Raw genomic sequence first — 922746 nt, forward strand, 5'->3', positions numbered from 1 at the left:
ATCCGCCGCCCGTCGCTGCTGCTGCTGGACGAGCCGCTGAGCGCCCTGGATTTAAACTACCAATACCATGTGATGGACGTTATCGGCCGGGAGACCCGGCGGCGTAATATCGTTACGCTGGTCGTGGTGCATGATATCAATATTGCCCTGCGTCACGGCGAGCATGCGCTGATGCTGCAAAACGGCCGGCTGGTTGCCGACGGCGAGCGGGAGCGGGTGATAACCGCCGGCAGCCTGGCCGAAGTGTACGGCGTGCGCGGGCGTATCGAGCGTTGCTCCCTGGGTTTGCCGCAGGTATTGATCGACGGCCTGGTCGCCCGGCCGCACACTATATAATGCTGGCTTGCCCGCTACGCGGTCTTGATTCTCAGCGTGCGGACTATCGCCGTGGCATGGTCCATTGCTTCATGACAGGTCTGGCCGTGGGCCAGCACGTGGCCGATGATGCTGCCGAAATTACGTCTGGCGCCGGGCGCGAGATTTGGCTGGGAAGTCACCTTGCCGGCAATAAAAAAGGGTCCGTTCTGGTTGAGGTTCATGGCGGTGGGCGGGGCGCCGTCCCCTGAAAAAATAAAGGCATCGGCGACAAAGGGATAGCGGGCGGCTGGCGCAAAGTTCAGCGGGCGTTCAATACCGCAGGCGAAATCGACCAGGTGCTCCATCATATTGATGCCGGTGGTCAGCGCCACCTGCTGCGCTACCCGTGCGCCCGAAACGCGCAGGTTGATTTCCACCAATACCGGCCCGTCCGCCGCGTAAATAAATTCCACGTTTAGCGCGCCTCCCTGCAACCCCAGCGCCTCGGCCCAACGCACTACCTGCCCGGCGGCCAGCGCCCGGCACTCCGGGCTAAGATCGGACGGCTGGCCGATTCCGGTGATGCAAGGGCTGTCGCCGGCGGAGACAAACAGGCGATTAATGGCGATGACCTGCCAGCGGCCGGCGTTATATAGCAATTCAGCGCCATAAAACGGGCCCTCGATAAATTGCTCCATTAAAAAATGCCGATGCTCGCTGCCAAGCATGGAGAGCGTGTCCCTTGATCGTATTTTCGCCACCGCGGCGCGGTATTGTTCCCCGGTACGGCATAAAAAAACGCTGAAGGAGCCGGCGTCGCGGGTGGGTTTAATCACCAGGGGATAAGGAATGGCCGGCAGTATCGGAATGCCGTCCACTGAAAAAAACCGGTACAAGGGCTGGGGATACCCGCGGGCGTTGAGCTCCATGCGCACCCGCTCTTTATTGAACGCATTGTTTAATCCGTCCAGGGACGGGTGGGGCAGTTGCAACGCGTCGGCAATCTCGGCGGCCGGGATCATGACTTCATCATAACTGCCCAGCACCGCCGCGACCGGCATGGCGTTATGCCTGATACAATCGAGCATGGCGTTGCTGTCGAAGGTGTCGACATAATAAACCTTGTCGAAGCGTTGCAAATCGATACCGTGATAAAAATGGCCTTCGTTAAGATACCTTGAGGTGAAAAGTATCGGCGACAAGCCCCGCTGCCTGATATCGTCTAGCGCGGAAAATTCGACTTCCCTGGCTTCAATAAAAAGAAAAACGTTCATAAAGCTTTCTCCCTAATATGACATTTATTGCCTGCATTCCCTGGATAAAGTTTTTCTATCTAATGATTTTATACGGCTTTTTTATGATAGCCGTTTTAATGCCGCATTGTTACAACCAAGTCTAAACCAAGCAAAAATTAAAACATCAATAACGGTAATCGTTAATAAGCCAATGATTTATTTTATTGTTTATATAATTGGATTATGAGAAATAGAAGCGTTATTTTTTAAAAAATATTGACAATATGCTGCGATTGATTCCATTTTATTGAAGGGTGATTATTTTTATTGTCATAAAATAATTTACTCTTCTGTAATAGGTTGTAAGGAAAACAATTTAATATTTATTATATCAGGAGCCTTTTATGTCAAATAATGCCACTCCCGTCATCAGGAAGACCGTTTTTAGTCCTTCGTTATGGGAAGGGAAAATGGGTTATTCCAGGGGCAAGCGCGTGGGCGATCATATTTATATTGCCGGGTGCGTGGCCTGCGATGGCCGGGGCAATATCATGGGAACGGATGCTTATCAGCAGACAATATTTATTATCGAAAAAATCGAGAAATATTTACAAGAGCTTGACGCCGGGCTTGCCGACGTGGTCAGTACCGTCACCCATCTGCGTGATTTTGTCTTTTTCGATGATTACTGCCGCGCCTTTAAAGAGAAATTCGGCGATATCGGGCCGGTAAATACCACCATTGCGGTCGACTCCATGGTCAAGCCGGAACACTTGGTGGAAATTACCGCCATTGCCATCGACAGCCGGTAACCGCGCGGCGCTTGCCTCCGATTTTACCTTGCCGCCCGCGACCATGCCCACGCGCAAGCCAATGCGCCGGATGACATGCCGGGCGGCGGTATGCCGGCTTCCCCATATGCATAACCTCTATTTCATATGTATAAATAGTCCTTAATCAAACCATGATTATTGAATAAGATAGGCGCTCAATCCTCTTCAAGTCCGGGCAATGGCAACGCCACCTTGCCCCGGTGACGGTTCCCATAAAGGTCAAGGCATGTCATACGCTATCCGAGTACAGGTATCCCCCGATAATTATTTTTCTTTTCCCGGCGCCATCGAGCAATTGACGACGTTTTATCCCGCCGACGTGCTGGAAAAGGCGGTTTGGATCTATGGGCGGCGCGCGCTGGCCGCGGCGCAGGCCTATCTGCCGGAGGCATTTAACGCCGCGGGCGGAGTGCGGGTGGAGTTTGGCGGCCACTGTAGCGAAACGGATGTGGCCGAACTGGTGCGCCGGGCGGGGGACGATCGCCGGGTGGTCATCGGTATCGGCGGCGGGGCGGTGCTGGACACCGCCAAAGTAGTGGCGCGCCGTCTGGGCGCGCCGCTGGTGGCCATTCCCACTATTGCCGCCACCTGCGCCGCCTGGACCCCGCTGTCGGTCTGGTATAACGACGCCGGCCAGGCGCTGCGGTTTGAGATTTTCGCCGACGCCAACCATCTGGTGCTGGTGGAACCGCGCATTATCCTGGCGGCGCCAAAGGAATATTTGCTGGCGGGCATCGGCGATACCCTGGCGAAATGGTATGAGGCGGTGGTGCTTAGCCCGCAGCCGGAAAAACTGGCGCTCACGGTGCGCCTGGGCATCCAGACGGCGCTGGCGGTGCGCGATGTGCTGTTAAACCAAAGCCCGGCCGCGTTAGCGGCGATTGATACGGGTGATTTGACCCAGGATTTCCTGGATGTGGTGGACGCCATAATAGCCGGCGGCGGCATGGTGGGAGGCCTGGGCGAGCGCTATACCCGCGTGGCGGCGGCCCATGCGGTGCATAACGGCTTGACCGTCCTGCCCGCCACCGCGCCCTTTTTGCACGGCACCAAAGTGGCTTATGGCATTCTGGTGCAGTGCGCCCTGCTGGGCCAGCGCGAGTGGCTGCAAAACCTCAGCGCGTCCTGGGATCGCCTGGGGCTGCCCACTTCGCTGGCGGCGATGAATGTGGATATCAACGATGGGCAGGCCATGGCGCAGCTGATTGCCCGCACTCTGCAACCGGGAGAATCCATCCATCTGATCCCGCTGCCGTTAAACGACGCCATCCTGCTGGCGGCGCTGCGCGAGGTGGAGCAGGCCGCCGGCCGGGGTTAAGCGCGGCTCAGGCATTTAAATAGCCGGCGTGAAAGCGCAGGTGATCTTCGATAAAGCTGGCGATAAAGAAATAGCTGTGGTCATAACCCGGCTGGATGCGCAGGGTCAGCGGCCAGCTTTTCTGGCGCGCCAGCTCGGCGAGCTTGGCCGGCTGCAATTGCAGCGCCAGGAATTGATCGGCATCGCCCTGATCGATCAGGATCGGCAGCGGCCGGGCGTCATCGCCGCCCAGCAGATGGCAGCTGTCGTAGGCGAGCCATGCCTGTTCGTCGTTCCCCAGGTACCGGCCGAAGGCTTTTTGCCCCCAGGGCACCGAAGCCGGATTGACGATGGGGGCAAACGCCGACGCGGAGCGAAAGCGTCCGGGATGGCGCAGCGCCAGCATCAGCGCGCCGTGCCCGCCCATGGAATGGCCCATAATCGCCTGCCGGCCGCTGAGGGCGACCTGGCGCGCTATCAGCGCCGGCAGCTCGGTCGCCACATAATCGAACATGCGATAGCTTCCCGCCCAGGGCTGCTCGGTGGCATTGACATAAAACCCGGCGCCCTGGCCGAGGTCGTAGGCGTCGTCATCGGGCACTCCATCGCCGCGCGGGCTGGTATCCGGCATCACCAGCAGCAGGTTCAGCTCGGCGGCGATGCGCTGCGCGCCGGCCTTGAGGGTGAAATTCTCGTCATCGCAGGTCAGCCCGGACAGCCAGTAGACCGCATGGGGCGGCGCGCCGTGCCGATCCGCAGGGGGCACGTACAGGCTATAGGTCATTACTCCGCCGGTACTGGCGGAATGATGGCGAAACCGGCACTGCCGGCCGCCAAACAGCCGGTGTTCATCGATACATTCTGGCATGTCCGTGTTATCCATTATCTCGTCTCCTGGTTATCATCATTATTCTTTTCAGCGCCGCCCGCCCGCTACATGCGGCGATTTCATCGATCATGAAACAGTATCACTGGATAATCCGGGCGCGGTCAACTAGAGTGGGGGCGCATCTTGACGACGTGAGATCAAGAGCGGATCGACCTGCCGGAGAAAATACATGGTATCGCTGAGTACTGAAGCCGCATTGGTGCATGAAGCCTTATTGGCCCGCGGCCTCGAAACGCCGCTGCGCGGCGAAATGCTGGACGGGGAAACCCGCAAACGCCGCATCGCCGAGCACATGACCGAAATCATGAATTTGCTCAATCTCGATCTGAGCGACGATAGCCTGGCGGAAACGCCGCATCGCATCGCCAAAATGTACGTCGAGGAAATTTTTGCCGGCCTGGATTACAATAATTTTCCAAAAATTACCGTCATCCAAAATAAGATGAAGGTGGATGAAATGGTCACGGTGCGGGACATCACCCTGACCAGCACCTGCGAACACCATTTCGTGATCATCGACGGCAAGGCCACCGTGGCCTATATTCCCAAAGATAAAGTGATCGGCTTGTCCAAAATCAATCGCATCGTGCAGTTTTTTGCCCAGCGTCCGCAGGTGCAGGAGCGTTTGACCCAGCAAATCCTGGTGGCGCTGCAAACCCTGCTTGGCACCCTTAACGTGGCGGTATGTATCGACGCGGTGCATTACTGCGTGAAAGCGCGCGGCATCCGTGACGCCACCAGCGCCACCACCACGACCTCCCTGGGCGGCTTGTTCAAGTCCAGCCAAAACACCCGCCAGGAATTTTTGCGCGCCGTACGCCACCACAACGGCTGATCCGGCGATATTCAACAGCGTATGCGGCGCGATCGCGCCGCCTGACTAAAAGAGGCTGCCCATGCGCGAGCGCATCGCCATGCTGGACTGCGCACGGGGGATGGCGATTCTCGGCATCCTGCTGATGAACATTACCTCATTCGGATTGCCGAAAGCGGCCTACCTGAACCCGGCATTCATGGGGGCGCCGTCCCTGGCCGACGCCTGGACCTGGGCGCTGATGGATATGCTGGCGCAGGTAAAATTCCTCACGCTGTTCGCCCTGCTGTTCGGCGCCGGGCTGCAAATGCTGATCCCCCGCGGCGACCGCTGGATACGCTCGCGCCTGCTGTGGCTGATGATCTTCGGACTGATTCACGGCATCTTTTTCTGGGACGGGGATATTTTATTCGATTACGCGCTGGTGGGGCTGATCTGCCTGGGCGCCATTCGCCGCACGGACAGCGTACGCGGGTTGATGATCGGCGGTATTGCCCTGTATATCGTGGGACTGTGCATTCTGCTATTGATGCAATGGCTGCTGGCCGGCGCTCCCCCGGGACGGTTCTGGACTCCCGGCGTGGCCGATCGGATCTATGAATATTACTGGCAAACCACCGGCGGCCCCGAAGCCTGGCGGGTACGCCTTGATCTGCTGCAGGCCAGCTTTATGTCGCTGGCGGCGCAATACGGCTGGCTGCTGGCCGGCGCCATGCTTATCGGCGCCGCGCTGATGCGCACCGGCTGGCTGGCCGGCGCCATGCCGCTGGCGCACTACCGTAAAATGGCGGCCCTGCTGATCCCCCTGGGCCTGGCGATTAACCTGCCGAGCGTAGCGGCGCAATGGCAATCCGGCTGGGACTACCGCTGGTGCGCTTTCCTGCTGCAAATCCCCCGTGAACTCGGCGCCCCGTTCCAGGCCCTGGGCTACGCCGCCCTGTGGTATGGTTTCTGGCCCACCCTCAGCGGCCTGCGCATCACCCGTTATATCGGCAACGTCGGACGCATGGCGCTGACCAATTACCTGCTGCAAACCCTGCTGTGCACCTTGGCGTTTAACCAACTGGGCCTGTTTATGGCCTACGGCCGCGCCGAACTGCTGCTGTTCGTACCGCCAATTTGGCTGGCGAACATGCTATTTTCCACCCTATGGCTGCGATTCTTCTCCCAGGGGCCCATGGAATGGCTATGGCGCCGCCTCACCCGCCTCACCGGCGGCCCAAGCCCCTCCCCGGCGCGCTAAAACGCCGCCCCCTGGACCGGCTTCCTCTCCCTCCATCAGCTTAAGGTTCGGTTAATACAATTCTGTTTAAATGACGCAATTGATTTTACGAGTTAATGCAGAATGTCTTTAAACCCGCTGAAGAACCTCCCACGCCCGACCATTAGCCCGTGGTTTTTTAACATTGTCGTTGCGCTGACGATCACCTTTTTCCAAAATGTGGTCTTTTTCCACAAAACGCTGCAATTGATTGACGTCTCCGGCAACCATAATCTGCTGTTCTTCCTCAGCATGCCCGTGACCCTGCTCATGGGCCTCAATATCCTGTTCAGCCTCATTCTGCTGCCCTACATCCGTAAACCCATCGCCATCGTATTATTCATCGTCGATGCCCTGGCGCAATATTTCATGCAATCCTACGGGGTCATCATCGATCGTGGCATGATCCAAAATGCGCTGGACACCACGCCGGCGGAAAGCCTGGCGCTGCTCACGCCCCAGCTAGGCCTATACCTTTTGGTCATCGGCATCCTGCCGTCGATACTGATAATCTGGATTAAAGTCAGGCCGGTAACCTTTTCCTGGCTGAATGCCGGCTTTTATGCCCTAAACCTCCTGTTTTCAATTTGCATCATCGCCCTGGTGGCCACCTTCTTTTATAAAGACTACGCATCATTAATGCGCAATAACCAGCAACTGATAAAAAACCTGACCCCCAGCGATATGATGATCGGCAGCTACTCCTATTACAAACATGACTATATAAAACTGCAGCCCTTCGTGAATATCGGCCTCGACGCGAAAAAAATCCCCGTAACCCGTGATAACGGCAAAAAAAACCTGATTATCCTGGTGGTGGGCGAGACCTCCCGGGCGCAAAATTTCTCCCTCGGCGGCTATGGCAAACCCACCAACCCACGCCTGGCGGCGGATAACGTCACCTATTTCCCCAATACCTCATCCTGCGGCACCGCCACGGCGGTATCGGTTCCCTGCATGTTTTCCGGCATGCCGCGCCGCCAATATGACGGCGATAAAGCCGCCAATCAGGATAACGTATTGGATATACTCAAACGGGCCGGCATCGACATCCTGTGGCGGGAAAATGACGGCGGATGCAAGGATGTATGCCTGCGGGTGCCCACCGATGATCTCAGCCGCTGGCATATGCCGGAGTTATGCTCGGCAGGTGTTTGCCTCGACGAAGCCTTGCTGCGCGATCTGGATAAATATATTGATGAACGCACCGGCGACACGCTGATTGTATTACACACCATCGGCAGCCACGGGCCGACCTATTATCAGCGCTATCCCAAGAACATTCAGGCGTTTACGCCGACCTGCGAAACCAATGAAATTCAAACCTGCTCGACTCAGGCGTTGGTCAACACCTACGACAATACTATTGTCTATATAGACTACATGCTTGATAAGACCATAAAAATGCTGCAAGCTCACAGCGATAAATTCAATACCGCCCTGGTCTATCTTTCCGACCACGGTGAATCCCTGGGGGAAAACGGCCTCTATTTGCACGGCATGCCTTATGCGGTCGCGCCGGTACAACAAACCCATATTCCCATGCTGATGTGGCTCTCCCCGGATTATATCCAGGCCCATGGCGTGGGAGAGCGTTGCCTGAAAGACCGGGCGCAGCGGCAGCAGTTCTCCCAGGATAATCTCTTCTCAACGTTGCTTGGGCTGCTTAATGTACGAACGCAGCTCTATCAGCCGGATCTTGATGTTTTTCAACCTTGCCGGAACCCGCAGCAATGAAAATATTAATCACCGAAGATGATAAATTATTGCAAGAAGGCCTGCAGATTGCGTTGCAGCAGGAAGGCTATGCCAGCGACTGCGCGGCTAATCTGCACCAGGCGGAAAATTTAATCGCCAGCACCGCCTACAGCCTGGTGATCCTCGACCTGGGCTTGCCGGATGGCGACGGCATGTCATTACTCGGCAAATGGCGTAAAAGCGGCAACGGCGTGCCGGTATTAATCCTGACCGCGCGCGACGGCATCGAAGAGCGGGTGCGCGGGCTGAATATCGGCGCGGACGATTATCTAATCAAGCCTTTTGCGCTCACTGAATTACTCGCCCGGGTGCGGGCCATTATCCGTCGCCACCAGGGCGCCAGCAATAACCTGCTGTGGGTGGATAATATTTCGCTGGATCTCAATAGCCATGAAGTGACGGTGGATGGCAAAATCATTGAACTGACGCCAAAAGAGTTCGCCATTCTCTCTCGTCTGATGCTGCGGGCGGGGCATCGTATCCACCGCGAAATATTGCATCAGGATCTGTACAACTGGGATGACGACCCCTCGTCCAACTCGCTGGAAGTCCATGTCCATAACCTCCGGCAAAAGATTGGCAAGGATCGTATCCGCACGCTGCGCGGCTTCGGCTATTTACTGACTAAAGAAAGTATCGGGTGACGATGAAAACACCTCTGGCGGGACCGCTGACCAGCATGCGCTGGCGTCTTATCATGGTGCTGGGCATTATTCTGCTGTGCTGCCAGCTAATCACCGTCATCTGGCTGTGGCATGAAAGTAAAGAACAGATCGACCTGCTGGTTAACCGCACGCTGGCGGAAAACGTGCGCAACGATCATGTCAACCAGGAAATCAGGGAAGCTATCGCGGCGCTCAGCGTGCCGGCGTTAATGATGATTATCGTGACGCTGTTTTTCTGTTTCCAGGCGGTGAACTGGATAACCCTGCCGCTGTCGCGCCTGCAAGATGCTCTGCACGCCCGCGGCGCGGAAAATTTCGAGCCGCTGCCCGAAATCGGCAATATCCAGGAAGTCATCGCCGTCACCCGCAGCCTCAACCAGCTCTTGAGCCGCTTGAATAACACCCTGCAGCAAGACCGGCAATTTACCTCGGACGTGGCCCATGAGCTGCGTACCCCGCTGTCCGGCATCCGCCTGCATCTGGAAGTGCAGGAGAAGCAGCACGGCATCAATAACCAACCGCTCATCGAACGGGTGGATAATATGTCTTATACGGTAGAACAACTCCTGATGCTGGCGCGCATCCGCCACGATTTTTCGTCCGGCCATTACCAGGCGGTGCGGTTAAATCAGGACGTGGTGCTGGCCCAGGCCGGCGAATTGGAGGAAATGGCCCAGCAGCGCGGGCAAACGCTGCGCTGGCAGCTCCCGCCGGCGGAAATCCTCATCCGCGGCAATGCCATACTCATGCGTTTATTGCTGCGCAATCTGGTGGAAAATGCCCATCGCTACAGCCCGGCCGGCAGCACCATCGATGTGCAGCTATTCCAGGACGAACAGCAGCGCATTCTCCTGCAAGTGCTCGACGAGGGGCCGGGAATCGACCCGGATAAGGCGGTGGACTTGACCAAAGAATTCGTACGCATGGACCAGCGCTATAACGGTATTGGCCTGGGATTAAGCATTGTCACCCGTATTGCCCAATTACATAACGGGCAATTTGAATTGCTCAATCGCACCGAACGGTCCGGCACCATCGCCCGCCTGGTGTTGACCGATGTGGCCTAAAGAGGAATTTATGTCATCCCAAAGCGCGGCGGTATGGATCTGGCATGTGCTGATCGCAGCGGTCATCATCAGCGGTTATCTGCACCTGGCCTGGCGAAAACAGCGGTTCTACATTGCCCTTAGCTTGCTGGGATCATTAACCGTCTTCGCCGTGGTGTTATATCGCGTGGGTTATCACGGTATTATCCAGGCCGTAGAAATTTTCATATTGATCAACGCGTCATTTGTTTTAGTCTCGGTGACGAGCGCGTGGGCGCTGGCATTTCATCACCGTCGCCACAACGACCGGCATCCCTGACGGCAAAAATCTGGTAGGATAAAACGGCGTAATAAAAAAACGCCTGCTTTTAGTTACAACATACTAATAATTTCCCCTCGCTTTCCCTGCGTCCGCATATAGCCAGTTGTTGCAGCAAAAATCTTTTTAATGCATGTAACCGCTTTCGGTCCTGTGACCTGATTCACGCTGCGTCGACGCTAAACCGGTTACGATAGCGTGGTATGTTTCAAAAGTGTTATGACATTGGCTGCGTCGGGGGGCAAATGCGCGCCCTGCGGCCGGGTCAAGGACATGACTGGGGGCAAAGCAGCATGAACAGGGGACGAGATGATCACTATTCGTGATGTTGCGCGGTTGGCCGGAGTCTCGGTGGCAACCGTGTCACGGGTATTAAACGACAGCGCCATTGCCAGCAAGGAGGCCCGCGATCGGGTCAATAAAGCGGTCAAGGAACTGGGCTATAGGCCCAACGCCAATGCCCAGGCGCTGGCCACGCAAATTAGCGACACTATCGGCGTGGTGGTAATGGATGTGTCCGATCCTTTTTTCGGCGCGCTGGTCAAAGCGGTGGATACCGTCGCGCAGCGCCACAAAAAAAATGTGTTGATCAACAATAGCTACCACCAGGCCGACAAAGAGCGGCACGCGATTGAAGTGCTGATTCGCCAGCGCTGCAGCGCGCTGGTGGTGCATGCCAAAATCCTGTCCGATGAAGAGATGGTGCCCTTTATGGAACGGGAACCGGGCATGGTGCTGATCAATCGCATACTGCCGGGATATGAACACCGCTGCGTGGGGCTCGACAACGTCAGCGGAGCGGTAATGGCCACCCGTACCCTGCTCAAACAGGGCCACCGGCAGATTGGGTATATCGGTTCCAATCATCCCATCGACGATGAGCGGCAGCGGCGGGCAGGTTACCTGCAGGCCATGGCGGAGGAGGGCATAGTGCCGTTGCAAAGCTGGCAGGCTTTCAGCTCCCCGGACTTAAGCGGCGGCGAGGAAGCCATGGTTGAATTACTTGGTCGTAATCAACAACTTACCGCGGTTTTTGTGTACAACGACGGCATGGCGGTAGGCGCGCTGGCCACCCTGAAGGAAAACGGTATCGCGGTGCCGACGCAATTTTCGGTGGTGGGTTTTGACGATATTCCCATATCCCGTTACACCAGCCCTAATTTGACCACCGTGCGTTATCCTATTTTCGCCATGGCGGTCGCGGCCACCGAACTGGCGCTGCTGGGCACCGCGGGGCAGCTGGACGAACGGCAAACGCATTTATTTATGCCTACGTTGGTACGCCGCCATTCGGTGGCGCCTTTGAAAAGTGTGGCGGCGATCGCTTCCTCTTCCGAAGATGGGATGTAACCGCTTCCAAACTGTGAGAATATTCACAGATTCTTAACATTAATCCCTTTATGCTAAAGTTGTTTTCCCGCCGGTTCTTTTCACTATCCGGCCCACGGTAAAAATTTGCGCATCCCAAGCAATATTTTTGGTTTTAGGTCGGCTTTGCAGGTGTCATCCGTAAAGGGAAGTACGTACCACCAGGGAAGGGAATTGTCCGCCTTTGAGTAACCCTACATAATTCCGGAGAAACTAATGAATAAAAAGTCATTTACCCTCACCGCTCTGGCAGCCGGTTTGCTGTTTTCCATTGCCGCGCAGGCTGCCGACACCCGTATCGGGGTGACCATTTATAAATACGACGATAACTTTATGTCGGTGGTGCGCAAAGCAATTGAAAAAGATGCCAAAGAAAGTAAAGGCGTACAATTGCTGATGAATGATTCGCAAAATGACCAATCAAAACAAAACGATCAGGTTGACGTGCTAATAGCCAAAGGCGTAAAAGCCCTGGCGATTAACTTGGTCGACCCCGCCGCTGCGCCGGTAATAATTGACAAAGCCCGCGGTAATAACATCCCGGTGGTTTTTTATAATAAAGAACCCAGCCGTAAAGATTTAGACAGTTATGATAAAGCCTATTATGTGGGTACCGATTCCAAGGAATCCGGCATTATCCAGGGCGAGCTGATTGCCAAACATTGGAAGGCTCATCCGGAATGGGATCTTAATAAAGACGGCATCATCCAATATGTATTGCTCAAAGGCGAGCCGGGGCATCCTGATGCCGAAGCCCGTACCAGCTATGTAATCAAAACCCTGGAAGGCCAGGAAAAACTGAAAGTCCAGCAGCTGCAGCTGGATACCGCCATGTGGGATACCGCCCAGGCCAAGGATAAAACCGATGCCTGGCTGTCCGGCCCGAACGCCAATAAAATCGAAGTGGTTATCGCCAACAACGATGCCATGGCCATGGGCGCGGTGGAAGCGCTGAAAGCGCATAATAAGCAGGCGATCCCGGTGTTCGGCGTGGATGCCCTGCCAGAAGCGCTGGCATTGGTTAAATCCGGCGCCATGGCCGGTACGGTATTGAACGATGCCGATAACCAGGCCAAGGCGACCTTCGATCTGGCGAAAAACCTGGCGGCGGGCAAACCGGCGGCGGAAGGAACCAATTGGAAGCTGGAAAATAAAGTCGTGCGCATCCCCTACGTTGGCGTCGATAAAGATAACTTAGCGCAATTTACCAAGAAATAATCCCTACTCCCCCTGTCGGCTATCCTGCGCAGGGGGATTTTATCTGTCTTATCCTAGCCGGGTATAACTATGGCCGATATTACGACCGAACAGCCGCGCGAGTGGCTGCTGGAAATGAAAAACATCAGTAAATCATTTCCTGGCGTCAAAGCCCTGGATAATGTGAACCTGAATGTTCACCCCCATTCCGTCCACGCCTTGATGGGTGAAAATGGCGCGGGAAAATCCACGTTGCTCAAGTGCCTGTTTGGTATTTATAAAAAAGATTCCGGTAGTATTTTTTTTCAGGGAAAAGAAGTCGACTTCAAAAGCTCGAAGGAAGCATTGGAGCAAGGCGTTTCCATGGTGCACCAGGAACTGAACCTGGTATTGCAACGCACCGTGATGGATAATATGTGGCTGGGGCGTTATCCCCGCAAAGGATTATTTGTCGATCATAAAAAAATGTATGCCGACACCAAGGCGATCTTTGACGAGTTGGACATTAATATCGATCCCTACGATAAAGTGGCCACGTTGTCCGTATCGCAGATGCAGATGATCGAGATTGCCAAGGCGTTTTCTTATAACGCCAAGATTGTCATTATGGATGAGCCCACGTCGTCGTTAACCGAACGGGAAGTGAATCATCTGTTCAGCATTATCCGCAAACTCAAGGCCAGGGGCTGCGGCATAGTCTATATCTCCCATAAACTGGAAGAAATTTTCCAATTGTGCGACGAAATTACCATTCTGCGCGACGGGCAATGGATTTCCACCCAGCCGGTGGAAGGCCTGACCATGGATCAGATTATTTCGATGATGGTAGGCCGTTCCCTCAGCCAGCGTTTCCCCGACCGCGAGGGCGAACCGGGCGAGGTGATCCTTGAGGTCAAGAACCTGACCTCGCTGCGCCAGCCGTCCATCCGGAATATCTCCTTCGATCTGCGCAAAGGGGAAATTCTCGGCATCGCCGGCCTGGTTGGCGCCAGGCGCACCGATATCGTCGAAACCCTGTTCGGCATTCGCGAAAAGGTTACCGGCACCATTATTCTGCACGGTAAAACCATTAAAAACAGCAATGCCAATGAAGCGATTAACAACGGCTTTGCACTGGTGACCGAAGAGCGGCGCGCCACCGGTATTTATGCCTATCTGGACGTGGGATTTAATTCCCTGATTTCCAATATCCGCAACTATAAAAATAAAATCGGGTTGCTGGATAACAAGCGCATGAAAAGCGATATCCAATGGGTTATTGATTCCATGCGGGTAAAAACCCCTGGACATCAGACCAGTATCGGTTCGTTGTCCGGCGGCAATCAGCAGAAGGTCATTATCGGCCGCTGGTTATTGACCCAGCCGGAAATTCTGCTGCTGGACGAACCGACGCGTGGTATTGATGTCGGCGCCAAATTTGAAATTTATCAATTAATTACCGAGCTGGCGAAACGCGGTAAGGGCATTATTATTATTTCGTCGGAGATGCCGGAATTACTGGGGATTACCGACCGGATACTGGTTATGAGTAACGGTCTGATGGCGGGGATTGTGGAAACTAAACACACTTCGCAAAATGAAATTTTACGTCTTGCCTCCGTGCATCTTTAATTTTTAGGGGTTCTTATTATGAATGCATTAAATAAGAAAAGCATGCTCACTTATTTAAAAGAGGGCGGCATTTATGTGGTGCTGTTTGTATTGCTGGCCATTATTATTTTCCAGGATACGACCTTTTTAAGCCTGATCAACTTAAGTAACATTCTCACCCAATCTTCGGTGCGTATCATTATCGCACTGGGCGTGGCGGGATTGATTGTCACCCAGGGCACCGACCTGTCGGCGGGGCGGCAGGTGGGCCTGGCGGCGGTGGTTTCCGCAACGCTGCTGCAATCGATGGAAAACGTCAATAAAGTCTTCCCGGATATGCAAACGATGCCGATCCCGGTGGTTATACTGATCGTCTGCGCGATTGGCGCGGTTATCGGCCTGATTAACGGCATAGTGATTGCTTATCTGAACGTGACGCCGTTTATTACCACCTTGGGCACCATGATTATTGTCTACGGCGTCAACTCGCTGTATTACGATATCGTCGGCGCGTCGCCCATCGCCGGTTTTGATTCCCATTTCTCCACCTTTACGCAAGGATTCTTGCGCTTCGGTGATTTTAAACTTTCCTACATTACTTTTTACGCGCTAATTGCGATTGTGTTTGTCTGGGTGATCTGGACTAAAACCCGCTTCGGCAAAAATATCTTCGCTATCGGCGGCAACCCGGAAGCGGCCAAGGTATCCGGCGTCAACGTTCCGTTGAACCTGATAATGATTTATGCCCTGTCAGGGGTGTTTTATGCCTTTGGGGGGATGCTGGAAGCCGGACGTATCGGCAGCGCCACCAATAACCTGGGCTTTATGTACGAACTGGACGCCATCGCGGCCTGCGTGGTGGGCGGGGTATCCTTCGCCGGCGGGGTCGGCACGGTGGCGGGGGTGGTGACCGGGGTCATCATCTTTACCGTTATCAACTACGGCCTGACGTATATCGGGGTTAACCCTTACTGGCAGTACATTATCAAAGGGGCGATTATTATCTTCGCCGTAGCGCTCGATTCGCTGAAATACGCCAAAAAGAAATAACCATTGCCAGGGCAAGCGGCGGCGCGGGCCGTCGCCGCTTGCCCTGTAGTCCGGGCGCGGCAATCCTTATAAGTACGCCTGGCAAGTACAGTGCTCTGGCAATATTAAACCCTCGCTTTATCCAACTTATACTTGTGCAATGGCTACCAGCCGTTCCCCGCGCCGATAGCTATTTTCCTTTTAGATATGCAATATAATATATTTTTATAATAAATATATTTATAACAACGCTTGTTTTGTTTATTTCAGCGGCATACCTCCTAATGCGGCAAGAAATTAACGGGAATCAAAAAAACGACCCCCTTGCGGGGGACTCAGCCATTATGACGACGGGGCAGGACATTGTTATCTCGCGCTGGGCGAACCCGTTTAACTGGCAATGGGATGCGATTCCTGTTTGCAGAATCCCCGTAGACATCCATTAGCCTGATGGTAGGGCATGGCTACCGTTAATTCAACTTAACGTTAAAGCGTATTCAAGGGGTTATGTTAATTATTGCTTGGTTAATTATATATTTCATTTAGAAACTGATATTTTACCTTCTTCATTTTATTGATGCTAGCCATAATTTAATCCGACTATTACCGCATATCCTGCAACAGCTCCACTTTATCCCCGTCCAGCTTCTGCTGGATTTCCAATAGCTGTTCCGGCGACACCGCCGGATAGCCCTGGGTGCCCTGGGGGATTTCATGGCGGGCGGGGATGGGAATTTGCGGCCCCAGGAAGCGCGGTTCGCGCTTCATCAAATAAAGATCCGACAGCGCGCCCAGGCGCGCGCCGATTTCCCGCACCCGCACCGAAAACATATTCTTGGGGGACGGCACCGCAAAGCATTGCGCCTGAATGCCCATGCGCATGGCGATAAACAACGCCCGTTCGCAATGAAAACGCTGGGTAATGATGGTGAAATCATTGGTATCGAATACTTTGCGGGTGCGGATTATCGAATCCAGGGTGCGAAAACCGGCATAATCCAGCACGATATCCCCGGCGGGCATGCCGTGGGCGATCAGATCGCGCCGCATGGTGACCGGTTCGTTATAGCTTTGCAGCGCATTGTCGCCGCTTAACAGCAGATAATTGATCTTGCCGCTGTTGTAGGCGTTCAGCGCCCCCTGTATGCGGTAGAGGTAATATTCGTTAATCACCCCGGTACGGTAGTATTTGGCGGTGCCTAATACTACGCCCACCTGCCGGTGGGGCAACAGCTGCAAATCCTCGTAGATGTAGGGCGCTGTTTTCCAACTGATCCAGCGATCCAGGCCGATCGCCGAACATAACAAAACGCCCGCGATAATAATCAGGGAATATATCAGGCGCTTCCACATGCCGTAAGCCTTACCGTGTCCTGCTGCAATGTCATAAGCCCAAGGCTACTTTACCTCCGGGGCACAAGCAAGGAGCGCAACAGCTTCAATGGCTTCAATGCGGTATTTTTCGGCGGACCGGGACCCCCGGGCCGCCAAAATGACTTAGAACGGCGTGCGGCGGTAGCTGCGGTAGCCGGGATGCCAGAAGTTATGTTCAATGGCGACGGACAGCACATCCTCCGGCGTAACGATGGCCACGCCGGCAATCTGCGCCGCTTTGCCGACTTCCATGGCGATGACCTTGGAGACGCCCTGAATATCGTTGATATCCGGCAACAGCGCCCCGTCCGCGCCGTTAACCAGCGGCGAGCACTCGGCCAGCGCGCGGCTGGCGGCGATCAGCATGGACTCGGTGACCCGCTTGGCGCCGCTGGCCAGCACCCCCAGGCCGATGCCCGGGAAAATATAGGCGTTATTGCACTGGGCGATGGGGTAAACCTTGTCTTTATGCTGCACCGGGGCAAACGGACTGCCGGTGGCCACCAGGGCCGCGCCGTCGGTCCAGCGGATCACATCTTCCGGCGTGGCTTCCACCCGGGAAGTGGGATTGGACAGCGGCATCACGATCGGGCGCGGGCAATGACTATGCATCTCGCGAATAATCTCTTCGCTAAACAGTCCGGGCTGGCCGGATACCCCAACCAGCACCGTCGGTTTGGCGTTGCGCACCACGTCCAGTAGGGAAATGGAGTCGCTGGAGAGCTGCCAGTGGGCAATCTGGTCGCTGTGCTGCACCAGCGGCGCCTGGAAATCGAGCAAGTTGGCCAGCTTATCGGTCAGCAGGCCGAAACGGTCGACCATCAGCACCCTGGAACGCGCTTCGTCTTCGCTCAGCCCTTCCGTGCGCATCTCGGCGACGATTTGCTCGGCGATGCCGCAGCCGGCGGAACCGGCCCCCAAAAACACCACCGTCTGATCGCGCAGACGGCTGCCGGCGGCATGGCTGGCGGCCAGCAGGCAGCCGAGGGTGACGGCGGCGGTGCCCTGGATATCATCATTAAAACAGCACAGCTCGTCGCGATACCGGTTCAACAGCGGCGTGGCGTTCTTCTGGGCAAAATCTTCGAACTGCAATAACACCTCCGGCCAGCGGCGTTTTACCGCCTGGATAAACATCTCCACAAACTCCTGGTACTCTTCGCCGGTGATGCGCGGATGGCGCCATCCCATATAAAGCGGGTCGTTCAGCCGCTGCGGATTATTGGTGCCGGCGTCCAGCACCACCGGCAGGGTATAGGCCGGGCTGATGCCGCCGCAGGCGGTATACAGCGATAGTTTGCCGATGGGAATGCCCATGCCGCCGATGCCCTGATCCCCAAGCCCCAGGATACGCTCGCCGTCGGTGACCACGATCACCTTGACGTTCTGCTTGGTGGCGTTTTGCAGCATGTCGTCAATCTTGTCCCGGTTGCCATAGGAAATAAACAGGCCGCGGGCGCGGCGATAGATATCGGAAAAGTGTTCGCAGGCTTCGCCCACCGTCGGGGTATAGATTATCGGCAGCATCTCGCTGAGATGGCTATCGAGTAAACAGTAGAACAGGGTCTCGTTGGTATCTTGAATATTGCGCAGGTAAATATGCTTATCGATATCGCCGGTAAAATCCTGATACTGGCGCCAGGCGCGCTCGGCCTGCTCCTCGATGGTTTCCACCGCTTCCGGCAACAGTCCGTGCAAATTGAAGTTATCGCGTTCTTCTATGGTAAACGCGCTGCCTTTATTGAGTAGCGGAAATTCCAATAGTACTGGGCCAGCATGCGGGATATAGAGGGGACGCTTACTTTCGTGTTCCAATTCCATGACTTTTACCCATTTTTTTTACCGTATGTTTCCTAAAGGATAAAAGATTGCGGTAAAGGTTGCATGTGTTCATTGGTAATTTGTTATTTTATTAAGTTTATTAATTGCATTGCGGCGATAACCCCCCAGGCTAGCAAAGGGCAGGGCGGCAAAGCACGCCCTGCGGGTACTCAGGCCGTCAACAATTGCCGATGCACTTCGCCGCAGCCCAGGGCGTTCAGCGTGGCCAGGGTGGCGTCCCATTGCGAAAACGGCGCGCTTTCCTGCTCCACCAGAATGGCCCGCTGGATCTGGCGGTAATCCGCGCCTGACATATTGAGCAGGATCAGCGCCGATTGCAGCGGCGGTAGGCTGGGATTAAACGCGGCGTTTTCCGCATAGCGGCCGGCGAAAATCCGCCCGTCCGCGGTTTGCAGCGCCACCGCGCTATGTGCCTGGCTATAAGGCGCATGGCTCTGGTTAGCCGCCAGCACCGCCTGCTGCACCAGCGCGTCATCCGGGGCCGGCATTTTCGCCTGCTCCGGCATGGAGGCGGCAATCGCTTTTTGCATGTGCGGGGCGCCGCCGGTGGCCGCCGTCAGCGAGAATTGATGATCGACCGCGTCCATCAGCAGCGTGTGGATGGCTAAATCCCGCGGGCCAAAAGAGTCGGGCAGGTAGCGGCTCAGCGCCGATGGCGAACGTTCGGGCAGGAAAATCATCAGATCGGCGCCGCTATTGAGTTCATTCATAAACTGGCGGCAGTGGCCGCAGGGCGTGTAGTTGACCGTAATACCGCGCAGGCGTTTTTCGCCGCGCAGCCAGGCATGGTTGATGGCGCTTTGTTCCGCGTGCACCGTCTGCTGCAGGGGAGCGCCGATAAATTCCATATTAGCGCCAAAATAAAAATTGCCGCCGATGCCCCGCGCCACGGCGCCGACGTTAAAATGGGAAACCGGCGTCAGGGCATAGGCGGCGGCAAACGGCAATAAGGCGAAGCACAGGGCGTCTTCATCCAGACCGCTGGCCTGCATCAGCGCGTCGGCCTGGGCGGCGCTCAGCATACCGTTAAAATCCGCCCGGCCCAGCTCGCGGGTCAACGCCGCCTGCAGATCCGGCGCCAGGGCCGCCAGCGAGGGTTCAAATCGTGGGTGCATAATGATTCCCTGAACAATGAATTGGGAATCATTTTAGTCGTTAAGCGTGAAGATAAATATGATCAATATCTTATCGCGCGGTGCGATCAGCCAAACACCTGCAGCAATACCGGAAACAGGAACGGCGCCAGCAGCGACGTGATAATGCCGCACAGCACTAAAGCCAGGGAACTGAACGCGCCTTCCTGGAAGTCCAGCTCGGCGCAGCGGGCGGTGCCCAGGGCATGGGCCGCGGTGCCCATGGCCAGGCCGCGCGAAGCTTTGGTGGTGATGCGCAGCAGATTAAACAGCGTGTGGCCCAATACCGCGCCCAGGATACCGACAAAAATAACGCACACGGCGCTGATGGCCGGGATGCCGTTAATCGACTGGGCCACCGCCATGGCGATGGGCGTCGTCACCGACTTGGGCAGCACCGAGGCGGCAATTTCCGGCGTGGCGCCCATCCACAGCGCAATGGCGGTGCCGCTTATCATGGCGGTCAGGCTGCCGACAAAACAGATGCTGATAATGGATTTCCAGCGCGCGCGGATCTGATGCAACTGCTCGTAGAGCGGAAATGCCAGCGCCACCACCGCCGGTTGCAGCAGGTCGTTAAGGATTTTGCTGCCGGCAAAATAGCGCGAATAAGGAATGCCGGTAAGCAGCAGCAGCGGAATAATCACCACCATGGAAATCAGCAGCGGATTAAGCAGCGGCATGCGGAATTTTGCCGCCAGCCGCCTGGCGCCAAAAAATACCACCAAGGTCAGCGGCAGCGACCACCAGAAATTCGCCAGCATTTATTTATCCTCGTCCGGGCGCGGATGGCCGGCCACGGGGCGTTCGCGGTGGATATAGTGCGAGCTGTAGCCCACCACCAGCATGACCATCAGCGTGCTGACCATGCACGAGACGACGATGGGGCCGAACTGGGAGGAAAGTTGCTGCCAATAATTCATCACGCCGACGCCGATGGGCACGAACAGCAAGGCCATATAGCGAATCAACAGATGGCAGCCCGGCTTAAGCCACAGGGGCGGCAGCAATTGGAAAGAGAGTAAAACAAACAGGATTAACATGCCCAGGATACTGCCTGGAATGACAATCGGTAACAGCGCCGATAGGAAATTGCCGATAAACAGGCACAGGTAAATCAAGGCGAAGGCGCGGATAAAGGCCCAGCCATTCATTATGATATTACGCATTATCTCAACCTTATGATGAATCGCATTTATCATACAATCAAAACCGACACTGTGCTACCGCGCACGTTCTTTAACAGGCAATTGCGTATCAGAAATTCGCCCACGGGCCGTACGGGGGCCGGTAGTCAAAATTATGATCCACTGCACACAAAACCACGGGCCAATCTGATAACAGATAGTATTCATTAGTTGGCGAACGAAACGCGTCAGCAAAAATTCCCGTTGCCAGGAGAGTCCTTAATTATGTCCAATCCACGCTTTTATGGCGTTATCCCACCGGTTCCCACGCTATTTACCGCCGATGAACAGCTTGACGAAGCCAGCATGGCCAAACTGCTTGATAGCCTGATCGCCTCTGACGTCAACGGGCTGTTTTTTCTCGGCAGCGCCGGCGAGTTTGCCCATATGTCGGAAGCCCTGCGCCTGCAGACGGCGGAATTTTGCGTTAAGTATGTGAATAAACGTAAACCGGTATTGATCGGCATCGCCCACTCCGGCACCGGGGAGGCGATACGTTTTGGCATGCATGCCCAAAAAATTGGCGCGGATGGGGTCGTGGCGGTCAACCCTTATTATAACCCGCTCAGCGAAGAAAACCTGTACCTGCATTATAAGCACCTGGCCGACGCGCTGGAGTTGCCCATCCTGATTTACAACTTCCCCGGCCTGACCGGCCAGTCCATTCCGGTGTCGGTGATTAAGCGCCTGGCGCAGGACTGCCCGACGATTGTCGGCCTGAAAGATACGGTGGATACCCTGAACCATATCCGTGAAACCCTGCATGCGGTAAAACCGGTGCGCCCGGATTTCGCGGTATTCTCCGGTTATGACGAGTATTTGTTCGGCACGCTGATCCTGGGCGGCGACGGCTGCATTCCCGCCAGCGCCAATTTTGCGCCCGAACTGACCTGCGGCATCTACCGGGCCTGGCTGCGGGAGGATTATGCCGAGGCGGTGAAGTTACAGCAGCGCCTGTCGTATATCCCGGAGCTGTATAACTACGATCTGCCTTTTTATAATGTGGTGAAGTACGCCATTAAGCTGACGGGCGTGGATATTTCGGTGAATGCGCTGCGGCCGGCGTCGCCCCTGACCGAGGAGCTCAAAGCGCGGATCAAGGCCGCGCTGGAAAGAAGCGGGGTGATTGAGTGAAAAGTAAATGGCAGACAACCGGCGTGTAAACGCCGGAGTTTTTCGTGTCCAGGCGACTGGGAGTATCGACTCGCTAAACAGGGATGAGTGTTTGCTGCTTACTGGTTGAGGATATGGTTAGAGGAATTATGCTAATCTACCAACCCCCGCAGGCAAGGAGTTGAAGGCAGATGATAACCCGATTAAAACTAGATAATTTCAAAGCGTGGCGCGCCTCGGGTGATATATCCTTGAAGCCGGTAACCTTGCTATTGGGTGAAAACTCAACCGGTAAGTCCAGTGTGTTGCAAAGCCTGTTACTGATGAAACAAACGGCAGCTTCGCCCGATAGAACGGTGCAACTCAATCTGGGCGGGGATGAAGTAAATGATTTTGTCGATATGGGTTCATTTGAGGATTTAATGACTCAAAACCCTAAAAAAAGGAAAGTGGGTATTGAGCTAGACACTGTCCATGATGAGAACTATTGTTATTTTGCCGTGGAATATGGCCAGGATTCCAAAAAAAGCCCGGTTGTGGAAGAAATGAAGTTGAGCGCCAATGCTGAAAGCTGGTTTCGTCTGGCCAGAACCGAGCGGAGCGCGTTTAGCTTATATCTTCCCGGAGAAATACGTACTAGCCTCAAAAGCCGGTCCTTTGCGCCGGAACGAGGGATCGCATTTTCGGCAGAAGCCATCGCCGCCCTGGGAGAAAGCGGGCAACAGGTACAAGACCTCAGCTTGCAACTGCGGCGAGAGCTTGATGCTATATCTTACCTGGGTCCACTGAGAAATAAACCCAGACGCACCTATCCTTGGAACCGAACACGTCCGGGTATCATCGGTGAAGATGGCAGCAATGCTATTTATGCATTGCTGGCGAGTGCGCAAGCGAAAAAGAATGAAGATAGCAATGATATTGTCACTAACGTTTCCCGTTGGCTAAAAAAGATGAAAATCGCCGACCGCTTGGAGGTAAAACAGCTTGGCGCCGGCAATTACAGTGTGATGATCCACCGGGATGGCGTAGTGGCTAATTTGAGGGACGTCGGCATCGGAATTTCCCAGGTATTGCCGGTTTTAGTGCTAGCCTATTTTGCACCAGCTTACTCGACCGTGATTCTTGAGGAGCCGGAGATTCATTTACACCCCCAGGCCCAATCCTTTTTGGCCGAATTATTCCTTGAAGTGAGCAAAACGCGGCACGTTCAGTTTATTGTGGAAACCCATTCAGAACATCTGTTTCGCCGCATGCAAACACTCGTTGCAAAAAGAAAAGCCATGCCAAACCAATGTGCGCTGTATTTCGTGGCGCGCAATAAGTCCGATGCGGTGCTTAAAACATTAGAAATGGATAGTTTGGGCCGGCTGTCCAATTGGCCAAATAATTTTTTCGGTGATGTGACCGGAGAGGTTCGTGAGCAAGCCAAGCTGGCCATGCAAAGAATGATGAAGGAGCGTAAATCTTTATGACTCGGCACGTTATTGATACAAATGTTTTAATTGTAGCAAGCGGTGAGCATCCCGAATCCCCATTTTCTTCGCAAAACCATCCGGTTAATGATCCGATGGAGTCAGGCAAGGTGCTTAAATGGCTAATCGATTTTGAAAAAGGGAACCGGCGGATGGTGGTGGATGTTGACTGGGCAATCCTTAATGAATATCAAAATAAATTGACCGACCAGGATTATGGTGCCAGAGTTGTTTTTGAGAAGATGGTAAGGGGACAAATAGATTATATGGAAATTGAATGGGTAGATAATCCTGCTCATCCCGATAAAGTAGCTGTTTTGAATAAACCACTGGATACCGTTATTCATGATCTTGCTGATACAAAAATCGTTTCTACCTGTTTAAAAGCCATTGATCAGGTTAATGGTCCCGGTTGCAATATTGTTAATGCATGCGATACCGACTGGTATGATTGGCAAGAGGCGCTGGGCGTTGCTGGAGTTTATGTTGAACAACTGATAGAAGAGTGGTCGCGAAATAAGTGGAAGGAACACCATGACCGCTGATTTTTTTCGTTTTCCACATACTCCGCACATCAAATGGCTCGGTAGTGGCGAACCACGCGGGGACAAAATACTTTCAGAGCTTGACGTCAAGAAGTTTCTTACCCAAAAACTGACGGTAGAAGAAAAAATAGATGGTGCCAATGTCGGTTTTTCAGTAGCGGCGAACGGACAAATTCAAGTTCAAAATCGCGGGACGTTGATTCAACGGGATGCAGGCGGCCAGTTTAAACATTTTTGGCGGTGGGTAAACCGTCATGAACAAGACATGATTGGCTTGCTGGGTGACAACCTTATCCTCTTTGGTGAGTGGTGTTATGCTGTTCATTCTCTGAAATATAATTCACTACCAGACTGGTTTATTGGTTTTGACATTTATGATCGTAAAGTATGCCGTTTTTATTCAATGCCTAGACGTAACGAAATTTTTTCTTTACTGGAAATAACACCCGTTCATACAATTGGTATTGGTCATTTCTCTATGAATGAATTAATACAGTGTTTAAATCTTCCTTCACATTATGGCGCTAAACAAATAGAAGGTATTTACCTCCGTCAAGATGAACAAGGCTGGTTAACACGCAGAGCTAAGTTGGTGAGACGTGACTTTATCCAAACAATTGAACAGCATTGGTCAAAAAAAAGCATAATACCCAATTCCATTTCTAAATAACGTATCGCTTAAAGCCAACACAATTGATAATTTAGCCTTCTTTCCTGTATCTCGCCTCTGCCACCCCCGTTTATTGCTAGGCGGCCGATTCTGCGCCCCCGCCGTAAACTATCTTGGTTCCCCGGCGGGCGCGGTCGCCGGGGAATTTTGCCGGAAACCCGCATGGAATAACCACAGGCTGGCCAGCGTGGCCGCCATCAGCACATAAAACAGCGTTACCGCCGGGGTATAGGCGAGGATCATACCGGTGAGTACCGGATTGGCGGCGCCGCCCAAGGTGCTGAGGTTTTGCATGCCGTAATAGCTGCCTTTAAGATGCGCCGGGGCGATAAAATCGATAAACAGGTATTCCACCGGCGTAATGATAATCTCCCCAAGGGAAAATAACGCCACCGCGATCATCCAGGCCGGTACGGAACTGCCCGCCAGCACAAACCCCGTCAATCCAATCAGGAAAAACAGGCTGCCGGCGATGAGCCACGGCATCAGCGTTTCGCGGCGGATATTGCGGCTGACCGCATATTGCAGCGTAATCACGATAGCGGCGTTGACCGGCAGGATAATCCCCACCACCCGGTAGGCGAACTGCGCATCAAACGCCACCATCAGATACTGCGAGATGCAGCTGGCGAACTGGCCTTCCACCAGGCAGCCCAGGGCGCCGCCCAAGGTAAAATAGATCAGCCGCTTGTCGCGCCGCAAAACCCGCAATGTCTGGCGAAAGTTGATTTTTTCCGCGACCGCCGGATTAATCCGCGGGTCATCCAGCGGCGGACGGCCGCAGCGCGGCAGCAGCCATGCCAGCACCAGCGTGGCGGCGGCGGCCAGCAGGCCGGACAAATAAAACGGCAATACGGAACTGGTTCTGGCCAGCACCACGCTCAGGGGCGGGCCGACGGCCCAGCCGACATTCACCAGGGTGTAATTCAGCGAAAACGCCTTGATGCGCCGCTCCACCGGCAGCCATTCGGCAATACTGGCTTTGAGGGTAATGGAGAACAGGGCATAGGCGGAGTTAATCATGGCCATAATCACAATCATGGACATGACGCCGGCGCTCAGGGGCAGCAGGAAAAACGCCAGGGCGAATACCGTCATCGACAAGACGATCAGTCCGTTTTTATTGAACCGATCCACCAGATAACCGCCATAGAGGCTAAACACAATCCCCAGGGTCAGGCTGGCGCCCAGCACCATGCCGATGCGATCCGGCGCCAGATGGCGATGCTGGGCCAGATAGATGGCGAAGAAGGGCAGGGTCAGGCCCCGCCCGATGGTCAATACCAGCGAGGTGGTTAATAACGCCCTGATAACCGCTGGGAATTCTTTTAGCAACTGCAAAAAATACGGTTCCTATTATTTTACCGCGATTATTTTACCGCCATCCCCGGCAATGCGCCGGCGTCCGGGCTCAGCAGGAAGATATCGCTGCCGCCGGGACCCGCGGCCATCACCATGCCCTGGGACACGCCAAAACGCATTTTACGCGGCGCCAGATTGGCCACCATCACCGTCAGGCGGCCTTCCAGCTCCTGCGGATCGGGATAGGCCGCGCGAATGCCCGAGAATACCTGCCGGGTTTCACCGCCGATATCCAGGGTAAGCTTCAGCAGCTTATCCGACCCGTCCACCAGTTCGGCTTGTTTGATCAGGGCGATGCGCATATCGACTTTGGCAAAATCGTCAAAGCTGATGGTATCGAGCAGCGGCTCATCCGCCAGGGCGCCGCTGGCCGGCTTCGCCGCGGCGACGGCCTCGTCCTTCGATTCGTTGACCATATTTTCCACATGGACCGGATCGATACGGTTAAACAGCGCCTTGAAGGTGCTGACCTTGTGGCCCAGGAGCGGAGATGCGATGCCGTCCCAGTCCAGCGCCACGTTAAGGAAGGCCTCGGCGCGGCCGGCCAGGGCGGGCAGTACCGGTTTCAGATAGGTCATCAATACCCGGAACAAATTAATGCCCATGGAGCAGATGGCCTGCAGGTCCCGTTCGCGTCCTTCCTGCTTGGCCACCACCCAGGGCGCCTGCTCGTCCACGTAGCGGTTGGCCAGGTCGGCCAGCGCCATAATCTCGCGAATCGCTTTGCCGGATTCCCGGGCGCTAAAGGCATCGGAGATGCCGGCGGCGGCATCGGTAAAGGTTTTATACAGCACCGGGTCGGCCAGGGTATCGGCCAGCTGGCCGTCAAAGCGCTTGGCGATAAAACCGGCGTTGCGCGAAGCCAGGTTAACCACTTTATTGACGATATCCGTATTGACCCGCTGGATAAAATCTTCCAGATTCAGGTCGATATCGTCAATATGCGACGACAGCTTGGCGGCGTAGTAATAACGCAGGCAATCCGCATCCAGATGCTTGAGGTAAGTACTGGCCTTGATAAAGGTGCCGCGGGATTTGGACATCTTGGCGCCGTTGACCGTGACGTAGCCGTGCACGAATAAATTGGTCGGTTTGCGGAAGTTGCTGCCTTCCAGCATGGCCGGCCAGAACAGGCTATGGAAATAAACGATATCCTTGCCGATAAAATGATACAGGTCGGTATCGGAACCGACGCGCCAATAATCATCGAAATTAATATCGCCGCGCTTGTCGCACAGATTTTTAAACGAACCCATATAGCCGATGGGCGCATCCAGCCACACGTAGAAATATTTGCCCGGCGCGTCCGGCACTTCAAAACCGAAATAGGGCGCGTCGCGGGAAATATCCCACTGCTGCAGGCCGGACTCAAACCACTCCTGCATTTTATTGGCCACTTGCTCTTGCAGGGCGCCGGAACGGGTCCAGGCTTTCAGCATATCGCTAAAGGCCGGCAGGTCGAAGAAGAAGTGCTCGGAATCCTTCATTACCGGCGTGGCGCCGGATACCGCCGATTTGGGATCGATCAAATCGGTGGGGCTGTAGGTGGCGCCGCACACTTCGCAGTTATCGCCGTACTGATCCGGGGATTTGCATTTCGGGCAGGTGCCTTTGACAAACCGGTCCGGTAAAAACATCTTTTTTTCCGGGTCGAACAGCTGGGAAATGGTGCGGGTTTTAATATAGCCGTGCTCTTTCAACCGATGGTAAATCAGCGTCGACAGCTCGCGGTTCTCCTCGCTATGGGTCGAGTGATAGTTGTCATAGCTGACGCCGAAACCGGCAAAATCCTGCTGATGCTCACGATTCATTTCATCGATCATGATTTCCGGCGCTACGCCGAGCTGCTGGGCTTTGAGCATGATCGGGGTGCCGTGCGCGTCATCGGCGCAGATGAAATAAACCTGGTTGCCGCGCATTCGCTGAAAACGGACCCAAATATCTGCCTGGATATGCTCCAGCATATGGCCGAGATGGATTGAACCGTTAGCGTATGGTAACGCACAGGTTACCAATATTTTTTTCGCGACTTGAGTCATGTTGGGAATGTGCTTTTTATCAGATGAAATAAAGGTTTTTGATGGTAACCGATAGCGATACCCCGCGTAAACAAGCTCGGACAGTTCTGTTATGCTATGTGCATCGGTTACCACCCCTATAAAGAGAAAATAAGGAGCCGGGATGAATCCTCCATCACCCGAACAGTCTACCCCCGATGTGCTGCGCGCCCAGGTATCGCAGGTGCTGGCGCTGTTTAAACATACTACGCTAAAACGCAATTTGAACGAGCTCAAGGCGCTGACCCACTGCGCGCTGCTCGACGGCGCGCTGCATATCGAACTGACCATGCCGTTTGCCTGGCATAGCGCGTTTGATGAATTAAAAGACGCCGCCAGCGCGGATCTGCTGCGGGTCACCGGCGCGCGGGCCATCGACTGGCGCTTAAGCCATAACATCGCCACCCTGCGCCGGGTCAAAGATCTGCCCGGCGTCAAAAGCGTGCGCAACCTGATTGCGGTCACCTCCGGCAAAGGGGGCGTGGGCAAATCCAGCACCGCGGTTAACCTGGCGCTGGCGCTGGCGGCGGAAGGGGCGCGCGTCGGCCTGCTGGATGCGGACATTTACGGCCCGTCGATTCCCGCCATGCTCGGCACCACCGAGGAGCGCCCGACGTCGCCGGACGGCCAGCATATGGCCCCCATCATGGCCCACGGCCTGGCCACCAATTCCATCGGTTATATGGTGACGGAAGATAACGCCATGGTCTGGCGCGGTCCGATGGCCAGCAAGGCGCTGCTGCAATTGCTTAACGACACCCTGTGGCCGGAGCTGGATTATCTGGTGCTGGATATGCCCCCGGGCACCGGCGATATCCAGCTGACGCTGGCGCAAAACATCCCGGTTACCGGCGCGCTGGTGGTCACCACGCCGCAGGATATCGCCCTGACCGATGCGCGCAAAGGTATCGTGATGTTTGAAAAAGTGGGGGTGCCGGTATTAGGCATCGTGGAAAACATGAGCGTGCATATCTGTAGCCATTGCGGCCATCTGGAAGCGATTTTTGGCACCGGCGGGGCGGAAAAACTGGCCGAGCAGTACCACTGCGCCCTGCTGGGCCAACTGCCGCTGCATATCAGCCTGCGCGAGGACCTCGACCGCGGCCAGCCCACGGTGGTCAGCCGCCCGGACAGCGAATTCACCGAGCTATATCGCCAACTGGCCGGCCAGGTCGCCGCACAGCTGTATTGGCAGGGCGAGGTGATACCCACGGAGATCGCGTTTAAAGCGGTATAAAAACGCCAACGCATAAGCCACGCCCGGCACGGCGTCAGCAGAAAAGGCGCGCTGCCGGGTTAGCGCCGCATAATGTCCCGCCCTCATCGGGATGTTCACTGTAAAATGTCAAATCATCTGCCGTTGCGTCACTGGTTTAATCATACGGTTATGCATAGTTTTTTTGATAGGATACTGGCTATTGATACCTCCGTGGCGCTCTGCTGCGCAAAAATGCATGTCCCAGATGCTAAATCTATGGCTGGCTTCTTGATTGCCGCAACGGCTGTTACTCATAATCTTACCCTGGTGACCAGAAATACAAAGACTTCCACTTGACCGGCGCTGTACTGTTAAACCCGTGGATGTGAATAATCTAAAGACGCAATCATTTCCCCGCGGCCAAAGGCCGCCGGAAATGACACGCTCCGATCGGCTCGCCCGTAATGCAAACCGCATCGGAGAATAGGGTCGCGGGGGAATCGCGGAAAATGACGCCCGTTGACCTTACCGCTGCGCCAGCGCCTGCGGGTTCACGCAGTTGTTTTTCACTTCGCCCGCCAGCGCCGCGATGAGATTGTCCACCGCGCAGGCCACCATGGCATGGCGGGTTTCCACGGTGGCGGAGCCGATATGCGGCAGCGCCACGACATTGGGCAGGCCGAGCAGCGGCGAGGTGGCCGGCAGCGGTTCGCGCTCGAATACGTCCAGGCCGGCGCCGCGAATCACTCCATCCTGCAAGGCGGTAATCAATTCCGGTTCATTAACGATCTTGCCCCGGGAGCCGTTGATTAAAATGGCGCCGGGCTTCATTTTACGCAACTGCGCCAAACCAATCAGCTTTTCGGTTGCCGGCAATAGCGGCAGCACCACGCAGACAAAATCCGCCTGCGCCAGCACGTCGTCCAGGGAAAGCCGGCGCGCATGCAGCTGGGTTTCGGCCTGTTCGTTGGCCACATCGTTGTAATAAATCACCGGCATGCCAAACCCCAAATGGGCGCGTTTGGCCACGGCATAGCCGATCCGCCCCATGCCCAGGATGCCGATGGTCTTGCCGTTGACATCGGTACCATAATATTCCTCGCCGATGCTGCGCACCCAGCGGCCCTGCTTGACCATCTCCGCCAATTCGATGGCGCGCCGGGCGCTGGTCAGGATCAGGGTGAAAATCGTATCGGCGGTGGTTTCGGTCAATACGCCGGGGGTATGCATCAGGGTAATGCCGCGGCGGGTCAGATCCGGCACGCTAAACTGATCGTAGCCCACCGAGATGGTGGAAATGGCGCGCAGCTTCGGCGCGGCGTCCAGCAAATCGCCGCCGATGGGATGGCTGGCGCCGATCAGGCCGTCCGCCTGGCCAAGGGCGTCGATTACGTCCTGGCGGTTAGCGTCGGTGATGCTGTCGAACTGCGCCAGGTTAAAAGCACCTTGCAGCCTCGCCAATTGATCGGCGGGAATTTTTTTATATAAAACGACATTGGGTTTCATGGGTATGCCTCTGGATTTATCGGTGACGCCTCAAGCAATAAGCGGGGCGGTGGTTGAAGCATCGGCGGCCATGGCCGCGGCCAGGCGCTGGCGATCGGGCAACCCTTCGCTGTCGCCGATAACCTGGATGGCCAGCGCGCCGATATGGTTGCCGCGTTTAATGGCCTCCGGCAGCGGCAGGCCTTCGAGCAAGGCGCTCACCACCCCCACGGCAAAGCCGTCGCCCGCGCCCACCGTATCCACCACGTTTTTCACCAGCACCGCCGGAATCACGCCCCGTTCTCCCCGGGCGGTCTTGAAAAAGGCCCCGTCGGCGCCGGTTTTAATAATCACCGCCTGCACTCCGCCGGCCAGATAGAAATCGGCAATGGCGTCCGGCTGCTGGCGGCCGGTGAGGATCGCCCCTTCTTTAATCCCCGGCAGCACCCAATCCGCGCTAAAGGCCAGCTTATTGAGCTGCGCCACCATTTCCTGCTGCGAGCGCCACAGCACCGGCCGCAGATTGGGATCAAAAGAAACGGTCTTGCCCCGCTGTTTCATCCAGCGCGCCGCGTGGGCCGCCAGCGCATAAGAGTCGTCGGACAGCGCCGCCGCCACGCCGCTCAGGTGCAAATGGCGGGCCCGGCCAAAATACCCCTCGTCAAAATCAGCCGGCGACAATCGGCTGGCCGCCGAGCCCTTACGGAAATACTCCACGATGGGATCGGTTCCATCATCGGCTTTGGATTTAAGCTGGAAGCCGGTGGGGAAGGCGGGGTCCTGGGTTACGGCGCGGCAATCCACCCCTTCGGCGGCCAGGGTCGCCAGAATAAAGCGGCCAAAGGAGTCATTACCCAGCCGGCTGACCCAGCCCGATCGTAATCCCAGACGCGCCAGTCCGATGGCGACATTCAATTCGGCGCCCGCCGCCCGGCGCACATACCGATCCACCTCGGCCAGATCGCCGCGCTCGGTGGCCACGAACATCGCCATGGCTTCGCCAAACGTCACCACATCCAACGGCGGGAGATTGGCGGCGGGAGAATGAGTTGCAGACATAGGATACTCCTCAAGACAGTAGAATGGAGCGGCGCCTGGCGTACCGGCGCCGCAAAACTATAGTAAGAGTATGGAACCGGTTCCATCCACAATCCATCCTTCTAGGATAAAATTTTGAACTGGATCACGATCTATTGCGGCATCAGATGCGTAACGCTGGCGGCTGGCAGTCTTTGACCATGCAAATCCGCCCGGGTGTAGACCCGGCCCGTGGGGGCGATGGTCAGGGCGATTTGTTCCAGCAGGCCCTGGGTGGGCGCTTTTTTACCCTGGACCACCAGCAGCAGCGGCAACAGCAGCACCATGGTGATTTGGCCGTAAGATAGGGGGTGGATATGAGTATGCCGCGAATATTGCAGCAGTAAAAACGACGTGCTCATGGTAAAGCCCAGCGTCAGCCCGGCAATCACTTCCGAGGTTGAGTGTACATGAATAATGACCCGGGAAACGCCGATAGTCAGCGCCAGGATATAACCGCAGGCCACCGCGAACTGCCTCAGCCCCTTGGGTGCGCGGCTGGTCAGTATCCAGAGCATCACCGGCCAGATACTGGCTGATAAAGCGGAATGGCCGCTGAAACCGGTGAAATCATACATCCGGCTGCCGATGCCCCAGCCCATAAACGCCAGTTTGGATACCACGACAATCGCCCCGGCGGCGCCGAACAGCAGCAACCATTGCAGGCAGGCGCGCCGGGTATCGGCTTTCCACAATAATAAAATGACAATGAGTACCGCGCAGGGCAGCAAAAGCATGCTGTCGCCAAAAAACGTAAGCCAATGCCAATTCATCAAATACCGCTCATCAGGGGAAAGTTAAAGGATGCCACCCATATACCTTACGCAATGTTCCCGCGTCTCTCCAGTCTGAATTATCTTAAAACCGTGACATGGATCGCTGCAAAGGCGAGAATTAATCGCCAGGCGAAGCATCGGCGAGTCGCTATCGCTGGCGTCGGTTTCCCCGGCACTCTATAATTGCCGCGTCAAATGCGCCACGTCGGCGCAATACTTTTTTATACCAGGCCATTTATTGTATGACTGACAAGCCTCACCAGTGCGTCATTATCGGCATAGCCGGCGCATCCGCATCCGGCAAAAGCCTGATCGCCAGCACGCTATACCAAGAGTTGCGCGAGCAGGTCGGCGATGAACATATCGGCATAATCCCTGAAGACAGCTATTATGAAGATCAAAATCACCTGACCATGAGCGAGCGGATTAAAACCAACTACGATCATCCCAGCTCCATGGATCACAATCTGCTCTACCAGCATTTGCTGATGCTCAAGGCGGGCCAGGCCATCGAAATGCCGGTATACAGCTATGTCGAGCATACCCGCCGGCCGGAAACCATCCATTTGGCGCCCAAAAAGGTGATTATCCTGGAAGGGATACTGCTGCTCACCGACCTGCGGCTGCGCGGCGAAATGAATTTCTCCATTTTCGTCGATACCCCGCTGGATATTTGCCTGCTCCGGCGCATGAAGCGCGATGTGAACGAGCGCGGACGCGCCATGGATTCCGTGATGGAGCAATACCAAAAAACCGTGCGTCCCATGTTCCTGCAATTTATCGAGCCATCCAAACAATACGCCGATATCATTGTGCCGCGCGGGGGCAAAAATCGCATTGCGATCGACATACTTAAGGCGAAAATCAGCCAATTTTTTGAATAATGATAACCGCCAGGCGGTCACGAGCGGCGCGAACGCATAGCCTGCTATCTGCGCGACCCAGGGTGGCGGCGCATCCCCAAGAACATCTTATGGAGTAATAACGATGAGACTGTGCGACAGTGATATCGAAGCCTGGCTGGACGACGGCAGGCTGAATATCGACCCGCGTCCACCGGTGGAAAGGATCAACGGCGCCACGGTTGATGTCCGGTTGGGCAATCAATTCCGGGTGTTCCAGGGCCATACCGCGGCGTTTATCGACCTCAGCGGCCCGAAAGATGACGTCACGGCGGCCTTGGATCGCGTGATGAGCGATGAAATCGTCCTGCCGGAAGGCGGCGCGTTCTTTTTACACCCCGCCGAACTGGCGCTGGCGGTAACCCTGGAATCGGTCACGCTGCCCGATAATCTGGTGGGCTGGCTTGACGGCCGTTCGTCCCTGGCCCGCCTCGGCCTGATGGTGCACGTCACCGCGCACCGCATCGACCCCGGCTGGCAGGGTAGGATCGTCCTGGAGTTCTATAATTCAGGTAAGCTGCCGCTGGCGCTGCGGCCGGGCATGTTGATCGGGGCATTGAGTTTCGAGCCCTTGAGCGGACATGCCGCCCGTCCTTACAATAGCCGCCAGGACGCGAAATACCGTAATCAACAGGGAGCCGTTGCCAGCCGGATTGATAAGGATTAACTCCGTCAGACGCGTTGGGTGCTGCAAATACCACACATGAGGACCGCATGAGAAGATTTCTGACGACGCTGGTCATTTTGCTGGCAGTATTGGTAGCCGGCATCACGGCGCTGGTAGTACTGATCAATCCGAATGATTTTCGCAACTATATGATTGCCAAGGTCGAACAGCGCAGCGGCTATAAGCTGCGCCTCGACGGCGATCTGCGCTGGCACGCCTGGCCGCAGCTAAGCATCCTGGCCGGACGCATGACCCTGACCGCACCCGGGGCCGGCGTCGCGCTGGTCAGCGCGGAAAATATGCGCCTGGACGTGCATCTGTGGCCATTGCTTTCCCATCAACTGTCGGTGAAGCAGGTATTGCTTAAAGGCGCGGTGATCACCATCACGCCCGACAGCGCCGCCCGCCGCCCGGAAAATGCGCCCATCGCCCCCGCCGGCACGCCGGCACCCGTAGACCGCAGCGCCTGGTCATACGACATCGCCAGCCTGAAAGTCACCGACAGCCTGCTGATTTGGCAGCGCCAGCCCAACGAGCAGATCAACCTGCGCGATTTCAATCTCGATATGGAACAAAACGCCGTGCGCCAGGCGAATATCACCTTTTCCAGCCGGATTAACCGCGACCAGCGGGATCTGGCGGTGTCGCTGAGCGGCAAAGCGGATTTAAGCCATTATCCGCGCCAACTCACCGCCAGCCTGGACGGTTTTCAGTATGAACTGCACGGCTCGGGCCTGCCGGCCGAAGGCATCAAAGGCGAAGGCAAACTCAGCGCGGATTACTCCCGCACCAACGACACGCTGGAAATCAGCAACCTGTCGTTTAGCGCCAATGACAGCCAACTCGCCGGCCAGGCCAGCGCCAAAATGGGCGACATCCCGATTTATCAATTGGATCTGAACGCCCAGCTCCTGAACCTGGATACGCTGATGGGCTTTACCACTACTGGCGGCAGCGGCAGCGGCGGCAGCGGACATCGGCAGCATAGCGCCAACGGCAAACCGGTTATCGCCGCCGCCAGCGGCGAAAAGCCGTCGTCGGTGCTTAATGGTTTTAACGGCCAGCTTAACCTGACGGCGGATCGGGTGATTTATCACGGCCTGAACATCACCGGCTTCAAAACCCAGGCGGATAACCGCCGCGGCCATCTGGCGCTTAATACCCTGGCCGGCAAGCTGGGCGACGGCGAGTTCAACCTGCCGGGCACGGTGGATACCACCGGCCGGCAGCCGAGCTTCGAGCTCAGGCCGTCCCTCAAACAGGTGGCGCTGGGGCCGCTATTGCAGGCCTTCTCGCTGCCGCAGACCCTGACCGGTCTGCTATCGGTGGACGGCCAACTGAGCGGCCAATCCTTTACCGGCGCCGACTTCGCGCAAAACTGGCGCGGCGCCGGCAAGATGCAGCTGGACAACGCCAGGCTGGAAGGCCTGAATATCCAGCAGTTGATCCAGCGCGCCGTGGAACGCAGCAATAATAATGTCAGTGCGGATCAGGTAACCGAGACATACTCGGCGGTGAAGCAGCTCACCGCCCAGGCCACCCTGGATCGGGGGCACCTGAAACTCGACGATCTGGCGGGCGACTCGGAGGCGATGGCGCTGGCCGGCAACGGCGACCTGGACCTGCCGGGCAGGCAGTGCGACGTCAACCTGACTATTCGCGTCCTCAAGGGCTGGAAAGGGGAACCGCAGCTGACCCAGGCGCTCACCGCCACGGCTATCCCCCTGCGGGTCTATGGTCCCTGGGATAACCTGAGCTATCAGCTCCATGTGGATCAGTTGCTGCGCAGCCGGCTGGAAGATGAAGTGAAAAAGCGCCTGGACGCCTGGGCGCAGAAAAACCAGGATCGCCCGCAGAATAAAAACGTGCAAAAGCTGCTGGATAAACTGTAAGGCCGGGCGCAGCCGGAATCAGACCTCGTATTCCGGCTGCGCGACCGGGGTAATGCGCACTTTCAGGATGCGGTGGCTTTCCACTTCCAGGATTTCAAACAGATAGTTGCCGATACCCAGGGTATCCCCCTCTTTAGGGATGGCCTGGGTATGCTCCATCAGCAAACCCGCCAGGGTGTGATATTCGCGCCGGTCTTCCAGGGCGATATCGATATAACCCACCAAATCTTCCAGCGGCAGATACCCATTCACAATCAAGGTGCCGTCGTCATGCTGCACGATATCGTGGCGCGGGTCGGTCTCTTCGTTTTCCAGCGGCAGGTTGCCGGCAATGGTTTCCATCACGTCGCTGAGGGTGATAATCCCCTCCACCGACCCGAACTCATCGACGATAAACGCAAAATGGGTATGGGCTTCGCGAAACTGCTCCAGCGCCAGCAGCAAAGACAGCTGCTCGGGAAACACCAACGGCTGGCGAATCAGCGAACGGAGGTCCAGCGGCTCTTTACGCAACTGCTGGGTCAGCAGGTCAATGACATGCACCACCCCCAATGGCTCGTTGGACGCGCTATCCTCGGTGATCACCAGACGGGTATGCTGGTTATTTTCCAGCAGGGGAATAATGACTTCCGGCGGATCGCGCAAATCGATATGTTCAATATCGTGACGGGAAGTCATCACGCTGCTCACGGTGCGCTGGGCCATCCCCAGCACCCGTTCGATCATGCGCCGTTCCTGCTCGTTAAACACTTCCTGGCCGCCGCCGTCGCCATCGGCAATAAGCGCCGAGGTCTGCGCATCCAGCTGCGCCTCTTCATGCCGGCCGCTCAGCATGCGCAGCACCGCTTCGGCGGTACGCTGGCGCAGCGGCAGGGATGAAGACAAGAACCGGCGCCGATTAAACTGCGCCAGCTGGTTCAGCGACTCGATGGCCACCGAGAAACCGATGGCTGCATAAAGATATCCTTTGGGAATGTGGTAACCAAAGCCGTCGGCCACCAGGCTAAAGCCAATCATCAGCAGGAAACTTAAACACAAAATCACAATCGTGGGATGGGCATTAATAAACCGGGTCAAGGATTTGCTGGCCGCCATCATCACGCCGATGGCCACAATCACCGCCGCCATCATTACCGCCAGATGATCCACCATGCCCACGGCGGTAATCACCGAGTCCAGCGAGAACACCGCATCCAAAATAACGATTTGCGCCACTACCGGCCAGAAGCGCGCGCCCTTGCGCTGCGCCTGCACCTCTTCATCCTTGCCTTCCAGGCGCTCGTTAAGCTCCATGGTGGCTTTAAATATCAGAAATATACCACCTACCAGCATAATCAGGTCGCGGGCGCTGAAGGGGTGCCCTGCGGCGAAAAACAGCGGATCGGTCAACGACACCAGCCATGACATGGACGCCAGCAACAGCAAACGCATAATCAACGCCAGCGCCAGACCCACTATCCGGGCCTTATCCCGCAGCGCGGGCGGCAACTTCTCCGCCAAAATGGCGATAAACACCAAATTATCGATACCTAACACCAGCTCCAGCACAATCAATGTTGCCAGACCTGCCCAAATCGTTGGATCGGCGATCCATTCCATAATCAATGTTTAACCTGTTTTAGTCACGAGCTCGTGAAGAATGATGGGAGTTAACGCGGCAAAACTCAAGAGAGGATAACGCAGGGAGCACGTGGGCGGTTTGGAAGACGAACGCCGTCACCAGCCAATTTCCTGAGGAAATCATTAATATGCGTAATAAATCTGTAACATCAATCAACTATTTGTATCTGAAAACGGGCCATTATAGGCATTATGCATTTGCTTTGTTTATGTTATCAGCCTGCTACAAGCCAGCTAAACCGCCGCGACGACAGCGATACGGGTAGTCTTATTCCTAAAACGCAGGGCATGGGAGATCGAAACCTTGTAAAGAGGTAATTAATAATTAGTATAACAACGATGAGGCATTTGTTGTGCCAATTATACAATTTTTGGCCAAAAGATAGGCTGGCAAGTGTAGTTTTGTGACTGAGCTATCACTAGTAAGAATAGTTTGCGTCGCATCAAGCCAGAACCAGAGTACAGATTTCAAACAAATGCTCGACAGCTCATTGGTTGCTACAAGCCAAGGGCGGTAGCGTGGTGTGAGCATAATCAACTCATAGCTGGTTCCTGGTCGTGTTTAAACCAGTACATGTATCAGTAATCCTGCCTTTTATTAAAAGAAGGCAATGGAATAAGTTTTTTGTTTAAATGTCGTGTATCGATAGTCTTATCCTATTAAGTCCAGTGGGTTGTCACTCTCATATTTGGCTAATAAATAATCAGATTTTATGAAATTTCCACTAGCGATAACACTATCGGTCATGCGCGCAAAAGCTTTAGGTAAAAGAAGATTTTTTGATGAGAAAAAATCAATGCCTGTAATGACGAGATTTTCCAGCATGGCCGCAAAAACACGTCTATTCTCTATGCACAACAATTTAGCCGTTGCTGCAAGGGCCGATCGCTCAATTTCAGAACAAATAATGTCATAATCATAAGATTTATAGTTGTATTTTTATGTCATTTTTGGTCAATTAGATGAATCTTAACATTTGTGATGTGGGCATGAGAGTTTTGGATATGGCACCAGAAGATGAAAGCAGGCATGTACCACAATGAACAGCGCTAAGTTTTGGGGCTTTTTTGGCATTAACACACTTGCGTAAGGCGCTACCACACATGGATACGCTTTTTACCCGAGCAACAGCGATAGTGATGATAACTCAATGATGAAAACCAAACTTAAGTTGATGCCGCTTTTGGTGTCGGTGGCCTTGATTAGTGGTTGTACCGTCTTCCCTGGTTCTAGTCTCTCGACCAGCGGTAAAAATGTTATAAAACAAGATGATGCAAATTATGATATTAGCAAGTTCGTCAATGTTTATCCATTGACACCGAGACTAATTGAGGAATTACGCTCAAAGCCAGTGGTGGCTCAAAACAATGTTCCACTTGAGCAAGAACTAAAAAATTACGAATATAGAGTAGGGGTCGGTGATGTTTTGAACATCACCGTCTGGGAACACCCCGAACTAACCACTCCGGCTGGTCAGTATCGTAGCGCAAGTGATACTGGCAATTGGGTACAATCAGATGGAACTATTTTTTATCCTTATATTGGCAAGGTCAGCGTTGAAGGCCGTACTGTTACTCAAATAAGAAATGAAATTTCCAATCGTTTAGCACAATACATTGAAAGTCCTCAAGTGGATGTCAATATAGCTTCTTTCCGCTCGCAGAAAGTGTACGTGACAGGCGAAGTGAATAAATCTGGTCAGCAGGCTATCAGTAATGTGCCATTGACGATACTAGATGCAATAAACTCCGCCGGTGGGCTTACTGCTGATGCAGATTGGCGAAATGTAATACTCACACATAATGGCAAAGATCAGCAAATTTCGCTGCAGGCGCTTATGCAGAATGGTGATCTTCAACAAAATAGATTGCTCTATCCTGGTGATATCCTTTTTATACCCCGCAACGATGATTTGAAAATTTTTGTTATGGGTGAGGTGACAAAACAATCTACCCTGAAAATGGATCGAAGCGGAATGACATTAACCGAAGCTCTGGGGAATGCACAAGGCATTGACCAAGTTTCAGCAAATACGACAGGTATATTTGTTATAAGACCCCTTAAAGGTTCTCACGGAAGCCAAATAGCAGACCTCTATCAGCTAGATGTTTCTGATGCAACATCATTGGTTATGGGTACTGAGTTTCAGCTTAAACCATATGACATTGTTTATGTGACTACAGCACCTATTACACGTTGGAATAGGCTTGTAAATCAACTAATTCCAACTATTGCAGGTGTTCATGATATGACGGAAACAACACGATATATTAAAAACTGGGATTAATCATGTTTGATACTGTATTGGTGGTTTGCGTCGGTAATATCTGCCGTTCTCCTACGGGAGAACGATTATTACAAAAGTATTTGCCAGGGAAAAATATTATATCTGCCGGGTTAAGCCCGCTATTAAATAAACCGGCTGATGAGTTAGCTTGCCATGTAGCAAATGACAACAAACTTTCGCTTGCTGATCACCATGCAAAAAAAGTCACAGCGGACCTGTGTCATGAATATGATCTAATTTTGGTCATGGAGAGAAAACATATCGATCGGCTATGCAAAATTGCACCCGAAGCGAGAGGTAAAATTATGTTATTTGGTCATTGGTTACAGCAAACAGAAATTCCTGATCCCTATAAACAAAGTAGAAAAACATTTGAATATGTTTATCATTTATTAGATGAGTCTGCACAACAATGGGCGAAAGCCTTAAACCGATAGTTAGGATGAATAATGTCTGAAAGAAATAAAACTTATAAATCGGTTGAAGATAACTCAAGTGAAATTGATTTAATGCGAGTTATTGCCCAACTAATCGAGTCACGCTGGCTCATAGTAAGTATCACCAGCATATGCATGATTATAGCTGTATTATATATATTGCTGACTACTCCCATATATAGGAGTGACGCTCTTGTACAAGTTGAACAAAGCATAGGCAGTTCATTATTAAATAACATTTCTGAAATGCTACCATCCGGAAGTTCTCAGCCACAGTCGGCTGCTGAAATAGAACTAATAAAGTCGCGAATGGTTTTAGGTAAAACAATATCTGATTTACAACTTGATACTGTTATTGAGCAAAAATATTTCCCTTTCTTTGGGAAGGGATGGGCTAGGCTTATTAATGATAAACCTGCGCAAATTGCAGTATCAAAGTTTATGCCCTCAGAAAATATTGATAGCGATTATCTTATTTTAGAGGTTTTAAACAATAAAGAATACCTCCTTAAAGATGATGGCGACATTATAATTAAAGGAAATATTGGGAAGTTTGAAAGCAATAAAGGTACAACAATATTAGTTAGCGATATCAAAGCTAAAGATGGAACAGAGTTCTATATTCAGAAAAAAAAGACATTGCAAACGTATAATGATTTGCTAAATAGCATTGATGTCGCTGATAAGGGTAAAGATACAGGAGTTTTAGGCCTTAATATACTTGGGGATGATCCTGAGCAGATTAAAAAAATACTAAATAGCATAATCAATAATTATTTGCAACAAGATATTGAACGAAAATCCGAGGAAGCTGAAAAAAGTCTTAAATTCGTAGAGGAACAAATTCCAGGCGTGAGGGAAGCCTTAGATGTTGCAGAAAATAAATTAAACCTATATCGTAGACAAAACGATTCAGTTGATCTGTCTTTAGAAGCGAAATCTGCCCTAGATTCAACCGTATCTATCGAAACGCAGTTGAATGAATCTATTTTCAAAGAAGCTGAAATTTCAAAACTCTTCACAAAAGAGCATCCAGCATATAGGGCTTTATTAGAAAAAAGGAAGACCTTAGAAGGCGAGAAAGCAAAATTAGATAAACGTATTAATGGCATGCCTGTTACTCAGCAAGAAATACTGCGATTAACGCGAGATGTAAACGTTAATCAACAAGTCTATATGCAATTGTTAAATAGACAACAAGAGCTTTCTATAAGCAAAGCGAGTACGGTAGGTAATGTTAGAATTATCGACACAGCTGAAACACAAGTTAGGCCTGTTGCTCCGCGCAAGGCAATGATATTGATACTTGCCTTTATTCTAGGCGGAATGCTATCTGTTGGTATTGTTTTAGTTAAATCTATCTTCCGGAAAGGAATTGAGAGTCCAGAACAATTGGAACAATTAGGTATCAATGTTTATGCAACGATACCACTATCGGAATGGCAAGTTAAAAAGGATCGTGAAAATGCGCTTAAGAAAGGAAGCCAAAAATCCGATAATTCAATTATGGCGCTGGGAAATCCCGCCGACTTGGCAATGGAGTCTATACGAAGCTTGAGAACTAGTCTGCATTTTGCAATGATGGATGCGCCAAATAATATTTTAATGATATCCGGCGCAAGCCCATCAATTGGGAAAACGTTTGTAAGTGTTAACCTAGCCTCAGTGTTAGCTCAAGCAGGTAATAAAGTACTGCTAGTTGATTGTGATTTGCGTAAAGGATATATGCATAACATAATGGGCGCTAGCAATTCTTCTGGTTTAGCAGAGATTCTTTCCGAGCAAAAAGTAACTAACGATGTTTTAGTTAAAACAAAAATTACTAATCTTGACTTTATTTCCCGCGGCAAGGCTCCACCAAATCCATCTGAACTATTAATGCACGAAAATTTTGCTAAAGTGCTATTATGGGCTTCTGAAAATTACGATTATGTAATGGTGGATACTCCTCCTATATTAGCAGTAACTGATGCAGCCATAATTGGTCGGCATTCTGGTACAAATATGATGGTTACTCGATTTGAGAAAGATACCGTAAAAGAGGTTGAATATAGTATAAAGAGATTTGAGCAGAATGGGGTACATATCAAAGGAGTAATACTTAATGCAATTGTTAAGAGAAATAATGCTTATTCTGGGTATGATTATTATCAGTATGAATATAAAACTACAAAAGAATAGTTAATATTTAAAGTAAATAAGTAAGTGCTTCTAAAAATCATGAAATCTCACTGTTACTCATAAATCCACGAGTAGCAGTGGCATCCTGTTTGAAGTGTATTAGATTGTAGAGTCGATAGGTTGCGATATGAATGCTTTGGAAAATATAAAAGTGAAAATCGTCATACCTACATTTAATGGAGGTGAACTATGGCGAATGGTTGCAAAACGTGTAGTGGAGATAACAAAAAATGAAAAATACATCAATGGTGTTTTAATTATTGATTCTGGCAGTAGTGATTCAACTACTCAAATATCTAAGCAAAGCGGGTTTGATGTCCATTCCATAAGCTCAGAAGAATTTAATCATGGTGGCACAAGGAATCTTGGAGTAACATTAAGTGGTAGTGATATAGTTATATTTTTAACACAAGATGCTTTACCTACAAAAAACAGTTTTGCAAATATAATTATGCCATTTAAGGACCTAACTGTTGCTGCAGCTTACGGACGGCAGACGCCACATGATAATGCTACACCGATTGCCATTCATGCACGGCAATTTAATTACAAAGAAGAAAGTTATATTTCGGAAATTAATGCAAAAAAAACTTTAGGCATTAAAACAGTATTCTTGTCAAATTCATTTTCAGCATATAGAACATCTATTTTCAATGATCTTGGCGGTTTTCCAAATAATACCATCCTCGGCGAAGATATGTTTTTCGCGGCGAAGGCTATTCTTTCAGGATACAAAATCGCTTATGCAGCCGATGCAATCGTTCAACATTCACATAATTACACTCTGGTAGCTGAGTTTAAACGGTATTTTGATATTGGCGTCTTTCATAATGATGAAAAGTGGATAAGAGAAAATTTTGGAGGTGCAGGTGGTGAAGGCAAACGATTTATTATTTCTGAATTCAAACACCTATTAAGAAACAAGCCACTGTTAGTACCATTAGCTTGCGCCAATAATTTTGCCAAAATTGTTGGCTATAAACTTGGACAAAATTATCAGAAGTTACCGAAATATTTTATTAAAAAATTAAGTATGCATAAAAGGTATTGGTGATAGTAATAACAGTATAAAAGCAGAGGTTATGTTTAATACACTGCTCACCTTTTTCTTTAAATATTATAATGATAATATAAAGTTATATTATTGGTAAGGAAAAATAGTATTTAGTGACAATGTTTACAAGATTAATAACTAAAGCTTAGTTAGTAGTCATAATTAGAGTAAACAACTAAAATAAATGCATTGTAGTATCATATAATGAAATATGTTTTTTTTCATTATATTGTTATTATCATATATATTGTATGGTTAATTGAAATGTAAAAATGATTTCAATAAATATGGCCTAATTACCGAATCTATTGATTCAAAATTATTAAGAGTATTAATTAGAAAATTTAACCATAAGAATATACAAATGAAGCTAACAATTATTATCCCATGTTATAATGCACAAAATTCAATTGGTAAATTATTATCATCGCTGGCAAAACAACAAGTTATCGGTGTTGAAATAATAATCGTTAATGATGGTTCGACAGATAATACAGAAAATATTGTTAATGCTTTTTTAACATGTAATGTACAAATGCCAATATGTATATATAATACGAAAAATTCAGGAGCAGCAGCCGCAAGAGAATATGGCTTAATAAAAGCTAAAGGCGAATATATCTCCTATTGTGATAGTGATGACGATGTAGCATCTAATTTTATTAATGCAATTCTTGTATCATCCGAAATAAAACCCGATATGATTTATTATTCTTCAAACATTGTTAAAGAAATTGAACTTAATAAAAAAACTCATATTAAAAAGGTTTTTTTTGAAAAAGATTTCATTTACAAAAATGGAGAGGAACTTTTAAATTATTTACTCACAAATGGTTATTATACTGCGGCTGTATGGTCTTACGTATTTAGGCGCGAGTTAGCTATAAGTAGTGGAGCTAAATTTACGGCAAGGCCAGTTCATGAAGATCATATGTTCACAATTAAATTACTATTAAATTCAACTTTAATTGTCACTCTGAAGGAAGTATTATATCTGCAAAATCTTAGAGCAGGGTCGCTTACAAATTCCACTAAAAGCCCGCACTATATATCAGAGCGATATAATGCGTATTTGGAAGTTAAAAATATTTTAAAAAATAGGTTGAAAAAAAAGTGCATTTATCTTTATTCAAAATGGTCAGTACATGGTTTTTTAAAATTATGTAAAAGTAGCCCAAAGTCCTTTATCATTGCTTTAATTAAACAAAAACTCTTTGTGTATTTTTGGCAAGATCGTGCATTTCTGTTACCCTTTATTTTTTTCGCAATCTTTAAAAAATAAATATGTCAAAATAGTTCCTTGTATTTTTTAATATTAATAATTACGGTGTTTATAATATGCTTTTTAAAAAAATATACTTTAGAGCTTTAAACATATTAAAAGGCAATATTAATAAAATCTTGTCCTTATATTTATATTGTAAATTTTTCATAATAAATGAATTTTCTAAAAAGAAAGTAAGCCAAAGCGCTAGTATTATAATATCTTTGACCACATATCATAAAAGAATAAAAAATGTCTTTTTAACTTTAGAAACACTAATGCAGCAAAATTACGATGGAAAATATGAAATACGATTGTATTTAAGCAAGGACGATGTAATTAAAAATGGTGGAGTGCCTGAAAGATTAAAAAAATTGCAGACTAGAGGGTTGATGATTTTTATTCTAAATGAAAATATAAAGTCATATAAAAAACTTTATTATTCTTCTATATATAATAATGAAAAAATTATTATTACGGCTGATGACGATGTTTTTTATCCCAAGTGGTGGCTTAGTCAGTTGCTAGAAGTGAGTGTGAGGAACCCTAGCTGTATTATTGCTTATCGAGGGCATCAAATTCTTTTCGACAAAAATGGTAATCTTTTGGATTACCATGATTTTATGATTAATAGCCTAAAACAGGATGCAACACACGAGCCATCATTTGGTTTTTTACCCACAGGTGTTAGCGGTATTTTGTATCCTGTTAAAAGTATTTATAACTTAAATCTTGATAAGGAATTATTTCTTAATCTATGTCCGCTTGCTGATGATGTATGGTTCAAAATCCGCACTATTCTGAATGGCTTTAAATCATTGCGAGCATCCGATCGAAACCAGGATTTTATATTATTGCCCGCTTCTCAGCGTGAATCTCTTACCTTAAAAAATGTAGGTAATAATGAGAATGATATTCAGCTTAAAAAAGTATTAGAAACATATCCCAATATCAAAGAGTTATTATTAGGAGAATTAAATAATAATAAATAATCTGCTGGACAAATTTAACTCAAAATATTAAGCAAGGGAGACAAATGGATAAGGTAAGTATTTACATATCAACTTTTAATCGATTAGAACGATTAAAAAGAGCGGTGGCTTCGGTTTTGGCTCAGGATTATCCGGAGATAGAAATACTAATTTGTGATGATGCTTCGACAGATGGAACTAAAGAGTTTGTAGAGCTGCTTTCTAAAACAGAACCCAAAATAAAGTATATACGAAATTTGAAAAATAAAGGAGCTTGCGTAACTCGTAATTTAGGAATATATTCTGCAACAGGAAAATTTATAACTGGCCTAGATGATGACGACGAATTCACGAAAGACAGAATTTCAAATTTTGTCCAAAATTGGGATAATGATTTTTCTTTTCTCTGCTGTAATTTCACCAATGTGTACAGTAATAACAAAAAAGAAATTAATTATAAACAAGAAGCATGGATAAATACATTTACATACAAAGATCTTTTATATGAAAATAAAGCATCGAACCAAATTTTTACGCTAACAGAACGATTAAAAAATATCGGTGGTTTTGATGCACAAGTTAAAAGACTACAAGATTGGGATACTTGGCTTCGGCTTTCTTATAAATATGGTGATTTTAAAAGATTAAACATTCCTACATATATGATGCATCATAATCATAGCATCGAAGAAATGAGGGTGTCTACCTCATATTCATATGCAGATGCACTAGAAGATTTTATAAATCGCAATAACCACATTTATGGACAAACAGACGGCTTTTGTATGAAAAATACCGTTGCGTATCACAAAAGACAACTTTCCATAGGGAAAGCTATCAAGTGGATGTTTTTAACAAAAAATCCTAAAAATTTAGCAAGATATTTTTATCAGTTTTTTGACAAGAAAAATGTTTAAAGATAACTTTTAACAAAACATGAGTATTCTTATGAAAAAAATAGATGTTCTTTTAGCTACTTATAATGGGGCTTCTTATATAAAAGATCAAATTAATTCATTGCTTATAAACTTTGAGTATCTACAAAATTATACTTGCAGGATATTGATCTCTGATGATGGTTCTACTGATAATACGATAGAATTAATAAATGATTTACTGATTTCTAATAAAGTGATTTTGCTTGATTACAAAAGAAAAAATGGAGTGAGAAACAATTTCACATTCCTTTTGAAACAAACAGAGGCAGATTATGTCTTTTTTTGCGATCAGGATGATTTGTGGCTACCAAAGAAAATGAAAATATTTATGGATCATTTTACTTCAAACGAAATGCAAAATAAGCCGCTTCTAATTCATTCAGATTTATGTGTTAGCAACAAAGAATTATCACCAATCCATACATCCATGTTCGAATATCAAAAGTTAAATAATAACCCGTCATTTGGCCATCTACTCGTAAGTAATTCTATTACGGGCTGTGTTTGTGCCATTAATAATCCTCTTTTAATTTTATTGAAAAAGAGTTCTATTTCTGAGTCTATAATGCATGATTGGTATGCTGCTTTAGTGGCCTCGGCATTTGGCCAGATTATTTATATTCCTAAATCTCTAATTCTTTATCGACAACATGATAAGAATCAGGTGGGTGCTAAAAAATTGACATTCGGCACAACATTTTTTAGCAAGCAGTTGTATTCTAAATATCAATCATCTTTACAATCAGTTGAAAAAACGAGGGTACAGGCAGAATTATTTTTATCGGATTATGGATCGTATATTGATAGTGTTTATTTAACACAGGCTAGTGACTATATTAATTCGTTCAAATCAAATATATTTGTGCGGCTGTACTTGTTTCTTTTCAAAGATATAAATAAGACAGGAATGTCACGAATTATTGGTTTTTTTATTGTGTATGTTATTCTTGGCAACAGGTTGAAGGAGTTAGCAAAGTAGTATTTTAAAATTATTGATTACAGCTTATTTTTTATATTAAAACCATTTTCGTTCGTATTGTTTCAGTTAATTAATATTGACTTTTAATGTTTTCCAAATTGTAGTTTTGGATATTTAAGCTGGCTAACCACATCATCGAGTCCTGAATGAAATCATTTTATTTAAATCCACTATATATGTTCGCAACAGCTTTTATTATTGCGATACTATTATATCATTTACAGCTTTCCGGTCTTTATAGAAACGGGGTATTATCTATAACAGAAGTCACTGTGATTACATTGACTGGCATTAGTTTCATGATAGGATATTTTTATAACTTCACGCTTAAAAGATATATCAAAAATAGTCAACCTAAAAATTCATCAGGAAGAAATATTTTTTATGTGTGCTCATTTATTATCTTTGGAATAATATTAGAGGTCTATGTCTCTGGAGTTTTACCAATACTAAGCATCATAACTGGTGCATCATATTATTATAGAAATTTTGGTGTTGCTACTTTCCATGTCTTCTTTTTAAGTTATGTTTCAGCTTGTGCGATAATTGGTTATGAAAGATATGTTATATTTGGCGGAAAAAAGAATTTATTCCCAACCTTCTTGGGCTTCCTATTCTCGATTATCATCGTGAATAGAGCATCTATGCTGATGATTATGTTACCTTGTTTTTTTATTTATTTAGCTCATAATTCTAAAGTTAAGTCTAAAGTTTTAATATTAGTCCTTTTCTTATCCCTTATCACAATTTTCGGTTATATTGGGGATAAAAGGATGAAATCCTCTGGTTATACAGATGATAAACCAATTTTTAGAATAGCACAGATTGATAATCCAATTTTAAAGAATACGCTACCTAGCGGCTTTACCTGGTTCTATGTATATGTCTCCTCTCCTTATGCCACTCTCGTTAGTCAAGAGAGTAAGGGGCGATATGATAAAGGATTCATCTCTGATTTTATAAATGCAGCAATTTTACCTGATTTTATATCCAAAAGAACAGATGATAATATCAAAAATAAATTTCATTTAAACCTTATTACGCCAGAACTTACGGTAACAACTGGATTTGGTTATGCTCTCACAACATTTGGTTTTGCAGGAATTGTTTTAACCTATATTTATATGATTTTTCTTATTTTTTTATTCACATACGTAAACAAAAATGGGTATATGCGCTCGATAGCTGCAATATTATCGACTACGGCTGCGCTTATGATTTTTGATAATATGCTCGTTTTTGCAGCGTGTGTTATGCAACTAGTTATTATAAGCATTTTTTCTAAATTTAGAGTATCAAAATATGGATTGCTATAATGAATAAATTATATTGCTTAGTAATAGTAATTATCTCTTTTTCATCCTTTGCTGACGAAAATTATAGTCAAAATAAGCCAAAATTAAATGATTCGAATATTGAAATGCGAAAAACATATGGAAACTTTAATTCGGCTGCTGGGCAAGCATTATTAGTGAATGATTCATCAGCAAAAGCTGAAATATCAGGATTTAGAAATGATTCGGCTATGTCAGCGTATACGAATAAAGATCATGTGGGATACTATATTTCAATGCATGGCCCAACTGATCAACTTAAGACGCAAGCAATAAATACGAAATACACTTCGGATGGTCTCTACTCTCCCAATATAAAACCAAATGCCAATATTGCTGTAGGTATGTTTATTACAACCGCACATTCTCCTCCTTTCTCGGCAAGAATAACTTCTCTTGACTTTCAAAAAAAATATATTGGAGTCAGCGGTTGGTACCAAGTAGGTAATGAAAAGAAGGGTCAGGTTCCAGAAAATGGATATTCTGCTATAATTAATGCGGCTGATAAAATCTGGGGGCAAAATACAAATATTTATATTGATAAAACTAGTTCTGCAAAAACTGCGACAGGTTATGAATTAGGCATTCTTGCTGATGGTTCGCAAGCAAAACCAGTTTGGGGCTTTCATGCTGTAAATCTAAGAAGCGCAAATCGACCTTTTGACCAAGCTTTTAGAGCAACTGGAGCTTGGGTTAATGGTTATTTCGCTTCAAATCAAATAACTAACTCTTTTATTGCAGATGAGCCACGTAACTCAGCTCTTTTAGTTAAAAATACCAGAGATGCAAAGTGGAATGGCACAGTGGTAACTCTGGATAGCAATAATGATAATTCCAATTCTTTTTTGCTTAAAAGCAACATCGGTAATAAAAATATATTTTATATTAAATCAAATGGAACGAGAAGTAGTCAGCGTGAGGAAGTGTTAAATATAACTGAAAGTACTACGCTTGATATTAATGGACCCTCTGTGATTATTTGCAATAACGTTACACCAATAAAAATTACTTTGCCAGATATTAGCAAGCATGATGGTATCATATATGAAATAAAATCGGCAGAAGAAAATAATATTTCTGTAAATGGCCAAGGTACAACCTATAGCTTAGATGTAAAAAAAGGAACTTACATAAAATTAATTTCTAGTAAAGGGAAATGGATAAAACTTTTCCAATCGAATTAATTTGTATTGATTTTATCTGACTTTTTTTTGCAATTTATAAAAAGTTTTTTTTATTGTTTTCTTTTTTAAATGTTAAATCCTGGAGAGTTTTCAATTGAAATTATATTATTACAAGTCGGCTTTAGGGAATTTTGGTGATGATATTAATGCATGGTTATGGAATGACTTACTGCCCGGTTATTTTGATCAAAATGATGATGTACGCTTTTCAGGTATAGGAACCATAATTAACACGGCAATGCCAGTTGCAAAAAAATGGATAGTTTTTAGTAGTGGTGTGGGGTATGGATACCCTCCAAAGGATTTTGGTGGGATAGGATGGGATACTATATGTGTACGGGGACCTCTAAGTGCACAAATATTAGGGCTACCTCAAGACAAATATATTACAGATGGTGCTGCATTATTAAATACTCTCAGCGAATTTAAACCACTATCTTCAGATGAGCGTTCAGGCACGATTTTTATTCCACATCACAATGCCCTAGAAACAGGACAATGGGAAAAAGCTTGCAAAAGAGCGCATATCACTTTCGTAAACCCACAAGGTGACGCGAAAGAAATCATCCAAAAAATTCGACATTCGAAATTAGTGTTAGCTGACGCAATGCATGCAGCTATTATCGCTGACGCAATGCGTGTGCCATGGGTACCATTAGTTTCATCGAGTCAAATTAATACTTTTAAATGGCTAGATTGGACTCAAACGATCTCCTTACCATATATGCCTATAGTATTAGGGAGTAGCTCTTTACGTGAATCTCTCCGTAATAAATGTTTACATCTATATGGTGAGCGGTATTTTCTACCTGGTGCAGATGTGGCAGCATCGATAACTCAATTTAAAAGACAGCGAGAAATAAAAAGTTCTTATTGGTGGCCGCGTTACATGAACACCACAAAGCTTTTGACATACCGAATACCTAATAAAGTGATTAAAGTCCTTGAAAATAAATTGGATAAGACGTGGGATGAAAATTCTATAGATAAAGCTGCAATTTGCTTAGATGCTGCTGCTAAAATGGATGGTTTTCTTAGTGACGACACAATATTTCATCAAAATATTGAAAGACTTCAATCCGGACTCAAAATAATTGAAGAGAGATATCGATATTCCCTTTAAAATTTTCATTGTTATTTATATAAGGTAACGTTAGTGTCTAAAATAAATAAGCAGCCTGTCATTAGACAAACCATTGTGTCAGGAGCAATATGGTCTATATTGGATAATGCTGCTGCCCAAGCTATCACTTTTGTCATTTTTATAATACTTGCACGATTATTATCGCCTAGTATATATGGCATGCTCAGTATTTCATTACTTGTTTCACAATTTTTTCGGTCGGTTATATTTGATAGCATTGCAACATCCATTGTTCGTATTGAAAAGCCTACTAATCAAGATTATAATTCAGCGTTGCTTCTTTGCTTTCTTTTTTCTTTGCCAGCATTTTTGATCGTTTTTTTCTCGGCCCCAATAATTGAAAAAATTATGGGGATTGATCAACTTGCTAATGTTATCCGTGGTACTAGTATAATCATTTTGGTTAGCGGGCTAAGTCGGATACATGAGGCGTGGCTAAGTCATAATATGCTATTCAGGCCATTAGCTATACGATCAATTATTTCCATTTCTTTAGGTGGTGTAACTGGGATTTTTTTAGCCTATAAGGGATTTGCAGTAACGAGCCTTGTTATGCAGCAAGTTGTTACCTCCCTTGTCTCTTCAATTACCCTTTGGATTGTTACTCCATGGAAACCTGGATTTAGTTTTTCCCGTAACTCAATTAAAAGTTCCCTGAATTTCTCAAAGCATGTAGCTTTAAGCGGTATTACAAATTTTGCAAACCAAAATAGTGATATTTTCTTCATAACTTATTTTTTGGGTGCGGCTCCTGCAGGTATATATTCTGCTGGAAAAAGAATTGTAAATACATTAAATATCGTTTTAGCTTCCGCACTAATGCGTGTTTCTTTGCCCGCGTTTTCTAGACTAAAAAACAATCTTCCCGAGTTTCGTAAGCACTATCTGAATGCGACCTATTTCACAATTTTAATAACAGCACCAGCCTTTCTAGGATTGGCATATTTATCGCACGATGTTACATTACTTTTGTTAGGCACTAAATGGATAGATTCTGTTCCCATTATGCAGATCGTGAGCGCTATTGGATTTGTTATTTCAATCGGTTATTATAATCATTCTGTGATGTTTGCAAGAGATAAGCCGGAGTGGCAGGCTAGGTTGACTTTATTATATGCAATAACAAATGTAATAGTTTTTTATATTTTTGTACGATTTGGTATAATTGTAACAGCTTTAGCTTTCTCATTAAGGACTTTAATTCTGTATCCTGTTTCTGCTTGGTGTGCGTTAACCCTCTTGGAAATAAAATGGATGGAATATATATTACAATTAGTTGCACCTACTTTTTCTGCATTTGCTATGTGTATATCTTTGTGGGGGGTCGATCATTTTATTGCAATGAATACTGGCTGGATCAAGGTGATATTTGATATCATTGTTGGGATTGTTTTATATAGCGCATTCATTTTTTCCTCTTCTAAAAAAATTAGGAAAGTTATAATGGAAAAAATTTCCTAATTCCTTTTTTTTTTAGGATATATATTTTAGTTTTGTCTTATCCATAGGAATAATTTTTAAAATTGAAGTATTAATGATTTAATTATGTAGTGGGCTATAACATAGTCTATACTATTAGATAAAAATATATTTTGATTTTTTTCGATATTGTCAGTGCAATTGCTATACGAAAATCAATCTTCTATCACAAAAAATTCTCCATACGGCATTAATATTTTTTGAATAGAGTAATCTAAATGCTATATTGTTACTGTATTCAACATGTCGTGTCTGTTTCAACTTATGGGTATTGATTGAATGAAAATTTTAAAAGCCGTAATCCCTGTCGCCGGTCTGGGCATGCATCTACTCCCGGCAACCAAAGCCATCCCAAAAGAGATGCTGCCTATCGTGGACAAACCGATGATCCAGTATCTGGTCGAGGAGTGCGCTGCCGCAGGCATCAAAGAAATTGTATTGGTCACCCATGCATCAAAAAATGCCATTGAAAACCACTTTGATACCTCCTATGAACTCGAAGCATTGTTGGAAGCACGTGTAAAAAATACCTTGCTAGCTGAAGTACAGGCGATCTGTCCCAAAGGCCTAACCATCATGAATGTCCGTCAGGGTGAGCCATTAGGGTTAGGGCATGCAATCCTGTCTGCAAAACCGATGCTTGGTGACTCACCGTTTGTAGTTGTGTTACCTGATATTCTGCTAGATGATTCAACATACAATAATCGTACTGAAAACTTGGCATCCATGGTTAAGCGTTACCATGAAAACGGCCACAGCCAGGTGCTGGTGCAATCCATGCCGCGTGAACATTTACCTGAATATTCTGTCATCAGCTGTAATGAAGACGTCTCAGAACCAGGCGATCATGCTTTGATTCAGTCATTTATCGAAAAGCCCCAAGATCTAAGTTCTATTGATTCGGATTTAGCGGCGGTAGGGCGCTATGTGCTGTCAGCGGATATCTGGCCATTATTGGAAAAAACAGAGCCAGGCGCATGGGGCCGTATCCAGTTGACCGACGCCATTGCTTCTCTGGTTAATCATCAGCCCGTAGATGCGCTTTACCTGACAGGCAAAAGTTTTAACTGCGGCCGCAAGCTCGGTTATATGCAGGCATTTGTTACTTATGGCCTGCGTAATGAGAAATGGGGCAAGGATTTTCGCGAGAAAATCAAAAGCCTGCTGTAGGTGGGAGACTAGTGAACATCATATGATGGTGAAAATCTTACCCAAGGAGTTTTTATGGCGATTCTAGTCACCGGAGGGGCCGGTTATATCGGCTCCCACACGGTGTTATCGTTGCTGGAGCGGGATGATGAAGTCGTGGTATTGGATAATTTATCCAATGCCTCGGAGATCTCGCTAGATCGTGTTTCGGAGCTGGCGGATAAAGACATCGTTTTTTACCAGGGCGATGTACGCGATCCAGACTGCCTGCAGCGTATTTTTGACGACCACGACATCACGGCGGTTATCCATTTCGCCGGGCTTAAGGCAGTAGGGGAGTCGTCCCGTATGCCGCTGGAATATTATCAAAATAACGTATCCGGTACTCTAGTCCTATTGGAAGAAATGCGCCGTGCAGGCGTGCATCACTTTATTTTCAGTTCGTCCGCTACTGTTTACGGTGAGAATGCGCCGGTGCCTTATGTGGAAACTACTCCTATTGGCGGCACTACCAGCCCTTATGGTACGTCAAAAGTAATGGTGGAGCAGGTGCTGTGTGATTTTGCCAAGGCTGAACCACAGTTTTCTATTATCGCTTTGCGTTACTTCAATCCGGTGGGTGCGCATGAATCAGGGCGTATCGGTGAAGATCCCAACGGCATTCCCAATAATCTGTTGCCATTTATCGCTCAGGTAGCGGTTGGTCGCCAAGAAAAGTTGAAGATCTTTGGCAATGACTATCCCACTGATGATGGTACCTGCGTACGTGACTATATACATGTAATGGATTTGGCCGACGGACATCTAAAAGCATTGGACCATCTGTCGGTTCTTAAGGGCTACAAAGCCTACAACCTGGGTGGTGGCGTTGGGTCATCAGTGTTACAAATGGTACATGCCTTTGAGAAAGCCTCTGGTAAGACCATCCCCTTTGATATTGTCCCACGCCGCGATGGCGATCTGGCGGCATTCTGGGCTGATGCTTCCTTGGCAAAAAAAGAGCTGGGCTGGTCGGTATCACGCGATCTTGATTGTATGATGCGGGATACTTGGCACTGGCAAGAAAAAAATCCTAACGGTTATAAAACTTGATTTATAAGCTTGGCTTGGTGAACAATCAGGCCTAGCTTATGTTCAAAATAAAAATACAGTAATTTCAGATGGTTATGAATAAAATCTAATATAGGTTTATTCTCATATCGGACACGTTTTTTTACCCGATACTTAAGATATCATTTTTTCTATTGATATTCTTCCCCCTAAAGTGGCATTAATAATTTAAATAAGACGATGCAGTCCACTTATATTAGGTGTTTTTTGTGGTGCTAACATCAATTGCTAAAAAAGAGCTTATATGAAAAAATATAGTTCCTCATTTCAAAGTTTTATGGCCAAAGTTGCATTGGCTTTTTCAGACCTGCTTTTTTTTAACCTGTCTCTGATTGCTGCATTTGTCGTCATAGATATGATGTCTGAAAATTTATATGCTTTTATTCCAAAAAGTGAAATTCATGCTAGATATTATTCGCATGTAATTTTATCAATCGTGTGTGTTACATGGTTTTGGACAAGATTGCGGCATTATACATATCGCAAACCATTTTGGTTCGAGTTGAAAGAAGTATTACGGACCTTGCTTATTTTTTCAGTAATTGATCTGGCTATTGTTGCATTCTCTAAATGGGAGCTATCACGTTATGTGTGGTTCTTTACTTGGGTATTTGCTTGCATAAGTATACCGCTGGCGCGCGCAGCAGTTAAGCGCATATTAAATTACTTCGGTATGTGGAAAAAACAAACTATTATTATTGGATCTAATAAAAATGCCAGTGATGCTTATTATGCTTTGCAGAGCGAAGAGATACTAGGATTTGATGTTATTGCGTTTTATGCCGTTGGCTCTGATGAAATTACCACCTTGCTTGATAAACCTGTGTTACACGCAGAATCGGAGCTATGGTCTTTAGTCGATGTCAATAATACGCAATTTATCGTGGCGGTGGAATTTGAACAGCACGCTGACCGCGACTATTGGTTAAAAAATTTGGCTAAGCACGACTGTCGTTCAGTATCGGTTATTCCTACTTTACGGGGAGTGCCACTATACGGCACGGACATGTCTTTCATTTTCAGTCACGAAGTCATGATTCTTCGGGTGAGCAATAATCTGGCAAAGCGCTCTTCACGAATTTTAAAGCGTGGTTTTGATATAGTGGGTTCAGCAATAATTATGCTTTTCCTCGCTCCGGTAATTCTTTTTATACTTTACCAAGTTTCGCGTGATGGCGGAAAACCTATATATGGCCATGAGCGGGTAGGTTTGAACGGCAAGAAATTCAGCTGTCTTAAATTCAGATCGATGGTCCTGAACTCACAAGAAGTATTAACGGAATTGCTGGAAAACAGCCCTGAAGCCAGGGCCGAATGGGATAAAGACTTCAAACTTAAAAACGATCCCAGAATTACGAAAGTCGGTCAGTTTATCCGTAAAACCAGCCTTGATGAATTGCCGCAGCTTTGGAATGTCTTCCGAGGCGAGATGAGCTTAGTCGGGCCTAGGCCGGTCATTGAGAAAGAGCTTGAACGTTATGCCGGTGATGCTGATTATTATTTGATGGCCAAGCCTGGAATGACCGGTTTGTGGCAAGTCAGCGGAAGAAATGATGTAGATTACGATGTTCGGGTTTACTTTGATGCATGGTACGTTAAAAACTGGTCTCTGTGGAATGATATAGCAATCCTGTTTAAAACCATCAATGTTGTTTTGAAACGGGATGGTGCATATTAAGTGTTAATGTCCGTCATGGTTTGTTGTAATTATTTGGTGAAAAATATAGTGTCATGTAGTTTTACCAGTGTCACTTTTAGAGTGTTAAAGGTTTCATGTTGCGCTTAAATTTACTTCTTCTTAACTTAGTATTTGTGTATTGTCATTGTGTATTGTCATAATGAATGAGTTTTGGCGTAATTTGTCAGCAATAAGAATTAATTAAGGGATGCATTCCATATGAAAATTTTAGTTACAGGTGGCGCCGGCTTTATTGGTTCAGCCGTTGTTCGGCATATTATCGAGAATACACAGGATCAGGCTTTAGTCGTCGACAGCCTGACTTATGCCGGCAATCTCGAATCACTGGCCGATGTGAGCAACAATGACCGCTATAGCTTCGAGCGAGTCAATATTTGCGATCGCGCAGAATTGGATCGGGTGTTTAAACAGCATCAGCCCGATGCGGTAATGCATCTGGCGGCAGAAAGTCATGTGGATCGCTCCATCGACGGGCCGTCGGCTTTTATGGAAACCAATATCATTGGGACGTATACCTTGCTGGAGGCTGCCCGTCAATACTGGCTGGCCCTTGATGACAAGCGCAAATCTGCCTTTCGATTTCATCATATTTCTACCGATGAAGTTTACGGCGATCTGCATGGCACCGATGACCTCTTCACTGAAACCACTCCGTATGCCCCTAGCAGTCCCTATTCGGCTTCAAAAGCATCCAGCGACCATTTGGTCAGGGCGTGGCACCGTACCTATGGCTTGCCAACTTTAGTCACCAACTGCTCCAATAATTATGGCCCCTATCATTTCCCTGAAAAGCTGATCCCCCTGACGATCTTGAACGCTATCGCAGGCAAGCCATTGCCGGTATACGGTAACGGCGCGCAAATCCGCGATTGGTTATATGTGGAAGATCACGCACGTGCCTTATATAAGGTAGTGACCACTGGTGTTTTAGGTGAAACGTATAATATCGGCGGCCACAACGAACGTAAAAATATTGAGGTAGTCAAGACTATCTGTGCTTTGTTGGATGAATTGGTTCCTAACAAGCCGTCGGGAGTTAGCCGTTATGAAGATTTAATTACCTATGTTACCGATCGGCCCGGTCACGATCTGCGTTACGCCATCGATGGTGCCAAGATTAAACGGGAACTGGGCTGGCAGCCATTGGAAACATTCGAAAGCGGAATACGTAAAACGGTGGAATGGTACTTGAACAACCGGACCTGGTGGCAGCGTGTTCAGGACGGATCTTATTCAGGCGAACGCCTTGGTTTACAATAATACATCAGGAATCGGTGAATCTTATGAAAGGTATTGTACTGGCTGGCGGAACGGGGACTCGTCTTTATCCAATTACCCGCGGGGTATCTAAACAGTTGCTCCCCCTGTACGACAAACCCATGATTTATTATCCAATCTCGGTGTTAATGCTTTCCGGCATACGAGATATCCTGATTATCTCTACGCCGGAGGATATGCCGGCATTTCAGCGTTTGCTGGGTGACGGCAGTCGTTTTGGCGTTAATTTTACTTATGCCATCCAGCCAAGTCCTGATGGCCTGGCGCAAGCATTCTTGATTGGTGAAAAATTTATCAATGGCGATCGCTGCGCTTTAGTTTTGGGCGATAACGTCTATTTCGGCCAGAGCTTTGGTGCCAAACTGGAAAATGTGGCTGCCCGAACCTCTGGCGCAACGGTATTTGGCTATCATGTGGTCGATCCTCAACGTTTTGGCGTGGTGGAGTTTGACGACCAATTCCGGGTATTGTCACTGGAAGAAAAACCGGTTAAACCCAAATCCGAATGGGCGGTTACAGGTTTGTACTTCTATGACGAGCAGGTAGTAGAACTGGCTAAGCAGGTCAAACCTTCTGCTCGCGGCGAGTTAGAAATTACTACCCTTAATGAGTTGTACTTGAGGCAGAATCAGTTAAACGTAGAGTTATTGGGTCGCGGTTTTGCCTGGCTGGACACCGGTACCCACGAAAGCCTGATTGAAGCGTCTGTGTTTATCCATACTATTGAAAAACGGCAGGGCTTTAAAGTTGCCTGTCTGGAAGAAATAGCCTTCAACAAAGGCTGGTTAAGCAAGGCGCAGGTATTGGTAGAAGCACAGCTAATGAGCAAAACCGAGTATGGACAATATTTGATCCAAGTTGCCGGGGAAACATTTCAATGAAAGTGCATAAGACCAAAATTGATGGCGTAAAAATCATCGAGCCTAAAGTGTTCGGTGATGCTCGAGGTTTTTTCTTGGAGACGTTTGAAAAACAGCGTTATCAGTCATTGTTAGAAATAGACTTGGATTTTGTTCAGGATAACCATTCCCGGTCTTCTAAAAATGTATTGCGCGGGCTACATTTTCAGAAAACAAATCCCCAAGGCAAACTGGTTAGGGTGGTACGGGGAGAAGTGTTTGATGTGGCGGTTGATATCCGTCGAAATTCGCCAACCTATGGTCAGTGGGAGGGGGTTTTATTATCCGAAGAGAACAAGACACAATTTTGGATTCCGCCCGGATTAGCTCATGGCTTTGTAGTGCTGACAGATGTGGCCGATTTTGAATATAAATGCACCGATTATTATAATCCAAAGCATGAAGAATGCCTGCTGTGGAACGATCCGGCGGTGGGGATTGATTGGCCTGTAACACAGCCCCTCTTATCTGAAAAAGATAAACTGGGCAAGCTATTAAAGGATCTGTGAATATGAAAGTATTACTTACCGGGGCCAACGGTCAGCTTGGTCGCTGCTTCCAGGATCGTGTTCCCGCTGATTGGCAGATCATGGCCACTGATAGCGATTCACTGGATATCACGCATGCCCATCAGGTCGACCAAGTGGTAAACCAGTTTCAACCTGACTTGATTGTTAACTCGGCAGCTTATACGGCGGTAGATAAAGCGGAATCTGAATCCGAACTTGCTCGACGTATCAATGCGCAAGGGCCGGAAAACTTGGCCAAAGCAGCCAAAAATATTAACGCTGGTTTTGTGCATGTTTCCACTGACTATGTCTTTGACGGTACGTCGATGGTACCTTATAAAGAATCCGATGCAACCAATCCGTTGAGCGTATATGGCGTGACCAAGCTTGAGGGTGAAAAGGCTGTGTTGCAAATTTATCCGCAGTCTATCATTATCCGCACGGCTTGGGTATTCAGCGAGTATGGCAATAATTTTGTTAAAACGATGCTGCGGCTTGCTCGTGAACGAGATAGCCTGAGTATTGTTGATGACCAGCGCGGATGTCCAACCTATGCCGGTGATATTGCTCAAGCAATAATTAAAATTGCCCAACAAAAGAATGCCGGCGGGATTTATCATTTCTGCGGTGACCGGGAAGTCTCATGGAAAGAGTTCACGGATGACATTGTCGCCACTGCAAACTCGCTGACGCTAATCAGCCATAGCCCGCTGATTAAAGGGATAAGTACCGCTGAATATCCTACAGCTGCTCATCGCCCTGCATATTCAACGTTATCCTGTGAAAAGATCGCGGCTTATGGTATCCGTCCGTCAGATTGGATTGCAGCGTTAAATTATTGCATGGGGAAAATAGCATAATTGATAGAGCCGGTCTGTCATTGGCAGGGCGGCAATTTTATTAATATTCTGTCTTCTTTAGAAGTGGAACGATCAACAAAGACCTTTTGTGAAACAAGGACTATCGACACGGCAAATATGTGATAAAGGCGCTGGCATGTTAAGATATTTACAGGAAGTGCGAGCCAGTGGCCAGTAAAAATGTTATATCCACCAATAAAAAACGATGCGCACGGTTCTCTATTCTTTAGATATGAAAAAACCGACACCTGGTCGGTTTTTCATCCTCTGCCGCCAGTGAGATATCGTTGCGTACAGGGCTGATCGTAGTTTTAAATTACTCATTGTTGATGGTACAGTCAATGATCCCCTCAAAAATAAAGTCACTTTGCTAACTTTTTTATATTTTTCCTTGAACGACAATTTATTTTGGACGATCAAGTAAAACTTTCCCCCCAACAAACACGCCATCAGGCAGTCTTGAAATACCGGTGCTTCTAATATTAAGATCGCCTCCAACATACATTTCATCAGGTAAATGCCGGATCGGCGTATTTTCTAAATCCAATGTGCCTCCCACGCTAAATCCCCTAGGCAGTTCTTGCAGGCAACTGTTGGCCGCGAAAAGCGACCCCCCAACCTGCAGGTCGTTTGGCAGCATTTTGATCAGTGTATCCCGCAGGTCCAGTGAACCATGGACTTTCATGCCACAAGGTAGTTCGCTGATATCACATCCTTGCAATACCAATGTCCCATAAATGATCAGCTTTTCAGGCAGTCTGGTAACACTACTGCCGCACAGGTCGATAATGCACTCATCATAGCCGGTATTGCCTATATAACCTGCAAGTACGTATCCGCCCGGAGATTTGATAAAGGTGATGTTTTTTTCTACTAAAATCTGATAAAAATTAGCCATGGCTCACCTTCCGCAATGCTACGAGAATCTGCCCTGACAGCATCGGGTTGAGGTGCGAAATCATAGTCAAAAAGTAATTTGGCATCTTCTCCCCCGGCTGTGAATAGGGAGCATGGCATTTATAAGCTCTGGTTTTAAGATAAAAACAATGCTGAAATTCAGGGCGAGTTTGGGTACACTTCGGCATGGCCATAGCGCGAGCTCCTTCAATGTGAGTTATTAATCGCCTACCCTGTAAAAATATCATTTAGGGTAATGCCTTTATATTTTGTTTGTCGTTAAAATATAGGCTGCAATTGTTTTCAACCTAATTATATTAATGTAACTTCCATGCTCAATAAAACGATTAAAACCGATCAATACCAATTGCGACTTGCGCATGAACTGCGCGCGCAACTTGAGGAGCAGGCGCGTAATGACGGCGATACGTCCCTTGCTGCCTGGATTAAACGCATGTTGCGAAAAGAGTTGCAAGCACGCGGTATTCAACCAAAAGGTTGATAATAATATAATTGAATGCTTTTGAGCATCTTTTTGTTATTGAATGCTTAGATATGATTACAAGCTGGGTGCACTTTACTGTTTTGTAATTACACTGTCAATTGGAAAGTAGGGTGGCAGGGAATAAATTACTAATGTGTTTTAATGAAATTATATGGATGGAATTAATAATGCTTGTTATATCATTTTCGTTAAATGCAGCTTTTTATCTGGAGTGAACGCGTAATAATGCTAAACTGAAAGCAGTATAATTTCGGCACTCACTCCTAGTGGTTGATTATTATGAGAGAGTATATTAAGCAGCAGCGCTTAATTCATCAATACACTCTTGTACTTTACTTTTAATGCTACTTGTAACAGTTATACCGGTAAACTCATTAACTGTGCCATAAAAGCAGCCGGCAGAGATTTTGATTTCATCCTGTAGCCTCACCGCAAATACGGTCAGGTGGGATAAAAGTTCATCGCCATTCGGTTCGCAATTGATAAAATCCACCAGATTAAACGGCACGCTGCTCTTGTTTTTCATCTCATCGGCGATAGTGGCCAAATCGACCTGGCGGAACGCCAGGTTTGTGGTGATGTTCGCCGCATCCAGCAGCAACTGGCCGCCGACAAACAAATCGTCGGGGAGGGCGGTGATGGCGGTGCCTTTGATGTTCAGATCGCCACCCACATAAAGTCGCTCGGGTAACTGGCGGATAGGGGTATTTTGCAGATCCAATTCATTGCCGACATAAAAAGCAGCAGGCAATTCAGTCAGGCCGCTATTGCCTAATAATAGCGAGCCCCCCACTTCCAAATCCTTCGGCAATACTTTTATGGCGGTATCACGCAGATCCAGCGAGTCGTAAATCATTAACTCATGTGGTAGTTCACTAATATTACATCCTTGCAATTGCAGCGAACCATAAATAATCAGCATGCCGGGTATAGTGGTGATATCACAACCGCGCAGATCGACTGTAAAATCTTTATAACCGATCCGGCTAATGTGGCCTAAAAGGGTGTACGCACCCGTTTTTTTAATAAAGCTAATATTTTTATCAACCATGCATTCATACAAATTGGACATGACAATTCTCCATCAAACAAAAGAGCGCGCTAAAGCGCGTTTAACGTCGTTTGTTTTCAGGTTGTCACACCCGGCTACAGGTTTTACCCGTAGCATTAATACAGTAAACAAGATTGAATTCCCGATCAAGATTAATTTTGATTTGGCGATATATCATGAGGGAAAATAGAACGAAAAATAATATTTAACCCGGTTGTTACTATAATCAATATATAAGTAAATTAGCAATTACTTTTACTAAATATTACCATCAAAATGATGGTGGTTATGCATTTATCTGTGGACTTTATTATGCAATTTTACACAACTACGTGCTACCCACGTTTGTATTGAATCGCTGCATCCCTAATTATCTTTAAACGTAAGATCAAGTTCAGCCATCAGCGTTTCAAGCCGGCTCACGCTGCCCGCGGTTTGCTGCGCCAGGGCGCCGATGAGTATCCCATAGCCGGTGGCGGCGCTGGTGACATGCACGACATACTTTTTAGTATGATCGTCTCGGCTGGTGGCGATGCCCGTCCAGTTCGGCAGATTGCCGGTACGGCCAAAAAAGCCCTGATTCACAAATCGCAAAGTGGCATCACTTGTCTTCAAATGATTAACCAGGTCAGTCAGTGTCTGATTACTCGCCCGGACGATGCTGAGGTTTACCACGATGTCATCGGTGATAAATGAACTGGCGGCTACATCTTTATCTTTGGATAGCTGTTTGACTATCCAGCCTTGTCCAAGCACTGTCTGCTTTAAGGTTATGGGATTTTGCCACTGATATTCCATTTCCTCCGCGCCAGGGCCAGCGGGAAGGGGATTTGATGCCGTTGCTCCCAGCCCGCTGACTATTTGCCAGGGATTAGTGGGCCAAAGCGCGCATAGGGAAGAAAACGGAAGGGTTGGCTGATAGTAGCAGTATGCGGCACCCGCGATTAGCGCGGCTACCGTTACCCGCTTTTTTAACGTATTGCCGGCCCCATGCCGTAATCCTTTCATAATGCGATTCCTCCGATTGCCAATCGCTTATTTTATCACCTACGATTGCGGCGCGAATAATTAATGTTGGTTAAAAGATGCCTCTTTAAGCAATAGTTCACTTTTCAGATTATCTGCATGCCTTACGGAAGGCTAGTTTACCCCCCTGATTTGCCGCAATGACTCTCCCAACGAGGTTCTCTATGATAATATTGCGGGTTTTAGCGGCGATTGTTGGCGAAAAAAATGGAGTGGGCGCAGGTAATGCCGATACTACCCATCGGCAGGGCCAGGGATCTCGCAATCTTTAAGCCTGGCGCAAGGATTGGAATCAAGGCATGGCGCATTATCTTGAAGAAAAGCACTTACAGTGATGGTAGCATGAGACGCCAAATTTTGTTGCCGGCGGAGGGGACCCAGGCTTGATAAGCGCTCAGGTTTCCCCGCAACGGTAATACAATCGGCCAAGCGGCGATAAGTGCCGGAATCGGTGGTTTATGCCTCGGTTTCACGAGGTCAGTGAATTGGTAGCTGCGAGCCAAGGGCGGTAGCGTGCCAATTTTTTATTTCGTTGATGCATCTAGCGCATAACCCTTTGTTTTATAATAGTGCGCATAACTAGACAGATGTGATTTAAGGAACAGGAATGTTACTTCCAGTTATCATGGCAGGCGGCACGGGCAGCAGGTTGTGGCCTATGTCCAGGGAGCTTTACCCGAAACAATTTTTGCGCTTGCACGGTGTGAACTCGATGCTACAGGAAACCCTGTTGCGTCTCAAAGGTATCGAGGTGCGCGAGCCTGTCGTGATTTGCAACAAAGAACACCGGTTTATGGTGGCGGAACAGCTGCGTGAAATTGATAAGCTGTCCAATAATATTATCCTTGAGCCTATCGGCCGCAACACCGCGCCCGCGATAGCGCTTGCCGCGCTGAATGCGAGCGCCAACGGCGACGATCCGTTACTGCTGGTCCTGGCCGCCGATCATGTGATTAACGATATCCCGGCGTTTCACCGGGCGATCGAGGCGGCCATTCCGTTTGCCAGCAAAGATAGCCTGGTCACCTTCGGCATTGTCCCCACCGGTCCCGAGACCGGTTATGGCTACATTCAGCGCGGTGAACCCACCGGTGATGGCACTACCGGTTACCGGGTTAAATGTTTTGTCGAAAAACCCAGCCAGGTGGTGGCGGAAAAATATATTGAGAGCGGCGAGTATTACTGGAACAGCGGGATGTTTATGTTCCGCGCCAAACGCTACCTGGAAGAGTTGGCGCAATTCCGCCCGGATATTCTTGATGCCTGCCGCAAGGCCCTGGATCATAATGTGGGCGGCAGCGATTTTATTACCGTGGATCAGGAGCGTTTTACCGCCTGTCCGGACGAATCCATTGATTATGCCGTAATGGAACAAACCCGGCATGGCGTCGTGGTGCCCCTGGATGCGGGCTGGAGCGATGTGGGTTCGTGGTCCGCTTTGTGGGAAGTTAACGAAAAAGAGCAAGACGGCAACGCGTTGACCGGGGATATTTTCCTGCATGATACGCACGGCTGCTATATTAATACCGACGAAAAGCTGGTGGCGGCGATTGGCGTGGAAAATCTGGTTATCGTCAATACCAAGGACGCGGTACTGGTGGTGGATAAATCCCAGGTGCAGGACGTCAAGCGCGTGGTGGAATATCTTAAGGCCAACCAGCGCAGCGAATATCGCCGGCATCGCGAAGTGTATCGTCCCTGGGGGCGGTGCGATCTGGTGGTCGCGGAAAACCGCTTTAACGTCAATCGCATTACGGTTAAACCGGGTGCGAGTTTTTCTGTGCAGATGCATCATCACCGCGCGGAGCACTGGATTATCCTGGCCGGTACGGCCAAGGTGACCATTGCCGACAAGACCTTCCTGCTAACGGAAAACCAATCCACCTTTATTCCGATCGGCGCAGTCCATACGCTGGAAAATCCGGGCAAAATCACGCTTGAATTGCTTGAGGTGCGTTCGGGTTCCTATCTCGGCGATGATGACGTTATTCGTATCAAAGACCACTATGGCCGCAATTAGCCAGACGCCGGATTGCGCAACCTATCTGTTCTAAGCCGATGGCCGCCAAGGTTAACGGGGTGAAAATCTGTCCCCGGGCTTGCCGGCCATAATTTAAGGAATCCAATTATGCTCATGCAGGAAATAACCGCTGAGATGCTGAAGCTTCTGGGTGGTAAATAACACATGTTACATGCCTTGCTTAGTGGTATCAGTCGTTATCGTGGTTTTATCATCGACAGTATCAAACGGGACTTCCAGTCGCGTTATCAAAGCAGCTTTTTAGGCGCTATCTGGCTGGTGCTGCAGCCCATTGCCATGATCGCCGTGTATACGCTGGTGTTCTCGGAATTGATGCGGGCGCGCCTGCCGGATATGAATACGCCTTTTGCGTATAGCATCTACCTGTGCTCGGGGGTGCTGACCTGGGGATTATTCGCCGAAACGCTCAATGGCCTGGTTAACGTGTTTCTCACCAATGCCAATATTCTTAAAAAATTAAGCTTCCCCCGTATTTGCTTGCCGATAATCGTAGCCTGCTCATCGTTTATTAATTTTTTGATTATATTCTCGCTGTTCATGGTGTTTCTCATCGTTACCGGTAATTTCCCCGGCTGGGTGTTTTTTACGATTATTCCGGTATTGTTTATTCAGATGCTATTTACCGTTGGCCTGGGCGTGGTGCTTGGGGTGATGAACGTCTTTGTCCGCGATGTTGGCCAATTCGTCGGCATTTTGCTGCAATTCTGGTTCTGGTTTACGCCGATAGTCTATGTCAGCAAGACATTGCCTGACTGGGCGAGCGATGCGTTAAAATATAACCCGATGGCAACCATTGTCGCCAGTTATCAGAATATATTGCTCTATCACCGGAGCCCTGATTTTAACTCTCTCCTGCCGGTTACCATCGCCGCCATTATTTTATTTGGCGTGGGTTGGAGGATGTTCAAGAAGCATTCGGCTGATATTGTGGACGAATTATAATGATAAGTGTTTCAGTAAGTAATGTCGGCAAAGCCTATAAATACTATTCTTCCAAATGGCAACGAATAGCGGAAAAACTGATGCCTGGCAATCAGGAGCGGCATTCGAAAAAATGGGTGCTGAGAAATATCTCCTTTGAAATAAAAGCCGGGGAGTCGGTCGGTATCGTGGGGGTAAACGGCGCGGGCAAAAGCACGCTGCTAAAATTACTCACCGGCACCACTCAGCCGACCGAAGGCACCATCCAGACCCAGGGCCGCGTTGCCGCGTTGCTGGAATTGGGCATGGGTTTTCACCCTGATTTCACGGGCCGGCAAAATGTGTATATGTCGGGCCTGATGATGGGGTACAGCCGGGAAGAAATCACCCGGTTAATGCCGGATATCGAACGTTTCGCCGATATCGGCGATTATATCGATCAACAGGTGCGTATTTATTCCAGCGGCATGCAAATGCGTTTGGCGTTCGCCGTGGCGACATCCTCGCGCCCCGATATTTTGATTGTCGACGAAGCCCTGTCGGTGGGTGACTCGCGATTCCAGGCGAAATGCTACGCGCGTATTGCTGAATTCAAGCAGCAAGGCACCACATTATTGCTGGTATCGCACAGCGCAGGCGATATTGTCAAACACTGCGACCGCGCCATCTTTTTGAAAAATGGCGCCATTGGCATGGATGGCACCTCCAGGGACGTGACTAACCGTTACCTGGATGAACTGTTCGGCAAGTCTGACGAAAGCGTGCGGTCAGCAACGGAACGCGCTACATTGGCCGGCACCGCGGTCTCACTTGAAAATCACGATGATATTTTTCATACCCGCCCGGGATACCGCCAGGAAGAATATCGCTGGGGGCAAGGCGGCGCCAAAATTATTGACTATGATATCCAGGTTGGCGGGAAAAGCTTTCCGTCCAGTATTGAAAGTAATAGCATTACGGATTTTTATTATAAGGTTGTATTCGAAGCCGATTATGACAATGTGGTGCCGGGAATTTTAATTAAAACCTTAGACGGCCTTTTCCTCTATGGCACCAATTCATTCTTAACGTCCAGAGGCCAGGAACATGTCTCAGCCCGGCGTGGCGACGTGAAAGTTTTTAAATTCAGCTTCCCTGTCAATTTAAATCAAGGGGATTATTTGTTGTCATTTGGTATTTCCGCCGGCGCCCCGCCAGCGGAAATGACCCCCCTCGACCGCCGTTATGATTCCATTATCCTCCACGTGAGCAAGGCGATGGAATTTTGGGGCGTTATCGATTTAAAATCGACATTTGAAAGCTATAATTAATTCAATTAAAGGTAAGTAGAAGACATGAGTATAAACTTACAAGATCTAGTGTCAGCACTGCCTGAAGTTTATCAAACTATTTATGGTCATCCGGAATGGGATGGCGATGTTTCTCGTGATTGCAATGAACGGTTAGACGTCATCAGCCAAGTTTACGATACCCTCTCCCGTGAACTGGGCCGTCCGTTACGCGTACTGGATTTGGGTTGCGCGCAAGGATTTTTCAGCCTGAGCCTGGCCAGCAAAGGCGCCTCGGTGCAAGGTATCGATTTTTTACAGGAAAATATCGATGTCTGTAATGCGTTGGCGCACGAACATCCGGATTTATCCATCAGCTTTTCCATCGGCCGGATTGAAGAAGTTATAGAACAGCTTGAAGCCGGGCAATATGATTTGGCGATTGGCCTTAGCGTATTTCACCACATTGTTCATCAGCATGGCCTCGCCCAGGTGAAAACGTGGATACAACATCTGGCCGATTCGGTCCATGGGCTGATTGTGGAGCTGGCGCTGAAAGAAGAGCCGCTTTATTGGGGGCCTTCGCAGCCTGGCGATCCCCGTGAATTGATCGAACAATGCAGCTTTTATCATCAGTTGGCCACGTTTGATACCCATCTGTCCGCTATCGCCCGACCGATGTATTTGATCAGCAACGATCATCTTATTTTCGGCGAGTATTGCCAGCCGTTTACCCGGTGGAGCGTGCATCCGTATGCGGAAGCGGGCCTGGCCCATAAAGGCAGCCGCCGGTACTATTTCAGTCAGGAAACGATTTGCAAGCTGTACTATTTTTCAACCTCTACGGGTAACCTACTGCCCCGCGAAAGCGCGCGCAATCGCACTGAGCTGGAAAATGAAATTGCATTCCTGAGCGATCCTGCGGCGGGTTTCCCCGCACCGCGGCTTATTTCCTCCGGCCTCAATGAGGTGGATGGATGGTTGGTCATGCAGCGCTTTCCCGGCAAGCTGCTGATGGATAAAATCAAGCTTGCCGAACCTATCGATGCCGACGCGCTGCTAGGCCAGGTACTGGAGCAATTAGTCATTCTGGAACAAAATGGCCAGTATCATGACGATCTCAGAACCTGGAATATCATGGTTGACGATCGGCAGCAGGCGCGCATCATTGACTACGGTTCAATCACCCCATTAAAACAAGACTGCGTCTGGCCTGAAGATCTATTCCAATCATTTGCCATTCTGGTCAATGAAATCGTGATTCCGGAATCGGTTAGCGGCGGTTTTTTGCGCCCGGCGGCCCTGAGCCCCTTTAACCTCCCGGCCCCATACGCCAACTGGCTTTACGCCTTTTGGCAGCAGCCCACGGCGGACTGGAGTTTTGCGTTACTGCAGGCGCTATTCCTGAAAAAAAGCACGTTGCCCGGTATGGCAAACGCGCTGAGCGCCATCGAGCTGTGGATTGGCGCGCAGGAAAAAGTCATGATGCACAACCAGACCCATATCCATCTGGTCGATGCCTTGGTGAGCGACTGTCATACTCGCGTTAATAACTGTCTGGGCCGCGTGGTTGAACTGGAACAGCATCTTGACCAGCAGCGGGTGGATCAGCGAGTGACGTCGCTGGAACAGGCGCTTTTGGAGCTACAGCAGCGTATCCCGCCGCTTCCACCTGCCGGCGGAAACAACGCCGCCGCCTTTGACCCGCGACAACATGACGTTCTGACCCGCCGCCTTGAAGATGCGGAGGGCCATATTGCCCAGTCGGCGAATGAAAATGGCCTATTGGCGGGTGAGCTTGCCCAATCGGCCACCGAAAATGGCTTGCTGGCCGAGGAACTCGCCAAATCCGCAACGGAAAACGGTCGCCTGGCGGATGCGCTGTCCCAGTCAACAATCGAAAATGGCCAACTGGCGGGTGAGCTTGCCCGCTGGGCGGCGGAAAGCACCCGGTTGGCGGGTGAACTTGCCCATTATGCCGGCGAAAACAGCCGTTTGGCCGGCGAACTTGCCAGGATGGCGGCTGAAAATGACCGGTTGCACCGGCATATCCAGGCTATGTTACACAGCCGTTCATGGAAGATGACGGCCTGGTGGCGCAAGGTGGGGCAACCAATCAAAACCACCGTCAACCAGCCGATCGGCAAAAAAGCGATTAGGTATATTTTGACCAGGCTTAGCGGCTTTATCCGTCGCCGGCCGTCGCTCAAACGCGCGGTGTTACGTACGCTGCGTGTGACGGGTCTTTATAATCTCAGCCTTAAATTTTACCAGCGTTGTTTTCCTGTAACCCGACACGAACCTGAAGTCGTAAACTCGTCCCATGACGAAGTTTTGATTTCTTATAATGATGACAGCCAACGGCCGCCTTCGGTGGAAGATATTTACTTGAAAATAAAAAAGTAAAATTTCTATGGAATGCTAAGTAAGGGGAAGAAGTTGCACATTTTGTTAGATATGCAAAGCTGCCAGTCAGAAAGCAGACTGCGCGGAATTGGTCGTTATACATTATCTCTGGCAAAAGCTATAATCAGAAACCCGGCAGGCCACAAAGTCAGCTTGTTATTGAACGGCTTGTATCCGAATAATATCACCAATGCGGTAAAACAAGAGTTTAACGGGCTGATCCCACCGGAGCAGATTTTTGTTTTTTCCGCACACGGGCCGATCGCTTATTATGATCTTGCTAATCGCGCCAGAAATCAGGCGGCAAAAATATGCCGGGATTTGGCCATTGCCAATATTAATCCCGATATTATCTGTAACATGAGTTTCAGTGAAGGTTATGTTGACGATTTTGTTGTCTCTATATTAAAGCAGGCAAACGGGGCGCGCAATTTCTCGATTGTTTATGATTTAATTCCTTTGCTAAATAAAGATGTTTATCTTTGCGATCTCGAATATCGGAAGTTTTATCTGAATAAATTGCGTGAGCTTGAGATGGCGGATGGTATCCTCGCTATTTCCGCTTCTGCTGCAAATGAAGTGCAAGTACATACGGATATCGCGCATAAAAGAGTGATCAATATCTCTTCGGCTACGGACGACCATTTTAAGATTGTCAGTATTGATGAGATAGAAAAGAAACGCCTGCTGAAAACGTATGGCATCACCGGCGAATTCGTTATGACCATCGGCGTGCTGGAGCAGCGGAAAAATATTGAAGCCTTGATCCATGCTTATGGGCTACTGTCTCCTGAAGTTAGGTCAGCACATACCTTGGTGCTGGCGTGCCAAATCAAACCTCATGATAAAGCCCGGTTGAAAAGCCTCGCCTTAAAACATGGGCTGCAGGAATCCGAGATCGCTTTTACCGGTTTTATTCCGGATGAGGATCTGGTCGCGCTGTATAATATTTGCAAGCTTTTTGTTTTTCCGTCCATTCATGAAGGCTTTGGTCTGCCGCCGTTAGAGGCTATGTGCTGCGGCGCGGCCACCATTGCGTCCAATACCACCAGCCTGCCGGAAGTGATGGGCTGGGATGGCGCCATGTTTGATCCGCACAATGTGACGGATATGGCCCGAATGATGGAAAAAGCCTTGACCGATGAAATCTTTCGCCAGGAGCTGCTTGATAATGCCAAGCATCAGGCCAGCTTATTTTCATGGGATAAATGCGCCCAGACGGCGGTGGATGCGTTTGAACGCAGCCTGAAGCGCGATTCCGTACCGACGCTGTTACCGGAAACCGCACTAGGACTGGCGGTGAAAAAGATCAGAAATATCGCGCAACCGGATTTATCCGATCTGGATAAGCTCGGCGCGGCCTGGTCGTTGGCCAAAAATAGCTATCGCACCCATCAAAAACAGCTGCTGGTGGATATTTCGGTGCTGGTGCAACACGATGCCCGTACCGGCATCCAGCGGGTGGTGCGCAGCGTATTGGCCTGTATGTTGGAACAAGGTTATGAAGGGTATTCGGTCAGGGCGGTTTATTGCCAAATGGGGCAGTTATTCCATTATGCCAATCGCTATGTAGCAGACAACTATGGGGCGGATTACGGTGATGACGAGCCCGTACTGTTTGCCAAAGGCGACATTCTGCTTGGATTGGATCTGACGGCCCATCTGTTCCCCTATTTGAATACCCAACTGGATCACATCCGGAAAACCGGGGCGCAGGTTTATTATATTGTTTATGACCTCATTCCTTTGCTTCATCCCGAATGGACGGATACCAACGTACGAGCCGCATTCCCGCTGTGGATCAAATCGCTGGCCGAGCATACCGATGGCCTGGTGTGTATTTCTAATAGCGTGGCGCAAGAATTAGAACAATGGCTCCAGGACAATGCCGGCCAGATCCATACCAATCCTTACCTTAAGATCGGCCACTTCCATTTGGGGGCTGACATTGATGCCAGCGCGCCGTCTGCCGGCCGGCCCGATAATGCGGATTATATCCTGCATAAAATGAGCGGCAGCCCGGTTTTCCTTATGGTGAGCACCGTCGAACCGCGCAAAGGCCATGCCCAGGTTCTGGCGGCCTTTGACAAATTATGGCTGCAGGGCGTTGACTGCACTTTGGTCATCGTAGGTAAAAAAGGATGGGGTGTTGACGAGTTAGCGGCTAAAATAGAAGGGCATAGCGCCCTTAATAAAAAATTATTCTGGCTTAGCGGTATCGGTGATGATTTTTTGAGCGAAATATATTCTCGCGCCCAGGTGTTGATTGTCGCCTCCCTGGCGGAAGGGTTTGGCCTGCCGATCATCGAGGCGGCGCAGCAGGGGCTGCCGATAATCGCGCGCGATATCCCGGTGCTGCGTGAAGTCGCCGGCGAGCATGCCTTTTACTTCCAGGGCGAAACGCCGGAAAGCGTGGAGAAAGCGGTGCTGGACTGGCTCGAACTAAACGCCGGCGGCAGGGTGCCGGACTCGAAAAATATACCTTGGTTAACCTGGCAAGAAAGTACGCAACAGTTATTAGCGCAACTACCTTTGAGTAAGTTGCAATAAATAATGATGATAGTCATTGATAGGAATAGTTATGAAAACTGCAGTAATTACCGGTATTACCGGACAAGACGGCGCTTACTTGACGGCGTTATTATTAGAAAAGGGCTACGCCGTGTATGGCACTTACCGCCGTACCAGCTCGGTTAACTTTTGGCGCCTTAAGGAACTTGGCGTCGACCAGAATCCGAATCTGCATCTGGTTGAATATGATTTGACCGATTTGTCCAATAGCATCCGTTTACTCCAGCAATCGGGCGCCACCGAGGTATACAACCTGGCGGCCCAGAGCTTTGTCGGCGTTTCGTTTGAACAGCCTATCACCACCGCGGCGATTACCGGCATCGGTCCCGTGAACCTGCTTGAAGCCATCCGTATCGTTAACCCTAAAATCCGGTTCTACCAGGCGTCGACTTCCGAGATGTTCGGTAAAGTCCAGGCTATCCCGCAGATGGAAGATACGCCGTTTTATCCGCGCAGCCCTTACGGGGTGGCCAAGCTTTATGCCCATTGGATGACCATCAACTATCGCGAAAGCTACGGTATTTTCGGCTGCAGCGGCATTTTGTTCAACCACGAATCCCCGCTGCGCGGACTTGAATTCGTCACCCGCAAAATTACCGATTCCGTCGCTAAAATCAAGCTGGGCAAGCTGGATGTGCTGGAACTGGGTAATATGGATGCCAAGCGCGACTGGGGTTTTGCCAAGGAATATGTCGAAGGCATGTGGCGCATGATGCAGGCAGACGAGCCGGATACTTTTGTACTGGCCACCAACCGTACCGAAACCGTGCGCGATTTTGTCGCCATGGCGTTTAAAGCCGCGGGATTCAACCTGCGTTTTGATGGGCATAACGAGCAGGAAGTGGGGATTGATACCGATACCGGCAAGACCCTGGTGCGGGTTAATCCAAAATTCTTCCGTCCGTCCGAGGTGGAGTTGCTGATTGGTAATGCGCAAAAGGCCAAGGACGTGTTGGGCTGGGAGCCTAAGACGTCGCTGGAAGACCTGTGCAAAATGATGGTCGAGGCCGATATGCGCCGCAATGAGCAAGGTTTCTCATTCTGATGGCCGACCATGGCAAAAGAGCCCTGATTACCGGAATCAACGGGTTCACCGGCCATTATATGGCAGCGGAGTTATCCGCTGCCGGATACCGGGTATTTGGTTTGGGTTCAATCGCGTCGGATGAGCAGAATTACTTCCAGGTCGATCTGGCCGATTTGCCGGCCCTGTCCGCCGTGGTCGCGCAGGTTCAGCCGCACGTGGTGATCCATTTGGCCGCCATTGCGTTTGTCGGCCACGGCGACGCCAACGCCTTTTATGACGTTAACCTGGTGGGCACCCGCAACTTGCTGGAAGCGATCGGCCGATCGGGCATGGCGCCCGATGCGGTGCTGCTGGCCAGCAGCGCGAATGTCTATGGCAACAGCCGCGAAGGCCGGCTTGATGAATCGACCCCGCTTAATCCCGCCAACGATTACGCCGTCAGCAAAGTGGCGATGGAATACATGGCGCGGTTATGGCTGGATAAGCTGCCGGTAATCCTGGTGCGGCCGTTTAATTATACCGGGGTCGGCCAGGCGGAAAACTTTCTGTTGCCGAAAATCGTCAAACATTTTAAAGAAAAAGCGCCGGTGCTTGAATTGGGCAACCTGGACGTATGGCGTGATTTTACCGACGTGCGCGCCCTGGCCAAAGCCTACCTGGGGCTGATTCAATCAGGCGCGGCGGGGGAGACGGTCAATGTCTGTTCCGGGCAAACGTACTCGCTGCGCGAAGCGGTGGCGATGTGTGCGGCGATTACCGGCCATCAGTTGCAAATCACCGTTAATCCGGCCTTTGTCCGGGCCAATGAGGTAAAAACCCTGTGTGGCGATGCGGGCAAGCTGCGTTCCATTATTGGGGAATGGAGTTCGCCTCCGCTGCAGGATACCCTGCGCTGGATGCTGGAAAGCTGACCCTATGAAAGTTATTCTCGGCACCGACCCGATCAAGTATCCATTAACGGGCATCGGCCGTTATACCTATGAACTGGCCAAGGCGCTGCAGTCATATGAAAGCTCAGAATTGTCTGAGCTTTTATTTCTTCAGGGACGGCATATCAGCCGGGATATCCCCGCGGCTAGCGAAACCGCCCCCCGAAATACCGGCCTCAAACGCATGGTCCAGCGCAGCAGGCTGGCCTCCGAGTTGTATCGGCTAACCGCGCCCTGGCTGAAAACCCGGGCGTTAAAGCCTTATCCGCAGCATATTTACCATGGTCCCAACTTTTACCTGCCGCCGGGGGTGGATAATTGCGTGGCCACTTTTCACGATCTTTCCGTGTTCAGCTTTCCGGAATGCCACCCGGCGGAGCGGGTGCGTTTTATGCATAAAGAGTTGTCCCTGACGCTGCGCCGGGCCAAAGTATTAATTACGGATTCAGAGTTTACCCGGCGAGAATTAGCCCAATATTTTAATTATCCGCTGGCCAAAATCGTCACCGCCAGGCTGGCCAGCAGCGGCGAATTTTACCCCCGCGACGGGCAGCAGATTAATCAGGCGCTGTTACCCTTTGGTTTGTCCGCCGGGCAATATTCGCTATTTACCGGCTCCATTGAACCGCGCAAAAATCTTAAAACGCTCTTGGATGCTTATCAGCAATTGCCGGTGTCCCTGCGCCAGCGTTATCCGCTGGTGATTTGCGGTTTTAAAGGCTGGGGCAGCGAGTCTTTGCATGCGCGCTTCGAACAGGCCGAAAAGGAAGGGTGGCTGCGTTATCTCGGTTTTGCCCGGGCGGATGATTTACCCTGGCTATTTGCCGGCGCGCGGGCCTTTATTTTCCCATCGCTTTATGAAGGGTTCGGCTTGCCGGTGCTGGAAGCCATGTCGTCGGGGGTTCCCGTGGTGTGTTCCAACAGTTCATCATTACCCGAAGTCGTCGGCGACTGTGCGTTAATGCACGATCCTTTGGATGCCGACGGATTTACGACATCAATACGGCAGAGCCTAGAAGATGCCCTCTGGCGTGAGGCTGCTATCTCCGCGGGGTTGGAACGGGCAAAACTTTTTTCTTGGCGGCGTTGCGCGCAAGAAACGATCAATGCATATAATCAGGTTTAATATTTTACATGCTGAAAGTTCTTCATTTCTATAAAACATATTATCCCGATTCCTTTGGCGGTATTGAGCAAGTCATTTTCCAATTATCCGAGGGCGGCGTTAAACATGGGATTCATTGCGACGTGCTTTCCCTCAGCCCGCGCGGGCATATCGCGAATCGGCCGCTCGGCTCGCATATGACCCACTGCGAGCCGATAACGTTTGAATTAGGTTCCACCCCTTTTTCATTTGCCGCTATTAAACGTTTTAAAGTATTGGCTGAGCAGGCGGATATCATTCATTACCACTTCCCATTTCCCTTTATGGATATGGTGCATTTTCTCAGTGGTACCCGCAAACCGACCGTGGTCAGTTATCACTCCGATATTGTTAAGCAAAAAACATTGCTGAAGTTATATACACCATTGATGGAATATTTCCTGGGCAAGGTGGATCATATTATCGCCGCGTCGCCGAATTATGTGTCCACCAGTCCGACGCTGCAGAAGTTTATCGATAAAGTCAGCGTGATCCCTTATGGGCTGGATAAAAAATCGTATCCTGCGGTTTCCGAGGAAAGCATGGCGGCGTGGAAAGCCAAAATCGGCGGTCCCTTTTTCCTGTTTATCGGCGCATTTCGCTATTATAAGGGATTGCATATCCTGATAGAGGCGGCGATGGGCGCGCCTTATCCCATTGTGATTGTGGGCGCCGGGCCGATTGAAGATGAGCTTAAACAGCAGGCGAAAAAGCTGGGATTAACCAATATCCATTTTCTGGGGGCGCTGCCGGATACCGATAAGGTCGTATTGCTGGAACTTTGCTATGGCATTGTTTTCCCTTCCCATTTGCGTTCGGAAGCGTTCGGCATTTCGCTGCTGGAAGGCGCGATGTCGCAAAAGCCGCTGATTTCCAGCGAGATTGGCACCGGCACGACTTTTATCAACATTCATAATGAAACCGGCCTGGTGGTTCCTCCTTCCGATGCGTCGGCGCTGCGTGCGGCGATGGATAAATTATGGCGTGAACCGGAACTGGCCAAACAATTCGGCATCAACGCCAGCGCGCGTTTTGATTCGATGTTTACGTCAGAGCAAATGGTTGAAAAATACAGCAAGATTTATAAAAAACTGCTTTCCGGGGCATAGTCCCGGGTAGAGTTCCGGGTATCGTCCCGCTATTTAGACCCGTTAACCATCATAGCTACGGCTATCAAGGAATAACATGTTGCTTCCTATCATTATGGCCGGCGGCATCGGCAGCCGGTTATGGCCAATGTCGCGCGAGCTTTATCCCAAGCAATTTCTGGTATTGCACGGCAAGCAGTCGATGCTGCAAGAAACCCTGACCCGCCTTGAGGGCCTGGATACCCGCGCGCCGCTGGTGATTTGTAATGAAGAGCACCGTTTCCTGGTGGCTGAGCAATTGCGGCAAATTCATCAACTGGCCGGTAATATCATCCTGGAACCGGTAGGGCGCAATACCGCGCCGGCCATTGCGCTGGCCGCGCTGAGCGCGGTGGCCGCGGGCGACGATCCCGTCTTGCTGGTGCTGGCGGCGGATCATGTTTTCGACGATCCTAGCGCTTTCCACCAGGCGGTCAACCGCGCGCTGCCTTATGCGGAGCTTGGCAAGCTGGTGACGTTTGGTATCGTTCCCGCCGGCCCGGAAACCGGCTATGGTTATATCCAGCGCGGCGATCAGGTCGCGGATGCGGATGGCGAGATTTTCGCCGTGCACCGTTTTGTGGAAAAACCGGATCTTGCGACCGCCGAGGGGTACATCGCCAGCGGGGAGTATTATTGGAATAGCGGGATGTTTATGTTTCGCGCCAAGCAGTATCTGGCCGAACTGGCTAAATTCCGTCCTGATATCCTGGCGGCCTGCGAGCAAGCCATGCATGCCCACCAGCCCGATGCCGGGCAGGATTTTATCCGGGTGGAAAAAGAAGCCTTTTTCGCCTGCCCCGACGAGTCGGTTGATTACGCGGTGATGGAAAAAACCGCCGAGGCCATCGTGGTTCCTTTGGATGCAGGCTGGAGCGATGTGGGTTCCTGGTCCGCGTTATGGGACGTCAGCGAGAAAGACAGCCGCCATAATGCGCTGACCGGCGATATCTTTTTACACGACACGTCGAATTGCTATATCAATACCGATGAAAAACTGGTGGCCGCGGTGGGCGTTGATAATCTGGTGATTGTCAACACCAAGGACGCCGTGCTGATCGTCAATAAATCCCAGGTCCAGGACGTTAAAAAGGTGGTCGAATACCTTAAGCTGCATGAGCGCAGGGAGTACCGCCGCCACCGCGAGTCTTATCGTCCCTGGGGCCGCAGCGATGTGGTGGTGAATGAAACCCGTTATAACGTTAACCGTATTACGGTAAAACCGGGCGGCATGTTTTCTTTGCAGATGCATCATCACCGCACCGAGCATTGGGTGATCCTCTCCGGTACCGCCAAGGTGACCGTGGAAGATAAATGTTTTTTAATCACCGAGAATCAATCCACCTTTATTCCGGTGGGATCGGTGCATATGCTGGAAAATCCGGGCAAGATTACGTTGGAGCTGCTGGAAATCCAGTCCGGGTCGTATCTGGGCGAGGATGATATCGTGCGCATCAAGGATCATTACGGACGGGTATAATATAAAACTGCGCCGCCAAGTGAAAAACGCAGATTTGCGTGAGTCATTTAGCGGCGCAAGTCGATTAAGCCTGGTTAACTGCCATAGCGGCGAAGCTTACTCCAGCCATTCGGTATGGAATACGCCTTCCTTGTCGGTGCGTTTATAGGTATGCGCCCCGAAATAGTCGCGCTGCGCCTGGATCAGGTTGGCCGGCAGCACCGCTGAACGATAGCTGTCGTAGTAGTTGATCGCGGCGGAGAACGTCGGCGTAGGAATACCGCTTTGCACCGCATAAGACACCACATCACGTAACGCCTGCTGGTATTTATCGGCGATATCCTTGAAATAAGGCGCCAAAAGCAGGTTGGCAATGCCGGCATTCTCAGCATAGGCATCAGTGATTTTCTGCAGGAACTGGGCGCGGATGATGCAACCGGCGCGGAAAATCTTCGCGATATCGCCGTAGTGCAGATCCCAATTATTTTCATCCGAGGCCGCCTTTAACTGGGAAAAGCCTTGGGCATAAGAAACGATCTTGCCGAGGTACAGGGCACGGCGCACCTTTTCGATAAATTCCGCTTTGTCGCCGCTGAAGGCCTTATCGGCAGGACCGGTCAATACCTTGGACGCCGCGACGCGCTGATCTTTCAGCGAGGAAATATAGCGGGCGAAGACGGATTCGGTGATAAGCGTCAGCGGTTCACCGAGATCCAGCGAGCTTTGGCTCGTCCATTTACCGGTACCCTTGTTTGCCGCCTCATCTAAAATCACATCAACCAGATAGTTGCCTTCAGGATCTTTTTTGGTAAAAATATCCTTGGTGATATCAATCAAGTAGCTGTTCAGCTCGCCTTTATTCCACTCACTAAATGTTTTAGCCAGTTCTTCGTTATTTAAATGCAGCGCATTCTTCAGCAGCGAATAGGCTTCGGCGATTAATTGCATGTCGCCGTATTCAATGCCGTTATGGACCATTTTAACATAGTGGCCGGCGCCGTCGGCGCCAATATAGGTCACGCAGGCTTCGCCATCGGCCTTCGCCGCGATTTGCTCAAGGATCGGGGCGACCAGTTCGTAGGCTTCCCGCTGGCCGCCAGGCATGATGGAGGGGCCTTTCAGCGCGCCTTCTTCGCCGCCGGATACGCCGGTGCCGATAAAGTTAAAACCTTGATCCGACAGCTCGCGGTTACGGCGGATGGTGTCTTTGTAGTAGGTATTGCCGCCATCAATCAGGATATCCCCTTTGTCGAGGTGCGGCGTCAGGGATTCAATGGTTTTATCCGTAGCCGTGCCGGCTTTGACCATCAGCAGGATTCGGCGCGGTTTTTCCAGCGAATCCACGAACTCTTCGATGGTGTGGTAGGGGACCAGCTTTTTACCCGGATTTTCAGCAATGACTTCATCGGTTTTGTCGCCGGAGCGGTTGAAAATGGAAACGGTGTAGCCGCGACTCTCAATGTTAAGCGCCAAATTACGGCCCATGACCGCCATACCGACCACGCCGATCTGTTGTTTGGACATTACTAACTCCTGTCTGAGTGTGGACTCCCGCCGCCTGATGATCAGGCAGCAGGTTTTTTTAATGTGACGTACATGTTAACTCAGGATCACTATAGGGGTGAAGTGATTGGAATAATAGGTTGTTAACAGTACCTGATTATTTTCTGAGCTTATACACAAGGCAGCGGACAGCGCGCGATGGTTCGCCGCGCTTTGGTACCACTTATGCTAGCATCACCGGGGCCGGTTTTCTCGCAGAATATGGGTTGATAAGTGCTAAGTATCCACCGCCCCGTTTGATAGGGGAGAGCCGCCGGCCAGCGGCGGCTCGATATGGCGCGCAGGGGATGGTTTATGATTGCTGCAGCATCGCCATTATTTCATCGGTCTTGGCTTGCATCAGGGCAATATCGCCCCTGGATTCAACATTTAGGCGAACCACGGGTTCCGTATTCGAGGAACGCAGATTAAAACGCCACTGGCCGAATTCCATACTGATGCCGTCGGTATGGTCGACGCTTTTCGCCTGGGCGAGATAATGATCCGTTACTTTACCGATAGTGACCGCCGGTTGTTCCAGCTTGATATTTATCTCGCCGGATGAAGGGTAGGCGGCAATACGCTCTTTGACCAGTTGGCCGAGGGACTGGCCCTTGATGCTAATCAATTGCGCCACCAGCAGCCATGGGATCATGCCGCTGTCGCAATAGGCAAAATCACGGAAATAGTGATGGGCGCTCATTTCGCCGCCATAAATTGCATCTTCGGCCCGCATACGCTCTTTGATAAAGGCATGGCCTGTTTTTGACATAATAGGCGTGCCGCCCGCCTTGCTAACCAAATCAATCGTATTCCAGCTTAAACGCGGGTCATGAATAATCTTGGCCCCGGGCTGTAGTTGCAGGAAGGCCTCGGCCAGCAGGCCGACGATATAATAACCTTCTATGAACCGGCCGTTTTCATCAAACAGGAAGCACCGGTCGAAATCACCGTCAAAAGCAATCCCCATATCGGCGCCATGCTCGCGGACGGCATTGGCGGTATCGGCCCTGCATTCCGGTAATAACGGGTTAGGGATGCCATTGGGAAAATTGCCGTCCGGCTGGTGATGGACCTTGATAAACTCAATCGGCACACCCTGTTTCACCATGATGTCTTCAATGGCGTCGATGACGTGCCCGGCAGCGCCATTGCCGGAGTTGACCACCAATTTCAGCGGGGCGATGCGGGTCATATCAATATAGGTCAGGATATGCTTTACGTAATCATCCAATACGCTTTTGCGGGTATAGGTACCGCGCTGCGATACTGGCGCCGCAAAGGCGTTATTTTCTGCCAGGCGCTGAATTTCATGCAATCCGGTGTCGCCGCTGATGGGGCGGGAACCTTCGCGTACCAATTTCATCCCATTATAATTGATAGGATTATGGCTGGCGGTAACTTCAATGCCCCCATCGGTTTGCAGAAAAGAGGTGGCGAAATAAATTTCTTCGGTACCCGTCATGCCCAGATCGATGATATCGGTGCCGGCATCCTGCAAGCCCTTCGCCAAGGCCAATTTCAGGGCTTCGCTGGTAAGGCGTACATCGCTGCCCAGCGTAAGCGTCTTGGGCTTAAGGTATTCGCCATAAGCGCGACCGATTCGATACGCAATATCCTCGTTTAATTCTTCACCCAATTTGCCGCGGATATCATATGCTTTAAAACAGGTTAACTTTGTCATCTCAAGTTCCATCACTCTTATTGTTACCTTGCAATAATCTGCTTTTTTTCATCCCAAAAATATCAATCATCGGCAGACGCTTTATACGAGTACAGTGCGTATGAGCGGATGCTCACGCCTGCCTGTTTCCTTCGCCAAAAGAGCACTTTTCATTAACGTATTCCATACAGAACATCAACCAGCCAGATCTGCAATTACACTGCCATTATTTCCGTTTTTTGCGGCATCAATCGCTTCGCGACGACTTTATCGGGGCGAGGCGGCACGGAGATAATTAACATAACGCCATGATGTAATGCTAACACCGCGGGTAAAAATTTTCTTCCGGAAAATGCGCCAAAGCCTCAAGTAAATGCGCCCGTTTACCGCAGTAAAAGCCTAGCGGCGAAAGGAACGGAGTAATGTACTTGTAGAGCGCTTGCATGCCGTTTTTCCGCCCAACGGAATCAAGATCTTATTAGCCAATAATATCCATCTGATGGTTTGAGATAGGAATGGCATATGCGTAAACTGGAACCGCTAACTCACGAAGCCATTAGCGGTAGAGCAAGGAGCAAGGAATGCCGAATATGCGTTTAAACTGTTTGTATGCCGAACACGATAATATTAAGTTTGAAAAATTCACGAACCCTTATGAGCGATTATCGCCTGCGCTGACATTAGCAAAAGATATTTCAAGTGTGGCCAACAGTGCCGAATCGTTGCCGGAAGCCGACGCAACGGTATGCTGCGGCATATATGCATTTAAAGGATTGTTCTATCGTTCCTCGGCCCGGGCCGAGATCCCGCAGGCTTGCGGTAAGGCGAATTTGACCGGAAATGACAAGCCGCAGCGGCTTCCCCCGTTGCAGGATAAAACGGCGCAAGAAGAGACAGGATCGACTAAATGTATGCCGAACCTAATGCTAGAGGCTAAAATATCGCTGGAAGGCTTGAAAACGGTTCCCTATGCGCAACAGCAAAGCATTGCGGCGGAAATTAAAACCAACGTTGACAGTTTTCCAATTAATGAAAAATATAATTTTTTCCTTTATATGGCGGATCATATTGAATTCGGAAACTATTCGTGTCCGATTATTCACGACTTAATTGGCATCATCGAGCGGTTGATTGAGGATTTTGATCGGGATATTCAACTGCAAGCCAGGCAGTTGATGCGCTCGGTAATGAACGGTTTAGGATTTGAGCATATTATCGTGTAACAATGACTGGGTTTTATCCGCATTTTTCGTTCATTCTTGAAAACCATGGAGGACCTGATGCTGCGTTTTTTATGCTGCTATCCTGCCGATTTAGCTCTGCGACCCGATATGCCCATGCTGTCGCTGACCGCTCGTGACACGGAGGATGGGGGCGCTAAAGTGAATGCCGTGTCGAATACTCCTCTCTTGCCGGTAAACCTACCCGATAAAAGGATATCCCCACCCAGCAATCCCCAACCCTGCAATAGGGCGCCGCACGCTAAAAAAGCGATTTTTGACCTGCCGGTGCGGCCGCCATCCCCGCGGTTGCATAAGCCGCAGATCAATCGCAGCAACAGTTTCAACGCGCCGCTTCCGCCGCCGCGCGCCGGGGTGCAACGGCGCGTGAGCATGCCCCCCAAGGCACGTGCGGAGGCGGCTACGGCCGGCGCCGGGCAGGCTGCGCCGGGCAGGGGGTATCTAAGTTTTGCGTTGCTGGTCCATAACCTGGGGCGCGACTGCTCGGTAACCCGGATCTTGTCGTTATTAGGCAGTACGGAGCATCCCGGGGACATCGTGCGCTATGAGCCGCTTGAGCAATTGCTTATCCTGAAAAAAATCATGAAAAAGCCGCGCTGGGTCGAGCGGGAAGCCATACCTTATATCTACCATCGCTGCAAAAACATTATCCAGCAATGGCCCGACGCGCCGGTGGCGCTGCCGGTGAACCGTTCGGGCCAGGTGCCGGCGCATTTGCAGGAACTGGCGCCGGAGATTCCAGGAAGTAAAGTCCCCGGCGGGACCATGCAGTTAAAAGGACAGGGCTGGCTGTTGCTTAGCCAGAGAATACTACTTGAAATGCCCGCGGAGCGGATTTATTTGGTGTATAAAGATTTACTCACCAACAGCGTTTCATTGTGGCCGCACTATCAATGGGGTATTTGCCACGCCATGCTACAGCGTTTCAATCGCATCGCTGATGCCCGCAAGGCGCAAGTTTATGATTTATTGCTGCAACGTATCCGTGGTTTTAGTGTTTATCAACAATTTGCTTTGCTGGCGGCGCTGGCGGAAAATATTGTCCATTTGGCTGCCACCAGCCAAGCGATACATAAACGGGCGATCGCTCTGATAATGGAGGAACCGTTTTTTTCAGAGAGTGAAAAAAAATGTATCAATGATATTCTAGCCGGTATCGCGCTCGTTTAACTTAGATTGATTACTCATAGTTGCCATATACGTACCTATTTCACTATTATTACTTTCTGTGCTTAATATGTATTAATGACATTATTATTTATTTTAAACTTTTATAAAACGCTCGCGTGGGCTTGACGGGCGAGCATGTGTTCGGCATAATTTTTTTAATTAATGGAACCGCTAAGAGTATATGATTTCCAAGAAATAATATACGTTGTTCATTAATGGAATATTTTTATTTTGTAATAAGGAGTTTAAAATGTTCAATGGAATTAATAAGTCGATTGCCCCTGTCCCATCCGCAGCCATGCGCGGGGATTCCGATGCCAACCGTACATCGCTGGAGGTCATAAAAACGTCGCTGAAAACGGTATGCTCCCATGATAAGCCCTTACCCGCGTCGCTGCTCGACAATATCGACCGCCATCAGGGGGATGTCGCCCAAAGCTACCATTCCATCAAAGATTATTTGACCGATGTTAATAACGGCCGGGCCGTAGAACTCGATCATCCCGGACAAGGCCCAGGGGCGATCCAGGCATTCGCCAGCAGCGTCAAAGCCCGCTGCGAGCAAATCCATATCAATAGCCAGGGGGCTTCTCGGCACGCGCCAGGGCAGGACATGCAGCCCGAAGCCGTTGTCCCGCCGGCCGCCGGCCAAGGGTCGGATGCGGCGGCCGAACCTGCGGGCGACACGCCGCAGGCCGCGCCTGGCGTTGGGGCGGACGGTGCGGTGCCGGAGCACGAAAGACGTGCCGTTGATGAGTGTTTGGACCAGGCGATTATACAGCTGAACGCGCAAAACGACGAGCTGCTGTCTGAGTTCGAACTGGAGCTTAATCGCGTGATGGATCAGATAATTAATGATTTGGCCCAGGCCCGGTCGGAGGCCGCTTCGGAGCAGGATGTCGGCGAACTTCAAGAGCAGAGCGGTGTTCAGCCGGACGCCGTCAAGATACACTTGAAACAGCTTCAGGATAAAGGTGGCCATGAGTTGCAAAGAGTGCGTTCGCAGTTCGAGGACGAGCTGAAGCGCCTGAAGGACCGGACCGGCATTGACAGCCACTCAGTTGAGCGTGAATCCAAGCGCATTGTGGAGCAGGCCAGCGGTGCGTTGAAAACCGTATATTCTCAAAGCGAAACGGAGTTCAAACGTGCCCGCGATCTCTGTCAGTCAAAGATTTCCGATCTCAAAGACAAGATCACAAAAGACAAACTGAACCGGGAAGCCAAACGCATAGAAGAACAGGCCAAGCGGGAAGCCAAACGCCTGGAAGAACAGGTGAAGTCGCTAGGAAAGAAAGTTAAACATAAATTCAGGTTTTAACGATTACAACTGGGCCGCGAATCCGGCGGGCCGGAAGCGATAAACGTTAGCCATTTTTGCAGCACGAGCAATCCGGCACGCCAATTTAGCGGGCCAGGTGCAATAATCGGTAGCCCTTCTGGTACAAGCAACCTGGTCCGCCAATCCAGCGGGCCAGGCGCGGTAGAGTAACTACCGCTTACGGCGCTACTGATGGCGCTCGCGCAGCCGGCCGATCACCTTGCCCAGATCCAAATCCTGATCCTGCAGCAGCACCAGCAGATGATAAACCAAATCCGCCGCTTCGTTGGTGAGCTCCTCCCGGTCGTGCACCGTGGCCGCCAGGGCGGTCTCCACGCCTTCTTCCCCCACTTTTTGGGCGATGCGCTTGGTGCCGCTGGCATAGAGGCGCGCGGTATAGGAGCTTTCAGGATCGGCGGTTTTGCGTTCCGCCAGCAGGGTCTCCAGATTATGCAGGAACCCCCAGTCGGTGGCGGCCGGATAAAAACAGCTGCTGGTGCCGGTATGGCAAGTCGGTCCGTCGGGATTGGCCAGGATCAATAGCGTATCGTTATCGCAATCGGGGTGAATGCTCACCACGCGCAGGAAATTGCCTGAGCTTTCGCCTTTGGTCCACAGTCGCTGTTTGGTGCGTGAAAAAAAGGTGACGTTGCCGGTCTCTTCGGTAACCTGCAGGGACTGGCGGTTCATATAGCCCATCATCAGCACTTCGCCGGAGACGGCATGCTGGATAATGGCGGGCAGCATGTCCTGGGTTTTAGTCCAATCCAGCTGGCTGCGCTGTTGTTCGGTCAACATAATCTTATTTCCACTCCCTGTTGTGCGAGAAAGTTTTTTAGCTCGCCAATATTAATAATCTGTTTGTGAAACACCGAGGCCGCCAATGCGCCGTCCACGTCGGCATCGCGAAACGCCTCCAGAAAATGCTCCGGCGTGCCGGCGCCGCCGGAGGCGATCAGCGGCACATGGCAGAGGTCGCGTATTAGCTTGAGCTGGCGGAGATCGTAGCCGTTGCGCACGCCATCCTGGTTCATCATATTCAGTACAATTTCCCCCGCGCCGCGTTTTTGCGCCTCCGCTACCCAGTCGGGGGTTTCCCATTGGGTTACGCGGGTACGCGTTTCGTCGCCGGTATATTGATTAACCTGATACTTGCCGCTGTCGGCGTCGTACCAGGTGTCAACGCCCACCACGATGCACTGTACGCCAAAACGATCCGCCAGGCGGCTAATCAGCGTCGGGTCCGCCAGCGCCGGCGAGTTGATGGAAATCTTGTCCGCGCCGAACGACAATATCTTGGCGGCCTGCTCCAGGGTTTTGATACCGCCCGCCACGCAAAAAGGGATATCGATCGCTTCGGCGACGCGCTCAACCCAGCTCCGATCCACCACCCGGCCGTCCGAAGAGGCGGTGATATCGTAAAACACCAGTTCGTCCGCGCCTTCCTCGGCGTAGCGCCGCGCCAGCGGCACGATATCGCCGATAATTTCATGGTTGCGGAACTGCACCCCTTTCACCACCTGTCCGTCCCGGACATCCAGGCAGGGAATTATACGTTTTGCCAGCATGCGATAGCCTCCTCGACGGTGAATTTTTCTTCCAGCAGGGCGCGGCCGACGATCACGCCCTGTACGCCGCTGGTGCGCAATTGCGCGATATCGTCAAGATTGCCGATGCCGCCGGAAGCCTGGAAGGCGATCGCCGGAAAGGCGCCGCAGATATCCCGGTATAACGCCACGTTAGCGCCTTTGAGCGTGCCGTCGCGGGAAATGTCGGTACATAACACATGCCTGAGACCGAAGGGCTGGTATTGGCCGATAACCTGTTCCAGGGTAATGCCGGAGTTTTCCTGCCAGCCGCTGACCGCCACTTCACGTTGTCCCCGATCGCCGATGCGCACATCCAGCGCCAGCACCAGGGCGTCGGGACCGAAACGTTCGAACCAGCGCTGAACTTCCTGCGGTTGCCTGACGGCGGTGGAGCCCACCACCACGCGGGTGGCGCCCGCCTCCAGCAGCGCCGCCACATCCTGGGCGTCGCGAATGCCGCCGCCAATCTGCACCGGCGCCGGGGACACGCCCGCGAGCAGTTTTTTCAGCAAGGGTATCTGGCGCGCCGCCGGGTCCTTCGCCCCGGTCAGATCCACCAGATGCAATAACTGGGCGCCCTGACGTACATACTCTTGCAACCGGGGCAGGGGATCGCTGCCGTACTGGCGGCTCTGGTCGTAATCACCTTGATGCAGGCGCACCACCACCCCATCGATTAAATCCAAAGCGGGAATGATCACCGGTTACATCTCCAGAAAGTTTTTCAGCAGTTGGGCGCCAGCGGCGCCGGAGCGTTCAGGATGAAACTGTACGCCGAAAAAATTATCTTGTTCCACCGCCGCGGTGAAGGGCTCGCCATAATGGGTTTGCGCAATGGTGGCGGCGCACAGTGGCATGGCATAGCCGTGGACGAAATAGAAATAGCTGCCGTCGGCGATGCCGCGAAACAACCGGTTGTTATTATGCGGATGCACTTGGTTCCAGCCCATATGGGGCAGCGGCAAACCAAAATCGGTCATCTTGGTTACCGGCGTATCGATGATACCCAGCGTAGCGGTGCCGCCGTTTTCGTCGCTGCCGCTGCCCAGCAGCTGCATGCCCAGGCAGATACCCAATACCGGCTGGGTGCAGGCTTTGACCAGGTCGATCAGATCCCGCTCGCGCAATTGATCCATGGCCGCCCGCGCGGTGCCGACGCCCGGCAGGAACAGTTTATCCGCGTGCAGCACGATATCGGTTTCGCGGCTCACCACCGGCTGGTAGCCGAGACGGCGCACCGCGGCGGTGACGGAGAACAGGTTGGCACAGCCGGTATCCAGGATCACGACCTTCATTACAGCACTCCTTTCGAACTGGGCAGGGTATTGCCTTCCACGCGAATGGCCTGGCGCAGGGTGCGTCCGAATACCTTGAACAGGCTTTCGACCCGGTGATGGTCGTTTTTGCCCTTGGTTTTCAGGTGCAGGGTGCAGGCCATGGCATACGAGAGGGAGCGGAAAAAATGCTCGACCATTTCGGTGCTCAAATCGCCCACGCGCTGGTAATTATAATCCGCTTTGTATTCCAGGTGCGGCCGGCCGGAAATATCCAGCGCGCAGCGCGCCAGGCATTCGTCCATCGGCAGCATATAGCCGAAACGGCCGATGCCGCGTTTATCCCCCAAGGCCTGGTTAATCGCCTCGCCCAGCGCCAGGGCGGTGTCTTCCACCGTATGGTGATCGTCGATATACAGATCGCCCTTGACCTCGATATTCATGCGAAAACCGCCGTGGGTGGCGATCTGATCGAGCATATGGTCAAAAAAGCCGACGCCGGTATTAATCTTGCTGCCCCCTTCGCGATCGAGCCAGACGTCGACGTCGATGGCGGTTTCGCGGGTGACGCGGTTAACGTGGGCATGGCGATCGCGGCGGGTCAGCAGGTCGGAAATCGCCTGCCAATTCAGGGTCTCGGCCTGGTAGCGCAGTCCGTTGATACCCATATTATGCGCCAATTGGATATCGGTCTCCCGATCGCCGATAACATAGCTATTGGCGGCATCCATCAGACCGCCGTCCAGATAGCGTTGCACCAGGCCGAGCGCGGGCTTGCGGCAGTCGCAACCCGCGGCGGGCAGGTGGGGGCAGATCAGCACCTGCTCGAAGACGATGCCCTGCGAGCTGAAAATTTGCATCATCAGATTATGGGGCGCGTCGAAATCCGCCTGCGGAAAACTGTCGGTGCCCAAGCCGTCCTGGTTGGTGATCATAATCAGGGTAAAACCGGCCTTTTGCAGCGCCAGCAGCGCGGGGATAACGTTTGGCTCCAACGCCAGCTTGTCCAGCCGGTCCACCTGGAAATCGTCCGGCGGTTCGCTGATTAGCGTACCGTCGCGATCGATAAATAGCAGTTTCTGGTTCACATGGCCTCCTTGCGGGTGGAATCAGCGGCGACAGGGAGCGCGCGCAGGGCGGATACGACCCGTTCGCACTCTGTACGGGTACCGATGGTGATGCGCAGGCAATCGGCCAGGCCCGGCTGGGCGCTTTGATTGCGCAGGATAATACCCTGGTCCCACAATGCCTTGAACGCCTGGCTGTCCGGATCGAAACGCGCCAGCAGATAATTACTTTCGCTGGGGTAGACTTCCAGCACGCAGGGGCATTCCCGCAGCGCCTGCGCCAGCCAGCGGCGGGTGGCGGTAATGCCGGCCACCCGTTCGCGCATCGCCGCCACGCCGTCGGCGCCGAGCGCCTGTCCGGCGATATCCGCCACCGGCTGCGACAGGGGATAGGGCGCAATGACCTTTAATAACAGCTGTATCACCTCGGCGTTCGCCAGGGTGAACCCGCAACGCAGTCCCGCCAGGGCGAAGGCTTTGGACAGGGTGCGCAGGATAACCAGGTGCGGATAGTCGGCCAGCCAGCCGGCCAGGGTCGCCTGGGGGCAGAACTCGATATAAGCCTCGTCGGCCACCACCAGGGCGCGGCCCTGGGTCAGGTCGAGCAGGCGTTTGAGATCGTCGGGACGGATAATATTACCGGTGGGGTTGTTGGGGCTGCAAACATAAACCAGCTTGACCCCCGCCAACTGCCCCTCGATGGCCGCTAAATCCAGCTGCCAGTCGGGCAGCGCCGGCACCATGCGCCTGGCCACGCCGAAGGTTTCGGCGCTGACGCTGTACATGCCGTAGGTCGGCGGGCAAAACAGGATGGCATCGCGCCCGGGCTCGCAAAATGCGCGGATCAGCAGTTCGATGGCTTCATCGGCGCCGCGGCATACCAGCACCTGATCCGCCGGCAGGCCGGCATACGCGGCATAATTATTGATGACTTCCTCCGGCTGGCAGGAGGGGTAGCGATTGAGATTGGCGGGGCGCAGCCGGTAGGCGGTGGGCAGCGGATATTCATTGGCGTTAAGCCAGACATCCCCGTTGCCGCCGAGACGGCGTGCCGATTGGTAAGGTTCCAGCGCCAGCACATTGGCGCGCGCCAGTTGGCTAATGGTCATTGTTGCTCCCTCCGGGCGGTAACCGGCGCATTAGCCGATGAGCGATCGGTTGCGCCGGCGGACAAGGCGGCCACGCGCAGCGTCACGGCGTTTTTGTGGGCGGTAAGCTGTTCCGCCCGGGCCAGGATTTCAATGGTGGGCGCCAGGTCCAGCAGCCCCTGCGGCGTCAGGTGCTGTACCGTCATCCGTTTTTGAAAATCCGCCAGCCCCAGGCTGGAATAGGTGTTGGTATAACCATAGGTGGGCAGGACATGGTTGGTGCCGGAGGCGTAATCGCCCGCCGATTCCGGCGACCAGTCCCCGAGAAATACCGAACCGGCATTGGTAATGGCCGCCACCAGGCTTTCGGCGTCCCGGGTCTGGATAATCAGATGTTCCGGGCCGTAGCGGTTGCTGATGGTGATGCACTGCGCCAGATCGCGGGTAATAATCAACCGGCTGCCGGCCAGGGCCTGGCGGGCGATATCCGCCCGGGACAGCATTGCGAGCTGGGCTTCGGTTTCCCGCGCCACCGCGTCGGCAATGGCCGCGTCGGGGGTCAGCAGGATCACCTGCGAGTCCGGACCGTGCTCCGCCTGGGATAACAGGTCGGCGGCGATAAACGCCGGGGTGGCGTCGCTATCGGCAATCACCAGCACTTCAGAGGGCCCGGCGGGCATATCGATGGCGGCGCCGCCCGCCCGCTGGCTGATCTGGCGTTTGGCTTCGGTGACCCAGGCATTGCCGGGTCCGAAGATTTTATCCACCTTGGTTATGGACTCCGTGCCGAATCCCATGGCGGCAATGGCCTGCGCGCCGCCGACCTGATAGATATCCTTGACGCCGCACAGGGTGGCGGCATACAAAATTTCGTCGGCGATGGGCGGCGGCGAGCAGAGGATGACCCGCCGGCAGCCGGCGATGCGGGCCGGCGTGGCCAGCATCAGCACCGTTGAGGGCAATGGGGCCGAACCGCCGGGAATATACAGGCCCACGGAGGCCACCGGACGGGTTAACTGGCGGCAGCGGACGCCGGGCTGGGTTTCCACGTCCACCGCCGGCAATTGCTGGGCGCGGTGAAAGCAGTCGATATTCGCCACCGCTACCGCCATGGCGCGCTTCACGTCCGGCGCCAGGCGGTCTGCCGCCTGCCGGATCGCCTGCTCGCTCACCCGGAGCTGGTCGGTGGCCGTCCGGTCGAATTGCAGATTAAATTCTTTGACGGCCCGATCGCCGCCCCGCAAGACGCTGTCGAGAATACCGCTTACCGTACTGCTAATCCGGTCCGAGGCGGCTACCGCCGGCCGGGCCAGCAGTTCGGCCTGTTGCGCCGGGGAGCAATCGTCCCAGCGCACGGGGGTCGAAAAAGGGGAGGAGGTCATCGCCGCTTACTCCATCATTTTTTCAATCGGCAGCACCAGTATCGAGCTGGCGCCGAGGGCTTTGAGATTTTCCATGGTTTCCCAGAACAGGGTCTCGCTGCTCACCATATGCATGGCGACGCGATGTTTGTCGCCGGCCAGGGGTAAGATAGTCGGACGCTCGGCTCCCGGCAGCAGGGCGATAATCTCGTCCAGGCGCTCGGCGGGCGCATGCAGCATGATATATTTTGATTCGCGCGCCTGGATTACGCCCTGGATGCGCAACATCAGTTTATCCACCAGCGCCTGTTTGGCCGGCGGCAACTCCACATTGCTTTGAATCAGGCAGGCTTTGGAGCGATAGATAACCTCAACTTCACGCAGCCCGTTGGCTTCAAGCGTCGCGCCGGTGGAGACCAAATCGCAAATGGCATCCGCCAGCCCGGCGCGGGGTGCGACTTCAACTGATCCATTGAGCAGACAGGATTTAAAATTAACGCCGAGTTTGTCGAGGTATTGCTTAAGCAAATGCGGATAGGACGTGGCGATACGCTTACCGTGCAGGCATTGCGGGCCGGTGAAAGGTTCGTCCAGCGGCAGCGCCAGCGACAGGCGGCAACCGCCAAAATCCAGGCGGCGCAAAATAGAGTAGTGAGGGTCTTCGCCTTGGGCGCGGCGGTTAAGCAGTTCCTCTTCCAGCACGTTTTCGCCGATGATGCCCAGATCGACCACGCCGTCCATCACCAGGCCCGGTATATCGTCGTCGCGCACGCGCATGATATCGATGGGCATATTTTCCGCAAAGGCCAGCAGGCGCTGCTGCTGCAAGTTGATTTTGATGCCGCAGTGCTCAAGCAATTGTTGGGATTCCTTGCTCAGCCTGCCTGATTTTTGCATCGCTATCCGTAACCGTGATTTGTCCAACATAATGTCCTCTGCCCTAAAAAATGTGATTTATTTTGCCCATAAAAAAACCCTCGGAAGTTATCTTCCGAGGGCTCTCTCTTACATTCTGCGCCACTGGAAGATATTATGTCTTCCAGCACCAATCGCCTGAAAGACTAGTCAGGATGATGGTGATGATGGTGGTTAAACAGAACGTTATTCATTATGGTTTCCGTAGCGCCGCATAGTTATGGTAGCCATGCCGTGCAAATAGTATTGATACGATAAGTCATCTGCGTATTTAAGCTAACGATCTTTAGTCGGAAGTGCAAGTAAGAAGTGCGAAACAAGTGCAACTTTTTTTGCCGGCATACCGGTTTTTGCCGTCACGAACATTTATTTTGGGTGAATCGAGCATTTGTGGGCGCCAAAGCGTAAATTAGCATGGGTAATCGGCATCGCCGTATGAGCGTCAGTGCCTGAAGCGTCAGTATCTAGAGAGTGGGGAAAAATGAAAAAAATTGCCATCGTCGGTTTAGGCTGGCTGGGAATGCCGCTGGCGCTCTCGCTGCTTGCCCGGGGTTACCGGGTCACCGGCACCAAGACCACCCCCGACGGCGTGGAAGCGGCCCGCATGTGCGGCGTGGAATGCTATCCGCTATTGCTGACGCCGGAAATCAACGCCGAACAGGACGATCTGGCGGCGCTGTTCCAGGTTGACGCGCTGGTGGTTACCCTGCCGGCCGGGCGCACCACGGAACGCGCCGATCAATACTGCCTGGCGGTGCAGCAGGTGGTGGACAGCGCCCTGGCCTTTGGCGTGCCGCGTATTATCTTCACCAGCTCCACCTCGGTCTACGGCGAGGCGCGGGGCACCCTGCGCGAAGATAGCCCGCTGGCGCCGGTGACGCCGTCGGCGATTTCCCTGGTGGAGCTGGAGCGCTGGTTGCACCGGTTGCCCAATACGTCGGTGGATATCCTGCGGCTGGCCGGGCTGGTGGGACCAAGCCGCCATCCCGGGCGGTTTCTGGCCGGTAAAACCGGGCTGGCGGGAGGTTCCCACGGCGTGAACCTGGTGCATCAATCTGATGTAATTGCGGCCATCGAGCAATTGCTTAAGCTGCCCAAGGGCGGGCATATTTATAATATATGCGCGCCGCGCCATCCGGCAAAACGCGACTATTACCCGGATCGGGCGCGTGAACTGGATCTGGCGCCGCCGGAGTATTTGGCCGCCGATGAGCGCGACACCGGCAAGATTATCGACGGCAGCCGGATTTGCCGTGAATTGGGGTTTGAATATTTATATCCCGATCCGGCGCTAATGCCGATGAGGTTGTCGTAGTAAATTTGCCAAGGAACGGGGTAACCGCTATGTTTTTAAAGCAGGCGTAATTTCGCGCAGGCCGGTTTGCTGTCCGCCAATGTATGAAGACAGGATGCTTGAGCGGGTAATCTATGCAAAATCTCGTAGCAGTCGACACATTCTCGGCGCCGGACGCGACTGCGCCGCTGCGCCAGGGCAGGCCGGTAAGTGAGCATCGAACCAGCGCGTTCCAGCGTGAGATAGCTTCTTACCTGGAACGCCACCCCCAGACCCAGTACGTCGATATTCTCCTCACCGATCTTAACGGTTGTTTTCGCGGTAAACGCATCCCCATTGCCGGCCTGTTTACTCTTGAAGCCGGATGTTATTTCCCCGCTTCGATATTTGCCATCAACCTCTACGGCCACACCGTGGAAGCGGCCGGCCTCGGCCAGGAAAAAGGCGAGCCGGATCTGATGTGCGTGCCGGTGACCGGTAGCCTTATCCCGTCCGCCGCCGATCCTGACACGACCGCCCAGTTATTGCTGACCATGCGTGATGAAGACGGCGCCGCTTTTGACGTGGAGCCGCGCAATGTGCTGGACCGGGTGTTGCAGGCCGTGCGCCGGCGCGGCATTTCGCCGGTGGCGGCGGTAGAACTGGAATTTTACCTGGTGGATAAACGACGCGGCGCGGGCGGTTTATTGCAGCCGCCGTGTGCGCCGCATACCGGCGAGCGCCATACGCGCTGCCAGGTGTATTCCCTGGATAATCTGGATATTTTCGCCGATGTGCTCAAGGAAATCGACCGGCTGGCCCAGCTGCAAAAACTGGCCGCCACCGGCGCGGTGGCGGAGTCGGCGCCGGGCCAGTTCGAGATCAATCTGAACCATTGCGACGATCCGCTGAAAGCCTGCGATCGCGCCTTGCAATTGAAACGGCTGGTACGGCTGGCGGCGGAAAAAAGCGGCATGGATGCCACGTTTATGGCCAAACCGTATGCGGCTTTTGCGGGCAGCGGCATGCATATTCATCTTAGCCTGCTTGACCGCCTGGGCAATAATGCCTTGTCAAACCAGGACGGCGGCAATTCCGATCTGATGCGCCGCGTGCTGGCCGGAATGCTGGATTTAATGCCGGCGTCCATGGCGCTGCTGGCCCCCAATGTCAACGCCTTCCGGCGTTTCCAGCCGGGTATGTATGTGCCCACCCAGGCCACCTGGGGGATAAATAACCGCACGGCGGCGCTGCGCATTCCCTGTAGCGACCGGCAAAATCATCGGGTGGAATACCGGGTGGCGGGTGCGGACGCCAATCCGTATTTGGCGTTGGCCGCGGCGCTGGCCGGCGTGGTACACGGGCTTGATAACCCGCTGCCGCTGCCGGCGCAGGTCACCGGCAGCGGCGGGATCGGTAAAGGTAAACCGTTGCCGCTGCGTCAAAGCGAAGCGCTGCGAATTTTTCGGGACAACCCGGTCTTACCGTCACTGCTGGGGGAGCGCTTCTGCCAGGTATTCCATACCTGCAAGCAGGCGGAACTGAGCTATTTCGAGCGTTTGGTGACGGAAACCGAAATCGACTGGATGTTGAAAAACGCCTAATTGATACGGTGAGCAGATGTTCCGACACTATGCCGGCAATAGAAAAGGCCCTGTGGGCCTTTATCTGTCACTCAAAACGGTACTCTATCTTTTTGAAAGAGAGTCCCAATCTCCTGCCATCTATGCTGGCGCCCATTTCCTTCGGACTCTTCAGCGCGTCGAATGCAAAGCCGAGGGTGATCTTTCCCTTGCCGTGCCCGGCGTTATGTATGATGAAATCAATATTATGCTCGCCTGCGGGTAAATCCAGATCCTGGATCTTGTCACCGTTGTAATAAATAGCGCCTTTAATCGGCTGATAACTCGACGCCGCTATTAAAAACCTACCCTGGCTCCACGGGGACGCCTGATGCACTTTTATTTCCGTCGACAGGCCTTCTGTCCATCTAAATCCCGCCTCCGGTTCGCTCCATCCTTTCCAGAAATAATTCTCAGCGCTTTGCCCGAATAAAATTTCCCCGGCAGGAGAAAGCTCCGGTACGGAATAAGCTACGATCGGTCTGTTGTAAACATAAAATAGCATACCGTTAAAGCTAAGTTTTTCATCGGGTTCGCCAAACTGTTTACTTACGCCATTGAGACAAAGCGTGAGGTCTGCGCACTCTTCGCCATCGCTGAGAATGGCGATAAATTGCCTCTTTGCATCGCTATTGGTTTCAGGCGTGTACCAGTAATCAAACGTCTGCGATCGCCCCCCTAATTGCATGTAACCGGTCTTTTTGTCGAAAGCGACCGGGCGTATCAGGGTATTCCATTGCGTGTTCCAGGCCATGGCGAGAGTTTGGCTGCCCCAATAAGGGCCAAAACCATCATGAAGATTATTTTTCTCCAGGAACGTGCGCAATTCAACCAGTGGACGATCCGAATCACGTGGCGGGACATTCCAATGGGAATAGAGGCCGGACAAAAACAATATTGCTAAATACAGCATTATCGATTCCCGTTTGCTTTGCAGGGCGCTGGCAAACAGGGCGATAATGGCAAGATACACAATATTGACAAAAAAACGGGCGCTATAGGCCGCACCTGGCGTGCTACTTAAAATAAACGCGGATGTGATGCCGGCTAGCGAAAAGAAAATAATAAAATCTACGTCATCCCGTTTATTGAGTTTTGCCATAGAAAACAGGTAAAGCACAATCACGATAACAGATGAAGCGATATTTACGCTGTTGTTTTGCACAAAAAATAAATTGAGATTTCCGCCAAGGCCAACCAAAAACCAGTAGCCATTAGCGAGCATTTGCTGCGGCGAACCCAAGGAAAAATGCGCAACCGGCAGGTGCAAAACCCGTTCGATAAGGTGGGTGAAGAGAATAATCCCGGTTATAAACAATGGCAAAAGAGCTTTTTTAGACTGCGTTTTGGCCACTAATGTTTTATAGAGGCTAACCAGCAGTAATGGTAGATAATATGCCGCCTGGAACCAGGGATCGGAAACGGATGCGACAAGGATAAGCGCGCAAATTCCTATCTCATAAAAAAAGTTAGCGTTTTTCGGTTTGACCATATAAAGATAAATACACAATAATCCGTAGACATTGGTCAGGTTATGGGAAAACGGATGAGAGATGTAGCCGACGGTATAAGCAAACTGGGACAAGCCGCAGAAAAATGGGATCAACAAAAAAGAATATTGACTGCGGGTTTTTCTAAAACAAATCATGGCGGCGATAAGCGCGCCTAAAAATACTTGTGCAATCTCGATAAACTGGATGACCCGTGGGGAAGACGAGCCCGTCAGTTTAAACAGTAGAAAGTGAATCGGATAAGTGGAAAAGTACCAATTATCAGGCGTAGGCCGCCACTGGGACAATACCGATAAGCCATGTTTCTGGACTTCGTGCCACACAATGGCCGAATTTGCCACATCATTGTCGGCGCTAAAATTGAAAGTAACAAAATAATAACTTAATATAATACCAAGTACTATAGATATACCTAAAATTATATTTTGTCGTGCCATATCTTTTCCATGATATTCAGTAAGTTGCATTTTTTTCTCTATTACCAGTAATTAATTTTTAACATGCTGCTTGAGCGATGCTTTGTCTCAAGAGATCTCACCAATGTACGTCCAAACTCTCAGCGCTGACCATTATACTACTTATTCCCTGAGGGAAAATCACCCCAGGTAAAACCATTAGAATCGTCATAATATAATGATCTCATGGTTTTATAGTTGTTGTAGGTAATCAAACAGGTGCTTAAGCAATCGGATTTTAGGTTCATCTTCCGCATGCTCAATATAAAGTCGCTCCAGGTTCGCCACATAGGTTTCCAGCGTCTCGGCGCTAAAGCGGGTCTTACGGTACTCCAGCCAGCGGCGTTGCTCGCCGTCGTCCAGGGTCTGCGGGAAGTTACGCGCCCGGTAGCGAAACAGCAGCTCTTCGAGGCGCGGGTCGACAAAACTGATATCCAGCGCCGGCAGGTTGATCGGGTCGGTTTCCAGGATAATTCCCATCGCCGTGCGGTCGGCATCGCTGAAAAAACCGTCATAGAGTTTGGCGTCCACATTATCCGATCCGGCGAAAGGTTCTGCTTCGGCAAACAGCGCCACCAGTTTTTCACGCACTTCGGGATGCCGGCGCAGCAACTGCAGGTTTTGCAGGCAGCGTTGGCGATCGATGCCCAGCCGCTCCGCGTCTTCCGGCCGCAGCGTATTGGCGGGGGCCAGCACCGGGCACTTATTGATATGCACCAGTTTAATCGGCACCGCCGACGCTTCGCCCAGGCGATCCCGGCGCGTATATAAGCGCGTGCGCAACGCGTCCGCATCCAGATCCAGCAATACGTCCATATCGCCGGCCAAATCGCAGACGATCAGCGCGTTCTGGTTTTCCGGATGCCAGGCCAGCGGCGCAATCCAGCTGGTATTGCCGCGCCTTGCGCCGAACATGCCCGACACGTGGACCAGCGGTTTCATGGCGGCCACATCCACCAGGGTTTTCAGCTTCTGCTTGCCGCGGTGCTGATACAGATAGTCAAACAGCTTTGGCTGCGCCTGCCGGGCCAGCTTGGCCATGGCAAGCGTGGCATCGACATCGGCCATCGCATCATGGGCGTGGGTATGCTCCACGCCGTTGGCCCGGGTCAGGTGTTCCAGGCGAAAACTGGGCAGCCCGTCATCGTTAAGCGGCCAATTGATGCCTTCGGGACGAAGCGCATAGCAGGCGCGCATCACATCCAGCAGATCCCAGCGTGAATTGCCCTGTTGCCAGCTATAAGCGTAGGGATCGTAAAAATTGCGGTAAAAAATGGCGCGGGTCACTTCATCATCAAAGCGGATATTGTTATAACCCAGGATGCACGTATCGGGTACGCTGAACATGGCATGGATACGCCGGGCAAACTCCGCCTCGCTCACCCCTTCACGGGCGGCCTGCTGCGGGGTGATGCCGGTAATCAGCACCGCTTCCGGGTCCGGCAGATAGTCATCCGCCGGTTTGCAGAAAAACACCTGCGGCTCATCCAGCGGCTCAAAGTCCAAATCGGCGCGCACCCCCGCGAACTGCGCCGGCCGGTCCAGGGCCGGATGCTTGCCGAAGGTTTCGTAGTCATGCACCAGAAATGTGGATTGTTTGCTATGGTTATTCACTGTTGGCTTATTTCCAATTTTTTAACAATACCCGTTATTTTACAAATAATTAATTTTACATTTTTTAGCTATAACCTGCTACTGGCAGGATCTGCTTCTTTACCGTTGCGCCAGGAAAATGCAGGCTAGGTACAGAGTGCTATAAAATTCACCGAGCAGTGTAGTGTAATAAAGAATATCATTATGGTCCTAAGCGACTAGCCTAAGCGACGCTAGACTGCGTTCCATACATGGTAAACCATATTTGAATTTTGAATAGCCCAGAAGCAGCAGATCTATGTGGAGGCGGGGTAAAGGTATCTTCTCATTCAAGCAACACTCCGTTGGGATGTCTGGCGCCTGCCATGTTCTAAATGATGAGTTCCTCTGTCTAAGCTGCAAAATGTTGGCATACGATTTACATTATGAGTGAACAAGTTTAATAAAGAGGCAGTGTAGTGAATCGTGACAGGCAAGCAGCTATCTTGATTTTCTGTCACGTGATGTTATGTGCTGGTGTTCATGGGAAGCCGCTGGGCCAAACCCCCGTTTTAAATGCATTCGTTAATGTTGCAATATCAGCCAATCTCGACATCCTCTGGAATATTGCAGTCAATTATTTATTTAAAATGCCTACCCATTTGTATCGTGTATTTTTCAATGGTTGCGTGCATGAGAAATGCAATAAGTAAAACGACAACAAAAGTGAAAGTAAATGCGTATATAAAATTAATTCCCTTATCGACTAAAATCCGGAGCATTGAATAACCAACTATCGAGTGCAAGACATAAAAAGGATAGCTTATACCTGATAAGAAGGCTAAAATTTTTACTTTTTTTACTTTATCTCTAAGTAAAAACACCATAAAAAAAACAGTTAATCCATATGAATAATTTAATGTTAGACCGCTAAAAGAGGCTGCGTCCATTTTTATTTTACACATAAGGAGTATTATTGAAATAATGCCTACACCTGAGACGACCATTGTGTTGGTGGATATTTTCTGCATATGGTTAAAGTGAAAGAGAATACCAATGCTCATAAAACACATGTAAATCAATTCATCTTTTATTGCTGAAAACGAGATGCTAAATTGGCCTATATTACATATGGGTGCTTGAGAATTTGTCGTGTATATTAAAATTAAAGAAAATAAGCCTAATAAAAATATTGGGAAAATTTTTGCGTTATTAATTGCACTATAAAATAGCACGCAAAAAAAGTAAAATTTTAGCTCTATTGATAGTGTCCAATTTACCATATCAATAGACTGTGCATTAAAAATAGATTGAGTTAATGTCAGGTTTTTTAAAATTGTGTAAAAATCAAAATATTTAGCTGTGCCCCAATAATATTTCGATGTAAGATATAGAGTTAGGAGCATTATCAGAGAGGAAATAATGTACACCGGGTATATTCTTAATGCTCTGGCGATCAAAAAACCGCTGCGGGTTTTTTTTGATAAGGAGAATGGTATGACAAAACCGCTTATTAAAAAAAACAGCGACACGCCGAATGGACCATAATTGAAATTTGTTAAGGGTGGTAATAATTGATAGTATATATTTGATGATATCTCTTCTATTTCGGGTGCATTTAGTGCATCAGAAATTACTTTAGGTTGTGCCCAAAAAACACCAAACCAATGTACCACGACGACAGAAAGGAAAGCTAAAGACCTTAACTGGTCCGCAAAAAGCACTTTATTATTCATTATCTGTAATGTAAGGATAGGGAAAGGAAGGCAGGGATAATAGGACTAATCTGAAAAAAATTCAAACGATTTATCCGTATCAATCACATAAAAAATGAGGCAATATACACTGCGTTTAAATTTCACTTAACCTGGTTAATAAAATGTTACGAGGTGCTTTAAAAAATTTCCTTGGATGAGAGTAACTATCAAAATTACTATTTTTATAAATTATAAGATCACAAATTCTCGACTTGAATCGCTTTTTTATTTTTATGTAAACCCAAACGTTTTAGTCACACTGTGATATATACTTACGGATAGTATCTCACCAGAGCTGCCCTTACCTTACGGTTAATCGCTGTGAGAGTTCACTTATCACCCTTGGGTCAGCTGTGATAATTGAACTCTCTCCTGTGGGGAACATGGGGCAATGAGATTAAATGGACTCTCCCTCAGGTAATTTTTGTGATAAATTTAATTTTCCGAGCATTGCTGATAATAGCGTATGAAGTTAAAAATAAAAACAGTGCATAGAAAATATTGATAAAAGGGTAATGCAAATCCTCAAGAATATTCAGAGATGATAATAATTTGATGACATAAATATGGATTACCATATGAAAAAGATAGATCCCGAACGTACAATCTGAAATAGAGGCGATAACCTTTTTTTGTTTTGATGTGAAAGTGAAATTTAGATTGATGAAAATATAAAATAATGACGCGGACATAATAACAACAGGCGGGTAAGTATAAGTATAAAATAATTCAGATGCGACATTAAGCGCCTTGTCAGTTATCGCTGTCGACACAAAAATAAAGATTGCTGATGCTATAAAAAATAATATCGCCGCACGCATGCGTTGTTTTGTATAAGCCGTATTTTTCAGGATTATAGCTAGGAAAGGATAGATTAAAAGCGCACTGAAATTATTAAGGGTAGTGATTGCAATAAAGTTAGTATTAACACCATAAAGAATATTTATAAATGGTAATAAGCATGCAAAGACAAATATTGAAACGGTATAAATAACGAAGAGTGACAATTTACCGTTAAAATATATAATAGAAATGAGAGGTATAAGAAAATATATACCAATCAAGGCATAAACAAACCATAGATGAAAATAAGCTGGATTTTCAATGAAGTGGTTGATAATCCAGCTGTATGAAAAGATATTTTCATCGGTTATCAAACCAAAAATAATCGACCAAAAAATTAATGGGGGTAAGATTCTTAAAAGCCTTTTTTTATAAAAAATAACAAAATCCATCTTGTCTTTTATTAATAAAAAACCTGAGATCATAATAAAGATAGGAACACAAAATTTGGTTAGAGAATAAGCAAGATTAGATATGTTCCAGGCAACCGAGCCGATTGGAGTACGATAAAATGTCTCCATCGAAGCATGAATAACGATAACGGCAAAAATAGAAATTGCGCGCAGAAGGTCAATATTAATGTTTTTGTTCATTAAGGTGATTATAACGCCATGTGATTTTTTTTAAGATTATACCGATTTCAATAGGAAAAAATAGTAATTATAAAAATAAATCCATAATAAATTGCATGTTTTTTTTAAGAAATAAAAATAAATGGCAAATGTTACATTTAAGTTATTTTTATTACAGGATATTATCTGAAAAATTTTGGTTACGAAGATTAAATCGGCTAAATTTAAATTAATAATTATGTAAAACAATGGTTTATAAAATTAAAAAAAATGTACCGTTTTATTTAACATTTATAGCTCTTAGCGCTGAACCACACTGTGCCAAATGAGAATAATTAGTGTTTATTGCAATATGGTACCGTTCTGACCGAATCGGCAGTGTAAGTTCAGGGTGACCGCTTTTTTGAGCTGAGAGGCATACTGGCACGGAGCCGACGTTTATGTAGGACAGACGGCGGTTTTTGGACTCAAGCCTTGCCTACCGTGGCTTGGGTGGGCTGTCATAATCGGCCAAGTTAGTGGCGGGCTGTGGCTACCGGTTGCCGTAAGGGTAAAAACGCGGTTAACTTAGTGCTCATCGGCAACAGGGCCATGGCTGCTACTGGCCAGATGGTAGAACTAGAGGCCAGGCATGGCTTTGAGGGCGTTTATACGGACGACGAATACCAGCAATATATTGGTATTCTTAACCGATTTTATGGGCTGAACAGAGGATCGAGATGCATACCATCATAATGGTTACCGCAGGTATTGTGCTGTTCGGCGTGTTTATGGTCATAGCGCGGTCGGTGGACCGGTTGTCGGGCGCAACGGCGCTCAAGGCGTTTTTACTGGTCTGGCTGGTCATCTCCCTGGCCAATTTGAGCATGGGGGTGTTTCGTGCGGGTTATACCGTGCTGGAGGAGCTGCCTATACTGTTAGTGGTTTTTGGTATTCCGGCCGCGGTCGCGCTTATTATCCATAAATCTGTACGGATTAAAAAAACCGTTAAATAACCGCCATACCCCTTAACGCCCGCTGCGAGCGAGTATTATTACCAGGTAAGCATGAACTGTACCATACTAGTTCCATGCTGCGCGAATATGTCCGCCTGCGATTTATCTTATTTCCCGTATCATAATAATCTCAAAACTTAAGCCTGGCCGACTTAATTTTCAGTCGGGCCCGATCGCTTGCGCCACGCCGTTTGGCCAATCCTGCAGCGCGGATAATTATAACCCATGTCTGATTTTTGGTAAGGGAAAGTTAAAGCTTTCATGGCCGATCACAAATATGCATATTGCAACTATCAAACTTGTTTAAGCAATGTTATGAGAAACGGGAATACAACAGTTTACATATCACCACCACACATCAATTTATTTAGATAGCTAATAAATCATCAAGGAGCGGGTGTATGCGAAACATTGCTTCCCATTTGGTTTGGGTCTTGGTTGCTGTTGCCGGTGCCTTTGGGCTGGGCGTTATCGCCTTGCATAACGGTGAAAAAATCAACGCGCTGTGGATACTGGTGGTCGCGGTATCGGTGTACCTGATCGCCTATCGTTTTTACAGCCGGTTTATTGCCCGCCGGGTGCTGCGCCTGGATGCGACGCGCATGACGCCGGCCTGGCGGCACAATGACGGCCTGGATTATGTTCCCACCAATAAATATGTGCTGTTTGGCCATCACTTTGCCGCTATCGCAGGGGCGGGGCCGCTGGTAGGGCCGGTGCTGGCGGCGCAGATGGGCTATCTGCCCGGGATGATCTGGATTTTGGCCGGGGTGGTGCTGGCGGGCGCGGTGCAGGACTTCATGGTACTGTTTGTGTCGACGCGGCGGGATGGACGCTCCCTTGGCGATCTGATCAAACAGGAATTGGGCGCGGTGCCCGGCGTTATTGCCCTGTTCGGCACCTTTATGATTATGATTATCATCCTGGCGGTGCTGGCGCTGATCGTGGTGAAGGCCTTGACCAATAGTCCCTGGGGCGCTTTTACCGTGGGGTGCACTATCCCGCTGGCGATATTTATGGGTATCTATCTGCGCTTTATCCGGCCGGGTAAAATCGGCGAGATCTCGGTTATCGGTTTTATTATCTTGATGGCCGCCATTATTTATGGCGGGGATATCGCCCGCAGCCCGACCTTGGCGCCTTACTTCACCCTGGATGGCAAGCAGCTGACCTGGATGCTGGTGATTTATGGCGGCATAGCGTCCATCCTGCCGGTATGGCTGCTGTTGGCGCCGCGTGATTATTTATCCACCTTTCTGAAAATCGGCACCATTGTCGGACTGGCAATCGGTATCGTATTTATCGCGCCGACGTTGGAAATGCCGTCCATGACCCGTTTTATCGATGGGACCGGGCCGGTCTGGTCGGGATCGCTATTTCCTTTCTTGTTTATTACCATCGCCTGCGGCGCGGTGTCCGGTTTCCATGCGCTGATCGCTTCCGGCACCACGCCCAAAATGCTGGAAAACGAAAACCAGGCGGCCTTTATCGGTTATGGCGGCATGTTGATGGAATCCTTTGTCGCCATTATGGCGCTGATTGCGGCGTCGGTTATCGACCCGGGCATTTACTTCGCCATGAATAGCCCGGCGGCGGCCCTGGGGGGAACCACGGTGGAGGCGGCGGCGGCGGCGGTCAGCGGCTGGGGGTTTGAAATCACGCCGCAAATGCTGACGGACTATGCCCAGTCCGTGGGTGAAAACACCATCGTTTCACGGGCCGGCGGGGCGCCCACGCTGGCGGTCGGCATGGCGCATATCTTAAGCCAGGCCGTCAGCAGCATCAGCATGGCGTTCTGGTATCACTTCGCTATTTTGTTCGAAGCGCTGTTTATCCTGACGGCGGTGGATGCGGGCACCCGCGCCGGCCGTTTTATGCTGCAGGACCTGCTGGGCGTGGCGGTACCGTCGCTGCGGCGTACCGACTCGCTGGTGGCCAATATCATCGCCACCGCGCTGTGCGTGGCGGCCTGGGGCTATTTCCTTTACCAGGGCGTGGTGGACCCGCTGGGCGGCATCAATACTCTCTGGCCGCTGTTCGGCATCGCCAACCAGATGCTGGCTACCATGGCGCTGACGCTCTGTTTTGTGGTGCTGTTCAAAATGAAACGGCAGGCATACGCCTGGGTGGCCGGCGTGCCGATGGTATTCTTGCTGGTCTGCACCACCACCGCCGGGCTGATGAAAATCATGTCCGGCGACCCCCGGGTGGGCTTTCTGGCGCTGGCGCGTAAATACCAGGGCGGTATCGATCAAAATCAGATCATCGGCCCGGCCAAAACCATGGAGGAGATGGGCCGGCTGGTATTCAACAACCAGCTCAATGCCGGGCTGACCGCGCTGTTTATCTTTGTCATGATCAGCATCTTGTTGTTTGGCATCCGCGCGGCTTACCAAGCCTATCGCCTTGATAAGCGCAGCGATCGCGAAGTGCCATACGAGGCGCTGCCAGCGTTGAAATAGGGCCGTTTGACATTAACCGCGCCGATTCCCGGCGCGGTTTAAAGCCAGGTAATGAGCCCGATGACGCCTAACCAGAAGAATGAACTTATTATAAAAACCAGTCGCCAGGCTAAAGATGAAGAAATATTTATCATATATTCGGCATGAAAATTGATTGTGTACAAATAATAGAATAAAAAATTACTCTGCGATGAAAATAGGAGTAATCGGCGGCGTTGTTATTAAGCCATCATCATAACGAGAATATAACCAACGGGCTAGCATGAAAATGTAAAGTTAGATATAGTGGCGCCAACTTACTAAATGATAAGGGTTTAAATTGAAACATCTCTATGCTGATATTTGATTTAATTCAAATTAATATATGAAGCAACTACAATGAAATGGTATAAAATACTTATTTATTGACAATATAAACATCATAACTAAGTGCAAGTGCATTTAAGTGCAAGGTGTATTTTTGACGTATATATTTAACCACCAAGACATTACCAACCCTAATTAAATTTATCAAAGAAAAGGGGAGAGCCAAGCTCTCCCCTTGATAACCAGTAAGGTCAACCGAGTCCCCTGGCGCGGTAAACCCGCCACCCGCCGGCACGAAAACCGGCCAGACGCCACGCCTGCTGCAACGGAACCCATGCCGATTGGCGGGGAAGCGTGCCGTGGGGGTCGAAGCGGCCATGGTTTTCCTGGCCGCCGGAGGCCCCCTGGCGCGGTAACCCCGCCACTCACCGGCACGAAAACCGGCCAGACGCCATACTTACTGCAACGGAACCCATGCCGATTGGCGGGGAAGCGTGCCTCGGGGGGCGAAGCGGCCATGGTTTTCCTGGCCGCCGGAGGCCCCCTGGCGCGGTAAACCCGCCACCCGCCGGCGCGAAAACCGGCCAGACGCCGCACCCACTGCAACGGAACCCATGCCGATTGGCGGGGAAGCCCCGCTTCCGCGCCCAGCCCCCTACGGTTGCAGCGATTTGCGCATCTTCTTCACCTGCGCCGCGTCGACCGGTTCCGCGGCATTGCCCCAGCTATTGCGAATATACGTCAGCACGCTGGCCACCTCGTCATCATCAAGATTCCAGGCGAAACTCGGCATCGCCGGCGCCGTAGGGCGACTGACGGTGGCGCCGGCGCGGCTGCCGGCCAGCACCACATTAATCAATGACGCGGGATTGGCGGCCCGGATCAGCGGATTATCGGCTAAACGCGGGAACATATTCGCCTCGCCGGTACCGGCCGAATTATGGCAGGCGGAACAGCGGTCGAAGTAAATCGCCTTACCGGCCGCCATCCGGCTATCATCCGCCTTAAGCGCCGCGGGGGCCTTGGCGGCGGACTTATCGCCATCCTTCAAATAGACCGCCACCGCTTTCAGATCCGCCTCATGCCAATGCTGGGAGGAATGCTCCACTTCTTCCGCCATCGGACCGGAAGCGATATCGAAGCGATTCGCGCCGGTACGCAAATAGGCGATAAGATCGTCCTCGCTCCAGGAACCGATGCCGGAATGATCGTTATTGGTGATATCCGGCGCCCACCAGGCGCCCAAATTATTCCCTTGCAGGAAACTACCGTTTTTATCGCCGCCCAGCAGGTTCTTGGGCGTATGGCAGGTGCCGCAGTGCCCGGGGCCTTCCACCAGGTAGGCTCCGCGATTCCATTCGGCGGATTTTTGCGGATTGGGCGCAAACTCGCCTTTATCGAAATTCAGCCAGTTCCAGACGATCAAACTGGTTCGGATATTAAACGGAAACGGCAACTGATTGGTTTCGACATGATTGGCGATCGGTTGCAACGTCTGCAAATAGGCCCACAGCGCCTGATTATCTTCACGGCTCATTTTGGTATAGGCGGTAAACGGCATGGCGCCATAAAGACGCTTGCCGCCGTGGCCTATGCCTTCCGACATGGCCCGCTGGAAATCATCAAAATTCCAGCGGCCGATGCCGGTGAGCACATCCGGCGTGATATTGGCGCCCAAGACGGCGCCAAACGGCGTATCAATGCGAAATCCGCCGGCAAAAGGCTTGGCGGGATCGACGGTATGGCAGGCGGTACAGTCGCCCACCACCGCCAAATAGCGGCCTTTCGCCACCTGATCGAATTCCGGCTGGGCGACGGCATGCCCTATCCCGGCCACCAGCGCCAGCGCACCGACATACAGCGAAGTCAGTTTTTTCATGCGGTGATCATCTCCCCGGGACGTTGCAGATAATAATGCCGAATGGCGTAAGCGGCTTTAAACGCCAGCGCGCCCACGGTACCCGTCGGGTTGTAGCCGGGATTTTGCGGAAAGGCGGAGGCGCCCACCACAAACAGATTCGGCACATCCCAAACCTGCAAATGCTTATTCACCGAGCTATTGGCCGGATCTGCTCCCATCACGAACCCGCCGACAATATGCGACGACTGATAGGGCGCTGAATTCCAATGCCCCTTCATGGGCCGCATATAATATTCGCGCGGGTTCATGGCCTTGGCGATTTCGCCCACCTTGCCGGTGCAGTACTCGGCCATCTTGAGATCGTTTTGCGAGAAATCGAAGGTGACCCTTAATAACGGGCGGCCGAGGGGATCTTTATAGTTGGGGTCCAGGGAAAGATAATTAGTGCGCGTGCTATAGCTGCTGGCTTCGCAGCCAATGCTCATACTGCTCAGATAATTATTTTTGACCTGCCGCTTAAATTCGCTGCCCCAGGTGGGGGCGCTCGGCGGGGTGGGGTGGTAGGAGATGGGCGCCGCGCCTATGGGCGTTACGCGAATACTGCCGCCGCCAAAAAAGCCCAGGCCGGAATGGTCGAAGTTATCGTTATTGAAATCATCGATGCCCATGCCTACCGCGCCGGCGCCGATAAACGGATTGAAATTTTTATTATCAAAAAAAAGCTGCACCGAGTTGGCGGTCTGGTAGGCATAATTGCGGCCGGTGGTGCCGGTATTGGTGACCGGATCGTAAGGCTTGCCGACGCCGGACAGCAGCATGAGACGTACGTTTTCGAAGGTAAATGCGGTGACGATCACCAGGTCGGCCGGCTGTTCCCACTCGTCGCCGGAAGAGTCGATATATACCACGCCGGTGGCGCGTTTGCCGGTGGAATCCAGGGTGACCCTCATCACTTCGCTATTGGTCAGGGCGGAAAAATTATCTTTGCGCACCAGTACCGGCAAGACGGTGGTAATCGCGCTGGCCTTGGAGTAGTTGGCGCAGCCGTAATTGGTACAAAAACCGCAGTAGGTGCAGGGGCCCATGCTCACCCCCAGCGGATTGGTATAGGCTTGCGATACCAGGGAAGAGGGCACTGGAAAGGCCTGGTAGCCCATACTTCTGGCGGCTTCGGCGAATAACGTCGGGCCATAGGGCTGTTTCATCGGCGGCGTGGGGTAATCGCCGGAACGCATGCCCTCGTAGGGATTGCCGCCGTCGCGTTTTACGCCGTTAAGATTGGACGCATATCCCGAGGTGCCCGCCAGGCGCTCGAACTGCATATAAAAGGGTTCCATTTCTTCCCAATCGGTACCCCAATCCTGCAGCGTCAGCTCTTCGGGCATCGCGTCGGCGCCATAACGTTCAAGCAGATGGCTTTTTAAGCGGAACTCATCGGGCTGAAAGCGAAAGGTAATGCCGGCCCAATGATTCCCCGCGCCGCCGGTGCCGTTGCCGGGGTGAAACGACCCCCAGCTGCGCATCGGCAGTGCGGTTTGCGATGGGTTGTTACGCACGGTTATGGTGTTTTGTTTAGTGCGGAGCATTAATTCCTGGCTGCGGTTGTAGCGTAATTCATCCGTTACCGAGGCGACGTTGAAATCGCGCGCGGTATCGCGCCACGGACCTCGTTCGATAGCGATGACTTCCAGGCCGGCGTCGGTCAGTTCGTTGGCGATAATGGCCCCCGCCCAGCCCAGGCCGATGACCACTACATCGGTTTTAGGGAGTTTCTTTGCCATGTCGGTTTATCCCTTGATTTTCCATTGCTCACTGCCGCCAATGCTTACCGGCGTTAAATGAAGATCTTGATTATGTTGTTCTATAAGATCGCGGTAATCGTAGCGGGCGCCGGGAAAACCTATCATTTTCCATGACACCATATCGCGGTTGCCGCCATACATCGGATCGGCGAAGAACCCTTCCATGGTGTTATCCAGCACCTGCTTGAAAAAAAACTTGCCGTCGATATTGGCCAGCTTGACGTCGCCTTTCTCCAGTCCGGTCAAAAGGCGATCGCGCTGCTCGGGCGGCAGTTGATGAAAGGCTTTCTGGAAGGTTTTTTGGCAATAGTCTTCCAAGTCGGCCAGGCCGATGCGATAGCGCTGCTGGGGCACCAGCGGAGACTGATCGCCCTGCTCGGGGGTGCCTTCCCGAAAGGGGCCTTCCCGGTAAAGACGCGAGAATGTGCCGTAAAAACTTTTCATCTGCCGGTCGATAAATACCACGCAGCCGGCGTCTTTACCGCTTACGCTGAGTTCGTCGGCGGGTATCAGCCGTTCGACAATCGCCTCCAGGGTGGCGACTTCTTTATCCGTGAAGAATTGCCAGCCCGCTTCATCCACGCTATCCACCGGATTATGGGCGAAGGGTTGCCAGACGGGAGTGCCGGTTAGCGTCGCCGCCTTGGCGCTGACGCCGGCGCCGATGGCGAGCGTGGCGGCGGAATAGGAAAGAAGCTGCCTGCGGGTTACCCCCGGCAGCGTGGTTTTTCTTTTGCGCATATGTGCTTCCCGTATCTTATTGTGTCGATGCGCTTAAAGCATCGCTCTGTTCTGTATGCCTGGGCGCCCATGCGGGATGCCCAAGGCAGGTCGTACGACGACATGACTCACCATGTTTGAACATGTTTACTATAAATGATTCTGAAATGTTGCAATGTATGAATATGTTGCTAACAATTACGTAACTTTGCAATGGCGCCGCCGGGCATGGCCTTGCTAACTATAGGTGAATAGGCGCCGATGGCGGCCCAAACTGCATGTGATGCCGGATATCGCGCACGTTAGCCGCACTTTTGGTCATCGTTAACCATGGCGCGAAGTTGTAAGAAAATTAAACCGGGCGGCGGTCATGGGCGGATAACCGCCGGCTGCCTCCATTGCGGCATGTCATCGCGGCGCTCTGCCAGGTCAGGACGGCCGGCGGGAATGCCGTGATGTTAAGTGGAGTTATTTCAGTTAAAATCATAGCCGGTGATTACCCCATGGGCGGAAAAGAGTTTTTGCACGGGCAAAATTTACACCTTGAAATATGTAGGGCTAATTAATGATGTGAAAAACAATGAAATTCTTTAGACTAGCTATCCCGCTAGTCATTTCAGGTCGATTTCCCGTGCGTTTGGATAGAAAAATTTCCTCCCTCGAACATACCATTTACCAACACTATCGGATTGCCCATGGCCTGCGCATCGGCCTGGCTTTTGTCCTGACCTTTATGATCATACGGCTGCTGGATATTCCCGAAGGCACCTGGCCGCTGATTACGCTGGTGGTGGTCATGGGGCCGATTTCGTTTTGGGGCAATGTGCTGCAACGGGCGGTGCAGCGCATTATCGGCACGGTTTTCGGCGCCGCGTCCGGGCTCATCGGCCTGCGGCTGGAGCTCTACTCCCTGCCGTTGATGCTGGCGTGGTGCGGCATCGTGATGTTTATCTGCGGCTATCTCACGCTGGGCAAGCGGCCGTATATGGCATTATTGATCGGCATTACGCTGGCGGTAGTCTGCGGCGCCGGCGCGGGGGATATGCAGACCGCGCTGTGGCGCAGCGGCGATGTGATTATCGGTTCGCTGCTGGCGCTGCTGTTTACCAGCATCTATCCGCAGCGGGCGTTTATTCATTGGCGGATGCAAATGAGTTTTAGCCTGACGGGGCTCAGTAAAATTTACGCCGCTTATGTTTCGCCAAACATCATTGAACGGCCGCGCCTGGACGGCCGGCTGAAAAAATTGCTGGGGGACGTGGTCAAGATGGGCGCCCTGGTGGCCCCGGCCAGTAAGGAAACCGCGATTCGCAAAGAGGTGTTTGACGCGATACAAAATTTGAACCGTAATATTGTGTGCGTACTGGAATTGCAAATCGATGCGTGGTGGGCGTCGCGGGAAAGCCATTTTATCCTGCTGAACGCCACTACGCTGCGCAGCACGCAAATGGTTACCTTGCGCACATTGATTACCCTGGCCGACGCGCTGCGCCAGGGCAATCCGGCGCCCATCGTCGCCAACAGCGGCGAATTGGCGGTGATTGCCGCTGAGCTAAAGTTGCTGATGGAGCAGGCCAGCCAGCGTAACGAGGTGGAAGCGCCGATATTCGGTTATGTGTGGCTGAGCCTGAAACTGACCCAGCAATTGGAGCAAATGGCGCGGTTACTTTGCCAGGCGCTGCGTAAGCCTTTGCCGTTACAGGAAGATTGAAGTGTGGCGGCCACACCAAAAGCGGGTAAAATAGGCCAATACCATTGCACCGTATAGCTGCTACTCTGTAAGGTAGCGACTATCAATGCGTCACTGCAACCCATTTAACCTATGACTTAAGCAAGGAAATTGAAATGGAACACACCAAGCCTTCTTTCCAGGATGTTCTGGAGTTTGTGCGTATGTTTCGCCGCAAAAATAAGTTGCAGCGTGAAATCGCCGATAACGAGAAAAAAATCCGTGATAACCAAAAACGCGTGCTGTTGCTCGATAACTTGAGCGACTATATCAAGCCGGGCATGTCCATCGAGGAAGTCCAGGCCATCATTGCCAGCATGCGTACCGACTATGAAGATCGCGTTGATGACTACATCATCAAAAACGCCGAACTGTCGAAAGAACGCCGCGAGCTGTCAAAAAAATTAAAAGCCATCGGCGAAGTCAAGGCGATGGTTGCCGCCAGTTTGCCGGAAACGGACAAGTCCGTCTGAATATGGGCCATCAGCCCCCGCCTGACCGGCCCGGCCAATGCCGTGCCGACGTACGGCCGTTGGCGGGCCGGCCGCAAATATCCTTTTAGCTGGACCAGGGTTAGATATTGTCTAACCCTTTTTTATTTCCGCTCAATAATATTGAGATCTATTATTTGAATAAATTAATTCATTTAATAACAAATAATAATCTATCAGTAATAAATAAAACACCATGCAATATGAAAAAGAATGATAGCATACACTCAGCTTTATGATTATGGCGCCGACTCATGACCGTATCTCCATTGCATGCTTACGTTTGCCATAATAATATTATAGATTGTTCTTGTGATTGAATGTTCGAAAAAAATCATGTTTTACAATTATTTATATAATAAGTAGTTTTATCCATTTTATTAAAATAATAATTTCATAGCGAGTTATCTATTTACCGGCAGAGGAAGACAGAAACTTCTCCCGCTTTCAGACGGGTTATCTGACCGTAAGGGAGCCGACAACGGCATAAGTAAATCGCAGGTAAGTTATTTCATGACCAACAGAAAACATCAGATCGGTATTATACTGCGCCCGATTTTATTATTGTTTACGTTAATGATATTACTTCAAGCAATGGAGAATGCCAGAGTCTCGGCGCCATTGCTCCAACCCGCGCTGCCCGTGCAATATCACGGGATGTTGTCGCCCGCCGTCCAGCCGGCCAACCCCTTTTGTCCGGTCAGAACCTGCCATCAGGGACTGACGTCGGCGCAGTGTCCTTGCAGTCTGCGGCATACCTGCTTTATTGCCGGCAATAGCCATTTGATGAATATGGACATCCTTTGCCAGGGGCAGCCGGAGGGCAATCAAAGCATTTACCGGTTTATTAAAACCGAGACATGGAAAAAAAGATTAAAGCGGGCGGTGCGCAGGCTGCTGCGGCTTAAACCCTGTCCGGGATAAACGGCCGGGAAGCCAGCGCGCCGGTGACGTTGCGCGGCGCCGCGTGATAACCACCGCGCCGCGGGACGCGGAACAGCCGGACCTAATGATGCAGCACCGCCAATCGCTGGATATTGTACTTAATGGCGGCGGCGGAGTTGGCGAATTGCCGTTGCTCTTGTTCGTTGAAATCCAGCTCGATAATTTGTTCAATGCCGCGCTGCGATAATACCGCCGGCACGCCGATGGCTAATCCCTGCTGGCCGTATTCCCCATCAAGCACGCATGATACGGTAAGGGCGCGGTGGCTGCTGGTAAATAAGTTGCGGCAGATTTCCGTGATGGTACCGGCGACCCCGTATTCGGTGCAGCCTTTTTGGGAATAAATCTCGAAGCCGAGCTGGCGGGTGCGGTCGCCCAGCGCGGCGAAGTCCAGATCGCGGCCGGTTTTCAGCCGGCTATATTCATTAAGCGTCATACCGTACACCGACGAGTGCGACCAGACGGGAAACTGGCTGTCGCCGTGCTCGCCGAGGATAAAGGCGTCGACGCTTTGCGCGGCGATATCCAATTGTTCGGCCAGAATACGCCGTAAGCGGGTGGTATCGAGCCATACGCCGGTGCCCAGCACCTGCTGACGGGGCAGGCCCGAGAGCTTCCAGACCTGATAGGTAATGATGTCGCAGGGATTGGTGGCAATCAGGAATATGCCCTGGAAGCCGTTTTGCATCATTTCGGGCACGATATGGCCGACGATGCGGGCGGTGCCGTCCAGCTCGTCCACCCGGGTCTGTCCCGGTTTCAACGCGCCGCCGGAGACGGTGATCACGGCTATATCGACGTCGGCGCAATCGCCGGACGGCCGGGTGCTAATCGTAATGCGCCCTGGCATATAAGCCGCCGCATCCGCCAGATCCTGGCGGTGTCCTTCCACCAGCTGTCCGTTGAGATCCACCAGGATTATCTCTTCGCAAATCTGCTGGTTCAGCAGCGCATAGGCGGCGGACGAGCCGACATTGCCTGCGCCAATGATCATCACTTTGCGTGGTTTCATGCATGTTACCTCTATAAAGGGCGATGGACGCAAAATCCGGACCGCAGGGAAATAAATCGCGTTGGTTATGATAGTCTAAATGAATTATTGCCTAATTAACAAAATGCTATGCTTATCGCTGCGTTTTTTTGACGGCCGCCGCCGCAGGGGAGGGTAAATGGAAATATTGGAACACCGCGCTATTTTTGCATACGGTACGACGGAGCTGGACTGGCTGGCCAAAAAAGATAAGCGCATGGCCGAGGCCATCGAGCGTATCGGCTTGATTACCCGTCCGCTGATGCCGGACCTGTTTGCCGCTTTAATCAGGAATATCATCGATCAGCAAATCTCCACCAAGGCCGGTATTACCGTTAATGGCCGTCTGTCGGCGCTGGCCGGCGCCATTACTCCCGCCAGTATCGAACGGCTGACCGCGGAGCAAATCCAGTCCTGCGGCATGTCCATGCGCAAGGCGCTGTATATCAAAGGCGCGGCTACGGCCGCCATGAGCGGCGAATTGGATTTGGCGGCCATTCATGATTATACGGACCAGCAGGTTATCGACGCGCTGTCGCGGCTGCCGGGCATCGGGATCTGGACGGCGGAGATGCTGATGATTTTCTCCCTCGGCCGGCCCGATATCCTGAGCTGGGGCGATTTGGCCATACGGCGCGGCATGATGAATCTTTATCGCCATAAGACGCTGCCGCGCGAGCGTTTTGAGCGCTATCGCCGGCGCTATTCGCCGTATGGGTCCACCGCGTCGTTATATTTATGGGCTTATTCCACCGCCGAATTCAGCGCCCGGCCGGCGGCCAAAATAGTCGCCGGGACGATAGGCGGCGCGGCTGAATAACCGCTCCCGGCCGTTCGTCGGCAATGCGCCCGGCGATAAAAAACACCCCGCCGGCGCGATGCGGGCGGGGTGTCGGGTCTCTGCCGCCGGACGGGCATTTGGCATCGTCCGGAGGGGGTCAGGCGCTCAGCCAGCCCAATTTTATCACAAACAAAATCGATAAAATGATCAGGGCCGCATTCAGGTCGCGAGTCCGTCCGCTCAGCAGCTTGACCACCGTCCAGGTGATAAAACCGAATGCGATGCCGTTGGCGATGGAGTAGGTCAGCGGCATGGTCAGGGCGGTAACCGTAACCGGCGCGGCGACGGTGATATCCTTCCAATCAATTTCCGCCAGGCCCGACGTCATCAAGACCGCGATAAACAGTAACGCCGGCGCGGTGGCGAATGCCGGTACGCTGGAGGCCAGCGGCGCGAAAAACAGGCTGGCCAGGAATAGGATGCCGACCACAATCGCCGTCAAACCGGTGCGGCCGCCGGCGCTGACGCCCGCGGCGGATTCGATATAACTGGTGGTGGTGGACGTGCCGAGCAACGACCCGAACAGCGCCGCGGCGCTATCGGCGATCAGCGCTTTGCCCATGCGCGGGATATTGCCGGCATCATCGGTCAACCCGGCGCGTTTGGTGACGCCTATCAGGGTGCCGGAGTTATCGAACACATCCACGAACAGAAACGCGAACACGACGCTGACCAGGGAAATATCCAGCGCGCCGCGGATATCCAACTGGAGGAAGGTGGGCGCAATGGACGGCGGCATGGACACCACGCCGATGAACTGGCTGTAGCCCAGGGCGATGGACAGGAACGTCACCGCCAGAATGCCGATCAGCACCGCGCCGGGCACCCGGCGGGCTTCCAGCACCACGATGATGATAAAACCCAGCATGGCGAACAGCGGGCCGGATTTGCCCAGATCGCCCAAGCCTACCAGGGTCGCCGGATTAGCCACGACGATACCGGCGCCTTCCAGGGCGATAATCGCCAGGAATAGGCCGATGCCCGCCGCAATGCCGGATCGCAGCGGCAGCGGAATGCTGGTGATAATCCATTCGCGAATTTTGAAAATCGACAGCGCAAAGAAGATCAACGCCGATAAAAATACCGCGCCCAGCGCAATTTGCCAGGTGTAGCCCATATGCAACACCACGGTATAGGTGAAAAACGCATTCAGGCCCATGCCGGGGGCCAGGGCGATGGGGTAGTTGGCGATAAAGCCCATCAGCGCCGAACCGATAGCGGCGGCCAGGCAGGTCGCGACAAACACCGAACCTTTATCCATGCCGGTGGCGCTCAGGATCGAAGGGTTTACAAACAGAATATATGCCATTGCCAAAAATGTGGTCAGCCCTGCCAAAATCTCAGTTCGTACGTTGGTACGATGAGCTTTTAAATGAAATATTTTTTCTAACATGGAGGTTATCTCTTTGAAGTTGTCTGCACAGCCAAAGCAATAGCTATGCCACTATTCCGTCGGTGATGCGACAGACGCAAACGATGGCGCGGGCGCATTATATAGGTAAAGTTAGGTAAAGTGCATCGTAACGCGGGAATAAATCGGCGGCGGGCAAAAACGGCTGCACTGATTTGGTGCTGCGATATAACCCTTTTGGTGCATATCTATCCATTATGGGGCAACGCCCCGTCATACGCGTTTTTACCCGCAAAAGGTCAATCGCCGGTCACTTTGCGCAATCTCACACTTCGCCTCCGCTTTTTGACGCCTCTCACGCTTTTGATAACGCAAGTAAAGCATATGTTGATCATTGTTTTTACATTATCTATACATACTCATGTAATTTATTTCATAAGTAAGAAATAAATTACATGACTCCCGGGCTCGCGGTTCCGTAGCAGTGTCGCCATCGCGGCTGAGCCAGGTCAACCTACTGTTATCCGGGGAAATATAATGAAAAAACACCTGATCGCCCTGACTTGCCTGATCCCGGCGCTGGCATTTGGCTCCGTGGTCCGCGCTGAGGATAAAACGCCGCAATTCCGCTGTAAGCCCGGTGAAACCTACTATATGAATGTGATGGTCACCGGGGTGGAATATTGGTTCCCGGTCTACGAAATGTTTAAACAGGCGGCGCAGCAACTGGGCTGTAAAACCGTATACGGCGGTACGCCGGCTTATGACGTTAACCAGCAACTCGCCAGCTTCGAACAGGTGCTGGCGCAAAAACCGGCCGGGATCTTTTTGCATCCCATGAACCCGGACCCGTTTATCGAACCCATCAACCGGGCGGCCGAAGCCGGTATTCCGGTGGTGACCTTTGCCGCCGATTCGCCCAACAGCAAGCGCGTAGCCTATATTACCTCGGATAATTTCCGTGAAGGCCGTGCCGCGGCGGATTTGATGGGTAAGGTCACCCAGGGCAAGGGGGAGTACGCGGTGCTGGAAAATCCCGGCCAGGATAATCACGACCGGCGGGTCAGCTCCTTTATCGATGAAATGAAAACCCAATATCCGGATATCAAGCTGGTGGCGCGGGCGGCAACCAACCAGGACCCCTCCAAGGCGTATAACGCCGTGCTGTCGATTTTGCAGGCGCATCCCAACCTGACGGTGCTGTTTATGCCGGAAGCCAGCTCCGCCATCGGCGCGGCCCAGGCGGTGGTGGAAAACGGCGGCAAGGTGAAAGTGATTACGGTGGATGTAAATGCCAAGGTGCTGGATATGATCAAGGCCGGGCAAGTCTATGCCGCCATTAACCCCAACCAGGGCATACAGGGTTATATGGGGTTTATGACCTTGTTCCTGGCGGCCCATCCCGAACTCATCGATCCGATGAACGATGCCAAACGCACCGGGGCCAATCCTTTTTCCTTCCCGTTGCTGGATAACGGGTTTGCCATCGTCACCAAGGATAATGCCGATGATTTCCGCTGGGATGGCTATTTGAAACGCCGGGGCACCAAAGGCATCAATGAATAAGGAATCCGCCATGACTTCAACACCTGCGCTGCGGCTCAGCGGGATCTGTAAATCCTTCGGCCCCGTCCGGGCATTGCAAAACGTCGGCTTTGAGCTGGCCGCCGGCGAGATTCATGCGCTGGCCGGCGAAAACGGCGCCGGCAAGTCCACGCTGATGAATGTCATCGACGGTATTATCCGGCCCGATGCGGGCGGTATCTGGGTGGACGGCCGGGCGGTGGAGATCCGCCGGCCGGCGGACGCCCAGCGGTTGGGCATCGCCTTGGTGCATCAAGAGATTGCGTTATGCCCGGATATTTCCATTTATGAAAATATCTATATGGCCCATACCAACAGCGCCGGGCGGCTGTGGGTCAATCACGACCAACTGCGGCGCAAGGCCCAGGCGGTAATGGATCGCCTGGCGCCGATTCCGGTAACCACCAGGGTGGGCGATTTATCCATCTCCCAGCAACAGCTGGTGGAAATCGCCAAAGCGCTGACGCTGGATTGCCGCATTTTGATCCTCGATGAGCCTACCGCGGCGCTGACCGAACCCGAAGCGCAGCGGCTGTTCGGCATAATCCGGCAGCTGCAGGCCGAGAATATGTCGGTTATCTATATCAGCCACCGCATGGCGGAGATTTTCGCTTTGTGCCAGCGGGTGACCATTATGCGCGACGGCTGCACGGTGGGTTGCGAAACCCTTTCCTCGCTAACGCCGGATCGCTTGATTACGCGCCTGGTCGGACGGGAATTAACCCGCCTGTTTCCCCCGAAACGCGCCAGCTGCCAGCATCGAGACCCGGTGCTGCGCGTCGACGGCCTATCGGACGACCGGCGGTTTTTCGATATCTCGTTTGAACTGCGCCCGGGCGAGATCCTGGGATTTGGCGGATTAATGGGCGCGGGGCGCACCGAGATTGCCCAGGCGGTGTGCGCTATCGATGCTTGTCGCCGGGGCGCGGTCGCCCTTAACGGCCATCCGGTGCGGCTGCGCCACTACGGCGATTGCATCCGCCACGGCATGGCGTACCTGTCGGAGGACCGCAAGGCGGCGGGATTGTTTTTGGATATGCCCATCGACTGGAATATGTCGGCGCTGGATATCCCCGCGGTCTGCGCGGGTTACGGACTGCTGAGCCAGGAAGCCGAACGCCGGCAGGCGGAGCGCCTGGGCCGGGAAGTGCAATTGAAAAAAGGCAAATTCAGCGACCCGGTGTCGTCGCTATCGGGGGGCAACCAGCAAAAAGTGGCGTTGGCCAAAGTGCTGTCCATCAAGCCAGCCATCCTGTTTCTTGATGAGCCCACCCGGGGCGTCGATATCAGCGCCAAAGCGGAAATCTACCAGATTTTGCACGTGTTGGCGGAAAGCGGGGTGGCGCTGGTGGTGATCTCCTCCGAACTGCCCGAACTGATTGGCCTGTGCGATCGGGTCATGGTGATCCATGAAGGGCGCATTGGCGGCGAAGTGCGCGGCGATGCGCTTACCGAAGAAAATATCATGCGTCTCGCCGCCGGCGCGGCGGCGTAACCCAATGAGGTAACAGCATGACTATCAATACCCTGTTTCTAATGTCAAAAGGACGCCATTCCCCGCTGCGCTGGTTCGGCGTGCTGTTCAGGCAGCGCGAAGTGGGCCTGACGGTGATTATCCTGCTGATCTTTACCATCATGAGCTTTACCTCGCCCTATTTCCTCACCTGGGCCAATATGAAAGCCATGCTGTTGTCGTTTTCCATTGAAGGCATCGTGGTGGTCGGCATGACGATTTTACTGATTGTCGGCGGCATCGATTTATCGGTGGGATCGGTGGTGTGTTTATCGATGGTGGTGGGGGGACAACTGTTCCTGGCCGGCGTCGACCCCTGGCTCGCCAGCCTGGCGGGTATCGGCGCGGCGGCCCTGGTCGGCCTGCTGATGGGACTGACCGTCACGGGTATCGGACTGAGCCATTTTATCGCATCCCTGGCGGCCATGGTGATCGTGCGCGGCCTGTGCATGATTATTACCCAGGGCACGCCGCTGTCGCTGTTTACCCTGCCGGCCAGTTTTAAGTTTATCGGGCAGGGGTCGCTGTACGGCATCCCGTTCGTGATTATCCTATTCTTTATTCTGGTGGCGGCATTTGATTTCCTGCTGCGCAAGGCGGCGGCGTTTCGCAAAGTGTTTTATACCGGCAGCAATGAGCGGGCCGCGGCCTATTCCGGTATCAGGGTGAATAAGATCAAGCTGATGGTGACCATCCTGACCTCCACGCTGGCGGGACTGGCCGGCATTATTTATATGGCCCGACTCGGGTCCGCCACGCCGACCTTCGGCGTCGGCATGGAGCTCAATGTGATTGCGGCGGCGGTGATCGGCGGCGCCAGCCTCAAAGGGGGCACCGGCTCGATCCTGGGCGCGGTGCTGGGGGTGGCGCTGTTGTCCATCGTTACCAGTTCGTTGATTTTGATTAATGTTTCGGTCTATTGGCAGGATTTGATCAAGGGCCTGATCCTGCTGGCGGCGGTATCAATGGACCACCTGATGAACAAATATCGTTCCGCCTGATGTTCCATAACCTTCGTGTTCGCGGGAGCTAATGTACATGGATAATGATATCGAGTTACCGCCGTTTACCCTGACGCGCCAAATCTACCGGGTGTTGGTGATGTATTACCAGGACGGGAAAAAACAGTCGGAAATCGCCGAGGCCACCCATTTATCGGTGGCCACCGTCAACCGCATGATCCGCCAGGGCAGGGATTCCGGCATGGTGGAAATCACCATCAAATCGCCGTTTCTGTCCGCGCACCAACTGGAGCTCGACTTAGCGGCCATCGGCGCCCTGCAAGAGGTGGTGGTGGCGCCGAATATCACCGGCGGCGAAGAGGGGGATTTACAAGTGGTGGGTGCGGCGGCGGCGGAGTTTTTGCTGGGCCGGGTCAAGGACGGCGACGTTATTACCCTCACCGGCGGCAAAGGCGTCAGCGCCATGGTCGATGCCTTGTCGACCGCGCGCAAATACCGGGTGGAAGTGGTGCCGGCCCTGGGGTGCGTACAGGGCAAGCATTATACCGATGTCAATCACGTGGCGTCCGAGCTGGCGGCCAAACTCGGCGGCCGGGCGTATCAGATTCATGCGCCCCTGTTCGCCGATAACGAGGAGCAGCGCCGGATGCTGATGGAGATCAGCCAGGTGCACCAGGTGTTGCAGCAGGCGCGCGAAGCCGATATCGCCATTGTGGGTTTGGGGTCCATTCACGCGTCCAGTTCCAGCTATTACGATCTTAACCCGTCGGCGCGCCACGCTTCGGACAGCGTGGAGTCCAGCGGGGCGTGCAGCGAACTGCTGGCGCATCTGCTGGACGCTCGGGGCCAGCCGGCCAGTTTTACCGATAACCAGCGGCTGGTCAGCTTGACCCTGGACGAACTGCGCCGCATTCCCTTTTCCTTTGCGGTGGCCGCGGGCAGCAATAAGGTGGAACCCGCCAGCAGCGTATTACGCGGCCGCTACCTCAAAGGCATGGTTACCGACGAGGCCACCGCCGCGGGGATTATCGAATTATCCCAGCCATTGAGCCGCACGTTTAGCCGCACCGGGGAGAATCCGTCATGATCAACCGCGTTATATCCGGCCGCAGCCGCGCCGACCGCCTGGCCGAGCTGCGGCGCCGTACCGCTACGCCGGTGCTGATTGTCGGCGGCGGCATTAACGGCATCAGCACTTTTCGCGAGCTGGCGCTGCAGGGCATCCCGGCCATCCTGGTGGAGCAGGAGGATTGGTGCCAGGCGGCCAGCGGGGCGCTGTCGCGCATGATCCACGGCGGATTGCGCTATCTGGAAACCGGTGAATTCGCCCTGGTGAAAGAGTCGGTGAACGAGCGCGATCGTTTGCTGAAAAACGCGCCGCATTATGTGCAGCCCCTGCGCACCACGGTGCCCATCGACTCGTATTGTTCCGGCCTGGTCAACGCCGGCAAACGTTTTTTCCGCCTGAGCGAACGGCCTTCGCGGCGCGGGGCGATGGTCATCAAGGCCGGCCTGACCCTCTACGATCTTTATACCCGGGAAAACGGCTCCATGCCGCGCCACCATCTGGCGGGCGGCGGCGAGACCCGCCGCCTGTGGCCGGATTTCAACGACTGGGTCAAATGCAGCGCCACCTATTATGACGCCTGGATTAATTATCCTGAACGGCTGGGGTACGAACTGATCGAAGACAGCGAACGCGCGAATCCGCAGGCGCTGGCGATTAATTATCTGGGCGTGGTGGGCGCGGCGGGCGGGCGGGTCACGCTGCGCGATATGTCCGGCGGCGAAACGTTTACCCTGGCGCCCCATGTGGTGGTCAACGCCACCGGCGCCTGGGTGGACCAGCTTAACGGCGTGCTCGCTCCCGGGCCGGGAAGCGCCAGGCTTATCGGCGGCACCAAAGGCTCCCATTTGATTATCCGCAGCCCCAAACTGTTGGCGGCATTGCAAGGCGGCATGGTGTATTACGAAAACCAGGAAGGACGGGTGTGTATTTTGTTTCCTTATTTCGGCAATGTGCTGGTGGGGTCGACGGATATCCGCACCGACGACCCCCTGGATACGATCTGCGCCGCCGATGAGCAACGCTATATTCTCGATTCCCTGCGTTTTGTGTTTCCCCATATCGCCATCGCCGACGAGGATATTCTCTATACCTTTTGCGGCATCCGGCCGCTGCCGCTCAGCGATACGGCGGTTAATGGCCGGATTTCCCGCAACCATTCGTTAAGGGTAATCGCCCCCGCGGCGGGCCGCGATTTCACTACCCTGTGCCTGATCGGCGGCAAATGGACCACGTTTCGCGCCTTTGGCGAACAGGCGGCGGATCGCGTATTGCAGCTGCTCGGCGAAAAACGCCGGGTTAGCACCACCGATCTGGCCATCGGCGGGGGACGGGATTTCCCGGCGGTCGGTGAACGCAAAGCCTGGGTCGCCCGGCTGGCGGCGCAATATCATCTGGAGGCCGCGCAGGCGGCGCGCTGGGCCGAGCGCTACGGCAGCCGGGTGGCCGCGCTGCTGGAATTCGCCGGCCAGTCCCCCGACCGGCCGTTGGATCACCATGCCGGTTATACCGTCAATGAGCTGCGCTGGCTGATCGCTAACGAACAGGTGGAGATGCCGGCGGATTTGCTGGTACGCCGCACCGCCATGGCGATTTCCGGCCGGCTGACCCCGGCGCTGGCGGCGGAAGTCACCGCGCTGCTCGCCGCCGAGCGCGGCTGGAGCGAGACCCTGGCGCGGGAAAACCTGCGTTTGACCATTGAACAATTGGCGCAGCGGCACGGTCTGGCCAAGCTTGCCGCATCAGTCGCCGAGGGAGAAACCTATGACCACCCGTAAAGTCAGAATGAATCGCCTGTTCCGCCAGGGCAAGTGTTTGGATGTGGCCATCGATCACGGTATCGCCAATGAGCCGGATTTTTTGGTCGGCCTGGAAGATATGGGCGCGGTGATGACGCAGCTTATCGCCGCCGGGCCGGATGCCATCCAGGTGAATTTCGGCCAGGCGGATCTTTTGCAATACGCCGCGGCGCCGGATAAGCCGGCGCTGGTGATGCGCGCCGACGTGGGCAACGCCTATAACACCGCTCGGCACCGGGAAATGTGGGCGGTGCTGCATAATCCGGAGGAGCCGATCCTGGCCGCCTTGCAGATGGACGCCGTCGCGGTGGTGGTCAATCTGTATATGATCCCCGACGAGCCGGGAATTTTCCGCCAATGCGTGGAAAATATCGGCCGCCTGCGCCATGCCTGCGATAAATACGCCATGCCCCTGATGATAGAACCGCTGGTGATGGCGCCTCCCGGCAAGGGCAATGCCTATGTTTCCCTGGGGGATGTGGAAAAAATGGTGCCGCTGGTGCGCCTGGCGCGGGAATTGGGCGCGGATATCGTCAAGGCCGATCCGACGGAGCGGGTAGAGGATTTCCACCGGGTGGTGGAAGCGGCCCGCTGCCCGACCCTGGTGCGGGGCGGGGGCAAAGACGCGCTGGAAAGCGTGCTGAATAAAAGCGCTGCGCTGATGAGCCAGGGGGCCGCGGGCATGGTTTATGGCCGTAATGTGTATCAGCACAGTAATCCGTCGCGGGTGGTCAAGGCCCTGATGGCGATTATCCACCAGGGCGCCGACGGGCCGCGGGCGCTGGAAATCTACCGCCGGCCCTGAGCCTGGCCCGGCGCTTAAGTGGTGCGCCGATCGTTGCATCCTCTATTGGGAGAAGAGATATGGTCGACTGTCTGCTGGGTATCGATGCCGGTAATACGATGATAAAAGCGGTCCTGTTCGATCTGCACGGGCGGGTATTGGGCGTGGGGGAATGCGGCGGCACCACCCGCCAGCCCAGCCCCGGTTATGCCGAGCGTTCTCTGGACGAAATTTATCGCGGGGCCAGCCAGGCCATCCGCGACAGCCTGGCGCGGGCCGGGGTACGACCCGGGCAGGTGCTCGCCGTCGGCGCGGCCGGGCATGGCAACGGGCTATACGCCGTGGACCGGCGCGGCCAGCCGCTGATTGGTATTCAGTCCATCGATGGCCGCGCGTTTGCCCGGGTGAGGGAACTGGAGCAGCAGGGTTTAGGCGAGGCCATTTACCGGCGTTCGCTGCAAAAGCCCTGGGCGGCGGCGACCCCGGTGCTGCTCAGCTGGCTCAAACGCCATCACGCCGATCTGTTTGGCCGCATCGGTACGGTGCTGTTCGCCAAAGACGCGATCAGCCATTTTTTAACCGGCGTGGCCTCAAGCGATGTTTCGGATGCGGCCGGCTCCGGTTTAATCAACTATGCCATGCGCGGTTACGATCCCGAGCTGATGGCGCTCTACGATTTGGCCGACGCCATGCCGCTGTTGCCCCGGCTGCGGGAATCCTGCGATATTATGGGTTATGTGACCCCGGACGCCGCCCGGCTCACCGGCCTGCCAGCCGGCATCCCGGTGGTGGCGGGCATCTTTGACGTAGTGGCCAGCGCCGTGGGGTCGGGGGTGGTGCATACCGGCGACGCGTCCATTGTCGCCGGCACCTGGAGCATTAACCAGGTGGTGGTTGACGCCCCGGACTACCGGCGCCCGGTATTTATGAATTCCATTATCGAACGCGACCGGTATATGGCCATCGAAGCCAGCGCCACGTCCGCCGCCAATCTGGACTGGTTTGTGCGCGAGCTGCAGGACGGGCAGGACGGCGGCGGCGCCGAACGGTGCAGCAGCGCGGTGGCCGGGGTTAAACCCGGCCCGCATTTGCCGCTGTATCATCCTTATCTTTATTCCGGACGCAAAGAGGGGCCGGCGAAAGCCGGTTTCTACGGGCTGAATGGCTGGCATACCCGCGCCGATATGCTCTATGCGCTATTTGAAGGGGTGACATTTGCCCACCGCGCCCATATCGATCGCCTGCGCGCCGCCGGTATCCCTTTTACCCAGGCGACCCTGTCGGGGGGCGGGGCGCGCAGTTGCGTCTGGCCGCAAATGTTCGCCAACGCCCTGGGCATCCCTATCCGGGTATCGGAGTGTACCGAAACCGGCGCGCTGGGAGCGGCGATTTGCGCCGGGGTCGGGGTCGGGGTATGGCGCGATATGTCGGCGGGGGCCGCGCAGGCGGTGCAGCTTAATCCGGGGCTGTTTGTCCCCGACGAGGAATTGCATGCTTTCCATAGCGCCCGCTACCGGTTATTTAAACAACTGGAACTGGCGATGAGCGCCCTGTGGCTGGCCCAGGCCGACGCCCCGCCAGCCGCCGCCGATTCCCTGCCTTGATGGTTATGGCCTGGCCTGGGAAAGGGGCGGCGGGCGCGGAAAGTTCTGCTACCCTTCAAGGAAAGATCAACTCGGGACCCGCTTGCCATGTTTAACAATCTCGCAGTCTGCCAGGCAGTATTAAACGCATTGCCTGACGCCACTTTTTTAAAGGATCGCCAGTACCGGCTGGTGTTTTTAAATCGCAAAGCGTGCGAATTGTTTGGTAAAAGCGCGGCTGAAATGATCGGCCAGACCGCCCTGGACGATCTTGATGCCCGGTTGGTGGCCCATATTTTGGATCGGGATCGTTTTGTGATGGAAACCGGCGAACCGGTGGCGTTCGAAGAGCAATTGGTTACCCCGACCAATGAAACCCTGTCGTTTATCGTCCGCAGCTCGCGGATTTTCCTGCAGTCGGAACCCTATTTGCTGGTGACGCTCAATGATATTTCCGAATTGCGCGCCTCGGAGGCCCAAACGCGCTATTTGGCCTATCACGATATTCTCACCGGCTTGCACAACCGCACCGCGCTGTACGAGCAGCTCAATCAGGTGGTGGTGCCCGCCGCCGCACAGGACGGCGCGGCCGGCGGGATGCTGTTGCTGATGGATCTGGATGGTTTTAAAAATATCAACGACACCTACGGGCATCCGGCCGGGGATTTTGTGTTGAGCGAGTTCGCCCGCCGCTTACAGGGGGTGGCGCCGCAGGAAAGCCTGGTGGCCAGGATGGGCGGCGATGAATTCTCCCTGCTGATCCGGGCGGCTTTATCCCGGCAGGCGGCCGATACCCTGTGCGAGAGCATCGTCAAACTGACCCAGTCCCCCTTCACCCTGATCGGCGCGTCGCCCTTTGTCACGGTGTCCGTGGGCGCGACTTTTATCGGCCCGTCCGCCATTACCGCCGGCGAGCTGCTGCGCAAGGCCGACGCCGCGCTGTATGAGGCAAAACGGCTGGGCAAAAACGTGCACTGTTTTTACTCCGAGTCCCTTGATGCCAGCCTGACCAGCAAACGGCGCATGGAAAAAGCGCTGGCGCTGGCGCTCTCCTCCGGGCGGGATATTTCGTGCGCCTATCAGCCCCTGATCCGCTCGGCGGATAATCAAATCATCGGCGTGGAAGCGCTGGCGCGCTGGGAGGATAAGGAGCTGGGCGAAATTTCTCCGGTACAGTTTGTGGCCCTGGCGGAGGAAACGGGGCTGATCATTCCGCTGGGGAAATTTATATTGCGCCAGGCCTGCCGCGAAATGCTGCGCTGGACCGATTTATCGGTCTCGGTGAACGTCTCGCCCATTCAACTGCGGGACCGCGGTTTTGCGCGCATGGTGCTCGATCTGCTGGCCGAGGAGCGGTTCGCGCCGGAGCGCCTTGAGCTGGAACTGACCGAAACGGCGATCATGAATTCCGATGCCAATAGCAAAGCGCAATTGGTGATATTGCGCCAGGCGGGGGTGCGGATTTCCCTGGATGATTTCGGCACCGGCTATTCCAGCCTGAGCCTGTTGAAAGATATCGTGGTGGACAGCGTTAAAATCGATCGTTCATTTGTGCAGTTCGTTACCCAGTTGAAAGACACCGCGGCCATCGTTACGGCGGTATCCAACCTGGGGGTAAAACTCAATTTGCAGGTGATTGCCGAAGGCGTGGAAACGGCGGAGCAAAAGCAGTTTCTGGTGGATGCCGGCTGCACGCAAATGCAGGGCTTTTTATTTTCCAAACCCCTGGCGCAGGAAAAACTGGCCGCCTTGTTCGAGGATATTGCCCGCAACCCCGGGCCGGACGCCAACCCAACCGCCTAACGCAATGCCATTTGAACTCATTGCCATGGCCATACGTGCATGTCTACTCATTGTAGATACTAATCATACCCGCGGGAGAAAACCATGCACGCCCGGGCTGTGTTGCAAAAATGGGGCAACAGCATTGCGCTGCGCCTGTCAGGCAATCTTAAAACAATACCGCATTTCGAGGCGGGAGACACGGTGGATATTGAGATCGGCGAGCAAGGGCTGACGATCCGCAAGGCGGTCAAACCCCGGTTTACCGAAGCGGATTTGCTGCTGGGTCTCACCCCCCACGCGGCTCACGCCGATGAGCATATTACCCCCGCCGGCAGGGAACTGGACTTTTGACATTTATCCCTAAACGCGGCGATATTTGCTGGCGAGGTAATCGAAGGGGCGCCGGCCGGAACCGGAGCATGCTGCCGGCGGTTAACGCCGGCAGCATGTAAAACCTATCAGGCCAGTTCGCGTACGTCGAAGCTGACTTCGGGGTCGACATCGGCCTCGTAGTCCACCCCGGCTAAACCGAAGCCGAACAAACGCAGGAACTCGTTTTTATAACCCTGATAATCCGTTAACTGATAAATATTATCATTGTTAATCTGGCTCCACAGCCGGCGGCAGGCGTCCTGCACGTCGTCGCGCAGTTCCCAGTCGTCCAGGCGCAGGCGGTGCTGGTCATCGGTGGCGGGCTGCCGGTCGCCGAACAGGCGGGTGGCGAACAGGCGCTGGATCTGCTCGATACAGCCTTCATGGATGCCCAGATCCTTCATGATCTTAAAGGCCATGGAGATATACAGCGGCATCACCGGAATAGCGGCCGACGCCTGGGTGACCACCGATTTGAGTACGGCGACGTACGCGGCGCCGCCCTGTTGCTTCAGTTTGGCGTCGATGGCGTGGGCCGCGCGGTCCAGATCTTCCTTGGCCTTGCCCAGGGTGCCGTGCCAGTAGATGGGCCAGGTCAGATCGGTGCCGATATACGAGTAGGCCACCGCTTTGGCCCCCGGTGCCAGCACGCCGGCGTCTTCCAGCGCGCCCATCCACAGCTCCCAATCCTGCCCGCCCATGACCTTGACGGTGTCGGCGATTTCCTGCTCGTTGGCGGGGTCGACCACCACGTCGATCAACACGTCTTTATTGGTATCCAGCGCGGTGGATTTATAGGGTTCGCCGATGGGTTTCAGGGCGGACCGCACCACTTCACCGGTATCGGGCAGCTTACGCACCGGCGAGGCCAGGGAGTAAACCACCAGATCGATCTGGCCCAGGTCTTGTTTAATCAGGTCGATGACCGCGTCGCGGCAGGCGTTGGAAAAGGCGTCGCCGTTGATGCTTTTGGCATACAGCCCCTGTTCCTTGGCGGCTTTATCGAAAGCGGCGGCGTTATACCAGCCGGCCGAGCCGGTTTTTTTGTCGCTGGCCGGCTTTTCGAAAAACACCCCGATGGTGGCGGCGTCGCTGCCGAAGGCGGCATTGATGCGCGAGGCCAGGCCGTAACCGGTGGATGCGCCGATGACCAGCACTTTTTTAGGACCGTTTTGCAGTTTGCCTGTGGATTTAACATAGGCAATTTGCTCGCGCACGTTGGCTTCGCAGCCGACGGGATGAGTGGTGGTGCAGATGAAACCACGAATTTTAGGTTTGATGATCATAAGATGTTTATCACGCTCGTTCGAAAACAGTGGCTAACATACCTTTTTTTTGTCCGTTTGAGGACTGATGTGTTACCCCGGCGGCGAAAAAAAGCGGAAAAAACACATTTTTTCTGACTTTGGTCGCAAATTATCGCGGTCGAGCTGTAAATGCAAATACGGCCCCCGATTGGGAGCCGTATTAGATGAGGCGGTATAAGAAGGAGGATAACGTCCGCCCCTGCATCAAGGCATCATTATCAGAACTGATACACCAGGCCCAGGGCGACTACGTCGCCGCTGTTGATGCCAAGGCGGTTGTCATCATCAATGCGGTTGATGATGTAGTCGACATAGGTGGACATATTTTTGTTGAAGTAGTAGGTGGCGCCGACTTCATAGTATTTAATCAGGTCGACATCGCCCACGCCTTCAACATCCTTGGCTTTGGTTTGGGTATAACCGATGGACGGGCGCAGGCCGAAATCGAACTGATACTGGGCCACCAGCAGGAAGTCCTGGGTCTTGTTGGCAAAACCAGCCGCCGTGACACCGCTTGGCAGCGTACCGTCAAAATAGGTGGAGTTGCGGGTTTCGCCATACGTCGCGGCCAGATAAATATTATTGGCGTCGTATTTCAGAGAGGTTGCCCATTGTTCGGCGCGGTCACCGTTGCCGTAGATGGTTTCGCTATTCTGCCGGTCGGTACGATCGCCAGAAGCATACGCGCCGACGATGGCGACCCCGATGGGCGAAGTATAGGTGATTGAACCGCCATAACCATCGCCATTCGCCCGCTGGATATCGGTACGATCGTTTTTACCCTGGTATTGCAGGGCAAAGTCCAGGCCGTCCACCAAACCGAAGAAACTGGTGTTGCGGTACGTAGCCACGCCGGTAGTACGGCCGACCATGAAGTTATCTGTGTAAGCGGTTTCACCGCCGAACTCCGGCAGCATATCCGTCCAGCCCAGCGCATCGTAAACCACGCCGTAATTGCGGCCATAGTCAAACGAACCGTAATCGGCGAATTTCAAACCGGCAAAACCCAAACGGGTCTTAGTGCCATCGTTGGAATCGCTGCCTTCGGTTTTGTTGGTCTGGACGTTATATTCCCACTGGCCATAACCGGTCAGTTGGTCATTAATTTGCGTTTCGCCTTTAAAACCGAAACGGATATAAGACTGGTCGCCATCGGAGGCATAACCGTCATCGTCGGCAAAATAATGCAAGCCGTCCACTTTGCCATACAAATCCAGTTTATTGCCGTCTTTATTGTATACCTCGGCCGCGCCTGCGATTCCGGACGCCATCAATGCCGGGATCATCACTGCAAGAATGCTATATTTCATCGAAAAGATACCTTATAAAGTATTTTTATTAAAACGAGCAGTTGCCCGCGCCACTGCCTGAACTTTTATACAAGGTTTGCAAGGCCAATACTGATGTATCCGTCCCTTGCATGCGTCATTTTTGCCTGCTTTTTATGCGAAACATCCCCTCCTGTAACACACATAAATAGTATGAATCACCGGGGTAGGGACCGGTTTGTAAATAGTTATTGCTTTTATGCTATTGGCATATTCCCGATCGATGTTGGTATAAGTTGCCTTGGCCTTTTTCATCCCGGGGCCAAGGCGGAAGCGCATCGAGTAGACACAGGAAGCACCAATGGGAGACAGAATAGTAACTCTCTTTAATTAAAAAACGAAACGCTGATAATGAAAATTTGTGATCAACTTAAAATATTTGTAATTAACCTACGGAACTAAAATGAAATATATAAATAACCTATGGCATTTTTGGCAACAAATAACACTCTTTGCACAAAAAGACATTTATTATCAAAGATGATTTTCACTGAAAATATAAAAACATAGCGTGATAGTCACGCCATAATAAGGCATTAATGGCTAAAAAAAGCATTTTTGGTTAATTTGCACTTATTTACCCGTATAGTACCCAAGGATTTTGAAATATCACGAAATGATAAAAACAGCACCAATGGTCAATGACGAAACGAAACGGCAGGTTATTTTATTGCGGTGTATTACCTGCATTTCGGTTCCATTAATATTTAGAAATATAAAAGGATTTTTTGTGAAGGTCTATGCCGCTACGTCGCATAATAGCGGCATAGAACGGTATAATGCGCATTATTGGTCGCCAAAGAAGGAGAGTGAGCCGCGGGTAAAGCGAAAGGGAAGACTATTTTCCTTTTCCCTACAGAGAGAGTTTCCAAGGGGTAATACCGTAATTATGAATAAATCTGGAACGATTTGCGATCTATTGAACTGGCTTGAGGAAAATCTGGATCGGCCGCTCTCCCTCGATGAAGTGGCCGCCAGGGTGGGGTATTCCAAATGGCATTTGCAACGCAAGTTCAAAGAGACGACCGGCCAGGTACTGGGCGCTTATATCCGCGCCCGTCGACTTTCCAATGCCGCCATGGCGCTGCGCCTGACCAGCAAGCCCCTGTCCGCTATCGCGCTTCAGTATCATTTTGAATCCCAGCAGTCCTTTAATCGCGCGTTTAAAAAGCAGTTCCTGCAGACGCCCGCCCTGTACCGGCGGTCGATGAAATGGGATTTTTACGGCCTCGAACCGCCGCTGCGCGGCAGGACGGGCGCGGTGCCGCAAAGCGACATTATCACCCTGCCGGAACTCCAGCTGGAAGGCATCACCCAAAGTTACACCTGTACCCTGGAACAGTTGAGCCTTTGCCGCACGCAACTGCGCCAGCGCTTCTGGGGGCAGTTTCTCGATGAGGCGCAAAGCGATGCGCCGGTACTTTACGGCCTCAGTTATTCGCGCCCGGCGAGCGTGAAAAACGGTGAAAACGAGGTGTGGTATACCACCGCCGCCGAGCCGCAATATCTGCCGGTAAAACTGGAGAACATGGAGATGTTCAAGCTTAACGCGGGCGATTACGCGCAGTTTACCTATGCCGGCCCCACCGAGGGGCTGCAGCGCTTTATCATGGATCTCTACGGCATTTGCCTGCCGCTGCTCCAGGTCGTGCGGCGCGAAGGCTACGATATCGAGCGTTTCCAGCGCCTGCCGCCGCCGGACGCGGACGCCGGCCAGGAGACCGATGCCGATATCGTCCATTGCGATTACCTGATTCCCATTATGCGTTGACCAGCCGGGCGCCGCGGCGGCGCAATACTACGCCAGCGCCCGCGCCAGCAGGGTTATGGGATGCTCGCAGCTTTTGCTGGTGGACATTTCTATTTGCCATTTACAGGTTTCGCAGTCGGTCACCACCAGGTCCACGCCGCTTTGCTCGATTTGGCGAAACAGCGAGTTGCCGATGGCCTGGGACGTGGCGTAGTTTTCGGATTTAAAACCATAGGTGCCGGCGATGCCGCAGCATTGGGAGTCCAGCACCACCAGTTCGAGGCCCGGGATTTGGCGCAGCAGCTCCAGGGTATAGGCGGTCCAGCCCATTTTTTCCATATGGCACGGCGTATGGTAAGCCACCCGCAGCGGCATGGGTTTGAGCGGCAGCGCTTTGCCGGCATCCAGCAGGCGGTAAAGATAGCGCGTGGCCAGCTCGACCCGATCGCGCACCGCGGAGGTGTCCACCCCCAGCAGGTGGGGGTATTCCTCGCGCAGGGCGTGGATACAGCTCGATGAGGTGCCCACCACCGTGATGTCCCGCTCCAGCACCGCGTCGCGCAGCGAGGCGGTATTTCCCTGGGCCTGTTTTTTCGCCCGTTCGATAAAACCATTGGCAATCAGCGGTACGCCGCAGCATTTTTCATGCTTGAGCAACTGCACGCCGATATCCATGGCGTTGAACACCCGGATGAGGTCCTTGCCCAGCTGCGGGTGGTTATAATTGACAAAGCAGCCGTGGAAAAAAGCCACCTGCTGCGTATATTTCCGCTGGCCGGCGGCCTGACCGCGATACCAGCGGCGAAAGGTGCCGAAAGAGTATTTGGGCAGTTCCCGGCGGTGGTCGATATGCAGCGTTTTATCCAGCAGTTGGCGCACCGGTTTAAGCCCGGTGCCCAGATTGACGATGGGCGCCAGGGGCGTCGATAGCGATCCCATCAGATCCGTATGGCTCAGGATGGCATCGCGCAGGGTCGGCCGGTGCTCGCTGTAGCGGGCTTTGGCCCGCTGGATCAGGTCGCTGATGCGTACTTCCGAAGGACAGGCCACCTCGCAGCGTTTACAGTTGGTGCAGTATTTTAACGCCTCGTCATACAGCGACGGGTCCTTGAGCCTGAGCCGCTCCCCGTCCGGCCCGGCCTGTTTCGGCCCCGGAAACAGCGGATTCACCTTGGACACCGGGCAGTAGGTCGTGCAGACGGTGCATTTCAGGCAGCTATCAAAACTCTGGTCGTTCGACAGGTTCATCATTGGTTCTCCTGTGCCAGGATAATGCGCCGGGCGGCATGGAGCGCGCTGGTAAGCGAGACCCCGGCGCCGCAGCCTTGCCGCAGGGGATCGTAGCCGCCCAATACCGCGCCGATGGCGTAGAGATTTTCCAGCGGCCGGCCCGCGCGCAGCGCCCGCTGTCCGGCATCGGTTTTAACGCCGAATTGCAGGTAGGGCTGGGGCGCGAAAAAGTCGGCCCGGCTCCATGCGCCGCGATCGGCGTTGTCCCAGACATCAAGGCCAAATACCGGTTCCACGATTTGTTCGCGGGTCGCCACCAGCCCGTTGCTGAAAAAGCTGCCGCTGGCCAAGACCACCTGCCGCGCGCGCAGCGGGATATCGCTATGATTACGGGTATAAACCCCGAGGATGCGCTGTCCGTCGAACTGCGCTTTCAGGACTTTATCGCCGGGCATAAATATCCCTCCCAGCTGGTTGAAGCGCCTCAGCATGCCCTGATGCATACGGATGCCCAGCAGGGACGGGGGCAAGGTGGGCAGCAGATATACCGGCCGGTCGATGGCGGCCCGCAGGGCATCCAGCGCCCGGCGGTCGTCCAGGCCGATGCAGGCCGGCAGGATCAGGCATTCGGCATCTCCCGCCAGGCGGGCCAGCTCATCGGCCAGGGCGGCGCCGTTTTCCGCCAAATCCAGCACCCGGGCGATATTTACCGCGCGGAATTCGCTGGGGTTATTGCGCAATAAATCCAGCGCCGGCAAATGTAAATAGGCCGCTTCGGCCGCGATGCCTTGTTCCGCCGCCAGCGAATCGGCCACCATCTGCGGCTGAAAATCCAGGAACCCTTCAATGCCGATTACCGCCACCTTCCGCCAGGGCAAGACGCCGTCCAGCGGGGTGACCGGGATATCCGCCGGGCTGAGCCAGGTGGCCTTGCGGGTGCCCAAGGGGGTAATGCGCTGGTGGTTATGGGCCGGATCGCCGGACAGGGCGATATTGCAGCGTCCCAGCAGCGCCTGCGCTTCGCGCGCCAGGGGGATGATGCGGTCGGCGCCGATGACGCTATAAGGGTGCCGCGGGGCCTGCGCGGCCAGCGCGGCCAAACAGGCCGGGGGCGATGCCACGGGGGTGCCGTCCGGCAGCCGGCACAGCAGATCCAGGGAACCGGAAGAGAAATACAGCGCGCTTTGTCCGGCGCTGACCACCGCGCAATGTTTACCCTGTTCGGCCAGGCGGATGGCGCAGCTTAATCCCGCCAGGCCGCCGCCAATCACTACGGTATCAAATTCCATCGTCCGCCTCCCGTTTACCGGCATTGTCGCCGTCCAGGCCGCATAATCCCTGGTAAACCCAACTGGTAAATTCGCTTTCCCGCAGCGCGTCCCCCCAGGCAATCGGCCTGACGCCTTTCCAGCGTTCGTTCAGGAACCTGGACAACTGGACGATGGACTGCGCCGGCGTGGCGACATTAAACCGCGCCAGCAGGCCGGCGGCGCGGCAGGCGCACAGTTCGCCCTGGCAGGTGCCCATGCCCACGCGCGTACGGCGGCGCAAATCGGTCAGGTTATTCACGGTCAGGGACTCCGCCGCATAACGCACTTCGCCGGCGGTAACCGCCTCGCATTCGCATACCAGGCTGTTATCGAGCCGGCTGCCGCCGAGCGCCCGGCTGGCCCGATCGCCGTGACGATAAACCGCCGACCCGGCGATGCTCACGGGTAGCCGGCTGACGGTGCGTTTAGTTTCCTCGGGCGATAGCCGGGAGCCGGGCAGGGGATTTTCGGCGGTGGTGCAGGGCGCGCTAACGCCCAGTTTCTCGCAGACTTTATCGGTCGCCCATTGCGCCATCAGGCGATAGGTCATCAGCTTGCCGCCGGTAATGGTGATAAATCCCGCCATGCCGTCCCGGGCGGCATGATCCAGCAGCACGATGCCGCGGCTGACGCTGCGGCCCGTGGGGTCGTCGTCGCTGGCCACCAGGGGGCGCACGCCGGCATAGGCGCGCAGCAGGCGCGTGTGCGCCAGCATCGGCGCCAGCAGCGCGCCTTCGCGGATTAATAAATCCACCTCCTGCGGGGTCACCGCGAGACGATCGATCTCGTCATACCCGATGCGGGTGGAGGTGGTGCCAATCAGCGAAATGGTGTCTCCCGGCACCAGAATGTCGCCATCGGCGGGGGTGCGGCAGCGATTGATCACCAGGTTATTAATACGATGGCCCAGGATCAGCAACGCCCCTTTGGCCGGGAACATCCGGATCTTCAGGTCGGCATATTCGGCGATATGCTGCCCCCAAATGCCCGCGGCATTCACGACCATCGCCCCGTGGATCTCATGGTGCTGCCCGGATTTGTGATTGTAGACGCGCACCCCGGTGACCCGATCGTTATGGCGCAGCAGGCCGGTGACTTCGTGATAGGTCAAAAAACGCGCGCCGTGTTCCCGGGCGTCGAGCATATTGGCCGTGCTCAGGCGAAACGGATCGATGGTGCCGTCCGGCACCCTCACCGCGCCGACCAGGGCGGGATTCACCGCCGGTTCCAGGCGCCGGGCCAATTGGGGATCGATGGCCTGCGCATCGATGCCCGCGTCGGCGCAGGCGCTGATAAATTGCCGCTGATAGTCCAGCGAATCCTGCGGCAGGGTGATAAATAATCCGTCGGTGGGTTCAATACAATGGTGGGCAATGCGCTTGAGGATGCGATTTTCTTCAATACATTCGCGGGCGGATTCGGCGTCATTTACCGCATAGCGGGCGCCGCTGTGCAGCAGGCCGTGGTTATGGCCGGTGGCGCCGCTGGCGATATCATAGCGCTCCAGCAGCAGGCAATCCAGGCCGCGGCAGGCGCAGTCGCGGGCGATACCCGCGCCGGTCGCCCCGCCGCCGATAATGATGACATCCGTATCAGCATAAGGCTCCCGGCTGGTTGCGCCGTCATTCATACGGTTACTCATGAAACCTCCTATGGCGCGCCCCGTGGCGGCGGCGGTTTATAGCAGTATTAACCCACGAAATCCGCAAAAAATGTGTGATAAGGAACAATATCGAATCATAAACGAAAGTTATACGCGCGTTAAAAACCCTTTAGTTGATAAATGTCATAAATTAATTATGTGTGAATATGCCAAAGTATGACTAATGGTTAATTTTTGGTATTAAATTCATAAAAATGTAATAAATGTTACACAAATCACAACCCCCGGCGGCGCCCCTCCCTAGGATAAGATTCGTTATCGAACACATTATTCGTATGTAATCAATTCAACCTCGCATTGCCGTGATTCATTATGCGCGAATCATCACTAACAGAGCCATTGGAGGCGCCCATGTTGAGCATTTTCAAACCAGCGGCACATCAGCCCCGCGTCCCTATCGATCAGACCGACCCGGTGTATCGCCGGCTGCGCTGGCAAATCTTTATGGGGATATTCTTCGGTTATGCGGCGTTTTACCTGGTGCGGAAAAATTTTACCCTGGCCATGCCATATCTGATTGAACAGGGCTTTAGCCGCGGGGATCTGGGCTTTGCGTTATCGGGTATTTCCGTCGCCTACGGTTTTTCCAAATTTATCATGGGCTCGGTTTCCGACCGTTCCAATCCGCGCGTCTTTTTGCCCGCGGGGTTGATCCTGTCGGCGGCGGTAATGTTATTTATGGGGTTTGTGCCCTGGGCCACCTCAAGTATCGCGGTCATGTTTGTCCTGCTGTTCCTGTGCGGCTGGTTCCAGGGCATGGGATGGCCGCCGTGCGGACGGACCATGGTGCATTGGTGGTCGCAAAAAGAACGCGGCGGCATCGTTTCTATCTGGAACTGCGCCCATAACGTCGGCGGCGGCTTGCCGCCCCTGCTGTTCCTGCTGGGCATGGCCTGGTTTAACGACTGGCACGCCGCGCTGTATATGCCGGCGTTCGCCGCTATTCTGGTGGCCTTTATCGCCTTCGGATTGATGCGCGATACCCCGCAGTCCTGCGGCCTGCCGCCCATTGAGGAGTATAAAAACGACTATCCGGTGGATTACAGCGACAAGGCCGAAGTCGAACTGACCGCCAAGCAGATTTTTATGCAATATATTTTGCCGAACAAGCTACTGTGGTATATCGCCGTGGCCAACGTGTTTGTCTACCTGCTGCGCTACGGCATTCTCGACTGGTCGCCGACCTATCTCAAGGAAGTGAAACACTTTACGCTGGATAAATCCTCCTGGACCTACTTCCTGTACGAGTACGCGGGGATTCCCGGGACGCTGCTGTGCGGCTGGATGTCGGATAAGGTATTCAAAGGCAATCGCGGCGCCACCGGGGTGTTTTTTATGGTGCTGGTGACCATCGTTACTATTATTTATTGGCTAAACCCGGTAGGTAATCCCGGTATCGATATGGCTTGCATGATCACCATCGGTTTCCTGATTTATGGTCCGGTGATGCTGATCGGCCTGCACGCCCTGGAACTGGCGCCGAAAAAAGCCGCCGGCACCGCAGCCGGCTTTACCGGCCTGTTCGGTTATCTCGGCGGGTCCGTCGCCGCCAGCGCCATTGTGGGTTATACGGTGGATTTCTTTGGCTGGGACGCCGGGTTTATGGTGATGATCGGCGGCAGCATCCTGGCGGTGCTGCTGCTGGTCATCACCATGATCAGCGAAAAGAAACATATGGCGAAACTGGCGGCGGAAAAGGGGGACTGACCGCCGGGTAAACCGCTTGCCGGCGGGGTTAACCCGCGGCAAGCGGCACGATCGCTGCGCGCCGGTAAACGGCGCGCTATCCAGAAAACGCGTCAATTCGAAAAACCCCCGATCGCCGCGCACTCTTTCACTGATATCGCCGCTGTTTGCCCGTCCGGTATTGCACCAAAATATGGCGTCCCGCTAGCGCAGCGGGTGCATTGTGCCGGTGCATCCCTCCGCATCTATTTTATAACTTGCTGATAAAATAGTGATTATTCCCTTGGCATAGCTCTTGCATACCAGCTTATATATAAGATGGTATACAAGTTTAATCGATCTTCGCATTCCTCCGTTGGCGGGGCGGGAAAGTTTAAAAGGGCGTTTATTAATCACACAGCTATGAGGTCGGGTTGAAGACATGATGAAAAAAAATGCAAGCGGCCAGGGGATCTCCCGCCGGGGCCTGTTAAAAGGCATGGGTATCGCCACGCTGGCCGGCGCCGCGGGCCTGTCGATGGCTCCCGCCTTTGCCAAAGAGCGCAGCGTGCGCATATCCAACTTCGGCGGATTTTTTGAAAAGGCCTTTAAGGAACATGTTTATCCGGCCTTTACCCAGGCTACCGGCATCAAGATTGTGTCGTCGCCGCAATCCGCCAGCGAGCAATTCCTGATGCAACTGAGCCAGTCCAACAAGGCCGGGTCGGTGCCGATGGATATTTGCTGCGTTCAGCAAAGCGACCTGCTGCGCGGGCGCAGCCAGGGGCTATGGAAAACCGTTGCCGCCGGTAAAGTGCCGAATCTGGGCAACCTGATGCCGGCCTATCGCCAGGACGCGGGCGCGGATGTGGATAATGTCGCGGCCATGGGCTGGTACCTGACGTTCGTGACCAACACGGAAGAGGTGACGACCGCCCCCACCAGCTGGCGGACGCTGTGGGAGAAAAATCCCCAGGCCTGGGGATTACAGGGCGGGGCTTCGACGGTGTTGCTGGAAATCACCGCCGCCACCTTCTTTGAAGGCAGCAAAACGCTGCAAACCAAAGAGGGCATCGATCGGGTGATCGCCAAAATCGCCGAGTTGAAACCCAATGCCAAAATCTGGTGGACCGATGAAGGCACCATGCAAACCGCCTTGCAAAATGACGAAGTGAAGGGCGGGCTGTATTACCACGATGTGTCAATGATCATGAAAGGCGAGGGCACGCCGGTACTGTCCACGTTCCCGCAGGAAGGGGCGGTGCAGGGGTATAACTCCTGGTGTTTGCCCAAGGCCGGCCAATCCGCCGACGAAGCGCAGGAGTTCCTTAACTGGAGCTGCACTCCGGAATGCCATCAGCTGATTGCCCGTGGCGTCGGGGCCGCGCCGCTGCTCCCGCGCGCCAAACTCAACCTGACGGACGCCGAATTCGCCGCCGTGTCGTCGGAATCCACGCCCATTTTGGTCGACGCCGCCGTCAAGGTGAAGTATGCCGATTATCTGGCGCAGCAGTTCCTGAAAATGCTTACCGTCTGAGGAGCTTACGATGAACGGGTTAGCGGTGGTGGAGATCACCAAGATGTACGGTGCGCAGCCGGCGGTGGACCATATTTCCCTACATGTGCCCCGGGGTGAACTGGTGTGTTTCCTCGGGCCGTCGGGATGCGGCAAAACCACGCTGATGCGCATCATTGCCGGGCTGGAGCAGCCCGATTCGGGCAGCATCGTGCTGGAAGGGCAGGATATCACCCACCGGCCGGTGCATGAACGCAATTTCGGCATGGTATTCCAGGCGCTGGCGCTGTTCCCCCATCTTAGCGTGGCGGAAAATATCGGCTATAGCCTGAAAATCAAGGGCATCGTGGCCAGCGAACGCCAGGCGCGGGTGGCCGAATTATTATCCTTGATCGATCTGGCCGGGGTCGGCCAGCGGCGTATCGATCAATTGTCCGGCGGCCAGCGGCAGCGGGTGGCCATCGCCCGCGCCCTGGCGCAGCAGCCGGCGGTGTTTTTAATGGATGAACCGCTGTCGGCCCTGGATGCCCGGCTGCGCGACCATATGCAGCTGGAAATCCGCCGGTTGCAGCAGAAGCTGAAAATCACCACTATTTTTGTCACCCATGACCAGCGCGAAGCCATGACCATCGCCGATCGCATCGTGGTGATGGCCAATGGCCGGGTGCAGCAAATCGGCACCCCCGGCGAAATATACCACCAGCCGGCCAACCGGTTCGTCGCTAATTTTATCGGCCAGAGCAACCTGATCGAGGTGGAAGCCCTGGGCGGCGGCGCAGTGCGCCTGGGCGACGCCACCCTGGCGGTGGCGCGCATGCCGGCGGACGTGGCGGTGGGCGCCACCGCCACCTTATGTATCCGTCCGGAGGATGTGCTGCTCGGCGCGCCGGGCACCGGCCTGTTGCAGGGAGACATTGTGCAGGTGCGCGATCTGGGCAGCAGCATCGATATCCGGCTGCGCTGCCAGCACACGGATATTTTGGCCAGCACCACCGCCGCCCAATGGCGCCCGCTGGCGGCGCACACCCGTATCGGCGTCAGTTTCCCCGCCGACGCCGCGCAATTGCTGTCCCATTAGCCGAAGGTAACTTATGTCGACCGTGACTCACTCCCGCGCCCCGGCGCCGCCCGCGGCGCGCCGCCACCGCCCCGGCTGGGGCCTGCTGTGGCCGCTGGCGATGATACTGGTATTTATCGCCATACCGTTTGTGCTACTGCTGCGCGCCAGCGTTTCCCAACTGGACCCCAACGCCATCGAGGGCAGCGGTTTTACCTTGCATGCCTATGGACAGTTGCTGCAGCCGGTGGTGGTGGACGCCATCGGGTTTTCGGTCATGCTGGCTTTTATCGTGGCCAGCATCAGTTTGCTGGTGGCGTTGCCCACCGCCTGGTCGATTGCGGGTATGTCGCGGCGCGGCCAGGTAATCTGGCTGATCGCCTTGCTGACCACTTTCGCCCTGTCGGAGGTGCTGATCACGTTCGCCTGGCAAATCCTGCTGTCGAAAAAGGCCGGCATCTCCAATCTGGCGGTGCTGGCGGGGCTGCTGGATAAGCCCGTTTCGCTGCTGCCCAGCTTCGGCGGCATGGTGGCCTGCATTACCTATATGGTGATCCCGTTTAATATTTTGACGCTCTATCCCGCCATGTCCCGCTTCGATCACAGCTATCTGGAGGCGGCCCGTACCCTGGGCGCCCGGCCGCTGCGCGCGTTTTGCAGCGTGCTGCTGCCGCTGATCGGCAAGCCGCTCGGGGCGGCTTATATCATGAGCCTGGTATTTACCCTGGGGTCGTACGTCGCCCCGCTGGTATTGGGCGGCCCCGGCAACTGGACCATCGGCGTGGTCATCAGTGAAACCGCCATGAGCGGCCATAATATGCCGATGGCGGCGGCGATCTCGGTGCTGCTGCTGGCGGTAACGCTGCTGCTGATCGGCGGCGTGGTGAAGTTCAGCGCGAAAGGGGAAGCGGTATGAATCGTCTATTGGCCGTTATGTCCCAGCGCCTGCTGCTGTCGCTGCTGGCCCTGTTTATCGCCATGCCGCTGTGCGTGGTGGTGGCCATCAGTTTTAATTCCACGTCCAGGATGGTGTTTCCGCCGGACGCCTGGAGCCTGCGCTGGTACCAGGACTTTTTTACCGATCCCGGCTGGGTGGCGGCCTTTGAGCGTTCGCTGGCCATCGCCGCCCTGGCCTCGATCCTGGCCACCAGCATCGCGTTGCCGCTGGCGTTTATCGCCTGGCAGCGGCGTTCGCGCCTGGCGCGGTTATTAAGCGGCGCCGGCACCATGCCTTTTATGCTGCCGCCGGTGATTATCGCCATTCTGTTTATGCTGCTGTGGGGGTTCCTGCGCCATGTGGGGCAGATTGAAAACACCATTATCAGCCACGGCATGACCTTTCTGGCCCTGCCGCTGGTGCTGCTCAGCCTGGGGTTTAAGCAAATCGATCCCAGCCTGGTGGAAGCCGCCAGAACCCTGGGGGCGCGCCAGCGCCATATCGTCAGCGGCATCGTGTTGCCGCTGATTACGCCGTATATCGCATCCAGCCTGATTTTCGTCGCCATCCTGAGCATGAATGAATACCTGATTGCCTATATGGTGGCCGGATTTACGGTTGAAACCTTGCCGGTCAAGGTGTTTTCCAGCCTGCGGACCGGTTTTACCCCCACCATGTGCGTCGGGGCGGTGCTGTTTATGCTGGTCGGGCTGATGGGGTTTATCGCCATCGCCTGGCTGGACAATTTGCCCAGGCTGCTGGGCGGCAAACATTAACTTTAAAGGGAATACCATGACGGCAAAACGTAAAAATAACCCGATTATCGTCGGCCAGCCCGTGTTGATTGTGGTCGATATACAAAAAGGCGGCATGAGCGAAGACGATACCTGCGGCATCGACTCCATGCCGGGCATGATCCCCAACATGCTGCGCTCGCGCGGCGTGATTGACGCGGCGCGCGCCAATGGGGTGCCGATTATTTTTTTACAGGAAGTCCATCGTCCTTCCGGCGTGGATTTCGGCCGCGAGCTGGACGGGGATGAGGACGAGCATTTGGTGGACGGCTGGGAAAGCACCGAAATCGCCGCCGACGTGGTGGGGCTGCGCCCCGACGATTACGTGATCCAAAAGCGTCGTTACTCCGGGTTTATCGGTACCGATTTGCCGATATTGCTGCGCGGATTAAAGGCGGAAACCCTGATCCTGGTGGGCGGGCTGACCAATGTGTGTATTCATTACACCTTCGCCGACGGCCACCAGAGCGATTACCACTGCCGGGTGGTGGAAGACTGCGTCGGCGGGTCGGACCTGGCGGCCCACCAGGCCGCGCTGACCGCGATGGAATATTTGCAGCACGGCGCCCGGCGCAGCGCCGCCGAGATGATTGCCGCCTTCGGCGAGTACGGCCGCGGCGCGTTGCCGCTACAGGCGTCGGCGTAAGCCGGCCGGCGGGCTAAAGAGGAGGGTTAACGTGCAGATATCCCTGGTCCGCGACGCCTGGCAGGCGGTGCGTGAGGAAATTGAGCACCATTACGGATTGCTCTGGCGTTCGCCCGAGCTGCCGTGCATGGAGTACGGCGCGGCGGCGGCGCTGTGCGCGTGGCTGGAGCATCGCGGATTTAGCGTGGAGCGCGGGGTTAACGGCATTCCCACCGCCTTTATCGCCCGCAAATACCTGGGGCCGGGGCCGTGCATCGGCATCCTGGCGGAGTACGACGCCCTGCCGGGACTGGCCAACGCCTCGCGTGCGCAGCGTGCGCCGCTGCCCCAGGAGGCGGGCCATGCCTGCGGGCATAACCAGATCGGCCCCACCAATACCGGCGCGGCCATCGCCGCCGCCGATGCGGCGCAGCGGGCGGGGCTGGGCGGGGAGATCCGGGTGATCGGCTGCCCGGCGGAAGAGATTCTCTGGGGCAAGGTAGCGCTGTTTAGCACCGGTGCGTTTGCCGGCTGCGACGCGCTGCTCACTTCCCACGGGGATTACCAGAACGGCGCTATGTCCCGGCCGTGCCAGTCCGCCGCCACCGGGGAATTTGTTTTCCTCGGCGAGAGCAGCCACGGCGGATTCAACGGTAAAATCAATGCGCTGGAAGGCGCGGAAGATGCCATTATCGCCCTGCGCGAACTGGGCCGGCGTTACCCCGATACCCCGCTCAAGCATGTCATACGCGGCAATATGCATATGGCCGGCGTGGTGCCGGACGACGTCAGGCTCTATTTTACCCTGCGCCATGCGGATGTGGCGCGGGCGCAAGAAGTGTACGATGCGGTTATCGACCTGTGCCGCTCGGTGGCGGGTCGCGCCGGCCTGGCCTGGCGCCATCTGCCCATCGCCAGTTGCCGGGGCTACCTGCCCAACGCGGCGCTGGGCCAGGTGCTGCTCGACGGCCTGCGCACGGTAGGGCCGCCGCGGTGGGACGACGGGGATCTGGCCTGGATGGAGAGCCTGTCGGCGGCCTGCGCGCCGGGACAGCCGATGCAGCTGGACCGCGGCCTGGCCCTGTATGACCAGGGACAGGATTACTTCTGCCAGGACGACGGCGAAGTCAGCTGGCGCATCCCCCTGGGCCGGGTGAACTGGGCGTTTCCACAGCAGGTACCGATCCATCATTGGGGCTGGACCGCCCTGGCCGGGCACCGGGCGGGGCGGGCCGGGGCGCTAATGGCCTCGGAGGCGCTGGCTATCGCCTGCTGCCGACTGCTGGCGCAACCGGCGCTGGTCGCCCAGGCCAAAGATGAATTAATCCGGCGCGCGGGCAGCGGGGATTTAAGCCCGCCGCGCCTGGGCGCCTGGCGCACCCTGACCGGCGACCCGCGCAGTTTCTGGAACGCCACCTGGACCGAGGGCGAAAGCTCAACTGATGGCGGCGCGGCCGGGGCGATTATCAATAGGGCGACTATCAGTGGAACGGCTATCAATAAATAACGGTGGATTTCCCGAGGAAGGCTATGCAACTGACATCTGATCCACAAGACCGGCCGATCAAGGACCGTCCCGAAGGCATCGCCGAACGCATTTATGCGCAGCTGCGCGATGATATCTTCGAATTGCGCCTGATGCCCGGCGATCGTTTCAGCGAAGGGGATATCGCCCGGCGCATGGAAGTCAGCCGGACGCCGGTGCGCCAGGCGCTGTTTCGCCTGGAGCGCGAAGGCTATCTTGAAGTGTATTTCCGCAGCGGCTGGCAGGTGCGGCCGTTTGATTTTCGCCATTTTGAGGAGCTGTACGATATCCGTATCGTACTGGAACTGGCGGCGGTGCAACGCCTGTGCGAACGGGCGCAGGCCGACGCCTATCCGGCGCAGCTGGACGAACTGCGCGCCGCCTGGATGGTCCCCCCGGAGCGGCAGCTTACCGCCTGCGCCGACGCGTCCGCGCTGGATGAGCGCTTTCATAATGCGCTGGTGGAAACCACCGGCAATCGGCAACTGACCACCATGCATTGGGAAGTGACCGAAAAAATCCGCATTATCCGGCGGCTGGATTTTACCCAGCCGGTGCGCATCGCCGCCACTTACCAGGAGCATAACGCCATTTTGCAGGCGATCCTGGCGCGGCAGCTGCCGCAGGCGCAGCGGCTGCTGACGGAGCATATTCTGGCCAGTAAACTGGTGGTGCGCAATATCACCATGCACATGCTGAGCATGGCGCGCACGCCGCTGTGATGACCCATTAACCAACGGGGTAGTTTAACGATGCCGACTTCGCTCGCCGCCACCATGAAAATTTGCCGTCCCTGGCCGGGCATTATCGCGTTTTATGACGGCCGCATCGCGGGCAAGCGGCTGTATTCCGAGCGGGATAACTGGCTGGATAACGGCGCCTACTCCCTGGGAACCGCCAGCTATGCCATCGTGGACGGGGCCGAGGCCGTGGTCTACGACACCCATATGACGCTGGATCACGCGCGGGTGATTCGCCGCACGCTGGAAGACGCGGGGGTTACCTCGATCCGCGTGGTGCTCAGCCATTGGCACACCGATCACGTGGCGGGCAACGAGGTTTTCGCCGACTGCGAAATCATCGCCTGCGAACTGACCCGGCAATTGCTGATTGAACACCGGGAACAGTTGGAACACGGCGCGCCGCCCATCCGGCCGCTGGTTTTACCCACCACCACGTTCGAGGGGCGGCTGGCGCTGCGGGTGGGCAATCTTGAGCTGGAGCTGCGCCAGCTGGATATTCACAGCCGCGACGGCGTGCTGGCGGCGCTCCCCGCGCTACGGCTGGTGCTGGCCGGCGATACCCTGGAAGATACCCTGACCTACGTGGCCGAGCCCGCCAGGCTTGACGATCATTTACGCGGCCTGGCGCAGTTTATGGCCTGGGAATTCGACTGGATTTTGCCCAACCACGGCCGTTATGACACAATCGCGGCGGGGGGATACGGACGTAATCTGATTACCGCCACGCAGCGTTATACCGAACGCCTGCTGGAGCTGGTCGAGCGGCCGGAATTAGCCGCGCTGCCGTTAACGGAGTTCGCCGCCGGGGCTTTCGCCACCGGGGCGATAGCCTATTTCGCGCCGTATGAACCGGTGCACCGCAATAATATCCGCCAGATGCTGGCGCTGGCCGCGGCCAAGGCCGCCGGCGGATAACTCCCCGGCAGGCCGGCGAAGGCGTGAGTTTATTGACAAAGCGTCCGGTCGGGACAAGCTGCCGGATCGCAAACACGCAAAATTACATCCCTGCAAGCTCGATCCGCGCCGTCCGTGGCGCGGACGGTTTACTCTTCCAGCAGCCTGTCCCGCCTTTTGGCTCCGAGCTTTGGCTGCGAGTAGGTTTGCCAGAAATCTGGCGCCTTTGCCGGCCTTTTCGACCGGCAAAGGCGTGGTTATTCCCGGCTGGCCAGATAGGCCTTCCAACCGCCGAACTCGGTAATATCCCTGGCGCCTTTTAGCCCCAGCGGTTCGCAAATAAACCCTTTAACGCTGCGCCCGTCCGCTAATGTCAGGGTGCCGATGCCCAGCGGCGCCGGGATTTCGGCCACAAACTCGCCGAAGCGCGCCAACGGTATATCCCACAGTTCCACCGCGATACTGGCCCCGGATTCCGCCTTGACCAGGCCCGGCTTGGGCGGGCGGCTGTCCGCCAGGGCATAGAGGCGGTAGTGGGGAGCGGTGGCGGCCCGTTCCACCAGCACTCCCTGGCGCCCGGTCAACTGGAAATTAAGCGGCATGCCGGTCAGATGGGCGCCCACTACCGCCACCCGCACCTGGCCGGCCGGGGCGGGCGGCGTATCCGGCCCGGCGGACGGCGCCGGCAGCGGCAGGCCGGTGGCGCCCAGCGGCAGTTTCAGAGTCTGTTGCCAGCGCTGGCCAAAGCTTGCCAGCGCGTCGTCGTGCCAGGCCGGGGCCACCAGCGTAATGCCGGCGGGCAGCCCGTCGGCGCGCATACCCGCGGGCAGCGCCAGCGCGCATAAATCCGCCAGATTGGTAAAATTGGTATAAAAACCGAACTGCGAATTGTAGCGCACCGGTTCGCGTTTCATTTCCTCCAGGGTGCGGATGGTGGGGGAGGTGGGCACCACCAGTGCGTCGTAGCCCGCCAGGGCCCGGTTGATGGTCCGCGCCAGCTCCGCGCGCAGATACTCGGCCCGCCAGGCGTCGGCGGCGCTGAAGCGATTGCCGTTGCCCACGATTTCGCGCACCACCGGGTCCATCGCGTCGGCGCTTTGTTCCAGCATAGCGCCCACCGCCACGGTGCGCTCCGCCACCCAGGCGCTGGCGTAAAGCTGCTCGGCCAGTTGGCTGAACGGGGTGAAATCGATGGTTTCCAGTACGGCGCCGCAGGCGGTCAAGTCCGCCACCGCCTGCGCAAACGCCCGCTCGCTGTCCCGGTCGCCAAAAAATTCCAGGCGGTCCGGCAGCGCGAAACGCGGAGCGGCGGGCAGCGCCGCCGGCGCGGTATGGGGATTATGCCGGGAGTAGGCGTCCCCGGCATCGTACCCGCCGGTTATGGCCGCCACTTCCCGCGCATCCGCGACGGTCAGCGCTAAAATCGAGACGCAGTCATTCAGCCGGCAGGCGGGCACCACGCCGCGATTGGACAACCATCCTTTGGTGGGCTTGAGCCCGACGATATTATTAAATCCGGCCGGCACGCGCCCGGAGCCGGCGGTATCCGTGCCCAGGGCGAAAGGCACCAGGCCGCGGGCCACCACCGAGGCGGAGCCGGAGCTGGACCCGCCGCTGACATAGGCCGGATTAAAACTGTTCGGCACCGCGCCGTAAGGCGATCGCGTGCCCACCAGACCGGTGGCGAACTGATCGAGATTGGTTTTGCCGACCACGATGGCCCCCGCGGCCCGCAGCCGGGCCACCACATGGGCGTCCCGTTCGGCCTGGTAAATAAATCCCGGACAGGCCGCGCTGGTGGGCCAGCCGGCCACATCGATATTATCTTTGACGGCAAAAGGAATGCCGTACAGCGGCAGGGATGACGGGTCGCCGTCCAGGGCGGCCAGACGCCGGTCCAGGTCATCGAATTGCTCGGCGAGCCGATCCGCCGCGGGCAGATAAAGCCAGGCGGTATCCCGCGCGTCAAACCGCGCGACCAGCGCGCTCAGCGTTTCCCTGACCAGCCGCGGCGCGGCGCGCTCGCCATAAAAATCCCGCCATGCCTGTAGGGTACCGGTGGTAATAGTTTGCATAAATCGCATCCATAAAGGGCGGCTTCACCGGGGCAAAGCCGCGCATTGATTATTGAGCAGGCCTGGAACCCCGCGCTACGCCGGGTGCTCCTCAATGACCAGCAGCAGCTGGCCCGCCTGTACCTGATGTCCCGCCTGGCGGGACAGGCTGCGGATAGAGCCGGCCACCGGGGCGGATATCGGGATCTCCATTTTCATGGATTCCAGAATGCCCAGGGTTTGCCCCGCGCTGACCCGGTCTCCCGGTTGCACCAGCCATTGCCAGACATTGCCGGCCACCTGGCTGTCCACCCCGACGCAGCCCGCCGGCAGCAGCTCGGTCGCCGGCAGCGGCTCGTCCGGCAGCGCGCTGTCGAAGGTAAATTGTCCGTCGGCGCGCCAGCGGGCCAGTTCGGCGTCGAAGGCCCGCTGGCGCCGCCGCTGGAACCCGGCGATCTCCGCCTGCTTATCCAGCAGTAATTGCTGATAGTCCGCCAGCCGGAAGCTGCCCTCCTCGATGCGCAGCGGGCTCTGGCCGTAGGGAAAACGCTGGCGCAAATCCTGCAGCTCCGGCGCGCTCACCGGATAAAAGCGGATCTGATCGAAAAAGCGCAGCAGCCAGGGCCGGGTGAAATCCGCGGTCCGGCGATCGCGGTTCCACATTTGCACCGTGCGCCCGACAAACTGGTAGCCCCCCGGACCTTCCATGCCATACACGCACAAATAAGCGCCGCCGATGCCTACCGAGTTCTCCGCGGTCCAGGTGCGGGCCGGGTTGTATTTGGTGGTCACCAGGCGATGGCGCGGGTCCAGCGGCGTGGCCACCGGGGCGCCGAGATAGACATCCCCCAGCCCCATTACCAGATAGCGGGCGCTGAAGACGATATCCTTGACCTGCTCCACCGAATCCAGCCCATTGATACGGCGGATAAATTCGATATTGCTCGGGCACCAGGGCGCGCCGGGACGAACCGACTGGGTATATTTTTCGATGGCCAGGCGGCAGGCGTCGTCGTCCCAGCTCAGGGGCAGCCAGACGGTACGCGACGGCACCACCACGTGGCGTAAATCCCCGAGCTCCCGTTCGCCCTGCTGTAAGTGCGCGATCAGGTCATTGCGCGGGCAGGCCAGGCTATCGAAGTGAATTTGCAGCGAGCGGATACCCGGCGTCAGCTCTTGCACCCCGGGCAGGGCGTGCTGCTCCAGCCACTGCATCAGCGCGTGGGCGCGAAACCGCAGCGTAATATCCAGTACCTGCTCGCCGTATTCCACCAGAATAAAACGGTCCCCGGCGGCGCGGTAGGCGACCGGCGGCAGCTCATCGCGCGCCGCGCGTTGCCAGAGGATCGGCGCGTCGGGTTCGCCGGCGGCCGCGGTATTCACCCCGGGCGCGAGCGCATCGGCCGCGCCGGCGGCCGTATGCGCGGGCGATGGCGATGCGGCCTCCCCCGTGCCCAGGCCGGCCGGCCAAGGCGCCGGCGGCGTTTTTAATGCCTGAGCCTGGGGCGTCCATGGGTGGTCTGCGCCGGCTTCGGCTTCGGCCTCCCGGGCCAGGCGGTCGGCCTGGTCCAGCGACACCGGCACGAAACGCACCCGGTCGCCGGACTTCAACTGGCCCAGCCGCCATAGATCGGCATGGATAACGGTGGCCGGGCAGACAAAACCGCCCAGGGAGGGGCCGTCCGGGCCGAGGATCACCGGCATATCGCCGGTAAAATCCACCGTGCCGAACGCATAGGCGTTATCGTGGATATTGGATGGATGCATCCCCGCTTCGCCGCCGTCGCTGCGCGCCCACTGGGGTTTGGGACCGATCAGCCGGATACCGGTGCGGCTGGAGTTATAGTGCACCCGCCAGGTGGCGGCAAAAAAACGCTCGATATCCGCTCCGGTGAAAAATTCCGGCGCCCCGTGGGGGCCGTAAATCACCCGGAGCTGGCGCACGCCGTCCAGATCGGGGCGCAGATGCGCGGGCAGGACATTGCCGGTTGCCGCCGCCCGTCCCGCGCCGGGCGCCGCCAGATGCAGCACATCGCCGCTGCGCAGCGCCCGGCCCGCGTGTCCGCCGAAACGGCCCAGGGTAAAGGTGCTGCGGCTGCCGAGATACCCGGGGCAGCGCAGGCCCCCGGCCAGCAGCAAATAGCTGCGGCAGCCGTCGCCGCCGATAGCCCCCAGCGCCAGCACCTGCCCGCCGCGCGCCCGGATCGCCTGCCACATGGGCAGCGGCCGGCCGTCCAGCGTCGCATCGATGGGGGCGCCGGTAATCGCCAGCGCGCAGTCATGGTTTAGGCGCAGCGTCGGCCCGCGCAGGGTGATTTCCAGCCCGGCGGCGCGCTCGTCGTTGCCCAGCAGGCGGTTGCCCAGGCGGAACGAACGGCTGTCGAACGGGCCGGACGGCGGCACCCCCACGTGCCAGTAGCCGGCGCGGCCGGGAAAGTCCTGAATGCTGGTCAGGGTGCCGGGGGCGATAACATCCAGGGTGGCGGGCCGGTAGCGCACCGCGCCCAGGGTGGACGTCAGCACTTCGCCCCGGCGCAGCGCGGGCAATTCCAGCAGATGGCGCAAATAACCGAGATTGGTTTCGATGCCGTACAGCGTCGTGCCGGCCAGGACGGCGGCCAGCGCCCGCAGGGCCGCGGCGCGATCCGCGCCCCGCACTATTACTTTAGCCAGCATGGGGTCGTAATGGGGCGAAACGTCGCTGCCGCTCTCCACCCAGCGGTCGATGCGCAGTTCGGCGCCGTCCGCCGCGGCGGGAAAATCGACCTGGCTCAGCAGTCCGGCGCAGGGGCGGAATTCCTTGGCCGGGTCTTCGGCATACAGCCTGACCTGAATGGCGTGGCCGTTGGGCGCGCCCACCGCCAGGGAGGCCAGCGGCGGCAGGCTGTTAGCCCCCAGCTCCACCATCCAGCGCACCAGATCCACGCCGTAGACCATTTCGGTGACGCCGTGCTCCACCTGCAGGCGGGTATTCATCTCCAGGAAATAAAAGGCTTCGCTGTCCACATCGTAGACATATTCCACGGTGCCGGCGCTGCGGTAATCGGCCGCCTGGCCCAGGCGTATGGCGGTGGCGCGCAGCGCCCGGCGCACCCGTTCCGGCAAATGGGGCGCCGGGGTTTCCTCCAGCACCTTTTGGTTGCGGCGCTGCGCCGAACAGTCCCGTTCGCCCAGGGCAATCACGTTCCCCGCGCCGTCGCCAAAAATCTGCACCTCGATATGGCGCGCCGCCGCCACGAATTTTTCCAGAAATACCCCGTCGTCGGCGAAATTATTGCCCGCCAGCCGCCGGACCCGCTCAAAGGCGTCGCGCAGGGCGGCGGCATCGTCGCAGCGCTGCATGCCGATACCGCCGCCGCCGGCGGTGCTTTTAAGCATGACCGGGTAGCCGATGCGCTGCGCGGCGCCCAGGGCCTGGGGCAGATCCGCTAATAATCCGCTGCCCGGCAATAACGGAATCTCCTGCCGTTCGGCCAGTTCCCTGGCCCGGTGCTTCAGGCCGAAAATCCGCATTTGCTCCGCGGTGGGGCCGAGGAAAACCCGGTTTTGCTGGCCGCAGCGGGTAACGAATTCCGCGTTTTCGCTGAGAAAACCATAACCGGGATGCACCGCCTGCGCCCCGCAGCGCGCGGCAATCGCCAGCAGTTTATCCTGGCAGAGATATGTCTCGCGCACGCTGCCGTCGCCCAGGCTATGGGCCTCGTCCGCCAGCCGCACGTGCAGCGAATGCCGGTCCGCTTCGGCATATACCGCCACCGCCCGGATACCCATGGCGCGCAGCGTGCGGATAATGCGCACCGCAATGGCGCCGCGATTGGCAATCAGGATGCAATCGAACATGCTTAACTCTCTTTTAATGTCCGGCAGGTCGTCCTGCGATTATCCATGGCGCGGTTGCCGGCGGGACGTCCCGCGGCGCGCCTTGATCGGGTGCCGGACCCGCCTACCACAGGCTCACCTCGATGGGGGTGGGGTTATAGCCGTTGCACGGGTTGTTGAGCTGCGGGCAATTGGAGATTAGCACCAGCACGTTCATCAGCGCCTCCAGCTCCACGTATTTACCCGGCGCCGAAATGCCGTCGGCAAACGTCAGTCCGCCGTCGGCGGTCACCGGCACATTCATGAAAAAATTAATATTGTGGGTAATGTCGCGCTTGGTCAGGCCGTATTCGGGATGTTCGGCCACCGCCAGCATCCAGCTGTCGCGGCAGGCATGCATATGGCGCTTTTCCAGCGAATAGCGCACGGTGTTGCTTTCGGTGGCGCATGCGCCGCCCAGGGTATCGTGGCGTCCGCAGGTATCGGCCACGATGGCCAGCATCGGCCGGTCCTCGTTGGATCGCAGCACGCTGCCGGTGCTCAGGAACAGATTATGCTGGCCGCGCACCGTATCCATCATGCTGTAGCGTTCGGCGGTATCGTCGGCGTTAAAAAACAGGGTATCCGCCGCCTGATTGCCTTCGCAATCGGTAATGCGCAGCGTCCGGCCCGCCTCCAGGCGATACAGCCAATAATCGCCGGCATTGATCCGCTGCCGGTAGGTCGCGTCCTGTTGACGCAGGGAACTGGTGACGATCATGATGGGACTCCTGTACGAACGGGTGCGCCGAAATAATAGAGGGCATTATTGGCCATGCCGCGCTGGTTCTCCTCGCGCGCCAGACAGGCGGGGGGCAGCGGCGCGCTGCCGGCCGGCAGGGCGATCTCCACCGGGGCGCGGGGATAATCCCGCGCCGCGCCGAGCGGGTGGGGGCAGGTATGCAGGATCACCAGCGTATCCATGGCAAAACGCAGCGTTACCGCCGCGCCGGGTATTGACGCCGGCGCCAGCCGCAGGTTGCCGTCGTCGTCGGCGCCGACCCGGGAAAACAGATTCAGGCAGGCGGCCATATCCCGCTTGCCCAGCCCATACTTGGCCAGCTCCACCAGGAAACTGTCATAGCCGTTTTGGTGACGCTCATTGCGCGCCTGCTGGTAATCCGCCGCGCCAAAACGCGCCAGGGTGGATGCGGCGTTCATGGCGCCGCATACCGTGTCGTGCCAGCCGAAATCATCCCGTTCGATACCGCAGAAAATGCGGCCCATATCCGAATACAGGCAGTGGCCGGCGGTCAGGCGGAACGTATGCTGGCATTTAAGGGTATCGGGCGCGTTATAGCGCTCCAGCAGGTTTTCCGGGTTATAAAACAGCATACCCACGTTGGCGCCCCCCTGCAGATCCGTCAGGCGCAGGGCTGCTCCGCGGCGCACGCGCAGCGACCAGTGCGCGCCGGCCGGTAAAACCGTGCGGTATTCGGTGATGATATTCTCTGTCATGATGTCTCCTTTATCGCTAAAGCCGGTTCAGGCCACGTGCCGCGGCGGATAAACGCTGGCGCCGACCTGCTGTTCCAGTCCGGCCGGCGCGCGGTCCAGCCGGATGTCGTAGGTGATGCTGGCGCCCCAGGCGTCCGGCGCCTGGGCGTCGTGGCGTACTTTGTCGAACACCCACAGCCGGGAGCCGAGGGAAAATCCCTCGCGCAAATCGTGGGTAATCATAAAAATCGTCAGCCGGTGCCGTTGCCACAGATCGGTAATCAATTGGTGCATTTCGCGGCGGATGCCGGGGTCCAGCGCGCCGAACGGCTCGTCGAGCAGCAGGATGCGCGGTTTTTTGGTCAGCGCCTGCGCCAAGGCCAGGCGCTGCTGCATGCCGCCGGAAAGCTGGTGCGGGTATTTATCGGCGGCATGTTCCAGCCCCACCTGTTGCAACATGGCCCGCGCCTCGACGGCAATGGCGCGGCGCCGGGCGCCCCAGGTCCGCCCCAGCCAGCGGGCCTGGCTGAACTCGCCGCCGAGCATGACGTTTTCCAGCGCGCTCAGATGGGGGAACACGGAGTAACGCTGAAACACCACCCCGCGATCTTCCCCCGGCTCCTGCGGGATGGGGCGGCCATCGAGCAACAGCTCGCCGCGGCTGGGCGGTTCGATACCCAGCATCATATTCAGGAAGGTGGTTTTGCCGCAGCCGGAAGCGCCGACGATGGAGATAAATTCCCCTTCCTCCACTTCGGCGTTCATCCGCTCCAGCACGACCTGCCGGCCGTAATGTTTTTCCAGCCGGCGCAGGCTTAACAGGCTCATGGGCAGCTCCTTATTTAACGTGATACCAGGGCCAGCAGCGCCGGCTGACGATACGCAGCACGGCGTCCAGGGCGAAGGCCAGCAGCGTGATCCAGGCCACGTAGGGTAAAATGACGTCCATGGCCAGATACCGGCGCATCAGGAAAATGCGGTAGCCCAGCCCCTCGGTGGAGGCGATCGCTTCGGCGGCGATCAGGAACAGCCAGGCGGAGCCCAGCGATAAGCGCACCGCCTCCAGCAGCCTGGGCAATAACTGCGGCAGGATCACCCGCCAGAGGATCTGCGCGCTGTGGGCGCTCAGCGTCTGCGCCTTGATCAGCTGTTCGGGCGGAATGCTTGCCACCCGCTGCTGTAAATCCCGGGCGATAAACGGCGTGACGCCGATAACGATCAGCATGACTTTGGATAACTCCCCCAGGCCGAAGCAGATAAACAGGATCGGCAGGATCGCCAGCGGGGGAATCAGCGCCGCCAGCATCACCAGCGGCGACAGCACCGCCCTGACCAGCGGCAGGGCGCCGCAGAACAATCCGAACACCAGGCCCGCCAGCGCGCTGATGGCCATGCCCGACAGCAGGCGGGTCAGACTGGCCAGGGTATCGGACCACAGCAGATATTCGCCGGTGCGCGGGTCGGGTTGCAGCGCCATGCGATAGAGCGCATCGCCCATGCTGTTAAAGCCCGGCAGCAGTTTATCGACGGCATTGGCCGTCAGGCGGGCATCCGACGCGATCAGGTAGACCAGCAGCAGTAGCAGCAGCGGCAGAACCCCCAACAGGCCCCGGGAGAGCCGCTGTGGTTGATAGTTGATCAGCTTGCGCATCGGAAGGCTCCTGTTTATAGCTGGCCGGCGGCGGCCAGCTTCACGAACGTATCGGTGAAGCGCAGCTTGGTATTGGCGGCGTTGCCCCATACTCCGGCCGGCGCGCTGATGCCGACCACGTCGGCGCCCGGCGCCCCGTTGCCCAGCAGGCCGTGCTTAAATGAGAACTCCGCCACCGATTGCATGGTGGCGAGCAGGTTTTTGCCCTGGACGAATTCCAGCGCCTGCTGCGGGTCCTTAAACAAAAAGGTGGCCGCCAACTGCTGGTCGAAGCCCGCCAGATCCGTGCCCGACGCCTGGCCCATCATGGTCCTGGCCGCGATGGCGGCGGCGCCGTCGCCGCTGATGGCGCCCAGGGTTTCATACCAGGCGCCGGTCAGGGCTTTGCCCAGTTCCGGATGCGCCTTGAGCTGGTCGCTGTTCACCACCAGCAGGTCGAGGATTTCGCCGGGGATTTGGGCGGAAGAGAAGATTTCATGGCTGTCGGGCTGTTGTTTGGCCGCCGCCAGCAGCGGGTTCCAGGTGACGATGGCTTTGACTTCGGGGGTGCTGAAGGCCGCCACCAGATCGGCGTCGGCGGTGTTGACCACTTTGATATCTTTTTCGCTCATGCCGTTTTTCGCCAGCGCCCGGGCCAGCAGGTAATGGGACACGGACAGTTCCACCAGGTTGACCGGCTGGCCTTGCAGCGAGCGGATATTCCCCTGGCCCTTGAGCAGGATGCCGTCATTGCCGTTGGAGTAATCCCCGACGATAAGCGCGGTGCTATCGACGCCGCCGGCGGCGGGAATGGTCAGCGCATCCATATTGGTCATGGTGCAGCCGGCGAAGCCCCCGGCGGTATATTGGTTAACGGATTCAATGTAATCGTTGACCTGGACGAACTGGATATCGATACCGTATTTATCCGCCCATTTTTTTACGATGCCGGTTTGCTGGGCGTAGTCCCAGGGCATCCAACCGGCGTAAATGGACCAGCAGATCTTAAAGGAGGGTTTGTCGGCGGCCGATACGGCCTGGCTGAACAGCATGGCGAGGCACAAAGCCCCGGCGAGCAGCGGTTTGAATACGGTCATCATTTCTACCTCTGGCGTTGACTACGGCGAATGGGCACAGGAGGTCAGCGGCAAGAATGGCTTCTCGCTTTGGCCTCCCGGGCTTTTATCCCGCCGTGTAACCGCCAGAGGGTGTTAACCGTCAGTGGTGGTCGGTCACTCTCGGACCAGCCATTCGCCAAGCGAACCGGAACCCTAGTGACCTGTTATAAATTGTATGGCGACACCGGTTTTCCGCTATCGCTCCTGCACTTGTATACAAGCAAAATGCCTGCCAGGTTATGCCCTTTCGATGCATTGCGGGCTGCATTCGAAAAAAAACCTTTTAAATTAATTGCTTATAATGCCGCAAAAATGCATCTCCCGCTCCTGGACCGCCGCTGAGTCCCCACGGCCGGATAACCAAACCGGCCGCCATGATGCACCGCCGTGGGGACCTGCACCGGGATAAGGCAAGCCGGCGCCGCTTTGACGCCCCGGCAACCGGCTTCCATACTCAATGGATAACCACATGAGCGGCGCTTATGTATCCATGGCGGCCGTCTCCCAAACCACAGGATAAATATTATGCCAAACCAACGGGAAAGCGTGGCCGGCGCCACCATTGTGATCACCGGCGCGTCCAGCGGCATGGGCCGGGGGGCCGCCCTTAAGCTGGCCGGGCAGGGCGCCAACGTGGTGCTGGCGGCGCGGCGCGGGGAGGAGCTGGATAGATTGGCGGCTGAAATCCTGGCCGCCGGCGGCAGCGCCCTGGCGGTGGCGGCGAATGTCAGCAACGCCGCCGATGTGGCGCGCCTGGCGGACCGCGCCGTGGAACGCTTCGGGCGCATCGATATCTGGATCAATGGCGTCGGGGTCGGCGCGCTCGGTTTTTTCTGGACCATTCCCATTGAGGATCATGCGCGGGTGATCGACGTCAACCTCAAGGGCCTGATTTTCGGCGCCCACGAGGCGCTGCGCCGCTTTACCGCCCAAGGGGCCGGCACGCTGGTGAATATCGGGTCCATCGACAGCGAGGTGCCCCTGGCCTACCAGTCTTCCTACGCGGCGTCCAAGGCCGCCGTGCTCAGCCTGGGCCGCACGCTGAACGAGGAGCTGCGCCTGGCGGGCCATCATAAGGATATCAAGGTGGCCACGATTATGCCGTGGGCGGTGGATACGCCCTGGTGGACCCATGCGGCGAACTATACCGGCCATGCGCCGCGCATGGCGCAAATGGACGATCCCGCGCTGGTGGTGGAGGCGATCGTTAACGCCTGCCTGGACCCCGCTGAAGAAATGCCGGTGGGGTGGAAAGCCCATGCTTCGAACATTTCCCACCATCTTTTCCCGGACCTGACCGAGCGCCTGTCGGCGGATATCGCCGAGCGCGAGGTTAACAAAGCCGGGCCGCTGGCCCCCACCGCCGGGGCGATTTACCAGCCGATGGCGCAGACCGCGACCATCGGCGGCGGCATCCGGGAGCGCATGGCCCGTGAAGATGCCGCCAGACGCGGTAAATAGGACCTTAACCCTCAGCGAAATCAAGGATAAAAATGACCAAGTTAACCAGCGATTTTTTTGTTGAACGCCTGCAGGCGTGGGGCGTGACCCGGATTTACGGCTATCCCGGCGACGGTATCAACGGCGTGCTCGGCGCGCTGCAGCGGGCGGAAAAACAGGGTAACGGCATCGAATTTATCCAGGTACGCCATGAAGAAATGGCCGCGTTCATGGCCTGCGCCCACGCCAAATTCACCGGCGAGCTCGGGGTTTGCCTGTCTACCGGCGGACCGGGCGCCACCCACCTGCTGACCGGTTTATATGATGCCAAAATGGATCATGCGCCGGTGCTGGCGATCGCCGGCCAGGCCGAGGTCACCGCGCGGGGCAGCAACTATCAGCAGGAACTGAATCTCGATCGCATTTTTGCCGATGTCAGCGATTTTGTGCAGGAAGCGGCCTCGCCGGCCCAGTTGCGTCATCTCGTCGACCGCGGGTTGCGCATCGCCCAGGCGCAACGCGGCGTTACGGTGCTGATTCTGCCCAAGGACGTGCAGGACGAACCCTGGCAGGAACCGCAGCAGGCGCACGGTTTTACCCGCTCCGGCCCGGGCTACCAGCGTCCCCGCGTCGTGCCTTATCCGGCGGATTTGCAGCGGGCGGCGGACGTGCTGAACGCCGGTAAAAAAGTCGCCATCCTGATAGGCGCCGGCGCGCGCGGCGCCGCCGTCGAAGTCGTGCAGGCCGCCAACCTGCTGGGGGCGGGGGTGGCCAAGGCGCTGCTCGGCAAGGATGTGCTGCCGGACGACGCGCCGTTCGTCACCGGCGCGATCGGGCTGCTCGGCACCAAGCCGTCATCGGATATGATGCGGCAGTGCGATACGCTGCTGATGATCGGCACCGGTTTCCCCTGGGCGGAATTCCTGCCCGAAGACGGCCAGGCGCGGGCGGTGCAGATCGATCTGGACGCGTCGATGCTGGGGCTGCGTTATCCGGCGGAGGTGAACCTGCACGGCGACGCGGCCGAAACGCTGCGCGCGTTGCTGCCGCTGCTGGCCCATAAAGAGGATCGCGCCTGGCAGGAAGAGATAGCGCTGGGCGTCAAGGGGTGGTGGCAAACCCTGGAAGAGCGGGCCATGGCCGCGGCCAACCCCGTCAACCCGCAGCGCGTGGTCTGGGAGATGTCGCCGCTGTTGCCCGAAAATGCCATCGTCACGTCCGATTCCGGTTCCTGCGCCAACTGGTTTGCCCGGGATTATCGGGTCAAACAGGGGCAGCGGGCCTCGTTGTCCGGCGGGCTGGCCTGCATGGGCGCGGCGGTGCCCTACGCCATCGCGGCGAAATTCGCCAGGCCGGATAGTCCGGTGGTGGCGCTGGTGGGGGACGGGGCGATGCAAATGAACAATATGGCCGAGCTTATCACCATCCAGAAATATTGGCGGCAGTGGGCCGATCCCCGCCTGGTGATCTGCGTATTCAACAATGAGGATTTAAACCAGGTCACCTGGGAGCAGCGGGTCATGGAGGGCAACCCCCGCTATCCGGCCACGCAGTCGGTGCCCAATGTCGGGTACGCGCAGTTTGCGCAATCCCTGGGCCTCGCCGGCATTTATGTGGACGACCCGGCGGCGCTGCGCGGGGCCTGGGTGGATGCGCTGGCCGCCGACCGGCCGGTGGTGCTGGAAGTGAAAACCGACCCCGAGGTGGCGCCGCTGCCGCCGCATATTACCTGGCAGCAGGCCAAGGCGTTTATGTCGTCGATGGCCAAAGGCGATCGCGGCGCCGGGCAGGTGATAGCCGATACGGCGCATCAACTGCTCAATATCCTGCCCGGTAAAAAATCCTGACCCGCGGGGCGCCGGCGTTATGTCCGGCGCCCGCAAGCCGTTAGGGCACACCCCCGGCGCTAAAACAACGCTTCGCCGCACAGCGCGGAATAAATGGATTTTTATATTATTTTTATATCGCGCCCCGCTAATTTTACACTTACTTTTCAACCATAAATTTACACTCATGCTCACTTGATTCCCCAATGGAGGTGCCCCGTGAGCATGGCTATTATTTCCGGCATCGTGCTGGTGTTTTTACTGCTGGGCTATTTGATTTACGCCCTGATAAGGGCGGAGGAATTCTGATGGCTTCCAGCGCATTTTTATTAATCGCCGGTTATATGGCGGTGTTGTTGCTGCTTGCCCGGCCCCTGGGCCGCGGTCTGGCCGGATTAATCAATGACCGCCCGGCCCCCGGGTTCGCCGGGATGGAGCGCGTCCTGTGGCGTATTTGCGGCGTCAAAAAAGCGGGCATGAACTGGCAAAATTATTTGCTGGCCATTTTGTTATTCAATGGGCTCGGTCTTATCGTGCTGTTAGCGATGTTATTGTTTCAGGACCGCTTGCCGTTAAATCCGCAACATCTGCCCGGCCTGTCCTGGCATTTGGCGCTCAATACCGCCATTAGCTTCGTATCCAATACCAACTGGCAGTCTTACGCCGGCGAAAGCACCATAAGTTATTTTAACCAGATGGCGGGACTCGCCGTGCAAAACTTCCTGTCCGCCGCCACCGGTATCGCCGTGGCTTTCGCCTTGATCCGCGGCTTCGCCAATCGGTCGGTGGCCACGCTGGGCAATGCGTGGCGGGATATGACGCGCATTACGCTGTATGTGCTGTTGCCGCTTGCGCTGATTATCGCGCTGATAAGCATCAGCCAGGGGACGTTGCAGAATTTCAGCGACTATCTCTCGCTCAGCACCCTGGAAGGGGCCAGGCAGACGCTGCCCATGGGGCCGGTCGCCTCGCAGGAAGCCATCAAAATGCTGGGCACCAACGGCGGCGGATTCTTTAACGCCAACTCCGCCCACCCGTTCGAAAACCCCAACGCCATTACCAACTTTATCCAGATGATCGCCATTTTCCTGATCCCGGCCGCGCTGTGCTTCGCGTTTGGCGATGTCAACCGCGACCGCCGCCAGGGGCATGCGCTGCTGTGGGCCATGTCGGCGATGTTTATCGCGGCGGCGGCGGTGGTGATGTGGGCCGAGCTGAACGGCAATCCGCATTTCCTGAGCCTCGGGGCCGACAGCGCCATCAACATGGAAGGCAAGGAGACCCGTTTCGGCATCCTGAACTCCAGTTTGTACGCGGTCATTACCACGGCGGCGTCCTGCGGTGCGGTGAATGCCATGCACGACTCCTTCACCGCCCTGGGCGGCATGATCCCGATGTGGCTGATGCAACTGGGGGAAGTGGTGTTCGGCGGGGTCGGGTCGGGCCTGTACGGCATGCTGCTGTTTGTACTGTTGGCGGTGTTTATCGCCGGCTTGATGATTGGCCGCACGCCGGAATACCTGGGTAAAAAAATCGATGTCTGGGAAATGAAAATGACCGCGTTGGCCATTTTAATCACCCCGTCCCTGGTGCTGCTCGGCACCGCGCTGGCGATGATGACCGACGCGGGCCGAGCCGGCATGGCCAATCCCGGCACCCACGGCTTTAGCGAAGTGCTGTATGCCGTCTCTTCCGCCGCCAATAACAACGGCAGCGCGTTCGCCGGGCTGAGCGCCAATACGCCGTTCTGGAACCTGCTGCTGGGGGCCGCCATGCTGCTGGGCCGTTTTGCGGTGATCGTGCCGGTATTGGCCATCGCCGGTTCCCTGGCGGTGAAAAAGGTTCAGCCGGTGGGCAACGGCACGCTGCCTACCCACGGCGTGCTGTTTATTTCACTGTTGATCGGCACCGTGATGCTGGTCGGCGCATTAACCTTTATCCCCGCCCTGGCACTTGGCCCGATCGCGGAACATCTGCAACTGCTTGGTCAGTAATCGCCGGAGAATGAAGTCATGAGTCGTAATCAAAAGGTGCTGTTCGACGCGGCAATGATGCGCGTCGCTCTCGCCGATGCCTTTAAGAAGTTGGACCCCCGGGTGCAGTTTCGCAATCCGGTCATGTTTGTGGTGTATATCGGCAGCATGGTCACCACCTTGCTGTCAATGGCCATGGCCGCGCGCCTGACCGCCGGCGACGCCGGTTTCTCGGCGGCCATTTCCCTGTGGCTGTGGTTTACCGTCTTGTTCGCCAATTTTGCCGAAGCGCTGGCGGAAGGGCGCAGCAAGGCCCAGGCGGAAAGCCTCAAAGGGGTGCGAAAAAGCAGCTGGGCGAAAAAGCTCGCCGAACCGCGCCATGATGCCCCCCAGCAAAAAGTGGCCGCGGATTCCCTGCGCAAAGGCGACGTGGTCCTGGCGCAGGCGGGGGATATTATCCCCTGCGACGGCGAAGTGCTGGCCGGGGGCGCATCGGTGGATGAAAGCGCCATCACCGGCGAATCCGCCCCGGTGATCCGCGAAGCGGGGGGGGACTTCGCTTCCGTGACCGGCGGGACACGCATTTTGTCGGACTGGCTGGTGATCCAGTGCAGCGTCAACCCGGGCGAAACCTTTCTCGATCGCATGATTGCCATGGTGGAAGGCGCCAAACGGCGTAAAACCCCCAACGAAATCGCCCTGACCATTTTACTGGTGGCGCTGTCGATTGTGCTGCTGCTGGCCACCGCCACCCTGTGGCCGTTTTCCGCCTGGGGCGGCGAACCGGTGAGCATTACGGTGCTGGTGGCGCTGGTGGTCTGCCTGATCCCCACCACGATCGGCGGCCTGCTGTCGGCCATCGGCATGGCGGGCATGAGCCGCATGCTGGGGGCCAATGTCATTGCCACCAGCGGACGCGCCGTCGAAGCCGCCGGCGATATCGACGTGCTGTTGCTGGATAAAACCGGCACCATTACGCTGGGCAATCGCCAGGCCACGCGGTTTATGCCGGCCCGGGGCGTGAGCGAGGAACAGCTGGCGGGGGCCGCCCAGTTGGCTTCGCTGGCGGATGAAACCCCCGAAGGCCGCAGCATCGTGGTGCTGGCCAAGCAAAAATTCAATTTGCGCGAGCGCGATCTGCAAAGCCTCGATGCGACCTTTATTCCGTTCTCGGCGCAAACCCGCATGAGCGGCGTGAACGTCGGCGAGCGCTTGATCCGCAAAGGGGCGGTCGATTCCATACGCCGCCATATCGAATCCAACGGCGGCAGCTTCCCGCCGGAGGTGAACAGCCTGGTGGAAGACGTGGCGCGCGCCGGCGGCACGCCGCTGGTGGTGGCGGAAGACGCGCGGGTCATGGGCGTCGTGGCGCTCAAGGATATCGTCAAGGGCGGGATTAAAGAGCGCTTTGCCGAACTGCGCCGGATGGGCATCAAAACGGTAATGATTACCGGGGATAACCCGCTGACCGCCGCGGCCATCGCCGCCGAGGCCGGGGTGGATGACTTTCTGTCCGAAGCCACGCCGGAAGCCAAGCTGGCGCTGATACGGCAGTACCAGGCCGAAGGACGCCTGGTGGCGATGACCGGCGACGGCACCAACGATGCCCCGGCCCTGGCGCAGGCGGACGTGGCGGTGGCCATGAACTCGGGCACCCAGGCGGCGAAAGAAGCCGGCAATATGGTGGATTTGGATTCCAACCCCACTAAATTGCTGGAAGTGGTGCATATCGGCAAACAGATGCTGATGACCCGCGGTTCGCTGACCACCTTCAGTATCGCCAACGACGTGGCCAAATACTTTGCGATTATTCCCGCGGCGTTTGCCGTGACCTACCCGCAGCTGAACCGGCTTAACGTCATGCATTTGCACTCGCCGAATTCGGCGATTTTGTCCGCGGTCATCTTTAATGCCCTGGTCATCGTCTGCCTGATCCCGCTGGCGCTTAAAGGCGTGAGCTATCGGCCGATGAGCGCCGCCGCGCTGCTGCGCCGCAACTTATGGATATACGGCGCGGGGGGATTATTGGTCCCGTTCGCCGGTATCAAATTGATTGATATGCTATTGACCGTCGCGGGTCTGGCCTAAGAGGGGTTGTCATGAGTCAATTACGTCCTGCCGTGTTCTTGCTGATTTTGCTGACCTTGCTTACCGGCGTGGTTTATCCTTTATTAACCACCCAGCTCGCCCGCTGGTGGTTCCCCGCCCAGGCGGAAGGGTCGCTGCTTTATATCGGCGGCGAACCCCGGGGGTCGGCGCTGGTTGGCCAGGCTTTTACCCGGGCGGACTATTTCCAGGGCCGCCCGTCGGCCACCGGCGATAGTCCCTATAACGCCCTGGCGTCATCGGGCAGCAACCTGGCGGCCAGCAACCCGGCCCTGGATCAGGCGGTAAAACAGCGGGTCGCCGCGCTCAAAGCCGCCAATCCCCAGGCCATCGGGCCGGTGCCGGTGGATTTGGCCACCGCCTCCGCCAGCGGGCTGGACCCGGATATTTCCCCCGCCGCCGCCCGCTGGCAGGAGCCGCGCATCTCGGCGGCCCGTCATCTGCCCCCCGAACTGGTACGTCGCCTGATCGCGGAAAATACGGCCCGGCCGCGGCTGGCTATCCTCGGCGAACCGACGGTGAATGTCCTGAAGCTGAACGCGGCGCTGGATAATATCCAGCAACCTTAAGGAGCCGGCATGAACGAAGAGCAGCATCGCCCCGATCCCGATGCGTTGTTAATCCGGGCCGGTAATGCCGCCCGCGGTAAGCTGAAGATTTATTTCGGCGCCTGCGCCGGGGTGGGCAAGACCTGGGCGATGTTGCAGGAAGCCCGCCGGCTGCGCGCCCAGGGCCTGGATGTGCTGGTGGGCGTGGTGGAGACCCACGGCCGGGCCGAGACCGCGGCGCAATTGGAGGGGCTGGCGCTGCTGCCGCGCCGCCCCACCGGCCGGCATAAGCACCAGGAGTTTGATTTGGACGCCGCCCTGGCCCGCCGGCCGGCGGTGATCCTGATGGATGAACTGGCGCACACCAATGCGCGCGGCTCCCGCCATCCCAAACGCTGGCAGGATGTGGAAGAGTTGCTTAACAGCGGCATCGATGTCATTACCACGATTAATGTTCAGCATCTGGAGAGCCTCAATGACGTGGTGAGCGGCGTAACCGGGATCAGGGTGCGGGAAACCGTGCCCGATCCGTTTTTTGATTCCGCCGACGAAGTGGTGCTGGTGGACCTGCCCCCCGACGATTTACGCCAGCGGCTCAAAGAGGGCAAAGTGTATATCGGCGATCGCGCCGAGCGGGCGATCGAAAATTTCTTCCGCAAGGGCAATTTATATGCCCTGCGCGAGCTGGCGCTGCGGCGCACCGCCGATCGGGTGGACGACCAGATGCGCGCCTGGCGCGACGTGCAGGGGCGGGAAAAAGTCTGGCACACCCGCGACGCCATCTTGCTGTGCATCGGCAATAATACCGGCAGCGAAAAGCTGGTGCGTACCGCCGCCCGGCTGGCCGCCAAGCTTGGCAGCGTCTGGCACGCGGTTTACGTGGAAACCCCGGCCCTGCACCGCCTGGCGGAAAACCGCCGCCGCACTATCCTGCGCACCCTGCGCCTGGCGCAGGATTTGGGCGCGCAAACCGCCACCTTGTCCGATCCCAGTGAAGTGGACGCGGTATTGCGCTATGCGCGCGAGCATAATCTGGGCAAAATCGTCATCGGCCGGCGGCCGGCGCGCCTGTGGCGGCGCGACGGCTTTGCCGAGCGGCTGGGACGCCGCGGGCTGGATCTGGATTTGATTATCGTGGCCCTCGACGACCGCGTGGATGCCGCCCCCGGCCCGCTGCCGGATCATCGCCCGGCCAGCGATAAATGGCGCGTGCAGCTGCGCGGCTGCGCGGCGGCAATCATATTGTGCGGGCTGATCACCCTGGGCGGCAAATGGTTGCTGCCGGGGGTGGATGCCGTCAATCTGGTGATGATCTATTTGCTGGGCGTGGCCATGGTGGCCCTGAAATATGGGCGCTGGCCGTCGGTGCTGGCGACGTTGCTCAATGTCGCCGTGTTCGATATGGTTTTTATTTCCCCCACCGGCACCATGGCGGTATCGGACGTACAGTACCTGCTCACCTTCGGCGTGATGCTGGCGGTGGGGGTGATTATCGGTAACCTGACCGCGGGGGTGCGTTATCAGGCGCGGGTGGCGCGCTATCGGGAGCAGCGGGCCAGGCATTTGTACGAAATGTCGCGGGCGCTCAGCAGCGCGCGGGGCATGGATGACATCGCCGAAACCTGCCAGCGGATTATCGATGTGACCCTGCAGGCGCGCAGCGAACTGCTGTTGCCGCAGCCGGACGGCGAACTGGCGGCGGCGGGTGGGCCGCACCTGACCTCCGCTCCCGATCGCGCCATCGCCCGCTGGAGCTTTGATCGCGGGCTGCCGGCGGGGGCCGGCACCGATACGCTGCCGGGGGTGCCCTGGCAGATCCTGCCGCTGAAAACCTCCGGCGGCACCCTGGGGCTGCTGGTCATCGAGCCGGCCAATCTGCGCCAGTTGATGATCCCCGAACAGCAGCGCATGGTGGAGACGTTTACGGTGCTGCTGGCCAGCGCCCTGGAGCGCATGGAACTGACCCGGCGCGAAGAGCGGGCCAGGCTGTCCGCCGAGCGCGAAGAGCTGCGTAATTCGCTGCTGGCGGCCCTGTCCCACGATTTGCGTACGCCGCTGACGGTATTATTCGGCCTGGCGGAAATCTTGACGCTGGATCTGGCGGCGGAAGGATCGAAATATGCCCCGCAGGCCAGCCGGATACGCCAGCAAACCCTCAGCACCATCCGCCTGGTAAATAATATGCTGGATATGGCCCGCATCCAGTCGGGCGGTTTTAACCTGCGCGCGGAGTGGATCACGCTGGAAGAGGCGATCGGCAGCGCGATAAAACTGATGGCGCCGCTGCTCGACGGCCGCCAGGTGCGGCTTGAACTGGCCGAACCCCTGCGGTTAATCAAGGCTGACGGCCCGCTGCTGGAGCGCGTGTTCACCAATTTGCTGGAAAACGCCCTGAAGTATGCCGGCGAACACGCCCAACTGGGCATCCGGGCCGCGCCGCGCCAGGACCGGCTGGAGATCGAGGTCTGGGACAACGGCCCCGGCATTCCCCCCGGGCAGGAACAGGGCATTTTTGAAAAATTCACCCGCGGCTCCAAGGAATCCGCGGTACCGGGCGTGGGGCTGGGGCTGGCAATCTGCAAAGCCATTATCGAAATGCACCAGGGGCGTATTCGCGCGGCGAACCGCCCGCAGGGGGGCGCCTGCTTTTACATCACGCTGCCGCTGGCGCCCCCGCCGGCGTTGCCCGACTTTCAGGGCGAGGAACAATAAAGGCGCCGCCCGGACAAGGGCTTACATGCGGCAGGCCGGCCGGATATGCGGCATTTTTTCCGCCAGTTCATCAACGCGCAGGGGGTATGAATAATACCATCCTTGCCCGATGGCGTCCGGGCAGTGGGCGGCGACGTACTCCGCCTGACCGGCGGTCTCAATGCCTTCTACGATAATGGCGAGCTGCAGGAATTGGATTAAATCAAACAGCAAATCCACCATTTTGGCATTTATCGAGTCCGTACCAATGGCATTGGTGAATATTTTATCAATTTTAATGGCGTCGACGGTGAGACTGGAAAGATAATCCAGATTGGAATAGCCGGTGCCAAAGTCATCAAGGGCGATTTTGAATCCTTTGTTCCGCAGCGTGCCGATCGCTTTGGCCAACCCGCCGTGCTCGCTGGTGGATCGTTCGGTTATTTCCAGCATCACCTGTCGCGGGTCCAGGTTTAATTTTCGTATTTCGTTATCGAGAAAGTCATGATAAGCCGCGGACAGCAAATCCGATACCGAGACATTGATGCTGACATAAAACTCGCTGTCCGCCTGCATAAAACAATACATATCCCGTAATGCCTGGCGGGTAATCTGCCGGGTAATCAGGCCGATAATTCCCATATCTTCGGCCATCTTGATGAAGATTTCCGGAGAGACATATTCGCCCCGATGGTTTTTCCAGCGCGCCAGGGCTTCCACGGCGGTGAATTTGCCGCGCCGCAGGCACATCAACGGCTGGTAACGCACCTCGATTTGCTTTCTTTTGACCGCTTTGAACAGCTGGCGGTTCAGGCTGCGGTATTTTTCGATGGCCAGCAATAGCGCCGCGCAGGCGGACCCGCCGATCGCCATACTGATAAAGAGCAGGCCGGCCAGAATAGCCGGTGGGGCCTGAAAAATACTAGGCACTTGTAATTGTGAATAGGCGCAGATATCGGACCGGTCATCGCATTCGTATTCAAAATGCGCCGTAGCCCACCAGGGATGCTCCCGCCGACCGGGGTTCGCGCGAATAACGTCGCTATAACCGAAGGATTGGTAAATGGATTGCAAATTGCGCGCGGCCAGCAGGCCGCTGTATCCCTGGGACGACTTGTAAAAATAGCTGAAGGCCAGGGGATCGGTCACCACCAGCGTTTGCCCCTGCATGATGCGATTGGCGGTAATCCGCGTATCGGGCGGGGGTAATCGGCTGGAAACATCGATGGCGCCCCGCGCCGCGGAACATATGGATTTACCGTTCAGGACCCGGCCGATATCGGCGATATACGCCGCCCTGACCAGCAAGAAGCGCAACTGGTTAAGATCCGCATCGGAACAAAGCGGCGTGCCGGGGGACCGTACCGCCTCCAGAATATAACGCTGTTCTTCGGCCACCGCCATGCCCCGGACCAGAAGGGCATGGGTATAATGGCGCAATTGTTGCCGGCCCGTTTTGGCGATATACAGCTGGCCGAGCAACAGGCCGATCAGCATGCCGGCACAGCAGGCCAACAGCACGACGCCGCTGAAAAAGCGCAACCTTTTACCCATGGTATGCCGGCCTCTTTGCAAAAATTATCTGGGGTTGACGCCAACCAGCGCCGAGGCCAAAAACGGAGGCCGGACCCGACGTTTCCTAAGGGTTAATATACGTTAACCGCCGGGACTTTGGCGAAAAGAATTTGCAAAAACCGCTGAAATATCAGCATATCAGCCAATTATTATTAATGCCGGCCGCCGTTTTACCCGGGCCAAGTGATATCAGTAAGAGATAAACACCGGGAGACTGATGCATATACATTTCGCTACCGTGGGGCCAATCGCCTTGCCCCCGACGTGCGCCGCTGCGCGGCGGGCATCTGCACTCCGCTGGCCGAGGCGGAAAGCCTGGCGCATGGCACCGCGGCCTCCGCGTCGGTGGGGTAGGATGTTTCCACGGCGCCGGCGGCGATTAAAATTTATAAAAAATCACCGCCGCGTATTCCGCGCGCTGGTCGCCTGGCGTAAGCGGCTACAGCTGACGGCGATGGCCACTATCGTGGCGGCCGTCGCCGCCCAAAGACTTAATCGAACGGCCTGCGCCTCCTGCGCCGCGCTCTTCAGGGGGTCGCCGTCGGACAACCCATAGGCCGACAGGATGGCCCCGACCAACGCCGCGCCCAGGCACTGGCCGAAAGTGCGCATTATCGCCAGCACGCCCGACGCGTAGCCGCTGTTCTCTCGTGAAGCATTGGACAATATTTCGCGATTATTGGGGCTCTGGAAACAACCAAACCCGATGCCGCACAATAAACCGCGCACGCCGATATCCCACTCCTGCGCGCGAGGGGGCAGTTGCGCCAGCAGCGCGAGCCCGACCGCGAACAGGCATAACCCGACGGTGGAAATTATCGCCGGCGAATAGCGGTCGGCGAGCCGTCCGGCGCGGGGGGCGGCCAGGACAATGCCTATCGGCCAGGGCGTAAAAAGCAGCGCCGACATAAACGCGCTGTAACCATAAACGCTCTGGAACAGGAACGGCAATGCGACGAAAGTAATACCCTGGCTGACAAAAGACGCCAAAGAGGTTAACGCGGCAAGTGAAAACCGCGCGCAAGCGAACATGCCGAGCGGAAGAAGCGGCTTCGGCGCGCGCCGCTGCCGCCGGATGAACGCCAGGCCCGCGATGACGGCGGTCAGCCCGTAAGCCACGGCCGTAGCCAGCATAGCCGGTGACAGTTTCCCCGCGCCGGGCCGGGAAAAGGTGTCCGCCGCCATAATAAGCGCTCCCAGCATGGCGGCGGACAAAATGGCTCCCGCGAAATCGAACGGTTCGCGCGCCGCCGCCCGTTGACCGGAAATGACACGCAGGGTAAGCATCACCGCGATGATGCCCAACGGAATATTGATGGCAAATAGCCAGCGCCAGCTCATGGCCGACAACAGCGTACCGCCAAAAATGGGGGCAATGGCGGTGCATGCGGCAATCAGCAAGGCATTCAGCCCCAGTATCCGCCCCAGCAAGCGGTTGGGGAAAACCGATCGGAGAATGGCCGGGGCAATGCTCAGGGTCGCCGCGCCGCCAATGCCCTGTAGTAGGCGCATGACAATCAGCATCCCGAGCGACGTTGACAACGCGCAGCCCAGCGACGCCAGAACGAACACGGCGAGGCCGAGGGTAAATAGCGCCCGAAACCCGATCCGGGCGGCGAGCGCCGCAAATATCGCCAGCGTCATGGCTGCCGACAAAAGATAGCCGTTGGCAACCCAGACGGCGGCGCCTGCGGAAACGTCCAGCGCCCGCGCTATCTGCGGCAAAGCGATATTTACCATGGAACCGTCGAATACGGCCATCGTCGTGGTGGTCATCACGGCGGTCATGGCTAAACGGCGTGCACGGCCGGGCAGTCCCTCGTCGCCCGGCTGGTCGGAGAATAATGCCATACCGTGGTTCACCACGGGACGACTCGGCGTGGAAGGCGTGTGCATTAATCATTTCCTCTGAGTTTGAACTGCCGGAAGAAGATGTCGTCCGGATCGATGCCGTCTCGGGCGGTTATTGCCGGCACTGTAATGCCGGAACTATAGCCATGGGGGACATAAGGCGGAAGACGCAGCATTTGCACTTATAACCTGCACCTAACGCCTTCCCACCTTTTCCAGGCCGGGATACAATGGGATATGACTGAACCAGACCTCAATTTACTGATCGCGCTCGATGTGCTGCTTACCGAGGAAAGCGTGGCCGGCGCCGCGCGCCGCCTTGGATTAAGCGCCTCGGCGATGAGCCGAACGCTCGGCCGCCTGCGCGCGGCCACCGGCGACCCTCTGCTGGTCAGGGCAGGGCGCCATATGGTGTTGACGCCTCATGCCCAAGCGATCCGCGAACGCGCGCAAAATGCGGTATTCGAGGCTCGCGCCGTACTTACCCCTTCTTCGGCGGTACTGGATTTATCAACGCTTGAGCGCACCTTTACCATTCGCGCCAACGATGGTTTTGTGGAGGCGTTCGGCGCTGCGCTGATCGCGGCGGCGGCGGCGGCGGCGCCTTTAGTCCGCCTGCGGTTTGCGCCAAAGCCGGAGAAGAACTCGAAACCCTTGCGCGAAGGCATGGCGGATCTGGAGATCGGCGTCTTGGGGGATATGGGGCCGGAAATACGGTTACAGACGCTGTTCCGGGACCGGTTCGTCGGTATAGTCAGAAAGGACCATCCGCTTGCGCTGGAACCTGAAATTACCGCCAGGCTATATGCCTCCTGCGGGCATGTGATCGCGTCCCGCCGCGGACGGCTAAGCGGGCCGGTAGACGACGCGTTGGCTGAATTAGGCTTGGAACGGAAGATCGCCGCCGTGGTGCCGAGCTTTCCCGCCGCGCTGGCCGTGGCGCAGGCGTCGGATCTCGTGGCGCTGGTGCCCCGCTCTTTCCTGGTCAATCAGCCGGTGGCTAATGGCAATGGGGCCATTGGCGCTTTTTATGTTTTTGCACTGCCGGTAACCACCCAAGGCATTACCGTATCGCAGATGTGGCATCCGCGTTCAGAGGTCGATCCGGCCCATCGCTGGCTTCGGCAATTAATGCTCGGCGTCTGCCGTCAACGGCTGCCGGAAATAAACGGCGGCTGCCCGCTCCCGTGACGCCGTTAAACCGCAACCATGAGCGAATTATGCGGGCCGATTAAAATGTCAGCGGGCGCGGATTGCGGATGTGACGTCATGCCGGCTATGGCGATATTAAGATTAATGCCATATGTTCTTTTAAATATTCTGTGTTAGCTTGGCTACAGGCGTTTTTTCATTGGAAAACTCATGAAAAACTTAGTCATAGAACTTCTGTTAAAACTTGCCAAAGTTGATGCCAAAACAAAAGAACTCGTCGCCCAGGTCGATGCGCAAGCGCTGATGCTAGCCGCCATGGTATTAACGCTGGATAATCGGGGCGACGCCTATTTGTCCAGTAATATCCAAAAAGCGATTTGTTCCGCGGCCGCGGCATCGGCCGAGATATTCCAATCCGATGCGGACCTATTATTAAGGCACTTTCTGCGATTAATGACCATAGCGCAGTTTGTCGAGGTCAACGATCCGACCCAAACCGATATAGCCGGTTAAATTAAAGTGCAATCGCCATATAGCCGGTCCGGTGTAATAAGAGCGTAATATAGGCGTAATAAATAGCACAGTGCGAACGGCCATAAATTACCAGGTTATGGCCGGTGGTCATCTAACCCTATTTTCCCCCGCATTTCCTTTCCCTGCGAAATTTCGGTTATAACCCGCCTGGGGCGGGGTTGAACTGCCCTGATTTAAGGCGATCCCCGCGCGGCGTTGCACCATCGCGTCTGCCGGCGTTCTCCTGGCCGCGCGTTTTTCAGGGTGAAACAGACAGCGATCTTGGCATGGATCTGGCATGGTCTCTTCATGGATATTTCCCCTTTTGATCGGAGCAAGGATACTGATAATGAATAACGATGTTTTATCCGCCACCGGCGGGGCCAGCGATATCTCGGCCCTGCGCATCAACGGCGAGCGTCTCTGGCAATCCCTGATGGATCTGGCGCAGATTGGCGCTACCCCCAAGGGCGGCGTTTGCCGCCTGACCTTGACCGATCTGGATCGCCAGGGACGCGATCGGGTTGTGGGTTGGGGCAAAGACGCCGGCCTGCAGGTCGCGGTGGATAAAATCGGCAATGTCTTTATGCGCCGCGCCGGGCGCAATAATGCCCTGGCGCCGATTGTCGCCGGCAGCCATATCGACACCCAGCCCACCGGCGGCAAATTTGACGGCAATTTCGGCGTGCTGGCGGCGCTGGAAGTCATCAGGACGCTTAACGACCACCGGATCGAAACCGCAGCGCCGGTGGAAATGGTGTTCTGGACCAACGAAGAGGGATCGCGTTTTGTGCCGGTGATGATGGGGTCCGGCGTGTTCGCCGGCATTTTTCCCCTCGATTTCGCGTATGCCGCGCTGGATGTAGCGGGAAAAAACGTTAAAGACGAACTGGAAAACATCGGCTACGCCGGCCCGCAGCAGCCCGGCGATCATCCCATCGGGGCCTATTTCGAAGCGCATATCGAGCAGGGGCCGGTATTGGAAGATGAAAATATCACCATCGGCGTGGTGCGGGCGGCGCTGGGCATTCGCTGGTATGACTGCGTGGTCACCGGTATGGAATCCCATGCCGGCCCGACGCCCATGGCGCTGCGCAAAGATGCTTTGCAAGTGGCGACCCATATCATGCAGCAGGTGACGACCATCGCCGAGCGTTTCGCCCCCGATGGACGCGGTACCGTCGGCATGGTGCAGGTGCATCCCAATAGCCGTAACGTGGTGCCGGGCAGCGTTAAGTTTTCCATTGATTTTCGCAATATCACCGATGACTTGCTCGACGGGATGGATAGCGCGCTGAAAAGTTTTATCCAGCGGTTGATGGATGAAAGCGGCCTGACCATCGATCTTACCCAGGTGTCCCACTATCCGGCGGCGCCGTTCCATCCCGCCTGTATCGACGCGGTGCGCCGCGCCGCCCGGGCGCTGGGCTATTCACAGCGCGATATCGTCTCGGGCGCCGGCCATGACGCGGTGTATATGGCCGGGCTGGTCCCCACCGGCATGATTTTTATTCCCTGCAAAGACGGCATCAGCCATAACGAAATCGAGTATGCGTCGCCGGAACACGTGGCGGCCGGGGCCAATGTGCTGCTTCACGCGGTGCTGGAGCAAGCCGCCGCCGTCGGCCGGGGCGAATAACCGGCTATTGCGCGCGCCGGCGATTGCATGGCCGGCGCGCGGGGGGAGGTGGCGTCACACGGAGATCTGGGGGATATAAAAGGGTTTCGGCTCAATTTGATTGGCGGTGGTTTGCCGGAATACTTTCGGCGACAGGCCATAGCTTTTTTTAAATGAGCGGGCGAAATAGGGACTATCGCAAAAACCGACATTCCTGGCGATTTTTTCTATGCTCCATTCCGTTCTTTCGAGCAAATAACGTGCTTCTTCCATTCTTTTATTATTTAAATAAGAATTGAATCCTACGCCAAGCAAACGTTTGAATAAGCGCGAAAAATAAAATTGACTCAAATTAGCCATCGTGGCCATTTGCTCAAGACTAAGATTGTCGGAAAAATTCTTATTAATATAGTTGACTATTTTTTCTATTTTAGCGCGATGAATATCCGGCGTACCTACATAAATTTCGCTGTCGTCATCCGTTTCTTTGCTTTTTATTATGCGCACATCGTATTGCTTGCAAAGATAATTCTCGACAATAACATTCAATAACTGCGCGGCGGCCTGCACTTTCATCAGATTCATGACGGGAACTTCATGATAAAGATCGGCCAGCCGTGACTTTTTCCGCACGTCGTTATTTTCCCTGAGAATGTTGGGAACCGGGGAATCATCCGCCACGCGGGCCTGACCGCAGGCCAAAAAACCCACCATGCTGTCATTGATGACGATAGGTATGGAAAAATCCACCAATCCGGCATGGCAGCGGTAGCAGTTGACTTGCTTTATCTTGGAGCTCTCCAGACCGCCGTTGCGATCGCATTGCTGGCAGTAGGGATAAAACTCGGCGGTTTTTCTGACGTGCTGGCAGAAAGGCGTAAAGTTATACCAGGGCGAGATCTCCTTGCCGTTAATATCAACCACAACAGAACCCAACCCGGTGGCGTAGGCAAAATCATACGAGATCTTATCAATAATGTCTTTGGATGGTCGCATATTTTAACCTCTGTTGCTCAGGTTATTCATTAACATATCTTACGAATTATCCAATTTATGCCAATCCGGAAGATAGCCCTTGTTCATTATTTAATAGCAAGAGTCACTCCATTAACATTATACTATCCAATATAATTTCGGTAATAGGATAAAAATCACACTTTGCCGCGGAATTTCCGATTGACAAGGCGTTTATAACATAAAAGGCGGCGGCCATTGAGAACGCCCCAGATAAAATTGATGTATAATAATTATTCCTTTAGTTAATCTGATCTTCATTCGCGTAAAATTGATCCACAATAATAAATTGCGGCCATAATCTTGGTGAAATAAACTGACGCTTACCAATATCCACATTTAGCCATGTGTGTTAAAAAGCTGTTATTCATACATTTAGCCTGCCGGCGCGGCCATTTTTTCCGTTATACCTGGCTTATTAGCCGCTCATTGGAATACATCGGCGCTGCGCTATATGATTGAGCAAATGATCCCTTTTATCTCCGCGTCCCCGGCCGGCAGCGGATTGCTTGCCAATGTCGCGTCGCGCAGCGCCGCCGCCGCCATGGCCTCCGTCACCGACAAAATCCGGTCGCGGTCAATATTCAGGGCGGTTAATGTGCCGGCCATGTTCAACTGCTGCATTAAATTACTTAAATGATTAATCAGCTTCGCCACGCAATATTCATCCATCGACTGAAAGTTGGCCAGGCCGCAGAGTTTGCTTAACCGCGCATATTTGGCGCGGGCGATTTTATCCCGGCTGTTATAGCGGATCACATGGCAAAGCAGCAGGGCGTTGGCCAAACCGTGCGGAATATGCAATTGCCCGCCCAACTGGTGGGCGATGGCATGGTTCAAGCCCAATCCCGCCTGGCTGAATGCCATTCCCGCCAGCGTGGAGGCGTTATGCATTTTTTCCCGCGCTTCGGACTGCCGGCCGTCCCGGTACGCCTGCGGCAAAAAACGCAATACCAGCCGCACCGCCTTCTCGGCCAAGGCATCGGTAAAATCGGTGGCGCCGGTGGCGACATAGGCTTCCAGCGCGTGGGTCAGCACGTCCAGGCCGGTATTGGCCGTTACCGCCGGCGGTACGCTCATGACCAATCTGGGCTCAAGCAGGGCAATATCCGGATAGAGGCTGTCATCAAATAACGGATATTTCACATGGGTCGATGGATCGCCGATCACGCAGGCGCTGGTCACCTCGGACCCCGTACCGCTGGTGGTGGGAATGGCGATAAAGGTTTCAATCGTCATTCCCTGCTTGCGGCCAAAGAAAATAATCGCTTTGGCGGAATCCAGCGCCGAGCCCCCGCCAAATCCGATCACCACCTGCGGCTGAATCTTTTCCATGGCGGTGATACCGGCGATCACCGTGGCGATGGGCGGGTCGGGGATAATATCGGTAAATAGCGCCGTGGTATTATCCGGGGCGATTTCACCCATGATCATCTTCAGGTTTTCGCTGCCGGCCAGAAAGCCGTCGCATACAATCCAGATACGCTTGCCATGGAGCGTCCGTAACCAGGACAAACTGTCGGCGCCGCTGTGTATACGGGTTTTTACCGTAAATATTGCCATACTTTGCCTCTTTTTCCCCTAGCGAATGGAAAACCCGTTGGTCAGTACGCACCGGCGGCTACGGGCGAAGGTATGCGCGGCAGTGGTGCCCTCGCCGGTGGGCGTGGCAATGGTAAACGTGGTGAAGCCTTCGGCGTCGATGCCCAATCCGGCGTATGAAGGGCCGTTTTTGACAAAAATCGAGGTTTGCATCAATTTGGCCGCGCGGTTTAACCGGCTGACGTTTTGTGAATGCATGATAGCGGTGTGGTGCAGATTATTTTCCACCAGCAGCGCCAGCGCCAGGCCGGTTTCAAAATCCTTGACCCGCACGATGGGCAATAGGGGCATGAGCTGTTCCACCAATACCAGCGGATCGTCCTCGCCCACCTCCACGATAATCAGTCGCGGCGTCGCCGGCGCGCTCAGACCCGCCGCCTGTAAAATCACCGCCGGGCTTTTGCCGACCAATTTTTTATTGGCCTCGCCTTTATCGGTGATCGCCGCCTGCCGCAATTTGGCCACATCGGCGGGGGAAGAGATCAGCAGCGCGCCATTTTTTTGCATATTTTCAATGAGCCGGTCGGCGATGCTATCGACCACGATAACGCTTTTTTCCGCGATACACAGAACGTTGTGGTCAAAGGACGCGCCGTCGACGATATCCTTGGCCGCTTTGATCGGGCAGGCGGTTTCGTCGACCAGCACCGGCGGATTGCCCGGGCCGGCCCCGATGACTTTTTTGCCGGTTGTCATCGCCATGCCCACAATGGCCGGGCCGCCGGTCACCGCCAGCAGCGCAATGCGCGGATGGGCCATCATTTCGCGCGTGGCATCGAACGTGGGCTCGGCCACCGTGACCACCAGGTTGTGAATGCCGCTGGCGCGATAAACGATCCCCTCGATTTTTTCGATTAGCCAGAGCGATACGCGCTTGGCGCCGGGATGCGGGCTGAAATAGACGGCATTGCCGGCCGCCAGCATGCTGATGGTGTTATTGATAATGGTTTCGGTGGGGTTGGTGCTGGGGGCGATGGCGCCGATCACGCCAAACGGCGACAGCTCGAACAAGACCATGCCGCCGTCGCCGGTCAGGGCGCTGGTGGTTAAGTCTTCTATGCCCGGGGTATTATCCAGCGCCGCCCGGTTCTTATTGATTTTATCCGGCGCATTGCCCATGCCGGTTTCTTCGGCGGCGCGTTCGGACATCTCGCCGATTAGCGGGGAGAGTTCTTCCCGCAGGGCCGCGATGATTTTAGCGCGCAGTTTCAGCGTCTCGGCGGCGTAGCGCGTATAGGCGCCCTGGGCCGCCAGGATCGCATCGCCAACCTGGCCGAAGATGGCGTTCTGCGGTTCTTGGGCGTCGCTCTTGCTATGCAGACTATCGGCAAGAATAGTGCGGATCATGTTTTCCAACTCAGTGCTGTTCATTGTTAACCTCTGATTCAGACCTGTTAATAGCCCGTGGTGTATTGGTATTGTCGTCGTCAACGGCGCTGCCGCCGCCGGCCGATGCCCGATATTGGGCGATTGCCTCGCTGACGGCATAGTCAAGTAATACGCGATGTTCTTGGATTAAAGCCGCAATATCATGGTCCGGCATGTTGTTTCTCCCTGCGGGGGTGGCCGCGGTCAAAAGCGATCGATAGTGTCGATGATGCCGACTATCGCCAGATCGATGGCCTGGTTCGGCTCGGGAAACATCTTTCTGGCCGCCGAACCGCGTGCTACCAGCACCAATTCACCGACGCCCGCGCCTACCGAATCCACGGCGATCTCCGCCGGCGTTTCGCGTAGCGCGGGTCCGCTGCCATCGGTATTGACCCAGGCGATGACCATGAGCTTCTTGCCGAGCAGGGATGCGGATTTTTGCGTCGACACCACCGAACCGATCACTTTTGCCACTTGCATCGTTTTATTCCCGCCATATAAGTTTGATATTCCGTTGTCCCAGAACATCCCGCGCCAGAGGGGTGATAAATGTCCCTCTTTCAATTAATAGCCAGCAGTCGTGTAATAAAATGACGTTGGCGTAGCTGATACTTCCCCGTGCCGCTATATTTACCGGCGTCTCCCATTGATCGACGATCGATACCGGTAAGCGGAATAATTCGCGTAACGGCAGGGCGGCCAATAACTGGCGGTGGATCATCAGACGTAAACGCACGCCGAATGCCCAAGCTTCCAAAATGGTCGCCACGGCCGGATTACGGGCGTCATAAGCCACCAGGCTATGGACAAAACCCAAATCGGGTAATTGCAAATATAACTGTGCGTGGTGCAAATAAACGGTCTTGGATAAACCGGCGGCCAATTCGGTCATATTGACCAGCCGGGTGTTCTTTTCCCGCTGTTGCAGTATGGCGATCACCCTGGCCACGATGGAGTCGAGCATCGGTTCACCTCGGTTACGGCTGCGCGAGGATAAGTCGTGCCGTGGATTTACCCTCGCCGATATCCGCCGCGTTGGCTTCGTCGGTATCGATATGCATTTCCAGGCGCATACCGTCGGCCACGCGGATGGCAACGTCATCGAAGATCAGCTTTCTGCCGGTGCCGCTAATTTCGACTTTGACGTTCTCGCCCTGGCTTACGCCGAATATCGCGGCATCCAGCGGCGACATATGGATATGCCGCCGGGCGATAATGACCCCCGTATCCAGGGTGATTTCGCCGCTATCGCCGATTAGGGTTATGCCGGCGGTGCCCTGCAAGTTTCCCGATAACCGCAGCGGCGCCGTGATGCCAAGCAGCCGGGCATCGGTGCGGGAGATCTCGATTTGCGATTGTTCGCGCAACGGCCCCAATATCCGCACCCCGGTTAGCCGGCCCTTGGGTCCTTTTAGCGTGAGGGTCTGTTCGGCGGCAAACTGGCCCGGTTGCAGCAGGTTTTTTTTAACCGCAAGCGGTTGCTGCGCAAACAGGCGTTGATAATCCCGCGCAGATAAATGCACGTGCCGATTGGATATTCCCACGGGAATAAACCGCTGCCGCATTTGTGCTATAACGCGGCCGGCCAGCAACGTAATCTGATCGTTATCCATTCGTTTTACCTCAATAACTCTTTTTGGTGATGAATACATCGGTTGCGGGGTTCACCCTTGCTTCTGGCACATGAAGGATCGCCGCAGAGATTGCACGTCGGTTTGGCCGCCGCGGGCCGGTCCGCTACCGCGACAGCGGGTTCGGCGGCTACTGTCCCCAGCGTCCGCGCCGTACCGGCCAGGGGTAATGTGTCTTCAGCCATCGTGGTTTCCACGCCGGCAAAAGGCGATTCGGCCGCCTGTTGGAATATGGCCGGCAGCGATGACGCCGGTTCGGCGGCCCGCGGCGAAGTCGCCGGCGGGGGTGCGGCCGGCCCGGCGAATTCCCTGCCTGCCTCCGGCCGGGAGACCACCGGTTCGGCTATCTCCGGGGATATCGCCGGCACAGGCGCCACCGGTTCGGCTATCTCCGGGGATATCGCCGGCACAGGCGCCGCCGGTTCGGCTATCTCCGGGGTTGCGGCCGGCGGCCGTACCGCCGCGGCGCGCCGGCGATACGCCATGGCCAGCGCCCGGGTCCCGTCGGCGGGGCGCGCGATGATGGTGCTGGCAATAAACCCCCGGCTACGCCGGGCGGTTTCCTCGCCGGCCGCCAGCGCCGCGCCTACCGCGGCGACATCGCCGTTGATTTTTACCAGCAACCAGCCGAGTCCTTCGGTCCGCTCCACCCCCACCAACCCGATCGATGCGGCTTTCGCCATCACGTCGGCGACGGTGATGGCCAGCGCCAGCCCCGACACTTCGATTAAGCCCAGAGAATGTTGCATTTGGTTCGCCCTCATCCTGGATAACATGGCTTACTCAGCGGCGATCGGCGCCGATAACGCGGGTAGCAGCACTTCCACGTCCATATGCGGGCGCGGAATAACATGCGTGGATTTTACTTCGCCGACATTGGCCGCCGCCGCCGCGCCGGCTTCCACCGCGGCCTTAACCGCCCCGACGTCGCCGCGCACCATTACCGTAACCAGGCCGGAACCGATTTTTTCGTAACCCGCCAATTGAACGTTCGCCGATTTCACCATGGCATCCGCGCCGACAATCGCGCCGATCAGTCCGTGGGTTTCAACCATGCCAAGTGCATTGTTCATTTATTTACTTCTCCTGAATTCACTGCGTTAGGTTAACTCCCGGTACGGTTCCCTTGGCGGGCTAAACGTTCTGGCGCCGGGGCAAGGAATCGCTATGTTCATCCCGCGCTTTGCCGGGCCGCAGTTTGCCGATCAGGCCGCGGTAAAGCGCCGCGCCGATGCAGGCGCCGACAATCGGGGCGATAATGGGGATAATGAAATAGGGTATGTCGCGTCCCCCGGTGAGCGAGACGTCGCCCCAGCCAGCCAGGAAACTAAATAGCCGGGGGCCGAAATCACGCGCCGGATTGAGCGCGAAGCCGGTCAATGCGCCGATGGCTACGCCTATAATGGCGACCGACACGCCGATAAGTAACGGCGCCAGGGGGCCACGCGGCACGCCGTTGCCGTCGTCGGTCAGCGCCATGATCAGGCACATCAGCGTCAGCGTACCGATCGTTTCGCTGGCAAACGCCTGCACCAGATTGATGGAGGCATGGGGATACGTACTGAATATGCCGGCCTGCGCCAGACTTTCCATACTGCCGCGCTGAATGTGATGGGCCAATTCGAAATCGATAAACAAATTATAATAAAGCAGGTAGGCCACCATCGCGCCGCCAAAGGCGCCCAGCGTCTGGGCAACGATATAGGGCAGAACTTTTTTACGGTCAAAATTGCCGAATAGCCACAAAGCGATGCTGACCGCCGGATTAAGATGGCCGCCGGAAATTCCCGCGGTCAGGTAAACCCCGAGCGAAACGCTTAACCCCCAGACAATGCAAATTTCCCACAGGCCGAAACTGGCCCCGGCCAGCCGGCTTGCCGCCAGGCAACTGATACCGAGAAATAAAAATAATCCGGTACCGAGAAATTCAGCAAAACACTGACATTTTAATGAAGGCGAGAATATGCTCATAATTGAGTCCTGAATAAGATGTTTAACATAATGACTACGTTTTGATCGCTATCCGCCGACAACACATTCTATTCCCAAGGATTCAACCACGCCCTTTAGCCGCAGGAGTTGGTTATCGTCAGGCGCTTTAATATCGATCATGTCGTATTTTCGGCCTAATAACGTATATTTATTCTGACCATAACTGTGATAGGGCAATAAATGTAATCGCGAGACATTTTTTAGATAAGTCACAAAAGTCGCAATGGCCCGGATACTCTGCTCGTCGTCATTAAAATGTGGAATCACCGGCACCCGAATCGCTATATTCTTCGCTAAACCAGAAATAACCAATGCATTGCGTAAAATCACTTCGTTGGGATGGCCGGTAAATTCCTCATGCCGGGCGCTATAAAATGATTTTATATCGAGCAGCAGCAAATCCACCAAGGGTATGACCCGCTCCAGCACCGCTAACGGCGCGATGCCCGTGGATTCCATCGCGGTATGCCAGCCCCGGGCTTGGCAGGCGGCGAGCAGTTCGGCGGTAAACTCCGGCTGCGCCAGCGCCTCGCCGCCGGAAAGCGTGATGCCGCCGCCCGAACGCCGGTAGTGGATTTCATCTTTGCGCAGTTCATCAATAACGGCCGCCACCGTCATTTTTTTGCCTGACAGCACCATCGCCGCCGCCGGACAAACGCTGGCGCAGGCGCCGCAATCCGTGCATATAGTGCGGTCGATAAGGCCGGGGCGGTGCGGATCGATGGCATGGACGGGGCACGCGGCTACGCAGCTTGCGCAATGAATACAGTTTTTCTCATAATAGAAGACCTCCGGCTCAGGCCTTTGGGATTCTGGATTACTGCACCATTTACATGCCAGATAACATCCTTTTAAAAATACAATGGTTCGAATTCCCGGGCCGTCATGTAAGGAGAATTTTTGAATATTAAATACGGTGCCCGTTTTTTCATAATCAATCGCCGCCATGTAATCACCTTTAGAAAAATATTACGTCATGCAACTGGTGTCGCTATTTCAGCGGTCGTTGGGGATTTGACCGCGACAGCAATCCCCGCCGATATCGAACTATCGGTGTTGTTTGCCGTCGCGGAAAAATACCCTTCTGCCGGCCTTAATATTTAAAAGACATGTTCGGTACGCATGATAATGTCATCCTGGACGCCTTTATCCAGTGAAACAAACTGGGCGCTATAACCCGCAACCCGCACCACTAAATCGCGGTATTTTTCCGGTTCCTTCTGGGCGGCCAGTAACGTGGCCCGGTCAACGACGTTGAACTGGACATGCATGCCTTTTTGATCGAAATAGCCGCGTAATAGCGCCGCCAGGTGATGTAAGCCCTCATCGCCCTTCAGCGCCGCCGGATGGAATTTCTGGTTAAACAACGTGCCGTTGGAGGCCAGGAAATGGTCCAGTTTGGCCACCGAATTGGCCGCGGCGGTGGGGCCCGCGGTGTCCATGCCGCGGCTGGGCGAAACGCCGTCGGGCAAAGGTTGTCCCGCCAGGCGGCCGTCCGCCGTCGCGCCGACATTTTCACCGAGCGCCACATTGGCCGAAACCGGGTACAGCCCCGCATGGAAGATCCCCCCGCGCGGGTTAGTGTATTTTTCCACTTCGCGGCAATAAATTTCGGCCCCGACGCGCGCCAGCATATCCACTTCATCGATGTCGTTGCCGAATTTCGGCGCGCCGTTGATCAGCATTTGTCGCAGCGCGGCCATACCGCCGTCAGCGGGTTTGGCCGCGCGGGGCGCATCGGCGCCGAGCGCGGACAGCGCCTGCACGCCGCTCTCGCCGAGCACCTTCTTCACCGCCTCCAGCACCAGATTATAGGCGGCGTCTTTTTCCAGGCCGCTGCCGGCAGGCGCCGGCGCGGTCTCGGCCGCGCCGACGGGAATGCCGAAGTTGGCGTCAAGCGCCGCTTTCAGATGAGCGAGTGACAGTTTGCCTTCGTCAAATACCAGGCGCTTTATCGCCATCAGCGAGTCGCCGACGTTGGCGACGCCCACACCCTGCGGTCCGGTGAAATTATAGTGCGCGCCGCCTTCCTGCACGGTCTTGCCGCGGCCGATACAGTCGTCGACCATGCTGGAGAGGAATGGCAGGGGCGCGCGTTCCGCATGCGCCAGGTCCACGCTGTTGTCGGCTACCGCCAGATGGTAGACAAAATACTCATTTTGTTTGCGATAGGCGTCGATAATGTCATCGATGCTATGAAAGGATGTCAGCTCGCCCGTTTGCGGTCCCAGCTGTTTGTTGCCGCTGCGGCCGTTGTTTAGCGCAATTTCCAGCACCTTGCTCATATTATAAAATGCGGCGTCGTGCCAGCCTTCGGTTTTACCCGGTTTTTGCGGCTCAACGCAGCCGATAATGCCGTAGTCGCGCGCATCCTCCAGCGTCAGGCCGCGGTTGACCAGCGCCGGGATAACCACTTCATCGTTATAATAAGCCGGGATGCCCATGCCCATCCGGCTGATTTCGCAGGCCTTGAGCAATAAATCATCCGGTGATTTCGACCACATGCGCACCGATAGCGAAGGCTCGTGCAGCCGTACATGGGCAGTGGCGGCCATCGCCATAAACGACAACCGGTTGGTGGCGTCCTGGCCGCCGCGGGTCTGGCCGCCGACAATCAGATTCTGGAACATGGGATAACCGCCGAAACCCTTGGTGGAACCCTCGTCGCGTACCTTGTTGATGTCGTTGAATTTCACCCACAGGCAATCCAGCAACTCCTGGGCCTGTTCGTCGCCCAGTGATTTGTCCTGTTCAAGGAACGGGAACATATACTGATCGAAGCGGGCCGGGGAGATGGAGTGGCCGTTGGATTCCAGCTGAATGATGGCATGGGCGAACCAGAACGACTGGCAGGCTTCATGGAAGTTCCCGGCGCCGTTTTCCGGCACCCGTTCGCAAATCTGGGCAATATCAAGCAATTCTTTTTGCCGTTCGGGACCGGCGCCCTGGGCGCTGGCGCGGGCTTTGGCCGCATAACGGTGGGCGAAATGAATCGCGGCGTTACAGGCGATAATGACCGCTTTATAAAACGACTCTTGTTTAATGTAGGCCGGATCGGTTTTATCCGCGGCCGACATCGCCGCGATGGTTTCCTGGATGATGCCTTTATAGCCTTTGTTCAATACCTTGGCATAATCCACGGCGACATGGCCTACGCCGTTAAAATAGTAATTTCCCACCGTGAAGATATTTTCCGCCATGCATTCCCGCGTCTGCGCGAGCATATAGGACGTGGCCAGTTCATTGGTGGTTTTGCCCTGCCAATAAGGGAATAGGGCGGTTAATTCCTGTTTTGCCTGTTCAGAAATAGTGAATCGGTCGCCCTTGCGTAAATTCAGGCGTTCGAATTCATCTTTAATCCAGATATTGGAATACTCGGGATAGATTTGCGCCGAATGCGGCGCGACGGTCAGGCTGCCGACGATTAATTCGCCGTCCCGGATGGTCACCGGCAGTTCCGCCAGGATTTTTTCCAGCGCTTTTGCCCGGCGAATCACCATCGGCAGCGCTTCCGTTTCCCGATAGGACTCAGTAATCAGCCGGGCGCGGTCGGTTTCAATGCAGGGGGTGGTGTCGAGGATCTGTTCGCGCAGCGCCGCTACCCGCCGGGTCGGTTCGCCAAAACCCTGTGATATAAGACTCATTTTATGTTCTCCGCATCAAAGCAACACTGGTTAAATGTAAGGTGTCGTGGCCGAAGGCGCTTCGCCGCCCATGGTTTCCAATAACACCAGGCCGATTTCACGCGCCGAGCGGACCGCCTGGCGAACCGCGCCGGAGTCGCCGGAAACGATCAGAATCACCTCATTGGTGAAACTGGTGCCCTTGGCCGGGGAGCTATAGGCCACGACGTCCACATTTGCCGCTTTAATGGCGGTATCAGCCATCAGCACCCCGATGGCGGCGGGCGCGCCGACAATCACGCCGCAGGCCCTGCCCAACGGCGCGCCAAACGCTTTTTCCAGCGCATAGCTGGCGCGCGCGGTGTATTGCAGTTCTACATGGCCGGCGTCATTGCTGTAGATATCGCCGAAAGTGCGATCCAATTCGTTAAGCGCCACTTCAACCGCCCGCTTTACGTCGGAGACATCCTGGCCGCCGAACAACACCAAAGAACCGTGGCCGGCGCCGCCTTTGGTGTCGCGCGCCAGTTCAATCGCCACGACTTCGGTATTGGTGGCCTTGACGGCTTCGTCCGCCGCCATGATTTGCGGGCCGGCGCCGGTGCGGGCGCCCAGAATGCCGATGGAACGGTATTTTTTTTCCAGATGCATGGCTTCCAGCAGCGCGCTGTCGACGTTGGCGATGACCAGGCCGATAGAGTCGCCGACGGCGGTGCCGACAAATTCGGTTAACGAGCACATTTTCTCTGACATAATGGAGTCCGCCTGGGATCTGTTGTGTTGAGGCGTCGCGGTCGGGGCCTTTTGTTCGCCCACTTTCCCGAGCACCTCGGCGATAATAGTGTCGACAAGGTTATCGGTACTCATTCTCTAAGCCCCTTTGGCAGCAAATTCTCAACGTCGGAGTGAGGACGGGGGATGACGTGCGTGGCGATCACATCGCCGATCTGGCGGGCTGAGGCGCAGCCGGCGTCGGTGGCGGCTTTTACCGCACCAACATCGCCGCGCACGAATACCGTCACCAAGCCCGAGCCTATTTTTTCGTAGCCAATCAGTACGACGTTGGCCGATTTGACCATTGCATCCGCCGCTTCTATCGCCGCGGTTAATCCTTTGGTCTCTACCATACCTAACGCTTCTTGTTGCATGTTATTCTCCTGGGCGCAAATCGTGGGGAGGGGATAAAATTCACGCAAGTAGGGTAAGGGAGAAAAAAATAAAATAATTGCCCTGTTAAAATTTTTGGGAAAACAGCGGTGGTTATTAGTGGTTTTTTTTTGCGGTGATTATTTTTATATTTCTGAATTTATTGTGATATTTATGCGGCATTATGAGAGGAAATTGCTACGGGCGAGTTTGTTTTTACAATATGATAGTTGTTTTTTTATTCAAATAATGATATCGGCCAGCCTCGCCGACGCTTTCGCCGGCGGAGTAAACCCTGCGGATCGAGCCTGACGGCCTCCAATCAATCTTGTTTGCCAACGTGAATTAATAGGTCGGCAGCCGTTTGCCTTCGACCACCTCTTTTTGCACCGTTCGCACCTGGGCCATATTAATTTCGTCCAGCACCGCGCGCGTCGCCGTATTGTCTTTATTCAGCACCAGGGCCGCGGAAAACATCTCGTTGGTCAATAACGCCATCGCCGACGGGGAAAGCGGCCAGGTCACCAGTTCCTGATGATTGAGGGAAAGGCCGAACGCCGAATGATGCCAAACGGCGACATCGCACGCGCCGCCGATCAGGGCCGCGGGAATATGGGCGTAAGAGACGTCCACGTAATTATTATCGGGGAATTCCAGTTGCGTCAGCATGGCGTGATCGATGGACAGGCGATCGATGCCGATGCGCAGATTCTTGGGGAGCCGCTCGCGCGGCGCGCGGGCCACGACGATCACCGAGTCGGCGGCGTAATAGCTGCCGGCGTCATAGGTGGTATGAATAAACAACTCGGGTTTGGCGGCAATCACCTTTTTGGCCGCGTGGGTCGACATCACGGCCACATGGGATAATGAGTCGCTCAGGGCCTTGGAACGCTGGGTGGAACCGTGGCCGAAAATAAAGGAAGAGGGCACGTTGTACTGGTCCAGGGCCGCGCGCAATCCCGTGGCCAGGCCCTGGAATTCCCAGCTCAGCGGCAGCGGCATAATCACCGACAGCGGATGGAAGCCCGCCATGGACCATAAGCCGCCCAGGTTTTTCTCAACGATAAAAGTGCCTTGCCGCTGTTTGGAGGTCAGGACCACCAGATTGTCGTTTTGCAGCTCCTGCAGCGCTTTTTGGATGGTGCCGGCCCCTACGCCGATGGAAACCCTGAATTCCGCGACGTTGGGCAGGCGTTCGCCGATTTTCCTTTCCAGAATGGTCCGGGCGACCATCTCGGTCGCCCGTTGCTGCGGGGATTCGACATCGCCTTTAAGACGGGCCGATACCAGAGGTTCAGCTTTTGGATTCATGTTTTTTTAGGTATACCTCTATTTTCCGTTCGCGACCGAAGAACGATACCAGAATACAGCCCAACAGGCAGATCCCGGCCGCGGTAAAGAACACCAGCGACCAATTCCCCGTGCGATCGATGATTTCACCCGCGACTACCGGTGAAATAATTCCCGACAGGTTGGCGATGGCATGGACAAACCCCATCACGCCGCCCAGGCGCCGGCTGGGAACAATATCGCCAATGATAGCAAAATATTGCGCCCCGGTAATGTAAAGGGAAAATACCACCCCCGACATTAACAATACCGCGCCCAGGGTGGAGCCGACAAAGGTAATAAACGCGAACTGGATGGCGGTGGCCACCAGGCCGATCACGATTATAGTGGCGCGCGCCGCGATGGGATTGCCGGTAAAGCGCGCGATCGCGTCCGCGATAAACCCGCCGCTGGCGAAACCGATGACGCCAAATACCCAGGGCAGCGATCCGGCGAACGCCAGGCCTTTAAGATCGACGCCGCGCACTTCGGACAAATAGATCGGGAACCAGGTTAAAAATGTAAACAGCACCCAGCCATAACCGAAAAACGCGACGGCGGTGGCAAGCAGCACCGGCATTTTGCAGTAAAAGCCGAGGGACGGTTCTCCCTGTTCATCCGGCGAGGTGATCGGCTGGGTCAGCTTTTCCCGCTGGATCTCGATATCGCGCTGCGTGGCCCAGGGGTGCAGGTCGGGACGATCGCGCACCACGACGAACCAGGCGATAGCGATAAAGATACCCAGCAGCCCCAGGATAATAAACGCCCAGCGCCAGTCGGCGATATTGATCAACGCCACCACCAGCGGCGTGCCGATGGCGCCTCCGAGCGGCGTCGCCCCCTGGGCCAGGCCCATGGCGGTGGACATTTGCCGCTGGGGGAACCAGTTATGCATGGTTTTGGTGGAAACCGACCCCTGCGGCCCTTCGCCGAAACCAAACAGAAAACGGACGATAAACATGGTGATAAAGGTGCTGCCCAGGGCGGTCAGTCCGGTGAACAGCGACCACCAGGCCACGGCGATGCCCATGACATTGCGCGGACCGTATTTATCCGATAGCCAGCCGCCGACAAACGAGAACGGGGAATAGCTGAAAAAGAAGGCGCTGGCGATTAAGCCGAACTGCGTACCGCTAAGACCGAGCTCTTTGATGATGTGGGGACCGGCGACGCCGATAGCGGCGCGGTCGGCATAGTTGAGCACTAAAACCAGCGCGGTCATGCCTAATATGACCCAGCGCAGCGTAGCTTTGTTTTGCGATGGCGGCTTTACTTTATTATCTGCGGTCTCGATTGACATAGCGTGGTCACCTTGGTTGATTTCACGTTTGACGGAGTGATATAAACAATATACAGTAATATGTAAATACAAAACCTGTTATGTCGTTCCTTATGTCAATACTTTGAACCCACCCACAAATTAAGGATTGTTATGAACAGTCGACACCCCGGCAGTAGCGATACGGAATCCATCATTAAACAGCTTAAGCAACTGGTGCCTGAATGCGTAATCGACGACGATATCGAGACGCGCAGGGCCAGGGCGTTCGACCGCTGGCCGATCGCGGCGAAATGGTCGCAGGAGGAACTGAATACCCACACCCCGCTGGCGGTGGTGCGGGTCAGTTCCGCCCATGATGTTTCCCAGCTATTGAAATTCGCCGGTACGCATCGGATTCCGGTCGTGCCGTTTGGCGCCGGTTCAGGGGTCGTGGGCGGCGTGGTGAACCGGCGCGGTTATCTGTGCATTGATCTTTCCGGCCTGAACGGCAAGCCCGTGCTGGACGCCGAAAACGGCGAAGCGACGGTGCCCGCGGGGGTGCTGGGCGGCGACCTGGAACAGATTCTGAACGCCGCCGGCCGGCGTTTGCCCCACTATCCGCAGTCGCTGGCGCTGGCAAGCATCGGCGGTTTGGTGGCCACCCGTTCCTCTGGCACCTTTAGCAGCAAATACGGCAATATCGAAAACTTCGTCACCTCGCTGGAAGTGGTGCTGCCCGACGGCAGCATCATTCATACCCCGGCTTCGCCGCGGTCTTCCACCGGCCCCTCCGTCGCCCAGATGTTTGTCGGCAGCGAGGGTACGCTGGGCATCATCACTTCCGTTACCCTGCGCACATTGCCGCTGGCCCAGTCCCTGTTGCTGAGGGGCGTGGCCTTCAAGGGAGTGGCCCATGGCCTGAAGGCGGTGCGCCAATTGCTGGATGCCGGAATTACGCCGGCGGTGATCCGGCTGTATGACGAGAAAGAAGCGGTGCACATTTTTGAAAAAAGCGGTCTGGAAGCGGCCAACCGGGTGTTGCTGGTGCTGGCTTTTGACGGCAATCCGGCGGTGGCCGCCGCGGAACAGGCCGAGTCGCTGCGCATCACCGCCGCCCAGGGCGGCGAGGATCTGGGCGTGGCGCCCGGCGAAATATGGGAAAAAACCCGCTATGACGCCGGTTGGCTGGATCGCGGCAATGCCGGGGACTTCGATTTTGCCGACGCCATCGAAATCGCCGCCGGCTGGCACGCGCTGGAAACGCTGCACGGCAAAGTGCTGGGGGCCATCGCGCCTTACGCCGACAATGCCTATGCACATTTTTCTCATTTTTACAGCAACGGCGGCGCCATCTATTTTATCTTTTTCATTACCGGCAAAGATAAAGACGACGCGGTGAGCCGTTTTCGCAAAGTGTGGGATATCACCATGCGCACGGTGCTGGAATACGGCGGTTCCATTAGCCACCACCACGGGGTGGGCGAAGCGCGCAAACAGTGGATGGCCCGTGAACACGGCGGCAGCCTGGCGGTGCTGGCGAAGCTGAAACAGGCGCTGGACCCGCAAGGGGTGCTCTCTCCAGGGAAAATGGGCTTTGATAAACCATAAGGGGTCGAAATATGCATACGATTAAACCCATTGCCATCACCGTCGGCGATCCGGCGGGCACCGGCCCTGAATTAAGCCTTAAAGTGGCCTCGACGGAGGCGTTGATGCCGCAGACGCCGGTGGTGCTGATCGGCTCCGCCGGACTGCTGCGCCGGGTGGCCGATCATATCGGGCTGGCGGTGGAGATTCGCGCCATCGCCAGCCCCCAGGAAGCGCAGCGCCTGCCCGGCGTCGTCTGGGTGCTGGATATTCCCCTGGATTATCAGCAGGTGGTTCCGTGCCGCATCAGCAAAATATGCGGCCAGGCGTCGGTGGATGCCATTACGCTTAGCACCCGGCTGGCGCTGGCGGGGGAGGTGAGCGCTATCTGTTCCGCGCCGGCCAACAAAGAGGCCTTTCATCTGGCGGGGCACAAATTTGAAGGACAAACCGAAATCTTCGCCCACCTGACCGGGACCACCGCGTTTCATACCATTATGGTCGGGGGTCCGCTGCGGGTCAGCCTGGTCAGCGCCCATTGTTCGTTGCTCGAAGCGGTGGCGCGGGTCAAACAGCCGCGCATAGAACGCATTATGGGCGAGTTGCATACCTCGTTGCGCGAAGAGTTCGGTTTTGCCAATCCGCGCATCGGCGTGGCCGGCCTCAATCCCCATGCCGGTGAAAACGGCGTGCTGGGCATGGAGGAAATCGAACATATCAGGCCCGCCCTGGAGAGCTGCCGCCGCAAAGGCATGAACGTCAGCGATCCGCTGGCCGCCGACAGCCTGTTTTATGCCGCGGAGCAAGGGGCGTACGACGCCATCCTGGCCATGTATCACGACCAGGGCACCATTCCGCTCAAACGGTTCGGCTATGTGACCTATGCCGTCGGTCTGCCTATTATCCGCACCACCGCCGGTCACGGGACGGCGTTCGATATCGCCTGGCAGGGCATCGCCAAACCCGAGCTGCTTTCCCGCGCGGTGAAGCAGGCCGAAGAACTGGCCCTGACCAAAGCCCGGCACCGGCGCGGATGACCCGGTAACGCAGCCAGAAACGGCGCCACAGAGGGAGACAATATGTCGGGATCTTGTATTGGTATCGTCGCCGACGATCTGACGGGCGGGGCCGCCATCGCCGGCGAAATCGTCCGTCCCGGCAAACCGGTTCCCGTCTTGCGTTTGCAACCGGACGGCCGCGTCGAACGGCATACGCTGATCGTGGAAACCGGCAGCCGCTACATGCCGGTGGCCCAAGCGGAGCAGCGGGTGATGCTGGCGGTCCGGCAATTGCGGCAAGCCGGATTCAGCCTGCTGATGAAGAAAATCGACAGCACCCTGAAAGGCAATGTCGCGGCCGAATTGGCGGCCTTTGCCCGCGCTATCGGTGAACGGCTGGTCATCGTACCGGCTTGCCCGGCGATGAAAATTGAGGTTCGGGCGGGCTGTCAATGGCAGTCCGGCCGCCGGGGGGTGGATGTCATCGCGCTGGTGGCGCAGGCGTTGGGCCGGCCGCCTTTATCGCTGCCGCTGGCTGCGGTGCGCGCCGGCGAAGACGCCGTCCGCGCCTGGCTAGGCGCCAATCGCGGCCAGGTAATTGTCGCCGATGCGCAAACGCAGCGGGACATTCAGCAGATTGTCAACGGCGCCAGAGCCGCCGGCATCAATGCCTTTGCCGGCGTCTATGGCCTGGGCAGCGCGCTGGCCGGCTTGCCGGGCGGGCCGGATATGCGCCCGCCGGCCCGGGCTTCGCGGCTGCTGGTGCTGGTGGGGTCCACGTCCAGCGCCACGGTGGCGCAGGTGGATTACCTGATCGGGCACGGCGCGGCCAATATTGCGCTGCGGGTCGGCTCCCTGTTCAATACCGACGGCGAACCGGAGCTAAGCCGTATCCGCCAGGAGATCGCCCGCGCCACCGCGCCGGTGCTGCTGGTGCATACCGACGCCAAAAACACCGCCGACGAGGTGGGCCGGTTCTGCCGGGCCCGGGGCTGGAGCGACCGGGATTTGGCGCAGGCCCTGGCGACGCCCTTTGCCGCCGCGGTGCGCCAATTACCCGACGCCGGGATTTTTGTCGTCGGCGGCGAGACCACCGGCGCGTTATTCGATCTGCAGGGCTGGCGCGGCATGCGGGTCACCGGCGAATTTTCCGCGACCGTGCCCATCGCCACGCTGCCGGGCACCGGCCATCCGTTTATTTTAACCAAACCCGGCGCGTTCGGGGCCGTTTCGGTGTTGCAGGACGCGGCGGTAACCATGCTTAGGAGGATAGATGCGGTATTTCCCGGGGTTTCGTCTTGATAACAAAATCGCCGTGGTGACCGGCGCCAGCAAAGGCCTGGGCGAAACCATCGCCCATGCGCTGGCGGAGTCCGGCGCGACGGTGGCCATTGTCGCCCGCGACAAGGCGTTGCTGGAGCAGGTCGCCCGTACCGCCAAAGAAGAATACGGCGGCAATATGTTCCCATTCCAGGCCGATCTGATCGATATTCACGGTTTTAATCGGCTGGTTACCCAAATTGAAACCGAGGTCGGTCCCATCGATATCCTGGTGAATAACGCCGGCACCAATATTCAGCAATCGGCCGTCGATGTCGATGAGGACACATGGGACTACCTGCTCGCGCTGAATTTAAAATCGGTGTTTTTTTTAAGCCAGGAAGTGGGCCGGCGGATGTTGGACGCTAAACGTCCCGGCCGGATTATCAATATGGCCTCGCAAATCGGCGAAGTGGGCTTTTACAAGCGCTCCGCCTATGCCGCCAGCAAAGGCGGTCTGGTGCATATGTCCAAAGTTATGGCCATCGAGTGGGCGGAGCAGGGAATCAGGGTCAATTGCGTCGGCCCGACCTTCGTTGATACGCCCTTATTGAAGATCGCGTTCCAGGACCGGGAAATCGCCGACGAAGTCATGCGGCGCATCCCGATCAAGCGCCTGGGCCGGGCATCGGAAGTCGCCGCGGCGGTGGTGTATCTGGCTTCGGAGGGCGCCGACTTGGTTACCGGCCACCATTTATTGGTGGACGGCGGCTGGACGGCGCAATAACCCCTACTACGGAGAACAAAACGATGAATATCGGCATGATTGGTTTAGGGCAAATGGGCTGGAATATGGCGAAAAATTTGTCCGCCGCCGGCTACTCCGTGCTGGGTTTCGATCCACGGCCCGACAGCCGGGAACGCATGGCGCAGATCGAGGTCAAGGCGGCGGCATCCCCGGCGGAGCTGGCCGCCGCCGCCGACGCCGCGGTGCTGATGGTATTGAATACCGACCAGGCCGAAACGGCGGTCTGGGGCGAGAACGGTTTTGCCGCCGGCGCGGACAAAAATACCACTCTTATTATTATGAGCAGCCTTTCGCCGGTATATGTCAGGGAACTGGCCGCGCGGGCCGCGGGCAAATTCCAGGTGCTGGACGCGCCGGTCAGCGGCGGGGTGGAGGGGGCGCGCGCCGCGTCGCTGACCATCATGGCATCCGGTCCGCTGGCGTTACAGCAAACCCTGCTGCCGGTGTTGCAGGCGATGGGCAAAAATGTGATCAACGTCGGCCCGGACGTGGGATTGGGGGCGACGATGAAGACCATCAATCAGGCGATGCTGTTCGCCGCCCTGGCTTCGGCCTCGGAAATGGTGGTGGCCGGCGTCAAGGCGGGGCTGGACCCGGACACGATTATCAAGGTGATCGGCATCAGCAGCGGCAGCAGCTGGGCGCTGGTGCACCGGGTGCCGCTGGCGTGGCAAACCGATTATGCCAGCGGGGCCACCCTGGCCATCGCGGCAAAAGATATGCGTTCGGCAATGGCGCTGGCCAACGATCTGGGCACGTCGGCCACGATCGCCGGCGAAGTGCTGAGATTGGTGGACATCGGCATGGCCCGGCACCAAGGGCAAGGGGACGATCCGCTGATGGTTGAAATCATCGAACAGTTAAGCCATTTTTACATTAAGGCGCATAGGGAGCAAACCCGCTCCTGAGATGGGCCTCCAGCCGGCCCGCGATCCGTGCAGTGGGATCGGGCCGGCTGGACGGGTAAATATTTTTCCGCCGCATTATATTGCGCCCGCTGATTATCCTCGCCGTTTAATAACCTGTTTTAGAGAACACCCACCGTTATCACGTTATTTGACTTTAGTTATCATAAAGCGTGGGGACGGGCCGGCATCGTCGCGCCGGATGAAACCACCTACGCGTATTTGCAGGGCCGGCCGTTTGCGCCCGCCGGCGAAGACCGGCGGCATTATCGCGGCCGATCGCAATTTCGGCTGTGGTTCATCGCGCGAGACGGCGGTCTATGCGCTGGCGGAATTCGGCGTTCGGGCGGTGATCGCCCCAAGTTTTGGCGATATCTTTTTTAATAATTGCTACAAAAACCGCCTGCTGCCGGTGATTCTGCCCAACGAAACCTGCGTTGCCCTGCGCAACCAATTGCGCGGCGACACCGGGGCGCGCATCCGCATCGATCTGGAACACCAGCAGGTGTGGGATTTGCATAACCAGGCCTACGCGTTCGACATCCATCCGCTGCGTAAAAAAAGCCTGATTGAAGGCATCGACGATATCGCCCTGACCCAAGGGTATCTCGATACCATCCTGACGTTCGAACGGCGGTACCGCACCGCTTTTCCCTGGGTCAAATAAGCCCTGGCGCCGGCCGCTGCCGGCGCGCAGTGGCGATAAAATGCGCAAAGCGGCTTCCGTTTTATGTTGGGACTCTGTTAAATTAAGCCAAACCCCGCAGGCAGGAGCACGGCTTATGGCGCGTCTTACGGCAAAAGACTTTCCCCAGGAATTGCTTGAGTTGTACGATTATTATGCCCATGGCAAAATCACCAAACGGGAGTTCCTCGATCTGGCCGCCAAATTCACCCTCGGCACTCTGACGGCGGCGAGCATCCTGTCCCTGATGAGCCCCAATTATGCCCTGGCCCAGCAGGTGGAATTTACCGATCCCGCCATTAATGCGCAATATATCACCTATCCGTCGCCGCGCGGCCACGGCGACGTGCGCGGCTATTATGTCCGTCCCACCGGCGCCGGCCCGGTGGCCGCGGTGGTGGTGGCGCATGAAAACCGGGGGCTTAATCCCTATATAGAAGACGTGGCGCGCCGCCTCGCCAAGGCGGGATTTATCGCTCTCGCGCCCGATGGCCTGAGCTCGGTGGGGGGGTATCCCGGCAATGACGATAAAGGGCGGGAGCTGCAACAGCAGGTGGACCCGACAAAATTGATGAATGATTTCTTCGCCGCCGTTGAATTTCTGTCGCGCCATGAACACACCAACGGCAAAGTGGGCATTACGGGGTTCTGTTATGGCGGCGGCGTCGTCAATGCGGCCGCCGTCGCTTATCCCGAACTCGGCGCCGCCGTGCCGTTCTACGGCCGGCAGCCGCGGGCGGAAGACGTGCCCCGCATCAAGGCGCCTTTGCTGCTGCATTACGCCGGCTTGGATCAGGGCATCAATGAAGGCTGGCCGGCCTATGAAACAGCGCTCAAGGCGGCGGGCAAAACCTACGAAGCCTATATCTACCCCGGTGTAAACCACGGCTTCCACAATGATTCCACGCCCCGTTATGATAAGGCGGCGGCGGATCTCGCCTGGGAACGCACCCTGGTCTGGTTCAGGCGCTACCTGGCGTAAGCGCTAATCGGGGATTTGCCGGTTCCGTCCCGCCAGCATTCCCAGCCACGCCATCACCAGGCACAATGCGGCGCACATCAGCAGCGCGCTTTCCCAGTTGCCGGCGGCGTCGCGCAGGGCGCCAATCAGGATCGGTCCCGTCGCCGCCAGAAGATATCCGACGCATTGCGCCATGCCCGACAGGGCCGCCGCCTGATGGGAGGTATGGACCCGCAGGCTGACAAACATCAGCCCGAGGATAATCGCCGCTCCCGAGCCGAAACCAAATAGCGCGGTCCATAATACCGCCAATGCGGGATACAGCGCCAACCCCGCCAGGGCGAGCAGGCAAAGCAGGGATACGCCCAGGGCAATGACCCGCTGATCCCGCATGCGCCCCGCGACGGGTCCCACCAGCAGCCCCGCCAGCGCCGAGGTCAACTGCATCAGCCCGTGGAGCGAGCCGGCCTGCGCAGGCGAATAGCCCGCGGCGATCAGAATGGCCGGCAGCCAGCTCACAATCACGTAGTAGATAAATGAGTTGAACCCCAGAAACAAGGTGACCAGCCAGGCCAGCCGCGACGACCAGATCCGCCCGGCCGCGGGCCGCCGCGCCGCGCCGTCCCCCACGGCGCCGGCTTTAACGGACCGGGACGGCGCCATTTGCACCAGTTCGCGCCGCGGCGACCTCAACTGCGGCAACCACCCTATGGCCGCCAGCAGCGGCAGGATAATCAACAGGCCCAGCGCCAGGGGCCAGCTCAATCCCGCCCCGTTGACCAGCGGGATCATCACCGCCGAGCCCAGCGCCGCCGCCGTCCCCATCGTCAGGGCGTAGGCCGAGGTCAGCAGGGCGATTTTATCCGGATAATCCCGTTTCAACAGGCCTGGCAAGAGCACATTGCCGATGGCGATACCGCCGCCCAGCACGGCGGTGCCGAGATACAGGCACGCGACGGCATTAAACGAACGCAGCGCAATGCCGCCCATGATCAGCAGCAACGCGCCGAACAGGGCGCGCTCAAAACCAAATGCGCGCGCCAGCCGCGCGCCGAACGGCGAGACGGCCGCGAAGGCGAGCAGCGGCAGCGTGGTCAGCATGCCGGCCTGGGTGGTACCGAGGCCGAAACTTTCCCGGATCGGGTTCAGCAGCGGCGCGGCGCTGGTAAAAGGCGCGCGCAGGCAGGCGGCGATCAGCACAATACCGGTTACCAGCAACAGCGGACGGCCCCGCGCTGCGGCGTTCAAATCAAGGGGGGTAGGACGGGACATAAAACACCTGTGTTAGCAATCGTGCTGCGATCTTACCCGTTTATCGGCCGTTAGAATTAAGCTACTATGACAAATAAACGCTAAATTAAGACATTTAATCCATGTTTACCCAATCCCTGCTGTCGGATTTCGATCCCGATAGCAATCACTGCCCGGCCGTGGCGCTGGGGGTACAGGTGACCGATAATCTGCGCGAAATCCCCGTGCACCGCCATCGCAAAGGGCAGTTGATCCTGACGCTGCGCGGCAGCGTGACCTGCTCGGTGCCGGATGCGTTATGGATGGTGCCGCCGCAGCGGGCGGTGTGGATTCCGGGCGGGTTATCCCACAGCAATCGCGTTACGGCCAATACCGTAGTGTGCTTTTTATTCGTCGAACCCGGCGCGGCGCTATTGCCGGATCGCTGCTGCACGCTGTCCATGTCGCCGCTGCTGCGCGAGCTGATCCTGCGCCTGTCCCGGTTGCCGCCGGTTTACCAGGCGGGCAGTTTTACCGGCCGGCTGGTGACGCTGCTGCTCGAAGAACTGGTGCAAATGCCCCATGAACATCTTAACCTGCCGATCCCGCGCCATCCCACGCTGCGCCGCATGGCCGATATTCTGCTGGCCGATCCCGCCAACCGCGGCACTTTGGCCCAGTGGGCGCAGCAGTCGGCCATGAGCGAACGCTCGCTGGCGCGCCTTATCGTCAGGGAGACGGGGCTGACCTTTGGCCGCTGGCGGCAGCAGTTGCACCTGATTATCGCGCTGGGACATCTTTCCGATCGTATGCCGGTGCAGCAGGTGGCGGAAAAACTGGGGTATGATTCGGTGACCGCTTTTATCACCATGTTTAAAAAGTCCCTCGGCACGTCGCCGGGACATTACTTCAGCGGGGAACAGCGGGGTTGACCGGGGGCTTTACTCGGCCTGCGCCAGAATCGCTTCCAGCAGTCCCGGAAACCGGCCGTGCATTTCCGCGCGGCGCAGCGTGTTGATATGGGCGGTGCCGGCATTTTGGGTATGCACCAGGCCCGAATCGCGCAGCACGCGGAAATGATGGGATACGCTGGATTTAGGCCGCCCGCCGTCCAGTTCGCCGCAGCTGGCGGTGCCGAGCAGGGCCAGGCGCCGTACGATTTCCAGGCGGATCGGGTCGCTCAAGGCGTACAGGACGCGTTCAAGGACAAATTCATTGGCGGCGGGGTGTTTAAAAGGTCGCATGCATCAATGATAACCGAAGGGTTGTTATAAATCCATTATTCGAATAATATCGAACTATGGAATCATAACCGATCGCAATAGGAACCTTCATGTCAGCGTTATTCCAACCCTTTAAACTTAAAGATATCACCCTCAGAAACCGCATCGCCGTCCCGCCGATGTGCATGTATTCCGCCGATGACGGCCTGATCAACGACTGGCATCAGGTGCATCTGGCTTCGCTGGCGCGGGGCGGCGCGGGGCTGGTCATCGTCGAAGCCACCGCCGTGGCCCCCGAAGGCCGCATCACCCCCGGATGCGCCGGTATCTGGAACGACGACCTGGCGCAGGCGTTCGTGCCGGTGGTCAAGGCCATCAAGGCGGCGGGCGCGGTGCCCGGCATCCAGATCGGCCATGCCGGACGCAAGGCGAGCGCCAATCGCCCCTGGGAAGGGGACGATCATATCGCCGAAGATGACTCGCGCGGCTGGCAGACCATCGCCCCGTCGGCGCTGGCGTTTGGCGCCAACCTGCCCAAGGTCCCGCGGGCCATGACCCGTGACGATATCGCGCGGGTGCGCCATGATTTCGCGGCGGCGGCCCGCCGCGCCCGGGAAGCCGGATTCGAGTGGCTGGAGCTGCATTTTGCCCACGGCTATCTGGGACAGAGCTTTTTTTCATCTCATTCCAATCAGCGCGATGACGAATACGGCGGCAGCTTCGATAACCGCAGCCGTTTCCTGCTGGAAACCCTGGCGGCGGTGCGCGCCGAGTGGCCCGAACATTTGCCGTTGACCGCCCGTTTCGGCGTGCTGGAATTCGACGGCCGCGATGAACAAACCCTGGGCGAATCCATTGAACTGACCCGCCGTTTCAGGCAGGGCGGGCTGGATATGCTCAGCGTCAGCATCGGTTTCTCCACGCCCGACGCCAATATTCCCTGGGCGCCGGCCTTTATGGGGCCGATCGCCAAACGGGTGCGCGAAGAAGCGGATATCCCGGTGGCTTCCGCCTGGGGCTTCGGCACGCCGGCCCTCGCCGAGCAGGCCGTCAGCGACGGGCAATTGGATCTGGTGATGGTGGGCAAGGCGCATTTGGCCGACCCGCACTGGAGCTATTACGCCGCCCGCGAGCTGGGCATCGAGCGCCCCTCCTGGACGCTGCCCGCGCCTTATGCCCACTGGCTGGAAAGATATTAATTTTTCGCTGCCGTAAAAACCCCGCCCCGCCCGCATACCCCGGGCGGGGCGGGCGTCGCCCGCAATTATCCCCTTAGTCGAAATCATCGGGCGCCTGGCCGGCCGAGGCCTGGGCAATCAGCGCGGCCAAATGCTCCACCTGCGCGAACCGGTCCGGCAATCGGCTGCTGGCAATACGTAAATGATGCTCGGCCGGCGCGGAGAAATAACACCGGCTGCCGGCGCCCGCGATGATACCGTGAGTCGCCAGGCTGAGCAGGGCCTGGTTTTCATCCTTGACGGGCACCCACAAAATCAATCCTTCGCCCGCGCCGTTAACGGCAATTCCCCGCCGCAGCAAGGCCTGCGACAAGGCCGCCCTGCGCCGCGCATACAGCGTTTTGGCCCGCGCGACCAGCGCCTGGGTATCGCGACTGGTTATCAGGTGGGCGAGGGCGCCTTGCAAAATGCGGCTTTGGTTGGCCAGGCCCAGCGGTTGGCTTTCACGAATTTTGTTGATCATATCTTTATCTCCGCCGATCGCGCAGATGCGCAGATCCAGGCCATAGGTGCGGCAATATGATCGCAGCAGCAGCGTGCGCAGCGGGAAAATCGTCCCGAGGCTTTGGGCGGGTACGGCGGACAGCGGCCCGAACGCATCGTCTTCAATTATCATCAGTCCCGGCGCGCGGCGGATGATGTGCGCCAGCTCGCCCAGCCGTTCCCGTGAAAGGGCATGGCCCAAGGGCAGATGGCCACGCGGCTGGTAAATCAAGGCGCAGGGCTTACGCGCCATGGCTATTTCCAGGACATCCGGCAAGGGTCCCTCCCGGTCGCATGGGATGGCGATGACCTCATGGCCCAGCCGCGTTACCAGGTCGATCAGCGCCGGATTCGTCGGCTGTTCGATAGCCACCGTTGCGCCGGCGGGAATCACCCCCTGGAGCGCCAGCAGCAACGCCTGCGAGTGGCTACTGGCAATGGCCCAGGCGCCCGCGGCGAACGGCCATTGGGCGGCTACGGCCTGGCGCAGTGGCTCGATGATATATTCGCGCGCCGAACTGTGCAGATTGCGCACTTTGGTACCGGCCATCAGCGCGCTTTCAATCGGCGGCAGAAGTTCGGGATCGGCGGAATTATAAGCCAGGTCGCTCGGCAGCCAGGCTTCATCATGCTGCGCGTGATAAAACCCCGTGGCCAGTTGCTGCACAAAACTCCCGCCCCGGCGGCGGGTATCGATAATCCCATCGTCCCGCAGTATGGCCCAGGCCGAGGCGACGGTACCCGCGCTGATCGCCAGATTTGACGCCATGGTGCGGATAGTCGGTAAACGGGCGCCCGCCCGCAATTTTTTTTCGCGCACCAGCGCGGCGATACTGGCGGCGATATCATCCGGCGTGGTGCCATTACAATGGGCTGACAGCCATTCGGCGGTAGCCTGGTCGCTAACCGGCTGCGGATCGACGTGGTATAAATATTTTCTAGCGATCAATGATCACTCCCAAAATACCCTTGAACATATTTTATAATTAACATTGCCGATTACTATTATCAAGGGCGGTATAAAGTACATATAGTGATTATATAAGGACAAAAAACGCAATGGCCCCTTCGGGCCAGGCAACAGGCCGTTATCCTGGCGCAATAATATGTTCAAAAACTCTCATAGAACAAAACATATAAAGAATATGTTCAAATAACATTTTGATTCGTTAACCGGATGCCATAAGTTAACTGCTAGCCGCGCAAGCTAATACTCGCCCGGTCAATCATCTTATTTACTGTTATCGGTAATTCTTTCCATGAATTAACCCTGGCCCATGGTTTGATTGATTGCCATAAACCGCGGAATTGCCCAGGCCAAAAATAGCGGCTTTGTTTATAAAATAAAATTGGAGATTGTTATGACCCGAGTTATTGCCCAAGTAAATTATAATTTCGATTTTTCCCAGGAAAAACCCCGCGAAGAACAATTAGCCATTGCGGAAAAACGCGCCGATATTCCGGGATTTATTTGGAAAGTCTGGCTGCGCGATCGGAAAACCGGGCGCGGCGGCGGGTTATTTTTATTCGAGGATCGCCCATCCGCCGATGCCTGGCTGGCGGGCAGGGCAAACCGCGTATTTTCCCCGGCATCCGACAATATAACGGTGGAATTGTTCGATGTGGATGAGGAGCTCAGCCAACTCTCCCGCGCGCCATTATTCGCGGCTTTAGCGGGGAACCAGCCAGATGGGAATTGAGATTTTCGGCCATCTGACCCACCGCAATGAGTCGGAGGCCCACCAGGGCGGCCAGGCAAGCCTGGATTGCGACTATATCAAACGCCAAGCGCGGGAACACGAATACGCCGGTTTTGACGGTGTGCTGGTCGGCGGCGGGGGCGACGGCCCCGACAGCCTGCAAATCGCCGCGCTCGGCGTTGCGCAAACGGAAAAATTGAATTTCCTGATTGCCAATCGCCCGGGGCTGGTCAGCCCGACCATGGTGGCGCGCAGCTACGCGACATTAGACCAAATCAGCCAGGGGCGCATCCGGTTCCATGTGATCTCCGGACGCGATCTGGACGGCCAGATGCGTTATGGCGATCCGCTGAAAAAAGAGTCGCGTTATCAGCGTACCCGCGAATTTATGCAGGTGGTGAAGCAATCCTGGACGTCATCATCCGGGTTCGATTATCACGGCGAATATTATCAGATCGAAAATTTCGCCGCCACCATCCTGCCGTATCGCCAGCCGCGCATCCCGCTCTATTTCGCCGGTAATTCCGATGAGGCCTATCCGGTGGGCGGCGCGGAAGCGGACGGCTATGCCCTGTATGCGCAACCGCTGGATCGCTTGCGCCAGGATATCGGCCGCATCCGGGCCGAAGCGGTGGCCGCGGGGCGCGAACGGGGGCCGGCCATCATCGTATTTGTTCGCCTTATCCTCGGTGCGACGGACGAGCTTGCCTGGCTGCGGGCGGAGGAGTTGCGGGCCCTGGTCCGGCGGCAGGCCGACGGCGCCGGATCGTCGCTGGCCCGCTGGACGCCCGCCAGCGACGGCCGTGCCGCCAGCGTCGGCGATCAAAAACAAGTCGACGCCAATAAACGGGGCGAACGCCACGATCGCGCCCTCTGGACCGGCCTGTCGGAAATCACCCGGCGCGGCAAGTCATCCGCGCTGGTGGGGTCGCCGGAAACCGTGGTGGCCGCCTTGCTCGACTATGTGGATGCCGGCGTTTCCATCTTTATCCTCGATGGCTTCGACCGATTAAACGATGTCCATGACTATGGGCGCTATATCATACCCGCGCTGAAACAAGCCGCCGCCGGCCGCGGCCAGCCGACCAACCCGCCGGCAAATCAACAAGAGGATGCATGATGTTCCATAGGTACCAAATAGGCGGCGTCGCGCGACGCTACGTTTACCTGGCGCTGGCCTTGGCCGGTCTCGTGATGGAACCGGGCAAACCGATGGCCGCGCAAGCGAACCCGGGGGCGCTGCCGGTGTTTCACATTGCCGCCATCGCCAATCCCGATCAATCGCGCTGGGCGGTGGAGCTGATCAAAGAACAACGGCTCGATCGCAAGTACGGCTTTACCCTGGATTTTACCCTTAAGCCTGTCTCGGTGGCCTACACCGATTTCGTCAACGGGTCCGACCCGGTCTGTATGTGCCTGACCATCGCCACCGGCGCCCGGTTCCTGCTGCAGGGCGTGGATGTCGCGCTGGTTTGGACTTATAACGCATATAAGCATGCTTACCTGGTTACCGAGCAGCCGGATATCCAGCGGCCCCAAGATGTGGTCGGCCACTCCCTGGCCGGTTCCACCGGTTCGGGATCGTGGATTTTTCAGCAATATTTTCTGCAACGCCAGCAGCACGTTGATTTGTCCAAAGTCGACATTCCCTCCATTGTCGCATCCGCGCAGTCCACTTATCTGTTGGCCAAGCGCGTGGATGCCATTACCGTTTTTGATCCGACCCGCATCCAGCTGGAACAACTGGCCCCCGGCAGGTTCCGCTATATTCCTATTTTCGATACCAAACAATGGCAAGCCGAGACGGGGATCGATTATCTGCCGATGTTTTTACTCGGCTTGCGCCGTTCCTGGTATCAACAGCCCGGCAATCAGGAATTACTGAAAAAATTCCATGCGGCCTATCGAGAAGCCATCGACTTTATGGTTAAAAACCCGGAAGAAACCGCGAAGCTGCTGGGCGAAGACCGCTTGCAGGCGTCCCCCGACTTCGCGATTAGCTATTTGAAAAATTATCCGGAGACCGCGGATATGACATATGTCCGCGATTATCGGCAGGCGGTTAAACAGCTGACGCAGGAATTGCTGCCTCCCAGCGGCTTGATCGACCGGCCGCTGACCGATAAGGAAGTGGACCAACTTATTCTCGACTTCCGGCCATGACGTTTAAAACGTGCCACAGGAAACCGAACATGCCAAAAGTTGCTTTATTGGCGCCAGCGCGGCGGGCCTTCTCCTATGCGGTGCTGGGCCGGCGATTAAATATCGAAGGTCTTGCGACGATGGTCATTGCATTGATTGCCTGGCAAATCGCTTCCGCTTATTTTCCGCCGTTCCTGTTCCCCCCGCTACAGGATATTATCGCCACCTTTACTAAATTATTACTGAACGGAACGCTGCTGGGTACGGCGGGACTAACCTATTTACGGGTGATCGCCGCGCTGTCGTTCTCATTTATCATTGCTACAGCCCTGGGATTTTGCGGCGGCCTGCATCGCACCGTTGATCGCATCGTGCTGCCGTTTATCCAGTTTAAGCAGGGCGTGCCCAGCGTATGCTGGATCATTTTCTCGGTATTGTGTTTTAAAAATACCGAGGTGCGGATCGCTTTTATTATTATCGTCAGTACGGTGCCCAGCTTGTACTATTTGACCCGCGATGGAGTGAAGGCTATTCCAACCGATCTCTGGGATATGGTACGCGCCTGGCGGCCGACCCGGATACAAATTGCCCGGAAAATTATTATTCCGGCGGTATTGCCGGCTATGGTCACGGGGCTGCGCATCAATATCGGCACCGCGGCCCGGGTGGGTATTTTCGCCGAAGTTTTTGGCGGCATCAGCGGCGTGGGCTACCATCTGCGCGTGGCGGAAGAACAGTTTCGCATGGATGCCGTGATGGCCTGGACCATTATTCTGGTAGTGCTGATCCTGGCCTCGGACAAACTGATGTCGGTAATCGAAAATCGATTGCTTAAATCCCGCGGCCTTTTGGAACAACAATCATGACGGCGGCCATTTCATTCCAGCAAGTACACAAGCGTTTCACCCGGCGGGGACAAACCATCACCGCCATCGACAATATCTCATTTACCGTGCGGACAGGGGAGTATGTCACGGTTTTGGGCCGCTCCGGCTGCGGCAAGTCGACGCTGATTAATCTTCTGCTGGGGCTGAACGGCACGGACGGTGGCCAGATTCGGGTGATGGGCATCGATCCCTACGCCGATTTCGATCGGCTGAGAAACCGCATCGGCTGCGTTTTCCAAACGGATCGGCTGTTGCCCTGGCGACATGCCATCGACAATGCCTTATTGCCGTTGGAAATACTGAATATCCGCGAACCCGAAGCGTGGCAAAGCGCGGCGCGCTGGTTCGAGCGTTTTGGCCTCAAGGGATTCGAGAAGTCTTTTCCCAGCGAGTTATCCGGGGGCATGCGCCAGCGCGTGGCGCTGGTGCGCGCCTTGGTGAGCGACCCTGATATTTTGCTGGCCGACGAGGCGTTTGGCCATTTGGATGTGGCCACCGGCGAATCCCTGCGGCGGGATTTCAAGCGGGTGGCCGTTGAAAAGGGGAAAACCGTACTGCATGTGACCCATTCCATCGATGAAGCGCTGGAGCTAAGCGATAAAATTATCGTACTGGGCAAGCCGGGCACGGTCCTGGCCGCGTATGAAAACGTCAATGCCGGCCCGCGTCCGGAGTTGGAGGCCATTCGCCAGGATATCCTGACCCATCTCTATCGCGGGGGCTGGGCGGAAGACGAAAGCCGGGAAGATCTGAGCGGCCGGTAGGGCCAGCGATACAGCGGGGGGCGGCGGCATGGTTCGCCCGCTATTTGCGGATAAGAATTAAATTTGCTTAATAAGCATATTTATCGAACTTATTTTATTTCCATAAAAAAATAAATTAATCGTTCTGTTTTTTTCATATGTTGAATTTTACCGGTAATTTAATGTTTGCTGATTTTTAACTAATGGCAATTTATCAATGCGTTGGCTATATATGTCTTTTAAAGCTTAATTTAGCAATATATTTTATTTATTAAATCGCTCAGGTATGAATATATTGCTCGAATTATTCACTGATTCGAGTAGGAAAATACCCCATGGCGATTATTGGTCAACAGTGGGAATCACTGGTAAGTAATTGCGATCGGGGACCTGCGGCATTGGCGGCCATCGGCCTGCTGGTTTTGGACAGCGATATCGTCATAGAACATGAAATACGCCGTTTTTTACCCGGTGAAGGGGTCGGCCTGTACGTAAACCGCCTTCCCATGGCCGCCAAGATGACGCCGGATTCATTAGCGGACCTGGCCGGGTATTTACCCACGGGGATCGGCAATCTGGTGCCTAATGACCGGCTTGATGTGATTGCCTTTGGCTGCACGTCGGGGACGATGGCCATCGGCGCGCAGCGCGTGGGCGAGATTATTCGCGGCGCCAGGCCGTCGGTCAAAACCACCGACCCCATCAGTGCCGCGCTTAAAGCCCTAAAGCAGCTTAATAGCCGGAAAATCGCGCTGCTCACCCCCTATGACGCCGATGTTAACCAACTGCTCGATAGCTATTTAGCCGGCTTGGATGCTCCGCAAATAATTCGCCGTGGCTGTTTTAACAAGAATAGCGATCCGACGATAAGCCGCATATCGCCGGAGGATATTTTTAATGCCGGCTTATATTTGGCTAGCGATGCGGCGGTGGATGCATTGTTTATTTCGTGCACCGCCTTGCGCTGCCATAGCGTGATTTCCCGTCTGGAACAGCGGCTGGGTAAACCGGTAATTACCAGTAACCAGGCCTTGGCCTGGGATGCGCTGCGTTTAGCCGGTAATAACCAGCCGATGGCGGGTAATGGCGTATTGTTTTTAAATTGATCCAACCGTTATTTTAACTCTTACTACTATAAGGAATACCTTGGTGAAAACATTTTTTTATTCATTGGTTTTATTGATCGGTGCATTGAGTTTTAATGCGGTGGCTCAAACTTCGCCGCCGTTAAAAATCGGCGCCAATACTTTTGTCGGTTACGGCCTGCTTTATCTGGCGCAAGAAAAGGGCTTCTTTAAGCAGCAAGGCGTCGACGTGCAAATCGTCAATACCGAGGATAAGCCTTCCACCGCGGCCGCGTTAGCCAGCGGCCGCCTTGATGGCTGGGTGACCACCGTCGATACCTTTATTTTTTATGACGCCAAAAAGCTGGGCATTAAACAGGTCTTGGCCATCAGCCTGTCGGCCGGGGCGGAAGGCATTCTGGCAACCGGCGATATCACCAGCGTCGCGCAGCTTAAAGGCAAGAGAATTGCCGTGGAAGAAGGTTCTCCGGCCTATTTCTTCCTATTGAACGTGCTGGCGGATAATCATCTCACCCAGGATGACGTTAAGATCGTGAATATGAAGGGTTCCGATGCCGGGGCCGCGTTTGTGGCGGGTAAAATCGATGTCGCCGGCACCTGGGACCCTTGGCTGGGGCAGGCGGGTAAACGCAACGGTGGCCATATCCTGATCGATACCCGCCAAAAGCCGGGGCTGATTGCCGATACCCTGGCGTTGCGCAATGAAGTGATAACCAACCGGCCCCAGGATATCGAAGGACTGATCAAAGCGTATTTCGCGTCTTATGACTACTGGTATGCGCATCAGGATGAAGCCAACCAGATCATTGCCAAAGCCAGCGGTATCCCGTTAAAGGATGTGCAGGAAGGGCTTAAGTCGGTGAAATTTGGTTCCAAACAGGAAAATATCGATTATCTGCTTAAAGCGGACGGCATTACGCGCGTCATTGAACATGGCGTGGCGGTCTATGGCGCGGCAGGCCTGTTAAAACAACAACCCAAGGCAGAGGATATTGTCGATCTTTCATTGCTGCAAAGCGTCGTTAAACCCTAAAACCGCGGCTCCCGGCGGCGCGGCCGGGAGCCGCGGTTATCGGCAGGATAGAATAATTTGATTATCCGACAGGCAATTTCTCCCGGTTTAAAGATCCTCCTGGCATTCGCTTCGCTGTTGGCTTTCCTGGCATTTTGGCAACTGCTGGTGGGTATGCGCTGGGTTGCGCCGCTGTTTTTACCCACGCCGCTGGAAGTACTGTACGCGGCGCGACGGCTTTATGGACACGAGAATTTCCTGTCTGATCTGGCCATAAGCATATTCCGGGTCGGGATCGGCTTTTTATCGGCCGCGGCCATCGGCATTCCTTTGGGCGTGTTGATGGGCAGTTGGGCGGCGGTGCGCGGCTTTTTTGAACCGGGACTGGCGTTTGTCCGCTATATGCCCGCGACGGCATTCGTTCCTTTGCTGGTGCTGTGGCTGGGTATCGACGAACAGCAAAAATTCGCCGTGGTCTTTATCGGCGCTTTTTTTCACTTAACCTTGATGGTCATGCATAGCGTGCAAAATGTGCCCATGGCGTTTATTGAATCCGCTCGGTTATTGGGCGCGGGCCGCTATAAGACGCTGATCCGCGTGATCTGGCCGGCCGCCCGGCCCGCGATTTGGGATAACCTGCGCATTGTATTGGGCTGGGCCTGGACGTATATCATCGTGGCCGAATTGGTGGCCGCCAACAGCGGTATCGGTTTTATTATCCTGCGGGCATCGCGTTATATGGATGTCGCTACCATATTTGTCGGCATTATTTCCATCGGGATGGTAGGCGTGCTTAGCGATTTGCTGTTCTCCACCCTCTCGCGGCTGCTTTTTCCCTATCATAACAACCAGCGGAAATAACGCTAAGGACAATCAATGGATAACGCGGTCATTATCTCGGCGCTGGATAAATCATTTAACACCCAAAAACAAACGACCCGGGTACTCAATAATATTTCCCTGACCGTAGCACCAGGGGAGATCGTGGCGCTGCTGGGGCCATCGGGGTGCGGTAAATCGACATTACTGCGAATTATGGCCGGCCTGGAGCAGCCGGACCGCGGTAGCGTACAACTCCATGATGCCCGCGGCAGCCGCCAAAAGGTCGGCATGGTGTTTCAGTCCTATACGTCGTTTCCGTGGCTGACCGTCGAGGATAATGTGGCCTTCGGCCTGCGCCTGTGCGGGCTATCGCGGGAGCAGGGCCGCACCCGGGCCCGCGCCTGGCTGGATAAAGTGGGTTTGGCCCATAAAGCGCGGGCCTGGCCCGGCGACTTATCCGGCGGGATGCAGCAGCGGGTCGCCATCGCCAGGGCGCTGGCCGTGGAACCGGCTATTTTGCTGATGGATGAGCCTTTCGGCGCCCTGGATGCTTTTACGCGCTACGAGATGCAAATGTTACTGCTGAATTTGTGGCGGGAAACCCATAAGACCATTATTTTTGTCACCCATGATATCGACGAGGCGCTGCTCCTGGCCGATCGCGTCGTGCTGTTTTCGCCCCATCCCGGCGAGATTGACCGGGTGGTCGCCGTGACTTTGCCCCGGCCGAGAAACGATCTGATTCATCCGGCTGACCTGACGCGTTACGGCTCGCTGCGCGCCGGGCTGCGGGAGCGGTTTTTCTCCATGAAAGCCGCGGCGCAATAAAACTTCGCGTCCGGCATGCCGGTTCATACCCTCCGCGCCGTTAGATAAAAACAGACATTGCTTACCCGGAAAAGTTGGTTGGTTAAAGACTGTGCCAACCTTATGCTTAAAATGAATTATGAATTCAATTTTACATTTTGATACATTTATCCAAAGGGGCAATATCATGTTTAAACGGCCATTACTGGGAATGATCATCGCCGGCAGTCTGCTTGGCGCCATGGACGCCTCTGCGACGGCGCTGCCGCTGACCGCGCCGCTGCCGACGGCCGTACCCGCAGGGACGCAGCTTAACGTGGCCGATCAGGATGAAGTGCTGCAGACCCTGTTTAAATCCTCCCACCAGTTGGAAGGTTTGCAAAGCAAAGTGCATTTCGGCAATTTCAGCGATGGCCCCGAAATATTGGAAGCATTTCGCGCCGGGGCCGTCGATGTCGCGGTGGTGGGAGATGCCCCGCCGATCCAGGCCCAGGCCAATGATAACGCGGTACTGATCGTAGGGGTGCAGCAAAATAGCGATAAAGAATATCAGCTGGCCATTGCGCCTAATGCCCATATCGCCAGCCTGGGCGATTTGAAAGGCAAACGCATCGCCAATGCGCCTGGCACCGGCCGGGAAGCCTATACGCTGCGGGTGCTGGATAAGGCGGGTCTGGCGTTGACCGACGTGAAGCTTATCAATCTCCAGACCGGCAATTTCACCGATGCCGTCCGCTCCGATCAAGTGGATGCCGCCGCCCTGAAAGAGCCCAATCTCACTCAGTATGTCAACGCATATAAAGCCAAAGGCGGAACCGTGCTTTCTTCCGAGGCCACCGCCGGCGGCTCAACGGGCTTACGCTATCTGTACGCCCGGCGCAGCGCCGTGGAAGATCCCGCCAAAGCCGCCGCGCTGCGGGAGTTCGTGGCGCATTGGGTCAAAGGCTGGCAGTGGGCCAACGCGCATAGCGAACAATGGGTGGAGAGTTATTACGTGAAAAACCAGGGGCTGAAACCGGCGGAAGGGCGGCTCATCAACCAAATCGCCGGTCCGACCCATTTTCCCCGTATTGATGACCAACTGATAACCACGCAGCAGCATACCGCCGATTTATTGTTTACCGCGGGCAGCATCGCGAAAAAAGTGGACGCCAGGCAGGAGTTTGATGTGCGTTTCGATGGGGTTATCCAGCAGGCGGCGGCCGGCGGTGAGTAGTCTGTTCCCATTCCCCGCCTCTCGCCGTAAGAAAACGCGCCTGGTTCCGGCCAGGCCGCGGTCTTATTACCGCCTCCTTGGCCCGCTGCTGATCCTGGCCGTCTGGCAACTGACCACCACGCTTGGGTGGGTGGATGCCATGACGTTGCCCGCGCCGGAGCGGATTTTCGCGACCTTCCGGCGGTTATTGGAGGACGGCAGGTTAATCCCCAGCCTGGAGGTTTCCGCCTGGCGTTCGGCCATCGCGCTGCTGAGCGGCAGCGTACTGGGCGTTATCCTGGCATTGTGCGCCGGTTTGAGCCGGATGGGCGAGGCGCTGATCGACGGGCCGATGCAAATAAAACGCGCCATTCCTACGCTGGCTATGATCCCGCTATTTATTATTTGGCTGGGGATTGGCGAGGCCACCAAAATCACCATTATCATGTTCAGCGTGCTGATACCGGTCTATATCAATACCCATGCCGGCCTGCGCGGGGTTGATGAACGTTATATAGAACTGGCTGAAACCCTCAAGCTAAGCCGGTGGCTGTTTATCCGCAAGGTGGCGCTGCCCGGCGCCATGCCGGGGTTTTTTACCGGTTTGCGGCTGGCGGTGGCCCATTCCTGGACGTCCCTGGTGGTGGTGGAGCAGATTAACGCCACCAGCGGGATCGGTTATCTCATGACGCGCGCCAGAGCCTATGGCCAAACCGATATCATCATGGTCGGCCTGGTGATTTATGCGCTGTTCGGCCTGGTATCCGATAGCCTGGTAAGGGAAATAGAACGGAGGGTCTTGTCATGGAGAAGAGCGTTGGGCAACTAAGCATCGCCGCCCATGAAGATCGGATCGGGCCGTCGCAGCCCCCGGTGGTGGTGGTCCGGCATCTGGTGCGCAATTTCGGGCCCCGGCGGGTATTAAACGATTTGCAGCTGAGCCTGCGGGCGGGCGAATTCGTCGCGCTGCTGGGCAGGAGCGGATCGGGTAAAAGCACCTTGCTCAAGGCGCTGGCCAACTTGGATAATGATGTCGGCGGAAGCGGCGAATTAACCGTGCCGGCAAATTATTCCGTGGCTTTCCAGGATTCCCGGCTGCTGCCCTGGCTGCGATTGCTGGATAATGTCATTCTGGGTCTGGATGAACCGGATGCGCCGGGCAAGGGCAGGCGGGCCCTGGCCGAAGTGGGGCTGGCCGGCCGCGAGCGCGCCTGGCCAAACGCGCTGTCCGGGGGCGAGCAACAGCGCGCCGCCCTGGCCCGTAGCCTGGCGCGCAAGCCGGAGTTATTATTGGCGGACGAGCCTTTCGGCGCGCTGGACGCGCTGACGCGGATAAATATGCAGGCGTTGCTGCGCCGGCTGTGCGAGGAGCATCGGCCGGCGGTGCTGTTTGTCACTCACGACGTGGAGGAAGCCATCGGCCTGGCCGATCGGGTGATCGTCCTGCAAGACGGCGTTATACATCTGGAACTGCCCATCATCCAAGGCATTACGCTGGCCCGCCACGAAGCGCAATTCAGCGCTTATCGCAAGACATTGCTGGATGCGCTTGGCGTAACGCGCTGAATCATCGGCGCGCCGCTAAACCTTAACCCTATTGATTACTGGTCGGACACTTACCATGAACCATGTTGTTATCCAGCCCGGATCGCTACAGGCCCGCATCAGCCTGCATTATGAAGTCGCCGCGTTAATCCGCGACATGATTTTACGGCATGAACTCAATCCCGGCGATAAAATCGTCGAGCAGGCGCTATGCGATCGTTTTGGCGTGTCGCGCACGCCGGTTCGCGAAGCGATCAAAGTATTGTCCCACGAAGGCATTATCGAATTATTGGCCAACCGTGGCGCGCGGGTGGCCAAAATTACCCCTGACGAGATCGCGGAGCTGTTCCCCATTATCGGCGCGCTAGAGGCGCTGGCGGGGGAGATGGCCTGCCGGCGGCTGAACGACGGCGACCTGGCGCGCATCAGGGCATTACACGACGAGATGGTGGGTTACCACCGGCAAAATAATCATGCGGATTACGCGCGCATAAACCGCGCGATTCACCATAGCTTATTTGAAATAGCCGGCAATCCGGAGCTGCTGGCCATCTACCAGCGGCTCAATATCCGCATCCACGGCGCGCGTTATATCGCACGCAAAAGTCCGGCGCGCTGGCGGCAGGCCATTGAAGAACATGAGCTAATGATCCAGGCGCTGGAGGCCCGCGACGGCGAGCGCTTGGCCGGGATCTTGCGCACCCATTTGCGCCATAAGGCCGAGATGGTGAACGAATCCCTGGCCGGGTTATAAAGCGTTGCCCTGTGCGCGCTCACTGGCCGTCCGCGGGCGGGATGCGCCCCGCCTGCGCCAGCACGGCGTTTAGCAGCACGTCGGCGCCCGCGCTGGCCCACTCCGGCCGGATATCCTCGGCTTCGTTATGGCTGATGCCATCGACGCAGGGAATAAAAATCATGGCGGTGGGGGCGACCCGATTAAGATAACAGGCGTCATGGCCGGCCCCCGACACCATATCCCGGTGGGAATACCCCAATGCCGCCACCGCCTGCCTGACCGAGGCGATACAATCCGCGGCGAACCGCACCGGCGGATAATCGAAAATCCGTTCCACGGCGGTTTGCAGCCCGCCGGCCCCCACCTGCGCTATCGTGGCATGCAGTTCCCGCTCCATCTGTTCCAGCACCTCCTCCCGGGGATGGCGGAATTCCACGCTGAACGTCACTTTGCCCGGCACGACGTTGGGGGAGTTGGGCGCAACGGCGGCCCGGCCCACGGTGGCCCGCGCGTCGGGGCCATGGCGCAGGCCGATGGCGTTGACCGCCTGCACCAGTTGCGCAAAACCCAGCAGCGCGTCGCGGCGGCGATCCATCGGCGTGGTGCCGGCGTGGGCGCTGAAACCCGTCACCTGCGCGGTAAACCAGCGCTGCCCCTGGGCGCCGGTGACAATGCCGATGCTTTTGTGTTCGGCTTCGAGGATCGGGCCTTGCTCGATATGCAATTCAAACGCGGCGTGGATCGGGAAACCCCCCACCGGGTGCGGGCCCGCATAGCCGATGGCCCGCAGGGCGTCCGACAGGGTCACGCCGTCCGGGTCCTGGCGGCCGTGGGCGAACGCCAGATCGAATACCCCGGCGAACACACCCGACGCAAGCATGGCGGGGGCGAAACGCGCGCCTTCCTCGTTGGTCCAGTTGACGACTTCAATGGCGCGCTCGGTCTGGATGCCCGCATCGTTAAGGGTGCGCAGGATTTCAAGCCCGGCCAGCACGCCGTAAATCCCGTCGAAGCGGCCGCCGGTGGGTTGCGAATCCACATGGGAGCCGGTGACCACCGGGGGCAGGTCGGGCCGCGTTCCTTCACGGCGCAGGAACATATTGCCCATGCCATCGACCCGGACCGCGCAGCCCGCCGCCAGCGCCCACGCCTGCAAACGGTCGCGTGCCCGGCGGTCTTCGTCGCTGAGCGCCAGGCGGCATACGCCTCCCTCGGCAATCGCGCCGAACCGGGCCATCTCCGCCAGCGATTGCCATAAGCGCGCGCCGTTGACGGTTAACGGCGCGCTCATGGTTTTTTATCCTCGGCGGGATGATCTGTGACAGCGTAACGAAAATCGCAGCACGGCGCGCCGGACATAATGGTTTGCGTCCGGGTCAGCGCCACCTCCGGCGCGTAGCCCACGATAAATTTGCTGTCCCGCGCGCAGGAGAGCAGGTGGCCGATTTCGCCCAGCCCCATGGCATGATACATCTCGGCATAGCGGCAACGGTGCACATCATAGTCGAAGCGCCGATCGGTGCTGGCGATGACCTTGACCTCCAGCGCGTCGTCTTTTTCCCATAAATACTGCAAGGCGGCGAAGCTCTGGATATCCGCTCCGTTGCGCTCCCGGCGGGCGAATTCCTTGCCCGCTTCAATGGCGGCGTTTTCAATCGCCTCGCCGATCGCGGCCTGGGCGCGGGCCTTGCCGATATCGCGCACCAGGATGTCGTAGATCGGCTTGATGATTTCGGCTTCGATACGCCGGCGGGCCAGGATGCCCAGGTCGTTATTATCTTTGCAGGTCATCGCCTTACTCCTTCTTACACATAATTACTCGGCCGCCGGCGCCGGCTGGCTATTGGCGGCCCCGCCTAAAATAGTCTGCGGCCGCCATTGGCCATTCACGACTTTATATACGGTAAACGAGGGGTTGAGCAGGTTGCCCTGGCCGTCGAAGGCAATCGTGCCGGTGACGCCCTGGTGCTTAATGCCGCGCAGTTTCGGCAGATATTTTTCCGGGTCGATGGAATTCGCCTGCTCGATGGCGTCGATTAATACGCTGGCGGCATCGTAGGCGAACGGCGCATGGAGTTCGATATGGGTGTGATAGCGATCGCGGTAGGCCTGCTCAAAGGCTTTGCCGCCCGGCATGCTGTCCACCGGCAGACCCGGTTCCAGCGCCACCACGCCTTCGCCCTCTTTTTGCGCCAGCGTGAGGAACGTCTGGCTGACAAAGCCCCCCGCGCCCATAAGCGTGGCGGGCATGCCCAGCTGCTTGATGCGGCGCGCCAGGGGCGCGGCCTGGGAATCGACGCCGCCAAAGAAGATCAGATCGGCGTTTTTGCTGCGGATGCTGGTGAGCACGGCGCTGAAATCGACGGTTTTCTCATCGACATATTCGCGATCGACAATCTCCACGCCCTGGCTTTTCAGGGAGTGAATAAACTGATCCGCCAGGCCCTGGCCGAAAGCGGTGCGGTCATCGATAACGGCGATACGCTTGGCCTGCAGGATTTTCACCGCATAGTTGCCCGCATAATTGCCGCCGTCGTCATCATGGCCCATCACGCGGAAACTGGTGTCAAAACCCTGCTGGGTATAGGCATGGCCGGTGGCGACCGGGGCCACCTGCGCAATGCCCGCATCGTGATAAATCCGCGCGGCGGGAATGCTGGTGCCGGTGTTCCAGTGACCGACCACCCCGGCCACGCCGGCGTCCACCAGCCGCTGGGCCACGGCTACCGCGGTGCGCGGGTCGGATTGGTCGTCTTCGGACACCAGCTTGAAAGTGACCGCTTTGCCGTCGATGGTCGGTTTTTTATTATTGGCGTCGGTAATGGCCAGCTGCGCGCCGTTTTCCAAATCCTTGCCGATACGGGCGGAAGGACCGGTAAGCGGGCCGGCCAGGCCAATCAAGACGGTTTCGGCGTCGGCGGCCATTGCGCTAAAGGAGGCCAGAATCAGCGTGGCCAATGTCAGTTGCTTAAATGCCTGGGTCATATCGTTATTCCTTATGGTTTATATCGTTATCTGTGGTTTGCATGGTGCCGTCGCGGTGAGTTCGCCACTCCCGCGGGGTGGCCGGCTACTCACCCAAATAGGCCCGCCGGATTTTTTCATCGTCCAGCAGGGCGGCGGATGCGCCGCCCTGGCTGATGGTTCCGCTGTCCAGCACATAGGCGCGCCGGGTGCTCATTAGCGCCAGGCGGGCGTTTTGCTCCACCAGCAGCAGCGTGACGCCGCGCCGGGCGAGGGTATTAATCACCGCGAAAATCGCCTCCACCATAATCGGGGCCAGCCCCATGGACGGTTCGTCCATGATCAGCAGGCGCGGTTTGCCGAGCAGGGCGCGGCCCATGGCCAGCATTTGCTGTTCGCCGCCGGAAAGCAGCCCGGCCTGCTGGTCCAGCCGCTCGCGCAGGCGTGGGAACACCTCGAACAATTCATCCATTTCCTGCCTGACCGCTCCGGCGTCGCGCCGCAGGTAGGCGCCGATTTGCAGGTTTTCCAACACGGTCATGCGGGCGAAAATGCCGCGCCCCTCCGGCACCATCACCAGCCCCCGCCGCAACAGCCGGTATGCCGGCACGCCGCGGATGGACCGGCCGGCAAACAGGATCTCGCCGGTAAAGGATTGCAGGCCGGTAATGGCGCGCAGGGTCGAAGTCTTGCCCGCGCCGTTGGCGCCGATAAGCGTCACCTGCTCCCCTTCGGCCACCGCGAAGTCGATGCCTTTCACCGCCTGGATGCCGCCGTAGGACACCGTAAGCCGTTTAACGGCCAGCAGGGCGTCATTCATGGGCGTCCCCTCCCAGATACGCGTGGATTACCGCCGGTTCCCGGCGCACGGTTTTAGGCGTCCCTTCGGCTATCACTTTGCCGTAATTGAGCACGGTCAGGCGATCGCACAGGCCCATGACCAATTTGACGTCGTGCTCGATGAGCAGCAGGGTTTTGCCGTCGTCGCGGATGCGCAACAGCAACTGGCGCAGTTCGACTTTTTCCGCCGCATTCATCCCGGCGGCGGGTTCGTCCAGGGCCAGCAGCTTGGGTTCGGTGGCCAGCGCCCGGGCAATTTCCAGCCGGCGCTGATGGCCATAGGAGAGATCGCCGGCCCGGTAGCGGGCGAAGCGCTCAATGCCCACATATTCCAGCAGCCGGTAGGCCCGTTCGTGGGTGTCCGCTTCTTCTTGCCGCGCCCGTTTATGCCGGCTGATGGCCGCCCATAAGCCGTTGCGGGTACGCACATGCCGGCCGACCATGACGTTTTCATGCACGCTCATGTCATTGAATAAGCGCAGGTTCTGAAAGGTGCGGGCGATGCCCGCCTCGGTCACCTTTTCAATGGCGTGCGGCTGGTAGGGCTTATCCGCCAGCGTGAATTCCCCGCCGTCGGCCCGGTACAGGCCGGTAATCAAGTTAAAGCAGGTGGTTTTGCCCGCGCCGTTGGGGCCAATCAGGCCATAGATCTCCCCCGGCTGGATGGACAGGTCGATGCCGTCGACGGCGGCCAGCCCGCCGAAGCGTTTACTGACGTTGCGCAGGGTAAGCAGCGCTTTCATGGTTGATTTTCCCGGTGATGGCGCGCCGGCCACAGGCCGGACGGGCGATAGAGCATGACCAGGATCAGCGCCAGGCCGTAAAACAGCTGGCGGATAATTTCGGGGTCGATAATGACCTGGCCAAAGAGCGCCTGTTGCAGCGGGCCGGTGCTGGAGCGCAAAAATTCGGGCAGCGCGCTAAGCAGCAGCGCGCCGAGGATCACCCCCGGAATGTGGCCCATACCGCCGAGCACCACCATGGCCAGCACCGCGATCGACTCCTGCAGCGAGAAGGATTCCGGCGAAACGAACCCCTGGAACGCCGCAAACAGCGCCCCGGCGACGCCGCCGAAAACAGCGCCCATGGCAAAGGCCAGTAGCTTGAAATTGCGGGTATTGATGCCCATCGCCCGGGCGGCATCCTCATCTTCGCGGATGGCGGTCCAGGCGCGCCCGACCCGGGATTGCTGCAACCGGATGCAGACAAACACAATCAGCACGATCAGCGCGGCAAACAGATAGTAATAGAGATATAACGATGAAAAGCGCAGGCCGAGCCAGTGATGCATGCCGGAAAATTTCAGGCCGAACAGCGAGACGGGATCGATACCCGAAATGCCCTTGGGGCCGTTGGTAATATTCACCGGCCGATCGAGATTGCGCATCAGGATGCGGATAATTTCGCCAAAGCCCAGCGTCACAATCGCCAGATAATCCCCCCGCAGACGCAGGGTCGGCGCGCCGAGCAAAATGCCGCACACCGCCGCCAGCAGCGCGGCCAGGGGGATAATAAGCAACACCGGCAGGTGCAAACCCTGGGGAAACCACGCCAATAGCAGCGGAAATTGCGTGACCAAATGCGGCGAGGAGAGCAGGGCGGCAAGATAGGCGCCGACGGCGTAAAAGGCGATAAAGCCCATATCCAGCAGCCCGGTGAAACCCACCACGATATTCAGGCCCAGCGCCAGCATGATATACAGCAGGGCGAAATCCGCCACCCGCACCCAGTAATTGCCGCCGGCCGAGCCGATCAGCCACGGCGCCAGCAGCAGGCCGATGGCGAATAGCCACATGCCCAGATGCGCGCGCCGGCTGGCGGTCGGCAGAAAGGAAGTCATTAAGCTCATAGCCGTTTCCTGTTTACCACGCGTTACTACGCGCGATTGGCGACCCGTTCGCCCAATAAGCCGGACGGCCGGAAGACCAGTACGGCAATCAGCACCAGGAAGGCGAAGATATCCTGATAATTGCTGCCGAAATTGCCCCCGGTCAGCGCGCCCAGATAACCGGCCCCCAGGGATTCAATCAAGCCCAGCAGCATGCCGCCGAGCATGGCGCCGCGAATATTGCCGATACCGCCCAGCACCGCCGCGGTAAAGGCTTTGATGCCCGGCAGGAAACCCATCGAAAAATTGGCGTTGCCATAATTACTGGCCATCATCACCCCGGCCAGGGCGGCGAACATGCCGCCGATGGCGAAGGTCAGGGTAATAATGCGATTGGGATTGATGCCCATCAGGCTTGCGACCTGCGGGTTTTCGGCGGTGGCGCGCATGGCGCGGCCAAAACGGGTATATTCGATCAATAGCAGTAGACCGGCCATCACCACCAGCGCGGCCGCCACGGTAGCGATGCCGGTGCCGGTAATGACCGCCGGCGCATGGCCGGCGTCACCCCGGGTCAGCTTAATCGGGTCCATGGGCAGCAGTTGCGGAAACATCAGCGGGTTACGCGACCAGACCATCATCGCCACGGTTTGCAACAGCAGCGATACGCCGATGCCGCTAATCAGCGGCGCCAGGCGCGGCGCGTGGCGCAACCGGCGATAGGCCAGGCGCTCGATGGCCATTGCCGCGACGGCGCATACCGCCATCGACAGCAGCAGCGCCGGCACCAGCACGCCGTACACCGACAGGCCGGGAAAATGCCGCTGCAAAAACACCATGGTCGACAACGCGCTGAGCGCGCCCACCATTAATAAATCGCCGTGGGCGAAATTAATGATGCGCAGGATGCCGTAAACCATGGTGTAGCCGAGCGCCACCAGCGCGTAGATGCTGCCCAGCATCAATCCATTAATCACTTGCTGAATAAATGTATCCATAAAGCGGCCGTTCCAAAATAACCCGATGCAGCAGCACATACTAATCATTTAGTTTAATTTGTGAAATACGGATAAATCATTGCTTATACTCAAAACGTTTGTTTCTAATTACATGTTTTTACTATAAATTAAAAATATGACTATTACGGTTATCAAATAAATTAATCAATATATGAATAAAACAGAACAATATCAGGATGCAGGGCCCGCCAGCGGACCGCTGGCGTTATTACCCAACGATCCCCCGCTGCGGGCGGTGCGGGCTTTTGAAGCCATCGCCCGCCTGGGCAGCGTGACGGCGGCGGCCAAAGAACTGGCGATTTCCCCCTCGGCGGTCAGCCACCAGCTCCGGCTGCTGGAACTGTTTTTGCAAACACCGCTTACCGAACGGCAGGGGCGCAATTTAGCGTTGCGGACCGAAGGCCGGGAATATTACCGGTCGATCCGCTCCGCGTTTTCGGTGCTGCGCCAGGCTACGGAGCATGTGCGCGAGCAGTCGGCCGGCCGCCAGGTGACCATCAGCCTGATTCCGCTGTTCGGCATGGGGTGGTTTATCCCGCGCCTGCGCGGTTTTTTACGGGAACATGCGGATATCGATATTAATGTGCTCTACGCCAATCACCGCAACTATCCGAGCGATGCGGCGGATATTTCCATCCGTTTCGGCGTCGGGCAATGGGCGGGATACCGCAGCGAGAAGTTAATGTCCGGGCGCATGATCCCGGTATGCAGCCGGGATTTCATGCGGCTGCACGGGGTGATTGATACGCCGGAGCAATTGATGGCCCTGCCCCTGCTGCACGATGAAGAACGCAGCACCTGGCCGCAGTGGTTCCAGGCGGCCGGGGTGAAACGACCGGTGCGCGGTACCGGGCCGATGTTCGAGGACGGCCTGCTGACGCTGGCGGGCGTGCAGGCGGGGCTGGGGTGCGCCCTGATGCGCGAACCCTTGATCGCCGCCTATTTGCGCAGCGGTGAATTAGTAAAGCTCTTTGATCGGCCCATTGATGACGGCCGGGATTATTATCTGTGCGTGCGGCAAGACACCGAGCTGTCGGCGGAAGGGGCCAGCTTGCAGCGTTGGCTGCAAAATGAAGCCGGGGAAAGCGTATGAACCGGGCCGCCGCCGGCGCCGAAAACGGCGGGTTTTCCGGCGCCGGACGCGATAACGCCGCGGTCAGTTGCTCGGTATGGTCGCCCGCTGCGACGTTTCGGCGGCGTTAAACTGCGCCTGCCGTTCCAGCGCGCGGGCAAACGTGCCCAAGGATTCCGTCAGCCGGGTCTCCAGGATGGGCGATAATAGCGGATCGCGATCGTAGTGGGTTATCTGGCTGTCCTCGGCGAAAATGCCGTGCAGGATTTCCTGGGCTTTCAAGGCATTAAGCACCGGCTTGAGCGCATAATCCAGCGCCAGCATATGGCCGATGGTGCCGCCGGTCGCCACCGGCAGCACGACTTTATGTTCAAACGCGCGCTCCGGCAGCAGATCGAGCAGGGTTTTCAAGGCGCCGGCAAAGGACGCCTTATAAACCGGGGTGCTGATAATAATGCCGTCGGCCTCGGCCAACTGCTCGTTGAATACTTTCAGCGCGGGGCTGTCAAAGCGGGCGTAAAGCAGATCTTCCGGACTGAAATTAAATAAATTCCAGGGTATGACGTTAATGCCTTGTCGCTCCAGCCAACGCTGCGCGAGGGTAAGCAGCGCCGTCGATCTTGAAGGAAAACGCGGGCTGCCGGCCAAGGTGATAACATTCATTACGGCTCCTAGGGAATTAACGCTGTTTTAATCCAGTACTGTATTAAACATTCATACTGATAACGGATGTAATAGGGATCGATTAAGCAAACCGCCTCATTTACCTGCAAAAGTATGTTATGGCCTAAATCCAGCGTTGAAAAATATCAATTATTGCTTTCTATAGCTGAAAAGCACCGGTAGCGGGCAAATCCGGCGCCCCATCCTCCGGCGCCCGGGCGCTGGGCCGCGGCTGGTAACGCAGATCCAGCACCTCGTCCCGGGATAACCGCCGGGGCGTGGAGCCGATGCGGTATTGCAGGTCGAGCGCCCGCTCCAGGCCGGGGATATCGATTTGTCCGTCGAAATGAAAATAGGGCCATTCATGCTTGATGGAGTTGCGGGCGATTTCCTCGTCGACGTTATGCAATTTGCGGTAAAAAGCGATCCATTCATCCGGATTTCGCCACACGTAATGCGCGGTTTGCCGGATGATTTCGAGCACATCGCGCAGCAGGTCCGGCTCGCGCTCGATAAAATCCTGGCCGGCGATCTGTATGCTCCACTGGATGGACGGAACATCGGCAAGCTTTTGCGGGGCGCCCCAGGAGCGGGCTACGCCGCTGCGTTCGCCCAGGGAAAGATAGGGTTCGCCCGACAGCAGCCCCGCGATCTCCCCGGCAGCCAGCAGTTCCAGCTGTTTATCGATATCCCCGCCGAGATGCCGGAACGTCACGTCCCGATCCGGATCGACCCCGTTTTGCGCCAAAATATCGCGCAGGTACCAATAACCGCAGCTGCCGCGGGATAACGCCGCGACGGTTTTACCCTTGAAATCGCGCCAGTGGCGGATATCGGCGCGCGTGAGCAGAAAAAAAGCCAGTCCGCGATCCAGGGAGCTGCCGACGATGCGAATCCGTTTGCCTTCGCCGATGGCCGTCAGTCCCGGCGGCGTACCGACTTCGCCGATATGCACCGCGCCGCTTTCGACGGCGGCGGCCATTTCGGGGCCGCCGAAGACGTTTTGCACCGTTAAATCAATGCCTTCGCGGGCGAAGAAACCGGCCTGGGCGCCGAAGCGGCTCAAAACGGCGGCATGCTTGGTGACCGCGCCATAGATAAGAGAACGTGACATGCTGGATACCTCGTTATGAAAAAAAAATCATGCCATGCCGCCGGCTAAGGGGGCCGGCGGTTTCAGGCCGGCGAGCCGCCGCGGTTGACGATGGCGGCCACGTCTCCCGGCAAATTGCCGTTGAGATAAAAGTCGCCCACATAAAATTGCCGCCAGCGTACGGGATCATGCAGCGAATGCGTGCGCACGTTGCGCCACAGGCGGTCAAGCCCGCGGTGTTCATCGTTCACCGACGATACGCGGAAATGCGCGATTTCATTGGCGATGGCCGGCGACAGTTCGTAGGACAGGCTTTTGGCCTCATCGGTGGCGATAAAGGCTTTGGCGGCCGCCGCCGCCGCGGGCACGGCGGCGGACAGCACCGCATCCACCTGCCGCGCCGCGCGAATCACCAGACTCCTGGCGGCGCGCACCCGCGCGGCAAACTCCCCGAGCCGGGCCAGATCGCTGTCGGTTAATACGCCGTGCTCCCCCAAAATGCGCGCCGCGGCCCGCAGGGCGCCTTCGGCGGCGCCGGTTTCGATGGCGGCGTGAATCAGCTGATTGCCGGCGAACTGCGCGACCAGTATGGCGGGATCGCCGCGGCCGCGGTCCACCACCTGGGCGGCGGGCACCCATACATCGTTTATCAGGGTGGTTCCGCTAAAAGTGCCGCGCTGGCCGAAGGCATCCCAATCGGCCAGGATATCCAGCCCCGGGTGGTCGCGCTCGATGTAGGCGGTCAGTATCCGTCCGTCGGCGGCCTTGCCGAACACCGGCACCCACTGCGCGGTAAGCGCGCCGGTGGAAAAAAATTTCCGGCCGTTGAGGCGAAAACCATCCCCTTCGGCCAGGATGGTGGTGGCGATATCCCGCCGCGACGGCCTGCCAGGTTCCGCCAGCGCATTGCCAAAGCGCGCGCCGCCCAGCACCTGGGCATAAAAATAAGCGCGGGTGGCGGGCTCGGCCACCAGCAGCGTATCGACAAAATCGAAATGGTTTTGCGGTATCTGGGTCAGGGACGTATCGACGGCGGCCAGGATCAGAATCACTTCGATCAGCGTCTCGGTCGGCACGCCCGCGCCGCCAAACTCCCGCGGCACCGTGATGGCCAGCAGCCCGGAACGCGCCAGCGCCTTAAGTTCGTCCACGGGAATACGGCGCTGCGCATCGATTTGCGCCGCGCTGCGCGCCCAAATCAACGCCAGTTCCCCGGCCGCCGCGATGGCTTCCTCCGGCGAGGCGATAACCCGCACCGGCGCGGTCATAGGGCCACCTCCCAGAGTCCGTTATTGCCCTCGTCGGGCCGGGCGGGCAGGGATTCGCCGGCGAATGCGCTTGGCGGCCGGGGCAGGGCGTAATGCTCGCGCAGCGTGCTGCCGCTATACTCGCGCCTGAACAGGCCGCGCTGTTGCAGTTCGGGCACCACCAGATCGACAAAGGACTCCAGGCCGGACGGAAAGACATCGCACATGATATTAAAGCCGTCGGCCGCCCCTTCGTTCACCCAATGCTCCATGGTATCGGCGATTTGCCGCGGGCTGCCGACCACCAGCCGATGCGCGCCGCCGCCGCGGGCGATGATATCGCGCACCGTCAGCGCCTGATTGCGGGCCAGCGACAGCGTCGCTTCGACAAAGCCCCGCGTGCCCATGTAATTCTCCACCTGTGCGAGCAATTTTTCGGGAAAGGGCCGGTCGAGATCGAGTTCGGCGGCGTCCAGCCCCAGTTGCCCGGCGAAACGCGCCAACAGGCTGTCTTCGCCCGCCAATTCATCCAGCGCCTTGCGCCTTTGCCGGGCTTCGGCTTCGGTGGCCGCCACGATCACAAACAGCCCCGGCAGGATGCTGATGGCCGCCGGATCGCGGCCATATGCCGCCGCCCGGCGTTTGACATCGGCGTAATAGGCTTTAGCCTCGTCCAGGTCCTGCTGCACGCTGAATACCGCTTCGGCATAGCGCGCCGCCAAATCCCTTCCCTGTTCCGAACTGCCGGCCTGCACCAGTACCGGCCTGCCTTGCGGCGAGCGGGGGATTTGCAGCGGGCCGGTCACGGAAAAATGGGCCCGGTTGTGGTTGATGGCGTGGATTTTGGCGGGATCGGCGAACTGTCCCGCCGCGCGATCGAGCACCAGCGCGTCGTCTTCCCAGCTGTCCCACAGCGCTTGCACCACATCCACAAACTCCGCGGCGCGGGCGTAGCGGTCCGCATGCTTGGGCAGATTACGCGCGCCAAAATTGCCGGCGGCGCGTTCGTCATAGGTGGTGACGACATTCCAGCCGACGCGGCCATGGGAGACGTGATCGAGGGAGGAGAAGGTGCGCGCAATATTATAAGGGTGCGAAAAGGTGGTCGACGCGGTGGCGATAAAACCGATGCGCCGCGTCGCCGCCGCCATGCCGGCGACAATCACCGCCGGGTCGAGCGCCCAGCTGGGGTTGGTCTTGGGATCGAAGGCGATGGCCAGCGCATCGGCCAGGAATACGGCATCCAGTTTGCCCCGTTCGGCGATTTGGGCAATCCGCTGATAGTGTTCGATCTGGATATAGCCCAGCGGGTTGCCCAGCGGCGAGCGCCAGCTGGCGCCGTGGGAACCGGAGCTGAGGATATTGACGTTGATATGCATCTGTTTGTTACTCATAGTATTTCTCCCGTTGGAGATTAACCACCAGATCGCGACCGATAACTTCCGCGGGCCAGTAAGGGGGGTGGGTTACCCCATGGGCGGTAAAATCGCGCCAGAACACATCAAAGCCATAGTGCTGGCTGGTGGCGCCGGCGCCGAGCAGCTCCAGCGTACCGTTGATAATCGCCCGTCCCGCCAGGGCGGCGAAAGTGCGCGCGGCCGCCACCGCGTCCCTGGCCTGGCGGCGATGCGCGGCGTCGTCCGCTGAACCGGCGGCGGCGGCGACCGCGCCGCGGGCCTGCGCCAGCAATTCTTCCAGGGCGTGCCGGGTGGCGACATATTCGCCATAGCGCCGGACCAGGTGGGGATCGCTGGTGGCCTTGTCCAGCGCCTGCCCTTGCCAGGGCCGGGTGCGGGTAGTCAGATGCACATGCGCCGCCGAGGAGAATTCGTGCAAAATGCCGTAATCCAGCGCGGCATGCAGCAGTTCCTCCACCAATACGGCGCGGTCCAGGGCGGATTGCCAGCGATGGGCGTCCACTTTCTCAAACGCGGTAAACGGCTGCGGTTGCGTAATGGCTATTTCGGCGATCCGAAAGCCGTCGCGGCCGAAAATCGGCTCGCCATGACGGATGGCGGCGGCATTCAGCGCGACGATATATCCCCCGTTGGCGGCCTCTTTATCCCGCACCAGGGCGATGGCTCCGCCGTCGGCGTGCGGGCCGGCGCGAAACCGCTGCCAGCCGTGGATCTCCAGCCGTTCCCCGCTCGCCGCGGCGGCCAATGCGCCGTCGGGTAAACGGGTATCCCCCGGCGGGGCCGGCCATGACCATCCGGCAATCTGCCGGTCATCGGGCAATTGCAGGCCCAGCACCCGGCGCGCAATGATGTCATTGATTTGGCGCACGGCGGCGGCCGGATCGGCCGCGGCGGTTAGCGCCACCTCCTGGCAAGCCTCATGGATATCGAGCGCGGCCGCGGAGGCGGGGCGAAAAAAATGCGCAGGGCGCCCCACGGGCAAGTCCGGTCTTTCGGTCATAATGGGGTCCTCGCGGCCCTGCCGGGGATGGAGGCCAGCAGCAGCCGCGTGTATTCGTGGCGTGGGTGGGTGAAAATATCGTCAACGGGGCCGGACTCGACGATGCGGCCTGCTTTCATGACGACGACGCGGTCGGCCATTTGCCTGACCACGGCCAGATCGTGGGTAATAAACAGGTAACTCAGGCCGTGGGAGGCCTGCAGGCTGGCCAGCAAATCCAGGATTTGCGCCTGGATCGACACATCCAGCGCTGAAACCGGTTCATCGCAGATCAATAGGGCGGGTTCCGGGGCCAGCGCCCGGGCGATGGCCACCCGCTGCAACTGGCCGCCGGACAGCTCCGCCGGATAACGGCCGAGCAGCGGCTGCGGCAGGCCGACTTGCTCCATCAGCTCCCGGATGCGCCGGCGCCGGCGGGTTTTATCGCCCAATCCGAAGCCGATCAGCGGCTCGCCGATCAGATCGGCTACCGTAAACCGCGGATCGAACGACGCCACGGGGTTTTGGTAGATAGGCTGCACCAGGCGGCGCATTCGCCTGATGCCGGCCCGGTCCAGGCGGCGGATGTCGACGCCTTCAAACCAGACGCTGCCGCTATCGGGCGCCGTCAGGCCCAGGGCGATGCGCGCGCTGGTGGATTTTCCCGAACCGGATTCGCCCACTACCGCCAGCGTCTTGCCCTGGGGCACATCCAGGCTGACGTCGTCCACCGCCTGCACCCGATGCTCGCCCCTGGCGCCGCGATCTGAAACAAAAGCATGGGATACGCCCCGCAGCGCCAGCAGCGGTGCGCCGGCGGGCGCAGGCGCTTGCTGCGCCGGCTGTGGCGCGGGACGGCGGCGCGCCGACAGGCCGGGAGCGTTGGCGAGCAGTTGCCGGGTATAGTCGTGCCGCGGCCGCGTCATGATTTGCAGCGCGCCGCCTTGTTCGACAATCTTGCCTTCCTTTAACACAATAATGCGATCCGCCCTGTCGGCCGCCACGCCAAGATCGTGGGTAATAAGCAGCATCGCCATGCCGGTGTCGGCCACCAGGGCGTCGATATCGTCCAGGATGGCCTTTTGCACCGTGACATCCAGCGCCGTGGTCGGCTCGTCGGCCACGATCAGTTTTGGCCCCGGACCGATGGCCGCGGCGATCAGGACGCGTTGGCGCATGCCGCCGGACAGCTCGTGGGGAAATTGCCGCGCCCGGACCGCCGGGTCCGGGATATGAACCCGCGCGAGCAGCGCGACCACCTTGTCGTCGATTTCGCCGCGATCCAGCAGGCGATGGATGACCAACGGTTCCGCCACCTGCCTGCCGATGCGGTGCAGCGGGTTCAATGCCGTCATCGGGTCCTGGGGTATCCACCCGGCGTCCCGGCCGCGAATGCCATTGGCCGCCCGTTCGTCAAGTCCCTTCGATCCGTGTCCGGCCAATGCGTGTCCGGCTAACGTAATAGAACCGCGGCTAATCCGCGCCGTATCGGGCAACATCCCCAGGGCGGACAGCGCCAGCGTGCTTTTACCCGACCCGGATTCCCCCACCAGCGCGACGACTTCCCCCGGCGCCACATCGAAGGACACGCCGCGGATGGCCGGGAATACCTGGCCGCGCGCCGCATAGTCGATATGCAGATCCTGGATGCGCAGGACGGCGTCCGGCGATAGCGTCGCAGCGGTCTGGTCCGCGCGGATATCGGATGATTGCTGCGTCATAAATTAATTACCCTGCGTCCCGCCAAGGCTTGGGCGACGCGGTTGGCGGCCAATACGGTCAGTAAAATCACCAGTCCGGGCAGGGCGGTCAGCCACCAGGCCGTGGTCATATAATCGCGGCCGCCGGCCACTAGCTGCCCCCATTCAGGGGTGGGCGGCGGCGGGCCGAATCCCAGGAAACTCAATGCGGAAACGCTCAGGATGGCCCAGCCCAGTTCAAGCGTGGCCAGTACGATCACCGGGCCCAGCGCGTTGGGGATAATATGTTTAACCAGCACCCGGCCCTGGCTGATACCGGCGAATAATGCGGCTTCCACATAGGCGGTGGAGCGGATGCCGAGCACCTGGGAGCGGGTGACGCGGGCGAACCCGGCGATGCTGCCGATGCCCACCGCGATGGCGATATTGACCATGCCGAACCCCAGGGCGTTGATGATGGCCAGCGAAATCAAAATCATGGGCACCGAGAGCAGGACGTCCATCAGCCGCATGAGAACATCGTCCACCCAGCGGCCCACGTATCCGGCGAACAGGCCGATGGCGCAGCCCGCGGCCATGCCGACGCCGACGGCCAGCACGACGGCCTGCAGGGATTGCCGCGTGCCGTAAACCACCCGCGCATACAGATCGCGGCCCATATGGTCGGTGCCGAAAAAATGCTCCAGGCTGGGGGGCTTGAGCCGGGCGCCTCCCTGGCCGCGGATCGGGTTGTAGGCCGTCAGGACGTCGGGAAACAGGGCCGCGAAAAAGACGGCCAGCAGCACCAGGATCGCCACGCACAGTCCAGGCTGGGCAACGATGGCGCGGGCCAAGGCCGAACCCGGACGGCGGTAAGCGCCGCCGTATGCCGCGGCGGCCGGGGGCGCATCGGACGGGCTGCGCCCGGCGGTATCCGACAAAGAAAGATTGCTCATAGGGTAGGGCCCATTATTTTCGGCCGGCGCACGCCGATTTCAATGCGCGGGTCGATAAACGGATAAAGAATGTCCACCAGGAGGTTGGCGATGACAAACACCGTCGCGGCGAACAATACCGCCACCAGCACGATGGGCGTATCCTGGAACAGCACGGCCTTGACCGTCAGCAGGCCGATGCCGGAACGGGAAAACACCGTCTCGACCACCACCGAACCGGCGATCAGATTGCCGGTGGTCATGCCCAGCGCCGTCACCACCGGGATAACGGCATTGCGCAGCGCGTGGCTTAGCAGGCGGCGCAGCCGGCTGGCGCCGTGCCCTTTCGCCGTGATGATGTAGGCGGACGGCAAAATAGCGTTCAGGCTGCGCGACAGGATTTGCGCAATAAGCGCGGCGGTGGGGATGGCCAGTACGGTTGCCGGTAGCACCAGGCTGGCCAGCCCGTCATTGCCCATGCCCGGCAGCCATTTGAACTCAAACGAGAATATTTGCAGGAAAATCAGCCCAATCCAGAACGAGGGTATCGATACGCCCACCACGGGCAGCCATGATACGACGGCGCGCACCGCGGACGAACGCGTATAGGCCCCCAGCAATGCGATGCCGCTACCCAGCGCCAGGCCCAGCAACAGCGCCAGCGCGGCCAGTTTGAGCGTCTCGGGGATGCCCGTGGCGAACATCCGCAGCGCGTCCTGTCCGGTTTGGACCGATACGCCGAAGTCGCCGTGCAGCGCATGCCATAATGCCCGGATATACTGCTGCCAGGCCGGGCGGTCCAGGCCCATATCGGCACGCATTTTGGCCAGCGCCTCCACTGAGAAACCGCTGCCGCCGGCGCCGAGGTTCATTTTGCTCAGCGCGGCATCTCCCGGCAGGATATACAACAGCAGGAAAGCGGCGGTAAAGGTCGCCCAGAGTACGCCGACGGCGTGCGCCACCCGTTTCAAGATAAAAGGCGTCATCATATTCACTTATGCTACTTCGCGGCCGGCGCCAGGGTCACATCATAAAGAATCTGGCTGGTGGAGCCGGCGCCCGGTCCGCCCCATTCCAGATTGCGTACGGTGCCGTCGTTCGACCACAGCTCCTGGGTGAAAAACACCGGCACCGCGTAAGCCCGTTGCAGGATGATTTTCTGCACCTCATCCGTCAGCTTTTTGCGCTCGGCCGGGTCGGTGGTGGCGCGCTGGGCGTCCAGCGGGCCGTCCAATTGATTGGGCGTCGATAATCTGAACCGATTGAGCGCCTTGGTGGAATAGAGCTGGCGCAAAACGTCGGGGTCGCCCAATGACCACTCCCAGCGATGCAGATCGTAGTCGCCCGCCAGCAGCGCCTCGTCATACGCGCCGCCGGTCAGGGGCCGCAGCCGGAGATCGAACCCCGCATCGCGCACCTGTTGCTGGACCACTTCAAGGAACGCCTGGTTAACCGGAGCGGCATAGAAGGACACGGTGATCCGCAACGGCTTGCCGTCCTTGACGCGGACCCCGTCGGCGCTTTTTTTCCAGCCCGCCTGGTCGAGCAAGGCGTTCGCGCCGTTGAGATCGAAGGCCAGCAGGGCGCTCTGATCGAGATAACCCGGGGTCTTACGCGTGAGCACGCCGGTGGCCGGGATTTTGTAACCGGAGAACGCCAGATCGACCACTTCTTGCCGGTTAATGGCTTTACTGAACGCCTGGCGCACCCGCTCATCGGCCAGGATGCCGCGCGAGGTATTAATCAGCAGATTTACGGCGGTGCCCAGGGATTCGATCTTCTCCAGCGGAAACCCTTCCTTGGCGAGCGGTTCGGCATCGTCATAGCCGGTGGCCTGGATAATATTGACCTGGTGGCTTCTGAGCGCCCCGGTCCGTACCGTTGATTCCGGGATAATGCGGTAAATGACGCGATCGAGATAAGCGTCCCCGGTATGCTTGCGCTGGAATGAAGGCCAGGCGTAGCCCCGGCGCTTGACCAGTTCGGTTTTCTCATTGAGCTTGACGCCGTCAAGCACGAAGGGGCCGGACCCTATGACGCCCACATGGCAGCGTTCTTCGGGGGATTTGGCCAGGGTTGCCGCCGCGACGATGCCCAGCTCGCCGGTGGACGTGGCGGCCAGGAACGGCACGTTCGGCTGCTCGAATTCAATCTCCAGGGTATAGTCGTCAAGGGCCTTGATGGATTTGACGCCTTTAAAATAGGACGCGCCCGCGGCGCCGGGTATGTTGGTAATGGCATCGAAATTGGCCTTGATTATCGGCGCATTCAGCTTGCTGCCGTCGCTGAAAGTCACATCTTTGCGGATATGAAAGGTGTAGCGGGTGGCGTCGGCGTTGATTTGCCAGGATTGCGCCAGCCACGGGGAAATCTTCGCCGGGTCTTCATAACTCTGGTCGGTCAGGGAATCCACCAGGCCCCGTCCTTCTATGGCCGCATAGCCATAATTATCTTGCTGCGGATCGATACATTGCGATTGCTCGGCCAGCCCGATGGTTAATACCTTGGCTTCGCCGGCGGCATCGGCGCGTTGCGCCAGCGCCAGACTGCCGGAAATAACCAGTAACGGCAAGCATGCCGCCAAAGCCCGGCTTAAAGGAGTCCTGCGGTTTTTTGTTTTCAATGACATCGATTAACCATCCCCAGCAATATAAATAGAACTCCAATAATGGAATTACACAATGACGGAATAAAATTGAGAGCCGAATTTAGCATCAATTAAAATCGTAGTGTTATATTTATTTATGCAATAGTTTTCTTAAAAGTTAATATAAAAGGTTAAATGTTAACAAATCGCCCCGGCAGACCCGTTACGCGCCAGGTGCGCTAAGCGCAAGCCCGGTAGCACCGTTGAATTAAGGATAATGAATACGGCAAATACATATTTATGCTATTCAATGCCGAATAATAACTATGCTTGCCATAAGATATTGGCAATAGGGAAGGTTACTAACTACTATGAAAAAACGCATAATAACGTCCTCGGAGAATTATATTTCCGCAGAACTTATCCTTAAATAAAATAAGTGATTAATCCCATCCCCGATAACGCTTCAACGGCCGCGGCCGCCAGGGGAGAGTTGCCGGCAATGGCGCCCAAAAAGCGGCGTCCGGCTATGATGGCGACCCGGTGCCGGCCCGCCAAACGCTATATTAGGCATAATAAATGCGCGGAATGGATTAGGACGGATAAGTGAAGGGCGTCACGCCCCGGCCGTGGGTCGGATGCGGGTGGAATTGCGCCAGTGGATGCAGGCATGCAATAACATGACCTGCGACGATTTCGCCGTATTGCCCAGGCGCTCCACCAGGCGGGTAACGATATGATCGGTCAGTTCGCCGATATTCACTTCGGCCGTGGTTAACGACGGCAGCCATCCTTCGGCGTCGCTGAGCCCGTCAAAGCCGGTTACCGCGATATCCTGGCCCGGTTTTTTGCCCAGATACTGGATGGCGTTCATCGCCCCGAAGGCCACCACGTCCTGATAGCAAACCAGCGCGCTCAGATCGGCATCCGTGGTTAATAACCCCAAGGCCGCGGCCGAACCCGCGCTCATGCTGGAGGCGCAGTCGATAATCCGCCCGTCCAGGTACGCCAGCCCGGCATCCTCGTGGGCATCCTTCCAGCCCTGGATTCGCTGGCGGCGCAGCCGCGATCGCAGATTACCGCCGATAAAAGCCAGATGCCGGTGACCGTCGGCGATAAGTTTACTGGTGATATCATAGGCGGCCTGGTAATTATCGATGCCGATAAAATCAACGTCCATCGAGGCCACCGGGCGCAAAAAGGTAATGGTGGGGCTCATGGCGTTCCAGGCCTCGATATGCTCGGCCGTGGTATCCCAGGTGGGGCAAAGGAGGATCGCCAGGACATTATGGCGCTGCATTAATTGCAAATAACTTTGCTGGCTTTCCAGGTTTTCATTGGAGCAGGCCAAAATGGTGGCGTAGCCATGTTCGGCCAGCCGGCGGTTGATTTTAGCAATCAGCTCGGTGTAGTAGGGATTATTAAGGTCATGGATCACCAGGCCGATAATATTGGAACGATTACTGCGTAAGGTCGCAGCGGTTTCGTTGTAGGTGTAATTAAGGGTTTTAATGGCTGCCAGCACGCGTTGACGGGTTTTCGCCGAGACCTTGCCCGGCCGGTTCCCCAGCACATTGGAGACGGTCGCCGAAGAGACCTGGGCCAGAGCGGCAACATCAGACACAGTCGCGCGTTTTATCATTATGGTATTGCTCCCTTAAAAAATGCCGATGAACGCACCGATCCCCGATATCAACAACGTCACTATCATAGTCTTAACCACCGATAACTTAAATCGCGTTAACAATATCCAGACGCCCAGTACGGCGAGCAGCGGCAGTAAATTGGGGAAAATGCCGTCCAGAATCTTTTGCGCGTCGATCTTCACCCCGCCGGAGGAGAAGGTTAAGGGGGTGGACAGGTTAATATAGGTTGAGGCGATGCCGCCGATCACCGTCACGCCGATAATCGACATGCATTCCCGCAGCTTATTGGCATTTTCGCTGACAAAATAATCTACCGCCCTGACCCCCAGCTTATAGCCGGAATGGAATACGCGATAACTCAGCGAAATAATCAGTATATTAAATACCAAAATATAAAAAATCGGCCCCAGCACCGAGCCGCCCTGGGATAACGAAATGGCGATACTTAACAAAATCGGGATCAGGGTGCCCTGGATAGATGAATCGCCAATGCCGGCAATCGGCCCCATCAGGGAATTTTTAATGGTCTGGATGGAGTTTGAATCGATGGGCTCGCCGTTGGCCCGCTGTTCTTCCATGCCGATGACGATGCCGGTAACGATAGCCCCAAGCTGGGGTTCGGTATTAAAATAAGCGGTATGGGGCTGTAGCACCGCCATTTGCGCGCCGATCTCGCCGGGATAAAACCGTTCGATGGCCGGCATCAGCGCTTTGACGAAGCCATGGCCTTCCATACGGTCATAAGAGGCGACGGTAATATTATGCATCGCCCAATTAAGCCAGCATTTATTCAGGGTCGCTTTATCCAGTTTGACCGGCAGGGCGGCGGAATTCTGCCGGTAATCCGCCGGCGTGGAATAATTATCGCTACTCATTAGAATTCATCCTCCTGATTATTATCGTTACGCGCCGCGGCGGCAGGCTTATATTTATAGTGAATCAGCGCCAGCAATAGACTGATTATCACCAGGGCAATCATATTGACCTTGAGAAAAACCACGCAGACAAAACCAAATAAAAAATAAATCAACATCGAACGTTCAATAATGGCCTGGCGCATCAGCATGGCGATCCCCACGGCGGGCAGTACGCCGCCGAATACCGTTACCACGTGCATCAGGGTGGCGGGCATGATATTCACCAGGGCTTCGATATATTTCGGCCCATACAGGCAGGCAAAAAATACCGGCACGAAACGAACGATAAAATTGCTGATTTGCGGGAACCATACGGCATTACGCTGCCAGGCCCGTTTATTTCCCTCGGCCAGGGCCTGATCGGCGCGGGTATTCCACAGTACGTTGGATAACATGGTGAAATTAAAAATAATGGTGCCCGCCACGCCGATCGTCGCCGCGAGGGTCACCGCCACTTTGGCATCCTGGCCCGAGAGTATCGCCAGCGGCAGGGCCAGCCAGGATACAAAATTAAGATCCTGCGGCATGGCGTTGCCGGGTGAAACGAAGGCGATATACACGGTCTGGACCGCTACGCCGATAATAATCGCGCGTTCCACGTCGCCGACGATAAGTCCGGTGATAAACGCGGCCACCAGCGGGCGGGACAGGGTATACCAGCCGCCGGTCAATCCCAGCAGCCAGGGGGTGGTGAGCGCGCCCAGATAACAAAACACGCCGATCAGGGCCGCCTGGAAAATATTGATTTCGATCATGCCGTTACCTCGCCAGCTTTGCCGCGACACTGTCCCAGCTCACCGCCGGTGTGTCCGGCAGCAAACGGAACTCGATGGTGAACCCCAGGGCGTTGAGCCGTTCAAAGGCGGGAATCTCTTCCGGTATAATGCCCTGGCCTTTATTGATGGCGATGGCATCCTGGCGTTTTGACAGCGGGCCGACATTAATGCGGGGGTGGATTTTTACCAGTTGATCATTGCGCGCGGTCAGGTTGACCAGCGCCGATGCGCTGCGCACGATAAGATAGTATTTCTTTAATGATGCCATGATTTTGGGCAGTTTTTCCGCGGCTTCATCAATACTGAATACCCAGGTTTTAACCGACGGCAAAATGGAAAGTAATACTCTTTTTTGAACTTCATTATTGGCGGCGTCGTCATCCACCACCACGAGGCCGTCACAAGGGCTTGAACCGATCCAGCTGGCCGCCATTTGGCCATGGATAAGCCGATCGTCGATACGCAAAAACGAAATAGCCATGATTAAAAATCCTCCTGGGGGAACTCTATGTCCACGAAACGATGAATGGACTCCCGGCCGGTCGCCATGACCAATGCGGTTAATTCGGCCAGGGGCAGCTCATTTTGGTCCAAGGCGGTTAATACCATGGGGAAGTTGGTGCCGGATAACACATCCATATTTTCATGGGCCAGGGCCAATTCGACGCCGACGTTATAAGGCGTGCCCGCCGGCATATCGGTTAAAATCAATATCCCATCGTTTGCGCCCTGGCGCAGCGTTGCCACCAGCGACGTTAACTGCCGGCGAAAATGCGCTATGCCTCCATCGTGGGTCAATGCCAGCGTATGCAAGCGCTGGCTCGCGCCCAGCACCATCGCGACGCTGTCCGCCATGGCCGGCGCCGACTGGCCGTGGGCGGCAAAAATAACCTCTATCATAATGCTTCTCCGAGTTTGGCGAGCAGCGCGTCATCGGCAATCGCCGCCAGCGCCTGTTGGCGCGCCGCGGCCGGATCGACCTGCTGATTGGCCCAGCCGGCGATCAGGGCGTTGAGAAAGGGCAGGGCGTTATCGATATTTTCCCCGCGCCTCATCAGTTCAACCAGTGGGTAAATAAACCGCTCCCCTACCGTCATTTTGCGTAGAAAATCGCGGGCCACGGTAGCGAGCGGGCGTTGAATGGCGGGGTTGCCCAGCCGGGCGCGGTGGCGTTGCGCCACGGCGTCGAGATGGCCGGCATCAAAATCATAAACCACCCGCAGAAAATATTTAGTCACCTGCATATAACCGGCGATGAGGCCGTTGATCTCCGGGTTTTCCGCGGCCTGGTACAGGTAAGCCAACCCCCGCGCCTGCCCGAGGAAAGCGACGCCGTCGGCATAGGTATTGACCAAAATCCGTTTTTCCTGAAAACGGGCCGCAATGTCGCGGGTGGTTTCGAAGGTAGGCGGAATGGCGGCGCCCGGCAGATCGTCAACCACCACCGACCCGTACGACTCGGTTTCAATGGTCAGGGATGCGGGCCATTGCGCGGAACAGATGCGATCCACCATGCAATCCGGCAGCAGCCAGCCCTGGGGGTCAACGCCCGCGCGGCTGAGCAACGAGGCAAAAAAAGCGCCGCTTTGTTCGATGTTTTCACAGCAGATCACCGTCTTTGGCCTGACGTGTTTCAGCGCCGCGGCCACATGATGCAGGTTTTCTTTACGTACCGAGGTGGTGATCAGCTCCGCCTGGGCCAGCCGGTCCGCCAGCGCGCCATCTTCGGGGTGCAGCGCGTCGGCCAGGGGGATATGCCGGGTTTCGTGGCGATCGGCGATCGCCAGGCCATACCCCGCGCGCGCCTTGAGCAAGGAGATCAGTTGGCGATCCGCATCTACCGCAATCACGTCATAACCGCCGTCCAGCAGATATGGGATGGCCAGACCCCGCCCCAGCGCTCCCGCGCCAAAATGTACCGCTGTTTTTTTCATTCGTCTCCGTGCCGCCTCTCCGTTTCGATCGCGTAAATAAAGGTTATTCGATTTACCCATATTTGGTCAGTTATTTCGCATGAAAATATGACTGTAATCACAAATTAACGATTAAATTCGTCGTTCATATTATTATATTTAAGTAAATTCAAGTAGTTAATTAAACTGGCTAGAAATCCATACTTGAAACTAGCCAAGGTAGGTAATAGTCTTTATGGTGAATTTTTAGTTAATCGTTTAACCTACGGGGGAATTCATGCCTTACCTCACTCATGAAGCGAATTATGAGAAAGATCCATCGATCGAGGTGGCGAGCCATGCGGGCAAAGTCTATTCAGGCTGGCGCGAGATCTGCGGGGCGCTGGCCGCGGCGGCGGCCGGCGGAGCGGGTATCACCCTCGCCCTGGATTGTTATCCCGGCGTGGATCTCGCCGGGCTAAAACGGCAATTGGCCGAAGAACATGAGTTATTGCGGGCGGCCCAGTGGCTATCTATGGACGAATGCTATCAGCGTGACGACGCGCTGGAAAACCGGCTGGCGGATACGCTTACCGCCGATCGGGTGTTTGGCGTAATGAGCTGCCAGACCCTGGATGATTACCTGCTGCCCGATGCCGTGGAGCGGCTGCGGCGACAACAGCGCGGATATGACGGTTTAACCTGCATTATCGGCACCGGAGCGGCGCTGGCGGGGCGGGCCGATATTTTGGTCTATATCGATTATCCCCGCTGGCAGCGGCAGCTGGATTGGCGGGCGGGGGGCAGCAATTGGCTGGTCCATAATCCGCAGGAAGATTTTCTTAAAAAATATAAACGCGGGTTTTTCTGGGAATGGCGGGTGGCCGACCGGCATAAGCGCACGCTGTTCGCACAGTTCGATTTTTATCTCGATTCATTGGCGCAACCGGCGGTGATGATCGATCAAGCGGCTTTCCAGGCCGGACTGGACGCCTGCCTGGCCAGGCCGTTCAGGCTAAAACCCTTTTTCGACCCGGGGGTATGGGGCGGCAAGTGGATGGAGGAGGTCTGCGCGCTGCCGCCGACGGAAAAAAATTATGCCTGGTGTTTTGACGGCGTGCCCGAAGAGAACAGCCTGACCCTCAGCTATAACGGCGCCCGCATCACCCTGCCGGCCATCAACCTGGTGCTGGCCAGGCCGGTTGAATTGCTGGGGGAGCATAACTACGCCCGTTTCGGCGCCGAGTTTCCTATCCGTTTTGACTTTCTCGACACCATGGAGGGGGGCAATCTCAGTTTGCAGGTGCATCCGTTAACCGATTATATCCAGCAGCATTTCGGGATGCATTATACCCAGGATGAGAGCTACTACCTGCTGGATGCCGGCGCCGATGCCAGCGTATATCTTGGCCTGAAAACCGGCGTGCGGGCGGCGGAGATGGTGGCGGCCATCGAGCAGGCGCAGCGGACCGGGCAGTTGGATGCGCTGCAATACGTCAACAATTTCCCGGTAAAAAAACACGATCATATTTTGATCCCCGCCGGCACCATTCACTGTTCGGGCAGCAATGCCATGATCCTGGAAATTTCCGCCACCCCGTATATTTTCACCTTCAAATTATGGGACTGGGGGCGCCTGGGGCTGGATAACCAGCCGCGTCCCGTGCATTTGGCCCATGGCCGGCAGGTGATTCAAGCCGATCGCGACACTCAATGGTGCCGGGAACAGCTGATCAACCGGATAGACGTCAAGGAAGATAACGCGGATTTCACCTGCGAACGCACCGGGCTGCATGAACTGGAGTTTATCGATACCCACCGTTACTGGATCAAAACCGCCGTTACGTTGGAAACGCGCGGGGAGTTCCAGATGCTCAATCTGATTGAAGGCCAGGAGGCTATCGTCGACTGCCCGGACAATTGCTTTGCCCCTTATACCCTGCATTACGCCGAGACGCTGATTATCCCCGGGTCGGTGCGGCGCTATCGCGTGTCCGGGATAGCGGGCCAAGGCGCGACGGGCATTATCGTGGCCAATGTCCGGCAACAGGAGGCTACGCGATGATGGCCGGAGCGCGGCGTTTCAGCCGGTGGATGCGCCGCGACGCGCTGCCGGTTTTTTTACGCGCGGGCATCTATGACCAGCCCCCTTACCCGCGCGCGTTTAGGGAGGAAATCCCTGCCGTCGCGGCGCTGATGCGCAGCCGGGTGCAACTGCGGCAACTATATGTGTTCGCCCATGCGACCGCCGCCGGCTGGATTGACGCCGGCGAACAGGTGCTGGCCTGCGAGCGCACCGCGTTGCCGGCATTCCGGCTGGCCGACGGCCCGTTTTTATTTGCCCTGGGCGACGCCGGCGCGGCCCGGGAAATCAATACCTACGAGCAGGCTTTCGCCTTGCTGGCTTATAGCGCCCTTTACCAGATGTCCGGCGACGCGGCGTTTCGACTCAAAGCGCAGCGGCTCCATGACTGGATGAAACGTCATCTGGCCCTGGCTGAGGGGGGATACGCCCTCAATACCCAACGTCCGCCGCTGCTCAGCCAAAATCCCAATATGCATTTGTTCGAAGCGTGCCTTAATTGGTGGCGCGCCACCGGCGACAGCCGGTGGGAACAGGAATCCCATCATCTTTATCAGCTGTTTATGCGCCGCTTTTTCAATCATCGCCGCCAGTGCCTGGTGGAGTTTTTCGCCGCCGGCTGGCAACCCGCGCTGGAGGTGTCGCCGCAGGTTGACCCGGGGCACCATCACGAATGGACCTGGTTGCTGTATGAATACCAGCGGCAATCCGGTATCGATACGGCGGAAGTCCGGGCGGCGCTGCAACGTTTTGCCCGGTCCCATGGCGAAAATCCGGCGAGCGGCGCCGTGATGAATGAGCTGCGATGGGACGGCGCGCCCTTGCGGGCCGCGAGCCGGCTTTGGTGCCAGACTGAACGTATCAAGGCGGATGTGGTGAATTGCCGCGACGGCGCGACGCCGGGGCCGGACCGGGATATCGATACCCACGTCGAGGCCATGTTCGCCGCATTTATCCATGGCGAACCCCGCGGCTTGTACTGCGATGAAATTACCTCAGCCGGGGAACGGATATCGCGGCCCACGCCGTCGTCGACGCTTTATCATTTGTATGTCGCCTGCTGCGAATTGGACCGGCTGGCCGCCGAGCAACCGGGCGTGGCGCCGGATCTGGGCAGGGTTGCCAGCGGGCAATCCGGCCCGCCCTAATCAATTGAGGAACGGGTGATGACGCAACCCCTGAACAATCTGCGCTGGACTTTTTACGGCCGGGGCATCGACTCTTTCGGCCGGCACGACCAGCCCACCGCGCAGAAGCTGCCCGATCCGGGCCCCCGTGAAGTGCTGGCGCGAGTGGACGCCTTCTCGATTTGCGCCTCCGACGTCAAGATGATCGCGCTGGGCAATGATTATCCGCTGTTCAAGGATCGTGATTTCAGCCGGGACCCGGTGGTGCTCGGCCATGAACTTGCGCTGACGGTGGTGCGGCCCGGGCGGGACATGGCCCGGCAATGGCCCGCGGGGACCCGTTTCGGCGTACAGCCGGATGTCTATTTGCACGGCGAACGTTTTTGTATCGGCGTTAACGTGCCCGGCGGCATGGCGCAATATATCCTGCTCGGGGCGGAGGTGTTTACCTCGGATCACGGCAGTTGCGCCTTCCCGGTGGGGGACGACCTGAGTTACGCCGCGGTGGCGCAAACCGAGCCTTTGGCCTGCGTGGAAGCCGCGTTTGTGCAGCATTCCCGGCAGGCCATGCTGCCGGACGGACGGCTGCTTATCTATATCGATCCGGGCATCACCGCATCTTTTAGCCTGGATGCGCCTCTGGTCGCCCGCGATATTACCGCGGTGGATGCCGGTAAATTACTCCATACCCTGCGCTTGCCCGCCGGGACGGCGATTGCCCGCACCTGCGCCGAATTACCGCCCGATGGTTACGATGATATTATCATTATCGGCAACCCGGACGGCGCTACGGTAACGGCGCTGACGGAACGCCTGGCCGTGCGCGGGCTGCTTTGCTGGTTGCAGGAGCACCCGCGGCGCGACCGCGTGCGGGCCGATATCGCTAAAATTCATTATAACAAGGTCAATATCACCGGCTCCTGCGACCATTCCCTATCGCGCGCATTAAGGCCCGATAAATACCGTTATGATTATAAACCGGACGGTACGCTCCTGATTTCCGGCGGCGGCGGTACCATGGGCCGGATTCATCTGCTGCGGGCGTTAAAACATCGCCGCGGTCCCCGGCGCATAATCGTTACCAATAATTCACGCGCCCGGCTGGATATTATGCAAGCCGACTTCCGGGCAATGGCGCAGGCCGCCGGCCGGGAAATTATTTATATTTCATTAAACGAAACCCCCGATTATAAATCCCGGCTTTATTCCCTGCTCGGCCCTGACGGCGCCTCGGATATGATTATTTGCGCGCCCGGCGTCGGGCCGTTAAACGCGGTGGTGGAATTTCTGGCCGATGACGGCATGCTGGTGCTGTTTTCCGGCACCGCTTACGGCCAGTTCGGCGATCTGCCCCTGGGCCAGGTGGCCTGCGGCCAGGTATCCATTACCGCCAGCAGCGGCTCCTCGGTTGAGGATCAATTGCGGGTATTGCGCAATATCGAACGCGGGGAGCTGGCGCCCGACTTCAATGTGGCGGCGATTGCCGGACTGCTGGCCGTCAAACAGGGCATTATCCGGGTGAAAGAAGGCAAGGTCGCCGGCAAGGTGGTGGTGTATCCCCAGTTGATCGAGCTGCCGTTTATTCCCCTGGCCGAACTGGCGGACTGGGACCCCATCCTGGCGAAATATGTTAATGAACAAGGCTGGTCGCGCCAGAGTGAAATGCTGTTGGAGCAGCGTTATTACGCAAAAATAACAAAATAAATAGCCGGCCTGATAAATAACCGTCAGCCATATACCCTACACCAAATATGAGGGCGTAAATCATGGATATTACAGAACTCCTGGCACCCGAAAATATTATACTTGACGAGACGCCTGCGGATAAACCGGCCTTATTCAAGACGCTGGCCGCCAGGATGAAAATAAATAATTATATCCTGGCGCAAGATGAAGCCGCGTTTATTGACGCGCTTAATGCCCGGGAGGCGTTATCCACCACCGGTATCGGCGACGGTATCGCCATTCCCCATGCCAAAAGCCCTTTAGTGAAGTCGCCGACGCTGCTGTTTCTCAACTCGGCGCGGCCGGTGGCGTATGATGCCATGGACGACCAGCCGGTCCATTTGATTTTTATGATTGCGGTGCCGGAAACCGCGTCCGATGAACATCTCGATATCCTGACCCAGCTTTGCCGCTGGCTGATGGATGATGATTTCAGGGACCGGTTATCCCGGGCCGCCGACGGTCGCCAGGTGATAGCGTTAATGCGGGCCAAGCAACAGGAAAGCCAACGGGGCGAGGGGGATAAAACGGCGCCCGCCGCGTCCCCCGAGCGGCGGGAGTTCATCGTCGCGGTGACCGCGTGCCCCACCGGCATCGCCCATACCTATATGGCGGCGGAGAACCTGGAAAAGACCGGCAAAGCCCTCGGTTATGACATCAAAGTGGAAACCAACGGTTCGGTGGGCGTGGAGAATGCGTTAACCCCGGCGGATATCGCCCGGGCGGCCGCGGTGGTGATCGCGGCCGACACCAAGGTGGCCATGGACCGGTTCGCCGGCAAGCGGCTGTTTTACACCAGCGTATCCAAAGGCATCAAGGAGCCGGCACTGCTGATTCAAACCGCGCTCGCCTCCCCGCGCTATCAACCGGCGGAATACGCCGCCGCCGAGCCGGCAGGGGCTGCTGCCGGCGCCGCCCATAAAGGACCGGGTATTTATGCATGTTTGATGAACGGCGTGTCCAATATGCTGCCTTTTGTGGTCTCGGGGGGGATTTTAATCGCCATCTCGTTTTTCTGGGGCATTAATTCCGCCAATGCGCAGGACCCCACTTTTAACCAGATCGCGCATATGTTTAAACAAATCGGCGATGCCGCCTTTATGCTGTTTATCCCGGTTCTGGCCGGCTATATCGCCTATGCCATCAGCGATCGGCCGGGACTGGCGCCGGGCATGGTGGGGGGATTATTGGCCAATACCGGCGGCAGCGGCTTTCTGGGCGCCATCCTGGCGGGATTTATTGCCGGCTATACCATCAAATTATTGCGCAGCGCCACCAAACCCTTGCCCAAATCCCTGGACGGGATTAAACCGGTGCTGTTATTTCCCCTGGTCAGCGTGCTGGTGGTGGGGTTTATTACCGTCGCCCTGGTTAATCCGGTAATGGGCGAAATCAATATCTGGATTACCGGTTTCCTTAATGGCATCGGCTCGGTGAATAAAGTTTTCCTGGGATTTATTATTGGCGCCATGCTGGCCGCCGATCTGGGCGGGCCGATAAATAAAGCCGCTTATCTGTTCAGCGTCGGCGTGCTCGCCGGCGGCAATTACTATGTGATGGCCGCGGCGGTGGCCAGCGGCATGGTTCCGTCCCTGGCCGTCGCCGTCGCCGCCAGCCTGTCGAAAAAGAAATTCACCCAAAGCCAGCAGGAAGCGGCCAAAGCCAATTATATCCTGGGCCTGTCGTTTATCGCCGAAGGGGCTATCCCGTTCGCCGCCAGCAATCCGCTGGTGATTTTGCCTTCCTTGATGATTGGCTCCGGCGTGGCGGGCGCCCTGGCCATGATTTTCAGCGTAACGTTTCCGGCCCCCCACGGCGGGATCTTCGTGTTGCCGGTGGTCGGCCATCCGGTGCTGTTTATTCTGTCGACCTTGATCGGCGTGGCTATTTCCGCCGCCTTGATTTTGCTGTTCAAGAAAAATCTGTCGGCGGCGGAACTGGCTAAATAACGCGATGCCGGCCGTTGCACCTACAGGGTTCCTTACCGGAATCCCGGCGAGTGGAGCGGCTTTGGCTTAAGCCGGCCCCTCCGCCCAGCGCTTCACCGCCGCCGTGTCCCGTACCGGCGGCAGGCCGAACATGCGGCCATACTCCCGGGTGAACTGCGACACGCTCTCGTAGCCCACCGTAAACGCCGCGCTGCTCGCCGTCACGCCCTGCGACATCATCAGCCGGCGCGCCTCGATCAACCGTAATTGCTTTTGAAATTGCAGCGGCGTAAGCGACGTTACGGCGCGAAAGTGGTGGTGGAATGACGACGGGCTCATATCGGCGATGGCCGCCAGGCGCTCCACCGGCAGCGGGCGCATAAACTCGGCCCGCAGCACCGCCACGGCGCGCGCCACCCGCCGCGCATGACCCTGGGGCCAGCCGAGCCGGCGAATCGCCGCCCCGTGCCGGCCGGCCAGCAGCCAGTAATGCAGCTCGCGCACCAGTTGCCCATGCAGCACCGGCACCGATGCCGGGCGTTCCAGCAGGCGCATCAGCCGCAGCGCCGCGTCGGCGACCTCGGCATCGGTCGGCTCGGCCCGTACCGGCGGGCCATCGGCCGCCGGCAGCGCCTTCATCTGCATCGACAGATCCACGATTACCGCCGGGTCCAGTTCCAGCACCAGCGAGAGATAAGGCGCGTCGATGCTGGCGCACGTAATCTGGCTCACGGTCGGTACGTCGGCGGCGATCAGCAGCGAATCGCCGGCGTTGAAGATGAAGGTCTCGGCCCCCATCGCCACCCGCTTGCTGCCCTGTAGCACCAGGCAGACGAGCGGCTTGGCGATCGCGTGGACCAGGCCGCTGGGCGCGGTCGACCGGATAGTGGTCAGGCCGGGTATGGGCGTTTGGGCGAGGCCGGCCGGGTCGGCATACGCCTGCACATAGCGGCGGACCGCGTTAAGCAAGGTATCAGTCATGCCTGGATATTAACCCATTCCGGGACGACGCGCCTAGGCAAGCTGGAGGAATAGGCAAACAACGTCAAGGTTCCGGCAATCGCCATCGGCGCTCCGGCCGCTATGATGACGCTCCACGCCAAGCAACAGCCACAGGAGCTATCCCATGACCAAAATCGCCATCGTTACCGGCGCCAGCCGCGGACTCGGCCGCAACACCGCCCTTAGCCTCGCCCGCCGCGGCAGCGACGTTATCATCACTTACCAAAGCCGCCGCGCGCAGGCCCTGGCCGCCGTCGCCGAGATCGAATCCCTGGGCCGCAGGGCGGTCGCTATCGAGCTCGACGCCGGTAATATCGCCGGCTTCGCGCCGTTCGCCGAACTGCTGCGGGATACGCTGCGTGAAACCTGGCGGCGCGATACCTTCGATCATCTGGTGAATAATGCCGGCCACGGCGACTATGCCCTTATCGAACAGACCACCGAAGCGCAGTTCGACGGGCTGGTCAATGTGCACTTCAAGGGGGTGTTTTTTCTCACCCAGGCGCTGTTGCCGCTGATCGCGCACGGGGGCCGCATCGTTAATCTGTCCTCCGGCCTGACCCGGGTGTCCTATCCGGGCTATGGGGCTTATGCGGCGGTGAAGGCGGCGGTGGAAGTGCTCTCGGTGTATATGGCCAAGGAGCTGGGCAGCCGCGGCATCACGGTTAATACGGTGGCGCCGGGGGCCATCGAGACCGATTTCGGCGGCGGCGCCGTGCGCGACAACCCCGAGATCAACCAGATGTTCGCCGCAATGACCGCCCTCGGCCGCGCCGGCCTGCCGGACGACATCGGGCCGATGATCGCCAGCCTGCTGTCCGAGGATAATCGCTGGGTCAACGCCCAGCGCATCGAGGTCTCCGGCGGCCAGGGGATCTGAGGCACGGGTTTTCGCCGGATAAAACCGCCCGGCAAGTCCCCTTGGCGGGCGGCGGTGCGGCATCGTCGGTCCCCGCCGCGCCGGCGAAAAGGGTTGGTTTGCCCGGCAGCGCTGGATTATGCTGGGGTTTTAGCGCGCCGAGGAGAGAACATGACCACCAGCCTGATGATCGCCAACCGGCAAACCTGGTTCGGCAGCGGCAGCATCAATCAACTGATCCCTTTGCTGCAAGCCGACCCGCAACCGACGCTGCTGTTCAGCTGCCGCTCGTTCCTGGTGGGACCCGTATATGCGGGGCTGGCGCCAACGCTGGCGGGGCTGCTGGCCGGCACCGAAATCGTCAGCCATGAGGCGTCGCCGCAGGAAATCGACCGGTGGGTGGCCCGCTGGCGCGGCAAAGCGCGGCGCGTGGTGGCCATCGGCGGCGGCAGCGTGCTGGATGCCGCCAAGGCATTCGCCGCCCTGGCGGAGCACCCGCTGCCGACGCTGCGTTATATGGAAAAGGTGGGGGACAGCAAGGTCAGCGGCGCCACGCTGCCGGTAATCGCCATTCCCACCACCGCCGGGACCGGCAGCGAAGTGACGCAGAACGCGGTGATCACCGATACCCAGGTTAACCAGGTCAAGGCCTCGCTGCGCCATAATAATTTTGTGCCGCAGGTGGCCATCCTCGACCCGCAGCTGCTGGCGGGCGCGCCGGATACCGTGCTGGCCTATTGCGCCATCGATGCTTTCACCCATCTGTTCGAGTCCTATTTGTCGAACACCGCCAGCAGCCTGTCCCGCGAGATGTCGCTCACCGGCATCCGCCACTTTCTTGCCGCCTGGCCGGCACTAAACCGCAGCGGCGAGGCCCGCGAATCCATTATGCAGGCGTCCTATCTGGGCGGCCTGACGCTGAGCATGGCGGGGCTGGGGGTGATTCACGGCATCGCGGGGGAAGTGGGCGCCTTGCGTAATTACCACCATGGCCAGGTGTGCGGCCGGCTGCTGCTGCCATTCCTGGAACAATTGGCCTTAAGCGCGCAGCCGCAGCAACGGGCGCTGATGGCTGAGCTGGCCGTTCGCCTGCCCCCCGGCGGGCAGACCCACCCGGAACGCTATCTGGCCGACTTTATCACCCGCCATGCCATTGCTCCGTTCTGGCGGGACAATCTAGCGCTCAACCGGCGGGAACTGGCGGTTGTCCTGGAAAAATCCAATAGCAAGAATTCCTGGCTGGAGTACTCGCCGGCCCAGCGCCAGACGATGATCGAAGGGGCATTTCGCCTCGAATAAGCCGCGCGGACTGGATTCAAGGCGGTGCTGCGGCAAAATCCGCCGCATACCCACCCAACGCGGGCGGGGGAGCCGTCACACGATATACGTCGCCCAAATATAGGAGAACGGCATGACGAGCAATAGCCCGGGCAGCATATTGGCCACCGGGAACATTTTAATGCCGCAAATCCGCAGGCCCGTAGCGAACATGATCAGGCCTCCCGCCGCCGAGAAGTCCAGCATCATTTCCGGGGTGGTCATCGGCAGGATAAAAATGGCCAGCATGGCTAAACCGAGCTGGATGATTAACTGGGGCACGGCGATGACGACCACCGCGTAACCCAGGATGGTCGCGAAGATGGCCGCGGTGAACAGATCCAGAATGGCTTTGATATATAAGATTGACGGATCGCCGGTCATGCCTTCATGCATGGAACCGAAAATGCCGGTGCCGCTGGCGCAAAACAACACTAGAATCGCCACGAATTTATCCATGAATTCCTGGTGGGTCAGCCCCTGCGCCGGCGGCAGGATTTTGTCCACCAGCCCCCGGGTATAACCCGCCGCTTTCCCGATGCCTTTTTCCACATAGATAAGCTCGCCCAGCATGGCGCCCAAGATTATGGCCAGCACCACCGCCGGCATATACTTGACCTTGACGATCAGCATGATCCCCAAGCCCATGGAACACAGGCCGAACGTCATCGGCAGGGCGGTGCGGATGCGTTCGGGTAAGCGGGTGCTAAGCACGGCACCCGCCAGGCCGCCGATAACCACGGCGGCCCCATTAACATAAGGTCCAATTAACATGTAACATCCTTTGAGTTAACCCCTGCCGGTTTACCCGGCGGCGGTTTTGTTATGGGTGTCGTCGCCCCAGCGCGGCAGGTTTTTGACCTCGACCCCCAATAGGTCCAGGGCGCGTCCTACGCTATGGGTGATAATATCGTCCGGGGTTTGCGGCCGGTGATAAAGCGCCGGCACGGGCGGGAAAATAATGCCGCCCATTTCCGTCACCTGCTGCATATTGCGCAAATGGCCGAGATTAAGCGGCGTTTCCCGCGCCATCAATACCAGCCGGCGCCGTTCTTTTAGCACGACATCGGCCGCGCGGGTAAGAAGATTATCCGTCAGGCAATGGGCAACGGCGGCCAACGTGCGCATGGAGCAGGGCGCCACCAGCATGCCGAGCGTTAAAAAAGAGCCGCTGGCGATGGCGGCGCCGAGATTATTAATGGCATGCACTTTATCCGCCAGCGCCACGACGTCGGCTAAACGATAATCGGTTTCCAGTTCCCTGGTTTTCTCCGCGCCCGCCGAGATCACCAGATGCACTTCCAAATCCAGCTCGCTCAGGAGTTCCAGGGCTTTAACCCCATACTGAAAACCCGAGGCCCCGCTGATGCCGACAATGATGCGTCTGGTGGTCATGCCGGCCCCTTATTCAAAATCCGGCAGGAACCGTTTGATATCCACGTCCTTAAAGCGTGAACGTTCAAATTGCGCCTTAAGGCTGAAGGGAACCGTGCAATCGAAAATGGTCTTGCAGGACATGCCTTCTTGCAAAATGCTGGGGCTGTAGGCCGGCACCTGCGACGGGTCGAGGGGATGGCAGCGCACGCCGGGGATGAATACCGTATCCACATCGCCCTGGTAGCGGGTTTGCATGGCCCACAGCACATCGTCGCTATCGAAAATATCCACATCTTCATCCACCAGGATCACATGTTTCAATTCCGGGAAGGCGGCAAAAGCCAGCAGGCCGGCCTGGCGCTGCCGTCCTTCATCCACCGCGGCCGCTTTTTTAAACTGCATTACCGCCAGAAGCTTGCCGCCGCCCGCGGAGTGCGCAAAGACGTTGAGCAGCTTGCCCGGCATGGCCCGGTTGACCATATCCAGGATACTGGCTTCAGTGGGAATACCCGCCATATTGACATGTTCTTCCCCCGGGCCGATGGTGGTGCGCCAGATGGGCGAACGCCGGTGGGTCACCGCCGTGACTTTGATGACGGGCAGGGCCGCCTTCGCGCCGCCGGTATAACCGGGGAATTCGGGCATCGCTTTGCCGGTATTGGTGTTTTGATCTTCCCGTACCCGCACATCCGGCAATAATTGGCCTTCGATGACGATTTCCGCATGGGCGATGGCGCGTTCATTGATGGTTTGGCATGGTACCAACTCCACCGCGCGGCCGCGCAGCGAACCGGCGATGCTCAGTTCGTTAAAACCCAGCGGCGTGGTCGGCGGTTCGAAGCAGGCGGCGATTTCAATGGCCGGGTCCACGCCGATACTGATGGAGATCGGCAGGGGTTTGCCGGCGGCTTCGGCCTTTTGGCGGAAGGCATCGATATGGCGGCCGGGGGTCAGCCACATGGACAATTCGTCACGGCTTTGCACGCACAGGCGGTGGATGGTGATATCCGATTCGCCGGTGTCCGGGTCGGACGCGTAGCATAGGCCCATGGTCACGTAGGGGCCGGCATCTTCCGGCGTATTGGTGGGCGCCGGCAGCAGCGTGCGCAAGTCGAAACCGGCGTCGGTGGCTAGATGCACCACTTCCTGGCACAACGCGCCCCGGGCGTCGACCACGATGGGGTCAATGGGGGTATGCACCGACTCCTTTAATAAATGGCCGAGTTTTTCAGGGGCGCAGCCTAACAAATGCCCGACGCGTTTGCGCGATCCCACCAGGCCGATGGCGACGCTGATATCGTCAAAGCCTTTGATGTGATTAAACACCATGGCCGGTCCGTTCTTACGGGTAGGGCGCATGCAGGTGCCGCCGGCGCCGACATAGCGGTAGATGCCGGACAATTCGGCGTTGGGATCGACCGGCACATCGGTGGCGACCAGCTCATTGGGCAAGGTTTTCAGCAGTTCGAGGGCCGAACGCAAATCGTGGACCGGGTGGCCATTTTCATGACTATTTGGCTTGGCGTCGGACGGGCTTTGGCTGAGGTTATTAGCAGACATATTTTTTCCCTATAGGGCAATTATATTGTAATTTGATAAGGAAAATACGCCTATTTTAAAATGCCGGCGAATACCATTTTGGTAATATCTCTCATACCAAAACGGTTTTTTTCTTTGCTTTAGGATTGATGTGCGTCACTATCTGCGCATCGGGCAGGTATTAATCTATTCAGGGAGGTAATTATGGATCTCAAAAGGTTAAAATATTTCTGCGTTATCTTTGAACAAGGCACGATCAGCCAGGCCGCCCGTATATTGAATATGGCGCAACCGCCGCTGAGCAAACGTATACAGGAATTGGAAGAAGAACTCAACGTTGCGTTATTCCTGCGTCATGGCCGAAGACTGGAACCCACCGAGTCGGGTTATCATTTATATAAAAATGCCTGCGCCATTTTACGCGATGTGGAAGAGACCAAACGGGAAATCATCCTGATTGCAAATAGGGAAAGCCGCCTGTTACGCATTGGGCTCACCCATTTATTCCAGTCCTATTTCAAACCGTTGATCCTGAGATTGCACCAGCATAACCCGCATGTGGAAATCAGCGTTTCCGTTTCTGATTCCAGTAATCTTGAATCCCTGCTGCAAAATGGCCTGATTGATATCGCCCTGATCCAAAAACCCGCTCATAAAGAAGGCTATGATTGTATTTCCTTCGCTCCTATCGGCCTGGTGGCGGTAATAAATAAACAATTATCGCCGGAAATACCGTGCAGTCCGATTCCATTTTTAACCATTGGGAAATTTCCGCTGGTATTATTGCGCCGCTCCCGGGATGCGGGGACCTACGAATTAATCACCGATCATTTTCGTAAAGGCGGGGTTAATCCGAATATCATTATGAATATTTCACAGCCCGGCGTTATTCTCGACTGGCTGGAATCGGGCCTTGAAGCGGCCGCTTTACTTCCTTCCTCCGAGGTGGACCCCGAAAAACTGGCTAATTGCCATGTGGTTGAAATTATCTCTTCGCCACAGATTTTTTTCCCGGCGGTGGTGAAAATGTCGGTAGCGTCCTATATGAAAGAAATGATGGATATCGTTCAGGCCGGTTATCCTTTTCCGTCCAAGCCTATTGATTTTTCCGGCAAAGCATAGCGGAAAAAAATCGTTGCGCCTGATTTGGGTAACTCGCTAGATTAAACCTGGCCGGGTTACCTCTGAATGTCCGGCATCTCATTGCCGATATCGATGCCGATATCGATTTAACGCAGGCACCCTATCTAATAATCGCATTGCTTACCGGCTTATTTTTGTTGGGCGGAGGCGGGCTGTCGACTAAAAAAGGATATTTATGAAAATTGCTCTTTTTTCCCGGCGCTTATCCGCCGCGCTGATGTTGAGTCTATTGGCCGGCATGGCCCATGCCGCCGGTTTTACCGTCGGTTACCAAACTATCCCCAATCCGTCGCAGGTCGCGCAGGTTAACGGCGATTACGATCGGGCGACCCAGGCCAAGATTGACTGGCGTAAATTCGATGCCGGCGCCGAAGTGATTACCGCGGTGGCCTCCGGCGATGTGCAAATCGCCTATTTGGGGTCCAGTCCGTTTACCGTCGCCGCCAGCCGTAATTTGCCCATTGAAACCATTCTGATTGCATCGAATCTGGGCACCAGCGAAGCGCTGGTGGCGCGCAATGGTTCCGGCATCAACGGCCCGCAGGATCTGATCGGCAAAAAGATCGCCACGCCGTTCTCATCCACCAGCCATTACAGCTTGCTGGCCGCGCTGAAGCATTGGCATATCGACCCGCGCCAGGTGACCATTGTCAACCTGACGCCGCCCGCCATCAGCGCGGCCTGGCAGCGTGGCGATATCGACGCCGCCTATACCTGGGACCCGGCGCTGGGCGTCGCCAAAGCTACCGGCAAGGTGCTGATTACCTCCGGCGATTTGGCCAAATTGGGGGCGCCTACCTTTGATATCTGGCTGGTGAGAAAGGATTTCGCGCAATCCCACCCGGATGTGGTCAAGGCCTTTGCCAAAGTCACCCTCGACAGTTACCAGGCGTTTTATAACGATCCCCAAGCCTGGCTGGCGAATAAACGGAATATCGATACGCTGGTCAGGGTAACCGGCGCGAAACCGGAAGATATTCCCGGCTTGCTTGAGGGTAATAGCTATCCGCTGGCGGCTGAACAGAAAACCGCCCTGGGGGCGCCGATAACCAAGGGAATCAACGATACCGCGTTATTTCTGAAAGAGCAGGGGCGCATTGATTCGGTACTGCCCGATTATTCCCCGTTTGTCACGGCCGCGTTTATTCCTCAATAAACCGTCGGTATGCGCCGGGCGTCCGCGGCCCGGCGCATAAGCAACCGGCGACGGGAGGGTTATGACCCAATTGATTTTAGAGCATGTCGCCGCCCATTATCCGGAATCGCCGCGGCCGGTATTGCAGGATATCTCGTTTAGCCTGGGCCCGCGGCAGCTTTGCGTGGCCGTAGGCCCTTCCGGCAGCGGCAAAACCACCTTGCTTAATCTGATCGCCGGGTTTATCTCCCCGAGCGGCGGTTCCATTACCCTGGACGGCAAACCGGTCACCGGACCGAGCGCGGAGCGCGGCGTGGTATTCCAGGATGACGTTCTGCTGCCCTGGCAAAACGTGTTGGAGAATGTCGCCTTCGGCCTGAAGCTGGCCGGCGTTCCCCGCCGGCGGCGGGAAGAGCGCGCGCAACAATTACTGGCCCTGGTGGATCTGGCGGGCTATGAAGCGCGCGGCATCTGGCAGTTATCCGGCGGGCAAAAACAGCGGGTCGGCATTGCCCGCGCCTTGGCCGCCCAGCCGCGGGTCCTGCTGCTCGATGAACCGTTCGGCGCCCTGGACGCGTTTACCCGCGAGCAAATGCAGGAGTTGCTGCTCCAGGTCTGGCGGCGCACGGATACCCCCGTGTTCTTGATTACGCACGATATTGAAGAAGCGATTTTTTTAGCCACCGAATTGGTGCTGTTATCGCCAAATCCGGGGCGGATCATCGAACGCCTGCCGCTGGAATTCAGCCGCCGCTACGCCGATGGGGAAAGCGCCCGGGCGCTGAAATCCGATCCGCTGTTTATCGCCACCCGCGAACATATCCTGGCGCGGGTGTTCGCCACCCGCCACGCGCGCGACCCTCAGCCCGACTATGGTACCCAGCGATGACCCATTCCCGCCATGTTGATAATCAAACGCCCGCCGGCCCGGCGTCCCCGGCAAGCGCCGGGAAAAAACCGCTACCCTTGAGCGTATTGGGCGTCATCAGCATCGGTAGTCTGGTGTTGATCTGGTGGCTGGTGACCTGGCTGAAATTCATCGATCCGCTATTTTTGCCCTCGCCGTGGGCGGTGATCGGCAAGTTGCGCCAGGTGGCGGTGACCGGCTATCTGGATGCCACTCTCTGGCAGCATCTATGGGCCAGTTTGCAGCGTATCGGCATTGCCCTGGTCGCCGCCTTGTTTACCGCCATTCCCTTAGGCATCGCCATCGGCCGCTACCGGGTGGCGCAGGGACTGTTCGACCCGCTGATTGAATTTTACCGGCCCATCCCGCCGCTGGCCTATTTGCCGCTGATAGTCATCTGGTGCGGGATCGGCGAACTGTCGAAAGTATTGCTGATTTACCTGGCGATTTTCGCGCCGGTGGTGATTGCCACCGCCAATGGGGTGCGCAGCGTCGACCCGGCGAAAATCAGGGCGGCCCAGTCCCTGGGGGCCACCACCAGGCAACTGACCCGCTATGTGATTATTCCCGCCGCGCTGCCGGATATCTTGACCGGTATCCGTATCGGACTGGGGGTCGGCTGGTCGACGCTGGTGGCGGCGGAGCTGATTGCCGCCACCCGGGGATTGGGGTTTATGGTGCAGTCGGCGGCGCAATTCCTGGTGACGGATGTGGTGATCATGGGCATTTTGGTGATTGCCGCGGTGGCCTGCCTTATGGAAACCGGCTTACGTTATATACAACGTAGGTGGGTGCCGTGGCACGGCCGTTTCCACTAACCTGGAACGTCGGCCGGCACGTAGATCCGTCCCCTAGGGCCGGATCGCCGCCAGCACCCCGGCGAGGATGTCGAATAGCCGATCGATCCGCTCGGGCGAGCTTACCAGTATCGGCGCGATAATCAGCGCGTCGCCGGTGGACTTCAGGTGCAAGCCCGCATCGAATAATTGTTTTTGCACCTCATAGCCCCGTTGCCCCGGTTTAGCCGCCGGCGCCAGGTCGATTCCCCCCAGTAAACCGTAACCGCGGATATCCGTTACCAGGGGCAAATCCCGCAATGCAAATAAGCGCCCCAGGAAATGATCGCTTAGCGCCCGGGCGGCGGTAAACACCTGTTCCCGCTGATAAATCTCCAGCGTGGCCAGGGCCGCGGCGCAGGCCACCGGATGCGCGCTCCAGGTGTAACCGTGGAAGAACTCGATATCCTGCTCGCCGGCCCCGTTGATAATGCTGTCGTAAATTTCCCGGCTCACCGCCACGGCGCCCATCGGCAACGTGCCGTTGGTGAGGGCTTTGGCCAGCGTGATAATATCCGGCCGGACATTAAAGGATTGGCTGGCGAACGCCTGGCCGGTGCGGCCGAAGCCGCAGATGACTTCATCCAGAATCAGCAGGATGTCATGCCGATCGCAGATCTGGCGCAGCCGTTCCAGATAACCCGCCGGCGGCACCAGTACCCCGGTGGAACCGGCAATGGGTTCCACCACGCAGGCGGCGATGTTTTCCGCCCCATGGCGTTCGATCGGCGCGAGCAGATCGTCGGCCAGAAAGTCGCCGTACTTGGGCTGGCCGCGGCTGTAGCGGTTTTCCGCCAGCCAGGTATGGCGCATATGCACCACCCGCGGCCCGCCGCCGTCAAAGCCCCGCCGGTTATTGGGCAGTCCGGACAGGGCGACCCCGCCGAAATTAACGCCGTGGTAAGCGCGCTCCCGCGAGACGAAGATGTTGCGGCTGCCGCGTCCGCGCGACCGGTGATACGCCAGGGCGATTTTCAGCGCGGTGTCCACCGCCTCCGAACCGGAACCGACAAAAAATATCCGATCGAGGCCGGACGGCAGCAGCGCCGACAAGGCTTTGGCGGCGGCGAACGCCCCCGGATGGCCGCGATAAAAGCTGGCGGTAAAATCCAGGGTCAGCATTTGCCGGTAAACCGCCCCGGCGATGTCTGCGCGCCCGTGGCCCAGGGCCGACGCGAATAGGCCCGAGACGCCGTCCACTATCTCCCGGCCGTGCGGATCGTAATAATATTCCCCTTGCGCGCGGGCGAATAATTTCGGCGCGCGGCGAAAATCTTTATTTGGCGTAAACGGCAGCCAAAAATTATCGTTGATAATATCCTGATAGCGGGTGGTCATTATTTTTACCGAAGCGGGGGGCTCATCTGCCATAAATTGTCGCGCGCCGCGCCAAACGAAGGCAGCGCATACCCATAGCCAGTAGGTAATGTATTGGGTCCGGCGCACGCGCGCCAACTGATATATCCGGCTTTTCAAATGCATTAAACGGCTATATAGGCGCGCAACGGCCACGATCAGGCGGGGGGCAGATCCACATTCACCCCCAAATGGGACAGCAATTCGGTTTTTAACCCATCCAGCACCGGATGGGTCATGCGCCGGGGGCGGGCAATATCCACCCGGACGTTGGCCACAATCCGGCCGGTATCCAGGATTAATACCCGATCCGCCAATAACAGCGCCTCATCCACATCATGGGTCACCAGCAGGACGCCGGGCTGATGGCGCCGCCACAGATCCAGCACCAATTTATGCATGCTAAGGCGGGTCAGCGCATCCAGCGCCCCGAACGGTTCGTCCAGCAGCAATAATTCCGGCTCGCGGGCCAGCGCCCGGGCCAGCGAGACGCGCTGGGCCTGGCCCCCCGATAGGGTTAGCGGCCATACGCCGGCCTTGTCGCCCAGGCCGACCTCGGCCAGGGCGTCCCGGGCCACCCGCTCGCGGTGTGCCACTTTCAGGTTGAGCACCACGTTACGCCACACCCGCAGCCACGGATACAGCCGCGGCTCCTGGAAGGCCACCGCCACCGAAGCCGGCATAACCAGCGAATCGGCGCGATACCCTTTATCCAGACCGGCCAGGATACGCAACAGAGTGGATTTCCCCGAGCCGCTGCGTCCGAGCAGCGCCACGAATTCGCCGGGAGCGATGTCCAGCGTCACGCCGTGCAGCACCGGCGGACCGCCGGCGAACTGGCGGGACAAGGACCGGATTTTTACGCCGTCCATGGGATTTTCAGCCTGGTGTAATGACATTATAAACGGTGCCCGTTACGTCGATCGGTTGTTTGGTCAGTCCATAACGCGTATAAAAATCGGCTATTTCCTGGAATTCCTTCAGCACCGATTCGTCCGCGGGGATGATGGTCGACGGGGGAATGCGGCGGATGATATCGGCCACGTCTTTCGGCACGCCCGCTTTCTCATTCAGCTCGGCCACCAGATCCGGCTTCGATTGCACGGCCTGGGCCTCCTGGCGCATCGCATCATACACGGCGCGCACCAGCAGGGGATGCTCCTGGGCAAAACGGCGCGTGGTGACATGGACATTACGGTTGAGCGAACCGATATCGCTGGCGTAGACCACCACCTGCGCGCCGGGTTCGGCCTGGCCCATGGCAAAAAATTGCTCCCACACCGCCCAGGCGTCCACCTGGCCTTGGGAGAACGCCGTGGCGGCGTCGGTGGGGCCGAGATAGACCACCTGCACTTTTTCCACCGGGATCTCATGACGGGCCAGCGCCAGGCGCAGTAGGTATTCCCCGGTGCCCCCCTGGTTGACCGCCACTTTTTTACCCACCAGGTCGGCGACGGTTTTTATTCCGCTGGCGGCGGTGGCGACAATGCCCTGATCCTTGCCGGAACTGTGTTCGACCGCAAACACCACCAAATCCTTTTCACCGTCGGCGGCGGTCAGAAACGAAGTGGAACTGCCGCTGCCGATATCGATACTGCCGCCGCGCAACGCCTCGGCGGTGGGCACATAGGCGGGAAAAGCCGGTTTCCAGTCAACCGAGCCGCCCACCGCTTTCACCCGGGCGTCAATCAAGCCGTCCAACTGCGCCAGCGTCAGAAAATTGAAGGCCTGCAGCGGCGAAATCCGCGCCACCCCCTGGTCGGATGCCGCGCTGGCGGATTGCGCGCGGGCGGCCCGGGAGCCGGCGCCAAGCCATAGCGCCGCCGCGCCGGCGCCCAATGCGCCGATAAATTGCCGCCGGCTGGTGATGATTCTGCCGGCCGGGGTCTTGTGCTTCAAACCAGATTTTTCCATGCGGTATCTCTTTCTTTAGTCCAAGCGGAAGTGACGCCCTGTTCGGTTTTGCGGGCCACGGGCAGATGGGGCAATACCAGTTCGGCGAACCGGTAGGCTTCTTCGAGCAGCGGCATGCCGGAAACGATAAATACGTCAATGCCGGCATCGCGGTAATCTTGCATGCGCGCCAGGACCTGGCGCGGGCTGCCGACCAGGGCCGTGCCGGGCCCGTGGCGGACCAGACCGATGCCCGACCAAAGATTCGGGGCGATTTCGAGTTCGCGCAAATCGCGCGGCTTTTGGCCGCGGTGCAGCGCCGACATCCGCTGCTGGCCGATGGAATCGATGCCGGCCACATAACGTTGGGCGCCGGCGATGGATTTTTCATCCATATGGTCATACAGATCTTGCGCGGCGGCCCAGGCGGCCTCTTCCGTATCGCGCACGATGACATACAGGCGGATGCCGAACCGGATTTTATCCGCCCGGCCGTATTTGGCGGCCAACTGGCGCACTTCGCGTATCTTTTCCTGCGCCTGTTGCGGGGTTTCGCCCCAGGACAGGTAGGTATCGATATGCTTGGCGGCCACTTCATGGGCCGCTTTGGACGAACCGCCGAACCATAACGGCGGGATCGGCTGCTGGTAAGGCGGCAGGGGCAGGCCGGCATCCACGACGTGAATATATTTGCCTTTGAAGGTCACCGTTTCGCCGCGCAGCAGCGCGGTCAGCACGGTAAGATATTCGTCGGTATAGGCGTAGCGTTCATCATGGCTTAAATGCACGCCGAACTGCGCCATCAGTTTGGCATCGCCATTTACGATGTTCACCCGCAGCCGGCCCTTGGAAAACCGATCGAATGTGGCGATCATTTTCGCCAGCAGCGTGGGCGAGAGCAGCGGCGGGTGCGCGGCGATCAGGTGCTGGAAATCATCGGTATAAGGGATCAGCGAGGCGCCCTGCACCCAGGCGTCGTGCGCGCCGGTGGCCAGGAGGGCGCCGGTGAAGCCCAAATGATCGACGGCGCGGGCCAATTGCTGGAAATAGGGGTAGGTCAACGGCCGGGCGCCGTCCGCCCGCCAGGGATAACGCCCGTCCGGGCCGGTCAGATACCATAAAACGTCCATACAAAGCTCCGGGAGTCAGTTAATTGATGGCGGCGCGCGCGAAGCGGTAGGTAACCGTGTCGCTGATATCCCGCGCGGCGCTAAGCAGGCCGAATTTGGCGAACAGATCCGCGTGGGATTGCTGTTCGGCCAGGAAGCCGGCGTCCGGCGGTTCGACCCCCCAGGGGCGCGCGGTGAGCGCCGGCAGCCATTGGTCGGCGCTGTTGCCGTTGACGCCGTCCAGCAGCCGGGCCGCCTCGGCCGGGTCGGCCGCGGTGGCCCGGTCGGAGGCAATCAGCGCCTCATAGAGAATTTTTACCGCGCCCGGCCGTTCCCGCAGGACGTCATGGGTGCCCCAATAAACGGAACGATTGGAGAAATTATCTCCGGGGCGCGCCAGCACGCGCAGCGGGGACTTGGCCGCCAATTGCGAATACAGCGGATCGGTGGTCACCATGGCGTCCAATAGCCCGGCGGTCAGCGCGTCGCCCGCCGTCGCCGGCAGCAGCTCCACCGCGTTCACGTCGCGCCAGCCCAGCCCGGCCTGGTCCAATTCCGCCGCCAGAAATTGCTGATGCCAGGAAATGGGCATCAGGGCGATATTTTTCCCGGCCAGATCCCGCAGGTCGCGGAAGGGCGAATCGCGCCGAACCACCAGGCCGCCGTTTTCCGGGCGCGGTCCCGACATGCCGAATACCGCTACCTTCAACCCCAGGTCCCCGGCCAATAGGGGCGGGGTGGCGCCGGTGCCGGCCAAGTGGATCGCCCCGAGACGGACCAGCGGAAGGGTTTGGGCGCCGGCGCTATGGATAAAAAAAGTTATGCCCGCCTCGCGCAGGGCCTCCACCAGGGATTTCCTGCGGGCCAGAATCGAGAGCGAGAGGTTTTGCGGGTGTGCGCCGACAACGACTGTCATAAATTTTTCCTCGGATCGGATGAATGAAATGGCGTGACGCGCAGGGAAATCAGCCGGTATAAACGACCCGCCAGCACAATAACCACCGTTCCAGCAGACGCACCAGGTAGTCGGTGGCCAACCCCAGGACGGCGTACAGGCAAACGCAGACCATCATGATATCCGTGCGCACAAACTGGCGGGCGGACGTCAGCAGGAAGCCGATACCGGAGTTCGCTCCCACGGTTTCGCCAACGATAATGGCGATCCATCCCAGGGCCAGGGCAAAGCGCAGCCCCAGCAGCAAGGTGGGCAGGGCCGCCGGCAATAACACCTGCAAAGCGATGGCCACGCGGCCCATGCGGGCGACGCGGGCCACCTCCACCAGCTTGATATCGACATTGCGGATGCCGCCAAAGGTATTGACATAAAGCGGCACCATTACGCCGAGCGCCACCAGCAGGATTTTGGGCGTTTCGTCGATGCCGAACCACAGGATGAACAGCGGCACCAGCGCGGTGAACGGGATAGTGCGGATCATTTGCATGGGTTTATCGAGGATATCTTCGCCCAGCCGGGAGAATCCGGCGATCAGCCCGGCCGTCAACCCGACGCTTATTCCTAGCAAGGCCCCCCAAAATACCCTGGCCAGGCTGACCCACAGCGCCTGGGGCAAGGTGCCGTCCAGGGTTAATTGCCATGCCCGGATAATAATGCGGTCCGGCCCCGGCAGCGAACGCGCGCTGAGATAACCCGTAGCGGAAGCGATATACCAGATAAGCACCAATAGCAGCGTGGACAGCCATCCGCGGCTGCAATGCCATAGCGACCGGGCGGCCAACGCCCTGGGCGATGTGGAAATTGCGGCCCTTTTGTTAATCATGGTTGTCATAATATGAAGTCGTTTGTTAAATCCATGACGGGACTATATGATCTTAGCGTTGATCTACAAACATCAATTCTTGATAACCATATGAGATAATACGTAAAAGAAAATGGCGCGCGCCGCCGTTTGGTTCGCGGCCGCAATCATGCGCCGGAAGGCTTTGCAAACTCCGGATGCCATAGTAAGGTAATTTCTCACCCATTTTTAACCTGAGCTAAAGGGTAATGATGTCCACACCGCAAGGCACTGAACGTATTTTGACCACCCATGTCGGCAGTCTTCCTCGTCCCGTGAAATTACTGGATTTGATGAAGGCGAATATCGAAGGCGAAGAGAATCAGCCGGAGCTGGAAAGCTGCATCACACAAGCGGTGATCGAGTCGGTTCAGCAGCAGGTCGACGACGGTATCGATATCGTCACCGACGGGGAGCAATCCAAGGTCGGTTTCTTTGCGTATGTCCGCGACCGCATGAGCGGATTCTCACCGCGTCCTGGGCAGCGATATGCGGCTTTCGACGCCGAAGTCGAGGCTTTCCCCGAGTATTACCAGCACTATTTCGGCGCGGCGATGCTCGGCGGCAATCTGGTGCCCTTTGTGCCGGTGGCCTGTACCGGCCCGATCGTTTATCACGGGATCGAGCAATTGCAACGGGATCTGGCTAACCTGGCGCTAGCGCTGGGTAAAGCGGGCGCGCATTCCGCTTTTATCCCGTCCGTGGCGCCCACCGGCGTGGGCAGCAATGAGTTTTACGCCAGCGAAGCCGACTATTTGGCCGCGGTGGCCGACGCGCTGCGCGTCGAGTATAAAGCGGTGATTGATGCGGGCTTCAGCTTGCAAATCGACGATCCTTTCCTGCCCGATCTGTTTGCCGATCGCACCCTGGACAATCCGGCCATTCATCGCAAAGCGGGCCAGTATGTGGAGATACTCAATCACGCGCTGCGCGGCCTGCCGCAGGAAAAAATCCGTTATCATACCTGCTACAGCATTAACGAAGGCCCGCGTATCCACGATGTGCCCTTTGCCGAGTTCGTGCGTTATATGCTCGATATCAATGCGTCGGACTATTCATTCGAGGCCGGCAATGTACGCCACGAACATGAATATCACCTCTGGGAAGAGGTCAAGCTGCCGGCGGGTAAGCGATTAATTCCGGGGGTGATCTGCCATGCCAGCAACACCGTGGAACATCCGGAGCTGATTGCCGAACGGCTGATTCGCTTCGCGGAACGCGTGGGACGCGACAATGTCATCGCCGGGGCCGACTGCGGTTTTTCTTCGCAGGCCACCTATCATACGGAAGTCCATCCTACGGTGGTGCGCGAAAAATTCCGCGCCATGCGCGCGGGCGCGGACCTCGCCAGTAAAAAGCTCTGGAAGAAATAAACGGCCGCGCGGTCGGCCTGCTGCGCGCCATCCTGTTCCGTAACGGTTTATTGAGAGGTAAACATGCCGCACGCCGACGCCAGGGCGTTACGTTCCCACAAAAGAGCGCTGCTCGCCGGGTCGGTGGGCAATTTTATCGAGTGGTATGAGTTTGCCGTTTACGGGTTTTTGGCCACCATCGTTGCGAAGAATTTTTTCAAGCTGGAGGGCGAAAGCGATCTTACCAGCCTGATTTTGACTTACGCCTCGTTTGCCGTGGCGTTTTTCTTTCGTCCGCTGGGGGCCGCCGTGTTCGGCCGCATCGGCGATCGCATCGGCCGCAAGCCTACGCTGATTTTGGTGCTGGTGATGATGACGCTGGCCACGGCGCTGATCGGCCTGGTGCCCGTGTATGCCGGCATCGGCGTGGCGGCTCCGCTGATCGTGACGCTATTGCGTATTTTGCAGGGTCTGTTCGCCGGCGGGGAATATGGCGGCGCGGTGGCGCTGATGACCGAAATCGCCCCGCGCGGCAAGCGCGGCCTTTACGGCGCCTGGCAGTCGCTGACGGTGGCGCTGGGGCTGTTGGCCGGCGCGGGCGTCATTGCCCTGCTGTCCGGTATCCTTGGGCAGGCGGCGCTCGAAGCATGGGGCTGGCGCATTCCATTTCTGCTCGCGTTGCCGATGGGGCTGGTCGCGCTATGGCTGCGCATGAGCCTGGAGGAAACGCCGGCGTTCGTCCGGGCGCAATCCGCCCGTACGGCGACCGCCGCGCCGCCGCGGGGCGAGGTGTTTAAAGCCATCTTTCTGGGGATCGGCCGCGTGATGGTGTGGTCGGCCGCGGGTTATACCTTTTTAGTGGTGATGCCCACCTACCTGCAATCGGTGCTGCACACCGGTTTTCACGCCGCGCTGATTATTGCCGTCCTGTCCAATGTGGGGTTCGCCCTGACCATTATCCCCGCCGGGATACTCAGCGATCGCATCGGCCGGCGCGCGGTGATGGTGACCGCCACCCTGATCCTGCTGGTGCTGGCGTTCCCGCTGCTGAAGGTGCTGCAACACCCCGGCGACTCGCTGCTGGTCAAGGGGCTGGCCGTCCTGATCGCCGGCGGGGCGGTGGGGTTGCTGGCCGGCCCTGGCCCGGCGATGCTGGCCGAAATGTTTCCTACCCGCATGCGCTACACCGGCCTGGGGCTGGCGTATTCGCTGTCCAATGCGCTATTTTCCGGTTGTGCCGGATTAATTATCACCTCGCTTATCCAGCAAACGGGCAACCATGATATTCCCGCCTATTACGTGGCGGTCACGGCGGTTATCAGCCTGTGCGCGCTGCTGACGCTCGATAAAAACGACCATATTAAACAGCTGGATGAATTTTAAACCGCGGGCGATTATCCTGGGCCGGCCGCCAATCCTGGACTGGTCCAAGTTAACTTACGGGTTTTAATACAATGCGCTTGATATCCTGCACGATAAACAGGTAGCTGCACACCGCCACCAGGGCATGTATCCCGACATAGACCAGCGCGCCCTTGAACGAACCGGTAACGCCGATAATGTAGCCGATGGCGATCGGGGTCACGATGCCGGAAATATTGCCGAACATATTAAACAAACCGCCGCTCAGCCCGCTGATTTCTTTAGGGGCGGTATCCGCCATGACCGCCCAGCCCAGCGCTCCCAGGCCTTTGCCGAAGAAGGCGAAAGCCATCACTCCCACCACCATCCACTCGGTCTCGATGTAGTTGCAAAAGATCATCGACATTGACAAAAACATCCCGATGACGATGGGGGTTTTGCGCGCGAAGGTCAAGGAGTTGGTTTTACGCATCAGGAAGTCGGAGATCACCCCGCCGAGCACCCCGCCCAGGAAGCCGCAAATGGCCGGCACCGACGCCAGGAAACCGGCTTTTAAAATCGACATGCCGCGTTCTTGCACCAGGTAAACCGGAAACCAGGTAATAAAGAAATACGTCAGGGCGTTGATGCAATACTGCCCGAGATATACGCCTACCATCATCCGCGACGATAGCAGCTGCTTGACCTGCCGCCATTTCTCGCCTTTGACCGCCGCGCGTTTCTCGCTTTTGGCATCGATATTTATCAAGGCGCCGCCGGCTTCCATATATTCAAGCTCGGCTTGGTTGATGCCGGGATAATCCCTGGGATCGTGAATAACTTTCAGCCAAACGAAGCTGAGCACGATACCCAGGCCGCCCATAAAGAAAAACACATGGGACCAGCCCACCGCATGGGTCAGCCAACCCATAATCGGGGCAAAAATCACCGTGGCGAAATATTGCGCCGAGTTGAATATGGATACCGCGGTTCCGCGTTCCTGCGCCGGAAACCAGGCGGCGACTATTCTACTGTTGCCGGGAAAAGAGGGGGCTTCGGCCAATCCCACCAGAAACCGCAGCATAAACAGCGAAACCACAATGGCGGCGCCGCTAAAAATATCGACAAACCCTTGCAGTAACGTGAATAATGACCAAACGAAAATACTCCAAAAATAAACGCGCTTGGAACCAAAGCGGTCAAGCAGCCAGCCGCCCGGTATTTGGCCGATGACATACGCCCAGGAGAAAGCGGAAAAAACATACCCCATCCCTATGGCGTCCAAGCCGATTTCTTTGGACATTGCCGAGCCGGCGATGGACAGCGTCGCCCGATCGCCGTAATTAAACGAGGTAACAATAAACAGCATTACCACGATCCAATAGCGTTTATTGGTTCTTTTGGTTGCAATTGTTGCGGAAGTTACCGTATCCATAAAAACTCCTGAATCATAGTAATGTATTGTCTTCATTGCAAATAATTAATAACAACTATTTGAATGAAAATATTAACTTAGCTAGAAATATTTACATATTACTCAGCAACCACAACAATCTGCCTGCATCATTAAACAAGGTAAATATAAAAAGGCTTGGTTTTATTTACGATAAAACGGAATTTTTTTTGCTCCAGGTAACACGCCTGGAGCAGAATGAAAGCGATGGTATTTAGCGAACTAAACAAGGTCGCTTATTATCAAAGGTCCAGTTAGGGATGAGATATTGCATTCCCATCGCATCATCACGGGCGCCCAAACCGTATTTTTTATATAACTCATTGCCCTTTATGACTTGATCCATATCGATTTCAATGCCCAGTCCGGGTTTTTTCGGCACTTCGACCATGCCGCCGACGATTTGCAAAGGCTCTTTGGTCAACCGCTGATTGCCTTCCTGCCAGATCCAGTGGGTATCGATGGCCGCGATTTTACCCGGCGCCGCGGCGGCCACATGGGTGAACATGGCCAAAGAAATATCAAAATGGTTGTTGGAGTGCGAACCCCAGGTCAGGCCGAATTCATGGCACATTTGCGCCACGCGCACCGACCCCTGCATGGTCCAGAAGTGCGGGTCCGCCAGCGGAATATCAACCGACTGCAGGCTAAGGGTGTGCGCCATTTGGCGCCAGTCGGTGGCAATCATATTGGTGGCGGTGGGCAACCCGGTGGCGCGCCGGAATTCAGCCATGATCTCGCGCCCCGAAAATCCCTGTTCCGCGCCGCAGGGGTCTTCCGCATACGCCAATACGCCGCGCAGCTGTTTGCCCAGGCGTATGGCTTCTTCCAAAGACCAGGCGCCGTTAGGGTCCAACGTAATGCGGGCCTGGGGAAAACGTTTGGCCAGCCCGGTGACCGCCTCGGCCTCATCGCTGCCGCACAGCACGCCGCCTTTGAGTTTAAAATCATTAAAACCATATTTTTCATAGGCCGCTTCGCCCAGGCGGATTATCGCATCGGCGTTCAGCGCCTCTTCGTGGCGCAGCCGATACCAATCGCAAGGGTCGCCGGGCTGGCTTTGATAAGGCAGATCGGTCTTGGCGCGATCGCCGACATAAAACAGATAGCCCAGCATTTCAACGGCGTCGCGCTGCTGGCCATCGCCGAGCAGCGAGGCCACCGTGACGTTCAGGAATTGACCTAATAAATCGAGCAAACCCGCCTCGATACCGGTTACCACGTGGATCGTGGTGCGCAGGTCAAAGGTTTGCAGGCCGCGGCCGCCGGCATCGCGATCGGCAAATTGATGACGGACCTGGTTGAGGATATTTTTATATTCGCCCAGCGTCTTGCCCACCACCAACGGCTTGGCATCTTCCAGGGTTTGCCGGATCTTTTCGCCCCCCGGGATTTCGCCGACCCCGGTGTGGCCGCAATTATCAGTCAATATCACGATGTTACGCGTAAAAAATGGCGCATGGGCGCCGCTTAAATTGAGCAGCATACTGTCATGGCCGGCAACGGGAATAATTTTCATCGACGTGACGGTCGGCTGGGAAGTCTCTTGCGCCATGTAAAAGTCCCTCAAGGTTCGTTTAAACAGTGACGAATAATGGGTGAGTAAATCGACGTAGATTAATACGCCGCAGCGGTTTTTTTAATAATCGCCACGTTACTCATTTTTAAAATTGTATAAAAGTATAGGGGTGGGAAAATCAAAAACCATCAGACAGATAAACAAAATTACGCGGGTTAAGATTTTTTTTTGTGTGCATCTGCCCGGATGAATGCGTTGCCGATCACATATTTTTTTGAATATATAGCGGCGTTGATCCGGCATTGCCCAGGGTATAAAACTGCGGTGGATTAAATGAATTTCAGGGTGGAATGCCACCCGCCAAAAATTAATCGCAGGTTTTCCCGGATTATAATCGGCAAGATAAAAGCCCGCCCCGGTTTCCCCTGGCGGGCTTGGCTAGCCGATTCAATAATTGCTTTTCCCCGGCGCCGCGGTCCATGAAGACTGGCGGAACAGTTGCAGCCGATGGTCCAGCGCTTCGGTATACAGCATGGTATCCACCCCGACCGCCACGAAATTGGCTCCCCAGCCGATGGCTTTCCGGGCCATGGCGGGATCGACCGCCAGGAAACCGGCGGCCTTGCCGGCCTGGCGAATACGCTCGATACTGCGCTGGATAATGGCCTGGACCTCAGGATGGTCGGCCCGGTCGGGGTATCCGAGGGACGCCGACAGGTCCGCCGGGCCGATAAATACGCCGTCGATGCCTTCCACCGCCAGGATGTCATCCAGATTATCCAGCGCGGTCTTGCTTTCAGCCTGCACCAGCAGGCACAGTTCGTCATTGGCCTGGCGCATATAGTCTGTTACCCGGCCCCAGCGCGCGGCGCGGGCCACGCCCGCCCCCACGCCCCTTACCCCTTGCGGCGGATAGCGCGTCGCCGCCACCACCGCCCGCGCCTGCTCCGCCGTATCCACCATCGGGATCAGCAGTGTCCTGGCACCGATATCGAGTACCTGTTTTATCAGCGCCCTCTGTCCTTCCACCGGGCGGATCACCGCCTGGCTGCGGTAAGCGGCGATGGCCTGCAACTGATGGTGGAGATCCTGGATGGTATTGGGCGCATGCTCGCCGTCGATCAGCAGCCAGTCGTAGGATGACGTGGCGGCGATTTCCGCCATATAGGCCGAGGTGGTGCTCAACCAAAGCCCAATCTGCACCTCGCCCCTGAGTAATCCCGCCTTGAAGGGGTTGGCTAATATCTCTTTCATGAAATGCCCTTATTCAATTTCAATGATGGCTTATTTGCCCGATACGCTATTGATACGATTTATGCCGGGATGGGTTTTAGTCACTTTCAGCGTCATGATGCCCAGCGCGCCGATGATGGCGATCGCGGCCAGGGTCAGCAGGCCCGCCGAGCCGGAACCGAAGCCGGTTTCGGCCTTAACCCGGATAATCGGGGCCAGAAAACCGCCCACGGCGCCGAAGAGATTGATAAAGCCGATGCCCGCCGCCAGCGCGGTGCCTGACAGTATTTGCGTCGGCATGGTCCAGAACACCGGCTGCACGGCGATAAAACCCACCGCCGCCACGCATAGCGCGGCGATGGCCAGGATTGGGCTGACCAGCCCCGACAGGCCGATGCCAAAACCCGCGCACAGCAAGGTCAATGCGGCAACATTACGGCGATCGCCGGTACGGTCGGAGTAGCGGGGGATATACCAGGTGCCGAACAGGGCGGCGACCCATGGAATGGCGGTGACCACCGAGGCGGTGAAGCCCACCTTGGTACCGATTAATTGCGCCACCTGGGTCGGCAGGAAGAAAATCAGGCCATAGACCGCAATCTGGATGGTCATGTAAATCAGCGCCAGTTGCCATACGCGTTTATTGGCCAGGGCATCGCGAAAGCGCGACGTGGTTTTTTTCTGGTCTTCGCTGGCCAGCTGCGCGGCCAATACCTGTTTTTCTTCCGCGCTCAAAAACCGGGCTTTTTGCGGATTATCATCCAGATAGAAAAACGTAAATATACCGGCGAATACCGCCAGCAGCCCCTCGATGCCAAACATCCAGAACCAGCCTGCATGGCCCATGAAACCATGCATTTCCAATAACGCGCCCGACAATGGCGAGCCCAGCGTCAGCGCCAGCGGCGCGCCCATATAAAATAACCCCATGATGCTGGCCCGGTTATTTTGCGGGAACCATAATGATGTGAGATAAATCATGCCGGGGAAAAATCCGGCCTCGGCCGCGCCTAATAGGGTCCTGACCACCAGAAATTTGGTTTCGGTATCGGCAAAACACATGGCGGCGGATAATAAGCCCCATAATACCGTGGTGCTGCCGATCCAGGTGCGCGCGCCGAACTTACGCATCAGCAAATTAGCCGGGACGCCTAAAAATGCGTAAACCAGAAAGAAGATACCGGCCCCCAAGGCATAGGCTTCGTTACTGAGACCGGTATCTATTTGATAGGTTTCTTTAGCAAAACCAATATTTGAGCGATCCAGGAATGCCAGAATATATAACGCCAGCATAAACGGAATTAGCCGGGCGCGATTTTTTTTAACCACGCGATCAAGAATTGTGCTCATAGCAGGGCAGTCCTCAGCAGAGGTTATTAATAATTATCTTGACCGGCGGGTGAATAAAGCCGGTCAAGATATTACCGGTTAATTAATGGGTAAAGGGGCGTTGTAATTGGCATTCCCGGTTAAGTTCTACGCCGAACCCCGGTTTATCCAGCGCCGATTTTTTGATACGGCCATTTTCCGGTACCGGCTCATCGAGCAATAGCGGGTCGAATTGCGGCCGCAGGGTTGAGCAGTCCGGGCTGGTCATCAGGAATTCGCTGAACGGCGTATTGGTAAAAGTGATCACCGCATGATGGGAATACACCGACGATCCATGGGGAACCACCAACTGGCCGCGGGATTTGGCGATGGCCGCAATCTCCACCAGGGTGGTCAGTCCGCCGCACCAGCCCACGTCGGGCTGCATGATATCAATGCCGGTTTCCGACAGCGTCCTGAACGACTGCAGGGTGCCGTGATGCTCGCCGCTGGTGACCATCATTCCCGGCGGGGCGTTGCGTTTGAGTTCGCGATAGCCTTCATACTGCTGCGGCGGCAGGCATTCTTCGATCCATTTCAGATTATAAGGGGCGCAGGCATGGGCCAGCCTGGTGGCGTAATTCACATCCTGGCTCATCCAGCAGTCCAACATCAGCCAGAAATCCGGTCCGCATTTTTCGCGGTATTCCGCCACCATGGCCGCGTCTTTGCGAATGCCGGCATCGCTGTCATGGGGGCCCCAGTGCGTCGGCATCTTGCCGCCGATAAAACCCATGGACTGCGCCAGATCCGGGCGGGCGCCGGTGGCATAAAATTGAATTTCATCGCGCACCGCGCCGCCCAGCATTTGATATACCGGCAGGCCGACCACTTTGCCAAACAGATCCCACAGCGCCAGATCGACGCAGGAAATGGTGTTCATCACCACGCCGCCCGAACCGGAATAATACAGCGTGGCGCCGAGCATTTGATCGTGAATCAGTTTTATGTCGCTGACCGATTTACCTTCGATAAAACGATTGAGATGCTTTTCGACGATAAAACAGCCCATTTCGCCGGCGGTGGAAATGGCGAAACCGATCTGTCCGTTGTCGGCTTCCACTTCCACCACCAGCGTGCCCAGTACATTGATGCCGAACGACTGGCGCGATTGCTCATATTGTTTATATTTGCTCATGGGCGTCGCGATATGATCGTCAATCCAATGTTGGCCGCTTTGATCGTGGTAATCGCCGCCGCCGCCGCTGGTGGCCGCGGTGGCGCCTCCGCAGAACCAGGCGCGGACGCTTTTTATTTTAGGTAGGGTCATGGTTTATTTCTCCAAATAAGACGAGACGGAATGTCAGGAAGCCTTGCGTTCAAAAGGACTTTCCCAACCCAGTAGCCGGGAAATATCTTTAGCGCAGGCAATCGCTTTCCCGGCAAAGAAGTCGCGGTTGTCCTGATTGATTTGCAAGCGGGTGCCCACCAGGGAAATTGCCGCGGCCAAGTCCTGGCGGGCGTTAAATACCGGTGCCGCCACGCAGCGTACGTCGGTATAATCTTCGCCATTGTCAAAACTCCACCCTTGGCGGCGAATATTCTTCAACTCGTTTTTCAGCGCGATAATACCGGTAATGGTGGTAGGCGTTTTGGCGATAAATTCAATATTGTTGATGATTTTTTCCTGCTGTGCTTCCGTTTGCCAGGCGAGCAGACATTTACCGATGCCGGACCGGTATAAAGACAGGCTTTTACCTTCATGGGATCGCACGCTGATAGTCGAGGTGGATTCTATTTTAAGAATATAATAGGCATTTTCCTCATCAATAATACCGAGATGACATAGCAGGCCTGTCTCTTCCATTAATCGGGTAAGGCGGTTTTTAGCAATATCGCGTAAATCCATTTTACCCAGCGCCTGGCCGGATAATTCCACCAGCTTGGTCCACAGGCAATAATTATCGCGGCCATCGATGGAAATAAAGCGCTGCTTTTTTAACTCCGCCAGCAGGAGATAGGTGGTACTTTTGGGTATGCCTAATTCAGCGATGATATCCGCCGCCGGACAGGGGCCGCGGCGTGCAATCATATTAAGTATTTCGATGCCGCGGGTTAAGGCGGGTACTTTGCTTGATTCCATTATACTGGACTCCGGTCTCGCTCAATGGAATCAATGTTGGCTGATTGGTATTTATGGTTTGTGATGGCCATCAAAAAAATATCTTCCATTGCCAAAATGGAAATTTATCTTAATAAAAATGTGATGGATAACGCAGATTTTTAAATGGCCAGTACATTGGGCTGTACTAAAACGATGTTTTATTAAAATGCGGCAAGGCGCCGTATAGGCGCGTCCCCCCTGGCAGGGCATCGCCCGGCGCGGATAATAATCCGGCCGATGGCGGCCGCACTCAATTATTCAGCATGTTAAGCGCGGTTTCGTGCAGACGGGGACAGCCGCAGGCCAGGACTTGCCCGCCGGATTCCGCCCGATCGCCCTTGAGGGTGGTCACCACGCCGCCCGCCTGTTCGATAATCGGAATCAACGCCACGATGTCATAGGGCTGGAGCGAGTATTCAAGGCAAATATCAATCTGGCCGGCGGCCAGCATCGCCATGGCGTAGCACTCTCCCCCGTAGCGGGTCATCAGGGTGCCGGCGACCAGCGCGGCGAAATTTACCGCCGAATGGCGGACGATCGGTTCGGGAGACGTGGTATGCAGTATCGCCCGATCGAGCGGGATGCCTTTACGCGTGCCAAGTTGCCTTGTGCCCTGCGGGCCGCTGCTCCATGCCTGTTTGCCGTCGGCCCAGAAGCGTTCCCCGGTAAACGGCTGGGCCATCATGCCCATTGTCGCCCGTGCGTCAATCGTCAGCCCGATTAACGTACCCCAGACCGGCAGGCCGCACAGGAAGGGGCGCGTGCCGTCCACGGGGTCCAGCACCCACTGCACGGGGCCGCCGCCGGTGGTGCCATACTCTTCCCCCACGATCGAATGCGCGGGAAAATATTCGCCAATCAGCGCGCGCATTACCCGCTCCGCTTCCCGGTCAGCGTCGGTCACCGGGTCGAAACGGAAGCCCTCTTTCGGCTTGGTGCCCACATGCAGGTCGATTGGCGACCGGAAGCGGGGCAGCGTCTCTTGCTGCGCCGCATCGGCCAGCTTATGGAAAAAAGCGATATCAGGGACAGCATCTTTCATCGTTACATCCTCGGTTGATACCAGCGGGGAAAGGAAACGGCAGGTCTTTGCTCGTTTGTGCTTGATTGTGTATTATTTTGATGTTTGTTTCAAGGGGCATGCATGGCTTTGCCGCGGTCACGGGTGAACCGCGCCGGCGGGCGTGGCGATATTTGCCGGCGACAGGGTTTGCCGGCGACGGGGAATCAACCGAGGGGGAATTATCCGGCGACTATTACGTTCAGCGGTTTTTCTTTTAACTGCCGCAAATAGGCGGCGGAAACGGCGTGGTCGGTGACCAGCGTGGTAATGTCGCCGCATTGCGCGACGCGGTAACGCGCCAGGGCGGAGAGCTTATTGACGCTTAACGCGACGATGATTTCATTGCTGCGCTTGACCAGGTGCTTTTTGAATTCGGCATCGTCATAGTCAAATACGGTCAGGCCTTCATTAATATCAAAGGCGCAGCCCCCAAGCAGGCACTGATCGAAATACATTGTCTCCAACTGCCTGAGCGTATCGATGCCCACCGCGCCGCCCGTCTCTTTTTGTATTTTCCCGCCGAGCAACACCACCTCCACGCGGGGATGGCGCATCAGCTCCACGGCGATAAGCGGCGAGTTGCATACCGCGGTGAGCCGCATCTCCCGCGGGATATTTCTCGCCACCGCCAGGTTGGTGGTGCCCGCGTCAAAGAAGACGCAGCCGTCGGGTTTGAGCAGGGGAATGGCGGCCAGGGCGAGGCGGTCTTTCAGGGCGGTATCGACGTTTTCCCGGTCGGTGAAACTGCCCGCTATCGGCAACAGGCTGACCGCGCCGCCGTAGACGCGCTTGCAGATCCCCGACTGCGCCAGCTCTTTCAGATCCCGCCGGATAGTGTGTTCGGAAACCTTGAGCTCCCGCGAAAGTTGCGCGCACACCACTTTGCCCCGCTCGCTGAGGCGTTGCTTTATTTGAGATTGCCGTTGTTCGGGAAAGTCGGTGTAATCAACCATACATACCTTATGAAATGAACATAACCACGCATAACCCATCATCATTCAGTAAAGTCTCCGGGCTGTCAATAACGCGGGGCAGGGGCGGTGGGGGGCGGCCTGATATTATATTTCAGACCTAAGTATGATTGCCGTCACATACCGGGAGTAGGCTTTTTAAGCCATATATCATTGCGGGGCCATAATTACGGGGCGGAACGGCTGATTGCCGTTTTGGCCTAGTTTTGCGGCGCGCGGCGCAGGATGTTTATCGGCGCGCCAGCGCCGGATCTTTGCCGCCAGGGGGGTAATTGCATGCGCATCGCCGTGTTTACCGACAGTTTTTACCCCGAGCTGGGGGGAATACAGGACTCGGTGTTGTCCGTATGCCGGGAACTCGGCAAACGCGGCCATCGGGTGGTTATTTTCGCTCCGCGCGCGACCGGCCATGATTTTAAACTGGCCGGCGTATCCGCACGGGAAGCCGATGCGGGAGAAAATGTCGAAATACGGCGGCTGTTTGCGCTACCGATCCCCAGTTCCACCGGGCAGTCCCGCCTGCTGGTGCCCAACGGACGGCGCTGGCGCCAGTTGCTGCCTTTCGCGCCGGATATTATCCACACCCATACTTTTCTCGGCGCGGGTCTGGAGGCGCTGAGCGCGGCGCGCCACCTGGATGTACCGGCCGTAGGCACTAATCACTGGGCTATCGGGGAGTTTGGCGGTTATACGCCGTTTTCGGCCGATTTTTTCCGCAAAGTCAGCGTGCGGGCGGTAACACGCTACTACAACCACTGCGCATTGGTGACCGGCCCTTCCCACTCCGTGCTAAACGAAATGTGCGACTTCGGGCTGCGCCGTCCCCGCTGCGTGGTATCCAACCCGGTGGATACCGTCCGGTTCCATCCGGTGCCCGCCGCCCGCCGTGCGGCGCTGAAACGATCTTACGGTTTTAGTCCCGCCACCCTAATTTACGCCGGCCGGCTGGCGGACGAGAAAAAAATCGATGTGTTGATCCGCGCGCTGCCGCTAATCGCGCGGCATGTGCCCGATGTGATGCTGGTGCTGGCCGGGCATGGTTCCGCGCGCCATCGCCTGGAACAACTGGCGCGCGCGCTGGGGGTCGCGGGACGCGTCAGGTTTACCGGCACCCTGGATAAAGCCGCGCTGGCGGGCGCCTTTCATGCGGCGGAAATCTTCGCGATCGCCAGCACTTCTGAAACACAAAGTATGGTATTGATGCAGGCGATGAGCGCGGGGTTGCCCGTGGTCGGGGCGCGCTGGCGCGCGTTGCCTGAATATATCGACCCGCAGTCGGGTTTTTTGGCGCAACCGGGCGACCATGAGGATTTTGCCCGCAAATTGACGCACTTGCTGCGCTCACCGGCGTTGCGCCAACAAATGGGTGAGCATGCGGTCCGGAAGACCGCGCCTTTTTCCATCACTGCCGTGACAAGCCGCTGGGAAGAAATTTATGCCCAAATCAGTCTGGCCGTACCCGAGGGGATGTCGCGTATTTAAGGAGCGTAATTGTGAAACTTAGTTTGATAATTCCTGCTTATAACGAAGAGTTGTATCTTGCGGACTGCCTGCATTATGCCATCGAGGAATTGGCGGCCAGGGCGAAACCCGGCGAATATGAAATCATCGTCGTCAATAACGCCAGCACTGACCGTACCGCGGCCATCGCGGCCGGATTTGAGCGGGTACGCGTGGTCTACGAGCCGATAAAAGGGCTGACCCGCGCCCGGCAAAAGGGGCTGGAGTCGGCGTCCGGCGATGTTCTGGGCTTTATCGACGCCGATACGCGCATGCCGCCCGGCTGGCTTGGCACGGTACTGGCCGCCTATGAGCAACATAGCGATCTGGTTTGCGTCAGCGGCCCATACCGTTATTTCGACTTGCCATGGATGAAAAGTTTACTGGTGGATCTTTACTGGCTGCTGCTGGCAAAACCCACCTACTGGTTCACGGGGTATATGGCGGTAGGCGGTAATTTCGCCGCCAGCAAGCAGGCCCTGCTGCGCATCGGCGGCTTTGATACGTCGATCGCTTTTTACGGCGAAGATACCAATATCGCCCGCCGGCTTGCGAACGTGGGGAGGGTGCGATTCGACCTGGCTATGGTGATGGCGACCTCGGCGCGCCGCCTGAAAGAAGAGGGATTTATTACCACCGCGGTGCGTTATGTCGTCAATTTCATGTCCGAAGTGGTGCGCAATAAACCGGCGACCTCCGAATACCGGGATATTCGTTAGGGGCGTCAAGGGCCCGCAATCGGCATGGCGGTAGGGATCATGCCGTCTTTATGACCGGCGCGAAACGGGGTTTGCCAGGCCGGGCATTGGCCGTCCGCGCGCCGGAGCCGTCGCCGGATAGTATGGCAGCGCAATCAAATAGGCGGGTGTTCGGTGCGCGCCGGCGCATTGCCTGCACAATGCGCCGGACGGGGTAGCCATGCCTCGTCAATACTATGTTTTGTCAATAAATACTATGTTTTGTCAATAATAGCCGAGTAATTTCCACCAGAAGAGCCCAACGATAAAGGTCAAAATGACATTAAAGGTGACGATGCAAAAATTAATGCGATAGAAGCGCGGCCGTTCAAAATAACCCTGGGCGAAATAGATAGGGCCGGGACCGCCGCCATATTCCGTATTCCCCCACATCAGGTTGCTGAAAATACCGAAACAAATCGCCACCATCATCGGCGGCGCGCCGGCGGCAATCGCCGTTGCGGCAAAAGGGGCATACAGCGCGGCGACATGACCCGTGGCGGTGGCGAATAAGTAGTGCACGTAAATATACAAGATTCCCAGAAGGACGAAGGTGCCCATCGCGCCAAAGCCATGGATAACGCTGCCTAAATGGCCGGTCATCCATTTGATAAACCCCAGATCCGATAATCCGGTCGCCAGGCTGATAATGACGCCAAACCAGATTACCGTATCCCAGGCCGCATGGTCTTTTAACAGGTCTTTCCAGTCAACCGCGCGGGTCGCGAACAAATAAGCCGCCAGCCCCAGCCCCACCGTGGTCGCCGACAAACCGGTAATCAGGCTGGTGCCCCAGCCGATCAGCGCCAGGATGAAACCGCAGGCCACTTTTTTTTCCGCTATGAGCATCGGGCCTAATCCGGCAAGCGCATTGCGGCCCATCAGTTTCGCTTCCGGGGTACGTTTAAGTTCCGGATTTAATATTTTGTACAATAATAGCGGCATCAGGCAGAAGCACACCATCGCCGGCACCACGGCGGCGATAAACCACCCGCCCCAGGTGATATTAATGCCTAATGACGTTTTCGCCAGACTGCCTGCCAGCGGATTCGCCGCCATACCGGTCAGAAAAATGGCCCCGGTGATCGGCGTAAACTGAAAGCAGACCATAGTCAGGAAATCGCCTATTTTTTTTCCGGTCACACCGGGGGCCGAGCCTAATACGCTATTAATAGATCGGGCGATGGGAAAAATAATACCGCCGGAACGCGCGGTTACCGAGGGCATGGCCGGTGCCATAATAAGATCGGAAATACCCAGGGAATAAGCGATGCCCAGGCTACTGCCGCCGAACAGCGACAGCATTTTATACGCAATCCGCTTGCCCAATCCCGAGGTGACGAAGCCCAGTGACAAAATATAAGCGCAAAAAATCAACCAGACCGTACCGTTGGCGAATCCTGACAGCGCTTGTGCTTCCGTTAACGTTTTGGTAAATATCGCCACGCAGATCGCTATCAGCATCACTGCCCCGGAAGGTAAGGGTTGAGTCAAAATAGCGGCAATGGTTGCGGCAAAAATCGCCAGCATATGCCACGCCCTAGGTGTGAGTCCTTCCGGTGTGGGAATAATCCATATGGCCAATCCGATCAAGATTGGAATAGCAACGGCAATAATGGTTCTCTTTTTAGATGATTCATATGACATATTAACCCCTTATTCATGCACACGAATTTCTTTACCATGCGGGCTATTTAGCGGAGTTTTCCAATACCCGATCGACCATTTCCGCCGCCATGCCAAGGTAATTAGCCGGATCGGTTAAATGTTCAATCAAGCTGGGTTCGAGACGGTTAGAGACGCTGGGCATGGCATTAAGAACATCGGCGAGGCGGCCGCCTTTTTCATTCACGATGCGACACGCGTCATACACGATATCGTGGGCATCCTGACGCCCGATATAAGGCGCAAGACCCATCATCACGGCTTCCGCCACGATAAGCCCTTTGGTTAAATCGAGATTTTTGGCCATGGCTTGTTCATCCACCACCAGCCCGCCCAGCATGAACTTGGCCTGATTCAGCGCCCCGGCCGCGAGAATGAAGCTTTCTGGAATGGCGATCCATTCCGCATGCCACGGGCCGGTCGCGCGTTCTAAATCCTGCACCATGGCATCGAGCATTAAACCGGCCTGCTGACGCACGCCTTTAGCGCAAGCCAATATCAGTTCGCTTGAGATGGGATTGCGTTTTTGCGGCATAGTGCTGCTGGCCCCGCGTCCTTTAACAAAGGGTTCGTAAAGCTCGCCGAACTCATTTGCCGCCAACAAAATAACGTCGTAGGCTATTTTCCCTAAAGAACCGGTGATAACGGCCAGTAAATTCACCGCTTCCGCAAAACCATCCCGCGCCACATGCCAGGTCGAAACCGGCACGCCTAAATCCAGTTCCTTCATCATCGCTTGCTGGACCGCAAGGCCTTTATCGCCTAATGACGCCAGCGTTCCCGCCGCGCCGGCGAATTCGCCGACCAGCACCCGGGGCCGGGTCTGCGCCAGGCGTTCTGCGTGGCGATCGAACATATCAAGCCAAATCGCGGCTTTATAACCGAAGGTGATCGGCAATGCCTGTTGTAAATGGGTGCGTCCCGCCATCGGCGTATCGCGATAACGTTTGGCCAGCCCGGCGAGGATATGGCGTAATGCCTTAATATCCGAGTCAATTAAATCAAAAGCATCCCGTAGCTGTAATACCACGGCGGTATCCATGATATCCTGCGTCGTTGCGCCCCAATGCACATAACCGCCATAGGTTTTGGCCTGTTTGGCAATCTGGTGCACCAACGGCAAAATGGGATAACCGACGATTTCCGTTTCATCACGTAATAAATCAAAGTCGAGCGTATCCGCATTACAACTCGCCGCTATTTCTTTTGCCGCCTCATCGGGGATTACCCCGCACTGTGCTTCCGCTTTGGCCAACGCGATCTCGACCGCGACATATTTGCGAATCAATTCGCGATCGTCGAATATGGCGCGCATGGCAGGAGTGCCGAATGAGTCGCGGAACAGGATTGAGTCAATAACATTAGAAGCCATACCATTTCCTTAAAAGTTAATGAATAAAACCTATAGAAGTGAGATAAATAGCGTTTGCGCAAATAACGGTGACCAATCAAGGACGTTGAACCGTCAATCCGCGTATGCTATTTTTACAAAAAATTAACATATGCTTTGATCCCTGCCTGGGAGGGCGCCAATATAGTGAAATGTACGTATATGCTTAAATGTACGTACAGGAAATCATGTCCGTTCATACTAAAATGTACGTACATGTGAAAGGAAGCGTTTTGTGCTTATTAATTGACCGGGGTCAATAACAGTTGAAGAAAATAACCTATGAAAGAATCTCTTTATAAGCGGATTGCCCGCGAACTCGTGCAAAGCATAGCCTCCGGCAAGTATCCGCCGGGTTCGTTATTGCCATCCGAATTGGAATTATCAGAGCATTATGAAGTCAGCCGGCATACCATACGCGAAGCGCTGCGCGAGTTGGCCGCGCTTGAGTTGGTTTCGCGGCGTAAAGGCATCGGGACCCTGGTTATCGGTAAAGGGGATGACAACGGCCATGCCCATTCCTTGGCGACCCTGGAAGACCTGCTGACGCTGGCAAAGACCAATATCCGGGTGGTCAAAAAAATCGACGAAATCGTCGCTGATTATGAACTGGCCAAAACCATCGGCTGCCGGCCGGGATCGCGCTGGCTGCATATCGCCAGTATTCGTGAAGACAGTAAGAAAAAGGATGCGCCGATTTGCTGGACGGACAGCTATGCGAGTACCGATTACGCAAAAGTGCGCCAGTTGGTGCGCAGCGATCCGTTCGCGTTAATCAGTGATTTGATTGAAAAGCACTATGGCATTAAAAGCGAAGAAGTCAGACAGACGATTACCGCTATCGGCGTGCCGCCCAAAATGGCGAAAACGCTGGGGGTCGAACCGGGTTCGCCGGCGCTGAAGATTATCCGCCGCTATACCGATATCGCGGGCAACGTATTTGAAACCACGGTCTCCGTGCATCCCGCGGAAAGATATGCGTGCTCGATCGTATTAAAACGGCAAAAAGGCTGAGAAGAGATCACGGGTTAAAACCATGGCGGATAAGACGGCTTTGCCGCACCGCCGGAGGAAATATCAGCACCGTCATATCATAGAGGGGGAGCGGATGGCCAGGCGCGAGCATCACCACCATAGCCGGCGGCGGCCCGGCGCGCTGCCGGGATTGCTGGCCGCTGCCGTCACGCTGTTTTTGCTGCTGGCGCCGGCTGAGGCGGCGGAGCCGATGCCGGGGCTGACCCGGCTGCTCGATGAGGCGCAGGCCATTACTCCCCTGGAAACGGTGGTTATCGCCCGCCATGGGGAGATTCTGGCCGAACGCGGCTACCGGGGGCATTCGACCACGGCGGCCACCAATATCAAATCGGCCTCCAAGTCGGTAATATCGGCGCTGGTCGGCATCGCCATCGACCGAGGCCTGCTCGCGGGTCCCGATCAAACCATGGCGCCGCTGCTGGCCAACCAGCTTCCCGCCAACCCCGATCCCCGTTTGCCAAAGATAACCATCGGTAATCTGCTGTCCATGCAGGCCGGGCTGGAGTCGACCTCCGGGGCCGGGTATGGGGCCTGGGTCGGCAGCCGCAACTGGGTGCGCGCCGCGCTGGCCCGGCCTTTTGCGGACGATCCCGGCGGACGCATGATTTACTCCACCGGTTCGACGCATTTGCTGTCGGCGATCCTGACCCGGCGGACCGGACGCACCACCTTGCAGTTGGCGCGCGACTGGCTCGGGCCGCAGACGGGTTTTAGCATTGCCGGCTGGATGCGCGATCCGCAGGGCATTTATCTGGGCGGCAACGAAATGGCGATGAGTCCGCGTTCACTGCTGGCTTTTGGCGAACTCTACCGCACCGGCGGCGTCGCGGCGACGGGTAAAAGGCTGTTGTCGCAGGAGTGGGTTAATGCATCCTGGCGGTCGCGCACGCAATCGCCTTATACCGGCGACGGTTACGGCTACGGCTGGTTCCAGACGCGGATCGCCGATGAGACGGTGCATTACGCCTGGGGCTACGGCGGACAGATGCTGTATATCGTGCCCCGGCTGGCCCTGACCGTGGTCATGACCTCTGACGGCGGTTCGCCCGCCGCCCGCTCCGGTCATCGGGATCGGTTGCATCAAATGTTGGGTGATATCATCCGCGTGCTGCAACAGGCCGGGTGAGCGCGGGATAAAGGTATTGGGGTAAAACCCGCGCTTACCCCAGCTCAGTGAAAACCGCCCGGCCCGGCGAGTTTTCATAACGCGTCAGCTTCACCACGGCGAACAGGGTCACCAGGCAGCAAACCGCCAGATAAGCCGAAACATACAGCGAATGCCCTCCCGCGGCTTCAATCAGCAAGGTGCAAATCAACGGAGTGGGTCCGGCAATCAGCATACTATTCAATTCCCGCGCCACGCTGATGCCCGAGAAACGATATTCAGTGGGGAAAATATTGGCCAGCAGCAGCCCTTGAGGCCCCGCCATACCGCCAAACCCGATGGCGAAACCGATACACATCGCCGTCGTGATCCACAGCATATTGCGGGTATCGAGCAAGGCAAACAGCGGAAAAGCGAACAGGGCGGTGAACAGCGCGCTGAGGATCAGGATTTTCGCCGAACCGAATTTATCCGCCAGCCAGCCCATGAAGGGGGCGCAGATCACCCCGCATAAAGCCGCATACAGCAGGGCGGTCAAGGCCTGCGGCTTGGCGATGCCCAAGGTATTGGTCATATAGCTTAACGTAAAGGCGCTGAGAATATAGACATTGGCGTTGTGGCCGGTGACCACCAGAAAGCCGTACGCCAGCTGTTTGGGATACCGGGTCAGCAGTTCCTTTAGCGGTAATTTATGGGCGTTCCTGTCCCGTTCGGCTTTTTGTACGGCGCTCAAATATTCCGGGGTTTCATCCAGTTGCTTACGGATATAAAGCGCAATCACGAACAGTACGGCCGAGGACAGGAAGGGCAAACGCCAGCCCCAGCTGATAAGCGCCGGTTCGGGGAGATGCGAAACGCCGAGAAAGGCCAGGCTGGCGAACAAAATGCCGACCACGGTGGAGGATTGCAGTAAGGAGGTATAAAAGCCGCGCTGGCGAACCGGGGAATATTCATATACCAGCGTCACCGCGCCGGCGTATTCCGCCCCCGCCCCAAAACCTTGTACCATACGCATCATGACCAGCAGCGCCGGGGCGAAGAAGCCAATCTGGGCGTAGCCCGGCAATAAACCGATGGCGACGGTGCCAAAACCCATCAGGGAAATGGAGAATATCAAGGCGGGCTTACGGCCGAACCGGTCGCCGAAATGGGCGATAAGCACCCCTCCTAGCGGACGCACGATAAAACCAATGGCAAACGTGGCGAAAGACGCCACGGTGCCGGCCAGAGCCGACAGTTCGGGAAAGAAAATATGGTTAATAATCAAACCGGCTGCCGCCCCGTACAGGGCATAATCAAACCACTCAATAATCGTACCGATAACAGAGGCGACAACCGCTTTACGGATGCCGGTCTGATGGGAAGAACGCGTTGTTTGGCTCATGGCGGTATTCCTGTGTGTTGGTGGTTGCCGGGAACGGTCCGGATGTCAGCCGTTCGCCACCGGCGTCGGCATCGTCAGTCCGTGTGCCCGCGCCAGTTCATCCAGCTGGCCGCACAGCGAAACGGGTAGCGGAATTCCCCGGTTCTGGCAGTCTTTTAATGCATTAAGCGCCCGTTCGCCGGGTAGCATGACGCGCTCAAAACCGGGTTTTGGCGGCGAATCGCGGCAAGCCCGCACCAGCGCATCAATCTGTTTGAGGTAAGCCTGGCTGCCGCCCATGGCCTGTGGGGAGTAAAGCGTAATGGTCATCGATGCGCTCCAACCCTCATGGGGTTCGGCCCGTCCGCCGCCGCTCAGGCAGCCCGACAATATTTCGACCATCAGCCCCAGGGCGTAACCTTTATGGCCGGCCTCGACGCCGCCCAGCGGCATAATGGTGCCGGGCGGATTGGTCGCCATAACCGCCGGGTCCGCGCTGGGCCGGCCCTGATTATCGAGCAGTACCGGATAAGGGAACTGCGCGCCGGTTTGCCGTCTGAGCGCCACCGCGCCATTGGTCGCCAGGGCGGTGGACATATCGATCAACACCGGCCCGTCGCCGGTCGGAGCGCCCAGCGCGACGGGGTTGGACGTCATTACCGCGCCGGTGCCGCCAAACGGGGCCACGCTGCTATGGCCCGGATCGGTCAGGGCGATGAAAATAACCAGCCCTTTATCGGTCGCGGCCTGCAGGTAGGCGCTCAGGCACGCGGTATGATGGCTGTTGTAGAGAGAAACTATGGCGATGCCATAGCGTTCGGCGCGCTCCGCGCCCGTACGCACGGCCTGTTGCACCAGCCATGGACCGGGCAATTTGCGCCCGTCCCAGGTTAAGCAGGCGCCATGGTCATGGATAACCCGCGGCTCGCCGGCGACATTCATGCCGCCGCGGGCGATTTCGGCCAGATAGGCCGGCAGCAGCGCCAGTCCATGGGTGGTTTTACCGAATCCCTCGCCGCGCACCAGCACTTCGGCAACCGCTTCGGCCTTGTCGCGGGGCATGCCGTGCTTAATCAGCAAGTCGCGGCCCAGGTCCGCGATCGCCCGCATGTCATAACGTGAATGCATAAAGTCTCCTTTTCAGCTATTTGATCAGGTGACATGAACCCGAAATACAGTGGGCATCAATGGCTGCGGAACTCCAGTCGATTCCCAGTCCCGGTTGGTCGCTGGGAAAAGCCCGGCCGTTTTCTATCCGCATGCCGGCCAGGGTCAGATCGTCGAGCTGCGGGATATATTCGAGCCAGCGCGCGTTGGGCACGGCGGTACAGAGGGAGACGTGCAGCTCCATCAGGAAGTGCGGGCACACGGCGACATTAAAACATTCGGCCAGATGAGCCACTTTTAACCAGGGAGTGATACCGCCGATGCGGGCGACATCCACCTGCACCACCGAGCAAGCCCCCCGTTGCAGGTATTCGCGGAAGTGCAGGGCGCTGTAAATGCTTTCGCCCACGGCGATGGGGACGGAGCTGTGCCGGGAAAGGCGCACATGGCCTTGGATATCGTCGGCGGGCAGGGGTTCTTCCAGCCAGCCGATATTCAACTCTTCATAGCGGTGCGCCCGCCGGATCGCGTCATCCACCATAAACGCCTGATTGGCATCGGTGAAAATCTCGAAGCCGTCGCCCACCGCTTCCCTCACCGCGCCGAGCCGGGCGATATCTTCATTAAGCGGGCGGCCTACTTTGATCTTGCAGCCCATGAACCCCTGTTCCCGCGCTCGCTGCGCATCGTCGACCAGGGCCTGTGGGGGTAGATGCAGCCACCCGCCCTCGGTGGTATACAGGGGGATACTGCTTTGCGCGCCGCCCGCCGCCAGGTGCAGCGGCAAACTGGCGCGGCGGCAGCGCAAGTCCCACAGAGCGGTATCAATTGCGGCGAGCGCCAGCGCGGTGATCGCGCCTACCGTGGTGGCATGGGTCAGGAACGCCAGCTCGCGCCAGATGCCTTCGATGTGCTCCGCGTCTTTACCCAGCAGGGCCGGCGCCAGGGTTCGCTCAAGCAAGGAAATCACGGCGGGTCCGCCGGTGCCGATGGTATAGCTATAGCCGGTACCCACGGCGCCGTCCGTATCGGTAATGCGTACAAAAGGCGTTTCCTGGCAGACAAAAGATTGGATGGCGTCAACCCGTTTTACTTTGGGTTGCAGTTCAACCATAAAAATTTCAACTTGCGTAATTCTGGCCATATAACGAATACTCCTGCGTGGTCGGGGGCGGCGGTCTCTGTGCCGGCCGATTTAATCGGCGGCCCTGGTTTCCTGATGTTGTTCCCCCAGTCCTGCGATACCCAGGCGGATGTGTTGCCCTGGCCTGAGGTAAACCGGCGGGGTTTGACCCATGCCAACGCCGGGCGGGGTGCCGGTGGAGATAATGTCGCCGGGGTGCAGGGTCATAAACCGGGATATGTAGGACACCAGATAGGCCGCCCCGTACACCATGGTGCGGGTCGATCCTTGCTGATAGCGGTGTCCGTCAACTTCCAGCCACATCGCTAAATCCTGCGGGTCGCCAATTTCGTCGCGGGTCACCAGCCAGGGGCCGATCGGGCCGAACGTGTCGCAGCTTTTGCCCTTGCACCATTGTCCGTGGCGCTCCAGTTGGAACGCGCGTTCGGAAAGATCGTTGACCACGCAATACCCCGCCACATAATCCAGGGCGCTTTCCTGGGCAACATATTTTGCCGTTTTGCCAATCACCAGGCCCAGTTCCACTTCCCAATCGGTTTTCTGCGAACCGCGGGGGATCTCGATGCGATCGTTGGGGCCGATAATGGCGCCGGTGGATTTCATGAAAATAATCGGCTCGGGCGGCACGACGGCGCCGGTTTCCGCCGCATGGTCCGAGTAATTCAGGCCGATACAAATAAATTTCCCGCTATTGGCCACGCAGGGGCCCAGGCGCGGCTGGCCGTCCACCAGCGGGAGTCGATCAACGGCCAGCGCGGCCAGTTTGGCCAAGGCGTCGGGGCCGAGGGCCGTCCCGCCGATGTCCTCGATCTGGCCGGTTAGCGAGCGTATCCGCCCCTGCGCGTCGAGCAATCCCGGACGCTCCTGACCGGCCGGACCATAACGAAGCAACTTCATAACGTATCTCCCTCTATTAACGGATGGGTAATGAACGGGCAAAGATGAGCGGCGGGAGGATCACGCGGCCCAGCCGCCATCGATAATATGAATCTGGCCGGTAGTGAAGGTGGCCCCGGCCAGGTAGAGCACCAGGTCGGCAATCTCGTCCAGGCGACCGATACGGCCCATCGGCTGGCGGGCGATAAACGCGTTGCGCGCAGCATCGTAATCGCCCTGGGACCGGAGGCGTTGTTGCAGCGACGGGCTGTCGACCGTGCCGGGACAAATGGCATTGCAACGGATACCCTGCGTGACGTAATCGGCGGCAACGGATTTCGTCAGGCCGATCACCGCGGCTTTGGTGACGCTATAGGCAAACCGGTTCGGCACCGCTTTTACGCTTGAAGCCACGGACGCCATATTGATAATGCAACCCTCTTGCTGGGCGAGCATACCGGGCAGCACCGCCTGAATTAAGTGGTATTGCGCACTCACATTGAGCTGCCAGGCCAAATCCCAATCCGCGCCGTTACACTCCAGCACCGTGCCGTTATGCACAATACCGGCACAATTAAACAGCATATCAATCGTGCCTTGCCTGCTGACCAAGTCATCGATATCGGATCGGCGCAGCACATCGAGCCGCTCGGTCTGTATATTCTCCCGTCCATCCAGCTCGTTGAGTTTTTCGGCGTTCACATCGCTGGCGATAACGTGAAAACCCGCGGCGGCCATGCGTAGCGCGGTCGACCGCCCGATACCCTGCGCCGCTCCGGTGATCAATATTTTTTGGGTTGTGCGCTGCGTCATCGACTTGCCCCTTATTGAAGAACAGATGTTGTTTCATAAATTGAAATTTAATGTAGCATCGCTGTTTAATATGCTCATTAGTAAATTTTAAATTCATATATAAACATCACATATTTTGAGTTTATTCGGCCATAATCTCGATTGGCCTCACATAAATGGTAAACTTGGCTGCATTGGAGAACATGCAATCGCCGCGCTCGGGTAACAAGGGCGCGGTTGATGGGGAGAAAAAGGTCATGGCGCAGCACAAGACTGAAATTGCCCAAGAAACGGAAGAATCGGAAGATCGCTACCGGGCGCCCGCCCTGGATAAAGGCCTGGATATCCTGGAGGCGCTGGCTGAACGGGAAGAAGGGGTATCGCAGGCTGAAATCGCCAAGGCGCTCGGACGCAAACCCAATGAAATCTACCGCATGCTCGATCGGCTGGTGCGCCGGGGATATGTCATTCGCAGCAGCGTCGATCAGTATGAGTTATCCCTGAAGCTTTTTGAGCTGGCCAACCGCCATTCGCCGTTCAGGCGGCTCACCACCCAGACATTGCCACACCTGCGCCAGTTTTCCCGCGAGACGCAGCAGGCTTGCCATCTGGTGGTTTACGATCGCGGGGCGCTGACCGCCATCGCCCAGGTGGATGCGCCGGGTTATTGGGGGTTCGGCATTCGCGTCGGTTCGCGTATTGGTTTACTTGATACCGGTTCGGGACATGTGATGCTGGCGTTTTCCTCTGCCAGCGAACGTGAATCGATGCTCAGGGAATGTGAAGAATCCCCGGCGGGATATGTAGCCGATGAGCTGATTAGCGTATTGGGACAGGTGCGCCGGCAAGGCTATGAAATGATGCCCAGTAAACAGACCGAGGGGGTTTATAATATCGCCGTCCCGCTGTTTGCTGCGAGCGATAAGGTTATTGCCGTTCTGGCATGTCCCTATCTACAACATCTTGACAGCATGGGGACGCCTTCGCGCGAAGCGGTGCTAGGCCAGCTCAAATACGCCGCCAGGCAGATCATGGCGGCCACACCCGGCGGCGCGGGGGAGTAGCTTAACGGATTGGCCGGCTTATTTTTTCGGCTTAACCGAAACCATCTCCACCGCAGTGGCGGGGTCCATGGCTTCAACGGCCTTTTGTAATTCAGCCAACGCGAATTTCAAGGATGCAATTTCCTGCTGCAGGGCCTGGACTTCCAGCGTGGTGCGATTGGCCTTGGGAAACGCGTCAAGTACGTCGTTTTCATCAAACATACGTACCTGACGGTTATCCAGCGTCACCAACTGATATTTCAAACGGCCACTGTTGATCGCGTTATAAATGGTCTTGCGGCTGACCATCGCAATTTCAATCACCTGGCTTATTCTTAACATCGTTTTTCTCTGACGTCTCTTTCCGGTCGGTGGAAGTTTCAGTGGTTCATTCTACCGTGTCGCGATGGCTTCAGTGAATAATTTTGCAATCTCCTGCGGGGTGTTTCGGCTGATTTTGTTAACCTGGGCAATATCCGCCAGCAAAGCGAAAAGCGATTGTATCACCGCCACTTTTTCGCAGCTGGGATCGATGGCCATTAACACCACAATCGCCGGTTTAACCACTTTATCCGGTTCATCGGTACGATGAAATTCCACACCGGCATGATTGATTGCCACGGCAAACCCGGTTTGAATAACATGCTCAAACTCGGTATGGGGTATGGCGATGCTATGTGTTTCCATATCGATGCCGGTGGGATAAATCGCTTCCCTGTCCAGCACCCCTTTGAGGAAACTCTCTTTCACCAATCCATCTTCATACAGGCTATTGGCCAGCAACGTCAGCAACCCGGTACGACCGATCGGCTGGTCGATGGTAAAAACACGTTTTGCGCTAAACATCATTATTCCCCTATCTCTACCTGCGCCGCATCTGATTGCAGCAGCGCTTTATCTTCAAGCAAGATTTTTTTACGGTTCCACAGCGCCAGCAACAGGGTGCAGAGAATCAATAAGCCGATACCGATGGCTTTAAAATAAAACCCCTGGATAATTACCCAAGGCAGCATGGCGCCCGCGTAATCGATGCTGCTGATGCTGGTGGCGCCGTGAGGCAGGGAGAAACCGGTGCTCATCGCCGTACTGGTCACCAGTGGCGCCAGCGCGGTGCCAATCAGCAGTGCCAGGCTCAGGGTCAACAAGCCGGTCAGCAGGGTGCGGAACATATCGCCGCGGCAAACGGCGGTCACCAGCACAAAGGCAAACGGCAGGCCGGTCAACGAGGCGAAGGGCAAAAATTGATTGCCGGGAATAATCGCCGCCAGTACCAGCATGATCGGGATCATTAACATGGAAACCGATAACGTCACCGGGTGACCGACGCTGACCGCCGAATCCAGTCCGATGGAAATTTTTCCAAACGAACCGGCCCGCGACTGGGCGATATCCTGGATGCGTTCGCTGATGGGATAAACCCCTTCCATCAGCATTTTCGCCATGCGCGGAATAATGGTCATTACCGCGGCCATGGTAATGGCGGTTTGCAGGATCGACTTCACATTCACGCCGGCGATAATCGCCAGGATGGCGCCGATAATGGCCCCCAGGCAGGCGGGGTCGCCCAGGATGGACAAGCGTTTTTGGATAACCTCGGTATCGATTTTAATATCGCGTACCCAGGGGATGCGATCGACAATGGCATTCACCAGCCAGGCGGCGGGCACAAACGAGGCGGAAAAGCCATGGGGCACCGAAATACCCGGCAAATTAAGGTATTTTTCCACGTCGCGGGTGGTCCGGTCGGCAATCACCATGGTGACGACGCAGTTCAGCCCGGCGGCCAATACCCCCAGCCACAGATTATCGGTAATAATCGCCACCAGCGAACCGGTGAAGGCGTGGTGCCATAAATTCCAGATATCCACATTCAGGATGCGGGTGGTCTTGGTGGTAAGCATCAGGATATTGATGGCCACGCAGACCGGGATCACCAGCGCGCCGACCCGGGTGCCCATGGCGACCGCGGCGGCGGCGGGCCACCCCATATCCAGCACCGTCAGGTGTAAACCGAAGCGCTCGACGATGGCGTTGCTGACCGGCGTTAATGAATCGATCATCAAATTCACGGTAATGCTTAACCCGATAAAACCGATTCCGACCATCAGACCGGCTTTTATCGCTTTGGCGAAGGATAACCGCAGCAACAGGCCCAGGATGATGAATATCAGAGGCATCATCACCGAGGCCCCCATACTCAAGATGTAATCGATAATAAACATAATGTTAACCCTCGGCGAGAATCAATTTTTTTACGCTGTCGAAGACCTTGTCGATACCCATGCCGGTCAGCAAAGGCAATGCGTTGACCACCGGGACGGAAACCTTCACCGGGGAGGTCGATACGATGAAATCAAGATCGTCACGGGTGGTCGCTTCCGCCACCGTACCCTGGGAGATCCGCACTTTATTCAGCAAATTCTCGCTTTGCAAAAAGGCTTCCAGTTTTTTCAACGCCACCGTGCTGGTTGCCACGCCCGCGCCACAACAGATCATCATATGTTTCATATCAATTTCTCGCTTGGATAAGTGGAATGATTAAATCATGTTAACCAAACGCTAAATGTGATCGGTGTGTAATTTTACACACTAAAACAAAAATAGATGCCTTTTTAAAAATAAACATTTTATTATTATTTGTTTTATAAAGGTTTTATTGAAATAAGCCATGGAGCACTGAATCATTCATTGTGTAATTTTCCCGGCGGCACCCCTTGCCGCACGGGCGAAGCCGCGGGTTTACCCGCCGTCAGGCGCTAAAAAGTAGCTTATTCTTCCGGCGCGGTTGCAAGTGGACTCGCGGGGGGTTGCAAGGCAATTGGACCGTCGGCGATGAAAAATTGACGGTGAATAAAAACGACGGGCGCATTACTTAGCGATTGCATGCGTATGCTTTACTTTCGCCTAGCGGCCGATGGGTCGGTATCCCTGCCACTCGGGAGTAAAATGCCGCCCATGGGGGTTGGCGGTGAGGTGCAGGTAATAATCGCCGATTTTGGTCAGCAACAGGCAATCATCCACATCTTTCAGGTTATCTTTGTGCTGCTGGTTCGAGCCGGTAAGCAGGGCCGCCAACCCTTTTTGCTTCGCCTGCGCCGGGTTGTCGGCCACAAAAAGGTCGAATTCATGCTGCTCGGCCAGGGTGTCGGGGCGGTAGCCGCCGGCGTTCACAAAAAACAGCCGCTTGCTGCCGGGATCGGGCTGCGCGGCTAAAATAATGTCGTAGCCGTCCGCCCAGGTGATTTTTGCATAGCCATCCAAATGGATTTTATCTTTATCGCCAAACCAGGCTTCGCGCAGCAGCGGTATGGCATCCTCGGGCCGGTCGACGGCGGCGAATTGAATATCATGAACTTCGATATTGGATTTTCCCGCATTGCCGCCGAGATAAAACATATATAAATTCATCGTGTCGTTATCCATCTGAAGAGATCGTTATGTCAGATATGATACAACGCTATGGCGATACGGCAATGCATTGCTTACCGCCGCTCCCGGCGGTTGCAGCATAAGTCATTGCGACGGGGCGGCATAAATCGCCACGCCGTCATCGATTAAGCACGGCATTGCCCTTGATATACACCTGCTCCAGACGGTAGCCGGCGTCCAGCCGCACCACGGAGGCTTTCATGCCGGGCTGGATCCTGCCCAAATCGCTCGCGCCGATATAGTCCGCCGCCCGCGTCGAGGTCATTTCGGATACCAATTCGAGGGATAAGCCCAGCGACATCAGGCTTTGAAAATTGGAGATCATGGTGGCGCCGCTGCCGCCGCGGGTGGTCGGCCGATCTTTAAGGAACACGTCGACCCCGGTTTTGATAATGGTGCGCCGGCCGCCGCGGGTGGTATGTTCCCCGTCCGGCAGCCCGGCCACGCCGACGGCATCGGTAATCGCATAAAGCTTGGGAATGGCGCGGCAGGCCGCCAGCAGCACCGTGGGATGCACATGGCGCAAATCGGCGATGATTTCGGCATGCAGCCCATGGGCCATGGCATAGGCGGCGATGCCCGAGGTTTTGTGATCCACCGGGGTCATGGCGTTAAACAAATGGGTATAGCCGGTATAACCAATGGCGAAAGCATGGCGCAGGGTTTCGTCGTCGGCGATGCTATGGCCGACCTGCACCCGGGTTCCGTGCCTGGCGAGTTCGCTTGCCACCGCCATTCCGCCGATGATTTCCGGCGCCACCGTGGCCACGCGGATCGGGCAGATAGCCGCCCAGCGCGCGGCCAGGGCGACATCGCCCTCCAGCGGGCGTGTTTCCTGGGCGCCGAGGCGGTGTTCGCTGATAAAAGGGCCTTCCAGATGCGAACCGAGGATTTCCGCATCGGTACTTCCTTGGCTTGCCATCACCCGGGCGATACCGGCCAGCGCCGTTTCGATCATGGCTTCCGGCGCGGTGGAGGTGGTGGGCAGGATGGCCACCGTTCCGTTGCGGGCATGGAAATCGACCATGCCGCGCGTCGAAGCCTCGCCTTCCAGACAATCAAATCCGCCGCCGCCGTGTACGTGCAGATCGACGAAGCCCGGCAAGATAAACGGCGCCCGGGGATGCTCGCCGGGCCGCAGCCGCTCGCCGCGGATCGATGCGATAAGCGAACCGTTCACCTCGATTTGCCCTTTTACCCACCCGCCGGGCGTCAATATGGTTCCATCGATAAAAAAATTATTTTGCATCAGACATCGAGCTCCGTTGAGATAAAGAAGCGATCCCCGCGAAAATGGGAGCGCGTGAATTCCACGGCGTGGCCTTGGGCGGAAAAGCCGAGCCGCTGCAAGACCAGCAGGGGATCGCCCGGCGAAATATCCAAGTGCGCGGCCTGGTCGGCGGCGGCAAGCATGGCGCCGTAGCGCTGAACAATCTTCACCGGCTTGGTTCCCATGGATTGCATGGCGGCATACAGCGAAGTTGAACCGTCGTAGTCCGCCGGTACGGCGTCCACCGGGATCACCGAAGACTCGATATAAATCGGAATTTGATCGGCAAAGCGCAGCCGTTCAAGGCGCAGCACCCACGCGCCGGGGGCCAGGCCCAGATTAAAGGTCTCGTCGGGCAATACCTGCCCGCGCCGGCTGGACAGCAGGCGCGAGTGCGCCTTGATGCCGCGGTTTTCCATATCCTTGGTAAAGCCGGTAAGCACCGCTTTAGGCGCCATCACCCGGGCGCTGATAAACGTACCGGCGCCGGGGCGGCGATCGATCACCCCCGACTCCTCAAGAAACGCCAGTCCGCTGCGCAGGGTGGTGCGCGAAACATCAAGCACCTCGCACAATAGCCGTTCGGCCGGCAGCTTTTCGCCGGGCAGCAACTCACCCGCCTGTACCGCTTCTTCCAATACCCTGGCGACCGTGGCGCTGATTAAACCATTGGGCTGCAATGCCATGCGCGCTTTGAGAAAGTTACCGAGCCTGGTCATTTCCATTTAATGCCTCTTCATCCGGATAGGTGCTAAATGAGGCATCTTCAGATGTCGCCGCGCCAATTGCAATCAGATAGCAGCCATACAGCGCATCGGCGGCCGGAATGGCCACCGGCCGGCCCAATCGCTGAGCCAAATGGGGACCGAGTACGCCGGCCAGGCCGCCGGCGATATATAGCGGCACGCCGTCGGTTAAATCCAGCAGGCCGGCGAGACGCTCGAAATGATCCGCTGCCGTGCTTAACAACCCCTGGGCAAACGCATCGCCTTCCAGCGCGCAGTCGATCACCAGCGGGGCGTAAGCGGCAATCTGATACGGGCGGATGCCGGCGAAGGTCTCGGCAATGCCGCCTTGCGCCGCCAATTGGCGCAGGATGCGGCGCGCCAATATCGTCGGCGGCGTGATGCCGTCATACACGGCCACCGCGTGGCGCAGCGCCTTGCGGCCCAGCCAGACGCCCGAACCGCGATCGCCGCCGATCCAGCCCCAGCCGTCCCGGCGGATCGATCGGCCGCCGGGATACAGCCGGTGGGCCACCGCCCCGGTGCCGGCGATAATCAGGGCGCACGGCTGGCCGCCGCCCGCGCCTATCAGCGCTGCGTGGCCGTCCATTTCCAGCGACAGGGCGCCGAAGGGCGGGATCTGCCGCAGAAAAACGTCCCGGGTGGCGGCAGGCAGCGTGCCCGCGGCCGCGATCACCGCCTTGACCTGTTCCGGCGCCGCCGCGTCTTGGCCGATTTGCGCCGCGCAGGCGCGCCACACCGCGGCGACATTGGCGGCGGCCAGTGCAGGGTCGGAGGAGACATTACAGGGGCCGGCAACGGCCTCGGCAAGCACCGCGCCGTCGCGGCCGTAGACCCGGCCGCGCGTTTTGGTTCCCCCGCCGTCGATACAAAAGATGGTTGTTGTATTCATACCAATATAATACCAATGAGCGGGTAAAGATCAATATCATCCAGTTGTTATCCGTTTGTTTTTTGCAAAATTATTTTTAGTTGCGCATTGCAGCGGTAAACAAACGACGGATTTTATTATGTCTTGGCGGGAGGGTCGCCTAGGGATAAAGAGTTAATAATCATACCATTGATAACTATTCTCCTTGGTAGAGTGGTGGTTTTTTTATTTTATCCGCGATAAAAAGATTAATTGTAATTCATTGAATTTTATTAAAATAATTATTAATTTACAAGAGTATTGCCTGGACATAGTTTTTTCCTATGGCCCATGCGGCGTCGCATATCATTAAATTATCGGCAAACCCTTGCCGCAGAGGCTATTACGTCTGCGGATAAATGTTAAATTTAGCGCTAAAGATAAGATTCTCACTATTAATCATGCAGAGTATCTCAAAAATTAGAAATCACATCTTGCTAAATGGTTTTTTTTGGTATTAATTTAGGGCTTATGTACTCAAAACGTCACGAAAATTAACGTCAAAAGGAAACGCTTATGAAATCTTTCTGTATAGCGGCCTTATCCGCCGGCTTTTTCCTTGCAGCCGTAGCGCCCGCCGCCGCGCAGACCACTGAGCTGACCATAGAAAGTTGGCGTAATGACGATTTGATGATCTGGCAGGAAAAAATTCTGCCGGTATTTCATAAAGAACACCCCGAGATTCACGTGACCTTTACGCCGACCGTTTCCACCCAATATAACGCGGCGCTGAATGCCAAATTGGATTCCCGCACCGCCGGCGACCTGATTACCTGCCGGCCTTTTGATCTTTCCCTAAATATGTTTCAGCGCGGCCAACTGGCGGATTTAACCCATCTGCCGGGCATGGATAATTTTACCCCCCTGGCGAAAACCGCCTGGTCCACCGATGACGGAAAATCCTCGTTCTGCGTGCCTATGGCGGCGGTGCTGCACGGTTTTATCTATAACAAGGATGCGTTTAAGCAACTGGGACTGACGCCGCCAACCACCCAGGATGAGTTTTTTAAATTGCTGGAGGCGATAAAAAAAGACGGCACCTATACGCCGCTGGCGATGGGAACCGCCGACGAGTGGGGCACGGCGTCGATGGGGTATCAGAATATCGGCCCGGTGTTCTGGAAAGGGGAAGCCGGACGCAAAGCGCTGCTCGACGGCACGCAGAAACTGACCGATCCGGACTGGGTCAAACCGTTCGAGGTGCTTCAACGCTGGGCCCCTTATATGGGCAATGGCTTCAAGGCCCGTTCCTACTCTGATAGCCAGAACATGTTTACCCTCGGGCGGGCGATTATCTATCCCGGCGGATCGTTCGAAATCGCGCCGTTCGAAAGCCAGGGCGTGGATTTTGCCATGGGCGCCTTCCCGCCGCCGGTGGACGAAAACGGCAAATGCTTTGTCACCGACCATCCTGATGTCGCGATGGGAATGAATGCCAAAACCCCGCATCCGGAAGCCGCAAAAATCTTTTTGAGCTGGGTGGCGTCGGATGAGTTCGCGCAGCTTTACGCCAGCGCGCTGCCGGGCTTCTTCCCGCTGTCGAAAGCCGATATCAAGATTGACGACCCGCTGGCCCTGGATTTTATGAAAATGCGCACCACCTGCGAAACCACCATCCGGCCGTTTTATCAAATTCTTTCCCGGGGCAATCCCAGCACCGAAGAGCTGAATAAAGTGGTGTCGGCCGCGGTCATCAGCGGAACCCTTACCCCGCAGGAAGCGGCAAAACGCATGCAGGATAGCGTGGGCTGGTATGGTCCGCAGAAAGCGGCGAAATAATGGCAAGATCCCGCATTCGGCCGGTTAACGCCGGCCGAATGCCCATTGCGCGAGGTTTTTATGTCCGCAGTTCGAAATAAGCGTCCGTTTCGTTGGTATATCCCGGTATTTCTTATTCCGACTATCGTTATTTACAGCGTCGTCATGGTCTGGCCGTTATTCGAAAGCCTGCGGATGTCGCTCTATTCCGGCCACGGCACCAACCAGCAGGTCTTCAACGGATTGGCTAATTACACCAAGCTATTCGGCGACGCCTTCTGGTCCGGGCAATTCTGGAACGCGCTGAAAAATAATTTTATTTTCTTCGCCGTCCATATGCTGGTGCAAAACCCGATCGGCATTGCCCTGGCGGCGCTGCTGTCGCTGCCCATCGTGCAGGGCAAAGCGGTTTACCGCACGATATTTTTTATTCCCGCCATGCTCTCTTTTGTCATCGTCGGGTTTGCCTGGCGGTTAATTCTGAGCCCCACCTGGGGGGTGGCGGAATCGCTGTTGAAGGCGGTGGGCCTGGCAGGCTGGTTCCAGCCCTGGCTCGGCCAGCAAAGCACTGCGCTGTTCACCCTTTCGCTTATTTCGGTGTGGCAATTCGTCGGCATCCCGATGATGCTGATTTACGCCGCGCTGTTATCCATCCCCGATGAACTGATCGAAGCGGCCGAATGCGACGGCGTCACCGGTTTCGCGCAATTTTTTAAAATAAAACTCCCGCTGCTGTGGCCGTCCATCGGCATTATTTCCATCCTGACCTTTGTCGGCAATTTTAATGCCTTTGATCTGGTGTATGTCGCGCAGGGCGTTTTCGCCGGACCGGACGGCTCGACCGAACTGCTGGGTACGCTGCTGTTCCGCACCTTTTTTGGCAATACCACCCAGTTGGGCGATCCCTATATGGGCGCCACCATTGCCAGCATTATGTTTGCCATTATCCTGCTAGGCGTGGTGCTGTATTTGTTCGGTATTCAACGCCGGCTAACTTATTATAAATTGTGAGGCGCCATGAATTCATGTTATAGCCGTCTGCGCGTCATCGCGCCCATTCATGCCATTTTGATCTTTTATGCGGCGATTTGCATCGCGCCGGTGCTGCTGATCGTGATTAATTCATTCAAAGGCCGCGCCTGGATATTCAATGAACCGCTATCGCTGCCGGTAGGAAAGGCGTTCAGCCTGATTGGCTATAAAACCGTATTCAGTATTGGCAACTTCCCGCTCTATTTTGAAAATAGCTTTATCGTCACCCTGGTTTCATTGGTGCTGACCATTGTGTTCGGCGCCATGGCGGCCTTCGCCGTGTCGGAATATGAGTTTCGCGGCAAAGAAGCGATCAACCTCTACCTGATCCTGGGGATTATGATCCCCATCAGGCTGGGCACGGTGGCCATTCTCCGGCTGATGGCGGACGCCGGGCTCAGCAACACCCGCACCGCGTTAATCCTGGTATATACCGCGCAGCATTTGCCGCTGGCGGTGTTTGTGATGTCGGAGCTAATGCGGCAAGTCTCCGACGATCTCAAGAACGCCGCCCGGATCGACGGGCTGTCGGAATACCGAATTCTGTTCCGGCTGGTGATGCCGATAATGCGTCCGGCCATTGCCACTATCTGCGTGTTTACCATGATCCCCATCTGGAACGACCTGTGGTTTCCGCTGGTGCTCGCGCCCGGAGAGCAAACCCGCACCGTGACCTTGGGCGCCCAGAATTTCATCGGACAGTTCGTCACCAATTGGAATGCCGTGCTGGCCGGGCTGACGCTGGCGATTATTCCAATTGTGGTTCTTTATCTTATTTTTTCACGGCAAATCATCAGCGGCATTACTTCCGGCGCCGTGAAATAAACCGGCTTAACCAGAGGGAACCAGTTTCATGGGAAATCTTATTCTGCGTAATATCACCAAAAGTTTTCATAAAACCGAGGTGCTAAAGCGCGTTGACGTTGAAGTGGCCAACGGCGAGTTCGTGGTGATCGTCGGGCCTTCCGGCTGCGGAAAATCAACCTTGCTGCGCATTATCGCCGGCCTTGAGAACCAGACCAGCGGCGATGTGATCATCGGCGATAAAAATGTCAGCGTCCTGGCCCCCGCCCGGCGCGGAATCGCCATGGTGTTCCAAAGCTATGCCCTTTATCCGCACCTGACCGTCGAGGGCAATATGACGCTTGGCCTGCGCCAGGCGCGCGAGCCGGCGAAAATTATTGCCGACCGCGTCAATGAAGCGACCCGTATCCTGGAACTTGAACCCTATCTTAAACGCAAGCCCGGGCAGTTATCCGGCGGACAGCGGCAGCGGGTTGCCATTGGCCGCGCCATTACGCGTCATCCGGACGTGTTTTTGTTCGACGAACCGCTGTCGAATCTCGACGCCGCGTTGCGCAATCAGGTGCGGGTCGAGATCGCCGATTTGCACCGCCGGCTCGGCACCACCATGATTTATGTCACCCACGATCAGGTGGAGGCCATGACGCTGGCCGATCGTATCGTGGTAATGGATGCGGGCATCATCCAGCAGATTGGCACCCCTTCGGACCTGTATCGCCAGCCCGCCAATTTGTTCGTCGCCGGTTTTATCGGCACGCCGAAGATCAATTTGCTGTCCGGACGGCTGCGCCAACGGCGGGTTGATATCGCCGCCACCGGCGCCCTGAACCTGGCAGTGGAGGGCGATGGCCCGGTCACCGTCGGCATCCGGCCGGCGGATTTTATGATTCACGCCGATCCGCAGGCGGACAGCGATTTCACGGGGCGCATCACCGGCACCGAGTATTTGGGCAATGTCACGTATATCCGCGTGCAGTTGGGGAACGAACAAACGGTGGTGGTCGAGGAGAAACCCGACCATCGCTGGCAACTCGACCAGCAGGTGTTTCTCGGGGTGAATAGGGCGAAAGTCCATGTCTTCGATCGGGAGGGAATTAGGCTGGACGCGGCCCCTGGCGCCGCGGGCGTTTAGCGGGGCAGCCGCATCGGGCCTGGCTGCGCCTTATTGCGGCGCGGCGCCGGCCTGCGATTCAAAGTCCAGTTTATCGGTAAGGCAGATAGACAAAATGGAGGCATTCCGTTCTCCCTGCGTCACGAAGGCGTGCGGCATCGAACTGTCGATATAAGCGCTGTCGCCGGGCATCAGGCAAAGCGGGGCATACCAGGCGGTATGCAGGATGGTGGTGCCGCTGATCGCGTAAATAAACTCTTCGCCCTCGTGGCAGGACCACTGATCCTGCGGCGGCGCTTCGCGCGCGGTAATCTGCATCACGATCGGTATCATGCCTTTATGGGTCAGATCTTCCGAGTGCACATTATAAATATAGTGGGCGTTGGTAAATACCAGCCCCTCGCCGGCGCGGGTGACGGTACGCCGTCCGGCCACCGGCGGGCGCAGGCTTGCGGGCGCCTGGGCCGGCTGTTTAAACAAATCGCCGAAGGACAAATCAAAGGCGTTGGCAATTTTGGTAATGGTGTCGAAGGAGGCCGATACCTGGCCATTTTCTATCTTTGACAGCGTCGAGATGGACACGCCGCAGTTTCTCGCCACCTGTTCAAGCGTCCAGCGCCGTTCCACCCGCATGGCTTTAATCCGTTTGCCGAAATCCTGCTCCGTGGTCAACGCGGTCCTTATGCCTGCCGTTTTACTGTAGCTATTATTCGCCATCGTCCGCTCCGGGATACTGAGTACCTACCTAGCGCTGAAGTGTACGTTATTTTCTCGTCGATCGCTTATTTTTTACTATAAGAAAAACATTTTGGTATAAATGAAAAATAGGCGGCATGATGTGAAAACCAGCGCAACCTGCAGGTCCGGGAAAACCGGCGGCGGTTGATCCATTAAGCTACGGGAGAAAGACGTGAGCGAAACCATTATCGCCACCGTGTCCATGCAGGCGTTTTATGACAAGCCGCGCAATGTCGGCAATATCCTCGCGCTGCTGGCGCAGGCCGTCGATGCCGGCGCCAGGCTGGTGGTGTTTCCCGAGCAGATTTTGCAAGGCTACCTGACCGATACCCTGAGCCTGGATTTCGATAACGTGGCCTGGCAATTCGCCAGCGCCGAAGTAATCGAAAGCGGGCAGGGCATCGGCCAGATCCGCGAAGCGGTGATACGGCACCAGGTCTATGCGGTGGTGGGCATGACCGAGCGTCATCCCCGTTATCCGGAAATATTGTTCAACACCGTGGTGCTGCTGGGACCGGACGGGGAGGTGGGCCGTTATCGCAAAGTGCACCAGCCGGGGGACGAGAAGCATGTTTATTATCCCGGCGAAGGTTTTCCGGTATTCGATACGGCGCTCGGGCGCATCGGCATGCTGATTTGCTATGACAAGGTGTTTCCTGAAAGCACCCGCGAACTGGCGCTCAAGGGGGCGGATATCATGATCATGCCCACCGCCTGGGGGCTGGCGGGCGATGACCGGGACCCGGAGCAGGATTCCATGGTCGACAGCTATACCCTGTTCGGCCGGGTGCGCGCGATGGAAAATCAATGCTGGATGGTGGAATCCAATCTGCACGGTCCCCATGGCAACCTGCTGTATCACGGCCACAGCCGGATCATCGATCCGCGCGGCAACATTATTGCCGATACCGGCAATGCCGCGGGCATCGCGCTGGCGAGCGTCGACATCAGGCAGGAGATCGTCCGCGCGCGCAGCGTAGGGTATATGGGGTATTTTTTCCTCAAGGATTATGTGCCGGTGCAGGCGTCCGACCCGCAGTTGACCGTCCGCCATTACCATACCCGACAGGTTGGGGAATAACGTCATGCCGCACACCCTGGAAGCAGTCAATATCTCGAAAAGCTATGTCTCGGCCGCGGGGCCGGTGGCGGTGCTCAATGCCCTGGATTTCCACGCCGATGAAAATGAGTTTATCTCCTTTGTCGGCCCCAGCGGCTGCGGTAAATCCACGCTGTTTAATATTATCACCGGCCTGCTGGCGCCCGACGACGGCCACATCATTATCAAAAACCGCGAGACCACCGGCAGTCCCTCGCCGGATCTGGGCTATGTCCTGCAAAAGGACCTGCTGTTCCCCTGGCGGACCGTGCTGGAGAACATCATCCTGGGCCTGGAGGTGCGGGGGATTAATAAAAAAATCGCCCGGGAACGCGCCGCCGACTTGTTGCGCACCTACCACATGGAAGGATACGAGGATAAATATCCCGCCCAACTGTCCGGCGGCATGAAACAACGGGTGGCGTTAATGCGCACCATGGTTACCGAGCCCGAAATCATCTTGATGGATGAAGCGTATAAAGCGCTGGATTATCCGCTGAAAGTCTCGCTGGAGTCGGAACTGCTGACGGTGGTTAAACAGCAGAAAAAGACAGTGATATTTATCACCCACGATATCGAGGAGGCGGTCACGCTCTCGGATCGGGTCTACGTCATGAAAGCCAGGCCGGGCGAAATCGTACACGAGATAAGAGTGGATTTGGAAACCGACAGCATGATCATTCCCGAGCGCCGGCTTTCGCCGCGCTTCAATGAGTATTACGAAATGATTTGGCGCAGTATCGGCGCCGCCCCGGTCAATATATGAATGTTTTTTGCGAGGCGCAATCATGAGCAGTATTCCGCAACCTACCCGGGTGAACACCTCCCGCAAGAGCGAACGGCTGGAGTCCTTTTTCCGTACCCCGGCCGTCAGGCGCTATACCTTGCTGCTGTTGCAGATCCTGATAGTGGCCGGCCTGCTGGCCGGCTGGGAAATCGGCGTACGCAACGGCGGCATCAGCAAGTTCCTGTTCGCCAGTCCCAGCATGGTGTGGGAGGTGCTGGTACAGCGCTTCCAGTCCGGCGAACTGCTGGCCGACATTCGAATCACCACCTACGAGACGCTGATAGGTTTTGCGGTCGGCGCGGTCGGCGGGTCGATCCTGGGATTGCTGCTGTGGTACTCCAAATTTATTTCGGATCTGGCCGCGCCGTTTATCGCCGCCATCGGCGCCATACCGGTACTGGCCATCGCGCCGATCACCATTATCTGGTTTGGCACGGAAATGCTGTCCAAAGTGGTTATCGTCGCCTTTTCCTGCGTCGTGGTTTCGCTGACCACCTCTTATAAGGGCGCGCTGCGCACCGACCCCGACCTGATAAACCTGCTGCGATCCTTCGATGCCTCGCGCACGGTGATTTTCGTCAAGCTGGTGGTGCCGTCCGCCATGCTGTGGGTGGTGTCCGGCCTGCGCCTGAACGTCGGTTTCGCCCTGGTGGGCGCCATCGTCGGGGAATACATCTCCTCCGACGCCGGCGTCGGCCATATGATCCTGCTGGGCAGTTCCAATTTCGGTATGAATATCGTCCTGGCGGGTATTGTGCTGGTGATGATTATGATGCTGATTTTCAACGGGTTAGTCGCTTTACTCGAACGTATGATTCTCTCATGGGAAAGGGCCTGAAAAATGAATATAAGCAAGCGTATACGTAGTTTTACCCTGGCGGCGTTACTGTGCGGCGCGGTATGGGGTCCGGCGTCGGCGGCGCAAACGCCGGTGCGCATCAACCAGGCTTTTCAATCATTGCTCTACCTGCCGCTGTATGTCGCGCAGGAGCAGGGCTTTTTTAAACAGCAGGGCCTCGAGGTCAAGATCAGCACCGGCGGAGGCGGTTCCCAGTCCTGGGCGGCGGTGATCGGCGGTTCGGCGGATTTTTCCATCCAGGACCCGGTATTTGTGCCGAAATCCCATGAAAATGGCGGCGGCGGGGTCGTGGTGGCCGGCGTGCAAAACGCGCCGACGGTGTTTATCTTCGGCAAGGACGCCACGCCGCTGCAAAATAACCTGGGCTTTTTGTCCAATAAGCGGGTGGTAACCAGTCCGCAGCCCGATACCACCTGGGCGTTTATGAGCTATCTGATCAAACAGCAAAAATTGAGCAATGTGAAGCTGGTGCATGTGGCGATAGGCAATGAAATCCCGGCGGTGGTGGCCGATCGCGCCGACTACGCGCTGGCGGTGGAGCCGCAAACCTCGATGGCGGAAAAACAGAACGGCCTGCACGTGGTGTATTCATTTTCCGCCAACCAGGACTGGTTTCCCTTTGCGTTCTCCAGCCTGACCACTACCCAGGACTACATCGACAAGAACCCCGCGCCGGCGCAGGGCGTGGTGACCGCTTTTGAAATGGCGTCGCGCTTTATTTACAGCAACACCGACCGGGCGGTGGAGATTGCCGCCAAATACTTCCCCAATGTGCCCAAGGAGCTGGTGCGCGCCGCGGTGCTGCGCGAAATCGACGCCAAAGGCTATCCGGAGAACGTGCTGGTATCGCAAAAAGCCTGGGATAACAATATGAACATTGCCCTGTATGCCAAAAACATCAAGGCTTATCCCTCGGCCGCCACCTCCTACGAAAGTAATGTGAATACCGAACTGGCCGGCAAAGCCAAACAGGCGGTAGACGCGATGGGTAAACAGTAGGAGCTTGGCCATGAATGATGAAATCGCCGCACGCTTGGCGCTGATCAACCTTTATACCCCGGCGGATGCCGCGCTATTACTCCCATTGCTTGGCGACTGCGCGCAGCGGGCCGCCGGGGTGGCCGCCTACGGCGCGCGCCATTTCCCGCCGGCCCTGTTGCCGGCCACCGCCTGGGTCTCGCCGCTGCATCCGCCGGCGGCGATGGCCGCGGAGGAGGACTGATGGACGAGCTGTTACAGTTTTCCATGGGCGAAGCCGGACGCCGGGTGCGCGCCCGGCGGTTCAGCTTCCCGGAGCTGCTGGAGGCTTGTCTGGCGCGCGAAGCCGCCACCCGCGATCTGAATGCGTTTAACGCGCTTTATCGCGATCGGGCGCGCAAAGTGGCGCAGGCCAGCCAGACTTTGCTGGAGCAGGGCTACGATCTCGGCCCCCTCCAGGGGATGCCGATCGCCATTAAAGCCAATATCGCCCTGGCGGGGCAGGAGATGCACGCCGGCAGCCGGATACTGGCCGGATCGCTGGCGCAGCGCGACGCCGGGGTCGTGCAGCGGCTAAAGCGGGCCGGCGCGATTATCATCGGCAGCACCAATATGCATGAATTCGCCTGGGGCGGCACGACGGATAATCCCCATTACGGCCCCAGCGGCAACGCCTGGGATAGCAACCGCATACCGGCCGGCTCAAGCGGCGGTTCGGGCGTGGCGGCGGCGGTGCGCAGCGCGCTGGGCACGCTGGGCACCGATACCGGCGGGTCCATCCGGCTGCCCGCCGCCATGAATGGCGTAACCGGATTGCGTCCGGGCGTGGGACGGATCGCCACCGACGGCATTTTCCCGCTGGCGGCCAGTCTCGACACCGTCGGGCCGCTGGCCGGCTATGCCGAAGACTGCGCGCTGATGTTCAGTGCGCTAACCGGCGATACCGTACCCGCCGCCTTACCCGATCTGCACGGCCTGCGCATCGGCCTGCTGGGGGAGTACAGCGAGAACGTGCAGCCGGACGTGGCGCGCGCCTATCATGATTTGACGGACTGGTTCCGCGCCGCCGGGGGGCGCTGCGAAACCCTGGCTTTCAGCGGACTGGAGCAGGCGGTCAATGCCCTGGTCTTAATCAATATGGCCGAACCGGCCGCGCTGCATGCCCCGTGGCTGGCGGACCGGGCCGGTGAATACGGCGAAGATGTCCGCCTGCTGTTGCAGGCCGGCCTGGGCATCAGCGCGGTGGAGTATTTGCAGGCGCAGCGCTATCGCACCGCATTACGGCAGCAACTGTTGGAAAAATTCAACCACGTGGACGTGATACTGGTGCCCACGCTGCCGTTTACCGCGCCGTTGAAAGGCCAGACGCAGGTACGCATCGGCGATGAGGAGGAGAGCGTGCTCACCGGCAATATGCGTTTCAACGCGCTTGCCAGCCTGGCCGCGCTGCCCGCCCTGAGCCTGCCCGCGGGTTTTGACCGCGCCGGCTTGCCCATCGGCATGCAGCTGATTGGCCCGGATGGCGGCGAACAGCGACTGATGGGCATCGCCGCCCGTTTCCAGCGGGAAAGCGACTACCACCGGCGCACGCCGGTTATGGTCAAACGTTGAAAAAACTGCTGTTCCGGGATGTGCTGATTCTGCTGGTGGTGGTCTCGGGCTGGGCGTTCAACGTGATCGCCATGAAATTCGGGCTGATGGAACTGCCGCCGCTGCTGATGTTGCTGGTTCGCTTTATCATCGTGGCGGCGGTACTGGTGCCGTTTAATCCGATACAACGGCAACAGGTCCCGCTGCTGTGTTTGTTGGCATTTACCTTTGGTTTCGTGCACTTTGGCCTGCTGCTGTTCGGAATGCGCCATACCGATGCCGGCAGCGCGGCCGTCCTGGTACAAATGGGAACGCCGATGGCGATGGTGCTGGCGGCGGTATGGCTTAAGGAAAAGTTTTCGCTGCGGCAAATCATCGGTGTCAGCGGCGCCGTGGCGGGGGTGGTGGTGCTGTCCGGCAGCCCCGCGCTGAATTCATGGCATGGCCCGGCGCTGCTGCTGATCAGCGCCGGCGGATGGGCCGTTACCAACATTGTGATTAAGCGGTCGCCGCCGATCCCGCCGCTGGCGATGACCGGCTGGCTGTCGCTGCTCGCCATTCCCCTGGTTTCGCTGAGCTCCTTTCTCGCCGAGCATCATCAATTGACATTACTGCTGTCGGCGGGCTGGCGCGGCTGGCTGGGGATAATTTACAGCGCGCTGGGGTCGTCGCTGCTGTCCTATTCGCTCTGGTACGGGCTATTGAAAAAATACCCGGCTAACCAGATCCTGCCCTGGTCGCTGCTCAGCCCGGCGCTGGCGCTGTTAATGGGGGCGACGATCCTGGGTGAAAAACTGGACCAGGGTAAAATGCTGGGCGCCGCGCTGATTGTCGGCAGCATTTTCATCGCGGTAAGGAACCCGAATAAATTGCGGCGCGGCGTGATAAAGCCAAGTAAAACCGGTTCGGGATGAACCGGGCGACCGGCGATGGTGGAGTTTTAAGGTTATGATATCCAGCAATGATCATTCCGGTATCTCGATGCAGACCGGCACCTCGCAAGAAGTCTGTAATTGGCTTGGCCGGTCACACGCGGACCACGTTCTGGTCATCGCCTTCGATCATGTGGAGTCGCGTCATTTTGATGTACTGGTTGAAACTTTAACCAGCGCGATCGCTATGTTTGATGTGTTGATTCAATAGCGTGAGCGCGCAACCCAATAAATGGAAAAAGCAGCGTCAGATATTCGCTATTCATCATGGGGGGAACGATTATTTTCCCGGCTATAGTGCCGGGTATATCACCGTTGATCAATTAATCCTCGATTGCAAGAAGCGATCGCGGTTCATCATGTCCGATGCGCCGACACCAGCAGTTCCACCATGGTTTCGGCCGCGCGGGAAAGCGGGTAGGCGGCATGGGTCACGGCATAATGCTTCATCTCCCAGGAAGGCGTGCCCGGGATTTCTTCCAGGGGCAGTACCGGGCGCAACAGCGCGGCGTAATGCTCCGGCAAAATGCCGATATATTGCCCGGTGGCGATCAGCATGGCGACCGCCTCGATGCCGGTCGCTTCGGGGCCCTGGGCATAGCCCAGCACCGAGATGCTTTCCGCCACGAACGCCTGCTGCTGGCGAAATACCACCGGCCGGTTTTCGCCGTTTTGCCGCCGGTTGACGGCGTACACGCGATGGGTTTCGCTATAGAGTTCAATATAACGTAAAGATATGACCTTTTGATGCTCCATTATCCCTTTTACGGCAATATCCAGCTTGCGATCGATTAATGCCTGAATAAGTTGTTGCGCATTTAACGTGTGCAAAGACAAATTCACCAGCGGCGCCAGGCGATTTAATTCTTTAAGGGCTATATGTATAGCGGTGGCGGTGTTGCCAATTATATTATCAGTAAAACCTATGGATAAGGGGCCGGAAATAATTCCCCGGCTGGCATCAATGGCGGGAAAAATCCGGTCAAGGGCGTTCAGCGCTTCCTGGGCATAAATTAATGCCGCTTTCCCGGCGGCGGTAAGTTCAAACCCCCGCGGCCCGCGGGTGCATAATTGCGCGCCCAGGCTTTCTTCCACCGATTTGATTTGGCGGCTGATGGTGGCTTTGGTCATATTAAGCTTACTTTCCGCAGCGGAAAAACCACCTGACATGGCAACCACACAGAATATTCGTAATGCTCTCAGATCCCGCTCATTTAGCATCCGATTTTTCATGGTTGTCATTTCCGATACTATGATTGCAAATAATGTCTATTTTCCACCGGATATTCTCTGTATACAATCGCGGCAACATCTTTTTTGCCAATGCAGGAAATAATATATGTCAGATGCGCTTACCATTGCCCCGCAGACCAATCATAAATCATTGCTATTTTCCGATCTGGCGCTCGACCTGGATAATTTACAGGCCCATTTCGCGGTATTGGGAATGCCGTATGGCGCCGCCTATACGCCGCAGGATTATAATAACGACCAAACCCGGGCGCCGACCGCTATTCGCCAGGCATCCGATCGGGTGATCCGCAGCCCGGAACGCTACGACTTTGATATTGACGGTCCGCTGCTGCAAGGCCGGGACGATATCCGTTTTGTCGATTGCGGGGATATTCCAGCCGATCTCAACGACCCGCGCGGCCACTTTGTCCGTGCGGAACAGGCCACCCGCAAGATCCTCGCGGCGGGCGCCATCCCGATCGTGCTGGGCGGCGATCACGGCATTACCAATCCCATCCTGCGCGCGTTTGACGAGCAGGGGCCGATAACCATTATTCATCTGGATGCCCATCTGGATTGGCGCGATGAGGTTAACGGCGTAAAAGACGGACTGTCGAGCCCGATGCGCCGCGCCTCCGAATTGCCTTACGTGAAAGATATTATCCAGATTGGCATGCGCGCATCGGGCAGCGCGCGCCAGGAGGAGGCGGATTATGCCCGCGCCTGGGGCGCCAAAATTTTTACCGCCTATGAATTGCACGATATCGGGATGGACGCCGTGCTGGCGCAGATCCCCGACGGCGGCCGCTATTATCTCTCCATCGACGCCGATGGCCTGGACCCCACCTGCATGCCCGCCGTGGCCGGTCCGGCGCCGGGCGGCGTGACCTTCGTCCAGGCGCGGAAATTGATCCACGGCTTGGTAAAAAAAGGCCGGGTTATCGGTATGGATTTCGTTGAAATTCAACCGTCAAAAGACGTTCACCAGCTTTCCTGCACCATCGCGGGACGCCTGATCCTGAATTTTATCGGCGCCGCCATCCGCGCCGGTTATTGTGATTCCGTACGCTAACCGACCCCTGAGGGCAATTCATGAATATCAAACGCATTTTATTGGCCGTACTCGCGCCGGCCGTTTTTTATGCCGGGGCCTGCCTGGCCGCAGAGCCGATTCGCGTGGCCATCGACCCGACCTTTCCGCCGATGGAATACATGCAAAATGGCCAGCGCGTCGGCTTTGATATCGATCTGGCCAATGCGTTGGCGGCAAAAATCGGTCGTACGATGAATTATACCGATATGGATTTCAAGGCCATGGTGCCGTCGGTGCTGGCCGGCCGCCAGGACATCGTCATGTCCGCCATTTACATTACCGATGAACGCAAAAAGGTGGTGGATTTTACCGATCCCTATTTTTCCGCGGGTCTGGTGGTGATGGTGAAAAAGGGCAATGACAGTATAAAAACCCCGGCGGACCTGGCGGGTAAACGTGTCGCGGTCCAGGTCGGCACCAAATCCGTCTCGGTATTGAGCGCTGCTTATCCGACGGCAAAACCGGTCGAGGTGGAAAAGAATGAAGAAATGTTCAATTCCCTTGAAACCGGGCGCGCCGATGCGGTGGTCACGGGCAAACCCGCCGCGCTGCTTTATGCCAAAACGCGCGGCACCGCTATTCTGTTGCCGGAACCTCTGACCCACGAAGAATATGGGATTGCCGTCAGCAAACGCGAGCCGGAAATTCGCGCGGCGCTGAATAAGGCCTTGCAGGAAATCAGGGCGGACGGTACCTATGATGCGCTGGTGCAAAAATGGTTTGGCGAGGCGGGAAAATAAGGAGCATCGTGCAATATGGTCACCTTTGATTTCACGCCCGCGCTGGCGGGCTGGCGGGATTTGCTGGCAGGCGCGCTGGTGACCGTTGAGATAACGTTGTGCGCGATGCTGGTCAGCTGCCTGCTCGGCACGCTGATTGGCCTGGCGCGGTCCAATCCGCAGCGGCGTCTGCCGTGGCTGGCCGGAAATATCTATGTGGTGTTTATCCGGGGTACGCCGCTGCTGGTGCAACTGTTTATTTTGTATTTTGGCCTGCCTTATTTCGATATCGTCATCCCGGCTTTTGTCTGCGGCGTGATCGGCATGGGCTGCTATTCGGCGGCCTATGTTTCCGAGCTGGTGCGCGGCGCCATTATCTCCATCGATCGGGGGCAGACCGAAGCCGCCCGCTCAATGGGCATGTCCTCCGGCCAGGCCATGCGGTGGATTATCCTGCCGCAGGCGCTGGTGAGGATGATTCCGCCGCTGGCGAATGAATTTATCGCCCTGACAAAAAATTCCGCGCTGGTGTCGCTGGTGACCATCCACGATGTGATGCATGAAGGGCAGAAAATCATCAGCGTCTCTTATCGCTCCCTGGAGGTCTATATCGTTATTGCCCTTATTTATCTTGTGCTTACCGGCAGCACCATGTATGCCCTGCGCAAGGTTGAACACAAGCTGCGGGCCGGGGGGATGGTAAATTGAGCCAAGGCATTATCCAGGTCAAAAATCTTAAAAAATCATTTGGCGACCAGCTTATTTTGAAGGGAATCGATATTGAGGTTCACCGCGGCGAGGTGGTGGTGATTATCGGTCCCAGCGGGTCGGGCAAAAGCACTTTTTTACGCTGCTGCAACGGGCTTGAGCGCGCCCAGGGCGGTTCGATTCGCATCTGCGGGGAATGGCTGCTGCAAGAGGGGACGATGCTGGAAGAAGGGCGGCTGAACGGTTTACGCGTTCATGTGGGTATGGTCTTCCAGTCCTTCAATTTGTTTCCCCACCTGACCATTTTGCAAAACGTTGCCATCGGGCCGCACAAGATCCTTAGGCAACCCAAAACCCATGCCGAACAGATGGCGCGCAAACTGCTGCAAAAGGTCGGTCTGGCCGACAAGGCGCAAGCGATGCCCGCCAGCCTGTCGGGCGGACAAAAACAGCGCGTCGCCATCGCCCGCGCGCTGGCGCTGCAACCCGAAGTGATGCTGTTCGACGAGCCGACCTCGGCGTTGGACCCGGAACTGGTGGGCGAAGTGCTGGCGGTGATGAAGCAATTGGCCGGCGAGGGCATGACCATGCTGGTGGTCACCCATGAGATGTCGTTCGCGCGCGAAATGGCGGATACGCTGATCGTTATGGAGGAGGGGCGTATTGTGGAAAGCGGGCCGGCCGCCGCCATCTTTGCGCATCCCACCCATGACCGGACGCGGGCGCTGCTGCATAAAATCATGTAAAAAAACGGGCCGGCCTGGATGCCAGGCTACTGCCACACAGGATAATAACGGCTCATGAGTATCATCAGCAAGGGCGTAGTGATGGTCGACAGCAGCGTTGTCAGCAACATGCTGGTCGCCGTCACCCCTTGCAGCACTTTGAATTTTTGCGCCATCAGGTAGACATTGACGCCTACGGCCATCGATCCCAGCAGGACGACCACCTGGCTTTCTTGCAGCGGCAAGTGGAGCAGGAACGCGATGCCCCAGATAATGGCCGGCATCAGCAGCAGCTTTAATACGCACAGGGCAGCGCTTTCGCGCAGACCCTGGCTGATGTTGTAGCGGGCGAGACTCATGCCAAGCGTCACCAGCGTCAAAGGCGCGGAGACGTCTCCGAGCATCGTGACCGATATATCGATGGCCCGGGGCAGCGATCGGTGAAGCAGGAAACTCCATGCGAAGCCGCTGAAAATGCCGATAATCAAGGGATTACGCAAGACGCTGAGCAGCGTTTTAACGATTCCCTGCAATGAGAAACTCCCGCTCCGCGCCCATTCGACGGAAACCGTTACCAGCGTCCAAAGGATCAGGCTGTTGAATACCAGCACCAAGGCTACCGAGGGCAGACTCGATTGACCAAGTAATATCAGCGCGACGGGAATGCCCAGCATGACGTTATTGGAAAAAATTCCGCCCAGCCCAAACACGGACGCTGAAACCGGATCGAGCCGGAACACATGTTTTGCCAGTATCCTGCCCACGATGTAAACCGCAAAACAGCTGCCAAAATAAGCAATCAGCAACCGCACGTCCACGGCGGGGCTTTGGTAAAATTTACTCATGACTTTGAATAGCATGCAGGGCAAGGCAACGGTAAAACAAAACCGGTTGAGCCCCTCGTTGACCGATTCGGGCCAGCCGGCAAAGCGCCCGAGACAAAAACCCGTGGCGATGAGTAAAAAAAGCGGCGCCGAAAGTATAACCTGGTGCGATAGCTGAGCCAGAAAGCCAACCGTTTCCATCCCTAAACCTGCCTGCGTAAACGTTATTCTTATGTTTATCCCGTGGTTGCAGTATATGGGATTTGCGGCCCGCTGCACCACCGCCTGGAGCAGTTGGAGCAGCGCGCGATAAATATCATCTCCGGGCCGCGGCAACATCGTTTTAAAGACGACCTTGGCATCCATGCCCGTCCAGCAGGCATGTGGATGGGTTTACCCATGAATTACCACTCGGAGTTACCTGTCGCCAATCAAAGCGACCCGGGCGGCAGCCTGAAAAAAATAAGCACCAACGGTGCCGGGCAAGTATGGCCGGGCGATTAGCCGGAAAAGAAACTACTGCGCCGGGTTCAATGCGCGGATTTCCGCCTTGGCCTTGGCTAATTGGCGGATAAAGGCGTCGTTGGTATGCAGGGTCGCCACCACGGCGCTGGCGACCACCCGCGCCGCATCCACGTCGCTTTGCCAATGATAACCGCAGATAACCCGGCTTTGGCCCAGTTCATAGCCCCGTTTCAGGATGTCGTCCTGGCGCGCCGGGTTGACTTCCGCCAGCACCAGCGCCACGGCCCAGCCGATAGTGGTATGCCCCGAAGGATAGGAACCGTTGGTGGCGAGCTCTTTTTCATCTTCCGGGCGGCAGGTGGACGTATGATAGAAGGCGAAAGGCCGGATGCGATTGTAATATTTCTTGGCCGAGCGCGTGGCGAAGTCCCCCGCGTCTTCTTTCATGGTAAACATCAATTGGTAGGTTTCCGGCGTTTTAGCCGCGGAGATCTCGGTGCCGAACGCCTCGGAAAAATTGCGCGCCAGGCTGACTTTCGAGGTATCGCCGTCATTATACGCCTGCTTGCCGCGATCGGTATTGCGCAGCGCCATGCCTTCGTCGTAATGGGCTTTGTCGCGCAGGAAATCAATACTGGTGAAAGACGGCGGGGGCGGCAGCAGCTTCAGACTATCCGGCGTCTGTTCGAGGGTCAGGTAGTGTTCATCGGCGGCCTGGGCATAACCGGCCAGCAATAAACCCAGCAACGCGGCAATAGGTAAAATTTTCATCCGTTTGATAGTCCTCATCTATTACGCCAGAGGACATAATAAATGCATACATCAAACATTAATGTGATCAGCAATGATTATTGGCCGCGGTCTCGCGCCGGCGGCGTCAGGGCCGTATCCCCGGCGGAATAGCGGCCTGATAATACAAGGCAAAAAACGGCCCGTAACCGGGCCGGCGTTTACTGGTTCAAAGGCACGCGTACGATGCTGTCCGGCCCTTTGGTGGTGTGATCCTTGTTAAATGCCTGTTTAACCGTCACATACAGCGTTTGGCCGTCAGCGGACAGCAGCAGGCTATTCGGATTCGGCGTCAGGTTTAATTGGCGTTTCACCGCGTACGTACCGGCGTCCAGGATCACGAGTTTCCCGGATTCGCGCTGGGTGACGTAAAGCTCGTTGCGCGCCGGGTTGAATTTCACCGCCAGGGAATCGCCGATCTCAAGCTGCTTGAGCACCTGGCCGCTGCGAATATCCAACACCAGGGTGGTTTTGGCTTTTGAATTGTCGGTCACGAACAGGCGGCCGGTTTTCGGGTCTTCCGCCAGATTGAGCAGCAGGGCCTCTTTGCCGCCGAGCGGCTTCCAGCGCGCTTCGATACGGTGGTTGCGCGGATTGATCGTCAGGATCTCGCCGCTGCCGTTGGCGGCGTAGATCCGCTGCGTCTGCTCGGAATATAGCAGCCCGGTCACCCATTTACCGGCATTTGGGATGCGCGCTTTCAGTTTAAGCGTTTTGGCATCCACCACCCAGATAACCCCCGGGTCCGCCACGGCGCCGACGTAGAGCAGGCCGTTATGCCAGATAATTTCACGCGCGCCGGTCGGGAAATCCTTTTCGTTACGTTCTCCGAACATTAAACGGCCGGTGATTTTGCCGGTGGCGGTGTCCAGCGCGCTGACGCCGCCATCAAGGGTATTGGTAATAAACAGCGTGTTGCCTTGCGGGTCCATCGCCACGCCGAAATTTTTCAGGTCGGTATGGGTTTGGCCCAGGGTTTTCAGCGTGGCCGGGTCAAGTTTGTAGACCACCCCGCCTTGTACGGTAAACGACTGTGCGCTGGCGACATACAGCGCGCCGGCGGCGGGACTCAGCGCCATTTCATACAGTCCGTCGGCCAATTCACGCTGTTGCACGGCAGCCGCGGGGGTCTGGGAGGCATCCGCGGCCGGGGCCGCCGCAACCGGTTTCGCCGTGCCGGACTGATGTGCGGCGCAGCCGCTCAGCGCCAGCGCCACCAGCAGTGCCAGGGCAGATGTTTTGTTATTCATTGAAAACTCCTTAACCATTAAAAGCCGCCATTAGTAGCCGGCGCCACCCCCTGTGATTACCGCGCTCACAGGATAAATATCGAAGAAAAATTGGCTACCGCATTTGGATACGGCGGTGAGAGGAAATACGTTTAAATACAAAAGAAAATGAGAACTATACTCATTATCTTTACATAATCAAGGAGATTCCGGAAAATACCAAGGTAAACAAGCGTCTTGCAGAGGGGACGGATGCTTGAGCCGTAGCGCCTATTGCAAATGAAAATAATTCTCAATAGTATTCGTGCAGCATTCATGAAATCATCATTTATCTCGCCGGCGAGCGCGTGTAGGGCATCTTGCGCGGCAGGAGACCGGTGCGGCAGGAGACACGTATGGAACAGCTCAATCCCTTTGACGATCCGCAACAGGATTGTCTTGTATTGGTTAACCGCCGGCGGCAGTACAGCTTATGGCCGACGTTCAACGAGGTCCCCGCGGGCTGGCGGCCGGTATTCGGTCCGCAGCCGCAGCCGGTTTGCCTCGCCTGGCTGGAAGAGAACTGGTGCGATATCCGCCCCCTGACGCCCAACGACGCGAAAAATAACCATGTCTGAATCGATTATGAACCAACACAGCCGGGACGATCGGCCCCTGCCGCTGGTGGCCGCACAGCCCGGTATCTGGGTCGCCGAACAGCTTTCATCACACCCCAACGCCTACGCGGTGGCGCACTTTATCGAGCTGCGCGGTCCCCTCGACGGCGCGCTGCTGGCCAAAGCCGTCATTGCCGGTATGCGGGAGGCGGATACGCTGAATATGGCGTTTGGCGAGCAGGATGGCGAGCCGGCGCAGTGGCCGGCGGCGCGGCGCTTTAGCGCGCCAGAGACTGTCGATCTGCGGCAACAAGCCGATCCCGACCGCGCCGCCCGCGCGCTGATGCGCGAAGATATGGCGGGCGATTTGCGGGTATTGAGCGGGGCGCCGCTTTACCACCATATCCTGATGCGCCTGGGCGACGACCATTGGTACTGGTATCAGCGCTACCACCATCTGGTGGTGGATGGTTTCAGTTTTACCGCCCTGACGCGGCGTATCGCCAATCTCTACAGCGCCTGGGCGCGGGACCAAATACCCGAACCCACTCCCTTTACTCCCTTTAGCGACGTGGTGGCGGAGTACCGGGATTATCGCCGGTCGCCATCTTATCAGCGCGATGCCCGGTTCTGGCGCGAAAAAGGAGCGCAATTGCCGCCGCCCGCCTCTTTGTCCCCCCAGCCCCTGGCCGGGCAAAGCGCCAGTATCAACCTGCTGCGCCATGGCCTGGCGCTGGAAAGCGGCGCCTTTCGGACGCTGGCCGATTATCACCGGGGGCGGCAACTGAGCGCGGCCGATACCGCCTTTGCGCTGGTAGCCCTCTGGCTGGCGCGCCTGAGCGGGCAGAATGATTTCGCCGCGGGCTTTATTTTTATGCGCCGCATCGGTTCTGCGGCGCTGTGCGCCACCGGCCCGGTGATCAACGTATTGCCGATGGCGGTCCGCTACGACCCGGCCGAACCGCTGGGCGCGCTAGCCGCCCGGCTGGCCGGGGAAGTGAAACAGATGCGCCGCCACCAGCGCTATGACGCCGAGCAGGTGCAGCGCGATCTGGGACGCTTCGGCGATGCCGATCCGCTTTATGGCCCGGTAATCAATTTGAAAATGTTCGACTACGAGCTCGACTTTAATGGCGTCGCGGGGGTGACCCACCAATTGGCCTCCGGTCCGGTGCGCGATCTGGAGATCGCCATCTATATCGGCGAACAGGGCGAGTTGACGCTGGAACTGCTGGCCAATGCCGAACGTTATGACGCCGCCGTCCTGGCGCAGCATGCCGGCCGCTTCGCCCTGCTGCTTGACCAGTTGGCCGCGCGGCCCGAGCGTCCTTGCGGTCAGCTGGACTTGTTGACGCCGGCCGATCGCCGGTTGCTCGGCGCCATCAACCGGACCCAAGTGCCGATCCCGGCGCACACCCTCGGCGGCCTGCTGGCGCAGCAGGCCGGGCGCACGCCCGATGCTCCGGCGCTGGCCGACCAGCGGCACCGCCTGAATTACCATGCCATGCATCAGCAGGTGCAGGCGTTGGCGCAACAACTGCTGATGCAGGATATTCAGCCGGGGGATATCGTCGCGGTGGCCCTGCCGCGCTCGGTGTTTTTATCGCTGGCGCTACAGGCGATTGTCAGCGTGGGCGCGGCGTATTTGCCGCTCGATACCGGTTATCCCGATGACCGCCTGGAGCTGATGCTGGCCGACGCCGCGCCGAAGATGCTGATAACCGCCGGCGGGCTGGCCGCGCGCTTTGCCGCGATAAGCCCGGTGGCGCAATATAGGTTTGAAACGCTCTTGCCGGCGCCATCGGCCATGCTGCCGGCGTCGGCGCGCCCGCAGGACGGGGCCTATATCATTTATACCTCCGGTTCCACCGGACGACCGAAAGGGGTGCTGGTGGGTCATGAGGCAATCGTCAATCGCCTGCTGTGGATGCAGGATCGCTATCCGCTCGGCGCTGATGATGTGGTGCTGCAAAAAACGCCCTGCAGTTTCGATGTCTCGGTGTGGGAATTCTTCTGGCCGCTGATCGCCGGCGCCCAACTGGTCATGGCGCCGCCGCAAGCGCATCGCGATCCTGATGCGCTGCAGCGGTTATTTCACCGCTATCAGGTTACCACTACCCACTTTGTCCCTTCCATGCTGGCGGCCTTTGTCGCCTCCCTGGACGATGAGGAAGCGGTAGCGCGCTGCGCCAGCCTGCGCCGCGTATTTTGTAGTGGCGAAGCGCTGCCCGGCGAGCTGGCGCGCAAGTGGCAGCAGCTTACCGGGATACCGTTGCACAATCTCTATGGACCGACCGAAGCCGCGGTGGATGTAAGCTGGTATCCGGCATTCGGCGCCGAGCTGGCGGCCGTCGCCGGGGCCAGCGTGCCGATTGGCTTCCCGGTATGGAATACCGGCCTGCGCATTCTGGACGCCCGGCTGCAACCGGTGCCGCCGGGCGTCGCGGGCGATCTTTATCTCACCGGCATTCAGCTGGCCCACGGCTATCTCGATCGGCCCGGCCTCACCGCCGGCCGTTTTGTCGCCGACCCTTACGGCGACGGTACGCGCATGTACCGCACCGGCGATGTGGCCCGCTGGCTGGCCAACGGCGCGGTGGAATATCTGGGCCGCAGCGACGATCAGCTTAAAATTCGCGGCCAGCGCATTGAGCTTGATGAAATCGATCACGCCCTCGGCGCGTTGCCCGGCGTCGAGCAGGCGGTCACCCACGCGCTGGTGCTGGGCAATAGCGCCGGGCAGCAGGGCGATGCGCGCCAGTTGGTGGGCTATGTGGTCGCCAGCCGGCCGCTGGACGGCGAAGCGATGCGCGCAGCCCTTGGCCGGCGCCTTCCCGCGCATATGGTGCCCGTCGCCATCGTCCGGCTCGACTCCCTGCCGCTGAGCAGTAACGGCAAGCTGGACCGCAAGGCGCTGCCGCCGCCGCCGATAAATGCCGGCGAGGCGGGCCGCGCGCCGCTGCCGGGACTGGAAAGCGAGCTGGCGGCGGCCTTCTGCGCCCTGTTGGAGCGCGACGGCATCGGCGCGCAGGATGATTTTTTTGCCCTCGGCGGCCATTCGCTGCTGGCGATGCGTCTTGCCGCCCGGCTGCGCCGTCAACTTCAGCAGCCGGTTACGGTAGGCCAGATTATGGTGGCCGGCACGGTGGAAAAACTGGCGGCGCTGCTGGGCAGCGCGCCGGCCGGCGACCGGCGCGCGGGCTTTGAACCGGTACTGCCGCTGCGCCGCGGCCATGGCCCTACGCTGTTCTGCTTCCATCCCGCATCCGGCTTCGCCTGGCAGTTCAGCGTGTTGCAGCGCTACCTTGCCCCGCGCTGGTCGCTGGTGGGCATTCAGTCGCCGGACGTTAACGGCCCGCTAAGCCGCAGCGCGGATCTGGCCGCGGTGTGCGAGGCCCATCTGAGCACCCTGCGCCGCGAACAGCCCAGCGGTCCTTACTACCTGATCGGCTATTCGCTGGGCGGCACCCTGGCGCAGGGCATAGCCGCACGGCTGGAAGCGGCGGGGGAGAGCGTCGCCTTCCTCGGCCTGCTGGATACCTGGCCGCCGGAAACGCAAAACTGGGATGAAAAACGCGGCGAAAATGTGCTGGACCCGGCGGTACTGGCGGAAGTCGATCGCGAGCGGCGGCAGTTTATTGCCGCCCAGCGCCGGCAGGGGGGCGAGGAGATGACGGCAATGTTCGACATCATCGAAGCCAACTACGCCAATTCGGTGCGGCTGCTGGCGACGGCGCGCAGCGCGCGTTTCAACGGCCGCGCCACGCTATTCCTGGCCGAACGGACGCAGCAGCCGGGGCAGGATGCCCGCCGCGCCTGGGCGCCCTGGATTGGCGAGCTGGAGGTGTGGCCCATAAATTGCGCCCATGTGGACATTATTTCTCCCGCCATGTTTGAGCGGATCGGACCGTTATTGAGCGGATTATTAGAAAAACATGCAGGCGATAAGGCCAAATAATGAACAAACCCTCCTGGTTTATCGATTTGGGTTTGCTGGCGACCCATCCGGCTTTCCGGGCCGTCTTTGTCGCCCGCTTTATCTCCATTCTGGCGCTGGGCATGCTGGCGGTGGCCGTTCCGGTACAAATCCAGGCCATGACCCATTCTCCGCTGCTGGTGGGGTTATCCGTCACCCTGGCCGGCGGCGCCATGTTCGTCGGCCTGCTGTTAGGCGGGGTATTGGCGGACCGCTATGAACGCAAGAGCCTGATTCTCTTCGCCCGATCCACCTGCGGGGTGGGTTTCGTCGCCTTATGCGTGAATGCGGCCTTGCCGCACCCTTCTCTGCTTGCCGTTTACCTGCTGGCGCTGTGGGATGGCTTTTTTGGCGCCATCGGCGTCACGGCATTGCTGGCCGCCACGCCTGCGCTGGTGGGCCGGGAAAATATTATGCAGGCCGGCGCCATCACCATGCTGACGGTACGCTTCGGTGCTATTTTGTCGCCGGTGATGGGCGGCATCGCGATCGCCGGCGGGGGCGTCGCCTGGAACTACGGCCTGGCGGCTTTCGGCACGTTGTTGACTGTCCTGACGCTGCTCAAACTGCCGCAACTGCCCCCGCCGCCGCAGCCGCGCGAACATCCGCTGCGCGCGCTGGCCGAGGGCATACGGTTTCTCTTCGCCAGCCCGCTGGTGGGGATGGTGGCGCTGGTCGGCGCGCTGCTGATGCTGGCGAGCGCGGTACGCGTGCTTTATCCGGCCCTGGCCCCGCACTGGCAGGTCGATGCCGGGCATCTGGGGCTGATGTACGCCGCCGTGCCGCTGGGGGCCGCCGTCGGCGCGCTCACCAGCGGGCGTCTCGCGCACGTCGCCCATCCCGGTCAATGGGTGCTGGGCAGCGCCATCGCCGCTTTTGCGGCTCTCGGCCTATTCAGCCTGATGCCGCAGTTTTGGCTGGCGCTGCTCTGCCTGGCGACTTTCGGTTATTTCAGCGCCATCAATAGCCTGCTGCAATATGCGATGATTCAGGCGCTAACGCCGGATGCTTTGCTCGGACGCATTAACGGCCTGTGGACGGCGCAGAACGTCACCGGCGATGCGCTTGGCGCCGCGCTGATCGGCTCCTTGGGAACGTGGCTGCTGCCCGTTGATGCCGCCAGCCTGTTCGGGTTCGCGGCGGCGCTGCTCAGCGTCGTGCTGTGGCTGGCCATGGGGCGCCTGCGCCGCTACCAACCGCCAGCCCCGGCAGGCAATTGAGCGGTAATTTTATTGACACCTTTGCTCAGAAGACGTAGGTTACTGACCAATAATACAAATGATAATCATTATTCATCGCCTTATCATTTAAAGGTAACCTAATGGTGGAAACCTTGATGTTTAAAACCGCTTCTTTGCAAGATTTCTCCGCGCTGTGCCGCGGTTTTGTCTTTACGTCCCCCTGGCGCAGCCTCGCAACGCAAGGCTGTTACGCCGCGCTTACGGCTCCGGTCGCCGACGCCGACCGGATGGACGGCGATTTCCAGCGGCAATTGCGCCAGCACTTCATCGATGCGCGGCGGCACGGCATTGCCCATCCCATTATCGTCGGCGCCATTCCATTTGACGTCACCCAGCCCGCGGCTTTGTTTATTCCGGAATTTCACCAGTCGTTCGACCGCGCCGATCTGACGCCGGCGGACCTGGATCGTCATTCCCCGGCGCCGCCCAAGATAAGTCGCCGCGTCGCCCTGCCCGATCATGCGGTTTTTACCAACATGGTGGCGCAGGCGGTGGCCGCAACGCAACGCGGCGAACTGGATAAAGTGGTGCTGTCGCGGCTGCTGGATATCGTTGCCGAGCAGCCGGTGGATACCGCCGCGATGATGCGGCGTATCGTGGCGCAGAATCCCAACAGCTACAACTTCCATTTGCCGCTGCCGCAGGGCGGCGTACTGATGGGGGCCAGCCCGGAGTTATTGATGCGCAAACAGGGCGGCGATTTCATCTCTTGCCCGCTGGCGGGCTCCGCGCGCCGGGAAACGGACGGCGCGCGCGACCGGCAGGCCGGCGATAACCTGATGAATTCGGATAAAGATCGCTATGAACACGGCGTGGTCACCCGCGCCATGAAAAACCTGCTGGCCGATCGCAGCATGTCCCTGCGCGTGCCGGAATCCCCCGAGCTGATTACCACGCCTACGCTCTGGCATCTCGCCACGCGGATAGAAGGGACGGTTAAGCACGCCCATGAAAATGCCCTGTCGCTGGCCTGCCTTCTGCATCCCACGCCGGCGCTGAGCGGTTTTCCGCCCCAGGCCGCCAATGAGCTGATCGCGCAACTCGAACCGTTCGATCGCCAATGGTTCGGCGGCATCGTGGGCTGGTCCGACGCCGAAGGCAACGGCGAATGGGTGGTGACGATTCGTTGCGCGTCAATCACGGATAATCACATGCGGCTATTTGCCGGCGCAGGGATCGTGCCCGCCTCGTCACCGGAAAATGAGTGGCAGGAAACCGGCCTGAAACTTTCCACCATGCTCAATGTTTTTGGACTTCATTAAGGACTTATCATGACCATCCCTTTTACTCGCTGGCCAGATGCATTCGCAAGCCGCTATCGTGAGAAAGGTTATTGGATCGATCTGCCTTTGACGGACATTCTGGCCCGCCATGCAGACTCCGACGCAACGGCCGTTATCGATGGCGAACGTTGCTATAGCTACCGCGAGCTCGACCAGCTGTCTACCAATCTGGCAAGCGCGCTGCGGCTCAGAGGGCTGGAACGAGGCGAAACGGCGCTGGTGCAGCTGGGCAACGTGGCGGAGTTTTATATCACGCTGTTTGCCCTGCTTAAGCTGGGCGTTGCGCCGGTGAATGCGCTTTTCGGCCATCAGCGTACGGAACTCGGCGCCTATGCGCGCCAGATTGCGCCATCGTTGCTGATAGCCGATCGCGGCCATGCGCTGTTTCACAATGACGAATACCTCGACAGCCTGGTCGAGCAATGCCCTTCGCTGCGCGTTATTGCCTTGCGCAACGGGGAAGGGGATTACTCCCTGGCGGCGCTGATGGCCGCTGCGGGACAACGCGCGCACCTGATTCCCTCCGCCGACGACGACGTTGCGCTGTTTCAGCTTTCCGGCGGCAGCACGGGTACGCCGAAGCTGATTCCCCGCACCCATAACGATTACTATTACAGTATTCGCCGCAGCAACGAAATCTGTCATTTCACGGCGCAGACCCGCTACCTTTGCGCGCTGCCCGCCGCGCATAATTACCCCTTGAGCTCCCCGGGCGCGCTGGGGGTATTCCTGGCCGGGGGGCGCGTGGTGCTGGCCGGCGATCCGAGCGCCACGGGCTGCTTCCCGCTGATAGCAAAACATCAAATCAACGTCACGGCCCTGGTTCCTCCCGCGGTCAGTTTATGGCTGCAGGCCATTCGCGAAGGGGGCGGTAATACGCAGCTGGCGTCCTTACGGCTGCTGCAGGTGGGCGGGGCGCGGCTTTCCGATTCGCTCGCCGCGCAAATTCCGGCGGAAATGGGCTGCCAGCTTCAGCAGGTATTCGGCATGGCCGAGGGATTGGTAAATTACACCCGCCTGGATGACGACGATGAGCATATTTTCAACACCCAGGGGCGTCCGATGTGCCCGGATGATGAAGTCTGGGTAGCCGATGAGCATGGCAATCCTTTGCCGGCGGGCCAGGTCGGGCGGCTTATGACGCGCGGGCCCTATACTTTCCGCGGCTACTATCAAAGCCCCGAGCATAACCGGCAGACTTTTGACGCCGACGGATTCTACTGTTCGGGTGATTTGGTGGCCATCGACGCGCAAGGCTACATTACGGTTCACGGACGGGAAAAAGATCAGATCAATCGGGGCGGTGAAAAAATCGCCGCCGAAGAAATCGAAAACCTGCTGTTGCGCCATGAGGCGATCGTTCATGCGGCCCTGGTCAGTATGGACGACAGCCTGCTGGGCGAAAAGAGCTGCGCTTATCTGGTCACCCGGCGCCCGATAAAAGCGGTGGACATCCGCCGCTATCTGCGGGCATTGGGCGTGGCGGATTTCAAATTGCCGGATCGCGTGGAATGCGTGGAGTCGTTGCCGCTCACCGCGGTTGGCAAAGTCGATAAGAAACAATTACGCCAGCGTCTGGCCCAGCGCCCGCCGGCATCCTGAATGAGAAAAAGATATGGCTATCGCAAAATTGAACGCATACGAGCTTCCTGTGTTGCAGGATATCCCGCCCAATAAAGTGAACTGGGCCTTTGAGCCGGAACATGCCGCGCTGCTCATTCATGACATGCAAGATTACTTCATCCATTTCTGGGGTGACGACAACCCGATGATAGGCCAGGTGATAACGCGGATCGCGGCGCTGCGGCAGTACTGCAAACAGCAGCATATTCCCGTTTACTACACCGCGCAGCCCGGCCAACAGACCGGCGAGGACCGGGCGCTGCTAAATGATATGTGGGGTCCGGGCCTGAATCAGCATCCCGGGCTGCGCAACGTGGTGGCCGAGCTCGCGCCCGATGCAAGCGATACGGTATTGGATAAGTGGCGTTATAGCGCGTTTCACCGCTCCCCCCTTGAGCAAATGCTAAAGGAAAGCGGCCGCGATCAGCTGATTATTACCGGCGTATATGCGCATATCGGCTGCATGACCACCGCCACCGACGCCTTTATGCGCGATATCAAGCCGTTTATGGTCGCCGATGCGCTGGCGGATTTCAGCCGCGAGGATCACCTGATGGCGCTGAAATATGTGGCCGGGCGCGCGGGGCGCGTGGTGATGACGGACGATTTGCTGCCGGTGCCGCTAAGCAAAACGGGCCTGCGTAACCTGATCACGCCCTTGCTGGATGAATCCGATGTGCCGGAAGATGATGAAAACCTGGTCGATTATGGACTGGATTCGGTGCGCATCATGGGCCTCGCCGCCCGCTGGCGCAGGGTCCACCACGATATCGATTTTGTTATGTTGGCGAAAAACCCCACTATCGATGCCTGGTGGGCGCTGCTTTCCCGCAAGGAACACGCGTAATGGCCGGGTTGGACTTTAGCGGAAAATCGGTCTGGGTTACCGGGGCCGGTAAAGGAATAGGTTATGCCACCGCGCTGGCGTTTGCCGATGCGGGCGCCCGCGTGACCGGATTCGATCTTGACTTCGGCCTTGATGATTATCCGTTCGATACCGAAGTAATGGACGTGGCGGATGCCCCGCAGGTCGCCCGGGTATGCCGGCGTTTGCTGGCGCAGGCGGATCGCTTGGATGTATTGGTCAACGCCGCGGGTATCTTGCGGATGGGCGCCACGGACGCGCTGGCCATGGACGACTGGCGGCAGGTATTTGCGGTAAACGTGGGCGGGGCATTTAACCTGTTTCAGCAGACCATGCCGCAGTTTCGCCGCCAGCGGGGCGGGGCGATCGTTACGGTGGCCTCGGACGCGGCCCATACGCCGCGCATCGGCATGTCGGCCTACGGCGCGTCGAAAGCGGCGCTGATAAGCCTGGCGCTGACGGTGGGCCTTGAACTGGCGGACGCAGGGGTGCGCAGCAATGTGGTGTCCCCCGGTTCAACCGACACGGACATGCAGCGTAGCTTATGGGCCGACGGCGACGCGGAACAACGGCGCATCCGCGGTTTTGCCGAGCAATACAAGCTTGGCATTCCATTGGGTAAAATCGCGCGTCCGCATGAAATTGCGGGCACTATTATGTTTCTCGCCTCCGACTACGCCAGCCATATTACGCTGCAGGACATTGTAGTGGATGGCGGTTCGACACTTGGGGCCTGACATGATTTGGCAACGCCATTTAAGTCTGGAGGAGCTCAATGCCACCAGCAAAGCGACGTTGGTCGCCCACTTGGGCATCGTCTATACGGCCATCGGCGATGACCGGCTGGAAGCGGAAATGCCGGTGGATGCCCGCACGCATCAGCCGTTCGGCCTGCTGCACGGCGGCGCGTCCGCGGCATTGGCTGAAACCCTCGGTTCAATGGCGGCGTTTCTTACCACCGGCGACGGGCAATGCGTGGTGGGCACCGAGCTCAGCGTAACCCATCATCGGGCCGTATCGCAGGGGAAGGTGCGAGGCGTCTGCCTGCCGCTGCATAGGGGGCGGCTTAACCAGTGCTGGGAAATCGTGATTTTTGACGAACAGGGCAGGCGGTGCTGCACCAGCCGGCTCAGTACCGCGATGCTGGGGTGATACGCGGCCCAGGCCGGCGCGGGAGTGCGCAATAGACATTAATAACAAAGGCCCCGCAAGGGGCCATTTACTATCGGCCTAGAAACTATAGTTGGCCGTTACCGTCACATTACGCGGCTCGCCATATACCGTATATCGCTCAACGGCGGTATCGTAGGTTTTGTCGAACAGGTTATTCAGGTTAGCTTGCAGCGACAGTTGTTTCGTCAACTGGTAGCGGCCAAACAGGTTGACCAGCGCGTAGCTGCCCTGTTCCGCGCGCAGGGTGCCGTTGCCGTCCGGCGCCTCTACGTTCTGCCAGATATGCGTCTGCCAATTGACCCCGCCGCCGACGGTCAGATCCTGCAGCATCGGCAAGCGATAAGTGCTGAATAACTTCAGTTCGGTGCGCGGCAGGGTCGGGCTTACCGCATCCCCATTGCGATCTTCCGCTATGTAGCGGGTGGCGCCGAAGGTCATCTGCCAGTTATCCGTCAATGCGCCGTTGGCTTCGAACTCGACGCCCCTGCTTACCGCCCCTTTGGCGCCATAGTAGGCGGTTTCCGTGGTGCCGGGAATAATGGAACCGGTGCTTTGCGCCACGTTTTCCAGCTCAATGCGGAATACCGCAAATGAGGTGGTGAGCCGGCTGTTATACCAGTCGGCTTTTACGCCGGTTTCATAGTTCTTGCCGGTGACGGGGGAAAGGTAGCTGCCGCTGCGGTCGCGATAGGTCTGTGGCTTAAAGATCGAGGTATAACTGGCGTAAGCGGACCAGGTATCATTAATATCATACACCAGCCCCGCATAAGGCGTGACGTTGTTCTTCTCCATATCGGCGGTCAGGGTGTTGGCGCTCCAATTAGTATAACGGGCGCCGACGATCAAATTCAGCGGATCGGCCAGCGAAATCCGGGTAGCGGTATAGGCGGACTTCTGGCGGATGGTATCTTCCTGCGCCAGGGTACGCTCATTCCATTCCGTTTCCGGGAAATCGCTATTCCAGTTATTGAAATTACCCACGTCGGACGGGGAGAGATTGGCCCAGGCGTTAAAATAGCGGTTGTTCTGTTTGCTATAGCTAACGCCCGCCATCAGCTCGTGCCTGCGCCCGAATAATTCATAAGGGCCGCTGGTAAAGGCATCGACGGCGTCGACCTTGCGCTTGCCGGTGTTGTAGCCGGTTCCGCCAACCACGGGGTAATTGGCATAAGGGCTAACGCCGATACCCGTGTTTTTATCGAAGTAGCCATCGATATACAGCATTTTACTGTCGAGGGTGTTTTCCGTATGGGTGCCGTTGAGGGTGAACTGCCAGCCGTTGTCGAATTTTTGGTTCACGGTGGCAAAGACTTTTCGGGTGTCCTTGTCATTGTAGGCCCAGTCGGGCGCCGTATTGAACTTGCGGCTGTAGTCGGTTTTGCCGCCATCGGCGTACCAGCGCGGCGCGCCCCCCCAGGTCGGGCTATTGGTGCTGGTTTCCTGATATTCGTAGCCCACGGACAAGGTGGTGGAATCGGTCAAATCAGCATCCACCACGCCATACAGGAATTTCTTATTGGCGCTGTAGTTATCGATATAACTGTCGTTATCCTGGTAGCCGGCGATGATCCGCCCGCGCACATTGCCCGAGTCCGTCAGCGGCGCGGAAAGATCGGCCACATAACGCTGCTTATCCCAACTGCCGTAGCTCGCGGAGACATTACCGGTAACTTCACGGCTGTCGGCGTGCTTACGCACCATATTCACCGAAGCCGAAGGATTGCCGGCGCCGGTCATTAAGCCAGTGGCGCCGCGCACCACTTCAATGCGGTCGTAGATGGCGGTATCGGACGCGGCATCGCCCAGGTTCCATCGCTCTTCAAATACGGTTGGGATACCATCGACCTGGTAGTTATCGATTAAAAAACCGCGCGAGTAATAGGTCCGGCGGTCAAAATCCGCCACCTTCTCCGTTATCCCGGTGGTATTACGCAGCACGTCGCCCAGCGAATTCAGCTGCTGGTCCCGCATACGCTGCTTGCTGATGATGCTGATGGATTGCGGCGTGTCGCGCGCGGTGAGAGCCATTTTGGTGGCGGCCCGGGTGACCGGGACGCTGTAGTCGCTTGCCGCGGTGTCGGCCGCGCTTGCGTTCGCTGCTTCCACCACCAGGGTTTCTTCTTTTTGCGCGGTTTCAGCGGCCGAGGCGTACGGCGCGTGCAGCGCAACGGCGACCAGCACGGCAAGACAGGACAGCGATGTAACCGGGAGGAGAGCGGCAGCGGAACCGCCGACGCCGTTCTCTCTATTATGATATGGAGCAAAAAACATGAGTTACCCTTAAGATATGCAAATATTTTCAATTGGTTGAAAGGAAACACATTTTTCATGGATGAGAAATGCTGCACATTTGGTATCTTTCACCGCTAGCGCCTTTGGCGAGAAATAAACACGTGAAAACATCCCAGACAACAATGCGAATGAGAATTGTATTTATTTTTATTAGCAATGTAAAAAGATATTAATGAACTCGCGGAAATTTTTGCTGTCGCCATGTTATTGCAGACATTGTTGCAGGGGCGAGGCGGCGCCGATGGCCTACGCCAGCCCCGCATAAATGACTACCGACAACATCCCCGGCACGGGGCCGGGGGGCATCAAAAAGCATAAGAAAGACTGACGGAGTAATTGCGCGATTCCCCATAGACCGCGTAGTCGCTCAGCCAAGAGTAGTAGGTGCGATCAAACAGATTGTCGATGTTGGCCTGCAGCGCGAGCTGTTTGGTTACCTGGTAACGGGCGAACAGGTTGGCCAGCGGGTAGCTGCCCTGGTAAACACGCTTCGTTTCACCATCCGGTCCGGTTCCGTCCTGGAAGGTGCGGTTTTGCCAGTTCACGCCTCCGCCAAGGGTAAGATCCGGCATCGTCGCAAGCCGATAGCGGCTAAACAGTTTGAATGAGGTCTGCGGCATATTGCTGTTAAAACGGCCGGAGGAATCCCTGGCCACATAGCGCGTGGCGCCGAACGTCATCTGCAGATTGTCCGTCACCGCGCCATTAAGTTCAAATTCCGCGCCTTTGCTGACCGCGCCTTTCGCGGCGTAATAAGCCTGCTCGCTGGAACCGTTGACGTGGTTGTCGCCGTCGGATTGCCCCACGTTGTCCTGCTCGATACGGAACACGGCGAACGTTGCCGTCAGGCGACCATTCATCCAGTCCGATTTCAGGCCGGTTTCATAATTTTTACCGGTAATCGGCGCGAGATAGCCGCCGTTGCGATTGCGATAAGTCTGGGGCTGGAAGATGGAGGTATAGCTGGCGTAGGCCGACCAGGCATCGTTGATGTCATACACTAGCCCGCCATAGGGGGTGAGGTTGTTCTTGCTCATGTCGCCGCTGCTGCCGCTGGTTTCCCACTGCGTGTAGCGCGCGCCGACGATGAGCGCCAGCGGGTCGGCCAGCGAGAAGCGCGCGGCGGTATAGGCGGATTTCTGCCGCACGACATCATCGGCATTGAGGTACCAGTCTTCCCATGCCGGTTCGGCCACATCGCCGCTCCAATGGTTGAAACTGCCCATTTGGTCGGTATCCATAGGCCCGTTCGCGCTGTAAGTGGCGTTATGCTGACGGCTGTAACTGACGCCGGCCACCAATTCATGCTGACGGCCGAAGAGCCCGAAGGGGCCGGTGGCGTAGGTATCTACCGAGTCCAGCTTACGTGTCCCCCGGTCTTTGCTGCCGAATCCGGAAATGCCCTCGCCGGTCACGACATCAGGAAAATCCATGATATAGAGGAGCTTATCGTTGAATGTCTCTTCCGCATGAGTGCCATTGAGGCGTAAACTCCAGCCGTTATCGAAGTTATGGGTTGCGTTGGCAAAAACTTTACGCGAATCGATGCCGTAGCGCGTCCAGTCCGCCGATGGGTTGGTGCTGCGATCAAAGTGCGTGCGTGAACCGTCGCTGTACCAGGTGGGCAATCCGCCCCAGGTCGGGTTGCCGGTATTGCTTTGCTGATAGTCGTAGCCCAGCGACACCGTGGTGTTGTCGGTCACATCCGCGTCCACCACGCCGTACAGGAATTTTTTGCTTTTATGGTAGCGATCCAACCTACTGTCCTGATCCTGATAGCCCGCGATGACGCGGCCGCGCACCTTGCCGGATTCGCTGAGCGGACCGGAGACGTCCATGACATAACGTTGCTTGTTCCAACTGCCGTAGCTGGCCGAAACATTGCCGGTAAATTCTTTGCTGTCGGCATGCTTGCGCACCATATTCACCGATGCCGCCGGATTGCCGGCGCCGGTCATCAGTCCGGTGGCGCCGCGCACCACTTCGATACGGTCATAAATGGCGGTATCTTCCCCGGTATCGCCAAAATTCCATGTATCGCTGACCGAGGTGGGAATATCATCGAAGGTGTAATTGCTAATTTGAAAACCACGGGAAAAGTAAGCGGAGCGTTCGCTATCAATCACTTCTGCCGCAATGCCGGTGGTGTTATCCAGCACATCGCCCACCGATTGCAGGTTTTGATCCAGCATTCGTTGCTGGGTAATGATACTGAGGGATTGCGGTACGTCGCGCGGCGTCAGCAGCATTTTCGTGCCGGCGCGCGTGGTTTTGGCGCTGTAATCCTGCTGCTCATTGGTTGATCCCGTAGCCGTGGCATCAACCACCATGACTTCCTGCGAGTTTGACGCCGGGGCCGGGGTGTCGCTACCGGTTTCAACCGCCAGCGCCGGTGCAGGATTGATGAGCCCATGAATCGCCAGTGCCAGCAATGAAACGGTAAACGCGTTTTTGATACCCGGCGCGCGCCTACCTGCGCCGGCTTCCCTGCAATTGAAAGACATAAATACTTCCCGTAAGGAACGTTGTTATCCGAAACGAGCCGCTTCTTTTTTATTGGCCTGACGCCAATGCGGCGTTGTTACCCGGTGTTAATACCGTTACTCGGCCGGCATCGCAAAAAGAAGAGCAGTAAGAAATGAGAAAGATAATGATAATGATTTGCGTTAGATAAATATCGAGAATGTTTTATAGCAAATGTAACAAACTGTTATTATTGAAGATGTCACGATGCTTGGCGAAAGGGGCGGCGCCTGCGGACTGCGGTATCGCGTTTACTTATGTTTTTGTAATGCGTATGATTCTCATTCTTTTTTGTGAGTCTCCCGCCACGGCCCAGCCTTGGCGGGAGACGTTCATCCATTGATGGAGTTCAGAATGAAATCTGTGTTCAGTCCGCTTAAAGCCGCGGTGGCAATTGCGGTGGCGGCATCGCTCGGCCTGACGGCGTGCCAGGCGCCGGCCAAAAAAGCTGCGGCCCCCGCTGCGGCCTCTGTCAATCCGAAGCAGGTTGATGCGGGAATTTCCCAGCGCGTTTTAGGGGATGGATTGTATGAAATGACCTATTCCCCAGCGGCGAAGGCGCTTTATGTCGCCAGCGCACAGTCGTTTAAAGACGTTAACGGCGGCGTACTCTATCGTCTCGATCCCGTTACCCTGGCAGCCAAGGGCGAGACCCACACCGATTTGAAAAATTTTGGCATGGCCATCGATCCCGACGGCAGCGTGCTTTATACCACCAACACATTGGATGGCGGCGTTTCGAAGGTGGATGCAAAAAGCGGCAAGGTGCTGCAACGCTTGATGTTTAGCGAGAAAGACGGCGACGGCGATCCTCTCGGTGCCCGTGAAATTTTCTGGCATCAGGGCCAGCTCTATATTGGCGGCGTGGGTGACCCCGGCGTCATTTGGGTGGTGGATGCGCAAACCATGCAATTGAAGACCCGCATCAAAAATGCCGGCAAATGGGTGACGGGCATTATCTATTCACCCGTTACGGACCGCCTCTACGCGGCGAACGGCGCAGGCGAGATTTTAGCGATCAACCCGCACAGCCACCGCATTGAAAAACGCTGGAAGCCGGACGACGGCGACGCTTATTTGTTCCTGAACCTGGCGGAAGATCCCGCGACCGGTCGTCTGTTCGTGACCGACGACTCCAAAGCGAAAACCACTCTGGTATTTGATGAGCGCAGCGGCAAGGTGATCAAACGTATTAATGGGGACGCGCTGGGCATCAAATTTAATGCCAAACGCAATGAGATTTACATCAGCCAGCGCGGGTCGAAAAAAGTGCTGCAACTGGACGCCGCCACCTATGCGGTGAAAAACAGTTGGTCATTCGACAACCATCCTAACAGCCTGCTGGTTTCACCGGATGGACGGACCTTGTATGTCACCGTGAAGCAGGACGCCAACGAAGATAACTCGACGAAAGGCCCGGACAGCGTGGTCCGTATCGCGCTGAAATAATCCTCCCGCAGCGACGGCGCGGCCGCCGCCGCGCTCAGGGACGCCGGAGCCGGGCGTATTACCGAAATAGCAAAACACGATCGGTTCACTGCTAATGAACTCCAATCAGGTGCTGTTAAAGCAAAGCAACCGGCCCGCCGATCAAATAGGCCCGGTTCTCATACGATCATTTAAACAGCCCGCGGCCGATCGCCTGTGCCGCATCAAGGGAAGAACCCGGAAATCCGGCATCGGAGGCGAGCAGCAGCTCGGAGGTGCGGACTCGCGCGCCGCAGAAATCGAAGATGCCGTGGTCGATTTGCGTTTTCATTGCGCCGCCATAGCCATGCCGCGCATAGGTCCTCTGATCGCCGCCGCCGATAGCGATGAGATGCACCTGCAGACGCCGTAGTTTTTTCACCAGTTTTCCGTCGGTGTCGTCATAAGCCCAGCCTTGGGTAAATACCCTATCTATCCAGCCCTTGAGTTGCCCGGGGAAAGACCACCAGTAGATCGGATAGACCAGAACCAGCGCGTCCGCGCGCTCAAGCCGGGCGTGCTCCGCGGCGACATCGGCCGGTGGCCCGGCCTGCTTCAGGGACAGGGCGATATCGGCCCGGGTGAAGCGCGGATCGAATCCTTCCGCGGCTAAGTCGGCGATTTCAACGCAATGCCCGGTACCGGCTGCGGCGACCCCTTGCGCCACTTGACCGGCGACGGCATGGGTGAGCGACCCGGGCGCGGGATGGGCGATGACGATAAGTGCGTGCATGGTCAGTCTCCAATGAGCCTAATAAACCTACCAATAGTAACTTACCTTTGGTAGATTATCAAGGCCCCAGGACGGGGAGACCGGCGCCAAGCCCGGATTAGCGCAGTTCGGTGACCGGGACGCCGCCGATCCCCCAATTATCGGTGTCAACTTCATCAATAATCACGATAGTGGTGCCGGGGTTTTTGTTCAGCACGTCGACCAGCAGTTGCGTGGCGCCTTCTATCAGCCGGCGTTTTTGCTCGGCGGTAACGCCTTCGTTGGTGATTTTAATATTTACGTAGGGCATTTGATCTCCAGATAGTCAACATTACGGGGGAACGGGATTTCATGCTCAACGCCTGTTTTTATAAAGGCGCCACTGGCAAAGGACGGCCGCCATAAAGAGCGCCGCGGCGCCCCAGGCCGTCGCCGTCGTCACCGCGCTGGAACCGGTTTGCAGGATGCTGGCGAGCAGGGGGCCAATAACTTGTCCGATACCGTATGTGAGCGTTACTACGCCGAGAAGATTGATATTCCCCGGTACGATTAGCTGTTTTGCCAGCGGCATAACCAATGAAGTGGTGCCCATGAACGTTGCGCCAAAACCGATGCAGCTCAGGACCAGCAGCAGGGGGGAGTGGCCGAACAGCGTCAGGACAACGCAAATCCCCTGGATTACCAGGTTGGCGCTGAGGCTTTTCAGTATGCCCCAGCGATGCGCGGCCCACAGCCAGCCATAGCAGCCGGGAATAATCGCCAGGCCGACGAGCGACCAGAGATGCGCCGTCAGCGCCGGCATACCCAGCCCGTTCGCCATCAGCGGCAGATAGGTGGCGACGATAATATAGCCAAACCCGGCCATGCCATAGAGCAACGCCAGTTGCCACCAATGCATGACCTGGCTTTCCCCCGCGGATGCTGCCGGAATGGCCGGCGAACCGGCGTTGGGCGGGGCAAGCAGGACCAGCAGCAGCAACAATGCCAATGATATGGCGCCCGCGCCCAGCCAGAGGGTTTTTGCGGTCAGTGCGTGGCTTAGCCCGGTAATGACATACTCGTTGCCCACTATAATCCCGCTGCCCACCCCGGCGTACAGCGAGGCAATAACCAAAGCGCTGCGAGTGTGCGCAAGCACCACCATCGAACCGAAAATCATCATGACCGCGCTGGCGATACCCGCCAGGAAACGGACGGCTATTAGGATGGCGGGCTGTATGAATAGCGCCATCGCTGAAATCAGCAGTCCGGTCGTAATGGCGGCCAGCAGCAGCATCCGGCGGGAGCGGGAAGCGTGGTGGAAGGCGCCGAAGGAAAAAAGCAGGCTGCCGGCCAGATAACCCGCGTAATTGGCGCTGGCGATCCAGGAGAGCTGATTAAAATCAAGGTTTCCCTCCGCGAGCATTACCGGCAGCATGGGCGTGTAAAAGAAACGGCCTACCCCCATGCCCAGCGCTAACACAATCATGCCAAAGATGGCGGTACGCAACTGATGCGAGCCTGCGGCAGTGATATCCCTTGTCATATGTGCACTCATAATGTTCGTCGTTATTTTGTTAATAATTATTATCATGCCTGTATAAATGATAATAAAAAGTGAATATTATTGACGGTAACCTTCACTTAAAGTGCGGTATTGAAATGAACAGCGCTTCTCTGAATGTATTTAAAGCCGTGGCGGATACCGGCTCGATAGCGGCGGCGGCCAGGCGTTTACATTGCGTTTCATCCAATGTCACGACGCGGCTTAAGCAATTGGAAGCCGGCCTGGAGGTCTCCTTGTTCATCCGGGAGAAAAACCGTCTGTATATCACTCCCGAGGGAGAGCATCTGCTGCGTTATGCCAACCGGATACTGGCGCTTATCGACGAGGCGCAAACTTCCCTGCGCGATAAGAATCCCGTCGGTCCGCTGCGCATCGGCGCAATGGAAACCACGGCCGCGACGCGCCTTCCCCCCCTGCTCGCGCAGTTCCACCGGCATATGCCTTCGGTAGAACTGCATCTCAACACCTCGGCTAGCGGGCCGCTGACGGCACAGGTCCTTAACTCTGAACTGGACGTGGCGTTTGTAGCCGAAAACGACGGGATTCGCCATGATCTGCTGAATTCGGCGGTACTTTGCCGTGAGACGCTGGTGCTCGTCACCGCCGCCGGCCATCCCGATGTGCTGACCGGGGCGGATTTACAGGTGACCAACCCGCTGGCGTTTCGCCAGGGCTGTAATTATCGCCTGCGGCTCGAACATTGGTTGTGGGAGCAGGGGATAAGCGAAGCCGCGCCGCAGGAGTTCGGCTCATTTCAGGCTATTTTGGGATGCGTCGCGGCGGGTATGGGTATAGCGCTGTTGCCTGAAAACGTGGTATGCCAGTATGAGCAGGGCTTTTCCATCCGCAGCCATGGGATTACCCCGGCGATCGGTGAAGTGGATACGCTGATGATCTGGCTTAAAAGCCGCGAAACGAGCCGGGTATTACGCTGCTTTAAAGATTTTGTAAGCGAACAGAATTAACGCAATGAGCGGGCAACAAGCCCGCTTCGCTGGCGGCGCGGTCCCTTAGTGATATAATCAGATTTCTAATCCGGTTTTTTAACTTAACAATTCCATTTATCGACTCATCGTGCCGGACAAAAATATCCGCAATAAAATTAGGGCAATAATAAAAATACCCCGCATTTTTTCACCGTTCCACCTTACCTGTGCGACGTCGCCACGTTTCCTTTGCGCGCTTTTTCGGCCAGCGCCGCTTTCATGCCTTTCTCCGCGCTGCGATGCAAAACCCAGCCGAAGGTCAGAATCGACAGGGCGCACAGCAGGAACAGGAACCGGCCCCACAGCGGGTTCGGCACCAGCACCATTAACAGCAAACCGGCGCCCATATACATCGAAATGCGGCCGATTTTATCGCGTTGCAGGCGGTCGAATTCGTCCTGTTCATTATCGGCGTACACGGGTCGTTCCATGTCCGCGAAAAACTGCTCGCGCTGGGTATCGCGCGCCGTAGCCCCTTGGCGATAAAACAGCGTCGTCAGGCAGAAGAACCCGCCGGTAAAGACCAAATGCGCGAAGATGTTCCACATGATCGCGACATCCAGTATTTCACGCGGCGTCAGGGGAATACCCAGCAGCCGCGCCACGTCCGGCGCGGTAAACACGTTGGCGACGATATAAGACACGCACAGCCCGAACAGTACGGTGACCCACGCCGCCCAGTCCGGCGTTTTGCGGATGAACACGCCGAGGAACAGCGGCACGATAATCGGCGCCTGCATCAGCGTGCCGACTTTCATCATGAGATCGAACAGGCTGACCGTCTGCATGGTATGCATGTATTGCGCCACCAGAATCACCAGCACGCCGTTTACCAGGCAGGCGATTTGCCCGACGCGCAGCTGATATTTATCGCTGCGTCCGGTATTGCGGTTGACGATCGGCGTCCAGAAGCTGCGCACGAAAATCCCCGAATTACGGTTCAGCGCGCAGTCCATCGACGACATGGTGGCGGCAAACAATCCGGCCATCAGCAGCCCGACCGTGCCCATCGGCATCGCGCGTTCGGCGAAAATCAAATATACCGCATCGGTGGCGTTTTTCCCCAGTTCCGGGTGTGCGGTGGCGGCGTCAGGATAAAGAATGGCGACCGCCCAGGGCGGGATGAACCAAATAATCGTCCCGACCAGCATCAGCAGCAGCGCAAACAGCGCGGCCTTTTTCGCATTGAAACTGTCTTTGGCATTCAGAAAGCGGTAGGAATCCTGCAGGTTATTGATGCTCTGCACATTTTTGATAAAGAAGAACAGGAAACAGGCCGCCAGAAGCGAGATGTAATGCGGGCCGACGCCCGGGCCGGTGAAAAACCCGGCAGGGAATTCGGTCACCAGTTTGACCGGGCCGCCGACTTTAACCAGCGCCACCATCGCGCAGGCGATGGAAATGATCGCCACCACCAGCGTCTGCACAAAATCGCTCGCCACCACGCCCCATGCCCCGCTTAACAGTGAAATCACCAGCACCACCAGGCCGGTGACCCACAGCGTCAGCGTGATGTCGTGCTGGAACACCGCGCTGGCAAACACCGCCAGGCTGTTTAGCCACACGCCGGCGCTGAGAATGCTCAGCGGAATAATCATCCAGGTGAAAAACTGTTCGTTGCCTTTGCCGAAGCGATGGTTGATGGCCTCGGTGGCGGTATCGACGCGCAGCTGGCGAAAGCGGGCGGCGAACCACCACCAGGCGACCAGGTAACCGAACACGTTACCGGCAAATACGCTGACCACGTTAAAACCGTAGCGGTAGGCCTGCCCGGCGGCGCCGGTAAAGGTCCAGGCGCTAAACTGAATCATGAAGGCGGTGGCACCGACCATCCACCACAGCATTCGTCCGCCACCGCGGAAGTAATGGCTCGAAGAGCCGGAAGCCATCTTTTTGAAGGCATAACTGATGGCAATCATTAAGACGAAGTAACCGATCATGACCAGAACATTGATATCCATTGCCGTTACTCTCTCGTTTGCAGGTGAGGTATTTTTGAGGCCGTATTGAGCAAGCGTAGAAGAGGGTGGTAAAATTAAAAGTCGGACAAATAAGAAAAGTCCATTTTGTTATCAGATTGTGACTTTCGTCACTTGATAGGCATTATTAGGGCTTTTATGCTGCTGTTAACTGGCGAGTCTTGCCGTAAGGTGCTTTATTAGTATTACTAAAGCATCGGCCAATAGCCGATTCGGGAGACCATATGACGTCATTGCAGGGCCGTAAATGGCGGGCAAGGCAGGCCGCGGCCGCCGTGCTGATGCTCGGTTGCGCCGGCGCGCTGCGGGCGGCGGAACCGGCATTTTTTGCACGCTGCGCAAATGGCGGAGGTGCGTCGGCAATTGCATAATCATAGCGCCGCGCCGCAGACCGCCGACGCCTACCTACTCCACAATCTGCTCCACAACCTGCCGCACGGGAGAACTGAAAATGAGCACCTGGCAGCCTTTACTGATTACTCCCGCGGAAGCGGAAAAACTGCGCGGGCAGATCGACGCGGAGGGTCCGCTGGCAAACGCGCTGCGGGCACACATCTCGGCGCTGGAAAGCTATATCACGCAGCCGCAGGAAATCCCCGGCCACGGTGAAGCGGGCGGCCCGGAGCATACCCGGCATAAGCGGAATTATGTGCACATCAACCTGGCCGGACGCTTGTTTCTGATCACCGGCGAGCCACGTTACCGCGACTTTGCCCTGACGCTGCTCAAGGGCTATGCCGACATTTATCCGACGCTGGGCAGCGCGACCAGCAAAGACAGCAATGCCCCGGGACGCCTTTTTCACCAAACGCTGAATGAAAACATGTTCTGGCTATATGCCGTGGAAGGCTATCATTGCCTTATCCCGTCGCTCGGCCAAAGCCAGCGCGCGCACATTGAAGATAATCTGTTTCGCGTAATGGCCGACGACGCGCTGAACCGCCACGGCAAAGATTTTGATATCGTGCACAACCACGGGATCTGGTCGGTGGCCGCGGCGGCGATGGGAGGTTACGCGCTCGACGATGCATCGCTGGTCGAAAAAGCGCTGTACGGCCTGCGGGGCGACGGTGAAAGCGGCGGGTTTTACGCGCAACTCGGCCAGTTGTTTTCTCCGGACGGCTATTATATCGAAGGGCCGTATTATCACCGTTTCGCGCTGCGCCCGCTGCTGTTGCTGGCCGAGGCGCTGGAGCGGCGGCAGCCGGAGTTGCAGATTTATCAGTTCCGCGACCAGATTATCCGTAAAACCTGCGAAGCGCTGATGCAGACCGTGTTTCCCGACGGTACCTGGCCAGCGCTCAATGATTCCTCCAAATCCATCAATCTGCGCGATGACGGCGCGGTGATTGCCGCCAGCGTGTGTTATCACCGTTATCCGCCCAATCCGCAATGGATCGCCGTGGCGCAGCGGCAGCAAACCCTGTGGGTCAGCCCGGCGGCGCTGGATTTGTCCGCCGCGTTGCAGGAGGCGCCTGCGCAACCCCTGAACTGGGGCAGCGCGGAACTCAGGGATGGGCCGCAAGGCACCCGGGGCGGCGTCGGTATTTTGCGCAGCGATACGGACGACCAAAGCATGGCGCTGATGTGGTACGGACAGCACGGCAGCATCCCGCGCCTGCATTCGGCGCTGAATCACGGGCATTTCGACGGCCTGCATCTCAGCCTGTTCAATCGCGGGCGCGAGTATTTGCGCGACTACGGGTTTGGCCGCTGGGTGAACGTCGAACCAAAATTCGGCGGGCGCTACATTCCCGAAAACAACAGCTATTGCAAACAAACCGTCGCCCACAACACGGTGGTGGTTGACGGACAAAGCCAGAACGGCGGGCAAAGCCTGGCAGCCGAAAAACGCTGGGGCGAGCGCCATTTCTTTGTGACCGGCCACCAGGCGGGACAGGGCATGAGCGCCAGGCTGCACGACTATTATCCCGGCGTTGATCAGCAGCGAACCCTGCTGATGCTCAGCCTGCCGGAGTTCAGTTCCCCGCTGATCGTGGACGTATTCAGCCTGGCCGGCGATAAACCGCATCGCTACGATTACTGCCTGCATTATCTCGGACAGTGGGTGCGCAGCGATGTCGGGCTCGACGTTGCCGTGCAATTAGCCCCCCTCGGCGAAAGCCATGGTTATCAGCATCTGTGGGACTGCGCGCGCGGCGCGGTTGCGCCGGGCGGCTCCGCCTTATTCAGCTGGCTTGACGGCGACTGTTACCGGACGCTGGTCAGCGCGTTTCCCGCCGGCGGTGAAACGATCGTCGCGCGCACCGGCGCCGGCGATCCGCATTTCAATCTGCGTAATGAACCGGCGCTTTTACTGCGCACCCACGGCGCGAACGCTATTTTTGCCAGCGTTTTCGAAACGCACGGCTATTTTGATGAAGCCACGGAAACCTCGCTCGGCGCGCGGGGCCAGGTCTTAAAGGTCAGCGTCGTTTGCCACGACGCGCGGCTGACCGAACTGAACATCCATTGCAGTGAAAACCGGACACTAAACGTTCGTATCAATAACGGCGCCGCGCCGGCCGCGGAGAACGCGTTCAACGTGGCGTGGCAATCCGTCGCACCGCTTTACACCCATGATTAATGAAGGAGCATTTATGTTTAACGATTTGCAAGGCCAGCGTGTTTTGATTACCGGTTCGACTAAAGGCATCGGCCTGGCGGCGGCGCGGGCGTTTGCCGCGGCGGGCGCGAAAGTGGGTATTAACGGCCACCGTCATGATGACAGCCTTGGGCGGCTGGCGGCGGACATTGCCCAACACGGCGGCGAAGTGGCGTATTTCCCGGCGGATGTGACGAAATCAGCCGAGTGCGCGGCGCTGGTGGCGAATTTCGTCGAGCGTTTTGGCGGCCTTGACGTACTGATCAATAACGCGGGCGGTCTGGGCGGACGCCAGGGGCTGGAAAATATCGACGATGCGTTTTACGAGCAAGTAATGGATCTTAACGCCCGTTCGGCGCTGATGGTCACTAAATATGCTATTCCGCATTTACGCCGCGCGGCGCAACAAACCGGTAAAACCACGTCGGTGATCAGCACCGGCTCGATTGCCGGACGCGAAGGCGGCGGCCCGGGCGCCAGTCTGTATGCGGCCTCCAAAGCCTGGCTGCATAACGTTCACCGTAATTGGGTGAAGGAATTCACCAAAGACAATATCCGTTTCAACGTGATCGCGCCGGGTACCATCGACACGGTGTTCCACGCCGATAAAAGCGCGGAAGTCCGCGAGAAAATTGCCGGCACCATTGCGATGGGACGTTTTGGCACCAGTGAAGAACTGGCGCCAAGCTACCTGTTTTTCGCCTCGCACGCGTGCAGCGGCTACATTACCGGCCAGATTTTAGACGTCAACGGCGGCCAGTTGGCGCCATAGCGCACGGTTCGGGAGTTTCAGGCCGGCGGAGCATGCAGCGCTCCGCTACCTGAACTATGATGTCGACAATCCGCAACAGGAAAAAGAGACCCGCATGACGATGCAGTTTGAAACCGCCGCCGGTATGACCCGCGGCCTGAATACTCATATCGCGCGCGATATCGCCCGCAAGATCCTCTCCGGCGAACTGGCCGCGGGCGCCATCTTGCCGAGCGAAATCGAACTCGGCGAGCAGTTCGGCGTCAGCCGCACCGCCCTGCGCGAAGCTTTGAAATTGCTGACCTCCAAGGGGTTGCTGGAGTCACGCCCCAAAATCGGTACCCGGGTTAAAGAGCGGCCGCAATGGAACATGCTCGACCCGCAATTGCTGGAATGGATGCAGGGCATGGAAGCAACCGAAGATATCTATCACCAGTTTCTTGAATTTCGCAAAGCAATCGAACCGCACGCCACTGCGCTTGCCGCGGTCAACGCCAGCAAAGAACAGCGGATTGAACTGTCGCGGATTTACCGCCAGATGCGTCACGTCGCGGAGAACTTTGATGCCCAGCTCTGGGTGGATGTGGATACCCAGTTTCACCGGATGATTTTTATCTCCTCCGGAAACTGTTTTTATGTCCCGTTTGGTAATGTATTGACGACTATCTTTAAGTGGTTTTTTGCGTATTCGTCAAAGGAAGGCGGCATGTGCCTCAATGAACATAAAAAGATTTATGAAGCGATCATGGCGGGGGACGAAGGCGCCGCTTACAGCGCATCGCTGAGTTTGATGAAGGGACATAAACACCGGCTGACGCGGGATTGAAATTTCCCGCGCGGTTAAATTCAATGTCAAGGCATTCGGACCGATTTCTTCCGTTGCGCTTAATCCGCATGGCTTGCGCTTTTATAATAAATATGGTCGAGTTGGAAATCGATGTTTTCTCTTGCGCCGGTCAGGCGATAGGCTATGGCCGCGGCAAAATCGAATGCCACCCCTAATCCTTTGCCGCAAACCAGATTGCCATCCTCCACCACCGGATTATCAACATAGATGCCGCCGGTCACCTGCTGATATAGATCGCCCGAACAGACATAGCGGCGCCCGCGTAATAAATTATGCGCGCCTAATATCCGTGCCGCCGCCGAACAGATGGGGCAAATCAATCGCTGTGCTTCGTCGTGGCGCCTGATAAATTCCACCACCCGCGGATTGGCCGCCAGGTTGACGGTGCCGGCGGGGCCTCCGGGAATAATGACTGCGTCAAACAACGTATGCTGCCGGTCAGCCAGCAGATGGTCTGCGAACATGCGGATATTATGATAACTGACCACGTCTAACCGGTCCTGGCAGGCCAGCGTATCCACGTGTATGTCCAGGCGTCGCAAAAGATCGATAATAATGATCGCTTCCGCTTCTTCAAACCCTTCCGCTAACAGAATGACTGCTTTCATAATCAACCACTCCCAACTGAAATGATAAACCATCCCGGCCCGGTATATAAAGTCGGGTCGCGCTACGCATGAGCCTGATGGCATCATTTATAAAATACATTTTCTTTAATTATAAACCTGCCTTTCAATTATTTGAGGTGGATCGGCCGGTTCTTTATTTGTTTGCCATATCCTGGGAAATAGTGGCAAAAACCGGGAGGTTCTTCGTCAGCCGCGGGGATATCGTGAATCATCGAATGGCAGGCAGTAGTCAGTTCGCACCGGGTCATGTCTACAATGATTCCACTATGGGCAGGTTAACGATGACAACACGTAAAATCCGATTACATAATTATCTGGCCTACGGTTCTGGTGATTTTCTGGGGGCCGGCACCACGGCGCTCACCTCGGCATGGTTGCTCTATTTTTATACGACCTTTTGCGGGTTAACCGCGATAGAGGCGACGTTTATTTTCTTTTCCGCCCGGGTACTGGATGCGGTATTGAGCCCCTTGATGGGGTTTTTAACCGATAACTTCGGCAATACGTGGTTAGGCAAGCATTTCGGCCGGCGTAAGTTTTTTATTCTGTTGGGTATCCCCTGCGTGTTCAGCTACAGTCTGATGTGGATGGGGCATATGGAGTTCTGGTATTACCTGTTCACATATCTGCTGTTTGACTCGGTCTACACCATGATATTGGTACCTTATGAAACCCTGGTGCCTGAAATGACCGACGATTTCAAACAGAAAGCGAAATTTTCAGGCGCGCGTATCGCGCTGGCGCAAACCTCCGCCATCCTGGCCGCGTTTTTACCCGGCGTACTGTTAGCGCATTTTGGTAAAGATAACGCCATCTCCTTCTTTTACGCCAGCCTGGTATTCTCCACCCTGTGCGCCGTTATGTTAACGCTGGTTTATCTGTTTACCTGGGAACGGCCTGCGGAACTCAAATCGGAAGCCACCCTGAAACTTGAACGGGAAAAGCAGCAGTTAACCTTGATGCAAAGTCTGAAGCGACTGCATATAGAGCTGTCTTCAACGTTGCGTATTCGTATTTTCCGACAGCACCTGGGATTGTATTTAGGCGGCTATATCGCGCAGGACATATTTAACGCGGTATTTACCTACTATGTGGTTTTTGTCCTGATGCAAAGCGCGACGGTGGCGTCACAATTGATGGGCGTTATGTCGATTCTTCAACTGATAGCCGTGCTGTGCATGATCCCATTGTGTATTCGCCTTGGGCCGGCGCCTTCGTATCGCCTGGTGGTGACGTTGTTCGGTATCGCGGCAATCGCTTATGGCGCCCTGTATTATTTCAGCCTCGATTATAATTTCCTGCTGTTGATGGCGATCTCCGGTATTGCCGGACTGGGCCGGGGCGGCATCAATTATGTTCCCTGGAATATTTATACTTATATTGCCGATGTGGATGAAGCGATCACCGCGCAGCGGCGCGAGGGGGTATTTGCCGGCATTATGACCCTGACCCGTAAAGCCTCCCAGGCCGGTGCGGTAATGCTGGTGGGGATTATCTTGCAGATATCCGGTTTTGTTTCGGGGCAAAGCACCCAGGCACCGGGCGTCAAGCATACCATTCTCGCCGTCCTGTGCGTCGGCACGGTGATCATTCTCTGTATCGGTTTCTATATTTCCCTCCGATTCAAACTGAACCTGAAAACCCATCGGGTCTTGCAGGAGGAAATCCGCAAGATGCGCGCGGCGAATCGGCCGGTTCCGCAGGATATTACCCCCCAAGCCCGGGCGACGGTTGAAATGCTGGCCGGCATGAAATATGAATCGCTGTGGGGAAACAACAACATCGGTTATTTGAACCACGGCAAGGATATTCCGGGGAAAGAATCCCGATTGGAGCATGTGTGAATCAAATTAAGGTAAAGTAAGGAATAATAATGGCCGTTTTTAAAGTAAAACACAGCGCGTTATTGCGCCAGCCGGAACATTTCATTTCGCGGGACGATCTTAAATCATTAATTTGTAAAATTACCGATAATTTGGTCAATATTAAAGATACCACCGGTGAATTCTTGCTGCGGCTGGACGATGGCCGGGTTATCGATACCAAAGGCTGGGCCGCGGGTTGGGAATGGACCCACGGCATTGGCCTGTATGGAATTTATCAATACTATCGCCAGACCGGTGATAAGGCGATGCGCGCCATTCTGGATCAATGGTTTGCCAATAGCCTGGCTAAAGGCACCCCGACCAAAAACGTCAATACGGTCTGCCCGTTTTTGACGCTGGCCTATATGTATGAAGAAACCCCTCATCCGCAGTGGCGCCCCTATCTGGAGCGCTGGGCCGAATGGGTGATGTATGACATGCCGCGCACGGAAAAACAGGGACTGCAGCACATTGTTTATAATAATGAAAATCACCAGCAAATGTGGGACGATACATTAATGATGAGCGTGCTGCCGCTGGTGAAAATCGGCAAATTGCTTAACCGGCCGGAGTTTGTCGAAGAGGCCACCTACCAGTTTTTATTGCACACCCAGTATTTGATGGATCGTGAAACCGGCCTATGGTTCCATGGCTGGAATTTCGAAGGTAAGCATAACTTTGCCCATGCCCGCTGGGCGCGGGGCAATAGCTGGTTAACGGTGGCGATCCCGGAATTCATCGAACTGCTGGACCTGCCCGAACGCAATGCCACCCGTCGCTTTCTGCTGCAAATATTAACAAGCCAAATTGACGCGCTGGCCGCATGCCAGGATGAAAGCGGATTATGGCATACGTTGTTGGATGACCCGGATTCCTATTTGGAAGCCTCGGCTACCGCCGGCTTTGCTTATGGCATTCTAAAAGCGGTGCGTAAACGTTATATCGACGGCGCTTATCTGCCCATGGCGGAAAAAGCGATAGCCGGCGTCATCGCCAATGTCAATGCGCAAGGCGAACTGACCCGCGTCTCGTTCGGTACGGCCATGGGCAGCGACCTTGACTATTATCGCCAGATCCCGCTGACGTCCATGCCCTATGGCCAGGCGATGGCGATTTTATGCTTATCTGAATATTTGAATAAATACGTGTAACGCTGCCCGAACCCCGCCCAGGGGATGACCGGCCCCACATCCCGGTGCGTTGGGTTAATTCGCTGCTGCCTACCGCGTTCTTTTAGCCGGCCAGGCAGGCGCGGATCTTGCCTGCAACATGCCTCAAAGGAATCGATAACCCGGCCTGGATTTGGTGTGCCGATGGATTCTGCGGTGGCGATCAAGCCCTGGGCGTTGATATTCATCGTGGTTTGCGCCGACGCATTGCGTATCGAATAACAACGTAAGCCTTCATCGGCTTGGCGGTAAGGGCGCGATAATTAGCATGGAAAACATCTTTTTGTCATAAACAAAATCCCCCATCTATGCCGTGAAATAATAATTATCAAAATCAAATTATTATAAATTCCTGCAGCTGAAATGTTACCGGTAACTCTCGGTGTTATTTACATAAATTAACATTTCTATAACTTGTATTGACAAAAATAGCGCTTATTCTACCTGTAAAATTATCACACAAATAATTATTAGCCACGACGTACCGGGCTGGTTGCGGTAGTGCCTGGCGCATTGATCAACACCCTTTAATGGAAGATTTATGAGCAAGCAAAATGACGAGGGTATCCCCTCACGGCGGCGTTTTCTGCAACAAACGCTGTCGCTTATCCCGCTGGCCGCAGCCGGGAGCGGCGTTGTTTCCTTCGCCGGCCAGGCAGCCGCACCCGCATCCGCAGGCGTTTCCGCCCACTATGTCCCCATTTTTTTCAACAACGACGAATGGCGTTTTATCCTGGCCGCCGCCGACCGGCTGATTCCCACGGATGAATACGGGCCGGGCGCGGTGAGCGAAGGAGTGCCGGTCTATATCGATAAGCAGATGGAGCTGCCCTACGGCTACGGCCATTTATGGTATATGCAGCCCCCCTTTGCCGAGGCCGCGGCCGAATTGGGCTATCAATCCCCGCTGGCTCCGCGCGACACCTATCGCCGCGGTATTAAAGCCGTGGACGATTACTGCCGGCGGCAGTTTCAACATGTCTTTGCCGACCTTGGCCCCGAGCAGCAGGACGCGGTGCTGCACCAGTTGGAAGATGGCAAGCTGACGTTCGATAACGTGCCGGGCACGCTATTTTTTACCCAACTGCTGGATAATGCCAAAGAGGGTTATCTGGCCGACCCCATGCATGGCGGTAATCAAACGCTGGCCTCGTGGAAACTGATCGGTTTCCCGGGCGCGCGCGCCGACAACCAGCAAACGATGGACCATCCCAATAAGCCCTATCCGCTGGGTCCGGTCAGTATTTCAGGGAAGAGGAGTGTGTAAACGTGGCGATTAAACAAGACCCGGTCGATATTGTTATCGTCGGTTTCGGCTGGACCGGTTCGCTGATGGCGATGGAGCTGGCGGGAACCGGCCTGAAAATACTGGCGCTGGAGCGCGGCGAGCAGCGCGACACGTATCCCGATTTCGCCTACCCGCGCATCATGGATGAACTGACCTACGGTATCCGGTTAAAGCTGTTCCAGAATGCCTCGAAAGAGACAGTGACCGTACGGCATACCTCCGGCGAAACCGCGCTGCCGTACCGGCGCTTCGGCTCTTTCCTGCCGGGCGACGGCGTAGGCGGCGCCGGGGTGCACTGGAACGGCATGCTGTGGCGTCCGCTGGAGGCCGATCTCAGGATGCGCAGCACCGTAATCGAGCGTTACGGCGCGGATTTTATTCCCCGGGACATGACGGTGCAGGACTATCCGTTTACGTATGCGGAGATGGAACCGTTTTTCGATAAGTTCGAGAAGATCTGCGGCACCGCCGGGCACGCCGGCAACCTTAAGGGTGAAAAAATCGCCGGCGGCAATCCCTTTGAAGCGCCGCGCCAGAACCCTTACCCGACCAGGCCGCTTAAGCAGCAGTATTCCGGCATGCTGTTCAGCAAAGCGACGACCGGGCTGGGCTATCATCCGTTCCCGCTGCCGGCGGCGCTGTGCAGCGAACCTTATACCAATCCGTATGGCGTCCAGCTGGGCGTGTGCAACTACTGCGGTTTTTGCGAGCGCTTCGGCTGCTTCAACTACTCCAAGGCGTCGCCGCAGAGCTGTGTGCTGCCGGCCCTCTATCAGTATAAAAACTTCGAGCTGCGCACCCAGTCCCACGTGCTGCGCGTCAATACCGATTCCACCGGCGCCAGGGCCACCGGCGTCACCTATATCGACGCCAACGGCCAGGAAGTGGAACAGCCCGCCAACCTGGTGGTGCTGAGCGCATTCCAATTGCACAACGTGCGTCTGCTGCTGCTGTCGAAAATCGGCAAGCCCTACGATCCCGCCACCGGCGACGGCGTGGTCGGGCGCAACTATGCCTACCAGATGAACGGCGGCGTCTCGCTGTTCTTCGATCCCGACACCAATTTCAACCCCTTTGCCGCCACCGGCGCCACCGGGACCTTTATCGATGATTTTAACGCGGAAAACTTTGACCACGGCGGTTTAGGGTTTGTCGGCGGCGCCACTATTTCCGCCACCATCACCGGCGGCCGTCCGATCCAGCAGATGAGTATTTCCAACCATGCGCCGAAATGGGGAACCGGGTGGAAAAAGGCGATCAAGGAAAGTTACCTGCACACCATGAGCGTCGGCTCTTCCGGATCGGTGATGCCGTATAAACAGTGCTATCTCGATCTCGATCCCACTTATAAAGATCATCACGGGCAGCCGCTGCTGCGCATGACGTTCGACTGGCAGCAAAACGAGCTCAAGATGACCAACTTCATCGGCGGCAAGGCGGAGGAAATCGCCAAGGCCATCGGGCCGAAGCATTACGAAATGGGCTTTAAAGGCATGAACGCCCACTACGATGTGCGTCCCTACCAGTCCACCCATACCACCGGCGGCGCGGTGATGGGCGATAATCCCGCCACCAGCGTGGTGAATAAGTACCTGCAAAGTTGGGATGTGCCCAATTTGTTTGTGCTGGGCGCCTGCTGTTTCCCGCAAAACCTGTCGTACAACCCGACCGGTATTGTCGGCGCCACCGCGCTATTTGCCGCCAATGCGATTCGTACGCAGTATTTGGCCAACCCCGGACCGCTGGTCCAGGCTTAACAGGGAAGGAACCGAGATGAACGTTCTATGGAATGCAGCGCTTCCCTTGATGGCGCTGGCGCTGTTGCCGGGCGCGGCTAACGCGGCGACCGCTGGCCAGCCGGTAAGCGAAGGACAATATTTGGCCACCGCCGGCGACTGCGTGGCCTGCCACACCGCGGCCGGCGGCAAACCGTTTACCGGCGGACTGAAGATGTCCACGCCGTTGGGGGCCATTTACTCCACCAACATCACCCCGGATAACGCTACCGGGATCGGCGGATACAGCTATGAGGATTTTACCAAAGCCGTGCGCGAAGGGGTGGCGAAAGACGGCCATCACCTCTATCCGGCCATGCCTTATACCTCGTTTGCCAGGATTAATGATGAAGATATGCACGCGCTGTATGACTTCTTTATGCATCAGGTGCCGGCGGTCAAGCAGGCCAACCGCGACAGCGATATCCCCTGGCCGCTGAATATGCGCTGGCCGCTGGCGGCCTGGAACTGGGTATTCCATGACGATGACGCGTTCCGGCCGGACCAGGGACAAAGCGCCGAGTGGAACCGGGGAGCCTATCTGGTGCAGGGGCTGGAGCATTGCGGCACCTGCCATACGCCGCGCGGCATCGCGTTCCAGGAGAAGGCGCTGGATCAATCCGACTCGGCCTACCTGACCGGCGGCACGCTGGAAGGCTGGCATGCGCCCAATCTTACCGGCGACGGCAAGGACGGACTGGGACGCTGGTCGGCGGATGAATTGGCGATGTTCCTGAAAACCGGCCGCACCGATAGCAGCGCGGCGTTTGGGTCCATGACGGATGTGGTTGAGCACAGTACGCAATACCTGAACGATGCGGATTTACGGGCGATGGCGGTGTATCTCAAATCGCTGAAACCCGCCGCCGCCGGGGCGCCGGCGCCGGCGGCGGATGACGCCACCTCCGCGGCGCTGATCCGGGGCGATATGAGCAAGCCGGGGGCGCAGGAATATATGGACAACTGCGCCGCCTGCCATCGTATCGACGGTAGGGGATATGCCAAAACCTTCCCGGCGCTGGCGCATAACCCGGTGGTGTTGAGCGACGACCCTTCTTCGCTCATCAGCATCGTATTGCATGGCGGCAAGATGGCGGTCACCAAAGACGCCGTGACGGGATTGACCATGCCGGACTTCGGCTGGCGGCTTGACGACCGACAGGCGGCGGATTTACTCAGCTTTATCCGCAGCGCCTGGGGCAATGACGCGCCGGCGGTCAGCGCCGGACAGGTGGAAAAACTGCGCAATGCATCGTCGACGGTGGAACGCAAGGACCCCGATAAGACCAATGAACCGAATACCGTGCAGGCGCAGCGGTAACGGCGCAATAGCAAAAGGTTATCACTGCGTCGGCAGGCAAGACCTGGCTCCTGGCATCTACCGGGGCTCAGGTCTTTTTTTTTCTGGCCCCCCACCAGCCTTAGCCGGTTTCCAGTTAATCTTTACCGGATTTGTACTTTGGCATCCGTCCAAGCCTTGGTTAGAGTTATACCTCGGTTTAGTTATTGGATAGTCAGGTAAAAGTTAATGGGTGCCTTAATTCCGGTAGTGGATCACGCGGTAATTAATGTCGCGGGCAAGCTTGATGAAACGCAGCAATTATTTACGCTTTTAGGATTCCAGTTGACGCCGCGGGGTCACCATTCGCTGGGCTCCAGCAACCATTTAGCCATTTTTGGCGAAAATTATTTCGAGCTGCTGGGGTTTGAGGCGGGTAACGCCGATAAACGCCAGGACCTCTGGAACGCGCCCCTCGGGCTCACCGGCCTGGTGTGGAAAACCACCGACGCCGATGCGGTCTACCGCCATCTGCAATCCGTCGGCCTGGCCGGCGATCCCCCCGGTTCATTTTCCCGTCCGGTGGAACTGCCCGACGGCAGCCGGCCTGACGCTCGCTTTCGCACCGTCAGGCTGGCCGCCGAGCGGGTAAAAAACGGCCGCAGTTTTTTTTGCCAGCATGACACGCCGGAACTGGTCTGGCGTTCCCCCTGGCGCCAGCACCCGAACGGCGCCGTGGATATCAGCGCATTGGTGATTGCCGCGGCCGATCCCGCGGCGGCGGCCGGTCTTTACGGCACGCTGTTTGGCCGGGAGGTTATTGATGCCGACGGCCAGGGCGGCTATCGGCTGCAGGCGGGCAAAACCCAGGTGCGATTTATCACTCCCCAGCGGGCCGCCGGACTTTATGGCCAGGTCCCTACAGGCGAAAACGGCACCGAACGCATGGTGGCGCTTGAGTTTACGGTCTCGTCGCTGAGCGCGAGCGCCGACTATTTTCAGCGCCGCGGCATCCAGACGTCATCCCCGGCGCCGGATACCTTGCTGATTAGCGCGGATCGCGCTTTCAATGTCGCTTTGCTGTTCGCAGCCTCCTGATTTTCTTATTTTAAGGTGCGTTAAGCATGAAAGCCATCGTATTACGTGAACATGGCGGTAATGAAAACCTGCGGTTGGAAAACGACTTTCCCGATCCCGTCGCCGGCAGGGGGGATGTGGTGCTGCGCGTGCGCGCCTCCTCGCTTAATTACCATGATGTGTTTACCCGGCGCGGCATGCCGGGCATTACGTTGCCCTTGCCGCTTATTATCGGCCTGGACGTAGCCGGCGAGATCGTCGCTTTAGGCGAAGGCGTGACCGGATGGCGGATCGGCGACCGCGTGGTGGTGGACCCGATAAACCGGGTAGACGGCGGATTGGTGGGCGAGACCACCCACGGCGGCCTCGCCGAACTATGCCGGGCGCCGGCCCATCAGTTGATCGCTTTGCCGGATGAAATCAGCTTCGCCGAAGCGGCGGCGCTGCCGGTGGCCTATGGCACCGCCCGGCGCATGATGGTGGCTATCGGCCAGATACAGGCCGGGGAAAAGGTATTGATCCTCGGCGCCAGCGGCGGCGTCGGGGTCTGTTGCGTGCAATTGGCGAAGCTGGCCGGCGCGCAGGTGATTGCCTGCGCCGGCAGCGAGGATAAAGCCGAACGTCTGCGCGCCATCGGCGCCGACCATATCATCCTGTACACCGAACAGGATTTCGCCAAAGAGGTGTTCCGGCGTTTCGGCAAACCCGCCCGGTCGCGCCATGCCGCCGTGCCGGGCGGAGTGGACGTGGTGGTCAATTTTACCGGTGGCGATACCTGGGTCAAATCCCTGCGCTGCCTGCGGGTTGGGGGGCGGCTGCTGACCTGCGGCGCGACCGCCGGTTTTAATCCCGCCGAGGATCTGCGTTATATCTGGACCTATGAATTGCAGATCCGCGGTTCCAATGGCTGGGAGCGCGAGGATCTGCATCAACTGCTGGAGCTGGTGCGCGACAAACGGCTCGACGTCCTAATTGATCGCCAGTGGCCGCTGGAGCAGGGCGCGCAGGCGCTGGCTTCGCTGGAACAACGCCAGGTGACTGGCAAAGTGGTGGTGGTATGAATACGCGGTTGAGCAAAACGCAAATCGAGGAAAAATTCCTTTCATCGCCCTTTATCGCCTGGCTGCAACTGCGCGTCGAATCGGTGGATTACGATCAACAAATCCTGACGGTCACGGTGCCGATGCGGGCGGAGTTCGAGCGCAGCGCCGGCAGCGGCCAATGGCATGGCGGACCGCTGGCTTCGATTATCGATACCGTCGGGGATTTCGCGTTGGCGATGATGGTCGGCGCAGGTTTGCCCACGGTCAACTTTCGCGTCGACTACCTGCGCCCGGCGGTGAATACGTCCCTGCGGGTCGTGGCGCGCAGCCGGCGCATCGGCCGCACCATCGGCGTGGCCGATGTCGACGTGTTTAATGAACAACACCAATTGCTGGCCATCGGCCGCGCAAGTTACGCCACCGGCGTCGCACAACCAGGAGTTTCATCATGAACGGACAATTTTCACGGCGTAAGTTTCTGGGCATCCTGGGCGTGGGCGGATCGCTGGCGGCGCTGTCCAGCGGCATGCCGGGCATAGGGCTGGTGGCCAACGCCTCCGCCGCCGAGGTGGCGGGCGCCGCGCCGCGCCGGGGCGGTACTCTGGTCATCTCCTGGGGCGGACTTGAGCCGCAGGCGCTGTTTGTGCCGGGCGGCGGCGGTTCGTCGCCGTTCCAGACCTCGACCAAAATCCTGGAGCGCCTGCTGAAGCTCGACAACCAGCTGCATTTCCAGCCGGCGCTGGCCGAGTCGGTGGTGGCCGCTCCCGACTATAAAAGTTATGACATCACCCTGCGCCAGGGTGTGAAGTGGCATGACGGCGCCGATTTTACCGCGGACGACGTCGTGTACAACGTCATCGAGCATTGGAAGGCCATTTCAGCCGGCATCGCCCTGAAAGCCCTGAACGCCGCCACCGCGCTGGATACCCATCACGTGCGGCTGAGTTTTGATCGCCCGGTGCCGGAATTCTTCCTCAAATCCATACTGGCGGGCCAGTACCAACTGCTGCTGCCGAAACATTTATATGCGGGCAAGGATATTCTTACCAATCCGCTGAATAACCAGCCGGTGGGCACCGGCCCATGGATCTACGATAAATGGACGCGCGGCAGCTATGTTCAATACCGCCGCAATGACCAGTACTGGTCGCCCAACCAACCCTATCTCGACAAACTGCTGGTCAGGTGGTGGAGCGACGCGGCGTCGCGTACCGCCGCCCTGGAAACCGGGGAACTGGGACTCGGCTACTCGAATCCCGTGCCCGCCAGGGAAGTTGACCGGTTGCTGAAAACCGGCCAGGTGGTGCTTGACACCAGTGGTTATGAAAACAGCGCCTGGACGGTAACGGTGGAATTTAACCAGCGGCGCGAGGTGGTTAAACGCCGCGAAGTGCGCCAGGCGATCCTACATGGCATCGATCGCGATTTTATCGTCAACACTATCTATTTCGGCCGGGGGAAACCGGCGGTGGCGCCGATTTTCAGCAGCAATACCCTGTTTTTCACCGATGAGGTTCCCAAGTATGAGTTTGACGTAAAAAAAGCGGCCGCCCTGCTGGATGCCGCCGGCCTGCCGGTGAAAAACGGCAGCCGGTTCTCCGTCAACCTGCTGGCGGCGGCCTGGTTCGAGGAAAACGCCAAGCTGGGCCAGTACCTGAAACAGGCCCTGGAGGATCTCAATATCACCGTACGTCTCGATTCGGTGGATCGCGCCACGGCGCTGAAACGGATTTATAGCGATTACGATTATGATATCGCCATCTCCAACTTTACCGCCCCGCTGGAGCCGGTGCCGACGGTAACCCAGTTTTTTACCAGCGACGGCATCGTAAAAGGCGGCGCTTTTCGCAACGCCACCGGCTACAGCAATCCGGCGATGGACGAATTGGTGGGCAATATCACGGTGGAGGTGGACGAAGCCAAACGCCGCGACCTGGTCCATCAATTTTCCCGGCTGGCCAGCACCGATGTGCCCATCGTGCCCCTGGTGGAAATGCAGTCCTACACCCTGGCGCGCGCCAATGTCCGCGACTTTACCACCGATGCCAATGTCCAGGGCGCGTCCCTGAACGATGTCTGGCTGGCGGGGTAGCGGCATGACGCGCATTATCCTGCGGCGCCTGCTGCAAGCGGTGCCGCTGCTGCTCGGGGTAGTTATCATCAATTTCGTGTTGATGAAATGCGTGCCCGGCAGCCTGCTGGACGTGATGACCGCCGAGCAGCAGGTCACCGATCCGGCGATGATCGATCGGCTGCGCGCGCTCTATGGACTGGATCAGCCGGCGTGGCTGCAATTGCTCAAGTATATCGGCGCGGTGGCCCGGCTGGATCTGGGGTTTTCCTACCGGCATAACCTGCCGGTGCTGGACGTGATCCTATCGCACCTGCCCGCCACGCTGCTGCTGATGCTGGCAAGCATCGCGGTGGCCCTGCTGGTGGGCGTCGGCGCGGGCGTGCTGGCCGCCATAAAAGTCAACAGCGCCTGGGATACGCTGATATCGGCGCTGGCGGTGCTTTGTTTCGCCGCGCCCGGTTTCTGGCTCGGCATCATGATGATTATCCTGTTCTCGGTCAAACTCGGCTGGTTTCCGGTGGGGGGGATGGAAACCATCGGCGCGGATGAGCGGCCCTGGGGGAGGACGCTGGATATCGCCCATCATCTGGTGCTGCCGGCGCTGACCCTGGGCCTGTTTTACGCCGCTACCTACGCGCGGGTGATGCGCGCCTCGATGCTGGAAATCGCCCAGCTGGATTTTGTGCGCGCCGCCCGGGCCAGGGGTTTGAGCCGGCTGCGCGTGATAACCGGGCACATGATGCGCAATGCCCTGCTGCCTGTGGTGACCCTGTTCGGCCTGCAGCTCGGCACCGTGCTGGGCGGCAGCGTCGTGGTGGAATCCGTATTCAGCTGGCCCGGTATCGGCCAGGTCCTGTTTGACAGCGTGATGAGCCGCAATTTTCCGGTCGTCATGGGCGTACTGGTACTCAGCTCGCTGGTGGTGATCGTGGTGAATATCCTGGTGGACGTGGCGTATTCCCGCCTGGACCCGCGGATTGGGAGCTGAAAAATGTCTGTTATCGTCCCCCTTTTGTCCGCCGCCGCGCCGCGCCTGGCGCTGCTGCGCCGGTTTTGCCGCCATCGCGGCGCGGTGTTCGGCGCGCTGGTTGTGTTGATCATCGCGGCCGCCGCGCTGCTGGCCGGATGGTTTTATCCCACCGACCCCTTGCGCATCGTCGCCATGCCGGAGATTTGGCCCTTTACCGATTGGCGTTATCCGCTGGGCACCGACTCCCTGGGCCGCGACATCATGGCGCTTATCGTGCACGGCGCGCGCGCCACCCTGCTTATCGGGCTGGTGGCCAGCCTGGTGGCCACCACGCTTGGCGTGGCGGTGGGCGCCGCCGCCGCCTGGTTCGGCGGGTGGATCGACGAAGTGTTGATGCGGGTTGCCGAGCTGTTCCAGATCATTCCCAACGTGGTGTTCGTGCTGACGGTGGTGGCGGTGCTGGGCCCGCGGATAGAAAATATCATTATCGCCGTCGGCCTGGTGTCCTGGCAGCCCATCGCCCGGCTGACCCGCGCCGAATTCCTGTCCTTCAAGGATCGCGAGTTCGTGCTCGCCTGCCGGGCCTGCGGCATGGGCAACCTGCGCATCGCCCTGGGCGAAATCCTGCCCAATGTCATGCCGCCGGTGATCGTGCTGTCGTCGCTGGTGATTGCCGGGGCCATCCTCTACGAATCCGTGATCTCCTTCCTCGGCCTTGGCGATCCCAACCTGGCCAGTTGGGGCCGGTTGGTGGGGGAAGGGCGCACGCTTATCCGTTCCTCGTGGTATATCTGCGCGGTGCCGGGCGTGGCGATTATGCTGGCGGTGCTGGCGCTGAACCTGATTGGCGACGGGCTGAACGACGCCCTGAACCCCAAGCTGAGGGATCGCCTGTGAGCAGCGTGCTGGAGGTGAACGATCTGAGCGTCGAACTGCGCGGGCGCCAAGGCAGCGTGACCGCGCTGGACGGCGTCTCCCTGACCCTGGCGGCCGGGGAAACCCTGGCGCTGGTGGGAGAGTCAGGCTGCGGAAAATCCCTGACCGCGCTGGCGCTGATGGGCCTGCTGCCCACGCCCCCGGCGCATTTGAGCGGCGGTGAAATCCGGTTTGAAGGGCAAAACCTGGTGGCCCTGGGCGAAAAGCGGATGCGGCAACTGCGCGGCAATCGGCTGGCGATGATTTTCCAGGACCCGATGAGTTCGCTGAATCCGGTGAAAACCGTCGGCGATCAACTGGGGGAGGTTCTGCGGGTGCATTTGGGCCTGTCACGGCGCGAGGCTTGGCGCCGCGGCGTTGCGCTGTTGGAGCAGGTGCATATTCCCGATCCGGCCAGGCGAATGGATGAATACGCGCATCGGTTATCGGGCGGCATGTCGCAGCGGGTGATGATCGCCATGGCCATCGCCTGTAAGCCGGCGATATTGATTGCCGACGAACCCACTACCGCCCTGGATGTTACCATCCAGGCGCAAATACTGGCGCTGCTGCGGGAGTTACAGGCGGATACCGGCATGGCGCTGATGTTGATCACCCACGATTTGGGCGTGGTCGCCGCGATGGCCCAGCGCGTGGCGGTAATGTATGCCGGTAAAATCGTCGAGGAAGCGCCGGTGCTGGAACTGTTCGACTATCCGTTGCATCCCTATACGCAGGGGCTCTTACGCGCCACACCGACCTCGGGGCGGCCGGATGAGCGGCTGGTGGATATCCCGGGACGGGTGCCGGCCCTGGCGGAATTACCCGTGGGCTGCGCTTTTGCGGCGCGCTGCCCGCACGCAACGCCCGAGTGCGCGCGGCTGCGGCCAGGGCTGGAGTCCCTGCGCCCGGCGCATCAGGTTGCCTGCCTGGTGGCGCAAGCCCAGGCGCGGGCCGCGCCGCCCCGCTTGGCCAACGGGGGCTGGCGCCGATGAAACCGCTGCTTACCGTAAACAATCTGCAGGTCAGTTATCCCACCCGCGACGGGCGGGTATTCGCCCTGTCGGGGGTGGATTTTACCCTAAACCGCGGTGAAACCGTCGGGCTGGTGGGCGAGTCGGGCTGCGGCAAATCCACGCTGGGCAAGGCGGTGATGCGGTTAATTCCCAGCACCGGCGGCAGTATACACATCGGCGATGCCGACATTACCCATTTAGGGCGCAAGGCGTTATTACCCTATCGGGCGGATATGCAGATGATGTTCCAGGATCCGCAGGGGTCGCTTAATCCGCGCCAAAGCGTGGGGAAAAGCATCGGCCGGCCGCTTGAGGTGGCCGGCTGGCATGCGGCGCAAATCCGCCGGCGGGTCGGCGAGCTGCTGGAACTGGTGGGACTGCCCGCGGCGGCGGCGTCCCGTTATCCCCACGAGTTTTCCGGCGGCCAGCGCCAGCGCATCGGCATTGCCCGCGCGTTAATCCTTGAACCGAAGATAGTGATTTGCGACGAGCCGGTTTCCGCCCTGGATGTGTCGGTGCGGGCGCAGGTGATTAATCTGATGCGCGATATCCAGCAGCGCACCGGCGTGGCCTACCTGTTTATTTCCCACGATCTCTCGGTGGTGGAATACATCTCCGATCGCCTGCTGGTGATGTATCTGGGGCGCATCGTCGAAAGCGGCCCCACGCGCGAGATCTGGGCCGGCCCGGCGCATCCTTATACCGCGGCCCTGCTGGCGGCGGCGCCGGTGGCGGACCCCCGCGCGCCGCGCGGCCAGAATATCCTCGCCGGCGAATTGCCCAGTCCTATCTCGCCGCCGCCCGGCTGCCCATTCCACACCCGCTGCCCGCGCGCCGCCGAACGCTGCCGGGCGGAGCGGCCGGCGCTGCGCGGCAGCGGCGCGCGGCGGCAGGTTGCCTGTCATTTCCCGCTATTTGAACCTGACGCCGCGCAATTGTCGCCGTTGGCGTTATGAAGGAGTATCAATGAACCTGAATCTTGGCGATCTTATCGATCGCAACGGTGATTTACGGCGCGAGGCCATAATCGACCTGCGCGACGTCAACCGGCCGCGCCACTGGAGCCATGGCCAGATTGACGAGCTGGCCGGCGGCGTGGCCCGCTACCTTAGCGATCTTGGCCTGCCGCGGGGCAGCACCGTCGCCATCGCCTCCCTTAACCGCGCCGAATATATCGCCGCCTATTTCGGCATCATGCGGGCGGGGCTGGTGGCGGTGCCGCTCAATATCAAGGTGCCGCTCGACACCCTGGGGTATTTATTGGCCGACGCGCAAATTCGCCTGGCGTTCGTGGACGGTGAGCGCCATGAGATTTTGCAAGGCAAACTGCCGCTGGTGAACTTTGACGGGGACGGCGCGGAAGGATTCCGGCAATGCATCACGCCGCAGGCTTTCGATACGGCGCGGCCCCGGCCGGAAGATGTGGCGATGATACTTTATACGTCCGGCTCAACCGGCCGGCCGAAAGGGGTGCCGCTGACCCATCAAGGGCAGCTGTGGGCGCTGGAGGCCACGCGCAGCGGCGGCGTGGAGCCGGACGCGCCGCAAGCCCGCTATCTGCTGGCGCAGCCGTTGTTTCATATGAACGGTTTATTTCTCACCAAACGGGTATTTGCGGTTAATGGCTTGCTGGTGGTTCTGCCGGCCTTTGACGCCCAGCGCTATGCCGCCGCGCTGGCCGATTACGGCATCAATATCGTCACCGCCGTGCCGACCATGTTCGCCCGGCTGTTGCGCGATCCGCGCCTGCTGGCCGGGCGGGATTTCTCCGCCCTGAACCGCCTGATGCTGGGGTCCGCCCCCATGTCGCTATCGTTGCTCAATCGTATCCAGCAGGCGTTTCCCGCGGCGACCATCACCCACGGTTATGGCACTACCGAGGCGGGGCCGGCGGTGTTCGGTCCCCATCCCGACGGGCTGCCCACTCCGCCGCTGGCGCTGGGCTATCCGCTCGCGGCGGGGGAGGTGAAGCTGGTGGACGGGGAAACGGCAAACGACGGCGTGCTATGCATGCGCAACCCGGCGGTGACCCCGGGTTATCTCGGCCTGCCGGAAAAAAGCGCCCAGGTGTTCCGGGACGGCTGGTATTACAGCGGCGATGTCATGCACCGCGATGAACAGGGATTTTATTATTTTACCGGCCGCGCGGACGACATGTTCGTTTGCTCCGGCGAGAATATTTTTCCGGTGGAGGTGGAAAAAACGCTCGAATCCCATCCCCAGGTGCGCCAGGCCTGCGTGGTGCCGTTGCCGGATGAGGAGCGCAGCCAGGTGCCGGTGGCTTTTGTGGTGTTGCAGCCCGACAGCGACCTGAGCCCGGACGCATTAAAGCAGCATGCCCTTGAGCATGGCCCGGCATACCAGCACCCGCGGCGGATCGCTTTCCTGGCCGAATTGCCCTGGGCGGGCACCAATAAAGTGGACCGCCATGCGCTCACCACGCTGGCGCGGGCGCTGGAAGCGCGCCGGGACTGGAACAATCCGCTGCTGACGACGGAGCCGGATCATGCCTAAAATAGCCCTGGTCACCGGCGCCAGCCGCGGCATCGGCCGGGCCATCGCCCTGGCCCTGGCCCGCCAGGGCGTGGCGGTGGCGGTGCATTATCGCCAGGCGCGGCAGGAGGCGGAGCGCGTGGTCGAGGAGATTGAGCGCGCGGGTGGCCGCGCCTTTATCCTGCAGGCGTCGCTGGATGAGAGCGCGGGGGCGCAGTTGCTGATAGACCGGCTGCAAACCGAGTTGACCCGGCTTTTCGGTTCGCCGCGCTTTGATATCCTGGTCAATAACGCCGGGCAGGGCGGACGGGCAGCCATCGCGGAGGTTACGCCGCAGCGGCTGGCCGACACGCTGCAGGTCAATTTTATTTCGCCGTTTTTCCTTATTCAGCACGCTATCCCGCTGCTGCGGGACGGCGGGCGGATAATCAATATTTCGTCCATGGGCACCCGGGCCGCCTTCCCGGAAATGGCGGCCTATGCGCCCTCCAAGGCGGCGCTGGAAAGCCTCAGCGTGTTGCTGGCGCCTGAACTGGGCGGCCGGGCCATCACGGTTAATGCGGTATTGCCGGGCGCGACCGCCACGGCGATGAACCCGCGCGCCGTCGATCCGCAGTCCGCGGCGGTGATTAGCCAAAACGTGGCGCTGGGCCGGGTGGGCCAGCCGGAAGATATCGCGCAGGTGGTGGCGTTTCTGGCCGGCGAGGGCGGACGCTGGATAACCGGCCAGCGCATCGACGCCAGCGGCGGCCAGCGATTGTAGCCGGCCGCGCGGCACCGGTTCCCGGCGCTCAGCGCCGCAGCGTATGCAGCGTCTCTTGCGCCAGGCGCGCGAAGTAGCGCGCCGCCGGCGCGATTAACGCTTCCGACGGATCGAAACGCGGATGATGCAGGCCGAAGGCGCTGGCCGAGCCGATATTGACAAAGGCGCCGGGCAAATGATGCAGATAAAAGGCAAAGTCCTCGCCGCCCATCAGCGGCGGCAGGTCATGCACCCGATAGCCCTCCCTGGCCGCGATGTCTTTGGTGAAATCCGCCCATTCGGCGCTGTTCACCAGCACCGGGGGACCTGCGTGCCAGCGCAGCTCGGCGCGGGCGCCGAAGCCGGCGGCGATATGTTCAATCAGGCGGGTTATTTTTTCCGGCACCAGGGCGCGGACCGCGGTATTGTGGGTGCGCACCGTTCCCTCAAGCTCCACCTGCTGCGGCAGCACGTTCCAGGTATTGCCGCCGTGGATGCGCGTGACGCTTAACACCACCGAGTCCAAGGCGCTAAAGGCGCGGCTGGGCAAGGTTTGCAACGCCGTGATGATATGGGCGGCCAGCACGATACTGTCGACACCCTCCTCGGGACGGGCGGCATGGGCGCCTTTACCGTTAATCAGGATTTCAAAGCGGTCCACGTTGGCATGCAGCGGCCCGGAACGGGTGCCGAATTCACCCACCGGCAAATCAGGGGCGTTATGGCCGCCGAAAATCACGCTTACGCCCTCCAGTGCGCCGGCGTCGATTAATTGCCGGGCGCCGTCGAAGGTTTCCTCGGCCGGCTGGAACAGTATCCTGACTTTACCGGCCAGGCCGGCTTCCCGCTCTTTAAGCAGCAGCGAGGCGCCCAGCATAATCGAGGTATGGATATCATGGCCGCAGGCATGCATGACGCCGGGGTTGCGTGAACTGAACGGCCGGTCCGACTGCTCATCGATGGGCAGGGCGTCAATGTCGGCGCGCAACGCGATGGTCGGCCCGTCGCCCCGGCCGATTTCCGCGACCACGCCGGTTTTCAGCGCCAGCGGCAAAATAGGGATGCCCGCCTCGCTCAGCCATCGCCTGATTTTTTGTGTCGTCTGGAATTCGTGATTGGATAATTCAGGGTATTGATGTAACTCCCTGCGCCACCCTACCAGCTTGTCCCCTAAAAGATCCGTTAAAACATCAGATGTCATGGTCAGTATTCCCGCACAGGCTATTTCTTTTGTCAGACAAAAAAGCTAGCAACCCTGCCGCCGCGGGTCAAAGATTAAATATTGATGAACTTAGGTAGGGAATGGCAAAGAAAAACGGGTATTGCCTGCGCCATTCAGTGCAACATGTATCTCACATTTTAATTACATATGCCTGGATTATGCCGTCGTTCAATGGCGATTATGCAAAAACAACATGGCGAAAGCCCCATCAGCGTAAAGCCTTTGATGGGTCTCACGGTTTAGCCGATGACTCTTCAGTAGGATAAGGGCATGTATTATTCAGTGAATAGGGAACGATCGTGGAAACGCAACTTTTACATGAGTTTGTTTTATTATCGAAAACACTGAATTTTAGTAAAGCCGCGCAGAAAATGAATATCACTCAGCCGGTATTAAGCCGGCATATGAAATATTTGGAGGAGTATTTTGGCACCCGTTTTTTTAAACGCGACACCCATAAGGTAGAACTGACCACCGCTGGGAAATTATTTTCCGAAGAAGCGGGTAAGATATTATTCCAGTATGAAACGTCCATATCGGCGATTCATTCGTTTACCGGCAAAAGCCGGCGCCGGCTCGCCGTTACTTTCCTGGGGGAGGCTATCCAGAAGTTTTTGATTACTTTCCTGACGCAGTTCCGCGCCAAGCATAGCGATATCGTCATTGAATGCCGCGACAGCGAGCTGGATGAAGCCCTCTCTTTACTGGATAATCACACCAGCGATATGGGATTCCTTATCAGGCCCAATTTTATGGCCAATGAATCGGGATTTTGCACGCTGCCTTTTCAAACCGATCCGCTATGCGTAGTGGTAAATAAATGCCACCCCCTGGCCGGGCGCGGCAGCGTTTCCCTGCGCGAGGTCAGCGAATGGCCGATAATGCGCATCGATCCCCGGGAATTCTCCTTGTCCGATGAATACAGCACCCGCTTCTTGACCATTCATGGCATTGATTTCACACTGGATAAAGAATACCCCAATCTTAAGACCTGCTGTTTTAACCTGGAATTTACCGATCGCGCGGTGCTCCTGATGCCCAGGCACCGGGGATATCTGACCGGCCAGAACTGCGTCATGCTGGACATTGCCGAAGAGGACTGCTGGTTCAACCTGGAATTGGTATGGGATAGCAAAAATACCAATCCCTCGGTGGCCATATTCTTGAAGGAGTTTAAATCTTTTTTAAAACAATAAGCTTAGCTTCACACTCCAACCCTGTTCATATTCATATACATTCCCCTTTCATTTACAGCTAAACGCTGATTAAAATTTATTTATGCAGCCATAAATCTGTCTATGGCCATATCCTACATTACATTCACCTCCTTATTTTTACCTATGGATTTATTAAAATATATATTGATAGCTGTATTTAATAAAAACGCCGTTCCGATTTTTAACCGGAATGGGTAATAATAGAATAATTTTTATCTTGTTTTTTATGATAAAAGCCACATGTTTTTCCCTAAAAATTCCCGGCCTCCGGGATCGCTGCCAAAACGGTTATGTCGAAAATGCATAGCCGAAAAAATAAAAAGAATTTCCGCCGTTGGTACGGCGATGGTACGTTTTTATTACCAGGAAGCACCGGGCCAGAAAATGTGAATCACATGACTTAAATCTGTGTTGCTTCCAATAAATTCTAATAAAGCTATAAAGGAGTAAACCATGGCGATTAAAGCCAATTACGAGTCTGATCATGGAAAACGTAAAGAAATGTCCCATGAAGAATTGGGAACAATTCCCCATATGCGTTTCGAAGAGTATGCGGAAAAACTGAAACACTGCTTCACCATGAAACGGGAAAACGGAATTCTCGAAGCCCGGCTGCATACCAACGGCGACAGCCTGCAGTGGGGCGCTCCCGCGCACCAGGCTCTTCACTACTTTTTCGACTGGGCAGGCAGGGATCCGGACAACGAGGTCATCATCCTCGGGGGGACGGGCAAGGACTTTATGAAGGGCATCGGCCGGCTTGACGATAAGGGCAACTGGGGTCCGGCAACCGAATTCAACTCCGCGCCGGAAGAAGCCTGGAAGATGTATGAGTATCAATATTATGACGGTACCAACGATATCGAAGGCCAGGTATTCGATGTGGAAGTGCCCACCATCGGCGTATGGAACGGCGCCGCTTTCCATACCGATCTGGTGCTTTTCAGCGATCTTACCCTTTGCACCGAAGATGCGTGGACCACGGATATGCATTTCCGGGTCAACATGGTCCCCGGCGACGGCATCGGCATTGCCTGGCGGGAACTGATGGGCCGCAAGCGATACGCCTATGCCGAACTGACCGGCGAGATCATCACGGCCCGCAAGGCCCTCGCCCTTGGTATGGTCAACGAGATCTGTCCGGATACGGAATCCTGCTATGCGCGGGCCCAGGAGATTGCCGAACTTATCATGCGCACCGGCAGCCGCGTCACCCGCCGCATCACCACCCAGCAGCTCCGGAAAGCCTGGAAGGAAGATATCGCCAACGAGCTGCGCAACGCCTTCTCCACCGAAATGTTCGTGACCGCTACCGAACACAGCCCCCACGAAGTCAATTACTGGCACTGGGCGCACGAAGAGGCCGAACTGGTCAAGGCGGCCGAGAAAAAAGGCAAGGTCATCCGTCCGCGCGTCAACGGCGGCCAGGAAGAAGACGAAATCAAGTAACAGGCCTGTCTCCACAGGCCCGGTAACGGATGACCCGTCATCGCGGGTCATCGGCGGTGGCGGGCCATGGGGTCGCCTGAACGGCAAACAAACCGGCGCATTGCCGATGATTATCACCGCCGCGGCGGCGTTGTTGGCGGCACGCGCGGCGCCGGCCCGTTATCGCCCGCAGCGGGGCGTTACGTCCTGGCCGCCGGTTTATCCGGGTAATGGTTAACCGGCGAAAAATTCCTACATACCGTAAGCGGGGCAGGTCCATGAATACAGGGAACGACGTTATTATTTCCGCCGCATTGACAGGCGCGGTGACACCAAAAGACATCAATGAAAATATTCCGCTGACGCCGGAAGAAATCGCCGCCGACGCTTATCGCTGCTGGCAGCGGGGCGCCGCCATCGTCCATCTCCATATGCGCGACGATGGGGGGCTGGGTACGATGGATAGCGGGAAATTTGCCGAAACCATCCGTCTGCTGCGCGCCCGCCATGACTGCGATGTGATTATCAACTGCACAACGTCCGGCGACCATCGGGCCAGCGATAAGCAGCGGCAGGAACATGTGACCAACCTGGACGGGATCGAAATGGCGTCCTGGGACGCGGGTTCCTTTAACTGGATGCCCGGCGGCGTGTTTATCAATTCCCCGCAGTTTTTAGGCGCCCTCGGTGAAGTCCTCACCGCGCGGGGCATCAAACCCGAAGTGGAAATTTTCGATGCCGGCATGCTGGGCATCGCCGGGTATTTTGCCGAGCAGGGCAAGCTGGCCAGGCCGCTGCATTATCAATTCTGCCTCGGCGTGCCGGGGGGAATGCCCGCCACGGTGGAGAACCTGCTTTATCTCTGCGCGCACATTCCGCCCGATGCCACCTGGTCGGCGTTCGGCGTCGGCAAGGCCCATATGCCCATACTGTACGCCGCCATAGCATTAGGCGGACATATACGCGTGGGGCTGGAAGACAACGTCTATTTCAGCAAGGGCGTAAAGGCGTCCAATGCGCAGTTGGTAGAACGCGCCGCTCAGGCAATCCGCTTGTTCGGCAAAGAGGTGGCCACACCCGCACGGGCAAGAAAACTGCTGGGGCTCCGGCCGTTATAAACCAGGCCATCCCCGGCCCCATCCCGCGGGTCTCGCAGGCATGTAAAAGAAGGTGGTTATGAGAGAAGCAGTCATAGTATCGGCGGTGCGTACCCCGGTAGGCAAATGCCGCGGCGCATTGGCGCCGGTACCGGCGCATATCCTGGGCGCCCTTGCCGTCAAAGAAGCGGTGGCCCGCGCCAACATCGAGCCGGCTAGCATTGATGATGTGATTTTTGCCAACCTGATGAATAACGAAATCAATAATATGGGCCGCATGGCGGCGTTGGAGGCCGGGCTGCCGGTTTCCGTGCCGGGGATAACACTGGATCGCCAATGCGCCGCGTCGCTGAACGCGCTGGCCTACGGGGCCATCCAGATCATGGCCGGTTTCGCCGACATTATTATCGCCGGCGGGGTGGAAAGCGATTCCCGCCGCACCTGGTCGCTGGAAAAAACCGACAGCGCCTATTCGGTACAGCCGCCGCGGTTCGTGGATATCCATACGTCTCCGGATAGCCTGGGCAATCCGCCCATGGGCATCACCGCCGAAAACGTGGCCGCCAAATATGGCTTGTCCCGCCGCCAGCTCGACGAGTTCGCGCTGCGCAGCCACCGGTTGGCCAGCGCCGCGTGGCGGGAGGGCCGGTTTGACGCACAGATCGTGCCGGTGCCCGTAACCGATAAAAAAGGCCGGCAAACGCCGGTATCCCGCGACGAACCGCTGCGCCCCGATTGTTCCCTGGAAGCCCTGGCTTCCCTGCGGCCCAGTTTCAAAGCGGACGGCGTGGTGACCGCCGGCAACAGCTCGCCCATGAGCGACGGCGCGGGGGCCATGGTGCTGATGGAACGCTCGCTGGCGGAAAAAAACGGCCGCGAGATCCTGGGCGTATTTCGCGGCTATGCGGCGGCGGGAGTGGACCCCGACCTGATGGGGCTGGGGCCGGTTCCCGCCACCGCCAAGCTATTGAAACAGGCGGGTCTGGCGGTGAACGATATCGATTTATGGGAGTTGAACGAGGCGTTCGCCGCCCAATCCCTGGCCTGCATCCGGGAAATCGGTATGGACCCCGCGCGGGTCAATCCCAATGGCGGCGCTATCGCCCTGGGGCATCCGCTGGCGGGCACCGGGGCGATCCTTACCGCGAAAACCCTGTATGAAATGAAACGCCGCAACCTGCACAACGCCGTTATCGCCTTCTGCGTCGGTGGCGGCCAGGGCGTGGCGGTATTGCTGACGAGGAATTAATCATGCCGGGAAAATATACCTCAGCCGAAGAAATCACCCGCCTTTTTCAAGACGGCCAGACGCTGATTTGCGGCGGGTTCGCCAATTGCGGCGTCCCCAATCGCCTGATCCAATGCGCGATCGACAGCGGCGCCAGGCACTTCACGCTGATCGCCAACGATTCCGGCGACGCCGATCTCACCATCGGCCGCCTGATTCATCACGGTCTGGTGGATAAGCTTATCGCCTCCCATATCGGCCGCAATACCGAAACCGTGGCGCTGGTGGAGGCCGGCAAAATCCAACTGGAACTGGTGCCCCAGGGCAGCCTGGCGGAGCGGATACGCTGCGGCGGTTCGGGATTGGGGGGCGTTTTGACCAAAACCGGCCTGGGCACCGTGGTGGAGGAGGGCAAGCACCGGGTGGTGGTGGACGGCGAGCTGTTTTTGCTGGAAACCGCGCTGCGGGCGGATATCGCCCTGGTGCGCGCCCGTACCGCCGATCCGCTGGGCAACCTGACCTATCGCGGCACCATGCGCAACTTCAATCCCCTGGTGGCCAAGGCGGCGCAGGTGACCCTGGTGGACGCGGACATGCTGGTGGATCTGGATGAATACGGCGTGGATCGCATCGTTACCCCCGGCGTCTATGTGGACAAGATCCTGGCAACGCAAGGAGAAAACCAATGAATGCCCGTAACAGGATAGCAAAACGCGCCGCAGGATATTTTTCCGCCGGCGATGTGGTCAATCTGGGCATCGGCATTCCCAGCCTGTGCGGCGACTATGCGGCGCCCGGCGTGATGTTCCATACCGAAAACGGTTTGGTGGGTATGGGCCCGCTGACCGCGGGACCGCTGGCGGTGGAAGGGTTCTGCAATGCCACCGGCATGCGTTTTGCGCCGGTGCCCGGCGCCAGTTCATTCGACAGCGCGGAATCTTTCGGGCTGGTCCGTTCCGGCAAATTGGCGGCCTCGGTGCTGGGGGCCCTGCAGGTGGCGCAAAACGGCGATCTGGCCAATTGGGCGCAGCCCGGCCGGGTGTTCGGCATGGGCGGGGCGATGGATCTGGTGAACGGCGCCCGGCGGGTCATTATCACCATGGAGCTCTGCGCCAAAGACGGCGCGCGGAAAATCGTCAACGCCTGCAGCTATCCCCTGACGGGCAAACGCTGCGTCAATCATATCGTCACCGAACAGTGCGTGATTGATGTTACCGAAGAAGGACTGGTGCTGGTGGAACTGTTGGCGGGATTGACCCCTGAAGACATCCAGCGCCAGGTCGAGCCCCGGCTGATTGTGGCCGATTGCTTGAAAATCATGGAGATATAATCTCAGGAGACCCGTGAAAAATGACGTTTTAGGCAAATTTGCGCTGGATTACGACGCGGGCGATAACGCCGCGGCCGGGTCGGAATATTGGCAAACGTGCGGAACATCCGATAAACCCACTACGCATCCCCGGGCGGGCCCGGCCGCGTACAACGAGCTTACCACTATGACTGGGCAAGACAAAAACCTGGCGCTGCCGCAGAAGACTCTCGATCTTGCTACCGGGGGGGACGATCATCTTTCCGCTACCAAAAGTAGTTTTGGGCCCCATGGATGGACCATTATTTTTTTCCAGGCCCTGATGTTCTGGCTTGCCGCCGGCGCCGTGACCCACGGTCTGAATGTGATTCTGCCCGCCTTGTCCAAAACCTTTAACCTGGATTACAACGCGCTGCTGGCGCTGGCGACCCCCGCCTCCTGGGCCTCAATCCTGGCGGGACCCCTGTGCGCCAAACTGTGTGAAAAGAAGGGGCCCAAATTCAATATCGTTTTCTGCCTTATCGCCTGCGGCCTGTGTTTCGGCCTGCTGGGCTCCTGGGGGACGCTGACCGGGTTCACCGTACTGTTTGCCGGGGTCTGTTTTTTCGGCACCGGTTTCGCGTATATGGGCGGAACCGCGCTTATCGCCAACTGGTTTATCCGTAAACAGGGCCTGGCGCTGGGCTGGTGCACCATGGGACAGACCTTTTCCAGCGCCTTTTTCGTGCCGGTGCTGGCCGGTTTTTTCTCATGGTTCGGCGTTCATAACGGATTTTGGGGCGTGTCGCTGTTGATGTTCGCCACCGCGCTGCTGGTGGCGCTATTTGCCGCCAACAAACCGGAAGATATCGGCTGTGCGCCGGACAATGCGCCCATTACCGCCGAGGAGCTGGCCGAACGGATTCGCGCGCATAACGACTATATTTGCCCGGTCACCACCGGTCAATTGCTGCGCATGAAGGACGTCTGGTTCATGGGCATCGCCACCGGCGGTATCTATATCATGCTGGTGGGGGTGGTGAGCCAGATTGTGCCCCGGTTGATGGGCATGGGATTTGAACTGGGCACCGCCATCTTTTATATGACCCTTTCGGCGCTGTTCGGCACCTTTGGCGCCTATGGCTGGGGTTGGCTCAACCAAAAAGTGGGAATTAAAGCGGCCATCATGATTTACACCCTGTGGTGGATGGCGTCGGTGGCGATCAATATCTTCCAGTTCAACGCGCTGACCCTGTGGCTTTCTCTGCTGATGATCGGTTTTAGCCTGGCGGGCGCCACCAATTTAAGCACCGCCCTGATCGCCACTAAATTTCCGCGCAGAGCCTATATCCGGGCCATCGGCATTATCGCGCCCATCCAGTCCATTGTGCGCTGTTTCGCCTTTTCCATCCTGGCGGCGGGATTGACCTATCTGGGGGGATATGCCGGCGCTTATCTCCTGCTGGTGGCGGTAGGCGCCGTGACGTTGATTTTGATTTGGCAAACCGATGTGACGCCAATAGGAAACTTGCCGCCAGCATCCGGCGAACAACCCGGCATTGGTTAACGGAGGAACACGCGTCAAATAAAATTCTTTCCGAACCGGGACATTATGCTGTTTATCAAACAGAGTATTAAAACGCCGGAAATAATAACGGCAGCGCTTATTTATCCGGATAAAAGCGGGCGCTGATTAAATAATAACAGGCATGTTTAATAAGACGGATTTTCCTGGAGTAATAAAATGAGATTCATCAGGAGGTCAATATGACGGGGATTGTTATTGCCAGCGCCGTGCGTACCCCAATCGGCAGCTTCGGCGGCGGCCTGGCGTCGCTGGCGGCCCCCCGGCTGGGCGCGCTGGTGGCGCGGGAAAGTATCAGGCGGGCGGGTATTCCGTCCGATATCATCGGCGAGGTTTTCCTGGGTAATGTCCTGCAGGCGGGATTGGGCCAAAACCCGGCCCGCCAGGCGATGCTGCATGCCGGCATTGATGAAAAAACCCCGGCGGCCACCGTGAATGTTGTCTGTGGTTCCGGCCTGAAAAGCGTGATCCTGGCGTCTCAGGTTATCGCCGCGGGCGATGCGCAGATTGTCCTGGCGGGGGGAATGGAAAATATGTCGGCGGCCCCCTATCTGCTGGATAAAGCCCGGTGGGGCTACCGGATGGGGGAAGGCACGCTTACCGACAGCATGGTGCATGACGGACTGTTTTGCAGCGTTAATCAATACCATATGGGCATCACCGCCGAAAATGTCGCCGCCCGCCATAATATCAGCCGGCAGGAGCAGGATAACATCGCCTTGCGTTCGCAGCGGCGGGCGGTGGCGGCCATTGACGACGGCGCGTTTCGCAAGGAAATCCTGCCGGTCATCCTGCACGGCAAAAAAGGCGACATTATTTTCGATACGGACGAGTATCCCCGCCGGGATGCCAGCGCCGAGGGCCTGGCCAGTCTGCGTCCGGCCTTTACGCCTGAGGGCAGCGTCACGGCGGGCAATGCCTCCGGCATCAATGACGGCGCGGCGGCGCTGGTGGTAATGAGCGAAGCCCGGGCCTGCTCGCTGGGTATCCGGCCGCTGGCGCGGATTCGCGGTTATGCCACCTGCGGCGTCGATCCGGCTTTTATGGGCATCGGGCCGGTACCGGCGGTACGCGCGGCGCTGAAGAAGGCCGGTCTTGGCATCGGTGATATTGACCTGATCGAGGCCAATGAAGCCTTTGCCGCACAGTTCGCCGCCGTGGGCCATGAGCTGGGGCTGGATGAGGACAAGACCAACGTCAATGGCGGCGCCATTGCCTTGGGCCATCCCATCGGCGCCTCCGGCGCCAGGATACTGGTAACGCTGTTATATGCCCTGGCGGCCCGGGACAAAACCTTCGGCCTGGCGACCCTGTGCGTCGGCGGGGGACTAGGGGTGGCGGTGGTGGTGGAACGCCTCTGACATGCGTCTTACCGACAAAGGGGCGGATCGTTAATTCATCAATGCATTAAAAATACAAAAATGCATGATTACTATTTTTGCGGGCTCATTTTACATCCCGATTTTAACGATACCTTTTATAACCAGGATTAACACCCGACATAATAAGCGGGGTGAAGTTGGAAATAACGTGTAATTAGGCTAATTGCAATCATTTTTACCTTATGCGCCCAATAAAATCGGACGTGGATTAATATTGGCACCAACTTTGCTCAATATCGTTGGTTGATAAATTTATATAAGCGGATCGATATTCTATGAAAAATAATTATGTGAAAAAAAGATTATCAGCGCTGGTTGCGCTCATTCTGGGTTGCTCTGTGGGATTGTCGGCCAACGCGGCCGTTACCGCCGGCGACTATACGGCTTCGGCCAAAGGCCTGGAAAGTGATGTCAAGGTTACCGTTTCCATCGATCAAGCGGGAACGATTAAAAACATCGTCGCCGATGCGTCCGGAGAAACCCCTGAATTAGGGGGCGTGGCGGCGCCCGAGGTCGCCAAGTCCATCGTCGATGGTCAAAGCCTGGACGTCGACGGCATGACCGGCGCCACCGAAACCAGCGATGCCGTTAAGCAAGCCACCAAGGCGGCCTTGTTAAAGGCCGGCGCGGATATCGGCAAATATACCCGCGCATCGGCTAAAACCGCCGTCCCCGTCGCCGATGAAGAGAAAACGGTGGATGTGGTGGTGATTGGGGGCGGCACTTCCGGCACTGCCGCCGCACTGGCCGCGGCGGAAAAAGGCGCCAAGGTACTGGTGGTTGAAAAATCCGCGGTGGTGGGCGGCAGCGGTAACATGGCCAGCGGCTTTTTTGCCGTGGAATCAGCGCTGCAAAAATCGCTAGGCATGAAATATACCGCGCAAGACCTGACCCATCGGCTGCTGGATTACAACCACTATTTATCCGATGGCCCGCTGACCAAAGCCATTGTATATAAATCCGGTTCAACGGCTGATTGGATGGCAAAGCACGGAGTGCAGCTGGAAATCAAAACCGCCACCAAAAACACCAACCAGCTACAGCAGGCGCATATGGATGATCCTATCAAGTCCGATATTTACCACCATTATCTGGATACCAATGCCGCATATAAGAGTCTCTATGCCAGCTTCCAGCAACACGGCGGAGAATTAATCAAAAATACCGCGGTGACGTCGTTGATTCAGGAACCAGACGGTAAAGTCGCCGGCATAATGGCGCAAAAAGCACAGGGTGGAAAATTAATAGTTCATGCCAAGGCCGTTATCATTGCCAGCGGGGGATTTGGCGGCAATGAAAAATTGGTGAGGGACGCCATGAATACGCCGAATATCCATATACTGGCCTGGCCGAATCAGGGCGAGGGCATCAGAATGGCCTGGGCCGCCGGCGGGGCGGAATGGAACTTTCATTCCGCGTTGATTCACGCCTGTAAATTGGTGGGGATTACGTCGTCATCCTCCGCCGATAAAGGCAATGCCGAAAATGATAGCCCGCTTATATGGCTATTGAAATCGCCTTTATTATGGGTGAACGCCAACGGTGAACGATTCGGCGACGAAGGCCTGGTTTATGATTCGGCCTACTGGGCAAATGTGTCTTATTCGGCGGGCGGTAAATATTACATTATTCTCGACAGCCAGACGTTGAATGCCTACACCAAGAAATCGTTCCCCTTTCCTTTATCTGGCGCCGGCCCGGCCAATCCCCCCAAGGGCGGGGATTTCACCGCGCTGGCGGATGCCGCCGTCGACGGGGGTAAAAGTAAAAATATTTTCAAAGGACAAACCCTGGAAGAACTGGCAAAAAACATGGGCGTAGAGGCCGGCCAATTGGAAAAAACCGTTTCCCGTTATAACGATCTGATAACAGCCAAAGTTGACGCGGACTATGGCAAAGAGCCGGCCTATTTGGTTTATCCGGTTAAATCCGGCCCGTTTTATGCGTTTGAAACCCAAGTGGTCAGTTTAAGCAGTATCGGCGGGGTACGGGTGAACGCCAAATTACAGGTCACCGATATCAATGCCAAACCTATCCCGGGATTATACGCGGTGGGCAATGTTGCCGGAGGTTTTTATAGCGGACCCTCTTATCCGCCTTATGAAGGCTTAGCCAATGGTTTTGCGCTGAACTCAGGCCGCATTGCCGGGGAAAGCGCGGCGGAAACCATCGCGGCCGCTCATTAATATCAAACAGGACGAGCTCGGATAAGCAGCGCCTTATAGCTGCTCGCTATTGAGTCATAGTCGCTAGTGAAAAAAGGAGCATTACCACTTGCCGGAGTATTCCGGCAAGTGATGAAGCATTGCTCTCGCATGGTATTTAATCAAGGGGTCGGTATGGGCGTGTCGCGTCGCGGATTTATTATGGGGATAGGCGGTGCCGTATTGGCGGCCAATCCAGTCAAACGTATTCTGGCGGAAGTCATTAACCCGCAGACCCTCGTCATCGGTAATATCCGCTATGGCATGATCCATGACGAAACCCGGTGTATCGGATGCCGAGCCTGTATTTTAGCCTGCCATAAAGTGAATCAGGTTCCGGCGCAGGTCACGCGACTGGATATTCTGGATAACGGCACTTACCTGGAACTGAATAAAAAAAAGCGGCAGTTTGTGCGCAAATCCTGCCAGCATTGCGATAATCCGCCGTGCGTGGCGGTTTGTCCTACCGGCGCCTCATATAAAGACGCTAAAACGGGCATTGTGGATGTCGACCACGAGCGTTGCGTAGGGTGCCGGTACTGCCTTGCCGCCTGTCCCTATCATGTCCGTTTTATCCATCCGGTATCGAAAACGGCGGATAAGTGCAATTTTTGCCGGGATACCAATCTGGCTGCCGGCAAACCTCCCGCCTGCGTGGCGATTTGCCCGGTGAAGGCGCTGACCTTCGGTAATCTGGACGACCCGGACAGCGATATCGCCAAACTCATCGCCAGCAAAACGGTGTACCGCGAAAAATTATATTTGGGCACCCACCCCAAGCTCTATCATATCGCCGGTAAATTTGGAGAGATACGAGGATGAACGCTGCGTTTCATTTCGATACCCTGGTCTGGGATTGGCCCATTGCCATTTACCTGTTATTGATAGGTATTTCATCAGGTATGGTCATAATAGCCGTTGTGCTGAAAAGACAAATCCTCGTGGGGAATGCCGGCAGCGACGGTATTATTAAGGCGACTATAATTATCGCGCCTTTAACGGTTATTCTCGGGCTGGTGATTCTTATCTTTCATTTGGCTCGCCCGTGGACATTTTGGTATTTGATGGTGTTTTACAATCCCCATTCGGTTATGTCGCTGGGGGTGATGCTATTTCAGATTTACATGGTGGCGCTGATACTGTGGATCGTCGCCATATATCAGCAAAACATCGTTGATATTATTCAATTGGCCTGGGTGAGCCGGATTGTCCATTTCATCGCGGGATGGGAACGCAGGCTTGATATAGCCGTGTTTATTTTGGCCATTCTGCTGGGCGTCTATACCGGCTTTCTGTTGCTAGCCCTGAAATCCTACCCGTTATTGAATAATCCGGTATTGCCTTTGCTTTTCCTGGTCTCCGGCCTGACGTCGGCGGTTGCCATGGCGATATTTTGCGGACTGGCGTTCTGTAAACAATCGGTTCATTCGCCGTCCCTGGCTTTTATTCATCAGCTGGAACAGCCGCTTATCTTGACCGAACTGGTGCTGCTGGCAGTTTTTTTTATCGGCCTGATTTTTGGCGGCGGACAAAAGGAAACGGCGGCGTTAAACGCCCTGAGCGGTTTTTGGGGCGCCGTTTTTTGGCTTGGCGTAGTGGGGCTGGGTATGGTATTGCCCGTGGCTTTAAGGTTGCTATGCAAGGAACGTATCAAATTCCATAAAATTTATTGGCTGGCAATGTCGGGCGTCGCGTTGTGCAGCGTATTTATGCTGCGCATGTTTATATTGTATGCGGGACAGATGGTAATGGCATAGATGAACAAATTAACCTGGCTTCTGAGCATTGCATCATTAACTTTTTTCATGCAATCATTGGATACCACCATGTTATATCTGGCTATCCCTTCCATGGCGGAGGCCATGCATTATTCTTCCCTAAGCATGGGGATGGTGGTGGTTTCTTATGTGCTGACGGTAATGGTATTTACGCCGGTATGCGGATGGCTGGCGGATACCTATGGTTATCGGCGAATCTATCTATTATCGTTGGGCTTGTTTACCCTCGGGTCTTGTTTGTGCGCTTCGGCGGATACGTTAACCGGTATTATCCTGGCGCGTTTTTTACAAGGTATGGGGGGGGCGTTAATGCTGCCGGTGGTGCGGGTTGTCATTTTGAAAACAACCCTGCCGGCGGAAAAATTATCCGCCTTGAATAAAATCACCTTACTGGGGTTAGGGGGGACGCTGCTGGGACCGCCGCTAAGCGGGTTGCTGATAACCACATTTTCCTGGCGAATGATTTTCCTGGTAAATATTCCCCTGTGCCTGATCTGTTTCGTTCTGGCAAAAAAATATATGCCGGAACAGATAAAACCAAACGTACGGGGGAGCTTCGACACGATAGGATTCATGCTGGTGGTGCCGGCATTATTATTTATCTTGCTTGGTTTGCTGGGTATAGGTAAACAATACTTTACCGGCCTGTGGGTGACGACATTCTTCCTGATAGCAATGGCGTTGCTATATGGCTATAAAAATCATCAGGATAACATCATTGAACCGCTATTTACGCTTTCGTTGTTTCGCCACAGAACATTTGCCGTGGGCATCGCCAGTAATATTTGCGTGCGAATTTTTTTAGCGTCGGTACCCTTGGTCCTGTCGCTGATGCTGCAATTGGAGTTTAACTATTCACCGGCGGGAGCCAGTATTATTATGCTGTCGCTGGCGGCAGGATCGTTAAGCGCCAGATTCCTGCTGCGACCGGCACTGGAATGGTGCGGCTACCGGTGTTTACTGCTTATTGCGACGACGGCGAGCGCTGCGTTGATCTATTCTTTGACTTTGTCGGCTTTGAACGGGTCGCTGGATATTATCGTGGTAGTGATATTTATATTAGGGGTTTTTACTTCCGTTCTTTATGCCACCATGAACACCTTGACGTTCAGCGAGCTAACGGATGATACCTATAATGCAGGCAATAGCTTGCTTATACTGAGCCAGCTACTTTCAATCATAATAAGCGTTACCTTAACCTTCGCGCTACTTCATTATGTTAACTACGCAGATAATGCAAGGGGGTTGGAAAATTACCATGTGTCGTTTTTATTGATGAGTTTTGGGCTGTTTTTATGTTGCTTTATTTTTTTACGCCTGGATAAAAATGATGGCGATGTTTTGATCCAGCGAATGCAGAAGTAAAAATACGACAATATAAAAAATAATCCTGCCTGCCGGTAACCTTGGTAGGCATGTTGACACAATTATTTTAACAGAATGTACCTTATTAATGATAACCAGAGTTGGAAAAACAACGCGCTGATAACTCGTGCGGAATAGGGCATGTTATTACCCTCGGACCGTCATTGAACATATTAGCGTTCGGCCGTTTGCGTCTTATTACCTCAATGGGATAGAACAATGAAGATAACACCTCATAATATATGGAATTGCATGCTATGTTCCGGCGCGATCGTGTGCGGCATAGCGCTCGCGAGCAATGCGGCGCTTGCCGCCGCCGGCGCGGAATCCTCCGACCGCCCGCTGTCCGACGCGGGGGCATGGCTGTCGGAGCACGGCGTGACCCCGCATATAATGGCGTCCCAGCTTTGGCTGGGCAACCCCGGCGCGGGCACCTCCACCGACGAGCAGCAGGCATATACGATGTTTTTCGCCGGCGCGGATTTCGATCTGGATCGTATGGGGCTGATTCCGGGCGGCACGGTCCACTTCATGCAACTGTGGGTGCCCTTTTCCCATAATACCTTATATGGCAATAGCGCCGGGGGTCTGTTGGCCGGCGACCCGCCGCCCTATATCCCCAAGGTCGCGCATTTGCTGCGTTTTGGTTATGAACAGAAACTGTTTAACGATCAATTGTCCATCGAAGTTGGCAAGAGCAACCCCGGCCAGTTTGTCGGTTTCACCAACTGTAATGTACAGTCGTCCTGCGTGAATACCGTACTGAATAAAACGGCGGGGTTCGCGCCCGCGCCTTATGCCGGCTGGGGGGGGCGCGTCAGCTACCGCTTTACGCCGGAGCTGGAGTCCAACATCGGCGTCTGGCGCACCTATCAGGCGTTTCCGTTCACCAACGGCTGGGAACGGTGGGACGACGACTACGATTCCGGTAGTACCCTATGGGTGGCCAATGTAGCGCGGCGCGTCAGCTGGCAGCAGGAACCCTATCCCTTAAACTGGGAGGCGCTGGCGTTCCACAACAATCTGCAATACGACGACGCGTACTCCACGGTCAACGGCACCTCGAAAGTGTACGACAGCGGCTCCGCGGTGCGCACCCACAAAGATGTGTCCGGCTTCTATCTTACGGCGAAAAAGGCCTTATGGCGGCGTGACGGCGGGGCCGACGCCGAAAATCCCGCGCCCAGCGCCGTGAGTCTGCACGGCAGCGTGTCGCAAACCTTGCAATCGGATGCCTATACGGGGATCGCCACGTTGGCCGACATCGGGCTTATCTGGTCGGGACCTTGGCAGAGCCGTCCCAATGACAGTTACGGCCTGACTTTCCGCTGGGCCAGGCTGACGGATGGAGAGCACCGTTACTTGCAGGATATGTACGATTCCCTGGGGGGAACGGGGTGGCGGGTGCCGCGTAACGAACGGCAGTTGAGCATCGACGCTTCCTTTATGCTGACGCCGGAGATCAACTTGACGATGACCGGTTCCCGTGTCTGGAACAACACCAATTACCAGTATGCCTATTCCAACATCAAACCGGAGGATGGCTACACATTCTGGGTCCAAATCAACGTCATGCTGGAAAAACTGCTCGGTCTGTGACGACGGCGAACAGGAGACATTGCCGGCCCGCCCTGGCGCCGGCAATTCGCGCTTGCGGCTATTATTCCTGGTAGCAAATCATCTGCGTATCCGTACCGGACCTTCTGCGTCCCAGGCCCAGGGCTTGCATTTTCCTGGCGATGGTGGGTTGGGATACGCCCAGCGCGGCGGCGATATGATAGGTGGTTTTGTATTTGTCCAATGCCAGCGCCAATACCGTCCTTTCGATTTGCGACAGAATATCCGGCAGAGTATGGTTAAGGCGTATTTGACTGGAGCAAAAATCCAATAATCCGTGGTCAAAATTTTCAGGCAACGAACGTTGTTCGTTCTTGCTTAACAGCGGGGAAATCATTTCTTCGGTAATGAAGTTTTCATCGGAACATATATACAAATATTCAATAATATTTTCCAGTTCGCGGATATTGCCCGGCCAGGCGTAATCGACTAACAGATTTAAGGTTGGCGTGGGAAATCTGATAATTCTGTTATAAATAGCATCGAATTTATGGAGAAAATACTCAGTCAGCAACGGGATGTCGTTTTTTCTCTCCCGTAAGGGGACCAAATGAATGGGAACAAGGTTGAGCCGGTAAAAAAGATCTTCACGAAATTGCTTGTCGGCAACTTTTTTATCCAGATCGGCATTGGTGGCGGCAATGACCCGGACATTAAGTTTAACCGGCCTGGTGCCGCCTAAGCGGACGATTTCTTTTTGCTGCAATACGCGTAATAATTTAGCCTGGGCCTCAAAGGGTAAATCGCCGATCTCATCGAGGAATATCGTACCGCCGTTTGCCTGTTCAAAAAAACCGGCTCTTCCAGAACTCGCTCCGGTGAATGCCCCTTTTTCATAGCCGAAAAGTTCGCTTTCTATAAGGCTGACCGGTATCGCCGCGCAATTGAGCTTAATAAACGGCCGGTCTGCGCGTGCGCTTAATTTCTGGATATTCTCGGCCACGACTTCTTTACCCGTGCCTGATTCGCCGCGAAGTAAAACAGACGCGTCGGTTTTTGCGACCCGCAGCATAATCCGCTTCAACTCTTCCATCGGTCGGCTGATGCCAATCAAATTGGCGAAGGGCGGGGAAGCGGGCAATCCTTTTTTTTCCAGCGGCTCATGATAGGATTCGAAAGAATAAATAGGATAGTTGAATTTGGCATGTAGTTTTTGAAAAAAGGATTGCGCGTACAGTATTGAAACCACATGCTCAATCTCATTTTCTTCATCGAGCACCGGCATGCCCGACACAAAAGCCATTTTTTCCGGTAACAGATGATGAACAAAAAACGCCATCGCCTCTTTCTTTTGTTTAAGGACTTCCGTGGTAATCGCGTTTTTGAAATATTTCCCTTCTTTGATGATATCGTCAATGGTCCGGCCAAGGATCGCATCAGCGTCTATGATGGGATTTTCCCGCAGGTAAGCCTGGTTGATATATTCCGTTACGCCGCTGGAGTTGGTTATGTAGATGGGGCATTCCAGGGTATCGACGATTTTCTTAAAATCAATCCCGGTCTCGTTAGCCGTATGAAGAAAATTTCCGCTGGACATGATGGGCCTCTTGAAAACCGGTGGTTGAAAAAAATACTGTTTTGGCTCAAAGGCCATAGAAGGTTAGATTAAGTTATAAATAAAATTGATAGCCGGAGATGTGAAATAAATCACATATCAACCCGGTCTTAAACGGCGTTTTTATTTATGTTAAGAAGTAATGAATTGGAGGTAAAGATAGTGAAAGGATATAAAAATATGCTTTTTATCACCCCAGCCTGATATCAGGCGACCGCATGGCATAAGTTTTTCAGCCTCACGCACGGGTAATCAGGCCGATGTATGCGAAAGGATGGCTAACAGTCTCCGGGATGAGGTTATCAAGTCGCCGAGGGATTGTGTGCGGCGCTCTATTGACACAAAACTGCAACGTGCTATCGTCTATCGGTAATATATAACGTGTTACGTATTATGATTCCCTGAGGAGAATAGCAATGCGCTTACGAATTAATATTGGTGTGGTTTTGGTCAGCTCGGCGCTGATGCTTTTCGCCGCCTCGTCAAATGCGGCCCCCGCCAACAACCTGCCCACCGGTGAGGTGGGCAGCGTCGAGGCGGTGCCGGAGATTGCCGCGCTCGTACCCGATGCGATAAAAAAAAGAGGGGTGCTGCGTGTTGCCACCATGACCAAATATCAACCCTTTTCTTTTGCTGTCAATGGAAAAAACGTCGGCATGATCCCTGAGATGGTGACCGCGGTCGCCCAGACGATGGGACTGAAAGTCGATATCCAGGGCATGGACTTTCCCGCCATTCTGTTGGGACTACAGGCGCAAAAATACGATATAGGCATGGGCGAGTTTTTCGTACGCAAAGACCGGGTTGAAGTGGCTGACTTTGTCACTGAGTGGAGCAATTTCGATGCATTTGTGGTGAATAAAGGCAGCAAATATATGCCTGAAGGCATCGCGGATGTCTGCGGGCACAAGATCGCGATCCTCGGCGGGTCTTCCGGCGTTCCCACCATGGAGGCCGGCAAGGCGCATTGCGCCAGCGCAGGCAAAGCCCCGCCGCAGGTCAGCGTCTTCCCGCAAATGGCGGATGCCGTGCTTGCGCTGTCCAGCAAACGCGTGGATGCGGTATTGACCGGTCGCGAAGTCGGACTGACCCTGGCTGCATCGGGACAACCGTTCGTGCCCACCGGCCATGTCGGCGGGGGCCCCTGCGCCACGGCCGTCGCGCGCAATGAGTCAAGCGCGGGGTTGCTGCAAGCCCTTCAGGCGGCCTATGTACACCTGATCAAGTCGGGAAAATATGCAGAAATTCATAAACGGTGGGGCACGGACTACGGCATGATCGATAATCCGACCATTTATAAGCAAGGCGATGCCCTGCCGGATTACAAAGTAGAGTAGGCGGTAGCAAACCGCTTGATAGATATATTTTATCGGCAATTTCATCTCCCGGGAGACCTGATGCATTCTAGATCTCACTTTTCCGTTGTTGATATGCATTCCGCCGGCGCGCAGGCGCGTGTCGTGATTGGCGGCGTTCCGCAAGCCAGGGGCGATACCATGAACGAGAAGCGGATGTACTTGGCCGCGAACTTCGATCATGTGCGCAAGCTGTTGATGTATGAACCCCGCGGCGGCTCGCAAATGAGCGGCAGCCTGATTATGGCTCCCTGCGATCCGCGCGCCGACGTCGGCATTGTTTTCATCGAAAGCGGCGGCTGGCTGACCATGTGCGGCGCCGGGACCATCGGCGCAGCGACCGCGCTGATTGAGACGGGCATGTTTAAAGCGACCGGTGCGCAGACGTCGATCGTCTTTGACACGCCCGCCGGCCTGGTGACGGCGCATATTGATATTAAAGACGGCAGTGTCCAAGGGGTCTCGCTCTCTAATGTTCCGTCATTCCTCGCGGTTAAGGACCATCAGATCGAATTGCCCGGGCATGGCATGGTCAACGTCGATATTGCCTATGGCGGAAATTTTTACGCGATCGTTCCCGCCGACCGGTTCGATCTGCAAGTGGTCCCGGCTTTTGCGGAACGGCTAGTGTCCATTGGGCGGCAGGTGCGGGAAAGGACCAACGCGACCATCGCCGTCAGGCACCCGTTGGAAACAAGCGCGGCGCCGATCCCGAATGTGATTTTCACGGGGCCGGGTTCAAGTCCCGGCGTTCATCGAAATCTGGTGCTGTTCGGCGAAGCCGGCGTCGATCGCTCCCCGGGCGGGACCGGGACATCGGCGCGCATGGCGCAGCGCTACGCGCGGGGAGAATTGGCGCTGGATGAACCGTTCTTCCATGAGAGCATTATCGGCTCGCGTTTCGAAGGCAAACTCACAGGTGTGCAAAACGTGGCCGGCAGGGAAATGGTCATCCCCCTGATCAAAGGGCGCGCTTTCGTGATTGGGCTGCGCAACTTTTTTGTCGATCCCGAAGACCCGTTTCAAGAGGGATTTGGGGTTGGTTATGCGGCGGATGCGAAGCGTCCCACTTTTTCAGCCGATAAGGATCGCCCATGAAGTCGACCGTCCAATATTCCGTGATCGATGCCCACAGCGCCGGTGCGCCCGCGCGGGTGGTGGTCGGCGGCGTCGCGCCCGTTCCCGGCGCGCGTATCAGCGAAAAGCGAACCTACCTGATGGAGCATCGCGACGAGATCAGGAAGCTGCTGATGTATGAGCCGCGGGGAAGTTCGGAAATGTGCGGCAGCATATTGATGCAGCCCTGCGATCCCCGGGCCGATATCGGTATTGTCTTTATCGAAACCGGCGGGTGGCCGTTGATGTGCGGCGCGGGAACCATCGGCGCCGCCACCGTGCTGGTGGAAAACGGTTATGTCGACGTTACCGAACCCATATCCCGTATTTCATTCGATACACCGGCGGGTCTGGTGACCGCCGAAGTCGAGGTCGTCAACGGCGTGGTGAAAGGGGTCACGATCCAAAACGTCCCCTCTTACATGGTGGCGCCGGATCGGGTGGTGAACCTGCCGGGGCTAGGCCCCGTCACCGTGGATATTGTGTTCGGCGGGAATTACTACGCGCTGGTCCCTGCGTCCAGTTTGGCGCTGGAAGTGAGCCCGGCGTTTGCGGAGCGGCTGGTTAGCGCGGGACGCGCCATCCGCGATAGCGTCAACCGCGATCTGCGCCTCACCGATCCCGCTACCGGTCATGCTTGCCACGTGCCGATGGTGATTTTCACCGAAGAGCAGAACAGCGCCGGCAACTATCGCAATCTGGTATTTTTCGGCGAATCAGGCGTCGATCGCTCACCCGGCGGTACGGGAACGTCGGCGCGCATGGCCCAGCGGTTTTATCGCCGCCAGCAAGCGCAAGACGACAGGTTCCGGCACGAGAGCATCATCGGTTCGGTTTTCGAAGGCACCATAGCGGATACGGTGATGCTCAATAATAATGTCGAGGCCATCATTCCGAAGATACGCGGCCGCGCCCATATCATTGCGCAATCGACCTTTCTGCTCGATCCCCAAGACCCTTTTGTCGAGGGATTTGGCGTTGGCTACGGCAGCGATGCGCAGCCGCCGGAAAACCGGACCGCGTAGGATAATGACGGTATTCCCGCCAGGCAAACGCCTGCGCCGGGGCGTATCGCAGTAAAGCATATGGGTTATAAATGAAAAACGCCCCGGAACCAGCAGCCCGGGGCGCTGAACGAGCGCGTCTTGATCCGTCTAGCCCTTCCTTAGGTAGCGCCCCGATTCCGTTCAGATTTTTTCGCGCGTGCAAACGCTGTTGACCAGGCGCGGTATATTCAGCGGATTGCCATCTTTTAGCGCTGCGGGAAGTAACTCCTGCGGATAATCCTGATAGCAGACCGGGCGCAAAAAACGGTCGATCGCCAGCGTGCCCACCGACGTGCCGCGGGCGTCGGTGGTCGCCGGCCAAGGACCGCCGTGCACCATGGCGTCACAGACCTCGACGCCGGTGGGATAACCGTTTAACAGCAGGCGGCCGGCTTTGCGTTCCAATAAAGGAACCAGATGGGCGAAACGTTGCCAATCTTCCGTTTCTGCTACCAGCGTCGCGGTCAGTTGCCCTCGGAGTCCCGCCAGGGCCTGCGCCAGCTCGGCTTGATCCGCCACGGCAATGGCGATGGTTACCGGCCCGAAAACCTCCTCTTGCAACAGCGGATCGCCTGAGGCCAATAAGCCGGATTGCGCCTGGAACAGCTGGGGAACCGCCTGCATACCTTGCTGCGGTTCGCCAGCGAGATGGGAGACTCCCGCATGTTGATGCAATTGCGCCAGCCCGTGTTCATAGCTGGCGAGCACGCCGCGGTTGAGCATGGTTTGCGGCGGACTGCGCCGGATATTTTGCCGCATCATCTGTAAAAAAGCGCTGAAGTCGGGCGAGTCAATGCCGATTATCATCCCCGGATTGGTGCAAAATTGCCCGCAGCCGGCCACCACCGAATCCGTCAGCTCGCGGGCGATTTTCTCGCCGCGCACCGCCAGCGCGCCGGGCAGCAGGATTATCGGATTAATGCTGCTCATTTCGGCAAACACGGGGATAGGATCGGGGCGCGCGGCGGCCATATCATACAATGCGCGGCCGCCTTTCAGCGAACCGGTAAAACCCACCGCCTGAATGGCCGGATGCCGCACCAGGACTTGCCCGATGCCGCCGCCAAAAATCATATTAAACACTCCGGCCGGCATGCCGCTTTGCCGGGCGGCGCGCACGATGGCGTTTGCCACGCAATCGGCGGTGGCCATATGGCCGGTGTGCGCTTTCATTACCACCGGACAGCCCGCCGCCAGGGCAGCGGCGGTATCGCCGCCGGCGGTGGAGAAGGCGAGGGGGAAGTTGCTGGCGCCAAATACCGCCACCGGCCCGATACCGCGTTTTATCTGACGCACATCGGGGCGCGGCAGCGGGGTGCGGTCCGGCAGCGCGGTATCGATGCGGGCGCCGAAGCAATCCCCGCGCCGCAGCACGGAAGCAAATAGCCGCATTTGGCCGCTGGTGCGCGCGCGCTCCCCGCGGATACGGCCTTCGGGCAGCGCCGTTTCCCGCATCGCCAACCGGATAAAGTCATCGCCCAGTGCATCCAGTTCATCGGCGATGGCATCGAGAAACAGGGCGCGAGCCGTCACAGATACGCCGTGATATGCCGGGAAAGCCTGCTCCGCGGCCAGGCAGGCCCGGGCGGCTTCCTGCTCTGTGGCTTGATAAAAAACGTAGGGCAGCGCCTCGCCGGTAGACGCATCATAACTGGTAAGCGTAATGCCGTTTTGCCGGCTGCGTTCACCGTGAATAAAGTTTTCACCCAGAATTTGCATAGCGGAACCTTGATAACGTGCTGAAAAAGAAATCGAGCGCCGGCGGACGGCGCGGGGTTGCCTGCGGATTTATGGCGACCGAAGCCGATTTACGCAAAACATCCGGCGACCGGGCCGCGGATGTTTTGCGTTCGGTTTCAGGTAAGCGATACCCAGATGGTTTTCATTTGGGTGTATTGATCGAACGCTTCGAACCCTTTGTCATAACCGCCGAAACCCGAGGTTTTGTAACCGCCGAACGGCGTGGTGATGTCACCTTCACCGTAACCGTTAACCGCCACGGTGCCGGCCTGGATTTGACGCGCCATGCGCACGGCGACATTGATGTCGTTGGAAAACACCGTGGCCGCGAGGCCATAAGCGGAGTCATTGGCTATTTCCACCGCTTGCTCCTCGCTGTCGAAAGTGACGATCGCCACCACCGGGCCGAAGATTTCGTCGCGGGCCAAGGCCATCTCCGGCGTGACGCCATCGATAATCGTGGCTTCGACAAACCAGCCGCCGCTCTCCTGCCGGACCTGGTTGCCGCCGTGCAGCACGGTGGCGCCTTGCTGTTTGGCCTGCGCGATGGCGCCCAATACCCGCGTCAAGGCATCAGGCTCAATCAGCGGCCCCAGCTTGGTGGCGCGGTCGGTGGGTTCGCCGGTTTTCCATACCTGCGCGGCCCGGATAAAGGCTTGTATAAAGGGTTGTTTAATGGCGGAGTGCACCAGGATACGTGAACCGCAGGTGCAGTTTTGCCCCATATTCCAGAATGCCGCGTTCGCCAGGTTTTCCGCGATGGCATCCAGGTTCTCCGCCATATCCGCCATGACGATCTGCGGGCTTTTACCGCCGCATTCCAGCACCACTTTTTTCAGGTTGCTGTCGGCGGAGTAGCGCAGGAACTGACGGCCGATTTCCGTTGAGCCGGTAAAGGTCAACGCATCGACATCGTTATGCAATCCCAATGCTTTACCGGCAATATGGCCTAAACCGGGCACCACGTTGAACACGCCGGCGGGAATACCCGCTTCCCGGGCCAGGCCGGCGATACGTAACGTCGACAGCGAGGCCAGTTCCGCCGGTTTAATCACCAGCGAGTTGCCCGCCGCCAGCGCCGGCGAGATTTTCCATGACAGGGTAGCGGCCGGGAAATTCCACGGCAGCACCATGCCGACCACCCCTACCGGTTCACGGACGATCAGGCCTAGATTACCCGCGCCGGTGGGAGAAATTTTGCCAAAAACCTTATCAATGGCTTCGGCATACCAGCGGACGTTGTTGACCACATCGGGCAGGTCGAAATTTTCGCAATCCGCCAGCGGTTTGCCGGCGTCCAGCGAGTCCAGCAGGGCCAACTCGGCGGCGTGTCGTTCGATGAGGTTGGCGAATGCATGCAAGATGCGCTTACGCTCGCGCGGCTCCATGCGGCTCCATTCACCGCGCTCAAAAGCGGCGCGGGCGGCGGCTACCGCCTTATCGACATCGGCGGCGGAGCAGGCGGCAATCTGATTGAGCAGTTTACCGGTCGCGGGATTGAAATTATCGAAAACCCGCTGGTTTTCCGCGTCGACATATTCGCCGTTGATAAACGCGCGGGTCCGTACGGTGTCAGGTAAAGCAATCATATGCACTCCAGGAAGAGAAGTTATAGTACTTTGCCAAGAAAGGCTTTGGCGCGTTCGTTTTTGGTATGGCTGAAAAATTCCGTCGGGTTGCCTTGCTCCACCACCACGCCGTTGTCCATGAAGACCACCTGGTCGGACACTTCGCGGGCGAAGCCTAACTCATGGGTCACGACGATCATGGTCATGCCTTCGTCAGCCAGTTCGCGCATTACGCTTAGCACTTCGCCCACCAGTTCGGGATCGAGGGCGCTGGTCGGCTCGTCAAACAGCATCAGTTTGGGTTTCATCGCCAGCGCGCGGGCAATGGCGACGCGCTGCTGCTGGCCGCCGGAAAGCGTACGGGGATAGGCATTGGCCTTGCCGGTCAGGCCCACCTTGGACAGCATCACCATCGCCTGCTCGATGGCGTGCGACTTGCGCACTTTTTTGACGTGCATCGGCGCTTCAATGATGTTTTCCATGACCGTCATATGCGGGAACAAATTGAAGCTCTGGAACACCATGCCGATATCGGCACGTTGCCGCGCCACTTCGGATTTCTTCATCTCGTAAAGCTTGCCGTTGTGTTCGCGATAGCCGACCGTCTCGCCGCCTACCTGCAAGAGCCCTTTTTCAATACGCTCAAGGTGATTCATACAGCGTAAAAAAGTGCTTTTACCCGATCCGGAAGGCCCCAGGATGCAGCATACGTTGCCGTACTCGACGGTCAGGTCAATGCCCTTGAGTACCGGCAGGTGGCCAAATGATTTCTCGACGCCGCGCGCCACCACCGCAAAATGATGGCCGTGCGGGGAAGATGGGGAAAGAGGCATAGTCAGGCATTCCTTACGCTGTGATCGTCGATTTTCTCGTCCGCCGGCGCTGGCACGGCATAGGAGTGATGATCGCTTTTGGAAAAATGCTTCTCGGTGTAGTGCTGCAGCACGCAAAGCACCGAGGTGAGAACCAGATACCATAGCGAGGCCACAATCAGCAGCGGGATGGTCTGGAAGTTCGCGGTATAGATTAGCTGCGCGGAGTAGAGCAGCTCCTGCAGGGCGATAACGCTGACCAGGGAGGTGGTCTTGAGCATGCCGATTAACTGGTTGCCGGTCGGCGGAATGATGATGCGCATCGCCTGCGGCAGGATGATTTTCACCATCACGCGAAAGCTCGACATGCCCAGCGCTTCCGCCGCTTCCCGCTGTCCGCCAGGCACTGAATTCAAGCCTGCCCGCACAATTTCGGACATATAGGCCCCTTCATTGAGACCCAACCCCAGCAGCGCCGCGGCATAGACCGTGATGTACTGATTGGCGTCGAAGGTGCCTAAATTAGGGCCAAACGGGAAACCGATGGTGATCTCGGGGTAAAGCGCGGAAAGGTTGTACCAGAATATCAATTGCACCAGCAGCGGTGTGCCGCGAAACATCCACAAATAGATAAAGGAGATACTGTTGAGCACAGGGTTTTTTGACATGCGCATCAGGGCGAGCAGGGTGCCTAATACCACGCCGATAGTCATGGCGGCGAGAGTCAGCCAGACGGTTGCCATCAGTCCTGAGAGAATCGATGCATCGAAAAGGTATTGCGCGACGACCTGCCACTGATAGCGCGGATTGGTGATTAGCGAAACAATCAACCCCGCCGCCACGATGATCAGCAGCGCGGCCGCGGCCCAGCGCCCATGATATTTCAGGGGCACCACGGGCATGCCTTCATGTTCTCCGATGTCTCTCGCTACCTGCCGATTTAACAATTGTGTCTGTGTCACTTTCGTTCCCCTAAACATACTTGAAACTCGCTATGAATGTATGTGAGACTCTGCGGTAATCGATAACCGGTAGCCGTTTACATAATGTTAGTTTAGTTTTTATCCGTCAAGTTCAATTGCGCAAAAATGGGAGTGATGACGATGTCTCAATTCGAATGGACCAATTGGGGAGGCAACCAAACCTTCACCGCGGAAAAATTTTTCCGGCCGGCAAGCGAGGAAGAGGCGATTGCCGGCATTCGCGAAGCGGTGAGCAAAGGACAATCGGTGCGGGTGGCCGGCAGCGGACACTCTTTTACTCCGATCGTCCATACGGATAGCCTGTTGCTGGATCTCAGCACGCTAAGCGGCATTATTGCCATTGATAACGTTAAGCAACGGGCGCAGGTCGCGGCGGGTTCCACCATCGCCGCCCTTGGCGAACCGCTCTGGTCCGCGGGGCTGTCGATTGAAAACCAGGGCGATATCGACGTGCAATCCATCGCCGGCGCCATCGCCACCGGTACCAAAGGTTCGGGAACCGCTTTTGGCTCGCTTTCATCGCGGGTGATCAGCCTGCGTATCGTCAATGGGCTCGGGGAAGTGGTAGATATCGACGGTGAAACCGCCGATTACCTGCGCGCCGGCCAGGTTTCGCTCGGTTTGCTCGGGCCGGTACTGCGCGTCGGTTTACAGCTGGTCCCTGCCTACCGGCTGAAAGAGGAAAATATAATCCTGCCGATGTCGGAGGTGCTGCGCCAATGGGACTATCTGCTCGGCGCCTACCGGCATTTTTCCTTCTGGTGGATGCCCACCGTCCGTTCCGCCCAGATGTATAAGCTGGGGGAGGTGCCCGCCGGTCACTGTTTCGTCAAACTGCTACGCGAAGTGTCCGCCGACGAGCCCGATATTCCGCGGGGCGGGATTAACCAGCGCACGGACCGGGCGTATCGCATTTACCCCGATGGCACCACCGACGCTGAATTTCACGAACTGGAATACATGGTCGACGCCGCCGATGCGCGGGAGGCGGTCGAGCGTATGCAGCATCTGATGCGCACCGGATTTCCTGATGAAATTTCGCCGCTGCAGGTGCGTTGGCAGAAAGCCGATACCGGCTATCTTTCGCCGCAGAGCGGCCGCAATAGCACCTCCATCTCCGTTTCAGGGGTCATCGGCAGCCATTATTTTCCCTTCCTGCAGGCGGTCGATCGGGCTTTACGTCCGCTATCGGCCCGCCCGCACTGGGGCAAGCTGCATTTTCTCGATCGTCGGCGGGTGAGCGAGCTTTACTCCGAGTACCCGCGCTTTATGCAGATCCGCCGGCAAATGGACCCGCACAATCTTTTTTTGAATCCGCATTTTGCCGCGCTGTTTGTCTGACGCCGCTGATTAAAAAAGCGCATTGACAGACCTACCGTTGAATGTAATATATTACACATAACCAACCACTACGGCGAGAGTACAATGAAGATCGCGGCAATTGAAGTTTATGGCTATGAACTGACCTACGCCCATGGCGAATACGTGATGTCCCAAGGCCGCGCCGCTCAGCGCCAGGCGTCCACGCTGGTACGTATCGTTACCCATGAGGGACGGGAAGGCTGGGGAGAAAGCTGTACCCTCGGCGGTACCTATCTGCCGGATTTTGCCGAAGGGACGCGCGCGGGTATTCGCGTCATGGCGCCCTCGCTGTTGGGGCTGGAACCGACCAACCTGGCCGTTATCCATCAGCGCATGAACGCCTGCCTGCTGGGGCAAAACAGCGCCAAAAGCGCCATCGACATAGCCTGTTGGGACTTGTTGGGCAAAGCGGCCAACCTGCCGATCGCCACGCTGTTGGGCGGCGTGACCCAGCCGGATTTTCCGCTGTATGAAGCCGTACCGCTGGCGTCCCCTGGCGACATGGCCGCTTTTGTGCGCATGCGCGGGGAAGCGGGCATCAGCCGTTTTCAACTAAAGGTAGGCAACGATCCTTTCGACGATGCCGCGCGGACCCGCAGCGTCGTGGAAGCCTGCCGCGATGATGTGACGATCGTGGCCGACGCCAACGGCGGCTGGAACCTGCAGTCGGCGACGATCGCGGTGCGGGAACTGGCGGGCCTGAATATTTTCGTCGAGCAGCCCTGTCGCGATACCGCCGATTGCGCGCTGGTGCAGCGCATGAGTTCGCTACCGCTGGTGCTGGACGAGTCGGTGGTCAATGCCGCGGAACTGTACCGGGCGAAATACGAGGCCGGCGCGGTCTCGGTCAATATCAAACTGGCGCGGGTCGGCGGCATCACTGGCGCGGTGCGCATGCGCGACCAGGCGCTGGATTTAGGCATGACCGTCTGTATCGAGGATGTCTGGGGCGGCGATGTGACGACCGCCGCGGTAGCGCATGTGGCCGCCAGCACCCGCGCGGATGCGCTGATGCACGCCTCGTTTTTCAACGACTGGACGCTTGAGCATGTCGCCGGTTATGCCCCGCGCTCGGAGCGGGGTCGGGGCAAAGCGCCCGCCGCGCCGGGTCTTGGGATTACCGTTGACGCCCGGTCATTAGGCGCGGCGCTGTTCCGGGTGGAAAACCATGGCCGATAACCACGCCCTGCCGCAAAGCGCCGTTGATTGGCTCAACCGCCAGGACCGGCAGGACATCTTCGCGGTGGATTCGCACACCGGCGGCAATCCGACGCGCATAGTGCTGTCGGGTATTGATTTGCCCGCGCAGGCGGCAACCGTCGACGGCGCGCGGCGGTGGCTGCGCGATCGGGCCGACCACTGGCGCCGCCGTTTAGTGCACGAGCCGCGCGGCGGCGGGCTGACCTGCGCGGTGGTGCCGATCATGTCGCGGGAGGACGGCTGTGATATCGGGGCGGTAATCCTTGAGCCCGGTTCCTACCCGCCGATGTGCGGACACTGCATGATTGGCTTCGCCTCGGTGATAGTCGAGCTTAACCTCCTGCCCAATCTGTGGCGCGACGGCGCCGGCAGCACGTCATTTCGCATCCGCACGCCGGCGGGCCCGGTTGGCGTGACGGCCAGGCGTGACGGCGGGAAATTCACTACCGTTACGCTTACCAATGTTGAATCTTTTGTGGTCGGCAAAGGCGAATGCGGGCTGGAAGGCCGTCTGGTACCGGTCGAACTGCTTTATGGCGGCGACTATTACATTTCGGTGGATGCCGAGAGTATCGGCCTCTCGCTTGAGCGCGGCAACGCCACCGAAATCGTCCGTCTGGCCCGTGCACTGCGCGAAACCTACACCAGGGAAGGCGTCGCCGATCCGCTTACCGGCGCGGCGCTGGACGTCTATCAGGTATTGTTTTACCGCTGCGATCCCGCTCAACCCCTGCGGGCGAAAATCGTGGTGGTGGCGCCGCCGGGCGTCATAGACCGTTCTCCCTGCGGCACCGGCACCAGCGCGCTGTTCGCCAAACTGGTCGCCGAGGGCAAAGTCCAGCCGGAGGACACCGTCACCACGCAGAGCATCATCGGCTCGACGTTTACGGTTACGGCCGCGCAGGTGCGCAGCGCCGGCGGGCGTACCTTTGTTACCCCGGCGCTGACCGGGCGTGCCTATATCAACGGTTTTCTGACTATTGCGGCGGACTCGGAAGACGAGCTCGCCGATGGTTTTCCACCACTCTGACTTTTATCAATGGAGATTCAGCTCATGATCCTTAAGGGAGTTCTTTCCGCCATCGTTACGCCGTTCACCGCGGATGGTGAACATATCGATGAGGCGGCGTTGCGCAAGCTCGTAGATCAAAATATCGCTGACGGCGTCGATGGGTTTGTTCCTGCCGGCGGTACCGGCGAGTTTTCCGTTCTTTCCCATCAGGAGAGATTACGTTTGGTCGCGATTGTGGCCGAGCAGGCGGCAGGGAAGGCTACGGTGCTGGCCCATACCGGGGCGACCTCGTCCCGGGAGGCCATTGCGTTTTCCAGGCACGCCGAAAGCGTGGGCGCCACCGCAATCATGCTGGCGACCCCGTACTATGAGCCCATCGGTTTCGCTGAGGCCTTTGCGTATTACGCCGATGTCGCCGCGGCCACCAGCCTGCCCATTTGCGCTTACAACTTTCCCCCGGCCACCGGGCTGCATCTCGACGTGGATTTCCTGCTAAAGCTCGCCAGGGAGATCCCGCAGGTAAAATACGTCAAGGATTCGTCGGCCAACATCATGCAGATGAGCGCGCTGCTGATGGATCATGCCGATGAAATCACTTTTTTCAACGGCGAAGACGTGCTGATGCTGCCCGCGCTGATACTGAAAGCGCCCGGCATGGTGATGGGTACCGGTAACTTTATGGCGCCGGGACTGGTGAAATTGCAGCGCGCGAGCGAAAGCGGCGACGACCAGGCGGTTGCGGATCTCTGGCGGCAAGTGTATCCGCTGATCCGCCTGCTGGGTTCGGGGCGCTACAACAGCGGCATCAAGGCCGCCTGTGAAATCCTGGGCCTGAGCGTCGGGCCGGTGCGCGCGCCGATCCCGCCTTATTCCGCCGCGCAGAAAGACGCGCTCGGGCAGGCCATTTCCGCCATCGATCCGGCATTGCTGACCGGCGCGGCGCGCCGGTAACCCAACGGCACCGGCAACCCGGTTGCGACGCCCGTTACGAACCTTCATTGGAGAGGTAGTATGAAAGCAGATATATTTTCCGGGGTGATCCCGGCGTTGATGACGCCTTGCACACAGGCCAGGCAGCCCGACTTTGATGCCCTGGTGCGTAAAGCGCAGGAATTGATTGGCGTCGGCATGTCGGCAGTGGTCTATTGTGGTTCGATGGGCGACTGGCCGCTGCTGACGGACACGCAGCGCATGGAAGGGGTGGAACGCCTGACCCGGGCCGGCATTCCGGTCATCGTCGGCACCGGCGCGGTGAATACCGCTTCGGCGGTGGCCCATGCCGCCCACGCGCAGAACGTGGGCGCCAAAGGCCTGATGGTCATTCCACGGGTGTTATCGCGCGGTTCGGTGATCTCGGCGCAAAAAGAACACTTCAAAGCCATTCTTGCCGCCGCGCCCGAGCTGCCCGCTGTCATCTATAATAGCCCTTACTATGGTTTTGCCACCCGCGCCGATCTGTTTTTCGCCTTGCGCGGCGAACATGCCAATCTGGTCGGCTTTAAAGAGTTCGGCGGCATTGACGACATGCGGTACGCCGCGGAAAATATCACCAGCCGCGATGATAACGTCACGCTGATGATTGGCGTCGATACCGCCGTGGTGCATGGCTTCGTCAACTGCGGCGCCACCGGCGCCATCACCGGCATTGGCAACGTGTTGCCCGAAGAAGTACTGCATTTGTGTCATCTTTCGCTGGCCGCGGCGGCGGGCGATAGCGATGCGCGCCAACGGGCGCAGGAACTTGAGCAGGCGCTGGCGATCCTGTCGTCATTCGATGCCGGTCCGGATCTGGTGTTGTTTTTCAAATATATGATGGTGCTGAAGGGGAATAAAGAGTACGCGCTGCACTTCAACCAGACCGATGCGCTTACCGACAGCCAGCGCGGCTACGTGGAAGCGCAGTTCCGTTTGTTCAATCAATGGTACGCCGAATGGAGCCAACTGCCGGGAGCGGTACAACGCTATAAAAACGGCATGGAGCGAGCCGCGTAGGGATGGTGCCGGAGGGTATATTCCAGCGTGGTTGACAGTTAAAACCACGCTTTTTTTGCGCGCTGCGGGACCATTCACTACGTCATGGGGCAGGATATAGGGGGAAAACGCGCGCCTGGAGCCGGCGCGCGAGACGTTATATCTTTTGCGGCAGGCGCGTGGCGGCCGAGCGGTAAATGGCATCCACCACATTGACCGTCGCCAGCGCCCGCACGAATGAAATCTCCAGCGGTTTTTCAATAATGACATGCTTGCCGGCCCGCGCCGCGGCGCCCGCATAATCGAGATGCAGGCCATTGGGCGTGGTGATAATAACCGCATCCAGCGCGGGCTGGGACAGAAAGGCGTCGAGGCGGTGATAGAACCGCGGGATTGAAAAAGCGGCCGCAAAGGCCGCCCCTTTATCCACGTTCCGGGAGAAAACGGCGCTGACGACCGCGCCCTCGACCCGCGCCAACTCCCGGGCGTGGGTTTCCGCCGCCGCGCCCGCGCCAATAATACCTATGCGAAGCGGGAACGCGGTCTTCATACATTTTCCTTCACCTGGCCGGCGGCGGCGACACGGTCCCGCTCGACGATTTTCAACTGCGCCCTTTTTTGCGCTTGGCTCATCAGATGCACGCGGGCGCGCCGCGCCGCTTCGTGGCCGGAGCCGGTGGCGATCTCCATATTGCCGATCTCGGCAAAGTAGTCGCCCGCAAAGTGGATATTGACGTCGTTGCGCTCGCAGTAGGCGAGCATCGGGTCAAAATTAAAACTGGCCGGGCGATAGGTATTGCCGGGCACCCAGCGCTGCACGATGGTTTCCTTCACATGCCCTTGCAACTGCGGGAACATTTTGTAGATATCGGCGAGATAACGATCGCGAATTTCATCGTCGGTCAACTTGAGCATTTCGCGCGCCGGGGTGCCGCCGGAATAAACCATCAGGCTGCCGCCCGGTTTGCGCGGGCCGGTTCTCAGCGGGTTGGCATGATTGAAAAACATGTCAAACGAGGCATCCGGCGTGGTGATGGCATAGATATCGTCATAGGGCATGGGGCCCGGCTCGTCGGTAATGATCCCCATGGTGGGGAACGGGCCGTACTGGACGCTTTGCAGGGTATGGCGGACATCGTCGGGGATATCGCGGACAATATCCGATGCCTGGTAAGCTGGTATCGCCACCACGACTTCCGCGGCGGTTACAGTATGTTCGCGCCCGTCGGTGTCATAGACCACGGTGACCAGGTCGCCGGTTTTACTTACCGATTTCACGGTAGTGTGATAGCGCACGCGATCGCCCAGCAGCTCCATCATCACCTCGCCAAAACGGCCCGATCCCCCGTCAAGGTTAAGCGCCATGGAGTCGCCTTTACCGGCCCACACGGCGCCAAAAAGCGAGACGCCGACCCCCGCATGCTGGTCTTCCATTTCAGCCGCCGCCCGACGCGCCGCCGAACGAAATAGCGCTTCAAGACGCTTGGGCAGCGGCCCCATAAATTCGTGAAAGGATTTATCCGACAGATAGCTGGCGACCCGCGCCCGGCGGCGCTGGTTACTTTCGCCATACACCGGCGCCATCGCTTTTTGCCAGCCTTTCACGGCCTTTAGAATACGCATGCCTTTGGTCGCCATGGCAAAACGCTCACGCAGGGTCATCGACATGGTCAGCGGCAGGGCGGAAACCATTTTGGGCTTATATACTTTACCACCCCAATAGATCGCGAATTTATTGCCGGGGATCTTGATGATATCCAGACCTATGGAATGCAGGATGTTGCGCATGTGAGATCCCGGCGGTGGAAACAGGTGGCCGCCCAGATTCAGCCAATAGTCTCCCCGTGATATCGAGTAGAGACGTCCGCCAAGACGATGCGATTTTTCCAGGACCAGAATGTTCTTGTCCCTGAGTTCCCAGGCCGCCGACAAACCCGATGGGCCGCCACCAATAACCACGACATCAAATTCCGGTTTAACCATTTTTTGTTTCACCTCAATTGCTTATGCGTTTAATTGTCTTGCCCGACAGGGGGATGCCTTGGGGACCCCGGACCGGGCGGCGGGATTAACATCGCGCTTGCAGTCGCTAAGTGTAACGGGTAATATATTACATGTTACATCCTATTGTCAATGTTCGGCTGTTGTTCGCGTACGCTTCGCGCCCTCAATTCATCCCGGGAGAGTTATATGAAATTCAATCGTTCCAAAGAGTTGTGTTTGATCGCCGCGCTGGCGGCTGGCGCGCTTCCCGCTGCATCCGCCTGGTCGCAGGAGGCGATCGCCAAGGCCGATGACGTGGCCGCGCTGCTGCCCCAGTCGATAAAAGACTCCGGTGCGTTGCGCATCGCCGTGCCGGACACCGGTAAACCGTTGGCTTATAAAGAAGGCGGCGAGCTTAAGGGGATGGATGTGGATCTTGCGCAATCGGTTGCTGCGGTGCTGGGGCTGAAGGCCGATATCAGCCTGATTCCTTTTGCCACCGCGCTGACGGGCTTGCAGTCGAATAAATTCGATATTTCCTACGGCGAGTTCTATGTCACGACGGAACGATTGAAAATCGCCGATTTCGTCACTAACTGGCAGGACTACAGCACTTTCCTGGTGAAAAAAAACCAACCTTTCCAGGCCAAAACGCTGGCGGATATTTGCGGCCATAAAGTGGGCGCCATGGCCGGATCGGCGGAACTGGCCACCCTAAAATCCGCATCGTCGAAATGTACCGATAAGGCGCCGGCGATTAGCGCATTTCCATCAATCAATAACGCCGTGCTGGCGCTCAACAGTGGCCGGGTGGATGGCGTACTAATCAACCGCGGCGGGGCGCAGGAATCGATACGCGTTGATGCGGGACTTAACGCCTCCGGTGAAATAGGCGGGGGGCCGACCGCGACCGCTGTGGCGCGCAACGCTAATTCAGGTCAATTGCTGCAGGCGTTAAAAGGCGCCTACGATCGGTTGATCCAGAATGGCGAATACGCCAAGATCCTCGACAAGAACGATACCGCGTTTGGCGCCGTAAAAAGCGCTGAAATCTACCGGGAGGGCTCGACGCCGCCTAAATACAGTTTCTGATGTGGCTCCCACGGATGGGAGGCTTTTCGTTTCGGCAGTCAACTATTACTTATGGTAATAAGGAAACGTTATGATAGCCGCCGTTTAATAGGCCTGCTCAACAGGGATGCACCCGCTGGGTCATAAGAAAACGGAATCTGTATTGAGATGAATCTTCATTCGGGCTAAAATGTAGCATGTTATCGACTACTGAGATGTCAGTCTGAGGGTTATATGGAACAGGAACATCCTATACTGCGGCAAGCCAATCTTCGCGATCAGGCGCTGTCTATTCTTAAATTACGGCTGGTCTCCGGCGATCTGGCGCCGGGCCAAATTTATTCCGCCTCGGCGTTGGCCGAAGAATTGGGCGTTTCCAATAGCCCGGTGCGCGAGGCCATGCTGACTCTGGTTAACCAGGGGTTAATGGAAACGGTGCGTAATCGCGGTTTTCGCGTGGTGCATTTCAGCGAAAAAGAGCGTCATAACGTCTATGAGCTCCGGCTACTGCTCGAAGTGCCGTCGATGGCCAAACTCGCCACGCTCAGGCCGCGGGTGGAAGCGCGCCGGCAGGAGTTTTCCCAAATCGCCTCCGACATGGTGGCCTATGCCAAGGAAGGGAACATCGCGGGTTATCTGGAAATGGATCGCCAGTTCCATCTCGGCCTGCTGTCGCTGCTCGAAAATGAGCCTTTGGTGACAATTGTGGAAAACCTGCGCGATCAGTCCCGGCAGTATGGTCTTAAAGCACTTCGCGAAAGCGGCGGGCTGGTGAAATCCGCTGAAGAGCATCAACCTATCCTTGATGCAATGTTATCAGGGGATACGGAAATGACCACTCGTCTGATGACTAATCATCTGAGTCATTTAATGAGCGACTGGGCGGGTTGATTTTACGCGCCGCCGGTCCGCCCTAGGTATCCTTGGCGTGGATGCCGCGTCTCATCTTGGCCAGAATTTGCACCAGAGCCTCGCGTTCATCGGCGGACAACGTCTGCAATAAGCTGTCCGAGACCTGTTCGGCCACGGGCCGGGCAAGATTCAGCATATCGCGGCCCTGCCTGGTGAGCCGGATAAGACGCCGGCGGCTATCGGTGGCATCCGGCCGCCGGACAATCAGCTGCCGGGTTTCCATGCGCCCCAGCATTTCCGCCAGGGTCGCCTTGGTGGTGGCGCTAGCCTGCCCGAGCGTGGCCTGGTCGAGTCCTTCAGGCGAGGTGGCGAGCGCTTCCAGAACCGCATATTGCGGTTTGGTAAGTTCGGGCATCAGCAAGGTCCAGCGGGCGGTATGCTCCTGCAGGACGACGCGCATGAGGTGAAATAAGGTCTTGTCAAACATCCGCTTTATATCCTGTCCGGTAGTTCCCGGTTCACGCCCGTTCGGCGGGGCGGGTATTATCTCCGCTACGTTTGGCGGGCACAAGCAAATCCCGCCAGCGATGCATGCCGGGCTTGACGTTCGTATGCGAACTAAATAGAATTTCCCACGAAGCCTGGGTTTAAGATCGTTCGTCCGAACACATAGTTCGTATACGAACTATGTGTTTTTACCTTGCTTCGTTTATGCGACTTATCCTCGTTATATCGCGAGCCGCTGACGTTGGGGAAGGGCTGACCGGCGCTGGATAAAACGGCCAGGGTAGATGAGTCGACCAGCCTTTTTCACAGGGAACACGGGATCTAACATGATATTCGACGATTTGCGCCAGTTTCTGCAGGCGCTGGATGAAAATGGCCAACTGCTGCATGTGAAAGACTCCGTCCAGGCCGAGCCGGATCTGGCGGCGGCGGCCAACGCGGCCGGCCGGATTGGGGATAAGGCGCCGGCGCTGTATTTCGATAATATCGCGGGTTTTACCGACGCCAAGGTTGCGCTTAATACCCTGGGTTCGTGGCCTAACCACGCTATCGCCTTGGGCATGGCTCCCGGCACTTCCACCAAGGATCAGGTTGCGGAATTCATCCGGCGCTGGGACGAATTCCCCGTACCGGTGGAGCATCGCGCAAATCCGCCCTGGCGGGAAAACAGCGTCGAAGGCGACGATATCAATCTTTTTGAAATACTGCCGCTGTTTCGCCTTAACGATGGCGACGGGGGTTTCTATCTGGACAAGGCCGCGGTGGTCTCGCGCGACCCGCAGGACCCCGATAATTTCGGCAAGCAGAATGTCGGCATCTACCGTATGCAGGTCAAGGGCAAACGCCGTCTCGCCATCCAGCCCGTGCCGGTGCACGATATCGCCATCCACCTCAAGGCGGCGGAGGAACGGGGCGAGGACCTGCCTATCGCCATCACCCTCGGCAACGATCCGATTATCACGCTTATGGCGTCGACGCCCCTGCGCTATGACCAGTCGGAATACGAAATGGCGGGCGCGCTGCGGCAGGCGCCTTATCCGATCGCCACGGCCCCGCTGACCGGATTTGACGTCCCATGGGGATCGGAGGTGGTTATCGAAGGCGCGATCGAAAGCCGCAAGCGCGAACTGGAAGGCCCGTTCGGCGAGTTCACGGGCAATTATTCCGGCGGGCACCGGATGCCGGTAATAAGGATCGACCGGGTTTCTTATAGAACGCAGCCGATCTTCGAGTCCCTTTATCTTGGCATGCCCTGGACGGAGGTGGACTATCTCATCGGTCCGGCAACCTGTGTCCCGCTATACAAGCAGCTCAAGGCCGATTTTCCCGAGGTGCAAGCCGTTAATGCCATGTATACCCATGGCCTGCTGGCGATTATTTCCACCAAGAAACGTTATGGCGGATTCGCGAAAGCGGTAGGACTGCGCGCCATGACGACGCCCCATGGATTGGGTTACGTAAAAATGGCGATTATCGTGGATGAGGACGTCGATCCGTTCAATTTGCCCCAGGTCATGTGGGCTTTGTCCACCAAGGTGAACCCCGCGGGCGATCTGGTACAACTGCCCAATATGTCGGTGGTCGCGCTGGACCCCGGATCGTCGCCCGCAGGCGTGACCGACAAGCTGGTCATTGATGCGACGACCCCCGTCGTTCCGGACACGCGCGGCAATTACGGTCTGCCGGTGCGCGATCTTCCCGAAACGGGCCGCTGGATCGACCGGCTGAACACGCTGATCGCCAACAACCGATGATCTGATAAATGAAAAGGAACATATGATGATTTGTCCTCGCTGCCAGCATCCAGAGACGGACGTTTTGTTTGAAAGCCCGGTCCAGGGCGTATTCACCGTATTTCAATGCGGGCAATGCCTGTACGCCTGGCGTTCGACCGAGCCGCCGCGCCGTTCCGATCCGCGGGTTTATCCGCAAGCGTTCCGCCTGGACCCCGGGAGTATTGAACACGCCGAGGAAATACCGCCCGTTCCGGTCCTGCGGAAAGTTATCTGAGAGTGATACACCCCTTATCCGCTGCGCCATAGACCGGCGGCATCCAGCGATGCGGCAAAAATGCGGTGGGTTTTATAAAAGCCGGTGAAAGCTGATTTTGTGCTTATGATCACAAAAATTTAACCTTATTGGATAACCGTATTGCATTGGGAAAACGCAAGGTGTAATAATCGGGCCAGTGGATTGTAACTGTTGAAAAACGGGCAAAACCTAAAAGAGATAAGCACTCTTTTATGTTTTGCCTTTTTTTTTGGGTGAAGAATGAGAATTCTCAGGGTGCTGAATAACAATGTCGTCATTGTAAATGATGATAATGAACAAGAATGCGTCGTTATAGGCAAAGGAATAGCTTTTCAGAAGAAAAACGGGCAATGGATTGACCAGACGCAGGTGGATAAAATATTCCGTCTCGCTCGCGAAGATAAACGCCAACGAGAAACCGCGGATTATAACAATGTACCTGATGAACTGTTCAATATTGTTATTGATATTGTAAAACAAGCCTCTTTTCGTCTGGATCGCAAAATCCATAAAAGCCTATACGCGTCGTTGCTGGACCATTTGAATTTTGCCACCGAGCGCGGCCGACAGCAGAAATTTGCCAAAAGCGAATTGCTATGGGATATAAAAAGATTATATGCGGCGGAGTATTCCATTGGCCTGGTGGCTTTGAACGATATTAATCAAAAATTCAATATCGCCTTGCCGGAGGATGAGGCGGCTTTTATCGCCCTGCATTTACTGAATGCGCAACAGGAAGGCACCATGCCGGATGTCGCGCAAATGTCACGGTTAATCCAGAATATACTGAATATCGTAAAATATCATTTCCAATTGGAATATGATGAGCAATCCATTGATTTTCAGAGATTTATTACCCATCTTAAGTTTTTCTCCCATCGGTTGCTGAGCCATGCCTATGTGTGCGGAAATGATGCGGAGTTACATAATTTGGTAGCGTTAAAATACGGCCTGGCTTATGCCTGTGCCGAAAAAATAAATCTCTATTTGACACACGAATATCAACGCGTTTTAACGGACGACGAAATGATGTTTTTATCATTGCATATTGAACATGTGAGATTAAGTTCAAAGAATTAAACCTGATGAACTAGTTATCGCTTAATCTCTGGGGGAATTCCCCCCGAATCTGGTTTTATGAGATTGACATATCCGGAGTATTACCATGTCTGAAAAACAGGATCTGGCGGCGCAGATTATTAACCTCGTCGGTGGCGATAAAAATATTATTTCTCTCACGCATTGCATCACGCGGCTGCGTTTTTATCTCAAGGATGCCGGTAAATTTGATAAACCGGCCTTGGATAAATTGGACGGCGTAATCATGGCGGTGGAAAGCAACGGCCAATTCCAGGTGGTGGTCGGCGATAAGGTTGCGACCATTTATCATCAAATCATTGACCGCTATACCATCAGCGGTACCGCCGGACGGGAAGGGGAAACCGGCGCCCGTAAAGGAAACCCGCTGGCCCGGGTATTCAACACCATGTCGTCAATCCTGGTGCCGATCGTCCCCGCGCTGGCGGGTGCCGGCATGCTTAAGGCCGTCCTGGTGATCCTCACCACCTATCATTGGCTGGCGACCGACAGCAGCACTTATCTTATTTTGCTGGCCGCCAGTAACAGCGTGTTTTATTTTTTGCCATTGTTGCTGGCCTTTTCCTGCGGCAAAGCCTTCGGCACGAATCCGTTTGTTTCGGTTGCTATTGTCGCGGCGCTGTTAGAGCCAAATTTTACCGCCATGATAAAACAACCCGGAGATATCGTCAGTTTTCTCGGTATCCCGGTAGTGTTGATGAAATATAATTCCACGCTTATTCCCGCTATTTTAGCCATCTGGGTTTATTCGTGGGTGGAGCGCGGCCTCAAACGCATTATCCATCAAAGCATCGAAATGGTGGCGGTGCCGATGCTGGGGCTGATAATTATGGTGCCGCTGGTTGCTATCGTTGTCGGGCCGATCGGGATTTATGCCGGTACGGCGATCGGCGATGGTATCGCCTTCATGAACCACCAGAGCGGCATGCTGACCGGGGCACTTATCGGCGCCGGCTGGACTTTCCTGGTGATGTTTGGCCTGCATTGGGGCCTGGTTCCGGTCATGCTGAACAATTTGGCATTACACGGTTACGACACGATAAAGCCGCCCGCCGGCACCGCAACCTTTGCCCAGGCCGGCGCGGCGTTTGGCGTATTTTTGCGTGCCCGGGACCCGAAACTGAAGTCCTTCGCGTTGTCCGCCATGCTGCCGGCGCTGCTGGCCGGCGTCACCGAACCCATCGTCTATGGTATATCCATTAAATACAAACGCCCTTTGGTCGCCGCCACGATAGCCGGCGTGATTGCCGGCGGGTTTGTCGGCGCGATGAATACCACCGCCATGGCCTACGTCTTCCCTTCGTTGACCACCTTGCCCGCCTTTATGACCGCCACCTTCAAATACTATATTGCCGGGATTGCGCTCTCATTCGTGCTGTCGGCGGCGCTGACGTTTATTATGGGCTTTGATGAAGCCATCAGCTCGCCCGTCAACCCGGCAACCGATGATGGACAGAACGCCGGCGCAGCGGTTAACGGGGCGCCGGTGGCCTCCACCACGGCCCCCGCAACCCCGGCGGCCAACTCCGGCAATGCCGGTATTGGCGCAGAATCCTTCCTGGCGGCGCCGCTTAATGGCCGGGTTATTCCACTGGAACAGGTGAAAGACCCCGTTTTCGCCAGCGGCGTAATGGGGCAGGGAATCGCAATTATTCCCATCGACGGAGAAGTGTATTCCCCGGTGGACGGCATTGTCAGCAAACTGTTCCACACCCGCCACGCCATAGGCATTACATCCGATCAGGGTGTCGAAGTGCTAATCCATATCGGTCTGGACACGGTGCGGCTCAATGGAGAATTGTTTAGCGCCCATATCCGCGAGGGAGACCGGGTGCGTTCCGGCGACTTATTACTGACCTTTGATCGCGAAGAATTGCTGCGCCGCCATTTTGATATCACCACGCCGGTCATCATCGCCAATTCCGATGACTACCCCAGCGTCAGCATCACGGATTCGCAGCAAGTGGAAACCAGCGGGCCCCTATTGCGCGTGTCGATGTCGGCCCGTTGAATAAACCATAAGGAGATATACCATGTTTGAAGAGAAAATTGACGGTTTTCCGGAAGGCTTCCTATGGGGCGGCGCTATTGCGGCCAATCAGGTGGAAGGCGGTTGGAACGAGGGGGGGAAAGGGCTATCCACCGCGGATATGGCCATCTTTAAAAAAGACCTTAAACCAGAGGAATATTCAAAGCACTATACCATCACCAATCAGCAAATCGAGCAGGCGATGCAGGCGACGGATGCCTCCGACTACCCCAAACGGCGCGGCATTGATTTTTATCACCGCTACAAAGACGATATTGCCCTGTTTGCGGAAATGGGGTTTAAAGTGCTGCGGTTTTCCATTGCCTGGACGCGGATTTTCCCCACCGGCGTGGAATCCGAGCCAAACGAGTCGGGGCTGCAATTCTACGATGACCTGATAGATGAGCTGCTGCGCAATAATATCCAGCCATTAGTCACGTTGTCACATTATGAAATGCCGATGTATCTGGTCAATCACTTCGGCGGCTGGAGCGATCGCCGCACCGTGGACTGTTTTGAGCGCTTCACGCTGGCGGTGCTAAAGCGCTACGGAAAGAAGGTCAAATACTGGCTCACCTTTAATGAAATCGACAGCATTATCCGTCATCCATTTACTACCGGGGGCATCGTACCGGAACGCTATCCGGCGGAGCAGTTGGAAAATGTCATCTACCAGGCGCTGCATCACCAGTTTGTGGCCAGCGCTCTGGCGGTGAAACACTGCCGGCGCCTGAGTCCAGACAGTAAAATCGGCAGCATGCTAACCCGCCTGTTGACCTATCCGGAAAGCTGCGCGCCGGAAGATGTCTTGTTAGCCGGTCGCGAGAACCAACTGAATTATTTCTTTTCCGATGTGCAAATCCGCGGCCGCTATCCGCGTCATATGCTGCGTCGCTTCAGTGAAAAGGGCATTCAGATCGACACGCGACCCGGCGACGAGGAGATTCTCAGCCAGCATCGGGTCGATTTTATCTCGATCAGTTATTACATGTCGCTGGTCACCAGCGTCAATGCCGATAAAATGGACCAAGTGGGGGGGAATATCGCCGGCGGAGTCAAGAATCCCTATTTAAAAACCACCGAATGGGACTGGCAGATTGATCCGGTGGGATTGCGTATTGCACTGAATGATTTATATGACCGTTATCAAATCCCGGTATTTGTGGTGGAAAACGGCATGGGGGCGGTGGATACGCCGGACGAACATGGCGTTATCCGCGATGGCTACCGCATTGCCTATTTTCAGTCTCATTTGCAGCAGATGAAAGAGGCGGTGAAAGACGGCGTGGATCTGCTGGGCTATACTTCCTGGGCCCCCATAGATCTTATTAGCGCCTCCACCTCGGAAATGAACAAACGCTATGGCTTCATTTATGTGGATCAAGATAACCAGGGACAGGGAACGTTGCGGCGTAGCCGCAAGCAGAGTTTCTATTGGTACCAGGATGTCATCAGATCAAATGGCGCCGGACTTTGATCCCCGTGCATCGTCTTGCACGGGCATGGTTTAGCGGCGCCATTCATATCATTGGCCGATTAAATCATTCCCGCCACACCGCGTCGCGGACTTTAATGGCCCGCGGCAGCAGACCCAGCGCGTAGACGCGGTCGGCAATCGCCTGCTGCTCGCGAATAATAGTCAGACCCCGCGCCGGGTCTGATGGCTGCGGCGCGTCAGCGCGTGACTAAGGGCATCCGTCGCCACGCCAGCGCGGCTGCGATCGCCGGCGCGTTTTTGCCGGGACTATCCGGAAAAGCAATAACGGGGTGGCTAACCTAAATGGGTATGCCTTTCCTGGGCGGACCCGGCGTCCATCGATACGATGCCCTGCACGATGCCGCAGGCGTCCACCCGCTGTTCCCGCTGGCAACGCCTACGCAAGTCGGTGAGTTGGTCCTTAAGCTGGGTCAGCTCCTTGATGCGCACCTCAACATGGTCGATATGCTCCTCAAGCAAATGGTTAACCGCGCCGCATCCGGTGTCGGGCTGATCCACCAGGCTCAGCAGCAAACGAATTTCCCCATGGGTCATATTCAGCACGCGGCAGTTGCGGATAAACCGCAGGCGCTCCACATGCGTTGGCGTATAGCTGCGGTAGTTGGCCGCAGTGCGCACAGGGACGGGCAGCAGCCCCTCTTTTTCATAAAAACGCACGGTTTCCACCGTGCAGTGCGCAAGCTGCGCGACTTCACCGATTTTCATGCCGGCCTCCTTTATGTGTTGACTCTATAGTAGCTTCAGGGTGTGCAATACGCTATAGAAAATATTATCAGGAGCACGACATGGACATTCAGCGCATAACCCCTATTACCACGCCGCCAGACTGCTGTCATGCCGACGCCCCGGGGCCGGAAAAGCCGGCCGATCGGGATGGCCGGAGCCCGCGGCCACCTTGCTGCACGGCGGATGCGGCGCCACCTATAGGGCCGGGCGCTGCCGCTCTTGGCGCAGCCGGCCTTCCCGCAGGCGGCCGGTTAAGCCGGTTGTATATTGATCAGATGGATTGCCCCACCGAGGAAGGGATGATCCGCAAGAAGCTGGGCGGGATGCCCGCGGTACAGGGTATGGAGTTCAATCTGATGGGACGGGTGCTGACCGTCGCACACGACGAAGGCGCACTGCCCGCCATAGAAACTGCTATCCGGGAGTTGGGCATGGATAGCCGGCCGGTGGCGGATTCAAAGACGGGCGCCGCCCAGGCCGCACCTGAGCCTGACGCCAAGCCCTGGTGGCCGCTGGCGCTGGCGGGTGCGGCGGCGCTGGGCGCGGAGGTGGTCCACTGGGCGGGATGGCCGGCGTGGATCGGCGCTGTGCTGGCGCTGGCGGCAATTGCCATCGGGGGCCTGGGCACCTACAAAAAAGGTTGGATTGCGCTGCGCCATGGCAATCTCAATATCAATGCCTTGATGAGCATTGCCGTTACCGGGGCGCTGCTTATCGGCCAATGGCCCGAAGCGGCGATGGTGATGGTGCTGTTCACCCTGGCGGAACTTATCGAGGCGAAGTCGCTCGACCGGGCGCGCAACGCTATCCGCGGGCTGGTGCAGCTTACGCCGGAACTGGCGACGGTGCGGCTGCCGGACGGCGGCTGGGCCGACATATCCGCCGGGGACATTGAGCCGGGACGGATCGTGCGGGTAAAACCCGGCGAACGCATCGCCCTCGACGGGGTTATCACCGACGGCCAATCCAGCGTGGACCAGGCGCCGATTACCGGCGAGAGCCTGCCGGTCGAGAAAACCGCCGGCGATACGGTATTTGCCGGCACGATTAACGGGGCGGGCGCGTTTGAATTCCGGGTCACGGCCGCCGCCACGAATTCGACGCTGGCGCGCATTATCCACGCGGTCGAGGAAGCGCAGGGCGCGCGCGCGCCCACCGCGCGGTTTATCGACCGGTTCGCCAGAATTTATACCCCGGCGGTGTTTGTCCTCGCCCTGGCCATCGCCGTACTGGCGCCGCTGTTTTTTGGCGGCGGCTGGTACGAATGGACGTACCGGGCGCTGGTGATGCTGGTTATCGCCTGCCCGTGCGCCCTGGTGATTTCGACGCCGGTAACCATCGTCAGCGGCCTGGGCGCTGCCGCCCGGCATGGCATTCTGATCAAGGGCGGCGCCTATCTGGAGGAAGGCCACAAGCTCGCCTGGCTGGCGCTGGACAAGACCGGCACCATTACCCATGGCAAACCGGCGTTAACCGATACGGTGGTATTGGCGCAGGATGCAGGGCTGGACCCGGTGCGTATCGCCGCAGGCATCGCCGCCCGTTCGGATCATCCGGTTTCACGCGCCGTAGCGGCGGGACGGCAAGAGGACGATGCGCTGCCGGAGGTAACGGAATTTAGCGCCCTGCCGGGCCGCGGGGTGCGCGGCACCGTGGACGGGGTTAAGTACCAGTTCGGTAATCATCGGCTAATTCATGAACTCGGGGTTTGCTCTGCCGATCTGGAGGCGCGGCTCGGTGAATTGGAGGGGCAGGGCAAGACCGTGGTTTTGCTCAGCGACGGCGAGCGCGTGCTGGCGTTGTTCGCGGTGGCGGATACCGTCAAGGACAGCAGCCGTGCCGCCATCGGGGAGTTGCATGAGCTGGGCATCAAGACCGTGATGCTCACCGGCGACAATATCCATACCGCCCGCGCCATCGCCGGCCAGATCGGCATCGATGACGTCCTGGGCGATCAACTGCCGGAAGATAAGCTGCGGGCGGTGGCGGAGTACGCGCGGCGCGGCAAGGTGGGTATGGTTGGCGACGGCATTAACGATGCGCCCGCCCTTGCGAGGGCCGACATCGGTTTCGCCATGGGCGCGGCGGGGACTGATACCGCCATTGAAACCGCCGACGTGGCGCTGATGGATGACGATCTGAATAAGATCGTGCGTTTCGTTCGTCTGTCGCGTGCGACCCGAACGGTGCTGGTGCAAAATATCGCGCTGGCTTTGGGTATCAAGGCCGTCTTTCTGGCATTGGCCATGCTGGGCATGGCCACCATGTGGATGGCGGTCTTTGCCGACATGGGGGCCAGCCTGCTGGTGGTGGCGAACGGACTGAGACTGACGCGCCGGTAATCGCCTGCGTGATATCCATTATCGGTACTGGTGCGGCAGTCGCGCATGTGATGGATATCGGCAGGGGGGCGTCATCGGGTACATTCGGGGTAAATTATCGCGGCTGGAAATCCGGCGCCTGCCGTACGATAAAGTTGATAAATTCCTGGGCGCAGGGACAAGCCTGTAAATTAAATTGTGTAATTGCCTGTTTTTGATATCGTTATCCGAACAACGGAGACAAGTAAATTATGGACGGGAAGAAGCTTCAGGGACTTGTTACAGAACTGGCCAAAGGCATCAAGACTGAAGCTTTCTTTCAATATATTACCGTAATCTTGTTAGCAATGCCGGCCGCCTCGCCAGTGTGCGCAATGGTCTCACAAGGTTTTTTTTATGTAACGCCATTTTAAGTGCGTCGCAGGCCAGTTTAGCCGTTATCCGCTCCGACATAGGCCACAACCCGATGGCTACTTGTCGGCTCTGCTCGGCGAGCTGATGGCGACACTGGCGGTCATGCCTGCCACTAGCTCGATCCCTCCGGGCAGATTATCAATATGGATGCGTATCGGAATACGCTGGGCAAGTCGCACCCAGCTAAACGTGGCCTCTACATCGGGGAGGCCCAGGCCGCCGGGAGCGTCATTGCTATCATCTATCCCGCGACCGATACTTTCCACATGGCCTGCAAGCGTGGGTTCATACCCCATTAGCACGATCTGGGCGGAGCTGCCGACATGGATATGCCGCATTTTCGTTTCCTCAAAATAGCCAACAACCCAGAAACTGTTAGCATCAATAACCGCAACTTTTGTCACCCCTGCGGTAGCATAGTCCCCTGGACGAAGTCTGAGATGAGTGACATAGCCGTCTACGGGCGCACGAATTGTGGCGTGGGAAAGATTGAGCATTGCCAGGTCCAGCGCGGCCAATGCCCCCTGGTAATCCGCCATCGCAATGCTCGCCGCACTGCCTGTTTGTTGTATATCTTCTTTAGATACAGCCCCGCTAATCTGGCTACGTCGCCTGGCGGCATCTTGACGCATTAGCATTTCATGTCGTTTTGCTTCAACCTGAGCCTGCGCGCTGGTCACCGCCAGTTTCAACCATTGTGGATCGATCGAGTAAAGTATATCTCCGCGATTTACCCACTGATTGTCGCTCACCGCTACGCCGCTTACCGGTCCGGAAACATCTGGCGCAATCTGCACCACATCAGCCCGTACGCGACCGTCACGAGTCCAGGGGGTCTGTGCATAATGCTTCCACATCATGAATGCAATAATGGTTGCCGCAATGACTGCGCTTAGCGTAAACGCATAGCGGCCTAACAGAGAAAAAAATGGCTTCATGCTAATAATCCCGGCGCGTTCAGGCCCTGCATTAACAAGGCAAAGATAACTATAAAAATGGCGAAATCAACCAGCGGCCGACAGGGCGAGCGTTGATAGACCTTGCTTAAAGCCAGAAGAGGGATCGCTAAAATCGTGCAGAAAAATGCCACGAACGCCATTACCAATAGACCAGGCAAAAAGACCCCACCAATATTAACGTCAGCAATCATGTGTCTGTTCCTTATCCCGCTCTTTTAACGCGCAGTGCAGGTCAATAAGACGCTCAATAAGAGCGCGCGATGGTTCATGCGTAGCAGGAGGGCTAACGGCGAGTATTGTTTCGATACGTTTCTGTAGCTCACTGGTCTGCGCACCGCGGGCCAGCAGGCGGAGTACATCATTAACCCGTAACGCCGTTTCCCCCTCCAGTTGATCCAGTAAGCGTCTTAAATGAGTGACGGCGAGGCCGATATTCAGGTAATTCAGCATGTTATCAAGAACAAGCTCCGCCGGCTGGCTGCTACGTTGCAGTCGGGGCAGCAGCAATGCGGTTCGATCTATCATCAGATTCGTCCAGCGCACATCATTATTGGATGAGAGGCCCATCGCGCGGTGTCTGATATCGCGGCGACATCTGTGCAGCAGACGATTGATAGCAGAATCCGCCTGCACGGTCTGGAGCAGGCCCATACTGACCACTGCAAAGCCGGTTGCGGCGAATAATGCGACCGCGGTGTTCACTGCAGCGGCGAAATCACCGCTGTATCGAGCCCCTAACTCAGACAAAATGGGCAGCGTTAAAGTGATGCCCATGGCCATAAAGGTCGTGGGAGGCCTGGCCTGCAGAGAACCGGCCAGCAAATATGCCGGAGCAAGTGCCGCAACCAGAACATTAAACTCCGTAACTTCGGGGAGTAGGGCAAAGCTGTAGAGCAGGCTGAGAATGACCCCATAGACTGAGCCAACAATATATTTAACGATGTGGGGGGCCGGGGTGTCGAAACTGCCAAACAATGTGCAGCAGACTCCGAGAATCGATACCGCCGTGGCGCCATCGGGCCAAGCGGAGTAAATCCATAGCAGGCAGCCGCCGAAGATTATTGCAAACGCCCCCAGCGCAGCGCGTGCAGCGGTAAAATGATCGCGATGGAAAACATAACCTTTTACATCTTTGACCTCCTTAAGCATCTGCACGGGTTTTGCGGAAAGGATTGCGTGAGAAAGCTGTTCACATTGCTGCAACAGCATGATCATCTCTTGCAACTGTTTGATAAAATTAACTTGCAGCTCTTCATTAAAGTTTAACGCTTTGGCCGATGATAGCTGTTGCGACTTCACGCAACGTAGCAGCAGCGCTTCGGCACTGGATTTACGTTCAGTCGAATCCTCGCAGGCGAGCCAGAGTATGATTTCATTCACCAGCGTTACAATGTTTTCATGTAAGGCTTTTAATACCTGCAGGTAATCATGCAATTGGCTGCTCACGACCAAAAGCCGCGACAATCTGTCATGGATTAATTGACGTGCTTTACGCGATGATTTTGATATAGCGAAGTCATAAGGCAAATGGTGGCCAACTCCCTCAAGGGACTGCAACGCCAGCGCAAGTTGAAGCTGCTTCCCTTGCTCGCTGGGCTTCCCCTTTAGCGTTTCAGCGACCATCTGCCGGGCATAACACAGCGTTGCCGAGAGCTTGCCGTTGAAAAGACCGGCTATGCGCTTTGGTATGACATATCGATGGATAAGGCTGGCGCACAGTATCCCGATGATGATCTCCTGCACCCGAGTGATAGCGGTATCAAAAATCGCGCCGGGATCGAATACGGCCGGAAAACCAATCAGACTCGCAGTGTAGCCTGCCAATACAAAGGCATAAGCGCGGGGGGTGCGATCGAGCAGCGATAAATATAGACAAACTGTTATCCAGCCGGTTAGTACCATACTGCAAATAATCGGGGTATTGGCAAAATTGGGCACAATCACCACGGTCATTACCGCTCCGATTATCGTTCCGGTCAGGCGATAAACACTCCGGCTGAGAGAAGCGCCCACAGACGTCTGCGAAACGATATAGACGGTGATAATTGACCAGGAAGGTCTTTCCAGGCCGATAGCGAGTGCGATGTAATAAGCCAGCATCGCCGCCGCAAAGCTCTTGGCTGAATATAACAACGCATTGACATCGTTCAGGAGGCTGGATGAGGCGAATGCCCCGCGGACAGTGTTGAACATGCGAGTTGTAGTCCGTGACAAACAGTGGTAGCGGAAGGATAATTTGCTCATGCGGGCCATTATTGTCGGATTACAAAAACGTTTAAATACTATATGCTGCCAAAAAATACCTAAATCATGCCAACATGTTAAATTCCCGTTATGCCATTTCTGTATTTGATCCTGACTCCACATGCTGTGCGGCGGTCGCGCGTCACCTTGATTTCACCGGGTACGAAGCGGAAGTGCCCATTCATACGCATCGAAAGGGACAGTTAATTCTTGCCCTTTATGGTGCGGTGACCTGTCGGGCTGAAAATGACATATGGATTGTGCCGCCTCACTGCGGCGTATGGATACCTAGCGGAACTCCTCATAGCGCGAGAGCGACCTGGAATGCGCATCTCACCTATTTATTCGTTGAGCCTGGGGCAGCCCCACTCCCGGAACAATGTTGCACATTTGCTGTTTCTCCGCTGATTCGCGAATTAATAGGCCGTTTAGTTAACGAAAATAGTGATTATCCACTCGACAGCCATGCAGCAAGGCTGGCCCGGGTCACGCTTGATGAATTGGTTAATATGCCACAGCAGAATTTTAATCTGCCAGTCTCTGCCAATCCCAAAATACGCATGATGGCCGATGCGCTGGTAAGCCATCCAGAAGACCGAAGTACATTGAATGAATGGGCAAAACGACTGGCATTAAGTGAACGATCTCTTGCACGGCTGATGGTACGCGAGACAGGTCTTTCATTTGGCCGTTGGCGCCAGCAGTTCCATTTAATTATTGCTTTACGAGGGCTTGCCAGCGGTATGCCTGTGCAAAATGTGGCTAATGAATTAGGATATGAATCCGTCAATGCCTTCATAACCATGTTTAAGAAGTCTGTCGGTTGCACGCCGGCGCTCTATTTTAATGAAAGGAAATAAGACCGATCCGCAGGGCTGATATTCCGCGTTTAATTAGTCTTTTAACATGGACGCCGGTACGGCAGAGTTACCTGGACTGGCAGGGGTAACTCTGCAACCGACCTATAATTGCGGTGTTGGCAAGCGTGCGCCCAGCGCCCAGGGCCATATTGACGCTTATTCAGCAGGGATGTCGGGGTTCTAATTTTCCTTTCAAGACCACCCAAATGACCACCTTTTCCTTCGATTATGCGTAGTGTTCTACAGCCGGACCCATCTACTCAGCCATCTCGACGGCGTCAGCCCTGAGGCCATCGAACAGACCGCGTGGTGAGGACAGGAAATGCCCACCGGCTTGCTCCCAGTGGCATTGTGGACCTGCCGGTGAGGTCGTAGCGCTGGTGATTCAACCGATAGCGACGTTCAAGGCGATGTCCCAGGTGCCGGCGCCGTTTTTGGCCAGGCCGATCATCATCAAACCGAGCGCTTCGAGCGTCTGGGCCATGTGCAGGCCGCCGATATCGAACGGACGCAGCCCGAGACTCGCGATGAAGGTCGAGACGCGCGCTTTAGTCTGCGCATCGTCGGCTGCGATGAATGCGTCGAGGCGTCCCTCCCGAGCAAGAACGTGGCCGAAAAGGGTGTTGAACGCCTTCACGACATGCGCGCCGGCAGGGGCGTCCTTGGCGATCTCCTGCGCACCTGAACTGCCGTGGGGGGTTACGAGGCGCGAGAGGTCCGGGGCAACCGGGTTGGTAATGTCGATGATCACCTTACCGACAAGCCCGTCCCCAAAGTCTGCCAGCACCGCCGCCGCACTGGCGTAGGGTACGGCGAGGATGACCATGTCGCCCGCCGGCGCGGCGCCGTATGTCCCGGTGGTTGCTCCGGATGCAAGCTGGTCGGCCAGCACCCGCGCCTTGGCGGGGTCGCGGTTGACCACCTCGACGGTGTGTCCAGCCTTGACGGTACGACCCGCGATCGCCGCGGCCATGCCGCCTGATCCGATGATGCTGATAGTGCTCATGTACATTGTCCTTACTGATATGGGGATGGACATTCATGGACTGCCGGCGCGATCCAACGACCGCGCTTAACGTACAGGCCAGGGTAGTGATATCACTTGTAATAAGCAAGTAATATTACTTGCAAAAAAAAAGTAATCAACGGGGTTTGCTTGCGGCATGCAAGCGATGCTAAGATCTCGCCATGAAAACGAAGAGTAAAGAAGTTCGGTCCCACTGCGCAGTGAACTATGGCGTGGAGATCTTCGGCGACCGGTGGTCGCTCTTGATTATTCGCGACATCATTTTTGCCGGCAAGAAGACGTATGGCGAGTTCCTGAAATCGGAAGAGGGGATCGCGACCAATGTCCTTGCTTCCCGCCTTGCCTTTCTTGAGGAGCAGGGAATTCTCTCAAGGGTGCCCAGCCCTGACGACAGGCGCAAGGACTTCTACATTTTGACCGAGAGAGGCCTGGACCTCATTCCCATCGTGCTTAACATAGTCCTTTGGAGCGCGAAGCACGATTCGACGTCGTACGTGCGGCGCCGCAAGGAGTTTGTTGCCCGATTAAGCCAAAGCCCCATGCAGGTGAGTGAAGAGGTGAAGGCGCTGGTCCGCAATGGCGGATGTCTGTTTCCTGATAGAAAGGAATGAGCAAAAAGACCAGCGCGTCCTGCCACGTCGCACGAACGATATGCACACGCCGCCGACTACCAGGTGCATCTGGCCGTAACGACATCCGGGTTCCCGCTCGGCCTGACTGCGGTGAAATTCTGGACCCGGAAAAAATTCAAAGGCACCAATGCACTCAAAAGGAAAATTAATCCCACCCGCGTTTCCATTGAGGAAAAAGAAAGCTATCGCTGGCTTGAGAATTTGCGGCAGTCAACGGTATTACTGCAATGTCCGGAACGATGCGTGCATATCGGCCACCGGGAGATGTGGGTAGTTGCAAGGCTGGGCTTACGCTTACGTTAACGGCACATTTACTGGAAAAATTTTAAAATGACGTATCCGGTCCGACAGCATGCCGGCGCCACCTTGAGATTGATTTGTCATCATTTATCTTTCCAACTGTAAAATGTAATAGCGGGCGAAAGAACGTCAGTTAATCCGCCGGCAATGGACGTTATCTGGATTAAATTGATGTATCAAGACTGGGCCGCAAAATCCAGGCGTTTTAGCGGACCCACGATAAAGAGATAAGAGATCGCCCCCACAATACCCATCATCCCTACATACAGGATGGCCAGATTAAAAGAACCGGTACGGGACAGAATAAAACCGATACACAGGGGCGTGATAATACTGGCGATATTGCCGAAGAAATTAAATACGCCCCCCGCGATACCAAGCACTTCTTTCGGCGAAGTATCGCTGAGAATGCACCAGCCGATATTGCCGAATCCTTTGGAGAAAAAGGCGACGCTCATCACAATGACAATAGCAACATCGGACTGAACATAATTCGCCAGAATAATCGTACTCGATAAAATCATGCCGGCCATGATGGGGGTTTTCCTCGCCACGGTTAAGCTAAAACCTTTTCGCAATAAATAATCGGAAAACACGCCGCCAACCAAACCCCCGATAAACCCGGCGATGGCGGGAATCGATGCCACCATGCCCACCTTGAGAATCGACATTCCCCTGGCCTGATAAAGATAGGTGGGAAACCAGGTGAGGAAAAACCAGGTGATGGATGTTAAACAAAATTGCCCCAGGTAAACGCCGGCCATCATACGATTGCATACCAGGTACTTAAGCTGCCTGGCGGTAATAGGGTTTTTTTTGTCATCGGAGCTGAGGTCGGGGATGCCTCCCCCGTCCTTGATGTAGTCATATTCGGCGCGGTTCACTCGCTTATGATGACGGGGATCGCGCACATACCATAGCCAAAACGCCCCTAAAATAATACCCACGCCGCCGGCCCAGTGGAAAACATAATGCCAGCTCCATTGTTGCAGGATAAATGTCATAATTGGGGTAAATATACCGAGCGCAATATACTGCGCCGCGGAATAGACCGCGGTAGCAAAACCGCGCTCCTTATTCGGGAACCACTGCACGCTGAGCCGGCTGTTGGCGGGAAACGCCGGTGCTTCTACCATGCCCATTAAAAAACGCAGCCCGAACAGGATAAGAAATGCGTTTGAAAAGAGGTGCACGTAGCCCTGTAAAAAAGTTAACAAAGACCAGACAATCAGGCCAACCCCATAGACCAGACGGGAGCCATATTTATCCAGCAGCCAGCCTCCCGGTAATTGCATGGCGACATAAGCCCAGCCGAACGCGGAGAATGCCCATCCCATTGTGACGGCGTCAAATCCCAGCTCCTTGCTCATAAAAGGTGCGGCAATAGAAAGGGTCGCCCGGTCTACATAGTTGAATACCGTGGCCAGAAAGATGAATGATAAAATTATAAATCGTGTATTTGTTCGCTTTATCTGATCGGGTGGTATGGCAGTGGTCATAGTCGTTCCTCGGAGCGGGTACAGGATATATCCATTGAATAAGACGAGATTCCATGAATATTATTTTTTATATTTCATCACCTTAAGAGTGATATTTATAATTAAATAAAAGTAAGAGCGTTCTAAAAAATGAATATAGGTCACAAATTTTCCAGTTATCGTTTTATTGCCTTAAATCTGATTTTATTGACGACCCGGTGTTATCTTGGACGCGCTGACTCATACTGTCTAATCCAATCAGAGCATAGATTAATACAGGAATTGCATAAATTTTTGAACTTGGACAATTGCGCGGTTTTCTGGCGGTGGCAACGGAGAGACGTTTTTCCCGTGCCGCCGTGCGATTGAATATGACGCCGCCTCCCCTTAGCCGACAGATTCCGTTGCTTGAGCATCAGCTCGGTATCCGCTGGTTTGATCGTACAATCCGAACGGTGGCGTTTACGGCGGCCGGCAGGGCATTTTTTATCGAGGCGCAGGCGCGCCCATAGCGCCGCGTTCACCGCCCGCCAAGTGGCGCAGGGCGATACCGGCACCGTAACCATCGGCTTTAAGCGCAAATATCCCGCAGTTACGGCCAATCGCTAGTGAGGATCATAGCCCTGGCGCTGTCTATCGGCGATAAGCGTGGGTCAGCGCCAGGGACAGTTCGCGCAAGCTTTTTTTAAGTTCATCATAATCACCGGGCACATGATCAAAATAGGGACAGGTTATCACCGCCTCGGCCCGGTCGTCATGGCCCAGGACGGGAAATGAGACCGATGTAAGACCGATTATCCGGTCGTGTTTGATCTCGGAAAATCCTTGCTCGCCGATTTGCGTTAACTGTCGATGAAGGTTGGCTCGCAGTTCCGGGCCCAGCGGGTAATGACGTATAAGCCGTAGGGCGGCCTGGTCGGAAGCCATTGCCAGGAACAACAGCGCCGAGCTGGATTTGACCGCATTTAGGGTAGAACCTGCGCGGGCGCCGATGGCGGCGGAGAATTCAGGATAGGCATGCGCCAGCACCACAAAATCATCTTCCTTCAACGAGGCTAGGTGGCAGGGCTGATTGGTTTGCCAGGCGAAATCGGCCATCAGGCGCTGGCACGGCGGAGAAAGGGCGAATTGCTGGATTGGACTGACGGTGTATTTGACTTGCACCTTATCGGTCAGATGGTAAAGCCGGGCGGCATCTTGATACAGATAGCCCTCTGCCGACAGGCAATGCACAATGCGATAAATTTGATTGAACGACAACCCCAGTTCAGCCACCAATTGCCCCATGCTTTTCGGCGCCCCGGCTTTGGCGAAGTGTTCGATGATTTTTAGCCCGCGGCTTAGGGCCGGCGCTTTATATTCCTGGCTGGGCGTATTCATGGCGGCTTACGGTTATCACGCGCAAAAGGTAGACACTACCTTAGGTAACCCCGCTGGCGCTGTCAAAAATAACTGCTGCTATTCGCGATGAGCCGGAGTAGCAGCAGTAGGGAACCGCGCCTAGCGCGGGATGATATCAGCGCGTCCCGTGGATTTTTGCGGCGTTTCGCTGCGGCGCAGATAGCGGATGACCAGCAAGGTGACCACGCCGCCGACGGCCATGCAAGCGCCGAGGTAATACATCGGCGCGCTGCTGCTGCCGGTCATGTCACGGATCGCGGGCACCGTATTCTGCGCAAAAAAACCGCCCAGGTTGGCCAGGGAATTGATGGCGGCCAGCCCGGCTGCCGCGGCGCCGCCGCTCAGAAAACGCGTCAGGTTCCAAAAGCACGGCTGGATGGAAAATATCGCCATTATCACCAGGATAATCGAGAAAAAACTCAGGACGGGCGTGTTGATAAACCAGGCGCTGGCCACCAGGAACACCGCCGCGACGAACATCGGCAGCGCAATGTTGAGCACCGGGCTGGCGGTGCGTCCCGGTTTCGCGGTCAGCCACCACAGCAGCAGAATCGACATCAGCCAGGGCAGCATATTAATAAAGCCATTGTGCAAGTCGGATACGCCGAACCCTTTAACAATGGTCGGCATCCAATAACTCAAGCCGTAGGCGCCAAAAGAAATAAACCCGAGCACCAGCGCCAGTAGCAGGACGCGGCGATCGATCAGCGTCTGCAATACGCCGGTTATGCGATGATCCTGATGGGCCTCGCGTTCAATGTCGAGACGGTTGACCAGCCAGCGTTTTTCCCCCTCGTCCAGGAAGCCGGCTTTTTCAGGGGTTTCGGCTAAAAACATCACGACCGGAATAATCAATAGCACAGCCGGCACGCCGGTGCCGATAAAAATCCACTGCCAGCCGTCAAGCCCCAGTACGCCGTGCATGCTGAGCAACATCCCGTTGAGCGGGGCGCCGACCAGATTGGCAAACAGGCTGGCCATAATGAGATAGCTGACGACTTTGGGCCGATATTCAAGCGGGAACCAGCGGGTCATATAATAAAGCAAACCGGGGTACAGTCCTGCCTCGGCCGCACCGATTAAAAACCGTAAAATATAAAACATGGTGGCGTTGGTGGTAAAAGCCAACAGGATGGTAATGATACCCCACGTGATCATGATGCGGGCAAACCAAATACGTGGGCCTATTTTATGCAAAAAGATATTGCTTGGAATTTCAAAAAACAAATAACCGATAAAAAATAGCGATGCGCCCAGGCCAAAGGCGGTTTCGCTTAAACCCAGGCTATCAACCATATGTAATTTGGCAAAACCGATATTCTGTCGGTCGATATAAGCAATAATATACATCAATAACATTAGAGGGATAATTTTGACGCTTATTTTTTTCATCAGCGCCTTTTCTTCGAGGTGGATATGACTTTCCATTTTTCAGACTCCAGGCAATAAAACGTGAAGGCAACCCAGCGAACCGCTTATTGTCTCGCAGAAGGATACGCTTACGGCGGTAAGCGGCGGCTACATAATGCCGAATTTCTCAAATGCATCGGTGGTGCGCATACCTTGCCGTAACGCCTCCAGTACGTTATTTTCACCTTTGGCTTTCTCGAATGCGCCATGGAACGCATCGTCCACTGCGGCGGCAGGCACCACCAGTACGCCGTCGCGGTCACCGTAAATGACGTCGCCGGGCATCACTTTGATGCCGTCCAATTCAATCGGCACCCGCCAGTCCACCACTTTGCCGCGCGGCCCTTGATCCTGCGCATAGCTGCCGAAAGACGCTACCGGAAACCGTAATTTCAGAATTTCGTTGGTATCGCGGTGAAAACCGTGAACGACTGCGCCCGCGGCGCCGCAATAAAGGGCGCGGGTCGCCATTAATCCGCCAAATTGGGCGTAGCGATGGGAACCGCCGGCGCAGATGTAGACCTCGTCCTTTTGCAGGTCGTCCAGGGCCTGGAACATCAGGCCGAATGGCTGGGCGCTCAGGGGATTATGACCCTCATATTGCGTATCGAAAAAATCCGCTTCCAGTACCGGCATGGCGCGACCGAGGATCACCGCGGCGGGATCGACGGGTTTCAAGTGCGGATGTAAATACTGGTGCTGCAAACCCATGGTATCCAGGATATCGCCCACCAACGCCACGAATAATTTTTCACGCGCCAGGGCAAACAGGGCGGCATCATCAGGCCAATGGTCTTTCATCATTCTCTCCGGTCGATGTATCATCAAGTGCAAGGGTTGAAATGGCCGCCGCCAAGGCGGCTGGCGTAGTGTGTAATGTGCTGGCGCTACTCGGGGTGCGGTTCCCGGTCGATATGATCGCCGGAGTGACCTACCAGGAAGTCCAGATCGGCGCCGAGATGCGCCTGCTGCACGGTCGCGATATATAAACTGGCATAGCCGCGCGTAATGGCCGGCAGCGTCGGCGCCCAACTCTGCCGGCGCCGGGCCAGCTCATCCTCGGACACGCGCAAACGCAGGATTTTTTCCTGGGTGTTCAGTTCGATGACATCGCCGGTCTGCACCAGGGCCAGCGTGCCGCCAATCTCCGATTCCGGGCTGACGTGCAGGACGATAGTGCCGAAAGCGGTGCCTGACATGCGCCCGTCTGAGATGCGCACCATATCCCGCACCCCCGCCAGCAAAAGCTTTTTCGGCAAACCGAAATTGCCTACCTCGGGCATTCCCGGATAGCCGCGCGGCCCGGCGCCTTTCATCACCAGGATGTCGTCTTTTTCCACCGGCAGGGTCAAATCGTTAATCACCGCATTGTAGTGTTCGATATTCTCGAATACGAACGCCCGTCCGGTGTGGCACAGCAGTTCAGGCGACGCGGCGGAGGGCTTGATTATTGCGCCGTCAGGCGCGAGGTTTCCCCGCAGTACCACGGTGCCGGCGTCTTCTTGCACCGGAGTGGCGGCATCGGCGATCACCGCAGTGTTATAGCTGCGGCCGCCACGGTAGTTATCCTCAAGGCATAGGCCGTTGGCTTGTATAACCCCGCCGTGCAGCCGATGCGCCAACTGGCCGATGACCGCCGGTATGCCGCCGGCGTAATAAAAATCTTCCATCAGGTAGTCGCCCGAGGGTTTCAGGTTAGCCAGCAGCGGCACTTTTTGGCTGAGGCGATCAAAGTCATCCAGCGTCAACTCCACACCCAGCCGTCCGGCAATCGCCAGCAGGTGCAGGATAAAATTGGTTGAGCCGCCGATCGCCGCGTTGACCACGATGGCGTTTTCAAATGCCTGCCGCGTCAGGATCTGCGATAGCCGCTGGTCTTGGTCGACCATGGCCACAATGCGCCGGCCGGCGAGGCGCGACAGGCGCCGGCGGTTGGCATCCACCGCCGGAATGGCCGCTCCCCCCGGCAGCGTCAGGCCCAGGGCCTCCACCATGCAGGAGAGGGTAGACGCGGTGCCCATGGTGTTGCAGGCGCCGGGACTGCGGGACATGCTGTTTTCCGCCTGATCAAACTCCTCCTGGGTGATTTTTTGCGCGCGCAAATCTTCGCTGAATTTCCACAGATCGGTGCCGGAACCCAGATCTTTGCCGTGGTGTTTGCCGTTAAGCATCGGGCCGCCGCTGACCACGATGGTGGGCAAATCGACGCTGGCGGCGCCCATCAGGCAGGCAGGCGTGGTTTTGTCGCAATTGACCAGCAGCACGACCCCGTCCATGGGATTGGCGCGAATCGATTCTTCCACGTCCATGCTGGCAAGGTTGCGAAATAGCATGGTGGTGGGCTTCATGAGCGCTTCGCCCAGCGACATCACCGGGAATTCGAATGCGATGCCGCCGGCTTCCAGCACGCCCTGTTTTACCTGGTCGGCCAGATCGCGCAAATGCGCATTACATGGCGTGAGCTCCGACCACGTATTACAGATGCCGATAACCGGCCGGCCGTCAAAAACATCATTGGGCAAGCCTTGGTTTTTCAACCAGCTGCGGGCGATAAAACCTGATTTATCCGTCCGGCCAAACCATTCCTGGCTTCGTCTTTTGTTTGTCATTGTTTAGGCACTCTATTTTGCGCAATGGCGGCCCGCCGTTGTAGGCCGATGGTGACCGGCCTTTGTCGCGGCCCGACCCGTCATCGCAGGTTCAATGTGTTGACATAATGACGGATTCTAGGTGGCTTCCCGATCAAGTCAACGTGGGGGCGGCGCCGCTCTATTTTTCGTTTTTGCGATAAAAATGGCATTTTACGGAATGGGCGTATATCGAACTTTTATATATAAAAGCGAAGAGGATGATTGTGGTTTGGCGTGCCAATGAATTTTCTCATATTCAATCGGTTAAGCCGCGGTATAGCGATGTCGACTTTTATATATGAAAGTAAAATATTTCTTCGCTTATGCTGGATTTGTGATCAAAATCACGTTTATTAACGAGTTCGTTACCTAAATACAACCGTAACGGCTCGCTGGAACCCCGGGATTCGGGCCGGATGTCGTCCCGTCCCGCTACCGGGGGTCAGTATGGCGAGCGCATAAAATTCTCTTGCGTCAGCCCTGTCTGGCGCTTCCGGCGATGTCACATCAAGGCGAGACATCACCTCTCGCCTCGCCCATAAAACGATATTATTGGCATCTGGTCTAACCAATTATGGATTGGCTAATAAATATATCTTAGAAAGTCGTCTCATATTGCTGCGTACATGGTAAAAAAAATTTTGTTTGATATATTTTTTATATATTATTATTTATCAATAAGTTATGTAAATCTTTAAACCAATAAAATGCGGTTTCAATCAGCGCGGATATCATTTAACGGCAAATTTCAGCTTAAAATCATCAAAACCACTAGCCTTCTTTTGATAAATTTGTGGGCTGAACGACATTTTTGGCTTTGCATTTGGATGGACAAATAGCCAATTATAATTGATTATAAGCACAGCAATAACCGTACTTTTACCGGAGGTACAATGTGATGCTCACAAGCGGCTTTAACCTTACATCCACCGGCCGCGGCATCCGCCGGCATCGGGCGGCCGGCTCAGGGATCGGCGATGGGGACAGGCTGTCAACGAAAAGCTTCAGCATCTTTGCCTCCCATTCGGCGCCTCGTGTTCCACCATGAAAAAGGTGCGCCGGCGCTGGAAACAACCGTAACGGATATCGTTTATCCTGCGACACTCCGCGGCCCGGCATAAAGGATGTTCCGGGCGATATAAGAACTCCGTTACTAAGCGTTATGCGGCGGGTAATTAAATTTAAGGAAAATGATATAACACCACCATCGTGATATTTTGGTTATTACTATTAGCATAGTGAAAACAATAAACTTAATTATACCCTACAATCCACCGTATGCCGGCGCCTATTATCAGGCTCTCGGCATACTTTAATGCCGAGAGCATGTCATGAATACTATTACGCCTAAACGAACTCAATATAGGTTCGTCATGCTGGCCCTGATTACCTTATCGCTGGCATTGAGCACCGCTGACCGCGCCACTTTATCCATTGCCGGTAGCGCCATGTCGGCAGATCTGGGCATCACCCCCGTGGCGCTGGGTTATTTATTTTCAATTTTTAGCTGGTCCTATGTTATTTGCCAGGTGCCTGCCGGCTGGCTGGCAGATAAAATCGGCTCTAAACAGGCGATGTTCTGGGGCATCCTGCTGTGGTCGTTATTTACCGTGATGATGGGCTTTGTCAGCTATCTTACCCTGGTTTTGCCGGCATTACTGGCCCTGCGTTTTTTGCTGGGGATAGCCGAATCGCCGGTGGGGCCGTCCGCCGGACGCATTATCGCCGCCTGGTTTCCCTCTAGCGAACGGGGTATTTCCGGTTCGATATTCAATAGCGCAGCCTACCTCTCCATGGCGATATTCACCCCTCTGATGGGCTGGCTATGCCATGTTTTTGGCTGGCAGCATGTCTTTATCGTTATGGGGGCAATCGGATTACTATTAGCGCTGTTTTGGGGCAAGCTATTTGAAGTACCGACCAAACATAAAAAAATCAACCCGGCTGAACTGGAATATATAAAAGCGGGCGGAGGCCTGGTTGAACTGGATGCCGATATACGTGATGCGGAGGGTAAACAACAAAAAGTCAAAGGCGCCACGCTAAGTGAATTCGGTCAATTATTTAAAAGCAGAATGTTGGTGGGAATATTTATCAGCCAATATTGTATAACCTCAATTACCTGGTTTTTTCTCTCCTGGTTTCCGATTTACTTGGTCAAGGAGCGCGGATTATCGATTCTCGAAGCCGGCTTCATTGCTACGGTTCCTGCGATTTGCGGTTGGATCGGCGGTATCAGCAGCGGCTTTTTCTCGGATTATTTATTAAAAAGAACCGGCTCGTTGTCCATTGCCCGTAAAATTCCCATTACCTTCGGCCTGACGCTGACCACTTTTATGGTAGGTTGCAATTATGTGGACAGCAGTTGGGCAGTGGTGGGGTTGATGAGCGCGGCGTTTTTTGGCAAAGGATTCGGTAATTTGGGTTTTACGGTGATTGCCGATTGTGCCCCGAAACGTATCGTCGGCACCACCGCCGGCCTGATGAATGCTCTGGGCAACGTCTCCGGCATCATCACCCCGGTGGTCATCGGCTATTTGCTGGCCCGAACCGGTTCATTCCATGCCGCATTAGTCTACGTTGGCATTCATGGTTTGTTGGCCATCCTCAGTTACTGGGTAATAGTCGGCAAATTGCAACGGCTGGAGCTTAATCTGCCTGCGGCGCAGTATCTGCCCGGCAAGGTCCATTAGGCCGCCGCCACAGGGAGGAGACATGAGCATAATAGATAATTTATTAAAACCGGTGCGTATTCCGCGCATGATTAGGGCCAAACAGCTCTTCGCCGGAGAAACCTTGACGGATATCGCCGCCGCCGTGGCGAACGAGTTTGCCAAACCCGCTATCCAGGCAAAAATCTTGCCGGGAATGACCATCGCCGTGGCGGTAGGCAGCCGCGGCATCGCCGCACTGCCGGAAATTGTCAAACAGGTGGTGTCGCAACTGCAAGCCTGCGGCGCGCAGCCGTTTATCGTGCCGGCCATGGGCAGTCACGGCGGCGCCACTGCCGAAGGTCAAATCGACGTGCTGGCTAGTTTGGGCGTCACGCAAAGCAGCGCCGGTTGTCCGATTAAATCCTCCATGGCGGTGGTAAAACTGGGGGAACTGGACAACGGCCTGCCGGTGTTGATGGATAAAAACGCCATGTCGGCGGATGGCATCGTGGTGATTAACCGTATCAAAGCCCATACCGGTTTTACCGGGCCGATTGAAAGCGGCGTGGTCAAAATGATCACTATCGGGCTGGGTAAACAGGAGGGGGCGGATGCGTGTCATACCTATGGTTTCGGCACCATGGCCGCCAACATTGTCGAGATGGCCAAGGTTAAGCTTGCCAGGTCAAATATCCTGTTTGGCGTCGGTATTTTAGAAAACGCCTACGATCGTACGGCCAATATTGTGGCCATTCCTGCCGAAACTTTGCTGGAAACGGAACAACGGCTATTGACCGAATCCAAGAAAAATCTACCGCAGATAAAATTCGCCAAGGTGGATATTTTGCTGGTTGATCAAATGGGTAAGGATTTTTCAGGTTCAGGTATGGATTGCAATGTTACCGGCCGCGCAGCGACGCCGTTTGTTCAACCGGCCTCTCCCCTCAATCCCAGCCGGCTGGTGGTGTTTGATTTAAGCGATAAAAGCCATGGCAATGCCAACGGCATGGGGTTTGCCGATATCTCGACGCGCAGGTTGTTCAATAAAATCGATTTTGACATCACTTATCCGAATTTCCTGACGTCGACGGTTATTCAGTCGGGCAAGATACCGGTCATCATGAATTCCGATAAGCTTGCCATCCAGACGGCGATTAAAACCTGCAATATCGGCGACATAAACCAGATCAATATCGTGCGCATCGCCAATACGATGAGTGTTGAAAATATTTATATCTCGGAAAATATGCTGGCTGAGGCCGAGGCTCACCCGGATATCCGGGTGATCGGCCAGGCGGGGGAAATGGCATTTGACGAAGATGATAATTTCACCGATTTGGGGCAATGGGTATCGTGATGAGTCGCGGACCCCGAGGCAATGGGGAGGCAGGTTAGATGCATATTCACCTGGATGTGGTGGGCGGGATCGCGGGAGATATGTTCGCCGCCGCGATGCTGGACGCGTTTCCCGGATTGCGGCAGCCGCTGCTGGATTTGCTTGCGGGTCTTGATTTTCCCGTTCCCGTGGCGGTGGCGTTGGCCTCTGCGCGCGATCACGGCCTGACGGGATATCGCTTCCAGGTAACGGTGGGAGATAACCCGGCGGAGGATACCCGCCATCTCAGCACCGGTAAATTTACCGCTTTTACCGCCAGTCCACCGGGGGCCGGCAGGCTTGACGTGCCGCGCGCGGTAAATAATCCCGATCATTTCAGTTGGCCGGCTATCAATGCCTGGCTGCGCAGGGCGCCGCTGCCGGAACCGGTGCGCGCCGGCGCGCTGGCGATCTATACATTGCTGGTAGCAGCGGAAGGGCAAGTTCACGGTATTGCGGCGGAACAGGTGCACTTGCACGAAGTCGGCGCGACCGACGCGCTGGCGGATATTATCAGCGCCGCTTTCCTGGCCGTCTCCAGCGGCGCGCAAAGCTGGTCGGTTTCCCCTCTGCCCTGGGGCGGCGGCACGGTGAACTGCGCCCATGGCGAAATACCCGTGCCCGCGCCGGCTACGCTTGCCTTGCTGCGCGATTTTCACTGGCGTGACGATAACCAACCGGGTGAGCGGGTTACGCCTACCGGCGCCGCGATCCTTGCCTGGCTGAAGCCGGGCAGCCGGACGCGACCGGGCCGGGCCGGCCGTATAGGGTATGGCTTCGGCCGCAGACAGCTTGCCGGTAAAGCCAACCTGCTGCGCGTCTGCCCGCTGACGCCGCAGGCATCTTGGAGCACGGAACAGATCTCGATCTTGCAGTGTGATATCGATGATATGACGCCCGAACTGTTGGCCATTGCGCAGCAAAACCTGCGCACCGTATGCGGCGTGGTCGATATCACCAGCCAGACGCTGCAGGGCAAAAAGAACCGGTGGGTGATGCGTCTGGAATTGCTCTGTCTGCCGGAATATGTGCTGGACATCCTGTCGGCGGTATTTATGGAAACATCCACCCTGGGGGTGCGCTATTGGCTCGCCGAACGGGCGGTACTGCCCCGCGAAGGCGCAACGGTATGCCGGGAGGATGGCGATTGGGCGGTAAAATACGCCCTGCGGCCTGACGGCGTCCGCACCTGCAAAATCGAAGCTGACGAACTGGCCCTTTATCCCGGCGGACACTGGGCGCGCCAGGAAATCAAAGCGGACATTGAACACCGGCCCCCCGGTTCCCTCCCGCCGCCACAGGAGAAATCCTCATGAAGCATCTTATGGAAGATTACCCGGCGCTTAACCGCCTGCAAGCAGTGCTACGCGGTATCGGCACGTGCACCGTTGCGGTCAGCGGCGGCATCGATAGCATGCTGCTGGCGTTTGTTGCCCAGCGTATGATGGGAGATGGGGCACTGATCGGTCATGCCTGCTCGGCGGCGGTGCCCAAAGCGGATACCCTGAGGGTCAACGCTTATGCCGAACGCTATGGCTGGCGGGTGGCCTGGGTCGATACCGGCGAGATGTCCCATGACGCTTACCGGGCTAATCCGGTCAACCGCTGCTATTACTGTAAAAGCTGCCTGTATCAGCGGTTGCGTTCGCTTGACTGCGGACAGGTGGTCTCAGGCACCAATCTTGACGATCTGGATGATTACCGGCCCGGGTTGATCGCGGCGCGGGAACAGGAGATCCGGCATCCCTATATTGAGGCGGGGGTCGATAAAACGGCCATACGCCATATGGCGCGCTTATTAAAACTGACCGATTTACAGGACCTGCCTGCCTCGCCGTGCCTGTCCAGCCGGGTGGAAACCGGCATTAACATCGATCCGCGCCAATTGGGCTTGATTGAGCGCGTCGAGGCGTGGGCCAGAGCGGAGATCCCGGCGCGGACGATACGCTTGCGCGTTAGGCGATCGGCGCTGGTGCTCGAACTCGATAGCGAGACGCTGGCGCAACTGACGCCGGAACGCCGGGTGACGATATCCGCATGTATCGCCGTAATGGCGGATGATTGCGGCCTGCGTTTGCCGGTCGCGCTGGCCGATTACCGGCGGGGAGCTGCGTTTGTCGGCGACAAAGCGGCGCCGCTTTGCGATACCGTGGACCTCCGGGGCGGCGCGCAGGAGGTCCACGGTGAATAACGCTGACATGGATGCCATCACCATGGATTTTGCCCGGCAGGCGCGGTGCGGCTATGCCGAGGCGGTACTGTGCGAATACAAATCCTCATCACAAATTGAAGCCGCTTTGGTCCAGGCCGGCGCGCGGAGCGTTCCTTTGCTGTTGACGCGGCTTTCGCCCAGGCAGTTTGCCGATCTGTCTAGCGATTGGCGGCGGCGACTGAACTACGATGCGGTAGGTCGCTGCGCTCAATTGGGCGCGACGCCGGTTCCGGCAGGACCGGCGCGGGTTGCCATTGTCTCGGGCGGGTCATCCGACCTGCCGGTATGCCAGGAAACGCTTATAACCTTGAACCATCATGGGGTCGGCGCCGATCTTTTTCAGGATGTGGGGGTGGCGGGGCTGTGGCGGCTGTTGGATCAACTGCCGCGATTGCGCGCTTATGGCGTGATTATTGCGGTGGCCGGCATGGAGGCCGCATTGCCGACTGTGCTGGCCGGACTGGTGGACGCGGCGTTAATTGCCGTGCCCACCTCCGTGGGCTACGGCGTGTCCAGGGGCGGCGAGGCGGCCCTGCACGCTTGCTTGGCCAGCTGCGCCGGCGGCGTCTGCACTGTAAATATCGACAACGGCTACGGCGCGGCGGTGGCCGCTATGCGTATCGTTAATCAATGGCAAAAAATAGCGTGCGAAACCGGCCGGATGCCGTTTTGAGACGATACGTTTTATAGCCGGTTACCTGCCGGGTACCCGGGCCGTTTCCCTTTTCCGGTATCGGCCCGCATCATGGGCCCATGATGCGGGCCGATATATTCCCGATATTAGGGTTTACCTGATAATTTCCTGTTGATCGGCCGTGCCGCCGGCCGCCATATTAATTCCGGCCATCTGTTCAAAGACCTTGATGATATTTGAATGATCTTCATTGCCGTCGCCCTGTGCCATGCATGTTTTATAAAGTTCGTGTACCAGTCCGGCGATGGGCATCGGCACGTTGATACCTTTGCTTAATTCCATTGCCAGGCCCAAATCTTTATATTGCAGTCGCGTCATAAAACCCGGCGCAAAATTGCGTTCGAGTATTTGGCCGCCACGAATATCCAACGCGCCGCAGCGGGCGTAACCTGCTGATAGCACCTCGACGATTTTGCGGGGATCGACGCCGGCTTTGGTCCCCATGACCAGGGATTCACCCAGCGCGGCCATGGTCGCCGCCGCCAGCACCTGATTACAGGATTTCACAACCTGGCCGGCGCCATTGCCGCCCACATGGGTAATCCGTTCGCCAAGTATTTGCAGTATCGGCAAACAGCGCTGAAACACGTCGGGTTCACCGCCCACCATAATGGATAGCGTGCCGCCTTTGGCGCCTTTATCGCCGCCGCTGACCGGCGCATCCAGCATGCGCGCCCCGGTTTGCCTGATTCGTTCGGCAAATTCGCGGGTGGCCAGAGAGGAGATGGTGCTCATATCCATCCAGATTTTTCCTTCGCCCAACGCCTCCGCCACGCCGTCCTGGCCGAATACCACCTCTTCCACCTGCGGGGTGTTGGGCACCATGGTAATAATGATGTCCGCCCGGCGCGCTACTTCGGCATTGTTCGGCTGCCCGTTGGCGCCATCGCAGGCGACCTCTTCGATATCTTGCGCGAAAATACTATAGACATGCACTTCATAACCGGCCGCCAGCAGATTGCGAACCATGGGTTTGCCCATGATGCCCAGGCCGATAAAGCCTAAAATCGGTTTCATTCCACATCTCCATTAAAGTAACTCGGGGTAGGGTCAACGTTGGTATTCAATAATCGATTGCAGTTCGGCGACGTCCACGCGGTCAAACGCCACGCCCTGGCGCAGCGAAAGCGCCGCGGCCGTACCCGCGGCGTAACCGGTAAGGAAACACTGCGCGGTGACGCGCGCGGAGGCCAGCGCCTCATGTTCGGCGCATAAAGCGCGCCCGGCGGTAATCAGATTGGGAACATGCTCGGGCAGCAGGGTGTCATAGGGGATGTCGTAATAGTCGTTATCCAGATAAAACATATAAATCCCTTCCCGGTTATGCGCCTCAATACACCATGCGCTTTTCGCGACGGAACGTTGGCTTTTGCGCGCGTTCAGGACATCGTCGTTGGTCAGGGTGGCCTGTCCTCGAATAGTGCGGCTCTGGCGAATGCCGATCTGCGCCGCGACATCATTAATACGGGCCTGCTCGAAACCGGGCACGAAGTTTTGCAAAAAACGCTCATACTCCCTGATTTGCCGGCGTCCCTGCTGCTCGGCAAAGGTCAGGTCCACTGCGCTGGTGGCATCAATCGGCATGCCGTCATCGCGCAGGATACTGGTGACATTGCACATCACTTCATTGGGACGCGGGGAGGGCAGCAGGTAAATATGCCGGCGCGGCAGGCGGTAACCCTGGCGCTGGGCTTCGTCTACCCAGGCTTCCAATCGCGACACCGGATGGCCGATACCGCGGGCTATATCCACATTATTCATACGGAACACCATCGTGGGGTATTGCACCATGCCGTTGCGCCCCACCGTATGGGGCACTCCGGCCCTGACGCAGAGATCGCCATCGCCGGTGGCGTCGATAAAACGCTTGGCGAGGATCACCTGTCGACCGCTTTTGTTCTCGATGATTACGCCTTTCAATCGGCCATTCTCCATGACAACGTCGGTCATCTGGGTATGGAACAGCACTTTAGCGCCGCTTTCCGCCAGCAGATCGTCGGCTATTTCCTTCCAGACATGCGGGTCGTGCACCACCAGAGCGGTTTCGCCAAAGGCAAAGGGAGCGCTGACCGCGCCGCGTGTTTGCAGATGGTGATAAAACTCGCCGGCAAAACCGTGCACCAACTGGCGCAAGGGCGCCGACTTGCCGGAAGTGAACAAACCGCAAATAGCCCCCGACATACCGGCGGTGGCCATGCCGCCGCAAAAGCCATAACGTTCGATCATCATGGTGTCCTGGCCGGCCCGGGCCGCCGCAGTCGCCGCGGCTACGCCTGACGGGCCGCCGCCGGCCACCAATACGTCCACCTGCCAGGCGACGGGGAGAGCCCTGGCATTTTCACGGTATGTCATCATCTTTGAACTCCTTCGGGCCTGGTAAGTCTCGCGCCAGCATGGCAGGCAGGCGCTCAGGACAATTATTTTTCATGCACTTTGCGTTTGCCCAGCACCGCGCCCTGGGCGATGGGTTGCACCAACTGCACGTATTGGGATAACCAACCGCCGTCCGCCTCCCGTTTAAGGGGTTGCCAGTCGTTTAAACGCTGCTGCAGTTCCTGGTTGCTGATATCCACATCGATACGGCGTTTAACCACGTCAATGGTGATTTTTTCTCCTTGCCGCACAATGGCCAGCGGACCGCCGGCCGCGGCTTCCGGCATCAACTGGCCGACTACGATCCCGCGATTGAGTCCGGACAGCTCGCCGTCGGTGACCACCGCCACGTGCCGGGCAATGCCCGCGCCGTTGAGGGCGGCGACAAAACTGGCGGCGAACACGGTACCCGGACCGCCCATCACGCCCATGTTGCGCAGCACCACCACATCCCCGGGTTGTATTTTGCCGTTGCCCAGCGCCGAGATCGCTTCGTCCTCGCCGTCGAAAATATTGGCGGGACCGCTAAATTCATGCAGCTCAGGCGAAACCGCCGACAGTTTCACTATCGAGCCGTCCGGCGCCATATTGCCGCGGAAAATCGCGACGCCCGGTCGTTGGCTGATCGGGTTATTGATGGGACGGATCACATCGTTGTTTTTGACCTCCACGGAGGCGATGTTTTCCCCAACCGTATGGCCGTTCACCGTCATGCAATCCAGATGAATCAGGTCTTTCAGACGCGACAATACGCCCGGCGTTCCGCCGGCCACATCCAAATCCTCGGTCCGGAACGGGCCATTGGGCCGCACCGCGGTCAGCAGGCTGATTTTATCGGCCAGGGTTTCATATAGACCGATCACATCGACGGGTAAATCCGCTTCGGTCGCGATGGCGGAAATATGACGCACGGTGTTAACTGAGCCGCCCACCGCCTGTACCGCCATAATGGCGTTTTCAATAGCCTCGACGGTGAGAATATCGCGCGGGCGAATATCTTGCTCCACCAGTTCGACGATGCGTTTGCCGGCCGCCTGGGCGTATTCGCGCAGCCGGCGACTGTTGGCCCAAATAGGCGAGTTGCCGGTGAGCGACATGCCCAGCGCTTCGGCGACGATATGCATGGAGTTGGCGGTGCCCAGCCCGGCGCAAACGCCGGGGGACTGAATCGCGGCCTCGGTCATATCCGTGAGTTCTTCGAGTGTCATAGTACCGGTTTCCACCGCGCCGATGGATTCATAGACATCATCGATATCGACAAATTTTTCACTGTGGCATTTGCCGCCGATTTGGTAGCCGCAGGTCAGCAACATCGCGGGAATATTAAGCCGCGCCGCCGCCATCAGGTGCGCGGGCGTGGTTTTATCGCAGGAAGACAGGCAAATCATGCCGTCAAGCACCGCGCCTTCCACCATCACTTCGATTTCATTGACAATCAGATCGCGGGTCGGCATCAGATACCGGGCTTTTTTACCGGCGCTGGTGACAAAGTCGCTCGGCGCCACCGTGCGTATCTCAAAAGGCAAACCGCCTGCGGCCCGAATGGCTTCCTGAACTTTTTTGGAGATCTCATCAAGATGGATATAACAACACGACAGTGAGTTGGATGTATTAATCACGGCGATTTTCGGTTTGAGCATATCCTCGTCGCTAATGCCCATGCTGCGCCATTGACTACGGCGGACGGCCCAACGGGTGGAGCCGGGTTTAAAATTGCTGCGGTAAGTCATGGTATTCCCTCGTTTTCGAAATGGTTATCAGCTTTTATAGTGAGCTAAATTGGAATGTTGTCCAACCAATTTTTATGAATTTGATGATACGCTTCACATTTAATACCGCCATGCCGCGGTTAAAAATGCCTTGGAGCACTAAAGTGTTGATGTAAAGATCGTTGCGGAATATTGGTTGATCCAATTAATCTATCCCGCGCCCGTTGCGGGATAGATTGGTACGGCGATAACTCAGGCCAGTACACCGATAGGCCAGGGGACAAACTCGTTTTCGCCCACGCCCAGGGCCTCGCTTTTGCTCTGTTCACCGGATGCGACGCGCAGGATCTTCTCGAAAATGATTTGGCCCATTTCCTGGATGGTTTTTTCACCATCAATCACGACGCCGCAATTGATATCCATATCTTCTTCCATGCGGTTGTACATCGGGGTATTACTGGCCAGCTTGATACAGGGCGAAGGCACCGAACCGAAACAAGAACCGCGGCCGGTGGTGAAAGTGATCAGATTGGCGCCCCCGGCTATTTGCCCCGTGGCGGAAACCGGATCCAGCCCGGGGGTGTCCATAAACACCAGGCCATGGGCCGTCACGGGATAGGCGTATTCATAAACCTCCATTAAAGGCGCGTTGCCGCCTTTTTTGGCGCCGCCAAGGGATTTTTCCAGAACATTGGCCAGGCCGCCCGCGTTATTGCCCGGACTGACGCGGCCATTAATCTGGGTATCTCGTCCCGCATTGTATTTCAGCCACCAGTTGATGCGATCCACCAGCTTCTGCCCCACTGCCGGCGTGACGGCGCGCGCGGTTAAGGTGTGCTCAACGCCAAAGATTTCCGTGGTTTCCGAAAGAATGGCCGTACCGCCATGCCGTACCAGGATATCCACCGCCGCGCCCAGCGAAGGGTTGGCGGACAGGCCGGAAAAACCGTCGGAGCCGCCGCATTGCATGCCGATGCAGATGTGTTCGGCGGAAACGGTTTGCCGGGTATGGCTATTGGCCTTGGGCAACATAGCGTAAACTTCCTCTATGCCTTTCTCGATCGTCTTGCGGGTGCCGCCGGTATCCTGAATCACCAGTTTGCGCACGGTATCGCTTTCTTCCAGCCCCATCTGTTCAAAAAAACCGTGGATATTGTTGCGCTCGCAGCCGAGAGCCACGACCAGCGCGGCGGCGGTATTAGGATTGCGTACAAAGCCGGCGAGGGTGCGCCGCAGCAAATCCATCGGCTCGCCGGTCATTTCCATACCGCAGCCCAGCTCATGGACAAAAGGCACTACGCCATCCACATTGCCATATTCGGCCAGGCGTTCATCGGTAAAATAGTCGGCAATCTTGCGTGCCACGGTGGCGCCGCAGTTACCTACCACAAATACCCCGATGTAATTGCGGGTGCCCACCTTGCCGTTTTCGCGGACAAAACCCTGGAATGTGGCCCGCTGATCCTCCGGCAGATAATCGGTCGGATGGTAATTCTGGCTAAAGGCATAATCCCTGACAAAGTTATCAAACAGAATATTATGACTGTGCATCCAGCTGCCGGGCGGGGTATCCTCGCCGGCGAAACCAATTACAGTATTGTATTTTAATACCGGCTCGCCTTTCTTAATAAAAACGGTCGCGATTTTATGGCCGGCGGGAACCTGATGCAGCGTCGTCACGCCCTCGCTGACAATGACGGTGCCCGCGGAAATTTCATTGGGAGCGACAACGACATTGTCTTTGGCGTCCAGCCTGATGACCCGGCTATTATCAGATTGATTACTCATCATTTCTTCTCCAGTCTAGTACATAATAATCAGAAAATATTGCAGGAAATATGCCTTTTATGGCTCAGTAGAGCGGCATTGAGGTTATTAAGGCGTTCATGATTTTGTCACCGTCTCGGAAGGTCCGGGACGTGGGGATGCGGGGGTTAACTCCAGGCGCTGAATTTTCCCGACGATAAACCAGTAGCTCAATACGGCGATGATGCCATGCGATCCAACGAAGATCAGTGCCGCCTGGAATGAGCCGGTGATCGACAGCACATAACCAATCACGACAGGCGTAATGATGCCGGACAGATTGCCGATGGAATTGAATATCCCGCCGGTGGTGCCAATGATTTTTTTGGGTGCCGTATCCGCCACCACCGCCCATCCCAGGGAGCCGAAACCCTTGCCGAAGAAGGCGAGGCTCATAAAGAAAATCACCAGCGATTCCGCTTGCACATAGTTGCAAAGCATCATGCTGGCGCTTAGGGTCAGACCGACCGTGATGGGGCCTTTACGGGCCAGGCTAAGATTATCGGTTTTGCGCAGCAGCCAGTCGGAAACAAATCCGCTGGTGATACCGCCCGCTAAACCGCAAATGGCGGGGATAGAAGCCATAAATCCCGCGTGCAGAATAGTGAAACCGCGTTCTTTAACTAAATAGATCGGGAACCAGGTCATAAAAAACCAGGTGATGGCGTTGATGCAATATTGGGCGATAAAAATGCCTACCAGCATCCGGCTTTTAAATAACTGGCCGATATCCGACCATGAGGCGGATTTTTTCCTGTCAAGCTGTCGGTTGACCTGGCCGACGGCTATATCCAGGTCGATCAAGCCACCGCCTTGCTGGATATGATCTAACTCCGCCTGGTTAACCCACGGATGTTTCATGGGCACGTAAAATATTTTTCCCCACGCCAGCGCAACCGCTATGCCCAGAATTCCCATCACGATAAATACGTGCTGCCAGCCGAAGGTATGGCACAGCCATGCCATCAAAGGCATAAACATGGCTATGGAGATATATTGGGCGCTGTTGAATATGGCGCCGGCCACGCCGCGTTCGGCGGATGGAAACCAGGCGGCGATGATCCGGCCCGCGGAAGGACCCACCGGGGATTCGCATACGCCGAGCAAAAAGCGCAATACCAGCAGGGCGGGGATAACCAAGGTGATGTAACTGACAAAGCCCATTAATATCGTGACGAGGGACCATACCAGTACCCCAAGGAACATGGCAAGCTTCGAGCCGAACCTGTCCGCCACCCATCCGGCCGGCGTCATGCAAAGGACGTAAGCCCAACTGAAGACGGAAAACAGATAACCGATTTCTATGGAAGAGATGCCCAGATCGCGTTGCATATCGAGCCCGGCGACTGAGAGCGTTGCCCGGTCGCCGGTGGCGAGGGTAAGCACCAGGGTAATTAATGCTAAAATAACGTATCTGGCGTGGGTTTTTTTTGCTTGTGAATACACGGCCAATCCCCTTTTCTATGTAGGGTACGGGATTAATAAACACAGACACTATTCAGGGATATTGGAAAGTTGTCCATCCAATTATAAAGAAAATCCATCCTGGCGCACATTTTTGAAATTGGATAGTGCGTAAATGCCGACATGGACACCCGTTTGGGCTCACCATCCTACTGATGCTGCCTGGAGAAAAATGATCAAGCCGTCGCGCGAGACCATCATATCGCGTCAACAGGAGAGCGGATGCAATGAAAACACCATCGGCGGCTGATTTTTTTGGTACAATAAAAGTTGTCCAACCGATATGGCGGCGGGATCTATACCCGCTGGGTAAAATTGCATAAAATATTGCCGTGCCATTCGCGTTGGCGGCGCCATGGGCGGCGCTCATCCCGCGGGCTTAACCATGGATGAGTATTTTGCTTTCAGGGGAACAAGGACATGCCGGATAAAAATAAATTTTCGATGGTACCGATTAAACGTACCGATGTATTCCAAACGATAATTCAGCAACTCAGCAATCTGCTGGACAGCGGTAGTATCAAACCCGGTGAACGATTGCCCTCGGAGCGCGAGTTATCTGAAAGCCTGGGCGTCAGCCGCACATCCATCCGCCAGGCGCTGAAAGTGCTGGAGGCGTCGGGCCGGCTGGAAACCCGCGTGGGCAGCGGTACCTATCTGACCCAGGCCCACACTCCACGCACGGGGGGTATGGGTATCTACCTTCAGCCCGGAGCAGGCGTCACCAAGGATTTTATGCAACAACTGATCGTGGCGCGGGCCGGAATCGAGCGCGCGATATTTGAAGAGTATTCCCGCAAAGCCACCCGCGGCGGTATTAATCAACTGCGTACCCTTATCGAGGATAACGCGCGGGACTTTATTGACGATGAAGAGAATGACGAGAATGGCGGCCTGGATTTAAGCTTTGAAAATAAAGTGGCCGAGCTCAACCAAAACGTTATCTTGTCCAATTTGCAACAGCAAATCCATCAACTGTGGGTTAGCGCATGGAACGAATATGGCTTTGTTCCGGAAAAAAAAATCGTGTTGCATCAGGAACATCTGAATATCCTTGAGGCTTTGGCGGCCAAGAACAGCGGGCGGGTAGTGGATTTAATCGTCCAGCATGTTGATAAAGAAATCGAGTAATCCCCGCAATCCTGTAAATGGGGCGGTTATGTCGCAGGTCTCATCATCTTTGGAGAAAATGTGATCTTAGCAGCGAATATTCCCATATTGGTTGGACAACCATCATCATTGATGCGTATGTTAAGGTTCGATCTTAGCTTAACGTCATGAGAATTATTATGAATGAGAATTATATACCCAATCTATTTCGCCAAAATCTAACCGGGGAAACGCCGCTTATCGGCTGCTGGAGTTCGCTGGTCAGTCCCATTACCGCCGAAATTCTTGGTTTGGCCGGTTTTGACTGGATTATGTTTGATGCCGAACATGCGCCCAACGATGTACACTCGTTGATGCTGCAGCTCATGGCACTAAAAGGAAGCGGCAGCATGCCGGTGGTGCGTCCTGCGCAAAACGATCCGGTAATCATCAAGCGTTTGCTGGATATCGGCTTTTATAATTTTTTGATTCCGATGATCGAAAGCCGCGCAGAGGCGATCAAAGCCGTCGCAGCCACCCGCTATCCGCCTCAGGGCATGCGTGGTGTCGCGGTGTCTCAACGCAGCAATGGCTTTGGCACCGTGGCAAACTACCAGCAAATCATCAATGATAATATTTCGGTACTTGTGCAAATAGAAAGTAAGCAAGGCGTGGAAAATATAGAGGAAATTTTAGCGGTGGAGGGTGTGGACGGCGTGTTTATCGGCCCGAGCGACTTGTCGGCCTCGTTGGGCTATTTAGGGCAACCGGGTCATCCGCATGTCAGGGAAACCATTGATTATATCATTGGGATGGCTAATAAATATGGCAAGCCCTTGGGCACTATCGCCTTTGAAGAATCCGAAATTCGCGGCTATATCAATAAAGGTTTTAAGTTTATCGCCGTCGGCAGCGATCAGGGCATCTTTCGCAAAGAAACCCAGAAACTCTGCCAGCATTACCGCAACGGCTGATATAAATAGCACGCATGGGTATTCGATATGATCTTGACCGGTAACACGATGCTAAAAACGCTAAAAGCCGATTTTTATCGTGAGTATTTGCATGATTTTTAATTATGTTATAAATTTTTTTGCCATTCATAATGCTGGTCAAATATGAAGGTCTTATTACTTTAGGCGGGGTCAGCCAGCATAAAATCATGTTGGCTGAGTTAGCGATCGTTTTTCGATATTTTTTCTGCTAATAGAGTTAAATCGCTTTAAAATTAGAGAGTTGCGAAGGGCGCAACCAGATAAAAACAGTATGTTAAAATCGTGTACTATATTAAATATCAATTAAAATAATGTTTTAGTAAGGCAGTTAAACTCATTATGCAAAGACTTATCCTGTACTCAAGAAATAATCATGAGCTTTATGTCTTAACATATCTAATAAAACGGGCAAAACAGGGTTTTTATTATCCTCTCGCCACACTAAATAAAGATTACTACGTAAATTTGGATCAATATCGAAGGTTCTGAACACAATGTTGGGAAAACAGATGCTTTTACTACAGGCTGGAACTAAAGCTATACCCAAGCCACTATTAACCATAGATAATATAGTCACAGTAGATTCAATAGAATGAGCATATTGGGGATGTATTTTATGACGACGGAACGCTGCAGCTATCATTTCATAAAATGGCCGCCAGCCTGAAGACGCATAGGTAATGAAAGGTTGACCAGCCAAGCATTCAGGGGTCAAATTATCTACGTTAACCAAGGGATGTTCAGCAGGGATAGCCAATACAAACGACTCAGTCACAAGTAGCTCATTGATAAATCCTTCAATATACGGAGGGTCCCTAACAATACATAAATCCATTCTGCGTAACTGCAGGCCATTGATTTGCGCCGGAGTAGGCATTTCTTTAAGAGTGAAGCCGATACAAGGATATTTATCCTGCACTTGCTGGATCACCTTTGGAAGATATTCATAAACCGCGCAAGCAACGAAACTAATCGAAATATTCCCCATCTCGCCTAATGCGATACGTTTCACCGTTACGACAGCATTATTCGTTTGCTCAATAATATTTATAGCCTCAACGAGAAAAGCTTGACCTGCCGAGGTTAGTTGCACCGATCGAGTCGAACGCTCAAATAAACGCACTCCAAGTTGGTGTTCCAGCAACTGGATTTGTCGGCTCAACGGAGGCTGAGTCATGTTGAGCTTCTGTGCAGCCCGACGGAAACTAAGTTCGTTAGCTAACGTGATGAAGCATCGCAGTTGGCCAAGCTCAAACATTGATTTTTCCTCTGAATTGAATGATACCGAATTTGGATTAGACAATATCTACTTACAAGACCACCATATAATACATGTCCGATGTATTACTGTGCCATCATCAACATTTTGACAAAAACGGCTAGTAAAGGATGGCTCAATATGATGATCAATACTTGATTTCATACTCTATAGCATTTTAGGGAAATGCAGTTTTATGCAATTCTACTGACATGAAGCATAAAGGGCCTGGCCAATTTGCATCAATACTTGAAGCAGGACCTTCTAGTTTATGGAGAAATCTGATGAAGATACTGATTTTGCCCCAGATTTACTCTGGTTGCAGGAGCTTGTTGAATTGAGCGCAGCGGTTAATCGGCACAATCGCTTGCTGCTTCACTAGTAGAATAGAGAGGGGATAAACATTTATCCCGATGTATTACTTACATTTTATGCATATGAGTTAGCTGATGCTTATAGAGGAAGCACTTATGGTAATGTGCGATTAGTTAAGTATACAGGACTAATGTCTTACGGATGATTTGATAAAAATAATTTTCGGCATATATCATCGAAGGGATGTTTTCTTTGAGGGTTATTTCTGAAAACCAAACAGTAAAGTTTGCATTTATAATAAAATTTATGGGTACAAAAACTAGTCACATAAATAGCATTACCTACGAACAACATTAGGAAATTTTTATGCAAAATTTAACCTCTGTTAAACCTATAGGACATTGCAGATATTGGGCGTTAGTTTGTATTACTTTATTGTTAACATTAAGTATAGGCGATAGAGCAACACTGTCGGTTGCCGGCCCCCATATGCAAAGAGATCTCGGGTTGGATTCAGTGCAGTTAGGCTGGCTTTTTTCTGTATTTGCCTGGTCATATGCAATTGGGCATGCCCCGGCCGGCTGGTTGTCCGATAAACTGGGGATTAAGAAGACTATTTTAATAGCCTTGGTTTTATGGTCACTCATCACTATTTTGATGGGGTTTGTAAGTTGGTTTAGTTTTGTTTTCCTCGCATTGCTGGTATTGCGCTTTATATTAGGTTTTATGGAGGCTCCCGTTACGCCAAGTTCTGGCAGGGTATTGGCAGCGTGGTTCCCCTCGCAAGAGAGAGGAAAAGCAGGCGCAATATTCAATTGTGCCCAGTATTTATCATTGGTCATTTTTACCCCTTTAATGGGATGGCTTGATCATGAATTTGGATGGGAACATATTTTTTGGGTTATGGGGGGGCTCGGGATTTTCGTAGCAATTTTTATCAAAAAAGTATTATATCTGCCTACCACACATCCATCAATTACAAAGGATGAAATTGATTATATTCGCAACGGTGGCGGAATAGTAGAAATGGATAGTAAGGCGGAAAAAGAAAGGATTAAGGAAAAAGGAAGTTCTGACCTGGTGATGGTTAAAAAAATACTAAAAAATAGAACGTTATGCGGAATCTTCATAGGGCAGTATTGCATAGCTTCGATTACTTGGTTTTTTATGACATGGTTCCCTATCTATTTAGTCAAGCAACAGGGTTTTAATATTTTACAAGCTGGTTTTATCGCAGCCATACCGGCAATCAGTGGCTGTATCGGTGGTGTGTTTTCAGGATTTTTTTCCGATTGGATGTATAAAAGAACTGGCAGCCTTACCTTGGCGAGAAAATTACCAATAACGATAGGATTAACTCTCAGTGCTCTTATTATCGCCTGTAACTATACGCAGTCACAAACTATTGTCATTGTTTTAATGAGTTTGTCTTTCTTCGGTAAAGGTTTTGGATCTCTTGGGCATGCAGTTATTGCTGATACAGCACCTAGGGAGATCGTGGGTTTAACTGCGGGGATATTTGGAACGATCGCTAATTGCGCTGGAGTCATCACACCTGTAGTGATTGGGTATATTCTTAGCTCAACGGATTCGTTTGAATTTGCATTGATTTATGTCGGTTTGCATGGTGTCATTGCGGTTGTAAGTTATTGGGTAATAGTAGGAAAATTACAACGCGTTGATATCATCAATGACGTTGACGACCAAAATAATTCAAAGAAAAATGCTATTGGAATGCAAAATAATAGATAATTTAAAGTTCAGCGAAAGCGAAGAGGAGGTGAAGAAATGCTAATCATCGATAACATTTTAGCCGATGTGATTTTGCCTGATGTCATCAATGTGTCACAGCGCTTTGCTGTCGAAGAAATCGATGATGTTGAAAAAGCATTGAGGAAGCAGCTGAATACACCAGAAATAAAAAATAAAATTAAACCTGGTGCAAATATTGCTGTAGGTGTGGGAAGTAGAGGTATTGCTGATCTACCATTGTTAGTTTCCGTTACCGTCGACGAACTCAAGTTAAATGGCGCAAATCCTTTTATTGTTCCAGCAATGGGAAGTCACGGCGGGGCGTCCGCCGAAGGTCAAACAAGTGTTCTTGCAGCATTAGGGGTCACAGAGGAAAGCGCCGGTTGCCCCATCATTTCTTCGATGGCAGTTGAAAATATTGGCGAGATTAATGGTTTCCCCGTCTATATGGATAAAGCCGCAATGGAAGCGGATGGCATTGTCGTAATCAATAGAATTAAACCGCATACTAGCTTTACGGGAAAGTATGAAAGTGGGCTATTAAAAATGATAGTCATTGGCCTAGGTAAGCAAAAAGGCGCAAATTCCGCTCATATGATGGGGTTCGGCCATATGGCCAAGAATCTGATAGATTTCGGGAAATACAAAATTGAGAATACGCCAATACTGTTCGGGGTGGGATCTGTAGAAAATGCATATGATCATATTGCAAAAATAGCAGTTATTCCAGCCGAAGATATTTTGGAAAAAGAAGCTGAACTATTACAGCAAGCCAAAAAAGCAATGCCCAGTATTCCATTCAATCCTATTGATGTGTTAATAGTAGATTCAATGGGTAAACATTTCTCTGGTAATGGTACTGATCCTAATATCACCGGTAAAGTAGGAACCCCTTACATTCATCCGATGCAAAAAACTAATCGTATGGCGATATTGGATTTACATGAGAAAAGTCATGGCAATGCCGCCGGTGTTGGCCTTGCTGAATTTACGACTCGACGTTTGTTTAATAAAATTGATTTTGAACAGGTATATGCCAATCATCTTACCTCGACTACTTTGCCTGGAGCAAAAGTTCCTATTGTTCTTGACTCGGATCTTCTCGTAATAAAAGCCTGTATTTTTACAAGCAATGTTGAAGATCCGGAAAAGTTACGAATTGTACGGCTGAGAAATACCTTAACACTCGACCATATGCAGGTTTCAGTGACTTTGCTCGATGAAATAAAGAACAATCCCAATTTACAAGTTCAGGGCAGTCCTGCCAAATGGGAATTTGATGAACAAGGAAATATTTCTGATTTGGATGCGTGGTAATTACAGTAATTAATCGATAATGCCAATATTGAGTTAGAGGAATAGCACGTGCAAATACAAATTGATGCATTAGGTGGAGTGGCTGGCGATATGTTTTGCGCTGGAATGCTCGATGCGTTTCCTCATCTTCAACCGGGACTTCTTGATTTTTTACAGGATATATTGTGTATTAATGATATATCAGTAGATATCGAAACTTCTCGGGGATTGTTTTCTTTAGGTAAGCGTTTTATCGTCAAAAAAAGAAAAGTAAAGATTGATGACAAGCATCATTTTTACTATAAAAAAATAGATGATTCTATCGATAATTCGACTCTTATCCATCATGCAGATCATAAGCATCAGCATCGGCACTACTCATGGCAAAAAATTAAAAAAGATCTCAAAAAATATTGCTCCCGCCAAGATATACATGAATGCGCAGAAGGAATATTTTCTATTCTGGTCAATGCCGAAAGTATTATTCATGGTGTGCCAATGGAAGATGTCCATCTCCACGAGGTGGGCGCAGATGATGCTATGATTGATATCATGAGCGCAGCCTATTTGATTATGGAGAGTGGCGCTGATTCATGGTCGATATCGTCATTGCCTTTGGGGGGTGGCGCAATAAAATGCGAGCATGGGACAATACCCGTTCCCGCACCAGCAACGTTGCTGATATTGAGAGGTTTTTTGTGGCACGATGATGGTATTCCTGGCGAAAGAGTTACTCCTACCGGGGCTGCAATCCTTGCGTGGTTAGTTCAGCATATGCCGAATATGGTGATTTCCGGCCGCTTGATTCACTATGGGTATGGAATAGGGGAACGGCGGTTTGGCGATATATTAAATGCACTAAGAATTACGGTCTACGACCATGGCCAAGAAGTTAATGATCCGTTGTCAGCGGACTCCATTTATATTGTTCAATGCGATATAGATGATATGACTCCAGAATTGCTTGCTCTCGCAATCAACAACTTAAGGGGTACTGAAGGCATTATTGATATATCTAGTCAAATGATTATGGGCAAGAAAAATCGTTGGGCAACTCGTCTCGAATTACTTATACGATTAGATGTATTGGATAACATTGCTCGGAAAATATTAACTGAAACATCAACATTAGGCGTGAGATATTGGCAAGCTGACAGAAAAGTTTTACAAAGAAATTCATCGGTTTTCACATTCGATAACAATGATTGGCAGGTGAAAACCACCAAAAGGCCTGATGGGAATATAAGCTGTAAAATTGAATCTGATAATTTAATTCAAGTCGATTACGGTTATGAAAGTCGTATGCGCTTGAAATATGAAATTGAAAAAGCAGCCGCCAAGTCAGTTCGACTGAAAGATAAGGAATGAACGATATGTGCGATCAGGAAGTTACCGTACGTGCGATTAACGCACTATCTCATTGGTTCTCGTCTATTGATACTTGTGTTATCGCTGCCAGTGGCGGGATTGATAGTACGCTACTTTCATATATTGCTCATCAGGCGCTTGAAAACCGGGTTTTGATTGCGCATTCTTCTTCATCGGCCGTCCCTCATACTGATAGGGAACGCATAGGCCAATATGCCCGCAGATACGGATGGACATTCAGTCAGGTCAATGCAGGGGAGCTGGAAGATGAAAACTATATCGATAATCCCGTTAATCGTTGTTATTTTTGCAAAAAATGCTTATTTTCATCCTTAAAAAAATTAAATCATGGTCTTATTGTTACTGGCACTAATATTGATGATCTCACTGATTACAGACCAGGACTTATTGCTGCAAAGGAATATGGTATTCGTCAACCTTATGTAGAGCTAGGCATTGATAAAGCCACCATCCGTGCGATGGCCACTTACTTTAATCTCGATGATTTAAAAGATATTCCTTCATCTCCTTGTCTGGCAAGCCGTATTGAAACTGGAATCAAAGTAAATGCCAAGGATTTAAATATTATTGATCAAGTTGAAAGTAAATTCAAAAGTCTTTTAAAAACAAAAATTCTCAGGTTCCGTCTGCATGCACAAAAAACAGTTTTGGAGATAGATAAGGATACTTTGCGCAGATTAAGCAAAGAAAAGAAAAATAAAATAATATCTGATATCACATCTATTTTAAGTGAAACTGCTCATGGTTATAAGTTGGTTGAAATTTCAACTTATTCTCGCGGCAGTTCTTTTATAGGTGAAAAAATACCGGTGGTTACAGATTATGAATAAAAACGGGATCATGCTGGATTTTGATCGTCAGCAAAGATGTGCTGTCGAGGAGGCTATATTTTGCGAGTTTAAGTCAATAAGTCAAATGACTGACATTTTAAATTTAGCTTTAGAAAATAATCGAAGATTATTACTTACTCGGCTTGATGAAACAAAACTTTTAATGATTCCTGAGATGCTTAGAAAGCACCTGATGTTCAACCCATTATGCAATTGCGCGGTTTTTGGCGGGGACATTGTAAAACAGGATACGGTCCCATCCATTGCCATTGTTTCCGGCGGAAGTTCTGATGCAAGTGTATGTTATGAAGCGCAGGTGACCCTCAATTATCATGGGCTCTCTTGCGATCTCTACCAAGATATTGGAGTGGCGGGATTATGGCGACTTCAAGAATGTTTACCAGACCTTTTAACTTATAAAATTATCATAGCAGTCGCTGGTATGGAAGCTGCTCTGCCTACTGTTCTTGCTGGATTGGTCAATGCGCCGATAATCGCTGTACCCACTTCTATTGGTTATGGTGTATCTCATGGCGGAATGGCCGCTCTCCATTCTTGCTTATCCAGCTGCGCGGGCGGATTATTGACGGTTAATATTGATAATGGTTTTGGTGCCGCGTTGGCGGCGATAAAAATATATCGTAAATTTATTAACTTATGATTTTATTAATAATTTAGTCTCTGTGTTAGTAATTGTCAAGATGGCGGAATAGCTTGGCAGATTACCGTTAATAGCCATTTATATGAATTCTTGTTGCTTGAAAAATATCTATTTATATTATTTTTCAAAGTAAACGGCATATTAATTATTATTTCACTTTTGAGGACGCACAATGACCACTATTTCGAATGGTCCCGTCATTACAGATATGAAAGTGATCCCGGTCGCGGGACACGACAGCATGCTGCTGAATATCGGCGGAGCCCATAGCGCCTGGTTTACCCGTAATCTCGTAGTGCTGAAAGACAGCGCAGGCCAGACCGGCATAGGAGAGGCCCCCGGCGGCGAAATCATTCTTGAGTCATTAAGACAGGCGATCCCTCAAGTGGTTGGCAGCGAAGTGGCAAGAATGAATCATGTCGTGCAGCAGGTGCATCTTGGTAATCAATCATCTGATTTCGCGGCTTTTGGCGGAGGGGCATGGACGTTTGAACTTCGCGTGAATGCGGTCGCTGCATTAGAGGCCGCATTACTGGACCTGCTCGGACAGTGCCTGGGGGTACCGGTATGCGAACTTCTCGGACCGGGCAAACAACGCGATGCGGTTACCGTACTTGGCTACTTATTCTACATCGGCGATCGCCAGCGTACCGATTTGCCTTATCAGCCGGGCGAAACGGGTAAGCATGAATGGTACCACTTACGTCACCAGGCAGCGATGGACAGCACTGCTGTCGTCCGGTTAGCCGAGGCTGCACAAGACCGTTATGGCTTCAAGGATTTTAAGCTTAAAGGCGGGGTATTTCCTGGCGAGCAGGAAATTGAGGCGGTGACTGCGTTACACAATCGTTTCCCAGATGCGCGAATTACCGTTGATCCTAATGGCGCCTGGTTGTTGGATGAGGCCATCCGCTTATGTCAGGGCATGAAAGATGTCCTGACCTACGCGGAAGATCCTTGCGGCGCCGAACAGGGATTCTCCGGGCGCGAGGTTATGGCTGAATTTCGTCGCGCGACGGGTTTGCCGGTGGCCACCAATATGATCGCCACCAATTGGCGGGAAATGAGTCATGCGATAATGCTACATGCAGTGGATATCCCGTTGGCTGACCCGCATTTCTGGACGATGACCGGGGCAGTTCGCGTCGCACAGCTGTGCAACGACTGGGGACTCACCTGGGGCTGCCATTCCAATAATCATTTCGACGTCTCCCTGGCAATGTTTACCCATGTGGGCGCGGCCGCGCCGGGTAATCCGACCGCTATTGACACGCACTGGATATGGCAAGAAGGCAATCAGCGCCTGACCAAAGAGCCGCTGCAAATCGTCAACGGCAAAATCGCGGTACCCGACCGTCCGGGGCTGGGCGTCGAATTGGACTGGCAACAGGTTGAACAGGCGCATGCGCTTTATAAAACGCTACCAGGCGGTGCGCGCAATGATGCAACCGCCATGCAATACCTGATCCCCGGCTGGAAATTTGACCGGAAACGTCCCGCCTTCGGCCGTTACTGATTTTCTGCTGATTAACGCGATGATGGCATTTGTGTCATTTGAAAAGCGTTACATGACAATGAGGTTTTATGATGAGTAACCTAATACTACCAAACCGTTTTCGTCAACGTTTGCTGGGTGGCGAAACGCTTATTGGCTGCTGGTGCGCACTCGCTAATCCAGTGACCACCGAAGTGCTGGGCCTGGCGGGATTCGACTGGCTGGTACTGGACGGCGAACATGCGCCCAATGACGTCGCCACTTTTGTTCCGCAATTGATGGCGCTTAAAGTCAGCCATAGCGCGCCGGTGGTGCGCCCGCCCACCAATGAGCCGGTGATTATCAAACGCCTGCTGGATATTGGTTTTTATAATTTCCTGATCCCGTTTGTCGAAACCGAAGAGCAGGCCCTGCGCGCGGTGGCCTCCACCCGTTATCCGCCCGCCGGTATTCGCGGAGTGTCGGTTTCCCATCGTTCCAATATGTTCGGCACCGTGCCGGACTACAACGCCACCATCAACGACAACATCACCGTGCTGGTGCAAATTGAAAGCCAGGAAGGGGTGGACAATATCGACGCCATCGCCGCTGTTGACGGCGTGGACGGTATTTTCGTCGGCCCGGGCGATTTATCCGCCGCGTTAGGTTACCTGGGACAGCCGGGCCATGAGAACGTGCAAAGCGCGATCCGCCATATCTTTACCCGCGCCAAGGCCCATGGCAAACCCAGCGGCATCTTGGCGCCGGCGGAAGCCGACGCCCGCCGCTACCTGGAATGGGGCGCGACCTTCGTCGCGGTCGGCAGCGATTTGGGCGTATTCCGCGGCGGCACCCAGGCTTTATGCGACAAGTTTATAAAATAACGGACAAGGCGCAGTTGACGCGCCCTACATTTTTTTAACAAGCGTTAAGAGGTGACCATCATGAAAATTGGCTTTATTGGCTTAGGCATCATGGGAAAGCCCATGAGCAAAAACCTGCTGAAAGCAGGTTATTCATTAGTGGTACTGGATCGCAATACCGAAGCGGTAGCGGACGTGGTCGCGGCCGGGGCGACCTCTGCCGACACGGCGAAGGCCGTGGCCGAACAAACCGATATCATTATCACCATGCTGCCGAACTCTCCGCATGTCAAAGAGGTGGTGCTGGGCGAAAACGGCGTGGTTGAAGGCGCGAAAGCCGGCACCGTGGTCATCGACATGAGCTCTATTGCCCCGTTGGCCAGCCGTGAAATCGCCGTTGCCCTGGCGGAAAAAGGCATTGATATGCTCGATGCCCCGGTTAGCGGCGGCGAACCGAAGGCCATCGATGGTACTTTGTCCGTGATGGTCGGCGGTGGCGAGGCTTTGTTCAACAAACACGTCGAATTGCTGAAAGCCATGGCGGGTTCCGTGGTGCATACCGGTGATATCGGCGCCGGCAACGTGACCAAACTGGCCAACCAGGTGATTGTGGCGCTGAATATCGCCGCCATGTCCGAAGCCCTGGTGCTGGCAACCAAAGCCGGCGTCGATCCGGAAAAAGTATTCCAGGCCATTCGCGGCGGACTGGCGGGCAGCACGGTGCTGGAAGCCAAGGCGCCGATGGTGTTGGATCGCAACTTCAAGCCGGGTTTCCGCATCGATTTGCATATAAAAGATCTGGCCAATGCCTTGGATACGTCCCACGGCGTAGGTGCGCAACTGCCATTGACCGCGGTGGTAATGGAAATGATGCAATCACTGAAGCAAGACGATTTGGGCAATGCGGATCACAGCGCCCTGGCTTGTTATTATGAAAAATTGGCCAAGGTTGAAGTTAAGCGGCGTTAATGGCTCGGGCGCAGCGGCGCTCCCCCATCAGGCGGTGAAATAGCCATTTCGCCGGCTTCAGATCAACAGGCGCAGGTAGTCTATGAAAATAGTAATCGCACCGGATTCTTACAAAGAAAGTTTGTCTGCTCTAGATGTCGCTACGCAGATAGAACAGGGATTTCGTGATGTGTTTCCCGATGCCCATTACGTTAAACTGCCGGTGGCGGACGGCGGCGAGGGTACCGTAGAGGCCATGGTCGCGGCCACCCGCGGCAACATTGTCGATGTCAGGGTCACCGGGCCGCTTGGCGAGCAGGTGGACAGCTTTTTCGGCCTGTCCGGCGATAAGCAAACCGCATTTATCGAAATGGCCGCCGCCAGCGGTCTGGTGCTGGTGCATGCCTGCGACCGCAATCCGCTGTTAACCACCTCCTTTGGCACCGGCGAACTGATCCGCTGCGCCCTGGATCATGGCGTTAAACACTGCATTATCGGCATCGGCGGCAGCGCCACCAATGACGGAGGCGCGGGCATGGTGCAGGCGCTGGGCGGCGGACTGCTCGACGGGCAGGGCCGGCAAATCGGCTACGGCGGCGGCGAGCTGGATAAACTGGCGCGTATCGATATCGCCAACCTGGACCCACGCATTAAGACTTGCCGTTTCGAGGTGGCCTGCGATGTCACCAATCCGCTGACCGGGAGTGAGGGCGCCACGGCCATTTTCGGCCCGCAGAAAGGGGCTACCCCCGCGATGATCAAGCAATTGGACGCTTCCCTCAAGCACTACGCGGCGATCATCAAGCGCGATCTGGATAAAGACGTCGAACATATCCCCGGCGCGGGTGCGGCCGGCGGCATGGGCGCGGGTTTACAGGCGTTTTGCGGCGCGGAGCTGCGCAAAGGGATTGAAATCGTCACCGATGCATTGGGACTGGATGCGCTGATCAGGGATGCCACCCTGGTGATTACCGGGGAAGGACGCATCGACAGCCAGACCATCCACGGCAAAGTGCCAATGGGTGTGGCGCAGATCGCCAAAAGGTATAACAAACCGGTTATCGGTATCGCCGGCAGCCTGAGCGCCGACGTTGGCGTGGTACACCGGCACGGCCTGGACGCCGTGTTCAGCGTACTGTTTGAAATTTGTACGCTCGAAGACGCGTTGGGCAATGCCGCGCGTAATATCCGGATGGCCGCACGAAATATTGCCGCTATTATAAAATTGGCACGGGCGATATCTTAAATTTCTGTTGTTAACAATCGCTTATCCGTTGATTTTTTATTTACAGGATAGTCAGATTGTTTCAATTAACTGAGGCTATTCTTCTTGTTGAATTTGCCCTAAGCGATTGGAGAACGCTTCAAATATAATAGAGTCCATATGGGTAAATCCTGCGGATTCAAACGTCGTTTTGTTAATGTTCCGTGGCTTCCAATATTCGAGGTGATGAGGACTCAATTTAGCATAAGCATACAGTGTTACGATGACTATCCTCCCTAAAGCGGTGAATGCAGTAGAACGATTTTTACTTTTACGTTAGTGGTTATCCGTTGCATGACGATTTCCACGAAAAGGAAAAAAATGAAAAAACTAGATGTAGAAGACGCGAAGAGCATGACCGTCAGTTTGTTGATGGGCCGCGGCCTGCAGGCGGCCTACGCGGAAGATATGGCGCATATTATTATCGAAAGCGATCTCATGGGCCATCGTACCCACGGGTTGGCAATGCTGCCGATCTACCTTGACCGGTTAAAAGAAGGCCACATTGCCACAGCCGGCGATATTACCGTTGTGCAAGACTTACCCTCCGCCTTCATCTGGCAGGCGCATCGGCTGCCGGGCGCCTATGTCGTCAGGCGGGCACTCGCGGCATTGTATGAAAAAGCCAAATCCAATCCCGTGGTGACGGCGAGCATCGCCAATTGCTCCCATATCGGCAGCCTGCAGGCCTACCTTGAAGAACCTGCACGGCGTGGCTATCTGACGTTGATGATGGTAACGGATCCTGGTGTTGCTTCTGTCGCGCCATTTGGAGGCTGCGACCCGGTATTGACCTCGAATCCGATAGCGGTCGGTATTCCTACGCTTGTCGATCCGATCCTGATCGATCAATGCACCTCCCTCGTTTCAAATGCTCAAATTAAAGCCGCTGATAAATCCCGGCCGCTGCCGGGGAACTGGGTGGCAGATAATAAGGGAAAACCTTCAAACGACCCAACTGCGTTTACGGCAACTCCCCCGGGAACGATCATGCCCCTTGGCGGGGAGGACTTCGGCTACAAGGGCTTCGGGTTCGGTATTATGGTGGAAGCTTTTGCCTTGGCGCTTTCCGGATATGGCCGGAAAACGCCAAGGCAGCGCGGCGCGCAGGGCGTTTTTCTACAATTTATTGATCCAGAATTTTTCGCAGGCCGGCAAGCGTTTCTGGAAGAAACAACCGATTTCGTGCGCCGATGCAAAGCAAGCCGCGTCGCCGAGGGTAAACAGAGTATTCGACTGCCGGGAGAGCGGGCGCTGTCAGAAAAGGCACGCCAGCTTAAGGAAGGGCTAGACATTGATGACGTTCTTTGGGCCAGGCTATCCGAATTGTCCCAAGCCGAAAAATCCCGTTAAGGCCGTCAGCACCAAATGCCGCCGTGGGTCAAAAGCGCTATTACATCCCAATGAGGGGGATGGTGGTTATTGCGCCTTTTAACCCAATATTATCGAGTCCGGCCGGACCGGGGGCGCGACGTCGCCGAGCGTCGCGGCAGAATTGGTGGCCAGCGCGACGCTTGGAACCCGGTGAAACATCATTCCTTATAAATCGCCTCCTGCCCTAGGGGCATTCTGCGTGAGTCATACGGGCCAATATGGCCTCCACCTCAACAAAATCATCCTGATTGAGCGCTGATACTTCAACAATGGTCCGGGGTGGGAAAGGATTATTTGCCCAGCGCTCCTGTTGAACTTCATTTACCATCGGACGGTAGCGTTTCATATCGGTGACAAATACGGTCAGGCGGACTACATGCCGCATATCCAGCCCTACCGAGGCCGCGGCGGCTTCAATATTAATAAATACCTGGTGGATACGCTGCCGTTCATCGGCCACCAGTTGATTGGTTTGCGGCAAGATTCCGCGCATTCCGGCCAGGAATACCAGACTGCCGGTATCCGCCAGCATATTCCAGGGACCGGTGGGTTTGAACATCGCCGGAGGAGAGTGGTATGCGGGTATCGACATCATTCAGGCTGCCTTGTTGGTTGCGGATAATTTACGGGATTGGTTGAACAATACCGCTGCGGTTATGGTTGAAATCAGCGCGCAAAATATAGCGTAATAGGTGGGTGAGATGAGGTTGCCGGTCCGGCTGATTAACCATGTGCTGATGAGCGGTGCGCAGCCGCCAAACAGGGCAGCGGCAAAGTTATAACCGATTGAAATGGCCGTGGTGCGGATATGGGCCGGGAAAAATTCTGAAATCAGCGCCGGCAAAGGGCCGAAACTGGCAGAAACCAAAATCGCGCAGCTTATGACCAATAGTCCCAGGGTGAAAGCGGAGGGATGCTGGGAAAGCAGGACAAAAAGCGGATAGATAAGGATCAAATAGAGCAGTGCCGCCCCGCCAATGACCTGTACGCGTCCCACTTTATCGGAAACCCATCCCCACACCGGAATCAGCAGTGTTTGTAACACCGAGGCTACCATAATCAGCAGCGACACGCGGGCCATCGGCATGCCTAATGTTCCCGATGCATAGTTATTCATAAACTGATTAGCAATATAACCCGCGGCGGTGCCTACGGTGCCGATACCGATCACGCATAAAATCCCCCGATAGTGATATCTGAACACTTCCGTCAATGGCCGGGCCGGCAGTTCTCCCTGGCGTTCAAACGCAACAAATTCAGGTGACTCTTCGATATTACGGCGTATATACAAGGCCAATGGCGTCACTACCGAACCGATAAAGAACGGTATCCGCCATCCCCAGCCGGCGACCTGCTCATGGCTAAGATAAGTATTAAGCAGGAAGGAACAAATAGTACCGGCCAAAATGCCCAGCCCAAAACCCACTTGTTGGAAGCTGCCGATAAAACCCCGCTTATCCGCAGGCGCATGCTCCACCATCATGGACACGGCCCCGCCCCATTCGCCGCCGGCGGCAAAGCCCTGCATCAGACGAAATAAAATCAATAATACCGGCGCCGGCCAACCGATGATGGCGTAACCGGGCAACAGCGCGATGCCCAAGGAAGCCAATCCCATCAGGATCATCGTGATGGACAGGAGTTGTTTGCGGCCGAACTTATCGCCAATCGGTGCCAGCAGCAATGCTCCGGCCGGTCTCATTAAAAAACCGATAGCGAAAGTGGCGAAACTGCTGAGCGTAGAGGTGACTGGATTATCGTTAGGAAAAAACTGCGCGCCAATAACGGCGGCAAAAAAACCAAAAACGGTAAGATCAAATAATTCTATACAATTGCCGATAGCCGAGGCAGCAATTGCTTTTAGATCCGACGGCTTGAGTTTGGCCGGGCGCGGCTGCTGTGTAATGTTCATTAGTGTTCCCTCCGAGATAAAGTATATTTCATATTATGAAATTTAATTTTTAACGTTCAAATACACAGAGACTGCGAAAAAACAATTTATAGGCTGTGAATCACGGTTTGTGTCTTATCAGGAGACATGATAGAGTTTTTTACGCCAAAAAATAAAGATGTCAGTTCATATGATTTTATTATGATTTCATAATATGAAATAAATAAGATTCTTGTGCGTTAACAACACTCGCAAGGCGCGACAGGCCGGTGCTGATTATTGTTAAGTGAGCGGGAAGGGCGGTAATAAATTTGGAGTGGTTCTTATGCAGCGTTTTACTCTGTGGGTAATGGCGTTAACCGCCGGTCTGGTTGTCGCCAATAATTATTACAATCAGCCGCTGCTGGCGACGCTGGCGGCGAGTTTTCACGTCACGCAGCAAAGCGCCAGCGCGGTTGCGGCGCTGACCCAATTTGGCTATGCGCTGGGCATGTTTTTACTGCTGCCGCTCGGGGACAAAATGGAACGCCGCCGCTTGATAACGATAATGCTAACGTTGGCCTGCCTGGCTTTGCTGCTGTTTGCACGGGCGACGGATTTCCGGCTAATGCTGGTCTTTGCTTTTCTGATTGGCTTCACCAGTATCGTGCCGCAAATCTTGCCGCCGTTCGCCGCCAAATTAGCCGGCCCGGAAAAGGCGGGGGAGGCGGTAGGTCTGGTGATGGGCGGCCTGCTGCTGGGGATTTTATTATCACGCTTTGTCTCAGGCCAGATTGGCGCCTGGCTGGGCTGGCAGGCGGTCTATTATATGGCGGCGGGCATCATGATTATTTTGCTCTTTGCGCTGCGGGCGCTGCTGCCAGCGGCAAAGCCTACCTTTAAGGGTAATTATTTGTCGTTGCTGATCAGTCTGACCGGACTGGTAAAGCGTCATCAAATCCTGCGGATCACCTCGTTGGCCGCTGCGTTACAATTCGGCGCCTTTAGCCTATTCTGGACCACGTTGGCATTTTATCTGGATAACCTGCAACAGGGCTATACCGCCAGAGATGCAGGACTGTTCGGTCTGGTAGGCGCTGCAGGAGCGTTGGCCGCGCCCGCGGCGGGACGTCTATCCACTCGTATAAACCCGAGCCTGTTGTTGTTAATCGGCGGAGCCATGATGTTGCTGTCGTTTTTGTCGTTTGCATTGAGTTTCGGTAATGCCTTTGCTCTTATACCCGGTGTGATAATCATGGATTTGGGTATGCAGATCAGCCATGTTATTAGTATGAATCGTAACTACCAGCTGGATTCGAAGGCGGTAAGCCGGCTCAATACGCTTTATATGGTAACGCGTTTTCTCGGCGGGGCATTGGGCACCCTGATCGGGGGTATAGTGTGGCAGCAGGGACATTGGTATGGGATATGTATTGCCGGCGCGGGCTTTTGCGCGCTAGCCTTAATGATTCAGTTCCGTTTGTTGGGTATAGAACAACGGTCAGCCAGCGCTGGCTGAACTTTTTCCACTTCTAGAGCAGTTTGGTAATAAGGATTAATCATGACCAAGCCTTTGACGCCGGGCGCGCAGGAAGCCGACAAGCCGCTCCGCAGGCTGGAACCGGAGGATGTCTGTCCGCTGTTGAATCCGCTGCACAATATTGTGCCGGCCGATGACGTTAGTCCTCCAATCCCCTCGTTCAAACCGGCGGTGCAGACTAATGACAAAACGCTTATTCAGTCGGTAAGCCGTGCGCTCGATATCCTGGAAATTCTGGCAGAGCAGCCCGGCGCCTTGCGGCTACAGGATATTACCGTACGCTGCGGGCTGAACAGTTCTACGTGCCACCATTTGATCAATACCCTGGTCTATAGGGGTTATGTCAATCGCCGGGATGATAACCGGACCTATCAATTAGGAACAAGACTGCTGGAGCTCACATATTACAATAGTGGACCGTTTGACTTAGTGAGCGAGTCGCTGCCGGAATTACGGCGGCTATGTCATGAGTTGGGCGTGACAGTGTTACTGGCTGCATTTGCCGGCTCCAGTCTGACCATTATAACCCGTCAGGAGCCGCCGGATAATGAGCCGATGAATCTAGGGGATATCAGCGCCGCCGCTCATGCGACCGCGGTTGGAAAAGCAATGCTGGCCTGGTTGCCTGAGCCACAAATAGCACGAGTGGTCGCCGATCGGGGACTTACGCCCTTTACCGGTAAAACGATTGTGTCGTTGGCCACACTGATTGAAAGCCTGCGTCAAATCCGCCGGCATGGTTTTGCTCTTGAAGATGAAGAGTTCTTGCCAGGACTATCCGGCTTGGCCTGTGCGCTGCGGGGAGAATCTGGCGAAGTGCTGGGTGCCATAGGCTGTATTCTACCGACGGAAGAGGCTATTAACGCCCGGCTGCAGCAATTGCAGCGGGCGCTAAGCGAAAGCGCGGCCCTTCTTTCCCGCCGCTTTGGCCGCCGATCCGACCGGAGCGTCTCCAGCCGGTAAAAGTAATTATAATTGCCTGTCGCATCTATAATCACATAAGGGTTGTCCGCATCACTGCTGTTCTCCGTAGTAAGGCATCGCCTCCTCCCCATGCAACGGGAAGTTATTATGCGTTGGAATGGGCGACTTTGGGCAATGCCCGTGCTTTTGAGCTTGAGAATAAAATTGTTGTTTCTATTACGTAACAAAAAAGGGGAAATCATATCATCGCTGAAAGATAAAGCTGGTTTTATTTTTCATGCCGCCTGCAAAAGTTGTTAGTTTAGATTTATATATAGGAAATGATAATGGCAATTCTGCTCTGTTTCTAATAAATACGCTTTAATTTTATTAAAAATAGACACGCGCCGTTGGTTGCATTATATTAATAATTAACTTTTAGCGGTAATGGAAGCATCATGTATTGTTCCTTGAACAATCCAATAATTTGGAAAAATGTAATAATTTTTATTTATGAGAAGACTTAACCTTTGATTCATGCGGCAATTCGTCGAACAGACAACGCTTGAATAACATATTTAATGATGATTGGCGCTGAGAGTAGCGCATGATTAAAATGAGCTCCCGGTGGAATGTGAGTTCTCCCAGTGAAATTACGCGTATATTCATCTTGCGCTCCATCCAAAGACCCGCTAATGGTACTAATGCTACACCCAGCCCCACTTCGACCATTTTTACAATGGAATCGATTTCATCGATCTCGAGTGTATGGCAGGGATCAATATGATGCTCACGCAGAAACTGTGAAACCAGTCTGCCGCCAAAAGAAGTGCGATCGTAGCGGATAAAAGGTTGGTTGCGTAATATAGCAATAGGATTGAGTTCTTCCATGTCTGAAGGCGTAATCAGGACAAAAGGCTCTAATTGCAGGGTCTCATAATACAGCTCTTTGGTCAGGGGGAAACCCGGTTTGATCACCAAAGCAAGATCAATATTTCCTGCCTCCACCTCACCCAGCAGATTGAACGAAAGACCGGGAATAAGTTTTGGTTCAATTGCTGGCGCCTCCTGATGCAATCTGAGCAGCACGTTGGGCAATATTCCAGTTTGAACCGTTGCAATGGCGCCGATTTTTATGGGCCCATGATAATCCCTGACGTTATCCGGTTGCGACATACGGGAAAAGATGGCCACGATTTCTTCCGCCATTGGCAATATTCGGATGCCGGCGGCATTGAGCACTGCTGTTCGGCCTGTTCTATCGAAAAGCTGCATGCCAATGGCCTGTTCTAAAATACGTATTTGAGCGCTTACCGCGGATTGGGTCAGACCGATGCGTTGGCCGGCCGCGGAGAAGGTGCCGTACTGGAACACCGCCAGGAAGGTTTTGAGTTCGCGCAGCATATCCAATCTCTCCATTCATCAAAAAAATTAATATTTCAAGCAAAAAATATTCGCTTTTAATAAGAAAAATTATAGGTAAAATTACATCGTTACAACAATTAATTGATTTTTTTAACAGGAGATAGAGTTATGGCGCTTAGCCCCTTTCATTTAGCTATCCCGGTATATGATTTGCCCGCCTCCAGACGCTTTTATGGCGAAGTGTTTGGGTTAAGCGAAGGCCGTGCAAGCGAACAGTGGGTAGATTTTGATTTTTATGGTCATCAGCTTGTTATCCATGAGCATCCGATCACGGCGTCGCAACAACTTGCCCATACTAATTCCGTCGACGGCCATGACGTACCGGTACCGCATTTTGGCATCGTCCTGGAATGGGAACAGTGGGAACGTCTCGCACAGCGCTTGCGATCCTTCAAAACATCTTTTGTTATTGAACCAGGCATCCGTTTTAAAGGGGCGGTGGGAGAACAAGCCACTATGTTTTTGATGGATCCTTGCGGGAATGCTCTTGAATTTAAAGCCTTCAAAGATATAGGTCAGCTTTTTGCGAAATAAGGCTCGATTTTTTCCCTACTCTCCCATACAGCAAACCTGAATGAATAACGGACCCCTCGCCGATTGAACCTTTGCGGGCTATTGCCTTAAGTGCGCCGAATGTTTGACCTGGAGTAGGACGGTGGGAAAACCGCGCATCCGGCGCAACTCCCTGAGGTGCGTTGAAAACTGTGGATTGAGGCGCCTCGGCCAAGTAATAAAACGCGGAGCAATGGCCTGGCGCACCATTACAATGCATGTCAACCGCTTGGTGAATTATCGTTGGGCGATAAAAGGCGCTGGAAATGAGATGGAGCTCTGTATGAACATTTTTGTCGTCTATGCGTGGCTATAAAAGGCAGCTATTCAGGAGAGTCGATGTGTTTTAACTTCCATTCATCGGAAATTTTTATCAATGAATTATTATACGCAAAATTTTAATAGAATGAACTAATGGCTCATTTATTGCTTTATTTAACATCACCCATTTTAGAACAATTTGGATATAACTTGTTCTTATAGCTAAAAGGCGAAAATTATTTCATCCCATGCAGGACATGCCATCAGGAAAACGTGTTCATTCATTATTAGCGTGGACACAGCCTCTTCTGGTATGGATATTGTCAGAAATTGACTTAACGTTAACAGTGGAGCAAAAAAATGCAGCAACTATCAGCAACAGCATGCAAGATAATACCATTCCGGACGATTTTCTGCGCCTTAGTTACTGGCATTTTACTCCTTTCGACGTCTGCCATAAGCGCCGATGGGGATACCCTGGCGAACATAAAAAAAACCGGCATACTGCGGGTCGCCACGGTAGCTGCCAATGCTCCTTGGGAGTCAATAAAACCTGACGGCACCTTTGAGGGATACGATATTGATATTGCTCAATTGCTCAGCAAGCAATTAGGCGTCAAGGTACAATATATCCGTACGGATATTGCCGGGCGGGTGGCATCCCTACAGACCCATAAGGCTGACGTCACCATCGCGGTATTTACACCGACACCGGAACGCCTGATGGTAGTGTCCTTTTCCACGCCGTATATGATGGATGGAGTGCAATTATTGACTCGCGTGGACAGTCCTTATAAAGAGGTTAAAAGCTTTGATCGTGAAGATGTCACTATCGGCATCACCCGGGGAAGTACCACGGGTAAGGTTATTGAAACTGAATTGCCAAAAGCAAAAATGTCCGAATTCGCAGGTCAAGCAGACCTGATCGGCGCGCTGGAAAGTAAACAAGTCAGCGCCGTTGCTGCAAATAATGGCCTGATATCGTTGGTTGCCAAGAGCGGCAGTGGGAATTTCGTGACAGTATCGCCACTATTGCACACCGAACCGGATGCAATTGGTGCAGCAAAAGGGGACGATGACTGGTTAAAGCTGCTCAATAATTTTGTTAATCAGATAAATAGTGATGGAACTAACTATGTTTTAGCCAAAAAATGGTTCGGAACCGAGCCGCCCGTTTTTGTTAAAGCACCAACGAAATAATTACTTACTTTTGAGTGCATAAGTTATTGCCTGGAAACTTAGGAGTAATAATGAATAGAAAAGCTGATTTTCCTATATTTAATCCGGTTGATTTTAATTTACCAAACGGTATTACCCATATTTGTGCCGGCGGTGAAACGGCGGTTCTTCATCGCCATCAAGCGGCTATTGCGACATATCTTGCGGATAAATCGAATGGCATGTTAGGAAGGACTGCGCAGGAAGAAAAAGTTCAGGTTGTCCGTCAGCAAATAGCGTCTTTCTGGCATGTTGAGGCGCAGGATATTGGTTTTGTCAGCAATGTGGCCGAAGGCGTGTCGATGGTGATTGAAAGTATCGACTGGCAACCTGGGGATAATGTCTGTGTGTATACTAACGAGTATCCGTCGCTGGTCAGCACGCTATCGCTGCAAAAGCAAAAAATGGAACTGCGGCTGGCTCCGAGTCTCGCACCTGAGGATATGGCTAAATACCTTGACGGCCGGACACGACTCATCGCTGTGAGTTATATTTCTTATCTCAACGGTGAGAGGGCCGATCTTACGAGGCTCCGTGCGCTGGCGGATTCCGTGGGCGCCATATTGGTAGTCGATTATACTCAGGCGTCCGGTTATTTACCCATTGATGCCGGAATTGCCGATTTCGCATTTTCCGCCTGCTATAAATGGCTGCTGGGAATCACCGGTACTGCCATTGCTTTTTGGAATAGCCGGCGTCAACCTGCGTGGCGTCCAGTTAGTGCTGGCTGGCATTCTATTTCCATTGGCACCGACCGGCCGGATTACTTGGGTGAATTAACGTTACATCATGACGCGATGTGTTTTACGCGTGGCAATCCTGCCCATATTTCACTTTATGTTTTATCCTCGGCGCTAGACTATTTATCGACTTTCGATATGCATTTGGTCGAGTCACATATCCAGCAACTGACGGTACCGTTGCTGGCCGCGCTGGCCTCCCATGCCATTTCCACCTCTACGCCCCCTGAACCGATTCGCCATGGCGCCAGTGTGTGTATCGACACGCCGCATAATGCCAAGGTGGTGGCAATGTTGCGTGAGCACGGTATTTTTGCCTGGGGCGGCCGCGGACGAGTCCGGTTTAGTTTTCATGGATACAACGCATTGGCCGATATTGACCATCTCATTCAGGTCCTGCCGCGGATCAAGGACTACTGTGTCAATGTCTGACGGGGGATGTTTTTATGCATATCGGTGAATACGAGACCAATTTTTCCGCATTGCTGCCTTATATGCCGCAACTGGAACAGGGAGCATTATTGACGCTATGGATCAGCTTGTTATCCCTACTAGTAAGCTTTCCCCTAGGGCTGGCTGGCGCCCTGATACGCACGTCGGCAAATCGCGCTGTACGGAATTTGATGGCCGCCTACGTGGAAATTTTCCGTAATATACCGATTATCGTGGTGCTGTATCTGTTGTTCTTTATCCTGCCCGAGAACGGTATTCCATTATCGGGCCTGCAGGCGGGTGTGCTGGGTCTGACGCTTAACAGCACCGCTTTTGTCATTGAGATATTTCGTGGCGGTCTCAATGCCATTCCTGCCGGCCAGTATGAGGCCGCCCAAGCATTAAGTCTGTCACGTGGAAAAACCTTCAGTAAAATTATTTTTCCTCAGTTGCTAAGGGTAGTATTTCCCTCGTTAGGTAATCAGGTGGTAATGGTGGTGCTCGGATCGGCTCAGGCATCCATTATCGGTGTAGCGGAGTTAACATACCGTACACAGTCAGTCGGTGCGGCTGTATTCCGTTATTTTGAAGTTTTTATGGTGGCAGCTCTTTTTTATATTATTTGTGTTCATGCTATAAGCCTGGTATGGCGGTTTATAGGTCAGCGTTTTGTTAAGGAGATTGCCTCACGATGAGCCAATTTGGAGTCATATCCCAATATGTGAATATCCTCTTGCTCGGTAGTTGGGTGACTCTGAAATTATGCGTTTTTTCACTAATGCTGGGCGGGGTATTGGGAACGTTGTTAGGCGCTGTACGCGTCTTCGGGAATAAATTTTTCCGTGCAGGGGTCGTTATTTATGTGGAGTTGGTGAGATCGGTACCGTTTCTTATTCTGCTTTTCTTCTTTTTTTATGGATTGCCGCTGACGACCGGGCTGGATATTCCACCGTATATTGCAGCTATCGCTGCGCTCAGTATTAACTGCGCCGCGTATATCGCACAAGTGGTCTATGGCGGCGTAAAATCCTTATCCAAAGGGCAGCTTGAGGCCGGCATGGCTTTGGGTCTTGGCACCTATAAAATATTCTCGAAAATTATTTTCCCCCAAGCACTGAGAACCATGGCGCCGGCTATGGTTAATGTGGCCATTACCGTTATAAAAGAGTCGGCGTTAACCTCGACCATTGGTTTTCTTGATCTTCTCGGCACAGGGCTCGCCATCCGGGAATCCCGGGTCGGCCAGCCGGGACCGGATATTATTGTCCTGGTGGCTCTATTTTATTTTATTCTGTGCTTTCTGATTTCAAGACTTGAATATGTCTTTATCAAAAAATGGCGCTCATGCTAGCTTCGCAGCGGTCTATCACAGGAGAAAGAATCGATGAATGCGGTAAATAATGTAAAATGCTCGTTGGATCGGGCGTCATCTATCGTCTTACTTGAGGCGGTATATAAGCATTTTGGCCATTTCGCCGCGCTATCGGAAATCGATCTTGGTGTAAAAAAAGGGGAAAAAATTATTATCTGCGGCCCCTCAGGTTCCGGTAAGTCGACCATGATCCGTTGCATTAATCATATTGAAAAGCATGACTCGGGGTTGATTGTGGTAAATGGTAAAACATTGACGGAGCAGCATGACGATATTATCTCAATTCGTCGTGATGTCGGTATGGTGTTTCAGCATTTCAATCTTTTTCCCCATCTGACCATCCTGGAAAACTGCACGCTGGCACCGGTCAACGCCCTGGGTACAAACAAGCAGGAAGCCGAAGAATTGGCCATGCAGTATTTGGCGAAAGTGCACATAGCCAATCAGGCGAAAAAATATCCCGGTGAACTTTCCGGCGGTCAACAGCAGCGGGTTGCTATTGCCAGGGCGTTGTGTATGCAGCCGAAGGTGATGTTATTCGATGAACCGACCTCTGCGCTGGACCCCGAGATGGTCAATGAGGTCTTGGATACTATGATAAGCCTGGCCCGGGATGGCATGACAATGCTATGCGTCACCCACGAAATGGGGTTTGCACGAGAGGTGGCCGATCGAGTGGTATTTATGGATCAGGGCCGGATTATTGAACAAGCGACTCCTGATGAATTTTTCCAGCATCCCCAGACAGAACGAGCGAAAGACTTCTTGAGTAAAATAATTCACTGATCACAAATAAAGCAGGGTTGATGATGCAAAAAAAATTACGCGTAGGTATTGCCGGTTTTGGCTCGATAGGAAAAGGCGTGGCAAAGGCGCTGGATGAAGGGCGGGCGGGTTATACGCTGGCCGCCATTGCAGTCAGGGAGCCGTTATCCCCGCCACCCATGATCTGGCAAAACGCCGAACCAATAATCACCGACATCGCGGGGTTGGCAACACTGTGCGATATTGTTATTGAATGCGCGCCGTCCAATCTGCTTGAGTCAATTGCCGCGCCGGCGCTGCGCTTGGGTAAAACAGTGGTCGTGCTTAGCTCCACCGGGTTGCTTGCCCTGCCGCACTTAGGCGTTATTGCCCGCGAAAACGGCGGGAGGATTATTGTGCCGTCAGGCGGTATTGCCGGTCTCGATGCCCTGGCTGCTGCCGCGGAGGGCGAGTTGTATTCGGTGAAAATGGTCACGCGTAAGCCGCCTGAATCCTTGGCTGGCGCGCCTTATCTGGTGGATAACGGTATTGACGTGAATATCATGACTGAACCGACCCGGATTTTTAGCGGTTCACCACGGGATGCGGCGTTGCTATTTCCCGCTAATGTCAACGTGCTGGCGAGCGTGGCGCTTGCAGGTATGGGACCAGATCTCACTGAATACGAAATCTGGGCTGTACCGGGACTTCAGTATAATACTCATACTGTCATAGTGAATTCTTCCGCTTCACGTTTTACGATGAGTATAGAAAATGTACCTTCGCGTGATAATCCCCGTACCGGCGTTCTCTCTATATATAGCGTGCTTGCAGTACTGGATCGCTTGATTTCGCACTTGCGTGTGGGAACCTGACCTGACCGAATAAATTTCTTTATACGAGTGTCAGCTGTAATTCGATTAGATTGGCAATGAGCATTCGTCAGTACTCCTAGAAATAAAAAAACAGCATACAATAAAGTTTGCTGTTTTTTTGTTGTGTAACCCTGTCAAAATTAATTTTTCGGTACATTAACCCTAATGGCGCGCAATACTCATTACTGTTTATTGATAGCCGGTTTTTTTAATTCCATTCTTTTTATTTCCCCTACCACTAGCAAATAACAAAGCATTGCGGCAATTGCCGAGGCGCCGATAAAAACCAGCGCACTGTTGAAAGAGTGCATTTCTTTTACCATATAGCCAATTATCAGCGGTGTGGCAATCGATGCGACGTTGCCGAAGGCATTGAAAATGCCGCCACATAGTCCTGCAGCCTCTTTTGGCGCGGTATCTGAAATCACCGGCCATCCCAATGCGCCAAACCCTTTGCCAAAGAAGGACAAGGCCATAAGCGCGACCACCAGGATTTCATTGTCGGTATAATTGCATAAAATAATCGAGGTGGCCAGGATCATCCCTGCGACAATAGGTATTTTTCGGGCGGCGGTCAGGCTTAAACCACGCTTTAATAGCCAATCGGAGCTGACTCCGCCCAAAATACCGCCGGTAAAACCGCAAATGGCCGGTATCGATGCCACTAATCCGACCTTCAGGATGGACATGCCTCTTTCCTGAACCAGGTAAATCGGGAACCAGGTGAGGAAAAACCAAGTAATGGTATTGATAAAATATTGACCCAGGAATACTCCCATCAACATCCGGTTACTTAGCATTTGTTTAACGTAGTTCCACTTAGGTCCGCCTTGTAAGGGGTCGGTTTTTTTATAATCCATATCGATCATGGCGCCCCCTTTCACAATATAGTCCAGTTCGCTGGCGGACATCCCTGGATGTTCCGACGGATTATGTACGTATTTCAACCAAATCAGCGTCAAGACAAATCCAATGCTCCCCATCACGGTGAAAACATGTTGCCAGCCCCAGGCATACGTCAACCAACCCAACAGCGGGGAAAATAATGCCAAAGCAAAATATTGGCCGGCATTAAAAAAAGATGAGGCGGTGGCGCGTTCACTGGTTGGGAACCAGGCCGCGACGATACGGGCATTGGCGGGGAATGAGGGCGCCTCGGCTACGCCAAGTAGAAAGCGCAGCATAAAGAAACTGACGACCGTGTAGGCCAGCGGCAGAAAATGCACGAATCCCTGCAGGAAAGTAAACAGGGACCAGAAAAACAGGCTAAAGGCGTACACCTTTTTTGAACCGTATTTATCGAGCAGCCAACCTCCGGGCAGCTGCATCAATAAATAAGACCAACCGAAGGCCGAGAAAATCAGCCCCATATCCGCGGTATCCAAACCCAGTTCCTTCGCCACCGAACTGCCGGCGATAGAAAGGGTCGCGCGATCGGCGTAGTTAACACTGGTGATCAGAAAAACGATAATTAATATTAAATAGCGAATATGGCTATTCTGTTTACGCGGCGTTACAGACTGGACGTTCATTTAAATACACCTCTGCATTATAGTAGGGGAGTGCAAGTTATGATAACAATTGTCACCAAGAGGTATGACGATAGTTCGATAAAATCTGAATGAAATCCAACATATCTTTCGGATAAAAAAACAAAGTATGGTTAAGGCACGATTCGGGGATTATAAGTGAGTAGTCAGCATAAAACATTGTGCGTTTGTTTAAATATATAGTGAAAATTTCGCCTACGCTAAGGCAAAGTCCCATTACTTTGTGATGCTAATCACAATTAATTGACGCCAAAAAAAAGACTATTAAAATTATTTTTTAGGGATAATGAGAGGGTTAATTACAATACCGCGGTAGAAAAGATGCTAATAAATCATAAAAAAAAGAATGCACAATATTGAAATAATATTGTGCATACGATTCGTTTAAATAAGCGAAAACTACCCTTGCGCTGATGGATTCATCCCTTGAGAAAACAGCTTATTCCTAAGCGCAATCTTTAATCGCTTATTTCCGTAGCCCGGTTTCGTATTGTGCTACGGTCCAGGCGGTAACCTGTTCGTGTAATGTGAAGCCTAGGCCAGGGCGGGTGGGGACGATCATTTGACCATCGCGTATTTCCAGGCGTTCATTAAATACAGGTTCCAGCCATTCAAAATGTTCGACCCAGGTTTCGTGGGCATAAGCTGCCGACAGATGGACATGGATTTCCATCACAAAATGGGGCGCCATCATTAATCCATGGTCTTCCGCCATCTGCGCCACTTTCAGGAACGGCGTGATTCCGCCTACCCGGGGGGCGTCATGCATGACTAAATCAATGGCCCCTTTCTGGATATATTCAGCAACTTCGCCGGCGCTGGTCAGCATTTCGCCGGTTCCGACCGGGGTGTCAAGCTCGGCCGATAATGCGCGGTGCCCTTCGACATCATAAGCATCCAGAGGTTCTTCTATCCATTGCAGGTTATATTGCTCAAGCACGCGGCCCATACGCAACGCGGTAGTACGATCCCATTGCTGGTTGACATCCACCATCAAGGGCACGCTGTCACCCAAATGTTTACGTACCGCTTCGACACGCTGCAAATCCACCCGGCGATCCGGATGGCCGACTTTCATTTTGATGCCGCCGATCCCACGTTCCAATGATTGCGTCGATTTGGCCAGAATTTCTTCTACCGAAGCCTGGAGATAACCGCCCGACGTATTATAACAGCGTACTGCATCCCGGTGAGCGCCGAGCAGTTTGGCGAGCGAAAGTCCTGCGCGTTTGGCTTTCAAATCCCAGAGAGCGGTATCAAAAGCCGCTATGGCCTGCGTAGCCAAACCGCTGCGTCCCACCGAAGCACCGGCCCACACCATTTTACTCCACAGCCGGCTGATATCGTTCGGATCTTCTCCGATCAGCAACGGGGCGATTTCACGGGCATGGGCAAATTGTGCCGGACCGCCGGTGCGCAAAGTGTAAGTAAAACCCAATCCCTTATGCCCTTGTTCGGTTTCAATTTCCGCAAACAGCAGCGACACATCCTTCAATGCATTTTGCCGGCCGGTAAGTACCTTGGCATCACTGACCGCTACATTGAGTGGAACTGTTACGGAAGAAAGATTGATCCAGCTGATACGGTCTGCGCCATTGGCGGAGGAGGGGAGATGTATTGTCATGGTCTGGCCTTATTAGTATGAGTCATTCTGTATAGGGTGGTTGGCAAGGTTCATCGGGCGGTGATGCCCTGGACGATAGTGCCCGGGGCATATAAGCCGCAGGCGCGACGCCGTTAACGTTAACCAGGTTGTCAGTACGATTCGATAAGTGTTATCTTGCAATGAATAACTTATGCTGTCTAATCTAATTAAAATATAGATTAATGCTGGGATTATATTAATGTTCGATCTAGGACAAGCGCGATGTTTTATGGCTGTTGCCACTGAACTGAGTTTCTCTCGTGCGGCCGAGCGGCTGCATATGACTCAACCGCCCCTCAGTCGCCAGATCCAGTTACTGGAGCGTCAGCTTGGGGTACGTTTATTTGAGCGCACCACCAGAGCGGTAACGTTAACTGCGGCGGGCCGCCGATTTTTTATCGAGGCGCAGGATTTGCTCGAACGCGCGCATGCGACCGCATTTAATGTCCGCAGAATGGCGCAAGGGGATATTGGCACCGTCACCATCAGTTTTGTTTCCAGCGCCGTGTACGATTTTTTGCCGAAAGTGATTGCCGAAGGGCGCCATAGCCATCCGGATATCGACATTTCTCTGCGGGAAATGTCGACGGCTGAACAACTGGAAGCGCTACGCCTGCGCCAGACCGATATCGGCATTGTCCGCTCTCCCCTGGGTCAGCAGGGGTTTGAAAGCGAATGTCTGGTGCGAGAGGACTTTGTCCTGGCCATACCCCGGAACCATGCGCTGGCGACATTGCCCGAGATTGCGCTCGAGCAACTTGAGGGGCAGCCGGTTATTATGTATTCGCTTTCTGCCTGGCAACCTTTTTATGAATTACTGACCGGGATGTTTCGCTCGGTGGATGTACGGCCGGAATATGTGCAATATATCAGTTCGACAATAACTATTCTGGCCCTGGTAAATACCGGCATGGCTATGGCGCTGGTCCCTGAAAGCGCCACGCGGGTGCATTTTGAAAATACGGCGTTCCGGCGTATTAAATTGCCGGCCGGGATACAAAGCGCGCTTTATCTGGTGTGGCGGGAGGACAATGATAATCCGGCGTTTCGGGTAATGCTGGCGGCGATACGCCAGTCGGTACATCCTGCGCTATTGCCTGGCGGGGGGTAATGGCTCGCTGGCAAGCCGCGAACGTATCGCGGCCAGAAGGTTAGAGCTGGAAGTCGGCGATGAAACGGTCGATCAACTGGTGGTCTTCCTGCGTCAGTACCCACCCGGGGCGGCGGCAATAATCGGTGCTTATTACGCCGCGTCGCATCAGAATGGTTTTTTCCACCTGAATGATATATTCGCAGTGGCTCATCCAGCGCTCAATATAGGGTAATAGGGCATCATGTAACGCATGCGCATGCTGTCGTTCATCATGCTGCCAATGACGATAAATACGCACATAAACCTCAGTAAATGAACAGCCGGGCATTACGCCTTTGCCGCCCGCCGCCAGCATTTGCAGCATAAACAGCCCGGCATAGCCGTTAAGCACGCTGGCCTGCGGCGCCCGAGCGAGAAACTCGCGCGTGTATTCGACCGGCGGGTTGCACTCGATTTTAAATACCGCGTGCGGATAGCGTGCGCTGACGGCGGCCAACTGGTCGGGAGTGATGGTCAGCCCGGTCTCCCCCGGGGCATACTGTACCATCACCGGAATATCTACGGCATCAAGCACGGCGAAAATATGCTCCTGAATAGCATCCGGACTGGGTTGTAGGAAAAAAGGCGGCAACAGCATTAACGCATCCGCGCCCAGTCCGGCATAATAGCGGGCTCGCTTAACCGCAACTTCGGTGCTGTGGTCGGTGACCGACACCGCTCGGTATATTGGACTGCCCGCCAATACACTGACAAAGATTTGTGCCAGGCGGTCGCGCTCCCGATCGTCGAGTTTAGGAAACTCGCTGGCAATGCCAAACAGTGTGGTACCTTGCGCGCCGCCGGCGGCGAGATGTTCGAGCAGTCGTACGAAGCTGTCTTCATCAAGTTCGCCTTGGCGGGTAAACGGCATCGCAGTGATGGGATTAACCCCGACAATATCCTGAGCAGTAAAGTGCTGAGTCATCAGTCATCCTCCCGGTCCGCCAACACTGCGCCCTGTGCCGCAGGCAGCGCCCAGCGGCGATACAGCCGCAAAAAGCCGCGCGGTACGTCTTTATTCACCGGCTGCCAGTTTTCGCGTCGCGTGGCCAGCTCGGCTTCGCCGACATGCAGCGTCAGAGTGCGTTGCGGAATATCGATTGTGATCTCATCGCCGTTTTCCACCAGCCCCAGCGCGCCGCCCTCTACTGCTTCCGGTGAAATATGGCCGACGAACAGGCCGCGGTTAGATCCGGAAAAGCGGCCATCGGTAATCAGCGCGCAGCTATCGGATAGTCCCATTCCTTCAAGCGACTTCATCGGTTTATACATTTCCGGCATACCCGGCCCGCCTTTAGGGCCTTCATAGCGTAATACCAGTACGCTGCCAGGCTTGATCCGCTCGGACATAATAGCGTCGACAGACTCTTGTTCACTGTTGAATACCACTGCCGGCCCGCGGAATACCATCAGGTTTTCCGGTACCGCCGCCGGTTTTACCACACAGCCAAGCGGTGAGAGATTACCTTGCAATACCGCGACGCCTGCTTCATTACGCACCGGAATAGCCAACGTGTGGATCACTTCCGGACGGCAGCTTGGCTTGGCGGCAGCCAGCAGTTCGGCTTTCGTTTTTCCAGCCACGGTGAGGGCATTCAGATCCATCAGTTTGCGGATTTCGTATTCCACCGCCTGTACGCCGCCCGCCTCCCAAAAATCGATCATGTCGTGCTCGGAGGCCGGGTAGAGTGATGCCACCAGCGGGACATGATGGCTTAACTTATCGAAAGCCGAAAGCGGCAGATGACCCAGCTCAGCTTCATAATGGATTGCCTGGAGATGTAAAATAGCGTTGGTGGACCCCCCCGTGGCCAGCAGATAAATCATGGCGTTACGAATCGCCGCAGGGGTGATGATCCGGCGTGCGTTCACGCCGCCTTGCACCAGTTTCACGGCCTGGCGCCCCGTTTCGACAGCGCATTCGCGCCGCGCCTGTGAAACGGCCGGCAGCGTGCTGCTGCCCGGCAGACTCATTCCCAGCACTTCGCCAATACAGCACATGGTATTCGCCGTGCCATACATGGTACAGGAACCAGGACCCGGTTCGGCGATATTCTCGATATGGGCAAATTCTTCTTCGCTGATTTCTCCTCGCTTTTTCCAGCCGATGGCTTCAGTGACAATATTTCCGTCCCAGTGTTTTCCTTTATATTCGGCCGGATACATAGGACCGCCGTTGACCATAATCGCCGGGATATCCAGTCGGGCGGCGGCCATCAGCATGGCAGGAACAATTTTATCGCAGGAACCGAGCAACACCATGCCGTCGAAACGATGGGCGCGCATCATTACTTCAATTGAAGCGGTAATCACCTCGCGGGCTGCCAGAATGAAGCGCATACCGAGATGCCCTTCAGCGATGCCATCGCAGGGAGCTATTGTCCCAAATACCATGCCGACGCCGCCGGCTTCGTCAATCCCCTCAAGCACTTTTGCCGTGAGCTCATTCAGATTAGCGTGACCCGCCGTCGCGTTGGTATAGCTGTTCACTACTGCGATTACCGGACGGCGCAGTTGTTCGTCGGTATGTCCCATGGACTTATACAACGCACGTTTCAGGGCGCCATCATCGCCTTCCAGGATAGGGTTGAAATGCGTGCCACAGTTGGCACATCCTCCACATCCACTCATAGTCACCCTCTCTTTTTAACGTTAGCGACGCGAAGTCGCGTTGATATGATGGGCAGTTTGAGGCTGCACACCGCTTTGTTCGGGTATCGTGTCGATTTTTTTCGGATTAGCCAGACGGGCCGGCAGGGTAAGGATCAGCGGGGCGCAAAGCAGCAGGAAACCCGCCAGAATGTATAAACCCGCGTCGGTACGTCCAGTGGTGTCTTTTAGCCAGCCCAGGACGGTGGGGCCGAAAAAACCGGCGAGGTTTCCCACGGAGTTGACCAGTGCGATGCCTGCCGCCGCCGCTGTGCCGGACAACAACGAGCCGGGCAGACTGATGTAAGTCGGAATGAGCGCCAAGGTGCCGGACATCGCCACGCAAATCCATAGCATCATCCAGAAAGTCGAGCCGCTGCAATAGGCGCTGAGTACCAGGCCAACGCAGCCGATCATCGCCGGTACAGCGATATGCCAGCGGCGCTCCCGTTTCAGGTCGGAGTGACGGCTGTTCCACACCATAAACACCGCGCCAAAGACATAGGGCAACGCAGCCAGTAGGCCGATGTAGACATCATCATTTACACCAGAGGTTTTGATAATCGACGGTAGCCAGAAGTTGATGCCGTAGTAACCGATATTAAAACTGAAGAACACCAGTGCCAGCAGCCAGACATAGCCATTGGAAAACATACCCTTGAGACTACTGTCCACTCTACCGCTGTTTGCCCGCTGGCGGTTGGCGGCGTCTCTCGCCAGATCATCCATGACCAGTTGCTTCTCGGCGCCGCTCAGCCATTTTGCGGACTTCACATCGTTATCGAGGTAGCGAAGCACCACGAAAGCCAACAGGAAACATGGGACGGCCTCGACCAGAAACAGCCACTGCCAATTGTGCAAACCTCCTACGCCGTCAAACAGTTTGAGGATCAGACCTGATAAGGGGCTACCGATAATGGTCGAAAGCGGCGTCACGAGAATAAACAGCCCCAGCGTGCGAGCAGAGCGCCAGGACGGAAACCATAAGGTAAGGTAGAAAACGATCCCTGGAAAGAACCCCGCTTCGGCGACGCCGAGTAAAAAGCGCACTACATAAAACTGGGTGGGCGTGGTGACAAACATCATCCCTGCCGAAAGCACCGCCCAGGTTACCATGATACGGGCGATCCATAAGCGCGGTCCAAATCGTTGCATCATCAGATTGCTGGGTAACTCAAACAAAAAGTAACCGATAAAAAAAATCCCGGCTCCCAGTCCGTATACCGTATCGCTAAAGTTAAGCGCATCCTGCATATGCAGTTTGGCGAACCCCACATTCACACGGTCCAGGTAGGCGAAGAAATAACACAGGATCAGAAAGGGGATCAGGCGTCGCGTGATTTTTACGTATACCCTGGATTCAACTGCTTGCGCAGCAGGCGTGTAGTCTAGAGTCTCATTCATTGTTGTCATCTCCAGAGAATCAAATTGAACTTGTTTCGCAATGATGGCGTCAGTGCGAATGTCGTTGTGGTTTCGCTATCCGATGGTTTTTCGCCTGCACGGCAGCGCTGTAAAAGCAGATCAGGTTGTCATTCCATGCTCTCGCGCCAGGCTTGCTGATAAGCGCACGCGCGTTCACGTAACGTCTCGTTGTCCATTCCCCCCTGATAAAGGCCGCCTCCGAGGCCAAAGCCGTTAGCTCCGGCCCGGATATAACCGCGCATTTGCGATGCGTCTGGCTCGATGCCCCCGACGGCAAGGCAGGCTACTTCAGGCGGTAGCACTGCGCGGAAAGCTTTGGTGATTGCCGGGGTAATCTGTTCAGCGGGAAATAGTTTCAGCGCGCTGGCGCCGGCATCGATTGCGCTAAATGCCTCGCTCGGGGTCATCACGCCGGGTATGCTTATCAGTCCGAGTTCGCAAGCGCGGCGAATGACTGCGGGATTACAGTTCGGGCTGATGATTAATTGCCCGCCGTATTCGGCAACCTGTTCAACTTGCTGAGGTTTCAGAACCGTCCCGGCGCCAACGTAGCCACGATTTCCTACGACATCGCGCATCAGCCGTATAGACTCCAGCGGGGTCGGGCTATTAAGCGGTATTTCAAGATAACGGAAACCACATGCCAGTAGCGTTTGGGCGGCGGCTACCGCTTGGTCAGGCGTTATGCCACGCAAAATCGCGACAAGCGGTAAAGTTTCCTTTTGCCAGCGGATAAGAAATTGTTCCGGATTCATCGTTCGGTTCCTTAAAGCAGGGTAAAGATAAGGTCGAGGCCACTGACAAAACAGTCGTCACCGTTAACAGCGAATAGATTGCGATTCATTTGGCCTGAGGCCAGTTGATAACGTTCGGTCAGAGAAGGCGAGCCGATAACCCACGACTGCTCCTGCTCCGGTAGCGACAGTAGTTCATAGCCGATTAATAAACCTGAGATATAGCTCCGGATGGCGGTCTCCGGAATATCACCAGTCAGGCGGAAGGTTCGCGCGGAAAAGATCTGGTGGGTAAAGGGCGCGCCGCATTGTGCCGTTGCAACGCCATGTACAAACGCATGTTTGCTTTCCCGCTGTTCCGGCAATGCTTTGCCGAGAATCGAATATTGACTCAGAAGCGAGAAAAGCTCGCCGGTCATAAAAGTGGAGGAGGCGGCGATCCTCTCGTTCACCATCAGTACATGTTTGCTGTGGGTGCCAGGTAATAGGACGGTATGCCCGCCGGCAGGGTGCAATGCGGCAAGCCCCAGCAGTTGGACTTCTTCACCGCGCATCACATCGGGCAGTCCATATGGGCTCATACCCCGGACGCCGGGCACGATCCACGCCGGACTGCCCCAGGGGGTGACGAACGCCAACGTCCGCGAGAGCAGTTCCCCTACACCGCAAGGCAGCGGGGTATAAGGCACATCATGCCAGCCTTGCTGTGACCCAACCATTCCGGCCATTACTATTGGCAGGGGACCATAGCGCAAAAGCCATTGGCGCAGAAGATTTTGCAAGGTTGGGGCAAATTGTTGTTTTTCCACCGATAATAGCCCACAGGCTTGGTTGATGGACTCGATATGTTCCCCTTCCCGCAGCAGAAATGCCCGGAAGTTGGTGGTGCCCCAATCGATAGCGATCCAATTTTTCTTCATATCAAGTAATACAACCGATGTCATCTTGTAATACAAGAATGATAGAAAAAAAAATACCCACAATCTGTGAGTCAGATCGGAATTACGTCAATCGCGGATCAAATAAAATGTTTTAACATCTCCGGGCGATCCTGCCAGATACGCTTCCTTGCGGCGTTAAGCAGGATTACGCGCATTTGCTGGCGGGCGTTGTCCACCTGTTTAAGACGAATGGCCTCATATAATAGGAAATGTTCGTCAACGGCGGATTTGGTTTGGCGTACGTCTTTTTCAAGCGTCTGACGGAAGGAAAGCGCCATGGCGGCGGACAAGGCATTACCTAACGCCAGAAGGAAGGGATTATGAGTGGCGCGCAATAAAGCTTGGTGGAAAGCGAGGTCCCCTTCTTCAAACAGGGCACGTTCTGCCTGCTGCTGGCCATTATGCATACGCTTGAGGGCATCTTCCAGTGATGCCAGATCGTGGCCGTTGGCATTGAGGGCGGCAAGGGTTGCTACATTGGGCTCAAATATCAGACGGGTCACCATCAATTGTTCTACCAATTGTTGGTCCACTTCTCCCTCTGCAAGCCAGCCGAGCACATCAACATCCAGCAAACTCCACTGATCGCGATTATTGACGGTGCTGCGCTTTTTCGCCTGAATTGAAACTAACCCTTTGGCCGCCAGCACCTGTAGTGCATTGCGCACGGAGGTTCGCGATACTTTATACTCGCCGGCCAGTTCGTTTTCCCCGGGTAAAGAACGTCCCGGCGCGAGATCGCCGTCAATGATTCTGCGTGCGAGATGCTGCGTTACGGATTCAGAAAGGGTTGACTGAGGGAGTTTCATTGCTGCTCTCAAACTGCGAAGACGTTATTGATGCACATAATAAGCTATGGCGATGCCATGTGGCTAATCTTCAGTGAAACATTCGCGATGCCAAAAAAATGCCTTTAATTACCTGTTCAGATTTTTTTCAGGCAACGTAATAAGCCGGTCATGGCCAATTACGTTAAGAAATTGGTCCGTTTCGCCGAAAAGCCGTTGAACCAGGACAATCTGAGGTATATCGGTGACTGCTGCTTCGAACGTTTCTACAGAGTGCCGGTCGCCTTCACGGAGGGTTACAAAGACGATTGCCCGGTAATGAAAAACCGGGTTGCCGGGATCAAGGTTGGATGATAATGCCCGCCCCTTCCAACGCACGCACCCGCCGATGGCAAGGGGAAAGGCTTAGCCCCACCCGGTCGGCCAACTACGTTAATGAAAGGCGCCCATCAGATTGTAGTTCCGCAAGAATATTGCGATCTAGCTTATCCATTTAGAATAATCTCCCTTAAAGCGCACTTCACTTAATGATGTGGCTTGGCATTAATATGCTGGTTCATCCATCCATACCCAGCGTCGGGGACGGACATGAATCCGGCTCATGGGCGCGGTGGGCCGCGAAAGTGGCCTGCGCGAGCGGTTTTAACCCGAAGGTATTCCTGCTTTTCCCGGCCCTGTTGCCTCAGTTTATCAATCCAGCCGGTTCTTGGCCGATACCTGCCCAGATCGTCGCGCTGGGACTGGTTCATCTTGTGAGTTGTGGGGCGTCCCGCCGTCCCATCCGAGATTTTATACCGCGAAAAAATGCAGCTTTTGCTGCAAAGCTAATAGTGTGCCCTTCGCACATACAACAACCACGATGCGATAATTGGAGGGGCGATAGAATAAAGCGTTGGGATCATTTCTGAATGGACTTTGTAGCGGCGATAGGCGGCGAGGGATGCGAAATGATCCGCCTTAATCCATTTCTATCGATGGTGATCAATATCTCAATTTTAAAAATTTGTTATTTGACTTTTTGCTTGTCAACCTTATAGTCATCGTCAGTTCAGTTTTTTTATACTTTTTCTACTCAATGTGAAAATTATATTTCATGAATAAAATGTAACATCCAATGGCGGCAGCTGACGTTTTTTAGGGAATAACACAAAGCTGCGGATACTTTTGGCATACCAACCGGATTATATCATTTCATTAAAATTCAGTGTGTTACATTATGAAATGTTGTCTGGTCGCGAGAGGATGGGATGAAAAAAAATAGCATTCTTTCAATTTTTGTTAGCAGATGATTACTTTTTCGAATTCACCCGTACTAGTGGTGAAGCGTGGTCATATTTTTCACATAAAAATTAATGTCCAAAATTGGATAACAATCTACAATCTGCAATTTATTTTAATATATAAAATTTTTTTAGCGAAAATGCACCCGGGTGCATGGAGTTTTTTAACAAAAGACTCAGGCGCTGTGGATTGATAAATAACATGCTTTATCGATTCAATAAAAGAGCCACACTTTTTTGTTTTGTTGCGAATTAAAATGCACCCGGGTGCAATATTTTGATTTTAATATAAAAAGGAAATCTATATGACGGAGTTTAAATATGGCGTTTTAAAAATGTTTCTCAAAAACAGGAGGGAATATGTTAATCGGTGAGAAGAAAATACCGCGTCCGCTGCGCTGGGCGATGATCGGTGGCGGACGGCTGAGCCAGGTTGGTTATAAACACCGCAGCGGCGCGCTGCGCGATAATACGGCGTTCCAACTGGTGGCGAGCGCATTCGATATCGATGCCGAACGGGGACGTGATTTCGGCGTCAATCTGGGATTGGACCCCAGCCGGTGCTATGACGACTACCAGCACTTGCTGGCGGCTGAAACCCAGCGCGATGATGGCGTGGAAGTGGTGACCGTGGCCACCCCCAATGGCACCCATTACGCCATCACCCGTGCCGCGCTGGAAGCAGGCCTGCATGTCATTTGTGAGAAACCGCTGTTTTTCACGACCAAGGAAGCGAAGGAAATCAAGGCGCTGGCGGAAGATAAAGGGCTTATCGTCGGCGTTACCTATGGTTTTTCCGGTCATCCGCTACTGATGCAGATGCGCGCCATGATTGCTCGGGGTGATATCGGTGACGTCAGAATGGTTGAACTGCAATATACGCATGGTTTTAGCGCTGATGCGGCGGCGGAGAAGAGCAGCGACGCAGCCAAATGGCGTGTCGACCCCAAGGTGTCCGGTCCCACCTTTGTCCTGGGCGACATTTCCACGCACACCTATTACATCTCGCAACTGGTAATGCCGGACTTGCATATCAAGGAACTGCTGTGCGACCGCCAGAGCTTCATTCCTTCGCGTGCGCCGCTGGAGGACAATGCCATGGTCCTCATGCACTATCACGGCGGGGCCGTGGGTAGAATGTGGGCTTCCGCGGTTAATGCGGGCTCCATGGATAGCCAGAGCATCCGTGTGATTGGTTCCAAAGCCAGCCTGGAATGGGGGGACTATAACCCCGGGGAACTCAAGTACCAGATACAGGGCCAGCCCTATCAGGTCCTGCACCATGGTATGCCCTACCTTGATGAAAGCGCCTTGGAATACGAGCGTCTGGGCGCGCTGCATACCGAAGGTCTGGCCGAATCCTGGGCGAATATCTACCTGCAATGCGCCATCGCTATCGAGGCCAAACGGACGGGCGATACGGCCGCGCTGGAAAAATTAATCTATCCCGGTATCAATGCCGGCCTGGAAGGGGTGCGCTGGATTGAAAACTGCGTGCGTTCCGCCAACAGCGGCTCCGCCTGGGTGAATTTCGAATAAGCGCTGGCGAACACGTGCTTTTGGTACTGGCCGCCGCGGACACCCTTAATTGTGGCGGAAATGAAAGCATAACAACGTCTTGTTCATTGAGAAGCCTGGCAGACTGCGGCCTGCCAGACGTAAACATGAATCATCGTAGACAGGATTGATTATGAAACTTGCACTGTGCACAGATGTTCTGGCGAATCTGTCCTTTACGGACATGCTGGATCGGGTGAAAGGTTATGGCCTTGCCGGGGTTGAGATGACCGCCGGCGGCTGGGCATCATGCCCGCATGTCAAAACCAACGAATTGTTGGAATCCCGGGACAAACTGGCGGCCTTCCGCAAGGAGCTGGATAAGCGGGACATGGAAATCGCCGCTCTGAACTGCTCCGGGAATCCGCTGGCGCCGGGCGAACTGGGGGAAAAACACACCGCGAGCAGTTATAAGACGGTCGAGCTGGCCGGCAAGCTGGGGGTGAAAAAAATCGTCATGATGAGCGGTCTGCCCGCCGGCGGGCCGGACGACACCATTCCGAATTGGATCACCTCGACGGTGTCCTGGCCGGATTACATGCCGGGGGTGATCGACTATCAGTGGAATGAAGTGGCCATTCCCTGGTGGAAGGACTTTGCCGCGCATGCCAAAGCGCATGGCGTGGAGAACATCGCGCTGGAAGAGTTCCCCAGTCAGTTGGTGTACAACCCGTCGACCTTATTACGGCTGCGCGAGGCGGTCGGCGACATTATCGGCATGAATCTGGATCCGTCACACCTCATCGCCATGGGGGCCGATCCTATCGCGGCGGCGCGCAAACTGGAAGGCGCGATTTACCATGTGCACGGCAAAGACGCGCGTATCGAAAGAGGGCTGGCCGATATTGACGGTTTGCTGGAATACCAGCCGGTGACGGCATCAAAAAACCGGACCTGGAACTATGTCGCTGTCGGCTGCGGTAAGGATTTGCTGTGGTGGAAAGAGTTTTTCTCCGTATTGAGCATGACCGGATATAACGGCTGGGTATCGCTTGAGATGGAGGATCTGACCATGTCCGTTGAGGCCGGCATAGAGACCTCGATCCAGGCGCTGCAACAAACTATCAGTCGCTAAATCCCACCGTCCAACATGATTGCGGGTTACTCCGCAATCATGTATCGCGAGGGTGATGGCTGTATGAATTCCTCAACCATCACTATCACCCACTCGATGGCATTCCGCCGGGGGAGCGCCATTAATGTATGGAGTTTGCTTTATGGAACAGTACATAACCAAGAATCCTGCATCAGGACCTAATAGCAACGCCAAAGTCAAACCATTCGTCAAAATCATCACCGCCATCGCCACATTGGGGGGGCTCCTGTTCGGTTATGACACCGGTGTGATATCGGGGGCGCTCTTGTTTATGGGGCCAGAATTGGGTCTCACGCCCGTCACCATCGGCGTGGTGACCAGTTCATTGCTGGTAGGCGCGGCAGCGGGCGCGCTTGTCGCGGGTAAATTAGCGGATAAAACCGGACGCAGAAGGATAATATTGATCCTCGCCTTTATCTTTATCATTGGCACCATGGGCTCCGCGCTGGCGCCCAATGTCACCGTCATGGTCATCTCCCGGATGATATTAGGTTTGGCGGTTGGCGGGGCGGGGAGCACCATCCCGGTTTTTATCGCCGAGATCGCGCCGGCGAATAAACGCGGGCGTCTGGTTTCCATCAATGAACTGATGATTGTGACCGGACAGTTGGTGGCGTATATCTCTAACTATGCTTTCCACGAGATTTGGGGCGGCGAAGAGACCTGGCGCTGGATGCTGGGGATCGCCACGCTGCCGGCGATTTTCCTCTGGCTGGGAATGCTGTTTATGCCGGATACGCCAAGATGGTACGCGCTGAATGGCCGTTTCGCCGACGCCCGGCGGGTGCTGGAAAAGACCCGGGCGCCGGAAGACGTCGACTGGGAGATGATGGAGATTGAGGAAACCATTTCCCAGTCGCCCCAGCATAAGGGCAGTATCCGCGATCTCAAAACGCCGTGGATGCGCAAGGTATTCCTGATAGGCATCGGGCTGGCCTTCTTTCATGCGGCGACCGCGGTAAACAGTATTATGTATTATGCGCCCACCATCCTGAAAAGCACGGGGCTGAGTACCGATGCGGCGCTATTCGCCACCATCGGCAACGGCGTGGTCGCGGTCACTATGGTAATGGTCGGCATCTGGCTGCTGGGCCACCTCGGGCGGCGAACCATGGCCGGGATTGGCCAGATTGGCAGTACCTGCTGTTTGTTTCTTATCGCCGCTATCTCCGGGTTTATGCCCGAATATATCAATGGCGAGGTCGATCTCGTGCGCAGCTATCTGGTATTGGCCGGCATGCTGCTGTTCCTGTGCTTTTTACAGGGCTTCTGGGCACCGATCATCTGGCTGATGCTGGCGGAAATGTTCCCGATTAAAATACGCGGAATATGCATGGGCGCCGCCGTATTTACGTTGTGGGGTTCGAACGTTATCGTCGCTATGTCATTCCCGATCTTGCTGAATTCGTTTGGTTTGCCGGGCGCTTTCGCTGCTTATGGCGTCGTCGGCATTATCGGTTCCATTTTTGTATTGAAATACGTGCCCGAAACCAAAGACAGAAGTCTGGAACAAATAGAACACTACCTCAAGGAAAAATACAGCGGGGAGGATGCATTAGTCGGACCCGGCGCGCGACGTACGGGTACTGAAACACCCAAAGCCACTATCGATCATTGATATGCGATGAGTGGTAATGTCAAGACCGGATCGGCGGAGTCAAGACCATACTAATGGAAGCTCCATAGCAGGCTCGCATAGCCTGCTGTGGAATGGCCTTTTAGCTGTATTTCAATCGCGGTAAAATGAGGTGCTCGCGGTGAAAGTAAAAGGCACTTGCGCCACCAATAGCAGAGAATCTATGCGGGACACTGCGTTGCGCGGCTTGGGGATAACGCCGCTGCCCAGGCGCCACGCGCGGTGACAGCGTTCATGCACTGGCTTCGCTCGCAATTTTGTAAGCTGACGCCACGTTCGGGTTTTGATTCATGGAATAATAAGCGATATTGCTATCGCCGGTCCGTAAGCGGGGCCGTTGCAATGCTACGATACAGGTTTGTGAAGTCTTTGTGTTTTGATCCTGAGATGTGAGCGTCTTAGTTTCAATTCACCGGTATACAGTGAAGCATCCTTTGTCTTATGCGGCTGCATGATACGGCTAATGGCATCCGCCACCATTTTTTTCATCGGCTGCGCATAAGTCGTGAGTTGGTATGCCGAAGCGGAAGCGAGATCGATATCGTCAAAGCCGACTATCCCAATATTGTGTAAACCGCCGAAATCGCTTAACGCATCGATGGCGCCAACGGCAATGATATCGTTTTCGCAAAACAACGCATCGATGCGTTCACCAATAGGCGTTGTTTGTAAATACGAAAGTAATGCCTCATAGCCGCTGTGTCGTTGATAATGATGAGCATATATCGTCGTAATAACCTGGCTTCCTCGTGACGATAAAGCGTCTCTATATCCTTCGAAACGCAGTAATGGCGTTGAATCATTATTTGGTCCAATCATGTAGCCAAACTTGCGGTAGCCTTCGTCATACAAGAGTTGGGCAATGTGCTGTCCCGCTTGGTAACCATCCGTGCTAACGACGGGGATGAGGGGATTATTATTATTGCGGTACAATTGCACCAGGGGTATATGATGAATATCTTGCGCCAAGGCGATAAGCTCGTCGGACAGGACAGTTCCTAAAAACAAGAGGCCATCGATTTGCAATTGATCGGCTAGCGTCATGGCCGACTCATAGCTGGATTCGGAAGTGATGTTCAGCAGCAGAGCCATATAGCCCTTGCTTTGTAGTTGCTGTGTAACTTCGTCCAATAATGCATTCAGATTCGGGTTACCCAATTGATCCACGACTATCCCGATGATATGCGAGCTTTTCTGCGATAGGCTGCGTGCCAGCAAGTTCGGGCGATAGCCGAGCTCTTTGGCCGATGCCAGCACAAGTTTACGCGTCGTAGCAGAAATGGAGGCTCCTTCGGTAAAGGCGCGGGATACCGTCCATTTCGAGACGCCGGCACGTCTTGCCACGTCGCTGGCCGTGGCTTTTTGTCGCGATCCTGGATTTTGGACTTTTTTCATCATTCTGCATTTTACTTGCGCTTAGTGCCGTACTATGCCTCAATGTTATGTTGACAACAAGATCCACGCGATTATTTAGTTTCTTTGTCGTATATATTTTTGTGATCATCAATTTAACCTTTCATATGTAAAATTATCACATTGTTTATTTTATTTGCGTATTTTAATGTGATTTCTTATTGGAGTGCTGATGAGTTCAAGATACCATAATATAATTAACTGGCTCTTCAGTTTTTATTTGAATGTACATTCCATTGCAACAATAAAATCAATAAACGTAGCGATGCCGCTCGTTTATATAACGGAAATGCAATGAATGAATATACGAACAATGGCGGTAGCTAGCGCTCACCCGATGCTTGTTGCAATGATAGCCGACAGATGTTTGATAGGCACATTTTAAAGGATAGAAAACACTAGCGCAAAAAGTATGGTTTCTATCCTTTTTGAATCAAAATTATAAACATCACCAGGACGTATACGCCGTCAGGCTGTTGTAATTATCAGTGCCAATCTGCCATAAGTCATCCTCCCAGTGCGTCGGGCTCAGTTGTTCCGGGCACCATACCCCATCATAGCCAGTGGCTCGTACCGCTTTGATCCACGCGGGGATATCAACTTCACCTTCGCCTGGCTGGTAATTACGTTGTACCCACTCATCCCATTTTTCGCCCAGGCATACCGCGCGCCCATCGCAGAAATGGATACCATAAATAAGGTTGGCATCCATGCGCGCTACTTCATCCGGCGTGGTTCTGCCGCCTGCATGCAAATGCCAAAAATCGATGACGACACCGACATTGTCGCGACCGACACGTTTGATTATTTCCAGTGCTTGGCTGAGGCTATTAAAGTGAGTGAATGCGACGACTTCAATCTGGAATTTGATCCCATAAGATTTTCCAATGTCGGCGATTTCCGTAATATTTTTAACTAAAATCCCATTCCGGGTTTCTTCATCCAAATCGTTCAGTTCCTCAAGCGCCATGATTTGGACCACCGGACAGCGTAACATCTTTGCGGCATGGCAGAACTTATGCGCTTCCTGAAGCATTGTTTCACGTTCTGCTGGTTGATAGCGGCCAATGCGTTTGAGCGCATTAATACAGCTGATCTCAATACCATACGACGTTAACAATTTCGAGAATTTTTCATACGTACCGCCATTTTCCAGATAACGAAACAGGTGCTCAGGCAGGATTTCCAGCGCATCAAACCCGCATTCTTTTGCAATCCGTAGTTGCGTCACTGCATTGCTGTACCACACAGAAACGCCATGTAGTGCTTTTTTCATTTTTAATCCTTACAGAATAATATTTGTACCAAAGTAATTATAAAAATCCATATCTTCATACGGCCATTTTTTTGGAAATAACCCTCTGATTGAAGTTATATGGTGCGGTTTCGTTTCCGTTTTCCGGTACTATAAGCTCCCTTGGAAATTTCATGAATTTTATATTCGATAATATTTATCCATATTAATATAAATGAAATATAATTTCCGTTAAGACGATCACAAATTTACCAAACCACGTAATCCCGCTGAGTATGCAACGTACGGATGGGGAAAAAATAACCGATCCTTGTATATCGCAAAAGGCGGTAAACTTGGCGGAAAGGGGGAAAATAATTGGCTAAGGCATCGTCGGCGTTACTTCACATTTTGCCATGCTTTGCATTGAGTACCGGCGTTTTCGGAAGCCCGACAGATCAATCTACTGCCCAAGAAAGTTTCATAAGCTAAACTAGAATGTGGATTTTTGTCTCAAATGGCATAAATGTATGACTAAAATCATCATGTCGTTTCCGCAGGATTATCACTTTTTAATCATTAGTAAGGTACGGGAATAAACACCTTGATTTAGCGTGCGATCACAGTTAATTAATTGAATTAAAGCTAAATTGAGTCTTTGGGTACTGCTTGCTTTAAAGAATATGCTTCTTTAAATTTAATCCTACCAGAATGGGCGGAATATCGATATCGCAGTCCCGCGGCACGTCTGATAGAATAGGTTGATTCGAAATTTTTATTCTGGTGAGAGAGATAATGACGGATACACCAACTCAATATGCATCACTGCATGACGAAATTTACAGCCGCTATGACAATTTAAGCAAACGCCTAAAACAGGTGGGTCGTTATGTGCTTGATAATCCCGATAGTGTTGCATTAGATACCATAGCCACCATTGCCGGGCATGCGAAAGTGCCTCCTTCGACTCTGATTCGTTTTGCCAGTGCGTTTGGTTTCAGTGGTTTCAATGAAATGAAACAAATCTTCCGGCAACACATTTTGGAAGGTACGCCAAATTATACTGAACGGGCAAAGCTTTATCGTCAATCATCCGAGGACGATGAGCATAAAAGTCCCGAAAGGCCCATCGAAATCCTTAAAGTGTTTACGCAGGTTAACGCCCAGGCTCTGCAGACTCTAAACTCTCAGATTCGAGAGGAGTCCCTTGATCAGGCGATTGAATTACTTAAAGCGGCGCATAACATCTACATCATCGGACTTGGGCGATCCTTCAGCGTGGCCTGCTATTTGACTTACGCATTACGCCATACCGATCGTAATGTATTTTTGATTGACGGACTTGGCGGCATGTTTACCGAGCAGTTGCGCATGGTCGGGCAAAGCGATGTCGTGGTGGCAATCAGCTTTTCCCCTTACGCTAAAGAAACGCTGGAGCTGGTGGAGCTAGGCGCTAAAAATGGCGCACAGCAGATTGCCATTACCGACAGTCAGGTGAGTCCATTGGCTGCTTTCAGCGATGTCAGTTTTGTGGTTCGAGAAGCGCAAGTTGATGGATTTCGTTCACAAGTAGCCTCCATGTGCCTGGTTCAAACGCTGGCGGTTTCCCTGGCGCTGAACAACTCAAGTCAATGACCCGTAATTTCTGTGCCGGCGAAAAAATAAAGCAGCCTGACTACAGGCTGCTCAGACTAAATAATATAAGTCTAAAATAAGGAACTCGGTTATTTCCCCCGGCGTGGATAATCCGTTGAGTTAATCCAAGCGTGGTCTTGCTCCCAGGTGAATTGCCATTTACGCACCGGGCCTGCCATGACATTCAAGTAATAGTTATCGTATCCCGCGATGGTTGCCACGGGGTGATAACCGCGGGGGACCATTACCACGTCGTGGTTATACGGTGCCACACATGAGTCCAAGCTCCGGTCATCGGTATAAACCCGCTGCATGCAGAACCCCTGCGCTGGATTGAAACGATGGTAATAGGTTTCTTCCAGATAGGTTTCCTTGCCTTCTACCGCGGTATCATGTTTATGGCTAGGATACGAGCTGGTGTCTCCTTCCTCAGTATAGACTTCGACCACCAGCAGGCTGTCCGCCGGCTTATCATCTGGAAGTATATTATGTACCAGCCGCTGGTTACGTCCCCTGCCGCGGTGTTCCACCCCAACATCCTCTGGTGAAATCAACCGCAGCGGCAGGTCGCCGGAACCCGGGGCACTGCACACAGCAAGCTCCAATTCGGTTTCGGCTGTAATCTGCGCCGCGCAGTGGTGGGGTAGATAGACCGACCAGGGCGGGGTGCGCTCGAAAGGGTTCATGCGCTTTCCGATTTTACTGAAACTGCCAGCGTCGGTATTCACTGTTGCCAGCCCGGCCACAAGTACCAGGCATCGCTCCAGGTCGTCAGCGGGAAGGTTAATTTTTTCCCCTGCCTTTAAATGCCAGACGTCAAATCCGACATAACTCCAACCGGCTTTATCTGGCGTAATATGCTGAATGTGGCCGTACTCTTGTACGGCTCGCCTACTAATGAGCGAGTCAGTCATTTTTTCCTCCTGGGATCATCCCAATGTCGGCATGCTAAACTCAGAAACAGTTTGCTGTCCGGTAGGCCAGCGGCTGGTAACCGTCTTCATCCGGGTATAAAAACGAACGCCGTCCGGGCCGTGTACATTCAGTGCGCCAAAGACGGAGCGTTTCCAACCACCGAATGAGTGAAACGCAACGGGGACGGGTACCGGGACGTTTATACCCACCATACCGGCTTCCACCGCTTGTACGAACTCACGGGCATAGTGTCCGTTTGAAGTGAATATGGCACTGCCATTGCCAAATTCATGTCCATTCACAATCTGCAGGGCGCTATCAAAATCTATTGCCCGCACAATGCCCAGCACCGGTCCAAAAATCTCTTCCCGGTAGATGGTCATCTCGGGGGTTACATTGTCAAATAGCGTCCCGCCAACGTAAAAACCGTTCGGGTGACCCGGTACTTGGTGGTTGCGTCCGTCAATCACCAGTTTGGCGCCTTCACTCACACCTTTGTCGATATAGCCCAGTACTTTTTTCTGATGTGCCTGGGATACGACCGGCCCCATCTCATTTTCTTGCTGACTTTTGTCGTCCCCCGGGCCTATGCGTAAAGCTGAGATTAGCGGCTTTAACTTGGCGATAAGATGTTCCGCCGTATTATCACCCACGGCGACAACTAGCGGCAGGGCCATGCAGCGTTCACCCGCCGAGCCAAATGCGCCGCCCATAATGGCATTTACGGTAGCATCTAAGTCCGCATCTGGCATAACGATGGCATGGTTTTTGGCCGCGCCGAAGGCCTGGACTCGTTTTCCATTGGCGCTGGCCGTTTTATAGACATGTTCGGCTACGCCGGAGGAACCAACAAAACTCACCGCCTTGATTCGCGGATCGGTTGTTAACAGGCTGGCCACTTCATTGCCGCAATGTACGACGTTAAATACGCCATCCGGTAAACCCGCGTCTTTCAGCAACTGAGCCAAGCGTACCGATGCCGATGGGACTGGGGCAGGGGGTTTTAATATAAACGTGTTGCCGCATGCCAGCGCGATGGGGAACATCCACATCGGCACCATGGCCGGGAAGTTGAACGGGGTTATCCCTGCCACTATGCCCAAGGGTTGCATGATTGAAAAGCAGTCAACCCCGGTGCCGACATTGGCGGAATATTCTCCCTTGATGAGATGTGGGATGCCGCACGCAAACTCCACGACCTCGATTCCCCTGGTTAACTCGCCCAGGGCATCGGAAACGACCTTCCCATGTTCACTGGAAATCAGCTCAGCCAGCTCCTGGCGATGCTGTTCAAGCAGTTCCTTGAATTTAAATAGGATGCGGGCGCGGCGGAGGGGGGGAGTGGCTGCCCAGGCGGGAAATGCCGTGTGGGCAGAGGTAATCGCACTCAGCATTTCGTCTTGGGTACTCTGGGTAACCTGGCGGGTCACCTCACCGGTAGCTGGATTGGTGACAGGTAATGAGTCGGTGCTACTACTCAGCGCGATGGTACCGTTAATGAAATTACCAACTATTTCCATATAAATAACCTTATGTTTGATCTTACTAGACACTGGACAGGCACCGGTGTGGATAGCCTTATGTTTACATTACATTCTATTATGCGAATTAAAAATTTCAATGATAATTTTATGGAATTATAATTTTATGTGATCGCAAGCAAATTTTTTCATGAAAGCCTACCATCCATGGCTTGTCCGGTGTGCTTAAATTTAATATAACTAATTGTATCTTATTGTTAATATCCCTTATCGGCTGGCGGGTGGCTAATCACGGCGTTTTGTGGAATAAGTATTTCATTTTTCTCCAGGGTTAATCATGAATTGGACGAACACCGCTCCTGCCAGCGCGCATAGGGCAGCAGCAAGAAATACTGACGGGTAGCCTGCATTGGCAGCGAGCAGACCAGCCAGCGGCCCGGTCACTCCATAGGCAACATCTTGAAATGCCGCGTAGCCGCCAAGTGCTGTGCCGCGTATTGGTGGTGAAACCTGGCGGATCACTTCCACCCCCAGCGAGGGAAAGATGAGTGAACAACCGGCGCCGGTCAGTGCGGCCCCGGCCAGCGCTATGACTGCCGAAGGCGCGCTCCATAGCAGTAGTAAGCCCAAGCTCTCCAATATTAACGAAAGTGTCGCGACCTGTTTGCCGCCATAGCGATCAGGCATGTCACCGAACAACAGACGCATGGCGACAAACGTCACTCCGAAGGCGGTAAGAGCCAGACCGGCATTCCCCCAATACTGCTGGTTGAAGTACAAAGAGACAAAGGTTCCGAGGGCGGCGAAACCCACACCTTGCAGTGCCAGTCCCAAACCAGGGCGCCAGATTTTCTGCAATACCGTTCGGATCGAGGGACGTTCCCCATGTTGAAGAGGCACGGCCGGTACAGCGAAGTTTACGCTTAGCGCCAGCAGCGGCAGTAATGCAGTACATACCCCCAGTTCGATGAAGCCATATCGCTTATAGATAAACAGCCCCAGCGGAGCAGCAACGGCGAGGGCGCCGTAGGTGGCCATGCCGTTCCATGACATGACGCGTCCACCCGAGGCCGTGCCAACGAGCCCCAGTCCCCAGGTGATATTCCCCGTCAGGATCAGGCTTTCGCCAATGCCGAGTAAAAGACGGCCGAATAACAGAAGAAGGAACGGCAGCCAGGTTCCTCCGTGAACCACGGCGGCCAATAGCCAGACCAGACCAGACAAAATACAGATGAATAATCCCTGAAGCATGGCACGTTTGGCGCCGTAACGATCGGCACTGCGTCCGGCATAACCACGTGTGAGTAGAGTCGCCAGGAACTGGGTGCCCATCGCCACACCAACCAGCATATCGCTCATGCCCAGTTCTTCATGAACATATAAGGGAAGTACTGCCAGAGGTAAGCCGATAGTCATGTAGGCAAAGAACATGGCTACACTGATACGAAACAGTTGTCCTGAATCTCGACGATGTGCAGGAACCGTTTCCGCAGAATGCATTGCATCTCTCCGATAGGGTAGGATGGATAATATTCTCCGTGACCGATCCCCATCTGCTCGGCAATGGGGCTCGGTTAGCCTGCATGCGTAAAGGTTAACGGTCAGGGGCGGGGCGGAACTCACGCCAGTAACCAATCAGTTTAAGATAATTATTTTTCACTTCATCAATCAATCTGGCGTCTGAGTAGCGGCCGCTTAACCACTGCCGAGAAGGCTCGCCAAAGATAGTGCGACCTACTGCAAAACCCTTCACCCGGGGACTGTCGGCCGCAGCGGCAAAACCCTGCTTCAACTCCGCTTCCGGGGCGTCCAGACCCAGGATCACAATGCCGCGGCATTGAGGGTCGTAAACGTCAATTAAATGACTTATGATTTTCCAATTATCTGTTTGTAATGATGGGAGCTTCCACCAGTCGGGTTGAATGCCTAACTGATAAAATCTCTCAACGATCTGGGCATAGTAATGTTCATCGCGATCCGGATTGTCCTGAGGGAGAATAATTTCAAGCAACAGATCATGACCAGACAGGTTGCACGCTTGGTACACTTCCTCGATCAATGCTTCCTGCTCTTCACGCAATTCACGGCTATCTTTCGGGTGATAAAACACTAAACATTTAACCACATGTTCCAGAGGCCAACCGACCAATTGGGTACCTATGCTGCCATGTTCGAGGCGTAAAGGACGGGAGCCGGGTAATTCAATCGGCCGACCAATCCACCATCCCTCACCGGTAATGGCATTTAATGCTTTTTGGCCGTAAGTCGTGTCCGCCAGAATTCCGCTGTTGTTCTTTAGGCCCGCTTGGGATGCGGCTTCCCGTGCAGCCTCCAGCAGCAGGAGCTTAAGCTCAGGGATGCGATCTTCGTTCACGCCCACTTCATGCGCCATATCGGCCAATTGCTTGCGGTGATCGAAGGCGAACACGCAAAGCTCGGGCCACTGCTGTTTGCGGGTTGTCACCCGGTGCAGATGATTCAACCGCACATCTTTATCCGGCTGCAATACCGACTTCTCGCGCTGCAGATAGTCATCCAACTCCACTTTGGTGGGCATCGCCGGCGCACAGCCGTGGCGTGACACCACCAGCGCGCCGCAGGCATTGGCGAAGCGGCAGGCTTTGTCCCAGCCCTCATCGTTGAGGTAGCCGCGCAGCAGGCCGGACATAAACGCATCGCCCGCCCCCAGCACGTTGAGCACATCCACTCGTACCCCGCTGTGTAGCCGGACATCATCCCAATCGGCCGGAATATCCCCCTCAAACACGGAGCACCCCTGGGCGCCGCGCTTACAGACCAGCGTAGCCTGGCTGGCCTGGCGCACATTGCGCAACGCCGCCAGCGTATCCGTACTGCCGCCGGCGATATGAAACTCTTCCTCAGTGCCGACAATCAAATCGAAATGGTGCAGCACCTCCTGCAATTCTCGGGTGACGCGCTCGGAGGAGACGAAACGGGTTTCGCCGTCGCCCAACGCCGTCAAGCCCCATAATACCGGGCGATAATCAATATCCAATGCCCGGCGCAGGCCGTGGCGCTTGGCCAGTTCCAACGCTTTGATCACCGCCGCGCGCGTATTGGGATGGGAAAGGTGGGTACCGGTAATGGCCACCGCCCGTGAGGAGGCAATATAGGACTCGTCGATATCGTCCGGGGTCAAGGCCATATCGGCACAGTTTTCCCGATAGAAAATCAGCGGAAATGTCTCCTGATCTTTCACTCCGAGGATCACCAGGGCGGTCAGCCGCTCTTTGTCAGTGATCAGGAATTGTGTGTCCACCCCAGCGCGCTGTAGCTCCTCGCGTAGAAATCGGCCCATATGCTCGTCGCCCACCCGGGCCAGCATGCCTGACTTCAAGCCCTGAACCGCGGTACCGTACGCCACGTTGCCCGATGAGCCGCCCAGGTATTTTGCAAATGTGCCCATGTCTTCCAGACGGGCGCCGATCTGCTGACCATAAAGGTCAACCGCAACGCGTCCGATGCAAATCACATCCAACTGCTTTTCAAGTCTGTCCATAACCATCCCCCTTCAAAACATTGATTGAGCAAGAGTGTTTACAGGCATTTTAAGAAGCAAAAATTTTATTTTCAATATAAATTAAAATATATTTTTCGATTAATCATGTGATTTAAATCACGTTTTGGATATGGCAATGTATCGGATAATTATATTTAATTATTATTTTACAATAAGTTAATCGTTATTCATTCTCTTTTTTCGGCATGGCAGGAATTTTTCCATTGTTGGAATTCTAGTTTTCATTTTTTGATCTTGTTCTCAAAATGGATAATAAATTTTATTATATATTGATATGGAAATTTTTTATTTCATACTGTGGGCATAGAAACTTAAACCTCATTTCGTGGCAGTCGAGCCTTGGCGGATGGCTCTCATGAATAAGGCTTATCAAACAGGGGGGGTAATGAAAACAATCCGATTAACAACAGCCCAAGCATTGGTGCGTTTCCTGGATAACCAGTATGTTGAAGTAGATGGTACCGAGATAAAATTCGTCAAAGGGATTTTTGCCATTTTTGGTCATGGCAATGTGTTGGGGCTTGGACAGGCGCTGGAAGAGGACTGTGGTCAACTGTCTGTGCGTCAAGGACGTAACGAACAAGGGATGGCGCATGTCGCCACGGGTTTTGCCAAGCAGAAATTGCGTCAGCAAATCTATGCCTGTACCTCATCGGTGGGGCCTGGCGCCGCCAATATGATCACGGCTGCGGCGACCGCCAGCGCCAACCGCATCCCGCTGCTGCTGCTGCCTGGTGATGTTTATGCCACCCGCCAGCCGGATCCCGTGCTGCAGCAGATTGAACAGAGTCACGACCTCAGCATCAGCACCAACGATGCTTTTCGCCCGGTCAGCAAATACTGGGATCGTATCAGCCGGCCGGAACAACTGATGAGCGCATGCATCAATGCGATGCGTGTACTGACAGATCCTGCGGAAACCGGCGCGGTCACGCTGTGCCTGCCGCAGGATGTGCAGGGGGAAGCCTGGGACTATCCTGATTATTTCTTTGCCAAGCGAGTACATCGGCTGGAACGTCACCTCCCCACCGCCGCCATGCTGGCGGATGCCGCCCGGCTGCTGGCCGGTAAACGCCGTCCGCTGATAATATGCGGTGGCGGCGTCAAATACTCGCAGGCAGAGGCGGCCCTACTGCGTTTTGCCGAGCAGTTTCAGTTGCCGATTGCGGAAACCCAGGCCGGCAAGGGCGCCATCGCGTCCGGCCATCCTCTCAACGTCGGTGGCATCGGCGAGACCGGCGGGCTAGCGGCCAACCTGCTGGCCAAGGAGGCAGATGTGATCATCGGCGTAGGAACGCGTTATACCGACTTCACGACGTCTTCGAAATGGATCTTCCAGAATCCAGAGGTGGGCTTTCTCAATATTAATGTCAACCGCTTCGATGCGTTGAAGCTGGATGGTGTGGAACTGGTCGCAGATGCGCGCGCAGCGCTTGATGCACTGAAACAGCGACTGGCCAACGATGGCTATCAATCCGCCTGGGGTCAGGGGGTCGCTGAAGCGCGAACTCGGTATCAGCAGGAAGTGGAAAGAGTTTACAGCGTGGAATATACCGGTGATGACTTCGTCCCCGAGATTGACGACCATCTCGTCAGGGAACAGGTATACGCCGAATTTGAGCGGTTGACGGACTCGCTGCTCACCCAAAGCCGGGTGCTAGGCGTACTTAACCAGGCATTACTGCCGGGCGCGGTGATTGTTGCTGCATCGGGAAGCCTGCCGGGCGACTTGCAACGCGTTTGGCAAAGTCGCGGAGAGAATGACTATCACGTGGAGTATGGCTATTCCTGCATGGGGTATGAAGTTAATGCAGCGCTGGGCGTCAAACTGGCGGAGCCGGAACGGGAAGTCTATGCACTGGTGGGCGACGGTTCCTTCATGATGCTGCATTCCGAACTGATCACCTCATTGCAGGAAGGAAAAAAAATCAATGTGGTACTTTTCGACAATATGGCAAATGGTTGCATCAACAACCTGCAAATGGAACACGGCATGAACAGTTTTTATACCGAGTTCCGTTACCACAAGGAAGGCGGGGGCCAACAGGATGGCGGACTCATTCCGGTGGATTTTGCCAAAATCGCCGAGGGTTACGGCTGCAAGAGCTATCGGGTGACGACACTGGATCAATTGCATCACGCTTTGGCGGATGCCCGCCAGCAGACGGTATCAACCTTGATTGATATTAAAGTGCTGCCGAAAACCATGGTGCATAAATACCTGAGCTGGTGGCGGGTCGGCGGCGCGCAAGTCTCTCGCAGCGAACGGGTTCAGGCGGTGGCACGGATGTTGGCGGAAAATATCGATAAAGCGCGGCGGTATTAAAAGTTCCTATTGGAGATAATGACGATGAAAGTTGCCTTTGACGTCGATGTGATAAAGGATTTGCCGATTACCCAGATGGTGCGACAAGTATCCGAGTGGGGATATAAATATATCGAACAGTCCCCCCATCCACGCATCAACCCGTTTTATAAGCATCCCAAGGCAAGTCGGGAAACCATGGCCGAATATAAGAGTGCGTTACAGAATTACGGCGTGGAAATATCTTCTTTTATTGTGGTCTACCGCTGGTCGGGTCCGGATGAGTTGCGCCGCCAGGCGGCGGTCAAGAACTGGAAGCGCATCATTGAGGTTGCGGCGGAAATGGGCGTCCAGGTCATTAATACTGAACTGAGCGGTACGCCTGATGAACCGGAAATCTGTGAGGAAATGTGGTATCGCTCGATGGAAGAGTTGTTGCCGATCATCGAGCGAGAAGGGATCAGGGTGGAAATTCAGTCCCACCCCTGGGACTTCTGTGAACTAAACGATGAAACCGCCGATTTGGTTAAGTCTTTGCGCAGTGATAACGTGACTTATCTTTATAGCGCTCCCCATACTTTTTTTTATGACAAAGGTAAAGGGGACGTATCGCATATGCTCAAGTATGCAGGCGGTGATTTATCCCATGTTCTGCTGGCCGATACCATGAATCATACTTTGAACTGCCGCTATATCGTTAATCCGCCAGGCGTCAACGCTACTATCCATCAGCATGTGGGGTTAGGGGAGGGTGAAGTGGATTTTGATAGCTTGTTTAAAACCTTAAAGGAAATGAACTTTGCGAATAAGAAATTCAATGTGGGCGGCGAGTCGATCATTACGGCTTCACTGTTTGGATATCCTGAAAAGATGAGCATTCAGGCGGTGGAAACGCGTGAGCGTATAGAGCGAGAACTTTTGGGGAAGTAGGTTAAATGGAATAAGGTTGTTCTCTGCGAGATTGATGTCATTATCGCGGTCTCGCAGAGTAATGATCTGCATGTCAGCATGATTTCGCTTATTTAAAATATCACCACGCAATGTGGTGACTGTTGTTTTTAAAAATAAAATATTGGTTTTGACTTGGCTTCATTTATCATTTGAAGGAACAATGCTTGCTATTAACCTAGCGGGAAATTTTTTATGTTTTTTATAGGGCGCCGTTTATAGGTGTGCTGCAATTAATTTAATTCTCAACCCGAGCATACCCCGCTTATGAACTGTTATTACAGCTAAAGGTGTGTATCAAACATAAGGGCATGATGAAAATGAATAGTAGTGGAAAAACGAAACATAATCTCGCTTATGTCATAGCAATATGTAGTGTGGCGGCACTAGGCGGATTACTTCAAGGGTATGATACATCGGTAATTTCAGGCGTTATTGAACCTTTGAATCAATATTTTTCTTTAACACCCTCACAGACCGGATGGGCTGTTTCAAGTATCGTGATTGGCTGCGTCGCGGGTGCTTACCTGGCCGGCGCGCTGGCTGACCGCTATGGTCGGAAAATGGCACTCATTATCACTGTTTTCTTGATGATGATTTCTGTTTTGGGAATGGCCCTTGCCACCAACTTTACGTGGTTTATTATCTTCAGGATACTTGGAGGATTCGGTATTGGCCTGGCTTCTGTCGTCTCGCCAATTTATATGACCGAAGTGGCCCCAAGCGAATACCGTGGTCGGGTTGTAACCATGAATATGATCTGCTTTGTTGGTGGTCAAGTCCTTGTTTTGATAGTGAACTATCTGATTGTAAGAAGTGCGGGGGAATCGTGGATAGTTGAACAGGGTTGGCGTTATATGTTGGGATTCGGTTTTATCCCTTGCGTATTGTTTTTAATATTTGTTGGTTTCATCCCAGAGTCGCCACGCTGGAATGTCATGAAAGGGCGTGATAGCGCTGCTCTTCACACCTTGACTCGAATCTCGAATGAATCACATGCTCACAGTGTTTTACAGGATATTAAAGATTCCTTTATTATCAAAACACCAGCGGAACAAGCAAAAGCCAACGTTACGGGAAAACCCAATAAGAGTGCTATTTTTATTATAATAGCCATTTTAATTGCGTGTTTTAATCAACTTACCGGCATAAATGTTATTCAATATTTTGGCCCCACTTTATTGATGAATGTCACGGGCAATATGCAGGAGGCCATGTTTATGGTGACCTGGCTCGCAGGCCTTCAATTTCTGGGGGTTTTAGCCGGGATGTCGATGGTTGATCGTTTAGGACGCCGGAAATTATTATTGATAGGGTCTTTTGGCACGTTCGTATGCCTCGCATTAACTTTTGCGACATTCTATTTCGGGGTACGAGGGTTTACCTCTATCATCGGCTTGCTGGGATTTATGTTCATTTTCGGCATGACGTGGGCACAAATAGCCTGGACCGTGGTAGGAGAAATTTTGCCTAATCGTTTGCGAGCGATGGGTATGGGATTGGCTTATGCCGCCATGTGGGGTTCTAATTTTATCATTAGCCAGATTTTCCCGGTATTGAATGATAATCCCTGGTTGCGTGAAAAATTTCATGGTGGATTTCCGCTTCTGCTGTTCTCCATTTGCTGTTTGATATCGTGGTTGTTCGTTCATCGCTACCTGCCCGAAACGAAAGGTGTTGCTTTGGAAAAAATTGAAGAGCTGATTGTTTTCGGTAAAAAAGGGCAAAGTCAGGGAAAAGATTCAGTAGCGGCCACAGACTTATCTGTCAAATGAGGAGATGTTATCATGGCTATACATATTGCAAATGCACCCTGTAGTTGGGGTGTGGATGATCCTAAAAATCCGAATCTTCCTCCTTGGACGAAAGTGCTCAAGGAAGCCTGCCAAGCGGGTTATAAAAGTATCGAACTCGGCCCATGGACTTATTTGCCTACTGACGCTGATAAATTGACTCAAGCATTGAATCAATATCAGCTATCAATCGTCGCTGGCACGATTTTCGATGATTTGGTCAGCGAAGAGAATTTCGGTAATATGATTGAACTTACCCACAATATTTGCCGGAATATCTCGATAATTCCTACCGCACAAAAAACGCATGGTATTAATTATCCGGCGCCGTATTTGGTGATTATAGATTTTGGCAATCCAGATCGCGCCCGTTATGCAGGACATCCCGATAAATCTCCCCGTTTAAATGCGGTGAATTGGCAGCGTATGATTGAACATATCAAAGAGATTAGTCGCATTGCCTGGAATGAATACGGCGTGCGGCCTGTGATACATCCTCATGCCGGAGGAAGCATCGAATTTGCGGATGAAATTGAGCAGCTCGCAAAAGATATTCCATACGCTATCGCAGGACTCTGTCTTGACACGGGACATCTTTATTACTCAGGAATGGATCCGGTCACATGGCTCACGCGTTATTTCGATCATTTGGATTATATCCACTTCAAGGATGTCAACCAGGCGGTACATCAAGATGTGCTTAGCAGGGGACTGGATTTCTTTTCCGCCGCTGGGGAAGGGATTATGTGTCCGATAGGTAAAGGTGCTATTGATTATCCGGCGATAAAAACGTTGCTGGACCAACGAGGATATCAGGGCTGGATCACCATCGAACAAGAGCGCGATCCGCTGCAAGCTGAAGGCAGCTTGCATGATGTGAGCGAAAGCCTCCGCTACCTGAAGTCTGTTGGTTTCTGAAACAAAGGGCGCTTCACAATGATTAATGGCATTGAACCACTCCAGCGTATTTCTGAAAACCGAATGTCAGGGCTGAGCAAATTGCCGTTAGCTGTGGATTGAACATGATATGAAATCTGCCCATGCTGCAACTAAGGGAGCAGATTTCAATATCCAATAACGTGTACCGGTTTGCCTGCTTATATAGGCCTGGTCAGTTTTAAAAGGAATCACTATGTCAGAAATCCCATCCATAAACGATATTCTAGATCAAGAAGAGCATATCCGAGTAAGGGGTTTTGATTTTAACGCCGCTTGGTTTATTGGTTATCACATCCGCGAAAAAGCGATTGCCGAAAAATTGCCAATTGCATTTGAGGTCTATGCGTTTGGACAAACGCTTTTTTTTACGGCCCTGCAAGGTTCTAGTCGTGAGCACTTTGAATGGATTGCCAGGAAAAGAAATACAGTATTAAGAAATGCACATTCCTCTTTATTATCTGAGCTAAAAAATAAAGATGATAATATATCAATGGAAGAGCTTCCTTATATTGATGCCTTTCAGTATACAGACAGCGGGGGTAGTTTCCCTATACTTATGAGTAGTGGGGCAGTCATTGGCGCGGTCACCGTCAGTGGTTTAGCTTCATATGCCGACCACCAGCTAGCGGCCTGGGGCATTGAAAGATATCTTGAACAAACCAGCGTTCATAGCTAATTGCTATCCATGAATCATGAGTAGGTGTAGTTGATTAAGACTGAGGTGCGTTATGTTCAATATAGCTTTACTGGGTGCAGGAAAAATGGGAAGTGTTCATGCGAAGAATATTTCCAGCCATAATGAAGCTACGCTGTGGGCGGTAGTTGATCCCAACGTAGAAAATGCCAGGAGGTTAGCCGAGAAATATCATGCTAAATGGTGTACAACTGCTGAAGGGGTTATGGCCGATAGCGATGTTCATGGCGTATGGATAGCGTCAGCAAGCGACACTCATGCCGATCTGATTGAGATGGCTGCCATCAATGGGAAGGCCATCTTTTGCGAGAAACCTATCCACCTTGATCCTGCACGTGTGCTTAAATGTTTAACGACGGTCAAAAAACATAATGTACCGTTGATTATGGGATTTAATCGGCGATTTGATCCGCAATTCGGTCGAGTTAAATTACTTGCGGATGAAGGGAGAATTGGAAAGAGAGAATCGCTTTTGATTATATCAAGGGACCCGTCTCCTCCCCCTATCGGATATGTAAAAACGTCTGGTGGGCTTTTTCGTGACATGATGATTCACGATTTTGATATGGCCAGATTTATTATGGAGGAAGAACCGGAATCTGTTTTTTCCCAAGGCAGTAATTTAGTTGATCCTGAAATTGGTCATGTCGATGATATCGATACTGCGTTTGTGACATTGAAGTTTCCTTCAGGAGCCATTGCAACCATCGTTAATAGCCGTCGTTCTGCTTATGGTTATGATCAGCGAATTGAGTTGCATGGTTCTAAAGGAATGCTGCAAGCTGGCAACATCTATGAAAACCAGGTATCAGTCTGGAATGACTCCGGAAGAATGTATGCGCCCCTGGAAGATTTTTATCTTCAGCGCTATAGGGACGCTTATGTTGCGGAATTAGAGCATTTTATTTCTGTGATGAGAGGGGATGGACCTCCGCAATGCACCGGCGAGGATGGGAAAAAAGCGCTATTCATTGCCGTGATAGCATACCAATCTCTTAAAGATCATAAAGAATTGGCTATCAATTATTTTTGAATATGAATGATTACTCAACCCGTTTAGTCTGCCCTCACGTTTCTGGCGGCTAGTGAAAGAGTGTTGCAAAGAATTTTTGGCCATAAGGATATGGCCAAAGAGGGGGCTTTGACATGCAGATAAAATAAATAGATATTTTGTTTAAACATAACTCAGTGTCTTATCGTACTCTAATGAGCCATATCCATTTTTATTGAAGAATATTACTCAATATTGTTGGTACTATGCAGTTTTCAACCATTGGCATGTCGATAACATGCTTGAATATTCCGCCGATATTAATAATAAAAATGGTCAGAAAATTTTAATTCTCTGAGGCATCGTTAATGACCCAGCAACGTAAAGCCGATTTATTACTGGTCCTGACCACCTTTATAGCCGCCTGTGGCTGGATATTTTCCCGTGAAGCCATTACAGGTATGCCCGTATTTGCCTTTCTTGGACTGCGCTTTCTTTTCGCATCGATGTGCCTCCTGCCGTTCTGGGGGGGACAGCGGATCTCACGTCGTCAGTGGATACCGGCGTTGATAAGCGGCTTGTGGCTGGCATTGAACATGTGCTTATGGATCTACTCGGTATCCACCACCCCTTCTCTTGGTGAAGGGGCATTCATTATGAGTTTGTCCATGCTGTTCGTACCTCTTGTCGCATGGGGTTTGATGAAAATTCGACCGCTGAGCGCTTATTGGGAATGCTTACCGCTGGCGATGATTGGGCTTGGCCTGTTGAGCTTGCATCAACCGATAACATTTCATCCCAGCCAGGGCTGGTTTCTGCTCACAGCCATAGTCCAGGCGGTGTCATTTTGCTATACCAGCCGCTGCTCACGCAAGGTACCGTTGATTCCGCTCACGACGGTACAACTCGCGTGTACCGGTGTCAGTGGTCTGGTGTTGTCCCTGTTTCTGGAACAGTGGTCGCAACCTTTTTCTCTCCCAACGGGCCTGTGGCTTTTGGCCAGTATCCTAATCGCCACCAGTCTGCGCTTTGGATTACAGCTTAAGGGACAAAAGTACGCCACCCCTGCTAATGCCGCCATTATCATGATTCTTGAACCTTTACTCACAGTGATTGCTGCTGCCTTCTGGTATGGCGAACATTTGCCTGTTCAGCAAATTATCGGCGGGCTTTTGATCCTAGTTGCGCAATTTTTTTACCGCTGGCGGACTCTCGTCCGCCCCGCGGTCGAGGGAAGATCTTAGTAAAGCTCCGTCTTACTGGTTAAGCCCGCATTGATAGCCGCATTCAGTACGATACGTAGCGGGAATGACACACTAGTCAGGAATATTTTCGGAAAATATTTTCATTTATCCTATGTTGCAGAATTTTTAACTCTTTTTAAAAAGATTGGATTTCAATCTTTTTTGATATTTTGTGTAATTTTTGTTCAGTGACATTTTCCTGAATTTATCGCGTTAATTTATTAACGGCATAAGGAAAACAAAACTATTACATAATGTTAACATGCTGTTTGTAGGGTTTCCAATTTTATCCTTTTTTATTTAAACGTATGATAATTTTAAATTAATATAAGATTATCATTTGTATCTCTTGACGATGCTTCAAAGAATAAATGTTGTGTAAAGCCTTTTGTTTTTCACATTTTAAGAACTATCTATTATCCCATCATTAACATTTCCTGCCGATCTTTAAAGTGATTCAAGACAGACTTGTTTATATTTGATCTATATCTCAAAACGAAATGTTTTTTTTAATGAAAATGAAATCGAATTAATATTATCGATATGTGGTATTTCAAATTCACTGAACGCCATCAAGGACAATCATCCGGCTGCAAGTGACTTGGCCTACCAGCTCTTTTAACTAAAAACTGGCAACTCACCGGGTCTGAATCTAGGCATTGACGTTCTGTGGGAGAGATGAAGAGTTTTTACTTAAAACAGTTTTATCCCTATAGGAGAAATGCTTATGTCAATCGTTTCAAACACAGCTGAACTGGACGCCCTGGTGTCCCGTGTATACCAAGCTCAGCGCGAATACGCCAATTTTTCCCAGGAGCAGGTGGACAAAATTTTCCGCGCCGCCGCCCTGGCCGCCGCCGATGCGCGCATCCCCCTCGCCAAGATGGCCGTAGCCGAATCCGGCATGGGTATTGTGGAAGATAAAGTGATTAAAAACCATTTTGCTTCCGAATATATCTATAACGCCTATAAAGATGAAAAAACCTGCGGCATCCTGGCGCAGGACGATACCTTCGGCACCATCACCATCGCCGAACCCATCGGTATCATCTGCGGTATCGTGCCCACCACCAACCCAACCTCAACGGCGATTTTCAAGGCGCTAATCTGCCTGAAAACCCGTAACGGCATTATTTTTTCCCCACACCCGCGCGCCAAGAACGCCACTAACCGTGCGGCGGAAATCGTGCTCAAAGCCGCAGTAGCCGCCGGTGCGCCGAAAGATATTATCGGCTGGATCGACGAGCCGACGGTTGAATTGTCCAACCAGCTGATGCATCACCCGCTGGTCAACCTGATCCTCGCCACCGGCGGACCGGGCATGGTCAAGGCGGCCTATAGCTCCGGTAAACCGGCCATCGGCGTCGGCGCCGGCAACACGCCGGTGGTGGTGGATGAAACTGCGGATATTAAACGCGTGGTGGCGTCCATCCTGATGTCGAAGACTTTCGATAACGGCGTGATCTGCGCCTCCGAACAGTCGGTTATCGTGGTTGAACAGGTTTATGACGCGGTGCGCGAACGTTTTGCCAGCCACGGCGGTTACATGCTGCGCGGCGGCGAACTGAAGGCCGTGCAGGGCATTATCCTGAATCATGGCGCGCTCAATGCAGGCATCGTCGGCCAGCCGGCGGCTAAAATTGCCGAGATGGCCGGTCTAAAGGTACCAGGCAATACCAAGGTATTGATTGGCGAAGTGACCGTGATCGATGAGTCCGAACCGTTTGCTCACGAAAAACTGTCGCCGATGCTGGCCATGTATTGCGCCAAGGACTTTGAAGACGCCGTGATCAAAGCGGAAAAACTGGTGGAAATGGGCGGTATCGGCCACACCTCCTGCCTGTATATCGATCAGGACAACCAGCCGGAGCGCGTGAATTACTTCGGCGATAAAATGAAGACCGCGCGCATTCTTATCAATTCGCCGGCATCTCAAGGCGGCATCGGCGACCTGTATAACTTCAAGCTGGCGCCCTCCCTGACGCTGGGCTGTGGTTCCTGGGGCGGTAACTCGATCTCCGAGAACGTCGGGGTCAAACATCTGATCAATAAAAAAACCGTGGCCAAGCGAGCTGAAAATATGATGTGGCATAAGCTTCCCAAATCCATCTATTTCCGTCGGGGTTCATTACCCATCGCCCTAAACGAAGCGGCCAGCGACGGTGCAAAACGCGCGTTTATCGTCACCGACCGTTATCTGTTCAATAACGGCTACGCCGATCAGATCACCTCGGTGCTGAAAAATCACGGCATCGAAACCGATGTCTTTTTTGAAGTGGAAGCCGATCCGACCCTGAGCATAGTGCGCAAAGGCGCCGAGCAGATGATGTCGTTTAAACCCGACGTGATCATCGCCCTGGGCGGTGGTTCCCCAATGGATGCCGCTAAAATCATGTGGGTGATGTACGAACATCCGGGCACCCCGTTCGAAGAACTGGCCCTGCGCTTTATGGATATCCGTAAACGTATTTATAAATTCCCGAAAATGGGCGTCAAGGCCAAGATGATCGCGGTGACCACCACTTCGGGCACCGGTTCGGAAGTCACTCCGTTCGCCGTGGTCACCGATGACGCCACCGGCCAGAAATACCCGCTGGCGGATTATGCCCTGGTGCCGGATATGGCGATTGTCGACGCCAATCTGGTGATGAATATGCCGAAATCCCTGTGCGCCTTCGGCGGCCTGGACGCGGTGACCCATGCGCTGGAAGCCTACGTTTCCATCATGGCTACCGAGTTCACCGACGGCCAGGCATTGCAGGCGCTGAAACTGCTGAAGACCTATCTGCCGGCCAGCTATCATGAAGGCAGCAAGAACCCGGTGGCCCGGGAACGCGTGCATAACGCCGCCACCATTGCCGGCATCGCGTTTGCCAACGCCTTCCTGGGCGTGTGCCACTCCATGGCCCATAAACTGGGGTCGGAATTCCATATTCCCCATGGCCTGGCCAACGCCATGCTGATTGCCAACGTGATCCGTTACAACGCCAACGACAATCCGACCAAACAGGCGGCGTTCAGCCAGTATGACCGTCCGCAGGCGCGGCGTCGTTATGCCGAAATCGCCGACCATCTGGGGCTGTCCAAGCCGGGAGATCATACCGCGCAAAAAATAGAGAACCTGTTGACCTGGCTGGATGAAATCAAGGCCGATTTGGGTATACCGACGTCAATCCGCGAAGCCGGCGTGCTGGAAGCGGATTTCCTGGCCAGGGTGGATAAGCTGTCCGAGGATGCGTTTGACGACCAGTGCACCGGCGCCAACCCGCGTTATCCGCTGATTAGTGAATTAAAGCAAATCCTGATGGATACCTACTATGGCCGTAAATATGCGGAGCAGGTTGACACCGTTTTAGCCGCCGCCATCCCAACGGCCCAGGCTGACGCTATCCCGGCTGAGATAAAAAAAACCAATGAAACCAAAAAGCAGAAAATGAAAGTTGAATGAATATAACGTCTGAAAATATTACGGAGTGTAATACCATGTCTACAATACCGACATTACAGTATTTGGTTGACGGCCGCTGGCTGGATTCCAAAACCACGCGCTTTATGGCAGTGCATAATCCCAGCACTGGTGACGTGATTGCCAATGCTCCTTGTTGCACGGAAGATGAGGTGAAATCGGCCATCGCTGCCGCGCGTAAAGCCTTTCCCGCCTGGTCAAATACGCCGGCGATTAAACGCGCCCAGATTATGTTCCAGATCCGCGAATTGCTGATCAAACATGAGGAACGCCTGACCGCACTGGTGGCTCGTGAAAACGGTAAAGCTCTGGGTGATGCGCAGGGCGATGTGCTAAAAGCTAAAGAAGGTACCGAACTCGCCTGCTCCATCCCGACATTGTTAGGCGGAGAAAGCCTGATGGATGCGTCCGCCGGCATTGACACCACCCTCTATCGCGAGCCGATCGGCGTATTTGCCGGTATCGTGCCATTTAATTTTCCCGCCATGATCCCCATGGGTTGGATGGCGCCGCTGTGTATCGCCTCCGGCAATACCCTGGTGATCAAAGCGGCCAGCATGACACCGTTGACCTGTATGGAAATCGCCAAACTCTATCAGGAAGCCGGTGTGCCCGACGGGGTCATTAATATCGTGACCTGTTCGCGCAACGAGGCCGACCTGTTCCTGACCCATCCGGATGTTAACGGTGTCTCATTTGTCGGCTCCACGTCGGTTGGTCTGCATGTTTACTCCAAAGCGGCGGCGAACGGCAAACGGGTGCAGGCGCTGTGCGAAGCTAAAAACCATGCGCTGGTGCTGGCCGACGCGCCGGTTAAGCGTACCGCGGCCGGCATCATCAATGCCGCCTTTGGCTGTGCCGGCGAACGCTGCATGGCGTTACCGGTGATTGTGGTGCAAGAAGAGATTGCCGATCAACTGGTGGCGGCTATATTGGAAAAGGCCAAGGCGCTGAAGGTAGGGCCGGGATATGAACCCGACACGGATATGGGGCCAGTAATTTCCAGCCAGCACAAGCAATCGGTAGAAAACTGGATCGGTAAGGGTATCGAGGAAGGCGCCAAACTGGTCCTGGACGGCCGTAATTATAAAGTAGCCGGTTATGAAAACGGCTATTATGTCGGCCCAACCCTGTTTGACCATGTCACGGAAGAGATGAGTATTGGTGACGAGGAAGTCTTCGGGCCGGTATTGTGCATCAAGCGGGTAAAAAACTTCGAGGAAGGTCTGCGCATTATGAACCGCAATCCATTAGCCAATGGATCGGTCATCTTTACCCAGAATGGCCATTACGCCCGGGAGTTCCAGAAACGAACCCACGGCGGCATGGTGGGGATTAATGTCGGGATACCGGTGCCGGTGGGTGTATTCCCCTTCTCGGGCCATAAAAACTCCTTCTTCGGCGATTTACATTGCCTGGGCAAAGACGGCGTGCGTTTTTATACCGAAAGTAAATGCGTTACCTCGCGCTGGTTTGACGAGGATGAGCGGAAACGTGAAAAAGTAGATTCATGGGACGGCACGATTTGACGCCTATGCTTTAAGAGTCTGGTCAATTAACTAAACCCCGAACGCTGGCAAACCAGCAAGTAGGGGAACTGTCATGAGTAAATGGCAAGAATGTATCTTTGACTTTGTCATACGATTATCGGCGTTATTGTGCGGGTTATTAAGCGCGATTTTGAAGCGCGCTTCCAACCAGTTCCTCTATAAGGCATTCTGCGTCGATATCCATAATCAACAGTGCAAAGAATTATTTATTGTATTAAACACCCAGGAGTGCTTATGCAATTATCTACGTTTTCTTTACCCCGTAATATTATTTACGGGGTAAATGCTTTGAACTATCTGTCACAATTAAAAGGTAAAAAAGCGGCACTTGTGACAGGGGGGAACTCAATGAAACGCCTGGGTTTTCTGGATAGGGCGGTTGAGCAATTAAATAAGGCAAACTTTGAATGCATTATTATCGATAATGTCGAACCGAATCCATCGGTCGAAACTGTACATAGAGGTGCGGAAGCCATGCTCGCTTTCGAGCCGGACTGGATAGTCGCCATCGGGGGTGGGTCCGCACTCGATGCGGCGAAAATCATGTGGTGTTTCTACGAACATCCGCAATTAAGTTTCGAAGATATTATCCCTGTGGGCTCAATGCCGCCATTGCGTAATAAGGCGCGATTGGTTGCGATCCCCTCCACCAGCGGCAGCGCTTCTGAAATTACGGCTTTCTCAGTGATCACGGATACGGCTAACCACATCAAATTTCCTATCGTTGCTGCGGACATGGTGCCCGATATCGCGATACTGGATCCCTTAATTCCGGCGAAAATGCCGCCTCATATCACAGTTCATACCGGTATGGACGTACTGACTCACGCGGTGGAGGCCTATGTTTCCACTGCCGCGAGTTCGTTTACCGATCCCTATGCCCTTGAAGCCATTCGCCTGGTTTTTGAGAATCTGGAAATAGCTTATTTGCATCCTGATAATCTTGAAGCGCGAATGGGTATGCATATCGCTTCGGCGTTAGCCGGCATTGCATTCACGAATGCATCGTTGGGACTCGTGCACTCAATGGCGCATAAAGTAGGGGGCGAGTTTGGTATTACGCATGGCTTGGCCAACGCCATTATGCTGCCTTATATTATCCGCTATAATGGCAGATATACGGATAAGTATCATCGGATTGAAAAAAATTTAGGAATTGGCGATTTAATTGATGCCGTTAATAAATTAAATCGGCGTCTTAGTATTCCTGAAACATTCAAAGAGTGCGACGAAGTTATTATAGAGGAGGAATCCTTTACAAAGGTGCTCGATAGGATGAGTAAAAATGCCGTAGCCGACCCTTGTACTTTAACTAATCCAGTGCAGCCGTCAACTGCAGATGTTAAATCATTATTTGAAAAAATTTATTATGGTGAATAAAAGTTAGATTTTTATAAAATCATTTTTCTTTAATGGTCAAGTAAAATGCCATCCGTGATTCTAAGTGCGTGGTTGCCACGCGCTTTATTTTTTATGGTTGTTCCTGGTACAGGCAAGCCACTGCCTTTCGACGAGCGTCGAAATTTCCCTAACTCCCAATAGAGGTATTACTGGTTTTTATAAACTTGGATGATTGCGGCAGTGTTACGTATATGCCTAGGCTCAGCGATAGTGGTGGCGTTAACTACCGCCAGAATGGTGGCTCCGATGCTGGCAAATATTATTGTTTTTCCTGTCGCGCTAGCGCAACAATGTCTGGATGCTCATGTGGGTAGCGCTGGAAGATGCCAGGGCTGACCAGATAAAGGGTATCGGCTACGGTATGCACAAGGGCCTTGGCAACGTTGAGGATGAGCTTGTGCGATTGGATGCCTTGTTTCAACCATTTAATGAAGTGTTCACCGGATGGCCACAGGGAGTCTTGAGGCTCATAAAGCGCGGCGGTCATCGCGGGGATGGGATTTTTGGGCGTTGGCGTAACCGCAACCGATAAGTTTGGGGTTGCCAGTGCCTTCGCCGGATCTCCACCGATATTGCAATTCTCTTTTCTGGATATACAGTTATATGTATATATCTTTGGAGGTAATGTATGCAAGTGGCAACGTGGGGCAATAGTTTGGCGGTTAGACTACCGGCCAGCCTGGTGGAAGCGTGGTAATTGCGTGAGGGGGATGATATCTCGACGACCCGCGCACATTCGCGGTCCGCAAGAAGCCTGGGGCTGATGCTTTGCTTGCGCGGCTACGCCATTTCCGCGGTAAGTTGCCTGCCGATTTCACGTTTAGCCGGGATGAGGCCAGTGAGCGTGCATAAGTGGCCGGAATGGTTTCCATAATTACTGCGGCGACTTTCATGAGTGCGTAGGACGTTGGTCATCGCATCAATATCGTTTAACTTCGTTCCCTGCAGATTATGTGCTGAGGTTCTTACTGGCCGCGAGATCAGCTCCGTTTATTTTTCAATTCATCAGCTTTTTTGCCTATCATAGAATACTGGTTTTTGATACTGACACCTATTATAAAAATTCTGCCACCACCCAGTTCGATTATTTAGAGCTGCCCCCCAGTAATCCCCGCACAAACGCTTTCTGGAAACACAGAAAAACCAGCAGTATCGGCAGCACTGAAATTAGCGCCGACGCCATCAACGCGCCATAATCCACCTGGATGGCGCTGACAAAACCATTAAGTTTGGCGGTGACCGGCATGGTGCTTTCGTTGTTGGTCAGCGTCATGGCGAACAACAGGTCGTTCCAGATGGACCGGCTTTGCACGATGGTCAGTGCGGCGATGCCCGACAGGGAAGCCGGCAGCAGGATTTTGAAAAAATAACCGGTGGGTCCGCACCCATCCAACTGCGCCGCCTCAAAAATCGAGCGCGGCACCGTGGCGAAGAAGTTACGCATAAAAAAAGTGCAGACGGGTACGCCATAGGCAACATGCACCAGCCATAACCCGGCGATATGGTTATACAGGCCAAGCTGGCGCATCATGAAAAAAACCGGTATTTGAACAATCTGGTAGGGCACGAACATGCCGCTCAGCAAAAACAGGTAAATCCAGCGGCTGCTTTTCACCGGCAGCATCGACAGGGGAAAGGCGGCGGCGCAGCCAATCAGCACCGATAACAGCACCGCCGGTACGGTGATCTCAATGCTGTTGAACAGGCTGACGCCAATTTGCCGCCAGCCGGTGGCAAAGTTGCCGCCGTACCAGGAGGTGGGGGCCGTCAGCACATTCACCAGTTCCGCCGGGGTTTTCAACGCCGCGCTCACCGCCAGCAGCAGCGGCAGAACAAATAGTAGCGCCAGCAGCGTTGCCGCGCCGTAGCGCAGCAGGCGCAGCGGTTTGACCGCCAATATAACCGAGGTCATTCTCTTAAATCCTCCACGCGGCGGGTGATATAGATGATGTAAGGCAGGATCAGCACCGCGGCCAGCAGCAACTGGCAAACCCCAATGGCGCTGGCCATGCCCATCTTGAACTGACCGAAGGCCACATCGTAGAGTTGGGTGGCTAGCACCTCGGAAGCGCGTGCGGGTCCGCCGCCGGTCATCGACCAGACGAGATCAAACAGCCGCATGGCGTCGATGCCGAAAATACCCACCACCAGAATGGTCGAAGGCCACAGCTGCGGCACGATAATGTGCCAAAAAATTCCCCAGCTCGACGCCCCGTCCACCCGAGCCGCCTCAAGATACTCATAGGGAATATTGCGCAGGCCGGCCAGGAACACGATAAAGGCGAAGCCGGTGCCGGACCAGAGCGCGGCCAGCATCACCGACAGGTTGACGATGGCCGGATCCCCAAGCCAGTTTTGCGTCTGGTCGGGAAACCCCAGGCCGGCAATCACCGTATTGAACAGACCGCCATCCGGCAGGTATAGCCAGCGCCAGATGGCGGCCACCGCCACCGGCGTAAAAATATAGGGAATAAAAAATGCCAGTTTGAACAGGCTTTCACCGCGCAACTTGCCATCCACCAGCAAGGCCAGCCCCAGCCCCGCAAGGCTGGGCGCCACCAGGCAGAAGACCAGCCAGGCAATGTTATTCATAATTGCGTGATGAAAACGCGTTTGCGCCAGCAGGGTGGTGTAGTTATCCCATCCCACGAAGCGCTGGCGTGGCGACAGGCCGTCCCAATCGTGCAGCGACAGGTTGAGCGTATAATAAATGGGGTACAAATAGGAGGCGACAAACAACACCATCGGCACTATTAAAAATAGGGCGTAGGTCAGGTTGCGCTGCCCGCGGGCGGAAAGGGTCGGCAAAGTTGGCATAGCGTTTCGCAACTCCTTTATGGACGGTCCGGCGCGCCGCACCTGTGGTGACCTGAAGGCGCGTCCCGGATTTTACCAGTGCTTTTCGGTTACCATTTAACGAACTTGCCTTCTTCTTCCTTCAGCGTTTGCCGTTGCTGCTCAAGCGCGTCCAGCATGGTGTCCAGCGCCTGCGGGCTGGGATTTTGCGCATAGGCGGCAATTTGATTACCCAGCTCTTCCCCTAATTCCACCGGCAGCAGGAACTTGAAGTTGGGCAGCACCTTATTTTGCTGGTTCGACTGCTGTACCTCGCGCCAGGTCTTTTTACCGATGGTATCGTAGATGCTGTCATCCACCGTTATATTGGCGGTCACCGAGCCTTTGGGACCGTTGAACGCCCGCTGGCCTTCGGCGCTGGCGGCGGCCAGCAGGAAGTTTTTCCCGGCCTGGTTTTTAACCTTGTCGCCGGTATCGGCCCGCGCCAGCACGTCTACTTGTACCACGGTGGCCCCCGCAAGCCCCGGTGCCGGGAAGAAGTCGAAATCCGTTCCCGGCTTCATCCCTTTGTCTTTCAGGTAAGACGCGAGCCAGTCACCCATCTGATACATGGCGACCTTGCCCTGAACCAACCGGTCGGCGGCGCTGGACCAGGTATAGCCACTCCAGTTTTTCATATAGTTTTTGGCGTACATCTCGGTGAACAGGGCAAAAGCTTTATGCACGTCAGGGCTGTTAAACGGCAGGTCGCCGCTGGCCAGCCGGTAATACCCCTCGGTGCCCAGCGTGGAAACCAGCGGTGCGTACAGGTTATAGGCGGTCCAGTTATTGCCGCCCGCGTTGGCCAGCACCTCGTAGCCGGCATCTTTCAGCGCCTTGCTGACGGCGGCGAACTCTTCCCAGGTTTTAGGTGGCGCTAACCGGAGTTTGTCGAAAATCTGTTTGTTATAAAACACGTTGCTGACGGTGTGCATATTGAGGGGAATGCCATAGTGCCTGCCGTTAAAGGTCACCACGCGCGCGAGCCCTTCAGGGAAAATTTTATCGCCAGTCACCTGTTGCCAGATATCGTCCACCGGCGTCAGCCGGCCACTGTCGACAAAGTTTTTCAGTTCCTGTCCCAGCGCGCTTTGCCAGACCGCCGGAATATTACCGCCCATAAACCCCACCTGCAACGCTTGGCGCATCTCGGTGGTATTGCCTGAGATCACCCGCTGTTTGATAGGCGTATCCGGATAGTTTTTATTGGACACCGCCATCAATCCGTCAATGGCCGCCAGTTCGGTCCCTGATCCCCAATAAGTCCAAATCTCGCTGGCGGGAGCAGGAGCAGACTGCGCCGGGGCCGCGCTAAAAGCGCAGATGGTAATCAGAGTGGCCGTGACCAGGGTGATGCCAGACTTCATGGTGGTGATCTCCTGAGTGAATAATGAAGGGTTTTTGGGCCGGCGATTAATAATTCTTAGATACAAACATAAAGTAGCTGAACGACGCACGGAGAGTCAATTGACGGGTCATAGCGTTTGCTTATTACTGGTTAATGCAAGGCGCGCGCGATTTTTTATTAGCCACTATTGGATTGTTACTCGGTAATTTACCTTCTTCAATAGTGTTAAATACTGATTTAACGCTTAATTGTAGTTATTGATGATGGTGGGTGACAATCGGTGATGTCCTTGCATATTGACTTACCGGCAAGGGTTTCTTATTTTGTTTGATAATCAATTTAAATGCCATGCAGCGAGATCCATGAATCCTACTTATCTGCGTCAGTTCCACGCGTCTCAGGTATTTCACGCACTGCGCGCCCACCCTAATATTTCTCAGCGCGAGCTATGCGCTCTGACGGGGTGCGATAAATCCACCGTGTCAGTGATTATTAAGCGCTTCGAGGCGACGGGACTGGTTGAACGCGCGCAAGGGCAGCCGCGCGGCACGCGGGGTCGTCCCCAGGAGAGCCTGCGCATTTCCCTGAACAGCGGTTTCCTGCTGGGCGTACATCTGGAATTTGAACAACTGGTGCTGGTGCTGGCCACCCTGGACGGCCAGCCGCTTGACAGTTGGCGGGGACCCTTGCCCGCCGACCCCGGAGTGTTGGGTCCGCTGCTGACCGAAGGTGTGGCGGTCATGCTGCAAGGACAGCCTCAGCCGGTCGCTGACATCCGCAGCGTTGGCGTATGCCTGCCCGGCCTGGTGGGTATGGGGGGGGGATTGGCGTTTTCGCCTAACCTGGGCTGGCGCGATGTGAACGTGGCCGAATTGCTGGCGCCTTATCTGCCGGTGCCGGTCCAGGCGGATAACGATACCAACGCCGCCACCCTGGCCGAACATTTGTTTGGCGACTGTATCGGCATCGACGACTTTCTGCTGATTGAGGGCGGCGAGGGCATTGGCGGCGGCCTGTTTATGGACGGCCGGGTCTATCGCGGCAAATCAGGCTTTGCCGGCGAACTGGGCCACCAAAAAGTCATCGCCAACGGCCGGCCCTGCAATTGCGGCGCAATGGGGTGCCTGGCCGCCTACGTAGCGCAAGGCGTGCTGCTGGAGCGCGCCGGGCATAGCGCGCCGGGCATCGCGTCGTTAACGGATTTACAGGCGGCCGCGGTCGCCGGCCAGCGCGGGGTGCTGGGGTTGCTGGATGAGTCAGGAGGTTATGTCGGCCTGGTGCTGTCGAACCTGATCAATGCGCTTAACCCACCGGCAGTGGTATTGAGCGGTACGCTGGCGCGACTGTGGCCCTGGCTGGAAGCCGGCGTGCGGCGTTCGCTCAGCGAAAATGCCCTGCCGGCGGCGCTTTCCCAAGTGGATATCATCATTTCTCGCCTCAGCACCGGTTCGGTGCCGCTGGGCGGGGTGGCGCTGGCGCTGGAGGGTTTTACCAGCCTTGATGCCCCCGAAGCCTTGTTTGGCTGACACTGTCACTTCTTACCAAAAGGAAACAGGATTCATGAAACGCATTGCTGTACTGGGTATCTCTTACGAAGCGTTGCTGCGCTCGCCGGTGCTCACCGACACCATGGAGATCCGGCGCGGGCCGGAGATGCTGGATGCCGGATTGTGGCTGGTGCGCGGCATAGAACAGCGTCTGCGCGAAGAGGAAGATGTGGAAATCGTGCCGATTCTGTGGGCTACCGCGTTGCCCGGCGGCGGATTTACCGCAGGGATTTATCAACAGGTCAAAGCGGAATGCCTGCTGGGCCTGCGTAACGCCGGACCGTTGGACGGCGTGGTGCTGGCGAACCACGGCGCCATGGAAGTACAAGGCCTGGATTGCCATGCCGATACGGATTTCGCCGTGGCGGTGCGGGATGCGGTCGGCGCGCGCGCCGTCATCACAGTGGCACTGGATCTGCACGGCCATATTACACCGCGCATGCTGACGGTAGTGAACGCCATCAGCGCCCTGCGCACCGCGCCGCATCGCGACGATCAGGAAACCGGTTATCGCGCCGCGCATCAACTGATGCAGATCCTGCGCACCGGGCGGCGGCCTAGAATCGCCGCCGTGCGTATTCCGATGCTGATCCCCGGCGAACAGTCGGTGACCACCGCCAGCCCCGGCAAGGAACTCTATGCCCGCCTGCCGGAAATCAACGCACTGCCGGGCATTATGGACGCCAATATCCTGATCGGTTTCGCCTGGAACGACCGTCCCTGGGCAGGCATGACCGCCTACGTGACGGCTGAAGAGGATCTGGCGCTGGCCACCCGGCTGGCGCAGCAACTGGCCGAGGACATCTGGGCGCGCCGACGGGATTTTATCCTGCGTATGGAAAGCGCGGACGTCGCGCAAGGGCTCAGGCGCGCCGCGGCGGCGCGCGAACATCCGCTGTTTTTGTCTGATTCCGGCGACAATACCACCGCCGGCGCTTATGGCGATTTGACCACCGTGTTGCAGGCGGTGCTGGACGAACCCGCGCTTACCGATGCGGTGGTCGCGGGTATCACCGCTCCTGGCATTGTGCGCCAATGCCATCAGGCGGGGGTCGGGGCCACCGTCCAATTGACGCTGGGGGAGGAACACCGCTCGGCTCCGCCAACCGCCCGGCGGGTCAGCGCGGTGGTGGAGGCGGTGGACGACGAGCTGCGTCCCGACGGTTTCCAGCCGTATCTGCGGGAAAGCGCCGCCTGGGCGCGGGTGCGCATCGGCCGTGTGCTGGCGACGTTCCATGCCGCGTCCATTGGCATCACCACGCCGGCCCATTTCACGATGATGGGCATTGATCCCCTGGCTCACCAGGTCTATGTGGTTAAGCTGGGCTACCTGCATCCGCAACTGGAGGACATCGTCGCCCGCCATATTCTGCTGATGAGCGACGGCGCCGCCAATCTTGACGTGCGCCGGTTGCCGTTCAGCCAAGTGCCGCGCCCGTCCTGGCCGCTGGATCCCGAAGGGCAGTGGTTTGCCGTCGCCAATACTTATACTACACCGGTCTGAGGAGGCCGTCCCCTATGCGTAAACTGAGTCTACGTTCTGTCGTCCCACCGGATTTTGGCGTGCCGGAAACGGCGCCGGCTATCCCTCCGGCGATTTATGAGATACGGTGCCGGCAGGCCTGGCATGCTGCCGGCCGCGATTGGCTGGTTGTGTATGCCGATCGTGAACATCTGGCTAATATCGCCTTCCTGTCCGGATTCGAGCCGCGTTTTGAGGAAGCGCTGTTATTGCTAGGTCCCGGCGGGCGGCGCATCGTTATCACTGGCAACGAAAGCCTAAGCTATGTGCCGCGCGCCGGCTTGAGCAAGATAGAGGTGTTGCTGAGCCAGACCATGAGCCTGCTGGGCCAGGATCGCACCCAGCGGCCGGATCTGGTTGCGGTGCTGCGTCAGGCCGGCATGGCGGCGGGCCAAAGCGCCGGGCTGGTGGGTTGGAAATACCTGCTGGCGGAAGAATGGCAGGGACCGCTGCCCACGTTCCACGCCTCGGCACTGGTAGTGGACGCGTTGCGGGCGGTGCTGGGCGATGCCCAGGCGCTGACTGATGCCACGCGGGTGCTGATGCATCCTGAAACCGGCCTGCGGGCGGTGGTAGACGTACACCAGATAGCCGCTCAGGAGTGGGGCGCGGCCCGGGCGTCGGCCGCGGTGTGGCGCATCGTCACCGGTGCGCGCCCCGGGGAGAGCGAACTGGCCGCGGCCGCGCGCATGGGGTACGCTGGCGAGGTAATGAACACCCACATGATGTTCTCCTCCAGCCGTCCCGGCGAAGGCCCGGTGGTGGGGCTGGCAAGTCCCGGCGGACGGCGGCTGGCCGAGGGCGATGGCGTGACCACCGCGGTGAGTTACTGGGGCGGTCTGTCGTCCCGCGCCGGCCTGCTGGCCACCGAAAACGCCCGGTTTACCGACATCGCCAAAGCCTACTTCAACGGATTGCTGACCTGGTATGACGCTGCGGATATCGGCGTAAGCGGCGGCGAGCTATTCGGGCGCGTCACCGACGCGCTGGCACAGGGAGGTCTGAGGCCAGCGCTGAACCCCGGTCATCTGGTGGGCCATGATGAATGGGTCAACACCCCGGTGCGGCCGGGATCGACGGAGCGCATCCGTTCCGGCATGCCGTTCCAGGTGGATGTGATCCCGACACCGGTGGCCGACGGTTGGGCGCTTAACTGCGAGGATGCGGTCACCTTCGCAGATGCCGATCTGCGTCTTGAGCTTAGCCAGGCTTATCCCGACGTCTGGCGGCGCATCGAGGCGCGGCGCCGCTTTATGCAGCAAGAACTGGGCGTCGGCCTGCGGCCTTCGGCGCTGCCCCTGTCCAATACGCCGCTGTGCCTGCCGCCATGCTGGCTGGCCGCCGACCAATTGCTGGTATGTGAATAAGCTTGTCTCTGCCGACCCGAGAACGGGCCGGCGTAGTGAAACGAAACGACTATGCGGAAACGGTTTTTATGGCGAACGTGTCGCTCCACCAGGTAGCAAAGTATTATGAGGACTATCACGCCGTGCGAGGCATCAGCCTGAACATTCCCGACAACGCTTTTGTGGTACTGGTGGGGCCTTCCGGCTGCGGCAAGTCCACTACGCTCAGGATGATTGCCGGGCTGGAGGAGATAAGCTCAGGGGAGATCCGCATCGGCGACCGGGTGGTTAACCAACTGCCGCCCGGGGAACGTGATATCGCCATGGTGTTCCAGAATTACGCGCTTTATCCCCATATGACGGTACGGCAGAATATTGCTTTCGGCCTGAAGCAGCGGCGTCTTCCCGAGCCGGAAATCGCCCGGCGTATCGCCGACATCGCCGCCCTGCTGAATATTGAAACCCTGCTCGATCGCAAACCGCGCAGCATGTCCGGCGGCCAGCGCCAGCGGGTGGCGATGGGACGGGCGATGGTGCGTAATCCGGCGTTGTTCCTGTTTGACGAGCCGCTGTCCAATCTGGACGCCAGCCTGCGGGTGCGGATGCGCACCGAAATCAAGCGGCTGCACCAGGCCATGCCCACTACCACCATTTATGTCACCCACGATCAAACCGAGGCCATGACCCTGGCGGATATCGTCGTAGTGATGAACGGCGGCCGCATTGAGCAGTCCGGTCCGCCGCAGCAACTGTATCATTTTCCCGATACCCGCTTTGTGGCCGGTTTTATCGGTTCGCCGGCGATGAACTTCTTTCCGGCCACGCTGACCGCCGGCGACGGCACGCTCGGTCTAACGCTCGCCGGTGATATCACGTTGCCGCTGCCGCCGGCGCGTTTTCCGGCGGGCTCGCTTGCCGGTCGCCCTCTTACTGTGGGCATCCGCCCCGAGCACTGGGCCCTGAGCGGCGACGACAAGGCCTGCCTGCCGGTGATCGTGGATGTGGTGGAGCCGCTCGGTCAGGAAACCCTGGTGTATTTCCGCCATTACGGCGAGGACTACTGCGTGCGGCTGGACGCCAGTTTCAGCGGCGTCCCCGGGGAGACACTAAAACTCTATCCTCGCCTGGACAAGATCCATCTGTTTGAACCTGAGAGCGGACGACGTGTGACGTCGTAAATGTGTGCCACTTATGTTAGTCACAGGGCGCTGGCGAGGGGATATTGGTTACATTGCAACCAGCGGAATGGGCGCTGTATTGCGCCTCACTAATGAAGGTGGCGTGTCAAGAAAGTGACCTATCAAATCTAAGCTTAACGTATCGTTTTTGTTTTTGAACTCACCATGAGCCGCCAGTCTAAGGGAATTGTGGCCGGCAACACTTGGTCATCCTTCAATGATTGCAGGGTAGCGGTCAGTTTTCGCCAGGCACGCTCATAACCCTCGCCGGTCCAGGCCTGCTGACCGGTCTGTTTGAGTTGCTGATAACACCGATCATAGATATCCATTGTCGATTGAAACCTCCACGCCTAGAGAATGGTTGAGCAGGGTATGGCGCTATCGAGGCTATTTTGCATCTTTTAACGCTCGTTAGAGTGTATCTTAGGTATCTGCTGGCAGAGAGCGTTTGCCAACTACGCAGGGCTATTAGCCGAATGGCGACCAGGGTAAGACCCGCGTGATTGAAGTTACTCTATGCGGGCTATTTGTTGCAAGGAAGCCCATTCCGGTCGCTGCTATTCTGATCGGGAAAACATACAATGTGGTGAAACGTATTATTGTCTTCTTTAACCGATCGAGACCTGTCGATAATGATTTCTTAAACCATGTCGGCGCTCAACTATTAATAGGGGAACGCTGATTTATCAATCACACATGTTATGCGGGCATGATGGATTACGACAGTACCAGTAGCGGATTGCAAGGATCAGATATAAGGTCTGGCCTGAGCATGGAAGGTGTTGTATACGGCGCCGGCGATAACTATGTATGGGTATGGAACTGCCGCGCTTAAGGCATTCAGGGCAATTCGCTGTTTTACCTGTGGCACGAAGGTTGATGGTCAGCCCGCCCGGGCTAATGATTTGTCGGATTGGCTGCCATCCGCGAGGCAGTTGCAATAGAGACTTGGATGAAGCCATTGAGTTGTCCCTAACTTAAAACAACTTAGATCCTTGTTAACTAAAAAGTTTCATTCCTTTCCCACCACCCAAGTTGCGGAAGACCCACTTTTGCACCGATGGCGACAAAAATGAGTGGGTCGGCGGTTTGGTATGGATTTTTTACGCTACAGCTCACGTTTTTGGTTGCGGGATATTGTGATGCGAAGTACAAATGATATGTTGACTGAATAATTGGATTGTTACTGCAAAAGCAGGCAAAACCAGATCTCCGCGATTGTTCGGATATCTGGTTTTTTATTTTTAGAGCCGGGAAAATGAAGATTTCCAAGATACTTAACAATAATGTGGTCCTAAGCTTTGATGAACATCACAACGAACAGGTAGTGATGGGGCGTGGTCTTGGTTTTAAAAAGCGGGTAGGCGACAGACTGGATCCGGTATTGATTGAGAAAGTCTTCGCGCTGAAAAGCGGTGAATTGACTTCGAGGCTCACCGAACTGCTGGCGGCGATCCCGGTGGAGGTGATGTGCGCTGCAGATAACATTATTACCCTGGCTAAGCAACGGTTGCCCGGCAAGTTGCAGGACAGTATCTATATCTCGTTGACCGATCACTGCCACTTTGCCATTGAGCGCCACAAGCAAGGGATAGATATTCGCAATGTGCTGCTATGGGAAATAAAGCGCCTGTATCAAAATGAATTCGCCGTGGGTATGGAGGCGCTGGTGATTATCGAACAGCGGCTCGGTATCCGGCTGCCGGAGGACGAGGCGGGATTTATTGCGCTGCACCTGGTCAATGCCCAACTTGACAGTGAAATGCCGCAGGTCATGCATATTACCCGCATCATGCAGGAAATTTTAACTATTGTTAAATATCAGCTTAACATCGACTACAACGAAAAGGCGCTCAGCTACCACCGTTTTGTCACGCATCTTAAATTTTTTGCACAGCGTTTACTGGGGCAAAACATCGTCCATAACGATGATGAATCCCTGCATGATGTGGTAAAAGAAAAATATATCCTCTCCTACCACTGTGCTGAAAAAATACAGGCGCATATTGAACATCAATATCAATATTCTCTGACCAAGGAAGAGATGATGTTTCTCACCATTCATATCGAGCGGGTGCGCACTGAATTGCTGGAGGGATGAGCGCATAGCGGGTGTAACCGAAAAAAGTTGATCTTCATCACACATTTTTTCTAATTCATAGAAAGTGATTGAAGCGGTGTTTGAAAAAACACATACTATCCACCAGGTGAGGAACCTTATTTTATCAAGATAGTCAGTAAGGATACGTTAGTAATAATGACGTTTATGTAGCCGGTACCAGGATTGTTACTGCCGCCCCTTAATGGGCAATGCAGGCAAAACCTAAATCAGTTTTTTCTGTCCCGAATCTGGACATGAAAAAAGCGATTTAGGTTTTTTTTTGCTCTGAAAACAGCGTCGGGCCGGCGTGCCGCCCGGAATTACCTGTGTGGTTACCGTGGGTTAAGGATAGGCAATGAAATATGAAGCATTAGCCAGTGAGATCATTGAAGGTGTAGGCGGGCGCGGCAATATCAATAGCGTGGTGCATTGCGCGACACGCTTGCGATTTAAGCTGAAAAACAATGAAAAAGCCAATGTTGCCGGACTGAAAAATAATCCTGGCATTATTATGGTGGTGGAAAGCGGCGGCCAGTTCCAGGTGGTCGTGGGTAATCATGTCGGTGAGGTATATAAAGATGTGCTCCAGGTGGCGGGGATGGATGAAAATACCGCCTCCGCCCAGACGGAAGCCAAAAAGGAAAATATTGCCGCCCGTTTCATGGATCTGATTTCAGGTATTTTCACACCCATAGTCAGTATTATGATTGCTTCGGGGATATTAAAAGGATTTCTGGCCTTGAGCCTGGTATGCGGCTGGCTGACGGAGGCTCACGGCACCTACAAATTATTGTATGCTGCCAGCGATGCATTATTTTATTTCTTCCCGGTATTTTTGGGTTATACCGCCGGGAAGAAATTCGGCGGCAACCCCTTTGTGACCATGGTTATCGGCGGCACGCTGGTGCATCCGTCGATGATTGCCGCGTTTGATAGCATGCAATTGGCCGGCCATCAGTCGCTTTATTTCCTGGGATTGCCTATTACCTTTATTAATTATTCGTCCTCGGTTATCCCGATTGTATTTTCCGCCTGGGTATCCAGCCGGTTGGAAAAACCGCTTAATGCCATCTTGCACAGTAATATCCGTAATTTCTTTACGCCACTGCTGTGCATCTGTATTACCGTACCGCTGACCTTTTTGCTTATCGGTCCGGCGGCCACCTGGCTTAGTCATCTGCTGGCCGCAGGATACCAGGCGGTTTACGGGTTTAATTCCGTCCTGGCCGGGCTGCTGATGGGCGGATTATGGCAGGTGTTCGTAATATTCGGTCTGCACTGGGGGCTGGTGCCGCTGATGATCAATAATCTCAGCGTAATGGGCCACGATACCATGTTGCCGATGCTGGTGGCACCGGTGCTGGCGCAAGCCGGGGCGGCGTTGGGCGTTATGCTGCGGACCCGTGACAACAAACTTAAGGCGATTTCCGGTTCGGCGTTTTCTTCGGCGGTTTTCGGCATCACCGAACCGGCAGTGTACGGTGTCACCCTGCCGCTGCGTCGGCCTTTTATCTTTGGCTGTATCGGCGGCGGCATGGGCGCCGCGGTATTCGGTTATTTCCATACCACCATCTACTCCTTCGGTTTTCCCAGCATCTTTACCTTTGCCCAGATCATCCCGCCTACCGGCATGGATAACACCGTTTGGGCAGGGATCGTCGGCACCATGGTCGCTTTTATTTTCGCGCTGGTTAGCACCTGGCTGTTCGGCATTAAAAGAGAACCGGCCGCGCCCGTAGCAGCGGCCGAAGTGCCGTCGCAGGCGCCAGTTGCGGATGCGCTGGGGCGCCGACTGAATGTCGCCAGCCCGCTGGCGGGCGAGGTATGCCTGCTGGCTGACGTCAAGGATGCCACCTTCGCCAGCGGCTTGATGGGGAAGGGCGTAGGCATCCTGCCCTCTGGCATGCGGGTAGTATCGCCGGTAAACGGCATAGTGGCGTCGCTGTTCAAAACCCATCACGCCATCGGGCTGTTATCCGATGAGGGCGTCGAAGTGCTGATCCACGTGGGAATCGATACCGTCAAGCTGGACGGACAGTATTTTAACGCCCATATCGACACCGGCGATCGGGTTAGCCAGGGCGATCTGCTGGTGGAGTTTGACGCGCCTGCCATTACCGCCGCAGGTTATGACCTCACTACGCTGGTCATTATCACCAACAGTGAAGACTATATGGATGTGCTGCCGGCCACCGCCGGAAATACCATTCGGGAACAACAGCCGTTGCTGACGCTGGTACGGTAAATTTTCAGGAGAAAAAATATGAGCACGATTTTTCCAGAGCATTTTTTATGGGGCGGCGCGGTCGCGGCCAACCAGGTGGAAGGCGCCTATCTGACCGACGGCAAAGGCTTGTCCACCTCCGATTTGCAGCCGCAGGGCATTTTCGGCGGGGTGGTGGAACGCCATGACGGAGACAGCGGCATCAAGGATGTGGCGATCGATTTTTATCATCGCTACCCCGAGGATATCAAACTGTTTGCCGAGATGGGCTTTCGCTGCCTGCGCACGTCCATCGCCTGGACGCGCATTTTCCCTCAGGGGGACGAAGAACAGCCGAATGAAGCCGGGCTGGCGTTTTATGACCGCGTGTTTGATGAGATGGCCAAGTACCGGATCACCCCGCTGATTACCCTATCCCATTACGAGATGCCTTATGGTTTGGTCAAGAACCATGGCGGCTGGGGCAGCCGGGACACCATCGACTGTTTTGAACGTTACGCCCGTACGGTATTCCAGCGCTACCGGCACAAGGTGAAGCATTGGCTTACATTCAACGAAATCAATATGTCATTGCATGCGCCCTTCACCGGCGTCGGCCTGCCCGAAGGCAGTTCGCGCCAGGCCATCTACCAGGCCATCCACCATCAACTGGTGGCCAGCGCCCGGGCGGTCAAGGCCTGTCATGAGATTATCCCCGATGGGAAAATCGGCAATATGCTGCTGGGTGGCCTGCTGTATCCCCTGTCGTGCAAACCGGAAGATATGCTGGAAACCTTACAGCAAAACCGTGAATGGCTGTTTTTCGGCGATGTGCAGGCGCGTGGAGCTTATCCCGCTTATATGACGCGTTATTTCAAGGACCAGAATATACGGTTGACGATTACCGCGGAAGACCAGACAGATTTAAAACAAACGGTGGATTTTATCTCTTTCAGTTATTATATGACCGGCTGCGTGACCACCGATCAACAGCTGAATAACCAGGCGCGCGGTAATATCCTCAATATGGTGCCGAACCCGCATCTGGCCAGTTCGGACTGGGGATGGCAAATCGACCCGGTGGGATTGCGTGTATTGATGAACGAACTGTACGACCGCTACCAGAAACCGCTGTTTATCGTGGAGAACGGCCTGGGAGCCAGGGATACGGTGGAGGCAGACGGTAGCATTAACGATGACTATCGCATCCGCTATCTCAACGATCACTTGGTGCAGGCAGGGGAGGCGATTAAGGATGGCGTCGAGGTGATGGGCTACACCAGTTGGGGGCCCATTGACTTGGTCAGTGCGTCGAAAGCGGAATTTTCCAAACGCTACGGTTTTATTTATGTGGATCGAGACGATGCGGGCAACGGCACTCTCGAACGCCGGCGTAAAAAAAGTTTCTACTGGTATGCCGATGTCATTAAAAGTCATGGCGGAACGCTAAAGTCTTAATTATCTCTTAATGATTATTTTCGCGGTTTAATTTTTAAGCCGCGTGATTAAAACATGGCGATATTGCCCATGGGGCATTTTATCGCCTGAACTAAATAAAAAAATAAATGGGGAAAATAATGATTAATTTAATTTATAATACCTCAGAATCCAATAAATGGGTTCGGTACCTTTGTATTGTTTCGGCGCTGTTTGCCGCCGTGACACAAGCCGCGGAAATACCAGACGGGAAATGGAACGGCACGGTGTTAGGATTTGAAGCGCCAACGGAAGGTTTGCTTGGGGATATGCTGGGTATTCGGCCGATTCTTGAGGACCGTGGATTCCATTATCGTTTAGGTTATCTCAGTCAATTAGCCTATAACGCCGGCGGCGGCTATGACCATGATGACAAGGCTGCCTATATCGACCAGTTTTCACTGACGTTTACTCAGGATCTAGAAGCCCTGACCGGTATTCCCGATGCCGCCATTGAAGGTAATATCGTTAATCGTAATCATAATAGCAATCTGACCACCGATCGTTTGCAGGACAATCGGGTGAGTTATAACGACTTATCTCAGGAAAGCTGGGGCGGGCAATCCATTACCCGTCTGGGCTGGCTGACCTTTGGCCGCAGTTTTGACGACCGACGATTGCATTGGCGTATCGGTATGATGAATAAAAATCAGGATTTCGATCAAATTATTCCCTGCGACTTTCAACTGTTAAGCCTGTGCGGCGGTAAATCCGCCAGTTCCATGACCTGGTCCAACTGGAATGTTCATTATTGGGGCACCACGTTTCAATATCAGCTCACTCCCGAATTGACGTTAAAAACCGGCATATTGGAACAAAACCCCGATGCTTCCGCACGTAGTCACGCCTGGAGTTGGTCCACCAAAGGCAGCAAGGGGATCTTGTTGCCGGTGGAAGCAGAACTGAAAACCCATGTTAACGACCTGCCGGGGATCTATAACCTTGGCATCTTGTTCACCAACGCGCCGCAGCAGGCTTTGTATACCGGCAAATCAGGTGGCGCGGGTGCGTCAGATCCTGACGGCTATCGAGAATATGACCGCACCTGGTTTATGTACACCGGCTTTAATCAGCAGGTAACCCGGCTGGTGGATGACGCCAATCGCGGCATGAGCCTGTCCTGGAGCCTCGGCCTGGCGGATCAGCGTGTAACTATATGCATTATTCCACCGCGGCGTCGGTGCGTTATCGCGGGCCGTTCGATGCCCGTCCGGAGGATTGGTTAGGATTAGGCGTGGCCTATCTCAAATACAGTGATGATTACCGCCGCAACCAGGGCTACCGGAACCAACTGAACGATGTGGATGATTATGGCAATCCTCTGTACAGCCCGTTGCCCGGACATTCCGTCAATGCCGAACTTTATTATCGCGTCAAAGTCAGGTCGTGGCTTGAACTGCAGCCGGATGTGCAGTACTGGCATCGCCCGGGCGGGTTGAGTGAGACCCAGGAAGCATGGGTCCTGGGCCTGAAAACCGTCGTGACTTTTTAACCCTGGGAAACATATGCGCAAATATATCTGCATCATGGCGGCTGTAATGTCAGGGCTGGCCACGCTGGCTTCCCATGCCGCCACAATAGAATGGTTTCAGTCCGGTTATGATAAGCACACCAATACGGTCATTGAATGGAAAGCCATGAACTCTCCGGCGTTGGAGAAGTTTGATAACAGCGATTATCGGGTGCTGAGCATTAATCAAAAAGATATGCTGCAGGAAATTGATGGCTTTGGCGCGGCGTTTAATGAAAAAGGCTGGGATGCGCTTTCCGGCCTGTCGCAAACTGAACACGCAAAGGTATTAACGTCGTTATTTGCTAGCCATAACGGTTTGAATCTCACGTTGGGCCGCATACCTATCGGCGCGAATGATTTTTCGATGGATTACTATTCATTAGATGACCATCCCGCTGATTATGAAATGAAGCATTTTTCAATCGCCCGGGACGAAAAATATCTTATTCCCTTTATCAAGGCAGCTCTTGCTTACCAGCCGGACATGCAGTTTTTTGCTTCGCCCTGGACACCGCCGGCATGGATGAAAGCCAATAATTACTATGGCTGCCGAGGTTCGGAAGGTCGTGCTCACCTCGTGTGGGAACCGAAGATAGAGCAGGCCTATGCGTTATATCTCTCTAAATTTGTCCAGGCATATCAAGAAAAAGGCATCAATATCAGTGCGGTTCATCTACAAAATGAACCGGCCGCCTGCCAGGATTTTCCCTCTAGCACATGGACGGGCCTGCAAATGCGCGATTTTTTGCGTGATTATCTGATCCCTCAATTTGAAAAGGATAAACTCCCTGCGACCGCGTGGCTAGGCACGATTAATTATGGCGACTATGAAAGCTATGCAAAACCTGTCCTGGAAGATAAGGCATTACGGGGTAAGCTTGGCGGCGTCGGCTATCAGTGGGATGGGAAATATGCCATTGAGGAGACTAGGAAACGTTACCCAGGTACAAAATTGATTCAAACTGAATCAGAATGCGGCAATGGCTCAAATGATCTGTTTGCTGGATTCTATACTTTTAACCTGATAAAAAAATACCTGGAGGCCGGGGCGAGCCAGTATTATTACTGGAACATGGTTCTTGACTCTTCAGGCAACAGTTCATGGGGTTGGAAGCAGAATTCCTTGATATCCGTAGACCGGATGTATGGCAAAGTGAGTTATAACTTTGAATATTATGTCTTGAAACATGTCAGCGCATTGGTCAGGCCGAAAGCGCATTTGCTGAACATGAAAAACGATGAAGACGCACTGGCCTTTATTAATACGGACAATAGTATTGTGCTTGTGTTGGCTAACCCGAGCTATTCCGAGAAGCAAATGCGCATAACACTAGGCGATAAAATGATAAGGGTAAAAATGCCGATGCTGACCATGAATAGCCTGGTAATAAATCTCTAGGCACAGAGCTCATCTCAACGAGACAGGAATAAGGCTACGCCGGTAAACAGTTCAGTATTGAATTTGCTGTGGGTATCGACGCTATTCTCTCGACGGTGCCAGCATCTTCGATATTGGCACTATTAACGTCGCGATGTGATGGCAGGGTAGGTTATTACCTTATGTACTGGCGTCAATGGGTGCGGTTTCGGTGATTGCGTGGGTGTTAAATTCATTATGAGCGGCTTTTGTGAATGACATCACTTTTACCACTCATAAAGCTGTACTCCATTTTTTAAACTTCTATTGTTACAGGTAAAATAATAAATCATAAGTGAATATTTATTCAATTGATGTTGTGAGCAACTGATATTCTGAGAATATGTCACTGACCAAGGAGAAAAATATGTTGAAAAAACCGCGGTTAAATCGCATCGTTGGCACCATGACATTATTGCCCGTTTTGGCATTGGCTATCCCGGCCTATAGCTTTGCCGCGCCGGATGTTACCTCATTAGCCGGTAAAACAGTCCCCTTCCAAGCCAGGCCTCGTGTTTTTGTATTAACCGATATCGGTAATGAACCCGATGATCAAATGTCCATGACCCGCTTTCTGCTCTATTCAAACGAAATGAACATTGAAGGACTGGTGGCCACCACCTCCACCTGGCAAAGAGATATTGTCCATCCGGATATCATCAATCTGGTGCTGGGTCATTATGCCGAAGTGCAGCCTAATTTGCTGCGCCATGACCCCGCGTTTCCCACCGCCTCAGTGCTAAAGGGCATCGTGGCTTCCGGGCAAGGCCATTACGGCATGGCCGCGGTGGGTAAAGGTAAATCCACCCCTGGTTCGGATTTGCTGCTGCGTTCGATTGAGAACAGCGTTTCGGCCGATCGGCCACTGTATATCAGCCTGTGGGGCGGCGCTAATACGCTGGCGCAGGCGCTGACAGATTTGAAAGCCGGGCACAGCGCCGCCGAAGTCGAAACACTGACCGGACATCTCATTGTGTACTCGATTTCCGATCAGGATGATGCGGGCATCTGGATACGTAATAACTTTCCGGCCATTACCTATATCGTTGATCCCTCCACCCAAAATGGCGAAGATTACGCCCGTGCCACCTGGACCGGCATCAGCGGCGACAAGTACTACCGTAACGCGCCCGGCGCTGATTTTACCACTGTGGCCAACAGTTGGCTGGACCGCAATATTCGCAGCAAAGGACCGATGGGCAAAGGCTATCCGCAGTATATGTTTATTATGGAAGGGGATACGCCGTCATACCTGGGATTGATACGCAATGGGCTGGACAGCGAAACGAATCCGGGCTGGGGGGGGTGGGGCGGACGTTATATCCTGCGCCAACCCCATGGCGAAACCCGCCCGGTCTGGACCAGCGGCGGCGACTTTTTCCCCGGGAATCCCAATGCGGCGGATACGGTCATCGGCGCCGACGGTAAAAGTTATACTTCCAACCAGGCTACCATTTGGCGTTGGCGGGAAGCATACCAGCACGATTTCGCCGCTCGTATGGACTGGACCATTAAAGATTTTGCCCATGCCAACCATAACCCGGTGGTGGTTGTGAATAACCAACCGGGCAAAGACACCATCTACCTTACCGCCCACGTCGGCAACGCCGTAGTGCTGGATGTACAGGGCACCACAGACCCGGACGGCAATAAGCTGAGCTATCAATGGATAGCCTATCCCGAAGCCGGTTCGGCAACCTCAAAACAGGTAACTATCGATGAGGTTCAGGGTAAACCGGGGGAAGAGTCGCTCAACGCTCGGCCGGTGCTGGACCTGAGCGGACATAGCGCGGGGAAGGTCACCGTGACGCCGCAAAAATCCGGGGTCGAGCATATTATTTTAGCCGTACAGGATGATGGACTGCCATCGCTGACGTCGTATCGGCGGGTGATCATTACCGTCAATCAATAGCCCGGGTAACACTGGCTTGGGCCAGGCAGGGCGCGGGAATAATGATTTTTGTCTTAGCCGCGCCACCAACTTTTCATTATAATGCCACGATTTGTTTATTGAATTGTGGCCTTTTGAAGGAAATATCGCGAGCACTTATATAAAAAGTTAATGATTTTGGTGGCGGCGTTGATGTCTCATGTGGCAGTTTTGTCCGCCGACCAAAGTATGAAAATGGACAATAAGGCTTCAATGTCGCCAGCAGCGCAAGAGTATATGTCTGGGATGCAAAGTATGAATGACAATATGATGGCATGATGGCGGGAATGATGTCGTCCAACCCTGATGTAGCCTTTGCAAAAGGAATGACCGCTCATCATCAAGGTGCCATTGAGCACGAGCCAGTGCTTGGGTATGTCCGGCGTCTTGCTACCTAAGGCTGACGGCCTATCTTTCGGCGCTTGGTGTTTTTGCCACCAGTACCGTGACGCCCAAGGCTTCAAATGCCGCTTTTGCTGCGGGAGTAATTCCGCTATCGGTGATTAGATATCGCAATTTCCGCCATTCACAAGGCAGGGCGAACATCGACACTTTATCGATTTTAGTGGAGTCCGCCACCACATAAACGGTATTGGCCGAATTGATCATCGCCGTTTTAACTTTGATATCCGTTTCGCTGGGATAGCTGAGCCCCACGCGGGATGAAATACATGCGGTGGCCAGGAATAGTTTTTCAGCCAGCATATTATCGAAAAAGCTCGCGGCTCTCTCGCCGGAGGTGGATAGGGTGGGAAATTTAAAGGTTCCCCCCGCCAATTGGATATTCACCCCCGGTTCCCCACCGAGTTGCAGGGCAATATTGACGGCAGTGGTAATAACCGACAGCCTTTTAATATGGCTCAGATTGTTGGCTATGGATGTGGTGGTGGTGCCTGAGTCGAGAATAATGGTGTCGCCCGGCTCGATAAAACTGGCAGCCAATTGCCCGATAGCGGCTTTTTCGTCGAGCTGGGTTTGGCGCGCCAGCAGTAAAGCATTGGTGTTCTGTTTGCCATCAAGCAACGTCGCTCCCCCGTGGTAGCGTTGTACATAGCCTTGCTGTTGCAACGCGCGGAGGTCCGAGCGGATGGTTGCTTCTGTCAAATTGAAAGTGTCGGTGAGCATTTTCACCATCACAGTACCGTCTTCTTTTATCATTTCCAGTATTTTATTGCGACGATGCTGCATATTAGCCCACTGCTCATTTTTGCTTTTCAATCATGGTACTCCTGTCGGTATTCTCATTCCCGCGGCTCCCAGGCAAATCATAACGTTGAGCGTAATGTAAAGCGAGTTTCTGTGTTTTTCTTTTTAATTTTCGAATGAAAATAAATTTACCTTATCCAGATAAAATATCCTTATTATCAAAAATTTAATCTTGATTATTTTGCGTGAAAAATCATAATATATTGAATAATATGTACATTTTAAAATGTATGATTTTTGTTAGAAATTCGATCTCGGCCTCATAATGGTATAAAACGATAATATATAATTTTCTTTCGAAAGCGTTATGACCGCCAAGCGTTTAGAACAGACGTGATAGACGGGTAAAGCGATGATGTTAGGCTGTGGTCAAGCAGATGTTTACAGACTCCAGGGCGTTACGCGGAAGATTCGTCGATACGTCCGTAAAGGAACACCCAGGCCAGGACTGACCTGTTGGAAATGATCTCTTTTATGCTTTCTCTCGGCCTGCTTGATTCTGCTTTGTCAGACTCATTTATATAAGGGGAATTTATGTCTACACTACTCTCTGCCTCTGGGGTATGTTTCGTTAAGCTCATAAAAAAAATCTCTCTGCTGATAATCTCTGCGGTACTGGCTTGTGGTGTTTATCTGACAGGTATCACAAATGTATATGCAGCCGAGTCACCATTTCGCACCATCGTTACGAGTGATGCCGAAATCGATGATGTCGCATCATTTCATCGGCTGCTTCTCCATATGAACGATATGTCTGACAGCCTGGAAGCGGTGATTTATTCCAGCTCAACGTTCCATTGGGCGGGGGATCCCAACGCTAATCCCCCCATCCCGGCCAAGGATTGGGCGGGCAGCGACGTCTTTCAGCAAATTATCAACGGCACGGGAAAATGGGGAAAAGGGGGCGGCTATGCGGCGGTCGTCAACAATCTCAAGCTCCATGACCCAAAATTTCCTTCTGTCGAGCATATGCTCAGTCTTATCAAGGTAGGCAACGTTACCTATCGCGGGGAGATGAAAAAGGACTCGGAAGGGTCTAATTTCATCAAGCAAGCAATGCTCGATAACGATCCACGGCCGCTGTTTCTGCAGGTTTGGGGTGGTACCAACACCATTGCCGCCGCGCTGCGGTCCATCGAGGATGAATATAAAGGCACCGATAAATGGGATGAAATTTATCGCCATGTGACAGCAAAGGTTCGTTTATATGTGATTCTCGATCAGGACGAGGTATATAAAGACTATATCGACCCCCATTGGCCCGACCTCGACATCATCGTTAATCGCGATCAGTTCTGGACCGTGGCTTATTACACGTATCGGACCGCCGGTATTCGCGGTTTGCCGCGCGTGCCCGATGTAATTGAAGACGCCTACTTCTCGCCGGAATTTATTCATCGGCTGCGTACCGGTCCGCTGATGTCGAGCTACCCTGTTTCAGCTGACAGGCTGGCGCTTGGCTCTGCCGGTTATCCTGATACGGAATCTTTTCTTTCCGAGGGCGACTCGCCCAGCTATTTTTATCTCCTCAGCAACGGTTTGAACAGCTGGAAAGATCCGACCTATGGCGGGTGGGGTGGTCGCTTTGCAAAAGTGACTGAACATCGCTGGTCCGATTTCCCCTCCTACATCACGGATAAGAGCTGGAAGTTCGACGATCGCCGCTATGGCCTCGAGGCTTCCCGTGTGCGTGATGTCAGCCCATATCCTGAATCTTACGATGTGGCGTATCCCACCGCACGTTTTATCCCCGCGCTGCAGCAGGAGCTGGCGGCGCGCTCGCAATGGCAGACGGTCTCCTATAAGGATGCCAATCATCCGCCGGTGGTCAGTATCGCCGATGGCAAAACGGAGATTGTCGTGCAGCCGGGAGAGAAGGTCCCTCTCAACGGGATAGCATCGGATCCCGACAATAATAAACTTGTGGTTCATTGGTGGCAGTATCAAGAGGCCGGCACCTACCCTAATATTGTTGATATTGCCCGGCCATCGGCCCTGGATACCTCATTCCTGATTCCGACGGATGCCCGGCCTGGACAAACAATCCACATGATCCTTGAAGTTCAGGACCGTGCGCAAATACCGATAACCCGTTATGCAAGGCTAATCGCCACAGTAGGGAACAAATGATATTGTAAAAACGTCGGTCGAAGGAAAGGCTTAGCCTTTTCTTCGATAAACTACAGATTGCCGATAACGGAGGCTTGATTATCATCCACCTGATTACGGTGATGGATTTTGATTTAATCAGAAATATTGCATTAGATAAGTAAGCGTCAACTCTGGGCCGTATTGACGCTTATTCAGTAGGTATTGCGAGGTTCCACGGCAGAAGATCTTTGATCTTGTTGATGGGGTGTTCCGCGATACATTCCCTGAATACGGTATCAAAGCTGTTCTCAGAAGCCAGCAAGGTGGCATAACGTTGCTGCTCACGGGCAGTCCGCGGATTAATGCCTTTCGCCAACAGGGCCGACGCTTGATCTCTTGATTGTCTTGCTTCGCGGAGTGTGACGCTGGGATAGCAACCCAGGGAAATTCGCTTTTGTTTTCCTCCCCAGTAATAGCGGAAGTGCCAGGTTTTCCCTCCCTTGGGTGAAACAGCAAGCGAAAGGCCGGCATCATCGGAGAGGGTATAGGCGTTGCCGGTCGCTTTGGCCCGGCGGACTGCGGTATCGGAAAGTGCCATGAACGTCGCTCCTGATTTCTGGTCAGAGCTGGATTTTGGTTTCCAATCGTAGAGTCATCTAGCAACAATCCGGAATCAAACTCACCCGCATTTCCGATGGACTTAAAAATGGACTTAAAAGTACCGGATACAGGTGGATTTCAGTGGACGTCGCTGGAGCAGAGAAGGATAGTTTTCATCCTTTTTTCAATGACCTGTGGACGTCAGTAGACATCCACAGAACAGAAATTGGCTCCTCTGACTGGGATCGCCTTTGCCAGTAATTGCATGATAAGTAGGCTAAATTAAAATTTCCGTTCTGTCAAGACCACCAGAATGACCACCAAATAAAACTATGGCGATACGGTAGTGGTACGACAAGAGGGGGATTAGGAAATAAGGCTTTTTTTTGGTTGAATTGAACAACTCTAAAACAGGACTCTTCACATCAGTCAGTTCGGCGGCGTCAGTCCAGCTGCTTTCGAACAGGCTTCATCGTGAGGGCACGAAATGCCTGCGGATATGAGACCAGCCCAAAAATTTGTCATTCAGGCGCTGATCGAACAAAAGGCCAAGTCGTTTTAAGTAGAAATCTGCCTAATCGTGCCCTCGTCATAGTGTTGTCAGGCTGATACAATTGATAGCAATTTTTTGTGCAACCAATATCATCCGTCATGAAGCGACGCTTAGACGGAATCAACCAAGACAGGGTGATGCGCCAAGTAGCTGCAATCACAGCGGAAATTACACAGCCAAAAATTAGCTTGCGGACTTCGGTTCGGTGAAACTTGCCAAGCCCCTATTTGATGAGCAACAACGCGCAAGTTTCCGGCTTAACTTGTTGCAAGCAAAACTAAACAGAGAACAAGCTCGCGTTGCGAAGCTTCATAACTAAAAACTTGGCCTAATGCAAGACCTGCACCGGCAAATTGCCGGTGCAGGTTGACTAACCCGACACGGAGGTGACGGTATGACGCAGGAGCTCCCTGCTTCTTTGACTCCAGTACCCAGCGGCTACGCCGCATGGCTGGCCGACCTGAAGTGTCGTATCCATAACGCCCAGCAGCGTGCCGCACTGGTGGTCAACCGGGAACTGGTGGGCCTGTATTGGCAGATAGGCCGGAATATCCTTGCACGGCAGGCTGAGCTGGGCTGAGGTGCCAAAGTCATTGAACGGCCGGCGCATGATTTACGCACAGCTTTACCCCAAATGAAGGGCTTTTCACCGCGTAACCACAAGTACATGCGCGCTTTTGCCGAAGCGTGGCCGGATTCAGAATTTGTGCAAGCGGTGTTTGCACAATTGTCCTGGTATCACCAACTGGCCCTATTGGACAAATTTAACTGCCCTGAAAATCGCCGCTGGTATGCCTTCAAGTCTATTGAGCATAGCTGGTCACGTAATGCACTGGTAATGCAAATTGAAAGTCGCTTGTTGTAGCGTAGCGGCACCGCAGTAACTAACTTCGATGTCAGCCTGCCTTAGGCGCAGTCTGACCTAGCTCGTGAATCACTGACAGACCCATACCGTTTCGATTTCCTAGGGCTGACTGTGAACCAGGGTAACCAGTACACACAAGCCATGAGTGGCCGTGGTTCCTGAAATCACACGGCCTGGAAGATAGCATGAGCGGATGTGGTAACTGTCACGACAATGCGGTCGCAGAAAGTTTTTTTCAGTGCTGAAGCGTGAGCGGTTAAAAAAAAGATCTAGGGGACGCGGGAAGAAGCTCGTAGCGATATTTCTGATTACATTGAAATGTTTTTTAACAGTAAGCGGCGGCATGGCTGGCTTGAGTGATCAGATGTCGCCGGCTGGATTTGAGCAGCAATCCTTAAATAATTGACGGAAAGATGAGGGTCTTATGTTAAAAATATATAGTATATAACCTGTAAAAATATAATCATATAATTCTTCGTTCTCACATCTATTTTACAACTTTCCGATGATATGTGAGACTCGATTCCTAATGGCCTGCTCGTACCTGCGCTAAATTACTAAAAGATGTCAACTAGCAATTTTACTAGTTTACTTATACTCAAAAAAGGACATAACATCACCAAAGGGAAATAGTTTGCGATTTTTTTAATTTAGACAATTTTATGGAGGCAGAAAAATAAAAAATGATTTCTCATGGTTGCTGTTTTATTAATGTCAATTAACAAGATACCGATCTTATTAACATTTTGACTATAAACCATCAAATCATTTCGTTTAAAATCTCATACGGCAGGGGAGCATAATGGCCACCATTGAAACCGTCACTAGTCCGAAAAGGTTCAGAGCAAAAACAGCTTTTGTTTTTCCGGAAAGAAAGAGAGTCCTTTTAGAGAAAGAGGAACGATGCTTCCTTGGCGTTAGCTTAGAAAATAAAAATTTTCAGGCTGAAAGAATAGGGGCGATGTTAAAATGGATATCAGCGCGCTTTAATCAATGTGAACTGCTTATTGGTGATAGCATCCATCGTATTACCCTGCAAACACAAATGGATATTGCATCGGAAGACGCAATAAACATGGCCATAGACCTTGGCCAACAGTTTATAGAAAGAACAAAAGAAATTTTATCACAATACGAATGCAATACAAACTTTTCCTTTGTTACATGTCATCAACTACAGAGCTGCACGCAATACCATGAGTACTATGAAAAACTATGTAGCTATCACAGTATAAATTCTGCTTTCAGAAAGTCTGTCGAAGAATTTAGCGTCAGGTACCATAAAAAAGACTGGGGTGTGTTAAGCGAAGAGGACAAAAAAAGAAAACTTAACATGTCAACACAATACTTCCTCGAAGAGTTTGCGATTTTCGCCTGCATGGTAAAGAACGGCAGTAATATTATGATTTACCCCGGAACATTCAGTTCTCTGGCTGAAATCGCAGATGGAAAGTTTCCAGGGGTTTTATATGAGCTGGAAAATCTCACAGTAGTATCTCTTAATGTAAAAAGGAGATAATATGAAACATATCCCTGCGCCACAGTGCGATAAAATAAAGACAGGTTATATATATAGCGATATATATAATAAGAGAATAGATCAACGCGAAGTTGACTCTTTTTCGAATATTCACCGGGCAAAAATTGTAGATGGAGAACTTGTTTTCAAAAACGAAGACATCTTTTCTCAGGCGCTGGTGGATGGACTTTTTTATCTTAAAATTCCAGATTGGATCAATGTTAGTGAATGTGAGATTTTTTCGGATAATTTCTATAAAGAAAGAGAAGAACATCATTATGGCGGTTACAGAAAGATAAATTCAGTCAGATTCAACGATCCTTTGCTCGGTTTCCATCAAAGAACAAACCAAATAGAACAGTTCTTGCTGGAAAGAAGGTACTGGAAGGAAATCTATCCTGATGTCATCCTGCAAGCAGGTGAAAATTTCACCATTCTCAGCAAAATCATCATCGACAGCGTGTTAAGAAAAACCGACATTCCCGCCGATGAGTGGGAGAAGGTTACGGGTGGTTGTTCGGCATGCAGTGGCTCTTACCATTTTACATTTAATCATTATCGCCCAGAAGAAGAGGGGTTAGGTTTGGCATCTCATAAAGATGATGGTTTTTTAACTATTTTGTATAACAAAGAAGAAGGGCTTGAAATCAATAATTCAGATAAATGGGAAAAAGTACTGCCTTTGCCTGGATATTTAATTATTAATTTTGGACTATCCATGGAAATACTCACCTGCGACTGTGCTATGCCGGTAAAATCTATTCTCCACAGAGTAAGGCATCAACTAAAAGATAGATCCAGTTTTGGACATTTTACCTCTAGTAATTGTATGGAAGGTCGGGATGCGGGTATCTATCGCTATTCATCAGCGCAGGGAGTGGATAAGTTATGTAACTCCAGAACGCTGATTAACGCTAACGATCATGAGATTTATGATGGTACTCTCCCTCCTGCAGAAGGAGAAATGAATGGGTAATCTATATAGATTGACAAGTGCGTCACTCAGCGAAAATGAATTGATATTCTCTTCCACAGAAGAAAGAAAAAGAGCCCTATCTGACGGATGCTTCTGTTTGCAAATTCCTCACAGAATGGACATTAAACCGGGCATTGAATTGGCAATGTCTTTCTATTTGCCGAAGGAAACAGATACTATTCCTGCTCCGAAAAGTTATTGTGGTTTTAAAGAAAATAGTAAAATTTTTTTTCCAAGAAAAGGCTATCAAACCGAACATATACTTATTGATCAACATGGGCGAGAAACATTTTTTCCTAAAGAAGTCAATATAATGTGCGAAGCAATGCATAATATCGCAAGAAAAATACTGATTTATATATTAACTTATGTGGGAATTGATCAGAAACTATGGTCCATTGTGACTGATGATATCTCAGATAACATCAACTCCGGAGTAAAGTGGTTCGCCGCAAATCACTACCGATGTGAAATAGATTCACTTGGTGCGCCAGAACATAAAGATACTGGCTTCATTACGGTGTTGTATTGTGAGGAGCCAGGACTTGAGGTTTATATCAATAGACAATGGCTGGAGGTTGAGATTATAAAAAATCATTTTATTATTAATTTCGGTGGGGCGCTAGAGTTACTCACGCAGAGACTATCGATACCCATCAGTGCAGTACTGCATAGAGTGAAAAAATGTGAAAAAAGAACGTCGGGGGAGGAACGATTTTCTTTTGCCGAATTTATTAATCCATCTGCGAACGCAGTGCTTTACCAGGTTAGTAAGTGTGGACGACAGGCTAATAAAATTATATCGGTAGAAAAATTCTTAGAAACATTTAATAGTACCACATGGTCTGATGATTACAGGGACTTTGGTATATTAAAATAAGGGATTAATAATGCAATCAGGCAGAGATACAACTCTTAATGACAAGATTGCTCACCATATTGGGCCTTGCTCAAAAACCGGCCATGGCGAGGCATTTCGTACCTTCACGATAAAAAATGGTGGCGATGCTTCTGCCTATTTCACAGAATCAGGTATCGCCAGTTTTGCTGATATGAATGGAGGCTTGTGCTCTTTTCAGTTAAATGAAAATATGGCACTTTATCAGAGTAAAAATATACCATTATTGAATGACATAGACCTTGAGCCGTCAATTAATGCCAATGCTGAGTTATTTGGTTCTTTTATCGGAGCAATGGAATCGGATACACCACTAAGAAATAAAAAAAGGGCAGTCGTAGAGAGAGTTTTTGGCAATGCCAGATTTGTCCATTCTCTTAGCGAAAGTATCGAAAAAAATGCTGAACATTTTATAAGCAGACATATAGATGAGATTCATAATCTCGACGATTTTATACCAGGGCTGATTTCTTATATTGATAGTCATCTTCCTGGTGTGCTTGATTTGAATGAAAAACCACTTTCAGATTATTTATCTGATGAAAAATATTCCATAATCGCAAAAAGCTTTTTCGAGCTGGCTTCGGAAGTGATAAGTAAAGTTAACCATGAAGCAATAAAAAACACGGATATGATCTGCGACATGACAAAGGATATACTGAGGAAAAATTTCTCCTCTATTGAAAAGGCGCTAAGAACTAATGTAATTAAAGCGCAGTTCTCTGTCCTCGGTTATGAATTTACCCAAGAGAATATAGAGCGCCTTAGCGCTGATGAGTTAAAAGAGCTGGGGACAATAATTATTGCATCGTACGATACAACATCACTCAGTTTTATTTGGCTATTGCTTTATTTAAATGAAAATAAAAAATATCAGACTGAACTGATAAAAAAAATAAAAAACGAAAGCAATTACTTAGATTATGCCATGTCACTGGTTCTTGAAGCAATAAGGATTGCTGGTAATAATCCGACCGCTTTATGGAGGAAAGTCAAGAAGGATTGTAATATCGAAGTAAATAATGAAATTATCATTATTCCTGAAGGTACGATTCTTTGGCTCGACAGGCGTTATGCCAACAGAGATCGTAATCATTTTTCTGAGCCGGGAAATTTCAATGTCGAAAATATTTCTTACCTTTTTAAGAACGACTCACCATTGTCTGTTTTGAACAAAGGACACTATGAAATAAATTCATTCAATATGATTAATACTAAGGATTCCCGGCGAAAGTGTCCAGGCAGGATATTTTCTGTAATCGAGCAAGCGGTATTACTTATTTTGATAATAAAAAAATATGAATTTAGCATCGTTGACTATGATCTCAATCTTGCGCCTTTCTTTGCCATGCCACGACCAACATCTGCGGGAAGGATAGTTATCAAAAATCAAACTAACGAGGCGGTATAAATCATGACACATCTACCGACAGCCAAACTGATAAATAAAGAACTCATATTTACAGAGCCAACGGCGATCCTGCGAGCATTCGAATATGGTGCATTCTATCTAGAATATCCATCAGGCATTGATTTCACAGCAGGAATAAAAATAGCCAAAAATTATTATATCGATAAAAACGGTGGCGAACTAGATCACTACAGAGGATTTCACAAAAAAAATCTTGAGAAAAGTTTATTGGGCTACTCTTGCACAGGTAATGATCAGGATGAATTGTTACAGATAGAAAATACTTTATGGAATGATTATTTTACCGAAGATGTTGGCTTACTGTTGTGGGAAATGAACGAAATTAGTCGGCAGGTGCTCTACTGTTTATTTTTCTCTGCTAAAGTCAAACGAAATGATATTGAAAAAATAATAAACGGTTTGGGGGAGAATAACGCATTGCAATATTGTATTTTCAATCATTTCCGTTCAGTAATAAACCAGGCTATGGGGCTAACAGCACATAAAGATAGCGGCTTTATTACCCTGCTTTATACTATAGAGCCCGGTCTTGAATCCTTTTATAAAGACAGATGGATTCCTTTCGAACCTAGAGAAGGATGTTTTACTATTGTCATAGGTCACGCATTTGAAATATTAACGAAAAATATGAATGTTGCAGTAAATGCCAGTTACCATCGCGTCGTTGCTTCTGCTACCAGGAAAAGTACCAATGAAGACAGATATACCTTCGGCACCTACATCGGGCCAATATGGAATCAATATTTATATACGTATAATTTGCAAGGTAAGCTTATACCGACAGAACCATTTATAGAATTCCAGAAACGAAAAGCAGAAGAAATGGAATATGAATTTCATCCTAAAGTAAGCAATTAGCCGGAGCTTCACCATGATAAAAGAAAACAAAACATATCGAACTACAGTCAACCTACCTGGTATGCCGGCGGAGGATGATAGCATATTTCATAATATCCCTATTTTCGAAATGATAAAATGTTATTTTGATGCGACAGGAAAACTTAAATGCGAGAATGGCAATGATGTTTACGATGTAATAAATCATGGTTTCTTCCTTTTGAAAGCACCTGAAGACATCGACCTCCGTAGTGGTGATAAATTAGTTAGGAACTTCTATAAGCCAGCAGAAGCTGGAGAGTTTGCAGACTATACTGGATTCAAAGAGAAATCATTGAATACTCCGTATGAAGGATACTTTGACAGAGAGTTTGATCAATGGGAAAATTTTTATATTGAAAGAAAAAATTGGACTTTATTGCCATCTGATGTATCAACCCAGGCTGGTGATATGGCTACATTAGGCATAAAAGTTTTAAGAGAAATTCTCAGTCTTGTCCATATCGAAGAAAAAAATTGGGAGAGGATTACGAATGGTTTAACGGAAAACAGGGGACATCAGATGCTGGCGCTCAATCACTTTCGAACAGATAAAAATACCCGCGGTTGTAAGTTCCATCGCGACTCAGGGTGGGTAACTATATTACGTTCCTCAGAATCCGGATTATTAGCCTATATAAAAGGCTCACTTTGGGCGGTTAATCCAGTAGACGGTTATTTCATCATTAATTTTGGTAGCTCAATCGAAGTTTTAACAGAGTGCACTCCAAAAAAAGTCCATGCCAATGTCCATGGTGTGGTAAAGACGTGCCGCCTGGCAGAGCAAGAACGATTTTCTTATGCTGTTTTTCTTGATAGTGATCTGCAGGGCGATGTCTACAAATATTTTCCTGGTACAGGCCCAAAGAAAGTCCAAAGTATGAAGGAATTCGCTGAACAGGAAGTCAAAAGAACGTATGACGACTATAGCTCAACTCTTTAATATTGAGATAGCATGATGAAAAATAAAAATGTTTATCAATGGGTAACTGCATCGTTGAAGAACAATGATTTGATTTTTATTGAGGAAGATGGATTCGAAAGAGCAATTGAAGATGGTTTCTTCTTTATAAAAGTACCTGATGATATTGATTTTATTGGAGGGGATTTATTTGCAAATGAATTCTATAAAATGAAAACAGGTGATATCGTTGATAACTATCGAGGATTCCATACCTGGACTTCCTCTAATCTGGCGCCGCGCGAAGGTTATTTCGTAAGAACGGATGATCAGGTAGAACAATTCTTTCTTGAGAAGCAATTTTGGGCTAAAGTCTTTCCTGAAGAGCTAAGAATTTTAGCGGAGAGGATGCAATTTTTTGGCTTACTAGTGTTGGAGTCTGTGCTAAAAAGCATTGATTTACCCGTAGAGCTTTGGGACGAAGCAACAGGGAGGAGTCTCTCCGGTAGAGGTGCTTATCATCTCACTTTCAATCACTTCCGGCCATCAGTTCAGGCTCGTGGATTAAACGTACACAAAGATTCAGGCTGGTTGACTATTTTGCGCTCGATCGACCCCGGCCTCGAAGTGTTGCGAAAAGGGGAATGGGTTCCGATTAATCCTAAAGCGGACCACTTTATTGTTAATTTCGGTTGTGCTATTGAGATCCTAAGCCACAAGATGAAAAAAAAGGTTTCCGCTGTGTCACATCGGGTGACACAGCAAACGGAAAACGGGAATACAAATGACCGTTTTTCTTACGCCTTATTTATCGATAGTAGCTTTGATGAAACTGTCTGTCAGGGGTTATATAGTTACTCTGATAATAATTCACTTATTAAAGAAAAAGAGCTTGCTTCATTTATTGATGATATAGTTAACAGAACCTATCAGAGAGATGGAGACGGTCTTTATTAATTTAAAAAGTTTGAATTATATACAAAAATAAAAGGATGATGAATGATTTCTGACGACATTCGGAATTTACAAAAGGAACTTCCCTGGTTAAAACTCACTATTTTCACTATAACCGTTTTTTTTGTCGGTGTGGCTGAGTTTATGTTATCTTCTATGCTTCCGCCTCTGGCTAACGCTTTTGGAACAACTGTCGATAAAGCGGCCTTACTCATTTCCGGTTATGCGTTCTCTTACGCCATTTCTGCTCCCATAATTGGCTATTTTTCGAAAAAGATTAATCGTATAAAATTACTTCTCATCTCTATTTTGTTGTATAGCATTGATAATTCTATGATTATTTTTGCCCCGACGCTTGAGTGGGCTATCGCGCTACGCGTTTTTGGCGGCATTTCTTCCGCCATTATTATTCCGGTTGTTTTTTCCCTTGTATCCGATCTGGTCGCGAGCAACAGGCAAGCCGGCGCCATGGGATTCGTGTTGGTAGGGATGACATCAGGTATTGCCTTTGGCCCGGCTGTGGCGGGGTTCCTGAATGATCAAATAGAATGGTGGGCTCCCTTCGCATTTTGTTCTTCAGGCAGTTTAGCCATCTTTTTCATCGCGACGTTTATACTTAAAAGAGAATATCATCATTTTAATAAGCATGACCAATCGGCCAATAATCGTTCTGGAATGTCTGCTATTCCCCACTTTCCTTTGTTAAAAATAATCTTCGCCAAAGGCGCATGGAATGGTACAGGCGTGGCGACGTTCATCATTGCAGGGGAGGTGCTACATATACGTTATGGTTTTTCACCTACCAGTACAGGCATGATAGTCAGCCTCTTCGGGATTGGATTGGGAACGGGAAACATTACAGTAGGTATAGTTAACAGATATTTAGTTAAGGAAGAAATAACGGTGCTGGTTATGGCGTTAATTACTTTATTGTCTGTTTATCTGCTTATCATGGCTCCGCTTCCTTTGTGGGGATATTTCCTGGGTTTGATTTTTCTCGGTTACTCTCTTGGATCAGGCGCACCAGTAAGCACTGTATTGATACTTAAAAAGACAAATCAAAATAATAAAACACTTAGTCTTTCTCTGGCTGAAACAATGAACAATGTTTTTATTTTTATTTTCATACCATTATCCATTTCGTTATTAACAGCGGATAACAACCTGACTTCTTTTTTAATCTTATCCATGGGTGCATTATTGGGCATAGCAATATTCATAAAGAATTTATTACTGCCTGAAGATAATACTTAGATGTACAGAGAAAAAGCTACACGTCGAAAGCCTGCAGACTATCGTGTTAACAGTCTACAGGCAGCACCATAAGCAGCGGCTAACGTTTTATTAGGAGCGTTAAATTTTTTGAGAATGTTGCAGATGTGAAAATTAACAGTTGATTCACTTATATTCGATATCGTTCCAATCTCTTCCGCAATCTTACCATCCCCAGTCCACCTCAATATCTCCTTTTCTTTAAGACTTAAAGAGGGCAGGATTAATTGTGACGGATAACTTTCAAAATCGTTCATTCTGGCATTTATGAGTCCACTAATACAATTTATTTTTAGCTTTAACAAATCAGTATCGACGTTTTTGATGAGTGACTCTCCGGAAAAGGATAATACCCGCAAAGCACCATCATTTCCTATCGCGGACTGTGAAAAACCATCATTTATTCCGTACTCCTTTGACTCAAGGAAAATCGTTGCATTCTCACGCTTTAAACCATTTAGCCACGCTATCGTATACTGCGTATTCTCAACGGCAAGGAAAACGGGGTCGATATGTAAATATTTTTTTCTTTTATATCTGTCAACCCATTCATCAGGATAATTACCGAAAAAATCTATACAGGGTTGAGTAAAAGGAACTGCATGTTTGATTATCAGGGAGAAATACGAAAATCCCATCAAATTTCCTTCACGAGTAATCAAGGTGAGCAATTCTTCAAAAGACTCTGTTTTTACTATGTCATCGTTTAATCCTTTCCACCATATGAAAAAACCACACGTTGCTGACATAAAAGACCCCGAAAATCATGTGTACTCATAATCCATTATAGATATAACCCGCTCTGCCAGGGAAAGGGATACTATTGTACGTTTGGACTTTGTTGAATAAATTGAATCTGTTGGGCGAGTTAAGAACTGGGGGTTGATAGGATAGCTGATGAGGAAAACACCTTTGCCTGAAATGCAAAAAGTAGACGCCCGAAGACGTCTGCTTTTCTATAATCTTGGCTCCTCTGACTGGACCTGAATCCATGCGCTAACCAATTGTAGATTAAACAATTTTATATATTCATCAAATAGAACTGGACTCAATTTTGGACTTACTTAAATAAGGTGGCAAGAGATTTCTTTTTGGTCAGTACTATTATGGGGTGTGGCGATCAAATATGACGCCAGCTTCAAATGATAGTGCTGGTCAAGGTTACTACTGTAACTTAGTAACTAAGTGCTCGCTAAGGGAGGCCAGTCAGTATTTCATCAGTGCAACGTTATATGCGCTAATGGCTCAAAATTTGATGCCTGTCATTTGCAAGCGAAGCCCACATCGGGTGATTTGGCCTATCCCCGAAGCAGGGCGCCGCGGAACGATATAATATGCGCCTCTGCCGCAAGCGCGGCCGCCTCGCCGTCCTGTGCGGCCAGCGCGACAATGATCGCCTGATGTTCTTCGATAACCTCCAGCATATGGCCCTCTTTCGACAGCGAACTGGCCCAGAATCGTTGCGCCTTGGCATGCAGCACCCGCAAAATGTCCGCCAACATTGCATTACCGGCGATTTGCGCCAGCAATTGATGGAACTGATAATCCAGGGCCATCATCCGATCCCGCTCTCGGGAATGGCATGCGTCTGCAATCCATTCGTTTATTTCCCGTAGGTTGGCAACGTCCGCAGCGGAAATTCGCTTGCTGGCCAATTTCACACATAAGATCTCATTCGCCAGCCGAACCTCAATCAGCTCCAGCGCATCGTCAATAGAGAGCGGCGATACCATCACACCCTTACGTGGGATAATTTGCAGCATGCCCTCATTGGCCAGGCGGTGGATTGCCTGGTTGATCGGCGTTCTGCCCATCGCCAGCTCATTCATCACCTGCGCCGTATTGAGAAAATCACCCGGCTTATAGCTCAACGTTACCAGCGCCTGTTTAAAACGGCGGTAGGCCAGTTCATTGAGCGACAAATCGGACTCATCGTCCATCGGCAAATCTTGGCTCACGGTATCAGAAGATTTCACGCGTAATGTCCTGTTTAAAACATTTTAGACATTCTACACAAAAGGTGGCATGAAAATCGCTTATTTCATTTCTGAAAATAGAGTGAAATTTCACGATGTTTTCTTTAATCACTTAAATACAGCGAGCTGGCAACTATGGAATTGACCTTTGAGCTACCCGGATCCACTGGCGCCGGGCACCTACAGACCGACATTAATCAATTAATCGTTGCCGGCTGGACCGGTCGCGATCCCGAAGCGATCCTGCACCATATCAGTGAACTTGAAGCGCTGGGCGTGCCCCGGCCAAGTGCAACACCGTTGTTTTATCGCGTGGCCGCCAACCAGTTAAGCCAGCAAGAGGTTATCGAAGTGATGGGCGGCGCGACGTCGGGCGAAGTTGAACCCCTGGTCTTCTCCCATCAGGGCTGTCTTTACGTCTCGTTGGCGTCCGACCATACCGATCGTCGGTTGGAAACTCACAGCGTCGCGCTATCAAAGCAAATCTGTGCCAAACCGGTAGCCCGTACCGCCTGGCCGCTGCATGAGGTGGCGGGGCACTGGGACCAACTCATCTTGCGCTCTTGGATCAAAGAGGAAGGCGAGCTTCGTTTGTATCAGCAAGGAACGTTGGCCAGCCTGCGTAAACCGGCCGAACTGCTGGAGTGCTATTTCTCTAGCCAAGAAATGTTGGCAAGGGGACTAACTCCGTCGTCCGGGCCGATCGACGGCCTGGCCATAGTCTGCGGCACGGTGGCCGCCATCGGTGGCATCCGACCGTCCACGGAATTCCGAATGGCGCTGGTAGATGACGTCCTGGGCCGGACCATCACTCACCGCTATTACTGCACCGAATTACCGGTTGTTGCGTAAAGGGGGGACCGATGATGAAAAAGAGCGAGATGGCCTTATCACAGGCAGCGGAGCGGCTTAATGTCGGCACTGTCAGCGCCCGGGAGTTAACAGAGGCGGCCTTGGCGGCAATGGATGATCCCCGGGGTGAAGGCGTGCGCGTCTTTACCCGCATTTATCGCCGGCAGGCGCGGCTACGGGCGGCGGCCTCCGATGAGCGCCGGAGGGCAGGGAGGCTGCTTTCCTCCCTGGATGGCATGCCGATATCCATCAAGGATTTATTCGACGTGGCCGGCGAAAGCACCACCGGCGGCTCGGTGGTATTGGCCGATGCGCCCGTCGCCGCGCGTCATGCCGTCATTGTCGACAAACTGCTGCGCGCGGGCGCGGTGATCGTCGGCAAAACCAATATGACCGAGTTTGCCTATTCCGGCTTGGGGATCAACCCGCATTATGGCACGCCGGCCAATCCCTATGACCGGGCCACGCGCCGCATTCCCGGCGGGTCGTCCTCCGGCGGCGCCGTTGCCGTCAGCGATGGCATGTGCCTGGGGTCGATTGGCAGCGATACCGGCGGGTCGGTGCGTATTCCCGCGGCCTTTTGCGGGCTGACCGGCTATAAACCCACCGCACGCCGTATCGATCTCGCCGGTGTATTGCCATTGTCTCCCGCGCTGGACTCGGTGGGGGTGATGGCCCATGACGTGTCCAGCTGCCTGGCGCTCGATAATATCATCAGTGACCGGCCGTTGGCGCTGGTCCACAAACCGCTGGCGCAGGCGCATTTTGCCGTGCCGCAAACGCTGGTGCTCGACGATCTCGACGACGACGTAGCGGCGGCGTTTTCCGCCGCTTTGGCGCATCTGCGGCGGGCCGGCGCGCATATCACAGAGATCCCCTGCGTTGAATTTGCCGAACTGTCCCGCATCAACGCCGCCGGCGGATTTACCGCGCTGGAGTCCTGGTTATGGCACCGGCCCTTGATTGAACAAAACAGCGCGCAGTACGACCCCCGGGTTATTTCACGCATCCGCCGCGGCGAGGCGCTCGACGAAAACGACCGACGGCAACTGCTGCGACAGCGCGCCGACTGGCAGCACCGGGTAGCTGCCGCCATCGGCTCGTATGACGCGTTGCTGATGCCGACGGTGCCGCTGATTGCGCCGCCCATTGCCGCGTTGGACGCGGATGAAAATGCCTATTTCCGTGTCAACGGCGCGGTGCTGCGCAATCCGGCGATGATCAATTTTCTCGACGGTTGCGCCGTATCACTGCCTTGCCAACCGGTGGACGCCGCGCCGGTGGGGCTGATGGTCGCGTCCCTGCCGATGCGGGACGGTGCATTGCTGAATTGGGCGCTGCAAATTGAACGCTGCCTGAGCGCAGCACGGTTCCCTGCGGGAAAATAATTTCCTATCGACGTTAACCTTGAGGAGAGTACCCATGGAACACAGATCGAACGCTATGCTGTTGGTCGCAACCGGCATCGCGCCGGCGGATGAAGAGGATTTTAACCGGTGGTATGACCGGGAACACGTGGAGGAGCGGGTACGCATTGCCGGATTTCTGTCGGGCACCCGCTATCAGTCCTTGCAGGGCGGGCGTAAGTATCTGGGGCTCTATCTGACCGAATCATTGGCGAGTTTCACCTCGCAAGCCTACCATGCGGCCTTTACCCGCCAAACGCCCTGGTCGGTGGCTAACCTGGCGAAAATGCAGGATCCGATGCGTCGGGTTTGCGCTGTCGAGTCGGTGACCGGGATCGGCACGGGGAGTTACCTGGCTATCCTGGTCCTGGCCTCCCGGTCGCCGGGGACCAAACTTAACGCCGAGGTCGCCGCCCTTGGCGCGTTGTTGCGCGAACAAAACGGATTTGTCCGTTGTTCGCTATTGACGCCCGACGAAACCCTCAGTTCACCGTTGCCCAATGAGTCGCGCGACAACAGAGAACTGTTGCCCATGATATTGCTTGAAAGCAGCAGCGCCGAGGCCAGCCGGACATTTGCGGCGAGCGCCTGCCAGACGTTGCAACACCCTCACGGCGAGGTGCAGTACTACGGCCTGAGCTGGCAGCTTAGCGCACAGGAGCTCAAATCATGAACCTTTCCAGCGAGAATAACGTTATTCCAAAGGACGTCGACGCGTTGGACGGTATTGTGCGCCTGCCGCCCAATACCGGTCGGCTGGCCGCGGCCAGTTCGATCGGCACTGCCCTGGAATGGTACGATTTCACCGTTTACAACATCATGGCGGCGCTGATTTTCAATCATGTCTTTTTCCCTTCATTCGATCCGTTGGTGGGTACTATCCTGGCCTTTTCCACCTACGCCGTCGGTTATGTGTCGCGGCCCATCGGCGGCATTCTGTTTGGCCACCTGGGCGATGTGATGGGGCGTCGCTTCGTGCTGGTGGCGACGCTTATCATCATGGGCGTCACCACCGCGCTGATGGGGCTGTTACCCGGTTACGCGTCTTTAGGTGTCTGGAGTCCGCTGCTGCTGGTTACGCTGCGTTTTATCCAGGGTATCGCGCTCGGCGGCGAATGGGCGGGGGCGGTATTGCTGTCAATGGAACATGGCGACGCCGGACAGCGCGGGCGCAACGCCTCCTTCGCCCAGGTCGGCCCTTCCTGTGGCACCCTGATTGGGACCGGGTTTATCACGCTGGTCACGGTGATGATGCCCGCGGAAGATTTCCAGCTATGGGGCTGGCGCGTGCCGTTTTTGCTGAGTCTGCTACTGGTAATCTTCGGCTTATGGCTGCGTAGCGGCGTGGGCGAAACGCCGGCGTTCCTCAAATTGGAACAGGCCAAAAACACTACCCACACCCCGGTAAAAGAAGTGTTTAGTCAACATTTGCGACCGCTGCTTATCGCCGGCGGGTCACGCATCGGGTCGGATGTATTGTATGCGCTGGTGGTGGTATTCACGCTGACCTACGTCACCACCGTATTGCATCTGCCGCGTCCGCTGGCGCTGACCGCCACTATGCTCGGCGCGCTGGGCAATGCGATTACGGTACCGGTGTTCGGCGCGCTATCCGACCGCTTCGGCCGCCGTCCGGTCTATATTGTCGGCGCACTGCTGGCGATCGTCTGGGCCTATGCCTTTTTCGTGTTGCTCGACAGTACCCAGCCGGTGCTTATCTGCCTGGCGGTAATTATCGGATTATTGATTCATGCGATGATGTACGGCCCGCAGGCGGCGTTCGTGACCGAACAGTTTCCGACGCGCGTACGGTATGCCGGTTCGTCCCTGGCCTATACATTGGCAGGTATTGTCGGCGGCGGCTTTGCCCCGTTGATTATCACCACACTCTATAAAGAGTATAACAGTACGCTGGCCATTTCCGCCTATGTGACACTGGCACTGCTGATCACGTTGGTAGCGGTTTTCGCCGCCAAAGAGACAGCGCATAAACCTTTATAATCCACATCGTGCGCCGGCGCGATAAGCCATTTTCCTAGCCCATCTGCATATTCTGGTGGGCGACTGGCCACGCTCGTTGCCAAGGCGGGCATTCACTTGTGCCATGAATCCCATGGGGCGCGCACAACGTTAGATGAAATGGGGGGGGTAACTCTGGATGAACCCTTACGGGTATGGCTAAATCGTTTGAAACCTTCTATGTCGTAATAAGTGCCGGTGTTTGACAGTGAGAGGAAAATAGAAGCGTAGAAAACTCTGCCATCAGGCAGAAGACCAAAAAGCCCGCTAACTAACGGGCTTCAGACTGCTGACGAACCCCATGTTTTTTTGTGGGGTTCATCTTTTTCAGCGACCGAAGATCGCGATCGCGTTATTTTGTTTAAACTGCACTATCCTAATTTTCAACTTGCTCATATGACCTATCCAATATTGTTATCACTGAAATGTAAAATAATTTTGTTTCGCAATGGTGCTAATGTTTATATAGTTACCAGGAAGGGTGATACATCTTTCCATATGATCATGTGAACACAGGATTAAAGGTGACTGGATTATGATCTGCTTTGAATATTTTGGATGATAAAATCTCTTTATGTTGAGTGCCGTTTATCATGGTATCTCAAGCGCATGAAGGTTAACCTATAGAAAATTTTGCATTTCATAAAACGAGAAAAATGATATATCAATACGTTGCGAAATATTTTTAAAATTTTGAAACATAGGAAAAAATAGGAATGAACGAGCGTTTCAATAAAATAGAATTCATAAAATCATCCCCAAACCTATTGGGACCGAATGAACCACCTTCCTCCATTGTTCCAGCTATTTCTGAATATGATTCAAATATGCTAGAGCTTGGTGCTGTCCAGGCGGTGACTGCCATGCAAAAAGGTTTTTTTACAGCAGAGACGTACGCGAAGGCACTTCTCGCGCAAGCAGAACGTTGGTCTCTCCTAAATGTATTTTGTACGATGGATAATGAGAATTTGCTTACAGCTTCCCGTGCTCTTGACAATGCCCGCAATCAAGGGAAGGCGCTGGGCCTGCTTCATGGTCTGCCAATTCCGGTAAAAGATAGCGTCAATACATCTTCTTTCCCAACCTCGAATGGGACGATGTCTCTGAAGAATTTCAGACCGGCTGTCGACGCAGGCATTATCAAACTCATTAAAGATGAGGGTGCCATCATTATGGGCAAAACCAATCTACACGAGATTTCCTTCGGATGGACGAGCAATAACGAAAACTTCGGGCCAGTTCGCAATCCCTACGACATGGAATGTAGTACCGGTGGCAGTAGCGGAGGTTCAGCTGCAGCCGTTTCTTCCAAGATAGCACCATTAGCGGTAGCTGAAGATACGTGGGGATCTATTCGTTTGCCCGCCTCTTTTTGCGGGCTGGTAGGTTTTCGACCAAGTCGTGGACGCTATCCTGATGACGGTGTCATGCCACTAACCAAATCGTTTGATCAAGTTGGATCACTCGCCCGGTTTGTAGAAGACGTTATCTTGTTCGATCAAGTAGCCGCAAGCGACTACCGTGTGGTAAAGCCACTTCCTTTGAACCAGATTGTCATAGCTATCCCTGTGGCATTCTGGGAAGGATTAGACCCAGAAGTTGAGCGCGTTTCTTTCAATGCAATTACCCGTTTGAGAGACGCTGGTGCATCAATTATTGATGTTTCATTCCCAATAAAAGATATTGAAAAATCCTCCGACATAGTTGGGACTATCGTATCTTATGAGTTAAAAGGCTGCATTTCAGCATTTCTTAAACAGCAAAAAACCGGAGTATCCTTTGATAACCTTTACGCAAATCTCGGAGCTAATACAAAAAACTTGGTAGATTCTATGGTTCTTAGCCCCAATACTCCGTCGCGGGAAGCCTATGAAAATGCAATAGTTCGAAAAACGGCGCTAACTTCAGCCCTTACCTCCTATATGCGAAATCAAGGTGTCCATGCGCTTGCCTATCCTGCTGCGATGGTTCGAGCGCCAAAAATTGGAGAGGAAGACGAAGTTATGATTGAAGAAGGCCGGAAAATTAGTGCATTTGATGCCTTCGGTCGAAACGTAGCACTAGGAAGCTGTGCCGGCATGACAAGTCTCGTGCTTTCCGCCGGACTTGCACGTAACGGTATGCCTATTGGGATAGAATTCGCTAATTTAAAAGGACATGACAGAGAGTTACTTGCTCTGGGACTGTCTTTAGAAAAAGCTCTTGGCTCCGCACCATTGCCCGAGTTTTAAAAATCCTGTTAGAAAAATTCAATTGAAACTATGGTGTCAGTTGATAGGGTAATCACCTGTTTGAACCGTAAAGTTGATCACGGTTGCGGAGGTTTTCACGACTGCTTTATTTAAGTTATGTTTGATTTTATTTATTTAATATTGCTGTTTCTGGTATGTTAAATAATAAGCTCGTGTGAAGCTAACCTTATTTGTGTGATTTTCTTACAATACTAAATTCATTATATTATTGGCGTGTGGGATAACATTTCAAGCGTGTTGGCGAGCAAGGCCGTTTGAGATAATGACTCAGAAAGAGAGAGTATTGAATACAGTGCTGTTATATATATGATCAATTATGAAAATTAATAATTTCTCCTCGAAAACTTCGCGTTTTATAAAATGTAAATAGGAAACATATTTATTCGCTGCGAAATAATATTAATGGCATAAAACATAAGAGAGAAATAAAATGGCCAACAATCTCAATAAAAAAAAATTTATGAAATTTTCTACGCTCGGTTTGAAACTACCCATTGAATCATCACTGATTGTACACACTGTGACGCTTACGGCTTATCTTGCCGCATCGACTGCCCCAACACCTCTCTATCGATTGTATCAAGCACAATGGCATTTTTCATCGGTAATGTTGACATTAATATTCGGTATTTATGCACTTGCCTTACTATCAGCATTGCTTGTGGCTGGCAGTATCTCCGATTATATCGGTCGACGCCCTATCATCAGTATTGCACTGGCGCTGGAACTCGCCGCTATGGGGTTGTTCCTTACCGCTGGTGGACCCAGTTGGTTGATTACCGCAAGAGCACTTCAAGGTGTGGCAACAGGGCTTGCTACGGCAGCATTGGGCGCGGCCCTCATCGACCTCGATCGGGAACGCGGCGCTTTGACCAATGGCCTTTCAACGATGGGTGGCATGGCTATTGGCGCCTTAGGCACGACCGCTTTGGTACAACTCGCGCCAGCACCGCTTCACCTCGTCTTCATATTATTGCTGCTTTTTTTCTTCGTGCAGTTATTGCAAACTTGGCGTACTCCCGAAACATCAGAGAGCCGCCCAGGCGTGTTAGGTTCGTTGCGTCCAAGTGTTGCGATACCCAAACGAGCAAGGGCGACATTACTAGCGATTACACCCATTAACGTGGCGGTATGGGCGCTCGGTGGATTTTATCTGTCGCTCATGCCCTCATTGATAGCCATGACTACTAAATCGACTTCTGTCTGGCTCGGTGGTCTGAATGTCGCCACCCTGACCTTATGTGGTGGCTTGGCCATTTTTTTGGTACGGCGTAGCAATGCATTCTGGGCACTCGTCATTGGTGCTGTAATGTTGATGATTGGAATGTCCATCATCCTTGCCGGCGCTAATCTAGGATTGACGGTGGTTTTGCTAACCGGATCAGCTATCGCTGGGGTCGGATTCGGTTCAGGGTTTCTTGGTGCAATCAGAAGCATAGTACCACTTGCTGAGCCAACTGAACGAGCAGGGCTAATGGCCGCTTTTTACGTAGAAAGTTATTTGGCTAATAGCATTCCAGCGATCCTTGCAGGATACATGGCCCAACATCTTGACCTTTTATCTGTCGCGAATCTATATGGTAGTAGCCTGATTCTGCTGTCTTTTATAGGGTTCGTGCTCGCGCTCTTTCGTGCTCGTGGTACGCATAGGAGAGCATCTACGATTGCGTAGGCATTTATTTTTTATAGTTACTGTAGTTGCCAAAGTGGCAGTAACTATTGACGACATCGCCATTTAGGCGATGTAAAGGATAAATCAATTGTATTGGACATTAGTGCTAGCCCAAATAATATAGCGATGTTTGATCGAACTGGTGAGGACAGCTTCTTCCTTTGGCAACAGTGTTTAGGTTGTATTATTTCTTAACATTGATGTCAGTCGGTTTACTCTATACTAAGTCGAAATAAGTATTGATGGAATGCCGTTTTTCTCGTATATAGTAGCATTCGCTTGACCACATCATAATCGTATGTTTAAGTGTTTCCATGACAACAAAATGGAATGATCCATATGATTAGCCTTGATGTCGACTCGGTAAGAGCCTTCGTTGTGATCTCTGATTTAAAGAGCTTCACTCGTGCAGCTGAGGAGCTAGGTACAACGCAAGGGGCACTTAGCGTCAAGCTGAAACGTCTCGAAGACCGGCTGGGGCAACGGTTGGTTGAACGGACGCCACGTCACGTGCGGCTCTCATCACCCGGCGAGTTATTCATTGAGTCCGCCCGGAATTTTCTTGAGGCGCATGAACGCGCAATTACCAGTCTAGCTGCTACCAGGAGACAGTTTAAACTTGGCATTGCATGTTATGTGATGGGCCCAGAAGTACCAAAAATCCTCTCCAGGTTGAAATCATTGGACCCCTCATTTTTAATTGAAGTCAAACTTGACAGTTCGCGAGTATTACTCGACGATTTTAGTAACGGATTACTTGATGCTGTAATAATACGTAGCGATGATGCTAGACGGGATGGCACTGTCTTATGCCCAGAGCACTTCGGTTGGTTTGCCGCACCTGACTTCGAATATCGTTCAGATGAGCCTTTACGTTTGGCTAGCCTCACCCCTGATTGTGGAGTGCGCGATCTAGCGGCCAAGGCGTTGAAACAGGCCTCAATCCGCTGGACAGAAGTGTTCGTCGGTGGAGGATTATCGGTAGTCATTGCCGCGATATCGGCGGGACTCGCAATTGGAGCATTTTCACGTAGACTAGCTTCTCCTGAACTCGTTGAGGTTGGTCCCAAGTTTGGTCTTCCTGTTCTCCCTTCATTTTCAATCGTCCTTCATTCCTCTTTATCTGACAAGAGAACAAGAGGAGCCTTACGTGCTATTGCCAGCGCTTTTCGAGAAGTTTAAAAAACTGTTTCAATCAACTCATCTTGGTAAGTTTTCACAATAATTCCGTTAAAACAAAATAAAAAAGATAAAAGCTTTCATAAAGTAAAAAAACAGATCCCCCTGAAAGGGATCCGCTTTTTGCTAGCTAATTGTCATTCGCTGCTTTATGTTGCCGCGCATAAATATATGGCGCGACATACCCCTTCCGATTTACGTCCAGTTAATCCGACCACCATTGCATCATCTCCATGCGGGCTTCCAGATGCTCCGCTTTGTGGACATAGGCGGCCCGCACGCCGTTGCGCTCTTTATGGCTCATCTGACGTTCGATGGCCTTGACCACAACCCGGACTCGTTTAGGGCGCTACAGGCCATCGTTCTGAATCCGTGGCCGCAAACCTCGATTTTGGTGTCATAACCAATCACACGTAGCGCTTTATTAATGGTGTTTTCGCTCATCGGTTTGTCCAGACCACGCGCACCCGGAAAAACGAAGACCGACTCACAGGTAAGCGCCTTGATCTGTTTTAGCAGGGCAACTGCCTGATTGGATAGTGGCACTAGATGTTCGTCCTTCATCTTTGCGCCACGCTCTGAAAATCTCACGCCTTTTACGGCTGCGCGCTGCGCGGGCACCGTCCAGATATGGGCTTTCAGGTCGAACTCTTCCCAGCGGGCGAAGCGCAACTCGCTTGAGCGCAAAAAGACGTGCAAATTCAGTTCCAGCGCCAAACGGGTCAGTACACGGCCTTGGTAGTTTTCTATGTTCACCAACAGTTCAGGCAAGCGTCGCAGTGGCAACGCGGGAAGATGTTGGGCCACAATCGGCGTCACGACGCCGCCCAGGTCGAACACGGGGTTGTATTTGATTAGGCCCTGTTGCAGCACGGCGTGACGCATGATTTTGGTCAGATACTGGCGCATCCTCCCGGCCACGTCATGCACGCCTTTGTCGTCGATGGCTTTGATGAGCTGCGCCAGATGCCGTGTTTCGATCTCCGCGATATCCATTTCGCCCATGTCAGGGAAGGCATAGCGCCTCAGGCAGGTAAGAATTTTATCCGCGTGGCTTGCCGACCAGAGCCGGAGGCTGCTGGTGTGCCACGAGATTGCGATGTGTTTAAAGGTGCGGGTTTTGTCTACAGCGGTTTTTTCGGATTCACGGGGCAGGGAAGGGCAGATGCCGGAGGCCAGCAGCTTGCGGGCAGCGTCGCGCTTTTCGCGAGCCTCCGCCAGCGTGACCTGCGGATAGGCGCCTAAAGCCAGGCGGGATTCTTTGCCACCGAAGCTGTAGCGGAAATACCACAGACGTGAGCCGCTGGTTGATACCAGTAGATACAGACCGTGGGCATCGGAGAGTTTGTAGGATTTTACGAAGGTTTTTGCAGCGCGGATTTTGCTGTCAGTCAGAGCCATGTGAGGGTCACTCCATTCATCGAACTGAATGACCCGCAATTTGACCCCACATTTTCCGGATACCTAGGGATAAATTAAAACGTATCGGAAAGGGTTTTTACGCTAACCTATTGAATTTAAGATATATAGGGATTCATAAGAAAGCATAAAAAAGAAATGGTGGTGCCCGGACTCGGGAACATTCAGTTATCTATTAAGTTGAATTTCATCATAAATTCTATCCCCGCCGGTTGACCCGTATTTTTGCTTGTAGATCAAACGGTGGGAGAAATCAAAGCTTCAATTTCAGCCTTACATTGCTTGAGAGAGGCAACCAGGAAATCAAAATTTTCATCGAATCGCGATGCTGGCACTGCCACAGAAATGGCATAATTTTCGTTCAGGGAATAGGGGATGCTTACGCCCAGACCACAAACGCCTTTTGCGTGTTCTTCACGATCACTAGCAAACCCTTCTGAGCGTATTTTTTCAACTTCATCAAGAATTCCGGCCACTGTTCTCAGAGAAAGTGCCGTTCTTGTTTCAGGTTTTTGTGTGTATATCAAAGATATCTGCTCGTCTTGTAAACCGGCAAGCAGAGCCTTACCAGTCGCAGTGCAGTGGCAGGGAAAAGCAGTGCCAACGGGCGAAACGACCCGCAGTTCCTGATCAGATGCGTATTGGCTAACCAAAAGTGCATGCGACCCGCGATACACGCAAAGATCGACCGTTTCCCGTGTTCGCCGGCCAAGTGTCTCAATCGACGGACGCGACAGTGAAATGACATCCGTATGAGCGGAGGCTGCAAGACGTGCAAGCGCCGGACCAAGTCGGATCATGCCTGAGCTGTTGAGTAATAACTGTTCGGCTTCGAGAGAGGCAACCAGTCTGTGAACGGTTGTCCGCGGCAGTCCCGTACTTCGTGAGAGTGCGGAGATAGTCAAACCCTGAGGTTGTTCTTCAACCGCTTTGAACAATTTTGCGGCTCGGGCAATTACCTGGGAACCCGTGCTATCTGTATCAGTTTCCATAGATCCTCTTTACAGTTGTTATAGATTTAGAAACATTTATCTTACATTTTGCGCATTGACATAATCCGACAATACCATGAAAATTATATCCTAATAATGGTTAACATATCCATATAGTGGACAGTTGGAGTTTGTATGCAACAGATAAACAAGGCAGGAGGATTTACGCTACTTGCTGTAGCCTGCCTAACCATCATGGTGGGATGCGTGATTGTACCAGGCCTGACCACTATCTCCACGGCACTTGATGTTAAGGGTGCAGAGAGCTGGCTTGTTACCTTGCCGTCTTTGGGGGTGGTGGTGCTCGGGCCATTAGTGGGGAAACTTGTTGAAAAGGCTGGTCTTTATAAAACCCTCTGTCTCGGGCTTTTCCTTTACGGGCTGTTGGGTGGTGCCGGTGCATTTTTGTCGGGTTATTCATTTGTTTTTGCGGATCGGTTTTTGCTCGGTGGTGCAACGGCGCTGGTTATGTCGGCTGGTACCGGCTTAATCTCCGTTTTTTATGACGGCGCGAAACGGATGAAGATGATTGCTCGCCAAGGGATGTCGATTGAGCTTGGTGGTGTAATATTCCTGTTTATTGGCGGGTTGCTGGCAGCCGTCGGCTGGCGCTGGCCATTCATGCTTTACCTTTTCGCCTGGCTTATGCTGCTCATGGTGTTGGCGTATGTACCCCGACCGGGCAAGTTGGTAATATCTGATGAAAGCACTCATGAGATTCATCTCGGAGGACCGTCTTCAGCAATGGTACTGACGTGGGTGGCGGCACTTTTTTCCATGATCGTTTTCTTTACCGCTATTGTCCTGCTGCCGCTACATTTGCATGACAATGACGTTACTGAGTTGCAGATCGGCTACTTCCTTTCATTTGTCTCGCTTGTGGCGGTATTTGGCGCATGGCTGATGCCGAAACTGGTCAGTCGCTTTGGTGATTTTCCAACATTATCCATCGCGTTTGGCTTTTACACCGTTGCTCATCTTATTTTTGCGGTAGCTCCTTCCATGCCCGTCTTTGTGATTGGCGGGATTGCCCTCGGGCTGGGGTTCGGTTTTTCCGTTCCTCTCGTGAACCATCTTATTGTGGATCTGAGCAGCACGACATTTCGGGGACGGAATCTTGCTCGGCTTTCAATGGCAATATTTCTGGGACAGTTTCTATCGTCTTTTATGGGATATTTCCCGGGTACCCTGCAGTCTGTTTTTCTTTTTGCTGCGGGGATTGCACTGGTTTTTACTTTATTTGTTAGGGTACGTAGCCGTGCGCTAACGATGTTTAAAGTCTGAATAAATCCTTAGCTCAGTCCTCTTCGCTGGGGTCATTAGCAGTCAAGTTTTTCAATTTTTCACTATTCCTTTGCCGGGAAAGATGGATTGGCTACATACGCAATGTGGGTGGCCTTTGTGAATTTTAGAGAAAACACGAAATGAGCAAAAAAATCTTTGAAATGACCAGAGGCCGTGGCGTTGGTCACGTAGTAGATATTGGCGGGCCGGGTACGCTTCATCAGCTTATGGACGCTGTGCGCATTGGCGGGGAAACCGCTTTAATTGACGATTTCCGGCATCGCAGATGATGTACCTACGGGCGCAATCATGGGCAAACAGCCCACCCTGCGGGGAATTACCTTAAGTAGCGAAGAGCATCAACAACAAATAATCCAGTCATTTGAAAAGTCAAGGGTCCGTGCAGTCATTGATTCCGTCTGGTCGCTGAACGAAATAAAGGATGCATTCCGACATCTACGCATTGGTAAAAATATAGGGAAATGAGGGTGAAGATTTGACGTGAACGCGGACTTTTGTCGGCGTTTATTGAGTAAAAATGCGCAATGCTTCCAAATCATCAACACTCTGTTGACTAAGTCGGTTTTCGCCTTAAAATTAAATCATCAAGTGATGATTTAAAAGGATGCGTTATGAAAATCACAGATCTGAATGGCTCCTATCTGTCGCGTCGTTCGCTATTAGCGGGCGCTGTCAGTATGGCAGTCACTAACATGATAATGCCTAGGCTCTCTTTTGCCGGGGCCGTCAGTCAAAATGGGGAAAAGATTATGCTCAAAACACGAATTTATGGTGATGCAGCATACCCCGTCTGGTACCGCCGTCCGCTTCCACTGAATGCACCGCGAGCGCGGTACCCTGGATTTGCACCGGGTATCACCGTTCTGAAGAAAGGTACGGTGCGCCGAGAAGGTGCGAGACCACTGCCCTGCGACATCTTGTTTGAGCGTGACGTTGCTCTTAAAATGCGCGATGGAATAACTATTTACACAGATGTTTTCCGCCCGATAAAAGAGGGGAAATACCCCGCCTTGGTGGCATGGAGTCCTTATGGCAAGGAGATTGGCGGGCAGTGGCTGGACGATATCCAGGAACGTTCCGGTGTACCGCTGGATTGGGTGTCAGAACTGCAAAAGTTCGAGGGACCAGACCCGGCATTTTGGGTTAATGAAGGATATGTTATTCTCAATCCCGACCCTCGAGGCGCCTATAAGTCTGAGGGGAATATCTCTTATTGGGGACGTCAACTGGCTGAAGACGGCTACGACTTCATTGAGTGGGCGGCCCAACAGTCCTGGAGCAGCGGAAAAGTCGGTATGGCGGGCAACTCCTGGCTTGCCGTATCTCAGTGGTTCATCGCGGCAGAGCAGCCGCCGCATCTTACTGCCATAGCTCCCTGGGAAGGTTTTGTCGATCACTTCCGCGAAACCGGTAACCGGGGAGGCATACCTGCACCAGCATTCCCGGAAGTTATCCTGAAATCATTTGCCGGGGGAAATCTGGTTGAAGATCAACCCAGAATGATCATGGAGACACAACTGATGGATCCTTACTGGGAGGATAAAAAAGCACGGCTTGAGCGCATTAAAATTCCCACTTATGTCGTGGCCAGTTATACAAACCATGCACACACTCACGGATCATTTGCCGGCTATCGTCAGATAGCCTCGGAGGAAAAATGGCTCCGAGTGAACAATACCAATGAATGGCTGGATTTTTACACGCCAAAATATGCACATGAGCTGCTGGCATTTTTCGATCATTACCTTAAAGGCGCTAATAACGGCTGGGAGCAAACGCCTCGCGTCCGTATATGCGTACTGGATGCTGGCGGAACCGATATCGTTGACCGGATTGAAGACAGCTGGCCACTGCCTAAGGTGCAGATGAAGCGAATGTTTATTAGTGGCAATGGCCAGCTTGACACATTCGGTCAGAGCTTGTCTGCATCCCTGTCTTATGAGGTGTCAGGCGAAGGAAAAACTGAGCTGCATTACACCTTTACTCAGGAAACTGAGATCATCGGCTATATGAAGCTGAAACTCTGGGTGGAAGCGCGGGGATCGGAAGATATGGAACTGGAGGTTGGCGTTGAGAAGCGCGATAAAAACGGGAAACCCTACGAGCGTCTTCTTGGTGAGGGGGTAAAAGGTCCTGTTGTTGCCTCGGGTTTACTAAGGGTTTCCCAGCGAGCCCTTGATCCTGAGCGGACAACGAACGAAGAACCCTTACTGCTCCACACACATGAAGAAAAACTCAAACCCGGCGAGATTGTACCCGTGGAAATTGGCATCTGGCCAATGGCCATGCGTTATCATCCCGGTGAAGAATTAGTGCTGACCATTGCTGCACAGCGTCCTATCCCAACCAGTATCGATATGGGTTTTGGCTCAGCTATTATCACCTTACCGGCGTCGGGGGGGACGTTTACGCCCGGTAACAAAGTGAAGCGTCTAGCGCTTGGCGGGGATCGCTCAACCCTGCTATCGTTTGTTAGTGAGCAGCAGGTCCAGGCGCCCATGAGCCGTAATGCTGGGACTCATGTCATTCATTTTGGCGGTAAATATGACAGCTATCTACAAGTCCCTTTTATGCCAAAAGATGATATGGTGTCTTGACAACAGACACGTCAGCACCGGCTAGTCCCGGTGCTCTCAATAGCGTAGCATAATGAGTTCAGTAGAAATCAAATCTCCCATGCGAGGCCGCCGGCCCGGCGGTAGAGTATCTGGTCGTGAAGCGTTGCTTCCGGTTGCTACCCGATTTTTTTCACGATATGGCTATGAGGGTGCGTCATTGCGCAAAATAGCCAGCGAGGCAGGTGTCGATATGGCACTGGTGGCACGCCTTTTTGGGTCGAAATCGGCTCTCTGGGAGGCCGTACTCGAATATCTTCTTGAAAAACAGCGCATTCATCTTGCTGAAATAAGGGATATTGATGAGCACTTCAGCACCAATCCAGAAAATTCATTCAGGCGTTTCATTCGCCAACTTATCACCATTAGTATAGACATTCCTGAATTTCCGTCACTGCTGCTTAATGAAGCGGCCAGGGGCGAAGTGCGTCTGGATCATCTCCTTCGGTATCTGGTGTCGCCTTTTCGTGAAAGTTGCCTTCCGGTGATAAAGCAGGCAATCGCCCATGACATCATTAATGGGAAACAACCGGAAATAATTTTTGCACTACTGATTTCGGCCATTTCATTGCCAATTATCACGCCCGGCCTGATAAGCCAGGGTGCGGAGCAATCGTCTTCATTTCTTGATGACATGGCGGACGAAGCTATCCGTCTATTCGCCGGCTCGCAGATCATCTTCTGATACATGTGGAAAAGACTTCAGTATTTCGCAGGTGAACTCCGCAGCTTACCTGTCTGGCGCGCTTAACGTCCGGGTTGTCAAAGCAAAATATACGCTTTGGAACGGTTACCACCAATCCGGCGCTTTCTGCTTTTTCTGCCCAATAAAGCAATGGCAATATGCGGGACAGGGATGTAGGTTCGCAATGGCTGTGTTTCAGCAGCCCAGACTGATTATGTCGGGGTAATCTCTTCTGTTCAACGGCTTCTTCACTCAGTACGCTGCAGGGCCTCGGCGGAGGTCGGCGACGGATACCTCATAGGGATATCATGGATCTTACGCCGAGCGTGGGCCCCATTGCAGCCGACCTCGCGGATACGGTCTTCTTTATACAGCGGGTTGAAGCCCGCATCCGCCTTCGCCTGCAACAGCCCGCTGAACCCTACTGGGATAACGCTTACGTAAATAAAATGGAAACGACGATAGAGTTAAAGGAATATATCATCTGATGATGATATATTTGCCACATGAATTTATGCTGGTTCACCTTTTTGAAAAACAGAGTGACCGGAATGTGATTTTAACGAGCTATTGATGTTAACTAGGGGAAAATGATGATAAGAGGAGTACTGGCGTTAGGCCTGACCGCCGCAATGAATGTTGTGTGGGCTGCCGATGTGCCTGACAATTTTCTGTGGGGTGCAGCATCAGCCGCTTACCAGGTTGAAGGCGCAAACAATGCAGACGGGAAAGGCCGGTCCGTATGGGACTATTATCTTGATGAAAAACATCTTGCAGGGCCAGGCATTTCAGGAAATGTAGCCATTAATTTTTATGATCGTGCCCAATATTTGAAAGATATTGAGCTATTCAAATCGCTCGGTCTGAACAGCTATCGCTTCTCTATTGCCTGGACCCGCATTATCCCAGATGGTCAGGGACCAGTGAACTTGCAGGCCATCGCCCATTATCGCCAGTTCATTGCGGACCTTAAGGCGGCCGGTATTGTACCGCTTGTGACCCTGTATCACTGGGACATGCCAGAGTCGCTGGCTGCGGCCGGAGGGTGGGAAAATCGTGAATCTGTAGAGTGGTTTCGTCGCTATGCAGAGGTCATCTTTGCCAACTTCTCAGACCAGGTCGACCAATTCGTTCTGATTAATGAGCCGACCGTTGAGGTCGCAACAAAAATCATGGCCGAGAAACGGATAAAGGGTGAAGAGATTAAGTTTCCTCCCATCGTGCCAACGCTGCCTTACCTTGAGACTTCGCTCAAGTCATACAATCACATCCTGCTGGCATCTGCCGCCGCAGCGGAAAGTTTTAAAGCGAAACAGTATAAAGGCCGTCTGGGCATTGCGCTGCCTTTCTTTCCTGTGCTGACGGGAAAAAAAGCGTCAAAAGAGGATAAAGACAACGCCCGGCTCGTTGACGGTATTTTGAACCGCTGGTTCCTTGATGCAATGTACAAAGGAACCTATCCGGCTGATGTCCTACAACTGGTGTCAGCATATCATCTGGATATAGATGTTCAGCCTGATGATGCCAGACGAATTCACGACGCTGGTTTGGGCTTCCTTGGTATTAATTATTACGCCCCTTTTTTCATTCGCCATCAGCAAAGCAGTAACGAAAGCTACGCCCCTGAACTTTTCTTCCCGCCTGATGAAAAACTTGCTTTTAATGGCGCGGTCAGACCCGATCAATTTTCCGCTCTGCTTGAGCGCGTGAGGGATGAATATGGTAACCCACCTGTCATCATCACCGAAAATGGTGCAGGTTTTGAGGGGGAGGACAAGTTAATCAATGGTAAAGTTACCGACGTAAATCGCTGTCTCTACCTGGTCGCTCACATCGCTGCCATGAAACGATCAATTGCGAAGGGCGCTAATGTCCAGGGTTACCACGTCTGGTCCAGTCATGACAATCTTGAATGGCTGAGCGGGTATAAAAGCCGTTTCGGCATGATCTATGTGGATTACGACACGCAGAAGAGAACGCCAAAATTAAGCGCGGAGGTCTACAGCAAAATCATTCATGGCGAAAGAGTCAGCGAAACTGACTGTAAAGGGAGTTAATGCCGGCAGGCAGTAAAACTACATTCAGCAGCTGTGACGGATGTACAGGCACATAGTTACCCCGCGCAATCCGTTATGACTGCTCCGACACCATCAGAATTAACGAGGAGGTCCGTATTACCCCAGGCATTGCGGATATTCTGTTTAGTAGTACATTCTTTTTTTTCTAAACAAATAAACAAACCTAGGAATATTATCTGTTATATCAACACTGCTTTATGTAATTATGCTGGTAATGTCCGTATCAGGTTCATTAAAGCACATGGAGATCTACAGAAGTTTACATTTAATGAAGTAATGGTAATGTCTAAAGAAATAATCATCTTTTTAGTATCGAAAATAAACTATTTAAATAAAATATTGCCATATTGATGAAGCATCTTCGAAAAAATATCAATTGGTTCACAAATGTCCCTTGATACTTTGTTTTTTTTCAACACTAGTTGATAATCATCTATCTTATTTAATAAATGATCAAAATAATAAGTGCGTTTTACGGGATTTTTTGTTTTTATTAGATTAGATGCGGTCTTTCTTATTTGTTTATGTAAATGCAAAAATTCTTTATTGTCTGGGACCTCTGTCCGTAAAAATCTTTGATGTGCAATTATTAATAAAATGGCCAGACGATACTTCTGTATATCGTTTGGAAATGACATCATCATATTATTTAGCCGTGAGTATAAATAAGGTAGGCGATTCTCGCTTCGCTTGGCGGTTCGTGTTGTTAATGCCGTTACAGCACTAGTAACAAAACTATCAAGTAACCTCTGTCCAACCTTTTTATGAGCAAGATTAGGGATAAGAGTAAACACTACCAAAGCGACACAACCGCCAATGAGCTGGCCGGCTGCACTATCAATAAAAGTGATCATATCAAATTTCATGGGATTTGATAGTACTAATATATTTACGGATCCCAATAGCATGCCAAGCATACCCATACGTCTTTTCTGGATTTCAATGCCCGAGAAAAATGTGAGTACACCCAGACTCAGACATAATAGTAGAAGGCTTTGTTGAGTTGAGGGAATTATAAACAAAAAATAGAATGATGCTACCGGAACTGCTAGGGCAAATCCTACAACAAAATCCAACGCTACCAAACGTGGATTATTGGTGCGCATTGCTAATGTTGTCACTACCGCAATTGCCAACATAAAACCACTTCCTGAAGACCAACCGGTCCATAACCACAACAAGCAGCCAAAAGAGGTCGCCAACCAGGTACGTATGCCATTGACTATGGACTGATGCCAGTCTCCCGAATTTTTTTTAATCAACCGCTCACGGCTTAAGACATCTTCTTCAATAATACTAATTGAGCTATTGGTTTGAATACCTTTACCTATTAATAAATAACGTGTAGCAACACCAGTCCAATCAACCACCGGTTGTAATACCTCCTGAATACCATGATTAGCCAGCTCTAGCCGCAAGACCTTTAGGCGAGAATGCACATCTTGCCGGGTTTCCACCGGTGCGCTAAATAAATCTTTAATATTACTTGATAGCTGACTGGAATTATTGAGCAGTACAAAGTAAGTTTCACAAGCATGAGTAATCATCGCCAGTGATAAACTATGAAGGGCTTCGATACGACGTGTTACTCGATGCCAGGCAGAAGATTCAAGTAAAAGATTAGTACGCATTCCCGTAAGACTATTACTTTCATGGACTAGCCTATTCCAGCGTCTGTCAAGTTCACTTTCTTCCATGCTATCCCCGCTTACGCAGAGCTGCATTAAACGGAACTGATCCACTATTAGTTTATCTGCCAAACGGTCGATATCTTTTTTTATCGACCGAGGAGAGAACAGCACATCTGCTAATATAGCACTTAGAATGCCCAGTACGATTTCAGAACAGCGTTCTACCGCGAACTGCGGGGCCAGTAAAAGGTTGGACGTGCTGCTAGCGCAGGTTACGATAAGAATGAGGGAAGTATAACCGGCAAGCGCCCAGGCATAAGAATTTTCTAGAGAAATACGTGAAGAGAAGTAGGAGCAGATGCCTGCCCAAATACAACACACTAGTAGCATGACCATTGGTGCACGAGCGCTTGCAATAATAATCGCCAGACCGAAGGCCGTACCAATAAAGGTTCCTACTATTCTGAGCCAACCTCGATGCCGAATGGCACCAGAGAAGGGTTCTCCCCCCGCGCTAAGAGCGGAACCGCCAGCGACGATTATTGCGGTCATTGCTGACCAGCGTGGGGTTTGTAAATTTAATTCAAATCCAACTACCAACGCGAAAAGCACGGCAAAACTTAACTTAAAAGCAAAACGCATTCTGATCAGAGCTGAAATTAATGACATCAAATACCCTTATATATCAGTGATAACTTTAACAGTGAGGTTGCTATGTTCAGCATCAAAAACAAGTGATGAGATAAAAAGACTATGTGCATGAGACTTTTCCTTATAGTGAATAATTTAAGGAATAAATCACTTGTGCTTTGCTAAATATTGCCAGGTATCATGTTATAAAGTAATGAAGTTAAGAAATATGACGAATCATTCTTTTTGATAATTTATCTCGGAAAGGATTATATGATAGTTTTAATTATAATCATAATATATTATTTTTATCAATCAATCAGTATTAATGATGACTACTGGAATGCGATACTCAAAAAGACGAATTCTATCAAGTAACGATGAATTGATAACTAGGTTTTCTTAATATACTTAAATATGATAAAGCGGTATTGCTTATAAAAAATAATCAAAGAAAGTAGAATTTTACTTACTGTCATTATTGATGTGGCAATATGTTAATTTGTTGAAGTAAATGGCTAAGCCGAATGAAAAAACCATTAAGTTAAAAAAGTATTGTAATAGTACATGAATAAATATTTTAAACCACAAAGAGGTAAGGCTTTATATACTTTCTCTGCGTTTACCCAAGTTCGGCGACGAGGTAACAGGCCTAGAATTTAAGTATGCTTGTCAGAAATTAATATTTACTTGTCGTGCTGGAACCTGTCACGGTAACATTAAGAGTGAAGGCGTCGACTCCATGAATTGTTAAAAATTCTCATGGAAAGGTATCGCAAAAAAACTTATTTAATGAAATTATATGGCCTTAAATAAATTTTATGAATTTTCTATCCCCATCATTCTTAATATTAGAAGATATTTACTTATAACAATAATCTGTTTAGTCAAATGAGAAATAACAGAAAGTTGAATGCATCTTGTATTATATTATACAGTAACACTTAAGCGTTAAAGATATAAAAATTTATATGTTATTCTGGTTATAAGTGAAAATTATTGTTATAATTAAATCATTCATCCAAAGTTAAGATAGCTAATCATGCTTATTAAATCCCCCGAAAATTTAGAGCTACGCCATTTGCGATATTTTTTAGCTGTAGCGAGTGAGTTACATTTTGGAAGAGCCGCTCAGTTGTTAAATATTGTTCAACCGGCCCTTAGTATGCAAATTAAAGCATTGGAAGGTGTTCTCGGGGTTCGTTTGTTTAACCGTACTAATCGACATGTCGAGTTAACGGAAGCCGGCCGGATTTTCTTCCATGAAGCTAAGATGATTCTTGAAAAGGTGGATCACGCTGCACTGTTAGCTAGTCGTGCCGGTGCAGGTGAGATAGGACAACTCAACATTGGATTTTCAGGCAATTCTGCTTATTCTGGTGTTTTATCTTCAACTGTACGTTCTTTTAGACAGCAATATCCTCAGGTGGACATTAGTTTGAATGAAATGTCAATTCGATCACAATTGCAAGGATTACAAAAAAGTCAACTCGATATTGGTTACGTTACATTGTATTCAGTTAGCATCCCCGAGTCTATCAAAATTGCACAAGTCGGTGCATGGCCTTGGATGATTGCATTACCGTCCGACCATGCCATGGCCAACCAAGAAATTATAGATTTAGCGCTATTAGCCGATGAAACATTTTTTGTGTTTACAGATTCGGAATCCAATTTTGAACTCCTTCCTATATTGCAAAAAATATGTGGTTTTATCCCCGAAAAAATCAAACCTGTGAGGAATGCCATGGCCATTATGACGATGATCGCGGGAGGACTCGGTGTTTCTATCTTACCTGAAACATTAAGTAGGATAAAGCTTGAAAATATCATCTATCGTAAGTTACCAAAAAATGATCAAACTGCAAAATTGGCGGTGGCTTGCCGTATCGATGAAGACAATCCAATCATAGAAAATTTTCTCCGTCTAGCCATGAAAAAAACCAATAATTAATAGTTTGCGCCATACTTAGTGTTAATTTTGGCACTATAAAAACAGTTAGTTTAATCGGTTTTATTATCATGTTCGGGTATTATTGTGTTGAAATTCGGTCCCTAGTAAAATTAATTTTTGATACAAAGCATGATAGTGTCCTTATGAGAAAGAAGTTTATTAAAGATGGTGTATGACATTCACTACGCATATTTTACTGGCCTTGATTATTAGGCCGTTACATTAGCTGTTTATCTATAATTACGTGTAATAAGAAGATATTCCCAATATCTCATTGAAAACTCATTTTCTTTCTGTGACCAGTCCCTTGTACTAAGCCATTCTGGCCAACACCTCACGCTAGCGCAACCAGTGATCAGCCTATCTTGTTGGCTTGATTCGAGAAACACTCGCGCAAGCCGTTGGCAAACCGCTGAAATTCCGGCCAGTTCAGTTGCGAACGAGTGGCCTTGGATTCGAATGCGCCATTTCACGTTCATCTCGGTGGCGCGCGGGTTCACTAAAAGGAAAAAAATGTTATCAATACCGTGGTGGAACCGGTGCTGTATCCTTCGCCGCTTCCACTAACGCATCGACGAAGGCGCGCACCTTCGCAGGCAGGTAACGCTTCGAAGGATACATAACCGAGATTGGCACCTCTTCCGTACGGCACTCGGGCAGGACCTGTATGAGTCGTTTCGCTTCAAGATGCTGTTCGAACAGAAATGCGGGCAGATATGCGATGCCCATACCAGACAGGGCGGCCACCAGTAGCGCCTCGCCCCGGTCCGACACGAAACGTTGCCTGCCGGATATCGAACGCCACGATCCGTTGGGACACCTTGTCAGCATCCTGCTCGTTGTGCTCGCGACCGTAACGGCACTAACCGCCATTGTCATCTTTATTGCGTTACGGGGGACCGGACGCGCAGAGGAACTATCGCATTCATCTGACCCCTGACGACATCTTTACTGTCAACTGAAGAGTTCGAGGGGGAATAAGTCTGGAGTATCCGTCGCCTTGTGTCGTGCCACAATGACATGTGCTCACGATCCCAAGGGCAGTCCAATTTCGTTGTTGCCGGTCTTATACCGACGAAACAGCAGGGTACGGGCCGAAGGCCAGTTTCTTTTCTTTGCTCGCGTAACTCCATCCGTCCGTTCAGTGTCTGGGAAAAGCTTGATGCTCACTTTTGCTGATCCAAATAATCAGCTATCCAGTCGGTGAGATTTTCAATATGGACAGCTGCTTCCTTTCCAGATTTTGTTAACTCATATTCCGTATGAGGGGGCATAATCTGATAAACCTGTCGGACGATCATTGAATCTTTTTCTAGCTCATGTAGTGTTTTAATCAGCATCCTGTCTGTAATACCACCCATTTTTCGCTTCAGTGCACCGAAGCGGTGTGGACCATCTATCATAGTAATCAGTGCCAATGTCCCCCAACGACTCGTGATATGGCTGAGCAGCCGCCTGTGAGGACAGTTGGCATCAAACGTTTCACGGCGGCGGAGACGTTCTGCCAGCACATTTTTCATTTAGCAGCATCCTTTATAGATACAGACATTTTTGTAGGTACTTACCTGAATTGCTTAATAGCGCTAAAGTCAGCCGGTCAATATAACTGAAATAGGGAGAAAAACACGACATGAAAGCTGCTCAACGAGGTCAGACAGCCGGTATTGATAGCCTCTCGATTATCGATATCCCGGATCCGGGCAAGCCAGGAAAAGGCGAGATCAGGGTCAGAATTCATAATGTTTCACTTAATTTTCATGATTATAACGTGGTTGCAGGTATTCTTCCCGCCGCTCCCGGACGGGTGCTTATGTCTGACGGCGCCGGCGTTGTCGAGAGCACCGGAGAAGGCGTTTCCGCGTTTAAGCCGGGGGACTCGGTGATATCGACATTTTTTCCGGACTGGGAGAATGGGGAATGTCCTGTTAGCGGATTCAGTCGTACACCGGGCGATGGGCTCGACGGTTATGCAACAACCTTTGTCGTTAGACCAGCACATTATTTCACGCTTGCGCCTGAAGGTTGGTCCCATGCCGAAGCTTCAACACTTCCGACTGCTGCAGTGACGGCGTGGCGTGCACTGGTGGTTGAGGGACGTATCAAGCCGGGTGAGGATGTGCTAATACTCGGTTCAGGCGGTGTGTCTGTTTTTGCTCTTCAGATTGCCAAGATGGCAGGAGCAAGAGTTTGGGCAACATCTTCCTCACCGGATAAAATGATCTGGTTGCGAGACCAGGGCGCTGCGGGCGTTGTGAATTACCAACAAGAACCGGAATGGGGTGAACGAATCTTTGAAATGACAGGAGGCCGAGGTGTCGATCATGTGGTTGAGATTGGAGGTCCGGGCACTCTTGCACAATCTATTAAGGCTTCGCGCATCGGAGGGAAAATCACCTTGATTGGTGTCTTTACCGGTATCGCCGGTGACGTGCCAACCGGAGCAATTATGGGTAAGCAACTGACCGTCAAGGGCATCACAGTGGGTTGCCGCACGCATCAACAGGACATGATTCGGGCCTTAGAAAAAACTGACGTCCGCCCGATGATTGATTCTGTTTGGCCGCTGGACAAAATTGTTGACGCTTTCCAATATCAGCTCAAGGGTAAACATACCGGAAAAATTGTTGTGGAGATTTAATGAAAACGTAGGTGGTGATCTGCGCCCCAATTGTTGGACATCGGACCAGTTTATTTGATGGAGGGGCACAAATGCCGAAGTTTGCATTAGAGTTCAAACAGAAAGTGGCGGAGTAGTATTGGATCATCAAGGGGCAAATACAAGTATCTCCAAGGGAAGCTCAGCCTTGTGTCAGTTGCTGAACTTCATGTTATCAGTCCTAGCACCGTGAGGAAGTGGGTCTATATATATCGAGAGCAGGGCATCGGAACCCTGACGGGGAAGAAGGGCCGCTATATAGCCACAGCCGATTTCAAACTTATCGTCATCAGCGAAATTTTACACAATAAACTCTCGATTCGAGAAGCTGCTGTAAAGTATGGTATTCCTACATTCTATACTGTATCGCTCTGGCTAAAAAATATAATAAGTCAGGAGAAAACGCCTTCACCCGAAAAAAAGGAAAAGCCAGAAGCTTGCCTGAAACGCTGCAATCATTACCATCATCACAGCCATCATTGTTGACCGGCACAGAGCGGGAAGAACTTGAACAGTTGCGGGCTAAGAATGCTAACTTAAAAAAGTTGCAGGCCTTGGTTCCGCAAAAAATCACGTTCATTACCAGGGGAAAAGTAAAGATCGTGAATGAGCTAAGGCATAGGTGGTGGTCACTGCCCCGGCTGTTAAAGGCAGCAGGGCTGCCGCGTAGTACATTCTACTATCATCAGAAAATAATGATCCTCCCGGATCGCTATGAAACCGTAAAGGCGCTGATCCTGAGACTGTATCATCAGAATAAAGGGCGATACGGATACCGACCCCTGAGACTTGCGTGACAAAATGAAGAAATATTGCTTAATGGCAAAACGGTCCGTAGACTGATGCCCGGACCGCAAGGGGGTTCACCCGCAAACGCATCTGGCCGGGTTCAGCGGACTGTTGCAGGGGAAGGAGGATGCGGATGCGGGCTTCAACCCGCTGTATAAAGAAGACCGTATCCGCGAGGTCGGCTGTATGGCCCACGCCCGGCGTAAGATCCATGATATCCCTATGCGGCATCCATCACCGACCACTACCGTAGCCCTGCAGTGGATCGGTGAACTGTATGCGATCGAAGCCGACATCCGGGGGCGTCCGGCCGAAGAACGAAGGCAGGTGCGCGAAGCGCGATCCTGGCCGTTACTGATGAGCCTGGAGAGCTGGATCCGGGAAAAACTCACCACGCTGTCGCGCCTGGCCGATACGGCGAAGGCGTTCAACTACCTGATGAACCACTGGCAGGCACTGTGTTATTACAGTACCGATGGCTGGGCGGAGATCGACAACAATATCGCCGAAAACGCGCTGCGGGTGGTGAGCCTGGGGTCGCAAGAACTCTTATGACCTTTGTCAAGGATTTCGCCCGTACTTATCCCGCACAGCCTGGATCAGCTACGCTGTAGACAGTAACTGGCGTCATGGTGCCTGAAGCGACCGGGCTGTATCCTGAATTTAACAGACTCTTATTTGGGGATGGTTTGCCCCACGATGGTTTTCGTCATGAGCTGGCCTCTTTCTACCTGCTGGTATCGGATTACTGTTTACCGACCTAAATTCTTGACGAGGATCACTCATTCCGTGCCCGGCGCGCTTCAGGGTTTAACGCTGTACCGTTAACTGGATTGTCGGGCTGTCAGGTCAATGTCCCATATAAATCCTGTCAGCTCTCGAGCGACGGCGGTAATGGCAACCTGTGATTTTTTTCCTTTCTGGAGCAATTTTTTATATCGGGAGCAAAGCCGCTGCTGAGCTTTCCAGGCGATATCCTTTGAGTCCTGGGTGACCGAATCAGGCCGGTAGGTTATCAGCCATGCACCCACCTTGGCGGGAGCCCGGTAAGACCAGGCGGATTCATAAAGCAATCTGCGCAGTTCGCTGTTGCCGGTTTTGGTTATTCCCCTGGGCCGGGTTGTATTACCGCTGGAATGCTCACCAGGAATTAACCCCAGATAGGCCATGATTTGTTTGGGATTGGCAAACCGGGAGAAATCACCCAGTTCGGATACCAGGGAAACCGCGATGATTTTCCCCACGCCTTTCAGTGCCTGTAACTGACAGACCACATTGTACAGAGACCACTCTGGCAGCAACCGTTCAATTTCTTTATCCAGTTGCTCAATCCTATTTTCAATTTGTTCCAGGCTCTGGCAATAGTGCTGAAAAGCAATCTGTTGCTATGGAAGGGGGAAAGACTGATCCGCCAGCCACACCCGGTGATTATATCCCCAGGGCTTTTTATCGTAGCGCCTATCGGTACGAAGCAGCATGCTCTGAATACGTTGCCGGGCGATCCTATTATCTAATTTGGCAGCGGTTCTCGCCCGAACCAGATCCCGCATGGCTTCATGAGTCAGATCAGGTATCCAGACCGGAGTGAGTTCGCCGGCACGCAACAGCCGGGCAAGACCGACCGCGTCACGATGGTCATTTTTAATTTTGTCGGTGGGTGATTTGGGAATACGGGAGGGAGCAACAACGATGCATTCGACATTCATCTCAGTAAGTTGGTGATAAATGCCAAATCCACATGGGCCCGCCTCATAACAAGCCGTGATATACGGATGTTGTTTTTGTAGCTTCAGAAATAAATGATGAATGCTCTGCTGCTGATTTGGAATATTCCCGTAGAAGCGGATTTCGCCAAGCCTTTCAGGGTTGGCGATGGCTACAGCCAGCGACTCTTTATGAACATCCAGACCTACATAAACTGATGGAGTACTCGATGCCATGATGACCTCCGAATAATGCACCAATACCAAAGCGATTATATCAAGGTCATACCATCTATCTGTTCTTCGGTTCGGAGAGCGGGCGGCGCGGATGTACACGCTGATCGGCAGTTGCAAACTGAACGGCGTGGAGCGGGAAGCGTATCTGCGCCATGTGCTTGCCACTATCGCGGATCACCCGATCAACAAAATCACAGATCTCCTGCCGTGGAACCTCAACATCCCTGCTGAATAAGCGTCAATACGGCCCTGAGTTGACGCTTATTTCTTAAGCGTAGGCAAGAGATTTTAATTTGATTGAATGGTACTTGGCATGCGTGGTATGCGAAGTGTGACTTGATGGTATCTCCATCTGGCCTGAGTGATACCCTCCTTCATAACCCCGAGTACTGTCGCTTCCCTGTACGAGTTCCGCTAAGCTTGAAACTTGAAATTCGTAAAAAAGATCGGAATGATGCTAGGTGGACGCCAGCAAAATGTTGGCGACAAGTTCTCAATATGAGGTGTGCAATTGGCACATCATGCAAGACTGGCGAGGTAATTTTTCCAGCCCCCGAAAGCAGTAATATCCAGGGCATCCGCCAGCGCATAATTTTCACAGATAAAACCTTTGACCGCACGCCCATCTGCAAGTATCAGCGTACCGATACCAAGGGGGGCAGGGATTTTGTCGACAAACTCGCCGAAGCGCGCCAAAGGAATATCCCAAAGTTCGATTTCGATACTTCGCCCATTTTCCGCCTTCGTCAGGCCCGGTTTAGGCGGTAGTGTCGCGGCCAGCGCGTAGAGACGATACTGCGGAGCGGTGCTGCCTGTCTCGACAAAAACCGCACCACGAGAGGTCAATTGTTCATTAAGCGGCATACCGCGCAGATGGGCGCCGACCACCGCTACCCTGACATGCAAAAGTGAAGGTTCTCTGAGAACCGGCCGTTGCGCCGGTATGGCGCGGCCGGTCGCACCGAGCGGCAGGTTCAGCCCTTGTTGCCAGCGCATGCCGAAATCGGCCAGCGCCCGGTCATGCCAGGCGGGTGCGATAAGCGTAATACCTGCCGGTAAACCGTCGTCGCGCAGTGATGAAGGCAACGCCAAAGCGCACAAATCCGCCAAATTGGTAAAATTGGTATAAATACCGAACTGTGAATTGTAATGCACCGGTTCCTGTTTCATCTCATCAATAGTACGAATGGTGGGGGAGGTAGGCACTAATAGCGCGTCAAAGAGGCGCAGTGTCTCATTGATACTCCTGGACAACTCCGCTCGCAGATACTCGGCCCGCCAGGCATCGCAAGCGCTATAGTCCAGCCCTTTAGCGATAATGCTTCTTACCACCGGATCCAGGCTGGCGGGATCATCTTGCAATCGGGAACCAATGATGACCGTACGTTCTGCCACCCATGCGGCCTCATAAAGCTGCTCGGCCAAGCTGCTGAATGGAGTATAATCAATGACCTCCAAAATTGCGCCGCTGTCTTGCAGCTTTTGCAGCGCCTGCCGAAAAGCTTGCTCGCTGGCTCGATCGCCAAAAAACTCCACCTTGTCCGGCACGGCTAAGCGCGGCGCGGCCGGCATCAGCGCCGGCGTGGTGCCCGGATGATGCCGGGAATAGGCGTCGTTAACGCTATAGCCGCCGGCAATTTCGGCAATAGTCCAAGCATCGGCAGCGGTCAGGGCAAAGACCGAAACACAGTCATTCAGCCGACAGGCGGGCACCACACCGTGAGTGGAAAGCCAGCCTTTGGTGGGTTTTAGACCGACGATATTATTAAAACCGGCCGGAACACGCCCCGAACCGGCAGTATCGGTGCCCAGGGCAAAGGGTACCAGACCGCGAGCCACCACCGATGCCGAACCTGAACTGGATCCGCCGCTGACATAGTCTGGGTTAAAGCTATTGGTCACCGCTCCGTACGGCGAGCGGGTTCCCACCAGTCCGGTGGCGAATTGATCCAAATTGGTCTTACCGATAACGATAGCGCCCGCCGCGCGTAAGCGAGCAACGACTTGCGCATCACGGGATGCCTCATAGATAAATTCCGGACATGCGGCGCTGGTCGGCCAGCCGCCGACATCAATATTATCTTTGACCGCAAAAGGGATACCGTACAGCGGAAGGGCAGAACGATTGCCTTTGATACTGGCAACGCGTTTTGCAAGCTGGTCGCATTGAAGGGCCAATTGCTCTGGCGTTGCAAGATAGATCCATGCGGTATCCGGTCCACCGAGTCTGGCAAGTAAGGATGTCAAGGTATCCCTTACCGTCTCAGGTTTGCTCTGATAATGCGTTTGCCATTCTTGCACGGTCGCGCAGGTGATATGTCGCATACATAAGTTCCTATTGGGATGTGAGGATTAACGCTCCCGGCCTCTAATGGAAGCCGAGCCGTCATCGTTATGACCAGATATTGACTTCGATGGGCGTAGGCTGGTAGCCGTTGCAGGGATTGTTAAGCTGCGGGCAATTGGAAATCAGCACTAGCACATTCATTCTGGCCACAAGCTCAACATATTTACCGGGCGCTGAAATGCCATCTGCAAAGGTGAGACCTCCTTGAGCGGTTACCGGTACGTTCATGAAAAAATTGATATTATGGGTTATGTCGCGTTTAGTCAGACCATATTCGGGATGTTCGGCCAGCGCCAGCATCCAACTGTCGCGACAGGCATGCATGTGGCGTTTTTCCAGGGAGTAACGCACCGTATTGCTTTCGGTGGCGCAGGCCCCGCCTAAAGTGTCATGACGGCCGCAGGTATCGGCGACAATCTCCAGCATGGGGTTATCGTCGTTAGAACGCAGCACGCTGCCGGCGGTAAGAAAAACATTGCGTTGTCCACGCAGGGTATCCATCATACTGTAGCGTTCGGCAATATCATCGGCGTTAAAAAATAAGGTATCAACCGCCTGGTTACCTTCACTGTCGCTTATGCGCAGCGTATGACCCGACTCCAGGCGGTACAGCCAGTAGTCTCCTGCGTCAATCCTGCGGTGATAACGGGAATCCTGCATCTCTAAGTCGCTGGTCTTGATCATGTGACTTTCCTCAACGAATAACGGGGCTGATGCCTGCCTTGGCAGTCGGCGCCCGGTTGTCTTGCCTATCGCCGAAAGGGGCTGGCGAAGCCGCATAATACAATTGATTATTGGTAAGTCCGCGGCGGTTCTCATCGCGGTTCAGGCAGGCTTCGGGCAACGGCGCGGTGTCGGCCAGCAGGGCGATTTCCACGGGGGCGCGGGGGTAGCTGACAGCTTGTGTCAAGGGATGGGGGCACGTATGCAGTATTACCAGCGAATCCATGGCGAATCGCAACGTAACCGAACTGCCGGGCTGTGAATGCGCCACTAACCGGATTGCGCCCTCATCATTAACCTCCACCCTGGAAAACAGATTGAGGCAGGCTGCCATATCCCGTTTGCCGAGGCCGTATTTCTTAAGTTCGACCAAAAAACTATCATAGCCGTTCTGATGGCGTTCGTTGAGCGCCTGCTGATAATTAGCTAGACCGAAACGCTGTTCGGTCAGCGCGGCGTTCATGGTGCCGCAGACCGTATCGTGCCAACCGAAACTGTCTTTTTCGATACCGCAGAATATCCGGCCCATATCGGAATAGAGACAGTGGCCGGTAGTCAGGCGGAACGTGTGCTGGCATTTCAGCGTATCGGGGGCGTTATAGCGCTCCAGCAAATTTTCCGGGTTATAAAACAGCATCCCGACGTTGGCACCGCCCTGGCTGTCGTTGAGGCGCAGGGCGGTACCGCGCCGCAGACGAAACGACCAGTGGGAACCGGCCGGTAGTAGGGTGCTGTAAAATTCCCCGGTGTTTTCAGCTGTCATGTTTTCTACCCTTTTCTGGTTACGCATTGCTGCGGATGAAGCGTGCCGACGACCGGTTATCACAATCCGGAAATCTTGGCGAGGCGCAGGCCCAATAAGCTAGGTCTCCATGACGCTATTAACGCAACGTAAAAACGCCTGGAGCGGCAGGGATAATGGCGTCTTTTTATCGCGGTAGATAAGTTTGAAGAGTGAATGGCGGCTGATGCTATCCGGCCGCAAGGAGACCAGTTCACCCGAATCCAGCCAGCGCTGGATATAATGTTGAGGAAAAAAACCGATATATAGGCCGGTGAGCACCAGTATCGCCGATGCCTCCAGATTGCTGACGCTGGCTGATACCGTATCCTTGACAACCTGCAACGGGAACTCGTTATTGGTCAGAAAGGTGCGGATCACCCGCGGTGTGCCGGGCAGGGCACTGATGATATGCTGGGGATTATCCACCTCGACCAAGGGATGATCTTTGCGGCATACCAGAATATCCTGTTCGTCATAGAGCGCTTGGTAACAGAGACCGGGCAGGCGTCCGGGGAAGATACTGATCGCCGCATCGAGACTATGGTCCAGTACTTTTTTTTCCAGTTCAGGGGGCGAGAGCGTTTCCAATTCCAGATGAAGCGTATTTTGCGGTAACTGCATCAGCATCTCTATTGCCTGGCAGAGCGGATTTTTCGGGTCAGTAACTACATTATCCAGAAAACCGATACGCAGTGTACCGGTCAGGCCGCCCTTAAGCGCAGTGCTGCGCTCCTGAAATTCGTGTAGCGATTGCAGAAATTGCAGCGTGTATTGATAGAACGCTTCCCCTTTAGCGGTCAGTAGAAAACCGGCACGCCCGCGCTGGCATAACCTGAATCCCAGCCTGACCTCTAACTGCGACATCTGTGCGCTGATGGTGGATGGCGCGACATTCAGCAGGGTCTGGGCATTGGAAAAGCCGTTGGATTCCACCACAGTTTTGAATACCTTCAACAGTTTTAAATCAATATTGCTGATAACCATCCCAGCCCCCTGTTAACAAAAATCGCCATCACGCATTGTCCCCGTGCTTGTCCGGAAGGCAACACGCGGAACTCCGCCATTCACTTCTGCAGCGGCGCGGGGGTGGTTCGTGGCGTCAATGAGGCGATAAAGTGTCGCGCCGTTGATACGGTGGCCATATAGCCGCCCTCGATTTTAAGCAATCCGATTGCCATCGCATGGTTAAGCGGATCGGGCTCGGCGCAGCAATCGCTGAGCACCAGAACGCTGTAGCCGCGATCGCTGGCTTCACGTGCGGTGGACGATACGCATACGCCGGTAGTCACGCCGGTCAGTATCAGGTTACGGATGCCTTCGTTGACCAGGATATGGTGCAGATCGGTGCCGTGGAAAGCGCCGGTACCAGGCTTATCGATTACCGCTTCCTCGCCGCGCGGTTGTAATTCCGGCACCAGTTCCCACCCCGGTTCTCCGCGGATCAACAGCCGTCCCAACGGGCCGCGCGCGCCGATTTCAGCCCCCGCCCTGGCGGTCTTGAGCCGTTTGCTTAACGGTAAATCGGACAGGTCGGGGCGGTGGCCCTCCCGGGTATAAATAATTTTGATCCCGGCACGGGTGGCGGCGTCGCGCACGCGTTCGATGACGGGGATGATCGCCCTCGCAGCGGAAATATCATCGCCACGATGGTTCATGTATCCCCGCGGATCGCAAAAGTCGCGTTGCATATCGATAATCAATAACGCACTGTCCGTCGTTGCCATATCACCGGAAATCGGAAAATCGTACGGCTCGCCGGCGATAATCATCGGCCCTCCTGAATTACCAATGGACGGGGCGGGTAATGAGGCGGCTGATGCTGATGCAACTGCCGCGTATAATCCCGTATCCGCAGTTCTTCGGATTGTAATCTGTCCGGCGTCAGCAATCGTTTTTGCTTGAGTAATCGGCTCAACGCTTCTATCCAGCAACTGTAATACTGTTCTTCGCCGGTGATGGCCTGTCCTTGTGCTTCCAATTCGCCAATGCTGCCGATCAGGCATTGCTGAAACTCTGTCAGGGTAAACAAACGTTGTTCGGCGGCGGCCAGGGTCAATCCAAAAGCTCTGGCCGCCCAAGGATTGGGAAAAGCGACGGATTGCAAAAATTGCCGGTCCGTCAGCGATTGAGTTAAGAAATCGGTCGGGTTCATCAGTTGCCGTCCTGGTTAATGGGTGCCTGTCGGGCTGCGCCGAGTGTTGCCGGCGCGGCTGGCGCGGCTGGCGGGGCCACGCGGGCTACGCCAATCATGGCGTCCCGGGTCACCAAAGCGGCCAGGGCCGCCATATCCAGCCGTTCGGTTCCCGGAGGCCGCTGGGGCAGCACTAGATAACGGATTTCCGAAACGCTATCCCAGACGCGTACAGTGACCTCAGGCGGTAACTCCAACCCCATCTCCGCCAGTACCCGGCGAGGTTCCCGCACTATCCTTGAACGATAGGCGCTGGATTTATACCAGGCCGGCGGCAGTCCGAGAATCGGCCAGGGGTAGCAGGAGCACAAGGTGCAGACAATAACGTTATGGAGATCGGCGGTGTTTTCCACCACGGTCAGGTATTCGGTCTCTGGACCACCGATGCCGAGTTCAGCGCAGGCTGCCAGGCCGTCGTGGAGCAGGCGTTGTTTAAAAGCGGCATCCACCCAAGCGCGGGCCACCACGCGCGCGCCGGTCTGCGGACCGACCTTTTCCTCGTAGTGCCGGACTATCCTGTCGACACTGTCTGTTTGAATGACCCCGATTTCGGCCAGCAGGCTCTCCATCGCTTCAGTGCGGACCGCTTGCCAGGGCTTTTCGTGGTTGTGATTATCACTCATGCTTATCTCCTGCTATGGGTTCCAGATGATCTTCGCTCAGATCAACATGGTTAAATACGTCTGCTTCCGCCTGTGGACCCCATAGGGTTTTGGCGCAGAACTTTACGCTGTAAACGGGCTGTAGCTTCTCGCCCAGGTAGTGGGCCCGGGTATCGGGAAAAACCCATGCCTGCTCGTGAACATTGACGATAATGCCTTCCTTGCCGCGGATATAATTGGCTACCCGTGTATGCCCCGCCGGGTGGATGTTCCGTACCTTGACCTGCTGGTCCAACTGATAGCGGGGCGTCACGGTCGCCTCCTTGCGCCAGGCGCCCCAGCGGACTTCGGCCGACGCCGGCAACGGCCAATTGCGCTGTCTGGCAGCGGATTGGCTGTAGTGGCGGACATCGGCCCAGTACTCGGCAATCCGGTTTTCAAGTTCATCGTTGAATACGATGCCTTTACAGTGCAGCAGTCTTTCCATGGCAAACAGCCATCGGCCGTAATAGCCGGCGTCCAGATAATCCGCCGGCCGCATCAGTTCAATTTCATGGCGGTGTTCGTCCAGATTCCATATCCCCAGCGTATCGATGAGCTGGGTGATGCAAAAAACGCGGCTCTCCCATTCGCTGTGGAACACCGGTTCATCCGCTTCAACCTTGACCGGGCCGAAACCATGTAATCCGCCCATGTCATGAATACCGTTCATCGCCACTCCTTAATCGATAATGGATTCGATTTCCCGTTGCAGATCGAGAAACACCGTCGAGTAGCGATCGCCGAAGGCCCCGGCGCGGGTCTCGCGTTCAAGCAGAATCCGTGCCGGCTGCCCGCCCAGCACAATCACCCGATGACCGAGCGTAATGGCCTCTTCAACGTTATGGGTGACCATGACCATCGATATTCGCCGTTCCTCCCCCAATTGCTTGAGAAACAGCTGCATCCGCCGGCGCAGGCTGATGTCCAACGCGCTGAAAGGCTCATCAAGCAGCACCACTCTGGGGTTGGAAACCAGCGCACGCGCGATGGCGGTGCGTTGGCGCATGCCGCCCGAGAGCTGGAACGGGTAGCGGTGGGCCGCGTCGAGCAGGCCGACGGTGCCCAGCATCGCTTCGATGCGCAGTTGGCGTTCCCGGCGTGATAAAACATTCCCGGAGAACCGTAGGCCGAACTCTACGTTGCGTCTGACCGTTAGCCAGGGGAATAGATTGTTTTCCTGAAAAATCATTACGCTATCGGGGTTAGGGCCTTGCAGCGTTTTTCCCTGGAAAGTAATGGTTCCCTGGGTATGGCCGACCGCAAAGCCGCCCAGGGCTTTAAGCAGCGTGGTTTTGCCGCAGCCGGATTTGCCCAAGATGCAGGTAATGTCCCCCCGATTCAGCGTCAAGGATAATTCTTTCAGCGGTGAGGCCCCGGCGTAGGCAACGCTGAAGCGATCGACATGGAACAAGGCGTTATCGGCGTCGGCGGCCATGGTTTACACCCTCCACCAGAGCAGATATTTGCCAATGTAAGCCAGCAAACGATCGACGATAAAACCGGACAGGCCAATGACTACCATGCCGAACATGATCAGATCATTATTGAACAGATTCCGCCCCATCATAATGATAGCACCCAGGCCGTCGTGTAATCCCACCATTTCCGCCACCAGCACCGCCATCCAGGCCGCGATAAAATTGGTGCGCAATAGCGTGAACGCGCCCGGCAATACTGCCGGCAGCACTACCCAAAGCCAGCGTTGCAATGCGTTTGCGCCCAAATCCTGGGCCACAATCAGGAACTCTTCCGGCAGCCGGCGGATTTCGGCCAACGTCCCGATGGTCAGGATAAAATAGACCCCCATAAAAACAATAAATATTGCCGTATCGTTGCCAATGCCAAACAAAGTAATGGCGGCGGGGATCCAGGCAATGGGCGCGATAGGGGACAAGAGATAGATAACCGGGCTGATAATCCAGGTGGCCGCCTGCGATAGGCTAAGCAGCGCCGCGCTCAATATCGCGGCGGCAAACGCGAGAGCCAGACCGCAGAAAACCCGGGCGAACGTTGCCAAAACAGAATCAATTATTGGCGAGGATTGGCTGCCCAGTCCGATCCGGAAATCGCTCTCAGCAATGGTGCGTAAAAAATGGCTGGGCGGCGGCAATACCGCCGCCAGGGACGAGCCCCCATCCGCGCCGGCAAGCTCCCAGACCATCACCAGCGTACCGACGGACGCAGTACCGACCAGTACCGGCAGGCAGGCTTGCAGGCGCGTTATAAACCGGCTCATTGCTTCTCCAGGCCGCGGATGGTATCCAGTCGGAAAATATCTTCGGCGCGTACGCCGGTTTTGATATAGCCGAGACGGCTCATATCGTCCACCACGCTTTGTATGGATTTTAGATCCGGGGTAAAACTGATTGGCGCCGATGCGGATTTCAGCGCCTGTGAGAGTACCGCGGACGAAACCCGGAAATAATGTCCTTTATCTAAATAGCTCACCGCTTGATCCGGGTGTTCATTGATGATTTTTGCGCCGCAGATCAGACCGCTGAGGAATTCCTTAACCACCGGGCCGCGCTCGGTCAGGGTTTTATCCAATACGCTGACTACCGTATTGGGTGAATTTAATGACCAGGTTGAGGCATTATTGGCTAGTAGCGATGCGTTTTTATTTACTACCATATCAGTGGTATAGGGTTTTATATGGCTTAGAATATCAACTTGACCGCCGCGGAAGGCTTCAACCATTGCCAGCAGATCGTTGAAATACACCAATTCCACACTTTTGGGATCAATGCCGCTTTTGGCGAATTGCCGATCCAGAATTAATTCCAGCGTGTCGCCTTGCAAGGTGGCTATTTTCAGCGGATGGCCGGGATGTTGTTGAATATACCTTTTCAGCTCAGCCATATCATGTAAACCCAATTTGCCTTGCGCCACAACCTCCATGACGCCCCAGCCGCCGCCGGCGGAAATCACTCGGATCGGCACGCCGCTGTTAGCGGCGAAAAACGGCAGGGTGAAGGGCAGAAAGCTGAAATCAATCGCGCCGCCCGATAATGCCGCGTTATTGTCGCCGGGATTGGCGAAAAACATTGTTTCCACATCCAGTCCCTGCTGTGTAAAACAATCGCTTTCCTTCGCCACGAAAAGCGGCGCCATATCCAGCGCCACCATATGGCCGACTCGGATATGGGTCAATTTTTCCTGGGCCCGTAAAGGCGAAATTCCGAGACCCAACAGGGTGGCTGCGACAATACATCCGCTGGCATATTTCATATTCTCTCCTTTTAAGAATAACATCTCTTTGCCACAGTGAAGAGTCACCGGGCGTTTCTCATTTCATTATTATTAGCTTGTCTTGCGTCATTGGATAAATAGCGGTGACTCCATGTTTACATCACTTTTTTATAAAGTAATTAATGGGGCATTAATGGCTTTTCAAACAGATGCTGCTTGATAATATAATAAAAACATGTGCCGCCCGGTGAACATACACTACGTCATGAATTAATCAGTACTGAATAACTGCCTGTCTGGCGGTTGCGCACCATATCCACACCAGGAATCATTTCCTTTTGTCTCGTCAGCGCGCGGTGAGCATACAGTGGCGTAACGGCCCCCCACCGGATATCAGGTGGTATTAGGAAAGAGAGGTTCCAGTTGGTAAAACCGGTGGGCGGGATAACCAGGGAACCGCCTGGAAAGGGCGAATCGGTTCGATTGGCGCAGACTATATAGACACGGTTATCTTCGGCTTTGGTCACCGCCAGTAGATTACGCTGGTTCGGGTGTTCCCAGGCGCAACTCCATAAGATGATATCGGCGCCAAGGAGGGTCAGCACCCGGCTCGATTCAGGGAACATGCCGTCGTAATCGTTCAGTAACCCTATCCTGCCGTAGCGGGTATCAAACACCGTGAAGCCTGCTTCGGCGCCGGAGGCCCACTGAGCGGCGCGCGGTCCGTTATGCACCTGGGGCTGGCGTCCCATAATACCGTCCGGGCCGATTAACAGCAGCTCATGCCGCAGTTGGCCGTTCTTTCCCGTGGTCGAGGGCAGGGCAACCAATGCCTGGTGGCGTTTGCAAATGCCGGTAACGGCATTCATAACGGTCTCAGCCTCCCGTGCCAGCCGCCGCGCCTCATCCTGGTCCGGGCACCAGACGGGAGAGGCGAAGCAGGCCGGCAGCGCCATGACCTTGACGCCCAGCTGCGCCGCGTGCTCTATCATTTCCAGGGCATCGTCAAGGGTATGGGCGGCTGAAACATGGGCTTGCACCGCGGCGACTTTGCTGCTGCTCAGTGCCGCCACCAGCGGTTCGCGTAATAAAACTGACAGTGGCGTAGTCTCGAATGGCTGCGCGATAATACCGTAGGCCGGCGGACGCCGGTCCGCCATCTTGTCTCCGCCGAACGACCATGGACTGGCCGCGTTGCCAGCTAGCTCCACCCGGGCGGTCACCACGCCATGGGTATCGTAAGGTATTCGGGCCTGCACCCGGCCCTGCGGATCAACAATCATACTGCCGCCGGGATAATAGATACTGCGCTCCACGCCGGACTTGGTGGCGGCGATAATCCAACAGCCATTTTCGTAAGCGCGGGCCGGCACCCACAATTCGGCCTGATCCATGGCGAAAAAATTAGCCATATCAATGACCACATCGACGTTTTGCGCCGCGAGACAACGGGCGATTTCAGGGATACGTCCGTCAAAACAAATTAATAATCCCAACCGTCCCAGTTCGGTATCTACCCAGGGATTGCCTTTAATGCCCACTTCAAACCAGTTCTGATCATGGGTTGCCAAAAATTGCTTCTGATAATGGCAAATCAGCACCCCTGTTGGGTCGAACAAGACTCCCGAATTATAGATTTTGCCGTCGTCGCCCAGTTCAGTCATGCCGGAAGCGATAAATACGTTATATTCGATACAGAGTGACGCCAGCGCCCGGCAATATTTGCCATCGACCGGTTCGGCCAATGCCCGGCAATGCTGCGCCGAGTCGAACAAATAGCCGGTGTTCATGCATTCCGGCAAAACAATCAGTTTTGCGCCCTGTCGTACGGCTTCTTTCACACCGTCGGTAGCGAGAGCGATATTGGCTTTGAGATCGCCGAGCACCGCAAGGGTCTGTACCACGGCGGCATTAAACGTTATTGGCATGGGGTTCTCACTTTGCAAAGTCTGAGTTACGCAGGATCATTGTGCTGACGTCCATCGGGGTCTTCAGCACGCCTTCTTTTTCAAATACATTCACCAGCGCCTGATAAGAGTGAATATCCTCGGGACCAATGTCTTTCCAGGCGCGTAGGTAGGGTTGCGCCACCAGCGCAATCTGATCTTTTTTAATCGGCGTATAATTGGCAATGACCGGACGATAAGCGGCGAAACGTTCATTGGCCAAACGGGTCGCCTCGTCAAGCACCGCCACGACTTTTTTGGCGGTTTCAGGGCGCTCTTTGAGGAACTTGGTGGTGAGTAGCGAGACGCCGGAATAAAACGGGTCGGCTATCAGCGTTTCGGCGGGATTAGTCAATGCCCGCTGTGCGTCGCCGTTCGCCACCGCGATAGAGCCGACCGGTTCAAGAGATAATGTGGCATCGACGCTCCCTGATACCACCGAGGGCACCTGTAAGCCGGTAGCTATATCCTGCATGTGGATATCTTTATCCGGATCAAGCCCGGCCTGGCGGACCATATAACGGGCGATGGTTCGCCACTGTACACCAGGTAATTGCCCCAGGGATTTGCCTTTGAGATCGGCAAAGCTGTTAATCGTCGAGTCATTGGCGACAATCAGCGCATCATTGATCCGGTGGTATTTGATGCTGCCGCCCTGCAGTCCGAATACTTTGAACGTGCCGGGAAAACGTGATTCCGCCAACACCGCTATACCGGCGGCGGAGCCGGGCGCGCCGACATCGGCCTGACCGGAAACCAGTGAATCAATTATTTGATTAGGATTTTCAAATTTAACGGCGGTTATATCAATACCCGCTTTCTCAAATAATTTATCATGCATGGCAATATAAAAGGCCGTGGTTTGCATAATGGGTAGCCAAGCGACGGTTACTTTTTCATTGGCCTGTGCAGAAAGCGAAGAAAACAGGACTGCGGCCGTAGCTATCGACAATAAAATAACGCGTTTCATAATATTTCCTTCAGCGATAATAATATTATTTTCCAGACCATTTAATGAAATGGCGTTCAATGAGCAGGAAAAGTAAGTTGATGAGATAACCGATACAGCCGGTGACAATAATGGAGCTGTACATTTCAGCCAGGTTATAAACCTGTTGCGCATCAATAATCCGGTGGCCCATGCCAACGGAGGAGCCGATAAACATTTCCGCGACGATAATCACCACCAGTGCATAAGAGACGCCTAGCCTTAAGCCAATAAAAGTTTGCGGCAATGATTCATACAAAAGCACGTCGCGAAGAATGCGCCAGTTTGAGGCACCCATGACCCTGGCGGCCAGGATGCGCGTCTGGCGCGCATTCATCACGCCGTACGCTACGTTAAAAAGAATAACCAGGCAGGCGGAAAACGCCGCGATAGCGATCTTCGATTCCTCGCCGATACCGAATATCAGCAAGAACAGCGGGAATAACGCGGTCGCGGGTGTGGATCGAAAAAAATCGATAATGAATTCCACGCAGCGATAAATGCCGGTATTCGCTCCTATGGTAATACCGACCGGAATACCGATGGCGGCGGCGATCAGAAAAGAGTAAACCGTCCTTAATACCGTGCGGATGAAGTCCGCCCACAAACCGCCGTCTACGACGCTTTGCGTAAAAGCATAAAACGTCTCCAACGGGCCGGGCAGAAGCCGCGGGGTCACCCAGTGGGCGGAGTGGGCCAGACTCCAGAACGCGATTAATACTATCGGACCGATAATCCCCGGCCGTAGCAGTCGTAAAAAGAGCGAGGAAAAATTTGGCTTGTAGGTTCGCGCCGACTTTGCGGCAATAAAAAAAGACTGTTTCATGGCCGGCGAACCTCCTGTTGGAAAATTTCGAGGCTATGCCGTTTGGCTTCAATAAAATCGGGATGCAGCAAAGTCAGATCATTTCTCGGATAAGGCAAATTAACCGGGATCATTTCAACCAGACGGGTCGGGCGTTTACTTAACATCATCACCTGTTCAGCTAAAAATACCGCATCTTCTAGATCGTGCGAAACCAACACCATGGCAATCTTGCTTTGTGCAAATATCAGTTGCAGCTTTTCCCGGATGAATAGAGTCATTTCATAATCCAGAGCGGAAAAGGGCTCGTCGAGAAAGATGATTTCTGGTCGGGGCGCCAGGGCTCTTAAAATGGATAGCAATTGCTGCTGCCCGCCCGAGAACTCGTAAGGGTAACGCTCCAGGTCAAATTTGATATCAAATTGTACTATCAATTCATCGACGCGCCGACGGCGTTCAGCGGCCTTCATGCCTTTTATCTTCAACGGATATTCAATATTTTCCCTGGCTTTCCACCAGGGAAACAACGCCTCGCGATAATTTTGAAAAACGTAGCCGATAGTGGTTTTGCTGACATCCTTGCCATTATAAAGTATTTGGCCCGCGTCATAAGGGGTGAGCCCGGCCATCATATTGATTAATGTCGATTTGCCACAGCCATTCGGACCAAAAATGGCGGTAAACGTACCGGGTTTGAACTCATAATTGAAATTATCGTAAATAACGTCTGCACCAAAACATTTGCGGAGATTTGTTATCGTGACCACCGGAGGACGTATCCCTGTGGAATAGGAATTAGCCGAGTCATATACCATCGCGCGCATTTCTGTCCCCTACCATTAACGTGAATACGGTTTTGTTTAACCAGTGGATTATGGTTTTTGTCCTTTGGTTCCGTCAGCCTTAACTGTTATAGATTTATAAAGCAAACTATGGGCCAAACGGTGATGAATGGAGTAAATAAATATATAATTTTATAAAAATCATAAGGTTGTTGATATATAACCGCGTAAATACAGGAGTCAATCCTTGTTGGGGAGGTCGATTTATTACTCAAATTTTATTGACAAATTAATAAATTATTAATAATTTTTAAATTTTCACTTATTCACCGCGCCGCTGAGAAACTCACACTTAACGTCGCGCCCACCAACATCGCTCCCCGGATCATTTTCTCAAAAAGAGAGGATAAGACCATGCAACAACCCCATATCGCGCAGGTACCCTCCGCGCGAGCAGAACTGACTACGGAAGTGCATGTCAATGTCGACTGGGCTCAGCACGAACTGTTTTTTCGCCGGGAGATGGCGAAAATTCTCATCCGCTATACCGATACCGACGAAAATCTTCGCGAGGTTTTCCATTTGCTGTCGGAGATCCTGGGGCTTAATCGAGGTCGGTTGTTTATCTATGACGATAAAAGCGGCTTGCTCTCCATCCGCTGCGCTTATGGATTGACACTGCGGGAAAAAGCGCGAGGCCTATTGCAGCCAGATGAAGGCGTCACCGGCAAGGTATTCTTGTCGGGTCAGATGACCATTGTTCAGGATATCGATTCAGAACCTAATTATTTATGGCGTTCAGTGACCAGGGATGCGTTACCCAGCGGCGTCACGTCGATGTTTTTCTTCCCCATCCTGCTCAACGGCAGAGCCCGAGGAGTATTTTGCGCCAATCGCTTTCGCGGTATCTCGCGTAACCTGACCGCGGATATTGAGATTTTGCGCGAAGTGGTGGGTCATATCGCTCAAATGCTGCGCATGGAAGATCTTATTGCCGAGCGGGTCCAAATGCATACCGTGGCGCTGGAACATGAAAACCGTACGCTACGACAGGCCCTGAAGCATGACATGCTGGAATATGGCATTTATGGCGATTCGGATAAAATTCGCGCCGCCATCCGCCAAATTGAACAGGTGGCAGGCAGTGATGTCACGGTACTCCTGATCGGCGAATCGGGCACCGGCAAAGAGCTGTTTGCCAGGGCGGTGCATATCGCCAGCAAACGCAGTGGACAATATATCAAAATGAACTGTGCGGCCGTGCCGGAAAACCTGTTTGAATCAGAGCTGTTCGGCCATGAAAAAGGCGCGTTTACAGGAGCGGACAAAACCAAGCAAGGGCATTTTGAAAAGGCGGACAACGGTACATTATTCCTCGATGAAATCGGTGAATTGCCGTTGAATCTGCAAGCTAAATTATTACGGGCATTGCAAGAAAAAACGATTCAGCGAGTCGGCGGCGGGGAGGAGCGGTCGATCAATGTCCGTATAGTCGCCGCGACGAATCTGGACCTTCGCCAGCAGGTCGCCGAGGGGAGATTCAGGCTGGATTTGTTCTATCGGCTCTACGTGGTGCCGATATTTTTACCCTCGCTGCGGGAGCGTCCGGAGGATCTGTCTACGCTGATTCAGCATTTCATTGAAGAGAGCGGCGCGCGTTTCCAGCGCCGGGTGCAATGCTCCGCGGAGGCGCTGGCCGCGCTGATCCGTTATACCTGGCCGGGGAATGTCCGCCAACTGCAAAATGTGGTTAACCGATTGGTCTTACTGTCGGAATTACCCATCATCGATGCCCAGCACGTTGCCGCTTTGTTGGAACATGAACAAGCCGCTGCGACGCACCAGCCTGCGGACGATCCTCTTGACGCCGCAGGGAGCTCCCAGGCGCACCTTTTTTCGTCCCGTATCGAACCCAGCGATGCCAACTCCATCCAACTGGCACTTTCCCACTGCGGTGGTAACAAGTCACGAGCCGCGCAGCGGCTGGGAATAACTTTGAGCCAACTCATTTATAGGATGCGCAAGCTTGGGCTGACTGCCACCTGACGCATGCCAGGCTTTATTGAACGGTCATGGTGTTGAGCGAGGACAAAATGATGGGTCTTGGTGCTGCCGGCATGGGTGATAGCGCTGGAAAATGTAACGCGCAGGCCTTGCGTTGAGCAGGGGAGCTCATCGGCCGGCTCCGGAATGTTACCGTTGACGCTGGCTCGCCAAGCGAGTTTGTGCGTTCACAGTGCGAAGTATCGCGTAAAATGAACTTTTTTTGTGCAAAGAATGTTAAACGTAACTAAGGTTGTAGCGCAGGGGCAAGTTCATTTTCTCTGCGTTTCCGCATTTCCTTCGGAATTTTAACCAGGTAATTCTTTGATAACACAATCATCTTGTTTGAATAATTTTTAATTAGACGAGGGGGTAACCCTGAAGGTGTCGAATGCCCAGTCGGTTGGCATGTTGTTTGCTTATTAATTACTTACTGACAGCAAATAATACAAATGTCTCTTGAATTGAGATTGCAGACCTCTCATAAGGGTAATATTTATATTAATCAATTAGTTATAAGAAAGATCAAAAGGAAAGCCAAATGCAATTAATCGATTTGAGCAGAGAGATAAGCCACAAAATGCAGCGGTTACCCAATCATCCCACCGTAAGCATTACCCCATTTACCACCCATGAGGAGAAGAGGGCAGCGGAGGGCTATCTATTTTCAACGGCAGTGAATCTGCTGGTCATGGGAGAGCACAGCGGAACACATGTCGATGCCCCTCACCATTTTGATGATTCATCACAGGCGAAATCTATCGACGAAATGCCCCTGGAGAACTTTTATACCGAGGCGGTTTGCCTGGATTTATCTCACAAGCCGCTGAACAGTGATATCAGTGTGAAGGATTTACAAGATGCCATCGTGAAGGCCGGCGTGGAAATAAAAGCGAAAGATACCGTACTGCTCTATATGGCCTTCAATCAACGAACCCTGGGCACGCCCGGGCACATTACCGATTTTCCGGGATTGACCAAAGATTCCGCAACCTGGCTGGGGCAGCAGGGCATAGCTATGTTCGGGGTCGAAGCCATGAGCCCCGGGCGGACGGGACGGAATAATTTCGAAGTTCATCATGTATGCCGGGATATGGGATTCACGCATATGGAAGGGCTGGAACATTTAGAGTTATTGGTCGGTAAAGGCCGGTTTAAATTTATCGGTTTCCCGTTGAAAATAAAAGGCGGTACGGGAAGCCCCATCAGAGCGGTGGCGGTGCTGGACTGATGATGAACGAACAAGGAAAAGGCCGTAATACGGTGAATATCAGAGAGTATAACCGCAGCCTGATCATTCATGCTCTGAGCCGGCATGGAAGGATGTCACGTTCGGATATTGCTAAAACCCTCAGTTTATCCGAGGCGGCAATCTCCCGTATTGTCAGGGAATTGATCGAGGATGATTTAATCAGTGAAGCTGCGCCGCAGGGACAGGCGCAAGGACCCGGCCGCCGGCAGGTGCCCCTGGCGCTCAGCGTCACCTCAAAGTTTATTATTTCGGTGTGCCTTACCGCGTTTGAGCATTGCGTATCGATAATAAACCTGCGCGGCCAGCAACTTGCCCGCAGCGATCTTACCGATACTCTTAAAGGCTCCGGCAATACCGTGGTTGAGGACCTGATAGATAAAATTGACGGGGTATTGTCTGAAAATAATATCAGTAAAAATAAAATCATTGGTATCGGAGTAGTGACCATCGGTGCGGTTGATAAAAGACAGGGTAAAATTTGTATTTCTTCGATCCATGTTCTTAATAATCAATTAATTACCCATAAGCTGGGGGAGTTCTTTAAGGTTCCTGTTTATCTGGGAACCATTGGCGAAGCGCTGAGCATAGGGGAAAAGGTGTTCTCTGAAAAGCGGCCTCTGGAATTCAACTCCGTTGCGCCGGATCCTTATAAGAGCAAGGACGCGACGCTTCTGATCTATATCGCCTTCGGTATCGGGGCGTATGTACTGATTAACGGCATTGCCCATGGAAATATCAACGATGATCGGCTGATTGCGCACATTCCTGTTCTCGGTGCCGACGATCTCTGTCTATGCGGTGCTAGGGGATGTTTATTGACGAAAGCGTCCGGTTATTCACTGGTCAAGCAAAGCAGCGGCGATGAGTACCGATTTGCACCGATATTACTGGATGAAATCGAACCCGGAAAATTATTGAATTTAATTTCCCGGCTGAATGCCGGTGATAAAAAAATCGAAGACAGTTTTTTTGCGGCGGGTGTTGTGCTCGGCGAAGCCATATTTTCCCTTTCAGTTTGCTTCACGCTTAAAACTATTGTGCTGTCCGGCGTAGTGGGACAAGTACAGGCGTATCAAAGGGGGGTAAGCGAGGGGGTGAAAAATATGTGGCGGCGATTAAATATTGAACCGCCTTTCGTCAGAATCAACGATCTGGGCTATGGCGCCATCGCGGAATTATATAGCCTTGAACAGGTATTATTTGGTGAGGGCGATCCTATAAAAACGTCAATTGGGATAACGTCGGTATGAGTAAAATCAAGTCAATAGAAATATATCCGGTCCGTTTGCCGCTTAAGCAGGCGATGAAGCTTGCCAGTGAGAAAATTGAATCCACTGTGAACGTCTTCATCAGGGTGCTTTCATCGGATAATCACCATGGCTGGGGGGAGGCGAGCATTGCTGCGACCATGACTGGGGAATATTTGGTTGATGTATTATTTGCACTAGATTATTCCCTTATTCCGCATTTAATTGGCGAGGATACCGATAATTTTACCGCAATTGAATATAAGATCGACCGGCTTATCGCTGGAGCAACAACCGCCAAGTCCGCACTGTGCATGGCGATTGCCGACCTGGTCGCTCGTCAGAAAGATATCCCGCTGTGGCAACTGCTTGGGAATAAGAGAAGGGATAGTATTCCAGCGTTAAAGATATTAAGTGGTTCCGGCCAATCGCAGGATGACGCAACGTTAACCGACGCAATCAGAGCAGGATATCGCTATTTTAAAATAAAGGTTGGTATCGACGATCCGCTAGAAGATGCTGAACGGATTTGCGCCATCCGCGCGACCCATGGCGATAAAATTGCATTATCGGCCGACGCCAATATGGCCTGGGACGTGGATAAGGCTCTTCAGTTTATGCGTCACGCTTCCCCAGCGGGCCTGCAATATCTTGAGCAACCGTTGAAACCTGCGGATGACGATGGACTGAAAATGTTATTGGCTCACTCCTCGCTGATGGACATCGCGGCGGATGAAAGCCTGCATACCGACGCCGATATTTTGCGGGAACGTCATCTCGGCGTGATGTGGTTCAATCTTAAATTATTGAAGTTTGGTACTTATAACCACATTTTAGCCGGCGTTCTGAATTGTGACAGTACTAACGGCAATGTGGTGCTGGCGTGCAAAATAGCGGAGTCCAGCGTGGCTTCCAGCGCGATGGCTCATTTAGCCGCCACCGTGTCGCGGTTAAATACTGGTGTAAGTTTTACTCAGGATTATTTAAGCCAGGACGTGACTTCTGCTCCGCTTTCCGTTAGAGGCGGCATGGTAAACATTTCAGACACTCCGGGCCACGGGGTCGAAGTCAATCTGGATATTATTAAATCATTGCAGTTGAAAATATAATCTTCGGCTTATCTCATCATTTCCATTAATTAAGCGTAAAAGTTGGGAGAAACACACATGTTGACCAGAAGAACCTTTCTTAGTGCCATCGCCGTTTCGCCGTTACTCGTAAAAACGGCGAATAGCGCCGAGATAAGCGGTAAAAATGAATTGACTGAATTTGAATTATTGGGAGTGCGGGATCCGCAATTAGGCATGCAATTGGCCTTGGCTGATTATTTTAAATTATTTCAGGCTCAGGGCATTGATGTCACTATCCGCTGGCAACAGTCTAGTGGCGACATGCTGACCATTATGGGCGGCGGATTTCCCATCGGCGTCGGCAATCCGCTTAGCCAGATTATTTTGGCCTCCCGTAACATACCGGCAAAAATACTCTGCGCCTTCGCTGATATATCCGGTGGACAAGGGCTGGTATTGGCGCCAGGTTTTCATCCGGAGTCACCGTCTGTGCTTGAGGGCAAACGATGCGCTTTCACCGAAGGCGCGAATAACCCATTAATTTTATCTCATCTGGCTGAAAAGTATCATTTTGACGTCAGGAAAATCCGGATGATGAATATGGAACCGAGCGAAGGCGTAGTCGCGGCCAGTCGCGGAGACGTTGATATGCTATTGTCTTGGCAACCCTTCTTATATCGATTACAGCAATTAAACGGCACGCTCTATGCAACGGGCAATACCCTCTATTTTACACAGCCGCCGACAAAATTATCAGAACGCGACAAGCTATTATATCAGCATTCGACTCTTATTGCGCGTCAGGACTGGGTAAAGCAGTATCCCCGCACCACGGCGTCGCTGCTGAGGGCATTGATTAATGCCGAAAACTATTTTTATTCCCATAAAGAAGAATCGTTGGCCGCCCTTGAGAGCGTGCTGAAGGTACCTGCCGGTCCGCTGAGGGTGATGGTCGACAACAGCGTTTATAAACTCTCGCTATCCGATGAATTGGCGGATACCTTTAGATCAACCGCACAGTGGGCGCTGGCCAATAAACGGGTTTCCTCATTGCCGGACATGGCGAAGGCCATCGATCCCATGCCTCTGGGTGGTGTGGATCCCATCAGAGTGCACTGGGGCCCAAGCCATGCATAACGCCCACGCTCATCGATCACATCTGCTCAGGACCGGGATTGCCGTTTGCGTTTTTTTATTGATTTGGATAGCGGTAACCTGGGCGAATAAAGCCGGTCTGAACTTTGTCAATCCACTGCTGCTGCCTTCACCGATGGACGTTATCGATGCCGCTGTCGACTCGATCCGTTCCGGTGAGCTTCAGGTGGATATTGGGGCCAGTCTGTTCCGCATCCTTGCTGGCTTTGTTATTGCGGCGTTCGCCGGTATTGGGCTCTCACTGCTGGTGTGTATGAGCAAATCGGCTGGCTTCTTTATCGAACCCTTGTTTGAAATATTGCGCCCGATACCTCCACTGGCATTCTTACCGATGCTGGTGCTGTGGTTTGGCATCGGCGAGCTGTCGAAGGTGACATTTATTGCCTATTCAGCTTTTTTTCCCATATTCACCGCCTCGGTAGATGGCGTTAAACATGTGGATAAATTGTTGTTGCGGGCAGGTGCAAGCTTAGGCGCCAATAAAAAGCAGATGTTTCGCTATGTGGTATTACCGGCAGCAACACCATTCATCTTCACCGGCCTGAAGCTTGGGCTTTCTTTGTCTTTCTTTGTTATTGTCGCGGCGGAATTTCTTGGCGCCGACTCCGGGCTGGGTTATTACATCAATAACGCCAGAACCTATTTTTCCGTCTCTCAAATGCTGCTTGGGGCTGCAATCATTGGTTTTTTTGGCTATATGGTCAATTTATTCCTAACCATGATTGAGACCAGGCTGCTGGGTTGGAGAGACTAACAAGGATTTTAAATGCTTAGCCTACAAGACACTATTAGTGTACCGGATGATGCGGAAAACCATCACAGGATTTTTATTAAAGGCGTCACTAAAAAATATGCAGATCATCTCGCGCTTGATCGGGTGGATTTGGAATTAAAACAAAACAGCTTTACCTGTCTGTTGGGGCCATCAGGCTGCGGTAAATCTACGTTATTAAATATGATTGCCGGGTTTATCACGCCAACCAGCGGTGAAATTTGGGTAGATGGCACGCGGGTTACCGGTCCAGGGCCCGATCGGGGGGTGGTCTTTCAGGAATATGCATTATTTCCCTGGCGAACAGTGATGGAAAACGTTGCGTTTGGTCCCATGTTGAAAGGGCACTCCCGGTTGCAACAAAGAGACATTGCGCTAACGGTGCTGGAAAGAGTGGGGTTGCTACCGTACCAGGACCGCCTGCCCCGGGACTTATCGGGTGGCATGAAGCAACGGGTGGCCATCGCCCGCGCGCTGGCGAATAACCCGACAGTATTATTAATGGACGAACCATTCGGGGCGTTGGATGCGCAAACCCGCGAGTCGTTGCAGGAAGAGATGAAGCGGATCTGGCAACAAGAACGCAAGACGGTGATTTTTGTCACCCACAGTATTTCAGAAGCTATTTTTTTAGCGGATAAGATCGTGGTGATGGGAACCCAACCTGGCCATATCAAAAAAGTGATAGACGTTAATCTTATTGATTCCGGCAACCCGTTGAGTCAGGACTTTGTGGCATTAGCGGCAGAACTCAGAAAGCTGATAAAACATGAAGCAGCTAAAAATGCTGATGCATAGTTTACGATGATTATTGAGTTAACCCGAGTCTGGCCGGGGATATTATTTTTCTAGCCGATGTGTAGGCGGCGGCTTTGGAGTATTTATTTAAATAATCAATATATATTGCTACAATGGGGAATGTCTGCCCGTGGATAAAAATAGATTATGGGAGCTTGATGCTTGTCAGTTGGCTGGCGGATATCAACAGGGTCTTTTTACGCCGGAAGATACTTTGGCGGCTATTGAGAAAAGAATTTCACACATCAATCCCATTCTTAATGCTATTGTCACTCAGGATACCGGACTATCCTGGCGCGCTGCCAGGGCGTCTTCTCTGCGCTGGCAATCAGGCCGACCGTTAAGCCAATTAGACGGCGTTCCTTTTACGGTAAAGGACAATCTTTATTTTGGCGGCCTCAAGGCCACGTGGGGGAGTGAATTATTCAGGGATTTTATCGCGCCGCGCAGCGATATTGCCATCGAACGGTTAATCGCGGCGGGCTGCGTTTTTGTCGGTAAAACCAACACTCCGGAATTGGCGATGGCGGGATATACCGGTAACCGTTTGTTCGGCATCACCAAAAATCCCTGGGATACAACAAAAACCCCCGGCGGTTCCAGCGGCGGAGCGGCGGCTGCCGTTGCCTCGGGCATGTGTACCTTCGCTATCGGCACTGATGCTGGCGGGTCGATCAGGAAGCCGGCAGCCCATACTGGTATCGTCGGGTTTAAGCCGTCAATCGGAACAGTGGAACGGCGACACGGTTTTCCGCCGTTGGCCAACGATCTCCAGGTGATTGGCACGCTAACCCGCAATGTCGCGGATCTTAACACCGTAATGTCGGTACTCAGCGATACTATCGGATTGGCGACCTCTAGCAGGGGACTTAATATCGCCTGTTTCGATGTCGTAACGGACAGCCGCGCCGGCTGGTATATCGATAAGAGTGTGCTGACCGCAGCCACGTTGGCCAAACAGGTGTTGCGCACGCTGGGCCATACTGTCCATGAAGTCAGGCCCTTATGGAATCCGGACGAGGCTTATCGCCTCTATTCCACCTTAGTAAATGCCGGCATCGCCAGGGTGATGTCAGGGCAACAGGATTGGCGAAGCAAGGTGAGCGACGCGGTAATGACCATGGCGGAGAAAGGGCGGCAAATCACAGCGGGCCAATATGTGGAAGGCCTGGATGCCGTTACTGCGCTGCGCTGGGCTTTCAGGGATATATTCAACCGCTATGATCTGATCATGACTCCGGTAACCCCTACCGCCGGCTGGGACTGCGCCGCCGCCAATCCGGCTGTTATCGGCGGCCGTCCCGCCGTTGCTGGGGCGGTGGGGATGTTTACCGCCGCGGTCAGTCTTGCCGGTTGTCCCGCGATAGCCCTGCCTGCGCCGGAACATGCCGACGGGCTGCCGACCGGTATCCAACTGGTGGCCCCCCAGGGGAACGAACGGCGGTTGATAGATACCGCCGCGCAGTATGAGAATGCTGCGCCCTGGCAAAAAATTTCACCTTTTAGCCGGCCGGGTTCATAACCAAGTGGATTGGCATTACCGATGCCGTACGTCCAGCGGCTAAAAGCCGCTCGCATGGCCAAATCATGTTATGCGGATACAAGGCGGGTAAGCGGCGAGTGGGGTGGACATCGCCGGCCCGCTCATTATCCCACGGGGTTTTAGTTCTCCTTTGTCGCGAATGCAGTAAGTACAGCGCATAAAGGCCCCCTACAATTGAGCGGTGGCATTATCCTTGCACGAGAGCATTTTTTAATAGCCAGGATGCAGGATACGCTGTTGCACCAATAGCGCCGCCTGCTGTTGAACAATCCTCAGATAGCTGTCAGCTTGCGTCAACCTCTGCAGCATAGCGTTGTTGATAACATTATACATTGGGATGTGTTGACGTAGCCGGGTATCAATACCTAACCGACAATAAATTGGCTACGTTATTGGCTGAAAAGGCATACAATTGATAGATAGCTTGCGCAAGGTTCACATAAAAAAGCGTGATATGGCATCTTGATTACCTGGGAAAGGCGTGGCGGGCGCCTTTCCACACTACGATCAGCGCACCAAGTACCGCAAGCAGTGAGAACACCGCAAGACTGTCGACTCCAAATACGCTGATAAGAAAACCTCCAATTGCGCTGCCGCCAAAAATTCCGATGTTGTAGATTGTTGTCAACATTGCCGTAGCGAGTTCGGCATCATTTCCTGAGACTTGAGCAGTTGCGGACTGAAAGATCGTTGGAAGTCCACCAAACGATAAACCCCATGAAAAATAAGGCGACAACTGACATAGGGGGGATGCCCTTACGCTGCAAATAATCTGGCGCTCCGCAGATCAAACGCCGATTCTCGCCAATGGGGCGGGCTATCAGCGTGTTGTCGGCAAATGTGCCGTATCGGACTGCGAAATCAATTCCCTGGCTCACCAGATCCACGAAGCTGTCGGTCAAACTGAGGTCGATGGTGACATGGGGATGTTCTTCGAGAAAGCGGTCGAGAATGGGCACGATACGAGTCTGTCCCAGATCGACGGGCGCGGTCAGTCTAACGTGGCCTGATAGTTTTTGCGTCCCTGATTTGATTCGGCTCTCCAGTTCCTCCGCCTCGGCGAGCAGACGCCGTGCGCCTTCGGCTAGGACTCTTCCTTCATCGGTAAGACTGAAAGAACGGGTCGTTCGTGTGAGCAAGGTCGCACCGTAGTATGACTCCAATATGGCAAGGCGCTCTGAAACTGAAGCTGGCGAAAGTCCGAATTCCCGGCCCGCCGCCGACAGGCCGCCCTTTTCAATAATCATCAGGTAAAGCTGCAGGTTCGCTAATGTTCTTCGGAATTCCTGAAATATATTTTCGTTATTTAACCAATTATCAATATATTCCGCAAGGTTTATACTGTTTGCTGTGATGGGAAGGGCGGTAATGCATCCTCAGACGCGCGCGTAGTTACCACGCATGCATGGGGCAATTGTGCCGTCGAACTTCGGTGAGCCTCTCGGGAACAACTCTATGGACTTCACTGATAGTACGTTTTCAGTCGTAGTGGGAGGCAAATAAGCAGATAATGACGACTCGACCTAACCTGCTACCTGCCGCCGTGCAGACAAAGCAGCTATCAAAAGCCACGGTCTTACTATTCGCCCTTGCCTGCGGTGCCACAACGGCTAATGTTTATTACTCTCAATCGATTGCGGGGCCCATCGCAGCCAGCCTACAGTTGCCCGCGAGCCTGGCCGGGCTGATTGTCACCACGACTCAACTCGGTTACGGGATCGGGCTCTTCTTTCTAGTCTGTGTGGCCGATCTGGTGGAAAACCGCCGGCTCGTTTTGATCACTACAACCGGCACTATACTTAGCCTTTTCGGCGTGGCCAGCAGCAGTGCTCCTGGCCTCCTCATCACATCCCTTGCGCTTGGCATGTGCACCGTGGGCAGCCAGATCCTGGTTCCACTTGCCGTGCAACTTTCGCCGGCGACGAAGCGCGGCCAGGTCATTGGCAACATAATGGGCGGTTTGGTGGTGGGCATCATGCTGTCCCGCCCATTAGCAAGTTTTCTTACGGCCCATTGGGGATGGAGAGCAATATTTATCTTTTCAGCCGTCGTGATGCTCGGCACGTTATTACTTTTGGCTCGGGCCTTGCCACGATGGCGGCCCCGACCCAGCCGAGGCTATGTTGCAACGCTCCGATCCATGCTAGGCCTTCTAACCACGTCGCGTCCTCTGCAGCGCCGCGCAGCCTATCAGGGTACGCTGTTCGCGGTTTTCAACATGTTCTGGACCGCCGGTCCGCTGATGCTGCATGTCCGCTTTGGCATGGGACAGATGGGTATTTCCGCCTTCGCGCTGGCGGGAGCGGCCGGCGCGCTTTCGACACCGCTGGCTGGCATGGTGGCCGATCGTGGCGGTTCAAGATCCGGTACTGGGCTGGTATTGTTGTGCGCCGCCATTGCGCTGCTCATCAGTGGGTGGGGACAAGCTGCAGGATCACTGCTGATTCTGGTGGTCGCCGCGATTATACTCGATGCGTCAACGCAGGCGAATCAGGTGTTCGGCCAGCGCACCATCCAGAGCCTCGATTCAGAGGCGCGCGGTCGCCTGAACGCAGCATACATGACTGTCATATTCCTTTGCGGTGCAATGGGATCAGCATTGGGATCAGCTACCTATTATCTCGGTGGCTGGTTGGCTACCTCCCTCGTAGGAACCACTATGGTAGTGGTCATATTGGGCGTCTTCGCAACCGAATTCCGCACACCACGCATGCCATAGATGCTTCATATTCGCACATTACAAATACCAAGTTTCTGAAAAACAACCTAAGGTCAGAGGGATTTCGACAGTACTAACGCAGCCGTTTTTCAGGCTCAGACGCATAGCGCTGAACCCAGAGGTAAATCGTGGTGTGATCTACGTAGACACCGTGATTGGCCAGCATCCCCTGCAGTTCGCGGTGGCTGATGCCGTATTTGCAATACCGGTTAGGCCATGCCTCCTCACCGCGACGAGGCCCATTGGTGTGCGTTTCCTCGATATTTCCGAGCCCGAGACGCCTATTCCGTATGACGTCTCTATACTGTCGATAAAGTCCCCGAACCCAATGCGCGACACATTCGTGGAAATCGCTAAATCTGATTTTTTTTGCCTGAGTGGTCATACTGCAGCGCCTAAGTTAGGAAGTAAAAACGGGAATATGTACTCCGGTTGGACGATCTCGAAAAGCCGGCCCGCAAACTGTTGGATGGGGTCAAGGCTTATCGTCTTTCTACGAGTTGTGCCACCATGAATTTGTTGACTGGCTCCAGAAGGCTGATAAAGGAGCAGATAATCTCCTTGCCCTCATCTCTCAGCAGAGCGATTACCATAAGGAGCATGAGTCAGTACAGCTTCTTCGTGAGTTCCGTACGTCACTTAAGTTCAGTAAGTTCAGTCGAGACCATGGGGGCAATGAGGCGAACCTGCATTCTGGAAGATCAAAACGACGCTTTTAAATCCCCAGAATTGAGCAACAGGACTCAGCCCTCTATTTACCGCTATTGTTACCCCAGTGATGAAAGTGGCTTCGTAAGAAGCCAGATACGAAACTGTTGCTGCAATTTCATCAGGTTCTCCAGCACGACCTAATGAAGTTTCTTCGGCAATGCTGCGCATCCGCTCTGGCGGAAGTGGGTCACAGAAAAATCTTGTGTCCGCGATTAGTCCCGGAGCTATCCCATTCACGGTTATCCTTTGTTATCTCTTTCCCTCCCAGCTCGCGGTACGCGGTATAAGCTGCGGACGCTAGCCAGCGGGGAAGCGATACTTAAACATCTTGAGAATACCGGTGATGCTAATCGTAAAGCATATCGCTCAGGGTAACTTAAGGTCTTTTTATCGCTGTCATCAGCGAGGCTGTGCATGATGTCGGGATACGACATGCCTCAATGAAGGCATTCTCCGATATTGCCGGCTATAAGAAGCTGTCAATTATTCTACGGAGAAGCAGGTGAGGTTCTGTCTATCCAACGAGTACCGGTTTTAAACTGCGGCAGCTTTTCATTAGAATTCGCCATTATTGATGCTGACAGCAGTCGGGAACACCCTTCGGGCTTAGCTGCGAATTTTCATCTTCCTGACCCCCGGAACCAACGGAAAATCGCGGGGGAAAAATAGGAAGCGGCATTGAGCTCAGGCAGCGCTCCCAGTGAAGCATTGCTGTTCATCGTCGAGACTATCCTGTCGCCGCAGCGTGCGCTTTCTGACCAATCGAGAGCCATTGGCCACCGCATCGTGCACGATGGGGAACAGTTTACCCAATCTGGGTAATAAATGATGAGGTTTTGCACGGCATCAAGGCGGCGTCGCGATTTTTTTCGCCATTGGCCTATAAAAATATTGTCGTTTTTTGATACCGTATTTCATCAGACCATACCTGAAGCGTCTTATCTTTATGCCTTGCCATACCACTTTTAAATGATATGCAGGGTCGTTTGCTGCCCCCCATACGGCTTCCGCCACGTCCAGCGCCCGACGATTGCGACCATTCGGCGAAAACACTCTGCGCCAGGCCGGCATAAGCGTCAGGGAAACCGTTCTGCATCCGTAGCGGTGCGTTTGCAGTAGGAAAAAAACTTAGGGATCTGCTAGTTCCACCGCACCACCCGCAAACTGAACCAGACCCAGGCAGGTTAGCGTTATCTTGATGCTGTTAAACCCCGCATGGCATCCCTTGCCGAAGCATTTCCCGCCGCACACGGTGTGCTGGATATGATCGAAGGACCGCTGAAATTAGCGCGCCCTGCGCGTTAGGGATATCACCCCTATTAATCTCAAGCCGGTTGTGTTCGCCCTATTAGGTCACATGTTCGCCGCCGCCCGCGACCCCGATGTTTCACCCAGGGCGCGCCGCAGGAAAATCCGGGTACGTTCGTTACGAGGCTGCCTGAAAATCCGTTCGGGATTGCCGGATTCGATGATGTGCCCCGCTTCGGTAAAATAGAGGATATCGCTGACCTCCTCGGCAAACCGCATTTCGTGCGTCACCAGCACGCAGGTTATGCCGTCCCGGACCAGATTGCGGATCACGTTCAGAACTTCTCCGACCATTTCCGGGTCGAGCGCGGAGGTCACTTCGTCGAATAAAATCAGTTCAGGCTGCATGGCGAGCGCACGGGCAATCGCCACCCGCTGCTGCTGGCCGCCGGAGAGTTCCCCCGGATAGGCGGTCTCCTTATGCTCCATATGGACTTTGCGCAATAGCCCGAACGCCCGTTCCGTCGCTTCCTGGCGCGATACGCCCAGCACTTTGATGGGGGAGATCACCAGATTCTCCAGTACGCTCAGGTGAGGAAACAGGTTGTACTGTTGAAAAACAAAACCTACACGCTGACGCAGCTCGACAAATTCCTTTTCCGACCGCAGGGTATGAACCGGAATGCCGCAGACCTCTATCTCGCCCTTTTGTGGCCGCAATAGCCCGGTAATGCTGCGCAGAATGGTCGATTTCCCCGATCCCGAGGGGCCGATGATCGATACCGACTGGCCTTTACGGACGGAAACATCGATGCCTTTGAGTACCTCATTATCATCGAATGAAAGATGGACATTATTAAGCCGCACCAGAGGTTTGTCCGCACCGCTGCGTATAAGTGAGGAGCGGGTATCAGGATCGCGCATGTCGTTTTTCCTTTAGCCTCGTCAAACGGGCAATAGGGTAGCAATAGATGAAAAAGAACAGTAACAGGGTGAAATAGACCAAAACGGTGAAGTTAGTTCGCGCTACGGTATTACTGGCGATGCTGGCCATGTCGACCAGGTCGTGGACCCCCACCAGAGAGGCCAGGGATGTGCTCATGGTGATGCCGGCATACAGGTTCATCCAGGGCGGCAACATGCGTCGCACGCACTGGGGCAGTATGACATAACGAAAAATTTGCCCGCGCCGGAAGGCCAGCGACTGCGCAGCCTCCCACTGTGCGCTGGGAATGGACTGTATGGCGCCGCGGAAAATTTCGGCAATGATGGCGCTGGCGGATAATCCCAGCCCGATAACGACTTTTAACCAGTCCGGAAAGGGCAGGTACCAGTGAAATAAAGTAAATTCAAAAGGAAAAACGTAGGTGGTGAAATAGATCAATACCAGCACCGGCGCGTTGCGGAATACCTGTACATATCCCCGCACCAGGCGGCACAGCAGCCGCGAAGGCGACAAAGACAGCGCGCCGAATATCAGGCCGGCCGCAGTGCCAAGCCCCATGGAAACAATACTGATTTCAATATTGGTCCACATTCCGCTCAACAGCGCCGGCAGCCAGTGCCATAGCAACCTGATGCTTGGCGGCGCAGTGCCGCTAAGCAGCCAAAACAGATTCAGCGCCAACAGCATCAGCAAGGCGATAAACCAGGGGTCGGAACAGACCGCCGAGACAATTTCGCGGCGGCCGGAATTCGCAGCATGCAATTTCAGGGAGACGTCATTGTCCATATCCGGGCATCCTCAGGCGATGTTCCAGCCAGTGACCGACGGCGCTGACCATCCAGGTCAACAATCCGAACCAGATAAGAATCAGCAACAGCAGCTCAAGTACGTTGTCGCGCTGGGACCAAATCATAATTGACGCATAGGTGACATCGCCCACCGCGATAGCCGATGCAATCGCGGTCATTTTTACCAGATCGACCAGATTATTGATAAGCGAGGGCAGGGCGAAACGCGCCGCCAGCGGCAACTGGACATACCAGAAGGTCTGGCGGGGGGTGAACGCCAGTGAACGCGACGCTTCCAGGGTAATCGGCGAAACCGCTTCGATGCCGGCGCGCAGGGCTTCAGCATGGAATACCGCTTTGTGAACCGCCACCACCAGCACCACCCACATCAGCGGGGTGATGGGGCTGGCGCCGCCCGCTATTTTTTGGCCGATCAGCATATTCAGCACCAGAAATGCGCAGTAAAGTTGCACCAGCGCAGGGGTATTGCGGGTAAATTCCACGAAGGCGCTGACCGGAGCGACAATCCAGCGGGATTTGCGCGTCATGGCCGCCGCGATCAGGACGCCGATAAGCAAACTGATCGGAATGGTCAACAGGCATAATTTAAGCGAGACCCATGTACCGGCGATAAAAGCCTGCCGGTCGATGGGATCGAGCACAAAAGCATAATTCAGGCCCAATGGTCTGAAACAAGCCACCAGCCAGGCAAGAAACGACTGGATCACCGCAGACACCCCCGCTGCGCCGATAACCGCTGTCTCGCCCATATTATTTATCCGCCGGTTCAGCCGGTGCTGCGTCGAATTCTCCGCGCAGGGCTTTTTGGTGGGCATCGGTAAAATACTCGTCTGGGACACCGTATTTGTGGGCGAAATCCACTAATAAGCCGGTCTTGTGCCAGTCACGGATCACGCTGTCCACAAAGTTGCGGGTGTCTTTTTCTCCGCGCCGGGTCCAGATAACCGTAGGGGAAGGGATCAATTGATCTTTCGTCGCGATCTGGTAATCGGCCCATTCCGCCGCGCTATCGCCCACCAGTACCTGATGCATGGCCGGTGAGATATGTACCGAGGCGACACAGGTGCCACCTTTCAGCGCCAGCAGCGATTCGGGAATGCCGCGCAGCCCTTTGACAATGGCGCCGTATTCCTCCAGTGGCTTGGCAAAGTTACTGCCCTGGGAGACACAGGCCACTTTGCCTTTAAGATCTTCCCACTTGGAAATACCGCTTTCTTTACGCACCAGCGCCGCGCCGCCGACCAGATTATAGGGTGTAGGGGCATAACTTAGCGACTCGCTGCGCTCCTGGGTCCACTGGATATTGGCAATCAGCAGGTCGACTTTGCCGGACTGCAGGAATTGAACTCGCGTAGAGGCGGTAACCGGCACCACCTCCAGCTCGACTCCCAAGCGGTTGGCAATATTGCGGCTAAGCTCGGTTTGAAAACCGCCGGTCTGGTTGGTCGCGGGATCCAGAAAGCCGAACGGCGGGCTGGCGCCGTCCACCCCCACCACTATTTTCCCACGATCCTTGATTTTACCCAGCGTCGCGTCCGCGCTGGCCACCGGGGAAATAAACGGCAGCAGAACGGCCGCCAACAGCAGGTGAAGCGGAAAAAGTGTTTTCATAACATCCCACTAAGCCAATTTTCGTTTGGTTAAAAAGTTAACTGCCCTGGAATTTTTTGTGCAATTCCTGTAATAACGGTTGCGGCGGGGTAATCCCCAGTCTTTTTTCCGTTTCGATTAACCAGCCGGTCCGGTGCCAGGACTGAATTACCCGATCAACGGCGGTAATGGTGTCCGTTTCGCCTTTGCGCGTCCATACCACCGAATCGGCGGGCAGGATTTCATCGGCAATCGGCGCGTGATAGTCCGCCCATTCCCCGCCTTTGCGCACCAGGGGCTGCAGCAATGTGGAGTCGTGAACGGCCGCCACGCATTGCCCGCCTTTCAGCGCCAGTAGCGAATCGGCGGAACTCTTGAAGCCCTTGGTCACGGCACCGTATTCCGTTTCCAGCGGCCTGGCGAAACTGCTGCCCTGGGACACGCAAACAGTTTTTCCGCGCAGGTCCTCCCATTTGGCGATGCCGCTGTTTTTCAGCGTCAGGGCGGTTCCGCCTACCCGATAAAAAGGCGTGGGGGCATAGCCCATACTTTCCGCTCGCTCCGGATTAAGCTCCATGGAAGCAATCAGCAAGTCGACCTTGCCGGCAATTAAAAATTGCGTACGCGTGGCGGTTTGCACCGGCACCAATTCGACCCCGACCCCCAGATCCTTCGCCAGTTTGCGTGCCAGCTCCGGATTCCAGCCAATCAACTGTCGGGTTTGCGGATCCACTGAGCCAAAATCGCCGCCATTCACCAAAACGCCAATCGCCACGTTGCCGCGCGACTTTATTTTATCCAGGGTAGCGTCAGCCCTGGCGGTAACAGGTAATAATGCCGCCAATGTCATAGCCGCCATCAACTTTAACCACGTGCTGGCCGGATGGGTTATTTCCTTATTCATATTTTTGCATCTTCCTCATTTAATTTCACACCATCCAGCAGGCGCTTATAATACGAATGACCGGTATTTAGAGCACCGATGGGATTGTGGGCCAGGACACGATCCTTCACTATCAGATAAGTTACCGGCGCGTCGGAATTCTTGATAAATAATGAATCATGCCCGACACACAGGCCGCTGATAACATTAAGATCCGTTTGTTCCAGATTGCATAATTTAGCCTGCATAACAGGGTTGCACATGGCCTCGTAATTGCCTGGTTTGATTTTATCCTGCTCGGCAATACCGACGTCGCACTTGTCTTGCGCACCCACTTTACATAAAACGCCGAACACGTCCAAACCATTGGCGCGCAGTATATTGGCAAAGATGCGGTTTTCCTTGATTAATCCGGCACAGGATGCCACACCGATTTTTTTAGCGCCGATTTTTTTGGCAAATACAATAATTTCTTCTACTCGGGTTAATTGGCCGTAATATTGACCTTCAACCTGTGCGGATGCCAGCATTATCCTCGATATCATCGGATCGTCGTGATACAAGTCCAGGCTTGCACGCAAAACGGCTTCATTATCCGCCGACGTGGTCAAACATTTTCTGGGGAATTCTTTATCCCGAGTTTGGCAGTTAAGAAAGTTACACTCGGTGCACGTAAATTTATTCGCCATAACGGTTTTCTACTTTCCCAGAGAATCACTATATTAAATATAAGGAATTTCTCAGCGAAACCAACCAATCTTTCCGCATATCGATATGAAAATAATGAGCATCATGCGTGGGTAACATATTGTTCTATCACCACTAAAATTTAACAATGAGTGAAATTAATTAACCTGAATATAGCGATGTCAACTCATAAAGTCCGGTGGGGCATAACTGTATGATGCGAAAAAAAAGAAAATATTTCAATCGGGTGATAATATGCTATCTAATAACATTAAGGTTTCTCGTTATTATCTATTGAGAAAATAGCATTTCATTATTTAAAATTGTTCTTTGACACGTATTAAAGTCCATGAAAAGGTGAAGTCCTACTAGTTACCCTATAAAATGATTAACTACGGAATGATAAGGATAAGATGTGACACAGATAGGCATCGGCGAGAAGGCACATAATTTTGTGTTTGCATCTCCTTGGGACGGTAAAAAAGATTTTTTCACCGAGACCAAAAACCAACGGTCGCTGTTGTTATTCCTGCGTTATTTTGGCTGCACAACCTGCCAATTGGAAATACATAATCTTATTCTGGATTACCCGAAGTTCAAGCAGGCCGGCGTGGAAGTGTATGTGGTATTGCAAAGCAGCGCCGCAACCATTACCAGCGAGCTCAAGCAGGAAGATATCCCCTTCGTGCTGGTATTGGACCCGGAACAGACCTTATATAAAGCTTACGGGATTGGATCGCGGGATCCCGACAACGGCAGGACATTGGAACATCAAGCCAGGGTACAAACGGCCAAAACGCTGGGTTTTACCCATGGAAAATATGAAGGCAATGAGCTGCAGTTGCCGGCAACCTTTATTATCGGACCGGAGCATATTGTCGAGTATGCTTATTACGGCAAAGAAAGCTCCGATATCCCCGAGCATAATGTCCTGATAAAAAAGATTGGGGATGCATTAGCATAGATGCACCTGCTGAAGGTTTATTTTATGGGGTACGATAAGCATTATGATGCAGGTAAATAATATCACCAAGCATTTTGGTAAACAAAAGGTTATAGATAATATCAGTTTCGCGATTAAAAAAGGAGAGGTGGTGGTGATTCTTGGCCCCAGCGGGTCGGGCAAAACGACGCTGTTACGCTGCCTGAATTTTCTTGAGCGCGCTGACACTGGAAAGATGCGCATCGGCGATGCGGAGGTCGATATCGGGTCTTCAGGTAAAAAAGACATCCTGCGGTTCCGTCGTAAAATCGCCATGGTCTTTCAATCTTATAACTTATTTAATAATAAAACCGCCTTACAAAATGTGATTGAAGGTCCGCTTGTTGTACAAAGACGCGGACGGGAAGAATGCATCGCGCAGGGGAAAAGCCTGCTGGATAGCGTGGGCCTGTCAGCCAAATACGACAGCTATCCGTCAAAGCTGTCGGGCGGCCAGCAGCAGCGGGTCGGTATCGCCAGGGCAATGGCGTTAAATCCGGATGTCATTTTATTTGATGAACCGACCAGCGCGTTGGATCCAGAGTTAGTCGGCGAAGTATTATTCGTTATGGCCAGGCTGGCGAAACAGGGCGTCACCATGATTGTAGTGACCCATGAAATGCAATTCGCCAGGGAGATCGCCACCCGCATCCTGGTAATGGATCACGGCCACATTATAGAACAAGGGCCACCGGCGGAAATTTTTAATGCGCCGAAAGAGGAGCGCACCAAAAAATTTCTCAAACGTACTGCCCCATTGCTTACCTATGAGATCTGACGCCGGCTTTGCCGCCAGCCATTATATTGATGACAGCCAGGGTAAAATAAATGAATAATTTCATAAAGAAAATAGCGCCTGTAGCGCTATGCGCTATAGCGTTTTCCGCTCTGTTGGCTAATGCCGCCCCTGCCCCCCGGGACATTATCGTCGGCGCCCGCAATGGCTTCCAGGGGGTGGCGTATGTGGATGAAAACGGCAATTACACCGGCCTGGAAGCGGAAGTGTTAAAACGTGTCTTCAAGGAGCTGCCGCAATATAAATTTGAAATCCGTTATCTCGAGCAACGCTCGCTGTTTCCCAGCCTGCTGACCAATAAGGTGGATATGGTGCAAGGCAATCTGCGACGCAATGAAGTACGCGAAAAAAATGCTATCCGCACCCGCGTTGCCCACAACTGGACGCCTTATGTAATTACGGTGCCGCAAGCCAATACCCAGATTCATTCTTTGGCGGATTTAGAAGGTAAACGCATCGCCCAGAATAAAAACTCAGGCCAGGCGGGCATAATGGAACAGTATATTAAATCCCATAATGCCAATATCGAGATTGTCTATAGTCCGGAAATGCTGACGTTGCTTGCCGACGGACAGGTCGATGCCGTTATTTCACCGGTATTTAATGTGCCGCAGTTTAATGCGGTCCATAAAAATTATAAATTAAAGTACGTTGGCGAGCCGGTGGGGGGTGTGGCAGGCACGCCGGATAATGATCCAAACGCATATTTTTGGTTCAGGCCGGATGATAAGCAATTAAGGGATGATGTCAGTGCGGTCATTGCTCAACTACGGGCGGACGGTACGCTGAGCCGGCTGTCGCGGCAGTTTTTAAGCGAAGATTATCCGGCCAGGATCGACCTGCAGGCGGAAAAAAACCTGACGCAATAATCTATGGGATAATTCGATGATCGGCCTATAAATCCTTCAGCCAAAAACAATATCGGCATCAAATAAACCGATAAGAGAGCCGTTATATGGGACAGCTATTTGAAATACATTATGTTTTTGCCGCTTTTCCACGGCTGATCCCCTTTATACCCGAAACTCTTTTCTTATTGTTTATTTGCATTGCCGCCAGTCTGGTGCTGGGCGTCTTATTCGCCTTACTGCAAATCTTCCCGTTTCCAGTATTGTCCAGGCTGGTAACGCTAATAGTGTCATTTGTCCTTGGCATGCCGCTGCTCACCTTGCTGTTTCTGTTTTATTTTGGCTTGCCGGAAATATTCCTGCCGCTAGGTATCGATTTCACCAGAACCAACGGGATTTATTTTGTGGTTCTGGCCTTTGGTTTGCATTACGCGGTTATGGTGTCCGAGTATATCCGCGGCGCGGTTAACAGCGTAGGCAAAGGCCAGTTTGAGGCAGCCTTTGCCATCGGGCTTACCACCTTGACGGCATTAAGGCAAATTATTATGCCGCAAGCCATGCGGGTGCTTTTGCCCAATTTGGCGAACACGTATTTGCGCGCCATCAAAAGTACCTCGATTGCTTTTTCCGTGGGCGTCGTGGACCTGATGAGCCAGGCGCAGGTTATCGGACAATCTACCGGACATAATTTTGAAAGCTATCTGGCGGTAACGGTTATCTATTATCTCTTTTATCTCATCCTGAGTTCATTTTTTAAAGTGATGGAAAAGTGGTCGCTGCGGCTGAGTTATCAATAGCGGTATAAGACGTCGTCAATCAGATGTGTGGATTACCTGGAGTTAAGCAATGCGTTTTGACCTGGATTTTATGTTATTGGTGATGAAAGAAGTTATTTACAAGCTGCCGGTCAATATCATGTTGGCAACCAACGCTTTTGCGCTGGGATTACTCCTGGCCGTGGTGATTACGGTGATCCGGTTTTATCGGCTTCGTTTTCTGATTAAGGTAATTGATTTTTATATTTCCCTGGCGCGGGGAATTCCCCTTTATCTGCAAATCGTATTGTGCTTTTTTGGCCTGCCGATATTGCTGAAAACCTTGGCCGATGCGCTGGGCATGGAATTCAGCGTCCGCCATTTTTCACCGGCGGTGTCGGTGGTGGTTGCGCTGACCTTTAATGTCACCGCTTCGCTGTCGGAGTCGCTGCGTGGCGGTGTTGCCGGCATCAGGCGGGGGGAAATCGAAGCCGGCCATTCCGTCGGCATGACGATATGGCAAATTTTACGCCGGGTAGTGGTCCCCCAGTCCGCCGTGCTCTGCCTGCCCAATTTCTGCGTCTTGTTTATCGGCCTGGTCCACAGCACCACCCTGGCGTTTGGGGCAACTATTATTGAAATGAACGGGCAGGCGAGCCTGCTGGCCGATGACAACGGCCGCTATTTTGAAGCTTTTCTCGCCGCCGGGATGTTTTTTTGGGCCATAACTCTTTTTATCCAGAAAATTTTCAAGCTATTGGAAAATCATTTTATTGCCAAGACAAGGTTGAATTATGCCAAAGCGCATTGAATTCCATCAAGCGTAACCGCGAATGCTTTTTAGCGACAGGTATTTTATACGGCATTGTAAACCCTGAAATCCCGCCTGTTATCCAGCGGATAAATACTATTATGACATTAGAGGTCCCTGTTATGAAAATTACGCAAGTTGAAGTATTGCATATCCACGAAATTGCCACCGATGGCCACAAGGGGCAGCGTCCCGTGCTGGTGCGCATCGATACCGATGCGGGCATTTACGGTTTGGGGGAAGTGGGCCTGGCATACGGTTCGGCGGGCAGGGCGGCGTTCGGCATTATTCAGGATTTAGCCAGGCACATTATTGGCAAAGATCCATTTAATATCGAAGCCATTTGGGAAACGTTATTTAAAGAAACCTTCTGGGGGCAGGGCGGGGGCGCGGTCATTTTTGGCGGCATCAGCGGCATAGATATCGCCTTATGGGATATCAAAGGCAAAGCTCTCGGGGTGCCGGTATATCAATTGTTGGGCGGTAAAACCCGCGATAAAATCCGCAGTTACGCCTCGCAAATACAATTGGGATGGTCATCCCAGCGCGTGCCAGCCGTACATCCGGAAGAGTATGCCGCCAACGCCAGAACCGCGCTAAATGCGGGTTTTGATGCGGTAAAGGTGGACGTAATCATGTTTGATCAGCAGGGGAAAAACGCCGGCAGGCTGGAAGGGCCATTGCCGAACGCCACCCTGCGCCTGGCGCGGGACAGAGTAAAGGCTATCAGGGAAGAAGTCGGTCCCGACGTGGATATCATTATTGAAAACCACGCCCGTACCGATATCACCAGCAGCATCCAGCTGGCTAAGGCCATCGAGGAATTTTCTATTTTTTATTATGAGGAAATTAATACGCCGCTGAATCCTAAACTGCATAAACTGGCCAAAGAAAAAATCAATATCCCCATCGCCTCCGGCGAGCGTATTTATTCCCGCTGGGGGTTCCTGCCTTTTCTTACCGACCGGTCATTGGACGTTGTCCAGCCTGATTTAGGCACCAGCGGCGGGCTGAGCGAGGTAAAAAAAATCAGCGAACTGGCGCATATCTACGAAAGCACGGTGCAGGTCCATATCGCGGGTTCGGGGGTTATCGCCGCCGCCGCGCTGCATTTAGAAGCGGCAATCCCCAATTTTATTATTCATGAACATCATCAAAAAACCTTAATCCCCGGTTATATTGAGTTATGCGAGCATAATTATCAACCGGTTAACGGACATTTTGCCGTACCTGAACTACCCGGTATCGGCCAGGAATTAACCAAAACCGCATATCAAAAAGCGGACCGCATCACCATTAAGTAAGGGCCATGCCGGCCTGACAGATCATCTTATTTCCCGAACCAGGAGGAAACCGCTATGCTTGCGTCTCAAACCCGCCCGATACGTCCCGATCGTCTGACGCCGCCGCAACTGCGCGATGAACTGTCCCGCGCCGGAGAGATCGCGCTGCTCGACGTGCGCGAATACGGCTTGTTTACCCACGGGCATCTGCTGCTGGCGGCGTGCGCGCCGCTTTGGCGGCTGGAACTGCTTATCGATCGCCTGGTGCCCCGCTCCACCACCCGGGTGGTATTGACCGACGAGGACGGCTCGCTGCTCGACGCGGCGGCCGACAAACTCCATTATCTGGGTTATAGCGATATGGCGGTGCTGGATGGCGGCACGTCCGCGTGGCGTGCGGCGGGATTTGAAGTCTTTATCGATGAAAATGTGCCCGGCAAGGCGCTGGGCGAGGTCGTTGAAGCGGTAGCGGGAACCCCGCATATTGATGTCGGCGAGCTGCGCCGGCGCCAAGCCGCGGGGGAGAAGCTGGTGGTGGTCGACGGGCGCACGCCTGAGGAATTTTATCATTTCAGCCTGCCTGGGGCGCACAGCCTGCCGAACGGCGAGCTGGCCTATCGTATCCGTGAACTGGCGCCGGACCCGCAAACGCTGGTGGTGGTGAACTGCGCCGGCCGCACGCGCAGCATTATCGGCGCCCAGACGTTGATTAACGCCGGTATTCCCAATCCGGTGGTGGCGCTTAAAAACGGCACTATGGACTGGCTGCTCGCCGGCCATCAGCTGGAACACGCACGGCGAACGGAGCTTCCCGAGCCGACCGCGCAACATATCAACGCGGCGCGCGCGGGGGCCGCGCGCCTGGCGAGGCGGGCGGGCGTCGCGACCATTGACGCGGCAGGCCTGGCTGATTTCGTCGCCGATGCGGAACGAACGTTATACCGGTTCGATATCCGCACCCGCGAGGAATATGAGGCGGGGCATCTACCGGGTTTCCGCTGGGCGCCGGGCGGACAGCTGGTTCAGGCCACCGATGGTTTCCTGGCCACCCGGGGCGCCCGGATCGTGATTGCCGATTGGGACGGCGTGCGCGCCCAGGGCACGGCGGCTTGGCTGCTGCAGCTTGGCGGTTATGACATTTATCTTTATGCGCCCGCCGCGGATAGCATAGTGGAAGCGGGCAGCGAGCCGGTGCGCGTGCGGCGCGATCCCCGCGCGCCGGAGGTAGCCCTGCTTACCCCGCAGCGGGCCGACAGTCTGTTGGCCGACGGATCGGCGGTGTTGATTGATGTCGATAACAGCCTGAGCTTTGCCAGGCAACATAGCGCGGGAGCTAAATTTATCGCGCCGCAGCGGTTACTGGAGTGGCTGCCGCGCTTCGCGCCGCGGCGGGTGATTCTGACCTCCCGCGACGGCGTTTTGGCCCGGCAGATTGCCGGCGAGCTGCGGCGGCGCAATCTGCCGGCCGCGGCGCTGCTGGGAGGCGCCAACGCCTGGGTCGCGGCCGGCTTACCCACGGAGCAAGGCGGGCAAGACGTGCTTACCGGCGAAGACGACGCGCGTTATGGCGGTTATAACGTCAGCGATCCCGAGCGCCGGGAAAGGTTGTTTCGTGATTATCTCGCCTGGGAAATAGGCTTGGTGGAGCAGCTTGGCCGTCCGGGCGCCGAGCTGCAATTCCAGGTTATCAGCGCCACGGCGCCCTAATGGCGCATCGTCGCCGGGCGCCGGGACCATTATTCCCCCGCACCCGCGGCGATAGCCAGTGCGCGATCGATATCCCGCGTCAAATCCTGCGGGTTTTCCAACCCGATATGCAGGCGTATCAGCGCCGTGTTGCCTTGCCAACTGCTATGCTTGCGCAGCGCCGACGAGTCGGCGATGGTCGCCAGGCTTTCGTAGCCGCCCCAGGAGGCGCCGATGGCAAACAGCGTCAGCGCGTCCACGAACGCCGCGGCAAAGTCCGGCGCCGTTTGGCGCACGGCCAATGAAACCAGCCCGCTGGCACCGGTAAAATCGCGTCGCCATAACGCATGGCCCGGATCCGACGGCAGGGCGGGATAAAAAACCCGCGCCACCCCGGGATGAAGTTCCAAATGCTGCGCCACCTCGGTGGCATTGATCTGGTGGCGCGGCATGCGTACCGCCAAGGTACGGATACCGCGCAGCGTGAGATACGCATCGTCCGCGCCCACCGTCAATCACAGCGCGTCGTAGGCGGCGCCTATTCGCGCCGCCAGTTCGGGACTGTCGACCACCACGACGCCCTGCATCACGTCCGAATGTCCCGCCAGATACTTGGTGGCCGCCTGTAGCGAAATATTGGCGCCCAGCGCCAGGGGTTTAAAAAAATAGCCTCCGCTCCAGGTATTATCCGTCGCCATCAGAATCCCGCGCCGGCGGGCCAGCGCGACAATTGCTGGTAAATCCAGCACTTCATATAATAGCGACCCGGGGGATTCCAGGTAAACCAGCCGGGTATTCGGCCGGATTAATGCCGCGAGATCGTCCCCGGACGGTGAAAAATATTGCAATTTAATACCATACCGCGACAGCAGCGCCCGGTTGATACGATGTACCGGCGAATAGACGCCGTCCGCCACCAGGATATGGTCGCCCGGTGACGCCAGCGCGATAAAGAGCAGGGATATCGCCGACAGGCCGGAAGGCGTCAGGAACGCGCGATAGCCGCCCTCAAGCGCGGTGACCGCTTCCTCCAGCGTCTGGTGGGTGTCCAGTCCGTGACGGCCATAGCTGGCGACGCGTTCCCCCGCCTCGCGCCGGCGATGATAGTCGGCCATGGTGGCGACCGATCCGAAACGCACCGTACTGGCGCGCACCACCGGAACATTGACCGGCCCGGCGCCGGCGGGATCCGGCACGGGCGCGCCGCTATGGATCAATAACGTTTCCGCCCGCAGGGGCGGCTGTGGCTGCAGCGGTTTTCCGGTCATGCCTTGCCCCCGTCGGGCGCCATCTGGGTAGCGTTATAATTGGCGATCGCGCCGGTGGCCGGATCGAACGCCACCCGTCGCACCAGCGTTTCCAGCGGGCGTCCGTACAAATGCAAATGCCGAGTCGTATGATTACCGGTGACATGAATGCTATGGATATCGTCCGGCAGGAAGGCGATGGGCGTACCCGGCTCGACCACTATTTCGCGCAGCAAGTGCAGCTCGGCGCGGTCCGGCCGGCTACGATCATCCCGGCGTTCGTAGATACGGTTCAGTTCCTGTCCTTCGACGGCGGCGATGGCGGCCCAGGTGGTATGGTTATGCGGCACCGAGTTTTTATCCGGCAATAGCACGTTCAAGTAGAGCGCGATGTCGTTGTCCCCGTCATCCGCGTTGAGACGGTAGCGCGCGGAGGATTCGCCCCCGGCCGCCGGCGCGGGAAAATCGCGCGCGCTGAACAGGCCTTCATTTTGTGCCAGTCGTTCCAGGCGCCGGGTCACGTATTCCAGCAGCGATCGGGATAACGCCTGCCCGCCGAGAATGCCGCGGATGTCCCGCAATGTTTCATTTACCGCTTCCTGGCGGCGCGAGCCCGATATGTCCAGCGTAGTCATGGTTCTACCCCCGTGAGTGAGTGAAAGGTTTGGCGCTTGAAAGCGGGAAAACCGCGTTTATTCCCGAAACGCCTCCCGCCGGGTGCGGCGTATGGCCGGCAGCGCGACCAGCAGGATCAGCCCGGCGGCGGCAGCCAGCAGGGACGCCGACAGCGGGCGGGTGACAAATGTGCTCAAATCGCCATGGGACAATAGCAGGGCGCGCCTGAAATACTCTTCCAGCAGCGGACCCAGGACGAATCCCATCAACAGCGGAGCGGGTTCACAGTCCAGTTTTAACAATACGTATCCCAGCAGGCCGAAACCGACCGCCTGCAGTACGTCAAACACCGCGTTTTGCACCGAATACACGCCGATACAGCAAAACACCAGGATCGCCGGGTAGAGGTAGCGGTAGGGGATACGCAGCAGGCTGGCCCAAAGGCCTACCAGCGGCAGGTTCAGGATCACCAGCATTAGGTTGCCGATCCACATCGAGGCCAGCAGCCCCCAGAATAACGCGGGATTATTGGTCATCACCTGAGGCCCCGGCTGGATATCATGGATCATCATCGCGCCCACCATCAGCGCCATCACGGCGTTGGAGGGAATACCCAGCGTCAGCAGGGGGATAAACGAGGTTTGCGCCGCCGCGTTATTGGCGGCTTCCGGTCCCGCTACGCCCTCGATGGCGCCATGGCCGAATTCGGCGCTGTATTTACTGATTTTTTTCTCCAACGCATAAGCCGAGAAGGATGCCAGCGTCGCGCCGCCGCCGGGTAATAATCCCAGTATCGAGCCGAGCAGCGTGCCGCGATAAATAGCCGGTCGCATACGTTTAAAATCGGTTTTATCCGGCCATAGAGTGGAAATTTTGCTGACGTTGACCGCTTTGCCGTCGTTATCCTCCAGATTGCGGATGATTTCCGCAAAACCGAAGATGCCCATCGCCAGCGCGACAAAACTCAGCCCGTCGGATAGTTCCGGAATATCCAGGGTAAAGCGTTGGGCGCCGGAATTGATATCGGTGCCCACCAATCCCAGCAGCAGCCCCAGGACAATCATGGCCAGCGCTTTCAGCAGCGAGCCGGACGACAGCACCACCGCGCCGATAAGTCCGAGAAACATCAGCGAGAAGTACTCGGCCGGGCCGAAGCGAAAAGCGACTTCCGTCAAGGGTATGGCAAAGGCCGCCAGCACCAGCGTGGCGACGCTGCCAGCAAAGAACGACCCGATGGCCGAGGTGGCCAGCGCTACGCCGGCCCGGCCTTGCCGCGCCATTTGATGGCCGTCGATGGTGGTGACCACCGAGGCGGATTCGCCGGGAATATTCAGCAGGATGGCGGTGGTGGATCCGCCGTATTGCGCGCCATAATAAATGCCGGCCAGCATAATCAACGCGGCTTCCGGCGGCAGGGCATAGGTGGCGGGCAGCAGCATGGCGATAGCCGCCACTGGCCCCAGTCCGGGAAGCACGCCGATCAGGGTGCCGAGCGTACAGCCGACAAAGCAATAGAGCAGGTTTTCCCAAGACAACGCGGTACTGAAACCCAGCATCAGATGCGCTAATAACGCCATAACCAAACCCTAGTGGGTAATAAACGCAGGCCAGACCGGGATTAATTGGTCCAGTCCCCAGATAAACAGCGCCACATTCAACGTCACCAGTACGGCCGCATTGGCTAGCGTGCCGCTAAGGGTGAACTGGTTGCTGGCTTTACTGGCAATCATCACCAGCAGCGATAGCGAAATCACCAGCCCTGCAGGTTCAAGCAACAGCGCGAACACCGTGGTCCCGCCCAATATCCAGGCCAATTTTCCTGCCCGCCACGACGGCGCGGCGGACGCGCGATCGCGGCGGGGCGACGACCATGACAATGATGAAAAAATCGCCAGCAGACCGAATGCCGCCAATAAGATGCCCAGGCGGAGCGGGAAAAACCCCGCGCCCATCCGGGAAGCGGCGCCAATCGGGTATTGCGCCGCCAGCGCGCTAAAACCGCCGCCGACCGCGAAAAAAAAACAGCCGGACCAGAAATTCTGCTGATGGCGTATGGCCGGTACGCCGCCACGGCGCGCCGCGGCGCTGGTCTGAGAAGAGATACTCACATCCTGCCACCTTAAGTCTTATATTCGTGGAATCGCGATCATTGAATACTGATGCCCGCGTCGCGGACGATTTTGCCATAACGCGTCGCATCGCCAGACAGCGTTTCGGCCAGCTCTTGCGGCGTACTGGCCTTCACGCCGTAACCCAGGTTTTCCAATTCCTGCTTAACCCCGGGAGAACGCAGCACCTCGGCGAAATCGTGGTTCAACCGATCGATAATCGCGGTGGGCGTGCCGGCCGGCGCCAGATAACCCTGCCAGCTTTCGACGCTAAAACCCGGCTGGCCTGATTCGGCCATGGTCGGCACCTCGGGCAACGCCGGCGACCGGTACGCCGTGGTCACCGCGAGCGCTTTTAACCGTCCGCTTTTAACATATTCGGTCACCGCAGCCAGGGTAATCAGCGTGGCGTTGGTATGGCCGGCGATAACATCCACCGCCGCCGGTCCGCCGCCGGGATAAGGAATATAGGTCACCTTGCCGCCGGTCCGCTGATTGAGCATTTCATGGGCGATTTGAGCAATGCCGCCGTTGGTGGGCAGCCCAAGGCTGATGGTGCCGGGTTTGTCCCGGGTAACGGCAACATATTGCGCAAACGTATCGATGCCGAGATCGGGATTAACCACCAGGATTTGTGGATTGACCACGGCTTTGATCACCGGCGCAAAGGCGGTGGCGGAATCGTAGGGTAATTTTTTGAATAATAGCGCGTTCAGCGTTAATGCTTCGCCGGTTTGCAGCAGGGTATAGCCGTCGGCGGGCGCCTTTGCCACCTTGGCGCTGCCGATAGTGCCGCTGGCGCCGGTGACGTTTTCCACAATAACCGACTGGCCCCATTTCTCACTGAGTTTTTCCGCCAGCACGCGCGTGAGTTTATCGGCGCTGCCGCCAGCCGCCACCGGTACAATGATTTTGACCGGTTTCTGGGGAAATGTGGCGCTCTCGTCGGCGTTGGCCACCCCCAGCGTCGAGATAAGCAGGCCCATAACCAGGGTTTTGTATGGTATCATGGAGCGTTTCTCCGGTAATAAAAGGATACATAAAGTTATCTTACCGGCGAGGCGGGCGTTAATTAACTGATTAAACTGGCTATGGTTAGCAACTATTAGCCTAAATCAGCGGCATTTCAATCCGCTGAAATCTATTTTCCTTCATTCTGGCATATGTGGATTTGTCCCTCGTCACTTCTGATTGCCCTGCCTGAAGCCACGCTGTCTAGCAGCATCGGAAAACAAAACATTACTAATCTGACGATGGCTTAACCAGTGGGAGCAGGTCAAAACTAGGTACCGATAATTGTCCAATTTCACTGTGTTGTTTTTTCGAAACGTTTAGGGCAAAATTTTTGAGCGAATCGAGGAACTAAACATGAACCTGTCGCCTTAATGGAAGGGCCAATTAAAATCAAAGTCTATGAATGGTGATAAAACAGGTAATAACCTAAGCACCTTAGTCAATGAAAGCATCCATACATTGACAGGACATTCATGCTGAACATGAATAGATATGCGCATCGCCTGTTCTATTCCGGTCTTTTGACTTGGTTGTTTATGGCCAAGCTTGGCGTAAGTGTAAGGGCGGCGAAGCTTCGATGAAAATCCGTTTATTTACTGAGGAGGTGCGTAACTTATGTCATATGATCAAGAAACAAAAAAAGATGAAAAACCTTCTATTCCACGTTTTGGTGTCATTGAAAAGGCTTGGGAATGGCAATGGGCGTTGAAATTTTCTTGTGTCGTGCTGTTTGTTGACATCGCCTTACTCTTGCGTGAACACCATGGTTTATTATTTTGGACAGATGAGTCCTTGAATCTGTGGCGGGATTTTGGATTTCGTGTCGCAGCCGCGATGTCATTTTGCTTGCTGGCATCTATTGGCTTTCCCACTATATTTGCTGTGTTCCAAGGGATCGCCTGGAAGTTGATTTCCTCATTTCCCAAGACTTTCGGCTACGAGTTTCGCGAACCTTTCTATGGAGAGGTACCAGCAGAACGCGTCAGAAAACTCGCCTTACGTCAGCACGATGAGTTTCTCATGCGTCGTTACGAGGAACATCAGAGAAATCGGCAGCAGGTGAACGAAGAACGACGAACAATTGGCGGATTGGTTGCGTCAGTGATGTTTCTGTCCATAGTTGATTTTTATCTGTCTTCCCCCAATGGGCAAGGGGTTTCTTTAATGTGGGAACTCCTATCGTTCACAGGTATATGGGGAAAAAGCTTGTCAATGATCGCATTAATATGCGCATTTTGTGTGGTGTGTTTAGCTTGGTTTTCCCAACCAATCTCGGACTATATTTATTATCCGCCGCTTTATGATGAGTTGCACAAGGATGACCCCATTCATTACGGCAGGGATTAATCAAACTATTAATCAGAATGGATGTCTACAGAAACCCAAAAGGTCCTGGTTGCAGCCAATAATGGCAAAGATTTAATAGTGGTCATACTTTTTTGTCTGAACTAACTAGAAGGATGAAATGCCAATATTGCCAGAAAAAGACACTCAAGCGACTGTTTATCGGGAAGAATGCAACAACTCTCCTCGAATGGTGGCTAACGTCTATTTTCTTAATACCTGAGGCACCGCTTTTATTGATGATATTTTACCGCCTCGCGTGTGCCAAATGACCCTGGCACTACGAGGCAGGGAGTGATACTTGTGAGTTTGATGCCAACGTACTACTGCTGAACGGCCGGAGCTTTCTCTGGCTTTTTTGATTAGCACTGTGAAATGAAAGTTAAAAGTCAGCCTGTTGTTCATTATCGTAAAAGATCGCTCGCTTATCCATGTTTCCGCTATGTCTGAATTGGCAAATTTTTCTAGAAGAAATCGGCAGTTTTGCATTGTCTTGCTTTGAAACGGCGCCAGGATAATCTGAGATTATGACATGCAACGGTAAAGAAATACTCATGTTAAAATAACATTAATTTCACCGAAGAATGGGGATAAGATAATCACATCGCACAATGCTTTCCGGAAATGCCTTTACCTGTTGGCCTAGAGAGAAACGCTCAATGTCCTGTCCTTGGCGGCGGGTTAATCCCAATAGCGGCACGGCGGTATCGTAGATCAGGATAATAAAATCCTGAAATCCTTCAATGGCCCCTTCATAGGTAAACTGCGCATAATCTCCACCTTCTATCATCACCGGTCCAGCCATCGGCATACATGTTATATACTCTTTTGCTGGTACGGCTGTGGTGTAATGCAACGTGATATCCTGTTCTATATCATTGGCCGCTCCCGCCACTAAGCGATGCAATCCATAGAGGAATGGTGGCACAGTATTGACTTTGTCCAGGAACTGCTGCCAGAAATACAAACGCAGGTCAGAATGCAGAAAGCGACTGAGGTGTTCAAGTGATGTGTGATAAATCTGGGGCGCCCCCATCAATGACATATCTGGGAGCTTGATAAAATCCGGTTGTGGCCATGTGGCCGCCTCCATGCGAATGGGGGGACAAAGGCCTTTTGACGGCCAATCGGCGGACTGACGATAAACGGCCGGCGTGATCCCGAATTGTTTTTTGAACGCACGGGTAAATGTTTGCTGGGAATCAAAATGGTATTGTAAAGCAATATCTAAAATGGAACGACTGCTAACACGTAGCGCCACGGCTGATCGGGATAACCGGCGCGCCCGGATATAGGCGCCCAGCGTTTGGCCAGTCACATAACGAAACATGCGCTGCAGGTGCCATTTTGAATAACCCGATTTTGCTGCGACATTGTCGAGCTTAAGCGGCAGGTCAAGGTGGTTATCTAGCCAGTACAGCAGACTGTAGATGGTATCGGCTTCAGCCATGGCTTTTCCCTTGTGGTACAGCATGGGTGTCTGGTTACGCTAGGTTATCCATGATAAATCGCACAGAATAGTGGGCGACATGATGGGTATTATTCACGTCTTCCTGCGCAGAGAGTGTTTCTTTTTTACGCATCAGTTCCATGACTGACAAACCGATAATTAGGGCAATTTCTTCTTGCAGCAATTGATTTGAAATGTTTTCCGCTGGCATGGGCATATACGACCTTTTCATAAAAAATACCGAAAGTTGACGGGCAGGTGTGGTATGGATCGCTTGCCCGATCTCGTAAAATTCTCCGGAATGACTGGGTTCCGAGGGTAGTTTTTTTAAAATTCAAAAGGCTATAGATTAACGGGCCAAGATCTCACCTTTTCGTTAATGGATGCTTACAGACAGATATATTGCACTAATCCTTAAAAAACGATATCGTTTTTTAAATAAATAAAAACGGAATCGTTTCTTAATGTCAAGCACCGGATTAGCCAAAATACCTGGGGGCCAAGTCAAAGCCAAACTTGGACGCCCTCAGGTTTGTACTGCTGAGGAACGTTGTAGACGTATTCTGGCGGCGGCTGAACGAATTTTCATGACTGAGGGTTATGGTGCCGCCACGATGGAGGGGATATCCCGCGCTGCCGGTATGTCGAAACGGACGGTTTATGGGTTCTTCCCCGATAAGGAACATATGCTGGTGGCGCTATTCAGCGATACAATAGCCTTCCCCCTTAACCACGATAAAATGTGCGAGGCGGCAGCCTGTCCCAGGGAGGCGTTTCGAACCGATTTGTTGGCGATGATGCAGTACATATTGCTGCCAAGACAAATTCTTCTGGCACGCTTGTTGATTTCAGAAGCCGGGCGGTCGCCGAGTCTGGCCGAAGATTTTCATGAGCGAATTATGCGAACAAGCCAAGCTTATTTAGCCACAGGACTGGTTCGCTTGAAGGCATCTGAACCTGGATTGATAATCGGCGACCCTGAATATTTGTCCATGACAATTTTCAGTGCTGCAATGGGAGATCTGCATTTCCGTGCCTTATTAGGTAAAACAGTGGTAGTAAGCAACGAACTGCTCTTAGACCGGATTAACTCTGCTTTGCGTCTTATACTGCCTGGGTTGAATGACAATGATGTCCACAGCGTCAATGACAGGGCAAGGCACACTGATTGAAAGTGTCTCTGCTATGTATCGTCGAGTTACCATTACACTGCCGTTAACGTAACCTGATGACAAATTGAGCAATGCCATTACCAGAACTCTCGTTATCATAAATATCAGTAATAAAAGATACCATCACATCGCCGCCGTCAATAGCATATATTTTTGTAAATACTCGTATATATCTTCTTGATGATAAAGCGCTTTTTTGCCGTCGTTACGTGAACGAGGGATAGTACTCCATACCTCTGATTGCGCGTACGTTGCCTACCGTGACCGTTTTTGGTGCAGGGCGCTGGCACACAACATACCGTCAATCCGAAACGGTTGGGAATTTGAAACAAATCCGGGTCTGCTAAGATGTCGCGTACACTTCTGAGTCGGACTCGATAAGATTGCATACCTACGGCAGTCTCATTATTTGCCGGCTTATATCGCCTTGATCAGCATCGGCAAAATTCTTGTAGTCAGAACTTTTTAACTTACTGAAGCAATATACTTACAGGTTAGAGGGTGTGGAGGGTGTGGCCGAAGTGACACGGGCAAGGGCAGAAGTATGGCGTGGAATGGAAGGTAAAATGGGCGAAATTGAAGGAAAAGATTTGCAGCCACAGGGGTCGCAGGGGCAAACGATAAAACGCAGGGATAAAAAAATTTATGGTAAGCAATAAAAGAGGAGGCCGGCACAACTGCCGGTCTCAAAGGGCGAACATAGGAAAAATGCCCGCATAACGGAAGGGGTGGTATCGCACTACAACTAAAACATCACCATTCAAACTTTTCGAAGTGCGTCCATACTGCTGGATGTAACGCAGGCTTTAGCCTTGAGAGGGACAAAACCGTGAGAGCGGTCTGTCTAGTCTTTTAGCCCCGAGCTGTCTGGAGGTGTAGTTCACAACAACTTGCATAAAATTTATACAACGATTTTGGCATCGATGCAAGTGCTGGTAAAGATCAGATAATAGTCAAACGCACAGCGCACGTTTCGCCTGGTTTTTCTCATGACATCTGGATTTTCATGGGAAAAACAGGGCATCAAAACCTATAATATATCCGTTTTAATATGAAGAAATTGATTCGTCAATTGATTGTTATGGTTATTTTTCTTTCGTCAGGTAGCGCGTGTGAATTTCTTTTGCCACGAATCGACTATTTATTATTGCCGGAATCCGCATAATCAGCCAACGTCATTAGCGGATTCAATGATGTTTTTCATTAAAGGCTTTACGGTTTTCATATGTTAATAATGCCAGGCAGCGTTGGCGCAGCGCCATAAAAACGAGATACGTCATGCTGTCGAACGCGTGGGGGCGGGGGCAGGTTGACCGACAGCTCTTCAAGGATGGTGCCGGGGGACGCGCTCATTACGGTAATCCGATTGCCGAAAAAAAATCGCTTCGTAGATATCGTGGGTGACGAACGGCACGGTGGCCGGGAGTGTTAGAAATTCTGTGTCATTCCAGTAAAATACCGACAAAAAGGAATGATACATGTCCCAGCCCTTCGATTTTGATAAAGCCCTGAAAGCACTTCAGGATGGCCAAGCCCTAACGGGAAAAGATGGAATATTAACTCCATTAATCAAACAGTTAACGGAAGCAGCGCTGGCTGCTGAGCTGGATTCTCATCTCGCTCAGGATATTGCCGCTAACCGTAAAAACGGTTCGACCAAAAAGACAGTTAAATCGCCAACCGGTGCTTTTGAACTCGCCACTCCCCGCGACCGTAACGGCTCTTTTGAACCTCAACTGGTGAAGAAGCATCAGACCACGCTGTCCGATGAGATCGAACGCAAGATCATCCGCATGTTCGCACTCGGCATGAGCTACAAAGATATCAGCCAGGAAATCGAAGATTTATACGCTTTTAGCGTATCCAGCGCCACGATTAGTGCTGTCACCGATAAAGTTATTCCTGAGTTAAAACAATGGCAACAGCGCCCACTGGAGGCGGTATACCCCTTCGTCTGGCTGGATGCGATCCACTATAAAATCCGCGAAGACGGACGTTATCAAAGCAAAGCGGTTTACACGGTTCTCGCGCTGAATCTGGAAGGCAAAAAAGAGATCCTGGGCCTGTATCTGTCTGAAAATGAAGGCGCTAATTTCTGGCTATCGGTGCTGACCGATCTGCAAAACCGTGGCGTGGACGATATTCTGATTGCCTGTGTGGATGGCCTGACGGGGTTCCCGGAAGCGATAAACAGCATTTACCCGGATACCGAAGTCCAGCTCTGCGTTATCCATCAGATCCGTAACTCGATAAAATACGTCGCATCAAAACATCATAAGGCGTTTATGGCTGACCTGAAGCCGGTGTATCGGGCGGTATCAAAGGAGGCGGCAGAAACGGCGCTGGATGAGCTGGAGGCGAAATGGGGTCAGCAGTACCCGGTGGTGCTCCAGTCGTGGCGAAGGAAATGGGATAATCTGTCGCATTACTTCCGGTATCCGGCGACGATCCGCAAGGTGATATACACGACAAACGCAATTGAATCGGTGCACCGTCAGTTCAGAAAGCTGACGAAAACCAAAGGCGCATTCCCTAATGAAAACAGTCTGTTGAAGTTGCTTTATTTGGGGTTAATGAACGCACAGGAAAAATGGACAATGCCGATACAGAGCTGGAATTTGACATTGTCCCAGTTGGCGATTTATTTTGAGGGTCGCCTCGATAAAGTGATTACGTTGTAGTGATTTTTTAACGTGACACAGAATTATGAATGCTCCCTGTAGTGATTTTTTAACGTGACACAGAATTATGAATGCTCCCCGGTGGCCTGTACTCTCCTGACATATATTCAGCAGATTTCCTGCATCAGGACTCTCGTTTGTGCATCCAGGGCACCAAAAGGTTCATCCATATTCATCCCAACAAGGCGGCGGGATAGCTGTGGGCGAATTTGGACAACCCGATCCTGGCGAGAAATTTGTCCTCGACGGCCAGCTGATTAATACCCACGTATGATTTTATCCCAGTCCGCTCAGGTCCAGGGCATTCGCTGCGGGCTGCCAGGTATTGCCATAATCCTCTCCCAGGGTCATCTCGATGCTTGGCGTCTGTGATGCCAGCGCATCATAAACCGTCCGATAATTGCGGGCGGCTATTTCCTCAATGGTGCTCACCTTGACTGGGGAGGAGCCTTCGGTCTGAGCTCGGGGAATGTCTATGGTGTTAACGCACTACCAGTACGGAGGTTTTAGCGTGACGGACTATAGCGGCGGCGTTAGATCCCAGCAAATAAGTTGACATACTGGGGCGCCGGGATCCGATAATAATGAGCTCAGCATTAATTTCATCAGCCTCTTTTAATATTTCATCATAAATAGCGCCTTGGCGTACGTTAGATGTGAGCCTGTCCGCGGGCAGAGTCAATGATTTCGCATAGATATCCAACTGCTGTTTAATATCTTCCGTCACTGTATCCTCGTACTGCAGTGTCAATGCACTGAAGTGGCTTAAAAAGTAGTCCGGCATCGTGGATATCACATACAGAAGACGCAGACTGGCCTGCGATTTTTCCATCAGGTAGGCCGCCTCTTTTAACGCGTTCACTGTTAGCTCATGTTCACTGATATCAACAGGTAATAAAATTGACTGATACATTATGTTCTCCTGATATGAATAAATGAGGAAGTTATCACTTTACTCCCTTCGGATAAAAAATTGCAAAGACGGACTCCTGATGCAGCAGTGAGCTTCATGTTAAACGGAGCTTCAATACAATGGAGTTGCCCCTGCCAAAACACCATGACTTAGCTTAATAGTCGATCAGCATCGACAGATAGTGCTTCAGTGACCGTGATCATTCGAATCCATCAATTAATTCGAATAATTACTTTATGTCCATAATTAATTTTAACGCTGCGTAAGGTGTATAGATATATCTCCTATATTTGCATCAACTTATTGAGCTCAATTTTTACTCCACTTCATCGCTCATCATTTGCGATCCAGTTGGCGAAACATCTCGAACAAAGCTGCGCTTCGGTGGGCACGAATTCTCAAGTTTCAAATGCACTTGACAAGCCTCGGCGCCTGAATCTGAGCGGCTACCCGGTGATGCTGACGCACCTGCAATGCTGCTGCTGCGTCTGGACGCTGCCCGAAACCTATGCCGACTTGGGTGAGAATAACCAAATGCTGTTGGCACCGTCGCACGACGACAAGGCGTGAGCAACGGAAACGAGCCGGCTTTCGCGCGGAATACGCGGCGGACAGCCCGAATTTTTAGGTTTAAAGCACGAGAAATTATCTTGCGGTGGTGATATTGCCGTTATCGATATTGCCCGATTTCAGCTTTATAGTGTTCACTATAACCCTCCTGATCCCAGATTTTAATAGCATATTTCTTCCACTCCTGCGCCAGTTCATCCAGTTCATGACTAAATTTGAAATAGCTGTCGCTACCCTCATGCTGTGGTTTGGCTCCGTGCTTCAGAATGTGTTCCCGGAATTTTCCCGGGTTATCAATAATTGGGCACGGCTGCATCAGGTTGGTGTTAAACGGGATTTGCTGCTTGAACCCTTCGAAGAACGGCGAATGCAGCACGTCTATCACACTCTTCTCCCGAATATTATCCACTGCGTACTGCTGGAACACGCAGGGTTCGACGCCACCTTTGGCGTTGATATGCAAATAATTGGCGCCGCCCGACATACAGCCATTCACCAGGAAACCGTGGTTCCAGAAGTCGGCAATGAAAGCGAACTGACCGGACAGTCGCAGCTGTTCAATCTTATGGAATCGCTCGTAACGCTGCTGCGGTGTCGGCACCAGATCGAAGGTGGCGTCGCGTCCGATGGGCATATACTGGAATACCCACACGTATTCCACACCCAGTTCGCTGATGAAGCGCCAGTAGTCGTCATTCATCAGTTGATCGTGGTTTTTACGCGTAGCCATTATAGAAGCGCCGCACATCAGACCCTCGTCATGCAGACGATGGTAGGATTCGACGATTTTTTTGAACACCCCCTCGCCGCGCCGCCAGTCGGTCATCTCCTCCCAGCCTTCAATGGAAATAGTGGTTGCGACGTTGCCTAGTTTGGCCAGTTTTTTGACCCGCGACTCCGTCAACAGCGTGCCATTGGTGTACACCATGAAATAGCAGTCGTTGAATTTTTCAAAGATCCGCATGATAGAGGGATAAACGAAGGGTTCCCCGCCGGTGAGGGTAAAGAAGCGGACCCCCAAATCATAGAATTGTTGAAGAATATCTATCATTTCGCTTTCTTCGAAATGATAGCGGTCACCGTACAGGGCGGAGTAGCAGCCCTTACAGCGCAGATTGCAGGCATAGGTAGGAGAAATCAACACTAAAAATGGGATGTGTGTGGAATAGTGCTTTCCTTGTTGGTCGCGAATGTTCGCGCCGTAGAGCATATGGTTGAACAACAGGTTTTTGATTAACTTAGCGCGGGCATGTTTGTTCAATCCTCGTAGCGCCCTGATCCAACTGCTTAGCATCGGATCCCGATCATGACAAAGTTTGGCGAGGGCCAGTAAATCGTCTTTATTGGAGCCGGCAAATTTGGCGCCGACGGAGAAAATTCTTTCAAAGCTATTTTCATCAACCTTATTAATCAAGGTTGAGACAACCGGTGACATGGATGTGATGATGAAATTATTCATCTTATCGCCTAACCTTTCCATATATTTACTCACCCCTCAAATAAAATAATGACACATGCAATTGATAAACACATCGATTGCATATAAATGACGCTTCATAGAGAGATTGATATTCACCTAATAAAGACAATAAGCGTCTCAATCTCTCGTGGAAATAAAATCTATTAAGGTTGTTAATAAGGCGTTATCTCTTTGTGGTATAACGGAGTATCATTAATCTTTTCCCCATTCAAGTATCCTTGTTATGATTAAAAAGAATGTTCATCTATCGATGGAAATTGAGAACTCTTTATGATCAGGCAAACCGAATAGCCCTGTGTTATTATCAAAGAATGATTCATGTCGAATAACGGTCATACTATGTTGCAGATTTCTCGAACCCCACTTCACGAAGATGCGACAAATCAACTTGTTGCGGTGCCTGAACGTTTGTCGCTGCCGCGCCCGGTCTATTTTCGAACCTGTCTGTTGCAAAAAGGGACGTTCATCCGTCAGCATCAGCACCCGTTCATCGAATTCCTGTATTCGCGCGAAGGTGGTATGCGGGTGGAAATTGAAAGCAAGACGCTGATTGTGCCGGTGTTCTATGGCGTGTGGATCCCGGAAAACATGCCGCATCGGCTGCTGACCACCGGCGATGTCCAGCTGGAAAGCTTGTATATCAAGCCCGATTTCGTGGCGGTCAACCACAACAATTGCCGGGTGGTGGTAATCAGCGATTTCATTCGCGAATTCATTCACCATGCCACGGAAAGCGTGCCGGAACAGTATGACAGCGAAGGGCACGACGGCATGCTGGTTAAAGTTTTGATCGCACAGTTGCAAAAGCTGCCGGATGCCGGTTTCTCGCTGTCGTGGCCGTCGTCTCCCACGCTGATGAGAGTGTGCCGGGAGATCCAGTCGACACCGGACGCCGCGCACGGCATTATTCAATGGGCCGCCAAAACCGGCATGTCTGTGCGGACTTTTTCGCGCCGTTTCAAAAAAGAGACCGGCGTAACTTTCGGCGAATGGAAAAAACACATGCGTCTGCTGGAATCCGTCGTCATGCTGAAGAATAACCGCAGCGTAACCCAGGTCGCACTCGACCTGGGGTATTCCAGCACAGCTGCTTTTACATTCGCCTTTGGGCAAATGTTCGGCGTATCGCCGACCCACTATTGAACGTCGTGCGCCGGTCGTCATGAGCGGCGCTGCTTTTTGCGGCATTCGTCGACAAACGAACGGGATCGACCAGTCAGCGAACGCACCTGCACCGGGGTATATCCCTTGGCGAACAGCTCGAAGATACGCAAGCGGTCCCGCTCCAGCCGGGATTTTTTTTCCTCGATTTCTTCATGTTTTTTCCTGGCAGCGGCTTTCTGCATTTGGGCATCCCCAGCTTGCATTTCCGCTATCTGCCGCCAGGCGAGATCGCGCCGCGCTGCGCTGGCGTTCGGATGGGCGGCAATATCGCACCGTAATTGCATGGCCCGTCGGTGAAAACCGGCGCGGGTTAGCGCTTGCGCCTGTTCGATTCCTGTAATTAATGTGCAAAACATCGTCGAATTCTCATCAATTAACCCACTGGTATTTTTCCCGGTGCTACCTTGGTGTCGCTCGGGAACAGGTCAGAATAAGGCCAACATCAACGGGAACAGCAAAGGCGCCATTAGCGAGGTGATGATCCCGCAGATAACCAGAGCCAGCGAACTGAACGCTCCCTCTACGTAATCCAGCTCGGCACAGCGGGCGGTGCCGAGCGCGTGCGATGCAGACCCTATCGCCATGCCGCGTGCCGCTCGGTTGTGGATACACATCGCGTCCATCAGTGTGTGCCCGAAGACGGCGCCGAGGATGCCGACGAAAATCACGCACACCGCGCTAATGGCGGGGATACCGCCAATGCTGCCGCTGACCGCCATGGCGATCGGCGTGGTAACGGATTTCGGCATGATCGAGGCGGCAATGGCCGGCGTCGCGCCCAGCTTCAACGCCAACCAAGTGCCGGTGAGCATCGCCACGATACTGCCGAGGAAACAGATAGAGATAATTGATTTCCAACGCATCCTGATTTGGTGTAATTGTTCGTATAGCGGAAAGGCTAGCGCCACCACGGCAGGCTGCAGTAGGCTGTTCAGCACCTCGCTGCCCTTAAAGTAGCGCGGGTAGGGAATTCCGGTGAGGACGAGAAGCGCGATCAGCACCACCATTGAAATCAGCAATGGATTGAACAACGGGTTGCGCAGACGTATCGCCAACTGACGAACCAGATAGAACACTCCCAACGTCAGTGGCAGAGACCACCAGATGTCATGCAACATGGTTGACTCCTTTGTTTTTTTTAGGGTGATTGTTTTTCCGGAAATGATCGTTTCTCTTTAGGCGCCGTCGGATAACATTCTGTTTGTGCAAAATGTGCGAGCACCAGCTCACAGTAATAAGCACGATCAGCGTGCTGGCGGTACAAGAGATCACCACCGTGTCGAATTGTGCCCGCAGCAAATCAAAATACTGCATGACGCCAACGCCGATCGGTACAAACAGCATGGCCATATGGTGGATCAATAAATGACAGCCGGGTTTGACCCAGTCGGCCGGGATGATCTGCGATGACAATAGCGCGAACAGGATCAGCATGCCGAGAATGCTGCCTGGCAAAGCGATGGGAAGGAGCGCAGCGATGCCGATGCCAAGATACAGGCAGGCGTAAATCAACACACATGCCCGCGCCAAATGCCAAATGCTGATTATGTGAGCCCGCATGAAATTTTTCCAAACCATAAAAACAAATGACAGGTTATGGGGACGGCTGGCGGCATTCCCCGACGATTGTGCTGTTGGCCCTCGATTTCTGAATGACCAGGAATAATTATCAACCAATTTCTTTGACGCTTATTGTTAAATAAAGACAACTTTTATCGAAAAGGAGACAAAGTGCATAAAATCAGGGCTTATACTTGATAGCCTATAACAGTAATTAATTTCATATGTTTGACGCTGTTAGCCATTAACACGTTATTTAAAATCATCCTTACACAGCCGTCCTGGTACGATAATTAATGATGGAACCGTTGCTTTCATCTCCTACACTTCGTCAACTGACATTGTTAATGACCATCTTCGAGGCCTCTCCAGCAGCGGCGCTCTTGCCTGCACCGTATTATCTGAAAACGCATGGACAGCTTATGGCGGTGGGGGGCAACGTGCTGGATTACGATCTGCTCTGGACCGAACCGGCTAAATCTCGTTTTCACTGGGCGTTGTTCGCCACGCTCCGTGCCGCAGATTTCCGTCATGTGCGCGTCAACCTTTTGGCCTTCGCCCCTATGGACACAACGGACAAACTGGACCCGAAGAACTGGATTGCCATGCTCGACAGCGTGGAACGTGAAGCCAGCGCTGCCTATCTTGATGTGATTCGGAACAAACATGACTTCCTTCCCTGTGGGGCTGATGCTGGCATGTGTCGCCGGACACTTCTTGCCTTCTGGGCTAGGTGGCGCCGCACTATCGTGCCGCACCGGCCGGCGTAATGTTCGAGATCCCCGATGAACCAAATCGCTCGCTCGATGCCGGGTACTGGAATGCCCTGCTCGCGGATGCGCTCGTCGTCATCCGCGCCAGTAATCCTACTCACACCGTCATCGTCGGGCCGGCAAGCTACAACAGCCTCAAGGCGCTACCGTGCATTTGCTTGCTATTGGATATTATGATTTTGTCCTTTGTACCTCCAAGACGACTACGCCTGGCATTGCGCGGGATGCCCTGGATTCATTCCGTGATACGGCCATCTCAAAAGTTTCGCTCGGTGGCCGTACCTGTTTGAAAAAAGCCATACGGTTCATGAAAAACCGGGTATGCGTACTCCTTACTTCTATTATTTTCTCGACTTCTTATGGAAAATACTGCAAATTTTGCAATGAAAGATAATAAGGGAAGCTATTATCTTAGCGCTTTGATCCCGTTATCCGCAGCGAAAACTAAAAAAAGCCGATACGTTTTTATTCCCGCTTAAAATGGAGCGTTATTTTAACTTAAAAAATAAATAATATATACAAATTGAAGAAGTTCATGCCGATATGAAAGCTGGTAATTTCGTCCAATCGCTAACACGCAGCAGTGACAAACTAAGGTATATCATTTTCATAGGGGAAGACTATCAAGAAATTTTAAATATTGCTGTTATCCAGAAAAATTATATCCTATTGAATCCGTAATTCATAAATGGGAGTTGTAATGCGTGACGCATTGGAATGATGATTGAATAGAATACATCCATTAGCTATTAATATTTAACCATTAGGAAAAATTTTACACGTGGTGGTTATTTCTTGACGTTACCTAACTTGACTGTATTCCGAATCATCAGCTACAATTAACTGAATTACTCTCAAGGAACTTAGGGTTTTTTCTAGAATATCTGTTTATCCTGAGCCAGTGATAATCGAGATTATCTGCAGGGACCCTTGAAATTTATAGCGAAAAAGAGAAAATATAATATGAGCGCAAATACCACAGTTTCTGCTGCTAGCGATATATTCGGTGAACTACCACGTGGTATTCACCACTTGGGGATTACTGTGCCTGATATTGATGTGGCTACTGAGTTCTTGCGCGCCGCGCTCGGTGCGCGCTGGTGTTACGACGGCCTAACGCGCGAAGATACTCCGCGCCAAGGTCCGGATATTGAGCACCAACTCGGGCTCCCCAAAGGCGCGCGCATTGTGCGCCAGCGTATGCTGCGCATCGGCAACGGCCCGGGATTGGAAATGTTTGAGATAGAATCGCCGCACCAACAGTCGGCCGCTGCGCTTTGCGATTTTGGACTTAATCATCTGGCCGTTTACTGCGACGATATGAATGCTGCGGTTGCGCGATTGCAAGCCGCCGGGGGGCAATTTCTGTCAAAAAAGCACGGCAACTCGCGCCATGAGGATACCTCTGGCAACGCGAGTGTCTATGCACGTGCACCGTGGGGGATGCTGATCGAACTGCAGTCCATCCCTGGCGGCTACTATTATGACGATGATAGCGAGGCCACGGCCTGGTTACCGGCACGCCGTTGAATGCCATGCGCGTAATGCATACTGCGTCCTTGACATCCTCTCCGGCCTAAACGTCGGGGAGGATATCATAACTGCCTGTTGGCCTTGCAAATAATTGCTTTTAAAACCACCGACATCGCCTATTGCCGTGAATAGGCAGCGGCTTTTTGAAATAACGCCGGGTCAGGCCGAATGCCGGTGTAAAGTGCAAATTGCTCCACCGCCTGGATAGCAAAGACTTCAGAGCCGGTGATAACGGTTTTGTCTTTATCGCGGGCATAACGGATAAGCGGCGTTTGCGCCGGTAAAGCCACCACATCAAATATGACGCTGGCCGCATCGACCTCCTCGGGCGTAAAGGACAATTTATCGGCGTCATCACCGCCGGACATGCCAATCGGCGTCGCGTTGATAAGGAGTTCGGGTTGCAGACCCTTTATATCCGCACGCCATTCATAACCACATAAATTGGCCAGTTCACGACCGCTGGTTTCATCAATGGCGATTATATAACCTCGGCTGAACCCAGCATCTTTTAACGCACAGGCCACCGCTTTGGCCATACCGCCGCTACCACGTAGCGCGAAAGTCAGCGAAGTAGGTACCTGGTATTGCTTTAGCAGGGTGGCGATAGCGATATAATCGGTATTGTAGGCTTTCAGATAGCCGTCAGTGTTGACAATAGTATTAACCGAATTGATGGCCTTGGCTGACACGTCCAACTCATCGACCAGGGCGATGCAATCCTGTTTAAACGGCATTGATATCGCACAGCCGCGGATACCCAGGGCACGAACACCCCCGATGGCGGCGGGCAGATCGGTGGTGGTAAAGGCTTTGTATAAATAATCGAGTCCCAGCGCGTTATAGAGATAATTATGAAAACGCGTCCCGAAATTACTCGGACGTGCCGCCAGAGACATACATATTTTCGTGTCTTTATTCAGATTCTGGGTCATTGCCTGTGTCCTGATATATATAAAAGTTACTGATATCAATCCTGAAATAAAAGTAAGGATATGTACCCGGCCAAGCAGACTCTGCATGGTGCGGCTCTGCGACACTGCCGGCATCTCCTCCGTTATCCCTTGCCATCAAAAAAATAATGGACTAAAAAGGTGCTATTAAAAACTGCTGAGTTTTTTTATTCAGGATTCCTCTTTTATGAATGGCCTACGACGTGAACATCAATACCTGCGCCTGCTGGCGTTATTTCCCTCGCGGGATGTCACCACCACGATCCAGGCGCTGGCAGATGGGCTGTGCTGCAGTAAACGTCATATGCGCGCACTCTTGTCGCAAATGCAGGCGGCGGGCTGGCTACAGTGGCAAGCCAGCCCGGGACGTGGGCATAAAGCCCGGCTGCGGCTGCTTCGTAGTGAACACCAATTACTGGTGGCAAAAGCGGATCATCTACTTGATGCCGGCGATTATGGCGCGGCCATCGATTTGCTGGGCGATGAAAAACACCTGATTGCGTCGTTGCTGAGGACTAAATTGGGTTACCGCATTCATGATGATTACCAGTCGCTGCGGATACCCTATTATCGCACCATGCCCAACCTCTATCCCGGCACGCCTCTGCGCCGCTCGGAAATCCACCTGGTACGACAAATATTTAATGGACTGACCCGAATCAATGAAGAAAGCGGGGCGGTTGAAACAGACCTGGCTCACCACTGGCGCATGATCGATCCTTTGCATTGGCGATTTTTCTTACGCCCAGGGGTCCACTTTCACGACGGCCGGGTACTTGCCAGCCAAGATGTCGTGGTCTCATTAAGACGGTGTGCTCACCTCCCGTTGTTTTCGCACATTAAACGCATTGATGAACTGGGCATCTTAAGCGTCATTATCGAACTGACCCAGCCAGACCCGTTATTGCCGCAATTACTGACCGAGCCGGCCGCTATGATTTTACCTGCCGATCACGCCGCCCGCGCGGATTTTGCCGCTCACCCCGTGGGTACGGGACCTTATCTGGTCAGTGAGAATGACGCTTGGCATTTGCTGATGCGCGCATTTGATCATTATTTTGGCTTGCGCGGCTTGCTTGATGAAATAGAGGTCATTGTCTGGCCTGATCTGTCGCACTCCGCCGACCAGGACCGGATGACGCGGGGGAATGCCCCGCCGCGCCCGGCAGTCGAAAATATCGCGGTGTCTGGCCAACACACACTGTCGGTGTATTCCGCCGCCTGGTTAAGCTCAAGTATTAGCGATCTTGACTATGCTTCCGGGCTGGCGGTCGGTTTAACCGGAAAACCGTCCGATCTTTCACAGGAAATGTTTCTAGAACGGGGCGGCTATTTTTTACTGTGCGACAGCCGCTCGCCGCATTGGCGCACCATCGAGCGGCGGCGCTGGATTAGGGAAAAGCTGAATCCCTATTTGCTAGCCCAGCAGTTAGTCGAATCCATTCGCCCGTTCTGGGTGCCGACCGGTAGCCTGTTACCCACTTGGTTCCACTGCATGGACGATGGGCCGACTCAGGCACCTTTTGCCCCTTTGACAGGGGGAAGCCGCACCCCCGTCTCCGTACTCACATTGGCTTACCACTGCCAGCATCCCGAATATCCGATGCTGGCGGCGGAAATGCAAAAAATGCTGGCCACTGAGGGCATCCGTCTGGATATCATGCAACTGGATTACGCGCGCTGGGCCAAGGGGGAAGGCTTTGCCGACCTCTGGCTAGGTACGGTGAATTTCGCCGTGCCGGAGGCATGGAGCGTCGGCGCGTGGCTACTGGGCATGCCGCTGCTGAAACACTCTATTTTCGGAGGTGATGCGCAGATATTCAGCGCGTGGCAGCAGCAGTGGCGCGACGGGTCGCTCAGTTCAAAGCAGTTGGTACAGCATGTGGTCGGTGAAGGATGGCTTCAGCCGTTGTTCCATCACTGGATGCGGCTGAAGGGGCCGGATCAGGCCCAGGGAATCCATCTAAACAACCTGGGCTGGTTTGATTTCAAGACCACCTGGATGGAACCGAAATAACAGTTACTCGCGCCGAATTTAGGACAATTAGAAATGACGAAGGTGACCGACTCCCTTCGTCTAGCCGGTCTCTGGCGGGTGAATGCTACAACTCAATTTGCTTGGTTTCTTTACCCAACGTCACGATTGCCAGTACCGCTAGCAGGATCGCCATGCTGAACAGCGTAAAGATGCTGCCGATGGATACCCCGGCCGAAACCAGATATCCCACAGTCAACGGACCAAAGATCCCCCCCACTCGCCCAATAGCGGCGGCAACGCCGGCTCCGGTGGCTCTTATCTGAGTGGCGTATTGCTCAGGCGTGTAGGCATACAAAGCACCCCAGGCGCCTAAATTAAAGAAAGAAAGCAATGAACCGAAAAGCAGCAACTGAGCGCTTGAATCGGCGATACCGAAGAAATAGGCGCTGATTAGCGTTCCCAACAGATAAGTGGCCAGCACCCACCGTCGTCCCACACGTTCAATCAGCCAGGCCACTGAGAAATATCCGGGCAATTGGGCAACCGTCATGATCAAAACAAAGCCGAAACTTTTGACCAGACCAAAACCCTTCATCATCATGACACTGGGCAACCACAAGAACATTCCGTAATAGGAAAAGACCACGCAAAACCACACAATCCACAGCATGAGGCTGCGACGGCGATACTCCGTGGTCAACAATGCTGTTATTTTTCTGAGGAACGATGTTTTCCTCTCCTGCTGGCTCAATTGGATAAAGTAGGGCGAATCCGGTAATCTCAAACGCAGATAGAGCGTGTAAAATGCCGGCAGCGCGCACAAGATCATTGCGCCGCGCCAGCCGATGCTAGGCAATGGAATAAGGAAATAGGCGATCAACGCCGCCAGCAGCCAGCCCACGGCCCAGAAGCTTTCTAGTAGCACAATGACGCGCCCACGCACCTCGGGCGGGACACTCTCGCTCACCAGCGTCGAAGCTACCGGCAATTCGCCACCCAGTCCCATGCCGACAAAAAAACGTAACACCAGCAGGCTACCCAGCCCCCAGGAGAAAGCGCTCAGTCCGCTGGCAATGCTAAACATCAGCAGCGTAAGCATGAAGGCCGATTTGCGCCCCTTTCTGTCAGCATAGAGACCAAAGATAAAGGCCCCAACTGCCATGCCGACCGAGTTAACGCTACCGATCACCCCCAGTTGTGCGGCGGTCAGCCCCCAGTCTTGTCTCAGAGCGGCCAGAATGAAGGATAAAAGTCCTACGTCCATCGCATCGAACAACCACCCGGTTCCACATATCAAAAGTAATTTGTTGTCTGAGAAACCGTCTTGCCGAATCTGAGGTAAAATCATGATGTTCTTTATCATGTTAGGATGAAGGTTCCGGTATTATAGCGCGTTCTGATGGTCTATGGTGATGTCTGTTTGTGGCCTTCAAGTTCCGCGTCTAAGTAGGTCTTTACCCCTTGACGGCACCCCTGCTGCTGAAGAGGGATTCACACTTCACAGCAACCTACCTGAACTGCACTAAGCCGTTTCAGGATTTACAGGCGCTCCTTGGGCTAATCTCCCCCGACCTGAAAGGCGAAGGTTTCCCGAGGGGACTCGATGAGATACGCCGACAACTAAAAAACAGCAGGCATAGCGGGGAGGTCTGGTGTTAGTGCCTGCTTGAACCAACCAACGATGCGTTTGCTATGGGCCCACACAGCCAAAAAAACCTGTCCCAATGCTGCTTGGTATGGGCCGTGTGGCACTATGGCGAAACGCCGATATCAACAATGCTCTTAATAATTTTAGCGGTGGGAGATGCCGTGATAGCCTGTGGTGAGGGCGCTGTCAGGCCGCTCGCTGAAGCAGGAACAAACCGAGACGAATCAGGCTGCGCTCTGAACACGGTGGGGATACTGGTCGTTACAGCGAGAAGGATGTCAATGAAACGCACTATATTTATAATGCTTTATAATGCATCCCAATGGTTAAATTTTGCCCAAAAAATGGCTTGAGCAGTAAGCCTGCTTTCGGAATGGACTACTGACACCAGAGGCTTTTCAGAATGTGATAAAGGATGCAGAAGTCGTACACCTCTTTGGTTTATAATTCTTTTTAACAGGTTACTCTTCGCTATTTTTTAATGCTAAATAGGTCAGTAATCATGAATTTGAAAAGAGAATATATCGAAAAAAAGACAAATGGATCCTCTTTTTCTTATCTTGTCCATGGTGCCAATTACCCTTACTGTCTATGGCACTATCATCCTGAATATGAACTTCATATGATACTTGATGGTGAAGGCGATGCCATTATCGGGAATTCAATAAGACAGTATGGGAATATTTATTCTGCGCTTGTTGGAAGCAATATACCTCATAATTGGATTGTGTCTGGGAATATCGACCCAAGACATCAGACTGATTACGTAATTCAATTTAGCATGGATGAATTCAAAGTGCTTTTCAGTAACTTCCCGGAATTTTGGGAAATAAATAAATTACTCTCTGATGCTGGCCAAGGAATTGAGTTTTTAATAGAGGACACCTTAGTGGTTAAAAACCACATTGTCAGCATGGAAAACGACAGCCCTCCCATTAAATTAATTAAACTTTTCGAAATATTATTACATTTGGCAAAAAGCAATAATTATCAGATCCTTAATTCGGCTTATGATAAATCTCTTGAGCTACAAATCGGGCATAGAATTGATAAGGCCATCGAATATATAAAAATAAATTTCAAAAAAAATCCCAGCCTTCACGACGTTTCAAATAGCATCAATATGAATTCCAATGCATTTTGCCGTAAATTTAAAGCTGAAACAGGATTAAGTTATAAAAATTTTCTGAATAAACTCAAAATATCATATGCCTCAGATCTGTTGATAAACACCGAGCATTCTATAACAAAGATTAGTTTTGAGAGTGGGTTTAGTAATATATCAAATTTTAACCGCCGATTTATGGATATTAACCAAATATCACCATCAGAATTCCGCAGGAAGAGACGAGAAGCATAACACCAAACAACCGTAGCATCAGACTACGGTTGTTTAGCAAAAGCCGTTTAATGTACTTCACTGATCCAACGGTCACCTGCACCAGAGATGAGGATCACATTACCGAAAGCTGTAAAATCCCCCGTCCTAATGACACATTTCACCGTTGTTGCCTTTTTCTTCAATTCGGCATGTGAGATGATGTCGGCCTTAAGCAAAAAAAGGGATTGTATCTTCGAGCTATGGCCAGGATTAATGTCCATCGTTTCCTGCGCGATAAATAATCCTTCTACTGAAAAATATTTGTTTATTTCCTGCAGTACGTCATAAACCGTTGGTAGGTTCTCTTTCAAAGATAAATCAATCACGTTAATTCCATTGGGTGTTGCAAACCCCGCATCTGTCACCAACAGCAAATCACCATGACCAAGTGTCGCCAGCGAAGCAGCGAGCTGGCGGTTAAGTATTCCGATCTCTAACATATCAAGCTCCGTAATAGGCTTCTTTAATTAACGCGATCATTTCTTCAGATGTAGCAATACGCGGGTTTCCTTTATAATCCGGTAACAACATGGACGCCACAGCCAGTTCAGGTATTTCTTTTTCTGTCATGCCCACATCCCGCAACGTTTTGTTTAGCCCGATTTCAGACAAGAAGGCCTTCATCAATTGTGCTGAATGTTCAGCGGCTTCATTATCCGGACATTTAGTTAAGGTAGGATCGAGTTCGCGTGCCAGGACGGCAAAAGCGGGAATGGCAGACTGCCAGGTAAAACGTATGAACGCAGGATAAACAATAGCCAACGCTTCACCATGGGCAACATGACTGAACAATCCGCTTATCGCCATACCCTGCCCATGAGGAAGAGTGACGCCGGCTGACTTAATGCACAAACCGGCAAGCGTATCGGCCCATGCCATTTTTTCACGCAGCTCAAGATCCTGATGATTGCGTAAGACTAGGGGTAACGTATTGATTACAATGTGAATGACCTCCTTTGCCATCATTTCTATAAACGGAGAGGTGGCGGGATGGATCATCGATTCAAAAGCATGGGTGAATGCATCAAAACCGGTCATCGCCGTGACCGATTTTGGTAGGGTTAACATAAGCGAGGGATCAACAATGGCAACTTTTGGTAGAATGATGTCGTTATAAATCGCCGACTTTGTTTTTGTATCATTTTCTGATAATACAGCAACTTGAGTGACATGCGAACCTGTCCCGGAAGTGGTTGTAATAGCAATGATGGGCAAGGTAGTTGCGGAAGGTGGTTGTTTAAAAAACAAGTAATCCCATGCGGTACCCGGATGAGTTGCTTCAACCGCAATAGCTTTGGCCGTGTCCATACTCGAGCCTCCGCCAAATCCAATGACGACATCGGCCTTAAACTCCCGTGCTCGCCGCGCGCCGGCGGTAATGCTTTCAGTGGTTGGATTTGGCACCACGCCGTCGAAAAAAGCAACGTTTACGCCGCTGTCAGTCAGGCGCGCTGTAATTTTATCAATTAGGGGCTGCATATATGCCACAACCGGCGTAGTGACAAGCAACGCCCGCTGACCATACCGGCGGGTGATCTCACCAACTTGATGCAGCGCCCCAGAACCAAAGACAATTTCTGTACCGTTAACATATTTAAAACTTTTCATTGTTCACCTCTGCAATTCTCGGCCATGACGTAGGGAACTTCAGGCATCGCGCCCTGTTGTGTACAGACGAACGCAGCTAAACTGTTTGCAAAATGATTAATCATCGCCAAAGGTTTTTTCTGCAGGGCCAATACGGCCACCGTTGCGGAAAAGGCGTCGCCGGCACCCACTGTATCGACGGGTTTAATATTGACGCCTAAATGCACATTTTTTTGTTCTTGCCAATACAGCGTACTTCCCCGGCCACCGCAGGTATAAACCATCAGCTCTATTGCAAACCGCTTACGAATCTCGTTATAAAAAGCATCCATCTCACTCGGTAAATCGAGTAGTCCGGCAATAACCTTCAACTCATCTTCACTCACCTTGATAAAGTCGGCCTTCTGCATCAAATAGGTCAGCATCTGCGCATTGAAAAAAGATTGGCGCAAATTAACATCGACCAGGACTTTGCAGTCCGCCTTAGCGTACGCCAAAAGCCGATTAATCAGTTGCTGATTATTTGCGCCTCTGAGAAAAAGGGAGCCGAAATAAATCAAGTCAGCGTTGGCCACCAATGCGCACAACTCGGGCGTTTGTGTAACCTCATCCCATGCGGCGGGACTGTGGATGGTGTAACCAGGAATACCATCATTATTCAAAATCACATCTACCACACCGGTTGGATAGTGGTTGGACTGCAGATAACAGGGAATGCTAAACATCTTCAGCTCATGTTCTAACTGTCGTCCGTCCTCGTCGGTACCGATGGCGGAAACCAAAGTGGCATGGACGCCCAACTGCGTGGCGTGATAGATAAAATTAGCGGCCGCGCCGCCGAGTTTTCGCTGAGAACCAAAACAATCCCAGAGGACTTCACCAATAGCCAATATATTCATAGCGTGCCGTCACTGTTGACTTTCACGATGAGTTTCATGGTTTCCATACCGTGCGAGTCGTGGTATTGATAAGACGTTAGATAGTCATCAAACTCAAACTCGCGTGAAATCAGCTCCTTTGCTTTGACTTTTCCACTTGAAAGCAAGTTGATGGCATCAAAAAAATCCTGATGCTTATACATCAATGTTCCCAGGAGCGAAATTTCACGATCACCGAGAATCGACATATCTACTCGGGGCTTGCCTTCATAAACGGCGACGGCAACAATAATGCCCCCTTTAGCAATGGTATTTACGACTTGATCCAATGCCTTTTCCACGCCGGAAACTTCAAACCCGACACTAAAGCGATTTGGACCCAATAAAACCTCAATGCACTCAGGCAAGTTTTCTTTAGCCGTATTAACGACGTGTGCGACCCCACAGGCTTTTGCTTTTTCCAGACGGAAGTCATTAATATCAGTAATCATAACCTCCGCCCCATAAGCGGTGGCTACTTGTGCCACCAGGTTGCCAATAGTCCCCGCGCCGGTCACCAGAACTTTCGCACCAGCCAGTAATTTCTTTACATGAGAGACTGCATGAACGGCAACGGCTACTGGCTCGACAAAGGCGGCGATTTTCATATCTATATCGTCAGGAAGTAGAATTAAGCGGTCTACCGGCACGGTAAAATAGTCTTGGGCGCAACCCGGCGCTTGAAAACCACGCACCCTGAGTTGGTCGCAAATATTAAATTCTCCCCGTAAACATGGCGCACATTTTCCACAGGTGATTTGCGGTAAAGCAGTGGCTTTCATACCGATTTTGATATGAGTTGGAATATCTTTCCCACATTTGATGATCGTTCCACTAAATTCGTGTCCTTGAATGACGGGATAAGAAGTAAACGGATGTTTACCATGCCAAACATGAATATCAGAACCACAAACGCCGATATAATTAACTTTAAGCAGCACCTCATTATCTTTAATGACAGGGATAGGAACATCAGCAGAAAATACAATTTCCCCGGGGGCAGTCATAACAGCTTGTTTCATGATTTACTCCTCTCGATAAAAGGGATAATCCCAATATTTTCAATTAATGGAAGGAACTTTTCGAATAGACTCGAGATCTTTCTTATAGATAAGACGAACGCCAGTATCAATGGTTTTTGGCACCCAGCCAAAGTTGGCATTATCAGCACCCACACGCGTTGGATGACGCGCAGCATAGGCCTGAAGCAGACCCTGGAAGCCCATGAGGTAAGGATTCTGGCCGACTATCGCCTGGACCTCGCCATTATCAATCAGGGCAACGGTGGCCTCGTCAAAGTCAAATCCCATAATGACAATTTTTCCTCTAAGGTTAAGATCGCGGATAGCTTGCGCCGCACCGGTAGTCGGATTGCCATGGGCTGCAAAAATCGCCTTGATATCGCTGTGCGCCTGTATCAAAGCGGTAATTTTTGATGCGGCCCCTTCAATACTGCCCTGATCGTCAACCTCATAAATTTTGGTGTTCGGAGAGGCTTTATTCAGTGCATCAGTGAAACCCTGCACACGAGCGGCCAAATGGGCTGGGCCCTTCATATAGGAAACACCAACTGCACCCCCTCCTTTTACCCATTGCGCCATCTCCTGTCCGGCAGCATAACCGGCCTGGTAGTTATTCGTCCCAACGAATGTCAGTCGATTGGACGTGGGAGAATCAGAATCAAAGGTAATAACCGGAATCTTATATTCAATGGCGCGATTAATGGCCGGCTCCAGCGTTTTTGCTTCTCCAGCCGTCAATACGATGCCATCCACTTTTCGCGCCGTCAGTTGAGTCACGGTACGTGCCTCAACTGACGCATCCCATTCGGCGGGCCCCTGTAATTCAACTTTCACGTTATCACCAAGCATTTTTGCCGCGTCCTGCATCCCGGCATATGCCCAGTTGAAAAACTCCGAACCTTTCAAAAAGACAACCATGGAATATGTCTCCACTTTCTTATCTGCCGCATGAGCGGATGATACAAGAAATAAAGACAAGGAAAGTAATACTGTGGAACATATTTTCCAGAAAGTTTTCATCAGTGACTCCGATTATAATAAAGGGTTAAATTCTATAAAAAATCAATTTTTTAATACTACTTTTATATTGGTTCTTCTCTTGGTTACTTCACCAATAAATACCGCGCTCACCAGCATGCCGCCAATCAAGATTTCTTGATAATACGTATTTATACCAGTCCAGGTAAAACCGTTATAAAGTATTGCGAGGAAAAATACGCCTAATATTGTCCCCATGAAAGTTCCGACCCCACCAAACATACTTGCACCACCAATAAAAACAGCTGCAATAACACGCAATTCAATGTTCTGTCCATATGCCATATTTGCAGCACCGAATTGTGAAGCATAAATAATGCCCGCGATACCCGCCATTAAGGCGGAAAATGCGAAGGCAAATATTTTAAATAAATCTACATTGATGCCATTCAATTTTGCTGCTTCTTCATTACCACCGATAAAATAGACTTGCTGGAAATATCGATGATTTGCCAGTGCATAACCAAAGCCAATGGCAACAATGATAAACAGCCAAAGCATTAAAGGCAATCCGAACAAGTAGTCCTGACCAAATGCAGTAAATTTTGCTGGCAAACCAGAAATTGTACTGCCATTGGTAATTACCAGATTGATACCACGTAATGTCATTGCCATTGCCAGTGTGACAATAAATGCATGTACCTTGAGCCTATTCACTAAAAGGCCATTTATCACACCGACACATATGCACAATATTAGGGTGATAATTACTGAGATAAAAATTGAGAAATAAATACTGCCCGTCAATCCAGTAAAAAATTGCAGTAGTTGGCTGACAATAATCGCTGAAAAAGGGAGTGTCGATGCAACCGATAAATCTATACCGCGCAAAATAATCACTAATAACATGCCTAGCGCAATAAAACATTCGCCGATAAAACCCGTCGTTATTGATTCCATATTCAATATACTAATAAAACCAGGAAATGCTACGTTCATTGATATCATGATAACCAGGACAATCAATGCGAGAATGCTATTGTATCCTGATAAAATATTTTTGATCATATTCATGTTTGGCCTCATACTGCCGCATATTGCATAATTTGTTCTTGCGTGCTTTCATCGGTAACGATTTTTTCCAAGCGCCCCTCCCTGAATATGGCAATCCGATCGCTCAGACCTACAACCTCCGGTAGCTCTGAGGAAATGACCAAAACAGCAACGCCTTCATTGGCCAGTTTTCTTAAATAGCCATGAATAGCTGATTTCGCCCCCACATCTACACCACGTGTGGGCTCATCTACAATCAGCAGTTTGGGTTTAACTTCCAGACACTTCGCCAGAAGAACTTTTTGCTGATTTCCACCACTGAGATTTCCTACTAACTGTTCAATTGATGAGGTTCTTATTTGCAAGCCGGTGATGTATTTCTGTGCAGTTTCCTGCATTCTTCGACGAAAAATCAATCCACAGACATTGGTATAGTTATCGAGAGTGCTGGAAACAATATTTTCGACAATATTTTTTTCCAGAAATAACCCCAAATGCTTTCGGTCTTCGGTGAGGTAAACAATACCTGCATTGATGGCATCTGAAGGTTGGTGAATGACGAGTTTTTTGCCATCAAGCGTTAATGTTCCTGATGTTAACTTATCAGCGCCAAAAATAGCACGGGCGATTTCTGTCCTACCGGCACCCACTAGACCGGCACAACCCAATATTTCTCCCCGGCGGATATCGAAGCTGACATCGCTAAACACTGAAGTTCTTTCCAGCTTTTCACACTTGAATATCACATCACCAAAACAGCTCCCCTTCGGTGGATAGAGTTGGGTTAATTCTCTACCGACCATCTCAGAAATAATCCTCGCCTTATTGGTTTTCGATGTGTCAGATGTACTAACCAAATTTCCATCACGAAGTACACTGCATCTTTCTGCGATCGCAAAAATTTCATCCAGCTTGTGGGAGATAAAAATCATTGCAACGCCTTTTTTCTTCAGATCACGTACTACTCTATATAAAATGTCCACATCTTGTTCAGAAAGCGAAGAACTGGGTTCATCCATGATCAGTACCTTTGCATTCAATGAAATCGCCTTGGCAATTTCCACCAATTGCTGCATACCAACCGTCAGTTTTTTTACCTGAATATCTGCTCGCAAATTGATCCCTAACTGAATAAATAAAGCCTGTGTTTGTTGATTAAGCTTCTTCCAGTTTATGAATCCTAACCTGTTAGCGGGTGCACGATTGCCATAAATATTTTGTGCGACCGTTAACTCAGGGATCAACGAAAGTTCTTGGTGTACTACTCCTATACCGATATTTTGTGCATCAAGTGAGTTTGTTGGGGTAATTTTATTCCCGTTAAAGTAAATATCACCGGACGAGGGGGGATAAATACCGCATATAATTTTCATTAAGGTTGATTTTCCCGCACCATTTTCACCGATTAGTGCATGAACTTCTCCGGCTCTGGCGGAGAAACAGATTTTTTTTAAAACCTGATTTGAACCGAATGATTTTTCAATATCTCGTAATTCGATAACAGTGTCAAAAATCATGATCTCTTCCTCCTAATTATTGTTTTTTTGCCGTGGCCGCATTGATCACCAGGAAGAGAATTAAAATCACGCCGTTGATAAACCACTGCCAATTGGGGTTTATACCCGCAAGAATAAAACCGTTATTCACCATTGCAAGAAATATCACACCGAGACAGGCGCCAAAAACCGATCCTCGTCCACCATTGAGATTTGCCCCACCGATAACGGCGGCGGTAATTGCATTTAGTTCTGAACCAAGTCCATATCCGGCATAACCCATGCCAGATTTTGCGCTGATAAGAATTGCGGCAATGCCCGAAAATAAGCCTGAAAACGCATACACGGCGATGAGCGTCCTGGCCACTTTCATCCCGCTTAAGCGGCTCGCCTCTTCATTTAATCCTATGTAATAAATAATATGCAGCGGTTTCCAATAACGAAGTAACAGATCGATAAACGCAATAAATAAAATAATGATCAGAATATACAGAGGTATATTAAGGACTGATGCAGAGCCTATTTCCAGAAAAGAAGTGGGTAGATTAGTGATCTGATATCCTGAAGTCCACACTGTAGCCACCCCTCTTGCTACGGAAAACATGGCCAGCGTGACAATAAAGGATGGTATTTTCAACCAGGCAACACCCAGACCGTTTATCCCACCCAATATGACAGAAAAAAACAATCCTGCAGGAACCGCTACCAGCGTAGGTATACCTGAACTCAGTAGTGTACAAGTAAAGACGCTGGTGAGAGACAGCATCGCTCCGACAGAAAGATCGATACCTGCAGTGATGATAACCAACGCCAATCCACTGGCAAGTAGTAGCGCAAAAGTGGAACCTGCAAAAATTGAGCGGATATTATCAAATGAGAAAAAGTTATTGAGTGAAATGGAAAATAAAATAAATGTTATCATAACAATGATAAACAGGCTGACTTCCCTGTTTTCCATTATGTTTTTAACAAAATTTGCCTTTTTTGTCTGCCCTAAGTTAAATGTCAAATGAGTCATCGACTTTCGCCTTTTCCACTTATTCATTGAGAAACATGCTATCTGTATTCGCGGAGATCGGCTAATACTCAACTCGCCACAATTGATACTTTTTTAGCATTCATCTACAGATGTGACTAATATCACAGATGACGTCATTGAAGCGAAAATTTTCTAACAACATCTTTTATTAAAATATTTATCATATTTATTCAAAGTAAGGATATTTATTTAATAATATGTAGTGATGTTTTAAGTTAATGATTTTGATGATTTTTTTCAGTTATTATATATAACCTTTTTGTAAGGCTGGGTTAGGAAGTTTATATCAACCTTTAATTCCCCTCACATTGTTGTCTTATGGAAATACCGCCATGGAGGCAGTATCGCATATTTAAAAATTGGGCCATTGGTCAATCAAAATCATTCATCATAGGCTGTGTCCCTCAATTGAATAATCCCTTAAAAAATAGTTTGATACGGCCCAACTTCACCATCGAGAGATAATTCCTCGTCATTTTTTCGTTGCGCGTGGCAATGCGACGGTTCTTTTTTAAAATGCCGAAACGCCTTTAACAACGTTCCGTTTGCGCTCCGTTTCTCTGTCAAATCGGGTCCGCCCATCCCTGCTGGCTCTCTCATGCGATTTATGCGGGATTACGACCTTTATCCCATTATCTTTTAAATAGTTACGGAATTGCTTGAGTAACCCTTTATCAGCAAGTACCGCTTTTCCAAGGTGTTTCATGAACCCATTTTTCCTTTGAACGCCCATGCCATCCAACATAATATGTAATGCATATTGGCTTTCGTGAGGCTGCCCACCGTTCAGAACGACATTTAGCGGCGGCCGTTTACTCTTGACAATATCGATGGCGGTCCTGTCAGCGCCAGTCCGGTCGCGGAAATGTTGTCCGCAGTCGGCTTTTGGCGCGTGACCAATGAGTACACCTGGTATGAATGGGCAGGTCATCCCGCATCCTCCAAACGGGAAGGATACACCAGATACCGGCCGATTTTGCCCTTCATTGACAGATGTGCCGACAACAATCGCCCGGCTAATCCCTGGCGCATCGCTGATTGGGATAGGCCGGTGACGGTAATGACGTTTTGATCGCAAGGCAGTGTTTGCTGGGGAAAGTGTTTTTCGGCTCTACTGAGAGTCTACCCGAACCTGAACCCCGAAAAAGGCTTCTCGGCGATACGGTCATGATACACGCAGTCGCCTGTCTTTCCCTCGGCAGCACCAGCGGCGACCAGCAGCGGCAGAAGATGTTCTGGCTCGGGATGGGCGGACTTTCCAGCCGGAGCTGTTTGCCAACCGGGCAAATTCATCTCCCGTAACGCTGGATTGATGACCGCTTCACCCAACCATGAATCGAATGACTCGGTCATATCATCTCCGCGTCCGATAAAAAAATGTGGCAGGTTGTGATGACTTATGCCGCTGCTGATAATCAGGGTATCATTATTGCGCAACGGCGCCAGGGCACGTCCCATCGCCAGATGCCGGGTCGGATTATAGGATTCCATCATTGAAAGTTGAAGGACAGGAATGTCGGCGTCTGGATCGATAAGCTTAAAGGAAATGAACACATCGTGATCATAACCGCGCCGATCATCCGTACCGGCGGTGAAGCCGGCATCCTCCAGCCTTTGACACACCTTCACCGCGACCTATCGGCTCAACGGGCGTAGGCCAGGTGAGCCGATAGGTCGCGGTGGAGGGAAAACCGAATAGTCGAAAAGCAATGGCGGGTGCGCGCCCGTATTGACCGTCGGATTCCCGGCCTGCCAATGGCCGGATAAGGTAATGACCGCGCGCGGACGCTGCCCGATAAACATATCGAGTCCGCGCAAGGACGCAGCCATACGATCCCAAGTATCGTGCGGTCATACAGGGGTCGGGTCCGATAAAAAAGCACGGGCCGCGGCCATGGAGAATGAAGAAGGTAGGAAACATGCTCATATCGGCCTACTGAATCTGGATACAGGAAATCGCCGCTTCGGCAGCGGCAATCGCGCCTGCACGGCTTTCGGGGCCAAAGGCGGTGCCTTCCGCGACCACAATCGTGGGTTTGATGCCGATAAAGCCAAAGATCGCATTCAGATAGGTTCCGGCATGTTCGAACTGCGCCCACGATGCCCCAGGCTGATAGACCGCACCCCGCGACAGCAGAACAATTACCCGCTTATCTCCCGCCTGACCGGCCGAATTGCCTTGCTCATCCAGACTAAAGGTAACGCCGGCGATGATAATCCTATCTATTCACGCCTTAAGCTGGCTCGAAATGGTAAAGTTGTAGAGCGGTGCACCGATAATCATGGTGTCGGCCATAAGAAATTCATCAAGGATGGTTTTACTGGCAGCAGACTCTTTTGTCCCTTTCGTCGGTTTGTCAGTCATCAGGTAATGATCGATTGGCGCGGCAACCAGATCGCGATAGATAACCTGTTGATTAGGGTGAGTGGCCAACACTTGTGCGAGGGCAGTGGCAGAAAGTTGGCGGCTAACAGAATTTTCGCCGCTGATGCTCGAGTCAATATGCAAGATAGTTATGATGTTATGCTCCAGATGATCAGGTTGGATGTGTGTGATGATTCAGCGAGGGTGAATAGGGGCCTTTCGCGTCCGCCCCCACAGAGCAAAAACTGCCAATGGCAACAGCACCAGATTAAGTGGCAACACCATGTATTCGCCGCGAGAAATGTGGAAAACGATTGCCAACACTTGTAGCACCGTAATGCCGCTCGCGGCCAGTATCCCTAATTGCGGCAGGATGCGCGTCAAGGCCGGCAACAGGATACCGAGACCGCCCGCCAGGTCGACTAGACCGATAAAACGCACGAATATCTCGGAAAACTCGCCCGTCCAAGGCATCATCGCGGACAATTGCGCTATTGGGGACGCCAACTTGAGGTAACCCGACATGACAAAAGTGACAAAAAGCGCACTCTGCACTATCCAAAGTCCAATCCGCAACAGCTTGTTTGCCGAAGATCCTTCTGTTGAATTTACGTCCTCTATGCTCATACGTTTTCTCTCCTATGCAGTCAAGGTTTGAGCATAAAGCGATCACTCCATCAAAGATACCCGGATTGTTTTCATAAACAACTTCAATTATTCTTATGGTTATGAATTGTCTAACCGCGGAGTAGGGATATGAATGCCTTAACGCTCGATCAGCTATTGGTTTTTATCACCACCGTCGACCAAAGCAGTTTCTCAAGTGCGTCACGTGTACTCAATCGAACCCAATCCGCCGTGACTTACACCATACAGAAGCTGGAGGATCAGGTAGGAATAGCACTCTTTGATCGCAGCGCCTACCGTCCTTCGCTTACCCCTACAGGGAAGGCATTGCTGCCGCGAGCGCGGCGTATTCTTGCAGACGTTAACGCACTGCATAATCATGCGAAGGCGATGGCTCAAGGGATGGAGGCTGAAGTACGTTTCGGCGTATCGGAAATGGTGCCCATTACGCAACTTGCGCCGATATTGGCTGCGTTTCGCGTTGAATTTCCCACGGTCGTTCTTCGCATCTCCCGGGCATCGTTCGGTTTGGAGGAATTGCTGGTCGCGGGGAAGTTAGACCTTGCCGTTCTGCTGGAGATCGATTTGCCCGCCACGCTCGACCGAAACCGCTTGTCGAGCATGGATTTGGTCGCCGTCGCGGCCCCGGGACATCCGCTCGTCCTGCATCAAAGTCCTGTTACCGTGGATATGCTGCGCAAAGAATTACAAATCGTGCTGACCGATCCGCGCGACGCGGCCCGAAGTCGCGAACATGGCGTTGCAGCGCTGGACAGCTGGCGGGTGACTGATTTGACGACCAAACATGGGCTGCTTTATGAAGGGCTGGGTTGGGGCAGTATGCCCGAACCGCTTGTTGCTGCTGATATTGCCGCGGGGCGTCTAGTTGTGCTGGAGGTCGAGCGCTGGGACGGCGGTGATTATTTGCCACGCATCAACATCGTTGCCGCTCAGTCAGTTGAACGAGCGGCGGGACCGGCACGCGCGGCACTATTTGCTGCATTAATCGATAAATATCCTGACGATGGCCTGGCCCGTTCAAATCATAGATAGGCATGTCTACGCATCTGGCCGCCTACTTGGATGGTGTCCGGTTTGCAGAACGAGTTATTCCAGTGCCAATTGAATGAACGTGGTGGGCCAGATGTTCGTTTCCTCATCCTTCGGCGTATGCCAGCGCGCAGCCACTTGTCGCTGGGTGAAACTGCCGCAATTAATTGTGATCCACAACACATATACTCACAAAAGCGCACGGTCGACCGTCTTGCAATTTTGTCCCATCAATAAAATAAGAATCAATGTGTTAACTACTAATGCACAAATGTGCTTATTTATAAACTACATAGAAACATTTATGCAGTATAATAATTCAATTATTCAGATTAAATACCATAAAAAGCCTTTGAAACTCCCCGCGAAACTTGTTATATCAAAGTAATCAAGTCATAACGGAGTTTGCACATATGTGCAAGTGAGCGGGAATGGAAAACAGCGATGATGTCCGTCTAATCGTGAAAATTGCCCAGCTTTATTATGGGCAGGACATGACACAGGTACAGATTGCCCGTGAACTTGGTATTTATCGCACCACCATTAGTCGTTTATTAAAGCGTGGCCGCGAGCAAGGCATTATCACGATCGCCATTAATTACGACCATAACGAGAATTTATGGCTGGAACAACAGCTTAAGCAAAAATTCGGCCTGAGGGAGGCGGTGGTCGCGTCCAGTGACGCGGACCAGGAAGAAGACAAGCTTGCCGTGATGGGGTTGCACGGCGCTCAGTTGGTTGACCGGTTGTTGAAGCCGGGTGATATCATCGGTTTTTCGTGGGGGCGCGCCGTGCGGGCGCTGGTCGAAAATCTGCCTCAGGCCAGTCAGTCGCGCCAGGTGATTTGTGTGCCAATTATCGGCGGCCCCTCCGGTAAGCTTGAGAGCCGTTACCATGTGAATACGCTTACCTATGGCGCGGCCGCGAAACTGAAGGCGGAGTCACATCTGGCCGATTTTCCCGCCTTGCTGGATAACCCGTTTATCAGAAACGGCATTATGCAATCCCAGCATTTTAAAACCATCTCTGCTTTTTGGGATAACCTGGATATTGCACTGGTAGGGATCGGCTCACCGGCGATCCGTGATGGCGTCAACTGGCATGCTTTTTACGGCAGCGAAGAGAACGACGATCTGAACTCCCACCCGATTGCAGGGGATATCTGTTCACGGTTTTTTGATATTAACGGCAACGCTGTTGAAACCACTATGAGTGAAAAAACGCTGGCCATTGAAATGCCGCGTATTAAAAAGGCGCGGTATTCCATCGGCATTGCGATAGGTGAAGAAAAATATTCAGGCATTCTTGGCGCCTTGCATGGAAATTATATCAATTGTCTGGTAACTAATCGGGAAACGGCTGAGTTATTACTTAAGTAACAAAAAGAAATAAAAATTAACGCGGAATTTATCTGCGGCGGGACCATTTTATCCGAGAAACGGGAGTCTATTATGCAAACGTGGTTAAAACTGGCCAGTAACGTTTTTATTGTTATCGGCGGCGCATCCGGCAGCGGTATGAATAAGGGTGTCGGGCAGCTATCGGCACCGGGTGTCAAGGGCAGATGGCGCACAAAAATGACGGCGACACAAGACGAGAGGGAAGCATGATGGCTAATGCAATCTTTTGTGCTCACGGCAAGCTCGCCAGCGCGATGCTTGAATCCGTTCAGATGGTGTATGGCGACACCAATGTGACCGCGGTGGAATTTGTTCCTGGTGAAAACGCGGCGGATATTGTCGCCAAATTGACGGCTATCATCGCTCCTCACCCGGATGAAGAGTGGCTGGTTGCCGTCGATTTACAGTGCGGCAGCCCCTGGAACGCGGCGGCCTCCCTGGCGATGAAAAATGCGAAATTGCATCTCATCAGCGGCCTGTCATTGCCGCTGGCGCTGGAGTTGGTCGATAACCAGCAGAATATGGCCGCCGATGCGCTTTGCGCACACCTGACGGCTGTCGCAAGCCAATGTTGCGTGGTCTGGCAACAGGTAAAAACCCTAGAGGAAGATTTCTGATGAAGATAACTCTTGCCCGTATCGATGACCGTTTAATCCACGGCCAGGTCACGACCGTCTGGTCAAAAGTGGCTAACGCACAGCGTATTATTATCTGCAATGACGATGTTTATAACGATGAGGTCCGCCGCACTTTATTACGCCAGGCCGCACCACCTGGAATGAAAGTCAATGTGGTCAATATCGAAAAGGCCGTCGCCGTATATCATAATCCGCAATATAAAGATGAAACCGTTTTTTACCTTTTCACCAATCCGCAGGATGTATTAAGCATGATCAAGCAAGGTGTAAATATCGGAACTGTGAATATTGGCGGCATGGCTTGGAGACCCGGGAAAAGACAGTTAACCAAAGCTGTTTCTCTGGATGAACAGGATATTGAAGCGTTTCGTGAGCTGGATAAATCCGGAGTGAAACTGGATCTGCGTATAGTCGCTTCAGACCCGTCCGTTAATATTCTAGAAAAAATAAAAGAACAGTCTTTCGTCTAGTAATACAGTCGCCTGTTTTATGCCGTAACAGGCAGGGATGACTATACCTGAAAGGTGATATTATGGAAATCAGTACCCTACAAATTATAGCAATATTTATATTTTCGTGTATTGCCGGCATGGGCAGCGTGCTGGATGAATTTCAGACCCACCGTCCGCTGATTGCCTGTACCGTTATCGGGCTTATTCTCGGCGATGTGAAAACCGGCATTATGCTGGGCGGCACACTTGAACTGATTGCGCTCGGGTGGATGAATGTCGGCGCGGCGCAATCACCGGATTCCGCACTCGCCAGTATCATCTCCGCCATTCTGGTGATCGTCGGCCATCAAAGTATTGCTACGGGGATTGCCATAGCACTGCCTGTGGCCGCCGCGGGACAGGTGTTGACGGTATTCGCCCGCACGCTCACCGTCGTCTTTCAACATGCCGCCGATAAGGCCGCCGAACAGGCGCGCTTTCGCACCATTGACATCCTCCACGTTTCAGCTCTAGGCGTACAGGCGCTGCGTGTCGCCATTCCAGCACTAGTCGTGTCGCTGTTCGTCAGCGCCGATATGGTCAGCAATATGTTGAACTCAATCCCGGACTTCGTCACGCGTGGGCTGCAGATTGCCGGCGGTTTTATCGTGGTGGTTGGCTACGCTATGGTGCTGCGCATGATGAGCGTGAAATACCTGATGCCCTTTTTCTTCCTCGGCTTCCTGGCCGGCGGTTATCTCAACTTCAGCCTGCTGGCCTTCGGTGGTGTGGGCGTGATCATTGCGCTGGTCTATATCCAGCTTAACCCTCAATGGCGTAAAGCCGAACCGCAATCCGCCCCTGCCGAATCGGGTGCGCTTGACCAACTGGATGACTAACGGAGCCCGCCATGGAACCCAAAAAACTTACTCGCGCTGACTTGTTCAACATGTTTTTACGCTCAAATTTGCAACAGGCGTCATTCAATTTTGAACGCATTCATGGACTGGGCTTCTGCTATGACATGATCCCGGCGATCAAACGTCTCTATCCCCGCAAGGAAGACCAGGTAGCAGCACTTAAACGACATTTGGTGTTCTTTAACACCACGCCTGCGGTCTGCGGCCCGGTGTTAGGGGTAACCGCAGCGATGGAAGAAGCGCGCGCCAATGGCGCGCAGATTGACGATGGCGCCATCAACGGCATCAAAGTCGGCATGATGGGGCCTCTGGCCGGCGTCGGGGATCCCCTGGTCTGGGGAACTCTGCGACCGATTACCGCCGCGCTGGGCGCGTCTTTGGCGCTCAGCGGCAATATTATCGGGCCGCTCTTGTTTTTCTTTATTTTCAATGCGGTGCGCCTGGCGATGAAGTGGTACGGCCTGCAGTACGGCTTTCGTAAAGGAGTCAATATCGTCAGCGATATGGGCGGCAATCTACTGCAAAAACTGACCGAAGGCGCCTCCATTCTCGGTCTGTTCGTGATGGGCGTGCTGGTGACGAAATGGACCAGCATCAATGTGCCATTGGTGGTATCGAAAACGCCCGGGCCGGATGGCGCGACCATCACCATGACGGTGCAGAATATCCTCGACCAGCTGTGTCCCGGCCTGCTGGCATTAGGACTGACATTGCTGATGGTGCGGTTGCTCAACAAAAAAATCAATCCGGTATGGCTGATTTTCGCTCTGTTCGGCCTGGGGATACTGGGTAACGCGCTGGGCTTTTTGTCCTAATTTTATACCCCGGCGATGCCGGGAAAACCTTAACAACGAGGTGGTTTATGAAAACGACGGCTTTACGCCTGTACGGCAAACGCGACCTGCGTTTGGAAACTTTTGAGCTTCCTGATATGCAAGATGATGAAGTCCTAGCGGCGGTAGTCACCGACAGCCTGTGCCTCTCCTCCTGGAAAGAGGCCAATCAAGGCGAAAACCATAAAAAGGTGCCCGATGATGTGGCAACAAACCCCATTATTATCGGCCATGAATTTTGCGGCGATATCATCGCGGTGGGCAAAAAATGGCAACATAAATTCAAGCCAGGCCAGCGCTATGTCATTCAGGCTAATTTACAATTACCTGATCGTCCGGATTGCCCCGGATATTCTTTCCGGTGGGTGGGTGGCGACGCCACTCATGTGGTGATCCCCAATGAAGTAATGGAGCAGGATTGTCTGTTGGTATATGAGGGGGAAACCTATTTTGAAGGGTCGCTGGTCGAGCCGCTGTCCTGCGTTATCGGTGCGTTCAACGCCAACTATCATCTGCAGGAGGGCACCTACAATCACAAAATGGGTATTCGTCCGCAAGGACGAACGCTTATCCTCGGCGGTACCGGGCCGATGGGATTACTGGCGATTGATTACGCGCTGCATGGCCCAGTAAACCCCTCCTTACTGGTGGTGACAGGCACGCGTGAAGACAAATTGAACTACGCCTGTAAACATTATCCCTCAGAGCCGCAAACACAAATCCACTGTTTGAATGCGCGGGAGGCGACGTACGATGCGTTGCTAGCACTGAGCGACGGGCACGGCTTTGATGATATTTTTGTTTTCGTGCCTGAAGAGGAGCTTGTCACTAAGGCGTCCTCGCTGCTGGCTCCGGATGGCTGTCTGAACTTCTTCGCCGGGCCGCAGGATAAACAGTTTACCGCGCCGGTTAACTTTTATGATGTGCACTATGCCTTTACCCATTATGTGGGCACTTCCGGCGGCAATACCGACGATATGCGTACTGCGGTAAAACTGATAGAAGAGAAAAAAGTACAGGCGGCAAAAGTTGTTACGCATATCCTTGGGCTGAATGCGGCAGGGGAGACGACGCTGGATTTGCCGGCTGTCGGTGGCGGAAAAAAACTGGTCTATACTGGGAAATACTTGGCATTGACTGCCCTCACTCAGATCCAAGATCCGGAGCTGGTGGCAATTTTGGATCGTCATAAAGGTATCTGGTCCGGCGAAGCGGAGCAGTATCTACTAGCTCATGAACAGGAAATCAACCAAGATTAACCTGATACCCCGCGCTGCATATCGCAGGCGGGGTGCATTGATCATTTCTCTTCGGACGCGTCGATGATATGGCTGATTCCTCCGATGCCTGACAGGAAGGAACATTATATTTTCGACGAAGGTGAAAAATCATAACTGAGAAATTGTGATCAATATCACTTAAGCGAATTGTCCAAGTGAATAACATACCCATAAATGACAACGTTGTCATTTTGAGGTAGTTAAATAACAATATTAATTTATTGATTCTATTAAATAAATTATTGTTTGTTTTGTGAACCAACTATAAAAATAAAAATGATTTCATTCTAAAAATTTTTGGAACTTACCGTGAGGCCAATGTTGGCCTTTGTTGGTTATGCAATCTCCATTCATTTGATTAGAGGGTGATCTTTACCACTACTGCCTGGCATTTTTCTTCTTTTTCATAGCCAAGTAAATGTGACTGAACTGAAGCTTTGTGGATGCAACAGCAGAACAGAGAGAGAGGGAGTCAAGCTGGGTTATGTTGTCGTTCACGAGTGATAACACTATAAGAGGGTATATTGGATGAAAATTTATGTCGATACCGCTAATTTGAATGAAATTAAAAATCTTGAAGCCAGTTTACCTCTTGCCGGAGTAACGATGAATCCAAGTATAGCGGCTAAATCAGCGGTTAAAATGTCAGTGTTAATTCCCCAGATTCGCGCCATTTTGGGACCCAATAAGCTGATTTTTGCTCAAGTCATTGCCTCAGATAGGGATGGCATAATTGAAGAAGCTAAACGTCTTAGTCGTTTGGACGATGCAATCGTCGTCAAAATCCCTGTGACGGTAGAAGGTATACAAGCAATTAAAAAAATGAAAGAGGCGAATATTAAAACGTTGGGAACCGCCGTCTATAACGCCACCCAAGGCTTGCTGGCAGCCCTAGCGGGCGCTGAATATGTCGCCCCGTATTTTAATCGTATTGAGGCAATTTCTGGCAACGGCATCGAGACGGTCACTTCATTGGTCAAACTTTTGGAAATGCATGCTCCGCATTGCAAGGTTTTTGGTGCCAGCTTCAAAAATAACCGACAGTTTCTTGAATGTTTGTTAGCAGGTTGCGAATGTGTTACTTTGCCGGCGGATCTTGCGGGCAAATTATTGGACAATGCCCTTGTGGAAGCTGCTGTTCTTCAGTTCCAAAATGATTGGAAAAATGCGTATGGGAACCTTGAAGTACACTGAAGAATTTATGCGGTTTTTATAAAGGAAGTGTCATGGATACTTCCTTTTTCATATCCTCTGCAAATAAATATCTGAGTGAATGTTACAATATTTATCACTGATTGCCTGACTATTAAATCGGCGCTCAATCTCTTTATAATTTTCTCAGTACGATTTTTTTTCACTATCTTGTCTATCAACATGCTCGCCGCTGTTAATCCCATCTGATAGGCAGGTTGTTTAATAACAGTTAATGGTGTGGGGAAGAAACTTGCCCATTTGGGATCATCAAACATAAGAAAAGATAAATCATCTGGCAGGGAAAGGCCACATTTATAGATAGCAGATACAACACCTTCTCCTATGAAATCATTAGCAGCAATAATGGCTGTGGGAATTGGTTTTCTGGTCAGGTAATTCATGACTTCACTGCATGCTCTTTCCTGTAATTTGTCAGTTTCCATTATCAAAATAATATTATTTTTTATTACTGACGCACTCTCCATGATGGCATTTTTGAAACCATCGAGTCTTTCCTTGAATGTGGTAATCGCAAGTTGCCCGTACAATATAATATATTTCTATGCCCTAGATTGAGCATATAATTTGTTGCAAGTTTCATACTTTCATGATTATTAATTAATACCTGGTCGCTGGATGGGAATCCTGATAATCGATCTACTTCAACAATAGGCAAATGGTTTAATTTTTCTATATTATTAATTGAGTTAGCAGTCGGAACAATAATCAAGCCTTGCAGCATATTGCTTTTCAGAAGATGAATAATTTGGCGCTCAATCGCTTCATTTTCGGAGGACGTTCCAAAGATCACGGTATAGCCTTTATCTATTGCAATTTTCTGGATTGCGGTAATAATCTCGCCGTGAAATATGTTAATTATATCAGAAACTATTACACCGATAGTTTTCGATTCCCACTGCGAAGTTTTCTGGCGATGGTATTGACTTCATATCCAATTCCTTGCGCCGCAAGCAGAACTTCATCGCGGGTTTTTCTCGTCACCAGGTCTGAATCTCTTAATGCCCTTGATACTGTAGAGTTCGACAGCTTTAGTTTTTTAGCTATGTCTGCGATGCTTGCCATTTGTGTCTCTTTGTCAAATTAAGCTGAAAAATCCCGCTTACGGTTTGCGGTAGTCTTATAACGCATCTGGGTAACCCCTTTCAGTCCGCTCAGGTTTACAAGAAAAGCGGTCTTGACGTAGTGCCCCAGCTTCTGTTAATTGATGTGATAGCTGCGCGGCCATTAAACAACAAAATACGCAATCCAAAACCAGTCTGTAATGTTCATTTCATTTAGTTACATTTTTATGCTATGGTAATTGAACTATAGATATTGACATTATCAAGCAGACACTATTTGTCAAAGGTTAAGATTTGCATAAAAGAAAAGAAAAAATTTCAAAATGGGTAAGTGTTAGTGTTGATGCTGGCGCTGGCGCTCTACAGCGTTCATGCACGAGTTCATTCAACTCTGAAGGACACCATCGCGGGATATCCCGCTTCCTTAAGATCCGCAACCCCCCGTATTGCACGCGTATTTACAATATTTCGTCACCTTAATGTTTCGCTTCAAACAAAAAATCTTCTCTCCCGCAGGCCAACTCCAACATCGATCTATTCGCCGCATGGGTAAGGTGAGCATTCATGAAAAAATAGAGAAGGGTAGTGGCGAAAAATTCGTATAAGAGAGGGGTTGTCTTTTGTATGGCAAGTAGGGCTTGCACTGACATCAGGATGCTATGTAGCTGAGAAAGCCACTGAATTGCATTTTCGGGCTCATATGACCCGTTGTTCCCCCTTTCCTCCTTAGGCAACACAATGTTATTTGTAAAGTTAAGGCATTATTAAATAAGGATATAGCAGAGTCGCAGAGGTAGCTAAGACCAGTTTATCACAACGAAGATACGAGGTATGATATGAAGAATCTGATGATTGTCGCAGCGACTATAATTTTGGCGCTGCTGTCGTTTGTGCTCCTGTCGCCGTGGCCAATTTGGCAGGGAACGCTTGCGGCGTGGGTAACCACTGGTTCGTTTTTCCTGCAGGTTATGCATATCATCAAAAACAAAGACACCAGCAGCCTCTCATTGGGAATGTGGGCAGTGCTATTCCTGGGCGTTTCCTGTTGGGCTGGTTATGGTTTTCGCATGGGGGACTTCCCCATTATGATATCGAACGGAATCACCGCTATGTTGGCACTTACGGTGATCTCACTCAAGTTATGGAATGAGCGCCCGATTAGTAAGAGTAATCGTTCCTGACCGGGACGCATCCTGGGAAGTAAGTAGGGCGCTTGAGCTGGTTAAAACAGCGTTTTGGCAGTTTTGAACAAATCGCTTTTAAAAGGGCGCTTCATATTTTCAATAGCATCGATAATATCGTGATGGACAAGCTTTTCGTTTTGCACGCCAACGCAGCGTCCACCATAGCCTTTTAATAACAATTCTATTGAAAAAGCACCCATGCGGGAGGCCAGAATTCGATCATAGGCAACCGGGCTGCCACCGCGCTGGATATGTCCTAAAACCGTGGCGCGGGTTTCTCGACCGACCGCTTTTTCGATATATCGCGCCAAATCGCTGACATTGCAAACATGCTCTGTAATAGCGACGATGGCGTGTTTTTTGCCTTTGGCAATGCCAGCTTGGATTTCGGCAACCAAATCTCCCGGATTAAATTTTACCTCAGGCAATACCATAAACTCACAACCACCGGCTATGGCCGCCGCCAGGGTCAAGTCACCGCAATAACGCCCCATCACTTCAACGATAGAAATACGTTGATGGGAAGAAGACGTGTCACGTAGTCGGTCAATCGCTTCTACCACGGTCTCCAGTGCGGTAAAATAACCGATAGTGTAATCGGTACCGGCAACGTCATTATCAATGGTGCCGGGTAGGCCGATGCAGGGAAATCCCGTTTCAGTTAACCGTTTTGCACCCATATAGGATCCATCGCCACCGATAACCACTAATGCATCAATTCTGCGTTTGTTCATATTTTCAATGGCAATGGCGCGGGTTCCTTCTTCTCTGAATTCAGGAAAGCGGGCAGAACCCAAAAAGGTACCACCACGGTTAATCATATCTGAAACGCTATAACGGTCCAGTTTACTTATTCGATCTTGAAACAAGCCGAGGAAGCCGTCATGGACGCCATAGACTTCTAGCCCTTGGGAAAGACCGGCACGGACCACTCCCCGGATTGCCGCATTCATACCTGGTGAATCACCACCGCTTGTCAGCACACCTATTTTTTTAATCATAACGACCTCTGAATATTAGATATGTTCATAGTTCACATTACGCTCATTTGATTTATGGCCTCTAAAAACTTCGATTATACATACAGCATAGAACGGCCATGTTCAAAAACAGGTGCGGTATCAGCGCTAACATGAATGTCTGATAGCGGATAATATCGCCGAATTTGCGAAAAAAATTAATATTAAAATAACATTTATACATACAAGTAATTATAAACAGCCATAAGGATGCTTGGAAAAAACACAGAGAAGGCGTAATTAGGTGTTTGGTTACTTTACAGTTTCATTTTTGATAAGGAGAAAACAATGGCAAATAGAAACCCTCTCAATCCCGAAAAATCCATCCCTAAGTCCGAAGGTAGCACACAACACAATAGTCGGAACGACGACGGGACTATAAGGAAAAAACGGGATAATGCAGGTAAATTTTGCAAATAATTTGTATAAGTCCGCAGGGAAAAGGTTGCCACTTGGCAACCTTAATTCCTCGGAGCCATCATGCATGGAGTCTTCACCACAAAAATCCACTCAGGGCAGCGTTTTTTCGGTTCCCATAGTTTTCAAGCTCTTGGGTCTTCGTCCCCAAGCCAATTTCTTTCAGTTTGCTATCTCCCCCGTCCAATCTTAACTTTTGGCGAGGTCAAAGCTGTCAAAGCTAAAGTAAAAGATAAAATCTTTCATTTAGATCTGTTATTTTAATCATAATGATCATTTTTGTGATGAAAGACGCTTTTTTGTGCACTATTTAGATCTATATTTCTTTCGAAATAAACGATATTACAAGGTGTGCCCACGCAAAGGAGTTTCAGAATGATTGAAATTATTACCCATGGAGCCGAATGGTTTATCGGGCTCTTTCAGGAAGGCGGGAAGACTTTTGTCGGCATGGTGACCGGTATTCTTCCTTTACTTATCAGTCTGTTGGTTGTAATGAATGCGTTAATCGTTTTTGTTGGACAAAAGCGGATAGAAGCACTGGCGCAACGTTGTGCTGGCAACCCTGTTTCACGCTATCTGTTATTGCCTGTTATCGGAACGTTTGTTTTCTGTAATCCGATGACGCTGAGCCTGGGTAGATTCATGCCCGAGAAGTACAAACCCAGCTATTACGCTGCGGCGTCCTACAGCTGTCATTCCATGAACGGGTTGTTCCCCCATATTAACCCGGGTGAGTTGTTCGTTTATCTGGGTATCGCTAACGGGCTCACCACGCTTCACCTTCCACTGGGACCGCTCGCCGTCAGCTATCTGTTGGTCGGCATGGCGACGAATTTTGTTCGGGGCTGGGTAACGGACCTTACCACGGCTATTTTCGAAAGAAAAATGCACATACAGCTTGATAGTCAGGTTCGTTTAACGGGCGGAGTCCAAAATGTCTAAGATAATAGAAGTTCATAAAGGTGAAAGTGGCTGGGGTGGGCCGCTGTTTTTGACAGCCACGGCAGGCAAAAAAATTGTTTATATTACCGCAGGCACCCGCCCGGCAATTGTTGACCGGCTAAAAGAGCTGACCGGCTGGGAAGCGGTTGATGGCTTTAAAGAGGGTGAACCGCCGGCAGACGAGATTGGTGTTGCTGTCATCGACTGTGGCGGAACCCTGCGTTGTGGGTTATATCCTAAGCGCCAAATCCCCACCATCAATATCCATGCCACCGGTAAATCCGGTCCATTGGCGCAGTTCATTACGGAAGATATTTACGTCTCCGGTGTCAGAGTGGGTGACATTCGTGCCGCCAATGATAATGAAGCACTTTCAATACCTTCAGCACTTAAGCCACAAAACGATAAACAAACTGGCGCAACCGCCGGGGCTGGCGCTAAAGGTCGTGATTACGATACCAGCAAAAAAATCACCGAACAAAGCGACGGCTTATTAGCAAAAGTGGGGATGGGAATGGGCTCAGTAGTCGCCGTCTTCTTTCAGGCCGGCCGGGAAACCATTGACACTGTACTCAAGACCATCCTGCCATTTATGGCTTTTGTCTCCGCGCTTATTGGCATCATCATCGCTTCCGGCCTGGGGGATTTTATCGCACACGGTCTGACGCCGCTGGCAAACAGTCCCATTGGTTTAGTGACATTAGCATTGATCTGCTCCTTTCCGCTCCTGTCGCCTTTTCTTGGCCCAGGTGCGGTCATCGCGCAGGTCATCGGTGTCCTGGTCGGCGTGCAAATTGGTCAGGGCCTTATCCCCCCCCATCTGGCGTTGCCAGCGTTATTTGCCATTAATGCGCAGGCCTCTGCCGATTTTATCCCGGTCGGCCTGTCGCTGGCTGAGGCCAAGCAAGACACCGTGCGGGTGGGTGTGCCGTCGGTACTGGTTGGCCGCTTCCTGACCGGTGCGCCGACTGTTCTCTTGGCCTGGGCTGCGTCCGGTTTTATTTACCAGTAAGCAATGGAAAGGGTTATGAAAACTATTTATGAATCTACGTTCGTTTCAGCTGGCGCAAATGCCACGGAATCCTTCGAGGATAATTTCATTATCACTTTTGCAGAAGGTGCACCGGCTGAAGTAGCCGAATACTGCTTTATTCATCGTCCGAATATTAATCTGGAGGCCCCCTTCAACCCGGGCTCCTTGATAACAATTGGTGAGCAAAGCTGGCTGGTCACGGCTGTTGGGGAAGTGGCAGAAACCAACCTACGTGAATTAGGCCATATCACTGTGAGATTTGACGGAGCCATAAAGGCTGAGTTTCCGGGAACGGTTCATGTCGAAGGCCCAACGCCTACATCAATCGAACCCGGTCAGAAGTTTCGTGTATTAAATGAGTAAACAGGAGAATAAAATGGATCAGGTTGCTGTAGTTATCGGTGGTGGTCAGACACTGGGCGCTTACCTGTGTAAGGGACTCGCCGAGGCGGGTTATAAAGTTGCTGTAGCCGACCTCAATGCCGGCAACGCCGACGCGGTGGCGGCGGAGATTAACCAATCTCATGGGGAGGGGCAGGCGTCCGGATTTCAGGTGGACGCCACCAATGAAGAAAGCGTTATCGCGCTGGCTAAGGCTATTGATGAGACATTTTTAGGTGCTGCAAATTTGCTTGTTTACAGCGCGGGTATCGCAAAAGCCGCACCTATCACCCAATTTGCTCTCAACGATTTTGACCTGTCGCTTCAGGTTAACTTGGTGGGATATTTCTTGTGCGCCCGGGAATTTTCAAAACTGATGATCCGCGATACTATTCCAGGAAGGATTATCCAAATTAACTCAAAATCCGGCAAAGTGGGTAGTAAACATAATTCTGGTTACAGTGCGGCCAAATTCGGTGGTGTGGGGCTGACTCAGTCGCTGGCACTCGATTTAGCGGAGTACGGTATCACTGTTCATTCCCTGATGCTGGGTAATCTGCTCAAGTCACCCATGTTCCAGTCACTCCTCCCCCAATATGCCAAAAAGCTGGGTATCCGGGCAGATGAGGTGGAGCAGTTCTATATTGACAAGGTGCCGCTCAAACGGGGGTGCGACTATCAGGACGTCCTCGATGTGCTAATTTTTTATGCAAGTGACAAAGCATCCTATTGTACGGGCCAGTCTATCAACATTACCGGCGGACAGGTCATGTTCTGACATAAGGCCGGCAGCCTGCGCTGCCGGCTTTTACCGGGAGGTTTCAGAATGAACTCAGTTAATATGCTGATATGTTTGGCGGGACTTGCTTGGGCCGGACAGATAGTGCTCGGCTGGCTGCAGATGCGGAAATTTAATGAAGCTCTGGCGCAACTGCCGGCAGAAAATCGGGTCGGGATCGGACGCTCGGGGGGCCGTTTTATGCCGCGGCTGGTCCTGGTTCTTAGTGTGGACAGCAATAATATTGTAACCCAATCCTTTATTATGAAGGGGATAACGGTTTTTTCCCGCCCGGTGGCGGAAGATAAACTTCAAGGTATGCGGCTCGAGCATATTAATCCAGAGCAACTCTATCCGCAAAGTAAAGCCATGCGAGCTGCACTGGGATTAGCTATCTCAAATAAAAGGTGATATCTTTTAAATCGAAAGATATCCCTTCCCATCACGAATATGGTTGTGCGAATGTGAATGGAATCAATAGGGGCTCAGACAGGGAAACCAGGATGAAACCAAAACAACGGCAAACTCAGATAATCGAATACCTTCACGGTAAAGGGCATACCACGGTCGAAGAGTTGATAGCGCGCTTCACTACGACTGGGACCACCATTCGCAAAGACCTTACTCACTTACAGCAACAAGGTGCGGTTATCCGGACTTACGGTGGCGTAATGCTTACCCGTGATGAGGGAGACCAGCCCATTGACAGAAAAACGTTTATCAATATTGAAAAGAAAAAGCAGATTGCTGCGTGTGCCGCGAGACTTATCTCTGAAGGCGACTCGCTGGTTTTCGATGCCGGTAGCACGGTATTACAGATGGTGCCGCACCTGGCAAAATTTAACAATATCACTGTCATGACCAACAGTCTGAGCATCGTGAATGAATTGGTCGAATTGAATAATGATCAAGTCATCCTGATGCCCGGCGGGACATACCGCAGTACTTCCGCCTCTTTTCATGGAAGTCTTGCTGAATCGGCTTTCAGCCACTTTAGCTTCGATAAATTGTTTATCGGCGCGGATGGCGTTGACCTGAATGCGGGTGTCACTACCTTTAATGAGGTGTTTGCCGTCAGCCAGGCTATGTGCCGCGCTGCCCAAAAGATCATTCTCCTTGTGGACTCCTCAAAATTCGGCCGTAGAAGTCCGAATGTAGTTTGCTCCCTTGAGTCGGTGAATGTACTGATCACAGACAGCGGCATCTCAGACGATATTACTGCGCAACTGCGTGCACGGGGTATAAAGGTCATCATTGCCGGAAAAGAAGAGTAAAGCCATGCGCGAAATCTTGATGAACGCCGCCAGAGAAACGCTGCAAACTGAGATTAATGAAATCATTTGCCTGTCTGAACGAGTTGATGATCCCTTCGTTGATGCCTGTAAACTGATACTGACGTGTCGTGGAAAAGTGATCGTCAGTGGGATCGGTAAATCAGGCCATATCGGCAAAAAAATTGCGGCCACGCTGGCCAGCACCGGTACGCCCGCTTTTTATGTTCATCCGGCTGAGGCGCTGCATGGCGATCTGGGTATGATAGCGGCGGGCGACGTGGTGATACTGATATCCTATTCAGGACATGCGGCTGAATTCCGTCGAATGATGCCGCTGTTACGTGCATTGCCTGTCGGCGTTATCGCTTTTACCGGTAATCCTGATTCACCCCTGGCCTGCAGTGCAGATCACGTTATCACAACATACGTCACGCAAGAAGCCTGCCCGCTAGGCCTTGCCCCCACTTCTTCCGCAGTCTGTACCCTCATGATGGGTGATGCCATGGCGATTGCGCTAATGAAGGCACGAAATTTCAGTGAACTGGATTTTGCGCGCACCCACCCCGCTGGTAGCCTGGGCACGCGTCTTCTCAGCCGTGTAGGCGACATCATGCGGACCAATGATAAAATTCCTCAGGTCAAGGACAATGCCACGGTTACTGATGCCTTGTTTGAGCTGACCCGAACCGGGCTAGGGCTGGTAGCTGTGATCAACAGTGATGAGGCGCTTTGCGGCGTTTTTACTGATGGCGATTTGCGCCGCTGGCTGTTAAAAGGCGGTCAACTCAACGAGGCGGTGTCGTATGCGATGACGGCAGGAGGAGTCAGTCTGAGCGCAACGCAGCTGGCGTCTGAAGCGTTGGCTTTGTTTCACGAAAAGAAAATATCAGCTGCCCCCGTTCTCTCTGTTGACTCTCGGCTTATCGGCTCCATCAGTATGCATGATATCCACGAAGCCGGCCTTTGATAACTAAGTATTTGATAGAATGGATTGGTGCTGGCAAGCCCTTATCGGCATTCACGCGCGTGATGCTGGCGCAGCTGTCACGGATTTGAGGTTCGATATTACGGTATCAGGAGCGATAATTCCAATGCCTTATGGCGGTTCAATAGTGTAGGTGCAGATTCGACATGAATTCATTTGAGCCGCAGTTAATAGGTTTTTCCGTGCGGGACGTTACCGCTACGCTCGGCAGCCCATAATCTAGGGTCCAATGGTCGCCAGAAAAAAATGGGTGAGCTCGAATATACATGTAGTTAAAAAGTACTCCTTCGTCCCTTGCTCAACTCGGTCTGTTACCCGTTAAAGTAGCCAACGGCAGTACCATTTATCTTCGGGGTGTGACAGACGTGCACGATGGTGTCGCTCCGCAAAACAAGATCGTTTACGTTGATGACTCGTCTGATGATGATCTTACGTCCGCTTGAGCAGGGGGAATGTCCAAGGCGGCGTCGAGCGATATTGAACGACAGGCCTGACGCAGTCCGTCAATCAGGCCGCCGGCCCTGCCGCGTACATGGATCATGCCGAAGGCAGGGCTCCAGTAATCCGATACAAGTGGGATACGCACAATATCTGCGGGGGGTAGTCCACCCTTAGTCGGGAGCGGATAAAGGTTAAAGACAGAATAACCGAGACCGGCGGCGACCATGTTGTACGCCATTTCGCGCGAACCGACCGTATAGCCGACACGCGGCCTGACGCCATGATGATCGAAAAGGCCGGCGTAATAACGCCGGGCGCCATCGAAATCGAGCAGGATATACGGCTCTTCCTTCAGTTCTGATAAATGAACTTCCTTCTTTCCCGCAAGATGATGAGTGGGATGCAAGCCGATGTGGAGAGGTGACTTGAACAGTTCAATAAACTCCAGCGAGGGATGAATATCGTCATTGAATGTGAATGCCGCCGACAGTTTTCCGGCGCGGACCGCTGCCGACAGCCCCTGCGAGCTCTCTTCAACGAGCTGGATATGCCCGTTCAGCATGGATTGGGACAACCGCGCTATCAGAGACGGCATAATGAGCGCGCCCGCGCTGGCAAGCACACCCAGCGAAATGTCGCGCGCCCAATCCAAGGGAATATGTGCCGCTGCTTGTTCAAAGCCGCGGTAGGCCCCGAGAAACTCTTCGGTAAGCGCCGTAAAACGCTCACCGTCCCGAGTTAGTTTCATGCCCTTGGCCGGTTCGCCGACAAACAGGCTGATATGGAGCCGGTCCTCAATAAGGCGAATGGCCTCCCGTATCGAGGAGACCGAGACCGACATGCGCTCGGACGCTTTAGCGAGCGAGCCAGTCTGTTTTACCGCCACAACGTAGCGCAGCTGCTTGATCGAATAGGACACGCATTTCCCGGATTTATCACGGTGACAGGCAATGGATAGAATACATTTTTTGTACGTATTGCGCATTATTAATGCATTTTCTCCAACGAGGTAATTTCGCTACGCTGGTCCCGTAATCAACAAACCAATCGGCACCAGGGGGGGAGGGAAATGGCAAGAAGCACGACGGCAGTATCCGCCGGCGAACAGGATGAAGCTAAGACCGGCACGCCAGGGAAAGCGGCAAGTATTGCGGCAGTAACGCTCGGCAATGCGCTTGAATTTTATGATTTCACCCTCTACAGCATTTTTGCCGCTATCATCGCCCGGCAATTTTTTCCGGCAGATACGCTGCTGGGTAGCCTGATGCTGTCGGTGGGGGTGTTCGGTGTCGGTTTCCTGACGCGTCCACTGGGAGGGATACTGATTGGAGCTTATGCCGACCGCAAGGGAAGGAAAGCCGCAATGACCCTGACCATCGCCCTGATGGCGCTGAGTACGGGTCTGCTCGCCGTTATTCCACCCTATGCGGCTATTGGCATCGCCGCGCCCTGTCTGGTGGTACTGGCCCGCCTCATCCAGGGCTTTTCCGCCGGCGGCGAAATGGGACCGGCCACCACCTATCTGCTGGAACGGGCGCCTGCCGACCGGCGGGGGCTATATACCAGCTGGCAGTCAGCCAGTCAGGGTCTGTCATTCCTGCTAGCCGGCATCATCGGTTATCTGATGACGCAAATCCTGCCGAAAGAGAGCCTGGAGGCCTGGGGATGGCGGCTGCCGTTCCTGCTGGGCGTCCTGATCGCCCCGGTCGGCATGTATATCCGTAATCGCCTTCCCGAAACATTGGAAAGCGGGCGGACGTACGGTTCGACCAGGGAAGTTCTTACCGACTTGCTCGCCGGCCATGGCCGTACAGTGATATTGGCGGGCCTCGCCATCGCGGGCGGCGCCGTCACCATGTACATTTCGAGCTATATGACCACCTATGCGATGACAACGCTCAGGCTTCCTGCCGGGGTCTCGATGCTTGCGACACTGGTGACCGGCGCGACCATGGCGATAATGAGCCTGCTGGGAGGATGGCTGTCGGATCGGTTTGGCCGCAAAGCGGTCATGATCATCCCGCGCATGCTGCTGGTCCTAGCGGCCTATCCCGCCTTCATGCTGATTACGCGGGAACAAACGGGGACCATGCTGCTCCTGATGGTCGCGCTGCTCGTGACGTTGCATTCCCTCAATGCCGGCGTGATGCTTGGCATGATCCCGGAATCCTTTCCGAGCCGGGTGCGCAGCATCGGCCTGTCTTTTTCCTATGCCGTCGCCGTCACGATCTTCGGCGGAACGGCGCAGTTTGTGGTCACCTGGCTTATCGCCGTCACCGGCAATCCGATGACGCCGGCCTGGTACCTGGTCGGCGCCAATGCCGTCGCCGTGGTTGCCATGCTGATGATGCGTGAAACGCGGCATACAGCGCTCAATGATTAAACAAGATTTGGAATATACGGTAATGAAGAACACCCTATTTAAAAAGATCGGCGAGTACCTTCCCCAATTGATCGCCATCCGGCGGGATATTCACCAGCACCCTGAAACGGCGTTCGAAGAGCGGCGAACCTCAGCGCTGGTCGCCAAAACGCTTGAAGGCTGGGGGATCGCCGTGACGCGCGGGATCGCCGGTACGGGCCTGGTTGGCACAATCCGTGGGCGTCGGCCCGGGATACGCAGTATAGGACTCAGGGCGGATATGGATGCCCTCAATATTGAGGAAGCGACCGGCCTGGCCTATTCCTCAGGATACCCAGGCAAGATGCACGCCTGCGGCCATGACGGTCATACGGCCATGCTATTGGGCGCAGCCCGTTATCTTGCCGGGGATCCCGACTTTGCGGGTACGGTCCACCTCATCTTTCAACCGGCGGAGGAGGAGGGAGGGGGAGGGCGCAAGATGATCGAAGAAGGCCTGTTCGAGCGCTTTCCTTGCGACGCCGTTTATGGCTTGCATAACGAGCCGGGACTGCCGGCCGGCCGGTTTGGCATCCGGCCGGGTCCAATGCTGGCCAATGTCGATACCTGGGCTGTCAGGTTCGCAGGCACCGGAGGGCACGGCGCGGTGCCACATCGCGCCGTGGATCCCAGCCTACCGCTGGCGCATTTTCTGCTTGGCCTGCAGACCATCATCGGCCGTAACGTTCCTGCCCGCGAGACCGCGGTTATCAGTACCGGTTATATCGCGGCGGGTCATGTACGCTCCACGAATGTCATCCCCAGTGAGATAGTGGTACGAGGCACCGCGCGCTCCTATGAGCCATCGGTCAGAAATATACTGGAACGGCGTCTCTCCGAACTGGCGGTCAATCTGGCGGCCGCGCATGAATGCACGGCTGTGGTCAGCTATGAGCGGGGATATCCCGCTCTAATCAATGCCACGGAGCAAACGCAACTCGCCGCCGCCGCCGCCGTACGCACGGTGGGTGAGGAGCGGGTCGAAGCGCTTTATCCGGCCATCACCGCAGGAGAGGACTTCGCCTACATGCTGGAGGAGCGGCCGGGAGCGTTTATGCTGATAGGCAATGGCGTAGAGGCCGACGGCACGTTTCATCACGTCCACACGCCGCGCTTCGATTTTAATGACGATATCCTGTCGTTCGGGATCGGCTATTGGATCAATATCGTAAAACTGGAATTGGTTACTGAATGAATGCTTGCTGTAATTTGGCGCGCACGCGTACGATAAGGCGTTCTGAGCAGTGATTTATATCATTATCTAACCAGTGTATAAATTAAAAGTATTCAAATTTAAGACGAGAAATCCGCAATGCCGTGTGTCTGAACATCTGCCGATCCTGCTCAGCGCTTAAAATAGGCGGTAATGGCATCAAATGCCCCAGACAGTTGAGGTAAAGTAATTTTTAGCGAAATTAATGGCGATCCTAATGCGTTAATTACCAAATAAGCAATTGATCAATGCGAATTCACGCATTTGGTGATTGATATTTTTGCTAAAATCAGCGTTACAATCGAAAAAATGGGGCGGAATTGTCTTTGACCTACTCACTGGATCTCATAAGTTTCCTCTTTCAGTCATGGATGAATTCGGCCGGAAATAACATGAAATGAATCATTAAATTATTTTTCTGCCATTGGGCTATCTGTTGTTTAAACACCCTGTAGCCAACATTTGGAATATGTCTTCGACACGGAATATATGCTGGCCCGCTTCCAGGAATCGCCCGGTACGAAGAATGATGTTACATACCTTCGTCATTGCCGCATGGGCCGCCCTTATCTGGTGGTTATCATCGATGACATCTGTGATCCCGGCCAGCCCCAGTTCGTCTTCCGTCAGGTGCGGGTAGGCGGTCGGAATGGCATATAACGGTTTCAAGATCCCAGATGAAGCGCTAAGCTCGCTGTAATGCGCTGCGAATTCAAGCACCTCCTGCCCGGAAGACATTTTCGAATGTACCAAAATGGCATCGGATTCAGAGTGCAAGTAACGTTAGGCTCGTCTCACTGCTTCCGCCATTCCCGCGCCGGCGATCAGCGCCTCAGTTCGTGCAATTATCATGAAATCGGGGCTTTGAATCGCTCGTTTAGTGGCAGCAATTTTCGCAACGAACACCTCAAGATCTTCCAGATTATGGCTGACACTGGCGGCAAGGCTTGAACGCTTGGGAAAAACCTTATCTTCGATGACGACCGCCGACACCCCTAACGCTTCCAACCGGGCACAAAAATGCTGGCAGGCAACAGGCTCTCCGCCCGTATCAACATCAACGATCAAAGGTAACATTGTCGCCGATGCTATTTCCTCAACCGTTTCAAGACGCTTTTCCAACTGACCCAGTTCAATGTCGGGAAGCGCCCGGGAAGTCGCAATGCTGAATCCCGAAATCTATAGTCCGTCGAAACGCGCAGTCTTGCCGGAGGCTATTTCCACTGCTGCTTCCGATGCCACCAGCGCGGAGAGCGGGTTATGGCATTCCATGAAGCGCAGCGTATGACCGGAAGTAAGACTGTGCTTTAATCGTGGCCGGCGTTCCTCCGGCAAGAGATGCATATCAAGTAGCGTCATTTGACAGCCTCATCGATAGCGGCTGGTGAAGTGAACGGCCCATCATAAGCAAAAGGAAAACGGATCCGCATGGGTTTCTCGCGCGTCAATTCCTCACGTACATGGGCGGCAACCCCGGCGCAACGGCCGATGATAAAGATCAGCCTGCCGATCAATGGCTCAAAGCCCATGCCCAACAGTATCGCCGCGATAGCACCGTCAACATTGACCGGAAATTTGCGGCCATGCTCGGCTTCCAGCGCCCGTTTAAGCGCACGCATCATGGCGATCTCCTGGCCGCAAATACCCAGCGTCTCCGCCTGACGCCAAAGCTCACGCGTTCTGGGATCTTCGGTATGAAAGCGATGTCCAAGACCGGGAAGCCGGCGTTTTTCCCGCTTTGATTGCGCGACCAGCCCGGCGGCCCGCTTTGCCATATCGTCCGGCGATGTCACGTCTTTGAAGGTGTCCGCCAGCATCACCATGGACGCTTCCCCTGCTCCGCCGTGAGCGTCACCTATAGCGAGCAAACCGCCCCCCACCGCCGCCTCCGGCGCACGGCGATTGCCGCTCGCAATGACGCGGGCGGTCAACATTGATGGCGATGTGGGACCATGGTCGCAGGTGGATATAATAATGGCATTGAACAGCGCGGCTTCCGCCGGGGACGGACGATGTCCGGTGAAAAGGAGATAGACAACCTCGCCAAAAGAACCCCATTGCATCAACGTTTCTATAGGCACGCCGCGAACAGCCAGGCGGCCATTGCCAAAATCCGTGATCCCCGTACGCCAGGCGGTGTGTTGCAGTTCTTCCGCTTTTTTCATCAGGCCCTCCGCTCAATTTTCGTCGATTGTGATAAAGCAGTTTCAGCCGCAATCTCGCCAAGTATATCGTCACGATCCTGATCCGCACGCGGCCCAATACGCCGTATACGACCGGGCGTACGGGAAAAACGCGGGACGACGGCATGCATCGGATAAGTGCCGAGTTCCGGGTCCTCCACACTTTCCATCACGCCACGCCCGGTTACGTGCGGATCGGTGAGCAGTTGGGCGATGTCATAGACCGGCGCGCCGGCAATCCCCTCGGTCTCGAAGGTGCCCATAAGTTCAGCTAAAGTGAATGAAACGAGTTTGTCGGCCACAATGGCGTCAATCGCATCGCCGTTTTCCACACGCGCTTCATGGCTGGCGAACCGATCGTCTTCAAGAAGATGCCCGAGCCCGAAGATACGGAAAAATTTTTCGGCCATCACGGGCGTGGACACTGAAATGACGACCCATCGATCATCCCGTGTCAGGTAGATGTTGCGCGGCGCATTGTTCGGCGAGCGGTTGCCACGCCGTTCGGGAACATGGCCAGTTAGACGATAGGCGGCGGCAACCGGTCCCAGTACGGAAACAATTGGCTCCTTTCTCATAGAACAGGTGGGGTTGTGGTGGATTGTTATCATCGATTTTTTGCAGTACGGTAAAAGATGTGATGATCACCATCCGTGTCTCACTCCGGGATGCGTTGTAAACAGCGTGACATCCGCTGGGGTTACCCTTTGTTTCTTCGCGTTTCTGGTTCGGTTGGCCGTAATAAAAGGCTCTGAGTGAGGAAAAATTAATGAAAATGCCTGATCGGCTGGTGATTGTTCATGGATTCCTGTCAACGCCTCGCCATCACTGGTTTCGCTGGCTGAAAGCGCAATTCGAAAACCAGGGAACCCAGGTTATCCTGCCTCGAATGCCTGCTCCCCGGACACCCAAGCCAGAACAATGGTTGTCCCATTTAACACACAGTGTCCCTACACCCACATGCCATACCTGGTTTATCGCCCATAGCCTGGGGTGTATTCCCTTGATGCATTATCTTGCTTCTTTAAACGAAGGGAGAGTCGTTGGGGGAGCCATCCTGGTGGCGGGGTTTGCCGAACCGGTTCCTTTATTGCCTGAACTGAATGATTTTACCCGGCAAAGAATTGATTATAGGCAACTCAAAGAGAACGTTCACCATCTTATTACGTTGCGGTCGATGAATGATGATATGGTCCCGCCTGACTTCACACTGTCACTGAGCCGCGAACTCTCTGCCGAGCTTTATAGCTTTCCTGCGGCGGGACATTTCAGGGATCGGGATGGTTTTTGCCAGTTTCCCGCTTTGTTGAAGGTCTTGCATAAGTACCTGTAATTCCTTTATATCAAGCTTTTAGCAAGCCAACAGTATCAAATCAAAATGAATTGGCCAACGCTAGCGCAGTCCCCGATTTAGCGCACAGCCAATGAGATTTCCGGCCAGTCGACCTTCAGCCTGGTTCCTGTTGAATTCAATGTTCATATGCAGCAATGACAGCGTCAGCTGCTTCGATATAACCGGCGCCTCCAGGCCCCTCAGTGATCCGGTGCTGGGCGTGGGGATCTCATGCAGGTATTGGCGCACGGTGCTGATGCCCACCGAATGTGGGAAGAAACTGAACATGAGGGCGTCGTTGGTGGAATCTTCCGTGTAGAGAACCGTCTCCGGCCGGGAGTCGATGTCCACGCCGGACATGTCGGCCAGTATGCGTCGTGTCATGGCCAGCTTGTCATAGTCACCCAGCCAGCCCAGTATCCACAGATTGTTGATCGTGGTATGCGTACCTACGGCCCGCAAGCGATCGGCCAGACGGTGGGCAGTAGCCTTGTCACCCGGCCGCGCAAACGCCAGGCCGGTCAACCGAAATAGCTGATCGTCGGCGAAAGTGACATCCGGTATTGCATCCTTCACCTTTAAGGCTATGTCGTCCAGCCGGGTGCGTATGCCCGGCAGGTCTTCCGCTGCGTGCCAGAATTCGCGCATTACGCCATGGCCATTCGATGCGCGCTGGGAAAATAGGCTACCGTTCTCACCGATCACGCAATCGACCGACCACATCCTGGCCATCTGATCGCACTAGCCCGCAGGCGCCGTGGTGACGGGTATAACTTTTACCCCCATCGCCTGTAATCGTTCGAGCGCCGCATAGGGCGTTGCGGCTAGCCTGCCCCGGTAAATCAACGTTTCATCCATATCAGTCAGGATGAAACGTACCGAGCGAAATGCATCGGCTGGGGCGGTAGAGAGGGGTAGTAGCATTGTTGCCTCGCTTGTTTCAGGTGTCGTTTTATGGCGGATAACGGAATCATGGCGCCATGTCACGGCCTTTAGGCTTCCGGGCTTTGCAGACAACTGAATATGAGTTGCTTGCAAAACTAAGGCCGTACAGCTTATAAGCCTGCCTATTCAACTCACGGCGCCGGTGGCACCTCATGAGTCGCCTACTGCGTTTCCCTTGCACCGGCCGCGTGTCCCGGCGTTAAGAATAACCAGCGGAAAACATGAAACAGCACCGGCCCGGGTAGCGCCAGCCGATACGAAGATATCTGTGGGTTTTGTTTTATTGGAAAAAATCGATGCTTTCCGGCCATATCGACAAGGTGACATCAAAACACATTATCATAACTGAGGCATATTGATATTCATGATCTGTATCCTGCAGGCAATCTGACACGGGACATGCACTGTAAACAAGCGGTTTTCGCCTGAACCCAACCAGATTATCTCATTGCGGCGATCGGTCGTTGATGATTACTCATTTCATTATGGCCCAAGGTTTCCAGTTGCCGCTGCGGGAGTATGCGGGGTAGTCACAGGCCCAGTCGGCGAGAATAAATCGTTAACTAATGCTTTCTTTATAGATGCAATATCAAAAGGGAGTATTGACAGCGATAATCTGGGTGCGTTATTTTTTACCCCCATCATATGATGTGTGAAGTAAAGAACAATGCCTCAACCGTAGGGTCCGAAAGGAGGGTAACTCCCACTATGTTATATAAGACAACAAATAAAAATAATGAGTATTAATTTCCTCAGAAAAAATCAGTATTATAAGGAGTCGATAAATGAAGGTCACACTCCACCATGAAATTCCTGGCGCAGATGAATACAATGCCTTGCGGATAGCTCTGGGGTGGGGAAGTTCAGCGCCAGATATAACCATCTTAGCTTTACAACGTTCGCTTTTCTCGGTCACTTTGCGGCAGTCCGGGCAACTGGTCGGTATGGCACGTGTGATCGGTGACGGTGGCCTAGCCTTTTATATCCAGGATGTGATAGTTACTGAACGTCTGCGCGGACAAGGATACGGAAAACGATTAATGGATGAAGTCATGGTGTTCTTACATGGCACGGCGCAGTCAGGCTCCGTGATAGGGTTAATGGCGGCGCTGGGGAAAGATGCGTTTTATACTCGATATGGATTCAACCGTCGCCCTAATGAATTTCAGGGGTCCGGTATGACGCAATTTCCAAGTGAATGGTAGCTTCAACCTTTTATGAATGCGCGAGCTCAGGTGTTTATTGAGCTTTAGGTATTGATTGGTTATATGGCTGTGATACCTTGGCTTATCTATTGTTATAGCCGTTTTTGGCATTCGCTCGATTCTCAAAACAGGCAATTTTTATTTGATTAACATTGCATAGCGATAAAACGACCTAATTGCTTCACGCTGTCTTTGCTACTACTCCAGACGGTAATAGTTTCCAGATGGTAATAGTTGAAATTTTTGTGGTTCTGAGGTGGCACATAATATCAATGAAGCATCAGCAAAAGCAGCGGTGGCTGCAGTATCGTCACCAAAAATCAAAAACTCCAGTGATGATTTAAGAACACCATTTTCATTGAACGCCGATTCAATCGCCAAGCGTTCGGCCAGGATGGCATTGATGCCTGCATGAACAATATCCGTCGGAATACCCTGGCGCCACTCCACTAGGCTGAGTAATTCATTGTGCCAGCCGGTTTTTTTAATTGCGCAATGGCCGCATTCAGACGGGCTACATCGCTGAGTTCCGGTCCAAAGTCAGAACAAATTTCCCATAAGTTTTGCAATTTTTTAGGCAGATTGGACATCGGGCCATTTTTTTTGCCTAAATTTTGCAGCAACAGTATTTCGGCGGCGACCCCCTGGGGAAGCGTTTTTGTCGCTGCGCGCCGTCAAGCCAGCGCATCAAAAAAAGATGGTCCGTGAGGGCATTACCCGCGCGCCCATCCTGCCGTGCTAAATTCAGCGCCACCAGGGCAAAAATGAAAAATGAGCTAAAAAACCGGCAACCTCTTCAGTTAGTTCCTGGTTCTGTGAAGGTGGCATATTTTTCCTTAACTCAACTCATCATAAATTGATTCTCTCTAATAAGGTAGTGTACGGTGACGTAAGGCAAGGATAAACCACCAATCTGAATATTCTTCCCTGGATGGAAAAAATTGTGCATATCAAAGCCCTTTTCTTGAGGAATTTGTTAGATATATTGTGTTCAGGCGGTTGGGCAATACTGTCCTTCTGAAAGCCTGAAGTTGACCTGAGTAACCTGATACCGGTGTCGTGATAAAGAAAAAGGGTTCAGATGAAATCATGGTGCGAGTTATTTAACCCAGTAATGGCGCTGGATATAGGGTCGCAAAACACATCTAATCTGTACTTGTATCACCTGGGGCCTCTATAAAGATGATCTGGACACTCATCTGGCTCATCCAGCGATGAGACGGACGGCAGCCACGCTTGTCTCTGTCGCCATCCCTTGAAGAAGGAATCCAGAGTAGCGCGGTCCGCGAACGTGGGAACATACAGATTCGCTTTGTCTTTTTTTCTGTACTCATCTTTTCTGGAATATTCAGAAGAAAATGAGCAAGGAAGTCGTACGGTATCTTTTAGTGCTATACGGGTAATATGGAACCAATGTTGATGGCACTTGGTAAATACTGGCTGATAAAAATAGGCCTGCCCCGGTATCACAGATAGGAATTATTGCAGAGTTAGATAACATAGCAGGTTAAGAAAATACAAAAGAATGATTGAATGAATTATGTCCCTGGTGGAATAGCACAGACGGTTGTCAAAGCGGGAGAATTCGTATTTGTCGTCGCTGCATTAGTATACGGACATGTTTACGGTATGAGAAATGGCTTAATTGAGGCGAGCTCGGCCCTCAAATATGTTTACAATCCTGGTGCGGAGAAAGTAAAAAAATTGTGAGGCATTATCCGCAGATCGAGGCCGCTGAATTGCTGGCGCAGATCTTTGCCGATGAAAAATTAAGCTTGTTGCCGCTGCGGTAATTCCGTTATAGAGATATGAGCTGGGTCTGAAAGTCATGGCGATAGGCAAGGATTACGATAGGCAGGGATTACTTTACGGATAAAGCACCAGTGACCACGCTTGAACAATTCGAACATGCAAAAGCCATGGTCAGCAAGACCGGCAAAAAATATGTGGTGTACTATAGCGAGCGATTACATGGAGAAAGCGCGGTTTTTGCGTTCAGATCATCAAAGTCGGGGCAATAAGCAACGTCATCCAGACGCTGGGCACCGGGTCGCATCGGGACGGTCACCTGGGACGGCCAGATTGGATTTATGAGCGCCGCTATTTTTTTTGCGGTATACTCTGCGATATTGCATGAGAGGTGGTCCCGGAATTGATGGTGATGTTAAAATATTGTTTAATATGGAAATTTATTCATCAGGTTTTGTATTAATCCCCGATTAAAGCCCCCAGGTCAAATGATTTTAGTTTTGCGATATTTATAAAAAAAAGTACAATATTTTTAAATCAATCTTTTTCTCTGTAGGCAATTCGTCGAATTATTGGTAACTTAGTAGAAAAATTTAGAAGAAAAATGGCTTTTCATCCGAAAAGCAAAAATCATTATTACAGTCATTTATGGCAAGTTTAATACAGCTTCGACTTTACTGATGTTTTCAAAAAAACGAGGCATATGGTTAGTAGAATGGTCATCAGTAATAAATTTATTTATTTTGTTAAAAGAATCAGTGATTGCCGTTTGCACATCAGGAAGGCTAACCAAAGGAATGATTATTGCTCAATCTAAAGTAAATCACCGTTCTTTTTGTAAACTTTCGCAATGTAGATATTTCGGCCATGAAGAATTATCTTTTTATCTTGTCCCATCTAATACGTTGCTTCCATTCTTCTTAGGCAATTTAAACATAACTGATACAAATTAACACTATTTATCAATAAAACATTTTTTTAAGGATTCCGTCATCGATTGCACGGGATCTTTAGGACTTTTAATCACTCCTGAGTAGCAGCGCGAGCACAAACACCGCGCCGACGCCGGCGGTAATAATACCGATAGGCAGCTCTTGGGGCGCTAACAGACAGCGGCTGAGCAAATCGCCCGCCGACATCAGCACCGCGCCCAGCACTGCCACCAGGGGCAATAGACACCGGTGGCGCACGCCCGCCAGCGGCCTTGCCAGGTGGGGCACCATCAGGCCGATAAACCCGATGACGCCGGTCAGGGCGACAAACAGGGCCGTGGCGAACGCGCAGCATAGAAATACTTCGATGCGCAATACGGTGACGTTGATGCCCATCGACACCGCGCTTTGTTCCCCGGCCAGCAGGGCGTCCAGCGAGCGCCAGCGCAGGGCGGCCAGCGCGCCCAGCAGGCATAACCCCGCCAGCGCAAAACCGATATTGTCCCAGCGGGCCAGCCCCAGCCCGCCCAGGGACCAGAACAGGATGGAACTGGCCGCCCGCTGGTCGCCTGAGAACACCAGGAAGTTGGTGAGGGCGCCGAACAGGAACGAGACCGCCAGGCCGGAGAGCACCAGCCGCGCCGCGCCGCGCGACTTCTGCTGTAAAAACAACAAGATGACGGCCAACGCCGACACGATGCCGCCAACAAAGGCCGCCACCGGCAATGCCCAGTCTCCCAGCCGATCGCCCAGGCGGGTCATTACCGCCACCGCGCCGGCGGAGGCGCCGGAGGAGAGGCCGAACAAAAAGGGATCGGCCAGATCGTTGCGGGTGGTGGTTTGCAATAACGCGCCGACCATGGCGAGGCCGGCGCCGGTTAACATCGCCAGCAGGCTCCTGGGCAGGCGGATTTCCAGCACGATCCGCGACACCATCGGCTCGGCCCGTCCCGTTCCCGCTCCCAGCGCCGACAGTATTTCATCCGGCGTGAGCGAAGTACTACCAAACACCACGTTGGCCATGCCCATGATGACCAAGGTCAGCAATGCCGCCGTCATGATTAGCGCAAATCCGCGGCTCCGTTGCTTCATGAACGGCTATCCTTCATCAAATACTGTCTCTCATTAAATACTGTCTCGCATAAAACGCCATTTCTCACTGAAAACGGTCGGGATACAGCGCCCGGGCCAATTGGCTGATGGCTTCGATGTTGGCCGGTCCCGGCGTCAGCTGCGCATATTGCAACTTCAGGTAGCGGTGGTTCATCACCGCCGGGGTGTGCTTCATCAGGGGGTGGCGCTCGAGGAAGTCCCGCAGCGTCTGCGCGCCGCCGCCCGTTTGGTAATCCAGCAGAACGATCAGGTCCGGCTCGGCGGTGGCCACGCTTTCCCAGGAGGTGGTGCCCCAGTTGGTGTCCAGGGTATCCATCACATTACGTCCGCCCGCGGCCTCGATCAGCGCGGTAGGCATGGCATAACGACCGCTGGTAAACGGTTTATCCTCGCCGGAATCATACACGAACACCTTTAACGGCGGGCGCTGGCCGATAGTTTGCCGCAGCGCGGCGAGCTGCGCTTTCCAGCCGTCGACCAGCGTTTGCGCGCGCTCCGCCTGGCCAAAAATCTTGCCCAGGTTCAGTATATCGCCGTACAACAGATCCATCGTGGCTTTCTGTTTTTGCCGGCCGATATGCACGCAGCTTTCGGTCAACACCAGCGTCGGCACGCCGAAACGGGCCAGCGATTGCGGCGTCACCTCGCCGCCTACCTTCATACCATAATTCCAGCCGGCAAAAAAGAAGTCGGGATTGACCGCCAGCAGGTTTTCCAGGGTAGGGTATTTGGGCGCCAGCTCCGGAATGCCGCCCAGCTGGCGGGTGAATTCCGGCGTCGCCTTATACCAGCCGGTAATCCCCGTCACGCCGCGGATGTGCGGTTGCAATTCCAGGGCAAACGCCATTTCCGTCATATTCAAATCATGAATGACCGCACGCTGCGGGGCCTGCGTAAAGGTCAGCGGTTGTCCGCAGCTGGAGACCGTGACCGGGAAACCCGAGGCCTGCGCCGCCGCCGTCACCAGCAGGCTCAACGCGGCCGAAAGCAGAGACTTGTTCGGATACTTCTTCATACAGAGTTGTCCTCAGGTTAACCAGGCGGTTACGCGCGTAATGATGCTTCGAAAATTTTTAACGGCTGTCCGGTGGCGGGGTGCGCCACCGTAAAACTGCGCATGCCGAACACCGGTTCGATACAAGACGATACCAGCGCCCGTTCCGGCGTATCGCAGCACACCAGGCGTCCGTGCTGCAGCACCGCCACCCGCTCGGCAAAGGATTCAATCAGCGTAAGATCGTGCAGCACGGCGATGGTGGCGATGCCCCGTGCGCGCACCAGGCCGAGCAGCTGGGCCCGGGCCAGCGGATCGAGATGATTGGTCGGCTCATCAAGCAGCAGCACCCGGGGCGTTTGCGCGAACGCGCGCGCCAGTCCGGCCCGCTGAAGCTCCCCGCCCGACAGGGTGCCCAGCAGCCGGCGGCGCAGCGTGGGTAAACCGGTGTCTTCTATGGCCTGGTTAACGATCTCCTCATGTTGCCGCGCGCTAAAATCCGCATAGTGCGGCAATCGCCCCAGCCCGACGTATTCGGCCACCGTTAGCCGCAGGTCGGGCGTATCGTTTTGCGCCAGCAGCGCGATGCTGCGTGCGCGCGCCTGCCTGGACAAGCTGCCCAGCGGCCGACCATCGAGCAGGATCTGCCCGGACGCCAACCCGATTTCGCCGATAATGGCGCGCAGCAGCGTGGATTTGCCGCTGCCGTTGGGGCCGATCACCGCCAGGCAGTGATGATGGTTAAGCGTCAGGCTCACGCCCCGCAGCGCCGCCGGGCAGCCGTGGGCTCCGGCGGTAACGTCCTGCAGCTCAAGCAGCGGAGTGCCCAGGTTTAATTGTGATGTTATATCATTACTCATGGGCGTATTATGCATGAATATTTTTCTTCTGGTTAAAAAAATAACGCGACCCTGGCGACGTCGCGGGTTTTCAGCCCATCGGACCGGCATAGCGCCGGTTTATCCGGCGGCGTTGCCCGTCATCAGCCCGACCATCTCGCCTTCATCCAGCTGGTCGCGCGGCAAATCCGCCACGATACGGCCACGATACATAACCAGGCTCCGATCGACCAGCGTTTGCAGCTCGGCCAGATCCGTGGAGTAGATCAGGATTGCGCCGCCTTGGTCCGCGAACGCCTTAATGGCCTGGTAGATCACCTCTTTGGTACCCACGTCCACCCCGCGCGTGGGATCAAACAGCAGCAGCGTGCTGGCGCCGGTCAGCAGGGCGCGGGCAATCAAGGCTTTTTGCTGGTTTCCGCCGGAGAGCGCGCTGATTTTAAAGGATAAATACCGCTCGTCCAGTTCCACCTGCGGCGCCACGCGCCCGACCGCCTGGCGCTCCTGGTCCCGGCGGATAAGCCCCAGCCGGCTAAAACGGTGCAGCACGGATTGGGTGATATTGGCGCCGGCCGACAGGGTAGGAAAAATGCCTTCGCTTTTGCGATCCTCCGGCACAAAGGCAATGCCGCCGTATTTACGCAGCGCATCGCGTGGGCTGCGCAATATCACCTCGCGGTCGCGCAGCAGCATTTGTCCCGCACTGTGGCGCATTAGGCCCGCCAGGGTGCGGAACAGTTCCCTCTGTCCCTGGCCTTCCAGGCCCGCCACGCCGAGAATTTCCCCTCGCCGCAGTTCAAAAGAAATATCGCTGAAATTCTGCCCGCCCAAATCGTTGGCCGTAAGCGCCGCGCTCTGCGGGTGCGACGGCGCGGCGCGCCCGCGCGCGCGCTCGTGCGTCGCCCGGCGCCCCACCATCATCTCGAAAATATCGGCGTTGGTCACCTGTTTCAGATCCACCGTCGAGATGGTTTTACCGCTGCGCAGTACCATGGCATGGCTGGCGATTTCCCGGATTTCCGCCAGCCGGTGCGAAATATAGAGTACGGCGGTGCCCATGGCGGTGAGCCGGCGCACCAGGCGAAACAGCCAGTCTACGTCGGCCAGGGCGCCGGTGGGCTCGTCCAGCAGCAGCAGCCGGGGGCGATAGTGCATGGCGCGAACGATTTCCACCCGCTGGCGCGCGGCCAGGGAGAGCGTTTCAACGTTGGCATGCGGCGAAATATCCTGTACGTCGTGATCGGCCAAAATGGCTTCGGCGCGGCGCGCCATCAGTTTTGACGAAGTGAGAAAAAACCGTTGTTTCAGGGAGCTCGGCAGGAAAAAATTCTGGGCGACGCTGAGATTAGGCAACAGGCTGAGCTCTTGGAACGCGGTGCTGACGCCGATATGACGGGCCTGGAGCAGTGAACTCGGCGCATAGTCCCGTCCCTCCAGGCTCATGGTGCCGGTATTGGGCGTCACCACCCCCGAGAGGATTTTTACCAGCGTTGATTTCCCGGCGCCGTTTTCCCCCAGGATGGCCTGTACCTGCCCGGGTTCGATAGTCAATGAGACGCTCTCCAGCGCCACGGTGGCGCCATAGGATTTTGATACCGAGGACAGGCGCATGCCTTGCGCGCCTGCTGCCGGTTGAGTGAGGGATGGTTGCATGGATTGCGGTCTCCTGTCCCGATGGCGCGCGGCCACCGGTAAAATGGTATGAAGGTGCTGGCCAATCTTGCCGCCACCCGGGCGCAACACGCCGTGTTTACGCGAGGAGCCGGTGCGGACTCCCGTTGACACGCCGGGGTTACGCCCGGGACGTCTTAGGGCTTGACCGTGGGCTGGACCTTGGTCAGCTTGTACTGGTCCGGCGCCGCCTGGCAGCGTTCGCAGTTGATGCCGGGTTCATCCGCGGCCCTGATTATTTCCGCCGGCAAAGGCTGGATGGTCGTTCCCGGCGTGGGCACGCCCTTGAGCGCCGAATCCAGGGTGATTTCCGGCAGGAATTCCGGGTGATAGATCTCGGTTGAGAAACCCTCCGGCACCAGATTGGCCGCGAACACATTACAGCCGTCGGCAATGACGCCGCCCTGGCACAGTTTCATCTGGTCGGCGGTGACCCAGGGGAGCGGATATTCGATATTGGTCGGTTCCAGTTGGCGTTTACCGGTCAAGACCTCCATCATCAGCTTAAATGCGTAGCCGGCGGTGGCGGGTGGCGAGCCGGCGGAGACGCCGCTCAGGCCGCGCTTGCGGTAATCGGCATCCAGGAAACCAAGACGAAAGCCGTTCATGTTTTCCCCCATGATGGGCATCATCCGGCCTTTACGGTCGGCTACGGCGTTTAACACGCCGGCTTCGCCCAGCTCGGACCAGATGCCGTCCACATCCGGATGGGCCGCCAGGGCCTTGGCGGTTTCCCGTTGGCTGATGCGGTCGTCCCAATAGCCATAATATTCCGAGACCACCGAAATCCCCGGATACTGTTTGAATATATGCATGGCGCCGTCGAAATGGCGTTTATCCACCGAGGTGCCGGGCACGCCGCGATTCATAAATATTTTTCCTTTGCCGCCCAGTTCATTCACTAATTGCTGGGCCATGTTTTCCCCCGCGCCGGCTGAAATATAACTGATGTTGTAGGCGCATTTTTCCGTTACCGTGGAATCAAACATGAAAAATTTCACGCCCTGGCTGCAGCCGCGCCGGATCACCCGGTTCAAGGCGGTGGGCGATATCGGGAAACTGATGATTCCGTCCGCTTTGGCGGCAATCATACTTTCATAAGCCGATATCTGCGCCTGCGGATCGGTACCGGAAATCACCTCTTGCAAATCCACCATTTTGTCATAGGGCGGCGTTTTCGCCAGCGACTTGATAATATTCGCCGTCTCGCTCATCCAGTTATTTCCGCTATAACTCAGGCTCAGGAATATTTTATATTTTTTCGGTGCGTCTTCCGCCTGCGCCGCTGAAAAATAACCTGATAACCCCATTAAAATGACGGCTGCGGCCGCACATCTTTTAAGACGTGTTTGCATTAACATAGTCACTCCCGATCGATTTGTTAAGTTGATTTCACATGTTTGGCGTTAATTAACGTTTAAATAAAGCCCTGGTCTTTCCTGATAATAAAATAAGTGAATTCGCCGAGCCGGACTGGCATAACAGGGCGACGGTAATAATCGCCCCGGAGACAATCAGCCGCCAGCCCTGGCCGAGGCTGGTGGCGGCAATCACCGAGTCCACGGTGGTTAAAAACAGCGACCCGGCGATGGTGCCGATAAACGTGCCTTTGCCGCCCAGTATCGAGGAGCCGCCTACCACCACCGCGGCAATGGAGGGCAGCATGTAGGGGTCGCCCATGCGCAGGGTGGCGCCGTCGGAATAGCCGGTGAGCAGCGCGCCGCCCAGGGCCGCGCACAGCCCGCTCAGGGCATAGGCGGCAACGGTGGCCGCGCCGACCGGGATGCCGCCGACCTTGGCCGCGCCCGGGCTGCATCCCAGCGCGTACAGGTTGCGTCCAAACACCGTGCGCGTCTGGATCACGATCCCCAGCACGCTGAAAACCAGGGTGAACAGAACGATGCAGGGGATGCCGAATACGCTGCCCTTGACGATGTCAGCCAACAGCTGGGGCGACGCGCCGAGCGTGCTGCCGCCGGTGGCGCCGAGCGCCAGCGACGCGACGATGATGCCGGTGCCCATGGTCATGATAAACGGCGGGATGCGCAGCAGGGTGATTCCCAGACCGCTGAACGCGCCGATGGCCGCGGCGGACAGCAGGATCAACGGCAGCATATAGGCAATATTGTCGCCGCCGGCACCTATCATGCCCGCCGACATCACGCCGCCGTACATAAACAGCGAGGCCACTGACAGATCCATGCCGCCGGACAGAACCACCAGCCCCTGGCCGAACGCCACCACCAGCAGGAATGAGCCCAGGGTCACGATCATCAGCACCTGCGACCAGGACCCCAGGGACGGGCTTATCAGGCGGGAGGCCAGGATCATTATCACCGTCAGGCCCAGTAATAATACCGGCGCGACCGCCTCGGGACTCATCCGGCCGTTGGCGCGCCGGTCGATACGTCCGGCTTCCGGCGCCGCCAGGGAGATTTTGTTCATGAATGTGCTCCTGTGCGTGGCGAACGGTTAAGCACCTTCTCGCATACGATGGACAGCACCAGCAGTACGCCCTGGAAAAAGCCGATATAGAACGAGGAGACGCCAATGGCGAACAGCATTTTTTGCATTAACAGCAGCACCGCCGCGCCCACCATCGAGCCGAACGCGCCGCCGCGCCCGCCGCTGAGGCTGGTGCCGCCCAGCGCCACCGAGGCAAAGGAGAGCAGCAGAAACGGCAGGCCCGAGTTGGGATCGCCGGTGGCGGTTTGGGCGCTAAGCATAAATCCCGCCGCGCCGTAGAAACAGCCGGCCAGGATAAACGCCTGGCAGCGCTTCCACTTGACGGAGATGCCGGACAGCCCGGCGGCGGTTTCATCGGCGCCCACCGCATAAAAAGCGACGCCGGTGTCGGTACGTTTGATCAGCAGCCAGATCAGGGCAAAAAACGCCAGCACCAGGGCGGACACTGGCAGGATTTGCCACAGCATGCCCGTCAGGCCGTCGCTGATAAACTCCGATACCGAGCCGCCGGGCACCGGCAGCAGGAGCAGGGCGATACCCTGGCCGATAATCATGGTGCCAAGCGTCGCGGCGATGCTCTGGATGCCCCTATAGGCCACCAGATAGCCGTTGAGCAGGCCGATCAGCGCGCCGGCCCCCACGCAGAGCAGCAGGCTGAACAGCGCGCCGCCCGGCCCGTCGAACGGGGCAATGGCGGTGAGTACGTTGGCAATGGAAATGACGCCCACCAGGGATAAATCGAATCCCCTGGTCAGCACCACCAGCGTTTGCCCGGCGGCGGCCAGCGCCAGCGGGGCGGCGTTATTGATCAGGTCAGCGACGGCGTAGGCGCTGAACGCACCGGGCTCCGACCAGCCATACAGCAGATACATGATCATATACACCACCATCGCCAGCGCCGCGCCGCGCAGCGCCGGGAGTTGACCTTTTCCGGGCCGAGGGGAGCCCGGGGGCTTCCGGGGAAGACCCTGCGATACATCACTCATAGTCGAGCGTCCTGTGTGTGTTGGGGCCGGATGGTCAGCCGGGACGGCCGGCAGGAGCATCGTGCCCGCGCCAAGGTGTCCTCTGTGCCATCGTGTTTTCCATGCGGTTTACGCCGTTCCCTGGCGTTATGTCCTGGTCAGCCTGCTCCCGGGACCACCGTAATCGGCGTGGGGATCGGGCGGCCCCCATGCGCGTGGCTGTGATGGTGATGCGCCGCATGCGGGTCGGCGACCCGATCCAGGGCGGCGCACGGATCGATGATATGCGCTACGCGCTGCAGCGATACCGGCTGCCCGTGCGGCGTATGCAAGTAGGCCAGGTGCCACAATGCCTGGCGCGCGTCGACATCCTCGCCGGACAGCAGCGATTTGCCTTGCAGCAGCGTTTCCAGCGCGCCCAGCCACTGGCGATAATAGGCTTCCCCCGGGTTTTCGTCCGGCCGCTGCGGCTGTTCCCTGATGATGCGCGCAAACACCTCTACCCATTCGCTCCAGCGGTAGAGTCCGTTGCGCGACAGCTGCAGCGCGGTGGCGAAAGCTTCGGCCTGCCAGGGCTCGCCGAACGCCATTTCCGGCTCGTCCCCGGCCGTCGTGGCGGGGGAGGATGTGGTTATCGTCGTCATGCTGCGCTCCCCTCAGGTGGCCGGAATAATATAGTCATCCCAAAGATCGAGATAGACGGCGGAATGCCCCCCGGCCTCCTCGCCCCACAGTTCCCGCGCCTCGAAGCGCACGCTGTAGACGTGCTGCGGTTTTTCTCCCTTGCCGTGGGCAAAGGTATCGGGGAACACAAACGAGCCGTGGTGGCGCACCACCGTACCCGTCTTGCCGCGAACATAGCGCGGCAGGCGGGTATGGCCCAGGGGATGAATGTTTTTTGCCTGAACCCGATCGCCGGCGGCGAAACGGATCGGCAGATCGGTAGGACGCACATAGACCGGGTTGGTTGTCACCGCGGCGTAAACCTGCTCTTTTTCCAGGATCTTCATGATGCTTTCTCCTGCTGCGCTAACTGCCGTACCTTGTCTTCCAGTTCTTCCTGGGTAAATAAACCGTTTTCGATGCCCAACGTTTCCATCGCGTGATACCAGTGCACGTAGTAGGGCGTGCTGAGGTATTCAGCGGGATCCATCACCTCGATGGCGTGACGGAATTCGTCGATGGGACACAGGCCGCCGGCAAAATACAGGCCGATGGTGGAAAAGACCTGCTTTTCCCATTCGGCTTTGAAGACCGGTTCGCCGGGGTTGATCGCCACCGGGCCGAGGTTATGCATGCCGCCTACATCATGAATTGAATTCATCGTTCTCTCCTGTTCGTGCTTGGGTTATCAGGCCTGGCCTACGGGGGGCAGCACCGCGGTGCCGATCATCGAGTCGCGGCTGACCAGGGCGGCCAACTGGTCCTCGCTCATGCCTTCGCTGCCGGCCGGCCGCAGCGGCAGGATCATATAGCGGATCTCGGCGTTGCTGTCCCACACCCGGATTTCAACGCTATCCGGCAGCCGCACGTTAAACTCCTCCAGCACCGCGCGGGGCTCCATGACCGCCCGCGAGCGATACTGCGGCGCTTTGTACCACGTGGGCGGCAGGCCCAGGGTAGGCCAGGGATAGCAGGAGCACAGCGTGCACACCACCATGTTGTGGACCGTCGCGGTATTTTCGGCCACGAACATATGGGCGCCTTCCAGGCCGGTAAAACCCAGTTCGGCAATGGCCGCGGTGGCATCATCCAGCAGGCGTTGCTTATAGGACGGATCGCTCCAGGCTTTGGCTACCACCCTGGCGCCGTTCTTCGGACCGAAGCGATGTTCAAAGATATCGATGATTTCATCCACCGCTTCCGCCTTGAGGTAGCCTTTTTCAATCAATAAGGACTGAATGGCTTTAATCCGTAACGTTGGAATATTGGGTGGCGCGGTTGGCTCCAAAATATCGCTCATTGTCTTTCCTCTTGCTTTGTTTTGCGGCCCTTACGCCTGGTAACGCGCGTGGGCCGCGGGAAATACCGCGCAAAAAAAAAGCCCCTGCAACTCTTGCGAGCTGCGGGGGCATCTTTGCCGGCGTTATGTTTACTCTACTACACTAACAATAATGAATATCAACGGGCCTGGACGGCGGAAAAATAACATTCACATGATAATCTTGTTAAGCAATATAGATGCCAATGTGTGACTTGTGTTTTTACTGTTATAAAACAGCCTATTGAATTTTACCTTTGTTACCGGTGCCTCCGCTCGTCCCGAGCTTATTACCTTCTTGTGCTGTTTAAGTGCAGTCCGGTCACCAACGTGGTGCGCGTTGTCTTAATCGGCCCCGGGCTGATGTATGCCGGGAGGGCCGCGTAATGCATCTATTGCATATGGCGCGTTTTCAACATGTGTAACCATTCCTGCTGGCGCGATAAAAAAACGATACAGAATTCCTCCACCGTTTGCTGTTGTTCCGTCGCCAGCCGCCGCAATAATTCATAGGATTGCTGCTCGCTGTAGTTGAATTCCTGGATCAATAATAGCTGCGCCGACAACAGGAAACGACGCGAACGAATGCGAATGTCCTGTTGCCTGAGCGCCGCCAGATGCGCCTGATGGCGTTCAAAATGATGCCGGGCCAGGATGATGGTGGATAAAATGCCGTCGGTCTTTACCGGCTTGCGCAGGCAGCCGTCCACTTCCTGATCGATGACCCAGGACAAGCGGGACGGGGTCTCCAGTCCCATCAGGGCAATTTTAGGCAAAGACGGCCAGGTGCCCTGGCTGATTTGTTTGATCAGGACGCTGTTGTCGGAATCAAAAATCACGCTGTCATAACGATCGCGGAATACGTCATCATGAAAATCCACAAAGCTGTGGCCCTGGACGCCGAGACGCAGAAACTGCAGCAGCAGGTTCTTTTCGTCACGAGGCGCACAGCCGAACAGCGCAATTTTCATCCCTCGCACCATCAGTCGTTTTTTAGCCTCTTGCACTTAACACCTCGCACGGCTCGCTATAACGAAAAATCGGACCAGGTTAACCAGGGGTCTGGGATTACCGGGCCGGGGGACTGCCAAAGGAGATGAAAGCGCCCATCCTCGCCGAGTCGCGCCAGGCGCGGCGTCAGGCTGGCATGGTTATTTTCCCGGTTGATGCGGGTGATGCCGTTCGGCGCCGACAGGCTTTCGGCGTACACCGCCTCCCGCACCGCCGACGTCTCGTCGCTGCCGCACCGATTAATTCCCTTGGCTAAAAAGTGTCCGCACATCCAGGCGGCCTCGGCGTCCACCGTGGTGGTGGCGTTTTCGCCGAAGCGGCTGCGGTAGCGCTGGATAAACCGCCGATTCTGCTCGTTGTCGATATTTTGGAAATACACGGCGGAAACCAGATATCCCTCCAGCGCGTCCGCGCCCACCATCGCCACCTCCGACTCGCACAGGGTCAGGCTAAGCCGCACGACAGATGACGAACGCAGGAATTCATGCTCTTGCTCCATGGTTTTCCAGACGCGGTAAAAACGGTATGCCGAAATGCCGACCAGCGTGACCATGACCACCGGCGGGCGGCGGCGGATGATATCCAGTATGACCTGTTCCACGCCGGTGTCGCCGAGCGCCAGGAACCGGCTTTGTACCAGGGTGCCGCCCCGGGCGTCCAGCGCGTCGCGGATAATGCGATCGATCTCTTCCGACCAGATATAGTTAGAGCCGACATGGTATATCTCGGCCGGATAGTGATTGATGACATAGTCGAGCATCGGCAGCACATGCTGGTTGGGCGCGGCGCCCAGGTACATGACGTTATTGCTGCTTTCAAAGCCCTCGTAGCGCGCGCTATGCCAGAGCAGGGCGTTGGCGCCCTCGACCAGCGGCAAAATCAGCTTGCGCGAGGCGGAGGTATAACAGCCGACGATATGTTTTACCCCGTGCTGGTACAGCAGGTCATGGCAATGGCGATAATAATTATCCAGGTTGCAGCCGGGATCGTAGATAACCGGCGCCAGGGTAAAGTTAAAACTTTTGCTGGCATTTACTTCCTCGATGGCCAGCATAATGCCGTTGAGCATTTCCCGCCCGATGCCGCCATAATGACCGGATACCGAATACAGCACGCCCACCGGAATGATGGCCTTGGAGCGGCTCCCGCCCGGGATCAGGCGGTTATCTGCTGAAAACATATTCACCTCGTGTTACCTCATTCGCCGCCGGCAACCTGGATCAACGGCTGGTAATAATGGGGCTGGCGCATGGCGACCAGATCTTTGCGCCGCACCACATTGGTGGGATAGGCGCAGTCCAGGTTGCTGGTATCGATGTCCAGCACGGCCAGGCCCTGGACCTCGGTGACCAGCGCCTCGCGCCTGGGCCAGACAAAGGTATCCGGCCCGAAAATACCGCTTAGCCCCGAAAGATTGGCATTGGCATAACTCAGGTAGACATTGTTTTCCCCGGCCCGTACCCGGGTTAACAGCCAGTGGTGGCGGGATGCTCCGGTGGCAATAGGGTAGTCGTGGGGCACGGCGGTGCCGGGATGATCGATCGGCCCCGGCAGATCCAGCGCCGCCGGACAGGCGATAATATCGCAGCCGCGCATTGCGAGGATCCGTCCCGCCTCGGGAAATTCAAGGTCATGGCCGATCAGCAGGCCGATGCGCCCGCAGGGAATATCAACGGTGGTCCAGGCGCTGCCGGGCGTCGCCCAGGTCTTGTCTTCCGCGGTTAAATGAATTTTGCGATACATCCCCTGCAGGCCGTCCGGGCCGATCAATACCGCCGAGTTATAGCGGTTGCCGTCGCCGCCGTCCTCCACCATGCCCGCCACCAGGTAGAGCCGCAGGCGGGCGCACAGATCCATCAGGGCGCTGACGGCGGCGTGCCGCGGGGTGATGGCGCCGGCGGGGGCCCGGTATTTGCCGGTGAGGCAAAGCTCGGGCAGCGTCAGCAGCTCCGCGCCCTGCGCTTTTGCCCTGGCGGCCAGTTGTCCGATATGCCTGAGATTGACGTTGATATCATCGTCGGGTTCGAATTGCCCGACGGCAATATGCGAGCGTTTGCCCTCCGGCAGGGGTTTGGTGGCGTACAGGCCGAAGAAATCCAGCGGATTCCACATAAAGGTATTTGTCATCAATTCCTTGTACAGCTCCGGCCTGCGCTCTGCCAGCACGCGGCGGCGGGCGCCGGTATGCAAAACCCCGGAAACGATGCCGTCGCCGGTATCGCGCCAGGCCTGGATATGGCCGTTGGGTTCGATAATGCAACTGCCGCCGCTGAACTGGACGCCGCGTTCCCGCCCCCAGCGATTGCTTTCAATCAGGTAGCAGTCGTTTTCATAGGCGCGATTAATCCAGTAAGGCGCGGGAGTGCGCTCGGCCAGCCAGTTGCTGATATGGCAAATGACGTCCGCGCCCTGTAAGCCGGCCAGGCGGGCGGTTTCGATAAAATGGATATCCATGCAAATCAGCAGCGCAATATTGCCAAGCGGGGTAGGGAATACCTGATGCCCCAAATCGCCGTTCGCCGCCCATTTTGGCTCCGAGATATACGGATGGGTTTTACGGTGTTTGCCGATCACGCCGTCGGGGCCGATCAGCACCGCGCTGTTGTAATATAGCCCGCTGCGCGCATCCACTTCAGGCAAACCGACCACCAGGTAACATTGATAGCGCGCCGCCAGCAGGACGAAACGATCGGTGGTGGCGCCGGGCACCGTCTCGACGTAATCGGCGACCTCTTCACGATCCATCCAGCAATAGCCGGTGGTGCCCATCTCGGGCATGACGATCAGGCGCGCGCCGCCGGCCGCGGCCTCCCCGGCCAGGGCTAGCAGCCTGAGGATATTGTCTTCTTTACGGAATTGTGTAGGTTCAAACTGAATTGCCGCGACGCAAACCGGTTGATTGATCATTCTCACTCTCTCATTGGGTAAAAAAAAGCCCCATCAACCATTACAACAGTTGATAGGGCATCTTTGCCAGATTCATGTGTTATGACGTCCTGCCTTCCACTTCAGAGGGTCTACAAAACGCCGAACCATACTTAGGATTAGGCAATAAACATGCCTGAATAACAATTTTTCTTAAAAGTTGTTAAATATCAATTTATTATATTTTTTTCACAAGCCTGCTAATCCGTCATCAACGATAAAGTTTTAACGCAGTCGGTGCGTTTGCGTCTCTATTGCACTTTTTTGGCGTGCCGACGGGCGACAGGAAACTCTAGTTTAGCTTGGTCTTGCTTAATGGGAAGAGATCAGTTGGAACCCGATTTGAGCTGATTTTTCTCATACCCCAAATGGTGGGTCAGTTCAGCTTTAAGGGCAGCCTCAACACTTAATTTTTTTTAAAACCGATCAAATTGGCTCAGATCCTCAGGGGTTTTGAGACTTTTAGCCAGCTCAGTTGCGAGAGCCTGTAGCAATTTTTCGTCCATAAATTCACCTAATTCTAATGATGGATTGAACATATCAAAATCAGGCGATTACACAATCTTATGTACAGACTCGCAAGGTCTGCAATTTTTCAGCCGCGGCCCACCGATCTGGCTGACGACGCGTGAGACGCCTGCGGGGGCGTCGTCGTTGTACTCGCCTCAGCCCGGGCGTCGAAATCGTGCCTGGCTTGATCGATAACATCGAGATGAGCGAGTGCCCACTTTCCGAGCGCCTCGACCGGCTCACGCAACTCATGGCCGAGTCGCGTGAGCTCGTAGTCCACACGCGGAGGTGTTGTGGGATACACGGTGCGGACCACCAGGCCATCGCGCTCGAGGCCACGGAGCGTCAGCGTGAGCATGCGCTGCGAGATGCCGCCAATCTCGCGCTTGAGTTCGCTGAATCGCCGTGGACCTTCTCGCAGGAGCATCACCACCAGCACGGTCCACTTGTCGCCAATACGCGAGAGCAGTGTACTGACCCGCGGGCAGTCCAGCGCCATCGAGCGCTCCGGTTCGTTCAGTAGCGACATAGCAGCCATGGTTCCCTCTTTGTTCCTATGCAACAAAATTGTGCCGTCTTGACGAGTCATCTCAGTTACTAAAGAATAGCTGGTACCTACTTTATACCAACAGGAAGATGACGTCCATGAAACTACTTCACCTTGATTCAAGCATCCTTGGCGCGAATTCGGTCAGCCGCGAGCTTTCCGCTTCCGTTGTCGCCCGTCTCACAGAGACCAATCCTGCAATACAGGTCACTTATCGCGACCTGGCCGCCGTACCGATCCCGCATTTGTCCGGCGCCTACCTGGCGGCCGGCCAGGTGGGCGAAATACAGCACGATACCGCGCTGCAAGCCGATCTCGCGCTGGGGAGTGAGGTGCTCGAGGAGTTCCTGGGGGCCGACACCGTTGTGTTGGGCGTTGGTTTCTACAACTTCGGCATTCCAAGCCAGCTTAAGGCGTGGGTCGATCGGCTGGCAATTGCCGGCAAGACCTTCCGGTATACCGAGCAAGGGCCAGTCGGGCTTGCCGGTGGGAAGCGCGTGGTCATTGCCATTGCACGCGGTGGTTTTTATGGTCCGGGTACGGCCATTGCGTCGTTTGAGCATGCCGAGAGCTACCTACGGGGCATCTTTGCTTTCTTCGGTATCGACAACATCGATGTAGTGGCAGCTGAAGGTATCGCGGTTGGACCCGAGGCACGAGAGGTTGCCATCACACAAGCTGAAGAGAAGATCGCGGCTCTCCATGCGTGATGCCAGTAGTCGGTTCATCCTCATTTTGTGGTGACCGGCAGTCGCCGAGCAGAAGCGGTACTGAGGCAGTCCAGGAAATCTCATCTGTGCTGCCTTAGCTCCGCAATTTCAACCATGTTTTCCTTAGGCGCTTCATAGTGCAACAAAAACACAACGCTGACCGTGGTGTGATGGCGACTTCACGACCAGCATGACGGTATTCAATGGGGCATCAACCCTAACCTCGCGTAATAGATTCCATTATTGATCTTGGTTGAGGTTATCGGGCAGTAATTCGGTCGCGCAACGCGCAGACCAACGTTTAATCAGCAATGAGGAAACCATCATGACAAGTGTCCTTCCCAATCCCACGGCGAGTCGCTCCCTGCGGGTCGGCGTATGGGTGGCTAAGGGTCTTCTGGCCGTACTTTTCTTCTTTTCTGCCTACATGAAGCTCCTCACGCCCATCCCCGAACTGGCGAAGATGATGCCGTGGACAGGGGTTCTCCCGGAGACGTTCGTGCGCATCATGGGCTTCATAGATCTGGCGGGCGGGCTTGGCCTATTGCTCCCTTCTCTGACCCGGATATTGCCGCGGCTTACCGTGCTGGCGGCGCTATGCTGCTCAGTGCTTCAGGTGTTCGCGATGGTCTTCCATGTTTCGCGCGGCGAGGCGTCAGTGATCCCCCGGAACGTCGTCATGCTGTCGCTTTCACTGTTCGTGCTGTGGGGGCGTGCCCGCAAGGCCCCCATTTTGCCGCGCTGATGTCTACGTTTGGAGGCAATTAAAATGAAACGCATGCCCACTTTTTACCTGTCTCACGGAGGCGGTCCATGGCCGTGGATGAAAGATCGCTTCGGGCCGATGTTTGACCGGCTCGAGAAGTCGCTTCAGGAGTTGGCGTCAAGTCTGCCGGAACGTCCAAAGGCAATCTTGATGATTTCCGGGCATTGGGAAAATCCCGAATTCACCCTGTCCTCAAGCCCCAATCCCCCCATGTACTATGACTACGAAGGTTTTCCGGAACACACCTATCGCGTAAAGTACCCGGCACCGGGTTCCCCCGAACTGGCGGAGCGCGTGTGTGCATTACTGACCGCGGGTGGCATCGCCGCGAAGCTTGATCCGAACCGTGGCTTTGACCACGGCACCTTTACGGTCGCCGCTGTTGCTTTCCCGGAAGCCGACATCCCTGTCGTGCAGTTGTCGCTGCGACACGGCTACGACCCTGCGGCGCACATTGCCCTCGGCCGACTGCTCGCACCGTTGCGTGACGAGGGTATCCTCATCATTGGCAGCGGTGTCAGCTTCCACAACTTCGGAAAACTCAGTCCCGAGGGAACGATTCCATCACGTCTGTTCGATGCCTGGCTGCAAAAGACATTGACCGCCAGTTCCCCCGCCGAGCGCGAAAAGCAACTGACACACTGGGCCGACGCGCCGGCTGCCCGTATCGCACATCCATGTGAAGACCACCTTGTGCCACTGATGGTTGCCGTCGGTGCCGGGCTCGATGAGCCCGGGACGTGCGTTTATAACGACGACACCATGTTTGGCAGCATTACGGTATCGAGCTTCCGTTTTGGTCTTGCCGATAATTCGAGTGGAGCACCCGCGAACGCATAACCCAGCTCGTTAGCCGCAGCAGGCGAACACGCATGGCGTTAATGCACGGCCATAGCTTATGTTGGACTGTCTTTAGGATCGTGGACACTCCTGGCCTATTATCTGCTGTCTGCTGTCTGCTGTCTGCTGTCTGCAGATTCAGCTAAAGCTAAAGCTGACAATGCTGAAGCATTGTTGAAAACCAATCCAGTGATCAGTGTACAGGTCCTTAATGAGGTGACGAGCGTGTGTCGTTGCAAGCTTGCGATGAGCTGGGAAGATATTGGACCTTTTCTGGTGCTGGTACGTAGCTTCTGCAATGTCGTACCGCTGACGGTGGATGTTCATGGCCGCGCACAACAGATTGCGGAACGGCACCAGATCTCGTTTAATGATGCTTGTATCTTCGCAGCCGCGGCGACGGCTGGTTGCCAGATCTTGTACACCGAGGACCTGAGCCACGGGCGGATCCTGGAGGACAGCCTTACGATCAGGAATCCTTCGCGCAGGGTTAATGAGTCGGCTGGAAAAGGTGGAACCGCCTGAACCGTGAGGCGGTAGTTCTTTCGATGGAGCCATGAAACCGCAGTTGTGGACGTCCACTGGCATCATTGGCATAATCTGCCAATGATGATATCCTGAGAACAGACTGTTATTTGGGGAGTTGAAGCCATGCACACACGCAATGTGGTACTGACTGACCATCAGCACGAGATGGTCGAAAGGCTTGTTAATTCAGGCCGTTATCAGAATGCGAGCGAAGTGTTGCGTGACGGGTTACGCCTGCTCGAGCAACGAGAGGACGTTGAGGAGGCCAAACTTGATGCCCTGAAAGCGGCCGCGCAAGTAGGCTGGAGAGAAATCGATGATGGCCGTTTTACAGATGTCCAGAATGACAAGCTCGAAGATTTCATCGGTGAGTTAGGCGTTCGCGCCGCTGGCAGTGAGCAGAATCAACATCGCAAATGATGCGCTATCGCCTATCGGCCGTCGCCCAATCGGATATAATTAATATACTTAAATGGACTCATATTCAGTTCGGTGAGGCTGCAGGTAGGCGTTATGAGCTAAAGCGTTGCGGGACGTAGCTTCGGACCCTGGTCGGCTCGGTAGTGTGGCGCGAAAAGAACTCGGCAAAGGCGCGAGGTAATGGCATCTTAAGTTAAGTGCTGAGCGCGCCAAATCGAAGGATGGGGTTGTTCATCGGCCGCGTCATTTTCTCATTTATCGGATAGACGCTGAGGATTTGATGGCCGTTGGCCGTGTTCTGCATGATGCGATGGAACTCGAACAACATTAATTGCAGGACACACCTTGGGAGCAGCTATCCATTTAATGGAGAATTGAGGCACGAGGTATGGCTATGATTACACACGCACACACGAAACGATGGACTTACCGACTTGGCCGGAGCATGGGACGGACCTGGCGTGGGTATGTGTCTCGCGAGCGTCATGTAGCTGACTGGATCATTTCACGGGGGGTTCCTGCGGTGGGCGCCAGTGTGTTGATTTGGCTCATCAAACTCGTACTGCTTGGGTTGCTTCTGTATGCTGCGTTCTGGTTGGCTTTGCTACTGGTGTTTGCGGTAGCCGCAGCTTGGGTGGCCGAACATTCAATGGGGCAAGATGAATCCGACTTCTTGGGGCGTAAGGCAGAAGAACTGGATCATCGCGATAGCCTCTCTTATAATCCGTACAACTACAACGATGACCCCGACCCTCGGTTCGAGGACGACTGAAACCAAGGCTACTTCTTTGCTGTGCTGATCAGTATACCTGAGCCTTTGCTCCCGGCTTGTCCCACGTCCCGGGAGCCATTCGTCAAGCCTTGTAGCATGTTTCCTGCCCGAACACCGGCCCATCCTAATGCTGTAACCCAAAATGTTGGCAACACAAGAAACATCGTCGCCATAACGAAGTTCAGTAGCATATCGCCGAAGGCGTTGTTGAGCCCCAGCAACGGATCGAAGTTCACCTGTGGCCGATCCGCACCCAGCCCCCAGCCGTAAAGCGCATCCAAGATCGTAGAGTCCAGCCAGCGGGCCAATTGGAACCAGAATTCCACAAAATACAGCGCGAAGAACACGCAGCTGACCGTCACGAAAGCCTTCAGATCGTAGGTCGCCAGCATCAATACCAGGGGGATGCAGATGATCAGTGCCATCTTCAGCAGTGACAGTACCATTGGGAGGGCCTGTCGCACCGCATCCATCGCCGGGAAATAGGCAAGGGCACCCACGGTCACGCCGGCGTCCGCCACGGCGCGGGTGACGACGTTGGGCAACGTCATATCGACCTGCCCGCCGTAGTCCGCATAGACGGCCCCTTGGTTCATCTTCTGCTGGCGCGGCGCGGCAATCGCGCGGATCACCGAATCGTCCAGTTCAGTACGTGAGATGAATCCTGCCCACTTTGCTATCCGGGTCATCAGGTCTAGATTGACCACGGCCAGCAGTCGGGCGCGCAGTCCAGTGTCCGCATCTGACCACCATTGTCGACACGTTGGGTAGCCGCCTCCGCTGTCCACTTGCGCCAGGCCCGCGTCGCGTGTGGCATCATAGGGCCAGGCTGTGCGCGGTGTTTTTGAGTGATAACTGTCATAGTAACCGCTGGTATTGAGAAAGAAATTTGAGCCTATCCAGGTGACGTCATACATCTGAGCCTCGCTGAGCTCTGGGCGTCCCATAAACAGTTTTGCCCGCGCCGGGCCGTAGCAATCGTGTGTGAAATCGGCAACCTCCTGTGCTAGGACCGGGTCGTCGATACGCGTGCTGTCTATTTCCATGCGCATTTGCCGCAGGTCAGTACCGCAGGGGATGGCGGCTACCGCCGCGCTGGTTACGGCTTTGGAGATGGCATGCATGAAAAACCACCAGAGGGGGATTTTCGCGCTCTGGTTATTGAGCGAGGTAAATGATTTTTCCCAACCGGTCTCCGTGGGCAGTGGTACGCTGACCTGGCATTGCGTAGAGCGTGTAGTGTCAAATTTGATGGTGGACAGGTCGACGTCGATATACGGCACACAACCAAACAGGATGGCCACTATCGCCATCCAGATACGGTTCTCGATACGCATCGAGGACAACACGCCTTTATTGCCCTCGTCGGCCCCCTCAGTTCGCGCCCGCAGCCATTCCTGAATGAAAATCCCGGCAAAGGGCAGGGCGAACAGGCCGCTGGCAACGAGGATGTTCCAGACGCCGTTGTTAACGAGCCAGGCGACCAGCGTCAGGTAGTATTCCAGATAGTCGGTGGTCTGCAAGGTCATCACCGTCTCCTATACTACGCGCAGCCACTGGCAGGCTTCGGAGAACACGATGGCTCCCACGCTCAGGGCTTCGAGGATGTGGAGCGCCCGGGCTGAATTTGGGTCGCGCTGGAGCCTGCGCCGCCGCGCCCAGGGCCAGACGGCCAGCAAGGTCAGATACAGGCACAGGCGCCAGACGAGGAAATGGACGCTATGGGCATTGAGCCACTGCTGCCAATCGGCGATACCGCCGCACAGGTAAATGCCCAGCAGGTTGGCAACCAGTGCGGCAAAGAACAGTAGAACCAATATCCCCAGCAACAGCAGTAAAGGCCTTTGCCTGGTGCGTATTTCAGAACTAAAGGAGAGCATAGACGTTTCTCCACGCCAGATTAACATCGTTCGAGTTCATCTCAGCAACGATGAAAAGGCGATGAACAATGCGAAACGGATGCGCCCCATATAGTTTTTCTCGGCTGCCTCTGGTCATCCAGGCTGCTATAAACAAAACCATTTCTAAGAAAAACGGTATCAAAATTGTGCTGATGTGTTGCTTTGATGCGTGAATTGATGTTAAATAGAATCAATTTAGATGCGTCACCGCAAAGAGGTCATAAAATGCGTACCACCGTCACCATTGATGACAATTTGTATGAGCAGGCGCTGGAACTGGCTGGTCCGGACATGGACAAAGCAGACCTTTTCCGCGAGGCCATCCACACCTTTGTCCGTGTTCAGGCCGCCAAACGTCTTGCCGCCCTCGGCGGTAGCGCGCCGACTATGTCAAATGTGCCGCGCCGTCGTCAAGATTCGAGCCGCTGATGCCCGTTGTTCAGGACGTGTTGGTCGATACCAGTGTCTGGATTGAGCATTTTCGCCAAAATAAAACCGAATTGGTTGATTTGATGATGCAGGATAGAGTGCTTATCCACCCGTTTGTACTGACGGAATTAGCGTGCGGCACCCCCCCTGCGCCCCGCGGGAGAACGCTGGGCGATTTAGCTCTGCTACGTACCTGTCATTCTGCCAACCAGACCGAGGTCAGGAACTTGATTGAGCAGGAGGGCCTTTATGGCCAAGGTTGCGGTCTGGTTGATATGACCCTACTGGCCTCCACCCTGATCACTCCCAACGCTCGGTTGTGGACGTTGGACAGACGTTTGGCCATCCTGGCCGTACGCCTGGGCATAAACTGGCCCACGGGCGCACGCTAAGCACCCACATTTCAGGGAAAATTTTAAGTTTATAGGGTATTACCCCATGACATGCTACCGACCTCATTTCATTACAGCTAAACCTGACCGCACAAAAGCTGCCTATCTAACCGCGCACTAGATATCCTCTCTCATTACACCAGCAATGCGATGAATATCTTGTTGCGTTTGCTCACTAATCCGGCCCTTACTGAGGTCCCACGGGACATCGGAAGCGTGGCGGACGCTTTTCGATATCAAGCCTCGTGTTCTATGAGAACCACCATGGAATATCAACCTCCTCATAAATAATTATTGATGCGGTGGTGGGACATGATTTTGTAAAAACGAGTCTACTTCACCGTCCATGCTTCAGAAAAGTGACTATCTGCAAATAATTCCGTTAATCCGGTGATCTGCTTGAGCCTAAGCACTTCATCCGCATCCATACCCAATTCCTTGGCTATTTTCTCGTCCTTCCAGCCTAATCGCGCCAGGTCCCTCACGATATCTGACATGGCCATGATTTGATGTTTCCCACGGGCGCGGTTATGGCGAATAGTGGCCGCGATGCGATCGGTTTTTCCTGACTGGCTGTTTCTAATACAGGTAACAGGAAGATAATTTTTTAAACGGCTGCGAAGGATCTTTTTTTCTTTCCCCAACAGGCTTCGGTGAAACCCATCTACCACAATATAGCGCTCCTTTTCTTGGCACACCACCACAGGTTGGGTATAGCCATCCTTATCCAGGGAGGTAAGCAGTAATCTTTTTTCGGCGGGCGCCATATTATTGGGGTTATAATCATTTGCCAGCACGTTTTCAGCTTTTATCCAGAGGACACAGTCCACCGGCTCTTCTCGGAAAGGGCTTTGCTCATGTAAAAACTTTTTTAGTGAATTGATGGCTGCGATCTGTTCGTCGAAGGTCATAGCGCTGAGCGCTTCAGAAATGGGCTTAAATAATTCCTCGATATTCATAAAATCCTCCATTCTTTACGTTTCTCCTGCATACGATGCAGGTATTTTTTGTAATGGTGAGCCTTATTGGGGCTGAATGATAACGTATGACACCAGAAATCATTACGAATTAGTGTCTTGCAGATACGGCGCCAGGAAGGAATATCTCTTGCGCCTAAATCCTTGTCCTGTTCGTCGGGGATATCTACAGGGAAACCCCGGCTTTGGTACCATTTTAAATAAATGGCAATCTTATTGCGGTAATGTTCCGCTGTTTTCAATGGCATGCTGTCCAATAAGAACAAAGCGTAGCTTTTCCAGTTATGCTGAACCGGTTTGGTTATTTTCCGATTGGCGTAAAAATTCCCGGTTTGGTCGGCATACAGTGCGCCGGAATTCGCTCCCGCCACTCGTCGGCAAGCTTTCTCCCATGTTTCCGGCTCAAGCACGTGGTAAAGCCATAATCCCTTGCGTTGTTCGGGGCCGAAGGGTTCGCAAATGCGCATCGAGCTCAACGGCACGCCGGCCTGGTACATAAGATCATAAAGTGGATTATAAATACGCTTAAATTTGGCAAAAAAAAGCCAAATGTCATTCACTTTCCAGTCGTAAATAGGATAGGCATTATAAACAAAACCTTCTGATGATGCCGTTGTCCAGGGTTTATCATCTGCGTAGCGAAGTTTAGAATAAGAACTGATCGCGGCAAAGCGATTAAGCGATTCATCGGTACGGATGCCGATTAAAATCGCTGCACTCTTTTTTTGCGCAAACCAACTGGCAAAAGCGGGTACAAATTCTTCAAAGGTCATGGCGTGCCGGTAAAAAGGGAAAAACGCAGGGTCGGTGATCGCATCGGGAGGGGGTTGGCGCACCCAGTCAGTGTCCGGTTGCCATGCCACCCATTCGGGTTGATATTGAGAGACCCCATTCACGGTAGTCCTGGGAAGGGCCACCCAGTAAAAGCGATCGATACAATCATCATACAGGGCTTTCATTTTCTCTATATGATTGATAGTAAGAGTAAACTGCACCTCCCAGTCAATAAATAGCACACTAAATGACCGTTTTTTTCGACGCGCGATTTCAGCCACCAGATGCAGTAAGACCGTTGAATCTTTACCCCCAGAGAAGGACACGCTAATGCGCTGAAATGTATCGAAAACCCAAGTTATCCTCTCTTGGGCAGCCTCAAGGACGCTTTTCCCTAATCCTATTTTTTTGACCAAAGCTATCACCTGTTGTTATCATAAATTAAATGCAATTTTGATTGTTTTAAACCCTTTTTAGGGGTTATTAATTAGCATTGCGTGCTTAAAATGGTTAAATTTTGTAATGTATCAGAACTTATATGCTGGAATAAATTAATTTTATTCCATCGGGGAATTAAAAAAAGTAATAGATAAATATTAAATTATTTTTTTAGGCCGGTGATGGTCTAAATATTTTTTTCAAAAATCAAGTGGATAAAGCGAATTTGCTATTATGTTGGTTTACTCAAATTTATTAAAATAAATAAAGGTAACACTATTCTAAAAAATAAACAATAATGAGTGTTAATGTTGATAAAATATACGTGTTAATCACTCAGGTGATAATTTGAAATTTATTGATTATCCAGGTTGCCTGGAATATGCTATATCATCTTTTTGATAGGCTATTAAGCTTACCTTTGCTGGAAAATGTTCGCGTTGTTATTCCAATCGGGCCGAATACGAGTCAGAAAATACTGTACAGAGTGATGCACAATAAATAATACCAAGATTGATCGTGTTTATATCCTTCAATTCTGAAATAAATCTAACATTCCCCGTGTGTAATCACCTTCCCGCAGCCTGCCCATGCTAGGTCAGCGCCAGGCTTAGCGTGATTTGTCATCATCACTCTGATAATGAAAGCGAAAACTAAATAAGTATAACTAAATCGACAGGCCACCAGTGCTTCGCCGTTGAGTCAAAAGATGTTGGTTAGCCCGCCATTTCATTGGTCACGGGTGAGCGTGAGGTAAGGGTTGTTGAGCGGTTTATCGGCGAACACTGTAAAAGGATCCTGAAGTAGGTAACCGTGCAAACGCCGGGATTTGCGTGGTCCAATTACCTCACAGGTCCAGATGTTCAGGCCATTGTCTTGCTTACGGTGCAGTTGCAGCTTTTCGAAGCGCTTTTGCACCCATTGCCAGGCGGCCAGATGATCCTGCTTGGCAAAGGTTGCGATCTGGGGATACTCCTGCACATAGCGCTGGAATATCCCCGGGCTGACAAGGTAGACCGTATCGTTCACGGTATGCACCAGCGCCTTGGCATCGTTGATAATCAGTTTATGCGACTGGATGGCCTGCTGTAACCATGCGACGAAATGCTGACCGGAGGGCGCAAGGGACATGTCGTAAGCGCCTTTTTCTGATGCTATTTCAGCAAGCGGTGGCGCGTCCTGGTGATGTACTGAAGCCACAGGGACAATGGCTTCCTCAGTCGGCGCGATAATGTCGGGCTTAGGCGTGCCAAGCAGATCGAGGAGATTGTCTATCGTCTCGCTGGAGGGTTGGGGAGCCGTAGTTATTGCGCTGTCGGCCACTGGCGTTTCGCTTGCCAAAATCGTCTGGGGGGCGTTTTCAACCACCGGTTCAGTCTCGACCGAGCCCTCGAACGGTGCGGGTAGGTTTGCCGGCTCCCAGATGAGCGAAGGTGACATTTTGAGAAAGGTGAAGGGATTCGACCAGCCGCTGTTGCTGGAAACCGTCGCCCGCCAGATGGCCTTGCCATCGGGCGTCGCTTGGACGATACCGTGGTCCTGAAGCACGTCGAATACCGCCGTATTGTTGCTGGGTATGCCCTCGATGCCCTGGGACAGGAGATGGGCGCGTAGCTTGTCGGCAACGGTTTTGCTCACTAACCAAAGGGCATCAGCGGTTAACCAGCCATCCGAGGGACCGGGTTGATTTAGTTTAAACTCTTCCTTAAGCAGATAGCGCAAACCCTCCAGGAGTTTGCGTTGCAACGCGTGTTTCGGTACTGCCAGTGCCTTGGCCGGATCGCCTCCCATCGCCTGTGATACGGACGCGCGGTCAGCTTGAATTACCAGCTCACCGAGTACGCCAGCATGCTCATATTGCCCTGCCAGAACGTAGATGAGCGCCGACCAAAGCGCAGGAAAGTTGCTGAGCCAGTCAAGGGCCGAGTTATCAATCAGGCGGTTGTAGAGCAGGCCGGAGGCCGCGCTATGCAACCGGTACTCGCGCTCTGGCCGGTAGCGAAAGCGATAATGCTGCTGCAACGAGCCATGCCAGGGATGCCAGATGCTGCCGTCGGCCTGCTCAACGAGCAGGTCCACGGCCACTTTGCCGATATCGTGCAACAGCGCGGCGTAGGCCGTGGCGGCCGTCCACGCTTCGGCTTGTGCGACTTGGTCTTCTGGCGTTGCGCCGGAAGGTAACAGATGGGACTGCCTCAGTTTGAGCGCGTAGGCAATCGTTTCCAGACCGTGGTCAAGCATACCGCCCGGATAGGCATGGTGGTGGCTTTCCGAGGCCGGGAAAAGCTGGACCAGTTCGGCATAGCGTTCCAACGGGACCAAATACAGTGCCGCGAACTGCTTGCGCGAGAGTGACGTGCGTTGCCAGATATGCTCCAGTAACTTCTTCCGGCGAGGGGATGCCAGCAGCGTGTCGGCTGGCTCCGGCCGCATCAGCCCTTTGCTGTTTGCCGCCGTGGATGCTGTGACCCGTGTGGCGGATTTTCGGTGGAACAGAGCAAGCATAACCCCCCCTGAAAGTACGATTAGCGGTGAGCCTTTTCCTTTTTCTTTTGGAGAAAATCAATTATTTCCAGGTAGGCCCGTTCCCCTTGAACCCTATTCCCTTGCCCTTTCCAGGCCCTTTGTGCATCTCCTTTTGGCAGCAGGCAGCGAGTACTACCGTTTAGAAAGTATTCGCGTTAAGAAAGCGAATACCGGCTTTCCAGTAAAATAATCGTCATCACTGTGAAAATTTCAATTCTCCCTATGCGTTGGGAGAATTCCTTTGAAGGGTCCTGCTGTCGCAGGCATGTACGTAACCGTCGCCAGCCTGTGGCTATAACCATATAGAGAAGCAGGCGCCAGACGAAAAAATAACCGGAATAAGCCCACAACCAGCGCTCGCCATCAGCAATGTTATCTACGATGCGGCCACCGGAAAAGTGGATGGACAGGGCGGTACCGATAACGAGCAGCAAACCCACCAGCGCCAGAATGATCCGGTGGCTGAACAGCCGCAAAATCCATGTCCTTGCTGGGACGCTCATTGTGTCTCGCTGCGCGATTTCTGAACTTCATCGAGGCGGTTACGCAAGGTGTCGTCTTCGAAGATGCCGCGTGAGCCCGCGGCCCTCGAACCATGACGCTGGATAATGGCCATGGCTGAGTTGTTGGCCAGTGTTTGCCGCAGTTCCAGCTCGGTCTTGAGGTTGTTTATCTCCTGCTCCAGTGTGTTGTTTTCCTGCTCTACCGCCTTGACCGCCAGTTCATTGGCCGCGATGTTGGGTTCTTGCCTGCCGGTCAGCAGAGTGCGTTGCAGCAGCAGGGCTTTTTCCAGCACGCTTGACAGCGCCGCTTCCGAGGCCAGGCGCTTACCCAGCAGGTCCTGATCGGGTTCGTCGCGCAGTGCCTCGATCACGCCGCGGGTGATCGGCAGCGAGTTGCTGCCGGCGGCGTCCAGGTTCTCGGCGGTCGTGGGTTTGGCGCCCGAGACCAACTCTTGCAGGGCTTGCAGCTTGGTCTCGAATTCTTCTTGAATAAGCGGTGTCAGGCCCACGCCGGGCGTGGTCTGGGTCTTGGTGCAGGATTCGCAGGTTTGTTGTTCGCGCTCGCCCAGCACCCGGTTGGCCCAGTCGGCGGCGGCTTGCGGGGAGGTCCAGGCCTGGCAGGTGAGCCGTTCGCCGCAGTCGTCCTGGCTGATGGACGCGGTGTCGGTGACGCTGCGGCCATTGAGCAGGTTGTAGCCGGCGCGGGTAACGTCGCTGACCACCTTGATGGCGTTCTGGCCGGAGCCGCCGGCGTTGCTGCCGCCCACCCAGGGCACGCCGCTGTTGCCCTTGCTGGATTCGGCCTGCTCGATGGCCGAGACCGCATCGGTACTGCCTACGGCGCTTTTGAGGGCCACCCCTTCGGCTAGCTGATCCCAGCCGGCCTGGCCGCCGGCCGTGTCCGCCAGACGGTTGGCGATGGCCCGGCAAGTCATCTTGGAACGGTCGAAATCCATCCGGGCCTGCAGGATCCCGTTGGTCAGCAGGTTGTACAGGCCAGGATCGGCGCGCTGGACGATCAACGCCGGTAGTGAAGCCACCGCGCTGGTGGCGTTCTGGATGACGTTACTCATGATGGACTGGAAACCGTTGGTGACGCCGTTGAGCTGGTTCTGTAGCGTGGTGGTGAGACTCATGTCACCGCAGATCAGATTGCTGTTCCAGCCGGCACCGACGCCGATGCTTTGCATGTTACCGGCACTGCCCATGGACACGGCACGGCCGCCGCCGATGCTGTAGAGCACGTCGTCACCGATGACGTTCCCGCTGGCATTGATGCCGGTGCTGTCAATGCGGATTTGTGCCTGGGTGGTCCCAATTGCGGCGAGTGCGACAGCCAGGACGATGGCGTGCAAAAACGGCCAGAGGCAGGAATGATGGGCGCTAGGTGCTTTCATGGGGCGTCCTTACTGAAAATCAGTACTGCCGAGGAAAGTCTGTCCCCGGCGCTGGCAGCAGGCATAGGGGCGCCACAGGGCCCAGGCGTAGTCACCCTGTTGAGCCTGTACCTGAGCATTGTTGTGGGGGAAGACCGCGCAGTTGCTGGAGAGCGTGGGCGTCAGTTCCTGCCACTTGCCGGTAGATGCATCACCTTCGAGCAATTCGCCCGCCGGCCAGTAGCCGTCGTGAGCGTTGGCGAGTAGTGGCTGGTAGACGTGGATTTGACCGCGGCGGGTCACGATGTCGCCGGCACGCTGTGCAACGACGGCGCCGGCTTTGTAATCGTCGCTCTGGTGCAGGAATCCGCCGCGGGGATACACGCTGCCCCATAAGTTGAGCGTGCTGCGCCCGCCGATTTCGCGCATGCCCGGCGTCAGGGCTTCAGGATAGGCCATCTCGGGCAGGTTGAAGCGCCAGGCCACGGTATCGAGGGTACTGAGCAAGTACGGCATAAAGGCCATTCCCGCGCCGGTGCAGGTATAACCGGAGGCGCTTGCGAAGCGGCTGAATACATCGCCGGCCGGGTGCCCGATGACGTCAGTGTTTTTGAACCGGGCAAGGTTGTTCTCGCCGTCGTGGTTGGTCGTGCCATCACCGCCGGCCTGTGCCGTGGTGTTATGCGGACTCATGACGCGGACTTCGACCCACGGATTTTCGCCGGTATTCGCGTAGCTGGAGACCACCGCATCGGGGACGTAGTGGCGGACCTTGACCGAAGTGCGCACGGTACAGCCAAACGGCGCGCAGTACAGCCAGTAGCATATTCCTGCGACACGATACTCCAGGCAGGGCGGTGATAGCACGGAAGAAACTATTGTTGCGGTATTCAAGGCAAATACCTGCGTGCTGCTACCGAAAAATAAGGCAGCGATATACAGACGCATCGACAGGGCAGAACTATTCATGGTCATAGTTGGCGGCTCCTGTAAGCCTGTATCCGGGCAACGGCGTGATCAATATCACTTTCACCATAAATGACATAGCGGCTATCAACTACTACGGCTGGAATTTTTTTGATGCCCACACTCCAGGCATTAGTAACGTCCTGCCAGGCAGCCGAGAACTGGAGTTGTAAATCGTTACCGCCGTCGTTCAGTCTTTTTTTTAATAGCTTTTCAGCATCATTCGGGCTGGCAGGAAGCTGGGAAGACAAGTTGTTTTCCAGCAGTGCAGGTGCGTCTAATTCAATGATACGGTCGGCTTTACCCGTTACAGGGTGCCGGCTATCAGTAACTACCAACACCTGCATCGCATGTGCAGCTCCTGTCATCAACAGGACCTCAGCCGCTGCTGTAAACAGGCTCAGTTGCAAAAAAGACAAAGATACAAAATTGGGTCTCATTACATTGGCTACCGGGTGAGCATTTAGTCAGTTCAGTTAACCTCTCTTGAATAATCAAAACGAGAAACAAAGTGAACCATGCTCTTACCGGTTTTATTTGCAGTTGCGGGATAAAAAAAAACTGTGTTTGATTTATCTTTTTTGCTTTGCAAACTAGACCCATAGGGACCTATGAAAGCATATACCCCTTGGCAGGGATATGATAATAACTACTAAGGGTGCATTCAAGTATCTGTTTTACCATGGAAATGGCTATTGGAAACAGGGAGAAACCATTATGTGATTGTCTTAAAAAATTTATAATTTGAAAATTTTTTACTGTAATTATAGACAGTTGATTCTGCACATTGGATAGCTGATTTCGTATTTCAAGACGGAAATTAGCTTTTAATTTATATACTCTTAAGACAAAATGTGAAAACACTATTGCCTAAGGGGTAGAAATGCGTTTCATTGCCGATGGGCCTTCTGTACCTAATGATCTCATTACTGCTCGTGATGATGGGGATGTCATTTTGTTTTGTGGCGCAGGAGTATCTCAAGCTAATGCAGGTCTTCCAGATTTTGAAACCTTGGGCAAAAATGTCATTGAAATACTCGGATCCGCCCAAAATGGCCCCGCACGTAGACTATTAGAAAAGGCAAGGGAATTGGGACGAATGGCAGGTGTTGGAGGTTTGGTCGCTACCGATCGCATATTCAGCCTTCTTGAGCGAGAATTTGAGGTGCGTGACGTCAGAACTGCAATTGCTCAGGCCATAAAGCCGAATCAAGATCATGATCTTCTGGCCCATCGAATATTGCTTGATATAGCCACTGCTCCGAATGGAATTACTCGTCTGGTAACGACCAATTTCGATTTATTATTCGAAGAATGTGCTCCAGTTCTTTTATCTTCAGGGCCACCACATTTACCCGACCCGAAAAATGATCGCGATTTCCGTGGAGTTATTCATTTACACGGTCGAGTTAATGAACAATACGATTACGTTCAAGATGATGAATTTGTTGCTTCAAGTGCCGATTTTGGTCGTGCATACTTATCGGATGGTTGGGCAACAAGGTTTATCCAGGCCTTACTTACCCGTTATCAAATTGTGTTTATTGGCTACAGCGCCGATGATCCACCCATTCAATACTTGCTTGAAGCACTTAATCTTCATGCAGGACACCGCAGTCGATTATATGCTTTCCAGGAAGGTGACAGCGGCGCTGCCGCTGCTTTATGGGAACATAAAGGTGTTCAAGCGATATCCTTTGATAGTAGTGATAAATATAGAGCCCTTTGGGCTACTCTGTCAGCGTGGGGAGAGCGTGCCCGAGATATTGACGGTTGGTATGCGAATTTATTTTCAAAAGTCATCAAAGGTCCAGCCGAACTCGGCGCCCATCTTCGTGGGCAGATAGCCAATATCATTTCAACCCCGGATGGTGCTCATCGCATAGCTAATGCTGATGAACCACTCGACGCGATGTGGCTTTTAGTGTTCGATTCCCACCAGCGTTACGGGAAGCCTGAAAGGGTCGAACCTTACGACAAATTTTGTGAAAATTTTGATCCATTCACTATGCTTTGCCTTGATTTTGATGTTCAACCGGATCCCGGAAACCATGATAATATATTAGGCAAACGTAATATTCCTGCTGATACATGGGATGGATTTTCAATAAATATCAATGATTTAGGTGAGCAGGGTGAGAAGTCATTAGGCATTCGAGATAGAGATTTAAAATCTAATTCGACGCTTTCTAAACGTTTGATCAGCATTAGCATTTGGCTGCAACGCATTGCCCATCAACCGGTTGCACTCTGGTGGGCCAGCCACCAGAATGGACTTCATCCGATTATTGTCAAATCTATACAGTATTCGTTGAGAAGAGAGGCTCACCGTTTTTCTGCAAATATGTTACGCGGATGGAGGCAGCTTCTTGCTTCATGGTCTGATGTGCGCGAATCTGCTGAAATGTTCATATACGAGATTGAAGAGCGATCAATACAAGAGGGGTGGACTCCAGCACTTATCCGCATGCTGGCTGCCGTCTATCGTCCACAGATAATAGTGAAACCTGCATTTGGAAAGCATCCTTTGTTATGGGGTAAAGACGTGCCAGATGGGCTCATTCGAATTGATATCGACTACCCCCAGGCACATAAGAGCCTTATTGTTCCCGACGAGTTACTCGATTATACGATTGCCCAGTTTAGAGAGAATCTTATACTGTCAAAATCGTTAGAGCAGGAAATTTCGGGGAATGACTCTCTTTATTTCAGTACTACCTGCGTAGGTGATGATGGTCCAGATTTACTAGATGATAGTTACGGTCTTACTGGACCAATTATTATCTATCAAAAGTTGATGGGAAGGCTCGTGAAATTAGATCCATTGTTGGCACGTGCCGAAACGAAACGTTGGCCGATAAAGGATGACTATATTTTCGCGCGGTTGCGTATATGGGCGGCAGGAATTCCCAATTTTCTTGACCCGACGGAAGTTGCATTGATTTTTAGAGATTTTTCCGAAACTGTTTTTTGGGGATCATTTCACGAGCGAGATTTGCTTTATGCACTCAGGGATCGGTGGGCAGAATTTTCTGCAGATGACAAGGAATTTATTGAACACCGATTACTCATAGGCGCTTTTCCCTGGAGCGGTGATAACCTTAAAGGAAGAGAAGAGAATATTGCCCTTGACCGGTTGAATCGTTTGTATTGGCTATTTCAACATGGTGTTATCTTCAGTTTTGATGTGGCAAAAAAAATCGAAGAACTACATAAAATTGTACCTGAATGGACAACGCATGCGGGTGACCAAGTCGGCAATTCCAATGCGCTAACGGTACAAAGCATCAATGTAGATAATAATCCCGATCTTATCCTTAGCACTCCTATTTCCCAAGTACTTACTTTGGCTCATGAAGCGAGAAAAGAATTTACATACGATAGAGTACGGAAAGAACCGTTTAAAGGACTTGTAATGCAGCGTCCGTACCGGGCATTGGCAGTATTGACTTATGCTGCACGTTATGGAGAAGCTCCCTTATGGGCTTGGTCTGATTTTCTTTATGCTGATACTCGTCCCACAGATCGTTTGAGAATGATAAATGTTATTGCTGAGCGACTAAATAAACTGTCTCCCGAGGCGTTACAAGGGATTATTAATCCAGTAACGGAATGGATGGAGCATTTAGCTCCGCGGCTATATACCGATGCAGCACCAATATTTGGCGGTCTTTGGAATAAAATTTTAGAAGCCATAATGAATTATAAGACCGAAAAACCACATGACCCTAATAAGGGTTGGGCAGATGATGCAATCAATGCTCCAGTAGGTAAGTTGGCTAATTTGCTAATGAAAGACCCTATCAAAAACGACCTTGCTCATGCAGAAGGTTTTCCATCTTATTGGACGGGTAGATTCGAACAACTTCTGGCCCTGCCCGGGGATATGAGGCAATATGCAATTGTGATGGTCTGTTATCAGTTATGCTGGCTTTTTGTTATCGATCCCGTATGGACCGAGCGGCATTTAATTTCTTTGGCTGAAAGAAAAGATGTGGATGGTGATGCGTTCTGGGAGGGTTTACTTTGGTCTGCAAGGATACCGAACTGTGAACTATTTCTGCTTCTTAAATCATTTATTCTTGCTCGAGCAGTGCAACCCCAAGTCCTACGACATAAAAGTAATATTTTCGCAGGGTTTATCCTTGATGGTTGGGGTGGCCTTGATAATGCGGATCAGCCTAAGAAATTGGTTACTGATATCGAATTGCGCGAAGTATTGATCCAAGCTGATGACACATTTCGTGGACAAATCCTCAGATATCTTGAAAATTGGTCTACAAAAACACCTAAGCCTTGGAGAGAACATATATTATACTTTTTAAAGAATGTCTGGCCAAAACAAAGGGCACTCCATACACCATTGATTTCAGCTATGTTGACTGATTTAGCGTTTGCAAGTGGTGAGCTAATGCCAGCTATCGTCCAGATTATTTTACCGATGCTCGTTCCCATTCGTGGGTCTTTATTGCGCATGATGTATTTAAAGGATGGTGATGACAGTCATCCGGTCCGTTGTTATCCAATAGTAACGCTTAATATTTTTTATGTCATACTTGCGGAAGACCCGTCATTGTGGCCTTATAAAACTGATGAAGTGCTTGATTATCTTTCCCAATGCTCAGAAACAAAGGATGATCCAAGGATTTCAGAAATTAGACGACGTCGTAATAAATAACGTTAAATACTCTTTTGGCCGGAAAAGGAAAAAAGTTTCATTAAACAAATTTGGCTTCCTTGACTGGTAAATAATTAATTTTATCCAAAAATAATATTGTGAAATTCAACATATAAATAATAATTTATCGGAAGATTTTATTAAAATTTCATATCATTGAGTTGTACTAAATACTTTTTTTATTTTCGAAATAATCGGAAAAGATGTGTTTGAAATTGATAGAGGCTCAGTGGTTAAGTTAGATGTGAGATTACTGTGTCTCTGCCAATTTTATTTTAGTGATTGTTAATCATGGCCATTAGAAAATAAATGGTTGTACTTTTTTATTTGATCTGTTTTTTTTCTGTGACCGCTTGGTATAACAGTCCGGAAAGAATTGCATTCCTTGTGGTTTCAGGAATAACACAGGGTCTCAATATTCCATGAGACTGAGGATAATCTCCCCAATGTACTCCAAGTGCTTTTTCTCCTCTGGTAAATTGATTTTTATGATCATATGATCCAAAAATTAACGTTATTCCCTCATCTTTATAAATCTCTTGGGGATCTTTACAAGATGAAATCATTTGCATGACATCGCTCCGAGGTTTTATATTGCAACATTGTGCCATAATAACTGAGGTGTTTAAAAAAACAAATATACACTAATGCAACTGTGCTTAGTATACATAACATATATTATTGATTATTATGGAATAGTCTCCTTTCTCAAAAGTTGAATTTCGGAATATTTTTAGTAAAGTCCTTATGGCATATCGCCGACATTGTCGGGAGGTTTTGGGGTCGCTGATGGTGTTGCGGTGACTGCCTGGTTGATGGACAGCAGATCAATCGCAGACAATAGTGCATCGCCTTCGGCCGGTCCATTGAGCAGTATTGTCTTGCCGGTTGTGTTGTCTCTTAGAAGTAAGGTGGGCGCTGCAGAAATCCCCTGGTTCTCTGCCTCCATGACTTGCGCGCGGATCACCGTGCCGTGCCGCTCGCTGTCCAGGCATCGCTGGACGAGCGAGGTGATACCGGGGTACTGCGCATTTTCCGGCAGGCCCTGCCCATCGCTTCGAGTGTTCTGGTAAATCCAGGCGACAGCACTCCAGAAAGCGGGAGGCCCACCAGCCTCACCGGCACATTCGGCCAATCGTGCTTCGCGGGTTGCTGCTGGTTCGTGCATCTGCAAAGGCAGGTGATGCCATTGCCAGTTCACGTCCGGATTGGCATCGATCCATTGTCGTAATACCGGAAAGTATTCCCGACAGAATGGGCACTCTAGGTCGGCATACTCAATCAGTGTGTAGCGCGCGTCGGCATTTCCGTAGTGCCAGGGTGGCCTGTGCCGGGTCGGGCTAGCTCTAGACGAGAGCGCCTGCACGGGTGTGTGGGAACTGCCTTGGTTCGTCCATGCTACAAGGCCAGCAACCAAGGTTGCCGCCAGGATAAGCAGGAAGGAGAAGCTAACCGAGCGAATGTTAAAGCGACTGGATGGATGCATTGGTCTTTCCTTTATGTCAGCGCATCGAATTTGAGCGATTCGATGCCGCGCGCCTGGTCAATTTTTTCGGCGACTTTGAACGCCGCATCCAGTTCGCTAATGCCGTTTTGCTGCATCAAGGCGAATCGCTCGGCCTTCTCTTCGGGCTCGGTTTGGGCAAGAGCGAGATACAGGCTGGGCGGCACCGCCCGGAACAGGATTTCCATCGATCGCGTCAGGATCACTCCTTCGGTGTATTTGCCGGCTTCTTTCCGGGCCGAAAGCATCAATGCCTTCTGTGCCGGCGTGAGTTCGCGAAAGCGGGCGATCTTCTCGACTTCGTCTGGCGGCATGGACAGGCAGATCCACCATTCGATCATGTTCAGCATGGGCTCTGCCGCTTTGGGCAGATCGTCGATGTTCTGCGTGGCCAGCCAGTACCAGGCCCCCAATTTCCGCCACATCTTGGTGATCTTGACGACGTAGGGGGAGAGCAGCGGATTCTTAGTGATGATGTGGCCTTCATCGGTCACGTTGACGATGGGCCTGCCAAGGAACTGGTCGCGTTCGGCGAGGTTGTTGACGGTGTTGATGAGGCTGATATAGGCAATGGCGAGCTGGGCGCCATAGCCCTCACGGGCAAAGGTGGCCAGTTCCACGATGGTGATATCGGCTTCGGGCCAGGGTGTGCCCGGCCGATCGAACATTTCGCCGTCGGTACCCTGGCAGAAGATGTCCATGGCGTCGGTCATCTCCAGCAGCCGTGCGCGGCGCGTCTCCGGTAGCGTGGTGTCGTCGCCACGGGCGCGCAGCGCATCGCGTACGTCGCGGGTCAGTACCGTGCGCGCTTCGGCCACGCAACGCCGGGCGGCATCGAGGATGCACTGGCGGATGAGGCTGCGATCGGCGCGGGTCATGCGCGCTTCTTCCTTGTCCTCGCCACCGGTGATCATCAGTCGGGCGGTGATTTCCAGCTCGCCCAGCACGTCGCGCTGTTCGTCACCCTCGGTAGCGTCGACCGAGGGTGGCTGGTCCGCATCCAGCGCGTCGGCATCCAGGGTTTGGACCTGATCGGGCGTATCCACCAGCCGCCAGGCATCGACGAAGGGCGCCAGGCTGACGCCTGAGCCCGGCGCGAGCCTGACCCGGTGGACGCTCACGCCCAGGCGTGCGGCGAAATCACCCAGCAGGCCAAAGCTGTTGCCGGCCTCGACGATGAACAACCGAGGACGGTAGATGGCCGTCATCTGGATGAGCAGGTTGTTGAGGGTGGCACTTTTGCCCGAACCGGTCGGGCCAAACAGGAACAGATGAGCGTTCATCTGCCGGTCCAGGCGGTTCAGGGGATCGACCGTGATCGGCTCGCCGCCGCGGTTGAACTGGGTCATGCCCGGATGCCCGGAGCCGCGGTTGCGCCCCCAGACTGGGGCGATGTTGGCCGCGTGCTGGGCGAACATGAGCTGGGTGTGCCATTGGTGTTTATCGGTGGCCGGGTCGAACACGCATGGCAACCACCGCAGGTAGCTGTTGAGCGGGGCAACCTCGTCCTCTTCCCGTACAGGTTGCAGACCGGCGTTGAGCATCACGTTGATCAGTTGCAGGCCGCGCGCGTCGAGTTGTTCGCGATCGTTGCCGCGCAGATAGAACGCCAGCGCGCCGCGGTAGAGTTTGTGTGAGCTGCCGATAAGGCTACGCGCCTGCTGCACGTCCTGGCGGGTCTGCTCGGAGGCCAGCGTCTCGCCTACGGCTTTTTTCGACAAATGATTCAGATGCGCTTCAAGCACGTCTTGCGGCGTGGCGACCAGGGTCAGGCACATGACGGTGTCTTCCGGCATCTGGTCGAACAGGGCGTTGAACGCATCGCCGCCCTTGTGCGTTTCACCGGTCACATGCCCGGTGTGCGGCGCTGTGCGCAGGCGGTCGAGCACGATGACTCTGTGCGGCATGGTGTCGAAAGACCAGGTGCCTTCCTCCACGTCAGAGCGTGGTTGGGAAAAAAACAGGCGCTGGGCGAAGTCGCCGCTGGCCAGTTCAAGCTCGCCCGGCGTGGGCTCGTCGGGATAGCGCGTCAGGGCGTAGAAGCGCTCCCGGTCATCCGCAGAGTCGCCCAGCAGCGTGGGGCGCGGGTTGAACCAACGCAGCAGCCAGTCGTGGATATCCGCCGCGTCCATGCGTCGCGATGTCACACCGGCATTGGACAACCCGCCGGTGAGCCGGTCACAGATGGTGGTTAGCGCCTGCTTGGGCGACTGGCCGCGACGCGATGGGGCGGCGGCGGGGACGCGCCGGTAGACCACCATCCGTACACGCCGCAACTGGCCGCGCCAGGGGAGCCGGCTCACGGTGGTGTCTTCGAACAGCCCGCCGGGTTTGGCGATGGCACGCAAATGGTGTGCGAAAAATTTCAGGTAAAAGTCGGTGAAGGCGCTGCCTAAAGCGCGCGGCTGGATGTACTCGGCCAGGGTGCGCAGATAGCGGTCCCAGTTCGCTTCGTCTTGCGCGTAGAGCTGGACCACCCAGGGGTGGTCGTCGTGTTCGTCGAAGGAGTCCTGCAACGCGTTTTCCAACGCGTCGCGCGCCTGCCACAGCCATTCGAGTTCGCGTCCCTCGGTGCCGACCGGCGTCAGTTCAAAGAAGGCCGCGACAGAATGCCCGTCCTCAAGCAGCATGCTTTGCGACTCGGGCAGGTATTCGACCCAGGGCAGCAGATCGGCGAACGATGGGGCCAGGTCATAGAGCGCCTGGGCCTCGGCCTCGGTGGCCGGCCGGCGACGCTCCAGGGCGCTGCCGGGCTCGGGGATGCCGTGTGCGGCCAGGGCCGAGACGTGGCGTTCCCAGGCATCCTCGGCGTCGGACTGAGGCGGGGCGGTCCGGCGCATCCAGGGGAGCGACCAGGCCATCAGTACGCCTCTGTGCGTTCGCCAGGCATGGCGTACTGCACTCGCTGGTATAAAGGAAAGACCGTCGTATAGCCGGGCACCGGGGCAGGGTCGGTCCCGGCCAGGTGCGGAAACACGTACAGCACCAGATCGGGGTTGGGCAGCCGGTGGAACTGGCTCTGGATTTCATTGGCGGCTGTGCGCGTGTAGGTCGCGTTGACCGTGGGTGCGTTCTGCACGTCGGTGTCGGTCAGCGGCCGGCGCAGGTCCTGCCGCGCATCGAGCAGTTGCCGTGCGGCCTGACCGCCGCCCGCGCCGCCTCCGGTCTCCTGGTTCCACATGTCGAGCATGGTGTGCTCGCCGTGCGGCAGCAGTTTTTCCTTGCTGGTCGCGCAGCCGCCCAGCAGCAGGGCCGTCAATACCGCCACGGTGGTTTTAATCCAGATCCGACGCATGGGAGCCTCCGGTGTGGTGATTGACCCGGCGCCCCTTGGCGTCGTAGTCGATGTTGAGCGGCTGCTCCAGGTGGATGGCGACTTTCGCCCCGGGCTGCACGTAGACCGCGGCGAACGCCTGGCCATAGAGCTTGTTGACCCACTGCGACATCTCCTGCACGCCGCCGGCCAGGATGCGGCCCATGGCTTCGTTGCCCGTGATACCGACCGTGCCCAGCGAGCCATTGCTGTTGCTGATGTAGGAGACGTTGCCGCTGTCGGACTTGATGAGCGAGGCCGCGCCGGCGCCGGCCGCGGTGATCAGCGCTTGGGAGCCGAGGTATTGCTGGGCGTTGCTGCGCCGTTCGCCGGCAACACAGGGGATGCCGTAGGGATCGCTGATCCAGCCCAGGCCACCTTGGGTCGCGCTGTTGCTGTTGGCGTTGCCAGTGTTGTTGCTGGCGCTGGTCGTGTCGCTGCCTGGGTTGCCATGACCTTGCGGGACGGTGCGGATGGTCCCGTCCTGAAAGACGAAGGTGACGCTGCGGATCTGCCCGCGCACGCATGAGAGCGTCCAGTCGCCCGACGCCGTGCCGCTGACCACCGCGCCGGTCACCTCGGGGATGTCGATGCCGTTGGCGGTGAGGTTATCCGGGCCGATGAGCACTTTGAACGGGTACGGATCGTTGACCGTGCCGTCGATCGGCACCCGGCCGATGAGGGCGGTCATGGCCACCGAGCCCATCAGCGTCGCATTCGTCGGCACGGTGTAGACCGGTGTCGTGGAGGTGCTGACGGCATCCATCGTTTTGCCGCCGGCATCGGCCACCGAATCGGCCGCGTTCGACAGGGTTTTCTGCGCCGGACCGAAGCTGACCGGGAATGTCGCGGCTTGGCCGGCACCCCTGGTCTTGTCGTCCGTCCTGGCGTCTTGCGGTTCGACCCAGTGCAGGCCCTCACCGCTGGCGAAGCCCTTGCCGTCGCCGGCTTCCAGGCCCAGGCCGACCGGAAGATCCGCCTGGTTGCCCTTGCCGCTGAGTCCGTCCAGGCGCTGCTGCAGGTCTTGCAGCAGGCCCTGCGTCTGTTGCTTGTCGCTGGCCACCTGATCGCGCTCCTGTTGCAGGCGGCGGCGCTCGCCATCCAGCGCGCTCTGGATACGCTGGTCGATAGCGCTTTCGCGCCCACGCAGGCGTTCGTTCTCGGTCTTCTGGTTCTTGTTGTCGGTCAGCGCCGTTCCTAGCTCGTTGCGCAGTTGCTTGACCTGGGCGACGAGGGTGGCGACGGTATCGCGGGGGGTGTCGCCCTCGATGCCCAGGGCCTTCATCTCTTCGGGAGTGAGTTGGCTGGCGGTGCTCTGCGGCGCCGACGGCTTCGTTCCGCCGCCAGGGAACAAGCGGATGCCGACGAACACCAGCAGCAGCACGACGGGGATCAGCAGCCATTTGAGCAGCGGATTACTTTTCATGCGGCGTGCCTCCCGAAGCCTGGCCTGCCACCGCCGCGGGCGGCAGGTTCACCGTGGCATCGATGGTCGACACTGTGGGGAGCAGCGATTCGGCCAGGCCGTGGCCGCGGGTAATGAGGTACACCACGGTGGTGTCGGTCGACGCGCCGGCGGGGCCGATCGTGGGATGCTGGAAGGTCGCGGCCACGAAATCGCCCTGGAGCGCACGTGGGTCCAGGGCGAGCCAGCGTACCGTGGTGTTGCTGAGCCGGACTGCCGTGACCCACATATCCTCAAGCCGCCAGGCGGCCAGCGCCTGGGCGCGTACCGGCAGTGTCGGCAGCAGCGTGTCCAGGGTGAGGTCGCGGCGCAGGTTCACCCGGGCGATGCCGGCGACGGGCTCAACCGTGCGTAACGGGGCATAGAGGCTTTGCGCCGCATAGCGGGTGAGCACGACGGGGATGGGGGTTTCGCGCGGGGCGATGGGCTGCTTCAGTGCGCCCTGGGGCTGTGGGTCCGTGCCGGTGTCTGCGCTGACCCCGTAGCGGATGGCCGGTGCGTCGCCCTCAACGATGCGCACCGGCTCCAGCGGCGCCTGGCCGTCTTTGGCCGGCTCGGCGGCGACATCCAGCAGGATCAGCGCGCCAGACGCCACGTCCTGCAACTGCAAGCGCGTCGGCGGCAAGGGCGCGCTGGCACTCAGGTAGACCGCGCCACCGGCGCTTTGGACGCGCAGCTGATCGCCGACGCCGGCCGGGATACCGATGCGCACATTGCGATCGACGAATACCACGCGCTCCTGGCCGACGACCAGGGGCACGGCCAATGGCAGGCGCTCCCAGCGCAGGATTTCAACCGCATGGCTGGCGGGCAGCAGGCCCAGGCACAGCGCAAGGCCTGTCAGCACGCAAAGAACATGTCGCTTCATGGGGTTTCTCCCTGCAGGGGGCCAGTACGGGCGGGCGTACCGGATGAAGGCGGTGCCGGGGGCGCCTCGATGCGCTGCGGTGCACCGGCATAGCAATCCAGCGCCAGGCCGAACGGATTGCGCTCCGGGTCGATATCCATCCGGGTGACCTTGATGGGGTAGCGCACCAGGGCACGCTTGACCTGTTCGGCGCCGAAATACTCGTCGGCGCTGACGTCGAGAGTCACGATCCAGTCGTGGTCGGAGACGGCCCGTACGCGGGCGGGCGGGTCGTCTCCGTAGCCGCGCCCGGGGATCTCGTAGAGGCCGCGCACGCGCTGGCGCAGTTCGCCGTTGCTGCGCCGGTATTCGTAGTCCTGTTGCAGGTAGGCCCGGCACTCGGGGGTGAGGTAGGCCGACAGGGCGTGCAGGTTGCGCGGGTAGTCTTCCTCGCCGTTGGCCGGCCAACGGTTGAGTTGCTGGAAGACATAGAAGGTGAAGGTGTACACGCTTTCCGGCGGTACATCCCACCACTTGCGGGTGCTGCCTGAACGCAGGTCGGGCGGCACGTGGATGGTGAGGTCCCGGGGTGCACTCCACCAGCCAAAACCGAGCAGCAGTGCAACCAGCAGGAGTGCGCCACTGCCCAGGCGCAGCGTTTTGACATGCGCCTGCAGGTGTTGAACTTCGTTGCGAAAGCGGCTCATGCGTTCCTCCGCCGGTGGGCAAGGCGTCGCGTAGTCCAGATGCCGGTGCGGGTAATCAGATCGCCTCCGCCCACCTGCGCGGCCAGCCCGGGATGACGCCGGGCCAGCCGCCATTGCAACTGCCGGTACAGCCAGGTATCCGGGCGGCCGCGTTTTTGCCGGCGCAGTAAACCGCCGCCGACAAAAACGCCGAGCGCGATGCCGGCGACGATAAGCGTCGGCACCATGGCGATACTGCGGGTCAGCCAGGCCAGCAGCAGGCCGGGGACGAGCCCGGCCGCTGCCGAGAGTCCGGCGCAGATCCACAGCTCGTCAGCCGTCAGCCCGCGCACCACCACCGGCTGGCGATTGAGCCGGTGCGGCAGGAAGATGACGAGCCCATCACGTACGGGCTGCGAAGCGTTCGCCATGCGATCGTCCTTACAGCACGCCGGTGGCTTTGGTCAGCAGCCAAATGCCCACCACCAGCAGCACGGCGCCGACGGCGACGGTCAGGCCAAACTGGCCCCAGGTTGCCCGCCCAGTATGGATTTCGGAGTAGCGTGTGTACGCGTGGTAGCAAACGCCGACGAACATGGACGCGACGACAAGCAAGGCGACCAGCATGACGATGTCATAGCCGTAGTTCTGCAGCGTGTCCATGATGCCGCTGCCGGCGCCGCGGGAGGGATCTTCCATGGTCGGCAGGCCAGCGGGGAAGGCCGACAGTGGCAGGGAAGCCACCAGCAGCGGAATGAGCGAGCCCAGGCGGCGGGCGGTATAGGGGAAGGGAGTCGTGGTTTTCATGGCGATGGTCTCTTGAGTAACATCAGGACAGGAGGAAAAAACCCAGCACCAGGTACATCGCGAGGGATCGCACGATGACCGCAAGTAACTGGCGTTGGTTGAGACGGTGTTCGGCCCAGCCCACATAGGCGGCGCGCATGGCCCATGCACCCCACAGCAGCAGCACGGCAAAAACAATGCCGAGTACCACGGTGGACACCGTCGCGGGCGTGAAGCCGCCATTGGCCTGAAAGGCGGCCACTTGCGCTGCAGATGCGGTCATGGCGATGCCTTCTCTGCCTGGGTGGATTCGCTCACGTAGTTGCCGATCAGTGGAACGGGGTCTCGGGGCTGGGCACGCTGCGGGACAAGGTAGTCCTGAACGCCGCTATGAATGCGTTCCAGGTCAGCATGAAGGCGCGCATAGTCGAAGTGGTAGCGGGCCCGCTCGTTCGGTCTGTTTGTGGCGGCCTGGCCGGCCAGGCGATCGACGAGGTCAAGTTGACGAGCGAGTGCTGCGAGCTGTTCGCGCTCGCCAACAACGCCGGCGGCCATGGCGGGCTGCTGGACGTTCAATGCCAATGACAATGCGATGATTGCGATGCGCCAGGGCGCCACTGGTAAAGGGGTAGATGCCATCGTATTTTCCCCGTGAATAGGAATGGCACGATGGTGCGACAACGACCGCACGAAAGCCGCAAACAATGAGGATTTGGTCACCACCGCTTTTTGGGGGAAATGTTCTATTGGTTGATGTATTTACTGCCGATCGCCAGGAAGCGGTCAGGTGGATCAACACTTGGGGGCTGACTTAAGGCTATGGTTGAGGATTACTTTTCAGTAGAGACAGATAGGATTGAAGGGATGTTACACGGATAAACAGTTTCCGCCGTTGTAACCAGTTCGTTGGGGAGTGTTAGAAATTCTGTGTCATTCCAGTAAAATACCGACAAAAAGGAATGATACATGTCCCAGCCCTTCGATTTTGATAAAGCCCTGAAAGCACTTCAGGATGGCCAAGCCCTAACGGGAAAAGATGGAATATTAACTCCATTAATCAAACAGTTAACGGAAGCAGCGCTGGCTGCTGAGCTGGATTCTCATCTCGCTCAGGATATTGCCGCTAACCGTAAAAACGGTTCGACCAAAAAGACAGTTAAATCGCCAACCGGTGCTTTTGAACTCGCCACTCCCCGCGACCGTAACGGCTCTTTTGAACCTCAACTGGTGAAGAAGCATCAGACCACGCTGTCCGATGAGATCGAACGCAAGATCATCCGCATGTTCGCACTCGGCATGAGCTACAAAGATATCAGCCAGGAAATCGAAGATTTATACGCTTTTAGCGTATCCAGCGCCACGATTAGTGCTGTCACCGATAAAGTTATTCCTGAGTTAAAACAATGGCAACAGCGCCCACTGGAGGCGGTATACCCCTTCGTCTGGCTGGATGCGATCCACTATAAAATCCGCGAAGACGGACGTTATCAAAGCAAAGCGGTTTACACGGTTCTCGCGCTGAATCTGGAAGGCAAAAAAGAGATCCTGGGCCTGTATCTGTCTGAAAATGAAGGCGCTAATTTCTGGCTATCGGTGCTGACCGATCTGCAAAACCGTGGCGTGGACGATATTCTGATTGCCTGTGTGGATGGCCTGACGGGGTTCCCGGAAGCGATAAACAGCATTTACCCGGATACCGAAGTCCAGCTCTGCGTTATCCATCAGATCCGTAACTCGATAAAATACGTCGCATCAAAACATCATAAGGCGTTTATGGCTGACCTGAAGCCGGTGTATCGGGCGGTATCAAAGGAGGCGGCAGAAACGGCGCTGGATGAGCTGGAGGCGAAATGGGGTCAGCAGTACCCGGTGGTGCTCCAGTCGTGGCGAAGGAAATGGGATAATCTGTCGCATTACTTCCGGTATCCGGCGACGATCCGCAAGGTGATATACACGACAAACGCAATTGAATCGGTGCACCGTCAGTTCAGAAAGCTGACGAAAACCAAAGGCGCATTCCCTAATGAAAACAGTCTGTTGAAGTTGCTTTATTTGGGGTTAATGAACGCACAGGAAAAATGGACAATGCCGATACAGAGCTGGAATTTGACATTGTCCCAGTTGGCGATTTATTTTGAGGGTCGCCTCGATAAAGTGATTACGTTGTAGTGATTTTTTAACGTGACACAGAATTATGAATGCTCCCGTTCGTTGAGATCCCACCAGTGGTAGTTGCTGATCACGGCTTTCTCATTAGCACTCCAACCATCGGTGCTGATTTCCTGGCTGTTAACTCGCACGATAAAAAAATGCTCACGTGCATGCACTTTCTCCCCATTTGGAAGCATCATTTCAAATGCTCTTTGCGCAACACAATTCCCTACATGTTCTCTTATTAGTCCTGTTTCTTCACGAAGTTCCCGAATGGCTGCCTGCTCAAAAGATTCACCTTGTTCTACGCCGCCTCCCGGCGTTGCCCAGTAAGACTTACCTGATAGTGCATCAGAGTTGTGCGTAAAACGGAAAAGCAATATGCGATTGTTGGAATTAATTATTAACAACCGGGCTGAGGCTCGTGTGCGCATGCTATGTTTCCTGAGCTGTTAAACAATTCTGCTACTCTTTTTTTTTGTACAAAATAACCTAAACCCGTTTCTTATTAGAGTATAATAATCAACTATTTCTTGGCACTAAAACAGACAAATGTTCTTACATTGTCCCGTGCCCATTTCTTGTTCGGATTTGCAGCGGTAAGAGTTTGACAAGATGGTTGGCTCCCGGACTAGCTACGACTGATATTTATCGTGGCCTCAAAACTTTGTGCTGCTCGTGCTTTAGCCGCTGACAACTCAGACTGCCTGGCAGGGGGAATACCATTTCATCGCCTATGGTACACTACTACATCATTACGGCAGGTAAGGCAGGATCTGCACCCCATTCGGCCCACGAACCATCATACAGTTTAAGATTATGATAACCTGCAAGTTGGGCTGCAAAGAGTACGATACATGCGGTGACACCTGAACCACAGGTGAATGTCAGTGGCTTATCATTCTTTAAACCTCTTTTTTTAAACAAACGAACCAGTTCTGATTTTTCTTTGAACTGTCCGTTCAGCACAACCTCAGTGAAAGGGATATTCAGCGAGTCTGGAACGTGGCCGCAGCGTAACCCGGGTCTTGGTTCAAGCTGACACCCGTTGAAGCGTTCCATTGGTCTTGCATCAATTAATGTAAAAGAAGGGTTTCTCAAGTTATCAAACACCATTTTTTTTGTGATAACCCGGTCAGATTGAAAATTAAACTCCTTTTTAACAACGGGAGCGGGTTTTGTATACGAGCGAGTCACGGGGTAACCATACCCTTTCCAAGCATTAAGGCCGCCGGCAAGGATAAATACCTCACTGATGCCAGATATTTTCAGCATCCACCATACTCTTGGTGCGGAGTAAGCACCTTGCTGATCGTATACCACTATTGTGGAGTCGCGTTTTATCCCAAGCATAGCCAACTCTTGGGCAAGATCATCAGGATGGGGAAGGGTATGGGGTAAGCCTGAGGCGGTGTCAGAAAAGTGGTTATCCAGATCAAACCAAATTGCACCTGGTATAATATCCTCTGAAATTGCCATAACACCATTCATTGATGTTTTCAAAGTCGCATCCAGCAGCAGGATATCATTATTTATCTGATGTGCAGCAACCCACTCGGGAGAAACAAGATTTTTCATAGGGTATTCTTCTTCAATGGCGACCTTATAGACGGTATTTTTAATGAAGCAGTTATTATCATTCTATAATACCAGCATATTCCTTCTTACAAATAAAGCTGATAATGCTAAGTTTTAAGACTTTCATGCGAACAAAATCTATTTCTGCCGATCCCATGCAAAAAAAGTACCGAAGTAATCCTTAAAACTGACCAAACATGCATCTTGATCAATTTATTCCAAAATGTACATTTTCGTACATTCCATCAAGGAAGAGTGCGAACATTTATGCAAAAAAACGCTCACCACGAGTAATGATTAAAAATGATTGTTATCAATTTAAAACAATTTTCCTATCAGTAAATACAGCTCATTAAATAAGGTTTATCTTAATTCCGCAAGAATAAAATGAAATTAATACATATCATTTAACAAAAAAAGCAGGCGTTTATTCTGTATAAAATAAATATACGGGTTATTAAATCTAAATGATAGGTTTTGGCAAGCTACAACATTTTATAACTTTAATTTAAGGCTTTATTTCCACAATAAAAGTAATAGTATTGGTATTACAAATGTAGCTAAGCATTTTCAAATCATAACGAAGACAGTTTAAAACAGGGATAATTATTACCTCCCTGGTAAGCTTTGTATTCCCTTATGGTTTTTAACTGAACAAAGGACTTATACATGCTAAATAATATCCCGCTTGCTTATGATTTTCACGGCACACAACCCATTGATTTTCCATTTGCATTGCTGCGGCCCGAAGAAATTGACATTTACATGGATGTTGATACATACATTAGTAACAATACCTGCGGTCAAAATTGCAAGAACTGTTGGTTTGTCAATAATGATAAAGTAAAAAGAAAAAGATTTGATGTTCCCGAAGGTCAATTGATCGTTAAGGGATTACGGGAAATTGGTTATAAAATCTATCCTCGATATACTGATACGTTTGCTTATAAAGGCGAGTTTATTTTGGCTTATGGCGCATCAACCGCCAGGGTTTATGCTGAAAAAAGTTCGCCGCAACCTACGGAAACAATGCAAAAAGGAGAAGCATGGACCAGCGGACGCCCCTTACTTGGCCATGATGCAGAATATCTTCTGAATTTGGCAAGAGAATATAATTATGGCACGATCAGCATAAGTTTTCATGGCATACTAGATGAAAACTTAACCATCGAAAAAGAAGAAGATTATCCGATTAAAGGCGTTTTTCATGCGAGTAGTTTCGAAAAAGTAGTGAGTGTAATAAAGGATTATAATGATCGGAAACAGGATGTGAATTTTACGGGATTCAGAATAAATGTCGGATTAACCTTGGGGAGGCATAATTTTGCAACGGAAAGATTGCAGCGTTATATTGGTTATTTCAATCAGTTAGGTGTATCAACGGTGAGATTTAACCGTTTTTTTGACCATGGACACAAACATCCCCACCTCGAAATATCAGAAGAAGAAATATGTGATATTTATAAAACCATCAAGGACATCCATGAAAAGATACCGCTTGATTTCCAAATTAACATGAGTGGCGATCTGGGTACAAGTGGAGTTGAAATCATGAATTTCCCAGAAAATGTTAATATGTGTAAGGGGGGTAGACAATTATTTGCCTTGATACCATGTGAAAAAAAGATCCTAGACATCACAGAAAAAGATCGACTGATTTACAAAGTTGGTGAATTAACGGGATGTGTCAATATTTTCGAACCAACATTGGGTAATGTTCTACAGGAAGTTAAAGACTCACAAACGAGATATTATATAGAATGGAATACCGAAGGCATTGATAAGCTTTTCCAGTTCCGGCAAAGCAAACTGAGCAACAATGGCTGTTTCTCAAGAGATCTTCTCCCTCTGATAGAAAACAATCTTTACTAAAAATAAACTGGTTGATAAAATGAAAAAATTGTTGATCATTGAAAAAAGTCCATCGGGTGCAATTGGTCTAAAGAAAGCTAAAGATTACGGTTGTTTTGTGATATTTATAGGCTCCGATAAATATCATAATAGGCTTAAGGATAGCGAGAAAAAATATATAGATGAAATACATACGGTTGATACTAATGACTACGATGCCGTTATCAAAACGGTTGATGCCATTTCTAAAGAACACAGCATCGATGGTGTGTTTACGTTTATGGAATTTTATGTTGAATTGGCTGCGATTGTTGCTGAGCACTTAAAACTAAATGGCATTAGCCCCCTAAGCGCGTCAAATGCGCGTAATAAATTTAAAATGAGAGAGATATTTAAGCAAAATAACATCTCTCAACCATCATTTGCTTTGGTAACTACGCTGGATGAGCTTAATTCTGTAAAGAAATATTTTGATTATCCAAATATAATAAAACCCATAAATATGTCAGGTAGTAGGGGCGTCGCAAAAAACAATACGCCACAAGAACTGCTCAATAATTTTAATGAACTAAGTACAATTTCACCATTATTTGGTGTGGAAAAAGAAGATAGTTATTTAATTGAAAGTTTTTTAGTTGGTGAAGAATTCAGTGTAGAGTCAGTAACGTTTCATGGTATCACTCATATAGTTTCTATCACTAAAAAAATCGTTTGCGATGGAAAATATTTTGTTGAAATAGGCCATGTATCTCCTGCAATGATCCCCGATGATATGTATCAAAAAGTCATTGATGTAACTTCCAGAGGCCTAGAAGCCTTAGGTATTGATAATGCTGTTTCTCATACTGAAGTAAAAATAAATGATTCCACCGTGTCTATAGTTGAAATCGCGGCTCGGCTAGGCGGAGATCATATTCCAGAACTCGTCATGAAATCATCTGGAGTAGACCTCTGGCATTGTGCAATTTCAATTGCATTAAATGAAAAACCTGAATTTTTCTGTACGCGAAACACGTATGCTGGAATAGCTTTTATTACTGCTAATGAGGGGATTTTTTCGTCATTTGAACTTCAGGAAATAAATAAAAATATATGTATTGAAGAGGTCCATGCTGATATGAAACCCGGTGATTTAGTCCATTCATTAACGTGCAGTAGTGACAGACTTGGGTATGTTATCCTCACAGGAGAAAATTACCAAGAGATTTATGACTATTGCAGTCGTCCTAAAAAATTATATCATGTTGAATCCGTTAATCCCTAAAAAGGAGTGATAATGCGTTACGCCTTAGAAAGAGGATTAATAAATAATTTGGTGTTTCCACTAGATGTCAATATTTTGCTGTTGGGGACATTTTTAACACGCGTTGGTTATTTCATGGTATGGCCTTACTTGGCCGTAATATTGTATGAAAAATTTACCTTATCGGCGTCGGAAATAGGATTTATATTTTTCTTTGCAACTTTTCTATCAACGTTGCTAAGCGTATATGTTTCGCATAAATCTGATGATTATGGGCGTAAACCCATTATTATAGCTGGACTCATCACCAGCGTATTCAGTTTCATATATCTAGCCTTTTGTTCCAACATTTTGGGATTCGCTGTCTGTGTCACCGGTATCGCTTTAGGCAGAGCCTTTATAGAATCTTGCAGTAAAGCTTATATTGGAGATCGCCTTAAAAATCAGAGAACTAAGGAGCTTTGTCAGTATTTCCGGTATCTTATTGCAAATATGGGGGTCGCTCTTGGACCCTTTATCGGTGTAAAATTTGGTATTGCTAATAGCACATTAACTTTTTTTGTGACTGCCTTGCTATATTTTTTGTATATTTTGCTAGTCCTTCTATTTATGGTTGGCGGCCATGAGATTCGGAATCACAATACAGGAAAAAATGAGCCACTCTTTCTTAAGAGTTTGGGCGCTATTATCAAAAATAAAGAATTTTCAGTTTTTTTATTTTGTAACACCACGCTCATGATAATATATGCTACTTTTGATTCTTCATTGATACAGTATTTGGCACGTTCTAAAATTAATAATCTCAACGATGTCATTGCACTTTTAGTCATCATTAATTCGTTAACCGTTATTTTTTTACAGTTACCTGTATTTTATATTATTAGAAATATTGTGCCATCTAAACGGATATTACTAGGAATATTATTAATAACAATCGCTCAGTTGGCATTTGGTTACGCAAACGTACATATAAAGTGGCAATTAGTGATTGCTACACTTTGCTTAAGTATTGGCGAAATTATTGTTATGCCAACGATAAACGTTGAGGTAGATCGACTGGCGCCTGAAGGGCAGAGGGGGATCGCCTATGGGATCACCAATTTCACTAACTTTGGTACCTCCGCTTCACCACTGATAGGTGGATTAATTTTGCAATTCTTCGGTGGTCGCACACTTTTTATGGTCATGTTTTTATCAGGTTTGGTTACTATTTATGTTTATTACAAATACATTATTTTAATCACCACAAAGGTCAATTAATCATGACAAATGCGATCATTTACCCAGTTTTAGAGGTCAATGGAACGATTAAATTGCCTTCTTCAAAACCTCATATGCAACGATGCTTGCTTCTCGCCTTCTTTAATAACCATAAGACGGAAATAACAAACGTTTCTTGGTGCTCTGAAACTTCATTACTACTTAAAAATCTCACAACTTTGGGATTAAAGATATTGAATGAGAGTGAAGATAGAATTACATTACAAGGTATTATTCCTGAGCAGATTACCCCTAATGCTGACGTAAATGCTGAAGGTTCTGGGTTTGTTTTTCGCGCCATGGTAGCTATTTCCGCACTCACTGAAACATTAGTTATCAGATGTAATGCTTCACTTTATTCAAGAGATTCTGTATTAGATAAGGACTTCTTATCCTATCTTGGCGTTAATGTGACTAAAAGTGATAGTGAACTAAAATTCACTACCACCTGTGTTCCAATGACTTCGAATAAAATCTCAACGGAGAAAAGCTCACAATTTCTGTCCATGGCTATGATGCTTGCCAATCATATGCCGCAACATGAAATTATGGTAAATAGTATTAATCTGGGCGAGGGATATATCACAATTACTGAAGATATGCTCAGCCTATTTGGTTATCAGTGCAAAAAAAAGGATAACGTTTATTTTATTAATAAAAAGGGTAACAGCGTAGTCCACGTCAGGAACCCAACAGATTTCACTTCTATTGGCTATATAATGTCTACACTATGTGTTATGAAAAAACCTTCGATGATTAAAATAGAAAACTATGTTGCAGGGAATCGGTGTTTGTCAAAGATGTTGAGATAAAATTGCGATTTATGCAGCCTGTAAATTCTCGGCGTTTTCTTGTGTCAACGGCCGATCTGGATTGAGTTGAACTTCCTTGTCCCAACCCCAATTTCTTGTCTCACCTCGCCACCGTTCCGGGCACGCAGCGCGGGCGGCTTGATAGACTTGGTGACGCTTTAACAGCAAGGCTTTATCCTTGCCCTGATGGCGCTGCGCCGGCGTCACGAATTTGATCCCGCTGTGGCGGTGGACGTGGCAATACCAATCAATGAAGCGCTTCACCCACTGCCGTGCAGCATCAATCGAGGTAAATCCTTTGCGCGGCCAGGACGGCCAATATTTCAATGTACGAAAGATTGATTCTGCGTACGGATTGTCATTGGATACCCGCGGCCGACTAAAGGATGACGTTATACCCAGGGCTTCCATCTTGGCCTTCAGCGTATAACTTTTCATCGGCGCACCGTTATCCGAGTGCAGTACCAAGGGTTGCATAGCACAGCGCTGCCCCAGGACACATCGTTGTAGCAGATCTGCCGCCAGCTCGCCGGTCTCTTCATCATGGACTTCCCAACCCACCGGGTAGCGACTGAATAGGTCTTCAAATAAATACAGCTTATAATACAGCCCCTTAACACTACTCGGCAACCAGGTCACGTCCCACATCCAGACCTGGTTAGGGGCGGTGGCGGTAAAGCTGGTCGGTTTTGCCACGCGCACAGCCTTGGCGGCACGTCCACGATGCTGCACTTGACCCGCCTCTCTTAATACCCGATACATCGTCGATTCAGAGGCCATGTAGCAACCCTCGTCTGCCAGAATCGGTACGATCTGACTCGGCGGAACGCTGTCGAAACGCGCGCTATTGCATACCGCCAACACCGACTGGCGTTCCGTTGAGCTCAGTTTGTTGGCCGGCTCAGGGCGGTCAATCAATGGACGCTGATCCGCAATAACAGCACCATCCTGTTGCCACCGATACCAACTGTGAACAGAGATCCCTACCCCCTCGCAAGAACGGTACAACGATGCGCCATCATTGCACGCCTGCTGAACCCAGGCGGTGATCTGTTCCCGGTACGCCAGAGGAGTTAATCGTCCTCGTTGTCGCCCCAAAGGGCGCGAACTTTTTTTTGCAGGATCAGTAATGCCGCTGCCTCCGCCAGTGCTTTATCTTTACGCAGGACTTCGCGCTCAAGACGTTTAATTTGCTTACGCTGGGCCTTATTCTGCTGTGCGCTGGCCGCATCATTAAAACCGCCTGGCTCTGCATGGGCCTGGATCGATATTTCGCGCCACTGCTTAACCTGCTCTGGGAAAAGACCTTTGGCTCGGCAATACTCGCTCAACTCGATCTCCGACATCGACGAGGTTTCGACGACGACGGCGAATTTAGTTTGCGCAGACCAATTCTCACTGCTGCGATCATGTTCGGGCACAGGGCGACCTTCTTTGCGAAGCTGATTACGCCAATTGTACAGTGTAGCTTCTGAAATCCCTTCTCTTTGTGCCAATTCACGGATGGTCGGCGGATGAGGGGCAAGCATTTTACTTAAAATGGCGTCCTTGCGAGCCTGAGGTAAACGCGACATGGTGATGCTCCGGCCCCCTGGATTGAGAATGAAATCCCGAAAAAGGGATCTTCTCAACTACTCTGACACAGGGGGGAATACACGCAATGAATTGTTTTTGCGAGAGTTATTTAAAAAACTTGGTGTTGAACAGAAACTTGATAATAGTATGCTATTCTTAGAAAAAAATGAGCAAAATGTAAAACAATTCTCCTTAAAAAGTTCACTATTGGAACTACCATCCCTTGCAACTTTGATAATATCATGCTCTGTATTTACCCATAAAGTCATTGATCTTTATGATATAGGACATATCAACAACCATAAATGCCAAAGAATATTTGTGATAAATGAGAATTTACGCCTTCTGGGTATAAACTCGCGATTCTGTTTTGATAAATCTGGGCGTTTTGATGGTTTGCACATTCAGAGCAATCTTGAATCATTCGGAAATATTAAGCTAAAAAGCTACAATGACCATCGTGTTTGTGCTGGTAATATCATACTTTCCTTGGGATGTGACCAGCCCAATGTTGTCGAAGATGTTGATACACTTGCAGATGGCTTTCCAAATTTCCTAGAGGCTTTAACGCAGATTGGCATTTATTCGACACCTATATTAAACTGAGGTAATAATTATGTTTTATAATGGAAATAATTTTCCGCCCTATATCGAGATATCTCCTGCTTCGTCAATGAAAGGTTCAATAAATGTTCCTGCATCAAAAAGCACTTCGACCCGTGCTATTCTTACTGCATCATTGAGTGAAGGGATTAGCCAAATTTATAATTGCGCTGAAAGTAATAATGCTAAAGCAATGATGATAAATTGCCAGAAATTCGGTGCGATCATTGAACGGAATAGACGAGGTTATAATGTCGCCGGAGTTAATATACGCAACGTGCCTGATGAGCTGATTTTTAATCCTTGCAATTCTGGTGTAGTGCTGCGTTTATTGATGGGTGTTGCTGGAGCGCTGAAAACTAGCTCGTTTATTACCTATTTCCATCAGTCATTAGGCAGGCGTTCACATAGTGAAATGATTTTGGCATTATCAAGATTAGGCATAGATTGCCAGGGAAACACTGACGATGGATTATTACCGATAAGAATTAAGGGCCAAACGGTAATAAAAGGATATACCGAGATTTCAAGCCGCAAAAGTTCACAGTTTCTCAGTGGATTGCTTTATCTTGGATCTTTATCAGATAATGACTTACATATCAAAGTCATTGATTCTATTACTGCGCCATCTATGGTTCGTACAACAATCAATAATTTGACTGCTGCCGGTGTTCACATCGAATATGACAAAAGTTTTACTAATTTCTATGTCTCCGGAGCGTCAAAAATACATGCTGGAGAATTTATAGTTGGCTCTGATCCTGCTAGTTCCGCCGCTTTATTAGGGATATGTTCAGTTGTGGATTCAGATGTGTGCTTAAATGGATTTTATGAAGAGGAATTAGGTAATGGAGCTGTTATTGAATATCTGCGTCATGTTGGTGTAACTGTCGATAATGGTCATAATGATACTTTGCATATTACTGGTGGAAATATAACAAAAGGATTGGATTTTGACGGTTCGTTAGCGCCTGATGCAGTACCGGCATTAGCCGCAGTGGCGGCATTTGCCGAAGGGACAAGCACATTCTATAACATAGAACATCTACGCTATAAAGAATGTAATCGTATTTCTGATTTTCGCAAAGAACTTTATAAAATTGGGGTTAAGAGTGAGGAAACTATAGATAGCTTAACCATTTTTGGTAACAAAAATGGTTATGAGGGCGGGGTGATCGTAAACGGCCATTATGACCATGCCATCATTATGGCGCTTACAACCATCGGCATTAAATGTAAAAACAGTATAATGATCAGTAATCCTTATCACGTTGGACAAACATACCCCTTATATTTTGATGATATCAACACTATCTGTGGGCAGATTAATGAGCTGAAATATTCAGGAATGGCTCCTGAGGAAATTTAAATAATTATTTTTCGGACAATTGCATATGAATGAAATAATTGATTTCGATCAGATCATAAATCGTAAGCCTGCTGATTCGCAAATGCATTGCACTTATCCACAAAGGGTATTGCCTATGCACCTTGCGGAAACAGACTTTCTCTCTCCTATCACTGTCAGGAATAAATTGGCTGAACGTGTAGCGCTTGGGCATTATGGTTATATGCCTGCTGACAATCAATTTAATGAGGTAATAAAAAATTGGTTTGATTCTAGGCATCATATTCTAATTAATAAAGAATGGGTAAATTATTCTCCATCAACGGGAAGTGCTATTTATTACGGCATTGAGCTCAGTTCCATTATTGGCGATGAGGTGGCGGTTTTTACGCCGATATATCATGCTTTTAAAAAAATAATCGAAAATAGTGGTAGAAAATACAGGGCGCTGCCACTTTTACGCGATAAAAAAAACTACCGTATCGACTTCTCATTTTTTGAAAACGCCCTGTCCTTAGGGAAGATTAAAGTATTATTGTTTTGCAATCCCCATAATCCAGTAGGTAATATTTGGTCGGATTTCGATTTAAAACGTATATGTGAATTATGCTTTCAGTATAATGTTTTTATTATTTCAGATGAAATTTATTGTGATCTAACGTACACAAGAAATCATACATCATTATTAAAATATCATAAAATTATAGATTCTCAAATGATGATCTGTGTTAGTCCAAGTAAGACATTCAATCTGTCAGGGATGAGGGCTAGTGCGGTTATAATCCCAAATTCCGCTCGGTTTGATTTTTTTAATAAAATACTAATTAAAAATAAATCTAATGATCGGGGTATTTTTGGAATTACTGCATTGCAAGCGGCCTATAACACTGGAGGAACTTATCTGGATGCGATGCTTGACTATCTGATGGGAAACTTGGATATGATGACGGATTTTTTTGCTGAAGAAATACCTGAATTGTCGATAATTTTACCCCAATTTGGATATATGGCTTGGATTGATGCGACTGTCCTCGAAGAGAAAACACAATTACACTGCGATATATTTCTCGAAAAATTCGCAGGAATAGGAGTTAGAAGTGGTCATGTCTTTGATAATGGAGAAGGTTTTGTTCGTATGAGCTTTGGATATCCAAGAAAAGTGTTATATGACGCTATTATGAGAATTAAGCAGGCCATAAAGCAATTTGGTTAAATTTGCAATAATAAAAAGGTCTATAATTTTATTCCTTATCTTAAATAATCAAAGCGAAGAAGATTTCATGAACTTGTTTAAAATTTTCACCCATGCGCATCATATATTTTTTAGTACTTGGCGAATAGGTTTTTTTTTGATGAAAGTTATCTGGATCTTTTATATATTCTGCGAGCCCTTTGCGGTAAGTAGGGGAAATATAAGGCTTTTGAAAATATAGCGGTTTGTTATAGGATGGGTGGGGTATGCTGATTTTTTATTGCAGGTCGTTGCAAACGACCTGAATTCTTATATTGATTTTGCAAAATCAGTCATTCGTCTCCTGTCTTGTATAAAAGCGATGTAAAGTATGTTTGTTGTGAAGGTAAAAAAGCTACTGAACATCTTTCTGATAGAAGGCATATCTTAAGCAGGGCAGTAATATAATGAAGTAGTCCGCTTTTAGCCGGAAATTTAATCAAGGGATCCGTCACCAACCTTTTCAATTGGGGATTCTCCTCCCGCAGTTAACTCAGGTGCTTACATTCGGACGAGAAAATCCGCCAAATATTTTCCGCCACATGTAAAATGTGGCAGTGGGAATACCCAACTTGCTTAAGACCTCCGATACCTTCATACCTTCATACCTTCATACCTTCATATCTTGATATTTCCTTTTTTGTACGAAAGTAATTTGCTCTTCGGTGTAGCGGGATGTTTTCACCGACATCATTGTCGCTACCGATGTAATTATGAACGGTGGATCACTTTTGCACCGATGGCGACACCAGGGGAGTGAGGCGGGTATCGAGTATAAGTGCGGCGGCCGTGATAAATCGGGCATCGCGCCCCTGGCTTGTGATGGTATTACATGAGAAGTCTCCGGGATAAGGGCCAGACTGGCCTGTTCCACCGCATCTCATCGGAATCCTGCATGCATGTCAGGCGGTCTGCATCACAACCGGTATTATCGGCTTGCATGCTGTGCTGGGATCGCCCGCTGTCCTGGTTTAAAATCCCGTTACGCCATAGGTGTCACTACCGATGTAATTATGACCCACCTACCAATGTAAATCTGACCCACCTGGGGTAACAATGGCAGCTTTAAGAAGCTGCCCATGCTGACATTGGAGTTACGAGTGGAGATCGCAGTTCTTTTACGTCAGGGCATGTCTATACGCGGCATTGCTCGCCAGCTTTCCTGTTCCCGGCAGACCGTCCGCCGCTATATCCGTATGCAGGAGTCCCCGGCCAAGGCCAGCTACAAGTCCAGGGCGCCGAGGCCCGGCAAGCTTGACCCGTATAAGCCTTATATTCTTGAGCGTGTGTACGCCGCCAGACCGCATTGGATACCTGGCAGCGTCATGCTCAGTGAGATACAACTTCGGGGATATTCCGGTGGCTACAGCATGCTTACCGCCTTTTTGCTCAACCTCAAGCAACAACCGGTTGACCCGGTGGTCCGTTTTGAGACCCAGCCAGGCGAACAGATGCAGGTTGATTTCACCGTGATCAGACAAGGCCGTCACCCGTTGTTGGCTTTTGTCGCCACCCTTGGTTGGAGCCGGGCTACCTTTGTACGTTTCTACTCCTGCCAGGATACCGCCGCATGGTGTGATGGCATTGAGCAGGCGCTGCGCGCCTTTGGCGGAACGCCACAGCACCTGCTTTTTGATAACGCCAAGACCATTATTCTTGAACGCGATGTCTATGGCCTTGGCCGCCATCGGTGGAACCCGCCGCTACTGGCGCTCGCTGATAAGTACGGTTTTACGCCTCGCGTGTGCCGTCCCTATCGCGCGAAGACCAAGGGTAAAGTTGAGCGATTTAACCACTATTTGAAGACCAGTTTTGTCGTTCCCCTGGCGACCACCTTTAAGCAGGCCGGTTTAGTCCTTGACGTGGATTCTGCCAACAGCCGTATCGGGCCATGGCTTACCACCGTCGCCAACGCCCGCAAGCATGGCACCACCGGCATTCCCCCCGAGCAGCGGCTACAGCAGGAGATTGACGTGCTGCTCCCGTTGCCGCGCGAAGGCACAGAGGTACCGTTATCGGTTGATAACCGCCGGGTTTTGCCCCGTGAGAGTTTTCAACATCCGCTGTCGGTCTATCAGTCGCTGCTGGAGGTGAGGTCATGAGCCTTCAGCATCAGCGGATCAGCGAACTGTGCGAGTACTTTAAGCTTGACCGCATCGCCGCCGAGTGGCCTGGATTGGCACAGAAGACGCTGGATGATACCGGAACGTTCGGCGATTTTCTGGAGCAGTTGCTTCGACTGGAGAATGACAGCCGCAACGAGCGTCGGCGTCAGACGCTGCTGCGCCTGTCGGGTTTGCCGGCGGTTAAAACGCTGGAGCAGTTTGACTTCAAGTTTGCCAGCGGCGCACCGCGAGCACAGCTGCAGGAACTGGCGGGATTGGCGTTTATCGAAAGACAGGAGAACATCGTATTACTCGGGCCTTCCGGCGTTGGCAAGAGCCATTTGGCCTGCGCGTTGGCACATAAAGTCGCGATGGCCGGACTCAGCGTACGCTTCATTACGGCGGCGGATATGATGTTGCAACTGGTCGCCGCTCACCGTCAGGGCGATTTAAAAGGCTATTTAGGCCGGTGTGTCACCAAGCCCCGATTATTGGTGATCGACGAAGTGGGTTATCTGCCGTTCGGTAAAGAAGAAGCCAATTTATTCTTCCAGGTCGTGGCCCGCCGTTATGAAACAGGCAGCGTGATATTGACGAGTAACCTGCCATTTACGCAGTGGTCTGGGACGTTTGGCGATGATGAGACGCTGACGGCGGCGATGTTGGATCGACTGCTGCACCATGCGCATATCGTCCAAATAACAGGCCAAAGCTATCGATTAAAAGACAAGCTCAAAAGTGGTCAGTTAAGGAAATCAACGCCGACTGAATCACAACAATAATTCGTGGGGGGTGGGTAACTTTTACTTTGGCATGGTGGGTCACAATTCGATCGGTATTGACACATAGGGTTATAAATAGAGATGCTACCAGCAATTACCGCTAGATCCGCCCATTAAGCGGGTCAACGTGTATGGATCATCAGAGGACTAATGCAGTGGCAAGATAAGCAGATTCAAAATTATTAAAGCCTGCCTTATCTCACGTTGTGACTGCCATCATCTGTAGAAATTTATCTCGCAGCACATCCTGTATCGCCGGGTTCCAAGCAATCCCTACCTGCCATCTAGTATATTCCCCTTGGGTTTGTACAAGTTTAAGGCCAGCAGGCAAAATATGGCTGACTCCGGCAGGCAGTAATGCCACACCATTTCCAGTAGAAACTAATGCTAATAAGGTTTGAATATCGTCTGCAGCAGACACTATTTTTGCGCTGAGTTTATTCTCGCTAAGAAAATTGGCCGTCTGCACCACTAGGCCATTCCCACGGTGTGGTGGGATCTGCAGGAGCTGATGCGACTCAAGTATAGACCGGATATCCGCAGGGTTTGTACGTAGGCCAGAAGGGGTGACAAGGACCAGACTTTCTTCTATCAACACCTTGACCTGAAGAGGAGTAGTCACCGGCAGACGGATAAATCCGGCCTGAAGTTGCCCTTCCAGTAACATCTGACACTGCACGCTGGAAGGCATGTCGTTCAGGGATACTTCCACATCGGGGAATTGTTCACGAAAAATATTCACCCATGCAGGTGCAAGCTGAAATGATGATATGCCGAATCCAAGCGCCAGCTTACCCACATTCCCTTTCTGTATCCTATGCGCATATTCTAGATATTCGTCGTAATGTTTCATCAATTTGCAGGTCTTGGAATAAAGCAACTTACCAGTGACTGTCAGCGTCGCACCATGGCGGCCGCGGTGAAAAAGGCTCACTCCAATCAAATGTTCCAATGTCTGGATTTGTTTAGTCAATGCACTTTGCGTCAAGTACAGGATATCTGCTGCCGCATGATAACTCCCTCGCTCAGCCAATGTAACGAATGCCCTCAACAGTTTTATATCCATTCCAGCAGCTAATCAAATCCGGATAAATAGGAATTATACAGTTTGCTCTCTACGTGTGAAATTGTCATTAGTTTCTGAAATTGTCTTTAATTTCACATTGAGGAGAAATGTTATGGGAAAAAACTTAACCCTACATAGCAATCCTGAAGATTCAATTCCTTGAGAGAAAGGGGAAGAGGGTAACAAAAAATTAATATTACTTTGAAGTTTGTTAACGAGCCATCAACATGAGCTTTGAACTTAGGAATAATACAGCTTGCAGTGGGGCATCATCATTTCCATAGCTTCCAGCACCGGCTGTACCTAGGAGACACTCGGCATGTAGGTATATTAATACGAAAGTTAGTCATCATTTATGATAAGTATATAACATAAGAGAATATAAAAATGCCAAATGTCGCTGTGCTCACTAATGACCTGCAGTATGAATTTACTCATAAAATAACAACTGACCCGCAGGAGTTAGAAAATAAACTAAAAAAAAATTTGATACGTTCCTTGATGGGATTCGAGCTGTAGATCAGGCCGTCATTCACCTACAACTTATCCATGATCCCAGCGATCCAGCCGTGCAACGTCGCTACCGCAATCGCGCGGCTGGCATTCCGGCGATCGCTGGTACCCCTGGCAACAGATTGATCGATACCATTTACCATCAGTCAGACCTGGTAGTTATAAAAGGACGGGACAGCGGTTTTTTCGACACTAAGTTGGACGAGACACTCCAGAAGCTCGGCATTAAAACGGTAGTGGTCACTGGGCTGCAAACTCATGTTTGCGTGCAAACTACGGCCGCTGATGCATTCTTTCGGGGCTACAACGTCTGGGTCCCCGATGACTGCGTCTTTGCACCTTCGGCCGAGGACACCGATCGGGCGCTACAATGGCTGGCCGGCTACTGTGCGACGGTAGCACCTTCTGCGGAAATCCTGTCGTTACTGAGCAAGAGCGACGATCTCCCTGAGCGCGGCGAATGGAGGTCGGCATGAATATGGCTTATACACAGACCGGCAGCAATGGCCCGGCCACTGAATCACATGGTTCACCGATCGAAACCGTGATTCTGGATCATGGCACCGGCGCCAAGCTAAGCCGGGAGCTCGTGGAGCGGATCTCCGAGACATTAGGAGATACCTATCTAGGCACCATGGAGGACAGCGCATTTCTGGAACTGCCAACTACCCGTATCGCCTTTACCACAGACTCTTTCGTGGTGACACCACTATTCTTTGGGAATGGCGATATCGGCAAAATCGCGGTGTGCGGCACCGTGAACGACCTGGCGGTGAGTGGCGCGCGTCCTCTCTATATAACGCTTAGCCTCATCATCGAAGATGGCATAGTAATGGCTGATCTGATGAAGATCATAGCGTCCGTGCGCGATACAGCACGCTCGGCGGACGTCAAGATCGTCGCCGGTGATACCAAGGTAGTAGGCAAGGGCGAGGCCGACAAGCTTTTCATCAACACCGCCGGCGTCGGCGTCATGGAGCGTCCTCCAGTCTCCGTTCGTAACGTCCGACCTGGGCAAAAAATCATCCTCAGCGGCTATATCGGAAATCACTCCATCCACCTGCTTTCGATCCGGGAAGGTCTAGGCTTTGAGCGCAACGTACTGAGCGATTGTGCACCGCTAAATCATATGATCGATTCAGTATTGAGCAACGTGCCGACAGGTAAAGTTGCCTCAATGCGCGACGTTACCCGCGGCGGTCTATCAGCAGTGCTGCACGAGCACGCACGTGCGGCCAACTGTGCGATCCACTTCGACAAGCAAGCGCTGCCGGTACTTCCAGAAGCCGCTATGGCTGCCGATATGCTGGGGGTCAACGTGATCAATCTCGCCAACGAGGGGTGCTTGTGTCTTTTTGTCGAGCCCGACGTGGCGGATAGAGTTTTGGCTCTTTTGCACGAAGATCCCTGTGGCAAGAAGGCGGCCATCATTGGCGAGGTTGTGGCATCTTCCTTACCGGAGGTGCGCATGATGGAATCAGATGGTACCCAGACAATTATTGAGGAACTCTATGGTGCAGAACTTCCCAGACTCTGTTGAGCCAATCGAAGCGCTCGAGACCCATCGTTACCGGGTCTGCGGGATCGTGCAAGGGGTTGGCTTCCGCCCCTTCGTCCATCGGCTGGCGCGCACCCATGGAGCAACCGGCTGGGTGCTCAACGACTCCGAAGGTGTTTTACTTGAGTTGCAGGCATCGGCAAAAGCTATCAAGGACTTTATCGATGATATGTTATCGCGGCCACCACCTCTCGCGCGGATCAACGATTTGGTTGAGGTGCTGCTGGACGAGCCCGCACCGCGTTACCAGGGTTTTGATATCCGTAAGAGCCGCGACTTAGCACACATGAATACCATCATTCCGCCAGACTCGAACGTTTGCGGCGACTGCTTAAGGGAGATGCGCGATCCAAGCAACCATCGTTATCGGTACGCTTTTATTAATTGCACTAACTGCGGTCCGCGCTATTCGATCATCCTTGGCATGCCATACGACCGCGCGCAGAGCACTATGAGTGCGTTCACCATGTGCCCACAATGTGAGCACGAGTATTTAGACATTGAGGATCGCCGCTATCACGCCCAACCGAATGCCTGCCCGACCTGCGGACCAAGTCTTCAGCTCACGGACCGTAGCGGTGCCCTGATCGAGACTGATGATGTGGTGCGCTACGCAATTTCCAAGCTGCGCGAGGGCGCTATCATCGCGATCAAAAGCCTTGGCGGCTTCCACTTGGCGGTGGATGCCAGCAATGTAGCGGCGGTTCGCGAGCTGCGTCACCGCAAGCGGCGCGATGCCAAGCCTTTCGCAGTGATGGTTGCCGACAGCGAGAGCGCCGCCCGTTGGGCCTTTATCAACTCGCATGAAAGGATGCTTCTCGAGAGCGTGCAGCGACCCATCGTCCTGTTGCGTAAGCGTCAGAAGACCCTGCCGGAAGAGATCGCTCCCCATAATCCCCATCTGGGCGTAATGCTCCCGTCAGCGCCGCTGCACCACCTGCTGCTTGAGGATCCCACACTGCCGGTATTGATCATGACCAGCGGTAACCTTTCCGGGCATCCTATCGTGTTCGACAACCATACGGCAATCGAGCAATTGGGCGAAATTGCGGACTATTTTGTTCTGAACGATCGCGATATCCGTACCCGGGTGGACGACTCAGTCGTGCGTATGATCGTACGCGAGGGTAGGGATGAGCCTCAGATATCCTTCCTACGCCGCTCTCGCGGCTATGCTCCGTATCCCATCCATCTGCCTTACTCGGTGGGTTCGGTCGTGGCACTCGGCGCCGAGTTGAAGACTACCGTCAGCATCAGCAAGGGCAAGCAAGTCTTCATCAGCCAGCACATTGGCGATCTGAAAAATGAAACCACCTTTCAGTCCCACATTGATTGCGCCAAGCATATGCAAGACCTTCTGGCTGTGCGGGCTGACACACTTGCCTGTGACCTGCACCCTGCCTTCCGCTCAACCCGAAATGCCATCGAGCAATCCGAAATACGTGTCGTCCAGGTTCAGCACCACCACGCCCACATGGCCTCGTGCATGGCGGAACACGGACTTTCGGGTAAAACCATCGGGGTGATATTCGACGGTACCGGCTACGGTACCGATGGTACCATCTGGGGTGGTGAGTTCTTGCTCGGCGATTTCGAGGGGTTCGAAAGGGTTGGCCATATACGCCCAATGTTGCTACTGGGAGGGGATCAGGCCGTGAAAGAGCCGATCCGAGTCGCCATGTCGCTGCTTGTTGAGACCTTCGGCGAACGGGTCACCGAAATAGACGTTCCGGCCATACGCGACCTGTCTGAACAGCGGCGCGAGGTTTTTACCAAAATGGCCCTCAGGAAAATCAACGCGACCACTACCACTAGCATAGGTCGTCTGTTCGATGGTATCTCGGCGCTGATGGGTATTTGCGCAAAGGTTGAATACGAGGCGCAGGCGGCAATCGAAATGGAAGCGCTATTGCAGCGCGATTTCTGCATGGCCAAGCCATTTGAGTATGACATTGAGGCGCGAGACGATTGCCTGGAAGTGGACTATCGTCCCCTCGTCAATGAATTGGTCCATCTGCTGCGTGTGCCCGTCAGCGATGTAAGCCAGCTAAGTCGGCGTTTTCACTCCACGATCGTGGATATCATCGGAGAGGTATGCCAACGCCTTGTTAAGCGTTTTGGGGTTAATCAGATCGTATTGAGTGGGGGTGTTTTTTGCAATGAGTTTCTCGTGATAAATACGCTGAGCTGCCTTGAGTCGCATGGATTCAAGCCGTATTGCCATCAATTGGTGCCGACGAATGACGGTAGCATTTCCCTGGGTCAGGTGGTTGTCGCCGCCGCCCGTATCAAGCGCGAAGCGCTATTGTGTGACGGAGAAGAAAGAAATGAGTGAATCTGTAGAGAGAGTAGCAGCAGTTTTGTTTGACATGGACGGTGTTCTAATCGATTCCAGGGCCGTGATTGAACAAGCATGGCGCGAGGCTGCCCAGATGTACGAGCGCCAGATCACCGAGGAAGAGATCCTCAAGCACATTCACGGTCAGCCCGGGCCGCATACCATCCGTGCTCTATTCCATGATCTGCCGCTTTCCGATCAGGCCAAAGTTCAGGCGCACATCATCCATGTTGAAAATACCGCCGACTGCGAGCCCATTCCTGGCGTGGCACAGCTTATCGCCTCACTTGGTGCGGCCGGAATTTCAATCGGCGTCGTGACCAGTGGCTGGCGCTTGAAGATCGATCGCGTCATAGCACTACTCCATGCACAGTCGTACGTCTCGGTCATTGTCGAACGGGATGATGTGGCTCACGGCAAACCGTACCCCGATCCCTATCTGCTCGCGGCTGAGCGTCTGGGCATTCCTGCGAGCAAAACCATCGTTTTTGAGGACGCCAAGAGCGGGGTAACCTCCGCTGTTGCTGCCGGAGCATATTGCGTTGGCATCGGCGATGAGGACCTGATGCCATGCGGCGCAAAATTTATCATCCCCGACTTCCGAGGGGTGAAAGTGCTGACCAACGGCGTGGACGGTTCGATCCTTTCGTTTGGCCCGGGGCAAAAGGTAATAGTGGAACGATCACCTGTGCGCAATGACGTGCCGCCCGTGTCACGAGACCACCAATAATGAAACAGGAACAAAAGGGGCGGTGGGCCGTCGCCTTGCTGTTTTTCGTCAATGGCTTTGTGACCGGAGGCTGGGCTGTGCATATTGCGCAGTTCGTTCCGCGATTCGAGGCGTCAGATAGAATGATAGGCCGTCTTATTTTAACGTTTGGACTGGGCGCGCTGATCATGATGCCAGTGTCGGGCATGCTGATGGCGAAGTTTGGTTCGCAACGCATAGTGCGTATATTTGCCATCGCAACTTCTGTGGCGCTTCTTCCGCTCGGGCTGGCTCCGAACATTCCGCTGTTGGTGGTTGCTCTCTTTGTCCTCGGTGCCATGATCGGTTCAATGAATGTCGCTATGAACTCCAACGCAGTAGCGGTGGAGAAAGCCCTGTCCAAGGCGGTGTTATCCTTCTCACACTGTTCCTGGAGCATAGGTTTGTTCGTTGCCGGTTCGATCGGAGGCTATGCTATCAAGCATTTCGGATTCCTCGCGCATATCTTCTTGGTGAGCGCAACTGCAGTAGCGCTCATCGCTGTCACCTTTCCATTCGTTCTCAAGGATGATCCGGCGCCAAAAAAAGATGTCAAACAGCCGATGCGCCTGCCGCGTTCCCCCGCCGTTTACCTCATTGGCCTCATAGCGCTGTTCGGCATGATCCCTGAGTGTGCGGTCGTCGATTGGTCCTCGCGTTATCTGTTAAAGGATCTAAACGCTAACATAGAGACTGCCAGTCTCGCCTTTGCGTTCTTTGGCGGAACGATGGCAGTCCTTCGCTTTATGGGCGACGCCGTGCGTAACCGCTTCGGCGCTGTTCGTACTATACGTATATCAAGCCTGTTATCGGCGACTGGCCTTTTGATCGCTGCGTTGGCGACCAATCCTTGGCAAGCGATCATCGCCTTTGCAGTAGCTGGGATCGGGATAGCCAATATTGTCCCGATCGCTTTTTCAGCCGCTGGTAACCAGCGAGGCATCGCTACTAGTACTGGCATGAGTGTTGCCACGACTATAGGCTACTTAGGAACATTGATGGCGCCAGCGCCTATAGGTTTTTTTGCCCAGTTCGCCGGTTTTTCCAATGTGTACATGGTAATGGCGCTAATGCTGGGCGTGATATTCTTGCTTGCGCCATTGGTACGCAGCGCGGAAATTAATCCAAGGGGAATAAACTCTCAGCAATCAGGGCCGGTCGCAGTAAAACATTGAGAGCGATAGAAGCTATTTTATCTGGTCGGGCTCAATGTAAAACAAGGGCTCGTCTGTGTATTTATCTTACCAAGCGACATCTGGCCGTGATGTCAGATATCCGGTTAGACGTGCACCGGTCTTGTAAAAAAGAAAGGGGGCGAGATCGCCGCGTTTTAATCAGCCGGCATTCTTTAATTAAGAAAGCCTAAACTCATTGTCCATATCCAAATAAATATCAATTTCGTGACTGTCATCGAATTCCCCTATAGCTATTTTTAGGCTGTGAATTAGGCATGCCATTGTAATGATTCTTTTTTAATAAAATATAGAGATTGGTGTCTGCGAGTTTTATTGTGCGCCTGCCACAGGCAATGATCGGTATCGCTACCATGTTGGTGCAGCAGCGTGGTATTTAATGGCTGGAGGGCGCTGTCGTAGCCACTTTAACATTATCGAACGCGCTTATCAGCGTGGAAGTGTCGAAAATTTGTTGACCAGAGCGGTCAGCGACGGGCAGGCGGGCGGAGCCGGTTACCCTGAAGAAAGATGAGAACAATATGAAATCAAATGGGCGGTGGGCCGCATCCAGGTTCGGGACATACACGAATAAAGAAACGCGCCGGACTGAGCCGGCGCGGAAAAGAAGATCAGATTCGAAAAGGTATTATTACAGAAAACCTTTTTGCTTAAAGGTGACACGTGTAGCCTCATTCAGGTCAAGAGCATGGAGCCCGGCCGGGAGCATTCATAATTCTGTGTCACGTTAAAAAATCACTACAACGTAATCACTTTATCGAGGCGACCCTCAAAATAAATCGCCAACTGGGACAATGTCAAATTCCAGCTCTGTATCGGCATTGTCCATTTTTCCTGTGCGTTCATTAACCCCAAATAAAGCAACTTCAACAGACTGTTTTCATTAGGGAATGCGCCTTTGGTTTTCGTCAGCTTTCTGAACTGACGGTGCACCGATTCAATTGCGTTTGTCGTGTATATCACCTTGCGGATCGTCGCCGGATACCGGAAGTAATGCGACAGATTATCCCATTTCCTTCGCCACGACTGGAGCACCACCGGGTACTGCTGACCCCATTTCGCCTCCAGCTCATCCAGCGCCGTTTCTGCCGCCTCCTTTGATACCGCCCGATACACCGGCTTCAGGTCAGCCATAAACGCCTTATGATGTTTTGATGCGACGTATTTTATCGAGTTACGGATCTGATGGATAACGCAGAGCTGGACTTCGGTATCCGGGTAAATGCTGTTTATCGCTTCCGGGAACCCCGTCAGGCCATCCACACAGGCAATCAGAATATCGTCCACGCCACGGTTTTGCAGATCGGTCAGCACCGATAGCCAGAAATTAGCGCCTTCATTTTCAGACAGATACAGGCCCAGGATCTCTTTTTTGCCTTCCAGATTCAGCGCGAGAACCGTGTAAACCGCTTTGCTTTGATAACGTCCGTCTTCGCGGATTTTATAGTGGATCGCATCCAGCCAGACGAAGGGGTATACCGCCTCCAGTGGGCGCTGTTGCCATTGTTTTAACTCAGGAATAACTTTATCGGTGACAGCACTAATCGTGGCGCTGGATACGCTAAAAGCGTATAAATCTTCGATTTCCTGGCTGATATCTTTGTAGCTCATGCCGAGTGCGAACATGCGGATGATCTTGCGTTCGATCTCATCGGACAGCGTGGTCTGATGCTTCTTCACCAGTTGAGGTTCAAAAGAGCCGTTACGGTCGCGGGGAGTGGCGAGTTCAAAAGCACCGGTTGGCGATTTAACTGTCTTTTTGGTCGAACCGTTTTTACGGTTAGCGGCAATATCCTGAGCGAGATGAGAATCCAGCTCAGCAGCCAGCGCTGCTTCCGTTAACTGTTTGATTAATGGAGTTAATATTCCATCTTTTCCCGTTAGGGCTTGGCCATCCTGAAGTGCTTTCAGGGCTTTATCAAAATCGAAGGGCTGGGACATGTATCATTCCTTTTTGTCGGTATTTTACTGGAATGACACAGAATTTCTAACACTCCCGCCCGGCCGGGCTGATCCAGGCAATATCCTGAAATTCCTCATTAAAAGTGACCTGACGGTTTGCGCTGGCACAGTCAAAAATGAGATAAATCATGTAGATCTCTTCTTTAGTGCCGTCCTGATAGGTCTTCACCCGGACATCGTCCCTAAATGTCCATGGCGTGATACGGGTTATCTGTAGCGCTTCACCCAGTTCTTCTCTGATCTCCCGCCGTAGTGCTTCCTCCATCGTTTCGCCTGGCTCCATACCTCCACCGGACAGCGCCCACTGACCGGGGAATACGCCCCGGTCAGCGGCCATTTTACAAAGTAAATACTCGCCATTATTTTCAATAAGTGGACAGACTATGATCCTCTGACGCATGTAACCTCCGGATGTCATGAATTTTTTCGATAACTTTATCAGATAAACTTTCTACCGTCCCGGGTGACGTGCAGGTGAACACCCATTCCTGTAGAAAAGGGGGGGAAGATTCTGAGAAAATGTCTGATATTCAGAATGCCGCCAAGTATACATTCTGGCTTTACTTTATATTTCCGTGATCGTTTGCACGGCGCTTCGGTGCTGGCCCGAAGTGCAGTCTCCTGGGTGAATAATGCTGTAGCGGAGCGTACCACGGTATTATCCAGTTCATCTGGTCCCCGGATTCCGTTCGCTGAAATAGCTATCACTACCGTTACTGCAGATAACGAAGATATGAAAATCTATGAAGTGGTACCAATTGCTGCTGTTATCGCTAGTACCATAACCGCTAGCGGTCATAAAAGAACGCAGAACGCTACCTTATTCTTGGGGCTAACTCATCGATCAAGTTACTAGGAAAATAATTGTTGCTGTTGTACGTAAAGGAAATGGGAAGACTATTAGCAATGACTAAACGCCCATCACTGTTGAATACGTTATATCAGTGATTGATGATATGGTGACGGAAATTTTGATTTTTCCTAAGGATTAGTTTAATTTTTTCATACGGGGGGTACGCATTCCCCATATTTTATCTTATGACGTAACTCTGCATTAAACAGTGACGAAATATAATATTTTTTGAATGTTATGATTTATTTTTTTAGCAGGCTTTTTTTGCGTAAATCTTATTATCGATACATAACATTTTTGTATAGTTAAAACCCAAGACCAAAAGCATTTCCGTCTTCTTCTGAATGTAAGACCATCAAAAACTTTAATGGAATAAATAACTACTATAGCACGACGCTAACTTGAAGTAAGATTTAGGATTACTAATTGAACGTTACTTATTTGTCGCATTTGCAATGCGTTCATACTCAGTCCTCAGGTGTTCCAGTTTCCGAGGCAACTCTATATGATAGAAATTTTCAGGTAAATTAAAATCATTCGGCTTTAACTTAATTTCATCTAGCATCTTTTCAATAATTCTGTAAAGCGGTAGTTTATGCTCTATCTGATAACGCCTGTAATTGCGTTGCCAGATCATAGAACAAAAATAATCCAGATAAACCCTTCCTTGACGGAAGGGCAAACATTCAAATTTTTCAAGTAGGAAATTATATGCCGGTATGGCCAGTGCTCTGATGCGGGCTGCTTCGGTCAGCGGATCCTTCTGCATCGGTGGTACGGTGGCATTTGACAACCTTGAACGTATGCAAGCGATCGGGTTAAGCACCCTGACTTTATCATTACAGGTTACGTCACCATAATGCTCTGGCAATACTTGAAATAACTCGGTGTTAAGCGCCAATTTTTTACCTATAAAATCATCCGACTCAAAACCAGATGGCCTATCAATAATATCCACAATATTGGGTTCATTGACTTCTGGGTTGAGAAACAGACCGTGCTCATCCTCTTTAACTTTACCGGTGCCTGCATCGATTAGGGCCAGTACAGCCAGAGATGGAGGAGTAAAGGTAGTCTGTATTTCAGCGTTCACATTAAAGATTTGAGCGATGGCTGCGATTCCCTCATTTCGTGCAACATAATCAATATCAATCGAATTGATGAAGGTCATATCCGGCTTCTCTGTGTAAGCATCCATATAAACGGCGAGCCAATACATGACAGCCTGACCACCTACAGTTATGACAGGTGAAGGCAGCTTTTCAGCGTTGCGGATTAAATAGCGATTAAGTTTCACCATCTGTTCATCGGGCGGGATAGCAAGTTTAGACATAAAAAAGCCCATCGTATCAACAATGAGCCTATTATAACTCTCGTACCGTCATGAGATACAATCTATCGGTCAGTAAGTTAAAAGAAGGCCGCCTGGCGCGGATTACGGGCCGCTACAATGCCCTCCGGGCGTTTCTCCATCACGCGTCCTTGAGCTTTACCGCTACGAACAGCTTCAACACGTTCTTGGTAAACCTGCTGATGTCTGATTTTTGCGTCTTTGGCTGACATGATGCTTCTCTCTCAAAACGTATAGGCCATATGCCGTATAGACTAAATATACGCCAATCTACTCTGTCAGACAATGATTATGCAAACAAGAATCGCGGCCACGCTCTCCAATCCGCAATTTGTTTTTACGAGATATTTAGCATTTACGCCAGTTACTTCATCGCCGGTTCGAGCAACCTTGTGCCGAAGCCTAACCTGCACACCCCAGAGTATCCCCCTTCAGCAAGCAACGGGGTATTCCATAAACATACTTATCAGTTTAGCAAAATCACGGGATATTGTCCGTCTTTATCTTGTCAGTTCCCGTCTCGACGAAAAAAAACATTGGTAGAATATGCTAAGTGCAAAATCCTATGAACTTCATTGATGCTAAAGATAATGAAATGAGCGCCTCCCACCTTCCTCAGTTCAGGGCGAGAGCGGTAGCTTATCTTCCGCCATAGTTGTTCAGTAACCACTACCTTTCTGATTGAAAAATAACAGATTCTAAAATGAATAATATGTTGAATTTATCTGGCAGGTTACACTATGCATCTCGTTTAAAACGTAAGGATTGCCCAGATGGCATTGAATATACGGAAGGCCCATTTAGCGGATTCTGTCTTACTTCATAAACTAGGTTTTGAAATCTACAGCACCCACTTCAAGCATCTGTGGGTATCGCATTCTGAAATGAATGATTATCTGGAGCGCGAGTACTCAACCCCTTCACTGGAGTCAAGCCTGTCAGATCCCAAGGTGTGCTGGTACCTGGCAGAAACCGATCAGCCAGTTGGTTTTGCCAAAGTCACATGGGCAGATAAAATTCCGGATACAGAAATGTCAGGCGTGCTACTGAACAAGTTATATCTGGCTTCGAGTGCTACAGGTAAAAATTATGGGAAACAGATATTCGAACATATTGTCAGTCTGGCCCGGCGACGCGGTGAAGGATTTTTGTGGTTAGAAGTTCTTGAGGGCAATGATCGTGCCCGTAAATTTTATGAAAATCTGGGATTCGGTCATATCAAAGATACAAAATTACAAACAGCTTCACAGCAGAGCCTTCTCCACATACTGGGTATTAATATCTGAATCCCTGACAGCTGACTGAAATTCCGCGGAATCTGTAGCAGCCCAGCCTGATGCCTTTTTATAAGCAACTTACAGAGTGTGGAGGTAGCAGATAATGAAGCCCATGCCAGTCAGTGTCGACATTGCCAAGAACGTGATGCAGGTCCATTACGTGGATAAAAATACGGGGAAGGTGTTTAACAAGGCCATTAAGCGCGCGAAATTTATCGAGTTCTTCACCAATCGTCCGCCCTGCCTTATTGGAATGGAGGCCTGCGGCGGCGCACATCACTGGGCCAGACAACTGAGCCGGCTGGGCCATCAGATCAAACTGATGCCGGGCGAATTCGTCAAGGCCTTCAATATCCGTAACAAGAATGATACGGCCGACGCACAGGCTATCTGGCGTGCGGTTCAGCAACCGTGCAAGGCTATAACGGTGAAAAACGAACAGCAACAGGCTATGCTTGCCCTGCACCGGATACGTTCCCAACTGATGAAATTCTGGCTGATGCAGACCAATGCACTTCACGGATTACTCGCGGAATACGGTGAAGTGATGCGTAAGGGGCACGCCAGCCTCGTCAGAAACGTCCCCGAAATATTTGCTCGCCTGTCCAGACGTTTACCGGGCGTGCTCATAGACAGCCCGCGAGCCGGGGCCCTGGGTTACTGACATGCTGAAACGGCGACCGATCAATGTTGTCTCCGTGGCGCTGGCCAACAAAATGGCAAAAATGATATGGGCCATACTGGCTCACGGCAGACCCTATCAAAAGGATCATGCCCTTAATTGAGCCAAAACAGAAGGATGCCAGAGAAGAACGTCAACAGGTTGCGCAGGCAGTGTAAGTAATGACAGAACAAGTCAGACCGTAACTCATCAAGCCTGAAAAAAATATCGAACTCCGGGTTCGCAAAGGTAATTGAGGCGTGAGTCAGCGGATTTCATTAGGGCCAGCAGCCGCTTTCGCAGTTGCGTTAAGACCGGATATATAGCCGCAATCGTCCTGTACGTCACGAAGTACAAAGCCTGGCAAACGGGAGGCGCTCATATATATTTTTTAAAACTGCCAACGGTGATATCGGTGGACAGACCGAGTAGTAACGCGAACGGCAGAAGTATTATCAGAGGGTAAATGCTGACCGGTAAGGCCAGGTATATGATCCATGGTAATACCGTCAAAGGTAGCAGGCTGGCTCTGGCCCGATGATAGACAAACCCGGATTCCCGCCCCGCACCAAAGCGGCGGATATCGCGGCGGACCAGCCCATCCACCAAGCCGACAAACGCCGCCATCGCAAATAATGGTAGGGTCAGGCAGAGCACCAGTACACGCACCATGAACACAAGCACGGTGTAAGCGGCAGCAATCAAATAACTCTCCAGATGGACATAGACCAGACCTAGGTAGTAGCGGAAGTCATGCGTCAGGCTAAGCGCTCCGCTGCTGGCCTGGATTGAGGCATCCCTTATCCACGCTTTTAGCCCATTATTGACAAATAACCAATTGTAGACGCTTTCGATAAGCTCCTGAGCCGTGTGGCCTGGCTCCTTTATCAGTATGCTGCGTGTGAAATGCTCAGAGAATTGAGCCAGTTCGAAGTGCAACATTCTCTGCGCGTGATGCCAGCCCTGCTCCGGCCAGAAGAAATGCATGCCCACGCATTCGATGACGATGCAGAGCAGCAGCGAACCGCTTAGCACGCCGATAAAACGAAAGGGCAGCGTTAGCAGACTTACGACAAGACCCTGCTGTCGCATTTGCTGCTGTTGTGCTGTGATGGCCGGATCTCTCATTACTCCTTATCCTCATCTGCATTCGTCATTTGCAGGAACCCATCAATCAGGTCTGCCGGCAGTTCTGTATTCTGAAGCTGGGGTCCCGCTTGGTGGTCCCACCAGTCGCCGGCTTCGACGTAGCGCTGGCGCATGTAACCGGCCAGTTCCTGTAAATCCTTTGGCATGTCCTCATCGGGATCAGGGGCCGGCAGCGGCATACGCACTTTCCAGAGATTGCCACCCTCAATCAGCGCGAAGCATTGTCCTTTGGGTAGTCCGACGACATGCGCCGGCTCAATCAGCGGTACACTAGTGCTGCTGATGCGGTCCTGGGTGTTGGAGGTAAACGCGGTATTGCCGTGGGGATCTGAACTGTCGGTTGCGCCACTCATCAGTGACGTGGCGTAAACCTCAACTTTTGGCAACTGGCGTGTCAGCAGTTCGGCAGTTGCCGTTTCGCGCACGCGTAACATGAAGAGGTTATTGAAGTTGCCGACCACCTGACCAGCCTTGGCGCGGTTGCCGATGCGTGCTTCGATATCCGAGAGCGTTTGGGTATAAGCCGTGACCTGTATACCGGCGCCGCCACCTTTATTGACCATGGGGATGAACTCATCGCCCATCAGCTCATTGAATTCGTCCGCGTGGACGTTGATGGGTGCTTTGGCGTTGGCCGAGGCATCGGGCAGACCGTCATCAATGCCGAACTTGTAGATGTGGCCGGCTACCGAAACCAGATCGCTGAACATGGAGTTGCCCACGGCTGCGGCGACTTCGGCATCGGACAATGCATCAAGGCCCACGTAGACCACCGCGCGTTTGCGGATAATTTGCATCCAGTCAAAGATCGGGCGTGGGTCATTCAAATCGGCGTAGTCCGGTGCCAGCAACTGCGCGATCTTGCCGGTGGTGAGTTTCTCTAGCAGCGGCAGCAGGCTTGCCACAATCTTGTCGAAATAGGTGCGGTCATAGCGGACAGCAGACCTCAAACCATCCAGCACCGGGTCGTATACACGCACCTGGGACAAATACTGTTCAATGGCGATGATGCGCTTTTCACGCCCGATCATATTACGTGGGATATTCTTGTCGTTGAGCTTGGCTTCGAGTTGGACAATGATGTCCCAGGCCTTAGACTCAGTCTTGGCAAAAAATTGTGCGGCATACTCCATGAAAAGGGCATCAATGTTGATGACGTGACGTTGGATCAGCAGATAGTCGGGGCGCTGCCCCAGTTCGACCAGCGCACGAGCGATGATGTTGACAAAACGCCAGGCAAATTCCCGAAAGGCTGCGCTGTTCCCCTCCCCGGAAAGTTGTCCGGCGATGCGCGTGGCGACCTCCGAGATGCGGCCAAAACGCCCCACCGCGTTATAGCGTGCGGAAATATCCGGCCACCCTAAGTGAAAAACATAAAATTCACCTTCGCGCCCGGCGCGTCTGGCTTCTACGTACATCCTTTTCAGCAAATCAGCGTCGCCTTTGGGATCGAAGACGATGACCACCTCGTGCTCGCCTTGGGCATTTTTGCGCAGGATATCCTGGGTAATGAACAACTCGGCCAGCCGCGTTTTCCCCACGCGCGTCGTGCCCAGCACCAGGCTATGCCCGACGCGCTCGCCCAGGGGTAATGTGACGTCAATCTCATTGGGTTCAATGCCGTGTAGTCGAGGCATACCCCCGACCGGGGGCAGCGGTCGTACAGGGTTAAAGGGTGTATCCCAGGACGTCAGTCGCGCGAGCCGGGAAAGTGGGAAGGGGGCAAACTCCAGTCGTTCCTCAAGGCGCCGGGCCAGGCGGTAGGGTGTCGTGGGTTCCACGTAACGGCGAAACTCTGGCCGATAGGTCTGCATCAGCCGGTGGGTGTGCCGCTGGTCCCAGCGAAAGCCCCGTCCGACGAACAGCCTTTGCTGGCTTACCGGCACGTCGCGGCTGGTCATCATGTAGCGAGGCAAGCGGCGGATATTGCGGCGGTAACGCAGGATGGTCCAGGCATCACGAAAGCGGATGATACCGAAGGTCAGGAAAGCCAGTGCGGAGCCGTGGCCGAGTAGCGGGCTCAGCGCGAGCGACCACGGTGCCACCAGGCACAGCGTCGCGGCGGCGGCGCAGATCGCCACGGTATACAACTCCACCGCGGGGCGTAGCAAAACTTCAACGGAATGGGCCATAGCACGTACTTCACGTCAGGGTTCGATGCCGGTGGCGGTGATGAGCACCGGGTAGTGGCGAATGCCGAGCCGCTGGGCCAGGTCGTCGGCGGAAACGGGCGAAAGCGTAAGATCTTGTGCCATATGCCTTAGTACGGCCAGTGCCTCGGGGGTGTCCACGTTGACGACCAGGCCTATAGCATTGAGTTCGTTCAGCGCTTCACGATGCTGTTGCAACCAGGTGCGCGAGCGTTCGTCATCGCCGATAAGGAAAAGCGGCGACAGGCCGGGTGCGCGAATAATACGTTGCGATTCTACACCAGGTGAAAGCAACTTAGAGCGTACCGGCAGCATGGATGCCTCGGCATCGGCCTGGCCACCCCTGTGTGGGGCCGGTTCATGATTTTCTGATGGTGCTAGTTCCTGAGGGGCGAGCGCCCGGTAATAGGGGAGCGCTGAGACACCTCCGCGATCTTCCACGACGTTTAGGTGTGTAGAGGGGGATTGGGCAAAGGCGGTCATGGATGACAGCAGCCAGGTGAGCAGCAGGCACAATATTTTCTTCATGGTGTAATACTCCGCGCAGAAGTCAGGGATATTCCGGGGCCAAGGACACGCGCAAGATGCTGGTTGACGCTACGACGGTAGCGCGCAGCGGGGGCGCCGCCAGCGGGGCGGTGATAACGTCCGATAGCAAGTAACCAGTCCTCACCGGGGGTATGCTGCTCGCGCAGGATTTGTGCGGCGATCGCGAGATTTCGGTAGGGATTGAGTATATCGCAGGGGCCGTTGTAGCGATGGGCCTGGTAACCCAGGTTGACTTGTGCAAGACCGGCGTCAATACGGTTGGCAGGAACCCGGGATAACGCCCGGCGAATGCCGGCACAAGCATCGGCATGGGTGGCATAAAGCTCGGCGCGGCCAGCGACATTGAGTGTCCACGGCCAAGGCACAATCTTTCCGCGAAGCCGGGTACCGCTTTCCTGCAGGGCAACGGCGTAGAGAACCGGAGACGGCACGCCCATCTGCTGTGCGGCGAGCTGGTATGCCGGTGGTGGTATCTCCAGGGCGCGGCCGGTTCCGGTGCCAAGCGTCAGCAGCAAAGCCGCTGTTGCCGCCCGGAGTCGGTATGTGGTGCTTACTGCCGCTGCCATTGGCCGTTCACCTCGCGCACTACCGCAGGCAGGTTGCCGGGCAGGCTAAGCGAGAGCCAGCGGCCGCCATCGTGGTTGAGCGTGATAGTACGATCACGCACTTTCACCGGGTCGATACCGGCCTGCGTCGCCCACGTGCGGATGCGCTCATCGTCCTGCCGGCTGCCGACCATGTAAATATCCATAGTCGTCCCTGCGGCCTGTAATTGCTGTACGCGCTGTTGGCAGGCTGGACAGTTCGCTTTGATAAACACCGCCAGCCGGTCAGAGCCCGTGTTGCCGGTATCGGGCGATGGAGCGCCAGGCAAGTTCACGCGCTGCTGGCCGGGGAACAGCCTTAACCAGGCAGCATCATAGGCACGCTGATAGGCCAGGATCTTCTCCACGCGGCGGGCTTCTGCTCGCGCCTGCAGCTCGGCGTAATGGTCCCGCTCTTCATCGCTGCGCGCTTCTATGCCGAGTGCGGTCAGCGGATCGAGGTTGGGCGACCAGATACCGAGCGGTCCCTTCATCAGTTCCCGGTAACGTGTCCATTCTTCTGGGCGCAGCCCCCAGTCCTGCGCTTGGCGTTCGTCAGAGACGGTATCCATACTCGGACGAAGTTGGCTAGGGATCAGGCGAGAAGGGATGGTCGCCATAGGTTGTGCCGTAGTCTGGCCAGCGCCAAAAAACATGAGACTGGCAACGAGCGCGGCAGCGGAAAACAGTCGCGGAGCCATGGGTTACTCCCGGGACAGCGGCACGCGCCGCGCCTGTCCGCCGGCGCGGAACAGCGCGGCGTCGGCCTCAATGGATTGCAATATCCAGCCACTCTCGGCGTCGCCCTGGCGCAGGAGGCGCACATCGTTAAGTGTTGTCGATGTCAATGGAGCGACCGACAGCAGGCGCTCGCCGCCGCGGAGCTCCATCTCGACCACGCGAAACGGTAGATTCGGCACCGTAGGTTTCGAGGCCTTCGCTACCGGGCGGCGCACTGCTGCGACCGGGGCGGGTTTCTGGAAAGCACCGGCGAAGCGCGCGAGTGATTCAACGCGGTCCTGGAGCGCTTTAAGGTCACTGACCTGCACAATGGCGGCATGCGCCTGCTCAAACTGGTCAATACGCGCCTGAAACGCCTGACGCGTTCTGGTGAACTCGGCGCGGGTGACCGGCTTCGGCTGGCGTTTATCTGCGTCGACCTGTCGCTCGATATCTGCCAGCCGTTTGGCCATATCCTCGGCTTTGGCGTCCAGGGCCGCGGTCTGTTGCTGATGATCCTGGCGCGTGACGCCGACGGTATTGATGATCGTAAGAAAACTGATGGTGAACAGCCAGACGACAGCTGCGATCTTCAGCCAACGTGAGTGGCGATCCTGTCCGGCCTCGTTTTGTTGAATGTTCATGGTTGCTGCTTCCTGGGCGGCGATCCATTCCCCGATACCGACTGTGCGTCTTTAAACGGGGAGAGTACATCGGCTCCTGCTCGACCGGCGATGTCACCATTTATGTGCTCTGTTGCAACATGCCGATCGAAACAGACCTTCCGGTTCGCGTTGTCTACAGAAAGGTCCCAGGCCGGACCGACCAGCATCAGCAGTGCGTCGCGCAGTTGTAAGGGGCCGAAGCGAAAATGAGCGGCAGGCAGTGGCAGTGCATACAACGATGCGGTTTCGGGCGTGTGGCAAAGCTGGTAACCGGTGCGCATCAGCACATGTCGCAGGGCATAGCCTACGTTGGCATCAAATGTGGACGGCACCGAAACGGCGACGACCTGCAACAGCAAATCACGCTGGGCAGGTTGGGGCACGAGTTCAACAAGGGTATAGCGCCCGTAGCGGACGACAGGTACGAATTCCGGGCCGGATCGGGCTACCACTTTTGGTGTGTCCCGTGGCGGAGTGGGAGAGATGGCGGACGTTGGCGCAGTCGTACATCCCGCCAGTAACCCGGCCGTGAGCGTCAGGCCAACCAGACAGGCGTTCTTTGCGTCGCTGGGGGAGAAAAAAACTGGTGGCATAGTGTGATTCCCTTGGTCTTTTATCCCACTTTCGCAGGCGGGTGCGGCGATGGCAGCAGACAATGGGAAACCCGCCTTGCCCGCTTTTAGTCGGGAAAAAACGGCCTCCGTAGAGGCCGCCATTCACAGCATCCGGCTCAGGCTGTGACGAGTTGTCGAGCGAACGCCACTTCCACCGAATCACCTTACTGGTTGGGGGCGTCCAACCCGGACTCAGGTACGACTCCTGACGTACTTGCGGGCAAGCCGGGGGAACATGATAGCCATGGATATCTCCTGAAAGGCTTGGGATAAGTCGAGGGCATGCACGGTGCGCATGCCCGTAGAAGTAGCTTCAACTGACACGCCGAATCTGCTTGCCTGAAGTCAGTTCGTGATCAACTGCACTACGTGTGTCGTTGCGGATCAAATCGGCGAGTAACTTGGTGATAACCGGGATATCAAGCACAAGTCGATGGCCTTTCAACGGCCCTAGGGCTACGGGAAGCCGTACCAGCATTTTTTGCTGCTGCAAAAGCCCCAGCACTGTGGCGCGCCAGTGGTCGAGTAAGGGCAAGGGGCAGGTGTCCTGCACCAGCGTCCACAGCCTGCCGGGCCGGTGAGCGGACTCGCCGGGCAGCAGCGCCTGCGCCTTGTCATTGGCCTTGTCGGGCTTCACGCAGCGGCTATCTAACAGCCACAGGTTGACCATGGAACCGAACAGCGTACGCCGGCCCATCCTCGTCGCTGCCCAGGATGGGCCGGGCGAGGAACTGCTGGAGCGCGGTATCCCGCGCCCAGACGGACAGGAAAACAAGGTTGCCACGCTTGTCGCCGACTCAGCCGTCGGCCATCAGGTCGGGGCATTCGTAGATTCGGTAGAGCGATTGGGAAGGAGTGGTTGCAGGCATGGTAGTGTCCTTTGGATGAAAGCAAGGGACAGCACCGCCGCCGGGGCAGACGCTGTCCCGTGGGATGAAAAAATTGAGTCCAGATCGAACGGGGGATCAGGTCCGCATCGTCTTGGCAGGTGCAATCTGTGTACGCCGACGCGCATGGTAGGCACGCACGCCTTTACGCCACTCGCGCGATTGCTCCGGCGCCATGGACAGGTAGCCTTGTGGGCACGAGTAGTAGAACGGGTGCATCGACTCATCCATCGACTTGTAACCCCAGCCTGAGCCGGAGCCCTGCAGCAGGTAGCAGGCGATGAACATAATGGACTGCCCGATATCGAGACCAAGCGCGTCCGGCTGCTTGGCCGTGATCCGAACGACCGACCACAGCACGTTGCCGCGCAGGGTATGGGCGATCGTTTCGTAACGCACGGCTTCGCTCTCATCCGGTTGCGTCAGCTTGTGGATCAGCTCGCTGCGGGTCCAGTGTGAAAAAGTCCAGCTCATGAGGGGTCTCCTTGAAAAAAAGCTGGAGTCCCTCCCCGTCGGGGAAGAACCCCGCGGGTGATGAAATGCCGCATGTGCGCGGCGATGGAGCCAAGTGCAGTCTTCAATACGAACCGCAACCGGCCGGGCAGCAACCCAATTCGATCCCGTGCGTGCAATAGCTGTTTTCTGCATTCCAGTCATGGGTTTCCTGCCTCTCGGCAGGTGTCGCGTAGCTCCATTCCTCTTTTGCGATTTGCAGGGCCTGCGCGCGCTGGTATTCGGGCAAATGACCAATTCGCACATCAATCATCGAACTGAAGCGGTCAACGTAGTAGTCGTAAGACAGACCGCAACCATGATTGGCTTGCGCGCCTGTGGATTTACAGACAGCTCGCCACGCTGGTTCATCGAGCGCGGAACGGTTCTCTTCGATAGGCTGCGAAGATGTGTTGCATGCGATTGTTGACATGATGAAGACCTCCAGAATGAAACCAGAGTCCTCCCCCGCGCGTGGGGTAAGGAACCCCGGCGGGTGGATGAATAATACCGCGAATGCGGCGTCGAAGATCACGCAGGTTGCCGTTCGGCCTCGCGGCTCCACGCTTGCGTCTTGAAGTCCAGCGCGTAGCCCAGCGCATCCAGTCGCGCAATCTGCGCGCGCAAGGTGCGCCGGTCGATGGTCGAGCCGAGTTTCACCGACTCACCCAGCGGCCAGAGCGTGCCGGACAACGTGGCATCGTCGCTGCCGGGGCTGCCAGAAGTGGCAACTGCTGAAGACGGTGCGCCCACGCCGACGGGTGTGGTATCGATCAGTGGATCCATCGTTCCCAACAGGGGAGCAGGTTCGGACTGGAGGGAGGCAGCATGCGTTATCCACGAGGTGCCCTGTTCCTCGTCAAGCGGATCGACTTCCTGGGAAGTGAAGTTTTCAACTTCGTCCCGGCTCAGCGCATCGAGCACCGGAAGGGTCATTCCGACCAGGTAAACGCAGATCTCAAACCCAACCCAGCGGCCAGCCGTGAACACATGCGGGGACATGTAACCGATGACGAAATCCCCTTCGTGTTTATCTTCCGGGTATTGTTCAAGTTCCGCATCTTTGACCTCGAACTTTCCAACCGGAGTGATGAGCTTGCCAACGATGAAAGGACCATTGCGGCCATGGATGGTGCGGACCATGAGTTGGCCTGGGTCGGTGATCGGTGAATCAGCCAGCTTGGGGGGTGAATCTGGTCGTCATAACGGCTCTCCTTTGGATGTTGGAAGTGGTGCGGGTAAGGCACCTGAAGGAAAAAGTGGACCCTGCCCGCAACGGGCAAGGTTCGTGTTGCATTCAGGCTTTCAGTTGGCGCATGCCTTCGGCCAACATCCACAAAGCTCGGTTGAGCCGCAGGTTCTGGTCGATACCCTGCACCCGCCGTGTCCGCTGTCGATGGCCATTGGCCGATCGACCAGGCAGACCGCCTTTGATGAGGTTCTCCTGGATTCTGTTGAAGATTGACCAGAGATCGGAGTTCCGATCACCGAAACGCCGCGGGCTTAGCAACTGGTTTTCCGCGATGGGTGCGGGCTTGTCGGGGTCGTCGTATCTGAGTGCCAGCGCAGAACGCGCGAACACTTCCGACTCACCCTCGTCGAGCGCGATGGAACGCATTGCATCACGCGACTCCCCCACACGCTCGAAGTCCTGCAGCACCGTATAGGCGCCTTCGATCACCTGGTCGGCCACGTTGCCTTTGTGGGGTACGCGTACCTCTGCGAACATATCGCCGCAGACCAGACCATTCTGGCAAACGAACCTCAGCATCCCAGCGAGCATCTGGTACGAACTCGTACCATCGTGGGAATTGAGCAAAATCACCTCGTTGGCCTCAGAGGTATTGATCTGGCTGGCGTGGCGAAGACGAATCATGTGCTTGGTGTATTCGCGGCGGTCTTCATGACGTACGCGGGTCTGGCAGACCATGAAGGGTTCGAATCCTTCACTGCGTAGTTCCGTCAGGACGGCGGAGGTCGGTATGTAGCTGTACCGCTCGGAACGGCTTTCATGCGGGTTCTCCGCAAAGATGGAAGGAGCTACTGCGCGGATCTGGTCATCCGATAGAGGATGATCGGCACGCAGTATTGGGGTACGTGAGGCGAAGCGAGATGCGAGTTGCATGGCTAACTCCTTGAGGATTGATCAAGCGATATCGACTGGCGTAGGACCAGGCGAGTACGCTTACGGGGAACAAACCTGCAATGCAGGACCAACCAAGGACTGGTTAAGGGATTAAAACATCCGAGTTTCAGCAGTATCGATAAGGATGAATACCGATGGTCGTAATAGGTACGATAGCGCGGTGATGATTGAAAACTGCGGTCTACTCCGGCTCAAAGACGCCGGCGTGAGATGAGTAAGCAGCACTGTATCGCATGGTGATTGCGATAAAGGAGCGGAGGATAAAGGATAAGGCCCCTGGGTGGGGGCCTTCGATCAGAATGATTCTGCTACGGTCGATACGGAGGTATCAGCGGCAGCTTCGGTAGTAGCTTCCCCAGCAGGAGTGGTGGGTTCGAGCTCTTCCTGAGATATCGGTGCAACGGAAGTCGCAGGGGTTTGCGTTTCCTGCTCGTCGGTATAGATCGACTTTGTCTCGGCTTTATAGACCTGCTTGCCATCGACCTTGATCCAATTGATGAAAAGCAAGCGGGCTTTGAGACTTACGCCTTGTTCGCCGGCACGCTTCCCCTTGGAATAAGTGAAGGTGTCGGTCCATAGGTCGCCGAGGCGGAACCCGATCATCACTTTCTTCTCCGCCTCAACGGCGTCGATGCAGCGACGAACCAGGTGCTGCGCTTCCGAACCCGATACACGCGTATCGAAACGTACATATGAGACGTCATCGCTGGGACCATTTAGCGCGGCAATGTCGCAGGCCAGAAAGGTATCGCCTTTCTTGGGTTTCACTTCGCGGACACGATTGAGATATCCGAGACCGGTGATGTGCAGATCGAAGAAAGATTTTTCGTTGGGTGAGATAGTCATGGTGATCTCCAGGCTTGGGGACAAATAAGCGGGCACACTTGCCCCTGACGGGAAGGGCGTAACACCGCGGTGGGTTTCAGGTAATAAGGCAAGCATCGCCACCTACAAGCCGGTGGTCGTTCGCGCAAGGATGCGGTGCGAACTGGTTCGGTCACACGGTGAACCGTGGGCAACTTCAAAGACCGAAAGCTGCCTGGCATGTCGCTGACATCATCAGCGGAACATGGTTGTCAATACCGATCGAATTGTGACCCACCATGCCAAAGTAAAAGTTACCCACCCCCCACGAATTATTGTTGTGATTCAGTCGGCGTTGATTTCCTTAACTGACCACTTTTGAGCTTGTCTTTTAATCGATAGCTTTGGCCTGTTATTTGGACGATATGCGCATGGTGCAGCAGTCGATCCAACATCGCCGCCGTCAGCGTCTCATCATCGCCAAACGTCCCAGACCACTGCGTAAATGGCAGGTTACTCGTCAATATCACGCTGCCTGTTTCATAACGGCGGGCCACGACCTGGAAGAATAAATTGGCTTCTTCTTTACCGAACGGCAGATAACCCACTTCGTCGATCACCAATAATCGGGGCTTGGTGACACACCGGCCTAAATAGCCTTTTAAATCGCCCTGACGGTGAGCGGCGACCAGTTGCAACATCATATCCGCCGCCGTAATGAAGCGTACGCTGAGTCCGGCCATCGCGACTTTATGTGCCAACGCGCAGGCCAAATGGCTCTTGCCAACGCCGGAAGGCCCGAGTAATACGATGTTCTCCTGTCTTTCGATAAACGCCAATCCCGCCAGTTCCTGCAGCTGTGCTCGCGGTGCGCCGCTGGCAAACTTGAAGTCAAACTGCTCCAGCGTTTTAACCGCCGGCAAACCCGACAGGCGCAGCAGCGTCTGACGCCGACGCTCGTTGCGGCTGTCATTCTCCAGTCGAAGCAACTGCTCCAGAAAATCGCCGAACGTTCCGGTATCATCCAGCGTCTTCTGTGCCAATCCAGGCCACTCGGCGGCGATGCGGTCAAGCTTAAAGTACTCGCACAGTTCGCTGATCCGCTGATGCTGAAGGCTCATGACCTCACCTCCAGCAGCGACTGATAGACCGACAGCGGATGTTGAAAACTCTCACGGGGCAAAACCCGGCGGTTATCAACCGATAACGGTACCTCTGTGCCTTCGCGCGGCAACGGGAGCAGCACGTCAATCTCCTGCTGTAGCCGCTGCTCGGGGGGAATGCCGGTGGTGCCATGCTTGCGGGCGTTGGCGACGGTGGTAAGCCATGGCCCGATACGGCTGTTGGCAGAATCCACGTCAAGGACTAAACCGGCCTGCTTAAAGGTGGTCGCCAGGGGAACGACAAAACTGGTCTTCAAATAGTGGTTAAATCGCTCAACTTTACCCTTGGTCTTCGCGCGATAGGGACGGCACACGCGAGGCGTAAAACCGTACTTATCAGCGAGCGCCAGTAGCGGCGGGTTCCACCGATGGCGGCCAAGGCCATAGACATCGCGTTCAAGAATAATGGTCTTGGCGTTATCAAAAAGCAGGTGCTGTGGCGTTCCGCCAAAGGCGCGCAGCGCCTGCTCAATGCCATCACACCATGCGGCGGTATCCTGGCAGGAGTAGAAACGTACAAAGGTAGCCCGGCTCCAACCAAGGGTGGCGACAAAAGCCAACAACGGGTGACGGCCTTGTCTGATCACGGTGAAATCAACCTGCATCTGTTCGCCTGGCTGGGTCTCAAAACGGACCACCGGGTCAACCGGTTGTTGCTTGAGGTTGAGCAAAAAGGCGGTAAGCATGCTGTAGCCACCGGAATATCCCCGAAGTTGTATCTCACTGAGCATGACGCTGCCAGGTATCCAATGCGGTCTGGCGGCGTACACACGCTCAAGAATATAAGGCTTATACGGGTCAAGCTTGCCGGGCCTCGGCGCCCTGGACTTGTAGCTGGCCTTGGCCGGGGACTCCTGCATACGGATATAGCGGCGGACGGTCTGCCGGGAACAGGAAAGCTGGCGAGCAATGCCGCGTATAGACATGCCCTGACGTAAAAGAACTGCGATCTCCACTCGTAACTCCAATGTCAGCATGGGCAGCTTCTTAAAGCTGCCATTGTTACCCCAGGTGGGTCAGATTTACATTGGTAGGTGGGTCATAATTACATCGGTAGTGACACATGGTTGAAGCGTGCCGTATGTTTCGCTTGGGAACGACCAAGAATCGGCACTACCCGGTGTCCGTATTCATGGTGGAATACGCCCATCTTGAGCAGAAAAAAGCCCCCTGCTGTTGGGGGCTTTATGACGAGTAAACGTCAACTGTGGGGGACAATACGAGTTGACTTGCGATTGCCAGAAATAACTTCTACTTTGATATGCTTCCAGGTACCGTCATCGATCAGCCGTTCCAGCGTTTCTCCTAGCAGGTCGAAGTAAATTTCATCTACCCGCTCGACCAGTTTTTCACCGCGACGCAATTCAAGCGCGTAGAGGTCATCTGTACGCTCGTATAGCACGGTGATACGGCCCTCAAACTTCGCCGTGGAAACGGTAAAACTGATGGCCGGCGGTGTTGCGATGATATCTTTAGGCAACGGATCGACCCAGGCGAAGTCCCGGGCACCGGCATCGACCAGCAGGTGCGTAATGCGACGATAATGATCGGGTGCCGGCAACTCTTCCAGTTGCTGAATGAGAGCCTGTAACTCCGGACAACGCGGCTCGGGGACTGGCAACTTCGCGGGTGCGGACCCAAGCATGAACGTCTTCATGGTGTAAGGCTGGCCGTTCGCCGCGAACTCGGTGCGTTCTTCGGGCGTGTCTGCCCGCAGGCCATCGAAGCGGCGCCTGGCATAGGGTTCGACCCGTACCTTAACGCCCTGGGCTGGCACCTCGGTGACGAGCGCCCGGTCGAGCACCGCGAATTCGGCCCGGCCCGTCTTGATGACGATAGCCTCGTCGGTCCTGGCAATGACCTTGCCTTCGAACGGCTTGGGGTCGATGTAAAAACCCAGTGTCGACACCTTGGGCTGGCCGTCGAAGATGTTGAATCTGAAGCTGCGGACATTGGATGGTATATGACCGTCAACCAGCGTCGGCATCTGTGCGCGAATGGTTGAATGATCCATAGGGACTCCTTGTGGAAACCAAGGGGCACCCGTCCTGCAAGGGAGGATGCCCTTGAGGGGTGAGTAACAAGACGCGAAATGCGTCGAAGAGGATTAAGGTCGGCGCGACAAATCGCGTCGTAGTCTTGAAGACCGGGACTACCTGGGCATGCTGCCGGCAACGCCAGCGGACATAAGATGAGGATTCGTCATACTCTGGCTGCGGTCATCGGAAAAATGGAACGGCAGTGACACCGGATTCCTGAAAAGAAAGAGCCCCGTTTGGGGATCATGGATCACTCATCTTCATACAGCGTCAGACCGTCCAGTAGCGGGGCGTCGGCATCAAACACCAGCATGCGAACGTCGGCCATGGCGGCCAGGTGGAGTACCTCGATGAGGCATTCCGGTACGCCTTTCTTCCGCTGCTTTAGCCGCAACCACTCGGCGGTTATGCCGTCGACCTTCTGCAGGTTTTCATTCGTCCAGGGTGTGGCAATCAGTTTGACACCGATCACAGGGCTGTACGGAATGCGAAAAGCAACGAACATGAAGTTGCTCGGTGTGCCGTAGTCAGCCAGCTCGGTCAGGTAACGGTCAGCTTCTTCGGTGAGGTGAGCGGAACTGATTTCCCAACAGCGGCTGTAGACTCCCGTCTCAAACCGCAGGTGCCGCACCACTTCACGGGCGTTTTCCTCCGAGTAAGTGTCGCCTACATGCACTTGTTGACCACCGATATTATCCGCGGTGACGGCGTAGACCGCCGTTCTGACAATACCTTCGATTTGGCACTGGGCCTCCAGCTCTTCGCGCACGTCCTGGCCTTCGGTGATGAGTGCGAAATCCTTGCCGAACAGGCAGGGGAACAGTGCGACTTGGTCATCGCGAAGATGTGCCTGGCTGAGATGCAACGGGCGCCAGACCGGTGGGCAGTCATCTGCGTAAGTAATGAGCAGTGTTCGTTCAATACGCGGGCGCTGATAGCCGCGGTTGAAGGGGTTGACGATTTGTGACATGGGATTTCTCCAGCAGAGTATGGCCGGGGCAATTCCCTGTTAGGGATTGGATCCCCCTGCCGTTGGGTGAGTGAAAGTTGTTGTTTGCAAGGGTGTGGCTTCAGGTGCGCAAGGCGAAGCCAGCCCATGCGAACATGGTATCTGTATGAGAAAATCAGACGCCAGATGGCATCGGACAGGTGGAAGAGAACCCGGCTATGCACCGAAGTCAGCTGGATCGCCCAGTGCTTTAAGCACATCGATCAAACCGTCGTTTGCGAGGACGAATAATTCGTTGTACTCGTCCCCAGTAGGCGGTTTCTCCAATTGGTTGAGATGTGCATCAAGGTCGAGAATTCTTTGTCGAACGCCAAGGGCAACAGCCAGCGGCGATTCGATGTCTTCGTTATCGAAGGTCTCCCCTAACGCAGTGAGCACCTTTCGGGGGGACAACGTGATGGCGAAGCATTCGTAAACCTCCGGCACCGGGCAGTGACAGACGGCTTCGGCGGGCTTGTCACCGATTGAGAAATGCGTGATCTCGTCGTCGGTGGCGCCTTCGGTGTCAAAGTTAACCACCGCGATCTGCGGCAGCGGCATGTGAGACGGCCAGTCCTTGACGATAATGGATTGGACTAGGCCGCCTTCGAGGACGATGGCAAAGGATGGATTTCGGGACATGTATGTTGCTCCTGTAGAGAAGACGGAGGGACATACCATCCCGGAGGGACGTATGCCCCTCGCGGACGTTGAGAAGATAAGAAGCATCGGCGCTTTGGGAGCGCGCGTCCGCAGAATGATGCTGGGGCGGACTGGCAGGTCATTTGGGATTCCCCCAAGCGCAACCTGAAGACCCTGGCTGCGGGCAATCTGCCGACAATGTCAGCGACTATGCGACTCAGCTTCGGTCTTTCGGCCGTAGCTGTCGTGGTGAAAAGGGAAACTGGTGGTTCCGGATTCAGCATGCACCTATTCCATGGGTTGCCTTGCGTGGTAGAACCGTGGAAATTTCACATGAACAGAATCGTTTGTGCGCTGTACCTGTTCGGTGAACTCGGTTATATCCACAGATTGGGCATGTCTGGTGCGAGGTGTGCAAGTACAACGCATGGTTTGATTTTGATTAACCCTCCCGCGAGGCTGGGTGGTTCGGGAAAGCAAAAGAAAAAGAGCCTGAAGACCGTCTGGTTTGTTACCCCCAACAGGTCATGGTGGATACTCACTTAATACCATTAGCTTTAATTGCCGATACTGGCAGTAGTTGAAACTTTTGTGGGTCTGACGTAGGACTCAAGATCAATGAAACACCGATGAACGCATTGATGGCAGCGGAGTTATCGCCGAAAATCAAAAACTCCAGTGATGATTTAAGAACACCATTTTTATTGAACGCTGATTCAATCGCTAGGCGTTCGGCCAGGATGGCATTAATGCCTGAATGAAGAATATCCGTGGGAATACCCTGGTGCCATTCCGCTTGGCTGAGTAATTCATTGTGCCAGCCGGTTTTTTTTAATTGTGCGATGGCAGCATTCAGACGGGCTACATCGCTGAGAGCCGGACCAAAACCCGAACATGCCTCCCATAGATATTGCAATTTGTTAGCCAGATGAGACTGTGGTCCGTTCTTTTTCCCTAAATTTTGCAGCAACAATATTTCGGCGGCGACTTCTCTGGGGAAACGTTTTTGCCGCTGTGCGCCTTCAAGCCAGCGCATCAAAAACATATGGTCGGAGACTGCATTGCCCGCGCGCCCATCCTGCCGTGCTAAATTCAGCGCCACCAGGGCACAAAATGAAAAATGAGCTAAAAAACCAGCAATCTCTTCTGTTAGATCCTGATTTTGTTGTGACGACATACTTTTTCCTTACATTAACTCAGCATGAGATGTTTTTATCTGAAGCCGGTATTGTACGGAGACTCAAGGCAGGTATAAACCACCAATCTGGGCATTCTCCTCTCGGGAGGATATTTAACAGTATATAGAAAATCTCATGAAAGAGATTAAATGTCACACTTAAGGGGCGATGAAACATCCTGCCTTGTCGCCAGAACAGTCCAAAAATAATCACACAGTCCTTTATTTTGATGCTGCTTGTAGGTCGCAGATGGCATTTAACTGAAGATTTGGTTGGAAAATAATTGGCCATAGAACCGCGAACCTTGTGCGGCGACGTGAAAAGTAAGAGATAATCGGAACAGGATGCTGGGGGCTAGAGCCCCCAGCGGAAGAACAAGACACCACCCGTGGGCTGTGGCAGGCGCTGGGCCGTCGGTAGAGCCTGGCGCTGCGTCAGCGTTCGCACCCGACCCGTTTCGTGGTTGGGGTCGGTATCGTTCGGCGCACATCCGCGCACAAAAGGAGCCCATTTTTTCACCGGCGGGCACCGGCAATGAACACCATCGTCCCCGAAGGGTCTCTTGGTCTCTCGCGTGCAAGCGACCAGGAGACCCTTCGGTTCAGACGTGGAATACGCAGATCAACAAGCCGCGTGCGTGCGGCAGGACTGAAACAAACCTTCATCCACCCGGCGGCATGAGGCGCCGGAAGGGACATGCCATTGCAGAAGGCGGGGACATGCTTGGTATGCCCCGTGGGATGCGGGGCAAGCCGCGGGACATCGCGGGCGTGGCGGTCATCTGGCGTAGTCAGGACGTCTTGGCCGTGCGCCGCCGCTTTCGTGCGGCGGCGGGGCGCTGGCCATCGACGGCGATGGTGCCCTGGCAGTCGGGGTAACGGCTGCAGGACCAGAACGGCCCGCTCTTGCCGGTGCGCTGGCGCGTGGCGGCGCCGCACTGCGGGCAGGCAGGCCCTTGAGGGAGCTTGATCGACAAGGTAGTGTTGCGGTACTGCGAGATCAATTGCGAGATCCACGTGGACTGCTTTTCGAGGAAGACATCGAGCGTGAATTGGCCGGCTTCAATCATGTCCAATGCCTGCTCCCACACAGCGGTGGTGCCGGGGTCGGCGATCGCGGCGGGTACCGTGTCGATCAGGGTGAAGGCGGCATCCGATGCACGGATGGCGCGACCCTTCTTCAACAAATAGCCGCGACCCAGCAGGCCGCTGATGATGTTCGCACGCGTCGCTTCGGTGCCGATACCGACCGTGTCCTTGAGCTTCTGCTTCAATCGCGGGTCGGACACCAGTTTGGCGACTCCCTTCATGGCCTTGACCAATTCGCCCTGCGTATACGGGCGGGGCGGCAGTGTCTTGAGCGCCTTCAGATCGACGCCGGTCACGTGGCAGGACAGTCCCTGGTGCAGCGCGGGCAGCACTTGGCTGCGGGGCGCCGCTTCTTCGCCGATGTCCTCCGGCTGCGGCTCGGCCAGCACCAGGCGCCAACCCGGCACGACAATCTGCTTGCCGACCGCTTGCAGTGCCTGATCGGCGCATGAGAGACGCGCCGTCGTGCGATCGAATTCGTGATGCGGCAGGAACTGCGCCAGGTAGTGGGCACGGATCAGCCGATAGACGGCCCGCTTCTTGTCGCTCATAGCCGACAGGTTCGCCGGTTCGAGCGTGGGAATGATGCCGTGGTGCGCGGTGACTTTGCCATCGTTCCAGGCGCGCGAGCGCTGGGTCCGGTCGAGCTGGTCGATCACTGGCCGAAGGGACGGGTCGGTCTTGAGCAGACTGTCGAGGACCGTGGGCACGTCGGCCCGCATGCTCTCCGGCAGATATCCCGAGTCCGAGCGCGGATAGGTGGTCGCTTTGTGCGTCTCATAGAGCGCCTGGGCGATGTCCAGCGTCTCCTGCACGTCCAGGCCCAGTTGCCTGGAACAGACCTCCTGCAATGTGCCCAGGTCGAATGGCAGCGGCGGCGCTTCGCGGACACGTTCAGTTTCGACGTCATCCACCTGAGCGCTGCCGGCAGTGCGGAGTTGCTGTGCGGCCTGTTGTGCAATGGATTCCTGCAGACACCGGCCGGCCTGGTCGGAACATGCCTCGGGAGCCAGCCACTGTGCGGTAAAGGACTGCCCGGCGGCGGAAAGCGTAACGCCGATAGACCAGTACGGCACGCAGACGAAACGGGCGATTTCGCGATCGCGATCGACGACCAGCTTCAGCGCCGGTGTCTGCACGCGGCCGACCGACAGCACGCCATCATAGCCGGCCCGACGACCCAACAGGGTGAACAGCCGGCTGAGGTTCATGCCGACCAGCCAGTCCGCGCGCGAGCGGGCGAGGGCGGAGTGGTACATCGGCAACGTTTCGGCTGAAGGTCTCAGCGCACTGAGTGCCTTGCGGATGGAGGCATCGTTGAGCGCCGATAGCCACAGGCGCTGGATTGATCCGCGATAACTGCACAGGTCTATGAGTTCTCGGGCGATCAGCTCACCCTCGCGGTCGGCGTCGGTTGCGATCACTAACTCGGTAGCCTTGGCCAACAACGCCTTGACGGCCTTGAATTGCGTGGCGGTCTTGGGTTTGACCTCGACCTGCCACCGCTCGGGAATAATGGGAAGCTGTTCGATAGTCCAGTGTTTGTACTGTTCACCATAAACTTCCGGGGGTGCGGCTTCGATCAGATGGCCGATGCACCAGGTCACGACGATACCAGGACCGTTGTAGCAACCGGCCCCGCGTTGTTTCGCGCCCAACACCCGTGCGATGTCTTTGGCCTGTGACGGTTTTTCGCACAGATAAATTCGCATTTGAACTCCGGTATACAGGTGAGTGACACGATGCGTTCTACTTTGTGCGATAAAAGTTACCGGCGCAGCAATAAACGGGGATCTGACAATCACCATATTTTCTTTGACCTTTGGACGTCCGCTCGCGTTTGAAGCCCATGCCAAGGATGAATCCAGATAGATTTATTCAATTGTGGGCCAAATTGAATATTCTGAAGTATCAGTCTCCCTGAAAAAAAACGGTACGAAACGACTTGATAATTTTAGGGTTTAGATATTACTGTAAATATATACAGTTTTTAGTAGATCTTAACGTGAAAATTATAAAGACGACGGAATGACTTGCAGCAGTGAAGCGACTTTTTAATTGAGCGTGTTCAGTGCGGATTTCCCAGCCCGGCTCAGGACCAGGTGGAGGAGCGGATCGATTTAAATAATCGGATTATTCGGCATCCCAGCGCGACGTATTTTATTGAGATCAGTGGGGATTGCATGGTGGACGCGGGTAACGCTATATATTAATCGGCTTATATCGTCAATCACCAACTCACTAGTTAAACCATCGGCAAGGAGACATTTCATGAGCCTACTCACCAAAGCAATGGTATTTCAAGCCCTCCACTCCAGAAGTGAACCTTTGATCCTACCCAACGCCTGGGATGCTGGTAACGCACGACTGCTGACGTCACTAGGATTTGAAGCCCTCGCCACAACCAGTGCTGGTTTTGCATTTAGCCTCGGCGTACGTGATTCAGAGGGGTTACTTTCGCGCAGTCAGATAATAGAGAATGCCAAAAATATTGTCGAGGCGACCGATTTGCCTGTAAGTGCTGATTTAGAAAACGGATTCGGAGATTCTGCCGAAGAGGTTGCCCACACCATTCGTATAGCTGGCGAAGCCGGTCTGGTTGGCGGGTCAATCGAGGACGGAACAGGAAAAATAGATCGCCCTGTCTACGAGTTCAATCATGCGGTTGAGCGTATCAGTGCTGCGGTTGAGGCAGTTAAAGCTCTGCCGTTCCCTTTCATGCTAGTGGCTCGAGCTGAAAACTTTAGCGTTGGCATAAACGATCTGGATGACACAATCCTCAGACTTCAAGCTTTCGAACAAGCCGGCGCCGATGTGCTTTATGCTCCAGGTCTGCCTGACCTAGAATCGATAAAAACGCTGTGCGGAGCCCTCCATAAACCGGTCAATGTAGTGATGGGACTTTCCGGCTCCAATTTCAATGTGGCTGAGCTTGCCGATGTCGGCGTGCGACGGATAAGCGTCGGCAGCTCATTCGCTAGAGCAGCGCTCGGCGGCCTATTACGCGCGGCACAAGAGGTGAAAGATAAGGGCACTTTCACCTTTGCAAATGAAGCCATTCCTTTCACGGCTATCAATAATCTGATGAAGTCTCTTGACTGAGGTCGCACGCATACCCCACATCGACTTCAAGGGCATCAACATATGGACAGCTAATCGGTAATCAAGTTGCCGAAATTACTCCCTGACTAACAGGATGAATATCGAGCCTCCGAGATATTTCTTGTCGATTTTCTATTCCACATAAATGCGGTTATGTCCAACCGAGTGATGACTCTTCTTGAAGAGATGGCGCCTGTGCTGGAAATCTATTCTATCAACGAGGCTTTTTTGAACCTCACCGGGGTATGTGATTGCCTGCGGTTGTAGAATTTTGGCCGGGACGTACGGGCACGTATTTTAAAAGAGACCGGGTTAATCGTCGGGGTGGGGGTTGCACAAACCAAACCCTTGGCCAAACTGGCCAACTACGTCGCAAAAAAATGAGTAAAGACCGAAGGCGTTGTGGATCTCACCGATCCGGTGCGGCAGCAAAAGCTGCTGGCACGGGTCCCTGTGAAGGCAGTCAGGAGGTGGGCCGGCGGATCAGCAAAAAGCTTGGGGCGATGGGCATCGCGAATATGCTTTAACTGGCGGAATGCGCGCCAGGCTTCATCCGCAAGAATGTCAACGAATATTGGAACAGACCCTAAGGGAACTGCGGGTAAGCCATGTTTAGCTCTGGTGGAGTTTGCGCTCACCAAGTAGCAAATCGTCTGTAGCCGTTCCTTCGGTACGTGCATTACCGGTTATGACGATATGCGCCAGGCGATTTTTGGCTATGCAGAGCGTGCCGCAGAAATCTCCGGGGCGAGCGCCCATACTGCCGGCACATATCGGTATTCCTGCGCACCAGTCCGTGTGCGGTCAGCGAGGAATTATATGTTTATCAGACGTCAGGACGGCTGATGGTGCCATCGAATGATACCCGCGACATCATCAGGATCGCCGTTGAGGAGCTTGGGCAGGCGGGAAAACCACACCTGCATAGACCCCATCAGTTTCCCTTTAATACGCTCGCTTCACCCCTGGGTGATAGCGGGCTTATCGTGCTGTGGGACCCTTGAAATGGCATGTATTCAGCATTTCTCTGAATCAGAATCCGGCGCGTCCAGCATCAGTTTTTCCCTCAGGAGAGGCTCTGCCCAGGCTATAAAAGTCTGTAGCGGACGGGAAAGGTGTTTACGGTGTGGATAGAGTAGCTGGACCGGAAGTGGGCGGGGGCGGTAGGCGGGCATGACCTCAATCAGGTCACCTGATTCCAGGTGTTTTTGTACGTCATATCGGGGTATCTGAATCATTCCCAGACCGGCCAGGCAGCAGGCAATGTAGGCTTCGGCGTTATTGACCGTTATCCGGCCGCGCAGGACAGCGGACCGGTAGCTGTCGTTTTCCGGCCATTCCCAGCTCTCGACCCGGCCCGTGGTTGGCGATGCATAGTTGACGGCCAGATGGCGGGGCAGATTTGAAGGCGTAGCGGGTTGGCCATGCAGGGCGATATAGGCCGGCGCCGCGGCATTGATGAATTTCAGGAACCCGAGTTTACGGGCCACCAGACTTGAGTCGGTCAGTTTTCCCACACGCAAGGCACAGTCTATTCCCTCTTCCGCCAGACTGACATTGCGGTCAGATGCTCCCATTTCCAGCATCATGTGCGGATAGCGGGTAAAGAATTCAGGCAGTGAAGGCGCGATGATCAGCCTGCCAATGCGTCCCGGCACATCAAATCTGATTTTCCCCACAGGCTGGCTATCGTTTTGTCTGAACAGATTTTCCGTTTCTTCCACGTCCGGTATCACTCTCAGGCAGCGTTCATAAAAAGCCCGGCCATCGGAGGTGAGGGAAACGCTGCGGGTGGTGCGGTGAAGCAGGCGCGTTCCTACCCGTGATTCAAGCTCCGCAACCGCAGCGGAAACGGTGGATCTGGGCATGTTCATTACGTCGGCCGCGCGGGTGAAACTGCCGCAGTCCACCACCCGTATAAAAATGCGAAAGAGGTCAATTCTGTCCATAAAAATTACATTGTTCGTGTTTTATGGACAGTATAATCAGAATTGCGGCCTTTATACAGAAAATGCAGGAGCTATTCTCAGGGGGCACCATCTTTGGCTGTTATACCCATAGAGAAGAGGACTGACGTCATGACAGAGCACAGTATCAAAGGCAAATCCGTCATTATTGCCGGCGGCGCGAAAAATCTGGGCGGGCTGATTGCGCGTGATTTTGCCGCGCACGGCGCGAAAGCCATCGCCATACATTACAACAGAGCGGGAAGTAAAGATGACGCGGAGGCCACCGTGGCGGCGATCATGGCCGCCGGAGCGCAGGCTGTGGCCTTTCAGGCCGACCTGACCACGGCCGGCGCCGTGGAAAAGCTCTTCGCGGACGTGACGGCGGCCATCGGCAGGCCGGACATTGCCGTCAATACCGTGGGCAAGGTGCTGAAAAAGCCCCTGTTCGATATCTCGGAAGCGGAGTATGACGAGATGAGCGCGGTGAACGCCAAGTCGGCCTTTTTCTTTCTTAAAGAGGCCGGGAAGCACCTCAATGACAATGGGAAAATCTGTACCCTGGTGACTTCCCTGCTTGGAGCGTTTACGCCTTTTTATGCCGCTTACGCCGGCACCAAGGCGCCGGTGGAGCATTTTACCCGCGCGGCGGCGAAGGAGTTGGGCGAGCGGGGGATTTCCGTCACCGCCATCGGTCCGGGTCCTATGGATACGCCGTTCTTTTATCCGGCTGAAAGCGCCGAGGCGCGGGATTACCATAAGACGGCGGCCGCGCTCTCACCTTTCAGCAAAACCGGCCTGACGGATATCGCCGATATCGTTCCCTGGATACGTTTTCTGGTGACGGAGGGATGGTGGATGACCGGCCAGACCATTCTGGTGAATGGCGGCTATACCACAAAATAACCTCACTATAATGGTTATAGCGCCACCGTGATCTTCACGCACCGCTGCCACTACAGCGCCACCGTGGACAGCCAGGCGGGGTATTCCAGCATGTCCGCCACGTTTTTCAGCATTCCCTCGCACTGCTCGCGGCTGTTGGGCCCTCCCAGGCACAGGCGCAGCGCATCGGGGGGATTATTGTCGGTACAGAAGGCGGCGCTGGAGACCGCGCTGACCCCCTGATGGCGCAGTTTCACCGCCACATCCGACGGATTCCAGCCCTGGCGGTGCGGCAGCCGCAGCCAGAGATGGAAACCTTCGGCATCCGCCTGCAGACTGTAATGGCGCAGCAGTCGGGCGGCCATCCGCTGGCGCAGCACCGCTTCTTCCCGCACCGCCAGCAGCATTCTTTCCGCCGTACCGTCGTTAATCCACTGGGCCGCCAGCGCATTGGTGAACGGGCTGGACATCACCGTCAGCGCCCGCATGGCGCCGGCCAGATGCTGCCCCTGGCGCACCGTGGGGGCGTGCACCCAGGCAATACGCAAACCGGCGCCGAAACATTTCGACAGGCCGGTAATATACCAGGTCAGTTCCGGCACCAGCTCCGCCATGGCGGGCAGGGACGCCGAGGGCAGCATGGCATAGGCGTCGTCTTCGATAATCGGCACGCTGTAGCGCAGGGCTACGTCCGCCAGCTTCTCACGCCGGCGCAGCGGCATGGTCAGGGTAGTGGGATTATTGATGGTGGGATTGAGATACAGGGCGCGGATTTGGCCGGTCTGGCAGGCGTTTTCAAACGAGCGCGGCATAGGGCCGTCTCCATCGCATTCCAGTGCGTGCAGGGTGATATCCAACTGGGCGGCGATGGCCTTCAGCCCCGGATACACCAGGCTGCCGACGCAGATTTCTCCGCCCCGGCGCGCCAGCAGGGTCAGCAATCCCACCAGCACGCTGTGAATGCCGGGACACACCAGCAACCGCTCCGGGGCCACCGCCGGTAAACGGCGCCCTAGCCAGCGGCATCCCGCCTCTTTGTCGTCATGGTTGCCGCCGAAATCGTGATAGCGCAGCAGGGGGAACAGATCTTTGTGGGCAAACAGATTCAGGGCGCCCTGACGGATTTGCGCCACGAGATCCGGCGAATCCGGCTCCACCGGCAGATTCATGGTCATCTCATAGCTGCTGCCGTTGCGGGGCGGGATCGACGGCACCTTGCCGCGGATAAAACTGCCGGTGCCCGGACGGGAATCAATGAGTCCGCGCTTGCGCGCTTCGGCGTAGCCGCGGGTCACCGTGGTGTAATTCAGTGAGAGTTTTACCGCCAGATCCCGCAGAGGCGGCAGGCGATCCCGCGGCTGGAAATCACCGCTTTCAATGGCGTCATGGATCAAATCGGCAATCAGCAGATAGGCCGGACGCTCCGGTCGTTCATGCATATAGTGCGTCCAACGATCGAATCGTTTCATTCCTGTTTCTCTCTGGGTGGCGGACTTCCACTCTAGCGGATTCATCCGTGCCCATGCAATCATTGATGTAATGATTGTGTTTAATGATTGCATCAGATTGTTTGTTATGCGTTAGCATGGTGCAATCATGGGTTACGCCTGCGTTGTCATTGTGCAGCAAATTGGTTAATTGCTGCGCGTTGATTGCCAAATAAACTCAAATGCAGGCCGTTAAAAATTTTTTTTGCTCAGAAGTTGAGCGATTGATTGGCCGATGATTGCATGGTCCCTTTCCGCCCCTGGCATAACCCTTGCTCCATGGATAATGACGCGTCCGTTAGCCGGCGCGATACATCATCCGCCGCGGCTGTCGGCGATGCCAGTAAACCTGCGAAGAGACTAAGATTATGCCAACGGTAACAATGCCCGCACATCAATCCGGCGATTTCCTGGTGGATTACGAAGAAAAGGTGTTTGAAGACGTGAAGGCCGAGCCAGGCCAGAAAGCGCTGGTGACCTTCCATACCGTCGCGTTCGAAGGATCCATCGGTTTTGTGAATATGCTGCAGGCCACCCGGCTGCAGCGCAAAGGCTTTGAAACCTCGATTCTGTTATACGGACCGGGGGTGACCCTCGGCGTACAGCGCGGCTTTCCCAAGCTGGGAGACGAAGCCTTCCCCGGCCATATGAACTTCAATAACCAGCTGCAAAAATTCATGGCCGAAGGCGGCAAGGTCTTTGCCTGCCGTTTTGCCCTGCAGGCGTTGTACGGCCACGGCGAACCCTCGCTCATTGAGGGCATCCGCGCCATCAATCCGCTGGACGTGCTGGATCTGAAGCTGCTGCACATCCGCGACAACGCGGTGATTCTTGATACCTGGACCGTGTAAGGAGCCGACGTTATGGCACAGGACCGTATCATCCGTGCCGCCGCCGTGCAGATTGCGCCTGACCTCGGCCAGGCGCAAAAAACGCTGTCGCGCGTGCTGGATGCCATTGATGAAGCCGCGGGCAAGGGGGCCGAGATTGTGGTATTTCCCGAAACCCTGGTGCCCTGGTATCCCTATTTTTCCTTTATCGCGCCGCCCATGACCGCCGGCGCCGAGCACCTGCGGCTTTACCAGCAGGCGGTGGAAGTACCCGGCCCCATTACCCGCGCGGTGGCCGACAGCGCCCGTCGCCACGGCATGGTGGTGGTGCTGGGGGTGACCGAACGGGATCACGGCAGCCTGTTCAACACCCAGCTGGTATTCGACGCCGACGGCGAGCTGGTGCTGAAGCGGCGTAAAATCACCCCAACCTATCACGAACGCATGATCTGGGGGCAGGGGGACGCCTCGGGGCTGAAGGCGGTGGATACCGCCGTCGGCCGGGTCGCGGCCCTGGCCTGCTGGGAACACTACAATCCCCTGGCCCGCTATGCGCTGATGGTCCAGCACGAGGAGATCCACTGCAGCCAGTTTCCCGGCTCGCTGGTGGGCCAGATCTTCGCCGATCAGATGGAGGTCACCATCCGCCATCACGCCCTGGAGTCCGGCTGTTTTGTTATTAACGCCACCGGCTGGCTGCGGGAAGATCAGATTGAATCCATTACCTCGGATGCCGATTTGCAGCGCGGGCTGCGCGGCGGGTGCCATACCGCCATTATCTCGCCGGAAGGACGGCATCTGGCGCCTCCCATCACCGAGGGGGAAGGCATTCTTATCGCCGATCTGGATATGAAGCTTATCGCCAAGCGTAAACGCATGATGGATTCCGTGGGGCACTATGCCCGGCCGGAACTGTTAAGCCTGCTGATCAATGACCGGCCCGCGGACTACTGCCATCCGCAAGCGTCCTATGAGCAGGCCGTTCATCATCAGCACATTTCCTTCGCGTCTTCGCAAACCGCCCCAGAGTCCTTTACTTCCGACCTCACAGGAGGGCGCCATGAGCCTGAGCAACCAGCGACTGATTACTGAACTGCAAACCCACGGCCTGAAGGTGGTCAATCCCCAGACGGCCCATGTCAATCGCCAGGGCGGCGCCGGTCCGTCGGATCACCAGGCGGTGACTATCGACGGCATGACGGTCATGGTGCCGGTGTATACCCAGCAGGCGCACCAGTCCCCCTGGAGCGTGACCCATGACGGGGCCGGCGTCAGCCATTTGCTGAAAGACGCCATTCCGGTGCGGGATATCAGCTTTGTCTCCCAGCCGAATTTCTACCGGCTGAGCACCGCCGACGGTGTCCCGTACTCCCATATCGCCACCCTGCACGGCGCCGATGTGCTGGCCACCACCGTTTTGCAAACCTGCATCCGCTATGAAAACCGGCGCAAGGCCTGCCAGTTTTGCGCCATCGGCCAGTCCCTGGCGGCGGGCAAGACCATCGCCCGTAAAACGCCGCAGCAGCTGGCGGAAGTGGCCAAGGCCGCGGTGGAACTGGACGGCGTGCGGCATATGGTGATGACCACCGGCACCCCCTCCGGCAGCGATCGCGGGGCGCGGGTACTGTGCGAAAGCGCCGAGGCCATTCGGGCGGCGGTGGATCTGCCGTTGCAGGGGCAATGCGAACCGCCGGGGGATGCGCTGTGGTTTACCCGCATGAAGGAGGCGGGCATCGATGCGTTGGGCATGCATTTGGAGGCGGTAACCCCGGCGGTGCGGGCGCGCATTATGCCGGGCAAAGCCGTCGTCACCGTGGAGCAATATATGGCGGCGTTCCAGGACGCGGTGCGGGTGTTCGGCCACGGCCAGGTGAGCACCTATATCCTGGCGGGACTGGGGGATACCCGTGAGGCGATATTGTCTACGGCGCGGGAGCTGATTGATATCGGCGTGTATCCCTTTGTGGTGCCGTTCGTGCCCATCCGCGGTACGCCGCTTGAGGATCATGCGCCGCCGGCAGCGGATTTCATGGAGTCCATTTTGCAGCCCCTGGGCAGCATGCTGCGCGGCGGCGGCCTGCGTTCCGCCGATATCAAGGCCGGCTGCGGCCGTTGCGGCGCCTGTTCGCCGTTGTCCAGCTACGAGCGGGCCTCGGCCTGAGGGGAGTGACAGCATGTTCTATCCCGAATACCGCATCAAATGGGTGACCTTGCCCTGGGAGCGCGAGCAGGCCTATCTGCTGCGCCAGCGGGTTTTTTGCCACGAGCAGGGGCTGTTTGAAGAGCATGACCGGGATGCTATCGATGAACGCGCCCGGCTGCTGGTGGCTATCGGCAGTACGGCGGGCTGGCCGGAGCAAATCGTCGGCACGGTGCGCATCCACCGGGAAGAGGGGGATATTTGGTACGGTTCGCGGCTGGCGGTGGACCGGCATTTCCGCCGGCAGGGGCAACTGGGGCCGACCCTTATCCGCCTGGCGGTATCCAGCGCCTGTGCCCTGGGCTGCGAGGCGTTTTATGCCCGGGTGCAGCAGCAAAACGTGCCGCTGTTCCGGCGCATGCACTGGTCATCCCTGTCCACCGAACGGCTGCGGGGTATCGATCATGCGGTTATGCAGGCGGATCTGGCGTTTTATCCGCCCTGTTTCGACCCCAACAGCGGCATGGTGCTGAGCGGGCCTTCGCCGCGGCCGGCGCGGGAGCTGGCGCCGCTGCTGATGAGCCTGGAGGGCGGCTGATGGATGATTTACACGTGCTGCTGGCGGAGGTGCGCCGGTACGGCGGCATCGATCAGAAGCGGGACATCCAGGGGATTGCCGGAGAACTGCGTGAAGCCTGGCCTCTGGCCGGCTGCGACAACGGCGATGACTGCGCCGCCATTCCGCAGGAAGAGGGCTATAGCCTGCTGGCCATGGAGGGGTTTATCAACCGGTTCGTGGCGGACGATCCCTGGTTCGCCGGCTGGTGCGGACTGATGGTTAATCTGAGCGACATCGCCGCCATGGGCGGCACGGCGGTGGCGGTGGTGAATGCCCTGTGGAGCGCCGGTCCGGAACAGGCGCGCCGTTTGATGCAGGGCATGGCCGCCGCGTCCCGGGCCTATCGGGTGCCCATCGTCGGCGGCCATACCAATTTACGCAGCGAATCGCCGCAGCTGGCGGTGGCGGTGCTGGGCAAAGCGAAACGGGTGCTGCGGGCCTCCGGGGCGAAGCCGGGACACACCTTAATCGCCGCCATAGATTTGCGCGGCGCCCGACGCGGGCCCTGGCTGAACTGGGACGCCGCGACCCGCGCCGATCCGGCGGCGCTGCGCGACGCCATGGCGCTGTTGCCGACGCTGGCGGAACAGGGGCTGGTACAGGCGGCCAAGGACATCAGCCAGGCCGGCCTGCTCGGCACCCTGGTCATGCTGTTGGAAAGCGCCCGGGCCGGCGCGGACATTGATTTAACGGCCATACCCCGTCCGGCGGAGATCCGCTGGCAAGAGTGGCTGTGCATGTTTCCCAGCTACGGCTATCTGTTGACGGTCCATTCCCAGCAGGCAGACGAGGTGCTGGCGCACTTTCATCGGCTCGGTATCGGCGCGGCGGCCATCGGCGGCATTACCGCCGACCCGAGGCTTTGGGTCGGCGATGGTTCACACCGCCACTGTTTCTGGGATCTCGACACAACGCCGCTTACCGGCATCAACCCCTGACTTTTTTATTCTGGAGGCGCTTATGCCCGCAATGCATTTTACCGTCCGCTGGCCGGACAGCTCCGTGGACGTGTGTTATTCACCGTCCACCGTGATTGAACAGCATCTGGAGGTGGGCAAAGAGTACAGCGTGGAGGAGTTTACCGGACTGGCGCGCCGGGCGCTGCAGGAAGCCAGCGACCGGGTCGCGCTGAAGTTCGGTTATGCCTGTTCAAGCGCCATGGATCAGTCCGGCGCCATCGAACTCAAGGCCGGGGGTTTTTTGCCCGATGCCCGCCCGGTGCGCGTCGAGAAAATCGAAGCGCTGCCCGTTAATCATTAATTCAGGAACGGTACCATGGAACAAACACATTATCCGGTGATTATCATCGGCGGCGGGCAGGCGGGACTGTCTATGAGCTACTGCCTGACTCAGCGGGGCATCGGGCATGTGATATTTGAGCGCCATCAGCTCGGCTGGGCCTGGCGGGCGCAGCGCTGGGACAGTTTTTGTCTGGTGACCCCTAACTGGCAGTGCAAATTGCCCGGTTTTCCCTATGACGGCGATGACCCGGACGGTTTTATGGTCAATGACCAGATCATCAATTACCTGGAGCGCTATGCCGAGCGTTTCGGGCCGCCGCTGCTCACCGGCATCAACGTGGAGCGGGTCAGCCGCCACGGCGGCGGGGGCTTTGTTCTGCACACCAGCCGCGGAACCTTCACTGCCGATAACGTGGTTGCCGCGGTGGGCAACTATCACCGGCGGCGTTTCCCCGCCCTGGCGGCCCGTTTACCGGGGACGATCCACCAGCTGCATTCGGCGGACTACCGTTGCCCCGCCGCCTTGCCCGAGGGCGAGGTCCTTGTGGTGGGGTCGGCCCAGTCCGGGGCGCAAATCGCCGAAGATCTGCATCTCGCCGGACGCCGGGTACATCTGTGCGTCGGCAGCGCGCCGCGGGTGAATCGTTTTTACCGCGGCCGCGACGTGGTGGCCTGGCTGGAGGACATGGGGCATTACCGGCTGACAGTGGACCACCATCCCCAGGGGGAAGATGCCCGACGTAAAACCAACCATTATGTCACCGGCCGCGACGGTGGCCGGGATATCGATTTGCGGCTGTTCGCCGGGCAGGGCATGCAACTGCACGGGCGGTTGCTGGACATTGATGAGGCGCGGGGGGGGCTGGTCACCGCAGACGATCTGGCGGCCAATCTTGATAATGCCGATGATACCGCCCGGCGCATCAGGGAGAATATCGATGAGTGGATTGCCGCCCGGGGCATCGACGCCCCCACGGAGCCGCCCTATCAGCCGATGTGGTTCCCGCCGCCGGGCCGGGGCGCTATCCCTTTGGGCAATCTCGCGGCCATTATCTGGGCGGTGGGATTCCATACCGATTTTAGCTGGATTGACCTGCCGGCGTTTGATGACAAGGGATACCCCCGCCATCGGCGCGGCGTGTCAGTGGAAGAAGGACTCCATTTCCTCGGTCTGCCCTGGCTGTGGACCTGGGGCTCGGGACGGTTCGAGGGAGTGGGGGAAGATGCGGAATACCTGGCGGAACACATCGCCGCCCGCCTGACGGCGCCGGCGCCGCAGGAGGTCCGTTATGCCGTTCGCTAACCGGACTGACAGTTCACTGCTGGATTGGTCGGCCGTCATCCCAGCGGATTTGCCAGTGCCTTCCCCGTCAGATTTAGCGCTGGATTCACCGGCCTCTTCCCCGCTGGATGAGGCTTTCTGGCGGCGTGAAGCGCAGCGCATCCACTGGCAGCGGCCGTTTCGCCAGGTGATGGCTTTAGAGCACGGTGGGCCGCACTGCCGCTGGTTTGCGGGCGGCGCCACCAACCTGTGTTATAACGCCGTGGATCGGCATTTGCCCCTGCGCGGCGGCCAAACGGCGCTCGTGTGCTGCGACCGGCAGGGCGCGGAGCAGCGATTCAGCTATGCCGAACTGCACCGGGAAGTGGTGGCCATGGCCTGGATCCTGCAACGGCAGGGGGTGGCGGCGGGAGATCGCGTGCTGCTCTGCCTGCCGGTCATGCCGCCGGCCCTGTTCGCCATGCTGGCCTGCGCCCGGCTGGGGGCTATCCATGTGGTGGTCTCGGCGCAGCTGAGCGCGGCGGCGCTGGCGGAGCGCATTCACCTGAGCCGGCCCCGTTTGCTGATCCTGGAGGATAAAATCAACCGCGCATTGCGGGAAGAGGGACTTGCGCCGCCCGCCGTTAACCGGATCATTGTCGGCGACAGCGGATCGGAAGCCATGCGCAATCCTGACGGCACCGACGATAGGGCGGCGGGTGAATACCCCGGTGACGGTGAACTCAGTTACCGGCGGCTGCGGGCGGCTTATCACAATGAGCCGATACCTTGTCGCTGGCTGCCCGCCGAGGCGCCGTCACAGCTGCTGTTCACCTCCGGCACCACCGGCACGCCCAAAGGCGTCGTGCGGGATACCGGCGGCTACGCCGTGGCGCTGTGCGCCTCGCTGCCGCATATTTTCAATACCGGCGAGAATGAAGTTTTTTTCACCACCGCCGATATCGGCTGGGTGACCGGACACAGCTATCTGGTCTGGGCGCCCCTGCTGGCCGGTTTCACCACCCTGGTGGTCACCGGCGGCGGCATGAATACCCCGGGGCGGCGCTGGTGGCAACTGATTGCCCGCCACGGCGTCACGCGTCTGCTTACCGTACCCGGCGCCATGCGTCTGGCCCGCATGCAAAGTGAAACCCTTGACCCGTCGCTGCCCTCCCTGCGCGCCGTCTATCTGGCCGGCGAGCCGCTGGACGCCAAAACCCGTCAATGGCTGGAGCAGGGCGCCGGCGTGCCGGTGTACGATCACTACTGGCAAACCGAAAGCGGCTGGCCGATCCTGGCCGGGCAGAGAGGCGCCCTGCGTCCGGTGATGGATCGCCGGGTAAGCATTGTGGATGAGCAAACCGGCCGCCCGGCGGCAACGGGCATGCTGGTGCTGCATGACCATCTGGGACCAGGGGGCATGCAAACCCTGTGGGGCCATGACGATGAGTTCGTGGCGCGCTATTGGCAGCATGACGGCGAGGGCTGGCGCTATCTGACGCAGGATCGCGCCCGCCGTGATGAACACGGCGCCATAACCATTCAGGGACGCATGGACGACACCATGAATATCGGCGGCAAGCGGCTGTCCACGGCGGAAGTAGAGCACGCGGCGCTGACGGTGCCCGGCATCGCCGAAGCGGCGGCGGTGGGTCTAGCGCATCCGCTACTGGGCCAGATGGTGCAGCTGTTCGTCGTCACGGCGCCGGAGGTGCCGGTAGCGCGGCATGCCGACATGCGCCGGTCGCTGGCGGCGGTTATCGTGGCCCGCTGCGGCCGCCATGGCCGGCCCCGGAACGTGATATTCCTCGAGTGCCTGCCCAAAACCTTCTCCGGAAAAATCATCCGGCGCTTTCTGCGGCGCCCGTAACCTTCTAACTCCTGGTAAAGCGCCAGCGTGGCCAACGCCGCGGCGCAGGCTACCGGATGCGCGCTCCAGGTATAACCGTGGAAAAACTCGATCTCCCCCTCGCCGGCAGCATTGATAATGCCGTCATGAATATCCCGGCTCACCGCCACGGCGCCCATAGGCAACGCACCGTTGGTGAGGGCTTTGGCCAGGGTGATGATATCCGGCCGGATATTAAAGGACTGGCTGGCGAATGCCCGGCCGGTCCGGCCGAAGCCGCAGATCACCTCGTCCATGATCAGCAGAATGTCATGCCGGTCGCAGATCTGGCGCAGCCGTTCCAGATAACCCACCGGCGGCACCAGCACGCCGGTGGATCCGGCGATGGGTTCCACCACGCAGGCGGCAATATTTTCCGCCCCGTGTAGCGTAATCAGGCGTAAAAGATCGTCCGCCAGGAAGTCGCCGTGCCCGGGTTGCCCGCGACTGTAGCGGTTCTCCGCCAGCCAGGTATGGCGCATATGCACTACCCGCGGCCCGACGCCGTCGAAATTCCGCCGGTTGTTGGGCAGCCCCGACAGGGCGACGCCGCCGAAATTGACGCCGTGATAAGCGCGTTCCCGCGACACGAAGATATTCCGGCTACCCCGGCCCTTGGCGCGGTGATACGCCAGGGCGATTTTCAGCGCGGTATCTACCGCTTCCGAGCCGGAACCGACAAAAAAAATCCTGTCAAGGCCGGGGGGCAGCAGCGCCGATAAGGCCTTGGCGGCGGCGAAGGCTCCCGGATGGCCGCGATAAAAGCTGGCGGTAAAATCCAGGGTCAGCATTTGCCGGTGAACCGCCTCGGCAAGCTCTTTACGCCCGTGGCCCAAGGCCGAGGCGAATAAACCCGACACCCCGTCCAGTATCGCCCGTCCGTCCGGATCATAATAATAATCTCCCTCCGCCCGGGCGAATAATTTGGGATCGTTACGGAAATCTTTATTTGGCGTAAACGGCAGCCAAAAATTATCGTTGAGAATATCCTGGTAATGGGCAGTCATGATTGTCACCAACGTCATCTTCAGGCTCGCCCCATGCCGGGCTGAAAATATGCCCGCTGGGGACTTTAGTCAGCATTTAATGGATTTTGTCCGGCGCGAAATCATTGGCGACCACTTCCCCCTGCGGCCGGATGGCATCGCTTGCGGCGGCAGGGCTGTTCGTCGCCACGTCCAGATGGGGGAAGACCAGTTCCGACACGCGATAGGCTTCCTCCAGATGCGGATAGCCGGACAGGATAAAGGTATCGATACCTAAATCCGCATACTCGGCGATGCGCCGGGCGACGGTGGGGCCGTCCCCCACCAGAGCGGTGCCGGCGCCGGCCCGCACCAGCCCGACCCCGGCCCACAGATTGGGACTTATTTCCAAATGATCCCGGCTGCCGTCGTGCAGTGCCGCCATGCGCTGCTGTCCCACCGAATCAAACCGGGCGAACGATGCCCGGGCGCGGGCGATGGTTTCATCGTCCACATGGACAATCAGCCGCCGGGCATCCTGCCAGGCCTCTTCCGTGGTTTCACGCACAATCACGTGCAGGCGAATGCCGAAGCGGATTTGCCGTCCCAGCGCGGCGGCCTTTTCCCGTACCTGGGCGATTTTTTCCGCCAGCTGCGCCGGCGGCTCGCCCCAGGTCAGATAAAGCTCCACCTGCTCTGCCGCCAGATCCTGCGCGGCATCGGACGAACCGCCGAAATAAAGCGGCGGCCGAGGTTGTTGCACCGGCGGGAACATCAGGCGCGCCCCCTCCACCTGCACATGTTTGCCCTGGAAATTCACCGTCTCGCCCTCCAGCACCCGCCGCCAGACATGGGTAAATTCCGCCGCGGCTTCATAACGTTCGGCGTGATCGAGAAATACCCCTTCCGCCGCCAGTTCGTCGGGATCGCCGCCGGTCACCAGGTTGAAGAGCGCCCGGCCTTGGGACAGACGATCCAGCGTCGCCGCCTGACGGGCCGCCAGGGTAGGGGAAATCACTCCCGGCCGCAGCGCCACCAGGAACTTTAGCCGCTGGGTGACGGGGATCAGCGACGCCGCCACCAGCCAAGAGTCTTCACAAGAGCGGCCGGTGGGGATCAGCACGCCGCCGAAACCCACCCGTTCCGCCGCCTGGGCAATCTGCTGCAGATAAGCGTGGTCCACCGTGCGCGCGCCGCGTGGCGTGCCGAGATAGCGCCCGTCGCCATGGGTAGGGAGAAACCAGAAAAGATTGAGGCTCATGGACGGCTCCTGCTGAATAAAACGACGAGTAACGGTTATGATGGACAGCCGGAGCCGGTGCTCCAACTGATATATATGGCATTCCAAATGCGTAAAACAGCTATACCCGTCATCATTCACGCTGCAGGTGCGTTGGCAACACTCGGCCTCGTTCCTTCGGGGCCGTAGCGGCGGCCGAGACGCTGGCGGGCCCGGCTGATGATCTCCTCGACGGTGTCCGCCGGCAGTCGGATGTCCCCCGGCAGGTATGGCCGTCCCAGCAGCCGGTATTTGTCGCTGCCCAGCCGGTGATAGGGCAGGATTTCATAGCTGACGTCCGCCAGGGGCAGAATAAAATCAATGATGCGGGCGATAGCGTCCCAGCTATCGTTAAACGCGGGGATCAGCGGCGTGCGCACATGGATCGGCAAACGGGGAAACTGCCGGCGCAACGCCAGCAGGTTGGCCAGTATCCGGCGGTTGGAACGCCCGGTAAACCCGCGGTGAGCGGCGTCGTTCAGGTTTTTGATATCAAAATAGACGCCGTCGCAATAGCCCGCCAGCGCCCGTAATGCCGGCCAGGGGCCGTAACCGCAGGTTTCCAGCAGGGTATCGATATGCCGTTTTTGGGCTTCCCGCAGCAGGGCCAGGGCGAAATCCGCCTGCATCAGGGGTTCACCGCCGCTGAGGGTAACCCCGCCCCGTGAGCGCGCATAAAACAGGCTGTCCGCCTCGGCAATATCCATCACGCGCGCCGCCGTTATCCGCTGACCGAAGGCGTGCAGGGCATGGCTGGAACAGGCGGGCAGGCATTGCAGGCACTGCCGGCAGGTATCCGTGTTCAGCCGGACAACTCCGTCGGCCCCATACGCCAGGCTGTGGGAAAGGCATTGTCCGATGCACAGGCCGCAGTCCCGTCCGAGGCATTTTTTTTCGTCCAGCGTGATTTCCGGCAATACACCCTGGGATTCCGGATTGCTGCACCAGACGCAGCGCAGCGGGCAGCCTTTCAGAAAGACCAGCGTGCGGATACCGTCACCGTCATGCAGGGAGTAACGCTGTATATTGAAAATCCAGCCCGTCTCTGCCCCATCGGTCCGGCGCGTCGACGGAGCCGGCAAAGCCGTGGCGGGGATTCGCAACGACAAAGCCTCCGGATCAGAAGATTTCATGGCCGGTCCTGGCAATCAAATCATCCTGCAGGTCCGGCGAGAGGTCAGTGAAATAGGCGCTGTAGCCGGCAATCCTGACAATCAGGCCGCGAAAGCGCTCCGGGTCGGCTTTGGCCGCCAGCAGGGTCTCCCGGTTGATGACGTTGAACTGGATATGCCACAGCTTCAGGTCGCACCAGACCTTGATAAAATCGCACAGCTTGCGGGTGCCCGCCTCGCCGGCCAGTACCGAGGGGGTGAATTTGACGTTAAGCAAGCGGGCGGCGCGCTCGCGAAACCGGTAATTCTTGGTGTGGTAATTGGACAGCAGCACCGCGGTGGGGCCTTGGCTGTCGCAGCCCTGGGAGGCCGACGAACCGTCCGATAGCGGACTGTAGGCCTTGCGGCCGTTGGGGGTGGCGTGCACCACCTTGCCGAACGGCACATGCGAGGTAAAAGGCACCAGCCGCAGATCCATATGCACGCCCAGAGAGCGGGAATAGCGCTGGGTAAATTCCAGACAGATTTTATCCAGGGCCTTGCCGATATCGTCGGCGTAGGGATCGTTATTGCCGTATTTGGGCGCGTCCCGCAGCAGGGCGCGGACAGTGGGATGGCCGTTGAAATCGTCGGCCAGCGCCGCCAGCAATTGTCCCATGGAAAGACGTTTTTCTTCATAGACCCATTTTTTTATTGCCGCCAGGGAATCAATGACCGTGCCGTACCCCATAAACTCGAAATAACCCAAATCGATACCGCCGTTGATGTCCGGCTGGTGGATATCCATGCCGGCGTCCATCGCCAGGTCGTGCAGGGCGGAACCCAGCGGCCAGGCAAAATGCCGGGCGCGTAAATCAATGATGATTTTTTGCTGGATAAACGCATGGCGAAGGAAATTCAGATGCTGTTTTACATAAGCCTGCCAGAATGCCTCCCAGTCCGCGAATTCCCCCGGATCGCCGGTTTCGATACCCAGCAATTCCCCGCCGTAGCGTTTCATCCGGCCGTTGTACAAGGTCATCTCCAGCGCCGCCGGAAATTTGATATAGGCGCAGGGGCTGGTATAGGTATCGCGGTTCGGCATCCGGCACTCGGCGCAGCCGGACACCGCGAAATCATAGGCTTCGCTGAACGCGGCCCCCTTCGCCAGCAGCAGCGGCACCACTTCTTCATCGTTGATGAGTTTTGGAAATCCGGCGCCGTCTTTAATGGTTTGCGCCACTTCATAGAGAAAACGCGGCGGAGTACGGCTATGGATGCGGGCCGCCAGGTCCGGATAGTGCAACGGAAATTCCCGCTTCGATCGCAGGAACAGATAGGATAGCGCATTGACGGCGTCCAAACCTTCCGGCGTCTGGCCGCCGATGGTGACCGCTTCCCAATGGGCGTAGCCTTCGTTAAAGGCGCCGCCGGTGGGGGAGATGTACAAATCCACGAACTGCGCCATGGCGATCCACATGCAGGCCAGCCATTCCAGGGCCTGCTCTTCGGTCAGCAGGCCGCGATCGAGATCCCGCCGGTAATAAGGGTAAAGGTACTGATCCATGCGGCCGTTGGAGATAATGGTGCCGGTTTTCTGCTCCAGGCGGGAAAACATCTGGGTGAACCACTGCGCCTGCAGCGCATCGCGAAAATCCCGCGCCGGGTGTTCCGGCACCCGGGCACAGCGCTCGGCGATGGCCTCCAGCTCCTGCCGCCGTACGGGATCGGGCTCCCGTTCCGCCAAATCCCGCGCCAGCGCGGCATGGCGTCCGGCCCACAGAATCACCGCCTCGGCGCTGAGGATAATGGCCTGCAGGAACGGTGCCTTTTCAACATTGTCCGACGGATCGAAGGGATCCAGCGCCGCCAGCCGGCGCTGTGCATCCTCCTTTATCCCCTTAAACCCCAGCCGCAGCACTTTGTCGTAGTCATGTACCCACTGAATGGAAGACCGGAACGACGAGGTCTCGTTGACGATAAAACGGGACGTCAGGGCGTCGGCGGGATCGTAGGTAAGGCGCAGCGTCTCATCGGGCAGGGCGCGGGCCAGGTCTTCATGGTAGGTTTTGCCCCGCCAGTAGGGGGATACCACCCGTTTGATGATATCCACCTCCGCCGGTTCGACGGTAAACGGCGATTCCACCCGCCGGGGCAGCTGTTCCAGCGCCCGCTCCAGAAAATCGCCGTCCAGTTCCGGATAAAGAATGCCGTAGCGGCCGGGTTTGCCGCCCCGGCCGACAATCAACTGATCTTCATCGATATACACCTGGATATGCCCGGCGATGTGATACATCGCCTTCGCCCAGCGCAGGATCAGTAATTCCCCTTCCGTTTGCGCCATGGACTCGGTGAAATAGCGCGCCCGTTCCACATCGACTGCCGGTTTGGCGTGCTGGATACGGGCCAGCAGGCGATGGGTCCGATCCGTGGCGACGGGCTTGCCGTCGGGATGCAGCAGCCGCGCTTCCTGCGGCGAGAGTACCAGGGCTTGCTTCACGTTATTGCCTGCCTTAAGTCGTCAATAATAAAATTATATTCTCTCAATAATCCGAAACGCCGCTTGCAGCGGCCCCAAAGGGCGAGGCTTACGGAGTAGCCGAGTCACACAGCCAACACACCTGCAGCTTGAATTATGGCGGGTCTATTGATTAACGCTCCCGGAGCGCAACGTGCCGTCTCCCTGCGCGCCCTGAACGCCGCTGGAAAAGATGCGTTCCAGGATTTCGCTTTCCAATGCCGCCTGCCGGGCCTGCCCATGGCCGCGGGGACGTGGCAAATCGATGGCGATATCCAGGCCGATATGCCCCTGCTCCAGCAGGATGACCCGATCCGCCAGGGTCACCGCTTCATGCACATCGTGCGTCACCAGCAGCAGGGTAAAACCCTGTTCTCGCCACAGGGTCTCAATCAGGCGCTGCATCTCGATACGGGTTAACGCATCAAGGGCCCCCAGGGGTTCATCCAGCAGCAGTAGGCGCGGACGATGAATCAAAGCCCGCGCCAGCGCCACCCGCTGCTTCTGCCCGCCGGACAGGGTGGAAGGCCAGTCGCCGGCCCGCCCGGCCAATCCGACGGTGTCAAGAGCGGCCAGGGCGCGCTCCCTGGCGTCCTTGCCCAGGCCGAGGCCCACGTTATCCACGACCTTTTTCCAGGGTAATAACCGGTCGTCCTGGAACATCAGCCGTATATCGTTTTGCCTGGCGCGCAGCGGAGCATTGCCGGAGGAGAGATCGCCGCGGTCCGGCCGGTCAAGACCGGCCAGCAGGCGCAACAGGGTGCTTTTGCCGCAGCCGCTGCGCCCGACGATGGCCACGCACTGTCCGGCGGGGATGGCGAGATCCACATTGCCCAGCACCCGGTGGCCATGGAAAGACTTCTCCAATTGGCGCAATGCCAGGGGGATGCCGCGATTAACCGGGTAGACGTTAACGCTCATGCCGTTGCCCTCGTCTTCTGGTAAGCCGGATGCCAGCGCAGCCAGACGCGTTCCAGCGCCCGGGCGGCGCTGTCCGCCGCCTTGCCGAGGATGGCGTATAAAATAATGGCTACCACTACCACGTCGGTTTGCAAAAATTCACGGGCATTCATGGCCAGATAGCCAATGCCCGAATTGGCGGAGATGGTTTCCGCCACAATCAGCGTCAACCACATGAAACCCAGCGCGAAACGGACTCCCACCAGTATGGAAGGCAGGGCGCCGGGCAAAATAACCTGATAAAACAGCGAAAAACCCGACAGTCCGTAATTTCGGGCCATTTCCACCAGGCCGGCGTCCACATTGCGCACGCCGTGGTAGGTATTAAGATAAATGGGGAACAGCGTGCCGAGGGCCACCAGGAAAATCTTTGCCGATTCATCAATGCCGAACCACAAAATCACCAGCGGGATCAGCGCCAGATGCGGCACGTTGCGAATCATCTGCACCGTGCTGTCCAGCAGCAGCGCCCCCCAGCGGGACAGGCCGGTGATAAAGCCCAGCAGCAGACCGATGGAGCCGCCGATGGCGAATCCCACCGCGGCGCGCCAACTGCTGATGGCCAAATGCTGCCATAGCTCGCCGCTGTACATTAACCGCCAGGCCGCGGTGACCACCGCGCTCGGCGCCGGCAGGATCCGGCTGGACAGCCAGCCGGCGCTCACCGCCGCTTGCCAGGATACCATTAACAGCACCGGCAGCAGCCAGGGCGCAAGACGTTCGGAAAGCTCGAGGGTAATGCGTTTCATCCCGTGCTCCTGTAAGGTGCGCATCGGACGGTCCGCCGCTACTGTGCGGGCGGCGTCCAGACGGCTTGTGAGACATTCAGGCTTTGCGGAATCAATTTCAATTGGGTGAACGTATCCGCAATCCGTTGCTGGCCGGCGGTCACCGCCGGGGTAATAAACGCAGCCTGATAATTTTGCCGTTCCACCGCAATGCGGGTGATATTCTCCGGCAGCCCCAGCAGGGGAGCCACCTGGCGGGTTACCGCCGCGGGGTCTTCAACGGCCTTCTTATCCACCAGCCGGATTTGCCTGACCAGCTCGGTAATCACCCGGGGATGGGCCGTGGCGAAGTCCCGGGTGGCGAGATAAAACTGATAGTTATCCACGATGCCCTGGCCGTTTCGCAGGGTCCGCGCCTGCAGCTGTTGTTCGGCGGCGGCGGCGAACGGATCCCAAATCACCCAGGCATCCACGCTGCCCTGGATAAAGGCCGCGCGCGCATCGGCGGGGGAGAGATAGACCGGGGTGATATCGCCATAGCTCAGGCCGGCTTCCTGCAGCGCCCGCACCAGTAGGTAATGCACATTCGACCCTTTATTCAGCGCGACTTTTTTACCTTTCAAATCCCCCACCTTGCGCAGGGCGGACTCTTTCGGCACCAGAATGGCTTCCGCGGTGGGCGAGGCCGGTTCATTGGCGATATAAACCAGATTGGCCCCGGCGGCCTGAGCGAATACCGGTGGCGTTTCGCCGGTAAATCCAAAATCAATGGAGCCGACGTTCAATCCTTCCAGCAGTTGCGGACCGCCGGGGAACTCCGTCCATTTCACCCTTATGCCCTGCGAGGCCAGGCTTTTTTCCAGCGAGCCTTCCCCTTTCAGCAAAACCAGGGTGGTGCCGGATTTCTGATAGCCGATACGCAGGGTATCGGCGCCATAGGCACCGGCCGAGACGGCCAATGAAAGCAATAATGCAATACCGCCGCGCAGATTCATCATTTCTTTCCATCTTTATGAGTGAAAAGAAAATCCTAACAGCGCGGGAAATTGTTCGGTAAATGTTATTTTCAGCTTTGGATAGATATTCTTTTGCTAAAAGAAAAATCATATTCATAAATATAGGGCCGCTGTTAATAGCCGGTATGAAAATATTCTAATAAAGTAATGTTGTTATATGGATGTTTATCTTAAAGGGCTTTTGTGTTTCTAAAATGCCGGATCCAAGGCGGCGTTGAGCGTTTTCCCTCCTGGCGAAAGCCTGCCGGCAAGGCCGGGAACCGGACCGGATATTAAGGGATAAAATAGACTATCTAAAGTTGATTATATACTTTGACAGTACAGGGCAACTCTTGGAGCTTACTATTACCTATTCTTGTCGGATACCGTTATGTCTCGCTTTACGTTTACCTTGCGCCGTCTTATTTTTATCGCCGTTCCTTTATTGGCTTTATTGATTCAATTCAATGCGCGGGCGGAAACCGTTCTGCGTATCGGTTATCAAAAATCCTCCACCTTGCTGACCCTGGTGAAATTGCAGGGCACGCTGGAAAAAGAACTGGCTCCCCGGGGAATTAAGGTCAGCTGGTATGAATTTTCCAGCGGCCTGCCGCTGTTGGAGGCCCTGAATATCGGTAATGTGGATGTCTCCGCCGACGTGGCGGATACCGTGCCGGTCTTCGCCCAGGCGGCCGGCGCCGATTTGACCTATTTTGCCCGTGAAGAGCCCTCGCCGGATGCCCAGGCAATCCTGGTGCCGCAAAATTCACCGCTGAAATCCCTGGAAGATTTGAAAGGCAAACGCATCGCGGTCACCAAAGCGGCGGGCAGCCATTATTTGCTCATCGTTGCCCTGGCGAAGGCCCACCTGACATTCCATGATATCACCCCGGCTTACCTGACCCCGGCGGACGGCCTGGCGGCGTTTGAAACCGGGCAGGTGGACGCCTGGGTAACCTGGGAACCCTTTGTCGCCGCCGCCGAACGCCGGCAGCATGCCCGCGTGCTGGCGCCGGGGCAGGGGCTGGCCAGCTATCAGCGCTATTATCTGGCGTCCAGTTCCTATGCGCGGCAGCATCCCGAGATCCTGGAGCTGATTTACCGGCAGTTGGAACACACCGGCGCCTGGGTCAAGTCCCATCCGGCCGCTGCGGCGAAATTGCTGGGACCGTTATGGGGCAATCTGGACGTGGCCACCGTGGAACAGGCCAATGCCCATCGCACCTATCAGGTAAAACCGGTGACCCTTGAGAGCCTCGGCGAACAGCAGCGCATCGCCGACGCGTTTTTTGCCGCGGGATTATTGCCTAAACACATTAATGCCCAGGCGGTGCCGGTCTGGCAGCCGGCCGCCGCGAAATGAGCCCGGCGACACCCTCGCCGGCCTCCCTCTCCCCGGCCGGGGAGGAAACGGCGCCGGCCCGGCTGATTCACTCCCTGGTGGCGCGGGCGCGGGAGGCGCAGCGGCGGATAGACGGTTACAGCCAGGAGCAAATCGATTTGGTGGTGAGCGCCCTGGGCTGGGCGGTGATCAATCCCGCCAATAACCGGGCCTTGGCAACCCTGGCGGTAGAGGATACCGGTCTGGGCAATGTCGAAGATAAGGTCATCAAAAATCATCGCAAGACGCTGGGGCTGCTGCGGGATCTGCACGGTAAAAAAACCGTCGGCGTGATTGGCGAAGATCCGCAGCGCGGGATCGTCGACATTGCGCGGCCGGTGGGGGTCGTGGCCGCCGTGACGCCCTCTACCAACCCGGTGGCCACGGTAATCAATAACATTATCAATGCCGTGAAATGCCGCAACGCCGTTATCGTGGCGCCGTCGCCGAAAGGGGCCGCCAGCTGCGCCCGATTGCTGGCGCTAATCTACCCGGAGCTGGATGTCCTGCGGGTTCCCCGCGATCTGGTGCAAATGCTGCCCGCCCCCGTCCGCCGCGAGCACACGCAGTTGCTGATGGGCGCGGCGGACCTGGTTATCGTCACCGGTTCCCAGGCCAATGTCCGGGCCGCGACGCAAAGCGGTACGCCCACCTTCGGCGTCGGTGTCGGCAACGTGGCCACGATTATCAGCGAATCGGCGGATTTGACCGCGGCCGCCCGCAAGATAGCGGATTCGAAAACCTTTGATAACGCCACCAGCTGTTCCGCGGAAAACAGCATCATCATCCCGTCCGGCCGCTACCGGCCGATGCTGGACGCCCTGGCGGCACAGGGCGGCGTGGTATTGACGGCACGGGAAAAGGCCCGGCTGCAACGGGTCCTTTGGCCCGACGGCGGCGGCAAGCTGGCGCGGGATCGGGTGGGCCGATCCGCGTTGTTGCTGGCTGAAGCGGCCGGATTAACGCGATCCGCCTGCCGGAGTGCCCGTTTTTTCATCGTCGAGGAAGAGGGGGTGGGCGAACGCTTTCCCTTTTCCGGTGAAAAACTTTCGCCGGTGTTAACCGCCTATCGGGCGGATGATTTTCACCAGGCATGCGACCGGGTCAGGGCGCTTTATGCCTGGCAAGGGGCCGGCCACTCCGTCGGCCTGCACGGCACCGATCCGGCGGAGGCGCTGACGGCGGGACTCACCCTGCCGGTGAGCCGCGTTATCGTCAATCAAGCCCACAGTTTTGCCGCCGGCGGCAATTTTGATAACGGATTGCCCTTTACCCTGACCCTGGGCTGCGGCACCTGGGGCAAAAATCACTTCTCCGACAATCTCAATTACCGGCATTTTTATAATAAGGTCCGCATCTCGCGCCCCATAGAGGAAAATATCCCTTCGCTGGATAGGCTGTTCGGCGATTATCTGCGCAGGAAGGGATCGTGAAGGGCAGCGGCGAAGCAACGGTGAACGGCGCCGAAGCCGAAGAAGCGGCCTTGGGCAACACCGGCGCCGAAGCAGAGAGAGCAGCGCGGGGCGACACAGGCACCGAAGAGGAGGACGCGGCGCCAGACGCCGCCGACTCGCTGCCGGCGGTGCTGGCCCGGCATCTGCGTGAGGGCGCCGATCGGGTTTTCCTGATTTGTCCGGAGACCGAACGCACCCTCACCTTCGCACAGCTGGCCCTGGCCGCCCGGCGCCAGGACGAGCGGTTAATGGCCACCGGCCACCGGCCCGGTGATCATATCGCGCTGCTGCTGCCCGGCGGCTTTGACACCGTGGCGCTTTGCCTATCATGCATGCTGACGGGTTACGTGCCGGTGCCCCTGAGTTTGCTGGCCGCCGACACGGCCCTGGCGTGGATTATCACCCATTGCGGCACTAAAACCGTCATCACCAGCCGGGAGTCTGCCCCTCGCCTGCGGAGGGTGCTGGACAGCCTGCCGCCGGCAGGCCGTCCCTTGATGGTGATCCGCGAACGGGACCTGCCGATGGACGATGCGGTCATCTGCAAGCCGCACCCCGCCGACGATCCGGCCGCCTGTCCGCGGCAGTTGTCCGCCCGGAGCCCGGCGCTGTTGATGTATACCTCGGGCACCACCGGCCTGCCCAAAGGGGTTGTTATGACCCACGGCAATATGCTGGCCGCGGCGGAACGCATCGCACGTTGGCATCGGCTTACGCCGCAGGATCGTCTGCTGTGCGCGTTGCCGCTTTACCACATCAACGGCCAGGTCATCGGGACGCTGGTTCCCTTTGTCAGCGGCGGCAGTCTGGTGGCGCCGCGGCGTTTTTCCGTCTCCCGCTGGTGGGGCATGGTGGCGCGTTATCACTGCACCTGGCTCAACCTGGTGCCCACCATGATAGCCTTCCTTTTGCACGGCGCTTCCGACGGCGATGCCCGCTATCCCTGGGTCAAATTCGCCCGCTCCGCCTCCGCGCCGCTGCCGCCCGCCCGGCACCGGCAATTCGAGCAGCGGTTCGGCATAACGGTCATCGAGGGCATGGGTATGACGGAGTCGGGTTCGCTGGCATTCTGCAATCCCCATACCGGCCGGGTATATGGCAGCGTCGGCTTGCCCTGCGGCATTGAGACCGCCGTTGCCGGTCCCGGCGGGGAGCGGCTGGCGGATAATCGCTGCGGCGAAATCCTCCTGCGGGGCCCAAACATCATGGCCGGCTATCATCTGGACAGCGCACAAACCGCGGCGGCCATTGACGCCGGCGGCTGGCTGCATACCGGCGATCTTGGCTATCGCGACGCGCGCGGATTCTATTTCATTACCGGGCGGATGAAAGAGATCATCATCAAGGGCGGAGAAAACATCGCCCCGCGGGAAATCGACGAGGCGCTGGCGGATTTCCCCGGCCTGAGTGACGCGGCCGCTTTTGCGATACCCGATGCCGATTACGGTCAAAATATCGCGGCGGCGCTGGTATTGCGGGCCGGCATGGTTCTGGATGAGGCCGGATTGCGGGCATGGTGCCTGGAGCGGTTGGGGAGTTTCAAAGCGCCGGTGTGTTTTTATATCGTTACGGCATTACCTCGGGGTGGCTCGGGTAAAGTGCAGCGATTGGCGCTCTGCGCCAGATTCCCCCATGGCTGATGTAGCCATATCGCTACTCGATTGATCTGATTCAGGAGTATTTTTACATGACCAACCCCCTTTTCCCCCGCAGGCAGGCGGACGAAATTCGCCAGGCCTTGTTGAACCGGCAGGAAGTGGCGCTGGTGGACGTACGCGAGGAAGCTTCTTATGCCGAAGGGCATCCCTTGTTCGCCGCCAATATCCCCTTGTCCCGGCTGGAGGCTGATGTCATGGCGCGCATTCCCCGGCGCTCCGTTCCTGTGACCCTATATGATAACGGCGAGGGACTGGCAGCCGTCGCCGCGCGCCGGCTGCAGGCGCTGGGTTACCTGGATGTGGCTTTGCTGGCGGACGGACTGGCCGGCTGGGCGGCGGCGGGCGGCGAACTGTTTATCGACGTCAACTCGCCCAGCAAAGCGTTTGGCGAACTGGTGGCGCACCGCCGCCAGACGCCGTCTTTGGCGGCGGAAGAGCTGAAACGGCTGCTGGACGCCGCCGAGGATGTGGCGGTGCTGGATGTTCGGCGTTTCGATGAATACCAGACCATGAACATCCCCGGCGGTATCAGCGTACCGGGGGCGGAGCTGGTATTGCGGGTCCGGGATCTCGTACCATCCCCCACCACCCGCATTATCGTCAACTGCGCCGGACGCACCCGCGGTATTATCGGCGCCCAGTCGCTGATTAATGCCGGTATTGCCAACCCGGTGGCGGCATTGCGCAACGGCACCATCGGCTGGATGCTGGCCGGGCTACCGCTGGAGCACCATCAACGGCGCCGTTACCCCGCTGTGAGCGAAACGGCGGGCCGGGTTGCCGCCGTCGCCGCAAGGCGGGTGGCGGATCGGGCCGGAGTGAAACGTCTGGGTGCCGGCGAACTGCAGCGCTGGCTGACACAGCCGGATCGCACCACCTATGTCTTTGACGTGAGACAGCCGGAAGAGTATGCCGCCGGTCATTTTCCGGCGGCCCGTCCGGTCCCCGGCGGACAGCTGGTGCAGGAGACCGATCACTACGCCAGCGTACGCGGGGCGCGTATAGTCCTGACGGATGGCCGGGGCGGGACGCGTGCCGATATGACCGCTTCCTGGCTGGCGCAAATGGGCTGGCAGGTTTGGGTGCTTGACGGGGAGGATGCCGGTTTTACCGTATCCGGCCCCTGGACCGCGCCACTGCCGGAACTGTCGCCGGACGAAGCGGCATTCCAATCGCCGCGTCCTTTGCCCCGGCGCTACCGCCGTCCCTATGAAGGCACCGGTAATTCCCCCCGGGCCATGCAGGACTATATCTCCTGGGAGCTGGGACTGGTGGCACAGCTGGAGCGGGACGGTAGCCATGGATTTTTTGTGCTGACATTTTAAGAATAAAATTTTGGTTATTTCTTTTAGTAGACGATATAATTTTACCCCCCAGGCGGGGGGTAAAATCATCTGGTACTCCCCAGACCGTGACCTCCCGCCTGGATTCGGGATATAGCGATTTTTTTTATTGTCCGGCATAGGATCAAAAACCAGCATATTACTGCCTATGCTCTCCATCAGGGCCATGAACACGTTGGGTCTGTGATCCGCCGGCCAGGGATTGGCGGGGGTACGCGCATCAAGGGAGTTCAAGCCGGACTGCTGCAATCGAGCATGAGGGCCAGGGCCAAGCTTTATATATCAGTTGCAACGCTCATGTGAAAGTGCTCTATGAGCGACTGCTGCTGAAAGGAAAGGCCAAGATGTCGGCGCTGGACGCGGCGGTGAGAAAACTGATTTATCTATGTTATGGAGTGCTGCATACGCAGCAGCCCTATGATAAAAATTATCTGATAAAAACCAGTTAGCTCTGTTTAAGTGCAAGACGGTTTCCCCGACCGGGCATCCTGTGAGCGTAAGTGCTTTATAAGCGGCCGCCAAAGGAGAAAAATTATCGAGCGAAACGCTGTCAAAGTTGTTGACTTGGAAGACGGCTCGATCGGATTTGGAACGCAGGGCACCGTTACTTGAAGGCCGGCGTGATGCTGGCTGGCTTCTACAGCTAGGTGTCGCGCAGTTCAACCTGTTCGACGAGCATCAACCTCAAAAGAACAGTGCCGCGCTGACGCATATGGTGGACGGGCTGAAACAGATCAGAAAGGGCAAGGTCTGGTTCGCCGGTCAGGGTGTGCAGAAAAAATCATGGGTGATGAAACGGGCATGCTCTCACCGACTTATACAACCCGCTACGCTGATTTGCCTGTTGCCAGATAAGGTTGCGTGCTGTTTGTATAACAATGTGCCGGGCAGACGGCGCGAAAGAGAGTGATTACGGCGCGTCCGGTCAGTTAGGAGAAGCGCAAGCTATCCCCAGGGGATAGCTTGCGGGTAAACGGAAGGCCGTATCACAATGACCGTCCTGCGCACCCAGCCTATTCGGTTGGCGCTGGCTCCGCCGGTGCGGGGGGTAATGCTGATGAGGACGCCGACTTCGGGGCGAGCTTGACCGACTCGATGCGGTAGGGCTGGATCCCCACGCTGCGTGCGTTGATGCGATAGGTCGTGCGGGCATTGTTGTTTTCATCGGTCCAGTCGTCGCGCTCCTCACGCCCCTGAACCACGATGCGCATGCCCTTCTGGAACAGCGTGGCATAGTGCTCGGCATCGCGATGCCACCAATCGACCGGCCGCCAGAAACCGCCGCGGTCCTCGTAACTGCCGTCCTTGGTGGGCACAGGATTGTCGAAGTAGACGTTGAGGCGCAGTACCCGCCGTGGCTCCTCGTTGCCGTTCGGGTATTCGTTGAACTCAGGCGGCGAGCCGATATTGCCCTCGTTGATAAAATAGGTGCTCATGGTTGCGATCTCCGTGGTGGTTGAAAGGCCCGCACCGTCACAGCCTGCGCGGGTGTGCTGCAGCGAGGCGGATCAGGGCTGTGGCCGGTAATACGAGTGTGCTGCGTCGGTGAGCGCGTTCATCCGGCGCAGGTAGACCTCTTCAGCCTGGGCCATCTTGCTGGCGCATTCCTGGGCCTGGCGGCTGAGGGTATGCAGCAGGCTGATTTGCATGTTCAGGGCGATGCGTTGCTGTTCAATAGCGAGCAGATCGTCCAACAAGGCGACGAGTGAAGTGCGGTCCATCAGTTCTTCCCACAGCGCCACGCCCATACGCGAGCGGTCGAGGTTGCGCCAGCGCAGAAAGGTGGTCCCTGCGCCAGTGGCCTGCTGGGCCAGGGCAATGGACAGCAGGTTGAACGGGGGACGGTGTGTCTGCGACAAAACGCGCCGCTGCGCCAGGCCAATCAGACTGTCGCGCAGTGAATGGCACTGGCTGGCCCAGTCCTCCAGACCCCCCTTACCCTTAAAGGGTCTTAAAAGGCCTTTTAGATAGGCTGCGTGTTCCAGACCGCGGAAGTCCGCCTGTTCCAGACTGACAAAACGGTTCGGGCCACTCATTCAGATCGTTCCTCATCATCGGAATCATCAGGCGCAGCTGTGTCATTGGATACCTCAGCCAAGACGCTGGCCCCCTCGGTTGCGAGAACGGCCCCCTCATCCTTAGCCGTTGCTGAGCTGTCTGAGCGTGTGGTCATGGCCGACGGCGGCGGACGACGCAGCAGCGGTGGGGCGAAGCGTGAGCGTCGGGTGCCTTCGAGCACGGCCTGCGGCAGCGGCCCATATTTCTCAAGCGCGGCGCGGGCTGCGGCATTGTTCGCGGCGAAATCGTCGCGCGTGGTGCCTGAGTAGCGAAACTGCTGGGCCAATGAAAACAGACTGCGCAAGGCATGTGCGCCATCGTTGAGCCAGCGCTCCAGTGTGCTGCGGTCGATGAGCGCGGTGTGATGTGCCAGGATGAGCTTGCGGGCGATATCGTCGAAATCCGCCAGCAGGTAGACCGCCATGAAACCCAATTGCGAATTGACGAACAGCGGCAGCTTGACCGGCTGAACGTTCAAATTCTCACCTAGGCTCAGGGCTGCGGGAACATCGGCCAGTGCCAGATCCACCTGTTCGCGCAGGGTATGCAGCGTGGCGCGAGTCTGCTCAAGCTTCTCCTCGATGCGTAGCATCCATTCGTCACTGTAGGGATCGTCCTGTTCCGAGCCGCGTTTGAGCTTGTTCATGACCGAGACGTAGCCGGCCAGGCCAACGATGCTGGGCCGGCCATCGCTGGCAGCGCGGCCGTGCCAGATACGGGATGCGTGGTGCGTATGCAGCGTCAGTGTCATCGCACTGCGCAATGACCCGAGGTTGAGTTGCAGAGGTTCGTTGTTTGCCATGGAGACGCCTCGCAGTTGAAGAACGAGTCGCCAGCATCGCGATAGCATGGAAGGCTGTCAGTCGGAAAACCGCACTTGGCGCTATCCCGATTCTTGCGATGGCATGGCAGGTATCACACCTATCCCCAGGGGATAGGTGGTCCTCGCACGCCGGCTTCTTCCTTGATGCCGGACGACGCAGGGGTCGGACCTACCCCCCTGGGGATAGTTTGGGATAGTGAGAATTGGCTGAATCGGCGGCCGCCATCCCTCGGTGGTGTGGCATCAATCAGCTATCCCCTGGGGATAGCACCGAAGCCGGCCGACTTCGCGTGCCGGTCATCTTCCTCGATGCCAGATATGCCATGGGAGCCGGACTTATCCCCCGGGGATAGCCTGCAGTCCTTGTCGCCGGCAATCTCCGTTAGCATACCGGACGCGAGCGGATATGCAGCAGGGCACGCAGCCGGGCAATATGCTGCAAGGCCGCCTCGCGGGAAGCCGGCGGCGCCGCTGTGTTGGCCGAGGGCGATGCCGGAGACGGTGTCGCAAGCGGACACGTCTCGGCCTGGGCGACGACCCATGATTTGAACTCGCCGCGGATGGCTTTCTGAATGATGCCGAACAGGTAGCCGGCCGGGTTGCGCACCGCGGCGCCGCGGCGACAACGCACCGCCCATTCGTCAAGCACGGCTTGCCGTTGGCCTGAGTCGACCTGTTGCAGGGCAACCAGCGCGCCAGCCTGTTGTTCCTCCTTCAGTGCAAGAAAACGTTCAGGCAGTTTCAGGTTCGGCAACCCACGCGCACGCGGTACAGTACGTACTTCTTTTTCTTTTTCTGTAATACGTACTGTACGGACCGTCTTCGGATCCCGAAGACGGGCGTCAGGCGGCACTTCCGGCCCGGCTTCGGATTCCGAAGTGAGGGGAGCACGAATCCGAAGAAGGTCGTCATCCCCGTCTTCGGATTCGTGGACGGCCTGCGCCTCGTGTGCGCGTGTGACGTTCCCCTCCTGTCGGGCCATACGTTGCGCCAGCACCTGTAGACGAGTGGGTAGGGTTCGTCCGCTGAGCAGTGGGTCCGCGGCGATTTCCCTGAGCGTGTTGCGGCCGGTGACCTGAACGGCCTTGGCCGCATGCGTCAGCGACTGGCTGACCAGGCCGAGGTAATCCGGATCGAGTTGCATAGCCTCGAACGGGGTCACGGGCTCGTCGTGCAGCACATAAACATTCCCCTGGATGCGGCCGGACCTGCGGTCACGGCGACGTCGCACCAGGCTGAGCCAGCGGGTCAGCCGCAGGAGCGTGAGGGCACGTGCCACGGTTTCATGCGAAGCCTGCGGCCCACAGGGCATGGACGCAAGCCAGGGGCGCAACTGGTCATAGGTGGGGAACGCGGTGAGGCCATCGCCATTGAGTTGCAGGCGGAACACTTGCCAGGCATTGCGCTCCAGCGGCGTCAGGCGCGCATCAAGAAATAACGCGCGGGGAACGCTTTCGTGCCGGTTGCCGCTGTAAAGCATGCCATCTTTGAAGGATGAAGACGCAGATGACTCAGGTGGCGGAGTCACTTTGCGCAGGGCGTCATCGAAGAGTTCGGACAAATCGACGGATCCGTGGTGCTGGGAGGTGCCATCCAGCCTCATGGTCTACACCAGCCCCTGGTCGACCCATTGTCGTACCGCGGCCCAGACAACCGACATGGGCAGCACCATGTTCTCGGCAAGCTCCATGGCCAGGGGCAGCATCGCCATCTCGTCTGCGGGCGAGATGGCGTGTTGCTGCAGGCCATCCTTCCATTGCTGCCACAATGCTGCATCCTGGGCTTCATCCAGGACGGGATGGCGACCCTTGCGCCGGGGCAGGCCGAGAATATCCCGGCGTAGCGCCACTTCCTGGTGTGTGAGGCCAAAATAGCGGCTGACCATCTCCGTGCTGGCCCCCAGGCGCAGCATGCGGTCAATGGTTTCAACCTCTTTGCCGATGTCCTGTGCCTGATCCAACAGCCGGAGCAGTGCCTCACGATTGATGGATACCGTGCACCAGGACACCGAGGCGTTGACCAGCAGGCTGACCAGTGCCGGATGCTTGAGGGCATCGAGCTCTTTCTCGCCGAATCCCATTGCTTTGCAACGGCGCAGCTGTCCGTTGCGCAGGTCATGCAGGGCCTGCGCGATGACGGCCTGGTTCAGGGGATGGGGTGACGACATGTTGGCCTCCCATCCTCAACCGTCGTCGTGCGCAGAACCTGCTTCGAGATCCAGCAGGCGGCGCGCCAGACGCAGTAGTCGGAAGAGCTTCACCAACGCCTCGTCACTGAGCCGCGCGATAGTATCACCATGCCCATACAGAAGGGCGGCCAGTGCGTCAGGCGGCACAGGGTGATCAAGCCTCTCGGGCAGCGCGGAGGGGTTAGCCAAGGCAGCCAGCAGAGTCAGTACCGCCTGCGGGAATGCAGGGAATGAGGCAGCATCGCGAGGCGGTGAAGGTGAGGTACATACGAAACCGATACCGTCATCGCAGAGCGTGATCCAGTCGGTCGCCGAGGCTTCCCCAGCGATCTCGCGGGCGAACTGCGCGATATGGACGCGCAGGCGCTCCGGTGTCTCCAGCCCTGGCTCTATGTACCAGACATCGGTGATGGGATAGAGCCCGCCGACCTGGATCGGGATGGCCTGTAGCACATTGTCGGCAAAATCAGTAACCTGGTCGCCCAACTGATCGGCGACCAGACGCTGGATGGATTGCAGACGATCGGTAGTGGGCGCCGGCGAGATGATATGTCCCAGCAGGCGTTCTTCCTGCTCTTCCTGCTGCGCGTACCCCGCCGGAAGTGTTTCTTCCGACGATTGGATGTCCGGTCCGGGCGTGGAGGGTTCCTTCTCGCCCGCAGGTGGCATGAAGGTCGTCTCCGGAGCAGTGGTGGACGCACTGCCGGGACGGAGTCGGGGTGTTGCAGCGGGAGCCTCGGATGGGGCCGGGGAGCGGGTTGCCGGAAGGGACGGTTTAGTGCGTGGCTCCGCCGCAGGCGGCGTGTTCGGCGCGGGCGGACTGGTCAACACCTGCTGGCGATGTTCGCTCTCGATGACTTCCAGATTGAGCGTGTCGTAGTTCAACTCCAGCAATTCAGCCATCTGCCCGATCAACTCGTCCTGGACACGCTGCAGCGAGAAGGTGTCGGAACCTGCGTCGAACGGCGCCAGCACGTCTTGGAAAAAAGAGGCGAAATCCATAGGAAGTCGTTTGGCTGCAGAATGTGCTTCCCAGGCGCGCTCACAGGCCCGGCGCAACACGCCAAGGCGTTCGACCTGATGGCGGCCAAGCCCGCCGTAGAGCACCGTCGGAATGACGGGCAGCAGGTAGCGGACGGCGTCCTGCATGCGGCTGATGTGCGACTGTTGAATCGGGTAGCCGTCCGCCGAAAGACGCCTGGCCAGCTCGGACTGCGACAGGGAACGTCCATCTTCCTGCTCGTAGAATTCGCGGGCTTCTTCAACACCGAGCGCCCGCTCGATAAAAGATAGCCTGCCATGAAGTTCGTCTTCAGCGAGGTGGCCGGTCAGCACGATGATTTCGCCACGTTCCGGCCAAGGGCGAAACAGGCAGGAAATACGAAAAAAACGCTCTTCCTTAGTTTCGGCCCATAACTCGCGCAGGATGGCCAGTCGCGTATTGCCGCCGTTGCGAATGATGAAATGTTCGGCGCCCGGCCGGCGGGTAATCGGGGGCGGGGCATCGAGTCCTCGTTCGCGGACAGAGGCCTTGATCTCCTCGTAGAGGGGATTGCGCGTCCGGCGCGGGTCGAGTTCATAGGGGCGCAGTTCGTCAAGCGTGACCACCATCGGGGTATCGGCAATCGGGTCGCTGAGCGCTGCGGCGGAAGGTCCGCTGCGTTCGAAACCTGCCGATAGCAGTTTGTCGGCCATGCCTTGTGAAGTCAGTTCAGCCATGGCCGTCCTCCCGCAGGGAAGACCGGCTAGCAAGCTCCGACGCTTGACGTTTGGCGCGGCGCAGTCGCGCGCGGGCGTTACGTCCGACCCGGTGGTCGCTTGGCGTCGAGCCGGTGTAAATGGTGGCATAGCCGGGCCGGATGAATTTCAGATGGCCGCCGTGCGTACGCACCACGCGCCAGCCTTCAGCCAGTGCGAACTCAATGACCGCGCGCAGTTGCTTGTGCCCCCGGATCAACTCATGGATGTTCGACATGGACAGGTCCTCCCGTCGTCATGCGCGTTCTGACGCGACCGGTGACGAGGGCGAACCTGTCATGCCAGTGCGGGAACAGTTCGCATGCCAGCGCACGCATCGTCTCCAGTGCGGCGGGCGCGATGCGGTCGATAGGCTGCCGGTACTCCACCCGGTGAACAGGAAGTCCCCGCGTTGAGGCGCGGGGGTAGGCTTCAAGGGCGGGAACGCCGGTGTTAAGCACGCGTACCGCAGCCTGCTCCTGGAACATCATCCTCAGGGCCTGCTGGATCAACCGGGCGTTGGACGAGACCGGATGCATGCGGTTGATGAGCAGGCTCAATGGTGGCGGAACGATGCCCACACGGCGATAGGGCGCCAGATCCTTGATCAACTGCAGGGTGCCACGACGTAACTCGCGGGCGGCCAGGATCTCCAGCGTGACCGGGGACAACACCATATCCGATGCCAATACGGCCATTTCAAGCAACACGCTGCGCGCCCCCTGGGTATCGATCAGCAGCAGGTCGTAGCGCGGCGCCAGGGCGGGTAGCAGATGTCGCAAGCGCAGGCGTCCATCGGGTGCGTGCAGCAGCAGCGTGTTGAGTTCGCTGCGATCGTCGTTGGAAATGACCAGGTCCAGTCCGGTGATAGCGGTATGCGAGACCAGTTGCTCAATGCGTTGTTCGTTGAACGCCAGCAACTCGTAGATGCCGGCGGGTGCCCGCGCCGCGAGCGAAAAATAGCTCGACAGGGTCGGCTGCACGTCCAGGTCCAGCAACAGCACACGCAGGCCGGCGTCCGCGGCGAAGCCGCCGAGATTGGCCGCGGTCGTCGTCTTACCCACACCGCCTTTGGTCGAGATAATGGAGACAACCTGCATGATCGCACTCCTCGCTGAATGGAAGGAAATGGTCCTCGTTGGAAGACGTTCAGATGCGATCTTTCAGTCGCTCGATGATCCACTGATCGATTTCAGCGGAGTCCCAGCCCACCGCGCGTACGCCGAGGCGCAAGGCTTTGGGAAACTTGCCTTCTTTCATCAGGTTGTAGATATGGGCGCGCTTGAACCCCGTTTTTATTTCGACTTCGGCGCGCCGCAGAATGCGGTGCTCCTGGGCCGGGTCGTTATCTTGATTTGACATACAGGCCACTCCTTAATGCCGTGTGGCATTCCTGGGACTGACCCGTATTAGAGGAAAACCAACACAAAAACGCAGCAAACAAAAGGTTCAAGCGTCTCACCGTATTGTTGTGTCCTGCATGCCTGACTCAGACGTTGAGTTAGGCTGACACCAGTGGAGAGACGGCACGAATTAGGAATGAACAGTTTTGTTGAAGAAAATAATTGATTAAAATTTGAACGACCTTGTCGTCAATAATTTTTAACAGGCGAGGGGTGTAATGAGAAAAACAAGGTGGTGAGGCCAAAAAATTTAGCGGATGCGCGCAGGTGGAAATGGGAATAATTGTTACATTTTTTGTTTAAATTAATTTATCAATATGAAAAAAGTGATATGCGTCAAAGATTGCAACTTGAAAAATTTCTTGGGCTGATGATAAAAAAGGCATGGTCAATTGACTTTTGCCATGCCTTACCACTGTGAACGAGTTTGCATCATTGGCTTTGAGAGAAGTGGTTCATTTCACCGGCTCGGTGCAGGAATCGCGCAATGGCGGGCTCAGGATCGCGTTCCAGCAGGACAAAAAAAGTCGAGGTGTCGGGAACATCGTCTTGCATCGGTCTGACAATGACGTCTGGATGCGCATAGAGGGCCAGTTGAGATGCCAGCCCTATGCCGATACCGTAACCCGCGGCCACCAGCATGATCATTTGCTCATGCCCGGATACATATTCAGCGATGTCTGGAAGAGGCAGGTTTTTGCTTGAAAACCAGCGAGATATGACTTTGTAGCCGCCCGAGCATTTTTCGGGGTGGCAGAGTATGAGGCGATTTTGAATAGCGTTTTGCAGGGCCACCGTTCTGACGCTGAGCAGGGGATGATGCGTCGGGATAACGACTGCCGGACGTTCACTCCAGACCTTATACTTGATGTATCCATTCTGGCGTTCATCATCGAGGGTGATGCCAATATCAATCTGATCATGATGCAGGGCACGGAGCATTTCGCTGGTCGTCATCTCCATGATGCGGATCTCGGTGCCGGGGTCTTCCTCACGGCTTCTCGCCAGCAGTCTTGTCAATGGGGGTTGAGCAAGACTATCGGCCAGGCCAAGGCGGATCCGTCCGCACAGACCCTGAGAGGCCGCCTGTACACGGGATTGTGCGTTTTCGAAAAAAGAGAGCATGCGGCGAGTTTCCTCAAGTAGTACTTCGCCAGGCCACGTCAGTTGTAAACTCCCTTGGGTCCGATTAATCAGCCTGACGCCAAGTTGTGACTCCATCTCATGGACGGCGTGGGACAGGGAGGACGGTTCAATATGCACGCGTACCGACGCACGTGTGAAGTTAAGCTCTTCTGCGACAGCCATAAAATATCTAAGGTGACGAATTCTCATAATATATTTCCTTTAGTGAAAGTGGGTAGTTCCGGTGAGCGATGGGGGTCTTTTTTTTTTTAGTTGCTTATGATCTCACGCTGGAATGCGTTTGATCTGGTAGCAGGCAATAGGTGAGTTTGGTCAAGAGATAGACATTCGTCCTGCTCTAAGTCGATGTCAGATTGGTAGCGTATCCCACGTACCGAGATCCTAAGCCTTAGCAACAGAAATGGTGGTCTATGCGCACAGTTGCGAAAAATCGTCGCATTCTACCTTGGCGAGCGATTACGGCAGTTGTTGTATAGGTGTGGTGGTGGGCAGCGTCGCTACTGGGGGATTAGGCAAAAAGCTGCTAATACGAAGACTCGGTAAAGAAAGAGCGTCTAAATTGGGCAGAGGATTCCATTATATTGATGATCGCATTTTCCGGGGAAAAGATCGGCAGGGTCGGGAACGTGTCGCCATCGTTGCAAAAGTGATCTCCCGTGGGTACGGACCAAAACTTGGACTACTTTGGAGGTAGTTCATGTATTCTTACGAGAAGAAACGCGTACCTCGTTAAAATCATTTGTAGGCTAAAAAATGGCAGATTGAATATGAAGGAAAACCGATTTTTTGGATGGTACGTGGTTTACGCCACACATATTTTACTGGCACTGATTTTTGGCGCGGCTTATTCTTTTGGCGCATTTTTTTCGCATATTCAGTCAAGTTTTTCGGCAGGGAGTTTTTCCGTCGCGTCCATCTTTTCACTAACAGCATTGCTTTATTATATTGTCGGTGTTTTCTCCGGCACCCTTGCCGATAGACTGTCACCCCGTGCGGTGGTGATAACCGGTATTGCATTGTTATCCATGGGTTTTTTTGCCAGCAGCTTTTTGTCGTTTTCTCTGCACTGGTTTATTCTCTGCTTTGGTTTGTTGGTTGGCCTGGGCGTTGGTCTGGTCTATGTCCCGGCGATAACGACGACACAGCGGTGGTTTATAACCAGGCGCAGCCAGGCGTCCGGAATAGCCCTTGCGGGAACCGGCGTGGGGACGTTCATTGGGCCGACTGCGGCGGGATGGTTAATGCAAAGTCTGTCCTGGGAAGCCACCCTACGCATTTTTGCTGTTTTCATTTTGATTTCCGGTGTGCTTGCGGGTTGCCTGATGAGAAGTAAACCGGAAGCTTATGGTTTGTTGCCGGATGGCGAGAAAAAAAATGAGAATAGCCCGCCGGGCAGCGGGAAGGCATCAGCGGGCTCGGGATTTAGAGAGGCCGTCACCGCGGCGCCTTTTTGGTGGTATTTCAGCGCCATATTCCTGGGGTCTGTCGGACTTTTTTTAGCTCTGGTACATATCAATCCTTATGCGCGGCAGTTCAGCCTTTCCGCCAGTGAGGCGAATTTGCTGATAGGATTGATCGGGGTCGGCAACGTGGCAGGACGTTTGTTTTTGGGCCGGGCAGGGGATCGTATGGGACCTCGCCGGCTGTTGCAGTATTTGACCTTTTCATTGGCACTGCTAAATCTTTTTTGGCTTGAGGCCCATAGTTTTTGGTCACTTGCGATTTTTGCCTTGTTGTTCGGTGTAGCGAATGGCGGGTGTATCGCACTTTATCCGGCAGTGGCGGCAGGATGGTATGGTACGACAAATTTGGGCGCCATTCTGGGCGCGCTCTATATTTCTGTTGGCGTAGCGGCAGTCGCCGGCGGCAGTCTAGGAGGACTTCTTTTTGACCTGAGCCATACCTACTCGGCTTCTATCCTGTTTAGTACATTTTGTGCATTACTGTCAGTTTTGTGCATTATCATGGCTCGCAGAGCAGTGAACAAAGGCACTAACATTTCCGCTATAGATTGAAGCGGAGAGATAATAATGTATCCTGTAAAATGATTTGCGTACGGCAATTCAGGAAATTTAATCGGCAGGACATGATTATACCTAAAAATTTATTTGAGCTTTAGCAAATATCTAACCACTATTATGGTTCAAAGGGCTCAGATGCAACACCGGCTAATAACTGTTCTACCGCGGCGAGGACCTGAGCACGTATTTTCCCTTTCCGTGTCACCATATACACATCGATATTCAGTTTTTGTCCAGTCTGAGCGTCCAGACATCTATAGCATAAGCCTTTGCGCGACGACAGGCACATAGACTTTGGCATCAGCGCCATACCTTCCCCCCGAGAGACATGGGCTAGCGTCAACAATGAGTCATCCGGTTTACGTTTAAGTGTAAACGGCAGGCCTTGAAATACAGTCTCGCACTTATCATAGAAACTCGGATTGGCACTACGGTTAAACCAATAAAGAGATAAATCAGCAACATCCTGGAGCGACACACGCTCTTGAATACTGGCAGGGTGAGCAGATGGCATCGCCAACATCAGGGGTTCTTGATGCAGCCAATGGAAGACGAAATCATTGAGATTACCTGCGGGTTTTTCGCCCGTCAGGACAATATCGAGATTGCCGAGCTCAAGGATATGTAATAGTTGTTTTGACGTCAGCTGGTAAGAGAAAATATCATCAGCATCGATCAGCTTTTGCAAATGTGTATTAATGGTTGGGATCAATGTGAAATCCAGCGTTCGTGTCATCCCAATTTTGACCCTGTCACTAACGACTTTCAGCCCTTTCATAACCTGTGAAAGCTGGTCGATCAGTTGCCTGGCCTGCTTATCAAGCTTGAGCCCGACCTCCGTTAAATGAACCTGATGTGTATCTCGGGTGAACAAATGGCTGCCAATAACATCTTCCAAACACTGGATCTGACGGGTAAGCGGCGGCTGCGTCATGCTCATACGCTCCGCTGCGCGCCGGAAATTCAGCTCGTCGGCCACCGCAATAAAACATTGTAATTGTTTGATTGTAGGAAGTTTTTCTTCTGGGTGAATCATATTGGATCTCCAGCGTCTTTTCTACCATCTTCCAGGGAAAAGAGAATAATAGATACAATAAGATAACCCTTTTCAGTTGGCAGAAACGTAAGGACTTTATTTTTGGTAGACACCCCAAACAAAAATCCGTGATACTTAAATTATATTACAAAAGTAGCAATTCTCATCAATGAGTAAAAGGATAGTGTGAAGTCTCTCACACAAAACATAATATAGGCTTTACTATGTCATCCAAATATGTACTCATTTCGCGCTTTCCGCTGAAAGCTAATGCAGACAAACAGGTTCTCACCTCACTGGTTAACAGCAGTAACAAAAGGTATTTTATTTCAGATGAACCGGGTTTAAATGAACTGCTGGAACTGCGCGCGTTCACTACCCTTGCGGAAATTGCCACCCAGGAAGCGGAATTAGAGAGCGCATTTACTCTTTTTGCCAGCGACCTGGTAGGCGATATTCGCCGTGAATTGGTAAAATATGTCGAAGCGCCCATTGAATCGCAGACTGATTTACCTGAGACAGAATATGTGCAATTAAGGCATGTTGAAGTCCCTGCCGAAAATTACAAACAATACCGTCAATGGCGTGAAAAAACCATCTTCAACGTGGTTCGCGATAATAAAGATAAAATTGTTAGTTTCGGAGCTTATCACTCTTTGATCAGCGGGCAGCCAGGTGTGATGTTTATCTCGGCATTTGATGGCAATAAAGAGGCTTACAAGAAAGCTTTCACCAACGAGCGTTATAAGACCATTATTCAGCAAGCTGGTGATAATTACATCACCGGTGGCAATGACGGTCTTTATACCCGATTTTATCGCTCTATCGTAGGTTTATAAAACTTCATCCTATTATGAGAATTTGTCATGACTAAAAAAATAATTGTTGTTGGTGATAAATTCAGCGAATTTTCTAACGGCAGGGATATCATTACTATCAGCCAACTGGATTTAATCACTCAGATCCCGGCAAATATTATTGATACGGCCAGCCAATTCATTGTAGGACAAGGTGTCCGAGAAGATTATGCCGGGAAGGTATTAGATAACCAGGAACGAAATAAACATCATGAAAATAAACTGGATCTGACCGAATTGCAACAACTGGCCACCACGGGTAAAAATGTACATTCTCACAAAGAATTGTACCATAATATTTTGATTGGCACCGCGGGCAGAGTGAGTGAAGATCTTTATGTTATGCCACTTTCGATTGATGAGCGCTGTGAACTCATGGCCGATCATCAAACAGGCAAACATATTCAGGGCATGATATTGGTTGAAGCGAGTCGCCAAGCCTTTATTGCCATTACCGATGAGTTTTATATGGCTGATAACACTGTCAGCACATATTACGTCATTAATGAAATGAATATGAAGTTTGATAATTTCCTTTTCCCATTGCCGGCATTGATATATTACGAACTGTTGGAAAAAGACATTAATGAACGGCGTTCACGCTTTAAAGCGATCGTTCGTATTTCTCAACATACGACCCTGTGCTCATCCATGGACGTTTCTTTTACGGTTTATCCCTCTGTCGTTATCAGTGAACGGGAAGAAATATTGGCAACCGGTATGACGCATTCTGTCTTGCAATCGAAAATTGACCCCTCCATGGCTATCAAAGGAAGCACACATGTCTGAATTACACGGCCAGCGCTATACCCTGGCCGTGACCACGCAGGGGCCGCTTTATCCCCCGGCAGAGGTCATGGACGCGCAGGGTAATTTTGTCGTCATCGGTCAGATCTCGAAAGACACCGGTATGAGTTGGGGGGCGGCCATTGTTGATAAAGAGAGTCCGCTGCCGCCGTTCGGTAAAATATTGCCTTATAAAATAAAGCAAGATATCGATACATTGACTGAGGCGAAGCTGGCAGAAATAACGCTGTTTGCGCTGCCATTACCTTTGCCACTGAATAACTATCCCATGCTTTTTTCTCCAGAACAAAGACCGCTAGCAGCGCTGGACGTCAGGCCGTCGATGCCGCTGCATGAAGGGCATATTGCCGATTATCGCTCCATGGATGGGAGACGCAAATTACCGGCCATTACATTAGCGGATTGGGTTAAGGCACAGGGAGAGTTAATCGTCTCTGTCAGTGAAGATAAACGCTCTGCACGGTTTGATTTCACCTTTAAAGGACTGGTTCCCGACAGTGTGTACACCGTGATGAGCCAGCGAGAAAGAGATCTCGACCCTATTTTACCCAGTCGCCCCGGACCGTTAGGCATTCCTAATGTCTTTATGACTGACGCCAGCGGGGATGCACAATACTGGGCGCAGTTGCCGAATCCATTCCCTGCTGATGGAGAAAACCGTAATCGGATTATCAATGTGGTGGTGTTATTTATGAGCTGTCAGCAAAGCTACGGCGGAGCCATCGGATTATACGGTTTAGGCGGTGATATTCATGCCCATCTGAAACTTCCGACACTCTCATTCAGTGAGTTCACGACCTTTGATTAAGGAATAGAACAATGCCATTTGTCCAAATAACCACCTGGAAAATGAATGACGAGGCTAAAGTAAAAAATTTAGTCGATGAAATCACTCGCTCCGTTCATATACATTGCGGTGCGCCGCTGGATAAAATTTCAGTGGTGATTGTTGAATTGCCTCCTTCCCGTTGGTCCGATGCCGGCGTATTAGGCAACGACCCCACTTTCCCCCTCCAAAGTCGTAGAAAAGACTACGGGGAGGAAAAGTGAAATTAACGGCCGCCTTCTTCGATGTCGATGAAACATTGATAAAAATGAAAAGCATGTTTCATTTTTATCAATATTGGAGTGAGAGCCGACAATGGACATCAAAACATCAACAATTTACTGCCAATTTTAAAAATGCGGTTGCACAGGGTGTGACCAGAGAAGAACTTAACAAAATGTATTATCGTGAATTCGCTGGCGTTGATATTGAAGATCTCTATCATATGGGTGAAGCATGGTTCAATAAATATTTATCCCATAATGAGACCTATATTGCTTGTGCCGTGGAAGCACTTCAACAACATAAAATTAATGGACAGGTTGTTGTTTTTATTTCAGGGTCAATGTTGCCTTTACTTAAACCGTTAGGTCGACGCCTGGGCGCTGACGCTATCCTTTGCACTCCATTACTGTTGAATGATAAAGGCCTGTTGACCGGGGAAATTGGTGAGCCACAAACTATAGGCATGGGAAAACAGCGAGCGTTGTTAGCATTCAGTCATGGAAAAAACATTAACCTCATGACGAGTTATGCCTATGGTGACGATCTTTCAGATATTCCTATGCTAGAAACCATCGGTCATCCTGTCTGTGTCGGGGAATATTCAAATCTTGCTGAATATGCTGAAAAGAATCAATGGAAAATTCTCAAAGAGAATATTCCCTCACATTAAGGAATAGTATGAAAAATACATTAAATGATAATCAGCCGCTCACTCTGCAAACATGGCTATCGTTGATTATTTTGGCACTGTCCACGTTCACCATTGTCACCACTGAACTTGCGCCGATTGGCCTGTTAACACCTATGGCCCAGGGGTTGCACCAGTCAGAATCGATGATTGGGCTGACCGTGACCTTGTATGCCTGGGTCGGAGCGATCAGCGCGCTGCTCTCGTCGCTTTTGTTGGGGAACTTGCCTAAAAAAATGCTGCTGTTGGTACTGACGTTAATCATTCTAGTTTCCAATAGCTTATGCGCTTCGGTAAACAATTATCAATGGCTATTGGCAGCCCGCGTTATCGGTGCATTGGCTCATGGGGCATTTTGGGCAATGATCGGCGCCACGGCGGTTTCATTAGTCCCCGCACGTTTTATTGGCGTGGCGACGTCCATCGTGTTTGGGGGTGTTTCAGCCGCCAGCGTTTTTGGCGTGCCCCTGTCAAACTATATAGGCCTGAACCTCGGGTGGCGGCCGGCCTTCTGGATGATGTCGCTGCTCAGCGTGATAACGTTTCTGGGCATCGCGTTTATCGTGCCCAAAGTCAAAAGCAGTAGCACGCTGGGCCTGGCCGCTTTAGGTCGCGTTATGCGCTCGGGTCCACTGTGGAAAATCTACGCCGCTACCCTGCTCGCCATCACTGCGCATTTCGCCGCCTTCACTTTTATTGAACCTTGGCTGCAAAGCGTCCATTCCCTGTCCTCCCGCATGATCCCGGTGATGTTATTCGTGTTTGGTATCGCCGGTTTAGCCGGTAATTTCCTCACCGGAATGCTGATCGATAAATGGCTGAAACCCATGGTTTCGCTGTCCATCCTGCTGATTGCCGCTGTTCTGATAACCCTTGGGCAATGGGGGCAGACATTAGCTATCGGTCAAATTCTGGCGCTGATCGTTGTCTGGGGCCTGGCGGTGTCCGGCATTTTCGTGGGTTTCCAGACATGGGTATTAAGGCTGGCCGGTGACAATGCCTTTCCCGCCTCAGCGATTTACGTTTCCTTTTTTAACGCCGCGATAGGCTGTGGCGCTCTGGCGGGTGCATGGCTGGTTGCCAGCCTGAGTATTCCGGTATTGATGAGCATTGCCGGCGTGGCGATTGTCTTGTCATTGTTATTGGTCGCCATTATTCCGGTGAGAACCGAGCAAGCGGCGGTATTGACTGGGGGCACAGCATGAAATCAGGCAAAGATTTAACCGAATACGGTCGCTCGATAATGAACCAAATTGAGTCGGGTTTGGCAGATAAAGTCAGCAACCGTTTAGCCGAGCTTGACGCCGACTTACCGCAATTGATCACCGATTACGCTTTTGGCGCCGTCGTCGGGCGTGACGGATTGGACCTTAAAACCCGGGAAATGATCACCGTGGCTTCATTAATCACGTTGGGCACTGCACAGCCGCAACTGGAGCTGCATATGCGCGGAGCGATGAACGTCGGCGTGACACCGAAAGAATTGCTCGAAATTGTCATCCAAATGGCGATCTATGCAGGCGTTCCCGCCTGCATGAACGGACTGACCGCTTATCGTCTGGCTATTGCTCAGACTACACAGAAAAACGGGTGATAAAGGAAACGCAACATGAGAGACGTCGTGATAGTCGCAGCAAAACGGACGGCCACTGGCAATTTTCAGGGTGCTCTGGCCGAGCAAGCCGCCGTCACATTGGGTAGTGCCGTGGTCCAGGCTCTGTTAAAAGAAACCGGCGTCGCCGCCCATGAGATAGATCAGGTTATCATGGGGCAAGTCCTGACCGCGGGATGTGGCCAGAACCCCGCGCGCCAAACCGCCTTAAAGGCCGGCTTACCGGTGAAAATTCATGCGCTGACCATCAACAAGGTTTGCGGCTCAGGCCTGAAAGCCGTTCATCTAGCGATGCAGGCGATCCAGTGCGGTGACGCGGAATGTGTGATTGCCGGGGGCCAGGAAAATATGTCGCTGGCGCCGCATATCCTTAACGCGGCGCGTAAAGGATTGCGCCTCGGGCATGCCGATCTGAAAGATACCCTTATTCAGGATGGTCTGTGGGATGCTTTTCATGATTTTCATATAGGGGTCACGGCGGAAAATGTCGCCAGACAATTCGGTATTTCACGTTTACGGCAGGATGAATACTCGGCGGTTTCCCATCAGAGGGCGTTAAAAGCGCAGCGGGATGGGCATTTTCTCGATGAGATCGTAGCTTTCGAATTCGCCAACAGAAAAGGCGAAACCATCCGTTTCGACCAGGATGAAGGGCCGCGCGAAACCAGCTACGATAAATTGTCGTTGTTGAAACCGGTGTTCCAGGCAGCAGGAACGGTCACTGCCGGCAACGCCTCATCACTGAATGACGGTGCGGCTGCGGTCATGTTATGCAGCCGGGAAAAAGCCGGCAGTCTGGGCTTAACGCCCCTGGTGACCGTGGGGCACTTTACGAATTCCGGTATTGAGCCTGAAATAATGGGTGCCGCACCGATCGAAGCCATTCGTCGCTGTTTGAAAGAGCAGATGTGGGAAATAGCTGAACTTGACGTATTGGAGTCTAACGAGGCGTTTGCCGCACAAGCGCTGGCGGTTTTGTCAGAACTGCACATTTCCCTGGATCGCGTAAACCCCAATGGGGGTGCCATTGCCTTGGGCCACGCGATCGGCGCCTCGGGTTGTCGAATACTGGTGACACTGATTCACCACATGCGGCGTAACAACTTGCATAAAGGCATGGCCGCGTTGTGCATAGGGGGCGGAGAAGGTGTCGCCTTGGCGGTAGAGCGCGGTTAATGACGTGCTGACGTAAATCACAAAACGGCTGAGTAAAGTTTTCAGCCTTTTTGCGTTTTCACTCTTCGGTTGCCTGGATAATAACGTTACGCATTGACACCTTTCATGCCTTCCTGACTATAACGTTCGCCTTTTATCTCGATCTGGTCTTTCAGTTTGGTGATAAAAACCACATCGTCTTCACTTAACTCAATGTCTGCTGCTGCGGCATTTTCCCGTGCATAACGGCTATTTTTCGTGCCAGGGATAGGAACTATCTGGTCATATTGCGCCAGCAGCCAGGCAAGTGATAGCTGGCCGAGCGTACATTGATATTTCGTAGCCAACGGCTCGATGGCATTAAGGATCTTGGCATTAGAGTGTAAATTTTCATCACTGAAACGGGGATTGTTTTTGCGGAAATCGTCATCGGAAAAATCGGCGTTGTTTAAATATTTCCCCGTCAGAAAACCGCGTCCCAAGGGCGAATAAGGGACCACACCGATACCTAGGCGGATGGCCGTAGGCAAAATATTCTGTTCGATATCACGAGTCCACAAGGAATATTCAGTTTGTAACGCCGTGACCGGATGAACCCGATGGGCTTTTTCAAGCGTTGTGGCGGAGACTTCGCACAACCCAACATGCGCAATTTTGCCTTCCTTCACCAACTCGCTCAAGCAGGACATACTTTCTTCAATCGACGCCTGCGGGTTAATGCGGTGCAGATAATAGAGGTCAATACGCTCGATGCCTAACCGTTGTAATGAATCATGGCAGCAGCGGCGTATATAGTCCGGTTCGTTGTTAATGCTGCGTGCATACGCCGCTTCAACCGGTCGGTAAATACCACACTTGGTGGCGATGTTAATCTGTTCACGCTGACGACCTTTCAGCGTGCCAAGAAAGTGACCGATCAGGCGTTCATTGTGTCCTCGCCCATAGATATCAGCGGTGTCGAGTAAATTAACGCCACTTTCGATGACCGTTTTTAATACCTCAAGAGAATCAGTATCCTTGGCCTCTCCGTAGAATTCGCTCAAGCCCATGGCGCCATAACCCATAGCCGAAACGGTAAAATCTTTACCTAGTATTCTCATTCGCATCGTCATTTCTCCTCGTGATTGAAAAGCAAGTATGAATCAAGACATGCTGCAGGAGAATTTCAAAGAAATTAATATAATAAAAGTATTACCACGCAAACCTTAGCTTTGCTTTTCCCAGCATCTTGATCGTGCAGTGGCCAAGCTGAAAGAGAGGCGGCCGGAGCAGAGCAGGGGGCTACAACCGGCAACAAGGAGAATGGCTGGACACGGTGAAAGAAATCGACATGCAGCCAACCGGGCTGAATGGGTTCGGCGCCTGATGCTGTTTGCTCAGGGGCGCTATGCGATCAGTTTAGATGGTGATGGCGACGTGGAAGATCCCGCAGAACAGCATTGGATAAGAACACCTACATAGTTAGTGGATAATACTTGCCAAGTAAATGCATGAGTGATACATGTATAACAAGCTAAGTATTCATAACCCAATGGGGTGTGCTGATGAATCAGTCCGAACTACGCCTACTTAACATCATGGGGGCTTTTTGCCTCTCAGTTTCCGATCGTATCTCTGCCGCAACGAGCGAAGCCTTGGGAATGAATGCCTCTTATCCTTCTGCGCTGGTTCAAATTGGCCTTTTCTCTAATCAGCTAAGCAATTTGCAGTCCGCATTGTCGTTGGGGCAGTCAGCTGCCACGCGCCTGGTTCAGAAACTGGAAGAGCAGAGTTTGGTTTATAAAGAGCGCGCGGTCACAGATAGTCGTTCAGCTACGTTGCATTTAACCAGTAAAGGCATGGAAGAAATGCAAAAAATCCTCAAAGAGCGATATAGCGTGTTGGAGCAGCTTATTTCTCCGTTAAAAGGGGAAGAAAAAGACATTTTTTTGGTGCTTATTTCAAAAATATTAGAAAATACCGTGACCGACCGCCAGACGTCAGATTCTGTGTGTCGGCTTTGCGATTTGAATGCTTGTCCGCAGGAGTGTTGTCCAGCAGAACCGTCAAAATAGTTATTATTTTATTTAAACCACACCAGGTGGACTATGATACCAAACGTTCATATTAAGGGCGCTGCGTTTGCTATTCTGGCAGCTTTTTGCTGGGGTATGGCCTTAGTCATGTCTAAGGGGGCTTTGCAAAGCTTTCCGCCGATAATGCTCTTATTAATACAACTTCGGCGGCTGTCAAGGATGTTGGCACCCTTAGTCATTTTTTATGCTGCATTTTCCAGCGCTGTTTCCGGCTTATCCGGATTCAACATCACCACTTCGACACGTTGCCATTGGCGACAGTGTTTTGACCATCGTTCCGGGTTGGCCCTTTGGGCTGATTCATACAAGGCTTTTCGGTTTGCCAACAGGGCAATGTCATGCCCCTGATGGCGTTGTTCCGGCGTCACATAACCGATAGCGCTATGCCGGTGCTCTTCGTTGTACCATCGGCTAAAACACTCAACCCACTGTCTTGCCTCATTTAGGTCCAGGAAGCCCGATGACGGCCACGCTGGAACATATTTCAGCGTTCTGAACAGCGACTCTACATACGGATTGTCGTTGCTGACCCGCGGCCGGCTGTGCGAACCGGTGATCTGCAGTTCTTCCAGCTTTGCTTTCAGCGTTTGGGATTTCATCGGCGCCCCATTATCGGCGTGCAGCACCAAAGGTTGCCGGTAGCACTGTTCACGCAGCACGGTACGCTGCAGCAGGGCGGCGGCCTGGTCACCATTTTCTTCTTCGTGAACCTCGTAACCGACGATTTTCCGGCTAAAGATATCTTCTATCAGATACAGATAAAAATACCGGCCACGGACTCGTGACGCGAGTAGAGTAAGAGACAAGGCGTAGTCGAACTATTTCCTTGCCTCTCCTCTCCGAACCGGACATGCACCTTTCAGCGCATCCGGCTCTCCATTTATACACGGCTCATGGCCATGGCAACGTCGCGATAGCGTGAGGTAAACGTATTGCGTTCTTCCTTCCTGAGGTAAGGATTGCTTTCAGGAAGTCGCCAGCGGAATTGCCGTTTACCTCGCCCAACTAAACGTATCAGTTCCACCCGGCATCGACTGCTTTGGCGATTGGTACCAAACAGAACCCAGGTCTTTGCTGACCCGTTGAGCGGGAGCTTAAACCAGCGTCGCATCAGCGGCTTGATTGCTGTCCGGTATTTCCGCGACAGCCAGTGTGTCAGTTTCCAGAACACCACACCGTCGATATGGCTGAACACTTTGGCTTTGAAGTCGACAAATTGGTAGAAATTCGCCCAGCCTTGAAGCTTCTTGTTCAGTGTGTCGACCATATCGATCTTGTTGGCGTCGAAGTTTCCCGACAATAACTGAGTCAGCGATGCGGCGAAGTTTCTTGCCTTTTCTCGTGGGATCGTGCTGACTACCCGCATTATGCCGTCGCGACTTCGTTTCCGAATAAGCCGATGACCGAGAAACGTGAAGCCGTCGTTTACATGGGTGACCCGGGTCTTTTCCATGTTCAGCGCCAGCTTCAACTTTCCTTCAAGCACATCGCGACATTCGTTCCGAATGGCTTCAGCATGCGCTTTGGTACCCTTTACGATAATGATAAAATCATCAGCATAACGGCAGTAAGCTACAGCGGGTTGCCATTGCCACTTCCCTTGGATCGCCGACCGACGACCGACCTTGATGCTATGGTTGTTATACCATCGGTCTTGACGCGGCTTTGTACCAAGATAATGGCGCTCAAGATACTGATCGAATTCATGCAGCATAATGTTCGCCAGTAGGGGCGAGATAACCCCGCCTTGCGGAACCCCCTCGCTGGCCGCACGAAACAGTCCGGCATCAACATGGCCGGCTTTGATGATTTTCCAGAGCAACGACAAGAACCGCTGATCGCAGATCCGTCGCCGTACCGCCTTCATCAACAGCCGGTGATGTACTGTGTCGAAGTAACTGGAAAGGTCACCTTCGATGACCCACCGTCCACTGGTGTCACGTTTATCTGTCAGTTGAAGTTTCACTGTGCGGATAGCGTGATGCACACTGCGTTCCGGACGAAATCCATAGGAAAGACGGTGGAAATCACTTTCCCAGATGGGCTCCATTGCCATCAACATGGCCCGCTGGATAATACGATCCCGTAATGTAGGTATCCCCAGTGGGCGCAGTTTCCCGTTCGCTTTTGGAATGTACACACGCCGGGCGGGGGCCGGTTGATAGTCACCCGACAGTAGTTCCTGACGGAGCTGAGCCAGAGTTTCCAACAACCGGTTTTCCAGATGCAGTTTGGTTATGCCGTCTATCCCAGGCGTGTAACTACCTCGGGATGCCAGCGTTTTCCGTGCTGCTTCTGCCAGCCATATCGGGTGTGCAATCAGGCGCAATAACCGATCCATTTTACGATCCGGCTCGGTATCCGCCCACGTTGCCAGTTTGCATTGCATTTCGCTGATTATCAAAGGTCTTCACCTCACTTCAGTCAGGTAGTTTGTTCTACAAACATATATAAACTGCTCCCCTTCGCCATGTAATGGGCTTTCCCCATCGCGGACTACTACGGGAGCTCCGCCAGCCTGTTTGTCATCGGGGTCATGCTCCCTTAACAGCCAAACAGACCTTCCCCGGTTTACTGACCTGAACTCAAACATAGTGGGGTGGATGCCGATCGCAGTCTTTACCCTCATCATTCTGTGAGGCGATAACGCTCTGACACAGAATTGTGGTATTGCGTCAGTCCATGGCCATATTCGTGGCTGTAAAGTGGCCAATCGACACGCTCCATCCTACATGTAAAGAACGTCTAACGTTGTACCCCCTGTTAACCCGTGTAGGGGGTGGTGACATTTCAACCCATAGACGCGGATTAATCGGTTCATGTTCTTCATCCGTCCACTACTCAGCCTGGAGGAGCATCTTGGCTTAACGAGTTCGCCTCACCCCCCGTTGTCAGCGGGCTTCATCACCTCACCAGCATACAATGAGACACTGCCGCTCGGGCTCATGTGTCTGCACAACCAGACACTGCCGCCGCTTGTCAGACTCCTGTCGACAAGCGGCGGATTTCAGATCAGTTCGTGGCTCATATTTAGCTTCCTTGCCAGCCCTGAGCTCCGGGCGCACGCCAGGTGATGTCCCATGTCCACACGTGGCGGGGCGCAAGCGCCTGATAGCTGGTCGGTTTATTGACCTTCAGCGGTGCCCGGCTACGCCCTCGATGATGCACCTGACCGTGGCGCCGCAGGATCCGGTAAAACGTCGATTCGCTGGCTAGATAGACCCCTGTGTCCGCCAGACGTGGCACGATTTGCGCCGGCGGCAAACTGGCATACTCCGGCTCGTGACACACGGCCAGTATTTGATGTTCTTCGGCGAGTGTCAGCTTATTGGCCGGTCGTGGGCGCACCGCCGAAGGCCGGCGGTCTTCGGCCTGCCCGTTCCAGCGCCGCCAGGTGCGCAGGCTGATGCCCACTTCTCGGCAGGCGGGGAGCAAGCGCGCACCGGCGCTCGTCGCCTCGCCTATCCACCGGATAAATTGCACTCGCTCGTTCGCTGGCGTCAGTCGTCCTCGTCTGCTATCCCGTAATAACCATTGAGCTTTTTTCGCAACACCAGCAACGCGGCCGCCTCCGCCAGGGCTTTTTCCTTTCGGGCCAGTTCTCGCTTCAGCCCTTTGATTTCTTTTTGGGCCTGTTTTTGCGACTGCCGGGTATCGGGTTGTGGCGTTTGAAGGAAGTCTTGTTTCCACTGGGCTATTTGTTCTGGATAAAGCCCTTTACGACGGCAATATTCGCCTAACTCGGCTTGACTGAGTGTGGCAGTTTCCACGATCACGGCAAAACGGGCTTCGGTCGACCATTGTTCGGTAGTTTTATTCGCTCCGGGCACGGGCTTTCCCTCCAATTTGGCCTGAATACGCCAGTTGTAAAGGGTAGCTTCCGATATTCCTTCTTGCTGTGCAAGTGCGCTAACAGTCATGTTGTGAGGAGGTAATAATTTGTCCAAAACAGCAGCTTTACGTTCAGGTGAATAACGTTTCATGTCAGGCTCCACTACCCCCAATTAGATTTTCAGTAGGGGATGCCATCTATCCTGACAGGGGGGGACTTACAGCCAGCGTTGTTTTTATATGGTGTATTGTTCTTATAAAGAAAATAAAAATTCCAGATATACGATCATTAAAAAAGGTGAGTTTTCTCGGTCTTTTTGAGCCATTTTTGACCTATATCCTGGTGTTGATTGGCCTCACGTTCGCCAGAGCAACGGATGCGGCACTATTACAGTCGTTAGAATCAATATTTATAGTGATCATTGCCGCGTTGTTTTTTAAAGAAAAATTAAGTAAATTGTTCATTATGTTATCGTCTTTCATTCTGATTGGCCTCTACTTTTCAATAGGAAGTAGTCTGTCAGAATTGATACATAATGGTATGATAGGGAATCTTCTTATTATTTCCGGTATGCTTGCCGCTGCCGTATATGTTATGATGACATCGCGCTCGATAGCGGTTGCAGATGCCATTATCATTGTTGCTTTTCAACAAGTCACTGCACTTCTTGCAACAACATTAGCTTTTATTATCGAGTATATCGTTACCGATTATACATTCTCTATTCCATCGATAGGCATTGTGTTACTGGCGATAGCATCCGGTATCCTTCAATATGCTCTCGCATTCACATTTTATTTAATTTCATTAAAAAATATCAGTGCAGGATTAGCAGGAATGTTTCTAAACTTGGTCCCTATTTTTGGGATCTTCGGCGCATACCTGTTTCTAAGAGAAAAGATGGAAAGCATTCAGATAGTGGGAAGTATTATTACTATCTGTGCGTTGCTTATGATAAGTATGTTATCAAGTAAGACAGGTGAACATTAATGTAACTCTGAAAATTCCAGTAAGGAGAAAGGTATGGAAATTCAACAATTACTCGGTAAAATTCCGAGGAGCCATCTTGACTCTTTCGGTAAAGATATAGACAAAACCAATGAACTTCTTTTCAATGAACCCGATAAAGAAAAAAAGAAAGAGATCCTTTTTCATTGGGTCAAGCGATTTCAACCTTGCAGGGTAACGCCGCGGTCAAGCGCGTGGCGGATGACGGCGATCGAGCCGGTCTCGTCGCTGTGGTCGCCGTAGAACGCACTCATGCCCATGCAGCCGAGGCCCAGGGCGGACACGGTGGGGCCGTTACGGCCAAGAGTACGGATCCTCATAAAAATACTCCTGTTATCACCTGATTATCGATCCGGGGGCGGACCCTCCGTCTCCGGTCCTGTCTTCATGTTCAGACGATTCTATACCTGCCGGCCGTTGCGCTCCAGCGGCGTGAGGCGGGTACTGAGAGATGGTGTGGCAGTAGTACGCAAGACAGAATGGTGCCCTTTAGGATTGGCGTGTGGTCTGTCCAGCAGATATCCTTGGGGTATCCATTCGTTGCAGCATTAGGACGAACGCAACCGACCAGCGGATATCCTCGTTTCAGCCTGACATAATACTATAGGCATATACGTCCCCGAACGTTGTCGGAAAATCAGCCAACGTGGTTGTTGCTATCAAATAGACTTTTTACCTACTTTTCTTTGGTGTCGGTAGCACAGTGAGAGTTCTCTGCCTGATAAAGCGCTAATACTTTATCAGCAAAATCATCACTTTTGATGTAAAAGTAGCATTCCGGTACGTGCAAGATTTCCGCCATCAGGCAGGCGAGCGAATATTTTGGCGTATGAGTCCCCAATTCATATTGTGAAATGCGTTGTCGGGCGGTAGCTTCCTCAATGCCAATCATTACCCCCAGCTTCTCTTGCGTCATGTCACATAATCTTCGCGCTTCTTTGAGTCTTTTTCCTATCATCGGTCGCCCAGACAATCAATTATCCTTGACGCCTGTCTAGCATTCCTTTACATTTTATGTGTAAAGTAAAACCTTTACATCGCTACACGACAACACCAGGGAACCGGTCACGTTCTTGGGTTACACTGGGTTCGTGACCCTTTTCATTGGCTCCGGCCATGATGTCCGGGCGTTGTCGTGTACGCCTTCCGTTGAAGTCCGTGATTAAAGGGTTTTACAAGCCGGGCCAGAGCGCGTAATTTTTCATCAGCCAAAAAAACACCGGCATCCAGTGCCCCTGGGGAAACACCTGAATCGGTTTACTGATCGCGTTATACAGCAGCCAGGGGGGCATGTATGATGGAAAATTTTATCCCGCTTACCTCAATGGGGCAGCAGCGCATCTTAGCCGATATGGCGGCTTTTCATGCTATGCGCCTCAAGCGTGATGGGGCATCAGCACTTAAAATCAGTGAGCTTGAGTTGGCGCAGCCACCCGCCATGCGGATGTATTTTCGGTGCCGCTTAAAATATTGGCAGAAGCTTTACAGTGTCGTTTTTTCTCTCTGAATAATCACAGGAAGGCAACACTCATGTCATCCCAGAATGATGTCACGCTTATCCGAAACATGGTGTTAAACCTCATCAAGCGCGAGAATGCGCAGCGTATCCCCAAGATAGTCGTCCATATGCCCCGACTATGGCTGGCCCTACTGATTTGGGCCGGAAGTACGCTGATGGCGGGTATGGTACTGTACCGATTCTGGCCTGGTCTAGGGCAACTGATAGTGCTGGGTGCTCTTTTCGGGGGGCTCGTTTGGACCGCGTTTACGCTCGCTGGCTCGCCTCTCGTAAGGCGTAGCGGGCTGTATCATCTGCCCGATAATATTCCTGCCCTACCCATCACCGGCTCAGATCTGATTGCCCTGAGTCAGACCAGCGACGCATTGCAGAGCGCGGTTAAAGTGTTTGTCGTGGAGCATAAGGACATTGGCTATGGTGAGTTGTATCGACTGGCCAGGGATATTCATCACCAGGCACAGTACCGTAAAGCCTTACGGCGCCGTCTGATAGCCCGCTATCAATCGCCGAGTTTCCCAGTACGCAACGAGACGTTCGGCCAGCTGGCTCGTCCAGCGGCCAGCACGGATACGCTTATCTTGTCTCGTTCATCCGTCCCAAAGTCCAGACCTGCGCGTTCATCCACTATATCCCGTAAGATCTGAGGTATTTATGTACCCACAAATTGCCCATTTCGCTTGGTGTGGACTCGTCGCGATAGAGCTGGCGTGGCAGGACGGTCGTATCGTTGCGGATGCGGGAGAGCAGCCGTTTATTATTCGTGCGCCAGGCATGGCGCGTAGCGCCCTGACGGGTGCTGTCCCCTGGCCGTGGTGGCCAAGGGGCGACTTGGAGGTGAAAGTCCTCTACACACCCGGCAAGGGGAAGTGTTAGCTGAAGGCAAGGGTGTCGCGGGCGATCGCGGATCTGAAGGAAGCTGAAAGCAAAATGCCGGCCTGACGTACAGGAAGCGGATCAGGCGGCGCAGCGGGGTAAGACGGCGAAAATCGTTAAAGCCCAGTACTTGCACGGAACGCTGTGACGTATATCCGACAGGCATAAGCAGGAAGGTCGCGCGAATTACCCTGGGAGATCTGCACGTTTGCCATAGTGCTACCGCGCGTCGAGAGGCGACGGGATGAGCGTGCAGAAGTCAGCCGAGGCCGTAGTAAGTGACGATTAACCCCGTCACCAAGGGCTGAACAGGTTATACCGCCAGTAGGCGTTGGAGTCTCGTCGAATGCTGAAACACCGAATATTCTCCCCGAGAAAACTGTTTCCCCGAGTCCCGGACGGTATCCGAGGATGATGGCCGACAGTGTGCAAGCATCGGCGACGTCTGCGACGTGGACGAACGCGGAGCCGGACACGCTGATGGAGCGGGTGCTCGCACCGGCGAATCTCAAGCGTGCGTATCAACGCGTAGTCGGCAATAAAGGCGCACCGGGTGCCGATGGCATGACGGTGGCTGAATTGGCCGGCTACGTGAAACAGTATTGGCCGATCTTAAAGGCCCGGTTGTTGACAGGGGAATATCATCCGCAAGCGGTACGCGCGGTTGAGATCCCCAAGCCCAAAGGTGGAACCCGCCATTTAGGTATCCCCAGTGTGGTGGATCGCCTGATTCAACAAGCCTTGCTACAACAGCTCACGCCAATCTTCGACCCGCTGTTCTCGGACTACAGCTATGGCTTCCGTCCGGGGAAAAGCGCCCATCAGGCAGTCGAAACGGCCCGCGCCCACGTAGCTGCCGGGCATCACTGGTGCGTGGAACTCGATCTGGAAAAGTTCTTTGATCGCGTTAACCACGATATCCTGATGGCCCGCGTACAGCGCCGGGTTGAAGACAAACGCGTGCTTACGCTTATCAGTCGCTATCTTGAGTCCGGGGTGATGGCGGGTGGGATACTGAGCCGACGGCAGGAAGGGACGCCGCAAGGGGGCCCGCTCTCGCCGTTGTTGTCGAATATCCTGCTCAACGAACTCGATATCGAACTGACAAAGCGGGGTCATCGCTTCGTGCGTTATGCCGATGATGCGAACATCTATGTGCGCAGTCAACGGGCTGGCGAACGGGTAATGGTAAGCGTGGAGCGCTTCCTGAACCAGCGGTTAAAACTGACGCTGAACGGGGAAAAGAGCCGTGTAGCCGAAGCCTGGAAATGTGACTACCTCGGCTATGGGATAAGCAGGCATCGACAGCAACCGAGACTGAGAGTAAGCATGGCAAGCCAAGGCCGACTGCGCGACAGGCTGGGGGAGATGTTGCGGGGTGCGCGGGGACGCAAGATGGCAAATGTCATCGAGCGAATAAACCCGATACTGCGCGGCTGGGCCGGTTACTTTAAGTTAAGTCAGAGCAAAAGGCCTCTCGAAAAGCTTGATGGCTGGGTGCGGCATAAACTGCGATGTGCCCTATGGCGCCAATGGAAGAATCCCTCGACAAGGGCACGGAACTTGACGCGCTTGGGGCTGAATGCAGAACGCGCCTGGAAATCGACGAGCAATGGACGAGGTCCCTGGTGGAACTCGGGAGCGTCGCATATGAATCAGGCGTTGCCGAAGAAATGGTGGGACCGGCTTGGACTGGTCTCGATACTGGATACGATAAACCGGCTAAACCGTATAGCCTGAACCGCCGTATACGGAACCGTACGTACGGTGGTGTGAGAGGACGGCGGGAGCAATCCCGCCTCCTACTCGATGCTGGCTTCAGCAGGCCCAGCAGCAAAAACGCTTCTCACGCGATATTGCGCCGGTGTTGCTGTCGTTGCTCAGACTTGGCCAAATAAACCCGGCCTCGACTCGGTTGAAACACTGTTTGTTGTATTACTGGGAGTTAGGCGCAGACCAACTGTCGCAACACAGTGACATGTATCGTTTGCACTGCGCATTGACGCTTTTGCAATTGGACGGTTGGCAGAATGCGTTTACCTCGTCGCAGCGAAGTCGCGAAGGGCACAGAACATTTTTTCCCAAGGGAAGGGGAATATTAGTGGACCCCCAGGCTTTGGCAAGCGTGTTTGATGAACAGGGGCGCCAACAGAGTCCGTTATTACTGGACGTCGAGGGCACGCCGGCCGCCATTCGGGCGATATTGCGATGTTGTGGATTTTGCGCTACACCCGCAGACAGTTCCCCCCGAAGACTTATTATCACGCCCAGTCAGTAACCCCACTGATGTATTTTTTTTCGGGAAATTGCAGATTGGCGACGCCAATGAAGATTGCTGTTGAGTGCAATTTTTAGTCGACATCAGCACCTTTCTTTCAATAGAAGATTTCTCATACAGCTCAACGGCCCATTGTCGCGGGCTAGTAATGGTGGTGGCCCTGCTTATCGGTCTGCTCGCACCAGTCGTAGATCAATGAATTCATTCATACCCAAAAGGTATCACAAAAATGATATTGGATTAATACGAAGGCGAAACATACAGTGCAAGTATCAAAACCCTTCAGGAGTGAATATGAATAACGAACGCTATGAACGAGGCCTGGCGAAGCTTAAGGAAGTTGATGGTCAGGCAGGAGAGAACGTTATTGAGAGCCTGAAGGACATTGCACCAGATTTTGCCCGCCTGCTCATTGAGTTTCCGTTCGGCGATATCTATTCGAGGCCGGGACTCGACCTCAAGAGCCGAGAACTCGCTGTGGTAGCCGCGCTAACCGCCACGGGAAACGCTTTGCCGCAACTCAAGGTACATATCCACGGCGCTCGCATTGTCGGCTGCTCTCAACAAGAAATCGTTGAGATCATCATGCAGATGGCGGTTTATGCCGGCTTTCCCGCAGCACTTAACGGACTGTTCGCCGCCAAAGAAATTTTCTCACAGGAGGTAACAATATGAGGCACATATTCTACTCAGTGTGGTTGGCGTTTATTATGGCAGTCTCGCTGAACCTGCCTGCCTCGGCCCAAGCGCAATCAGTAGTCAATTGGACGTTGGATCGGACCGCAGTCCATGAGGGACTCAGTTCACCGGTCGGTATGGCCTACGACATGCGCGGCAACCTTTATGTGGCGAATTGGTCGGCCGGCACTGTGTTGCGCTTCACGCCTAATGGCGAACGTGTGGTCTTTGCCAGTGGCCTCAGTGGCCCGTCTGGATTGGCTGTTTCATCCACGGGAGATGTGTACGTCGCCTCCTACAACGAAGACCTGGTGTGGCGTTTCACACCCAACGGCGATAAGACTGTTTTCGTACAGGGGCTGGCAACGCCGGCGGGTCTCTCTTTTGATATGCGAGGTCGCTTGCTGATCGCGAATCGGAAGACCAACCAAATTCTTGCTGCCCATCCAGACGGAAGAATAGAGATCGTAGCCGAAGGTTTGCAAACACCGGTAGGTGCTGTAGAACTGCCCAATGGTGATTTACTGGTCAGTAATATTGCGGGCGGAATATCCCTCGTATCCAATGGGATGAAGGCAAAAACAATCAATACCGAATTCACCAGCCCAGGCCCCGGCATCGTCCCAGCAGGTACAGATGCAGCCTATGTTGTTGACTATGGCGGGACGACTGTCAGCCGCGTCGACCGAGAAGGTACTCGCACGGTGATCGCTGATGGACTGATCAGCCCGGTAGGGTTGGCACGTGCACCTGATGGAAGTCTACTCGTGGCTACGTGGGGGGCAAACGCCGCGTTTCGAATCCGTTAACGCTGCCGTCCTAATATTACAGCCCGAGGGAATTCTTAATGTTCGAACTCATTAGATCACTGCTTGCCAGAAGAACCATGGCCCTTTCACTTCACAGTCTCTCGCTGATCCCCGTTCATGCTGCTGCAGCGACTGATTTTTTAAAAATGTAAATAGAATGATCCATATCACCATAGGCTTTAAATTTTCACGGCTGACTTTAATCAGGAAAATATAAGTGTAAATAGCATTTTCAGTTATTTATGCAAAAAATCTGAAGCCGCAGTTAAGAAATCGTTCATTACGACAGTGTTTTTACCTTGCTTTTTGGCTTTATAAAGGGCCAGATCGGCCTGATGTATACTCTTCATAAGATCTTTATCGGCATAATGCATGCTCACCCCGATAGAAACAGTGATATTGAATGGCTGTTGTGAATTTCCCAGAAACAGCGTTTTTGAAACTGCTTGCCTGATACGCTGGCAAACCAACAGCACCGCAGCGGGATCCTGATTTTGGATGAACATGATAAACTCCTCACCCCCGTAACGGCCGACAAAATCCTTAGCTCGCGTTGTACCTCTAAAAACATCAGCTATTTCATAGAGTAATTGATCGCCGACAAGATGCCCATAACGATCATTGACAAGCTTGAAATCATCCAGATCAATCAATACCACCCCGAATGAGTTTTTCTTTAGAGCGAGTCGGACAATTTCTTGATCAACCCGTTTGCGGTTATTTAAATTAGTGACGCTGTCAATCATGGCGAAATCCTTAATCATTATATTGTCTTTAATATAGGATTTCTGAGCCATCAGTGCATAATATATGATCAGAAAACAAAAACACTCCAAAAGTGTAGAAACTATCAGAGAGTTTATATCATGCGGTGAGTTATTAATAAAATGAAACGTAATAGTGTTGTAGAGTAGAATGATAAACACAATAAACAGAGGTATTCTCGATGATGTGCTACGCCATATTTTAAAGGGAAAAAGGGTTAGTGGGACGAGGCCCATAATCATCTTTTCATAAAGGTCTCCATCAATATTAATGATACCTATTGCCAGGGATATTAAACCACTGACCCAGCCGCCAATTATTATTGTTAAAATTACGGGTAAACCAGTGAAACTAAAAACGGGGAAACCTGTTGTCAAAACCCCATGTTGTTGTTGAATGCTCAAGGTAATAAGTCCGCCGACAACACCAAATATAACACGCTTGCTGTAGGATGCATCAAATGAAAAGGCTTCATTGCGGCTAAGTAAAAAAATGCTTGCAGAAAAAGTTGCAAAAATGATGCAAATGTTAACATAAACACTCAGACTCAATGCAACAATTCCCATAACTGTGCACCCTAGCTTAAATAATAACAATCTTGCAATATTTTATATATTGCATCAAATGAAGCTCACCAGTTATATATTTTATTCTAAATCTTAATACTTCGTCGATATTCCTTTATGAACGACTTAACCTTACCAAGGCGACACAAAGCCTAACTTCAAATTAAACGCCCTTAGCATTTATTATTCTAATCGTTTATATCGATCGTAAAAACCTTATTGATAGATAAAACCTATCAATATTTGAGTAACTATTGTTATTAACGATCGATTCCTCTATTATGATGAATTAATGATCAGCAGTTGATTGATAATTAATCTATAGATGAATTATCATGAAAGTTTCAATTTATATCGTCAGAAGTATTTCATGAAGGCATTAGTAAACTATTCTGCAATGTAATAGAAAATAGTTTATGGGAAATAAAAACAAACCTGAAATTGAAAATTAACGGCTGATCTATTTAAAAAAAGGCATAAATGATGAAGTGAAAATGTTACTTTGTGCAAATTTTTATTTATCACATCGAAATGATGATTTCTATTTCATTACGTATCACAAAAATGATTTATATTTATTGCTCTCCTGGGAAATATCTACATAAGAAAACCTTATCATCATAAGCGAGAATGGGTGTATAGATCTATGCGGTCAACACCGCATGTGAGACCATAAAAACGGCATTAAATAATCACCCTCTTTTTCCTACAAACATTCTGTTAATTATTTTATGTCAAACGTTATTTGAAATTTTTTTTTTAGAAAAGCGAAGCCTAAATCGATATAAGTCAGTGATAGCGCGGCGCTGCGGCTCGAATGCGTCTTTTGCAGCAAGCATGTTCAAGAAATGCATTAGTCAATCACAGGAAAGGATTGTTTTATAGCGACTTGTTTTCTTGGATTAAACAGGTTGTTATGGCACAACTGCTGATCTTGAAACGGCGACTGTTACCGTCGGCAATGCGGCATATAGATCTGTGGCACTTGCTGCTTCCTGCAGCGCTTTATTCCCTTAGGCAACTAACAGCATTGTACAAGTGGATGCTAGCGCAGATCCTGCCGGAGCCGCGCGTTATGCTGGCGACGGCACAGGCGCTCTGGCAGGACGACTTGCTCGACCGGTGGTGGTCTTTCTGCGGCCGCCAGCCTTGGTGCAACCTGCTTCAACCCCTTCGGGCGCCGGCGTTTTGTTACCCCGCGTTACGCCCGGCGGATTACAGCAGGCTATCAACCCACATCCACAGCGGCAGGGTGACGGCCGATAAGAGTGTTGAAAGACAAATGGCCGAGCTGGTTACCTGGGTGTCTTCCAGCGAGCGCGAAAACCCCAGCACATTGACGCCGGAGGGATTGGCGGCCATCAGTACCAGCACCCGGCGCGGCATACCGCCGATATCCAGCAGCATGCACGTCAGCAAAACCAGCAGCGGCATGGCGACAAGCTTGGCGGCGGTAATGCCGAGGGCAGACCCGCCGGGGCGCAGGCGAAAGCCCGCCAGGTTGGCGCCCAGCGCGATCAGCGCGCAGGGTAACGCCGCCTGGGCCAGCCAGGTCGTTAATTGCGTGGTCCAGACCGGCAGCGCCACATTCGACAGATTGACCGCCGTGCCCAGCAGCAGGCCGACAATCATCGGATTGGCGAGGCTGCTCACCAGCGGGCCGGGTTTGAACGGCTCGCTGCCGGCGAAACTGTCATACAGGCTTTGGAAGCTGAACAGCAGCAGGCTGTGCACGGCGAGTACGGTGAACAGCAGCACTAGCCCGTCGTTGCCGAACAGGCCCGAGACCATCGCCACGCCGATCAGGGCGTTATTGGAAAAGGAGGCGGTCAGTCCAAAGGGCGTTGGGTGGCCGAGGCGGCGATGGGCGAGCAGGTTGACCAGGGCGAAAACCATCAGTGCCGGAACAAAATACGCCGCCAGGATCGTGGTGTTCAGGCCGTCGTGCAGCGGTGCGTTGACCATGCCGGTAAACAACACCATCGGCATGAACAGCTTGAAAGCCAGGCCGCCCAATGCCTTGATGGCGTGGGACTCGAGAACGCCCCGGCGCGCCTGGACATACCCCAGGATGATCAACAGCGAGATGGGCAGTATGGTTTGTGGAACGGCCACGGGTAAGGCTCCTGTAACAATGGGCGAAGGCTATTTTTACTGGCTAATCCCTTCGCTGTCAGCGCGATTTTCAGGCAATTGGGTGTATTGGCATACTAATTGCTATCTTCCTATAACCTGATGTTATGCGTTGTCCCCGGCGCGAAAGCTAAAATTCCACAGAGGTACGTTGCATGCAGCCGCTCAACTTGCGCCAGATCGAAGTCTTTCGCGCTGTCATGATCACCGGTTCCATCAATGGCGCCGCGCAACTGCTGTTTGTTTCCCAGCCGGCGGTTAGCCGGATGCTCTCGCACACCGAGGCGCGTATCGGCTTCCAGCTGTTCGAGCGCGTCAAGGGACGGCTATATCCCTCGCCGGAGGCGCGTAGCCTGTTCAACGATGTTGAATCGGTGTATCGCGATATCCTGCGGGTCAATACCACGCTGCACAATCTGGTCCAGCAGCGTCACGGCGTGCTGCGCGTCGCCAGCAGCCCCAGCCTGGGGCATCAACTGGTGCCGGACGCCATTGCTGCTTTCCGGCAGTGCAACGAGGATATTCGCATCAGCCTGGAATGCCTGCGACATGTCCTGCTGCGCGACCGGCTGCTTGACCGGCAGGCGGATCTGGGTATTTCCCTGTTCCCCATCGATCATCCCAACCTGCGCGCGGTGCCGCTGAGCTATATCCGGGTTATGGTGGTGTGCCCGCTGGATCATCCGCTGACCCGGGTTCAGGCCGACGAGTTGCCCCAGGCGCTGGCGGATGCGGCGTTCATCGGCTATACCGCCGATACGCCGTTCTACAGCTTCATGAAGATGGCCTTCGAACATGTGGGCTTGCCATACCGGCCAAGCATCGATGTCGACTCGCCCCACCACGCGTGCGCGCTGGTCAAAAACGGCAGTGGTTTTTCCGTGGTCGATGAAATTTCCTTCCGCGCCTCGGGAGAGGGGCGGATGGCGGTATTGCCCCTCCTCAGCGAAGAACGCCTGACCATCAGCCTGGTGCACCTGCGGCGCGAGCCTTTGGCGCAGTTTGCCCAGGTGTTTGTCGAGCAATTGCGCAACACGCTCGGCGGCAGCGGTTTTCACCTGTTCAATATGGATTAACCTCAGGTTAACCAAGGCCGACATATTGGCATACGACATCCTTACCTGAAGTTCCCACAATGACCCTAAGTAACGCAAAAGGTTTGCCGGCATCGGGTCGGTCTTGTGGGAGGAAAACGGCATGCGCGAAATCGTCATCGGCGGCGCCCAGTTGGGGGCTATTCAAAAAAGCGATTTAAGGGAAACGGTGGTCCGGCGTATGCTGGCGCTATTGGAACAGGCCCGGCAGCAGGGATGTGAACTGGTGGTCTTCCCGGAGCTGGCCCTGACCACGTTCTTTCCCCGCTGGTATATGGAAGATCAGCGCGAGGTGGATACCTGGTTCGAACGGGAGATGCCCAACGAGGCGACCCGCCCGCTGTTCGATTTCGCGCGTGAGCACGGCATCGCCATCACCTTCGGCTACGCCGAGTTGACCCCTGAGGGGCATCATTACAACACCTCCATCTTAACCGACCGCCAGGGCAGCATCATCGGCAAATACCGCAAGGTACATCTGCCCGGACACGTCGAGTTCGATACCGGCCGCGACTTCCAGCACCTGGAGAAACGCTACTTCGAACCCGGCGACCTGGGTTTCCCCACATGGGAGGATCGGGAAACCGTGATTGGCATGTGCATTTGCAACGACCGCCGCTGGCCGGAAACCTATCGTGTCATGGGACTGCAGGGCGTGGAACTGGTCACGCTGGGCTATAACACGCCGTCAATCAACTCGCAAAAACCCGGTGAAGGCGAACAGCAGCGGCTGTTCCATTCCGAATTGTGCATGCAGGCCGGCGCTTATCAAAACGCCACCTGGGTGGTCGGCGTGGCCAAGGCCGGGGTCGAGGACGGCTTCCCGCTGATGGGCGGCAGCGTAATCATCGATCCCAACGGTTTTGTGGTCGCCAGGGCTAAAGGGCAGGACGACGAGCTTATCGTCCACCGCTGCGATATGGATTTGTGCAATTTCGGCAAGACCACCATCTTCGATTTCGCCCGCCACCGGCGTATCGAGCATTACGGCATCATTACCCGCCAAACCGGCGTCCAGCGCCCCTGACCAGGAGACGACAGTCCATGCGCACCGTTTATCTCAACGGAGAGTTTATTGCCGAGAATGATGCGAAGATTTCCATCTTCGATCGCGGCTTTATGTTCGCCGACGGCATTTACGAGGTGACCGCCGTATTGGGCGGCAAGCTGGTGGATGCCAAGGCGCATTTGGCCCGCCTGCGCCGCTCGCTGGCGGAGCTGGCTTTGGTCCTGCCGCTTGACGACGATAAGCTGCTGGCGGTCCACCGGCAGCTTATCGCGCGCAATGCGCTGTGCGAAGGCTTGGTGTATATGCAGGTCAGCCGTGGCGCCGCAGACCGCGACTTTTTATATCCGCCCGCGGACACGCCGTTGACGGTGGCGCTTTTCACCCAGGCCAAGGCGGTGCTCGACAGTCCGCTGGCAAAACGCGGCATGAATATCATCGGTCTGCCGGATATGCGCTGGGGGCGCAGCGATGTCAAAACCACGCAACTTCTCTACGCCTGCATGGCCAAGGAACAGGCAAAAGCCCAGGGCGCCGACGACGCCTGGCTGGTGAAGGATGGACGGGTGACCGAAGGTACCTCCAATAATGCGTTTATCATCACCCGCGACGGCGCGGTGGTGACCCGCGAGCTTTCCCGCGCGCTGTTGCCCGGCATCACGCGCGGCGCGCTGCTCGTCCTGGTGAAAGAACACGGCCTGCAACGCGAAGAGCGCGCCTTCAGCCTGGAGGAAGCAAAGAATGCCGCTGAAGCCTTCGTGACCTCCTCCACATCGTTTATTTATCCGGTGGTGACCCTGGACGGCCAGCCCATCGGCGACGGCACGCCGGGGCCGTTAACCCGCCGACTGCGCCAGCTATATATCGGCCATGCGCTGGCGGGGAGCGTCTGAGCGCCGGGAATGGCGTCGCCGGGCGCGCCAAAGTGCCCGGTCTGGTCTAACTACGTCGCGCCGCAGGGCAAGAGCGCCGACACCGAACGTTGCCATTTTTGAGGAGTATTGAGAATGAAAGTACGTCCGTCCCGTTCCCTGGTTACCCGCCTGTTGCTGCCTATCGGCCTGATTGCCGCCATGAACACGCCGTACGCCCTGGGCGCGGAGAAAACCCTGCACGCGGTAATGTCGTCATCCCTGCGTGTTTTGGATCCTATCGCAACCACCGCGCAGATCACCCGAAACCATGGCTTCATGATTTACGATACCCTGATTGGCATGGACGAAAACTTTGTGCCCAAGCCGCAAATGGCCGACTGGACCGTCTCGCCCGACGGCCTGACCTACACCTTTACCCTGCGCGACGGCCTGCTGTGGCATGACGGCAAACCGGTGACCGCCGCCGATTGCGTCGCTTCCCTCAAGCGCTGGGCACGGTTCGATGTCGGCGGTCAACTGATGATGAAGTACACCGCGGGTATCACCGCCACCAACGACAAAACCATTACCCTGACGCTGGCCAAACCCTTCGGCTACGTCCTGCAACTGCTGGCCAAGCCTTCATCGGTGGCGGCATTCATGATGCCGGAGCGGGTCGCCGATACGCCTGACGGCAAGACTATCACCGACTATACCGGTTCCGGCCCCTATAAATTCGTCGCCGGCGAATTCGACCCCGGCAACCGGGTGGTCTACGAAAAATTCAAAGAATACATTCCGCGCAAGGAGCCTGCCAGCGGCACTGCCGGCGGCAAGGTGGTTAAGGTTGATCGCGTCGAATGGATCAATATGCCCGACCGCATGACCGCGATCAACGCACTGTCTTCCGGTGATATCGACTTTATCGAGCAGGTGCCCATTGACCTGTTGCCGATGATCCAGGCCGACAATCATCTCAAGTCCGGCGTCCTGAGCAAACTGGGATTGATGACCGGCGGGCGGATGAACTTCCTTTATCCTCCGTTCAACAATCCCGACATTCGCCGCGCCGCGCTGCTGGCGATGAACCAGAAGGATGTACTTGATGCATTGGTTGGCAACCCGAAGTACTTCAGACTGTGCGCGTCGGTCTTCGGCTGTGGCACGGCGCTGGACAGTCAGGCGGGCGGCGAGTCGCTGACCCGCGGCGGCGACCTGAACGCCGCCAGGGCGCTGTTGAAAAAAGCCGGCTATGACGGCACGCCGGTGGTTATCATGCAGCCGACCGACGTCCCGAGCCAGGCGCCGCAGCCGGTAGTGGCGGCTCAGGCCCTGCGCAATGCGGGGTTCAACGTAGAGCTGCAGCCGATGGACTGGCAGACCCTGGTATCGCGCCGCGCCAACCAGAACCCGCCGGCGCAGGGTGGCTGGAATCTGTTCTTTACCTATTGGAACGCGGAAACCATCTGGAACCCGGTGGTCAACCCCATGCTCGATGGCGGTGGCCGGCAGGGAGCCTGGTTCGGCTGGCCGACCGACCCGCAGATGAATGAACTGCGGGTGAATTTCGCCACCGCCACCGATCCCGCCAAGCAGAAAGAGATTGCGGTCGAAATCCAAAGGCGTGCGATGGACCAGGTCAGCTATATCCCGCTGGGTCAGTATTACGACGTGGCGGCCTGGAACAGCCATATCAGCCACTTGATGACCGGGCCGTCCACCGTGTTCTGGAACGTCGAGAAAAGCGACTGATTAGCGGATAATTATTGCCTTCGGAGGCTTCGATGATGGGTTACTTCATTCGCCGCGTACTGGCGGCTATCCCGGTGATGCTGGTGGTGGCGCTGTTTGTCTTCCTGCTGCTGCGGCTGTCGCCGGGCGATCCGGCGGCGATTATTGCCGGCGATATGGCAACTCCGCAGCAACTGGCGGCCATCCGCGAAAGCCTGGGCCTGAATGAGCCGCTGTACCGGCAGTTTTTCGTCTGGGTCTGGCAACTGCTGCAGGGGGATTTCAGCACCTCCCTGATGGCCCACACGCCGGTACTGGGCATGATCGGCCAGCGCCTGGAGCCGACCCTGAGCCTGGCGCTGACGGCGATTGCTTTCACTATCCTTATCTCGGTACCGCTGGGGTTACTGGCGGCCTGGAAACACGGTAGCTGGATAGACAATCTGGTGATGTCGACGTCGGTACTGGGATTCTCGATACCGGTGTTCGTCATAGGTTATGTGCTGATTACCGTATTCGGCATCGAACTGAAGTGGTTGCCGGTACAGGGTTTTCGCAGCATCACCGGGGGAGTCTGGCCGTTTGCCCAGCGTATTGTATTACCGGCATTGACCTTATCGTCGGTCTACATCGCGCTGGTGGCGCGGATGACGCGGGCCAGCGTGCTTGAAGTGCTGGGCGAAGACTACATCCGTACCGCCCGCGCCAAGGGCCTGGCCGAAATCCACGTGCTGTTTAGGCATGCGCTGCGCAATGCCTCCATCCCGATCCTGACGGTTATTGGCGCCGGTTTCGCGCTGATGATTTCCGGGGTGGTGGTCACCGAAAGCGTATTCAACATCCCGGGTCTGGGGCGCTTGATTGTCGACGCCGTGCTGGCCCGGGACTATCCGGTTATTCAGGGCATGATCCTGTTGACCAGCGGGGTATATGTCATCATCAATTTGCTGATCGACTTGTCGTACGCGCTCAGCGATCCGCGCATTCGCTACTGAGGGCATCGCCATGAGTAAACCGGATCTCCTGACCTTGCCGGCCCCCCGGTATCGTTGGTTAACACTGCCGCGTCTGCCGCTGACATCGATTATCGCATTGATCTGCCTGATGCTGATTGTGTCCATGGCGGTGTTCGCGCCCTGGATTGCCAATCACGATCCCATTGCCCTATCTCCGGCGCTTCGGCTCAGGCCAGCCGGCGCCGAATTCTGGCTCGGTACCGATGCTTATGGCCGCGATCTGTTTTCGCGTATTGTCTATGGCGCGCGCATCTCGCTGATGGTGGGACTGGGCGTGACCGTGCTGAGCGTGCTGATTGGCTTGCCGCTGGGTCTGCTGGCCGGTTATTTCCGGCGCCTGGACGCCGTGCTGATGCGGGTGATGGACGGTCTGATGGCGATCCCCGGCATCCTGCTGGCCATTGCTATCGTCTCGCTAAGCAGCGCCGGCATATGGACGGTGATGATAGCCATCATGGTGCCGGAGATCCCGCAGGTGGTGCGCCTGGTGCGCTCGCGGGTGCTGTCGATCCGTGAGGAGCCGTATGTGGAGGCCGCGGTGCTGATGGGCACGCCGGCCTTCAGGATCCTGATCCGGCACCTGATGCCCGGCACTCTGGCGCCGCTGATTGTGCAGGGCACCTATATATGCGCGTCGGCGATCCTGACCGAAGCGATCCTGTCGTTTCTCGGCGCCGGCATCGGCACCGAGACGCCGACCTGGGGGAACATTATTTCCGAAGGCCGCCTGTACTTCCAGCTCAAGCCTTCGCTGGTGCTGTGGGCGGGCCTGGCGCTGTCGCTGTGTATTTTATCGATCAACTTGTTGGGCGACACGGTGAGCGATGCCCTCGACCCACGCATGAACAAAAGGGGCGGCGCATGAGTGAACGGCAAAACGACACCCTGCGGGTAGAGCATTTGTGTGTTGATACCGCGCAGGGCATTCCTGTGCTGCAGGATATCTCATTCGGTATCCGTGCCGGGGAGACGCTGTGCCTGGTGGGTGAAAGCGGTTCGGGCAAGTCGGTAACGTCGCTGGCCACCCTGGGTCTGCTGCCCCAAGGCGCGCTCAGGGTGATGGGCGGGCAAGTGCTGCTGGACGGCGAAGATGTCCTGCGGGTCGGCAACCGGCGGCTTAAGGCGCTGCGCGGCAGCCGCATGGCGATGATTTTCCAGGAGCCCATGACCGCGCTCAACCCGGTGCTTACGGTGGGACGCCAGATCGACGAAGTGCTGCAGACCCATACTGATTTAAGCGCCTCGCAGCGCCGTACGCAGGTTATCAGCGCGCTGGCGCAGGTGCATCTGCCGGATATCGAACGGGTTTATGATGCTTATCCGCATCAACTCAGCGGCGGCCAGCGCCAACGCATCATGATAGCGATGGCGCTGGTGCTCGAGCCGCGCCTGCTGATCGCCGATGAGCCGACCACCGCGCTGGACGTGACGACCCAACAACAGATTCTTAAACTGATCCGCGAGCTGCAGCAAAAACACGGTACCGCGGTGCTGTTTATCACCCACGATATGGGGGTGGTGGTGGATATCGCCGACCGCGTCTGCGTCATGCGCCAGGGACGTATCGTGGAATCCGGCACGGTAGAGCAGGTACTGTCGCAACCGCGCGAGGATTACACCAAAGCCCTGCTGGCGGCGGTCCCAGGCTTGGTGCCGCGGCCCGCGCGCGGTGAGCTGCACAGGACGCAGGTGGTGCTTGACGTCATTGAACTGGGCAAAATCTATCCGGCCGCCGGCACGGCGCTAAGCTGGTTCGGTAATCGGCGCGAGGGTACGCGCGCGCTGGACGATGTGACCTTCACCCTTAAGCGCGGCCGGACGCTTGGGATCGTCGGCGAAAGCGGTTCCGGCAAGTCGACGATGGCGCGTTGCGTGATGCGTTTGCTGACGCCTACCAGCGGTGCGGTCCGGGTTACCGGCAATGATATTTCCGAACTCTCGACCGCCGGACTCAAACCTCACCGCAAAAGGATACAGATGATCTTCCAGGACCCCAATCGTTCGCTCAATCCGCGTATGAACATTGGCAAGAGCCTGGTGGAAGGACCGATGAATCACGGCGTGTCGTTCGCCCAGGCCTGGGCGAACGGCCAGCAGTTGCTTGAACTGGTTGGGCTGCCCGCCGACGCCATCGACCGTTATCCACATCAGTTTTCCGGCGGACAGCGGCAACGCATCGCCATCGCCCGCGCGCTGGCGATGGAGCCGGACGTGATCGTCGCCGACGAGGCGGTGTCCGCTCTGGATGTTTCGGTTCAGGCGCAGGTGCTGCAATTGCTTGGCGATATTCAACACCGTATGGGCGTCGCCATTTTGTTTATCACCCACGATTTGCGCGTGGCGGCGCAGTTATGCGACGACGTGCTGGTGATGCAACACGGCAAGGTTATCGAGTACGGACCGGCCTGCGATGTTCTGACCCGCCCGCGGCATCCCTATACTCAACAATTGATGGACGCGGTTCCCGGCAAGGGCTGGGATTTCGCCGCGGGCCGGAGGATCTCACATGGCGTTTGATTTATTGTTCCGTGCGGTCACCGTGGTTGATGGCACCGGCGCCGATCCGTATATCGCCGACGTCGCGACCCGTAGCGATCGGATAGCCGTTATCGGCAATCTTGCCGGACAGACTGCGCGACGGGTGATTGACGGTGCCGGGCGCTGCCTGATGCCGGGTTTTATCGACGTGCATACCCACGACGACATCCAGGTTATCCGCAGTCCGGACATGCTTGCCAAAATCTCCCAGGGCGTTACCACGGTGATCGTCGGCAACTGCGGCATCAGCGGCTCGCCGGTGACCTTGCCCGGCGCGCCGCCGGACCCGATGAACCTGCTGGGCGCGCAGGAGGTATTTGTTTACCCGACCTTCGGGGATTATGCCAACGCGGTTGAGCGCGCCGGCCCGAGCGTCAACGTGGCGGCGCTGATCGGCCACACCGCGCTGCGGGCCAACGTCATGGAGCAATTCGATCGACCGGCGACGGAGTGCGAATTGGAACACATGTGCGCGGCGCTGAAAGGCGCCCTCGACGATGGCGCCATCGGCCTCAGCTCCGGTCTGGCCTACACCAACGCCAAACAGGCGCCGGCGGCGGAAATGCAGCGCCTGGTAGACATTGTCGGCGCTTACGGCGCGCTGTACACCACGCATATGCGTAATGAACACGACGGTTTGCTGGACTCGCTGCAAGAGTCGTTCAGCACCGCCCGTAATGCCGGGGCGGACTTGGTGATATCACACCTCAAGTGCGCCGGCGCGGGCAACTGGGGCCGTGCGCCGCAGGCCCTGGCCGCGCTGGAAAAAGCCGCCGGCCAGCAGCCCTGCAACTGCGATTGCTATCCGTATGCGGCCAGCTCCACCACGCTTGACGCCTGGCGCGTCGACGGACAGATGGAGATCTATATCACCTGGTCGGAGCCGCACCCGGAAATGGCCAGGCAGCGGCTTGCAGAGATTGCCGCGTTGTGGGGTGTCGACCAATGGCAAGCCACAGAACGCCTGCGCCCGGCCGGGGCGATCTACAGCATGATGAGCGAAGACGACGTGCGCAAGATCCTGGCGCATCCGCTGTCAATGATTGGTTCCGACGGCTTGCCGAACGACCCTAATCCTCATCCGCGCCTCTGGGGCACCTTTCCCAGGGTGCTGGCACACTATTGCCGCGATCTGCGGCTGTTCGATGTGGCCGAGGCGGTGCGCAAGATGACGGGGCTGCCGGCCGCGCGCTTTCGCCTGCGGGATCGCGGCGTGGTGCGCGAAGGGGCGTTCGCCGATATAACCCTGGTGGACATGGAGCGGATCCAGGACGTCGCCACCTACGGTGACCCATGCCGGCAAGCGCCCGGGATCGATCTGGTGGTAGTCAATGGCGTGGCGGGTTACGAGGACGGGCAGGTACAAGAACGGCGGGGGCGGTTGTTGAAACGTCAGCCGGATAATGCATAGCGGCCATAGTTGAACGAAACTTGTCAATAAATCAAATCGGCATCTTTACCTTGGTTTTGATAAGACCGGCTGTTACGGTATTTCGAGGGAGTCATTCCCGTTTGTTGATTAAAAATAAAATAAAAATATTGGATGGTATTATAACTGCATAATTTGCAGATTTCGCTAATCGGGATTGCGGTGGTGGTGAGAAGTTCCTTGGCTTTCCTCAACCGCTCTTCCTGGATCACTTTGTGGATTGTCATGCCCAATTCGGTAATAAATTTCTTTTCAATATTTGATCTGGATGCTTGCAGTGAATCGAGTACATTTTCTACTTGACGGTAACGTACGTCTGGTCATCTCGCGGCGGGAATTATCCAAACCGCATTATTAAAATCATTTTCATGCCAATGGCAAAATACATAATCGCGATCGGTTTTTGCTGCAGGTGCATCGCCACTTCAGGAAATATTTTCCTCTCGACAGCCTGTGCCAACTGAACAGATCAACAGTTTCAGTGATACTGATAGGACGTTTGCCCCAAATAAGGAAATAAAGGTTCCCAGGCCACGAGAGGTCGGCGTTTGGCTGCTCCGCAGATAATGGCCGAAGCTGCGGTCTCCCACGCTAGCCTGCAGCCGTGGGGGAAAACCGGCCAGCGGCATTGGGATGCATTGCGCCACTGGCCGTATGGCCTGATGTCGAGCGTAAAGCGAGTTACCTCCCGGCTCGTATCCGCATACGATTATCGGCTGTCCGTTCCAACAGCGCGGCCAGGCGTTGCGCGATGCGGGCAAACCCGGTCTCATCAAGCTCCAGGGTGGTCATGAACTGGGTGCCGACGCGCAGGGCGAAATGACCGGCGGCGGCCGGATCGGCGCAGGTGCCCACCAGTATCCCCTGCTGTTCAAGCGCGGCAAGGGTCTGTTTGGCCGACAGCGCCGGGCTCATGGGGATCAGCAACTGATGGGTCGCGGTTTCATGGGGCTGCGCCGCCATCACCACGACGCCTGCCGCCCTGAGCGCCGCGGCCATGGCGGCGGTATTGCGGCAAATGCGGCGCGCGTAGTTCGCGCCGTTCTGTTTTGCCTGCTCCAGAGTCACCAGCAGGGACGGTAAACAGCCGGCATCGCCGTTGGCGATCATGCGATTTTCGATGACGCTGGCCAACAAAGCCCGATCGGCCAAATTGCCGCCGGCAATAATACTGTGCGGTCGGCCCGGCAGCGTCTTATACGTCGAACTGGTCATGATATCCACCCCCAGCGACAGGGGATTGGGAAACATCCCGCCGGCGATCAGCCCCAGTACATGGGACGCGTCAAAAATGGTTTTGGCGCCGACCCGCTGCGCGCTGTTTATCACCGGCGTTATATCGTCCGCCTTAAGCATGACCGAGCGTCCCAGCATCACCAGACGTGGTTTTCGGCGCAGGATCATCGCCGCCGCCGCCGCCGGGTCAAGACAAAGGTGATGTTCATCGTAGGGCAGATCCTCAACGTTAAGGCCCGCCAATTCGGGCGTTCCGCCTTTGCGCTGGCTTAAATGCCCGCCATGGGCGGCTGCGGGAGCCAGCAACAGATCGCCCGGTCTGGCGAACGCGTGGAAAACGGCGAGGTTGGCGGTAGTGCAGTTCGGCAGGCGCGTGTCCGCCCAGAGTGAACCGAACAGCCGGCTAATCTGATCGGCAACGGCCACTTCAAGCGCGGAGACCAGGCCGGTATCGGGCTGCTCCTTATCAAAACTGGGTCCCATGGCCGGATAGGCGCTTAATCCCGGGGAATAAGCCGCCATTGCCTCGGGACTGGGCAGGTTTGCGCCGGCATAGAGCACCACGCGCTCATGTTGCAGAACATTGAGGCGCTGGCCTGCAAGGGCTAACAGCGCTGCGTTGTTTCCCGCAGCGGACGGAACCGAAACAGTTGGTAATGGGGACATGTAAGCACCATGGTATAAGGAGAAAATAGCGCGCATGCTAACCGCGCGATCGGCCGGATAAAAGGTTGCCATTGATCTCCGGTTGGCCTGGGCGCAGCTCAGGCTACGGCAGATAAACCCGAGACGCATCAGTTCTAGCGAATAATGGCCACCCGTTTTTGCAGCATCCGCACCGAGTACGAGGCGGCAAACGACATCAGGAAATAGACCGCCGCGGCAAACAGATACATCTCCAGCAGGCGTCCGTCGCGCTGGGCAATCTTGGCCGCGGCGCCCAGGAAATCAGTAATCGACAGTACATAGACCAGCGAGGTGTCCTGGAATAAAATAATGGTCTGGGTCAGGAACAGCGGCAGCATATTGCGCATGGCCTGCGGCAGGATCACGTACAGCATGGTCTGCCGGCCGGTCATACCCAGCGCCTGCGAGGCGGAAGACTGCCCGCTGGGCAGCGACTGTATGCCCGAGCGGACAATCTCACAAAAATAGCTGGCTTCGAACAGGCTGAAGGTAATCACCGATGACCAGAACGGGTCCACCCGCACCGGCGAGGCGGCGCCGGTGACCGATTGCAGGAGATAGGGCACCAGAAAATAGAACCAGAAGATCACCAAAACCAGCGGCAGCGAGCGCATCAGGTTGACATAACAGGTCGCCAGAATAGACAAAAAACGCATGCCGGACAGCCTCATCAGCGCCAGCAAGGTGCCGAACACCAGACCGGCAAGGGTTGCGCACAGCGTCAGGCGCAGGGTAAAGCTCATCCCGGTCATAAACAGATACGGCAGGGTGCGGATAATAGTGTGATAGTCAAATCCCGTCAGCATCAATCAGCCCTTTTCCCGGCCGACGCCGGTTGCAAATCCGGGTAGCGCGGCTTTTTTCTCCACGCCGCGCATGAAAAAAACCACCGCCAGGTTGAGCAGCAGATAGAGCAGGGTCGCGCCGCTGAAGGCTTCAAACACCTGGAAGGTGTTTTCCTGCATGGCGCGGGCGCCGCCGGTCAATTCAATCAGCCCTATCGCCAGCGCCACCGAGGTGTTTTTGGTGCAGCTTAACAATTCGGACGTTACCGCCGGGGTCACCATGCGCATTGCCACCGGCAGCAGCACATAAGCATAGGTTTGCGCCAGGGTCAGCCCCAACGCCTGTCCCGCCATGCGCTGGCCTTTGGACAGGCTTTCCAGGCCGGCCCTGACCACTTCCGCCATACGGGCACCGTGATAGCATCCCAAACAGAGCGCCGCTGTATAAAACTGCGCGTTCGGTAATTGCTTCAACTGGTCGCCGAGCGCCGCCGGCAGCATTTCCGGAAAGACGAAATACCAAAGGAACATTTGCATCAGCAGGGGAATATTGCGGAATACCTCGACAAATGCGCTGCCGCAGCTATTTAACCACCGGTTCGGCGTATTGCGCGCCACGCCGGCAAGCGCCCCCAGGACCAGCGCGATAAAAAAGGCGCAGGCGGCGGTGGCCACCGTCCAGCCGAGGCCGATGACCAGCGTCTGCCACCAGGTATGGGCGCCGTCGGATGCGGTATCGAAAAAGACGGCCCAGTTCCAGTTATAGTTCATTTTGCCACTTGTCCTGCCGCAGCCAAGACCTGCGGTCGAGGCTGCGCGCCATGCCGACCAACGCGCCCGGGATGATCATCCGCCAGGGTTACTTGCGCCGGCATTAGCGATAGACCTCGGGATTGGCGTCATCCGTTGGATGGGCAATCGCCTTTTGCAACTGGGCGGACATCGGGAATTGCATATTGATGCCCCGCGGCGGGATGGGTTGGGTAAACCACTTGTTATAGATGCCGTTAATGGCCCCGCTTTGGTACAGGCCGGCGATGGTGTCGTTGACCAACTGCTTAAACTGTTCGTCATTCCTGCGCAGCATAATGCCGTAAGGCTCGACGGATAGCGGCCGATCGGAGATCTGGAACGCGTCAGGCGACTTGGACGTGGCCCGCGCGCCGGCCAGTGAGACATCATCAAAAATCAGCGCGGCCGCCCGTCCGGTCTCCAGGGTCAGCATGCCCTCCGCCAGGTCCTTGGCCGTCAGGATGGTCATGCCCAGATGCTGGGAATTATTGGCGTCATTGACGATTTTGACGCTGGTGGTACCGGACAGGGTGACGATGGTTTTACCCTTAAGCTCCGCCATTGAGGCAACCGGTGCGCTCTTTTTGGACATGATGCGCACGGCTGCGACAAAATAGGTGGTCGAAAAAGCCACCTGTTTTTGTCGTTCCGCGTTATTGGTGGTGGTGCCGCATTCCATATCGATGGTGCCGTTAGCCAGTAGCGGAATACGCGTAGTGCCGGTGACCGGCAGGGTATTCACCGCCAGTTCTGGTTTATGGACGCGGGCTTTGACTGCCGCCACTACCGCGTTGCAGATATCCATCGCATAACCGATCGGCCGCTGATTATCGTCGTAGTAGGAAAATGGGACCGCGCCATCACGGTGGCCCACGGTGATCTGGCCGCTGTCGGCGATTTTTTTAAGCGTTCCATCAAGTTCCGCGGCGCTGGCGGCGGTGCCCGCCAGGGCCAGAAGGCAAAAAAAGTTAACCAAAAAATGTCTGTTCATTGTAGCTCCGTGGAAAGGTGATTAACTGTTGCCTGAACGCATCAACGCCGACGGCCGGCGAGCTCGGGATCGCCGCCGCCCTGGGAAAGCAAACCCTGGGTGCGCGACCGGGAACCGTGCAAGAATTGATCGGCTGGAGCGAGGGGTCAATAAAAATAAATAATGAATAATGAATTCATTTCACAGGAGGTAAAAACCAGATTACTGATAAGAAAAACCTATGACGTCAGGGAGCTGGCGACGCCGCGGGACGCGCCTGATAGCGGACGCTATAACGGTCCCGGCGCCATGGCCGACAGGATATTATAGCTTGGCATCCATGGCATTTTTGACGGCGTTGGCGGTGCTCATGATATGCTTGCGCATGGTCTTTGCCAGTTTCGCGGCGTTTTTTACGCGCAGGCAGGCCATGATTTCCTCATGCTCGTTCACCGCCCGCTGCCAGTCTTTCGGCAACTGGCGCACGGTATGGCGGATATTCCTGATGCGCAGCTCAAGGGTTTTATAGAGTGCCAGCAGCGACTGGTTTCTGGCCGCGCTGAACAGGGCAAGGTGAATTTCCCGATTCAGGCGGGCATAGTCGAGTTTGTCTTGCCGCTGGTAAGCCAGCAGCATCTGCGCGTGGAGTTGTTCGATAGCGGCTAATTCGTCGCGGGTGATATGCTGGCAAGCCAACTCGCTGGCCAGGCCCTCAAGACTGGCGATTATCGGGAAGATTTCGTACAGCTCTTCATTAGTCAACGCCGCCACGCGGGCGCCGCGCTGCGGGAGCAAGATGATCATGCCTTCGGTAGCCAGAACCTTCAGCGCTTCGCGCAGGGGTGTTCTGGATATATCAAAACGTGCGCACAGATCTTTTTCGGGGATCCTGCTGCCCGGCTCCAGCTCTCCCCGGACGATCATGTCACGAATGAAATCGGCTATCTCACTGTGGAGCGTTCGGCGTGAGATTGGCATGCCTGCGATCATAATACACCCTATGCAAAGTAGACGACGGGACGGGCGGTTAAGGCCGCCCGCTATAAAGCTAACATCTATAACGATAACATAATGCACAGCGGTTTTTGCTATAAGCCGAGGATAACCCGGGCTGGACTGCCGGCGGATGACGTGGCGCGGCAAAAAAGCCTGAGCTTGGGATGGCCCCCCAGGATAACTGCTCGTTTAATGTCTCCCGGCACATCTTGTCGAGCGCCGGCGCTAGGTACGACCAACCGCGTTTATCCGCCAGGGCGGCCAAGCTGTCGCGGTGCCAGCGGCGGAAAATCCCGTCGAGCTTGCGCCCGATATCCTGTTCGCCCTTTTGGATCCAGATGACGCAGGCTCGTGGCAAAAGGGAAGAATGCAAATATTCCCATTGTGGCCGTCGCCCGGGAGCTGGCCGGTTTTATCTGGGATATTGGCCGGCTGGCGATGTCGCTCACGCGGGAACCGCACGACACACGGATGGCATAAGAGAACAAGAAACCAGAGAACCAGCATTATCGAAGAGCGTTTCCTGAAGGCGGCGTAGCCCGGAACAAGAGCAACCCATGGCGACGCTTCACGACGGCAGCGCAACGCTAGTTCGCGTCGTAAGTAAGTGGCGGGATCAGATGACGGATCTCTGTAATGCGGTATCCAACCCGCGAATATCCGCGTGATCCACCATCTTATTTACCGCTACGTCGCCCTGGCCCCCGGTATCCCCATGGGGTCGACGGCAGCACCCGCCAGGGCGCGATCTAACTTGGATTGCCGGCAGGGCGAGCAGTCATTTCATTAACAAGGCGCAAGCGGCGGCGATACGCCGGCCCGCTTCGGCCACGGTGGCATCATCGGTGGCGATGGAAAGGCGGAAATAGGGCGACAAGCCATAAGCGCTGCCGCCGATGCCCGATACGCCGCGTTCCAGCAGGTAATCGAGCACATCCACCTCGTTTTCCAGCCGGCGGCCGTCCGGCCGCCGTTGCCCCAGCAGTCCCGCGCAGCGGCAGAATACAAAAAAACTGCCCTGGGGAGGGAGTAGCTCCAGCCCGTCCACAGCGCTAAGATGTTCCACCAGCGTATCACGGCGCCGCTGATAGCTGGCCACCTGGGGCGGCAGGAAATCCAGGCCGCCTTCAAACGCCGCCAGGGCCGCCGCCTGGCTCACCGAGCTGGCGCCCGAGGAGATCTGCAACTGGGTGACCACCATGGCCTGCGTCAACGTGGCCGGACCGGCGCCGTAGCCGATGCGCCAGCCGGTCATGGCATAGGTTTTCGACACGCCGCCCACCAGCAGCGCGCGGTCTCGCAAATCCGGCGCGACGTTCAGCAGCCCGATATGCTGGCGGCCGTCGAACAGGATATGTTCGTACAGTTCATCCAGCATCACCAGTACCTGGGGGTGGCGACGCAGCACCGCCGCCAGTTTTTCCAGCTCCTGGCGGGCATAGACCGCGCCGCTGGGATTGCCTGGGGTATTAAGGACCAGCCAGCGGGTACGCGGCCCGATGGCCTGTTCCAGCTGCGCCGGCAGCAGCTTATAGCCCTGCTCCAAAGGGCAGGGCAGGAAACGCGGCTCGCCTCCGTTAAAACGCACGCTGTCGGGGAAGGTGGGCCAGTACGGCGTCGGCACCAGCACGTCATCCCCGTCATCCAGGGTAGCGGCGAATGCGTTGAAAATGATCTGTTTGGCGCCGTTGGCGATAACCACTTCCGCCAGGGGATAGGCCAGCCGGTTTTCCCGCGACAGCTTGCGCACCACGGCTTCCCGCAGCGCGCGCACGCCGGGGGTGGCGGTGTATTTCGTTTCACCCTGGGCGATGGCCCGGTAGGCCGCCTGCTTGACGGCTTCGGGGGTGTCGAAATCCGGTTCGCCGGTGGTCAGGTCAAGAATATCCACCCCGGCGCTTTTTAATTCATTGGTGCGTTGCTTGGCGGCGGCGTTGGCGGAGAGCGTCACACGCTGGACACGTCGCGATAGTCGAATACTCATTGCGGTTCCTCTAAAAACGTTCTTCAGGCGCGGGAGGTCTGGGGCGGGCGTGCTCAGCTCGCCGCCGGTAGCCCCAGGTTCTCGCGCAGCGTGGCGAAAGGGTATGAGGTGCGGAATAACCCTCGGCGCTGGAGCTCTGGGGTCACCAGCTCGATAAACAGATCCAGCTGTTCCGGCATAATCGCGGGCATCACGTTAAAGCCGTCCGCCGCGCCTGCCTCCAGCCACTGCTGGAAGTCATCGGCGATATCGTCAGCGCTGCCTACCACCACCCGGTGTCCACGGGATCCGGCGGCCACCGCCGCCAGCTCGCGCAGGGTCAAGCCATCGCGCGCCGCCAGATCGGTCAACAGTTTGATGCGACTTTGATTTCCCTCGCCGTCCGGCACCGGCGGTACCGGCCCGTCCAGCGGGTAGGCGCGCAGATCCAGACCAAAGCGGGCGGAGAGCTGGTCAAGCCCGTTGTCGATATCCACCAGCGCGTTAAGCTGACGCCAGGTTTCCCGGGCCTCCTCACGGCTGCGGCCGACGATCGGCATCACCCCCGGCAAGATCAGCACTGCTTTGGGATCGCGTCCGGCGGCCGCCACCGCCTGTTTCTGGCTGCGATAAAACGCCCGTCCTTCCTCCAGGGAGGCGCTGGCGGTGAACACTACCTCGGCAGTCTGCGCCGCCAGCGTCTGGCCATCGGCCGAGGACCCGGCTTCAATAATCACCGGCCGCCCCTGGGGGAGCGGGAAATGTTCAGCGGTCCCTGCACCGAAAAATGTTCGCCGTGATGGTTGATCGGCTGGATCTTGTCGTCGTCGAAATAGCGGCCGCTGGTCCGATCGGCCACCACCGCCCATCCCGCCAGCCGTTCCACAGCTTAAATGCTACCTCGAGGAATTCGCGCGCCCGGGCATAGCGCGCCGCGTGGTCGGGCATATCCTCCCGGCTGAAGTTGCGTGCCACATTGGTAGAATACGAGGTCACCACGTTCCAGGCGACCCGGCCCCGGCTGATATGATCCAGGGATGAAAACGCGCGGGCCAGCGTAAAGGGATCGCTGAAGGTGGGGGAGGCGGTGGCCGCCAGGCCGATATGACGGGTGGAGACCGCCAGGGTGGCCAACAGCGTGAGCGGCTCGAGCCGCGCCATAGTGGACGGCAGGCGGTGTACGCTGGTGGCCAGCGCGTCGCCGACAAAAAAAAGGTCAAATTTGGCGTCTTTACCAATTTTGACCATGTCCGCATAGTTATCCGTCCCGCTTATATCTGGAGCGACACTCACCAGACAGGCATTGGATTAGGCTGGTTTGATCAGAAAAATAAAACTGGTGGCGTGGAATATCACGAGAAAGGATATAAAACCACGCTGCTCCAGACTTTTAAATTGGGTACCAGTATGCGCACCTCACGTTCGGAAATTCGTTGTTACGGCGCCTACCTGAAAGTGCTGGGGAATGGCATTAGTCAGTTTGAGTTTGCCGACAGTAAGAGCGATCAATTTACCGTTGGTGCCCAAGCTGAAGTCTGGTGGTAACCATAGGATATCGGGATAAGGTGCGGTATTGATGGCCGCACCGCTAATGATGGTAAAGATCATTAAATGTCTTGGTACATAAACCGCAGTGGTTTTCTAAAAGCTTACGAGGAACGCTATGTTTTCATTGCCATTCTTGATGTGACCGGTAAGAGGGATGACGGTATCCATGAGGTCGGCGCAGCGACCAGCAGCGTAGCGGTTGCGGCAGATAAAACTGGATATTGATTCTTTTAGCGCGCGCGGAATAAGACTTAGTATTTAAGGCAACTAGCATCGTAAGCCCGGTAACTGTCAACTTCGTAGATAGTTACCGCTGGGCTTGATTCCTCGTTTAAATCCTGAATGTGAAATTTTAAATGCGAAACACAATCTAAATGCCATTGATAATTATTTCCATTTGCAATAATGTGTAAAAGTTCCATCAAGGGTCGTTTTATTTGTCAAGGGAGTGACTGAACGATGGGATAACGTAATGTTAACAGTGATTTAACATTACATTTTCGCTGCCGGGCAGTTACTGAAAAAACTGCTTATTTTATCAATTTTATAACATATCAGGCCGTTCATACTGCCGGATTTCGCTTGGGCAGTCTCAAGATCGGCTGCAGTTCAGGGAACTTATGAATACTACATTATCAGGTTACTCCCTAGCGACCCTAATCAGTCTGGGCCTGGGGACATTGGCATTTCCTTTGGCCGCGCCCGCGGCCGACAGTACTACCACCGCGCCGGCATCATCCCCCGCGACGGTGGGCGACGCCAAGGCAAGCGACGGTGCGTCAGCGCTTGCCGATAACGACAGCGCCGCGGCAACGGCGGGCGATACCATCGTAGTGACCGCGGCGAAGCAAAACCTGCAGGCGCCTGGTGTGTCGATAATTAACAGCGAGGCCATCAAAAAACACCCCATTCAGCGTGATGTTTCCGAAATTATCCGCACCATGCCGGGTGTGAATCTGACCGGCAACTCCAGCAGTGGCCAGCGCGGCAACAACCGCCAGATCGATATCCGCGGTATGGGGCCGGAAAATACCCTGATCCTGGTTGACGGCATGCCGGTGAGCAGCCGCAATTCCGTACGTTATGGCTGGCGTGGCGAACGTGATACCCGTGGTGACAGCAACTGGGTGCCCGCCGAGATGATTGAGCGTATCGAGGTCATTCGCGGCCCGGCTGCGGCCATGTACGGCAATGCCGCCATGGGAGGGGTGGTGAATATCATTACCAAACCGGCAGCCCGTGAGTGGCACGGCAGTTTCAATAGCTATTTCAGCGTACCAGAGCACAAATCTGAAGGTGCTACCAAACGCTATAACGCCAACCTGAGCGGGGAGCTGGCTGATAACCTGACCATGCGCCTCTATGGAAACTGGAGCAAAACCCAGGCAGATGCACAGGACATCAACAGCGGTCATGAGGCTGAACGTACCGGGAGATATGCCGGTATGGTGCCGGCTGGCCGTGAGGGTGTCATTAATAAAAATATTAATACCGCCCTGCGCTGGGAATTTATGCCGATGCAGGCGCTGGAGCTGGATGCCGGTTTCAGCCGTCAGGGTAATCTCTATGCGGGGGATACCCAAAACACCAACACCAGCACACTGGTGAAAAAGTATTACGGCAAAGAGACAAACATCATCTATCGTCAGGATCTGAGTCTGAAATACACCGGTGCCTGGGATAACGGGATAACTACCAGTAACTACATTCAGTTTGAAAAAACACGTAATTCCCGCCTGAAGGAAGGGCTGTCTGGTGGCGTTGAAGGTATGTTCAGCAGCGCGGATCAAGGGTTCTCCACCATCTATCTGAACGATACCAACCTGCATTCCGATATTAATATCCCTTTCGAGATGTGGGTTAACCAGACCGTCACCTTTGGTGCGGAGATGAATCATCAGACGATGAAAGATCCCACCTCGAATACGCTGACCACAACATCCGGCGGCGCGGTAAGCGGTGTGTCCAGCTCCGGCCGTAGTGCCTACAGCTCGGCGGATATTTACGGCCTTTATACCGAGGACAATATTGATCTAACCGACTCCACCCGTCTGACACCGGGGCTGAGGTTTAATCATCAGACCATCACCGGCAGCAACCTCAGCCCGGCATTAAATCTGTCTCAGGAACTGGGCGATGATTTCACTTTGAAGATGGGTATTGCCCGGGCCTGGAAAGCGCCGAACCTGTATCAGACCAACCCTAACTACCTGTTATACAGCAGCGGCAATGGATGCTATGCCAGCGCCGGCAGCTGCTATCTGCAGGGGAATAAGGATCTGGAGGCCGAAACCAGCGTCAATAAAGAGGTCGGGATTGAATATCATCACGATAATGTGCAGGCTGGTCTGACCTGGTATCGCAATGACTACCGCGACAAGATTGAGGCGGGCGAAGCAGCGGAATACTCCAACAGTACATCAGACATCTACAAGTGGGAGAATGTCCCTAAAGCGGTAGTCCAGGGCCTGGAAGGTACGCTTAACTTCCCGCTGAGTGAAACGGTGATGATGAAGAACAACTTCACTTATATCATCGAAAATAAAAACAAAACCACCGGTGATTACCTGACTATCATCCCGAAATACACGATTAATTCGACGCTGGACTGGCAGGCCAGGAACGACCTGTCCGTGCAGGGTACGATGACATGGTATGGCAAGCAAAAACCCAAGAAATATAACGCCAAAGGAGAAACCACCACCGGCAGCGAAACCTGGCAGGTGTCCCCTTACGCTCTGTTTGGTATGAGCGCGACGTATAACATTAACAAATCCGTGGATTTGACCGGAGGGATTGATAACCTCCTGGACAAACGACACTTCCGGGAGGGCAACTCGACTACCTCCGGGAATTCCGGTACCTATGCCTATGGCGCAGGCGCGCGGACGTACAACGAATCGGGTCGAACCTACTATATGCAACTAGGTTTGCATTTCTGATGCCAACCAATAACACATACTGACGTATGAGGGCTGCGGGTAGGGCAATCCCTCTCGCGGCCCGATGCAGAAAACTATCCATAAAATCCGGGACAAAAACCATGCCCGCAAATTCACTGTCATGCTGATATTGCACTCTGGCGACCGCGTCAGTGACGTTGGCAGAACACTTTGCTGCGTGCGCTCAACATAAAGCAGGGGTCGTGCTGTCGGGTCCGCGAAGCAGACACGCTCACGCCGTAGGCGTGCTACCGTCCTTACACGCTTTCCCAGCTTCACTGATGGGTCAGATAATACTTGCAAATACTAATGATATTGGTAATTATTATCATTAGTATTTGCAAATTATGATTTTATCTGACTGATGCCCTATTGGGGCATCTGACGGTGGAAAAGCAATAGTTACGTTGTTGGGTCGCCGATTAAGCGCCCCATAGGAATTCAAAGGGATCTCAGCTTCGATTAGCTGATTGGTGGCTTGACTGGAAAAACAGAGCCGCTTCAGCGGGCTGGGTGTTTGCGTTAACTTCCAGATTTCAGTTCGTCAAGCGGAGAGGGATTTTCTCATGCGTATTCTCTTTGTTGGTCCACCTTTGTATGGCCTGTTGTATCCAGTGTTCTCTCTTGCTCAGGCTTTTCGTGTGAATGGGCATGAAGTTGTGATCGCGAGCACGGGAAAATTTGCGCAAAAGGCGGCTGAGGCCGGCCTGGTGGCGTTCGATGCCGCGCCCGGATTCGATTCGGAGGCCGACTATCGGCGTCGGGAGGATATGAGGAAGAAGAGCAACATAGGCACCAGAATGGGGAACTTCTCTTTCTTTAGTGAAGAGATGGCCGACCGCTTGGTTGAATTCGCAGGGCAATGGCGGCCCGACCTGATCGTGTATCCGCCGCTGGGCGTCGTAGGGCCATTAATTGCGGCTAAGTATGGTATCCCCGTGGTCATGCAAACCGTCGGATTCGGCCACACCCCATGGCATATAAAAGGGGTGACGCGATCGTTGGCCGATGCCTACGCCCGCCATGGTGTCGATGCGCCGCCGCGCGATCTGGCATGGATCGATGTCACGCCGCCGAGTATGAGTATTCTGCAGAATGAAGGTGAACCCATCATTTCAATGCAGTATGTACCCTACAACGGAGGGGCAGTCTGGGAGGAATGGTGGGAGAGGGCGCCAGACCGGAAACGTTTGTTGGTCAGTCTTGGCACCGTCAAGCCCATGGTCGATGGGCTGGATCTGATTTCGTGGGTTATGGACTCGGCCGACGAAGTGGATGCCGACATCATCTTACAGCTATCAGCTAATGCGCGTTCTGATTTGCGCAAGCTGCCGCCAAACGTACGGCTTGTCGACTGGATTCCGCTGGGCGTGTTTCTCAACGGCGCCGATGGATTTATTCATCATGGGGGGGCGGGTAACACCCTTACGGCTTTACACGCAGGGATACCGCAGATCGTGTTTGGCCAAGGGGCGGATCGTCCTGTCAATGCCAAGGCTGTCGTGGAGCGGGGATGCGGGATCATCCCCGGCGAGGATGGATTGACCAGCGATTTGATCAATACATTCCTGAGTAATACCTCACTGCGTGCAGCTTCAGCACAGGTCGCTGCCGAAATGGCTACGCAAGCTAGCCCATGCGAAGTTGCTGACAGCCTTGTTGCAAAACTGAAGCATGGCTGACTAGAGCCGTCCTACGATTATGTTACGCCATTGTGATGGTGCTGCCTTTACCCGCAAAGGATTCCCACGGGGCGTGCGCTGACGCAATTTTTAACTGGATCTGTCTGGGTGCGGTTTGCCCATTGCACCCATGGATCTCTTCTATCGCAGATGAAGGAGGCTTGATGCTCACCGCCCATTCTCCAATGCCGGCTGGCTCCTGGATAGTTCGCCTTGCCAGCGTGTGCTGGGAACGTAAGACGTTAAGCATCATTGTGGTACTTGCCTCGGTGACGACTATTATCCTGGCCGCGTTGACGCCTTTACTTACCCGCCAGGCGGTTAACGATGCACTGGCTGGCGATCCCACAGGGTTGCCATGGCTCGCCGCTGGACTGCTGTTCATTGCGCTGTTCGATTTCGTCGGCAACTATGTGCGCCGCGGCTATGCCGGGGAACTTTCGTTGTGGGTTCAGCACACTTTGCGGGGAAGGGCTTTCGACAGTATCCAAAAACTTGATGGGGCCGGTCAAGACGCCCTGCGTACGGGGCAGGTTATTTCGCGCACCAATAGCGATCTTCAGCAGATGCATACTCTGTTGCAGATGTGTCCTGTGCCTCTGGCCGTCCTTACCTATTACGTTGCGGGTCTCGCGGTGATGTTGTGGATGTCGCCGACCATGACGCTTATCGTCGTCGCCGTGCTGGCCGGTTTAGCCGTGACGGCGCTGCGCGCGCGCCGTCGTGTTTTTGCGCAGACGGGCCTGGCTTCGGACAGGCTCGCTCATCTGACAGAGCACATGCGCGAGGTTCTCACGCAGATCTCCATCGTCAAGTCTTGTGTGGGGGAGTTGCGTGAGATGCAATGGCTGGACCGCCAGTCGCGGCATATGGTACGCGTGCGTATTGGTTCGGCGATCGCCCAGGCCATGCCGGGCGCCACCATGCTGGCACTCCCGGTGCTTGGTCAAATCGTGTTGCTGTGTTTCGGCGGCTGGTCCGTGATGGCCGGACGGATCGACCTGGGAACGTTCGTGGCTTTTGCCAGTTTCCTCGCCATGCTGACCGGCCCTACCCGGGTGTTTGCCTCGTTCCTGGTGATTGCTCAGCGTACCCAGGCTTCGGTCGAGCGCGTTTTCTCCCTCATCGACACCCGGCCGCAAATGCAAGATGGGTCTCAGTCCGTTGCCGGAAAAGTTGTTGGATTGGCATTGGAGGGTGTCGGATTCAACTACGGCGGCGGCGCTGGCGTACTGCGCGACGTGTCGTTTTCTATCAGTGCGGGAGAGACTATCGCGGTAGTGGGGGCGTCTGGCTCGGGTAAATCGACCTTGTTGATGCTGCTCGCACGGTTCTACGATACGACCGCCGGGCACCTGTGGCTCAACACTGAGCGGGGTAGGCAGAATATTGCCGATCTCAGACTGGAAGAGCTGCGTCGCGCGGTTGGCGTGGTGTTCGAAGATACCTTTCTTTTTGCCGGCACCGTCGCCGAGAATATCGCCTATGGCCATCCGGATGCCACGGAAGAGGACATTAGCCATGCAGCTGACGCGGCCGGAGCCACTGCCTTCATTTTAGCGCTACCGAAGGGGTTCAAGACCCGGCTTACCGAGCGCGCGACAAACCTCTCCGGTGGGCAAAGACAGCGTATTGCGCTCGCACGTGCGTTGCTTACAGCGCCAAGTGTACTGATCCTGGACGACACCACTTCAGCAGTTGATGCCGGTACCGAGGCAGAGATCAACGCCGCGCTTGGCCGATATTCCGACCATGGGCACATGCTTCTGGTTATAGCACGTCGGCGTTCGACGTTGCAGTTGGCCAGCAGGATTGTGGTACTAGAGCAAGGGCGCGTTGCCGATATCGGCACGCAGGCTGAGCTTGAGGCGCGCTGTCCGGCATTCGTTTCCCTCATGTCAAGCGCAGGCGATTTCCTGGAGAAACCCCCCGTTTCGACCGCGATACTCTGGCCCGAGCCAATCTCCTCTCTGGGGGCCCCTGGTGGTGAGGGCGATGAAGACACCACGGCCATGGCTGGCGAAGGTTTCCGTGAACGCATGAGTCGCGTGCCCGAACGGGCGGTGCGGTTGGCACAGGCAGGTGAGGGGCGGCGGGTGGCGTCGCTGTTAGTCCCCGTGGCGTGGATGTTTGTGGCCGCGGCCATGCTGATCGCGGTTGACTCGGCAGCGAGCGTCGGCGTGCTCGTGCTCTTGCAGCGTGGTATCGACACGGGCGTAGCTGCGGGCAACCTGGCCATGATCGGAATGTGTGCGGCGCTCGCCCTGTGCCTGGTTGCCATCAGTTGGTGTTGCTATTCATTGCAGACAGTGGTCTCGGCGCGCGCGGCGGAAACCGTGCAGCACACGGTTCGGTTAAGAAGCTTCGGGCATTTGTTGCGGCTAGGCCTACCTTACCATGAGCAGAACGTCGATACCCGGCTCACCCGAATGACGGTAGACGTGGATGCACTAGCACGGTTTCTGCAAAACGGTCTCGCCGGCGCCGCGACCAGCCTGGTCACCATGGTAGCCATTGCGATAGCCATGTTCTGGCTCGACCCGGTCCTGGCCCTGGTTGCGCTAGGCGGTGTCCCGGTGGTCATACTGGCCACATGGATTTACCGCCGTTTGAGTTCACCCGCCTATGCCCAGGCGCGCATAGAGATCGGCAAAGTCAATAGCACCCTGCAAGAGAAAGTGTCAGGGCTTCGCGTGGTGCAATCGCATGGGCAGCAGGATCTGGAGGCTACCAAGCTGCGTGCGCTGTCGGACCGCTTCCGCGCCACCCGCGTGCGTGCTCAGAAATATCTTGCCGTCTACTTTCCATTCCTTACCTTCTGTACCGAGGCATCTTACGCCGCCGTGCTGTTGGTGGGTGCATCCCGCGTCGCCGAAGGTGAATTGACCGCAGGCGTGCTGGCGGGATTCTTCTTGTTACTGGGGCAGTTCTACGGGCCGGTGCAACAATTGTCCGGCATTGTCGATGCCTACCAGCAAGCTTCCGCCAGCGGGAAGCATATTGACGCACTGCTGGCCACCGAGGGAGCGGAGGAAATGGAACCTTCGGATCCGTCTGCGGTAGTTGCCATGAAGGGAGAGCTTCGGCTTGAAGACGTAACATTTTGTTATCCCGGCGGCAGCGAGCCTGCGCTGGATAGGCTAAGCCTGTCCATACCGGAGGGTTCGGTAGTGGCGGTGGTGGGTCGCAGCGGTGCCGGAAAATCTACCCTGGTCAAGCTGATCGCCGGGCTCTATTCCCCCTCGAGCGGCAAGATTCGCATCGGGGGACGTGCCGTCGAGGAGATGTCACTTGCCGACTATCGTTCCCAAGTGGGCTTAGTAGAGCAGGATGTGGCGTTGTTCAGCGGCGATATCGCTGAGAACATCCGCTATTCGCGTCCATGGAGCATGGATGCGGAGGTGGAAAGCGCGGCGTTGCAGGTTGGGCTGCTCGATACGATGCGTGCCTTGCCGCGAGGGTTTCGGACGCCGGTGAACAACGGCGGGATGGATTTATCGGCTGGGCAGCGCCAGCTCATTGCGTTGGCCCGTGCGCAGCTTGCCGATGCGCATGTCCTGCTGCTCGACGAGGCCACTTCCCGCCTGGATCGTTCTTCAGAGGAGACGTTGATGACGTCTCTGTCCGATGGCGCTCGTGCTTATAGCCGAACGGTACTGGTGGTTGCCCATCGACTCACCACCGCCTGTCGATGCGATGCGATCGCCGTGCTGGAGGGCGGCAGTATCGCCGAGTACGGTACGCATGCGGAGCTGCTTGCGTTGGATGGCCTCTACGCGCGACTGTGGCATGATAGCGCCGGTGCCGCCGTTTCCTCCGCTGTGGCGCTATAGGATGACGCAGAGCATAAATCGGCGGGGGAACTGCTGGGCTAACAATCCGATGCAACGGTTTTTCAGGAGTCTTATGACGGAATGGTGCCGACGACCGGCTGCCAAAGCTCACCGGGGTCAAGTCTGCCATAATTCGCTATATCACAGGATTTGTGCAGTGCCATCAGATCCCACGGGTATAATGGCGGCCTAACATCAAATGAATCAGCGCGTCTGTTCCATGAACAGTCTAATGTAATGGCCAATTTTTATTGGTCGCTACACTACCCACCACCTTTATATTTCATGGAATGCCAAAAATGAGGAATATACCGCCCTTATCGCCCGATGATGTCGGTGCCGCAGCACGCATACGCACACCGCTGGCAACACGCACACCGCCGGACATCACGTCGTTCTGGCGAGACGTTGAATCTGTCGATATTCCTCTAGTCACTGAGGTTAACGATAAAAGTGATGACCGCGATGTCACCTTTCTATGGCGCTCGGGAACGCCGCTGCAGGGTGTTTATGTCCGCTTGAACCGTGTGACCGACAAAAGCAATGTCGTCAAAGGGCTAATGACCCACGTAGCGTCTAGCGACATCTGGATGCTGACTCTACGGTTGCCGGCCACGTACCGCGGATCATACACGATCATCGAAATTCCAAAGGGAACCTCACCCGAACTGATCTCGCAGCTTGGTGGCCGCCGACCGCCATTTGTCGGTCGACCCGACCCGTTTAACAAGGCGCCTGGCATCAACGTACGAGGGGACGCACAGGAGTCTATCCTGGCCCTGGATCTGGCTCCAGAGCAAAGAGAGTGGGCTGAAAGAGAGTGGGCTGGAGTACCCCGCGCCCATCGCGGCGTGCTCGCCACGTTGTATCCATTTATCGCTGGCCACAAGCGCCGCGTGCGCCTCTATCTTCCCGACGTCCCCAGGTCAGAGCCTTTAGGATTACTGGTATTGCTCGACGCCGAGACCTGGTTCGACCACATAGGAATCCTTGGGGCCATCGACGTCGCCATCAATAATGGCCGTATCGGCCCCTTGGCCGTGCTAGGAATCGACAACCTTGATGAAACCGACCGCTGTGCGATCCTGGGTGGCTATAGCGGGCTCGTATTCGACATTGCCGAGCGCTTGGTGCCTCAGGTACGTGCGGAATATCCTGATAGAACATGGGCTGGCCGTTCAAAGACTGTACTGTCCGGGCAAAGTCTTGGCGGCGTTACCGCACTCATGGCAGCTTTGCATGCACCTGGCATATTCGGCTGCGTACTTTGCCACTCACCCTCCCTGTGGTGGACCCCGGATGGGAACCGGCGTCCCGTCATGTTCACCGAGAATGATACGTCCTGGGTGAGCGAACACGTGCTGGCCACGCCGCCGAAGGAGGTGCGGATCCGGCTATGCGTGGGCGCTTTGGAAGGCGCGATGGTGCCTCATGTCCAACAATTGCACCAACGGCTGCTCGCGGCAGGCGTAGATAGCGATCTTTCAATCTATACCGGCGGCCACGATTTTGCATGGTGGCGTGGAGCCCTTATCGACGGACTCACCGTACTGTAACAGTCGACTAAAACCGGACACCTTTTCAGGCATATTTCTTTAAAAGGTGTTCAGATGCAGTTATCAATAGGCAAATACGGAGAAGACATAAATGAATGGCCGAAAATATCGAAATAGTCATCAATGCATGACGATGTTTTCAGCCGTGTTTTTCATAATACTCCTGTATGCCGGGAACAGTTATGGCAAACCGGATATGAAACCACTGGGGTCGAATATTGCCGACCGGGGATCCTCTTTTTATCATTTCAGTGTAAGGAGATTCGACTCCGCGGACGGGAAAAGACATTACAAGATATGGACGGGCATCCCAGACAAATCTCCCCCGACATCAGGTTTTCCCATCCTTTATCTGCTTGATGGAAACGCCGTCATGGACAGGTTGTCGGACACCCTTCTGAGGAAGCTTTCAGAAAAAACACCGCCTGTAATTGTAGCCATTGGATATCAGACAGAATTCCCCTTCGAACCGAACGCGCGGGCGTATGATTATACGCCACCGGGCAAACAGAATAGTAAGGAACACGGTGATTCTGAACGTTATGGCCGGAAAGGCGGCGGCAGCGCGATGTTTCGTCAACTGCTTGAAGACAGAATTTCTCTTGCAGTAGAAAAAAATATTAAAATAAACCCCGATAAACGAGGGATTTGGGGGCATTCCTATGGAGGATTATTTGTTATGGAATCTTATTTATCATCATCCTTTTTTAAATTTTATTACGCCGCCAGTCCGTCTCTGGAAAGAGATGATTTCGCACTGCTGAGAAGGCTGGAGTCTATAAATAAACGAAATTTCCATGACAAGCAGCTATATCTTATGGAAGGTGCTGACGCTCCTGGAAAAATTGTACAAGGTGAGGTCGGGGATGCCCTGGGCAAAGTCCGCAGAACGCTGGCCAGCCTTCGTGCGAATGGGCTGCCAGCGGCATACTGGCCGTATCCCGGACTCACTCATGGCGAAATGTTTAACGTCTCTTTTCAAAGCGCTTTGTTACATATAGGGGCTCTAAGGGAGGACCGTCCTAAATTCTGTCACGTACATCACTTTTCTGATTAAAGGCGCGTAATGTTCGGTTAGGGGTAAGCGATTATCTGAATCGCTTACTTTTCGAATCCCGGTGGGGCGGGACTATAACCGAATTCATGACTTGCCCAAGCGCCGAAAGATGGTGCATGCGTGGGTCAACCCAGTTAAATTCCCTATTGACACTTATCACCTGAGAGGGTTCACAAGTTATGTCCGAATCCATGCCGGACATTGTTTGGATCCCCGCGATTTGAATAACCAACCGGCTATTGGCGGCTTCCATATGCCCTTGTTCTAACATATCAAGACGGTCCGCCCAGTCCTGCATCATGATCCGCCGCTGTTCAACGTAGGCCGCATGGTTGTAGGCTGCGCTCACTTTGTTCGGGTCGGTATGAGATAACTGTGCTTCTATCCATGCCTTTGGATAACCAATTTCATGCAGTGCCGTTGAAATTGTGCCGCGGACACCGTGGCCAGTCAGACGATCTTTATATCCCATTCGTTTGAGGGCTTGGTTGAGTGTGTTTTCACTCATGCGCTTTTTCAGGTCAGAATTGTGGGGAAATAGGAATCGCTGTGCAGGTCTACTATTTCCGAGCAAGTGGTAGATGATTTCAATAGCCTGTACAGATAAAGGGACAGTGTAGGGCGGGATATCTTGCGAGTGTCTTCCATTCTTGCGCAAAAGCTTTTTTAGCTGTTTTACGTTATCCGGTGGAATAAACCATAACCCGCGCTCCAGATCAAACTGCTCTGGTGTCGCCAGGCGTAGCTCGCCGGTGCGAACACCGGTCAGCAGCAACAGGCGAAGCCCCATCTGGGTGTTCGGTTGGCCAGGATAACGACGTAGGTTTTGTAAAAAAGCCGGGATTTCATGCATCCATAAAAAGGGATTATGGACAGAAGGGGGTTTAGGCAGTGCGACCACCTTCAGGTCGGTAGCAGGGTTATTCTCCAATCCTTCCACTTTTACTAAAGCAAAGCGGAATATCTGATTCAACCAGCCGCGGACTTTTTCGGCAACGGTGAATGCGCCGCGGTGTTCAATTCTGCTCATGATTTGTAACAGGTCGGTCCGGCGGACATCATAAATAGATGTTTTGCCAATTCTCGGCAGGACATCATTCTTGAAAACGCGCTGGCACTGGGAAAGAGGCGACTTTCTGCCTTCTTTCGACGTGAGTGCCCGGTATTCAGTCCATTCCTTGAATACGGTTTCAAAGCTGTTCTCAGAGGCGAGAAAGGTGGCATAGCGCTGCTGCTCACGGGCAGTCCGTGGATTAATGCCTTTTGCCAACAGAGCAGAAGCATGATCTCTTAACTGTCTTGCTTCACGGAGTGTGACGCTTGGATAGCAACCGAGAGAAATGCGCTTTTGTTTTCCGCCCCAGTAATAGCGGAAGTGCCAGGTTTTTCCACCTTTGGGTGAAACAGCAAGCGAAAGGCCGGCATCATCGGAGAGGGTATAGGCTTTGCCGGTAATTTTGGCCCGGCGGACTGCGGTATCGGAAAGTGCCATGATCGTAGCTCCTGATTGTTGGTCAGAGCTGGATTCTGGTTTCCAATCGAACAATCATAAAGCAACAATCCGGAACCAAACTCACCCGCATTTCCGATGGACTTAAACATGGACTTAAAAGTATCGGATACAGGTGGATTTCAGTGGACGTCGCTGGAGCATAGAAGGATGGTTTTCATCCTTCTATCAATGACCTATGGACATCGGTAGACATCCACAGAACAGAATTTGGCTCCTCTGACTGGACTCGAACCAGTGACATACGGATTAACAGTCCGCCGTTCTACCGACTGAACTACAGAGGAATCGCGAGAACGGGGCGAATCATATCCGGCCCCTCGGAGTGTGTCAATGCAAAAAAATTTCCCCCGGCGCGATTGACTAAACCTTATGCAAATCAAATACCGGCGAGGCGCTGGGTCACCAGTCGCGCCAGCGGGTCCTGGCGATAAAACTGCACAAAGCATTTATAGAGGTTCGGAAACCGTTCGGTCAGCAATTCCGTCGAGCTGAAGAAATACTCCGACAAGACCGCAAAACATTCCGCCGGATCGCTGGCGGCATAGGCATCCATGCTGGCTGCCTCTTCGCCGACCAAATCGACTTCATCTTGCAAATCCTCCATCGCTTCACGCAGCAGAGTCTCCCACTGCGCCACCTCGCGCATGGCGATCAGCGGCACGCCGTTCACTACGCCGGCATTACGCGCATCCAGCTTGTGCGCGGTTTCGTGAATCACCAGGTTGAACCCCGATAGATCGAACGAATCCTGGATCTCTTGCCAGTTAAGGACAATCGGCCCTTGATCCCAGCTTTGCCCCGAATGCACCATTTCCCCGCGATGCACCAGGCCGATCTCGTCTTGCCATTCGTCGTTCACCACAAAGGGGGAGGGATAAATCAAAACTTCGTGAAAACCGTCCAGCCACTCGATACCCAGGCCCAGTACCGGCAGGGCAAACATCAGGGCGACACGCGCCTGCATCAGGTCATCCAGAACCAAACCCTGTAACGCCACCAATTTCTTTTGCTGTAAAAATTTACCCGCCAGCAAAACCAGCGCATGCTGTTCTTCGCTGGATAGGGGGGAAAACAGCGGGATCGCTAAAGCCTCTTGCCATAACGCAAGGGTCTCAGCGGAAGGAGCAGAACTTTTCCATGGCCATTTCATCATCGTGTTGCTCGATAAGTCGTCACTTGAATCGTTAGGCGTGGTTAAACACTATTAAAATGCCGCAAAACAGGGCATGATAGCAACCGCTAAAGAGGAGAGATGCCGGAGCGGCTGAACGGGACGGTCTCGAAAACCGTTGAAGGAGCGATCCTTCCCAGGGTTCAAATCCCTGTCTCTCCGCCATTATTCAATCACTTATGCAACTTCCCGTCTGTGATTTTTATCCCACTTGCATTGACTTGGCATATTCGCTGGGGATAGTTTACCCCTTTACCACCCTGTTTGCGTGGCGCCATGTCTAAAGTTGCGCGATTTTATCTGTAGCCTTTGCTGGAGTTGGCCACGAATGTGCTTTGACACCAACGCAGCGAACCCATAACGACAACGTTAAAAATTAACTAACTAGCTATATTAATACACTTGGAATTTGATTTCATTTTTCATTTTGGTATTGCCAGTGCTTGGTGCGGTAAAGGGTATGATTTCTTTTAATTTCTTCAATACACCTTTATTATAGGACCAAAGACCCACGCCATTCATGCCATAATTTTCACGATTATTTGTCTTGTAACCTATTTCAGGGATTATTAAATTACCTTGGAAAGCAGTGATCCAGTAAGGCGATCCTAAAAACTCAAAATCATTGTATTGATTTTTTACCGTTTGCAAATCTTCAATTTTGTCAATGATGGCAACTTTTTTATAGTCCGATGAAATAAATATCTTTCCGTCATTCAAAAAGTAAATTTCTTGCATATTCGAAAAATCACTAGAAACAGGTATGCTTTTAACTACCGTCAGTTTTTCATCATTTTTGGTGACTAATATTTCTGGTGTGGCCATTGATGAAACAAAATATATTAAATTATCACGAAGTGTAAAGGATCGAATTTCGAAATCATTGGTTTTATTTTTTAATGAATAGGGCAGGATAGCATGCGATCTGATTTCCGGCTTATCTTTATTAATTGATATCCTCCAAAAATCCCCTGTCGTGGCAGAAATAAGCAGGAATTGATTGCGGGTTTTATCGAAACGCAACCGGTGCGTACGTCTTCCTAATCCATCCAATGAAGCAATTTCATTGAATTTTTTACCATTAAACGTGTAAAATACCATCCTTCCGTGCTCGGTATCTTCCACCGCCCAATATTTTTCACCGTCATAAGCCACATCGTGGGATGTGAACGTTGATTCCATCACATTCCATTTTGAAAGATCGCGGTCCAAGGTTTTGTTCCATATTATCCTGCTTTGCCAGCAATCCACGATGAACCATTTTCCATCAATGTTCGCCATGTAGGTGGGTGCATATAATGTTTTATCCCATGAAGCATCTGATAATTTACCGTGAATCTCTGTTTTGGCTTTATCCAAGTTCTGCATGAAAACAGGGTCGGAATGTAATGCCGAAACCGCAATAGAGCCCGCAATCCTGCCCGCATCGACATCACTTTGCCAATGAACGCCGCAAATGACTCTGAATTGACCTAGCTCATAGCCCCGTTTTAGAATTTCCGCTTTTCTCTCTGGATAAATTTCTGCCAGAATGAGTGATAGCGCCCAACCGGTTGTTGCATGCCCGGATGGATATGACCCGTTGTTCTTTAAGTCATTCTCCAATGCCGGCGTGCAAGAATGTTTACCAAAAAAATCAAATGGTCTTTTCCGGTGATAATAACTCTTGGTCTTTTCTGTTAATGTTATGGCTAATAAAGGAACAAGTGAATGAAGTAATTCATAGGTTTGAGGGGTGTTTTGTTCGCTTAGCGTAAGCCCGACAACAGGTGAAAATAACGCATCAATATTATACAAATCCACGGTTTTTTTCGCTTCGTTCCATTGAGGTCGTTTTGACGCTATCAAGGGATCAATATATAAAGATTTATCCAACCGTAGCTGGGCACTGTTTCGCGCGGGCGGCGGAGGAAGTATGTATAATATATTAGGTAGGTTGTCGTCAGCGAGATATTGGTTTGCATATGCCGAGCAGTTTAATACATTTAAAAATAACATAAAAAGAAAAAATTTTTTAACTATTTCGCCTAACACCTTAGTATTTCCTTTGTTTAATAGATCAAAAAACAATCAAAAATAATGCGCCGCACATATTTTATGTGCAAAAAAGCAACGTTCAATAAAACACGCTTTATTTATAAATAGATTACAGGGCTGTTAAATTAATATGACATTTTAGCAAGTATCCGTACTTGTACTGCATTTAATTAGCAGCATAAGCTTATCAAGCTTATATATCAAATGGTTAGCAATAATTGATTTGAACGGGAATATTCGCTTTGCTGGAAAAAAGGAATCCACAGCCTTTTAAGCAACCAAATGCCCGCCCGAGTGGAAAATATATCTTCCATACCCCGGGGGCACCGGCCAGACGCGAAAGGAGCAGGCGAACTGCGCGGGGAAAGGGTAGGCACGGCGCCAGGTTGATGATAGCCTGTAGCCCGGCGGCGGCGGGGAAAATCAGATGGATTAAAACCCGTTGATTTTGATAAAATATCGGCCTGCGTCATATTGCGCTGATGCTATATAACACGCCTTTTGCCGCAATTCGCCAGCGCGTTGCTCTGTGCCCGGATCGCGGCCCTGTCAGACGTTCATCGCAGAATGAAGCGTCTTTGCTCATATATTATTAATCGGTTAGCCATATGATGACTTGTAAGTTCCTTGGGAGAGGAGTTTGATGATCGTGAATCTCCCGCATAAGAAGCTGACGCGTTTTGCCTCGCTTTTCTCGCTTAGTATCGCCCTGGTGCTGGTGGGGATCAAAATCTGGGCCTGGCTGCTCACCGGGTCCATCGCTCTGCTAACCTCCGCCGCGGACGGCCTGGTTGACGTTATGGCCTCGGTGGTGACTTTGATCGGGGTGTTTTACGCGCAACGGCCCGCCGATAAGGGCCACCGATACGGTCACGGCAAGTCCGAAGCCGTGGCGGCATTTGTCCAGGCTCTGCTCCTGGGCGGCGCAGGCCTGGTGCTCGGCATTGAATCCGCCCATCGGCTGTTCCATCCCCAGCCCCTGATGCAGCATGGTCTTGGTATTTGGGTGATTATCGGCAGCACCCTGTGCGCCGGCGCCCTGGTCACCGTGCAGACATTTGTGGTCAAGCGGACGGGTTCCACGGCCATTGCCGCCGATCGCGCGCATTATATTACCGATATCGCGGTTAACCTGGCGGTGCTCTGCGCCTTAGTGTTCGACGGCCTGTTTGGCTGGACGCGCTCGGACGCCACCGGCGCCTTGGCGATATCCTGTTATATGATCTGGAATGCGCGGGGCATGGCGCGCTCGGCCCTGCGGCAATTGCTGGATCAGGAACTGGATATGGAAGACCGGCAGCGTATCCGCCATGCGGCAATGAGCTGCGAAGGCGTGCGCGGAGTGCATGATATCCGTACCCGCAACGGCGGGGACCGCGTGTTTGTCGAACTGCATGTGGAAGTGGACGGACAGCTCTCCGTGGACGTCGGCCATGATATCGGCGATGCCGCCGAAGCGGCGGTCAGGAAGCTGTTCCCCGCCGCCGAGGTCTTGGCGCATCTTGAACCGGCGGGCATTGCCGATGAGCGCCTTGACGACCTGGTTAAATAGCGATCCGTTGCCGTTAGCCGGGGGCCAATTATCGCCAGCGGCACATTTTTGCCGTTAAAAAAACACCCACCAAAAAAAATGTGGGTGCACAACATCACGTTAATCACGTTAATCCGCTCTGGAGCGAGCGGACTTAAGTAAAATAACATCCGTTCCGCCGGCTATCAAATGATTATGTCTAATTCCCCCATGAGTAATATTCATATATATTATACGGTTACATTAATTTTCAAACATTTACCAAAACCTTGCATAAGCGGGGCCTGTTTTAGCTCATGCTGGTTTGCCGCATGCGCGCCAGAGCATGCGGGCCTAATTGCAATAATGTATGAATGGACGGTAAGGAAATCGTTATAACCGACTAAAGATCGGTAAATCCCCTTGCGGCCAACGGGATTTAGGTCTGTTATGAGATCATCGGCGAATGTTTTTAAGCGTGAGTATTATAGGTATCTTATGAAAAAATTATTGAGCCTGGTTTTATCGCTTAGTCTCGTGGTGCCGGTAGCTGGTTTCGCCGCTCCCGGCTGGCATGATGGGGGGCATGGCGGCCGAGGATGGTACGGCGGCCCCGGTCCGGGTCGCGGCTGGGGCGGCGGCGGTCCGCATCGCGGCGCCAGATATGATTTTCTGCCCGGCGTGGCGGCGACCGTGCTGGTGGCCGGCTTGACCTATTACGTCCTGGACGGTATCTATTACCGCCGCCAGGAAAACCAGTATGTGGTGGTTGACGCGCCGCCGGCGCCGCAGATTTATGAATCAGGCGGCATCAGCGGCAATATGTCGGTAGTCGACCTGAACGGCGAGCGGTTTTACGTCAACCAGGGCCATTATTACCGCCGCAGCATCAATGGCCAATATTTGGAAGTGCCGCGCCCGGCCGGCCTGTAAGCCGCAACGCGCCGGCCTGCGCCGCGCGCGGGCCGATAAATCGAATACCAAGATGCCTGCCTGGTGCAGGCATTTTTTCGTTCAGGCGCCTTGGTCATGGTGCGCAGAGACAAAACAGATTACCATCCGCTAATCAGCCGCGCCCGGTGGTCCGGGTGGCAACCGGTTAAATACCTTGAAGGAATCCCTATGCCTAACGATATCGCCGGACAGTTAATTGCCCGTTTTTTACGCTACGTTGCGCTAACCAGCCAGAGCGATCCGTCCGCGACCCGCCTGCCCAGCACGCAGGGGCAACAGCGGCTGGCCGAACTACTGGCAACGGAACTGCGGGAATTGGGTATGACCGATATTCAGCTCGATCAACAGGCCACCGTCACCGCCGTTAAACCAGGCAACGTTCCCGGGGCGCCCCGCATCGGTTTTATCGCCCATCTCGATACGGTGGACGTCGGCCTGTCGCCGGATATTCATCCTCAACTGCTGCGTTTTACCGGCGAGGATCTCTGCCTCAATGCGCAGCACGATATCTGGCTGCGTACGGCGGAGCACCCTGAAATCCTGGCTTATCACCACCAGGATATTCTTTTTAGCGACGGCACCAGCGTGCTGGGGGCCGATAATAAAGCGGCCATCACCGCCATTATGACCATGCTGGCCAACCTGGAGGAGGATACGCCCCACGGCGATATCGTCGTGGCCTTCGTGCCCGACGAAGAAATTGGCCTGCGTGGCGCCAAGGCGCTTGCGCCTGAGCGTTTCGCCGTGGATTTTGCCTACACCATCGACTGCTGCGAAGTGGGCGAGGTGGTTTATGAAAACTTTAATGCCGCCAGCGCCGTGGTCACGCTGACCGGCGTTACCGCCCATCCCATGTCGGCCAAAAATGTGCTGGTTAATCCGCTATTGATGGCCCAGGACTTTATTGCGGCTTTTGATCGCCGGGAAACGCCGGAGCATACCGCGGGCAGGGAAGGTTATTTCTGGTTCAACGATATGGCGGCCAACGCCAGCCAGGCCAGGCTGACCATTTCGATTCGTGATTTCGATCAAGCCCGCTTTAATTGGCGCAAACAGCGTATCGGCGAGGTGGCGGCGGATATTGCCGGGCGTTATCCCACGGGTAAAGTACATTATGAGATTAACGATATTTACAGCAATATCAGCAACGCCATAACCGGCGATCGCCGCGCCATCGATTTGATTTTCGCCGGGCTGGCAGAACTGGGCATTGAACCGAAGGTAACGCCGATGCGCGGCGGTACCGACGGCGCCGCCCTGTCGGCCAGGGGATTATTAACGCCGAACTATTTCACCGGCGCGCATAATTTTCACTCTCCGTTTGAGTTTTTGCCCATTAGCTCCTTTGTCGGCAGCTATAACTTGACGCGCAAATTATGCCTGCTGGCGGCGAAAAGTTAACGGCTTGGGAGCAATGTGACCCGTCGGTAATCGATTCTCACGTGGCGTTAAAATGTGACCTATATCACATGGTCTAATGATGCGCTTTACAATAAAAAGTGATTTTCATCACAATTTTTTTGTGACACAGCTCACACTTAACCCGAAGGATAACGTCGTATCATAAAAAAATGAAATATTGGTTCATTTTTTAAGGTATAGCGTTTCTTAAGGGTGCGGTATGAAAATAAAACAACGGTTAGACAAAATTCCCGGTGGACTGATGCTGGTTCCCCTGTTCATCGGCGCGGTGATCAATACGTTTTATCCGGACGCGGCCGGTTACTTTGGCTCTTTTACCAGCGGCATCCTTAAAGGGACGGTACCGATCCTCGGCGTATGGTTTTTTTGCATGGGGGCAACCATCCAACTGCGGGCGTCCGGCGTCGTGTTGAAAAAATCAGGCACCCTGGTGGTGGTTAAAACGCTTACCGCCTGGGTGGTGGCATTAATCGCCGCGCATTTCTTGCCGCTTGAGGGCATTCAGAGCGGCTTTTTCACCGGCATTTCCACCTTGGTGCTGGCCGCGTCGATGAATATGACCAACGGCGGCCTCTATGCGTCGTTAATGCAGCAGTACGGCAGTAAGGAGGACTCGGCGGCGTTTGTGCTGATGTCCATTGAATCCGGTCCGCTGCTGACGATGATTATCCTGGGGTCCGCCGGCGTGGCCTCCTTCGAGCCCCGCCTGTTTTTAGGCGCGGTGCTGCCGTTTATCATCGGTTTTATTCTAGGCAACCTGGATGATGATTTACGGGAGTTTTTCGGCCGCGCGGTGCCTGCGCTGATACCGTTTTTTGCCTTCTCCCTGGGGAGCGCTATCGATCTCTCGGTAATTAAAGAGACCGGTTTACTGGGTATTTTGCTTGGCGTCGGCGTCATTATCGTGACCGGTATTCCGCTGATCCTGGCGGATAAATACATTGGCGGCGGCGACGGTACGGCGGGGATTGCCGCGTCCAGTTCCGCCGGCGCCGCGGCCGCTACGCCCTTCCTGATCGCCGAAATGAATCCGATATTCAAAAGTCAGGTTGCATCCGCCACCGCTCTGGTGGCCACGGCGGTTATCGTCACGTCGCTGTTGGTGCCCATTATTACCGCGCTGTGGGCTAAATGGGCCCGGCGGGAGAGACCCTCCCGGCAGACCCCGGTTTCTTACCCCCAATAAGCCCCGCGTTTTACCGGGCGGCCTGCCGGCCGTCCGCTTCCCCGCGTGGGTTACCTCGAAAGTTTGTCGGCTATACTTCTGCTATCCGCTGGCAATAAAAATAATATAAGCTTAACGTGATTATTATCTTGTCCGCCCGCTGAAAATGCCGGCGGACCATGCCTGAACGGCATAAGAGAGGGAAATATGGCCCACGATCCGCTTTATGAGGCTTTACTCGAACGCATCGAGGCGTTGGAAGCACGGGAAAGGCAGTTGACCGTGACGTCCCATGCCTACCAGGTGGTTATTACCACGATTTTGGGTAATATCGACGCCGAAACCCGCGACCGCATTATCTCCATGGTGGACGAAGCCCATGAAATCGCCTACTCCCAGGCGGTTAACCGCAGCGATAAGCATTTGTCCGAGATTATCAAAGGAGCCGATGAAATCGTACAGCGGATGTTTAATTACGCCCAGGGCGGCAACCATCTCGATTTATGACTTTCCATGGGCTCCTCTAAGGCTTGGCGCCAGGTCTGATTTTTGCATCTGCTTTTTGCATAGGCTACGGAACGTATTACCATAGCCCGGACGGTGCAATGCCTTTTAATGTTGGAGCAGTGGAAAACATGAAGAATTACGCAGCGATATTACTCGGCGGCGCCTTATTGCTCGCCGGCTGTGATAAGCCCCAGGCGGAAAACAGCGGGTCGGCCTGGTCGGCGGAAGGAAAAACCATGGGGACTTTTTACCGGGTTACCCTGGCATCGCCGCCTGCGGAGGCCGTGGCGGGTCTGCAGGAACAAATCGGCCAATTGCTGGAACAGGACAATCATGAGCTGTCTACGTACCAATCGGACACGGTTTTGTCGCGTTTCAATCAATATACCGGCACCGACCCCCAGCCCGTATCCGCCGGCATGGCGGATATCATCACTACCGCCTTGCGCATCGGCGCTAAAACCGCCGGAGCCATGGATATCACCGTGGGTCCCTTGGTTAATCTATGGGGATTCGGGCCGGATAAGCAGCCGGTGACGCTGCCCACCCAGCAGCAAATCGATGCAGCCCGCGAACGCGTCGGGCTGCGCCATCTGCGTTTGATTGAAGATAACCGGGGCCAATGGCTGCAAAAAGATTTGCCGGACCTTTATGTGGATCTGTCCACCCTCGGCGAGGGTTATGCCACCGATCATCTGGCCGCCCTGCTGGAGCGGCGGGGAATAACACGTTATCTGGTGTCGGTGGGCGGGGCGGTGATATCCAGGGGGTTATCCCCGCAAGGGCAGCCGTGGCGCGTAGCCATCCAGCGTCCCACCGATAAGGAAATCGGCGCCCAGGCCATCGTCGATTTGCAGGGGCATGGCATCAGTACGTCGGGAAGTTATCGCAATTATTACGAATTGCAGGGTAAGCGCTTGTCGCATATTATCGATCCCGCCACCGGCCGTCCTATCGAGCATAAACTGGTCTCCGCCACGGTCATCGCCCCCACCGCGTTGGAAGCCGACGGCTGGGATACCGGTTTGATGGTGCTGGGAAGCGAAAAAGCCAAAGCGCTAGCCGAGCAGCAAGGGCTGGCGGTATACCTGATTACCAAAACCGACGGCGGGTTCGCCACCTGGATGTCGCCGCAGTTCAAATCCTTCCTGGTCAGCCAGTCAGATAGCCCGGCTTCGTGAGGTCATCATTTTACAGGAGAAAATCATGATCAAAGTTTCCTTACTGCCAGTGCTGCTGTTGGCGCTGCCCCTGGTGTCGTCCCCCGTCGTGGCGGCGCCGGCAAAAAGCATGGATATGGAACATATGTCCCCGGCCCAGGCGCTTAGTCCCGCCAGCCAGGCCTATATGGCCGCCATGGGGGACATGCACCAGGATATGGCCGAAGGGGTCAAGGACAGCGATCCGGATGTCGCATTCGCGCAGGGAATGATTCCCCATCACCAGGGCGCCATCGCCATGGCCGAAACCGAATTAAAATACGGCAAGGACCCGCAGATGCGTCAACTGGCGCTAAATGTCATCAAAGCGCAAAAAGCCGAAATCGAAGCGATGGAAACCTGGCTTAAAGCGCATCCCCGCGTCCCGGGCGCTAAATGATACTTTCAGCCGGTTAGCCCGGCTGGCGGCTAAATGTACACTTGCATTCCGCTGCCAGGTTTGGTAACTGTAGATAGTCCCCAGTGTTATCGGGGGAGTCTTTTGGTAAACCCCTAAATCTGACAAGTAAGCGAGGTGTTTATGAGTAGAGGTAAGGACAAGTCAGCCAAGAAGAAGCCAGAGAAAACACTGAAGGAAAAACGTGCGGATAAAAAAAGCAAAAAGGGGCTCGATATCTAGGTCCCCAGGCTTGCAGCGCAACGTACCCGGCAATCGAGCCGGGTTTTTTTCGCCCCGATAGCCCGGTTGGGCCGCTTTTTCATGGCGGATTGGCTATAATAGCCCGAAGTAAACCACGGAGAACCCGCCCCATGAACGATGATATTTTTGAATTCGATATTGATGCTGAGTTGGCCAAAGCGGAAGAAAACGCCGAACAAAAAGCCAAAGCAGTGCCGGAAACGTATACGGCTGAAGATGATTGCGAAGGTTGTAAAATTTAATAAAGCGCTTCACCCCGCCTGGCGCCGTGTCAGGCGGGTATGGGTTTTTGTCACCTATGTCCTGAATTACCCTCGCTTTTCCGGCGACACGCGCGTGCGCTACACGTCGAATATAACGGCTTAATTGCGCGGTGCGCTATATACCTGCGCGATCGCACATTCCGCGACGCTGCGGATCAAAGGCTAAATCATCAATAAAACTAATATCAAAGGGGATTAAAATATACGATAAAATATTTTACTGAGGGGATATGTAACTAAAACAGGCGTGGAAAAATATTTTGACAGTAATATCATCGGCGTTATTGCGACGCGTTAAAAAAACCCGCCAAAAACAGCGGGTAAAATCACTTCTTAAGTTACACCAGGGAAATTAGTCTTGCTTACGCATGTTACGCTAATTTGGCAGAAATACTATACATTTAGTTCGGATTTTACTGAGGCGCCAACGAAATAATCGAATAGCCCAATTTATATTAAGCAAAAAAATGAACGAAATTAATTTTATGTTATTGATATTTATGATTTAATATAAAATATTTAAGGCAATATCGCTGCTATGAAAATTAGCGATTAAGTAAAATAAAAAATTCTTAAAATAATGAGTGTTGCCTTTTATATCGTCATAAAATGGCAATATATATTTAATTAATCATAACTTAGCGGCGGCGTCAAACGCAGCGATAAGGAACGATCGTTACGGCACATTTGCGGTGTTATGCCAAAATATTTCTTAAACAGGGTAGTGAATTGTGACTGCGAATTAAAGCCGTAATCCAAAGCGATATCGATAATTTTATTGTCAGTATTGCGCAATCTATGTACCGCTTCGGTTAATTTGCGTTCGCGGATATAACGCCCCACGGCCATGCCGGTTGTGGCCCGGAACACCCCCTGCATATGCCAGACCGAATAACCGGAACGCTGGGCGAGTTCGGGCAGCGCGATATCGCGGTCTAGATGATCCTCGATCCACCTCGCCAGGGCAGCGACCAAGGGTTCATTGGGTTTGAGTTCGCGCATATCGTTTCATTTCCGCCTCGGCGGTTACCCGTAGTGCATTTATAAGAGACGCCATATTCTAAAGATCGCCGCCACGGGAGCAAGTAAAAGTGCCGCTGCGCGCGGGATAAAACGGGCAGGGGGCGTATCGGCAAAAATTTCCCCGCGGCCCGTTCAATCCTGCCCTTATCCGCGGGGGAGCGGTCGCCGCCCCGGATTATCCGGCGATATAGCTAGACGTCGCCCTTGTTATCCTCTTCCACCGCGTCATAGATGCGCTGCATGATGTCCGGAAAAGCGGACTGCACCCGGCTCCAGCTCGGAATGAAGGGTTTGTCGTTCGGCCTTTCGATAAAAGCCTGCCCGGCATCCAGGATGCATTGCATAAACAGTTCAATCGCCGCTTCCTCGCTATGCTGGTCGAATTTCAAACCATTCATGATGGCATCGTGATGGTAGAACTCCAGGATATCGAGGGCATTGCGATAGTAGGTGGCTTTAAGCACCCGGAAGGAGTCGCTGGTCAGGCTGACGCCCATGGTGGCCAATTTACGGTACAGGGATTGGATAATATCATTGCTCATGCGCTTGAGCCCGCCTGAGCCGTCTTCTTCCGCCAGGGGCTGATGCTTATGATCGTAGTTATCGGCAATTTCCACCTGGCAAATATGATTGGGCGAATAGTTGCGATAGATCTCGGATAATACGCCGATTTCCAGACCCCAATCCCCCGGGATCTTCATATCATGCATTACCCGGGTACGCATGGCGAACTCACCGGACAAGGGGTAGCGGAAGCTATTGAGATAATCGAGGTACTGCGACGGGCCATAAACATTTTCCAATGAACGCAGTAACGGCCCCACCAGCAGGCGCACCACGCGTCCATTCATTTTGCCGTTGGCGACACGCGCATAAAATCCTTTGCAGAACTCATAGTTGAATTTGGGGTGCACCACCGGATAAAGCAAGCGGGCCAACATGCTTCGTTCATAGGTGACGATATCGCAATCGTGCAACGCCACCGCCAGTGTGCGGTCGGAAGCGAGCGTATAACCGGTGCAAAACCATACGTTGCGGCCTTTGCCCGGTTCGGTAGGGGACAAGCCTTCTTTTTCCAATTCGGCGTCAATGGCTTTGAGGCGCGGGCCGTCGTTCCACAGGATGCGATGATGCTGCGGCAAGCGTGAAAAAAATTCCCGGGCGAATAAAAACTGTTCCCGGTCGGCACGATCCAGTCCGATAACGATCTCTTCAAGATAAGGCACCTTGGCGATTTCGTCGATGATATGCGCCAATGCCGGTCCTTCCAGTTCAGAAAAAAGGGAAGGAAGAATCAGCCCCATTTTGCGCTTTTTTGCAAAGCCGATCAGTTCGGTTTCCAGTTCTTCGACTTTACGGTCGGACAAGTTATGAAAATTGGCAATTATTCCATTTTGATGAAAATCGCTCATAGGTTCTCTCCCCAAGCCATTACAATTTTTAAAATAATTATGCGTACCTCTTATCAAGCCGAGGTGATAAAATGTTTCATTCCTTCGCTCCAGCCTTCTGGCCCAAAGGCTGAGGTACGGTAAACATAGTGTTGTTGCGCACTTACGTCCACCGGGGTCTTGCTGTAACCGCGTATAATGACCGCGTAATCCACCGCATTGAGCATCGGAATATCATTTGGCCCGTCGCCTAATCCCAACGAAAGCCACTGGCGGCCGTCCCGTTGACGGTATAATTCCATAAGTCGTTGCACCGCCGCGCCTTTGCTGCTGTTTTTGGACATAACGTGATAAAAGCGGCCGCCCTGGGTGATAGCCAAATCCGCTGCGGCGAGGCAGGCGGCGAATTCCGCCATACGCTCGTCGCTGTCGCGCCAGATGAATGCTTCCGACGCCTCCCGCCGTTGCGCCAACACTGCATCCTGCGCCGACAGTCCGGTCCATTCGCCAATGACCTTTTCATCAACATCGCCAAAGCCGAAAAACTTGAAGCCTTTTTCTTCCCGCAGGCGCTCCAGTAAAGCGCGAATAGCGTCGTAACGTTGTTCCATAATGTTGTCCGGCTGCGCGTCTGGCGGCGCGTCGGGGTGGAACCGCAACACCGCGCCGTTTTCGGCGATAAACGGCGATCCCGACAGGCCCATGCTGATTTGCAGCTGTTCTATTTCAGCGGCGGTTTTACTGGAACAAAATACCAGCGGGATATGATTGGCTTTTAACGTCTCAAGCCAATGCTCGGCGGGTTGCCAGCTATAGGTATGATGATCCAGCAACGAGCCATCCAAATCGGTTATAACGACTAAAGGGTCTTGTAGACTCGGCATTTTTTTCCGCCTCATTCCTAAAGTAGTGACGATTAAATAATGTCACCTTCTGAAAAAGAGTATATACGATGCCCCGGCATGCAGAGGGCGCCATCAAGGGTTTTTCAGCCGGATATCCGGCCAGGGATGGCTGTCCTAAAATGAAAGTTTATTAATGTTTCTTTTTGAGAAAATTCTTAAAATTCAGCAAAGTTAACCTTATCCCATAGCCGGTAAACCTTAGCGTAGGAGAGGTGAGAATCAACTTTACGCCATGAAAATCATAACATTATTTGTCTAAGCGTAGCCGCGTCGGCTGGCTTGTGCTCGATAATTTATATGATTTGAATTCAGTAGTAAAATTAATGTGGCTTGCCAATTAAAGCGATATGTTTACTATGAACAAGTACTTGATTTCCTAGTGTAACGAATTTTTCAATTCACCGCGCTAAAGCGGAGTATTTTATTCCCCCGGTGCGTTATGCCGGGGTTTTTTTGTTCTTTATTTACGCAGGAAAAGTACAAAAAAACGCCATTTAACGATTAACTTCCGCCACGGTATAATCACGGATGTCTAAATTATAGGCTTCAGCCAATGCGCCATAGGATGTGAATTCTTGACCTTGCGCGGTAACCATATGGGCATGGTCGTTATGCTGATGCTCATAAACGTCCTGGCCCGCAATTTCCCTGACCGCCTTGATTAATGAATCCACGTCGATACTGATTTCCCGCTTTAGCTGCTCATTATATTCTTTGGCAAAGGCCATAATGTTTTCCTCATGTTAATCTTTCGCCCGCGGTATGACCTTATTAAGTATAGCGTCAAAGCGGTATATTGCTGATACAAGCCGGTGAATGGGCTGACTGAATGGCGGGTTTGTACTAAACTATCTGTCGGGCACATTATGAGGCTAGTCATGAAATTACACGATCGGGTGACGGTTAAAACGGACGGCGGGCCGCGGCGCAAGGGCACCATCCAGGCAATTGAAGAGTTCAGCGAAGGGGTAATGTATCTGGTCGCCCTGGACGACTACCCTACCGGCATTTGGTTTTTTAATGAAACCAGTCATCCCGATGGGATTTTTGTTGAATTGCTATCGGAAAAGGCATGACATCCCACCGGCCCGACGGTCGGCTATCTCTGGCTAATGTACTGGCGTCGCGCCCGGCAAGATAAGATGCAAAAAAAGGTAGCAGTACGGTAAAAAAAAGGTATCAAGCGGCGCATTGATACCAAAAAACAGTCGTTAAAAGAATAAAAGAGATGTTGGTCGGGCTTTCTTTCCTGTGGGCCAATGCTCAGCGGACGTTGACGTAGATGCCGGTGGTCACGGTATCCGTAAGTCTGACTACATGATAAATCACTTGCTTGTTATGCGTTTTAATCTTGCGTTTGATGTTGCCCTTGTGGGAAGACACCGTTTTGGCCTTGATTTGCATGCTGTCGGAGATCTGGATGGTATCGTGGCCGGACATCCACATGCGCAACATATTGGATTCGGTCTGGCTCAAACGCACCGGGTTGAGATCCAGCGGGGATTTGTGCGTGGCATCCAAAGGTTTTTGCTTGTTGCAGCCGGCAAGCAATGAATTCAGCGTTTCAGGCTTAATCGATTTTGACGTAATGATAAGATTGGTACGGACAAACAGATAATCTTCAAAATGGATATTGGTCATCGCCATAAAAATGAAAAAAAGCGTATCTGGATGCTGCGTAATCACGCGTTTAATGCGTTCGGTGGCATCGGGCTCATGGATGAAACACTCCTCATTAACAAACACCACATCCGGTTTTATGCGGGAGCATCGATTTTGCAACTGGCCGATATCAGATACGATATTGATATTGCGCCTTTTTACACCGGTATCCGTTAGAAAACCCGTTAGCCCGAGACGGGTATAGCTGCATGAATCCATTATAATCGTTGGCATATCGCACCCTCATTAAAATTGGTTAATCTGTTTTAATCAATGATAAAATGCTGTCGTCTGGCCCTCGGATTTCAGAAAGCTTCACAGTTAACTAATGTTTTATCAACAATCTATGAGTGACTTCAACGAAATTTTTTTGAGATCGTTCTCCCAAAAGTAAATCGATAAATTTGACTTAAGTCTGTAGGTATAGCTGGCCAGGCAACCAAGCTGATGCAGGTATGATACCAATGTCGACAAAGCACATAATGTCAAGCAGCCAGCGACTCTTCTCAAAGGCAAGTGCTTTATCAGAAAAATCATATTACAAAAATCACGGAATATACATAAGAAAAATTCATCATTTTTTGTGTTATTTTTTTTTACAAATAAAATTTTGTTCGAATGAGCCGAAAATCGCACAGGGTTTTTTTTAATCTTTAATATCAATATATTAAGTGGTCATAAATCTTGATGACAACCATTATCAATTAAAATAGGCCGCGATTTGTAAATAATGGCTGTTTTTTGGCCAGTTTTGTAGGGTTAATTTTGATTTTCTATACAAAATTATGCATTAAACGAACAAATTTTAGCCCCGTAAGCATCTCACTGGGGGAATTGAACAACATATTTATCGAATATGTTGAAGTATCCGTACATTTATTGATGGTTCGTTCAAATGTCCATGGTGAGGAATCTGCTGAGATCATTCCTGCGTTTTTGTCCCCATAAGGGCTTTTTGTGCCATTTATGACAGATCAAAAATTATTGTCTATACTAACTAACGTGTTCACCGCCGCCCGAAGGACAGCTGGGATAGTAAGGCGTCGCGCTAATGCCCGCCTTACTTTTTTGCGCGTTTGTATCATAACTTAATGTTCAACGACTTAGGTCGGTGAATGATCAATTAGGTTTGCGCAGTTTCAAGGAGAATGACGATTAGCAAAATTCACTTCATTATCTTCTCACACTCCTTGGTTACCCGCTTACCCTCTGTCAATTAATTCCGGGCTGCGTAAAAGCGTGACAGCGCAACCACTTATCCGGCGATGCGCCCTGAATGCAACTCGCAGGCGGTTATAAACGAGGATAACAGGTATGACAGACAGTGATTCACTCCCCCCTATACCCTTGACGGGGATAGCCTGCTTTTTTGATCTCGACGGCACCTTGGCCGGGATTGAACAACGACCGGAATTGGTGAGCATCCCCGACGAGATCAAGCAGGCGTTATGCGATATTTTTACCGCTACCGGAGGCGCCCTGGCGTTGGTATCGGGACGGACGCTGAACGAATTGGATACCCTAAGCGCCCCGCTGCACGCTCCGGCGGCAGGCGTCCACGGGGCGGAGCGCCGGGACGCGCAGGGAACCCTTCATCGCATCGAACTCTCGCCGTCAGTCGCGGCAACTCTTCAGCAACAACTTACCCAGGCCATCGCCGCCATGCCCGGCTGTCACGTAGAAGCCAAGGGAATGGCCTTTGCCTTACATTATCGCGGCGCCGAGCAGTTTAAAGACGGCATCCTCGCGGTGGCCCAGGATTTTACCCGCCGCTACCCGGAATTGGCGCTCCAGCCCGGCAAGTGCGTGGTTGAGCTTAAGCCGCGCGGGGTAAACAAGGGCGAGGCGATAAAAGCTTTTATGAATGAAGCACCTTTTAGCGGCAGAACGCCGCTATTTATCGGCGATGACCTGACAGACGAGACCGGTTTTACCCAGGTTAACGAACTTAATGGTATTACCATCAAAGTTGGTCCAGGGAAAACTGAAGCCCGTTATCATTTGGCAGATGTGGGAAAAGTCCATTTGTGGTTATTGTCGCTGGTTAAACAACAAGAGAATTATTCTATTAAAACCAAAATCTCAGTTGGGGAGGATTTATGAGTCGCTTAGTGGTAGTTTCGAATCGTATTGCGGCTATGGAAGGGAAAAAGGAAAGCGCCGGCGGCCTGGCCGTAGGCATCATGGATTCATTAAAAGATGCTGGCGGCATGTGGTTTGGCTGGAATGGTAAAATCAGCGAAGAGGATTTGCCTCTGGAAAAGCACCAGCAGGACAACATCACTTTCGCGTCTTTTAGCTTAAAACAAAGCGAATATGACCAGTATTACCTTAATTTTTCCAACACCGTTATTTGGCCGGCTTTTCACTACCGCCTGGATTTGGTGCAATACCAGCGTGAGGATTATGATGGCTATTGCCAGGTAAACGAACGGCTGGCAGGGCGCCTGCAGCCCCTGGTGGAACCCGATGATATCCTCTGGATTCATGATTATCATTTACTGCCGTTCGCGGCCGCCTGCCGAAAATTGGGCATGACCAACCGCATCGGTTTTTTCCTCCATATCCCATTCCCTACCTCAGAAATATTCAATGCCTTGCCGCCGCGTAAAGAGCTGCTGGAAATGTTATGCGAATATGATCTGATCGGCTTTCAGGCCGAAACAGACCGGCTGGCATTTATTGAAAATCTGTCATTGGTTACCGATGTGGAACAACTGGACGACGATCGTTTTTCCGCGTATGGCAAATCGGTCACGGTGCGGGTTTACCCCATTGGCGTCGAACCCGACAGCATCCGCGAGCTGGCGGAGGGGGCCTTGCCGCCCAAGCTGGCCCATTTACGCGACAAACTTAACGGTAAGCTCATTATCAGCGTTGACCGGTTGGATTATTCCAAGGGGCTGCCCGAGCGTTTCCAGGCGTTTGAAACGCTACTGGAAAACTATCCGCAGCATCGCGGCAATATCCGGTATTTCCAGATTGCGCCGACTTCGCGCGGCGACGTGCAGGCCTATCAGGACATCCGGCACGAACTCGAAACCGAAGCGGGGCGCATTAACGGTCATTTTTCCACATTGGAATGGACGCCACTGTTCTACCTTAACCAGCACTATGAACGCAGCCTGCTGATGAAGATCTTTCGCCATTGTGAAGTGGGCCTGGTTACGCCGCTGCGCGACGGAATGAACCTGGTGGCGAAAGAGTATGTGGCTTCCCAGGACCCGGCTAACCCCGGGGTACTGATCTTGTCGCGTTTTGCCGGTGCGGCCAACGAATTAACCTCCGCGCTATTGGTTAACCCTTACGATCGCGACGGGGTGGCCGCTGCGCTGGATAAAGCGCTGTGCATGCCGTTGGATGAACGTATTTCGCGTTATAAGGAAATGATGGATGTCATAACCAAAAATGATATCGTCCATTGGCGCCAAACGTTCCTGAACGATCTTAAGGAAGTGCCGGTCCAGGAATCCAAAGCCGCAAAAGCGTCATAAGCAGCATGTAGACGTCCGTCCTGAGCGGCATTTTTTGAGTTTACCAGGGCAAAAAACGAATCCATCGCCGCTTCGTCCGCCGGAGCGGCGATGGATTTTTTGCTTACTGGCCCCGATGCCCCGTCGCCGCACGCGCGTGACAGGTTAACAGCGGGTTAACGCTACCGATGTTATGGTTATGTAGGGGACCGGGCGTTATTTATCGGGCAAGTCCATGACGCGCCGCGCTATGTGAAAATCCATTAATTCTGCATCGCATCTTTTAACAAATTAGGCGCTGGTATTATTCTTTAAATCCCTGTTATGGCCGTAAATCTTATAATTTCCTGGGTATAAAAAACGATCTAAATTAATAACTTGCCGCGTTTTTAGCAAAATTTTTGCGCGATTTTCCTCAAGTTTTAAATATGCCTGCCGATGATAACATTACATACCTTTTCTGGTGTGGGATTCCCCTCGTCTACGTAGCGTCCACACAAAATTTTACGTCTGTTTTCGCGATGCTTTCCCAATAAGCCCACTGTTAACTCGATAACGTGCCGCCGCTCAATTTTTAGACAGCCGGCGGCAGGGATTTGCATCGAAATTGTAAGTTATGTTTCATAATTGTTATCGATGTATTTTAGATAAAAATCTGCTAAAAACAGCATTTAAGCTGATTAATCGATCTTAAAATAGCATTTTAGACCGAAAGTTTGCGATTACGAATGATATTCTGTCATTATCGCTAAAATCAGCAGAATACGCTATTTCGCTGGTTATATTGTATGACGAATAGCCCAAATTTTGATTTTTGGTCGTTTTTTGAACAGCACGGAAGTCTGACCAGTAGCAATTCTGATCAAGTAAACTCTTTTTATGTGATCAAGATCACACTTTATCTAAAATTTACCCTTGGGTAGATTGTATGCACGACGGATTCGGCGTTAGAGTTGCGGCGCAATTAGGAATAATCTCACTAATTTGTAAAAATGTTTCACGGAAGAAACTCTAATGAATCAGGTTAGTTTTGGGCACAATTAGCACATAAAATATTTAACGGTACGGCATTACTTAATAGCCGCTTCGGTCACCGGATACTATATGTATTTTTCGATGCCGATGTTTTTCATTAGCCACCCAGGGGAAGATCCCCGGATACCGGGCGATATTTTATCACCCAAGTTATGTTTTTAAACATAGTCTATAGGGATGGGAAAATGAATACGAGTGAAATACGCAAACACGTTTACGATATAAATTTGTCCTATTTATTATTGGCGCAACGGCTCATTAATCAAGAAAAAGCATCTGCTATGTTTCGATTGGGAATTAATAACACCATGGCTGACGTATTATTGAAGCTCACTTTACCACAAATGGTAAAATTGGCTGAAACGAACCAGCTATTGTGTCTTTTCCGTTTTGACGACCATCAGACTATTACGCAGCTAACTCAGGATTCCCGGGTGGATGAATTGCAGCAAATACACACCGGGATATTGCTATCAAGCCAATTACAAGAGCGATTAGCTTCTAAAGAAAGCCATTTGCCGAAAAAAAGGGCGTAGCGATGGCCGTGAAAAGTATTGTCCAGGAAGCAAAGGACATTCAGCTCGCCATGGAATTGATCACGCTGGGTGCCAGATTGCAGATGCTGGAAAGTGAAACGCAGCTCAGTCGCGGACGATTGATAAAATTATACAAGGAGCTGCGCGGCAGCCCGCCGCCCAAGGGAATGCTGCCTTTTTCCACGGATTGGTTTATGACCTGGGAACAGAACATTCATTCCTCGATGTTTTATAATATTTTCCAGGTGTTACAGCAAAATGGGCAATGTACCGGCGTCGAGGCGGTTATTCGATCGTATCGCTTGTACCTTGAGCAGTGTCCCCATCAAGACGGCGAGTTGCCGATTCTTGCGCTGACCCGCGCCTGGACGCTGGTAAGATTTGTTGAAAGCGGGATGCTGCAATTGACGCCATGCAGCCATTGTCACGGCCATTTCATCACTTATGCCCACCAACCTGCCTTTGGTTTTGTTTGCAGTTTATGCCAGCCGCCGTCGCGGGCGGTAAAAAGACGTAAACTTTTGCCAGACACGGCCGATATTAATCCCAAGCTGCTGGATGAGCAGGCGCAACGCGCAGTGTGACGGGTAATCCATACCGGATGAAAATATCCATGGCGATACCCTGGCATAAAATGGCCATGGTAATCGTCGCTCGGTTTTTTCCCCTATCACGGCGTGCTGGCCTTCATCTTTTTTACCGGGAGAACGGGCGTGTTAGTGATAGTGGGATATCTTGTCGTCATTGCCGCGGTATTTGGCGGTTATGCCTTAGTCGGCGGCCATTTGGGTGCGCTTTATCAACCTTCCGAATTTCTAATAATCATTGGTGCTGGCGTCGGCGCGTTTATCGTCGGTAATAACGCGAAAGCAATCAAGTCGACCGTCCACGCTTTACCGTTGTTATTCCGTGGTTCAAAGTATAACAAAGCCTTATATATGGATCTGATGGCGCTGCTGTTTCGTTTGATGGCAAAGTCGCGTCAGCACGGCATGTTGGTTTTGGAATTCGATATCGATAGTCCCCATGAAAGCGCCATTTTCAAACTCTATCCCCGCATTCTCGACGATAAGCAACTGGTGGATTTTATCACCGATTATCTGCGCCTGATGATAGGCGGCAACATGAATGCGTTTGAAATTGAATCGCTGATGGACGAGGAAATCGAGACCTACGAACACGAGTGTGAAATTCCCGCCAGCAGTTTGTCCCAGGTCGGGGATTCTCTGCCGGCCTTTGGGATCGTGGCGGCCGTCATGGGCGTGGTTCATGCCCTGGCATCGGCGGACCGTTCGGCTATTGAACTGGGAGCGTTGATAGCCCAGGCCATGGTGGGCACTTTTTTAGGCATCCTGCTGGCTTATGGCTTTATTTCGCCGCTGGCTTCGCTGCTGCGGCAAAAGAAAGACGAAACCGTCAAAATGATGCAATGCATCAAAATCACTCTGCTCTCCAATATTCATGGTTATGCGCCGCAGATTGCGGTGGAGTTTGGCCGTAAAACCCTGTTTTCCGCCGAGCGTCCCTCGTTCAGCGAACTTGAGGCCCACGTCAAGCTCGCCCGGGAACCGGTTAAACAGCCGGTGGAAGAGGATGCATGAAGAACCAGCCAATAGTGGTGGTGCGCAAACGGCGGTCGCCCAGGCACCATGCCGAACACGGCGGCGCATGGAAAATAGCCTATGCCGATTTCATGACCGCGATGATGGCTTTTTTTCTGGTGATGTGGCTGCTGTCCATCGCCAGCCCGCAGGAGTTGGCGACCATAGCCGAATATTTCCGTACGCCGCTCAACGTGGCCGTTACCGGCGGTGAGCGCAGCAGTTCCGATTTTAGTCCGATACCCGGCGGGGGTGATGATCCGACTCGCCAGCAGGGGGATGTGCATAAAAGCATTAATGCCCTGATGGATAAATTGGAAAAAAACCGGCTTAACCGGCTGCGGGAAAGATTGGATCAGCTCATTGAGTCCGATCCCCGACTAAAGGTGCTGCGACCGCAATTGTTAATCAACCTGGTGGAGAGCGGGTTGCGTATCCAGATCCTCGATAGCCAGAACCGGCCTATGTTTGAAACCGGCAGCGCCAGGGTGCAGCCGTATATGCGCGATGTGCTGCGGGCCATTGCGCCGGTGCTGAATGATATTCCGAATAAAATCAGCATTTCGGGTCATACCGATGCCATACCCTACGCCAGCGGCGAACGGGGCTATAGCAATTGGGAGCTATCGGCGGACCGCGCCAATGCGTCGCGGCGGGAGCTGATTTCCGGCGGGCTGGAGGAGGGTAAAATTCTGCGCGTGGTCGGCATGTCCGCCACCATGAGCCTGGCGCCGCAAAAACCGGACGCGGCGATTAATCGGCGTATTAGCCTGCTGGTGCTGAACAAACAGACGGAAATAACCATTGAGCATGAAAATGCGGAAAGCCAGGGTGTGGAAATCAACGATTCAAAAACGTTGACGCAGCAGCCGGCATTTAAGGCGGCGGCCGAGCCAGCCGCAGCCCCCTTGCCGTCAAGCGTTGCCCCGGGTTCGGCCCCGGCGGCTGCGCCGTCAAGTATTGCTCCCGATTCGGCACCGTCGGCTGCACCGTCAAGTATTGCCCCGGGTTCGGCCCCGGCGGCTGCGCCGTCAAGTATTGCTCCCGATTCGGCCCCTGCGGATTCGCCAGCAACACCGGTTGCGCCGTCCAATGCCGCGCCGGCGGCTAAGTCTGCAACTGCGCCTATAACTACGCCCTCCGGGACTCCGGTCCCGGCGGCCTCGCCGTTTAACGAACGTGATTCACAGCAGAGGTGACTTCGTGAGCATGGAATTAAGCGCTTTTTACCAAACATTTTTTGATGAGGCTGCCGAACTGCTGGCGGATATGGAACAGCATCTGCTGGTTCTGGACCCGCTGAAACCGGATAGCGAACAGCTCAATGCTATCTTCCGCGCCGCCCATTCCATCAAGGGCGGGGCGGGCACGTTCGGCTTTACGGTATTGCAGGAAACCACTCATTTGCTGGAAAACCTGCTGGACGAGGCGCGGCGGGGGGAAATGTCCCTCAGCACGGCGATTGTTAACCTGTTTTTGGAAACCAAAGATATCATGCAGGATCAATTAGACGCCTACAAAACGGCTCAGGAACCGGATGCGGCAAGCTTTGCTTATATTTGCGAGGCGCTGCGCCAGCTAGCGCTGGAAGCCAAAGGTATCGATCCGCAGACCGCGGCCTCTCCCAGCGCCGAACCCGCCAAGCCGCCGGCCGCGGACGCCATGCTCTCTATTCGCCTGAGCGATCTGAAACCCGGCGAAATCCCGCTGATGCTCGATGAGCTGGGTAATCTCGGCACCGTGCTGGATCACCGGCAAACGGAAGACAGCCTCAGCGCCCGCCTGCAAACCACGGTAGGCGAAGACGATATTTGCGCGGTGCTGTGCTTTGTCTTGGAAGCCGACCAGATTCATTTCGACGCCGACGCCGACGCCGACGCCGACGCGGCGGCGGCAAACGCCGACCAGAACGCCGACCAGAACGCCGACCAGAACGCCGCCGCGGCGGACGATGTCGCCGCTGCGGGACTTCCCGACACGCCGGCGGTCGGCGTGGCGCCTTCACTCACGCCACCGGCAATCACGCCATCGCAGGGCAATGCTCCGGCAAGTCCCGTGCCGCCAAGCAATGTGACGCCCATCACCGCGGCGGCCGGCGCGTCGTCGGCCAGCGATGCCGTCCCGGCCCGGCCGGCGGATACCGCCACCGCGCGGGTAAAACCGGCCGATACCAGCATCCGGGTGGCGGTGGAAAAAGTTGACCAGTTAATCAATCTGGTCGGCGAGCTGGTGATCACCCAATCCATGATTGCGCAGCGCTCCGGCAGTCTGGACCCGGTGGAACATAGCGATCTGCTGATCAGCATGGGCCAATTGGAACGCAATGCCCGGGATTTGCAGGAATCGGTGATGTCCATCCGCATGATGCCGATGGAATATGTCTTCAACCGGTTTCCGCGGCTGGTGCGCGATCTGGCCGCCAAGCTCGACAAGCAGGTAAAACTGACTCTGGAAGGCAGCTCCACCGAACTGGATAAAAGCCTGATCGAACGGATTATCGATCCGCTGACCCATTTGGTGCGCAACAGTCTGGATCACGGCATCGAGTCGCCCGCCGCCCGGCAGGCCATCGGCAAATCCCCGGTCGGCAATTTGCAACTGCGGGCCGAACACCAGGGGGGCAATATCTGCATCGAGGTCAGCGATGACGGCGCGGGCCTCAACCGGGAAAGAATCCTTGCCAAGGCATTGTCCCAGGGACTGCCGGTCAACGACGGCATGACCGACGAGGAGGTGGGCATGCTGATTTTCGCGCCGGGGTTTTCCACCGCCGAACAGGTGACGGATGTGTCCGGGCGCGGCGTGGGCATGGATGTGGTTAAGCGCAACATCCAGGCCATGGGCGGCCATGTGGATATTTTAACCCAGGCCGGCAAAGGCACCACCATCCGCATCCTGTTACCCCTGACGCTGGCCATACTGGACGGCATGTCGGTGCGGGTAAATCAGGATGTCTTTATCCTGCCGCTCAACACGGTGATGGAGTCGCTGCAACCGCAGGCGGATGATTTGCATCCCCTCGCCGGCGGCGAGCAGGTATTGCAGGTGAGGGGGGAATATTTGCCCCTGGTTGAATTGCATCACCTGTTTGATGTAGACGGCGCCAAAACCGACCCCACCCAAGGGATTGTGGTGATATTGCAAAGCGCGGGCCGTCGTTACGCCTTATTGGTGGATCAATTGATCGGCCAGCATCAGGTCGTGGTCAAAAACCTGGAAAGCAACTACCGCAAAGTGCCGGGGATTTCAGCCGCCACCATCCTTGGCGACGGCAGCGTGGCGCTGATTATCGATGTGTCCGCACTACAGGCCCTGAACCGTAATAAACGGATGGCCGGTGCTGCTTAATTTTTTATATTTAGCCGACTGAATAAAAAGGTGAAAACCATGGCAGGACTTGCAAGCGTCACCGCACTGACCGGGGAAAACGAAGGGCAGGAGTTCCTGATCTTTACGCTGGGCGACGAAGAATACGGTATCGATATTTTAAAAGTACAGGAAATCCGCGGTTACGATCAGGTGACGCGCATTGCCAATACGCCGGCGTTTATCAAGGGCGTGACCAATTTGCGCGGCGTGATCGTGCCGATACTGGATCTGCGCATTAAATTTGCCCAGTCGGACGTGGCGTATAACGACAACACGGTGGTGATTGTGCTTAATCTCAACCAGCGGGTGGTGGGTATTGTGGTGGACGGCGTGTCCGACGTGCTTTCCCTCACCGCGGAGCAAATCCGCCCGGCGCCGGAATTTGCCGTTACCCTGGCCACGGAATATCTTACCGGCCTGGGTTCCCTGGGCGAGCGCATGCTGATCCTGGTGGATATCGAGCGGCTATTAAACAGCGAGGAGATGGCGCTGGTGGATAGCGCCGCCAGGAGCTAGCGCGGCATTGCCAACGCGCAACAGACGGCGGAATCGCCCGGGACGCGGGTCGATTCCGCTAATCCGCTAATTTCTGTATTTACCGGTAAAGTTTGCCTGCCCCCTGCCGATAAAAATAGCACCAGGTGTAGTGGGAAATCAGGCATGTTTAACCGTATAAGAGTAGTGACCGGCTTAGTTTTTATATTAATTATTTTTTGTATTTTGCAATTATCCTCGGGAGGCGTTTTTTACCACTCTTTAAAACAAGACCAGCACTATTTCGGCGTTTACCAAAATTTGCGTAAACAGCAAACCGCATTAAGCGCGAGCTGGGTGGCCTTGGTTCAAACCCGCAATACCCTGAACCGGGCGGCGGTGCGTTATTTAATGGATGAAAACAAGATCGGTAATGGCGCGACGGTAACCGAATTATTATCCGAAGCGCGGGGCACCCTGACCCGTTCCGAGCAAACCTTCGGCAATTTCATGGCGATGCCCGCGGTCGAAGGACAGGACGAGGCGAATCATGTCGCCCTGAAAAAACGCTACGATGCGTTGCATGCCGCCCTGGTTGAACTGAATGTTCAGCTCAACGACGGCAAAATCGCCGATTTTTTCGCTCAACCCACCCAAGGTCTGCAAAACAATTTCGAAGACTCCTATAGCCGCTATCTCGCGGGCAATATCCGCTTATATAACGATGCGGTGGAACAAAACCAGCAGGCGTATGTGCAATCGGTCGGCGTGCTGGGCGCGGCGCTGGCGATCGTGGTGCTGATCTCGCTTCTGGCCTGGGTCGGCATCCGCCGTATCCTGCTGCATCCGCTGCGCTATCTTATCGATCATATCCGCGGTATCGCCGCTGGGGATTTAACCCAGGAACTGACCCTCAACAGCCGCAATGAGATGGGGATGCTGGCGCAAAGCCTGCGCGATATGCAGCGATCGCTGACCGGCACCGTGCATACCGTGCGCCAAAGCGCGACCTCGATTTTCAACGGCGCCAGCGAAATCGCCGCCGGCAATAGCGATCTTTCGTCGCGCACCGAGCAGCAGGCATCGGCGCTGGAGCAAACCGCCGCCAGCATGGAAGAGTTGACCGCCACGGTTAAACAGAACGCCGAAAATGCCCGCCAGGCCCGGCAACTGGCGCTTAGCGCATCGGAAACCGCGCAAAAGGGCGGCAAAGTGGTGGACAACGTAGTGCGGACCATGCACGAAATCGCCGGCAGTTCGCAGAAAATTGCCGATATTACCGGCGTTATCGACGGCATCGCCTTCCAGACCAATATCCTGGCGCTGAACGCGGCGGTGGAAGCGGCGCGCGCCGGCGAACAGGGGCGTGGATTCGCCGTGGTGGCAGGCGAAGTACGCAGCCTGGCGCAGCGCAGCGCGCAGGCGGCCAAAGAGATTAAAGGCTTGATTGATGACTCGGTCAATCGCGTGGATGTGGGGTCCACCCTGGTTGAAAGCGCCGGGGAAACCATGGCGGAAATCGTTAATGCGGTCACCCGCGTCACCGACATCATGGGCGAGATTTCATCGGCGTCCGATGAACAAAGCCGCGGTATCGATCAGGTAGGCGAGGCGGTGGCCGACATGGATCGCACTACGCAGCAAAACGCCGCGCTGGTGCAGCAAGCTGCCCATGCCGCCGCCCAAATGGAAGCCCAGGCCGGATTATTGACCCAGGCCGTCTCCGTCTTCCGCCTGGATGAACAACTCCCCCCGGCGGTAAATAAGCCCGCACCCGCCGTGTCCGTCAACCGGCAGGCTACGCCGCCGGCGTCCGCGAAAAAGACAGCGGAAAGCACATCGCAGGAAAATTGGGAAACCTTTTAATTACGCTTGGTAAAAATAACCAACGCCAGCATGAGGCTAATGATGTTATCGCGTATACGGATTTCCACCAGCCTGATTATGATCGTATTGATCTTCGGTTTGATGCAATTAATCAGCAGCGGACTGTCGTTTGAGAATTTCAGACGCAGCAGCGAAAATTTTCACCAAGTAGAATCGGACAATCTGAAACGAAATGCCCTGAGCATGAGTTGGTCTGAATTACTGCAAACCCGTAATTCCCTTAACCGGGCGGCGACGCGCTTTGCGTCTTATACGCCGCTGGAGCAGATCCTGCCGATTATGGAGGATGCCAAAAAGAAACTGAAACACGGCGAGGCGGTGTACAAGGAATTTAACGCCTATCCCACGGCGAGCGGCGGGGAGCAGGCGCTGCGCGAGCAAACCAACAAGAGCTATAAAGAATTCGACCAGGCGCTGCACGACGCCATAGAGATGCTGGATAACGGCAATGTACAGGCCTTTATGACCCAGCCCACGCAGCAATTCCAGGACGCGTTCGAGCGGCAATATAACGCCAATATGACGCATCTGTCCGCGGTGATCGGCGACGCCAGCGAGTTAAACCGTTCCGCGTACAGCCGGTCGGGATGGATGCTGGCGCTGATGACCGGCATGACGGCGGCCCTGACGCTGCTGGTCCTGGTATGGCTCAAACGCATGCTGCTGCGCCCGTTGGCGGCGATGAGCGGCCATTTTAACGCCATCGCCAGCGGCGATCTGGGCAATCCGATCGCGGCCCAGGGGCGTAACGAAATCAGCCAGTTGTTCCATCAATTGGAAGCCATGCGCGATGAGCTGGCGCAAACGGTATCCGCCGTGCGCCAGGGCACCGATGCCATGCTCAGCGGCATCCAGGAAATCGCCAGCGGCAATAACGATTTGTCGGCGCGTACCGAACAGCAGGCCGCTTCTCTCGAAGAAACCGCCACCAGCATGGAGCAATTAACCTCCACGGTGAAACAGAATGCGGAAAATGCCCGCCAGGCCAGCAAGCTGGCCAGCGATGCGTCGTCCACCGCCCATAAAGGCGGCACGTTGACCGGCAACGTGGTGCAGCGCATGGCGGATATCGCCGTCAGCTCGCGGAAAATCAGCGATATCACCAGCGTCATCGACGGCATCGCCTTCCAGACCAATATCCTGGCGCTGAACGCGGCGGTGGAAGCGGCGCGCGCCGGCGAGCAGGGCCGGGGCTTCGCCGTGGTGGCCGGCGAGGTGCGTAATTTGGCGCAGCGCAGCGCGCAGGCGGCCAAAGAGATTAAAGGATTGATTGACGAGTCGGCCACTCGCGTGCAGCAAGGCTCCGAACTGGTCGCCTCGGCCGGTGAAACAATGGATGAGATCGTTCGTTCCGTCGCCCGGGTCACCGATATTATGGGCGAAATCGCCTCCGCCTCCGATGAACAGAGCCGGGGTATCGATCAGGTGGCCGCCGCGGTTAATCAAATGGATGCCGCCACCCAGCAAAATGCGTCGCTGGTGGAGCAATCCGCCGCCGCCGCCCATGCCCTGGAAGCGCAGGCCGGATCGCTGATGCAGGCGGTGCGCGTATTCAGGCTGCAACAGCACGCCGAGCAGGATTACCTGGATGAGAAAGGGTCGGCCGGCCTTAATGAGCGGCAACTCGAACCAACAACCTAACGCCAGGCGCAAGCGCGGGCAATGAGAAAACCTATGCCGAATCAGGCTGAAATTGCCGCACGATGGTCCAATTGGGCGCAACCGGTGCCCTTATCGGATGCGCATTTCCAGCGCATATGTCAGTTGATTTACCAGCGGGCCGGCATCGTGCTGGCCAGCCACAAACGGGAGATGGTGTATAACCGCCTGGTCAGGCGGCTTCGCAGCCTGGAGATGGCGGATTTCGGCACGTATCTGGCGCGGTTGGAAGCCAATGTCAACGGCGAGGAGTGGGAGGTCTTTATCAACGCGCTGACCACCAACCTGACCGCCTTTTTTCGCGAACTGCATCACTTCCCGATTCTCGCGCGCCACGCCCAGGAGCGGCCGGGGCCGTATACCGTTTGGAGCACCGCGGCTTCCACCGGCGAAGAGCCTTACTCCATCGCCATGACGTTAATGGAAACGCTGACCGGACCGATGAGCCAGGTGCAGGTGATCGGCAGCGATATTAATACCCTGGTGCTGGATAAAGCCCGGGCCGGCGTGTACCGCCATGAGGAACTGCGCGGCCTGAGCACCGTGCAGCGCCAGCGGTTTTTCCTGCGCGGCACCGGCCCCCACGAAGGGTTGGCGCGGGTACGTCCGGAGCTCAGCGCCATGGTGCGTTTCCAGTATCTGAATTTACTGGCGGGAGAGTGGGCGGTGCCGGGACCGTTCGACGCTATTTTTTGCCGGAATGTGATGATTTATTTTGATAAGGAAACCCAGGAGCGCATCCTGCGCCGTTTCGCGCCGCTGCTTAAACCCGGCGGGCTGCTGTTTGCCGGCCATTCAGAAAATTTCAGCCAGATCAGCCAGGATTTCAAGCTGCGCGGACAGACGGTTTACCAGCTTACCAAGGAAAGAAAATGAGCAAAATCAGGGTGCTTTGCGTAGACGATTCCGCATTGATGCGGCAATTGATGACCGAAATCATCAACGGTTTTCCCGATATGGAAGTCGTGGCCACCGCTCCCGATCCGCTGGTGGCTCGCGATCTGATTAAAAAATTGAACCCGGAAGTGCTCACGCTGGATGTGGAAATGCCGCGTATGGACGGGTTGGATTTTTTGGAAAAACTGATGCGTTTACGGCCGATGCCGGTGGTGATGGTGTCGTCGTTGACCGGGCGCGGATCGGAAATCACCCTGCGCGCATTAGAGCTGGGAGCCATTGATTTCGTTACCAAACCGCAAACCGGCCTGCGCGACGGCATGCTGGCCTACAGCGAGTCCATTGCCGAGAAAATCCGCATGGCGTCCCGGGCCAGGCTGCCGCAGCGGCAAAACAGCGGCGCGGCGCCGACCATCCGGGTGCCGTTGCTGAGCAGTGAAAAGCTGATCGCCATCGGCGCGTCCACCGGCGGAACGGAGGCGATTCGCCATGTGCTTGAGCCGCTGCCGCCCACCAGCCCGGCGCTATTGATCACCCAGCATATGCCGCCGGGATTTACCCGATCTTTTGCCGAGCGGTTGAACAAACTATGCCAGATCACGGTAAAAGAGGCCGAAGACGGCGAGCGGATATTGCCGGGCCACGCCTATATCGCCCCGGGCGCGCGCCATATGGAACTGGCCCGCAGCGGCGCCAATTACCAGGTCAGGCTGCATGACGGCGATCCGGTTAATCGCCATCGTCCGTCGGTGGATGTGCTGTTCCACTCGGTGGCCCAATATGCCGGGCGCAATGCGGTCGGGGTGATCCTTACCGGCATGGGTAATGACGGCGCCGCCGGCCTGCTGGCCATGCGCAACGCCGGCGCCTATACCATGGCGCAGGATGAAGCCAGCTGCGTGGTATTCGGCATGCCCCGTGAAGCCATTGCCATGGGGGGCAGCAACGAAATTGTGCCTTTACACCAGATGAGCCAGCGCATGATGACCCAAATCAGCGCCGGCCAGGCATTACGTATTTAGCAGCCCGCACGCGGGCAAACGATCAATAACAGGAGCAGGTATGGCGGATAAAGAACTCAGATTTCTGGTGGTCGACGATTTTTCAACGATGCGGCGAATCGTGCGTAACCTACTGAAAGAGCTGGGCTTTAATAATGTTGACGAAGCCGAGGACGGTGCGGATGCCCTGAATAAGCTGCGCGCCGGCCCCATCGATTTCGTCATTTCCGACTGGAATATGCCGAATATGGATGGGCTGGCCCTGCTGCAGAATATCCGCGCCGATGCCGCGCTGGGCGCGCTGCCGGTGCTGATGGTGACGGCGGAAGCCAAAAAAGAGAATATCATCGCCGCCGCCCAGGCGGGGGCCAGCGGTTATGTGGTCAAGCCGTTTACCGCGGCGACGTTGGAAGAAAAGCTGAATAAAATATTCGAAAAGCTGGGGATGTAATCAGGAGGGAATATGAATAGCACACCTACCATGCCGAAAACCAACGCCACCGCCACGGAGATCATCTCCCGCATCGGCCAGTTGACCAGGATGCTGCGCGATAGCCTCAAGGAACTGGGACTGGATCAAGCCATCGCCCAGGCCGCCGAAGCCATTCCCGACGCCCGCGATCGGCTGGACTATGTGGTACAAATGACCGCGCAGGCGGCCGAGCGGGCGCTTAACTGCGTCGATGCGGCGCAGCCGCGCCAAACCAGGCTGGAGAAAGGCGCGAAGGCGCTGACCGTTCGCTGGGACAGTTGGTTCGAGCAGCCCATTGAATTGGGCGATGCCCGCGAGCTGGTGACCGCTACCCGGGATTACCTGGCCGAGGTGCCGGAACATACCGCCTTCACCCATGCGCAGCTGATGGAAATCATGATGGCGCAGGATTTTCAGGATCTCACCGGCCAGGTGATTAAACGCATGATGGATGTGGTGCAGGAGATCGAAAAGCAACTGCTGATGGTGCTGCTGGAAAACATGCCGGAGCCGGCGCAGTCCAAACGCGCCAGCGACGGCCTGCTGAACGGCCCGCAGCTCGATCACACCGTCGAGGGCGTGGTCGCCAACCAGGATCAGGTGGACGATCTGCTCGATAGCCTCGGTTTTTAACCCCGTTTCCCCCTTGAACCGGCGATCGGCAGATCGTCCGGTCAACGGCTATCCGTCAAATACCCGCCGCTTTACCCCGTTGTTCCCGCCATCGTCCGCACGGCTTTTTGTCATGCTACGCATCTTGCAGTCATGGCGTGAAGCGATCGGGATGATTAATGGCGGAAGACAGCGATCTGGAAAAAAGCGAGGCCCCCACCGCCCACCGGCTGGATAAAGCCCGCGAAGAGGGGCAGATTCCCCGTTCCCGCGAATTGACTTCCGTTTTGATGCTGCTGGTGGGGCTGGCTATCCTGTGGATGGGCGGCGAGCCGCTGGGCCGCCAACTGGCGGCGATGATCGCCCAAGGCCTGCGTTTCGACCACGGTATAATCAGCAACGACCGCCAGATTTTATTTCAAGTGCAGGCCCTGATCAAACAAACGGTGTGGGCGCTGGTCCCGGTCTTTGCCGGCCTGGTGCTCACCGCCCTGGCCGCGCCGATGCTGCTGGGGGGCGTGATGTTTAATCCCGCATCGATTAAATTCGATCTGGGCAAAGTCAATCCGCTGCCGGGATTAAAACGGGTTTTTTCCGGCCAGGCGCTATCGGAGTTATTCAAGGCCATACTCAAGGCGCTGCTGATGGGCTGGGTCACCGGCTGGTTCCTTTGGCACAATTGGCCGGTCATGCTGCATTTGGTGCTGGAATCCCCGATTGCCGCATTGGGCGATGCCCTGCGGCTGATCGCCACCTGCGCCTTGCTGAATATCGCGTCGTTGATTCCCATGGTGGCGTTCGATGTGTTCTGGCAACTCTGGAGCCATGTTAAAAAGCTGCGGATGACCCGGCAGGAAATCCGCGATGAATTCAAGGACCAGGAAGGGGACCCGCACGTTAAAAGCCGCATTCGCCAGCAGCAGCGCGCCATGTCGCGCCGCCGCATGATGAGCGACGTGCCGGGCGCCGACGTTATTATCACCAACCCCACCCACTATGCCGTGGCCCTGCGTTATGAGGACGGCAAAATGAACGCCCCGAAAGTGGTGGCCAAAGGCGCCGGCGATATTGCCCTGCGCATTCGCGAGATCGGGGATCGGCACCGTATTCCCCAGCTTGAAGCGCCGCCGCTGGCCAGGGCGCTGTATCGCCACGGCGAGATCGGGCAGGCGATTCCCGCCACCTTGTATTCCGCCGTGGCCGAGGTCCTGGCCTGGGTCTATCAGCTAAAACGCTGGCGGGAGCAGGGCGGATTGATACCGAAAAAACCCGAACATTTACCGGTGCCGGCGGCACTGGATTTTGCCCACGAGAAAGAGTGATATGGCCAAGCTGGTAGCATTATTACGGTTGCCCCCCAATTTAAGTACCATTCAATGGCAGATTCTGGCCGGCCCGGTACTGATCCTGATGATCCTGTCGATGATGGTGCTGCCGTTGCCGCCTTTTATCCTGGATCTGCTGTTTACCTTTAACATCGCCCTGTCGATCATGGTGCTGCTGGTGGCGATGTTTACCCGCAAGACCCTGGAGTTCGCGGCATTTCCCACCATCCTGCTGTTTTCCACCCTGTTGCGCCTGTCGCTGAATATCGCATCGACCCGCATCATATTGCTGCACGGCCATACGGGCACGGCGGCGGCCGGACGGGTGATCGAGGCCTTCGGCCACTTCCTGGTGGGCGGCAATTTCGCCATCGGCATCGTGGTGTTTATCATCCTGGTGGTGATCAACTTTATGGTTATCACCAAAGGCGCCGGGCGCATCGCCGAAGTGGGCGCGCGTTTTGTGCTTGACGGCATGCCCGGCAAACAAATGGCCATCGATGCCGATCTCAACGCCGGCCTGATCGGCGAGGAAGAAGCCAAATTACGCCGCAGCGAAGTCACCCAGGAAGCGGATTTTTACGGTTCGATGGATGGGGCCAGCAAGTTCGTGCGCGGCGATGCCATCGCCGGCCTGATGATCATGGTGATCAACGTGATCGGCGGGTTGCTGGTGGGCATGATCCAGCACGGCATGGCCCTGGGCAATGCGGCCGAAAGCTACACCCTGCTGACCATCGGCGACGGGCTGGTGGCGCAAATTCCGGCGCTGGTGATCTCCACCGCCGCGGGCGTCATCGTTACCCGGGTAGGTACCAATCAGGATGTCGGCCAGCAGATGGTCGGCCAGCTATTCAACAACCCGCGGGTCATGCTATTGAGCGCCGCGGTGCTGGGGTTGCTGGGACTGGTGCCCGGAATGCCCAATATGGTGTTTTTACTGTTTACCGGCATGTTGCTGGCCCTGGCCTGGTGGCTGCGCGGCAAGACCGAGCAAGGACCGGTGGCCAGCGCTCCGCTGATTAAACCGGACAGCGCGCTAAATAATAAAGAAGCCAGCTGGAGCGATGTGCAGTTGGAAGACCCCCTGGGCATGGAAGTGGGCTACCGGCTGATCCCGATGGTGGATTTCCAGCAAAATGGCGAACTGCTGGGCCGTATTCGCAGCATCCGCAAAAAATTCGCCCAGGAAACCGGCTTTTTGCCGCCGGTGGTGCATATCCGCGATAATCTCGAACTCCAGCCGGCCAGCTACCGCATTTTGCTCAAAGGCGTCGAAATGGGGCGCGGCGAAGCGTTCCCCGGCCGCTGGATGGCCATTAATCCCGGCGCCGCCGCCGGCGAACTGGCCGGGGATATCACCCAGGATCCGGCGTTTGGCCTGCCGGCGGTCTGGATTGACAGCGCGCTGAAAGAGCAGGCGCAGATCCAGGGGTATACGGTGGTCGAGGCCAGCACCGTGGTGGCCACCCATCTTAATCATCTTATCGGCATCCATGCCAGCGAGCTGCTGGGCCGGCAGGAAACCCAGCAATTGCTCGATCGCGTTACCCAGGAAATGCCCAAACTCACCGAAGATTTTATCCCCGGCACCCTGACGCTGACCATTTTTCATAAAGTGTTGCAGAATTTGCTGGCCGAAAACGTGCCGATCCGCGATATGCGCACCATTATCGAAACCTTGGCGGAACATGCCCCGGTACAAAAAGATCCGGCGGAGCTCACGGTCGTGGTGCGGGTCGCCCTCGGGCGGGCGATCACCCAGCGCTGGTTCCCGGGGGACGGTGAAATCCAGGCCATCGGTCTGGATTTGGCGTTGGAGCGGGTACTGTTGCAGGCGCTGCAAAGCGGCGGCGGCCTGGAGCCGGGTATGGCGGATCGGGTATTGGCGCAGGCGCGGGAGGTGCTGCAACAGCAGGAAAGCCTGAACGCGCCGGCGGTGCTGCTGGTCAATCACGCCCTGCGCCCGCTGCTGGCGCGTTTCCTGCGCCGCAGCCTGCCTCAGCTTGCCGTCTTGTCGAATCTGGAAGTCAGCGATCGGCGGCAAATCCGCATGACGGCCATTTTGGGCGGCCCGCGGTGAAGATAGCGGATTATCGCACCGGCGCCCATCGCCCGGGCAGGCGGCTACTGCCGCTTGCCTGGCTGCTGGCCATCGCCGCGCCCGCCGCGCCGGCGCCCATCATGCCCGCCGCAAGGCCGGCGATCGCCAACGCCGAAGCCAACTTGGCCGTCAGCGTACGGGTGGCGGCGCCCGGGGACGTCGCGCTGCCGGGCCGCGCCCCGGCGGATGGGGGATGGGAGGCGCAGGGGAAAATGCTGTCCCTGGGCCAGCGCGGCAGCGTTAAAAGCAGCGCGCCGATGCGGCCCGTTACCGCGCCGCCGGGCGGGGCGCTGGTCACGTCCATCAGTTGGCGGATCGATACCGAACGGCCGTTGCCGGCGGGGGCGATGCTGGCGGTCTGCCTGCCGGTGAAATGTGTTTATCTCGATGGGCTGGCCGGACGAAGCGATGCGCTGGCGGGAGCGCCGGCGAATAATCCATTGACGCTGCTGGTGAAAGTCAACGGCAGCGGCGCTTTCTACCCGCAGATATTGCTGACCCGTTATCAGATCTTGGTGAATTACCGCACGTTGCCCACCCGCTGAACCCGCAACGCCGCGGCGTCTGACCGCGACGGCCGGTATCATCATAGGATGCGGGGGGAGCGCCCCGGGCGGCAAATATAGCGCAGCGCGGGGATTAGACGCTGAACTTGCGGCCCAATAACTGCCCGCTGCGCGCCTGGCCGTCGGGGCCATAGAGGCGGCGCTGGGTTTGATGTTGCTCCAGCATGGCGAGCATTTGCTGGTTTAATAGCAGATGCTGCGCCAGCAACAGGCCGTTACGGTAGTTATGGTGATTGAGGTTTTCAGTCAGCTGCGCGATGGTTTGCCACTGGGCGCGCAAAGACGGATGGCCGTCATAAGGCGGCTGGCCGGCTCCGCTGGCGGCCGCCAGGGCTTCGCGCTGGCGATCCAAATGCTGCAGGGTGGCCAGCTGTTCATTTTTATTTTCCGTCACCCGGTGCAATAGCGCGGCGTTAACCTGGCCGGCGCTCAGCAGTTCCTGTTCCTGGGCCAGGGTGAGTTCCAATTGCCGTAGAATTACCAGCATGCGGGTAAAGGTGGTGTCCAACTCATTCATGACGGTTGATTACTCATCCTGATCGAGCATCGATTGCGCCTGGGCAATCAACGCATCGGCAATTTTGCCGGTATCCACTTTCAATTCGCCGCGGCGAATGGCCTGTTTCAGACTGTCCACTTTGGCGCTGTCGATATCCTGGCTGCCGGGTTGCCGCAGGCGTGCCTGGGCGTCGCTTAAATTGACCTGCGTCTGCTGGCTGGTGGCGATGGCGCCGCCGGTAGTTTTGCTTTTTTGCGGCTGAACAGTACCGGTTTCCGGACCCTGGATCGGGGACAGAGGTTGAATTGGGCGGGTACTATCAATACTCATACAGCCTCACTTATATTCGTTGTCAAAAACACCCTCGGGTTAACTTTGATTATCGGCCAAATCCACCAAAGCTTTAATTTAAAATATGACGCGTACGTTACCGTCGTCCAGCAACTGGCCGTTAACCACCTGGCCCGAGTCCATCCGCACCTGCAGCCGATCGTTTACCGCCGCGTTATTCATGGCTTTGCCGGTGCTTTGCACGGCGAAGCCTTCGCCTTGGGCGGTCACCTGCACGGTTTGGCCGGTTGCGACGCGCCAGGGGCGGCGCAACATGGCGGCGGTTAACGCCTGGCCGCTGCCTACCGCCCGCTCGCTGACGCTGCCGGCCGCCAGCGCCATATCGGTGAGGGGCGCGCCGGTGAGCATATCCAGGCGGCCGGTGCGCCACATGATGTCCTGTTCAGATAGCGTCTGATGGGCGGCGATCGGCCGGGCCGCCACCAGGTAACGATCGGTGACCTGGACATCGGCTTGCAGAAACCGTTTTTGGGTATCGCACACCATACCGATACTGAGATTACCCCAGATACGATTACGGGACGGCAATGAAAATTGCGGGTGTTCGCAGCTCAGGCGGCGATCCGCCGGCGTCTTGATCACGATTCGCATTGATTGCGGGGGCGCGGGATATTGCCGCTGCATAAAATCGGTCAACTGCGCCGCCAGCGGGTCAGCGGCGGCGGCGGCCGAAAACAGGAATAACGCGGCGGCCAGGACACGATGCCGACGCCCCCTGCGGGCGGCGATGGCCGGTGGCGCAACTTGGTTAACGTCCATACTCTTCATCTCATCCCCTGCGTGTTTTATCCTTCCCGCCGGCGTGGCCGCTGCCTCATGGCTAGCCGGGCAATGACAGTGTACCGATCTCCTTTTCTTCTCAATGGGTAAATTAGCACCGCAATTCATGCTTATTCCGGCGATAGGCATGGCGGTTATACGTCTAAGCTGGCATCCATTAATTAATGCCCGGTATTTTTCTTTGTTGTTATCGCAACTGCCATGACAACTGCGTCGGCAGCTACCGTGGCAACCATGATGGGAACCATGATGATCAATAAGCTTGATGCCGCCCTGCAATTCCAGCAGGAAGCCCTCAACTTGCGCGCGCAGCGTCAGGAAATCCTGGCCGCGAATATTGCCAATGCCGATACTCCGGGCTATCAGGCGCGGGATATCGATTTTGCCAGCGAACTGAATAAAGCGCTGACCCAGGGGCGGGCCAGCGGCGCGTCGTTGGCGCTGACCACCACCTCCGCGCGGCATATCGATGCGTCCGGCGCCGCCGCTCCCGCCAGCGAGCTGCTCTACCGGGTGCCGGATCAACCCGCGCTGGACGGCAATACCGTTGATATGGACCGCGAAAGAACCCAGTTCGCCGATAACAGCCTGCAATATCAGACCGATCTGACGGTGCTCGGCGGACAGATTAAAAACATGATGTCGGTACTACAGGAGTAACCCGCCGATGGGGATGACCTCGATTTTTGCAATTTCCGGTTCGGCGCTGAGCGCCCAATCGCAGCGCATGAACGTCGCCGCCAGCAATCTGGCGAATGCGGACAGCGTGACCGGCCCGGACGGCCAGCCGTATCGCGCCAAAGAAGTGATCTTCCAGGTGGCCGCCCCCGCCGGGCAGGAAATCGGCGGCGTCCAGGTCAGCGGCGTGGTGGAATCGCCGCAGCCGGACAAGCTGGTCTATCAGCCGGGCAATCCGCTGGCGGACGAGAAGGGCTATGTACGCATGCCTAATGTCAATGTGGTGGATGAAATGGTCAACAGCATGTCGGCCTCGCGCAGCTACCAGGCCAATATCGATGTGCTCAATACCGCCAAGACGCTGATGCAAAAAACCCTGACGCTTGGCCAATAACCGGAGGATATGATGGGCGTTTCAGTCAATATGAATGACCCGGTGGATAACACCAAAGTTGCCGACAAGACCGCGGCCGGCAGTTCCAGCGTCGATTTGCAAAGCCAATTCCTGACGCTGCTGGTGGCCCAGTTGAAAAACCAGGACCCTACCAACCCGATGGACAACTCCCAGTTGACTACCCAGTTGGCGCAAATCAGTACCCTGAGCGGCATTGAAAACCTTAATACCACCCTAGGGTCGATTTCCGGCCAAATCAACACCAGCCAATCGTTGCAGGCTTCCACCCTGGTGGGCCACGGCGTGATGATTGACGGCAACAGCATTCTGGTGGGCGCCGACAGCACCACCACGCCTTTCGGCCTGTCGCTGGATAAAGCCAGCGACGCCACCACGGTTACCATAAAAGACGCCAGCGGCAACGTGGTGCGCACCGACGACCTCGGCGCGCAGACCGCGGGGGTGCATACCTTTACCTGGGACGGTACCGACAGCGCGGGCGCGGCCTTGCCGGCAGGCTCATATACCTTCAGCGTCGCCGCCACGACGACGGCGGGCAGCGCCGTAACGGCCACCGCGCTCAAATACGCGGCGGTGTATGGGGTCAACACCACCGCCGGCGGCGCCTCGCAGCTTAACCTCGGCTTGGCCGGCAACGTTACGCTCGATCAGGTACGACAAATTATTTAACGGACAACGAGGCCTGCGCGGCAGCCTTGCCAACCTTATCACAGGCCAACCTTATCACAGGGCAACCTTATCACTGGAGAGTCACATGGGTTTTTCTCAAGCGGTCAGCGGCATGAACGCCGCCGCCACCAATTTGGACGTTATCGGTAATAATATCGCCAACTCCGAAACCAGCGGGTTTAAAGCGGGTTCAGTCTCCTTTGCCGATGTGTTCGCCAGCTCCCAGGTCGGTCTTGGCGTCAAGGTGGCCGCGGTAACCCAGAATTTCAAGGACGGGACGGTCAATACCACCGATAACGGCTTGAATGTCGCTATTTCCAATAACGGCTTTTTCCGCCTGGTGGATGATAGCGGTTCGGTATTCTATTCCCGCAACGGCGATTTTTCGAAAAACTCCAGCAATGAATTGATTAACAGCAGCGGCCTGCACGTCACCGGTTATGCGGCCACCGGCACGCCCCCCACCATCCAGCAGGGAACCCAGCCGGTTAATTTGACCATTCCCGCGGCGGGACTGGCGGCCAAGGCCAGCACCTCCGGCACCATGGTGGCCAAGCTGAACTCCAGCTCCCCGGTGCTCGATGACGCCAAATTCGACGCCGCCGACTCCGGCAGCTATAGCTTTTCGCAGCCGATGACCAGTTATGACAGCCTGGGCAACCCCCATAATGTCAGCCTCTATTTCGTCAAAACCGCCAATAACGAATGGCAGGTGCATAGCGTCGACACCAGCAGCGGCGCGGCCGCCCAAGACCTCGGCAAACTGCAATTCGATACCAACGGACAATTAGCCGCTACCAGCGCCACCAGCTTTGATATCAATATGGCCGCGATGAACGGTTCGACCGCCGGCGCCTTTACGCTGGATTTCACCGGTACCCAGCAGCAGTACGCCACCGCCAGCAGCGTCAGCAGCCAGGACGTCAACGGCTATTCGGCCGGGGATTTAACCAAATACTCCATTAACGACGACGGTACCATTACCGGCACTTATTCCAACGGTGAAACCCAATTGCTCGGGCAAATTGTCCTGGCTAACTTCGCTAATCCGCAGGGATTGAAATCCGACGGCAACAACAGCTGGACCGCCACGTCCGCGTCCGGCCAGGCCATCGTGGGCACCGCCGGCAACGGTAACTTCGGCACGCTGACCGCCGGCGCGCTGGAAGGCTCCAACGTCGATTTAAGCAAAGAGCTGGTGAACATGATCGTGGCCCAGCGCGATTATCAATCCAATGCGCAAACCATCAAGGCCCAGAATGCCATTATGCAAACGCTGGTTAGCCTGACCTGATCGACCTGACGGAGTAGCCCAATGGATCACGCTATTTATACCGCGATGGGGGCCGCCAGCCAGACTCTCGAACAGCAGGCGGTTATCACCAACAATCTGGCCAACTCGTCCACCACCGGGTTCCGGGCGCAGCTTTCCGCCCTGCGCGCGGTACCGGTGGAAGGGCCCACCCTGGCCACCCGTACTCTGGTGGTGGCCTCGACGCCCGGCGCGCTGATGACCCAGGGGCCGCTCGATAATACCGAGCGTCCGCTGGACGCCGCCGTGCAGGATCAGGGCTGGCTGGTGGTACAGATGCCCAACGGCGACGAAGCCTATACGCGCAACGGCAATATTGAAGTCGATGCCACCGGGCAACTGACCATCCAGGGCTACCCGGTAATGGGCGACGCGGGGCCGCTGGTGGTGCCTACCCAGGCGTCCATCACCCTCGGTTCGGACGGTACGGTGTCGTCGCTGGGTGATGGAGACTCGCCGGACTCCATCAGTCCGGTGGGCCAGCTCAAGCGGGTTAAACCGGATGCCGCCCAGTTAGAGCGTGGCGATGACGGCTTGTTTCATCTGACCGCCGCCGCCCAGGCGCAAAACGGCAGTACCCTGCCCACCGACCCCACGGTCAAAATCATGCCCGGCGTGCTGGAAGGCAGCAACGTCAATACCGCCGAAACGCTGGTGGATATGATTGGCAGCGCACGCCGTTTTGAAATGCAGATGAAAATCATCGCCGACATCGACAAAAATGCCGAATCGGCCAATCAACTGCTTTCAATCAGTTAACTCAATCGGAGATTAAACGGATGATCCGTTCTTTGTGGATTGCCAAAACCGGTCTGGATGCGCAGCAGACCAACATGGATGTTATTTCCAATAACCTGGCCAACGTCAGCACCAACGGGTTTAAACGCCAGCGCGCGGTGTTCGAGGATTTACTCTACCAGACCGTACGCCAGCCCGGCGCGCAATCTTCCGATCAGACATCGTTGCCGTCCGGCCTGCAGCTGGGTACCGGGGTGCGGCCGGTGTCCACCGAGCGGCTGCACAGCCAGGGCAATTTGCAGCAAACCGAAAACAGCAAGGATATCGCGGTTAACGGCAAAGGCTTTTTCCAGGTGCAAATGCCCGACGGCACCACCGCCTATACCCGCGACGGATCGTTCCAGGTGGACCAAAACGGCCAGATGGTGACTTCCAGCGGTTATCCGGTCCAGCCGGCGATTACCATTCCCGCCAACGCGCTTACCGTCACCGTGGCGCGCGACGGCGCGGTCAGTGTTACCTTGCAGGGGCAGACCGCCGCCAGCCAGGTGGGGCAGTTGACCCTGAGCAATTTCATCAATGAAGCGGGCCTGCAAAGCCTGGGCGAAAATCTCTATCAGGAAACCGACAGTTCCGGGGCGCCCAACGAGGCCACCCCGGGGCAAAACGGCGCCGGGCTGTTGTACCAGGGTTATGTTGAAACCTCCAACGTAAACGTGGCCGAAGAACTGGTGGATATGATCCAGGTGCAACGCGCTTATGAAATTAATAGCAAAGCCGTTACCACCTCGGACGCCATGCTGCAAAAGCTCACCCAGCTGTAATACAGCGGAAGGGTTTGATGTGACGGCGTAACTTCATGGTGCAAGATAACCGCTCGCTATCATGCTGAAATTAAAACAAATAGATGCCATAAAGTTACGTCGTCACTTAAACGCCGTGTTAAAGATGCTTATAAGTGACAGTGTAATTTTTGCCATGCGCCCCTTTATACCGTCTGTCAGGACAATTTGAGTCATATGAAACAATATCAAAACCCCAGGACCTTCCCGCGCCGGACGTCCGCGCCAGTGGCGGCCTGGATGCTGGCTTTCGCGGCGCTGGCCTCGGACGGGTGTGCCTATATGCCACATAAAAACCTGGTGGCAGGCGAAACTTCGGCCCAGCCGGCGCCGGCCTCGCTGCCGGTGGCCAACGGGTCGATTTTCCAGGCGGTGCAACCGATGAATTACGGCTATCAACCGCTATTTGAAGACCGGCGGCCGCGTAATGTCGGCGATATCCTGACGATTACGCTGCAGGAAAACGTCAGCGCCAGCAAAAGCTCGTCAGCCAATGCGGCGCGCGAAAGCAGCAATACCCTGAAGTTCGCCACTACGCCCAGTATGCTGACCGGCCTGCTGGGCAACGGCAAAGCCGATTTGGATGCCGGCGGCACCAATGATTTCGACGGCAAAGGCGGAGCCACCGCCAAGAATACCTTTACCGGCACGATTACCGTTACCGTGCAGCAGGTGCTGGCCAACGGCAACCTGAAAGTGGTGGGCGAAAAACAGATCGCCATCAACCAGGGGGCCGAATATATCCGTTTTTCCGGCATCGTGAACCCACGCACCATCAACGGCAATAATGCGGTGATTTCCACCCAGGTGGCGGACGCCCGGATTGAATATGTCGGCAAAGGTTATATCAATGAAGCGCAGGAAATGGGTTGGCTGCAACGCTTCTTCCTTAATATTTCGCCCTTTTAGCAGGTGGCCAGCAGAATGCGGATTTTAACCTTGAACGTGTACCGGCCCGCCGCCGGCCCATGGCGCCGTTTCGCCCGGGCGCTCGCCCTGGGGGCGGCGCTGGCCCTGGGATTAGCGGCATTGCCGGCCGGGGCGGAGCGGCTGCGCGATTTGGTGGATATCCAGGGCGTACGCGACAACCCCCTGATTGGCTATGGTCTGGTGGTGGGGCTTGACGGCACCGGCGACCAGACCACCCAAACCCCGTTCACCACCCAGAGCCTGACCAACATGCTGTCGCAAATGGGCATTACCGTCCCGAGCGGCACCAATATGCAGTTGAAGAATGTCGCGGCCGTGATGGTCACCGCCAATTTCCCCGCGTTTGCCCGGGCCGGCCAGAATATCGACGTGGTGGTGTCCTCCATGGGGTCGGCCAAGAGCCTGCGCGGCGGCACCTTGATCATGACGCCGCTCAAAGGCGCCGATAACCAGGTGTATGCGCTGGCCCAGGGCAATCTGCTGGTGGGCGGCGCGGGTGCCTCCTCCGGCGGCAGCCGGGTGCAAATTAACCAACTGGCCGGCGGACGCATCACCAACGGCGCGGTAATCGAGCGGGAACTGCCCAGCACGTTCGGCGCCAGCCGCACCATGACCCTGCAACTCAAACAGGAAAACTTCACCCTGGCCCAGCGCATCAGCGACACCATCAATGGCCAAAACGGCATGGGCATCGCCCGGGCGCTGGATGCGCGCACCATCGAGCTGCAAATGCCGGCCAATAACAGCAGCCAGGTGCGTTTTCTGGCGCAAATCCAGGACATCAATATCGTCATGGGCGAAATGGACGCCAAGGTGATTATCAATTCACGTACCGGATCGGTAGTGATGAACCGCAACGTGATGCTGGATAACTGCGCGGTGGCCCAGGGCAATCTATCGGTGGTGGTGGATAATCAGCAAAGCGTCAGCCAGCCCGATACGCCGTTTGGCGGCGGCCAGACCGTGGTCACCCGGCAAACGCAGATTTCGGTTAATCAAAGCGGCGGGTCGTTGCAAAAGGTGAATTCGAGCGCCAATCTCAATAGCGTTATCCGGACATTGAATGCGCTGGGGGCCACTCCCAATGATTTAATGTCGATTTTGCAAGCCATGCACAGCGCCGGTTGTCTCCAGGCCACGCTGGAGATCATCTGATGCAGCTTAACGATGCAGCCGATCTTTCCGCCGCCTATGACGTTAAATCGCTGCAAAAGCTGCATAACCAGGCGGTCAAATCCTCCCCCGAGGCGTTAAAAGCGGTGGCCAAGCAGGTAGAAGGCCTGTTCGTGCAAATGATGCTTAAAAGCATGCGCGCCGCGCTGCCCAAGGGCGGCGCGTTCAGCAGCGATCAAACCGAGCTGTACACCAGCCTCTACGATCAGCAGATGGCGCAGCAATTATCGGCCAAAGGGCTGGGACTGGCGGATATGATGGTCAAGCAGTTGGGACAGCAGGGCGCCGATGCTCCGGCCGTCGCCCATGGCAACGCCGGCGGCGGCGATCCGCCAGGGGCCAAAACCGCCGCGCCGTTCTCCGCCGACGGCCCGCTCAGCGCCAACGCCATCAATGCGCAATTCATGTCGCCGGCCCTGGCGGGCGAGCTGTGGCGGCGCGAACGGCAGCAATCCGCCCGTCCAGGCGCGGATGCCGCCCCCGCCGGCGCCAGTTTTACCGATCGTCTGTCGGTGCCGGCCATGATGGCCAGCCGGCAAAGCGGCATCCCCCATCATCTGATCCTCGCCCAGGCGGCGCTGGAATCGGACTGGGGCAAACGGGAAATCCCCGCCGCCGGCGGCCAGCCCAGCTTTAATTTGTTCGGTATCAAAGCGTCCGATGACTGGAAAGGCAAAACCACCACCATTACCACCACCGAATACCAGGACGGCCAGGCGGTCAAGGTACAGCAGCGTTTCCGGGTATACGACTCCTATCTGGACGCGCTGGGGGATTATATCCATTTACTTACCGATAACCCCCGCTACCGGGAGGTGGTGAGCGCCGGCCAGCCCGAAGCCGCCGCCTATGCCTTGCAGCGGGCCGGGTACGCCACCGATCCGGCCTATGCCGTTAAGCTGATACAGATTATCAATCAGTTAAAACACTCCGCCGAACGGGCGGCCAAAGCCTATACCCACGATCTCGGCGGGCTATTTTAAGCCGGTGGGCGAATTTTCCGCGCGCACTCAAGTTTACCCGGCCGCGGGCGATAATAGTCTCAGGTTGTGGAATCTGACGCCGTTGTTTGCTTCTTATGGCGCAACGCCGGGTCCGGATAAAAGGAAACATAATGTCCAGTTCTTTAAGTAATATTGCATTGACAGGGCTGAATGCCGCGCAGAACGCGCTTAATAGCGTGGCCAGCAATATCAGCAATGTGTATGTTAACGGCTATAACCGGCAGACCACTCAGCTGGCGGAAATGGGCAGCAACGGTTCCACCGGTACCGGCGTTATGGTGAGCGGCGTAACCCGCGCCTATGATGCGCTGGTGATGGGCCAACTGCGTAATGCGGCCACCACCTATGCGGCCACCAGCAGCTACTCCGACCAGATTTCGCAGATTAACTCGATGCTGGCCAGCACCGACGGCAGCCTGTCCACCAGCATGAGCACGTTTTTCAGCAGCCTGCAATCCCTGAGCAGCAACGCCGGCGACAGCGCGGCGCGCCAGACGGTGATCGGCAGCGCCCAGAGCCTGGTGAATCAGTTTAAAAGCAACGATACCTATCTGCGCAACATGGATGATGCCGTTAATCAGCAACTCTCCTCCAGCGCGGATCAAATCAATAATTACGCCAAACAAATCGCCAACCTGAACGATCAAATCGTGCGCCAGGGCAAGGGCGGGGCGACCAACGCCATGCTCGACCAGCGGGATCAACTGGTTAGCGAACTCAACACTATGGTGGGGGTCAGCACTACTCAACAGGCGGACAATTCGCTGACGGTGACCTTTGCCAACGGCCTGACCCTGGTGCAGGGCGGCACCGCCTCCCAGATCAAGGCGGTAGCCTCCCAGGCCGATCCGTCGCGCACCGTGCTGGCTTATGATAACGGCACCGGTTCGCCCGCCGAAATTAACGAAAAAACCCTGACCACCGGCAGCGTCGGCGGCCTGCTGACGTTTCGTTCGGGCACCCTGGACGACGCGCGCAACCAACTGGGCCAGATTGCCCTGGCGCTGGCAGGTAGCTTTAACCAGCAGCACGCCGCGGGCGTGGATCTTAGCGGCGCCGCCGGCGAAGCTTTTTTTAATTACGGTCAGCCGGATATCACCACCAACACTAAAAATACCGGGCAGGCGGAGCTTAGCGTCGCTTTTACCGATACCAGCGCCGTGAAGGCGGGCAGTTATAACGTCAAATATACCGATGACGGTTGGCAGGTCACCCGGGCCAGCGACGGCACCAGCGTGGACTTCAAGACCACGGACAATGACAAAGGCGAGCCGGTGCTGAGTTTCGAGGGGCTGGCCATGACCGTCAGCGGCACCCCGGAGGCCAATGATAAATTTACCGTCAATCCGGTGACCAACGCGATCGCCGGCATGTCGGTCGCCATTACCGACCCGGCGAAGATTGCCGCCGGACAAGCCGGCGCCGAAAGCGGCGCCAGCGACAACCGCAATGCCCAGGCCCTGCTGGCCCTGCAAACCAGCAAAGTGGTCGGCGGCAATGCCACCCTATCTAGCGCCTTCGCGTCGCTGGTGAGCGCCATCGGCACCAAAACCAGCAACGCCGCGGTTACCGCGACATCGCAATCCAATATCGTCGATCAGTTGACCACCAAGCAGCAATCGATTTCCGGGGTGAACCTGGATGAAGAGTACGCTGATTTGCAGCGCTACCAGCAGTATTACCAGGCCAACGCCCAGGTATTGAATACTGCGGGAAAGCTTTTTGACACCATACTGTCGTCGTTAGGTAACTGACCGGCACCGGGCAGCATTTTACCCAATTTACCGTGGAAGGGATGAACGCCATGCGCCTTAGTACCAGCATGATTTATCATCAGAATTTAAACAGTATCACCAACGCCTATGCCAAATGGCAAAATACCGCCTTGCAGCTGGCCACCGGCAAGAAAGTCAACTCGCCGGCGGACGACCCCATCGCCGCGTCGCAGGCCATCGGCCTCAATAATATGCAGGCGGTGGGCGAGCAGTATGGCGCGGCGCGCAGCACCGCCATCGCCAGCCTGTCGATGGAAAGCACGGTTCTCGATCAGGTCACGGGCGTGATCCAAAACGTCCAGACCTTATTGGTCCAGGCCGGCGACGGCACGCTGAGCGATAACGATCGGCAGTCGTTGTCCACGCAATTGCAATCTTATAAAGATCAACTGGTGGGCCTGGCCAATAGCAAAGACGGTAACGGCAACTATATTTTCGCCGGCTATAAAACCGGTACCGCGCCCTTTGAGCAGGATTCCGCCGGCAACGTCAGCTATATCGGCGGCGCGCAGTCTATCAGCCAGCAGGTCGACGATAGCCGTGAAATGGCCATCGGCGATAGCGGCGCTCAGGTATTTGCCCATCTGGCGGCCGGTTATGCCGTTGAGCCAAATGGCGATGACAGCGAAGCCAACGTCTTCAACAGTATCGATACCGCCCTGGGCGCCCTGAATACGCCCCAGGATAGCGCGGACAGCGATACTCAGGCAGCCTATACCGCGGCGCTGGGCAAAGCCGGGCGCGGCATGAAAAATTCCCTGAACAATGTGCTTACGGTACAGGCGTCGGTGGGCAGCAAGCTAAATGAACTGGATACCCTTGATAGCGTAGGCAGCGATCGCTCGACCATCTATCAGAACCGTCTCAGTGATCTGGTCAACGCGGACTGGTATCAGACCGTCTCCGATTATAGCTTGCAACAGGTGGCGTTACAGGCGGCGTACAGCACTTTCAACAGTATGCAAAAGCTCTCGCTGTTCCAGTTGGCCGGTTCTTAACCCGTACCATACCCGTCCGGTGATCCTGGCGGGTTCTTCAGGTGGTTTTGGATAAAAACCAGCAGCGCCCCCCTTGGCATGCCCCGGGTAACAACGGGTGACATGCCCTTTTTATCCCCGCGGCATGCCGCTCAAGATATCCGATAATAAATCAAAGCTTTCACCCATCAGCTTCTCGCTAAACGGCGCCAGCAAGGGCAGCAGCAGGCCAAAGGTCAGAATGCCGATGGTCAGCGTCAGCGGGAACCCGATCACGAATACCGTTAACTGCGGCGAAACGCGATTGAGCAAACCCAGCGCGATATTGAGCGTCAGCAACAAGGTGATCATCGGCAGCGCCAGCATCAGCCCATTCATAAATATCTGGCCTCCGGCGCGGCATAACGCCATAAAAGCATTGGCGTTGAGCGGCTGGCCTGAAATCGGCAGGGTATGAAAACTGTCCGCCAATAACGAAATCATCCACAGATGACCGTTGAGGCTGGTGAATACCAGCATGGCCAGCAAATTGAGCAAATGCGCCAACACCGGCATATTCAGACCGCTGGCCGGGTCGAAAAACGTAGCGAACGACAGGCCCATTTGCAGCCCGATCACTTCGCCCGCCATGCGAATGGCCGCGAAGGCGAACTGCATGGAGAGTCCCAGTGCGGTGCCCACCAGGATCTGTTCAATGGCCAGCCAGAATCCCGCCACCGAAAACAGCGGGGTGGCCACCGGCGGCAAAAGCGGCGCCAGCAGGACGGTAATCATGATGCCCAGCCCCAGTTTGATGCGCGCCGGAATGGCTTTTTCACTGAACAGCGGGGCGGTGCTGATTAACGCCAATATTCGCACCAGGGGCCAGAAAAACTGGCTGAGCCAGCCGGCAAGCTGGGTGGTATCCAGTTCCAGCATATTACCCGGCGAGAGCCGGCAGGCTGCTGAATAGCGCGCGCATATAATCGAGGATCAAATTGAGCATCCAGGGGCCGGCGATAACGATAGTCGCCACCACCGCCAGGATCTTGGGGATAAACGACAAGGTCATTTCGTTGATTTGCGTCGCGGCCTGCAGCAGGCTGATTATCAGGCCGCTGAAAAGCGCCGCCATCAGCAACGGCGCCGCCAGGGCCAGTGCGACCAAAATTGCCTCATGGCCAAGGGCCATTACCGATTCCGGTGTCATATTCCGTCTGCCTGCCAAATGTTGGTGAGTCGTGGGTAATGCGCGATCGCGGTTAACCATCAATTATAAAAACTCTGCGCCAGCGAGCTCAGCAGCAATTGCCACCCGTCCACCAGCACAAATAGCATGAGCTTGAAGGGCAGCGAGATGGTGGCCGGCGGCACCATCATCATCCCCAGCGCCATCAGCACGCTGGCCACCACCAGATCGATGATCAAAAACGGGATAAAAATGGTGAAACCGATCTGGAAAGCGGTTTTGAGTTCGCTGGTGACGTAAGCGGGCACCAGAATGCGCATGGTCACCGCCTCGGGCCCATCCAGCGGGGGTTCGTTGGCCAGGCGCGCGAACAGCGCCAGATCCGCTTCGCGGGTTTGGCGCAGCATAAAGGTGCGCAGCGGCTGCGCGCCTTTTTCCAACGCGGCCTGCATGGTGATTTTGTTTTCGCTCAGCGGCAAATAGGCCCGATCATAAATAGTATTAAACACCGGCGACATTACAAAAAAAGTCAAAAACAGCGCCAGCCCCAACAGGACCTGGTTCGGCGGGGCCGACGGCGTGCCGATGGCGCTGCGCAGCAGGCCCAGCACGATAATAATGCGGGTAAAACAGGTCATCATCAGCAGCGCGGCGGGAATAAACGTCAGCGAGGTGATAAATACCAGGGTTTGCACCGGCAGCGACCAGCTTTGTCCGCCGCCCGCCAGGGGCTGGCTGATAATGCCCGGCAACTGCGCCCAGGCGGCCGGCGCCAGCGCCCATGCTCCGGCGGCCAGGGCGACGAACGCGCCGGCGCGCACGCATGCCGAACCGCCGCGCCTTATGCTGAGCTTCATTGGCCGCTCCCCGCGCGCTGCATTACCTGGCGCAGGCGCCGGCGAAAATCGGGCGCCGCGCCGGCGGGGGTATCCGTGCTCTCAGGCGGGGCGGGCAGGGTGTGCAATGTCGTAATGTTTTGCGCCGTGACGCCCAGCACCAGCCAAGTGCCTTCCACTTCCACAATCACCACTTTTTCCCGCTGTCCGAGCGCGCAGCTGCCCTGGAGCGTTAACAACCCCGGCCGCTTGGCCGCCGGCGCCAGGCCGAGCTTGCGCACCACCCAGGCACCGATAATAATCAGCAGTAAGATACCGCCCAGCGCGCTGCCGACCTGGGTTAACGCGCCGGTAGCGCTGAATGCCGGCGCGGCATGGGCGGCAACCGGGGTGGCGGCGATGGTCTGAGAATCGCCCATTTAACGACTTAACCGGCGCATACGTTCGGACGGCGTAATAATATCGGTAATACGCACGCCGTATTTATCCGCCACCACGACGACTTCGCCCTGGGCGATCAGGTAGCCGTTAATCAGGATATCCAAAGGTTCGCCGGCCAGCCCGTCCAGGGCCACCACCGAACCCTGCGACAGGCGCAGCAGCTCCTTGATGGTCATTTTGGTGCGGCCCAGTTCGACGGTCAGCTTGACCGGGATATCCATAATCATATCGATATCCTGCAGCGGGCCGGCGCTGTCTTCGGCGGTCAACTGGTGGAAAATGCCGTCGGTGGACGCCGGCCGTTCTTTGGCGCCGGTCTGCTGCTCGCTTAATGCCTCGGCCCACAGATCGTCTGCGGACGGATTGGCTTCGGCAGACGGTTTCTTGGGGTCACTCATCGGGCTGTTCCTCATTCAGGGAATTCAATACGGGATTAATCAGTTGTTTTACGCTCAGGGCGTACTGACCGTTGAGCGTGCCGTACTGACTGGTCAGTACCGGCACGCCGTCCACATGGGCAATCAAATAGTCGGGTTTATCGATGGGCAACACATCCCCCGGGGCCAGCTTTAGGATCTCGGATAACCGCATCGACACTTCGGCGAAATTGGCCACCAGTTCCAGTTCCGAATGCTGTACCTGGTTGACCAGGTTTTCGCGCCAGCCCTGATCCTCCAGCCGGGAATTTTCCAGCGGCGGATTGGTCAGCAGTTCGCGCAGCGGCTCGATCATGGAGAACGGAATGCAAATATAAAATTCACCCACCAGCGAGCCGATTTCCACATGAAAAGGCGTGGTGACCACGATATCGTTGGGGGAAGTGGTGATATTGGTGAATTTCACCTGCATTTCGGCGCGCACGTACTCCACGCTCAGGTTATAAATCGCTTTCCAGGCATCTTCGTAACATTCCAGCGCCAGACGCAGCATGCGCCTGATTACCCGCTGTTCGGTATGGGTGAATTCGCGCCCTTCCACCTTGATCGGGAACCGGCCGTCGCCGCCGAACAGATTATCCACGGCGATAAACACCAGGCTGGGCGAAAACACGAACAGCGCGGTGCCGCGTAGCGGCTTGAGGTGGATCAGGTTAAGGTTGGTCGGCACCGGCAAATTGCGGGCAAAGTCATGATAGGGCTGGATTTTAATGGCCCCGACGGTGATATCCGGACTGCGGCGCAGCAGGTTGAACAAGCCCATGCGGAATTGCCGGGCAAAACGCTCATTGATGATCTCCAGCGCCTGCAACCGCTCGCGCACCACGCGGCGCTGGGTATTGGGATCATAGGGCTTGATGTCGTCTTCGAAACCGCCGCTGATCGGCGCCTGTACGCCATCATCGCCGTTAAGCAGCGCATCGATTTCAGCCTGGGATAAAATGCTGTCGCCCATGGCAATCAACGCAAAATAAAGGCGGTGAACAGGACATCATTGATCACCGGTCTGGGTTGGCCGGTAACCAATGGTTCGTTCAGCACCTGTTTGATTTGTTCGATTAGCCGCTGCTTACCCTGTTCATTGGCCAGCGCGTCCGCATCCTGGCGCGAAAGCAGCATCAGCAAACGGCTGCGCACCGCCGGCAGAAAATTATTGAGCATTTTGCGGGTATCTTCATCGGGAAGACGCAGGGTCAGGCCGATATACAACACCCTATCCGGATCGTTGGAGGGATTGACCAGATTAACGGTAAAGGTATCCAGCGGCAGGAAGATTGGAATGGGCGGCGGCGGCGCAATATGGGCCGTCATGGCCGTGCTGGCCAATTTATGTTGCCACCAGAAGTAGCCCGCGGTGCTGGCGGCGGCCAGGGCAATTACGGCCAGAACCACAATCCATTTCGATTTTTTCCGAGCTGAAGGCAGCACATTCTCAGACATAACGTTTTGGTATTCCTGTAAGCATGACGGCATTTTTCCATTGCGGCGGTCGCAAAATGCCGGTTATTGAAGGCAATTATCCCGTCTATTGCATAATTCAATAGGGCGAATAGACGGGATAATTTGCGTTAACTTATACGTTTGCCCGCTTAGACAAAGGTATCGATGCCGGAGAGGCTGCGGGCGGTGGCGACCGGCAACGGGATACCGGCCGGGTCGGCCGCCGCGGCATCGGCGATGGAAAACGCGCGCTGGCCCTGGGACCGGGACGAGGGCGCCCGATCGCCGCCGCCCCAGTTGGGCGTCGCGTCGCTGCCGACGCAGCTTTGCCCGAGATTAATGCCGCTTTCAGCCAGCGCGGTGCGCAGGTGGGGCAGCGCGGCTTCCAGCGCGGCGCGTACCTGGCTATGCCCCGAGGCCAGGTGGATTTGCGCCTGATTATTATCCACCTGCAGGCTGATATGCAGCGCGCCCAGCGTATCGGGATGCAGCCGCAGCTCGGCGCTCTGCTGGCCGTTGCGGCTGAACATCACCACCTGCTGGCCGATCGCCTGCTGCCACTCGTCGCTGCCCAACTGCGCGCTAATCAGGGCGGCGGCCGGGGTCGGGGTGGCGGCAACGCCGTCACCGGCGGCGCTGAGCGTCGGGACGGCGACGGGGGTGGCCGCGGGCGTCGCCGCATCCATGGCCGCGGCGGGTTTTCTTAACCCTACCGCGCCGTTTGCCGTGGCGCCCGCATCGCTATGGCCGCCGTTTGCGGACTGCATGGCGATGGCGGCGCCCTGCGCCGCAGCCGGCGCGTGATTATCGGCGTCGGCCAGGGGGGACGCTTTTAGGTGTCTATCGCTCCCGGCGGGGACGGACGGCTTAGCGGATTTTTCCCCGCCGGCCGGCGCGGGCGCCGCGAGGATTTTATCGTTTCCGGCCAAGATGAGAGATGCCGGTATGCTGTCTGCCCCGGCGGCGGGATTGGCCAGCGGCAGTACCTCGGTTTGCGCGTTATCCGCGCCAATGTCGATGGGCGCGGCGGTAGATACGGCAGCGTCGGCGATATTGTCGCCTGCATCCGGCCGCGTATTATCGCCGGCGCCGATCGCGGCATCCGCAAGATCGGGGTTGGCGGAGGTATTATTGCCAAGCGCGGTAGCGCCAGGGGTGCTTGCCGCGGGCGCAGCTGTCCGGGTTTGCGCCAGCAGGGCCATCAATGCCTGTACCGCCCCGGCGGACAGCGAGGGATCGGGGTCGTTCGCCGGGAACAACGGTATTTTTACGCCGCCTTTGCCCGCGCCGGACGGGGCCGCCGTGTCGCTGACGTCTTCGGCCGGTGGGTTTGGGCAGGCGGCGGTTTCATCGACGGCCGGGCGGGCGGAGGCATTTGCAGGCATGTCGTCCCCGTCGCCGCTTACGGTGTTTTGCGCCGCGGTCGATTGTTTTTGCTGCGCGTCGTTGACTTTCACGCTCAGCAAACTGCCGAAATCCTGGTTGCCGGCGCCGTTATCCGCGCGCGTTTTATTTTCGGCGTTTTTCGCGGTGCTTCCAGCCGCATTACCCGCGGTGGCCGGGATTACATTGGGCGGTATTAACATTAGTGTTTCCTCAACGCGGCCCGCTGGGCAAATTCGTCCATGTTTTTTTGGTCCAGCCGGTTGGCTTTAAGCTGCAATGCCCGATCGCCGCGCGACTGAAGCGCGACAAAGGAGTTCAGGCGCTGCTGCTTAAGCTGCCAGGCCTGCATCGCTTGCTGCAGCCGTTGCGTCCACTGCGCCAGCAGGGCGCGGTGCTGCTCGATGGCGGTCTCCAGCGTAATAATAAATTGCTGATAGTTGTACCAACTGGCGGACGGCATGCCGTCGGTCATGCTTTGCTGTAATTTCTGCCGGTATTCCGTTTCATAGTCCAGCAATTGATCCAGCTGTCTACGTGCCAACTGATGGGACTGGCGGATCTGCCCCAGGCCGATCGCCGCCTGCTCCATATCCTCTTTTGCCCGCCCGCGCAAGATGTCCAGCGGTGTTTCACTTTTCATCGAACCTCGTTTACTGCTTTAAATAACCGCTTTACCCAAAAAGCGCCTGCAAGCGTTCACAGGCCTGCGCATAATCGCTGCGTTCATGCATATTCTGTTGCAAAAAAGCCTCCATCGCCGGGTACAGGGCGATGGCCCGATCCAGCTGCGGATCGCTGCCGGCGGCATAGGCGCCGACGCTGATTAAGTCCCGGTTGCGCTGATAGCGCGACAGCAGTTGCTTGAGCTGCCTGACCCTGGCTTCCTGTTCCGGGGCCACCAGCGCGGTCATGGCGCGGCTGATCGAGGCTTCGATATCGATGGCGGGATAATGACCGGACTCCGCCAATTGGCGCGACAGCACCACGTGCCCGTCTAGAATGGCCCTGGCCGCGTCGGCGATGGGGTCTTGCTGGTCGTCGCCCTCGGTCAGCACGGTATAAAACGCGGTAATGGAGCCGCCGCCGCTGGTGCCGTTGCCGGCGCGTTCAACCAAGGCGGGCAGGCGGGCGAATACCGAAGGCGGATAACCTTTGGTGGCCGGGGGCTCGCCCACCGCCAGCGCGATTTCCCGCTGCGCCATGGCATAGCGGGTCAGGGAGTCCATAATCAGCAGCACATGGCAGCCGCGATCGCGAAAATCTTCGGCGATCCGCGTCGCGTAAGAGGCGCCCTGCATCCGCAGCAGCGGCGAAACGTCGGCCGGCGCGGCAATGACCACCGAACGGGCCAGGCCTTCGGTGCCGAGGATATTATCGATAAAATCCTTCACCTCGCGTCCGCGTTCGCCGATCAGGCCGACCACAATCACTTCGGCCTGGGTATAGCGCGCCATCATGCCCAATAACACGCTTTTACCCACCCCGGAGCCGGCAAACAGCCCCATCCGCTGGCCGCGGCCAACGGTAAGCAGGGCGTTGATCGCCCGCACCCCGACGTCCAGCACCTGGGTGATAGGGGTGCGCTGCAGCGGGTTCACCGGCGCGGTAATCAGCGGCGCGCTAAAGCCGGTATCCGGCGCGGGCAAACCGTCCAGCGGCCGGCCGGCGCCGTCGAGTACCCGTCCCAATAGCTCTGGCCCCAGCGGCAACTGTTTGCCGGACTGGTCGTCGGCGCGCGAACGCGCATAGACCCGCGCCCCCGGCACGATGCCTTCCACTTCTTCCAGCGGCATTAAAAACAGTTTGTCGCCGTTAAATCCCACGACCTCGCAATCGATCTCTTCGAGTTGCGCGCCGCTCTGGCGTTCGATCAGGCAAGACGCCCCCAGGGGCAATTGCAGGCCGGTGGCCTCCAGAATCAGGCCGGTGGCCCGGGTCAGGCGGCCATAGCGGCGCACCATCGGCGTCGCGGCTATGCGCTGCTCCAGCGAATCGAGGGTTTTCAGCCAGCGGCCGAGGCGAGCGGACATTACAGCTCACCCGGCGCGGCCAGACGGCATAATTCATGCCAGCGGGTCGCCAGGCTGGCGTCCAGGCAACCTTCCGGCGCCGAAACCTTGCAACCGCCGGGATGCAGTTCGCCGTCGGCCAGCAGACGCCAGCCGTGCAGCTCCAACGTGGTGCCCAGATGCTGTTCCACCAGAGGAACCAGCGAGGGATGGACCCGCAGTTGGGGCTTGCCGCTGAAAATAGGTTCCTGCTGCAAAAATTGCTGAATTTGCTGCAGCATGGCATCGCTCTCGCCGGACGGCGCCTGGCCCAGCACCAGTCTGGCGGCGCCGAGCGCCAGTTGCGCCAGCCGTTCGGTCACCACGCTGTCCAGCGCGTCGAGGGAATGCTGAAATTCGCTCACCAGCATTTGCAACTGGGCGACGACGGGCTGCTGCTCTTGCAGCATCTGCTTGCGGCCCTCCTCCTGGCCCAGGGACAAGCCGGCCTGATAGCCTTCCTGCCGCCCCTGTTTATGCCCCTCGGCATATCCGCCGCGCTGGGCTTCCTGCAGCGCGAGCCGGCGCGCTTCGTCGAGGGCGGCCGCATGACGTTGAGCGCCGTCGTCGTTTATATCGGGCGCCGGCGCGGATGAAGGCGCGGGGGCCGTGCGGGACAGATCGTTTAATGCCCAAGGCCGCCAGGGCAACTGGTTGAAGGCATCAGACATACGTATCCTCGCCGCCGCCGATGGCCATTTCGCCGGTTTCCGCCAGGCGGCGGACAATCAGCAGAATGGCTTTTTGCTCGTTCTCCACCTGGGACATCCGGACCGGGCCGCGTGAAGCCAGATCGTCGCGCAGTATTTCCGCCGCGCGCTGCGGCATATTGCGCAGGAATTTGTCCCGCAGCGGCGGGGCGGCGTTTTTCAGCGCGATCAGCAAGGATTCCGACTCGATTTCCTGCAGCAAACGCTGGATGCTGCGATCGTCCACGTCCACCAGGTTTTCGAACAGGAACATTTCGTCGATAATTTTCTGCGCCAGTTCCTTGTCGAATTCCCGCACGGCGGTAATTACCGCTTCTTCCTGCTGGGTCTTCATCAGATTGATAATTTCCGCCGCGGTACGTACGCCGCCCATCTTGCTGCGTTTAAGATTCTGGCCGTCGAGCAGGCCGTTGAGCACTTCGGTAAGTTCGGCCAGGGCGGCGGGCTGCACGCCGCCGAAGGTGGCGATACGCAGCATGACGTCATTACGCATTTTTTCATCGAACAACGCCAGGATATCGGCGGCCTGGCTACGGCGCAGGTGTACCAGTATGGTGGCGATAATTTGCGGATGCTCGTCGCGGATCAAATCCGCCGCGATCATCGGCTCCATGAAATTGAGCGTTTCCATGCCGGTGGTGGTTTCGCGGGTTTCGAGAATATCTTCCAGCAAACTGGAGGCGCGCTCTTCGCCCAGGGCTTTGATCAGCACCGAGCGCAGGAAATCCCCGGCATTGATGCTGAGCGCGGCGTATTGTTCGGACTCGATTTCAAACTCTTTTAGCACTTCCAGCAATTCCTGCTGGGAGGTTTGATGCTGATTGGCCATGGATGTGCTGAGCTGCTGCACCTCCCGGGTGGACAGATGCTTGAAAACCTCTGCGGCCCGGTCTTCTCCCAGCGCCATCAATAAAATGGCGCTTTTTTCGGTTCCGGTCATGCTCATTGTTCGGTGCTCATCCATTGGCGAATCACCAACGCCACGATACGTGGGTCCTGATCCGTCATATCGCGAATCCGCTGACTGCGGGCCTCGGTATTTTCGCGCTGCTGGGCGCGTCTTTGCTCGTCTTGCTGATCTTTGTTGAGTTTAACCACCACATCTTCTTCCGCCGCGCGCGGGGCGGGCGGCTGGGCGGGGCCGTTGCCAGCGCTGGCGGCGGCCGGCGCCGGTTTCGGCTGCACCAGGGGTTTAACGATCTTGCGCCACAATATCCAGGCCGCCAGCAGCACCAATAACCAGCGGCCGGCCTCCATCAGCCCGGCGAAAAAGCCCGACTGCTGCCAGAACGGCAGGGCGGTGCCGAAATCATCGGCCTGCACGAACTGGGTATTGACCACGTTAAGGCTATCGCCGCGCTCGGCGGAAAAACCCATCGCTTCGCGGGTGATATCCTCTATTTGCTTGAGCTGCTGCGCAGACAGCGGCACCGGGGCCTTACCGGTTTCTCCCGGCAGATAATTAACCACCACCGCCACCGACAACCGCTGCAAGTTGCCTTCGCTGCGTTTGACATGGCGGACGGTACGGTCAAGCTCATAGTTGATGGTTTCGTCATGGCGGGTATTGGACGGCGTGACCGTCTGGGCGCGGGCCAATGCGCCGCCGTTCGCCTGCGGATTTTGACCGGGGCGGGCGGGCGCCGCGGGTTGGCCATTGGCTCCCGCCGGGACGACGGCCCGCTCAATGGGCGCGACCGCGGCCGGGGCGGGCTGGTTGGATAGGGCTCCCGGCACGCCGCCCTGAGGCGAACCGCCCAACTGCTCGCTTTGCGCCACCTGTTTGGAGCGCACCGCGGCGGCGTCTTCAGAACCGTTGGGTTTGTATTGCTCTTCCGTCTGTTCCTGGCTGTCAAAGTCGATTTGCGCGGTAACCTGCGCATGGACGTTGCCGTTGCCCACCATCGGCGCCAGGATGGTTTCGATCCGGTGCTGATAGCGGCTTTCCAGCTCGCTGTTGAATTTCAGCTGGGTGGCGTTTAAGCCGCGCCCGTTGGCATCGGTCTGGGTCAGCAGATGGCCCTGTTGATCCACCACCGTGACGCTGCCCGGCGGCAGGCCGGCGACGCTGCTGGAGACCATATAAACGATGGAGTTCACCTGGCCGTCGTCCATGGCCCGGCCCGGTTGCAGATTCAGGGTTACCGAAGCTGACGGGTTTTTTTGCTCGCGGACAAACAGCGAAGGTTTCGGCAGCGCCAAATGAACCCGCGCCGACTGCACCGGACCCAGGGTTTCGATGGTGCGGGCCAGTTCGCCTTCCAGCGCCCGCTGATAGTTAATCTGTTCGCTGAACTGGCTGATCCCGAATTTTTCCTGATCCAGCAGTTCAAATCCCACCGAACCGCCCTTCGGCAGCCCCAGGCTTGCCAGCTTGAGCCGGGTTTCGTGCACCGATTCCGCCGGCACCAGCACCGCGGTGCCTTGTTCTTCAAAGCGGTAGGGCACATTCATCTGGGTGAGCTGGGCGACGATATCGCCGCCGTCGCGATCGGTTAGATTGCTGTAGAGCACCCGGTAATCAGGGCTTTTGGCCCATAACGCCAGCACTACCACGATAGCTATCGCCGCGGCCGCGGCAATGGCCGCAAAAATTTTGGGATGGGTGCGCAAGCGTTCCAGCAACGGAGCGAGTGGATTTTTTCCCTGAACGCCGGAACCGTTTTTAGCCGAACTCATAGCATATGCCCGCCAAGAGTAGGACGGAGTTGCAAAATTACTGATAACAAAACACTCTCCCTGCTGTGCTTAAAGGCGTTGCCGGCGGTCATCTTATAAATGTGGGTGCCATTATTTGCCTTTAGAGGACAAATCGATGGCTGAAATAACCGGGTGTTTTAGCGTTATTTAGCGCCTTAGCCATCTTTGGGTTCTGTTAAGGTAGCGGCCTTATAAAAATTTAGAGGCAAGATGATGGCAATTCAGGGGATTGAATCGGCGTTACAGCAGCTCCAAACCATGGCCAGGACGGCAAGCGGCGTTACCGACAGCCCGGCGACCGGCGGCGCTTTCGCCAATCAGCTCGGCGCGGCGCTGGACAAAATCAGCGGGACGCAGAACCAGGCGCGGGAGAAAGCGGAAGCCTTCGCCACCGGTACCTCATCGCTGGGGCTTAATGATGTGATGGTCGATATGCAAAAATCATCGATTTCACTGCAAACCGGCGTGCAGGTGCGCAATAAAATGGTGGCTGCCTATCAGGATATTATGAATATGTCGGTGTAGTGTATATACCATATAATAATTAATGATATTAATTTGTTGGTTGTGCCTTGGGGGCGCTATGGGGGGGAACTGTAGATAATTGCTGATTTAAGATAGTTATCTGGCCACGATTATTTTCTGGTGTCTCAGGAACGAATGGAGCCGCCCCGGGTCGCTTTCCGTCGTGTATGAACCAAGTACGCAGAAAGCTATGATGCCCCTCTAGGCCGGTAGGAAATGCCTTTTTATAGATAACGCTAAGTGGATGGGGACGATAGATTAAGCTTTTTTTGTTTTGTTTCAGCCTGGCTGATGTGAATTCGTGTTCCTTACCCTATAAAACAGCTGAGGATGTCCCTGATTTTACCGCGCTACACGGCGCGGTACAGCGACTTGCGAATGTAAGAACGACAAGGGACTTAATGTTAGTGTAGCGCTGGACAGATTGACTAGAGGCAAACACCCTGGCAAAAGCCGAGGTTGTTTTTCAGCCTTTTCAGCGGTTAAACGCAAGGTGCTGGACAAAACCGATTTCGGCGTGTGAAGCTGCCAAATCAGATGCGAGTAGTTATATATCAGCGATTACGGTTTACTGCGTCACGCTCAATTCATAAAGAGTATTACTCAATTCATTGAATTTGCTATTTTCCTCAACAAGAGGTTTCCCATCTTTTTGCAGTACGACGTCATTTAATGTTCCCATTCCGCCAAAAAGTGAATGGATCCTATAAATCGCATCTTCCGGGTCATCATCTAGATAGATGTAAAGCCTATCTAAAGAGCTAGCTAGATTGAGATATTTAGAATCATTTAGCATTGGTATCATTTCTTTGATGACGGTTTTTATTCGCATTATTTTTTTCATTTTAAAGGCTCTCTTGATAAAATCTTTATGCCAGGGATGTCCCACGATGAAGGTATAACCACCTGATGGGTTCCGCCAAGATAGAAGCTTGATTGCGTACCCACTTCGCCCACGTACACTTTAGACCCCGCAGGAATTTTCACTGTAAATAAGGTATCTATTGGTGATTTTGCTCCATTGGGCCATTCTGGTAATAACGCCTTGTCAATTCGCACTTGTAACGTTCCCAAGGGTTTATCTAAGCTAAAATATTGGCCAAACTGTGCTTCTGCAGTACCTGCACGATACATTATGACATCTTCTTTAAGAAGGATTTCAGAATATTTACCGCCAGCGAAGGTTTCCCCTTGCTTAGCGAATAACGGACCTGGCTTCACAGCAGAGTATTCACCTAAAACTCTACCCGGGATAGTTAATGAGGAACCTGCAATTTGGATGTTGTGCGCAGGGCCAACCAGTGCAGCAACTTTTTGCAAACTGGCGGAGCCGAATTTAACCGCTCCAGGCACACTTATCACAGCGGTAGCCACATCGGTTGCAAACTTGCCGGTCCCAATACCAGCGCTAAATATGCCTGCAATGGTGCCTTTATCTTTCTCAGCTTGAATAAGATTGAGTTTGGCACTCACTGCATTATCGATTTTCTCAATTTTTTTGTCACTAATTAGAAATTGATATGCTGACACTGTTGTATCGATCGGGCGCGTAACTACACTGGCAACGCCAATACTTGTTTCAATAGCGGATATGCCGGCACCTAAAAATTGGCCTGCTTTATAAGCTGCATCTTGTGAAAAATTAATGAGTGCGCTCTCGCTTGCTGCATTATCAGGAGGAAACAAACGGCTCACCTTTTGACTTATTGAGTTGGGCTGTTTATTATTAAGGATTTTATCCTCAGTAATAAAACTATGGTTAGATCTAGCAGCTAACGCTTCACGAGTAGCAATCTGCTTCACCTCGTCGAGTTGGATATTTCTGGCTTGAATTATTTCTTTTATAAATTTATGTTCTTGAATCGATGCATTAATTTGTCCTTTTTTATAATCTAATTCAAGATTACGTTGATTGTTCCATTCTTTTTCCAACAATTGCTTGGAGATCGTAGGCAATGCCATAGATAAAGTTCTATTAATATTAGCATCGTAATGCGCATTTATTAATGGTGGGTGTGTATTACGCATTTTAATTCTATCATCTGCTTGTTGCAACCATGATTCTGCTTTATTTTTAAGAGAGTCGATTGAACTTATGACGGAATCATAATTATTTTCAGAAGATATAAGCAGCTCGGCATTTTTTTTTGCGTTCGCTAATGATATTTTATAAGAATTCATTCTATCTAGTGCTTCATTTTCTCTTCTTAACTCATTTCCAGTGTGAGTTAGTTCGGATTCAGCGATTTGCTTTATTATACGTCCTTCAGTGATATTATAATTTCTATCGGTTAATGTATGAGCTATTATGTTATATTCATTTTGCGCGATTTTTATATCATGATGTTTGTCGTTAATTTGTATTT

812 protein-coding genes, 2 tRNA genes, 31 pseudogenes, 1 riboswitch and 1 other annotated feature (2 of these 847 only partly in view) are annotated in these 922746 nt (G+C 54.3%); of the genes and pseudogenes, 458 read left to right on the forward strand and 387 right to left on the reverse strand.

Going from position 1 to position 922746, the window contains the following annotated elements:
- Positions 1-336: pseudogene (locus ACL2XP_RS07150) on the forward strand (ABC transporter ATP-binding protein); its annotated part reaches 231 nt to the left of the window's first position; the annotation flags it as partial.
- Between the two features lie 14 nt (positions 337-350).
- Here ACL2XP_RS07150 and ACL2XP_RS07155 read toward each other — a convergent pair.
- Complete coding sequence (locus ACL2XP_RS07155; RefSeq protein WP_413737958.1) at positions 351-1571, reverse strand: ATP-grasp domain-containing protein; 1221 nt, start codon at positions 1569-1571, stop codon at positions 351-353.
- A gap of 365 nt (positions 1572-1936) precedes the next feature.
- Here ACL2XP_RS07155 and ACL2XP_RS07160 point away from each other — a divergent pair, with 365 nt between their 5' ends.
- Positions 1937-2344, forward strand: coding sequence for a RidA family protein (locus tag ACL2XP_RS07160; protein ID WP_413737959.1), 408 nt, complete (start codon positions 1937-1939; stop codon positions 2342-2344).
- A gap of 247 nt (positions 2345-2591) precedes the next feature.
- Entirely contained in the window at positions 2592-3683 is a 1092-nt protein-coding gene (locus ACL2XP_RS07165) for an oxidoreductase (protein WP_413737960.1), read from the forward strand.
- A 7-nt stretch (positions 3684-3690) separates the two neighbouring features.
- Here ACL2XP_RS07165 and fghA read toward each other — a convergent pair whose 3' ends face one another.
- Positions 3691-4545, reverse strand: coding sequence for an S-formylglutathione hydrolase (fghA, locus tag ACL2XP_RS07170; RefSeq protein ID WP_413737961.1), 855 nt, complete (start codon positions 4543-4545; stop codon positions 3691-3693).
- Positions 4546-4720: 175 nt separating this feature from the next.
- On the opposite strand from fghA, the gene folE reads away from it, so the two are divergent.
- From folE to mglC, 10 genes are all read left to right on the forward strand, one after another.
- Positions 4721-5386: a GTP cyclohydrolase I FolE gene (gene folE, locus ACL2XP_RS07175; protein WP_413737962.1), complete on the forward strand. Its 666-nt coding sequence runs from the start codon at positions 4721-4723 to the stop codon at positions 5384-5386.
- Positions 5387-5447: 61 nt separating this feature from the next.
- Positions 5448-6608, forward strand: a complete 1161-nt coding sequence (gene yeiB / locus ACL2XP_RS07180; RefSeq protein WP_413737963.1) for a DUF418 domain-containing protein YeiB — start codon at positions 5448-5450, stop codon at positions 6606-6608.
- A 102-nt stretch (positions 6609-6710) separates the two neighbouring features.
- Positions 6711-8363, forward strand: a complete 1653-nt coding sequence (gene eptA, locus ACL2XP_RS07185; RefSeq protein WP_413737964.1) for a phosphoethanolamine transferase EptA — start codon at positions 6711-6713, stop codon at positions 8361-8363.
- On the forward strand, positions 8360-9028 hold the full coding sequence (gene pmrA, locus ACL2XP_RS07190) for a two-component system response regulator PmrA (protein ID WP_413737965.1): 669 nt from the start codon (positions 8360-8362) through the stop codon (positions 9026-9028). The genes eptA and pmrA overlap by 4 nt, the downstream gene beginning before the upstream one ends.
- A gap of 2 nt (positions 9029-9030) precedes the next feature.
- Positions 9031-10116, forward strand: coding sequence for a two-component system sensor histidine kinase PmrB (gene pmrB, locus ACL2XP_RS07195; protein WP_413737966.1), 1086 nt, complete (start codon positions 9031-9033; stop codon positions 10114-10116).
- Between the two features lie 10 nt (positions 10117-10126).
- Positions 10127-10414, forward strand: a complete 288-nt coding sequence (locus ACL2XP_RS07200) for a hypothetical protein (RefSeq protein WP_413737968.1) — start codon at positions 10127-10129, stop codon at positions 10412-10414.
- Between the two features lie 309 nt (positions 10415-10723).
- Positions 10724-11764, forward strand: a complete 1041-nt coding sequence (gene galS, locus ACL2XP_RS07205) for an HTH-type transcriptional regulator GalS (protein ID WP_413737969.1) — start codon at positions 10724-10726, stop codon at positions 11762-11764.
- 234 nt (positions 11765-11998) lie between these two features.
- Positions 11999-13000 carry a galactose/glucose ABC transporter substrate-binding protein MglB gene (mglB, locus tag ACL2XP_RS07210; RefSeq protein ID WP_413737970.1) on the forward strand — a complete coding sequence of 334 codons (1002 nt, stop codon included), beginning with the start codon at positions 11999-12001 and terminating at the stop codon, positions 12998-13000.
- 69 nt (positions 13001-13069) lie between these two features.
- Entirely contained in the window at positions 13070-14590 is a 1521-nt protein-coding gene (gene mglA, locus ACL2XP_RS07215) for a galactose/methyl galactoside ABC transporter ATP-binding protein MglA (protein WP_413737971.1), read from the forward strand.
- 18 nt (positions 14591-14608) lie between these two features.
- The gene (gene mglC, locus ACL2XP_RS07220; protein WP_413737972.1) at positions 14609-15619 is read left to right on the forward strand and encodes a galactose/methyl galactoside ABC transporter permease MglC; all 1011 of its coding nucleotides are present in this window, start codon (positions 14609-14611) and stop codon (positions 15617-15619) included.
- A gap of 582 nt (positions 15620-16201) precedes the next feature.
- Here the strand turns inward: mglC and sanA are convergent.
- The 5 genes from sanA to ACL2XP_RS07245 form a co-directional block, all read right to left on the reverse strand.
- The gene (sanA, locus tag ACL2XP_RS07225) at positions 16202-16951 is read right to left on the reverse strand and encodes an outer membrane permeability protein SanA (protein ID WP_413737973.1); all 750 of its coding nucleotides are present in this window, start codon (positions 16949-16951) and stop codon (positions 16202-16204) included.
- 144 nt (positions 16952-17095) lie between these two features.
- Entirely contained in the window at positions 17096-18793 is a 1698-nt protein-coding gene (locus tag ACL2XP_RS07230; RefSeq protein ID WP_413737974.1) for an NAD-dependent malic enzyme, read from the reverse strand.
- 170 nt (positions 18794-18963) lie between these two features.
- Positions 18964-19929, reverse strand: coding sequence for a cytidine deaminase (cdd, locus tag ACL2XP_RS07235; protein WP_413737975.1), 966 nt, complete (start codon positions 19927-19929; stop codon positions 18964-18966).
- Positions 19930-20015: 86 nt separating this feature from the next.
- Complete coding sequence (locus tag ACL2XP_RS07240; RefSeq protein ID WP_413737977.1) at positions 20016-20711, reverse strand: CidB/LrgB family autolysis modulator; 696 nt, start codon at positions 20709-20711, stop codon at positions 20016-20018.
- Positions 20712-21116 carry a CidA/LrgA family protein gene (locus ACL2XP_RS07245; RefSeq protein WP_413737978.1) on the reverse strand — a complete coding sequence of 135 codons (405 nt, stop codon included), beginning with the start codon at positions 21114-21116 and terminating at the stop codon, positions 20712-20714.
- A 243-nt stretch (positions 21117-21359) separates the two neighbouring features.
- On the opposite strand from ACL2XP_RS07245, the gene ACL2XP_RS07250 reads away from it, so the two are divergent.
- The 4 genes from ACL2XP_RS07250 (at position 21360) to ACL2XP_RS07265 (ending at position 24934) form a co-directional block, all read left to right on the forward strand.
- Positions 21360-22268, forward strand: a complete 909-nt coding sequence (locus ACL2XP_RS07250; protein ID WP_413737980.1) for a dihydrodipicolinate synthase family protein — start codon at positions 21360-21362, stop codon at positions 22266-22268.
- Between the two features lie 170 nt (positions 22269-22438).
- The gene (locus ACL2XP_RS07255; protein WP_413737982.1) at positions 22439-23719 is read left to right on the forward strand and encodes a DUF3696 domain-containing protein; all 1281 of its coding nucleotides are present in this window, start codon (positions 22439-22441) and stop codon (positions 23717-23719) included.
- Complete coding sequence (locus ACL2XP_RS07260) at positions 23716-24264, forward strand: hypothetical protein (protein ID WP_413737983.1); 549 nt, start codon at positions 23716-23718, stop codon at positions 24262-24264. Before ACL2XP_RS07255 ends, ACL2XP_RS07260 begins: the two co-directional genes overlap by 4 nt.
- Complete coding sequence (locus tag ACL2XP_RS07265) at positions 24254-24934, forward strand: RNA ligase family protein (RefSeq protein WP_413737984.1); 681 nt, start codon at positions 24254-24256, stop codon at positions 24932-24934. The genes ACL2XP_RS07260 and ACL2XP_RS07265 overlap by 11 nt, the downstream gene beginning before the upstream one ends.
- A gap of 108 nt (positions 24935-25042) precedes the next feature.
- Here ACL2XP_RS07265 and ACL2XP_RS07270 read toward each other — a convergent pair whose 3' ends face one another.
- On the reverse strand, positions 25043-26275 hold the full coding sequence (locus ACL2XP_RS07270; protein WP_413737985.1) for an MFS transporter: 1233 nt from the start codon (positions 26273-26275) through the stop codon (positions 25043-25045).
- Positions 26276-26304: 29 nt separating this feature from the next.
- Complete coding sequence (gene metG / locus ACL2XP_RS07275) at positions 26305-28335, reverse strand: methionine--tRNA ligase (protein WP_413737986.1); 2031 nt, start codon at positions 28333-28335, stop codon at positions 26305-26307.
- A 142-nt stretch (positions 28336-28477) separates the two neighbouring features.
- Between metG and apbC the strand changes: the two genes are divergently transcribed.
- Positions 28478-29590: an iron-sulfur cluster carrier protein ApbC gene (gene apbC / locus ACL2XP_RS07280; RefSeq protein WP_413737987.1), complete on the forward strand. Its 1113-nt coding sequence runs from the start codon at positions 28478-28480 to the stop codon at positions 29588-29590.
- Between the two features lie 108 nt (positions 29591-29698).
- Here the strand turns inward: apbC and ACL2XP_RS07285 are convergent, their stop codons facing one another.
- From ACL2XP_RS07285 to ACL2XP_RS07300, 4 genes are all read right to left on the reverse strand, one after another.
- Positions 29699-29866 (reverse strand): hypothetical protein, encoded by a 168-nt coding sequence (locus ACL2XP_RS07285; protein WP_413737988.1) that lies wholly within the window; start codon positions 29864-29866, stop codon positions 29699-29701.
- A 210-nt stretch (positions 29867-30076) separates the two neighbouring features.
- On the reverse strand, positions 30077-31057 hold the full coding sequence (locus tag ACL2XP_RS07290; RefSeq protein ID WP_413737989.1) for an NAD(P)-dependent oxidoreductase: 981 nt from the start codon (positions 31055-31057) through the stop codon (positions 30077-30079).
- A gap of 30 nt (positions 31058-31087) precedes the next feature.
- Positions 31088-32095, reverse strand: coding sequence for a sugar kinase (locus tag ACL2XP_RS07295; protein ID WP_413737990.1), 1008 nt, complete (start codon positions 32093-32095; stop codon positions 31088-31090).
- Positions 32096-32226: 131 nt separating this feature from the next.
- Entirely contained in the window at positions 32227-32886 is a 660-nt protein-coding gene (locus ACL2XP_RS07300) for a phosphatase PAP2 family protein (RefSeq protein WP_413737991.1), read from the reverse strand.
- A 245-nt stretch (positions 32887-33131) separates the two neighbouring features.
- Between ACL2XP_RS07300 and udk the strand changes: the two genes are divergently transcribed.
- The 3 genes from udk (at position 33132) to asmA (ending at position 36350) form a co-directional block, all read left to right on the forward strand.
- The gene (gene udk / locus ACL2XP_RS07305) at positions 33132-33773 is read left to right on the forward strand and encodes a uridine kinase (RefSeq protein ID WP_413737993.1); all 642 of its coding nucleotides are present in this window, start codon (positions 33132-33134) and stop codon (positions 33771-33773) included.
- A 103-nt stretch (positions 33774-33876) separates the two neighbouring features.
- The gene (gene dcd, locus ACL2XP_RS07310; protein ID WP_413737994.1) at positions 33877-34458 is read left to right on the forward strand and encodes a dCTP deaminase; all 582 of its coding nucleotides are present in this window, start codon (positions 33877-33879) and stop codon (positions 34456-34458) included.
- A gap of 47 nt (positions 34459-34505) precedes the next feature.
- Complete coding sequence (asmA, locus tag ACL2XP_RS07315) at positions 34506-36350, forward strand: outer membrane assembly protein AsmA (RefSeq protein ID WP_413737996.1); 1845 nt, start codon at positions 34506-34508, stop codon at positions 36348-36350.
- An 18-nt stretch (positions 36351-36368) separates the two neighbouring features.
- Here asmA and ACL2XP_RS07320 read toward each other — a convergent pair whose 3' ends face one another.
- Positions 36369-37949 (reverse strand): TerC family protein, encoded by a 1581-nt coding sequence (locus tag ACL2XP_RS07320; protein WP_413737997.1) that lies wholly within the window; start codon positions 37947-37949, stop codon positions 36369-36371.
- Between the two features lie 734 nt (positions 37950-38683).
- Here ACL2XP_RS07320 and ACL2XP_RS07325 point away from each other — a divergent pair.
- From ACL2XP_RS07325 to rfbD, 20 genes are all read left to right on the forward strand, one after another.
- The gene (locus tag ACL2XP_RS07325) at positions 38684-38887 is read left to right on the forward strand and encodes a hypothetical protein (RefSeq protein ID WP_413737999.1); all 204 of its coding nucleotides are present in this window, start codon (positions 38684-38686) and stop codon (positions 38885-38887) included.
- Positions 38888-39121: 234 nt separating this feature from the next.
- Positions 39122-40258 (forward strand): polysaccharide export protein, encoded by a 1137-nt coding sequence (locus ACL2XP_RS07330; RefSeq protein WP_413738000.1) that lies wholly within the window; start codon positions 39122-39124, stop codon positions 40256-40258.
- Positions 40259-40260: 2 nt separating this feature from the next.
- Positions 40261-40695 carry a protein tyrosine phosphatase gene (locus ACL2XP_RS07335; RefSeq protein WP_413738002.1) on the forward strand — a complete coding sequence of 145 codons (435 nt, stop codon included), beginning with the start codon at positions 40261-40263 and terminating at the stop codon, positions 40693-40695.
- A gap of 12 nt (positions 40696-40707) precedes the next feature.
- Entirely contained in the window at positions 40708-42876 is a 2169-nt protein-coding gene (gene wzc / locus ACL2XP_RS07340) for a tyrosine-protein kinase Wzc (protein ID WP_413738004.1), read from the forward strand.
- A 145-nt stretch (positions 42877-43021) separates the two neighbouring features.
- Positions 43022-43930 carry a glycosyltransferase family 2 protein gene (locus tag ACL2XP_RS07345; protein WP_413739109.1) on the forward strand — a complete coding sequence of 303 codons (909 nt, stop codon included), beginning with the start codon at positions 43022-43024 and terminating at the stop codon, positions 43928-43930.
- Between the two features lie 364 nt (positions 43931-44294).
- On the forward strand, positions 44295-45212 hold the full coding sequence (locus tag ACL2XP_RS07350; protein WP_413738005.1) for a glycosyltransferase family 2 protein: 918 nt from the start codon (positions 44295-44297) through the stop codon (positions 45210-45212).
- Between the two features lie 56 nt (positions 45213-45268).
- A complete protein-coding gene (locus ACL2XP_RS07355; protein ID WP_413738006.1) occupies positions 45269-46186 on the forward strand; it encodes a hypothetical protein in 918 nt (305 codons plus the stop codon).
- A gap of 44 nt (positions 46187-46230) precedes the next feature.
- On the forward strand, positions 46231-47082 hold the full coding sequence (locus ACL2XP_RS07360) for a glycosyltransferase (protein ID WP_413738007.1): 852 nt from the start codon (positions 46231-46233) through the stop codon (positions 47080-47082).
- Positions 47083-47113: 31 nt separating this feature from the next.
- Positions 47114-48082, forward strand: coding sequence for a glycosyltransferase family 2 protein (locus ACL2XP_RS07365; protein WP_413738008.1), 969 nt, complete (start codon positions 47114-47116; stop codon positions 48080-48082).
- A gap of 146 nt (positions 48083-48228) precedes the next feature.
- Positions 48229-49398, forward strand: a complete 1170-nt coding sequence (locus tag ACL2XP_RS07370) for an O-antigen polymerase (RefSeq protein WP_413738009.1) — start codon at positions 48229-48231, stop codon at positions 49396-49398.
- Positions 49398-50600 carry a hypothetical protein gene (locus ACL2XP_RS07375; RefSeq protein WP_413738010.1) on the forward strand — a complete coding sequence of 401 codons (1203 nt, stop codon included), beginning with the start codon at positions 49398-49400 and terminating at the stop codon, positions 50598-50600. The genes ACL2XP_RS07370 and ACL2XP_RS07375 overlap by 1 nt, the downstream gene beginning before the upstream one ends.
- Positions 50601-50694: 94 nt before the next feature.
- Positions 50695-51723, forward strand: a complete 1029-nt coding sequence (locus tag ACL2XP_RS07380) for a polysaccharide pyruvyl transferase family protein (protein ID WP_413738011.1) — start codon at positions 50695-50697, stop codon at positions 51721-51723.
- A gap of 33 nt (positions 51724-51756) precedes the next feature.
- Positions 51757-53205, forward strand: a complete 1449-nt coding sequence (locus ACL2XP_RS07385; protein WP_413738012.1) for a lipopolysaccharide biosynthesis protein — start codon at positions 51757-51759, stop codon at positions 53203-53205.
- Positions 53206-53502: 297 nt separating this feature from the next.
- On the forward strand, positions 53503-54393 hold the full coding sequence (locus tag ACL2XP_RS07390; RefSeq protein ID WP_413738013.1) for a sugar phosphate nucleotidyltransferase: 891 nt from the start codon (positions 53503-53505) through the stop codon (positions 54391-54393).
- A 54-nt stretch (positions 54394-54447) separates the two neighbouring features.
- Positions 54448-55464: a UDP-glucose 4-epimerase GalE gene (galE, locus tag ACL2XP_RS07395; RefSeq protein ID WP_413738014.1), complete on the forward strand. Its 1017-nt coding sequence runs from the start codon at positions 54448-54450 to the stop codon at positions 55462-55464.
- 262 nt (positions 55465-55726) lie between these two features.
- Positions 55727-57160: an undecaprenyl-phosphate galactose phosphotransferase WbaP gene (wbaP, locus tag ACL2XP_RS07400; protein ID WP_413738015.1), complete on the forward strand. Its 1434-nt coding sequence runs from the start codon at positions 55727-55729 to the stop codon at positions 57158-57160.
- Between the two features lie 219 nt (positions 57161-57379).
- Entirely contained in the window at positions 57380-58441 is a 1062-nt protein-coding gene (gene rffG, locus ACL2XP_RS07405) for a dTDP-glucose 4,6-dehydratase (RefSeq protein ID WP_413738016.1), read from the forward strand.
- A gap of 23 nt (positions 58442-58464) precedes the next feature.
- The gene (rfbA, locus tag ACL2XP_RS07410) at positions 58465-59340 is read left to right on the forward strand and encodes a glucose-1-phosphate thymidylyltransferase RfbA (protein WP_413738017.1); all 876 of its coding nucleotides are present in this window, start codon (positions 58465-58467) and stop codon (positions 59338-59340) included.
- Complete coding sequence (rfbC, locus tag ACL2XP_RS07415; protein WP_413738018.1) at positions 59337-59867, forward strand: dTDP-4-dehydrorhamnose 3,5-epimerase; 531 nt, start codon at positions 59337-59339, stop codon at positions 59865-59867. The genes rfbA and rfbC overlap by 4 nt, the downstream gene beginning before the upstream one ends.
- A 2-nt stretch (positions 59868-59869) precedes the next feature.
- A complete protein-coding gene (rfbD, locus tag ACL2XP_RS07420) occupies positions 59870-60727 on the forward strand; it encodes a dTDP-4-dehydrorhamnose reductase (RefSeq protein ID WP_413738019.1) in 858 nt (285 codons plus the stop codon).
- Between the two features lie 403 nt (positions 60728-61130).
- Here rfbD and ACL2XP_RS07425 read toward each other — a convergent pair whose 3' ends face one another.
- Positions 61131-61625 carry a hypothetical protein gene (locus tag ACL2XP_RS07425; RefSeq protein WP_413738020.1) on the reverse strand — a complete coding sequence of 165 codons (495 nt, stop codon included), beginning with the start codon at positions 61623-61625 and terminating at the stop codon, positions 61131-61133.
- Between the two features lie 330 nt (positions 61626-61955).
- On the opposite strand from ACL2XP_RS07425, the gene ACL2XP_RS07430 reads away from it, so the two are divergent.
- Entirely contained in the window at positions 61956-62126 is a 171-nt protein-coding gene (locus tag ACL2XP_RS07430; protein ID WP_413738021.1) for a hypothetical protein, read from the forward strand.
- A 295-nt stretch (positions 62127-62421) separates the two neighbouring features.
- Here ACL2XP_RS07430 and ACL2XP_RS07435 read toward each other — a convergent pair whose 3' ends face one another.
- Both ACL2XP_RS07435 and ACL2XP_RS07440 read right to left on the reverse strand, forming a co-directional pair.
- Positions 62422-63201 carry a hypothetical protein gene (locus ACL2XP_RS07435; protein ID WP_413738022.1) on the reverse strand — a complete coding sequence of 260 codons (780 nt, stop codon included), beginning with the start codon at positions 63199-63201 and terminating at the stop codon, positions 62422-62424.
- Positions 63202-63546: 345 nt separating this feature from the next.
- Entirely contained in the window at positions 63547-63978 is a 432-nt protein-coding gene (locus ACL2XP_RS07440) for a hypothetical protein (protein ID WP_413738023.1), read from the reverse strand.
- 835 nt (positions 63979-64813) lie between these two features.
- On the opposite strand from ACL2XP_RS07440, the gene ACL2XP_RS07445 reads away from it, so the two are divergent.
- The 10 genes from ACL2XP_RS07445 to ACL2XP_RS07490 all read left to right on the forward strand — a co-directional run bounded on the left by ACL2XP_RS07445 (position 64814) and on the right by ACL2XP_RS07490 (position 79120).
- Positions 64814-66226 (forward strand): mannose-1-phosphate guanylyltransferase/mannose-6-phosphate isomerase, encoded by a 1413-nt coding sequence (locus ACL2XP_RS07445; protein ID WP_413738024.1) that lies wholly within the window; start codon positions 64814-64816, stop codon positions 66224-66226.
- Positions 66227-66403: 177 nt separating this feature from the next.
- Positions 66404-67189, forward strand: coding sequence for an ABC transporter permease (locus tag ACL2XP_RS07450; RefSeq protein ID WP_413739110.1), 786 nt, complete (start codon positions 66404-66406; stop codon positions 67187-67189).
- The gene (locus tag ACL2XP_RS07455; protein ID WP_413738025.1) at positions 67189-68478 is read left to right on the forward strand and encodes an ABC transporter ATP-binding protein; all 1290 of its coding nucleotides are present in this window, start codon (positions 67189-67191) and stop codon (positions 68476-68478) included. Before ACL2XP_RS07450 ends, ACL2XP_RS07455 begins: the two co-directional genes overlap by 1 nt.
- 24 nt (positions 68479-68502) lie before the next feature.
- Entirely contained in the window at positions 68503-70842 is a 2340-nt protein-coding gene (locus ACL2XP_RS07460) for a methyltransferase domain-containing protein (RefSeq protein ID WP_413738026.1), read from the forward strand.
- A 534-nt stretch (positions 70843-71376) separates the two neighbouring features.
- Entirely contained in the window at positions 71377-73392 is a 2016-nt protein-coding gene (locus ACL2XP_RS07465; RefSeq protein ID WP_413738027.1) for a glycosyltransferase family 4 protein, read from the forward strand.
- A 31-nt stretch (positions 73393-73423) separates the two neighbouring features.
- Positions 73424-74458, forward strand: a complete 1035-nt coding sequence (gene gmd / locus ACL2XP_RS07470) for a GDP-mannose 4,6-dehydratase (protein ID WP_413738028.1) — start codon at positions 73424-73426, stop codon at positions 74456-74458.
- The gene (locus tag ACL2XP_RS07475) at positions 74458-75351 is read left to right on the forward strand and encodes a GDP-mannose 4,6-dehydratase (RefSeq protein WP_413738030.1); all 894 of its coding nucleotides are present in this window, start codon (positions 74458-74460) and stop codon (positions 75349-75351) included. Before gmd ends, ACL2XP_RS07475 begins: the two co-directional genes overlap by 1 nt.
- Before the next feature lie 4 nt (positions 75352-75355).
- Entirely contained in the window at positions 75356-76495 is a 1140-nt protein-coding gene (locus tag ACL2XP_RS07480) for a glycosyltransferase family 4 protein (RefSeq protein ID WP_413738031.1), read from the forward strand.
- Between the two features lie 8 nt (positions 76496-76503).
- Positions 76504-77622, forward strand: a complete 1119-nt coding sequence (locus tag ACL2XP_RS07485; protein WP_413738032.1) for a glycosyltransferase family 4 protein — start codon at positions 76504-76506, stop codon at positions 77620-77622.
- Between the two features lie 76 nt (positions 77623-77698).
- Complete coding sequence (locus ACL2XP_RS07490; RefSeq protein WP_413738033.1) at positions 77699-79120, forward strand: mannose-1-phosphate guanylyltransferase/mannose-6-phosphate isomerase; 1422 nt, start codon at positions 77699-77701, stop codon at positions 79118-79120.
- Positions 79121-79216: 96 nt separating this feature from the next.
- On the opposite strand, the gene gndA is transcribed toward ACL2XP_RS07490, so the two are convergent.
- A complete protein-coding gene (gene gndA, locus ACL2XP_RS07495; RefSeq protein ID WP_413738034.1) occupies positions 79217-80623 on the reverse strand; it encodes an NADP-dependent phosphogluconate dehydrogenase in 1407 nt (468 codons plus the stop codon).
- 331 nt (positions 80624-80954) lie between these two features.
- Positions 80955-82325, reverse strand: a complete 1371-nt coding sequence (gene cpsG / locus ACL2XP_RS07500; RefSeq protein ID WP_413738035.1) for a phosphomannomutase CpsG — start codon at positions 82323-82325, stop codon at positions 80955-80957.
- Between the two features lie 560 nt (positions 82326-82885).
- Here cpsG and ACL2XP_RS07505 point away from each other — a divergent pair.
- From ACL2XP_RS07505 to ACL2XP_RS07515, 3 genes are all read left to right on the forward strand, one after another.
- A complete protein-coding gene (locus tag ACL2XP_RS07505; protein ID WP_413738036.1) occupies positions 82886-83527 on the forward strand; it encodes a hypothetical protein in 642 nt (213 codons plus the stop codon).
- A 57-nt stretch (positions 83528-83584) separates the two neighbouring features.
- Positions 83585-84715, forward strand: a complete 1131-nt coding sequence (locus ACL2XP_RS07510; protein ID WP_413738038.1) for a hypothetical protein — start codon at positions 83585-83587, stop codon at positions 84713-84715.
- A gap of 250 nt (positions 84716-84965) precedes the next feature.
- Entirely contained in the window at positions 84966-86033 is a 1068-nt protein-coding gene (locus tag ACL2XP_RS07515) for a hypothetical protein (RefSeq protein ID WP_413738039.1), read from the forward strand.
- Positions 86034-86219: 186 nt separating this feature from the next.
- On the opposite strand, the gene hisIE is transcribed toward ACL2XP_RS07515, so the two are convergent.
- The 8 genes from hisIE to hisG are packed head-to-tail and all read right to left on the reverse strand — an operon-like array spanning position 86220 to position 93339.
- Positions 86220-86831 carry a bifunctional phosphoribosyl-AMP cyclohydrolase/phosphoribosyl-ATP diphosphatase HisIE gene (gene hisIE, locus ACL2XP_RS07520; RefSeq protein WP_413738041.1) on the reverse strand — a complete coding sequence of 204 codons (612 nt, stop codon included), beginning with the start codon at positions 86829-86831 and terminating at the stop codon, positions 86220-86222.
- The gene (hisF, locus tag ACL2XP_RS07525; protein ID WP_413738043.1) at positions 86825-87601 is read right to left on the reverse strand and encodes an imidazole glycerol phosphate synthase subunit HisF; all 777 of its coding nucleotides are present in this window, start codon (positions 87599-87601) and stop codon (positions 86825-86827) included. Before hisF ends, hisIE begins: the two co-directional genes overlap by 7 nt.
- The gene (hisA, locus tag ACL2XP_RS07530) at positions 87583-88323 is read right to left on the reverse strand and encodes a 1-(5-phosphoribosyl)-5-[(5-phosphoribosylamino)methylideneamino]imidazole-4-carboxamide isomerase (protein ID WP_413738045.1); all 741 of its coding nucleotides are present in this window, start codon (positions 88321-88323) and stop codon (positions 87583-87585) included. Before hisA ends, hisF begins: the two co-directional genes overlap by 19 nt.
- 3 nt (positions 88324-88326) lie before the next feature.
- Positions 88327-88917: an imidazole glycerol phosphate synthase subunit HisH gene (gene hisH, locus ACL2XP_RS07535; RefSeq protein WP_413738046.1), complete on the reverse strand. Its 591-nt coding sequence runs from the start codon at positions 88915-88917 to the stop codon at positions 88327-88329.
- Positions 88917-89984 (reverse strand): bifunctional histidinol-phosphatase/imidazoleglycerol-phosphate dehydratase HisB, encoded by a 1068-nt coding sequence (gene hisB / locus ACL2XP_RS07540; RefSeq protein ID WP_413738048.1) that lies wholly within the window; start codon positions 89982-89984, stop codon positions 88917-88919. Before hisB ends, hisH begins: the two co-directional genes overlap by 1 nt.
- The gene (hisC, locus tag ACL2XP_RS07545; RefSeq protein ID WP_413738050.1) at positions 89981-91072 is read right to left on the reverse strand and encodes a histidinol-phosphate transaminase; all 1092 of its coding nucleotides are present in this window, start codon (positions 91070-91072) and stop codon (positions 89981-89983) included. Before hisC ends, hisB begins: the two co-directional genes overlap by 4 nt.
- Positions 91069-92433, reverse strand: a complete 1365-nt coding sequence (hisD, locus tag ACL2XP_RS07550) for a histidinol dehydrogenase (protein WP_413738051.1) — start codon at positions 92431-92433, stop codon at positions 91069-91071. Before hisD ends, hisC begins: the two co-directional genes overlap by 4 nt.
- Before the next feature lie 6 nt (positions 92434-92439).
- Positions 92440-93339: an ATP phosphoribosyltransferase gene (hisG, locus tag ACL2XP_RS07555; protein ID WP_413738052.1), complete on the reverse strand. Its 900-nt coding sequence runs from the start codon at positions 93337-93339 to the stop codon at positions 92440-92442.
- 38 nt (positions 93340-93377) lie between these two features.
- Positions 93378-93498, reverse strand: a sequence feature (His leader region).
- Between the two features lie 310 nt (positions 93499-93808).
- On the opposite strand from hisG, the gene ACL2XP_RS07560 reads away from it, so the two are divergent.
- Both ACL2XP_RS07560 and ACL2XP_RS07565 read left to right on the forward strand, forming a co-directional pair.
- Positions 93809-94642: an SDR family oxidoreductase gene (locus ACL2XP_RS07560; RefSeq protein ID WP_413738053.1), complete on the forward strand. Its 834-nt coding sequence runs from the start codon at positions 93809-93811 to the stop codon at positions 94640-94642.
- 113 nt (positions 94643-94755) lie between these two features.
- On the forward strand, positions 94756-96204 hold the full coding sequence (locus ACL2XP_RS07565; RefSeq protein WP_413738054.1) for a glutamine synthetase family protein: 1449 nt from the start codon (positions 94756-94758) through the stop codon (positions 96202-96204).
- 67 nt (positions 96205-96271) lie between these two features.
- Here the strand turns inward: ACL2XP_RS07565 and ACL2XP_RS07570 are convergent, their stop codons facing one another.
- From ACL2XP_RS07570 to ACL2XP_RS07585, 4 genes are all read right to left on the reverse strand, one after another.
- Positions 96272-98200: a hypothetical protein gene (locus tag ACL2XP_RS07570; protein ID WP_413738056.1), complete on the reverse strand. Its 1929-nt coding sequence runs from the start codon at positions 98198-98200 to the stop codon at positions 96272-96274.
- Between the two features lie 180 nt (positions 98201-98380).
- Entirely contained in the window at positions 98381-99802 is a 1422-nt protein-coding gene (sbcB, locus tag ACL2XP_RS07575; RefSeq protein WP_413738057.1) for an exodeoxyribonuclease I, read from the reverse strand.
- A gap of 599 nt (positions 99803-100401) precedes the next feature.
- Positions 100402-101496, reverse strand: coding sequence for an acyltransferase family protein (locus tag ACL2XP_RS07580; RefSeq protein ID WP_413738058.1), 1095 nt, complete (start codon positions 101494-101496; stop codon positions 100402-100404).
- Between the two features lie 434 nt (positions 101497-101930).
- A complete protein-coding gene (locus ACL2XP_RS07585; RefSeq protein WP_413738059.1) occupies positions 101931-102953 on the reverse strand; it encodes an acyltransferase in 1023 nt (340 codons plus the stop codon).
- Between the two features lie 698 nt (positions 102954-103651).
- On the opposite strand from ACL2XP_RS07585, the gene ACL2XP_RS07590 reads away from it, so the two are divergent.
- Positions 103652-103927 carry a hypothetical protein gene (locus ACL2XP_RS07590; RefSeq protein ID WP_413738060.1) on the forward strand — a complete coding sequence of 92 codons (276 nt, stop codon included), beginning with the start codon at positions 103652-103654 and terminating at the stop codon, positions 103925-103927.
- Positions 103928-104328: 401 nt separating this feature from the next.
- Positions 104329-106389 carry a carbon starvation CstA family protein gene (locus tag ACL2XP_RS07595; protein ID WP_413738061.1) on the forward strand — a complete coding sequence of 687 codons (2061 nt, stop codon included), beginning with the start codon at positions 104329-104331 and terminating at the stop codon, positions 106387-106389.
- Positions 106390-106946: 557 nt separating this feature from the next.
- Here ACL2XP_RS07595 and ACL2XP_RS07600 read toward each other — a convergent pair.
- The 4 genes from ACL2XP_RS07600 to ACL2XP_RS07615 form a co-directional block, all read right to left on the reverse strand.
- Complete coding sequence (locus ACL2XP_RS07600; RefSeq protein ID WP_413738062.1) at positions 106947-107120, reverse strand: hypothetical protein; 174 nt, start codon at positions 107118-107120, stop codon at positions 106947-106949.
- Positions 107121-107350: 230 nt separating this feature from the next.
- On the reverse strand, positions 107351-108574 hold the full coding sequence (locus tag ACL2XP_RS07605) for a c-type cytochrome (protein WP_413738064.1): 1224 nt from the start codon (positions 108572-108574) through the stop codon (positions 107351-107353).
- The gene (locus ACL2XP_RS07610; protein WP_413738066.1) at positions 108571-110337 is read right to left on the reverse strand and encodes a GMC family oxidoreductase; all 1767 of its coding nucleotides are present in this window, start codon (positions 110335-110337) and stop codon (positions 108571-108573) included. The genes ACL2XP_RS07605 and ACL2XP_RS07610 overlap by 4 nt, the downstream gene beginning before the upstream one ends.
- 6 nt (positions 110338-110343) lie before the next feature.
- Complete coding sequence (locus ACL2XP_RS07615; protein ID WP_413738067.1) at positions 110344-111099, reverse strand: gluconate 2-dehydrogenase subunit 3 family protein; 756 nt, start codon at positions 111097-111099, stop codon at positions 110344-110346.
- A 610-nt stretch (positions 111100-111709) separates the two neighbouring features.
- Between ACL2XP_RS07615 and ACL2XP_RS07620 the strand changes: the two genes are divergently transcribed.
- The 3 genes from ACL2XP_RS07620 (at position 111710) to ACL2XP_RS07630 (ending at position 114222) form a co-directional block, all read left to right on the forward strand.
- On the forward strand, positions 111710-112789 hold the full coding sequence (locus ACL2XP_RS07620) for an FUSC family protein (protein ID WP_413738068.1): 1080 nt from the start codon (positions 111710-111712) through the stop codon (positions 112787-112789).
- Between the two features lie 134 nt (positions 112790-112923).
- A complete protein-coding gene (locus tag ACL2XP_RS07625; protein ID WP_413738070.1) occupies positions 112924-113280 on the forward strand; it encodes a DUF496 family protein in 357 nt (118 codons plus the stop codon).
- 531 nt (positions 113281-113811) lie between these two features.
- Positions 113812-114222, forward strand: coding sequence for a hypothetical protein (locus tag ACL2XP_RS07630; protein WP_413738072.1), 411 nt, complete (start codon positions 113812-113814; stop codon positions 114220-114222).
- A gap of 82 nt (positions 114223-114304) precedes the next feature.
- Here ACL2XP_RS07630 and ACL2XP_RS07635 read toward each other — a convergent pair whose 3' ends face one another.
- Positions 114305-115255 carry an L-lactate dehydrogenase gene (locus ACL2XP_RS07635; protein WP_413738073.1) on the reverse strand — a complete coding sequence of 317 codons (951 nt, stop codon included), beginning with the start codon at positions 115253-115255 and terminating at the stop codon, positions 114305-114307.
- Between the two features lie 157 nt (positions 115256-115412).
- Between ACL2XP_RS07635 and ACL2XP_RS07640 the strand changes: the two genes are divergently transcribed.
- Positions 115413-116093: a DNA-3-methyladenine glycosylase family protein gene (locus ACL2XP_RS07640; RefSeq protein WP_413738075.1), complete on the forward strand. Its 681-nt coding sequence runs from the start codon at positions 115413-115415 to the stop codon at positions 116091-116093.
- Between the two features lie 118 nt (positions 116094-116211).
- Here the strand turns inward: ACL2XP_RS07640 and ACL2XP_RS07645 are convergent, their stop codons facing one another.
- Entirely contained in the window at positions 116212-117507 is a 1296-nt protein-coding gene (locus tag ACL2XP_RS07645; protein ID WP_413738077.1) for an NCS2 family permease, read from the reverse strand.
- Between the two features lie 495 nt (positions 117508-118002).
- Between ACL2XP_RS07645 and ACL2XP_RS07650 the strand changes: the two genes are divergently transcribed.
- The 9 genes from ACL2XP_RS07650 (at position 118003) to ACL2XP_RS07690 (ending at position 128892) form a co-directional block, all read left to right on the forward strand.
- Positions 118003-119031, forward strand: a complete 1029-nt coding sequence (locus ACL2XP_RS07650) for a substrate-binding domain-containing protein (RefSeq protein WP_413738079.1) — start codon at positions 118003-118005, stop codon at positions 119029-119031.
- Between the two features lie 10 nt (positions 119032-119041).
- On the forward strand, positions 119042-120544 hold the full coding sequence (locus tag ACL2XP_RS07655; protein ID WP_413738081.1) for a sugar ABC transporter ATP-binding protein: 1503 nt from the start codon (positions 119042-119044) through the stop codon (positions 120542-120544).
- 17 nt (positions 120545-120561) lie between these two features.
- Positions 120562-121563: an ABC transporter permease gene (locus tag ACL2XP_RS07660; RefSeq protein ID WP_413738083.1), complete on the forward strand. Its 1002-nt coding sequence runs from the start codon at positions 120562-120564 to the stop codon at positions 121561-121563.
- Positions 121564-121600: 37 nt separating this feature from the next.
- A complete protein-coding gene (locus tag ACL2XP_RS07665) occupies positions 121601-122611 on the forward strand; it encodes a sugar-binding transcriptional regulator (protein WP_413738085.1) in 1011 nt (336 codons plus the stop codon).
- On the forward strand, positions 122608-124368 hold the full coding sequence (locus ACL2XP_RS07670) for an FAD-dependent oxidoreductase (RefSeq protein ID WP_413738086.1): 1761 nt from the start codon (positions 122608-122610) through the stop codon (positions 124366-124368). Before ACL2XP_RS07665 ends, ACL2XP_RS07670 begins: the two co-directional genes overlap by 4 nt.
- On the forward strand, positions 124355-125194 hold the full coding sequence (locus ACL2XP_RS07675; RefSeq protein ID WP_413738088.1) for a class I fructose-bisphosphate aldolase: 840 nt from the start codon (positions 124355-124357) through the stop codon (positions 125192-125194). The genes ACL2XP_RS07670 and ACL2XP_RS07675 overlap by 14 nt, the downstream gene beginning before the upstream one ends.
- A 59-nt stretch (positions 125195-125253) precedes the next feature.
- The gene (locus tag ACL2XP_RS07680; RefSeq protein ID WP_413738089.1) at positions 125254-126777 is read left to right on the forward strand and encodes an FGGY-family carbohydrate kinase; all 1524 of its coding nucleotides are present in this window, start codon (positions 125254-125256) and stop codon (positions 126775-126777) included.
- A gap of 87 nt (positions 126778-126864) precedes the next feature.
- Positions 126865-128559 carry an EAL domain-containing protein gene (locus tag ACL2XP_RS07685; protein WP_413738091.1) on the forward strand — a complete coding sequence of 565 codons (1695 nt, stop codon included), beginning with the start codon at positions 126865-126867 and terminating at the stop codon, positions 128557-128559.
- Between the two features lie 84 nt (positions 128560-128643).
- On the forward strand, positions 128644-128892 hold the full coding sequence (locus ACL2XP_RS07690; protein WP_413738092.1) for a transcriptional regulator: 249 nt from the start codon (positions 128644-128646) through the stop codon (positions 128890-128892).
- 107 nt (positions 128893-128999) lie between these two features.
- Here ACL2XP_RS07690 and fabV read toward each other — a convergent pair whose 3' ends face one another.
- Together fabV and ompF are read right to left on the reverse strand one after the other, a co-directional pair.
- Positions 129000-130199, reverse strand: coding sequence for an enoyl-ACP reductase FabV (gene fabV, locus ACL2XP_RS07695; protein ID WP_413738093.1), 1200 nt, complete (start codon positions 130197-130199; stop codon positions 129000-129002).
- Positions 130200-130438: 239 nt separating this feature from the next.
- Complete coding sequence (gene ompF, locus ACL2XP_RS07700; RefSeq protein ID WP_413738094.1) at positions 130439-131530, reverse strand: porin OmpF; 1092 nt, start codon at positions 131528-131530, stop codon at positions 130439-130441.
- A gap of 907 nt (positions 131531-132437) precedes the next feature.
- Between ompF and ACL2XP_RS07705 the strand changes: the two genes are divergently transcribed.
- The gene (locus tag ACL2XP_RS07705; protein ID WP_413738095.1) at positions 132438-133319 is read left to right on the forward strand and encodes a helix-turn-helix domain-containing protein; all 882 of its coding nucleotides are present in this window, start codon (positions 132438-132440) and stop codon (positions 133317-133319) included.
- A 27-nt stretch (positions 133320-133346) separates the two neighbouring features.
- Here ACL2XP_RS07705 and glpC read toward each other — a convergent pair whose 3' ends face one another.
- From glpC to glpA, 3 genes are read right to left on the reverse strand one after another with little or no spacing between them, the layout of a single operon-like run.
- Complete coding sequence (gene glpC / locus ACL2XP_RS07710; protein ID WP_413739111.1) at positions 133347-134546, reverse strand: anaerobic glycerol-3-phosphate dehydrogenase subunit GlpC; 1200 nt, start codon at positions 134544-134546, stop codon at positions 133347-133349.
- A complete protein-coding gene (glpB, locus tag ACL2XP_RS07715; RefSeq protein WP_413738096.1) occupies positions 134546-135817 on the reverse strand; it encodes a glycerol-3-phosphate dehydrogenase subunit GlpB in 1272 nt (423 codons plus the stop codon). The genes glpC and glpB overlap by 1 nt, the downstream gene beginning before the upstream one ends.
- A complete protein-coding gene (gene glpA, locus ACL2XP_RS07720) occupies positions 135807-137480 on the reverse strand; it encodes an anaerobic glycerol-3-phosphate dehydrogenase subunit A (RefSeq protein ID WP_413738097.1) in 1674 nt (557 codons plus the stop codon). Before glpA ends, glpB begins: the two co-directional genes overlap by 11 nt.
- 372 nt (positions 137481-137852) lie before the next feature.
- Between glpA and glpT the strand changes: the two genes are divergently transcribed.
- The 9 genes from glpT to ACL2XP_RS07765 all read left to right on the forward strand — a co-directional run bounded on the left by glpT (position 137853) and on the right by ACL2XP_RS07765 (position 147278).
- Positions 137853-139208, forward strand: coding sequence for a glycerol-3-phosphate transporter (glpT, locus tag ACL2XP_RS07725; RefSeq protein ID WP_413738098.1), 1356 nt, complete (start codon positions 137853-137855; stop codon positions 139206-139208).
- A gap of 400 nt (positions 139209-139608) precedes the next feature.
- Positions 139609-140703: an ABC transporter substrate-binding protein gene (locus tag ACL2XP_RS07730; RefSeq protein ID WP_413738099.1), complete on the forward strand. Its 1095-nt coding sequence runs from the start codon at positions 139609-139611 to the stop codon at positions 140701-140703.
- A gap of 10 nt (positions 140704-140713) precedes the next feature.
- Positions 140714-141760: an ABC transporter ATP-binding protein gene (locus tag ACL2XP_RS07735; RefSeq protein ID WP_413738100.1), complete on the forward strand. Its 1047-nt coding sequence runs from the start codon at positions 140714-140716 to the stop codon at positions 141758-141760.
- 13 nt (positions 141761-141773) lie between these two features.
- Positions 141774-142655 (forward strand): ABC transporter permease, encoded by an 882-nt coding sequence (locus ACL2XP_RS07740; RefSeq protein ID WP_413738101.1) that lies wholly within the window; start codon positions 141774-141776, stop codon positions 142653-142655.
- Positions 142652-143452 (forward strand): ABC transporter permease, encoded by an 801-nt coding sequence (locus ACL2XP_RS07745; RefSeq protein WP_413738102.1) that lies wholly within the window; start codon positions 142652-142654, stop codon positions 143450-143452. The genes ACL2XP_RS07740 and ACL2XP_RS07745 overlap by 4 nt, the downstream gene beginning before the upstream one ends.
- A gap of 16 nt (positions 143453-143468) precedes the next feature.
- Positions 143469-144116: a cysteine hydrolase family protein gene (locus ACL2XP_RS07750; RefSeq protein ID WP_413738103.1), complete on the forward strand. Its 648-nt coding sequence runs from the start codon at positions 143469-143471 to the stop codon at positions 144114-144116.
- 31 nt (positions 144117-144147) lie between these two features.
- On the forward strand, positions 144148-145602 hold the full coding sequence (locus tag ACL2XP_RS07755) for a hypothetical protein (protein WP_413738104.1): 1455 nt from the start codon (positions 144148-144150) through the stop codon (positions 145600-145602).
- A gap of 23 nt (positions 145603-145625) precedes the next feature.
- Positions 145626-146342 (forward strand): GntR family transcriptional regulator, encoded by a 717-nt coding sequence (locus ACL2XP_RS07760; RefSeq protein WP_413738105.1) that lies wholly within the window; start codon positions 145626-145628, stop codon positions 146340-146342.
- A gap of 30 nt (positions 146343-146372) precedes the next feature.
- Positions 146373-147278 (forward strand): MBL fold metallo-hydrolase, encoded by a 906-nt coding sequence (locus ACL2XP_RS07765; RefSeq protein ID WP_413738106.1) that lies wholly within the window; start codon positions 146373-146375, stop codon positions 147276-147278.
- 236 nt (positions 147279-147514) lie between these two features.
- Here ACL2XP_RS07765 and atzF (ACL2XP_RS07770) read toward each other — a convergent pair whose 3' ends face one another.
- From atzF (ACL2XP_RS07770) to ACL2XP_RS07800, 7 genes are all read right to left on the reverse strand, one after another.
- Positions 147515-149332 (reverse strand): allophanate hydrolase, encoded by a 1818-nt coding sequence (atzF, locus tag ACL2XP_RS07770; protein WP_413738107.1) that lies wholly within the window; start codon positions 149330-149332, stop codon positions 147515-147517.
- 75 nt (positions 149333-149407) lie between these two features.
- Complete coding sequence (locus ACL2XP_RS07775) at positions 149408-153151, reverse strand: 5-oxoprolinase/urea amidolyase family protein (protein WP_413738108.1); 3744 nt, start codon at positions 153149-153151, stop codon at positions 149408-149410.
- 103 nt (positions 153152-153254) lie between these two features.
- The gene (locus ACL2XP_RS07780) at positions 153255-153890 is read right to left on the reverse strand and encodes an urea amidolyase associated protein UAAP2 (RefSeq protein WP_413738109.1); all 636 of its coding nucleotides are present in this window, start codon (positions 153888-153890) and stop codon (positions 153255-153257) included.
- A complete protein-coding gene (locus ACL2XP_RS07785) occupies positions 153887-154627 on the reverse strand; it encodes an urea amidolyase associated protein UAAP1 (RefSeq protein WP_413738110.1) in 741 nt (246 codons plus the stop codon). The genes ACL2XP_RS07780 and ACL2XP_RS07785 overlap by 4 nt, the downstream gene beginning before the upstream one ends.
- Positions 154628-154654: 27 nt before the next feature.
- A complete protein-coding gene (locus tag ACL2XP_RS07790) occupies positions 154655-155434 on the reverse strand; it encodes an ABC transporter ATP-binding protein (protein ID WP_413738111.1) in 780 nt (259 codons plus the stop codon).
- Positions 155435-155444: 10 nt separating this feature from the next.
- Complete coding sequence (locus ACL2XP_RS07795; protein WP_413738112.1) at positions 155445-156257, reverse strand: ABC transporter permease; 813 nt, start codon at positions 156255-156257, stop codon at positions 155445-155447.
- 14 nt (positions 156258-156271) lie between these two features.
- Entirely contained in the window at positions 156272-157336 is a 1065-nt protein-coding gene (locus ACL2XP_RS07800) for a putative urea ABC transporter substrate-binding protein (RefSeq protein ID WP_413738113.1), read from the reverse strand.
- A 69-nt stretch (positions 157337-157405) separates the two neighbouring features.
- Positions 157406-157522: riboswitch (guanidine-I (ykkC/yxkD leader) on the reverse strand.
- 357 nt (positions 157523-157879) lie between these two features.
- On the opposite strand from ACL2XP_RS07800, the gene ACL2XP_RS07805 reads away from it, so the two are divergent.
- The 7 genes from ACL2XP_RS07805 (at position 157880) to kdpD (ending at position 167959) form a co-directional block, all read left to right on the forward strand.
- Entirely contained in the window at positions 157880-158815 is a 936-nt protein-coding gene (locus tag ACL2XP_RS07805) for an SDR family NAD(P)-dependent oxidoreductase (protein WP_413738114.1), read from the forward strand.
- Positions 158816-158847: 32 nt separating this feature from the next.
- On the forward strand, positions 158848-160641 hold the full coding sequence (locus ACL2XP_RS07810) for a thiamine pyrophosphate-requiring protein (RefSeq protein WP_413738115.1): 1794 nt from the start codon (positions 158848-158850) through the stop codon (positions 160639-160641).
- Positions 160642-160845: 204 nt separating this feature from the next.
- Positions 160846-160929, forward strand: a complete 84-nt coding sequence (gene kdpF / locus ACL2XP_RS07815; protein ID WP_413739112.1) for a K(+)-transporting ATPase subunit F — start codon at positions 160846-160848, stop codon at positions 160927-160929.
- Positions 160929-162614 carry a potassium-transporting ATPase subunit KdpA gene (kdpA, locus tag ACL2XP_RS07820; RefSeq protein WP_413738117.1) on the forward strand — a complete coding sequence of 562 codons (1686 nt, stop codon included), beginning with the start codon at positions 160929-160931 and terminating at the stop codon, positions 162612-162614. Before kdpF ends, kdpA begins: the two co-directional genes overlap by 1 nt.
- An 18-nt stretch (positions 162615-162632) precedes the next feature.
- Positions 162633-164681, forward strand: a complete 2049-nt coding sequence (gene kdpB / locus ACL2XP_RS07825) for a potassium-transporting ATPase subunit KdpB (RefSeq protein WP_413738118.1) — start codon at positions 162633-162635, stop codon at positions 164679-164681.
- 11 nt (positions 164682-164692) lie between these two features.
- Positions 164693-165268 carry a potassium-transporting ATPase subunit KdpC gene (kdpC, locus tag ACL2XP_RS07830; protein ID WP_413738119.1) on the forward strand — a complete coding sequence of 192 codons (576 nt, stop codon included), beginning with the start codon at positions 164693-164695 and terminating at the stop codon, positions 165266-165268.
- Between the two features lie 9 nt (positions 165269-165277).
- On the forward strand, positions 165278-167959 hold the full coding sequence (gene kdpD, locus ACL2XP_RS07835) for a two-component system sensor histidine kinase KdpD (protein WP_413738121.1): 2682 nt from the start codon (positions 165278-165280) through the stop codon (positions 167957-167959).
- A gap of 21 nt (positions 167960-167980) precedes the next feature.
- Here kdpD and ACL2XP_RS07840 read toward each other — a convergent pair whose 3' ends face one another.
- Both ACL2XP_RS07840 and ACL2XP_RS07845 read right to left on the reverse strand, forming a co-directional pair.
- Positions 167981-169492, reverse strand: coding sequence for an EAL domain-containing protein (locus tag ACL2XP_RS07840; protein WP_413738123.1), 1512 nt, complete (start codon positions 169490-169492; stop codon positions 167981-167983).
- Positions 169493-169909: 417 nt separating this feature from the next.
- On the reverse strand, positions 169910-171364 hold the full coding sequence (locus ACL2XP_RS07845) for an MFS transporter (protein WP_413739113.1): 1455 nt from the start codon (positions 171362-171364) through the stop codon (positions 169910-169912).
- A gap of 237 nt (positions 171365-171601) precedes the next feature.
- Here ACL2XP_RS07845 and ACL2XP_RS07850 point away from each other — a divergent pair, with 237 nt between their 5' ends.
- From ACL2XP_RS07850 to ACL2XP_RS07860, 3 genes are all read left to right on the forward strand, one after another.
- A complete protein-coding gene (locus ACL2XP_RS07850; RefSeq protein ID WP_413738124.1) occupies positions 171602-172555 on the forward strand; it encodes a LysR family transcriptional regulator in 954 nt (317 codons plus the stop codon).
- 171 nt (positions 172556-172726) lie between these two features.
- Complete coding sequence (gene iraP, locus ACL2XP_RS07855; protein ID WP_413738125.1) at positions 172727-173029, forward strand: anti-adapter protein IraP; 303 nt, start codon at positions 172727-172729, stop codon at positions 173027-173029.
- 349 nt (positions 173030-173378) lie between these two features.
- Positions 173379-174668 carry a Zn-dependent hydrolase gene (locus ACL2XP_RS07860; protein WP_413738126.1) on the forward strand — a complete coding sequence of 430 codons (1290 nt, stop codon included), beginning with the start codon at positions 173379-173381 and terminating at the stop codon, positions 174666-174668.
- A 54-nt stretch (positions 174669-174722) separates the two neighbouring features.
- Here ACL2XP_RS07860 and ACL2XP_RS07865 read toward each other — a convergent pair whose 3' ends face one another.
- The 11 genes from ACL2XP_RS07865 to ACL2XP_RS07915 form a co-directional block, all read right to left on the reverse strand.
- Complete coding sequence (locus ACL2XP_RS07865; RefSeq protein WP_413738127.1) at positions 174723-175643, reverse strand: PocR ligand-binding domain-containing protein; 921 nt, start codon at positions 175641-175643, stop codon at positions 174723-174725.
- A gap of 468 nt (positions 175644-176111) precedes the next feature.
- Positions 176112-177224: a 1-propanol dehydrogenase PduQ gene (locus tag ACL2XP_RS07870; protein WP_413738128.1), complete on the reverse strand. Its 1113-nt coding sequence runs from the start codon at positions 177222-177224 to the stop codon at positions 176112-176114.
- Between the two features lie 18 nt (positions 177225-177242).
- Complete coding sequence (locus ACL2XP_RS07875) at positions 177243-178634, reverse strand: aldehyde dehydrogenase family protein (protein WP_413738129.1); 1392 nt, start codon at positions 178632-178634, stop codon at positions 177243-177245.
- Positions 178621-178806, reverse strand: a complete 186-nt coding sequence (locus ACL2XP_RS07880) for a hypothetical protein (RefSeq protein ID WP_413738130.1) — start codon at positions 178804-178806, stop codon at positions 178621-178623. Before ACL2XP_RS07880 ends, ACL2XP_RS07875 begins: the two co-directional genes overlap by 14 nt.
- Before the next feature lie 29 nt (positions 178807-178835).
- On the reverse strand, positions 178836-179114 hold the full coding sequence (locus ACL2XP_RS07885) for a EutN/CcmL family microcompartment protein (RefSeq protein ID WP_413738131.1): 279 nt from the start codon (positions 179112-179114) through the stop codon (positions 178836-178838).
- A 4-nt stretch (positions 179115-179118) separates the two neighbouring features.
- Positions 179119-179598: a microcompartment protein PduM gene (gene pduM, locus ACL2XP_RS07890; protein WP_413738132.1), complete on the reverse strand. Its 480-nt coding sequence runs from the start codon at positions 179596-179598 to the stop codon at positions 179119-179121.
- A gap of 13 nt (positions 179599-179611) precedes the next feature.
- A complete protein-coding gene (locus ACL2XP_RS07895; RefSeq protein ID WP_413738133.1) occupies positions 179612-180247 on the reverse strand; it encodes a phosphate propanoyltransferase in 636 nt (211 codons plus the stop codon).
- A 5-nt stretch (positions 180248-180252) separates the two neighbouring features.
- Entirely contained in the window at positions 180253-181014 is a 762-nt protein-coding gene (locus ACL2XP_RS07900) for a BMC domain-containing protein (protein ID WP_413738134.1), read from the reverse strand.
- A 30-nt stretch (positions 181015-181044) separates the two neighbouring features.
- Positions 181045-181338 (reverse strand): propanediol utilization microcompartment protein PduA, encoded by a 294-nt coding sequence (gene pduA / locus ACL2XP_RS07905; RefSeq protein WP_413738135.1) that lies wholly within the window; start codon positions 181336-181338, stop codon positions 181045-181047.
- Between the two features lie 61 nt (positions 181339-181399).
- Positions 181400-182236 (reverse strand): MIP/aquaporin family protein, encoded by an 837-nt coding sequence (locus tag ACL2XP_RS07910; RefSeq protein WP_413738136.1) that lies wholly within the window; start codon positions 182234-182236, stop codon positions 181400-181402.
- A 48-nt stretch (positions 182237-182284) separates the two neighbouring features.
- Entirely contained in the window at positions 182285-183205 is a 921-nt protein-coding gene (locus tag ACL2XP_RS07915; protein WP_413738137.1) for a glycyl-radical enzyme activating protein, read from the reverse strand.
- Here ACL2XP_RS07915 and ACL2XP_RS07920 point away from each other — a divergent pair.
- Positions 183158-183361: a hypothetical protein gene (locus tag ACL2XP_RS07920; protein WP_413739314.1), complete on the forward strand. Its 204-nt coding sequence runs from the start codon at positions 183158-183160 to the stop codon at positions 183359-183361. The two genes, ACL2XP_RS07915 and ACL2XP_RS07920, sit on opposite strands and share 48 nt — an antisense overlap.
- Here ACL2XP_RS07920 and ACL2XP_RS07925 read toward each other — a convergent pair.
- The 5 genes from ACL2XP_RS07925 to ACL2XP_RS07945 form a co-directional block, all read right to left on the reverse strand.
- On the reverse strand, positions 183358-185901 hold the full coding sequence (locus ACL2XP_RS07925) for a glycyl radical protein (RefSeq protein ID WP_413738138.1): 2544 nt from the start codon (positions 185899-185901) through the stop codon (positions 183358-183360). The genes ACL2XP_RS07920 and ACL2XP_RS07925 overlap by 4 nt on opposite strands.
- Before the next feature lie 30 nt (positions 185902-185931).
- Entirely contained in the window at positions 185932-186747 is an 816-nt protein-coding gene (pduB, locus tag ACL2XP_RS07930; RefSeq protein ID WP_413738139.1) for a propanediol utilization microcompartment protein PduB, read from the reverse strand.
- Positions 186744-187028 (reverse strand): propanediol utilization microcompartment protein PduA, encoded by a 285-nt coding sequence (gene pduA / locus ACL2XP_RS07935; protein WP_413738141.1) that lies wholly within the window; start codon positions 187026-187028, stop codon positions 186744-186746. Before pduA (ACL2XP_RS07935) ends, pduB begins: the two co-directional genes overlap by 4 nt.
- A 343-nt stretch (positions 187029-187371) precedes the next feature.
- On the reverse strand, positions 187372-188337 hold the full coding sequence (locus ACL2XP_RS07940) for a YhfZ family protein (RefSeq protein ID WP_413738142.1): 966 nt from the start codon (positions 188335-188337) through the stop codon (positions 187372-187374).
- Positions 188321-189655, reverse strand: a complete 1335-nt coding sequence (locus ACL2XP_RS07945; protein WP_413738144.1) for an MFS transporter — start codon at positions 189653-189655, stop codon at positions 188321-188323. Before ACL2XP_RS07945 ends, ACL2XP_RS07940 begins: the two co-directional genes overlap by 17 nt.
- 132 nt (positions 189656-189787) lie before the next feature.
- Between ACL2XP_RS07945 and ACL2XP_RS07950 the strand changes: the two genes are divergently transcribed.
- From ACL2XP_RS07950 to yghX, 7 genes are all read left to right on the forward strand, one after another.
- Positions 189788-191224 (forward strand): FAD-binding oxidoreductase, encoded by a 1437-nt coding sequence (locus tag ACL2XP_RS07950; RefSeq protein WP_413738145.1) that lies wholly within the window; start codon positions 189788-189790, stop codon positions 191222-191224.
- Between the two features lie 11 nt (positions 191225-191235).
- Entirely contained in the window at positions 191236-192240 is a 1005-nt protein-coding gene (gene pdxA / locus ACL2XP_RS07955; protein ID WP_413738146.1) for a 4-hydroxythreonine-4-phosphate dehydrogenase PdxA, read from the forward strand.
- Between the two features lie 42 nt (positions 192241-192282).
- The gene (locus ACL2XP_RS07960) at positions 192283-193503 is read left to right on the forward strand and encodes a four-carbon acid sugar kinase family protein (protein WP_413738147.1); all 1221 of its coding nucleotides are present in this window, start codon (positions 192283-192285) and stop codon (positions 193501-193503) included.
- The gene (locus ACL2XP_RS07965; protein ID WP_413738148.1) at positions 193475-194248 is read left to right on the forward strand and encodes an SDR family NAD(P)-dependent oxidoreductase; all 774 of its coding nucleotides are present in this window, start codon (positions 193475-193477) and stop codon (positions 194246-194248) included. The genes ACL2XP_RS07960 and ACL2XP_RS07965 overlap by 29 nt, the downstream gene beginning before the upstream one ends.
- Entirely contained in the window at positions 194245-195177 is a 933-nt protein-coding gene (locus ACL2XP_RS07970) for an NAD(P)-dependent oxidoreductase (protein ID WP_413739114.1), read from the forward strand. Before ACL2XP_RS07965 ends, ACL2XP_RS07970 begins: the two co-directional genes overlap by 4 nt.
- Before the next feature lie 199 nt (positions 195178-195376).
- Complete coding sequence (gene leuD, locus ACL2XP_RS07975) at positions 195377-195841, forward strand: 3-isopropylmalate dehydratase small subunit (protein ID WP_413738149.1); 465 nt, start codon at positions 195377-195379, stop codon at positions 195839-195841.
- Positions 195842-195956: 115 nt separating this feature from the next.
- Entirely contained in the window at positions 195957-196841 is an 885-nt protein-coding gene (yghX, locus tag ACL2XP_RS07980) for a YghX family hydrolase (RefSeq protein WP_413738151.1), read from the forward strand.
- A 3-nt stretch (positions 196842-196844) separates the two neighbouring features.
- Here the strand turns inward: yghX and ACL2XP_RS07985 are convergent, their stop codons facing one another.
- A complete protein-coding gene (locus tag ACL2XP_RS07985) occupies positions 196845-198092 on the reverse strand; it encodes an MFS transporter (protein WP_413738152.1) in 1248 nt (415 codons plus the stop codon).
- 101 nt (positions 198093-198193) lie between these two features.
- Between ACL2XP_RS07985 and ACL2XP_RS07990 the strand changes: the two genes are divergently transcribed.
- Positions 198194-198982 carry an AraC family transcriptional regulator gene (locus ACL2XP_RS07990; RefSeq protein ID WP_413738153.1) on the forward strand — a complete coding sequence of 263 codons (789 nt, stop codon included), beginning with the start codon at positions 198194-198196 and terminating at the stop codon, positions 198980-198982.
- Between the two features lie 9 nt (positions 198983-198991).
- Here the strand turns inward: ACL2XP_RS07990 and ACL2XP_RS07995 are convergent, their stop codons facing one another.
- The gene (locus tag ACL2XP_RS07995) at positions 198992-199294 is read right to left on the reverse strand and encodes an ArsR/SmtB family transcription factor (RefSeq protein ID WP_413738155.1); all 303 of its coding nucleotides are present in this window, start codon (positions 199292-199294) and stop codon (positions 198992-198994) included.
- 89 nt (positions 199295-199383) lie between these two features.
- Between ACL2XP_RS07995 and ACL2XP_RS08000 the strand changes: the two genes are divergently transcribed.
- Positions 199384-200472, forward strand: a complete 1089-nt coding sequence (locus tag ACL2XP_RS08000) for an NADH:flavin oxidoreductase/NADH oxidase (RefSeq protein WP_413738156.1) — start codon at positions 199384-199386, stop codon at positions 200470-200472.
- A 73-nt stretch (positions 200473-200545) separates the two neighbouring features.
- On the opposite strand, the gene ACL2XP_RS08005 is transcribed toward ACL2XP_RS08000, so the two are convergent.
- Entirely contained in the window at positions 200546-201943 is a 1398-nt protein-coding gene (locus ACL2XP_RS08005; protein ID WP_413738157.1) for an aminotransferase class I/II-fold pyridoxal phosphate-dependent enzyme, read from the reverse strand.
- 412 nt (positions 201944-202355) lie between these two features.
- On the opposite strand from ACL2XP_RS08005, the gene ACL2XP_RS08010 reads away from it, so the two are divergent.
- The 13 genes from ACL2XP_RS08010 (at position 202356) to ACL2XP_RS08070 (ending at position 213686) form a co-directional block, all read left to right on the forward strand.
- Positions 202356-202694, forward strand: a complete 339-nt coding sequence (locus tag ACL2XP_RS08010) for a YdhR family protein (protein WP_413738158.1) — start codon at positions 202356-202358, stop codon at positions 202692-202694.
- Positions 202684-203814 carry an LLM class flavin-dependent oxidoreductase gene (locus ACL2XP_RS08015; protein WP_413738159.1) on the forward strand — a complete coding sequence of 377 codons (1131 nt, stop codon included), beginning with the start codon at positions 202684-202686 and terminating at the stop codon, positions 203812-203814. The genes ACL2XP_RS08010 and ACL2XP_RS08015 overlap by 11 nt, the downstream gene beginning before the upstream one ends.
- Positions 203811-204857, forward strand: coding sequence for an ABC transporter substrate-binding protein (locus tag ACL2XP_RS08020; protein WP_413738160.1), 1047 nt, complete (start codon positions 203811-203813; stop codon positions 204855-204857). The genes ACL2XP_RS08015 and ACL2XP_RS08020 overlap by 4 nt, the downstream gene beginning before the upstream one ends.
- Positions 204858-204886: 29 nt before the next feature.
- Positions 204887-205702 (forward strand): ABC transporter permease, encoded by an 816-nt coding sequence (locus tag ACL2XP_RS08025; protein ID WP_413738161.1) that lies wholly within the window; start codon positions 204887-204889, stop codon positions 205700-205702.
- Positions 205699-206487: an ABC transporter ATP-binding protein gene (locus ACL2XP_RS08030; RefSeq protein ID WP_413738163.1), complete on the forward strand. Its 789-nt coding sequence runs from the start codon at positions 205699-205701 to the stop codon at positions 206485-206487. Before ACL2XP_RS08025 ends, ACL2XP_RS08030 begins: the two co-directional genes overlap by 4 nt.
- Before the next feature lie 314 nt (positions 206488-206801).
- Positions 206802-207572, forward strand: a complete 771-nt coding sequence (locus ACL2XP_RS08035; protein WP_413738164.1) for a hypothetical protein — start codon at positions 206802-206804, stop codon at positions 207570-207572.
- Between the two features lie 43 nt (positions 207573-207615).
- A complete protein-coding gene (locus tag ACL2XP_RS08040; RefSeq protein ID WP_413738166.1) occupies positions 207616-208584 on the forward strand; it encodes an ABC transporter substrate-binding protein in 969 nt (322 codons plus the stop codon).
- 57 nt (positions 208585-208641) lie between these two features.
- Positions 208642-209424, forward strand: coding sequence for an ABC transporter permease (locus tag ACL2XP_RS08045; protein ID WP_413738167.1), 783 nt, complete (start codon positions 208642-208644; stop codon positions 209422-209424).
- A 15-nt stretch (positions 209425-209439) separates the two neighbouring features.
- Positions 209440-210213, forward strand: a complete 774-nt coding sequence (locus ACL2XP_RS08050; protein ID WP_413738168.1) for an ABC transporter ATP-binding protein — start codon at positions 209440-209442, stop codon at positions 210211-210213.
- A 166-nt stretch (positions 210214-210379) separates the two neighbouring features.
- Entirely contained in the window at positions 210380-211408 is a 1029-nt protein-coding gene (locus ACL2XP_RS08055) for an ABC transporter substrate-binding protein (protein ID WP_413738169.1), read from the forward strand.
- A complete protein-coding gene (locus ACL2XP_RS08060; protein ID WP_413738170.1) occupies positions 211401-212216 on the forward strand; it encodes an ABC transporter permease in 816 nt (271 codons plus the stop codon). The genes ACL2XP_RS08055 and ACL2XP_RS08060 overlap by 8 nt, the downstream gene beginning before the upstream one ends.
- On the forward strand, positions 212192-212953 hold the full coding sequence (locus ACL2XP_RS08065; RefSeq protein WP_413738171.1) for an ABC transporter ATP-binding protein: 762 nt from the start codon (positions 212192-212194) through the stop codon (positions 212951-212953). The genes ACL2XP_RS08060 and ACL2XP_RS08065 overlap by 25 nt, the downstream gene beginning before the upstream one ends.
- A 55-nt stretch (positions 212954-213008) precedes the next feature.
- Positions 213009-213686 (forward strand): GntR family transcriptional regulator, encoded by a 678-nt coding sequence (locus ACL2XP_RS08070; protein ID WP_413738173.1) that lies wholly within the window; start codon positions 213009-213011, stop codon positions 213684-213686.
- Positions 213687-213705: 19 nt separating this feature from the next.
- Here ACL2XP_RS08070 and ACL2XP_RS08075 read toward each other — a convergent pair whose 3' ends face one another.
- The 7 genes from ACL2XP_RS08075 to ACL2XP_RS08105 all read right to left on the reverse strand — a co-directional run bounded on the left by ACL2XP_RS08075 (position 213706) and on the right by ACL2XP_RS08105 (position 220298).
- On the reverse strand, positions 213706-214959 hold the full coding sequence (locus tag ACL2XP_RS08075) for a Zn-dependent hydrolase (RefSeq protein WP_413738174.1): 1254 nt from the start codon (positions 214957-214959) through the stop codon (positions 213706-213708).
- Positions 214956-215459 carry an L-2-amino-thiazoline-4-carboxylic acid hydrolase gene (locus ACL2XP_RS08080; RefSeq protein WP_413738175.1) on the reverse strand — a complete coding sequence of 168 codons (504 nt, stop codon included), beginning with the start codon at positions 215457-215459 and terminating at the stop codon, positions 214956-214958. Before ACL2XP_RS08080 ends, ACL2XP_RS08075 begins: the two co-directional genes overlap by 4 nt.
- Positions 215460-215483: 24 nt before the next feature.
- A complete protein-coding gene (locus tag ACL2XP_RS08085; RefSeq protein WP_413738176.1) occupies positions 215484-216653 on the reverse strand; it encodes a branched-chain amino acid ABC transporter substrate-binding protein in 1170 nt (389 codons plus the stop codon).
- 85 nt (positions 216654-216738) lie between these two features.
- On the reverse strand, positions 216739-217452 hold the full coding sequence (locus tag ACL2XP_RS08090; protein WP_413738177.1) for an ABC transporter ATP-binding protein: 714 nt from the start codon (positions 217450-217452) through the stop codon (positions 216739-216741).
- A complete protein-coding gene (locus ACL2XP_RS08095; RefSeq protein WP_413738178.1) occupies positions 217445-218215 on the reverse strand; it encodes an ABC transporter ATP-binding protein in 771 nt (256 codons plus the stop codon). The genes ACL2XP_RS08090 and ACL2XP_RS08095 overlap by 8 nt, the downstream gene beginning before the upstream one ends.
- On the reverse strand, positions 218212-219321 hold the full coding sequence (locus ACL2XP_RS08100) for an ABC transporter permease subunit (RefSeq protein ID WP_413738179.1): 1110 nt from the start codon (positions 219319-219321) through the stop codon (positions 218212-218214). The genes ACL2XP_RS08095 and ACL2XP_RS08100 overlap by 4 nt, the downstream gene beginning before the upstream one ends.
- Positions 219322-219347: 26 nt before the next feature.
- A complete protein-coding gene (locus ACL2XP_RS08105) occupies positions 219348-220298 on the reverse strand; it encodes a branched-chain amino acid ABC transporter permease (RefSeq protein WP_413738181.1) in 951 nt (316 codons plus the stop codon).
- Positions 220299-220470: 172 nt separating this feature from the next.
- Between ACL2XP_RS08105 and ACL2XP_RS08110 the strand changes: the two genes are divergently transcribed.
- On the forward strand, positions 220471-221412 hold the full coding sequence (locus ACL2XP_RS08110) for a LysR substrate-binding domain-containing protein (protein ID WP_413738182.1): 942 nt from the start codon (positions 220471-220473) through the stop codon (positions 221410-221412).
- A gap of 63 nt (positions 221413-221475) precedes the next feature.
- Here ACL2XP_RS08110 and ssuE read toward each other — a convergent pair whose 3' ends face one another.
- From ssuE to ACL2XP_RS08185, 15 genes are all read right to left on the reverse strand, one after another.
- The gene (gene ssuE / locus ACL2XP_RS08115; RefSeq protein ID WP_413738184.1) at positions 221476-222054 is read right to left on the reverse strand and encodes an NADPH-dependent FMN reductase; all 579 of its coding nucleotides are present in this window, start codon (positions 222052-222054) and stop codon (positions 221476-221478) included.
- Between the two features lie 160 nt (positions 222055-222214).
- Positions 222215-223168, reverse strand: coding sequence for an ABC transporter substrate-binding protein (locus tag ACL2XP_RS08120; RefSeq protein ID WP_413738185.1), 954 nt, complete (start codon positions 223166-223168; stop codon positions 222215-222217).
- 62 nt (positions 223169-223230) lie between these two features.
- Positions 223231-224415, reverse strand: coding sequence for an acyl-CoA dehydrogenase family protein (locus ACL2XP_RS08125; protein WP_413738186.1), 1185 nt, complete (start codon positions 224413-224415; stop codon positions 223231-223233).
- The gene (locus ACL2XP_RS08130; protein ID WP_413738188.1) at positions 224412-225788 is read right to left on the reverse strand and encodes an LLM class flavin-dependent oxidoreductase; all 1377 of its coding nucleotides are present in this window, start codon (positions 225786-225788) and stop codon (positions 224412-224414) included. Before ACL2XP_RS08130 ends, ACL2XP_RS08125 begins: the two co-directional genes overlap by 4 nt.
- The gene (locus ACL2XP_RS08135; RefSeq protein WP_413738190.1) at positions 225781-226812 is read right to left on the reverse strand and encodes a hypothetical protein; all 1032 of its coding nucleotides are present in this window, start codon (positions 226810-226812) and stop codon (positions 225781-225783) included. The genes ACL2XP_RS08130 and ACL2XP_RS08135 overlap by 8 nt, the downstream gene beginning before the upstream one ends.
- Positions 226809-228512, reverse strand: coding sequence for a dipeptide ABC transporter ATP-binding protein (locus ACL2XP_RS08140; protein ID WP_413738191.1), 1704 nt, complete (start codon positions 228510-228512; stop codon positions 226809-226811). Before ACL2XP_RS08140 ends, ACL2XP_RS08135 begins: the two co-directional genes overlap by 4 nt.
- A complete protein-coding gene (locus tag ACL2XP_RS08145) occupies positions 228509-229426 on the reverse strand; it encodes an ABC transporter permease (RefSeq protein WP_413738193.1) in 918 nt (305 codons plus the stop codon). The genes ACL2XP_RS08140 and ACL2XP_RS08145 overlap by 4 nt, the downstream gene beginning before the upstream one ends.
- Positions 229423-230394, reverse strand: coding sequence for an ABC transporter permease (locus ACL2XP_RS08150; protein WP_413738195.1), 972 nt, complete (start codon positions 230392-230394; stop codon positions 229423-229425). The genes ACL2XP_RS08145 and ACL2XP_RS08150 overlap by 4 nt, the downstream gene beginning before the upstream one ends.
- An 11-nt stretch (positions 230395-230405) precedes the next feature.
- Positions 230406-231977 carry an ABC transporter substrate-binding protein gene (locus ACL2XP_RS08155; protein ID WP_413738196.1) on the reverse strand — a complete coding sequence of 524 codons (1572 nt, stop codon included), beginning with the start codon at positions 231975-231977 and terminating at the stop codon, positions 230406-230408.
- Positions 231978-232608: 631 nt separating this feature from the next.
- The gene (locus tag ACL2XP_RS08160) at positions 232609-233616 is read right to left on the reverse strand and encodes a LacI family DNA-binding transcriptional regulator (protein WP_413738197.1); all 1008 of its coding nucleotides are present in this window, start codon (positions 233614-233616) and stop codon (positions 232609-232611) included.
- 33 nt (positions 233617-233649) lie between these two features.
- Positions 233650-234513: a PTS system mannose/fructose/sorbose family transporter subunit IID gene (locus ACL2XP_RS08165; protein ID WP_413738198.1), complete on the reverse strand. Its 864-nt coding sequence runs from the start codon at positions 234511-234513 to the stop codon at positions 233650-233652.
- Positions 234513-235310 (reverse strand): PTS mannose/fructose/sorbose/N-acetylgalactosamine transporter subunit IIC, encoded by a 798-nt coding sequence (locus tag ACL2XP_RS08170; protein ID WP_413738199.1) that lies wholly within the window; start codon positions 235308-235310, stop codon positions 234513-234515. The genes ACL2XP_RS08165 and ACL2XP_RS08170 overlap by 1 nt, the downstream gene beginning before the upstream one ends.
- 4 nt (positions 235311-235314) lie before the next feature.
- Positions 235315-235812, reverse strand: a complete 498-nt coding sequence (locus ACL2XP_RS08175) for a PTS system mannose/fructose/N-acetylgalactosamine-transporter subunit IIB (RefSeq protein WP_413738200.1) — start codon at positions 235810-235812, stop codon at positions 235315-235317.
- Positions 235813-235814: 2 nt separating this feature from the next.
- Positions 235815-236231, reverse strand: a complete 417-nt coding sequence (locus tag ACL2XP_RS08180; RefSeq protein WP_413738201.1) for a PTS sugar transporter subunit IIA — start codon at positions 236229-236231, stop codon at positions 235815-235817.
- A complete protein-coding gene (locus ACL2XP_RS08185; RefSeq protein WP_413738202.1) occupies positions 236228-237265 on the reverse strand; it encodes a mannitol dehydrogenase in 1038 nt (345 codons plus the stop codon). The genes ACL2XP_RS08180 and ACL2XP_RS08185 overlap by 4 nt, the downstream gene beginning before the upstream one ends.
- 256 nt (positions 237266-237521) lie before the next feature.
- On the opposite strand from ACL2XP_RS08185, the gene ACL2XP_RS08190 reads away from it, so the two are divergent.
- From ACL2XP_RS08190 to ACL2XP_RS08205, 4 genes are all read left to right on the forward strand, one after another.
- Positions 237522-239288, forward strand: coding sequence for a class I mannose-6-phosphate isomerase (locus ACL2XP_RS08190; RefSeq protein ID WP_413738203.1), 1767 nt, complete (start codon positions 237522-237524; stop codon positions 239286-239288).
- The gene (locus ACL2XP_RS08195) at positions 239285-240454 is read left to right on the forward strand and encodes an AGE family epimerase/isomerase (RefSeq protein WP_413738205.1); all 1170 of its coding nucleotides are present in this window, start codon (positions 239285-239287) and stop codon (positions 240452-240454) included. The genes ACL2XP_RS08190 and ACL2XP_RS08195 overlap by 4 nt, the downstream gene beginning before the upstream one ends.
- An 18-nt stretch (positions 240455-240472) precedes the next feature.
- Complete coding sequence (locus ACL2XP_RS08200; RefSeq protein WP_413738207.1) at positions 240473-242137, forward strand: alcohol dehydrogenase catalytic domain-containing protein; 1665 nt, start codon at positions 240473-240475, stop codon at positions 242135-242137.
- Between the two features lie 62 nt (positions 242138-242199).
- Positions 242200-244107: a fructose-specific PTS transporter subunit EIIC gene (locus tag ACL2XP_RS08205; RefSeq protein WP_413738209.1), complete on the forward strand. Its 1908-nt coding sequence runs from the start codon at positions 242200-242202 to the stop codon at positions 244105-244107.
- Between the two features lie 66 nt (positions 244108-244173).
- On the opposite strand, the gene ACL2XP_RS08210 is transcribed toward ACL2XP_RS08205, so the two are convergent.
- Entirely contained in the window at positions 244174-245067 is an 894-nt protein-coding gene (locus tag ACL2XP_RS08210) for an AraC family transcriptional regulator (protein ID WP_413738210.1), read from the reverse strand.
- Between the two features lie 145 nt (positions 245068-245212).
- Here ACL2XP_RS08210 and ACL2XP_RS08215 point away from each other — a divergent pair, with 145 nt between their 5' ends.
- Both ACL2XP_RS08215 and ACL2XP_RS08220 read left to right on the forward strand, forming a co-directional pair.
- Positions 245213-245968, forward strand: a complete 756-nt coding sequence (locus ACL2XP_RS08215) for an SDR family NAD(P)-dependent oxidoreductase (protein WP_413738211.1) — start codon at positions 245213-245215, stop codon at positions 245966-245968.
- A 150-nt stretch (positions 245969-246118) separates the two neighbouring features.
- Positions 246119-247246: an iron-containing alcohol dehydrogenase gene (locus ACL2XP_RS08220; RefSeq protein ID WP_413738212.1), complete on the forward strand. Its 1128-nt coding sequence runs from the start codon at positions 246119-246121 to the stop codon at positions 247244-247246.
- Positions 247247-247321: 75 nt separating this feature from the next.
- Here ACL2XP_RS08220 and ACL2XP_RS08225 read toward each other — a convergent pair whose 3' ends face one another.
- Genes ACL2XP_RS08225 through ACL2XP_RS08235 form a run of 3 tightly spaced genes read right to left on the reverse strand, consistent with a single transcriptional unit; the run spans position 247322 to position 250201 of the window.
- Complete coding sequence (locus ACL2XP_RS08225) at positions 247322-248038, reverse strand: DUF554 domain-containing protein (RefSeq protein WP_413738213.1); 717 nt, start codon at positions 248036-248038, stop codon at positions 247322-247324.
- 30 nt (positions 248039-248068) lie between these two features.
- A complete protein-coding gene (locus ACL2XP_RS08230; protein ID WP_413738214.1) occupies positions 248069-248659 on the reverse strand; it encodes a UbiX family flavin prenyltransferase in 591 nt (196 codons plus the stop codon).
- Positions 248660-248668: 9 nt separating this feature from the next.
- Positions 248669-250201: a UbiD family decarboxylase gene (locus ACL2XP_RS08235; RefSeq protein ID WP_413738215.1), complete on the reverse strand. Its 1533-nt coding sequence runs from the start codon at positions 250199-250201 to the stop codon at positions 248669-248671.
- A 183-nt stretch (positions 250202-250384) separates the two neighbouring features.
- Here ACL2XP_RS08235 and ACL2XP_RS08240 point away from each other — a divergent pair, with 183 nt between their 5' ends.
- From ACL2XP_RS08240 to tauC, 4 genes are all read left to right on the forward strand, one after another.
- Complete coding sequence (locus ACL2XP_RS08240; RefSeq protein ID WP_413738216.1) at positions 250385-251302, forward strand: LysR substrate-binding domain-containing protein; 918 nt, start codon at positions 250385-250387, stop codon at positions 251300-251302.
- A 196-nt stretch (positions 251303-251498) separates the two neighbouring features.
- Positions 251499-252479 (forward strand): taurine ABC transporter substrate-binding protein, encoded by a 981-nt coding sequence (gene tauA, locus ACL2XP_RS08245; protein ID WP_413738217.1) that lies wholly within the window; start codon positions 251499-251501, stop codon positions 252477-252479.
- 61 nt (positions 252480-252540) lie between these two features.
- The gene (tauB, locus tag ACL2XP_RS08250; RefSeq protein ID WP_413738218.1) at positions 252541-253347 is read left to right on the forward strand and encodes a taurine ABC transporter ATP-binding subunit; all 807 of its coding nucleotides are present in this window, start codon (positions 252541-252543) and stop codon (positions 253345-253347) included.
- Positions 253344-254183, forward strand: a complete 840-nt coding sequence (gene tauC, locus ACL2XP_RS08255) for a taurine ABC transporter permease TauC (protein WP_413738220.1) — start codon at positions 253344-253346, stop codon at positions 254181-254183. The genes tauB and tauC overlap by 4 nt, the downstream gene beginning before the upstream one ends.
- 33 nt (positions 254184-254216) lie before the next feature.
- Here the strand turns inward: tauC and ACL2XP_RS08260 are convergent, their stop codons facing one another.
- The 6 genes from ACL2XP_RS08260 to ACL2XP_RS08285 form a co-directional block, all read right to left on the reverse strand.
- On the reverse strand, positions 254217-255539 hold the full coding sequence (locus ACL2XP_RS08260; protein ID WP_413738221.1) for an aminotransferase class III-fold pyridoxal phosphate-dependent enzyme: 1323 nt from the start codon (positions 255537-255539) through the stop codon (positions 254217-254219).
- A gap of 176 nt (positions 255540-255715) precedes the next feature.
- Positions 255716-256456, reverse strand: a complete 741-nt coding sequence (locus ACL2XP_RS08265; RefSeq protein ID WP_413738222.1) for an ABC transporter ATP-binding protein — start codon at positions 256454-256456, stop codon at positions 255716-255718.
- Positions 256437-257471: an ABC transporter substrate-binding protein gene (locus ACL2XP_RS08270; RefSeq protein WP_413738223.1), complete on the reverse strand. Its 1035-nt coding sequence runs from the start codon at positions 257469-257471 to the stop codon at positions 256437-256439. The genes ACL2XP_RS08265 and ACL2XP_RS08270 overlap by 20 nt, the downstream gene beginning before the upstream one ends.
- Positions 257453-258580 carry an LLM class flavin-dependent oxidoreductase gene (locus tag ACL2XP_RS08275; RefSeq protein ID WP_413738224.1) on the reverse strand — a complete coding sequence of 376 codons (1128 nt, stop codon included), beginning with the start codon at positions 258578-258580 and terminating at the stop codon, positions 257453-257455. Before ACL2XP_RS08275 ends, ACL2XP_RS08270 begins: the two co-directional genes overlap by 19 nt.
- A 19-nt stretch (positions 258581-258599) precedes the next feature.
- Positions 258600-259475: an ABC transporter substrate-binding protein gene (locus ACL2XP_RS08280; RefSeq protein ID WP_413738225.1), complete on the reverse strand. Its 876-nt coding sequence runs from the start codon at positions 259473-259475 to the stop codon at positions 258600-258602.
- Positions 259476-259524: 49 nt separating this feature from the next.
- Entirely contained in the window at positions 259525-260337 is an 813-nt protein-coding gene (locus ACL2XP_RS08285; protein WP_413738227.1) for an ABC transporter permease subunit, read from the reverse strand.
- Between the two features lie 227 nt (positions 260338-260564).
- On the opposite strand from ACL2XP_RS08285, the gene ACL2XP_RS08290 reads away from it, so the two are divergent.
- Together ACL2XP_RS08290 and ACL2XP_RS08295 are read left to right on the forward strand one after the other, a co-directional pair.
- Positions 260565-261728 carry a cobalamin-independent methionine synthase II family protein gene (locus tag ACL2XP_RS08290; RefSeq protein ID WP_413738228.1) on the forward strand — a complete coding sequence of 388 codons (1164 nt, stop codon included), beginning with the start codon at positions 260565-260567 and terminating at the stop codon, positions 261726-261728.
- Positions 261729-261791: 63 nt separating this feature from the next.
- Positions 261792-263090 carry an MFS transporter gene (locus ACL2XP_RS08295; RefSeq protein ID WP_413738229.1) on the forward strand — a complete coding sequence of 433 codons (1299 nt, stop codon included), beginning with the start codon at positions 261792-261794 and terminating at the stop codon, positions 263088-263090.
- Positions 263091-263139: 49 nt separating this feature from the next.
- Here the strand turns inward: ACL2XP_RS08295 and ACL2XP_RS08300 are convergent, their stop codons facing one another.
- The 8 genes from ACL2XP_RS08300 to ACL2XP_RS08335 all read right to left on the reverse strand — a co-directional run bounded on the left by ACL2XP_RS08300 (position 263140) and on the right by ACL2XP_RS08335 (position 272741).
- Positions 263140-264483, reverse strand: coding sequence for an MFS transporter (locus tag ACL2XP_RS08300; RefSeq protein WP_413738230.1), 1344 nt, complete (start codon positions 264481-264483; stop codon positions 263140-263142).
- A gap of 232 nt (positions 264484-264715) precedes the next feature.
- Positions 264716-266056 carry a glucarate dehydratase gene (gene gudD, locus ACL2XP_RS08305; RefSeq protein ID WP_413738231.1) on the reverse strand — a complete coding sequence of 447 codons (1341 nt, stop codon included), beginning with the start codon at positions 266054-266056 and terminating at the stop codon, positions 264716-264718.
- Positions 266057-266467: 411 nt separating this feature from the next.
- Positions 266468-267274, reverse strand: coding sequence for a 2-keto-3-deoxy-L-rhamnonate aldolase (gene yfaU, locus ACL2XP_RS08310; RefSeq protein ID WP_413738232.1), 807 nt, complete (start codon positions 267272-267274; stop codon positions 266468-266470).
- 30 nt (positions 267275-267304) lie between these two features.
- Positions 267305-268603 (reverse strand): MFS transporter, encoded by a 1299-nt coding sequence (locus tag ACL2XP_RS08315; protein ID WP_413738233.1) that lies wholly within the window; start codon positions 268601-268603, stop codon positions 267305-267307.
- 82 nt (positions 268604-268685) lie between these two features.
- The gene (gene rhmD, locus ACL2XP_RS08320) at positions 268686-269891 is read right to left on the reverse strand and encodes an L-rhamnonate dehydratase (RefSeq protein ID WP_413738235.1); all 1206 of its coding nucleotides are present in this window, start codon (positions 269889-269891) and stop codon (positions 268686-268688) included.
- 33 nt (positions 269892-269924) lie between these two features.
- The gene (locus tag ACL2XP_RS08325; protein WP_413739115.1) at positions 269925-270707 is read right to left on the reverse strand and encodes an IclR family transcriptional regulator; all 783 of its coding nucleotides are present in this window, start codon (positions 270705-270707) and stop codon (positions 269925-269927) included.
- Positions 270708-270975: 268 nt separating this feature from the next.
- Positions 270976-271767, reverse strand: coding sequence for an inositol monophosphatase family protein (locus tag ACL2XP_RS08330; protein WP_413738236.1), 792 nt, complete (start codon positions 271765-271767; stop codon positions 270976-270978).
- A gap of 200 nt (positions 271768-271967) precedes the next feature.
- Positions 271968-272741 (reverse strand): DeoR/GlpR family DNA-binding transcription regulator, encoded by a 774-nt coding sequence (locus ACL2XP_RS08335; protein ID WP_413738237.1) that lies wholly within the window; start codon positions 272739-272741, stop codon positions 271968-271970.
- Between the two features lie 294 nt (positions 272742-273035).
- On the opposite strand from ACL2XP_RS08335, the gene ACL2XP_RS08340 reads away from it, so the two are divergent.
- Together ACL2XP_RS08340 and ACL2XP_RS08345 are read left to right on the forward strand one after the other, a co-directional pair.
- Positions 273036-274241: a glycosyltransferase gene (locus ACL2XP_RS08340; protein WP_413738238.1), complete on the forward strand. Its 1206-nt coding sequence runs from the start codon at positions 273036-273038 to the stop codon at positions 274239-274241.
- 11 nt (positions 274242-274252) lie between these two features.
- Positions 274253-274978 carry a glycosyltransferase family 2 protein gene (locus ACL2XP_RS08345; protein ID WP_413738240.1) on the forward strand — a complete coding sequence of 242 codons (726 nt, stop codon included), beginning with the start codon at positions 274253-274255 and terminating at the stop codon, positions 274976-274978.
- A 243-nt stretch (positions 274979-275221) separates the two neighbouring features.
- Here ACL2XP_RS08345 and ACL2XP_RS08350 read toward each other — a convergent pair whose 3' ends face one another.
- Both ACL2XP_RS08350 and ACL2XP_RS08355 read right to left on the reverse strand, forming a co-directional pair.
- Positions 275222-276643 (reverse strand): DASS family sodium-coupled anion symporter, encoded by a 1422-nt coding sequence (locus ACL2XP_RS08350; protein ID WP_413738241.1) that lies wholly within the window; start codon positions 276641-276643, stop codon positions 275222-275224.
- A gap of 43 nt (positions 276644-276686) precedes the next feature.
- Entirely contained in the window at positions 276687-278033 is a 1347-nt protein-coding gene (locus ACL2XP_RS08355) for an adenylosuccinate lyase family protein (protein WP_413738242.1), read from the reverse strand.
- Between the two features lie 300 nt (positions 278034-278333).
- Between ACL2XP_RS08355 and ACL2XP_RS08360 the strand changes: the two genes are divergently transcribed.
- Positions 278334-279065 carry a GntR family transcriptional regulator gene (locus tag ACL2XP_RS08360; RefSeq protein WP_413738243.1) on the forward strand — a complete coding sequence of 244 codons (732 nt, stop codon included), beginning with the start codon at positions 278334-278336 and terminating at the stop codon, positions 279063-279065.
- Between the two features lie 22 nt (positions 279066-279087).
- Positions 279088-280212, forward strand: a complete 1125-nt coding sequence (locus tag ACL2XP_RS08365; protein WP_413738244.1) for a serine hydrolase domain-containing protein — start codon at positions 279088-279090, stop codon at positions 280210-280212.
- A gap of 34 nt (positions 280213-280246) precedes the next feature.
- Here the strand turns inward: ACL2XP_RS08365 and ACL2XP_RS08370 are convergent, their stop codons facing one another.
- The 5 genes from ACL2XP_RS08370 to ACL2XP_RS08390 are packed head-to-tail and all read right to left on the reverse strand — an operon-like array spanning position 280247 to position 285494.
- Entirely contained in the window at positions 280247-281575 is a 1329-nt protein-coding gene (locus ACL2XP_RS08370) for an MFS transporter (RefSeq protein ID WP_413738246.1), read from the reverse strand.
- A 45-nt stretch (positions 281576-281620) separates the two neighbouring features.
- The gene (locus ACL2XP_RS08375; RefSeq protein ID WP_413738247.1) at positions 281621-282682 is read right to left on the reverse strand and encodes an Ldh family oxidoreductase; all 1062 of its coding nucleotides are present in this window, start codon (positions 282680-282682) and stop codon (positions 281621-281623) included.
- 16 nt (positions 282683-282698) lie between these two features.
- The gene (locus ACL2XP_RS08380) at positions 282699-283805 is read right to left on the reverse strand and encodes a mandelate racemase/muconate lactonizing enzyme family protein (protein ID WP_413738248.1); all 1107 of its coding nucleotides are present in this window, start codon (positions 283803-283805) and stop codon (positions 282699-282701) included.
- A gap of 51 nt (positions 283806-283856) precedes the next feature.
- Positions 283857-284702 (reverse strand): fumarylacetoacetate hydrolase family protein, encoded by an 846-nt coding sequence (locus tag ACL2XP_RS08385; protein ID WP_413738250.1) that lies wholly within the window; start codon positions 284700-284702, stop codon positions 283857-283859.
- A 60-nt stretch (positions 284703-284762) separates the two neighbouring features.
- Complete coding sequence (locus tag ACL2XP_RS08390) at positions 284763-285494, reverse strand: SDR family oxidoreductase (RefSeq protein ID WP_413738251.1); 732 nt, start codon at positions 285492-285494, stop codon at positions 284763-284765.
- A gap of 182 nt (positions 285495-285676) precedes the next feature.
- On the opposite strand from ACL2XP_RS08390, the gene ACL2XP_RS08395 reads away from it, so the two are divergent.
- The gene (locus ACL2XP_RS08395) at positions 285677-286537 is read left to right on the forward strand and encodes an IclR family transcriptional regulator (protein ID WP_413738252.1); all 861 of its coding nucleotides are present in this window, start codon (positions 285677-285679) and stop codon (positions 286535-286537) included.
- An 18-nt stretch (positions 286538-286555) separates the two neighbouring features.
- On the opposite strand, the gene ACL2XP_RS08400 is transcribed toward ACL2XP_RS08395, so the two are convergent.
- The 8 genes from ACL2XP_RS08400 to ACL2XP_RS08435 form a co-directional block, all read right to left on the reverse strand.
- Positions 286556-286858: a DNA-binding protein gene (locus tag ACL2XP_RS08400; protein ID WP_413738253.1), complete on the reverse strand. Its 303-nt coding sequence runs from the start codon at positions 286856-286858 to the stop codon at positions 286556-286558.
- 51 nt (positions 286859-286909) lie between these two features.
- Positions 286910-287365, reverse strand: a complete 456-nt coding sequence (locus ACL2XP_RS08405; protein ID WP_413738254.1) for a PTS sugar transporter subunit IIA — start codon at positions 287363-287365, stop codon at positions 286910-286912.
- Positions 287365-288738, reverse strand: a complete 1374-nt coding sequence (locus ACL2XP_RS08410; RefSeq protein WP_413738256.1) for a PTS galactitol transporter subunit IIC — start codon at positions 288736-288738, stop codon at positions 287365-287367. The genes ACL2XP_RS08405 and ACL2XP_RS08410 overlap by 1 nt, the downstream gene beginning before the upstream one ends.
- Positions 288739-288742: 4 nt before the next feature.
- Positions 288743-289024, reverse strand: a complete 282-nt coding sequence (locus ACL2XP_RS08415; protein ID WP_413738257.1) for a PTS galactitol transporter subunit IIB — start codon at positions 289022-289024, stop codon at positions 288743-288745.
- A 396-nt stretch (positions 289025-289420) separates the two neighbouring features.
- A complete protein-coding gene (locus ACL2XP_RS08420; RefSeq protein ID WP_413738258.1) occupies positions 289421-289924 on the reverse strand; it encodes a DUF1543 domain-containing protein in 504 nt (167 codons plus the stop codon).
- Between the two features lie 139 nt (positions 289925-290063).
- Positions 290064-291194 carry an N-acetylglucosamine-6-phosphate deacetylase gene (locus ACL2XP_RS08425; RefSeq protein ID WP_413738259.1) on the reverse strand — a complete coding sequence of 377 codons (1131 nt, stop codon included), beginning with the start codon at positions 291192-291194 and terminating at the stop codon, positions 290064-290066.
- On the reverse strand, positions 291194-291940 hold the full coding sequence (locus ACL2XP_RS08430; RefSeq protein WP_413738261.1) for a GntR family transcriptional regulator: 747 nt from the start codon (positions 291938-291940) through the stop codon (positions 291194-291196). The genes ACL2XP_RS08425 and ACL2XP_RS08430 overlap by 1 nt, the downstream gene beginning before the upstream one ends.
- Positions 291918-292853: a BadF/BadG/BcrA/BcrD ATPase family protein gene (locus tag ACL2XP_RS08435; protein ID WP_413738263.1), complete on the reverse strand. Its 936-nt coding sequence runs from the start codon at positions 292851-292853 to the stop codon at positions 291918-291920. The genes ACL2XP_RS08430 and ACL2XP_RS08435 overlap by 23 nt, the downstream gene beginning before the upstream one ends.
- A gap of 534 nt (positions 292854-293387) precedes the next feature.
- On the opposite strand from ACL2XP_RS08435, the gene ACL2XP_RS08440 reads away from it, so the two are divergent.
- Genes ACL2XP_RS08440 through ACL2XP_RS08455 form a run of 4 tightly spaced genes read left to right on the forward strand, consistent with a single transcriptional unit; the run spans position 293388 to position 297597 of the window.
- Positions 293388-294650 (forward strand): ABC transporter substrate-binding protein, encoded by a 1263-nt coding sequence (locus tag ACL2XP_RS08440; protein WP_413738265.1) that lies wholly within the window; start codon positions 293388-293390, stop codon positions 294648-294650.
- Between the two features lie 60 nt (positions 294651-294710).
- Positions 294711-295640 (forward strand): carbohydrate ABC transporter permease, encoded by a 930-nt coding sequence (locus ACL2XP_RS08445; protein ID WP_413738266.1) that lies wholly within the window; start codon positions 294711-294713, stop codon positions 295638-295640.
- Between the two features lie 6 nt (positions 295641-295646).
- Positions 295647-296486, forward strand: coding sequence for a carbohydrate ABC transporter permease (locus ACL2XP_RS08450; protein WP_413738268.1), 840 nt, complete (start codon positions 295647-295649; stop codon positions 296484-296486).
- A 28-nt stretch (positions 296487-296514) separates the two neighbouring features.
- Complete coding sequence (locus ACL2XP_RS08455) at positions 296515-297597, forward strand: ABC transporter ATP-binding protein (RefSeq protein ID WP_413738269.1); 1083 nt, start codon at positions 296515-296517, stop codon at positions 297595-297597.
- A 30-nt stretch (positions 297598-297627) separates the two neighbouring features.
- Here the strand turns inward: ACL2XP_RS08455 and ACL2XP_RS08460 are convergent, their stop codons facing one another.
- On the reverse strand, positions 297628-298293 hold the full coding sequence (locus tag ACL2XP_RS08460) for a helix-turn-helix domain-containing protein (RefSeq protein WP_413738270.1): 666 nt from the start codon (positions 298291-298293) through the stop codon (positions 297628-297630).
- 193 nt (positions 298294-298486) lie between these two features.
- On the opposite strand from ACL2XP_RS08460, the gene ACL2XP_RS08465 reads away from it, so the two are divergent.
- From ACL2XP_RS08465 to ACL2XP_RS08500, 8 genes are read left to right on the forward strand one after another with little or no spacing between them, the layout of a single operon-like run.
- Complete coding sequence (locus tag ACL2XP_RS08465; protein ID WP_413738271.1) at positions 298487-299395, forward strand: carbon-nitrogen hydrolase family protein; 909 nt, start codon at positions 298487-298489, stop codon at positions 299393-299395.
- A gap of 4 nt (positions 299396-299399) precedes the next feature.
- Entirely contained in the window at positions 299400-300179 is a 780-nt protein-coding gene (locus ACL2XP_RS08470) for an ABC transporter ATP-binding protein (protein ID WP_410014587.1), read from the forward strand.
- Between the two features lie 22 nt (positions 300180-300201).
- Positions 300202-301038 carry an ABC transporter permease gene (locus ACL2XP_RS08475; RefSeq protein ID WP_413738272.1) on the forward strand — a complete coding sequence of 279 codons (837 nt, stop codon included), beginning with the start codon at positions 300202-300204 and terminating at the stop codon, positions 301036-301038.
- 3 nt (positions 301039-301041) lie between these two features.
- Positions 301042-302058 (forward strand): ABC transporter substrate-binding protein, encoded by a 1017-nt coding sequence (locus ACL2XP_RS08480; RefSeq protein ID WP_413738273.1) that lies wholly within the window; start codon positions 301042-301044, stop codon positions 302056-302058.
- Positions 302059-302068: 10 nt separating this feature from the next.
- Positions 302069-302281, forward strand: coding sequence for a hypothetical protein (locus tag ACL2XP_RS08485; protein ID WP_413738274.1), 213 nt, complete (start codon positions 302069-302071; stop codon positions 302279-302281).
- The gene (locus tag ACL2XP_RS08490; RefSeq protein ID WP_413738275.1) at positions 302281-303648 is read left to right on the forward strand and encodes an amidase; all 1368 of its coding nucleotides are present in this window, start codon (positions 302281-302283) and stop codon (positions 303646-303648) included. The genes ACL2XP_RS08485 and ACL2XP_RS08490 overlap by 1 nt, the downstream gene beginning before the upstream one ends.
- A gap of 5 nt (positions 303649-303653) precedes the next feature.
- Positions 303654-304541, forward strand: coding sequence for a DMT family transporter (locus ACL2XP_RS08495; protein WP_413739116.1), 888 nt, complete (start codon positions 303654-303656; stop codon positions 304539-304541).
- Positions 304542-304575: 34 nt separating this feature from the next.
- Complete coding sequence (locus tag ACL2XP_RS08500) at positions 304576-304770, forward strand: hypothetical protein (protein WP_413738276.1); 195 nt, start codon at positions 304576-304578, stop codon at positions 304768-304770.
- A gap of 146 nt (positions 304771-304916) precedes the next feature.
- Here the strand turns inward: ACL2XP_RS08500 and ACL2XP_RS08505 are convergent, their stop codons facing one another.
- A complete protein-coding gene (locus ACL2XP_RS08505) occupies positions 304917-305801 on the reverse strand; it encodes a LysR family transcriptional regulator (protein WP_413738277.1) in 885 nt (294 codons plus the stop codon).
- A gap of 97 nt (positions 305802-305898) precedes the next feature.
- Between ACL2XP_RS08505 and ACL2XP_RS08510 the strand changes: the two genes are divergently transcribed.
- Genes ACL2XP_RS08510 through ACL2XP_RS08525 form a run of 4 tightly spaced genes read left to right on the forward strand, consistent with a single transcriptional unit; the run spans position 305899 to position 309058 of the window.
- The gene (locus ACL2XP_RS08510) at positions 305899-306864 is read left to right on the forward strand and encodes an agmatinase (RefSeq protein ID WP_413738278.1); all 966 of its coding nucleotides are present in this window, start codon (positions 305899-305901) and stop codon (positions 306862-306864) included.
- Between the two features lie 20 nt (positions 306865-306884).
- Complete coding sequence (locus ACL2XP_RS08515; RefSeq protein ID WP_413738279.1) at positions 306885-307625, forward strand: transporter substrate-binding domain-containing protein; 741 nt, start codon at positions 306885-306887, stop codon at positions 307623-307625.
- A gap of 15 nt (positions 307626-307640) precedes the next feature.
- Positions 307641-308312, forward strand: coding sequence for an amino acid ABC transporter permease (locus ACL2XP_RS08520; RefSeq protein ID WP_413738281.1), 672 nt, complete (start codon positions 307641-307643; stop codon positions 308310-308312).
- Entirely contained in the window at positions 308309-309058 is a 750-nt protein-coding gene (locus tag ACL2XP_RS08525; protein ID WP_413738282.1) for an amino acid ABC transporter ATP-binding protein, read from the forward strand. Before ACL2XP_RS08520 ends, ACL2XP_RS08525 begins: the two co-directional genes overlap by 4 nt.
- Before the next feature lie 26 nt (positions 309059-309084).
- Here the strand turns inward: ACL2XP_RS08525 and ACL2XP_RS08530 are convergent, their stop codons facing one another.
- Positions 309085-310062: an AEC family transporter gene (locus ACL2XP_RS08530; protein WP_413738283.1), complete on the reverse strand. Its 978-nt coding sequence runs from the start codon at positions 310060-310062 to the stop codon at positions 309085-309087.
- A gap of 42 nt (positions 310063-310104) precedes the next feature.
- Here ACL2XP_RS08530 and ACL2XP_RS08535 point away from each other — a divergent pair, with 42 nt between their 5' ends.
- Entirely contained in the window at positions 310105-310365 is a 261-nt protein-coding gene (locus tag ACL2XP_RS08535; protein ID WP_413738285.1) for a hypothetical protein, read from the forward strand.
- Between the two features lie 12 nt (positions 310366-310377).
- Here ACL2XP_RS08535 and ACL2XP_RS08540 read toward each other — a convergent pair whose 3' ends face one another.
- Together ACL2XP_RS08540 and ACL2XP_RS08545 are read right to left on the reverse strand one after the other, a co-directional pair.
- The gene (locus ACL2XP_RS08540) at positions 310378-311097 is read right to left on the reverse strand and encodes an acid phosphatase (RefSeq protein ID WP_413738287.1); all 720 of its coding nucleotides are present in this window, start codon (positions 311095-311097) and stop codon (positions 310378-310380) included.
- Positions 311098-311276: 179 nt separating this feature from the next.
- Complete coding sequence (locus tag ACL2XP_RS08545) at positions 311277-312365, reverse strand: hypothetical protein (protein ID WP_413738289.1); 1089 nt, start codon at positions 312363-312365, stop codon at positions 311277-311279.
- Positions 312366-312739: 374 nt separating this feature from the next.
- Here ACL2XP_RS08545 and ACL2XP_RS08550 point away from each other — a divergent pair, with 374 nt between their 5' ends.
- The 8 genes from ACL2XP_RS08550 (at position 312740) to entH (ending at position 323080) form a co-directional block, all read left to right on the forward strand.
- Positions 312740-312961, forward strand: a complete 222-nt coding sequence (locus tag ACL2XP_RS08550) for an MbtH family protein (protein ID WP_413738291.1) — start codon at positions 312740-312742, stop codon at positions 312959-312961.
- Entirely contained in the window at positions 312954-316898 is a 3945-nt protein-coding gene (locus tag ACL2XP_RS08555; RefSeq protein ID WP_413738293.1) for an enterobactin synthase subunit F, read from the forward strand. Before ACL2XP_RS08550 ends, ACL2XP_RS08555 begins: the two co-directional genes overlap by 8 nt.
- On the forward strand, positions 316898-318136 hold the full coding sequence (gene entS, locus ACL2XP_RS08560) for an enterobactin transporter EntS (protein WP_413738295.1): 1239 nt from the start codon (positions 316898-316900) through the stop codon (positions 318134-318136). Before ACL2XP_RS08555 ends, entS begins: the two co-directional genes overlap by 1 nt.
- Positions 318137-318252: 116 nt before the next feature.
- The gene (locus tag ACL2XP_RS08565; RefSeq protein WP_413738297.1) at positions 318253-319419 is read left to right on the forward strand and encodes an isochorismate synthase; all 1167 of its coding nucleotides are present in this window, start codon (positions 318253-318255) and stop codon (positions 319417-319419) included.
- Positions 319420-319428: 9 nt separating this feature from the next.
- On the forward strand, positions 319429-321042 hold the full coding sequence (locus ACL2XP_RS08570) for a (2,3-dihydroxybenzoyl)adenylate synthase (RefSeq protein WP_413738299.1): 1614 nt from the start codon (positions 319429-319431) through the stop codon (positions 321040-321042).
- Positions 321043-321055: 13 nt separating this feature from the next.
- The gene (locus tag ACL2XP_RS08575; RefSeq protein ID WP_413738301.1) at positions 321056-321910 is read left to right on the forward strand and encodes an isochorismatase family protein; all 855 of its coding nucleotides are present in this window, start codon (positions 321056-321058) and stop codon (positions 321908-321910) included.
- The gene (gene entA / locus ACL2XP_RS08580; RefSeq protein ID WP_413738303.1) at positions 321910-322665 is read left to right on the forward strand and encodes a 2,3-dihydro-2,3-dihydroxybenzoate dehydrogenase EntA; all 756 of its coding nucleotides are present in this window, start codon (positions 321910-321912) and stop codon (positions 322663-322665) included. The genes ACL2XP_RS08575 and entA overlap by 1 nt, the downstream gene beginning before the upstream one ends.
- 1 nt (position 322666) lies before the next feature.
- Positions 322667-323080 carry a proofreading thioesterase EntH gene (gene entH / locus ACL2XP_RS08585; protein WP_413738304.1) on the forward strand — a complete coding sequence of 138 codons (414 nt, stop codon included), beginning with the start codon at positions 322667-322669 and terminating at the stop codon, positions 323078-323080.
- A gap of 78 nt (positions 323081-323158) precedes the next feature.
- On the opposite strand, the gene fhuE (ACL2XP_RS08590) is transcribed toward entH, so the two are convergent.
- Both fhuE (ACL2XP_RS08590) and fhuE (ACL2XP_RS08595) read right to left on the reverse strand, forming a co-directional pair.
- Entirely contained in the window at positions 323159-325372 is a 2214-nt protein-coding gene (gene fhuE / locus ACL2XP_RS08590; RefSeq protein ID WP_413738306.1) for a ferric-rhodotorulic acid/ferric-coprogen receptor FhuE, read from the reverse strand.
- Between the two features lie 326 nt (positions 325373-325698).
- A complete protein-coding gene (gene fhuE / locus ACL2XP_RS08595; RefSeq protein WP_413738307.1) occupies positions 325699-327897 on the reverse strand; it encodes a ferric-rhodotorulic acid/ferric-coprogen receptor FhuE in 2199 nt (732 codons plus the stop codon).
- A 373-nt stretch (positions 327898-328270) separates the two neighbouring features.
- Between fhuE (ACL2XP_RS08595) and ACL2XP_RS08600 the strand changes: the two genes are divergently transcribed.
- Entirely contained in the window at positions 328271-329365 is a 1095-nt protein-coding gene (locus tag ACL2XP_RS08600) for a YncE family protein (RefSeq protein WP_413738309.1), read from the forward strand.
- 166 nt (positions 329366-329531) lie between these two features.
- Here the strand turns inward: ACL2XP_RS08600 and ACL2XP_RS08605 are convergent, their stop codons facing one another.
- The 3 genes from ACL2XP_RS08605 to ACL2XP_RS08615 all read right to left on the reverse strand — a co-directional run bounded on the left by ACL2XP_RS08605 (position 329532) and on the right by ACL2XP_RS08615 (position 331620).
- Entirely contained in the window at positions 329532-330116 is a 585-nt protein-coding gene (locus ACL2XP_RS08605) for an NAD(P)H-dependent oxidoreductase (protein WP_413738311.1), read from the reverse strand.
- A 97-nt stretch (positions 330117-330213) separates the two neighbouring features.
- Positions 330214-330405, reverse strand: coding sequence for a 2-hydroxymuconate tautomerase family protein (locus ACL2XP_RS08610; protein ID WP_413738312.1), 192 nt, complete (start codon positions 330403-330405; stop codon positions 330214-330216).
- 45 nt (positions 330406-330450) lie between these two features.
- Complete coding sequence (locus ACL2XP_RS08615) at positions 330451-331620, reverse strand: MFS transporter (RefSeq protein ID WP_413738314.1); 1170 nt, start codon at positions 331618-331620, stop codon at positions 330451-330453.
- Positions 331621-331736: 116 nt separating this feature from the next.
- Between ACL2XP_RS08615 and ACL2XP_RS08620 the strand changes: the two genes are divergently transcribed.
- Positions 331737-332606 carry a LysR substrate-binding domain-containing protein gene (locus ACL2XP_RS08620; protein WP_413738316.1) on the forward strand — a complete coding sequence of 290 codons (870 nt, stop codon included), beginning with the start codon at positions 331737-331739 and terminating at the stop codon, positions 332604-332606.
- Between the two features lie 182 nt (positions 332607-332788).
- Here the strand turns inward: ACL2XP_RS08620 and ACL2XP_RS08625 are convergent, their stop codons facing one another.
- Entirely contained in the window at positions 332789-334588 is a 1800-nt protein-coding gene (locus tag ACL2XP_RS08625) for a sodium:solute symporter family transporter (protein ID WP_413738318.1), read from the reverse strand.
- 469 nt (positions 334589-335057) lie between these two features.
- Here ACL2XP_RS08625 and ACL2XP_RS08630 point away from each other — a divergent pair, with 469 nt between their 5' ends.
- From ACL2XP_RS08630 to ACL2XP_RS08640, 3 genes are all read left to right on the forward strand, one after another.
- On the forward strand, positions 335058-337193 hold the full coding sequence (locus ACL2XP_RS08630; RefSeq protein ID WP_413738320.1) for a heparinase II/III family protein: 2136 nt from the start codon (positions 335058-335060) through the stop codon (positions 337191-337193).
- Between the two features lie 13 nt (positions 337194-337206).
- Positions 337207-337983 (forward strand): SDR family NAD(P)-dependent oxidoreductase, encoded by a 777-nt coding sequence (locus ACL2XP_RS08635; RefSeq protein ID WP_413738321.1) that lies wholly within the window; start codon positions 337207-337209, stop codon positions 337981-337983.
- 94 nt (positions 337984-338077) lie between these two features.
- On the forward strand, positions 338078-338788 hold the full coding sequence (locus ACL2XP_RS08640; protein WP_413738323.1) for a FadR/GntR family transcriptional regulator: 711 nt from the start codon (positions 338078-338080) through the stop codon (positions 338786-338788).
- Between the two features lie 59 nt (positions 338789-338847).
- Here the strand turns inward: ACL2XP_RS08640 and ACL2XP_RS08645 are convergent, their stop codons facing one another.
- Positions 338848-339417 carry a DJ-1/PfpI family protein gene (locus ACL2XP_RS08645; RefSeq protein WP_413738325.1) on the reverse strand — a complete coding sequence of 190 codons (570 nt, stop codon included), beginning with the start codon at positions 339415-339417 and terminating at the stop codon, positions 338848-338850.
- A gap of 302 nt (positions 339418-339719) precedes the next feature.
- Between ACL2XP_RS08645 and ACL2XP_RS08650 the strand changes: the two genes are divergently transcribed.
- The 15 genes from ACL2XP_RS08650 (at position 339720) to ACL2XP_RS08720 (ending at position 357165) form a co-directional block, all read left to right on the forward strand.
- Complete coding sequence (locus ACL2XP_RS08650) at positions 339720-341282, forward strand: MFS transporter (protein ID WP_413738327.1); 1563 nt, start codon at positions 339720-339722, stop codon at positions 341280-341282.
- Positions 341283-341311: 29 nt separating this feature from the next.
- A complete protein-coding gene (locus ACL2XP_RS08655) occupies positions 341312-342454 on the forward strand; it encodes a glycoside hydrolase family 88/105 protein (protein WP_413738328.1) in 1143 nt (380 codons plus the stop codon).
- A gap of 559 nt (positions 342455-343013) precedes the next feature.
- The gene (locus ACL2XP_RS08660; RefSeq protein ID WP_413738329.1) at positions 343014-343739 is read left to right on the forward strand and encodes a gluconate 2-dehydrogenase subunit 3 family protein; all 726 of its coding nucleotides are present in this window, start codon (positions 343014-343016) and stop codon (positions 343737-343739) included.
- Positions 343740-343741: 2 nt separating this feature from the next.
- A complete protein-coding gene (locus tag ACL2XP_RS08665; RefSeq protein ID WP_413738330.1) occupies positions 343742-345517 on the forward strand; it encodes a GMC family oxidoreductase in 1776 nt (591 codons plus the stop codon).
- Between the two features lie 16 nt (positions 345518-345533).
- Complete coding sequence (locus tag ACL2XP_RS08670; protein WP_413738331.1) at positions 345534-346856, forward strand: c-type cytochrome; 1323 nt, start codon at positions 345534-345536, stop codon at positions 346854-346856.
- 207 nt (positions 346857-347063) lie between these two features.
- Positions 347064-347912: a VOC family protein gene (locus tag ACL2XP_RS08675; protein WP_413738333.1), complete on the forward strand. Its 849-nt coding sequence runs from the start codon at positions 347064-347066 to the stop codon at positions 347910-347912.
- Positions 347913-347938: 26 nt separating this feature from the next.
- Positions 347939-348952: a quinone oxidoreductase family protein gene (locus tag ACL2XP_RS08680; protein ID WP_413738334.1), complete on the forward strand. Its 1014-nt coding sequence runs from the start codon at positions 347939-347941 to the stop codon at positions 348950-348952.
- A complete protein-coding gene (locus tag ACL2XP_RS08685; RefSeq protein WP_413738335.1) occupies positions 348949-349386 on the forward strand; it encodes a PaaI family thioesterase in 438 nt (145 codons plus the stop codon). Before ACL2XP_RS08680 ends, ACL2XP_RS08685 begins: the two co-directional genes overlap by 4 nt.
- Positions 349383-351026, forward strand: a complete 1644-nt coding sequence (locus ACL2XP_RS08690; protein ID WP_413738336.1) for an ABC transporter substrate-binding protein — start codon at positions 349383-349385, stop codon at positions 351024-351026. Before ACL2XP_RS08685 ends, ACL2XP_RS08690 begins: the two co-directional genes overlap by 4 nt.
- Positions 351027-351030: 4 nt before the next feature.
- A complete protein-coding gene (locus ACL2XP_RS08695) occupies positions 351031-351996 on the forward strand; it encodes an ABC transporter permease (protein WP_413738337.1) in 966 nt (321 codons plus the stop codon).
- A 3-nt stretch (positions 351997-351999) separates the two neighbouring features.
- Complete coding sequence (locus ACL2XP_RS08700) at positions 352000-352875, forward strand: ABC transporter permease (protein ID WP_413738339.1); 876 nt, start codon at positions 352000-352002, stop codon at positions 352873-352875.
- Entirely contained in the window at positions 352872-353888 is a 1017-nt protein-coding gene (locus tag ACL2XP_RS08705) for an ABC transporter ATP-binding protein (RefSeq protein WP_413738340.1), read from the forward strand. The genes ACL2XP_RS08700 and ACL2XP_RS08705 overlap by 4 nt, the downstream gene beginning before the upstream one ends.
- Positions 353885-354865, forward strand: coding sequence for an ABC transporter ATP-binding protein (locus ACL2XP_RS08710; RefSeq protein ID WP_413738342.1), 981 nt, complete (start codon positions 353885-353887; stop codon positions 354863-354865). Before ACL2XP_RS08705 ends, ACL2XP_RS08710 begins: the two co-directional genes overlap by 4 nt.
- A gap of 10 nt (positions 354866-354875) precedes the next feature.
- Complete coding sequence (locus tag ACL2XP_RS08715; protein WP_413738343.1) at positions 354876-356423, forward strand: class I adenylate-forming enzyme family protein; 1548 nt, start codon at positions 354876-354878, stop codon at positions 356421-356423.
- Positions 356416-357165, forward strand: a complete 750-nt coding sequence (locus ACL2XP_RS08720) for an SDR family oxidoreductase (protein ID WP_413738344.1) — start codon at positions 356416-356418, stop codon at positions 357163-357165. The genes ACL2XP_RS08715 and ACL2XP_RS08720 overlap by 8 nt, the downstream gene beginning before the upstream one ends.
- Before the next feature lie 28 nt (positions 357166-357193).
- Here ACL2XP_RS08720 and ACL2XP_RS08725 read toward each other — a convergent pair whose 3' ends face one another.
- Positions 357194-358345 carry an amidohydrolase gene (locus ACL2XP_RS08725; protein ID WP_413738345.1) on the reverse strand — a complete coding sequence of 384 codons (1152 nt, stop codon included), beginning with the start codon at positions 358343-358345 and terminating at the stop codon, positions 357194-357196.
- A 320-nt stretch (positions 358346-358665) separates the two neighbouring features.
- On the opposite strand from ACL2XP_RS08725, the gene ACL2XP_RS08730 reads away from it, so the two are divergent.
- From ACL2XP_RS08730 to ACL2XP_RS08790, 13 genes are all read left to right on the forward strand, one after another.
- Positions 358666-359562: a LysR substrate-binding domain-containing protein gene (locus ACL2XP_RS08730; RefSeq protein ID WP_413738347.1), complete on the forward strand. Its 897-nt coding sequence runs from the start codon at positions 358666-358668 to the stop codon at positions 359560-359562.
- Positions 359563-360036: 474 nt separating this feature from the next.
- On the forward strand, positions 360037-361032 hold the full coding sequence (locus tag ACL2XP_RS08735; RefSeq protein ID WP_413738349.1) for an enoyl-CoA hydratase/isomerase family protein: 996 nt from the start codon (positions 360037-360039) through the stop codon (positions 361030-361032).
- 257 nt (positions 361033-361289) lie between these two features.
- A complete protein-coding gene (locus ACL2XP_RS08740) occupies positions 361290-362129 on the forward strand; it encodes a 3-keto-5-aminohexanoate cleavage protein (protein ID WP_413738350.1) in 840 nt (279 codons plus the stop codon).
- Between the two features lie 58 nt (positions 362130-362187).
- Positions 362188-363357: a thiolase family protein gene (locus ACL2XP_RS08745; RefSeq protein ID WP_413738351.1), complete on the forward strand. Its 1170-nt coding sequence runs from the start codon at positions 362188-362190 to the stop codon at positions 363355-363357.
- A gap of 2 nt (positions 363358-363359) precedes the next feature.
- Positions 363360-364025, forward strand: a complete 666-nt coding sequence (locus tag ACL2XP_RS08750; protein ID WP_413738352.1) for a 3-oxoacid CoA-transferase subunit A — start codon at positions 363360-363362, stop codon at positions 364023-364025.
- Positions 364022-364666: a 3-oxoacid CoA-transferase subunit B gene (locus ACL2XP_RS08755; RefSeq protein WP_413738353.1), complete on the forward strand. Its 645-nt coding sequence runs from the start codon at positions 364022-364024 to the stop codon at positions 364664-364666. The genes ACL2XP_RS08750 and ACL2XP_RS08755 overlap by 4 nt, the downstream gene beginning before the upstream one ends.
- A 13-nt stretch (positions 364667-364679) precedes the next feature.
- Entirely contained in the window at positions 364680-366191 is a 1512-nt protein-coding gene (locus ACL2XP_RS08760; RefSeq protein WP_413738354.1) for an MFS transporter, read from the forward strand.
- A gap of 200 nt (positions 366192-366391) precedes the next feature.
- Positions 366392-367570 carry an acetyl-CoA C-acetyltransferase gene (locus ACL2XP_RS08765; RefSeq protein WP_413738355.1) on the forward strand — a complete coding sequence of 393 codons (1179 nt, stop codon included), beginning with the start codon at positions 366392-366394 and terminating at the stop codon, positions 367568-367570.
- Between the two features lie 296 nt (positions 367571-367866).
- Positions 367867-369777: an FAD-dependent oxidoreductase gene (locus tag ACL2XP_RS08770; protein WP_413738356.1), complete on the forward strand. Its 1911-nt coding sequence runs from the start codon at positions 367867-367869 to the stop codon at positions 369775-369777.
- Positions 369778-369930: 153 nt separating this feature from the next.
- Positions 369931-370617: a 4Fe-4S dicluster domain-containing protein gene (locus ACL2XP_RS08775; RefSeq protein ID WP_413738358.1), complete on the forward strand. Its 687-nt coding sequence runs from the start codon at positions 369931-369933 to the stop codon at positions 370615-370617.
- On the forward strand, positions 370614-371552 hold the full coding sequence (gene nrfD / locus ACL2XP_RS08780; RefSeq protein ID WP_413738359.1) for a cytochrome c nitrite reductase subunit NrfD: 939 nt from the start codon (positions 370614-370616) through the stop codon (positions 371550-371552). Before ACL2XP_RS08775 ends, nrfD begins: the two co-directional genes overlap by 4 nt.
- A 93-nt stretch (positions 371553-371645) precedes the next feature.
- Entirely contained in the window at positions 371646-372938 is a 1293-nt protein-coding gene (locus ACL2XP_RS08785) for an MFS transporter (RefSeq protein ID WP_413739117.1), read from the forward strand.
- Positions 372939-373157: 219 nt separating this feature from the next.
- Positions 373158-374537 (forward strand): carbohydrate porin, encoded by a 1380-nt coding sequence (locus ACL2XP_RS08790; RefSeq protein ID WP_413738360.1) that lies wholly within the window; start codon positions 373158-373160, stop codon positions 374535-374537.
- 61 nt (positions 374538-374598) lie between these two features.
- Here ACL2XP_RS08790 and ACL2XP_RS08795 read toward each other — a convergent pair whose 3' ends face one another.
- Positions 374599-376092 (reverse strand): sigma-54 interaction domain-containing protein, encoded by a 1494-nt coding sequence (locus ACL2XP_RS08795; RefSeq protein WP_413738362.1) that lies wholly within the window; start codon positions 376090-376092, stop codon positions 374599-374601.
- Between the two features lie 434 nt (positions 376093-376526).
- Here ACL2XP_RS08795 and ACL2XP_RS08800 point away from each other — a divergent pair, with 434 nt between their 5' ends.
- The 3 genes from ACL2XP_RS08800 to ACL2XP_RS08810 are packed head-to-tail and all read left to right on the forward strand — an operon-like array spanning position 376527 to position 379606.
- Complete coding sequence (locus tag ACL2XP_RS08800) at positions 376527-377447, forward strand: transporter substrate-binding domain-containing protein (protein ID WP_413738364.1); 921 nt, start codon at positions 376527-376529, stop codon at positions 377445-377447.
- 60 nt (positions 377448-377507) lie between these two features.
- Positions 377508-378563: a proline racemase family protein gene (locus ACL2XP_RS08805; protein ID WP_413738365.1), complete on the forward strand. Its 1056-nt coding sequence runs from the start codon at positions 377508-377510 to the stop codon at positions 378561-378563.
- Positions 378560-379606 (forward strand): proline racemase family protein, encoded by a 1047-nt coding sequence (locus tag ACL2XP_RS08810; RefSeq protein ID WP_413738366.1) that lies wholly within the window; start codon positions 378560-378562, stop codon positions 379604-379606. Before ACL2XP_RS08805 ends, ACL2XP_RS08810 begins: the two co-directional genes overlap by 4 nt.
- A gap of 162 nt (positions 379607-379768) precedes the next feature.
- Here ACL2XP_RS08810 and ACL2XP_RS08815 read toward each other — a convergent pair whose 3' ends face one another.
- The 4 genes from ACL2XP_RS08815 to ACL2XP_RS08830 form a co-directional block, all read right to left on the reverse strand.
- Positions 379769-381346 carry an aldehyde dehydrogenase (NADP(+)) gene (locus ACL2XP_RS08815; protein WP_413738367.1) on the reverse strand — a complete coding sequence of 526 codons (1578 nt, stop codon included), beginning with the start codon at positions 381344-381346 and terminating at the stop codon, positions 379769-379771.
- A gap of 137 nt (positions 381347-381483) precedes the next feature.
- Positions 381484-382956 carry an aldehyde dehydrogenase gene (locus tag ACL2XP_RS08820; RefSeq protein WP_413738368.1) on the reverse strand — a complete coding sequence of 491 codons (1473 nt, stop codon included), beginning with the start codon at positions 382954-382956 and terminating at the stop codon, positions 381484-381486.
- A 20-nt stretch (positions 382957-382976) separates the two neighbouring features.
- Positions 382977-383768 carry an amino acid ABC transporter ATP-binding protein gene (locus tag ACL2XP_RS08825; RefSeq protein WP_413738369.1) on the reverse strand — a complete coding sequence of 264 codons (792 nt, stop codon included), beginning with the start codon at positions 383766-383768 and terminating at the stop codon, positions 382977-382979.
- 2 nt (positions 383769-383770) lie between these two features.
- Positions 383771-384709, reverse strand: a complete 939-nt coding sequence (locus ACL2XP_RS08830) for an amino acid ABC transporter permease (protein ID WP_413738370.1) — start codon at positions 384707-384709, stop codon at positions 383771-383773.
- A 141-nt stretch (positions 384710-384850) separates the two neighbouring features.
- On the opposite strand from ACL2XP_RS08830, the gene ACL2XP_RS08835 reads away from it, so the two are divergent.
- The 5 genes from ACL2XP_RS08835 to ACL2XP_RS08855 all read left to right on the forward strand — a co-directional run bounded on the left by ACL2XP_RS08835 (position 384851) and on the right by ACL2XP_RS08855 (position 390296).
- The gene (locus ACL2XP_RS08835) at positions 384851-386071 is read left to right on the forward strand and encodes a D-arabinono-1,4-lactone oxidase (protein WP_413738372.1); all 1221 of its coding nucleotides are present in this window, start codon (positions 384851-384853) and stop codon (positions 386069-386071) included.
- 84 nt (positions 386072-386155) lie between these two features.
- Positions 386156-387271 carry a mandelate racemase/muconate lactonizing enzyme family protein gene (locus ACL2XP_RS08840; protein WP_413738373.1) on the forward strand — a complete coding sequence of 372 codons (1116 nt, stop codon included), beginning with the start codon at positions 386156-386158 and terminating at the stop codon, positions 387269-387271.
- Positions 387261-388322: a proline racemase family protein gene (locus ACL2XP_RS08845; RefSeq protein ID WP_413738374.1), complete on the forward strand. Its 1062-nt coding sequence runs from the start codon at positions 387261-387263 to the stop codon at positions 388320-388322. The genes ACL2XP_RS08840 and ACL2XP_RS08845 overlap by 11 nt, the downstream gene beginning before the upstream one ends.
- Before the next feature lie 24 nt (positions 388323-388346).
- Complete coding sequence (locus tag ACL2XP_RS08850; RefSeq protein ID WP_413738375.1) at positions 388347-389255, forward strand: dihydrodipicolinate synthase family protein; 909 nt, start codon at positions 388347-388349, stop codon at positions 389253-389255.
- Between the two features lie 60 nt (positions 389256-389315).
- The gene (locus ACL2XP_RS08855; RefSeq protein WP_413738376.1) at positions 389316-390296 is read left to right on the forward strand and encodes a dihydrodipicolinate synthase family protein; all 981 of its coding nucleotides are present in this window, start codon (positions 389316-389318) and stop codon (positions 390294-390296) included.
- 136 nt (positions 390297-390432) lie between these two features.
- Here ACL2XP_RS08855 and ACL2XP_RS08860 read toward each other — a convergent pair whose 3' ends face one another.
- A complete protein-coding gene (locus tag ACL2XP_RS08860; RefSeq protein WP_413738377.1) occupies positions 390433-390825 on the reverse strand; it encodes a Gfo/Idh/MocA family protein in 393 nt (130 codons plus the stop codon).
- The gene (locus tag ACL2XP_RS08865; protein WP_413738378.1) at positions 390822-392258 is read right to left on the reverse strand and encodes an NAD(P)/FAD-dependent oxidoreductase; all 1437 of its coding nucleotides are present in this window, start codon (positions 392256-392258) and stop codon (positions 390822-390824) included. The genes ACL2XP_RS08860 and ACL2XP_RS08865 overlap by 4 nt, the downstream gene beginning before the upstream one ends.
- A 207-nt stretch (positions 392259-392465) precedes the next feature.
- On the opposite strand from ACL2XP_RS08865, the gene ACL2XP_RS08870 reads away from it, so the two are divergent.
- The gene (locus tag ACL2XP_RS08870; RefSeq protein WP_413738379.1) at positions 392466-393350 is read left to right on the forward strand and encodes a transporter substrate-binding domain-containing protein; all 885 of its coding nucleotides are present in this window, start codon (positions 392466-392468) and stop codon (positions 393348-393350) included.
- A 213-nt stretch (positions 393351-393563) separates the two neighbouring features.
- Positions 393564-394220 (forward strand): GntR family transcriptional regulator, encoded by a 657-nt coding sequence (locus tag ACL2XP_RS08875; protein WP_413738380.1) that lies wholly within the window; start codon positions 393564-393566, stop codon positions 394218-394220.
- A gap of 22 nt (positions 394221-394242) precedes the next feature.
- Here ACL2XP_RS08875 and ACL2XP_RS08880 read toward each other — a convergent pair whose 3' ends face one another.
- Positions 394243-394668, reverse strand: a complete 426-nt coding sequence (locus tag ACL2XP_RS08880; RefSeq protein WP_413738382.1) for a MarR family winged helix-turn-helix transcriptional regulator — start codon at positions 394666-394668, stop codon at positions 394243-394245.
- A 346-nt stretch (positions 394669-395014) separates the two neighbouring features.
- Here ACL2XP_RS08880 and ACL2XP_RS08885 point away from each other — a divergent pair, with 346 nt between their 5' ends.
- From ACL2XP_RS08885 to ACL2XP_RS08905, 5 genes are all read left to right on the forward strand, one after another.
- Complete coding sequence (locus tag ACL2XP_RS08885; protein ID WP_413738384.1) at positions 395015-396442, forward strand: non-oxidative hydroxyarylic acid decarboxylases subunit C; 1428 nt, start codon at positions 395015-395017, stop codon at positions 396440-396442.
- A gap of 25 nt (positions 396443-396467) precedes the next feature.
- Positions 396468-396698 carry a non-oxidative hydroxyarylic acid decarboxylases subunit D gene (locus ACL2XP_RS08890; RefSeq protein ID WP_413739118.1) on the forward strand — a complete coding sequence of 77 codons (231 nt, stop codon included), beginning with the start codon at positions 396468-396470 and terminating at the stop codon, positions 396696-396698.
- A 261-nt stretch (positions 396699-396959) separates the two neighbouring features.
- On the forward strand, positions 396960-397799 hold the full coding sequence (licT, locus tag ACL2XP_RS08895) for a BglG family transcription antiterminator LicT (protein WP_413738385.1): 840 nt from the start codon (positions 396960-396962) through the stop codon (positions 397797-397799).
- Between the two features lie 85 nt (positions 397800-397884).
- Complete coding sequence (locus ACL2XP_RS08900; RefSeq protein ID WP_413738387.1) at positions 397885-399828, forward strand: beta-glucoside-specific PTS transporter subunit IIABC; 1944 nt, start codon at positions 397885-397887, stop codon at positions 399826-399828.
- Positions 399829-399850: 22 nt separating this feature from the next.
- The gene (locus ACL2XP_RS08905) at positions 399851-401323 is read left to right on the forward strand and encodes a glycoside hydrolase family 1 protein (protein WP_413738389.1); all 1473 of its coding nucleotides are present in this window, start codon (positions 399851-399853) and stop codon (positions 401321-401323) included.
- Positions 401324-401617: 294 nt separating this feature from the next.
- Here ACL2XP_RS08905 and cadR read toward each other — a convergent pair whose 3' ends face one another.
- Positions 401618-402049: a Cd(II)/Pb(II)-responsive transcriptional regulator gene (gene cadR, locus ACL2XP_RS08910; RefSeq protein ID WP_413738391.1), complete on the reverse strand. Its 432-nt coding sequence runs from the start codon at positions 402047-402049 to the stop codon at positions 401618-401620.
- 80 nt (positions 402050-402129) lie between these two features.
- Between cadR and ACL2XP_RS08915 the strand changes: the two genes are divergently transcribed.
- On the forward strand, positions 402130-404412 hold the full coding sequence (locus tag ACL2XP_RS08915; RefSeq protein ID WP_413738393.1) for a heavy metal translocating P-type ATPase: 2283 nt from the start codon (positions 402130-402132) through the stop codon (positions 404410-404412).
- 449 nt (positions 404413-404861) lie between these two features.
- Here the strand turns inward: ACL2XP_RS08915 and ACL2XP_RS08920 are convergent, their stop codons facing one another.
- The 3 genes from ACL2XP_RS08920 to ACL2XP_RS08930 are packed head-to-tail and all read right to left on the reverse strand — an operon-like array spanning position 404862 to position 407957.
- Complete coding sequence (locus ACL2XP_RS08920; protein ID WP_413738395.1) at positions 404862-405743, reverse strand: biotin/lipoyl-binding protein; 882 nt, start codon at positions 405741-405743, stop codon at positions 404862-404864.
- Positions 405740-405955, reverse strand: coding sequence for a DUF1656 domain-containing protein (locus tag ACL2XP_RS08925; protein ID WP_413738397.1), 216 nt, complete (start codon positions 405953-405955; stop codon positions 405740-405742). Before ACL2XP_RS08925 ends, ACL2XP_RS08920 begins: the two co-directional genes overlap by 4 nt.
- Positions 405945-407957: an FUSC family protein gene (locus ACL2XP_RS08930; protein ID WP_413738399.1), complete on the reverse strand. Its 2013-nt coding sequence runs from the start codon at positions 407955-407957 to the stop codon at positions 405945-405947. Before ACL2XP_RS08930 ends, ACL2XP_RS08925 begins: the two co-directional genes overlap by 11 nt.
- 125 nt (positions 407958-408082) lie before the next feature.
- On the opposite strand from ACL2XP_RS08930, the gene ACL2XP_RS08935 reads away from it, so the two are divergent.
- Positions 408083-408868 carry an AraC family transcriptional regulator gene (locus ACL2XP_RS08935; protein WP_413738401.1) on the forward strand — a complete coding sequence of 262 codons (786 nt, stop codon included), beginning with the start codon at positions 408083-408085 and terminating at the stop codon, positions 408866-408868.
- Between the two features lie 385 nt (positions 408869-409253).
- On the opposite strand, the gene ACL2XP_RS08940 is transcribed toward ACL2XP_RS08935, so the two are convergent.
- Complete coding sequence (locus ACL2XP_RS08940) at positions 409254-409874, reverse strand: NADPH-dependent F420 reductase (RefSeq protein WP_413738403.1); 621 nt, start codon at positions 409872-409874, stop codon at positions 409254-409256.
- Positions 409875-410056: 182 nt separating this feature from the next.
- On the opposite strand from ACL2XP_RS08940, the gene ACL2XP_RS08945 reads away from it, so the two are divergent.
- On the forward strand, positions 410057-410506 hold the full coding sequence (locus ACL2XP_RS08945) for a winged helix-turn-helix transcriptional regulator (RefSeq protein WP_413738405.1): 450 nt from the start codon (positions 410057-410059) through the stop codon (positions 410504-410506).
- Between the two features lie 497 nt (positions 410507-411003).
- Here the strand turns inward: ACL2XP_RS08945 and ACL2XP_RS08950 are convergent, their stop codons facing one another.
- A complete protein-coding gene (locus ACL2XP_RS08950) occupies positions 411004-412326 on the reverse strand; it encodes an MFS transporter (RefSeq protein ID WP_413738407.1) in 1323 nt (440 codons plus the stop codon).
- 338 nt (positions 412327-412664) lie between these two features.
- Here ACL2XP_RS08950 and ACL2XP_RS08955 point away from each other — a divergent pair, with 338 nt between their 5' ends.
- Complete coding sequence (locus tag ACL2XP_RS08955) at positions 412665-412817, forward strand: helix-turn-helix domain-containing protein (RefSeq protein ID WP_413739119.1); 153 nt, start codon at positions 412665-412667, stop codon at positions 412815-412817.
- 121 nt (positions 412818-412938) lie between these two features.
- Here ACL2XP_RS08955 and ACL2XP_RS08960 read toward each other — a convergent pair whose 3' ends face one another.
- The 4 genes from ACL2XP_RS08960 to ACL2XP_RS08975 all read right to left on the reverse strand — a co-directional run bounded on the left by ACL2XP_RS08960 (position 412939) and on the right by ACL2XP_RS08975 (position 417725).
- Positions 412939-413685, reverse strand: coding sequence for an IclR family transcriptional regulator (locus ACL2XP_RS08960; protein ID WP_413738409.1), 747 nt, complete (start codon positions 413683-413685; stop codon positions 412939-412941).
- Between the two features lie 120 nt (positions 413686-413805).
- A complete protein-coding gene (locus ACL2XP_RS08965; protein ID WP_413738411.1) occupies positions 413806-415134 on the reverse strand; it encodes an MFS transporter in 1329 nt (442 codons plus the stop codon).
- A gap of 90 nt (positions 415135-415224) precedes the next feature.
- The gene (locus tag ACL2XP_RS08970; protein WP_413738412.1) at positions 415225-415920 is read right to left on the reverse strand and encodes an RraA family protein; all 696 of its coding nucleotides are present in this window, start codon (positions 415918-415920) and stop codon (positions 415225-415227) included.
- A gap of 83 nt (positions 415921-416003) precedes the next feature.
- Positions 416004-417725 (reverse strand): IlvD/Edd family dehydratase, encoded by a 1722-nt coding sequence (locus ACL2XP_RS08975; RefSeq protein ID WP_413738413.1) that lies wholly within the window; start codon positions 417723-417725, stop codon positions 416004-416006.
- Between the two features lie 1352 nt (positions 417726-419077).
- Here ACL2XP_RS08975 and ACL2XP_RS08980 point away from each other — a divergent pair.
- From ACL2XP_RS08980 to larB (ACL2XP_RS09000), 5 genes are read left to right on the forward strand one after another with little or no spacing between them, the layout of a single operon-like run.
- Positions 419078-420439 carry an MFS transporter gene (locus tag ACL2XP_RS08980; RefSeq protein WP_413738415.1) on the forward strand — a complete coding sequence of 454 codons (1362 nt, stop codon included), beginning with the start codon at positions 419078-419080 and terminating at the stop codon, positions 420437-420439.
- Positions 420440-420461: 22 nt separating this feature from the next.
- Positions 420462-421757 (forward strand): lactate racemase domain-containing protein, encoded by a 1296-nt coding sequence (locus ACL2XP_RS08985; RefSeq protein WP_413738416.1) that lies wholly within the window; start codon positions 420462-420464, stop codon positions 421755-421757.
- 38 nt (positions 421758-421795) lie between these two features.
- A complete protein-coding gene (locus ACL2XP_RS08990; RefSeq protein ID WP_413738417.1) occupies positions 421796-423091 on the forward strand; it encodes a LarC family nickel insertion protein in 1296 nt (431 codons plus the stop codon).
- Positions 423088-423966 (forward strand): hypothetical protein, encoded by an 879-nt coding sequence (locus ACL2XP_RS08995; RefSeq protein WP_413738418.1) that lies wholly within the window; start codon positions 423088-423090, stop codon positions 423964-423966. The genes ACL2XP_RS08990 and ACL2XP_RS08995 overlap by 4 nt, the downstream gene beginning before the upstream one ends.
- The gene (larB, locus tag ACL2XP_RS09000; protein ID WP_413738419.1) at positions 423959-424660 is read left to right on the forward strand and encodes a nickel pincer cofactor biosynthesis protein LarB; all 702 of its coding nucleotides are present in this window, start codon (positions 423959-423961) and stop codon (positions 424658-424660) included. The genes ACL2XP_RS08995 and larB (ACL2XP_RS09000) overlap by 8 nt, the downstream gene beginning before the upstream one ends.
- Positions 424661-424774: 114 nt before the next feature.
- Here larB (ACL2XP_RS09000) and ACL2XP_RS09005 read toward each other — a convergent pair whose 3' ends face one another.
- The 5 genes from ACL2XP_RS09005 to ACL2XP_RS09025 all read right to left on the reverse strand — a co-directional run bounded on the left by ACL2XP_RS09005 (position 424775) and on the right by ACL2XP_RS09025 (position 432021).
- Complete coding sequence (locus ACL2XP_RS09005) at positions 424775-425698, reverse strand: NAD(P)-dependent oxidoreductase (RefSeq protein WP_413738420.1); 924 nt, start codon at positions 425696-425698, stop codon at positions 424775-424777.
- A 33-nt stretch (positions 425699-425731) separates the two neighbouring features.
- Entirely contained in the window at positions 425732-427036 is a 1305-nt protein-coding gene (locus ACL2XP_RS09010; protein WP_413738421.1) for an FAD-dependent oxidoreductase, read from the reverse strand.
- 62 nt (positions 427037-427098) lie between these two features.
- Positions 427099-428784 carry a dihydroxy-acid dehydratase gene (locus tag ACL2XP_RS09015; RefSeq protein WP_413738422.1) on the reverse strand — a complete coding sequence of 562 codons (1686 nt, stop codon included), beginning with the start codon at positions 428782-428784 and terminating at the stop codon, positions 427099-427101.
- 231 nt (positions 428785-429015) lie between these two features.
- A complete protein-coding gene (locus ACL2XP_RS09020) occupies positions 429016-430554 on the reverse strand; it encodes a UxaA family hydrolase (RefSeq protein ID WP_413738423.1) in 1539 nt (512 codons plus the stop codon).
- 93 nt (positions 430555-430647) lie between these two features.
- Positions 430648-432021 carry an MFS transporter gene (locus tag ACL2XP_RS09025; protein WP_413738425.1) on the reverse strand — a complete coding sequence of 458 codons (1374 nt, stop codon included), beginning with the start codon at positions 432019-432021 and terminating at the stop codon, positions 430648-430650.
- 432 nt (positions 432022-432453) lie between these two features.
- Between ACL2XP_RS09025 and ACL2XP_RS09030 the strand changes: the two genes are divergently transcribed.
- Together ACL2XP_RS09030 and garL (ACL2XP_RS09035) are read left to right on the forward strand one after the other, a co-directional pair.
- Positions 432454-433164: a FadR/GntR family transcriptional regulator gene (locus tag ACL2XP_RS09030; RefSeq protein WP_413738426.1), complete on the forward strand. Its 711-nt coding sequence runs from the start codon at positions 432454-432456 to the stop codon at positions 433162-433164.
- Positions 433165-433322: 158 nt separating this feature from the next.
- Positions 433323-434096, forward strand: coding sequence for a 2-dehydro-3-deoxyglucarate aldolase (garL, locus tag ACL2XP_RS09035; protein WP_413738427.1), 774 nt, complete (start codon positions 433323-433325; stop codon positions 434094-434096).
- Positions 434097-434466: 370 nt separating this feature from the next.
- Here the strand turns inward: garL (ACL2XP_RS09035) and ACL2XP_RS09040 are convergent, their stop codons facing one another.
- A complete protein-coding gene (locus ACL2XP_RS09040) occupies positions 434467-435375 on the reverse strand; it encodes a LysR family transcriptional regulator (protein ID WP_413738428.1) in 909 nt (302 codons plus the stop codon).
- Between the two features lie 681 nt (positions 435376-436056).
- Here ACL2XP_RS09040 and ACL2XP_RS09045 point away from each other — a divergent pair.
- The 10 genes from ACL2XP_RS09045 to ACL2XP_RS09090 all read left to right on the forward strand — a co-directional run bounded on the left by ACL2XP_RS09045 (position 436057) and on the right by ACL2XP_RS09090 (position 447520).
- On the forward strand, positions 436057-437442 hold the full coding sequence (locus tag ACL2XP_RS09045; RefSeq protein ID WP_413738429.1) for an MFS transporter: 1386 nt from the start codon (positions 436057-436059) through the stop codon (positions 437440-437442).
- A 36-nt stretch (positions 437443-437478) separates the two neighbouring features.
- Positions 437479-438759 carry a lactate racemase domain-containing protein gene (locus ACL2XP_RS09050; RefSeq protein ID WP_413738430.1) on the forward strand — a complete coding sequence of 427 codons (1281 nt, stop codon included), beginning with the start codon at positions 437479-437481 and terminating at the stop codon, positions 438757-438759.
- A 48-nt stretch (positions 438760-438807) separates the two neighbouring features.
- A complete protein-coding gene (locus ACL2XP_RS09055; protein ID WP_413738431.1) occupies positions 438808-440106 on the forward strand; it encodes a LarC family nickel insertion protein in 1299 nt (432 codons plus the stop codon).
- Positions 440107-440111: 5 nt separating this feature from the next.
- Positions 440112-440957 carry a hypothetical protein gene (locus ACL2XP_RS09060; RefSeq protein ID WP_413738432.1) on the forward strand — a complete coding sequence of 282 codons (846 nt, stop codon included), beginning with the start codon at positions 440112-440114 and terminating at the stop codon, positions 440955-440957.
- Entirely contained in the window at positions 440950-441618 is a 669-nt protein-coding gene (gene larB, locus ACL2XP_RS09065) for a nickel pincer cofactor biosynthesis protein LarB (RefSeq protein ID WP_413738433.1), read from the forward strand. Before ACL2XP_RS09060 ends, larB (ACL2XP_RS09065) begins: the two co-directional genes overlap by 8 nt.
- Positions 441619-441790: 172 nt before the next feature.
- On the forward strand, positions 441791-443134 hold the full coding sequence (locus ACL2XP_RS09070) for an enolase C-terminal domain-like protein (RefSeq protein ID WP_413738434.1): 1344 nt from the start codon (positions 441791-441793) through the stop codon (positions 443132-443134).
- A gap of 71 nt (positions 443135-443205) precedes the next feature.
- Positions 443206-443976 (forward strand): 2-dehydro-3-deoxyglucarate aldolase, encoded by a 771-nt coding sequence (gene garL, locus ACL2XP_RS09075; protein WP_413739120.1) that lies wholly within the window; start codon positions 443206-443208, stop codon positions 443974-443976.
- Between the two features lie 60 nt (positions 443977-444036).
- Positions 444037-444924 carry a 2-hydroxy-3-oxopropionate reductase gene (gene garR, locus ACL2XP_RS09080; RefSeq protein WP_413738435.1) on the forward strand — a complete coding sequence of 296 codons (888 nt, stop codon included), beginning with the start codon at positions 444037-444039 and terminating at the stop codon, positions 444922-444924.
- 82 nt (positions 444925-445006) lie between these two features.
- The gene (locus tag ACL2XP_RS09085) at positions 445007-446149 is read left to right on the forward strand and encodes a glycerate kinase (RefSeq protein ID WP_413738436.1); all 1143 of its coding nucleotides are present in this window, start codon (positions 445007-445009) and stop codon (positions 446147-446149) included.
- 339 nt (positions 446150-446488) lie between these two features.
- On the forward strand, positions 446489-447520 hold the full coding sequence (locus ACL2XP_RS09090; protein ID WP_413738438.1) for an Ldh family oxidoreductase: 1032 nt from the start codon (positions 446489-446491) through the stop codon (positions 447518-447520).
- Positions 447521-447725: 205 nt separating this feature from the next.
- Here ACL2XP_RS09090 and ACL2XP_RS09095 read toward each other — a convergent pair whose 3' ends face one another.
- A complete protein-coding gene (locus ACL2XP_RS09095) occupies positions 447726-448136 on the reverse strand; it encodes a RidA family protein (protein WP_413738439.1) in 411 nt (136 codons plus the stop codon).
- Positions 448137-449453, reverse strand: coding sequence for an MFS transporter (locus ACL2XP_RS09100; RefSeq protein ID WP_413738441.1), 1317 nt, complete (start codon positions 449451-449453; stop codon positions 448137-448139).
- Between the two features lie 304 nt (positions 449454-449757).
- Between ACL2XP_RS09100 and ACL2XP_RS09105 the strand changes: the two genes are divergently transcribed.
- Complete coding sequence (locus tag ACL2XP_RS09105; protein WP_413738442.1) at positions 449758-450930, forward strand: MFS transporter; 1173 nt, start codon at positions 449758-449760, stop codon at positions 450928-450930.
- Positions 450931-450972: 42 nt separating this feature from the next.
- Entirely contained in the window at positions 450973-451914 is a 942-nt protein-coding gene (locus tag ACL2XP_RS09110) for an IclR family transcriptional regulator (RefSeq protein WP_413738443.1), read from the forward strand.
- A gap of 447 nt (positions 451915-452361) precedes the next feature.
- Here the strand turns inward: ACL2XP_RS09110 and ACL2XP_RS09115 are convergent, their stop codons facing one another.
- On the reverse strand, positions 452362-453258 hold the full coding sequence (locus ACL2XP_RS09115) for a LysR family transcriptional regulator (RefSeq protein WP_413738445.1): 897 nt from the start codon (positions 453256-453258) through the stop codon (positions 452362-452364).
- Positions 453259-453387: 129 nt separating this feature from the next.
- Between ACL2XP_RS09115 and ACL2XP_RS09120 the strand changes: the two genes are divergently transcribed.
- From ACL2XP_RS09120 to ACL2XP_RS09150, 7 genes are all read left to right on the forward strand, one after another.
- Positions 453388-453813, forward strand: a complete 426-nt coding sequence (locus ACL2XP_RS09120) for a VOC family protein (RefSeq protein WP_413738447.1) — start codon at positions 453388-453390, stop codon at positions 453811-453813.
- Between the two features lie 639 nt (positions 453814-454452).
- Positions 454453-455292, forward strand: coding sequence for a substrate-binding periplasmic protein (locus ACL2XP_RS09125; protein WP_413738449.1), 840 nt, complete (start codon positions 454453-454455; stop codon positions 455290-455292).
- A gap of 50 nt (positions 455293-455342) precedes the next feature.
- Positions 455343-456482 carry an aminotransferase class V-fold PLP-dependent enzyme gene (locus ACL2XP_RS09130; RefSeq protein ID WP_413738451.1) on the forward strand — a complete coding sequence of 380 codons (1140 nt, stop codon included), beginning with the start codon at positions 455343-455345 and terminating at the stop codon, positions 456480-456482.
- Between the two features lie 14 nt (positions 456483-456496).
- Positions 456497-457177 (forward strand): amino acid ABC transporter permease, encoded by a 681-nt coding sequence (locus ACL2XP_RS09135; RefSeq protein WP_413738452.1) that lies wholly within the window; start codon positions 456497-456499, stop codon positions 457175-457177.
- Positions 457174-457833: an amino acid ABC transporter permease gene (locus ACL2XP_RS09140; protein ID WP_413738454.1), complete on the forward strand. Its 660-nt coding sequence runs from the start codon at positions 457174-457176 to the stop codon at positions 457831-457833. The genes ACL2XP_RS09135 and ACL2XP_RS09140 overlap by 4 nt, the downstream gene beginning before the upstream one ends.
- Before the next feature lie 33 nt (positions 457834-457866).
- Positions 457867-458640 (forward strand): amino acid ABC transporter ATP-binding protein, encoded by a 774-nt coding sequence (locus ACL2XP_RS09145; protein ID WP_413738455.1) that lies wholly within the window; start codon positions 457867-457869, stop codon positions 458638-458640.
- A gap of 20 nt (positions 458641-458660) precedes the next feature.
- Positions 458661-459473: an aspartate dehydrogenase gene (locus ACL2XP_RS09150; protein WP_413738456.1), complete on the forward strand. Its 813-nt coding sequence runs from the start codon at positions 458661-458663 to the stop codon at positions 459471-459473.
- A 182-nt stretch (positions 459474-459655) separates the two neighbouring features.
- On the opposite strand, the gene ACL2XP_RS09155 is transcribed toward ACL2XP_RS09150, so the two are convergent.
- Both ACL2XP_RS09155 and ACL2XP_RS09160 read right to left on the reverse strand, forming a co-directional pair.
- Positions 459656-461005, reverse strand: coding sequence for an MFS transporter (locus tag ACL2XP_RS09155; RefSeq protein ID WP_413738457.1), 1350 nt, complete (start codon positions 461003-461005; stop codon positions 459656-459658).
- 484 nt (positions 461006-461489) lie between these two features.
- On the reverse strand, positions 461490-462647 hold the full coding sequence (locus ACL2XP_RS09160) for an L-talarate/galactarate dehydratase (RefSeq protein WP_413738458.1): 1158 nt from the start codon (positions 462645-462647) through the stop codon (positions 461490-461492).
- Positions 462648-462867: 220 nt separating this feature from the next.
- Here ACL2XP_RS09160 and ACL2XP_RS09165 point away from each other — a divergent pair, with 220 nt between their 5' ends.
- On the forward strand, positions 462868-463779 hold the full coding sequence (locus ACL2XP_RS09165; protein ID WP_413738459.1) for a LysR family transcriptional regulator: 912 nt from the start codon (positions 462868-462870) through the stop codon (positions 463777-463779).
- Between the two features lie 40 nt (positions 463780-463819).
- Here ACL2XP_RS09165 and ACL2XP_RS09170 read toward each other — a convergent pair whose 3' ends face one another.
- The 7 genes and pseudogenes from ACL2XP_RS09170 to ACL2XP_RS09200 form a co-directional block, all read right to left on the reverse strand.
- Positions 463820-464725, reverse strand: a complete 906-nt coding sequence (locus ACL2XP_RS09170) for a dihydrodipicolinate synthase family protein (protein WP_413738461.1) — start codon at positions 464723-464725, stop codon at positions 463820-463822.
- Positions 464725-466431, reverse strand: a complete 1707-nt coding sequence (gene ilvD, locus ACL2XP_RS09175) for a dihydroxy-acid dehydratase (protein ID WP_413738462.1) — start codon at positions 466429-466431, stop codon at positions 464725-464727. The genes ACL2XP_RS09170 and ilvD overlap by 1 nt, the downstream gene beginning before the upstream one ends.
- Before the next feature lie 21 nt (positions 466432-466452).
- On the reverse strand, positions 466453-467853 hold the full coding sequence (locus tag ACL2XP_RS09180) for an MFS transporter (RefSeq protein WP_413738464.1): 1401 nt from the start codon (positions 467851-467853) through the stop codon (positions 466453-466455).
- 128 nt (positions 467854-467981) lie between these two features.
- Positions 467982-468629 carry a 2-dehydro-3-deoxy-6-phosphogalactonate aldolase gene (locus tag ACL2XP_RS09185; protein ID WP_413738465.1) on the reverse strand — a complete coding sequence of 216 codons (648 nt, stop codon included), beginning with the start codon at positions 468627-468629 and terminating at the stop codon, positions 467982-467984.
- A gap of 11 nt (positions 468630-468640) precedes the next feature.
- On the reverse strand, positions 468641-469552 hold the full coding sequence (locus ACL2XP_RS09190) for a 2-dehydro-3-deoxygalactonokinase (protein WP_413738466.1): 912 nt from the start codon (positions 469550-469552) through the stop codon (positions 468641-468643).
- 74 nt (positions 469553-469626) lie between these two features.
- On the reverse strand, positions 469627-470358 hold the full coding sequence (locus tag ACL2XP_RS09195) for a FadR/GntR family transcriptional regulator (RefSeq protein WP_413738468.1): 732 nt from the start codon (positions 470356-470358) through the stop codon (positions 469627-469629).
- Positions 470359-470505: 147 nt separating this feature from the next.
- A pseudogene (locus ACL2XP_RS09200) lies at positions 470506-470830 on the reverse strand (Lrp/AsnC family transcriptional regulator); the annotation flags it as partial.
- 1147 nt (positions 470831-471977) lie between these two features.
- Here ACL2XP_RS09200 and ACL2XP_RS09205 point away from each other — a divergent pair.
- From ACL2XP_RS09205 to ACL2XP_RS09215, 3 genes are all read left to right on the forward strand, one after another.
- Entirely contained in the window at positions 471978-473156 is a 1179-nt protein-coding gene (locus ACL2XP_RS09205; protein ID WP_413738469.1) for a Gfo/Idh/MocA family protein, read from the forward strand.
- A 151-nt stretch (positions 473157-473307) separates the two neighbouring features.
- On the forward strand, positions 473308-474249 hold the full coding sequence (locus tag ACL2XP_RS09210; RefSeq protein WP_413738470.1) for a sugar phosphate isomerase/epimerase family protein: 942 nt from the start codon (positions 473308-473310) through the stop codon (positions 474247-474249).
- Between the two features lie 142 nt (positions 474250-474391).
- Positions 474392-475888, forward strand: coding sequence for a sugar porter family MFS transporter (locus tag ACL2XP_RS09215; RefSeq protein WP_413738471.1), 1497 nt, complete (start codon positions 474392-474394; stop codon positions 475886-475888).
- 363 nt (positions 475889-476251) lie between these two features.
- Here ACL2XP_RS09215 and ACL2XP_RS09220 read toward each other — a convergent pair whose 3' ends face one another.
- Together ACL2XP_RS09220 and ACL2XP_RS09225 are read right to left on the reverse strand one after the other, a co-directional pair.
- Positions 476252-477304 (reverse strand): LacI family DNA-binding transcriptional regulator, encoded by a 1053-nt coding sequence (locus ACL2XP_RS09220; RefSeq protein WP_413738472.1) that lies wholly within the window; start codon positions 477302-477304, stop codon positions 476252-476254.
- A 463-nt stretch (positions 477305-477767) separates the two neighbouring features.
- Positions 477768-478595 carry a sugar phosphate isomerase/epimerase family protein gene (locus ACL2XP_RS09225; RefSeq protein ID WP_413738473.1) on the reverse strand — a complete coding sequence of 276 codons (828 nt, stop codon included), beginning with the start codon at positions 478593-478595 and terminating at the stop codon, positions 477768-477770.
- A gap of 753 nt (positions 478596-479348) precedes the next feature.
- Between ACL2XP_RS09225 and ACL2XP_RS09230 the strand changes: the two genes are divergently transcribed.
- Entirely contained in the window at positions 479349-480188 is an 840-nt protein-coding gene (locus tag ACL2XP_RS09230; RefSeq protein WP_413738474.1) for a MurR/RpiR family transcriptional regulator, read from the forward strand.
- 89 nt (positions 480189-480277) lie between these two features.
- Here ACL2XP_RS09230 and iolB read toward each other — a convergent pair whose 3' ends face one another.
- From iolB to ACL2XP_RS09250, 4 genes are all read right to left on the reverse strand, one after another.
- Entirely contained in the window at positions 480278-481102 is an 825-nt protein-coding gene (gene iolB / locus ACL2XP_RS09235) for a 5-deoxy-glucuronate isomerase (RefSeq protein ID WP_413738475.1), read from the reverse strand.
- A gap of 15 nt (positions 481103-481117) precedes the next feature.
- Entirely contained in the window at positions 481118-482623 is a 1506-nt protein-coding gene (locus ACL2XP_RS09240) for a CoA-acylating methylmalonate-semialdehyde dehydrogenase (protein ID WP_413738476.1), read from the reverse strand.
- A gap of 276 nt (positions 482624-482899) precedes the next feature.
- Positions 482900-484084, reverse strand: a complete 1185-nt coding sequence (locus ACL2XP_RS09245; protein WP_413738478.1) for an arabinose transporter — start codon at positions 484082-484084, stop codon at positions 482900-482902.
- Between the two features lie 94 nt (positions 484085-484178).
- A complete protein-coding gene (locus ACL2XP_RS09250) occupies positions 484179-486104 on the reverse strand; it encodes a bifunctional 5-dehydro-2-deoxygluconokinase/5-dehydro-2-deoxyphosphogluconate aldolase (protein WP_413738479.1) in 1926 nt (641 codons plus the stop codon).
- Positions 486105-486510: 406 nt separating this feature from the next.
- Here ACL2XP_RS09250 and iolD point away from each other — a divergent pair, with 406 nt between their 5' ends.
- The 11 genes from iolD (at position 486511) to ACL2XP_RS09305 (ending at position 501792) form a co-directional block, all read left to right on the forward strand.
- Positions 486511-488451 carry a 3D-(3,5/4)-trihydroxycyclohexane-1,2-dione acylhydrolase (decyclizing) gene (gene iolD, locus ACL2XP_RS09255; protein WP_413738480.1) on the forward strand — a complete coding sequence of 647 codons (1941 nt, stop codon included), beginning with the start codon at positions 486511-486513 and terminating at the stop codon, positions 488449-488451.
- 24 nt (positions 488452-488475) lie between these two features.
- Positions 488476-489360: a sugar phosphate isomerase/epimerase IolH gene (gene iolH, locus ACL2XP_RS09260; protein WP_413738481.1), complete on the forward strand. Its 885-nt coding sequence runs from the start codon at positions 488476-488478 to the stop codon at positions 489358-489360.
- Positions 489361-489689: 329 nt separating this feature from the next.
- Positions 489690-491153 carry a sugar porter family MFS transporter gene (locus tag ACL2XP_RS09265; RefSeq protein ID WP_413738483.1) on the forward strand — a complete coding sequence of 488 codons (1464 nt, stop codon included), beginning with the start codon at positions 489690-489692 and terminating at the stop codon, positions 491151-491153.
- Between the two features lie 12 nt (positions 491154-491165).
- Positions 491166-492089, forward strand: a complete 924-nt coding sequence (locus ACL2XP_RS09270) for a TIM barrel protein (protein ID WP_413738484.1) — start codon at positions 491166-491168, stop codon at positions 492087-492089.
- Positions 492090-492303: 214 nt separating this feature from the next.
- Positions 492304-492786 (forward strand): heme-degrading domain-containing protein, encoded by a 483-nt coding sequence (locus ACL2XP_RS09275; RefSeq protein WP_413738485.1) that lies wholly within the window; start codon positions 492304-492306, stop codon positions 492784-492786.
- Between the two features lie 52 nt (positions 492787-492838).
- The gene (iolG, locus tag ACL2XP_RS09280) at positions 492839-493837 is read left to right on the forward strand and encodes an inositol 2-dehydrogenase (RefSeq protein ID WP_413738486.1); all 999 of its coding nucleotides are present in this window, start codon (positions 492839-492841) and stop codon (positions 493835-493837) included.
- 326 nt (positions 493838-494163) lie between these two features.
- On the forward strand, positions 494164-495039 hold the full coding sequence (locus ACL2XP_RS09285) for a DMT family transporter (protein ID WP_413738487.1): 876 nt from the start codon (positions 494164-494166) through the stop codon (positions 495037-495039).
- 727 nt (positions 495040-495766) lie between these two features.
- Positions 495767-498487 (forward strand): bifunctional acetaldehyde-CoA/alcohol dehydrogenase, encoded by a 2721-nt coding sequence (gene adhE / locus ACL2XP_RS09290; protein ID WP_413738488.1) that lies wholly within the window; start codon positions 495767-495769, stop codon positions 498485-498487.
- A gap of 35 nt (positions 498488-498522) precedes the next feature.
- A complete protein-coding gene (locus ACL2XP_RS09295; protein WP_413738490.1) occupies positions 498523-500034 on the forward strand; it encodes a CoA-acylating methylmalonate-semialdehyde dehydrogenase in 1512 nt (503 codons plus the stop codon).
- A 255-nt stretch (positions 500035-500289) separates the two neighbouring features.
- Positions 500290-501435: an iron-containing alcohol dehydrogenase gene (locus tag ACL2XP_RS09300; protein WP_413738492.1), complete on the forward strand. Its 1146-nt coding sequence runs from the start codon at positions 500290-500292 to the stop codon at positions 501433-501435.
- Between the two features lie 189 nt (positions 501436-501624).
- Positions 501625-501792 (forward strand): hypothetical protein, encoded by a 168-nt coding sequence (locus tag ACL2XP_RS09305; RefSeq protein ID WP_413738493.1) that lies wholly within the window; start codon positions 501625-501627, stop codon positions 501790-501792.
- On the opposite strand, the pseudogene ACL2XP_RS09310 reads toward ACL2XP_RS09305, so the two are convergent.
- Positions 501719-501907 (reverse strand): annotated as a pseudogene (locus ACL2XP_RS09310) (conjugal transfer nickase/helicase domain-containing protein); the annotation flags it as partial. The gene ACL2XP_RS09305 and the pseudogene ACL2XP_RS09310 overlap by 74 nt on opposite strands.
- 177 nt (positions 501908-502084) lie before the next feature.
- Between ACL2XP_RS09310 and ACL2XP_RS09315 the strand changes: the two are divergent.
- Positions 502085-502153 (forward strand): AbrB/MazE/SpoVT family DNA-binding domain-containing protein, encoded by a 69-nt coding sequence (locus ACL2XP_RS09315; protein WP_413739121.1) that lies wholly within the window; start codon positions 502085-502087, stop codon positions 502151-502153.
- Positions 502154-502540: 387 nt separating this feature from the next.
- On the opposite strand, the gene ACL2XP_RS09320 is transcribed toward ACL2XP_RS09315, so the two are convergent.
- From ACL2XP_RS09320 to ACL2XP_RS09330, 3 genes are all read right to left on the reverse strand, one after another.
- Positions 502541-503368 (reverse strand): carbohydrate ABC transporter permease, encoded by an 828-nt coding sequence (locus ACL2XP_RS09320; RefSeq protein WP_110412057.1) that lies wholly within the window; start codon positions 503366-503368, stop codon positions 502541-502543.
- Positions 503365-504273 (reverse strand): carbohydrate ABC transporter permease, encoded by a 909-nt coding sequence (locus tag ACL2XP_RS09325; RefSeq protein ID WP_413738494.1) that lies wholly within the window; start codon positions 504271-504273, stop codon positions 503365-503367. The genes ACL2XP_RS09320 and ACL2XP_RS09325 overlap by 4 nt, the downstream gene beginning before the upstream one ends.
- 89 nt (positions 504274-504362) lie before the next feature.
- Entirely contained in the window at positions 504363-505658 is a 1296-nt protein-coding gene (locus tag ACL2XP_RS09330; protein ID WP_413738496.1) for an ABC transporter substrate-binding protein, read from the reverse strand.
- 343 nt (positions 505659-506001) lie between these two features.
- Between ACL2XP_RS09330 and ACL2XP_RS09335 the strand changes: the two genes are divergently transcribed.
- The 4 genes from ACL2XP_RS09335 (at position 506002) to ACL2XP_RS09350 (ending at position 511232) form a co-directional block, all read left to right on the forward strand.
- On the forward strand, positions 506002-507165 hold the full coding sequence (locus ACL2XP_RS09335; RefSeq protein ID WP_413738498.1) for an ROK family transcriptional regulator: 1164 nt from the start codon (positions 506002-506004) through the stop codon (positions 507163-507165).
- Between the two features lie 34 nt (positions 507166-507199).
- A complete protein-coding gene (locus ACL2XP_RS09340) occupies positions 507200-508690 on the forward strand; it encodes a M81 family metallopeptidase (protein ID WP_413738499.1) in 1491 nt (496 codons plus the stop codon).
- A gap of 14 nt (positions 508691-508704) precedes the next feature.
- Positions 508705-510075 carry a hypothetical protein gene (locus ACL2XP_RS09345; RefSeq protein WP_413738500.1) on the forward strand — a complete coding sequence of 457 codons (1371 nt, stop codon included), beginning with the start codon at positions 508705-508707 and terminating at the stop codon, positions 510073-510075.
- A 68-nt stretch (positions 510076-510143) separates the two neighbouring features.
- Positions 510144-511232, forward strand: a complete 1089-nt coding sequence (locus ACL2XP_RS09350) for an ABC transporter ATP-binding protein (protein WP_413738501.1) — start codon at positions 510144-510146, stop codon at positions 511230-511232.
- Between the two features lie 134 nt (positions 511233-511366).
- Here the strand turns inward: ACL2XP_RS09350 and ACL2XP_RS09355 are convergent, their stop codons facing one another.
- Both ACL2XP_RS09355 and ACL2XP_RS09360 read right to left on the reverse strand, forming a co-directional pair.
- Positions 511367-511561 carry a hypothetical protein gene (locus ACL2XP_RS09355; protein WP_413738502.1) on the reverse strand — a complete coding sequence of 65 codons (195 nt, stop codon included), beginning with the start codon at positions 511559-511561 and terminating at the stop codon, positions 511367-511369.
- 378 nt (positions 511562-511939) lie between these two features.
- Positions 511940-512194 (reverse strand): annotated as a pseudogene (locus ACL2XP_RS09360) (transposase family protein); the annotation flags it as partial.
- A 296-nt stretch (positions 512195-512490) separates the two neighbouring features.
- On the opposite strand from ACL2XP_RS09360, the gene licT (ACL2XP_RS09365) reads away from it, so the two are divergent.
- The 6 genes and pseudogenes from licT (ACL2XP_RS09365) (at position 512491) to ACL2XP_RS09390 (ending at position 521854) form a co-directional block, all read left to right on the forward strand.
- Positions 512491-513333: a BglG family transcription antiterminator LicT gene (gene licT / locus ACL2XP_RS09365; RefSeq protein WP_413738504.1), complete on the forward strand. Its 843-nt coding sequence runs from the start codon at positions 512491-512493 to the stop codon at positions 513331-513333.
- Positions 513334-513688: 355 nt separating this feature from the next.
- On the forward strand, positions 513689-515578 hold the full coding sequence (gene bglF, locus ACL2XP_RS09370; RefSeq protein WP_413738505.1) for a PTS beta-glucoside transporter subunit IIABC: 1890 nt from the start codon (positions 513689-513691) through the stop codon (positions 515576-515578).
- Positions 515579-515596: 18 nt separating this feature from the next.
- The gene (locus ACL2XP_RS09375; protein ID WP_413738507.1) at positions 515597-516994 is read left to right on the forward strand and encodes a glycoside hydrolase family 1 protein; all 1398 of its coding nucleotides are present in this window, start codon (positions 515597-515599) and stop codon (positions 516992-516994) included.
- 119 nt (positions 516995-517113) lie between these two features.
- Positions 517114-518504, forward strand: a pseudogene (locus tag ACL2XP_RS09380) (carbohydrate porin).
- A 13-nt stretch (positions 518505-518517) separates the two neighbouring features.
- The gene (locus tag ACL2XP_RS09385; RefSeq protein ID WP_413738508.1) at positions 518518-519924 is read left to right on the forward strand and encodes a glycoside hydrolase family 30 protein; all 1407 of its coding nucleotides are present in this window, start codon (positions 518518-518520) and stop codon (positions 519922-519924) included.
- A 385-nt stretch (positions 519925-520309) separates the two neighbouring features.
- Positions 520310-521854, forward strand: a complete 1545-nt coding sequence (locus ACL2XP_RS09390) for a DUF1593 domain-containing protein (protein WP_413738509.1) — start codon at positions 520310-520312, stop codon at positions 521852-521854.
- 426 nt (positions 521855-522280) lie between these two features.
- Here ACL2XP_RS09390 and ACL2XP_RS09395 read toward each other — a convergent pair whose 3' ends face one another.
- Positions 522281-523090: a DeoR/GlpR family DNA-binding transcription regulator gene (locus tag ACL2XP_RS09395; protein WP_413738510.1), complete on the reverse strand. Its 810-nt coding sequence runs from the start codon at positions 523088-523090 to the stop codon at positions 522281-522283.
- 522 nt (positions 523091-523612) lie between these two features.
- Between ACL2XP_RS09395 and ACL2XP_RS09400 the strand changes: the two genes are divergently transcribed.
- On the forward strand, positions 523613-525208 hold the full coding sequence (locus ACL2XP_RS09400) for a nucleoside hydrolase-like domain-containing protein (protein ID WP_413738512.1): 1596 nt from the start codon (positions 523613-523615) through the stop codon (positions 525206-525208).
- 241 nt (positions 525209-525449) lie between these two features.
- Here the strand turns inward: ACL2XP_RS09400 and ACL2XP_RS09405 are convergent.
- Positions 525450-525767: pseudogene (locus ACL2XP_RS09405) on the reverse strand (Arm DNA-binding domain-containing protein); the annotation flags it as partial.
- A gap of 973 nt (positions 525768-526740) precedes the next feature.
- On the opposite strand from ACL2XP_RS09405, the gene ACL2XP_RS09410 reads away from it, so the two are divergent.
- The 11 genes and pseudogenes from ACL2XP_RS09410 to ACL2XP_RS09460 all read left to right on the forward strand — a co-directional run bounded on the left by ACL2XP_RS09410 (position 526741) and on the right by ACL2XP_RS09460 (position 535997).
- Positions 526741-526902: a hypothetical protein gene (locus ACL2XP_RS09410; protein ID WP_413738513.1), complete on the forward strand. Its 162-nt coding sequence runs from the start codon at positions 526741-526743 to the stop codon at positions 526900-526902.
- A gap of 12 nt (positions 526903-526914) precedes the next feature.
- On the forward strand, positions 526915-527187 hold the full coding sequence (locus tag ACL2XP_RS09415) for a DUF1016 N-terminal domain-containing protein (protein WP_413739122.1): 273 nt from the start codon (positions 526915-526917) through the stop codon (positions 527185-527187).
- Positions 527188-527321: 134 nt separating this feature from the next.
- A pseudogene (locus tag ACL2XP_RS09420) lies at positions 527322-527547 on the forward strand (IS3 family transposase); the annotation flags it as partial.
- A 442-nt stretch (positions 527548-527989) separates the two neighbouring features.
- Positions 527990-528706 carry a tRNA-dependent cyclodipeptide synthase gene (locus ACL2XP_RS09425; RefSeq protein ID WP_413738514.1) on the forward strand — a complete coding sequence of 239 codons (717 nt, stop codon included), beginning with the start codon at positions 527990-527992 and terminating at the stop codon, positions 528704-528706.
- Between the two features lies 1 nt (position 528707).
- Positions 528708-529682 carry a 2OG-Fe(II) oxygenase family protein gene (locus ACL2XP_RS09430; protein ID WP_413738516.1) on the forward strand — a complete coding sequence of 325 codons (975 nt, stop codon included), beginning with the start codon at positions 528708-528710 and terminating at the stop codon, positions 529680-529682.
- A complete protein-coding gene (locus tag ACL2XP_RS09435) occupies positions 529675-530562 on the forward strand; it encodes a 2OG-Fe(II) oxygenase family protein (protein WP_413738517.1) in 888 nt (295 codons plus the stop codon). Before ACL2XP_RS09430 ends, ACL2XP_RS09435 begins: the two co-directional genes overlap by 8 nt.
- 10 nt (positions 530563-530572) lie before the next feature.
- Entirely contained in the window at positions 530573-531991 is a 1419-nt protein-coding gene (locus ACL2XP_RS09440; protein ID WP_413738518.1) for a cytochrome P450, read from the forward strand.
- 3 nt (positions 531992-531994) lie between these two features.
- On the forward strand, positions 531995-532870 hold the full coding sequence (locus tag ACL2XP_RS09445; protein WP_413738519.1) for a 2OG-Fe(II) oxygenase family protein: 876 nt from the start codon (positions 531995-531997) through the stop codon (positions 532868-532870).
- A gap of 13 nt (positions 532871-532883) precedes the next feature.
- Positions 532884-533831 carry a 2OG-Fe(II) oxygenase family protein gene (locus ACL2XP_RS09450; RefSeq protein WP_413738520.1) on the forward strand — a complete coding sequence of 316 codons (948 nt, stop codon included), beginning with the start codon at positions 532884-532886 and terminating at the stop codon, positions 533829-533831.
- A 12-nt stretch (positions 533832-533843) separates the two neighbouring features.
- The gene (locus ACL2XP_RS09455; RefSeq protein WP_413738521.1) at positions 533844-534746 is read left to right on the forward strand and encodes a 2OG-Fe(II) oxygenase family protein; all 903 of its coding nucleotides are present in this window, start codon (positions 533844-533846) and stop codon (positions 534744-534746) included.
- 42 nt (positions 534747-534788) lie between these two features.
- On the forward strand, positions 534789-535997 hold the full coding sequence (locus ACL2XP_RS09460; RefSeq protein ID WP_413738522.1) for an MFS transporter: 1209 nt from the start codon (positions 534789-534791) through the stop codon (positions 535995-535997).
- Positions 535998-536035: 38 nt separating this feature from the next.
- On the opposite strand, the gene ACL2XP_RS09465 is transcribed toward ACL2XP_RS09460, so the two are convergent.
- Positions 536036-536764 (reverse strand): autoinducer binding domain-containing protein, encoded by a 729-nt coding sequence (locus tag ACL2XP_RS09465; protein WP_413738523.1) that lies wholly within the window; start codon positions 536762-536764, stop codon positions 536036-536038.
- 549 nt (positions 536765-537313) lie between these two features.
- Positions 537314-537955 (reverse strand): GntR family transcriptional regulator, encoded by a 642-nt coding sequence (locus ACL2XP_RS09470; protein ID WP_413731038.1) that lies wholly within the window; start codon positions 537953-537955, stop codon positions 537314-537316.
- A 171-nt stretch (positions 537956-538126) separates the two neighbouring features.
- Between ACL2XP_RS09470 and ACL2XP_RS09475 the strand changes: the two genes are divergently transcribed.
- From ACL2XP_RS09475 to ACL2XP_RS09505, 7 genes are all read left to right on the forward strand, one after another.
- Positions 538127-538843 carry a DUF2848 domain-containing protein gene (locus ACL2XP_RS09475; protein ID WP_413729938.1) on the forward strand — a complete coding sequence of 239 codons (717 nt, stop codon included), beginning with the start codon at positions 538127-538129 and terminating at the stop codon, positions 538841-538843.
- A 14-nt stretch (positions 538844-538857) separates the two neighbouring features.
- On the forward strand, positions 538858-540231 hold the full coding sequence (locus ACL2XP_RS09480) for an amidase (RefSeq protein WP_413731039.1): 1374 nt from the start codon (positions 538858-538860) through the stop codon (positions 540229-540231).
- A 34-nt stretch (positions 540232-540265) separates the two neighbouring features.
- Complete coding sequence (locus ACL2XP_RS09485) at positions 540266-540922, forward strand: hypothetical protein (RefSeq protein ID WP_413729940.1); 657 nt, start codon at positions 540266-540268, stop codon at positions 540920-540922.
- Entirely contained in the window at positions 540919-542250 is a 1332-nt protein-coding gene (locus ACL2XP_RS09490; protein ID WP_413729941.1) for an MFS transporter, read from the forward strand. The genes ACL2XP_RS09485 and ACL2XP_RS09490 overlap by 4 nt, the downstream gene beginning before the upstream one ends.
- Positions 542251-542984: 734 nt before the next feature.
- The gene (locus ACL2XP_RS09495; RefSeq protein ID WP_413729942.1) at positions 542985-544499 is read left to right on the forward strand and encodes an amidase family protein; all 1515 of its coding nucleotides are present in this window, start codon (positions 542985-542987) and stop codon (positions 544497-544499) included.
- A 451-nt stretch (positions 544500-544950) separates the two neighbouring features.
- Positions 544951-546192, forward strand: coding sequence for an MFS transporter (locus ACL2XP_RS09500; protein WP_413729943.1), 1242 nt, complete (start codon positions 544951-544953; stop codon positions 546190-546192).
- 339 nt (positions 546193-546531) lie between these two features.
- Positions 546532-547374: a LysR family transcriptional regulator gene (locus ACL2XP_RS09505; RefSeq protein WP_413729944.1), complete on the forward strand. Its 843-nt coding sequence runs from the start codon at positions 546532-546534 to the stop codon at positions 547372-547374.
- A 127-nt stretch (positions 547375-547501) separates the two neighbouring features.
- On the opposite strand, the pseudogene ACL2XP_RS09510 reads toward ACL2XP_RS09505, so the two are convergent.
- Both ACL2XP_RS09510 and ACL2XP_RS09515 read right to left on the reverse strand, forming a co-directional pair.
- A pseudogene (locus tag ACL2XP_RS09510) lies at positions 547502-548772 on the reverse strand (tyrosine-type recombinase/integrase).
- A 254-nt stretch (positions 548773-549026) separates the two neighbouring features.
- Positions 549027-549782, reverse strand: a complete 756-nt coding sequence (locus ACL2XP_RS09515; RefSeq protein WP_413729945.1) for an IclR family transcriptional regulator — start codon at positions 549780-549782, stop codon at positions 549027-549029.
- 135 nt (positions 549783-549917) lie between these two features.
- Between ACL2XP_RS09515 and ACL2XP_RS09520 the strand changes: the two genes are divergently transcribed.
- The 4 genes from ACL2XP_RS09520 to ACL2XP_RS09535 all read left to right on the forward strand — a co-directional run bounded on the left by ACL2XP_RS09520 (position 549918) and on the right by ACL2XP_RS09535 (position 554387).
- Entirely contained in the window at positions 549918-551066 is a 1149-nt protein-coding gene (locus ACL2XP_RS09520; protein WP_413729946.1) for an MFS transporter, read from the forward strand.
- Positions 551067-551330: 264 nt separating this feature from the next.
- Positions 551331-551552 carry a zinc-binding dehydrogenase gene (locus tag ACL2XP_RS09525; RefSeq protein ID WP_413738524.1) on the forward strand — a complete coding sequence of 74 codons (222 nt, stop codon included), beginning with the start codon at positions 551331-551333 and terminating at the stop codon, positions 551550-551552.
- Between the two features lie 146 nt (positions 551553-551698).
- A complete protein-coding gene (locus tag ACL2XP_RS09530; RefSeq protein ID WP_413729947.1) occupies positions 551699-553684 on the forward strand; it encodes a CocE/NonD family hydrolase in 1986 nt (661 codons plus the stop codon).
- A gap of 52 nt (positions 553685-553736) precedes the next feature.
- Positions 553737-554387 carry a TetR/AcrR family transcriptional regulator gene (locus tag ACL2XP_RS09535; RefSeq protein ID WP_413729948.1) on the forward strand — a complete coding sequence of 217 codons (651 nt, stop codon included), beginning with the start codon at positions 553737-553739 and terminating at the stop codon, positions 554385-554387.
- A 257-nt stretch (positions 554388-554644) separates the two neighbouring features.
- Here the strand turns inward: ACL2XP_RS09535 and ACL2XP_RS09540 are convergent.
- A pseudogene (locus ACL2XP_RS09540) lies at positions 554645-554809 on the reverse strand (IS66 family transposase); the annotation flags it as partial.
- A 168-nt stretch (positions 554810-554977) separates the two neighbouring features.
- On the opposite strand from ACL2XP_RS09540, the gene ACL2XP_RS09545 reads away from it, so the two are divergent.
- Entirely contained in the window at positions 554978-556444 is a 1467-nt protein-coding gene (locus tag ACL2XP_RS09545; protein ID WP_413729949.1) for a glycoside hydrolase family 1 protein, read from the forward strand.
- A 344-nt stretch (positions 556445-556788) separates the two neighbouring features.
- Here the strand turns inward: ACL2XP_RS09545 and aaeB are convergent, their stop codons facing one another.
- Complete coding sequence (gene aaeB, locus ACL2XP_RS09550; protein ID WP_413729950.1) at positions 556789-558765, reverse strand: p-hydroxybenzoic acid efflux pump subunit AaeB; 1977 nt, start codon at positions 558763-558765, stop codon at positions 556789-556791.
- Positions 558766-559768: 1003 nt separating this feature from the next.
- On the opposite strand from aaeB, the gene ACL2XP_RS09555 reads away from it, so the two are divergent.
- Complete coding sequence (locus ACL2XP_RS09555) at positions 559769-560680, forward strand: LysR substrate-binding domain-containing protein (protein WP_413729951.1); 912 nt, start codon at positions 559769-559771, stop codon at positions 560678-560680.
- Between the two features lie 519 nt (positions 560681-561199).
- Here the strand turns inward: ACL2XP_RS09555 and ACL2XP_RS09560 are convergent.
- The gene (locus ACL2XP_RS09560) at positions 561200-561559 is read right to left on the reverse strand and encodes a LysR substrate-binding domain-containing protein (protein WP_413732576.1); all 360 of its coding nucleotides are present in this window, start codon (positions 561557-561559) and stop codon (positions 561200-561202) included.
- 287 nt (positions 561560-561846) lie between these two features.
- On the reverse strand, positions 561847-562200 hold the full coding sequence (locus ACL2XP_RS09565; RefSeq protein WP_413729953.1) for a winged helix-turn-helix transcriptional regulator: 354 nt from the start codon (positions 562198-562200) through the stop codon (positions 561847-561849).
- A gap of 110 nt (positions 562201-562310) precedes the next feature.
- Between ACL2XP_RS09565 and ACL2XP_RS09570 the strand changes: the two genes are divergently transcribed.
- From ACL2XP_RS09570 to ACL2XP_RS09580, 3 genes and pseudogenes are all read left to right on the forward strand, one after another.
- Positions 562311-563318 (forward strand): zinc-dependent alcohol dehydrogenase family protein, encoded by a 1008-nt coding sequence (locus ACL2XP_RS09570; RefSeq protein WP_413729954.1) that lies wholly within the window; start codon positions 562311-562313, stop codon positions 563316-563318.
- Between the two features lie 168 nt (positions 563319-563486).
- Positions 563487-563822 carry a helix-turn-helix domain-containing protein gene (locus ACL2XP_RS09575; protein ID WP_413729955.1) on the forward strand — a complete coding sequence of 112 codons (336 nt, stop codon included), beginning with the start codon at positions 563487-563489 and terminating at the stop codon, positions 563820-563822.
- A 360-nt stretch (positions 563823-564182) separates the two neighbouring features.
- Positions 564183-564677, forward strand: a pseudogene (locus tag ACL2XP_RS09580) (IS66 family transposase); the annotation flags it as partial.
- A gap of 272 nt (positions 564678-564949) precedes the next feature.
- Here ACL2XP_RS09580 and ACL2XP_RS09585 read toward each other — a convergent pair.
- Positions 564950-566065 (reverse strand): annotated as a pseudogene (locus tag ACL2XP_RS09585) (IS110 family transposase).
- 73 nt (positions 566066-566138) lie between these two features.
- Between ACL2XP_RS09585 and ACL2XP_RS09590 the strand changes: the two are divergent.
- Positions 566139-566300 (forward strand): annotated as a pseudogene (locus ACL2XP_RS09590) (transposase domain-containing protein); the annotation flags it as partial.
- Between the two features lie 284 nt (positions 566301-566584).
- On the opposite strand, the gene atzF (ACL2XP_RS09595) reads toward ACL2XP_RS09590, so the two are convergent.
- From atzF (ACL2XP_RS09595) to ACL2XP_RS09665, 15 genes are all read right to left on the reverse strand, one after another.
- Entirely contained in the window at positions 566585-568390 is a 1806-nt protein-coding gene (gene atzF, locus ACL2XP_RS09595; protein ID WP_413729956.1) for an allophanate hydrolase, read from the reverse strand.
- A gap of 67 nt (positions 568391-568457) precedes the next feature.
- Positions 568458-569096, reverse strand: a complete 639-nt coding sequence (locus ACL2XP_RS09600; protein WP_413729957.1) for an urea amidolyase associated protein UAAP2 — start codon at positions 569094-569096, stop codon at positions 568458-568460.
- 10 nt (positions 569097-569106) lie between these two features.
- Positions 569107-569898, reverse strand: a complete 792-nt coding sequence (locus tag ACL2XP_RS09605; RefSeq protein WP_413729958.1) for an urea amidolyase associated protein UAAP1 — start codon at positions 569896-569898, stop codon at positions 569107-569109.
- Between the two features lie 99 nt (positions 569899-569997).
- Complete coding sequence (locus ACL2XP_RS09610; RefSeq protein WP_413729959.1) at positions 569998-570903, reverse strand: LysR family transcriptional regulator; 906 nt, start codon at positions 570901-570903, stop codon at positions 569998-570000.
- An 80-nt stretch (positions 570904-570983) separates the two neighbouring features.
- Positions 570984-571688 carry a cysteine hydrolase family protein gene (locus ACL2XP_RS09615; protein ID WP_413729960.1) on the reverse strand — a complete coding sequence of 235 codons (705 nt, stop codon included), beginning with the start codon at positions 571686-571688 and terminating at the stop codon, positions 570984-570986.
- Entirely contained in the window at positions 571685-572071 is a 387-nt protein-coding gene (locus tag ACL2XP_RS09620; RefSeq protein ID WP_413729961.1) for a nitrile hydratase accessory protein, read from the reverse strand. Before ACL2XP_RS09620 ends, ACL2XP_RS09615 begins: the two co-directional genes overlap by 4 nt.
- Positions 572071-572733, reverse strand: a complete 663-nt coding sequence (gene nthA / locus ACL2XP_RS09625) for a nitrile hydratase subunit alpha (RefSeq protein ID WP_413729962.1) — start codon at positions 572731-572733, stop codon at positions 572071-572073. The genes ACL2XP_RS09620 and nthA (ACL2XP_RS09625) overlap by 1 nt, the downstream gene beginning before the upstream one ends.
- The gene (gene nthB / locus ACL2XP_RS09630; RefSeq protein WP_413729963.1) at positions 572726-573424 is read right to left on the reverse strand and encodes a nitrile hydratase subunit beta; all 699 of its coding nucleotides are present in this window, start codon (positions 573422-573424) and stop codon (positions 572726-572728) included. Before nthB ends, nthA (ACL2XP_RS09625) begins: the two co-directional genes overlap by 8 nt.
- A gap of 9 nt (positions 573425-573433) precedes the next feature.
- Positions 573434-574189, reverse strand: a complete 756-nt coding sequence (locus ACL2XP_RS09635) for an ABC transporter ATP-binding protein (protein WP_413729964.1) — start codon at positions 574187-574189, stop codon at positions 573434-573436.
- A gap of 3 nt (positions 574190-574192) precedes the next feature.
- Complete coding sequence (locus ACL2XP_RS09640; RefSeq protein ID WP_413729965.1) at positions 574193-574990, reverse strand: ABC transporter permease; 798 nt, start codon at positions 574988-574990, stop codon at positions 574193-574195.
- Positions 574987-575982 (reverse strand): ABC transporter substrate-binding protein, encoded by a 996-nt coding sequence (locus ACL2XP_RS09645; RefSeq protein ID WP_413729967.1) that lies wholly within the window; start codon positions 575980-575982, stop codon positions 574987-574989. Before ACL2XP_RS09645 ends, ACL2XP_RS09640 begins: the two co-directional genes overlap by 4 nt.
- Positions 575983-576206: 224 nt before the next feature.
- Positions 576207-577871, reverse strand: a complete 1665-nt coding sequence (locus ACL2XP_RS09650; protein ID WP_413729969.1) for a carbon-nitrogen hydrolase family protein — start codon at positions 577869-577871, stop codon at positions 576207-576209.
- A 7-nt stretch (positions 577872-577878) separates the two neighbouring features.
- The gene (locus tag ACL2XP_RS09655) at positions 577879-578859 is read right to left on the reverse strand and encodes an ABC transporter substrate-binding protein (RefSeq protein WP_413731041.1); all 981 of its coding nucleotides are present in this window, start codon (positions 578857-578859) and stop codon (positions 577879-577881) included.
- Between the two features lie 25 nt (positions 578860-578884).
- Positions 578885-579703, reverse strand: coding sequence for an ABC transporter permease (locus ACL2XP_RS09660; protein WP_413729970.1), 819 nt, complete (start codon positions 579701-579703; stop codon positions 578885-578887).
- Positions 579700-580506, reverse strand: coding sequence for an ABC transporter ATP-binding protein (locus tag ACL2XP_RS09665; RefSeq protein WP_413729971.1), 807 nt, complete (start codon positions 580504-580506; stop codon positions 579700-579702). Before ACL2XP_RS09665 ends, ACL2XP_RS09660 begins: the two co-directional genes overlap by 4 nt.
- Before the next feature lie 372 nt (positions 580507-580878).
- Between ACL2XP_RS09665 and ACL2XP_RS09670 the strand changes: the two genes are divergently transcribed.
- The 8 genes from ACL2XP_RS09670 (at position 580879) to ACL2XP_RS09705 (ending at position 590323) form a co-directional block, all read left to right on the forward strand.
- Positions 580879-582510 carry a sigma 54-interacting transcriptional regulator gene (locus tag ACL2XP_RS09670; RefSeq protein ID WP_413729973.1) on the forward strand — a complete coding sequence of 544 codons (1632 nt, stop codon included), beginning with the start codon at positions 580879-580881 and terminating at the stop codon, positions 582508-582510.
- A 538-nt stretch (positions 582511-583048) separates the two neighbouring features.
- Positions 583049-583738 carry a cyclase family protein gene (locus ACL2XP_RS09675; protein ID WP_413729974.1) on the forward strand — a complete coding sequence of 230 codons (690 nt, stop codon included), beginning with the start codon at positions 583049-583051 and terminating at the stop codon, positions 583736-583738.
- Positions 583738-585009, forward strand: coding sequence for an ROK family transcriptional regulator (locus ACL2XP_RS09680; RefSeq protein ID WP_413729975.1), 1272 nt, complete (start codon positions 583738-583740; stop codon positions 585007-585009). Before ACL2XP_RS09675 ends, ACL2XP_RS09680 begins: the two co-directional genes overlap by 1 nt.
- Positions 585006-586115, forward strand: coding sequence for a mandelate racemase/muconate lactonizing enzyme family protein (locus ACL2XP_RS09685; RefSeq protein WP_413729976.1), 1110 nt, complete (start codon positions 585006-585008; stop codon positions 586113-586115). Before ACL2XP_RS09680 ends, ACL2XP_RS09685 begins: the two co-directional genes overlap by 4 nt.
- A gap of 57 nt (positions 586116-586172) precedes the next feature.
- Positions 586173-587213, forward strand: a complete 1041-nt coding sequence (locus ACL2XP_RS09690; protein WP_413729977.1) for an ABC transporter substrate-binding protein — start codon at positions 586173-586175, stop codon at positions 587211-587213.
- Positions 587206-587985 carry an ABC transporter permease gene (locus ACL2XP_RS09695; protein WP_413729978.1) on the forward strand — a complete coding sequence of 260 codons (780 nt, stop codon included), beginning with the start codon at positions 587206-587208 and terminating at the stop codon, positions 587983-587985. The genes ACL2XP_RS09690 and ACL2XP_RS09695 overlap by 8 nt, the downstream gene beginning before the upstream one ends.
- Before the next feature lie 12 nt (positions 587986-587997).
- The gene (locus ACL2XP_RS09700; RefSeq protein WP_413729979.1) at positions 587998-588801 is read left to right on the forward strand and encodes an ABC transporter ATP-binding protein; all 804 of its coding nucleotides are present in this window, start codon (positions 587998-588000) and stop codon (positions 588799-588801) included.
- A gap of 130 nt (positions 588802-588931) precedes the next feature.
- Positions 588932-590323, forward strand: coding sequence for an amidase (locus ACL2XP_RS09705; RefSeq protein WP_413738525.1), 1392 nt, complete (start codon positions 588932-588934; stop codon positions 590321-590323).
- 671 nt (positions 590324-590994) lie between these two features.
- Here the strand turns inward: ACL2XP_RS09705 and ACL2XP_RS09710 are convergent.
- Positions 590995-591714, reverse strand: a complete 720-nt coding sequence (locus ACL2XP_RS09710; RefSeq protein WP_413733195.1) for a LysR family transcriptional regulator — start codon at positions 591712-591714, stop codon at positions 590995-590997.
- 140 nt (positions 591715-591854) lie between these two features.
- On the opposite strand from ACL2XP_RS09710, the gene ACL2XP_RS09715 reads away from it, so the two are divergent.
- Positions 591855-593063, forward strand: coding sequence for an MFS transporter (locus ACL2XP_RS09715; protein WP_413729982.1), 1209 nt, complete (start codon positions 591855-591857; stop codon positions 593061-593063).
- A 76-nt stretch (positions 593064-593139) separates the two neighbouring features.
- Here ACL2XP_RS09715 and ACL2XP_RS09720 read toward each other — a convergent pair.
- Together ACL2XP_RS09720 and ACL2XP_RS09725 are read right to left on the reverse strand one after the other, a co-directional pair.
- Positions 593140-593325 (reverse strand): annotated as a pseudogene (locus tag ACL2XP_RS09720) (hypothetical protein); the annotation flags it as partial.
- Between the two features lie 392 nt (positions 593326-593717).
- Positions 593718-594011 (reverse strand): SDR family oxidoreductase, encoded by a 294-nt coding sequence (locus ACL2XP_RS09725; protein WP_413729983.1) that lies wholly within the window; start codon positions 594009-594011, stop codon positions 593718-593720.
- A gap of 441 nt (positions 594012-594452) precedes the next feature.
- Between ACL2XP_RS09725 and ACL2XP_RS09730 the strand changes: the two are divergent.
- Positions 594453-594743, forward strand: a pseudogene (locus ACL2XP_RS09730) (hypothetical protein).
- A 384-nt stretch (positions 594744-595127) separates the two neighbouring features.
- Here ACL2XP_RS09730 and ACL2XP_RS09735 read toward each other — a convergent pair.
- Genes ACL2XP_RS09735 through ACL2XP_RS09760 form a run of 6 tightly spaced genes read right to left on the reverse strand, consistent with a single transcriptional unit; the run spans position 595128 to position 599939 of the window.
- Positions 595128-595946, reverse strand: coding sequence for an amino acid ABC transporter ATP-binding protein (locus ACL2XP_RS09735; RefSeq protein ID WP_413729984.1), 819 nt, complete (start codon positions 595944-595946; stop codon positions 595128-595130).
- Positions 595933-596754, reverse strand: a complete 822-nt coding sequence (locus tag ACL2XP_RS09740; RefSeq protein WP_413729985.1) for an amino acid ABC transporter permease — start codon at positions 596752-596754, stop codon at positions 595933-595935. The genes ACL2XP_RS09735 and ACL2XP_RS09740 overlap by 14 nt, the downstream gene beginning before the upstream one ends.
- Positions 596744-597526: an amino acid ABC transporter permease gene (locus tag ACL2XP_RS09745; protein WP_413729986.1), complete on the reverse strand. Its 783-nt coding sequence runs from the start codon at positions 597524-597526 to the stop codon at positions 596744-596746. The genes ACL2XP_RS09740 and ACL2XP_RS09745 overlap by 11 nt, the downstream gene beginning before the upstream one ends.
- 1 nt (position 597527) lies before the next feature.
- On the reverse strand, positions 597528-598388 hold the full coding sequence (locus tag ACL2XP_RS09750; protein ID WP_413729988.1) for a transporter substrate-binding domain-containing protein: 861 nt from the start codon (positions 598386-598388) through the stop codon (positions 597528-597530).
- A gap of 37 nt (positions 598389-598425) precedes the next feature.
- Positions 598426-599271: a transporter substrate-binding domain-containing protein gene (locus tag ACL2XP_RS09755; RefSeq protein WP_413729990.1), complete on the reverse strand. Its 846-nt coding sequence runs from the start codon at positions 599269-599271 to the stop codon at positions 598426-598428.
- Positions 599268-599939 carry a DUF1847 domain-containing protein gene (locus ACL2XP_RS09760; protein ID WP_413729991.1) on the reverse strand — a complete coding sequence of 224 codons (672 nt, stop codon included), beginning with the start codon at positions 599937-599939 and terminating at the stop codon, positions 599268-599270. Before ACL2XP_RS09760 ends, ACL2XP_RS09755 begins: the two co-directional genes overlap by 4 nt.
- Before the next feature lie 413 nt (positions 599940-600352).
- Between ACL2XP_RS09760 and ACL2XP_RS09765 the strand changes: the two genes are divergently transcribed.
- From ACL2XP_RS09765 to ACL2XP_RS09795, 7 genes are all read left to right on the forward strand, one after another.
- The gene (locus ACL2XP_RS09765; protein WP_413729992.1) at positions 600353-600901 is read left to right on the forward strand and encodes a peroxiredoxin-like family protein; all 549 of its coding nucleotides are present in this window, start codon (positions 600353-600355) and stop codon (positions 600899-600901) included.
- 43 nt (positions 600902-600944) lie between these two features.
- Complete coding sequence (locus ACL2XP_RS09770; protein ID WP_413738526.1) at positions 600945-601697, forward strand: amino acid ABC transporter ATP-binding protein; 753 nt, start codon at positions 600945-600947, stop codon at positions 601695-601697.
- 50 nt (positions 601698-601747) lie between these two features.
- A complete protein-coding gene (locus ACL2XP_RS09775) occupies positions 601748-602584 on the forward strand; it encodes a transporter substrate-binding domain-containing protein (RefSeq protein ID WP_413729994.1) in 837 nt (278 codons plus the stop codon).
- An 86-nt stretch (positions 602585-602670) separates the two neighbouring features.
- Positions 602671-603360: an amino acid ABC transporter permease gene (locus ACL2XP_RS09780; RefSeq protein ID WP_413729995.1), complete on the forward strand. Its 690-nt coding sequence runs from the start codon at positions 602671-602673 to the stop codon at positions 603358-603360.
- Positions 603361-603409: 49 nt separating this feature from the next.
- A complete protein-coding gene (locus tag ACL2XP_RS09785) occupies positions 603410-604129 on the forward strand; it encodes an amino acid ABC transporter permease (RefSeq protein WP_413729996.1) in 720 nt (239 codons plus the stop codon).
- A 122-nt stretch (positions 604130-604251) separates the two neighbouring features.
- Positions 604252-605433, forward strand: coding sequence for a mandelate racemase/muconate lactonizing enzyme family protein (locus tag ACL2XP_RS09790; RefSeq protein WP_413729997.1), 1182 nt, complete (start codon positions 604252-604254; stop codon positions 605431-605433).
- 54 nt (positions 605434-605487) lie between these two features.
- On the forward strand, positions 605488-607119 hold the full coding sequence (locus ACL2XP_RS09795; RefSeq protein WP_413729998.1) for a rhodanese-like domain-containing protein: 1632 nt from the start codon (positions 605488-605490) through the stop codon (positions 607117-607119).
- A gap of 29 nt (positions 607120-607148) precedes the next feature.
- Here ACL2XP_RS09795 and metC read toward each other — a convergent pair.
- The 5 genes and pseudogenes from metC to ACL2XP_RS09820 form a co-directional block, all read right to left on the reverse strand.
- Positions 607149-608366, reverse strand: a pseudogene (metC, locus tag ACL2XP_RS09800) (cystathionine beta-lyase).
- Positions 608363-608980, reverse strand: a complete 618-nt coding sequence (locus tag ACL2XP_RS09805; protein ID WP_413729999.1) for a cysteine dioxygenase — start codon at positions 608978-608980, stop codon at positions 608363-608365. The pseudogene metC and the gene ACL2XP_RS09805 overlap by 4 nt, the downstream one beginning before the upstream one ends.
- Before the next feature lie 57 nt (positions 608981-609037).
- Positions 609038-610537, reverse strand: a complete 1500-nt coding sequence (locus ACL2XP_RS09810; protein ID WP_413730000.1) for a tripartite tricarboxylate transporter permease — start codon at positions 610535-610537, stop codon at positions 609038-609040.
- A 9-nt stretch (positions 610538-610546) separates the two neighbouring features.
- The gene (locus tag ACL2XP_RS09815; RefSeq protein ID WP_413730001.1) at positions 610547-611068 is read right to left on the reverse strand and encodes a tripartite tricarboxylate transporter TctB family protein; all 522 of its coding nucleotides are present in this window, start codon (positions 611066-611068) and stop codon (positions 610547-610549) included.
- Between the two features lie 38 nt (positions 611069-611106).
- Complete coding sequence (locus tag ACL2XP_RS09820; RefSeq protein WP_413730002.1) at positions 611107-612078, reverse strand: tripartite tricarboxylate transporter substrate binding protein; 972 nt, start codon at positions 612076-612078, stop codon at positions 611107-611109.
- Between the two features lie 619 nt (positions 612079-612697).
- Between ACL2XP_RS09820 and ACL2XP_RS09825 the strand changes: the two genes are divergently transcribed.
- Positions 612698-613429, forward strand: coding sequence for a hypothetical protein (locus ACL2XP_RS09825; RefSeq protein WP_413730003.1), 732 nt, complete (start codon positions 612698-612700; stop codon positions 613427-613429).
- Positions 613430-614000: 571 nt separating this feature from the next.
- Here the strand turns inward: ACL2XP_RS09825 and robA are convergent.
- Together robA and ACL2XP_RS09835 are read right to left on the reverse strand one after the other, a co-directional pair.
- Positions 614001-614876, reverse strand: a complete 876-nt coding sequence (gene robA, locus ACL2XP_RS09830; protein ID WP_413730004.1) for an MDR efflux pump AcrAB transcriptional activator RobA — start codon at positions 614874-614876, stop codon at positions 614001-614003.
- Between the two features lie 34 nt (positions 614877-614910).
- Positions 614911-615108, reverse strand: coding sequence for a hypothetical protein (locus ACL2XP_RS09835; RefSeq protein ID WP_413738528.1), 198 nt, complete (start codon positions 615106-615108; stop codon positions 614911-614913).
- Between the two features lie 232 nt (positions 615109-615340).
- Between ACL2XP_RS09835 and ACL2XP_RS09840 the strand changes: the two genes are divergently transcribed.
- The 3 genes from ACL2XP_RS09840 to ACL2XP_RS09850 all read left to right on the forward strand — a co-directional run bounded on the left by ACL2XP_RS09840 (position 615341) and on the right by ACL2XP_RS09850 (position 618729).
- Entirely contained in the window at positions 615341-616048 is a 708-nt protein-coding gene (locus ACL2XP_RS09840) for a TetR/AcrR family transcriptional regulator (protein ID WP_413730006.1), read from the forward strand.
- A gap of 512 nt (positions 616049-616560) precedes the next feature.
- Positions 616561-616707: a hypothetical protein gene (locus ACL2XP_RS09845; RefSeq protein ID WP_413730008.1), complete on the forward strand. Its 147-nt coding sequence runs from the start codon at positions 616561-616563 to the stop codon at positions 616705-616707.
- 819 nt (positions 616708-617526) lie between these two features.
- Positions 617527-618729, forward strand: a complete 1203-nt coding sequence (locus tag ACL2XP_RS09850) for an IS256 family transposase (RefSeq protein WP_413734178.1) — start codon at positions 617527-617529, stop codon at positions 618727-618729.
- Between the two features lie 276 nt (positions 618730-619005).
- Here ACL2XP_RS09850 and ACL2XP_RS09855 read toward each other — a convergent pair whose 3' ends face one another.
- Positions 619006-619161: a hypothetical protein gene (locus ACL2XP_RS09855; protein WP_413730009.1), complete on the reverse strand. Its 156-nt coding sequence runs from the start codon at positions 619159-619161 to the stop codon at positions 619006-619008.
- Positions 619162-619210: 49 nt separating this feature from the next.
- Positions 619211-619642 carry a universal stress protein gene (locus ACL2XP_RS09860; RefSeq protein ID WP_413730010.1) on the reverse strand — a complete coding sequence of 144 codons (432 nt, stop codon included), beginning with the start codon at positions 619640-619642 and terminating at the stop codon, positions 619211-619213.
- Between the two features lie 351 nt (positions 619643-619993).
- On the opposite strand from ACL2XP_RS09860, the gene ACL2XP_RS09865 reads away from it, so the two are divergent.
- Complete coding sequence (locus ACL2XP_RS09865; protein WP_413738529.1) at positions 619994-620212, forward strand: hypothetical protein; 219 nt, start codon at positions 619994-619996, stop codon at positions 620210-620212.
- A 100-nt stretch (positions 620213-620312) separates the two neighbouring features.
- Here ACL2XP_RS09865 and ACL2XP_RS09870 read toward each other — a convergent pair whose 3' ends face one another.
- On the reverse strand, positions 620313-621671 hold the full coding sequence (locus ACL2XP_RS09870) for a radical SAM protein (RefSeq protein ID WP_413730012.1): 1359 nt from the start codon (positions 621669-621671) through the stop codon (positions 620313-620315).
- Positions 621672-622031: 360 nt separating this feature from the next.
- On the opposite strand from ACL2XP_RS09870, the gene ACL2XP_RS09875 reads away from it, so the two are divergent.
- Complete coding sequence (locus ACL2XP_RS09875) at positions 622032-622835, forward strand: helix-turn-helix domain-containing protein (RefSeq protein ID WP_413738530.1); 804 nt, start codon at positions 622032-622034, stop codon at positions 622833-622835.
- 17 nt (positions 622836-622852) lie between these two features.
- Here the strand turns inward: ACL2XP_RS09875 and ACL2XP_RS09880 are convergent, their stop codons facing one another.
- The 3 genes from ACL2XP_RS09880 to ACL2XP_RS09890 all read right to left on the reverse strand — a co-directional run bounded on the left by ACL2XP_RS09880 (position 622853) and on the right by ACL2XP_RS09890 (position 624416).
- Complete coding sequence (locus ACL2XP_RS09880) at positions 622853-623212, reverse strand: hypothetical protein (RefSeq protein WP_413730015.1); 360 nt, start codon at positions 623210-623212, stop codon at positions 622853-622855.
- Positions 623213-623281: 69 nt separating this feature from the next.
- A complete protein-coding gene (locus ACL2XP_RS09885) occupies positions 623282-623974 on the reverse strand; it encodes a CidB/LrgB family autolysis modulator (protein WP_413730016.1) in 693 nt (230 codons plus the stop codon).
- Entirely contained in the window at positions 623964-624416 is a 453-nt protein-coding gene (locus ACL2XP_RS09890; RefSeq protein ID WP_413731042.1) for a CidA/LrgA family protein, read from the reverse strand. The genes ACL2XP_RS09885 and ACL2XP_RS09890 overlap by 11 nt, the downstream gene beginning before the upstream one ends.
- Positions 624417-624712: 296 nt before the next feature.
- Between ACL2XP_RS09890 and ACL2XP_RS09895 the strand changes: the two genes are divergently transcribed.
- The 3 genes from ACL2XP_RS09895 to ACL2XP_RS09905 all read left to right on the forward strand — a co-directional run bounded on the left by ACL2XP_RS09895 (position 624713) and on the right by ACL2XP_RS09905 (position 626719).
- Positions 624713-625186, forward strand: a complete 474-nt coding sequence (locus ACL2XP_RS09895) for a hypothetical protein (protein ID WP_413730017.1) — start codon at positions 624713-624715, stop codon at positions 625184-625186.
- Positions 625186-625479: a hypothetical protein gene (locus ACL2XP_RS09900; protein ID WP_413730018.1), complete on the forward strand. Its 294-nt coding sequence runs from the start codon at positions 625186-625188 to the stop codon at positions 625477-625479. The genes ACL2XP_RS09895 and ACL2XP_RS09900 overlap by 1 nt, the downstream gene beginning before the upstream one ends.
- A gap of 673 nt (positions 625480-626152) precedes the next feature.
- Positions 626153-626719: a VOC family protein gene (locus tag ACL2XP_RS09905; RefSeq protein ID WP_413730019.1), complete on the forward strand. Its 567-nt coding sequence runs from the start codon at positions 626153-626155 to the stop codon at positions 626717-626719.
- Between the two features lie 119 nt (positions 626720-626838).
- Here the strand turns inward: ACL2XP_RS09905 and ACL2XP_RS09910 are convergent, their stop codons facing one another.
- Positions 626839-627657: a shikimate 5-dehydrogenase gene (locus ACL2XP_RS09910; protein ID WP_413731043.1), complete on the reverse strand. Its 819-nt coding sequence runs from the start codon at positions 627655-627657 to the stop codon at positions 626839-626841.
- 205 nt (positions 627658-627862) lie between these two features.
- Here ACL2XP_RS09910 and ACL2XP_RS09915 point away from each other — a divergent pair, with 205 nt between their 5' ends.
- Positions 627863-629692 carry an SgrR family transcriptional regulator gene (locus ACL2XP_RS09915; protein WP_413730020.1) on the forward strand — a complete coding sequence of 610 codons (1830 nt, stop codon included), beginning with the start codon at positions 627863-627865 and terminating at the stop codon, positions 629690-629692.
- 85 nt (positions 629693-629777) lie between these two features.
- Here ACL2XP_RS09915 and ACL2XP_RS09920 read toward each other — a convergent pair whose 3' ends face one another.
- On the reverse strand, positions 629778-631016 hold the full coding sequence (locus ACL2XP_RS09920; RefSeq protein ID WP_413730022.1) for an MFS transporter: 1239 nt from the start codon (positions 631014-631016) through the stop codon (positions 629778-629780).
- Positions 631017-631803: 787 nt separating this feature from the next.
- Between ACL2XP_RS09920 and ACL2XP_RS09925 the strand changes: the two genes are divergently transcribed.
- Positions 631804-632661 carry an AraC family transcriptional regulator gene (locus ACL2XP_RS09925; RefSeq protein WP_413730023.1) on the forward strand — a complete coding sequence of 286 codons (858 nt, stop codon included), beginning with the start codon at positions 631804-631806 and terminating at the stop codon, positions 632659-632661.
- A gap of 47 nt (positions 632662-632708) precedes the next feature.
- Here ACL2XP_RS09925 and rbsD read toward each other — a convergent pair whose 3' ends face one another.
- The 12 genes and pseudogenes from rbsD to ACL2XP_RS09985 form a co-directional block, all read right to left on the reverse strand.
- Complete coding sequence (rbsD, locus tag ACL2XP_RS09930; RefSeq protein ID WP_413730024.1) at positions 632709-633122, reverse strand: D-ribose pyranase; 414 nt, start codon at positions 633120-633122, stop codon at positions 632709-632711.
- A 1-nt stretch (position 633123) separates the two neighbouring features.
- Positions 633124-634290: an iron-containing alcohol dehydrogenase gene (locus tag ACL2XP_RS09935; RefSeq protein ID WP_413730025.1), complete on the reverse strand. Its 1167-nt coding sequence runs from the start codon at positions 634288-634290 to the stop codon at positions 633124-633126.
- Positions 634287-635168: a PfkB family carbohydrate kinase gene (locus ACL2XP_RS09940; protein WP_413730026.1), complete on the reverse strand. Its 882-nt coding sequence runs from the start codon at positions 635166-635168 to the stop codon at positions 634287-634289. Before ACL2XP_RS09940 ends, ACL2XP_RS09935 begins: the two co-directional genes overlap by 4 nt.
- Entirely contained in the window at positions 635165-636208 is a 1044-nt protein-coding gene (locus ACL2XP_RS09945; RefSeq protein WP_413738531.1) for a zinc-dependent alcohol dehydrogenase, read from the reverse strand. The genes ACL2XP_RS09940 and ACL2XP_RS09945 overlap by 4 nt, the downstream gene beginning before the upstream one ends.
- A gap of 39 nt (positions 636209-636247) precedes the next feature.
- Positions 636248-637228, reverse strand: a complete 981-nt coding sequence (locus ACL2XP_RS09950) for a substrate-binding domain-containing protein (RefSeq protein ID WP_413730028.1) — start codon at positions 637226-637228, stop codon at positions 636248-636250.
- A gap of 42 nt (positions 637229-637270) precedes the next feature.
- Positions 637271-638260, reverse strand: coding sequence for an ABC transporter permease (locus ACL2XP_RS09955; RefSeq protein ID WP_413730029.1), 990 nt, complete (start codon positions 638258-638260; stop codon positions 637271-637273).
- A gap of 8 nt (positions 638261-638268) precedes the next feature.
- Positions 638269-639756, reverse strand: coding sequence for a sugar ABC transporter ATP-binding protein (locus ACL2XP_RS09960; protein WP_413730030.1), 1488 nt, complete (start codon positions 639754-639756; stop codon positions 638269-638271).
- 16 nt (positions 639757-639772) lie between these two features.
- Positions 639773-640753 carry an ABC transporter permease gene (locus tag ACL2XP_RS09965; RefSeq protein WP_413730032.1) on the reverse strand — a complete coding sequence of 327 codons (981 nt, stop codon included), beginning with the start codon at positions 640751-640753 and terminating at the stop codon, positions 639773-639775.
- A gap of 425 nt (positions 640754-641178) precedes the next feature.
- Positions 641179-641579: pseudogene (locus ACL2XP_RS09970) on the reverse strand (transposase); the annotation flags it as partial.
- 317 nt (positions 641580-641896) lie between these two features.
- Positions 641897-642403: a DODA-type extradiol aromatic ring-opening family dioxygenase gene (locus ACL2XP_RS09975; protein WP_413732583.1), complete on the reverse strand. Its 507-nt coding sequence runs from the start codon at positions 642401-642403 to the stop codon at positions 641897-641899.
- 304 nt (positions 642404-642707) lie between these two features.
- Positions 642708-643283: pseudogene (locus tag ACL2XP_RS09980) on the reverse strand (FMN-dependent NADH-azoreductase).
- 51 nt (positions 643284-643334) lie between these two features.
- A complete protein-coding gene (locus tag ACL2XP_RS09985) occupies positions 643335-643766 on the reverse strand; it encodes a DoxX family protein (protein WP_413730036.1) in 432 nt (143 codons plus the stop codon).
- Positions 643767-643895: 129 nt separating this feature from the next.
- Here ACL2XP_RS09985 and ACL2XP_RS09990 point away from each other — a divergent pair, with 129 nt between their 5' ends.
- From ACL2XP_RS09990 to ACL2XP_RS10030, 9 genes are all read left to right on the forward strand, one after another.
- On the forward strand, positions 643896-644819 hold the full coding sequence (locus tag ACL2XP_RS09990; protein ID WP_413730037.1) for a LysR family transcriptional regulator: 924 nt from the start codon (positions 643896-643898) through the stop codon (positions 644817-644819).
- A 428-nt stretch (positions 644820-645247) separates the two neighbouring features.
- On the forward strand, positions 645248-646195 hold the full coding sequence (locus tag ACL2XP_RS09995) for a sugar-binding transcriptional regulator (protein ID WP_413730038.1): 948 nt from the start codon (positions 645248-645250) through the stop codon (positions 646193-646195).
- Positions 646196-646267: 72 nt separating this feature from the next.
- Positions 646268-646426, forward strand: coding sequence for a hypothetical protein (locus ACL2XP_RS10000; protein ID WP_413730040.1), 159 nt, complete (start codon positions 646268-646270; stop codon positions 646424-646426).
- Positions 646426-646833, forward strand: a complete 408-nt coding sequence (locus tag ACL2XP_RS10005) for a mannose/fructose/sorbose PTS transporter subunit IIA (RefSeq protein WP_413731044.1) — start codon at positions 646426-646428, stop codon at positions 646831-646833. The genes ACL2XP_RS10000 and ACL2XP_RS10005 overlap by 1 nt, the downstream gene beginning before the upstream one ends.
- Complete coding sequence (locus ACL2XP_RS10010; RefSeq protein WP_413730041.1) at positions 646833-647324, forward strand: mannose/fructose/sorbose PTS transporter subunit IIB; 492 nt, start codon at positions 646833-646835, stop codon at positions 647322-647324. Before ACL2XP_RS10005 ends, ACL2XP_RS10010 begins: the two co-directional genes overlap by 1 nt.
- Before the next feature lie 62 nt (positions 647325-647386).
- The gene (locus ACL2XP_RS10015; RefSeq protein ID WP_413730043.1) at positions 647387-648184 is read left to right on the forward strand and encodes a PTS mannose/fructose/sorbose transporter subunit IIC; all 798 of its coding nucleotides are present in this window, start codon (positions 647387-647389) and stop codon (positions 648182-648184) included.
- Between the two features lie 11 nt (positions 648185-648195).
- On the forward strand, positions 648196-649020 hold the full coding sequence (locus tag ACL2XP_RS10020; protein WP_413730044.1) for a PTS system mannose/fructose/sorbose family transporter subunit IID: 825 nt from the start codon (positions 648196-648198) through the stop codon (positions 649018-649020).
- A gap of 47 nt (positions 649021-649067) precedes the next feature.
- Positions 649068-650297, forward strand: coding sequence for an L-sorbose 1-phosphate reductase (sorE, locus tag ACL2XP_RS10025; RefSeq protein ID WP_413730046.1), 1230 nt, complete (start codon positions 649068-649070; stop codon positions 650295-650297).
- Between the two features lie 549 nt (positions 650298-650846).
- Complete coding sequence (locus ACL2XP_RS10030) at positions 650847-651512, forward strand: transaldolase family protein (RefSeq protein WP_413730047.1); 666 nt, start codon at positions 650847-650849, stop codon at positions 651510-651512.
- Between the two features lie 5 nt (positions 651513-651517).
- On the opposite strand, the gene ACL2XP_RS10035 is transcribed toward ACL2XP_RS10030, so the two are convergent.
- From ACL2XP_RS10035 to ACL2XP_RS10045, 3 genes are read right to left on the reverse strand one after another with little or no spacing between them, the layout of a single operon-like run.
- The gene (locus tag ACL2XP_RS10035; RefSeq protein WP_413730049.1) at positions 651518-651997 is read right to left on the reverse strand and encodes a substrate-binding domain-containing protein; all 480 of its coding nucleotides are present in this window, start codon (positions 651995-651997) and stop codon (positions 651518-651520) included.
- Positions 651979-652413 carry a substrate-binding domain-containing protein gene (locus ACL2XP_RS10040; protein WP_413731045.1) on the reverse strand — a complete coding sequence of 145 codons (435 nt, stop codon included), beginning with the start codon at positions 652411-652413 and terminating at the stop codon, positions 651979-651981. The genes ACL2XP_RS10035 and ACL2XP_RS10040 overlap by 19 nt, the downstream gene beginning before the upstream one ends.
- On the reverse strand, positions 652404-652595 hold the full coding sequence (locus tag ACL2XP_RS10045) for a LacI family DNA-binding transcriptional regulator (RefSeq protein ID WP_413730051.1): 192 nt from the start codon (positions 652593-652595) through the stop codon (positions 652404-652406). Before ACL2XP_RS10045 ends, ACL2XP_RS10040 begins: the two co-directional genes overlap by 10 nt.
- 835 nt (positions 652596-653430) lie before the next feature.
- Here ACL2XP_RS10045 and ACL2XP_RS10050 point away from each other — a divergent pair.
- Positions 653431-653775 (forward strand): SemiSWEET family sugar transporter, encoded by a 345-nt coding sequence (locus ACL2XP_RS10050; protein ID WP_413730053.1) that lies wholly within the window; start codon positions 653431-653433, stop codon positions 653773-653775.
- 41 nt (positions 653776-653816) lie between these two features.
- Here the strand turns inward: ACL2XP_RS10050 and pfkA are convergent, their stop codons facing one another.
- Positions 653817-654779: a 6-phosphofructokinase gene (gene pfkA, locus ACL2XP_RS10055; protein WP_413730055.1), complete on the reverse strand. Its 963-nt coding sequence runs from the start codon at positions 654777-654779 to the stop codon at positions 653817-653819.
- Positions 654780-655589: 810 nt separating this feature from the next.
- Between pfkA and ACL2XP_RS10060 the strand changes: the two genes are divergently transcribed.
- From ACL2XP_RS10060 to ACL2XP_RS10090, 7 genes are all read left to right on the forward strand, one after another.
- Complete coding sequence (locus tag ACL2XP_RS10060; protein WP_413730057.1) at positions 655590-656159, forward strand: PTS glucitol/sorbitol transporter subunit IIC; 570 nt, start codon at positions 655590-655592, stop codon at positions 656157-656159.
- Complete coding sequence (locus ACL2XP_RS10065) at positions 656152-657171, forward strand: PTS glucitol/sorbitol transporter subunit IIB (protein WP_413730059.1); 1020 nt, start codon at positions 656152-656154, stop codon at positions 657169-657171. The genes ACL2XP_RS10060 and ACL2XP_RS10065 overlap by 8 nt, the downstream gene beginning before the upstream one ends.
- 15 nt (positions 657172-657186) lie before the next feature.
- Positions 657187-657555: a PTS glucitol/sorbitol transporter subunit IIA gene (locus ACL2XP_RS10070; protein WP_413730061.1), complete on the forward strand. Its 369-nt coding sequence runs from the start codon at positions 657187-657189 to the stop codon at positions 657553-657555.
- Positions 657556-657568: 13 nt separating this feature from the next.
- Complete coding sequence (gene srlD, locus ACL2XP_RS10075; protein WP_413730063.1) at positions 657569-658351, forward strand: sorbitol-6-phosphate dehydrogenase; 783 nt, start codon at positions 657569-657571, stop codon at positions 658349-658351.
- 48 nt (positions 658352-658399) lie between these two features.
- Positions 658400-658762, forward strand: coding sequence for a transcriptional regulator GutM (locus tag ACL2XP_RS10080; protein ID WP_413730065.1), 363 nt, complete (start codon positions 658400-658402; stop codon positions 658760-658762).
- A 92-nt stretch (positions 658763-658854) separates the two neighbouring features.
- Positions 658855-659625 carry a glucitol operon DNA-binding transcriptional repressor SrlR gene (gene srlR / locus ACL2XP_RS10085; RefSeq protein ID WP_413730067.1) on the forward strand — a complete coding sequence of 257 codons (771 nt, stop codon included), beginning with the start codon at positions 658855-658857 and terminating at the stop codon, positions 659623-659625.
- A gap of 4 nt (positions 659626-659629) precedes the next feature.
- Positions 659630-660592 carry a KpsF/GutQ family sugar-phosphate isomerase gene (locus ACL2XP_RS10090; RefSeq protein ID WP_413730069.1) on the forward strand — a complete coding sequence of 321 codons (963 nt, stop codon included), beginning with the start codon at positions 659630-659632 and terminating at the stop codon, positions 660590-660592.
- Positions 660593-661010: 418 nt separating this feature from the next.
- Here ACL2XP_RS10090 and ACL2XP_RS10095 read toward each other — a convergent pair whose 3' ends face one another.
- Positions 661011-661970 carry a LysR family transcriptional regulator gene (locus ACL2XP_RS10095; RefSeq protein ID WP_413730071.1) on the reverse strand — a complete coding sequence of 320 codons (960 nt, stop codon included), beginning with the start codon at positions 661968-661970 and terminating at the stop codon, positions 661011-661013.
- A 150-nt stretch (positions 661971-662120) separates the two neighbouring features.
- On the opposite strand from ACL2XP_RS10095, the gene ACL2XP_RS10100 reads away from it, so the two are divergent.
- Positions 662121-663434: an MFS transporter gene (locus ACL2XP_RS10100; RefSeq protein ID WP_413730073.1), complete on the forward strand. Its 1314-nt coding sequence runs from the start codon at positions 662121-662123 to the stop codon at positions 663432-663434.
- The gene (locus tag ACL2XP_RS10105; RefSeq protein ID WP_413730074.1) at positions 663427-664647 is read left to right on the forward strand and encodes a M20 aminoacylase family protein; all 1221 of its coding nucleotides are present in this window, start codon (positions 663427-663429) and stop codon (positions 664645-664647) included. Before ACL2XP_RS10100 ends, ACL2XP_RS10105 begins: the two co-directional genes overlap by 8 nt.
- Before the next feature lie 447 nt (positions 664648-665094).
- Here the strand turns inward: ACL2XP_RS10105 and ACL2XP_RS10110 are convergent, their stop codons facing one another.
- The gene (locus tag ACL2XP_RS10110) at positions 665095-665403 is read right to left on the reverse strand and encodes a hypothetical protein (protein WP_413732589.1); all 309 of its coding nucleotides are present in this window, start codon (positions 665401-665403) and stop codon (positions 665095-665097) included.
- Between the two features lie 45 nt (positions 665404-665448).
- A complete protein-coding gene (locus tag ACL2XP_RS10115; protein ID WP_413730075.1) occupies positions 665449-665787 on the reverse strand; it encodes an isocitrate lyase/phosphoenolpyruvate mutase family protein in 339 nt (112 codons plus the stop codon).
- Between the two features lie 40 nt (positions 665788-665827).
- Between ACL2XP_RS10115 and ACL2XP_RS10120 the strand changes: the two genes are divergently transcribed.
- The gene (locus ACL2XP_RS10120; protein ID WP_413738532.1) at positions 665828-665953 is read left to right on the forward strand and encodes a hypothetical protein; all 126 of its coding nucleotides are present in this window, start codon (positions 665828-665830) and stop codon (positions 665951-665953) included.
- A gap of 67 nt (positions 665954-666020) precedes the next feature.
- On the opposite strand, the gene ACL2XP_RS10125 is transcribed toward ACL2XP_RS10120, so the two are convergent.
- Positions 666021-666830 (reverse strand): citryl-CoA lyase, encoded by an 810-nt coding sequence (locus ACL2XP_RS10125; RefSeq protein ID WP_413730077.1) that lies wholly within the window; start codon positions 666828-666830, stop codon positions 666021-666023.
- On the reverse strand, positions 666830-667459 hold the full coding sequence (locus tag ACL2XP_RS10130) for a CoA transferase (RefSeq protein WP_413730078.1): 630 nt from the start codon (positions 667457-667459) through the stop codon (positions 666830-666832). Before ACL2XP_RS10130 ends, ACL2XP_RS10125 begins: the two co-directional genes overlap by 1 nt.
- 158 nt (positions 667460-667617) lie before the next feature.
- Here ACL2XP_RS10130 and ACL2XP_RS10135 point away from each other — a divergent pair, with 158 nt between their 5' ends.
- Positions 667618-668181, forward strand: coding sequence for an RBBP9/YdeN family alpha/beta hydrolase (locus ACL2XP_RS10135; protein ID WP_413730079.1), 564 nt, complete (start codon positions 667618-667620; stop codon positions 668179-668181).
- 60 nt (positions 668182-668241) lie between these two features.
- On the opposite strand, the gene ACL2XP_RS10140 is transcribed toward ACL2XP_RS10135, so the two are convergent.
- Entirely contained in the window at positions 668242-668904 is a 663-nt protein-coding gene (locus ACL2XP_RS10140; protein WP_413730080.1) for a hypothetical protein, read from the reverse strand.
- Between the two features lie 1007 nt (positions 668905-669911).
- Here ACL2XP_RS10140 and ACL2XP_RS10145 point away from each other — a divergent pair.
- Entirely contained in the window at positions 669912-670331 is a 420-nt protein-coding gene (locus tag ACL2XP_RS10145) for a GNAT family N-acetyltransferase (protein ID WP_413730081.1), read from the forward strand.
- Between the two features lie 198 nt (positions 670332-670529).
- Here the strand turns inward: ACL2XP_RS10145 and ACL2XP_RS10150 are convergent, their stop codons facing one another.
- Positions 670530-670781 carry a hypothetical protein gene (locus ACL2XP_RS10150; RefSeq protein ID WP_413730082.1) on the reverse strand — a complete coding sequence of 84 codons (252 nt, stop codon included), beginning with the start codon at positions 670779-670781 and terminating at the stop codon, positions 670530-670532.
- Between the two features lie 1083 nt (positions 670782-671864).
- Between ACL2XP_RS10150 and ACL2XP_RS10155 the strand changes: the two are divergent.
- Positions 671865-672462 (forward strand): annotated as a pseudogene (locus ACL2XP_RS10155) (gfo/Idh/MocA family oxidoreductase); the annotation flags it as partial.
- 637 nt (positions 672463-673099) lie between these two features.
- Here the strand turns inward: ACL2XP_RS10155 and ACL2XP_RS10160 are convergent.
- The 16 genes and pseudogenes from ACL2XP_RS10160 to ACL2XP_RS10235 all read right to left on the reverse strand — a co-directional run bounded on the left by ACL2XP_RS10160 (position 673100) and on the right by ACL2XP_RS10235 (position 688025).
- Complete coding sequence (locus tag ACL2XP_RS10160) at positions 673100-674104, reverse strand: FecCD family ABC transporter permease (RefSeq protein WP_413730083.1); 1005 nt, start codon at positions 674102-674104, stop codon at positions 673100-673102.
- Positions 674105-674168: 64 nt separating this feature from the next.
- Positions 674169-675140, reverse strand: coding sequence for an ABC transporter substrate-binding protein (locus tag ACL2XP_RS10165; protein WP_413730084.1), 972 nt, complete (start codon positions 675138-675140; stop codon positions 674169-674171).
- 29 nt (positions 675141-675169) lie between these two features.
- Entirely contained in the window at positions 675170-675979 is an 810-nt protein-coding gene (locus ACL2XP_RS10170) for an ABC transporter ATP-binding protein (RefSeq protein WP_413730085.1), read from the reverse strand.
- Between the two features lie 99 nt (positions 675980-676078).
- On the reverse strand, positions 676079-677611 hold the full coding sequence (locus ACL2XP_RS10175) for a sugar ABC transporter ATP-binding protein (RefSeq protein WP_413730086.1): 1533 nt from the start codon (positions 677609-677611) through the stop codon (positions 676079-676081).
- A gap of 155 nt (positions 677612-677766) precedes the next feature.
- Positions 677767-678990 carry a sugar ABC transporter substrate-binding protein gene (locus ACL2XP_RS10180; RefSeq protein ID WP_413732592.1) on the reverse strand — a complete coding sequence of 408 codons (1224 nt, stop codon included), beginning with the start codon at positions 678988-678990 and terminating at the stop codon, positions 677767-677769.
- Between the two features lie 49 nt (positions 678991-679039).
- Positions 679040-680074, reverse strand: a complete 1035-nt coding sequence (locus tag ACL2XP_RS10185; RefSeq protein WP_413730088.1) for an ABC transporter permease — start codon at positions 680072-680074, stop codon at positions 679040-679042.
- Entirely contained in the window at positions 680071-681081 is a 1011-nt protein-coding gene (locus ACL2XP_RS10190) for an ABC transporter permease (protein ID WP_413730089.1), read from the reverse strand. The genes ACL2XP_RS10185 and ACL2XP_RS10190 overlap by 4 nt, the downstream gene beginning before the upstream one ends.
- Before the next feature lie 137 nt (positions 681082-681218).
- On the reverse strand, positions 681219-681704 hold the full coding sequence (locus ACL2XP_RS10195) for a nitrile hydratase accessory protein (protein WP_413730090.1): 486 nt from the start codon (positions 681702-681704) through the stop codon (positions 681219-681221).
- A gap of 12 nt (positions 681705-681716) precedes the next feature.
- The gene (locus ACL2XP_RS10200; RefSeq protein ID WP_413730091.1) at positions 681717-682070 is read right to left on the reverse strand and encodes an SH3-like domain-containing protein; all 354 of its coding nucleotides are present in this window, start codon (positions 682068-682070) and stop codon (positions 681717-681719) included.
- Entirely contained in the window at positions 682067-682384 is a 318-nt protein-coding gene (locus ACL2XP_RS10205; RefSeq protein WP_413730092.1) for a hypothetical protein, read from the reverse strand. Before ACL2XP_RS10205 ends, ACL2XP_RS10200 begins: the two co-directional genes overlap by 4 nt.
- Before the next feature lie 27 nt (positions 682385-682411).
- A complete protein-coding gene (gene nthA, locus ACL2XP_RS10210; RefSeq protein WP_413730093.1) occupies positions 682412-683023 on the reverse strand; it encodes a nitrile hydratase subunit alpha in 612 nt (203 codons plus the stop codon).
- Between the two features lie 410 nt (positions 683024-683433).
- Positions 683434-684012 (reverse strand): ANTAR domain-containing response regulator, encoded by a 579-nt coding sequence (locus ACL2XP_RS10215; protein ID WP_413730094.1) that lies wholly within the window; start codon positions 684010-684012, stop codon positions 683434-683436.
- Positions 684013-684068: 56 nt separating this feature from the next.
- Positions 684069-685232: a transporter substrate-binding domain-containing protein gene (locus ACL2XP_RS10220; RefSeq protein WP_413730096.1), complete on the reverse strand. Its 1164-nt coding sequence runs from the start codon at positions 685230-685232 to the stop codon at positions 684069-684071.
- Between the two features lie 17 nt (positions 685233-685249).
- Positions 685250-686959 carry a nitrilase-related carbon-nitrogen hydrolase gene (locus tag ACL2XP_RS10225; RefSeq protein ID WP_413730097.1) on the reverse strand — a complete coding sequence of 570 codons (1710 nt, stop codon included), beginning with the start codon at positions 686957-686959 and terminating at the stop codon, positions 685250-685252.
- A 347-nt stretch (positions 686960-687306) separates the two neighbouring features.
- Positions 687307-687483 (reverse strand): annotated as a pseudogene (locus tag ACL2XP_RS10230) (IS256 family transposase); the annotation flags it as partial.
- An 89-nt stretch (positions 687484-687572) separates the two neighbouring features.
- Positions 687573-688025 (reverse strand): winged helix-turn-helix transcriptional regulator, encoded by a 453-nt coding sequence (locus ACL2XP_RS10235; protein WP_413738533.1) that lies wholly within the window; start codon positions 688023-688025, stop codon positions 687573-687575.
- 107 nt (positions 688026-688132) lie between these two features.
- On the opposite strand from ACL2XP_RS10235, the gene ACL2XP_RS10240 reads away from it, so the two are divergent.
- The 6 genes from ACL2XP_RS10240 (at position 688133) to ACL2XP_RS10265 (ending at position 692070) form a co-directional block, all read left to right on the forward strand.
- Positions 688133-688744 carry an FMN-dependent NADH-azoreductase gene (locus ACL2XP_RS10240; RefSeq protein WP_413738534.1) on the forward strand — a complete coding sequence of 204 codons (612 nt, stop codon included), beginning with the start codon at positions 688133-688135 and terminating at the stop codon, positions 688742-688744.
- A 325-nt stretch (positions 688745-689069) separates the two neighbouring features.
- On the forward strand, positions 689070-689489 hold the full coding sequence (locus ACL2XP_RS10245; RefSeq protein WP_413730100.1) for a DoxX family protein: 420 nt from the start codon (positions 689070-689072) through the stop codon (positions 689487-689489).
- Between the two features lie 24 nt (positions 689490-689513).
- Positions 689514-690350 carry a DODA-type extradiol aromatic ring-opening family dioxygenase gene (locus ACL2XP_RS10250; protein WP_413730101.1) on the forward strand — a complete coding sequence of 279 codons (837 nt, stop codon included), beginning with the start codon at positions 689514-689516 and terminating at the stop codon, positions 690348-690350.
- A 189-nt stretch (positions 690351-690539) separates the two neighbouring features.
- Positions 690540-690875 carry a PIN domain-containing protein gene (locus ACL2XP_RS10255; RefSeq protein ID WP_413731046.1) on the forward strand — a complete coding sequence of 112 codons (336 nt, stop codon included), beginning with the start codon at positions 690540-690542 and terminating at the stop codon, positions 690873-690875.
- Between the two features lie 126 nt (positions 690876-691001).
- Positions 691002-691298, forward strand: a complete 297-nt coding sequence (locus ACL2XP_RS10260; RefSeq protein ID WP_413730102.1) for a type II toxin-antitoxin system ParD family antitoxin — start codon at positions 691002-691004, stop codon at positions 691296-691298.
- 394 nt (positions 691299-691692) lie between these two features.
- A complete protein-coding gene (locus ACL2XP_RS10265; RefSeq protein WP_413732593.1) occupies positions 691693-692070 on the forward strand; it encodes a DUF3742 family protein in 378 nt (125 codons plus the stop codon).
- 8 nt (positions 692071-692078) lie between these two features.
- Here the strand turns inward: ACL2XP_RS10265 and ACL2XP_RS10270 are convergent, their stop codons facing one another.
- Both ACL2XP_RS10270 and ACL2XP_RS10275 read right to left on the reverse strand, forming a co-directional pair.
- Positions 692079-693599: a conjugal transfer protein TraG N-terminal domain-containing protein gene (locus ACL2XP_RS10270; protein WP_413730103.1), complete on the reverse strand. Its 1521-nt coding sequence runs from the start codon at positions 693597-693599 to the stop codon at positions 692079-692081.
- 9 nt (positions 693600-693608) lie between these two features.
- Entirely contained in the window at positions 693609-693950 is a 342-nt protein-coding gene (locus tag ACL2XP_RS10275; RefSeq protein WP_413730104.1) for a hypothetical protein, read from the reverse strand.
- Between the two features lie 246 nt (positions 693951-694196).
- On the opposite strand from ACL2XP_RS10275, the gene ACL2XP_RS10280 reads away from it, so the two are divergent.
- Positions 694197-694400, forward strand: a complete 204-nt coding sequence (locus ACL2XP_RS10280) for a type II toxin-antitoxin system VapB family antitoxin (RefSeq protein ID WP_413730105.1) — start codon at positions 694197-694199, stop codon at positions 694398-694400.
- An 83-nt stretch (positions 694401-694483) separates the two neighbouring features.
- Positions 694484-694792: a VapC toxin family PIN domain ribonuclease gene (locus ACL2XP_RS10285; protein WP_413738535.1), complete on the forward strand. Its 309-nt coding sequence runs from the start codon at positions 694484-694486 to the stop codon at positions 694790-694792.
- 332 nt (positions 694793-695124) lie between these two features.
- Here ACL2XP_RS10285 and ACL2XP_RS10290 read toward each other — a convergent pair whose 3' ends face one another.
- The 7 genes from ACL2XP_RS10290 to ACL2XP_RS10320 form a co-directional block, all read right to left on the reverse strand.
- Positions 695125-695763: an IbrB-like domain-containing protein gene (locus tag ACL2XP_RS10290; RefSeq protein ID WP_413730107.1), complete on the reverse strand. Its 639-nt coding sequence runs from the start codon at positions 695761-695763 to the stop codon at positions 695125-695127.
- A complete protein-coding gene (locus tag ACL2XP_RS10295; RefSeq protein WP_413738536.1) occupies positions 695748-696959 on the reverse strand; it encodes a phosphoadenosine phosphosulfate reductase in 1212 nt (403 codons plus the stop codon). Before ACL2XP_RS10295 ends, ACL2XP_RS10290 begins: the two co-directional genes overlap by 16 nt.
- Positions 696960-697710: 751 nt before the next feature.
- Positions 697711-699486, reverse strand: coding sequence for a MobH family relaxase (gene mobH, locus ACL2XP_RS10300; RefSeq protein WP_413730109.1), 1776 nt, complete (start codon positions 699484-699486; stop codon positions 697711-697713).
- A gap of 176 nt (positions 699487-699662) precedes the next feature.
- Positions 699663-700010, reverse strand: a complete 348-nt coding sequence (locus ACL2XP_RS10305; protein ID WP_413730110.1) for a hypothetical protein — start codon at positions 700008-700010, stop codon at positions 699663-699665.
- The gene (locus tag ACL2XP_RS10310) at positions 700007-701407 is read right to left on the reverse strand and encodes an integrating conjugative element protein (RefSeq protein WP_413738538.1); all 1401 of its coding nucleotides are present in this window, start codon (positions 701405-701407) and stop codon (positions 700007-700009) included. The genes ACL2XP_RS10305 and ACL2XP_RS10310 overlap by 4 nt, the downstream gene beginning before the upstream one ends.
- 9 nt (positions 701408-701416) lie before the next feature.
- Entirely contained in the window at positions 701417-702334 is a 918-nt protein-coding gene (locus ACL2XP_RS10315) for a TIGR03756 family integrating conjugative element protein (protein ID WP_413731048.1), read from the reverse strand.
- A gap of 23 nt (positions 702335-702357) precedes the next feature.
- Positions 702358-702792: a TIGR03757 family integrating conjugative element protein gene (locus tag ACL2XP_RS10320; protein ID WP_413730113.1), complete on the reverse strand. Its 435-nt coding sequence runs from the start codon at positions 702790-702792 to the stop codon at positions 702358-702360.
- Positions 702793-703235: 443 nt separating this feature from the next.
- Here ACL2XP_RS10320 and ACL2XP_RS10325 point away from each other — a divergent pair, with 443 nt between their 5' ends.
- The gene (locus ACL2XP_RS10325; RefSeq protein ID WP_413732597.1) at positions 703236-707030 is read left to right on the forward strand and encodes an SIR2 family protein; all 3795 of its coding nucleotides are present in this window, start codon (positions 703236-703238) and stop codon (positions 707028-707030) included.
- A gap of 323 nt (positions 707031-707353) precedes the next feature.
- Here the strand turns inward: ACL2XP_RS10325 and ACL2XP_RS10330 are convergent, their stop codons facing one another.
- From ACL2XP_RS10330 to ACL2XP_RS10380, 11 genes are all read right to left on the reverse strand, one after another.
- Entirely contained in the window at positions 707354-707602 is a 249-nt protein-coding gene (locus tag ACL2XP_RS10330) for a hypothetical protein (RefSeq protein ID WP_413730116.1), read from the reverse strand.
- 173 nt (positions 707603-707775) lie between these two features.
- Positions 707776-708516 (reverse strand): thioredoxin domain-containing protein, encoded by a 741-nt coding sequence (locus ACL2XP_RS10335; RefSeq protein ID WP_413730118.1) that lies wholly within the window; start codon positions 708514-708516, stop codon positions 707776-707778.
- Positions 708517-708527: 11 nt separating this feature from the next.
- A complete protein-coding gene (locus tag ACL2XP_RS10340) occupies positions 708528-711395 on the reverse strand; it encodes a conjugative transfer ATPase (RefSeq protein ID WP_413730119.1) in 2868 nt (955 codons plus the stop codon).
- Positions 711395-711829 (reverse strand): TIGR03751 family conjugal transfer lipoprotein, encoded by a 435-nt coding sequence (locus ACL2XP_RS10345; RefSeq protein WP_413730121.1) that lies wholly within the window; start codon positions 711827-711829, stop codon positions 711395-711397. The genes ACL2XP_RS10340 and ACL2XP_RS10345 overlap by 1 nt, the downstream gene beginning before the upstream one ends.
- Positions 711810-713273 (reverse strand): TIGR03752 family integrating conjugative element protein, encoded by a 1464-nt coding sequence (locus tag ACL2XP_RS10350; RefSeq protein WP_413730122.1) that lies wholly within the window; start codon positions 713271-713273, stop codon positions 711810-711812. The genes ACL2XP_RS10345 and ACL2XP_RS10350 overlap by 20 nt, the downstream gene beginning before the upstream one ends.
- Positions 713263-714180, reverse strand: coding sequence for a TIGR03749 family integrating conjugative element protein (locus ACL2XP_RS10355; protein WP_413730123.1), 918 nt, complete (start codon positions 714178-714180; stop codon positions 713263-713265). Before ACL2XP_RS10355 ends, ACL2XP_RS10350 begins: the two co-directional genes overlap by 11 nt.
- A complete protein-coding gene (locus tag ACL2XP_RS10360) occupies positions 714177-714866 on the reverse strand; it encodes a PFL_4703 family integrating conjugative element protein (protein WP_413730125.1) in 690 nt (229 codons plus the stop codon). Before ACL2XP_RS10360 ends, ACL2XP_RS10355 begins: the two co-directional genes overlap by 4 nt.
- Entirely contained in the window at positions 714863-715276 is a 414-nt protein-coding gene (locus ACL2XP_RS10365; RefSeq protein WP_413730126.1) for a TIGR03750 family conjugal transfer protein, read from the reverse strand. Before ACL2XP_RS10365 ends, ACL2XP_RS10360 begins: the two co-directional genes overlap by 4 nt.
- Before the next feature lie 10 nt (positions 715277-715286).
- Positions 715287-715652 (reverse strand): TIGR03745 family integrating conjugative element membrane protein, encoded by a 366-nt coding sequence (locus ACL2XP_RS10370; RefSeq protein ID WP_413730128.1) that lies wholly within the window; start codon positions 715650-715652, stop codon positions 715287-715289.
- A gap of 22 nt (positions 715653-715674) precedes the next feature.
- A complete protein-coding gene (locus ACL2XP_RS10375) occupies positions 715675-715914 on the reverse strand; it encodes a TIGR03758 family integrating conjugative element protein (protein ID WP_413730129.1) in 240 nt (79 codons plus the stop codon).
- Positions 715911-716270 carry an RAQPRD family integrative conjugative element protein gene (locus ACL2XP_RS10380; protein ID WP_413730130.1) on the reverse strand — a complete coding sequence of 120 codons (360 nt, stop codon included), beginning with the start codon at positions 716268-716270 and terminating at the stop codon, positions 715911-715913. Before ACL2XP_RS10380 ends, ACL2XP_RS10375 begins: the two co-directional genes overlap by 4 nt.
- A gap of 327 nt (positions 716271-716597) precedes the next feature.
- Here ACL2XP_RS10380 and ACL2XP_RS10385 point away from each other — a divergent pair, with 327 nt between their 5' ends.
- Positions 716598-717800, forward strand: coding sequence for an IS256 family transposase (locus ACL2XP_RS10385; protein ID WP_413734178.1), 1203 nt, complete (start codon positions 716598-716600; stop codon positions 717798-717800).
- 23 nt (positions 717801-717823) lie between these two features.
- On the opposite strand, the gene ACL2XP_RS10390 is transcribed toward ACL2XP_RS10385, so the two are convergent.
- Both ACL2XP_RS10390 and ACL2XP_RS10395 read right to left on the reverse strand, forming a co-directional pair.
- Positions 717824-718216 carry an NUDIX hydrolase gene (locus tag ACL2XP_RS10390; RefSeq protein ID WP_413738539.1) on the reverse strand — a complete coding sequence of 131 codons (393 nt, stop codon included), beginning with the start codon at positions 718214-718216 and terminating at the stop codon, positions 717824-717826.
- Positions 718217-718529: 313 nt separating this feature from the next.
- Positions 718530-719360, reverse strand: a complete 831-nt coding sequence (locus tag ACL2XP_RS10395) for a sulfurtransferase (protein ID WP_413730132.1) — start codon at positions 719358-719360, stop codon at positions 718530-718532.
- Positions 719361-720029: 669 nt separating this feature from the next.
- On the opposite strand from ACL2XP_RS10395, the gene ACL2XP_RS10400 reads away from it, so the two are divergent.
- From ACL2XP_RS10400 to ACL2XP_RS10415, 4 genes are read left to right on the forward strand one after another with little or no spacing between them, the layout of a single operon-like run.
- Complete coding sequence (locus ACL2XP_RS10400; RefSeq protein WP_413730133.1) at positions 720030-721232, forward strand: radical SAM protein; 1203 nt, start codon at positions 720030-720032, stop codon at positions 721230-721232.
- Between the two features lie 19 nt (positions 721233-721251).
- The gene (locus ACL2XP_RS10405; RefSeq protein WP_413738540.1) at positions 721252-722475 is read left to right on the forward strand and encodes an ATP-grasp domain-containing protein; all 1224 of its coding nucleotides are present in this window, start codon (positions 721252-721254) and stop codon (positions 722473-722475) included.
- Between the two features lie 12 nt (positions 722476-722487).
- A complete protein-coding gene (locus ACL2XP_RS10410; protein ID WP_413730135.1) occupies positions 722488-723714 on the forward strand; it encodes an MFS transporter in 1227 nt (408 codons plus the stop codon).
- Positions 723715-723716: 2 nt separating this feature from the next.
- Positions 723717-724526, forward strand: a complete 810-nt coding sequence (locus tag ACL2XP_RS10415) for a hypothetical protein (protein ID WP_413738541.1) — start codon at positions 723717-723719, stop codon at positions 724524-724526.
- Between the two features lie 9 nt (positions 724527-724535).
- Here the strand turns inward: ACL2XP_RS10415 and ACL2XP_RS10420 are convergent.
- Positions 724536-726100, reverse strand: a protein-coding gene (locus ACL2XP_RS10420; RefSeq protein WP_413730138.1) for an IS3 family transposase whose coding sequence is annotated in 2 segments (ribosomal slippage) — positions 724536-725644 and positions 725644-726100 — 1566 coding nt in all. Because the reading frame shifts where the segments join, the coding sequence is not laid out codon by codon here.
- 28 nt (positions 726101-726128) lie between these two features.
- On the opposite strand from ACL2XP_RS10420, the gene ACL2XP_RS10425 reads away from it, so the two are divergent.
- The 5 genes from ACL2XP_RS10425 (at position 726129) to istB (ACL2XP_RS10445) (ending at position 732170) form a co-directional block, all read left to right on the forward strand.
- Complete coding sequence (locus ACL2XP_RS10425; RefSeq protein ID WP_413738542.1) at positions 726129-726707, forward strand: hypothetical protein; 579 nt, start codon at positions 726129-726131, stop codon at positions 726705-726707.
- 10 nt (positions 726708-726717) lie between these two features.
- Positions 726718-728073 (forward strand): 3-phosphoshikimate 1-carboxyvinyltransferase, encoded by a 1356-nt coding sequence (aroA, locus tag ACL2XP_RS10430; protein ID WP_413738543.1) that lies wholly within the window; start codon positions 726718-726720, stop codon positions 728071-728073.
- A gap of 25 nt (positions 728074-728098) precedes the next feature.
- A complete protein-coding gene (locus tag ACL2XP_RS10435) occupies positions 728099-729265 on the forward strand; it encodes a MalY/PatB family protein (RefSeq protein ID WP_413738544.1) in 1167 nt (388 codons plus the stop codon).
- Between the two features lie 1097 nt (positions 729266-730362).
- Positions 730363-731385, forward strand: a complete 1023-nt coding sequence (gene istA, locus ACL2XP_RS10440) for an IS21 family transposase (protein WP_413736016.1) — start codon at positions 730363-730365, stop codon at positions 731383-731385.
- Positions 731382-732170 (forward strand): IS21-like element helper ATPase IstB, encoded by a 789-nt coding sequence (gene istB, locus ACL2XP_RS10445; protein ID WP_413730144.1) that lies wholly within the window; start codon positions 731382-731384, stop codon positions 732168-732170. Before istA (ACL2XP_RS10440) ends, istB (ACL2XP_RS10445) begins: the two co-directional genes overlap by 4 nt.
- A 199-nt stretch (positions 732171-732369) precedes the next feature.
- On the opposite strand, the gene ACL2XP_RS10450 is transcribed toward istB (ACL2XP_RS10445), so the two are convergent.
- Positions 732370-733236 carry a LysR family transcriptional regulator gene (locus ACL2XP_RS10450; protein WP_413738545.1) on the reverse strand — a complete coding sequence of 289 codons (867 nt, stop codon included), beginning with the start codon at positions 733234-733236 and terminating at the stop codon, positions 732370-732372.
- 545 nt (positions 733237-733781) lie between these two features.
- Here ACL2XP_RS10450 and ACL2XP_RS10455 point away from each other — a divergent pair.
- The 5 genes from ACL2XP_RS10455 to ACL2XP_RS10475 are packed head-to-tail and all read left to right on the forward strand — an operon-like array spanning position 733782 to position 739568.
- Positions 733782-734225, forward strand: coding sequence for a cysteine hydrolase (locus ACL2XP_RS10455; protein ID WP_413731049.1), 444 nt, complete (start codon positions 733782-733784; stop codon positions 734223-734225).
- A 2-nt stretch (positions 734226-734227) separates the two neighbouring features.
- Positions 734228-735289 carry a hydrogenase expression/formation protein HypE gene (gene hypE / locus ACL2XP_RS10460; protein ID WP_413731050.1) on the forward strand — a complete coding sequence of 354 codons (1062 nt, stop codon included), beginning with the start codon at positions 734228-734230 and terminating at the stop codon, positions 735287-735289.
- Positions 735261-737642: a carbamoyltransferase HypF gene (hypF, locus tag ACL2XP_RS10465; protein ID WP_413730148.1), complete on the forward strand. Its 2382-nt coding sequence runs from the start codon at positions 735261-735263 to the stop codon at positions 737640-737642. The genes hypE and hypF overlap by 29 nt, the downstream gene beginning before the upstream one ends.
- A complete protein-coding gene (locus ACL2XP_RS10470; RefSeq protein WP_413730150.1) occupies positions 737635-738375 on the forward strand; it encodes an HAD family hydrolase in 741 nt (246 codons plus the stop codon). Before hypF ends, ACL2XP_RS10470 begins: the two co-directional genes overlap by 8 nt.
- Entirely contained in the window at positions 738375-739568 is a 1194-nt protein-coding gene (locus ACL2XP_RS10475; RefSeq protein ID WP_413738546.1) for an MFS transporter, read from the forward strand. The genes ACL2XP_RS10470 and ACL2XP_RS10475 overlap by 1 nt, the downstream gene beginning before the upstream one ends.
- A gap of 756 nt (positions 739569-740324) precedes the next feature.
- On the opposite strand, the gene ACL2XP_RS10480 is transcribed toward ACL2XP_RS10475, so the two are convergent.
- The 4 genes and pseudogenes from ACL2XP_RS10480 to ACL2XP_RS10495 form a co-directional block, all read right to left on the reverse strand.
- Positions 740325-741527, reverse strand: coding sequence for an IS256 family transposase (locus ACL2XP_RS10480; protein ID WP_413734178.1), 1203 nt, complete (start codon positions 741525-741527; stop codon positions 740325-740327).
- A 64-nt stretch (positions 741528-741591) separates the two neighbouring features.
- Positions 741592-741948 (reverse strand): annotated as a pseudogene (gene nudI / locus ACL2XP_RS10485) (nucleoside triphosphatase NudI); the annotation flags it as partial.
- Between the two features lie 886 nt (positions 741949-742834).
- Positions 742835-743734 carry a hypothetical protein gene (locus ACL2XP_RS10490; RefSeq protein WP_413730153.1) on the reverse strand — a complete coding sequence of 300 codons (900 nt, stop codon included), beginning with the start codon at positions 743732-743734 and terminating at the stop codon, positions 742835-742837.
- 77 nt (positions 743735-743811) lie between these two features.
- Complete coding sequence (locus ACL2XP_RS10495) at positions 743812-743964, reverse strand: hypothetical protein (protein ID WP_165934093.1); 153 nt, start codon at positions 743962-743964, stop codon at positions 743812-743814.
- 561 nt (positions 743965-744525) lie between these two features.
- Between ACL2XP_RS10495 and ACL2XP_RS10500 the strand changes: the two genes are divergently transcribed.
- Positions 744526-745038, forward strand: a complete 513-nt coding sequence (locus ACL2XP_RS10500) for a GNAT family N-acetyltransferase (protein WP_413730154.1) — start codon at positions 744526-744528, stop codon at positions 745036-745038.
- 94 nt (positions 745039-745132) lie between these two features.
- A pseudogene (locus ACL2XP_RS10505) lies at positions 745133-745814 on the forward strand (IS110 family transposase).
- 254 nt (positions 745815-746068) lie between these two features.
- Here the strand turns inward: ACL2XP_RS10505 and ACL2XP_RS10510 are convergent.
- From ACL2XP_RS10510 to ACL2XP_RS10605, 20 genes and pseudogenes are all read right to left on the reverse strand, one after another.
- Complete coding sequence (locus ACL2XP_RS10510) at positions 746069-746818, reverse strand: TIGR03747 family integrating conjugative element membrane protein (protein ID WP_413730155.1); 750 nt, start codon at positions 746816-746818, stop codon at positions 746069-746071.
- Positions 746818-748971 carry a type IV conjugative transfer system coupling protein TraD gene (gene traD, locus ACL2XP_RS10515; RefSeq protein ID WP_413730156.1) on the reverse strand — a complete coding sequence of 718 codons (2154 nt, stop codon included), beginning with the start codon at positions 748969-748971 and terminating at the stop codon, positions 746818-746820. Before traD ends, ACL2XP_RS10510 begins: the two co-directional genes overlap by 1 nt.
- A gap of 15 nt (positions 748972-748986) precedes the next feature.
- Entirely contained in the window at positions 748987-749517 is a 531-nt protein-coding gene (locus ACL2XP_RS10520; protein WP_413730157.1) for an integrating conjugative element protein, read from the reverse strand.
- Entirely contained in the window at positions 749514-750104 is a 591-nt protein-coding gene (locus ACL2XP_RS10525; RefSeq protein ID WP_413730158.1) for a lytic transglycosylase domain-containing protein, read from the reverse strand. Before ACL2XP_RS10525 ends, ACL2XP_RS10520 begins: the two co-directional genes overlap by 4 nt.
- Positions 750089-750823, reverse strand: a complete 735-nt coding sequence (locus tag ACL2XP_RS10530) for a TIGR03759 family integrating conjugative element protein (protein WP_413730159.1) — start codon at positions 750821-750823, stop codon at positions 750089-750091. The genes ACL2XP_RS10525 and ACL2XP_RS10530 overlap by 16 nt, the downstream gene beginning before the upstream one ends.
- A gap of 3 nt (positions 750824-750826) precedes the next feature.
- Positions 750827-751486, reverse strand: a complete 660-nt coding sequence (locus ACL2XP_RS10535; RefSeq protein WP_413730160.1) for a hypothetical protein — start codon at positions 751484-751486, stop codon at positions 750827-750829.
- Positions 751483-752100 (reverse strand): PilL N-terminal domain-containing protein, encoded by a 618-nt coding sequence (locus ACL2XP_RS10540; protein WP_413731051.1) that lies wholly within the window; start codon positions 752098-752100, stop codon positions 751483-751485. The genes ACL2XP_RS10535 and ACL2XP_RS10540 overlap by 4 nt, the downstream gene beginning before the upstream one ends.
- A gap of 334 nt (positions 752101-752434) precedes the next feature.
- Positions 752435-752990, reverse strand: a pseudogene (locus tag ACL2XP_RS10545) (hypothetical protein).
- A gap of 96 nt (positions 752991-753086) precedes the next feature.
- Entirely contained in the window at positions 753087-753482 is a 396-nt protein-coding gene (locus ACL2XP_RS10550) for a hypothetical protein (RefSeq protein WP_413730161.1), read from the reverse strand.
- A 103-nt stretch (positions 753483-753585) separates the two neighbouring features.
- Positions 753586-753933 (reverse strand): hypothetical protein, encoded by a 348-nt coding sequence (locus tag ACL2XP_RS10555; RefSeq protein ID WP_413731052.1) that lies wholly within the window; start codon positions 753931-753933, stop codon positions 753586-753588.
- 98 nt (positions 753934-754031) lie between these two features.
- Entirely contained in the window at positions 754032-754679 is a 648-nt protein-coding gene (locus tag ACL2XP_RS10560; protein ID WP_413733197.1) for a DUF3275 family protein, read from the reverse strand.
- A 118-nt stretch (positions 754680-754797) separates the two neighbouring features.
- The gene (locus ACL2XP_RS10565) at positions 754798-755625 is read right to left on the reverse strand and encodes a DUF932 domain-containing protein (protein WP_413730164.1); all 828 of its coding nucleotides are present in this window, start codon (positions 755623-755625) and stop codon (positions 754798-754800) included.
- Positions 755626-755940: 315 nt separating this feature from the next.
- Positions 755941-756492 (reverse strand): STY4534 family ICE replication protein, encoded by a 552-nt coding sequence (locus ACL2XP_RS10570; RefSeq protein WP_413730166.1) that lies wholly within the window; start codon positions 756490-756492, stop codon positions 755941-755943.
- Between the two features lie 290 nt (positions 756493-756782).
- Positions 756783-757571, reverse strand: coding sequence for an IS21-like element helper ATPase IstB (gene istB / locus ACL2XP_RS10575; RefSeq protein ID WP_413730144.1), 789 nt, complete (start codon positions 757569-757571; stop codon positions 756783-756785).
- On the reverse strand, positions 757568-758590 hold the full coding sequence (istA, locus tag ACL2XP_RS10580; RefSeq protein WP_413736016.1) for an IS21 family transposase: 1023 nt from the start codon (positions 758588-758590) through the stop codon (positions 757568-757570). Before istA (ACL2XP_RS10580) ends, istB (ACL2XP_RS10575) begins: the two co-directional genes overlap by 4 nt.
- A gap of 224 nt (positions 758591-758814) precedes the next feature.
- Positions 758815-759627, reverse strand: a complete 813-nt coding sequence (locus tag ACL2XP_RS10585) for a GTPase (protein WP_413730168.1) — start codon at positions 759625-759627, stop codon at positions 758815-758817.
- Between the two features lie 275 nt (positions 759628-759902).
- Entirely contained in the window at positions 759903-760622 is a 720-nt protein-coding gene (locus ACL2XP_RS10590; protein ID WP_413730169.1) for an ABC transporter substrate-binding protein, read from the reverse strand.
- Between the two features lie 195 nt (positions 760623-760817).
- A complete protein-coding gene (locus ACL2XP_RS10595; RefSeq protein ID WP_413730171.1) occupies positions 760818-761282 on the reverse strand; it encodes a hypothetical protein in 465 nt (154 codons plus the stop codon).
- A 538-nt stretch (positions 761283-761820) separates the two neighbouring features.
- Positions 761821-762459, reverse strand: coding sequence for a DUF2913 family protein (locus ACL2XP_RS10600; RefSeq protein WP_413730172.1), 639 nt, complete (start codon positions 762457-762459; stop codon positions 761821-761823).
- 791 nt (positions 762460-763250) lie between these two features.
- Complete coding sequence (locus ACL2XP_RS10605) at positions 763251-765260, reverse strand: DNA topoisomerase III (RefSeq protein WP_413730173.1); 2010 nt, start codon at positions 765258-765260, stop codon at positions 763251-763253.
- A gap of 345 nt (positions 765261-765605) precedes the next feature.
- On the opposite strand from ACL2XP_RS10605, the pseudogene ACL2XP_RS10610 reads away from it, so the two are divergent.
- The 3 genes and pseudogenes from ACL2XP_RS10610 to ACL2XP_RS10620 form a co-directional block, all read left to right on the forward strand.
- Positions 765606-765746, forward strand: a pseudogene (locus ACL2XP_RS10610) (S24 family peptidase); the annotation flags it as partial.
- Positions 765747-765819: 73 nt separating this feature from the next.
- On the forward strand, positions 765820-766650 hold the full coding sequence (locus tag ACL2XP_RS10615) for an isocitrate lyase/PEP mutase family protein (protein ID WP_413730175.1): 831 nt from the start codon (positions 765820-765822) through the stop codon (positions 766648-766650).
- Between the two features lie 728 nt (positions 766651-767378).
- Positions 767379-767654, forward strand: a pseudogene (locus ACL2XP_RS10620) (hypothetical protein); the annotation flags it as partial.
- A gap of 12 nt (positions 767655-767666) precedes the next feature.
- On the opposite strand, the gene ACL2XP_RS10625 reads toward ACL2XP_RS10620, so the two are convergent.
- Positions 767667-768599 carry a LysR family transcriptional regulator gene (locus ACL2XP_RS10625; protein WP_413730177.1) on the reverse strand — a complete coding sequence of 311 codons (933 nt, stop codon included), beginning with the start codon at positions 768597-768599 and terminating at the stop codon, positions 767667-767669.
- 129 nt (positions 768600-768728) lie between these two features.
- On the opposite strand from ACL2XP_RS10625, the gene ACL2XP_RS10630 reads away from it, so the two are divergent.
- Positions 768729-769502, forward strand: coding sequence for an SDR family oxidoreductase (locus ACL2XP_RS10630; RefSeq protein WP_413730178.1), 774 nt, complete (start codon positions 768729-768731; stop codon positions 769500-769502).
- Positions 769503-769552: 50 nt separating this feature from the next.
- Here the strand turns inward: ACL2XP_RS10630 and ACL2XP_RS10635 are convergent, their stop codons facing one another.
- Complete coding sequence (locus tag ACL2XP_RS10635) at positions 769553-770950, reverse strand: PLP-dependent aminotransferase family protein (RefSeq protein WP_413730179.1); 1398 nt, start codon at positions 770948-770950, stop codon at positions 769553-769555.
- A 386-nt stretch (positions 770951-771336) separates the two neighbouring features.
- Here ACL2XP_RS10635 and ACL2XP_RS10640 point away from each other — a divergent pair, with 386 nt between their 5' ends.
- From ACL2XP_RS10640 to ACL2XP_RS10675, 8 genes are read left to right on the forward strand one after another with little or no spacing between them, the layout of a single operon-like run.
- Entirely contained in the window at positions 771337-771819 is a 483-nt protein-coding gene (locus ACL2XP_RS10640) for an MSMEG_0572/Sll0783 family nitrogen starvation response protein (protein WP_413730181.1), read from the forward strand.
- A 12-nt stretch (positions 771820-771831) separates the two neighbouring features.
- Positions 771832-772890: a Nit6803 family nitrilase gene (locus ACL2XP_RS10645; protein ID WP_413730182.1), complete on the forward strand. Its 1059-nt coding sequence runs from the start codon at positions 771832-771834 to the stop codon at positions 772888-772890.
- Positions 772865-773959 carry an MSMEG_0568 family radical SAM protein gene (locus ACL2XP_RS10650; RefSeq protein WP_413731054.1) on the forward strand — a complete coding sequence of 365 codons (1095 nt, stop codon included), beginning with the start codon at positions 772865-772867 and terminating at the stop codon, positions 773957-773959. The genes ACL2XP_RS10645 and ACL2XP_RS10650 overlap by 26 nt, the downstream gene beginning before the upstream one ends.
- A gap of 13 nt (positions 773960-773972) precedes the next feature.
- The gene (locus ACL2XP_RS10655; protein WP_413730184.1) at positions 773973-774536 is read left to right on the forward strand and encodes an MSMEG_0567/Sll0786 family nitrogen starvation N-acetyltransferase; all 564 of its coding nucleotides are present in this window, start codon (positions 773973-773975) and stop codon (positions 774534-774536) included.
- Positions 774536-775495 (forward strand): sll0787 family AIR synthase-like protein, encoded by a 960-nt coding sequence (locus tag ACL2XP_RS10660; RefSeq protein ID WP_413730186.1) that lies wholly within the window; start codon positions 774536-774538, stop codon positions 775493-775495. Before ACL2XP_RS10655 ends, ACL2XP_RS10660 begins: the two co-directional genes overlap by 1 nt.
- Positions 775496-775517: 22 nt before the next feature.
- The gene (locus ACL2XP_RS10665; protein ID WP_413730188.1) at positions 775518-775817 is read left to right on the forward strand and encodes an MSMEG_0570 family nitrogen starvation response protein; all 300 of its coding nucleotides are present in this window, start codon (positions 775518-775520) and stop codon (positions 775815-775817) included.
- 15 nt (positions 775818-775832) lie between these two features.
- Positions 775833-777101: an MSMEG_0569 family flavin-dependent oxidoreductase gene (locus ACL2XP_RS10670; RefSeq protein WP_413730190.1), complete on the forward strand. Its 1269-nt coding sequence runs from the start codon at positions 775833-775835 to the stop codon at positions 777099-777101.
- Positions 777088-778929 (forward strand): AMP-binding protein, encoded by a 1842-nt coding sequence (locus tag ACL2XP_RS10675; protein WP_413730191.1) that lies wholly within the window; start codon positions 777088-777090, stop codon positions 778927-778929. The genes ACL2XP_RS10670 and ACL2XP_RS10675 overlap by 14 nt, the downstream gene beginning before the upstream one ends.
- 20 nt (positions 778930-778949) lie before the next feature.
- On the opposite strand, the pseudogene ACL2XP_RS10680 reads toward ACL2XP_RS10675, so the two are convergent.
- The 7 genes and pseudogenes from ACL2XP_RS10680 to ACL2XP_RS10710 all read right to left on the reverse strand — a co-directional run.
- A pseudogene (locus tag ACL2XP_RS10680) lies at positions 778950-779972 on the reverse strand (aminotransferase class III-fold pyridoxal phosphate-dependent enzyme); the annotation flags it as partial.
- A 58-nt stretch (positions 779973-780030) separates the two neighbouring features.
- The gene (gene ssuD / locus ACL2XP_RS10685; protein WP_413730192.1) at positions 780031-781173 is read right to left on the reverse strand and encodes an FMNH2-dependent alkanesulfonate monooxygenase; all 1143 of its coding nucleotides are present in this window, start codon (positions 781171-781173) and stop codon (positions 780031-780033) included.
- A 116-nt stretch (positions 781174-781289) separates the two neighbouring features.
- Positions 781290-782324: a glycyl-radical enzyme activating protein gene (locus ACL2XP_RS10690; protein WP_413730194.1), complete on the reverse strand. Its 1035-nt coding sequence runs from the start codon at positions 782322-782324 to the stop codon at positions 781290-781292.
- Positions 782311-784782 carry a glycyl radical protein gene (locus ACL2XP_RS10695; protein ID WP_413738547.1) on the reverse strand — a complete coding sequence of 824 codons (2472 nt, stop codon included), beginning with the start codon at positions 784780-784782 and terminating at the stop codon, positions 782311-782313. The genes ACL2XP_RS10690 and ACL2XP_RS10695 overlap by 14 nt, the downstream gene beginning before the upstream one ends.
- A gap of 144 nt (positions 784783-784926) precedes the next feature.
- The gene (gene ssuB / locus ACL2XP_RS10700; protein ID WP_413730196.1) at positions 784927-785721 is read right to left on the reverse strand and encodes an aliphatic sulfonates ABC transporter ATP-binding protein; all 795 of its coding nucleotides are present in this window, start codon (positions 785719-785721) and stop codon (positions 784927-784929) included.
- Complete coding sequence (gene ssuC / locus ACL2XP_RS10705) at positions 785718-786509, reverse strand: aliphatic sulfonate ABC transporter permease SsuC (protein ID WP_413730197.1); 792 nt, start codon at positions 786507-786509, stop codon at positions 785718-785720. Before ssuC ends, ssuB begins: the two co-directional genes overlap by 4 nt.
- Positions 786510-786547: 38 nt before the next feature.
- Positions 786548-787486, reverse strand: coding sequence for a sulfonate ABC transporter substrate-binding protein (locus ACL2XP_RS10710; protein ID WP_413730199.1), 939 nt, complete (start codon positions 787484-787486; stop codon positions 786548-786550).
- 388 nt (positions 787487-787874) lie between these two features.
- Between ACL2XP_RS10710 and ACL2XP_RS10715 the strand changes: the two genes are divergently transcribed.
- The 5 genes and pseudogenes from ACL2XP_RS10715 to ACL2XP_RS10735 form a co-directional block, all read left to right on the forward strand.
- Positions 787875-788846 carry an aliphatic sulfonate ABC transporter substrate-binding protein gene (locus ACL2XP_RS10715; RefSeq protein WP_413730201.1) on the forward strand — a complete coding sequence of 324 codons (972 nt, stop codon included), beginning with the start codon at positions 787875-787877 and terminating at the stop codon, positions 788844-788846.
- On the forward strand, positions 788843-790297 hold the full coding sequence (gene sauS / locus ACL2XP_RS10720; RefSeq protein ID WP_413730202.1) for an acylating sulfoacetaldehyde dehydrogenase: 1455 nt from the start codon (positions 788843-788845) through the stop codon (positions 790295-790297). Before ACL2XP_RS10715 ends, sauS begins: the two co-directional genes overlap by 4 nt.
- The gene (locus ACL2XP_RS10725; protein ID WP_413730203.1) at positions 790294-791958 is read left to right on the forward strand and encodes an AMP-binding protein; all 1665 of its coding nucleotides are present in this window, start codon (positions 790294-790296) and stop codon (positions 791956-791958) included. The genes sauS and ACL2XP_RS10725 overlap by 4 nt, the downstream gene beginning before the upstream one ends.
- A gap of 47 nt (positions 791959-792005) precedes the next feature.
- Entirely contained in the window at positions 792006-793301 is a 1296-nt protein-coding gene (locus ACL2XP_RS10730; protein WP_413730204.1) for a rhodanese-like domain-containing protein, read from the forward strand.
- Between the two features lie 587 nt (positions 793302-793888).
- Positions 793889-794174: pseudogene (locus tag ACL2XP_RS10735) on the forward strand (DUF4113 domain-containing protein); the annotation flags it as partial.
- A gap of 158 nt (positions 794175-794332) precedes the next feature.
- Here the strand turns inward: ACL2XP_RS10735 and ACL2XP_RS10740 are convergent.
- The 10 genes from ACL2XP_RS10740 to ACL2XP_RS10785 form a co-directional block, all read right to left on the reverse strand.
- The gene (locus ACL2XP_RS10740; RefSeq protein ID WP_413738548.1) at positions 794333-794755 is read right to left on the reverse strand and encodes a single-stranded DNA-binding protein; all 423 of its coding nucleotides are present in this window, start codon (positions 794753-794755) and stop codon (positions 794333-794335) included.
- 72 nt (positions 794756-794827) lie between these two features.
- Entirely contained in the window at positions 794828-795355 is a 528-nt protein-coding gene (locus tag ACL2XP_RS10745; protein ID WP_413730207.1) for a DUF3158 family protein, read from the reverse strand.
- Positions 795352-796179, reverse strand: a complete 828-nt coding sequence (locus tag ACL2XP_RS10750) for a PFL_4669 family integrating conjugative element protein (protein ID WP_413730208.1) — start codon at positions 796177-796179, stop codon at positions 795352-795354. The genes ACL2XP_RS10745 and ACL2XP_RS10750 overlap by 4 nt, the downstream gene beginning before the upstream one ends.
- 403 nt (positions 796180-796582) lie before the next feature.
- Complete coding sequence (locus ACL2XP_RS10755; protein ID WP_413730209.1) at positions 796583-797803, reverse strand: STY4528 family pathogenicity island replication protein; 1221 nt, start codon at positions 797801-797803, stop codon at positions 796583-796585.
- Positions 797804-797806: 3 nt separating this feature from the next.
- Positions 797807-798367, reverse strand: a complete 561-nt coding sequence (locus ACL2XP_RS10760) for a DUF2857 domain-containing protein (protein WP_413730210.1) — start codon at positions 798365-798367, stop codon at positions 797807-797809.
- A gap of 15 nt (positions 798368-798382) precedes the next feature.
- Positions 798383-800107: a ParB family protein gene (locus ACL2XP_RS10765; RefSeq protein ID WP_413730211.1), complete on the reverse strand. Its 1725-nt coding sequence runs from the start codon at positions 800105-800107 to the stop codon at positions 798383-798385.
- Entirely contained in the window at positions 800100-800363 is a 264-nt protein-coding gene (locus ACL2XP_RS10770) for a type II toxin-antitoxin system HicA family toxin (RefSeq protein WP_413730212.1), read from the reverse strand. Before ACL2XP_RS10770 ends, ACL2XP_RS10765 begins: the two co-directional genes overlap by 8 nt.
- Positions 800347-801225 (reverse strand): ParA family protein, encoded by an 879-nt coding sequence (locus tag ACL2XP_RS10775; RefSeq protein WP_413730214.1) that lies wholly within the window; start codon positions 801223-801225, stop codon positions 800347-800349. Before ACL2XP_RS10775 ends, ACL2XP_RS10770 begins: the two co-directional genes overlap by 17 nt.
- 49 nt (positions 801226-801274) lie before the next feature.
- Positions 801275-801487 (reverse strand): AlpA family transcriptional regulator, encoded by a 213-nt coding sequence (locus tag ACL2XP_RS10780; RefSeq protein WP_413730215.1) that lies wholly within the window; start codon positions 801485-801487, stop codon positions 801275-801277.
- Positions 801488-801960: 473 nt separating this feature from the next.
- Positions 801961-802863, reverse strand: coding sequence for a LysR family transcriptional regulator (locus ACL2XP_RS10785; RefSeq protein ID WP_413730216.1), 903 nt, complete (start codon positions 802861-802863; stop codon positions 801961-801963).
- Positions 802864-803441: 578 nt separating this feature from the next.
- On the opposite strand from ACL2XP_RS10785, the gene ACL2XP_RS10790 reads away from it, so the two are divergent.
- Positions 803442-804689, forward strand: a complete 1248-nt coding sequence (locus tag ACL2XP_RS10790) for an MFS transporter (RefSeq protein ID WP_413730217.1) — start codon at positions 803442-803444, stop codon at positions 804687-804689.
- Positions 804690-804810: 121 nt separating this feature from the next.
- Here ACL2XP_RS10790 and ACL2XP_RS10795 read toward each other — a convergent pair whose 3' ends face one another.
- A complete protein-coding gene (locus ACL2XP_RS10795) occupies positions 804811-805731 on the reverse strand; it encodes a LysR family transcriptional regulator (protein ID WP_413730218.1) in 921 nt (306 codons plus the stop codon).
- A gap of 224 nt (positions 805732-805955) precedes the next feature.
- Here ACL2XP_RS10795 and ACL2XP_RS10800 point away from each other — a divergent pair, with 224 nt between their 5' ends.
- The 8 genes from ACL2XP_RS10800 to ACL2XP_RS10835 are packed head-to-tail and all read left to right on the forward strand — an operon-like array spanning position 805956 to position 811922.
- Positions 805956-806570, forward strand: coding sequence for a hypothetical protein (locus ACL2XP_RS10800; protein WP_413730219.1), 615 nt, complete (start codon positions 805956-805958; stop codon positions 806568-806570).
- 27 nt (positions 806571-806597) lie between these two features.
- Positions 806598-807377: an AfsA-related hotdog domain-containing protein gene (locus ACL2XP_RS10805; RefSeq protein ID WP_413730220.1), complete on the forward strand. Its 780-nt coding sequence runs from the start codon at positions 806598-806600 to the stop codon at positions 807375-807377.
- Positions 807370-808203, forward strand: a complete 834-nt coding sequence (locus ACL2XP_RS10810; RefSeq protein ID WP_413738549.1) for a hypothetical protein — start codon at positions 807370-807372, stop codon at positions 808201-808203. The genes ACL2XP_RS10805 and ACL2XP_RS10810 overlap by 8 nt, the downstream gene beginning before the upstream one ends.
- 11 nt (positions 808204-808214) lie before the next feature.
- Positions 808215-808445: a tautomerase family protein gene (locus ACL2XP_RS10815; protein WP_413730222.1), complete on the forward strand. Its 231-nt coding sequence runs from the start codon at positions 808215-808217 to the stop codon at positions 808443-808445.
- The gene (locus ACL2XP_RS10820; RefSeq protein WP_413730223.1) at positions 808442-809116 is read left to right on the forward strand and encodes an HAD-IB family hydrolase; all 675 of its coding nucleotides are present in this window, start codon (positions 808442-808444) and stop codon (positions 809114-809116) included. Before ACL2XP_RS10815 ends, ACL2XP_RS10820 begins: the two co-directional genes overlap by 4 nt.
- 8 nt (positions 809117-809124) lie before the next feature.
- On the forward strand, positions 809125-810339 hold the full coding sequence (locus tag ACL2XP_RS10825; RefSeq protein WP_413730224.1) for an MFS transporter: 1215 nt from the start codon (positions 809125-809127) through the stop codon (positions 810337-810339).
- Positions 810336-810728 carry a carboxymuconolactone decarboxylase family protein gene (locus tag ACL2XP_RS10830; RefSeq protein ID WP_413730225.1) on the forward strand — a complete coding sequence of 131 codons (393 nt, stop codon included), beginning with the start codon at positions 810336-810338 and terminating at the stop codon, positions 810726-810728. The genes ACL2XP_RS10825 and ACL2XP_RS10830 overlap by 4 nt, the downstream gene beginning before the upstream one ends.
- A gap of 15 nt (positions 810729-810743) precedes the next feature.
- On the forward strand, positions 810744-811922 hold the full coding sequence (locus ACL2XP_RS10835; RefSeq protein WP_413730226.1) for an acetyl-CoA C-acetyltransferase: 1179 nt from the start codon (positions 810744-810746) through the stop codon (positions 811920-811922).
- Positions 811923-812008: 86 nt separating this feature from the next.
- Here ACL2XP_RS10835 and ACL2XP_RS10840 read toward each other — a convergent pair whose 3' ends face one another.
- A complete protein-coding gene (locus tag ACL2XP_RS10840; protein WP_413730227.1) occupies positions 812009-813007 on the reverse strand; it encodes an aldo/keto reductase in 999 nt (332 codons plus the stop codon).
- Positions 813008-813445: 438 nt separating this feature from the next.
- On the opposite strand from ACL2XP_RS10840, the gene ACL2XP_RS10845 reads away from it, so the two are divergent.
- Positions 813446-813955: a MarR family winged helix-turn-helix transcriptional regulator gene (locus ACL2XP_RS10845; protein ID WP_413730228.1), complete on the forward strand. Its 510-nt coding sequence runs from the start codon at positions 813446-813448 to the stop codon at positions 813953-813955.
- Positions 813956-814158: 203 nt separating this feature from the next.
- Here ACL2XP_RS10845 and ACL2XP_RS10850 read toward each other — a convergent pair.
- The 4 genes and pseudogenes from ACL2XP_RS10850 to ACL2XP_RS10865 form a co-directional block, all read right to left on the reverse strand.
- Positions 814159-814788: pseudogene (locus ACL2XP_RS10850) on the reverse strand (transposase); the annotation flags it as partial.
- Between the two features lie 68 nt (positions 814789-814856).
- The gene (ltrA, locus tag ACL2XP_RS10855; protein ID WP_413731055.1) at positions 814857-816365 is read right to left on the reverse strand and encodes a group II intron reverse transcriptase/maturase; all 1509 of its coding nucleotides are present in this window, start codon (positions 816363-816365) and stop codon (positions 814857-814859) included.
- A gap of 641 nt (positions 816366-817006) precedes the next feature.
- Complete coding sequence (locus ACL2XP_RS10860) at positions 817007-817390, reverse strand: helix-turn-helix domain-containing protein (protein ID WP_413738550.1); 384 nt, start codon at positions 817388-817390, stop codon at positions 817007-817009.
- Positions 817391-817476: 86 nt separating this feature from the next.
- Positions 817477-817959, reverse strand: coding sequence for a transposase (locus tag ACL2XP_RS10865; protein WP_203524861.1), 483 nt, complete (start codon positions 817957-817959; stop codon positions 817477-817479).
- Here ACL2XP_RS10865 and ACL2XP_RS10870 point away from each other — a divergent pair.
- Both ACL2XP_RS10870 and ACL2XP_RS10875 read left to right on the forward strand, forming a co-directional pair.
- Positions 817944-818798, forward strand: coding sequence for a DMT family transporter (locus tag ACL2XP_RS10870; protein WP_413730230.1), 855 nt, complete (start codon positions 817944-817946; stop codon positions 818796-818798). The two genes, ACL2XP_RS10865 and ACL2XP_RS10870, sit on opposite strands and share 16 nt — an antisense overlap.
- A 33-nt stretch (positions 818799-818831) precedes the next feature.
- A complete protein-coding gene (locus ACL2XP_RS10875; RefSeq protein WP_413739315.1) occupies positions 818832-819059 on the forward strand; it encodes a hypothetical protein in 228 nt (75 codons plus the stop codon).
- Here ACL2XP_RS10875 and ACL2XP_RS10880 read toward each other — a convergent pair.
- Together ACL2XP_RS10880 and ACL2XP_RS10885 are read right to left on the reverse strand one after the other, a co-directional pair.
- Positions 818987-819136, reverse strand: a pseudogene (locus ACL2XP_RS10880) (aldo/keto reductase); the annotation flags it as partial. The gene ACL2XP_RS10875 and the pseudogene ACL2XP_RS10880 overlap by 73 nt on opposite strands.
- 356 nt (positions 819137-819492) lie before the next feature.
- Complete coding sequence (locus ACL2XP_RS10885) at positions 819493-819774, reverse strand: helix-turn-helix transcriptional regulator (protein ID WP_413730231.1); 282 nt, start codon at positions 819772-819774, stop codon at positions 819493-819495.
- A gap of 336 nt (positions 819775-820110) precedes the next feature.
- Between ACL2XP_RS10885 and ACL2XP_RS10890 the strand changes: the two genes are divergently transcribed.
- From ACL2XP_RS10890 to ACL2XP_RS10910, 5 genes are all read left to right on the forward strand, one after another.
- Entirely contained in the window at positions 820111-820323 is a 213-nt protein-coding gene (locus ACL2XP_RS10890; protein WP_413730232.1) for a hypothetical protein, read from the forward strand.
- 23 nt (positions 820324-820346) lie between these two features.
- On the forward strand, positions 820347-820979 hold the full coding sequence (locus ACL2XP_RS10895; RefSeq protein WP_413730233.1) for a hypothetical protein: 633 nt from the start codon (positions 820347-820349) through the stop codon (positions 820977-820979).
- A gap of 640 nt (positions 820980-821619) precedes the next feature.
- Complete coding sequence (gene ltrA / locus ACL2XP_RS10900; protein WP_413730234.1) at positions 821620-822948, forward strand: group II intron reverse transcriptase/maturase; 1329 nt, start codon at positions 821620-821622, stop codon at positions 822946-822948.
- Between the two features lie 832 nt (positions 822949-823780).
- Entirely contained in the window at positions 823781-824161 is a 381-nt protein-coding gene (locus ACL2XP_RS10905; protein ID WP_413730235.1) for a carboxymuconolactone decarboxylase family protein, read from the forward strand.
- Between the two features lie 35 nt (positions 824162-824196).
- Complete coding sequence (locus ACL2XP_RS10910; RefSeq protein WP_413730236.1) at positions 824197-824973, forward strand: hypothetical protein; 777 nt, start codon at positions 824197-824199, stop codon at positions 824971-824973.
- A 236-nt stretch (positions 824974-825209) separates the two neighbouring features.
- On the opposite strand, the gene ACL2XP_RS10915 is transcribed toward ACL2XP_RS10910, so the two are convergent.
- Both ACL2XP_RS10915 and ACL2XP_RS10920 read right to left on the reverse strand, forming a co-directional pair.
- Positions 825210-826304, reverse strand: coding sequence for a GGDEF domain-containing protein (locus ACL2XP_RS10915; RefSeq protein ID WP_413730237.1), 1095 nt, complete (start codon positions 826302-826304; stop codon positions 825210-825212).
- Positions 826305-827519: 1215 nt separating this feature from the next.
- The gene (locus ACL2XP_RS10920; RefSeq protein ID WP_413738551.1) at positions 827520-828419 is read right to left on the reverse strand and encodes an AEC family transporter; all 900 of its coding nucleotides are present in this window, start codon (positions 828417-828419) and stop codon (positions 827520-827522) included.
- Between the two features lie 173 nt (positions 828420-828592).
- Here ACL2XP_RS10920 and ACL2XP_RS10925 point away from each other — a divergent pair, with 173 nt between their 5' ends.
- The 8 genes from ACL2XP_RS10925 to ACL2XP_RS10960 all read left to right on the forward strand — a co-directional run bounded on the left by ACL2XP_RS10925 (position 828593) and on the right by ACL2XP_RS10960 (position 838087).
- A complete protein-coding gene (locus ACL2XP_RS10925) occupies positions 828593-829513 on the forward strand; it encodes a LysR family transcriptional regulator (protein WP_413738552.1) in 921 nt (306 codons plus the stop codon).
- 121 nt (positions 829514-829634) lie between these two features.
- Positions 829635-830558 carry an N-carbamoyl-D-amino-acid hydrolase gene (locus ACL2XP_RS10930; protein ID WP_413738553.1) on the forward strand — a complete coding sequence of 308 codons (924 nt, stop codon included), beginning with the start codon at positions 829635-829637 and terminating at the stop codon, positions 830556-830558.
- Positions 830559-830575: 17 nt separating this feature from the next.
- Complete coding sequence (locus tag ACL2XP_RS10935) at positions 830576-831430, forward strand: D-amino-acid transaminase (protein WP_413738554.1); 855 nt, start codon at positions 830576-830578, stop codon at positions 831428-831430.
- Positions 831431-831544: 114 nt separating this feature from the next.
- Positions 831545-833143 (forward strand): ABC transporter substrate-binding protein, encoded by a 1599-nt coding sequence (locus tag ACL2XP_RS10940; RefSeq protein WP_413738555.1) that lies wholly within the window; start codon positions 831545-831547, stop codon positions 833141-833143.
- 32 nt (positions 833144-833175) lie between these two features.
- A complete protein-coding gene (locus tag ACL2XP_RS10945) occupies positions 833176-834117 on the forward strand; it encodes an ABC transporter permease (RefSeq protein WP_413738556.1) in 942 nt (313 codons plus the stop codon).
- A gap of 10 nt (positions 834118-834127) precedes the next feature.
- Positions 834128-835003 (forward strand): ABC transporter permease, encoded by an 876-nt coding sequence (locus tag ACL2XP_RS10950; RefSeq protein ID WP_413730244.1) that lies wholly within the window; start codon positions 834128-834130, stop codon positions 835001-835003.
- On the forward strand, positions 835000-836655 hold the full coding sequence (locus tag ACL2XP_RS10955) for an ABC transporter ATP-binding protein (RefSeq protein ID WP_413730245.1): 1656 nt from the start codon (positions 835000-835002) through the stop codon (positions 836653-836655). Before ACL2XP_RS10950 ends, ACL2XP_RS10955 begins: the two co-directional genes overlap by 4 nt.
- Entirely contained in the window at positions 836645-838087 is a 1443-nt protein-coding gene (locus tag ACL2XP_RS10960) for an N-acyl-D-amino-acid deacylase family protein (RefSeq protein WP_413730246.1), read from the forward strand. The genes ACL2XP_RS10955 and ACL2XP_RS10960 overlap by 11 nt, the downstream gene beginning before the upstream one ends.
- Positions 838088-838110: 23 nt before the next feature.
- On the opposite strand, the gene ACL2XP_RS10965 is transcribed toward ACL2XP_RS10960, so the two are convergent.
- From ACL2XP_RS10965 to ACL2XP_RS11000, 8 genes and pseudogenes are all read right to left on the reverse strand, one after another.
- Positions 838111-838383 (reverse strand): helix-turn-helix domain-containing protein, encoded by a 273-nt coding sequence (locus ACL2XP_RS10965; RefSeq protein WP_413733200.1) that lies wholly within the window; start codon positions 838381-838383, stop codon positions 838111-838113.
- A 403-nt stretch (positions 838384-838786) separates the two neighbouring features.
- The gene (locus tag ACL2XP_RS10970; protein ID WP_413730248.1) at positions 838787-840007 is read right to left on the reverse strand and encodes a glycine hydroxymethyltransferase; all 1221 of its coding nucleotides are present in this window, start codon (positions 840005-840007) and stop codon (positions 838787-838789) included.
- 134 nt (positions 840008-840141) lie between these two features.
- Positions 840142-840834: an amino acid ABC transporter permease gene (locus ACL2XP_RS10975; protein WP_413730249.1), complete on the reverse strand. Its 693-nt coding sequence runs from the start codon at positions 840832-840834 to the stop codon at positions 840142-840144.
- 3 nt (positions 840835-840837) lie between these two features.
- The gene (locus ACL2XP_RS10980) at positions 840838-841584 is read right to left on the reverse strand and encodes an amino acid ABC transporter permease (RefSeq protein ID WP_413730250.1); all 747 of its coding nucleotides are present in this window, start codon (positions 841582-841584) and stop codon (positions 840838-840840) included.
- 103 nt (positions 841585-841687) lie between these two features.
- Entirely contained in the window at positions 841688-842596 is a 909-nt protein-coding gene (locus ACL2XP_RS10985) for a transporter substrate-binding domain-containing protein (protein ID WP_413730251.1), read from the reverse strand.
- A gap of 303 nt (positions 842597-842899) precedes the next feature.
- On the reverse strand, positions 842900-843553 hold the full coding sequence (locus ACL2XP_RS10990) for a GntR family transcriptional regulator (RefSeq protein ID WP_413730253.1): 654 nt from the start codon (positions 843551-843553) through the stop codon (positions 842900-842902).
- Between the two features lie 796 nt (positions 843554-844349).
- Positions 844350-845555, reverse strand: coding sequence for an aminotransferase class I/II-fold pyridoxal phosphate-dependent enzyme (locus ACL2XP_RS10995; RefSeq protein ID WP_413730254.1), 1206 nt, complete (start codon positions 845553-845555; stop codon positions 844350-844352).
- A 53-nt stretch (positions 845556-845608) separates the two neighbouring features.
- A pseudogene (locus tag ACL2XP_RS11000) lies at positions 845609-846761 on the reverse strand (LLM class flavin-dependent oxidoreductase); the annotation flags it as partial.
- Here ACL2XP_RS11000 and ACL2XP_RS11005 point away from each other — a divergent pair.
- The 8 genes and pseudogenes from ACL2XP_RS11005 to ACL2XP_RS11040 all read left to right on the forward strand — a co-directional run bounded on the left by ACL2XP_RS11005 (position 846711) and on the right by ACL2XP_RS11040 (position 858152).
- Positions 846711-847079, forward strand: a complete 369-nt coding sequence (locus ACL2XP_RS11005; protein ID WP_413730255.1) for a carbohydrate porin — start codon at positions 846711-846713, stop codon at positions 847077-847079. The pseudogene ACL2XP_RS11000 and the gene ACL2XP_RS11005 overlap by 51 nt on opposite strands.
- A 66-nt stretch (positions 847080-847145) precedes the next feature.
- Positions 847146-847307, forward strand: coding sequence for a hypothetical protein (locus ACL2XP_RS11010; protein WP_413730257.1), 162 nt, complete (start codon positions 847146-847148; stop codon positions 847305-847307).
- A 395-nt stretch (positions 847308-847702) separates the two neighbouring features.
- Positions 847703-850024: a TonB-dependent siderophore receptor gene (locus ACL2XP_RS11015; RefSeq protein ID WP_413730259.1), complete on the forward strand. Its 2322-nt coding sequence runs from the start codon at positions 847703-847705 to the stop codon at positions 850022-850024.
- A gap of 64 nt (positions 850025-850088) precedes the next feature.
- Positions 850089-850214 (forward strand): annotated as a pseudogene (locus tag ACL2XP_RS11020) (IS630 family transposase); the annotation flags it as partial.
- Between the two features lie 376 nt (positions 850215-850590).
- Positions 850591-851706 (forward strand): glycosyltransferase, encoded by a 1116-nt coding sequence (locus ACL2XP_RS11025; protein ID WP_413730261.1) that lies wholly within the window; start codon positions 850591-850593, stop codon positions 851704-851706.
- 164 nt (positions 851707-851870) lie between these two features.
- Complete coding sequence (gene iroC, locus ACL2XP_RS11030; RefSeq protein WP_413730262.1) at positions 851871-855539, forward strand: salmochelin/enterobactin export ABC transporter IroC; 3669 nt, start codon at positions 851871-851873, stop codon at positions 855537-855539.
- Between the two features lie 299 nt (positions 855540-855838).
- On the forward strand, positions 855839-857095 hold the full coding sequence (locus ACL2XP_RS11035) for an alpha/beta hydrolase-fold protein (protein WP_413730264.1): 1257 nt from the start codon (positions 855839-855841) through the stop codon (positions 857093-857095).
- 91 nt (positions 857096-857186) lie between these two features.
- Positions 857187-858152, forward strand: coding sequence for an alpha/beta hydrolase (locus ACL2XP_RS11040; RefSeq protein WP_413730265.1), 966 nt, complete (start codon positions 857187-857189; stop codon positions 858150-858152).
- Positions 858153-858386: 234 nt separating this feature from the next.
- On the opposite strand, the pseudogene ACL2XP_RS11045 reads toward ACL2XP_RS11040, so the two are convergent.
- The 3 genes and pseudogenes from ACL2XP_RS11045 to mtfA form a co-directional block, all read right to left on the reverse strand.
- A pseudogene (locus tag ACL2XP_RS11045) lies at positions 858387-859644 on the reverse strand (tyrosine-type recombinase/integrase); the annotation flags it as partial.
- A gap of 229 nt (positions 859645-859873) precedes the next feature.
- Positions 859874-859949: transfer RNA gene (locus ACL2XP_RS11050), tRNA-Asn, on the reverse strand.
- A 92-nt stretch (positions 859950-860041) separates the two neighbouring features.
- Positions 860042-860818 carry a DgsA anti-repressor MtfA gene (mtfA, locus tag ACL2XP_RS11055; RefSeq protein WP_413738557.1) on the reverse strand — a complete coding sequence of 259 codons (777 nt, stop codon included), beginning with the start codon at positions 860816-860818 and terminating at the stop codon, positions 860042-860044.
- Between the two features lie 93 nt (positions 860819-860911).
- On the opposite strand from mtfA, the gene ACL2XP_RS11060 reads away from it, so the two are divergent.
- Positions 860912-861001: transfer RNA gene (locus ACL2XP_RS11060), tRNA-Ser, on the forward strand.
- Between the two features lie 228 nt (positions 861002-861229).
- On the opposite strand, the gene ACL2XP_RS11065 is transcribed toward ACL2XP_RS11060, so the two are convergent.
- The gene (locus tag ACL2XP_RS11065) at positions 861230-862870 is read right to left on the reverse strand and encodes an acid phosphatase (RefSeq protein WP_413738558.1); all 1641 of its coding nucleotides are present in this window, start codon (positions 862868-862870) and stop codon (positions 861230-861232) included.
- A gap of 646 nt (positions 862871-863516) precedes the next feature.
- Between ACL2XP_RS11065 and ACL2XP_RS11070 the strand changes: the two genes are divergently transcribed.
- The 8 genes from ACL2XP_RS11070 to ACL2XP_RS11105 all read left to right on the forward strand — a co-directional run bounded on the left by ACL2XP_RS11070 (position 863517) and on the right by ACL2XP_RS11105 (position 870533).
- A complete protein-coding gene (locus tag ACL2XP_RS11070) occupies positions 863517-864425 on the forward strand; it encodes a cation diffusion facilitator family transporter (RefSeq protein WP_413738559.1) in 909 nt (302 codons plus the stop codon).
- Between the two features lie 456 nt (positions 864426-864881).
- Positions 864882-865316: a DUF6515 family protein gene (locus tag ACL2XP_RS11075; protein ID WP_413738560.1), complete on the forward strand. Its 435-nt coding sequence runs from the start codon at positions 864882-864884 to the stop codon at positions 865314-865316.
- Between the two features lie 189 nt (positions 865317-865505).
- Complete coding sequence (gene pepT / locus ACL2XP_RS11080) at positions 865506-866738, forward strand: peptidase T (RefSeq protein WP_413738561.1); 1233 nt, start codon at positions 865506-865508, stop codon at positions 866736-866738.
- Positions 866739-866958: 220 nt separating this feature from the next.
- Positions 866959-867945 carry a 2-keto-3-deoxygluconate transporter gene (kdgT, locus tag ACL2XP_RS11085; protein ID WP_413738562.1) on the forward strand — a complete coding sequence of 329 codons (987 nt, stop codon included), beginning with the start codon at positions 866959-866961 and terminating at the stop codon, positions 867943-867945.
- Between the two features lie 186 nt (positions 867946-868131).
- Positions 868132-868431, forward strand: a complete 300-nt coding sequence (locus ACL2XP_RS11090; RefSeq protein ID WP_413738563.1) for a hypothetical protein — start codon at positions 868132-868134, stop codon at positions 868429-868431.
- 128 nt (positions 868432-868559) lie between these two features.
- Positions 868560-869612, forward strand: a complete 1053-nt coding sequence (gene apbE, locus ACL2XP_RS11095) for an FAD:protein FMN transferase ApbE (protein WP_413738564.1) — start codon at positions 868560-868562, stop codon at positions 869610-869612.
- Between the two features lie 25 nt (positions 869613-869637).
- Positions 869638-870030 (forward strand): DUF305 domain-containing protein, encoded by a 393-nt coding sequence (locus ACL2XP_RS11100; protein ID WP_413738565.1) that lies wholly within the window; start codon positions 869638-869640, stop codon positions 870028-870030.
- Positions 870031-870401: 371 nt separating this feature from the next.
- Positions 870402-870533, forward strand: coding sequence for a hypothetical protein (locus ACL2XP_RS11105; protein WP_413738566.1), 132 nt, complete (start codon positions 870402-870404; stop codon positions 870531-870533).
- A 648-nt stretch (positions 870534-871181) separates the two neighbouring features.
- Here the strand turns inward: ACL2XP_RS11105 and ACL2XP_RS11110 are convergent.
- The 4 genes from ACL2XP_RS11110 to ACL2XP_RS11125 form a co-directional block, all read right to left on the reverse strand.
- Positions 871182-871556: a helix-turn-helix domain-containing protein gene (locus tag ACL2XP_RS11110; protein ID WP_413738567.1), complete on the reverse strand. Its 375-nt coding sequence runs from the start codon at positions 871554-871556 to the stop codon at positions 871182-871184.
- A 212-nt stretch (positions 871557-871768) separates the two neighbouring features.
- Positions 871769-872989 (reverse strand): glycosyl transferase, encoded by a 1221-nt coding sequence (locus ACL2XP_RS11115; protein ID WP_413738568.1) that lies wholly within the window; start codon positions 872987-872989, stop codon positions 871769-871771.
- Positions 872990-873042: 53 nt separating this feature from the next.
- Positions 873043-873852 carry a mannosyl-3-phosphoglycerate phosphatase-related protein gene (locus ACL2XP_RS11120; protein WP_413738569.1) on the reverse strand — a complete coding sequence of 270 codons (810 nt, stop codon included), beginning with the start codon at positions 873850-873852 and terminating at the stop codon, positions 873043-873045.
- Positions 873853-874367: 515 nt separating this feature from the next.
- Positions 874368-874601 carry a DUF2525 domain-containing protein gene (locus ACL2XP_RS11125; protein WP_413738570.1) on the reverse strand — a complete coding sequence of 78 codons (234 nt, stop codon included), beginning with the start codon at positions 874599-874601 and terminating at the stop codon, positions 874368-874370.
- A gap of 150 nt (positions 874602-874751) precedes the next feature.
- On the opposite strand from ACL2XP_RS11125, the gene dsrB reads away from it, so the two are divergent.
- Positions 874752-874949 (forward strand): protein DsrB, encoded by a 198-nt coding sequence (dsrB, locus tag ACL2XP_RS11130; protein WP_413738571.1) that lies wholly within the window; start codon positions 874752-874754, stop codon positions 874947-874949.
- Positions 874950-875136: 187 nt separating this feature from the next.
- Here dsrB and rcsA read toward each other — a convergent pair whose 3' ends face one another.
- Positions 875137-875769, reverse strand: coding sequence for a transcriptional regulator RcsA (gene rcsA / locus ACL2XP_RS11135; RefSeq protein WP_413738572.1), 633 nt, complete (start codon positions 875767-875769; stop codon positions 875137-875139).
- A gap of 1080 nt (positions 875770-876849) precedes the next feature.
- Here rcsA and otsB point away from each other — a divergent pair.
- The 17 genes from otsB (at position 876850) to ACL2XP_RS11220 (ending at position 896525) form a co-directional block, all read left to right on the forward strand.
- Positions 876850-877638: a trehalose-phosphatase gene (gene otsB / locus ACL2XP_RS11140; RefSeq protein ID WP_413738573.1), complete on the forward strand. Its 789-nt coding sequence runs from the start codon at positions 876850-876852 to the stop codon at positions 877636-877638.
- Entirely contained in the window at positions 877635-879029 is a 1395-nt protein-coding gene (otsA, locus tag ACL2XP_RS11145) for an alpha,alpha-trehalose-phosphate synthase (protein WP_413738574.1), read from the forward strand. Before otsB ends, otsA begins: the two co-directional genes overlap by 4 nt.
- Before the next feature lie 1199 nt (positions 879030-880228).
- Complete coding sequence (gene flhD, locus ACL2XP_RS11150; RefSeq protein ID WP_413738575.1) at positions 880229-880579, forward strand: flagellar transcriptional regulator FlhD; 351 nt, start codon at positions 880229-880231, stop codon at positions 880577-880579.
- Positions 880580-880581: 2 nt separating this feature from the next.
- On the forward strand, positions 880582-881163 hold the full coding sequence (gene flhC / locus ACL2XP_RS11155) for a flagellar transcriptional regulator FlhC (RefSeq protein WP_413738576.1): 582 nt from the start codon (positions 880582-880584) through the stop codon (positions 881161-881163).
- A gap of 129 nt (positions 881164-881292) precedes the next feature.
- Positions 881293-882180: a flagellar motor stator protein MotA gene (gene motA, locus ACL2XP_RS11160; RefSeq protein ID WP_413738577.1), complete on the forward strand. Its 888-nt coding sequence runs from the start codon at positions 881293-881295 to the stop codon at positions 882178-882180.
- The gene (motB, locus tag ACL2XP_RS11165) at positions 882177-883379 is read left to right on the forward strand and encodes a flagellar motor protein MotB (protein ID WP_413738578.1); all 1203 of its coding nucleotides are present in this window, start codon (positions 882177-882179) and stop codon (positions 883377-883379) included. The genes motA and motB overlap by 4 nt, the downstream gene beginning before the upstream one ends.
- Before the next feature lie 10 nt (positions 883380-883389).
- Positions 883390-885528, forward strand: a complete 2139-nt coding sequence (gene cheA / locus ACL2XP_RS11170) for a chemotaxis protein CheA (RefSeq protein WP_413739123.1) — start codon at positions 883390-883392, stop codon at positions 885526-885528.
- 39 nt (positions 885529-885567) lie between these two features.
- On the forward strand, positions 885568-886065 hold the full coding sequence (cheW, locus tag ACL2XP_RS11175; protein WP_413738579.1) for a chemotaxis protein CheW: 498 nt from the start codon (positions 885568-885570) through the stop codon (positions 886063-886065).
- 144 nt (positions 886066-886209) lie between these two features.
- Entirely contained in the window at positions 886210-887889 is a 1680-nt protein-coding gene (locus ACL2XP_RS11180; RefSeq protein WP_413738580.1) for a methyl-accepting chemotaxis protein, read from the forward strand.
- Positions 887890-887931: 42 nt separating this feature from the next.
- Positions 887932-889551 (forward strand): methyl-accepting chemotaxis protein, encoded by a 1620-nt coding sequence (locus tag ACL2XP_RS11185; RefSeq protein ID WP_413739124.1) that lies wholly within the window; start codon positions 887932-887934, stop codon positions 889549-889551.
- Positions 889552-889584: 33 nt separating this feature from the next.
- Positions 889585-890445 (forward strand): protein-glutamate O-methyltransferase CheR, encoded by an 861-nt coding sequence (gene cheR, locus ACL2XP_RS11190; protein ID WP_413738581.1) that lies wholly within the window; start codon positions 889585-889587, stop codon positions 890443-890445.
- On the forward strand, positions 890442-891488 hold the full coding sequence (locus ACL2XP_RS11195) for a protein-glutamate methylesterase/protein-glutamine glutaminase (protein WP_413738582.1): 1047 nt from the start codon (positions 890442-890444) through the stop codon (positions 891486-891488). The genes cheR and ACL2XP_RS11195 overlap by 4 nt, the downstream gene beginning before the upstream one ends.
- A gap of 40 nt (positions 891489-891528) precedes the next feature.
- Positions 891529-891918, forward strand: coding sequence for a chemotaxis response regulator CheY (gene cheY, locus ACL2XP_RS11200; RefSeq protein ID WP_413738583.1), 390 nt, complete (start codon positions 891529-891531; stop codon positions 891916-891918).
- Between the two features lie 12 nt (positions 891919-891930).
- Positions 891931-892572, forward strand: a complete 642-nt coding sequence (cheZ, locus tag ACL2XP_RS11205) for a protein phosphatase CheZ (RefSeq protein WP_413738584.1) — start codon at positions 891931-891933, stop codon at positions 892570-892572.
- A 158-nt stretch (positions 892573-892730) separates the two neighbouring features.
- Positions 892731-893873 carry a flagellar biosynthesis protein FlhB gene (gene flhB, locus ACL2XP_RS11210; RefSeq protein WP_413738585.1) on the forward strand — a complete coding sequence of 381 codons (1143 nt, stop codon included), beginning with the start codon at positions 892731-892733 and terminating at the stop codon, positions 893871-893873.
- A gap of 1 nt (position 893874) precedes the next feature.
- Positions 893875-895959, forward strand: coding sequence for a flagellar biosynthesis protein FlhA (gene flhA, locus ACL2XP_RS11215; RefSeq protein WP_413738586.1), 2085 nt, complete (start codon positions 893875-893877; stop codon positions 895957-895959).
- Positions 895956-896525 (forward strand): flagellar protein FlhE, encoded by a 570-nt coding sequence (locus ACL2XP_RS11220; RefSeq protein ID WP_413738587.1) that lies wholly within the window; start codon positions 895956-895958, stop codon positions 896523-896525. The genes flhA and ACL2XP_RS11220 overlap by 4 nt, the downstream gene beginning before the upstream one ends.
- 94 nt (positions 896526-896619) lie before the next feature.
- Here the strand turns inward: ACL2XP_RS11220 and ACL2XP_RS11225 are convergent, their stop codons facing one another.
- The 3 genes from ACL2XP_RS11225 to flgA form a co-directional block, all read right to left on the reverse strand.
- Positions 896620-897063, reverse strand: a complete 444-nt coding sequence (locus tag ACL2XP_RS11225) for a flagella synthesis protein FlgN (RefSeq protein ID WP_413738588.1) — start codon at positions 897061-897063, stop codon at positions 896620-896622.
- Positions 897064-897072: 9 nt separating this feature from the next.
- Positions 897073-897375: a flagellar biosynthesis anti-sigma factor FlgM gene (gene flgM, locus ACL2XP_RS11230; RefSeq protein ID WP_413738589.1), complete on the reverse strand. Its 303-nt coding sequence runs from the start codon at positions 897373-897375 to the stop codon at positions 897073-897075.
- A gap of 78 nt (positions 897376-897453) precedes the next feature.
- Positions 897454-898164 carry a flagellar basal body P-ring formation chaperone FlgA gene (flgA, locus tag ACL2XP_RS11235; protein ID WP_413738590.1) on the reverse strand — a complete coding sequence of 237 codons (711 nt, stop codon included), beginning with the start codon at positions 898162-898164 and terminating at the stop codon, positions 897454-897456.
- 261 nt (positions 898165-898425) lie between these two features.
- Between flgA and flgB the strand changes: the two genes are divergently transcribed.
- The 11 genes from flgB to flgL all read left to right on the forward strand — a co-directional run bounded on the left by flgB (position 898426) and on the right by flgL (position 908710).
- Positions 898426-898836 carry a flagellar basal body rod protein FlgB gene (gene flgB / locus ACL2XP_RS11240; protein ID WP_413739125.1) on the forward strand — a complete coding sequence of 137 codons (411 nt, stop codon included), beginning with the start codon at positions 898426-898428 and terminating at the stop codon, positions 898834-898836.
- Positions 898837-898843: 7 nt separating this feature from the next.
- Positions 898844-899248 carry a flagellar basal body rod protein FlgC gene (gene flgC / locus ACL2XP_RS11245; RefSeq protein ID WP_413738591.1) on the forward strand — a complete coding sequence of 135 codons (405 nt, stop codon included), beginning with the start codon at positions 898844-898846 and terminating at the stop codon, positions 899246-899248.
- Between the two features lie 12 nt (positions 899249-899260).
- Positions 899261-899938: a flagellar hook assembly protein FlgD gene (gene flgD / locus ACL2XP_RS11250; protein ID WP_413739126.1), complete on the forward strand. Its 678-nt coding sequence runs from the start codon at positions 899261-899263 to the stop codon at positions 899936-899938.
- An 85-nt stretch (positions 899939-900023) separates the two neighbouring features.
- Positions 900024-901232, forward strand: coding sequence for a flagellar hook protein FlgE (gene flgE, locus ACL2XP_RS11255; protein ID WP_413738592.1), 1209 nt, complete (start codon positions 900024-900026; stop codon positions 901230-901232).
- A 21-nt stretch (positions 901233-901253) separates the two neighbouring features.
- Positions 901254-902009: a flagellar basal body rod protein FlgF gene (locus ACL2XP_RS11260; protein ID WP_413738593.1), complete on the forward strand. Its 756-nt coding sequence runs from the start codon at positions 901254-901256 to the stop codon at positions 902007-902009.
- 20 nt (positions 902010-902029) lie between these two features.
- The gene (gene flgG, locus ACL2XP_RS11265) at positions 902030-902812 is read left to right on the forward strand and encodes a flagellar basal-body rod protein FlgG (RefSeq protein WP_413738594.1); all 783 of its coding nucleotides are present in this window, start codon (positions 902030-902032) and stop codon (positions 902810-902812) included.
- 258 nt (positions 902813-903070) lie between these two features.
- Positions 903071-903739, forward strand: a complete 669-nt coding sequence (locus tag ACL2XP_RS11270; RefSeq protein ID WP_413739127.1) for a flagellar basal body L-ring protein FlgH — start codon at positions 903071-903073, stop codon at positions 903737-903739.
- Between the two features lie 15 nt (positions 903740-903754).
- The gene (locus ACL2XP_RS11275; RefSeq protein WP_413738595.1) at positions 903755-904915 is read left to right on the forward strand and encodes a flagellar basal body P-ring protein FlgI; all 1161 of its coding nucleotides are present in this window, start codon (positions 903755-903757) and stop codon (positions 904913-904915) included.
- Positions 904915-905916 carry a flagellar assembly peptidoglycan hydrolase FlgJ gene (gene flgJ, locus ACL2XP_RS11280; RefSeq protein WP_413738596.1) on the forward strand — a complete coding sequence of 334 codons (1002 nt, stop codon included), beginning with the start codon at positions 904915-904917 and terminating at the stop codon, positions 905914-905916. Before ACL2XP_RS11275 ends, flgJ begins: the two co-directional genes overlap by 1 nt.
- Before the next feature lie 131 nt (positions 905917-906047).
- Positions 906048-907691: a flagellar hook-associated protein FlgK gene (gene flgK / locus ACL2XP_RS11285; RefSeq protein ID WP_413738597.1), complete on the forward strand. Its 1644-nt coding sequence runs from the start codon at positions 906048-906050 to the stop codon at positions 907689-907691.
- 50 nt (positions 907692-907741) lie between these two features.
- The gene (gene flgL, locus ACL2XP_RS11290) at positions 907742-908710 is read left to right on the forward strand and encodes a flagellar hook-associated protein FlgL (protein WP_413738598.1); all 969 of its coding nucleotides are present in this window, start codon (positions 907742-907744) and stop codon (positions 908708-908710) included.
- A 111-nt stretch (positions 908711-908821) separates the two neighbouring features.
- Here flgL and fliR read toward each other — a convergent pair whose 3' ends face one another.
- The 13 genes from fliR to fliF form a co-directional block, all read right to left on the reverse strand.
- Positions 908822-909607 carry a flagellar biosynthetic protein FliR gene (gene fliR / locus ACL2XP_RS11295; RefSeq protein ID WP_413738599.1) on the reverse strand — a complete coding sequence of 262 codons (786 nt, stop codon included), beginning with the start codon at positions 909605-909607 and terminating at the stop codon, positions 908822-908824.
- A gap of 1 nt (position 909608) precedes the next feature.
- Positions 909609-909878, reverse strand: a complete 270-nt coding sequence (gene fliQ / locus ACL2XP_RS11300) for a flagellar biosynthesis protein FliQ (RefSeq protein WP_413738600.1) — start codon at positions 909876-909878, stop codon at positions 909609-909611.
- Between the two features lie 59 nt (positions 909879-909937).
- Entirely contained in the window at positions 909938-910714 is a 777-nt protein-coding gene (gene fliP, locus ACL2XP_RS11305) for a flagellar type III secretion system pore protein FliP (protein WP_413738601.1), read from the reverse strand.
- On the reverse strand, positions 910711-911112 hold the full coding sequence (fliO, locus tag ACL2XP_RS11310; RefSeq protein WP_413738602.1) for a flagellar biosynthetic protein FliO: 402 nt from the start codon (positions 911110-911112) through the stop codon (positions 910711-910713). The genes fliP and fliO overlap by 4 nt, the downstream gene beginning before the upstream one ends.
- The gene (gene fliN, locus ACL2XP_RS11315; RefSeq protein ID WP_413738603.1) at positions 911113-911532 is read right to left on the reverse strand and encodes a flagellar motor switch protein FliN; all 420 of its coding nucleotides are present in this window, start codon (positions 911530-911532) and stop codon (positions 911113-911115) included.
- On the reverse strand, positions 911525-912526 hold the full coding sequence (gene fliM / locus ACL2XP_RS11320; protein WP_413738604.1) for a flagellar motor switch protein FliM: 1002 nt from the start codon (positions 912524-912526) through the stop codon (positions 911525-911527). Before fliM ends, fliN begins: the two co-directional genes overlap by 8 nt.
- Before the next feature lie 5 nt (positions 912527-912531).
- Positions 912532-913011, reverse strand: a complete 480-nt coding sequence (gene fliL, locus ACL2XP_RS11325; RefSeq protein ID WP_413738605.1) for a flagellar basal body-associated protein FliL — start codon at positions 913009-913011, stop codon at positions 912532-912534.
- 149 nt (positions 913012-913160) lie between these two features.
- Entirely contained in the window at positions 913161-914597 is a 1437-nt protein-coding gene (locus tag ACL2XP_RS11330) for a flagellar hook-length control protein FliK (RefSeq protein ID WP_413738606.1), read from the reverse strand.
- Complete coding sequence (fliJ, locus tag ACL2XP_RS11335) at positions 914597-915037, reverse strand: flagellar export protein FliJ (RefSeq protein WP_413738607.1); 441 nt, start codon at positions 915035-915037, stop codon at positions 914597-914599. The genes ACL2XP_RS11330 and fliJ overlap by 1 nt, the downstream gene beginning before the upstream one ends.
- 31 nt (positions 915038-915068) lie before the next feature.
- A complete protein-coding gene (gene fliI / locus ACL2XP_RS11340; RefSeq protein WP_413738608.1) occupies positions 915069-916427 on the reverse strand; it encodes a flagellar protein export ATPase FliI in 1359 nt (452 codons plus the stop codon).
- Complete coding sequence (gene fliH, locus ACL2XP_RS11345) at positions 916427-917116, reverse strand: flagellar assembly protein FliH (RefSeq protein ID WP_413738609.1); 690 nt, start codon at positions 917114-917116, stop codon at positions 916427-916429. Before fliH ends, fliI begins: the two co-directional genes overlap by 1 nt.
- Positions 917109-918101, reverse strand: a complete 993-nt coding sequence (gene fliG, locus ACL2XP_RS11350; protein ID WP_413738610.1) for a flagellar motor switch protein FliG — start codon at positions 918099-918101, stop codon at positions 917109-917111. Before fliG ends, fliH begins: the two co-directional genes overlap by 8 nt.
- Positions 918098-919834: a flagellar basal-body MS-ring/collar protein FliF gene (fliF, locus tag ACL2XP_RS11355; protein WP_413738611.1), complete on the reverse strand. Its 1737-nt coding sequence runs from the start codon at positions 919832-919834 to the stop codon at positions 918098-918100. Before fliF ends, fliG begins: the two co-directional genes overlap by 4 nt.
- A gap of 234 nt (positions 919835-920068) precedes the next feature.
- Here fliF and fliE point away from each other — a divergent pair, with 234 nt between their 5' ends.
- Positions 920069-920380 (forward strand): flagellar hook-basal body complex protein FliE, encoded by a 312-nt coding sequence (gene fliE, locus ACL2XP_RS11360; protein WP_413739128.1) that lies wholly within the window; start codon positions 920069-920071, stop codon positions 920378-920380.
- Positions 920381-920948: 568 nt separating this feature from the next.
- Here the strand turns inward: fliE and ACL2XP_RS11365 are convergent.
- A complete protein-coding gene (locus ACL2XP_RS11365) occupies positions 920949-921224 on the reverse strand; it encodes a DUF6966 domain-containing protein (protein WP_413738612.1) in 276 nt (91 codons plus the stop codon).
- Positions 921221-922746, reverse strand: the 3' portion of a protein-coding gene (locus ACL2XP_RS11370; protein ID WP_413738613.1) for a hypothetical protein. It continues 1183 nt past the right edge of the window; 1526 of the gene's 2709 nt are visible here — the last part of the coding sequence; the start codon falls outside the window, past its right edge; its stop codon occupies positions 921221-921223. The genes ACL2XP_RS11365 and ACL2XP_RS11370 overlap by 4 nt, the downstream gene beginning before the upstream one ends.

This window comes from Sodalis sp. RH21 (assembly GCF_047324175.1).
Lineage (GTDB): Bacteria > Pseudomonadota > Gammaproteobacteria > Enterobacterales > Enterobacteriaceae > Acerihabitans.

What these genes read in the sequence shown, in the direction of transcription:
- pfkA (WP_413730055.1), bottom strand. Translation starts at nt 654,779, where the DNA reads ATGATTAAAAAAATAGGTGTGCTGACAAGCGGTGGTGATTCACCAGGT.
- ACL2XP_RS09620 (WP_413729961.1), bottom strand. Translation starts at nt 572,071, where the DNA reads ATGAACCCGACCGATTTCTTAACTCAATCGCTGACGGACCGGCAATTT.
- ACL2XP_RS09735 (WP_413729984.1), bottom strand. Translation starts at nt 595,946, where the DNA reads ATGCGCGATCCTGATACCCGCTCCTCACTTATACGCAGCGGTGCGGAC.
- ACL2XP_RS09660 (WP_413729970.1), bottom strand. Translation starts at nt 579,703, where the DNA reads ATGAAACAGTCTTTTTTTATTGCCGCAAAGTCGGCGCGAACCTACAAG.
- ACL2XP_RS07455 (WP_413738025.1), top strand. Translation starts at nt 67,189, where the DNA reads ATGATAAGTGTTTCAGTAAGTAATGTCGGCAAAGCCTATAAATACTAT.
- licT (WP_413738385.1), top strand. Translation starts at nt 396,960, where the DNA reads ATGAGAATTCTCAGGGTGCTGAATAACAATGTCGTCATTGTAAATGAT.
- ACL2XP_RS09900 (WP_413730018.1), top strand. Translation starts at nt 625,186, where the DNA reads ATGTTCGAGATCCCCGATGAACCAAATCGCTCGCTCGATGCCGGGTAC.
- ACL2XP_RS08740 (WP_413738350.1), top strand. Translation starts at nt 361,290, where the DNA reads ATGAATACAGGGAACGACGTTATTATTTCCGCCGCATTGACAGGCGCG.
- hisH (WP_413738046.1), bottom strand. Translation starts at nt 88,917, where the DNA reads ATGAAGGTCGTGATCCTGGATACCGGCTGTGCCAACCTGTTCTCCGTC.
- ACL2XP_RS08440 (WP_413738265.1), top strand. Translation starts at nt 293,388, where the DNA reads ATGAAATCTTTCTGTATAGCGGCCTTATCCGCCGGCTTTTTCCTTGCA.
- ACL2XP_RS10290 (WP_413730107.1), bottom strand. Translation starts at nt 695,763, where the DNA reads ATGGAGGATTTTATGAATATCGAGGAATTATTTAAGCCCATTTCTGAA.
- ACL2XP_RS08775 (WP_413738358.1), top strand. Translation starts at nt 369,931, where the DNA reads ATGGGCGTGTCGCGTCGCGGATTTATTATGGGGATAGGCGGTGCCGTA.
- ACL2XP_RS09870 (WP_413730012.1), bottom strand. Translation starts at nt 621,671, where the DNA reads ATGAATAATTTCATCATCACATCCATGTCACCGGTTGTCTCAACCTTG.
- ACL2XP_RS10710 (WP_413730199.1), bottom strand. Translation starts at nt 787,486, where the DNA reads ATGATGAATCTGCGCGGCGGTATTGCATTATTGCTTTCATTGGCCGTC.
- ACL2XP_RS10375 (WP_413730129.1), bottom strand. Translation starts at nt 715,914, where the DNA reads ATGACCGCATCTGCAGCGCAAGTGGCCGCCTTTCAGGCCAATGGCGGC.
- ACL2XP_RS10225 (WP_413730097.1), bottom strand. Translation starts at nt 686,959, where the DNA reads ATGATCAATCAACCGGTTTGCGTCGCGGCAATTCAGTTTGAACCTACA.
- ACL2XP_RS11035 (WP_413730264.1), top strand. Translation starts at nt 855,839, where the DNA reads ATGAGGAATATACCGCCCTTATCGCCCGATGATGTCGGTGCCGCAGCA.
- entS (WP_413738295.1), top strand. Translation starts at nt 316,898, where the DNA reads ATGAACAAACCCTCCTGGTTTATCGATTTGGGTTTGCTGGCGACCCAT.
- ACL2XP_RS10170 (WP_413730085.1), bottom strand. Translation starts at nt 675,979, where the DNA reads ATGAGTAATGATATAACATCACAATTAAACCTGGGCACTCCGCTGCTT.
- ACL2XP_RS10745 (WP_413730207.1), bottom strand. Translation starts at nt 795,355, where the DNA reads ATGAGTGGCCCGAACCGTTTTGTCAGTCTGGAACAGGCGGACTTCCGC.
- fliR (WP_413738599.1), bottom strand. Translation starts at nt 909,607, where the DNA reads ATGCTGGAACTGGATACCACCCAGCTTGCCGGCTGGCTCAGCCAGTTT.
- ACL2XP_RS10335 (WP_413730118.1), bottom strand. Translation starts at nt 708,516, where the DNA reads ATGCATCCATCCAGTCGCTTTAACATTCGCTCGGTTAGCTTCTCCTTC.
- ACL2XP_RS10260 (WP_413730102.1), top strand. Translation starts at nt 691,002, where the DNA reads ATGCACACACGCAATGTGGTACTGACTGACCATCAGCACGAGATGGTC.
- ACL2XP_RS10865 (WP_203524861.1), bottom strand. Translation starts at nt 817,959, where the DNA reads ATGAAACGTTATTCACCTGAACGTAAAGCTGCTGTTTTGGACAAATTA.
- ACL2XP_RS08990 (WP_413738417.1), top strand. Translation starts at nt 421,796, where the DNA reads ATGCATATTCACCTGGATGTGGTGGGCGGGATCGCGGGAGATATGTTC.
- ACL2XP_RS10160 (WP_413730083.1), bottom strand. Translation starts at nt 674,104, where the DNA reads ATGAAGCAACGGAGCCGCGGATTTGCGCTAATCATGACGGCGGCATTG.
- ACL2XP_RS07390 (WP_413738013.1), top strand. Translation starts at nt 53,503, where the DNA reads ATGAAAATTTTAAAAGCCGTAATCCCTGTCGCCGGTCTGGGCATGCAT.
- ACL2XP_RS08140 (WP_413738191.1), bottom strand. Translation starts at nt 228,512, where the DNA reads ATGACGCAGCAATCATCCGATATCCGCGCGGACCAGACCGCTGCGACG.
- pepT (WP_413738561.1), top strand. Translation starts at nt 865,506, where the DNA reads ATGCCTAACGATATCGCCGGACAGTTAATTGCCCGTTTTTTACGCTAC.
- adhE (WP_413738488.1), top strand. Translation starts at nt 495,767, where the DNA reads ATGTCAATCGTTTCAAACACAGCTGAACTGGACGCCCTGGTGTCCCGT.
- ACL2XP_RS10345 (WP_413730121.1), bottom strand. Translation starts at nt 711,829, where the DNA reads ATGCGTCGGATCTGGATTAAAACCACCGTGGCGGTATTGACGGCCCTG.
- ACL2XP_RS07940 (WP_413738142.1), bottom strand. Translation starts at nt 188,337, where the DNA reads ATGAATCCAAAAGCTGAACCTCTGGTATCGGCCCGTCTTAAAGGCGAT.
- ACL2XP_RS07335 (WP_413738002.1), top strand. Translation starts at nt 40,261, where the DNA reads ATGTTTGATACTGTATTGGTGGTTTGCGTCGGTAATATCTGCCGTTCT.
- ACL2XP_RS10130 (WP_413730078.1), bottom strand. Translation starts at nt 667,459, where the DNA reads ATGATAACAATCCACCACAACCCCACCTGTTCTATGAGAAAGGAGCCA.
- ACL2XP_RS09240 (WP_413738476.1), bottom strand. Translation starts at nt 482,623, where the DNA reads ATGGAAATAGTTGGTAATTTCATTAACGGTACCATCGCGCTGAGTAGT.
- ACL2XP_RS07250 (WP_413737980.1), top strand. Translation starts at nt 21,360, where the DNA reads ATGTCCAATCCACGCTTTTATGGCGTTATCCCACCGGTTCCCACGCTA.
- ACL2XP_RS09545 (WP_413729949.1), top strand. Translation starts at nt 554,978, where the DNA reads ATGATGATAAGAGGAGTACTGGCGTTAGGCCTGACCGCCGCAATGAAT.
- ACL2XP_RS09030 (WP_413738426.1), top strand. Translation starts at nt 432,454, where the DNA reads ATGCCGGATAAAAATAAATTTTCGATGGTACCGATTAAACGTACCGAT.
- ACL2XP_RS09300 (WP_413738492.1), top strand. Translation starts at nt 500,290, where the DNA reads ATGCAATTATCTACGTTTTCTTTACCCCGTAATATTATTTACGGGGTA.
- ACL2XP_RS10530 (WP_413730159.1), bottom strand. Translation starts at nt 750,823, where the DNA reads ATGGCTCCGCGACTGTTTTCCGCTGCCGCGCTCGTTGCCAGTCTCATG.
- ACL2XP_RS08885 (WP_413738384.1), top strand. Translation starts at nt 395,015, where the DNA reads ATGATATTCGACGATTTGCGCCAGTTTCTGCAGGCGCTGGATGAAAAT.
- ACL2XP_RS10935 (WP_413738554.1), top strand. Translation starts at nt 830,576, where the DNA reads ATGCGCACCGTTTATCTCAACGGAGAGTTTATTGCCGAGAATGATGCG.
- ACL2XP_RS09495 (WP_413729942.1), top strand. Translation starts at nt 542,985, where the DNA reads ATGAACGAGCGTTTCAATAAAATAGAATTCATAAAATCATCCCCAAAC.
- ACL2XP_RS08460 (WP_413738270.1), bottom strand. Translation starts at nt 298,293, where the DNA reads ATGGCGAATAATAGCTACAGTAAAACGGCAGGCATAAGGACCGCGTTG.
- ACL2XP_RS10945 (WP_413738556.1), top strand. Translation starts at nt 833,176, where the DNA reads ATGATGGGTTACTTCATTCGCCGCGTACTGGCGGCTATCCCGGTGATG.
- ACL2XP_RS07845 (WP_413739113.1), bottom strand. Translation starts at nt 171,364, where the DNA reads ATGGCATTATTCTCCGACCAGCCGGGCGACGAGGGACTGCCCGGCCGT.
- ACL2XP_RS10320 (WP_413730113.1), bottom strand. Translation starts at nt 702,792, where the DNA reads ATGAGACCCAATTTTGTATCTTTGTCTTTTTTGCAACTGAGCCTGTTT.
- ACL2XP_RS08475 (WP_413738272.1), top strand. Translation starts at nt 300,202, where the DNA reads ATGAGCAGTATTCCGCAACCTACCCGGGTGAACACCTCCCGCAAGAGC.
- ACL2XP_RS07965 (WP_413738148.1), top strand. Translation starts at nt 193,475, where the DNA reads ATGCGGTATTTCCCGGGGTTTCGTCTTGATAACAAAATCGCCGTGGTG.
- ACL2XP_RS09190 (WP_413738466.1), bottom strand. Translation starts at nt 469,552, where the DNA reads ATGACATCGGTTGTATTACTTGATATGAAGAAAAATTGGATCGCTATC.
- ACL2XP_RS07760 (WP_413738105.1), top strand. Translation starts at nt 145,626, where the DNA reads ATGCAACTGACATCTGATCCACAAGACCGGCCGATCAAGGACCGTCCC.
- ACL2XP_RS07685 (WP_413738091.1), top strand. Translation starts at nt 126,865, where the DNA reads ATGTTTAACAATCTCGCAGTCTGCCAGGCAGTATTAAACGCATTGCCT.
- ssuC (WP_413730197.1), bottom strand. Translation starts at nt 786,509, where the DNA reads ATGAAACGCATTACCCTCGAGCTTTCCGAACGTCTTGCGCCCTGGCTG.
- ACL2XP_RS09015 (WP_413738422.1), bottom strand. Translation starts at nt 428,784, where the DNA reads ATGACTTACCGCAGCAATTTTAAACCCGGCTCCACCCGTTGGGCCGTC.
- ACL2XP_RS09665 (WP_413729971.1), bottom strand. Translation starts at nt 580,506, where the DNA reads ATGCGCGCGATGGTATATGACTCGGCTAATTCCTATTCCACAGGGATA.
- ACL2XP_RS08360 (WP_413738243.1), top strand. Translation starts at nt 278,334, where the DNA reads ATGAAAGAATCTCTTTATAAGCGGATTGCCCGCGAACTCGTGCAAAGC.
- ACL2XP_RS10645 (WP_413730182.1), top strand. Translation starts at nt 771,832, where the DNA reads ATGGCACAGGACCGTATCATCCGTGCCGCCGCCGTGCAGATTGCGCCT.
- ACL2XP_RS10220 (WP_413730096.1), bottom strand. Translation starts at nt 685,232, where the DNA reads ATGTTTTCAGCAGATAACCGCCTGATCCCGGGCGGGAGCCGCTCCAAG.
- ACL2XP_RS09770 (WP_413738526.1), top strand. Translation starts at nt 600,945, where the DNA reads ATGATGCAGGTAAATAATATCACCAAGCATTTTGGTAAACAAAAGGTT.
- ACL2XP_RS07465 (WP_413738027.1), top strand. Translation starts at nt 71,377, where the DNA reads ATGGCGGATGGTATCCTCGCTATTTCCGCTTCTGCTGCAAATGAAGTG.
- ACL2XP_RS07870 (WP_413738128.1), bottom strand. Translation starts at nt 177,224, where the DNA reads ATGGCAATATTTACGGTAAAAACCCGTATACACAGCGGCGCCGACAGT.
- ACL2XP_RS08365 (WP_413738244.1), top strand. Translation starts at nt 279,088, where the DNA reads ATGGCGGATAAGACGGCTTTGCCGCACCGCCGGAGGAAATATCAGCAC.
- ACL2XP_RS08570 (WP_413738299.1), top strand. Translation starts at nt 319,429, where the DNA reads ATGACCATCCCTTTTACTCGCTGGCCAGATGCATTCGCAAGCCGCTAT.
- flhC (WP_413738576.1), top strand. Translation starts at nt 880,582, where the DNA reads ATGGCCGTGAAAAGTATTGTCCAGGAAGCAAAGGACATTCAGCTCGCC.
- ACL2XP_RS09205 (WP_413738469.1), top strand. Translation starts at nt 471,978, where the DNA reads ATGTTAATCGGTGAGAAGAAAATACCGCGTCCGCTGCGCTGGGCGATG.
- ACL2XP_RS07650 (WP_413738079.1), top strand. Translation starts at nt 118,003, where the DNA reads ATGAAAAAACACCTGATCGCCCTGACTTGCCTGATCCCGGCGCTGGCA.
- motB (WP_413738578.1), top strand. Translation starts at nt 882,177, where the DNA reads ATGAAGAACCAGCCAATAGTGGTGGTGCGCAAACGGCGGTCGCCCAGG.
- ACL2XP_RS08370 (WP_413738246.1), bottom strand. Translation starts at nt 281,575, where the DNA reads ATGAGCCAAACAACGCGTTCTTCCCATCAGACCGGCATCCGTAAAGCG.
- ACL2XP_RS10310 (WP_413738538.1), bottom strand. Translation starts at nt 701,407, where the DNA reads ATGAAAGCACCTAGCGCCCATCATTCCTGCCTCTGGCCGTTTTTGCAC.
- ACL2XP_RS09140 (WP_413738454.1), top strand. Translation starts at nt 457,174, where the DNA reads ATGAGCCAATTTGGAGTCATATCCCAATATGTGAATATCCTCTTGCTC.
- ACL2XP_RS08500 (WP_413738276.1), top strand. Translation starts at nt 304,576, where the DNA reads ATGATATCCAGCAATGATCATTCCGGTATCTCGATGCAGACCGGCACC.
- ACL2XP_RS07590 (WP_413738060.1), top strand. Translation starts at nt 103,652, where the DNA reads ATGCATACCATCATAATGGTTACCGCAGGTATTGTGCTGTTCGGCGTG.
- ACL2XP_RS09695 (WP_413729978.1), top strand. Translation starts at nt 587,206, where the DNA reads ATGCATAACGCCCACGCTCATCGATCACATCTGCTCAGGACCGGGATT.
- ACL2XP_RS10835 (WP_413730226.1), top strand. Translation starts at nt 810,744, where the DNA reads ATGAGAGACGTCGTGATAGTCGCAGCAAAACGGACGGCCACTGGCAAT.
- wbaP (WP_413738015.1), top strand. Translation starts at nt 55,727, where the DNA reads ATGAAAAAATATAGTTCCTCATTTCAAAGTTTTATGGCCAAAGTTGCA.
- ACL2XP_RS09530 (WP_413729947.1), top strand. Translation starts at nt 551,699, where the DNA reads ATGAAAATCACAGATCTGAATGGCTCCTATCTGTCGCGTCGTTCGCTA.
- iolB (WP_413738475.1), bottom strand. Translation starts at nt 481,102, where the DNA reads ATGACTGACTCGCTCATTAGTAGGCGAGCCGTACAAGAGTACGGCCAC.
- ACL2XP_RS11025 (WP_413730261.1), top strand. Translation starts at nt 850,591, where the DNA reads ATGCGTATTCTCTTTGTTGGTCCACCTTTGTATGGCCTGTTGTATCCA.
- ACL2XP_RS10540 (WP_413731051.1), bottom strand. Translation starts at nt 752,100, where the DNA reads ATGCCACCAGTTTTTTTCTCCCCCAGCGACGCAAAGAACGCCTGTCTG.
- ACL2XP_RS09670 (WP_413729973.1), top strand. Translation starts at nt 580,879, where the DNA reads ATGCAACAACCCCATATCGCGCAGGTACCCTCCGCGCGAGCAGAACTG.
- ACL2XP_RS07375 (WP_413738010.1), top strand. Translation starts at nt 49,398, where the DNA reads ATGAATAAATTATATTGCTTAGTAATAGTAATTATCTCTTTTTCATCC.
- ACL2XP_RS10185 (WP_413730088.1), bottom strand. Translation starts at nt 680,074, where the DNA reads ATGAACAAAATCTCCCTGGCGGCGCCGGAAGCCGGACGTATCGACCGG.
- ACL2XP_RS11075 (WP_413738560.1), top strand. Translation starts at nt 864,882, where the DNA reads ATGAAAAAATTATTGAGCCTGGTTTTATCGCTTAGTCTCGTGGTGCCG.
- srlD (WP_413730063.1), top strand. Translation starts at nt 657,569, where the DNA reads ATGGATCAGGTTGCTGTAGTTATCGGTGGTGGTCAGACACTGGGCGCT.
- ACL2XP_RS08930 (WP_413738399.1), bottom strand. Translation starts at nt 407,957, where the DNA reads ATGTTCAACACTGTCCGCGGGGCATTCGCCTCATCCAGCCTCCTGAAC.
- ACL2XP_RS08055 (WP_413738169.1), top strand. Translation starts at nt 210,380, where the DNA reads ATGTTTAAACGGCCATTACTGGGAATGATCATCGCCGGCAGTCTGCTT.
- ACL2XP_RS08485 (WP_413738274.1), top strand. Translation starts at nt 302,069, where the DNA reads ATGAATGATGAAATCGCCGCACGCTTGGCGCTGATCAACCTTTATACC.
- iroC (WP_413730262.1), top strand. Translation starts at nt 851,871, where the DNA reads ATGCTCACCGCCCATTCTCCAATGCCGGCTGGCTCCTGGATAGTTCGC.
- ACL2XP_RS09995 (WP_413730038.1), top strand. Translation starts at nt 645,248, where the DNA reads ATGGAAAACAGCGATGATGTCCGTCTAATCGTGAAAATTGCCCAGCTT.
- ACL2XP_RS09335 (WP_413738498.1), top strand. Translation starts at nt 506,002, where the DNA reads ATGAATCCTACTTATCTGCGTCAGTTCCACGCGTCTCAGGTATTTCAC.
- ACL2XP_RS08835 (WP_413738372.1), top strand. Translation starts at nt 384,851, where the DNA reads ATGTCTCAATTCGAATGGACCAATTGGGGAGGCAACCAAACCTTCACC.
- ACL2XP_RS11110 (WP_413738567.1), bottom strand. Translation starts at nt 871,556, where the DNA reads ATGCGCGAACTCAAACCCAATGAACCCTTGGTCGCTGCCCTGGCGAGG.
- ACL2XP_RS08870 (WP_413738379.1), top strand. Translation starts at nt 392,466, where the DNA reads ATGAAATTCAATCGTTCCAAAGAGTTGTGTTTGATCGCCGCGCTGGCG.
- ACL2XP_RS11365 (WP_413738612.1), bottom strand. Translation starts at nt 921,224, where the DNA reads ATGAAAAAAATAATGCGAATAAAAACCGTCATCAAAGAAATGATACCA.
- ACL2XP_RS10815 (WP_413730222.1), top strand. Translation starts at nt 808,215, where the DNA reads ATGCCATTTGTCCAAATAACCACCTGGAAAATGAATGACGAGGCTAAA.
- dcd (WP_413737994.1), top strand. Translation starts at nt 33,877, where the DNA reads ATGAGACTGTGCGACAGTGATATCGAAGCCTGGCTGGACGACGGCAGG.
- glpT (WP_413738098.1), top strand. Translation starts at nt 137,853, where the DNA reads ATGTTGAGCATTTTCAAACCAGCGGCACATCAGCCCCGCGTCCCTATC.
- mtfA (WP_413738557.1), bottom strand. Translation starts at nt 860,818, where the DNA reads ATGATGAAATGGCCATGGAAAAGTTCTGCTCCTTCCGCTGAGACCCTT.
- ACL2XP_RS10995 (WP_413730254.1), bottom strand. Translation starts at nt 845,555, where the DNA reads ATGAGTATTCGACTATCGCGACGTGTCCAGCGTGTGACGCTCTCCGCC.
- ACL2XP_RS09480 (WP_413731039.1), top strand. Translation starts at nt 538,858, where the DNA reads ATGAAAAAGAGCGAGATGGCCTTATCACAGGCAGCGGAGCGGCTTAAT.
- ACL2XP_RS09305 (WP_413738493.1), top strand. Translation starts at nt 501,625, where the DNA reads ATGATTGCGGCAGTGTTACGTATATGCCTAGGCTCAGCGATAGTGGTG.
- ACL2XP_RS10675 (WP_413730191.1), top strand. Translation starts at nt 777,088, where the DNA reads ATGCCGTTCGCTAACCGGACTGACAGTTCACTGCTGGATTGGTCGGCC.
- ACL2XP_RS08840 (WP_413738373.1), top strand. Translation starts at nt 386,156, where the DNA reads ATGAAGATCGCGGCAATTGAAGTTTATGGCTATGAACTGACCTACGCC.
- ACL2XP_RS09955 (WP_413730029.1), bottom strand. Translation starts at nt 638,260, where the DNA reads ATGAATATGATCAAAAATATTTTATCAGGATACAATAGCATTCTCGCA.
- ACL2XP_RS09750 (WP_413729988.1), bottom strand. Translation starts at nt 598,388, where the DNA reads ATGAAAACACTTTTTCCGCTTCACCTGCTGTTGGCGGCCGTTCTGCTG.
- yghX (WP_413738151.1), top strand. Translation starts at nt 195,957, where the DNA reads ATGGCGCGTCTTACGGCAAAAGACTTTCCCCAGGAATTGCTTGAGTTG.
- flhD (WP_413738575.1), top strand. Translation starts at nt 880,229, where the DNA reads ATGAATACGAGTGAAATACGCAAACACGTTTACGATATAAATTTGTCC.
- rfbA (WP_413738017.1), top strand. Translation starts at nt 58,465, where the DNA reads ATGAAAGGTATTGTACTGGCTGGCGGAACGGGGACTCGTCTTTATCCA.
- ACL2XP_RS09385 (WP_413738508.1), top strand. Translation starts at nt 518,518, where the DNA reads ATGCGCAAATATATCTGCATCATGGCGGCTGTAATGTCAGGGCTGGCC.
- ACL2XP_RS09160 (WP_413738458.1), bottom strand. Translation starts at nt 462,647, where the DNA reads ATGACAATACATCTCCCCTCCTCCGCCAATGGCGCAGACCGTATCAGC.
- ACL2XP_RS08405 (WP_413738254.1), bottom strand. Translation starts at nt 287,365, where the DNA reads ATGATGTTTAGCGCAAAACGTGTTTTTACCATCGACCAGCCGATCGGT.
- ACL2XP_RS08725 (WP_413738345.1), bottom strand. Translation starts at nt 358,345, where the DNA reads ATGACATCTGATGTTTTAACGGATCTTTTAGGGGACAAGCTGGTAGGG.
- fliP (WP_413738601.1), bottom strand. Translation starts at nt 910,714, where the DNA reads ATGAAGCTCAGCATAAGGCGCGGCGGTTCGGCATGCGTGCGCGCCGGC.
- pdxA (WP_413738146.1), top strand. Translation starts at nt 191,236, where the DNA reads ATGCATACGATTAAACCCATTGCCATCACCGTCGGCGATCCGGCGGGC.
- ACL2XP_RS07735 (WP_413738100.1), top strand. Translation starts at nt 140,714, where the DNA reads ATGAACGGGTTAGCGGTGGTGGAGATCACCAAGATGTACGGTGCGCAG.
- flgJ (WP_413738596.1), top strand. Translation starts at nt 904,915, where the DNA reads ATGCAGCTTAACGATGCAGCCGATCTTTCCGCCGCCTATGACGTTAAA.
- ACL2XP_RS10365 (WP_413730126.1), bottom strand. Translation starts at nt 715,276, where the DNA reads ATGGCGAACGCTTCGCAGCCCGTACGTGATGGGCTCGTCATCTTCCTG.
- ACL2XP_RS07610 (WP_413738066.1), bottom strand. Translation starts at nt 110,337, where the DNA reads ATGGCAAAGAAACTCCCTAAAACCGATGTAGTGGTCATCGGCCTGGGC.
- ACL2XP_RS08965 (WP_413738411.1), bottom strand. Translation starts at nt 415,134, where the DNA reads ATGGAAAGTCATATCCACCTCGAAGAAAAGGCGCTGATGAAAAAAATA.
- hisF (WP_413738043.1), bottom strand. Translation starts at nt 87,601, where the DNA reads ATGCTGGCAAAACGTATAATTCCCTGCCTGGATGTCCGGGACGGACAG.
- ACL2XP_RS09185 (WP_413738465.1), bottom strand. Translation starts at nt 468,629, where the DNA reads ATGAATCCGGAACAATTTCTTATCCGCTGGCAAAAGGAAACTTTACCG.
- ACL2XP_RS08090 (WP_413738177.1), bottom strand. Translation starts at nt 217,452, where the DNA reads ATGAATGACGCCCTGCTGGCCGTTAAACGGCTTACGGTGTCCTACGGC.
- rffG (WP_413738016.1), top strand. Translation starts at nt 57,380, where the DNA reads ATGAAAATTTTAGTTACAGGTGGCGCCGGCTTTATTGGTTCAGCCGTT.
- ACL2XP_RS07885 (WP_413738131.1), bottom strand. Translation starts at nt 179,114, where the DNA reads ATGCAAGTGGCAAAAGTGATCGGTTCGGTGGTGTCGACGCAAAAATCC.
- ACL2XP_RS11010 (WP_413730257.1), top strand. Translation starts at nt 847,146, where the DNA reads ATGTCTTGGTACATAAACCGCAGTGGTTTTCTAAAAGCTTACGAGGAA.
- entH (WP_413738304.1), top strand. Translation starts at nt 322,667, where the DNA reads ATGATTTGGCAACGCCATTTAAGTCTGGAGGAGCTCAATGCCACCAGC.
- ACL2XP_RS10790 (WP_413730217.1), top strand. Translation starts at nt 803,442, where the DNA reads ATGAAGGAAAACCGATTTTTTGGATGGTACGTGGTTTACGCCACACAT.
- ACL2XP_RS10285 (WP_413738535.1), top strand. Translation starts at nt 694,484, where the DNA reads ATGATGCAGGATAGAGTGCTTATCCACCCGTTTGTACTGACGGAATTA.
- ACL2XP_RS08295 (WP_413738229.1), top strand. Translation starts at nt 261,792, where the DNA reads ATGCCGCACGCCGACGCCAGGGCGTTACGTTCCCACAAAAGAGCGCTG.
- ACL2XP_RS09920 (WP_413730022.1), bottom strand. Translation starts at nt 631,016, where the DNA reads ATGATAAAGAACATCATGATTTTACCTCAGATTCGGCAAGACGGTTTC.
- ACL2XP_RS10415 (WP_413738541.1), top strand. Translation starts at nt 723,717, where the DNA reads ATGACAAATGCGATCATTTACCCAGTTTTAGAGGTCAATGGAACGATT.
- ACL2XP_RS10785 (WP_413730216.1), bottom strand. Translation starts at nt 802,863, where the DNA reads ATGAGAATTCGTCACCTTAGATATTTTATGGCTGTCGCAGAAGAGCTT.
- ACL2XP_RS10395 (WP_413730132.1), bottom strand. Translation starts at nt 719,360, where the DNA reads ATGAAAAATCTTGTTTCTCCCGAGTGGGTTGCTGCACATCAGATAAAT.
- istA (WP_413736016.1), top strand. Translation starts at nt 730,363, where the DNA reads ATGCTGACATTGGAGTTACGAGTGGAGATCGCAGTTCTTTTACGTCAG.
- ACL2XP_RS08355 (WP_413738242.1), bottom strand. Translation starts at nt 278,033, where the DNA reads ATGGCTTCTAATGTTATTGACTCAATCCTGTTCCGCGACTCATTCGGC.
- ACL2XP_RS09640 (WP_413729965.1), bottom strand. Translation starts at nt 574,990, where the DNA reads ATGAGCCGGTTTATAACGCGCCTGCAAGCCTGCCTGCCGGTACTGGTC.
- ACL2XP_RS08315 (WP_413738233.1), bottom strand. Translation starts at nt 268,603, where the DNA reads ATGAGCACAATTCTTGATCGCGTGGTTAAAAAAAATCGCGCCCGGCTA.
- ACL2XP_RS09500 (WP_413729943.1), top strand. Translation starts at nt 544,951, where the DNA reads ATGGCCAACAATCTCAATAAAAAAAAATTTATGAAATTTTCTACGCTC.
- iolH (WP_413738481.1), top strand. Translation starts at nt 488,476, where the DNA reads ATGAAAGTTGCCTTTGACGTCGATGTGATAAAGGATTTGCCGATTACC.
- ACL2XP_RS10405 (WP_413738540.1), top strand. Translation starts at nt 721,252, where the DNA reads ATGAAAAAATTGTTGATCATTGAAAAAAGTCCATCGGGTGCAATTGGT.
- ACL2XP_RS09155 (WP_413738457.1), bottom strand. Translation starts at nt 461,005, where the DNA reads ATGAACGTCCAGTCTGTAACGCCGCGTAAACAGAATAGCCATATTCGC.
- ACL2XP_RS09490 (WP_413729941.1), top strand. Translation starts at nt 540,919, where the DNA reads ATGAACCTTTCCAGCGAGAATAACGTTATTCCAAAGGACGTCGACGCG.
- ACL2XP_RS07860 (WP_413738126.1), top strand. Translation starts at nt 173,379, where the DNA reads ATGAATAACGATGTTTTATCCGCCACCGGCGGGGCCAGCGATATCTCG.
- ACL2XP_RS09560 (WP_413732576.1), bottom strand. Translation starts at nt 561,559, where the DNA reads ATGACAATGGCGGTTAGTGCCGTTACGGTCGCGAGCACAACGAGCAGG.
- larB (WP_413738433.1), top strand. Translation starts at nt 440,950, where the DNA reads ATGAATAAAAACGGGATCATGCTGGATTTTGATCGTCAGCAAAGATGT.
- ACL2XP_RS07625 (WP_413738070.1), top strand. Translation starts at nt 112,924, where the DNA reads ATGGAACACACCAAGCCTTCTTTCCAGGATGTTCTGGAGTTTGTGCGT.
- ACL2XP_RS10270 (WP_413730103.1), bottom strand. Translation starts at nt 693,599, where the DNA reads ATGACCTTGCAGACCACCGACTATCTGGAATACTACCTGACGCTGGTC.
- ACL2XP_RS07200 (WP_413737968.1), top strand. Translation starts at nt 10,127, where the DNA reads ATGTCATCCCAAAGCGCGGCGGTATGGATCTGGCATGTGCTGATCGCA.
- ACL2XP_RS07950 (WP_413738145.1), top strand. Translation starts at nt 189,788, where the DNA reads ATGAACAGTCGACACCCCGGCAGTAGCGATACGGAATCCATCATTAAA.
- ACL2XP_RS09325 (WP_413738494.1), bottom strand. Translation starts at nt 504,273, where the DNA reads ATGCCAACTTTGCCGACCCTTTCCGCCCGCGGGCAGCGCAACCTGACC.
- otsB (WP_413738573.1), top strand. Translation starts at nt 876,850, where the DNA reads ATGACAGACAGTGATTCACTCCCCCCTATACCCTTGACGGGGATAGCC.
- folE (WP_413737962.1), top strand. Translation starts at nt 4,721, where the DNA reads ATGGTATCGCTGAGTACTGAAGCCGCATTGGTGCATGAAGCCTTATTG.
- sanA (WP_413737973.1), bottom strand. Translation starts at nt 16,951, where the DNA reads ATGTGGAAGCGCCTGATATATTCCCTGATTATTATCGCGGGCGTTTTG.
- ACL2XP_RS10635 (WP_413730179.1), bottom strand. Translation starts at nt 770,950, where the DNA reads ATGAAACGATTCGATCGTTGGACGCACTATATGCATGAACGACCGGAG.
- ACL2XP_RS10080 (WP_413730065.1), top strand. Translation starts at nt 658,400, where the DNA reads ATGAACTCAGTTAATATGCTGATATGTTTGGCGGGACTTGCTTGGGCC.
- ACL2XP_RS10070 (WP_413730061.1), top strand. Translation starts at nt 657,187, where the DNA reads ATGAAAACTATTTATGAATCTACGTTCGTTTCAGCTGGCGCAAATGCC.
- pmrB (WP_413737966.1), top strand. Translation starts at nt 9,031, where the DNA reads ATGAAAACACCTCTGGCGGGACCGCTGACCAGCATGCGCTGGCGTCTT.
- ilvD (WP_413738462.1), bottom strand. Translation starts at nt 466,431, where the DNA reads ATGAGTGGATGTGGAGGATGTGCCAACTGTGGCACGCATTTCAACCCT.
- ACL2XP_RS08420 (WP_413738258.1), bottom strand. Translation starts at nt 289,924, where the DNA reads ATGAATTTATATATGTTTTATCTCGGCGGCAATGCGGGAAAATCCAAT.
- nrfD (WP_413738359.1), top strand. Translation starts at nt 370,614, where the DNA reads ATGAACGCTGCGTTTCATTTCGATACCCTGGTCTGGGATTGGCCCATT.
- ACL2XP_RS09715 (WP_413729982.1), top strand. Translation starts at nt 591,855, where the DNA reads ATGACGACTCGACCTAACCTGCTACCTGCCGCCGTGCAGACAAAGCAG.
- ACL2XP_RS08065 (WP_413738171.1), top strand. Translation starts at nt 212,192, where the DNA reads ATGGAGAAGAGCGTTGGGCAACTAAGCATCGCCGCCCATGAAGATCGG.
- ACL2XP_RS09120 (WP_413738447.1), top strand. Translation starts at nt 453,388, where the DNA reads ATGGCGCTTAGCCCCTTTCATTTAGCTATCCCGGTATATGATTTGCCC.
- ACL2XP_RS09345 (WP_413738500.1), top strand. Translation starts at nt 508,705, where the DNA reads ATGCGTAAACTGAGTCTACGTTCTGTCGTCCCACCGGATTTTGGCGTG.
- kdpB (WP_413738118.1), top strand. Translation starts at nt 162,633, where the DNA reads ATGAGTCGTAATCAAAAGGTGCTGTTCGACGCGGCAATGATGCGCGTC.
- ACL2XP_RS08240 (WP_413738216.1), top strand. Translation starts at nt 250,385, where the DNA reads ATGGATCTCAAAAGGTTAAAATATTTCTGCGTTATCTTTGAACAAGGC.
- ACL2XP_RS10660 (WP_413730186.1), top strand. Translation starts at nt 774,536, where the DNA reads ATGGATGATTTACACGTGCTGCTGGCGGAGGTGCGCCGGTACGGCGGC.
- aroA (WP_413738543.1), top strand. Translation starts at nt 726,718, where the DNA reads ATGTTTTATAATGGAAATAATTTTCCGCCCTATATCGAGATATCTCCT.
- ACL2XP_RS09825 (WP_413730003.1), top strand. Translation starts at nt 612,698, where the DNA reads ATGTCATATGATCAAGAAACAAAAAAAGATGAAAAACCTTCTATTCCA.
- ACL2XP_RS07635 (WP_413738073.1), bottom strand. Translation starts at nt 115,255, where the DNA reads ATGAAACCACGCAAAGTGATGATCATTGGCGCAGGCAATGTCGGCTCG.
- pduA (WP_413738141.1), bottom strand. Translation starts at nt 187,028, where the DNA reads ATGCAACAAGAAGCGTTAGGTATGGTAGAGACCAAAGGATTAACCGCG.
- ACL2XP_RS10805 (WP_413730220.1), top strand. Translation starts at nt 806,598, where the DNA reads ATGACTAAAAAAATAATTGTTGTTGGTGATAAATTCAGCGAATTTTCT.
- ACL2XP_RS11330 (WP_413738606.1), bottom strand. Translation starts at nt 914,597, where the DNA reads ATGTTAATACCGCCCAATGTAATCCCGGCCACCGCGGGTAATGCGGCT.
- ACL2XP_RS08670 (WP_413738331.1), top strand. Translation starts at nt 345,534, where the DNA reads ATGAACGTTCTATGGAATGCAGCGCTTCCCTTGATGGCGCTGGCGCTG.
- ACL2XP_RS09820 (WP_413730002.1), bottom strand. Translation starts at nt 612,078, where the DNA reads ATGATACCATACAAAACCCTGGTTATGGGCCTGCTTATCTCGACGCTG.
- fliG (WP_413738610.1), bottom strand. Translation starts at nt 918,101, where the DNA reads ATGAGCATGACCGGAACCGAAAAAAGCGCCATTTTATTGATGGCGCTG.
- ACL2XP_RS09340 (WP_413738499.1), top strand. Translation starts at nt 507,200, where the DNA reads ATGAAACGCATTGCTGTACTGGGTATCTCTTACGAAGCGTTGCTGCGC.
- ACL2XP_RS09450 (WP_413738520.1), top strand. Translation starts at nt 532,884, where the DNA reads ATGATAAAAGAAAACAAAACATATCGAACTACAGTCAACCTACCTGGT.
- ACL2XP_RS08785 (WP_413739117.1), top strand. Translation starts at nt 371,646, where the DNA reads ATGGCGGAGGCCATGCATTATTCTTCCCTAAGCATGGGGATGGTGGTG.
- ACL2XP_RS07690 (WP_413738092.1), top strand. Translation starts at nt 128,644, where the DNA reads ATGCACGCCCGGGCTGTGTTGCAAAAATGGGGCAACAGCATTGCGCTG.
- ACL2XP_RS07790 (WP_413738111.1), bottom strand. Translation starts at nt 155,434, where the DNA reads ATGAGCCTGTTAAGCCTGCGCCGGCTGGAAAAACATTACGGCCGGCAG.
- ACL2XP_RS08450 (WP_413738268.1), top strand. Translation starts at nt 295,647, where the DNA reads ATGAATTCATGTTATAGCCGTCTGCGCGTCATCGCGCCCATTCATGCC.
- kdpD (WP_413738121.1), top strand. Translation starts at nt 165,278, where the DNA reads ATGAACGAAGAGCAGCATCGCCCCGATCCCGATGCGTTGTTAATCCGG.
- ACL2XP_RS09435 (WP_413738517.1), top strand. Translation starts at nt 529,675, where the DNA reads ATGGGTAATCTATATAGATTGACAAGTGCGTCACTCAGCGAAAATGAA.
- ACL2XP_RS08530 (WP_413738283.1), bottom strand. Translation starts at nt 310,062, where the DNA reads ATGGAAACGGTTGGCTTTCTGGCTCAGCTATCGCACCAGGTTATACTT.
- asmA (WP_413737996.1), top strand. Translation starts at nt 34,506, where the DNA reads ATGAGAAGATTTCTGACGACGCTGGTCATTTTGCTGGCAGTATTGGTA.
- ACL2XP_RS08905 (WP_413738389.1), top strand. Translation starts at nt 399,851, where the DNA reads ATGTTTGAAGAGAAAATTGACGGTTTTCCGGAAGGCTTCCTATGGGGC.
- ACL2XP_RS09515 (WP_413729945.1), bottom strand. Translation starts at nt 549,782, where the DNA reads ATGGAAACTGATACAGATAGCACGGGTTCCCAGGTAATTGCCCGAGCC.
- ACL2XP_RS08035 (WP_413738164.1), top strand. Translation starts at nt 206,802, where the DNA reads ATGGCGATTATTGGTCAACAGTGGGAATCACTGGTAAGTAATTGCGAT.
- ACL2XP_RS08615 (WP_413738314.1), bottom strand. Translation starts at nt 331,620, where the DNA reads ATGACAAGGGATATCACTGCCGCAGGCTCGCATCAGTTGCGTACCGCC.
- ACL2XP_RS08680 (WP_413738334.1), top strand. Translation starts at nt 347,939, where the DNA reads ATGAAAGCCATCGTATTACGTGAACATGGCGGTAATGAAAACCTGCGG.
- ACL2XP_RS10760 (WP_413730210.1), bottom strand. Translation starts at nt 798,367, where the DNA reads ATGTCGTCACCCCATCCCCTGAACCAGGCCGTCATCGCGCAGGCCCTG.
- ACL2XP_RS09125 (WP_413738449.1), top strand. Translation starts at nt 454,453, where the DNA reads ATGCAGCAACTATCAGCAACAGCATGCAAGATAATACCATTCCGGACG.
- hisD (WP_413738051.1), bottom strand. Translation starts at nt 92,433, where the DNA reads ATGACCTCCTCCCCTTTTTCGACCCCCGTGCGCTGGGACGATTGCTCC.
- garL (WP_413738427.1), top strand. Translation starts at nt 433,323, where the DNA reads ATGAATGAGAATTATATACCCAATCTATTTCGCCAAAATCTAACCGGG.
- ACL2XP_RS09675 (WP_413729974.1), top strand. Translation starts at nt 583,049, where the DNA reads ATGCAATTAATCGATTTGAGCAGAGAGATAAGCCACAAAATGCAGCGG.
- ACL2XP_RS10525 (WP_413730158.1), bottom strand. Translation starts at nt 750,104, where the DNA reads ATGGCAGCGGCAGTAAGCACCACATACCGACTCCGGGCGGCAACAGCG.
- ACL2XP_RS10205 (WP_413730092.1), bottom strand. Translation starts at nt 682,384, where the DNA reads ATGAATTCAATTCATGATGTAGGCGGCATGCATAACCTCGGCCCGGTG.
- ACL2XP_RS07750 (WP_413738103.1), top strand. Translation starts at nt 143,469, where the DNA reads ATGACGGCAAAACGTAAAAATAACCCGATTATCGTCGGCCAGCCCGTG.
- ACL2XP_RS07900 (WP_413738134.1), bottom strand. Translation starts at nt 181,014, where the DNA reads ATGCAACATTCTCTGGGCTTAATCGAAGTGTCGGGGCTGGCGCTGGCC.
- ACL2XP_RS10125 (WP_413730077.1), bottom strand. Translation starts at nt 666,830, where the DNA reads ATGAAAAAAGCGGAAGAACTGCAACACACCGCCTGGCGTACGGGGATC.
- ACL2XP_RS07665 (WP_413738085.1), top strand. Translation starts at nt 121,601, where the DNA reads ATGGATAATGATATCGAGTTACCGCCGTTTACCCTGACGCGCCAAATC.
- ACL2XP_RS10410 (WP_413730135.1), top strand. Translation starts at nt 722,488, where the DNA reads ATGCGTTACGCCTTAGAAAGAGGATTAATAAATAATTTGGTGTTTCCA.
- ACL2XP_RS09350 (WP_413738501.1), top strand. Translation starts at nt 510,144, where the DNA reads ATGGCGAACGTGTCGCTCCACCAGGTAGCAAAGTATTATGAGGACTAT.
- ACL2XP_RS10960 (WP_413730246.1), top strand. Translation starts at nt 836,645, where the DNA reads ATGGCGTTTGATTTATTGTTCCGTGCGGTCACCGTGGTTGATGGCACC.
- ACL2XP_RS08415 (WP_413738257.1), bottom strand. Translation starts at nt 289,024, where the DNA reads ATGAAACATATGATGATCTGTTGTGGCGCGGGCGTGGCAACCAGCACG.
- ACL2XP_RS09570 (WP_413729954.1), top strand. Translation starts at nt 562,311, where the DNA reads ATGAAAGCTGCTCAACGAGGTCAGACAGCCGGTATTGATAGCCTCTCG.
- ACL2XP_RS08300 (WP_413738230.1), bottom strand. Translation starts at nt 264,483, where the DNA reads ATGGATACGGTAACTTCCGCAACAATTGCAACCAAAAGAACCAATAAA.
- ACL2XP_RS08935 (WP_413738401.1), top strand. Translation starts at nt 408,083, where the DNA reads ATGTTAAATTCCCGTTATGCCATTTCTGTATTTGATCCTGACTCCACA.
- ACL2XP_RS08810 (WP_413738366.1), top strand. Translation starts at nt 378,560, where the DNA reads ATGAAGTCGACCGTCCAATATTCCGTGATCGATGCCCACAGCGCCGGT.
- fliQ (WP_413738600.1), bottom strand. Translation starts at nt 909,878, where the DNA reads ATGACACCGGAATCGGTAATGGCCCTTGGCCATGAGGCAATTTTGGTC.
- ACL2XP_RS09910 (WP_413731043.1), bottom strand. Translation starts at nt 627,657, where the DNA reads ATGACCCAGAATCTGAATAAAGACACGAAAATATGTATGTCTCTGGCG.
- ACL2XP_RS08640 (WP_413738323.1), top strand. Translation starts at nt 338,078, where the DNA reads ATGACGATGCAGTTTGAAACCGCCGCCGGTATGACCCGCGGCCTGAAT.
- ACL2XP_RS09890 (WP_413731042.1), bottom strand. Translation starts at nt 624,416, where the DNA reads ATGCGGGCTCACATAATCAGCATTTGGCATTTGGCGCGGGCATGTGTG.
- flgK (WP_413738597.1), top strand. Translation starts at nt 906,048, where the DNA reads ATGTCCAGTTCTTTAAGTAATATTGCATTGACAGGGCTGAATGCCGCG.
- ACL2XP_RS07785 (WP_413738110.1), bottom strand. Translation starts at nt 154,627, where the DNA reads ATGACAGAGAATATCATCACCGAATACCGCACGGTTTTACCGGCCGGC.
- ACL2XP_RS07165 (WP_413737960.1), top strand. Translation starts at nt 2,592, where the DNA reads ATGTCATACGCTATCCGAGTACAGGTATCCCCCGATAATTATTTTTCT.
- wzc (WP_413738004.1), top strand. Translation starts at nt 40,708, where the DNA reads ATGTCTGAAAGAAATAAAACTTATAAATCGGTTGAAGATAACTCAAGT.
- ACL2XP_RS08695 (WP_413738337.1), top strand. Translation starts at nt 351,031, where the DNA reads ATGACGCGCATTATCCTGCGGCGCCTGCTGCAAGCGGTGCCGCTGCTG.
- ACL2XP_RS09615 (WP_413729960.1), bottom strand. Translation starts at nt 571,688, where the DNA reads ATGATTATCGCCGGCGAGCCGTACGATTTTCCGATTTCCGGTGATATG.
- ACL2XP_RS10810 (WP_413738549.1), top strand. Translation starts at nt 807,370, where the DNA reads ATGTCTGAATTACACGGCCAGCGCTATACCCTGGCCGTGACCACGCAG.
- ACL2XP_RS11070 (WP_413738559.1), top strand. Translation starts at nt 863,517, where the DNA reads ATGATCGTGAATCTCCCGCATAAGAAGCTGACGCGTTTTGCCTCGCTT.
- fghA (WP_413737961.1), bottom strand. Translation starts at nt 4,545, where the DNA reads ATGGATAACACGGACATGCCAGAATGTATCGATGAACACCGGCTGTTT.
- ACL2XP_RS07850 (WP_413738124.1), top strand. Translation starts at nt 171,602, where the DNA reads ATGACTGAACCAGACCTCAATTTACTGATCGCGCTCGATGTGCTGCTT.
- galS (WP_413737969.1), top strand. Translation starts at nt 10,724, where the DNA reads ATGATCACTATTCGTGATGTTGCGCGGTTGGCCGGAGTCTCGGTGGCA.
- ACL2XP_RS10500 (WP_413730154.1), top strand. Translation starts at nt 744,526, where the DNA reads ATGGCATTGAATATACGGAAGGCCCATTTAGCGGATTCTGTCTTACTT.
- ACL2XP_RS08690 (WP_413738336.1), top strand. Translation starts at nt 349,383, where the DNA reads ATGAACGGACAATTTTCACGGCGTAAGTTTCTGGGCATCCTGGGCGTG.
- pduM (WP_413738132.1), bottom strand. Translation starts at nt 179,598, where the DNA reads ATGCTCGACTCCATCGTGGCCAGGGTGATCGCCATACTGCAACAGCGG.
- ACL2XP_RS10955 (WP_413730245.1), top strand. Translation starts at nt 835,000, where the DNA reads ATGAGTGAACGGCAAAACGACACCCTGCGGGTAGAGCATTTGTGTGTT.
- ACL2XP_RS10050 (WP_413730053.1), top strand. Translation starts at nt 653,431, where the DNA reads ATGAAGAATCTGATGATTGTCGCAGCGACTATAATTTTGGCGCTGCTG.
- ACL2XP_RS10090 (WP_413730069.1), top strand. Translation starts at nt 659,630, where the DNA reads ATGCGCGAAATCTTGATGAACGCCGCCAGAGAAACGCTGCAAACTGAG.
- ACL2XP_RS09355 (WP_413738502.1), bottom strand. Translation starts at nt 511,561, where the DNA reads ATGGATATCTATGATCGGTGTTATCAGCAACTCAAACAGACCGGTCAG.
- ACL2XP_RS08790 (WP_413738360.1), top strand. Translation starts at nt 373,158, where the DNA reads ATGAAGATAACACCTCATAATATATGGAATTGCATGCTATGTTCCGGC.
- ACL2XP_RS09285 (WP_413738487.1), top strand. Translation starts at nt 494,164, where the DNA reads ATGACCCAGCAACGTAAAGCCGATTTATTACTGGTCCTGACCACCTTT.
- ACL2XP_RS07300 (WP_413737991.1), bottom strand. Translation starts at nt 32,886, where the DNA reads ATGAATTGGCATTGGCTTACGTTTTTTGGCGACAGCATGCTTTTGCTG.
- tauB (WP_413738218.1), top strand. Translation starts at nt 252,541, where the DNA reads ATGACCCAATTGATTTTAGAGCATGTCGCCGCCCATTATCCGGAATCG.
- ACL2XP_RS09605 (WP_413729958.1), bottom strand. Translation starts at nt 569,898, where the DNA reads ATGACAGCTGAAAACACCGGGGAATTTTACAGCACCCTACTACCGGCC.
- ACL2XP_RS10875 (WP_413739315.1), top strand. Translation starts at nt 818,832, where the DNA reads ATGGAAATTCAACAATTACTCGGTAAAATTCCGAGGAGCCATCTTGAC.
- ACL2XP_RS09635 (WP_413729964.1), bottom strand. Translation starts at nt 574,189, where the DNA reads ATGGCCGCCGACGCCGATAACGCCTTGTTCCATGTCGATCGCTTCAGC.
- ACL2XP_RS09400 (WP_413738512.1), top strand. Translation starts at nt 523,613, where the DNA reads ATGTCTACACTACTCTCTGCCTCTGGGGTATGTTTCGTTAAGCTCATA.
- ACL2XP_RS07775 (WP_413738108.1), bottom strand. Translation starts at nt 153,151, where the DNA reads ATGTTCGATTGCATCCTGATTGCCAATCGCGGCGCCATTGCGGTGCGC.
- fhuE (WP_413738306.1), bottom strand. Translation starts at nt 325,372, where the DNA reads ATGTTTTTTGCTCCATATCATAATAGAGAGAACGGCGTCGGCGGTTCC.
- ACL2XP_RS07865 (WP_413738127.1), bottom strand. Translation starts at nt 175,643, where the DNA reads ATGCGACCATCCAAAGACATTATTGATAAGATCTCGTATGATTTTGCC.
- ACL2XP_RS09215 (WP_413738471.1), top strand. Translation starts at nt 474,392, where the DNA reads ATGGAACAGTACATAACCAAGAATCCTGCATCAGGACCTAATAGCAAC.
- sorE (WP_413730046.1), top strand. Translation starts at nt 649,068, where the DNA reads ATGAAAACGACGGCTTTACGCCTGTACGGCAAACGCGACCTGCGTTTG.
- ACL2XP_RS07675 (WP_413738088.1), top strand. Translation starts at nt 124,355, where the DNA reads ATGACCACCCGTAAAGTCAGAATGAATCGCCTGTTCCGCCAGGGCAAG.
- ACL2XP_RS10355 (WP_413730123.1), bottom strand. Translation starts at nt 714,180, where the DNA reads ATGAAGCGACATGTTCTTTGCGTGCTGACAGGCCTTGCGCTGTGCCTG.
- ACL2XP_RS08890 (WP_413739118.1), top strand. Translation starts at nt 396,468, where the DNA reads ATGATTTGTCCTCGCTGCCAGCATCCAGAGACGGACGTTTTGTTTGAA.
- ACL2XP_RS10195 (WP_413730090.1), bottom strand. Translation starts at nt 681,704, where the DNA reads ATGACGACGATAACCACATCCTCCCCCGCCACGACGGCCGGGGACGAG.
- iraP (WP_413738125.1), top strand. Translation starts at nt 172,727, where the DNA reads ATGAAAAACTTAGTCATAGAACTTCTGTTAAAACTTGCCAAAGTTGAT.
- metG (WP_413737986.1), bottom strand. Translation starts at nt 28,335, where the DNA reads ATGACTCAAGTCGCGAAAAAAATATTGGTAACCTGTGCGTTACCATAC.
- ACL2XP_RS08805 (WP_413738365.1), top strand. Translation starts at nt 377,508, where the DNA reads ATGCATTCTAGATCTCACTTTTCCGTTGTTGATATGCATTCCGCCGGC.
- ACL2XP_RS09945 (WP_413738531.1), bottom strand. Translation starts at nt 636,208, where the DNA reads ATGAAACAAGCTGTTATGACTGCCCCCGGGGAAATTGTATTTTCTGCT.
- ACL2XP_RS10140 (WP_413730080.1), bottom strand. Translation starts at nt 668,904, where the DNA reads ATGTGGTCGGTCGATTGCGTGATCGGTGAGAACGGTAGCCTATTTTCC.
- ACL2XP_RS08425 (WP_413738259.1), bottom strand. Translation starts at nt 291,194, where the DNA reads ATGCAAAATAATTTTTTTATCGATGGAACCATATTGACGCCCGGCGGG.
- ACL2XP_RS08900 (WP_413738387.1), top strand. Translation starts at nt 397,885, where the DNA reads ATGTCTGAAAAACAGGATCTGGCGGCGCAGATTATTAACCTCGTCGGT.
- ACL2XP_RS09005 (WP_413738420.1), bottom strand. Translation starts at nt 425,698, where the DNA reads ATGAAACCGATTTTAGGCTTTATCGGCCTGGGCATCATGGGCAAACCC.
- ACL2XP_RS08380 (WP_413738248.1), bottom strand. Translation starts at nt 283,805, where the DNA reads ATGGCCAGAATTACGCAAGTTGAAATTTTTATGGTTGAACTGCAACCC.
- tauA (WP_413738217.1), top strand. Translation starts at nt 251,499, where the DNA reads ATGAAAATTGCTCTTTTTTCCCGGCGCTTATCCGCCGCGCTGATGTTG.
- ACL2XP_RS09960 (WP_413730030.1), bottom strand. Translation starts at nt 639,756, where the DNA reads ATGATTTTTGACACTGTTATCGAATTACGAGATATTGAAAAATCATTC.
- ACL2XP_RS10830 (WP_413730225.1), top strand. Translation starts at nt 810,336, where the DNA reads ATGAAATCAGGCAAAGATTTAACCGAATACGGTCGCTCGATAATGAAC.
- ACL2XP_RS11115 (WP_413738568.1), bottom strand. Translation starts at nt 872,989, where the DNA reads ATGAGCGATTTTCATCAAAATGGAATAATTGCCAATTTTCATAACTTG.
- ACL2XP_RS08165 (WP_413738198.1), bottom strand. Translation starts at nt 234,513, where the DNA reads ATGAGTAGCGATAATTATTCCACGCCGGCGGATTACCGGCAGAATTCC.
- ACL2XP_RS09535 (WP_413729948.1), top strand. Translation starts at nt 553,737, where the DNA reads ATGAGTTCAGTAGAAATCAAATCTCCCATGCGAGGCCGCCGGCCCGGC.
- ACL2XP_RS08110 (WP_413738182.1), top strand. Translation starts at nt 220,471, where the DNA reads ATGAATAAAACAGAACAATATCAGGATGCAGGGCCCGCCAGCGGACCG.
- ACL2XP_RS08235 (WP_413738215.1), bottom strand. Translation starts at nt 250,201, where the DNA reads ATGTCTGCTAATAACCTCAGCCAAAGCCCGTCCGACGCCAAGCCAAAT.
- ACL2XP_RS08800 (WP_413738364.1), top strand. Translation starts at nt 376,527, where the DNA reads ATGCGCTTACGAATTAATATTGGTGTGGTTTTGGTCAGCTCGGCGCTG.
- ACL2XP_RS07285 (WP_413737988.1), bottom strand. Translation starts at nt 29,866, where the DNA reads ATGAGTAACAGCCGTTGCGGCAATCAAGAAGCCAGCCATAGATTTAGC.
- ACL2XP_RS11185 (WP_413739124.1), top strand. Translation starts at nt 887,932, where the DNA reads ATGTTATCGCGTATACGGATTTCCACCAGCCTGATTATGATCGTATTG.
- ACL2XP_RS07365 (WP_413738008.1), top strand. Translation starts at nt 47,114, where the DNA reads ATGAAAAAAATAGATGTTCTTTTAGCTACTTATAATGGGGCTTCTTAT.
- ACL2XP_RS10065 (WP_413730059.1), top strand. Translation starts at nt 656,152, where the DNA reads ATGTCTAAGATAATAGAAGTTCATAAAGGTGAAAGTGGCTGGGGTGGG.
- ACL2XP_RS07660 (WP_413738083.1), top strand. Translation starts at nt 120,562, where the DNA reads ATGACTATCAATACCCTGTTTCTAATGTCAAAAGGACGCCATTCCCCG.
- ACL2XP_RS10930 (WP_413738553.1), top strand. Translation starts at nt 829,635, where the DNA reads ATGCGCGAAATCGTCATCGGCGGCGCCCAGTTGGGGGCTATTCAAAAA.
- ACL2XP_RS08085 (WP_413738176.1), bottom strand. Translation starts at nt 216,653, where the DNA reads ATGACCCAGGCATTTAAGCAACTGACATTGGCCACGCTGATTCTGGCC.
- hisIE (WP_413738041.1), bottom strand. Translation starts at nt 86,831, where the DNA reads ATGTTGACCGAACAACAGCGCAGCCAGCTGGATTGGACTAAAACCCAG.
- ACL2XP_RS11090 (WP_413738563.1), top strand. Translation starts at nt 868,132, where the DNA reads ATGGCCCACGATCCGCTTTATGAGGCTTTACTCGAACGCATCGAGGCG.
- ACL2XP_RS10000 (WP_413730040.1), top strand. Translation starts at nt 646,268, where the DNA reads ATGCAAACGTGGTTAAAACTGGCCAGTAACGTTTTTATTGTTATCGGC.
- ACL2XP_RS08150 (WP_413738195.1), bottom strand. Translation starts at nt 230,394, where the DNA reads ATGATGACGCCTTTTATCTTGAAACGGGTGGCGCACGCCGTCGGCGTA.
- ACL2XP_RS09220 (WP_413738472.1), bottom strand. Translation starts at nt 477,304, where the DNA reads ATGATGAAAAAAGTCCAAAATCCAGGATCGCGACAAAAAGCCACGGCC.
- hisC (WP_413738050.1), bottom strand. Translation starts at nt 91,072, where the DNA reads ATGACCATTAGCCAACTGGCGCGCGCCAATGTGCTGGCGCTGGAACCT.
- ACL2XP_RS07805 (WP_413738114.1), top strand. Translation starts at nt 157,880, where the DNA reads ATGCCAAACCAACGGGAAAGCGTGGCCGGCGCCACCATTGTGATCACC.
- ACL2XP_RS10145 (WP_413730081.1), top strand. Translation starts at nt 669,912, where the DNA reads ATGAAGGTCACACTCCACCATGAAATTCCTGGCGCAGATGAATACAAT.
- ACL2XP_RS10235 (WP_413738533.1), bottom strand. Translation starts at nt 688,025, where the DNA reads ATGGCTGCTATGTCGCTACTGAACGAACCGGAGCGCTCGATGGCGCTG.
- ACL2XP_RS07585 (WP_413738059.1), bottom strand. Translation starts at nt 102,953, where the DNA reads ATGAACAAAAACATTAATATTGACCTTCTGCGCGCAATTTCTATTTTT.
- glpC (WP_413739111.1), bottom strand. Translation starts at nt 134,546, where the DNA reads ATGAACCTGTCGAACGACCAGAGTTTTGATAGCTGCCTGAAATGCACC.
- ACL2XP_RS08925 (WP_413738397.1), bottom strand. Translation starts at nt 405,955, where the DNA reads ATGATTGCTGACGTTAATATTGGTGGGGTCTTTTTGCCTGGTCTATTG.
- ACL2XP_RS10215 (WP_413730094.1), bottom strand. Translation starts at nt 684,012, where the DNA reads ATGAAAATTGCGCTGTTCGGCTGTGCGCCTCGTGACGAAAAGAACCTG.
- ACL2XP_RS10825 (WP_413730224.1), top strand. Translation starts at nt 809,125, where the DNA reads ATGAAAAATACATTAAATGATAATCAGCCGCTCACTCTGCAAACATGG.
- ssuD (WP_413730192.1), bottom strand. Translation starts at nt 781,173, where the DNA reads ATGAGCCTCAATCTTTTCTGGTTTCTCCCTACCCATGGCGACGGGCGC.
- flgA (WP_413738590.1), bottom strand. Translation starts at nt 898,164, where the DNA reads ATGAAGAGTATGGACGTTAACCAAGTTGCGCCACCGGCCATCGCCGCC.
- ACL2XP_RS10275 (WP_413730104.1), bottom strand. Translation starts at nt 693,950, where the DNA reads ATGCTCTCCTTTAGTTCTGAAATACGCACCAGGCAAAGGCCTTTACTG.
- ACL2XP_RS07655 (WP_413738081.1), top strand. Translation starts at nt 119,042, where the DNA reads ATGACTTCAACACCTGCGCTGCGGCTCAGCGGGATCTGTAAATCCTTC.
- ACL2XP_RS10640 (WP_413730181.1), top strand. Translation starts at nt 771,337, where the DNA reads ATGCCAACGGTAACAATGCCCGCACATCAATCCGGCGATTTCCTGGTG.
- pmrA (WP_413737965.1), top strand. Translation starts at nt 8,360, where the DNA reads ATGAAAATATTAATCACCGAAGATGATAAATTATTGCAAGAAGGCCTG.
- ACL2XP_RS10045 (WP_413730051.1), bottom strand. Translation starts at nt 652,595, where the DNA reads ATGGCAAGCATCGCAGACATAGCTAAAAAACTAAAGCTGTCGAACTCT.
- ACL2XP_RS11270 (WP_413739127.1), top strand. Translation starts at nt 903,071, where the DNA reads ATGCTGGCTTTCGCGGCGCTGGCCTCGGACGGGTGTGCCTATATGCCA.
- ACL2XP_RS07565 (WP_413738054.1), top strand. Translation starts at nt 94,756, where the DNA reads ATGCAAAATCTCGTAGCAGTCGACACATTCTCGGCGCCGGACGCGACT.
- ACL2XP_RS08020 (WP_413738160.1), top strand. Translation starts at nt 203,811, where the DNA reads ATGATGTTCCATAGGTACCAAATAGGCGGCGTCGCGCGACGCTACGTT.
- ACL2XP_RS09985 (WP_413730036.1), bottom strand. Translation starts at nt 643,766, where the DNA reads ATGAGCATAGAGGACGTAAATTCAACAGAAGGATCTTCGGCAAACAAG.
- ACL2XP_RS09170 (WP_413738461.1), bottom strand. Translation starts at nt 464,725, where the DNA reads ATGACTCAGCACTTTACTGCTCAGGATATTGTCGGGGTTAATCCCATC.
- ACL2XP_RS09230 (WP_413738474.1), top strand. Translation starts at nt 479,349, where the DNA reads ATGACGGATACACCAACTCAATATGCATCACTGCATGACGAAATTTAC.
- ACL2XP_RS09950 (WP_413730028.1), bottom strand. Translation starts at nt 637,228, where the DNA reads ATGAAAACTTTCTGGAAAATATGTTCCACAGTATTACTTTCCTTGTCT.
- ACL2XP_RS08395 (WP_413738252.1), top strand. Translation starts at nt 285,677, where the DNA reads ATGCAATCGCCGCGCTCGGGTAACAAGGGCGCGGTTGATGGGGAGAAA.
- ACL2XP_RS08170 (WP_413738199.1), bottom strand. Translation starts at nt 235,310, where the DNA reads ATGATCGAAATCAATATTTTCCAGGCGGCCCTGATCGGCGTGTTTTGT.
- fliF (WP_413738611.1), bottom strand. Translation starts at nt 919,834, where the DNA reads ATGAGTTCGGCTAAAAACGGTTCCGGCGTTCAGGGAAAAAATCCACTC.
- ACL2XP_RS11120 (WP_413738569.1), bottom strand. Translation starts at nt 873,852, where the DNA reads ATGCCGAGTCTACAAGACCCTTTAGTCGTTATAACCGATTTGGATGGC.
- ACL2XP_RS10390 (WP_413738539.1), bottom strand. Translation starts at nt 718,216, where the DNA reads ATGCGCACACGAGCCTCAGCCCGGTTGTTAATAATTAATTCCAACAAT.
- ACL2XP_RS10350 (WP_413730122.1), bottom strand. Translation starts at nt 713,273, where the DNA reads ATGAAAAGTAATCCGCTGCTCAAATGGCTGCTGATCCCCGTCGTGCTG.
- ACL2XP_RS09430 (WP_413738516.1), top strand. Translation starts at nt 528,708, where the DNA reads ATGAAACATATCCCTGCGCCACAGTGCGATAAAATAAAGACAGGTTAT.
- ACL2XP_RS07265 (WP_413737984.1), top strand. Translation starts at nt 24,254, where the DNA reads ATGACCGCTGATTTTTTTCGTTTTCCACATACTCCGCACATCAAATGG.
- ACL2XP_RS08285 (WP_413738227.1), bottom strand. Translation starts at nt 260,337, where the DNA reads ATGATTAACAAAAGGGCCGCAATTTCCACATCGCCCAGGGCGTTGGCC.
- ACL2XP_RS10470 (WP_413730150.1), top strand. Translation starts at nt 737,635, where the DNA reads ATGAGTGAATCTGTAGAGAGAGTAGCAGCAGTTTTGTTTGACATGGAC.
- ACL2XP_RS07605 (WP_413738064.1), bottom strand. Translation starts at nt 108,574, where the DNA reads ATGAAAAAACTGACTTCGCTGTATGTCGGTGCGCTGGCGCTGGTGGCC.
- ACL2XP_RS10625 (WP_413730177.1), bottom strand. Translation starts at nt 768,599, where the DNA reads ATGGACAGAATTGACCTCTTTCGCATTTTTATACGGGTGGTGGACTGC.
- mobH (WP_413730109.1), bottom strand. Translation starts at nt 699,486, where the DNA reads ATGCTTGCTCTGTTCCACCGAAAATCCGCCACACGGGTCACAGCATCC.
- ACL2XP_RS09100 (WP_413738441.1), bottom strand. Translation starts at nt 449,453, where the DNA reads ATGAACATTACACAGCAGCCGCGCCCGGCCAAACTCAAGCCGTCGGAT.
- ACL2XP_RS07320 (WP_413737997.1), bottom strand. Translation starts at nt 37,949, where the DNA reads ATGGAATGGATCGCCGATCCAACGATTTGGGCAGGTCTGGCAACATTG.
- ACL2XP_RS10035 (WP_413730049.1), bottom strand. Translation starts at nt 651,997, where the DNA reads ATGGAGAGTGCGTCAGTAATAAAAAATAATATTATTTTGATAATGGAA.
- mglC (WP_413737972.1), top strand. Translation starts at nt 14,609, where the DNA reads ATGAATGCATTAAATAAGAAAAGCATGCTCACTTATTTAAAAGAGGGC.
- ACL2XP_RS09440 (WP_413738518.1), top strand. Translation starts at nt 530,573, where the DNA reads ATGCAATCAGGCAGAGATACAACTCTTAATGACAAGATTGCTCACCAT.
- ACL2XP_RS10985 (WP_413730251.1), bottom strand. Translation starts at nt 842,596, where the DNA reads ATGAACAGACATTTTTTGGTTAACTTTTTTTGCCTTCTGGCCCTGGCG.
- ACL2XP_RS08610 (WP_413738312.1), bottom strand. Translation starts at nt 330,405, where the DNA reads ATGCCCTACGTAAATATTAAAATCACCAACGAAGGCGTTACCGCCGAG.
- ACL2XP_RS07915 (WP_413738137.1), bottom strand. Translation starts at nt 183,205, where the DNA reads ATGGCGGCGATTGATTATGAAAAAACGGGCACCGTATTTAATATTCAA.
- flgD (WP_413739126.1), top strand. Translation starts at nt 899,261, where the DNA reads ATGGGCGTTTCAGTCAATATGAATGACCCGGTGGATAACACCAAAGTT.
- ACL2XP_RS10670 (WP_413730190.1), top strand. Translation starts at nt 775,833, where the DNA reads ATGGAACAAACACATTATCCGGTGATTATCATCGGCGGCGGGCAGGCG.
- ACL2XP_RS09085 (WP_413738436.1), top strand. Translation starts at nt 445,007, where the DNA reads ATGAAAATAGTAATCGCACCGGATTCTTACAAAGAAAGTTTGTCTGCT.
- ACL2XP_RS09745 (WP_413729986.1), bottom strand. Translation starts at nt 597,526, where the DNA reads ATGGGCGAGACAGCGGTTATCGGCGCAGCGGGGGTGTCTGCGGTGATC.
- ACL2XP_RS09895 (WP_413730017.1), top strand. Translation starts at nt 624,713, where the DNA reads ATGATGGAACCGTTGCTTTCATCTCCTACACTTCGTCAACTGACATTG.
- ACL2XP_RS07670 (WP_413738086.1), top strand. Translation starts at nt 122,608, where the DNA reads ATGATCAACCGCGTTATATCCGGCCGCAGCCGCGCCGACCGCCTGGCC.
- ACL2XP_RS10630 (WP_413730178.1), top strand. Translation starts at nt 768,729, where the DNA reads ATGACAGAGCACAGTATCAAAGGCAAATCCGTCATTATTGCCGGCGGC.
- ACL2XP_RS07740 (WP_413738101.1), top strand. Translation starts at nt 141,774, where the DNA reads ATGTCGACCGTGACTCACTCCCGCGCCCCGGCGCCGCCCGCGGCGCGC.
- hypF (WP_413730148.1), top strand. Translation starts at nt 735,261, where the DNA reads ATGGTGCAGAACTTCCCAGACTCTGTTGAGCCAATCGAAGCGCTCGAG.
- ACL2XP_RS09600 (WP_413729957.1), bottom strand. Translation starts at nt 569,096, where the DNA reads ATGATCAAGACCAGCGACTTAGAGATGCAGGATTCCCGTTATCACCGC.
- ACL2XP_RS08545 (WP_413738289.1), bottom strand. Translation starts at nt 312,365, where the DNA reads ATGAATAACAAAACATCTGCCCTGGCACTGCTGGTGGCGCTGGCGCTG.
- ACL2XP_RS10190 (WP_413730089.1), bottom strand. Translation starts at nt 681,081, where the DNA reads ATGAGTGATGTATCGCAGGGTCTTCCCCGGAAGCCCCCGGGCTCCCCT.
- ACL2XP_RS08755 (WP_413738353.1), top strand. Translation starts at nt 364,022, where the DNA reads ATGAATGCCCGTAACAGGATAGCAAAACGCGCCGCAGGATATTTTTCC.
- ACL2XP_RS08660 (WP_413738329.1), top strand. Translation starts at nt 343,014, where the DNA reads ATGAGCAAGCAAAATGACGAGGGTATCCCCTCACGGCGGCGTTTTCTG.
- ACL2XP_RS07370 (WP_413738009.1), top strand. Translation starts at nt 48,229, where the DNA reads ATGAAATCATTTTATTTAAATCCACTATATATGTTCGCAACAGCTTTT.
- ACL2XP_RS07295 (WP_413737990.1), bottom strand. Translation starts at nt 32,095, where the DNA reads ATGTCTGCAACTCATTCTCCCGCCGCCAATCTCCCGCCGTTGGATGTG.
- ACL2XP_RS11015 (WP_413730259.1), top strand. Translation starts at nt 847,703, where the DNA reads ATGAATACTACATTATCAGGTTACTCCCTAGCGACCCTAATCAGTCTG.
- ACL2XP_RS10770 (WP_413730212.1), bottom strand. Translation starts at nt 800,363, where the DNA reads ATGTCGAACATCCATGAGTTGATCCGGGGGCACAAGCAACTGCGCGCG.
- ACL2XP_RS07580 (WP_413738058.1), bottom strand. Translation starts at nt 101,496, where the DNA reads ATGAATAATAAAGTGCTTTTTGCGGACCAGTTAAGGTCTTTAGCTTTC.
- ACL2XP_RS10780 (WP_413730215.1), bottom strand. Translation starts at nt 801,487, where the DNA reads ATGTCAAATCAAGATAACGACCCGGCCCAGGAGCACCGCATTCTGCGG.
- ACL2XP_RS09145 (WP_413738455.1), top strand. Translation starts at nt 457,867, where the DNA reads ATGAATGCGGTAAATAATGTAAAATGCTCGTTGGATCGGGCGTCATCT.
- ACL2XP_RS08855 (WP_413738376.1), top strand. Translation starts at nt 389,316, where the DNA reads ATGAAAGCAGATATATTTTCCGGGGTGATCCCGGCGTTGATGACGCCT.
- ompF (WP_413738094.1), bottom strand. Translation starts at nt 131,530, where the DNA reads ATGAAATATAGCATTCTTGCAGTGATGATCCCGGCATTGATGGCGTCC.
- ACL2XP_RS09045 (WP_413738429.1), top strand. Translation starts at nt 436,057, where the DNA reads ATGCAAAATTTAACCTCTGTTAAACCTATAGGACATTGCAGATATTGG.
- ACL2XP_RS09165 (WP_413738459.1), top strand. Translation starts at nt 462,868, where the DNA reads ATGTTCGATCTAGGACAAGCGCGATGTTTTATGGCTGTTGCCACTGAA.
- ACL2XP_RS08550 (WP_413738291.1), top strand. Translation starts at nt 312,740, where the DNA reads ATGGAACAGCTCAATCCCTTTGACGATCCGCAACAGGATTGTCTTGTA.
- ACL2XP_RS09275 (WP_413738485.1), top strand. Translation starts at nt 492,304, where the DNA reads ATGTCAGAAATCCCATCCATAAACGATATTCTAGATCAAGAAGAGCAT.
- ACL2XP_RS11040 (WP_413730265.1), top strand. Translation starts at nt 857,187, where the DNA reads ATGAATGGCCGAAAATATCGAAATAGTCATCAATGCATGACGATGTTT.
- ACL2XP_RS10565 (WP_413730164.1), bottom strand. Translation starts at nt 755,625, where the DNA reads ATGCAACTCGCATCTCGCTTCGCCTCACGTACCCCAATACTGCGTGCC.
- ACL2XP_RS09795 (WP_413729998.1), top strand. Translation starts at nt 605,488, where the DNA reads ATGCTTGCGTCTCAAACCCGCCCGATACGTCCCGATCGTCTGACGCCG.
- mglA (WP_413737971.1), top strand. Translation starts at nt 13,070, where the DNA reads ATGGCCGATATTACGACCGAACAGCCGCGCGAGTGGCTGCTGGAAATG.
- ACL2XP_RS11105 (WP_413738566.1), top strand. Translation starts at nt 870,402, where the DNA reads ATGAACGATGATATTTTTGAATTCGATATTGATGCTGAGTTGGCCAAA.
- istA (WP_413736016.1), bottom strand. Translation starts at nt 758,590, where the DNA reads ATGCTGACATTGGAGTTACGAGTGGAGATCGCAGTTCTTTTACGTCAG.
- ACL2XP_RS10890 (WP_413730232.1), top strand. Translation starts at nt 820,111, where the DNA reads ATGATGGAAAATTTTATCCCGCTTACCTCAATGGGGCAGCAGCGCATC.
- ACL2XP_RS08430 (WP_413738261.1), bottom strand. Translation starts at nt 291,940, where the DNA reads ATGGAAATGACCAGGCTCGGTAACTTTCTCAAAGCGCGCATGGCATTG.
- ACL2XP_RS09840 (WP_413730006.1), top strand. Translation starts at nt 615,341, where the DNA reads ATGTCAAGCACCGGATTAGCCAAAATACCTGGGGGCCAAGTCAAAGCC.
- ACL2XP_RS08350 (WP_413738241.1), bottom strand. Translation starts at nt 276,643, where the DNA reads ATGTCATATGAATCATCTAAAAAGAGAACCATTATTGCCGTTGCTATT.
- ACL2XP_RS08735 (WP_413738349.1), top strand. Translation starts at nt 360,037, where the DNA reads ATGGCGATTAAAGCCAATTACGAGTCTGATCATGGAAAACGTAAAGAA.
- ACL2XP_RS10340 (WP_413730119.1), bottom strand. Translation starts at nt 711,395, where the DNA reads ATGGCCTGGTCGCTCCCCTGGATGCGCCGGACCGCCCCGCCTCAGTCC.
- ACL2XP_RS08175 (WP_413738200.1), bottom strand. Translation starts at nt 235,812, where the DNA reads ATGGCTATTTCGTTTTTGCGTATCGACGATCGGCTTATCCATGGCCAA.
- ACL2XP_RS09655 (WP_413731041.1), bottom strand. Translation starts at nt 578,859, where the DNA reads ATGAAACGCGTTATTTTATTGTCGATAGCTACGGCCGCAGTCCTGTTT.
- apbC (WP_413737987.1), top strand. Translation starts at nt 28,478, where the DNA reads ATGAATCCTCCATCACCCGAACAGTCTACCCCCGATGTGCTGCGCGCC.
- ACL2XP_RS09915 (WP_413730020.1), top strand. Translation starts at nt 627,863, where the DNA reads ATGAATGGCCTACGACGTGAACATCAATACCTGCGCCTGCTGGCGTTA.
- ACL2XP_RS09965 (WP_413730032.1), bottom strand. Translation starts at nt 640,753, where the DNA reads ATGACTCATTTGACATTTAACTTAGGGCAGACAAAAAAGGCAAATTTT.
- ACL2XP_RS07615 (WP_413738067.1), bottom strand. Translation starts at nt 111,099, where the DNA reads ATGCGCAAAAGAAAAACCACGCTGCCGGGGGTAACCCGCAGGCAGCTT.
- ACL2XP_RS09225 (WP_413738473.1), bottom strand. Translation starts at nt 478,595, where the DNA reads ATGAAAAAAGCACTACATGGCGTTTCTGTGTGGTACAGCAATGCAGTG.
- ACL2XP_RS09760 (WP_413729991.1), bottom strand. Translation starts at nt 599,939, where the DNA reads ATGGCGAATAAATTTACGTGCACCGAGTGTAACTTTCTTAACTGCCAA.
- ACL2XP_RS09785 (WP_413729996.1), top strand. Translation starts at nt 603,410, where the DNA reads ATGCGTTTTGACCTGGATTTTATGTTATTGGTGATGAAAGAAGTTATT.
- ACL2XP_RS10595 (WP_413730171.1), bottom strand. Translation starts at nt 761,282, where the DNA reads ATGTCCCGAAATCCATCCTTTGCCATCGTCCTCGAAGGCGGCCTAGTC.
- ACL2XP_RS08880 (WP_413738382.1), bottom strand. Translation starts at nt 394,668, where the DNA reads ATGTTTGACAAGACCTTATTTCACCTCATGCGCGTCGTCCTGCAGGAG.
- apbE (WP_413738564.1), top strand. Translation starts at nt 868,560, where the DNA reads ATGAAGAATTACGCAGCGATATTACTCGGCGGCGCCTTATTGCTCGCC.
- ACL2XP_RS09210 (WP_413738470.1), top strand. Translation starts at nt 473,308, where the DNA reads ATGAAACTTGCACTGTGCACAGATGTTCTGGCGAATCTGTCCTTTACG.
- ACL2XP_RS09940 (WP_413730026.1), bottom strand. Translation starts at nt 635,168, where the DNA reads ATGAATATATTGGCTATTGGTGAAGTCCTCTGGGATTGTTTTGGTTCT.
- fliO (WP_413738602.1), bottom strand. Translation starts at nt 911,112, where the DNA reads ATGGGCGATTCTCAGACCATCGCCGCCACCCCGGTTGCCGCCCATGCC.
- ACL2XP_RS07445 (WP_413738024.1), top strand. Translation starts at nt 64,814, where the DNA reads ATGTTACTTCCAGTTATCATGGCAGGCGGCACGGGCAGCAGGTTGTGG.
- fhuE (WP_413738307.1), bottom strand. Translation starts at nt 327,897, where the DNA reads ATGTCTTTCAATTGCAGGGAAGCCGGCGCAGGTAGGCGCGCGCCGGGT.
- ACL2XP_RS08635 (WP_413738321.1), top strand. Translation starts at nt 337,207, where the DNA reads ATGTTTAACGATTTGCAAGGCCAGCGTGTTTTGATTACCGGTTCGACT.
- ACL2XP_RS07595 (WP_413738061.1), top strand. Translation starts at nt 104,329, where the DNA reads ATGCGAAACATTGCTTCCCATTTGGTTTGGGTCTTGGTTGCTGTTGCC.
- ACL2XP_RS10200 (WP_413730091.1), bottom strand. Translation starts at nt 682,070, where the DNA reads ATGAAGATCCTGGAAAAAGAGCAGGTTTACGCCGCGGTGACAACCAAC.
- ACL2XP_RS09805 (WP_413729999.1), bottom strand. Translation starts at nt 608,980, where the DNA reads ATGACTACGCTGGACATATCGGGCTCGCGCCGCCAGGAAGCGGTAAAT.
- ACL2XP_RS10060 (WP_413730057.1), top strand. Translation starts at nt 655,590, where the DNA reads ATGATTGAAATTATTACCCATGGAGCCGAATGGTTTATCGGGCTCTTT.
- ACL2XP_RS09020 (WP_413738423.1), bottom strand. Translation starts at nt 430,554, where the DNA reads ATGATGAGTAATCAATCTGATAATAGCCGGGTCATCAGGCTGGACGCC.
- ACL2XP_RS09245 (WP_413738478.1), bottom strand. Translation starts at nt 484,084, where the DNA reads ATGCATTCTGCGGAAACGGTTCCTGCACATCGTCGAGATTCAGGACAA.
- ACL2XP_RS09610 (WP_413729959.1), bottom strand. Translation starts at nt 570,903, where the DNA reads ATGGTTATCAGCAATATTGATTTAAAACTGTTGAAGGTATTCAAAACT.
- ACL2XP_RS10585 (WP_413730168.1), bottom strand. Translation starts at nt 759,627, where the DNA reads ATGGATCATTCAACCATTCGCGCACAGATGCCGACGCTGGTTGACGGT.
- ACL2XP_RS09485 (WP_413729940.1), top strand. Translation starts at nt 540,266, where the DNA reads ATGGAACACAGATCGAACGCTATGCTGTTGGTCGCAACCGGCATCGCG.
- ACL2XP_RS09565 (WP_413729953.1), bottom strand. Translation starts at nt 562,200, where the DNA reads ATGAAAAATGTGCTGGCAGAACGTCTCCGCCGCCGTGAAACGTTTGAT.
- ACL2XP_RS09850 (WP_413734178.1), top strand. Translation starts at nt 617,527, where the DNA reads ATGTCCCAGCCCTTCGATTTTGATAAAGCCCTGAAAGCACTTCAGGAT.
- ACL2XP_RS10010 (WP_413730041.1), top strand. Translation starts at nt 646,833, where the DNA reads ATGAAGATAACTCTTGCCCGTATCGATGACCGTTTAATCCACGGCCAG.
- ACL2XP_RS10795 (WP_413730218.1), bottom strand. Translation starts at nt 805,731, where the DNA reads ATGATTCACCCAGAAGAAAAACTTCCTACAATCAAACAATTACAATGT.
- ACL2XP_RS11260 (WP_413738593.1), top strand. Translation starts at nt 901,254, where the DNA reads ATGGATCACGCTATTTATACCGCGATGGGGGCCGCCAGCCAGACTCTC.
- ACL2XP_RS07245 (WP_413737978.1), bottom strand. Translation starts at nt 21,116, where the DNA reads ATGCGTAATATCATAATGAATGGCTGGGCCTTTATCCGCGCCTTCGCC.
- ACL2XP_RS08515 (WP_413738279.1), top strand. Translation starts at nt 306,885, where the DNA reads ATGAATATCAAACGCATTTTATTGGCCGTACTCGCGCCGGCCGTTTTT.
- ACL2XP_RS07330 (WP_413738000.1), top strand. Translation starts at nt 39,122, where the DNA reads ATGATGAAAACCAAACTTAAGTTGATGCCGCTTTTGGTGTCGGTGGCC.
- ACL2XP_RS09270 (WP_413738484.1), top strand. Translation starts at nt 491,166, where the DNA reads ATGGCTATACATATTGCAAATGCACCCTGTAGTTGGGGTGTGGATGAT.
- ACL2XP_RS09780 (WP_413729995.1), top strand. Translation starts at nt 602,671, where the DNA reads ATGGGACAGCTATTTGAAATACATTATGTTTTTGCCGCTTTTCCACGG.
- flgM (WP_413738589.1), bottom strand. Translation starts at nt 897,375, where the DNA reads ATGAGTATTGATAGTACCCGCCCAATTCAACCTCTGTCCCCGATCCAG.
- ssuE (WP_413738184.1), bottom strand. Translation starts at nt 222,054, where the DNA reads ATGAATGTTATCACCTTGGCCGGCAGCCCGCGTTTTCCTTCAAGATCG.
- ACL2XP_RS08685 (WP_413738335.1), top strand. Translation starts at nt 348,949, where the DNA reads ATGAATACGCGGTTGAGCAAAACGCAAATCGAGGAAAAATTCCTTTCA.
- flgB (WP_413739125.1), top strand. Translation starts at nt 898,426, where the DNA reads ATGATCAATAAGCTTGATGCCGCCCTGCAATTCCAGCAGGAAGCCCTC.
- ACL2XP_RS08710 (WP_413738342.1), top strand. Translation starts at nt 353,885, where the DNA reads ATGAAACCGCTGCTTACCGTAAACAATCTGCAGGTCAGTTATCCCACC.
- yfaU (WP_413738232.1), bottom strand. Translation starts at nt 267,274, where the DNA reads ATGAAAGAGATATTAGCCAACCCCTTCAAGGCGGGATTACTCAGGGGC.
- ACL2XP_RS08455 (WP_413738269.1), top strand. Translation starts at nt 296,515, where the DNA reads ATGGGAAATCTTATTCTGCGTAATATCACCAAAAGTTTTCATAAAACC.
- ACL2XP_RS11100 (WP_413738565.1), top strand. Translation starts at nt 869,638, where the DNA reads ATGATCAAAGTTTCCTTACTGCCAGTGCTGCTGTTGGCGCTGCCCCTG.
- hisG (WP_413738052.1), bottom strand. Translation starts at nt 93,339, where the DNA reads ATGTTGGACAAATCACGGTTACGGATAGCGATGCAAAAATCAGGCAGG.
- ACL2XP_RS08265 (WP_413738222.1), bottom strand. Translation starts at nt 256,456, where the DNA reads ATGTCATTACACCAGGCTGAAAATCCCATGGACGGCGTAAAAATCCGG.
- hypE (WP_413731050.1), top strand. Translation starts at nt 734,228, where the DNA reads ATGGCTTATACACAGACCGGCAGCAATGGCCCGGCCACTGAATCACAT.
- ACL2XP_RS08260 (WP_413738221.1), bottom strand. Translation starts at nt 255,539, where the DNA reads ATGACCACCCGCTATCAGGATATTATCAACGATAATTTTTGGCTGCCG.
- ACL2XP_RS10655 (WP_413730184.1), top strand. Translation starts at nt 773,973, where the DNA reads ATGTTCTATCCCGAATACCGCATCAAATGGGTGACCTTGCCCTGGGAG.
- ACL2XP_RS10520 (WP_413730157.1), bottom strand. Translation starts at nt 749,517, where the DNA reads ATGAAGAAAATATTGTGCCTGCTGCTCACCTGGCTGCTGTCATCCATG.
- kdpA (WP_413738117.1), top strand. Translation starts at nt 160,929, where the DNA reads ATGGCTTCCAGCGCATTTTTATTAATCGCCGGTTATATGGCGGTGTTG.
- ACL2XP_RS08470 (WP_410014587.1), top strand. Translation starts at nt 299,400, where the DNA reads ATGCCGCACACCCTGGAAGCAGTCAATATCTCGAAAAGCTATGTCTCG.
- ACL2XP_RS08720 (WP_413738344.1), top strand. Translation starts at nt 356,416, where the DNA reads ATGCCTAAAATAGCCCTGGTCACCGGCGCCAGCCGCGGCATCGGCCGG.
- ACL2XP_RS08970 (WP_413738412.1), bottom strand. Translation starts at nt 415,920, where the DNA reads ATGATGAAAGACCATTGGCCTGATGATGCCGCCCTGTTTGCCCTGGCG.
- ACL2XP_RS08100 (WP_413738179.1), bottom strand. Translation starts at nt 219,321, where the DNA reads ATGAGCTTAATGACTTCCTTTCTGCCGACCGCCAGCCGGCGCGCGCAT.
- ACL2XP_RS07460 (WP_413738026.1), top strand. Translation starts at nt 68,503, where the DNA reads ATGAGTATAAACTTACAAGATCTAGTGTCAGCACTGCCTGAAGTTTAT.
- ACL2XP_RS09010 (WP_413738421.1), bottom strand. Translation starts at nt 427,036, where the DNA reads ATGATGACATACCGTGAAAATGCCAGGGCTCTCCCCGTCGCCTGGCAG.
- kdgT (WP_413738562.1), top strand. Translation starts at nt 866,959, where the DNA reads ATGAAAATAAAACAACGGTTAGACAAAATTCCCGGTGGACTGATGCTG.
- ACL2XP_RS07985 (WP_413738152.1), bottom strand. Translation starts at nt 198,092, where the DNA reads ATGTCCCGTCCTACCCCCCTTGATTTGAACGCCGCAGCGCGGGGCCGT.
- ACL2XP_RS08330 (WP_413738236.1), bottom strand. Translation starts at nt 271,767, where the DNA reads ATGAAAGATGCTGTCCCTGATATCGCTTTTTTCCATAAGCTGGCCGAT.
- ACL2XP_RS08180 (WP_413738201.1), bottom strand. Translation starts at nt 236,231, where the DNA reads ATGATAGAGGTTATTTTTGCCGCCCACGGCCAGTCGGCGCCGGCCATG.
- robA (WP_413730004.1), bottom strand. Translation starts at nt 614,876, where the DNA reads ATGGCTGAAGCCGATACCATCTACAGTCTGCTGTACTGGCTAGATAAC.
- ACL2XP_RS08225 (WP_413738213.1), bottom strand. Translation starts at nt 248,038, where the DNA reads ATGTTAATTGGACCTTATGTTAATGGGGCCGCCGTGGTTATCGGCGGC.
- ACL2XP_RS09105 (WP_413738442.1), top strand. Translation starts at nt 449,758, where the DNA reads ATGCAGCGTTTTACTCTGTGGGTAATGGCGTTAACCGCCGGTCTGGTT.
- ACL2XP_RS07290 (WP_413737989.1), bottom strand. Translation starts at nt 31,057, where the DNA reads ATGAAACCCAATGTCGTTTTATATAAAAAAATTCCCGCCGATCAATTG.
- ACL2XP_RS08565 (WP_413738297.1), top strand. Translation starts at nt 318,253, where the DNA reads ATGTTTAAAACCGCTTCTTTGCAAGATTTCTCCGCGCTGTGCCGCGGT.
- ACL2XP_RS10475 (WP_413738546.1), top strand. Translation starts at nt 738,375, where the DNA reads ATGAAACAGGAACAAAAGGGGCGGTGGGCCGTCGCCTTGCTGTTTTTC.
- ACL2XP_RS09110 (WP_413738443.1), top strand. Translation starts at nt 450,973, where the DNA reads ATGACCAAGCCTTTGACGCCGGGCGCGCAGGAAGCCGACAAGCCGCTC.
- ACL2XP_RS08850 (WP_413738375.1), top strand. Translation starts at nt 388,347, where the DNA reads ATGATCCTTAAGGGAGTTCTTTCCGCCATCGTTACGCCGTTCACCGCG.
- ACL2XP_RS10450 (WP_413738545.1), bottom strand. Translation starts at nt 733,236, where the DNA reads ATGGATATAAAACTGTTGAGGGCATTCGTTACATTGGCTGAGCGAGGG.
- fliI (WP_413738608.1), bottom strand. Translation starts at nt 916,427, where the DNA reads ATGTCCGCTCGCCTCGGCCGCTGGCTGAAAACCCTCGATTCGCTGGAG.
- ACL2XP_RS10135 (WP_413730079.1), top strand. Translation starts at nt 667,618, where the DNA reads ATGAAAATGCCTGATCGGCTGGTGATTGTTCATGGATTCCTGTCAACG.
- ACL2XP_RS07780 (WP_413738109.1), bottom strand. Translation starts at nt 153,890, where the DNA reads ATGATCGTCACCAGTTCCCTGCGTCAACAGGACGCGACCTACCGGCAG.
- ACL2XP_RS10845 (WP_413730228.1), top strand. Translation starts at nt 813,446, where the DNA reads ATGAATCAGTCCGAACTACGCCTACTTAACATCATGGGGGCTTTTTGC.
- ACL2XP_RS10600 (WP_413730172.1), bottom strand. Translation starts at nt 762,459, where the DNA reads ATGTCGTCACAACAAAATCAGGATCTAACAGAAGAGATTGCTGGTTTT.
- ACL2XP_RS07895 (WP_413738133.1), bottom strand. Translation starts at nt 180,247, where the DNA reads ATGGATAACGATCAGATTACGTTGCTGGCCGGCCGCGTTATAGCACAA.
- ACL2XP_RS07255 (WP_413737982.1), top strand. Translation starts at nt 22,439, where the DNA reads ATGATAACCCGATTAAAACTAGATAATTTCAAAGCGTGGCGCGCCTCG.
- ACL2XP_RS08625 (WP_413738318.1), bottom strand. Translation starts at nt 334,588, where the DNA reads ATGGATATCAATGTTCTGGTCATGATCGGTTACTTCGTCTTAATGATT.
- rfbD (WP_413738019.1), top strand. Translation starts at nt 59,870, where the DNA reads ATGAAAGTATTACTTACCGGGGCCAACGGTCAGCTTGGTCGCTGCTTC.
- iolD (WP_413738480.1), top strand. Translation starts at nt 486,511, where the DNA reads ATGAAAACAATCCGATTAACAACAGCCCAAGCATTGGTGCGTTTCCTG.
- ACL2XP_RS08410 (WP_413738256.1), bottom strand. Translation starts at nt 288,738, where the DNA reads ATGTTTATTATCGATTACATCTTGAGTATGGGGGCCTCGGTGATGATG.
- kdpF (WP_413739112.1), top strand. Translation starts at nt 160,846, where the DNA reads ATGGCTATTATTTCCGGCATCGTGCTGGTGTTTTTACTGCTGGGCTAT.
- ACL2XP_RS10990 (WP_413730253.1), bottom strand. Translation starts at nt 843,553, where the DNA reads ATGCCAATCTCACGCCGAACGCTCCACAGTGAGATAGCCGATTTCATT.
- ACL2XP_RS10840 (WP_413730227.1), bottom strand. Translation starts at nt 813,007, where the DNA reads ATGCGAATGAGAATACTAGGTAAAGATTTTACCGTTTCGGCTATGGGT.
- ACL2XP_RS09925 (WP_413730023.1), top strand. Translation starts at nt 631,804, where the DNA reads ATGAATTTGAAAAGAGAATATATCGAAAAAAAGACAAATGGATCCTCT.
- eptA (WP_413737964.1), top strand. Translation starts at nt 6,711, where the DNA reads ATGTCTTTAAACCCGCTGAAGAACCTCCCACGCCCGACCATTAGCCCG.
- ACL2XP_RS08845 (WP_413738374.1), top strand. Translation starts at nt 387,261, where the DNA reads ATGGCCGATAACCACGCCCTGCCGCAAAGCGCCGTTGATTGGCTCAAC.
- ACL2XP_RS10490 (WP_413730153.1), bottom strand. Translation starts at nt 743,734, where the DNA reads ATGTCTAAACTTGCTATCCCGCCCGATGAACAGATGGTGAAACTTAAT.
- ACL2XP_RS08050 (WP_413738168.1), top strand. Translation starts at nt 209,440, where the DNA reads ATGGATAACGCGGTCATTATCTCGGCGCTGGATAAATCATTTAACACC.
- ACL2XP_RS09115 (WP_413738445.1), bottom strand. Translation starts at nt 453,258, where the DNA reads ATGCTGCGCGAACTCAAAACCTTCCTGGCGGTGTTCCAGTACGGCACC.
- ACL2XP_RS10030 (WP_413730047.1), top strand. Translation starts at nt 650,847, where the DNA reads ATGAAAATTTATGTCGATACCGCTAATTTGAATGAAATTAAAAATCTT.
- ACL2XP_RS08675 (WP_413738333.1), top strand. Translation starts at nt 347,064, where the DNA reads ATGGGTGCCTTAATTCCGGTAGTGGATCACGCGGTAATTAATGTCGCG.
- ACL2XP_RS09135 (WP_413738452.1), top strand. Translation starts at nt 456,497, where the DNA reads ATGCATATCGGTGAATACGAGACCAATTTTTCCGCATTGCTGCCTTAT.
- ACL2XP_RS07510 (WP_413738038.1), top strand. Translation starts at nt 83,585, where the DNA reads ATGCTGCGTTTTTTATGCTGCTATCCTGCCGATTTAGCTCTGCGACCC.
- ACL2XP_RS07680 (WP_413738089.1), top strand. Translation starts at nt 125,254, where the DNA reads ATGGTCGACTGTCTGCTGGGTATCGATGCCGGTAATACGATGATAAAA.
- ACL2XP_RS08105 (WP_413738181.1), bottom strand. Translation starts at nt 220,298, where the DNA reads ATGGATACATTTATTCAGCAAGTGATTAATGGATTGATGCTGGGCAGC.
- srlR (WP_413730067.1), top strand. Translation starts at nt 658,855, where the DNA reads ATGAAACCAAAACAACGGCAAACTCAGATAATCGAATACCTTCACGGT.
- atzF (WP_413729956.1), bottom strand. Translation starts at nt 568,390, where the DNA reads ATGCGACATATCACCTGCGCGACCGTGCAAGAATGGCAAACGCATTAT.
- ACL2XP_RS10665 (WP_413730188.1), top strand. Translation starts at nt 775,518, where the DNA reads ATGCCCGCAATGCATTTTACCGTCCGCTGGCCGGACAGCTCCGTGGAC.
- ACL2XP_RS07995 (WP_413738155.1), bottom strand. Translation starts at nt 199,294, where the DNA reads ATGCGACCTTTTAAACACCCCGCCGCCAATGAATTTGTCCTTGAACGC.
- ACL2XP_RS08700 (WP_413738339.1), top strand. Translation starts at nt 352,000, where the DNA reads ATGTCTGTTATCGTCCCCCTTTTGTCCGCCGCCGCGCCGCGCCTGGCG.
- ACL2XP_RS07350 (WP_413738005.1), top strand. Translation starts at nt 44,295, where the DNA reads ATGAAGCTAACAATTATTATCCCATGTTATAATGCACAAAATTCAATT.
- ACL2XP_RS09835 (WP_413738528.1), bottom strand. Translation starts at nt 615,108, where the DNA reads ATGAAAAGGTCGTATATGCCCATGCCAGCGGAAAACATTTCAAATCAA.
- gudD (WP_413738231.1), bottom strand. Translation starts at nt 266,056, where the DNA reads ATGGCGCAAGAGACTTCCCAGCCGACCGTCACGTCGATGAAAATTATT.
- cheA (WP_413739123.1), top strand. Translation starts at nt 883,390, where the DNA reads ATGGAATTAAGCGCTTTTTACCAAACATTTTTTGATGAGGCTGCCGAA.
- ACL2XP_RS09555 (WP_413729951.1), top strand. Translation starts at nt 559,769, where the DNA reads ATGCTTATTAAATCCCCCGAAAATTTAGAGCTACGCCATTTGCGATAT.
- ACL2XP_RS08400 (WP_413738253.1), bottom strand. Translation starts at nt 286,858, where the DNA reads ATGTTAAGAATAAGCCAGGTGATTGAAATTGCGATGGTCAGCCGCAAG.
- ACL2XP_RS09330 (WP_413738496.1), bottom strand. Translation starts at nt 505,658, where the DNA reads ATGAAGTCTGGCATCACCCTGGTCACGGCCACTCTGATTACCATCTGC.
- ACL2XP_RS09740 (WP_413729985.1), bottom strand. Translation starts at nt 596,754, where the DNA reads ATGGACAATGACGTCTCCCTGAAATTGCATGCTGCGAATTCCGGCCGC.
- ACL2XP_RS08950 (WP_413738407.1), bottom strand. Translation starts at nt 412,326, where the DNA reads ATGACCACTGCCATACCACCCGATCAGATAAAGCGAACAAATACACGA.
- ACL2XP_RS08200 (WP_413738207.1), top strand. Translation starts at nt 240,473, where the DNA reads ATGACGCAACCCCTGAACAATCTGCGCTGGACTTTTTACGGCCGGGGC.
- ACL2XP_RS09860 (WP_413730010.1), bottom strand. Translation starts at nt 619,642, where the DNA reads ATGTATCAGTCAATTTTATTACCTGTTGATATCAGTGAACATGAGCTA.
- flgC (WP_413738591.1), top strand. Translation starts at nt 898,844, where the DNA reads ATGGGGATGACCTCGATTTTTGCAATTTCCGGTTCGGCGCTGAGCGCC.
- gmd (WP_413738028.1), top strand. Translation starts at nt 73,424, where the DNA reads ATGAAAACTGCAGTAATTACCGGTATTACCGGACAAGACGGCGCTTAC.
- ACL2XP_RS07160 (WP_413737959.1), top strand. Translation starts at nt 1,937, where the DNA reads ATGTCAAATAATGCCACTCCCGTCATCAGGAAGACCGTTTTTAGTCCT.
- ACL2XP_RS10180 (WP_413732592.1), bottom strand. Translation starts at nt 678,990, where the DNA reads ATGTTAATGCAAACACGTCTTAAAAGATGTGCGGCCGCAGCCGTCATT.
- ACL2XP_RS10245 (WP_413730100.1), top strand. Translation starts at nt 689,070, where the DNA reads ATGACAAGTGTCCTTCCCAATCCCACGGCGAGTCGCTCCCTGCGGGTC.
- iolG (WP_413738486.1), top strand. Translation starts at nt 492,839, where the DNA reads ATGTTCAATATAGCTTTACTGGGTGCAGGAAAAATGGGAAGTGTTCAT.
- ACL2XP_RS08275 (WP_413738224.1), bottom strand. Translation starts at nt 258,580, where the DNA reads ATGGACGTTTTATGGTATCTGACCGGCCCGGACGGGCGTTATCCCTGG.
- dsrB (WP_413738571.1), top strand. Translation starts at nt 874,752, where the DNA reads ATGAAATTACACGATCGGGTGACGGTTAAAACGGACGGCGGGCCGCGG.
- ACL2XP_RS10435 (WP_413738544.1), top strand. Translation starts at nt 728,099, where the DNA reads ATGAATGAAATAATTGATTTCGATCAGATCATAAATCGTAAGCCTGCT.
- rbsD (WP_413730024.1), bottom strand. Translation starts at nt 633,122, where the DNA reads ATGTTAGAGATCGGAATACTTAACCGCCAGCTCGCTGCTTCGCTGGCG.
- ACL2XP_RS08985 (WP_413738416.1), top strand. Translation starts at nt 420,462, where the DNA reads ATGAGCATAATAGATAATTTATTAAAACCGGTGCGTATTCCGCGCATG.
- ACL2XP_RS10740 (WP_413738548.1), bottom strand. Translation starts at nt 794,755, where the DNA reads ATGAGCACCTATTTTATCAACGAGGGCAATATCGGCTCGCCGCCTGAG.
- sauS (WP_413730202.1), top strand. Translation starts at nt 788,843, where the DNA reads ATGAGCCCGGCGACACCCTCGCCGGCCTCCCTCTCCCCGGCCGGGGAG.
- ACL2XP_RS09095 (WP_413738439.1), bottom strand. Translation starts at nt 448,136, where the DNA reads ATGATGTCGATACCCGCATACCACTCTCCTCCGGCGATGTTCAAACCC.
- galE (WP_413738014.1), top strand. Translation starts at nt 54,448, where the DNA reads ATGGCGATTCTAGTCACCGGAGGGGCCGGTTATATCGGCTCCCACACG.
- ACL2XP_RS10250 (WP_413730101.1), top strand. Translation starts at nt 689,514, where the DNA reads ATGAAACGCATGCCCACTTTTTACCTGTCTCACGGAGGCGGTCCATGG.
- fliL (WP_413738605.1), bottom strand. Translation starts at nt 913,011, where the DNA reads ATGTCTGAGAATGTGCTGCCTTCAGCTCGGAAAAAATCGAAATGGATT.
- ACL2XP_RS09700 (WP_413729979.1), top strand. Translation starts at nt 587,998, where the DNA reads ATGCTTAGCCTACAAGACACTATTAGTGTACCGGATGATGCGGAAAAC.
- ACL2XP_RS09775 (WP_413729994.1), top strand. Translation starts at nt 601,748, where the DNA reads ATGAATAATTTCATAAAGAAAATAGCGCCTGTAGCGCTATGCGCTATA.
- ACL2XP_RS07880 (WP_413738130.1), bottom strand. Translation starts at nt 178,806, where the DNA reads ATGCCGGACCATGATATTGCGGCTTTAATCCAAGAACATCGCGTATTA.
- ACL2XP_RS08215 (WP_413738211.1), top strand. Translation starts at nt 245,213, where the DNA reads ATGACCAAAATCGCCATCGTTACCGGCGCCAGCCGCGGACTCGGCCGC.
- ACL2XP_RS09685 (WP_413729976.1), top strand. Translation starts at nt 585,006, where the DNA reads ATGAGTAAAATCAAGTCAATAGAAATATATCCGGTCCGTTTGCCGCTT.
- ACL2XP_RS07260 (WP_413737983.1), top strand. Translation starts at nt 23,716, where the DNA reads ATGACTCGGCACGTTATTGATACAAATGTTTTAATTGTAGCAAGCGGT.
- ACL2XP_RS08655 (WP_413738328.1), top strand. Translation starts at nt 341,312, where the DNA reads ATGGCCGTTTTTAAAGTAAAACACAGCGCGTTATTGCGCCAGCCGGAA.
- ACL2XP_RS07705 (WP_413738095.1), top strand. Translation starts at nt 132,438, where the DNA reads ATGAATAAATCTGGAACGATTTGCGATCTATTGAACTGGCTTGAGGAA.
- istB (WP_413730144.1), bottom strand. Translation starts at nt 757,571, where the DNA reads ATGAGCCTTCAGCATCAGCGGATCAGCGAACTGTGCGAGTACTTTAAG.
- ACL2XP_RS08185 (WP_413738202.1), bottom strand. Translation starts at nt 237,265, where the DNA reads ATGAAAAAAACAGCGGTACATTTTGGCGCGGGAGCGCTGGGGCGGGGT.
- garR (WP_413738435.1), top strand. Translation starts at nt 444,037, where the DNA reads ATGAAAATTGGCTTTATTGGCTTAGGCATCATGGGAAAGCCCATGAGC.
- ACL2XP_RS08280 (WP_413738225.1), bottom strand. Translation starts at nt 259,475, where the DNA reads ATGACAGTCGTTGTCGGCGCACACCCGCAAAACCTCTCGCTCTCGATT.
- flgL (WP_413738598.1), top strand. Translation starts at nt 907,742, where the DNA reads ATGCGCCTTAGTACCAGCATGATTTATCATCAGAATTTAAACAGTATC.
- ACL2XP_RS07155 (WP_413737958.1), bottom strand. Translation starts at nt 1,571, where the DNA reads ATGAACGTTTTTCTTTTTATTGAAGCCAGGGAAGTCGAATTTTCCGCG.
- fliH (WP_413738609.1), bottom strand. Translation starts at nt 917,116, where the DNA reads ATGTCTGATGCCTTCAACCAGTTGCCCTGGCGGCCTTGGGCATTAAAC.
- pduB (WP_413738139.1), bottom strand. Translation starts at nt 186,747, where the DNA reads ATGAGTACCGATAACCTTGTCGACACTATTATCGCCGAGGTGCTCGGG.
- nthA (WP_413730093.1), bottom strand. Translation starts at nt 683,023, where the DNA reads ATGAGCGATATTTTGGAGCCAACCGCGCCACCCAATATTCCAACGTTA.
- ACL2XP_RS09455 (WP_413738521.1), top strand. Translation starts at nt 533,844, where the DNA reads ATGATGAAAAATAAAAATGTTTATCAATGGGTAACTGCATCGTTGAAG.
- ACL2XP_RS08940 (WP_413738403.1), bottom strand. Translation starts at nt 409,874, where the DNA reads ATGAGCACTATCAGCATCATCGGATCAGGCGGCATGGCCGCGGCGATC.
- ACL2XP_RS08825 (WP_413738369.1), bottom strand. Translation starts at nt 383,768, where the DNA reads ATGCCTCTTTCCCCATCTTCCCCGCACGGCCATCATTTTGCGGTGGTG.
- ACL2XP_RS10970 (WP_413730248.1), bottom strand. Translation starts at nt 840,007, where the DNA reads ATGTCCCCATTACCAACTGTTTCGGTTCCGTCCGCTGCGGGAAACAAC.
- aaeB (WP_413729950.1), bottom strand. Translation starts at nt 558,765, where the DNA reads ATGTCATTAATTTCAGCTCTGATCAGAATGCGTTTTGCTTTTAAGTTA.
- ACL2XP_RS10370 (WP_413730128.1), bottom strand. Translation starts at nt 715,652, where the DNA reads ATGAAAACCACGACTCCCTTCCCCTATACCGCCCGCCGCCTGGGCTCG.
- flgE (WP_413738592.1), top strand. Translation starts at nt 900,024, where the DNA reads ATGGGTTTTTCTCAAGCGGTCAGCGGCATGAACGCCGCCGCCACCAAT.
- ACL2XP_RS08490 (WP_413738275.1), top strand. Translation starts at nt 302,281, where the DNA reads ATGGACGAGCTGTTACAGTTTTCCATGGGCGAAGCCGGACGCCGGGTG.
- ACL2XP_RS10175 (WP_413730086.1), bottom strand. Translation starts at nt 677,611, where the DNA reads ATGCAACCATCCCTCACTCAACCGGCAGCAGGCGCGCAAGGCATGCGC.
- ACL2XP_RS08505 (WP_413738277.1), bottom strand. Translation starts at nt 305,801, where the DNA reads ATGACAACCATGAAAAATCGGATGCTAAATGAGCGGGATCTGAGAGCA.
- ACL2XP_RS08385 (WP_413738250.1), bottom strand. Translation starts at nt 284,702, where the DNA reads ATGAAGTTGCTTCGTTATGGTCCGGCCGGTCAGGAGCGTCCGGGATTG.
- ACL2XP_RS07840 (WP_413738123.1), bottom strand. Translation starts at nt 169,492, where the DNA reads ATGGGTAAAAGGTTGCGCTTTTTCAGCGGCGTCGTGCTGTTGGCCTGC.
- ACL2XP_RS08520 (WP_413738281.1), top strand. Translation starts at nt 307,641, where the DNA reads ATGGTCACCTTTGATTTCACGCCCGCGCTGGCGGGCTGGCGGGATTTG.
- ACL2XP_RS10910 (WP_413730236.1), top strand. Translation starts at nt 824,197, where the DNA reads ATGGCAGTCTCGCTGAACCTGCCTGCCTCGGCCCAAGCGCAATCAGTA.
- ACL2XP_RS08075 (WP_413738174.1), bottom strand. Translation starts at nt 214,959, where the DNA reads ATGAGCGCGCCGTTAACCGTCAACGGCGCGCGCTTATGGCAATCGCTG.
- ACL2XP_RS08480 (WP_413738273.1), top strand. Translation starts at nt 301,042, where the DNA reads ATGAATATAAGCAAGCGTATACGTAGTTTTACCCTGGCGGCGTTACTG.
- ACL2XP_RS08120 (WP_413738185.1), bottom strand. Translation starts at nt 223,168, where the DNA reads ATGTCACGTTCTCTTATCTATGGCGCGGTCACCAAGCATGCCGCCGTT.
- traD (WP_413730156.1), bottom strand. Translation starts at nt 748,971, where the DNA reads ATGGCCCATTCCGTTGAAGTTTTGCTACGCCCCGCGGTGGAGTTGTAT.
- cadR (WP_413738391.1), bottom strand. Translation starts at nt 402,049, where the DNA reads ATGAAAATCGGTGAAGTCGCGCAGCTTGCGCACTGCACGGTGGAAACC.
- ACL2XP_RS07560 (WP_413738053.1), top strand. Translation starts at nt 93,809, where the DNA reads ATGAAAAAAATTGCCATCGTCGGTTTAGGCTGGCTGGGAATGCCGCTG.
- ACL2XP_RS10755 (WP_413730209.1), bottom strand. Translation starts at nt 797,803, where the DNA reads ATGAGGCTGGATGGCACCTCCCAGCACCACGGATCCGTCGATTTGTCC.
- ACL2XP_RS10360 (WP_413730125.1), bottom strand. Translation starts at nt 714,866, where the DNA reads ATGAGCCGCTTTCGCAACGAAGTTCAACACCTGCAGGCGCATGTCAAA.
- ACL2XP_RS08865 (WP_413738378.1), bottom strand. Translation starts at nt 392,258, where the DNA reads ATGGTTAAACCGGAATTTGATGTCGTGGTTATTGGTGGCGGCCCATCG.
- ACL2XP_RS08920 (WP_413738395.1), bottom strand. Translation starts at nt 405,743, where the DNA reads ATGAAGCCATTTTTTTCTCTGTTAGGCCGCTATGCGTTTACGCTAAGC.
- nthA (WP_413729962.1), bottom strand. Translation starts at nt 572,733, where the DNA reads ATGAGTGATAATCACAACCACGAAAAGCCCTGGCAAGCGGTCCGCACT.
- ACL2XP_RS07745 (WP_413738102.1), top strand. Translation starts at nt 142,652, where the DNA reads ATGAATCGTCTATTGGCCGTTATGTCCCAGCGCCTGCTGCTGTCGCTG.
- ACL2XP_RS08335 (WP_413738237.1), bottom strand. Translation starts at nt 272,741, where the DNA reads ATGGTTGATTACACCGACTTTCCCGAACAACGGCAATCTCAAATAAAG.
- ACL2XP_RS07810 (WP_413738115.1), top strand. Translation starts at nt 158,848, where the DNA reads ATGACCAAGTTAACCAGCGATTTTTTTGTTGAACGCCTGCAGGCGTGG.
- ACL2XP_RS07425 (WP_413738020.1), bottom strand. Translation starts at nt 61,625, where the DNA reads ATGGCTAATTTTTATCAGATTTTAGTAGAAAAAAACATCACCTTTATC.
- ACL2XP_RS08130 (WP_413738188.1), bottom strand. Translation starts at nt 225,788, where the DNA reads ATGAGTAACAAACAGATGCATATCAACGTCAATATCCTCAGCTCCGGT.
- garL (WP_413739120.1), top strand. Translation starts at nt 443,206, where the DNA reads ATGAGTAACCTAATACTACCAAACCGTTTTCGTCAACGTTTGCTGGGT.
- cheR (WP_413738581.1), top strand. Translation starts at nt 889,585, where the DNA reads ATGCCGAATCAGGCTGAAATTGCCGCACGATGGTCCAATTGGGCGCAA.
- ACL2XP_RS09070 (WP_413738434.1), top strand. Translation starts at nt 441,791, where the DNA reads ATGACCACTATTTCGAATGGTCCCGTCATTACAGATATGAAAGTGATC.
- ACL2XP_RS08095 (WP_413738178.1), bottom strand. Translation starts at nt 218,215, where the DNA reads ATGAAAGCGCTGCTTACCCTGCGCAACGTCAGTAAACGCTTCGGCGGG.
- ACL2XP_RS08375 (WP_413738247.1), bottom strand. Translation starts at nt 282,682, where the DNA reads ATGCATTCACGTTATGACATGCGGGCGATCGCGGACCTGGGCCGCGAC.
- ACL2XP_RS09935 (WP_413730025.1), bottom strand. Translation starts at nt 634,290, where the DNA reads ATGAAAAGTTTTAAATATGTTAACGGTACAGAAATTGTCTTTGGTTCT.
- ACL2XP_RS07730 (WP_413738099.1), top strand. Translation starts at nt 139,609, where the DNA reads ATGATGAAAAAAAATGCAAGCGGCCAGGGGATCTCCCGCCGGGGCCTG.
- ACL2XP_RS09755 (WP_413729990.1), bottom strand. Translation starts at nt 599,271, where the DNA reads ATGAATAAGGAAATAACCCATCCGGCCAGCACGTGGTTAAAGTTGATG.
- nthB (WP_413729963.1), bottom strand. Translation starts at nt 573,424, where the DNA reads ATGAACGGTATTCATGACATGGGCGGATTACATGGTTTCGGCCCGGTC.
- ACL2XP_RS09050 (WP_413738430.1), top strand. Translation starts at nt 437,479, where the DNA reads ATGCTAATCATCGATAACATTTTAGCCGATGTGATTTTGCCTGATGTC.
- ACL2XP_RS10765 (WP_413730211.1), bottom strand. Translation starts at nt 800,107, where the DNA reads ATGGCTGAACTGACTTCACAAGGCATGGCCGACAAACTGCTATCGGCA.
- tauC (WP_413738220.1), top strand. Translation starts at nt 253,344, where the DNA reads ATGACCCATTCCCGCCATGTTGATAATCAAACGCCCGCCGGCCCGGCG.
- ACL2XP_RS09130 (WP_413738451.1), top strand. Translation starts at nt 455,343, where the DNA reads ATGAATAGAAAAGCTGATTTTCCTATATTTAATCCGGTTGATTTTAAT.
- ACL2XP_RS10005 (WP_413731044.1), top strand. Translation starts at nt 646,426, where the DNA reads ATGGCTAATGCAATCTTTTGTGCTCACGGCAAGCTCGCCAGCGCGATG.
- ACL2XP_RS10950 (WP_413730244.1), top strand. Translation starts at nt 834,128, where the DNA reads ATGAGTAAACCGGATCTCCTGACCTTGCCGGCCCCCCGGTATCGTTGG.
- ACL2XP_RS10325 (WP_413732597.1), top strand. Translation starts at nt 703,236, where the DNA reads ATGCGTTTCATTGCCGATGGGCCTTCTGTACCTAATGATCTCATTACT.
- ACL2XP_RS09990 (WP_413730037.1), top strand. Translation starts at nt 643,896, where the DNA reads ATGAATGCCTTAACGCTCGATCAGCTATTGGTTTTTATCACCACCGTC.
- ACL2XP_RS10730 (WP_413730204.1), top strand. Translation starts at nt 792,006, where the DNA reads ATGACCAACCCCCTTTTCCCCCGCAGGCAGGCGGACGAAATTCGCCAG.
- flhA (WP_413738586.1), top strand. Translation starts at nt 893,875, where the DNA reads ATGGCCAAGCTGGTAGCATTATTACGGTTGCCCCCCAATTTAAGTACC.
- ACL2XP_RS11275 (WP_413738595.1), top strand. Translation starts at nt 903,755, where the DNA reads ATGCGGATTTTAACCTTGAACGTGTACCGGCCCGCCGCCGGCCCATGG.
- ACL2XP_RS10925 (WP_413738552.1), top strand. Translation starts at nt 828,593, where the DNA reads ATGCAGCCGCTCAACTTGCGCCAGATCGAAGTCTTTCGCGCTGTCATG.
- ACL2XP_RS10940 (WP_413738555.1), top strand. Translation starts at nt 831,545, where the DNA reads ATGAAAGTACGTCCGTCCCGTTCCCTGGTTACCCGCCTGTTGCTGCCT.
- ACL2XP_RS10280 (WP_413730105.1), top strand. Translation starts at nt 694,197, where the DNA reads ATGCGTACCACCGTCACCATTGATGACAATTTGTATGAGCAGGCGCTG.
- ACL2XP_RS09470 (WP_413731038.1), bottom strand. Translation starts at nt 537,955, where the DNA reads ATGGACGATGAGTCCGATTTGTCGCTCAATGAACTGGCCTACCGCCGT.
- ACL2XP_RS07795 (WP_413738112.1), bottom strand. Translation starts at nt 156,257, where the DNA reads ATGCGCAAGCTGATCAACTATCAACCACAGCGGCTCTCCCGGGGCCTG.
- ACL2XP_RS08620 (WP_413738316.1), top strand. Translation starts at nt 331,737, where the DNA reads ATGAACAGCGCTTCTCTGAATGTATTTAAAGCCGTGGCGGATACCGGC.
- ACL2XP_RS09195 (WP_413738468.1), bottom strand. Translation starts at nt 470,358, where the DNA reads ATGAAACTCCCTCAGTCAACCCTTTCTGAATCCGTAACGCAGCATCTC.
- ACL2XP_RS10165 (WP_413730084.1), bottom strand. Translation starts at nt 675,140, where the DNA reads ATGAAGAAGTATCCGAACAAGTCTCTGCTTTCGGCCGCGTTGAGCCTG.
- ssuB (WP_413730196.1), bottom strand. Translation starts at nt 785,721, where the DNA reads ATGAGCGTTAACGTCTACCCGGTTAATCGCGGCATCCCCCTGGCATTG.
- ACL2XP_RS10750 (WP_413730208.1), bottom strand. Translation starts at nt 796,179, where the DNA reads ATGGCAAACAACGAACCTCTGCAACTCAACCTCGGGTCATTGCGCAGT.
- ACL2XP_RS08770 (WP_413738356.1), top strand. Translation starts at nt 367,867, where the DNA reads ATGAAAAATAATTATGTGAAAAAAAGATTATCAGCGCTGGTTGCGCTC.
- ACL2XP_RS09060 (WP_413738432.1), top strand. Translation starts at nt 440,112, where the DNA reads ATGTGCGATCAGGAAGTTACCGTACGTGCGATTAACGCACTATCTCAT.
- ACL2XP_RS09520 (WP_413729946.1), top strand. Translation starts at nt 549,918, where the DNA reads ATGCAACAGATAAACAAGGCAGGAGGATTTACGCTACTTGCTGTAGCC.
- ACL2XP_RS07960 (WP_413738147.1), top strand. Translation starts at nt 192,283, where the DNA reads ATGTCGGGATCTTGTATTGGTATCGTCGCCGACGATCTGACGGGCGGG.
- ACL2XP_RS08390 (WP_413738251.1), bottom strand. Translation starts at nt 285,494, where the DNA reads ATGACGCAGCGCACAACCCAAAAAATATTGATCACCGGAGCGGCGCAG.
- ACL2XP_RS08745 (WP_413738351.1), top strand. Translation starts at nt 362,188, where the DNA reads ATGAGAGAAGCAGTCATAGTATCGGCGGTGCGTACCCCGGTAGGCAAA.
- ACL2XP_RS10330 (WP_413730116.1), bottom strand. Translation starts at nt 707,602, where the DNA reads ATGCAAATGATTTCATCTTGTAAAGATCCCCAAGAGATTTATAAAGAT.
- ACL2XP_RS07990 (WP_413738153.1), top strand. Translation starts at nt 198,194, where the DNA reads ATGTTTACCCAATCCCTGCTGTCGGATTTCGATCCCGATAGCAATCAC.
- ACL2XP_RS08445 (WP_413738266.1), top strand. Translation starts at nt 294,711, where the DNA reads ATGTCCGCAGTTCGAAATAAGCGTCCGTTTCGTTGGTATATCCCGGTA.
- ACL2XP_RS09265 (WP_413738483.1), top strand. Translation starts at nt 489,690, where the DNA reads ATGATGAAAATGAATAGTAGTGGAAAAACGAAACATAATCTCGCTTAT.
- ACL2XP_RS08435 (WP_413738263.1), bottom strand. Translation starts at nt 292,853, where the DNA reads ATGAATACAACAACCATCTTTTGTATCGACGGCGGGGGAACCAAAACG.
- ACL2XP_RS08270 (WP_413738223.1), bottom strand. Translation starts at nt 257,471, where the DNA reads ATGGAAAAATCTGGTTTGAAGCACAAGACCCCGGCCGGCAGAATCATC.
- ACL2XP_RS08230 (WP_413738214.1), bottom strand. Translation starts at nt 248,659, where the DNA reads ATGACCACCAGACGCATCATTGTCGGCATCAGCGGGGCCTCGGGTTTT.
- ACL2XP_RS08070 (WP_413738173.1), top strand. Translation starts at nt 213,009, where the DNA reads ATGAACCATGTTGTTATCCAGCCCGGATCGCTACAGGCCCGCATCAGC.
- ACL2XP_RS08010 (WP_413738158.1), top strand. Translation starts at nt 202,356, where the DNA reads ATGACCCGAGTTATTGCCCAAGTAAATTATAATTTCGATTTTTCCCAG.
- ACL2XP_RS10015 (WP_413730043.1), top strand. Translation starts at nt 647,387, where the DNA reads ATGGAAATCAGTACCCTACAAATTATAGCAATATTTATATTTTCGTGT.
- ACL2XP_RS09390 (WP_413738509.1), top strand. Translation starts at nt 520,310, where the DNA reads ATGTTGAAAAAACCGCGGTTAAATCGCATCGTTGGCACCATGACATTA.
- rhmD (WP_413738235.1), bottom strand. Translation starts at nt 269,891, where the DNA reads ATGACCCTACCTAAAATAAAAAGCGTCCGCGCCTGGTTCTGCGGAGGC.
- ACL2XP_RS08210 (WP_413738210.1), bottom strand. Translation starts at nt 245,067, where the DNA reads ATGACTGATACCTTGCTTAACGCGGTCCGCCGCTATGTGCAGGCGTAT.
- ACL2XP_RS10110 (WP_413732589.1), bottom strand. Translation starts at nt 665,403, where the DNA reads ATGTCTTCCGGGCAGGAGGTGCTTGAATTCGCAGCGCATTACAGCGAG.
- ACL2XP_RS08915 (WP_413738393.1), top strand. Translation starts at nt 402,130, where the DNA reads ATGGACATTCAGCGCATAACCCCTATTACCACGCCGCCAGACTGCTGT.
- ACL2XP_RS08945 (WP_413738405.1), top strand. Translation starts at nt 410,057, where the DNA reads ATGAAAACGAAGAGTAAAGAAGTTCGGTCCCACTGCGCAGTGAACTAT.
- ACL2XP_RS11180 (WP_413738580.1), top strand. Translation starts at nt 886,210, where the DNA reads ATGTTTAACCGTATAAGAGTAGTGACCGGCTTAGTTTTTATATTAATT.
- ACL2XP_RS10980 (WP_413730250.1), bottom strand. Translation starts at nt 841,584, where the DNA reads ATGAACTATAACTGGAACTGGGCCGTCTTTTTCGATACCGCATCCGAC.
- fliM (WP_413738604.1), bottom strand. Translation starts at nt 912,526, where the DNA reads ATGGGCGACAGCATTTTATCCCAGGCTGAAATCGATGCGCTGCTTAAC.
- istB (WP_413730144.1), top strand. Translation starts at nt 731,382, where the DNA reads ATGAGCCTTCAGCATCAGCGGATCAGCGAACTGTGCGAGTACTTTAAG.
- ACL2XP_RS09505 (WP_413729944.1), top strand. Translation starts at nt 546,532, where the DNA reads ATGATTAGCCTTGATGTCGACTCGGTAAGAGCCTTCGTTGTGATCTCT.
- leuD (WP_413738149.1), top strand. Translation starts at nt 195,377, where the DNA reads ATGAAACCACCTACGCGTATTTGCAGGGCCGGCCGTTTGCGCCCGCCG.
- ACL2XP_RS08510 (WP_413738278.1), top strand. Translation starts at nt 305,899, where the DNA reads ATGTCAGATGCGCTTACCATTGCCCCGCAGACCAATCATAAATCATTG.
- entA (WP_413738303.1), top strand. Translation starts at nt 321,910, where the DNA reads ATGGCCGGGTTGGACTTTAGCGGAAAATCGGTCTGGGTTACCGGGGCC.
- ACL2XP_RS07240 (WP_413737977.1), bottom strand. Translation starts at nt 20,711, where the DNA reads ATGCTGGCGAATTTCTGGTGGTCGCTGCCGCTGACCTTGGTGGTATTT.
- ACL2XP_RS10385 (WP_413734178.1), top strand. Translation starts at nt 716,598, where the DNA reads ATGTCCCAGCCCTTCGATTTTGATAAAGCCCTGAAAGCACTTCAGGAT.
- ACL2XP_RS08195 (WP_413738205.1), top strand. Translation starts at nt 239,285, where the DNA reads ATGATGGCCGGAGCGCGGCGTTTCAGCCGGTGGATGCGCCGCGACGCG.
- ACL2XP_RS08190 (WP_413738203.1), top strand. Translation starts at nt 237,522, where the DNA reads ATGCCTTACCTCACTCATGAAGCGAATTATGAGAAAGATCCATCGATC.
- ACL2XP_RS10510 (WP_413730155.1), bottom strand. Translation starts at nt 746,818, where the DNA reads ATGAGAGATCCGGCCATCACAGCACAACAGCAGCAAATGCGACAGCAG.
- ACL2XP_RS11195 (WP_413738582.1), top strand. Translation starts at nt 890,442, where the DNA reads ATGAGCAAAATCAGGGTGCTTTGCGTAGACGATTCCGCATTGATGCGG.
- ACL2XP_RS08555 (WP_413738293.1), top strand. Translation starts at nt 312,954, where the DNA reads ATGTCTGAATCGATTATGAACCAACACAGCCGGGACGATCGGCCCCTG.
- ACL2XP_RS07515 (WP_413738039.1), top strand. Translation starts at nt 84,966, where the DNA reads ATGTTCAATGGAATTAATAAGTCGATTGCCCCTGTCCCATCCGCAGCC.
- ACL2XP_RS08815 (WP_413738367.1), bottom strand. Translation starts at nt 381,346, where the DNA reads ATGCAAATTCTGGGTGAAAACTTTATTCACGGTGAACGCAGCCGGCAA.
- ACL2XP_RS09465 (WP_413738523.1), bottom strand. Translation starts at nt 536,764, where the DNA reads ATGTCAGCAACGTGTGGTTTTTTCATATGGTGGAAAGGATTAAACGAT.
- ACL2XP_RS07570 (WP_413738056.1), bottom strand. Translation starts at nt 98,200, where the DNA reads ATGCAACTTACTGAATATCATGGAAAAGATATGGCACGACAAAATATA.
- ACL2XP_RS08220 (WP_413738212.1), top strand. Translation starts at nt 246,119, where the DNA reads ATGACCACCAGCCTGATGATCGCCAACCGGCAAACCTGGTTCGGCAGC.
- ACL2XP_RS08650 (WP_413738327.1), top strand. Translation starts at nt 339,720, where the DNA reads ATGACAACACGTAAAATCCGATTACATAATTATCTGGCCTACGGTTCT.
- ACL2XP_RS07800 (WP_413738113.1), bottom strand. Translation starts at nt 157,336, where the DNA reads ATGATGACCGTATTCAAACCGCTGCTCGCCGGGGCTTTGTGCCTCGCC.
- ACL2XP_RS08125 (WP_413738186.1), bottom strand. Translation starts at nt 224,415, where the DNA reads ATGACCGCGCCGGTGCGGGTTATCGCCTCGCCGGAGGAAGCCATCGCG.
- ACL2XP_RS08135 (WP_413738190.1), bottom strand. Translation starts at nt 226,812, where the DNA reads ATGACCGAAAGACCGGACTTGCCCGTGGGGCGCCCTGCGCATTTTTTT.
- ACL2XP_RS08540 (WP_413738287.1), bottom strand. Translation starts at nt 311,097, where the DNA reads ATGAAAATTTTACCTATTGCCGCGTTGCTGGGTTTATTGCTGGCCGGT.
- ACL2XP_RS09180 (WP_413738464.1), bottom strand. Translation starts at nt 467,853, where the DNA reads ATGAATGAGACTCTAGACTACACGCCTGCTGCGCAAGCAGTTGAATCC.
- ACL2XP_RS11125 (WP_413738570.1), bottom strand. Translation starts at nt 874,601, where the DNA reads ATGGCCTTTGCCAAAGAATATAATGAGCAGCTAAAGCGGGAAATCAGT.
- cheW (WP_413738579.1), top strand. Translation starts at nt 885,568, where the DNA reads ATGGCAGGACTTGCAAGCGTCACCGCACTGACCGGGGAAAACGAAGGG.
- ACL2XP_RS10690 (WP_413730194.1), bottom strand. Translation starts at nt 782,324, where the DNA reads ATGAAATCTTCTGATCCGGAGGCTTTGTCGTTGCGAATCCCCGCCACG.
- kdpC (WP_413738119.1), top strand. Translation starts at nt 164,693, where the DNA reads ATGAGTCAATTACGTCCTGCCGTGTTCTTGCTGATTTTGCTGACCTTG.
- ACL2XP_RS09250 (WP_413738479.1), bottom strand. Translation starts at nt 486,104, where the DNA reads ATGGACAGACTTGAAAAGCAGTTGGATGTGATTTGCATCGGACGCGTT.
- ACL2XP_RS08605 (WP_413738311.1), bottom strand. Translation starts at nt 330,116, where the DNA reads ATGCACGCACTTATCGTCATCGCCCATCCCGCGCCCGGGTCGCTCACC.
- ltrA (WP_413731055.1), bottom strand. Translation starts at nt 816,365, where the DNA reads ATGCAATGCAAACTGGCAACGTGGGCGGATACCGAGCCGGATCGTAAA.
- ACL2XP_RS08015 (WP_413738159.1), top strand. Translation starts at nt 202,684, where the DNA reads ATGGGAATTGAGATTTTCGGCCATCTGACCCACCGCAATGAGTCGGAG.
- ACL2XP_RS10570 (WP_413730166.1), bottom strand. Translation starts at nt 756,492, where the DNA reads ATGACTATCTCACCCAACGAAAAATCTTTCTTCGATCTGCACATCACC.
- ACL2XP_RS07475 (WP_413738030.1), top strand. Translation starts at nt 74,458, where the DNA reads ATGGCCGACCATGGCAAAAGAGCCCTGATTACCGGAATCAACGGGTTC.
- ACL2XP_RS10120 (WP_413738532.1), top strand. Translation starts at nt 665,828, where the DNA reads ATGCTGAATCCCGAAATCTATAGTCCGTCGAAACGCGCAGTCTTGCCG.
- ACL2XP_RS10975 (WP_413730249.1), bottom strand. Translation starts at nt 840,834, where the DNA reads ATGCTGACGGGATTTGACTATCACACTATTATCCGCACCCTGCCGTAT.
- ACL2XP_RS10400 (WP_413730133.1), top strand. Translation starts at nt 720,030, where the DNA reads ATGCTAAATAATATCCCGCTTGCTTATGATTTTCACGGCACACAACCC.
- ACL2XP_RS07925 (WP_413738138.1), bottom strand. Translation starts at nt 185,901, where the DNA reads ATGAGTCTTATATCACAGGGTTTTGGCGAACCGACCCGGCGGGTAGCG.
- ACL2XP_RS08980 (WP_413738415.1), top strand. Translation starts at nt 419,078, where the DNA reads ATGAATACTATTACGCCTAAACGAACTCAATATAGGTTCGTCATGCTG.
- ACL2XP_RS10555 (WP_413731052.1), bottom strand. Translation starts at nt 753,933, where the DNA reads ATGTCAACAATCGCATGCAACACATCTTCGCAGCCTATCGAAGAGAAC.
- ACL2XP_RS07485 (WP_413738032.1), top strand. Translation starts at nt 76,504, where the DNA reads ATGCTGAAAGTTCTTCATTTCTATAAAACATATTATCCCGATTCCTTT.
- ACL2XP_RS10100 (WP_413730073.1), top strand. Translation starts at nt 662,121, where the DNA reads ATGGCAAGAAGCACGACGGCAGTATCCGCCGGCGAACAGGATGAAGCT.
- ACL2XP_RS08960 (WP_413738409.1), bottom strand. Translation starts at nt 413,685, where the DNA reads ATGAATACGCCCAGCCAGGAATATAAAGCGCCGGCCCTAAGCCGCGGG.
- ACL2XP_RS09885 (WP_413730016.1), bottom strand. Translation starts at nt 623,974, where the DNA reads ATGTTGCATGACATCTGGTGGTCTCTGCCACTGACGTTGGGAGTGTTC.
- ACL2XP_RS09680 (WP_413729975.1), top strand. Translation starts at nt 583,738, where the DNA reads ATGATGAACGAACAAGGAAAAGGCCGTAATACGGTGAATATCAGAGAG.
- ACL2XP_RS10020 (WP_413730044.1), top strand. Translation starts at nt 648,196, where the DNA reads ATGGAACCCAAAAAACTTACTCGCGCTGACTTGTTCAACATGTTTTTA.
- ACL2XP_RS08765 (WP_413738355.1), top strand. Translation starts at nt 366,392, where the DNA reads ATGACGGGGATTGTTATTGCCAGCGCCGTGCGTACCCCAATCGGCAGC.
- ACL2XP_RS10905 (WP_413730235.1), top strand. Translation starts at nt 823,781, where the DNA reads ATGAATAACGAACGCTATGAACGAGGCCTGGCGAAGCTTAAGGAAGTT.
- flgG (WP_413738594.1), top strand. Translation starts at nt 902,030, where the DNA reads ATGATCCGTTCTTTGTGGATTGCCAAAACCGGTCTGGATGCGCAGCAG.
- ACL2XP_RS08025 (WP_413738161.1), top strand. Translation starts at nt 204,887, where the DNA reads ATGCCAAAAGTTGCTTTATTGGCGCCAGCGCGGCGGGCCTTCTCCTAT.
- ACL2XP_RS08875 (WP_413738380.1), top strand. Translation starts at nt 393,564, where the DNA reads ATGGAACAGGAACATCCTATACTGCGGCAAGCCAATCTTCGCGATCAG.
- ACL2XP_RS08600 (WP_413738309.1), top strand. Translation starts at nt 328,271, where the DNA reads ATGAAATCTGTGTTCAGTCCGCTTAAAGCCGCGGTGGCAATTGCGGTG.
- glpB (WP_413738096.1), bottom strand. Translation starts at nt 135,817, where the DNA reads ATGGAATTTGATACCGTAGTGATTGGCGGCGGCCTGGCGGGATTAAGC.
- ACL2XP_RS10265 (WP_413732593.1), top strand. Translation starts at nt 691,693, where the DNA reads ATGATTACACACGCACACACGAAACGATGGACTTACCGACTTGGCCGG.
- ACL2XP_RS09460 (WP_413738522.1), top strand. Translation starts at nt 534,789, where the DNA reads ATGATTTCTGACGACATTCGGAATTTACAAAAGGAACTTCCCTGGTTA.
- ACL2XP_RS09425 (WP_413738514.1), top strand. Translation starts at nt 527,990, where the DNA reads ATGGCCACCATTGAAACCGTCACTAGTCCGAAAAGGTTCAGAGCAAAA.
- ACL2XP_RS08750 (WP_413738352.1), top strand. Translation starts at nt 363,360, where the DNA reads ATGCCGGGAAAATATACCTCAGCCGAAGAAATCACCCGCCTTTTTCAA.
- ACL2XP_RS10590 (WP_413730169.1), bottom strand. Translation starts at nt 760,622, where the DNA reads ATGTCACAAATCGTCAACCCCTTCAACCGCGGCTATCAGCGCCCGCGT.
- rfbC (WP_413738018.1), top strand. Translation starts at nt 59,337, where the DNA reads ATGAAAGTGCATAAGACCAAAATTGATGGCGTAAAAATCATCGAGCCT.
- ACL2XP_RS08975 (WP_413738413.1), bottom strand. Translation starts at nt 417,725, where the DNA reads ATGACAAACAAAAGACGAAGCCAGGAATGGTTTGGCCGGACGGATAAA.
- fliN (WP_413738603.1), bottom strand. Translation starts at nt 911,532, where the DNA reads ATGAGTGACCCCAAGAAACCGTCTGCCGAAGCCAATCCGTCCGCAGAC.
- ACL2XP_RS09875 (WP_413738530.1), top strand. Translation starts at nt 622,032, where the DNA reads ATGTTGCAGATTTCTCGAACCCCACTTCACGAAGATGCGACAAATCAA.
- ACL2XP_RS10885 (WP_413730231.1), bottom strand. Translation starts at nt 819,774, where the DNA reads ATGATAGGAAAAAGACTCAAAGAAGCGCGAAGATTATGTGACATGACG.
- ACL2XP_RS07325 (WP_413737999.1), top strand. Translation starts at nt 38,684, where the DNA reads ATGAAATTTCCACTAGCGATAACACTATCGGTCATGCGCGCAAAAGCT.
- ACL2XP_RS07505 (WP_413738036.1), top strand. Translation starts at nt 82,886, where the DNA reads ATGCCGAATATGCGTTTAAACTGTTTGTATGCCGAACACGATAATATT.
- ACL2XP_RS11225 (WP_413738588.1), bottom strand. Translation starts at nt 897,063, where the DNA reads ATGAATGAGTTGGACACCACCTTTACCCGCATGCTGGTAATTCTACGG.
- ACL2XP_RS09650 (WP_413729969.1), bottom strand. Translation starts at nt 577,871, where the DNA reads ATGCCAATAACGTTTAATGCCGCCGTGGTACAGACCCTTGCGGTGCTC.
- ACL2XP_RS10895 (WP_413730233.1), top strand. Translation starts at nt 820,347, where the DNA reads ATGTCATCCCAGAATGATGTCACGCTTATCCGAAACATGGTGTTAAAC.
- ACL2XP_RS10605 (WP_413730173.1), bottom strand. Translation starts at nt 765,260, where the DNA reads ATGCGAATTTATCTGTGCGAAAAACCGTCACAGGCCAAAGACATCGCA.
- ACL2XP_RS10715 (WP_413730201.1), top strand. Translation starts at nt 787,875, where the DNA reads ATGTCTCGCTTTACGTTTACCTTGCGCCGTCTTATTTTTATCGCCGTT.
- ACL2XP_RS07765 (WP_413738106.1), top strand. Translation starts at nt 146,373, where the DNA reads ATGCCGACTTCGCTCGCCGCCACCATGAAAATTTGCCGTCCCTGGCCG.
- rcsA (WP_413738572.1), bottom strand. Translation starts at nt 875,769, where the DNA reads ATGCCAACGATTATAATGGATTCATGCAGCTATACCCGTCTCGGGCTA.
- ACL2XP_RS08080 (WP_413738175.1), bottom strand. Translation starts at nt 215,459, where the DNA reads ATGACCTGCAAAGATAATAACGACCTGGGCATCCTGGCCCGCCGGCGT.
- ACL2XP_RS07640 (WP_413738075.1), top strand. Translation starts at nt 115,413, where the DNA reads ATGGAAATATTGGAACACCGCGCTATTTTTGCATACGGTACGACGGAG.
- cheZ (WP_413738584.1), top strand. Translation starts at nt 891,931, where the DNA reads ATGAATAGCACACCTACCATGCCGAAAACCAACGCCACCGCCACGGAG.
- ACL2XP_RS09040 (WP_413738428.1), bottom strand. Translation starts at nt 435,375, where the DNA reads ATGTTTGAGCTTGGCCAACTGCGATGCTTCATCACGTTAGCTAACGAA.
- ACL2XP_RS07645 (WP_413738077.1), bottom strand. Translation starts at nt 117,507, where the DNA reads ATGTTAGAAAAAATATTTCATTTAAAAGCTCATCGTACCAACGTACGA.
- ACL2XP_RS07435 (WP_413738022.1), bottom strand. Translation starts at nt 63,201, where the DNA reads ATGTCCAATTTGTATGAATGCATGGTTGATAAAAATATTAGCTTTATT.
- ACL2XP_RS10305 (WP_413730110.1), bottom strand. Translation starts at nt 700,010, where the DNA reads ATGAGCGTCCCAGCAAGGACATGGATTTTGCGGCTGTTCAGCCACCGG.
- fliE (WP_413739128.1), top strand. Translation starts at nt 920,069, where the DNA reads ATGGCAATTCAGGGGATTGAATCGGCGTTACAGCAGCTCCAAACCATG.
- ACL2XP_RS07440 (WP_413738023.1), bottom strand. Translation starts at nt 63,978, where the DNA reads ATGGAATATCAGTGGCAAAATCCCATAACCTTAAAGCAGACAGTGCTT.
- ACL2XP_RS10495 (WP_165934093.1), bottom strand. Translation starts at nt 743,964, where the DNA reads ATGTCAGCCAAAGACGCAAAAATCAGACATCAGCAGGTTTACCAAGAA.
- ACL2XP_RS09880 (WP_413730015.1), bottom strand. Translation starts at nt 623,212, where the DNA reads ATGTTTTGCACATTAATTACAGGAATCGAACAGGCGCAAGCGCTAACC.
- ACL2XP_RS07910 (WP_413738136.1), bottom strand. Translation starts at nt 182,236, where the DNA reads ATGAGCATATTCTCGCCTTCATTAAAATGTCAGTGTTTTGCTGAATTT.
- ACL2XP_RS07360 (WP_413738007.1), top strand. Translation starts at nt 46,231, where the DNA reads ATGGATAAGGTAAGTATTTACATATCAACTTTTAATCGATTAGAACGA.
- ACL2XP_RS08860 (WP_413738377.1), bottom strand. Translation starts at nt 390,825, where the DNA reads ATGAAGACCGCGTTCCCGCTTCGCATAGGTATTATTGGCGCGGGCGCG.
- ACL2XP_RS10800 (WP_413730219.1), top strand. Translation starts at nt 805,956, where the DNA reads ATGTCATCCAAATATGTACTCATTTCGCGCTTTCCGCTGAAAGCTAAT.
- mglB (WP_413737970.1), top strand. Translation starts at nt 11,999, where the DNA reads ATGAATAAAAAGTCATTTACCCTCACCGCTCTGGCAGCCGGTTTGCTG.
- ACL2XP_RS07355 (WP_413738006.1), top strand. Translation starts at nt 45,269, where the DNA reads ATGCTTTTTAAAAAAATATACTTTAGAGCTTTAAACATATTAAAAGGC.
- ACL2XP_RS08030 (WP_413738163.1), top strand. Translation starts at nt 205,699, where the DNA reads ATGACGGCGGCCATTTCATTCCAGCAAGTACACAAGCGTTTCACCCGG.
- ACL2XP_RS08795 (WP_413738362.1), bottom strand. Translation starts at nt 376,092, where the DNA reads ATGTCCAGCGGAAATTTTCTTCATACGGCTAACGAGACCGGGATTGAT.
- cpsG (WP_413738035.1), bottom strand. Translation starts at nt 82,325, where the DNA reads ATGACAAAGTTAACCTGTTTTAAAGCATATGATATCCGCGGCAAATTG.
- ACL2XP_RS09090 (WP_413738438.1), top strand. Translation starts at nt 446,489, where the DNA reads ATGAAAAAACTAGATGTAGAAGACGCGAAGAGCATGACCGTCAGTTTG.
- ACL2XP_RS09375 (WP_413738507.1), top strand. Translation starts at nt 515,597, where the DNA reads ATGAGCACGATTTTTCCAGAGCATTTTTTATGGGGCGGCGCGGTCGCG.
- ACL2XP_RS08340 (WP_413738238.1), top strand. Translation starts at nt 273,036, where the DNA reads ATGCGCATCGCCGTGTTTACCGACAGTTTTTACCCCGAGCTGGGGGGA.
- ACL2XP_RS07630 (WP_413738072.1), top strand. Translation starts at nt 113,812, where the DNA reads ATGACCAACAGAAAACATCAGATCGGTATTATACTGCGCCCGATTTTA.
- bglF (WP_413738505.1), top strand. Translation starts at nt 513,689, where the DNA reads ATGAAATATGAAGCATTAGCCAGTGAGATCATTGAAGGTGTAGGCGGG.
- ACL2XP_RS09320 (WP_110412057.1), bottom strand. Translation starts at nt 503,368, where the DNA reads ATGACCTCGGTTATATTGGCGGTCAAACCGCTGCGCCTGCTGCGCTAC.
- ACL2XP_RS08995 (WP_413738418.1), top strand. Translation starts at nt 423,088, where the DNA reads ATGAAGCATCTTATGGAAGATTACCCGGCGCTTAACCGCCTGCAAGCA.
- ACL2XP_RS10615 (WP_413730175.1), top strand. Translation starts at nt 765,820, where the DNA reads ATGAGCCTACTCACCAAAGCAATGGTATTTCAAGCCCTCCACTCCAGA.
- ACL2XP_RS10535 (WP_413730160.1), bottom strand. Translation starts at nt 751,486, where the DNA reads ATGAACATTCAACAAAACGAGGCCGGACAGGATCGCCACTCACGTTGG.
- ACL2XP_RS10775 (WP_413730214.1), bottom strand. Translation starts at nt 801,225, where the DNA reads ATGCAGGTTGTCTCCATTATCTCGACCAAAGGCGGTGTGGGTAAGACG.
- ACL2XP_RS09905 (WP_413730019.1), top strand. Translation starts at nt 626,153, where the DNA reads ATGAGCGCAAATACCACAGTTTCTGCTGCTAGCGATATATTCGGTGAA.
- otsA (WP_413738574.1), top strand. Translation starts at nt 877,635, where the DNA reads ATGAGTCGCTTAGTGGTAGTTTCGAATCGTATTGCGGCTATGGAAGGG.
- cdd (WP_413737975.1), bottom strand. Translation starts at nt 19,929, where the DNA reads ATGCACCCACGATTTGAACCCTCGCTGGCGGCCCTGGCGCCGGATCTG.
- ACL2XP_RS09445 (WP_413738519.1), top strand. Translation starts at nt 531,995, where the DNA reads ATGACACATCTACCGACAGCCAAACTGATAAATAAAGAACTCATATTT.
- flhB (WP_413738585.1), top strand. Translation starts at nt 892,731, where the DNA reads ATGGCGGAAGACAGCGATCTGGAAAAAAGCGAGGCCCCCACCGCCCAC.
- ACL2XP_RS08715 (WP_413738343.1), top strand. Translation starts at nt 354,876, where the DNA reads ATGAACCTGAATCTTGGCGATCTTATCGATCGCAACGGTGATTTACGG.
- yeiB (WP_413737963.1), top strand. Translation starts at nt 5,448, where the DNA reads ATGCGCGAGCGCATCGCCATGCTGGACTGCGCACGGGGGATGGCGATT.
- atzF (WP_413738107.1), bottom strand. Translation starts at nt 149,332, where the DNA reads ATGCAAACTATTACCACCGGTACCCTACAGGCATGGCGGGATTTTTAT.
- ACL2XP_RS09150 (WP_413738456.1), top strand. Translation starts at nt 458,661, where the DNA reads ATGATGCAAAAAAAATTACGCGTAGGTATTGCCGGTTTTGGCTCGATA.
- ACL2XP_RS09810 (WP_413730000.1), bottom strand. Translation starts at nt 610,537, where the DNA reads ATGGCGTTATTAGCGCATCTGATGCTGGGTTTCAGTACCGCGTTGTCT.
- ACL2XP_RS10425 (WP_413738542.1), top strand. Translation starts at nt 726,129, where the DNA reads ATGAAATCCCGAAAAAGGGATCTTCTCAACTACTCTGACACAGGGGGG.
- ACL2XP_RS09645 (WP_413729967.1), bottom strand. Translation starts at nt 575,982, where the DNA reads ATGAAATATGCCAGCGGATGTATTGTCGCAGCCACCCTGTTGGGTCTC.
- ACL2XP_RS10315 (WP_413731048.1), bottom strand. Translation starts at nt 702,334, where the DNA reads ATGCGTCTGTATATCGCTGCCTTATTTTTCGGTAGCAGCACGCAGGTA.
- ACL2XP_RS09475 (WP_413729938.1), top strand. Translation starts at nt 538,127, where the DNA reads ATGGAATTGACCTTTGAGCTACCCGGATCCACTGGCGCCGGGCACCTA.
- ACL2XP_RS10105 (WP_413730074.1), top strand. Translation starts at nt 663,427, where the DNA reads ATGATTAAACAAGATTTGGAATATACGGTAATGAAGAACACCCTATTT.
- ACL2XP_RS08290 (WP_413738228.1), top strand. Translation starts at nt 260,565, where the DNA reads ATGATGTCCACACCGCAAGGCACTGAACGTATTTTGACCACCCATGTC.
- ACL2XP_RS07230 (WP_413737974.1), bottom strand. Translation starts at nt 18,793, where the DNA reads ATGGAATTGGAACACGAAAGTAAGCGTCCCCTCTATATCCCGCATGCT.
- licT (WP_413738504.1), top strand. Translation starts at nt 512,491, where the DNA reads ATGAAGATTTCCAAGATACTTAACAATAATGTGGTCCTAAGCTTTGAT.
- ACL2XP_RS08145 (WP_413738193.1), bottom strand. Translation starts at nt 229,426, where the DNA reads ATGAGCAATCTTTCTTTGTCGGATACCGCCGGGCGCAGCCCGTCCGAT.
- fliJ (WP_413738607.1), bottom strand. Translation starts at nt 915,037, where the DNA reads ATGAAAAGTGAAACACCGCTGGACATCTTGCGCGGGCGGGCAAAAGAG.
- ACL2XP_RS07480 (WP_413738031.1), top strand. Translation starts at nt 75,356, where the DNA reads ATGAAAGTTATTCTCGGCACCGACCCGATCAAGTATCCATTAACGGGC.
- ACL2XP_RS09790 (WP_413729997.1), top strand. Translation starts at nt 604,252, where the DNA reads ATGAAAATTACGCAAGTTGAAGTATTGCATATCCACGAAATTGCCACC.
- ACL2XP_RS07490 (WP_413738033.1), top strand. Translation starts at nt 77,699, where the DNA reads ATGTTGCTTCCTATCATTATGGCCGGCGGCATCGGCAGCCGGTTATGG.
- ACL2XP_RS08645 (WP_413738325.1), bottom strand. Translation starts at nt 339,417, where the DNA reads ATGAAAGCAGTCATTCTGTTAGCGGAAGGGTTTGAAGAAGCGGAAGCG.
- ACL2XP_RS08575 (WP_413738301.1), top strand. Translation starts at nt 321,056, where the DNA reads ATGGCTATCGCAAAATTGAACGCATACGAGCTTCCTGTGTTGCAGGAT.
- ACL2XP_RS09690 (WP_413729977.1), top strand. Translation starts at nt 586,173, where the DNA reads ATGTTGACCAGAAGAACCTTTCTTAGTGCCATCGCCGTTTCGCCGTTA.
- ACL2XP_RS08000 (WP_413738156.1), top strand. Translation starts at nt 199,384, where the DNA reads ATGTCAGCGTTATTCCAACCCTTTAAACTTAAAGATATCACCCTCAGA.
- ACL2XP_RS08205 (WP_413738209.1), top strand. Translation starts at nt 242,200, where the DNA reads ATGGATATTACAGAACTCCTGGCACCCGAAAATATTATACTTGACGAG.
- pduA (WP_413738135.1), bottom strand. Translation starts at nt 181,338, where the DNA reads ATGAACAATGCACTTGGCATGGTTGAAACCCACGGACTGATCGGCGCG.
- ACL2XP_RS09295 (WP_413738490.1), top strand. Translation starts at nt 498,523, where the DNA reads ATGTCTACAATACCGACATTACAGTATTTGGTTGACGGCCGCTGGCTG.
- ACL2XP_RS10550 (WP_413730161.1), bottom strand. Translation starts at nt 753,482, where the DNA reads ATGAGCTGGACTTTTTCACACTGGACCCGCAGCGAGCTGATCCACAAG.
- fabV (WP_413738093.1), bottom strand. Translation starts at nt 130,199, where the DNA reads ATGATCATCAAACCTAAAATTCGTGGTTTCATCTGCACCACCACTCAT.
- ACL2XP_RS07875 (WP_413738129.1), bottom strand. Translation starts at nt 178,634, where the DNA reads ATGAACAGCACTGAGTTGGAAAACATGATCCGCACTATTCTTGCCGAT.
- ACL2XP_RS07945 (WP_413738144.1), bottom strand. Translation starts at nt 189,655, where the DNA reads ATGTCAATCGAGACCGCAGATAATAAAGTAAAGCCGCCATCGCAAAAC.
- ACL2XP_RS07430 (WP_413738021.1), top strand. Translation starts at nt 61,956, where the DNA reads ATGCTCAATAAAACGATTAAAACCGATCAATACCAATTGCGACTTGCG.
- ACL2XP_RS10480 (WP_413734178.1), bottom strand. Translation starts at nt 741,527, where the DNA reads ATGTCCCAGCCCTTCGATTTTGATAAAGCCCTGAAAGCACTTCAGGAT.
- udk (WP_413737993.1), top strand. Translation starts at nt 33,132, where the DNA reads ATGACTGACAAGCCTCACCAGTGCGTCATTATCGGCATAGCCGGCGCA.
- ACL2XP_RS10915 (WP_413730237.1), bottom strand. Translation starts at nt 826,304, where the DNA reads ATGGGAATTGTTGCATTGAGTCTGAGTGTTTATGTTAACATTTGCATC.
- ACL2XP_RS10240 (WP_413738534.1), top strand. Translation starts at nt 688,133, where the DNA reads ATGAAACTACTTCACCTTGATTCAAGCATCCTTGGCGCGAATTCGGTC.
- gndA (WP_413738034.1), bottom strand. Translation starts at nt 80,623, where the DNA reads ATGTCCAAACAACAGATCGGCGTGGTCGGTATGGCGGTCATGGGCCGT.
- ltrA (WP_413730234.1), top strand. Translation starts at nt 821,620, where the DNA reads ATGATGGCCGACAGTGTGCAAGCATCGGCGACGTCTGCGACGTGGACG.
- ACL2XP_RS10380 (WP_413730130.1), bottom strand. Translation starts at nt 716,270, where the DNA reads ATGGCATCTACCCCTTTACCAGTGGCGCCCTGGCGCATCGCAATCATC.
- cheY (WP_413738583.1), top strand. Translation starts at nt 891,529, where the DNA reads ATGGCGGATAAAGAACTCAGATTTCTGGTGGTCGACGATTTTTCAACG.
- glpA (WP_413738097.1), bottom strand. Translation starts at nt 137,480, where the DNA reads ATGAGTAACCGTATGAATGACGGCGCAACCAGCCGGGAGCCTTATGCT.
- ACL2XP_RS08630 (WP_413738320.1), top strand. Translation starts at nt 335,058, where the DNA reads ATGAGCACCTGGCAGCCTTTACTGATTACTCCCGCGGAAGCGGAAAAA.
- ACL2XP_RS08820 (WP_413738368.1), bottom strand. Translation starts at nt 382,956, where the DNA reads ATGATTGCTTTACCTGACACCGTACGGACCCGCGCGTTTATCAACGGC.